The organism is Bacillus sp. CFBP9009, assembly GCF_036541465.1.
Lineage (GTDB): Bacteria > Bacillota > Bacilli > Bacillales > DSM-1321 > Peribacillus.
On the sequence record NZ_JAZHFU010000002.1, the window covers coordinates 115,344 to 854,922 of the forward strand.

Sequence of the window (739,579 nt, forward strand, 5' to 3'; positions counted from 1 at the left end):
GTTGTTGCTGATACAATGAAACAAGCAAAAATTGCAGCTGACAATATTCAAGTTATCTATGAACCTTTAGCCGTTGTCAATTCACCAACGGAAGCCTTTAATCCCAATTCCCCTCTCTACTCCACCCAGATATAGATACCTATAAAAATTTCCCAAGCCAGGCACAAATATAGCAAATCGAACCAAAATCAGAAAAGGTGACAGAAAAACAGGTTGGCAAGAGAGCGAAATCATTATTGAGGAAAAGTTTTCTTTTTCCCCCTCCGACCATGCAGCCATGGAAACAAGATGTTCTTTAGCGGAAATTCACTCAGATGATAAGATCATTATCACTTCTTCTTCTCAAGCTCCCTTCATGATCACACGTTTGATAAGTGATTACTTTGATGTTGAAATTGGAAACGTCATAGTAAATACTCCACTTGTTGGAGGGGCATTCGGTGGTAAAGCCTCGGTCCAACTTGAACTATTAGCTTATAAAGGTTTTAATCATTTCAGAGGTGAGGCCTTTTTGTAGCTTTACCTTTTTTTGTTGTGCTGTTTGATGTTATATAGGGTAGAGATGGAAGCGAATAAATTTCGGACAAAGAATTGAAGGAGTCCATATCCACATCTTTGATAAATCCATGATAAATCCATTTTTGAATAAACTTTGGATAAAAATCTAAAAACACAAGCATTAAATAGCAAACTAACATAGAAATGAGAGAGGGAATTTGATAGTAATTCCATTTAAACTCTCTATATAGTTATTTTATCCATAGTCTATTCTAAAGAAATCCCCATTCTAGCCAGGAACTATGACCTGGCTTTATGCTAATAAGGTTTCAAAATACTTTATTCAGGAGGTAGATAAAAGTGGAAAAGAAAAAAATGATAATAAATGGAAAGATGGTATCTTATATAGAGAAAGGCAATGTTAATGATCCCCCAGTTCTTTTATTGCACGGGGTACCTGAGTCCAGCCTTTTGTGGAAGGAAATGATTCCATGCATTGTGTCTTGTGGATTTAGAACCATCGCACCGGATCTCCCTGGATTCGGCCAAAGTGAACAGTTTGATGAATCCTCAACATGGGAAAGATATGAACAGTTTGTATCAGATTTTACAAGAGAACTAAAACTAGATAAATTCCACCTTATTGTACATGACTGGGGCGGACTTATTGGACTGAAATGGGCATGTGATCATCCAGAGAGAATACTAAGTCTCTTTGTTTCAAATACAACCATATCAGTAGATTATAAGTGGCACTCACTTGCTCAGATTTGGAGAACACCAAATGCCGGAGAGAAAATAATGAAGCGCATGTCAGATGATCCCCAAGCTCAAACTGAATTGATGAAAACGATTCCGAACATAGTTGAAGAAATTCTGGAAGACTTCTTTCGTGTCTTTAGAACTCCCGAATCTTGTAAAGTCATCTTAGATCTATACCGATCAGGAAATATAAAAAAGGTAAAATCGTACAATCAAAAACTAAATCAGATCAAAATACCTGTCACAATAATTTGGGGAGAGATGGATCCTTATATACCTTTTAAATTTGCCTACAAGCTCCAGAAAGAAGGTTTCCCGCATGCACAGGTTCACATTATTAAAAATGCCGGGCATTTTATCCAAATCGAAGTGCCTGATAAAGTGAATTCTTATATCCAACAGCATTTTAAAAACGTGTAAACCTTTTATAAGATATATAGAAGGGGAGAAGCGGATTAAACATCAGCATTCCCCTTTTCGAACATAATGTTAACAATACTTTATTGATAATCTTATTGTATTATTAAAAAGAGTACCTATAAAATAGAGAAATAGAAAGCCCTAAAGCAGTGAGTCTTTGGACTAAATGCTGCAAGTAGTTGAGTATGACCAATGCTAATATGTTGAGAGATTATAATATAAAAAGGCTTTGTTCATTATCAGGAGCTGATTTGCAGCTCTTTTTCTTTTGCAACTATGGGGTAAGAATAGTTGCAAAAGAAAAAATTATTATACATAAATAATATAATTTGAGGAGAGTAAAGATGAAGACTGATAATTTCGATTATATTGAACTTTGGAGGAAATCCATGGTAGATCATTATGGTAAAATGCCGAATCGACTAAAAGATGATGCAGCAGAAGAAGCTTTTTGGTCATCCATGGTTGAAAGAAAAAAACAACATAAAGCGGACCCTTATGCAAAACATGTGTACCAAGAGTTACTGCCATTATTAAATCGCGAAGACCATGTATTGGAAATCGGTCCTGGCTGGGGCAATTACACCTTTGATATTGCAAAAGAGGTCAGGAAGCTAACTTGTATTGATAGTTCTAAAAGCATTATCAGTTTTTTGGCATCTCAGGCGAACGAAAAAGATATCAAGAACATAGATTTGATTCATGATAAGTGGGAAAGTGAGACGAAAAGGGATAAATATGATGTAGTTTTTGGTTTTAATTGTTATTACCGTATGACAGAAATCGGTCAAACCTTCTTAAAAATGAATGAGTCTGCAGCCCGGTTAGTGATAGTAGGTATGACAACCGGACCAGAAAAACCTCATTATATGGAATTGAAGCAACGAGGATACACGATCAATTTAAGAAAGCGGGATTACATACACATTTTGAATGTTTTGTATCAACTTGGAATACTGGCGGATTGTAAGATCGTTAAATTGAAAAGTAAAAAAATCTATTCCACCTATGAAGAAATGATTCGCGATAATACAACAAAAATTCTCGATGAACATTTTTCCTATGATGAAGTAAAAACGATTCTAAATAAATATGTGGTGGAAAAAGAAGGAGTTTTCGAATACGAATATCCATTTCATGCAGCTTTGATGTATTGGAATCCGAGGTAAAATTAACTATTCCAGTACCATTTTCTCTTAATTCATTATCTTATTTTTAATGTCCTTTAGGAAAAAGGTATTTTTTCTGAAGGATATTCGCAAAATAATACTAACAAGGCTACAAAACAATGATGGGAAAACGGAGTGTGAATGATACATGAAAGAAATATCCGAAAAGAGATTTTGTGAAACTTGTAAAAAAGAGACAGTACATACAGTAACTGAAGATGCATTAGAAATAGAATATTCCTGTAATGAGTGCGGTCAGCACCAAGACATTTTCAAGACATTTTTTTAGAAAACATTCGAAACAATTCAAATGGAATTCGCAATCGAAATTTTGCTGCAAGGGAAGAAGTTTGACTAAAGTCGTCTTTCTTTGGTATGTCTTTCTTTGGTATTTTGACATGACCAACCCTAATGGAATGACTCCCCGAATAAAGGAATACCAGTAGGAGTTCTTTCAACGCCGCTCAGATATTCCCACTCCCCAGTTGAATTAGTCAATCTCAATGATGCCGTAGGGGTCTTGAAGATTGCAAAAGGAATCGAATTGGACAATGCAGGGAAAGATTTAAGTTTCCTATACTGTTCATACTTTAGAAGTTTTCCGCTTTACAAGGCAAAAGAATAGATCATGACCGCCAATTACTTTCTCAATGATGGGCTAATCCAAATAAAAAGACAGCACTCTGGTTGTGAGTGTTGTCTTTTTGGTTTGAAAAGAAAGTGTTTGAATTCTTTTATTCTTGGCTTTTACTTTCTCCGTTGACGAGACCATCAAGACTGAGTCTTACGCCATGTGGTGGAGCAATTATGAAATCAATTAAAAAATACAGCGGTAAAACTTTCTTATTTCTATTTCAACGGCATTTAATGTGTGATATATTGCATATTATATATTGGTATTTCAAGGAGGTAAAGCCGTTGGTGCATTCAAATTCATTACAAAAAATTAAACGTACTTCTGTACGTGAAGAAGCATACATGATATTGCGGGATTGGATTGTACAGGGAATCCTAACACCAGGCCAACAATTACGTGACAAAGAATTAGCCGAACAATTGGGAGTAAGCAGAACCCCTATTAGAGAAGCACTTTTAAGGCTTGAGGATGAGGGATTTGTAGAGACCAAGCCGAGCCGTTCAACTATTGTTTCCCCCATTCAATTGGAAGGGGTATTAAACATATATTCCATTGTATGGACTCTGGAAAAGTTAGCTATGGAACAGGCTTTTGATTTCATTGAAGAAAAACACTTAATTGAGATGGAAGCCAACAATCATGAAGTGAAAAAAGCAATCGACGAGGGAAATCAAATAGTGGCCGTTCAGAAAGATGATGACTTTCACTCCATTTACATCAATCTTTCTACAAATGAAGAATTGAAGCGGATTCTATCAGGACTCAAACAAAAACTTATACGAATTGAACTGTTTTATTTTAATCAGGTAAGTGATGTTGATCTTTCCGTTGATGAGCATGATCAGATCATACAGGCTTTAAGGAATGGAAATCTAAATATGGTGCTTAAGGTGATAGAAAAGAATTGGAAAGAAAGTTACTATAGAATTCAAGCCCATACGGAACGTGTAAAAAGTGGGGAAGAAAAAAATGAGTAATGATACTTTAGTTGCCATATCACCTTCAAGAAATAAAGGGATTGCACTAGTACTGACTGGCGCTGCATTATGGGGAGTATCAGGAACGGCAGCTCAATATCTATTTCAGCAGCAAGGTTTCAGTCCTGAGTGGCTAACTGTTGTACGCTTGTTGCTTTCTGGAATCATCTTATTGGGGGTCGCATATAAGAACGAAAGAATGAAAGTTTTTGAGATTTGGAAAACTAAAAAAGATGCGCTTCAAATTATCCTTTTTGCAATTTTGGGAATGCTCGCTGTTCAATACACATATTTTGCAGCAATTGAACATGGCAACGCAGCCACTGCTACAGTGCTTCAATACCTGGCACCTGCCCTGATCACTTGTTATTTAGCCATTCATTCCAGACGTTTTCCAAGCATTACTGTGAGTGTAGCTGTGATCATAGCGATTTTAGGCACTTTTTTGCTTGTGACAGGAGGAAGCATACATACACTTTCCATTTCCGGGTGGGCAGTATTTTGGGGAATAACATCAGCCTTTGCATTGGCATTCTATACATTGCAGCCGTATAAACTCCTTTCAAGATGGGGTTCAATGATTGTTGTGGGATGGGGCATGTTAATTGGGGGCATATGCTTTAGCATGATTCATCCTCCATGGGCATTCGAAGGCAATTGGACGTTACCTTCATTTTCAGCGGTTTTATTCATCATCATTTTCGGTACGATCATTGCTTTTTATTTTTATTTGGAAAGTACAAAATTCATCTCTGCTTCAGAGGTAAGTTTATTAGCTTCTGTTGAGCCATTATCCGCAACCTTAATATCCGTTTTCTGGCTGAATGTAACATTCGGTTTTGCCGAGTGGCTCGGCACGCTCTGCATTATAAAAACCATTACGATTTTATCAATCGTAAAAAACAAGTAATGTCAGTTGTAAACCGGCAAAATAATGGTATCTCTCCTGTAGATTATAAACTGCCATGAAGCTCGAACATACATTAAAAAAAGCAATTACACTATATGTGAATTGCTTTTTTTGTATTTTACGAGTATTACACATGCATTTAATCATTCAAAAAGACATTGATTTTTAGAAATGCTTTTCTACCCTAATCAACTTTTACATATTACGGCTGTTTTCGATATGGTCTTACATGAACTCATTAACGGTAACATCTTCAGGTATTTAAAGCAAAAAGAATCGTTTCCGTAATACGGTCTCAAAAGCATCGTATAATTCTTCTATGAAATGTAATTGAGAAGAGTTTACCTTATGTCTATATAATGTTGCAGAACCTTTGACGGGAAGAATTTGAGGGGCAATGGTCGTAAGGATACAATAATGGCAGGGGGCATAGTTAAATTCTGTTGTGCTTGCTTTAAACAGTTGTACATCGCTTTACCGCCAACTGAATTGGCAGAGTGAATAGTAATGCGATTGGCAAATAGTTTTTCTTTGACCATCTTTTGAACAAGCATAAAACCATTCCTGGTTTTATTTAATAAATCATGGTCCAAAGAGAGATGTTCAATATCAAAGTTTTGCAATAGCTCTATACATTCGTCTATAGTCTCGACTAACACATAGCCATCGGGTGCTTTCCGATAGTCATCCAGAAAAACGCTGATTTTCTCCATTTCTTACACTCCTTTCCTTATGACTAAGAAAAGTAAATTAAACCCAAGAAAATATGGTTTTATATATTAAGTCTAACACAACAAAGTAAGAAGGGTGCATATTCGACGTTAAAGACTAATATACGACAGCCTTTTTTAATAAATATTCTATATACTTATCGTTGTGCTACTTCAACTAACGGATCTTTACTAAAAGGAGGAACTGTTACTTAGCAACCCCCTTATAAAACTAAGTTGCATGGTTTGTAATAAAAAACTTATTGTCCAACTCCCTCTAAATATCCCTTGTTAAATATGGTACAAAACATCCACTTATAAGTTAATGATTGTAATAATTTGGGTAAAAGGTAATATCTTGACTTAAAGGAGAAGTGATATGTTACATCCAGACGAGATTTACCTTGTACTTAGGGACAAAACGCTGCTGTTGGAGTTAAAGGAACAAATTAATGACTATCATCTTTCCTACTTATCAATGATTAATGATCAGCTTTCATTGATTGATAATGCTCTAAAAGAAGAATGTAACGTTGATTCCTTCACTATGTCAAAAGGATAAAACGAACATTTACTTATATAGGGGATCAATTTTTTAACTATAATAAACCAGCTTAGCGCCCTCTGGGAAAGGCGCTTTTTTAATGTCAAATTTAATTGGTCACCTAAAAAGATCAGGTATACCTCCATGTTCTGGTTAGTTATATTGCGAGCGGACGCTTATTTATCACCTTCATCATTACGATGATGGTCTTTTTCATTTTGATAAACAGCAATTTTGGTGTCATCTCCAATGCTTTCAAGTGTAGCCATGGCCATCTGTTCTCTAATGCGAATGATATGGGCATCCATTAATTGCTTGGCTTTGTCCGCTTCTTTTAGTGCGATAGAATGGTAGATTTCTTTATGTTCTTGAAGCGTTTCATGAAAATGACCTGGTTTTGCGAAACGGTGTCGCCTGGTGGCACGGATAGTATCTTTCATTTGATCACTAAGGGTATGGACCAATCCAGCAAATATTGAATTGTTTGTGGCTTGTGCGATACTATAGTGGAAATGTAAATCTGCTCGCAAACCTAATTCTTCATCATGTTCCGACCGTGCCATTTCTTCAAGAGCTTTAAGGATTTTTTGTAAATCAAGAGAGTTTGCTCTCTGTGCAGCAAGAAAAGCACATTCGGTTTCAATTACTCGACGGACTTCAAGCATTTCATAGACCATGTTGTCTTCAGCTTTGATGATTGAGGTGGATAGCTGTTCGATCAGTGACTGAACATCAGATTTTCTGATAAATGTCCCATCACCTGGTCTTACTTCAATGACTCCGTTAATTTCCAATACTCGAAGGGCCTCTCTGATTGATGTTCGACTCACTTTAAAACGATTGGACAACTCCCGTTCAGGGGGTAATTTATCTCCTGGTTTCAATTCACCACTAATAAAAGATTCCTTAATTTGATTGAAGATGATTTCGTACACTTTTGGAGATTTAACTGGTATAGAATCCATTACTTCCTTCACATCCTTCAACAACAACCCTAAAATCATGTTGGTACGACTATTAGTCGAATAATTTTAACAAGCATTGATTTATGAATCAAGGGGAAGCGCAATATTATAATCAAAATAAGTAATTATTAAAAAAAATCAAACATTAAAATTGGTTAGACCAATATTAGATATAGTTTCAGTCAATCCCGTTCATTTGGCAATTCCAGGTGCTTTCATTTTTGGTAATACGGGTGGGGAACCAGCTATAATCACTGACATTATAAGCATTTATGCATGCAGAATCCAAATAAAAGGATAATTGTTGAAAAAGTCAAAAAATTTAGTATAATGAAAATTGGTTAGACCAATTATGAAATGATTAAAGAATGGTCCAGGACGAAACATTCATAAATGGAAGCGATATCATTTTAATCTATTAAGGAGGGGGGAACCATTTATTAATACAATACTAATTCTTGGTATGGTGCGACCAAAACTTTTGATAGGACAAAAATAGAGGTTATAGCAGAAAGAAGGAGAATTGAATGGAAGCGGCTAGTGTAAATTTGATCAACGCTTTAAAGGAAGTACTTTCGGAAAATCAAGTAACAGAAAACCAGACTGTGAGAGAATTACACGGAAGAGATGAGTCATATCATGCTGTAAGTCTTCCTGATATTGTTGTATTTCCAGAAACAACACAGCAAGTTAGTGAAATTGTGAAATTAGCAAATATGTTCAAAATTCCGATGGTTCCTTTTGGTTTGGGATCAAGCCTCGAGGGGCATGTCATACCTTACCATCATGGCATAACCATTGATTTTTCACTAATGAATAAAATCCTTGAAGTGCGTGAAAACGATTTTCTCGTAAAGGTTCAGCCTGGCGTAACGCGATCGCAACTGAACAAAGAACTGAAAAAATACGGTTTGTTTTTTTCAGTGGATCCGGGTGCTGATGCAACTCTTGGCGGAATGGCTGCAACAAATGCCAGTGGAACGACATCAGTTAAATATGGTGTGATGCGTGACCAAGTCCGCGATCTTGAAGTGGTTCTTGCAGATGGTTCCATTATTCATACTGGCAATTTGGCCGCTAAATCGTCATCGGGTTACCATCTAAACGGTCTTTTTGTTGGGTCTGAGGGAACGCTAGGCTGCTTTACGGAATTGACGTTGAGAGTTTACGGTATTCCTGAGCACGTTATGGCGGCAAGAGCATCATTTCCGGAATTGAGCAATGCGGTAGAAGCTGTTGTTTCCATTTTGCAGTCAGGTGTTCCAATCGCAAGGGTGGAGCTTGTCGATGAACCATCAATGAAGCAGGTTAACCTCTATAGTGAAACAAGCTATAACGAAGCGCCTACACTATTTTTGGAGTTTCATGGTAATGACGCAGGGTTGAAGCAAGATGTAGAGTTCACTAAAGAAATAGTAGCAGAACATAATTGTCTCGATATTGAATTTGAGACAGATAATGCTGCCAGGAACCGCCTATGGGAAGCTCGCCATAATCTTGCATATGCTTATATTCAAGGCAATCCTGGAAAAAAACTGATGGTGACTGATGTCTGCCTTCCGATTTCAGAGCTATCTGGTGCAATTCACCATGCAAGGGAAGCTGTTGATTTACTGGGCCTTACCGGTGGGATCGTCGGCCATGTAGGCGATGGGAACTATCACGTGCTCTTAATGATCGATAATAAAAATCAAGAAGAAATTAAAAGAGCTGAACAGCTAAATGAACAAATTGTCCTATATGCCCTTCAGCGTAAGGGAACATGCACTGGTGAACATGGAGTTGGGGTCGGTAAACAAAAATATCAGAAAAAAGAACATGGGAACTCTCTGTTTGTGATGGAAAAAATTAAAGAAGCCCTTGATCCAGATAATTTATTAAATCCTAGTAAAATATTTATGCAAGAAAGAGTGTGATGAAATGAAAGTATTAGAAGCATTCAGTGCATTAGCCGGCAAATATTTTGCTGTCTGGGTTATCTTAATATCCGTCATTGCCTTTATTTTTCCAGAGCCATTTTTGGGATTGGGGGGATATATTACAATATTGCTTGGCGTTGTAATGTTTGGTATGGGGCTTACTTTGAAGGCCGTTGATTTTAAAATCATCATTACTAAACCACTGCCCGTGATAATTGGAGTTTGCGCCCAGTTTATCATCATGCCATCTGTGGCATTCCTTATTGCGAAACTCATGAATTTGCCAGCAGAATTAGCTGCAGGACTGGTTTTGCTCGGCTGTGTACCAGGCGGAACAGCCTCTAACGTTATGGTTTATCTGGCAAAAGGGAATGTACCTTTGTCGATAGCTATGACTTCGGTATCAACTTTACTGGCTCCAATCATGACGCCGCTGCTTCTGCTTTTACTGGCAGGACAATGGATGCCGGTTGACTTTTTTGATATGTTTAAGTCCATTATCCAAGTCATCCTTCTTCCGATTGTTTTAGGTTTGGCCATTAAGCGGTTTTTCCCTGTAATAGTTGAAAAAGGCTTAACCGTTTTACCGCTTATTTCGGTAGCAGCTATCATTACGATTGTAAGCGCAGTAGTCTCAGGTAATGCAGCTAGTATTGCTGCATCCGGGTTCCTTATTTTCACTGCCGTAATGCTTCACAACGGATTTGGGCTGCTGTTCGGTTACTTAGCAGCAAAAGTGCTTGGACTTGATGAAGTGAATAGAAGAGCAATTTCGATTGAGGTAGGCATGCAGAACTCAGGGTTGGGCGTTGCGCTTGCTACTGCGCATTTCGGCCCTCTGGCAGCACTTCCAAGCGTACTGGCTGCTGCATGGCACAACATATCCGGACCAATTCTCGCGACTTACTGGTCTAAAAAGTCTGCTGACGACAGTATAGAGGAAGCGCCAGTTCATCCGGTGGAGAACAAACTTTAATTATATTTAAGTTAAAAGAGATCCTATGCTTCCAGCTGGGATTTTTTTGCTGCTGCAATATTAACTAGGGAGGGAAGTGGAAGGGCAAATAACCATGCTGATTGAATTCTAGAATTCATCTATGAAAAAGAGAGCCATTCTGTTAATGCTCTCCTATATCAAGCATGTAGTAGCAATAGCTTTAACAGGCAGAATATAAATATCAATAAAGAAAAAATTAAGGAAGTACTAGAACCAAATTATGAATTAATTGTTATAATTAGTGATCTTTTTATAGGAGGTTCCAAGTGACAGAATCTTTCAAAAAGTCATTAAGATATTGAGAAGAAGGGGGGAGGGAGTCTAATTTCCCTTTTACTCTAACTAAAAATCGTTTGATTTTCTATGTTAACTTGCTCCCATATTAAATCCACTATTTCTTGGCGTCTCATTCTTGAAGTTTCAAGTAATTTAAACATTAATTCATCATATTTTAAGTGCAAATTGTGACGTTGTAGTGTCCGTGTATTAATACTTTGATAGATGACCTAATCTTATACAAAACAGCTTACATAGGACGATGTGAGTTCATCTAAGTCCAATTTAACGTTCAACAGGGTAAGTAGAACCATTATCATGAATATTAATATCCCATATATCAATAATAAAAAGGTGTTTTTAAACTTTGGAAGGAGATGGTGTTATGAAAAAATTATTGTTGATGGGATTTATTTTTTTATTTCCTCTAAACATGGTGTCTGGACCAACCAGTGCATACGCTAAACCGCAGGTACAAAGTGTTAGTCAATCTGAGGTAAAGTTCGCAAATGAATTCAGGAAACTTTGGATTGATCATGTATTGTGGACAAGTAATTACATTACAAGTGCAACAACAACTGGAGCGGAGGATCAAAAACAGGTATTGGCTAGGCTTCTGAAAAATCAGGAGGATATTGGAAATGCTATAAAGCCAGTATACGGAGAGAAAGCTGGGAATAAACTTACGGATTTGCTTAAGGAGCATATTGTTATTGCCGGAAAGATTGTAGATGCGGCTAAAAGCGGAAATGAAGTCTTGGTGAAACAGCTAAACAAAGAATGGTATAGAAATGCTGATGAGATAGCAGCTTTCCTTAGCGGTGCCAACCCCTATTTGAAAAATGAAGATCTAAAAAATTTGCTTTATATGCATTTGAAATTAGTTACAAATGATTTAACTGCAAGCTTAGCAAAAAATTGGAATGCAAGAATTGTTTCAATTGACGAAGGGGTCACACATATAATCCTAATGGCAGATTCTATCTCTGAGGGAGTTGTAAAGCAGTTTCCGGATAAGTTTAAATGATAATCTTAAGAATCCTCCAGCATTATGTTGGAGGTTTTTTCATTATGAGAGGCATTTACTTTTGTTTATATAACTGGTTCAAGCAAATATCACTAAACTTAGTTCGTTACTTATGTATGGGATAGTATCCTATGCATATCAATCTAAACAATAACTATTAGATGGATCGTATACTAGCGTTTACGATAATCTGTTTTTAGTGGAGTAGAAGGAAAACAAATAATAAAATAGGGGTTGCAAAAGATTATTTTTATTTTTTTTTGAACAAACGGCTATGTTAATTCAGTAAAATTTCTTCCAGGACTAAAACGGCAGTGTTGTTAGTATATTTCCAAAGAACAAGCGTCAAAAAGGGTGCTTTTTTTATAAGCCAACGCGGAAGTATACTCGTATTAAGAAAGCTTGGAGCTATGGTTTTTCAAGCGTAATTTTTTAAGAAGAAGCATCGGGACTTCAGGACTTATGCTCTTTTATCGTTGTAACTTTTCACTGACTGGTTGTTATCAATTTGCTTAAACGCCTTTTGAAATATTGAAGTAGGTCATAAGAAATGTACGACACAGAAATTATAAGGAGTGTCTCAAATAGTTTTAACAATAAATTGTCAGATATATGATCCATTCTTAATGCCGATATAATTAAATCAAAAATATCGATGAAGACTACATGAACAATGTATATACCTAGGGCTCTTCCTCCTACTTTAGTAATGAACAAATCCTTCCCCAATGTTTTATTATTTAATGCAAATAAAAAAAGAAATGCAGTTAAAAAGATAGTGGAAATAAAATATTCCCCATGGCTTCCTGATAATATCTTTTCTAATAAGTATCCTTCTACAACTTGGATAGTAAAGAAGATAAAAATTAATAATAAATAGGTTTTGGCTGTTATTGCTCTTGACTTTTTAAAGAATTTATCATCCGCAAAGAAGAATCCCAAATTTGTATAAAAAAGACCAATGAATAAAGCATCCCGTGTACTTAGAGGAAAATCATAGAACATCGAATACGATTGTCCGAAAAGACCTAACAAGTTGAATATTAGGCTGATGGTTAAAAGAAGCCTTGCTTTTTTTAACTTAAAAAAACCGAATAGAATGATAACGCTCCAAATTAATGCGGTTAAAAACCACAATTGGTATCCGCTAGTCCCAGTTCCGTAATATATAAGGTCAAGAAATGAAAAATGATTAATGTATTGCGCAAATTCCTTTGGTACATCGGTAGCATCTTTATAAAGAATAAGAACATCATACATCATATAAAAGAAGAGCCAGCATAAATACAGTTTCAAGATTTTTATAATATACCTTTTAAAATAATCAAAGGAATCCCTTTTATGTATCATCTTTTGACCGAACAAATAACCAGATGCAGTAAAGAAGAATGGCACCGCAAACCTTGAGAAGTTATCGAGAATAAATAGACCAATTTGGCTATCCCTAGGGAATACATGAATGACTACAACAGATAATATTGCAAAAAATTTAATAAAGTCAATCGCGTTATTTCTTTCCATTTGTTCACCCTTTTCATAACACTTTTACTTTCATTGGTTATTCCCTATATTATGTACACCAAAGAAAAATTTATTTTTCTCTTTCTGAATCCAAATACGAGATACTGTAAGACTTAATTATTGAACAGCTAATCGTTCAGGAGGGTGGACTGTCTGTAGTAGTAGCTTCACTATACGGATAGTAATCATATGAATGCCTATGTTCGTGGTAATTTGGCTCTTACAGAAGAAAACCCTGTAATCAAGCCTTTTGACTAAGGGAAATGGGGGGACTGTCTGATTGCAAATTAATTATGGCTGCTTGAAGCATTGCACAAACGCTGGACCAAACTTTTACAAAGTGTAAGTCCTCCTGATACTGAAAAGACATTTAATGTTAAGGGGTCATGCTAGACAGATTAAGGGGTATAAGCTACACATACTAGTAGCAGCAAGACTTTCATGACCTAATAATTACTGTAAAGTTCTTAAATCCATTTTATTGAAATAGCAAGGTAGCAAACTTATGCCTCAAATGATGCAGAGATGATCGTTTTTTTTATTTATAAAAGCGGGTAACTATATGTTTTTGCTGCTCTAAAAGAATTGCTTAATAGTCATAAATTAACGGTAAGAAAGAAGGGGGAGGAGGCGTTCTTTTCTCCCTAGAATTAGTGGATTTAAATTGGGAGCAAGATAATTTAGAAAATCAAACGATTTTAGTTCGAGGAAAAGAATTCACCATATGACCTTAAAGGAGATTTAAATTTATTTTAGGACATGATCCGCGTTCCCATGTAATTAGAAATGAATTAATGTTTAAACTACTCGCAACAATAGGGATGAGACGTCAGGCTTTTGGTGCTTGAATACCTGCTGTGAAGTCAGACTTCATGTAATTTTCTTTTAAACAATATTTACTAAATGATTTTAAGCCCGAAATGCAGCGTTGTAGCGTTCTTGGCTTAATACTATGATTGAAGGACCTGATCTTGAACAAAACGACGCACACTGGACGATGTGAGTTGATCTAAGTCTAATGATCGGTTGTTAGCAGTTAAAAACTCACCGTAGAGCTTAAAATCGAATGCGTAAGTAATTAAGGTGTTTATGGAGTAATTATTCTCAATTTCTAAGTACATGAGATAATCATCCGAAGCTTGAACGTTATTCCTAATTATCAGAACTCCTGGGAAATTGTTCAATCCAAGATTGTTTGAAAAACAATTTATTATGATAATTGACCGACTTATAGTATGAACTAGAAAGTTATCTGAAACAGCATTGAATATTATAGTCAACTAGTGCCAATTCAGGGGGAGAGTAAATTAGGGAAATATGAAGCTGGGAACATTTCGTATAAATTTTTATTCTAGTTTACATAATATATATTATAGGAAGTTATATTTTTAATGTTAATTTTGTCTCATATCTTAAGAATACTTAACTTAGTGAGACAAAATACGAATTTTTATATTTAATCATGGCTATTATTTATCTATAATCTTTTTATCTAATTTCAGTTACATTTATTTAGTAAAAATGTTTGATTAATTAGTTAAGGTTAAACATTGGCACAAATTCAATACTAACTTTGTGTGATTAAAAAATAATATTGGATAATACATATTAATGATTATTAATATGTATTATCCTTTAAAATCCACTTTCAACAAAAAAACCAGTCATTCCTTTATTCTCCTTCATACAACTAATATATGTTCCAGCAATCTATGATTCCGAATAATACCGGGCTCTAATCAATTTGTAACGAATTGGCAAAACTAAATGTCCCCCACTCTGTCCACCATTTTAATCGAGAGATAAACACTAACTACTCCTAATAAACATAGTACTGTATTCACAATATTAGTATTAAGATCGACATTCAGTAGAAAAGAGAAATTTTGAAATTGCATTAGAAATATTGCACAAAGAATTGTTGGTATCGTTGCTCTTTTCCAAATACCAAAGAAAAAGAGTGGTATTAAACTAATAAGCGTAACAATTAAAGAATGAACAATCATCTTACTTAAATATGTGGTAATATCTTCAGCAGTCGGTTGCCCGTTAATGATATGAAATGCCTGATCAAGTAAATAAGTTGTCATGCCAGACAACAAAAAGGATACTAACGTGCAAAGGAAAACAAAAAGTGAGATAAAAAGAGCCTTTGCCATAACCAATTTTTTTCGACTTATCGGATATCCGAATGAAAGAGATATTGTTTTATTTTTATATTCATCGATTACAACCTGATTAATAAGAGAAGCTCCAAAAAGAACAAATCCCAGCTGCATTGACATCATAAGCTGGATGATGGTTGAATAACTTTGACCGAATTCCGCACTGACCATTTTAATAAAAAACATGGGTAAAAACATCAATATGCCCCAATATATAATCAGCTCACTAAGGATCATTTTTTGCCTTAACTTTCTCCACTCCAACTCCATTAATTTAACCAACTTTTCCACCCCCATGAATTTGTTGATAAAAATAATCTTCTAAAGTACTTGTATGCTTTTGTATTTCCTCGATATCTACATCATGCATAATTAGTTTTTTGGATATTTCGCTTTGCGGCAAAGTGAGATCATATATTCGAATCCTATTGTCCTGCACAATTTTCATATTGGAAATTTGGAGTTCATACTCAAGTAAATAGATTGATTTCTCCACATCTTTTGTGACAATTTCAATATAGTCTGTTCGTTGCTTACTAATATCTGCTAAAGTCACTTCGTTCACGAGCTTTCCATCCTTAATGACACCAATTCTGTCAGCTACTTGTTCAATTTCCCCTAAGATGTGACTGGATAGAAGGAAAGTAATTCCATATTCCTTATTTAACATTCGAATTAGATCTCTTATATCTTTTATGCCAATTGGATCAAGGCCGTTTGTAGGTTCATCTAATATAATCAGTTCAGGCTTCGTAATAATTGCTCTTACAATCCCCATTCGCTGCTTCATCCCTAGCGAAAAATCGCTCACAATTTTATCTTCAATCCCAGTTAGATGAACCATCTCCAACGCTTGTGTAATTGCCTTTTTATCATAAAAGCCTAAGTATTCACAATGAAGCTGAAGATTTTCCATAGCAGTTAAATGTTCAAAAAAGATTGGGTACTCAATAATACTTCCGACCCGTTTCAAGCCAGACTTCTCGGTTTTCGTTAGCTTCTGGCCAAACAATTCAATCTCTCCTGTGGTTGGACTTATTATTCCTGTTAGCATTTTCATGATTGTCGTTTTCCCTGCACCATTTTGACCAAGAAAACCATAAATTTCACCCTTTTTTATATGAAGATTCACATTAGATACGAGCAATTTCCCTTTTACCTTTTTTGTTAAGCTATTTGTTTTAACAACATAATCCATCATCTTTGCCTCCCTTATTGCTATCTACATCTATCTTAGTCAGAGAAAGTATCTTTTTTCTTTCTCAATCCTTACATGTTCCTTAAGTTTAGAAAAATGACGTAAGAGCTCATGTCAATCCCGAAGCTAAAAAAGAGCTGTTCCGTTAGAACATCTCTTAAAGAAGTTTTAATATGTAATTTGTTTAAAAATACAAGTAAAGCTCGTTTTTTCATAAGGTTTACTGTATAAATGGATGGTACCCTTCATCTCTTCTGTTAAGCGTTTTGATATACTTAGACCCAATCCGCTCCCTTGAAATTTTGGGTTTCTGGCATCATCTAATGTATATAACCGGTCAAACACCCGATCTTGATGGATTTCTGCAATACCTTTACCTCTATCCCAAATCTCTACAGAAACTGCTCCATCACCCTCTCGAAGTGTTAATCCGAAGACCCCTCCATCACTGCCATATCGAATTGAATTTGAAATAAGGTTATTAAATATACGATTTAAGGCGTCCTCATTACCTAAGATGTAAAGATGCTGATCTGGGATATCAACTTCGACTTGAAGTCCTTTTGCGAGCAGTAAATCATAAAACTCCAATACATTTTTTCTGCAAACTTCATTGAGTGAAAGTTTACTTAAAGGAATCACATAATCATCTGATTCTATTTTTACCAGATCAAAAAACTGATTAAGTAAACCAGTTAAGTTCAATACTTTTTCATGCAGCCTTACCATTAATACCTTCTTTTCCTCTTCAGTTATCATTTCATTCAGTTTCAATTTTTCTACATAACCTAAAATAACCGTAAGTGGTGTTTTTAAATCATGAGACATATTGGATATTAATTTTCTTAAGCTATCTTTTGTTTTTACATAATCCGCACTTACCTTTTGATTGAAATCCAATAGCCTGTTTATTTGAATGAGTAATTGCTGAATGGCTTGCTGATCGGTCGGCATCAATACTTTTTCAGATGTTTCATATTTGATGATATCGCTTAATTTTCCACTTATTTCATAAAGGTTTTGCTTAAGTTTTCTTCGGGACAAATACTGGAAGACATTTATGATTACTAAAAAAATAATCATTGCACAAAGAATGATTACCATGAGCTACACACCTAATTTATAACCAATCCCCCATATCGTTCTAATATATTGTGGGTTGGATGGGTCCTTTTCAATTTTTTCACGAAGTCTCCTTATATGTACGTTAATGACATTTTCATTCCCGTAATAATCATCTTCCCAAATAAAGTGGTATATTTGTTCCTTTGTAAATACTCTGCTTTGATTGGTCATAAACAACTTTAATATGTGAAACTCCTTTGATGTCAGTTGGACAGTTCTCCCTCTAACATTTACAGTAAATGAATTTAAGTCAAGGGTGAGCTCTTCATAATGAAGAACATTTTGGGTGGAGTTGCTTTCGGATGGATGATATTGCGTTGCCCTGCGAATGGCAGCATGAACTCTAGCTGTTAATTCAATCATCGAAAATGGCTTGGAAATATAATCATCGGCGCCAAATCCAAGTCCAAGCGCTTTGTCGAGATCACTTCCTTTTGCAGAAATAATTAATATAGGAACCATGCTCGTTTCTCTTACTTTTTTCAATAAATCCATACCAGTCAATTTAGGAATCATTAAATCAAGGAGGAGTAAGTCAGGTTCTTTATCATGAAAGAGAGCAAGAGCCTCTTCCCCGTCAAATGCGGCATGTACTGTATAATTCTCCTGCAATAGGGCACTTACTATTAATTGACTAATTTCTACATCATCCTCAATTAGCAGAATACTCTTCTGCATACTTCCACATCCTTCTGAGTGTTGAATTGTAAATGTACCTTATTTCTATATACGCACTATAAATTTTAAAAAGCACACAAAATAGTTATTGGTTCGATTATTCAATTAATACACTTTAGTTCACTTATTATTTATCATACTTAGTCATTTACTCTAAGAATCTCTAATTGCTTTGTTGTAGTAAGCAAGTCTATTGTATTATTTCCCTTCGTGTAAAAAACGGAAGCTCCTTCACTTTTCCCCTTTTTCCATCCATTCGCTTTAAGGGCTAAATCATATCCATATGGTATGCCATTTTCTTCAGAAGCCCTTGACCATTCATATCTATTCCCTTGTTCATTTGTCTGAACCAATTCAGCATTTCTAGGTACAGGGAATTCGTATAAATCTTCTGTAGTTGTGTATGAAGAAGAAATGAAGTATGAAATGATTGCCCCGCCTATTATGAATAAAGCAGCTATGGTGGGTGCCCCACTAATCCTTTTCTTCATTTGCTTATCCTTTCCTAAAGAACTATTTAAAAAATCGTTATCTAATAATTCTGTAGTAATCCGAATTAATCTTTCTTAACTGACTTGATTTATCAATTTTGTTATTCTGATATATAAATTAAATGGAAAAATGAGAAAAATCACGAGTTAACACTTAAATAAAGTTATATAAATATAATTTATCTCGATGACAATTCAAAGGTTTTTATCATGAAAGTTCCGCTTTCTTCTGAGAATGATGATAGATCCTCTGTTTAACCACATCATCCCCTATAAGACATGTTCACTTAACTTATAGCATGAATAACCTTTAATAAATGTTTAAAGCTTAATATGTTCAAGCTTTGACCGCTTTCATAAGTGCAACAACATGCTGAGAATCAATAGGAAGCTGCTAAGAGTTATAAGGTAAACCTTTAAAACGAATTTGTTTAGAAACACTGTCTACCTTCAGCAATCAGTTCTTGGGTATCATGAGTGCACTTCATTTATATGTAAATCGTAAAAGTCGATTTTTACATTTTATAAAAAAGTATTTAATAAGTTTCTAAAATCATTGAGAAATGCCAGCTGTGATTAGAATGGTTTAACTAAGGTAGTCTGATAAAGCGGAATAATAATATTATGTAAACATTAATTGAGAAACTTTGATCACCTTTTTCTTTTACATGTGAAAGTTCTTAATAAGAAGTTGCTGAAAGTTGGTTTGTAAGTAATTGATATGTACCTTTTTTTCTACTGTCTTGAAATGGCTTTTCGCGTTAGAGTTGCGAATAAACCAGTCTCTCCTTCAACCTTCTGTTATAAATAAGGGTGATGCACTTTTAAAGGCACCAATGGAACCTTATATCTAATAGATAAAAAAGGAACACGAAATCGCACTTGATCTCTTGTTCCTTTTTGTAAGATAGGCTATTTAAGTTCGAATGGATTCGATACGGCTTTGGATGAATTCGAACGAGGTTTTTGCTTCTTGGACGATTTGTTTTATTAGTTCATTGACGGTCAATATTTCTTTTATCAGTCCTACGGATTGACCGCATGACCAGATGCCTCCGTCTAAATTTCCTTCAAAGTATACTTTCTTGCTTCTTTGTCCGGTAATTAGCGGAATCAATTCCTCTATAGTGGCACCTTCATTTTCAAGTTTGTCCACTTCTTTGCTGACGGCATTTAATGCTACACGCGACGGACTGCCTATATTCCGTTGGATGACAACCGTATCCGTTTCATTGGCCGATACCATCCACTGCTTCACGTTGTCATGAATCGGCGCTTCTTGCGTTGCCATAAAGCGAGTGCCCATGACGATACCTTCAGCACCGAGTGACAAGGCACTGATAAGGCCTCTGCCATCCGAAAATCCCCCGCCTGCTATTACTGGTATAGTAACAGAGTCAACCGCTCTAGGGAGCATGACAAGCGTTCCTACATCACCCATGCCTGGATGTCCGCCTGTTTCATTCCCTACAATAATAATGGCATCGACCCCTAATTTCTCTGCCGACATTGCGTTTTTGACGTTCGCTACCTTATGTATCACGGTAAAGCCGTGCTCTTTAAGTCTGGGCATTAAACTTTCTGGGCTTCGGCCACTCGTTTCAACGATTTTTACATCTTCGTCAATTAAAATATTGATGAACTCATCATTCGGGGGTTGCCGTTTGACTTGGAAACAGGTTCAGGTTGACAGCAAAGGGTTTCTTGGTCAAAGTTTTCACTTTCCGTATTTCATCACGGAGACCTTCTGGTGTCACCTGTGTTTTCGAAGTGATGATACCAAGTCCCCCCGCTTCTGAAACAGCGGCTGCGAGCGGGGCTCGGCCAACTTGAAACATCCCGCCGCAAATAATCGGATATTCAATCCCCAATAATTCAGTAATTCTCGTTTTCATTTGCCATACCCCTTTCATTTTTCAAGGATTTCTATAAGTCTGCTTTTCTTACAAAATGTACACACGCATGTCTATATGCCATACTTATTGAGCCGCTTGTAAAATGTACTTCTTGGTATATCCATCAGCTGTGCTGCAGCAGTGACATTTCCTCTGGATTTTTGTAATGCCTCTATCATTAGATCCCGTTGAATTTTTTCACGGATCGTCAGTTCATTTCCCTTGATCCCTTTTTTACCACCAGGTTCCTCCCATGCAGGGAAATCATCATGCCGTGTAACGGGCTGTGAATGCATGGAATTCAACACTTTATCATAATCCAGAGGTCCTTCTGCAAGTAAGATGGACAATCGCTGAAGGACATTCTGCAGCTCTCTAATATTGCCTGGCCAATTGTACTCCTTTAAACGATTCAATAATTCTTCTGTTAATGGAATATTCCAATTATTCTTCGAACACAAGTAGTTGACTAGATAAGGAATGTCTTCAATCCTTTCCCTTAATGAAGGTACATGAATGGGGTAAACGTTCAACCGATAGTATAAATCCTTACGAAAAGACCCTTCATTGACAAGCTCTTCAAGATTACGGTGTGTTGCAGTGATAATGCGAATATCCAATGAAATGCTTTTTGTGCCGCCGATCGGAACGATTTTTCTTTCCTGAAGAACACGCAGTAAGGCAACCTGCATCGCTGAAGGGATTTCACCGATTTCATCGAGAAAAATGGTCCCTCCATTTGCCTGCTCGAACTTCCCTTTGTGCCCTTGCCGTTTAGCCCCCGTAAAAGCGCCATCAACATACCCGAATAATTCACTTTCCATTAAATCTTTAGGTATGGCTCCACAATTTATCGTGACGAACGGTCCTTTTTTGCGCATGCCATTTTCATGAATAGCCTTGGCAATAAGCTCTTTCCCGACCCCTGTTTCACCGGATATATACACATTTGCTTCTGTCGGTGCAACAAGCTTCACTTTATGTAATGTGTTATGAAAGGACTCGCTAATCCCTCTTTCCCCTTTGAAGGCAAACCTTTCTGAGGGCATTGAAGCAGGAAAAAGCCTATTGGTTTCATGACCATTATTCTCTGATAAGAATAAACACTTACCGGAAATCCTATTATCCTCTTTGGATAGAAGCGGATTTTCCTTTACGATTCGATATCCATGATTTAACAGATCGGCCAATGCCATACCAATGGATTGAGGAATTTTTTTGCGAACCTGTTTACTGGCGGAGATTATTATTTCTTTATGATTACAGACGATAAAAGGCAGATCTGGATAGGTTTCTGCAAGTTCTATCGAGTGCTGGGTCAGTGCCAATTCCTTTTTATAGGAACGCACCCCCATTTCCTGTTCGATCGTATACGCCAGATTGGCTACCATACCCAGCATGGATGGATGGAAATATTCTACTGGACATGATATATCCAAAACTCCCAATATCTTACCGTCTTCATTTAAAATGGGCATCGCAGAGCAACTCCATTTGTGTGAGGCAATTGAATAATGCTCGGTACCTTGAATCATTACGGCTTCACCCGTTTTCAACGCTGTTCCAATTGCGTTCGTTCCGACTTCACCCTCTGTCCAGCATACACCTTCCACAAAATTTATTTTGCCTGCCTCATCGAGGATTTTCTCGTTTCCGGAAAGTGAAAGGACATATCCATCCGGATCGACCAATAAGGCCATCATTCCTGATTCTTTTATCGATTGATTCATCCTGGATAATTGGGGTGATGCCACTTCTAATAGAAAGGAGTTTTTTTCTCTTTTAATGTCCAATAATTCATTCGTCAAAATGTGTTTGCCTTTATTAAGGTATGGATTGACTTGATCTTTTTTGCAGCGATGCCAGGATTCCATTATTCGCTTGTTCAGACGATTTGAATCGAGAACACCTTCACTGACAAAGCGTTCCCATGTACGTAGATAACAACTAGTGGATAGCATATAATCCTCCTCTAATCATTTGGTTTAAACCTTCATTTGACCAGTCAATCTAGAGGAAAAATACCATGGAGTATTAATTAGGATGTTAATCGAGGTCTTTTTAATTATAGTAGATTATGTATTCGCTTACAATATATAGATTGAGTTTGCAAAAAAAGCATCATGTGATCATTCACATGATGCTTCTCCATTGAACAATATAGTTTATGAGAAAATAACTCCTCCATCAATCATGATGGATTGACCTGTCATATAATCCGAATCCGGTGAAGCAAGGTAAGAGACGAATTTCGCCACATCTTCTGGGGTTTCGGAGCGTCCTAAGGTTATGGAATCTGTAAACTTTTTAAATGTTTCCCCTTTAGCAAGATTCATATATTGACCCATTTTCTCATCGATTAAATCCCACATTTGCGTCCCGACAATTCCTGGACAGTATGCATTCACCGTAATGCCAAACTGGGCTAATTCCTGTGCTGCCGCTTGTGTAATTCCTCTTACGGCAAATTTCGTGGCCGAGTATGTACCTAGTAAGCTAAAACCTTTATAACTGGCGATGCTGGCAGCACTTATGATTTTCCCGCCCTCTTGCTTTTTCATTTGTTCAGCCGCGGCTTGCAGACAAAAGAGGACACCATTTACATTTATATTGAAAATCTGTTCAAGATCCTCTTGAGTTACTTCCAATAGAGGCTTTATTTGTGCAATTCCTGCATTTGAAACCATAACATCCAGTTGTCCAAAACGTTCCACAACTTGCATCACCATTTCGAATACTTCCGGTCTATTGCTTACATCCGCTTTAACGGCAAAGCTTTCACGTCCAAGTTCCCTAATCTCATTCACGACCGATTCAGCCTTATCCAGATTGACGTCATTAATGACCACATTCAATCCATCTTGAGCTAATCTTAATGCAATGGCACGTCCGATACCACGACCTGCACCAGTGACTACCGCCGTCCGTTGACCGCTAGCCATACAAATTCCCCCTTCAGTTTTAGCAATGCACAGCTTGACCTACAACATTTAAAAGAGCTTCATGTATGGATTCCGACAAGGTTGGATGTGCCGCTACTAAATCTTCCATCATATCTGCTGTTATTTCTGCATGCAGCATGACCGTTCCTTGACCAATCAATTCTGTTGCATGCTGACCAACAATGGAAAAACCTAGAATTTCATTATATTGTGGGTTCACTAGGACTTTGACCTTTCCTACCGGTTTATTGGAAAGGACAGCTTTCCCGTTTGCCGAAAAAGCGAATTCACCAACTTTAATCTCTCCATATTTTCTACGCGCTTCTTTTTCGGTCAAGCCTACACTGGCAATCTCCGGGGAGGTATAAATGCAGCGAGGGATTGCCCGGTAATTCACTTGTGCAAATTGACCGCAGGCATTCAGAGCCGCCACTCGCCCTTCATGAAAAGCAACATGGGCAAGTTGTATGCCCCCTATCACATCACCGCAGGCATAAATCGATGGATTGCTTGTTTGCATTCGATCATCCACCGAGATGCCAAGTCGGGAAAAATCAATATCGTTTCCCTCTAAGCCTATTCCGTTCACACTTGGTTTTCTCCCTATTGATACAAGTACGTAATCAGCAATCATTTCTTCCAATTTGCCATCGCTATTCTCTAAATATACCGTCTTACTGGTTGAATTGATGTTTTTGACAGATGTGGAGGTATGGACTGTAACGCCTTGGTTTTTCAATTCGTCATGCAGAATGCTTGTGATATCATCATCTTCCCCTAGAAGCAGCTTTTCCCCCATTTCGATAACGGTGACCTTGGTGCCCAACCTGCTATAAATACTGGCAAATTCACATCCGATGACGCCGCCTCCGACAATTAGCAGTGAATCGGGAATGGCAGGAAGTGACATGGCATGGCCACTGTGGATGATCCATTCACCATCAAACGGTGCAAAAGGTAGTGGAATCGGTTCTGACCCCGTTGAAATGATAATCTTACTTGCTTCAATTACTTCATTTTTTCCGTTCTCGATCCGCAGTCGATTGCTTGAAAGGATAGAAGCCCTTCCCTGAATGACCTTTATTTTATTCTTACTCATTAAATATCTAATTCCGTTCACTAGTTTAGATATGACATCTCTCTTTCGTTCCTGTACGGTATCCCAATCGACTTCTATCGAATTGGAGGGAAGGCGAATTCCCATTTGCCCGGCATTTTTCACCAAGTCATACGTATCGGCACTTTTCAATAATGACTTTGTTGGCATGCAGCCTTCATTTAAACAGGTGCCCCCCAATGGCCCATCGACTACCAATATGACCTCCTTATCCTGCTGGGCAGCAGTGATTGCCGCTACATACCCTGCAGGACCTCCGCCTATAATAGCTATACGATTCAAGAGTTTCACTCCTTTTCTATAAAATCACGGTGATTGGCTCTTCTAAATACCTTTTTAGTGTTTGTAAAAAGGCAGCCGCGGGTGCCCCGTCGAGTACACGGTGATCAAAAGTTAAACTGAGTGGCAAGATCGTTCTTTTCTCCAATTCTTCGCCAATAAAAAGCGGGGTATCGTAAGCAGAGCCAATTCCCAGTATCCCGGTCTCCGGTGTATTGAGAATAGGTGTAAAGTGCTCAACTCCATATGCCCCGAGGTTACTGATTGTAAAAGTGGACCCTTGCATGTCTTCAATAGGCAATTGAGAGTCACGTGCACATCGGGCCAATTCCTTCGCCTTATTCGATAACTGCCTTAAGGTATAATTTTCGGCATTTCTTATGACGGGAACAACGAGTCCATTCTCCAAGGCCACCGCTAATCCAAGATGGATATGCTCATACAAAATGATATTATCTTCAATATAAGCACTATTCATTTTAGGATGCTCTTTAAGTGAAAGTACGACAGCCTTCGCAACAAAGTCCGTTATAGTCAATTTAGTTGATTCATGTTTTTGCATTGTTTCAGCAGCCTGTTTTTGCAAAATGACTAGATCAGTGACATCCACTTTCATCGTTATAGTTAATTGGGCACTGCTTTGCAAGCTCTCCTTCATACGTTTAGCGATGATGTTCCTCATTCCGGTCACAGGAATCTGCTGCGGACTCTCTAAAGTAGGTTGGGGTGGGGGAACTATGCTTTTTTCTGTATTTACCGGCATGGAATCCCTTTTCTCAATTACTTTCTGTACATCTTCTTTTGTGATTCTTCCGCCTGGCCCGGTGCCTTGTATCTTCTCGATGTCAAGATTCGCTGCCTGTGCCATTTTTCGCGCAACCGGGGTGATCATTAATCGATCTCTCATTGGCAAAATGGGTGACTCTTTTGTTTTCGGCTTTTCTTGTACAGCGATTTTCGACTGTGTTTCTTTCGCAACAGGTTCATCGATCTTTATTTTTTCATTCGGATTTCCAATATGACAGATAACGGTTCCTGGAGGTACTCCTTGTCCTTCTTGAACAGCTATATTCAGAATCGTACCTACAGCTGGAGATTCAATTTCCATTTCTATTTTCTCTGAATTGATGCTGGCTATTGCTTCACCTTTTTCGACTGGATCCCCAACAGCCTTACTCCATAACGAAACAGTGCCTTCTTTCATTGCCATGCCCAATTTCGGCATTACCACTTCGACCGCCATACTTTTTTCTCCCTTCAGATTGGTTTGTTTGTCCATCATTGGTTTTGTTGCTCCAACTTTTGCAGTTCTATGCGAAAAAGCTGGAGCATGCATCTTGATTTATTTACACTCCTAGAATGGAAGGCTCCCCCAATAATTCTGAAACGGCTTGTATCACTTTTTCTGATGTAGGAAGGTAAATATCTTCTAGCGGTGGAGAAAAAGGGACAGGTGTATGTGGTGCCGTAATCCTCTTGATTGGCGCATCGAGCGTGTCAAATCCCTTATCCGCCACCAGTGCGGCAATATCCGTTGCGACGCTGCATCTTGGGTTCGCTTCATCGATCACGATCAAACGATTTGTTTTTGCCACAGAGGAGAGAATCGATTCTTCATCCAGTGGTGACAAGCTCCGCGGGTCGACAATTTCAACTTCAATGCCTTTAGCTGTGAGTTTTTCAGCAGCCTCCATCGCGGTGTGAACTTGTTTACCGATGGCAACGATCGTCAAATCCGAGCCTTTCCTTTTAATTTCAGCTTTGCCGATTGGGATTGTATAGTAGCCTTCCGGAACCTCCCCTACCATGTTGTATAGCGTTTTATCTTCAAAAAAGATGACAGGGTCATTATCTTCAATGGCTGAAAGTAAGAGCCCTTTTGCGTCATAGGGGGATGAGGGAACGACGACCTTCAATCCAGGGATGCTAGTGAACAAGGCATAGAGGCTTTGTGAATGCTGAGCTGCAGCCCTAAACCCTGCACCATGCATCGTACGGATCGTCACGGGAACCTGTGCTTTTCCGCCAAACATATAGCGAAACTTCGCACCTTGATTCAATACTTCATCCAAACAGCTGCCAATGAAATCGTTGAACATTAACTCGGCAATCGGTCGTAAGCCTGTCGAAGCGGCGGCCATTGCCGCTCCCATATATCCTGCTTCCGCAATGGGTGTATCAAGAATTCTATCCCGGCCAAACTCTTGAACCAATCCTTTTGTGACACCTAAAACGCCACCCCATGCTTCGTCATCCTGCAAATGATCGACCTCTGCACCGCCGGCTACATCTTCTCCCATAAGGATGACATTTTCATCTTTTCTCATTGCCATGGCCATTGCTTCATTTATTGCTTGTGACATACTGATTTTTCTACTCATCTCAATTCCTCCTTTTATAGTTTAATAGGATACATAAACATCGTTTAATAAATCGGATGCCTCTGGATACGGGCTATCTTCACTGAACTTGACTGCTTGTTTAATAGATTCCTCAACGGCATTCTCAAGAGAAATCAGTTCTTTTTCCGCCAGCAGATTCTGATTCAGCAAGTAATTCCTAAATAGGGCAATCGCATCTTTCTCTTGTTTATGCTCCTTTTTGTCTTGTTCTTTTTTATACTTCTGTGCATCTCCCTCGAAGTGGCCATAATTACGATAAGTAACGCATTCGATCAATGATGGGCCTTCTCCCCTGCGAGCCCTCTGAACGGCTTCTTCAGCAGCCTTATACACAGCCAATACATCTTTCCCATCCACCCGGACACCCGGGATATTGTAGCTTATCGCCCGATCGGCTATCGTTTTACAGCTTGAAGCATAGTTGAAAGGCGTGGCTTCCCCATACCCATTATTTTCAGCGATGAATATAACGGGCAGCTTCCAGATTGCCGCCAGATTTATCCCTTCATGGAATGTTCCATGATTGTTGGCACCATCACCAAAAAAACAAACACTAACATGATCGGTCTTTTTATATTTGGCAGTTAATGCTGCCCCGCATGCGAGCGGAAAACCACCACCGACTATCCCGTTCGCACCTAACATCCCTTTATCCAAATCGGCAATATGCATGGAACCGCCTTTCCCTTTGCAAAGCCCTGTCACTTTCCCATAGATTTCAGCCATCATCCCGTTAAGATCGCATTCTTTGGCAATACAATGGCCATGCCCCCTGTGAGTGCTTGTAATGCTGTCCTTTTCGGATAGGTGAGCACATACTCCGACAGCTACCGCTTCTTCCCCTGCATACAAATGGACAAACCCTGGTAATATCCCCTTTGCAAAAGATTCATGAACCTGGTCTTCGAATTTTCTGATTTCCAGCATTTTTTTGTACATCCAATAAGCCTTGTCCTGTGATAACTTTATTTCATTCGATTGAACCGTTTCCATTTTTCAGCCCCCAATCATTAATAATGAGTCAATTTTATATATTGCAAATGCCGTGCCAAAATGGGAGGTCGGTAAAATTAGGATTTTATCTATTTTCAGTCGAAACAAAACGAGACAAAATGAGATTATTGTCTCGTTTTGTCTCGTTTTTTTAAACTATACTATCCCAATTCATTTATCATTGAAGTGAAAAGATGGTTTGAATATGGAAGCAGCCTGCTTAACCATTTATTTAGGTTTCAGTACTTACTAACATGAATTTTGTTAAATAGTTAGAGGGGAAGGACCTAGCTAGTAAACTATCAAGCTTATCGTAATCTTTTTAAGGCACCGCTCCATGCAATCGTTTGATCTAACATTGCATTGACATTACCAAGGTGTAAATCAGCGGGTTTAAACGTCTTGAAGTTTTCAAAGTCTGTAAATAGCGATAATGTTGGATTTACCCGAACGTCCGCAACCAGTAATTCCCCTAAGATGCCACGCAAATGTTCGGCTGCACGGGCTCCGCCAGTTGAACCATAGCTCACGATGCCCGCAGCTTTGTTGTTCCATTCATCACGTGCGGAATCAAGTGCGTTTTTTAATGCCCCTGTAATACTGTGATTGTATTCTTGTACGATAAACACAAAACCATCCAAGCTAGAAAGTTTTTCTGACCAAGCTAATAATCCCCGTTCTTTACCAGTGCCTTCTCCAACAAATGGCAAGTTAAAGTCTGCGATATCGACGATTTCATAATTTGCATCTTCTCGTTTATCAGCTATTTCTTTAACCCAATTTCCTACTTGTGGACTTACGCGTCCTATACGTGTGCTTCCTAAGATAATTCCAATCTTTAATTTTTCCAATGTTTTCTCCTCCTCGTAAAAACTGACTGGCAAATTAATTGTTTAAGAATAAAAACTTCATAATTTGATGGATTTACATATTTTCAATCTCTTCCACTAACGTGTAGTACCCACCTTCTGTATCTTCAATGAGATGGTTTATTTTGTTAAGATGTTCTCTAAATTCACTTTTTTCTAACCAATTTTCATGAAAATCAATACTCTCAAAGGTCGTTACCATAATTGCCTTATTATTATCTACAGAACGATGCCAACGGCTACTGATCCAACCAGGAACAACTTGTGATCCCTTCTTAAAATTGAGTAGTTCTTCAGCTTGGATAGCAACCAATTCATCTAGTTTGCCTGGTTTAGCTGTAAATACATTAATCCATACTATTGTATTACTTGATTTCATATTCATAATCTCCTGTCATTTAACATATTTTTTTCAATTCATTAATAATCGGCATTTCCTTTTATCATCAAAGTATGTCAGTGCTGACTGTCATTATTTTAAATGAAAAACTAGGGAGTTAAAGCCCTAGTAAATGTTTGAACACTCCCCATTATAAATGCCTCCAGGGACACGGTTGGATAGTTTTCATCAACATCCAGATTGTTCATAAAGGCACCAAAATTCATCATCATGAACGACAACGCCTGAAGCTCTGGGTCTGTGTGAATAAGCTTTCCTTTCTCATACATCGTGTTAAAATAGTTTGTCAAAATTTCCAGTAACTGTCGAGGTTGCTTTTGTGTTTTTTCTCGAAACCCAGGTAAATTGCCTTCCTCCTTGATACTTATCATAATCATTTTCCGGTTACGATTCATGATTTCATGATATGTTCGACTGATCAGTTGTAAGTCTGAATGTAAATCCCACACGATTTGCTCTTCATTAAAAAGTCTTGTCATCTCTTCGGCATAATGATATCGATCAAATGCTGTTTCTAGAAGATTTAGCTTGCTTCCAAACCTACGAAACAGTGTTTTTTCACTCAAACCTGCGGCACCAGCAATTTCCTGAGTAGTAACACCATTGTACCCCTTCTCTGCGATTAGATCGATTGCCGCCAACAGCAGCTTATCATCGGTACTTAGCTTATTACTGCTGCTCATGCTCTCACTTCCTCTGAATGGACTGTCAGTACTTACTGACTATATATTTTATTCTATTCAGCTGTTTTAAAATTGTCAAGGAAATATTTCCAGCAATACATATTATTTTTAAGATGGTAGGCAATCCAAATGATAGAACCTTATTGGGGAATTAACACCAAGCCCATTCAGGAAAACTAATAATAGACGGAGCATTTTGCTCCGCCTGATTGCTAGAATATTTTTTTCTCATTCAACTCGAGAGCTAATTCTTTAAAGAACTGTAGCGATTCTGGATTTCCCATGGAGTCTGCATTCACTACTTTATCAAACTCGAAACCTAATAACACTTTACGTATCGGGACTTCCATTTTCTTTCCGTTCAACGTTTTAGGAATTTGTTCAACGACATGGATTTGGTCAGGGATAAAGCGAGGGGACACATGCCCTCTGATTTGTTCCTTGATTTTTGCCGTCACTGCTGTATCCAGGCTATTACCGGGCTTAAGGACAACGAACAGCAGCAGTGAGGAACCGCGGCCAAGCACTTCCCTATCAATGACAAGGCTTTCCATCACCTCATCGATCGCTTCGACGACCCGGTAGATATCACTAGTTCCCATCCGTACACCAGAACGGTTGATGGTCGAGTCGGAACGACCATAAATGATACAGCTGCCCTTTTCGTCAATCTTTATCCAATCACCATGTTTCCATATGCCAGGATACGTATCGAAATAACTCTCGTAGTATCTTGTCCCGTCATGATCATTCCAGAAGTATAGCGGCATGGATGGCATCGGTTTGGTAATGACCAATTCACCGACTTCATTAATCAATGTTTGACCATGCTCATCAAAGGCTTCCGCACAAACACCCAATGCCCTTCCTTGTATCTCTCCGATTCTTACGGGCAATGTTGGAACGCCACCTACAAATCCGGCACAAACATCGGTTCCTCCACTGGATGAACTGAGCCAGATATCCTTCTTGACATTCTCATACACCCATTTATAACCGTCGCCAGACAATGGAGCCCCAGTTGAAAAAAGAGCCTTCAATTTCAATAAATCATATTTTCCCATTGGCTTGTTTCCTAACTTCATGGAATTCGTAAGGAATGGTGCACTTGTTCCAAAGAAAGTCATGCCTGTATCTTCAGCCAATTCCCAAAGGGCATCCATATTCGGAAAAGAAGGACTGCCGTCATAAAGAACGATGGTCCCTTCATTAAGTAAACCGCCCATAAGGAGATTCCACATCATCCAGCCTGTGGTCGTAAACCAGAATACAGTATCCTCGGAAGTCATGCCTTGATGGATTCTTGTTGATTTTAAATGCTCCAATAATATACCGCCATGCCCTTGTACAATTGGTTTTGGCATTCCAGTTGTGCCTGATGAATAGAGAATCCAAAGCGGATGATCGAACGGAACATTTTCAAAAGATAATTCTGCCTTTTCTTTTAAAAGGTCATCCCAAGGAATCGTATCTGCCAAATTCACTTCCAAAATCTTTTTTTCTATGTAAGGAACCAGCACGGTATGCTTTACAGTGACCAATTCCTGTTTAAGCTGGGAGACGACTGATGTTATATCATATACATTTCCATTGTACTGATATCCATCAACCGTCAGTAATACAACCGGTTCAATCTGTTTGAAACGATCTATGACGCTTCTTGCCCCAAAGTCAGGTGAACAACTGGACCAGATGGCACCTATGCTTGCTGTTGCCAAGAAAGCTATGACAGCTTCAGGTATGTTTGGCATATAAGCAACAACACGGTCACCGGATTTCACACCAAGTTCCCTTAATGAATGGGCGACAGAAGCTACTTTTTCTTTCAGCTCTTTCCAGCTGACTTCCTGCTGCCTGATATGTTCGGAACGAAAAAAAATTGCCGTTTTCTCTTCTTGCTCATTCCATAATGCATTTTCAGCATAATTAAGCCTTGCCCCCTCGAACCATTTGGCACCTGGCATTGATTGCTCCGCTAGAACCCTGTCATATTTCCTGGCTGCTTTTACATCACAATAATCCCAAATTGAAGCCCAAAATTCCTCCAGTTCATCTACCGACCATTTCCATAATTCATGATAATCATGAAATGTTAAACCTTTCTTTTCTTTTAACCATTTCACATATTGAGTCAATACCGTTTGCTCGATTTGTTCCTTTGTCGGTTCCCAAATGATTTGTCCATCTGTAAGCGATTTCATACAATCATCTCCCTTAGGTATCAAATGCGTCATTGAATCATTTCATAATATTGGTAGTTTACTTAAATTGTAATCTATGAGTGTAAAACCGTCAATTTACTAAACTAAATAGGCTCGTATTTATGTATGGGCAGGTTAATAGAGAAACATGTCCCTTTCCCTTGTACACTTGACACATGTACCGTTCCTTCCATGCTTTTGATAACGCTATATGAAACCATCATGCCTAATCCCGTCCCTTTATTTTTTGTCGTGAAGTAAGGCTCACCTAAACGGTATATCTGTTCCTGTGTCATTCCAATTCCCTGATCTTGGATCTTAATTTGGATGGTGGAGGCAGCACGAATTAAATCTATGTATATTTCGCCAGCATGGTCCATCGATTCTATCCCATTCTTTAAGATATTGAACAAGCACTGCTGGAATTTTTTCCTTTCCCCCATGATATAATAAGCTCCATCTTCGAATAAAGATAATTTCAATTCTGTTCCATTATTGCTAGCCAAGGGTTTTATGCTGTTCACGACATGCTGAATTTCTTCGGATACCCTTAATCGCTCCGTGTTTTCAGGGCTTATGGCAGCAAACGTCAAATAATCATTAATGACATCCGTGGCCCGGTCCAATTCCTTCAGTGCAATATTTGCATATTTGACCTTTGTATGGGAAGACACGTCTTCGCTTATCATTTGAATATATCCCCTGGTAACTGTAAGGGGATTTCTGACTTCATGAGATATGCTTGCAGCCAGATGACTAACGATCTGCAATTTTTCCGCTTTCACTAATTTTTCGAGAACCTGAAAATTAGTGAGGATGACCTCCCATAGTAAGATTACAACAACGATTCCAATGACTTGGATCGTGAAGTATTGTTTCCATATGCTTATGCCGATAGTAAGTTCAAATACGACTGTTGAAATAAACTGCGTAAGAATATGGACAATGAATATTAATGATATACCAATAAGGATTTTTTTACTGACAGACATTTTTAGATAGTACTTAGATATAAAAAATAGGGAAATTCCCATTAGTGGAAAAGTGATGCATGATATATAAAATCCATTATCTCCCCCTGATAAATAGCGGATAACAAGAGTGATGACTATCAATATGATTCCTAACCGGTAGCCTCCATATAAACCGCCTAATAGAAAAGGGATCCATCTAAGATCCCAAACAAAATCCTCTTCTATAACAACGGGAAATAACATGCATAGAACAAGTGAAAGAATAGGGAAAATCGATAGGAAGGATCCTTTTAATGCATCTAAACGGTATACGTACTTCACTAGATAGCTCATTTGCAATAAAAAGATCGGAAAAAGGATAATTAAAAAGTTAATCAGTAAATCTTTTGTCATAAGATTCATTTTTACACCGAACTTTCGATATTTTTCGAAGATTTAGACAGGTATATCAATCATAACAAGATAGAGAATGATAAGCTAGTGAAATTAACATGAGGTATAAAAAGTTTCCTCTTCCGCCATCCAGGAAAGAATTTGAGGTAATGTTATAAAAAAAATACCCGTTCATAAAAGTGTACTTTTACGAGCGGGTATTTTCCCCCCATATTGGTAAAACTGTTGAATTTTCTAAGAGTTAGGCTAGTTGGAATTCTTGTAATTCCTAGTTTATTTAACTTTCTAATAAATATTTCTAATTCCTTCCGATCTTTGTTATCCACTTTTAAAAGATAATCATACTCACCTGTTAAACAATGAAACTCCAATACTTCTGACATACCCTTTCCAATACTTCCATTTTTTCTAAGAGAACAATTTTCAATTAGTATTAATGGGGAGAAGTAAACCCTATTGATGGAAATATGTACGGATTGGTAAAAATGATCAGTCCATTGAATATCGCAATTTTTTTCTTCCAGAAAAGCGCCATGTACAGAAACCCTTTTAGATATAGAAGTAAGATGTTACAGTTCATTCACTCTCATGGTTCTTGAATGTTTTCCCATCATGATAATAAAGTTCAGAGCCTAGATGAACATTGTCATTTTGTACCAATTGACGAATAAGTTCTTTACTTTTTGTTTTATTCATTTCTTTATACCAGGTTCCTTGTGGATATAGAACAGCGATCGGCCCATGCTTGCATTGGCCGTTGCATAATGTTTTTGTTGTGTGAATCTCCTTTTGTAGTTCTAAGTTTTTCAATTCTCCTCTAATGGTCTCTGTTACTTCTTCTGCTCCATTTTTCGTGCATGTTTTCCCGTTGCAAATTAATAGATGTTTGCTAACTCCATCTAAGTTCATATAAATTCCCCTTTTTCCTTTTTATTTGACCTCTATAACAAATGGATAGCTATTGACTTTACCATCAAATTTAAATTCTCCCCACACTTTGTAGATGCCAGGTTTATCAAATTTTGTTTCAAATAGAGTCTTTTCTTCTGATGTAGGGTGCACGAACAAATTTCTCACCCTTAACATCCAAAATAATAACATGGCCTAAAGCCCCCAGATAGGGAACTGGAGTAACCCCTTTCGTATGACTAACCGGTTATTAGGTTTTACATCAACAAACGCTTTATAAGAGTATTCAGGCAGGTTGAATTTCAGAGTATAAACGCCATTTCCTTTTTCCACAGGATATTAGGAAATAATTAACGACCAGGGTTATGATAAACCCTACCCTGGTAAAGTATATGTTATTCTAAAAGAAATCGTGCTTCAATTCGCACGTTCTTTATTAAATGTTATTGTACATGTCTGGATTAAATTCCACTTTAACGGTTCCTGAATCCAAGTTTACTTTCACAGAGTTAACTCCGGGTAATTTCTCTACACTACCTTCAATCGCTTTAATGCAATACCCGCAAGACATAAAAAAGCCAAGCGCCGATTCAGAGACTTTCTATTACTAAGAGTTATTTTAGTTGCGTGGGTTGGTGGTTATAGGACTTTCTCGATATAATAACCTATTTGTAGATTAATGAAAAAAAGCCAGTCCTTTGAAAAAGAACTGGCCTTACTGTCTTAAAAGTTAAAAGTCACCCTATCAATTATATGATTTTGCACCTAAATATCTTTCTGACCAATAGCTATTATTCATCGAAGTAATACTTACACCTTTTGAGGAGGAACTATGAATGAATTGGTTCCCTCCAATATAAATGCCCGCATGAGAGGCGCCAGGTTTATAGGTTTCAAAAAAAACAAGATCCCCAACTTTTGGAGAAGAAACCTTATTCCCCTTCTTATATATTTCCGCAACAGTTCTAGGCAAATTCACATCGGTACTTTTTTCGAAAACATATTTTAAAAATCCGCTGCAATCAAAACCTTTTGGTGTACTCCCTCCCCATACATAGGATACACCCAAATATTTTTTAGCATTTTTTACCAGATTAGTAGATGAATAACCGTTTGACTTTTGAGCAGTGTTTTTCTTAATCCCCAAAGCCTTATATGTATTTGGACCTACAATACCGTCAGCTTTCAAGCCCTTACTTTTTTGAAATTTCACTACCGAACTTTTAGTGATTGTCCCAAAATATGTAGTAGTGTTTTTACTAGTGAAGTACCCTTTATTCTTTAAAACCCCTTGTAATTGTTTTACTTCGTTATGAGTCATTCCACTTTTTAACGTACGATCTCCTAATGCAGCATTACTAACCAAAGGATTTGATAGTAACAATCCAGTCACTACAACTGAAGCTATAATTTTTTTCATTTTCTATTTTCCCCCGATAAAATCTCTTTTTTCTAATTTTATCATCCTTAAGTGACACACACATTTTCCTTAATTTACATTATCATTACAAAATTATGCAGGATTTGTGCAGAAGTGACAAAATATCTATAATACTCCAAACATCTTTCGGAAATTGATATGTCTATAGTAGATCTTAAATTAATTACAGAACTTTATTTGTGGGTATCTTATGAAAATTAATCCATAAAATAAGCAATTTGGATATCTCCAACAAATATACTGGACATTATATTTAAAATTATCCTATGGATAAAATAAAACCAATATCTGCATAATTTCGACTTTAATCCAAAAAAAATTGAAGTCGTTACTCAAAAATGGTTCTATAAGTGACAGAGAGTTGGAATATGGTTTAGGGGCACAAAAAAAGAAAAATGAAGAAAAACTCTGTAGAGACTCATCTCCACAGAGCTTAGTTCAAATCAAGTTAGCTTTCAACTGATATTTAAGAGGCAGGGACCTTCCATTTGATTAGGTGTAAATAGTATTTTTCCTGACTCTTTTTATTTTGCTTTTGTAGCCATTTAACTCATTCAGATGTTTGTTCTTAAGTTTGTGAATACCTAAGTTTTTCCAACCTTAACTTTATAAATGTTTTGTTCTAATTTTCGCCACACTCTAGAAGTCGTACATGTGTATGAAAAAAAGACAACACCTAATAGGTACTAGCCCCCTCCTAAAAACTGCACTTGAAACGAAAACACAAAATAATGTTAGAAAAAAGAATATAAAAAACACTGAAAACGACGAAGTCATTCCAGTGTCATATTCGAATACGAATTTAATAAAGAGCGGATTTTGCTAGCATCGTTATAGTCGCATCATCCATCGGAGGATTATGGAGACCTGCGCGTACATCTCTATAGTAGCGTTGCAGGGGATTGTTTCGTTGTAAACTTTTGGCTCCGACGACTCTCATCGCTTTATCGACGATGGAAATCGATTTGTTGACGACCGATAACTTAACAGCACCCAATTGCTTCGATAATTCATCATGATCTTCAGGCTGCCGCACCCATTTTTCTGCGACAGAGTAGAGGAAATGGTGTGCTTCGCCCAATTCCAGTTCCATCTCCCCAATTGTACGTTGAACATTCGGAAGGTCCCTGATTGGTCCGGGTAAGCTATTGGGAGAATAGGTTTTCGCAAATTCGACTGCGTAATTTCTGGCAGCCACTGCAATGCCCAAGTAGCAAGCCGGTATATGTAATAGCCACGCTTCAGGTTTTCTTTTTTCACCAGGATTACTTTTCATGACATAATACTTTTCAGGCAAGCTGACATCAGTTAACACCAAATCATGACTTCCTGTCCCCTGCATGGAGATCATATCCCAAGTTTCTTCTATAGTTACACCCGTTACATCACGATGAACTAAAAAAGTGCCTAAACACTCATCTTCGGGTACCCATGCCGTTACAAGAAAAATATCAAGGATGGGTGAGAGAGTAGTAAAAGTCTTTCTTCCATTCAAATTCCATTGTTTACCCTTTTTGATAGCGATCGTTTCCGGTCTGCCTCCGCGCGTCGGGCTTCCCGTTCCAGCCTCAGATGCTGCCGTATTGATTAGAGCTCCTTTCGACACTTCTTCAAACAACTCATTCATGACTTCTTTTTCCCACGGTCTCTTCTCCGTTAAGGAGAGGACGGTTCCGACATGCCAGCCTATTCCTAAGGCTGTTGGGCCGCAATATTGGGCTATTTTTTCTTGGCATAGGAGAAAATCATATAAGGAACCGCCATATCCTCCATCCTCTTTTGCTAACGTTAATTGGGGATAGCCGAATTCCTTTAACTCCTGAAAGTTTTCATAAGGAAATCCCTTTGACTCATCAAGAGCCTCAGATCGGCCGGAAAAGGACTGAATCGCTTCCTCTAATTTTTGGATATATTCTTTTTGCTTCTGTGATTGAAAAAACGACATGAAGATCACCCCTCCTGTAGTAAACAAAAAACCTGAACCATCCAGCAGCAGAAACAGAGCTGCTTACTCCACTTTATCATATCACCTTAGTGTAGTTTATGGTTCGAATCTGCCCATTAAGAATCGATGTCTTCATTTTTATATTCTTTGTTCGCGTTCTTGTAAGCTTCCTTCGCCTGATCAATATTTTTGTTTTCGAGAAAGTAAGCTATCGCTGCTTGCCCGATTCCATATGTGACTGCGCCCGCTACCGCACCCGAAACGACTAGGCCGGCTCCTGGGATGAAACGGACTGCAGCCCTGACACCTTCCCTGACAAGAAGACCGATTCCGACATTGATCCCTAATGCTGCAATGAATTCACTTGCCGTTTTTGTATTGATTTCTTTATCCGCGATAAAACCAATCACCACAATCATCAAACCTTGAATGCCGGTCAAAATGGGAAAATCAGCAAAAGGTATTGGCTCTGCACCGATTAAACCTGCGATTGCCGTAAACGTTCCCACTATCGTCCGCGCGAATTTCTTCTTTACGAATTGGCTCTGCATCGCTTTGGCTGTCTTCAGCTTCGCTTCACTGGGTAAGGCCTCAATTAAGTAATCAGAAAGTAAATCTATGTTCCAACGCATATCATATTCAATATTTCCGCTTTCATCAAAATCAATATACGAACAAGTAGGAATGATGTTCAAAAGTGGTATTTCACTCTCTTTAAATCGTTTTGACATCAAAGCGATGGCTTCATCTATATTCTGTTTTTTCTTAGGATTGGCATCAAAAGGTGCTTGTTTATAATGTGGCGGATCTAATTCATCCACTTGGGTGACCACACAGATGACGGGTACATCATAATGGTGATTTTCTTTAACGATTTTGCGCAGCTTATTCAATTCTTTTAAATCTTCTTCTATCCGTGAATCCGTTTCTTTTGCTTTAATCAAGAAAAGAAACACATCAGGCTGTTCTTCTGTTACCGCTTTTATCAATTCATCCAATGGTGTTTCTGCTTCGAACTCTTCTGTAGGAGCTTCACTCTCACCCAGCCCGCGGGAGTCCAGCAAACGAATTTTGGGCTCGGCATCACTCGGGTACCATAGCCATTTTCCCTTACCCGTCCCGGACTTAACGGAACTGACATATTGGAGCTCCTGACCAAACATCGCATTGATCAGTGATGATTTTCCGGAACCACGCCTGCCGACAAGAGCAATTCGCGGTTCCCTTGCATCAACAGTCATTGTTTTAAGCTTTAAGAGCTGGTCGAGCATTTTGTTCTTTTTCGATTGTGAAATGGGCAGCTTATCTACCTGGCCTTTAATGAAACTGAATATGCTTCCCATTTCATCGTGTTTTTCCACCATCACTCATTCCCCCTTGTTAAGAAGTGTTTTAAGTAACATTTACCCTTGAACGATTCAATTTAAGCATGTAACTTCATTCTCCTTGCAAAATTAAAGGGCTCCATTTCTTTTATTCATTTAACTCTTTTCTTTTAAGAACATAATGACACTGGCCATGTATTTTTGGATTTCCTGGACTTGATAGGCGGCAGAATCCGCAATCTGTTTGTAATGATGCTGGCCTTCGTCGGTGATTCGTAAATAGCGTTTAGTTCGTTTTTCACTTTCCCACCTGCCGACAAGAAGGCCGTTCTCTTCCATTTCATGAGATAAATCGTATAAATAACCGTTAGAAGCGATCCAACCGAACTGATTCTTAAGCAGATCGCCAATTTCCCCCATGTAAATGGGCTTCTTAGTGAAAGCGGCTTTTAAGGTTACATAACGGACAAGGTCCTTCACCGATATTATTTTCGAGAAATACGACCTGTATTCTTCAGGAAGCTCATTAACAACCGGTGGGTTTTCACCAGATCCCCTTAAATCGAACATGAAGCGGTCAATGACCTTTTTCACTTCGGAAAACCGTTCCAGGAAATTTTCTTGGTACCATATGTAAAGCTCTTTGCCTTTTTCCGTTATTTGATAATAATTTCTTCCCTTATTCGTATATAAGGATAAATGATTGGATTCGACTAGCGTATTGGATATTTTACATAAATAGTCATAGCTATGCACTTTGCCAGTGAACGTATTTTTCAGGTCCTGATGAATAGCCCTTGGATAATTAGCTTTTACCCTCAAAGAGTGAAGTAAGAAAATCGTTAAAAATTCCCGCTGGCTCAAACCAACCGTTTCAACCGTTGCAGACAGTTTCTCCCCTTTCTTCACTGTCAAAACCCCCTTTATATACTGTATATATAACACATCATTAAATTTTTCTTCCTTCCCCTTATTATCCTGTGCTGCCACATAATAGTAAAGTTTTTAATGCTTAACCGCCTAGTACTAATTTTTCGGATTCGATCTATTGTGGGACGGAATGTATTTTGAATATTCTGTCGAGGTTTATTATGAAATAGTTTAAAACCAAAAGAAGAAACGGCCCATGATAAGGCCGTTTCTTCTTTTGGTTTACTGTTCAGTTAAAATGATCGGTTCACCTTTTGTAATGACTAGGGTATGTTCATATTGCGCGGAAAGCTTCCCATCTGCCGTTCTCGCCGTCCAGCCGTCTTGGTCCATTTTCATATGCCATGTTCCTTCATTCAGCATTGGTTCGATCGTGATGACCATACCTTCTTTTAGACGGGCACCTTTACCTGGCTTACCATAATGTAGGACGGTTGGGTCCTCGTGCATGGTTTTACCGATTCCGTGACCTGTAAAATCGCGGACAACAGAAAACTTTTCACCTTCTGCATATGACTGGATTGCATGCCCGATGTCCCCTAGACGATTTCCTGCACGTGCAACTTCGATGCCCCTGTATAAAGCATTCTTGGTTACATCCATTAAACGCTGAACTTCATCGGAAACCTCACCGACCGCATATGTCCAAGCGGAATCCGCCAACCCGCCGTTAAGGTTCACCACCATATCAATCGTAACGATGTCTCCCTCTTTTAGGGCTTTTTTTTGCGGAAAGCCGTGACAAATTACATCATTCACTGACGCACACGTTGCATATTTGTAGCCGTTATAGCCCTTTTGTTCAGGTGTAGCACCATGCTCTGCCAAGTATTTATCGACAAATTCTTCGATTTCCCAAGTCGTGATGCCCGGTTTTATCATTTTTGCAATTTCTCTATGCGTCGCAGCAAGAAGTTTGCCCGCTTCATGCATCAAATTTATTTCTCGTTCACTTTTAATGGTTATCATTTAAAATCCTCTTTCGTTTTATAACTTTTCTGATTGAAACTCCTTGTTTATCATATGCCTTTTTTTATATAAAAAGCAACCAAAAACCCGGTAAAAATCACCGGGTTAATTAATTCATGTCCTTTTTTGCACCTGTAATTCCGTGAAAAATAAAAAATCGAAGCCAGCGTTTACGTTTTTTACACAACTGAATATTCCAGGTGAGAATTACCTGGAAATTTATAATCACGATTGGGCTTAATTGTCTCAAAAATTTTATATAGGCCCATGTGTATTAATCGGGTACAGATTTCCATCTAACGCAAATGAAACTCTTCCTGTTTCTTCTGATACTACCAATATCAGGGCATCACTTCGTTCAGATAAACCTAATGCAGATCGGTGGCGTGTTCCAAGTTTTTTTCCCCCTGTTGATCTGTCTGAAAGCGGAAGGACATTTGCTGCGGAAACAATCTGATTTTTATTAACCAAAACGGCACCATCATGCAGTGGATTTCCAGGGAAAAAAATTGATTCCAGTAAAGAATGGGTTAACTCCGCTCCTATGGAAATACCGGGTTGAATCAATGAATCAATTGGGTCTCCCCGTTGAATCACAATCAAGCCGCCATGTCTCAAATTCGACAAATTTTGTACGCAAGTTGATAACTCGGGATATTTGTCCGTAAACGGTGACAAATAACAGTTCAAATAAAATGTAGCTGCTTTCATATCGATGTATATAAATTTATCCTTTATTTTCTCGAAATTTCCAAGAAGACAATAATTTTCATCCCCCATTGCTTCTAAGTTATCCTGTAATGCTGATATTACTTGTCGTAAATCCTCTTTTAACATTTGTTTCATTGGTGAAAAATCACAATTGCCATTATTCACAGTCATGCACCTCCCCTTTATTATTTCACTCTCTTTTTTTCAATAAATCTTAATTGGCCTATAAAAGACCAATCTTATTTTTCCTAGCTCTATTTTATGCCTCGTTAAATTTATAATTATGAATGTACTTAAAGTTTGTCTTCACGATAATTAATTATTCACTTTACTATCAATTTCAGTAATGACTTTACATTTTTTTATGTCATATGGACAAGGTAAAAGAATAGATATGTTAATGACCTGTTGAAAGATATTCTATATAAGAGGTGGTATTAGATGCCTTATGTAACCGTATTTGACCAAGGAACTTTTGAAGTTGAAATGGGAAAAAAATTAGTTTTAGCATTGGAAGATAACGGTATAAATATTCTCCACCGATGCGGCGGGAAGGCTAAATGTACAACTTGCCGAGTTGAAATATTGGCAGGTGATTTTTTGGAGGTCACACATAAAGAAAAAAAGATCTTTGAGGAAAAAGGAATGGAAGATCATTTACGTTTATCTTGTCAAATTTACGTGAATGGAGACATAACCGTTCGGCCGATCAAGACGGTAGAAAACTCTGGAATTCCTGCTGGGCCAAGGCCTGCAGACTGAATAGTTTCATAAATATCGCAGTTTAATCAAAAAACATCAAAACAATTGTTTTGATGTTTTTTTAATCCTTAGTCAAAAGAATTACTTCTTTTCCATGACCGCAAAGTAATTATCTTCATTATCAGCAAAATTGAAGACTCTTCCAGATGGCATATTTACAAGCTCTCCCACTTTGATATTCTTCTCTGAAAAGTCTTTATATAATTCATCAAGATTATCCGAGTAAAACATTAACGAAGGTGTATTAAGATTTAATTCAGGCTGCATTTTTGCAATGAATTCCTTATTATGCAGGATGATACTCGTTTCTGCTTCCTTTGTTGGGGCTATTTCAATCCATCTTAGCCCTTGGCCATTATCTTCTTCAGAAATTACGCTAAAACCGAACTTTTCCGTCCAAAATTTCAACGACTCGTCTTGATTATTTACATATAACATAATTTGCCCGACTTTATTAATCATTTGCTTCTCTCCCTTTCTGCTGGTTCCGTTATTAATTGAATCATTATGTATAAGCATCATGTTGGTTGGAAATATATAACTGATTAAATCGTATTATAAATGCAAGATTTAATCAATATTTACCAAAATTGAATTTTCAGGGAGGTTTCTGAACCTGCACGATTGCTTAAGAAAAGCAGTTATCTCTTACGAATTTTGCTTAATTGTTTCTTCTACGTATTCCAAGAAATCTGTATATGTCGAATTCCCTTCCAGATATTGCGCTACCACAGTTAATGGAACTATAACTCTATCTCTCTTTTTAGAGTAAAGGACCGTTTCTGTTTTAATGCCCCTATGCCGCCCATCAAGTGCAGAAGAAAAATGATATACAGAATCATATTCATACCATTTAAAATCTTGATTTATATTCCTTTTTATAATTTCTCCAATATAGGCACCTATTTTTATCACAAAATTATCAAAATGATTCTTTAAAAGTTCACCACCCATTTGAGTAGTACATAATCTTTTCGTATAAGCATCTATATAGCGAATGCTTTCAATAGTGAAATCTAAATTTCTCTTTGTTAGGTTCTCTTGATCCCAAGTATCTTTTGATACATCCTATACATTAATTTCGCAATGCTTTTTAAATCATTTTTTATTAATTTTGTTCTATTTAAGGAACCGAACATATGGCACTTCCCCTTTATTGATTATCTAAGTGTTAATTATAAGTCTACACCGGCAGATAAAAAAAGCTATGCAATCTTTATATACAGTAATTTGCAGGACTTTTCGATTTTTCACAGAACTTCTATACAGAGTATTTCTCAAGGGAGAGTGAAATGGTGGTTCTATCGAAAGAGGGTTTGTTAAATATATTGGAAGGAAACAGGAGCTTGACGTTGCGGGTGGTTGAAGCTTTCCCTGAAGAGGAATTGTTTCATTATACACCGGCCAGGAAGCTTCGCCCTTTCGCAGAGATGGTTAAAGAAATCATGAACATTGAAACTGCATATATGCGTGGAATTGCACTGGGTGTTTGGGAGTTTCCAGATTCGTTTGCCGGAATTTCCACCAAAGAAGAACTTGTATCAGCATGCGAAGCAGTAAGGGATGATACAAGGAAGCTGTGGGAGGAAATGACCGAGGAAACGCTTGGAGTGGTTGAAAAGGATCCTTTTTTCGGTCCTTCACAAAGCCACTTTGATAGACTTCAATATGCCTTGGAAAATGAGATCCACCATAGGGGACAGGGTTATATCTATCTTAGAACACTCGGAATTGAACCACCGGAATTTTTCGTAAGGTAATCATGCATTATGTAATAAATTTGGAGCAAAGAATAACAAAAAAAAATTAGGAGTGAAATAAATGTCAGTTAATGCATATCTTAATTTTAATGGGAATTGTCGACAAGCTGTAGAGTTCTACGCAGAGGTTTTTGGAACGGAACAACCAAGTATCATGACCTTTGGGGAAACACCGCCTAATCCGGAATTTACTCTTCCAGAAGAAGCGAAAGATTTAGTCATGCATACAAGGCTAAATATAAATGGAAGCAATATCATGTTTTCAGATACTTTTCCTGGAATGCCTTTTGTTGAAGGAAACAATATAAGCCTGGCATATGTCAGTAATGATTTGGATGAAATTAAATCGATTTTTAACAAATTAAGTGAAGGCGGCACGGTTGGTGTAGAGCTCCAAGAAACATTCTGGAGTAAAATTTACGGTCAGTTAACCGATAAATTCGGAATCAAATGGCAATTTAACTTCGAGAACTGAGAAACAAAATTTGGATATAGGGCTTTTCACTGGTGAAAAGCTTCTATATCCTTTTGTGTTTCCATCACCGTGAGGCAAGGATATTGTAACTAGCATAGGATTAAGAGGATTAGTTAAATGACGGGTTAGAATACACAAAAATGCACACTAACCCTTACATAATTTTCTTGGGTCATGATAAATGGTATATAGTAATAGGGTACCTTCAAGGTATTTAATCTTATCGAATAAATTCACATTTCCATGATAATAGCAGCGTTTATTTTTCCTGGCTAAACATGAGAACAATAAAGGAGAAAAAATCATGAAAAATAAAATTCAAAAAATTACAACCAACTTGTGGTTTGATACACAAGCTGAAGAGGCTGCAAAGTTATACACTTCCATATTCGAAAATTCTAAGATCGGAAGAATCACTCGCTATGGTAATGCAGGAAATCAAATCCACGGGAAGCCAGAGGGATCAGTGATGACCGTGGAGTTTGAACTGGACGGACAAGCATTCGTAGCATTAAATGGCGGTCCGCAATTCAAATTCACCGAGGCAATATCATTTATCATCAATTGCGAGGATCAAGAAGATGTGGATTATTATTGGGGAAAACTCTCCGAAGGCGGAGATGAAAAGGCACAAGTGTGCGGTTGGCTAAAAGATCGATTTGGTGTGTCGTGGCAAATTGTCCCTGAAAATCTAACCGAAATGGTAAACGACTCCGCCCCTGAAAAATCGGAAAGAGTAATGAAAGCGCTGCTCCAAATGAAGAAAATTGACATTAAAACTTTAAAGCAGGCGTATATAGGATAGGTTCCTAAGAAACATCTATCTAGTAAGTTGTAATCATTCCTGAAAAGTATACGATTTTGAAGTAACTAAAGCCTAGTTTCTCGGTATTTCAGGTGTGAAATTAGGTTTTGATATTTGAATTTCCTAAAAGTTTAAATCCGCATTTTCCTGGCGATGGCCCCTATTAGAAAGGATAAACTTTCTTAAGTATAATATCATAAATGATCTAGATGGTTTTAAGGGAGAAATAGAAACAATGGAAAATATATTAATACCAGCACTAAAACAAGGCGATGAAATCATAGAAAGAAAAATCCGTTACGACTCTATAGTTGTAGAACATAACTGTTTACTGTTAAAAGCACAAAATCAACATGTCGTGCTTTTTCATGAAATCATGGATTCATTCACGATGAAAGCGGGTCCTATAAAATTAACCATTCCTGTAGGCAGTTATACGATTGCTTATTATTGGAAAGACCGTCCTTATAATTTATACATTTGGAGAGATAACGACGGAAATTATTTAGGATACTATTTTAATATTGTAAGAAATACATATATGGCGGATAAGTTGGTATCCTTTGAGGATTTGATCATTGATATCTTGGTGCTTCCGGGTGGGGCACATTTTATTTTAGACGAGGAAGAGTTACCTGTGCCATTAGAGCAATTTGAGAGTGGTTCTGTTAAACAAGCTCTAATCTCTTTACTTGATTCCATTGATATTGTTCTTTCACAAACCATTTCAGAATCCGAGAAGCTCTATAAACATAAAGACCTCCTTCCATGGCTGAACAACAAATGACATTGGCTATGATTCTTTAAACTCGAAAAAATGAACAAAAAGCCTACTTCATTCAGTAGGCTTTTTGTTCTCCCTCACTCACCATCAGCTTGAGCCGATATACTTTCGGCAAGCTCCTCAATGTTCTTAGATACCTTCGCACTGTATGAGTAGTCACCGTAGCAATATGGGTATCGAAAATTATCTTTGTCACCGCCGCAATCATAAAGCGTGGGGTTTTTTTCGACCTGAAGCATGGAAAACTTCTTTGCAAGCTCTTCATTATGCTTGCCCCCTTCATTTGCAACGAAATCAATATAACCGATTCCCATGTTATACGCTTGAAGGATCGTGGCAAAATCCACGCCCTTTTCATTGCCATATTCATTGATCCTCTTAAAATGTTTCACTCCATACTTAATGCTTTCCGTTGGATCTGTGATTGTATTTGGATCAAGGCCCGCTGACTCAGATGCCTGCATTGGGTCACCGCCCCGTCCTCGGCTTTCCTGCTGCATCAAAGCAATCAATGTCGAAGTATGCTCCTCAAGTCCGTATTTAGCCAACTCGCCTCGCAGAAGTGAACTATACTTTGTCACGTTCGCAAAAGAATCAAGCGTATTTACTGATGTTGTAACATTTTCGGAATAGGGGGTTTGCATGATCTCCTTAATGAGCAAAAATACGAAAATCAGGATGAAAATGGTAAAAACTTTCTTTGATTTCTTACGTTTCTTCTTCACATTCTCTCTCCGTTATCTCTAAGTTAATATATTTATATCTTAACAAATTGTAAGAGTAATAACTATTTAGAATACCCAATTAAATGTTCTGCAAACGAGATTACTATTAATTGTAATTAGTGTATTTTCTCCACCTCTTAACTTAGCCGCAAAAATCTTAAAAGGAACAGAGTCACACAATGCATATTTTTAGGACAATGAGACACCCTACTGGTTGGAGGTGATATGTATGGACAAGAAGAATGAAAAAGAAGAAATCCTTGATGATAAAAAGAAAAAATATAGAAACGAGTTTGGGTCAGATCCAGATGAACAAGAAATGAATGGTCTGTATGGTATGTTGGAAACTGAATATGAAGATAAGCTACACGATAAAGAAAAGTAACGATGGGTTTCTTGAATATTTGTAAATCGCCTTATATGGCGTTTTTCTATGTGTTCATATTCTAAAGGTTCGAATATAGTTTCATATGAACTGATTTTTGGATATGAAAAAAACGAAAACCGAGAAAGTCTTCGTTTTTTCCAAATTTAAATTCATTTGGTCATTAACTAAAAGGATACGATTAAAAAGGGAGTGACCTACTGTCACTCCCTTGCTCAATTAGTATTGTGAAGATTGTCCGCCATCAATCGGAATGACTACACCGTTGATGAACTCTGATTCCCCTGATAATAGGAAGGCGACTAAACGGCCGACTTCTTCAGGTTTACCGAAGCGTTTCTTAGGATTCACACTGACGAAATCCGCCATTGCTTCTTCCCAATTCTCTCCGCCTATTTGCCTGAATGATCCCTCTACCATCGCTGTTAAGATTACACCTGGTGCAATGGCATTTATGCTGATACCATATTGACCATATTCTATGGCAGCTGTTTTTGTTAAGCCTGCTACGGCATGTTTACTTGCAACGTACGCACTTTGGTTAAGCACAGCACGAATTCCGCCTACAGAAGCCACGTTCACCACTGCCCCTGATCCTTGTTCTTTCATGATTGGCAGAATATATTTCATACCATAGAATACACCATTGATATTGATGTCCGTTACTTTGTTGAAAACGTTGCTATCGTATTCAGCCATAGGGGCCTGTTTACCTTCGATACCCGCATTATTATAGAATCCATCGACTCTGCCATATTTGCTGACTGTTTGGTCTACATAATTCTTGACTGCTTCTTCATCCGATACATCTGCAGTGACCAGAAGCACTTCCGATTGAGGTGAAATTTCTAAGATTAATTTTTTTGTCAATTCCAAAGATGCATCGTTTAAATCAACTAATGAAAGTTTAGCTCCTTCTTTAGCCATTTCCAATGCGGCTGCTTGTCCTAAACCTGACCCTGCCCCAGTAATGATTACAACTTTGCCATCGAATCGTTTGCTCATATGTCAAAACTCCCTTTTTAAGTTATTTCGAAATTGTATTTGATTATATTGATTAGCCCTTAAAGCTTAAGAATCCATCATCAACAGGAATGACTTGTCCATTAATGGCATCCGCTTTTTCAGAGAACAAGAACGTTACAACTTCAGCAACTTTTTCTGGCTGAATCAATTTTTTCCTCATATGAAGTTGTGCCAAACTGTCCAGGAACTCTGGATCTTCACCAATGATCGGCGTTTCGATAAAACCTGGTGCAACACCGACAACACGAATCCCATATTGCGCAAGTTCAATTGCACCGGATTTAGTCATCGCGATGACTGCTGCTTTTGCAGCATGGTAATTAAAGCTGCCAATAGAAACCATCGTCCCATATATTGAAGCTGTATTAACGATCGTTGCGCCTGTTACACCAAGCTCCACCATCTTCCTTGCTGCATAATACATGCCATAATATACGCCGTGTTGGTCAACATCAACTACTCTGTGGTATGACTCTGGATCCATCTCCAAAAATGGTTTTACTAGTCCAATTCCAGCGTTGTTGAAAATGCCATTAATGGTGCCATGATTGGCAATTGCTGCTTCGACCATCGCTTCCACTTCTTCCGCTTTAGCTACATCCACTTTCACAAAAGATGCCTTGCCTCCCTTTTGTTGAATAGCTTCAGCCGTTTCTTTAGCGGCAACATCATTGTAGTCAGCAGCTACGACGATAGCTCCCTGGTCAGCTAATTTATATGCCGTTTCCTTCCCAATTCCGCTGCCTGCTCCTGTAATTATTATGACCTTTCCTTGTAAACTCATTTATTCGTCCCCCTATAACAAAGTTTGTTGCTTATCAGATTAAAATGGCCCCTCCGTCGATTACAAGTTCTTGACCCGTAATGTGGCTGGAAAGATCGGATACTAAGTACATCATTAGATTTGCAATTTCCTGCGGCTCAGCATACCTGCCATCCGGAGTCGTTGCTTCCAACTGTTTTCTAGCCGCTTCAGCTGCCGCGGAATCACCTTGACCAAATCCGCTTTCAATCGACCGCATCATAGCCGTGTTGACGACACCTGGGCAGACGGCATTCACCCGGACACCATGTGGAGCAACTTCGACACCAGCTGTTTTCGTCATTCCTAGAACCGCATGTTTACTAGCGCCATACGCCACCATGTTTGGCGTTGCCAGTAAACCAGCTCCAGAAGCCGTATTCACGACCGCCCCGCTTTTTTGTTCAATCATATGGGGCAATACATGTTTCATACCCAAGAAAACGCCGCGTACATTTATTGACATTAATTGATCGAAAACCTCAGCAGGATAGTCAATAAGCGGCATTATTTTGCCTTCCCACCCTGCATTATTCAAGAAAATATCGATTTTCCCATAGAAATCTATCGTTTTTTTAACATAATTTTTTATATCGTCTTCCTTTGTAACATCGGCTTTAACGAATTTCGCTTCTCCGCCTTTTTCTTTGATTTCATTTACCGTTAGCATGCCAGCCTCTTCGGAAAGGTCTACAACAACCACTTTGGCTCCATTTTCTGAAAGAGTAATAGACGCTGCCCGGCCGATACCCCCGCCGCCACCGGTAACAATTGCTACTTTTTCTGTAAAATCAAATGCTTGCATATTATTCTCCCTTTCTCCCTTTGATCTTGGTGATAATATTCTTGCTTGAATACGATTACATAATAACATCCTTTTTGTCGATTGTCGACAATTTGGTTTTAGAGTCAAAGACTCTACATCACTCCACGATTCAAGGCTTCATGAATTTCATTTTTTGCTTTAACTAAATCATCTTCTAGAATGGCCTCAATAGACATTTTTAATCTGAAATGGAAACTTTCCATCGTTTCCGTATTCCATTGGCTTTGGGCAAAAACCATGAGGATATGACTGGCTTCTTCAAAAAATCTTGATAATGCTTTGTTATTAGCGACTGAAAAAATATATCGAAATATCTGTGTTGCCCTTTTTTGATACTCGATAACATTACCTTTTTCACACTCATCAGTTGCACTTTCCAAATGCTTTCGTAATGATTGCTTATTTTCTGCGTGCCACTTCCCTTGGGAAAATTCAATGCCCATCTGGATCAGTCCGATCGTAACATCATTATATTCAATGATTTCCTTTTGTGAAAATGGCTTGACGATCGTTCCCCGCCTCGGTATTCTCTCAACAATACCGTCAACCTGCAATAGATAAAGGGCTTCGCGTACTGGTGCACGGCTAGTATTCAATTCTTTGGAAATGTCTTCTTCGACGATTTTCTCTCCAGCTTCTATTTCACCTTCAATGATTTTTTTTAAAATGTGTTTAGCGATTTGTTGTGGTAACGATTCTCCAAAATAAATGCCATCTGTCAAATTGGAAGTATTTCCAAACATCTTTCAGCACTCCTATACTTCTATAATTAATTGTGGTTGTTTTAGTATAACATAAGGATAGGAATTAACTTCCTTTAATGCTAACCAGCCAAGAAAAACCTATTTTCCTATATGGAAAAGCTCAAAAAGACTTAATGTCCAATCGCTTGGTTCGAAGAGTTATGCATACCCTACTGATTTTAGGGTTGAAAATGCAACAGATCTAGAGCCCTATAAAGGGCTCCATGTTTTTAATCAACTAGCCTCGGTTTCGCTGGATCGCAGTTTGGCTTTTCCGTGTCTGTCGATTCAGCTAGTTTCGTTAAATAATAACATTCTTCACGCCACATATGATCTGCCATTAATGGCGAAAGCGTTCCAAGAGCCTGCGCACTGAGGTTAAGCTCCTCCAATTCAAGCAGGAAGTGCTGGAAGAATTTAATTTCCAATGTGACGTCTGTATTCATTTTTTCCAATGCTGGGAATGTTGACAGATTGGTTCGTAAAAATCCAGCCATTTCAACAGCTTTTAAATAAAAATCATTAAAATGTTTTTTATATTGGTCACTTTTCTCTTTTAACCTTTTTTCAACTTCATCCATATTGGATGATATTGCACCTGCATGTCCTGCTGCATCTAACAGCCAAACTAAATGGTGATGAAGTTCATGAAAAACCGGCGGCATTTGATCTGAATTGAAGTATTTCAATAATCTTAAATATTCTTCTAATTCGTTCACCATATGATTAAGGAATGAGGGTGAAAGATGTATTTTTATTTTACCTACCAGATGTTCTTTAATTAGGCTTAACTTAAATTCTCGAAATCTTAATGTCTCTTCTTCTGCGATGGCAGTAAGTTGCGAAATCTCTTCCGAATTGGCTTGATCAAGGAGAGCATCAAAAACTTGAATGAATTCAGAGGCAATTTCAATGTTTTCCACTTCAACCGGCGCTAAAGACTCATGGATGAACCTGGCATGGTCTCCTAAGATTTGCAGCCAAAACCGATGCTCGAATCTTGCTGTTTTCTCCAAAAACTCGTTCATTTTCTCTCCCCCATAATTTAAAGTATAAGAAACTCACTTATAATTTGTATTCCTAAACCTACAAACATATTAATATAAATTATATGGGGCGTAATGAAGCCTTAACTTGATCCTATACCCGCAGATTGCTCACACACCAACAAATTAATGGGGTCTTGGAGTGCTTCAAAAACGGTCATTTTAAAACTTAAACCAACCTTATATTTATATTGATTTAATCATTCTGGAAGTGGTGAAATTTTCAAATTAAAGCCGGTAGGAGGAAGGTAGATTGTCAAAGGAAATAATGAGTTACATTGACTATTCAATGGAGAAAATTCCAGGAGGAGAAATAGAATTAAGGGACGATAGAATTAAAAGCAAATGGAAAGCTGAAATAAGACCGTTCCTTCTTGCCCGTTATCCTGTTACAACGGATTTCTACTATGCCATTACAAATAATTCACCTAATTCTTTTGATCGGGATCTGAAACCTGTTGTGAATATTTCTTGGAATGATGCAATTTCTTTTTGTAATCTACTTTCACAGAAAGCTGGACTGGGAGAGTGTTATTCTAAAAATGGGGAAAACATTGTTTGTGATTGGGAATCAAGCGGTTTTCGACTTCCTTCAGAAGCAGAGTGGCAATATGCATGTAAAGCCGGGACTGCTGGTTATAGATACGGAGAGCTGAATGAGATCGCCTGGTATAACGAAAATTCAGGTGGCATGATCCATGAAGTAGGAACAAAGGAACCGAATCCATGGGGGCTGCATGATATGTTAGGGAATGTTTGGGAATGGTGCTGGGACTTATATGATGAACAAGTGTACGGCACCTACCGTATTTTTCGAGGAGGTAGCTGGGCTGAGGATGCCAGAGGTTGTGGAGCTTCATGTCGCCGGCGCAGCCATCCGACATTTTGCATAGACGACCTAGGATTCCGTCTTGCCCGGTCTTTTTAACCTCAGCAAGCCAACTTCATTCAAGGCTTCACAGTTTTAGTAACGGATAACAGGAGGAAACCAGAGAGATCAGCTGTATGTATGCATAGTGAAACCCCAAAAAAACCCCGTCTTATATGTATCTTACATCTATTCATATTTATTACCAGTTTCTTGATAGGATTCCGATGGGAACAAAATAAAAACCTGAAAATTTTTCAGGTTTTTTATTATTTCTTCATTCGATTACCAGAGAAATGCGAGAAAAACTAAAGATGCAATTGCACCAAAGGCAAATCCATTTGCGGCACCCCAACCATATCCTGCATTAAAACCTCCATAACCAAAACCCCCAAGGTTTCCGCCACCGTCAAATGGACGAATATATACACGGTTCGGTGTAACCCGGTGTATGATTCCCCGATGTACGGTTCCTCTGCTTGTACGAATTTCAACCGGTCTTCCCACACCTTGCCTGCATTTATGATAATAATTATGATATCCCATTTTGCACTCCCCTTGTCAGTCGATTTTACATCGTATGCATTCGGGGACTAAATACCCACCAATCCTTTAAAAGTCTTTCCCATTTTCCTTATCAAAAGGTTAAAACACTCTTTGAAACCAAAGCATAAAATACATTTATACATGTACCAAAGGAGATTATGCCATGAACCACTCATACCAAGACGCACTAGCCATACTTGGAATTGAAGGGGCCCACCCTGGTGGATTTGAACTGACTAAGCAGCTCTTGAAAAATGAAAAAATCGATCATACGTCAATAATCCTTGATGCCGGATGCGGGACAGGGCAAACCTCATCTTACTTGGCAAAAACGTTTCTTTGCAAAGTATCCGCGCTTGATAATCAGGTGAAACATGCAAAAAAAAGATTCCAAAAGGCTAACTTAAGCATTGACCTATATAAGTCTTCAATAGAAGAACTGCTTTTTGACAATAATTCTTTTGATTTTATCATTGCCGAATCAACGACTGCATTCACGGATATACAAAAATCACTCCGAGAATTTTACAGGGTCCTTAAACTAGAAGGAACTTTGTTATCCATTGATATGACAGCAGAAACCAGCCTTGATCCTGCCTCAAAAAAAGAAATCATTAACTTTTATAATTTAAGAGAATTATTGACGCAATCCGAATGGTTAAAGGCCTTCCAACAAAACGGATTTACAGATTTAAAAATCTTGAGATCGAGTACCGTCTTAGAGGAATTAATGAATTCTTCAGCATCAAATAGCTCCATTCAGCCGTTGAATGGATCCTTGGAACGAGTCATGGACGCACATTACCGCCTCATTTTATCTTACGGAAACCGCCTCGGATATAGAGTATACAGAGCAAGTAAAAAATAGGGCATTCATCATGAATAACGCAGCTTAAGATGTGACTGGAATCTTGAACACAATGAAAAAAACCTAGAACAAGTTCAAGGTTTAAAGGGATGGTCTAATCTAGTCGATGATCTGTACACAATTTCGGCCATTCTTCTTTGCGGCATATAAGGCTTGGTCGGCCCGTGGCATCAATGTTTTGATGGAAATGCTTCGGTCACCAGCTTCAATTAATGCAGTAGTCACCCCAAAACTGCAGGTAACGGAAATCTTCTCTTCATTAACCACTGCAATACTTTCAGAAACCTTTTCCCTTATCATATCGGCCAACTCATATGCAATGGGTAAAGCAGTATTCGGCAAACATATGATAAATTCTTCACCGCCATAGCGCCCTAATAGATCTCCATCCCGAATGTGTTCCTTTGCAGTATTCGCTACAAGCGTTATGATCGCATCCCCTGCTTCATGCCCAAAGGTATCATTTACATTTTTGAAATGATCGATATCAAACATGATAACTGAAACATTGCCGCCTTCCATGCTTAGAGCATCAAATAACATTTCCGATTTTTTGAAGAAAAATGTTCTATTCAATATTTGGGTTAATCCGTCCAAGCTGGCAAGTTGCTTCATCTTTTCCAGCATGAGCACTCTTTCAGTTACATCGGCGAAGGTAATGATCTGTCCGATAGGCAGGTTGTTTTTGTTGAACACGGGTGAAAAACCAATATGGTAATGTACCATATCACCATTTATGCTGCAATTAAAGTCACTGTCTTGTTTAAGGTCGATTATTCCCCTTAGATGTTGATTCCCATTTAGCACACTTGTAATCGGTTTACCTATGGAATGTTCATCCAACATTGGCATGACTTTGCGCATTCCACGGTTATAGTCGACAATCACCCCCTGTTGATTTAAAACGATGACTCCCTCTTTCATACTTTCAAAGACGGTTTCCCGAGCGATTGGGGCTACATTGAACATTTGAAAAGTCAAAAGTGCCGCACCATGAAAGATAAACGTGAAACTCATGGATACAGGACCAAGATCGATACCATATGAGCTTAATCCATTTATATAATAATAATTTGCTATTATAGGAATAAGAAGACCTGCCACCATCATTGATATTTGCATCCTGAATCTGAATGAAGATTTTTTCACCTGTTTTAGCAATATTATTATACTTATCATCACACATAAAAAAAGAAACAGGGAGTGTACGTAAAACCAAGGGCCGCCCACCAGTTTAATAATTGGAAAAGGACTATCGCTTCTCAATTCCATTGATTTGTAATATAAGTGATGAAGGTCATTTGTATAATGCATGAAAATGGTGATGAACGGTATGATGAAGAGTGCATATTGCCAGACCTTCTTAATTCTCTGACCTACATATTCAATGCACATCAACAAAAGGAATACTGGGATGAATGGTAATGCCAAGTACTCGACCCTTAACCAGAATATGATTTGTTCTAACGATGTACTGGAAAGTTCGAAAGCATAGGAAAAAGTAAAGATGGAAGACAATAATGTCACGAGAATATAGGGTTTTGCTCCAGGTGCATCCTTGATCTTTAACTGTGCAAATAAACACAGAAACAAGCTTGAAGCACCTGCTATTATGACTACGAGTATGTATAACAATAACTCCCGTGGCAATGCGAATCAACTCCGTTTAACAAAAAAATAGTTTTTCCGTATATTATATAGCACTTTATGACTAGGTGACTAGAGTTTATTCAGGGAATTCTGAATTTTAACTCCCCTATTTACTTACACCTCAAGCCGCCGAACAAAATAAACATCCAGTTTTACAACATGAAAAACCCTGCTTCATCACTTTGAACGTGAGTGGCAGGGTTTCTAATTCAAATAAATGAAGTATTTAGATGCTTGATTATACCTTCTCTGTTACTGCTGTGAATCGCTTTAAGAATGAAAGTATTTTTTGGTAGACGGCAATTTCATTTTCTTTTTTGGAAAATCCATGTCCCTCATCTTCTAAAAGCATATAATCGACATCTCTTCCTTTATCCCTCAAGGCTTGAACGATTTGATCTGATTCCTCTTTGACGACACGGGGATCGTTTGCTCCTTGAATGACAAGCATTGGCTTTATCATCGATTCTAAATATGTGATAGGCGAATACTCGATTAGTTTTTCTTTATCTTTTTCCGGATTTCCTACCCACTGATCCATGATTGGCTTCCAATCTTCTGGAACGGAATTGATAAATGAGAAGAGGTTGGATGGACCGAAAATATCGACAACCGCCTTAAAATAATCTGCATGTCGTCCGTGCAGCAGAAGTGCCATATACCCTCCGAAGCTTCCGCCCATCAATAGGATATTACCTTTTTGTGCATGTCCTTGGTCTATCAGCCAATCAAGGCCGGCTACATTATCAAGTCGTGGCCCATTTCCCCAATCTCCCTCTACCATTTTCGTGAATTCCAAACCATAACCAGTAGAACCGCGGAAGTTTGGCGCAAAAATACTGTAACCGTGATTCAGGAAAAATTGAAATGAAGCTCTGAAGGACTTCCGTTCTGACGCTTGAGGTCCTCCATGAGGCCAAAAAATGACTTCACCATTGTCATTTTCCTTTTTTGCCCTAAAAAATAACGACTCGATCTCCAGGCCATCAAAGGAAGTGTATGTAATGATGTCGGGTTCAACCAATGCATCAGAATCGACGCCAGGAACAGTATATTTAGTTAATGATACCCACTCATCACCTGTATTTTTATAAATATTATGAGGCTTTGTTGCGCCCATGCCAAATAAGTAAAGCGTGCCTGATGCAGCAACCTCAAGCTTATTAATAACGCTGCACGGCACGGGGATGTTTCTCCAATTTTCATTTTCCAGATTGAATTCATATAATTGATCCTCTACACCCTTTTGACTGGTTATATATAAAAGTTGATTCTCTTTACTATAATTAATGGCAGTAAAACTCTCATTCTCCAATTCTTTAACTTTACAGAATTTGTTTGTTTCAAGGTTGTATGAAGCCAAATAGGTAAAGTCCGAATCATAATCAGTCAATAAATATATCATCGAATCCGAAACAAAAACACCATCATTCACTGTGTGCTGTTTCTCAGTGGGCGGAGTGAGCAGGATATCTTCGTTCCCTTTTTTTGCATAGAGAAGGGTATTTGTATTGGAAAAGTGTTTATAGTAAAGTAAGGTTTCTTCATCAGGGCTGAAGCCAAATAAATAGGTCGCTGCACCCTTCCCCTCCAATACCAGCTTTTCCTGTCCTGATTCTAAATCTAAACAATAGGCATTTAGAAAGGAAGCATTTCCTCTGGATGTGGTGTAATAGAGCTTTTTACTGTCATTCGATAATTTTGGCATGAAATTACGTGTATTTTCATGATGAACGATTTCCTTCATTGTCCCGCCATTCAAGGGAACCCCGTAAAACTGGGTATTTTCATTACCGTCTTGATCGAAACCAGCAATTATGAACCGGCTCTTCTTATCATATATCAGTGCTTGGCAGCTTTGATCAATGGATGTAAGCGGATAAGGAAAGGAGTTTGGCAAATCCACTCCCCATAAATTATACTTGCCGCTCAAATTGGTACTGAAAACCAGATGTTTTTCATCTGGACTTACGGCAAAATCAGCAATGGAAAAAGTTCGTAAAAATTGCTCAACATCAGGTTTTGGAAAAGTGATCATTTTGGCAGCCCCTCACATTTATAATATTAAGAAATATCTGTAAATAATTATACCATATTTTTCCTTAATGGTATAAGTAAACTGTCTATGGAAGTAGAGAATTCTAGTTTGCTATTCTAGTAAAAAAACTTATGTAACTATTTTTACTATGCCTCTAATTTGGAAAAACGATTTTTCCGATGTATGCTTAATTCTAAAGCCGTCAGGGCATCGTTTTGTCATCCGATAGGAATGATGTGAAAAGCATGTTAAAATACGAAAAAAGCTCAAGAGCATTGGGCTCTTAAGCTTTTTAAGCATCAATCGATATATCTTCTTGCTCCTGCATATTCCTCTCCGTATCCCGATGTTTTTATTTCATCTATCCTTACATGTGTTGAGCTGTTTGGCGAATGGATCATTTTGCCGTCACCAATATACATTCCGACATGATGGACCCTTCCTTTCCCTTTATCATAGGCAAAAAATAGTAAATCACCTGGTTGAAGATTTTCTTGTTCCACCTTTTTGCCATGTTGCGCCTGAACGGAAGAGTCCCTTGGTATCGTTATTCCATTAGCATGGTACATTGTATAGGTAAATCCAGAACAGTCAAATCCAAAACCGGACATTCCAGCCCATAGGTAAGGAAGCCCTAAAAATCCTTTTCCTGATTCAACGATGTCCTTTCCAGTTGGAGCAGGTATTTGATTTTCATTTTGATAGACTGACACGTCCTGCTTTTCTATCCATTTTGCTCCATTACTAGGTGTCATCACCTTCACTTTATCTTTTTTCACCTGCAATAATGGGAGGCGGGTATTGAAGCTGACCTCCATGAATTGGGACCGAAGTTTCGAATCCGAATAAAGCCAAGTCTTTGGGGCATTTACAAGGGCAAATCCTCGTTTAAATTGCTTCTCAAAAGAACTTCCGTCTTTTAATTGTGCCCTTGGCATCCAACCTGGATAACCAATATCATTACGGGGCGTCGGTTGATTGGCAACGGCTACTTTCACCCATTCACCCCGTTCTTCTAAAATCGTCACTTTTGAACCATATAACGCTTGTGTTTCCAGGTTACCTACAAGCCACAGTTTGTCTTCATATTTCATCGAGCTGATCCAAGCATTCAAATCAACGGGATTCGATGCAGAAGGTGCATCGATTTCCCTTAATAATCCCGGCTCAGTCCAAAGAGTGGCCACGCTTACATCAACATAGGCAATTCTCTGCTTCTCTCTTGAACTAGCTTCATTGGGACTGAATACTAAAATACCAATAGCAAATAAAGATAGCACAAAAACGGTTAACCTTTTCAAAATAATCACCCTTTCGAATTTGTTTTTATTGAGTAAAAGAGGATTTCCTCTTAACTCCCAGTCCAGGTTTATCGGAAATTAGAAGTTGATCTTTCATAAATTGAATGCCTTCAAATGGCTCATTCTTAATCCATAATGGGGCATCTAAATCAATCTTCGTTATATTTGGATGGGCGGTTGCCAGATGAGCCGCGGCCGCTACACTCACGGATGATTCCATCATACTCCCGATCATGCATTCCACCCCGGCTGCTTCTGCCATATCGGCAATTTGGAGTGCACGTCTAATTCCGCCTGTTTTCATTAATTTAATATTAAGGAGATCAACAGCATGTTCATTCAGGAGTTTCATGGCGTCACGAGGGGAAAACAAACTTTCATCGGCCATGATCGGCACTTGGACAGACCTCTTTATTTCTTTCAACCCTTCGATATCATGAGCTTTGACGGGCTGTTCCACTAAATCAACATTCAGCTTTCTTTCCTCGAGTTCATGAATGATGGAAATCGCTTGTTTTGTTGTCCACCCTTGATTTGCATCAATCCTGATCATAACCTGGTCGCCAACAGCAGCACGAATGCAGGCAACCCGCTCCACATCACTCTCCCAATCTTTCCCCAGTTTTATCTTCATCGTAGAAAATCCGCCATCAATGAGGGACAATGCCGCCTTTGCCATTTTTTCGGGTTCACCAACGCTAATTGTCATATCATTTTTAAGGACATTCGATTTACCGCCAAGATATTGATATAAAGGGAGCTGCCATCGTTTGCTGACTGCGTCGTACAAAGCGATTTCAACAGCAGCTTTTGCACTTGTGTTACCTACACAGGATCGTTGGATCAGCTGAGACAATGCGTTGATATTCTCGATGTTGCGGCCAATTAGATGTGGTGTGATCACTTCTTCAATGACCGTCATGATTCCTTTTGTAGAGTCACCTGTGATGGCTACCGTAGGGGCTGCGGCCCCCAAACCTTCCGTTCCATCCTCCAACTTTACGGAAACCATGATATTTTCAATTTCCATTGCTGTACGTAATGCAGTCTTGAATGGCTTGACAAGTGGCAAGGTTTCCACTGATACTTGTAATCTTTCAATCTTCATATTAACAACCCTTCCTTAAAAGCTTGAGAGTATATATGATGTAAGAATTCCAAAATAGGTGCCCAGAAGACTGCCAAGTACAGCCATCAATATCCCGACCGGTATTAGCGCCCGGTTGAAAGAACCTGCCAATATAGGGGCTGATGCCACACCCCCTATATTGGCCAATGAGGCAACTCCCATTGTAAATAGATCCAACTTAAAGATCTTGGCCAAAATGACCATGATCAATCCATGAAAGAATAGAATCATAAATCCGGATAAAATATACACAGGTGCTTGAAACAGCTGTGAAAAATCGGCATGGGAAGCAATTAAACCAATGACTATATAAAGCATGACTTTGGAAATTTCCATGGAACCGGCAATACGTCCAACCTTCGTGACAGCCAGAATTAAACCTACGGTCGAAGCGATGATGATCGTCCAGGTGGTACCATTCACTGCGGCACCCAGAACTGGTAGTCTTTCCCCAATTTTTGTTGCCCCTGCTGAAATAATTAAAGCCAGCGCCAAGAATCCGATCAACTCCACAAATCCAAATTCCGTCTTGGCGGTTTCACCCGCTTCAAGCTCGGAAGTCATTTGATCAATAAAAGATGTATCCGCTTTAGTCCAAATATTGAATTTTCCAGCAAGAGGCACCAGCCAAAACAGGAACATGACCCAAATGGAATAATTGACTGTATCCATGATCAACGCATAGCCAAAAATATTTTCCGGCACATCGAGTATGCCTTGCAAGATCACCATATTGGCAGAGCCCCCTGTCCAGCTTGCGCTTAAAGCCGAGAATGCCTTCCAAGTTCCTTCCGCATAGAAGCCATTCATTAAGACGTAAGTAAAAGTAAACCCTGCGATGATGCTGAATGAAGCTGCAAAAAAAGTTAACAGCATCTTTGGTCCAAGTCTGATTATTTTCCGCATATCGCATTGCAAAAGCATCAGCATCAACATGGCAGGCAGCAGAAGTCCTCGTATGGTGCTATACGCACTTTCGACTGACTCACTATCTGAAAAGACCCCGAATGTTTTCATTAGAGCCGCTCCAATATAAATAAGGACAATACCAGGAACATACTTGAAGAACTTTCCTCCGATTTTTTTTTCCGCTACGGCAATCACGGCAGTAAATGCCAATAAAAAACAGACAAACATCACACCATCTTGAATCATATTCCATACCTCCTTATATTTAGGGATTTAGGGGATTTCATGATAATAAAATCTATTCAAACACGCCAATGAAGTCTTTCATGGCCTTACATAAAAAAATCCAGCTGCCAAAGAGCGCGTATACACTCTTTAACAGCTGGATTTCAATTGCGACTGACAAATGAAGCAGCTATAACTTATAAAGTTGCTGATATTTAATGCTGGCATTTCTAAGAGCGACGGTCAGTGCTTTCTGGGATGAACCAAAGTACCGTTTCTCAATTTCTTTCTCCATTTCATCAGACCTAAGAATGGATTTACCAACTAACATGGAATGAATGAAACGTGATGTAATCGATATCGTGGTCGAGCATTCCGCATCCACTATTTCATGCGTATCACGATCAATGACGAACCCGATAAAAAAGCAGTTGAATTGCTGTGTAATTGGATTATTGGACGCCGCCTTCGATTCGCCGACTATATATACTGTATTCTGCTGAAACATACTTATTGTGCCTCCTGCCATTACAGACATCATAACAGGTATAAATAGGGTGACTATCTATATTATTACAATATGAAATGGTTACATATATTCTAATATATATAGCCATCATTTGACAATATATTTCGTATATTAAGTCAATTACCGATTCCTGCGCAATAGAATAGATAAGTTCTATAACTAATTCGCCCATCTAACGGGAAAAATCACGAAAGATACTAGGTATTGTTAATAAAACAGGGTTTAGTGGTCATTTTTCGACCTACCCGCACTTTATTCGGCCGTTCATGAATTAATTCGACCTTCACAATCATTATTCGGTCTATGGTTCGGGATCCAACAGATCATTTCAGCCCTTCATACGGCTTATATTTCGCATACAACTCTTGTCGGCGATTGCGATCCTTGAAAGTGGTTGCTGCACCACTTTTTCGATTCTCATAAAGCTCGTCCATATCGACTGTACCGGTTATGATCGTATGTTCATTCATTACCGCCTCGGCTACTATTCCATTTGCTGGCCAAGCGCTGTCACAGGGGCTAAGAATACTGGCACGGCCATACCCGTTCGGCAGGGGTGACCCTGGTTCACCAACAGTGGGGCAATGAACAAAATATACCTGATTCTCGATTGCACGCGCATGAGCGCAATGGCGAACTCGCCAAAAACCAGCCTCTGTAAATGTGTATGATGGGCAAAAAATGATGTCGGCCCCATTCACGGATAATATCCTTGATATTTCAGGTATCTCCGCTTCATAACATACCGCTATCCCTATCTTAACCGGTCCAATGGAGTAAACTTCCAGCTCATCACCTTCAGAAGTATGCCAATTCGCTTCAGCAGGAAAGATATGTGTTTTTTTATGCTCAACGACTGATCCGTGTTTATCAAAAATATATGCAATATTGAAGTATTCCTTTCCGCGTCGTTCCAGATGCGTACCGGCAATGATAACCTGTTTTCTTTTTCTTGAAAGTGACCTGAAAAGATCTTTGTATTGATTGGTATATTCATCAATCCTGGTGACGGACGAAACATCCTGTTTTCCAAAGGCCGCTGATAACCCGATGGTTAACAGTTCAGGAAAAATGATATAATCCGAGTCTTCGGGAACTTGGGTAATCAAGTCTTCTACTTGTTCCTGAAATTCATTGAAAGTTGACACCTTTTCTACACGAAATTGACAAGCCGTTATTTTAATTTTCACAAAAGCCCTCCCAAATCATGCTTTATCCGTTCTTCCAGTCAGTACTTCCATTAGTCTTGTTTAAAAGAAATCAGGATATCTTATCCAGATCATTCATTTCGGTCTGTTGCATAGAGATATGTTTAGTCAGTGCACTTACAATGAATGTTACTAGTATATTAATCAACAAAGCTATGACGCCTGTACTGATATCATTAATTACATGTGGGGTATCCGGCAGGAATGTAGCAACCTTCACATCTGCAATTGTCGCATATAAAACAATCAGGACGCCTGCCAATATTCCTGCCATTGCACCATACTTATTGATTATATTGGTTTTTGGCAAACTGCAAAACAAGGAAGGTGCCAGTTGTGTAATTAAACTGTATGACATGATATTCAAGATAGCCAAAGCCTCGCCGCCCGTTACCGTTACAATTAAGGCAATGATTGAGATACCAATAATAATGATCCTTGAGACAATCAATTGATGTGTTTCAGTTGCAGCAGGAACTAGAACTTTATAAAAGCTATTTGTCAGACCTACCGATGCAGCCATTAGCATGACAGAAGCCGGTACAAGGGCCGTCAATAAACCTGCAGCTCCGATAACCCCTATCACCCATGGATCGAATGTTTGAATCGCCAGCCTTAAAAGTGAGAGATCTCCATCAGCTCCTTGCAAACCCGGGATTTCCATGATGGCTGTAAACCCAATGAAAAAAACGAAAAGCAATAACAATGTGTATAACGGTAAAGCAATCGCATTTTTGCGCAGGGTCCTTTCCCCATTGGACGATAAAACGACCATAAATGTTTGTGGCAGCAAATAAAATCCTAGTGCATTCAGCAAAACGGTGGACACAAACCAGGACTGACTCAATCCCTGATCTGCCAAAACCAACATTTCCGGTTTAGCAGCCTGCACGGTCTCGAACATTGGCTGTATGCCTCCGAAATAATGAAATGGAATGTAAATCCCTAAAAAGATAACGACCACCAAAATCATGAAATCTTTCAGTATGGCTGTCCATGCTGAACCATGAATGCCTGAAATCATCACATAGGTAGTTACAACTACAGCACCGATGACACTTGCAGCAACTGGTGAAATTGCTCCGTAAGATGCTTCGGAAACAATGATACCTAATCCTTTGAGCTGTATGACTATGTACGGCACGAGGGCTAAGCTTCCCAATACTGCAACGATCATTCCCATTGTCCTGCTTTTATATTTAGCCGCAAAATACTCTGGCTGAGAGATAATGGAATGACGTTTTGAATATCTCCATATTTTTGGAACGAGCCAATATGATAGGACGTAGGCTAAGAAAATATAGGCGGGAACATAATAAGCAGCCGCACCCTTTGAGTAAGCCCACCCACTTCCGCCGAGGAATGTAAAAGTTGTATAAATTTCACCTGCAATCAACAGAAAAATGAAGAATGTACCGAAGCCCCTACCTCCTACGGCAAATTGCTCCATGTCCATATCCTTCCCTTTTCTTGCTTTTATCCCTAAATAAAGTGCTAGAACCAAGAAGATGGAAATGATGAGTAATGAGATATTCATTCAGAATCACTCCCTTTATTATCAGGATCGAACTTATAGACAATCATTAAGATAATCGATGCCATCACCATCCAAAATGCAACCCAAAATAACAAAAAAGGCATCCCCAATATGTACGGTTCTATTTTATTTGCATAGGGTAAAAAAACTAAAAACCCTATAAACGGAACAAAAAGCAATAGCTTAATAGCATCCAATTTATACCCTCCCCCATTTAGGTTTCTAACATGGATGCATCACCATCAGTCAAGCCGACTTTCAAACTGAACTGATGGTTTGATAGCATCCTTTTGTTAATGTCATTAGCTGCATTCAACCAACCATATATTCGTCTTAAGATGACTGGATGGCAAGGACCGTTTCCAGTATTACATTGACGCCTTTTTCACAATCTTCCCAACTAGTAAGTTCCTCTTCACAATGACTTTTACCGTTGATGCTTGGAACGAAAACCATGGCAGTAGGTATATAACTAGCTATGAACTGTGCATCATGTCCTGCACCGCTTACCATTCTTTTATAGGGTAGGCCTAGATAATTGGTCGATTGCTCAAGCAAATTGCAAATGGATTTGTCGAACCAAACGGTATCCCTGTCCCACAATTTTTTCGCTTGGATGTCGCAGCCGCCTTCTGAACCTGTAGTTATAAGGCCTTTAATGACTTCCTCCACCTTTTCGATGACTTTGGAATCCTTATGTCTCGCTTCTAGCGAAAAAACCACTTTATTAGGGATCACCGTATGGATATTGGGAAACACATTTACCCTTCCCATCGTAAAAACCAAATCGTCATCAAGCATGCCTAGCTTCTGACGAGCCTCCATAATCAAGCTATTCGCAGTGAAGAAAGCATCTTTTCTCATATTCATCGGAGTGGTTCCTGCATGATCGGATTCGCCTGTAACTTCTATCTCATAGCACACCATACCAAGGACACATTCAACGACACCAATCGTGAGTGATTCACGTTCAAGAATGGGCCCTTGTTCAATATGCAACTCTAGAAATGCAGTCGCTTCTTTTAAACGAGACTCTTTATCCCCTGCATATCCAATGGCATTCAAAGCACTCTTGAAAGTGGTTCCTTCACTATCCGTCTTTTGCAGCATGATGGATTTTTCGAATTTACCTGAAAGAACTCCCGACGCCATCATGGAAGGCTCGAATCTGGCTCCCTCTTCGTTCGTAAAATTGACGATCATTACCGGAATTTTAGGTTGGATATTATTTTCCACCAGAGTCCGCACGACTTCCAAGCCAGCAGCTACACCCAAGATACCATCAAACCGACCGCCCTTTTTTACGGTATCCATATGTGATCCCATTACAATAGGAGGTTTATTTTCAAGTCCCGCCAAAGTAGCGTAAATATTCCCCATATCATCAACCTTAATGGTCATACCCAATTCTTTACAACAAGCGCAAAAATAATCACGGACTAATCGATCTTCTTCGGAAAGGGATAGCCGTGTGACTCCGTTGTTTTCTGTTCGTCCAAAATCAGCAAATTTCTCTAGCGTACGACTCAGCCTCTCACCATTGATTAATAATTTTTGCTTTCTCATAGCGAATATCCCCCTTTTTTATTAACTTGCTAAATCCCACTTACGTTGATTAAGCCAAAAAAATGAAAGTGAAGGTCTTGTTTGTTTTAGAATAGTTACGCTAGATTATATTTCTACCAATGTTTCCCTATGATAAAGAATCTCCCCATTCAGAATCGTTGATTCAACTTTCAAATCCTTGATATTTTGGCAATCCACTTTCAATATACTATCATTCAATACTACTAGATCGGCCAGCTTACCTGCCTCCAGGCTGCCTTTGACATCTTCATCGAAACTCGCAAACGCGCCATTCCATGTGTATAGTTTAATGGCTTCCAAAACGCTAATAGATTGAACCGTACCTATTTTCGTACCTGACCTGCTTGTTCTATTAACAGCAACGTGTATGCCTAATAAAGGGTCGTGATCAGTAACGGGAGCATCGGAACCGCCTGCGGCCAAGATCCCATTATCAATAAAATCACGGGCGGCGTACATGTGGTTGACCCTACTGCCGTAATGTTCAATATATATATCACCGAATTCATAAGGAAATGGGGGGTTGGGGATTGGGATGATTCCAAGTTCTTTCATCCTTATTTGTAAATCTGGAGAAGATATTCCGGCATGCTCGATCCTATGTCTATGATCTTTTCTTGGCGATTCATTCAAAGCCTTTTCCACGCAATTTAAATACATCTCTATCGCTTTGTCCCCTTGGGCATGGACTGTGATCTGATAGCCTTTTTTATGTGCTTGACCTAATACTTGATAGATTTCCTCTTCTTTATAATAAAGAATTCCGGAATAACCTGGATCACTTGAATAGGGCTCACGGGTAGCAATCGTCGGACCGGTACTGCTGCCATCCGTAAACAATTTGGCTGGTCCGATTTTGAATCTTTCGTCCCCAGTTCCGGTTATGACTCCCGAATCCATCATTTTATTTACAAATTCATGAGAATTATTCAATGAACCGACCATCGCATAGATACGGACACGAATATCCTTATTTTTTATGGCCTGCTGCATTAAACGGAAACTTTCCGGACCATGAGCACCTGCTTCATGAATGCTTGTTATGCCTGCTGCGATGAAATGCTCAGATGCTATTTTCACTGCTTTCAACAGTTCACTCTCAGAATAACTTGCCCTGTCGGCCATTATCATATTTGCCGTTTCAATGAGTTTGCCTGTAATTCTTCCCTTCCTATCCTTTTCAATGATCCCTCCAGTTGGATTCTCTGATTTCTTGTCTATTTCGGCAATCTCTAACGCCCTGCTATTCACCACACTAATATGGCTGCATGTACGGGTTACGATAATGGGATGGTCCGTTGAAATAGCATCCAATTCTGCTATTGTAGGATAACGTTTTTCTTTCACAGCAGTCTCATTGAAGCCCCAGGCACGAATCCATTCACCTTTAGGGATCGTCAAAGCTTGCTTCTTCAGATCGAATAACAAATCTTCTACAGATTTGATATGTTCAGCTTTACAGCTTACTGCCAATTGATTGACACCGTACAATATAAGATGAATATGAGAATCTATAAATCCAGGCATTAATGACTTTCCCTGCAAATCAATCACATTTGTTTCATCACCGATAAATACCTTGATTTCCTGATTCGTTCCGACTGCCGAGATACGATTACCTTTAATAGCAAGGGCTTCTGCGACTTCATTTTTTTGATTTACGGTTATGATCTCGCCGTTTATGAATACTATATCTGCTTTCAAACAACACACCCCTTCCTTATTGGTCATACTCATTACCACTTCATCATCATTTACTGCCTTCCATTATCACTTATCGGAATATTCTGCTTTTAACAGATTCATTATATCCACACCAGTTAGTGAAATCATTAGACAAATAGTCAAAAATTTCATCGTTTTTTTATACCTTTTATATAATTATGTCTTATTTCCAATGGTTTGCTGGCCCAGCCCCCTTTTTATCACGCCTGAAGGATAAGGGGACTATAACCAATCAAAAAAAGGATAGATAGCTGCTGATATGCTTATCTATCCCTCCATTTTTCAATTTACAACCCATTCAATCTCCCGATAATGCCAATGGTCAAATACTGTTTGTTTGCATTAAAATCCCATGTCCAATATCGAAGGCTTAATTCGCTTTTATCCACTTTTTCAATAAACGTTTTTACCCCTATCAATGCTGCCCCATATCCCACGTTCGAGGCCAATGCAAAGATGGCATTCAGCCCTTCATTAATGGTATCCATATACTCAGGTTCGATTTTTAAGATATCAGACCATGTAATACAGAATCCATTTTGCTTGGCACATTTAGAAATAGAGTGATTCATTGTACGAACGATTTCATCCCTTAGATCTAAAATTCCATTCTTCAGCTCTTCTGCGTCTTTATTCTGATAGTGGTTTGCATGATCAGAAAGCAGTTCCTTGGCCCAATTATAAAATAGTTGGGTATAAATGGCGGAAGTTGCCACGATATCAAAATCATTATAATAATTAGCAAAAACCCTTTCAGAAAGCTGACCTAACCGATTCTCGGTATCCTTTAAATATTGAATAATTCCCTTTGCCGTTTCACCACGATTCAGCATGGAAGATAGGTGGTGATCAAAATCGACTTTATCGAGGCCTGTTACATCGATTGCAACAAGTTGAATTTTCTCCCGGGTCCGTTCAGGCAAATTCGCCGTACCCTTTTCCATACTTTCCATATCAATATCAAATAAATATATGGAGTTGCATTTAGTTGCCAGATATTCTAAATCCAAATCATCGCAATTGCCTGCACCAACGATAGCCACTTTATCAACGAACGCTTTTTTCGAAAATACGGCGTCGAATAACCCTGTAACTTGTAGACGATGCTGTTTCCACCGCAACTTTCTGTATTCATCCCGATTATGATTCATTTTTCTTTGATAGGTTTCCAAGTTGATCTCTCCCTTTAGGGTACTAAACATTTATATATTGTAACAAAGTATCCCGATATTTTGGAGGTCAGGTAATTTAGATTTCGCATAGTAAAATAAGCGGTAAAAATGTTAGAATAATATGGGAATTATTGAGAAGTAGCAGAGATAACAGAAGGGTGTTCCTTGAGCAAAACAAAAAAGATTTTATTGACTTTACTAGGTGTTTTTTTAATCATCTTGGCCGGTGTGATGATCCTTATGTTTTCATTCACACAAAGTATGAAAGCAGATCCTGATGAAGAAAAGAAAGTCCGGGATCAAGCTGAACGATATTTAGAGAGAACTTTTGATGAAGAAACCGAAATATATGATGTCTTATACGATAATATGGGAAACTGGGGCTATTTTGAATACGCAGCTAAAGTGAAACATGAAACAGGGGAAATGGAGGATACATTCCTATCTGATAAATGGCAAGATGATGCAGAAAAAGAAATCAGGCCTTATGTTGAAAAAGAACTGGGTGACGTGTTGATATCAAAGGAACTGGGAGATATTACAGAGAATGAAGATTGGGAGGAGATTCAAGAAGAAATAGGCGATTATAATCAATTACTCTTGATGTTTGATGAGGGTGTCGGGAAAGAATTGAAGATTGATCCGAATAAACCGGCCAGCTATAAAGATTACGATGTTTCCCCAACCATACGGATTACACTTTCACGTAAGAAACAGGACGCAGATGAAGACCGCTTTACCGCAGTTATCAATGCCCTAAAAAAAGATAGAGTTCTTAAACATGGAAATATGATTGTAGAATATATCAGTACCAATGGTGTGCCACTTGAAGATGAGGAATGGAGTGAAAAATTTTAACAGTAAGGTAATGAGCAGCAATCTAGCCTGCCGCTCTTTACCTTTTTTGTTTACGGAAAATACACCCTTCCATTTGACTTTTATCTCTGGCAAACTATCCAATTTTTTGGTCGGAAATATTTTTGATTCTTCTGATTGTCTTTTTTTTCATGCTATTTGCCGCTAGTACACAAACCATGCTGAAGATGAATAAACAAAGGAAGAAGATCCAGGCTGCACGATAGCTTTCTGTCAAATCATAGATTACACCCGAAACGATCACACCCAATGAGCCTGCCGCCACAAAAAAAACTTGCACTATGCCAAAGATGGAGCCGAAGTCCTTTTTTCCAAAGATATCATTTGTCATGAAGGGAGGCCCTAGAGTGGATATCACAATGCTAAAGCCAAAGGCGATGGCGAATAAGAATGCTAATGCCTGTGTCTTAGCTAACAATAGCGCTGCCATAGCAATCGTCATGCAAGCGCCTACATAAATGGCGCCGCCTGCCGTACCGTACTTATCCAAAACAGCTCCTAAAATCAATTTCCCAACCGTATTTGCCAAAGATAGTATTCCAAAAATGGTGCCAGCAAAGATGGCTGGATGCCCTATATCGATCAAGTATGCCGGGATATGCATTTGCACCCCGCCAGCGACTAATGCAAAACAAACGATTCCAAGAACGAAAATCCAAAACATTGCTGTCTTCTTTGCTTCCCCCATCGTTAAGCCATTCTGTTCAGATTCCACATTAGTTTCGGCCATTTCCATTTTGTCAGAGCCCAATGGAACAAGGCCCTTTTCTGCGGGACCTTTCTTTGCAAATAGAAGAACCAAGGGTAATGTTAAGACAATTATCAATATCCCTGCTATTACGTAGGCCGTTCTCCAACCATAATTTGAGATTAAATTTGTAATGATCGGACTGAGTACTGCTGCCCCAATTCCCGATCCCGCAAATGCCAAACCCATGGCCTTTCCTTTTTTCTCATAAAACCAATTGGTTAACATGATTGATATGGGAATATTGGAAAAGCCTGCAACACAGATGCCAATTACAAAGCCTATGATACTAAAATATACAGCTGAGTTGGCAAGCGAGTATGACATGAATCCTGCTCCGGCCATTACTACGCAAATTGACATGATCAATTTCATATTCCCTTTAGCGAGTAATTTACCCATGATCGGAGAAGCAACAGCCACTCCAAGGCCCGCAATGGAAAGTGCAATGGAAAAAGTGGTTCTGCTTATTCCTAAATCCTCTGTAACCGGGACCATGAACAAACTGTGCAGGGAATTAATTATCGAGAAACCGGCGAACATTATGAAAAAGCCACACAACACAACATACCATCCATAAAAAATGCCTTTAGAATCTTGTGCCATTTACAGAACCCCCAGTCCACTATTTACAGCGAATTCCCTGCTAATCTCATAAGAACTCATCCTATTTCCATATAAACGGTTTTTTCACGGGTATATTCAAGAATGGTATCCGTTCCAAATCCACTGCTTTTTTGGCCTCCGAATGGGAGTTCAGGTCCCACCCTGCGAAACAAGTTCACCCACACATTACCCGATTCCAGTTTGCGGACCATCCGGTGTGCCCGATCCAAATTCGAGGTCCATACTCCAGCTCCTAAACCAAAATCACTGTCATTAGCTATGGTGACGGCTTCCTCTTCCGTATCAAAGGGGATAACGGTCGCTACCGGACCGAAGATTTCTTCTTGACAGATACGGAGAGAATTACTATTAACCTTGATCAGTGTTGGCTCAACCCAATAGCCATCAGCTAATTTGGGTTCATCTGGTAATAGGCTAACACCACCATGACGGCCACCGATGATGATTTCCCCTCCTTCCTTTTGGCCTAATTCTATATATGAGAGGACTTTTTCATATTGAGCAGAGTTAGCGATCGGTCCCATTGAAGTGGCTGGATTCATTGGATCACCCATTTTAATTTGCTGTTCTATCACTTCTTTCATCCTAATGATCATTTCATCGAATATGGACCTTTGAATTAGAATCCTCGATCCGCCTACACATAGTTGGCCTGCGTTGCCGCTAAATATCCCATAGTTTGTCACCCCTTGTGCTGCTTTTTCAAGGTTTGCATCCGCAAAGACTATGTTTGGTGATTTCCCGCCAAGCTCCAAAATCATGGGCTTAGGGTTTCGTGCGGTCGATTGTGCTATCGCCCTTGCCGTTCCTCCAGAACCGGTCAGACTGATTTTGTTCACATCTGGATGGCTTACTAGAGTATCCCCCACTTCCGCTCCAGTTCCTGATACGACATTCAGTATTCCTGGCGGGAGGATTTCATTAATCAGGTCTCCATATCGTAGTGAAGCGATAGAAGCCAATTCAGATGGTTTGATAATGACAGCATTTCCTGCTGCAATAGCATAAGCCGCTTTAATGGTAAAAGTGAAAAGCGGTGAGTTCCATGGAAGGATTCCTACTACTACCCCTAAAGGTTCCCTCAATGAATAACCTACACTTGAAGGTCCCAATTGGACAGTATCTCCCTTACTTCCAATAGCTGTAGCACCTGCTGCATCATACCAAAGGCTTGCTAAGCTGGGAATGAGGCCGTGGCTCGTTTCCCTGATAACCCAACCATTGTCTCTTGATTCCAACTCAGCTAGCTCTTTACCATGCTTTACGACTAAGTCACCTATTTTCCTCAGGTAAGCTGCCCGGTCCATAGCTGGCCTCGAAGACCAATCGGCAAAAGCACTTCGGGCTGCTTCTACCGCGGCTTCGGCATCCTGGTCCATACTGCAAGGTATGGTTGCCCAAACCCTACCTGTTGACGGATCGTAGCTCTCAATCCGCTTCCCCGAAGAAGCTGGAACCAGATCGCCATTAATCATATTCTGGTACTCTTTCACTTTATATGAAATTTCCAACGTTCATCTCCACCCTTCGGATTAGTAAAACATGAGTGTAACCCTTTCTACTTTTCTACCAACCTAATGCCGCAGCGGCCTGTTTGTAATATTGTTCAGTACTTCCTAAATAATTCTCATAGAACCTTGCACGCTTAACAAAAAGGTGACAATCAATTTCTTCTGTAAACCCAATTCCACCATGAATCTGAATATTGTCTGACGAAATTCGTACGAATGCTTTCGTGGCAAATATTCGTGCGCAGGAAATGGCTTGAACACGATCTTCTGCCCCGCTTTCCAAAGCCCAGTTAGCATAATAAGCTAAAGATCTAGCTGTTTCGAGATCCATTTTCATATCGACGATTCTATGTTTAATCGCTTGGAATCTTCCTATGGGCTGACCAAACTGTTCACGAATCTTCGCATACTCTGCTGCCATTTCTACCACTTTCTCCATACACCCTACAATTACTGCGGAGAGAGCTGCATTGAAAGAGAGTAATCCTTCTTGGAGGGTATCCCATCCTTGATGCATTGATCCCAGTACCTGACCTATGGGAATTTCAACATCATTGAAAGCCAATGCTGCCAAATGCCGGGTTTCATCAATGTTTTTCTGGCTTTCAAGCGTCAAATTCGTTTCATTTCGATCGACGATAAGTAATGTAATCCCTTCATTTCGGTTACCTTTGCCTGTGCGGACTAACACTATATAATGATCAGCCAACTCAGCATCGGGAACCATTGTTTTCACTCCACTTAATATCAACTGACCGTTTAGGGATCTTGCCTCCAAGTTAATACCAGAAGGACCGTAACTTCCACCTGGTTCTAACCAAGCTAGCGAGAATGTTTTTGTACCAGCCGAAATTTCTGCTAAATACCTACCTTTTTGTTCTTCCGTACCGAATTTCTCTAATAATGGCACAGCTAGTGCATTCGTTTCTAAGTATAAACCTGGGAATAAAGAACGGCCGGTTTCTTCAAGTACAGGTATTAAATCAAGGGGACCTAAGCCCATTCCCCCGTAATCTTCCGATATATTAATGCTTGTACATCCTAATTCGGCAAGCCCCGATAATAAGGCCCTTAGAGATCCAGTTTCACCCTCTATGTATGCACGGGCCGTTTTTGTTTGCCCAGCACCATCTAAATATTTCCGGATATATCCGCGAAACATTTCTTGTTCTTGATTTAAAGAAAAATCCACCTTTATTCCCCCCGTTTCATCTTAACGTCCCATATCTTTTGGTAAACCTAGAATTCTTTCCCCAATAGTGTTCTTTTGAATTTCGCTCGTTCCACCTCCAATTGTTTGTCCAAAAGAATAAAGATAATTATCCTGCCAATATGAGTTGGAGGAGATTGCATCTTCTTTCCACAGAACGCCCTTATGTCCTTGTAATGAAATAGACTGGGACAACAGCTCCTTAGTAAGTTCACTTACCATCAATTTATCCATTGAACCTTCTGCACCAGGATGACCGTTTTTTAATGTTTTAGTTAGATTACGATAATAGTTCAAAAGTGAACCCCGGGAGCGAGTATATAAATCTACCATTGTATGACGAACAAGCGGATTGCCCAACAATGGCTTATCATCTTCTTTCATTTCTTTAGCTAATGCTATAAGTTCATTAAATTGTTGCTCTAATGTAAAAACTTGGGCTCCGATTCCCGTTCTTTCATGCATAAGCAATGCAATCGTAACTTTCCAGCCTTCATCTACCTCCCCAACTATTTCAGCATCGTATGCAATCGCATCATTCAGATAGACTTCATTAAAATCATGCTGACCATCCATTTGAATGATGGGCCTTGTTTCCACCCCCGGCTGATTCATATCCAATAGGAAAACCGTTATCCCTTTATGCTTCTTATCAAAACGATTCGTCCGAGCCAGTAAAAAGCATCGATCAGCTAAGTGGCCAAAGCTTGTCCAAACCTTCTGACCATTAATGATCCACCGATCTCCGTCCTTTACGGCACTTGTTTGAATGGCGGATAAATCAGATCCAGCATTCGGTTCGGAATATCCTTGACACCATACTTCCTCTCCTGTGAGAATTTTTTGGATATATTTTGCTTTTTGTTCGTCCGTTCCAATTTGCATTAGAGTGGGTCCCACCATATGGATGCCTACATAATTCACAAGCGCCGGAGCCTTTACTCTAACCATTTCCTGTTGATAAACTATTTCCTCCATCAACGTCGCTTCTCGTCCGCCGTATTTTTTGGGCCAGGCAATTGCTGCCCAGCCACCTTCATATAATTTCCTTTGCCAATTCCTGAGGAAAACGGCATACTCACCTTCATCTTTTGAAACTTTACTGGTTCCTTCAAGCCAACCTTCAGGTAAATTTCCTTCAAGCCACGTTCTCAATTCAAGACGGAATTCTTCTTCCTTGGTTGTAAACGAAAAATCCATAGATACTTTCCTCCTTTAATGCTTGCAAATTACACTTCTATGACTGAATCCATTGCGGCAGTGACCGTTCATCCGTAATTTCCTTCCAAACCATCTTTACTGGCATACCCATTTCAATCTCTTCTGGTGAACAATGCAAAATATTTCCGATTAACTTGACCTGGGGCAACATATCTAATTCGACTATGGCTATTACGAGCGGTAAATCATCCTGGAATCCAGGTAAAAAGGGCCGATAGGAAACGATATATGAATAGACTTTACCGTTAATATCGCAGCCTTGGCTTTCCCAGCTAAGTTCAGAACTGCCGCATTTTGCACAGCTCGGACCGGGAGGGTGGGAATATTGATGACAGCAATTACATTTTTGAAGAATCAGTTCATGACGATCTGCGCCATCCCAATATGGACTATTATCCTGTGTTTTTAGCGGAATAGGTTTTTGGTATTCCATTTTGTTCCCTCCTAATTTCTTAAAATCATGGCACCGGCCATATCAGGTCCAGCCCAGCCAGTACAGATTCCGATTTCACAATTTTCCACTTGCCGATCGGTTCCTTTGTATTCGTGGCGAACTTGACGAACGATTTCCAATACGTTATTCATCCCATGTGTATACCCTTCCGATAACATTCCTCCTGCTGTATTCGAAGGTAATTTCCCACCGATCCGCAAGTTTCCTTCGGCTACAAAGTCACCGACCTCTCCGCGCGGAGCAAATCCATAAGCCTCCAACTGTCGAAGTACAACCCAGCTATAACAGTCATATATGGATGCAACGTCAATATCTTCAGGTTTTACTCCAGCCATTTTATATAATTCAGGCGCGACATAGTCAGCAGCCACTTCAGTTAAATCATTCCAATAATGCGCATGGGACACACACTGCCTAGCAGATAAACCCATGATGTATACCGGTCTGGACTTGCATCCTTCAGCACGTTCTGCTGAAGTGACAATGATTGCATTTGCTTCATCGGATTCCAGGCAGAAATCATGTTTTTTAAATGGATAGCTTAAATAGGGTGTTTTAAGATATTCCTCCATCGTTAGTGGTTTACCATAAAAGTATGCTTTAGGATTCCTTTGAGCATGTTCGTAAAAAGCTAAACAGACATGCCCTAGATGTTCCTCTGTCAGCCCGGTTTCATGCATATGTCGCGTCGCAAAAAGTCCGAACCACTGAGCCGGACTGCCAGCGCCGTAAGGAATGATGAAGCTTCCGCCTTCTATGGCTGTTTGAAGCATATTCACATCCCATCCGCCTCCGCCCATCCTTACACCAGAGCGTCCATTCATGGAACGATAAATCAACACCGTATTCAATTGACCTGATTCGATTAATCCAACAGCGTCAGCTATCAGCATTTCGGTACTGCTTCCCCCGCCCAAAATATCCTTAACATATTTGGGACGGACCCCTAAATATGTTGCTAATTGATGAGATGTACAAGAATCGTTTTCCGAATAGCTCATGAACCCATCAATATCTTTCGCTTGAAGCCCAGCATCATTCAATGCAGCTCGAGCAGCGTCCAACGCCAAATGTAACGGGGTTGTACCGGAATTTTTAGAACGCTCACTTTCCCCTACACCGACAATGGCATAGCGATTTTTAATGCTTTCCATAATAAACCCTCCTACTATTTGATAACTTGTTACCTTTATTGAATCTGTAAAACGACTTCACCTGAACCCACAATTTGCTCTGGTTCCTTTTCAGCAATAAGGTCCAGCCTTACAAAGCGTTGACTTTTTTCTTCATATAAGCTTTTCACAAAAGCAGAGCATGTGAGTCGATCTCCTGGTACGGTTACAGCACCAAATCTCATTTTAAAGTTTGCCGGTACAGCATGATCACCAGCCAGTTTCATTACATATTCACCAAGAAACCCCATTACCAGCATTCCATGAGCAATCACACCATTCATGCCAATTTCTTGTGCAAATGCATCATCTGTATGCAATGGATTGAAATCTCCTGAAGCACCGGCATATTTAACAAGTTGAACTTTGGTTACAGGTGGCTTGATAAAAGATTCAAGTCTTTGCCCTTCATGTAAATCTTCATATTTCAACATCCCTGATTCCTCCTGTATGCAGTTTGCTAGAATTTGATATTGCTACTTTAATGCCATGAACTATGAGCATGTTTTTTCAAACAGGAGCATGATCACTCTTGATGGGCCGATAAATGATATTTGTTCGGCTTATGACCACCATTTCACCTGACTCATCTTTCATTTCTGTATCAAGTACCAAGAACTGCATCGTTCCTTTTCTTCCTTCCCGTTCGTATACATTTGCAACTTTCATCTGACAGTGCAACCTATCCCCTGGTCTAATGGGGCGGGAATAAATAAACTCCTGTTCACCATGCAGCATTCTCCTTTGTTCCAGGCCCAAGTCAAGGCTTTCGCCGCTATCCTGACCAATGGCAATCGGGAAGGTTGGCGGTGCTATAATGCCGCCATATGAAGTTTTCGAAGCAAATTCTTCATCCACATATAAGGGATTAAAATCACCAATCGCCTCAGCAAATTGACGGATATGCCTCTTTTCGACTTCAAATATAAATTCAGCTCCCGTTAAACCATTCAAATGATCGAGTTCCATTGCTCTCTACCCCCTAATAACGGTTTTATCATTCACATTATTTTTTACAACAATCATGGCATCAGCGGCTTTGATTCCGTTTTCATATACCAGCAAAGGATTAATATCCAATTCGTCGATGAAATCTTTATAATCTGTAACTAGAGCGGAAACCTTTAATAACACATCAATGATGGCTTCGATATCAACTGGTGCTTTCCCGCGTGCTCCCGTTAAAATGTCCTTCCCCTTGATTTCTTCAATCATTTCAAGTGCATCTTGTCTTGACAGCGGAGCAATTCTAAACGAAATATCTTTGTAAACCTCAACAAATATTCCCCCTAGACCAAACATGATAACCGGTCCAAATACGGGATCATCACTTGCACCAATAATGATTTCCACCCCATCAGGTAACATTTCCTGAACGGAAATGCCGTTTATTGTAGCCTCAGGTTTAAAATTTAGTGCATTGCGCTTAATATCCGTGAAAGCTTTCCTGACCTCAAGATCAGTCCTTACATTCAATCGAATCGCATCCGCTTCCGTCTTATGTGGGATATCCGGCGAATCGACCTTTAACACAACCGGATAACCGATACTGTTAGCGAATTGGACTGCATCGTTTTCATTTTCAGCTATAAAACGCTTCGTGGCAGCAATCCTGTATCGTTCCAAAACCAGACTGGCTTCTGATTCACTTAATGTAGCACCGGGCTTCAGCATGTCCTTTAAGCTTTGTTTCTCTATTTTCTTTGTACTATCAGAAACTTGAGATTCAAGATTTTTTCGATAAAATTCACTGTATTCAACTAGTTTCGCCAACCCTCTTATCGGATTAAGGTTTCCCGGAATGACAGGTATGCCATTTTTCACGAGCTCAGCGGTAGCAGGCGGGAGTGTCATGCCATCTAATGGAAAAGTTGTAATGAATACAAATTTCTCTGAGCATCTGCAAATTTCAATAAACTCTTGAAGCAAAGGGTGCTCGGCAGTCCAATTAAAAGGAAATTCCGTAAAAATGATGTTATCGACATCCGGATCTTCTACAAGTGCCCGCAATGGCGCAAGGAATAACTCAGGATTGGAAACAGAGGCGGCCGCTGTTAAATCCACAGGGTTGGAAGCGCTTGCATATGCAGGTATATTACGTTTGATTTCTGTTGTTGTCTTTAAGCTGAGTGGGTTGATGGTAAGTCCGTATGATTCACAGCGATCCGCTTCATTTATCCCCCTCCCGCCAGAACTAGTGATGATAACCGTATTGCGACCATTTGGAAGCTTCTTTGATAGGAATAGCTTTGAAAAAGATATGATATCTTCATAATCGTCGGCCCTTACGATGCCAGCTTGTTTAAAAAAGGCATCATATACTTTATCCGATCCCGCAAGTGATCCTGTATGAGAAGCAGCAGCTCTGCTTCCGGCCAAACTCCTCCCGGTTTTCATCACAATTATGGGTTTATTTCTATCCATTGCCTCTTTTGCCAGGCTTCGTAATTTATCCGGGTTTTTAGCACCTTCCAAGTAGCCGCTTATCACACTTGTTTTTGAATCATGGATCATATATTCAATTACATCGGAGAATTCAGTTTCCATTTCATTTCCTACACTCACGAAGTAATTGAAGCTCAATCCATTCTGAGCTGCTGCCATATAGGTCAAAACACCAAATGCACCGCTTTGGGAGACATATCCTACCCCTCTTTGGTCATTTAAGGGCACTGATTGAATGGCAGGAGAAAAAGTGCCAATCAAACCATTCGACAAATTCACTAATCCAACACAGTTGGGGCCCACTATCCGTATTCCATTCTTTCTTGCAATATCTGTTAGCATTTCCTGTTGCTTAATGCCTTCTTTTCCTGTTTCCGAAAAACCAGCAGCAAAAATGATGGCTGCTTTCACTTTCTTTTGAGCACATTCTTCTAAACCCTGCTGCACTTGATCCGCCCCAAGGCAAAAAATGGCTAAATCAACTTCATACGGAACATCGGACAAAGATTCATAGCACTTTATCCCTTCAATCTCTTTTGCTTTGCGATTGATCGGGTAAATCTCTCCCTTAAAATGACCCTCCAAAAGAGCTTTGACCTGTAAATTCCCGATTTTGTATTCACTCTTGGAGGCACCCAGGATTGCGATGGATCTTGGATTGAATAACGGCTCAAGAGTTTCATGGGAGTTGTTTAAATGTTGATTTTCTATCATGAATCTTCCCTCCTACATTAAAAAGATATCTTTGAACTAATCTTACATGGAGGGCGTTAATATCCTGAAAAATCATAGTTTGTTAAATTCATTTAAAACATTAGGCAGTTAATTATTTTTAAAAGACGAAAATTCTCATATGCTGCAGGGTCAAAAGAATAGAATAAAAAATATGTGTTCTGGATGACCCCGACTTCTTACATTGGTAGCCCCGACATTGGAACAAGATAAACGCCAATGCTTTTTATGTATATGGCAACACAAACAACCCTCTTCCTAATAAAGGAATAGGGTTAATTTGTTCATGATCAATTAATATGTTCCTGTTTTTCCAGCCATTTCTTCATTTTCGTTTGAATTTTAGAGGATGGAATTTTCATCCCTCTCTCAATGTTACTGACATATGGGGCTGATATCTCCAGTTCTTCTGCTAATTGATATAAGGAGAGGTTGAGTTTTTTTCTTGTGATTCTTATTTGCTCGCCAATATGATCGCTGCTCTTCAGGTTAGCCGGGTCTTGCTTTGCAAGACGATTGCCAGTGTGAGATTTTTGTTTTTTTTCTATGGAGCGATATTGCTCCTTTATGATATCAGGCGGTTCTATTAATATCATCGAATTCAGCCAAATACTGGCCCATCCTTTATAATCGGCTATGGATTCATCCCACTTTTCATAATGCCATGATGCAATTACGCCATCATCTAGTAGAACATCCAAAGCTTTCTCGAAACGTTCCCTAGTACGGGATGGAGTTCGGTCATTTAATTTTTCACCGATCGATTCCAATAGGGTACTGGTTTTATTCGGCTGTAAAAAGTCTCCTTTTCTTGCTTGGGTCCTCCAACGCCAGCTTAAATATCTTGTAAGCCGTTTTTCCCGAAGTTGCCTATATGGATTATATTGAAGTGCTTTTATTGAAAGTAAGGCAACTTGCCTTGCAGAACCATTAAGATATTTGGCGAAAACCTTATCGATCGTGAACGTTATCTTCTTCCTGCATGCTTCTTCTGATATATCATATTCCACGCCATTACGATCTTTAAAGATAAACGTCCTCCCTTGGAGCTTTGTCTGAACAGGCTTACCTTTTTCATAGATGGTAGCTTTGTTAATGTTAATCCATATGCTTTGTATATTTGTAAGCGATTTCAAAATTTGAGCACGCTGTTTGGCCTCGTAACCACCCCGACGCCCGAACCCACCAAGTTTTGGCTTTAATCCTCGAATTGAAAGGAGGTCATTTAAATAAATTTCCACTGTTTCCTCATTATGAGCAGCCTTTGACAGGAAAAGGCTGCAAAGAGCATCAAAAACATCTACATCCACATCAGATAAAGAGTGGACTCGGTTCCAAGCTTCTTTCACATTCGTCTGCCCATAGGTTATATGATCGTTTCCAAAAGGGATTATTTGTATGAAACCTTCTGTATTCCCCTTTAATATTGGTGTTGCAGGCCAAGGAATGTTTCCAATGATTTCGAAATTTTTTTTATAAATTGCATCTCTAACCGACTGATATGGAGCACTATTCATAACAAGCAAATGATCTTGGACAGTAAAGTTGAAAGCAAAATCCCTCATTGTGGATAATAATAAATCTGAAGTTTGAAAATCCCTCTTAAAACATAGCAGGTTTTCTATCTTTTCGATCGTATTGTTTTCGATATTAAATTGAATCATGATTTTATCGATCCACTCTTTAATATATTCATTAACGATATCTGTTACTCTCGATAAAAATCCAGTGTTTTCAGTAAAATGTTTTGTGAGATGATCGTAAAATAACTTATTTAATGCTTGATCATCAAGTCTTTCCATTTCATTAACGCCTATTGATAAGGCTATTTCTTCAAGGACCCATTGTTTTACTAGTAGTCTAAACCAGCTGTAAAATTCCTCCCAAACCGATCTCTCAGCCAAAAAAGTTTCATTTTTTAATTTTTTTTCCATTTGGTAAATTGAATCTTCCATTAACTGTTTATCTTTTAAAACAGCATGATTTTTTGTAGAAACCCTTTCATATTCACTTAATAGATAGAATACGACATGTTGGGCAATATGTGACAATGTTTCGTTTCTCGCCGTTAACCTCAGCTTGGCAAATAGCTCTTCATTCTCTTTATATGCTTGTTCCCAAATAACAAAACTTTTATTGTTTAATCCATCTTTAAAGGTTAGAAACCCCTTCGAATTTTTTAATTTGTGTGTTTTGAATTTATTATTGAAATCATGATATTGATTGTTTTGCTCATATATGCAAAGAACCAAAAAATTATTAATTTTGCTTGACCAGCGGTTCGATATATACTTAAGGCTCTCATTCTTTTGATTCGGTTCCATTTTTCCACTCTGTCTATCATTGCAATTCAACATGAATACCTCCTAGTAACTGCGTCTAAATACAAAGTACTCAGTGTGTTAGATGAAAAAAAATCATGATTTTTTCTAAATGCAACTAAATTTTTTTAGTTTTTTTTTAGTTTTTTATATATATTCCATATAAAAATGAAAAATCCTTCCATGCATTATAGGTGTAACTGCCCCATTTCCTGAATAAATGTATCTAGTAAAATATAATCAATATCTTCTGAATCATCCTTAGCGAAGGAAACTGGTTGGTAGCGCTATCACTTCCATTCCTGGGATAAAAATCTCAACAATTGCAGTTTTTACAAGGATTCATCCATTGCACTTAATACCCCATAGGGTAATATATTATGTTCATAAATAATCAGTAATAGGAATTTTAACCCAAGACTTTCACCCTTTTCTCAATCGTATAAATATTCAAAAAAATGTCGAGTTGAGTCATCACTCCTTTTACCCTTATACTAGGGAAGAAAAATCGAAGGAGGAATTACACATGAAGAAGGAAATTTCAATTATTGGTGTGCCAATGGATCTTGGTCAAACTAGAAGAGGAGTAGATATGGGGCCTAGTGCCATTAGATATGCAGGGTTGAGTGAAAGACTTGAAAACATTGGCTATACTGTCCGTGATGAAGGTGATATTAAAGTAGAAATACAGGAAAGAGCACAAAGTGATAGCGACACAAATTTAAAGAATCTGCAGGACGTAGCAGAAGGAAATGAAAAATTGAGTCAAAAAGTGGATGAAGTCATCCAAGCAAATCGTTTTCCTTTAGTTTTAGGAGGAGATCACAGCATTGCTATCGGGACATTAGCCGGTTTAGCGAAGCATACTGAAAACTTAGGGGTAATATGGTATGATGCACATGGAGATTTAAATACTGCCGAAACATCCCCATCAGGAAATATACATGGTATGTCCTTAGCAGTAAGTTTGGGCCTTGGCCACCCTGCACTGACTAAAATTGGCGGATATTCTCCAAAAGTCAAACCAGAGAATATTGTCATCATTGGTGCCCGTTCTTTAGACCAAGGTGAAAAAGAGTTAATCAGGGAAAAAGGAATTAAAGTCTATACTATGCATGAGATTGATAGAATGGGTATGACAAAAGTGATGGAAGAATCGATTGCCTACCTGAAAGAACGTACGGACCTTGTCCATTTATCACTTGATCTTGATGGTCTTGATCCAGATGATGCACCAGGGGTCGGAACGCCTGTAATGGGAGGTATTAGTTACCGCGAAAGCCATCTTGCCATGGAAATGCTAGCTGAAGCTAATATCATTACATCAGCAGAGTTTGTTGAGATAAACCCAATATTGGACGAGCATAATAAAACGGCTGAAGTTGCTGTCGCATTAATGGGCTCATTGCTTGGGGAAAAATTACTATATGGAGCGGAAGATCATATCACTCCTGATTTATTGGCTCATGTTAAATAATCGGACACTATGTTTTTTTGATAGAAATATAGAGAGTTCGTTAAAGTGAAGCTCCATAGGGAAAAGCCCATACTTCTTTTATGTGCTTCTTCCCATTGGCGGATGATCGACATGAATCAATTTACATCCCTAGTTTCCTGACGCTTGGCTTCTCTTTCTTTATTAAGCGGCGCTTTCGAAATTAATTCTGCATAGGTACCTATGTTCATTGATTCATGCTTCTTTAATGCAGAAGTAATCTCTTTTCGGAGGGAATTCGACATCATCTAAGAATCAGAATCAAAGCTATTAGACTTGTGAAAACACAAATTCCCTTATAACGTCCCAACATAAATGAAACCGTTTGCACCCATCAGGTAAAGGAGTTTTTCAATGAAAACAGCAGAAAATCAACCAAATGAATTAAAACGGAGCATGAAAGCAAGACATTTATTTATGATTTCAATAGGGGGATGTATTGGTACGGGCTTTTTCATCGGTTCAGGCTATACCATTCATGAAGCAGGTGCCTTCGGTGCTATCCTCTCTTACATAGTCGGCGGCTTCATCATGTATTTAACGATGCTTTGCCTAGGTGAACTATCCGTTGCCATGCCTGTTTCCGGTTCGTTTCAGACATATGCGACTAAGTTCATCGGTCCTGGAACCGGATTTGCCATCGGATGGCTATACTGGTTAGGTTGGGCCGTTACAGTTGCCTTAGAGTTTTTGGCAGCAGGACAGCTAATGCAAAGATGGTTTCCTGAATCACCCGTATGGATGTGGTGTGCAATCTTTGCTTTTCTCATCTTTTCACTAAACGCCTTATCAGCAAAGGCATTTGGCGAATCGGAGTTTGTTTTTTCTAGCATAAAAGTATTGGCCATCATTCTTTTCATCATCGTTGGCGGTGCTGCTATGTTTGGTATGATTGATATGAAAGGTGGACAAGAAGCTCCATTTTTCTCCAACTTTTTCGCTGAGGGTCTTTTCCCCAATGGGATATCGGCCCTGCTAATCACAATGATTACAGTGAACTTTTCCTTCCAGGGCACTGAATTAATCGGAATAGCCGCTGGAGAAAGTGAAAACCCGGAAAAGGTCATACCAAAATCCATCAAACAAACCGTTTGGAGAACCCTTTTCTTCTTTGTTCTTTCTGTCACTGTACTTTCGGCGATGATCCCAAGGGAAAAAGCCGGTATCTCAGAAAGTCCATTCGTTGTTGTACTTGATAGTATCGGAGTTCCGTATGCAGCTGACATCATGAACTTCATCATTCTTACAGCACTATTGTCAGTGGCGAACTCCGGTCTTTATGCTGCGACACGTATGCTCTACTCGCTTTCAAGGGAAGGTATGGCCAGTCCGAAGCTCGGTTTGGTGAATAAGAGAGGGATTCCGCTCAATGCCCTGCTCATCACCCTGGCGATTGCCGGTTTGTCTTTACTTTCAAGTGTAGTAGCTGCAGACACAATATTTGTCTTTCTTCTCTCCCTTGCAGGGTTAGGTGCACAAATTGGCTGGATTGCCATATCGGCTAGTCTTCTTGCTTTTAGAAGATCCTATACCCGCCAAGGCGGAAAGATAGAAGATCTGAAATTTAAAGTTCCGCTATACCCATTCATCCCCATACTTGCATTAATAACAAACTGCATCGTCATGATCAGTTTAGCATTTGTTCCTGAGCAGCGGATGGCCCTTTATTGCGGGGGAGCATTCTTCCTTGGATGTTATGCGGTTTATCACTTTAGAGTGAAGAAAATCAAGAAAATAGAAACTCCCAAGCAGGAAGTTGAATTAAATGCCGGTAAAAAAATGGTCATTTGATCCAGAATCCCGCGGAGTAGAGTAAGTGGTGAAAAGCGATCTTTACAATCCATTAAGATTGCTTTTCAAAGAAGAAATACCCTGGATGTTTTCACACCCAGGGTATTTCTTTTATTTAATCACCATTTCCTGCAATAGCTAGCCAATGGTAAACCGCTGTAAGAATTCTTCCTTTTCCCTTCCAGCTTTTTAGTTCCTCAAACTATACCCTGTAATATTACGCATATAATAGGAAGTTAAATTTCCAGCTCCATTCAGGCAATAAAAACAAATATCAAAACAAAAAAATCATCTTAATCGATGATTTTATATTGTGCAAATTCCTTTAATCTAGGCAGTATTGGCTCTAAAATTTCCTTGGCTATGTAATCGGTATCCAATCCAATGAAGCGTTCACTTTCCATGTCGACCGATCTCGCATTTTCCGGGTCATCACAAAAAATAAACGATATGATTCCGTTATCTTCCTTCATATCTACATATTTAAATGTAATGTCATGTTTCGTAAGACAACTTTCAAACGCAATGCACAATTCATCTATATTTGATTGACTAATAGATGTGAATTTCATATTGATCATCCCCTCTGCTAAAGGATAGCAAAATAAAGCATGAATTTCAAAGCGAAATTCATGTCCCATTCTTATATTCATGATTCATCTTATACTTTTGAAAAGGAAAATGCATAAAAACTTGCCCTTGTTTGGAATATCACCCGTATGAAGCCTTTTGAAGAAGATTGTATGTGTAAGGATTTCCCCATTAGAACTGAATGTAACCAATCGATTTCATTCAATTTCCCACCTTTACCCTGATTTAATTTTTTATCTTTCAACAGCGATTAATAAGGATTGCCCCAGGCATAACCGCATTTTGTATCGCCGGGATATACAGTTCCTCATGAATATTCCATGGCATGTCTCATATCTTTATACAAACACCTTGTTAGGAGTGGACCAACATGAAGTCTTTTTATAAAGGAACGCTCATTTTGATTGTCGCAGCGTTTTTTGGTGAATGTATCGAATTTTTAGTGAACATGCTCCTAGCCAGGGAATTACACGAAGAGGGCATGGGGCTTTATATGTCCATATTGCCAATTTTCTTTTTGATATATGTGATCGCCAGCCTTGAATTACATATTTCCATTTCAAAATTCGTTGCGGAAAATAAACAGGCAATGCATTATAATCTTATCATTCATGCACTTAAAATGGCTGCAGTCGTCGTATTGGTAATGTGTGTAGTCATGCCTTTCATACTTTCCTTCTCATCCATAATGGATAAATACCATCCCTATATTAAATGGCTGCTCATCACATTGATCCCAATAGTTGCCTTTTCGTCGATTGCAAGAGGCTATTTCATGGGTGTCCAGCAAATGGGGAAGATTGCCTTTTCCAACTTTTTAAAGGATATCATTCAATTCGGCTTGCTTTTCCTCATCTTTAACTTATTTCATTTTAACCAGGAAAAGTCATTGTTGATGGCCTTTTTTGTTTTGATTGGCAGTGAGTTCCTCGTTTTTCTATACTTGATCAACCTTTTGATTCTTCAAATGCGAATCATGAGGCGCGGTACAAACTCACGGACAACCGGTAAACATGCCCGGCAAAAGTTATTGGCGGTTTCGCTGCCCACCATGGGGTTAAGGATCTTTCATGCAATAACAAATGCGATCCAACCTTTTTTGATCCACACTGCCCTTCTCTCGGCAGGATTCGGTGCGGTAGTGGCTACAGAGCATTTTGGGATGCTCACTGGAGTAGCGATGACGATCGGCTTCTTCCCAGCCTTTATCGCACATTCCTTAATGATCATGCTCATTCCGAATGTTTCGAATGCTTACAAGAGGCAGGATAAAGAAAAATTGAGGGTTTTATTGCAAAAGTCGATGTCTTTCACCGTACTGTATGGAGTTCCGGCTGTGATCTTCATATATTTCTTTGCGGAACCTTTGACCTCCCTCTTTTTTTCTTCAACATCTGCTGCATACTATTTAAAATTATTATGTCCTTATTTCCTTTTTCATTTTTTTGTAATTCCCATGCAAGCCTATCTCATCGGCCTTGGTTTAGTGAAGGATGCTTTCATCCATACCGTATGGTCCCATATTGTTGCCTTTTTAATGATGTATATCCTAGGGTCTCAGGCTTCTCTTAATATGGGAGGAATCATTTTAGGAATGAATACAGGTGCTGTATTATTAACTTTCATGCACTACTTGACCATTTGCAAAAAAATCGGCATAAGCATCTTACTGACGAAATCAAGATCGATATCAATAAAGTGAGGCAAAAACCAAAGCAATATCTCTTGCTGTTATTGGTATATAAAGATTTAGATTAAAAAAATTGAGCCTTTCCCTGTACATATCACCTTCGTTACTGTATATTTCAACATACTTGGGTAATAATCAAGGAAAATGGTTTAAACTAACCATACAATAGTAATGGAGTGATTTCATGAGTAAAGCTAAGGCTAAAAGCGGAACGGGTAAAGGTACGGGCACAGGAACGGGCAAGAAGGGCTGGAATCGTTGGAAAACAAGTGCCAATAAGAAAAAAAGCGCCAAACCATATGTAAGTAAAGGCGTCAAACATTCCAATGACTCAAAAGCATCCGGTCATCCTGCAGGTGACAAAACAGAAAGATAATTGCTTGTCCTAAACGCTTACAAATTTAATGTTTGTTCCATATTCTCATACAGGGTGTTAAGTGATCTGTATGAGAGAAATGGGTCTTATATATATAAACCACGGGCGATATCCATATCACGCCTATTATACATATCATCAAAAAAGACACTCCAATTCCCGGTAGTGTCTTTCACTTTTTTAATATTTTCTTTTTATCTAAATTGGCTTTTGGGTTTGATAGCATTGATTTTTTTCGGGGGAAAATCTGTACGGAAGCCGTTAGTGGCTTTTTTAACAGAGTCTGTAACTGAATGTATCGCTTCACCAACATCCTGTGCAGAATCCAATAATGGTTCAACCGTTTTCATTTTAGTTTTTACATCGTCGGTGATTTCATATGCAGCTTGCAATAGTTGTTTCGATTCGCCGGATAGATCGTGGATGGCATTTCTCACTTCAGCCAAGGTTTGATTGGCTTCTCCTATCGTGACCATTCCCTTTTGAAGGGTACTGATTAAAAATACGACCAACCAAATGAAGGCTAAGGCGATCGCAGCCACACTATATTCAATAATCAAGATAAAGCTCCCCCTCTAAATTAAATGATAGAAACTATTGCTTCTAATATGTTAGTGGATCCCGGGGTGCCTGTTTTTAATGTTAATGGTACTACTTGATTTTGATTTGAACCCCCTCAGCTTCAGTTCGAGTCAAAGGAGCTGTCGGAGCGGATAATTCCTTGTGGCGGCCTTCCAAACTGGCTTCCTTCATGGAATTGGTTACATTATGAATCATTTCCCCAACATCTTGAGCGGATTCTAGCAATGGATCGACATTTTCCATCTTCCCTTTTACATCCGCTGTAATTTGATTGGCAGAGTGGATCAATTGTTTGGACTCTTGCGTCAATCCATGTACTGCATTCCTTACCTCTTCCAGTGTCTTATTTGTTTCTTCAAGCGTCCCCATTCCTTTACGCAGCGTCTGGTTGACATTATATATCAAATACACGACGGCTCCGGAGACACTGGCCACACTTAATTTAATAAACATTTTCATATATCCACTCCCTTCATTTCAATTTATGCACTGTCCCTTCCATTCATTCCCTAAAGTCCATTACTTGTCCGGTCAGTTTTAAAGAACCTTTTACCTTTGTCCTAAAAGAAGTTTAAAGGGTAGTTTAAAGGTTAATAGTAAGGGAGAGACCATATTTAGGAGGAGATTTGTTCATGACACATGAGAATTATTCATCTGTTATCCAAACTTTAAATGATTGTATGACCGCGTGTAATCATTGCTATGACGCATGTTTAAAAGAAGAACATGTAAACATGATGGTGGAATGCATTCGCTTGGATCGGGAATGTGCGGATATTTGCTCTTATTTAGAACAGGCGATAGCAAGAGGAACACCGTTTATTTCAGAGTTGGCTGAAGTGTGTGCCAAGATTTGTGAAAGCTGCGGAAACGAATGTAAAAAACACGATCATGAACATTGTCAAAAATGTGCTGAGGCATGCTTGAGATGCGCAAAAGAATGCAGAAAATTAGTCGCTGGATAAAAGGAATAGCAATAAGCTATTCCTTTTATCCTCCTCCCCCCTTACCTACCCATTATTTTGTTAAATCTATTAAAGGATGATGAGATAATAGATATATTCTAACGAGGTATATGTTGAAATTTTAAATGTCCATAAATTATTTTAAAAGATGAAATTTTTAAAATATCAAAAACATATATTGAAAACCTCCCTTTTTAGGCACACTAGTATTAAAAACAGGAGGATATTATGACACCTCGGAATGTTCCTGCTAAAGATGATTTAGAAGTGAAAGATACCCCCGCTTCACCTGATAAGGAAAGCGAAACAGCCAAACTCAATCGGTTACTAGGTGCGGTCATGCGATATTTATCAGATGATGAGCAAGAAGAAATTGATATAGAGTATCTTCTCGAAAACACCGAAGGGCTTCGGGATTGGTGGAGCGAATATAGGGAGCTTGATCGAAAACGGGTCGAAGAAGAAATAAAAAATTCCCTGACTGATCTATCCCTTGAAGAACTTGAAAACATCCGTGAACAAATCCGCACAAAGGAATAATAAAAAAAATCCCTGTATCGGGATTTAACCTGATCATGCAGGGATTTTTTCTTTCCTATTATATACAAACACATATATTTGAATTTACGTTCATGTGCGACATCAGAAATCCTTTATTCAACTTTCAATGACCTTAGTTCCAGTTGATCGATCATGTAATCCACTAATGCATGCAATGGATTTAAAACTGTCTTTCCTGTCTCAAGCTCATATCTCATAGCTGCTTCGACCATTGATAGTTGAGCCACCGACAGCGGTCTTTTTTCGTTATTAAACTGGTATAGGAAGTTCATGATTTCCTGGTTATATTTTTCTCCTAATCCCTGCATAATCAATTCAAAGGCATTGTCGATAATGATAACTTCATAATCCACAGCCCCATATTTTTCAGCATGGGCATTTAAACGTTTGACTGTTCCTTCAACAGTTGCTGGGTTCGTGAATAAAATCATTTGCGGTTGCTGCAATTGGCAAATTTGCTCAAAATATGGTTCATCGATTTTAATGATAGGCATGGGTAAGGATAGTTGTTCTTCGTTTAAAAAGGCGATGTAGTTTGTACAGGTTATCAGAATGGCATCCACTTTACATTCGGCAATCCATTCGACCTGTTCTTTTACCCTTTTTTGAGCATCCGAATTGTTAAAAGTTTCATCCGATGATACACGATGCATCAATCCCGGATCTACAAAATGAAGCCATTCAATATCGAATTTCGAGAATGCGGCTTCGATGTATTCTATATTTGTATAGTGAGCATGCAAACAGCCTATCTTTTTTTTCATAAATCTCCCGCCTTCATCAGTTAGTATTCTGATTATTCTAACACAAAAAACGGCGGTACATTGACTGCAGCCAGCAAAAACGATTATTAGCCATAGCCCGCCTGCCATTATCGTGGGCAAAAAGACAGCTTCTTTGAGCCAGAATGCTCAGTTGGTATGAATCTGGCTCTCGAGCATATATTTATCAAGGCGATAGCAAGAGTCAAACAGTGATAGTCATTAAAAATCAATATATTGGAGAGTGTTCACCATTCTTTATTTAATTGCGATTATTTTCCCTCCATTAGCCGTATTATTAGCCGGTAAACCCGTTCAGGCTATGCTTAATTTGGTCCTCACACTATTTTTTTATGTCCCTGGTTTAATTCATGCAATCTTAGTGGTGCATGATAAGAAAGCTGATAAACGAATGAAGGAGCAAGCTGCAATTATTTCTAAATCGAAACAAACGACTAAGTGATTTACACAACCACTAATAACCCGAATGAAGCACCAAGGTGCATTTTATTCGGGTTATTACTATCGAAAGAATTCGTTTAATTGAATCTGTGCGTCTTCCTAAGCCCTCTATGATAACAAGCGTCACATATTTGAAAACGCGAGTCATCCGGCAGCCTTTTTCCACAGCGCTTGCATTTTTTTTGATAATTCAACATTTCGTCTTTTAACTGATCATGAACGCCATCACTGATTTCTTCACGGATACGCTCCCAATAAACAGCTTCGGTCCGCTTACCCATCCGATATAAAAATAATAGATGAAGACCTATCGCTTTATAAGATAGCTCCAATTCCTCCAGATTCCTTGTCTTGATGACCGGTTCAGGAAGGTCACTGTTCTCGGCAATCGCTTCGACCGTTTCCAGCCACTGTCTGATAAGACTTGGTTCTTTTGCAGAAAAAGGAATATGCAGGAAACCATATAAATCCATTAAAGAAAAACGCGCTTCGATTTCAGTATCCCGTATTAGTTCGTAAAGCTCCCTTTCTTCGGATAGCGATGCCTTTTTCGTGCCTTTAGGGGGCTCAAACCTCTCCCACATTTCGAAAAATGTCCCTAGGTTCCGGTAATATTTTTGAAAACGTTCAAATACAGCAGAGGTTGGGGCGATTGTGAAGGTTTGAACTGGTTCATCTACCTGTTCCAGCAACTTATTCATGATTTTGATATCTGCTGTAAATGCTACCTTTCCAGTGTCATAAATCCCCTTTCTACCCGCTCGACCTGCGATTTGTTTGATTTCTTGAGAAGTCAACCTTCTTCTTCGTGTCCCGTCGAATTTTTCATTTTCAAGAAAGACGATACGGCGTATTGGCAAGTTCAATCCCATTCCAATTGCATCGGTGGCAACGACAACTGATGTTTCACCGCGATTGAATAGCTCTATTTGCCGTTTCCTATTTTCAGGAGGCATACTTCCGTATATCATGCTGACATTATGTCCACTCTCTTTTAGCCGGGACGCGGTTTCGAGTACCTGCCTTCTCGAAAAACAAATAAGCGCATCCCCTTTTTTCGTATACTTCAGTCCAAACTCCTTTTGTTCTACCTCAAGCGGTATTTCCCGTCTGTATTCGTGGAGTTCCAAATCAGCTTCATTCAGAAGGTTCAGAAGCATCATTTTGATATTATTGCTCCCAATTATGTGTACTTCTTTCGCATTAGCTTGCGTGATTGCCCTAAACCATGAAAAGCCTCGATCTTTATCGGCAATCATTTGGGCTTCATCTATGACGATTACTTCATGGTAGTCTTTTTCATGAAACATTTCAACGGTGCTGGAAACATGTTTAGCACCCACCACTGCCTTTTCTTCTTCACCGGTTTTTAATGAGCAAGGTACACCGTCAGCATTTAATTTATCAAACACTTCAAGGGCCAGCAGTCTAAGGGGAGCTAGATACAAACCGCTTTCCGCTTCTTTCATTTTTTCCAGGGCCTTATGCGTCTTCCCGGTATTTGTCTCTCCTATATGCAAAACATATTGAACTTTTTTCCCTAATGATGGAGTATAGGCCTTACCGATGATATCATCGATCATCCTTTGCTCTTCTGCCCGCTTCCTGGCTTGCTCTGCCAATACTTCAGCTTTTCTTCTCTCTCTGTTCTCCACGTCTTTTTCGTATATTTCTTCGTGCAATGTTTCATTAAAAGGAATTCCTTCAAGCTTCAGTAAATCAGAAAGGTATTCTTCCTGAAGTTCATCAAAACAGGACTGAGACAAATCGGCCAATTCATCGCTTAGTATACCTTGAAGGGCATCAACCGTCAGCCTTTCCCCATATGACTCAAAAAAATCATGATGCAGTGCAGCAGATAGATGGTTCAAGTATTTGTCAGGGACTAATTTCATTATGAAATCCGAAACTAATCTTTCATACCTGAAGAAGTAATTTTCATATTCATAACGGTTCCTTCCCCAACCGACTAACGAGTGAATATCTCCTGTAAGCTCTTCAAAAAAATCAGTGACCATTAGGTATTCGGCAGCTTGAAAGCCACCCTCTTCCACCAATTGTTCTTCAAGCAAGTATGGATCGATATATTGGAATTTAGGCTTATTCTTAAGATCTTTTGTCAATATACCGGCAATATAATACCTGACATGTAAATATAATAAAAGGGAGTTTTTTTCGAAAAATGTATTGGCCTCTTCTTGAAGCCTCGCGCGTATCTTCCAACGCTGCTTGGCAAGCCGCTGTTCTTCTTGTCGCCTAAAGAATTTTTCCCTTGCATTTTTATATCTCTTTTCCCACTCTTCTTGATTGTCAGCAAAGGTTTTTTTAATCCATGTTAAGCCATCAAACGGGCGATACTTCTTTAATTCGTTCCGGAACATGCTATTGATCAGCTTATGATCTGAACCTTCCGTTACAAAACCCCTTTCGCTTAAAAACGCCTTTTTTTCCTTTCTGGGCACATCATTTGACGCTTTATTTATCCAAACATTTATCCAAATTTGCTCAATAAAGGTCGTCCTGTCTGATATATATGCTGAATAAGAAGGCATTGTCTCTTGATTCTCTAAATAAAAATCCATATCCTGGATTATTTTTTCCTTTGTATTCTCAATCGCAATAGGATATATACTTTCTAATTTTCCCATAATGATCCCCTTTTGAATTATCCAATATGTACTTTATTACTTCCTTTTATCCTCCCCAAATTTTTGTTTAAAATGAGCGCGGGTACATTCGTTTTATCTATTTAAATTCAAGTGCTCTGTTATCATGAGAAGGTGAAGAAATGCCAAGATGCTTTACTCTCCAAGGTAAATATGAAAAAGCTACCAAATATGTACATCGGAGTTACTCTTACCATTTCATTTACAGTATAATTCATGAAGAATAGACTGATCATTGACTTGGACTTTTTATGGTTTATGCCCATCCCGGTAATCCAGAAATCCAGAAATGGATACATTGGTTTAGCTATTTTGTAATCAGGCAAATAAAAATTTAATGATATTAAAAAAATGCCGAAAATAAAGTAAAGGTCAATTTTTAAACTTTCTCGATAACATTATTCATCCATAAAACGAAACCATCCCCTTAATTGAGTTTAGTGGAAATTTGGACAACTGTCACGGTATTGAGATTCCGCTTTTGTGTCTTTGGCGTTCAATTTGAGAATTAACATCCGGAAATCTAAAGAGACTATAAATAAATGAGGAGCCTGAGAATGATTCAGCATGATATCAACTATTATAAAAATTTCGATTCCATCGCTAAAGAAGTATTAGCACTATTAGGTCAAACCATTGAGGTCAATACATTCTTCGTTTCTATATTGAATCCCATACATAGTTTCATGATCAAATCCTTCAATAGAAATGCAAAGTTAATTTGTGAAGGTGATATCCTTCCTTATAATATGGTTTATTGCAAATTAGTTGCTGAGAATGGCTTGGAACCACTCGTTATCCCTAATTTAGGGGAACATGAATTGACTAGTGGCCACTCCGCAACGAAGTTTATAGGAAATGGGTGTTTTATGGGAGCTCCCCTTACTATTGAGGGTGAAATCATTGGAACATTATGTGCATTCGACATTAAAACTTATGATTTTAAAGAATATGATCTGATCCTCATTAAGTCTTTGGCAGCTTTGATTAGTCATACCATCAATCTTGAAAAAGGGATTATCAGGGATCCTTTGTCAGGTCTTTATAATCGGAACTTCATTTATAATTATTTTGATTATCATAAAGATAAAACAAACGATGAAATGGCCCTTCTTTACATCGATCTTGATCATTTTAAATTTTTCAATGATTCCTATGGTCATGATACTGGTGATGACGTTATTAAAAAGACAGCCGAATGTTTTTTGCAAACCGTCCCCGAAGGCAGTCATGTGGCTCGAATTGGTGGTGATGAATTCATTGTATTATTACATCCAGCGTATTGTGAGGATTTAATGAAATGCACTCAGCAAAACGCTGAATTAATATTGAACCGTTTATCCACCATGGCCATTACCATTAAAGGAAATAATCATTTTGTATCAGCCAGCATAGGGATAAGTTTTTATCCTCATCATGGTACGGAAATGGACTTACTTTTGAAAAAAGCGGACCGTTCCATGTATATGGCTAAGAAATCCGGCCGTAAGAATATTCAATACTACCACCCGCAGTGATTTTCTTAAAAATAAAAAAACCAGTTCTCCTTAGAGACTGGCTTTCTTTTACCTTAAAAAAATCCAACGTTTAGCTTTCAGCCTTTGCAAAAGCTTGAGCAGATCAGCATTTCCCTTATGTATCCGTTTTTCGGATGGTGAAGCGGAGGGGATCGGGATGTTAACTCTCTCGGGTTTTTTGTTCATATTCTGAAAGACCCTTCCTATTCTTTGATTTTGAATAGTATATGCGGGTTTTCCATTAAATATCATAAAGGAAAGGAAAAACCCCTTCCCTCTTATAAAACATTTTTTAACCGGCTGAAGCGTGCAGCTTTTTCTTTTTGTTTCAGGATAATGCGTTCGTTCTGTTTCATCACTTTTTTAGTGTGGGGACTCAAACCTACATCGGGTATTTTTACCTGTGGTTTGATTACGGCAACTGACACATCATTGCCGGCTTTATCATAAATGCTCATTTATCCTCACCACCTGGTTTTTGTTTTATGACCATATCGAACATCATGATTAATAATGCTATTAATAAACAATCGACTTCTGAAACGAAGCTTTCCGATTTAACGTCAAGGATATAGGGTTCCATCAAAATGCTTACAGGCTGCAAAGCCATTTTTTCTTCATCATTATAATACGTATCTTCTCTTTCCAATGTAGCACGGATGGTACTGCCATTCAAGTTCGGATGCCCATTAATCACCAATTGCTTGTCTTGTTCCGTTTTGAAAGGAAGGATTTTCACGTTCATCCCTTCCTTAGCTGCATACGCTTGAAGGAGAATGCTCAAATAAGCCAAGTATTCCTTATTCGATTGATAATACTCAGGTATTCCTTCTTTCTTTAGGAGATGAAACATATTTTTGACCTTTTCCCTATTATCCGTTAAAAGTTTGTCACTTTCCGCAACCGCTTTTGTTGCATAGGACAGCTCGTTATCGCCAATCTTCGATATATACATGCTCAAGAACACAAACATATCAATAAGGATGAATACGATAGCCATAATCAAGAAATTTTTCCACTCATTAAAAATGCTCATCGGATAGAAATTCCAATAAATCAAAGCTCCCAGTATAAAAATGATATACCAGGTTTTTCGAATCGCTTCAATCCTTTTACTTACCTTGTCCTTATATTTCCAAGAAAGTATGACATAAGCTAATAAAGCAATAAATACTACCCATACAAAGACTCTGAAAAACATTAACAATCGATTTATCACCTTACCCTTCAGCTGCTACATTCCTTATCCCGCTCTCTATATTATTCATTATATATACCTCTATTCCCTGCCTAAGATGGGTGAAACTTAAACACTTGCCAGAAGTTTTCACTAGCTGAAAAACACTCCTCCCAATGTGAGTTTACAGTTAATGAATCATATGTTTCAGCATCCATTGCCCTTTTTTTCAGAAGGGTATATTTTAATCATTTTTCTTGTGGGACATCATAGTAAATAACCTTATATATTCTGTGATATGATATGTTTTAACAAAAAGGCATGATTAATATGGGAGGAAGCTATCATGATGAAAATTATTAAGATTCTCATTTCTTCTTTTGTAATATTATTACTATTCCTAAACCTATATCCTCCGCTTGGAAGACGGACAAACAAAGAAAAAGTGAGAAGTTTCACTACAAAAGAGAATTTTTTCAAGGGAAAATTCCAAAATCAGATTCCAGCCAGTCAAGCGATGAGTCTTAAGCATACTGGTTCGATTTTACGTGATTTCATAAAACCTAATCCAAAAAGGAGGCCCGACCAGCCAATCGTAATTGGAACAAAAGAACCTGGATCTATGAATTCCAATAAAATAACCTGGTTTGGTCATTCTGCATTCATGTTGGAGTTAGATGGGAAAACCATTTTAGTGGATCCCATGTTTGGCAAAGCACCAACTCCCTTTCCTTGGTTTGGGAACAAGCGCTTTAGCGGGGAGCTGCCTATTGATTTGGATATGCTGCCTCCTATCGATGCCGTCCTGCTCTCACATGATCACTACGATCATTTGGATTATTACTCAATAAAGAAAATAAAAGATAAGGTCAGTCAGTTCATTGTCCCACTAGGTGTCGGCGGACACCTTGAAAGATGGGGCGTTAAACAAGAACTGATTCAGGAACATAACTGGTGGGATGAGATTTCATTCAAGGATTTGCAATTTGTCTGTACGCCTGCAAGGCATTTTTCTGGAAGAAGTTTACGCGATGGCAATACGACACTTTGGTGTTCTTGGGTAATTAAAGGCAAACAAGAAAAGGTATTTTTCAGCGGAGATAGTGGATATGGCAGCCATTTTAAAGAAATCGGCGAAAAATTCGGGCCTTTTGATATAACTTTAATGGAATGCGGCCAATATGATGAACGCTGGTCAACCATCCATATGATTCCAGAAGAAACTGTTCAAGCACATATCGATGTACAAGGAAAACGGATGCTCCCCATTCATTGGGCTGGTTTCACATTGTCTTTTCATGACTGGACAGATCCGATAGAACGGGTAACAAAAGCAGCCAATGATCTTGGCGTCCAGGTCTGTACACCTCAAATAGGCGAACCAGTAGTGATTGGTTCAACGGATTTCCCTCAAACAAGATGGTGGAAATGAAAAAGGTCCATCCCAAATGGGATGGACCTTTTTCATTCATTCACAGTTTCCCTTCATTATATTCTAGATTCACTTTTATTGAATGCTCTTTCTTCACTCCAAAATAATTCGTGCCTATTACACCTAAAATGATTAGTATCGACCCCAATATATCGTAGATTGTAATCTTTTCATTTAGTATGAGAGCTCCTGCTGCAATCGTTACTACAGTGGAAAGATTTGCAAACACACTCATTTGGGACGCTTTGATTTTTGATAAAATCGTATTGGATAATAACGAAGTGACCAATGAAGCCAATATTCCCAAATACAAAATGGAACTGATGAATTCGATGCTCGACCATGGTGTAAAGAATTCCGGCATCGTTCCTTGTTTTAAGTGGGTGAAGAGGGCAGCCACGTTAAAAATGACAAAGCCCGTTCCCATCATGAAAAAGGTCATTTCACCTGGTGTATAGTCATTGGCAAGCGAACGGGTCATCGTTGTATAACATGCAGTTGCAATACAGGATAGCAGGATCAACACCATCCCTAGCATGTCGGAAAAATTGATTGTGCTCCCTTTCATCGCAAAAATAAATATGACCCCAACTACCGACAATACAATCGAAAGTTTTTGATATAAAGATGTTTTCTCCTTAAGGAAATATCCAGCTATCATCAATGTTAGAATCGGGGTGACCGCAGACAGAATTCCAGCATCGGTGGATTGCGAATACTTTAGTCCGAAAGTTTGAAAGGCAAAGAAAAGAGTTGGGAATAACAAAGATAACGGAACAAGATTTTTAACAGACTCCCAGGAATAATTCACCTTAATGACTTTAACGGCGACCAGGAATAAAATGATGACGAAAGAAACGGAGAACCGGAACGCCAAAGTATCCAGCGGATTCGATTCTGCAATCGCCATTTTCGTGAATAAGAAAGATAGGCCGACAATACTTGAATGAAATAGCGCTAACATGTATGCAAATGTTCGGGTTTTCATGGCTGCAACTCCTCAACTAAATTACTATATTCCTATTTAGGTATAGTACCCTTTGCATCTGTATTGCAATCCAAGTTAGAGTCAAAAAATAAATATGGCATTTTTTCAAGCTAAACTGTTCAACTATCAGCACAAACAACCTTTTAAAAATAACTTTTTAAAGATCATTTTCATGCCTTAACGGTGATGCTCCAGTTAACTTTCAATTAGTAAGAACTCTGTAAAGTATGTCATTTGCAGTTTCATATATGATAAAATTTCAACCAGGAAGAGAGGTATACATATATGTTAGTTACTACCGTAATATTCCTTATGGCTGGTCTAGCTGAAATTGGCGGCGGTTACCTTATTTGGCTTTGGTTAAGAGAAGGTAAATCCATTTATCTAGGTTTAGCCGGAGGTTTTGGGTTGGTGTTATACGGCATCATTGCAACTTTCCAAACGTTCCCTACCTTTGGACGTGTATATGCTGCATATGGCGGGGTTTTCATCGTTTTATCGGTTTTATGGGGATGGGGCATCGATAAGAAAACCCCTGATTTATATGATTGGATTGGAGCTTTAATCTGTTTAGTCGGGGTTTCAGTCATTATATGGGGCCCTAGACAGTAAAAGAATTAAAGGGCATAAGGCCCTTTAATTCTTTTACTAAGATCTCCACGTTTTGTTTTGGCCTATCTTCATTTGAACATTTTCATAAAGTGATTCAGCTGGGTGTTTATTATATCAATTTCTTTTCCTGCCTGTTTGCGGTCAGCATAATAAATCTGTAGATGAAATCGGTTAAATTTTTGTTCAGCCATCATTTCAGACACTTGGATCGTGCGCATTCCTTCCCCTCTTTCTGCTATTCCTTTTTGACGCAGTCTTAAGGATTTCCCTTTTTTTGGTTCGACAACAGATCACAGATACTAATTATATGTATATAGAACCAAGTTCACTATATAGTTACTGAATATTAAGTTGCAACACCATTAAACCTATTCATCCACTTCGTTAATTTGCTGTGAATCGAATTTATGTGTTGAATATAGTATATTCCTTCTTTATGTTTTCCTCTTTGTACACGCTTATGATCTAACGAAAATCATGGGAGAACTGAACATAACTCTTATGACTATCAGTGCTAAGGAAAGAGTTATCCTATATGGCCATCAAAGAGCTTTTCTCATTCTTGATGTGTCATTCTGCCCTTCCATAGTTTTTCCGTGATTAATTTACCTTTCCTATCCCATTCCGAACCCTTTGGGACACAAACAAAGCCCTCTTATCAAAGAGGGCTTTTTAATGAATATAAGATTAAGCGTCCAAGGCTTCTTTACGCTTTCTTTTCCTTGATTCTGTTATAAGATCATAACCGAGATATAGGATGATGGCTCCGCCTAACAATTTAACATATAACGGAATGTCCGCTACAAAGAAATAAATCATAGAGAATAATGTCCCTATAATGCTTAACCAAAAGATTACATGTTTTAAAATTTTCAAAGTAATGACTCCTCACAAAAGATGAGATTAATTTATAGTTCGCTCCGCTTCAAGGAGGAATTAATTATCCATATCATCATTCTAACATTTATTCTTTATAATAAGAGTGACTCGTATTGCGAAATTATGAACTTTTTGCAACTTTTCTCAAGGATAGGTCAAGTCCCGGAAAATCTCTACGCTATTTCTTTTCAATTTGCAATTTCTTTACTATGACACAAAAAAGGCCAATAAAACAAATACGCATGAAATGACAGCGAGGGTATCCCAGCACTGCATTTCATGCATTTAATTTTACAAGACGTTCATTTTATTGGATTCTACCGCCATTTCTTCGGTTGGTTCGGAATGATCATGTTTATAATAAGCCATTTTCACTGGAACGAATGATAAAGCAACCGCAGCAATGAGACCCGGAATGGCGAAGGCAATGAAATTCAATTGGATGGGTAGCGAGATGGATAATAAAAATCCGCCGAGTATGGGACCGAGCATACCGCCAATCCTTCCGATTCCAGATGCCACCCCTAGTGCAGTCGATCTAATATTTGGAGGATAGTACTGGGAAACATAGGCTTGTACAAGGTTTTGAGCACCAATGGTACAGGCTCCTGCAATCGCTACCAATGTGTAAATCACGAAGGAGCTTCCGCCCATTCCCAATAGCGTCAAACTGACAGCCCCAAGCGCATACATCGGCACAAGCATTTTCTTTGATCCATAACGATCACAAAGTTTAGCGATGATAAGCGTTCCTACGATAGCTCCCCCTTGAAGAACGATCAAGAAACCTAAGCTTGAATTCAGCGCATACCCTGCCTCGATCATTAGCTTTGGAAGCCATGTATTCAATCCATATACCATCAAAAGGCACATGAAAAAGGCGATCCAGAACATCAATGTGCTTAGAGCACGGGAATCCTTGAACAATCCAACAATCGGCATATTGGCTTCTGTTTTTTTCACTTCCACAAGTTCGTCCTTGATGTCGAATTTACTTTCCGGACTTACCTTGGTTAATATTCTGATAAGTTCTTCCTTTTTGTTTATTCTGATCAGATGCGTCGAAGCCTCGGGTAAACGCTTCATCATGAAGGGTAAAAATAACATTGGTATTCCTGCAAACCAGAATATTGATTCCCAACCTAGTTTCGGCATAACCAGGATACCCAGTATCGGCGCAAGCATCCCGCCGAATGAGTAACCGCATAATACGATTGAAACGACCATGCTCCTCATCGTTTTCGGTGCATAATCCGTCAATAAGGCAATGACGTTCGGCATGATGCCCCCAAGCCCTAATCCCGCTAGAAATCGGAAAGTTGAAAACATTGTAGGCGTATCAGCAAATCCACATAAAAGCGTAAATAAACTAAATAAAATGAGTGTAATCGCGATTACGTTTTTTCTGCCAATCCGATCTGCTAATGTACCAAAGAAGATCGCCCCAAACAACATTCCGAATAGACCATAGCTGCCCATAGCCCCCGCTTCCACGGAAGTAAGGTTCCATTCCTCCGTCAATAACGGGACGACCGTACCGTAAACGACAAGGTCATAGCCGTCAAAAAGGATAATGATAAAACACCATGCCAGCAATCCAAAATGAAAGCGGTTAAATTTACTGTTGCTAATTACCTCGGTCGTATTAATTTTAGCCATAAAATTTTTCTCCTCTCTAGGTGACTGCAATAACACCATCCAAATGATAGCGCTTACGTAATCCATTAAAAAAACATCTACCACTATCATTTTATACAAATAGTGAACTAAGTTATCTAATTGTTATTATAAATGCTAATTATCTGATATTTCAATAAAAACTTTCACATATTTTTTTAAATCTTAATATGTTTTCTGAAGCCATCGTTAATTACAGTTTTGAACATGAGTAAAAACAACAAAAAACCAGTCCCTTATCGGAACTGGTTTCTAATTAGTAAAGTAGGAAGCCGCCATTGCCGTATTCAAGTAAGAAAGTTTTAAACCACCACTCCTCAAAGTGGGTGTTTGCAGAAGCAATCCTGTTGTCCAAGTCAGTGACGAGGCATAACATTCCTGTTTCGATATAAAACTCCCTATTACAGCTTAAAGGTTAAAACTTAATTATCATTACGAACAACGCAGCTTGTATAGTTATAATACCGAAATATCTTCAATCTTGCAAGTTTAATCATTCCCAGACAACAAAAAAATTTCATGTTACATGTCCAAACGGCAAAACTTACGGCTGCACTCTGATTTCTGTTACCGTCCCACACTTTCATTGATATCTTATTAAGGAATAGCATACTAGGGTAAGTAATATTTTTAAATAGAATGTGCAAGATAAAATTGGACGGAATTGAAAGTGTTGTCTTGTGAAGATCATCGGGTGCCGAACTCTATAATATATCCTAAATAACATTTGCAAATACATGGAAGGAGTCTATAATATTAACTAACAGATTTGATTGGAGTGACTAGTTATGCTTTCAAACATTGGTTTTCCCGGTTTAATTTTAATCCTTCTTTTAGCTTTAATTGTTTTTGGACCGAACAAGCTACCTCAAATCGGACGGGCAGTCGGCACCTCGCTTAGGGAATTTAAGGATGCAACCAAGGGAATAACAGAAGAAATACAAGAGGAATTCAAGGAAGACGTACAAGCCGCAAGAAAAGAATCGATAAAATGAAAAAGACGCCTGCACGCAGCAGGCGTCTTTGATGCGTTTGTGGCGCAGAACCGTCAGGCCACATCCCGACGTTTAGCTAAAAGCATGTTCTTCGACTTACACAAATTAGCTCATCGCTTTATTAATATAACATTAAACTTATTTTATATCAAGTGATTTATTGAACAGCCTGTTAACGGAGTCCCGTGGAATTGACTTTAATCTTTTCAAAATATGTTCATTTTCTATAGACCGCTTGGGGTTTGTTTAGAGATATTCTATCGAGTTGTTTATTAAAATACGAATGAGCCCCATTAAGCTGTTCTTACAAAATGTTGAACTTCATTACAAGTTCATCGTCATTTGCGTCAATTGATCCGAGGAAACGGCCACTTGAGTGAATGCTTCATTAATTTCGTCGAATATATCATTCAGCTCTGTCATTTCCTTGGTGATTTTAATATTCTGCTCTTTAACAGAAAGCATGGCCTGTGCTATATCAGTAAAAAATATGCCAGTTTCTTTTCCTTGTTTCGTTCCTTTAGTAATTTCCCCGCTAACCATGGAAATTGACGTGTTCATGACATTGGTAAAATGAGCAATTCCATTAACCAGTTTCACTACTTCCGAAACTGAGTCCTTGGTATTTTCCGACAGCTTCCTTACCTCACCAGCCACAACCGCAAATCCTTTACCATTTTCACCAGCTCTTGCCGCTTCAATCGCTGCGTTCAACGCCAACAAATTCGTTTGCTCTGCAATTGAAGTGATGATCGTGACAATTCGTTCAATTTCCTTTGAAGTATTGGATAGCTGTTCCATATCTTTTGAGATGATCGTCATTTGCTCCTGCGTTTTTACCAATCTTTTCTCTAATCCCTGTAACAGTTCGACTCCCTCTTTTGATTTTCCCTCTGCATGTATCGCAATCTCTGAGCCCTTTTCAGTGAAATCATGAATTTCGACTACCTTATTTGCCATTATTTGAGTTGCTGAACTAGTCTCTTCACTGATTGCTGCCAATTCCTCTGCATTATGATTGACCTGCAGTTTAATCGTTTCTTTTTCTGCTAGGTTCTTTTGGCGAATCTTTTCATTTTCAAGTTCATATGCCTCTAAAACAATTTGCTGCTCCAGATTAAAAATTTTAGTGACAGCCAGAATATTTTCTTGATATTGCTCGATATTCTTTATATTGGAAATTATATGAATGATTAATGACTGCAATAAATCCTGAAATGCGCTCATATACCATTTTGGCTGCAATCCAATTCGCACATGTACTTGTGCGATAATATAACGTTGTTTAATATACGCATCATCAATGTTCCCGCTAAACATTTCGAACATATGACGATGCAGTGTCTTTTTCAACCTATCAACAGAACTATTGTTTGATATGATTTTCATTAATGAGGGTTCATTTTCTAGATTTTTATAGAAATTTCCTACTATTTGGGTCAAATGTATCTTCACTTCTTCCTGTAAAGAACGAATTATGCACAAATCCCCCATCGTCAAATGAATCATTTTCACTTGATTCAATACGCTCGGATATTCCCTGATATTGATACCGACATGTTCCTTATATTGCATATAGTCTATCGATTTTATCTTTTGCTTACTTCTCCATATACTTTTCATGATTGAATTGCCTCCAATTTTTTCTACCCATATATACTATTTCGACATAAAGTCTGTTAATCTTAATTCACTTTGATAAATTTTCTTCTTACACACAAGACTTATGAACTATTTATGTCCAAATAAAAAAAGACACTCCAGAGAGTGTCTTTTTCAATGTTCATTTTCCTGCTGGTTAAGATTCGAGTGCTTACGGGAATAAGTGAAGTAAATGACTACTCCGATAGCCATCCAGATCAAGAACCTTATCCATGTATGACTCCCTAGCTGAACCATCAAGAATACGCAAAAAACGATTGCCAGGCCTGGAACGAGCGGTACAGCCGGACAATAAAAAGCACGTTTCATATCAGGTCTTGTTTTCCGTAACACGATGACCGCAATGGAAATCATCGTAAACGCAGTCAATGTTCCAATGTTGACCAGCTCAGCCAATTCACCAAGCGGTATGAATGCCCCCAATAAGGCCGCTATCAAACCGAATATCCATGAAGCCGCATAAGGTGTTTTATATTTTTTATGAAGTTTTGATAAGGATTTAGGCATCAGCCCATCTCGTGACATCGCAAACATGATTCGGGTTTGTCCATACAACATAACCAAGATTACCGTTGTCATTCCGAGGAAGGCACCTAGATCGATGATACCTGCAACCCAATTTTGTCCTGCGCTTTGCAAGACCAAAGAAATCGGGTGGTCAAGAGCCTTGCTGAATTGTGCATACGGTACCACACCTGTCATGATCAAACTTACCGCCATATAAAGCACTACACAAATGACTAATGAACCGAGAATTCCCCGTGGTAAATTCCTACCTGGATTTCTTGTTTCTTCAGCCGCAGATGCAACTGCATCAAAGCCGATGAAGGCAAAGAACATTAATGCGGCAGTTGAAAATACCCCATCGATTCCAAACGGCATGAATGGCTGCCAGTTTTCCGGTTTGACATAATATATAGAAGAAACGATGAACAACAAGACTACTAACACTTTAATAACGACCATTATATTATTGATTCTAGTCGTTTGTTTCGTACCTATGGAAATCAAAAAGGTAATCGCCATGACTATCAAAAAGGCTGGTAAGTTCATATAAGTCGTGACACCTTCGACCGAACCCGGTGCTGCCGTCAATTTCTCCGGAAAGTTAATTCCGAATCCACTTAAAAATGATTGGAAATAGCCCGACCACCCCGCCGATACGGCACTGACAGCCAATAAGTATTCAAGGATTAAATCCCAGCCGATTATCCAAGCGGCGAATTCACCTAAAGTTGCATAAGCATACGTATAAGTCGAACCTGATACCGGCACGGAAGCTGCAAATTCTGCATAAGAAAGTGCAGCGAATAAACAGGCAAGACCAGCAATGATGAACGATATTGAAAGTGCAGGACCAGCATTCACTGCACCAGTGCCTGTTAGAACAAAAATGCCTGTCCCAATAATCGCTCCAATTCCTAGCATCGTTAAATCCCAAGCTCCCAGTTCCCGTTTCAATCCTTTACCGCCGGAACCTGCGTTTTTCAACAAGTCCTCAATGGACTTCTTTCTAAAAATACTCATGTTCTCTCCTCCATAATTTTATAACTATTCTGAAAACTATAGACAAATAATTTCACTTACCATTTATATCGGAGAAATTTCGACAAATTTCTGCAATTCCTGAATTATCTGACTTTCAAATTATACGTATTAACCTTTTTATCGTCAATGTTTTATTATTGTAAAATTCTGCTTTTTGAATCTTTTTCGGAACGAAAGCCTTATTATCCAACAGAATTATGCATCATTAACAATATATAATTAACAATTCATTATTTTAATATTAATAAAGCGAGCTATTGGAGTATTTACTGTATTCCATTAATTTATCTTGTAAAAGTTCTAATTTTTTTAATTCTATAAAAAAATCATTATTTATTATTCTCTAAGTATTATTATGAAATAATACACCAAAATTATTCTAAACATTCATGCGCCAATAGTTTGACGGAATCAAAGTACATCACTATACTTATTAAGTCTAAAAAAGTACTGGAATCATGCTTAATAATTGAAGAAGGTGACATTCATGGATTTTGCGATTACCTATCTGTCTTTTTATTTAATCCAAGTCGAAGGCAAAGGCGATCAGGCTGATAAACGTTTTAAACATTTCCAAACTCTTGATACTGAAGAATACGAAGAAAGTCCTCTAAAGGATTTTTTGGATGGGGAATTGATGAAGATTTCCAAACGGAAAGTCGACCGTCATCCAAAAACTGAACAAATACCGACGAAAATCGGTTCTTTTATTGTCGAAGAAGGACATGCACTTGATTCCAACCCTAATTACAATGTATTTAACCGTGTTCGATATGCAAAAACAAAACAAGAATTCCAAGAGGAAAATGAACAATTCACGCGGTCTTATATTGATACAAGTGCCGTCCGTGGCGGTGTCTTCATAATCGCTTCGGCAAAATTAACGAAATATCTTGATGAACCATTCGTTTTCTTATTAAAATGTGATTTCGAGCCGAAAGTTGCTTCCATTTCTGATGAACGGACCTTGATTAGGCACGTTGAAATGGCAATCACCACTAAAAACATGAAATCCATTCAATACCCATACATGCCCGAAGAAGGAATGGTCGAAGAAGGCGAACTGAAAATCCACCAGGCTTCACATGCCCGGTACTTCGAGGATTTCCTGAAATTCGTTGAATATGGCGAATCAATGCCGGAAATCATGAAAAACCAGGTCATCCATATGGTCCATGAACATGTATCCGCTCAATTCGAAGAAAACAGTGACGAACTGCAAAAATTCGAACAGGACCTGGAAATCTGGGAAACAAGCGATAAGCGGGAAATCCAGGAACGTCTAGAAACCCACCAGGTCGTCGAAGCCACAGCCCAGATCGTCGAACATACACCTGAAGCCGAGCTGCGAATGAAGCTTGGGAGTACATCTATCAAAGGACTGTTAGCCGATTTCGGCGACAGCATCCATTTAGGAAAGATTAATGGGAAGTATGTATTGATGATAGAATCCGATACAATAGAGTTCGATAAAGGCGTTTCGCCGATTGAATTTCACAGGCCGGATGATTTACAAGTACTAATTGATAAAATCATAAATAAAAGTTGATGATAGCCCGAGTCACAAGAAAATATGATCATTTGTGAATCGGGACCTCTCTCTAGAGTCACACTATACTTGTGTAATATCCCGAAAATGGCGGTCTTTGAGACTGCCTATTTTTTATTTTTCTTATACTAGATAAGGTTATCTTGTGTATTTTGGGCCTTCAACCGGATCAGCACTATGTTTGTAATAGACTTGATCTGCACCACTAACCGCTTGATTGTTAACACCTTCACGCTCCGGTATTCCAATATTGATTAACATTTGTGAATACCTTGAATGCAATATTGAAGATGTAAATGAAATAGATCAAACAGAGTAAAACCACCAATCTTAAATGACTGGTGGCCTTAAGCTATAATTAATTTTATTTAGATTTTAATAATGGTCTACTGGTGCTCCTAGGTTATCCAAGTCTTGTGAAATATTTAGAATGATTAAATATCTCCACTCGTTTTTAAGTTTCCCTAAGTCCACAACCTGATGAACCTCTACTTCATCATTTTCATACTCTTTACTAGTCTCGCAAATCTCATATAAACTTTCTACTACTTACAGGATAAGGGATATTGAGTACTCCTAGTTGATTTAGTTTTGTTAATTACAACCATATGGTTTTTTGTTGAAGTATCCTTATTGATTGCTAATATTAGAATCATAACTCTTAGCATAATGAACCTGAACTTGATTAGAGTCTTAGTCCTTAGTTGTCCACTTTCTATCATAGTTGGCCATCGTATCTTCTCTTAATTTTTTCGCATCAACATCTTTTCCATATTGAGTAGCCTTAGCTGATGATTTTATTTTTAGAATTATATTTGTACTTATTGTTCGCATGCTCATTAATAAAGCTCGCTTTGTTTGATTCCCCATTTAATTTATATTGTACAGCATTTTTTTGGTTTTTGGATTTTTTGGCTTCTTTTTTTTAGAATGTCCATTGTCATTAATGATGCATCTGAAACGACAGATGTTATATTTGTGCTTTTTCTATTGGTTAGCGCGATTATTCGGAATGGAAATAATATCTAAGATCATTAGGAATAAAATTACATTTTCTATTGACTAAACATTCATTCAATAATGAAATAAAACTGAAAATTCAGTGAAAAACGGAGGGGTTACATTGGATTTATATTACGAGATTACTGGCAATGGTCGTCCTGTTGTTCTTATTCATGTTGGTGGGACTGATTTGAGGCAATGGACATTTTTGGCATCTCTTTTATCTAAGGATTACAAAGTTATTGCTTTTGATGGCCGTGGTGCCGGTAAATCACCATCCCCTATAAAACATGTAAACTATGTAGACGAAGTACTGGCACTAATGAATTACCTGGAACTTCATCAAGCAACGATTATTGGCCATTCCATGGGCGGGCAGATTGCAACTGATTTCGCTCTTAATTACCCTGAAAGAGTATCGAAACTTGTCTTAATTGCTCCTTCTTTAACTGGTTTTCCCTATTCAAAGGAGTTTGAACAATATCATGAAAGAATATTGGAAAGTGCACCCAATATAGATAAGATGTTAGAGCTTGCACTTCATTCACCAACATATCAGGTGGTTATCGATAGTCCGCACAAAGATCTCATTGTTCAAATGCTCAGTCATCATTTCGGGCGCATGCTTAAGTGGCCCGCTGATTTCTGCATGAAATGGCCTCAGCCCGCAGCAATGGAACGATTAGAAGAATTGAACACCGAAACATTATTTTTTATCGGCAAAAAGGACTTGGCAGATAATTTTCGAGTTGCCGATTGTTTCCGTAAGGTTCCAAACATCGGATTCATCGAACTAGAGGATGCCGATCATATGCTGCCCCTCACCCATTCTGAAGTTTTATATCAAGAATTCACTGCTTTTATGGAGGATTGAAGTTAAAATGCCACGTACACCCGAAGAAAATGACCGTATTCGCCAAGCTTCCAAAGAAAATATTCGCGCTGCTGCCATGGAGTTATTTATAAAACAAGGATATTACGCTACTTCTATAAGCGATATAGCAAAGAAGGCGGGTATTTCTAAAGGGTTACTCTATAATTATTACAAAGGAAAAGAAGAACTGCTTTCTGAAATCGAGGCCAGAATTATGGAAGTGGTTGAAGTCATGGAAGAAGCGCTCAGCTTAAATACACCTCGTGAACAGCTTGAACATTTAGTAAATGGTGCCATTGATAATATCCACAAAAAACCGGAAGTACATCGGTTTTATCTGCACCTGCAAACTCAGCCAGAGTCTGATGAAGAGTTGATAAAATACAGTCATCGTATTATTGAAGAAAATGCTAGACAATTTGAGTTTCAATGTACAATATTTGAAAATATGGGTGAAAAGGAACCAAGGAAACGATCGTTATATTTTTCATCTGTGCTACAAGGTATTATGTTGATGATATCCACCTACCAACAAGGTTTTCCGATTGAAGAAATGAAGAACCAGATTATAAGTGAGTTTTGTAACTAGTCTACCGTTTAATAGGACATATCTTGAATAAAGATTAAATGAGGAACTTCCACAATCGGGCTATAAAATGGAGAAAAAAAGAGATCGTCATTGACGGTCTCTTTTATGAGAAAAACTATTTATTAATTTACATTCGTCTTAAACATACTATGAAAAATCCTATTCAATTAAAAGTACGATGGGCTTATTCCACTCCAACATGCATCATGCCGCCAGAACCTACCACAAAAACCCTGTTCAAATCCCCCCGCCTATTTTATATTTTTTCGGCATTCAAATACTTACTGAAATTAATATTAGAATTCATATGATTGAAATGAAAAACTCACTATATAAAAGCTTATATAGATTGATTGGTATAAACGCTTTCCTTTTGCTCGGTTGGAGAATTTTCTTCCTTCCCGAATGGATCGTACATTTTTTCCCGAATAAACAGTGCAGGAATTAATGCTGAAACCACATAGGCAATAGCTAGTGTAGCTAATCCGAATCCAATTGAATAGGATTCCGCCATGACACCGATGAGAAATGGAGCCATCGCTGATCCGACTCTTCCAACATTATATGATCCCCCTACAGCTGTACCACGAATATGTGCAGGAAAACTCTCAGCCATATAAGTGGCATTGACTGCATAAGGTATACCATAGAGAAAACCTAGTATAGTAAGTAACAGAATAATATTAGACGGTGAATTATAAAGATAAACGATTGGTAAGACAATTGCAGTAGAGAAACCACCAACTATAAACATCGTTTTTCGGCCGTATAGATCGGCCAGCCAACCTGCAATGATCTTACCTAAGATTGCTGCTGCATATGTCCCTACAATATACCCTGTCATCTTTTTAAAATCAAAACCTAAATCCGAAACAATATACGTCGGCAGCCAGGTACCAATGCCATAATAAGCAAATTGTAAGAAGGTCGCAGTAAGACCCCAAAATATAAAAATCTTTCTTGTTTTTGAATCTTTGAAAATCGCAGCCCACTCATTTTTCTTATTACCCTTTTGTTTTTGCGCTTGAGCCCTTTCTTTCCATCCCGGAGGTTCTGGAATTTTGTATCTGATATAAATTGCCAAAAGAACAGGTGCAATAGCGATAAAGTAAAGAGGCCTCCATCCGTATTCAGGCAAGATTGCACCAGCCAGTAAAGCTGCCACTAAATATCCTAATGAATAAGCTGCTTGTAGTGTTCCTAAAATCGTCGTCCTTTTTTTCGTAGGTACATATTCAGCCATAAGCATCGTAACGATAGTATATTCCGCGCCGATCCCGATAGCAGAAATGAAACGAATAACGGTAAATTGTTCATACGTTTGGGCAAATCCAAGTAAGCACGTACCAACAGAGAATAGAACCATCATCCAGGTTGCCATTCTCACCCGGCCATAGCGGTCAGATAACCAACCGCCACCGATCCCGCCGACGGCCATACCCACTAAGGACCATGTAGCAATGAGCCCTGCATCTGCTTTACCAATATTAAACTCTTCCATTAGACTAGGCATCGTGATAGATAGCATGATTAAATCCATGCCATCCACCACAAGACCTATAAAGCATGCGACGAATACCACCATCCAAGTCCGATCTGACGCACCTTTATTCATACTAACCCCCCTGATTTTTTGGATTATATACTTGTTAAAAACGGTAAACATCCATTTGATGTAAGCGCTGTTAATTTGAAGTTGAAAATCATCGGATGATAGGAACCTGATGTAGAATTATTCATCACTGCTTCGTTTTCCCAAAATAATTTTAGTCATTTAATATGGTATTAGCTTCATTAGTATTAATTAAGGGATTTCTTTAAAAGCTAACAACAGTTCTTAATCCATCTAACAATAACGGGATCTCTAAATGCCGACTAAGGAATTTATTTCAAATAACCTTATCTTCCATGAACGATTCAATTTCTTGTTTATCGTACCCTAAATCCACCAAGACTTCCTCGGTATGTTCCCCATGTAAAGGAGGATGCCTCTCGATTGTGACGGGTGTATCCGAGAGCTTTATAGGTGATCCCAAAAGTTTAACAATTCCAACTGTGGGATGTTCAACTTCCTGAATCATTTGCCTTTCAAGTACTTGTTCATCTGTAAAAACTCTATCTAAAGTATTGATGGGACCACAAGGAATATTGTTTTCTTGAAAGATTGTTAGCCATTCATCTGCTGTTTTTGTTAATATCACTTCTTGTAATATAGGAATTAATTCTTCCCTATATATGATTCTTGCATTAGCTGTCGCAAAACGTTCATCCTTGGGTAATTCATCTGCATTTATTAATGTACAAAAACGCTGGAATTGTCTGTCGTTGCCTACTGCTATGATTATCTCCTTATCTTTTGTTTTGAAGTTCTGATAGGGTACTAGGGTCGGATGCTGATTTCCATACCGCTTAGGCAGATTTCCTTTGTTTAAGAAACCTGTTCCTATATTTAGCAAAGAAGCAACCATTGAGTCCATAAGAGAGATGTCACAATGCTGACCACGACCGGTATGGTTCCTTGCCTCCAAAGCAGCTAATATGCTAATGATTGCATATAGACCTGCATATAAATCGGCCATGGCAATCCCGGCTTTTACAGGTTCACCATTGGATGTGCCATTCACACTCATAAAACCACTCATTGCCTGAGCAAGAAAGTCATATCCAGGCAATTGTTTATACGGTCCTGTATGACCAAACCCTGTAATGGAGCAGTGAATTATTTTAGGGTTTAACGCTTTCAAGTCTTCATATCCCAGTCCTAACCGCTCCATCGTTCCTGTCTTAAAATTTTCTACGATAACATCAGATTCTTGGATGAGTTTTTTTATGATTTGGATTCCTTCTTTTGTCTTTAAATTCACCGTTATGGCCCTTTTATTTCGATTAACTGCCATATAATACAAACTAATATCTTCAATGTCCGGAGGAAACCATGTTCGTGTTTCATCCAAGAAATCCGGCCCTTCCACTTTAATAATATCTGCACCCAAATCTCCTAAAATACTTGTGCAGACAGGACCAGCCACCACTCGGCTTAGATCAAGAACTTTTATCCGGCTTAATGCCCTAGTCATTGTTCTCACCTCCATCCTTTTACGTTTAGAGTTTAACTGCTTGTTGCACGTTTTCCAGCAAACCTTCTACCGCCCCTTTTGATACTTTGTTAAAGTCAACAATAGCATCAAACCATTGTAATAATGATGAATCAAAATAAGTAAGTTCATCCAAGCCACTTGAAAGCAAATAACGATGGATATACTGCAAAGTCATGTATAATTTTCGATAGTTTTCTTGGGCTGTAATTTGTACTTCTGCTTCATTTAGCAAAAGACTTGCAGTGAATATATGATACATCCGGTTCATTAATTGTTTAGCAGGCAATTCCCTTTCTGGTCCATTCAGACTCATTATCCTGTTTGATTGTGATTCGACTTTTTTGGATATTTGCAGAAGGATTTTCCCAATCTGTTTAGTTAAAGAATTCGTAATAGCATCCAACCGATTGTATAAGTCGTTAAAAAAGATTTTTCCTGCTTCGTCTTTCACTAACGCTCTTACAACGTCTAAGGCAACGATATTCGTGGTACCTTCCCAAATGGAACCCACATGAGCATCCCGTACAAGTTTTGAATCTATCCAATCCTCGATATATCCATTTCCTCCCCTGGCTTCCATTCCTTCAGAGGTAGAATTCCTTGCACGTTTACAAATGTACCCTTTTAACAATGGCGTCAAAATTCGTAATAGCCTTTCAGCTTCCACGTTCCCTTGATCGGATTTATCATAAACGGAAGCTGTGTAAAATGTGATTGACGCAGCTGCTTCGCAATCTAGTAATAGTTCAAAAAGTGTTTCTTTCATAAGGGGTTTTTCAGACAAGGAGCTGCCAAATGCGACACGTCCGCGAGCTGAAACGAGTGCTTCTAAAAAGCTTCTTCGCATCATCGCGCTGGAACGTACGGCGTTCGATAACCGTGAAGAATTTACCATCGACATCATTTGTTTAAACCCTTTAGTTATATCTCCTACGACATAAGCAACTGCTCCTTCAAATGTCACCTCACCAGAAGCCATATCGCGGGTCCCTAATTTATCTTTTAGGCGATTAACTTTGTATTTATTAAGAGTTCCATCTGGCAGTTTTCTTGGCATTAAAAACATTCCAAGACCTTTAGTACCCTCGGGGGCCCCTTCAGGTCGAGCCAAAACTAATGCTACATCTGCTGAAACGTTGGAACAAAACCATTTATCACCCCAAATCTCCCAATGATCATCCACTTTCTTTGCTGTTACCGTATTAGCACCTACGTCAGATCCGCCTTGTTTTTCGGTCATAAATTGGGCACCTGTCCAAAAAGTATTTATATCAGTACTCGTCATACGAGACAAATAGGTTTCTTTTAAACCATGATCACCAAATTTTCTTAAGACCCTTGCAGCAGAGTCAGTCATGCTCATCGGGCAAGCTAAACCAAACTCAGATTGGACGAACAAATACCAAAATCCGTACTTTAACACGTGCGGTAGTTTAGTAGGAAACCCCAGTACGGGTTTATGTGACATAGCGACCAGAGCGAACTTTCCATATCCTAATGATTCCATCTCTTTATAGGACGGATGATATTCAACTTTGTCTACTCGTTCACCTTTTGCATCGTAATTTATTAACTCGGGAGTATGCTTATCCGCCATGCGGGATAATTCATCAAGCCTTGTTCCGGCTATTTCCCCCAACTCCTTTAAATAAGGAAGGGCACGTTCATAATTTTCAGTAGAAAGATAATGTTTAAGTATAAAAGACAAGTTTTGATCCTGTTCAAAAAAGTTTAATCCTTTCGTGTCTGGCATCGCACCAGAATAGGCTTTTCTAGAATCAGCATTTATTAATTTCACGGACATATTATTCCCCCTTGTTTGATGTTTCATTTTAATAATTAATAAAGAAAAATTCTCTTATCCCCACTTTTACATTTTTATTCTTTTCTCCGAGTCAGGATCTGTACAAGTGATTCGTTTTTCAGGTTATTATTTCACTTCCTTTCAACATTGCACTAAATTATTATTCATAATAAAGGAATCTTAATTCCTATATCATGAATATAAAGTTAGTTTTCAGAAAAGTCAATTTATTAATCAGGACCTCATCTTGCAGAAAAATTGAGTTTTTCTTCACCAAATTTTATATAAATATAATTTCTAAAAAAGAAGGGAATGACCCAAAAAGTTCACTTTTCGTGAACTTTTTGAATCACCCCGTTCAAATTTTAGTAATGATAAAGAAAACTATTCTAGCTACTGATTGGCCCCTTATCTTACTATGATATAATATTTTAAATAATTAAATTAATTTGGAATTTTATTTGGAGGATATATTCATGAACACTAAGATTTCGTCTACGGTGCAGCGTGCAATCAAAATCATCAATTATTTGAATGAAACAACCGGTCCACAAGGAATTAAAAATATTAGCGAAAACCTTAATATTTCTCCCCCTATCACTCATCGTCTGCTTACTACTTTGAAAATGGACGGTTTGGTATTCCAAGATGCAGATTCTAAAAAATATTCACTTGGTACGGTGTTTATCGATTATGCAAATAAAATTATAACCGATGTACCTTTTGTCTCGATAATCGATCCACTTCTAATTAAATTAAGAGACGAAACACAGGAAACTGTAGGGTTTTATATGTTAACAAACATGATTAGGATGTGTGTAATTGAACATGAAAGCAAACAGGAAATAAGTAGAAGGGCAGGGGTTGGCAATAGGATTCCGCTACAACTTGGCTCAAGCGGACGGGTAATATTGGCATTTCTTAGCGAAGGGTTACAGGCACAAGTATTAAACCTCCTTCCAGAGGAAGAAAGAAAAATACTACAACAACAATTAGAAATTATAGTAAATACCCGTTACTCAATTAATGAGGAGGAAATCACGAAAAATGTAGCTGCATTATCAGCACCAGTATTCGGTGCTAAAGGAAAAGTCATTGGAGCTATCTCCATTTCCGGGCCTGTTTTTCGCTGGAATAAGGAATCGATGGAACAACATATCTCTTTATTGTTAAAAACTGCTGAAAGTATTTCAAAATCCTTATATTAAATTATTTCAAAATATCACAACAAAAAAATCTCTTCAGAAACCTATCTGAAGAGATTTTAAGTTTATTTGATAAATGAAGTCGTTAATCTCTGCCCATCTATTCTACTAACATTATACCGTCGGCAATCGGGCGTTCACCTGCTGCATCAGAGGGTCTTGTGACTCGGTCATCCCCAACTGTCATGGTCGTCGATCCGCCGCCGTCAAGATTGATGGCATCGATGGCGCCTAATGACTTCATGACTTTCGCACTTTCTTCAAAATTAGCCCCCACACTCCATCCGGGTGCGCGCCCATCGATGGTGACAAATAATAGATTGCCATTCTCTTTGATTCCTGCAAGCGTTCTAGGATTACGGCGCTCCCCAAAACGATAATAAAACCCAGGATCTTCTTCCCAGTGAAAGCCTTCCTCTACGGCATTGATGGAAATTTCTCCTTTTTCCATTAAACGAGGACCTCCATTAATCATGCTGGTGGTTTGGTTCAATTTTAATATCTTTCCATCCCCGATGATTTCACTCTTCACCTGAATCTTCATCCCTTGTTGGGCATGGTCACGAAGCCACTCTGCCGCCTCCCCCGTTCCCGCAAGAACAGAACCACTGCCCGGAATGACTCCTCCACGATGGTCACGAATTTCCTCCACTTCTCCGGCATGATTTACGACCACTTCCACACCGTCGCCCGATTCTGTCTTTCCTCCAAATACGGACGTATATTGGATAAGCTCACTTTCATCATTACAAGTAAAATCATGTTTCGCCCGTTCTGTTGTCGTATCTCCTCCAACACCGCCACAATTGCGGATTAATCCTGGCTTCCGATTTAATCCATCCACTTCCCTGACCGCTCCATCAGATGACGTAGCCTGAATTGACGTGGAAACAGACGCAATGTTTGCCTTCTCTTCAACAGAAGATAAAATCAGAGCTGAACGGCCGTTTATCGCCTCACTGACAAGTTGACCTTTGCTGGCGAATATACCGGCAAGATCGCCTGGTGTTCCATCCTTCTCTCCTACAACAAAGTATCCGGCATTAACTCCGGCAATGGCATTATTTCTGTCAGCGATTTGGGTCAATGTTTCTTTCCCTGTCACTGCATCATTTGCCAATTCAGGCTCCACATGCCCTTGAAATCGATCCTGATCCACTTCAAGGACGTTCACTACCCATGGTCCTGTTGTTTTCTCTCCGTCTTCACCCGTATACACAGTCCGTAGACCCGAATATCCCTTTTCCGATAACTTGTTTCTCATTTCGGCTGCATTCGCTTCCAGCTGATATTGGCCGATGCGGACAATGTATCCAAGTGGACCTTTTTCCCCATCATCCATGGGCCGATCCGCTTCTCTTATGATACGAGCATTTTTGAAACCATCTCTCTTTAAATTTCCCAACAATATCTTTGCCTGCTTCTTTGTTTTTACAAATGCCACATCCACTGTGAAATAGTCTTTAGAAGATGCTTCACCACGATGGATTTTGGTATACGTCACTCCTGGTGCTGGATTCATGGAAGTTCTTTGCTCGATCAAATTAGGTGTTCCTAACGGAAGCACATGATTCTTCACTTGTAATTGAGCATTCAATTCTGCTTGAACTGGAGTTTCTGGAATGGCATTTACAATCATCACAGATGCTAGACTAATAGTGGCGATAGGCAAAATGGGCTTTTTCCATAATTTTTTCATTTTTTCCTCCAATAAAGTTATGTCCTGCTTTAACTTTATTGGAGGAATATGATGGAAAATTAAAAAGACTATTATATTTCAGTCAATTTTAAGTGAACAAAAATGAGCATAAATACTCGATAAATATTACAATTCATATTTGTGAAAGGACAACTTTTAGGACATCTTCACTTTGATAACTTAAATAACAATGTTTCCTTTGAAGAAAAATGTAATAGATGTCCAAACTGGATTTATTTTTGGGTTTTCCATTTTGGTAGAGTTGTCTGTAGTGAGTTAAGTTTATCAATGTCCAAAAATTTTTATACAAATAATTTTCTGTAGTTTTAAAAGAAAGTCGCACTGTTTATAAAAAAAATAAGAAAGCAACTCAGAGTTTTGATTTATTTTTTGAGATAAATTCATTCATTACTTCTTGCCTCCTTTGCGAAAGATTCGATCAAGAAATGTTTTCTTTTTCTCTGGAGGCACAGGAAGAAAGAAACGATTCTTACTTGTTACATTAAGATAAGGCGTTAATATGACAGTCTTCTCCTCTACAGAAGTTGCTGTTTTTAGCTGTTCTTCAATTTTCGCAAAATGTTTCGCTGTTGAGCCTTTTGGCGTATAGACAAAACGTCCATCTGGGAAATTTTGCGATTCAACTGTTTCTTTTTCAGTATATGCATGTACAGATGGTCGTGCCCAAAAAACATTTTTCCGCACCACACGTGCAGGACTTCCTGCAGCTGCTACATTTGATGGGATAGATTTTGCCACGAGTGACTTTGCACCTAAAATTGAACCTGTACCTACTTCTACTCCTTTTAGAATCATGACGTCCTGCCCAATCCAAATGTGGTCACCTAAGTACACACTCTTTGTTGGATTTATCCGTTTTTGAGTTGTTACATCGTAGATCAAATGTGGATCTGCCAAACGAACGACTACACCACTTGAAAACATATTATCATCACCGATGAATAGATTCTTTTGCTCAGAGAGAATAAATCTCGCTAAACCATTAAATGAATAGTTGCGACCAAGGAAAAATGTATTATCATTCCAAACACTGACGCTCATCGTTGCATTGCGATTTGATTTCCCAATGATTATGAGCGAGTTGTTACCATTAAAATTTAGCGTTGCATTTTTAAATTCTGCTCCGCGTTCAATAATTAACCGATTTCCTTTACCCAAAAATTTGATTTTACTATTCACAAACGAAATCTCATCTTCGGTATTTCCTATAAAGTGTATTTCATTATTTGTTTCCGGTTTATGCAAGATGTTAGAAATGATTTCCATGCTGTCTATACCCACTTTCAAAATGTTAAAAACGCTTTCATTATACATTATTTTTAGCTCACTACAAAGACCGCATAAGAAAACCTGAGGAGATGTAAAGTTGAAGCCTTCGGATTTCCGAAAAAGGTTAAATAAATTAAAGGTTGTAAATCAATATGAACAATTGCTGGTAGATAGTCGTGAAGTTGCAGAAATGGTTGGGAAACGTCATGACTATTTAATTTGAGATATTAAAGGATTCGTAAAGGTTTTTTTAGAGGTGTCCGTCAGTAACTAACCTTTTTCGCTTCCGATAAGCTTTCACAGCTGTTTTCGTTTCCTCACCTTAATATCTATCATAAGCTTCGATTTTTAAACGATTGGGGTATTTACTTTTAATGACTGCTATTTTTCATACAAAAAAAGCCCTCATTTTAAGGGCTTTTTTGCTATGCTAATTGCATTTAAGCATTATATTCTATTACATTTCATATATTTCATCCAAATAATTTTGCGTAGGTATTTTCACCGGCGACCCCGTCTGCAGAAAATCCATTGGCCCTTTGAAATGCCTTCACCGCTATTTCCGTTCCGCTTCCAAAGATACCATCTATTCCATTTGGATTATGTCCTTCCAAATAAAGTGCAGCTTGAAGGATATAAGTGATATTCCCTTCCCCTTCCCTAACATTAGGTGAAGCCGCTTTTGTTTGGGGTCCCCATATTCCATCAACATTAATCTTTGCACCATATTGTTTATTCAATTCGGTTTGAAAACCCTTGATCAGCGCTTTTTTAGTATTGGGACCATAATGACCATCAACATCTATTTTTGCATTATACCTGCTATTTAATGTCCTTTGAATGGACTTGATAGTTTGATTGCCGCTGTCCTTTGCTGGCGTATCTTTTACTATCACTTCGGATTCGACTTGTGTAGCTGGTGGAGTTGTTCCTTTAACTTTTGATATCAGTACAGGCTTTGGCTTTGCTCCCGCTTTTAACTGAGAATAAGTCAGTCCGCCCGTCATATCCAAGTGCGGATAGTCTTTAAAGCTTGACCAATCCCCTCCCCATGCAAAGCCCAAGGATTTACCAATAGCCGCTACCCGTTTCCATTTTGCATCAACCGTCCATATTGCATTCTTTCCATCATCGCTGACTATGAAATAATCAATGGCTAGTCCATAGTTATGGTAAGATTGACCTGGCATCGCGTTGGTCAATCTCGGTTTCGATAAATCACTATAGTTTTTACCATCGTAGATATATCCTAGGAGACCTTGACCATATAGCTTTGCTTGCTCTTCCATAGACCGATAACCTGCGCTGATTTGCACGAAAATGCCTTCTTGGTATGCCCGTTTAACCATTTCCAATGCTGATTCTTTTACGACTGGGTGAATTCCGCTGCCCATATTCTTTTCTGAACGATCCAATAAAGTTTCTAATTTAACTGTCAATTTAATCACCTCCTAATATGTTATGGTGCTAATTAGGAAATGCTTGTACACCTACCTTGACGTTACAAAAAAACGCCCTTTTATGAGGACCTAGTATAGGTTCATCGTTCTTAAATAAAAAAAGCACAACCCTAATTGGGACTGTGCTTTTGATCTATTATAAAGGCATATTTTGATCTTCTTTATCTTTACCAATTACCCTTATCAACTCATCCAGCTTTTCATTTCTTTCTTGATCTAATCTTGTCTTTGCATTGATGAATTTAATTATCTTAATTATGAAATAAACACTTAATACAATAAGTCCCAAATAAAACAAAATCGGTATGATTGCAAAAAGCCCTATTAAACTGCTGGCTTGGTCCATAAATAATTCCTCCCAAATGTAAAATATAGTATTATTATACAGGAAAAACAAAGTAGGCGTCCGATATTGATTTATTATTTAAATAATTATTTTGCACAAAAGCTAGCCACATTTTAATGATCTCCAATTAGTCATCAGAAGATTTCTTAAAGATAGGGTGAATCCTTATTGAAGGATTTGAATCAGAAAAAGGGAGAAATTTAAATTACCCATTATAGAAACCCCCATCTTATCTATTCAAATATAGACATAAATTAGGGTTATATATTTTTTGTTGCGTTTCTATCATGATTATAAAATAGATAAATTGAATTAAAGAACTTCACATAATCAGTCAATACTTCTTTAAACCCCACTTATCTCTGCTCTCTACTAAATGTTTTCTAAAAAGAATTTACACTCTAGAACAGTGGAATGAATCACATCATGGCCATATATTTCGATCTAATTAAAAAATACCTAGTGGATCCCCTATACATAACCCCTTTTATAATTAGGCTTTGCAAAGGCTAATTATAAAGGAACGTTGTCGGCCTTTTCCGGGTATAAGAAGTTCGTGTATACGTAATTCTAAGAGTTTCCAAAAGTTTTGAAACTCCACGAAGTGTATCAATCTCCCCCCGATTCCAAGTCATTTTAAAGCGAGTAAATTTATCTTACTGCCTTTGTAAATCAGTAGATTGATGTTTATTCATGCTTATTAATAGATCTTATATGATGGTTTGAGGAGATAATGTGGTTCCTCATACTTACTGACCAGCAAATCTGAGAAGATCCTGGATTATATTGAAGGCTACTTTGTTCCCGATTAAGAATACAACCAATTCAGTTTTATTCAGTATATTAGGGTGACAGAATTTTAAAGGTAAATAGATGCTAAGACAATTTTCAGTTCAAGTAAATCCTGGTGAAGTCAAAGATAAGTTCCACCGATTTAGTACTAAAGTGTAATTCTTTAATTCGAATAAGGTTAGTGTTAACATATAGTAAGTATATCTTCTAATGAAGGAGCTAATTATGAATCCCAATATTTTATTGCGTAATAATGTAAAGTTTAAAGGAAGTGGTACACGACCAATGATATTTGCTCCAGGTTTTGGTTGTGATCAAAATGTCTGGCAATCAGTTGCAAAAGACTTCGAAGATGAATACCAAATAATCCTATTTGACTATGTTGGGTCAGGTAATTCAGATATACAGGCATATAACGTGGAAAGATACAGTACTCTTGAAGGGTATGCACAAGACGTACTTGATGTTTGTTCCGCATTAGACCTAAAAGATGCTATATTCGTTGGACACTCTGTTGGATGTGTGATTGGCATGCTGGCATCAATTAAACATCCTGAATATTTTTCTAAACTTGTTCTGGTTGGTCCTTCCCCTTGCTACCTGAATCTGCCTAATGATTATTACGGAGGATTCGAGAAAGAACAACTTTTAGGATTGATTGATATGATGGACAAAAATTATATTGGCTGGGCAACCGCCTTTGCTGGAACGGTAATGAATAATCCAGATCGACCAGAGCTTAAACGGGAACTAGAGAATCGTTTTTGTTCTACTGATCCTATTATTGCTCGGCAATTTGCGGAGGTTACCTTCTTTGCAGACAACCGTAAAGACTTACCAAAAGTAAAAGTACCTTCACTCATTTTGCAATGTTCAGAAGATGTTATTGCTCCGTCAGCAGTAGGTGATTATATACATAAGCATCTTCCTAATAGTTCATTGAAATTGATGAAAGCAACAGGACACTGTCCACATATCAGTCATCCTGAAGAGACGATATACCTAATTCGTCAGTATTTGGATGAATTTCCGACAAACGATTTACGGTAAGGGATGGTGTGAATTTTTGTGAATGAACAATTAAATGAGGCTCCCTGCGGATATTTGACACTATCAGAAGAAGATACTATTTTATCCGTTAACCAAACCTTACTTAAAATATTGGGGTATAATCTCGATGAATTGAAGGGACAGCATATTAATTTTATCCTTTCGGCTTCTGCTATACTCTTTCATCAGCTTTATCTGGTTCCTCTGATTAAGTTAGAAAATCACATTGAGGAAATATATATATCCTTAAAGTCTGAAGACGATGAAGAAATACCTATGTTACTAAACGCTGTTCAAAAAGAGCGTGATGGAAGAACTATTATTGAGTGTGTGGTGATTCCAATGCGAAAAAGAAACGAATTAGAAAATGAGCTTCTTATAGCCAAAAAAGAGGCAGTGACAGCTCTAAATGCTATGAATAAGGCTTATTCTGATTTAGAGAATGCTCATGAAACGATGAAAGTTCAAAAGGATAAACTTATTGAATTAAATGAAAAAAACGAAAAATACAAAGTAGATACAGAAAGAGAAATGGATCTTGCTAAAAAAATCCAAGAAACACTATTAACTGTTCCTATTATTAATGAACATCTTGAAATTCAAGCGTATTATAAAGGTTCCAATCAATTATCAGGTGATCTATATGGATTTTATCAAATTGACGCCCAACGGTATGGCCTTATCCTACTTGATGTGATGGGGCACGGGCTTTCTTCAGCTCTCATAACCATGTCACTTCATTCCATATTTCAGAGATTAATTTTAAAAGGTTCTGAAGTGAAAACTGTGATGAAGGAATTAGATGATCACCTTCATTCTTTATTCAAAAACACAAGTGAAACTTGGCATTACTGCACAGCCGTCTACCTTTTAATCGATACTGATAAGAGAGAAATTAATTATATCAATGCAGGCCATCCTTCCGTTCTTTTACAGGATATAAACGGAAAACAATATCAGTTGCGTTCTAATCGGCCTCCACTCGGGATGTTTGAAGAAATTATTTTTAAAACAAATACCCTTACATACAATAAGGACAGTAAGCTGTGCCTTTATACAGATGGAGTTGAAGAACCTCTAGGTTCAGACCGTTTATGCTCATTGTTAAAGGCCTATTCGGCTGCCCCTTTATCTACACTTAAAGAGGAAATTATACAATCGCTTAGAAATGAAGAGGACACTGACCAACGTAAAGATGACCAAAGTCTTATTTTGGTTAAACTAAAATAAGACTTTGGGGTTGCGCTATCCGTTACATAAACTAATACAGATTGCTGTTCAATTTCTTGGGAGTTCCTGTAGTAGATACTATTTTAGTTGGTTCGAAAACCGAGAGTCTTAATGGACCAGTTTAGTAATTGGAATAAAATAAAACAAATGAGGAGCTATCCATTTTGGGTAGCTTCTATTTTTTATGCAAAATAATTATTAAAGATTGCGTAATATAAATAATAAATTGACAGCGTCCGATCCAAAAATCATCCAGCTACAAGCACACTTTCAATCGATTTAACCAGCTTTTCATTCATTTTGTTCCATTTGCCTTCCAATCCTTTCCATCATAAAATGAAGCTATTAAAGAGGAAGGGGGCATGGCAAATGAACGAAGGTAGAGATCCATTCGTTTCTTCACTCGCTTCTCATTTAAACATGCGGATCACTCGTTTGGCAGAAGAAAGGGAAATCCCACTGGAAAGATTATTGGATAAGTCCGTCGAATTGTTACTTGAATATATGGAAGACAATGAATTGATCAATGACCATGTTAAATTAAACAATGTTGAAGCGATTAATAAAAATAATGAAATCATTCAGCAAAGCAGGCAGATTCTTAAGAAAGACTAGCTTAAAAACACTCAGCCATCACGGTTGAGTGTTTTTAAGCTTTTATATATCAGAGCATTGCTCACCATCAACTTCATGTCCAAATAAAAAAGGCAGCCACTAGGACTGCCCCTGTTGAACAATTGTTTTACAGTTGTTTCATTCTTTTAGTGATTAATAAAAACGATGCTTGTTTTTTTTGCATTTTTTACATTCACAACGTTTTCAAGGAAACCATACTGTACTCGGGTCATTGTTCTCAAAACATTTTTCTTCATAACAACTATTTATCTGCATACTAACACCCTCCTTACTATTGTATATGCATGGACTAATGGAAGGTGTGGACAAGTTGCTTAAAGATTAGAAGTGAATGAGAATTAATTAATTCATTTTCCATGTTGCTGGACAATTTCCAATGTATGTGGAAGCAAACTGAAATCTCCCCAAGTTTTATGACCAGGAATAACGATTTTCGCATCTTTATACACATACATTAAATTCTTCATCGTATTTGGCCAAGCTTCCATGTTAGCTTCATCAATTATCCCCGAATTCTTTTGTTCCAGTGCAAAAATCATATCACCAAATAATAAGTTATACTTTGGAAGCCATATCGTCATGTTATCAGAAGTATGGGCTTCCCCGGGGAAGTAAATTTCGATTTTCATATTCCCAACTTTTAAAGTTGATGCCATTGAATCCAGTGAAGGATCAGGCATAGGATAGTTGAACTCTCTTGCCAACCTTGCAGTTTCAGGAGTACTTTCCGTTTTTATTTTTTGATCCAATAATGCCTGTATACCTCCGATTCTATCATATTTGTGGTGAGTTATTATAGCCAGCTTGACAGGTTTTTGAATTCCTTTTTTATCATATCCAATAATTGCTTTGCCAGTATATCGTCCCAAGCTGCATCAACTAAGACGATTCCTTTTGAAGTATTAAGAACCAGACCATTCGCACCAATCTTATTACCTTGGATTTCCGTATATGTTGTATGTACCCATACATCCTTTTTTATTTGAGTTAGAACTACTGATCCATCCTCACTGGTTATTACCGTTCGTTTTGATTTAGTTTCATGAGCTGAAACCAGTGTCGAAATGTTTAGTAATAAAAAACAAAAACTTGCTAACACGATTAAAAACCCTTTTTTAACTTTTTCATATAATTCTTCCTTTCTATACTATATTTATAGAATTATAGATATTTCCAAATTTTAGTTCAAATATATATGACTTCTCAACTATTAGACCATAATATAGTTATGTAAACAAATACTAATCAAATTGAATATTATAGATTAATCAAAATTTAACGGAAGACTTCAACATCAAGTATTTAACGACGCAGGCAGAAAATGATGACTGCGAACACTGCAATTTTTTAGTACACAGAGTTTAGCCATCTGGCGAAAGTTATTGACAATGATTATCATTACCATTAATATATTGATGTAGTCATTGAAAATGAATATCATTATTAATTAGACATTTTTTTGATATGTTTTTAACCTACTCTATAATTAATAAGGAGAAATATCAGAATGAAAAAGCTATTCATCCCCTTCCTACTCTTGTTCGTACTTATTCTTAGTGCTTGCGGGAACAAAGAGACAGCGAACGAAAATAATGCATCCAAGGCTAAAAAAGAAACAGTTACATATCAATCAGAAACTGGCCCTATTGAGATTCCTAAAAACCCAAAAAGAATAATTGCTCTCTCTAATGGACCTAATGTATTGGCTTTAGAAGGTAATGTCGTTGGGATAGACCAATGGACTAATATGAATCCCCTTTTTAAAGAAAGGCTAAAGGGAGTGGAAGTCGTATCAGAAGATAACCTCGAGAAAATCATTGAACTGGAACCGGATCTAATCATAGCGGGATCCGAGATGAAAAATATTGGAAAGCTAAATGAAATTGCTCCAACTGTAGTATTCACTTGGGGAAAATTAGATTATTTATCACAGCAAATAGAAATCGGAAAACTCTTAAATAAAGAAAAGGAAGCAAAAGAATGGGTTAAAGATTTCGAAACGCGTGCAGAATCCGCTGGAAAAGCGATACGTGCAAAAATTGGTGAAGATGCAACCGTTTCTGTGATTGAAAATGATGCTAAGGAGTTTTATGTATTTGGAAATAATTATGCACGTGGAACAGAAATATTGTATCAAGCAATGGACTTGAAAATGCCTGAAAAAGTAAAAGAAAAGGCACTTAAATCCGGCATTTATGTCCTCTCATCTGAAGTGCTTCCTGAATATACTGGAGATTATATTATCTTTAGTAAAAACCCGGATGTGGTTAATTCATTTGTGGAGACCGAAACGTGGAAAAATATACCTGCAGTTAAGAACGATCGTATATTTGAAATAAATAGTAAAGCATCTACCTACAGTGATCCAATCACTTTAGAGCATCTTCTGGAATTTTTCGAAAAATCATTTCTTAACAAATAATATGCAAAGAAGGAATTCTTTAAATGAGAATTCCTTCTTTAATGTGTTTTATACTTGAATTTCTTCTCAGAATAATAAAAAGCAACTGTTGGCACTCAAGTGTTAAATCTAACTGATATTCATATCAATCATGAAAAGACCTTAACTTTTGCGTTAAGGTCATAAAAAGAACAAGCTTTTCTTGTTCTGCATTATTCTTTTTTAAGGTATTCTTCTAAAATACTCTTATCATATTCAGATTCAGGTAAAATACCCAAACGAGTATATTCCCAAATAACCCTTCTTTCGTGATCATCTGCATCCGATAGATCTTCATAATCATAGTCAACCTTAAATTTCCCTGTACTTTCTAAAGTAAAAGTTAAATTGGTCCATTGTTCTTTCTTGATTATTATTTTTAAATTCATCTGATAATTCTTTTAAAACCTTTATTAACCTCCGCCATGTATCTCTATACTCTATTCTACTAATACAATGTAACTCAGGGATATCGTGACTATATATGAGTTTATCAGTAATATTAGACTGATAGAAAAAGAACGCAGTCCCTGTCCCCTCAGTAACTTCTCCATACAAAATTACTTTACTCCATTCTTCTGGAATCATCTCATTTACAGTTTGAGCTATTTTCTGATAATATTCATTTAGTTTTGATTCATTCATTTTTTATCCCCCTGCTCTATTTTCAAATGTTCTTAGTAGTTTTTAACAACAGCCCTTACCAAAAGTTATAATCTGTATACTTAGGAATAATGAAGGTGATAACTGGTTTTACCAGTTATCACCTTCATAAACAAACGAAATTATTAATATGTTAAAAGTTCTATTGTAAATCTTGAAGTACGTAACACAGACAAATCCATAGGTTTATTGGATGTTTAAAATAATTTTATAAATTCTTCTCTATTTATTAGGATTTTATTATCTGTACACAGATAATCATGAAGAACTGATTCCATTCTCTCAATTTCATCTACTGTGAGAAAACTGGTTTCAACTGCACTATTTAAAAAGATTGTGATACTATCTGCATGAATACCTTCCAGTGATTGTGGTAAATATTTTACTTTTTCTAAATTAAAAGCTTCCCAAGATGTATAAGCAACAGCATCAACTAGTAGTGACCATAGTCTAGCAATATTCATTTCTTCTTCTTCCTCAGCAAATTCTGAGATTCCTGTATAGTCTGCATTATCAATAAGCTCATACAGTTCATCCCCAGTTACAGCATGGGATTCTACCCATAACCAACATTTATCCAATGCTTCTCTCCCTTCTGGATATCTTTCATCGTCTTTACTGATAACAGAAAATACTCTTTCAGCCACAGTTAAAACAAAGCCCACTTTTACTTCACTTTGTATATTATCAAATAATTTATTTTCCATAAGTTCCTCCTTATATTTATTCGATTTTCCCATCTTTTAAAACAAAAGAGAGCAAACCATTGGTTTTAACACTGTCATCAATCTCCGATGTTACGACTATTGTTAGGTTGGGATATTTCTTGCTAGCTTGATAAAATATACCACTTTTTTTCAATTGGATAGGGTTTCAGCAATCCTTTACTGCACTTATTACAAACACCTCTCGGATTAGATTGGTGAATTCTTAAAGTTCCTGTAATATCGCTTGGTTCGATTCCTGCTTTTTTTACGACAGAATCAAATTCATTTAAAACTCCTTCTTCAGCATGCCTTGTGAACTGTGCTAATTTAGGGTTTTTTAAATGATCATACGGGGCCCTAATATCCCTATTAGGTAAGATTTCGTCTAATGAAGGTAACCCTGCTTCTTTTCTTACTTCTGGAGATCCTCCTTTAAAAGTTAAATCTTCAAGTCCTTTGATATCTGTTCTACCCACAGCTATTGTATTAGTCTCAGGAACATTCCAATTTTTCCTTAATTCATCCAAATCAACTTTGCCAACCTCTATCTTATTTCCAGCACTACTAAGGTTCTTTGTTTCACCCGTCCCCTTAGGAACACTCTTCACTGAAGCAGCCTCTACTTTGCTATCCTTAACGGTGAATTTCTGATAAGCTTCCTTAATTGCCTGCTTTTCCATCATAACTTGGGGAAGGCTTGGTCCTCCTGCGAGGGAAACTTGTTCCACACTTATACGTTTAGGAATTTCCTTTTTACCTAGTTCTTCACCTATATTTTTTAACGTGTCTTTTCCTGATCTCGCTATGTCTGTTATTGTAGCTTGAACCTTCTGAACCTGCTTTTGCGCAAATTCCTTTACTGTAAGGGACGAACTTTGTACCACTTGCCACTTTTTTCTAAGCCACCTTGCCTTGAAGTAAATCTGTATGATTTTAAGTCCTTACGGCCTATTATCGGAGGAGCCCGATATGGCGTAAGATGATCCATTTTCATATTTCAACAATGAAAAGACAAAAGACCTTAACTTTTGCGTTAAGGTCATTCAAAAGAACAAGCTCTTCTTGTCCTCCAATATTCATTCTTAAGGTATTCTTCTAAAATATTCTTATCATATTCAGATTCATGTAAAAGACCCAAGCAAGTATATTCCCAAATAACCCTTCTTTCGTGATTATCTGAATCTGATAGATCTTCATAATTATAATCATAATCTTTTCAACTTGATTGGTTCTCCCTTATTCGATTGGTCCCATGAATTGAGTAATCAGATAAATATGTTCCATAAGTTTCACCTTTTTCAGGTTTTCCACTTTATCTGGTCCACCTAATCCAAGGAGAGGGGTATAACCAAAACATTCATCAAAATCTGGTTCTCCATATTTATCAACTGCTTCAGGATAAGGATTCCATTCTAATTCTTCAACAATAAAGCTATTATCATTTAAATCATCTAGAAAAAAGTCAAAACCAGCTGAAATAACATTTACATTGCCTTTTCTAAAATTTAGCAAATTTAAATATCTTCCTTTTTCCCAAACAATTATATCGCCCATAGATGTAGCAAATAACGGAATAGCATCTTCGCTTCTTATATATACATCTTTTAAAAGTTCTTCAAATACATCAGGGTTTACCAATTTTAAATAACCTTTTAATATACTCCCAAACCCGTATTGCCTCCATATTTCTGTTATTTGTTCTGGTATCTTCTCTTTATATTTATCGATGACTTCTTTATCAATTTTTTCTTCTAATATAAATCCTTCAAATACATTATTTGACAAATTATTCTCCCTCCAATAATTAATTCATTAATTTAACATTTAAATATGTTGATTTTCTTTCTGATTCAACCATGGTTTTTGATAGCTCTCTTATTTGTTCATCTAATACATCTATTCTGTATTTCCATTGAGAACCAATCGAAGAATTAACTTTTTTATCCCCCATTCCACCTATATTAATAGGATTTCCTCCCGCAATTTGATCCGGGTTATGGAGAGCAGCTTGAGTTTCTAACCATTCATTTGCTTTTTTGTTTGCGTCTTGTCTAGACAATCCTTGTTTACGTAATTCTAAAACTTTTTCTTTTAAAGCTTCTTTTCTAGCAAGTTTTTGAGCTGCATTCCCTTCTAAAGCTCTTCCTTCTTCTATATATCTTTCTCTATTCTTTAAATACTCTTCAATAGTTAAATCATTCAACCCTTTTTCTTGGTCTTTTAACTGTCTTGCAAATTCTTCTGCATTGTGTTTTGGATTTTGCTTGAACATAACATCTATTTCTGAGATTCTTTGGACATGGTATAACATGCCTGTACCCTTACCACCATCACTCTTCACCGCAAACTTCTGTACTATATCCTTAATAGTCGTTTTATCAAAAGTGACATGCTTGTAGTTGTTTCCATACGCCGTGGCTAACTCTTCGACCCTGATACGGAGAGGCACTTTCACTTTACCGATTTCCCTGCCGAAGGCTTGAACCTTCTGAACCTGATTTTGCGCAAATTCCTTACTGTATGGGATGAACTTTGTACCACTTGCTACTTTATCTGCGACCTTCGCCGCACCTGCCACTCCGCCGATTCCAAGTGCCATCAACAGTCCGTTCTGGCGCTGTTCCTCAATTAGCTATGTCCTTGCCTGTAACTGCTTCGCCTAGACCGTTGCGTTTAAGCCGTACAGATCGCACTTGGTCTCATGGCAGATCAATTATTGGATTAATCTTCCATTTTACTTTACCCTAAAAACATTTTTAAAGATAGTTTCTTTTTTCCTCTACTCTCGTAATACACTGTTCACAGTCATTACAGTCTATAAACACGACAATAAGAATTTAACATTTAGAGTACTTATAAAATTATAGTGCTCTATTAAATTTTTACGCTAAAAAGCACTCGTTGCCTATAGTAGACAATCAAGTGCTTTAAGTTCATACATGTTCTAAGTTTAGTAATTTCTTTGAGTTTTCATAAGTTTGTAAGTTTCATATTTTATGTTGACAGTATGACATCTTTTTTGTATCTTGACAAGTGTCACGCTTAAACCTATGAGCTTGTGCACTCTCGCTTGTTTGGTTGCCGATGACATCTATGGAGTGGTCCTATCTAGAAAAATGTCATCTCGCCCTATTCTCTTTCTTATTGCCTAAATATTAAAATAACATTGACACTTCTTGAAGGAATAACCTTCATGCGCCATTAATTCAAATTCCAGCATATCTTTAACTGTAAACAATTTAAAGATTATTATTTTTTACCTCCTCAAACCACTCATCAGCAAAATCATCTGCCGTTTTTATATCATCATTTGTATGTACTAAATCATACTTGTATTCAGCTTGAAGACTGCCACTCTTAGCATCATATATTAATTTCAACTCCGTTGGCATGTCTCTTTCGTATTCTTTGCATAATTCTTCAATTTTTTCGGCATCATCATTGATAATATTTAATACCATAAACTGTCGTTCTGTAGATACATCATATCTTTCGTCCCCATTCTCCAATGCATCGTTCACCTTATGACATTCTACATACTTATTGTTAATTAAATAAAAGAAACTGCTCGATATCATATCTTCTTCACATGAAGCATAAACATATACTTTATCGGCTCTATCTTCAACATATTCCATACAAATGGATATCATATCAGCTTGCAGTTCACTAAATCTATCTTCAAATTCTTTCATACTACATTGCACTCCTTTTATAAATTTTTAAATTTTGCACTGCCCGGCTTACCATCAATAGTGTAATTAACTATAAATTTGTCTGGGCGCATATCATTCCCAGAGTAATTTATAGCAACATCAACTGTTACTTTTTTTGGTGGTGTTTCTTTTAGAGCTGCAGCCCATTTATCTTCGACTTTCTTATATTTCTTCAAATTAACATCAGATAATTGCGATACCAAATTGTCAATTTTAGGTGATCCTCCAAACCTATCAGCTGCCAAATGTCCTGCATGGTCCTGACCTTTTACTTTACCTGGTGTATTCTTGCTGTGTGACAATCTGTCTTTTCTCTTTGTTAATTGTAAATTTTTTGTTTCAAATTTTGAAATCCTACCTAAATTATCTGTTTCATATAAGTAATCATACTCTCCAGTTTTATACCTAATATCAGGCTTCAACCTATTTTTTCTACCATTTGTAAACTGTTTTCCGTTGTCGATAAATGTTTTGACTTCACTTACTCCAGAAATACCTTTACCCGTACCCTTAGGAACACTCTCCCCTGAAGCCGCCTCTACTTTGCTATCCTTCACCGTGAATTTCTGATAGGCTTCCTTAATTGTCTGCTTTTCCATTACAACGTGGGGAAGGTTTGGTCCTCCTGCGAGGGAAACTTGTTCCACACTTATCCGTTTAGGAATTTCTTTTTTACCTAGTTCTTCACCTATATTTTTTAACGTGGTTTTTCCTGATCTTGCTATGTCTGTTATTGTAGCTTGAACCTTCTGAACCTGCTTTTGCGCAAATTCCTTGCTGTAAGGGATGAACTTTGTACCACTCGCTACTTTATCGGCGACTTTGGCCGCACCTGCCACACCGCCGATTCCGAGTGCCATCAACAGCCCATTCTGGCGCTGTTCCTCGGTTAGCTGGTTGCCGAACATGTCTTTGCCGGTGACGGCTTCGCCGAGGCCGTTGGCTGCGAGGAGTCCGTATATCCCGTATTCGGTTTTCTGGAGGAGGCTAAAGCCTTTTGTCGTTTTATAGGCATCGAGCGCGTGGTTCGCTGCGTTGAGTCCTTTGGCCGTTTTGTAGATGGCGCTGCCGCCCTTGATGGCCCGGCCGGCCCAGCCGACGACGGGGATGAATCCAGCGGCTGCCATGGCGCCTGCGGCGATTCGTTCGGCATCGGACAGCTTGCGGCCCGTTACTGGATCGACTCCGGTTGAGGCCCTGATAGAATCATAATATCCCGTGAATTCCCCTGTAAAGGTTTTTGTCGTATCCCAGGCTTTTTCGTACCATGGGCGGTTTTCGAGTTCTTCCATTTCCTGTTCGATTTTCCGGGCTTCGGCTTGCTGCTTTTTGAAGGTTTGATAGTCTTTCATCTGACCGGCGACTTCATCCTTCACTTGATAGACATCACTGCTCTTGAATGCCGATTGATTGAATGTCATCGGCGAAACGTTGCCGTCCTGTTTGGTGGCATCAAGCAAGGCACGAAAGAGGCCAACGGCCACGTTTTCCTGCCCGACGGACACATCATATTCCTCGATCAATTGCCGGTCGACATTCTCGACCTTTGTCACGGTGTCATCCAGCCTGTGCCCGGCCAGCGTGATTTTTTCATTAAAGTCCTTTTGGTCGAATATATCAAGAGGCAGGATATCGTCAATGCTGTTCAGGATCTTTTGAAGATCGTTCGCTTGTTGATCGACAAGCGACTTCGCTTGGTTGATGCCGTTCGACACTTCGCCATCTAAAAAGGGAACCTCGACAACCGTATTTCCGGAGAGGTCCGCCTCTTCAAGACTGGCTGGAATGCCTTCCAAAAAACTGATTTGGGTCGTGAATAGCTCCATCCAGGCGTCCGCCACCTCGATTTGCGCTTCATAGAAGCTTTTGATGGCGGCAGCACCGGCTCCCTGAAACTCGTTATCCAGGCCGACGATGCCCTGAAATTCCTTTTTCAGGGCTGTGACTTCCTTCTTTAGTTCTTCATATTGCTTGGCGCGCGACTTGGTTGCGGCCGTCAATGTCTCGGCTTCATATATCTTCATCGCTGATACCCATATGAAGACGTATGGGTGATGGCTTCATCCTGTTCTTTTAATAAGTCAATGTTGGCACGGGTATCTTCCACATTTTTCTGGACGATTTTGATATATTGCTCCAAGACCTTCTCCAGGTTCGTTTCGCGGTCGATCCATTTCGAAGTGAATTCCAATTTATTGCTGCCCAGCTCGCCTGCCGGCAAATTTCCAAGCGTGACTGTACCAAGTGCCGTCTTCACCTGATCGACTTGCTTTGTTACGGCAGGATGATTCAGTTTGATTGTCGTCATTAAAACAACCGCCTTTTTAAATCTGAAATTTTACTTTCCAGCTGCTCAAATGCCTCTTCGCCTTTGCTCAAAAGGGAATCGGCTTCTTGGGCTATATTCCCCGCTATGCTCAGAAGCGTATTCTCGGCATTCAGCTTTGTAATCATCGCCTCAATTTTCCATTGGTAATCGTCATAATCGTCATGAATGATACTAAACATCACATTATAGGCATCATGACGAGCTTCCTGAAATTGATCCGAGCGATTCCCTGTCCAGCTGCCACCTAGCTCAGGGTCTTTTATTTTCCTAATCTCGTTTAAGCACATGCTCTGCTCTTTTATAATATCGTTCTTCGCATTTTCTAAACGTTCAATTTTCACATGTAAATCAGCTTTTTTACTGGAGATAGCAGAGTGTATATTACTCAAAATATCTGCATAAACCATGAAACTCACCTCAGAAACAGTATAATCCTACACTAAATGTCATATTTTCCTATTTAATATTATAAGGATTATAGTCCGAGAGTTAAATAGGGAGAAATATGCTATTTTGTCAGTTGAAAGAGAAGATTGGCATAAAAAAGTTCCTACATACCATATTCTTCATACCCGCCATTTTACCAATTTTAAACAATCGAACAGAATATCATCTCATTGGATTCTCTATAAAAATTCCAACCAGTTCATTCAAACTGCCCATGACTGTATCTGTGCAACAAATCATCCCGAACAAATTCCCTGCAAGTGGAAGATAAATGTGACCGTTCGGGATGAATCAAATCACCAAAAGGCAAATCACCGACAAATTTAACTTCACCTTCAAAATCCTGTCCGGATTCAGCATCAAAACCGATTACTTTCACAAAACAAGTTTTGTGTCCGGTTTTCATAAAATCAATTACTGTTAACACATGATTATGTACATCATTCATCCTTTTTTCCTCCAACTCTAAGCATTAAGTTTTACTACTTTATAAAAAAAGAAACCGATCAAACAATCATGGCTAAGATTGCTAAAGGCATTAAAAACATTGGAAATAGTCACTCCTGCTTTCCATGAATTACTTTATTTTTCTATGTACTTTGTTCGATCTACCCTTATTTAACTGAACTTGCATGTCCTGACTTCTTCAATCACTTATGCTTTTTTAACGTTTCCCAGAATATACTTCTCTTAGCATGTTTATGATTTCACATTACTACCATCGAAGGTCAGTCTGGCAACCCCGAGGACCTCCCCTCTTCTATATAGATTTATAACCTGCTATAATCTAAGGATTGGAGGTGTGAAAAAATGAAAGAATTCATCCAGATATTAGCTGAAATCGTCAATAATCTTCACGATTTTATCCTATTCTTTGTAAGCGACACATTAAATTCAAATGCAACGGACAAAGATCTGCATTTTTGGATAATGGGAATCATCGGTATCATCATATTTTTGTTCGTGTTATTTTTATCTAATTTAATTGCCCGGATGCGTTTTGGGATAACGATACTCTCTTTCCTTTATACCTTTACTGTCATGGTTGTTTTAGTATTTGCCATTGAAATACAGCAAGCCCTTACCAGCAGGGGGAATATGGAGTTTCAAGATGCGGCGATAGGCCTTTGGGGGTACATCGTATTTTTCATGGTTTTTGCTGTACTTTCATCCATATTCCTTTTGGTGAAGAATTTTTTCAAGCAATCAAAATAAAGGTAACGATAGGTCACCTTGCTTAAAACATTCCTAATGCCTTTCAATAACTAGAAATTCGGATTTTGTATTGGCGGGAATGATAAACTCTCTGTAGCATCATCTTAAATGGGAAGGAAGGTTACAGAGAAGCAAATTTGATTCGGGGGATTACTTCGTTTCACTTTCATTGAATAAATCAATGCTGAACAGATTAAAAGAATCGTCGTCATTAATATGTTCCTGGTCATTTCCGGGTATATCAGGACTATTTTCCCTGCGACGGCGATTTACTTCCCTTAATTCCGCTTCCAGAAATTCCGCTTGTTCGTGGGAAAGCTTGATCGTGATTTCATTATTTTGATCATCTGCAGCTTTCAAGAGGACATAACTATCCGCAGCATTACGTAAAGTCACATTGCTTACTGTTAAGTTCATGTTCGCGAGTTCATATCTTGCCTTCATAAAGTAAAAAGAACCTCCATCGGAAAATACCGGTTAAAATAATGTATATTAAATATACTCTACTTCAAGATATCTAAATATACAAATTCTTTGTTTGGAAAAGCCTTGAAACCTAAAGAAATCTACCTCCTTAACGAGCTTCCCAAGACCATATATGGAAAAGTGATGAACCATATCATTAAAGCCGCGTTCTTGAATAAAGGTCCAGGTGAAGTTTCATCCCTTTTAAAATCCAGAAGTTTTGGAACAAATGGAGCAATTGAATGCGAATTCGTCCCTTTCTTAAAAAAATACTTGAATGAATTCACATTAACTATAAATAAATGGAACCCTTCATTAGTGGAAAGGTTCCATTTGTTTTTATAATTCTTTCTCAATCGCTCTAGTAATATGGTATGGACCTTTGCTTTTATTTGAAGTAATAACGGTTTTCAATCGATTTGCCGGATATACCGCAGAATTGAAACTTACACCCGGGTCATACCCCACAAGATGATATTTGAAAATCCCGTCATTTTTTTTACGGATCCATATACCATACCCATAGTATTCCCCTTCATCTTCAGTAGCAATATGGGCTTCCAATAAGAGATTGGTATATTCTTGATTCAGTAACTGATTGGAAAATAACCCATCCCAAAACCTGAACATATCTGATGCGGTAATATACGCCCCTCCATCCGCACCGCCTTTGATGGGAAGGGAATAAACGTTGGTTCTCCATGCTCCACTTTCTTTGTCTATGTACCCTAATGCAGTATTTTTAGGAAGCTGGTCCATGGAAAAATAACCTGAATTTATCATTTCACAAGGAAGAAAGATGTTCTTGTCGATATATTCAGAAAATTGGAGTCCGGTTAGTTCCTCAACAATCAGTCCTAATAAAATATAGCCTGCATTATTGTAATGAAATCTTTCCCCGGGTTCAAACATCATCACATCATCTTGAAACATTGGGAGGAAATCTTTTAATCTTTTTATATGATACATCGGATTTTTCTGCCAAAGCTCTTCAAAATCATCCATCACTTTCTCATCAAAGTAATCCGGAATGCCCGAAGTGTGTGTTAAGAGGTGATGAATGGTTACATTTTGATGGAAATCAGGAAACACGATAGGAAGACAGTCTTTAAGCTTAAAATCAAGCCTAAGTTTTCCTTTTTGTATTAACTGGCAAATGGCTATCGCGGTAAACAGTTTACAACCGGAAGCAATACCGAACCTTGTTTCGGTCGTATTCATGATTTCATCCGCTCGATTGGAATAGCCATGTGCTGAGCTATGGATCAGGTCATCTCCCGCTTTCACAGCGATAACACCCGAGAATTCAATTTCCTTGCATGTTTCTTCAATAATCCTGGATATATCCATATGTAGAGTCGACATTTCGTTTTCCCCCTTGCCGGTAAAATTTTCATAACCGATGTGTTGGCCAAGGTGCTCATTAGGTCTTGCCAAAAAGCCCGCATCTTATGTGATGCGGGATAACTTATTTCAAATTTCACTCGTTCTTTTATTTCCACCAAGTATCATAAACATTAATGGCTTCATTGCGTTTATGTTCGGTTTTAGTATACCATCCTTCGATGATTTCGGCAGCTTCCGTTCTGATTTCCTTGCCTTCAAGATAATCATCGATTTCATCGTAGCTAACGCCTAAAGCCACTTCATCAGGAAGTAACGGTTTGTCATCTTCTAAATCTGCCGTTGGTATTTTCGTATAAAGACGCTCAGGAGCACCGACGAATTTCAGGATTTCTTTTCCTTGCCTTTTATTTAAGCGATATAATGGAAGGATATCCGCTGCACCATCACCATGTTTCGTAAAGAAACCTGTGATCGCTTCAGCTGCATGGTCCGTACCAAGCACAACGCCTTTATACAGTCCGGCTAAATCATATTGTACCTTCATTCGCTCACGTGCCTTGACATTTCCCCTTAAGAAATTCGATAGCTTTTCAGAAACCGCTGCTTCCACAGCTTTTACTGAAGCATCCACCGCTTCCTTGATGTTGACAGTAACCGTTTGGCTTGGCTTGATGAATTTTAAAGCCAGCTGCCTGTCATCTTCATCAGCCTGTACTCCATATGGCAAGCTTACAGCAACAAACTTATAGTCGCTGCCATTTTTTTCTTCATTCAATTCATTGACAGCGGTTTGAGCAATATACCCCGCCAGTGTTGAATCTTGACCTCCGGATATCCCAAGTACAAAACTTTTCAGAAACGTATTTTTCTTCATATACCCTTTTAAAAGATCAACACTTTTCCTGAATTCGGCTTCAGGATCGATCGTTGGTTGGACAAGTAATTTTTTTACGATTTCTTTTTGTAATGGACGCATTGGCATAGCCCCGCTTTCTAATAAAATAGATTGGTCATTTCGTTAGCATTCTTTCTACATTGGCTTTAACTTCATCTATATTCCTCATTTTATTATCCCAACAATCCTGGCTTAGATCTACCGGGTATTCTTCAGGATTCAGTGCACGAAGGTACTCCGGCCATAATACTTGGAGATTTTTTTGCGTGAAGGCCTTGATTTCATCTATGGTCGGCAATTCATAAATCAAACTTCCATCCTTGAATATATCCACATGCAGATCAACCGCATCGAAATCCGTGACGAATTTACTTAGGAAGGTATGGACAGGATGAAACATTTTTAATTTTTCCTGTTCCTGCGGCTTCTCATATTCCATCGCCAAATAATCACCTTCAGCATGATGATTCACTTTATTGATGATTCGGTATACTCGTTTTAAGCCAGGTGTCGTAACCTTTTCAGGGTTAGAAGAAATTTTGATGGTATCTCTCATATTCCCATCTTCGCCCTCTATTGAAACCATTTTATAAACAGCACCGAGCGCTGGCTGGTCATAAGCCGTAATCAATTTGGTTCCGATGCCCCAAATGTCAATTCTTGCTCCTTGTTGTTTCAAATTGATGATCGTATATTCATCCAAGTCATTGGAAGCGACAATCTTCGCATCATGGAACCCTGCAGCATCAAGCATACGCCGTGCTTCTTTTGATAAGTAAGCTAAGTCACCGCTGTCAAGACGGACGCCAATGAAATTGATTTTATCGCCCAGTTCCTTGGCAACACGGATTGCATTCGGGATGCCAGAACGCAATGTATCATAAGTATCAACCAAGAATACACAGTCTTTATGGGAAACAGCGTATTTATGAAAAGCTGTATATTCATCTTTATAAGCTTGAATCATGGAATGTGCATGCGTCCCTGAAACCGGAATGCCGAACAGCTTTCCAGCACGTACATTACTAGTGGAATCAAAGCCAGCAATATAGGCCGCTCTCGCTCCCCAAATTGCAGCATCCATTTCTTGCGCCCGCCTTGAACCGAATTCAAGGGCAGATTCTTCACCGATTACCTGTTTGATGCGTGAAGCTTTTGTTGCCACGAGTGTGTGATAGTTCACAATGTTAAGCAAAGCAGTTTCAATGAGTTGAGCCTCACCAAGCGGTGCCTCCACCCGTAATATCGGTTCATTGCCGAAAACGAGCTCTCCCTCTTTCATACAGCGAATCGCTCCCGTGAAACGAATGTTCTTCAAATAATTCAAAAATTCTTCATCATAGTGCAGATCATTTTTTAAATAGTCGATATCACTTTCCGAGAAGGAAAAGTTTTGAAGGTAATGGACAATTTTTTCAAGTCCCGCAAAAATCGCATATCCGCTATTAAATGGAAGCTTTCTGAAAAATATCTCGAAAACTGCCTTTCGATTATGTGTTTTGTCCTGCCAATAAGTTTGGGCCATATTGATTTGGTAAAGGTCAGTGTGTAATGCGTAACTGTCGTCGTTGTACTTTTTTTCCATGGATAGTTCCTCCCAAAAGAGAAGCATTCGCTTCCCTTCTATTCTGTTGCTTGAATGGATATTATAGAATGGTTGCTCCAAGAGATCCTTTAAAATGTCCAAGCGCCCAATGGTGACCGGCATCATTGAACGAGGCCACTGCATTTTCATATACAAAGATATTATAGCCTAGATTATAAGCGTCGATTGCCGTATGCAAAATACAGATATCTGTACAAACCCCGACTAAATATACATCAGTAATGTGGCGTTCCCTTAGGCGGATATCTAGGTCCGTTCCTGCAAATGCCGAATAACGCGTTTTATCTATATAATGAACATTCTTTTGATTTTTATTTGTTTCATACTCTTCTTTTAACGCCCCATATAGGTCTCTACCCATTGTACCGCTAATATTATGCGGTGGAAACAAATTCGATTCAGGATGTAAGCGGTCTCCTTCTTCATGTAAGTCAATCGCGAAGACTGTGTATTCGCCTTGTTTGATAAATTCCTTGGTTATGCTGACAAGTGCCTTCTCGATATCCTGGCCTGGCTTCCCGCAGGTCAATGAACCTCCGTCTGCCACAAAGTCATACGTATAATCGATATTGATCAATGCCTTTTTTCCCATTGCACGATTCCCCCTCAATAGTAAATAGAGTCCATGACAACCTCTGCATTAAATCGGTAAAGCTGTGAAGGCCGATACGAATTACGTTTCGTTTTCTTCTGCATTCCCTTTTCATCCAAGACTTTCTCCAAAAACGGGAGTTTAGGGGCTTTTGCATAAAAAAGTGAGTCAGCGCTGATTTTTGCATCATCTCTGGCTGTCAGCAAAACCCGTTGCAGTTCAGAAAGTGTAAATTCATCCGGCAGGAATTTTTGGGCTATCGTCGTTTGCACCATTTCTTTTTTCATTAAATTCATCGCATCGTTTATAATTGTATAATGATCGAATGCTAGATCTAATTGTAAGGCTTCCTGAATCGTGAACAATTCAACTTCGGCTGCGTCGTCATTCGCTTTTCTTTGATGAAGAAACTCTTCCTGGACAATGGCATAAAAAGCATTGGATATGATCCATCCCCTGGGATCGCGTCCCGGCCGGTCATAAACCCCGAAATGCTTGACATGGAATCCAGTTACGCCCGTTTCTTCTTTCAATTCTCTTTTGGCAGCTTCATAAGCAGTCTCGCCAGCATTGACGAAACCTCCGGGTAAAGCCCATTTATCTCCTTCAACATTCGGGCTTCCTTCCTTATCTTTTGTGGCACGTTTGATTAATAATAGCTTCAAAAACATTTCAGGCGGGGCTTTCTCTGCCGTTTTCTTCGTAGTAATCGTAAAGATCGCAATATCTGCCGTATATCCATCTGGAGTAATATATTTCTTTTTTTCCTGCTGAGCCATGGCAACTCTCACTTTCTTTCACTAAGTATGGAATTAAGTAATTAGTAAATCATTAATTACTAATTATAGTACTCTTCCTTGTGTAATTTAGCAACTCAAAATCAGAAAAATTTTCTAATTATTTAAAAAATCATTTATTTTATTACATGAAAACAAAACCCGGTCATCATGACCGGGCTTGTTTATTGAATTCTTTAAACGGGATAGACCCCATGTTTACGATCGGTAAATGTCAATTGCTTACTGCTATACGCTTCAAAGCGGGCACTCAATTCATCACGCAGGTCATTTGGCTGGATGATGCCATCAACAATCATCTCGGATGCTAAGCGGTAAATATCGATGTCTTCATTATACTCATTGCGCTTCTGTTCGATGAATTTAGGGCGCTCTTCTGGTTCCATTGCATTGATTTTATTGGCATAGACTGCATTGACCGCAGCTTCTGCCCCCATGACCGCTATCAATGCCGTCGGTAAGGCCAGAACGCAGTCCGGCTCAAAAGCTGGACCGGCCATCGCATATAGTCCAGCACCATAAGCCTTACGGACAATGACAGAAATCTTGGGAACCGTGGCTTCACTCATGGCCGAAATCATTTTCGCACCATGGCGAATGATCCCTGCCCGTTCGACCTTCGTCCCAATCATGAATCCTGGAATATCCACCAGGAACAACAACGGTATATGGAAAGCATCACATAAATTGATGAACTTGGCTGCCTTATCAGCTGAATCATGGAACAGGACGCCGCCCTTGACACGCGGCTGATTGGCTATGATCCCTATCGTTTGTCCATTTAGCCTTGCAAGCCCAGTGATTAATTCAGGGGCAAATAGCTTCTTGATTTCACAGAACGATTGCCTGTCTATAATCCTATCGATCAGGTCATACATATTGAAGGCTGCATTCTGATTTTTAGGAATCAGTTCTTCCAACGTTTTTTCAAAATCCGCAGGCAGCTCAGGTTTTACGCTTTTAGGCCTTTCTTGATAATTTCCTGGAAAATAGCTTAAGTACCTGCGCGCAAACGCGATCGATTCTTCTTCTGACTTGACAAGCACATCTCCGCATCCTGAAACGGAACAATGCATTTTCGCCCCGCCCATTTCCTCTTCACTCACCTTTTCGCCAATGACCATTTCTGCCATTCTTGGTGAACCTAAATACATGGATGCATTGCCATCAACCATTACGACGATATCACAAAAAGCTGGGATATATGCCCCGCCGGCAGCAGACGGACCGAACAATAGACAAATTTGCGGGACTTTTCCTGATAACTTTACTTGGTTGTAAAAGATACGTCCTGCTCCGCGGCGTCCCGGAAACATTTCTACTTGATCTGTAATTCGTGCCCCGGCAGAATCGACTAAATAAAGAAGGGGCAGCTGTAACTTCTCAGCTGTTTCCTGAATGCGAATGATTTTTTCGACGGTTCTTGCTCCCCAGGAACCAGCTTTAACAGTCGAATCATTGGCCATGACACAGACCCTCTGACCATTGATTTTCCCGATGCCTGTAACCACACCATCGGCAGGCAGACCATCACTGGCACAATTAGCAAAGAAAGCGTCCTCTATTTCAACCCCTTCATCGAAAAGCAGTTCGAGCCGTTCACGTACGAAAAGCTTTCCTTTTTCAGCGTTTTTTTGATGATATTTTTCTAAACCGCCTTTTTTAATCGTCTCAACCGTTTCGGTTAGTTTATCCGTCGTTACCATCCCTGTTCCTCCTTCAATTGAAATCATTGGCCCTTAAATACCGGTTTGCGCTTTTCCTTGAATGCTGACAGACCCTCCAGTCGGTCACGGGTTTTTAAAGTTGTCTGATAGCATTCTTTTTCAATTTGCAATCCTGTTTTCAAGTCAGTCTCAGCCCCTTGATTGATCGCCGCTTTTGCAGCCCTGAGTGCCAATGGGGCATTGACCGCAATTTCCTTAGCCAATTTTTTCGCTTCCTCAAGTAAATGTTGGGGTGAATATACATGACTGATGATTTTCAAGGCATGTGCTGTTTTTGCATCCAGTCTCCTAGCCGTATAAATCAGTTCTTTCGCTGTCGGCATTCCGACTATCCGCGGCAGTCGCTGTGTACCGCCGGCGCCTGGGATGATGCCTAACGATGTTTCTGTCAGTCCCACCTTCGCCGTTTCAGATGCGATGCGTATGTCACAAGCTAGTGCCAACTCCAGCCCTCCGCCAAAAGCCGAACCGTTAATCACGGCGATGACCGGAACTGGAAGGTTTTCTACAGCCGTAATCGTATCTCCAATCAACTTGACTGTCTCCCTGACTTTATCCTCATTCATACCTGCTCGTTCCTTAAGGTCCGCACCTGCACAAAACGCCTTTTCACCTGCTCCCGTTATAATGACTGTTCGTAAATTGGAATCACTTTTCAATTCCTCCAGTCCTTCAACTAAGCAATGAAGCAATTCCGTGGATAAGGCATTAGCAGCATCCGGCCGATTCAAAGTCACTAGGGCAATTCCCTTTTCTTCATGACTGATCTCAACTAATGAAGTCATAAATTCACCTCACTTTCTCTTATTGTGCGTTATAAACAGCCATCTGATGGCTAGGCAATGGTTTTTCCAAAAAGCTCTGCATCATGGCCGCAGCCTTCATTAGTTTTTCTGGATTGATACCCGTGTGAATTCCCATTTTATGTAGCATATGAATCAGGTCATCCGTTGCCACGTTTCCGCTCGCACCTGGTGCATACGGGCATCCTCCTAAACCTCCGAGCGAAGAGTCGAAAGTGTCCACACCATAATTAAGTGATTCAAGAACATTTGCGAGTGCCATTCCCCTTGTATCATGAAAATGGAGGGCAATCCGGCTTATATCATATCTTTTTACAGCCTGTTCAAGGAACAGTGCAACCTGTCTTGGAGAAGCGACCCCAATGGTATCACCCAATGAGACTTCATTGATTCCATATTCAAAAAGTTGATCACAAACACGGAAAACCTGTTCGGTCGAAACCTCCCCTTCATAAGGACAGCCGAAAACGGTTGAAATATAGCCCCTAACCGTTTTCCCGCTGTTAGCTGCTGTCCCTATGACATCCTTCATTATTGGAAAGGTATCGGAAATCGACTTATTGATATTTTTAAGATTATGCGTTTCACTGGATGACATGAACACGGAAATTTCATCGATATTGGCTTCAAGAGCCGACTCCAGTCCCCTTTGATTGGGTACAAGGGCCGCATAAGTGATACCGGGATTTCGCTTTATTCCCTTAGCCACCAGGGCGGCATCACTCAATTGGGGAATCCACTTTGGATGGACGAAAGAAGTCACTTCTATATAAGATAATCCTGTATCAGAGAGCTGATCGATCCAATCCATTTTGCTTTTTGCAGGTATCATGACCTTTTCATTTTGCAGTCCGTCACGCGGACCCACTTCCTTAATTGTCACTTTTTCAGGCCAATTCATCTTACCCCTCCGTCCCCTTATTCAATGACGGCCAAAACGTCGCCCTCATTCACGAAATCCCCCTCATTCACTTTAAGTTCTTTAATTGTGCCAGCTTCCTCGGCTGCAATGGGGATTTCCATTTTCATTGATTCCAAGATAATGATATCCTGTCCGTCGGTTACACTTTGCCCCTCGTTCGCTACGATTTTCCAAACGCTTCCTGCCATGCTTGCCTTTAATTCTGCCATCTTACATTCCTCCTGATCATTATGTTTTAAAAGATGCGTTATACAGTCAATTTTTTTATATATTTTGCAATGAAATCCGTAGTCGTATCTCCTTGGGAAAAAGCTTCATGAGAAATGATTTCCATCAGCAAAGGAAGGTTTGTTTTAATTCCTTCAATTTTATAGCTTGCGAGCGCTTCTCTTAATCTCTCGATCGCTTTATCCCTTGAATCACCGCTCACCACCAATTTGGCGATCATCGGATCATAAAAGTGGGATACGACCGAAGTTCCATGAACAGCCAATTCATGACGGATCCCTTCCCCTTTCGGAAGTTCCATGCTTGTGATTTTCCCCGGTGCTGGATAAAAGGTTTTCGGATCTTCAGCATATATGCGCACTTCAATGGAGTGTCCATCCTGTTTAATCTCACTTTGCGTGAATTCCAATTTGTCGCCAGAGGCAACTTTAATTTGCTGTTCAACCAAATCCAGTCCCGTAATTTCTTCGGTGACAGGATGCTCTACCTGAAGGCGTGTATTCATTTCCAGGAAATAAAAGTTTTTATCTGCATCAACTAAAAATTCGAGGGTGCCCGCATTGCTATAACCGATGGATTTTACTGCTTTCACTGCAGCCATTCCCATCCTGTTTCTTGTTTCTTCGTCAAGGAAAGAAGATGGAGCCTCTTCCACGACCTTCTGGTGGCGCCTTTGAACGGAGCATTCCCTTTCCCATAAGTAAACAGCATTCCCAAAGGAATCCGCCAATACCTGAATTTCGATATGACGAGGCTTCTCAATCAATTTTTCTATGAACATATCTCCATTGCCAAAAAACAATTGGGCACGTTTTTGATTCCCCTCGAAGGCTTTGGTCAGTTCATCTTCATTAGCAACCGCCTGCATGCCGATTCCCCCGCCGCCTGCTGCTGCTTTTAACATGACTGGGTAGCCAATCTTTTCGGCAACGGCTGCAGCTTCTGCACTATCAATTAACGGACGTGAAAATCCAGGCACCAATGGAAGTCCCGCTTGCTCCATCTTTTTCCTCGCCTCGACTTTATTGCCCATCTGCTGGATGATCTCTGGTTTGGGACCAATGAATATCAAGCCGGCTTCTTCGCATGAACGTGCGAAATCTGCATTTTCACTAAGAAATCCATATCCAGGATGAATGGCCTCCACTCCGCTTTCCTTAGCTATTTCCAAAATCTTATTGACGTTTAAATAGCTTTCCTGTACTCTCGGGCCACCCAATAAATATGCCTCATCCGCCAATCCCACAAAAGGCGAATCCAAATCTGCTTCCGAATGGACAGCGACAGTAAGTATTCCCAGCTTTTTGCATGTACGAATAATGCGTGATGCTATTTCTCCCCTGTTTGCGATAAGAATTTTTCGAATCATTCGATATCCTCCTTATTTAGTGCGTTCCGTTAGTAGGTCAAGAGTTTGTTGCCGAAGCTTATACTTTTGGATTTTTCCGGATGCAGTCATTGGATAAGCATCGGTAAATTGAATGTAACGGGGAATTTTATGAAAAGATATTTTCCCTTTGCAATACTCTATCAATTCTTTCTCCGTAAGAGTTTCTCCTGCTTTCAAAATGATCCATGCCGCTACCTCTTCCCCGTACTTCTGATCCGGAACGCCGAGTACCTGGACATCGACAATTGCAGGATGTTGATAGAGGAATTCTTCAATCTCACGGGGGTAAATATTTTCCCCTCCGCGAATGATCATATCTTTCAGCCGGCCTGTAATCTTGCAATAACCCCTTTCATCCATCACCGCCAAATCTCCCGTATGAAGCCAGCCTTCCCGGTCAATCGCCTGCTCAGTGGCTTCCGGGTTATTATAATATCCCTTCATTACATGGTAACCCCTAGAACAGAGTTCACCCTGTTTGCCCCGATGGACTTCTTCCCCGGTAGCTGGATCGACAATTTTCACTTCCACTTTCGGCAAAGCCCTTCCCACTGAGGAAACACGAAGTTCGATCGGATCGTCCGTTCTTGTCATCGTAATTCCTGGAGAAGATTCCGTTTGACCATAAGTAATCGTAATTTCCGAGATGCCCATCTTATTCACCACGCTTTTCATGACTTCGATCGGACATGTGGATCCTGCCATGATACCAGTCCGTAACGAACTTAAATCATACTGGTCAAAGTCATCGAGATTAAGTTCAGCAATGAACATCGTCGGCACACCATGAAGCCCCGTACATTTTTCGGCTTCAACTGTCTGAAGGACAACGCGTGGATTAAATTCCACGATCGGCACCATTGTTGCCCCTACTGAAACAGAGGCCATCGTGCCAAGGGAACAGCCGAAACAATGAAAAAACGGAACCGGGATGCAAAGCCGGTCAGCTTCGGTAAGCTTCATGCATTCCGCGACATTCAATCCGTTATTGACCAAGTTGGAATGAGTCAGCATCACTCCTTTTGGAAATCCTGTCGTCCCTGATGTATATTGCATATTAATCACATCACCGGGAGCCAATTCCTCCATCCTCATGTCCAGCAATTCCTCCGAAACGGATTCGCTCCCGTTAATGACTTCATCCCACGAAAACGTTCCGGGATAACGCTTTTCACCTAAAACGATGATATTTTTCAATTTTGGCAGTTTCTCAGATTGTAATTTTCCTGGTTCTGCATTTTTCAATTCAGGAACGATTTCGTACAGCGTATCTATATATGAATGATCCTTATATTGTTCCATCAGGATGATCGTCGTCGAATCGGATTGCTTGAGCAGGTATTCCAGTTCACTTGTACGGTAATTAGTATTGACCGTTACCAGCACTCCGCCCATTTTCGCGGTGGAAAATTGGGATATAAGCCATTCCGGTTTATTGGACGCCCAAATGGCGATATGTTCCCCTTTTTCAATATCGAGTGACATGAATCCCCGGGCTGCCTTTCGGCAAATCTTTTCAAATTCGCGATACGAATGGCGAAGGCCAAGTTCATGGTAAACCACAGCTTCATTATCACCATATTGTTCAGCTGTCTTTTCAAGCAGTTTCCCGATAGTAACATCTAGCAAATCGGACATCATACTCCTCCTATCAAATAAAAGTAAGGATGAACGCTTTTTGCTTTATAGATAACATCTGCTTTTCACCTAAATGAACCCTAGCATCATTGTTCATTTTGCGTTCCAAAAAGATTAACAGCCTAATTGTCTGGCGATTACGATTCTTTGAATTTCGGATGTGCCTTCCCCAATTTCCAATAACTTAGCATCTCTTAAATAGCGTTCCACTTCATATTCGCGCATGTAGCCAGAACCGCCATGTATTTGAATCGCTTGATTGCTGGCACGGAACGCGGTCTCACTTGCAAAAAGCTTGGCGTATGCCGCTTCCTTTGCAAAAGGTTTTTTGTTGTCTTTTAACCATGCTGCCTTATATACCATATTCCTAGCCAATTCAATTTCCATCGCCATGTCTGCAAGCTTGAATTGAATCGCCTGGAAACTTGAAATGGATTTACCGAATTGAATGCGCTCTTTTGAAAAAGCTAAAGCTCTATCAAAGGCAGCCTGAGCGATGCCGACGGCCAAAGCTGCAATCGAAATCCTGCCGCCATCCAGCGTGAATAAAAATTGTTTGAATCCTTTGTCTGGATCTCCCAATAAATTTTCCTTTGGCACGCGGACATTATCCAGAATGATTTCACACGTATTGGAAGCGCGAACTCCCATTTTTTCATAATTGCTATTGATCGTAAGTCCTTCTGTATCCGTTGGCACGATGAATGCAGAGATGATGTTCTTGCCCCGGGAATCCTTACCCGATACAGCGGTAACGGTGATGGTTCTTGAATAGCTGGCATTGGTTATCCATGTTTTCTCGCCATTAATCACATATTCATCACCTTCTAATACAGCAGTCGTTTTCGTACCCCCAGCATCCGAACCCGCATTGGGCTCTGTTAACCCGAATGCTGCCAGAGTTTCACCTGTCGTGATTGGAACCAGATATTTTTGCTTCTGTTCTTCGGTTCCAAAATAGTAAATTGGACTTGCCCCGAGCGAAACGGCTGCTGCATAACTTAAGCCGGTTCCCCCGCACGCCTTGCCAACCTCTTCAACTGCAATGGCATACGAAATCGTATCTCCGCCCGAACCGCCATATTCTTCAGGAAACGGAATTCCAAGCAACCCGAGTTTCCCCATTTTTTTGAATACATCCTCCGCAAACATGGACTTTGCATCCAACTCTATAGCAATGGGTTTAATTTCCTTTTCGGCAAATTCCCTAACCATTTCCTTAATCATCTGCTGTTCTTTTGTAAGTGAAAAATCCATATATTCATTCCCCTTTCTATTGAGACCGACTAGTTGGTCTGTGCAAATCAAGTTTATTGTTTAATCCACAACAACTTGGTTCTTCAGTAAAAATGGCTGGGTGATTTCCGCTTCTTTTTGTTTATCTATCAATAGGGCATTCAGAATTAAATCTACGTAAATATCACCGATTTCATCAATCGTTTTTCCACCGTCCCTTTTGTACCATTTGTAGGACCAGTTCACCATGCCCAGAATTGACATTCCGGTAATTTCCACTGGCAATTCGCTGCGGAATACTCCCTTGTCAATACCTTCTTTGATAACGGAAAAAATGATTTCTTTATACATTTGACGCTTTTTTTTGATTGCTTCAACATAGGGCGGTTTTAAGTAAATGCTTTCTTGATAGAAAACTGAGATGTGTGGTTTATAGAGGTCAAAGACTTTAACAAATGATTGAATGATCTTTTGCATTTTTTCTGTTGGATGGGTACTTTCTGAGATGGCTTCCTGTGCTTTTGTTAAAACATATGAAATAAAGTAATCATGGATGACAAATAAAAGTTCATCTTTGGAAGAGAAATGGTGATAAAAACCACCCTTGCTAGTTCCGCAAGCCTTAACGATTTCGTTAACGGAGACACCATGAAAACCATGCTGATCGAAGAGCGTCAACGATGTTTCAATTATTTTTTCTTTTAACTCCGTAAGACTGCACCCCCTCTTGTATCCGCTTACATTTAACAACATAAAGAAGATGTGGTTATGTAGTTAACTGGATTTATTTAGATTTTACCAAATATTTAAAAATTGTCAATTTTTAATTATCAAGAAAAAACAGCCCTCAAAACCAAGAGCTGTCAACCTTGTTTATTTAAGAAGCAGTCGATACCATGTCATTCACTACCCTTGACCGGTTTAACTTGGGCTTTTACAAGCTGCCATCCATTGTCATACTTCCATACTGATTTGATCTTCAAAATCGGAACACGTCCATCAGAACCTTTTACGTTTTGGATTCCCATAAGTGCTTTTCCTTTTCCAAAAACGGTCTTGGGGTCCAGTGAGGAGTATGGATCAACCAAAAGCTCTGTCGGTTCATTTAGTTTTCCATTTTGATAAATGCCTAATTCATCATACGCTTGTTTTCTGGAACTGACATCTATCACCACAGGCTTTTGACCCTCGATAATGATTTCCGCTTTGTATCCGTCAAGAAATTGTGCGATTACGGGAACGGATGGAGGGACTTCCAGTTCCTTCACTTTTCCGTCCTTGAACGTATAGGCGTAACTGGATATCAACCGCTCTCTGCCTTCCATCAAAACAGTGACCAATACATCCTGGACTCCATCATTATTCAAGTCCGCCACCTTAAGATCTGGAGTATACCCAGCTTCAAGCGGAACGCTGATTGTACGGCGATTGCTTTCCACACTTAACTCAATTTTCTTCAGAAACTTGCTTCCTTCCTCAAATGGCAGTCCCTGAACCTGGATGATGTCTATTTTCTGGTCACCTGTTACATCTCTTTTTGTTGAAATATATGTGCCATCTACCTGAAAATTTTTATCATGGGCTTCAACCGCTTGATAGCTCAAAAATAGAGAGATGACTAAAACCGCATATTTTAGCAGATCTAACTTTTTCATAGTGATAACCTCGCTTTTCAAAGATGAACTAATTTGACATTTGTCGCCGTTTGAACTTTCGACGCTGATCTTTCATGAAGATGGACCAGAAATAATAGAACCCTGGCACTAATATCGCAAAGCCCACGATATATGTGGCAAACACGGCCCGGAATGAGGTGGGATCGGTAAATCCTGAAAGAATCGTGACATTTGGATATATGATATAAGGTAAATGTGCGATACCATAAACATAACTGCCGATTAAATACTGTATGATGATCGCTATTACAGCGAGGCGGGGCATCCCTTTAACCTCCTGCTTAGAAAAATAGGGTAAGTACAGTGCTATCCCGCTAATGATGAAAAAAATGAGCGAGACGAATAACAATGCAGAGTTTTTCATCATTCCTTGGTAGATCCAATTCGCTTCGTTCCTTAACGTGAGCATAACCAACAAAGCCATGACCAACATAAGCGGACCCGTTATCATCGCATCCCTGCGATATATTTTGTATGCTTTCATTTCATCGGCCTGCTTTGAGTAATCGGAGAGGAGCAAAGATGATAAAAAAAGCGTACTCATAATTCCGAACCCCACAAATGCATACTCATTTGGACTCGTGAAAAGTTTAGATAGATTCAATTCTTCATTTCCTCTCACGCCTTCGACAAATCCAAGATGGGTGATTGGCAAAACGCTGATTAATAGCCCGGGTATGATCAATCCCGTCAATCCTGAAATATACGTTAACGCTTTTTCATATTTGTCTACGCTATGCGAGAAAACCAAGAAAGCACTCCTAATACATAGCAGGACAAGTATCAGGCTCGCTGGAACGATCAAGGCTACCCCTATCGGGAAAACCGCACCTGGAAACAAACTGTAAATCGCAATGACAAGACCAACCACAAAAGTATTAGTCACTTCCCAAGTTGGTGATAAATAGCTATTTGCGATCTTGGTAGCATTCGTTTCTTCCCTTTTAATGTAAGTCATTGCCCAGAAGCCAGCGCCGAAATCCATAGAGGCCATGATGGCATAAAGAAAAATAAAGCCCCAGACAAGTGTTATTGCAAGAAGAGCATCACTCATTCGCCTTCCCCCTTTTATGAATTCGAATCGAAAAGCCTTACATCTTTCTGTTCGGCCTTATATATATCATCCATCACGGAATGACGCTTGAAATAATACAAAAGTGTAAACACGACAGAAACGCATAAAATGATATATACAATAATGAACATCGTAAACAAAAATCCAAGGTTTTCGTACGAAGTGACTGAATCCTCCGTGGTCAGCATCCGGTATATCGTCCATGGCTGTCTGCCTGTACAGGCAAAAATCCAACCGCATTCAATTGAAATCACCGAAAGCGGCCCTGACGCAACAAACAGCCAAAGAATCCATTTCGGATATGTCTCCTTTTTCAGCCATTTATTCCATACCAATGCAAACAGTGCCAACGCGATTAAGCCTGAACCAATGATGACCATGGCGTTGAATAAGATATGGACATAAAGCGGCGGCCAATACTCTTCCGGAAAATCATTCAAACCGGTAACGACCGTATCGAAGCTATTACCAGATAGAAAGCTTAATAACCATGGGAATTCAATCCCATACTTCACTTCCTGAGCTTCCCTATCGGTATAACCGAACAAGGTAAGTCCGGCATGGTCCTGTGTCTCAAACAACCCTTCTGCCGCCGCCAGTTTTTCCGGCTGTTCCCTATATAAATGCTGTGTAGTCGCATGACCGTTCAATGCCGTCAAAAACGAAAAAACCAAGCCCAAGACAATACTGAGCCTCAGTGCTTTTTGGTGAAAATTAAATTCAGCAGTACCATATTTATTTTTCAGCATCTTATAGGCTGCAACAGCCGCTACGACAAAAGCTCCTGTAGTATAAGCAGTCAGGGCCGTATGTCCTGCCGTCACCAAGAAACTTGGGTTGAAAAATGCCGCCCAAGGATCGACATCGACGATCTCCCCATTTTCAAACCGGAACCCTGCCGGTGTCCCCTCAAAAGCATGGACATTCGAAATCAATACAGCCGAAGCCAATGCTCCGAAAGCAACAAAGAATAAACTCACGATTCGGGCCCATGGCTTGATTTTTTCAGCAGCATACACGTAGATTGACATGAACAGCGCTTCAACCATGAATGCATAAATCTCGATCTGGAATGGAAGCGCCATGACACGTCCAATCACTTCCATGAACCCAGGCCATAATAGTGACAGCTGCACACCAGCAATCGTACCAGTCGGAATGCCGACCCCAAGTAAAACTCCTAATGTTTTCGTCCAGCGTTTAGCCATGACGACATACTGTAAATCCTTTGTCCTTTGATACATCAATTCCGCTGCCAACATCATCATCGGCAACCCGACGCCGATCGTTGCAAATATGATATGTACAGCCATATTCGTCCCGAACATCGCACGGGCCATTTGTATATGATCCATACTGTCTTCCTTTCTAACCTTTGTCTCTTGGTAGTATCTCCTCTGGAAAGGAAAATATTTAATAATATTCCACAAACTAATATTTCATAGGTTTTACAGAAGGTCAGCATTTTACTTAATGATGTTTTTGGTTGATTGTTTATTATATATTCTATCGAGGTTATTTTTGATATATATATTACGTGGATTTCACCAGTGCGCTAAAAGAATTTCACTAAGCATTTAGATGACAAATTATAGAAGATCCTTCATAAATGGTGACCCAATCGGAATAAGATAGCTTAAATCCCATATAGAAAGTGTAACAAGAGAGGAGAAAAACACTTTGTCCTTTTTCAAAGATCCGCTATCACCCGATCAAATGCTTGCTGTTATCAGAAATGGCCTGGGGCCTTCTCCAATCCCCAAAAAAATCATTATCCTTGGTGCCGGCATGTCTGGGTTGGTTGCAGCATCGCTTTTAAAACAAGCGGGGCACGAAGTAACGATATTGGAAGCAACCGGGAGGGTCGGAGGGCGTGTTTTGACCATAAGGGAGCCATTTTCAGAAGGTTCCTACCTTGAAGCCGGTGCCATGCGCATTCCGAATTATCATTACCTAGTTGCTGAATACATCAAGAAGTATGGTTTACGAGTCAACACTTTTGTGAATGCGACACCTAATGACCCCATTTATGCCAATGGAATCAAAACGACTGCTGCCATATATCAACGGAACCCGGATATACTGAGGTACCCTGTAGCTCCCCATGAAAGAGGTAAAACAGCTGAAGAATTGCTCAACATGGCAATTAAGCCTGTGACTGACTTCATCATTCAAAACCCACGTAGAAATTGGGAAATAGTCATTAAAGAGTTTGATAAATACTCCATGAGCTACTTTTTGCAGTACAATCCAGTCGGAATTAGTCTATCAACAGGGGCGATTGAAAGCATCAAAGTCCTAATGGGATTAGAAGGATTCCCGGAACTTTCTTTTCCTGCCATACTTCGGGAGCTTATGCCGCTCTTTAATCCAGACATAGAATTTTTTGCAATCGAAGGAGGAAACGACCGGCTTCCATATGCTTTTCTACCGGAATTGAAGGATAATCTAAACTTCAGATATGAAGTGACAAAGATCATCCAACATGATAATCAAGTCACCATCCACTCTAAACATACTCAAAGCCAAAACCCCTTAACGGTTACCGGTGACCTTGCCATCGTGACGATCCCTCTTCAATTGTTGCAATTTATAGAGATTGAACCCCGGAATTCCTTTTCCCATAATAAGTGGAAGGCAATAAGGGAACTCCATTATGCCGCGTCCACTAAAATTGGACTTCAGTTCACGCATAGGTTTTGGGAAAAGGAAGGTATCTTCGGCGGTAAATTGACGACCGATTTACCCATTAGATTTTCTTATTACCCCAGCCAAACGAGCAACCAGAGTGAATCCGGTCTCATCTTAGCAAGTTACACATGGGAAGATGATGCCACTTTATGGGATATACTTCCAGAAAGGGAGCGTATACAACACGCATTGAAAAATTTGGCAGTGATTCATGGAAAACAAGTATATGATCATTTTTTATCAGGGGCTTCATATAGCTGGACACTGAATCAGTATTCCTACGGCGCTTTCTCCATGTTTAAACCTGGTCAGGAAACGGACTTGTTTCCATACATCCCAACTCCTGAAGGAAGGGTCCACTTCGCTGGTGAGCATACCTCAACCGTACCTGCTTGGATTGAAGGAGCCATTCAATCCGGCATCAGGGTTGCACATGAAGTGACGAATCTGCCTAGAACATTCGGTGAGCCTTGAATGGACCTTTTCTTTGGCTATTAAGTAATCAATAACTTAAGAGCATTGACCAAAAAACCTTCCATTTGGAAGGTTTTCATTCTTATGACCATTCACTTTCCCACCCCTTTTGAACCAAAGTCTACGATCCTTAAGTCCAGTTCATAATTAATATCAGATTTACTGAAAATTTCGTCCCATTTCTCCCTATTTTTCTCCCAAAACTTTGGATGCTGATTTTCCACATAACGATACAATCCTGCTACCCCTGTTTTATATTCATGCTGTAATTTGTATATGATTTTCTCGACATCCTTCTTCACTTCATCCTCGGCAATACGCTCAATCTCTTTTAAATAGGCTTCTTCAAATGAATTTTCCTTACCATACCAATCTTCCGAAAGTCTTCCAGTGTAACCGACCTTAATATTGATCGTCAAATGATCCCCGTTCAGTTCCGTTGTGATTTTCCTCCTTGTCCTATTGATCACTTCAACACTTAAAGGCTCACCGTGTTGGACCGCTTCGATTATTCCGCCCTTTACCTCTCCGTTCAACCAATTTAATGCAGCTATATCTTCAACATTCATGACCCCGACCAACTTTGAATTGTTGATCACCCCTGCACCCTCCAAAATTAATTTCCCACCCCTAATATCAACGGCCTGAATGGCAAAGCTTCCATCTGATTGCAAATTTGAGGATGCTTTGCCTAGTGTTAAAGGCGGAAGTATCTTATTCGTTCTGTTCTCATTATCTTTCAATTCATAGATTACATTCGAAGGGATCTCCCCATCTTCGGATCGTCCCAAAATTTCTTTCGTCGGTCTCTTTGTTAAATAAACATGACAGCTTCTCCTTGTATTATTATCGCGTATTGACTGATTAATGATCGCTTCCATCGGGAATTTCCTTAATACTTCTTCATTAATAAGGATGATACGCTGATGATTGGTTAATACCGTATTGGTTATGAGTAAAGAATCCCTTATTGCTTCATGCAGCGTTTTGGCACTGACAGAAACATTTTTATATTTTAATTGAGCTTGATTCTCCTGAACACTATTTCCTGGAGGCACCAAAATTTGCTGAGTTAACATGATTTCGTCTTTCTTTTTGCCTTTATCGATTCCCACTCCCACCACAAGTGATAATTCTTCTATATTCACACTGTCCCAACAGCCTGTAAGCAAAGGAATAAGCAAAATCAACCATAATCTTTTCATCCGCTTCTTCTACTCCTTTTCAATTGAACGATTACGAATGTAATAATTGGTAAGCCAATCAATATAACCGGAAATAGATATCCAAGCAATCGCTCATTTTAAAGATCTCGATTGTATTTTTAGGAATTTTGGCCAGGAAAAAAACGACGGGAACCAGTACAATGAGATTAGTCGTATATGAATTGTTAAAAATTTTCGTCAGTCCTTCTGCTGCGAAGTAATAGTAAATCGCATGTGTTAAAAAAAACTGAAGAATCCAAGTTATTAAGAGAAATAGCTCCATACGCTCTAAAAATATCCCTGTTACTTCATAGGACTGAATAAAAGAAATGGTTGACCACGTAACTGCTTTGACTTCCGGGACAGTCAGTGTAGCCACTACCAATACATATGTAATCACATATAAAATCAGCGGTATGAAAAAACCGATTAAAACGCCACTTTTTATTTTGTTTTGATTTTTAACGACGCCAAACAAAAAGATGAAAAGTTCAATTCCAAAAAAAGACAAAGTTCCGGAGCCCATCCCTTTCATGACAGGGAGAAATCCTTTTCCAAGAACAGGCTGGAGGTTTTTTAACTCGACTACCCTGAGACTGAACAAATAAATGAGCAAGACGATGACTATTGTCAAAGGAAGAAAGAAGACACACGCCTTTGCTATCGCTTTAATTTTTCCTGTCAAAAGATGCACACTCGCTAAAATCATGGTAAGTATCACGATTTCAACTGGGGTTTCCTCCAACAAATAAAACCGGACCATTTCACTCATCGCAAGAACTTCAAAGCTGGCCACACCTATAAAGTACACGACCACGATCAATCCAATAAGTTTGGAAAGCCACTTTCCATAGGCCTCCTCCATGTATGTGTAATAGTTAGCGACCTTATGTTTTTTTAACAGAACAACCAATAAGCATATCAAAAGGGCAATAGCGATCCCATTAAAAATCAAGACGATCCATCCATCGGCCGAATCGATTTTTTCCGTTATGGTTCTTGGAAGGGTTAGCATTCCAACCCCTAACATGCTGCAAGAAATGATCGCGGCCAATTCGCCACTAAGAATTTTGCCGTCGGATTGGCTCAAAAGAATTCCCCCCCTTTTTCCGCTTCGGTAACCGCAGGAACGCATCCTTCCAGGTCTTTTTACCGATAAAATCCATTGGTTGAAAATAAGGTTCTTGAAAGCTGGTCAATTTCGACAAATGGCTAATAACGATGATAAAGAATAAAGTGGTTCCGTATAAACCTAAAACGGCGGCAAAAATCATCGCCCCAAACCTTAAAGCCCTGAACGCCAATCCAAAGCTATATTGTGGTACCGTAAAAGAGGTAATCGTCGTGATTGAAACGATTATGACCATCAGGGAACTTACAATATTGGCTTGAACAGCAGCTTTTCCAATAATGACTCCGCCAACCAATCCAACCGTTTGACCAATGGGCGATGGGAGCCGAATACCTGCTTCGCGAAGCAGTTCAATCGTTACTTCCATGATGATAGCTTCAACAAACGGCGGAAATGGCACATTCTCCCTTGTACCCGCGATCGTCATCGCTAATTCTGTCGGCAGCATTCCAGGGTTGAACGATACCAGGGAAATATAAATCCCTGAAAGAAATACGGTAACAAATAAAGATAAATAGCGAAGGACACGTAAAAATGATCCTGCGACCCATCTTTCTTAATAATCATCAGGAGACTGCAGCAACATCGTGATCGTCGTTGGTGCCATCAACGCAAATGGCGATCCTTCAACCATGATGATCACCCTTCCCTCCTGCAATGCAGCCAATACTTTATCTGGACGCTCCGTATTTTGGATCTGTGGGAAAGGGGTTAACGCTGTATCTTCAATTAATTCCTCAAGCATCCCCGAGTCTTGGAGATCAGTAGCTGTTACTTCATTTATTCGTTTATTCACTTCTTTTAGCAAAGAATCGCTAGCTTTTCCTTCATAATAGATTAATGCAACTTCCCGTTTTTCCATCGTCCCGAACTTCTGTTGTTTGACGATAAGACTGGGATGGTTTGAATATTGCCTTATCAAACCGATATTTTCCTGGAGACTTTCGATAAATCCAAGCTTCGGTCCACGGACAACCCTCTCTGTTGAAGGTTCACCCAGTGTACGAACTTTTTCCTTTTCCAGATTCAAGGCATAACCATTTGCTATTCCATCTATAAATAAAAGCGTTTTCCCGTCAAAAATATGCTCTATGGCTTTTTCATATGTTTCAACATCCTGTTCCCTGACTGAACAGATTTTGGAAATGACCAGCTGCTCGATTGAAACCGGATGCCTGGTTTCCACCTGGGCAGCTGATAAATCAAGGACAATCTCATTGAATGCAGGGTAATCCATCGTTCCATTGATAAATACGAATAATCCTGAAATTTCATAACCGGGAATGAATACCTGTTTAAAAACTACATCATCCTGCATATCCAATTCAGATTTCAATTTTTCCTGCTTTTGATCCAATTTAATATGCAAGGGTTTACTTTTCATGGTGGAACTCCTTTGGTTAAATGGGTTTTTACAGTTTCCTCTATTTTCAATTTTTTTATGCGAACAGGATATGGAGGCATCCTTTTAAACCAAGGATTTTTTTATGAAGTTCGTTTATGAAGCGAGCAACATTAACACCCAAAATGGTTAATTTGTAATTAAATTGCAAAAGCTAGGATAATAAGCTTTAGTGCAGAGGTGACAACATTGTTTAACCGCAGGACGTTCAAAAAAAAGCCAAATCAACCAAACGAAAAAAACGATGAATTAAATAAAGTTTCGGAAGTAAGGGACCTATTCAATACCCTATCTTCATCCAATGATTTCATAAACCATCAAGGAACTTATAATGGCATAGTCTATTGGGTCTCTTTTTATCGCTCTTTGATCGATGCACAGGTTCTTCATGAAAGTGTTCTTTCTGTCATACCTACTCTGGAAACGATAAATTTGGAGCAAATAAAAGAAAACGTTCCTATTGAAAATACACTGATCACCAATACCAAGGTTGTAATCGAAGAAAGGATCATGAGAGGCGAAATTGCACTTCGTTTAGATGGAAATCTTGATGAATGCCTATTAATCAATGTTGCGGCCCAACGTGGAAGACAAGTTGAGAAACCTGAACTTGAATTTGGAATCATAAGTGCTCAAGAAGCTTTTGTCGAGGATATTGATATCAATCTGAATCTAGTCAGAAAAAGGCTGCCTATTCCTGGGTTGCAAGTAAGTGAAATGACTGTGGGATCTTTGTCTAAAACCAAAGTGGCAGTTTTATCGATAGAAGGGATCGTTGATCAGGAAAATGTTGATAATGTTATAGAAAGGATCAATGACATAGAGTTTGATGAAATATTGGACGGTTCCTATCTCGCGCAAATGCTATATGATAATTCAAATACCTTGTTTCCCCTTTTTCTTAATACGGAAAGGCCTGATCGCATCGCAAGTGCATTGGCTGAAGGCAAGGTAGCCTTGTTAATCGATAGGTCGTCCTCTGTACTTATTACTCCAACCATTCTGTTGGAATACTTTATCACGATGGAAGATTATAATATGCCGTGGATTCCGGCATCTGCTTTCCGTTTATTAAGAATATTTGCGGTCGCTTTTTCGATATTTGCCACTCCCATTTATGTAGCTGTTCTGACCTATCATTATGAACTGATTCCTAAAGATCTTTTGGAAACGATTGTCAGTTCAAGGAACTTAATACCTTTTCAGCCTTTGATCGAAGCATTATTCCTGGAGATCTCCATTGAGTTATTACGGGAAGCGGCTGCCAGGCTGCCAACAAAGGTAGGTCAGACATTAGGTATCGTCGGCGGTATCGTTATCGGTCAAGCCGCTGTTGTAGCAGGTTTGACCAGTAATATCTTATTGATCATCGTTGCCCTCTCGGCATTGGCATCATTTGTTACTCCCATTTATAAAATGGGTAATGCCATTCGGCTGCTGCGGTTCCCTTTCTTAATCGGGGCCCAAATTTGGGGGCTGCTGGGCATTACCATAGCAGCCGTGTTTTTGATGACCCACCTTATCAAATTAACGTCAATGGGACACCCGTACCTTGAACCGATATACCCATTTCGCATGCAAGATTGGAAAGACAGCTTTGTTCGGCTTCCTTTTAATCTTTTCAAGTCACGGCCTGTAAATTTACGTCCTGATGATATATCCAGACAGCCACAGCCTAAAAAAGCAAGAATCAAAAAAAATGATTTTAATGAATGATCTAAATGAGGGTCCTATATGAACCAAGCTGGAGTTAATGAAAAGTATAAAGTATCACCGTTCTATGTACTTTTTTTAGTGCATTCCATGCAAACAGGAGTAGGCGTTTTGAGTTTTCAAAGAGTTTTAGCGAAGTCAACGGGAACGGATGGCTGGATTTCGATACTGCTAGCGGGCCTGATCGTTCATATAATGATTTGGGTCATATATAAAATCTTCAGTATCGTTCCTGGTGATATCATTTCTGCAAATAATCAAGCATTCGGAAAATGGATGGGGAATTTCTTCAGTCTATTATTCATTCTTTACTATTTCATCATAGGGATGATTATCATGATTAGCTATATAAATGTCATACATGTATGGATGTTTGAAGAGGTACCATCCTGGGCGTTTGCTTTAGTATTCCTGATCCTGATTTATTATATAAATACGGGAGGGTTCCGAACGATTACAGGTCTTGCCTTTTTGAGCGTCATTTTGACATATTGGCTTTTATTTGTCCTATTCTATGCCATGAAATACTCTGAATTCACCAATTTGCTTCCTGTTTTCCACCACACTCTATTGGATATATTGAAAGGAACCAGAAGTACTTCATTAACGTTGCTTGGTTTTGAAATGATCGTGATGTATTACCCGTTCATCAAAGATGCTAAAACTTCACAAAAATATGCTCATGGAGGGGCCTTAACTACAACCTTAATAACCGTATTCGTTTATTTGGTTTCACTTGTTTTTTATTCACAAAAACAGTTAGAACTGACTATATGGCCGACACTGTCAATGACCAGCATTGTTGAATTGCCCTTTATCCAGCGATTTGAATATATAGACGTTTCTTGGTGGGCCATCGTTATCATACCTAACATGACAATCGCCTTTTGGGCAGCGAGCAGGGGTTTCAAGCGTTTATTCAACGTTCAGCAAAAGTATCCATTATGGGGGATGTCGATTATTACCCTGCTTACCAATATATTTGTTTTTGATATCGATTCCCTATATATCTTGAATAAAATAATCGATCCATACGGCGTACTCTTTATTGCTTTATACTTGCCTCTTCTTTTGGTCATCATCTATATAAAGAAAATGAGGAAACGTATATGAGAAAATTATTTCTTGTTATCTTGGCTTTTCCCTTCCTCTGCAGCTGTGCCGAGCCAAGAGTGGTAGATGAAGTCAATATGTCCCAAGCCATTGGCTACGATATACTAAAGAATGATAATGTCGAAGGAATGTTCGTCATCCCTATCTTCCAGCAGGACAAGATGGGTAAATATCAAATTTTAAGCGGAACATCGACGACAACGAGTGATGTCCAGGCTGTCGTTTCCAAAAAAGCGGATAAGCCGGTATTGCTTGGACAGACACGTATCATTTTATTCAGCGAGAAAATGGTTCGTGAAATCGGAATGACAGAACTGACCGATTATCTCTACCGTGAACCACAACTTGGAAACAGGGTCATATTGGCCATCGTTGAAGGAAAGGTCAAGAGTGTCATAGATACGAAACCACCAAATACGAATGTGAATATTGGAATCTTTTTATCAGATTTGATCAATCAACAAATTGAAACAGGGAACGGACCGGATACAAACCTCCATCTTTTTTTAGGAAACTCTCTAGAAACTGGCGGAGACTCGTATCTTCCTTTATTTAAATTAATTAATAATGAAGTTGCGGTTTCTGGAGTTGCCCTATTTCATGAAAATAAGATGGTCACGAAAGTCCGGACGGATGATATGTTCATTTTCAAGACATTAGTTCAACATCATAGGCGGGGAATATACAAGTTCAAATTAAAAGATAAGAAAGAAAGCGATATCGTAGTGGAAAGTATCCGAAGCGGTTCAAGTTATGAGGTATCCGGCTCAGAGAGAAATCCTTCGATCACAATTAAGATCAAAATTAAAGGACAAATCAAGGAATCCATGCGCAGTGAAAACCTAACCAATAGAAAGATGATAAAGAAAATTGAAAAAGAAATGGAAGCTGATTTAACCAAGCAAGCAAACCGACTTATTAAAGATTTTCAGAAAAAATCCCTTGATCCGATTGGCCTTAAGGAAAAATATCACGCCAAAAATAAAAAACTGACCTATGAAAATTGGAAAAAGATTTATCCGAAAATGGACATTAATGTAGAAACGAAAGTTAATATCATTCAAACCGGGGTCTCAGAATGATAAATTATTAAAGGAATACTTAGATGTCGATATGCCTTTTGTCTGACTAACATACCTTTGTACATACCTTTTATAGGATGCCATTGCCTTGTTCAGTAATAAGAGACAGGAATCTTTATTCCTGTCTCTTTTCACCTTTATAAATCACTGCGTTAATATAATTTATTTATGATAGCTACTATTTCACGACTTCAGTTGAACAATCACTCCCCCCTACCGTTAATTAAATAATGGTAGGTTAATAATGTTTCCACTTGAATCACTTTGCTTCCCCCTACTGAACACAATGATCTAAATTGATAGTATCAGTCTGACCAAATTCAAACCACTTTATCAATTATTTGAAGGAGCATTCTTGTAATTAATGATAGATTTCCAGAATTGGTTACCCCTATTTTAAAAAATATGTAAGATTTCCTTACACGAATATACACTTTTCGATATTTCGAGTATAAGATATATCTACCAACACAAATTGCGTTACCTTTCCTCACATAGTTATACATCCTTTAACGTTAACTGTTGTTAGGTAAATCTATCAAAATAAAGGGGGAATAATTTATGGAAAATAACAAAGAAAAAAGCATAACAAGGAGAGATTTTCTTAACCATGCCGGTAAAGTAGGTGGAGCAGTCGTAGTTTGGAGCGCAATGGAATCTTTAGGTTTATTAGGTAACTCCATAGTAAGCGCAAAAGATTTCACTGCTCCTAAAAAAAGTGATCTAGCAATAAAAAATAAAAATGGTAAAAAAATTATCATTTTAGGAGCAGGAATTGCCGGAATGGCTGCAGCTTATGAATTAGGTAAAGCTGGGTATGATTGCAAAATATTAGAAGCGAGAAATCGTACTGGTGGTCGTAACTGGACAGTAAGAAAGGGTACTACTGAAACGGAAATTAACGGTGTAAAACAAACTGCTAATTTTGATAAAGGACAATACATGAATGCAGGACCTGCCCGTATTCCACAGAATCATGTAACACTTGATTATTGTAGAGAGCTAGGTGTTGAACTTGAAGTATTCGCTAATTCAAATGAATTCTCTTACTACTATCATGAAAATTCCGGGCCTTTGTCAAATCAAAAAATACGCAAGGGTACTGTAAAAGCTGATACACGAGGCTATGTATCAGAATTGCTTGCAAAAGTTGCAGATAAAACAGCATTAGATTCCCCTCTTTCAAAGGATGATATTGAAAGATTACGGGCTTATCTAAAAAGTGAAGGTGATTTATCTTCTGATTATTTATATAAAGGTTCAACTCGCCGAGGATATAAGGAATTACCTGGTGGAGGTCTGCAACCCGGGTCTAATGAAACACCATTTTCATTTTCGGAGCTTTTGCAATCAGGGATGATGAATAATATTAGTGGCGATTATAGTTTTACACAACAACCGATGATGTTCCAACCAGTTGGAGGGATGGATCAAATTCCAAAAGCTCTTGAAGAAAAGCTATCAGGACAAATAACATTTGGAGCAGAAGTTCAAGAGATTAGACAATCAGCCGTTGGCGTTCGGATTGTCTACAAAACAAAAGAAAATAGAAAAATAAAAGAAATATCTGGGGATTATTGTATTTGTACCATCCCACTCCCTGTACTGAAAAATATCCCAGCTGATTTTTCAGCCCCAATGAAAAATGCTATTAAGAGTATAGATTATGCAACGACTGGAAAAATTGGTTTTCAGTTTAAAAATAGATTCTGGGAGCAGGATGACCGTATTCTCGGCGGAATTACGACAACAAATATGGATATTTCGCAGATTTGGTATCCATCCAATGGCTATTTAACGCAAAAAGGTGTCTTAATTGGCTATTATAATTTCGGTCAAAATGCAATAGATTATGGGAATTTATCACATTCACAAAGACATGCTCGTGCTTTATCTCAAGGAGGAAAAATACATCCTCAGTTTGCTAAAGAAATCGAAAATTCTTTCTCTGTTGCCTGGCATAAAATTAAATATAATGAAGGCGGATGGGCAGAATATTCTTCATCTGATCGGAAAAACTACTACCCTATATTAAATGAACCACAAGGTCGAATTCATCTTGCTGGTGAACATCTCAGTTATTTAACTGGATGGATGGCAGGTGCTTTTGAATCAGCAAGAATTGTAGTTAGCCGAATTCATGAAGAAGTATTAAAAGAAGGCAAAGTCCCTTCTAAAGTAGGATAAATGAATCAGAGTTATTTACTATCGATGTTTCATAAATAAAAGGAGCTGACTTTATGAAAAAACCTATTAAATCAGTCATTGCTACTTCAGTATTAGGAATAAGTTTAATCGCAGGATTCTCTTTTGCTTCCGCAGGTAGTGAGAAAGATGAATTGAAGTCAGATAAAGTGACCTTCTTTGGGTCCCCAACTTCTGCGATTTCCAGTTCAGTTGCTGTACCTCAAAATTATAACCGGTTATCGTTTAGCGGAACAGTCCCTCCTCTTTTAAACAAGGATGGAAAAACTACTTATGAAAGATATGGCAATACAGAAACGCAGGCAATCGGAATCTTAGAGAAGTTTAAAGCAGATTTGAAAACAAAAGGACTTTCCCTATCTGATGTAACCTATTTACGTGTGTATGTCGCGCCAGATCCAAACAAAGGAGATACACCAGACTATCAAGGTTGGTTCGATGCCTATGCCATGTTCTTTAATACAAAAGAAAATCCAGTGAAAACAGCTCGTTCTACAGTAGGGGTGGAAAGTCTAGTTTCTCCGGATTATCTCATTGAGATTGAAGCAGAGGTAGCCTATAAAAATAACAAAAATAGACGATAGGAGTGAATGGTAATGTTTCAAAATATCGGTGTTCCAGGCTTAGTTATCATTCTTATCATTGCACTTGTGATTTTTGGTCCTAAAAAATTACCAGAAATCGGGCGAGCTTTTGGACGAACTTTATCTGAATTCAAAAGTGCAACCAAGGGGTTAGTTGATGAGGATAAAGAGGAAGAGAAAAAACCTGAGTTAACGACTGTTGTAAAGAATCAAGATAAATCAGCAGTCTCGTAATGCATATGTAGGCGGGGCAACTCGTCTACTTCTTTTTTTGATAACAGGGGGCGTCCACCATGAAAAATAAAGATATACATCTCATTGAGCATTTGGATGAACTACGTCAACGAATAATCAAAGTTGTGTCAGCATTCATCCTCTTTTTCGTTGGTGCTTTTATTTTTGTCCGGGATATATATGATTGGTTAATTAGAGATTTAGATGGAAAATTGGTCGTCTTAGGGCCAAGTGATATTTTATGGGTGTATATGGCGATTTCATGTGTATTTGCAATTGCGGCTACTATTCCTGTAGCTGCATATCACACATGGAAGTTTATAGCTCCTGCGCTAACCAAAGACGAGAGTAAAGTCACTTTACGGTTTATCCCAGGATTATTCATTTTGTTTATTATTGGAATCTGCTTTGGGTATTTTGTGCTGTTTCCAATAGTATTAGGGTTTTTAATGAGTATGTCCGCAGGGCAGTTTGAAACGATGTTTACGGCAGAGAAATATTTCCTTTTCATTATTAACCTAATTTTACCGTTCGGCTTTTTATTTGAAATGCCGTTGGTCGTGATGTTTTTAACGAGATTAGGGATTCTCAATCCAGTGAGGTTGGCCAGAGCGAGAAAACTCTCTTATTTTGTCCTCATTGTCGTATCAATTATGATAACTCCTCCTGATTTTATCTCGGATATCCTGGTCATTATTCCTTTACTGGTTCTTTACGAACTGAGCGTCACTATCTCCAAAGTTGTTTATAAGCAGAGGCTAGTCAACCAACTAACAGTGTAATTAATCGAATTGCTTTTAGTGAAACTAGATTTCTGACTCCAGGTTTCCTTCTATCACAAAGTGAAGCCATTGAAAAATTCAAGCCAGAAAACTTTCGAATACCAAAAGAGACAGGAAGCTATTCCTGTCTCTCGTTTGTTTTAATCAATCATGAAAATTCGTTCCATCCGTCACTTCTTTAACAATGCCTGCATTGATGACGAAGTCGCCGAAATGCTCTCCTTGCTGACGTTCTTTTGCATAACGGGAAAGAAGTACACGCAACTCTTTTAATATCTCTTCTTCACCGATGTTTTCACGGTACATTTTACTTAATCGGCTTCCGTCGAATGCAGCACCGAGATACATATTATATTTGCCAGGTGCCTTACCGATAAAACCAATTTCCCCGAGTGCATGCCGGGCACATCCATTCGGACAACCGGTCATGCGAATCGTGATTTCTTCGTTCCTCAGGCCGTTTTCATCAACGATGGTCTCGATTTTATCAAGCAGAACCGGCAAATAACGCTCTGCTTCGGCCATTGCCAACCCGCATGTTGGAAGCGCCACACATGCAATCGAGCTGCGTCGGAGCGCCGAATGATGCTCACCATCCGTCAAACCGTATGTTTCAAGCAATTCTATGATCTTTTTCTTTTTCTGACTTGACACATCTGCAATGATAAGGTTTTGATTGGCCGTCAAACGGAAATCACCCGTATGGATCTTTGCGATCTCACGCAAACCGGTCATCAGCTTGTAATCATTGATATCGGCAATTCGGCCACCCTCGACAAATAGTGTAAAATGCCATTTTCCTTGCATCCCTTTTACCCATCCATAGCGGTCACCATTATTATCAAAATGATAAGTTCTCTCTTCCTCCAGCTTCCAACCTAAACGATTTTCCAGTTCATCCTTTACCGCTTGGAGCCCAAGCCGGTCTACCGTATACTTGAACCGAGCATTTTTCCGTACAGATCGGTTCCCGTAATCTCGCTGAATCGTAATGATTTTTTCAGCCACATCCAGTATTTTGTCTGGCTGGCAAAAGCCGATTACCTTGGCTAGTTGGGGATATGTCGCCTTGTCACCGTGGGTCATTCCCATTCCACCGCCAATCGCCACATTAAAACCAACGAGTTTACCATTTTCAACAATTGCTATGAAGCCAAGATCCTGGGAGTAAACATCAATATCATTGGATGGAGGTACGGCAATGCCTATTTTAAACTTCCTTGGCAAATAAAGCTTTCCGTACATTGGTTCGACTTCCTCCACTTCAGGAGAACCAACCACTTTTTCTTCATCCAGCCAGATTTCATGGTACGCCCTTGTGCGCGGCAATAGATAATCACTCAGTTTTTTCGACCATTCATATACTTCGGAATGGATTTCGGATTGAAATGGAATCGAATTGCACATTACGTTCCGGTTTACATCTCCGCATGCAGCGATTGTATCCAGCATGGAAGCATGGATTTCCTGAATGGTTTTTTTCATATTCCATTTTAAAATACCATGCATTTGAAACGTCTGTCTTGTTGTCAATTTCAAAGTTCCGTTACCGTATTTCTGAGCGAGGTCATCCATAACAAGCCATTGAGAAGGCTGTGCTACCCCGCCGGCCATGCGGACACGCAACATAAACTGATAGGCAGGCTCCAGCTTTTGTTTTTGACGCTCATTGCGTAGATCCCGGTCATCCTGCAAATAGCTGCCGTGATGTTTCATTAATCGGTTGTCATCATCCGGAATACCGGCGCTGATCCGATCCTGCATCACTTTTCCAAGTGTACCTCGCAAATAATCGCTTTTTTCTTTAATTTGCTCAACATCACTGGGCGGGCCTTCTGGTGCTTTTAATAGTGTTTTCACCATGTTGTTATCTCCTTTTCATCCAAATTTCAGTACACATCACGTTGATAGCGTTTATTCTGTTGCATTTCTTCAAGATAAGCCTTCGCATCAGCATGGCTCATATTGCCTTCTTTTTCAATGATCTCAATAAGCGTATTATGGACATCATGTGCCATGTTTTTCTCGTCACCGCAAATGTATATAGCTGCACCTTCTTGAAGCCATTCGTATAATTCCCCGCTGTGCTCGCGCATCCGGTTTTGAACATACACTTTTTCATCAGTATCTCGTGAAAAGGCAACATCCATTTTCGTAAGTACACCTGTTTTCAACCACTTTTGCCATTCAGTCTGATAAAGGAAATCCGTCACGAAATGCTGATCGCCGTAAAAGAGCCACGTTTTTCCTTTCGCTTCAGCTTCTTCGCGATCCTGGATAAAGGATCTGAACGGAGCAATGCCCGTTCCCGGTCCAACCATGATAATTGGAGTGTCTGGGTTCTCCGGCTGCTTGAAGTTCTGGTTATTCTGAATGTAAACGGGCAGCGTATCCCCTGGCTGTAATCTGTCCGCACATAAAATGGAGCAGACACCGTTTCTTTCCCGTCCGTGACTTTCATACCGGACAGCTCCGATTGTCAAATGCACTTCATCCGGATATGCGGATAAGCTATTCGCAATCGAATATAGACGGGCTGGCATTTTCCGGAGTATTGATACGAACTCTTGCGCCGATTCACCCCATGAGCCAAAATCACGGACAAAATCAAGCAAATCACGGCCTTCACGATATTCTTTTAACCTTTCTTCATTACCAGGCTCTAAAAGCTCCTTTAAATCCTCGTTACCTGAAAGCTGTGCCGCTTGTTCAATGAGCGATTTTGTCAAAACCGTAATTTCAAAATCGGAGATGAGCGATTCCCTAAGCTGTCGAAGGTCTCCCTGCTTATTGACCTTCACGGTTTCTTCAGGGTCCCAATTGAGTTCCGTAAGAAGCATATCCACTAAATCCGAATCATTTTTCGGATAAACACCAAGGCTGTCACCAGGTTCGAATGTAAGACCTGAGCCCTCAAGAGATATCTCAAGATGATGTGTCTCTTTATTGGAGCCACGGCCGTTCAAATTTATATTTTCCAACACTTCCGCTTTAAACGGATTTGTTCTCGAATACGTTTGTTCACTGACTGAGGCTTTCACTGCGGGAACTGCAGCAATTGAACTGACTTCCCCTTCACTTAAACTAGAAAGTACTCCTTCCAGCCATTCGCTAGCAGGCTCATCATAATCAAGGTCACAGTCCATTCTCGGAAATAACCGTGTCCCGCCAAGTTCCTCCAAGCGTTTATCGAATTGTTTTCCCGTTTCACAGAAAAACTCATATGAGCTGTCCCCTAGCGCCAATACCGAAAAGCGGAGACCTTCAAGGCTTGGTGCCCTCCTGCCATGAAGGTACTCATGGAAGGACAATGTATTATCCGGCGGATCACCTTCTCCATGCGTGCTAACGGTAATCAGAAGATTTTCGATTTTTTTCAAATTGTTGACTTTAAAGTCACTCATGGATGAAATGGTAACCTGAAAGCCATTACCCTCAAGCTTACTCGCCGCATTTTCTGCCAGCCCTTGAGCATTACCCGTCTGTGAACCAAAAAGAATGGTCACCTCTTTTGAAATTGTCTTCCCGCCGCTTTGAGCTTCCAATACCGGGGCGTCAGCTGAACTCATATTCGAAACTGACAAAGATGCAGTCAGATAACCGCTCAACCAAATTTTTTGTGTTTCTGTCAAGCTTGGCAGTAGGCTGTTAAGGAGCTCTGCCTGCTCTTGATTAAAGGGACTGTTACTTACCTGAAGTTGCACGATTTCCACCTCACAAAGGGATATTAACTTATCTTAGTTGACTATTATGTATAACGAGTGGGTTTAAACATTTTTATATCCATCCATAAATCAATTAACTCGTTTACTCCTATAGACCAAGTCGGTTTTAACTGCAAAAAAAATAGTCATATAGTTCATAGCACGCAACAAATAAAAAATAAGGTTAAAGGACAATAGCCTTCCCCAGCCTATACTCTTCCTAAAATAAGTTTCTCATTAAAACTTTACTGGAAGTCACATCATTAGTAAAATATATATAATTTATTGTAACTATTAAGAATATTAATAATAAGGAGAAATTTCTATGTACTATGATGCTCTAAAAACATTCGTGACCCTTGTGGAGGTCAAAAATTTTACAAAAACAGCAGAAATGCTTCTTATGTCCCAACCAAGTGTAAGTTTACATATAAAAAAATTGGAAGAAGAGTTCCAAACGAAATTATTTCTCCGTTCTCCTAAATTCCTAAAAGTCACCTTGACGGGAGAAATTCTTTACGACCGGGCCAAGCAAATGATCACAATCTATGAACAGACCAGACAAGACATTCAGGAACACGATAGTTCCATCAAAGGCGAATTAAAGATAGGGGCAAGTTTTACAATAGGAGAGTATATCCTTCCTTCTTTACTCATCGACCTTCAAGAGGACTATCCTGAACTTGAACTTCAAGTCGTAATTGGAAACACGGAAGAAATCGTTCAAGCCGTTCGGCTATACAAAGTGGATATTGGTTTAATCGAAGGTCAAACTAATGAAAAAGAGCTTTCTGTTCACCCATTCATGCAAGATGAGCTATTCATTGTGTCTTCTAACAATCATGAACTCGCTAATAAAGACGAAGTGGAGATTACTGATTTACATGACCAAGCATGGGTAACCAGGGAAGTTGGATCTGGTACTCGTGAATACCTTAACCACGTCATACGTTCCAATGGATTGAAAATTAAATCGATACTCACGATAAGCAGTAATCAAGGAATTAAAGAAACACTTATAAAAAACGGCTTAGGGCTGGCTCTGCTTTCCCGAAGTGTAATTGAAAGGGATGTACAAAATAAAATCCTTTCTATTATTCAGGTAAAAAATGAATCCTTTAACAGGACACTTTCGTATGTCTATTCCCCAATTATGGAAGATAAAAAGAATGTCAAGACTTTTATAACTGAATTAAACAAAAAATGGCCCATGAAAGCAAAGCCGATAGGATGATCATTGCGAAGAAAGCTATTCCAAGAATGGAGTTACAGACACATGGTGTTTGAACTTATTTGTGATTTTATTTAACAATCATAAGCCTGATGACCGGGAACATCGGCTTTATTATCCCTTAATAAGAAGTCTGAGTAAATCCAAACTTGTCATTCTTATACACATTAACTTATAAACAATTGGGTATACGAATAACTAGAGGATTCTTCATGGATTGATTTTTGTTTCCTTGTATAGATAAAAATAATATCAATTTTTGTATGGGAGCGGGTTATATGAATATTGAGATTAAAGAAGCAGCGATTGAGCAACTATTAAAAGTGGATTATAAAGAGAATGAAGGTGTTCGTATCGAAGCCATTTATGTTGGAAGCTGTTCGATTTATGTGGAACACGAATTGAAAATTGATAATAAGAACGAAGATGATGAGAGATTCATAATTAATGGGGTCCCCATCTTAATATCAAGTGAGTCTAAAAAGCATCTTCCGGATAAAGTCTTTCTTAACTACAGTGATGGACTTGGATACAAATTATATTCAGACGAAGAAACATTGAGATATAATCTCCAGTTGAATAGAGTGAATTGATTTAAAATGAACATAGTAAAAGCCCTTCTGTTTCAGTTGGGCTTTTTGTGTTTATACTCAGGGAATTTATCATCGGCATTTACCTAGAGGGATCATACCATTAGGCAATTGATTTTAGAATAATTTATTTCCCTACCTAGTTATAATCAAACATTAAATTAAATTACCACCAAATGAAAATATGACCAATTTTCATTTAACCCCTTATTTAGGGTCTAATTTATTGTTTTACTATTAATGTAGATAATTTTCCAGCACATCTCAGAATATAAAACGGCTATTGTCTAAAAAAAAGGTTGCTTCAGCAAACTCCCTTATTGGAGTAAAGCGCCTTTAGCATAACCAAATTAAAAATAATTCGTCACTTGTTAATTCACCTATTATTTCCAACCCCGTTTTTTTCTTTGTAAACAAACCTATTATTAGAATTATAATTTCATTCAAACATACAGCAAATGAAAAAAAGTATTTCTCCTAATGCTTGAAATCCACCTCTACTTATTTCTCCTAAAATCGTTAAGGTTGCAAAGAAAATCAAGGGACCTAACTCTAAAAGGGTAATTCCAGCCCAAATCCTCTCTTTTCTGTCTTGTTTTCTAATTTGAAATACGAGATGTTAAGAATCAAAAATAAAAGTTTTTATATATTGCAAACTCCATTAAGTCATACCCTTAATGAATTTAATACTTTTTCAAACCCAAGGTAAAAGTAAGACTCTAGTTTCTTGTTAAACAAACCTGCCCCGTTAGTTCCATAAAAAAAAGGCTGCCGCAGCAACCCCTGTTAATGAACAAAGCACCTGTTTGTTGATTAATGCTTACTTAAAAGTTAAATGATAGAACATAAAACGCTTCTATGTTGAATTTTAAAACCACCCAACATCCTCGTATTTATATTTTGAATAAGAACTCCATGGTTGATGCCATTATTTATCCGCGGGATTTTCCACCTGAAATATTAACGGTTGTACCTGTAATATAACTAGAACGGTCTGAAGCTAGATAAGTGACCAATTCACCAATTTCATCCAATTTACCAGGTCGTCCAAGTGGTATCGTTTTGCTGTAATCTGTTCCAAGACCTTCTACTGTCACTCCACGTGTGTAAGCTAATGCTTCATTATAAGCGTCTGTTGTTAAACCTGTTTGCTCATTGATCCCTGGCGCAACACCAACTACACGGATGTTGAATTTCCCCAGTTCTTTTGCCCAAGAACGGGTAAAGCCATTGACAGCACCTTTTGTTGCCGAATAAACACTTTGTCCAGAAGATCCTTCCATACCTGCCTCGGAAGAAATATTAATGATAACGCCTTTATTATTTTTCACCATTACTCTCGCAACTGCCTGAGCACAAAGGTAAGGTCCTTTTTGATTGACGGCAACCATAAAATCAAAGTCCTTTTCACTTAACTCATACTCTGGCTTTTCGCCACGGAAATCAACAAGTAAACGTGGTAAGTTTACACCAGCATTATTAACTAAAATATCAACAGTTCCAAATAACTCGGTGGCTTTGGTGACCATATTTTCAACGCTTTCTTTATTAGTAACGTCGCATTGGATATGATAAGTTCCATCAGTTTGTTCGCCAGTATTTACATTTAGATCGGAAACAATCACCTTTGTACCGTTCTTTACTAAATGTGCTGTAATTTTCGAGCCAATTCCAGAGGCACCACCCGTAACAATTGCCACTTTATTTTCTAATTGAGGCCATGATTCATTCATTCTTTTTCCTCCTTATTATATATAGATTCGAGAATCATAGGTGAAATTTAAAAATGAGTAACAAACTCTAAATTATTTTTTCTTGTTTTGGCTGGTTGACTCTTACTAAATGCAATTTTCCGGTGAGGGAACTTCCCTCTTCTTGCATTCAATTATTCTATATAAATCTTTGATAAGCTTATTTTTTCAAGATTTGAAGAGTTGTCCCTGCTTGGGGCATTTGAATATCTCTTTCTTCAAGGTGTAAAGTGCCAGGTAATTCTGCCGTTTCAGAACCATTGAATTTTAACGTGATATGTCCAAGTGAACCTAAATTCTTTTTCACCACGTCGCCTACAGAGGTAATGGTATATTGCTGATTGCCTAAGACGAGAATGTCACCCTTTTCGATTTCTCCATTAATTACATTTACATCAATTAATAGGCAATAATCCGCTAATTCACTCGGGGCATTTGCTCCGAATAGGATGAACATTTTTTCTCCAAGAAAATCAGAGACAGATGGACCAAGTTGATTAATTTGAGTTTGATAAACTGTCTGCACAAGAAACTCCTCCAATTCTTTGCTTTACATCATTTATTCAGAATCTATTCTAGTAATTATTCATACAAACCGAAGCTTGCCAGCCAAGCAATAAAAACGGTTGGTGCTCCGGTTAAAAAACGTCCGTACAATACGGAAGGAACTCCGACTTCAATGGTTTCCACTTCTGCCTCTGCTAAACCTAGCCCAACTGGAACAAAATCAGCTCCAGCCTGTGAGTTAATCGCGAAAAGAGCTGGCAATGCAAGGTGCGGAGGGATATTTCCTTTTCCAATTTCCACTCCAATTAATGTCCCAATGACCTGTGAAATAACAGCTCCCGGTCCCAAGAATGGTGATAATAATGGGAATGAGCAAATTAAAGAGATTAAGAGCAAGCCCGGCAAAGATCCTGCAAATGGTGATAAATATTGTGCGAACACATCCCCAATTCCAGATGCTTTAATCACCCCGATTAACATGGCCACAAAAGCCATAAACGGTAAAATTGTTTTAATGACAGTATCTATCGTGTCACGGCCAGCCTGATAAAAGACATTGACAATGGAGCCCATCGCCATCCCAAGGCGTGCTATGACGCCTTTAGGCTTTCTTTGTTCACTAATTTTTTTATTTGCGCTATACTTAGGTTTAGAAATTGTTTTTTCAATTTGTCCGTTAGCATTGTTCACATTGGATGTTGGAGGTGTTGCAGCACCTTCATACAATTCAATGTTTTGAGGCTTTACTCCAGAAACGTAAATGTCCTCGGTAATGTGCATTGCTAACGGGCCACTTTGTCCAGTAGGCATGATATTGATCGTCATGATTCTTTTTTTGGGATATAAGCCACATCGGAGCGTTCCGCCACAATCAATGATGACACACGCCATTTCATCCTCAGGTACACTCGTTTTAAAACCGTCGACTAATTCACAGCCTGTTAATTCTGCAATGGTGTCCGCAATATCCGGTCTTGTTCCGCCCGTTACATATACCACTTTATTTTTTTCTTCTGTCGGTGAAATCACTAAAGGCCCGCCAAATCCACCTTGCCCTGCATTGACGATAATTGACTTATACTTCGTAACCGTTTGAGTCATCCCTTTCCCCTCCTTAGAGATCCACTGTTTCTTTCAATTTAACGCCTTGCTGTTTAGATACATAATAAGTTGTTAAATCTGTTACCCAACCTCTTAAAAAGTTTGTGAAAATCCCCACCAAGAAGTAACGAAGGGCTAGTTCTGTTGTTTCAAATCCCAGTGTTGTAATTCCTGCAGCAATTCCCAAGAATACGAACAGCTCTCCTGGATTAACGTGTGGAAAAAGTCCGTTATGCGTGTGGCAGGAATAAGAAGCAGCAGCATAATAGCTTGGTTTGTATTTTTCCGGCAAAAATTTCCCAAGTGATAATGTCATTGGATTTGCCAAAGCGAACGTTCCAATTACCGGAAGAACAAAATATCTTGTAAGTGGGTTCTTACTCGATTTCTTCGCGATCAGTTCCACTCTTTCTTCTCCAACCAACCGTATAAGGGCATTCATTGCAACTAAAAGCATGATAAGGAGTGGAACAATACCTGTTACTAAATCGACAAAAGTTTCGGCACCTGCTCTAAATAAATTCATAAAGCCATCTGCTGCATTTGTAAGCCAATCCATTCAATTCACCTCAATAATTCCTATTTTTTTGATAAGAGTAAATCAATCCAGCCTTTCTTAACCTTCAATTCACCCCCTTTAGAGATAATATGATAGCTGTTCAGTGCATCCTCAATGGCTAACCTTGTTAACTTATTTACTTTATTAAAATCCTCTTCACCGAGGTGTAAGAGATTTTTCCCTTCAAATCCTTTTAAGTTCCTTACTCTTGAAAGCACGGTTACCCCCTGCATTTTGGTGGCTTTCAAAATGTTGTTTTTTCGGTCAATTGCAAACATGACGATAGTGCCTGATTTAATAAGTCCCGTTTTTTTCCCAATAGCGACCCTTCCAAGCTTTCTCAACTCTACATACCTTTTATTGAAATGCTTGATTTGCAAAAATCCAAAAATGCTTTGAAGGAGCCAAGAAAACCCAATTAATATAATGACATACCATAGCATTTTCATTTCCTCTTTTCATATGAACTGAATCTTACATATTGTTTACGTTACGATCAGATAATTAATCCATACTTCCTAAGATAAGGATGTTCCATTTTCTTCTATGATTTCAATGATTTCATTTGCCGTTTCCTCAGTGGTGATCAGAGTGTTGATGTATCCTCCTCTTAATCCCCCAATAATGGAAGGAGCTTTTTCAACAGACTCTGCAATACCGATTGAGTATGGAATTTTTTTTAGTTTTTCCAGCTCAATGGCTATTGTTCGATCAGATAAGTCAGATTGAATCAGGTTTCCATCTATATCATAAAATCGTGAGCAGATATCACCTATGGCACCTTGTTGATTTAAATCTTCAATTTCCCGATTGCCGCAAAAGCCGGCCCAGACTAAATTAGATGATTGGTTTGGGTTCCCAATCCCTACGACTGCAATTGTTAAGTTGTCCCAAAGCTCCGTTATTTTAGTGAAGTAGTGAGATTGAACAATGTCATCCTTTGTCTCTTTTTTTTCCACTACTGCCGCTGCATCAATAAAATAAGAAGTTCCTCCAAAATCTTCTGCAATATTATAAACAATTCTATTGACGTGATGCTTCGTATCCATAGGTCCAGGACCGCCTACTAAAGGGACAAAATGAGCGTCTTTTTTTCCGGCGTTCGTAAATTCACCGATCAGACTGGCCATTGTGCTTCCCCAGGCACAACCTACGACATCGCCGTCTTTAATAATCCGTTTTAGTAATTCAGCCCCGGCCATCGCTACCACTTTCTTTTTATCCAGTTCGGCACTATCTCTTTTTTCAGGAACGATAATTACTTCTTTTAAGCCAAACAACTTTTCCAGTTGACGTTCCAATTCAAAAGCTCCATCAATATCGCTGCTGACAGTAATTTTAACTACACCATCTTCCCTTGCTTTTTTTAAAAGTCTGCTGACGGAAGTTCGGTATATACCTAATTCTTTTGAAATGGCACCTTGAGTCATATCTTCTTCATAATACATTTGCGCAATTTTAACTAAGAGTCTTTTTTCTTCTCTTTTATCCATTTAGTCCCTCACCCTTTCCAATGTGCACATTTGTGCAGACTAAATCATTTGTGCTTTGTTGAGTTTAGTATACGCTTACAAAAATAGCTACGTCAACAAAAAAATACCACTTGTGCAAATTTTAAAAACATTATGTCATTTGTGCAGGTTTGCGGGCTTATTATCCATCGAAAAAGCACAAAAAAATGAAGCACCTCCATTTAATCAGGCTGCTTCATTTCTATCAATCTGACAATATGTTGTTTCCATCTTTTTGTTATAACAAAATATTTTTCACTTTTACAAAATCATACAAATCATCGACATATTCCTTCACAGGCCTGTCGAGCAAGGTACACAACATTAACAGTGTCCTCACCTTACCTTCTTTTCCCTCGTTAAAATCTTTTATAATAGTTCTAACTTTTCCGTTTGTGAATAATTGCTTTCCATTGAAGCATTTGTATACCCCGCCTGAACCCCTAGTCCTCCATGTAATGTAATTGCTTTGCTTGTTATACTAAATCTCATTAAAAATATAAAAAAAGTGATGAAATTTATGAATCCCCTTCTTTTGAATGTGGTTTCTTTGTCGATCAACCAAGGTTTAATTTGACTTCTGTTTATTTTGCTTCTAAATTTTATATGGTTTTTGACTGGGTTTGTGCCAACGAACTAAATTTTTTCTTTTGTATGGTGTAAGTTCCCCGAAAATCAATGTTATTAAACACTTTACTTAATATACTAACGAATACATTCTATTCCTCTTTATCAGAAAATTAAGTAGCGAATCTTATTTAAAATCGGAGCCTTTTTCTTGAATAAAATTTTTTGTTGATGTATTGATAAGGATAGATTTGAAAATTTAAGTAGACTAAATTATGAAAAAAAGAACCCATTCAGAATTGAATAGATTCTTTATGTTTAATAATTATAGTGATTATGCTTCCAACCTCCTGGACTCGAGGTGCCGCTCCAACTTCCTTTTTACCCGCTGAAGTGCATTATCGATCGTCTTTTTTTGAACATTCAATTCCTTTGATATTTCAAAATAAGTTTTTCCTTCCAGGTACAAGTCAACAACACTACTTTCCAACTCACTAAGGACTTCCGTTAAAATTAGCTCAATATCGCAAATTTCTTCTGATTTTATTAAGATCGTGACTGGGTCATTTTGTCTCTGTTCAGGGATTAGATCAATTAGGTACTGCTCCGACTCCCCTTGATAGATAGGCTTATACAATGAAACATAATTATTTAAGGGAGAATGCTTTTGGCAAATAGCCGCTTTAACAGCCGTTATGATTTGTCTTGTAATGCACAGTTCCGCAAATGATCTGAAAGACGACTTTTTGCAATTCTTGTAGTCCCGAATGGCCTTATATAGTCCAATCATCCCTTCCTGAAAGACGTCTTCCTTATCTCCACCCGTTAAAAAATACTTCAAAGCATTTGATTGAACGACACATCTGTATTTTTTGATTAAAAAGTCCAGTGCATCTTCATCACCATTATGGATTTTCCCAACCAACATTACATCTTCCATATGAGCATAGTTTTCCAGTTTCTTCTCGATGATTACACTCATTTATTTTCCCCCACTCACTAAGTTGAGCCCCGACATAAAAATTGCATTATCACTTCAATGTATTAAAGTACATTCTATATAATAATATCTCAGAAATGACGATAATGATATTCGCAAATAACGACATTTTTCAACAAAATACTGATATTTATAAGTCCTGCACTATATCTATACACTTTCAGTCAGCTTTAATTGATTTGGTAAAGATCTCGTCATTATAGTCGTTTTGTTTAACTCCTTATCATTGACGGATACAGTTGTACCGGTGGTTGTGGCAATTACGGTGGGAGTTCAGCTTATGGAGGCTTAATAATAGTATAATTATAAATAATACTACTAAAGAACTATTCTGCAATAATGGTTTAACATAGCCTATTCAAAGGTAAATACTGGAATCCATTGCACCTTTTACTTATACTTCAATTGCTTTAATTGGAAAAAAGGAGAATGCCATTTAAAACATCTTCACTAATTAGCAGGTTTCATTTAAACCCTTCTTTAGCAAAAAAGCACCCTTCAAAGGATGCTTAACATATTATTTACTCAGTTATAAAATTGAGAACTGGGATTTAATTATTCGCAAATTCCCCGTTAGTTAAGGTCATTACATAAGCTTGCGTAAGTTATTAAAGTGGTGGACTCTCCACACCTAGATGAATCCAATCTTCTTTTGGCGGTCCATAAACCCCATAAGGTTTTATTCCTGCTTGACGCATCAGAACCGTAACTTGTCCGCGATGATGAACAATATGCTTGATTAGCCCCATAAGGATGGAAGCATTTGTTTCCTGTCTTCCAAACGCTTCTTGTATTTGCTCTAGGGATGCGTCTGTCCATTGTTGTTCAATAATTTTGGCTGCGTGAGAACTTACATTTTTAAAAGTGATAGCAATTTCCTGGGCTGAAGATGGGACGTTTTCCGAACTTTCTATCCGGTCTATCTTTAACCCGAAATGAGCTAAATAATCTGGAATATTCGTAGTGAAATGCCACGCAATTCTTCCTAAAGTGCGACCTTTGGGATAAACTTGTTGTTCTAATGAATCATCTGTCAAACTATCCAAAACATTCTGAGTCAGTATGACTTCTTTATTCCATTCTTTAATAAAATCCGAAATTGTACTATACATATAATACCTCCCCTATTCCGATAGATATTTACTTACTCAAAGCACATTTTAAAACATACGTTCCCTCATTACAAATTCCTTATGCAATCCAGTTCATTTGTAAATTAAACTTATAGTCTTTGAACGTCATTGACTTTATATATAAATTGGCTTTTATCATTTTTGTGCCTCCTGGAGTTTTCGGTCACAAGTTTCCAGGAAAAAATGTTGAACTGTACTTTTGCTTCCTTTAAATACGTATATTCCCATCCTTCGAGAGTTGTAATGGGTAACCCACGTCCATAAAATTTCAGACCATTATTCGACTTAAACCTGGAAGGTCAATGCTCTACAAATCATCCTACTACTAGCTATACACAACAAGAATCACTACTTTATAATAAGGGGTAATCATGTTATTAATATAGATAAATTCAGTGTTGGTTAGGAGATAAAGCCATGCAAAATAAGCTGAGTATAGGTGAAATGGCGAAGTTGCGAAGCGTAACGGTAGATACATTGCGTCATTACGATAAAATTGGATTGCTAAAGCCCTATCATATTGACCCTGAAACTGGCTATCGTTATTACTCCATTTCCCAGTATGAAGTTCTCGGAACGATAAAAGAATTAAGGGGAATCGGGTTTTCCTTAGGGGAAATCAAGCAATTTCTTACGAATCGCAATGTCAAAAAGTCGGTTCAATCACTTAAAGAATCAATGGCCAATATACAGGAAGAAATTAATAAATTGCAAGATATCCATAATATACTGATGACACGATTATACAACATTGAACATTTCACAAACAGTTACAGGAATTCGGATATCGTGATAAAACAATTTGACGAACGGGAATACATCCAGCTAGCCAGGCCGGTAAGTTGGGGGGATACAGAAAATCTGTATCTTGGATTCTTGGAGCTCGAAAACAGGATTGGTGGAATCATTCCTGCTTTGGCAAGCAATAAATTTGGAGATTTCATCAAGAAAGAGTACTTTGATAAAATTCGTCAATCATCTGACTTTAACGGTAACCTAAGTGCCTATCAATCTCAATTATTCATTCTTGTTCAGGATGGAGAGTCAGAGCAACCAACCCAAAAAATTGAAAAAGGGCTATTTTTATGTTCCTACTATGGAGGACTCACAAGGGAGAAAATGCTAACCCAGCTAAAAAAGCTACTCCATTATTGCGATACTCATGGCTATGTTATTACCGGTGATGCCTTTCGAATTATGCAGGTTGACGTTTCTCTGACTGATCAATATGATGAAGCTTATTATGAAATACAAATTCCGATTCAAGATAAAGTAAACTAGCAGTAAACAGCCTTCGAAATGAAAGTATTATCATTTCAGGGCTGTTTTTTTTGTATGGTAACTGTTTACTCTGGTGTTAGACGAGACTTTATAATGAAATTATACATACAGAATGGAGTGATGCTTTCCTAAATGAAATAGCAAGGCATGATTTAAAAATAATTTTGTTCTAAGGAGAGATGCCATTTATTAAAAAGTTTAAAATCAATAAAAGACAATGCCGTTTTGATAGTGTTCCTTTCGTTTTCCTACTCTTCATTACCAACTCCTCTATGCGGCCGATTAGAGGAAAAGCACTAAAGAGAAATTATGAAAACGCTTAAACACCATCCAGTCATGGCAGCTGTTTCGTTCACAAGTAGATACTTTTTTTCCATATATACGGAATCCTAAATTTAATATTCAGAATAATCTATCTATTAACGATGTGCGCTTTAATGAATTTTATCCACCGATCGTTAGCCAAGACATTCACAAGGAGGTTGATTTATGGAAAATACGAATTCAGCAACTCTTAAACGTACTCTTACTTTGAAGTATGTCGTCTTTTTCGGATTGGCTTTCATGGCTCCAAAAACGTTTTTCTCAACATATGGAGTTGCTGTACACAGTACCAACGGGATGATGCCAACGGCTTATGCCATTGCTTTAGTTGTCATGTTATTTACAGCTTATAGCTATGTTCAATTAGTGAAAGCGTTTCCGAACGCAGGGGCAGCATATACGTTTACGCAAAAATCAATAAGTCCGCATCTTGGGTTCATCGTTGGTTGGACAATCATCATTGATTATATATTTAGCCCGATGATCAGCGCCCTAATCGTAGGAATTTCACTGAAAGCTTATTTTCCATCCATTCCGATGTTTGTTTGGATCATTTTATTTATTGTGGTTATTACGACTGTCAACATCCTTGGCATTAAATTAGCAGCGAAACTTAATACGTATATGCTTTTCTTGCAATTTTTATTGTTTGCACTATTTTTTATTTTGTGCATTAAAGGGCTTATTGCAGGTAAAGGTGCAGGGTCATTATTTTCAACTCTTCCCTTTTATGATTCTGAAATTAGCGTACCCACTCTTCTATCTGTGGTCCCTATACTATGTTTTAGCTTTTTAGGCTTTGATGCAGTAACTACATTATCAGAAGAGACGAAGGATCCTACGAGAACGTTGCCAAAAGCGATCTATTTCATAACGATGATTGGCGGATTTTTATTTATCACAGGTTCATATTTTGCTCAACTAATTTTTCCGGAGTTTCATTCTTTCAATAACCCTGAATCCGCCTATTTAGAGATCGCGATGTATATCGGCGGAAACATTTTTGTGAGCTTCTTTGTAGCAGTAGGACTAACATCCACCACTGCCTCAGCCGTTGCATCGGGAACGAGCGCCTCTCGTATTTTGTATGCGATGGGAAGGGAAAATGTATTGCCGAAAAAAATCTTCGGCTATCTATCCCCAAAATACCGGACACCTGTGTTCAATATTTTACTCATTGGTGTGGTTGCATTAAGTGCTCTTTTCTTAAATCTAACGACAGCCGTATCGCTTATTAGTTTTGGAGCCTTATTTGCCTTTTTCTTTGTGAATCTTTCGGTCGTTTCTTACTATTTTCTTCAAAAGAAACAGAGGTCTTTTAAAGGTACGATTCAATATTTGATTATCCCGCTTACTGGTGCAGCACTAATTGGATTGTTTTCTATAAAACTAGATAAACATTCACTAATACTAGGTGGAACTTGGCTTCTTATCGGATTTATTTATCTATTAAACTTAACAAAAATGTTTAGACAACCTCCTCCTGAGCTTGCCTTTGAAGAAGCTTAATAATAAAGCTATAAAAGAAGGGAATGATTGATGATGGATCAACGACTAGCTGACATAATTATTTCAGGCAATACTGTATTTACAGGTCTTTCCGACCAACCTGAACCCGCTTCTATTGCGATTATGGACAACAAAATTGTTGCGATTGGTTCAGGGGAAGAAATTAAACACTACGCAGGTGAGCACACGAAAATCTATCAGTTTATAGACCAATTAATAATGCCGGGGTTCCATGATTTCCATCTTCATATTATGCAAGGTGCCGTTGCCCTCAATAGTGTCAATCTGTTCGCAGCCCGCTCAGAAGTTGAAGCGCTTGAGATGATTTCTGAATTCGCTGAGTCAAAACCGGAAAATCAATGGGTAATCGGATTTACATGGGATGCAGGTTATTGGGATTCACAACAATTACCGACTCGACATTCATTGGATCGTATTCTTCCTGACCGTCCAGCACTCATGTTTCACGCAGAAGGACATTATGCATGGGTGAATACGAAAGCATTGGAGATTGCAAACATTACTCGTCATACGGAAAATCCTTCTTATGGCATTATAGGAAGAGACGAAAATGGAGAACCCAATGGTATTTTATTTGAAAAAGCAATGGATGCAGTTATCCGTCATGCATTTAATTTTTCAAATACACATAAGAATGAAATCTTCTCTAATTTCTTGGCACACACAGCAAGCTTAGGGGTAACTGCTGTCAATGACTTACATGGTTTAAAAACAATAGAATCTCTAGATGTTTTCAAGGAATTTGAAGACAATGGAGAATTAACAGCACGCATTCATTTATGGCCGGCTTTAAATGGCAATCTTGAACGTGTCAAACGATTACGAGATACGTTTCAATCGGATAAACTTCGTGTATCAGGACTTAAACAATTTATCGATGGCGTCATTACCGCCCGTACCGCTTATTTACTTGAACCTTATGCTGATCAACCGAAAACATGCGGTGAATCTTCGTTCCCTCCTGAAACGATCAAAAAATGGGTCGTTGATGCAGATAAAGAAGGCTTTAGCATTCGTTTTCATGCTATTGGAGATGGAGCGATTCGTCTTGCTTTAGATGCCTATGAGGAAGCGCAAAAGGCAAATGGTAAACGAGATTCACGGCATTCCGTCGAACACATTGAAGTGATTCATCCAGATGATATCCATCGTTTTAAAGAGCTTGGCGTAACTGCTTCGATGCAGCCAGACCACTTGGCGATGTCAGAAAGAGGGGTTTACACCGAGCGAATTGGTACTGAACGTGAAAAGCATGTTTTTTCGATTAATGCATTGCAAAAAGCCGGAGCGAATTTGGCATTTGGAACGGACTTCCCAATTGATATCCTCAATCCGCTTCTACAAATCTATCGTGCAGTAACGAGAATCGATAGCAGTGGAAAAACAATATGGCATCCACATGAGCGCATCACACTTGCCGAAGCATTGAAAGCTTATACAGTCGGACCCGCTTACGCTGCATTCAGAGAGCAGGAATTAGGGACATTGGAAGTAGATAAACTTGCTGATATCATAGTATTAGAACGAAATCTCTTTGAAGTACCAGCAGAAGAAATTCCTAATACAAAGGTACAGCTAACGATCGTTGATGGAAAAGTTGTTTTTGATCATACGACGACTTTAATCGAAAAGTAATATAATCATTAAAAGAGGATTCTACAACTGTAGAATCCTCTTTTGTCCATGGACAATTGTCTATTCCGCTACCAATGCGTTAGACATATGTTTTTCGCTTAATAACCATGCCTACTTTATTGAAAAAAGTGGGATTAGGCCACCTGCATGATAAGTACTTCAATTAAATAGAGAAGTATTGGCATATAAAGATGAAGCACCACCAGAGTGAACAAATAAGATGTTATCCTCCGGCTTAAATGTGCCTTTTTGTATTAAATCAATGAGTCCCGCTGCCGCTTTACCCGTATATACTGGATCCAGCAATATCCCTTCTGTTCTTGCCATGAGCTTCACTGCTTCCACCATTTCAGGTGTAGGCAAAGCATAACCCGGCCCGACATACTCATCAAAACACGTAACAGCTTCACGAGGAATTGAATTTGGAATGCCGATATGTGTTAAAGTTTCTTTAACAAGCTGAAAAACTTTCTCTTCTTGTTCCGCTTTTCCTCTGCTTACGTTTATTCCAATTACTGATACTCCACTTTGATTTCCATGAAATCCTGCCACCAAGCCAGCATGCATTCCCCCACTGCCGCTTACACAAATAACTGCTTTCAAATCAATCCCTTGCTCAAAGGACTGTGCCAAGATCTCCTGAGCGCATGCAACATATCCGGTTGCACCAATGACATTGGATCCCCCAACCGGAATGATGTAAGGTCGGTGTCCTTTCTCTGTTACCTCTTTAGCCACTTTCTGCATTTCTTGCATTAAGTCCGCTCCATTAGGTACAACTATAATTTGGTCAGCCCCTAATAAATGATAGAGAAAATAGTTACCGTTAAAATCCGGCTCTGAATTTTTTGAAAGTCCCTCTTCCAACACAAGGATGCATTTCATTTTCTCTTTAACCGCAGCAGCCAGTGTCAAGCGACAATGATTTGACTGAATGCCTCCACATGTAATCAACGTATCCGCGCCTTTTTCCAATGCATCGGCAACAAGGAATTCCAGTTTTCTTGTTTTATTTCCCCCAGCCGTCAAACCAAGCATATCATCTCGTTTAACGTAAATGGATGGTCCCCCAAGAACATCAGAAAAATGATCTAATCTCTCAATTGGTGTAAATGTCGGTGTATATCGCTTTCTAGGAAATTGTGCTAAATTCATTTTAAAATTCCTCCTGTATCCTCTATGTATATTAAAGAAAAGAAAATATCAATCTGATGTATTCTTTTCTTTAGTATAATCTTCGATTTCAATCATAGCATCTTTATGTAAACGAGCAACATGAATCTCTATTCTTGCATGATTATCTGTAAAAAGAATCCCCATATACGTCATCATCGCGGCAAAGTTACCCATATCAACCGATGATAGTAAAACAACTGTGAGCTTCCTTTTTACTCTATGACACCCTTGTATTTCCCAAAAGTATCAGGCAGTTCCCCAGTTTCAGCATGGATGGGGACTTCCCTGATTTATCCCCTGCCAATATGGACAGATAGCCTTGTGAGCGTCTTTAGTAATAATAGTTTCATCGATCCCATTGAATTGTATAAATAATCAAAAGTATGAAGCAGTGAAATGACTTCAATCGTTTTTTAAGATAAAATAAATATACTTGTATATAATTGGATTTTAGAAAGGAACACCATGGAAACCAATCACTATCAATATATTACAGAACAAATAGAACATTATTCTTCTAAGCCCTTAAGGGAAGCTATATTTTTTGTTATAAAAAATGCGATCATTGAAGGAATATTTTTGCCCGGAGACCGTTTAACGGAAGATGATATTGCCCAGCAATTCAATTGTAGCCGTACACCGGTTCGTGAAGCTTTGAGGAAATTGGAACAGGGAAATTTGCTTCAGGTGAAACCTGGTATAGGGATGGTCATATCCAATGTGGATATTGAACTTTTACAGCAGGAATTGGAAATCAGGAAAATGCTCGAAAACTATTCGATACAAAAAGCTTGTGAAGGAATTACGGAAGAGGAATTAAAAAAACTGGAATGGGCAACGGATAAACTGCAACAGGCAATTAATAGTAATGACTGAATAGCGGCAAGCCGTGCAAACATTGAATTTCACCGCTTATTATATTCCTACTCGAGAAATACCTTTCTCCAAAAGACTACAGATTCATTATGGCTTTCTTTTCGAATTTCCTTTTTGTCCGCCCGTAATGAAGATGTTACAATGGTTGATAAATCTTGGTATGAGGAACGAAACAACGAGCACTTACAGGTAATCCATGCCATTCGTGACAAAGATGCAGAAAAAGCAATAAAGGTCAATACGATCCATATCCAAAAAAACTATGATTATTACCTAGATTACATAAAACGTGTATCACAATGAAATTTACATAAAAGGGTGCCTATTTGTGTTTTTTAAAAATGTTAATATTCTGAATTATTTGTCAATATTTTTTTCCGTTTGTTGTTAAATTTTTCACTTTTATTCCAACCGTACAAGGCCATGGTTGAAGCGCCCTTCCTGCCCATTGCCTTGTATACTTTTTACGGTTTCACTTCTAGTAAGTTAATCAGCTGATTAGGTGGAAAAATTGCTAGGTTTTGATTTAATGACCGCTGGAGTCCATTATTCCAAATTATGTAAGTTCTAAATACTCAAACAATTTCATCCGGAACACTTCTTGATGATCAGAATTGAAACCGTTTACTCATTGAAACGTTCTAGCAATTCAATAATCACTTTATAGGTCGATGTTGTATCCATATAGGCATATCGGCCTTTTCCGTTAAAAAAGTTACCTGTCTGGATGACCGGATAGCCCATTTCTTCTAACATCTTCATTTTATCCTCCATGTCTTTAACGACAAAAGAGATATGGTGAACACCCTCACCATATTTTTCAAGATGATCTTTCCACGTGCTAGGTGATTCACCCGGCTCGATCAATTCAATTTGAATTAACGGCGTATCGATGAACATATATTTTGACTTTCCTTCAGTGGGCTTCCCTTTGTAAATCACGTTTGTAATATCGGTTGAACCAGAATGGATGATGGGAGGTTTTTCAATCCCCAACAACTTACAATATGCTTCTGCAGCCGCATCGAGGTCTTTTACAACTAACGCAATCTGTTCCACTTTGTTAGTCCCTAATAGCGGCTGAACGCTAGTATCTTCTGGTCTTTCCCATGCCGTTTCTCTCGGCTCTGCACTTTCAAGCATTTCAATTAACGTTTTGTGATCATCTAGTGTATCCACATATACATATCGGCCGTCACTTGAAGTGAATTCTCCCGTTTGCAAAGCTGGGTATCCACTTTTCTCCATGATTGGCAGCCTTTTTTGGATAGAGTCTACATCAAAAGCAATATGGTGAATCCCTTCACCTACTTCATCCAGGAACTCACGCATCGTTCCTGGATTTTTATCGGGTTCTATTAGTTCAAATTGGACAGTTGGTGTATTCAGGAAAGCCAGTTTGGATTGTGATTCCGTTGGTACACCTCTAAAAGTGACTTTCGAAACAGAACTGTCACCAGTTAGAAACGGTTCTGCCTTCTTAATGCCCAGCAGTCTTGTGAAAGCTAGATTAGCAGCTTCAATATCTTTTACAACAAATGCGAGTTGATTAATATTCCTATTGCCCAATAGTGATTCAGCCATACTTATAAACCTTCTTCCCGTAGTTTATTTTGTTATGAACTCAACCCAGTCCGCGAACTGACAATCCTCCATCACTGGAGATGACTTCGCCGGTGATTGCACGTGCTGCGTCAGATGCTAACAGGACATATGCAGCTACATGATCTTCGGGTATCTGTGCAAGCTGAAGAGGGTTTCTTTTTTTAATGCTATTGGCCTTCGTTTCATTATCCACGATTTTAACGAATGGACGTAGGGGAGGAATGACCGATAATGCTGTCAGAGTGCCACCAGGCGCTACAGCATTCACCCTTATGTCAGGAGCAAGTTCAAAAGCAAGCTGGCGCATCAGCCCTATTTGGGCATGCTTGCTTGCTGTGTACCAAACCCCGCCGCCATCCGGATAGAAACTAGCACCGGATACGGTGAAAATAATATTGCCATTCGATTTTTGCAGTTCTTTAAGAGCGGCTTTAGCACCTAAGAAAGATCCTTTAACGTTAATATCGATCAGAAAATCAAATGCTTCTGAAAGTGCATCGGGCGTTACGTCGGCAAATTTTGCAAATCCATCAAAGACTCCTGCATTGGCAACGAAAACATCCAGCTTTCCAAATTGCTTGACAGTGGCCTGAACAGCCCTCTCATTGTCTTCATATTTGCTTACATCGCCTTGGTTAATGAGGATTTCTTCACCAAATTCCTCTTTCATTTTATTTAGCGTTTCTATCGAGCGGCCGATAATGCTGACTTTTGCCCCTTCTTGTATAAAACGTCTAGTGACAGCCTCTCCGATACCTGAATTGCCTCCAGTAATCAACACCACTTTATCCTTTAACGCCATTGACATTGTAAACAGCCTCCTTGTTATCTCTTTTTATTCAAATCAATATTATACGAAGATAGCAAGATTTCTGGTATTTATCGTTGATTGATCAACAATGAATATCCGTTTGGATAGTTTCCATTTACCTGCTTCGAAAATGAATTCATCATTTCGTTCCCCTGAAATCAAATCATGCTGAATATCCGTGCTGCGGCTCCGATAGATAAGCAGATAGCTCTTGACAACTGCCTTTTCACCTTCAACATATTCTTTAACGCGTACATTAGAGACAAAACGCCGTGTTCTTGATGGGGGAATTTCCGCCCAAGCATAATCCGTTTTCAAACGATCCACTCGCAGTTTCAACAGCTCAATATCATCATTAAATGTAAACATTTCCGTTGAATAATCCGGGCGTTCCACCCCTTCTTTATTAACACGTACAGGCATTTGATAACGTAAGCTCGAGTGCATTAAATCGAACCAATCATCAAATTCAATATCATCGAGTAATTGAGCTTCATCATACAGCCACTGTTCAAATTCACATTTAAGCAACATTTTCTCCACATTCATTTCCGTTCCCCCTCCCGCTTATCATTTCGTCATTAATTCCAGCCAGTACTTGTAGAAATTCCGTTGGCTCGCTTCCGTGAATTTATCATCGTAAGCAACACCCGGTCCTATAAAGTCAACTGGTTCACGATGGAGTCCCATTGTATAATTGTAGTTTAAATTCTTTAGGAAAGGCATTGGGCCTTGGGCTGTTTCAGTAATATCCGTAAACACTTCCGTATCATCCTGTTCGAAAATACCGGATGGGCTAAAGGTCAAGATAAATGAATCTCTTGATCTATCTTTCCAATCTTGGGTTGCGTTCTTTTCCACGAGCATCCAAGCGATCACTTCCATTTGATTGTGACCGATTGGCCGCCACATTCTAATAGAAGTGTTGGAGATGAACTGGTCTTTGATTTTTGTATGGGATATTAAAAATGATAAGTTGGGGAAAACGTTCCCGATCATATTCTTTAAGTTTGATAACACTTCATATTGTTCTTCAGACAAATTAGTTTTAAATTCATCTTTCAATTCTTCCGGGAAAGCGAAGTCAGGGTTAGGAGTCCCTAAGTTCAGTCCATGACCGTTATCCATATGGATTTGAAAACCACGCTTTGAATAGGTAGCATTGGGCACCATGCCCAGTTTTGCAATGGAACCGTGTGTGACCATCGTGTGATAGGAATCACCAACAAAGTTATCGGAACCAACTTTCCAGTTGGATTTAACAATGAATCTTTGCGGGACACCGATAACTTCCATTTCTGCACGTCCTACAAGGATATCCAAATACCATTTAATGTCTCCAAGAAACTCTTCAAGTGGCTCTGCATCTTCATTCCAAGTTCCAAATAAAAGACCTTTATAGGATTCAAGCTTCACTTTGTGAAGGCCCAATTCCGACCGGTCAAGGTTGCCCCCATATATGTCCTTTTGTAATGGCACCCCTACGAGCTCTCCAGTGTTTTTAAAATTAAACCCATGGTAGGGACACGTAAATAATGACTTGTTCCCTTTATCTGCCCGGCATAGTTTCATTCCGCGATGGGTGCACATATTATAAAACGCCCTGATTTCCTCTTCAGCATCACGTGTTATGATGAGCGAGTAGCCAGCTAGTTCACGAGTCATGAAGTCTCCTTTGTTGGGTACTTCAGAATCATGACCGATAAAAACCCATGTTTTCAAAAACACTTTTTCATGTTCTATATCATAAACCTTTGGGTCTCCAAGGAGGTATGCAGGTATAACGCCTTCCTCTGGTTTAACCGTTTCGTTCAAATAGTTAACAACTTGCTGTTTTGACATTTCTTCTAAGGACTTATCTGTTTTAAGCATACTTTTTCTCTCCCTTCCAAGCTTTACATCACAATTCTTTACCCGATTTGAACGCTCTTTTCCTTATTTTGCAGAGTAGCCAATACACTTAATGCCGCTAGATAACTCGTTTTCGGATTATTTGGCATCGGATCATTCTCCACTTCCAGTTTCAGTTTCCCGAACGAACCTGACGCTTCTATAAGGTGAATGTTCTTTAACACATTAGGATCGGCAATGATTTTCACTTTCGTCTTTTCAGATCCAAGACCAGCCAAAGACAGCACAATCGCAACATTAATGTTTCTCGGAAACTGTTTGATCGCTTCTGCAGCAGATCCTTCAAATAATACCGTTTCTTCTGTCACTGAAGACCCAGCAGGCAATGCGCTTGGCGGTTTTCTTGTGGTGATGCAAACAGATGCTAGGCCATTCACCGCTTTTGCCGATTTAAGTACATCGAGACCTCCAATCGCACCAGACGGAAGGAGAATATTCACGTTATTCATTTTGCAAATCTGGTTTGATTGTTCTTCAAAGGCAGAATTCGCCATCACGCCAATGCTGCTCAGCAAGAGATCCTTCCCGCTTTTAAGCACTTTCAATGCATACTCTTCAGCTGCTTCAATCGTTGCAGCCTCTATGACCATATCTACATCGGATTTAAGGAGTTCTTCGACATCACTAAATGACTGTGTCCTGAATTCTTCTGCTAGCTGTGCCGCGATTTCTTCACGGCGGGCATAAATCGAAACGATTTTCCCACCTGGAAGAAGCCCGTCGTTATTAATGGCCTGAAGCAGAAATTTCCCGATATTACCGCACCCGATTAAACCTAACTTCATGTAGTTTCATCCTTCCTCAATCAGCAAACCCGTATGAGTCCGCAAAGAATTCCAACCCGCAATGTCTTGTTTCCCGCGAAACACCACTTTCTTTTAAGCCAGGGAAATCCAGAGCCAAGTCACTGAAAACGGTATGATTATTATGGAAAACCGCACCAGCTTCAAGGCGATCTGCCATTTCGACAGCGATATCTTCATTCTCGGTCCAAACAGATGCACGCAGCGCAAACTCACTATCATTCGCTAATTTTACAGCTTCATCAATATCATTGAAAGGTAAAATTGGAATGATGGGTCCGAATTGTTCTACACGAACCAATTCGCTCTGTTGATCGACACCAGTAATAATGGAAGGAAGCATATAATAACCTTTATCCCAAGTTTCCGGATTCAGCTGAATGCCGGTGGTGATTATATTTCCTCCTGACTTAGCGGTACGTTCGATCAAGCCATTCACAAAATCATATTGTGCTTTATTATTCAATGGACCCATAGTTACATCAGGCTGAATGCCATCACCAATTACCATCCGGCTAAACTCTTTGGTCAGCTTTTCCACAACCTCATCATAACGTGATTCTTGGACATACACTCTTTTTACAGCAGAACAGACCTGACCCGCTGCTCGTAAAATCCCCATCCTCAAACGTTTGATAGCCGCTTCATCCATATTGGCATCCTCCAAGATGATTGCAGGATCATTGCCGCCAAGTTCCATATATACTTTTTGCAGATTTCCAGCTGATTTCTGCATGATATCTTTTCCGGTTTCCGTACTTCCGACAAACGCCAATGTCCGTACGCGTGAATCGGAACATAGTGTATCGCCGATTGCTTTTCCTGATCCTGAGACTATATTGATGACTCCTGGAGGAAAATGTTCGGCAACTACTTTTAAACAGGTCATAATCGTTAAAGGACAATTAGTTGCAGGTTTTACGACAACGGCATTGCCTGCCAAAACAGCAGGAATGACCCTTTTAAATGTTAATATCATCGGAGAATTCCACGGTGTGATGATGGCCGTGACACCTCTTGCCCTTCTTCGGATTTGGACTTTTTGGTTTCCTGAAAGCACTTCAGGCTTCCACCAATCAAGTAACTCTGCTGCACAGCCCTTCATGACTTCAACACAGCGCAGTAAATCCTTTTTGGCTTCAACAAGTGTTTTGCCATTTTCACGTACAAACACTGTAACATTTTCCTCGATAACTTTTGAAAGTTCTTCTGCCGCAGTGTTCATCCGGTTAGCCCGTTCCCCGATATCAGAGCGGGACCACGTTTCAAAAGCATTTTCTGCAGCTTCAATCGCGTCATTCACGATTTCTTCAGAGCATTTTGCCACCTGACCAACTACTTCGGATGTATTTGCCGGATTTACTACATCGACTTTTTCCGGTAATTCTATCCATTCTCCATTAACTAGATATTTTCCTGAAACAAATGGGTATGTCGAAATCATTCTCAATCCTCCTTATAGTTTTTTGGGCTTAAATGCTTCCGCAGCTCCTGGAGGTCCGCCAAATGGCTTGGCCATTGGCCCCACAGCCTCCATATCAACAACGATCATTGAAGGTTTACGTCTTTCCTTTGCCTTTTTCAGTTCGGATATGAATTCATCTCCAGAACCAATACGCACTGCATCAAAATGCATGGACTCAGCCAATTTCACAAAATCAGGACTCAATAAATCCACGGCTACCTGCCGACCATATGCGGCTGTTTGAATGTTGCGAAGAACCCCATAGCCTGAGTCATCGAACAATACGATGATAACTGGTAAGTTTTCTTCGGCTGCCGTGACCATTTCCCCGACATTCACCATAAACCCTCCGTCTCCAGCCATCAGAACGACAGTTTTATCTTGACACCCCATTTGGGCACCGATTGCTGTTGGAAGACCTTGACCGATTCCGCCGCCTGATGCATGAATGGATGTTCTCGGTTTATAGATTTCAAATAAACGGCTGCCCCAAACGTTTGCCTGTACGGTTACATCACGAACTAAAATGGTATCCTCTGGTAATATCTCCCTCATACCATCTACAAATTGCTCATAAGGTCCAAGCGTTTCCCTGAGTTGGGCGCGCACTTCATTTCTAAGCGAAAGAACTTCTTCTAAATAAGAAGGCTCCGCATGAACTGAATGTTCTTCGAGCTTTTGAATGGTGGCAGCTAACATATCTTTTGCATCGCCAACCAAACCTATAGTTGCTTTATAGTTCCTGTTAATGGCCTGCCAATCAGCATCGATCGCTATATGTTCTTGTGGCACAGGCACTTTCCAGTTGGATGTTTCATTCCCCCTAAACCTTACACCTACACTAATCAATAAATCTGCATTTCTTAAAAACTCTTTTGTTGTTTCATATGCCGCAAAATGTCCGATGCATTGTTCATGGTTTTCTGGAATCGAACCTTTTCCTGACTGACTGGTTATAACCGCTGCACCAAGGATTTCCGCTAATTTTTGCAGCTCTTTCGAAGCATTGGCACTGATGACTCCGCCACCGGCCCATATTACAGGACGGCGTGCCCCAACCATTTTTTGCACGGCTTGTTCAGGAATGAATGGCAATGGATTTGTTTCAGATGTTGAAGCTCGTAGCCCTTCGAGTGAAAGATCTTCTATGATCGCCGATTGATAGTCAATGGGAATTTCCAATGTAACCGGACCCGTTGGTGCAGTTAATGCTTCTTGGATCGCCTTCCTTACAACCGCGGCACATTGCTCAGGGTTTCTAAGCCTCACTGCATTTTTACATGCTCCGCTCATCATTGATAGCTGGTCTTTACACTCATGTATGTATCCTTTGCCTGTACCAAGATAAGAAGAAGCCACCTCACCGGTAAGATGAAGAAGGGGGACGCCAGCTGCCCATGCTTCCACCAGGGAACCAGCAGCATTTCCTGCCCCTGTTCCAGTACTGGTAATCACTACACCCAATTTCCCAGTGGCACGGGCATAGCCATCAGCCATGTTTACGGCACCGCTCTCACCGCGTGAACAAATGAGTTTGATACTCCCTTCTCTAAGAATTGCATCATAGATGGGCATATTGTGAATACTGACAATCCCGAAAGCAGTTTCAACTCCTGCTTGAACCAGCTCCTTTACGATGGAATCGGCGGTCGTAAACTCTATTTCTTCTTTTATTTTCATCGCGTTATCCTACCTTTTTTAGTAATATATTTAAAGTGCCTTACCGATCGCTCCTGCCGTCTCAATCGTCGAACCTGCTACATAACTTGCTTTGTCTGAAGCAAGGAAAACAATGACACTGGCCACTTCTTCCGCTTCCCCAACGCGGCCGAGAGGGATATTCCGTTTTTTCGCAAGGTCTCCGTAATATTTTTCAGGGTCCATATCAGGGGCATTTTTCAATCTTCTTCGCTCCCATTGGTCGGTCCGGATCAATCCAAGACTCACTGAGTTTACCAATATATTGTCAAAGGCCAATTCCTGGGATAAGGTTTTGCTTAAATTAAGGAGACCAGCCCTTGCTGCTGCAGTCGCTACCATATGACGTTCAGGTTCTTTAGCGAGGGTTGCATTAATATTAATAATCCTCCCTCCTCCCCTTTTCACTAAATGAGGATGCGAAGCACGAACGGCATATATGATGGCAAAGAATTTTAACTGAATCTGTTCTTCCCACTGCTCATCCGTTATGTCAAAAAAGTGACCCATCACGCTTTGACCGGCTGCATTCACCAATATATCGATTCCGCCAAACCTCTCAGCGGTACCATTAATGAAAGAATCTACATCCGATTTTGAGGTGACATCACATGTTGATGCAAAAATATCTGCCTTTTCACCAAATGAGAGCAATTGACTTTGTGCATTTTCCATACGCTCTGCACTTCTGCCGCATATAGCCACTTTCGCTCCTTCAGCTAAAAACATTTCTGCTGTTTTTAATCCCACGCCCGACGTGCCGCCCATAATGACAGCCACTTTTCCTTGCAATCCTAAATCCACTCTCTTCACTCCTTTTCAAAGCCATTTTCCTTAAACGCTGTAACTACGCGCAAGAATAATGGGAGGAAATCAAAATCCTCCTCATTTTTCCGCCAAGACAGAACCATCTATATGAGAATCAACCCAGCCTGGATCGGGATCGCCTCCCATTGCTTTGCGGGCTTCAGGTTTCGGCGGCCCTGCAATCCCCCACTGATCCATTAAATGCGGGACCCGTTTCCATACTCGTGCTCTCCACTCAGATTCATCTTCGATCGTTTCCAGATAACATGTATACTCCATAACAAAACCGCCTGGGTCTTGAAAATAACAGAAAATATTGTCTCCAGGCCCATGACGTCCAGGTCCCCAAAGTTCTGACAAGCCTGATTTTCGCACATTGCTTATTCCTCGCATCAATTCATCCACGGAATCGACTTCGTATGCGATATGATTGACTGACGCATGCTCATCTTGATTGAAGGCAATGGAGTGATGTTTCCTGTTGCATCGCAGGAAAGACATTTGGTGCTCACTCCAATCAGTAACTTTAAAACCAAGTACATCCGTATAAAACTCAACGATCATATCTAAGTTCTTCGTGTTCATTACAACATGGTTCAATTTCACTGGGTCAACATTTTTCTTGCTCCAAATAGACGTTTGTACTTCCACCCAAGCTGAAAGCTCAATCACGCGGTTTTCCGGATCAATAAATCGGAGGCCATAACCGGCACCTGCTTCATCCAAATATCCAGGTGGTTCAATAATTCGAACGCCCTTCGATTGTAATATCCCTGCTGCACGATCCACCGCATTTTTATCGACCATGCCAAAAGCTATATGATGCAAACCACGTTTTTCTCCCTTGTGAAGGCTTAAAATATGATGTTCCGGTCCAGCCCCGCGGAAATAAACCGTATTCTCCTCTTCCGGAACATCCACTCTATCCAGTCCCCAAACCTTTTCATAAAACTCTGCTTGATCGTCGAAATTCGGAGTTATCATGCTTATATGTCGTAAATGAGTAATCCCAAGCATTTTTTATACCTCCCATAATTTAATTGGACTTTAGATAAATTGCATTGGTCATATTTAACAATCTAATCGAAAAGGGCGCCTCATTAATTTTCATAATGCAGGTGCCCTTCTCAGCTAAATGATCACTCTTTAATAATGGCTTCTCTTTCTTTAGCGCGTTGTTTACGCAGTTCTTCGAGGTCACTGCCTTCAGGATAAGTCGGCAAGTTAGGTTTCACTGCCCCTAGCATCACGAGCATCCGCGCCTCCACATCACCATCATTCCTAATTCCCCGATAAACCCCTGGTGGGCTGCTGATGCAATCTCTTGCACTTAATTTAATTTCATGCACTTCACTGTAGCTATCCTCTTGAATTAATGCCGTGACTTCACCCTCAAGAATGAAAAACACTTCTTCAACATCGTCGTGAAGGTGCAAAGGACCGATACATCCCGGAGGAAGCACCATTGTACTTAAAGTGAAATGTACACCTGCTATTACATTCGTATCATTATTGGCAGTCGCACCACGTCCGATATATCTCATCTGTGCACGTCTATAAGCGGGATCGATTTCTTCTTGGAACTTCAAGACATCCCAATCAAGCGAACGGTCTTTTAATCGGGCAACATATTTTTTTTCAAAATCCTTCACTGAAAAAGCTTCTTTTGTCATTTTAAAATTCCTCCCTTATTTGTTGTTTCTAAACCGTATTATGTTTCATAAGCAAAACATTGTTTTGTCTATGAATTAAGTCTAAAATGAAAACGCTTCATTGTCAACGAATTTTTAGAATATTTAAAACTATTTTTATAATCCGTGTGTTCATCATTTTGCGATAAGCTTGTAATGATTTAATCTACTATCCGCCTTTCTTCACAAAAAAAGTGTGGATACCCTATTGGGAGATCCACACTTTCTAGAAAAGTTATTCACTTAATAATAGATTGGCACTTTTAAATTGTTCAGACATCTTCGTGTTGATACGGCTTAACCCCACTATATCCCATATAAACGGATAACTGCCGAGAAACTTCCAACAGTTTCGGCAAGGCAATTTTATCGATAAAATCCTCCTGGTAAGCAGACTCTGTTGCCACGACATTCAATGCAGCTAATACTTTCCCAGTCCTGTCAAAAATCGGAGCGGCAACAGAACGGATGCCAGGATGGAATTCCCCGCTTGTCATTGAATAGCCATTTTGCCGAATCGATTCCAGCTGTTTTTGAAATTCACCCGGCGCGGTGAGTGTTTTGTCTGTATAAGGAGTTAGATTTGAGATTTTAAACATTTGCATCAGCATTTCTTTCGGTTGATATGCCAAAAGTAATTTTCCATTGGCCAAAGCATGTGCCGGCAGTCGCAAACCTATGTTCACATTGACAGCGGATACGCCTCTGATTGGGGCACTTCCAACATAAACAACTTCCTGTCCATCCAAAATTGAAAGATGGCAGGAGGCTCCGATTTCATCACGCAAAGTCTCCATATAAGGCTGGACAATTTCCTGGAATTTCAAGCTGTTCAAATAGCTAAATCCCAATTCAAGAACCTTTGGCGTTAAACTATAACGTTTCGTATGTTCATCCTGAGACAAATAACCAATATTTTGTAATGTGAATAATAAACGATATGGTACCGTTCTGCTTACTCCCAGTTGTTTTGCAATTTCTGAAAGAGACAAACTAGGCTGTACTTCATTAAAGAGCTTAATGATTTCCAACCCTCTAACCAATGAATTAGCACTATATTTCTCTTTCTCTTTTTCTTCGCTTGCCATTCGAGTATTCCCCCCGTTGTGAATAAATCTCATTTTCTCCTGACTATAACACTTTCAGTAAAGCTTTCTTCAGACCTAGAAAGAAGAACTTGCAGTATATGTACATCTTTTTCTGTATTTGCTGAATGCTTTTGATGCATACTTAATGGTTGCAAACCTGTTGTAAGTAGCATCCGTACACCCCAAGATCCTGCTGATACTTAAATGGCCGGTCTTCCCGTACAATGGAAAAACCGGGATTAGGCATCAATTTTTAAAATATTCTTGTCTCACTATCAGGTCTGACCTGATTCAGTTCACCACCCAAGACCAATATCGGGACAGATATTGAAGATAGGATGTCCATTTGGTTTAAATTTGATAAAGAGAATTGAAATGACCGGTATCCTGACGTAAGCACTTGCGCTTCCTTAACTAGACAGAAACATTTGGCGCCAGTAGCGCACAGCCCTTTGCAAGTTCATATGATCACATTTCGATGGATTGTAATCACTTCAGAAGTTTCCGTTTACTTTCTATCATGCTAACAACAGCTGCTCCACGAGTCACATCAGATATAATCAACGCTTTCACCACTTTTGGAAAACGGCTTGTAAAAGCCGAGAGCGATAACAGAGCCGATGTCTCCTTGTTTCCCAAGCACTGCAGAATAACAAGCTCATTCCTTACAAATAATGAATCGGGCAGTTCTTCTAATTGGCAACCATTTCTACCTCGCAATCCTTAACTCTTCATGTATAAATAGAATAGTTTATATGTGTCAATTAAAGCATATTTACATATATAAAACTATTTGGAAGGCCTAGCTTAATTCACTTATCAATAGAAAAGCTTGTTGTTATATAACCAAATATAACCAATTATACAAGTAAAAACAAATAAAGAATTTTAATACATCGATATTCTCTGCCAAATCACGGCATTTTCCAATATTAAGTATTTCATATACAAAACAATATATATGAATTATAGATTTTCCTGATTTTAAATTCAATATCAACAAGTCAGAATTTTTAATAATTTGATAATAATTTGTTTTTTTGACACAAAGAATTAGATTTACATCCATTATAAGTCCTTGCTTGATTGAGATCCACTTACTCAATAGGATGAAACAGAGTTCGGTTTTTAACTGAAAGCGCTTATAAGATTGTTTATTCTAAAAATATAAAATTGTCAAAATATTAAATTGACAATCAAATTATTTTAATTTATCGTTAAGAAAGTAAAACTTTGTTTTCCTTACAAAACACTTCTGTTCCTTTTTATCTATCAAAATTATAATGAAAGGCGGGAAAAATTAAAACTAGTACCTTTCTAAAGGGATAACCGTAAAACACTTATTCTCGAATGTAAGTGTTTTAAGGAATGCTAAAAAGCGATAAGGAGATGGTATTATGTTAAATGGGCAAAAAAGATGGTTGTATATTGCCGTTCCAATTTTTTTCTTTTGGTTTTTCGGACAAATTGATAAAGTTGGCATTTCCATCATTCAAACTGATCCGGAATTCTTGCAAGCACTCGGTATGACAGGTGATGACAAAAATGCAAAGATCGGTCTTCTATCATTTGTATTCACCATTGCTTATGGAGTTTCAAATCTTTTTTGGGGCTTCATCATTGATAAATTAGGTGCACGTAAAACAGCCATCGCCGGTTTATTCGTTTGGACACTCACGATGATCATGTCAGGCCTGGCAAATTCATATGAAATGTTTTTAATAAGCAGGATCATTCTTGGTTTTGGTGAGGGGATGATGATTCCGGTTTCCGGAAAATTCATTTCTAACTGGTTTAATAAACGGGAATTGGGGAGGGCCCAGGCATCTTGGCTTACCGGAAACTATTTAGGCCCGGCAATGGGAGCCATTTTCTTGGTGCTCGTGATATCTTTACTCCACTGGCAAGCAGCTTTCTTTATGCTTGCAGCTTTCAACTTATTTATAAATATCCCTATGTTCATCTTTATGACAAGAAATACACCAGAAGAGCACCCCCGTATAAGTAAGGAGGAATTGGCCTTCATTCGCCAAACGGATGATGAAGTGACAGAAACCGCCCGCTCCGAGAACAAGAGTTTCGCTCAAGATTATCGTTTCTGGATTGTTTGGTTCGGCATGCTCGTATGCTCCTTCTTATTTTTCGGAATCAGCATTTGGCTTCCTACCTACCTCATTGAGGCAAAAGGATTCGAAAAGGAAGGAATGTCGAGCATTACTTCACTTTCCTGGCTATTCGCTTTAGGATTTGTCTTGGCATGCGGTTTTCTGGCTGACAAAACCAGACGTCCAAGTTTGATGGCCACGATTCTATTTTCATTGACGGCTGTCTTTTTGACTGTAGCTGTCTTCATCCCCAATCCTATTTTGGCAGGACTATGTATGGGACTGGCAATGGGATGTCAAGGCGGTGTGTTCCATCTAAGTAATATGCTCATGGTAAAATATTCAACACCTGAAACCGCAGGACGAGCCGCTGGTCTAATTGGATTCACGAATATCATGGGCGGCTTTTCGAGCTATATCATGGGATGGCTTCGTGACTTGTCTGGCGGGGACTTCAGTTCATCGATCGCCATGCTGATTTTTACAGCCTTCTTAGGTTTGGCAGCTTATTTATTCTCCATTAAGAGAGAATCCGCAGAACTGCGCTTATCACCTCTACCTGTACAAAAGATACAAGCATGAAGTCGTTGCAAAATCAGTTTTTTCACCTAAATCAACAAAAAAACCCTTGAATTATCAAGGGTTTTTTTGTGCCGAATTAACAGCAAGTCGGTAAAATACCGTTCTTTTTGCATTTCCCGATAAAAGTTTCCACCGCTTACTCCGAATCACTCCTTTATTTGTATAAATATGTCGATAGTTAAAATATTCAAAAAATGATATTTTTTTGAATACCCATGTTATATTGTTAATGGAAAAAAATACTTGTCAAGTAAGGTGAGTGTGTGAATATAGAAGTTTTAATTCTCCATTATATTCAGGAAAAACGTCAAAAGCCTAACCATGCCAATGAATTATTGGATTATATTCAGAATGAATATGTAAACGGGAAGCTGTCAATCTTGCAATATAGAAGTCTCTGTCAGGACTTATATCTTCGAGGAGCCAAACAAACGTCTCCTGGATGAAACTACACCCTTGTCACTAGTCATACTACTTCCAATTGTGAATAGTTTCTGTTTTTTCCGCAACGACCTATCTTTAAGAGTAAAGCCGGTCATTTTCTCCCTCCCCAGTATGTTCATAACTAAATAAAAGCCTCCGTGATCTGTCACCCCAAGACAGTTCACGGAGGTAAATGCTACTTAATCAGGCATTGCAAAAATTTTCTTTAATTAAATGAATATATCGAAAATTAAAACCAAACCGAATGCCACGAAGGAAAGTAAGGTTTCCATGACTGTCCAAGTTTTGAAAGTTTCTTTAACGGTTAATCCCATGTATTCTTTTACTAACCAGAAACCGGCGTCATTAACATGGGAGAACATAAGTGAGCCTGCTCCCGTGGCAATAACGAGCAATTCAAGATTAACACCCGTCATATTGGCAACGACCGGTGAAACGATCCCTGCTGCCGTGGTCAAAGCGACGGTTGCAGAACCTGTGGCAATCCGAATCAGTCCGGCCACAAGAAATGCAAGAACGATCGGTGATAAAGAAATTTCTTCAGACATGGAAGCGATCGCAGTCCCTACGCCACTATCAATCAAAATTTGCTTGAATCCTCCGCCAGCACCGATAATAAGAATTATGGAAGCTAATGGCAATAAGCATTCTTCCGTCAACTTTTTAATTAGTGATTTGTCCATACCCTGTCTGTAGCCCAAGAAATAGTAAGCTGCAAAACAGGAGATTAATAGGGCGATCACTGGACTTCCGATAAACAATAAGAATTTTTCAATGGCACCTGGTATCGGCAGATAAGGCGCCACTACCGTTAAAACCATCAACAATACCGGCAAAAGGATGATGAAGAACGAAACTCCAGTGCCTGGTAATCCACTTGACTTTGTTTCCACACGGATCAATTCCGGTTCTCCAATAGGAATGACCCGTTTATGAATCCATTTTGCGAATAGAGGTCCCGCAATAACAGCAGTCGGGAATGCGATGATCAATGAGTACAGAAGTACTTGTCCCATGTTAGCATTATAAATTCCAATGGCTGTCATGGCTCCAGGATGCGGAGGTACCAGCCCATGTACGATCGATAAACCAGCAAGTACTGGAATACCAATTAACAAGATGTTCACTTTGGTAGATTTCCGAATGGAAATGACCAAAGGAAGCAATATTACTAAACCAACCTCGAAAAATACCGGAATGCCGATGATGAAACCAGATAAAAGCATGGCCCATGGCAGTTTTTTCACGCCGAATTTATTAATGAAAAAGTCAGCAACCTGCATACCAGCTCCAGAGTCGGACATCATCTTTCCTAAGATGGTACCTAAGGCCAATATTCCAATAAGGTGACCTAGGACCGCTCCGACACCCGTTTCATAAGCCCCAACAATCTTGTCCATTGGCAGTCCAGAAAAAACCGCTAAAAATAAACTGGCTACAGTCAAGCTAATGAATGCATGCCATTTCCACCATGATACCCCTAAAATAACTATTACGATTGCTATCAGCGTGATTCCTAATAAATATAGATCCATATGTTCTCCCCATTCCCAAGAAATCGCTTACAATCAAACCAATACAATAAATGGGATTATTGTACCGGCTCGTTATACGTCACAATGTAGTTCTGTTTAGCCGTGTTGTAATATCCTTCACTGTATTCCATAACATTTCCGTCCCCATCACTGGAAATTCGAATCCTCTTTAGTACTGGACTATTGTTTTCGATTTTCAGTGTTTCGCAAATGTGATCCGGAGCGATAGCAACGGCAAACTCATCTCTGAATATTTCAAGTTTGACGTTTTGATCTTCCAAAAAGCGGTACAAAGAATTGATTTGGACCTCTTCTATCTCTTCTTGGTTTAAATCAAGTGAAACATAATGTGTAAAGTAAATATAAGGTTCATTGTCCAATAAATATATCCGTTCGATACTTAAGCAATGGTCACCAAATAAAGAATGCAGCTTAGAGTCTGAAGAAAGGTCAACATGACTTATGTTTAACACCTTTTTTAAAATGGAGTGCCCTTCCTCCACCAACAGCTCTGTGAAACGCTTTCCTTTGGAAAGTTTGACAATCGAACCATTAGCTATGACTCTAGTGCCTTTGCCGCTTTTCTTTTCAACATACCCCTCTTGAACGAGTTCTTTGATTGCATTACGGACAGTGACCTTACTTACGTTAAATTCTTCTTCCAAAAGAGGCTCAGAGGGAATGTTTGTGTCGATGGCATAAACCCCATGTAAAATACGATCCTTTAATATTTCTTTTATCTGTAAATACATCGGTCCATTTTTTCTGTTCACATTCATTCCTAATCTCCTGCCTTTATCTCTTAATATCTTCCATTTTACCTTCCATTGCCGAGAGTATCTCCTTTTCGGTTGCCAAAGGAGTATCTCCAACGACAGTACATGCCAGCAATCCTGATACAGCCGCAAACCGAACTGTCTTTTCAGGGGAATATCCTAGCAATTCGCCATGTAGGATTCCACTTGTGTAAGCATCGCCTGAACCTATTCTATCATATACGGAAAATGATAGGATATCGGAAAAGTAAAATGTTTCTTCCTTGTATATATACCCCCTCAACGTATGGCTATTATCACTGTTGATTGAACGATGTGTCCCTGCTATCGATTGAATATTGAATTTCTTGGCCACTTCAGGGATCAACTCAATGAGCTGCTCTTTCCTTGTGGAGCCTTCTGACTTCATTCCTAAAATATATAGGGCGTCTTTCTCATTCATCATGACGATATCAGCCAAAGAAAGCATTTCTTCATAATGAGGCTTTGCGTCAGCGTAACCTCCCTCCCATAAAGAGGGACGGTAATTGCAATCGAAACAGACTGTACCGCCTTTTTCTTTGACTTTTCCAGCCAGCGCCTTCATACTTTCCCGTACATTTTCCGCCATTGCAAGCGTGATTCCGCAAAAATGGATGATATCCGTACTTTCCGAAATCATATCCATATCATAATCGGATAAGGTGGCTGTATTAAAACTGCTTTCCAGTCGATTGGAATATGTGACACGGCTCGCCCGCTGTCCAAAACCATTTTCCAAAAAGTACATCCCCATGTATTTGCCGCCTCTAGAGATGAAGTTCCTTCCAATTCCTAAGCGCTGCAAAGCTGAAATCGCTGAATCCCCAAGGGGGTTATCCGGTAACTTGGTCACAACATACCCATCATGTCCAAGCTTTGTCATCGCAGAAGCTACATTTACTCCCGTGCCTGAAAAGGAGTATTGCAGAGTGTTAGCCTGTGATAGCAATTCATACCCTGGTACCTGCAAACGCATCATAACTTCCCCGAATGCCACAATCCTTTTAGGCATATTTTTCAACCAATTTTTTTGTTATGGCCAATAATTCCCTTACATCCTCACCATTCGTTTTACCAGTCTCTTCATCGATGATGGAAGAATATACATGGGGAATGACTTTAGGCACTTTTGCTTCTAATGCCATTTCTAAAATGGTCTCGAAATTATTCAAATCGATTCCACCTGTTGGTTCCAAAGCAAATCCCTCTTCACCACAAGCTTTTGCCACAGCACGATATTCATCTTCATGCTTCAGGCCTTTCATCGGAAAGTATTTTAATGCATTTCCTCCCATATCGCGAACAAGCGCAATGGCAGCTTTGATAGGCACAATGGCAGTTTCACTTGCACCTGCACTTACTGGACCAGTGGAGATATTCACATAACCGACTTTCCCAGTTGGAGAAACAAGTGAATTTATCCAACTATCCTTCTCACCTAAATTGGCCCTCGTAGCACCTACAGCCGGAAAAACCTGGTTAATATGACTGCCTGGATAGTATTTTGCGATTTCTGCGACAACTGCTGCCTGTCTATTATCGCCCGCGCCCAATCCTATTGAAACGGCCTCATCAATGGCTTCCCCGTATTCTTTCATTGCTGTAACACCAGCTTCCACAGTTGGATAATCCTTTGAGAGTACGCCAACCAATACATGGCCTTCCGCTGCTTCAAAGACTTCCACTGCATTTTCTACACTATTTGCAAGTACATTTAAGGCTACACGATCATTCAATAACCGTTTGTTTATGTTTGTCATCCTTATTTTCCTCCTAATATGGTTCTTAATTGTGCTTCAATGACATTTATATCATCACCTTGCAATGGACGCGGATCTATATCGAAAAACCCTTGCCGTATCCCATAATCACGTGTATAAATGGCAATATCCCCATTTCTGAGCTGCTCGTTCACTTCTTTCGCAGTTGTTTCCGTTATCAAAGGATCAATGGAAATACGGGCTCTATATATGGCACGGCCGGCTTCATCCTGCACTATCGTTACTTTTACGCCATCAATGGAGTCAAGTGATGTGAGAACTTGTAAACTAGCTTTTTCTTTTTCGCTATTATCTGTCTTGACAAAATACTCATCCAATGCCTGAAGCAGCCCAAAGGTAGTTTCCTTTCCAACCTTCATGCTCCTTCCGATACAGTGCAGTTGAACCTTTACCCATTCGATATATTTTTTTCCGCCAGCAACGATACCTGATGTGGGTCCTTCAATGGCTTTTGATCCACTATAGATCGCCAAGTCGGAGAATTGTACATATTTTTCCAAATCCTCCTCAGCTGCTGCATCGACAATCAGAGGGATACTATTCTTTTTGGCCACTTCCCATGCTTCTTCGACCGATATCATATTTTTCTGAACAGCATGATGCGATTTCACATATAAAATGGCGGCAGTATTTTCATTTATGGCATCCGCAATATGTTCTGCCTTCCCTTCATTTGCATACCCAACTTCAACTAACTTTCCGCCACCAAGGTAAATCATGGTTTCAACCGGTGCACCATACTGAACGTTATGGCCTTTCAGCATGATGATTTCATTCTTTTGAATAAGATCTTGATGAAGCCTTTCACTTTTCCTTCTGTTTCCTTCAGTCACGATCGCCGCTACGGAGAGCGCAATTCCACTTGATGCTGAGTTTACGACGACCGCTGCTTCAGAATGAAGCAAATTAGCTATATGCTGCCCTGACTTATCGACTAAATCAGAAATTTCAACATAATTTTGCCCACCTTTTTTCATCGCGTCCATCACTGTGTCAGTTGGGGCAGAAACCCCCAATATGCTCATTCTTCCGCTTGCATTGATGACTCTTTTCAAACCGTATTTAGCGTTCAATGAATTCTCCATTTATAACCACTCCTTTTACAACAACTCTTTTTTCTGCCATCCTTTTTTCACCTTCGGAATCCAATAAAAGGGTCTGTTCATTCTCGATCGAGAATAAGGTCAAGTTCGCAATATCCCCAGTTGAAATCCTGCCAAGCTCTGGTTTATGCAACCAAGCTGCTGCATTGACCGTAACGGCATCTATTACTTCTTTTAATGGATAACCGAGGTACAAAAATTTTGTAAGCACATTTGCCATATTAAAAACTGGCCCATTCTCTCTGTTTTTACGATATATATCCGTACTGATCGTATTGAAACGGATTCCCCGCTTTTTTGCCATTTCGGCAGTTTTAAAAGAAAAGCTTGCCGTTCCATGACCTACATCCAAATGAACACCACGTTCAATCGCCTTACTTAACTCAGGCAGTGGCTCTTCTCTTACGTCAAATAAATTATTCGCTTTACCATTTAAGAAATGTGTAATAATGTCCTTTTCCTCAAGTAAATCAAGGACTTCCTTAATATCAGGCGGCCCTGAACCGATATGAACCATTAATGGTAAACCAGTTTCAGCCGAGAACTTCCTAGCGATTTTTAATGGCTCGACACCATTTGGACCAACCACACTTTTACTTATTCTCGCTTTAAGTCCAACGATAAACTCCCCGTACTTGGAAATTGCCTTCCTTAATTCCCCCTCGTCCAGCCATGAAATATCCGATAACTCATCAATCCTTTTCAATCCAATCCGTGAAATATTCAGAAAGGCGAAAACATTCGTTTTGGAATTTTCACAACTGCTAACCAGATCAGATATCCTATCTGCCCCCGTGCTTCCTGCATCAATGACCGTTGTTACACCAGTTTTATATCCAATCTCATCAACCTCATCACCATAAGGATCGAATTCTGGGAAAGCATGTACATGCATATCAATCCATCCGCTCGAAACAAAAACTTTTTGATCATAATCTATTATCTTATCCCCTGTTGCAGTTCCGGGAAGTGCGGTTTCTTTAATCATCCCATTTTCCAGTATGATATCCGCTGCATTTCCCTCTAACATCTTTACATTCTTCAGAACTAACGTATCTGTCATTTCCCTCATCCTTTTCGATACTTCCTATCGATTGCAAGTACTTTGTATACGGTTACGCTGAATCGTATGAGAATACATTTCATTTCTCTTTACAAAAATAGATTATCATATTTTGTCGAACTAATCAATATAACGTTATAATGTTTGATTTAAATTTACAGAATTTTTAATAGATCATCGTTTGTTTTTCTATGTGCTTCTTAGTTTCTTCATATAATATGATCTCATTAGGTTTTTTTAAATTTTTCGTGCTATTCATAAAAAAAGGAGGGAGTAAAAACAATCTGTTTTTACTCCCTCCTTTTATTTTTTAAGAGTTGTTACAAATAACCAATGCTGTAAGTTCCTACTCTAATTATCCGGAAATGGTGCTTTCCATAATAATAAAAACCAAGAATGCTTATTTAAATGCATTCTTGGTCTTGTTATTTGCCTCACTTTATTTGATTTTAACCTTTTATGAGAACCCGTCCCTATAATGAAAGCCTTTAATTTACCTTTTTTGATCCTTTCCAATGGATTTCCCTCAAACGGTATTTTTGTAGCTTACCTGTTGCCGTTTTCGGTAAAGACTCTACGAATTCAACTTTTGTCGGTGCTTTAAAGTGGGCCATTTTTGAGCGGCAAAAGGTAATGATCTCATTTTCTGTCACTTCCGCATTGGGATGCAGCACAATGATTGCCATAGGCGTTTCTCCCCATTTATCATCTGGGATGGCAATGACCGCTGCCTCCAAAACATCTGGATGTTTATACAATATCCCTTCCACCTCTGTAGAAGAAATATTTTCCCCGCCGGAAATAATTAAATCCTTAGCCCTGTCCTGTATTTCAATATATCCATCAGGATAGGTCACCGCCAGATCCCCTGTATGAAACCAGCCATCCCGAATTGCTTCGGCCGTCTTTTCCGGATCCTTATAATATCCTTCCATTACAACATTGCCGCGAGTTATGATTTCCCCCAGTTCCTTTCCATCCCAAGCGACTGCTTTTCCATCTTGATTGACTACCATCGTTTCCCCATTGAAAACCAATTCAATACCTTGTCTTGCCTTTATTATTGCTTGTTCGTCCGCCGATTTAGCTTCAAACTCATCCTTCCACTCGTTATATAGGATGAAAGGGGAAGTTTCTGTTAATCCATAAACGTGAATCATATTCAAACCAAGGATTTCTTGTGCCTTTTGTATAAGCGCTGCTGCTGGAGGAGCACCTGCTGTTGCCATCCTTGGACGCACTTTGATATTTGTTTCTTTTGCTTTAGGATCATTCACTAGCATATTGACGACAGTAGGTGCTCCACATAATAATGTAATATTATGCCGGGCGAATAATTTGAGGATAAGAGGGGGATCAACTTTCCTTAAACATACATGGGTCCCGCCAGTAGCCGTTACCGACCATACACCCCCCCACCCATTTGCGTGAAACATTGGCAGGGTATGTAAGTATACATCGTCATGCTTCACTCCAAGGTGATAAATGAAATTAGCTGCATTCATGTAATTCCCGCGATGGGTCAACATTACCCCTTTTGGTTTTGAAGTCGTTCCACTCGTGTAATTTATAGTCAAAAGTTGATTTTCATCGATCGTAACCTCTGGCAGTCCATCATCATTTGCATGCAAAATGAAATTCTCATAGTCTATCCCAGGTAAAGTGGTTTCATGTCCTTCAACAGGCACGATAATGATTTTTTCCAATGATAGTTTAGTAATGACCTTTTCGATCGGAGCGGTGAATTCTTCATCGACTATCAACATTTTTGAATCGCTATGCTTGATGATATATTCCAAATCCTCTGCAGCAAGCCTATAATTCAAAGGAACCATTACCGCTCCCATTTGACAAATGCCATAAAAACATTCCAACATATAATGCGTATTTGGCAACATTACTGCAATATGGTCGCCTTTTTCAATTCCCGAAGAATGCAATGCTTTGGAAAGTTGATCTGTTCGCTGCCCGAATTCCTTATATGTAAACTCTTTCTCTTCATCGATGACTGCCACTTTATGAGGATAATATTTTACGGCCCTGCGCTTCCAATCCATTGGAGTTAATGAGGAAAACATTTTACCATCTCCTTCTTTTCAGATTCTTTGTATACAGCACCCTGCCTGGTTCGTCATGATGAATCCTGAGAAAAAAACTTCTTATCCTTTTGATACATATTCATTTTCCAGCCGTCATATCTTCTTTAATGGATTACTTACACCATAAAAAAATTATTGAATGACGTTTATACTTGGAATATTTTTAATTATTCTGATAATTAACCTCCTAAAAACAGTGAAATTCACTGCTTTAATAAATATTTTTTTCAAAAAAGGCAACATAAAAATTAATATAGTGCTTCTTCTTTCTATTATAATGGAAACTGTACACGTCAGGAAGACTATATTTTATTCTCTATGCATGATGACAGATGTTCGGTAAGTTTCCCAACGATTTGTTTGAGCCGTTCCGTTTCCTCTTCATTTAGGACGCTATAAAAGTCACGAAAGATTTTGGTAAAACACTTATTGATGGAATGATAGGTAGTCCTTCCACTTTCGGTGGATTGGATAAAAACTACCCGCCGATCATCCTCACTGTGTACCCTCTCAATCAACTTCTTCCGTTCAAGCCGATCAATTAGTGCAGTTCCTGCCGCAGGTTTAATCTTCAAATGATTCGAAACATCTTTAACAGCTATGGATTCATTCAAGACTATTAATTGCAATGCGCGATACTGTACAGAAGTTAAATCATATTTAACCAATAACGGTTCAACCAATTCTTGTGATAGGCTGCTTAGTTCCCTGATCTCTAGATGTAAATTATACAATTCACTTGAATTCATGTTTGACAATCCTTTCTTATTGACACTATCTATCTAAAACTATAACATAATTAACGTATCAAAAAATTAACCATGCGAATTAAATTGGTTATTGATTTTTAAAGAGAGAGAGAGAGGCTGTCCATGTCAGCAGAACAACGCAAAAAGATCATTATCCTCATGATCAATATGTTTATAGCAATAGGAAGTTTCGGTATCATCATTCCCATTTTACCAGCATACCTGGCCTCCATTAATCAAGGCGGAACCGCCGCTGGCCTAATGATCGCCATTTTCGCGGGTGCACAGCTTATCTTTTCGCCAATTGCCGGAAAATGGACTGACCAATTCGGGCGCAGAAAAATGATTATTTATGGATTGGTCGGTTTGACATTATCCATGTTTATTTTTTATGCAGTCAATTCCATTTGGTTATTATATGCTTCACGTATCATTGGCGGGATCGGAGCAGCTTTGCTTATACCCGCAATTTTTGCTTATGTAGCCGATATAACCACATTTGATCAACGCGCCAAAGGCAATAGTTTAGTATCTGCCGCCATGTCCCTGGGAATTGTAGTCGGTCCGGGAATTGGAGGTTTTTTAGCTGACTTCGGCTTGAAGTTTCCCTTTTTGATTTCTGCGCTGGTATCCCTATCAGCTGTGGTATTTTCGATTTTTGTTTTAAAAGAAAGCGAAACGGCACAGGTTGCACAATCCATGGATGCAAAAACTGAAACGATGATTCGGAAGATTGCCTTATCCGTGAAAATGCCTTATTTCATACCACTCATCATTACTCTTGTAATGAGCTTTGGCTTAATGGCATATGAATCTGTAATTGGTCTTTATCTTGATAATCAATTCAATTCAAGTCCTAAGGACATCGCCGTCATGGTTACAGCCACCGGTATCGTCAGTGTAATAGTGCAACTGTTTGTCGTCGACCGGATCGTACAGCGATTCGGGGAAGTGAATGTGCTGAATATCTTTATCAGTGTTGCAGCAATCGGTTTCCTTCTATCACTTTTTGCTACAAGTTACCTGATTTTCTTTTTGATTTCACTTATCATCTTCCTTTCCACTTCCATTTTGCGTCCAGTTCTTAACACACTGATTTCCAAGATGGCAGGGAATGAGCAGGGCTTTGCAATGGGTATGAATAATGCGTATATGAGCATCGGAAATGTGCTCGGACCTACACTTGCCGGAATGATGTATGATGTCCACATTACCTATCCGTTCATGTTGGGCCTTATCCTTTTATTCATTACTTTGATGATTACCATGGCTTGGCAAAAGCGATCTCTTCATGCAAAGGCATTATCGTAGAGCTTAGAAGGCATTTCAAGTTTCATGCCTCAAAACCCCCGAGTTGCAGCCGCCATTCGGGGGTTTTTCATTATGATTTTTATATCAATTGAAATCCTCCAAAACTGTATATTCACGAGTAAACGCCCAATCTCTTGAATATTCGCTCCAAATTCATACGAAAACAGCTCAAAATCTTGCGTAACATTCGAATTTACGAGTATTTGCTCCAATTCACGAGTAAATGGATGAATCTCACGAGTATTTGCTCCAAACTCACGAGTAAATGGATGAATCTCACGAGTAAATGGCACGAATTCACGAGTAAACGCTCAATCTCTTGAATATTCGCTCCAATTTCATGCTGAAACAGCTCAAAATCTTGCGTAACACTCGAATTCACGAGTATTGGCATAAAACTCACGAGTAAATGGGCGAATCTCACGAGTATTTGCTCTAATTCACGAGTAAATGGATGAATCTCACGAGTAAACCGCACGAATTCACGAGTAAACGCTCAATCTCTTGAATATTCGTCCCAGTTTTATATGGAAACAGCTCAAAATCTTGCGTAACACTCGAATTCACGAGTATTGGCATAAAATTCACGAGTAAATGGCACGAATTCACGAGTAAACGCCCAATCTCTTGAATATTCGCTCCAATTTCATGCCGAAACAGCTCAAAATCTTGCGTAACATTCGAATTTACAAGTATTTGCTCCAATTCACGAGTAAATGGATGAATCTCACGAGTATTTGCTCCAAACTCACGAGTAAATGGCACGAATTCACGAGTAAACGCTCAATCTCTTGGATATTCGCTCTAATTTCATGCCGAAACAGCTCAAAATCTTGCGTAACATTCAAATTCACAAGTATTTGCTCCTTAAGTTAATGATTTTATTTGACCAAAACAAAAAGCGGCCTTTTTCCTCTAAAAGAGAATAAGGCCGCTTATCATTCAGTTTTTCTCATTTTTATTGTTATAAGGGGAAAATGAATTTCATTTAATATATACGGCTTTTTTCCCTTTACTGCTTTCAAAAGCCGCATCAATGATTTTAATGACCGATAATCCCTCTTGGGCGGTTACTGGAGCTTTTTTCCCGTTCAATATACTATCGGCAATTGCTTGGTAATATGTTAAATAAGATCCATGCAGTGTTTCAATGGTTTCATGTGTCTCATTTTCACCTTCAACCGTAACCAGCTTACCATAGAATTCGGGTTCATCTGCACCCCAAGAGTCATCCATCGGTTTTTTTCCCTCACTTAGGGCTGCCTCTTGGCAGTCAAGACCGTACTTGATAAATGATCCTTTACTTCCATGCACCTGATAGCGCGGTCCATTAAACGGAACGATTGAGCCTGAATGCAAGATAACTCTCAGCTTTTCATATCCTAATATTACATGGAAATAATCATCCGTTTCTGCATTTTCTTTTTGGGAAAATACATCTGCCCAAACGAATTGCGGCAATCCAAACAAATGAAGTGCTTGATCGATGAGATGTGATCCTAAATCATAAAGCATGCCTGATCCCGGGCCTGGTTTTTCCCTCCATCTATCCCTGACCACAGGCCGGTATCGATCATAATGGACTTGGTATGTATTGATTTCCCCAAGCACTCCATCATCCATAAGTTTTTTCACGGTCAAAAAGTCATTATCCCATCTCCGGTTATGATAGACACTTAATAGCAGATTCTTTTCCTCGGCAATCTTAATGAGCTCCTCCGCCTCCCAAGCTTCCACTACCATTGGCTTTTCAAGGATGACATGCTTCCCTGCTAACAAGCTTTGCTTGGCCATTTCATAATGTAAACCACTCGGTGTCGTAATAACAGCCAAATCAATGGACGGGTCTTCAAGTATTTCCTCTAAGCTGCTTACCACTTCCACATCTTTCAAATCTTTTTGGACTTTTTCCTTATTGGAGCTGACAACTTTCGCTATTTGAAACTGCCCTAAAACACTTAGTAATGGCGCGTGAAAAGTAGCTCCTGACAATCCGTACCCAACTATGCCCACTTTAATTTTTCTCATTTTCGTTCCCACTCGCTTTCTTGTTCCTCTTAAACATACATTTTATTATATTTCATTGTCCGGGTATGTATCTCTCAAAAACTTGACAGATTGATTAATCAATTCTTTCAATACATTAATATTGATATCTGCCACTTTATTGATGTACACACACGCTTTTCCGGAAGTGTGTTTTCCAAATGCCTGTAACAATTCTTCTCTTTTTTTGTCTCCCGGAGCAAAGTATAAACTGATTTTTGCTTTTCGAGGCGAGAAGCCTACCAGGGGGGCATCGCCTTCGTGACCTGATTCATATTTATAATGATAGGTACCGAACCCAATTATGCTCGGTCCCCACATCTTTGCCTCATAACCTGTCGTTTCGGTAAAAACATCCAACAATTCGTATGCATCTTCACGTTTTTTCGGATTATCGACGTTCTCAATGAACTCAATGACACTACTGTCAGTTTCTTTGGTTTTTTGTTTATACATGACCGGAACCTCCCTTATATTAAAAGGTAGAAAAAATTCATAAGATATCGCTTGCTCAGTATCTTAGTACCATATACAAACGTGTTTTTAGGTTGATATGTATGTATACAGCCTTCATCACCGATGTATCAATGATTGGCGGACGATCTTCATTACTAGTTCTCCAAGCTTCATGGCAAATCCTTCATTCAATACCCTTATATATTATAGAACATTGATTCGTTTTATTCTATTTTAAGAGCAGAGTTTATAAAGATAAATCTTTTGTGCGTTATAAATCAGTACTTTATCATAAAAATCTCTACGATCAGAAAATATAATTCTGATCGTAGATTTTTGCATTATAAGGCAAAATGCAGTTTATCCAGACCTATTGCCGCCGGATTTTTTCAATTTCATCAGCTATGAATTGTACCTGTGTCCCTACGATGACTTGAATGCTTTGGGGACCCACGATATTGATTCCAGCAACCCCTGTTGATTTGATTTTATTCTGATCGACAGCTCCCATATTTTCCACTTCAACTCTTAAACGGGTAACGCAGTTATCTACAGATGTAACGTTTGCGTCTCCGCCTAATCCCTCATAAATAGCGGAAGCCATTCCAAAGAATTTACTCTCATTTTTCCCGCCTTGACTGCTGTCTGCTTCCGCAATCGCTCCTCCGCCATCAAGCTCATCTTCTGTATCATCTTCTCTGCCAGGAGTCATTAAATTGAACCTTGTTATCAAGAATCGGAATAAGAAATAGTAGATGACAGCAAAAGCCAGTCCTTGAAGAAGTAGCATATACGGTTCATTTGCCATTGGCAACCTTGAACTTAAAACAAAGTCAATGAATCCTGCACTAAAACCGAACCCTGCTGTCCATTGGAAAGTCGCAGCAATAGCTAATGATATTCCTGTTAATAAGGCATGCACAACGAAAAGGGCTGGTGCAACAAACATGAAAGCAAATTCCAACGGTTCAGTAACGCCTGTGAAAAATGAAGCGAAACCGGCTGCGAGCATTAATGAGGCAACTTGTTTTTTCTTCCGTGATTTTGCCGTATGGTACATGGCAAGGGCTGCTGCCGGCAAACCGAACATCATGACGGGAAAGAATCCGGCTTGATACATGCCTGTGGTTCCTTTTATTCCTGTTCCAGCCCAGAATTTACCGATATCGTTAAGTCCTATTACATCGAACCAGAATACAGAGTTTAACGCATGATGTAAACCTGTTGGTATCAAAAGCCGATTAAAGAATCCATAGAGTCCTGCTCCAGCAGCACCTAATTCACTTATTCCTTCCCCAAATATAACTAACCAGGAGTAGATGAGTGGCCATACGAAGAATAATATAAGGGAAACCAGTAACATGACAACCGCAGTAAGGATCGGGACAAGGCGTTTACCGCTAAAGAAAGCGAGTGCATCCGGCAGCTCGACCTTACTGAACCGATTATACATAGCTGCCGCTATAAGGCCCGAGAGGATTCCGACAAATGCATTTTCTATTTTCACAAATGCTGGATTTACATCTTTTGCATCAATTCCCTGCAGCATCGCTACAGAGTCCGTGGAAAGCAATGTCGTTACAACTAGATAGGCTACCAGCCCGCTTAAAGCGGCGGCTCCATCTTTTCCTTTCGACATCCCCAGCGCCACTCCAACAGCAAACAAGATAGCCATATTGTCAATGATCGAAGAACCTGCTTTTATTAAGAAAGCCGCTAACGGACTTCCCGCTCCCCATCCTGCCGGATCTATCCAATAACCGATCCCCATTAAAATGGCGGCTGCCGGCAATACGGCTACTGGCAGCATCAAGGAACGTCCAATTTTTTGAAGATATTTTTTCATCCCGCTTTCCTCCTGTCAATTACTGATTTAGGGCAAACCCCATATTCTATTAGACAACGGTTCCTTCCATTTTAGAACTTCATTTCATATATAAAGTTGGCTATATTCAGGAATAAAGTCTTAGCGATTTACTCATCCATCGAAAGTTCATAAAAAAAAAGAAAAGTCCAACCGGACTTTTCTTTTTTAACTTATTTATAGAGCAAGTAGTTTTTACGAACCTTTTTAAAAGCATCCTGCTTTACTTGATATTCTTTCATGATTTCATTTACTGATGAACCTTCTTCAATTCTTGACATTACCCAGCCATTGCCAATCAATAAATTGAAATTTTTGGCTGCAAGGAATTCGAAATCACCAGGATATAGATCCTGAATGGTCTTGATGATGTGAAGTCCAGTAGGGACAGCCTTGAATTCCTCTCTATCCGTTATATAAATTTCCACTCCGTGGCTGAGTTTACCTGCATGTTTTGAAAATGTAGGTGTAAAGGAGGCTGCCCTGAATTTTACGCCAGGTAACCTTAATTCATTTAATTTCCCAGCAAGCTCATCACTGTTTATATAAGGAGCACCAATCAACTCGAATGGTTTAGTCGTTCCTCTGCCTTCCGAGACATTCGTTCCCTCGATCAAGCCTGTAGCCGGATATACGAAAGTAGTGGAAACTGCCGGCATATTCGGTGACGGCAAGACAAAAGGGAGACCAGTATCATCATAGTCCATATCTCGCTTCCAGCCTTGCATCTTGATGACCTTTAGATCTGCACCAATTTTAAATTCCTTATTGAACAAAGTCGCGAGTTCCCCAACTGTCATCCCATGCTTTAGCGGTATTGGGTACAAACCGACAAACGATGAGAATTCAGGTTCAAGTACCGGCCCATCTACCGACTCCCCGCCCTGTGGGTTCGGCCGGTCCAGCACGATAAAGGGGATATCATTTTCTTTGGCTGCTTCCATTGCATATGCCATCGTGTAGATATAAGTGTAATAGCGTGTTCCGACATCCTGGATATCAAAAACAAGGACCTCAACATCCTTTAACATTTCAGGCGTCGGTTTTTTCGTTTTGCCATATAAGCTATAAACGGGCAACCCTGTTTTTTCATCAATATAATATTCAACGCTTGCACCAGCTTGCGCATCTCCACGCACTCCATGTTCAGGACCAAATAACGCTGTCAAATTAATGTCTGGATCATCATGAAGTAGATCGACGATGCTGGTTAATTTTGAATCGATGCCAGTTGGGTTCGTAATCAAGCCGACTTTCTTTCCGCTTAACAAGTTCTTTTCTTCTTTTAAAAGGACTTCAATACCGGGACTGACCTTTTGTTTTTTCTTCTCTTTAACAGCGGTTACACTTTTTGAGGAAACGATGCCGAAAGTCAACAGACAAATGGTAAATAGGATTATCATTCTTTTCAAAATGCTTCCCTCCCTATTTTTTAATGGGTCTTCCAGATTTAATATCTAATCCATATCCAAATTTATAAAGACTTTCAGAGGGCTTAGTTACTGATGGTATATCGACCGGCAACGTGCCTTTAGGTTTTGATTCTCCAAAAATGGTCGAGATGCCTGCCGGGATATTTGGCTGTCTATAACGCCCATTCGAATACCCTTTGAACCCGTAAACAGCAAGAACCGCTTTCGCTTCTTCAAAGTTTGCAACATCATAAGGGTTTCTTAAACTCATTAAAACAAATTCTTTATCTTTCTTATTAGCATGATTCATGACCGCTCTAGGGAAGGCTGTTGCCCACTTCGAAGAATCTTGAATGCTATCATCGATCACTCCATCATTGACAGCCGGATCGTTTTTGACAACATAGGAACCAGTTATGACAAAGTCCGATTCATCAATGAGTCTGGCCACTTGATTTGTAAATGACTTTCCTGAAAAACTCATACCCGTTATTTGGACTTTCTTTATTTTCTTTATAACAGCTAATTCGCTGATGCTCCTGGACATGGACTCAACTTGGTCATCAAAAGGAGCAAGAATTAAAACTTTATCATTTTTCTTAGGTTTGAAAGGCAATGTTTTGTCTTCATTTTTCAATAAGGTGATGGCATCTTCCGCGATTTTCCTTTCTTTTTTCAAATGATCTTCATTCCCTACCACTTGAAGCGCGGTTTCGATTTTTTTATCGATCGGAGTTTCATCAGGGTTTAATATCCCTCTTTTCACTTTCAGTTCAAGTATCCTCGTTACAGATTGATTGACTTGATTTAGAGGAATTTCCCCGCTTGCCACTGCTGCCTTCACTGCATTGAATACAGAGGTTAAATTCTTTTCCATTTGAAGCGAATTAACCTGTGCAGGCATCAATGCAATATCAACTCCAGACTTCAATGCAAGGACAACAGCTTCTTCCTGTCCGAAGTTGTCCGCGATGGCTTTCATATTCAATGCATCTGTAATCACAACACCGTCAAAACCCATTTCTTCACGTAATAGACCCGTGATGACCTTATGTGACAACGTTGCAGGAACCATAATCTCTTGACCGTCTTTTTTACTGATATACGTAGTGTCATCGAATGCAGGAAATTGAACATGTGCAGTCATCATCATATCAACTCCAGCATCGATGGCCCTTTGGAATGGCATCAACTCGATGGAACGCAAACGTTCTTTATCATGAGAAACAAGGGGGAGACCATAATGACTATCGACTGCTGTATCTCCGTGGCCGGGGAAATGCTTGGTCGTTGCTATCGTGTTCTGATTTTGCAATCCTTTTATCGTCTGAATGCCCATCTTTGCTACAAGTTCCGGATCAGAACTGAAGGAACGAACGCCAATAACGGGATTTCCAGGATTATTATTGACATCGACAGACGGCCCGAAATTGACATTTATGCCAAGTGACGACAGTTCCTTGCCAACGATTTCTCCAGATTGATAAGCATAACTCTCTTTTCTGGCTGCACCAACTGCCATATTACCAGGAAGGTTCGTTCCAGTTTGAAGGCGAGTTACGATTCCCCCTTCCTGATCAATCGTTATGAACAGCGGAAGGTCCGGGCTTGCTATCTGCAAACCATCAGTGAGCCGTAACGTTTGTTCGGTATCGACTACATTCTCAGCAAACAGAATAACACCGCCCAGATGATATTTTTTGATGATGCTTGCAACCTCTGAGTTCATTTCAATAAACCCCGTCGCCTTCGCTTCTCCCTGTTTTTGCCAATTGCGAAAATCCGGCATGAGCATTTGTCCGACTTTTTCATCGACTGTCATGTTTGCTACGATTTCCTGAATATCCGATACCGTTTTTTCAGTCTCTGATCCTTTTGCTGTCGCATTCCCTCCCAGAATGGATAAAACCAAGAATAATGCGATTCCAGCAGGGGCACATATCCTTTTTATCATTTAGGCTTCCTCCCTTGTATACTTTTTAGTTCTTTTAGCAGCAATTCCATAACACTTCCATGAAGGGGTATAAATGAATGGAAAAGAACTATATAGATCCTATAAAGAAATCAAGGCAGCATTGGGAATCCCGTCAGCCGCCTCTTTTAACAAGCCATTATGAAATATATCCATTTATTCCTGTATAATTGATTCATAGAGCCCAATTGGTCACTCAATTATAAGTTTTATCGTTTGACCAGGCTTTAGAAGGGACAGCAAGGGAATATCTTCTTCTATAATTCGCCCAATCACATTAACTCGGTGATTTGCCCCTAGGTCTCTCTTGCAAATTTGGACCTCTCCCTGATATCTTCCGTAACCATCATTGTCCATCGTTATGGATCCAAGGCTGCGTGCAACTGTGTTACTCCGCTCAACATTTGCTGTGACCCGGGTATTCTGCAGCCGGAAAACATCTTGAGAAACATCTGGCCTCAATTCGTACTGACCGCTTTGTAAGAGTCGGGATTCCGCTCTAACAGTTAGAATATTTTGATTTTTATAGGCGGTCAGATTCTCAAGCAGATTATTCTCCGTTCCTTGATCTCCAACGTAAACTCCTTCCACATGCTGAAACAGCTCGATACCGGCAGCATAAGGATTCATCAACCTGTGTTTTTCAAGCGTTGGAAGACCTTCATGAATTGGACCGCGTTTACTTCCTGCACCCGGGATGAAAGCAAAGATCGGTATGCCGTATTTCTTGAGCATTCGATTTTGTTCATGAAAGAATTCTTCCTCAAGGCCCGTTTCAGGCCTTGGATAAAAGTTGTGCCAAGCTATCAGATTTTCCGGTTCCACACCGCCTCCAAGCACGGCTAAAAGTTCATCTTCATTCAACGTACTTGCATTCAGTGAAAGTGAAAACACCTTGGATAATGATATGACCGTTTCTTTATCAAATTTATCATCAAGGCGAATACCTTTAATACCTAATGGCCATAAATCCGTAAATTTGCTAATCCCCAAATGATCAAGCGTTTTTATTGAGACATCTGCATGGATTTCCATTCCGTATGACTCTGAAAGCTTTAAAAGCCTGATCATTCTCTTCACGAGGTCGCCCTTTTCTTCAGGAATATGAAGCGAGGTAAATGCCCTCTTCACTCCCAGGTTAGCAGCATGTATGATTTGTGTTTCTGCATGCGGGTCTTGTAGATAAAAAGAGATTCCGATCACTTGAATTCAACCGCCATTTCATCTTTAAATCCAAACAGATACGTAAAAATAAATCCTGCTATATAGGAAATGAACAATCCAGCGAGGAACAGAGCGATTTGATTTGGATGAACTAAAAAGGTAAGCGGCAGTCCGGAAACACCGATGGACGACGTTGCGATTCCGAATTGAGCCTGGAATGCTCCGCCTACTCCTGCACCTAAACATGCCGTTAAGAAAGGCCGGCCCAATGGCAGGGTCACCCCAAATATAAGAGGTTCGCCGATACCAAGCATCCCGGAAGGAAGGCCTCCTCCGATTGCCCTCTTCAAACTTGCTTTCTTCGTTTTCATATAGATGGCAAATGCCGCTCCCACTTGGCCCGCGCCACCCATCGCCAAAATGGGAAGCAGTGGATCATCTCCAATCGAATTTATCAATTCTAGATGGACAGGCGTTAAACCTTGATGTAAACCAGTAATGACGAGAGGGAGGAAGGCCGCACCAAGGACGAATCCAGCTACAACACCGCCGAAATCCAATACATTCAATAACCCAGTCGTAATGGCATCAGATAAAAACCCACCTACCGGCATAAATACAATGTAAGTGACAATCCCGGTAATGAGTAAAGCGATGGTTGGCGTCAAAATGATATCCAGTGATTGAGGAATGAATTTCCTGACCTGTTTTTCCACCAAGGCTATGAAAATAGCTGCAAAGAGGACTCCTATCAATCCACCGCGGCCAGGGAGCAAATTTTCACCGAACAATGAAATGTCGCCGACGGCGGGGTTGATGACCAAAATACCTGCAAGTGCACCAAGTGCAGGTGATCCACCGTATTCTTTTGCTGCATTGGTCCCAACCAAAATCCCCAAGTAGGCAAACAGCCCCGATCCAATAACGGTTAAAATGATGGCTAATTGTGATTCTGCTGCTAGCCAGCCTGCTTGAACGATTGCTTTTGTAATACCGGTAATCAAACCTGATGCCACTAAGGCGGGAATTAATGGGATGAAAATACTTGCAATCCTGCGTAAAAAAAGTTTAAAAGGTTTTGCATTTTTCCTATCAATCTCTGATTTATTCTTCGAGGCTACTTCCTTTAAGTTCAAATTGCCTGAAGAATCTTCCAAAAGCTTTTCAAATTCTGTATGAACCTTGTTCACCACGCCTGGCCCGAGGACAATTTGTATCGTTTCCTCTTCAATGACGCCAAAAACGCCTTCAGTATTTTTTATATCTTCCATTTTTACTTTCGAACGATCGATTGGCAGTACCCTTAGTCTGGTCATACAATGTGCAGCATCGGCAACATTTGATGCCCCGCCTAATTTCCCCAATAATTCTTCGGCTAAACTGGCGTACTTATCCCCCTTACCCATTCAAAAGCCCCCTTTGTCAAATCTCGTATCAATCATTTATATCGATCTGTCATCGATTTAATGGCAGACCTAGTGTTATCAATATATTGGACAGTCTCTTCATATTGCTCTGAAGCCATCCCCAAAAACAAAATGTCAATCATATATAATTGTGCCAATCGTGAGGATGTGGCTGCACTTCGAAACGGTGCTTCATTCGAAAAGGATGTATACAGCGTGGCGTCACACAAAGAAGATACCGTTGTTTGGCCATAATGAGTCAGCCCGATCGTCTTGACCCCACGTTCTTTTGCCAGCTTCAATATATTGACAACTTCTGGTGTTTCCCCTGAGAATGAAATGGCAAAAACGATATCATTTTCATCAGCATTTGCAATCAAGGTTGCAACTAAATGCATATCTGTAAAAGCCGTTGCCCCTTTATTTATGCGAAGTAATTTTTGCTGAGCGTCAGCCGCAACTATATTCGAAGCACCGACACCGCAAAAGTGGACGGTTTTAGCATTCAGCATCAGCGTTATAGCATGTTTGAGATTAACGTGATCGATTATTTCAGATGTGTCCCGGATGGTCTGAATCGAATTACTCGTTGTTTTCTCCACAATCCGATACAGTGATTCGGAAGGCTCGATATCCCGGTAGCCCTGTTCAACGGTCTTCATCAAATCTCCAGCAATCCTTATTTTCAGATCTTGAAATCCTTTTATGCCAAGCGACTTACACAACCTAATAACAGCAGCCCCGCTTGTTTGGGCAGACGTACTTAATTCCTGTACAGTGCTGTTCACAACTTCATGAGGATTTTTGAGAATATATTCTGCTAGTTTTTGTTCAGATTGCGGCAGCTTGCTCAACATCGTCTGTATGATTGATAATCCTCCTGTAGCCATTTCTTCCCTCCTTAATCTTCATAGATGGAGATGGCTTTTCTGACATCTCCATCCGCATTTTCCAGTAACTCCATTGCTTTTTCATAATCTGTTTCCGTTTTTATCATGACAATTGCTGGCTTAACTTGATTATTTGCCTTTTCAAGCGTATTCAATGCTTGATCATAGTCAGCATTCGTTACAGTTTCTATGATGCTTATTGCACGGTCCTTCAGTTTTTGATTACTGACATTTACATCAACCATCAGATTTTCATAGACTTTTCCCAGCCGGATCATGGTTGCCGTTGAAATCATATTGAGTACCATTTTATGTGCGGTTGCCGCTTTCATTCTCGTGGATCCTGTTAACACTTCCGGTCCGACAACCACTTCAATCCCTATATCAGCTGCTTCTGTGATGCTCGCGTTTTTATTGCATGATAAAGCGACCGCTTTAGCCCCGACTTTTCTTGCATAACGTAAAGCCCCCTTCACATAAGGGGTACGGCCGCTTGCCGCAATGCCAATAACCGTATCATTAGCTGTAAGGCCTACATCAATCAGATCACATTCCCCAAACTCTTCTTTATCCTCTGCTCCTTCAACAGCCCGAACAAACGCCTTTTCCCCTCCTGCGATTATTCCCAGTACCCTATCAGGCGGTGTGCTGAAAGTCGGAGGACATTCCACCGCATCCAGCACACCGAGTCTTCCGCTCGTTCCTGCTCCGATGTATATGAGTCTCCCTCCTTTTTTTAACGATTCGCAAGCCCATTCAACCACCGTTTCAATTTCTGGCAATACCTCCTCAACCGCTGCTGCCACTTTAAAATCTTCTTTATTGATTGCAGAAATGATTTCCATCGTATTTACACTGTCGATATTCATTGTCTTTCCGTTCCGTAATTCAGTCGTTAATGAACGCAAGTGTTCTTCCATAGACAATTAAATCCTCCCATAAACAATTACTTAAATATAATTTCATTTTTTAATAGAAAATAATGAAATTATATTTCATATTATATTCAATGATAGCGTTTTCATTACTCGGATACAAGATATTTTTGGTGATTTTGCACACAAGATTTTTTTCAACAATAAAAAAACGTGTACCGCCCCCAATTTGGGAACGATACACGCACAAGTAATATAACAAAATGCCAAACTAGTATACTACGCCGGCCCCTGGATTTATCCAGTTAACGGATAGGGACTACTTTCCCGTTTTCTACTGCACCTACGACAATAGTTGATGCAAATCCTCCATTTTCATCAATCGAGGGAATATCGTATATTTTTTGATCTGGCCCTATATTTGAAAGTCCATCTTGCATATGCTTACGGATGGCCTTGGCATCATCAACGCTGCCTGCAGATTTCATCGCTTCCACAAACGCATACATGGCGATATAATTCAAGCCTACTTCTGAGCTTGGATCTTCCTTATAATTCTTTTGATATTTCTCAACGAAAGCAGGTACTGCTTCTTCATCTGAGTCCATCAGTGGCAGAACGCCAATCGAGCCTTCCAATGTTTCATATGACCCAGCAATCGGCTTCATTTGATCCAGCTTTGCTTGATCCATGATGATGAAACCACCCTTAAATCCTAGCTCCCGAGCTTGCTTCGCTACTTTTGCCGTAGGTTCCGAAGCACCACCGATAAATAGCACATCAGGATCTTTTTTCAAGGCATTGGTGACAATCGTAAAGAAATCGGTTTCTTTGGCGAAATCAATCGATGAATTATAAACGACTTTTCCGCCTTGCTTTTCCCAATGTGGGAGCACGGCTTCCGTCCAGTCTTTACCGTATTGCGAAGATGTTGGCAAAGCGGCAATCTTCTTGCCGAAATGTTCCATTGCATATGTTGTAAAAGGTTCAATATATCCCTCGTAATTAGGTGGAATTCGAACGGTTAATGAATTTCCGCTCTCGGTCACTGCCGGTTCACTTGTATATGCCCCAATGATGAATTCCTCTTGTTCATTAAAAACCTGAAGTGCCAGCACGCCTCCGCTATGAGGCGTGAAAATGATCGGCGTATCATATTCCTGAATTAACCGTTTAGCATTCGACCCTGTTTCATTGGGTAGGTATTTATCATCCAACGAAACTAAATTCAATGTGTATTTCTTACCATCAACTTCAAACCCACCAGCATCGTTAATTTCATTGACAGCCATTTCCACACCATTCAATGTCCGTTTCCCATATAACGCTGCTGCCCCGCTTAAAGGACCGCTAAAACCGATGTTAACGACATTTTCACTTTTGCCTTTACTGCCACTGCTTGACACAGGGCTATCCCCTTTATTGCACCCAGTCAACATAGTGAGCATTAGCAGGAGAAAAATAAATAATATTTTCAGTTTTTTCATAAGAATCCCCCATTCAATTTTTTCAGGCCCCAATATACGCTTTCCTTACTTCATCATTGGCTAATAACTCACTTGCTGTCCCTTGAACGACAATTTCCCCATTTTCAAAAACATATCCTTTATCTGCAATGCCGAGAGCAGCATTCGCGTTTTGTTCAGCAAGCAGGACCGTAATTCCTTCGCGGTTTATTTCTTCAATGACCCGAAACATTTGTTCGACAATAAGTGGAGCGAGTCCCACCGAAGGCTCATCAAGCATCAACAATTTCGGTTTCGACATCAAGGCTCTTCCAATTGCGAGCATTTGCTGTTGGCCGCCGCTCAGGCTTCCCGCTTCATCATGATGCTTTTCTTTTAAAATCGGGAATAAGTGATAGACGTATTCCAAGGAATTCTTGATCTCCGCTTTCTTCTTTCGATGCACATAAGCACCCATCCTCAGATTTTCCTGGACGGTCATCTGTGGAAACAGTTTACGTCCTTCGGCACACTGGACGATTCCCTCCCGAACATTCTTATCCGGGGCACGGCCCCCTATCGGCATGCCCAGAAAATGAATTTCCCCCTTGGACAGCTTACTGATTCCGCTTATGGAACGAAAAGTCGTGCTTTTTCCTGCCCCATTAGCTCCCAACAAAACAACAATCTCTCCCTTGGCAACTTCGATATTCACATGTTTTATCGCAGTGAAACTTCCATAATTTACGGTGACATCGGTTAACTTAAGCACTGGCACTCCCTCCCAAATAGGCTTTAATCACCGCTTCATTTCCGCGGATTTCCTTAGGTGTGCCCTCGGCAATTTTTTCCCCGTAATTAAGGACCATGATGTGGTCTGCCAAGTTCATGATCATATGCATTTTGTGCTCGATTAAACAAACGGTCAGTCCCGATCGATTCAATTTTTTAATCAGTTCTGTCAAGCCTTCCGTTTCATCCGGATTGATTCCTGCAGCAGGTTCATCAAGGAAGATAATCTCCGGTTCAGTCGCAAGGGCAAGGGCAATGGCTGTCCGTTTCTTTTCCTCCTGCGAGATGCTGGAGACCATTCTGTCAGCCGATTCCGTTAATCCGACAATATCAAGAACCTCCATTGCCTTATCCCTGCAAGCCGCTTCCTCCCGTTTTAAACGTTTTGTTCTTAGAATGGCATCCACCAGATTGGATTTGGTTCGCAGCCTATGACCGACAATGACATTATCCAACACGGTCGTTTGATCAAAAAGGCTTGTCGTTTGAAAGGTTCTTGAAATTCCGAGCCCCGCTATTTCATTGGCAGGAAGTTTGGTGATATCAATCCCCTTAAAAAGGACCGTCCCGGAAGTTGGTCGATGAAAGCCACTGATCAAGTTGAAAAAAGTTGATTTTCCTGCACCATTTGGTCCGATTATTGCATTGATTCTACCTTTTTCAATCGTAAAATCCACATTATTGACGGCCGCCAATCCTCCAAACCGTTTTGTCAAATTCTTCGTTTCGATTAGCAAATTCATCCCTCCTCAACTTTTATGTGCATTTCGCTTCTCACCCTGGACAATTCATTATCTTTTCGCTTTCTTTGCCAATCAAAGAAGGCCCCTGCGATTCCGCGCGGATAAAAGATAATGATCACCGTAAGCAATGGCCCGAATATCAACATTCGATATTCTTGAAGGAATTGCAGATTCTGCGAAAGGATTACTAACAATAATGTTCCTACCAACGGACCTGAAAGTGTCCCTATTCCACCAACCAATAAATACATCAATAGATCGAACATTATGGCAGTTGATCCGATATCAGGCCCAATGAAACGAATGAATGAAGCATACAAAGCACCTGCCAAACCTGCAAAGAATGTGGATAGGACAAATGCGGTTAACTTATTCTTCATTGTGGATATACCAATGGTTTGTGCAAGGTCCTCGCTGTTCCTGATGGCCATATACGTCCTGCCGGTCAACGAGCGTATAATTCGATACACGATTAAAATCACTGCAAGCAGGAAAATGAGGACTAGATAATATTGGGATGCTGCAGAATCGAATGTGATCGGCCCTATATTCCCAGGAGCAGGGATACCGATCAATCCCCTAACCCCCTCTGTAAGTCCCTCCCATTTATCGATGACCAGATATATGATGTAACCCACACATAGGGTATAAATCGCGAAAAAGTGTTCCTTTGTCCTCAGCGCGATCAAACCGATTAAAAACCCAATTGCACATGTGATTAAACATGCACATACAAGTGCCAGCCAAAAGTTCATTTCCGCTTTTACCGTCAGGAGGCCAAGTGAATATGCTCCAATCGCAAAAAATCCAGCATGTGCAAGCGAGAGATATCCAGTATATCCTGATAATAAATTGATTCCATACACAGCTATCGCCCAGATGAACGAGAGTGTCAGCATATGGAGATAATAATCGTTTTGAGCGATAAAGGGGAATGAAAAAGCAAAGATGATAAGAGCGATAATCCCATTTCTTTTCGTTAATATCTTCACGCTACCTCTCCCCCTTGGCAAAAAGACCTGTTGGTTTCACGGTTAATATTACGACTAAAAGAATGAATGCAATGATATCTTTATAATCATTTGAAATATAAGTTGCGCCCAGGCTCTCACTGAAACCTAGGATATATCCGCCTACGATCGCCCCCGGTATGCTCCCCATCCCGCCCAATATGATAATGACGAATGCTTTTAGGATGACTAAATGCCCCATGCCGGGAAAAACAAGGTTAATCGGTGATGCAAGGGATGAAGCGATGGCTGCTAATCCACCCGATATCATGAAGGTAAGCATTGCGACTTTATTAATGTTGATTCCCACTAATGAAGCACCTTCACGGCTTTGGGACATCGCTATTATCGTCGAGCCTGCATAAGTTTTCTTTAGGAAAAGGTAAAGTAAAACCATCACTGCGATAGCTGATATGATGATCAATAATCGCTGAAGTGTGAACGTCAGGCCCATGATATTGACCACTTGGCCGTATGGAGAAGTCATTGTATGGAAGTCGGCACCCCAGACAAATTGGGCAAAGGCTTCAAGAAAAAGGAGAATTCCGATTGCCGCTATCTTATCGTGCAATGGAGGTGCCTCCCTTAACAAGCGAAACACGAAACGTTCCAAAAGGACTCCCAACAAACCAACAACGATAATGGATACGAACATGGCAATCCAGTAATTGACCCCATATAAGGTCATCATTGATAACGTGATATATCCACCCAACATATATAGGGCACCGTGGGCAAAGTTCGGGATATGCAATATTCCATATACTAGCGTCAATCCCAGGGCAACAAGACTATATACGCTGCCAATCGTCAAACCATTAAAAAGCTGCTGGATCAAAATTTCCATTTACTTCCTCCTTGAAAATTATTGAATTTCACTTTGCTGTTCATTCCCTGGCCCACCATCCTGTCCATATTTTGAAAGCACACCTCTGCGATGAAAAACACATCCAATTTTTTCCTCGCAAGCTTAACCTCCCGGGGGGAACAGTAAGTATTATTTCCCTATATTCTCCACCTACAGATATAGCTTAGGTGTAGCGAAAAAAACACTCAATTGGTTGTTAGCGCTTTCATTTATAATAACCACTTATTACAGTACATGCACCTCACGTGCTAATGAATCTAGGCAGTACGATTGTGCATACAAGCATATGCTGTTTTTAGGGATAGCCAATGATTCCATCTTCTCTTTAATAACGGTTTACCCATGGTAATCGTCTGGTTCGTTCACCCCTTCCACACCTCTAAAGAACCATTACGTAGATTAATTTCCTGTATAAGATTATTTCCTGTATATAAATGCAAGTGCCGTGCCAACATTAAATCACCGACAATAAGGCTATTCACCAGTCAGTGAATTCATTAATGAATTATAAAAATCAAAAGTAACGATTCCATACGGGATGTCCGTCATTCACTATTGACTGAAAAAATCATTTCTGAATCAATAAAAAAATTAAAAATGTAGACATAACATGAAAAGGATTCAAAAAATACCTTCACAACAACAATCATTTCATGCAATAGCAGGTAATAATGCACAAAAATGCAACCTTAAAACCAATAATGAATTTATGATTTTCCCCCTTCAAGTACTTAAACCCATGAAATTTTTCGCCTATCGAAAAGTCAAAAAAAAAGCACCATCCATTGTTGGATGGTGTCCAACAATGGAGGTGCTGTTCATACTTATCTATTCTTTTCCGCTGACCTTTAATCGATATTTTTTAAGTTTCCTCACAATTGTTGCCTGACTGGAATCAAGGGCCTCTGCGATTTCATATGTAGTTTGGTAGGTTTGAGCAGCTTTCGTCAAGATTTCCTTTTCGGCTCTTTCCACCGCTTCTTTTAAAGTTAGGGTAGCATTGAGGTTCGGCTGATTCCGATTTTCCGGCTGATATTCTTCCGGAAGGTCGTTAATCGATAATATTTGATTATCCGTCAGCACGACGAGCCTTTCCACTATATTAATCAGTTCACGGACATTTCCTGGCCAATCATGTTGATAAAAATATTCCTTCAACTGCGAATCTATTTCTTTTGAGAATTTATATTGTTCGTTTGCTTTTGTTAAAAATAAGTCAGTCAATGCCAAGATATCCTCTCTTCTTTCCCGTAGAGGAGGAATCGTAATCGGAATGACATTCAGCCTATAAAAGAGGTCTTCACGAAACTCACCAGATTTGACCATTTCCGATAGATTTCGGTTCGTGGCTGCTATTATGCGAACATCGATCTTCTTTGCCTTTGTACCACCGATTCTTTGAATCTCCCTTTCCTGAAGGGCCCGAAGCAGCTTCACTTGAAGTTGCAGGGGAAGCTCACCGACTTCATCCAGGAATAAGATCCCACTCTCTGCAAGCTCAAACATCCCTGGTTTGCCTTTTTGATTGGCTCCGGTAAATGCCCCTCCTTCATATCCAAAGAGCTCGGATTCCAATAAATCAGCGGGAATTGCCCCACAATTTATTTTGATGAAATCTCCTTTTTTAGATCGGATGCTCCGATTATAAATATTGCGGGCAAGGACATCCTTTCCAACACCCGTTTCTCCCAGAATGAGTACTGTCGCATCAATATCCGATATTCTTTCAGCAATTTCATAAATCATTTTCATTTTATCACTGACAAATACGACTCCATCCTTGCTTGTTATCTTCCGCAGTTTTTCAATTTCCTGCTTATATTGATTATTCAGTTCATTAACTTTCGTCAACTCGTGCATCAGTTCATTTAAATCGGATAAATCCCTTATATTCGTAACGACTTGCTCTATTTCCCCTTCTGCATTAAAAACGGGACTTCCTGTAATCAATGTTTCCTTTCCAGCAAAATTATCCTGTACGACTGATACCGTTCGTCTCAGCTTCACTACCTTATGCGTCACCGAAGCATTCAGTATGCCGCGTTTAATCAATTGGTCCACCGATTTGCCGATATAATACTCTTTTGGTATGCCAGTGATCCGTTCAATTGCCGAATTGGTATAAAGCGTGATTCCATCTTGATCGGTGATGTATATTCCATCATAGGAATTTTCGATAATGGCATCCAGTGCGCGATTCAATTTATCCGTTTCATGCGCATCATTCAATAAATCGTCCAAAAATTCTGTTTCACTGCCTATATATAGAATATTGTCAGCATCCATTTGTTTCATTAATAAAAATAAATACCGCTTATCATGCAGCCTTGCAGCTGCAAGCCTTTTATTATCGAGAAATTGCCACTCATCGAATTGTTCGGTTAGTGTATTATTACCATCTTGACTTAACGATTGATTAAAATAGTTGCCCCATTCCCTTATCCGATTTGCAGAATCCACGACTAGTGCAGGAAAGGTCGACTCTTTAAGCAAATTAATCCGAGAATCCTGTTTCACTTGATTCATTACTATTCACCGCCGCAAAAAGAATTCTTTTTAAGTACAATTCTGGATAATTTTCGAAACTCCTTTAAAATTGTCGAATTTCGCTCCAAAAAAAGTAGTGATGAAATAATTTTCATCACTACTTTCCCTCAGTAAGTCTTAAAAATAACCTCTCCACTGATCGCTTCCTTACCTGACTGGTTAGTGGCAGCAACGTTGAAAAAATATCTATCCCCATTTTTTTCTTTTAGATCCGCTTGAAGAGTTATGACATCATTCAAGAAAACCATACCTTTGAAACGAATCTTGTATTCTTCGATAAAACCAATTTCATAAAGATTACTGAAAAGCTTTGCGAGGTTTCCCATCGTCCACATTCCATGCGCGATGATACCGGGAAGACCAGCATTTTTTGCTTCCTCATCAATCGTATGAATGGGATTGTAATCACCAGATGCACCGGCATATTTAATGAGGTCCAATCGCGTTACAGGTGCAAGCTCGATTGAATGTAACGAGTCACCAATATGAAGTTCGGTTAATGTCGTCACTTACTCATCACCATCCTTCTGATCGTTTCATTTATAATGACAAGCTGTTCAGCAGTGAAGACAATTTCCCCATTTGCATCCGTCCCATAATTTTTAAAGGCTAGAAATCCCATTTCCCCTTGTTTTCCTTTTTTCTCGTAATAGTCTTTCACTTCCGTATAACAGGTGATTTCTTCCCCTACTTTCAGCGGCCTGTTATAGCGATATATCTGCTCACCGTGAATCAACCCTTTATTTGGGAGATTTAAGCTTTCAATTATCCCAAAATCAAAGACCCTTGGGAAAGTTGGTGGAGCGATATTCGTTCCGTACCTTGATTGCCTGCCTATTTCTTCATCAATGAAAATCGAGTGGGGATCACCAATCGATAATGCGAATTTTTTAACGGCTCCCCTTTCAACTATATTTTTAACGGGGTTGGATCGTTTTCCAATACTTTCGTTGAACATAACATCCCGCCTTTTCCTTAATTTTTTGGACCGCCCGCAACATATAAAACCTGCCCGCTAATGAATGAGGATGCTTCGTCGGCAAAGAATGCAACAGCATGAGCAATATCACTTGGCAAACCGCTTCTTGCAACCGGAATACTATTTGCCCTATCCTGGATGAATTGCTCAAAACTCACTCCCACCCGCCTAGCTGTTTCTTTCGTCATTTCGGTTTCGATAAAACCAGGTGCGACCGAATTAGCCGTTATCCCATATTTGCCAAGTTCGATCGCCAGTGTTTTTGTTAACCCCTGAAGCCCGGCTTTAGCGGCTGAATAATTAGCCTGCCCGCGGTTCCCGAGGGCCGAGGTGGAAGATATATTGATGATCCTTCCGTATTTATTTGCAACCATATGCTTCTGGGCGGCACGTACTGCATTGAAAGTACCTTTTAAATGCACATCCATTACCGTCTGCCAATCTGAATCGGTCATTTTGAAAAGTAGATTATCCCGGATGACCCCGGCATTATTCACGAGAATATCAAGCGATCCGAATGTATCGGCTATTTCTTTTATGGATGCTTCCACCTCTTCGGAATTGACCACATTGGCCACTTTGGTAAAAATGGTATAACCCTTATCCCTTAATTCATTTCCTGTTGATGTCAACACCTCTTCGTTGATATCGATAATCGCCACGTTTGCACCTTCACTTGCAAATAGTTCGACGATCGCCCGTCCAATCCCCCTGCTTCCACCTGTAACTAAAGCCGTTTTCCCTGAAAATCTCCCTGTCATAATCGTTTCCTCCTAATCTATTATAAAAATTGTCCTAATTTAACATGCCCCTTAATCAAATTTCGGGAAATGATCATACGCTGTATTTCATCTGTACCATCATAAATCCTCCAAAGCCTGGCCTCGCGGTACCAACGCTCGATGGGAAGCTCCTTCGTATAGCCCATGCCTCCGTGTATCTGCAATACGCGATCAACGACCCGATTCCCCATATTGGCTCCATAAAGTTTAGCCATTGAAGCTAAATGGCGATTGTCTTCTCCATTATCAAGTGTAAAAGCCGCATTCAATACAAGCCATCTTGCAGCTTCGATCTCTACGGCCGAATCAGCTATCTGCCATTGGATGGCCTGGCGCTCCGCGATCGGTTTACCGAATGTGACTCGTTCTTTAGCGTATTCTATAGCCATTTGCAACAATCTTTCTGCAGAACCGACAGCGCGTGCGCCCACGATCCATCTTGCAAACCCAATCCATTCCAAGCCTAGTTTATAACCGCCATGAACTTCCCCTAAAATGTTTTCTTCGGGTACCCTGACATTATCAAAAACTAAACCGGCCGGTCCCCATTCTCCCATCGTATTGATATACTCTGATCTCCAGCCCATATCACGGTCAACAATGAAACAGGTTACCCCTTCCGTTCCGGTTGCTTGATGACGTTCTTTGTCAGTTACAGCAATGACCATGACGAAATCGGCATCATTTCCTCCAGTAATGAAAGTTTTTTCACCGTTAAGCACCCATTCGTTCCCTTCTTTTACTGCCGTCATTTTAATATTTCGCGTATCGGACCCAGCTCCCGGCTCCGTCATGGCAAAACAGGACTTTTTCTCACCGTTAATCGTAGGGATCAGATATTTCTGCTTCTGTTCTTCATTTGCATAATAAAGTATGTTATCAGCCGAACCTCCAAAGCTGAATGGTACAAACGTTTTTGATACTTCCATCAAGACAATTGCCATCATAAGCTGCCCTAGGTCAGCCCCGCCAAATTCCTCTGGGGTATTGATCCCCCAAAACCCAGCTTTTTTTGCTTTTTCCTGTAAATCTTTCAATGTCCCCTCTGGTAAACTAGGTTTCCCTGCCATTTCATTGCGAAGCACTTCATTTTCCAAGGGAATCAATTCATTTTCCACAAACTTGCGTATTGTTTTTTGTACCATTTTTTGTTCATCTGATAGTCGTAAATCCATTTTAACCCCTCCGCTTTCCAATTAGACTAATTTTGATACTTTCTCTTCAATTGTCCGGTAATGATATTTTTTTGGATTTCGGACGTGCCTTCATATATTCTAGTGATTCGGGCATCCCGATAGAAACGTTCAACTGGATAATCCTTCATGTATCCCATACCGCCATGAATCTGAACGGCCTTATCAGCGACACGATTATATACTTCCGAACCATACAACTTTAGCATTGCCGCTTCTTTAATGATTTTTTCTTTCTGATCGACCATCCATGCGACCCGGTATGTGAATGAGCGAAGTGCTTCTATTTCCATTGCCATCTCGGCAATCATATGGGATACTGCTTGATGATCTATGATCGGGACATTGAATTGTTCACGTTCTGTGGCATATTTAGTAGATAGATCGAGCAAGTACTGACAGGACCCTAAATTACGGGCAGCAAGGCCTGCCCGGCCATTTGCAAGGATCTTCAATGCATTTACATACCCTTGTCCAACGTCCCCCAGTAAATTTTCGGCAGGAACCTCGCAATCTTCAAAAACCAATTCGGCCGAATGTGAGCCTCGAAGCCCCATCTTCCTTTCCAGGCTACCAACTCTAAAACCCGGAAAATCCTTTTCTACTATGAATGAGGTGATTCCTTTTGCCCCTTTATCTTTGTCCGTTACGGCCATAACTGTAAAAATATCTGCTACATCAGCATTCGTTATATAATGCTTAGTCCCGTTAAGTATATATTTATCGCCATTTTTGACTGCCGTCATTTTGAGATTCGTAGCATGTGACCCCGCTGCAGGCTCAGTTAAAGCAAAAGCGCCAATTCTATTACCGCTTGCCATATCTGGTAGATACTTTTCCTTTTGCATTTCATTGCCCATTTCGACTATCCCTACCGTACCTATGCCGGTATGGGCCCCAATCAGAGTGGTATATCCATTATGTGTTTTGCCGATTTCCTCATATAAAGCGCATTTTCCCACCATACCGATTCCGAGCCCGCCATACCTTTCCGGGATACTAAGCCCGAATAGCCCGATTTCCTTCGATAAATTTATAATGGATTCCGGGATATGATCTTCATCCTCTATCTGCATGGAAAATGGATCGATTTGCTCTTCGATAAACTGGCGTATATTTTCTTTTAATAGCAGGATGTCTTCATCTAAGCGAAAGTCCATTTGCATTCCCCTTTATCTGCGAATTGGTTGTTAACGCTTTCATATATTATCCGAATAAGCAATATGTTTTTCCTGTAGTTTGCGTTTTAAGATTTTACCTACTGCCGTCTTCGGAAGTTCACTTTCAAATGTGATTGCTTTTGGGACTTTAAAGGCAGCGAGCTGCTTTCGGCAATAATCCTTCAATTCGTTTTCAGTTATTCTTTCACTTGGTTTTAGAACTACCGCTGCATGTACCGTTTCACCGCGATATTGATCGGGAACGCCAAAGACGGCAGCTTCCAGAACCTTAGGATGGCTGTATAATATATCTTCAATTTCAATTGGATATATATTGAATCCGCCTGCTATGATCATTTCTTTCTTCCGTCCCACAATGTAAAAGAAGCCATCTTCATCCATCTTGGCAATATCACCGGTATGCAGCCATCCGTTTTGAATCGTCTGCCGCGTCTCTTCAGGCATGCCCCAATAACCTTTCATTACCTGTGGACCCTTTATGACCAATTCACCTGGTGTATCAACCAAGAGGGCAGGCTCCCCTGTAATACTGTCAATTATGGCGGCATCCGTATTTTGTATCGGAATCCCGATACTTCCGGGTTTCTGCAGGCCGCTAACTGGATTCCGGTGCGTGACTGGTGACGCCTCGGATAGGCCATAGCCTTCTGCAATCTTTGTCCCGCTCAATTCATTAAACCTTGACAATACATTCAATGGCAATGGTGACGAACCCGAAACGCAAGATTTCAATGTATGCAAATCAAATGAATGGGACTGGTAATATTGTAATAAAGCAATGTACATCGTCGGTACCCCTGGAAAAATAGTCGGTTTAAGATTATTGATAATATCGACGATCTCCGTCACCTCAAACCTGGATACAAGAATTAATTCCCCGCCATTGTAAAACGTCAGGTTCATCCCTGAAGTCATGCCGTAAACATGAAATAATGGGGAAACGCCAAGTACCCTTTCCTTACCCTTTTGAGTATTGATTCTTGAAGTGGCTGCACTCTGCAGCGTATTGGCTACGATATTACGATGGGTTAGCATCGCCCCTTTAGAACGCCCTGTCGTTCCTCCTGTATATTGGAGAACGGCAACATCTCTAGCAGGATCAATCTCCACACTGAAATCCGCATCTGTTACTGATAGCAGTTTTTTTGTCATTTCACATTTGCCCTTTTCCAGCGACACGCTCAATACCTTTTCAACATCGGTGTCAGCTATAACGGCTTCAACTATTGGCAATAAATCATCTAGCACAATGATGTGCCTTGCACCTGAGTCTTTCAGGACATGTATTAATTCGTTCGCCTTATACATTGGATTGATTTGGACAACAATGGCTCCATTCAAAAGAGTTCCAAAAAAACCAATTGGATATTGCGGACAATTAGGAAGCATAAGAGCCACTCGATCTCCCTTTCCAATCCCTTCAGCAGCAAGCAAGCGGGCACATCTTTTCACTAACGTCCCCAACTCTGAATATGTATACCTCTGCTCCCTGAACGTAACCGCTGTTTTATCCGAATATTGTTCGACTGATTGATAAAATAGTTCTGTCAAAGACATGTCAGGAATATCAATCTCGCTTGGATTTCCTTGCGGGATATATTTTTTCCAAGGTCTATCCATTGGCCCTCCCCTTTCTTCATTCAACAAAATAAAGAAGTCATACTAAACAATATGCAAGGAGTGTGCCAAAAATAAATCGTTATGTTACGCTGATTCAATCAATGGTAAAATTCAAAATTGAATTATTTGCTGCGCCCTTAATAATATTAGGTTCATAATGCTAGGATTTAAAATTGACTCAATAAGTCATTTTTGAATTTAGCGATACTTTCGTAAAAGGACTCAACTTGTAGTGCGGGGCATGTGGGGATTTTTTTCTTGAAGAAGGATATTATTTGAAAATAAAACGGGATGCTGATCAAGATCAGCATCCCGTTTTAAAAATGATTCACTGCTCTATGGCGGAGTCATCTTCCAATGATATTTTCCATAATTCTTTCGCTTTTCCACTGACCGTTTCATCAAAAACAAATGATCCATTCGTATATCGATCATGATTTTTTAATGAAGCGGCATGAATCGTTTCAATGGTTCCCTTTTCAGAAAGAATGAATAGACTGTCCGTTTTGTTAATGATATCAAATCCAATGACCCTATGAGGATTAGATTTCAATTCCCTCAAGACCACGACACCGCGTTTTGCCCGGCTCGTTTTTTCAAACTCGGTTAATTTCATTTTCTTTATGGCCCCGCGCTGTGTAACGATAAAGATAGATTCTTTACTATCCTTGGCCAAAACTTTTCCGCCAATGACATAGTCATCTTCTTTCAAATTAATCCCTTTGACTCCTGCTGCCCGAACACCGACAACACTTACTTCTTCTTCATCAAACCATAAACCATAGCCGTTATGGGTGACCAGGAAAAGGTCAGCCTGTCCATCGGTATGATGGACATCGACAAGTTCATCGTCACCTTTTAAATTGACACCAACCAGCGGTTTTGAATGACGCTGGGCTTTATAGGAAGCTAATTCTGTCTTTTTCACCATACCATTTTTCGTGATGAACACTAAGAATTCCGGCACGGCAAACTCTTTGATTGGAATCGCTTTTATGATTTGTTCTTCCCTGTCGATTGGAATGATGTTCGCGATATGCTGACCGGTTTCCTTCCAGCGAATATCAGGAAGCTGATGAACTGGACAATAGAGGTAGTTCCCTTTGGATGTGAACAGCAACAAGACATCCGTTGTATTCATCTCCAGCCTCTGGAGCAGGCGATCGGAATCCTTCATGCCAAAATCAAGACCGCCTGATGCTGCATAAGATCGTAACGAAGTCCGTTTTACATAGCCTTCTTTCGTCACGGTCACCATCACGTCCTCACTCGCAATCAAGACTTCAAGATTGATTTTGATTTCTTCAATTTCTTTTTCGATTTTGGAACGCCGTCCGTCATCAAAGACCTTTTTAATGAATCGAAGTTCTTTTTTAATTACTTGAAGAAGAACTTTTTCACTGCCAAGAATCTTTGTCAATTCCTCAATTTTGTTTTTCAATTCCGCTGCCTCTGCTTCAAGTGCTGTAATATCCGTATTTGTCAGCCTGTATAGCTGCAAGGAGACAATGGCTTCAGCTTGCGCTTCTGTAAAATCGAATTTAGCAATGAGGTTATCTTTGGCATTCCGTTTGTCTTTAGATGCCCGGATAACAGCGATGACCTCATCTAATATGGACAAAGCCTTCACTAAACCATCGACGATATGTGCCCGGTCATGTGCCTTTTGCAACTCATAACGTGAACGGTTCACGATTACCTCTTTACGGTGTTCGATATATGCATCGAGCATTTTTGGCAGGCTCATCAATGTTGGCCGTTTTTTATAAATCGCGACCATATTGAAATTGTATGCAATTTGGAGATCGGAATTTTTGTATAAATAATGCAGAACTCCATTTGCATCTGCTTCTTTTTTCAGTTCGATGACAATGCGCAGTCCTGTACGGTCGGTTTCATCCCTTACTTCGGCGATACCTTCCACTTTCCGGTCTAGGCGGAACTCATCCATTTTCTTAACAAGGTTGGCTTTATTGACTTCATATGGGATTTCAGTGATGACGATTTGCTGTTTGCCGCCCCGAATCGTTTCCACTTCCGCCAACCCGCGAATGATTATTTTCCCTTTACCTGTTTCATAGGCCTTACGAATGCCTTCAATGCCTTGAATGATACCCCCAGTAGGAAAATCCGGCCCTTTAATGACCGTCATTAAGTCAGCGACAGTCGCTTCCGGCTTATCGATTCGCATAATGGCCGCATCAATGACTTCACCTAGTTGATGTGGCGGGATTTCAGTGGCATAGCCTGCTGAAATTCCTGTAGAGCCATTTACAAGCAGGTTAGGGAACATTGCAGGCAATACAATGGGCTCTTCTGAAGTATCATCAAAGTTCGGTACAAAATCGACCGTCCTTTTTTCAATATCCCGCAGCATCTCGGAGGCAATCGATGAAAGCCTTGCTTCCGTATACCGCATCGCAGCAGGCGGATCGCCATCAATACTACCGTTGTTTCCGTGCATTTGGACCATGACCTTCCGCAACTTCCAGTCTTGGCTCATCCGAACCATTGCCTCATAAACGGATGAATCTCCGTGAGGGTGATAGTTACCAATTACATTACCGACCGTTTTTGCGGATTTCCTGAATCCTTTTTCCTGGGTATTTCCTTCGACATGCATCGCATACAATATCCTGCGCTGCACCGGTTTTAAACCGTCCCTTGCATCTGGAAGTGCCCGATCTTGGATGATATATTTACTATAACGCCCGAAGCGGTCACCAATTACCTCTTCTAGCGGCAAATCTCGAAACGTTTCTTCAAATACCATCGTTAATGACCTCCTCTTCAATCGACATATTTTCATTATCTAAAATATTCGATTCCTCTTCGAGACCAAAAGCGACATTGGCTTCAATCCACTTACGACGCGGTTCAACCTTATCTCCCATCAACGTTGTCACACGTCTTTCCGCACGGGCACCATCATCGATCTTCACACGTATCAATGTCCTTGTTTCCGGGTTCATGGTGGTATCCCATAATTGATCGGCATTCATCTCACCCAGCCCTTTATAGCGCTGAATCATATAGCCTTTCCCCACCTTGTCTATCGCTCCCTGAAGTTCCTCGTCGCTCCAAGCATATTCAATGACTTCTTTCTTCCCGGTCCCTTTACTCACTTTATATAAAGGGGGCAAGGCAATGTAAACCTTTCCTGCCTCTATTAACGGCTTCATATAGCGATAAAAGAATGTCAGCAGCAGCACTTGGATATGGGCTCCATCCGTATCGGCATCAGTCATGATGATCACTTTATCATAGTTAGTGTCCGGCGTATTGAATTCCGCCCCGACACCTCCGCCGATTGCATGGATGATCGTATTTATTTCCTCGTTTTTAAAAATATCCGCAAGTTTTGCCTTTTCCGTATTGATAACTTTACCCCGTAATGGCAGCACTGCTTGGAAACGGCGATCCCGTCCTTGTTTAGCGGATCCCCCTGCAGAGTCCCCTTCTACAAGATACAGTTCATTCCGTTCGGGATTTTTCGATTGAGCTGGTGTTAATTTCCCAGAAAGGATGGCATCGGATTTTTTCCGTTTCTTCCCGCTTCTTGCGTCTTCACGAGCCTTGCGTGCCGCTTCCCTTGCTTGGAACGCTTTAATCGCTTTTTTAACCAATAGGGTACTCGTGGTCGGATCTTCTTCAAAAAAGTAGGCTAAGTGCTCTGATACGATGGAATCGACTGCAGAACGGGCTTCACTTGTTCCAAGCTTGCTCTTGGTTTGTCCTTCGAATTGAAGAAGTTCTTCAGGGATACGTACTGAAATGATTGAAGACAAGCCTTCACGTATATCGGTACCTTCGAGGTTTTTATCTTTTTCCTTCAATAGCCCCATCTTTCTGGCATAATCATTAAATGCCCGTGTCATGGCTGTTTTTGCGCCAATCTCATGGGTGCCTCCATCTTTTGTACGAACATTATTTACAAAGCTTAAAATATTCTCTGAATAGCCATCGTTGAATTGAAAGGCGAGTTCGACTTCTATACCATTTTGTTCCCCTTCTAAGCTGACTACACTATGAAGGGTCTCTTTTTCTTCATTTAAATAATCAACAAACGCTTCAATGCCATTTTCATAGTGAAAAACTTCATTATGGTCGTTACGCTCATCCGTCAATTCTATCTTCATGCCTTTTAAAAGAAAGGCTGATTCGCGAAGACGCTCACATAGGATTTCATAATTAAAAGTAGTCACCGAAAATATTTTTGGATCGGGCTTGAAGTGGATCTTGGTACCGGCTTGATTGGTTTTACCGATTTTCTCCAGTGTGGTTTCTGGCTTTCCGCCATTGAAAAACCGTTGTTCGTAAATGAACCCGTCCCTCTTGATCGTCACGACAAGCCATTCTGACAACGCGTTAACGACCGAAGCACCGACTCCATGAAGGCCTCCACTCGTTTTATATCCGCCTTGTCCAAATTTACCTCCAGCATGAAGAATCGTCAAAATGACTTCAGGCGTCGGTTTACCTAATTTATGCATACCAATAGGCATTCCGCGCCCTTTATCAGACACACTTACACTGTTATCTTTATGTATTTTCACACTAATTTGGTCTCCATATCCAGCTAAAGCCTCATCTACGGAGTTATCTACAATCTCGTACACTAAATGATGAAGTCCGCGTGCATCAGTACTGCCGATATACATACCGGGACGTTTTCTGACCGCTTCGAGTCCTTCCAGTACCTGAATTGCATCATCATTGTACTCGATTGTTTTTACTTTCTTTGCCACAGAAATTCCCCTTTCCTTACTAAAACACAATTTCCGGGCCAAATCATACTGCAATGAAATGACTCACTAGCTTAACAAATCCATTAATACGTTAATATCATATAAAAAGTATAATACTTTTACGAACAAAGAACAAGTGTTCTGTTTTTTTATCCTTTTTATTAGCGTTAGCACATTTATGTGGAACAAAACGTATCATAGCTACCTTTCTAATTGTAGCGGTAAATTTTCATTTGGCAAATATACTTTTACTATTTTTAATCAAATTAAGCTTCCATGGCTTAAATTTGCCCTGCCTTTTGGTTTTCTTTCGGTCGAAATACAGCCACACCTTAAAAAAAAGAGCGGAAGTTCCGCTCTTTTTTTTACTTAGTAAGGGCGTGTTCGACTTTTATACATCGATTCATGATGACAGTATATCCTTTTTCTTTCAAAAAATTATAGGCTTCTTCATTTTCCAACCCTTGCTGGGCCCAAAAGATATCAGCATCTATTTCTGCAAATTCCTTGGCTATATCCGGTAGGAACTCTGAACGGCGGAAAACATTGACGATATCGACGTGCCCTTCAATATCTTTCAGGGCTTTAACTGCCTTGACACCCAGCACTTCCGATACAGCAGGGTTTACCGGGATGATTTCATAACCGCTTTCCTGCATGGCCTTCGATACCATATAAGAAGTACGCTCAGGGTTATTAGATAAACCAACGACAGCGATGCGCTTCGATTTTTTCAACATCTTTCCCATTTCTTCTCTGCTTGGATTTTCTATCATACTTTTCAATCCCCTTTATAATAAAATGTAATATTTGAATAAAGAGTATTCCTTAACAAAGGCATTTTACAGAGGAAAGCTGTTTATTACCATTATTAAGAAAAACCATTATACAAGAAAGAATAAGATTCGAAAAGGCATGTCTCACTTAACTTTCTTTATGTTCATACAGACTACCACGGATTGTAACTATTTATACAAGGAGGCATCCTTCATTTTATATTTACGAAAATAAGGAAGCCTAAACCTTTTACCCTTCATGAACTTAACGTATATCAAAAGATGTAAGTTCATCAAGGAAAATTCATTTTTTTAATGGATTTTTTTTTGGACAGCCGTACCATTTTGTCACGAAAATGTTACAATAAGAGAAGCTTAACAGGTGTTTTAAGGCTGTTTTTGGCTATTTCTACACGTTTATTTTTGAAAAAGGGAACAATCGCCCCTTGAACGTGATAAAAAAAAGAAGATTTTTCTTAAAAGAAAGGGTAATAGAATGCTTACATTTATCACTATACTGGCTGCCTACCTGATCGGTTCGATTCCTTCCGGTTTAATAATCGGTAAAGCTTTCTACAAAATCGACATCCGGGAGCATGGCAGTAAGAATCTAGGCGGGACAAATACCTTCAGGACACTTGGTGTCAAGGCAGGGCTTACCGTTACTATCATGGATATACTTAAGGGTACCCTAGCAACTTTACTGCCGTATATGCTAGGCCTCGAAATGAATTTATTGCTAGCCGGAGTTTTTGCGGTCATCGGTCATATGTTTCCCATTTTCGCAAACTTTCGGGGCGGTAAAGCTGTGGCAACTTCTGCTGGTGTCATTCTTGCATACGAACCATGGTTTTTTGTTTTTGCCATTTTTATATTCTTCATATCCTTATACATATCCAAATATGTCTCGCTTTCTTCCATGATTGCTTGTCTACTTGCTCTCATCTATAGTTTAGTGTTTCATACTGATGATTTGCCGCTCATTATTGTAATCGGTATATTAACGATCTTCATTTTTTACCGGCATCGCGCAAACATCAAGCGGATTATCGATAAAACTGAACCGAAAGTAAAGTGGTTGTAAAACACACCATATCCAAGTGAAAATAGGCCCGTATGCATGGGCCTATTTTCCATTCTACAATTCATTTGCCGTGTTATTCAGGATACCGGCATGCCTCGAAACCTTTTCAGTAGCGTTTCCGATTTCCTGGATGATTGACACTAATTCCTTTATTGTCATTTCCATTTCTGCAGAATCCGCTATATTCCCTTTGATGACTCCGATTATTTCATTGAAGGAATTTTCTGTTAATTCCGATTCTTTCACGCCTGCTTGAACGACTTCCTTGACCCTTAGGACAGAATCAACAACATCCTTCATATATTCATTTGATGTTTGCACGATTGCATCTATTTCAGCTATCGACTTTTTAGTCTGTTCAGCAAGTTTCCTGACCTCATTCGAAACAACCGCAAATCCATTACCATGTTCACCTGCCCGTGCTGCCTCGATGGCTGAGTTCAATGATAGTAAATTTGTCTGGTCGGCCATTCCCTGTACAAGCTTAACAAACTCGGTAATGCTTACGAAGGATTGGTTTAATAAAACAATCTTTTCATCAGCATTTTTCATGAAGATAACAAGGTTTTTTATCTTTTTCGTTAAGATCTGCATGCGATTCTGCCCCTCTTCAGCCATTGTCTTTGAACGAAGTGATTGTTCAGCACGTGTTGCGATCTGCGTTTTGACATATTGCCCGTTTTCTATCAATTGCTTTACGGAAGCATCCGTTTCTTCACTTAAATTCAGAACTTCTTCACTAACAAACGAGATTTTCCTTCTCACTTCCTCTTTTATTTCTTTATATTGATTTTCCCTAGCTTTTAAATTTTCAACTTCATATGCCTCAAGGACTAACTGCTGTTCCAGATTGAGTATTTTTCCTATCGCTGATATTAATGCCTGCTGCTCCACTTCATTCTTGGTTTGATCAAAGACAATTCTTTGCAAGTAATTTTGAACATTTTGAAAACCGGATGAATACCACAGGGGCTGTAGTCCAATTCGATAATGAGTCTTCGCCACCTTATTCCGCAATTCAACAAACTCATCGTCAATCACACCATTGAATAAAGATAGCATATGGGTAATTAACGTTTTCCTCAATTTTCCCACCGTGCTGTGTTCAGTGATTATCCCTTTCAATTCAGGAACCTGCAGAATCGTTTGATAAAAGGCATCAACAACTCCCTCTACCTGGGGCTCGATTGCCTCTCTAAAGGCATGGATCAGCTTTAAATCGAATTCGGTTAAATCGATGATAGTCACCTGCAGTTTCACCTGTTCACTGCTTACATCCAATATGCCATCTGTTTCTTTTGCTTTTTGAAACCAGATTGCTTTTTCCGGCTTCGCTTTCATGAAGATCCCCATATCCCACTCCCCCTGATTTTGTAATTCACGATAAAGCGGATCCAAGATATTCCACCAATATTATATAGGCCTTTGTATCCAACGAAATTAAAATGAATCAGATTCATATAAAATAAATAATCCATTAGGACTAATTATATTTTTATTTTGGCCTCAATTCAAGTCTTTTGTCAAGGTAAAAGGACCTAAAATACTTTTACATTAACTTCCCATCAAATGAATAGTATGCTTTTCGTTTAATGGATAAATGGTCAAGTAAGGATTGAATAATTGAAGAACAAAGTCTACACTGGAACTAGCTATTAAATATCGATAGGAGAAAGTGCCATGAAGCCATTGCAAATATCACCGGAAACCGCATTAAAGTTATCCAAGTCACTAAACTTGCCTTTAGAGCAAATCATGCATATGCCTACACCCGTTTTGCTGAGAAAGCTTGCCGAGGCTGAAGCAAAAGAAAAAGAAAAAGGAAATACAAAATAGCTGCAGGAATCTGCAGCTATTTTTATGAATACTCATATGTGTGCGAAACGACCTTACGGATTAGAAACCGAGCAATCAATTTCGTCGAGTATTTCCTTTTCGGTCCTCTATGGAATCCTGCCAGTCTAATTAAATACTCTTGCCTTATAAATCGGGATATAACATGCCTTCTTTATAATGTAAATAAACCCCACTTAACTGATTGAGCTGGATGATCTCACACCCATAAATATCCTTTTGAGCCAATAATGAAAACAGCACCATTTCCGTACTACCTTTAAACATCTCGTTTTCCGTAAATTACAATAAATAATTTCAGTACCTTGCTTAAAAATACCAAAATTCCCAATATTCTTCTGCTACTTTGTGATATTTAGCTTAGAATCAAAAAAAGCGAAAAAACCGCCCATGTGCGGTTTTCAATTGAAAGTCAATTCTTTTGCCCAATCAGGCAAAGGCTTTTTTTTGACTGATATTAATTGTTCATTTTTATAGGTACAGACAAATTCTTGTGGTGGTTCATCCTGTAATATATCTTTTAGGTAATACTTTATGTTGGACACAACATCACTTGCCTCCATAACCCATTGATATGGCTTCCAGGCAAGTTCCCCTTCATCACAGGCAGATAGCCCGCCCCCTGCATCTTCAGCTCTGTAAACATACATTCCACCCGTTTGATTCCATGTCACGATCCCTCGAAAGGCCATCCCCCTTACTTTCAATCCAGTTTCTTCAAAAATTTCGCGTTCCATCGATTCATCGATGGTTTCACCTTGTTCTATCCTCCCGCCTATACCATTCCATTTATGCTTATTGGGATTCTTTTGGCGAAATAGCATCAACACTTCGACTTCATTGAATTTTTTTCGAGTTATGAAACAAATATTATAGATAATATCCATGGGTTATATCCTTTCTTGAACGCACATTATTCGCATCTACTTCATAATTACTTTATACTTAAATAACGAACCTCTAGGAAGGAGAATGAGTATGAAACTGACCATTTCCGATCAAGCAGCTAAGTGGTATATTGATGAGCTGGGGCTTCAAGAAGGCTCTCATTTGCGCTTTTATGTAAGATATGGCGGGCATAGTACCGTCCAAAGCGGCTTTTCATTAGGTATAATGCAGGAAGAACCTGAAACTGCAGCAGCCGCAACAACTATGAATGAGATTAATTTTTATGTAGAAGAAAAAGATTTATGGTACTTTGATGGTCACGATTTACTTATTACTTTTAATGAAAAACTGACTGAACCTGAATTTCACTATGAAAAGAATGCTTGACAATAAAGCAGCGGTGTAACCGCTGTTTTTTCTTGTTCAATCAAGCAGACGCTCTTTAATATCTTCCGCACTAAGAATTTCCGCTTGCTTTTCCCCTAAAAGATCGAAATGAGAATAGCCATCCTTCCTGTGATGAATCCACTCTTTTTTAAGCCCGTATTGCTTACCCCACTCCGATAAACGCCGTAAATCTTTGCATCCGACTTTTGTAACCGTCTTGCAACCGGGAAATCGGTCATCCAGCCAATAATGAGTTAAAAAAGCTATTTGGCCTTGATCGATTTTCTGCTTCCAGGCTACGACGTCTACACGTTTAATCCCAAAAGCCATTTTTGATCACCTCAATAATTGTAATTAAACCAATTCATCCTGCTTTTTATTTTTTTCATAGGCCTCATGCCATTCTGGATACATGCGTTTAATCGATATCGGGCGGAAGCTCTCCTTTTTAACGCAAACGTGGGAAGAATGACCTGTAGCCGCCACTTCATTTTTCCCGTTAACGATCTCATACCCATAAATGACCCGCAAGCCGTCATATTTTTCAATCCAGGTTTTAACTTTTACCTTATCACCATATCTAACGGGGGTTTTATACGAAGCCTGAATATCCATAACAGGTGAGAGGATGCCATCCGCTTCCATATCAGCATAATAAAATCCTAAATCATTTATCAATTTTGTCCTGCCTAGTTCCATCCATATAAAATAATTCGCATGGTAAACAACACCCATTTGATCTGTCTCTGCATACCGCACTTCAATTTCGTTTTCAGCTATGAACATTTTGTTTCCCCACTTTCATTTCTGTTGCAATAAACATTTTACCATAACAATTGTGCAATTTTCATTTAAGCTGTCTTAATCTGGACTGCTTCCCTTCAATGAACCTAAATAAAAGAGGAGAAAGATTTCTCGCCTCTTTCTCCCCTTTACCTAGTTGTTTACATATTATCGTTACTATAACCGCTTTCCCGTGCTTCCTGCTCATCTTGCATTTCTTCCTTCATTCCATCAATGCTCTTTCTTCTTCGTTCATTTTTAGCCTGAATTGCCTGTTTTTCCTCCCCTGAAGAGAATGATAACGTTTCATTTGCTGCGATAATGTTCTCTTCCGTATTTTCTATTGCATCTTGAATTTTTTCAACATTATCCAAACGATTATCCGGATTGTTCTTATTTGTGCCCATTAATTTCACCTCATGTTTTTTTATTTACATAATATTATTACGATTACTTTATTAAGCCTTGATTACTCGCCTTTAGTTTGAATGACCTGAGGATGTTTCCCGGATTTGTCCTGCATTTTCTTACCGTTATTCCCACCTGCTGCTATTGGTTGTGTCCCTAGATGGCTCGGTCTAAAGTGTTTGGAATCTTTTTTTGGATTACCCATTTTATCGCCTCCTTCTCTTATCCTTCTCTTATCATGGATAAAAAAGAGGAAATTCATGAATGCCAGTTTTTGAAAAAGCCATGAAAAAAGAGCCAGCACCTTGAAGGGACCTTCATGGCACTGGCTCTTTTTAAGCAAAACCTATTCAGCCTTTTGCATATGTTTTTTTTCAAGACGTTCCTCAAGTCTTTCCATTTGCTTAACGTCCATCAATAATTCCCTTTTGTTTTCTTTAATTAATTCTTCAAATGTCCTTTTTCTTTTTTTCATGCTTTTCACCTACTTATTTTTAATATAATTTTCAGTATTGCCAAATTAACGTAAAATTATGACTATATGGTTTACATTCCTTTAATTGTCATAATTATCAGATTTTTAACCTGATTAAAATTCCATTTATCCGCTCTCTATACTTTAACCCTTTTTCCGTGAACATCAACCATAATTTTTTAAATTTTTTGATTTTTCCATTAAAGTTTGACAACTTTGTTAACATACAATAAAACGGAACCTCATAAAGGTTCCGTCACAACTGTAGACTAACCTCGATGAAAATCGAGGTTGTCTACAGTTTTTTTGGTTTGTACAATGGACATTGATTTCCTCTCCAGGCACTCGCTTTCCGCGGGCGGTCCGGGAGCCTCCTCGGCGCCTTTGCGCCTGCGGGGTCTCCCCTGGACACGCTTTTCCCGCAGGAGTCTCGTACCTTCCGTTCCAATCAACTTTGTTTTAACTTTTAGATAGAACCCTTTTGCCTAAAGTCTTCACTGCCTTAAAATAGAATTAATAAAACTTGAGGTGATGAGGATACTTTCTAAACATGATTCTATTCAGCGAGATCAAACTGGAAATGATTACTTTATATCAACTGGTGCCAGCGAACCAAATGATTCGTAAAATGGAGGCTGCCATTGACAAAAGGGTTCGGAATTTTTTAATTCCGAACCCCTCTTGTCTACAAACTGAAACGGAACCTTTATAGATTCCGTTTCAGTTTGTAATTTTTCAAAAATCGCCTTCCGACTGCCGCCAAGTCTCCTAGCCCCAAGCATCTAGCCCGGTTGGCAGGAGTTTCGCTAACTACATAAAGTTCCCCTACTGCATACTATTTATATTTCGTTCCATATCTTTTAATTGCATGGCTGAAATTACCTTATTCCTGATGATGCCTTCTTTGTCGATGAAGTAAGTTGTCGGTATGCTAAGAATCTTGTAGCGCTCATTCACTGGATTTTTGGCACTTTGACTGTCCAGCGGTATGGTAAAAGTAATTCCATTATCCTCTACAAATGCTTGTACATCATTTTCAGGGTCAATATTGACGGCAAGTACTACGACATCATCACCCGCTTGCTGTGTATATTTCTCCATATCCGGCATTTCCTTCTTGCAAGGCGGACACCATGTTGCCCAAAAATTCAGCATTACCTTTTTGCCCTTGTAATCCGATAATTCAACTTGTTTCCCATCCAAAGTTTTCAGGGAGAAATTCGGTGCTTTAGCTCCTATTTTCAATCCGCCTAAAGCATCTTTTTCGTCATTTTCCTTTGAGTCATTATCCATCGCCTGCACGATCGCTACAGTAATAAGTGATAGTAAGGCCACTGAAGCAATAATTTTTTTAAGCATACTCGTCCCCCTAGTCCCATTACAATAAAAATATTAGTCCATTTCCAGAAATAGAACAACTTCCCTATTCCATCTTAACAATAAAAGGATATTCGGAAAAGTGCAATTCCTTTAAATAATATCATATATCACATTGTTTCATAAACTTGACACAAAAAAAAGCGGTAAACCTGATAGTAGGTTTACCGCTTCCTAAAAGCTGAAATTAGCCTTTTAATTTATTACGTAATACCATTTGAAGGATACCACCGTGACGGTAGTAGTCGATTTCGATTTCGGAATCGAAACGAACAAGTACATCAAATTCTTTTACGTTTCCAGCTTCATCAGTAGCTGTAACTGTTACGATATCACGCGGTTTAACTGTTTCGTCGATTTTAACTGCGATCGCTTCTTTACCAGTCAATCCAAGCGTTTCAGCGTTTTCGCCTTCTTTGAATTGAAGTGGAAGAACACCCATTAATGCAAGGTTTGAACGGTGAATACGTTCAAAGCTTTCAGCGATGACTGTTTTGATGCCAAGAAGGTTAGTACCTTTCGCAGCCCAGTCACGAGAGCTTCCCATACCATAGTCTTTACCAGCGATGACTGCAAGACCTGTTCCATCAGCTTTGTATTTCATACAAGCATCATAGATAGCCATTACATCGCCTGTTGGCCAGTAAGTTGTGTATCCACCTTCTGTTCCTGGAGCAACTTGGTTACGGATACGGATGTTCGCGAACGTTCCGCGCATCATCGCTTCATGGTTACCACGACGAGAACCGTAAGAGTTAAAGTCACGCGGTTTCACACCGTTTTCACGAAGATAGATACCAGCTGGTGTATCTTTTCCGATTGCACCTGCAGGAGAAATGTGGTCAGTTGTAACTGAGTCACCGAATTTACCAACTACACGCAAGCCGGAAAGTGGGTTAACTGAACCCGGTTCTGGTGATAATCCTTCAAAGAATGGAGGATTTTGAATGTATGTTGATTTAGAATCGAAAGCATAAATCGCTTCGTTGCTTGTTTGGATTTCATTCCAACGTTTGTTATCGTTGAATACTGTTTCGTATTCTTTACGGAATAATTCCGGTGTAACTGTTGCTTTAACAGCAGCGTTAACTTCTTCTTGTGATGGCCAGATATCAGCAAGATATACATCGTTACCATCTTTGTCTTTACCAAGTGAATCATTGTTAAGATCGAAGTCCACAGTACCAGCAAGTGCATATGCAACAACCAAAGTTGGAGAAGCAAGATAGTTTGCTTTCACTAGTGGATGAATACGACCTTCAAAGTTACGGTTACCAGAAAGTACTGAAGTTACTAGAAGGTCTGCTTCAGCAACAGCTGCTTCGATTTCGTCAGCCAATGGACCTGAGTTACCGATACATGTTGTACAGCCGTAACCAACTACGTTGAATCCTAATTGATCAAGGTATGGTTGAAGACCTGCATCACGAAGGTAACCAGTAACAACTTTAGAACCTGGTGCCAATGATGTTTTTACATAATCCGGAACAGTCAAGCCTTTTTCAACTGCTTTTTTAGCAATAAGACCTGCTCCAAGCATTACGTACGGGTTAGAAGTGTTCGTACAGCTTGTGATTGCAGCAATTGCAATCGCACCTGTTTTCATTACCGTTTCTTTACCATCGGCAAATTTAACAGTTACTTCTTTATCCAATTCAGAATTGTCCATGCCAAAACCTTGGTTGCCCATAGGTGCGTTGATGGCGTCATGGAAAGATTTTTTCATTTGAGAAAGTGGAATCAAATCTTGCGGGCGTTTAGGGCCTGAAAGGTTTGGTTCAATTGCTGAAAGGTCGATTTCCACAACATCATTGTATGCTGGATCTTCGTTTTCAGGAGAGTAGAACAAACCATTTTCTTTGCAGTATGATTCAACCACTTTAATTTGTTTTTCATCACGGCCTGTTAAGCGCATGTAATCGATCGCTTCTGCATCAACAGGGAAGAAACCAACTGTAGCACCGTATTCAGGAGCCATGTTAGCGATTGTTGCACGGTCAGCAAGTGGAAGGTATCCTACTCCTGGGCCGTAGAACTCAACGAATTTACCAACTACGCCGTGTGCACGAAGAACTTGTGTTACTTTCAATGCAAGGTCAGTAGCTGTTGTACCTTTAGGAAGTTGACCAGTCAGTTTAACACCAACCACTTTTGGAACTGGGAAGTAAGATGGCTGTCCAAGCATTCCTGCTTCTGCTTCGATACCGCCGACACCCCAACCAAGAACACCAATACCGTTGATCATTGTAGTATGTGAATCTGTACCGAAAACAGAATCAGGGAATACTTCGAAGTCGCCGTTTGGAGTTTCAACAGCATGAACAACGTTCGCAAGGTACTCTAAGTTAACTTGGTGAACGATACCAGTTGCCGGTGGAACTGCACGATAGTTGTTGAATGATTTTTGAGCCCAGCTTAGGAACTGGTAACGCTCTGCATTACGTTCGAATTCAAGATCCATATTGGCATCAAGGGAATCCATCGTACCTGCTTTATCAACTTGTACAGAGTGGTCAATTACAAGGTCAACCGGGATTTCCGGGTTGATTTTGTCAGGATCTCCACCAAGAGCTGCGAAAGCATTACGTAAAGAAGCTAAATCAACAACAACTGGAACACCAGTGAAATCTTGTAGGATTACACGTGATGGCTTGAACGGAACATCTATATCTTGTTGCTCGCTTGTTCCCCATTTAGCAAGGTTCGCAACGTGTTCTTTAGTGATTACTCTTCCGTCTACTTGGCGAAGTACCGCTTCAAGTAATACTTTAATGGAATATGGAAGGCGTGATACTTTTCCATCCCCTGCTTTTTCAATAGCGTCTAGGCTGTAGTAGTTGTAGCGTTCCCCTTCAATTTCAAAGGACTTACGCGCTTGGTATACGTCATTTTTCGTCATGAATATTACCCCCTATTAAACTGTCAGAACGTATTCTGCACATAAAAGTAAAACCTGGTTCACTGAAACCATGTTTACTATAAATATAAGTAAAAAAGTTAGTTTGTCGAATTTTCTCTCTCTTCTCCCACCCTAACTCTTCCTTCAACTTAATACTAATATAGAAATGAGTATAAGTAAATAACAAGAAAGTTATTGTTTTTGATAAGTTTCTCTTATAGAAAAAAATCCCCCACATATTAAAGTGCATTTAGGAAGCCTTGCTGATATGAGTTTTATTGAAAATACCCTTATTTATGGCCTGATAAATTATTCCAGCAAAACATATTAGTACTTCATACATAATCATTCGACATTATCGCATTCTATGGGTGGAGGTGTCGAAATGACAAAACAAAAGGCAAATCATGTTATACCGGGTATGAATGCTGCAAAAGCGCAAGGTAATGGAACTGGATACAATGATGAATTGGGAAATGAACCGCCATTATCGGAAATGCAAAGGCAAAACAATAAAAAAAGAAAGAAAAACCAATAATTTCCCTCATTTCTAGGCTTTAAACAGGATAGGCTTTTTGAAATGGCAGTTGTACTGCATTTTTCAAAAAGCCTATTCCATTCTAAATTCAAGAAACGCAAAAGTAAAACGCGCAAAACTCATGACGATAGAACCTGTCACTCAATAGTCCTCAGAATTCACCTCATTGACGATTGCCTGAATATCCTGTTCGAATTTTTTCAATTGTTCTTTCTGATGTTCGGAAGCGGTGACTAAAGCAGATTGTATTTGCTGATAGGCCTCGTTCACTTCCTGCTTCACATGTTTCAATTCCGTTCCGTAATTCGGTGCGTTCTTCTCAATGGATGAGTATACATCAAATACTTGCTGATAACTTTGCTGGGCTTCCTGGAAAGTCCTTCGCTTATCTTGTTTATCCTGCATTTGGGTTCAGCTCCTTAAATATAGTGTCCATCAATAGCATGTACGAGGTTTGCAAATATATGTATGTGAATAAAATTTCACGAACTGATTATCTTAAGAGATAGGAGGGATAGCACATGAACAAAAACGATGGTAAAGATATTCGAAAAAATGCTCCTAAAGGAAATAACCCAGGTCAACCTGCACCGTTAAGCGGTTCTCATAAGGTGAAAAACAGACAGCACACCCGTCAGAAGCATAATAGCAGTCATGATATGTAAGCTGCTTAAATAATCGTTCCATAACAAAGCGGTGCCGCCCCAAAAAGGCAGACACCGCTTTCGTTTTATATTTGTGCAGCAAATAAGTCACATGGAAAATGTTCGATACCTTCCTATTATAAGGGCATCTTTTTTTGGCACCCTTTTACACGGTTTAAACGTGAATTCCAAGGTCCGTGTCAGTCCATTTCAGCCAAAATAACGATGATATAATGTTTTTGCCTCTGCAATATCTTTTGTTCCATGAATCAACGCCCGCCCGTCTTTAAAAACGACTAACCGATGGGTTCCGATAGTAAATGAAAGTAAATAAGGATTCCTGACGATCTTACCACCTTGTGCGAGAAGATATTCTTCGAGTTCCGCTAAGTCTCGTTCAAGCTTCATTGCCGGCCGAATCTGGACAGAATCCCTTCCGCATAAAACGGCTGTCTTTGTTCGATTTGAATAAGAGAGGTGGGGATACGTTCGATTTGATCCACATGACAAACAAGTATCTTTTTTTAATTGCGCTACATTTATGGATGAATGTTCATTTTTCCAAAGATCAAATGATACGATTTTGTTTCTTAGCGATGCATGATCTTCGACAAGGATTTTTAAAGCTTCCGCCATTTGGTGAGCAACGACCGTTTGAACAGCAGGGCTGATGATTCCCGCCGTATCACATGTCAGTCCTCCCATTGGAACTGTTTCCAGCAAACAATTCAAACATGGGGTCGCCTCTGGAATCACCGTGTAACTTATCCCATAACTTCCTACACAGGCCCCGTAAATCCAGGGTATTTTATATTTTTGCGCAGTATCGTTAATAAGCATCCTGGTGTCGAAATTATCAGTGGCATCCAATATTAAATCCACGCCTTCAACCAGCTTCGCCAATTCATCAACCGAAACATCCGCCACATATGAATTTACGATAACGTCCGAATTTAGCGCATTCAAACGATTCTTCGCTGCCACTGCTTTCGGTATTCTTTTTTGTGCATCATCTTCACAATAAAGCTGTTGTCTTTGAAGGTTGCTCCACTCTACATAATCTCTGTCCACAATGGTGAGTTTCCCAATTCCGGCTCGTACAAGACCTTCCGCAGTTCCCGTTCCGAGAGCACCCGCTCCAATCACCAAAACGTGTTTTTTGCGAATTTTCAATTGCCCTTCTGCTCCAATAGGGCCAAAAAGTTCCTGACGTGAATAACGTTCATTCATCCAATGCTCAATCCTTCAACTGGGCTGCTTGCTATCGCATAATCATTTTTTTCGATTCTTCCTGCTTCATACCCTAATCGGCCTGCCTCAATGGCAAGTTTCATTGCTTTCGCCATTTTGACTGGATCTTTTGCTCCCGAAACAGCAGTGTTAAGCAATACGCCATCCGCCCCTAATTCCATGGCGATTGCCGCATCAGAGGGCGTTCCAATCCCTGCATCAACAATTACTGGAACCTCTGATTGTTCCATGATGAATCGTAAGTTCAGTGGGTTTATAATGCCCTGACCAGAGCCAATTGGTGAAGCTCCAGGCATGATTGCATGGCATCCCACTTCTTCCAGGCGTTTAGCGAGCAACACATCATCCGAAGTATAGGGTAATACGGTGAATCCGAGTTTCACTAATTCTTCAGCAGCTTTCAATGTTTCAATCGGATCAGGCAGCAGTGTTTTTTGGCAGCCAATGACTTCTACCTTAATCATGTCACATAAGCCAGATGCCTTTGCGAGATGGGCTATGCGCACTGCTTCCTTGGCTGTTTTAGCTCCTGCTGTATTGGGAAGGAGTGTGTATTTTTTCAAATCAAGCTTTTCTAAAAAATTTGGCTGACTGGCTTCAAAAATGTTCATTCTCCGGACCGCAAATGTTAATATTTCCGTCTCCGAAACCTCCACTGATTGCTTTTGAACATCGAAGTTTGGATATTTTCCAGTACCTAATAACAATCTTGAAGAAAATTCATAAGAACCAATCTTTAACATATCATCCGCCTCCTACAAAATGTACAATCTCTACCTTGTCTCCATTTGACAAAAGTGTTTCACTTAAACTTTCTTTTGCTAATATTTCATCATTCAATTCAACAATCACTACTTTTTGATGTAAATTAAAGTGTTGCAAAAGCCCTGTAACTGTTGATTCATCGGCAGGAATCCGTATTTTTTCGCCGTTAATGATCAATTCCAATTCATCCACCTCCATTAAGAAAAAAGGGTCTGTATCGAACGATCCAATCGAAAAGCAGACCATTCGGGATTTGTCTTCCTTTCTAAAATATCAGCTATAAGTACACCTGTAATTGGAGAAAGCAGGATGCCATTCCTGTAGTGCCCCGTTGCAATGAAAAGTCCTTTGCATGCCGGATGTTCACCAAAGTACGGCAAGCCGTCCCCGGTTTGGGGGCGTATACCTGCCCATGTCTTTTCCAATTCGGTTCCTTTAATCGCCGGAAGCAATTGCATTGCTCTTTCTATTAACGTAGAAATCCCGTCAAGACTTACCTTTTGATCGAAAGTGTTCGCTTTAACCGTTGCCCCGACAATGATTCTTCCGCCAACTTTGGGCACAAGATAGCAGCCATGTGAGAAGATCGTTTTTTCAAGCAATGGACGATCGGTCAGGACGGAAAGGCACTCTCCCTTTACAGGATAACTGTCGAGTTTCATCCCTGATTTTTCAAGGAGGAAAGCACTCCAAGCCCCACCTGCCACGATGACATTTTCACTTGAAAATGCACCTATGTTCGTCACCACTCCCGTTACACATCCGTTTTCAGTAACTAAGTCGGAGACATGAACAAATTCCTTTATATCTACACCAAGGGCAGCGGCAGATTCAGTAAAAGCGAGCGACAGCCTAGTGGCTGAAACTTGTCCATCCTTCGGAATGAACATGGCTCCCTTAATCTCATCCGATAGAAGCGGTTCCGTTTTCCTTATTTCGGCAGTCGAAAGCCACTCAGCCTCAAGTCCCGCATTTTGCTGGGCTCTGATCATGTTCTTCAACTCGGCTACCTGATCATTCGTTAGCGCCACCTTAAACATGCCCTTGTTCACTAATTCGATGTCTATTCCACTTATGTCTTTTAATTCTTCCGACAGTGCAGGAAACATCCCCCTGCTTCGGCTTGCCAATGTAAAAAGCGGGTTATCAGCATCTAACTCGGCTTGTGCCCCTAACATCCCGGCTGCAGCACTGGATGCTTTACTGGCAAGTCTATCTTTTTCCAATAAAAGGACCTTTTTACCTCGTTTGGCTAATTGAAAAGCAATGGATCCACCTATTACTCCTCCCCCAACAATGATTGCATCATATATGGAATTCATCTTATGTCTCCTTTCCCAAAGACTTCGAATATTCTTTAACGGCTTCAATCGGATTTTCAGCTTCAAGGACACCTGACATGACCGCAATTCCACGTGCCCCCGCATCCAGCACGACTTGGCAATTGAAAGGTGTTATTCCGCCTATCGCAATTATCGGAAGATTGACATTTCTTGAGATTGCATGAAGCTCCTCAACTCCCCTAGGAGGAAGGCCGATTTTTGAATCCGTTTCAAAAACATGTCCATAAATCGCGTAATCGGCCCCTTTGCTGAATGCAGCATTCGCTTCATCCATTGAATGGATCGAACAGCCAACATTCATCCCTGGAAAAGCTCCTTTTACAACTCCCGCATCTAAACTATGAAAAGCCAATTGCACACCAAATACTTTGTGTACCCAAGCTACATCCACCCGGTCATTAATGATGATCTTAGAAAGCGGAATCTTATTATCATGTAGTAGGGTCACTGCTCGATAAAGTTCCGATGCACTCAAATGCTTTTCCCTTAGATAAAAGAAATCAACATGTTCCTGAATGTTTGAAGCGATTTCCACAAACTTTTCAATTGGCTGTTTCCCAGTAGAAATAATATGCAATTCATGTGCATTCATACTAAGGACTCCTAACAAGTAAAGTTACAATCTCATAAAATCAAATAGAAACTAACGGGAATTGAATCGACAGATAAAAGCCGGCCAACAACAGGATGATAAAATACAGAATGAAACCATGGTCCTTTTTTGAAAACCCAAATTCATAATAGAAAGTTCGATCCCGTGTGTCTGTAAATCGCTTTGCCTCCATCGCAACCGCGATTCGGTGAGCACGTCTGATGCTTCCGGATAACAACGGGATGGAATAGGCTTTCATTTTAAAATATAATGCTTTTATCCCTTTTCCCCTTTCGAAGCCGCGTACCTTCATCGCGTTTCGTATCGTTTGGAACTCCTCCATCATGATGGGAATCAGCCTTAATGCCGCCATGAAACTATAGGCATATTTCGGTTTAAGCTTAACTTGCTGCATTAACGAATAAAACAAGTTCACTGGTCTCGTCGTTAAGGAAAAAGTTAAACCAAGGATCGCAAAGAACAAAGCTCGAAAGCCTACCAGTAATCCCCTCATGAAACTTTCTTCCGTAATCGAAATAAGGCCCCACTCAAACCAAAGCGTCTCACCTTGCCCGAATAGTATCATTGCAGAAGAGGTGGATATAAAAATGAAACAAAAGGGAATCGACAAAAGTAAGATGCGTTTTATCGAATGCCCGGTAAAAAACAAAAATAAAAGTAATACGCCAATGGTGATATTCATCATATAATTCAGGTCATGAATGAATAACGCCACGATGCATAACACAATCAGTACACCAAGTTTAAGGCTTGGATTAATTCTATGGAGCCATGTTTCTGCATTTGAAACATTCATCTACATGACACTCCTTTTAACTTTGGTATCCACAAATCCTGATTGCGCAATGTTTTTATCACTAATTACGTTTCCGTCCTTAACCGTCCAGATCCTGGTTGCAAAGTTTTTTGAAATATGATCGTCATGAGTTACCATGATCACTGTTATTCCGCGTCTTCGATATTCCTCAAACCATTCCAGTAATGCAAAGGTATTTTTCGAATCTTGGCCAAAGGTTGGCTCATCCAGGAGAATGATTTTTTTGTCTATTACGATTGAGGCGGCTACGCTTAAGCGACGCTTTTGACCCATTGATAATTGAAACGGATGTTTATCCCGATGTGCCTCCAGGCGGAACACTTTAAGCAATGAGCGGACTCTCTCATCTATTTCTTGTTGCGGCCTTTTATCAATTCTCAATGAATAAGCAATCTCTTCATATACAGTATTTGCAACAAACTGAAACTCAGGATTTTGAAAGACAAACGTCATATGATCCGTTGGATTTTTCACCTTTTTAATGGGTGTTCCCAATAATTCATACTTACCATTCGTTTTTATGAACTGCATCAGTGCATGCAAAAGTGTACTCTTCCCCGCGCCATTTTCACCCCTGATTACAATCCATTCACCTGAATGTACCTTCAGCTCTTCAACCTTGATTTTTTCCTCTTTATTCCGAAAACCGCTAAAGCCTTGCACATCCATAAGTGGTGAATCATCTGTAAATGGGTGTTCCCGAATCGGTGCATACTTCTGTATATATTCATCCCAAACACCTGGGAACCAAATTCCATGTTCTTTCATTTCATTTTTATACAGTGAAAGAATGGTGTCTCTTGGACCATCAGCTATGATTTGACCATCATCGTTAAAAAGCACGATTCGTTCGATGAATTCTAAAACATGGTCAATTTTATGCTCGACGATAATAACCGTTTTGTCTCGTCCGACTTCCTTCAACAATTCCCAGATTTCTATCGTTCCTTCCGGATCAAGCATGGCGGTTGGTTCATCTAAAAATATCACTTCTGGTTCAAGGGCCAATACTGAAGCGATTGCCAGACGCTGTTTCATCCCGCCTGATAATGTTTCAATACTTGTATGGCCTAGGTTCAATCCTACTTTACGGAAATGATTTTGAATCTTCTCTTTCATTTCTTCTTTAGGGACGGAAAGATTCTCAAGGACGAAGGCAATTTCCTCATCGGCAAATGGCATGCAAAACTGACTATCAGGATCTTGAAAAACATACCCCCATGAAGAAGGGCATTTCAATTTCTCCGTTTTCATCGGTACTTCGATGGAATTCGGAATCAATCCGCTTAACACTTGTAAAAGAGTCGACTTACCACATCCTGACGGTCCTAACAATAGCACTTTTTCTCCTTGATCAAACGATAGTGATAGGTCCTTGAATATCAAAGATTCATCACCGGGAAATTTCATTCTTAACTTTTCAACAGAAACGATTGGTTCCATGGCCCTCAACCTCTACTTTTGATCCAGTTCTGCATAATCTTTATTTGAAACCGGACGCACAAGATTAGTTACTCCTGTTGCTTCCAGGACTTTAACTAGATAATAAGCGGTCACACCTGCAAAGAATATGGAACCCACAAACCTCGCTATCATGAATAACGATAGATTCCAAGTTGAAAGCGCACCTATTTCCCCGTATGCAAAATCCATAATAACTGATGCCAGGCAGGAAGCTATCGCAGCTAAAACGGCCACCGGCAAATTGAATTTTTTATATTTGAACGCCATGAACACCAGTTCCGCGAACAAACCTTGTACCACCCCATATAACAGTACGGTCAGCCCCCATGGTGAACCAAGAAAGAACTCCCCGGAAGCTGCAGCTATCTCCGCCAAAAGTGCCACACCCGGTTTCCGTAAAATTAAAAAGGCGACGGGGCCAGCTATAAACCACATTCCATAAATAAGTTGATCCAGATGTAATCCTAACGGTTTAACGGAATAATAAATCGAACCCCAAAGGATATAAACGATTCCAAATGCTACCGCAATCACGATCGTGACCAATATGTCCGTTAATTTCAATCCTTTTTTCATTGTTTCATTCCCCTTTATACTTCTAGTGTTTCCTTATGCACAGGCCATGTCTCTAAACGATAAGCCATTTCCCAAAATGAGTATTCATATTGGCTGCTGAGGATAAAATGCTCTTTCATTCTTTCCTTATCTTCGTCTGTCACTTTTTCAGCAATCTCATCAAGCCTCGCAATTTGTTCTTCCACCAAAGTGCGGAACCACTCCCCTCCGTAAGCCGCTATCCATTCTTGATAAATCGGCTCTTCCGGCATGCATCCTTGCAGTCTTTCACCTATTTCATAATACAGCCAGTAACACGGCAAGATAGCTGCAATAACATCCCCTAAATGTCCCGAATATGCCGCACGATACATATGGGAAGTATAAGCATAAGCAGTCGGGGCAGGTTTGAAATTATCCCGTTCTTCTTTTGTGATGCCTAATCTCTCAGAAAAATTCTCATGAAGCTTCAACTCCGCTTCATATGTTCCTTGTGCATGGCCGGCAAGCCTGCTTGTTGTATGTAAATCTGTAGCTTTGACTGCCCCTAAAGCTTGAACTCTAGCAAAATGAGATAAATAATAGGCATCTTGCATGACATAAAAACGAAAACTCTCCAATGGCAATGTGCCATCTCCTATTCCTGCAACAAACGGGTGATTAAAACTAGCTTCCCAAATATGATCAGCTTCCTGACGAATTTCCTCTGAAAACTTCATGTCCATTACCTCCAATTTATATTTTTCAAGAAATGTTACGGAAAAAAACCTTTTATCACCCCTTTTTTTGCAAACAAAAAACCACTTTCTTAAACGTAAAGAAAGTGGTTGTACTTGAAATAATACAGAAACGTATTGTTCCAGACCCCACTTCCCTACGCTGGTATAAACCAGATCAGGTTCTAAGGGTCTTAAAGTCATACTTTAATCTCAGCTTCTGCGGTAAAAATCAACTTTCACCTATAAAGCACCCCTAGTGGTACAAATTGTATATTAAATTTCATTTGCCTTTATATTAACACGATAAATCCAATTGTCAAACGTATTAGAAAAAGTTTTCAACTTAATGATTTAGGGTTACTAACCTTTCAATCTTGCATAACCCCCATTTACCCGGCGTTTAACGGCACTTTAATCAATGGGTTTCATTACGTAATTTACTCGTGAATTCTACTTGTTTACTCGTGAATTTAACTGTTTTACTCGTGAGTTTGGCCGGTTTACTCGTGAATTTAGCCATTTTACTCGTGAATTCTTTTATTCTTTAAAAAATGGCCTATATGTCAGGGAACAGTTGCATGACATATAGGCCATCTACTAAAAAACAATATTATACATTCGACGTTGCTTTTAGTTTTATATTTCCCTCAACCTGTAGTTTATCATAGCTGCCATACCTCTCTTTCACAACGAGTAACGCCAAGGCAGCCATTATGCTCGGAACCGTGAAGGCCATGAATGCATTTTGTGGTGAATAGTTTGCAGCCAGCAATAATCCTATTAATGTTGGGGCAACAATCGCTCCAATTCTACCAAAAGCCAAGGCCCAACCTATCCCGGTGGACCTTATCTCCCGCGGATAATACTCGGATATATACGTATTGGCCAAATTCATCGTGCCGACTGTACAGGCACCTCCAAAAGCGATCAGAATATATAATGCTGCTGCATTTGAGGTCAAACCTAATATGACAAAACAAACAGTACCCATGGCACAGAGGGATAAAAGTACTCTTCTATGGCCTATTTTCCCAACTAAGTACCCTCCAATTATCGATCCGCCAATTTGTCCTATTCCCGATATAAGATTGAAAGATAAACTGGATGAAAGGCCGTATCCGGACTGCTGCATGATTTTGGGTAACCATGTATTGAGTCCGTATACCATAAGTAAACAATTAAAGGCAGCTACCCAAAACGCAAATGTGCTAAGAGTGCGCTTATTTTCAAAGAGTTTCTTGACTGGAAAGCCCTTTGCCCTTTCTTGGACTTTGGCAAACTCATAATCGTCCGACTCTTTATAGTCGCCGTCTGGATCAATGCGATTCAGGATTCCAGCAAGCTTATCTCCTTGTTTTTGAATAACATAATAGGAAAGCGATTCAGGAAATTGCTTCATGAAGAATGGCAGTGCCAGCAAGGGAAGCGCCCCTATCCAATACAAAACCCTCCAACTCATTTGTTCCATCACATACATTCCAATTAAAGAAGCGAGTATGCTTCCGATAGAATAACCGCAGTACATAGCGGTTACAATGAGCACCTTATTCTTTTTGGGTGAGTATTCCGCCATTAAGGAGATGACGTTTGGCATTAATCCTCCCATTCCCAAGGCTGCTATAAATCGCATAACCGAGAAAAAGGCAGGATTCGGGGCAAAACTTGAAAGTAATGTAAAAACACTGAATAGACATATACAAATGGCAAGCACTTTTTTTCTCCCTATTTTATCCGCCAGGGGTGCAAAAATGAGTGCCCCCACCATCATTCCGAACAATGAGTAACTTGCTATTCCGCCAGCTTCGACTGGCGTCAAGTTCCATTCCTCCATCATCAAAGGCAAACCTACTCCGTACATGGCTATATCAAATCCATCGAAGGTAATTGCGAACAAACACCACATGAAGACCATTATATGAAAACGGCCAAATCTACTATTACCTACCACTTCCGAAGCATTGACTTCACGCAATTAATTCCCTCCTCTTTGCCATATTTCACGCTATAACATGTAATGTCAGTTTCCCTAGTTCACCGTAATCTGCTATTATTTCATCACTTGCCTGTATGGATACGGCATCTGTAATTCCGCCTACTAAAACAATCATTCCAGCCTGAATGGAAAGTCCTTCCCGGCTAATCATTTTTACAAGTTCCACAATTGAATGAATCGGGTGATCGAGCACAGCTTCACCGCGACCCCTCTTTTGCATTTCACCATTTTGATAAAGCGTAACTTCTGCTTGAGACCAGTCCGTGTGATACGGTGAATAAGCTTGATTGCTAAGCAGGATTTTTGCTGAGGATGCGTTATCCGCTACTACATCGGTAAGTGTAAAAGAAAAGTTTTTATAACGGCTATCAATAACTTCAAGAGCAAGAAATACACATTCTACAGCCGGCCAGACATCTTTAGCTGTTATATTTGCACCTTTCAGTTCGTCCTTGAACAAAAAAGCAAATTCAGGTTCCACTCTCGGATGTATGAGTTCCCCAACTTTTAATACTGGTTTAGTTAGCTCCATGGCAGATGTCAACCTGCCATAGATTGCTTCCTCTACCCCTACTTGCTGTTGTTTGGCTTTGCTCGTCAAGCCCATCTTCCATCCGATGAATCTGTTATCACCAGTAAGTAACTCATTTATGCTCAACTTCTGAATTTCATACGCTTGATTTACTGTTAGTTCAGGATTGGATAATGTAAGCTTATCCATTTCACGACCGTTTTTTTGCGATTCGGCAACCCGTTTTGCCAGTTGATCTAGTTTCATCATAAAGTCCCTTCTTTCTGAAATGCCATTTGCTCAGCTACTTCAATTATGGTATCTTCCTGACCACCAACCACTTTTTGTCGACCAAGCTCCACCAAAATATCCCGGGCGTCAACTCCATACTTTTTCGCCGCTTTATTTGCATGCAATAAAAAGCTGGAGTACACGCCACTATAACCCATGATTAAACTAGAGTCTGTTATTTCCTGGGGCTTAGGCATGATTGTATTTCCAACTTCCTCCGAAAGATCAAGCATTTTATATAAGTCAATTTCGGTACGGATTCCCATCCTATCCAGAACGGCAACAAGCACTTCCGTCTGGGTATTGCCAGCACCTGCACCGAGACAGCGGATGCTGCCATCGATTCTATTCGCCCCTTCTTCAATTGCCATAAGTGAATTTGCCACAGCGAGCGATAAGTTATTGTGAGCATGAAAACCAATATCGATTTTAAGCTTTGATCGTAATAAACTGATCCGCGCCTTCACATCTTGGGGCAAAAAAGATCCGGCGGAATCAACAACATACACAGCATCAGCTCCATAGGATTCCATTAAAGTGGCTTGCTCAAGTAGTTTTTCCGGAGATGCCATGTGAGACATCATTAAAAACCCGATTGCTTCCATACCGAGATGTTTCGCTGCTTCCAGATGTTGCTTTGAGACGTCCGCCTCCGTTACATGGGTTGCAATCCGCGCCATTTTCGCCCCAACGTGAGCGGCTTCTCTTAATTGGTCGATTGTCCCTATACCAGGGATTAAAAGTACTGAAATAACCGATTGGCCAGCAGCTTCAACAGCGGCTTCCACCAATTCAATATCATTCACTTTTGAAAAACCATATTGTAAGGATGATCCGCCCAGTCCATCTCCATGCGACACTTCAATATAAGGGACACCCGCAGCACTAAGTTTCCCAGTCATGTTCTTTACTTGATCGATGGTGAATTGATGTGCAACTACATGGCTCCCATCCCGCAATGCAACTTCAGTCACCAATACATCTTTACGCAAATGAACCCCACCTTTACAGTTCCGATTATCTTTTTCAAACATAGTGTTCGAATTGGCATTTAGCGATCTCTTCCCCTACTTTTACAGCTGAAGCCGTCATTATATCCAAATTACCTGCATATATGGGGAGAAAATCTCCTAACCCTTTCACTTCCAGAAGGACTGTTATTTGTTTCCCATCAAATATCGGCTCTGTCTTCAGGCGGTATCCTGGAACATATTCAGAAACTTTTTCCGCCATCTTATTTATGGACGCTGTTATTGCTTTCATATCAAAGGAATCCGATTGAAGCAGACAATGAATCGTATCCCTCATGATGAGTGGCGGTTCTGCCGGATTCAGCAGAATAATAGCCTTCCCCTTTTTCGCTCCACCCACCTGTTCCAGGGCCCTTGCCGTCGTTTGTGTGAACTCATCAATATTTGCACGGGTTCCGGGACCGGCACTCTTGCTGGAAATTGTCGCTATTATTTCGGCATATTCGACCTGGGCCACTTGACTGATCGCATGAACGATGGGGATTGTCGCCTGACCGCCGCATGTGATCATGTTAACAACCGCCTCATTCAAATTTTCTTTTAAATTCACGGAAGGAACAATGAACGGTCCGATTGCGGCAGGAGTCAAGTCTATCAGCTTCTTGTTCATCCTTTTCAAGGCTTCGCAGTGAAAAACATGCGCCTTCGCAGATGTGGCATCGAATAAAATATCTGCAAGCTCCGGCCTTTCCAAAAATCCATCCATGCCATTTGCAATGACATGATGTCCATGCATCCTAGCTTTCTTCAAACCCTCCGATTCCGGGTCGATACCAATCATCACCGACATTTCCAGAGCATCCGACCGATGAATTTTCATCATTAAGTCCGTGCCGATATTCCCTGAACCTATAATGCCTACTTTTAGTTTTTTCAAGGCCGCTGGGCTCCTTTCACTCAAAATTAACCGATACATTTCCAAGTTTTTCTCCAAAGTCAGCAGAAAAATGGTCACCCGGTTTCGCTTCGATTGCTGCGGATAATGCACCGGATAAAATGACTTCGCCCGCTTTCAAGGAACCTTTAAAACGATGCAGTTCATTTGCTAGCCAGGCTACGCACGTTGCTGGATTTCCAAGTACTGCTTCACCTGTTCCTTGGTTAATGAGTTCGCCATTTTTATATAGTCTCATTCGAATGGAAGGGAGGTCGATTTCACTCAAATGAATTTTGCGATTCCCCAGAATATATAAGCCCGATGATGCATTATCCGCCACAGTGTCTGCAAGTTTGATCTCCCAATCCTTCACCCGGCTATCAACCACTTCGATCGAAGCAACCACATAATCAGTTGCTTCGATTACATCATCAACCTTAATATTGGGGCCATGTAAATCTTTCTTTAATATAAAAGCTACTTCTGCCTCCACTTTTGGTTGGATTAACGGCAAACTCGAAATACAGCCGTTATTTTCTATTTCCATCGCATCAAGCAAATGTCCGTAATCTGGTTCATTCACTCCCAGAACCTCCTGCATAGCCTTGGAAGTCAAGCCTATTTTCTTACCTGATACTTCCAGACCGGACTGGGTTTTCATTCGAATCGTTTCAAGCTGAATTTGATAGGCATCCTCCACATCCAAATCCGGAATTTCACTGGTGGGGGCCGATATTCCTATGCCTGTTTTTTCCGCTTTCAAAAACCTGACAGACCATTCTGTTAAACTGACGATCATGAATGCCTCCCTCCTTCTTTATAATTTAATCGTGACGTTAGACAATTCACTGTAAAATTCGAAACTATGCGATCCGCCTTCGCGGCCGATGCCGCTATGTTTCATGCCCCCAAAAGGTGTACGCAAATCACGTAAATACCAGGTATTCACCCAGATAATGCCCGCTTCTATTTTAGAAGCGACACGATGCGCCCTCCTTAAATCATTGGTCCAGATCGTTGCCCCCAGTCCGTAATGTGTGTCATTAGCATGCTCCAGTGCCTCTTCTTCCGTTTCGAAAGGCATGACAGTTACCACAGGACCAAAAATTTCTTCCCGTACACAACGGGATTCACGCGTAACTCCGGCAATGATTGTCGGTTCAATGAAAAACCCTTTTTCAAACTGTCCTGCTCTTCTTCCTCCAGTTAATATTCTCGCTCCTTCTTCTTTCGCCAAATCAATGTAACTCATCACTTTGTCATAATGTTCTTTTCCTATTACAGCTCCTACTTCCGTATCGGAATCAAACGGATCACCGACTTTTAATTTTTTTGTTCGCGCGACCATCTTTTCAAGGAATTCGTCATACAAACCTTGCTGAACATAGATTCGTGATCCGCACAAACAAACTTCACCTTGATTCATGAAGCTTGATTTCAATGTCGTTTCGATTACTTCATCAAGATTCGAGTCAGCAAACACAATATTCGGATTTTTCCCGCCCAGTTCAAAAGAGATTTTTTTCAATGTGGGCGCGGCAGCTTTCATGATCGCTGTTCCCGTTTTTGTTTCCCCTGTGAATGTAATCGCATCGACGTCCGGATGTTCACTTAGAGCGGCTCCTGCTGAATTTACACCATATCCATGCACAAGGTTGACAACTCCATCGGGAACCCCCGCTTCCTTGCATATTTCCATTAACTTTGTCGCTGTCATCGGTGTCAGTTCAGCTGGTTTCATAACCGCTGTATTGCCAGCTGCCAGGCACGGTGCCAATTTCCACGTCAACAATAGCAAAGGTAAATTCCACGGATTAATCATTCCTACCACCCCTACGGGCCGCCTAATAGAATAATGAAGTGCAATGTTGTTCTGATTGTAGGATTCATTACCAAGTGCAGTGATATAGTCCGCAAAAAAGTGAAAATTGTGAGCTGAACGCTTGATGTCCATTTCAAGTGCAAGGCTATATGGTTTCCCTGTATCAAGGGTTTCCAACATTGTCAGTTCTTCTTTCTTTTCCAAAATGAGATCGCCGATACGCCTTAGAAGCGCAGAGCGTTCATTATCGGTAAAAGATTTCCAAGGACCTTTAAGCGCACGTCTTGCTGCAGAAACACCCTGATTCACCTCCTCTTTACCTCCTTCCGCAACCCATCCAAGTTTTTCTTCCGTTGCGGGATTGATATTGTCAAAAGTCTTGGATTGATTTGGATTCAGGAATTCCCCATTAATAAAGTGCCGGCAATCTATTGATTTAGCTGTATTTATACTAGCTTTTGCTGCTTGCATGAAACATCCCTCTCCTTTTATTGAGACGCTGGTTTAGTAATCAAGTGCCTCAATCTTGTATTTCCACAATCATTTCAATTTCAATTGCAGTGTTATTTGGAAGCTGGGCCATCCCCACCGCTGACCGGGCATGTCTGCCCCTCTCTCCAAAAACGGCAACAAGCAGATCTGATGCACCATTCAATACTTTAGGCTGTCCTGTGAAATTTTGTGTTGAATTTACCATTCCGAGAATTTTGATTACCTTCTTGACTCTGGATAGATCTCCAAGCTCATCTTTAAGCACTCTCAGAAGATTAATCATGGACTGCCTCGCTGCCTGATATCCTTCTTCTTCCGTCAGCTCTTTGCCAAGCTTGCCGTGGAAATCATCAACACCTTGTCCGGATGTGAAAATCAAATTTCCCACCCGGACGTGGCTGACATAGTTGCCGACCGCTTCCCTTGGCGGCTCTAGCATGATCCCAAGTTCCTCAAGGACTTGTTCTGGCGCTTTAATCTGTTTTTCCATGCTTCTCCCCTCGCGATTCCAAATTTAAAAACCTCAATGCATTTCGACCAAGAAGATTCGCTTTCACTTCATCTGAAAGATTTAGAGTGTCATCAATCACTTGACCTGGAGGCTTTTCTCTCAATAAAAATGGATAGTCGGAACCCATCAGCACTTTCTTATATCCAAAACGGTCAATCAGATACTGAATATTCCGGGTATCATAGTTCAGGGAATCGAAATAAAACTTTTGTGCATAATGGCTTGGTGGCATTGATGTTTTTCTTAATTCAGGCCATACTTCCCACCCCTGATCGATCCGCGGTAAAATATATGGAAATGAGCCCCCGCCATGTGCAAAACAGATTTTCAGATCCGGGAACTTTTCCATGACGCCGCTCCATGCAATGCTTGCTGCCGCCAATGCCGTTTCACTCGGCATCGCCACTGTATACATGAGGTTATGCCGTTCCGTTCGGTCTTTTGCCATTGTCTCCCATGGATGTATAAACAGCGGGACATTCCATTTTTCAGCCATTTGGAAGAATTCCAATAAAACAGGTGAATCCAGATTCTCTCCGTTTACGTTAGTACCGATTTCGATTCCCGCCAGTCCAAGCTCAAATTTACAGCGTTCCATTTCACCAATTGCCACTTTCAAATCCTGAAGCGGTACAGTACCGAGACCGATGAACCTGTCAGGATGCCTGTTCACAGTCTCAGCAATGAAATCATTCTGGAACTGGGACATATATAGCGCCTGGTCAATTGGCGCCCAGTATGAAAATGTCACTGGCACCGGTGAGAGCACCTGCATATCGACTCCTTCGGAATCCATATCCTGAATGCGTTTTTCCGGATCCCATACCTGGTCAGTCACTTTCCTGAACAGCTTTCCGCTTACCATGATATCCGCCCCGCAAGAACATTTCGGCTCTAGCACCGGCCAGCGTCCCTGACCAAATTTACCGGTTAAGTCCGGCAGGTCCAACGGAAGAATATGTGTATGAAAATCTATTCGCATTTCCAAGCCTCAACGTTTTCTGACATGACATGACCGCATTCACTACAGGTGCGAAGTTCTTTACTACCGTTGAAAGCCTCGATGGCTTCTTTCACCTGGATCTCTATATTCGTCAATTGGATCGTAACTTTGTGCATCTCATGGTTACAATTCCCGCAGAACCAAACAAAATCTTCAAGCTCATCTTTAGCACGCTTGCGTTCTATGACAATGCCGTAAGTATCAGATACACGATGAGGAGAATGAGGTACATAAGCCGGCAGCATGAACATTTCCCCTTCTTTCACCTCCACTACTTCGCGTTCGCCGTTTTGATTGATGCATTCTACATAGCAGGAGCCTTTTATCTGATAAAATAGCTCGTCAGAAGGATCTACATGAAAATCACGCCGATAATTCGGACCACCCAGTAGCATGACAATGAATTCGGAATCTTCCCAAAGCACTTTGTTATTAACCGGCGGTTTCAATAAATTTTTATTGTCTTCAATAACTTTTAATAGATTTAATGATTTAGCCTGTAATTTTGAAGATTGAGCATATCCTTTCATAAATAAACTACCTCCCGTTTTCATAATAGTCAAAAAATTCATACTAGCGACATATAACCAACTTGTTTTGAAATCATTTGTGCCGAACGAATTACCGACTGAATAATTCTCGTTTTTTCTTTCCCAATCATATAATTTCGGTCCCCGACGAGGTTAAGTGCCGCAATGACTTGGCCATTATAGGATTTAATGGGTGCTGCTACACCATATAACCCATAATCATTTTCATCATCACTAATCGCAAATCCTTGTTTACGGATGTCCTTTAACTCTTCATTCAATTGATTAATGCAAGTGATCGTGTTAGTTGAGTGCTTCAATAGCCCTTTTGCAAGCGTAGGCTGAATGAAGGATGGGTTAAAGGCAAGTAATACTTTCCCGGTGCTCGTACAATAAGCTGGTTTTCTTGCTCCTATATATGTGGTCATATGCTCGGCATGAGGGGACGACATTTTCATCACAAACCTGACTTCGCCTTCGTGAAACATACCGATGTGAGAATTACCTCTAAATTGCAGGACAAGATTACTGATAATTGGACCTGCCTCATAATGAATATCCTGCTGATACATGACTTTACTGCTCCACTCAAGTAACTTCCAACCAAGCCGGTACTTTCGATCTTTGCCTTGGATCAGCATCCCATCCTTGCACATCGTTTTCACTAGATGATGGGATGAGCTCGGACTCATATTCAATTTTTCAGCTATTTCCTTATTTCCAAGCGCGGGTTCTTCATTAGTGAATAAATCAAGTATCTTTATAAGCTTCTCAACGGACGAAATCATGACGGCCCCCCTCCCTATTCAACTATTAAAATTACTGGTTAACCGCATCGATGGCTACTTGCATCGGTTTGTTAAGCACCTCATCCACCATGGTAAAGTTCTTGTTTTTCTTATATTTATTATAAAAAATCGCTCTTTTCCTAACTGGATCACCCGTGTAATAGCGTTCGTATTGAAGGAGGCGCTGCCCAAATGCTTCCCCGCATAAATCCCAAGCCAGTTTAAACACCCGAATGCGCTCTTCCGCTGAAACCCCGCTTCGTCCTCCATAATATTTATCGATATCACTGCGCAATTCGGGATTATCAAAGTCGGCCCCTGTCGGAGACATCAAAAGCCCTCCAGCTCCTATGGTCTGTATCACCTCTATGGCACGGGGATACATCTCCGGAAGGAAGCCGCGAATCGTTTCCAATGCATCCGGATTTGGCCGGGCCTCACCGTAGTCATTGATCGTGTACTCATATTCCGCTACCCGAAGCAGTGAACGGATGACTTCGACGGATTGAACAAGTTCACCCAAATCACGCTGTACATGCAGGAATCCATCAACCCCGATAGAGTCTGCCACTTTACAAGCAACCTCAACGGCAAATGCCAGTTTAATATATCCACGTACGCCCGATTGGTGAGCAGGCTGTTCAGCGATCCCCGTCATTGGATACAAGCGGTTTGCCGCCTCCACATTGTTGTATAAGAAGACGCGGTTCCAAGGAACCAGGACATCATTAAATACAAGCAGGGCGTCCATTTCCTCATAGCGGGAGGCAAGTGGATGGTCAAACATCGAGCGTGTTCCGTCCTGCATTGGTTCCCGGCAGATTATACGCAGTCCAGGCGTATCGATCGGCAATGCAAATGCTACCGCATGACGTTCATCCCCTGGTGTGAATCCTGGGAAAGAATAGATAATCACCTCATCGGTGATCGGTGCCAGGGTTGCTAACATTTTTGCACCGCGTACAAGTATTCCTTCTTCTTTTTCCTCAACGGTCCCTAAGTGGGTATATGTTTCTTTTTGCTCATGAGATTGCTTGCTTCGATCATTTTGAGGATTAATGATCGCATGCGTTAAGAATAAATCATTGTCACGAATATAGGTATAATAATCCTTGATGTTCTTTGACCAGTCTTTGTTGTATTTATCAAGAAACCAGGAGTTATGTGCCATGGAAGTGACCACGACATTTAAAAAGTCCGGCGTTCTCCCCATAAGTCCATATGTCATCCTTGCATACACTTCAAATAATTTACTTCTTTTTTGCAAATCCTCCGATGTCTTCGGGAATAAGAAAGCATTGTTAACACGTTCTCCGGTTTCTTTGCAAATGTGGGTGATTTCATCTTGATATTCGGGGTCATGTTGAATGTCATACAACTTCGCAATTTCTTGTATCGGCTGTTTAAAAATTGGCTCATTATAAATATCCTCAACCACTCTTCCGCCAAGCCAGACTTCTGGCTTCCTTGATTTAATTCTATTAATATATTCTTCGCCGGTTTTAATCCCCATAAGAATCCCCCTTATTTTACAAGTTGTTTAGCAGACCCCATTTTCCCTTGATAAAAAGTAAGCGCTTCCAAATCTTCGAAGTGTAACTCCTGGATCTCACCTATGAACAATACATGATCACCAGCATCATACTCTCTCCATGGTTTGCAATCCATCCAGGCAACACTTCCATTTATTTTTGGTGAAATCCCCCTGTTATCCCAGTCAATTTCAACTGTTTCCTGTTTACTGCCTGCAAATTGCCATGCTATGGATTCCTGTTCATCCGACAAAATATTAATGGTAAAAGATTTATCTTTCATGCTAGTGCAGGCTTTTGCTTCTTTATTTGATACTAAAGCAAGCGGGGGATTCAAGGAAACCGAGGTAAATGAATTCACAGTAATGCCCTTTTGAACTTTCCCATCAAACCAGCTCACTATCGTGACTCCGGTTGGAAATTTACCAAAGCAATTTCTCAACTCGCGTCCATCCATCTTATCACCTCCTACTCTTTTATTATGGATTCATTATAGTAAACTTAATATTTTTAAAAACCATATAATTTCATAATGTGAAATTATAGGAAAAATTTATTTTTAATTGTGAACTATCAAAAGAACTCCCCGAAGAAAAGACTTTCATTACCGCAATATCAAAAATCAGTGTTAAACTATCCATGTTCATTCATATTTCCAGCTTAATTAATAATGGACTTTTTTGGTCTTGACTTGAATAGATGAAAGTGGTGAGGAAAGTTTCAATTTTGCGTACATTTAGAAAGTTCTACCAATTTTTCGTGGATATACCTTTAAAAAAAGGAGTGGTTCTGAATTACCGTTACGAGGTAAAAGCTGTAATCGGAACAGGAAGCTACGGTATTATTTATCTTTGCAATGATTTGAAAATGAATGAAAATATAGTGATCAAGCAGCTCCGGAAAAGTAAACGCCGCAGCAAAAAAGAGCTGAGGCAGTTTGAAAATGAAATTTCCATATTACGAATGTTAAACCACAAAAACATCCCCAAATTTCACGAGAAATTTTCACATGAGGGAAATGTTTATTTTGTGATGGATTTCATAGAAGGAGATAATTTGGAAGACCATATTTTCTTGAATCATCTAACATTCAATGAGAAAGAGTCTCTATTTTTTCTGGATGAGCTGGTCGGTTTAGTATCTTATCTACATGACCATGACATTTTCCATCAAGATTTACGTATACCAAATATTTTACTAAAGAACAATCAGCCCATTTTGATAGACTTTGGTTTGTCTAAAATGATCAATTCGGCCGATTTTACTAAAGAATCCATTTTGCAGCTCAAAAGGCAGGATTTTTACGACTTGGGGGAAATACTTCTTTATGTACTTTATACGACGTACGCCTCCAAAAGTAAAAAGACTCTTCCTTGGACAGAAGAGCTTTCGTTAGAAAAAGAAACCGTGCATTTACTGAAAAGGTTATTAAGCATCCAAGAACCTTATTCAGATATTAAAGAAATCTCAATGGACCTGCAGGCTGCAATGAAGGCAAAGAAATTGAATTAGCTGCTACTGCCGCGCCCTTTTCTCTTGTAGCGGTCACTTCCACTCATGGGATACCTTTTGTAACCTCGGCTGCTGCTGCTGCTGCCTCGGCGATAATGACCATGTCTTCGCTCACTGCTGCCTTGGGAAAGCTGTTTGATTTTTTTCATTATTTTCTTCAGCATATCTTTCACCTCTTTTATTTTGGTTTTAAAACTTGTTATTACTTAGCCTAACATAGTCACAGTATAAACCTTACTAATAAGTACTATAATTTTTTTTCATTTGTGTTACATTCCATTACCGCTTAATGGAGTGGGCTTCTTCCATTGTTGGTCATGAGAACGCCCTATATGCCTCCGTTTGAAAATGGCACCGAATATATAAAAATGACTGTCATTTACTGCTTTTCGAAGCGCATGACAGTAAACAAAAAAACCTGGCGAATATCGCATCGCCAGGTTTTTTTCGTTACTCATTTATTTTACAGCTTCTTTTAATTCCTTACCTGCTTTAAAAGCAGGTACTTTACTAGCTGCAATTTGTATTTCTTCGCCAGTTTGCGGGTTTCTTCCTGTACGGGCAGCGCGGTCACGCACTTCAAATGTACCAAAACCAACTAATTGGATTTTTTCTTCTTTAGCAAGTGTAGCCGTGATTGTTTCAAACAATGCGTCCACTACTTTTTTTGCGTCGTCTTTTGTCAGTTTAGCTTGTGCTGCAACACTGCTCACTAATTCTGTTTTATTCATATGAACACCTCATCCTTTTATTTTGTATAAAGTATGTAGAGTAGACAACATAACATATCTTGTATGTCTCTGTCACTTAAAATGGCTAAATAAAAGGAATTATCGCTCTAAATTGATCTTTTTTAAAGGTAAAAGGGCTTTGATCAACATTAACCTAATGACCTTTTCAACTTTCTGCAGTTTCCAGCTGCAGCCATTGATAGATCGTATCCATATCTATGTTCTCCTCCAAATGGGAAGCCAAGAGATTGTAAGCTTCCTCCCTACGCTCCGAGTCGCTTTGAACGTTTTCCTTCACTTCTTCCAACCCCTTGTCCCGTCGAATTTGGTTAACTAGTAATCTAGTGAACAAGCGATTATGGAATATCCCATGAAGATATGTTCCCATTACCTTGTTGTCATTGGAAATGGCTCCATCCTCTCTTCCATCCTTCAATAAAAGAAAGGGCCTTACTTGTGACTTCAATGTCGTTCTGCCTAAATGTATTTCGAAACCGTTAAGATTCATTTGACCTTCCATTATCCCGGCAGAAAGGACACCTTCCATTTGTACCGTTTTCTTTTCTGCTTGAAAAATGGTTTCCACCGGAAGAAGCGAAAGCCCTTCCGCGTTCTCACCGTCACCCTCGACCGCGTCGGGATCAAAAAGTTTTGTCCCTAGCATTTGAAAACCGCCACATATGCCGAATATCATCGTTCCTTGTTTCCGCAGTTCATTGATGGCCTGATCCAATCCCATACGTTTCAACCACTCTAAATCTTCCATCGTGTTTTTTGTACCCGGCAAAATTAGCAGATCGGGATCACCTAACTCATGGACACTGCTTACCAGGCGGACACCTACTCCGGGTTCATCAAAAAAAGGATCCACATCTGTAAAATTGGAGATCCGCGGAAATCTCAAGACGGCAACATCGATCGGAAACTCAGCCTTTTTAGGTTTTTTAAAACGTAAGGAAGAGAGGGCAAGTGAATCTTCCGCTTCAATATTCACGTCTAGATAGGGCAGCACCCCGAGAACCGGAATCCCGGTTTCCTTTTCCAACCATTCAATGCCATCGTCCAATAATTCACGCATGCCACGAAATTTATTGATGATGATGCCCTTTACACTATCTCGTTCATCTTGATCCAATAAGGCAAGTGTCCCGATAATGGACGCAAATACTCCACCACGATCAATATCGGCCACTAAAATGACAGCCGCATCCGTTAGTTTAGCCATTCGCATATTCGCTATATCCCGGTCCTTAAGGTTAATTTCAGCCGGACTTCCTGCCCCTTCGAGTACAATGATGTCATATTCATCTTGAAGTTTTTCCACCGATTTACGGATGATGGGCATGGCTTCCTGGACAAATTGGGACCGATAGCTTTTTGCATTCATATCAAGGAAATGCTTTCCGTGCACGATGACTTCCGAAACCATATCCTGTTTCGGTTTCAGTAATATCGGATTCATATCGGTCGTTGCCGTGATCCGTGCTGCTTCCGCCTGTACTCCCTGTGCCCGTCCGATTTCACCGCCATCCAAGGTTACATAAGAATTCAAAGCCATGTTTTGTGATTTGAATGGGACAACACGTAATCCTTTATTGGAAAATACCCGGCAAAATGCCGTACAAATCAAACTTTTCCCTACATCAGATGACGTCCCTTGTATCATGATGGATCGTGCCTTCATTACGTTCACCCCCTAAAACTCTAATCCTTTGACAGCGCCGATACCCTCGTCATAATAATGCTTGGTCGCCTCGATCGATGAAACCAAATCCGCCATTTCCATAAGCTCCGGCCTGGCATCCCTGCCGGTAATGACTATATGCATATGAGCAGGACGATTTCGAATTGCATCGATGACTTCAGCCAATGGCAAGACATCTTCAATCGGGAATTTGGAGATCGCTAACGCATTGTTCAACTCATCCAAAACAAGTAAATCAATATCCGGATCAGTAAGTGCCAGTTTCGCCTTTCCCCAAGCTAGCGATAAGGCATTGCGATGTTCTTCTGGTGTTTTGGTCCATGTAAAACCAATACCTAACTGTTCCATTTTAACTCCTAATTTTCTCAAAGCCAATGCTTCCCCATAAGTACGCTCTGGTGATTTAATGAACTGAAGGTATTTAACAGTCATTCCTCTGCCGATTGCCCTTAATGTCACCCCTAATGAGGCAGTCGTCTTGCCCTTCCCGTTTCCCGTATAAATAAGCATTAATCCTCTGCGTGCCACTCACTCACCTACCTTCATAGCCAAACTGTTTTTTCTATGTATGAGGTCCTTTTAGTAGCAGGAACCGGCTGATTGCCTTTAGGGTATCCGACAAAAATGGTGCCGATCACTTTTTTGTTTTCCGGTGAACCGATAAATTCGTGCAGGCGTTCATCCCTGACAAGGCCCACTCCTCTAGTGCGCCAAACGAATCCAAGACCAAGTTCTTTTGCGGCAAGCCACATCGAATGGACGGCACAACAAGAAGCGAATACATTGTCTTCGGATGAATCTGGATCGTCAGGTAAAATATCAGAAGTCACGACTATGATAAGCGGTGTCGTCTTTACAACTTCCAGTGAACTGTCAATCAATTTTGGTTTGGTCGGAAAGCGTTCATGTAAATACCTTTCTGCCAATCTTTCATAACGGTGCTTCGCTTCCCCCTTGATAACATAAAAACTCCAAGGTTCACGCAATCGGTCGTTAGGGGCATAGGTAGCCGCTTCCAATAACTGCCTGATTTTTTCGTCTTCCACTTCTTTTTCTTCGTAATTCCTTATTGCCCGGCGTTCCTTCAATTCTTGAATGATGGACATTCCAACTCATTCCCTTCCTAAATGGACTCTGATTCAATCACTCTTTCAAACCATTGGATTTTTTCTCTTAATTGGACGACATCCCCTACTAGAAAGATTGACGGATTTTGAATTTCTTCTGTTATAGCCTTCAAGGAAATCGAATTTAAAGTACCGGTAATCGTCCTTTGTTTATCTGTCGTGCCCCATTCAATGACGGCCACTGGCGTTTTACCGTCCCTGCCATGCTCTATCAATTTTTCACAGATGAACGGCATATTACCTATTCCCATATAAAAGGCAATGGTATCGATCCCTTGAGCCAATGCCTGCCAATTCAGGTTATCCTGCCCCTTGTAATCACGGCCATGGCCTGTCACAATGGCATAACTTGAGGCATGTTCACGGTGGGTTACCGGGATGCCCGCATAAGCCGGTGCTGCGATTCCCGCTGTGATTCCTGGGACGATATCATATTCAATCCCGTTAGCAGCCAGTATTTCCGCTTCCTCACCGCCCCGCCCAAAGACAAATGGATCTCCACCCTTCAGACGGGTGACGTTTTTCCCCTGTAAAGCTTTTTCCACTAAAAGTTCATGTATTTCATTTTGAATGAGATGATGTTTCCCTGGTGATTTCCCGCAATAAACCAGTTCTGCACCTTCTTTTGCATAGTTTAATAGTTCTGGATTGACAAGCCTGTCATATGCAATGACATCCGCCTTTTGGATACATTCCAGTCCATATACCGTAATCAATTTCGGATCTCCGGGACCCGCACCGACCAGATGAACTTTTCCCGGTTTCATGCTCGCGCCTCCTCTTAAGCTTCAAAAAATACATTTTACTAGTTGATAGTTTCATGGGCAGATCTGTTTTTTTGTTTTAAGCAAGCATCTATCCAGTTCTTTGCAAGTGTTGGATTGGAAGCAAAATGAAAGTGGGTATACCCAGCAACAAGGTTGCCCAATACACACCCCTCTTGTTTCGAACCGAATCTGCCTTTGGCTTCATAAGCATGTGTAAGATCAGCATCCGCTTCAAATGTCGAGTAGTGGAATTCATGACCTTTTGCATGCTCCAGTTCATTGATCAAAAAATTGCCTGGAGTTCCTGTAATTTCACGATACCCAAGTGCTGCAAGCTTTTTCTGCATTTTAATCCTGCCCGGGATCATTCCTGCCATCTGATGCGTTTCTCCGGAAGTTGTTTCAATCGATTTGCTTAAAAACATGAAACCGCCACATTCCGCAAGAGTCGGCATCCCCTTTTCAATGGAGCTTCTGATGGATAAGATAGCATCCACGTTACCGGAAAGTTCAGCTGCAAATTCCTCAGGAAAACCGCCTCCAAGATATAAACCATCAGCATCCAATGGTACTTCATCCCCTTTTAATGGAGAAAAATACTTGATGTTCGCCCCATATGCTTCAAGCAGCTCAAGGTTTTCCTGATAATAAAAATTGAAGGCTGCATCTTTTGCGACGGCAATGCACACGTCCTTTTCATTTTTGGGTTGAAAAATATTTGAGTCTCCACTGGTAACGGAGCTTGTCTTGGATAAACGGTACAACTGCTCGATATCGATCGTTTCCATGACTAATTGTGCAAGCTTATCGAAAAACGGATTTAGTTCCCCGCGTTCAATAGCTGGAATTAAACCTAAATGACGGCTTGGAATATCAATATCCAATTCCCGCTTCATATAACCGAGCACCGGTACATCGCATTCTTGCTCAATGGCTGATTTGACAATTTTGTAATGACCTGCACTTCCCACTTGATTGGCAATGACCCCAATGATGTTCGGGCCGGTCGAAAAGTCCTGAAATCCTTTTACAATTGCAGCTGCACTCCGTGCCATGCTGGCACAGTTGACTACCAACAGGACAGGGCTTTGCGTGATGATGCTGATTTCAGCCGTCGATCCTGTATTGGCTAATGGACTTTTGCCATCGAAGAAGCCCATGACTCCTTCGATGATCGATATATCAGCTCCGGCACCTGCTTTGTTAAGAATTTCTCGAACTGTGTCATGTTCAAACATCCAACTGTCAAGATTGCGTGAAACCCGTCCTGTAACTGCAGTATGATAAGTAGGATCAATATAGTCAGGACCACATTTGAACCCTTGAACGGTATAGCCTTTCTTCTGGAGGGCTGCCATGATTCCGATGGTCAATGTCGTTTTACCGACACCGCTTCCGGTACCTGCAATTACCAATCTTCTATCGTTCATATTTTTTCTTCCCTCCTTAAAAAGGAATGATCCCAACTGATATGGTTACGTTCCCCGATTTTTTCTTAACCAGCTCCAATTGTTCAGCTTTAGTATAAATCCTCACAGCCGGTTCACTCACACCATATGCACCCGTGTATTTAAATACTGTATCCGATGGCGCTTCGATTTTGGCTTGATTAAGCTCTTCCGGTTCATAATGCACGAATTCCCAGCCATATTTTTCAACTACTTCAATCAAACCGAGTTCGTCTTTCTTCAAGGAAATTGTACAGATCGCCTTAACGCTTTTTAATGAAAACGATAATTCGGCTAGTGTTTCTGCAATCACCTGCTCAATTTCAGCAGCCGCCGTTCCCCTATTGCACCCAATACCAAGAGCAATGACCTTTGGACGATATACGATTCCATTTTCCAGGATCCTCTTTTCCGACTGCTTAAGCATGCGGTGAGTCACGACCAGAGCTGCTTGCGGCTTTGCTTGAAGCGCTTCTTCAATGGATGGGTATACGATAATTCGTTCAGGTAATGCCGTTTCATAAGACCACCAGTTCCGTTCACCTGATTCCTGTACAACGGCAACATGCTCTTCATTTACAACGGACGCACTTACTGGCGTCAATTTTTCTGCGGAATCCCAAATCCAGCCGAAGCGCTGGCCGAATAAGTCGACAGGAATCGTTTTTTGTACATCCGAAGCCGTGGTGATTATAGCTCTTGCATCAAGGGCTGCAGCAACTTCCTTAGTCAGTTCATTTGCCCCTCCCAGATGCCCTGAAAGTACACTGATAACATTTTCCCCTTTATCATCAATGACTACGACACCTGGATCCGTTTTCTTATCCTTCAAAATTGGTGCAATCATCCTCACGACTGCCCCGAGTGAAATAATTAAAATGATTCCCTTATATTCCTTGAATAAAGCTGGCAATAGCATACGGACACTGCCCGAAAAAAGCTGGATCTGTTTATGCTCTTCGTCCCCTTTTTCAAACTTGCTCATGTAATATAGATCGGAATTCGAAAAAACCGTATGTAATTTTCGTGCCAGCTCGACACCATGCTTTGTAATCGCCACGATCGCATAAGTGTGCGACCGTTTAATGGGAGCAAGTTCCGCTTCTTTCAATTCAATGATCATGGTTTAACACCTTTTCTGAAACCGTGGGTAAAACTCGCATCATATAGTTTGGAACGGTATTCATCTTTATCATGGATGTCAGGGTCCAAAGCCCATCCAGCCAAAATCATCGCATGCTTGCGGATGCCATTTTGACGCATATCATCATCTAAGTTCACTAACGTGGTGCGGACGATTTTTTGGTCCGGCCATGTTGCCCGTTGAATGACTGCAACCGGTGTATCATCCTTCCAACCGGCTTCCTGGAGTTCTTTAACGATTTTTTTGGTCAAGGTCGCACTCAAGAAAAGGGCAATCGTACAGTGATGACTTGCCAAATCACGTAACTTCTCAAATTCCGGAACAGGCGTACGTCCTTCAGCCCTCGTTAATATGAGTGTCTGGGTTAAATCAGGGATGGTCAGCTCTGCTCCTATTGCCGCTGCTGAGGCGAACACCGAACTAACGCCAGGAATCACCTCATAACCGATACCCTCTTTCTTCAATAGGACAATTTGTTCCATGATTGCACCGTACATGGCAGGATCCCCTGTATGGATTCTGGCAACCATCTTTCCTTCCTTAACACGATCAACCATGATGCCAACAATTTCTTCCAAATGCATTCCAGCCGTTTTGAGCACCTCGGCATCTGGTTTTGCCTTAGCAATCAATTCTTCATTCACTAATGAATCCGTATATAAAATCACATCAGCCGTTTGGAGAATGTTCAATCCTTTTACAGTAATCAAATCCGGGTCACCCGGGCCGGCACCTACTATATATATCTTCATTTTCTCACCACCATCAATGTTAAGTATTCCAGTTCAAGTCCTTCCAATTCACTCACTTTCCAAATCACTTCCTCATCGGAAGTGACTTTGGTTACGACCGAGGCCTTTTCAAGCAAGTCCAAATCTTTTAAAACGGTAATCATTAAATCGATTACCTTTGCCACTTTGATGAACACCACGGCATCATGATCTTCGATGGCCTTCTTCATCGCTTCATAATCATCCCTTGCAGGAACTATCGCAACATGATCATCACCATCAGCCAAAGCGATGCCCAGCCTTGACGCTGATCCATTAAAGGAAGAAATGCCCGGGACTGTCTTGATTTCGACTTCGGGATGCAACTCCTGCATCAATTTCATCATATGGATGAACGTACTATATAAAAGCGGATCGCCTTCCGTAACGAAAGCCACATCTTTTCCTTCATTTAATTTTTGCCAAACCTTTTCAACCGTTCCGTTCCATTCCCGATCCAAAATGGCTTGATCTTTCGTCATCGGAAAAACAAGGCCCAGCATATCCTTCTCTTCAGGACGAATGTAAACTTCAACAATGCGATGGGCGTAGCTTTTACTCCCTTTTCTTTTTTTGGGATACGCTATGACCGGAGATTCCTGAATCACGCGAAATGCCTTTACTGTAATTAGCTCTGGATCGCCCGGGCCTACGCCAAGGCCATATAATGTACCAAGATTACTCATTCATGTCTTCCTTTCGTTGTGCAGTAATGATATAAACCGGATTAAGCGGTACAAATCTGTTCATTCCCAATATTGGCTTACTTCTGGAGATTTGCGCATGCATGATGGAAGTGTGAAAACCAGCTTCCGCAAATGCTTCATTAGCCCGGTAAAGATTCTCAATCGTCGCAGCATTCAGAACGATCCTGCCGCCTTCTTTTAGCCGATTGCAGCAAGTATTGATCAGCTCTCCCATTTCGCCGCCAGTCCCGCCAATGAAGATTGCATCAGGGTCAGGAAAATTTTCCAACCCTTGAGGGGCTTTACCATGAATCGCCGTTATATCTGTACGGAATTTACGTTGGTTTTGATAACAGTTTTCTAAATCAGGCTCATTTTTTTCAATCGCGTAAATTTGACCTTCGGAAGCAAGCTTGGCCGCTTCAATTGCCATTGAGCCCGTACACGTCCCAACATCCCAAACTATGCTGTTTTTCCTGAGCTTCAACGCATGCAGGCTTAGTACCCGAATTTCCTTTTTGGTTATGAGTCCTTTGTCAGGCTTACGCTGCGAAAATTCTTCATCTTCTATCCCCAAGGACCAGCTTGGACCTTCTGATTTCCTTTTCAGAATGACGACATTCAACGGGGAGAATTCCCGCTCCATCATTTCATCAAGTTCATACCAGCCAGATTCTTCGGTTTCCCCTTGAAGATTTTCAGCCACAAATGCCCGGTATTCCGTCATTCCGAATGAAAGGAGATATTTAGCCAGTTGATTGGGGCTATTTTCGCTGTCAGTAAGCAAGGCAACTTTCGCTTTCCCATCGATCCTTTGTGCCAGCCCTTTCATGCTGCGTCCATGAATGCTAACGAGGAAGGCATCTTGCCAGCTTTCCCCCATTTTTGCAAAGGCAAGCTGAATTGAACTGAAATATGGGTAAACCTCCATGTTGATTTTGCTGGAAAGATAGCCTCCCATTCCATAAAACATTGGGTCACCGGAAGCTAAAACCACTGTTGGACGAGTTTCATCCTGCAGTTGCTCCACCACCTTTTTCAAACCGCCCTTTATGACAATCTTTTTGCCAGAATAGTTCGGAAAGAAGGATAAGACCCGTTCACCTCCGACCAGCACTTCACTTTCTTCTATCCATTGGGAATATTGAGGCAGTAAGCTTTCCTGACCGTTATCCCCTATCCCGATTAATTTAATCGATTGACTCAATTCCAACAGCCCTTCCCAATAATTGTCCTTTCAACGAATAAATCGCCGTTTCCATTTCAATGCCGCCCTTCACTTGGTTAATGGCAGAGTGACAGCAGGATTCACATAGTTTATTAAAAAAGTCAAAATTATTAATGCCTGACATCATATCCCCGACTTGTGACGCTGTGTTTGCATTCTTGATTTCAAGAACAAGATCATCATCAGCTCCGACGCTTTGGGCAATTTCCGATAGAAAACCGAAGTCGACCGGGGCACTTTTTGAATGCACCATCATCACACCTTGGGCCACTTTGGAGAATTTACCCATCATGCCGACCAGTGAGACCTTTTTAATTCCCTGCCTCTTACATTGCTTAAGTGAGAAGCCCACAAAGTCACCCATTTCAATAAAGGCTTCCTCAGGTAAATGCTGGAGGAGGCTCATGGCATACTTTTCGCTGCGCCCGCCAGTCGTTAAGACAAGATGCTCACACCCGCTAGCTTTGGCGACACTGATAGCCTGGACGATACTTGCCATATAGGCGGAACTGGAAAAAGGGACGACAGTGCCCCTTGTTCCCAAAATGGAAATTCCTCCGACAATCCCCAAGCGGCCATTTAATGTTTTTTTCGCTATTTCTTCACCTGCTGGTACGGAGATGACGACTTTCACACCTCTATTGATCTTAAATTCTTCCAGTGTTTGTTGCACAGTGGTTAAAATCATCTTGCGCGGTACAGGATTAATCGCCGCCTCTCCAACTGGAACGGGAAGTCCGGGTTTGGTCACACGACCAACTCCGGTCCCTCCATCCAATATAATCCCAGGTGCATCCGACCAGCTGACAGTAGAGATAATATGGGCCAAATGTGTGGCATCGGGATCATCTCCGGCATCTTTAATCGTTTCTGCACTAACCGCATTTTCCGATATTTCATATTTCTCAATAGTGAAAGTGGCATCTCGGCCGATTGGTAAGGAAATGGTTGCCTCCTCTAGTGCATCCCCCGTGATCAAAGCGGTCAATGCCGCTTTGGTCACTGCTGTCGAACATGCTCCCGTCGTATATCCATGACGCATTTGTGAGGGGTCTTTTTTCACTTTCTTTTCCATGTTTTTTAACTATCAGCTAAAAGGGAAATCGCGTTCAATGCTGCAACAGTGACAGTACTTCCACCTTTTCGGCCAATATTCGTAATGAATGGCACTTCTTTGATCTTAGCCAGTTCCTCTTTCGATTCTGCTGCAGAAACAAATCCAACAGGCATTCCAATGATTAAATCCGGTTTTGCAATCCCTTCTTTAATAAGACGAATGAGCTCTAGTAAAGCGGTAGGTGCATTGCCAATCGCATAAATGCCCCCTTCATTTTCCTTTACCGCTTTTTGCATCGAAATGATCGCCCTTGTCGTATTCAAACGTTTTGCCTCGACCATCACATCCGGATCCGAAATATAGCAATGGACGTCCCCGCCATGTTTTTGAAATCGTTTTTTGCCTGTACCGCTCTCGATCATTTGAACATCCGCAATGACATGTCTGCCTTTGCGAATGGCTTCCACACCAGCTTGAATGGCATTTGGATGGATGATGACACTTCTTCCCAATTCAAAATCCGCTGAAGCATGAATGACCCGGCGGACGATCTTCCATTCATCTTCAGAAAAATCATGATTGCCCATTTCTTCAGCAATGATTGAAAAGCTATAATCATATATTTTGTCAGGGTCTACCGTTAGTGGTTTAAAATCCGTTTTAAAATCCATCTTGCATTCCTCCTATTTTTCATTTAACTGATTATTCAACTCGGCAATAACATGTTCAAAACTGGAATGAACATTCTGATAGTCAACATCCGGTCGAGATATCATGATCGTCTCAATTCCACATTCCAACGCGGCTTCCAATTTCTCATCAACCGCACCGACCTTGCCGCTTTCTTTCGTTATCATCAATGTGACCCCATATTGTTCATATAGAGCTTTATTTAATTCTTTGGAAAACGGCCCTTGAATCGCAACGATATTTTTTTGTTCGATGCCCAGCTGTGCACATTTTTCCATATTGTCCATGCGTGGCAGCATTCTCGCTATGACTCTGGTATTCTCGAGCCCTACCAATTCTTTTGCGAACACGGCTAGGGTTTTACTTCCGGTCGTGAGCATGATGACTCCCCGTTTTGCAGCGGCAAGCTTGGCAGCTTCCTCATAATCACGGACAACTATCAATTTATCATTCTTAAACCGTTGACTTTCACGCTCATAACGAATATAAGGAACATTTGCTGCCTTTGCTCCGTTAAGGGCGTTTTTGGATGCTTCTTCGGCAAATGGGTGACTTGCATCGACTACAGCGTGAAAACCTTTTGCAGAGATTAAAGATGTCATATCTTCTGCAGTTAATCGGCCAATCCGGGTGGATATCCCAGCATCTTGCAAACTCTTAGCCGCCGATTCGGTTACAACAGTTGCCAACACCTTGAATCCCACCTGCTGCATCTCAATCGCTAATTCCCTTGCATCACTTGTACCCGCCAAGAACAAAATCATTTTGATGTCCCCACCACTTGTCCATCATGATCGTGGTGATGATCATGGTCGTGATCGTGGTGATGATCATGGTCGTGATCATGGTCGTGATCATGGTCGTGATCGTGGTCGTGATCGTGGTCGTGATGATGGTGAGCATGTCCATGTTCCTCGACATGTTTACGATAGTTTTCCAGATCACGCGCCCCGCTTGACCTGCCTTCACTGGCTTCAATTACTCGTTCTTGCAGAATGTTCTGTAAGGTTGGATGATATCCAAAATACTTTGCCAAAATGAATTCTCGATCATGATATTGCTCTTGATAGCCTTTCAGCATATCCTCCATTCTTTCCATCAACACCCCAGTGAAGAGGAAATATGGCAGCATCACTATTTTTTTTGCCCCTAATCGGATGCATCGTTCAATACCTTCATCAACGTGCGGGTCCGTTACACCCATGAAGGCTGTTTCGACCCATTTAACGTTTAATTTTTCCCATAATAATCGTGAAATTTTATATATATCACTATTTGCATCAGCATCACTGCCACCTCGGCCAATTAGCAATATCGCTGTCTCAGAATGTTCAGAGGTCGTATCGAATCCCGCTTCCTCAAGACGGTCTGTCAGGATCGTCAATACATCATGGTGGACCCCGATCGTTTGGCCATATGTGAATTTCACTTCTGGATACTTGGTTTTCCCATCCTCTATTTCAGCTGGGATATGTAATTTCGAATGTCCTGCATGCAACAAAATGATCGGTATGACGATAACTTCAGTAGCCCCTCGTTTTACACAATTATCAATGCCTTTGGATATATTCGGTGCCGCAAATTCCAAGAAGCACGTTTCAACTAGGAAACGCTCGTCCATTGCCGGAATCATATTTTCAATAAAATGACGGACTTCTTCATTTCCCGAAGCCAACCGGCTTCCGTGTCCTACGAACAAAACTGCTTTCATTTACTTTCCCCCTCTTGATTAGTCTTCACAAGGCGCAGGCTCTATGTTTATTTTGGGAGCGATGTCCTGATAAGAAAAATTCTGTATCTTTTTCGAACGTTTGAAGTATTTAAAAAGCCTCTCATTGGGATGGGCATTTTGCTTATACTCCCCGACAATGTCCGTGATCAGTTCAACAAGCTGTTCCGGTTCAATGCCTTCCGCAACCGGCTGACCTGGATGGGCTGTTCTTCCAACCGGTTTAGCTCCAAGAAATAAGTCGAACTTCCCTTTTCGGAAGACAATCCCGATATCATCCATCACAGCACTATAACAAGCCATCCCACACCCATTAAAACCGATGTTCAGTTCCTTGGGCATTTTCATTCCGCCAAGCACCCGGTGTATTTCATCCGCATAAGGAATGGATTCCGCTTTTTCACCATCACAGAAATCACAGGCTTTTAATGTCAGTACATCTCCAATCGGCGACAAAAGAAAGTTTGCTGATTGCAATTTCCCCGTAATGACTTCCGGATCCGTTGTCGGAATCTTTAAGACGATTTTATGATTTGGCGTGTATTCCATCGTTCCCTTTTCCCCGACAACTTCCGCAAGTGTCATCATTTGTTTGGGAGTGAATTGTTTATTCGCCACACCTGGACTAACGGCAAGTTCGAATACCGACTCCATTTTTTGCTTAACTATCGGCTGAATGGATTGCTTAACGGTTTGACCCTTGACTCTTGACAGGGCCTCCATTGCCATTTCAAAGGAAGCTGGCTTCTTTTCTGGTGCTTTTGTAAGTAATCCAACTCCTCCAGCGGACTCGGTTAAGGCTTCTTGATCTAATGCCCACGGTTCCGCTTCTTTTTGCAGTCGCTGATGCGGCTTCAATGTTTGCTTTTCCGAATTCAAAGTATATTTTCTCTGATAGCCTCTTGGTGTGATGATTTTGTCATCATATAAAAAGGTGGATGAATTACCGATAATGACGGTGGTCAACATTCCAATATCGTGATTCAACATATCCTGCAAATTGGTTATGACAATATCCTGCCTATCGCGATAAGCACTTTTCACCAACCCGACAGGTGTATCCGGCGAGCGGTAGCGAAGGAGAATTTTCTGTGTTTCAACAATTTGCCGGGTCCGCCTGCCGCTGCGCGGATTATAAAGTGCAATGACAAAGTCTGCCATTGCAGCTGCTTCAACCCTTTTAGCGATCAATTCCCAAGGAGTTAAATGATCACTGAGGCTGATCGTACACGAATCGTGCATGACTGGTGCCCCAAGTAAAGACGCACATGAGTTGATTGCAGAAATGCCAGGAATGACTTCAATGCCCACTCCAGTTTCTTCTTTCCAGCCTTTCTCAATCAATACTTCATAAACCAACCCTGCCATCCCGTAAACTCCGGCATCCCCACTGGAAATCACCGCCACTTTCTTTCCCAGCTCCGCTTGTTTCACTGCTTCCTGTGCACGTGATACCTCTTCAGTCATCCCCGTACTAATGATCGTTTGATCTGTAAGCAGTCCCTGAATGAGTTCAACATAAGTTTTATAACCAATGATGTAGTCACTTTCTTGAAGGGCTTCGACGGCACGTTTGGTAATGTGTTCAAAATTCCCGGGCCCAAAGCCCACGACGAATAATTTACCGTTTGTACTCATTAAGACATCTCCTTTTACGCTTTGTTCTTTGAAATACCCGTATGAGCAGGAAAATCTGGATTAGGGGTCATTTCCCCACCATTGAATTGATAGATCATCTGTGGAACAAACTCACCATCATCGATATTACTGACGATCTGCCGACCGAAATCAGGCGTTTCCACTCGATACCAGTTTCCTTGGGGATAGGCAATCACAACGCAGGCATCCTTACATCTTCCGTTACAGCGTGTCCTGGTTGTATGGATTTTCAGATCCAGTCCTTTTGAAGTAATTTCATCGCGAATCGCTTGGGTTACTTCTTCCCCGCCCTTTTTCATGCAGCTGCTCCCATTACAAATCAACAGATGCGTTTTTGTACCCGTCAAGTTCCAAGTAGTCATCTTCTTCCTCCTGAGTTCAGGGAAAAGGCAAAATAAAAAACCTTAACATTAGAGTCAAGGTTTTAAAAAAACTATATGAATGAGGAGCCAAAGGCAAGCATGCCAAATCCTCCCAAAATCGTCATAGTCCTTCTACCTTTCCCTCCGAAAAGTATCACGCAATTTTAAAAGCAGGTTTCCTGGCTTACGCTTCATTTTACTTTGTCCCTTCCCGGCATCATGCCAGTGGCTATCGACAATTTCATCAGCGTTTACAGTAGCGGGGGCTGCATCGGATTTTCACCGATTTCCCTATTATCCCTTGCTTATTAACACAAGGGCACTTTTAAAATGAAATATTTGGTTTTATTATACATTTCTAACTAACTTAATCTATCATATAACAACTTTATCAAAATTCAATAGTTTATTCCGACTGTTTAGAAAAGTTTAATAGTGTAAAACCGGTTAAAATCCTTTCCTTGCAACAAACTTCGTCCCGAAAAAAAAAGATAGTGTAGCTGGAATTATTTCTTTATGGTACACTATACGAGAATTTTCAAAATAATTACATAAGTTTTATGGTGTTGAATTTCTCGGAATTCAGCTTAAAAGGGAAGCCGGTGAAAATCCGGAGCGGTCCCGCCACTGTAAAGGGAAGTCCTATTACTTTAACTTTAATCCACTGTCAAATGAGATGGGAAGGATGTAATGGGATGATGAACCAAAGCCAGGAGACCTGCCATGAAGCGTGAAACTGTTTCAGCCTACGAGGATGGGCGTGCGGATCAGGCAGAATGGCCCATGGTTGGTTCATGCTGCAAAATTCCTGTTCATTACGCACTTCTTTCCTTTGAGAGAAGTGCTTTTTATGTTGGGCGCCGCTTTCTTCTCAAGATTGATCAGAAAAATTTAAAAGTGTTGAAAGGAGAAAGAATGAAAAGAACCAATTGGAAAATTATTTATTTTGTCATCTTACTGCTTTTTGTCCCGAACCGGGCAATGGCCATGCATATCATGGAGGGCTTTTTACCCATTGAATGGGCTATATTCTGGTGGGCCGTGACGTTTCCATTTTTAATCTTGGGTTACCGGTCCATTAGGTCCAAAGTAAGGGAAAACCCAGAAACAAAAATGATACTTGGCCTATCGGGCGCATTTGTATTTATTTTATCGGCCCTAAAGATTCCTTCCGTTACGGGAAGTTCTTCACACCCTACCGGAGTTGGTTTGGGTTCCATATTATTCGGACCATTGGCCATGAGTGTCGTTGGCTCCATCGTTCTGTTATTTCAAGCAGTATTACTGGCTCACGGAGGATTGACGACATTAGGGGCCAATGCATTTTCCATGGCCGTTTGCGGACCGTTCATTGCTTACTTTGTCTTCAAGGGCGCAACTAAATTGGGGTGGTCTTTTTCACTTGCCGTTTTCTTGGCAGCTGCTTTTGGAGATTTAGGAACCTATGTGGTCACTTCCGTTCAACTTGCTCTTGCTTTTCCATCCGAGGTAGGAGGATTCATGGCCTCATTCAGTAAATTTGCAGGGATTTTTGCCCTCACCCAAATTCCCTTGGCAATCAGTGAGGGGTTATTGACAGTCGTCGTGATGAATTTCTTGAAAAAATACAATCTTGGCGAATTGAAATTGCTGCGAGTTTTATCTAAGGAGGCCCGTTAATATGAAAAAAAGTCTACTGCTGCTTTTCCTGGTTGTCATTCTTGCAACCATACCGTTAATCACCCAACAAGGAACGGAATTTGGCGGTGCCGATGGCGAAGCTGAGGAAGCCATCACTAAGATCCATCCGGAATACAAGCCATGGTTCAACAGTATTTGGGAGCCGCCAGGTGCAGAAACCGAAAGCTTATTATTTGCGCTTCAAGCTGCAATCGGAGCCGGTTTCATTGGATACTTCATTGGCGTGATGAGACAAAGGAATAAGCAAACCAAACAAGAATTGGCAGAAAAATCGAAGCATGTTACTCATTGATAAATATGCCTATTTTAATGGGCTAAAGGATGTACATCCGTTGGAAAAGATGGTTTTTGCACTTTCCCTTTTGCTGTTTTCATTAACGGTAAGGGATATGGCCGTTTCGCTCATCACTTTTACGGTGATGAGCGCTTTAATCATTTTTGCGGCAAAAATCCCGCTTTCCTATTATCTGAAATTACTTCTATTGCCAGGATTTTTTATACTATCTGGAACAATTACCATCCTTTTTTCTTTCACAAGTAAATTTACATCGATATCGAATATATGGTGGTCCTGGAAGGTCGGGAACTGGCAAATATTCATCAGCGATGACAGCGTCGGTACAGTGGCCAATTTGATCACTGTCGTATTAGGCAGCATCAGCTGTTTATATTTCCTTACCTTAACTACACCCATTACCGTCATCCTATCTGTGCTGCGAAAATTTAAAGTGCCTTCCTTATTGATCGATTTAATAGAATTGACCTATCGCTTTATCTTTATTTTTTTAGATACAGCTTTGGCCATTCACCAAGCACAAGCTTCACGGCTGGGGTATGTTTCATTAAGGAAAGGCATACGATCTCTCGGATTACTAATCTCGTCTTTATTTTTAGGAGTATTGCAGCGCTCTGGACAATTGACGATGGCCATGAACGCAAGAGGCTATCAGGAGAATCTTTCCTATATCGAGGATACTTACACCTATTCCTCACGCAATTGGCTGATCGCGATTGTAATATTAGGAAGCTTAATCTTTATTAATGGATATTTGTAAATTGGAGGCAACCCAACAATGGACGAGCATATTTTTCATATAGAAGGCCTCACCCATCAATTCGCAGATGGAACGTTCGCTTTAAACGATCTGTCGCTAACGATTAAACATGGTAAAAAGATTGCATTATTAGGCAATAATGGTGCCGGCAAATCGACTTTATTCCTCCATTTAAATGGTCTTTTACAACCTACAGCAGGAACAATCAGATTTAAGGGCAAGAAAATGAAATATGACCGTAAATCATTATTATCATTACGAAAGCAAGTCGGGATCGTTTTTCAAGATCCCGACTCGCAGCTCTTTTCCGCTAATGTACAACAGGATATATCGTTTGGACCGATGAATTTAGGATGGGATAGAATTAAGGTCCAGGAGAAAGTAAATTGGGCAATGGCCCAAACGGAAGTAACGGAACTGAAAGACAGACCTACACATTTTTTGAGCCTTGGGCAAAAAAAACGTGTCGCCATTGCGGGGATACTCGCCATGGAACCCGATGTCTGGCTCTTGGACGAGCCTACCGCTGGATTGGATCCTTATTTCTCAAGACAGATCATGGCTCTGCTGGACAGTATCCACGCCCCTGAGAAAACGATTATCCTATCAACTCATGATGTTAATTTAGCTTATCAATGGGCTGATGAAGTCGTTGTCATGAACGATGGTAAGGTCATATACCAAGGGGACCCTATTTCCGTTTTCCATGATGAAGACGTTTTGCTGCAGGCACATCTGGAGAAACCGTGGGTTTTTGAAATGTTTCAAGCCCTTCTTCAATCAAGGAACCCTGCAGAAAGGGACTTTTTCCCAAGAACGAAGGAAGAATTGCTTCAAAAGTTGGAGACAGAAAGAATTTATTAATTATGTTTCCCCTAGCTCTTGTTTCATCAGAAGCTAGGGGATCAAACCGATATAAAAACAAATTTTATTACCTTTCTTCTTTAGATCTTTCTTTTGCAATTTCAATATCTCTTCCGTTTACATCATCAATGACTGCCTTTATTTCGCCTTCCGCATAAGTATCGGAGACTTGTTCGTGAGTTCTGGCCAGTCCAGAGGATAATGGATCTTCCCGTTTATAATCGCTGACATCATATATTCTTCCGGCAACTTCTGAAGATTCATTTTTTGATTGCTTGCTATCCATTTTTTTCACTCCTAATTTTTAAATTATCCAAACATTTTGACAACATCATCAAAGACAAAGCTATTTTGTGTAAAAAACGAAGCAATATTCAATAATGTTAAAAAAGGAGGAAAAAGGCAAAAAAAGCTTACAAGTAAAATCCCCTTTCAAGGACTTAACATGTAAGCTTAATGAGAGCTTAGCCCTCCTTCTTCACATCCATATTATCGGATGGGTCACCCCAACATTCCACATTCTTCAAACCTTTAATATTGTTCACATGGAAGACAGGATTTTTCCCACTTTTCTTTTGCCTTTGATAATCCGCCAGTGCAGCAAAAGCGATCTTTCCCAGTAAAGCTATGGCGATCAGGTTGATAATGGCCATAAGGGCCATCAGCAAGTCAGCCAGTCCCCAAACAAAATCCAGTGAGGCAAGCGAACCGAATATCACCATCCCTACGACTGCGACCCGATAGATGTTTAACCAGACCTTATTTTCATTAATGAAGCCAATGTTCGACTCTCCATAATAATAGTTGCCCACAATGGAACTAAAGGCGAATAACAGTACGATAATGGCAAGGAAAATACCCGCCCAAGATCCCAATGCCGTTCCGAGGGCATTTTGAGTAAGGACGATACCATCCGTTTCCTTCGATGTATAAAGACCTGAAAACAAAATGATGAAGGCTGTCGAGCTGCAAATGATGAGCGTATCGACAAAAACACCTAGAGACTGAATGAGACCTTGCTTGACGGGATGACTGACATCAGCCGTCGCACCAGCATTTGGAGCACTACCCATCCCGGCTTCATTTGAAAATAGGCCGCGCTTGATTCCCTGCATCATGGCAGCTCCCAGCACTCCGCCAGCCACTTCTTTTATTCCATCAAATGCACTTTCAAAGATCAAAGCAAAAACACCAGGTAACTCGGTAATGTTCATGATGATGATTATCAACGCCACTATCACATAGGCTCCTGCCATGATCGGAACGATGACTTCAGAGACCTTTGCAACCATTTTGATCCCGCCAAAAATGATGACAGCCGTGACCATAGCCAAGATGATTGCCGTAACCCACTTTTCAATCCCAAACGATTCGTTGAATGCACTTGTAATCGTATTGGCTTGTACCGAGTTGAATGCTAGTCCAAATGTAAGCGAAATCAACACAGCGAAAGTGATGCCCATCCAGCGGGCATTCAATGCTTTTTCCATATAATACGCAGGACCGCCGCGGAATGCATCCCCATCCTTGACCTTATAGATTTGTGCAAGTGTGCTTTCAATGAATGCGGAAGCAGATCCGATCAGTGCTATTAACCACATCCAGAAAACGGCTCCAGGTCCGCCCGTCGTGATCGCGATGGCAACACCTGCAAGGTTACCCGTTCCTACCCGCGATGCCGTGCTTATGCAAAATGCCTGAAAGGATGTTACACCTTTTTTTTCCGCAGTGGCTCCTTCTCCCAAAAGCCGGAACATTTCCCCTACCATTCTGAATTGGACAAACTTCGTGCGGATGGTAAAATAAAGACCCAATCCAACCAACATGATGATCAATATGGAAGACCATAACACATCATTAGTTTCACTAATAAATTTTTCTAAGATTCCCATTAATACAAACCCCTCTACTTAACTCTAATTATTATTATAAAAACATATACAACTATAATTTATTTCCCCATGCATTGAGGAGATAAACAAGTGAAGCCAATAAAAAAAGGAAATTCCGTAATGAATCTCCAATACAATAATATATTATATCCTAACACTCTATTTTTTTCATTCATGAATTGATATTTCAGTATTATTTCCTTTCGATAATAATCTTTATCCTCTATTCATTTAACATTCACTGCAACGTTAAGTACATTCATATTCCAAACACACCTTGGATATAGCTCAAAAAAGCCTCACACTTCCTGATCCCAGGTTAACGTGCGAGGCTTTTTTGCATTTCTCTGCTCTATCTTATATTCTGGTTATCTGTAGGCCTCAATGTTGCTAGATGGTTAGAATACCTTGTGCAAACATCTTTCTTAATTCTTTCTTATCTATTTTTCCAATCGGCGTTAATGGGAACTTATCAAGAAAATAGGCTACTTTAGGAACCATATACTTAGAGGTTCTTTGTTTGCAGAAATCAATTAATTCCTCACTAGTACAGTTCGATCCTTCTCGCAGTGATACCACGACACACACTACTTCTCCCCAATCTGGATGAGGAGCGCCTATGCAAGCGCTTAATGCAACAGAAGGGTGCTGGTTCACCACTCGCTCCACTTCTGAAGAATACACGTTCATCCCGCCCGTAATGATCATATCTTTCTTCCTATCCACAATATAAAGGTAACCGCTTTCATCCCATTTACCAATATCCCCCGTGTAGAACCAGCCATCACGGATGTATTCTTGGGTAAGATCCGGTCTTTGATAATAGCCTACCATCATGGCTGGTGATTTTACGATAATTTCTCCAAGCTCGGTTGGTTTTACATCATTTCCATCTTCATCAATCAGTCGAACTTCGGTAAGAATGCACGGTTTCCCACAGCTTTTCAACATTTCCGAATTGTTATGATAAGCCCATACATGAGCGCTCTTCGATAGTCTGGTAATGACAATATTGCATTCTGTCATGCCGTATTGCTGGCGCATGATAGGCCCGAATACTTCAAAAGCTTCTTTAAGGCGCTTTTGAGAAATTGGTGACGCGCCGTAGAAGATATTGCGCATGGAGCTCATATCATAGTCCATCTTCTTTGTCTGATCAAGGAGCCTGTATAACATGGTCGGTACCATGAATGTCGTCGTGATTTTATGTTCCTTTATCGCCTGTATGAATGCTGCAGCGTCGAATGAGCCCATCACATAGACATGGACGCCCGAAACAAGGGATCTCCAAAGTAATGAACCGGCAGAATGCACAATGGGCGTACTTAGCAATACCCGGTCACGGTCATCCAGCGGGTCTTCGATAGCTGCAGAAAGTATGGCTGCGCCGAGTCCTTTCTGGGAATGCATGACGCCTTTGGGTGTACCCGTTGTCCCGCCTGTATATGACAGAAGGGCAATGTCTTCCTCTTCAGCTAATGGCAAGTCTAGATTATTTATTTCGCCGGGCCATTGAAACAGTTCAAACTCCTCCGGATAATTAATATGAAAGCCTGGGAGCCCAATGACATGGACATCTTCCTTCTTCATTTCTTCCAAATACTTAAAGAAGGTGTCAAAGTGTGTCTGTGTAGCTATTATGACCACTTCTGGTTTTGCTTCCTTTAAAATGAATTGTATTTCTCGTTTCCCCAGTTTTTCACTTAATGGCACTAAGGTGGCTCCACATTGCTGGATGGCCAAACCAAACATCACACTTTCCAAACTGTTTGGAATGATGGTCGCTATGCGGACACCCCTTCCTGCACCTAAACGAAGTAGATAAGAAGTGATAAGTTCTGTTTTCTTCCATAACTCGTCGTAGGTTATCGTTTCACCGTTTGGCAACAAGGTAATAGCCGGCAGTTCGCCGAATCGTTTCATTCCTTTATTCAACAGTGACTGAAATGTCATCTTATGCAGCATGTATATTTCCTCCCTCGAAAAAGGTTTTACCCTTTTAATAATGCTTTGGCAATTGTATTTTTTTGAATTTCTGAGGTTCCGCTCAGAATACGATACATCCGAGCACTCCTGTACATTTTTTCTACTGGATGCCCTTTTACCAAGCCTTTGGAGCCAAAGATTTGGACAGCCTTGTCAGCCACACGGCAATTTACTTCTGAAGCAAACAGCTTAGCCATGGACGTGCCGGCTCGATCCTCTTTTCCTTGATCAATTTTTTCAACCACATCATAGACCATGCACTTTGCTGCATAGATTTCAGTCGCCATATCTGCGAGCATATGCTGAATTGCCTGGAAGTCACCGATGGGCCGGCCATGTTGGACTCGCGTTTTGGCATGTTCAATAGATAAATCGAGAAGGTGTTGAGCCATTCCGATAAAGCCGGCTGCATGGGAAGCGCGATTTGTGTTTATTCTTTTCAATCCGAGCAGCAACCCTTTTCCTGGTTCTCCGATTATATTGGCGGCAGGCACTCGACATTGATTGAAATTCAATTCAGCATGTATGCGTTCTCCTGATAGCGGAACTTGAATGGCTCCTAGTTCAAACCCCGGATGTTGGGGTGTTTTTTTATCAACTAGGAAAGCAGTGATTCTTTCTTTTTCTCCATTCTGAGATTCTTTCGCTATGACAATGGCGAAATCAGCATAGGGGGCAGCACTGATAAAATGTTTTTTTCCGTTTAATATATAATCATTTCCGTCTTTCACGGCTGTTGTTTCGATAGCAAAGGCATCCGATCCAGCATTGGGTTCTGTAAGGGCAAAGCAGCAGCTCGCTTCTCCCGTCACAATGGGCATCACATATTTTTCTATTTGCTCCGGTGTAAAACTTTCCAACATCTGACCAATTCTTAGCGGTCCGCCAATCTCGCCAATAACCTGTCCCCATAAAACCGCTCCGGAACGGGCCAATTCTTCCTTGAACATGCATAAGCCTTTTAAGCTAACATTTTGTCCGCCATAAGTTTCAGGGAGGTTAATTCCGTAAAATCCCAATTCCCTGGATCGTTTCCTTGCCCATTGAATAGCTTCCATCGGGATATCCTCTTCAGCGTTCAATCCATGCTCCTGTTCATATGGAAGCAATTCATTTTGGATGAAATCCTGCAACTTTGTTTGAAGTACCTCTAATTTCTCTTCTTGGGTCGTTACCATAAGTGTCCCCTTTCGGTTTTTATTTTCGTTGAACTTTTTAAATATTTAAAATGTTATAATATTAATTTTAAATGTAAATATTATTTAAGTAAAATAAGGATATATGATATAAATATAAAAAATATTGATGTAAATAAAAAAATATTAGTTCCCTATCATCATAGGAAACTAATATTTAAGAGTAGTATAGAAATCGAGACATTTAATAAACTCCCTGGCAGCTTTTGAAAAATACTGCTTCTTAGAGCGAACGTAACCGAATTCCATTGTACTATTTTCCAGCTCCACCAAAGGAATGGCCACAAGTTCCCCGCTCAGGAAATAGGGGTCGCTGTTAACTCCAATATCATAAGAAAAGGCAATCGCTAATCCCTCAGCGACGGTTTTTTTGATGATCTCTGTATTATTTGTGAAAAACAAAATGTTCATCTCACCGTAATGATCAAAAAAACCTTTAATGAACGACTTCATTCTTGGTCCATTGTAAATGACCAAATTTTGGTCCATTAGCTCTTTTGGGGTTATGCTTTTACGGTTCACTAAAGGGGAGTTCTTACTGACCATCACAATCACTTTAGCTTCCATCAAGGGTTGGAATTCCAACTCAATTTCTTTTGGTTTAACCTTTGGGATATTCAATAGCCCGATGTCTATCTTACCATTCAGTACTTCTTCGGTTATCTCTTGTCCCCCTTTTTCTTCAATGACAATTTTCACCTCTGGATACTTCTTCTTAAATAAGGCCAAGGATTTAGGCAAAACCGTTAGAAATAAACCTTGTGTTGATGATAGGCGTAACTCTTTTTCCATTGTATCTGAATGTATTTGGGCACTGTCTCTTATTTCTTCCAATTTGCTTAATACTTCAAGAGCTTTCTGGATGATTTCCTTTCCGTCTTCTGTAGGTATGGTTCCTAACCTTGACCGCTTGAAGATTTTTATACCTAATTCCTTCTCCAAACTCGTAATGGCCATACTGATTCCAGATTGGGAGATATGGAGGCTTTCTGAAGCCGTGGAAATCGAGTTAACCTCGGCTACCTTGATGATATATTCCAATTGTTCAATATTCATGATTCATTCTCCTTCTAGCCTATTACTAATATCATACCTCGAACAGAAAGCCCTTTCAATTTTAGAGAAGTGGATTCAGGACACTTCAAACCGTCTCCTCAAAAGCAGAATGCCAGTTTTATATAATTGTAGTTGTTTTTTCGTATCCTTTAGCGGGTTGTGCCTGATTATTTTTAATAGATACGGCAACAATCGTTCCCAATAACGCTATTATCACCAAAAACAGGAAAGCTGCATTATAGGAGTCATTAAACAAACTGATAATCAAACCGAGGGCTAAAGGAGAAACCGCACCTGCAATTTGACCGGCAAAAGTTACGAGTCCGGAGGCAGAGCCCGTTAGTTCCTTTGGTGAGTATTTTATGATGATCGTATAAAGAACCGTTCCAAAGAAAGACAGTGCTACGGAGTTGAGAGTGAGATAAGTGATGATAAGTGCTATAGACGTGGCGTTAGACATTAAAAAGAGAAAAATTGCTGATAATAAAGCGCCTGCAGCGGCAAGATACTTCTCTCGGTTAGCCATATGCTTATCCAGAAGCCACCCGCTTACATTAAACATCAAGAAACCAAAAATATAAGGGATTGCCAATAAACCTCCGGCGGCTATTAAATCCACCCCTTTTTCTTTAACCAAATATATAGGCATCCAAGTGATCAGACCATAGTTGATAATATTTGATATAAACTTGAATGTTATGAGTTTCCAAATATTTTCGATTTTAAATAACAGTTTCAGAGCAACCTTTTTTTGTTTCGGTTTGTCCTTTTTAAACTCTTGATTTCCTTGAGGCTTTAGAATGAACCAAATTCCGAAAGAAGCTAATATCCCTAGAATTCCGGCAATGGTAAACATGCCCCGCCAACCGAATGCCACCACCATGGAAGCGGCAAGTGCGGTACCTAATATCCCGCCAATATTTTGGGCAGACAGGAAAAACGAATTTGCCCGGCCCCGTTCTTCTTCAGGGAAGTTATCTCTTATAGTGGACATACTGGCAGGATAGAAAGGCCCTTCACCTAACCCGAACAGAAAACGGATGAATAATAATGACATAAATGACCAGGCAAACCCAGTCATTACAGTGAACAAGGACCAACTAAATAAAGAAACAGTAACCATGACTCTGGCGCCATACTTATCGGTCATCCATCCACCAAGCGGTTGCATGAGTGAGTAGCTAACAAAAAATATACTAATTAAAATACCTGTCTGGGACGTATTGAGATGAAACTCATCTGCAATAGGAATAATCCCGACATTTATGGCAACGCGATCAAAAAAACTTAAAATCATTCCAACAAATAAAAGGCCGCTAATCATTATTTTTCGTTTCTTACTTGCATATAACTGCATTCCCCATCACTCCATTTTTTTATATTTTCACAAAACCTCAGCCACATAGGAAGCGCTTACAATTCCTTTCGAATTACAAAACTCGAAATTTTCTTTTTACGGTTATTGACTTTTGTTCTGTAACTATTAGGAGCGTTTTATAAAAAATTAAAAACGAAACAGGATGCCTACAGGATTAATTAATACATTCAAACCCACGAGACTACAAAGTAGACTCGTGGGTAACCGACCCATCCTGGTTTCAGAATATGAAGTGGTTGATTATCACGGAGTTACGATATTAACCTTTGGTTGGAATTGATCCAGCAAAGTCAGGAAATCTTCAAACTGTTTTTTATCACCGGAAATGGCAACTTTACCGGCTGCTTCCATTTTGGATAAATCTTCACGTCCCAGAGCAATCTGATAGAAGGTTATTCTATCTAATGTTAATGCTGCATCAGGGTTGGACGCCGTTTTCCCTTTTTTGAAGTTCAATACAGAATTATTCAAATCGATCGTGTAATTGGTTTTCGAATCTGTAAATGTCAAATTGAATGTCATATTTTTATTTTCCGCTTTCATTCCATTTAATTTAATGGACAAGAATTTCAGGAAATCTTCCATTGGCATATTGAGCAGCGTATCGAGATTCATCATTCCTCCACTTCCCTTCGAGTCTGCCACACCATTCCTTAACTCGTCTGCGCCGGTAAGATAGAAATTACGCCACACAGAAGATTCAGCTGTGTATCCTAATTGCTCATAAGCTTTAGCCAATAAATTTTTTGCTTCTGTATTTTTCGGGTTGGCCATGACGACATGCTTTAAGACTTGAGCCACCCAGCGATATTCCCCTCTTTTATAATCAAGTTTTGCCTGTTTAATGACCTTCTTTTCCCCACCCATATATTGTACATATTTAACGCCCGATTCCTCTTGTGGTAATGGATCCAAGTCGGATGGATTACCGTTGAAATATCCTAAATAAAAGTTGTACACCGCTTTTACGTTGTGTTTCAATGTTCCGTAATACCCCCGATTGGCCCAGACTTTATCCAACTTTTCAGGAAGCTTTAACTCTTCCGCGATTTCATCAGGTGTAAGACCTAAATTAGCTAATCGTATGGTTTGGTCATGAATATATTTGTACAAATCACGCTGACTTTCCAACTGCTCCAGAACATCGTCCCTTCCCCATATGGGCCATGTATGGGCCGTAACCATAGCATCTATATCTTCGTTTCCAAACAGATCAACTGTTTCATCAAGTGCTTTCACCCATTTTAGGGTATCTCTGGTTTTAGCTCCCCTTAATGTATAAATATTATGTAACGTGTGTCCGGTGTTTTCCGCTACCACTAAAGTTTTGTAATCATTGATATAATAATGCATTTCAGATGGAGCTTCCGAATCCGGCGTCAATAAAAATTTAAATGTAATTCCGTCTATTTCCACCGTTTGAATATCATCCTTCACTTCCATTGTTGGAGGTAAATAGCTAAAAGTTCCGTTACTTAATCCTGGGCCAATACCAGAAGTAACAAATCCCCTTTCATTTGCGGTTAAGAGATTTCCAAACATATAACCTGCACGGCGAGACATTATATTGCCTAAAAGAATGTTTTCACTTAGCGCTTCATCGTTAAAACCTGCTGGGACAATAATCGGCACCTTAGCTGGATTGTCAGCGTATTGAGCAATGCCTTTCATACCACCAAAGTGATCCGCATGACTGTGACTAATAACAATTGCACTTACTGGATTTTTGGGCCGATGTTCAAAATAAAGCTCCATGGCTGCTTTTGCCGTTTCAATTGTAGAAAGTGTATCCAAAACTATTAATCCTGTTTTTCCTTCCACAATGGTAAGCACTGATAAATCCTGGCCCCGAACTTGATAAACGCCATCTACCACTTTAAATAAGCCTGTTATATTTTGTAATTGAGCCTGCCGCCACAAACTTGGATTTACAGTAAAACTTGCCGGCTGATCTTCTTTTATGAATGAATATCGATTACTATCCCAAACTACGTCACCTTTTGAATTTTTAATTGGATTCATATTCAAAGGCGCAATGAATCCTTTATGTGCATTCTTGAAATCTTCCTTATCTTTAAAATTCAACTGTTCATAAAAAGCCTTATTTGCTGAAATTGTTGCATCTGTCGCCGGCATCGGCTCATCTGACGCAGCCTTTGTAACAGAAGACCCTGCCAGTAAAACAAATACAATGGGAACGGATACAATTCCTTTAATAAAAGATACTTTGGACATTTCATACCCCTTTCTACATAGATATCATGTTATCTATTCCGAATGTTGCAGCAGTAAACTTTCTCTTTTTTTAGAAATTTTTAGAATAATATGAATTTATTTTATAATTAATTTGACTTTAAGTATATTTCCTATTTCTAATGGTAACTTCAATTTTATTTATATAAAGGCTATGTTAAATTCTAATGTTGATATTTGACCATAAGAAAACCGCCTTGGTGAAAAGGCGGTTCATTGAGCTATCGTCCCCGTAGTTAAATAAATTAGTTGTGTCTGTTTTTATTGAGTGTCTTCGTCGCTTTTGTACAACAAAAATCACCTGGCTGACAATCAAAAGTCTTACATATCCGTTAATCATTCATTTTTTGACTTCATATCTGGGGCATTTTTTAATGGATTTTGAAGGGCGTCCACAATGGCTGCGATGATACTTGTTGCTAAAATACCCATTAGACATAATGATGTAGGACCCGCTGCATCATCACTACCTGTAACTTTAGCAAGCACCCTTAAGCTTACTATTCCTAACAAAATGAGGAAAATGACTGTAAAAGCACATTTCTTTATAATCTTCAAAGATTTAAGGGATAATTCAGAGAAAGCATTGTTCTTTTCGATGTAGGTTAATAGTTTATATGCTTGATACAACGCAACAGAAAACGCAATACAGAATCCGTATGCACATACTAAAAAGGGGATTAGGAAGTAAGCCGTATCTGGATGTACCCTTGCATCCCTAACGGCTATCTCAGGCAACCAGATACACAAAGCAAGCACTGCAATTCCAGCCAGAAAAATAATTACCTTTAAGAAAGTGGTTGAACCTCGTTTAACATTCATTTAAAACACCTCACTTATTTAATGACAACATGATTTTAGCATATTATTTATCGTATTACAGTAAATTTATATTGTTTTCATTTATATTATTATTGTTATTGAAATATCCTTTTAATTTTGACAAAAATAAAAAGCACTTCTCATTACAAAGAAATGCTCTTACTTTAAAATGTTAAATTTACAACTTGTTCAACAAAACTGCCCGTTAGCTTAACAAGAATAAGCAGAGAGCCGAAGTTTGGTATTCGTGTCGGTCACAGTAAATAGGCACGATTTGACCAACATATTTTTCTTATTCGATGACGAAAGAATTTTATGCCGCCAGTAAAACAAGGTTACATGCGTCACCGCATTACCTAATTGCTCGGTACATTTTCTCAACGACTAGCCCTCAATCATGCATTCGATGAACCGAACCCAAAGATGTGGTCTTCTGGTGCGTTGAAGATCGCGTGTTTGTGAGGTCGTGAAGGTTTTATGGCAGGCTTTACAGCGGTAACGCTGCTGTTTCACCTCTCCAGCACGTGTTTTGATAACGAATTTACCAAATCGCACAACAAAATGGCTGTCGAAATGTGGGCAGACAAGACCAGCTTTATGCTTTTGTTCCTGATTTCATCAATTGCACGAATAGGAGCCGACATCGGTTTCGTTCGAGACTGCAAGAAATATACAAGTTCCTGTTTACCGCTTTCATTTAATGCTTCGGCGAGCTTCTTTATTTATTTAACATAGCCTATATAAAAAATAACAATCCCTTTGTTTGTCTAACCGAAGGCTGAAGAACCAAATACAAAATGCCCCTCCCGATAGGGAAGAGCTTTAATGAATACGCAATGCTGTATATTCAATTTGCTATGACTTTTGCAAGGCAAGGTGTCCGGGGCCACACCGTTTCCCCAAAACTGAAAACGCTGCCAAAATGTAATGGTAAACGAAGGTAGCTTTCATTCCTTATTGAAGAAAATCAACAAATTTAGACACCCCTATTTTATTGAATCGCTTGTTTTTCCTGACTAGCCATAAATTTCTTGTTATTTCTATTCTGGAAATACCCACTTTCCGCAAAAAGCCTTGCTCCAATTCCCTGGCCACTGTCAACCTTGGTAAAATGCTGATTCCAAGTCCAGCTTCAACCGCACTTTTTATCGCTTGTGTACTGCCAATCTCCATGTAGCTTTCTATTTTTTCTAAAACCCCATGCTCCCTTAACATGTTTTCTACGATAAGCCGAGTTCCGGAAATGGATTCACGCCAAATCATCCTTTCATTTCCCAATTCCTCTAGCTGAATTTCTTTTCTGTCTTTCCATGGGTGGTCGGATGGACATACCAATATCAATTCGTCTTCGGCGAACTTGTCTACAATAAAATCGGTGTTTTCCACAAGTCCTTCCACCAAGGCCAAATCAATGACATCGTTTGAAAGATCCTCCAGAACCCGGGGGGTATTTTTTATCGTTAAGGTAACTTTTATTTCAGGCTGTTGTTTTTTAAATCTCCCCAGCAAGCTCGGCAACAAATACTCACCGATAGTCAAGGATGCCCCTACTATAAGGTTTGCATTGTACTCTCCCGTTGATTGCTGAATCACTTCTTTTGAATGGTTGAAGTCATTTACAATAGCTTTTGCAAAAGGGTATAACAGCTTTCCTGCTTCTGTAACTCTCAGCCTTCCTTCCTCACGGTCAAATAACAAAGTGTTATAATAATTTTCCAGTTGATGGATTTGACGTGTTACAGCGGGTTGAGATAGGAAACTTAACCTAGCTGCCTGGCTTATACTTCCTTCATCCACCACTAAACAAAACATTTTCAGATTTTCCAATTTCAAGAAAACGACCTCCATGTTTTTTGATAGTTTATTAAAATGATAGCATCATTAGGTAAATGGTGAAATGAAAATAGTGTGATACATACTGAGGCTAGGCGGCATTCTTTATAAAACGGATAAATCTTCTGGGTATAACGTTTTGTTATACCCGATGATTTTGTTGCAATTTACCCATCCCTTTTTCTTTGATATGTTAATAATAAGATTTAAACAAAGCATGCAAAGGAAGTGACTGATGTCAATGAAAGGGCAATGGAAAATTCTATTCCAATTATTTTGGACCTTTTTTAAAATAGCACCTGTCACATTCGGAGGCGGGTTTGCGATGATCCCTTTAATCGAAAAAGAAGTGGTCGAAAAGAGAAAATGGATGAAAAGCGAAGAAGTTACGGATGTTTTTGCGTTATCTCAGTCCGTACCGGGAGCTGTCGCCATTAACTCCGCCACCTTTATCGGCCATCGGATTGCCGGAATGAAGGGGGCATTGGCAGCCATGATCGGTGTTTCATTACCTACCTTTTTAATTGTTCTGCTCCTCGGCATTTTGTATTTTTTCATTCATGATAACCCGAAGATAGAATCCGCATTCGTATCGATCAGAGCTTCCATAGTAGCCATCATCGCCTATGCGGCTATCAAGATTGGAAAAACGGCTATTGTAGACAAAACAACTTTCTGTATTTTAATAGTAGGAATTCCAGTCCTTTTCTTTCTGCACCCTGTGATGGTTATATTAGCAGGAGCTTTTGCTGGTATTGTGACCATCACCATTAAGAGAAAATTAGGTTACGATGTCAAGTTGGACAGAAAAGATATAGGAAATGAAGAAAATGATTTCGAACCTTTCATGGGTGCTGGCATATAGGTATATCAAAAAAGGGTCTAACTAATTTTCAAGAAAGTGTGTGATGGAATGATGGAATTGTGGGAGTTGTTTAGCACCTTCTTTATTATCGGCTTTGTATCGTTTGGAGGCGGATACGCCATGATTCCCGTAATAGAATCGGAAGTCTCACAGCATGGATGGATGACGACGCAGCAATTTACTGATATCATCGCGATTTCCGGTATGTCCCCAGGACCTGTCACTGCCAATAGTGCCATTCTTGTTGGCTATTCTACTGCTGGATTTGCAGGGGCCATTTCATCTGCTCTCGGAATCTTGCTTCCTGCTATTATATTCGTAACCGTTATAGCCACCTTCTTCAGCAAATTGAATCATTACCCAGTTATTCAATCCATGTTCTACGGACTAAGACCCATTGTCACTAGTTTAATCCTCTTTGCAGCAATCAGCTTTGCACTTTCCAATAATATGATAGCGCTGAACTTTTCTTGGCATACGATAAGCTTATTACTCGTTTTTGGATTATCGTTATTTGCCCTATTGAAATTACGCTGGCACCCAGCCTATATAATTATTCTTTCCGGTTTAGTTGGTGTTGTCCTCTATTCATGACAGGTGTCGCACACACAACCATCATTAATTTGGACCGGAATTAAGCAGTTATTTTGTTATGAAAAAAATTGTTTACCAAAAGCTTAGTTCAGATGAATACGGCCTTGATTAGTTCCTGAACACCGAGAAACAATTATACTAACATAAGAGCGATGATGACTTCTGAAAATTTATGTTTTAGTATTTCACCCATACAGAAAACACCCTGTATCCAATGATTCAGGGTGTTTTCTTATTATTCTCTTTTAAGAAGTACGTTTCTTCGTTTCATCATTTCCCGGCTGAAACCGTGGAAAACCAATCAGGATGGCAATGACGCCACAAAGTCCAATTAGTATTGGGTAATATGAATACTGCAAGATGCTTATCGGAGAAATCTTTGCTACCCCTGCTGCAACAAGCAGTTGTGCTCCATACGGTATCAACCCTTGGATACAACATGCAAATATGTCAAGCAAGCTCGCTGATTTACGCGGATCAATCCCATACTTTTCAGCGATATTTTTGGCAAGTGGCCCGGCAATGATAATCGAAATCGTGTTATTTGCCGTTGAAAGGTTTGTCAAACCAACAAGCCCGGCAATGCTGAATTCCGCCCCTTTTTTTGATTTGCTATTTCGGGTCACTAGGTGGAGTAGATAATCGATGCCACCATTATGTTTGATTACAGCTACCATACCTGCAATTAAAATGGCAAGGAAGGAGATTTCATACATTCCCGCCATTCCTTCTCCAACTTTTTGGATGACACCCAACGGTTGATAACTTCCATCAACCAAGCCGATAATTCCGGCAAATACGATTCCGATGGAAAGGACCAAGAACACATTGACTCCTGCCAATGCAGTGATCAATACGCAAAGATATGGAAGAATCTTCACCCAATTATAAGACTGTTGGGAGATGTCGGCTTGTTCACCCATCGTTAAAATTCCTAGGATGGCACATGTGATGATGGCCGCAGGTAAAACGATGAAAAAATTTACTTTAAACTTATCCTTCATTTTCGTTCCCTGAGTTCGAACTGCAGCGATTGTCGTATCTGAAATGAAGGAAAGGTTATCCCCAAACATCGCACCACCAATAACGGCCGCCATTGAAAGGGCAAGCGAAATATCTGTTTGCTCACTAATCCCGACCCCTATAGGTGCCAGTGCAACAATCGTTCCCATGCTTGTCCCCATGGATAAAGAAATAAAACAAGCAATAATGAAAATCCCTACCATTAATAGATTTTGCGGAAAAACAGCTAAGGCAAGATTCACTGTTGATTCAACTGCCCCCATGCCATTGGCAACTTCGGCAAAAGCGCCAGCTAAAAGGAAAATGATAACCATTAACATAATATTGGCGTCCCCGGCACCTTTACAGAAAATATCAACCTTTTGATTGAATGTCTCTTTCCGATTCATTGCCAATGCAGCTGCCGAAGCAATTGAAATCGCTACAATCACCGGAAATGAATAAAAATCTTTAGTGATGATTCCGGACCCTATAAATAAAATTAAAAATACGACAAATGGGATCAATGCCCATGGATTCCCTTTATTGTTTGCACTCATGATGTACACCTCTTTTTATTTTTCCCGCGACATGTGTCACAGCTCTTATTCTATTAACAGTTTTCGCAAATAACACCAGTTTGAACTTGATTATCAAGTCATGGAGCTATAGCAAAAAAACTGTCAGCATAAAAAAGACCCCTTCTATTTAACAACAAGAAGAGGTCTTTTAATTTATAAAAAACACCCTTCTTATCTTTCAGGCGAAAATCAGCCTGCTGGATTTGGCACAGCACTCCTATTAAGTCCGCTGCCGAGACATCTTCGGGCCAGTCCCTCCGTCTCTCTTGATAAGAAGATCTAAATTATATAATTTATCAAAAATTACGATGTCTACCAGAAAAGTACCAGGCTGGAAACCTGCCGAAACCAATCTAGTTTCTGAAAGTGACATCGAAAGTCGTTTTGAAAAGCAAATATAAGAGTACAGCATTTTGTCAATTTTCGCAAGGTTTAATTTTAAATTTTTTCACATGCACTCCTTACTGATTATAAAGAGTCTTGACATGTGCAGTTAATCAGTTATTTTCAATACGAAGCTCTTGTGATATTTAGATAAAACCCCGCATATAGCCATTTATCGGGACGGAATTCATATAAAAAAGAGGTCTAATGACCTCTCAGCAAATTTGTTGTATTAGGTTAGATGAATTATTTTTGGTCGAGTTCACATCAGTCGATACCTCAAAGGCTTCCATCTGTTCCGAATCGAATGACTTTAAATACTGCTGCAGATATGCAGGATCATTATTGGTTGGATTCAACCAATCTTTTTCATCTTCTGGTTTAAGGATGACAGGCATACGATCATGAATGCTGGTCATTAGCTCATTAGGAACGGTTGTTATAACGGAGCACGAATAGACGCTGATGCCTTCAGGAGATTTCCAGGATTCCCAGATACCCGCCATTCCAAATGGAGCATGATTCTTCAGTTTTATTCGCATCGGTATTTTTCTTTCCGGTGTCTTCTTCCATTCATAAAAAGAGTCAGCGATTATCAAGCATCTCTTCTTTTTATACGCATTCCTGAAGCTTGCTTTCTCAGCAATGGTTTCCGCTCTGGCATTGATCATTTTGTAGCCCACTTTTTCGTCTTTAGCCCAGAAAGGAATGAGTCCCCACCGAAGATATCCAAGTCGATTCCTTGCCCCGTCATTAATGACGGAGAGCACGGATTGGGAGGGAGCAATATTGTAGCTGAATTGGTATTCCTCATCAAACGATCCTTGAATATCAAACCGATCTTTTATTTCTTCAATGTCAGTGAAAAGGGTAAAACGTCCACACATACTATCGCCTACCGTATTAGAATTTATTACAGTGTAACAAATCGAACGGACAGGCACAAATCAGCGTTCTAAAATCCTGATGTCGGTAAATGGTTGATTAAATAATTCGCTGGAAATCAAAAGAGTTCCAAGGACTTCTCTTTCATCTTCAGCTTTAATGATTTCCGACAAGATCAAGGTACTGCCATTCCTGACCGTCACTTTATATTCATTCATAAAAAATCCCCCCTAGATGGTTGTTATTATAAACCAAAAACCCACAAGTATCAGTAGTGAACTTTGGCAGAGTCATGGTTAATCCTATAACGGGGAGTGAAGCAATGGCCGGGACCATTAACCCGTGTAAAGGAGGCGTAAAAAAGACTGTCCATGAATGATTCACGGACAGTCTGGGTGCTGTCAAAGGTTTTAGCTTCAATACTGATAATTGATCATGGAGATAACATTGAGGAATGCTGGAAGGACCAAATTGGAATTGCCCCTCTTCCATGTCCATTCATTATTTAAAATGCAGCAAAACTTCATTTATTAAATGTGCTGCCAATGTTACGGTTTTATTATTTTCGTCCAACGAAGGATTCACTTCCGAAATGTCAAAGGAGAGGATCTTTTCATTCGATACGATATGCCTAATAATCGCACGGACCAATTTCGGATTCATTCCAAACGGCGATGGTGCACTTACCCCAGGTGCGTAGGCTGAATCAATAACGTCCGTACATAATGTAAGCATAATGTAGTCATTTTTATTAACGAATTCATTTATCCGCCTCTTTGTTTCATCCATTTCGTTCAATGACAAATCTTCTTCCAATATGTAGTCGACCTTACTTCTCTCAGCGGTTTCAAACAGTGCCTTCGTATTCCCCTGCTTCTGAATTCCGACACATAAATATCCACAACTTTGATCTTCGTCCAAAATCTGCTTAAACATTGTTCCTGATGAACTTTCTTTTTCATAAGGCCTCATATCAAAGTGCGCGTCAATATTAATGATCCCCAATCTAGCTTTTGGTCCAATGGATTTCCTTATCCCAAGATAATGGCCATACAGGGTTTCGTGCCCTCCCCCAAGTATGATAGGAATCGCTTTAGTCTCCAATATCCGGTCAACAGCCGATCCCAGTTCGAATTGGGCGGCCTCCATTTCCGTACTTTCACATATTACATCGCCAGCATCCACCAGCTCGGTTTGGGACGGTAAATGACAGGGTAATTTCGCCAAGTACTGCCTAATATGATCAGGACCCTCTGCAGCACCAATCCTGCCTTTATTCCTTTTGACGCCTTCATCACATTTGAAGCCAATCAACCCAAAGGTCTTTGATGCATTGGAAGAGATGGCTAATTCCGATATCGAAGCCAAGCGTACTCTTTGGTGGTATCTGAAGCTATCCATGTCAGATTGGGAATCAATTCTTCCATTCCAATATTTTGAAGTCGGATTAGTATACATAATTTCTCCTTTATTTAAAAAATTCCGAAATATCTTTTTTTAAAATTATAAATGAGATAATATATAATTACCAATACAAAAATTCAATATATATATAGTTTAAAGCTATAGAAAGGAGAATAAATGGATCTTCGTCAACTTCGGTATTTCACTACCACCGTCCAGGAAAAGAATTTCTCAAAAGCGGCAAAAATGCTGCATATATCACAACCTTCCCTAAGTAATGCCATAATGAAATTAGAAAATGAAGTTAGTTTACAGCTTTTGGAACGTAATACAAGGGGTCTTGAGCTTACGGAAGCAGGGGGTCTTTTTTATACGAGATCTGTTGATCTGTTAAGAAGATTCGATAATATGCAAGTTGAGCTTAAGGAAATGAAAGATGTTGGAAGCGGAACAGTATCTATAGGTTCCATAGAATCATTCAAATTTTGGTTCCCGAAGATAATCAGGAATTTTAAAACCAATTATCCTAATATTCATATAAAAGTAAGGGAAATATTAGGGGAAGAGAAAGTTTTCGATTCGTTGACTCGGTATAATGTTCATTTCACCATCACGAACCAGCCCATCAACAACGATGAAATTCTGTCCACTCCCCTTTATAATGAAAAATTCATGCTTTTGATCCATAAAGATGACGAGTTAAATGAAAAAGAGTCCATCACTTTCCAAGACATTGCAAAAAAAGAATTGATCATCAGTACAACTGGATTTCAAACAAGAGATGATATCTTAAGAGCATTTAAGGATGAAAATGCAATTCCAAATATACTATACGAAATAGAAAGGCTTGAAACGGCTTGCAGTTTGGTGGAAGAAGGGCTTGGGGTTACAATTTTACCGGAAAGCTATATAAAATCCGCTGCAACCCCCAATACTGCCATTCGTCCGATTGATTCAAATTTTTTGGAAAGGACTGTTTATCTGGCTTTTTTGAAAGATCGATATCTATCTCCTGCTGTATGTAGGTTAGTCGAGGACATACATAGCTTTTTTAAGTGGGATGTTAGGAACGATGCCTAAATGCTGATTCTCTAATTTAATGGAAAAGACACCATGGTTCATTGTGATTCACTTTATATAAAGAAAACACTTTAGACTTCCTGCCAATGAGCTAGGTTTCCCACTCATATTTGCAGGAGGTTCATGTGTTTTCACTATCCATCCATATTGTTTTTCCTCACTAATTAATAACGTCCTAACGCTCACACTTCCACGCCAAGTAAAATACTTGTTCAATAATTATTCATTATAGCGCTTTTTAGGAAGTTCTTATTCCCTTTGCTTCACATCGCAAGTTATAAAAATACTGGATAATTTCCTTTTCATTTAGGATAGATTTTTTAAGTCCCTGTAACGTACGCATCCCAACTCTTCTATCTATCAGAGAAAGAATCTTTATAATCATATCATCTGATTTTAAGGAAATTTCTATTGGTAAATTAAAATATTCTTCAACCGCATTTAAAAAGTCATACTGTGCAAAAATCCCCTCTGCTTTAATCATTTCATGTGCTTGTATCCCTATCTCATAGTTCTGATTTCCATTATAGACATTGTATTCAATACTTTTGGCATTTCTTATTTCATTTTCTTTTCTGAACATTACTCTATCAGATGTTATCGTACACATATTTAGGATTTCCTTTTTATCAACAGTAATAAAAGCTCGTCCTAATCGGTCGTGAGCCTTTCGATAATTCGTAACAGTAAACTGAACTCTATTTTTTAGAGAGTCACAGATAAAACTCTCTAACTTTTTCTTTACTTTACTCCATTGTTGATTACGCAAGTTTTTATTCTCCTTTACAGTTTTCAATTTCCACAAAAGTATATTTCTTTCATTATTCTATTCTGCTTGTTAATGAACTGTAGAGGTATATGTTTAAAGAGTCAAAATCTACACAAGTTTAGCCATCTTTATTTTTGCGTTCGGTCACTTCTTGAAATGCTTGTTCACTTGCAGAAAATGATGATGCAAGTAAATGGATAAAGAATTCTTTCAACCGATGTATTTTTGCTTAATTCAATTTTTAAATTTTTACTATCAATTCACTTAACGTCATTCTGAATCCCTCTAACAAACGTTATTTTCATTCGTTTGTTTCAATCACATATCAAAAGAGAAAGTGAACATAACCTAAATATAAAAAATATAATCCTCCGGCAAGACTCTTTTTAAGAACCTCTTCGTTCTTTCTTCTTTTGGATTCACAAAAATTTCTTTAGGCGACCCCTCTTCCACTATGACACCTGCATCCATAAAAATCACTCTGTTTGCAACATCCTTTGCAAAAGACATTTCATGCGTGACAACTAACATCGTAGTTCCTTCTTTGGCGATTTGCTTCATCACCGTCAGTACTTCACCGACCAATTCCGGGTCCAATGCCGAAGTTGGTTCGTCAAATAAAATTATGTCAGGGTTTAAAGCAACCGCTCTCGCAATGCCCACCCTTTGCTGCTGCCCGCCTGAGAGTTCACTAGGGTAAGCACCATATTTTTCTGACAAGCCTACTTTATCCAATGCTTTTTTACCAATCTCATATGCTTCTGCTTTCGCAATCTTCCTTCCAATAACCAGTCCTTCCGTCACATTTTCCAATGCCGTTTTATTAGTGAAAAGATTATAATTTTGAAAAACAAAGGCTATCTTCTGCCTTATTCCATGAATCACTTTTTTAGATGCCGTTTTAAGACTTACATCAATATCACCAAAAACGGCATGTCCTTGATCTGCTTTTTCAAGAAAGTTAATGCATCGAAGTAAAGTTGTCTTACCTGAACCACTTGGACCCAGAATTACCACCACATCCCCCTTGTCTATATTTAAATCCACACCTTTTAAAATCTCATTCTCACCGAATGATTTATGAATATTTTTAATCTCTAGCATTTCGGCCACACCTCCTCATTTCAGATACTCACGGCTTTAAACCTGCTTACTCGTTTTTCATACCTTTTAAACAAGTATTCCACCAAACTACATAAAATTAGGTAAACAAGAAAGATATCAATATATGCTTCAACATAATTGTAGCCAACATTGGCAGCTACCTTGGCTTTTAAAGTGATTTCCTGCAATGACAAAGCATAACCTAATGATGTCGCTTTAATCAGATTGACTGTTGCTGTACATATATTCGGTAATGCCACTACCAATGTCTGTGGAATGATAATTCTTCTAAATGCTTGCACAGTTGTTAATCCGACAGCATAAGAAGCTTCAAGTTGCCCCTTGCTCACTGTGCTAATTGCCGAACGAAACACCTCTGTGAGAATAGCTGTCGTATTCAACGAGAAAACAATGAATGCGTACCATATCGGATTTACATCGTATACATTCATTTCGACAGCATACTTTTCAAATATAGAAGTCAGCATTAATGGCACACTGCTATATATAATGAAAATTTGGATAATGACGGGCGTTCCTCTGACAAATGAAACGTATATCTGTGCTAAGCGATTCAATACCGGGATTTGATTTATTCTTGATAAAGCAAGTAAAAACCCTAATGGCAAGGCAATAATCAAAGCAACAATTGTAATGAATAATGCGGTCGGCACCCCCGATAACGCTACAAAAAAGGTTTCCACTAAAAACCTATAATCCAGACCTTCTGACATTCTGTCACCCCTCTATGCAGTTGTTATCACTTGTTTTCCTTTACTGAATGCCTTTTCCAATTTTAAGAACAGTTGTTCAATGGCAATCGACAATGTCCAGTAAATAACCGCCAATGCAAGATAAATTTCTAATGCATGTGTGTTATAGTTCCCGGCGATTATAAGCTCTGCCTTCCCCATGATATCTATCAAGCCGATTGTATATGCTAAAGACCCTTCTTTCATTAATTCAAGTAAGCTGTTACCGAAGTTTGGTAATGCGACTACGAAAGCCTGGGGTAAAATAATTCTCCGGTAAGCTTGCGTATTGCTTAATCCAACGCTTACTGCCGCTTCAAATTGCCCTCTATCAATAGATTCAAGCGATGTTCTGATCACTTCTGACATTGCTGCCGCAAATTGAAGCGAAAAGGTTATGACTACAAATACTGCTTTATCAATATCATTAAGATTTATGCCAAATTTCCCTGCAATTGCAGGTATACCATAATAAGTCAAAAAAAGCAGAACTATAGAGGGCGTACATCTCAATACCGTTGTATATCCATAGGCAATTTTCCTGGCGATTTTACTATTTCCAAGTTTCATGACTGCTAAGATGAAACCTATGATTGTCCCGAACAAGACCGATAGACCCGTAACGATTAATGTTACTTTTAGAAAGGGAACTAACATTGGTACCGACTCTACTATGTAAGCTAAATCAAAGTATTTTTCCATGTTTCACCTCCATCTGCTTTCATTGAAGATTCGAATTTTCAAATCCAATCATTCTATTGAAGGCCAGTACCTAGAAACTTGCCATCTCTTAAAATACCAGAGTTATCCAAGAAAACCCATATTAAGAAAATGACAAGTCATAACCTATTGATTGACATTTTAATGCTTGTTTTGCTAAGGGCTTCGTTATCTCTCTACAGTTCCCAAAACTTCGAATAAATCCCGGCCATAAAACTTTTTGCTTAACTCATTCGTCTTCTTTTCGTCTTTAATTTTTTTAATCGCTTCATCATAAGCATCTGCGAATTTTTGTTCTTTTTTGTTGAATAATGGCCAGGTTTTAATGACTGCAAATTCATTGTAAACTAGATCATCCACTAAATTATGATAGGGGCCATCGTCGGCCACTTGCTTCTTAAAAGCTCCCTCGATCGCTATTCCACCGTCGACACGGCCTTCATTTACCCATTGAATTACATCTACAGTGAAGGCATCTCCGGCTTTCAATTTCACCTTATTGTCCGGATTGGCCTGATTATACTCATCAACGATCGTGTATTGAGCGTTATTTGCTGCGATTGGTGCTAAGGAGAAGCCCTTTGAAGCAAAGTCCTTGAGATTTTTGATCTTTGAATTTTCTTTCTTTAAAACAAGGCCCGCACTGCTTAATCCAAGGAATTCTTTAGGAAAGATGAACTTCTCAGTCCTTTCCTCTGTCCAGAAAGCATTTTTAACCCCCACTTGATATTTACCTTGTTCAATGCCTACTAACAGGTCATCGCTTGATGTGCCAATATATTCGAATTCGTATGCCGGTAGTAATTCATCAACCAATTTCATAACTTCCACATCATATCCAGTTGGATTTCCCTTCTCATCCAGCCAAGACATAGGTTTTGACGCTTGGTCATATGCTACTTTTACCTTTCGGACACCTGAAGTGCTACCTGAATTTGCATCGGCTTCATTACTTGTTGATGTACCTGATCCGCACCCCGCTAATATGGTTACAAACGCTAAACCGATAGTTAAAACATGGCGAAATTTTTTATTTTTCATAGTGAATCCCCTTTCGTTTTACGATGTTTTTTTTACTTGCATTTGTATTTCCTGAAATTCAAAGGAAATACATACATCACCTTCACCACTAAATACCAACTATTTAGGTAGGTTAAGTAAGTTATTTGGTTATAATCATAATAGATGGATACTTTTGTAAAGTCAATGTGTAGATTTAAAATTTTCAAGCAACTGCACACACCTGTTTTATTAAAAGAGTTGTAGTTATATGAAAATACAAGAGTCTTTCCGGAGGCATCGTTTATCTGCAAACCCTTAATTTCCTTGACAACTAAACACACCTTAATTATTATTTAAACCAATAAGATTAATAGGAATTGAAACAAAAACAGAAGGTAATAGAAGGAGGGAACCGTGTGATTAACCTATTCATTAAGACGGAGAGTCAAAAAGCGTGGCTGAAAAAATTATATGAAGTAGAATCAAAATTCAAAAATAATTCTGCTCAAATTGATGAATTGGCCTTTTTTCCGAAAGAACATATTCAAGATTTAATTCGTATGGGATATACAAGTTCAACTCTTCCCAAATCCTATGGTGGCGGAGGGTTAAAAGTTTATGACATGATTCTCCTTCAAGAAACATTGGCTAGTTTTGATTCAGCGACTGCGTTATCCATTGGTTGGAACCTTGGAGTGATAGGAGACCTTTTTGAACAGGAAAGTTGGACAAAACCGAACTTAGATTTTATTGCTGGGGAAGTTCTAAATGGCGCTTTAGTGAACCGTTCCGTTAGTGAAGCGCAAACTGGCAGTCCGACTCGCGGGGGACGCCCCGGAACGAAGGCAGTCAAAAAGGGAGATTATTGGGTTATTTCCGGACGTAAAACCTATACAACCATGTCCCCTGTTTTAACTTATTTCCTAGTTTCAGCATGGATCGAGGAAAGGCAAAAGGTTGGATTTTTTCTCCTGCATAAAGATTTGGATGGGCTCTACATAGATGAAACATGGGACGTAATTTCAATGAGGGGGACAGGAAGTCATGATTTGGTCCTTAAAGATGTTGAAGTGGATGATTCAAAACTTGTTGAGTTACCTGAAATGCCAAGTGGAAACAGATTCAATGCATGGATCCTTCATATTCCAGCCTGTTACCTTGGCATTGCGCAAGCTGCAAGGGATTACGCCATACACTTTGCCAATAACTATACTCCAAACAGTATAAATGCACCTATCAGCCAGCTGGCTAATGTCCAACAACTGTTAGGAGAAATTGATTTGGAATTAATGAAAGCCAGGCATTTCTTATATAGCGTTGCCGAGGCTTATGATGATGAATCACGAAGAATTCATTTCACAAATGAGCTGGGGGCTGCAAAACATATTGTTACAAACGCAGCCATTACAATTGTCGATAAAGCCATGCGAATAGTCGGTGCAAAAAGTCTTCAACGCAATAATCCACTACAAAGGCACTATAGGGATGTAAGAGCTGGTTTACACAATCCTCCGATGGACGATGTAACGATAAAGAATTTAGCAAAATTGGCAATTGAACAGACAAAATCCAATTTAAGCGGCCATCCACTTTTGAAATGATCAAATTTTATAAAAGAAACGCTATGAACTATAAATAACCCCTGAATTCTCTTTTCATAGAGAATCCAGGGGTTTTCCATTTTTTGAGTCATACAGAATTCGATTTTATTCTTGGAGCAGGCTGGGCTCCCTCAAGAAAAGAAATTAATTCGTGACACTGCCATCATCGTCTGGATCTTCAATATCAGCAGGATCTTTTTCCAAAAGTGCAACTTTGTCTTTTTCGTTCCATTTTGCTTTATATCCTAATGATTTTGCGACTTTTAGCACCGGTAAGTAGGATTTTTTATCTGGATTAAATATTTTTAAATCCACTGTTTCAATTGCATCCAAACCTAGAAGCAATTTGTCTGATTGGATATAGGGTTTTCCATCAATCAGTTTCATTTGTTTTGCTGTGTAAGGATAAACGGCTCCATTCACTTTTAAGGTAAACGGCCCCTTTTTTTCTTCTTTCATTTCTCTTGGCTGTTTCGATTTATAGGAAACCCCATCCACGCCGAGAACTGTTCCTTCTCTTGTATTGTCGGCACCCCCATACATTCTTCCCCTTTCATAATCATAAATAACAGCTTGCACATTTCCGATATGCTGCGGTTTTTCTTCATAAACATGCCCTTTTGCCATTAACTCTAACCTTGTATTTTGATCGATTCCCGGTTCCCATCTAACTGTCGGATAACCAGCAGAGTAAACACGCGGCGTAAGTATCGCATCTTGAATTGTCATTTGATGATCGATCACATTCATAATCGTTTCAGATACCGATGCTATAATCGTGGCTCCACCTGGTGACCCAATGGCCATGAAAGGGTTGCCATCTTTTAATAAGAAGGTCGGCGACATACTGCTTCTTGGTCTTTTTCCTGGTTCCACCTGGTTAACGCCACCCGGTGTGGCATCAAAATCCGTCATTTCATTATTAAGCATGAATCCATAATCAGGTACCATGATACCTGAACCGAATACTTGCTCGATCGTAGTCGTATAAGAAACCATATTTCCCCACTTATCCATTACAGAAAAGTGAGTCGTTTGTCCGATCGGTGTTTTCTCTTCTTTTACCTTCTCCATTGAAACCGGTTCTTGGTCTTCGTACTTCCATGGATCGCCTTCTTTGACATCGGCTGTTGATTTATTTGGATTGATGAGTTTTCTTCTTTCTTTTATATATTCTTCATCTAATAGTCCTTTAGTGGGTACATCATAAAAATCTTCATCTGCCATATAGGCAGCTCGATCGGCAAAAGCCAGATGCATGGCTTCGGTTAGATGATGAAGATACTCAGGAGAGTTCGCCCCCATCTTTTGCACATCGTATCCTTCCATAAGCTCAAGAATCTGTTGCACAGTCAAGCTGCCTGAACTTGGTGAAGCCGCCCCGACCACTTCAAATCCCCTATATTCCGATTTAATTGGCTCCCTCTCTTTCACCACATAGTTTTCCAAATCTTCAGTTGTCATCGTCCCATCACGTTTTTGAACTTCTTTGGTGAGGGCTTCCCCGATTTCACCTTTATAAAAAACATTTGAACCTTGTTTTTTTATTAACTTAAGAGTCTTTGCTAGATTAGGCTGAACGAGGGTGTCTCCCTCTTCCAATGGTTTTCCGTTAGGCACAAATACTTTTGCAGCTTCTTCGTTATTTTCTAATTTTTTTACATTTTCATCGATATATTGCGCTGTTATCCAATTGACCTTAACTCCTTTTTCAGCTTGTTTTATGGCCGGGTCCATAACTTGTGATAATTTCAATGTTCCATATTTCTCTAGGGCAGCTTCCATCCCCTTAAGGGTTCCAGGAACACCAACAGCTTTACCGGTTGTGTGCCGTTTACTAAAAGGTACGGGCTTTCCCTTTTCATCTAAAAATAGTTCAGGCGTAACATTTTGCGGTGCCATTTCGCGGCTATCGATCATCGTTATTTTATTTTCTTTCTTATTATAAATCATGATAAAACCACCGCCGCCGATTCCAGACATCATCGGTTCAACTACATTTAACGATAATTGAATGGCTGCTGCTGCATCGACTGCGTTTCCACCTTGTTTTAATATCTTTATGCCCGCTTCAGCCGCTAAAGGGTGGGAAACTGATACGATTCCTTTTGTTGCTCCTTTTTTCATTGAAGTATCCACTCCAGGGACACTTGCAAAAGCTGGTGTGATCATGCAAAAGAAACTGAAAGTAACTAAAATAAAACTTTTTAAAAATTTCATGAATTAGTCTCCTTTCAAATTAAAACCAATTAGGGTTCTACCATAATGCAACTGAAAATACGAGCAGATGACCCTAGTAGGAATATGCTGGTTGTTCTCGATAGAAAAGCAATCTGCACATTCCGATTGGGCGTTGTGTTCTCAATGATGTTTCACTTCAAAAAATCACCCCCCCCCCCCCGAATGGTTCAGCTCTATCATTTACTTTTAGGATCGATATTCTTAGACTCAATTTTTCTCTATGCTTTGGTTATTTTCCAAGATTTTGGAGCTGTCGTGATTGTCACTCTTCCAAAGATATTGTAAAGCCAGTAATACGATAAAAGCGGATACCCCAATGATGTCCGATATCGTTTCAGGATAGATTAATAGTAAACCAACGATTATCGCGAGGATTCTTTCTAACCAGTGCATCCCCCTCATCCAGTAACCTATAACACCCGCACCAATTGCAATCATGCCTGACATTGCTGTAAGCACGACCCAGGCAACCTCCATCCAAGTTGTATCGATCATCAGCATTTGTGGGGAAAGAACAAAAATATATGGAATGATAAATGCAGCGATAGCAAGTTTTGATGACTCAATTCCCGTTTTTATCGGTTCACCGCCTGCCACCCCTGCTGCTGCAAATGCCGCTAAAGCAACTGGAGGAGTAATATCTGCTATAATGCCAAAATAGAAAACGAATAAATGTGCAGATAAATCAGGAACACCAAGCAAAATGATCGCAGGTGCTGCAATCGTCGATGTGATGACATAATTGGCGGTCGTAGGTGAACCCATTCCTAATATAAGTGCCGCTACCATAGTTAGCATCAGTGTTGGAATCAAATATCCACCAGACAAATCTATCAAACCATTAGCCAGCTTCAGCCCTAATCCGGTTTTCGTAACGATTCCTACAATAATGCCTGCTGCTGCGGTTGCAGCTGCAACCGCAAGTGCCGTTCGGGCTCCATCCACCAATGCATAAATGATATCGATGAATTTCATACGGACATCCTTGTTTATGAAACCTACAAGAACCGAGATAGCAATGGAATACAGTGCTGCATGTGTAACCGTGATATTCAGCATGAGCAATAAAATAATGGCAAGGATCGGTATTAGTAAATAAAATTTGCCGAACACTTCCTTTTTACTTGGCATCTCTTCTTTTGTTAACCCACGCAGCCCAAGTCGTTTCGCTTCAAAATGGGTCATGATCCAAATTCCTGAAAAGTAAAGGATAGCTGGAATCGCAGCCGCCTTTGCTATATCCCAATACGTTATCCCATTCCCAATGAACTCAACCATTAAGAATGCCGCTGCCCCCATTACCGGAGGCATCAATTGACCGCCTGTCGAAGCGGCTGCCTCCACTGCCCCAGCGAATTCCTTCTTATATCCAAGATTTTTCATCATCGGTATAGTGAAGGCTCCCGAAGTGACAACATTAGCTACAGAACTTCCGCTAATCGTTCCTTGAAGAGCACTGGAAAAAATCGCAACCTTTGCAGGTCCCCCTATCCTTCTGCCGGCAATGGCGGTTGAAAGATCATTGAAGTATTGACCGACACCTGTTCGGACTAGAAAGGATCCAAACAGTAAAAATAGGAAGATGAATGTCGATGACACCGCTAACGGAGTGCCTAAAATGCCCTCTGTCGAGAAGAACATCGTTTGCACCATCCGTTCTAGAGTCAAACCGCGATGAGCGAGGAATCCTGGCATATACTGTCCAAAAATTCCATAGAAAATGAATATCAAAGCAATGACCATAATGGGAAGCCCCACTGCACGCCTGGTTGCCTCCAAAACCAGGAGAATGGCCATTAAACCAACGGCAAAATCCAATGCGCCCAAACGTCCTACATTCATGACGATATCTTCGAAAAATAAGGGCCAATATGCACCTACCCCGATACTAAGGATCGCTAATATGATATCGTACCAGGCAATTTGAAACTTTCCTTTTTCACGCTTCTTCCGGTTTGCGGGAAATAGTAAAAACACTAAGGAGAGTGCAAACCCTAAATGTATCGTCCGTTGGATTTGTGCTGTAAAAACACCAAAAATGGCAGTATATAATTGGAATAGCGAAAAAGCCAGGAGTCCAAAAAACGCAATGTGGCCCAAGACACCAGTTAATTTCCTAGTCCCGGCTTCTGGATCATATTTTTCCAATAACTCCTGCTGTTCCGCTTCGGTTAAATATTTGATTTTTTCATTATCAGCCACTAATCTTCACTCCCTTCAACTGTTCCCACAATGAAATTCTTTCCGATGAAATCCTGACCCATGTCCCTGGTTTAATGAAGTCTGCCAATGTGTATGGTTTTTCATCATAAATTAAACGATGGTTAGCTTTAACTTGTCCTACCCGTAAATCGATATGGGTGAAATTGCGTTTCATATTTTTTATGAAATAGGTACCGTCTTTTTCTTCAAATACTTCCTCCCCCTCCGCATTAGAAGGCATACCAACTGCAAAATCATGATAAGAAAGTTCAGTTTGTTCGATTTGCTTATCCGATAAACGATATGATTCCAAAACATCCGTGAGGTGGATGGAGTGTGTATACTCAATCTTGAATTCTTTTTCTTTTTTCAAAGGAAAGTATGCGATTAATTCCCCTTGGTCCTCAAAGGAAAAGGCAATTACATGCTTGTAAGGAAAAAAGAATAAAAAAGCGATGAGCAGAGGTATACCAAATGCCATGAATCTCTTGAATTTCATAGGTACCCCTTTCAAAACCAGATATCCCATTTAGAAAAAAACGAAGCCGATAGGCCACATAAAGCGAGCTACCGACCCAATTGCATTACTTGGAAACACCTTTTTCTTTAAAGTATTTTGCTGCTCCAGGATGCACTTCCATTTCCCCTAATCCTTCTAGGGCAGTTTCTGCTGTAAGGAACTTGCCTTTTGCATGTGTGATTTGATCTGTGTTGTCATATACAGCTTTAGTCATTTCATAAACTAAATCTTCATCAAGATCCTTTGTAACCACTAACATCGCTTTAACTGCAACTGTTTTTACCTCGGATTTGATTTTGTACGTACCACTTGGAATTGTATCTTCAGCATAGTATGGATATTTTTTAACCAACGCTTGAATTTTGTCCTCTGCAATAGGCAGGATCATGATATCATTTTGTACGGACAGCGCCTCAACTGCACCTGTTGGTGTTCCGGCAGTAATGAAAGCTGCGTCAATATTTCCTGCTTGAATTCCTTCGGCCGACTCATCGAAGGACAGATTTTGTCCTTTAATATCTTTCTCAGACAAACCATGAATCTCCAGGATTTGCATGGCATTGATATATGCACCGGAACCCGGAGCACCTACTGATACCTTTTTACCCTTTAAATCCTCAATTGATTTAATCCCGCTTTTTGCAGTCGTTACAATTTGAACAGTTTCAGGATATAGAGAGCTGATCGCCATTATATTGTCAATGGGTTTCCCGTCGAACATTTCTGTTCCTTCAAGTGCATATGCGGCGATATCCGTTTGCGAAAAAGCAATTTCAGCCTCTCCAGCCCTTAACGTTTCCATGTTTTCGGCGGAGGCGCCAGATGTCTGAGGTGTTATGTTCGCTTTTGTTTTATCGGAAATGATTTTTCCAATTTGTCCTCCGAGCGGATAGTATGTACCTCCCGTACCACCAGTCAACAAACTCAAATTTTGGTTTCCGCTGCCCGAGACACCTGTTTTGCTGTCTCCGCAGGCAGTGATAATACCGGATACCGTCAAAATCATGACCAATAAAAAGCACTTATGAAATTTTTTCATAAAACTCCCCCTCATGTGTTTTCATCATCTGCAAAAGATGATAATGTTATTATTCTACCGACCACCTTACTTTCCCTTTTTTTACAAAATTAGACACATCATCCATAAGCACTAGTATTACATTAAATAGTTTTATAGAAATCCAATCACCAAGCTTAAATGTGTAAAAACACCTATTAAAAACAAGGAAAATCCGCTACCCAATAGTAATATATTACCTTTTATTACCTATTCTTCCTTTCTTTAAGGATAATATTGACTCTTCCATTTTAGAAATATATTATTGTTATAAACTTATAAGTAGATGTTATAAAAGGATCTTCCTAACCTTTAATCGTTATATCCAGCTTTGTTTGAGAGGGAATCAACTGTCCAACCCTTTCTTTTACCAGCCATTTTAGCTCTGTATTTTCAAATCCAACTGAAGTGGGTGATTGTTTGAATTTCCTATCCCTCCGCTATTTCATAGAGGTTTCTAACCATCTTAGTTTCAGTGAGGCTTCCAAAACCCTGCATATATCCCAGCCCGGACTTAGCCAACAGATTTTATCCCTCGAAAAACAATTAGGCTTTAAACTATTGAATCGAACCACAAGAAAAATTACATTGACGGAAGAAGGAGAGTACATCTATAAAAAACTTGCTCCTTCCTTTGAAGATATTGAGAAAACAGTAAATTACATAGTTGAAAATAAAGCTATCCCCAAGCCTAAATTGAAGATTGCTACCGTACCCTCTGCAGCTAGTATATATATCCCGAAGTTATTGAAAAAGATCGTGGGGGAATACCCGGAAACAGAGTTTTACGTGCATGAAACAACATCTTCAAGAGCAGTAAAACTCGTAAACCAACAAAATTATCACATCGGTTTCATCCGAACGCCCATTCACAGTAACATCATCGCCAATGAAGGATTAAGCATGATTGAATTCATGAGGTTCCCTTTACAATTAGTCGTCTCCATGGATCATCCACTAGCCCAAAAAGAGGCTATACATTTATACGAAGCAAAAGACGAACCTTTTATCCATTATGATGCCGTTCAAGCACACTCCCTTCAATTCCTTTTGGAAAAGGCTTGCCTGACGGCTGGATTTTCACCTAAAGAATTATGTAAAGGCTCTGAATTACTGACGATTGCCAATCTAATATCCAATAACTTAGGCGTAGCCCTCATGCCGGAAGATATGGTGAGTTTGTTGGGAAAAAGCCAAGTAAAAGCCTTGAACATCGATAACTCGGAATTAACCAGTTCGATATCGGCAGTTTGGAAAAACACGGATGCCTCAATTCTGACTAAGCATATTTTGAAAACATTAGAGAATGATGATGATTTTAACAATATATAAGATTCTTAGTTGGGAAATTGCTGCGAAACGAGGCAATTATAGTAAAATGATTGATACTTATCGGTGTTAAAAAGCCCCATTCCTCTTTTATGACACTGAGAAACGGGGCTATTAATATTTTATAATTTCCTTTTAAATTTCTTATTGGCGATATAACTAAATTAGCAAACTCCCCTTATTGGTAGTGACTAATTATATCAATGCATAGCATGCTTTGACTTAAGAAAATATAAATACTCTATTCCTTCAGCGGTAATCTTAGTGCCGGCCCTTCCTCTGCCTTTGACGACAAATCCTTCGATTTCTAAAATATCCAAACGGCGACGAATCTGCTGAGGGGACAAGACAAAGTCCGATACTTTACTTTGATTAGAAATCAGTTCTCTGCTTGCCGCTTTTCCTTTATCGTTGTATTGCTTAATTATTTCCAAGATGAAAGCGCGCTCCTGATTTTCCAACACACTTTCACAGACGGGATAATCTGCCGTCACACTGTCTTCCTTATTCCCATGCATGAACGGAAGGTCACTTTTCGTCACGACATTCCCCTCACAAACCGTCAACATGTAATCGATTGTACTTTTAAGTTCCCGTATGTTGCCGGGCCATTCATATTGCATAAAATATTCCAGTACGTCTTCCTCTACTTTTACCCACTTCCCACTTTTTGTGATGAGGTGCTTTATCAAAAGTGGAATATCCGCTCTTCTCTCTTTGAGTGACGGTATGTAAAGATTGAGCACATTCAGACGGTAAAACAAGTCTGTTCTGAATGAACCGTCCCGCATCTTATCATGAAGATTTTTATTCGTCGCGGTAATCACCCTGACATTAACGGGAATGATGCTCTTGCCGCCAATTCTGCGGATTTCCCCCTCCTGAAGACTCGAAGCAGATGGGATTGAACTGTGAGACTTATGTCACCAATTTCATCCAAAAAGATAGTCCCTTTATCCGCCATTTCAAACAGTCCTTTCTTTCCTCCTCTTTGCGCTCCTGTAAATGCCCCTTCTTCGTAGCCGAACAATTCACTTTCAAGTAAAGTTTCTGTTAAAGCGCTACAGTTAACCGCTAGAAATGGCCCGTTCTTTCGCACTGAATGCTCATGAATCGCATGAGCAAACAGCTCTTTTCCTGTACCTGTCTCTCCCTGAATCAAAATTGGATGCTCCGACAAGGCAAGCTTCTTGGCAATCTGCTTACGCTCTTTCATTACTTCATTCTCGCCGATAATATCGTCAAAGCAGTATTTTGAATAAAATCCTTGATTGCGCATTTCTCTTTGTGCAGTCTTTTCTATTTCAAAGGCTTGATGTACGCTTTTGAAGGTTACGACGATTGTATTTTCTTTCATCATTTGCAACCGAAAAATTACGACATCCACTCCGTCTATGTTGAAGAACTTGCTTTCGTCATTACTTCCCATGATGAAATCGATAATATCCCGGCGATTCATTACATGCTCTAGATACTGATTAACCACATCTTTTGCATCAACATGGAATAATGCCGCAAGCTGGTTATTGAATACCGTTATCAGCCCTTCCTCGTTAACGACCAATATGCCGTCATCGACAGTCCCCAACACATTTTGGATATGATCGCTCATTTGCTTGGCATCCCACTCCGCATGTAACAGCTTACGTTGTAATTCAATGATATTACTAATATACCTTTCAGAAATCTTTGAGGATATATCCTTGTGTAAACCACAGCATTCCACAACTTCCAGAATTGTTGTTATATCAAAAAGACGCACGCCTATATCGATTACTTCTTTTATGTAAGAGGGGCACAGATGAGTTTCTCCTGGTGATACGGCTATTTGGACATTCTCATAAAATAAAATCCCCTTCCTGAAAGGGATAAATTGAACATGATCTACACCAAGCTGATATAAGGATTCAATAAGGTTTATAGTTGCATCGTCATCATCATTCACCAAAAGCACTGCCGAACCCTCTGGTATTCTTAATAGCTTGTCAAATGTATTCATGATTAACAGTTCTCTTTCCCACGATTATTTTCTGGGCATTTACGCCATTCATTCCCATTTTCTTATCATAAGCTGCATCTGATGAATACAAGATAATACCATCTCCCAGAGAACGAGGTATTCCCTCATCGGTAGCAAGCTGCTGACATGAACGTAGTCTCCAAGCAGTTGTTCCAGTTGCTCCTGCAAGGCTTCCTTTGTTTTTGAGCTTCCCGCTATAAGTGTAAGTGAGGATTTTGACATAAAAACACCTACCTGTCTTTAATTGGTACTATTATATCACCAAAAAGAACCAATAATGACCTTTAACTTCAATCCAACCAATAAGTTCTCATAAAAATCAATTACCCCATATTGGCACAGAATTTGCTTATATATTGAGTTGACGTGATTGAGTTGACGTGCCTATGGATTTGAAAAGGAGGGAAACAGCAGAATACTAGAAAAACAGATGATAGTCGATAGGCTGGCAATATTTTGTTAGCGTATTAGTTCCATGTACTTATTTTATATACAAAGGAGAGACACTTATGAGCCAAGTAGAAGAGAAGGCTGTTTCGCTTGAAACAGCGGGAGAAAAAGAGAGAAAAATCAATGTTTTTGTATTGCTGCTCTGCATTCTCGCAATTGCAACTCTATTTACTTACATTTTGCCTGCCGGGGAATATACACGGATTGAAGCAGATGGACGGACAACTGTTGACGCCAATTCTTTCAAATGGATAGAATCTGCACCGGTGGAATTGTTCGATATGATAAAAGCTATTCACACAGGAATGGTTGAAGCCGGCAATATTATCTTTTTCTTATTGATTATTGGAGGGTTTTTCGGTGTTTTAAGAGCTACAGGGACGGTTGATGTGCTCATCGCCACAATGGCTCGGAAGTTGGCGACACGTGAAAAGCTATTAATTCCTGTCGTGATGCTGTTTTTTGCTGTAGGCGGCTCCTTAATGGGAATGGCAGAAGAAACACTAGCTTACCTTCCTCTTATCATTCCGCTGGCGTTGGCCCTGGGATTCGATACAATTACAGGTACTGCCATCGTCATTGTAGGGGCATTGTCAGGGTTCACGACTGCTATCATGAATCCCTTCACTGTAGGACTTGCACAAGGAATTGCTGAATTGCCGATGTTCTCAGGAATAGGGTTGCGCCTTATTTTATTTATTATCGTCTACCTTGTTTCCGTTCTTTATATCTATCGTTACGCTATGAAGGTCAAGAAAAATCCTTCTATAGGAATCTACGGAAAATATAAAAAAGAAGAAGCAAAAAAACTGCTCCAATCAAGTTCGAAATTAACTGCAAGACATAAATTCATCTTAATCTCTTTTTTAATTAACTATATCGTCTTGGCATTTGGTGTCATCAAGTTCCAATGGTACATCACAGAAATTACAGCCTTATTCATTGTTTTGACAATCGTGATTGGAATATTCGGTAAATTATCTGCAGATCAAATTGTCAACTCCTTTACCAATGGTTCTGCAGCCTTGCTAGGCGGTGCTTTGATTATTGGCGTATCACGCGCCATTCTTGTTGTATTGAATGATGGGCATATCGTCGACCCTATGCTGCATCAAGTATCTGAAGCTATCCAGCATATTCCGGCCTATTTAAGTGTTGCCGGCATGTACAGCTTCCAAACTCTTATTCATTTTATTCTAGCATCCGGCACCGGTCATGCAATGTTGACCATGCCAATTATGATTCCGCTCGCAGACTTATTGGATATTACACGCCAAACTGCAGTGTTGACTTTCTCTTTTGCGGACGGAATCGGAAATATGATTTTCCCAACCGCTACCACCTTGATGGCGGGCTTGGCAATCGCAGGCATACCTTGGACAAAATGGGCGAAGTGGATTCTGCCGCTGGTACTTATTCAATATCTCATTGGATTAATAGCTGTCATAACGGCTCACTTCATTGGATATGGTCCATTTTGATAAAAATCACGAATTCATTACAGGAGGAGAAACGCATTGCTTACTTTAATCAAAAATGGCGAGATATACTCACCCAATTACTTAGGACGGAAAGACGTTTTGATTACAGATGAAAAAATTGCATTCATAGATGACAGAATCGAGATTCCTGACAACTTTGCTCCTATTCATATCATTGATGCGACCAATCTTTTAGTTGTTCCAGGTTTCATAGATTCACATGTTCATATTATTGGCGGAGGCGGTGAGGGCGGATTCAAAACCCGCACCCCTGAGCTGATGCTTACGGATATTACGACTTCAGGTATTACAACGCTTGTCGGATTGCTTGGTACGGACGGAACTACGCGTAGAATGGAAAGCCTGCTTGCAAAGGCCCGGGCACTTGAAGAAGAGGGTATTTCCTGTTTCATTCATACAGGCTCCTACCAAGTGCCAGTAAAAACATTGACAGGAAAAATTGAAGATGACCTTATTTTTATTGACAAAATCATCGGTGTCGGGGAAATTGCCATCTCCGACCATAGATCATCAGAACCCACTTTTGAGGAATTGACCAAAATCGTCGCAGCCGCACGTAACGGGGGTATTCTGTCAGGAAAAGCAGGTATATTAGAAGTTCATGTAGGAGACGGAGATGGCGAGCTCTCGTTGTTACATGCAATCGCTGATAAAACCAATATTCCGATTCGGCAGCTCCATCCGACACATATCAACCGAAATGAAGAATTATTCAAGGCGGGAATCGATTACGCAAAACGGGGCGGGTACGTAGACTTTACAACAAGCACAATTCCTCAGTTTCTGGATGATGGCGAAGTAAAGTGCAGCATTGCCTTGCGCATAATGCTTGAAGAAGGGATTCCAGTAGAACAAATCACCTTCTCTTCAGACGGTCAGGCAAGTCTTCCGTTTTTCAACAACCATGGGGAGTATGCAGGCCTTCAAGTAGGAAAAGTATCTTCGCTATATCACGAAGTGCGTGATTCTGTTTTAGAAGAAGGAATCCCACTTGAAACGGCACTGAAGGTCATCACCACGAATCCCGCACAAGTGCTGAAACTATCAACCAAGGGCAGGATCCAAACAGGCAATGATGCAGATATTGTGCTATTGCAAAAGGAAACTTTGGCAATTGTCACTGTAATGGCAAAAGGACAAGTTATGGTAGATAAGGGTATTCCGTTGATAAAAGGGACATTTGAATGAGTTTAGACAGGATACCAGTTATCGAAAAATTTTCACGTCTCGCATTAATATTGTGAAGAATCGCTAAAGGGGAGTTACTTAAAAAAAGTCGAATTCCTAATTTTGAAGGAATTCGACTTTTATTTTTCACAGTCATCATAGCCTGTCTCTTTTGTTGAACTATCAACCTGTTAGTTCATTAGGCAACAAAACCTGGAAATCCTCGATATATATCTACTTTAAGTATCATCTCCATTAATCAAGACAATCGAGAACCCTATCAATCACTTTTTATTTTTGAGCCTCGCCTATGTACATACTAATTCATTTCTTCAGAAGATAGCTAGATAGAGGTCAGCCAAATAAGGAAGTACTATGCATCGGCTGAACTTTCGCCATCGGATCAATATAGGCTTTGGCATTATTGACTGCCGTAGGACCTTCACCAAATCCGGATGCTATTAACTTAACCTTTCCATCATACGTACAAATATCCCCGGCTGCATAAATGCCTGGAATATTCGTTTCTTGTTTGGAATTAACGACAATTGCATTTTTGTTGATGTTTAGTCCCCATTCTTTAATCGCACCAAGAGAAGAGACAAAGCCGTAATTAATAATTAAATCATCTATATCAATCACTTCTTTTTGTTGCGTCTTAGTGTGTTCTAGAACAATTTGCGTAATTCTTTCTGCTCCTACCAATTCGGAGGGAATATAAGGTGTTTTGACCTCAACAGAGGAATTCACTAATTTTTCCACACTATGTTCATGGGCACGGAATTTATCTCTTCTGTGTATCAATGTTACCTTTTCAGCAATCTGCTCTAACATAAGGGCCCAATCAACAGCAGAATCTCCACCGCCAAGAATCGCCACTTTTCTTCCTTTAAAGCGGTTCATATCATTCACGAAATAATGCAAATTCTTATTTTCGAACTGTGTTGAATCTTCCAATTCCAGTTTACGGGGCTGAAAAGCTCCATTTCCAGCAGTAATGATCACTGATTTGGAGAAATGAGTATCGAGGTTTGTAGTGATTTTAAATGTTCCGTCTGCTTGCTTTTCCATCTGTTCAACTGCTTCTTCAAGACAAATTGTTGGTTCAAATACTTTCATTTGTTCTTTTAAATTATCTATCAATTCCTGGGCCCTTACTTTTGGAAATCCAGCTATATCATAAATGAATTTTTCGGGATAAAGAGCTGATAGCTGTCCTCCCAATTGAGGCAGACTTTCAAGGATTTTCACCTTTGCTTGCCTCATTCCTCCATAAAACGCCGTAAACAAACCAACTGGGCCGCCGCCAATAATTGTTATGTCATAGACCGTTTTTTCTTCTGTCAATGTAATCACTCCTTTTCTTCCAGGATGGTTGCTCATACTGAATATAATTTATTGGTTGTAAGGGATGTACTAGCCTACAAGTAATTCTTCCTTTTTCCAATTCCAGAAATGATGGATAAGAGCAATTGAATATCCACCCTTTCAAAGACAATCTGGATATGTCACCAGTTTAAAAATCTATAAAGCTATTATTTGTCACAAACGCACCTAGAATTATTATTCAAATTTATTAGGGTTACCATCAAAGGATAATTGAGCCACTTTTATAGAATCGGTTGGACATCCTTCTGAAGCATCTATCATATCGTCCTCAAGTTCATCAGGTATAATCGCTGCCCCAACATTATTATCCAATATAACGAACGCAATACCTTCTTCATCGTAATCATAAATATCCGGAGCTGAAGCACCACAAGCTCCGCAAGCAATACAAGTTTCTTTATCCACGATTGTATAATTAGCCATTTTTTCTATCCATTCCTCTCTCTGTCTAGGCCCTGGTTTTTTACTAAGGTATTTGTAGAAGCCTTTTTCTACTCAATATCGTTCAAAAATTCCAAAATGCTCGAATTAAACTTTTCAGGATTTTCCTGATAACACAAATGCCCGCCTTTTGGAATTATCACGAGCCGGGAATTCATTAACTCTTCATGAATTGCTTCCGACTCCTTTATAGGAGTTACAGTATCCAACTCACCACAAATTACAAGAACAGGGACATCTATATGAGATAACAAACTCATTTGATTTAGATGATAAAGTGAATTTGCTACCGAACGATATCCTGCCGGTCTTATCTGTGTCATAATCTCTTTTACTCGCTTATAGACTTTTTCTGAAGCATGGGGAGATAGCAATGCTTGTATCCTCTTTTCCGCGATCTCCTCAGTAGAAAGGTTATCAATTGAAAATAATCGATTTTTCAATTTCGTCTCATTCTCCTCTGGCGTTAGAGCAGCAGCCCCTCTTGTCGAATCGGCCAATATAAGTTTATTAATCTTATCAGGGTACAGGCTACAGAACTCTATCGCGATTGCCGCTCCCATTGAATGGCCAAGCAGATGGATTTTTTCCAACTTTAGCTGATCTAGCATGCCGTTCAGAATACGTGCAAACTCTTTAAAATACTTAAATTCTTCTGCTGGATCTGAACTTTTCCCATAACCCGGTGCATCCCATGCAATTACTGTATAATGCTCCTTTAATTCCTGAATTTGCTCCTTCCATGACTGTGAATTATTACTCATGCCGTGTAATAATACTAAAGGTTCTCCATGACCTTCTATTTCATAATGAATGCTTATATCTTCTACTTTTACGTATGGCATAATATCAATCCCCTTTTAAGGTGAATCTCTGACTCTTAAAACACCTGTACTTGAAATATCTTTCTAAAAAAAGCGAATGATTTACTTTTTTTATATTTCGCTTGGAAACAGTTTTAGTTCCTATTAAGAAAGTGCTTCCTATCCTGAAGTTAAGCAGGAAATTCCACTTCCGTTCCCTTCTAATTTAGCTAAAAAAGTATTAATAAACTGTGCCAGCTTAGCCAAGTCCTCGCACTGACAATCCACCATCGCTGGAAATGACCTCACCGGTGATTGCGCGTGATTCGTCGGAAGCTAACAGTACATACGCCGCAACGTGATCTTCCGGCATCTGGGCAAGTTGAAGGATATTCCGTTTTTTAATGCTGCTTGCTTTCGTATCATTATCGACGATTTTCACAAATGGACGCAGTGGCGGGATCACAGTAAGTGCTGTCAATGTCCCCCCTGGGGCTACCGCATTTACCCGGATGGAAGGAGATAGTTCGAACGCAAGCTGGCGCATCAATCCAATTTGGGCGTGTTTGCTCGCTGTATACCAAACACCGCCGCCATCTGGATAAAAACTTGCACCGGAGACGGTAAAAATAATATTGCCATTTGTTTTTTTCAGTTCTTCAAGAGCAGCTTTCGCCCCGAAAAAAGAGCCTTTTACGTTAATATTGAGAAGGAAATCATACGCTTCGGAAAGCGCCTCAGGAGTCACATCGGCAAATTTGGCAAATCCATCGAACACGCCGGCATTCGCCACGAAAACATCCAACTTTCCGAATTGCTCAACAGTAGCTTGGACCGCTTGCTCATTGTCTTCGTATTTGCTTACATCTCCCTGATAGGTAAGGATATTTTCACCAAATTCTTCCTTCATTTTCGCTAACGTGTCTTTAGAGCGGCCGATAATGCTCACTTTTGCTCCTTCTTGTATAAAACGGCGAGTGACAGCCTCTCCAATTCCAGAAGCTCCCCCTGTAATCCATACTACTTTATCTTTTAAGGCCATGCCCATTGTCTCCACCCCTTCTATTATCTTTCAAACGTGATGAACGGTTATACAAAGATCGGTTCCTTCAAGTTTACGGTCTTGCATGCGAGCACATATTTTTTCATAACGACCACATTGTGTTTTATACACAAAACAATGTTTTTTATATAAATAATTCTAAAATGTAATCGCTTTATTGTCAATGTAAAAAAAAACTGTAACAATCGTTCGGGTATACACTATCTATATCAATCTGCGGTTATCCTTACTACTGCGGCACTCGTCAATAAGTATGATTTTTTTGTGGTTTCTCAGTAAGATTCTAGCGCCCATCTTACCGAGAAACCCTTTTAAAAAACATATTAACTTTTTAGCGCTTATAGTGTTACTTTGTTTCCTGTCGCATTACTTAGGTGATATTCGGCAACTTCTTGTTTAATCATAAATAAGTACGCCACAAACCCAAGAATGGCTGCTACAATCAGCATGGCAATGGAAGGACCAAAATCACCGCCAGACAAATCGCGGCTCCACCCCATAATGTAGCTTGAAAATCCACCCATAATATTAGTGAATCCCATTAAACCGGCTGCGCGGCCAGCTGTTTCAGGTGTTGAAAATTTGATGATGAAGAAATTGGTCAGGTGAAACATTCCTCCTTGAGTTCCCATGGCGAGCCCCATGGAAACGCCAGCGAAAATAGGATTTGGTGCAATGACAGCGATCGTCAAAAATACAGCTGTTAGTATGAAAAGAATCGTCGCAAGTAAACTCGGACGCTTCGTTTTGTCCGCCAGAAATCCGCCAGCCAGGACAAATCCAAGCGCGAATAGCCACGATAATGAAGTAATACCAGTCATTGCTTCCCTTTCAAACCCTTTGGCCTCAACGAGATATGTAGGCAGCCAAATACTGATTCCAAAGAAAAGAAAGGACGACATTAAATTGCCAAACCAGACAATCCAATAACGATAATCCTTTGCAAAGAATTGCTTCGACTTCACATCATCCGCTTCGTCTTTTTGGCGAATATAGGAGACTTCTTCTTTACTCATGCGTGGATGCTCTTCTGGCGTATTACGAGCCAAAAACAGGAACATTGGAATATTTATAAACAAGTTAAAAGCGGCGAGAGCAAAGAACGCGGCCTGCCAATGAAACGTTGAAATAATTAGTATGAGCATAACGGTACCCACTGCCGGGCCAAGGTAGTTTCCAGTGATCCAGAATGACTGTGCCCTGCCCAGCTCTCGTTTATTAAACCAATTCGAAATGAATTTTCCCGATATCGGGATCATCATACCCTCCCCAATTCCGAGGATTACCCTACTGATTAAAAACATTTCGTATGAAGTGGACAGCCCGCCCATTACCATTGTCGCTGTCCATACCAGTAAACCTAAAACTGCTGTTTTCCGTGCCCCTAACTTGTCGATGATAACTCCCCAAAAAATGTTGGAACAGGAGTATGAAATCATGAATATAAAGGAGATCAAGCCAATTTTCGCATTTTTATCCGGGCCAGTTAAACCAAGATCACTTAAAAATCCCGGATCGGTTTGGATAACAGAGATACCCACTTTATCAATCTGACCGAAAAACCAGAAGAAAAAAATAGGAATCGCAATGTACAACCATCTTTTTTGACCTTGTAACATGTTATTTCCCCCTTATAGCAGCTCTTTTGAATGCGCTTTCATGATTTCGATAAAGAAAATGCCTGTCAAACTATCAACTTCACCAATTCCCCCTTTCAAAAGATAGCAACAACTCTTGTTTTATATAAAAAACAACGTTACCGATATTTAATGTTATATTGAATTTTCACAATAGTCAATAATATTCAGGTTAAAATTTTTCCAGCAGAAAAGATAGTTTTATATACAAAACTATTAAAGGTATTGCTTCGATTAAAACAACCGGAAACAATACCTTAACCCTTTATCACATAAAACCGGATAACGTTTCTGCTAATTCTCGTGTCCGATCAAGTAAAATGTTTTAACCGGGAACAGTATGGCGGTTTCTACTTACCTGTCCAACATCCCAATTTATGCTGATGCTTGAGCCGCCATTTCACAATTCCCGCGATATGTAACCCCAAATTGAAGTATGATTCTCCACTAATTCACCTCATTCATTGCCGTCTTTCCTTTTATAACGATTCATTATAAATATATAAAAATTAACTATTTTTATTATTTATCAGCCAATGTTAGCATTTTGTTATAAGTTATTTGAAAGGATGAGTGATGAATGTCTATGCACTATTCTGAATTCGCAGTATTCGGGCTGGGCCCCATCGGAATTGAAATTCTACGCAGTGCTTATCAAACGAATCCGCAATCGATTATCGGTGTTGTCGATATTGATCCCGATAAGGTAGGAAAGGATATTGGGTTACTAATCCATGAAAAGGAAACCAACAAGTGTGTAGTCTCTCATATACGGGATGTAAATACTGAAGCTGACCACCCTATCGCCCTACATGCAACCGGTTCCGACGCACAACAAGTATGGCCTCAAATCAAAGAACTGCTAGATCACGGCTTTTCAGTGGTTTCCACCTGTGAACAACTTTCCTTCCCTTGGCATCGCTACCCCCTACTTGCAAAGGAAGTAGATGATTATGCTAAAGCTAAAGGGCTTAGTGTCATTGGGACCGGAATCAATCCAGGCTACATCATGGATACTATGGCCATTTCATTTACAACAGTATTGACCACGGTTAACCAAATTAAGGTCAATCGTAAAGTAGATGTTTCGAAAAGGCGCCTCCCCTTACAAAAAAAGGTCGGAATCGGGATGACCAGAGAAGAGTTTGAATTTTTAGCTGAACGGAATAAAATTGGGCATGTAGGTCTTGAGGAGTCTGTCAGGTTAATCGCTTATGGGCTGAATTGGAAACTATCAAGTGTAACCAATACCATAGAACCAACGATTGCAAGCGAAGATATGACCGTTCCGCTATCTGCCTTAAAACCAGGGGATGTTAATGGGCTTCATCAAATTTCCACTGGCAAGACGGTGGACCGAAAGGAAATTTCCTTGGATTTAACGATGTCTGCAGGTATTAAACAGGAAGATGAAATCGTTATTGAGGGGAACGAAACACAAAGGTTGATTGTTCCAAACGGCATTTTTGGAGATACCGCAACCGCAGCAATGATTATTAATACCGCTAAGCAAATTGATGCCCTCCGTAAACCAGGTTTACTTACAATGGCTGACATCGGGGTGCCGAGGAATATAGATCAATCAGACTTTGTGCATATTTAATGGCTAACCAACAATCTTGCGATATAGTTTTACGATATTGGAAAAGGTGAACCCCGAATGGTTCACCTTTTCGTCCTGGCTCAATTTTCCCCGAGATCAAGAATGATTCCGTTTAACGAAATGATTGCAGATAAGCAATTCCAAATAAAGCTGCAAACCTTGCCAACATGACAAAAAACCACCATAATCGGTGGCTTTACTTCCTATATGTAGTATGTAGGAATCGACTATCTTATATAAGTTATCTTATTTCAGAAAAATATATTCCGAAAATGACATGATTTTTCTATTTTCATTAATGTGTTTGAGAACCAAGTTTCATGGAAATTGCTTTGGCAGCTTTCGTTACTTTTTCAATCAATTCAGGCAAGCGATCTTCCTGAAATCTTGCTTCAATCCCAGCCACACTAATACCAGCTACTATTTCACCTTTACCATTGAGTATCGGTGCACTCACCGCTTTTGTATAATCCTCAAGTTCTGATGAAGTTATCGTGTAACCATTCATTCTCGCTTCATCCAAAGCGTGACGGAGTTCAGTTTTATCCGTTATCGTTCCAATGGCGATTGGTTTTAATTGAATGCTTCCCAAATAATTTTCACGCTCTTCTTCCGGCAAATACGCTAGGATGATTCGAGAATCACCAGCATACAATGGCGAACGCCTTCCAATGGATGTATAAAGTCGAACAGGGTGCAGGGTGTCCACCTTTTCAATATACATCGCTTCATCCTTATCCCTCACAATTAAATTCACTGCTTCTTCAACATCATCCCGCAGGTCTTTCATGATGGGATAGGCGATTGACCTGATATCCAAACGCTCCCCAACCAGTTGACCAAACTGCAGGAATATAAGTCCAAGTGAATAGTGGCCATCTTCGTCCTTTGTTAAAAACCCCATTTCTTCCAATGATCCCACCATACGGTGTAACGACGTTTTCGGCAAATTGGAAAGTTCCATCATTTCATTAAAGGTCAGTTTTGGATGATTTATGAAAAGGGTTAGGATTTGCATGGATTTCACGACCGTTTTGTTATGTGCCTGCATACAATGTCTCCTTTCATGATACATGTTTTCCTTAACTATCATTCTATTATAAAACATGGAAGAAAGGATGTAATGAAAATAACCGTATTCATTGTTATTTCGTGAATGCTCTGACTGTATTCTCATTTGATTTTCCGGCATTATTTTCAATTTGATCGTATCATTTTAACATCCCGCAAGCCCATAGAACGAGTATTGATGGGAAATGCTGAAGCGTTTAGCGGATTAAGTTACTTGATCATTACGAAAATCCATCCACTACAAAGGCATTTTCAATATTACTTTTGTCCCTTTCCCTTCACGAGAATGAAGGATAAGGTTTCCGCCGCAAACTCTGGCTCTTTCCTCCATACTGAATAAGCCTACTCCACGGGTAACTTTTTCTATATCAAAGCCCTTTCCTTTATCTTCTATTTCTACACGAACTTCTTCCTCTATTTCCTGGATCGTCACTGTAGCTTCTTCGGTTTGAGCATATTTCCTAATATTTGTTAATGCCTCTTGAATAATACGGTAAATGGTAATTTCTTTGTTTGTATTCAGACGGCAATTCAAATAGCATTCAAAATGGACCTTGATATGATGATGCTCTGAAAATTGCCCCAATAAAGAGCGAATGGCAGGGAACAGTCCAAGATCATCAAGTACAGATGGCCTTAATTCCCAGGATAGATGCCGGAGTGCTTCGATAATTTCGGTCGCTTCATCTTGCATCTGATCTAACAGGGGATGATCCATTTCTGTCTGCAGTCTGTTAATCGTTATGAGGTGGCTGTATAAGTTTTGTCCGATATCATCATGAAGCTCTCGGGAAATGCGTTTTCTTTCTTCTTCCTGCACATCAATGATTTTCCCGGTCATTTTCTGAATCTCTTCTTCCGCAAGCTTACGCTGGGTTACTTCATATCGAATCGCTAAATATTGGTAAGGTTTCTGGAACTCATCAAGAAATGGAACGATTGTCGTATCCACCCAATAATAAGTATTATCCTTGGTCTTATTTTTAATCTCGCCTTTCCATACTTCCCCTGATGATATTGTTTTCCAAAGATTGTCGAAAAACTCTTTCGAATGAAATCCCGAGTTAATAATTCGATGATCCTGTCCGATCAGCTCTTCTTTTGAAAACTTTGAAATCCGGCAAAATTGATCATTGACATATTTGATCGTCCCTCGTTGATCGGTTATTGCTACAATTGAGGAAGCATCCAAAGCAAATTGGAAATCGGCCATTTTATTTACAAATTTCCCTAATTCCTCTAAAACTCGTTTATATTCGGTAATTTCCTTCCGAATTGCCAGGTATTTATAAGGGTTCCCTTTTTCATTTAAGAAAGGGACAATTGTGGTATCCACCCAATAATAAGTTCCATCCTTCGCTTTGTTCTTGATTTCACCCCGCCAAACACTTCCTGATGAAATTGTTCGCCAAAGCTCTTGCATAAATTCCTTTGAATGATAACCTGAATTGATAATTCGGTGATCCTTCCCGATAAGCTCTGTTGCTGAATATTTGGATACCTCACAAAATTTCTTATTAAAGTTTATTATCTTGCCCTTTTCATCCGTAAATGCAACAATCGTTGATTCATCAAGTGCGTAAATTAAATCAACCAGTTCATTTATCGGATAGGATTGCTGCTGGTTAATCCGTGATTGGTCTTTCACTTTATGGACTACAATTAAGTAATAAAGCTCTTTCGCAAGCTGAAAGGAGTTCACCCTGAAAAAAAGCGAAAAAGCATGACCATCCCGGTGGATCCCCAACTGGTGGATAATCTCCCCTTCCCCGCTGTGCTGCAGGTTTGCCCCTGGTATAAGATTCAGAAGCTTTTCCCCGTTCAATTCATGATGATCATAACCAAAGTTTTCATATACCTGTTGATTCGCAAAAGAGATGACTCCAGATTCATTGACAAGGATTGTCGCATCGCTAGATCCAGGCGTAACCCCTTTTTCCATTTCCAAATGTTTATTCAAGTCCATACATAATCCTCCTTGTTGCCATGTTAAATTGAGCTGTTCAATTCCTTTTCCAGTTTTTTCGCTGCATCAAGGATCTTATGCTGGTCGCTTTCAGAAATAGGCTGAGCTGTTCGTTTACCTACTAATAATACCCCCTTGGGAACACCTTTAAATTGAATCGGAACTGCGAAGGCGCAACTGAGATTTTCCGCAAGCATAATGGGATAATCTAAAGCTTTGCCGTGGATATTATTGGGGAAACCCTCAATTTTCATCGGCGTCCCCGTTGATATGACCCTACCTGCTATTCCTTTTCCATATCTAACAGTTATCCTTTTGTACTTATCATTTCTGTTTCCGGCGGCATAATGCCAGCTTATGTCAGGACCATTTCTGTTTTGTAAGGCAAGGCCTACAAAATCACCATTCATTTCTTCTAATACATGTTCACACGCTTTTTTAAATGGTTGATCCTCTTTCGATTTACTGTCCCCGTTAAATTCCATACCCTAATAACCCCTTTTTTAAAGCGAATGCAACAAGTTCATGCCTTGTTTTCATCTTGAGCTTTTCCATTAGGTTTCCTTTATGGCTTTCAACCGTTTTCACGCTTATGACAAGCTGTCCGGCAATTTCTTTATTGGAAAACCCTTTCGCAATCAACGTAAGTACCTCTTTTTCACGGTCAGACAACAGATTGATAGAATCAGCGGTTCCCTGCTTCACACTGCCTAAATATTCTTCCATTACCCTTTTTGTAGCAGATGGATGAAGGTAAGCATTTCCGTTCGATAATGATCGGATGGCTACCAATAATTCTTCATGGGGTGCACTTTTTAAAATACATCCTGAAGCCCCGGCTTGAATAGTTCTGAACAAATATTCATCATCATCATGCATAGTAAGTATTAATATGGCTACCTCAGGCATTAGTTTTTTTAGTTCGGAAGTAGCCGATAAGCCATCTTTCCCATGAGGCATGCTTAAATCCATGACTACCACATTAGGCTGAAGCTCTAGTGCTCGTTCTATTCCTTCGTTCCCTTCTGAAGCTTCCCCTATGACTTCCATATCAGCATGATTATTTAATAGCATCTTTAAGCCCATTCTTACAACGGCGTGATCATCGCAAAGCAAAATTTTTATCAAAGCTGCTCCCCCTTAGCTTTGTTTGTATATGTATTGTTATAAATGAATATGAAACAACAACGGGGATTGCTCAATTAGCAAACCCCTTGTTTAGTCCATTTTAATATAATGGAAGTGAAATCTCTATAGAAGTACCGTCATCTATTTTTGAAAATATGGTACAATTCCCGCCAATCAAATGCATTCTTTCACACATGGCAGCAAGCCCGCTCAACTTATTCATGGCGGCTTCAACCTCAAACCCTTTCCCTGAATCTTTTATCATAATTAATAACAAGCTTTTTTCCCATTTGAATATTATACTTGCTTTTGTTGTATCAGCATACCTTGCTATATTCACCAATGCTTCTTGGCAGACCCTGAAAAGTGTAATCCTATCTCTATCAGAGATTTGCGATTCAATTCCCAGATTCTCCATCTCAACCTCAATTCCATAGGTTGAAGTGTATATTTTTATGTAGCTTTTTATAGCTGAAATAAGCCCAAAAGTCGTAAGGGTAGGAGGATGCAATTCTACAGCCAAAAGCCTGATTTCTTGTATTGCCTTCTCCAATAGCTGTTTCATATCACCCGCATAGATTTTCATGGCAGGCTGTTCGATTGCCGTTTCAATGAGCTGCATTCCGGAAAAGAGACTGGAAAGGGACTGCCCCACACCTTCATGAAGCTCCATGGCAATTCTTTTAATCTCTTCTTCATGTGTTTGTATGATATAAGAACTGATGTTGTTTTTAAGTGGCTGAGTATTCATTCCCACCCTCCTTCTTCAATAGTCGCTGATTATTGGCCATTCAAAATGCGACATGCTCTCCCGATTACACTTTCGGCAGAGTGGTGAGAACACTGACGTATACCTTCTTTCCCACCAGAGACCTAGCATTAGAACTTCTTGTTCTTGAAAACTACAATTCAGCCTTCAAATCCAATAATTTCATACGCGCAGTTCATTTTATGCTTTCTTCACTTTATGACTTGAAATGTCACTAAACATTCCGGCATATTGAACAACATCCCCAGCATCATTTTTTATTGCACTAATTGTCAGCCATTGTAGATATTGCTGTCCATCCTTTCGGCTATTCAAGATTTCACCTTGCCAGAAACCATTTTTTTCAATAGATTTCCACATATCCTCATAAAAAGTTTGAGGCTGTTTACCTGACTTAAGTATACTAGGATTCTTTCCAATTACTTCATTTTCCTGATAGCCAGTAATCCTTGTAAACGAAGGGTTTACTGAAATGATTTTACCACTGGTATCGGTGATCAAAATGCCTTCTATTGTATTGTCAATCACTTCTTTGGCAAGGCCCATTTTACCTTGGAAATACATCCAGACTACTAAAATCAAACTTGCAAGGGCAACTTCTGACAATGCCATGAACCCGATTGCATAATGGCCTGTGATATTGAATAACAAGGATAGAATTAACGGCGGGAAAAATCCTCCCAAACCTCCCATTGCGGACACAATTCCATTCACAATACCGGCCTGCTTTTGGAAATACATCGGCACCAGTTTAAAAATAACACCATTTCCTATTCCAGCACAGAGAGCAATACTTAAACAGCCAAATGTGTACCAGCCAATTGATGGAGCAAAGGATAGGATCATTGCTGAAATCGTATAAATTCCAAAAACAAACATGAGCAGAATAAGAGAATGGAAGCGGTCGGCAAGCCACCCGCCAATAGGTCTCATAAGAGTAGCAAGAACAATAAAGCCTGCTGTCCTTACACCTGCATCAACTTTATCTAATCCAAAGTTCGCTACAAGAAAGTTTGGCAGATAAATAGTAAATGCAACAAAAGAACCGAATGTTATAAAGTAAAATAAGCTTAGCAGCCATAGTTTTTCATTTTTGTAGACACCCTTAATTTGTTCTAAAAGCGGTGTCTTTACTCTCAGTTCCTTTTTATCCCCTAATAGGAAGTTACCTGCGATAAATACTGCCAAAATCACAAGATAAAGCTGTACGGTTGTTGACCAGCCAAACTTCGTAGCTACAACAGGTGCTGCAAATGCTGATATAGCCGTTCCGAGGTTTCCTGCACCGTAAATTCCGTTTATAAAGCCATGGCGTTCCTTAGGATAGTACTTCGGTAAAGAGGTTACTCCAACAGAGAATACGGCTCCCCCAATACCAAGAAATAGCCCTCCAATCAACAAATCAGCAAGAGAATCCGCAATACTGATATAATAAACAGGGAATAACAGCGATATAAAGCTAATCAGGAAAATTTTCCTGGCCCCGAACTGATTGGCGTAAAAGCCAAGGGGAATGCGAAGAATAGATCCTAAAATAACTGGAACAGCTGTTACCAGTGCAAGCTGACCATCCGGTATTGCGATATCTTCTTTAATAAAAGGCAGCAGGGACGAAATTAATACCCACACCATAAATCCTACAACGAGGTTTAAGGTTTGTAATGGAAGCTGAATTTTTCTAAACATCCTGACCACTCTCTCTTCTAATTACATATTGTAATCTCGCATTTTCGTCAAAAGCTGACCACTCATTTTCATTTTTAGTCACATTGGATATCAACGGGACAGCGAAAAAATTAATGTCGTCAAAGTAAATACGCAGATGTGTTATATCAGGACAAAGCTTCACCTTAACAATCGTTTTAGAAACGAAAGGAGCTTTACCCTGGCCATCATCATCTAAGATGGCTACACTTGCTTTTTCCGATATTAATGGTTGTATATCTTCTATTTTAATGTGTTCCACAGGTATTGCATCCTCTCTTTGCCGTGTAAACATTCATTTGAAAACCCTGCAAATATTCCCAGAATGTATCTTCTGCATGATTCTCGATAAATTCAATTGTTTCCACTACAGACTCCCAATTGCTCATTCCCTTTACTTCGGCAACTACAATATCGGCCCCATCTATTGACTTTTCATCTAAATACCAGTTAAGACGGACATCTTTAAAAAGGTCTGAAAGGAGCTTATCGATTTCAGCAGCAAAATTTCCAGATGCTTCTTTTACAAAACAAAAATCAAAGTATGTTTCACTGTTCATTTGATTCACGCCTTTTCGTTTTTCGTTTTTTTATAAGTAAATAACGCTAAGGGAAACACCACTATGTTTAATCCCCCAAATATTAAAACATTTACATAATTTTCATAATAATATTGATGAACCATAAATTGGGTAAATACAATATTCATCATAAAGAAGGCACAAAGCAACGCGACACCAATAAACTTAAGCCTCATAACGCTTCACCCTTACTGCGTATACCCCGCCATTTTCAACTTTCACCTGAATCTCAGGCAGCGGCCTTCTTGGCGGACCGGCAGTTGGAGCACCTGTTTCAACATCAAATTTTCCATGATGACAAGGACAAACCATCTCTCCTTCTTCCTTCACCCAGAAAACCGGGCAACGAAGATGTGTGCATGCATTTTGGTAAGCTACGTATTTCGTTTCAGACAATCTGATCAAAATAGCATCATCATGATCACCTGGAAATTTAAACTCTACTGCGTCACCAATTGCAATTTTGCTTACATCTGTGATTTTTTTGTGGGGATACTCCTTTTCCCCAAGACCCATCAATTCTTTAGCCGCTACCGCTCCCCAAGGAAGGGAGGAAATTGCGAATACACCAGCAGCTCCCACTAATGTTTTCATGAACCCACGTCTGTCGAGCTTTCTTTCATTATTCCGTTCAATATTATGGGTGTAATTATCTTCATTAAAGGGAATTTTATTATTTTTATCTGACGGCATCTTAATCCCTCCTAAAATAGCTTCGTTATCCCCTGTAAAATACCAGGCAAATTTACTTTAACGTTCGTTTCACCTTCAAGATACGGCATGCTAGTCACCCATTTTCCATTATCTAGATTAAATTGTTTTTTTCTATTTCCAATTTCCTCATCGGTGAGCCACTGAAGTGTATTGGATGGACAAACACTTGCACACATTGGCGGGATACCGTTTTTTGTCCGGTCGATACATAAATCGCATTTGTACATTAAGTTTTGTTCAGTGTCAAATTTTGGTATACCATATGGACAAGCAATCGTACAGTTTTGGCAGCCAATACATTTTTCAACGAGAGCTGATAAGACGGCCCCTGTCTCATGTATTTGGATTGCCTGGGCTGGACAGCTTCTTGCACAGGCCGGATTCACACAATGAAGGCACATTAGAGGCATGGTTTGCCGATTAACCATAGGGTTTACATCGTAAACATAGTTTCTGTTCCGTTCTTCATGCCCTCCGCATTGTGTACATGCTGCAAGGCATGAACGGCATCCTATACAGTTTTCAAGTTCTAAGTACAGCCTCTTTTTCATTTATTGCACCTTCTTTATTTCAACTTTTTCCAATTGAGCAGCACATGCCTTATATTCCGGCATACGGGAGATCGGATCAAGTGCTGCAATGGTTAATAGATTGATAGATTGCTCGTGACCAAAGTGGTACGGAACAAATACAGTATCTTTACGAATTGCTTCTGTAATTTTCACTTTATAGATTGCCTCGCCTCTTCGGGTATGTAGGCGGACTCTTTCTTCATGTTCCATATTGTATTTTTTTGCTGTTTCCGGATGTACTTCGACGTATGGCTCCGGACACATATCACGCAAGAACTGGATTCTTCTCGTCTGGTTTCCAGATAAGTAGTGGTAAACGACACGCCCGGTTGTTAAACGAAGTGGATATTTTTCATCTGGCTCCTCAGCAGGGGGGCGGTAAGGAAGCGCACAAATTTTCGCTTTGCCGTCTGCGTGATAGAATTTCTTATCCAGGAACATATGCGGCGTTCCCATATCATTTTCATCCTTACAAGGCCAAAATACTCCGTCCTGTTTATCGATTTTATCCCATGTAGCACCATAATAATCGGCATATCCCCCTTTACTAGCCAGTCTGAATTCATCAGCTATATCTTTTGCTGTTTTCAAATGGGAAAAGTATTTTCCTTTTCCAAGACGTTCTGCAAGTTCTACTTGTATTTGCCAATCGGGCTTAGATTCACCGATTGGTTCTTGTGCCTTATTTATCTTAATAATTCTTCCTTCAAGGTTTGTAACTGTTCCTTCATCTTCTGACCACGTTACTGATGGCAGGATCACATCCGCAAACTCTGCTGATTCAGAAAGATAGAAGTCCGAACACAACATAAAATCAAGATTTTTCATCGCACTTCTGACGAAATTTAGATTCGGCGCAGATACTGCAGGATTAGAACATAGCAGATACAATCCGCGGATCGTTTTTTGTTCCATCAGTTCAAACATTTCATAAGCAGAAACACCCGGCTGAGGCATTTCTTCCGGAGTAATTTTCCATACTTTACAAACTTCTTCAACATGTTTAGGATTTGTAATTTTACGGTATCCTGGCAATAAATCCGCTTTCTGGCCATGTTCCCGTCCACCCTGTCCGTTGCCTTGACCAGTGAATGTTGCTACACCAGACTTCGGACGGCCAATCTTACCTGTTACAAGCGCCATGTTTGTATATCCAGATACATTGTCAACACCCTTATGCTGCTGTTCAATTCCACGGGCAAACATGACAACTGCATTCGGTGCTTTTCCATAAATCTCTGCTGCGCGAATAATTTTTTCAGGTGCCACACCTGTAAGCTCACTCGTATATTCCAGTGTGAATTTTTGTACAAGCTCTTTTGTTTCTTCAAATCCGTTTGTATGATTATTAATAAACTCTTCGTCAGCATAACCATTTTGGATTAATAAATTTAATATTCCATTAGCAAGGGCAAGATCCGTTCCCGGTTTCAGGTCAAGGTGCACATCTGCTCTTCTCGCAATAGGTGTTTCCCGGGGATCCACCACGATAATGTAACCTCCTCTTTCTTGAACGTTCCAGACTCGGAACATAGAAGTTGGATGACATTCTGCTGTGTTGCTTCCTGCAATAAATAAGCAATCTGTTTCATGAATATCTGTCCAGGGTAATGTTGAACCTCTATCTACGCCGAATGAACGAAGGAATCCTCCGGCCGCACTTGACATACAAAATCGGCCATTATAGTCAATGTAGCGTGTTCCAAGAGCCACACGTGCAAATTTTCCTGTTAAATAGCATTTTTCATTTGTCATTGATACGCCGCTGAAAACGGATAATGTATCTTTTCCATATTTATTTTGAAGCTCACTGAACTTTTTCACGATTAAATCATACGCTTCATTCCAGCTTGCTTCACGGAAGCCTTCCTTGGTTCCTTTTAATGATGCATCATCACGAATAAGCGGTTTTAAAATACGATCGTCATGATTTGTCTGCTGGTAAGCTGTAACCCCTTTTGGACACATTTTTCCAACCGTTACAGGCCAGTCATAACGTGGTTCAACCCCAATGATTTTATTTGTCGCTACATTTACCCTTAAATTCATTCCGCACTGCATTCCACAATATGCACAATGCGTTTTGACCAATGATTCATTCGGGTGTATCACATTCTCTACTTCTTTATAAAACTTATCCCTTTGCATTCTGGTTTGCCTCCTTAACTTTTACCTCATGGATAGGGAAACCGGAAAATTGAGCAATCCGGTATTTTCTACGGCAAGGTAGGCACATTTCAGCGAGATGGTGGCCTTCCTTCGTTTGAAATTCGATATTGTTCACGCCGAGAACCTCTACGACATCTTTTGATTGTTCTGTTGAAACAAACTCATCACCACATACTTTGCATCCTTTCATGGATTGTTCCGCATAATGCTCTCTATAGTTTCTTGCTAAAACACTCATTGGGCGAAAAGGTATGTGCGCAAGTTTTCCGAACGGAAGATAAATCAATGTAATAATGACTGACCATTGGTGAATCAAGGACATAGCTGGCTGTCCTGCACCGTGTATAAAGATGTTCATAAACGTTAGTGCCAATCCTGTAATGCTGACTAATAACAACATAAATAATGGAAGGAAGTCATAGATGAATTTTTGTTCTGCTCTTGCCTGCATATTTTTCAAGCGGCGGTATAGAGCCATGCATACTCCGGAAATGACCATCACTGCTGTAATGTTCAGTGCGTTATATGATAAGTTCGCAATAAGCCCATCAGCTGGTACTGTCATTACCTGGATCCCCATTGCGATGATGTTGTAGTAACCGTTGTCGTCCATTGTGAAGTACATCCATCCAAATACTAGAGGAAAAGTCACGAAGCAGGAAAGAATGCAGCCCCAGCCCATTAGAACGTGCTGAGTCCATCGGTAAATTCCCCTATTCCAGATGAAATTGTATGTTGCTAAATGGTCAACTGATGTTTTGGGCGTTGATTTTCTAAATAGAAGTTTGATGCCCTTTTTTATAAAAATCTTTGTTGGCGGCCTTTCTCCCCATGCGATAAATCTGTAAAAGAACCCCCCAATAAAAATAATCGTCCCCACCATATAGCCATAAAGGTTTAAATCTACGTGTGTAAACATTCTCGTACCAATAAACGATAAGAATACAAGTCCGCAAACTGCTAGAAACATAGACTTAGCAAAATGTGATGCAAAAGCATTATCAATCGATTTTCCTGTTTTTTGATTTGCTGCGACTTTTGCCTGCATTACTATTCCTCCTCATTACAAACAATTACCATACCCTTATTGTAAGAGCTGCCCCGATTTTTCCATATCGGGGGAATTCCCTATCCTAAGGGGAAAATTCCCCTATCTTTTAAAATAAAAAAAACAGTTCTGATGTGCTGAACTGCCTGTACTATATTTCAATGTTCAAGTTTTCTCTTTTCCAGTTTTTATATTTTATTTTGCAATGTAGGAAATGCTGATAGTAGTTTTTCTAGATGTTAGTATGATTAAGGGATGTTTGTTGTTTTTGCAGTCTTTGCATATGATAAAATCGATTACCGAAAACAAATGTTTTTTAATGAAAATAAGTATATAGAGGTGAAATTATTGAGACATAATCTCATAAAAAAGATATTAGTATTCAAGATTTTTATTGACTGAAAGAAGAACTGCACATACATAGTAAAATGGGATAGAGAATTCTGATAGATCGAAACATTTAATCAGATAGGAGCGATAAAAATCCACATAGAAATTCAACGGTTAATACTAAGCTTAAACGCAAGATAAAGTATTTCTTGATACAGTCATTAAAGAAAATACTTGTTGGAGTCACATCAGCCATCAAGTATTAAGGTAAAATAAGCAACAATTTATTTGAAAAACTGCCTTGAGAAAATAAATAGAGGCTCCATCTTTCACTTATTATTTATGAACAAAAAAAGAAAGTACCCTTTTAATAAGAGTACTCTCTTCCTTTTGTTACTTCTTGATGAAGTAACTATATTACATGCTGTTTTTTAGAGCTAATGAAATCGAAACCTTTAAATCTTTTAATTGTTGTTCTTTTTGAAGGAAATGCTGCTCGGCTTCTTTTAAGGTTACTCGTGAAAATTGAATAGCTTCCCCTGGTTTGACCTGAGCAATTAATGGTAAATCTGCAGTAATCACTTGAGCTATCTTAGGATACCCTCCCGTTGTTTGGCTATCCGCAAGAAGAATGATAGGGTTTCCATCAGGAGGAACTTGAACAGACCCGTTAGTTACTGCTTCAGACAATAGCTCCCTTTTATCCTGTAACTCTAACAAAGGACCTGATATTCTATAGCCCATACGATCAGATTGGTTTGAAACTTTAAACAAATTCTCTGCAAAACTAACTTTACTAGAGTCCGTAAAATAATCGTACTGGCTTCCATCTATGAAACGAATAACTGGCATGCGACTTGGCATAAACTCCTTTTCATTGACAAACCACTTTGGAGCGATAAACGCTTCTTTAAACTCCCGGTTATCTAGAATCGTAGAAGTTTCATTAAAATCCACAACATCATCTACTTTTAATGCTCTTCCCTTATAGCCCCCAATTTCCCCTCTTAGATATGTACTTTTACTATTCATAACTGTAGAAATAGCGTATCCTCCCGCTACAGACAAATAAGTCCTACAACCTGATTTACATCCCGCGAATCGAAGAATAGAGCCTTTTTTTACATAAACAGGCTTCCACATTGGAACAGCTTGACTGTCAATAGTAGGTGATAAATTTCCACCTGTTATCGCGATCAAGCAATTTTTTTCTATTTTAAGAGTCGGACCCATTAACGTAATTTCCATGGCCGCTTCACCTTCTTTATTGCCAACTAACATATTGGCAATTCTTAGGGAATATGCATCCATTGCGCCGCTTACAATCACTCCATGTTGCTGAAACCCTTTTCTTCCAAGATCCTGAATACTAGTTAATAATCCCGGTTTGATTACACGCAGGCTCACTGTAACCCCTCCTTAAGAATAATTTCATTATACTCTTGATTAGAAATTGGATGGAATTTCACAATGTCTCCTGCTTGTAATAGGCTTGGAGGATTTACATCTGGTAAGAATAGTTTGGTTGGCGTTTGTCCAATTAATTGCCACCCTCCAGGCGTAGATATTGGATATACACCCGTTTGCATACCTGCAATTCCAACTGCTCCTGTTGGTATGGTCATTCTAGGAGAAGATCGTCTAGGTGTTGCAATTTTTTCTGATAGTCCACCGAGAAACGGAAAACCTGGAGCAAATCCAATCATATAGGCTAAGTACTCACCATTTGAATGAATATGGATGACTTCATCAGTAGTTAAATTATTATAACGAGCTACATATTCCAAATCCGGGCCATATTCCCCCCCATAACATACAGGAATAGAAACAGTTCGATGTGTTAGCTTTTTATCTTCTTTTAACCACTGTAGTTTCCTTTCCATGATAGAACGAACCACTTCATATGGAGAAATAAATTCATCATTATTGCTTTGTTTTTGTTTCTTATAGATAACTAGAGGATCATAAAAAACTGTCAAATTTGTAAAAGCCGGCACACATTCTATAAATCCAACAAAAGGTTCATCTTCAAGCAAATCCATAAACATTTTAATTTTTTTGTGAATGTCGTATTTAATTTCATTCCCAAATGTAATCACGATTGCGGAATCGCCTAAGGGAGACAGTATGCATGTAGTTTTATTCAAAAGCTTTTCCGGCATAGAACTCAACTCTTTCTGTTAGTAATATTATAAAACGCCTAATTTATCATCACGAATGTCCGTTATAAACATATGTCCTGGTGCATGCGTAATCATAATCGCCGGTTTTGTTTCCATTGCGATAGATTGAGGCGTTACTCCACAAGCCCAGAAGACCGGCACTTCTCCTTCACGAATCGTTACTGCATCACCAAAATCAGGTTGCTGTATGTTAGAAACACCAATCGCCTCCGGATCTCCAATATGGATTGGACCACCATGAACAGCAGGAAAACGCGATGTAACTTGAGCCGCTCGCACCACATCTTTCTGAGGAATCGGACGCATGCTCGCTACCATTTTCCCGTGAAATATCCCTGCTTCAACACATGAAATATTCGTTTTATACATCGGTACATTACAGTTCTCTTCAATATGACGAATGGAAATATCGTTGTTTAAAAGGGCATGTTCAAATGTAAAGCTGCAACCGATTAAAAACCCAACCATATCATCTTCCCAATAATCTGAAATATCCGTTACTTCTTCTATTAATTCACCATATTTATATATCCGGTATTTTGGAATATCTGTACGTATATCACCAGACTGTGCAGCAAATTTAGGAATAGGAGAACCAATTTCTGTTACGTCTAGAAGTGGACAAGACTTTGGATTACGCTGACAAAACAATAAAAAATCAAAAGCATGCTCTTTTTTTAAGATGGCCAAGTTTGCTTGTGCATATCCGTTTGCCATTCCAGCAGTTGGCTTAATCAATTCATTGTTGCGGATCATTGCGCGCAATTCAGCCGGGGTAGCTTGAGAAAGATCGATCATTAATATTCATCTCCTATTAAGAACTGGGAGTCAGTGACAAACTAGCACGCCACTTCCACCCCGTTTTATTGATGTATCATTAAAAAAGAGCGGGCAGTTGTTTCATTAATGTATATACGCCCATTAACGCCATGATGATTACCACAAATACACCGGAAATCGTCAACCATAAAGGATGTTTATAATCACCCACAATATTCTTCTTATATGCCGCAATTAAAAGTGTACCAAGTGCAATTGGTAAAATCAGACCATTAATTGCCCCTACTACAAGTAGTACTTTAACCGGTTGACCAATTAATAGAAAGCAAATGGTCGATACGACTATAAAGCCAATGATAATCCAGTTAGCCTTTTTATTTATTTTTTCGCTGAATGTTCTGATAAACGAAACAGAAGTATATGCAGCACCAACTACTGATGTGATTGCTGCAGCCCACATAACAATACCAAACATTTTATAGCCTACATTTCCAGCAGCAAGTTGAAAAACGGATGCCGCAGGGTTTTCTGAATCAATTTGCAAGCCTTTAGATACAACACCTAGAACTGCTAAAAATAATGCAACTCGCATAACTGTGGTTATTAAAATACCCATTACTGAACTCTTTGTTACTTGTGGCAGTGCTCCGACACCTTTCACTCCTGCATCCAATAGACGATGACCGCCAGCAAATGTAATATAGCCACCCACAGATCCCCCAACTAATGTAACGATTGCGATAATATCAATCTTATCAGGTGCAAATGTCTTCACTACTGCTTCTCCAACTGGAGGAGAAGTTGTCCATGCAACATATATCATCAAACAGATCATAAAAAAGCCTGCAATTTGTGTAAAGCGGTCCATCGCTTTTCCTGCTTCTTTTACTACAAATATTAATACTGCAATAACTGCACTAATTGCTGCTCCAGTTGTTGGGGAAATTCCAATCATCGCATTTAGACCAAGTCCAGCTCCTGCGATGTTCCCTATATTAAATGCTAGCCCCCCCATAACTATGAGTGCCGCTAGAACATAACCTAGTCCTGGAAGAACCATGTTTGCAATCTCTTGTCCTCGTTTTTCAGATACAGCAATAATGCGCCATACATTTGTTTGTGCAAAAATATCAAGAATAACTGAAATAAGGATAACAAACCCAAAACTTGCTGCAAGACTTTGGGTATAAACAGTTGTCTGCATTAAAAAACCTGGTCCTATGGCTGATGTTGCCATAAGAAATGCTGCACCTAGCAATAAGGTCCTGTTAGTTTTTGGCTTAGAATGATTTTTTTTCGGGTCAGTTGAATTCTTGATTTGCTCCAATGGAATCTGCCTCCTAGATGTTTGTGATTTTATTTAGAAATAGACTTAACTGTAATTTCAGATATTTCTAAGGATTTTTTTACATGACGAGCAAAGGTTAAAGCATGTGCTCCGTCCCCATGAATACAAATTGTATCTGCCTTTAAAGCCACATCAGTTCCTTGCTGTGACAAAACCTTTCCTTCTTTAACCATTCGAATTACTTGTACAACAGCATCATCATCATTTTCTATCATTGCATGCGCTTTCATACGTGAAGTCAATGAACCATCTTGTTGATATGTCCGATCTGCAAACACTTCACTAGCCGTTTGTAATCCAATGGTCTGTCCAGCACGTATTAATTCACTGCCCGACAAGCCAAATAAAATGAGCTCAGGATTAATTTTGTATACAGCTTCAGCTATGGCAAGAGACAACTCTTTATTCTTTGCCGCCATATTGTACAAAGCACCATGTGGTTTAACATGTTGCATATTCCCGCCTTCAGATTGCAAAAAGCCATTTAATGCACCAATTTGATAGACAACAATATCATAAGCTTCCTGTGGTGAAATATTCATATTGCGTCTGCCAAAACCTATTAAATCCTGGAAACCTGGGTGGGCTCCGATTTTTACTTCTTTCTCTAAAGCAAGCTGAACCGTTTTTCTCATAACGGTCGGATCGCCAGCATGAAATCCACAAGCAACATTGACAGATGTTACATAATCCAAAATCTCTGCATCATTTCCAATTCGATATGTGCCAAAGCTCTCTCCTAAATCACAATTCAAATCAACTGTATTCATTGTACATTCCTCCTATTTACAGAAATTTCGAACAATAAAACCTATAAATATGTAGATAAAAAAATAAGTATTTCACTTTCATTAAATTTCATGAAATCCCGAAATTCGGAATTAGTGTTTCATATTTCGGAATATTCTTATTCTAGCATGTTTTTTTTATTTCGACAATATAATTGTTAGCTAACCTAACATATGTTTTTGTATTTTTTCATTTATCTTGAATATCATTGATGTTTTCTTCTACTATTATCTTTGATTAAATAGAAGATTATGTACATAGATGTAATATCAATAAACCGGCAAAAACATATACTAAACCTTTTTTTGCTGATAAAAAAAGTCGTTGATTCCTATGATAAGGAATCAACGACTTTGATTTTCATTCTATATGCAGGTTCAAGTTAAACTTGTGATTTTGTATTTTCATCTCGATGGCGAAATATTTTTTTCAAGTCTTTAATTAAATCGATTAATAGAAAACAATGAAATATCTTCCTTGCTCGTACCGGAGATAATCAAGTCACTCAAAATTTCCCCCATTACACTGCTGAATTTAAAACCATGTCCAGAGAAACCTGCTGCTATGGCAATGTGTGGATAATAAGGATGTTTATCCACTATAAAATGCTCATCAGGGGTCATGGTGTAGATGCAAGTTTTCCCATATTTCAATTTTTGATCAGCAGGCATATATTTCCGCAAAAACTTCACCAAATCTCCCTCATCTTCATCCAATTCACCAAAACCTTCAATACAGCCATCAGGATTTATACGGGTTCCCCCATCATGTCTCCCTACTTTCATTCCAGAACCATTTATACTAGGAAAGCCATAGTATGTACCAACTGAAGTATCAAAAGAAAAAGCCGGAAAATCATTATGATTATATAATCTTTCATTTGCATGAAACCAGGCAAATGTTTTTCTGATGGGTTCCAGCGGCAGATTTAAATCTAACATCGCCAATATTTTCGGGGCCCACGCCCCAACTGCAACCACTAAAGATTCTGAGTGGAATGTCTGTTCATCCGTTTTAATCGTGACCCCATTGCCATGAACAACTATCTTCTTCACTTCACTGTTTACCCTGATGTCGGCACCATGAGATTTCGCAAGTTGTTGATACGCTCTTAAGCACTCTTCACTTTTCAATACGCCCGAAGTCGATTCATAGCATCCAATGTAGTCTTCCGGCAGTTTTATTCCAGGCCATCTATCATGAATTTCATGTGAATCCAAGATTTTCATAGGTAACCCATATTCGTTTGAACCCGCTATCACTTGCTTAATGAAAGTGGAATTTTCGCTACCAGCATTCAGGACCCCCGTTGGAAGAAATAATTGTTTCCCCGAATTTCTTTCCAACTCACCCCATAGCTCTTGGGATTTAAGTGCCAAAGAAATATACTCCCTGCCTTCACCATAAGCATGTCTAATAATTCTTGTTTCCCCGTGATGGCTGCCCTTATTATGAGGAGGAGCAAAGGAATCCAATAATAATACTTTTTGTCCATTTTTTGATAGATAATAACCTGAAGACATTCCCATAGATCCAGCTCCAATTACAATTACATCATAGTGCATCTTACATCCCTCCTCCTTTAAATATGATCCTTCATTTTAAAAAAAGGAAGCCATTTTACCTTATTAAATAAAGTAAAACAGCTTCCACATGGTTTTAGAACTCTATTTCCCCAATCGCCGTTTCAACGAATTTCACTATTTCCCCTTCATGAATTTGCCTATATACCGCTTCAATGTCAGGATGGAAAAAGCGGTCTTCTTCAACCATCGGGACTTCGCTCCGAACTAAATGATATACCCCCTCCGTAACCGGTGACGGTTTCAAGGGCAGATGAAAATCCATTGCTTGGGTTGCCGTCATCAGTTCAATGGCTAAAATATATTCAAGTTTCTTCGAAATCCGATAGGCTTTCTTCGCAGCGAAATAGGCAAAACTTATCACGTCTTCTTGATTTGCGCAGGTAGGGATATTATCTATAGTGGCTGGATGCGAGAGCACCCTGATTTCATTCAATAGCCCGGCAGCTGTATATTGCGGAATCATGTAGCCACTATTTAAACCTGGATTAACCACTAAGAAATTAGGTAATTCACTAAGGTGGTGGTTTACAAGCCGATCTATTCTGCGTTCTGTTATTTTTGCTAAGTTTGCTAACGCGATGGAAATCGCATCCGCATAAATCCCAACAAATGAACCATCAAAATTTCCCGCCATCATGGCAATTCCATCTTCCTCTTCCGGAAAAATCAGAGGATTGTCACTTACAGAGTTCATTTCATTCTCGATCGAAACAGCAGCGTCCTTCAATACTCTTTTTATGGCTCCATGGACTTGTGGAATGCATCGTAAGCTAAGTGCATCTTGTAATCTATGTTCCTTGTAAGTTTCAATGATTTGGCTGCCTTCAAGAATCCTTGTAACATTTCTGGCTGTCTTAGCCTGTTCCTCATGTTTTTTCAATGCGTGGGGACGGGGATCAAATGCTTTTATTGTACCTTTTAGCACTTCTAAAGACATAGCTCCCGTAATGTCGGCGGTTTTCGCGGCTTGCATGCTATTGTATAAGGCCAGGACAGCCATCGCAGTAACGGAAGTAGTCCCGCTTGTAAGTGCCAATCCTTCTTTAGCACCCAACGTAACAGGTGCTAATCCAGCTTTCTCTAAAGCTTCCCTGCCAGGTATGAGCTCATCTTTATACCATGCCTTCCCCTCACCAATCACCACTAAGGCCATGTGAGCTTCAGGAGAAAGATACCCCACTGACCCATCACCTGGAACATAGGGAAGTATATCGTGATTTAACAGTGAAGCAATAAGCTTTAAAACTTGTAAACGGACCCCTGAATACCCTTGGCCTAAGTTCACGAGGATCATCAATTGAATGGCTCTTACGACTTCTTTTTCAAGAGTTTCCCCTACTGAAACAGCATGTGAACGAACAATATTCCGTTGAAGGGTTTCGGCGTCCTGTGGAGAAATCACCTCCGTCATATTACTGCCAAAACCTGTCGTTACACCGTAAATCAATCTATTATCATCTAAAAACTTGTCTATTAAGCTTCGTGATTTATCCACCCTTTCACAAAATGCCTCAGTGAAAGTAACTTTTGCACCATATCTTGCAACCGCAATTACCTCTTCTATTGAGATTGCACCATCACCTAGTACAACCTCTTTAATATCCTTCGGTTGTAAACAATCGGTAGTTGTCATCCTTATACATCTCCTCTCATATGACTGATCAAGAAGGAGAAAAAAGTTTTGGTCCTTCTCATTTATTTGCCGGAAGTTAATCTTATGTTATTTTTTCATTTTCTGTATAGGGAATAGCTGTTCCCTTCGGAGAATTCTCCGCTTCTAGCAAAGGGTCACTTGCTTCATGTAATGAAAGATTCTTCGTTTCTGGCGCCCAGGCGATCGATACGATCAAGCCGACCAGCAGAATGGCTGCCATTCCTGCCATTGAGGCACTTAATCCGAATGAACTTAAAGAAACAGGCAGCAGAAATGTTCCAATTGCAGAACCAATCCGACTAATAGCCGTAACCATACCTATTCCAGAGCCACGGATCTCAGTTGGAAAAAGCTCTGCTGGGTATACTAATGTAAGGTTCGATGCTGCTGACATGAAAAAAGTAAAGATCAAGAAGACTAACAACATTAAGAATTGAGAACCATTGTGTAAGAAGCTGAGTGAGAACAATGAAACAGTAAGGATCGTGAAAGCCCCGATGGTAAATCCTCTACGAGAAAATTTTGCAAGCAGCCAAAGACCAATAATTGCCCCAACAAGCAAGAATAGATTTAACATTGTATCGGCAAAAAAGTTCTGTTCAAAACCCATTGTACTAAGTATGGAAGGCAGGAAAGTGTAAATTGCAAAGTACGGAATAACAAGAGTTAATTTGAATATTCCACCAAAAGCCAAACGCTTACGAAGCCTTTTACTGAAAAGCCCACGAAATCCCAGAGTCTTTTGATTTTCTGTGCCAGTCGTCGTTTCTCCCATTTCAACGTTCGATCCAAGGTGTTTTTTTACAATCTGGCGAGCTTCTTCGACACGCCCCATGCTGACAAGCCACCTTGGTGATTCAGGCGTTCCTATTCTTAAGATTAAAACCAAAATAGCCGGAATGGCAGCGCTGACAAGCATCCAACGCCATGAGTCTGAACCAACCTGTCCCAAGTAATGACCAACAAAGTTTGATGCAACATATCCAAGCGTCCATACTACGTTTATAGACGCGAGGAGCGAGGAGCGATACTTTTTTGGTGAAAACTCGGCAAGCAAAGTCGTACCGACAGCGTAATCTCCTCCAAGTCCAAATCCAATCAGCAACCGTAAAATAAAAAGCTCTTCTGGGCTGCTAACAAAAAATTGTAAAATAGTAGCTACCGTGATAAGTAAAAAGTTTACGAGAAAGATTTTCTGTCTGCCTACACGGTCAGAAAGTCTTCCAAGTATTAAAGATCCCGCAAACAGACCGATTAAAGCAGAGCTGCCGATCAGCCCTGTCCACATTGAATTCATATTCATTTGAGGCCCGAATACTGTCAGGGCCATCGCAATGATCCCTAAAGAATAGCCATCACAAAAGCTGGAACCGAATGTAAGTCCTGCAATTCGAAAATGAAACCTATTAAATGGGGCATCGTCAATAGTGAATTTTTGTTCGTTCAAAGAATCCCCTCCGTTTTTTGATTTATCAGATTTATGTATCGAAAAAACTATTACTGCAATAATCCAGCAGTGACCCTGAAATTAAATGAACAGATTTCAGTTCACACTAAATAATGATATTTTACTGACCTTACGAAAAGGAATGTACACCTGCATGCATGTTAAAACTTAATTTACAGCTAGCTTTTCATTTTATGATTAAGCTTAATACTAAAAAGAAAATCCAGCAATGAATTATGAAATAATAATCTTTTTATAATTTATTTCATATTTTTCTACCTTTTTTGTCTTTTAAGCTATGAATATATAGTTTCTCCGCTTAATTTTAAGATTCAACTAACCGTAAATTTATTGAAATAAATGACTTCAGTAAGGATTTTACACCCTTCTATTACCTCGAATTTTTCCCTAGCTTCCTTTTCTGTGGTAAACTCAAACATTTTTATGCCATTTTTCGAATGGATAGTGATTATCCACATAAAATTCCCTCCACATGGAAGATTCATTTCCACGAATTCCTTAAAACACTTTCATTTAATTTCACTGTAAAGTGGTAAAGTATTTAACGCTGAAAATGGGTAGGATGATAAATCATCATCCTACTATTCAGTACCATTACATTTGTTGAATACTTCTAAAAGCCCATTCCATCCCCTGAATTTTTCAGCGGATGGAATGGGAAGACATTGATTGAGAATAGTGATTTTTAAAGGCCCGTCAGGCTTTTGGAATCAGTCTTCACTTTATCATTCACAACTTGAACACCGTTTTTCCATACAGCCTTAACGTGGTTAACCCCAAATAAATATTGCAATTCCTGATAGTTTTCAACATTCCATAAAACGACATCCGCTTGTTTACCTACTTCAAGCGAACCTATCTTTTCTTGTCTGTTGATTGCACAAGCAGCATTGTATGTTGCGGCCGTAAGCGCTTCAGCTGGGGTCAGCCGCATCGAGATGCATGCCAGGTTCATGACAAGTGGCATGGAAGTCGTCGGCGAGGATCCGGGATTGCAATCGGTCGAAATGGCAACAGCTACACCTTCATCAACCATTCGGCGTCCTGGGGCCGCATCTTCTCTTAAATACAAAGCTGTGGCTGGAAGCAAGCAGGCAATGGTTCCTGACTTAGCCATGGCCTGAATTCCCTCTTCGGAAGCCTTTAATAAATGCTCAGCTGATATAGCCCCTATTTTGGCAGCTAGTTCCGCTCCCCCGTATGGCTCAATTTCATCAGCATGAATTTTAGGGATCAAGCCGTACTTTTTCCCCGCCTTTAAAATTCTCTCTGATTGTTCGGGGGTAAAAACCCCTTTTTCACAAAAGACATCATTGAATTCGGCAAGCTTTTCTTCAGAGACGATTGGAAGCATATCATTAATCAGATGATCGACAAATTCATCCTCACGGCCTTTATAATCCTTTGGAACCGCATGGGCTCCCATAAAAGTAGGAACTAGATCAATCGGATGCTCTTCCTGTAACTTCTTCATCACCCGCAACTGCTTTAATTCGGTTTCCAAATTCATTCCATAACCGCTTTTACCTTCTACTGTAGTCACTCCATGAGCAAGAAACGAATCAAGGCGGCGTATGGTTTGTTCCATCAATTCTTCTTCACTTGCTTCCCTTGTCATGCGGGTGGTTGCATGAATGCCCCCACCTCCGTTCATGATGTCCATATATGTTGCACCTTCTAGACGCATTTCGAATTCACGCTCACGACTTCCGCCATATACAACATGCGTATGGGGATCAACAAGCCCTGGTGTCACCAAATGGCCAGTAGCATCGAAAACTTCAGCTTCATGCATTCTATCAGCATAGAGTTTTTCCAATTCCTTGGTTGTACCGACAGCTTGAATCAACCCAGATTCGATCCATATACTTCCATCCTCTATCAACCCAAGCTCCGACATTCCCTCTTTGGAACGAGGCCCTTTCCTATCAGAGGTAAGGGTAGCAAGTTGAGTGGCATGTTTTATCCAAATTGGTTTTGTCATTGTTTATCAATTCCTTTATCAAGCATCGGGATATTAATTCCTCTTTCACGAGCTGTTTCCTCTGCCAGTTCATACCCTGCATCAACATGACGCACTACACCCATCCCAGGGTCCGTTGTCAGCACTCGCTCAATCCTTGCTCCTGCTTCTTTTGTGCCGTCTGCCACAATTACAACGCCTGCATGCATGGAGTAACCCATTCCTACGCCGCCGCCATGATGTACGGAAACCCAGGTTGCACCGCCCACTGCATTCACCATTGCATTTAAGATCGGCCAGTCAGCCACTACATCCGAACCATCCTTCATGGCTTCCGTTTCACGATTCGGCGAAGCGACAGAACCTGAATCCAAATGGTCACGCCCAATCACTATCGGTGCCTTTAATTCACCACTTGCAACCATATCATTGAGGATTTTACCAAAACGGGCGCGCTCCCCATAACCAAGCCAGCATATGCGGGAAGGCAGACCTTGGAACTGGATTTTTTCTTGAGCCATTCTAATCCAGTTACATAAATGTTCATTATCAGCGAATTCGCGTAAAATCGCTTGGTCTGTTTTATAAATGTCTTCTGGATCACCAGATAAAGCCACCCAGCGGAATGGACCTTTACCTTCACAAAATTGTGGACGGATATATGCTGGAACGAAGCCAGGGAAGTCAAAAGCATTCTCTACGCCTTCATCTTTCGCAACTTGACGGATATTGTTGCCATAATCAAACGTCACGGCTCCTTTTTCCATCATTTCAAGCATCGCTCTTACATGTTTGGCCATTGAAGCTTTAGAGAGTTTAATATACTCTTCTGGATTTGCATTCCGTAGTTCTGCAGCCTCCACCATTGACATACCTGAAGGTGTATATCCATTTAGCGGATCATGGGCGGAAGTTTGATCCGTCAAGACATCCGGAATGAAGTTCCTGGCGATCATTTCTGGAAGAAGATCGGAAGCATTCCCAATCAAACCAATCGATAATGCTTTTCCTGCAAGTTTTGCTTCTTTGGCTAAACGAATGGCCTCATCCAAAGAATCCGTTTTCACATCGGTATAACGAGTCTCAATCCTCCTGTCAATTCTTGTCTCATCTACATCGATCCCGATACAGACACCACCGTTCATCGTAACTGCCAGTGGCTGTGCCCCTCCCATTCCGCCTAAACCTGCCGTTAGAGTAATGGTGCCTTTTAACGAGTTATTGAAATGTTGTTTTGCAAGCTCGGCAAAGGTCTCGTATGTACCCTGTACGATTCCTTGAGAACCAATATATATCCAGCTGCCAGCTGTCATCTGCCCATACATCATCAATCCCTTTTTATCAAGTTCATGGAATGTTTCCCAGTTCGCGTATGCAGGGACGATATTTGAATTGGCAAGCAGGACACGTGGTGCATCTGTATGCGTTTTAAAAATGGCCACCGGTTTCCCTGATTGGACCAATAAAGTTTCATCTTCTTCAAGCTCTTTTAGTGATTTAACGATTGCATCAAAGCATTCCCAGTTACGAGCTGCTTTCCCAATGCCTCCGTATACAACCAAATCTTCTGGACGTTCAGCGACTTCAGGATCCAAATTATTCATTAACATTCTAAGCACTGCTTCTTGTTGCCATCCTTTTGTATGCAATTCTGTTCCTGTATAACGGATAACCTTGTTTGTAATCGTGTTCATTTTTCATTTCCCCCTTGTTTTTGTTATATTTTCATTCTATAAGAAAAATTCAGAATAATTAGTTATAATTTAATGATAATTTTATAATTCATTTCAATCTTTTGTAGTTAACTTTATTTTTTTATGAATAATTTCATGAATTACATTGTTATGAAATAAATAAAAAAGGACGATTCATTTATTGAATCGTCCTTTTTTATAATCCAGACCGATATGCTGATGGTGTACAAGCTTCAAGCAATTTGAATTTGGCATTGAAATAAGTTTGATGTGAATAGCCGGCTAATTGTGAGATTTCCTCCAATGATAAATCCGTTTCCTTTAATAAACGTTTAGCTTCCCTAATTCTAACTTGATGCAGCGTATTTCGAAAAGACTCGCCGGATTCAGCCGCAAAACGACGGCTGAGTGTGCTTTTATTGATACGCAGAGTATCTGCACAACTCGCTAGATTCCATTGGGCGTCCCAATAGTTGGACTCGATCAGCTCTCTTGCTTTTTCGCTAAGTGTGCGTGCCCCTTCCTGTAATTGTCCATGATCCTGCAGAAGCATATGGGTGGTGAACGCATGCAGCTCTTTTACTATTTGATGAATGACAGGTTTATGTACAATTTGCTGAAATACATCATAGTATATTGCTTCTAAAGAGGCAGTTTGCAAGTTGTATGATTTCATATGCCTACGAATCTGCGCAAGTACGCTTGTAAGGCGGATACGAACGATTTCCGGGTCGGGGTATGGTCGTTCAAAGGTAAGAAATTCACGTTCAATCCAGTTCCTGATGGCTTTTGCATCCCGCCTTTCGAGCATTTCTATCCAAAGTCTTTGTTCAAGAGGAGTGAGGAATGGATCCATCTCTTGTGGCGAAGTCTGTTGACTTTCGGCTAAAATGATATCATATCCATCGAAAAAGATTTGTCTCGTAAATTCACGTGTTTGCTGATACATCCTTTTTAAAGACTCATCTGAAGTTGCCGCTTTTATTATGATGGCAAGGGGCTCATCCATTCTTTCTTTCCAGTGAGCAAGGAACGCTTGGTACTCTTCCTTATATACCTCCATTTCCTTTGTTTCCTGAACACATAAAATAAAATCCGATAAAGCGAAGATTTGATTCTTCCCAGTAAAAGAATATCGTTGCAGTTCATCATAAACTAAAGGAAGGGTCTTGTTATCAGGTGTCAAAAAAGCGACCATGGTTATTCGACTTTCATGCCTCCGGTCCGTCAAGAAGAAATCAGGATACCCAATATCCAGAGCATTCTCATCATCCATGGTGTTTGTCGAAAGAAGACCTGGACCATTTCTCAATTGAAAACGCAATTGTTGGATATGTTTTACCAAATCCGCGGAAGAAAAAGGACGGAATAAAACATCTTCAGCACGAAAACGTAAGGCTCGGTACGCCGTTTGAAAGATTCGCTCAGATGAAATGCCTAACCATCGAATTCCCCTCCGCTTTAACGAAACACCCATCGCCTCACTTTCATCCGTCCAAATATCCATATCCAAAATAACGAATTCCGGTTGCTGATTGCGTATGCCCTTTTCAAATTCTTCAATCGTTTTCCATAAGATCAGTCTAACTCCCGTTAGGTGAGACTCCACTATCCAACGAATTCCTTGAGCCTCAATCTCATCTTTTGCCACCAAATGAATTTCCACATCATCACCTCATTTCTGCTGTTATTCCTGTAATGAATAAAAATGAAGTCAGCACTTGAAAAGAAAAGGAATGCCTGGTCTTTTCGAAAGCACTTGTATCTCATCTCCATTCTAATCCCGCCGAAAACTACAAACAAGTCTTATTGAGCAGAACCTGCGATTTAGATTAAATTTTGACATGCTCAACTGGAATTTTCATCTCATATATTTTTACTTCCTATATGAAAATATAAAAAGAAACATCATGGAAACCTTGTGATTTCCAATGATGTTTCTTTTAGTCACTTTTGATCTTCAATAAATTTAGAACCGTTATAATTGATTAATATTGACTTCAACTTCTTTTGCGATGTTTTCATCTGAAGCACTTGTTAATTTTAATGATAATAGGGTGATGACTCCTAATACAAGTAATCCAGATAAAATAAACATCCCTTGAGTAAATGCAACAGTTCCGAGAATCAACGGTCCTACAAAACCGCCTAAAGCCGCAAATGAATTGACTATGGCGATTCCAACTGGTGCAGTGGACTCAGTGAAGAAAAATGTCATATAGGCAAAGAAACATCCACTGAATCCGTATAACCCGAAAGATGTAATCGTTAACATAAGCACCATCATAAAAACACTATCTGAAAAGCCGCACCCGATAAATCCGACAACTGCTATCATGAGGCAAACGAGCAAGTGTGATTTATGTTCATTGGTCCGATCTGAATTCCAGCCTACAAACATAACGGCAGGTATACCGACTAACGATGGAATCATCGCTAACCAGCCTATTTCTAAATTGGTTGTTGCATTTTCCGATAAAGATTTTATGATAGTTGGCATCCAGAATGACAATCCATAAATAGATGTGTACCCTGCGAAATAAAAAAGGGCCAACTTCCAAATTTTCGAATCTTTCAGCATATCAAGCTTAGTGACTTTATTTATTTTCGAGCTTACTTTCCTTTCCGTACTCAATTCCCCTTCTAACCAATCACTTTCTTCCTTAGATAACCATTTAGCGTTCGTTGGTCTATTAGTTAAATAGAAAACAACAACAACACCAATAATAATTGCCGGAATGCCTTCAAGGATGAACATCCATCTCCACCCTGCCATACCCAACCAGGAAATATTGTCAAGAATCCATGTCGACACAGGCGCACCAATCAATCCGCCAATCGGTAGGGCTAAAAGCAGGACCGCTGTTGCCCTTCCTCTTTCGCGGGCCCTGAACCAATAAGTTAAATACAAAATTATACCAGGGAAAAAACCAGCTTCGGCGACACCTAATAAAAAACGGAGAATATATAAATGCATCGTTGTTTGCGCAAAACCTGTTAATATTACCACGAGCCCCCACGAAATCATTATACGGGCAATCCATATCCGAGCTCCCACTTTATGCATGATCATGTTGCTAGGAACTTCAAAGAAGAAATAACCTATAAAAAAAATGCCGGAAAGCAATCCAAAAACTTCAGCGGATAAGGCTAATTCTGCATTCATTTGTAAAGCAGCATAGCCTAAATTGACCCTGTCCAAGTAAGCAATGATATAAAGAAGCAAGATAAATGGAAGAATGCGCTTCATCGTTTTACTGATTGTTCTTTTCTCTATCTCACCACTGGAATGATTCATGATAATTTCCTCCCTTTTCTTGCTACTATTTCCCAAAAAATAATCCGTTTAACGCACATCACTTTTCCTGCTTCCCGATACTATGGTTCATTCCTAGGTCTTTAAGTTTATCCTGATACCTCCTCCTAATTTAAACTAAACTAACCTCCCCCATACTTGATCTCAAAACTTTGTAAACGCTTTCTAAAAATGCGAAATGCGATTAAGAAAGCGTTGTGATTATTGATGATTTACGTTAGATTAAATAGACCACCAATCATTTAACTAGACTGTAGTCTGATATTAAACTATATAGGAATATTCTGTCAATTATTATTTGGAGGTTTTTTATGATTGAGCCTAGAAAGAAACAGCTTAGGGGAGAAAAGACTCGTGAAAAAATATTAAAAATATCTTTAAAGCTATTTAGCGAAAAAGGTTATGATAAAGTCACCGTTGACGAAATCGTGAAAAAAAGCGGCACATCAAAAGGGTCATTTTACCAACACTTTTCAGCGAAATCGGATATTTTTTTAGTGAGATTCATAGAAGTCGATGATTACTATCGTGAAGTCTTCCGTTCGTTCCCAGTCGATATGGACGCTACCGAGAAATTATTTATTTTCATACGCAAATTGATGCGTTTTCTGGAAGAAGAAATGGGCAAAGATTTAATGAAAGTGATTTACAGTTCCGCTCTAGATTCGAAAGAACATACTTACTTTTTAAATTCAAATCGCTCACTCTTCCTAATTATTCGTTCATTAATTGAAGAGGCGAAAGAACAAAACGACATTGGCACTGACCAATCAGTTAACGAAATTTCACAACTTATCACCCAAAGCCTAATGGGAATCATCTATCATTGGGGATTAAACAACTCTGAACAAAGCTTGGAATCACTATCCATACCGCTAACCAAAACAATCATTAACGGGCTGAAAACTAAGAACTAATACTTAAATCAAAAGATTCATTTCAAAAAATCTGACATTAATTCAATATTAACCCCAATCTCACTGAATGGTCAGGGTAACTCCATTAATCTATAAAGTTCATACTTTTTCATTATTTTCAATTGAGTGTCAGACATATTAAACGAGGAGTCGAAAGCCAGATATCATGAAACGATTTTTATTTATCATCCTATATGCACTATTATTTGGATTATCGCTGCAGGCTTTTAATTTCAAGCTTGACCACCCTATTGCCAAAGATATCAGCCGGCTGATGCCGGTTAAAATGAAAACGATTAAGGCGGAAGATAGTGAAGAAGAAATCAAAAAGGTCGTTTTGGATGCCGAAAAAAACGATGATCCCATTTCCATTGCCGGAATGCAGCATAGCCAAGGAGGGCAGACATTATATCCAAATGGGATCCTGCTCGATATGAAGCACTATGATAAAATACTTGATTTGGATGTAAAAGAAAAACGCATCACGGTCCAAAGCGGAGCAACCTGGGCTGCTCTCCAGGAATATATCAACCCATATGGACTTGCACTGAAGGTCAGTCAATCTCAAAACATTTTTACCATCGGCGGTTCTTTGAGCGTTAATGTCCATGGCCGCGATATCCGTAATCATGCCTTGATAGAAACCGTGGATTCTTTTAGATTGCTTAACGCAAAAGGAAAAATCCTAACAGTGAGCCGCGAAGAAAATTCGGAGCTCTTCCATTCGGTTATTGGCGGGTATGGTTTGTTTGGCGTAATACTCGATGTAACACTCCACCTTACCGATGACAAACTTTATAACATTAAAACTAAATCACTCCATTATGATGAATATACGTCGTACTTTAAAAGAGAAGTTCTCCAAAACGATGATGTTAAAATGCATCTTGCAAGAATATCGGTTGCTCCTGGCTCCTATTTGGATGAAATGTATGTAACGGATTATTATACGGCAAATGACCAAACACAGCTATCTGACTATAATACTCTCAAACGGGAAACGATCATTGCCGTGCCTAAATTCTTTCTTGGCCTATCACGTTTTAATGACTGGGGTAAAAAAAGGTTTTGGGAAACTCAAAAAACTTACACGGCCAATATTGATGGCAACTTGGTTTCGAGGAATAATGTGATGCGGTCAGACTCAGCCTTTATGGATTACAGCAACCCTACCAAAACTGAAGTGCTGCAAGAATACTTCGTTCCGATTGATCAATTTGCTGATTATATCGATGATTTAAGAAATACCTTATCTGATGAGAAAGATTTTAATTTATTAAATATTACAATTCGTTATGTGGAACATAATGATGAATCACTCATGTCCTATGCCAAGGATGATATGTTCGCTCTTGTAATGCTCATTAATCAAGGGACAGATAACGAAAGTAAGAAAAATACGGGAAGGGTCATCCGTAATATGATTGATGTGACGCTTGACCATAACGGCAGCTACTATTTGCCCTATTATGGGTATCCAACCAAGACCCAATTATCTGAAGCGTATCCGCATACTGAGGAATTCTTTCGATTAAAGAAGAAGTATGATCCTGATAATCGCTTCATGAATCTTTTCTATGAGGAGTATCATCCATGAATTATAAACGGTTTGTTTTTTACCAAGGCACTGTTGGAATGGCTGCCAGCATGATTTTCCCTTTTTATATTTTGCTAATCAAAAATGTAGGTACAAGTTATTCACAATTCGGGTGGGCATATGGAATATTCTCACTAACTGCAGCAGTTAGTTATCCTTTAATCGGAAAATTCACTGACAAAGCCGGTGACAAAGCATTTCTCCTTATCTATTCATGGGGGATGGCACTAATCCTTCTTGCCTTTCCTCTCGCATATGAAATTTGGCATGTCTATCTCCTGCAAATCATTATGGGAGTACTTGGGGCAGTGCAAAAAAACACTGAAAAAACCGTACTTGCGAGATATGTTACGAAGAAAACAGCGGGTGAGGAAATTGGAAACTACCATGTTTGGACATCCATCGGTGCTGCAGCTGCGGTGATTGCAACCGGATATTTAGTCGACTTTTTAACGATCGGCAGCATCTTTTACATTGCCTCCTTAATGTTTGCCTGGAGTGGATTTATTATAATGAAGATTGAGAAAAATACTTCACTATCTAATGCAGAAAAAATAAAAATATAAGCATTTATTACTGGTTAGCGCCAATAAATCAGTTACCCCTTTTAGTAGAAGAAGCATCTGCATTAACCTCAGCAGATGCTTCTTCTACTATATAAATCATTTGCGGATCAAAAAACAAAAAATGATCTTACAAAGATATATTAAACCTGCTCCCCTTTTCTCAATTTGGTTTCGTTAAATATACGAGTTCTAAACTTACTGCCTTTATTAGTACAATTAAAGATAACGGACCAGAGTACATATAATAAAATACTACTTTCTTATCAACTTGATTATTATTTTTCTGTCTAAAAAAACTAATGACATCATAACTATTCCCATTCCAATCAACTGATGAATAGACAACGCTTCATGTAAAAAGAAAAAGCCTATAATCATTCCGATGACAGGCACTATATAATTACTATATGAAGTAAATAATGCGCCTTCTTGCCGAATCAGCCTATTAAATAATGCATAAACAACACCAGCATGGAAAATGCCTAAAATCGCTAAGTAGATAGATTGAGATCGTGCTAAATCCAATTTGAAAGATTGCTCAAACAAAAGGGACATGGGTATGAGCAATGCACTGGCAATCAGTAATACATTTCTCATATGAATAACGGAAGATCCCTCGTTTAATTTCTCCATGAAAATCAATGATAATCCAAAACTCATAGCAGCCAATATCAATAGGAAGTTCCCCTGAATACTGTTAGAAAGGTCTTGGATTCCTTGTGTTGGCCAGGAAAGGAAGACAATACCTGCAAATCCGAATAGGATACTTGTAATCTCCGGCCTTGTGCTTTTTCTTTTGAAAAATGCTAGTAAAAAGAGGATGGTAAAGACGGGAACCATTCCAATCAGCACCGCTGCGATACTGCTAGGCACCGATTTCTGGCCTTGTGCAATAAACACGAATGGCAGTACAACCTCGAAAACCGCAATGATTATATACCATTTATAATAACTCCTGGGTACTCTTCGCTCTTCTTTTGATAAAAAAAAACCAAAGAAGAGTAAACAGATACCACCGATACATGCTTTGATGGCTGACAAAGTAATAACCCCAACATTATCTATAACTAATGCAATAAAGAAAAATTGAGATCCCCATATACCACTAATCAAGAGTAACAACACATATTTATTCATTCACTTTACCTCCCTTTTCAGCAATGGATCGGCAAAAGTCTTACTATTATTCTTTGATTGAATTCCACCAAAATAATTCGTGCCGATTACCCCAGCAAGAATAATCATTGCACCTATTACATGATAATAATGAATCGATTCATGTAAGAAAATCACCCCTGCTATTATCGTAATCAATGTCGCTAAATTACTAAAAACGCTCATTTTAGATGCTGGTAATATAGATAATGAATAGTTTGATAAAAAAGCAGTAAGCAGTGACGATAATACCCCAAGATATACGATTGAAATGAGGAATGCGCTACTTGTGAAGGGTAATAAAAAGCTACTAATAGATTGGTTAATTATATGGTTGATGACGGCCAAACTATTAAAAGTCACAAAACCAAAGAACGTCATCACATAAGTTAACGTAAATAGTGAATATTGCTTTGTTACCTTCCTCGCTACCACATTATAGAAAGCGGCAGCAATCGAGGATAATAAGATCAGGATCGTTCCTTTCAAACTGTGAGCCGCAAGTTGCAAGTCATTCATGACAAAGATAAAGATAACCCCCATCACAGATAAATAAAGAAAAAATTTCTGACCTCTACCAGCGTATTCTTTCAAAAATAATGAAGCTGATAATAACGTAAAAATTGGTATGGTCGCTTGGATAATACCCGCTTCTGAAGATGAGGTATACACGAGACCAAACACTTGAAATATAAAGAAAAAAATTGGATAAAGGAACACCAATGGAAGAATTTTCAAAGTATCCTTTACACTTATTTTCACTGATGTCCTCCTATATAGCTTAAAAATTATGGCGGTCAAAAAAGCCATCGTAAATCGATGTGCCAATGTATCTAGCGGACTCGCTTCCATTAATGATATTTTTGTAAAAATAAATGAAAATCCAATAATAAAGGCATATAATATCGCCGCAATATAGGCTTTTTTATGTTCTGGCATATTGAGTAAATCCTCCTTTTCAACACCCGGCCGGTTGTTAGTATCGTATTAAAAGTTCCACTACGATACAATACAAATAAGAAGCATCTGTAACGGTACAGTTTTTAGGAGGTATTCATGTTAAAATACGTAGCTTTATGTAATGAATTTGAATCTCTCATCCAGAATGGACGGCTCAAAGCGGGCTTTAAGCTCCCATCGATTCGTCAATTAAGCGAACAACATCAATGTAGTAAAAGTACAGTTTTGAAAGCTCTGCAAGAATTGGAAAAGAAGCATTTAATCTACGCTGTTCCTAAAAGTGGATATTATGTCGTTCAAAAAGAATTTGATGGTAAACGTGAACCAACAGCGGAAATCGACTTTGTTACTTCCGCTCCCGATTGGCATCAATTTCCGTATCATGACTTTCAACATTGCATCAACAAAGCCATCGATACCTATCAGCAAGAATTGTTTATCTATGGCACTCCTAAAGGACTACCCTCTTTAATTAAAGTGATACAAAAACAATTAGAGCAGTATCAGGTTTTCGCAAAAGAAGAACAGATTTTCATTACTTCTGGGGTGCAGCAAGCACTTTCCTTATTAACGCTCATCCCCTTTCCAAATGAACGTACTCATATACTTGTTGAGCAGCCTAGTTATCATCTATTTGTGGAGCAATTGAAAGCGTATAAGATTCCCGTGCTAGGAATCCAACGAACAGCAGAAGGTATTGATTTAGGGGAATTAGAACGGATTTTTAGCAGTCAGGAAATTAAATTCTTTTATACGATGCCTCGTTTTCATAATCCGTTAGGGACTTCTTACTCTAAAAAGGACAGAGAAGAGATACTAAAACTTGCTGTAAAGTATGGTGTCTATATTGTAGAAGATGATTATTTAGCAGATTTCGAGGAGAATATGAAGGTAGACCCCATTTTTTCCGGGGATACTCATCAAATGGTCATTTATTTAAAAAGCTTCTCTAAAATAATGTTTCCAGGACTACGCATAGGTGTTGCCGTATTGCCTAAACGATTAGCGGTCAGCTTCCAACTATATAAAAGAACAGCTGATATTGATAGTTCCATGATTTCACAAGCAGCCTTGGAAATCTATATAAAAAGCGGTATGTTTGAACGCCATAGAAACAAGGTACGGCTCTCCTATTTAGGGCGTGCAAACTTGCTATATGATGCTCTAGAAAAGCACTCTACTTCAGGCTTTAATCGCCCAGCATCCATATGTATGAACGCTCATATCGTACTGCCTCATCGTTTAAATAGTACTCACCTCATCAATAACTTACAGAATCAACAAGTACTGGTAGAGACGATGGGTCAAAATTATTTAGATGGCTTTCACCAGGAAAAAATATTAAAATTAAATGTGTCCAATACAAATATACAAAAACTTGACCAAGGAATAGCTCTAATTTTTAAAGAATTGAATAACAAGCAGAACTATTACTTATAAAGCTTTTACATAAGGTATAGTCACTTTCCACACAAGGCAATAAACAAAAAATAGTGAAAATATTTTATCTTATTGTAATACTGAAAAAATATGGGCAAATGAGTACAAATAAAAAAAGAGCCAATTAGAGTTGGCTCTCAACAAAGTTGCTCTTATCAGTCCTCTTTATTTATAAAATTTTATACGATCCTCAAGTGGTTTGAATTCTTTATCACCCGGTTGAGCTGTTGGATTTCCAAATGGCATTTGCGCAATCAATTTCCAATTGCTTGGAACATCCCATTCTTTTTTCACTTCATCATCAATTAGAGGATTATAATGCTGTAAAGTTGCTCCCAAACCTTCTGCTTCAAGTGCAGTCCAAACAACTAATTGATGCATGCCTGATGTTTGTTGTGACCAGATAGGGAAATTATCGGCGTAAGTTGCAAATTGTTCTTGAAGTGATTTCACAACAGATTCATCTTCAAAGAATAATATTGACCCATATCCCGCTTTGAAGGAATCCATTTTTTGTTGAGTGCCAGAGAAATCTCCCTCACCAACCGCTTTCCTTAAAGCCTGCGTCGTAATATCCCATAATTTATCATGTGCCGATCCTGTTAAAACAAGAAGGCGGGAAGATTGGGAATTAAAAGCCGATGGCGTGTGTTTTACCGCAAATTCAACTATTTCTTTAATTTTCTCATCCGATACTCCGACCTCTTTATTGATTCCATAATATGAACGTCTCTCTTTAATGGCCGTGTAAAAATCTTTTGTCATGAGTCATTCCTCCAGAGCATTTTTTTCTATTTCAAATGATTATTCCATTTTTTATTATCTACCTGTTTTAGTATGGGCATAAACCAATATATCATTCGCTAAAGATTGTCAATTATTCTTTAATGAATTCTTTGGTGCTTCTTACTGTATCAATGGGACGGACCAACTTTTCGATTTGCTCCCTTTTTGGTTCTAAGAACGGTGGTAAAGATAACTTTTCCCCAAGCGTTTCATACGGCTCATCCCCCATAAATCCAGGACCATCCGTGGCAAACTCGAATAAAATTTGCGGCGCCACTCGTACGTAAAGCGACTCAAAAAAGTGACGATCAACATAACCGGACGTATGAAATTGGAAGCTTTCCATTCGTTGGATCCATTCTTCAAGAACGGAACGGTCTTCAACACGGAATGCAGTATGGTGTACAGTTCCAAAACCCTGCCGTGCCTGAGGGAGGATCGAATTATGCTCGACGATCACTTGAGCACCATTCCCCCCTTCTCCTACTTCAAATAGGTGAAATGATCCTTCCTTGTCTATTTCTTTGAATAATAGTACTTTTTCCATCATTTCTTTAAAGTAATCGAAGTTGGCGATCCGAATGAAAATTGGTCCTAATCCTGTAATAGCGTATTCCAGAGGAATCGGCCCTTTTTGCCAAGGGATTCCAGCTGCAACCCCTTCATTAGTTTCATCTGAAATCAATTGATATTGCTGATCATCAAAATCAACAAAAGAAATGATCTTTTTGCCAAACTGTTCTTGGATACCTGCATTCTTTACCTCTAAACGGTCAAAGCGTTTAACCCAATACTCCAATGCCGCATCAGTCGGTACACGGAAGGATGTTTTGGAAATCTCATTAGTCCCATGCTCTCCTTTAGGAATACCAGGAAAATCGAAGAATGTCATGTCAGTACCCGCACCGCCAACATCGTCGGCAAAGAACAGGTGATAAGTTTGGATATCATCTTGGTTGACTGTTTTCTTGACTAAACGCATGCCTAATATATTTGTGAAAAATTCATAATTCTTTTCTGCACTACTTGTTATGGCCGTTACGTGGTGTATACCTTTTAATCCATTCATAAATTGTTCCTCCCATTAAAACGATTCAATTTTTGGATGTTCAACTTTTCCATTAATCCCCTATATTTTCCCTTCAATAAGAGTGGCTATTCATTAAAAGGGTTTGATAAGGTTTTACATATTCCTTATTATCTTGAATTAATATATCTTTACTTAAAGATAATTTATCACGAATGCCATTCACTGTCAATAACATTGTCTCAAATTAATATATCTCAACTTCAAAACAAATTCAGATAAAAAAACACCACTGACAATTTCCGTGTATATGGGTTAATGTCTATAGCTATAACTAGCGGCAAAGACAGTCAATCACTTCTTTGGCAAAAATGAATCAGAATTAAGTAAAACTATTAATGTGTTTCAATACGAAAGCCCCCAGGATAAATCTTTACGTGAGGGCTATTTCGTTTTGGTTACTTATTTTACGTGATGCAATTCCGCTTGTTTTCCGGATGAAGAGTTTGTGCCATCATTTTCTTTTGACTTCTTAGAAGAAAGATAAACTCCTGCGAAAATGATCAGCTGGCCAATAATTACATTAGGATTAATCGCTTCTCCAAGCAGGACATAACCCCAAACCATAGCGGTTGCAGGAATAAGGTATGTAACAGATGCGGCAAACTCAGGGCTGCCATTTTTATTTATGTAGAAATAGATCAGCTGGCCGACCCCAGAGCCAAAGCACCCAAGACCGGCTATGGCTAAAATCGTCAGCGGTTCCATCAGCATCACTGGCTTAATCGGCTCTGTTATTAGCATCCCGATCAAACCGATAACGGCACCCGTGAGCAGCGTAAACGTCGTAATGACCAATATGCTGGTATTGGAAAGAAATCTTTTCGTAAAATGACCGGCAAAACCATAACAGATGGACGCTAGCAGCATTGTCCCAATCCCGATGAATTCCTTTCCGAAAAGCTGACCGATTTGAAAATCCATCAATACTAGAATGCCGAAGAAACCAATTAAAATGCCCATCCATTGTCGGGCGGTTAGAACGTATGAAAAAATGATAAATCCGATGATCCCCGTCCAGATCGGAGTGGTTGCATTTAGAATCGATGCCGTGCTGCTATTAATCTCTGTTTCACTTAAAGGTATTAATCCCCATGCTAATCCGCAATTGAAGATTCCGACAACGACCAGTGCTTTCCACGGCAATTTCCAGTTGATTTCCCTGCGCTTCCACCATAAAATGGGAAGCAGAACAACAGCACCCGCCAAGCAGCGGAGAAATACAATCCCCCAAATGCCCGCAGGCGGTAGCAGCCACTTCATAAAAACAAACGATAAACCCCATATCAAACTAAGGCCGATTAAAGCCCCGTATAATCGAAGCATGATGTTCCCCCTTCCTACTTTCAATTTTCACCAATCACTGTTCTTCATTTATTGCTAATAGATTGAATTTTTGCGTGACTATCGACAATTACAATTCCGTAATATGTACTTTCAAACACCATATCTAATAGTTTATTATTGGCTAATTGTCCATTATTCATCATTAGTTCTCCTTTACCTAGAGTGCTTTACCATATAATACCACGCAATTTGTTCAACATATATTTACAAGTGAAAATTCCCCAAAAATCACTGAATTTTATATGCCCTCTCTAGCGTAATCCAACGGATTATTTTTCACTATAGATGATTTATTTAGCGCAAAAAAAAAGCCTGGCAACCTTTTTTATAGTTGCTAGACTTACGTTCATTTTTAAGATCACTCCCAATATAAACAACAATTTAAACCGATGCGCAAGGTTCGTTCCTCCATGCCGATCATTTAATAGGCAGCTAGGTCACGCAGTGCCTTTTCCACTTTTTCTGGATTCACCATGAATGATTTCTCCAATGATGGTGAATATGGCATTGCTGGAACATCCGGACCCGCGAGTCTCATGATTGGGGCATCGAGATCGAAGAGGCAGTTTTCTGCAATGATCGCCGATACTTCACTAATGATGCTCCCTTCCTTATTATCTTCAGTAATCAATAGGACTTTTCCTGTTTTAGATGCAGCTTCCATAATGGCTTCTTGATCTAATGGATAAACGGTTCGTAAATCAAGTATATGAACAGATATGCCATCACTGGCCAGCTTTTCAGCTGCCTGAAGCGCAAAATGAACACAAAGTCCGTAAGTAATCACTGTAACATCCTCGCCTTCACGTTTTACATCCGCTTTACCAATGGGTAAAACATAATCATCATTCGGTACTTCTTCTTTAATTAGGCGATAGGCTCGCTTATGTTCAAAGAAGAGGACCGGGTCATCATCACGAATGGCTGCTTTCAATAACCCTTTAACATCATAGGGTGTAGAGGGCATGACAATTTTAAGTCCTGGTTGATTGGCAAAAATGGCTTCAACGGATTGTGAATGGTATAACGCCCCATGTACGCCCCCACCGTAAGGAGCTCTGATGACGATAGGGCAATGCCAGTCATTATTGGAGCGATAACGGATTTTTGCAGCTTCTGAAATGATTTGGTTGATTGCAGGCATGATAAAATCAGCGAACTGCATTTCCGCAATCGGCCTCATTCCATACATGGCCGCGCCGATGCCAACTCCTGCGATTGCGGATTCAGCAAGCGGTGTATCAATGACACGCTGTTCACCGAATTGTTCGTATAACCCTGAAGTCGCTTTAAAAACGCCGCCTTTTATCCCTACGTCCTCGCCTAATACAAATACACGGGAATCACGTTCCATTTCTTCCCGCATCGCCATTATCACCGCATCTATATAAGATATCACTGCCATTTTCTTTCCTCCTTACATTTCTGCGTAAACGTATTTTGAGAGCGTGTCTTCATTTGCAAATGGAGCATTTTCCGCATAATCCGTCGCTTCGTTCACTACTTTCATTATTTCCTCATTCATTTGTTTCTCCATGAGATCATCCATTATTCCTGTTGCTTTTAAATAGGCACCAAAAGTAATGATCGAATCTCCTTTTTTTGCCTCCGATACTTCATCAGGCGACCTATATTGACTATCATCATCGTCGCTTGAGTGTGGTGTAAGCCTGTAAGAAACCGTTTCGATTAAGCTTGGGCCTTCACCGCGCCTTCCTCTCTCAGCCGCTTCTTTCACCACCCGGTATACTTCGATCGGATCATTTCCATCAACCGTCACCCCTGGCATGCCGTAACCAATGGCCCTGTCGGACACTTTTCCGCAAGCCAATTGCTTTTCAATCGGGACGGAAATGGCATACTGATTATTCTCGCACATCAAGATAACCGGAAGTTTATGTACACCTGCAAAATTCGCTCCTTCATGGAAATCACCTTGGTTTGATGAACCCTCTCCGAATGTAACGAATGAAACAATATCTTTTCCTTCCATTTTCGCAGCGAGTGCAATCCCCACTGCATGCGGCACTTGAGTGGTAACTGGCGAAGATCCCGTCACGATGCGATTCTTTTTTTGCCCAAAATGCCCAGGCATTTGACGCCCGCCTGAATTTGGATCTTCTGCTTTGGCAAAACTGGATAACATTAAATCCCTGGCGGTCATCCCAAACGCGAGCACCACTCCGAGATCCCGATAATAAGGAAGTACATAATCCTTTTCACGATTCAATGCAAATGCAGCCCCCACTTGAGCTGCTTCTTGCCCTTGACAAGAAACGACAAATGGAATTTTTCCAGATCTGTTCAACAGCCACATCCGTTCATCAATTCGTCTTGCCAACAACATAACTCTATACATCTCAAGCACCTGCTCATCACTCAGACCTGCCTGTAGATGACGACTTTTATCCATATCTCATCATCCCTCCCAATACCTAATTAAAACATTTCCCTGTTTTAATGGGGCCCTGTATCACAAATTACCAATCTTTCTAATTAGCTGTTTGCTTGTCTCGCAAACTTAAATCCTGTTATGTATCTACGGAAGAAAAATTCTTATATGTATACATGCCCATTCCATTTAACACCCGTACATTCTCATTTGCGTTATCATCTAGTATTATTACCTGGTACTAACTCAATATTATCCTAACACTTTTTATCTCACATTTTCAAGTTAATTTCACTTTGTATGGGTTGTTTTCACGCGAAAGCCTTACCTGACTTGAAAACTCATTTCCATACATGCACCAAAGACTAAACACTGGGGTATTGAAGTTATTTTTTTGTTGACTAAGCGGATATATAGCTGTAAATTAAAATGATTCATAAAATTAAATGTTCGTAATGGAACAGTTCAAAAAAGAAAGAATGGTGAAGTTGAGTGGAGAATGAAAAACAATTAATGCGTTCCGTACAACTATTGCGTTCATTTTGGAACGTGCAGAAAAATATAATGCGGTTCGTTCAAAAGACTGCCGCAGAAAATGGATTAACAGTTCCTCAATATTCCATTTTGATGACCATTACCCTTTACAAAGAGACCACTCAAAAAAATGTCGGGGAGAAAACATTTCTTCCAAAAAGCACCTTGAGCCAAGCCGTCGATGGTCTCGTTCGCGCAGGTATGCTCCATCGTGAGCATGTGGAGGGCAATCGGCGTGAGATTCAGTTGTCAATCACAGATAAAGGGAAAGATTTATTAAAAACGATTCATTTTCACGAAGGAAGCATTCACCAAGTCTTTCAAACTGCCATTGAAATGCTTTCTGAAGAACAGTTTGAAGAATTGCTAGAAACACATCTTCAAATTACAAACTTTTTAGAAGCACAATCAACCGAACCGGGAGAGTGTACAAAATGATAAAAATACTGAAAAATTTATCCGTTTATAAGTGGATTATTTCAGCAGTTATCGGCCTGGTTTTTATTCAGTCCATGTCCGACCTCTTTCTGCCTACACTAATGGCCGATATTATTGACAAAGGCGTCGTTCGAGGAGACACTCCTTACATTTGGAAAATCGGTGGTTTGATGCTGTTGGTTTCCGCACTTGGCGCTTGTGCATCCATAATCGCAAGCTACTATTCGTCCAAAGCGGCAATGGGGATGGGACGCGATCTCCGCCTGAGAGTCTTTAATCATGTTGAAAAATTTTCGTTACAAGAATTTGATGAAGTCGGTACGGCATCATTGATTACAAGGACGACCAATGATATAACACAAGTCCAGCAAGTGGTTATCATGATGCTTCGTATGGTTATCAGTGCACCCATCATGTTAATCGGCGGAGTGATCATGGCTGTATCCATGGATGCAAAATTATCCCTTGTCATTGTTGTCACAATGCCTTTATTGATTGGGTCGATCTTGCTTATTCTATATAAAGGTGTCCCTCTCTTTCAAACTGTGCAAAAACGATTAGACCGGTTGAACCTAGTATTACGAGAAAATTTAACTGGTATTCGCGTCATTCGTGCCTTCAATCGTGAAACACAAGAGAAAGAACGTCTTAAGAAAGCGAATAAAGAATTGACGGATGTGTCAATCAGAGTCAATAAAATCATGGCCTTCATGATGCCTGTAATGATGCTTGTCATGAACTTGACGGTTGTTGGTATCATTTGGTTTGGTGGAGTTCGTATTGATAATGGCGGTATGCAGATCGGGGACTTAATGGCATTTATCCAATATGTTATGCAAATTATGTTCGCTCTCGTTATGGCATCCATGATGTTCGTTATGGTTCCACGAGCAGCCGTGTCGGCAACAAGGATAAACGAAATCCTTGACATGAAACCTTCATACATGGATAAGGGGACAGAAAAGGCAGATCGTGAACACGGTACACTTGAATTTGAACATGTGACGTTCAGTTACCCAGGAGCAGAAGAACATGCATTATCGGATATTAGTTTTTCTGCAGGTCCAGGTGAAATCACCGCAATAATTGGTGGAACAGGTTCAGGGAAAACGACGCTCGTCAATTTGATCCCTCGCTTCTATGATATTTCAAGTGGAACGATTCGCCTCAATGGTGTTGATATTCGTAATTCATCACAAGATGAAGTTCGTTCAAAAATTGGCTTTGTACCTCAAAAGGCCTTCCTCTTTACAGGTACTATCGCTGAAAACATTCGCTTTGGAAAACAAACAGCCACACAAGATGAAGTCGAACATGCGGCTCGCATCGCGCAAGCGGAAGATTTTATCAGCAACATGAAAGACGGCTATGAGGCAGAAATCGATCAAGGCGGTTCAAACCTATCGGGAGGGCAAAAACAACGGCTTTCGATTGCACGGGCACTCATTCGGAAACCCGATATTTATATATTCGACGATAGTTTTTCTGCACTTGACTTCAAGACGGATGCCAAGCTTCGCGCAGCCCTGAAAGATGAAACGAAAAATTCGACGGTACTACTCGTTGCACAACGTGTCAGTACGGTCGTGGACGCTGACCGAATCATTGTGTTAGACGAAGGCAAAATTGTAGGTATGGGAACACACCAAGAGTTGCTTAGTACAAACGACATTTACCGTGAAATCGCCTTATCACAGCTCACAGAGGAGGAAATTGCATGAGTAATCAAAAAAAACCTCAAGGCGGCGGTCAGGTTGGGCATGGTCCTGGTGGCGGTAACATGATGATGATGGGTCAAAAAGCAAAAGATTTTAAAGGAACACTAAAACGTCTCTTGACCTATTTAAAACCTCGGCGCAACAAATTGATTGCCGTGTTCTTCGCTGCAATCATGAGTACGATTTTTATGATTGTTGGACCAAAGATCATGGGAAATGCAATTACAGAATTATTCGAAGGAGCTTACGGAAAACTCCAGGGAATACCAGGAGCAGCTATTAACTTTGATAAAATTGGCCAGATCCTTCTACTCCTTGCCGGACTTTATGCTTTAAGCAGCCTTTTCAACTATGTACAACAATACATTATGTCAAGTGTTGCTCAAGACACGGTATATGATCTTCGACAAGATGTGAACGACAAGCTCGAGAAACTTCCACTCAAATATTTTGAAGGACGTCCAAACGGAGAAACACTTAGCCGAATGACAAATGATATTGATACAATCGGGAGCACCCTTCAGCAAAGCTTAACGCAGTTCATCACATCAATCGTAACGATTTTGGGGATTATCATCATGATGCTTTCGATAAGCCCGTTATTGACATTAATTTCGATAGTCAGCTTACCTTTGTCAATATTTGCAATCCGGCCTATTTTAAAAAGATCCCAAAAATACTTTGCCGATCAACAGCGTAAACTTGGACAATTAAACGGGCACATTGAAGAGATGTATACCGGCCATCAGGTCGTTAAAGCATTCGGACATGAAAAAAAGGCGAGTGCCCATTTTACTGCGGTTAATGAAGAATTGTATAAAGCGGGAAGCAAAGCCCAGTTTATATCGGGTATCATCATGCCCATAATGTTCTTTATCGGAAATTTGAGCTATGTCCTCATCAGCGTTGTCGGCGGAATATTAGTAACGCAACGTTCGATTTCAATTGGTGACATTCAAGCATTCATCACATATTCAAAGCAGTTCACCCAGCCAATCACACAAACGGCTAACATCGCCAACATTATTCAGTCGACGGTTGCAGCAGCTGAGCGTGTTTTTGAACTGCTAGATGAAGAAGAGGAAATGAAAGAACAAACAACAGCTAATATTAAAAGGGCAAATGGTGCTGTCTCTTTCGAACATGTGGACTTTGGATATGGGGAAGAAATGTTAATTGAAGATATGAACATCGATGTCTTGCCTGGACAGACGGTCGCAATTGTTGGACCGACTGGTGCTGGAAAAACAACTATGATAAATCTCTTGATGAGATTTTATGAACTCAATGGCGGAAAGATTAATATTGATGGTCTTGATACACGGAATATGTCACGAAATGATCTTCGAAAGAATTTTGGTATGGTACTTCAAGATACCTGGCTCTTTAATGGTACGATTAAAGAAAATATCGCTTATGGCAAAAATGGAGCAACTGATGAAGAAATTTTTGCAGCTGCTCGAACTGCACATGCCGACCATTTCATTCGGACACTGCCAGATGGTTATGAGACAATCTTAAACGAAGAAGCTTCGAACATCTCACAAGGCCAAAAGCAGCTTTTGACAATCGCCCGAGCTGTTCTAGCAGATCCACCAATCATGATATTGGATGAAGCGACGTCTAGTGTGGACACTCGGACAGAAGTCTTTATCCAAAAGGCCATGAACCGACTGATGGAAGGACGAACTAGCTTTGTCATTGCCCATCGTCTCTCAACAATTAAGGATGCAGATTTGATTCTTGTTATGGATCAAGGAAAAGTGATAGAGAAGGGAACGCATTCAGACCTTTTAAGGGAGAATGGTTTCTATGCAGAGCTATACAATAGTCAGTTCACTGAAAATGTAGCTGGATAATAAGAAAGAGGCTCAATTTCCAATCGGAATCGAGCCTCTTTTTAAAAATTTATTTCCACAACCTGTATAAGCACTTTAACTAATGCTTCAGTCATCCATGAAGCGGATAACTTATAAACAGGATCAATACCCCCTTTTATTACCTTTTTTCACAAATTCCCAATCTACCTCTATATTTTTCCTGACCCTTTGAAGAAGATGGAACATCGTTTCCGTTTCTTCCAAAGAAAATCCCGATAATGCAACCTTGTCGGTGTACTCTCCTTCTTTTTTCAAAAAGGGATAGACCTTTTCACCTTTATCGGTCGCATATAACTTTTTAATTTTTTTGTTTTCCTCATCATTTTTCTTTTCAATAAAACCTTGAATTTCAAGTTTTTTAATGGCCCGAGCTGCTGTCGTCCGGTCAACCTTTATCATTTCTGCTAATTTTTCCTGAATGATTCCTGGATTTTCACATATTCGAACAAGATACAAATACTGCCCTTTTGTAAGGTCAAATTCTTTAAATTCAATATTACTTATAGAGTCCAATGCCCTTGCTATCATTCCAATTTCACGGAGTATTTCCTTCATTCAAAAAGCCCCTGACTTTTTGTTGTATTTACAACAAAAATAATTTCGTATATACTATAAAAAAGTTATACATATATTATGACTTGTCTTACTGAATAAATCTAGGAAAGGGATGAAGAACATTGGATTCAAAGAGAATAACTACAGAAAATGATTTAAATGTAGCCTTTCAAATCAGAAAAGAAGTATTTGTCGAGGAACAAGGTTTCCCTTTAGAAAGTGAATTTGATGATTACGATACACTTGATGCTTTATCTGAACACATATTAGTCTATTATAATGAAAAACCAGTCGGAACTGGTAGGTTAAGAGTTGTTGATGGTTTAGGAAAATTGGAGAGAATTTGCATCTTAGAGCCTTACCGTAAATTTGGTCTTGGAAAAATAATAATTAAAACGTTGGAAGAAATCGCAAAGAAAAAGGAAATATCCCAGGTTAAATTACATGGGCAAACACAGGCAGAGGGTTTTTATAAAAAACTCGGCTATCATACTTCATCCGATGTCTTTATGGAAGATGGCGGTCCACATCTTTTAATGATAAAAAGAATTAATAAATGAAAAGTGTGCTAAATGTGAGTAAAACAAACATTAACCTTATTTGATGGGGATCATACTATTTACCCTTGGCTGTTCTTTAACCATAAAATATACTTACGTTGAACTATCTGTAAATATAAAAAAAGACTATTTTTAGTCTTCTCAAACTGTAGACCAACTCGATGAAAATCAAGTTTGTCTAGTTTTATGAGTTTTTTTAAAACCTCGAACGTTGATTGGAACGTAGGGCACTCGCTTTCCGAGGCGGTCTGGGAACCTCCTCGGCGCCTTTGCGCCTGCTGGGTCTCCCCTTTGACGCGCTTTTCCCGCAGGAGTCTCGCACTATCTTTGTCATTTTTCTTACCTCTTTCTTTATTACACCGTCTGTTTAGGATGCCCTTCTGCAAATAGATATCAAGATAAAAACCTTTCTTAAAAGAATGGTTTTTAATTTAAATATTAAATCGCTTTGCACGCAACGATTTCATTAGCTTTTCATAAGTCTTAGAATAAAAGGCAGCGTTAAGAATTGGCATGAACAAAAGACAAAGCCATTTATAACACGAAAGTTATATATGGCTCTGTCTTTTTATTACATAACGGGCGCTTTTTCATGAACAAGCGGGTGAAGGGCCTGCGTTTCATCAATGTAAACAAAAGCATCATATCTATCTGACATTACAGAAGGTACATAGTTTCCGTATTGTTCATATTCCGGTCGGTATACAACCCCGATAGCCCGATGTCCAATTCTATCTTGGAATAGCTGACGATTTTCATCGGTGAAAATGAGCAACTTATCATACGCGCCTGAAAGGTGCATAGCCTCCTCCCAACTTCCATTCATAGCCGGGGGTACTGTTTTTATTTCAAAATCCTTGCCCCATTCATCTGCTGCAATAACAGTTCCCCTATAGGTTCCGAAACCTGTGATAAATACATCTTCAGTTGGGTTTTGTTCACGAATGACCTGGCCGACGTTAATCATTCCGGAATCTCTCATATCTGTAGCGCTGGCATCGCCAACATGGGTATTATGTTCCCATACAATCGCCTTGCCTTCAGAACCGTAAAAATCCATAATTTCATTAAGTGCATCCACCATATGCATATCTCGAATATTCCATGATTTATCATCATGAACCACCATCGTCCTGTAATAATTTTCTGCATTATACGCTACCAATGCATTCACTTGAAGGTTCAAATTCAATTCTTCATGATGAGGGTATTTTTCTTTTTTTCGTTGAATAGTCGTCAGTAATTTGGAAACCTCCTCTATACAGTCTTCTGAAAAAATGCCTGCAGAAACTGCGTACTCCTCATTATTCCGATTGAATGGCTCAAAACATGTGAACGCCTGTCTGGCAGCCTCGAGGTCAGGCGAATCAATTTGTTTTAAGTAATGGATGACTTCATCCATGGATTCCCAAAGACTATAGATATCTATCCCATAAAATCCAACTTTCGTTTGATTTTGTCCAGACTCATTGTATTCTTTCATCCATTCAATCAGGTCGATCATTTCCTCGTTTGCCCACATCCAGGTCGGCCAGCGGTCAAAACTTTTAAGCACATCCCTTGCCGATTTAGTCACTAGGTCATAGCCTTTAACATACCTATTGATTGCCTGGCATGCGGGCCAATCGCCTTCAACGGCTACAAAGGTGAACCCTTTTTCTTGAATCAGTTTTTTTGTAATTTCAACTCGGGCCGTATAAAATTCGGATGTTCCATGTGATGCCTCACCCAGCAAAACAAATTTGGAATTATTGACTTGTTGAACTAGCTTATCCCAATCTGCTTCACTTGTAAGCATGACTGATTGTTCGATTATTGACTGAACTAGATTATGATGCACTGTTTTTCCTCCTTGTTCTCTTACGAACATTATCGTTTGTACTCAGCATTGTAAGAATTTGAACCTGCGTGTACGGACAGTAAAGTATCAGCGTATCCCACTAGACGATTTATAAGTTCATCACAAATAGAGTAAACCAGTTGAAAGTTTTCCACCTCAAATAAAACAGGGTCATCCAGAATGACCGTCGTGTTAATGAACATATCTTTGTTTCCATATAGATTGTAGTGAACTATAGCCTTTCCAGCAGCTCCTTCAGTAACTGGATCATTAAAGCCGGGAATGAAAACAAACCATTCTTCAGCAGTAGCAGACCTGAAGTTTTTTGTGAAAGACATTCGCTCGGTTACCGTCATGATCTTTTTTAACTCTTCCGGATTCATATCCTTGATCTTGTTCATTCCATTGCCACCTTAACACCTGTTAATAATCTTCCGTTATATATTTTCCTTAAGTGACCCATCCTATAAATATTATTATAAAATGGTGACCTTCTCTGAAAAAAAGCAAGCCAGAACCCCTAGTTCGGAAATTAAGCTTGCACTGAACACGGACCCAGACAACAGTGTCATTATGTTGCATTTAGCAGGTTGTTATTAAATGCCGATAATCATGGAACTGCTGCATATAAAAATTATTATTGGGGTATCAAAAGAGGGAAGATAAAATCCTGGATTGGGTTGGACTGGTCTGGAGCGGAGTGGAGGAGTTGCTCATGGAAAAGATGAATCGGGGAATTTTAACGGCGCTGTCGGCAATTGGCATTGCGCAAGGGCTGAAAATTTTAACGCATTATAAACTGACGGGAAAGTGGGAATTGAAGCAGGCTTTCACAACAGGTGGCATGCCTAGTTCGCACTCTGCTGGTGTGGCCGCACTGGCATCCTATGTGGCAGCGAATAAAGGCTGGATGCATACGGAAACAGCGCTTGCGACAGTGTTTGGCGTGATTGTGATGTATGATGCTCAGGGGATTCGGCGCCATACAGGCGAAATTGCTAAGCTTGTGAATGATCTTGAAGATAATATGGCGAAATTTTCGGGAGAGTTTCCGAGCTTTGAATTTGTTGAGCGTGAGAAGGAACTGAATGAACTGCTCGGACATCAGCCTGTGGAAGTGGGAGCAGGTGCGTTGCTTGGAGTGGTACTTGGGCTTATCTCGGCTAAAATGGAGGATGACAAGCCCTCCAAAACCAAAAGGCTGAAAACGTTGGGCAAGCATAGATATTCTAGATCTTGAAATAACGTAATTAGATCATAACAATATATTATATTAAAACGTGCCTATGTTATAAACATAGACAAACTCTCCATTAAAAGTCATATCATTGTATATACTGGTAGGATTTAAAATGACCTAGGCCTCTCAACTCTCTTAGAAAGGCATAGGTCATTTTATGTGCAAAATCAATTCTTCCGGGACATTTTCATTGCGAATGAGTACATATCAGATCGGAATAATCCTTTGTAATACTCTACTAAATTACCATCAGAATCAAAAATCATTCGTTCTGTAATCAACAAGCACATCGTTTCGGCTATACCTAAATGTTCTGCATCTTCTTTTGTTGGAAAGCCGCAGGTTATGATTTGTTCCGCTTCACAAAAGTCAATGTTTAGATCACCTTCGAGTGCATCATACAATACAGTTGTACTTAAATCGAATTTCGTCAATTTTTTTCCTAGATCCAAAGAATAATAATGCAATTCAATGGCTATGGGGACATCCCCCTGTAACCGCAGCCTTTTAATATGGTAAGATTCATCTTCGAACCCATTTGCATCAGCAATATTTTCAGGTGTCATTACTCGGCCATGATCTAGTAATTTAATTCCCATGCTTTTAGTGGTTTCAGTGAAACTTATCATCTTTAGCCATTCTTGTACAGGTTTAAGGGAAACGAACGTTCCCTTTCCATGCCTCTTTTCCAATATTCCCTCACGAACCAGGATGGATACGGCTTCCCGTACAGTACTCCTGCTGACAGAATACATATCCATGAGTTCCCTTTCACTAGGGATTTTGTCTTTATAATAACCTTCCAAAATCTGATTTTCCAATATGGTTTTCAATTGAGCATGTAAAGGGATTGGATTTTTAAAGTCTAACTCCATAAAATTTCCTCCAAACAGAAAAAGACATCGTAATGTTCGTATCAGTTCTTATATTGTAAACCAAATAGTTATAATATTCAAACATGTCAACACTTAATTTTTTCCTTAAATTAGGATTTTATCAAATTTCCACTCCTACATTTCCAAAAACGTTTTCTTAGAATGAATAAAAAAAACCTGAATAGATTAATATATTCAGGGCTTATCCATATGCATTATTCATCACATTTTCAGGCTTATCTAACTGGGACAACTATGGAAAGCTTATATATTAAACGATAAAGTACGAGATGATGGAAAGCAGCAAAGAGGTAATGGTCATGGCTAAAAGAGGACGCATGGCTTTTGTCCGCAGTGCCTGCAGGCTTACATTCAGTCCAAGACCGATCATGGCCATTGTCAATATAAATGTAGTCGTTTTCGAAATGCCATCCATTACAAGAGGAGACACCGTAATATAAGTTCCAAACACATAACTTCCTATTAGACTCATGATTATAAAACCAACGAGGAACCATGGAAAATCAATTTTGGCATCATGGCCCATTTTCCCGGATGTGCGTTTTTTCATCCAATACATAAAAATGAAACATAATGGGATAAGTAAAAAGACACGACCCAATTTTGCGAGTAGTGCAATCGCTAGCGCATCTTCACCAGCCGGTGCTCCTGCCAATGCAACATGTGCGATTTCATGAAGGCTGATCCCAGACCAGATTCCATAATCCAAAGCAGACAGCGGAAGGATCGGACGTAAAAGTGTATATATAATCGAGAAAAGTGTTCCCATTAAAGCGATTATCCCAACGCCTATGGCTGTATCCTCTTCCTTCGCTTTCACGATTGGAGATATGGCCGCGATGGCTGCCGCTCCGCATATCCCGGTTCCTACAGCAAGAAGAAGGGAAATGGAAGCATCTGCCTTAAACCACTTAGCAATCAGGACCATCACGACTATGGCAAATGTTACTGTCCCTATGTCACGTACCAACAATGGCAGTCCTTGATTGAAAATCACATCGATATTTAATTTCAACCCGTATAAAATAATGGCAAAACGCAAAAGTTTTTTTGCGGAAAATTCAATTCCCGTCCGGAACTTTTCTGGATATCCCGCAATTTGACGATAAATCACGGCAATGATGATCGAGCATGCAAGAGGGCCGATTCGATTGAATCCTGAAATCTTGGACAGCCCCAAGCCTAAGAGGGCAATAAAAAAGGTGAAAGCGATACCGCTTAGCCACAAAAGCACCTTATTCTGAAGCGGTTTTTGCTGCACCTGAGGTGTTTCTTCCAGTGGCTCATATTTTTCTAATTCCATACATTCCTTCCCCCTTTCCAGATAAACTAAAGCCCAAATTACGTATCATCCCATCCTTTCAATCGTTTGAAAAAAATCGGTTTCTTCTATATTAGTAGGTGAATTCCCTTTGATAAAATACTCGGATTCCTTTAAAAAAGGCAAGCTAGGATTTTGATTCCCCCACAATTCAGGAACTGCTAGTGTCTGGGAACGATGGGACCTTAAGGCTCGGATCTTTTTCTGTAACGTCCCTGTTATATCCACTTCTGTGATACTGCTCAGCCCGTTTTCCTTAAACCATTCATCATAAAAAGCATGCCAAAGGACAAAGTACAGACTATGAACCTTAAAAGCTGGAAATACTGGATCTGGATAAAAATCGGGGTCACCGGATTTTAGAAAAGCAAATTCGGCAGCACGGCCAATCGCACAATGGTCTGGATGCCCCCCATATTTCTCATGGAATGTTACTAGTGCCTCCGGCTGAACTTCACGAATCACCTTTACGATTCTCTCAGCCAATAAATCGAAGCTCTCAAATTCTATCGTTTTATCCCTTACGTTTAAAAATCGCAGGTCGCTGATCCCCAATTCTTCACAAGCGTTTTTTAACTCCTTTACCCTTAGTCCAGGCAATGCCTCCCTTGTTGTAAGAATGGGATTTCCCATGCGCCTGCCCATTTCGCCTTTTGTCGCGCATAGTAAGGTTATATGAACACCTTGCTCAGACATTTTAGCAATGGTTCCGCCACACAGGAATGACTCATCATCGGGATGTGCCAGAACCACCAATAATCTTTGTTGTGATTGCATATTTCCTCCTACTCCGGATTCTTCAGTTTTCCCACACTGTTAGTCCCAATATGAAAAAATGGACATGGATGTCAAAGCGGCTAGACATATCATGCCCATCTTCATTTTTCGTCTATAAATATAGCACCCTAAAGCTATTCATCGTTTTGGTTAGCATAATTCATATAAAACGGATTTAACGGTTTCTATAACAAAGCGTAAATCTTCAACTGTCGAAGATAAAGGCGGCGCAATGATCAGTACATTACCATATCCAGGAACTGTATCACCATTACGGCCGATGATAAGACCCTTTTCCTTGCAAGCCCCGATTATTTTACCCATGAACTCATCGGAAACTGGTGTTTTTTCCTTTTTATCTTCCACTAATTCAATGCCGTATAAAAACCCTACTCCCCGAACTTCCCCTACTTTATCAAGGGCTGTCAATTCAAATAGCTCACTTAATGTCGATTCACTAAGTTCTGATACTCGCTGAACGATTTTTTCATTTTCCAAGATTTCAATGTTCTTTAGGGCAACTGCGCAAGATGCAGGGTGGCCTCCATATGTTGACACATGCCTGAAATGATTTAAATTTCCGTTCTCTTTGAATTTCTCATAAATCCTCGAATTCACTGCCGTTGCTCCAAGTGGAAGATAACCGCTGGTCAAACCCTTTGCCATTGTTACAATATCCGGTTGAACTCCATCGGAGTGCATGAACCCAAACATTTTTCCGGTTCTTCCAAAACCTGAAACCACTTCATCCACAATTAAAAGAACATCATGCTTCTTACAGATTTCCGAAACCCTCGTTAAGTATTCTTTCGAAGGAATAAGGACCCCGCCACCAGAGATGAATGGTTCAAGGATGACACCCGCTACCGTTTCAGCTCCTTCAAAATTAATGACCTGATCGATATATTCAGCTGCAAGCAAATCGGAGTTTTCAACGTTTTCCCCAAACGGGCTTCGATAACTGTACGGCGGTGGCACATGCAGGAAACCGGGAACCGCCGGATCATATTTCACTCTCCGGTTTGCCTGGGCGGTCGCGCTTAGCGCGCCAAAAGTATTGCCATGATAAGCTCTGTACCTAGAGATGAATTTGTATTTACCCTGATTGCCATTTTGGGAATGGTATTGCCTGGCTATTTTAAAAGCTGTCTCATTCGCCTCAGAGCCGCTGTTCGTAAAAAACGTTGTATAGGAGCCCTTTAAATGCTCACTTATTTTTGCAGATAATTCGATTGCCGGCTTATGGCTTAACGTTAAAGGGAAGTAAGATAAGTTAACCATTTGTTCATAGGCTGCCTGGGCAATCTCTTTTCTTCCGTGACCCAGGTTCAAGCACCATAAACCGGAAACCCCATCTAAATATTTATCCCCTTTAGCATCTGTGAACCATGAGCCGGATCCTTCTGTAGCCATCATGGGAGCATCCTTTTCATTATAGCGATGCATCGCATGCCATAAATGGTCTTTATCCATTTGAACAAGGTCTTTCGTTTCAGTTTCCATCTTCACTTTTGAAACCCCCTTATTATTCATCGAATGCAATTAAGTTAAGTTCCCATGCTGTTTACAGACCTTTATAGAGCGAATGGGTGATGGTGCAATGACCCTAAATTCAAGTCATCGCACCTGTCATATCACTCTATTTTCAAACCATTATTTATCCCAGTTTTTATGATCTAAATGAGAATATTTTTCTAATAATCTAGTAGGCATTTTTAATGCATCTTTTCTAAATGGCGGAGCCAATTGTGTTCCATCGACTTGTATATCAATGACAGTCGGTTTATTTGATTTTATTGCTTCTTCAATGACAGCCCCTAACTCGTCAGCTTTTTCGACTCTAATACCAACAGCACCCATTGATCGGGCAACTTCTGCGAAATCAGGATTTTGGATATCCGCCCCTACAAAACGGTTATTATAAAAATCGACCTGATTCTTTTTCTCTGCACACCATGCATTATTATTGAAGACACATGCTATGACCGGTATATTTTCTTCAACGGCCGTACTCACTTCATGTAAGCTCATGCCCCACGCGCCATCTCCAACAATGGCTAAAACAGGCGTATTCGGCTCAGCTAACTTGGCACCGAGTGCGGATGGGTAAGCAAATCCCGTGTTCCCGAATGTAAGCGCAGCGATATGCCTGCGGCTCTGGTTGAACTTCAAGTAAGCGTTTGCAGTTGACGATACATTACCGATATCTGTAGTAACTATGGCATTTTCAGGCAACACTTTAGTCAATTCCAAAAGTGCCCGACGCGGATTGATTGGCGTTCCATCGATCATCGCAAGTCTCACCAATTCTTCTTCCCATTTTTGTTTTTCATTCGTTACTTCGACCATCCGCTTTTTTTCTTGTTTCAGGTTAGGTTTACTAGCCTTCAACCGTTTCAAGATTTCATGGCTAGCTTCACGGGCATCTCCGATGATCCCAACTTCCACAGGGTGCGTCCTCGCTATTTGCCTCGGGTTAATATCTATTTGGATGATTTGCGCATCTTTAGGGAAATAATCAATGTCATAGCATGGTAGCGTTCCAAATACCGATAATCTAGTACCGACCGCCAATATGACGTCCGCTTTCTTAAGTGTATTCATGGCAGCCTTTGAACCCATGTAACCGATTGGGCCGACTGATAATGGATGATCAGCAGGAAAGGCATCATTATGCATATAGGAGACAGCTACCGGAGCTGTTAAATATTCTGCAATATTCTTAATTTCCTCAATGCCATCCGAATCAACCGTTCCCCTACCGGAAATGATGACAGGATACTCAGCTTCAGCTAAAATTTCAGCTGCTCTATCCAATGATGCAGAAGATCCGCAGCCCCTTTCATCTACGCGATATTGATGTGGTTGAAGTATTTGATCTTCCACTTCACCATAAAAGTAATCACGGGGGATATCGAATAAAACCGGTCCCCTCTCAGCATAGGCAATCCGAAATGCTGTCCTGAGGCAATCAGCGACCCGGCCAGGGTGTGTCACTCTAACCGTTTCTTTCGTGATGGCCTTGAAGATGGAAACCTGATCACATTCTTGAAAACCATCCCATCCAACTGTTGGTGTCCCAGCTGAAGGTGATATGACCACCATAGGAGTATGAGCTTGATTGGCCGCTGCAACAGAGGTGACCATATTCGTCATTCCCGGTCCGTTTTGCCCGATGACAACTCCTGCAACCCCGGAGACACGACAATAGGCATCTTCCATATGTGCTGCACTTTGTTCATGGCGGACACCAATGAAACGAATGCCTGCAGTTGGCAATAAATCAAGCATATCCATGAAAGCAGATCCCAGGATTCCCGAGATATGTTTAACTCCCTCGGCCACTAATGTCTCAACGATGGCTTCACTTGGTGTCATTTTAACTTTCGTTCCTCTTAACATTTTTGTTTCGACCATAGCACATTCTCCTTAATTATATTTATTTCTGATAATGACGTTGCGACGTCCGTACCAGTTATAAGATGTATAATACTACCATTGGGTGAAACAGTCAATGAATAAATTGAATATTTAGAATTTATTTAAAATCATTAACTATCAAAACTCTTGAATTACATCAATCAATCTATTTTTAACCAATAAATATATCCTTTTTTTCTGTCAATCTATAGTTGATTCTATCGATGATCTCCAATAAATCACCTATTTCATCAATTACGAAATCGGCACCTGCATTCAAAAAACGGTTTTCTGCATTTTTCATCCTTTTTTGCAGATCATAAGGGTCCATTTCATTGATTTCTGCTTCTGAAAGTCCGATTTCACTGCCGCCTTTCAATACGCCAACAGTCCACATTCCCGCAGAAATGCCTTCTTTGATATCACTTATCGTATCACCCACTTTAACGATTTTGCTGAGTGGATACACTTGGAGATTCATCGCCGTCTTAAAGCACATCCAAGGGGCAGGCCTTCCTGTCGGCACTTCGGTAGACGCAACGATGGAATCTGGTTGATAGCCCCATTTTTCCGCCTCTTCTTTAACAACATCAATCATTTCACGAGTATACCCTGTTGTCGAACCGATTTTTATTCCTTGCTGCCTTAATCGGCTGACTAATTCAATTACGCCTGGTATTGGCTTGGCGTTCTCCTTGAGAACCTTAAAAAGCAAAGCCTCAAAGTCCATATATAATGATTTTAGATCTCTTTCGTCCGGTTCTTTCCCGAATTTAGCACTCCATAAATTGGAGATTCGTTTCATTTTCAAGAGTTCCATTATATGATCTATTTTCAATAAACCCATAGGTTCCCTTGCTTCCCTAATGGTAATATCTATCCCCCTTATCCTGAATATCTCGACAAATGCTTGGACCGGCGCAAAACAACCATAATCCACCGTCGTTCCTGCCCAATCGAATATAACTGCCTGAACCTCTTTGCATTCTTTTGCATTTTCCAATCTATGCTCCCCTCCTTATCCTTACCTCCTCAAAAATCACCAAACATGCTAAACACGGGTATAGAGAGAATTCAGTTAACTTCTTCCAAAAATAACTGTAGATCTTTTTTAGTAGCTTCAGAGAGTCGTTTAATCTTTTCAAGGTCCTTATCCGGATTCCCTGACTCCCCAATTAATGGGTAAAGGTTTTTCTCAATCCGTTCATACCAATTTGGGTATTCATCTTCCACTTGCTTTTCTATCGAATCCCAGGTAGAACTGATCTCTTTTCCCAATTCTTGAATTTTCTCTGAATCCGCCTCCATACTTATTTCTGAATCCAATCCTTTTATGGATCGAATCACATCGCCGACACCTTTTTTAATAACCTGGGTTTCACCCGTATTTGAATCCGGATTTTCATTCATGACTGGACTATTTTCTTGTTGAGCCTCGTCCGGTTCAGCTGAATTGTTGCAGCCTGACAGCAATATGGCTCCAAGGACAGCCCCATAAGTTATTACACGGAAACCATTCAACATAATCCCTCCTTCATGATTTAAAAGACAGAGGGCACCAAGCACTTCATGGCACAACTCTCCTTTTTCTATGGGAAACATATTCTAGGTGATTAGTGATGAAGAATTCTGTCGGAGGAGTTCCTTAGAAGCAAAAGAAGAATTGCCTTAAAATGGTATAGAGCCAAAGCTTATAACTTCTCAGAATTAGGGGAACCAGAAACAATATTTAATTCATTCTCCATATACTTCGCTTTTTTTCTTCGAATGAAAAAGAATGAACAGATAACGATCAAGCTAAATAGCATGGTAAAGATAAACTGTGGACGCTGCGAATCGATAAAGGCCATTAATATTAACACAGAAATCATGGAAATTATGGTTGCATAAGTCAAATACGGGAATAACCACATCTTGATCTTGAAAATTCCGGGATTCTCTTTCTCCATTCTCTTCCTTAATCGGAGGTGGGAAACCGCAATGGCCAGATAAACAAGAATTCCGACTCCACCTGAGGAATTCACTAAAAAGAAAAAGATTTTATCAGGTGAAACATAACTGAAAATGGTGCTGATAAAGGCAAATAAAGTAGAGCCGACTACAGCAAATATAGGGACGCCGTTCTTGCTCACTATTGAAAATACCTTTGGAGCGTCGCCCTTTTGTGCAAGTGAAAATAACATGCGTGAACTCGTATATAATCCTGAATTCAAACAGGATAGCAATGCGATGAGAATCACGATATTCATGATCAGGGCAGCAGAAGGGATTCCCAGCAATTCAAGGACGGCAACAAATGGACTTTTCAGCAAAGAAGCCGAATTCCAGGGTAATAGCGTCACTAGTATCGCGATGGACCCAATATAGAAAATCAGGATTCGCCAAACGACACTATTCAATGCACTTCTAACTGATTTTACCGGATCACTGGTCTCACCCGCGGCAATCGCTGGAATCTCCACTCCAACAAATGCATGAAAAACAATGGCGACGCCAACAAGCACAGAACTTAGCCCGTTCGGAATAAAACCGCCAAAATTCAAAAGATTCGAAGCGCCAGGTGGTTTTATCGTTGGGATAAACCCTAATATCACTGCCACACCCAGGAACAAAAATAGTATGATACTGATTATTTTAATGATTGAAAACCAGTATTCGAACTCACCAAACGATTTAACGGAAAAAATATTCGTCATTTTCAATAGGATGATCAATGATAGACTTATGACCCAGACGGGGACGGAAGGAAGCCAGCTGTGTATGATTGCTGCTCCAGCTGTTGCTTCCAAAGCAATTACGATAACCCAAAAGAACCAATATAACCAACCTGTTGTAAAACCGGCCCATTCACCTATCCCCTCTCTTGCATAAACGGCAAAAGATCCAGTATTGGGATTAACTGTGGCCATTTCCCCAAGCATCCTCATGACTAAAACAACGATCAAGCCCGCCAAAACATATGATAATATCGCCCCGGGGCCCGTTTGACCAATTATGATACCGCTTCCTACGAATAAACCAGCGCCTATGACACCACTCAAAGATATCATCGTTAAATGTCTTTGTTTCAAACCTGGTTTCAGTTCTTCCTGTTGATGTTTCATACCCTCCACCAACTTTCAATATTTTGGGGAATCAACTAACATAATCGCTACTTGAATGTAAAAACAAGGCTTTTCAGCTGCCTGTCCTTTACACTTTCACAAAGATAGTGGGAACTTGGAAACATGGCATTTTAAAAACAACACAGGAGATGACTATGAAATTAAGATTCTATATCACTATTCCTCCTTCCTTAGTGCTATTTTGAAATTCAAAGCGGATATAACATCACTACGTCATGATGTTAGTACCACTTTCTATGTGTATAATACACTCTGATTTTTTTAAAGTCAATTTAAAAATCAGAATATTTAGATAACAAAATGAAAATTTTTAAATACAACAAAAGTTCTCCAGTTAGTCGGCAATTTTTTCATTTTACTTCTTTAATTGGTGGTTTCATCCAACACACTTTCCACTGCTGACTTTACGGCCTTCTGCTTTCTATCCAGCATTTTCTTTAGAAGATATGAAAAAAACAATGTAAACGCTATTCCCTTAACAATCGAAGTAAATCCGTAAACAAGAAGGCCCAATATGAGTACGATAAGATTAATAATCCTGATTGTCGCTGCAATATCAATTTTTTCATTTTTATGATGCAAAATTAAGGCAATCACGTCAAAGCCAACAGTGGAAGCATTTGCTGTTATACATAAATAATATCCTATCGCTATCAAAATCGACGAAACGATAATCACTAAAACGATATTTACATCAATATCAATGTTCAATGAATAAAAAAAATTAAAAAAAACCATATAGCTAAGGGAACTTACGATCGACTTAAAAAAGTACTCTTTCCCTAGAAAAACTAAACAAATGATTAACAGTAATCCTGTAACGAAATTGGCTAGCATGGCAATGTTATAACCCGATAATGCATTCAATAATAATGCCGAGCTAGTTACCCCGCCATTGATAATTTCATTGGGAACGATTAAATAAGCATAGGCAAAGGTCATGGAAATGTTTCCTGCAATAATTTTCATCAAATCCTTCATAAACTTCTCACCAGCCCTATTGATTTTTTGATAATGCTTTCCCCCCCTAAATATATATTTATACTTGAACCATATGATACACATTCACCTCTTACACCAATTTATTCGACCCTTTTCCCTTTCGATATTTTTGAATGATTTTACGAAGGATGCATATTTTTGTTCAAGTGATTAGAATAATTCGCTAACCAGAATCCTCTCTCCTTCTAATAAATAAAATAAAACATCCCCCAAAAAAGTTGAAGATTTTCTTGTTTATCACAAAATCATTTAGACATTGCAGAGTTTCTGTACAAATTTATCTGAACGAATGAACAAAATTTCCATAGGGTAGTACATCGAGAAGGCATCTTAATGCTCGCTTCAATGGAAATAGTTCGAAGATGACACCCCAAAAAACCTGACAAAATAGATAAGAAAAGCATTAATGTAAGAAGGCAAATGCAAAAGAAAATTCCCCGATTTTTTCCATCAAATAATATTCCGCAATAAAAAAGTTGAGGGATATGCCCTCAACTTTTAGTAACTATTTCCTAAGAAATGTTTCATTCAATAGGTTGTTATCATTATCATGTTACAGATAATGCTGACTCATCTTTCATAAGCCTTTTTCGATAAACCATATTGGACAGCTGTACACTCACTTCATAAAGCACAAGCAAAGGGACGATAACCAAAATGTCCGAAATTATATCTGGAGGCGTAATCAGGATCGAGATTATGACCAGGACGAAATAAGAAATCTTACGAGACTTTTTCAACACTGCTGGATTGATGATGCCTAATCTGGTCAGGAACATGACCACAAGCGGCATCTCGAATAAAATCCCGAAAGGTAAGATCAAATTAATCATAAACCGAAAATATTTTTCCGCAGTGAACATCATCTCGAACTGCCCGGCTGATAGGGAAGTGAGGAAACCCAGCACTATTGGAAACAACACAAAATATCCAAATGAGATACCTGTGATGAATAAAATGAACAGCCCAGGTATGAAACGAAATGTAACTCTTCTCTCTTCCGGTTTCAAAGCTGGAGCCACAAAGCGCCATAACTGATAGGCTGCCAGCGGAATCGTTGCAGCTATTGCGCAAACCCCAGCGATTATCATATATACCCACAGGATCTCACTCGGACCCAGCACGGCGAGCTTTCCTTCCAAATCCTTAATAAGCAATTCATAAATATCCTGTACGAATATGAAACTCACTATAAAAAAAGCTACAAAACCTATCAGTGTTTTAATGATTCTGCTTCGGAGTTCCTCCATATGCTCAATAACGTGTAAATCCTTACTCTCCACTTTCACTCCTCCTTTTTAGACATTTTCTTGCACTATTGCAAATGGCACTTCCCCTCGAACTCTTTTCATGAAAAGAAGCAGGCGAGTCTTTCCGCCCGCTATATCTCATTTACTTCATCCCTCTTTTTTAACAGCTCTTAACGCAGCTTTATTCTCGTTTTCATCCTCTTTTTCTGTATCATTCACCAATCCTTTGGTTGCACTTTTGAATTCGGACAATGTCCGGCCAAATGCACGGCCTATTTCCGGCAGTTTGGACGGTCCAAAAATAATCAGTGCAATCACGAGTACGATCACCAAACCGGGTATTCCTATATTTGAAAGCATTCTTATTCACTCCTCTGATCTTCTCATTTTTCTTCGCTATATCCTTGTCAAGCATCATAATGGTTCCCTATCAATTAGTCACTTTCCCCTGACTTTTCATTCTTTGTTTTTCATGTGCGCGATTATGCGCACGTGTCCGATCTTCCTCGACTTCGTTCGTTTTTTGTACACCTTCCATAACCGCTGCTGATGCAACCTTTCGCAGCCCTGATTGATCCTTATCAAAAACAAAGGATGCTCTTGTCGATATATCCGCACCTGGTTCTGTCACGAATGGGACTACACGATAGTCAGCCTTCCATTGTTCTGGTGTTACTTTGCATCGGACATATCCCCGGTAATCATTAAAGAACTTTATATGTGGATTCTGACTTAGTATTTTATCCGTATCCGCACGCTTATCCGCTCCATTTCCACCAGATGTGATGGATGTGCCGACAAACTCCACACCGAAAATCTTTGAATTTGGATCATCGAAATCCGCCTTTAAATTGGCTGCCCAGCTTGCATGTACATCCCCGGTCAACACGACTAGATTTTCCAGGTTGTTACTTTTGATTACATCAATTAAACGATCGCGTGCAGCCGGGTAACCATCCCAGGAATCCATGCTGAATTTGGGAGCGGTTGGTGTTCCATAATTCCGTTGTGCAAAGAAAATTTGCTGAGGCAGAACGTTCCACTTCGTTTTTGATTTTGATAGATTGTCAGTTAGCCACTGTTCTTGCTCTGGACCTAACAATGTCCGTTTCGGATCAAGTGACTCAGGCGTTTGCGGTGAACTTCCATCACCGTTTGCCTGATCATCCCTGTATTGACGTGAATCCAATACAAAGAAAGAGGCCAGGTCGCCATATGTGAAATTTCGGTATAACCGCATATCCGCTCCCTTAGGCAAAGATGATTTACGAAGGGGCATATGCTCATAATAAGCCTGATAGGCGGCGGCCCTTCTCTTGATGAATGCTTCTACCGATTGTCCTTTTTCCGGGATGACATTTGCATAATTGTTTTCAACTTCATGATCATCCCAAGTCACGACCCATGGAAAAGCTGCGTGTGCCGCCTTTAAATGGGTATCAGAGCGGTATTGTGCGTATCTATTTCGATAATCCTCAAGCGTGATGATCTCCGGACCACTATGTACACGGACATTACCTGAAGAAGAAACATATTCATTTGGTCCATATTCATATATATAATCACCAAGGTGGAAGACAATATCCAGATCTTCTTTTGCCAAATGTTTATAGGCCGTATAATAACCATGCTCAAATTGCTGGCATGAAACAAACGCGAATGACAAGCTCGAAACACTTGAACCTACTGGCGGAAGAGTTTTCGTTTTCCCAGTCTGACTTACTTCCCCTCCGCTTTTAAAACGGTAAAAATAGACCTTATCAGGTTTTAACCCGCTTACTTCCACATGAACAGAGTGGCCTAGTTCCGGCCTGGCTATTTCCTTGCCTTGCTGGACAATCTTTCGGAAATTCTCATCCTTTGCCACTTCCCATTTAACGGAAATGGCTTCTTTTGGCATTCCTCCGCCATTCAACGGGTCAGGTGCCAACCTTGTCCATAAAACTACACTGTCCGAGAGCGGATCACCTGAAGCTACACCGAGAGTAAATGGATAATCACTGAATTTCGGGGCAGCATTCACTTCAATCCCGCCCATTGATTGGGCAAGGGCAAGACCTAATGAAAGTCCGGCAAGCTTACTTGCTCCCTGGATAAAGTTTCGGCGGTCCATATTCTTACCTAATTCGCTCCAATTCTTAATTAAATCATCCATTGCTCTTTCATTATTCATTGATCTTTCCCTCCTATTATTTGAATCTGGTTCAAGTATAGAAGGCCATTTTTAAAGGTGTATGAAGATGTGTAAATCAATAAATTTCCAATTAGGAATTTTCAGGCAGGACTTATGGTACCCATTGAACGCAAAAAGAGTTTTGATTCCACTTATACATTTACATAGCCCTACAAACTTTTACATATAACGACAGTCTTTCAGCCTAGTTCTCTTAATGAATCATTTATTTAATCGTTACAAATAACTTCCATGGGCTATTTTTACAATAAAAAATTTTTAATAATCTTATATAAATGGTACATTCTCCGGGAACTCAAATTCCCAACTTGTTCGAATGCTTGAATAATATTTTATAAGTAAATACTCACTTTTTGTTTAAAAACATCCTAATTTATGTAATAATAGTTTCACAACAAAAAATGAAAGTACTTGAGGGATTCTGGATTGGAGAGTATGGAAGCATTATATGAAAAAATTGAGATATTGAGGAAAGAACTAATAACCACTGGATTGATATATGGATTTACTGCCCCAAAAACATTACATAAAAGCCAGGAACTAGATAAACTGTTGAATTTACTCGGGGCTCAAAAAGAACCGAATGGTTTAGAATATGTTTAAAAACAGGAATGAAGCGTGACTTGGACTTTCTAACTTCATTCAATCATGATAGCTGCAAGAAATTTCTCGGAATTTTTTTATTACCCACTCTGTAGTTCATGCAGCACATTTCCTTTTTAAATCACCTCGTATTCTATTCTTGGACTCTTGGACTATTCTTTTATAATTGTAAACATAATCACTCCTCCTTTTTGAAATGGTTTATCGAACATAATACTTCCTAGTCAAGTCTTCTACGTCTTATTTTGTTGGTTGGAATTGTGCCGTAGAACAAATTGTTTAGAGTCATTTTGAACACATACTTTCTCCCCATTAAAAAGGCATCCAAATTGAATGGATGCCTTTTTTATTGAATTTTTCTTTTATGTCCTGCATTTAATAAAAACTATCTATCTCATCTAAATTTATGAATGGTGTGAGTTTTAAATATCAACGATTCTTTTAATTTGTCATGGCCAACCTAATATTTCCGCTATTTTAATAATTTTTACTATTTTTGTGACTGAAGTCCTATCAATTCAGGGACAACATTGCTTACCTCCCTTTCGGTAACCGCTGCAACGAGGTTCTTCGCCGCAAGCATGGCCATATCAAATCGTGTTTGATGAGTAGCCGAACCTATATGCGGCAGGGTAACCACGTTCGGCATGGCTAAAAGCGGATTGTCAGGCGATACGGGTTCCTTTTCAAATACATCCAAACCGGCTGCAAGGATTTCCTTATTTCGCAGTGCTTCAATGAGGGCCTTTTCGTCCACCGTCTGACCGCGGGATGTATTGATAAAGATCGCAGATTTTTTCATCAGCGCGAATTGCTCCCGTCCCATTAGATGCCTCGTCTCCGGAGTATAAGGGACCATTAAAAGGACGAAATCGGATTCCCGTAAAAGGTGCTCTAAAGAGGAGTAGGTTGTATTGAGCGTTTCCTCCACTTCGGATTTTCTTCGCCGATTATGATACAAAACTTCCATGTTAAAACCGAATTTGCCTCGTCTTGCAATTGATTCACCAATTCTCCCCATACCGATGATGCCCAATGTTTTCCCATGAACATCAACGCCAAAGAGGGGTTCATCGCCTTTATTTCCCCACTTGCCATCCTTTACAAGCTTGTCCAGTTCCGGAATACGGCGGGCTGCTGAGAGCATTAAGGCTAAAGCTAAATCAGCCACGGTTTCATCGAGAACATCAGGGGTATTTGTACCGATTATGCTCCTCTTTTTCATTGCCTCTATATCAAAGTTGTTGTAGCCTACCGAGATATTGCTGATAGCCTTTAGACATGGTGCATGGTCCAGAAATTCATCATCTATTTTTTCTCCTGTGATGAGCAGTCCCTCCACATCGGAAATTTCCTTTAACAGCTGGCTTCTGGTGATTGGTTCAGGGCCGTTCCATTTTTCATACTGACAATACTTCGAAATAAATGCCTCTACCTCGGCCGGTACTGATCTTGCTATGTACACTTTTGGCATCAATTTATCTCCTCCTCGGTTACCCTATTCTTGAATAGGATGTTTTACAATAAACCAATAACAGATTGCGGCGCATCCGGCGATTAAACCACCAGATATAAAGGCAAGAGAGTAAGAACCAGTTGCATCCACTATCATGCCTGCCACAACAGGGGAAAAGGCTCCACCAAAATAACCGCCAAAATTCTGAATTGCACCTACGGAAGCAACCATGGAAGGAGGAGCAATGTCACCGGCAAGTGCCCACGCGCTGCCTGTAATGGCAGAAATAAAACAAAGTGCAAGAGTCAGTAATGTTAAGGTAATTGCGAGCCCTTTGGCAAGTGGTACTGCACATACAACAATAGCGGCCGAGATGGCACATATACTAATTAAGGCACGCTTTGCTTTAATAGGTGTAGTAATTCCCTTGTCAACCCATTTTTTAGTAAGATATCCTCCGAAAATATTGCCAAAGATTCCGCCAAGCCAAGGAATACCAGCATATATACCCATTTCTTTAAGTGAAACATGATGGACATCAAACAAATAAAGGGGAAGGAAGACAAGGAAAATGTTCCAGATCCAAATGGTACAGAAGAAGCCCAGAATCATCCCCCACACGCTTCGATATTTAAATAACGAACCCCATTTTATTTTTGATGATTGAATGCCTTGCTCCACTCCACCACCTTCCGACTTAATGTAATCAAATTCCTCCTTGGAAAGTTTTTGGCTTTTTTCAGGATTTTTATAAAAAATAACAAAACCGATCGCGAAGATGATGCCGATCATACCCGTTATATAAAACAGCGCTCTCCATCCAAAAGTCACCATGATGAAAACGAGTATTGGCGGTGCAATGGCTGGTCCCCATTTGGACGAAGAATCCCAAATTCCAGTTGCCAAGCCTCGTTCCTTTTTAGGAAACCAATACGAAGTGATCTTAGCCATCGTCGGAAAACACGGTGCTTCTCCCACTCCAAGTAAAATCCGTGCAGCAATAAATGAACTCATTTTATGAACGGCTCCGGTTAAAATGGTCGCACCACTCCACCAAATAAGCGCAATTGTATACACCTTTTTGGTCCCGAACCGATCAATCAGCCAGCCGGAAGGAAGCTGCATTAATGCATAACTCCAAGAAAAAAAGGTTCCCAATAACCCGATTTCGGTCACGCTTAGTCCGAGATCCTTCATCATTTCGGGAGCTGCAATGGAGAGGTTGGCCCGATCTAGATAGTTGATTATACCCCCAATCAATAACCAGATGACGACGGTCCAGCGAAATTTCCGGCCAATATTTAATGGCTTTTCTTGCTTTGTTTCCATTCTTGCTTCCATACCTTATCCCCCCTTGTTATATAAAACGCCATAATTGGCAGCGCTTCCAAAATAAGAAAAAGACAGAGTTACGCTTGGAGAATATGTATATACAAGGAGGCTATTGTTTTATAATATAAAACTCGGTTTTTGTTTTGTGGCAAAAAAATAAAAAGAAAATTCCATTTATTCTGTAAAGTATCGTATTATGAGGATGTGGGATTGTCAATCTTTATTCTTATTTTCGGGATTATATTCCTAGGAAACGTTTTATGCCAAGTGGGGAAAATTGATAGACCGCTTTTTTTGAGAGTAAAATCATAACAACCTTTAGCGCACGATCCATTTCCATCTCTCCGGAAAGGCTTAGAGACGTTTTTTATTATTTTCCTATAAGGTAAGCAAGCGCTCCTGATACATACGGGACGTCCATAGACGTACCTGATAAAGCAGTATGTAGTTTACCAGATAAGTGGGACATTAATTGTTCGCTTAGCGTTGCTGAATTCACTTTTCTATTGGTATTAAATCTTAATGGAAGCTGGGATGGTTAATGGAGTTTCCACTACTTACTGATAAGCACCCGAAATACTGTTTTCATTTGTTTTGGAGATCCCATCCCTTCGCACATTTACTACAACTATATTTTTTCTCAGTATTTTTTAAAGAGGAATGAAAGGCTGGCTCATCATCCGTTCCTCACAGTGACATTAGGTTCCTCCTATCTCTTCTCCTTTTAGGATCTTTTGAATTTCATAATTTATTGCGGAAACGATTTATTCGATTGATCCATCTCCTGAATCTGGTAAGGGAATTCATTTATGGTATATATTTATTCCAACGTTGTTTTCTTTTTTTAATCTTTTATTTCCGTTTATCCATTTAAAAAATTCTAAAATAATATCTCTTGTTAATTTTTTATGATTTCGCATTTCCATTTATTGCTTTTAAGCTCAAGACAACTATGCCTCATATTAAACTATTGATCGTTAGCTCAATAAGAAAAAGAGCCGTTGTAACAGCTCCTTGTCCCACTCTTTCACCCTTTTGAAACGATAGGGTAATGTTTCTCCTACTTATTTTTTACTCTTTGCATCCGTTTGTGCTTATATTGTTCAAAATCCCACTCAGACAAAAATTCTTTTGCAGAAGTATAGCCTGATTTATAGAGAAAGTCGATTTCATCCTCATTCAGTTCAAAGTCCGTTGCGTTGATGCCGCCAGTAGGAATTTGAATCGTGCGTTCAATCGTTTCTTCGTTCATATGTCGTAAATCATGGGCTTGAAGCATCGTTTTAAATATATTTTTGAAAAGGTGGATTGGCGTTGGTATAACAGGATCTATATTAACTTCATCTTTCACAAAATGGAATCCGAATGTTGGAAAGCGAGGGTTTTCTGTATCGAAAATCCATATTGGGAAGTTACTAAGCAAACCACCATCTAAAATGTAGGATTTTTTCCGGTCTTTTGATTTCCAAATAACCGGACGGAAGAAAAATGGTAGAGAGGCACTCATCATTACGGCAGTTGAAACTTTTAAATCAGCAGGAGACATCCCATAGCGTTCCAAATCATCTGGCAAAATAAGCATCTGACCATTCGAAACATCAGACGCAATTATCTTCAACTTTCCATCTGGAAGATCCGCGAATGTCCTAATCCCTTTTTCTGAAAGAAGAGAATCCACCCACGTTTCCAAATAGTCGTTTTTGAAAATCCCAAGATGAACCAGAAGTTCCAAAAAGAAGCCCAAAATGGGAATTCGGTTCAGAATTGTCCTGCCTCGCATCTTTGAGTAGTTGATTTCACTATACCGTTCTCTAATTTCATTGCTTTTATAGCCACTAGCCAAAAGAGCTGCGATTACTGCTCCTGCTGATGTCCCAGCAAGCCTTTCCCATTCTACTTTTTCCTCTTCCATTGCTTGAATCGCTCCAATAAAAGCAATTCCCCTGACCCCCCCACCTTCAAAAACGGCATCTGCTTTCATTTTTTTTCCACCTCTCGATAAGAGTTATTATAATTATTAACAATAATTTCAAATAAAGCGAATTTTCACACTTTTAAAATCCAAAAAGAAGCCCCGTCAGTTGAAGAATAAAACCGCTTGACATCGATGGTTGGAATTAAAGACGGTTCTATCTTTCTAATAAATTAATTCGCTAACAGTATCTAGATTCTCATGGTTGTGTTTTTCAATCTCTAACACAACTTCTGTAATATCATGTTCTTTGACCTTGCCAGCTTTTCAGGTTGTTCGCATGATTAACCGCACTTCTAGTCTCTGTTTATGCTCTTCAACCCCGATCAATTTGTTGCATATCTATCCATTTTTACTTTTTTATTTTTTACAACTTTTATTATTACATGTCTTTGGACTCTCTACTTGAGAAACCCTTAATCATTTACACAGGCTCTACTGTAATATTATTAAAAGGTGGTAGACTCCCTTAACGCAACTTTGTTTGATGGTAATAAAACGTAAAAACAAAAGTAGGATAGCATCTATTATCATGGTATGTATAAAACGAAGTTTTGCATGGACAAATTATCAGATTAGGAATCAGCTTTTGATAAAGGTATTCTTTAATTTATGTCGAAAACGATATGTAACAACTGAAGGAGTGAAAAAATGGAAAGTATCCGTGCCAAGAAAATGTATGATTACCACGTTTGGGCTAATCAGCAAGTGTTCCAAAACTTAAAACAATTACCGGCAGGAGTCTATGGCGACACGATAAAAAGTGTCTTTTCATCCATCAAGGAAGTCCTTGTTCACCTTTACGCAACAGATATTACCTGGTTGGAGATAATGAAAGGAAGCACAATTCAAGATACTTTTAAGAAGGTTGAACAGCGGCGAAAAGAAGTGGACGGAGTCTCAATAAATGAACTTGAATCCTGCTATGATGAACTTGCAAAGGATTATGACAATTTTCTTACTTCACAGCCTGATCTCGAACGGACGATTGTAACTGAACATCCCAAAATGGGGGTTTGTGAGTTTGTACTTGCTGACCTCGTCCATCATGTAGTGAATCATGGGACCTATCATCGCGGTAATGTGTCAGCGATGCTCCATCAACAAGGCGAGCGTGGCGCACCTACAGATTATGTATTTTACTGTTTAAAATAAACTCGGCATGGCAAGCTCGACGGAACATGATCTCTGTAAACATACTAAAGCACCGCTCATTCCAGATGAAAGCCGATGATCCTCTTGCCAAGGAGTCATCGGCTTTTATTATATGAAAATCCAAACGTTCGTGATATGGTTATAATCAGTCAGTAGCAAAGCTTTCATTATATGTTACATGATTTTTAGAGCTTTACCCGTTGAAGGCGAAGTGCATTCAATACGACTGATACAGAACTGAAGGCCATTGCAGCACCCGCTAACCACGGTGCAAGCAGTCCGATTGCCGCAATTGGTATTCCTATTACATTATAGGCAAAAGCCCAGAATAGGTTTTGTTTGATATTTCTCATCGTTTTCCTGCTCATGAGGATTGCATCTGCAATACTATTCAAATCACCCCGGATCAAAGTGATATCGGCAGCTTCCATGGCTACGTCCGTCCCGGTTCCTATAGCCATTCCTATATCGGCTAGTGCCAGTGCGGGAGCATCATTTATCCCATCTCCGACCATTGCCACTCTTTTTCCGGCGGCCTGCAGTTTTTTCACTTCTTCCGCTTTTCCTTCAGGAAGGACTTCTGCAATCACATGGTCTATGGCGACTTGTTTGCCGATGGCAGTTGCTGTTCTTTGATTATCCCCGGTTATCATGATGACCTGGATATCCATTGCTTTTAACCTTTTAATCGCCGTATGCGAGGTATCTTTTATCGTATCCGCAACGGCAATGAGTCCTGCATATTCCCCTTCAATGCTAGCGAGCATTGCGGTCTTCCCTTGCTCTTCAAGTTCTTCCATCGCTGTTAGCGCCTTAGTAATATCGACGTTATTTTGCTTCAACAATTTACGCGTTCCGACTAATAACACTTTTTGATCCACTACAGCTCTTACCCCATAACCAGGAATCGCTTCAAATTCCTCAACCATAGCAAGTGATATCTGTCTTGCTTGAATCCCTTGAACGATTGATTGCGCAAGAGGGTGTTCAGATTGTTTTTCAGCTGCACCGATTAGAGATAAAAACCGTTCTTCCTCCATACCGTTTTCAATGAGGACATCGGTCAACACTGGGGTACCATTCGTTACTGTTCCCGTTTTATCCAAAATGACCGTATCTATATGGTGAGTGGTTTCCAAGTGTTCCCCGCCTTTAAATAAAATCCCGAATTCGGCAGCCCGACCTGATCCTGCCATGATCGATGTAGGAGTGGCTAGACCTAAAGCACATGGACAGGCTATGACTAGCACTGCAATCATCGCTTCAAAAGCCGGGGTGAATTCTCCAGGGTTAACCCATATCATCCAAACCAGAAAAGTTAAAAGGGCGATCCCTACAACAATTGGAACGAAGACACCGGAAATTTGGTCAGCAAGACGTTGAATCGGAGCTTTGGAACCTTGAGCATCTTCAACCACTTTGATGATTTGGGAAAGAGCTGTATCCCTTCCAATCTTTGTCGCTTTCATTTTCAGAAACCCATTCTTATTCAATGTTGAACCGATTACAGTATCCCCGTTTGTTTTATCCACCGGAATGCTCTCACCCGTTAACATGGATTCATCGACTGCAGAGTTCCCTTCGACTACTTCCCCATCGACAGGTATCTTTTCACCCGGCTTCACCAAAATCGTATCTCCTACGATGACATCTTCAAGTGGTATTTCCCGTTCTTCCCCATTCCTTAAAACCAATGCCGTTTTGGCCTGAAGCCCCATCAATTTTTTGATGGCCTCTGAAGAACGTCCTTTTGCTTTTGCTTCAAACAGCTTTCCTAAAAGTATGAGGGTGATAAGAATCGAACTAGTTTCGAAATAAAGCTGTGCTGTATTGTGATGGGATCCCATCGAAATAATCGCCTGATAAACACTGTAAAAATAGGCAGCGGATGTTCCCATTGCGACCAATACATCCATATTGGCACTTTTATTTTTCAATGCTTTATAAGCCCCAACATAAAACTGCCTTCCAATCAGAAATTGCACGGGGGTCGCGAATGCCATTTGCACCCAAGGATTCATTAGTAAATCAGGCATATAGATAAACGAAGTAAAACTAAAATGGCTTACCATCGCCCATAACAATGGAAACGATAATACGACCGAAATGATGAAATTATTCTTTTGTTTTTGAATTTCTTTTTGACGGAAATCCACGGAATCCATATTATCTTCCTTGATGACCGCCCCATACCCCAGCTTCTTCACCCGTTGAATGATGTCAGCTGGTGAGGCTTCGGATGGATCATATTCGACGGTTGCATTTTCGAGCGCAAAATTCACAGTGGCCACGCTTACTCCATCCAACTTATTTAACCCTTTTTCAATTCGGTTAGCACAAGCCGCACAGGTCATGCCAGTAATCGTAAATTCCCTTTTCTCTTTTACTACATCATAACCAAGATCTTGAATTTTCTTTTCAAAGTCCTTGTTGCTTAATTTTTCCGAATCATATTTAATGACCGATTTCTCAAGAGCCAAATTAACGGTGGCTTCCTCAACGCCTTCCATTTTGTTTAACCCTTTTTCAATTCGGTTAGCACAGGCAGCGCAAGTCATTCCCGTAATCTGCATACTTGTTTCTTTTATTTGGCCGCTCACATCATCCCCGCCTTCCTATACCACTATGGGGTATATTTTTTTGTAAAAAAGAAGTGCTTAACAGCACTCTCATAACTTACTCGACATCATAGCCTTGATCATCGATTGTTTCTTTTATTTTCTCAAGTGATACTTTTTCCTTATCAAACGCTACATCCACTTTTCCTGCATCCAAATGCACTTTTACACTTTCAACACCTTCAAGTTTCCCTACATTCCCTTCAACTGCATTCACACAATGACCACAAGACATTCCACTTACATTCAATGTTACATTTTCCATTTCAACCACTACTCCTTTATTTTTTCATTAATTTTTGTATCGTTACAAGCACTTCATCTATAACCTCTGTATCCCCTTCATTCAGGCGTTCAACCACACAATTCCTTAGATGCCCTTCCAGTAAGATCTTGGCCACACTATTCATCGCGCTTTGTGTAGCTGCTATTTGGGTGATCACATCATCACAGTAGGTATCTTTTTCAATAAGACCCTTTATACCGCGAATTTGACCTTCAATTCGATTTAACCGGGTCGTTAAATTCTTTTTTACTGCTTCTGAGTGATGACTCTTTCGGCCGTGGGAAGAGGTCGTACAGCATTCTTCTTCATTCATCGTTTCTTGCCCATTCATCATTTCATCCATTAACCATCCCTCCTCGAAAATTAATATACCATACCCTCCTATCCTATGCAAAGAGAAAAGCTATTGTGTCAATATTTCTTTATTCTTTGCTTTTTAAGTATATCTATTCCTTAGTCTGTTTAACAAGACTACACACAAAATACCCCATGCGAAGCTAAACAAAAAAGGATGAACTACATGAGTCTACTAAGGATGCAAATAAAAACACTCATCTCCGGAGAAATGAGTGTTTTTGGATCTTAATACCCTACGCTAGCATAATCCCGATAAAGTTTAACGGATTTCAATTTTTTAGTTGGTTTTCTGTTTTAAAATTGCATAGTTAACACACCGAAATTAATAGATATGTTTGTTTTCAAATAAAGGATGTTCTTACTCCACACCTTTTAGTTGAATACACAAAAAAGTAATAGATTTTTTATTGGTTATCAAACAAATAATCCAACAATCATAGCACTTAACAAGGAGACAGCCATGCCGCTAAGCAACAGCTTCCAAACATTCCTTCCGATAATGTGCGATTTTTCATCATCGAAGATAGAATTGAACGTACCATAAATCAAATCATGCCAACTGTACTGAAATTGGCAAATGAGGTGAGATACGTAACTGTCACTGCGTTCCTTTATTCGATTCCAGAGTGCCAGAGAAATATAGAAAGTTATAAGTAGGAGGCTACTGCAGAGTTCAAACTTTGAAGAAGCTTTTTAGGTTTAATAATATTTCAGCTTGTTAGACCTAGAGTTTTATTTTCATAGTAGTTTAATAAGCAATAAATTTTTTCCAAAAAAACCTTAGTTAACTCCCAGAGGGTTTGTATCACTTTGTATCCGAGTTCCTAACACAATATGCAATGAAATTAGGATCATATACTTTTCTGTTCTCTATCTTAAGGCTACCTAAACTCCCTTAAAACTTTTTTTATATTTTCTAATTTCTGGTGATTTAGTTTCAGCATTCCATGCCCTTCTTGAGTCTTTGGTTTGCCCAGCGAAACTGTATTATTTAAGAGTTCATTAAATTCTTCTAACTCTGTTAATTTACGGCCAAGTATTGTTTCAAATTTATTTATCAAAAGCGCAACAGCCCCTGACACATGTGGGGCAGCCATGGATGTACCTGATAAGACGGCAAATTGGTTACCAGGAAAGGTTGATATCACTTTCTCCCCAGGGGCTACTAAATCCACTTCACCATTAGAATTACTAAATCTGGAAATGCGTTCACGCTGGTTAACTGAGCCTACTGCCACAACTTCCGGATATGCAGCTGGATAACTGTACTCGTTTGTTTCGGCCTTACCATCGCCTTCATTTCCCGCGGCACACACGACCATTATATTAGATTGAACGGCGTTTATAATCGACGAATGTAAGGCCGGATCATCATCCGGTCCCCCTAATGACATCGAGATAACCCGTACTTTTTCGTCATTAGGACCTGTCCAATTGACAGCGTAATTAATAGCTGACGTAATGTTTTCTGTTGTTCCTTCTCCTGATCCATTTAAAACCTTAAGTACCAGCAACTTCGCTTTAGGAGCTGCACCTACAACTCCAAAACCATTTTCTGCTGCTGCAATGGTTCCGCAAACATGAGTCCCGTGTCCGTTATTATCGGCAAATTTGACAGGATCACCATAATAATCGTCCGTGAAATTATATCCACCAATAATTTGACCAATTAAATCAGGGTGATCTGACTGGCATCCTGTATCGATTACGGCTACTACTATGTTCTCACCCTTAAACCCTTCTCTCCAAATAGAGCGTGCACGAATCATTCTAATACCTCGTGGAACTTCCAAGGTATTTTCTGTTATTCCTTCTACTTGGAAGGGTACTAATTGAACATTTGGCAATTCCATCCTCTCCCTTCATATTAACCCTAAGACGGGCAGAAACACCTCCTTTTGTAATAACAATTGAGGGGAATCCACACTTAAAACCCGTTTAGGAACGCTGAATCCAATAACATTGATTACAGCCTTTCTTTATCCTATGAATGGAGACAAGCTTTTGCTATAAACCTTAGTCTAATTTGAAATTTTAGTTTACTAAAACAAAATACATTTAACAGATTTAGAAAATACATAATTTTTATAATCACTATAAGCATAATTCATGTCAAATCCACGAATGACATCATAAGTTCCTTTTCCCATAACAACAGTGTCAATTATTCCCAGGAGTGAATTGTAGCCAGAATCTCCTTTTACTTCTGTTGATTCTAACCACTCCGATGTACCATCATCATTTGCAATATAACCATCAATTGAAGTACCAATGTATAGAATAATGTTACGCTGTTTTTTCATCAACCAACTGATCCTATATTCTTACTCATAGAACCCCCCCCCCGTCAATTCTCATTACACCGATTGAAACATAAAAAACCCCGGATAAGGGACACTTTTTTATGTGTGACCGTTATCGGGGGTATAGTTCAAAGAGCTTTGTCTTTTTTTATATTTTTTTTAATTTATAAAATAGAGCTATTGCAATAATTGGTTCTTTAGATATTTTTCTATTAACTCAATAAATAAGTTCATAGATTTGGTATGCAATTCCACAGATTCTGTTATAACTGAAAAATTTCTTTTTATCGGTGTCCCTTTTACATTTAATACTTGAATGGTACCAAGCATTCTTTCTTTTTTCACAGTAAGTTCAGATAAGTAACTAATGCCAAGCCCGGCTTCAACTGCTTCTTTTATAAGTTGTGTGCTGCCGAACTCCATTAACTTGGAAGGACGTATTTGTAAAGATTGAAATAATGTTTCTGTTGCCTCTCTTGTACCAGAACCTTCTTCACGGACAATCCAATTCTCTTGTTCTATCTGTCTCCGTGTAACTTCCTTATTGAAATAAATTGGATATTTACCTCCTGCCACGATATACATTTGGTCGGTGGAAACGGATTTTATATATATATTTCGAAGAGAAATTTCCCCCTCTACAATTCCTACATCAATCTCATGACTTGTGATTGCTTTGGCAATATCCCTTGTGTTGCCAATCTGTACCGAAGGAAAGATATTAGGAAATAGGTTTTTCATTCTCGCAAGTATATGTGGTAATACATACTCTCCAAAGGTATAGCTGGCACCAATTTTTAATGGTCCTGTTGGCTCGTTATTTAATTCATTCACTAACATTGACATTCGTTTATATAAACCTGTTATTTCTTTAGCATGTAAATAGACTATTTCTCCTGCTTTAGTTAGCTGGACAGATTTGTTTGTTCGCAGAAGTAATTTTGCACCTACATGTTTTTCCAATTGCTGAATTTGCTGGCTGACTGCAGGCTGAGTCATATGAAGCTCTTCCGCTGCTCTGGAAAAGTTTCTTTTATCAGCTACAGATATAAATACAGATAATTGTTGATCCATATGTTCCCCTTCTCACTATCGTATTTACTTATTATAACTATAATAATCATTTATTTTCCTTATTGTAAAACATTAGTTACGATAAATTATAAATAATCCAAATAAGGGGTTGAAAAACATTGGAACAAAAAGCGTTAATAACTCCCAGTCCAAAGCAAAAAAAAGCGACAAAAAAGCTAAATGTTTCTTTGATTTCTGGAATTGGTTTTACATTGATCATAGCCGTGTTAGGTTTTATTTTGGCAGCGTTGCCAGGTCTAAATCATATTGGACCTCTTGCGTGTGCCATTTTACTAGCTGTGGTTTATAGACAGGTTTTTGGATATCCAAAAAAATTACGTACTGGTATTCAATTTTCATCAAAAAAACTATTGAGATTTGCCATCATACTTTATGGATTAAAGCTAAACATGATTGTGATATTCCAACAGGGTTTCCCTCTATTGCTAAGAGGGACAATAACGATCATTTTTTCAATTGTTGTTCTGATGATCATTGCAAAATGGCTGAAGGCAGATTTTAATCTTTCTTTATTATTAAGTGTCGGCACAGGCATTTGTGGTGCGGCTGCCATCGCGGCCGTATCGCCAATTATTAAAGCAAAAGATGAAGATACGGCTATGGGAGTAGGAATCATCGCATTAGTCGGTACAGTGTTTTCAATATTCTATACGTTAATATATCCTTCTTTATCAATTGGTCCTATGAACTACGGAAATTGGGTTGGAATCAGCCTGCACGAGATAGGCCATGTTGCATTAGCTGCTGCCCCGGCAGGACAGGATGCTCTTGCTCACGCATTACTTGCCAAACTTACACGAGTATTCCTATTAATTCCGGTTTGCTTTATCCTCATGCTTTGGATGAAAAAGAAAGGAAAAATAGAAGGGGAGGCAAGATTCGAGTTTCCATGGTTTTTAATTGGCTTTATCGTTATGAGTTTCGTGGGAAGCTATATCATTGGTAATAAGGTATTGGTATCACAAAAAGTGATGTCTTATATTTCAGACTTCACATCATTTATGTTAACAATGTCAATGACTGGATTAGGATTAAATATTTGCTTGAAAGAATTACGTACAAAAGCGATACGTCCACTTATTGCCATTATTATTACATCAGTTCTTTTATCATCGTTATCGTATATTAGTCTTTAACAAAGAATAAAAGTGTGAATTTTTACACACTGCAATACATATATGTCCGTCAGAACATGTTCAAACCGAATATTTTTTTCTTTATTTAACTCATTATAGATGCATGGATCATAGCAAAATCATAATTTTCCTTGTTATAAATTTCGAATAATATCTGAAGGTTTTTGCCCAACTAACTCAAATTCAAATGTTATTTCACTATTTTTCGAATTAAACTTTACCATGATTTCTTGAAGTATACCTTCGATAGTGGGAGTAACTCCTAGTTTTGAACGGATTACCGCACGATTGCTTACAAAGTCTTAACAGGTCATTTCAATGCATTCCAGTCGTCATATTTTTAAGCATAAAATTAAAATATTTAGGTATTAATAATTACGTTAATCTGATAAAAAAGGAGATGATTATGAGTATGATTGATAACCCATTGAATAAAGATAATGACGAAACCTCTGTAGAGTCAGTTGAAGGTGAAGCTGCTATCAACTCTCCTAATGGGCAATCCGAAGCCCCTCCATTAAATCAGTCAAAAAATCCTGAATTCGATCTTTTCGGCACAGGATTAAATGGGTATCTGTTTTAATTCAAAAAAAAATCACTAAATCAAAACCCATTATTAGTAAGACAAGTTTTATCAACTTACTATAGATGACATATCTAAGTATATAGATATAAGTAAGGCTACTCAGGACGAGTCGTTATCTTATGTCGAACTCTTCCAAAAAAATCAATTATATGATCTTAAAGAAGCTTATCCATACTTGTTTGACAAAAGACCTATAAAAACTCACAATCTTGCTGGCATACATTTTTTATTATTGTTAACCTCTGTGCAGTTCAATTAAAAGTAACAAATGCGGAATCAAACTAATAGTCTAAATCATCAACTTTGATTATTAAAGCTTAAAGGACCATCTGAGATGGTCCTTTAAGCTTGTATGCCTACCATTGCAATTATATTGTTAGAAACATTGAATCTCAATATCCTTTCATCTATGAGTTATGAGGCTGCTCCAAATAATTTATGTCTGAATTGTAGCTGTAAACTATCCATAACCATCACCTCGTTTTATTTTATTCACATGTTCATAGAGCCTCAATGATTACTGAGATTCCTTGTCCTCCTCCAATACAGAGGGAGGCTAGTCCAAACTTCTTTCCTCGATTCCTTAACTCTTGGGCCAATGAATATATAATTCTAGCTCCACTGGCCCCAACTGGATGACCTAATGCGATTGCTCCACCATTGACGTTTACTTTTTCCCGTTTCAATCCAAGCTCTCTCTCTACTGCAAGATACTGGGCAGAGAATGCTTCATTGATTTCGAACAAATCGATATCTTCAATATTGAGTCCTACTTTCCGTAAAGCTAATTGACTAGCAGGAACTGGTCCAATGCCCATAATATTTGGGTCTACCCCCGCAATCCCCCAGGATATGATTCTTGCCAGTGGTTTCACATTGTGATTGTTTTGTAGGAAGGATTCACTTCCAAGTATTAAGGCAGCTGCCCCATCATTAATACCACTGGCATTACCTGCCGTTACGGTCCCATCCTTTTTAAAGGCTGGTTTCAGTTTCGCTAATGCTTCAATTGAAGCATTATGGCGAATATGTTCATCTTCTAAAATGGTTATTTCCTTTCCTTTTTTGGTGAATATCGTGACAGGGGAAATCTCTTGTTGAAATCGCCCCGTCAGTTGGGCCTTTGCTGATTTTTGGTGTGATTGGACAGCCAAACTATCTTGATCGTCTCGGGTTAGTTCATATTTTTCAGCAAGAGTTTCCGCTGTTACTCCCATCCCACACCCTATATATTCATCGCTCAAAGTCGCCCAAAGCATGTCGTCCATTTGTGGAGCCTGTAAACCCGTACCAAAGCGGACATCTCGTAATACGTGAGGAGATTGGCTCATATTTTCCGTGCCCAGGGCTAAGGCAACATCAGCATCCTTTAAAATAATCGACTGAGCTGCCGATACGACTGCTTGCAATCCAGAACCGCATAAACGATTGAGAGTTAAAGCGGGGCTCTCGATTGGAACCCCAGCTTTCAAAGCAATATGCCTGGATAGGTAGGAAGCATTTTTCGAAGTATGTATCACATTCCCTGCAAAAACATGCTCAACCTCATCAACTGAAATATTACTTTTTTCAATGGCACCTTTACTTGCGATAACTCCAAGATCGATGGCAGAAACATCCTTTAATACCCCTCCAAAACTCCCGAATGGCGTCCTGGCTCCACCTAAAATATAAACATGACTCATAATTCATTCTCCTTTATTGAAGGTTGTTTGACTCGATTTTTCCATTTTTATTTTACCTTCTGATTTTATACCGTTATTGGGACATGATATTAATCAACGGTATATTTTATATTTTAAATGTTCCGTTAATTAACTTTAAACGTCAAAATAAATGTTGCAGGAGTACAATTGATTGCGTACCCATTCCTTCTTTTTCCTATCCATTTTCATCATAAATATTGAATAATTGTTGGACTGCGAGTGTGGGAGAAGTATGGCCGTTAAAAAGCAATCCTTCCATTTTAGTCATGTTTTTTTTCATCGATGGATTACCATAAAATCTCGCCTTTAATTGGTCCTCTATCATAGAATGAACCCAGTCAATCATTTGTTCTTTTCTTCTTTTTCCAAAGAATCCATTCCTACTGGTAACTTGTTTATATTTCTGAATGACCTTCCAAATGTGAGATACGCCTTCCCCTGTTAAGGCAGACACAGTAAATGCTTTGGTTTCCCAACCCTTGGTAATTGGCTGTAAGAAATGAAGGAGGCGATTGTATTCCACCTTTGCATTCATGGCAGCTTTTTTGTTTTCGCCATCCGCTTTATTAATGAAAATAGCATCAGCTAATTCCATCACCCCTTTTTTCATTCCTTGTAGCTCATCCCCTGCACCAGTCAGCATAATAACTAGGAAAAAATCCACCATGGACCGGACGGTTATTTCACTTTGGCCGACTCCGACGGTTTCGACGATTATTACGTCATACCCTGCTGCCTCACAAATAAGAAGGGTTTCACGGCTTTTTCTAGTGACCCCTCCTAACGTCCCACTTGACGGTGATGGTCGAACATATGCATGTGGGTGGCGAGAAAGATGTTCCATTCGTGTTTTGTCACCTAGAATACTTCCTCTAGATACACTGCTAGTTGGGTCAATGGCTAATACCGCTACACGGTGATTTTGCTCACAGAGCATCATACCAAAGGATTCAACTAACGTGCTCTTACCAGCCCCAGGAACGCCTGTAAAGCCGATTCGAATTGATTTTCCTGTATATGGCATCAGTTCTTTCAGTACTTTTTGTGCCATTTCCATGTGTTTGGGTAAATTGCTTTCAATTAAGGTGATCGCTTGAGCAATAATTGCACGATTTCCATTCATCACACCCTGCACATAATAATCAACCGTAAGGTGTCTTCGTCTTTGCGATAAGAGTTGCTTGGATTGAATGCTTTCTTTTTCTGTCATTTAAGTGACCAATCCGAGACGACGATTTAATTCTTCAATAACCTGTTGTGCGGCAATCGGGATAACCGTTCCTGGTCCAAATATTGCAGCTGCTCCTTTTTCTATTAAGTAACTGTAATCTTGAGCAGGAATAACACCGCCAATCACGACGGCAATATCTTCACGGCCTAAACGTTTCAGCTCTTCCACGATTTGGGGAAGTAATGTTTTATGACCAGCAGCAAGAGAGCTCATCCCTAGAACATGTACATCATTTTCCACGGCCTGTAAGGCTGCTTCCTTTGGGGTTTGGAATAAGGGACCAATATCAACATCAAAACCAAGGTCTGCAAATGCAGTCGAAATCACTTTAGCTCCACGGTCATGTCCGTCCTGTCCCATCTTGGCAATCATAATTCGAGGGCGCCGGCCTTCGTTCTCTTCAAATTGATCGGACATTTCACGGACAATTTTCACTTGTTCCTCTTCCCCAAACTCTGCACTGTACACTCCGCTAATCGAACGAATAACTGCTGAATGTCTCCCTACTACTTGTTCGTATGCATTCGAAATTTCTCCTAGGCTCGCTCTAGCGCGAGCTGCATCTACCGCTAGTTCTAAGAGGTTTCCTTCTCCAGTTTCAGCCGCTTTTGTAAACGCTTGAAGTGCTGCTTCTACCTTTGCTTTATCTCTTTCTGCCCGGAGCTGCTCTAAGCGGCGAACTTGCGCTTCACGGACAGCTGTATTATCAATATCTAAAATCTCAAGAGGGTCCTCTTTTTCTAAACGGTATTTATTCACTCCAATGATCGATTCTTTACCAGAATCAATATGCGCTTGTCTTCTAGCAGCCGCTTCTTCGATTCTCATCTTTGGCAGGCCTGTTTCAATGGCTTTTGCCATTCCGCCAAGCGCTTCGATTTCTTCAATATGTTCCCAGGCTTTTTCAAGTAAGTCAGCTGTAAGTGACTCCACGTAATAGGAGCCGCCCCATGGGTCCAATACGTTAGTTATCCCCGTTTCATCCTGAAGGTATAGTTGGGTATTTCGAGCTATTCGGGCAGAAAAATCGGTCGGTAAGGCAATCGCCTCATCCAGTGCGTTCGTATGTAGTGATTGTGTATGACCAAGAGCTGCAGCCATCGCTTCAATACATGTACGTGAAACATTATTGAATGGGTCTTGCTCTGTTAAGCTCCATCCAGATGTTTGCGAATGGGTTCGAAGTGCTAACGACTTCTCATTTTTCGGGTAAAACCTTTTCATTAGCTTCGCCCAAATTAAACGAGCTGCGCGCATTTTAGCCACTTCCATATAGTAATTCATTCCGATTGCCCAGAAGAAGGAAAGACGTGGAGCAAATCGATCAATATCAATCCCTGCTTTTAAACCCGTTTTGACATACTCTAATCCATCTGCAAGGGTATAGCCCAACTCTATATCGGCCGTAGCCCCCGCTTCTTGCATATGATAACCGGAGATGCTAATTGAATTAAATTTCGGCATATGCTTGGATGTGTATTCAAAGATATCTGCTATAATTTTCATTGACGGTTCTGGAGGATAAATGTACGTATTACGAACCATATATTCTTTTAATATATCATTTTGTATTGTTCCAGAAAGCTTCTCTTGGGGAACTCCTTGTTCTTCAGCTGCCACGATGTAAAAAGCCATGATTGGCAGGACAGCTCCGTTCATCGTCATTGAAACAGACATTTGGTCTAATGGGATTCCATCAAACAAAATCTTCATGTCTAGTATGGAATCAACGGCAACGCCGGCTTTTCCCACATCGCCAACGACTCTAGGATGATCCGAATCATACCCACGATGTGTAGCTAAATCAAACGCAATCGAAAGCCCTTTTTGTCCTGCAGCTAAGTTTCTGCGGTAAAACGCATTACTTTCTTCCGCCGTAGAAAAGCCAGCATATTGACGAACCGTCCAAGGTTGTGATTTATACATAGCTAGGTAGGGACCTCGAAAGAATGGTGCGATCCCCGCCACATAATCCAAATGATTCATTCCTATTGTGTCCATATTTGTGTAAAGAGGCTTTACATCAATTTTTTCATAAGTCGGAAAAGCTAAATTATCAAAATGCATTCCAGAAAGTTCCTCGGCATGTTTACTCCACTCGCTAAATTCTCCTTCTATTTCATCTGTATATGCTACTTGGGTAAAATCTGGTTTTGTCATGGAACAGGCACTCCTTTCTCCTGTAGAAGTTGACTTAATATGTCATAGCAATTGGAGCCAACATGAACAAATTCAGTTATTCCAGCCTCTTTAAATCTGACTTCATCTACTTCGCTAGGCTTTCCTGCTAATAATACGGTTATTTGTGCATCCGTTTTTTTAATAGACATTGCAAGTGGAATGGCAGCTTGTTGATAGTCTTCATCTTTTCCACAAATGATGACATAATCTGCCATGGACGCAACGATTGCCTCGGCTGCCTCATTTATAGAACCAAATCCATTGTTTTGAATAACTTCGAAACCCCCTACTTCAAAAAATCCTGTAGCAAAATCTGCTCGCACTTTATGATCTGAAATAGGTCCTAAGTTTGCTAGAAATACAATTGGTCGATTTCCAGTTTTCTCTGCCATTTCATCAATGGATTGACGAAGTTCTTCAAACTGAAGTGCACCTCTGGTTGGCTTGATTGCTTTAACACAAACCGCAGCTTCTGACTTCCTACCTGTTGCTTTGGCTATTTCACCTAATGATGCACCTTGTTTTGCTGCTTGGATCGCGGTCTCTGTTTTATTTGAGCATACGGCTAAACTTCCTACCGCTATATGTGCTCGGCCTACTACTTGATTAATATGATCATTAATTTGGAGCGTTTCATTTAACGCTATCCAATCTACCTCTTTTTCTGCCAAATTCACATACATATTGGTACCAACGAATATATCTTTTCGGTGAGCGATGTTCCTCACTCGCTTTGAAGCTGTTTGTTGAACCACATTTTGTGGGAATTCTTTTATTAATGACTGGAAAATCCCACCTTTTCGCTCTGTTTCCTGGAAAAGTCCCCATGCCTTTTTGGCAACCTCATTTGTCAGTACTTCAACGTACCAAGAGCCACCGGCTGGATCGATTGTCCTCGCAATATGAGCTTCTTCTTTTAAAATAATGGAGGCATTCCGTGCAATTCGTCGTGAAAAAGCGGTGGACTTTTGAATCGCTTCATCAAAGCAACTAACATGAATACTGTCAGCTCCACCGACTGCTGCAGAAAATGCTTCTGTTGTAGCACGCAGCATATTCACATAGGGATCAAAAACAGTTTTTGTCCATGCAGATGTTCTTGCATGCATCGTCATCTTCTGGGCTTCTTCATTCCCACCAAACGTTTCTACAATTCTGGCCCAAAGAGTTCTTGCGGCCCGAAGTTTGGCAATTTCCATAAAATAACCGGAACCGATTGAGAACGAAAAACGGATACTGCTGGCGGCTTTATTTATATCAATTCCTTGGGAAGTTAGTGCTTGTAAATATTCGACACCTGTTGATAATGAAAAAGCTAATTCTTCAACCGCACTGCTTCCACCGTCATGATAGACATTTCCATGGATTAGAACTGTTTGTAAATGGGGGGTATTCTCATTTGCCCATTTTGTTATGTCGGCCATCAATGTATAACAATCTTCCAACTCGTAAGCCAATGTTCCCTTTGCTACCAGTTCCGCGACTGGATCCATTCCTATACACCCATGTAATTCCTCCACTTGTCGTCCTGACTGTTCTAGATGAGCGATAATCAAAGCAAGGATTGGCAATGAATTGGCCCCAGCACCTACGTGAATAGGAACATTTCCAAAGTCAATGTCTTTTAGTGCATCGGCTATATCGGTTACCCCTGAAATCGATAGTCCTGCTTTCCCTACTTCTGAACTAGCTTCACTCGCATTTATCCCACGTTTCGTTGGTGTATCAAGGACTATATTTAATGAGGTTTGCCCCTTGCTAAGGTCATGCCGTGCTACTTTATTAAAAGAAGTGGGTATTCCAACATTGATTTCCTGATTGATTTCCCATCCATTTATAAGCGTTTTAGTGCCGCGAGTAAAAGGAGCCATACCTGGCAAAGACTGCAGAAAAGGAAGATTGGCGGCATCTTCCTTTCGATACATCGGCTGAAGTAAAATTCCTTCATATGTTTCTGTAATGAGTCTTTTTTCAAAAGAAGCCCCTTTTAAAGATTTTTCTGTTAGGTCACGCCACTGTTCATAACTTGGGATCTCAAATTCTGAAAATTCGCCCACTATTTTTTTATCCATTTTAAGTTGCGGTAAGCATCAATCACCATGCTATCGCTCTCTCCCTTCTATACCATTTTACGGTAGGCGTTTTTTCATTTGTCGTCTTTACACGTTTTTCTTCTATTAATATAGGTAGTTCATAACCTATTAAAGAAAAGGTTTATAAAGGGATATTTCCATGCCTTTTCTTAGGTGATGCTTTCTTCTTGTTTTTTAGCATTTCCAATGCACTAGCGATACTTTTTCTCGTATCCCTCGGGTCAATTACATCATCAACAATCCCATTAGCTGATGCGACGTAAGGATTGGCAAACCGTTCGCGATATTCATTGATTTTTTCTTGCCTAAAGGCCTCCGGATCTGTACTGTCACTAATCTCTTTTGCAAAAATGATATTGGCCGCTCCAGCTGGTCCCATAACCGCAATTTCTGCATTAGGCCAAGCAAATACTAAGTCTGCCCCGATTGCTTTACTGTTTAAGGCAACGTAAGCCCCACCATATGCTTTTCGAAGGATCACTGTAATTTTGGGAACCAAAGCTTCCGAATAGGCATATAAGATTTTCGCTCCATGCCGGATAATCCCGCCATGCTCTTGTTGAATTCCTGGGATAAACCCACTCACGTCTTCAAATGTAATTAACGGAATCTTAAAGCAATCACAGAATCGGATAAAGCGAGCACATTTGTCAGATGAATCAATATCAAGGCCACCAGCCATCATCTTCGGATTATTGGCGATAATACCGACTGTATCTCCGTTTATACGGCCAAAGCCAACGACAATGTTTTTAGCGAATTTCGGCTGAACTTCCATGAAATTTTGATCATCGACAATTAAATGAATCACCTTACGCACGTCATAAACCTTCGTTCCATCAATCGGGACAACATCAAGAAGTTCATCGATTCTTTCATCTAAAGGAATTTTATTTACTGGCTCTTTGTAAGGTGGCTTTTCTTCATAGTTTGATGGCAAGTAGCCAATTAATCTCCTGACTTGGTTTAATACATCTTCTTCTGTTGGTCCAGTAAAATGGGCATTTCCACTTATTGTGGAATGAACGGACGCGCCACCTAGATCCTCACTATTAATTTTTGCTCCCGTTACCGACTCAATTACCTTTGGACCTGTAATAAACATTTGACTTGTTTTTTCTACCATGAAAACGAAATCTGTAATCGCAGGAGAATAAACAGCCCCCCCGGCACAGGGTCCCATAATCACGGATATTTGTGGAATTACGCCTGAATAAATGGAGTTTCGATAGAAAATGTGTCCATATCCGTCTAGTGATAAAACACCTTCTTGAATCCGTGCTCCACCTGAGTCATTTAACCCGACTATAGGTGCTCCATTTTCTGCTGCTAAATCCATGATTTTGGTAATCTTCGTCGCATGCATTTCGCCAAGGGCTCCGCCGAAAACAGTAAAATCTTGAGCAAAAAGGAAAATGAGGCATCCACCAACCTTACCGTATCCTGTAACAACCCCTTCTCCAGGAGCCTCACTTGATCCATATTCAAGGCCGCGATTTTCTATGAATGGGTTTATTTCAACGAATGTTCCTTCATCCACTAATATTTCGATACGCTCTCTAGCAGTAAGCTTCCCGCGTTCATGCTGAGCATCAATCCGTGTATAACCGCCCCCCAGCTTCACTTTTTCCCGTCGTTCTTCCATGATCTCGATTTTATCGAACATATCCATGCTGTGAGTCCTCTCCTATCAGTGTTTATATTTTATTGCTTATGCTGTTTTTACGAGGAACAAGGGCTGACCATATTCAACAACCTGACCACTTTCCACAAAGATTTCAACAATTTCACCACTAACTTCCGCTTCCAGCTCATTCATAAGCTTCATGGCTTCCACAATACATAGCACTGTGTCTTCCTTTATTTGATCTCCCACTCTTACATAGACATCAGAATCAGGTGATGGAGCCGCATAAAATGTTCCCACCATTGGGGAAGTAATTTTATGAACCGATGTGTCCTCAGTAGTTGTCGATGGTGTTTGTATTCCTTCCTGCTTTTGAATGGGGGCGGCTTCCACTTTCACAGGTGCGACAGGAATAGTCGCTGGGACTTGTGTTTCTTCGATAAGTGCTACTTGTCCGACATTCATTTGTTTACTAATCGATATTTGCTGATTATTTTCACCTTTAATCGTTAATTCTCCAATTGAAGAACGGTCCACTGCCCGAATTAATTCTTTAATGTCATTCATTTTAAACATAATAAAAACTCCTTCTATAATTTATTTTCTGTTATTTTTTCTTTCTCATTTCAGATTTCTCAGTCCCGATTATCCGGTCATTCTCATCAACAATTCCCAAAAATTGTTTTTCCACCATTACCTCTTCTCTTTACAAAATAATCTAGACTGAATACTTTAAATAACCACTAGTTACTTAGTGGAAACCGTTAAATCATTCATCTCTAAAAATTTCGTATTAAAATTACCAGCTTTAAAATCCGGATGTTCTAATAAGCGAAGGTGGAAAGCGATTGTTGTATCAATTCCTTCAATGACGAACTCGCTTAAGGCTCGCTTCATCCTTGCAATTGCTTCTTCCCGATTCTTTCCATGTACGATTAATTTGGCAATCATCGAATCATAAAATGGTGAGATCGTATATTCTGGATAAACAGCGCTATCGACTCGGATTCCAAATCCACCTGGAGGTAGGTATAATCGAATTTTCCCAGGGGATGGCATAAAGTTTTTATCAGGATTTTCTGCATTAATCCGGCATTCGATGGCCCAACCATTGATATGAATATCTTCTTGTTTGACAGATAGCCTATGACCTGAGGCAACTAGTAATTGTTCTTTAATTAAGTCTACTCCTGTTATAAGTTCTGTAACTGGGTGTTCAACTTGAATACGGGTATTCATTTCCATAAAGTAAAAGTTTTTATGTTTATCTAGTAAAAATTCAATCGTCCCTGCACCTGAATATTGTACGGCCTTCGCGGCTTTTAATGCCGCCTCTCCCATTTTCGTTCTTAGTTCTTCATCAAGTGCAGGGGATGGGGCTTCTTCAATTAGCTTTTGATGGCGTCTCTGGATTGAGCAATCACGTTCACCTAAGTGCACGACATTGCCAAAGGAATCACCCATAATTTGGATTTCAATGTGTCGAGGCTCTTCAATGTACTTTTCTAAATAAACACCTGCATTACCAAAAGCAGTAGCTGCTTCTTGCTGCGCCATTGAAATTGCTTTTTTTAACTCTTCCTCGCATTCAGCGACCCGCATCCCTTTTCCACCACCACCAGCAGTGGCTTTAACAATAACGGGATACCCGATACTTCTTGCTATAAACTCAGCTTCCTCAATATCTTCAATAATCCCATCCGTACCTGGAACAATTGGTACGCCAGCGGCTTCCATCGTTTCTCTCGCTACCGCTTTCGCCCCCATCTTACTGATTGCCTCAGGTGAAGGTCCAATAAAAATGATATCGTTTTCAATACATATATTAGCAAACTCCGCACTTTCTGCTAAAAATCCATAGCCAGGATGGATAGCATCTGCATGTGATACTTGAGCAACCATTAACAAATTTGTCATATTCAAGTAGCTCTTAGATGATAGGTGTGGTCCAATGCAATAGGCTTCATCTGCTAGACGTACATGCAGAGCTTCACGATCTGCTTCAGAATATACAGCGACCGATGATATCCCCATTTCCTTACACGCCCTAATGACACGGACAGCAATTTCTCCTCGATTAGCAATAAGAACCTTTTTAAACATATCCAGTTTCCTTTCCAAAAGTTTTGTCTATCAATTACTCCATTGATAGCAGATTTTTTATTGAGAAGAGATGCACTTATTAATCAGGAGTAATACATGTTCTATTCCAGATCTGTTTAAGAGTTTACTAGTACTTTTTTAATTTCTTTCGTTAGAAACGGGATCACCTCAAACATCCCCCAATGCCGTAGTCCGCTATTTGAAAGATACGGGCTTCGGGATCTTTGTTAATCGCAGCGACAACTTTAGAGTTAGACTTCCCGGCTAAATGCTGAGTGGCACCTGCACATCCGCCAATTCCTGAAGCGGTTGTGTTCCATCAATTCGGGACGGCAACGAGCTATAAGATTGGATTTACAAATCGCTTCATGGCAAAACCGCTTCAAAAATTCCAGAGACTTTTATGTCACCTTCACTGTTTTATACCTGTACTTCACCCACAACTACGTTATCAGCCTTTTTTCTCTACCACTTTGCCAACAAACCTCCATTTTCTCTTGAAAGCCATAACTGCCATGGTAATCAATGATTTGCAAGAAAGTGAGCGGAACAGGAATACCATCATAACCGGCATCCTTAGCTGACTCCAAGCTGTAGAAAAATGGGTTATCATCCCCTATTGCAATCATCAATTCTTTTATTTTTCCTTTTCCCACTGTCACGCTGTAAGGCTCTAACTCGCGCACAAGTAAATCTTTCACGTTTGCAAGCCCATTCGCCGGTTTTTAATTGATTACCATTCCTGTTTTCGTTAATTTTGAGTTTTTTCTATGCTTTAAGCAGATTTCCGGCAATAACAAGACGCTGAATCTCTTGCGTCCCTTCATAGATTTGGGTGATTTTAGCATCTCTCATATATCGTTCTACCGGGTATTCCCTTGTGTATCCATATCCGCCGAATACTTGAACAGCCTCCACCGCTACTTCCATGGCGGTGTCTCCAGCAAATAGTTTGGACATGGCAGACTGAAGTCCGTAAGGAATTCCTTGATCCTCACGCCATGCTGCCTGATACGTCAATAAACGGGCGGCTTCGATTTTTGTGGCCATATCGGCTAATTTGAATTGAATAGCTTGAAGTGAGCTAATCGGTTTTCCAAATTGGACGCGATCCTTTGCAAATGCGACAGCATTATCAAATGCTCCTTGAGCGATTCCAACAGCTTGGGAAGCGATTCCGTTCCGACCGCCGTCGAGAGTCATCATGGCAATCTGGAACCCTTCACCCACTTGGCCCAAAAGATTATCCTTTGGAACGCGGCAGTCCTCAAAAATGACCTCTGTCGTGGCGGAAGAGCGAATGCCTAGCTTTTTTTCCTTCTTTCCTACCGAGAAACCTTGGAAGCCCTTTTCCACAATAAACGCAGAAATGCCTTTATGCTTTAGTGCCGAGTTGGTCTGTGCGAAAACGATATAAGTGTCGGCATTGCCTCCGTTGGTGATAAAAATCTTCGATCCGTTCAAGACCCATTCATCTCCGTCTAGAACGGCTGTTGTTCTCATTCCACTGGCATCTGATCCGGATCCAGATTCCGTCAAGCAATACGCACCCATGTTCTTTCCTTCCGCCATTGCCCGCAAATATTTTTGCTTTTGATGTTCCGTTCCAAACTTGTAAACTGGCCATCCGGCTAACGATGTATGTGCGGAAAGTACAGTCCCAATTGAAGCGTCCACTCGAGACAATTCCTCCACCGTGATCACATAACTCAAGTAATCGGCACCTGCACCTCCATACTCTTCTGGCCAAGGAATGCCGCATAAACCAAGTTCCGCCATCTTGTGCCAAATCTTGATATCAAAGTATTCCTCTTCATCACGTTGAGCAGCAGTAGGTTCACATTCGTATAGAGCAAACTCTCGCACCATTTTTTGCATCATCTGATGTTCCTTAGATAATAAAAAATTCATTATTAGTCCCCTTTTTTGATTTTATAATTCCAATCATGATTTCTTCTGAAAAACTATGTAAGCTATTTGCCATCGTAAATCTATAAAGATACTATTTTTAAAAGCTCCAAACCTTGTCAAGTATAGGACTTTAATGCTCTTTACACTTTTTGTTCGATAAGCTTACGGGAATAGATGGTTACCCATTTCCTTGGCAGCAATCCCACAGATTTAGCCATGAGTTTATTTTTAAAGCCTGGAATGATCACAGTTTTATTCTTCATTAACCCTTCATATCCGCACTTGGCAACAACTTGAGGTTCTATTAAGTTCTTAATGAAAATTTTTGTTCTTGTTGAAGCCAACCCTTGCGTAAGCGGCGTTTTGGTAGAAGGGGGACATAATACAGAAGCTTGAACTCCGGTTCCTTTAAGTTCTTCCGCAATTGCTTCCGTAAAGAATAAGACGTAAGATTTGCTGGCCCCATACATCGACATCCGTGGGGTTGGCTGAAAGGCTGCTGTTGAAGCCACGTTTAAAATTTTACCTTGCTTTCGTTTCACCATGTCATCCGCAATAAGTCTAGTCAAATACGTGAGCGAGATCATGTTGAGCTGCAGGTATTCCATTTCTTTTTGAATATCCAATTCCGTCATCAACCCTAATCCGCCAGCTCCAGCATTATTAATCAAAATATCAATGTCGATTCCTTCGCTTTTCAAGTATCGATGCAAGCCCTCTACCGTTGTATAACTGCTCAAATCGCCGGCAAAAGTATTCACTTGCACGCCATATTCCTTTTTTAAACTCTCGGCTTGTTGTTCCAACAACACCGAATCTCTGGCAACTAATACCAAGTTATAACAATGCTCTGCAAAAACTTTTGTGAATTCATATCCAATCCCTTTTGTAGCACCAGTAATCAAAACCGTCTCTGCTGTCATTTATCATTATTCCTCCTAACGTTATTATCTATTAAATAAGAATATTAAAAATTTTTAAAATATTTATTATATTAATGATTATACTTATAAGTTTTAATTAAATAAAATTAAAAATATTAATGTATAAATTATTATCACTAATATTTAAAGAAAAAGCCCAGAAAAAGAGAAGCCTCTTCGTCATTTGGACGCAGGGCTTCTCCTTTTTTTATAAATCTAACTATCAAAATTTAGTCACATCAATAGGTTCAATTCCTTCAGCCGCGCAATGTTCATAGTATCTTTTCAGGAATGTTTCCCAATTGTCTCTGGCAACAATTTCTCCTTCTTCACCCAAATAGTCTAATGTTCCTTCTACAATATTGAAGGTGATAACATCTTCATCCCCTACAGCTATCGGCGTATGTTTGGAGCCTGCAGGCTCATAAACCATGTCACCAGGTTTGGAGATCCAAGGCTCCTCGAGATATCTCCAAGTCCCTTGGACGGTATACACAATGACTGTTCCAGGATGGAAATGGGCCGGAAGCTGCATTTTCGCAGGAACACATAATAACGTAACCGTCTGTCCTGTCACAGGGTTGGCTTTTAGCAATTTAAATTTCGCATCTCCAAAATATGGAACCCAAGGCAATTCATCTACACTAACATTACCTGCATGAAATACTTCTACTTCTTTTACATCTTTTAAATTACTCACTTAAAATCCCCTCTTCCAATAAATATTTATTAAATTCGCTTATTGTTTTCGCTTTCATCAACAAGCAAATTAAATAGTCAAAATTTATTAAATTCAGTATATTCGTAATTATCAATTAAGTAAAATCGATATTTTTTAATTGCAATTAAGTATGGTTAATTTACGCAACCACGTTATTTAGATGAAATTTACTTAGCCCCAAGTCCCCCATCAAGAGTCAAAATATGTCCAGTACAATAATCAGATGCCGCTGAAGCAAAGTAAAGGAGTGCACCTACCAAATCATTGTCACTGCCTAATCTTCTAACTGGAACTTGTGAGGCAATGAAAGGGCCTGCTTTGTGTACAAGTGTTCCCGGTATTTCTGGGTTATTCATTCCTGTAGTGAAAACTCCTGGAGCAATTGAATTTACATACACTCCATGTCGGCCCCACTTAACTGCTAGATCCTTCGTTAAAGTCATGACTGCACCCTTACTGGTTGTATATCCGACAGAATCTACAGCTTCCGGGTCAACACCTTTAAAGCCGATACTAGAAGAAATATTAATGATTTTACCGTATTCATTATTTATCATATGTTTTCCAACTGCCTGACACATCAAGAATGTTCCTGTCACATTTGTATCCAGCATAGCTTGCCATTGTTCTAAAGGCATATCCGTAGCAGGAGACTCAAAAACTGTTCCGCTGCTGTTGACTAAAATTTCGATTTTCCCAAAATGAGAAACCGCTTTCTCAACACATTGAACGACAGATTCCCGATCTGTGACATCCAATGATAGAACAAGTGCCTGTCTTCCTAACGCCTCGATTTCTTTTACAACTGCTTCGCAAACCTCTGAACGCCGTGAACATACAACAACGTTTGCTCCGGCCTCTGCCAACGCCAGTGCCATTACACGCCCTAACCCGCTTCCGCCTCCGGTAACGATTGCTGTCTTACCATTTAAATCAAACAATTGGTTCAATGACATTCTATTTCTCCTCCTGTTATTTAGAATATTCAAAGAATTTTAAATGTTATTGATATTGATTATACTAATAAATTATAATTAAATAAAATTAAAGATTTTAATGTGGTAAGTAAGTATTACTAATATTAAAAAGGAGAACAGTCATGAATATTGAACAATTACTATATATCGTAGAAGTCGCAAAATACAGTTCTCTGTCTATCGCAGCACAGAATCTACATGTGACTCAATCCAACATCAGCCAGTCCATAACCAACTTGGAAAAGGAGTTGGGGATTAAAGTTCTTAAGCGGTCACGGGGACACGGCGCTGTCCCAACCGATGAAGGAAGAATCATTCTGAAACTCGCCTATGAAGTACAAAAAAAACTTGAGGAAATAAAAGAGACTGCTAACTTATTGAATTCCACGGAAGTGGGGGAACTAAAAATATCGTCATTACCCGGATTGATGACGTTCCTGGTAAAAGCGATAGCATCGTTTAGACATGATTATCCGCACGTAAATTTGGAGGTTGCCGATAAAAGTGGATCTGCCGTAATTGAAGATGTTCGACAGCACAAGACTGACATTGGACTGATTACGTATTCAAGTGATTTGAGCATAAACATGGAAGGAATAGCTTTTGAAGCATTAATCGAAGGGAAGCAGAAAGTATATGTTTCTAAGCATTCTCCTTTAGCCATACTTGGTACTATAACTCCGCATGATATACTTGATCAAACTCTCGTGACATATAAGGGTGAATTTATGCAGTATTTTGTACAAGAATTCTTTCATAAATATAAGCCCTTGAAAATCTTATTTACTTCAAATAATATGGATGGAGTTCTCCAAGCCGTCAATGAAAATTTGGCAATTACATTTGCTCCTGATTTCGTAATGAAAAACTATCCCCTTATCATTAATGGCGATATCGTTCCAATTGATTTGGTGTATCATCCGACTGTAAATATTTCTTTAGGATTAGTTCGATCAGAGAATAAACATTTGTCCACTTTTGCCAACAAATATACTCATTATTTAAAATCAGAAATTATTAAGAATTAAAAAAGAAAAAAAGAGAAGGCTCTTCGTCTCAAAGTGGGCGAAAAGCTTCTCTTTTTAAAAATCTATCTCTACCCTAACAGGAATTAGCAGTGTTATCTCTTTACCTTGTACTAGAAGCCTTTTGGCGATCCCCTTTACCACATGTCTTCCATCACTTCATCAAGTGAAACACCTTCTTGAGTTTCAGCAAGAAACATTCCCTCAGGAGTAAAATCAACAAGCTCTACTTCCAATTCTCCACTTAAAAATTGCTTTTCAAAGATCTTGTTCTCACCTACTATTTTCTTAATCTTTTTTATTGGTAAGCAGTAACCCCATTCCCAATCATCCACCCCACAATTGTTACTGCCCGCCTTTCTAACTCTTCCAGTTTTTTAGAAACTCATTTTCTGCTTCAAGGAATTTGATTCTCGCTTCGGCATTCTTAAGTTGACCCACTACAAACTGCGGCTTGGAAGAAGGGCGTCTTATACTTCCTTTTCCACTGTGTTCCTTAAGAAAAGCCTTCCTCACCAAAACCTTTCAAAGGTATCATACCAGCGATGTAGACAACGCTTAGGTTGTTCCTTACCAATTATTTCGAAATTAAATCCATGTTCCAAGAAAATTTGAGAAGGGGATTTCCCCTTATTATATTCCTTAACAGCTTTTGTTTTAAATTCAATATTTTAGGAGATAGGCCGCTCTGAAGCACTTATGATAGTAGGATTCTTTTTAAGTTCTTTAATCTGAAATTCAGAGTATATATATTCTTTCTCATGGAAACCCTCCTTCCATACTCTTTAAACCTATTGAACAAAGAAAACCCGGATAAGGGACACTTTTTTATGTGTGTCCGTTATCCGGGGTACAGTTCAAATCATGTTACGAAACTAACTAAATTGCTTAATCCTCTACTTCAATATGATCATCAGCGTAAGTCTCGGTTATCTTATCCTGACAACTCCAGCACTTGCTGCGATTTCGCTCCATAATAGCTAATTCTTCACGACACAATACACAACAGTCCATCTCAGAAACGGCCTTTTCATTTTTACACATAGTTTATTTCCCTCCTTGATTCACCTATTAATGATTTTTATACAATAACTTGTTCCTTAGGTTTTATCTGATTTTGGTTCACAGGACGGACAATGGTCCAAAACAATAATCCGATTACGAACATAACCAAAGAAGTTACTTGGAAGCCATAACCATATCCAATTGCCTCTGTTCCTGCATACTGGATAAAATACCCGAATATGAGTGGAGCAATAATGCTTGTTGAACTTGATAGAGCCACATAGGTCCCTTGAGCCTTTCCAATGTTTTTGGGAGAAAATAATTCCATTAATATGGCGGGGGCGAGTGAAAGAATAACAATCGCAAAACCCGGAGCAAGGATGAAGAATAGAATGGAAATAGAACTAGAATTAAAGGCATTTGCAAGAAATAAACAAATAGCGGATAGCACCATCGTAATCCCTGCAACATTTATTCGTGCTTTACGAATATCTCCTGTTTTGCGATAAAGCCGATCCGATAACAAGGCAAATACAATTTGGCAAAGGGCAGCAAAAAGAAAAGGTAAAGACACTGCAAGTTTTAACATTTTTCCATCAAAACGTTTAATTTCGGTAAAATATGCAGGAAACCATACCGCTTGAACGGACAATAACCAATAGGCACAGCCTGCACACAAAACGATAAAAATAAAATTTTTAGATAATAGATACGGAAGAAACTGACGCCAAGAAACATTAGAAGAAATTATTGAGTGCTTATCTTCTTGATCAAAAGTATACGAACCGATTTCTTTTGGGCTTTCTTTTCCAAGAATCAACCATAAAACTAGCACCATTAGTCCAACAATTCCCATTGCTATAAAAGCAGATCTCCATCCATATCCATTGATCAAGGAGATTAATAATGGCGAAGCAATAGCGGGCCCGATTGTTGCTCCAAAGAGAACAGCACCAAAGCCTATACCATGTCTATGTTTAGGGAACCATTTTCCTATTATTGAAGTTGATATAGCAACTGCAGGACCTTCTCCTGCTCCCAAGACCATTCTTGTCAAAACTAGCAGAGACAGACTGGAAACAAAAGGAGTGGTAAATTGAACAATCAACCAGACAAACGAGATCCAAGTAAACATTTTTTTCGTATTTCTTGAATCGGCCATTCCCCCTAGAATGAAAGATGAAAAGGTAAAGAACCAAAAAAACGAACTCCCGACAATTCCCCATTGTGAAGGACTTAAATGTAACTCTTTCATTAGAGGAACAGAAACCAAACCAATGATAATCTTATCAACCTGGTTGATCATACCTGAAGCTACAAGAATTAATAATATGATCCAAGAATATTTAGGTGTTTTCAAATTAATAATCTCCCCTTCTATCCCGTTAACATGAATCAATTGGTGTTTTAAAAGTTCAAGGTAAATCTTCCGTGTCTAACCGTCTAAACTCTTTATATTTATTAATTCCATTACCTTATTTTATCTGCAATACCTCCAACTGTTTTTTCACGTACCGGAATACCGCCGCGACCCGCTTTACCTGTTTTCTCATCAATGAACATCGCGAAGTCTGGCGCAATTTCTCGCCCATTTGGCATCGTGAGCCATAATCTTAATAAATGACGTTTGCGTTCAGGTTCTTCATAGTCTTCGTATACAGTACGTGAATGAAGAACAGAATAATTATTAACAAATTGCATATCACCCGGTTCCATCATCATATCAATATGCATGTTTTCATCATATAAGAGGGAATCTATTAAGTCATATGCTTCAGTTTCAACTTTTGACAAATATCTCCCTGTTTTCGCTTGTGCCGATTCGACATACCCGCGGTTATATCTGCAGCTTAATTTACCTTCGTAATAACTAAAGACTGGTGATGAATAAACAGGAGATTCACCTGGTGTTTCCTCACCACGACGATCCAAAAAATATGGAAGATAGAGAATTCCAAGATACTCTGGGTACCTATCCAGAATTTCATTGTAAACAGCGATGGAACTTACGATACTACTGTAACCTCCAGCTTTAGCTTTTCGAAGGCTTAATAATCCGACTACGTCAGATCCATCTGGGTGAAAGGGAAGATGAGCATTCGTTTGGTAACCACGTACATTTGAATCATTAATGTCGAGACCTTGGTCAACAACATGCCCTAATAGATCACCTTTTGCATTTTGCGTTACCGGGATGCCCAGGTGGACTCCGAGACCCCAGTATATGATGCTTGCTTCTTCATCTGTATACTTTTCAATTGGTAAGCCACGAATTAATAGAAAACCTCTCCCATTTTCCAGCTCGTTTATAAAATAAGCTATTTCGTCAGAAAGATCCGGAATTGGAAAGTCCTCCTTGTTAAAATCAGGTGCCTTTAACCCTTTTTGTTTTACATAAAATAAAGCGCTTTCAAGATTTCCAATCGTTTTCTCTGACAAATAATAAATCCATGAATCATCTTTTGCTAAATCAATACCTTTCCAAGCTACTGGTCCTTGAATTTTTTCCTTTAAAATAGACGGCACCGAGAACCCTCCTTCGTTTTCTATGGCAATTAATTTTAACTATAGTACTTAATGAAAAAGTTTGGGCTGTTTTCCTACTTTATAAGCGACTGCCACTATCTTTCACACCCTTATACAAACAATTATTGTTTAATTAATGATGTTCCTTGTTCCCCCCTTCATTTCCATGGAAGCGCTTTAAATAACTTCTGACTGTTATAAATGTTATTCCGTTAATTATATTCATAATTTTCAGTTAAATAAAATTAAAATTTTTAATCTGCAAATTACCTTTACTAATAAATGGAAAATTTAACACCCTTGTACATGGCAATCTTATGACACATCTCATTACATTAATAAAACTTAAGTGCAATTTAAAATTTTTAATTTTATATAATTATCATTTATAGGTAGAATCAAAGATAGAAATGATTAAATATTCTCATAAATAACTTTCAAGCAGAGTCTAATACAAGTTAATTCGACACAGGAGGTTGAACTATGGACTTAAAATTATCTGGAAAAAAAGCACTTATCGTTGGAGGAAGCAGGGGGATTGGCAAAGCTATTGCCCGTCAGTTGGCTTTGGAAGGTGTAGATTGTACGATTTGTTCAAGAAACGAATCTTCACTAAAGAATGCAGCAGACGAATTGGCCAAAGAAACCAACAGAAGTATTTATCCAATCGTGGCAGATACTAATGATCCTGACTCTATCCTGAATTTAGTTGAAAAATCAGCAGCAGAAATGGGAAGCATTGATATTTTAATCAACAGTGGAGCCCGTGTTGGAGGCCATGAACCAGAGGAATTTAACAGCATTAAAGATGAACTTATCCTGAAAGATTTTGAAGAAAAATATTTGGGCTATTTTCGTTGTATCCGGGCTGTTGCCCCTTATATGATCCAAAATAATTGGGGACGTATTATCAATATAAGTGGTCTGGCAGCTAGAATTGGCGGCAATTATTTTAGTTCCGGACCTCGTAATGCATCTGTTGTCCATATGACAAAATCCGCATCATTAGAATTAGGAAAGCACGAAATTACTGTCAATGCTGTTTATCCAGGGATTGTCGATACTGAAACGTTTAGAGGCCGTGTCACTAATGAGGAAGCTATACGCCAGGCAGCATCAATGAATGCCCTCGGCCGCATGATTACACCAGAGGAAATTGCTTATGTCGTTACCTTCCTAGCTTCACCTTTGGCGGCATCGATAACTGGCGATGTCATTTCGGTAACCGGTGGAATTGGAAATACCGTTTATTACTAAATGCCTAGGGTTACTATTGTTACTGTTTCGTTTGTAAAATTAAATAGGTTATTTTAAAAAGCGAGCCTCACTAAATTCTGAGGCTCGCTTCATTTAAAACATTTTCTTTCAATCTATCCCAATTGTATATTTTAAGGAACTCAAGAACTTCTCGATCCTAGAAACAGTCAATTCTATGTTCTTTGAGAAAATATCCATTTGTACAAAAAATCCGTGGACCATCCCGGGTTCACATTCATATTCAACTTGAACACCAAAATCTTTCAGACGTTCAGCATAGGCCATTCCTTCATCCCGAAGCACATCATTTTCCGCTGTAATAACAATTGCTGGCGGGAGACCACTTAAATCTTGAGCTACCAAGGGGGAAGCATACTCATTACATCTGTCCTCAATATTCCTTAAATAATGATCACGGAACCAAATCAACTGTTCGCGATCAAGACCAAATCCTTTTGCAAAGGTTCGATGGGATTCCGTATTGAACTCAAGATTTGTCGCAGGATAGATTAAGACCTGTGCAGTGATGTTTGGACCTTTTTTGTTTCTAGCCATCATCGTAATTACAGTCGCTAGATTTCCACCTACGCTATCCCCTCCAACTACCAATCGAGAAACTTCTCCGTTAAATGAAGGCCCATTTTCAAAAACCCATTGCAATGCGGAATAGGCGTCTTCTACTGGAGTCGGAAACTTATACTCTGGAGAAAGACGATAGTTTACGGATACAACGATACTTTCCGTTCGATTCGCTATCATTCGGCAGCTAGCATCCGATGATTCAATGTCTCCTAGAACCCATCCTCCACCATGGTAGTAAATAAATAGAGGGAAAGGACCTTGCCCTTCCGGTATATATACCCTGCATTTGATTGTTTCATCCTGGCTTACCGGAATCATGAATTCCTCAACTTTTGAAATCGGTTCCAGTTTTACGGCGGAACACGGTGCTTTAGAAAGCATCTCTCTTACTGACTTATGATCCATCGTATTAATAGATGGCAGCTGATTAAATGCTTGTAAATATTTTTCTGCTTGCGGATCTAAATTTGTCAAAAAACATCATCCTCACTTCAGTTTTTTTAAAAATTAACCAGTTATAGAAACATAAAATGGTGATTTTATTCATTATTTTCGTTGAATAAAATCACCATACAAGAAATATTGGTGATTATTATTACCACCGGTTTTTATCTAATTACAGGTGCTCCTCCTATATAAAACTCGAAACCTGGAGCAATTTTTCGGCCATTTGGCATCATGAGCCACAATCTTAATAAATGACGTTTGCGGTCATCTTCTTCATAGTCTACAAATAGTGTACGTGAATGAAAAACGGTATAATTATTAACGAATTGCATATCACCCGGTTCCATCATCATATCAATATGAAAGTTTTTATCAGCAGTAAGGTAATCTATAAAATTAAATGCTTCGATTTCCTCTTTCGACAAAGAGATACCTGTTTTCGTTTGTGCTGATTCGACATATTGACGCATATATCTGCAGCTTAATTTACCATCGTAATAGCTAAAGACCGGTGATGGAACTACTGGAGATTGACCTGGTGCTTCTTCCCCACGAAGATCATGGGCGAAAGGACGATAGAGAATTTCAAGGTACTCTGGGTGTTTATCCAGCACTTCATTATAGATAGACATCGCACTAGCGATACTGCTCAAACCGCCAGATTTCGCTTTACGAAGACATAGTAATCCGACAACATCAGCGAGATCTGTGTGATAGTCAAGACGTACATTCGTTTGGTAACCTCTAACTGTTGTATTATCATTAAAGTCTTTACCCATGTTTTTGATATGCCCTAAGAGGTCACCCTTTTTTCCTTGAATGATCGGTAGGCCCAAGTGTAGTCCAAGACCCCAGTAAATGATACTAGCTTCATCGTCGGTATATTGATCCATTGGTAATCCACGAATCAATAGAAATCCTCTCCCATTCTCCAGCTCGTCAACAAAATAAACAATTTCATCAGTGAGATCAGGAATAGGGAAATCCTCCTTGTTAAAATTGGGAGCCTTTAACCCTTTTTGTTGAACGTGTAATACAGCCTTTTCTAGAGCTGAAAGGGTTTTCTCTGACAAATAATAAATCCATGAATCATCTTTTGCCAGTTCGATACCTTTCCACGCTGAACGCCCTTGAATTTTTTCCTTTAAAATAACTGACATACATATTCCTCCTTTATATTTGTTATACCGCTGAAATAGACCGAATATTTTGAATTCAATATTTATGGTACACTTATTTATTATTCATTAAATGAAATTATCATTTGTAACTTATAATTAAGTTAGATCAATATAATCTTACTAAGAATCTTTCAATCTACATTTATATCTCTTTAATACCCACTTGCTCATCTTTTTCAATTATTGTGTGGCTTTCCTTTGCGGGACGTACACCGATCCAAAACAATAATCCGATAATGAGCATCCCTAAAGAAGAGGCTTGAAATGCGTATCCGTATCCGATAGCTTCAGTCGCTGCATTTTGAATAAGATAGCCAAATACGAGTGGAGCAATAATACTTGTAGTACTCGCAAGTGCAATGAACGTCCCTTGTGCCTTTCCAATATTCTGGGGAGAAAAAAACTCCATCAATATTGCGGGTGCGAGTGAAAGAATGACATACGCAAAACCCGGAGCAAGGGTGAAGAACAATATGGACATCGCCGTGGAATTCGCGGCATTTGCTAGGTATAAGCATAAAGCGGATAACATCATCGTTATACCGGCAAGATTTATTCGTGCTTTACGAATATCTCCGGTTTTACGATAGAGCCGATCTGATAGAATGGCAAATCCTAATTGGAAAAAGGCTGCAAAAAGAAAAGGTAAAGACACGGCTAATTTTAATGTTTGACCATTAAAATGTTGAATTTTGGTGAAATAGGCCGGAAGCCATACCGCTTGTACGGACAATAACCAATAGGCACACCCCCCGCACAGAACCATCAGAATAAAATTTTTAGATATCAGATGCGGAAGAAACTGACTCCAAGAAACTTTAGAGAGGCTGGATGATTGCTGCTCCTTATGCTGTATCGACGGACAGCCGATTTCTTGAGGACTTTCTTTACCGAAAATCATCCATAAAACCAGCACAATCAGTCCCAGAATACCCATCGCTATAAATGCAGATCTCCATCCATAATGATCAATCAAGGAGATTAATAATGGTGAAGCGATCGCAGATCCTCCGGTCGTTCCTAATAGAACCGCACCAAAGCCGATGCCGTGCCTATGTTTCGGGAACCATTTTCCCATGATTGCCGTGGATAGAGCGGGGGCAGGACCTTCACCAGCTCCCAAAATCATTCTGGTTAACAAAAGCATAGACAAACTGCTAACGAAAGGGGTAACAAATTGAACTATCAACCAAATCAAGGACATCCAAGTTAACATTTTTTTCGTGTTTTTTGAATCTGCCATGCCGCCAAGAATAATAGATGAGAAGGTAAAGAACCAAAAGAAAGAACTTCCTACGGCTCCCCATTGCGTTGGACTTAAATGTAACTCTTTCATTAAAGGAACTGAAACCAAGCCAATAATTATTTTATCCACTTGGTTGATCATCCCGCTAAGTACAAGAAATAATAAGATAATCCAAGAATATTTTGGAGTGCTTGTCATGTAAATCCCCCACGTTTTACTATATAAGGAACACCTTTTTCTGAGTTCTTAAAAGGTGTTCCCACTCGTTCTTACTAAACGTTTTATAAAAATCACTTCAGGGTTTCTACTATACCGCCAGATGTTGTTTTACGTTGCGGTACGCCGCCGCGACCTGGTTTACCCGTATTCTCATCAATAAACATTGCGAATTCAGGGGAAATTTCCCGACCATTTGGCATTGTGAGCCACAATCTTAAAAGATGACGTTTGCGTTCCGGCTCCTCATAGTCTTCGTATTGAGTACGTGAGTGCAGAATCGTATAATTATTGACGAACTGCATATCACCCGGCTCCAACATCATGTTATAATGCAAATTCTCATCATGAAGGAGGGAATCCAGTAAGTCTAAGGCCTCAATTTCCACTTTCGACAATTGGATGCCAGTTTTTGCTTGTGCTGATTCGATAAATAAACGGACATATCTACAGCTCAGTTTACCATCATAATAATTAAAGATTGATGATTTAAATACTGGAGGTTCTCCCGGAGCTTCCTCTCCACGGCGATCAAAGAAAAATGGACGACAGAGAACTCCTAGATATTCCGGGTTCTTCTCTAAAATTTCATTGTAAACAGTCATCGAACTTATGATACTGCTGTGCCCTCCAGATCTCCCTTTTCGCAGGCTTAATAATCCAACAACATCAGATCCATCAGCATGAAATGGAAGATGCAGTTTCGTTTGGTAACCACGTACATTAGAATTTTCTAAGCTAAAACCTTGATCTTTGACGTGCCCTAAGAGGTCACCATTTGCGTTTTGCGATACCGGAATGCCCATGTGAAGTCCGAGACCCCAGTAAATGATGCTTACGTCTTCATCTGTATACCTTTCAATAGGTAATCCACGAATTAATAGGAACCCTCTCCCATTCTCCAGCTCTTCAACAAAGTAAACGATTTCTTCATATAATTCAGGAATCGGAAAATCCTCTTTGCTAAAATCAGGTGCTTTTAAACCCTTTTGTTTAACATGGACTAAAGCGTTCTCAAGAGAGGCAATCGTTTTTTCAGACAAATAATAAACCCATGAATCATCTTTAGCCAGATCAGTGCCTTTCCACGCTACTTGCCCTTTTACTTTTTCCTTTAAAATGGTTGACATAATTAATCCCCCTTTAATAAGTTGGTTCTTTTCTTACTTCACTTCAGTCAATTCTCTTAACTCTCTGCGCAAAATCTTCCCTGTTGAATTCTTAGGCAGTTCTTTAAAAAATTCTACTCGTTTAGGAAGTTTGTACTTCACCAGCCTATCCTGACAGAATTGAATAATGTCATTCATGGTGATATGCTCATCATTAACTACGACAAAAGCTTTAACACTTTCACCGTATTCCTCATCTGGAACTCCGATTACGGCAGCCTCTACTACAGCAGGATGTTGATACAAGACTTCCTCCACTTCACGAGGATATACATTGTAGCCTCCAACAATAATAATGTCTTTCTTGCGGTCAACAATGTAGATGTATCCTTCTTCATCCATTGTTGCGAGATCACCAGTGTAAAACCACCCGTCATTAAAAGCAGCTGAAGTAGTTTCCGGCATCCCCAAATATCCCTTCATTACATTTGGCCCTTGAACAACTAATTCTCCGACTTCTCCTCTCGGCAATTCTTTTCCGAACTCACCTACAACTTTGCTTTGGACAGCTGGAATATTCAAGCCGATAGAACCTGGCTTGCGAGTTCCTTTTAATGGATTAATAGCGACGAGAGGAGCAGTTTCCGAAAGCCCATATCCTTCCAAGATAGAAACATTAAACTTGTTTTCAAATTTATGCAGCAGCTCTGCCGAAATCGAGGCACCTCCAGAGATACACATGCGAATAGATTGGCAATCCTCCGCAACCGCTTCAGGCAATTGATAGATAAAACTGTACATCGTAGGTACTCCAGCAAACACGGTTGCCTTTTTTTCTCGAATGATGCTGACCACGTCATGAGGGCTGAATTTAGGCTGGATAAGGACTGTTGCCCCACAAGCAATTGGCGCATTCAGACAAACTGTCATACAGAATACATGGAACATTGGCAGAACAGCTACTACACGATCTTTATCACCGAATTCTAATAATTTTGAAATGGAGTCCGCATTTGAAACCAAGTTCCGATGCGTTAACATTGCACCCTTTGGTTTCCCGGTTGTTCCTGATGTGTATAGAATGACTGCAAGATCTTCATCATCAATGTAAGGGCTTCCATAAGCATTAATGCTTGTGCTTGTTTCCATGAGATGCTCCCATGTCGATTCCTGATCCTCGGCTTCGGTATAAACGACAAGCTTCAGATTTTCCAATTGCTTTTTTACTTCAGATAACTTCGGTTCTACAGATACATGAGTAATGACCGCTTTGGCTTGACAATTGTCTAATAAGTAGTTGATTTCCCCTTGGGTATAAAAAGGATTGATCGGAACAACAAATGCACCAAGCCGTAAAATACCGTAGTACGCAATGAGAAATTCAGGGCTATTTCCTAAAATAAGAGCCACTCCATCTCCCTTCCTGATTCCTTGTACATACAGACCAGCAGCCAGTTGATCCACCTTCTGATTTAGTTCTTGATAAGTAACACTTTTATCTCCATAGATATAAGCGATACTTTCTGGGAAATTACTTGCGCTTCTTTTTAGATTTTCGTTTAAGTTATAACTCATTAAATGAATTCCACCCCTTTTCTCACATAGAAGGCTTTGATTTGCCAACTATTTTGAATATTTAAACTATTATTACATTTTAAGTATACTCATAAATTATAATTAAATAAAATTAAATATTTTAATTTATATATAAGTATTAATAATATTAAAAAGGAACTTCAGGATAACAGATGGGCTACTTCGATGATCTCTCCATCTACTTCTAAATAAAAAGACACTGCCCCAGTAAAGTGAACTTTGCCCCTTTTTCGGACAGTATAATAAGGCGCCTATGCGGCTAATAGGTGGTCCCGGTATTGTACCGGGGCCATTTTCTTTAGTCCCCATCGATAACGAGACTCATTTCTCATAACACCTATTGAAACAAAAAAAAAACCGGATAAGGGACTTTTTTATGTGTGTCCGTTATTCGGGGTATAGGTCATGTATCCTCAGTCTTTTAATTTTCATTTAATTAAGATTCCTAAATGTGATTATCACAGTTCTTTTGAAATATTATTATTCCTTTTCTTTTTCACTAAAAGAATGATGGCAACGATAAAAGCAACGGCGCTATATAACCAGGTATACATAAAGGCAAGGCCTAATCCGATATTTGCATCCATATAATCGTTTTTCACATGATCTATGGCTAAATATAGAAGCGGTGCAGCTCCAATGATGAACAGGATGACCCAGAGAACATTTCTTTTCGGATTCTTGGTTGATAAAATAATAATGATGAAGGATAGCAAGAGAAACGCTTCTGAAGCTATCGTCAACGTTACCAGATTGCTCATAATAATTCACTCCTAATCGTGGTTGCATAAATGGAATATATTTATGTTCCCTTATATCTATGCTACTTTTCGTTCCTATATTATTATCTTAAAAAAACCTGAATACCTCCAACGGGAATGAAGGATCCAGGTTTCATGTTAATTTTTCTTGGATAATTGCAAGGCATTCTTGATGCTTTTCAGTGATTTTGAGCTTCCATACATCAAGACACCACCCCGATAGATTTTTGCTCCGATTATTCCAAGTAAAACAATCGTTAAGATCAAGACTGCAATACTGATGGCGATTTCCCAGAATGGAACTTCAAGCATCCCTACACGCAAGAACATGATCATAGGCGTGAAAAATGGAATGAATGATGTGATCGTAATATAACTGGCTGACGGATTCCCCAGTCCAAACATCGCAATCATGAAGGCGATGACAACCAACATGGTCATCGGTGAAATCATTTGCTGGACATCTTCAATTTTGCTGACAACGGACCCCAGACATGCCGCAAGAGTTGCGTACAGAAAATACCCAAGCAAAGCGAAGATGATTGCATAAATGATCGTTGAGATATCGGTACTGCCGAAACCGAAAAATGAAAAGAATCCTTCGTCCATACCCGTCAAGTTTTGTTTAATCGAGAAATAGCCCACCCCAAAAAATAAAATCATTTGAGTAAGACTAAGTAAAGCAACACCCATTATTTTGGCAAACATCTGTGTGACTGGCGGGACACTTGAAATCAGGATTTCCATGACTCGTGATGTTTTCTCAGTAGCTACTTCCATTGCAATCATCGTTGCATACATCAACACACCGAAGTAAATCACGAATAGGAGAACATACACGAGACCTCGTGCTTGATTGAGATCCTCTTCCGTCTTTGCATTTTTCTGAAGCGCAATCGTATCAAATGCTGGCGGCGTATTCAATTGAGCGATTTGCTGCTCTGTCAAATTCAATTCCTTCGCGGTTATTTGACCCTTCAATTGGGTTAGCGCTAAAAGCAAATCATTACTTACCGCAGAATCTGAAATTTGATTCGCTTTATACGTTCCCTTGAAGCCGAGAGTTTCATCCTTTTCGATTAACAAATACCCAACGATTTCTTCCGCGCTGACCATTTCCTCCGCTTCCTTTTCATCCTGGGCGGATATTATCGATAGGTCATCGTTCACACCTGCTACCGCTTTTTTATAAGGATCAAATAAGCTGCCTTCAGTCTGATCGATAACGGCAACCTTTTCCTGTTCATCACTGTCGAATTTATCAATAAGATTCGAAAGATTAGAAAGAACGAGAATCAGTGCCATCATAATGATTGTAGAAATGATAAAGGATTTCGTCTTTAATTTTGATAGATATGTATGGGAAAGGACAATCCAAAATTTATTCATAGACGGCACCTACTTTTTCAATGAAAATATCCGTCAGCGATGGTTCTTCCAATTCGAATTTCCGGACGAAACCTCTTGGAACAAGATCACGTAGCATGTTCTCAGCCACATCTTCACCAGTTACTTGAAGAATTTTCCCTTCCATCGTGTTCTTGACTTTTGTTACACCTGAATAATTATCCAAGAAAGATAGATCAAAATCTGCTTTAATTGAGACATTCTTTTTACCAAAAGAACGCTTGATTTCTTTTAATTTTCCAGCCACAACAGGGGAACCTTTATGCATGATGCAAAGATGCTCGCACATCTCCTCGACATGCTCCATGCGATGGCTCGAGAAAACGATCGTCGTGCCGCTGTCCTTTAAGTCAATGACAGCTTTCTTCAGGATTTCCACATTCACTGGATCCAGTCCGCTGAAGGGTTCGTCAAGGATAAGTAATTCAGGTTTATGAATCATCGAGGCGATCAGCTGGATTTTTTGCTGATTTCCCTTTGAAAGCTCTTCAACTCGCTTATCGATATACTCGGGTACCATAAAGCGGTCCAGCCAATACTCCAATTCTTTCAAAGCATCCCGTTTATTCATCCCTCTTAATCTAGCCAAATACACAATTTGATCGCGTACCTTCAGTTTTGGATATAGTCCGCGTTCCTCAGGAAGATAGCCAATCATTGAACTGGTCGTATAATCGATTTTCTTACCATCCCAGACAACTTCCCCTTCAGTGGGGTCTAGCAGGCCGAGTATCATCCGAAACGTAGTCGTTTTCCCTGCTCCGTTCCCGCCTAAAAAACCGAACATTTCCTTCTCGGGAATAGTTAAATCAAGCTGGTTTACAGCTGTGAATTCCCCGAATTTTTTCGTAACTTCTTTGATTTGTAAAGCCAATGCACAACCTCCTAAAATATGATTCTTACTATATGTTAACGGAAATGTTTTCCAATTTCAACTATCACCAAGTACCGAATAACTCCTTTTCACCTTCGATTATATGCATGTTCCAGAAAAAAATTTCACTATCTAGCCCCTTGAATAAAACAATGGGTACAAACTGCAGTTCTGCGTCATTGAGGTTGTTGTATGAGTTTTTGTCCAAGTTTTACAGTATATGGATAGGGTTTTTCACACTAAAAAAAGGGATTTTTGCTCTTGTCTTTCGCTGTTGTTAAATTTAGGAAACTTTTCTTCTATTTATAAAAAGATTCACAAAAGAGTGGATTGGGTACAATTATGAAATGAACTAGTAAACGTTATCGTAGTATTAGAAGTTTCGGGAGGAAGTTTATATGATTAATGAAAAAGTGGCTTTGATATTAGAAGATAAAATTAACGTTATTAAAAGTGATGAAACATCCATTTATTTAGTCGGCCCAATCAAATTACCCGTTAACTTAGAGGGCGAAACAATTATATTCCAGTGGTATTGCTGGTTACGATGTGAGAATATGGCGGGGCATTTTTGTGGTGACGGTACTTATAATATAGAAAAGATCATTGAAACTTTAGCCTCTTCCAACTTAGCGGAAATGCAGCAATCAAGTGTGTTACTGTATGGAGATTTTCAAAGCTCCTCCGATGCCCTTATCCGGATGCATAGTATTTGTCATACTGGTGATATATTTGGCAGCAAACGCTGTGATTGTGGCTTTCAATTAAAGCAGGCTATGAAAATGATTGCGACTCATGGATCTGGTGCTTTATTTTATTTAGCGAATCACGAAGGAAGAGGCATCGGATTATTTAGTAAAGCCATGGCTTATGTTCTGCAAGAAAAAGGCTTGGATACGGTGGAAGCGAATTTGGAGCTTGGATTTGTAGATGATGCACGTAACTATGATGACGCCATTCGAGTGTTAAAAAACCTGCGCTCTAATCCAGTGACTCTTATCACCAACAATCCGAGAAAATTAGAAGCCCTTCAAAACTCAGGTGCAAATGTAGCAGGCAGAGTTCCGTTGTGGGGAGATATTTCCGAGTTTAATGAAAAATATTTAGAAACTAAAGTGGTACGTTCCGGTCATTTAAAAGATATTAAAAATGAATGAATGATTTGTTTCATATGAAATTGGTTATACCCCTGAATAGGTTTATACGAATCCGAATTGTTGGAATAACCAGGGGAACCACAAGGATTGTTGAATGTATTATCCTGTAAATATCCTTTAAAAAATCATTTGTCATGGAAATCAAATGTGTAAAGATTATTTGATAAAAAGTAAGAAAAGATTTTCGATTCGACCAAACTAGTTGTTGAAGAAGAAATTTATTCCATAAAGACATATCCAATACAGAGTTCCTCACAATGTCATTCAATTCAATCGCAGATTTTTGGATGAATTAAAAAAAGAGGGAATATCCCCCCTCTTTCTATATCATATTATATGTTGTTATATACCCTATGTCCAAATAGCTACAAGTTTGATGACCTTACCTTCCTTATTTGCTTATGCTGCTCAGGAATGGGAATCATCCCTATAACAATTGTGGTGGTCCTGCCAAATCGCAGTGATTCCTTGTCATTATTTCTTTATTAAAAATTGAAGAGGAGCTTGAGTTAAATTAATAAAGAAATCCTTAATATTTTTCCTAACTCTTCTCTGTTAATCTTGGACTTTTCCATTAATGACAACACGCTTCCCATTTGTAGGTTGCTTTATCATCCTTCCATCCTTGATGTATACAGTGTAAGTATTATTGACTTTAGCATCTATTCTTGCTAGGTCTCCCATTCCTGCTATGATATTTTTGACAGCTTCCCTCTTCAGATTATTCATAACTTGCTTTTTCCATTGTTCCCGTTTGTTTTTTTGTTTATTTTCATCAACCATCAGGATCCCATCCTTCTTGTTTGATTTATGCCTTCTCCGATATTAGTGTATTATTTTTTTATCATCTTGTTACACATATGCTTTTCCTTATTGTGTTCTTTTTTTAGGCTTTGTTAAACTCTAATGTTGATCTTAAACAAAAAAAGAGACCCCTTATTAGGTCTCCATTAGTGCATCTTAATGAACTAACGCACCTGTTGCAATAGACATAATCTTATATCAGCTCTCCTGATTAAATTTTTTCAACTTAACCTTTTAAGACTTTGAATGCTTCTCGAACTTTTCGAGCAAATTCCAGTGGTGGTTCGATTGATTCAAAATGCATATACATGGCTCTAGGATTTTCAAACAACCAGTGATTATGAACTGCTGTTACAATAAGATCCCTCTCTCTTAATTCTGTTAACAATGGATTTACCTCGGCTTGAAGTAGTACAGTTTCACCTAAATTTAGTGCATTTCCTTTACTATCTAAATTCTCAAAGGTGAAAAATTGAGGGTTTACTAAGGAGTTCTCCTTCCAAGTATTTTAAATGGAATGTCTCTAAATCTTTGAACTAGACATACTCCATTCATAAAACTTGCATCACCATCAAGAATCCTTGCAAATTCACTACATAAATCCCTTTTCGAGTCCCTACCCATAATATTTCACTCCCTATAATAAAACCATTTCTTTTTTAGTAACATGGTTTTATTGTATGCGGGTGAATTATTTAAGATTGGGCAAAATCAAACCCCATAAATTTTGTTTATCGCGACCTTTGAATTCAATATTAATGAAGCTACCTGCCCTGATAGTTCAACAAGAAAATCAACAACATTCTTTAACAGAGCCTTTTTTTATAACATAAAATGGCTCACCCTAGTGATAACAAGAAAAGAACAAACATAAAAACAGGATGCAACGGAACGTTGCACCCTGCCTGAAAAAGGGGTTTGCTTCATTTCGAATCAGCATAAATTCTCTGCGATAAACACCTCATCTACTTTAGAGTAAATACTGGTATCTGACTAGAGTTTACCATCCAAAGCAACCATCCCCTATATCTTAAAAGTATTATCTACTTTCAAAGCATAAATGACAATTATTGAATGAGTTTTCCGCTTTTACGTGCAAGAAAACCATCTCCTTGCTCGAATCGATTTTTTAATGAAGCTACCTGTAGTTAAGTTAAACGTCTTTAACTAACACCTCATTTACTATATGATGTGAATCATACGTAATCAGTAGCCCCTTCTTCTTTATTTATAATGACCATCAGCGGTTAAAAAATAACTGGTTGTTTATGGATATCGAGAATTGTTTAAAATCAACTTATAGCTATATAATGAAACTTGGTAATGAACTCATTAGTACCCTATCAAACGATTTTCAGCAAATAAAAAAGGCTGCACTTTCTACACAAATCGAAAAGGAATAAATTATTTTTTACCGCTTTTATTTAGGAACTTATATAGATGAATAAAAGCCTATTGATTCTTTAGTTAAAGAATATTTTTATTGGTTCCATTATTTTCGGAATGGGATGGGATGGAGCTTCTTTATTATTGTCTTTTTTATCAGTTACTGAAGGTTATTTTCATGGTAATTTAAGTGAAATTCTTCGCAATCTCAATGGCATAACAAATGCTTTCTTCCCTATCGATCCTTTTTAGCACATTAATTAGTGGAATTAAGCTAAACTAAACAGATAAACTCTACACTAAGCTCAACTCTCGTCAGTGGAAATGGCGGGAAATGAGCAAAAATAAAAAGGCAACCAGTCAGTTAGTTTTCACCGACTTTCTGGACAGCCCCTTGCAGTCTTTACTTTATCATTAATATAGAAAGGACAAAGCGAATAACCTCGCTTTGTCCTTACCTCATAGCATTATGAAGACTTGATTATTGCGCTTTCAAATCTGCACGATAATCGTCTATAATCGCTTGTATCTCCGGATCTGCCGGAACATTTGTGACGTCGTAGAGGAATCCATTGGATTCGACCAAAGTCATTTTGGCGTCAACGACTTCAAAAGTCAAATTCAGGCGGCCCAAATAATGTTCTTGTTCTCCGCCAGCTTGAGTAATTGGCACCATCACCTCTCCGTTGAATTCGTATTCGGGAGTTTCGATGACCTTGTGTGTATCTGCCCCGATTACCGCTGAAACTCCGGGAACCTGAGCCAGCTTATGGTCTTCAGGATTTCCGGCATGCGAAAGGACAATGTTAACGTCTGACTTTTCACTCACTTCAGGAAGCAACGTATTCAACGCTTGAACCGGTTCGATGAAATCGAGGTCTGCAACATCATCCCAACCGCGAATTTCCGGCTTCATCGATGTAAGGCCGATCATGCCGACTTTAACGCCATTGAAAGCAAAACTCTTCCAAGGTTTTACATTCTGAATGTACTTTCCTGTTTCCCTGTCAATTACATTACCAGTAAGGATGGGGAAATTCACGTTGCGGTGGTAATCCTTTAACTGTTCATAACGGCTGTCCGGTGTGCCCTCCCCGACAGGGTAAACGCGGAAGTCGTTGTTTCCTAGAGCCATCGCATCATAGTCCAAAGCTTTCAAAAGGGACGTCTCCAACTCTCCTTGACCCGCCTGAAACTCGCCGCGCAGGAAGACATCCCCGCCATCGACGAGAAGCACATTCTCCTCTTCATTGCGCACATTTTCAATGATGGTGGCATACTTCGCAATAGAATTGTGATGAAGGGTTCCATCATCCAGCGTGACGATGTCATCCAGATGACCATGAAAGTCATTCGTCTGGAGAATGGTGAGTTTAAACTTCTCTCCCTCCTTGAGCTTTTCCTCCGCATCTGCCGTAACGGGCTTTGCGACAAAAGCGACAGCCATCGCCAGCGAAAAGCAGCCCGTCAAAAATATCTTTCCCATTTTTTTCATACTATTTCCTCCAAGCAAATTACTCTATTAAATTGTAAAACAAGTTATTTAGTTTCCAGTCTTTTCGGATTTCTCAAGACCTACTAGTTTATTTTTCTCTTCAGAGTTAGTTTTTTCTTCTTTTTCATTGCTGATCAAGTCATTTGTTGCTTTCTTAAATTCTTTTAAAGTGTTTCCAAAAGCACTTCCAATTTCCGGTAATTTTGAAGGACCAAAAATGATTAACGCAATGACTAGAATGAGAATTAGGCCAGGGATGCCGATACTAGATAACAAACGCCTCACCTCCTATACCATGATGGTTTGATAGTACTCAAAAAATGCGTTCATTACTTATTAAATTGGCATACCATGACGCTCTAAAGCTGCTGCTTCTAATATAGACATGCCTTGTTCTTCTGCGAATGCAGTAAGTTTATCCGAAACAACAGGAGCAAGACTTGCTGGCGGTAGAGCCTGGTTCATAGCTCGTCTACGGGTAGAATTTCTGCGTGCAAATGGTCCCCAAATCGCGAAGGTGATACCTGGTGTTTGCATATTTACAAAGAAAGTATTTCCATCTGGAGAAAATGTAGGGCCAGCAAATTCAGAACCGTTCATCATATTTTCAGCGAAAGTATAAATATTTCCTTCAGGAGTTAATCCGACAATACGATCATTACCGCCACCATCTTCGGCGATCCAAAGATCTCCCCAAGGAGTGATTGTAATGTTATCCGGTGCTTCTAAATCATTTTTATCAGTAGACTCATAGAATAGTTCTAAGGTGTTTGTCGCTGGCGTGTAGCGATAAACACGGCCAAGGCGTGCTGAACCTGCACTTGTATCATCAAACCATAAAGTACCTTCAGAAAAATAAGCCCCTTCTAAGCGGCTAAACTGAATACAGCCTTTATCCTTAGCATCTTGCTGTGCGATTTCAGGATTTAATTTTTTCCAAACAATCCCGAATTTTTGTCTAGTACTAAATTGACTTGCAGCTGCAGCCGGCAATTCATCAATCGCTGCCGCTTCAAGGATACCGCCCTTTTGCAGAGAACCTAGCTTTTGACTTCGGTCATGTGGTGTAAAACGGTACAAGAAGCTTGGACTTGCGTCTTCGGTTAAATACCAAATTCCTGTTGAAGGGTCAACATGCCCAGCTTCATGGGAGAAATAACCCATATCACGGATCGGTGTTCTTGACATTTCGTTTTCAGGATCAAGCGGATTTACTTCAAATACAAAGCCATGTCCCATATCACGAGTTTCTTCCATTGTTAACCAAGTGCCCCAAGTCGTAGCTCCACCCGCACAGTTACGGATTGTACCTGAACTTGATACATACTGATCAATGACCTTGTTATTTTGTCCAACGATTAATGTGGTTGTGCCGCCGGCAGCACCAGCACTCCAAGGTTTTTTTCCGTTTACAGGGTAATCCGAATTTGTCCCATTTTCATGGTTTCTTACAAGAATGGTTGTACCCTTCTCTCCTTTATAGGCAGCCATTCCATCGTGGGCAGAAGGGACAAGGTCACCATTAGGCATGATATCACCAGTTCGTGAAAGCATTTTGTAATGAAATCCCCTTGGCAGATCAAGAACTCCATTTGGATCTTTTACTAATGGGCCATAGCCGCCAAATCCACTTGTTGGATTGCTGGATTCCGCTGCAAATCCTTTTGTAGCTCCCGCAAGAGAAAATACCCCAGTTGAACCAAGTGTTAATGCTAAAGTACTCATTCCGCCAACTTTTAAGAAATTACGTCTGTTTAAACCGCTATTGCCAGATTTCATCAACATTACCTCCAAAAAATCTTTTTGAGGGATGCTATATTCCTTATAGCAAACTCTACCCTTTAAATTAACAGACCATTTTAAATACTCTGTTAAATCCATGTTATTTTATTCCTTCACATGAAAGATAAACCAAAAGTCACGGTTTATACGAAAACAAAGGAGGTTATAACGGCATTTATAACATGTAAAGGGCGGAAATTGATGGTATTAGTCAAAAATGGAGAAAAAACTAAGGATTTTGTCATAAAAAGACCGATGCAGAATATTAAAGCTTATTAATCGTTTGTAAATATAAGTGATACACTATGACAAACTAGTTAACCCGATTAATTCTACCCAAATCTATTAAAATTTTTGAAGAGGTATCGAGTAAAAACATGCTATATCATTGATCTGGAAATATTCTAGTTGTAACCCCACTCCCACATACTCCCCAAATAAATTAAAGGGCATGTTTTGGATTACTGCCATTTTTTAGAGTGTTAAATGCTAATAATTTAAAAATCTCCATCAGTCACAAGCATATGCTCATATTTACATGCATGATATCTTTTTAATTCGTATAATAGAATGAAGGGAAATCAAAATGAGTCTAATTTACAAAAAGAGGGAGCAGATTTGTTCTGTGGAACCAAAAGGCGAAGAAATAAACAGTTTAGCATTAAAAGTCAAAGAGATTATTCAATCTTCAGGATGTCAAAACGAAGATGTAATCTTTCTGTGTATTGGTTCAGACCGATCAGTCGGGGATTCATTGGGCCCTTTAGTCGGGACCATGCTTAAAGAGCATACGGTGCCTTATCGTGTTTATGGTACCTTGGAAAACCCCGTTCATGCATTTAATTTAAAAGAGACATTGAAAGAAATTAAAAAACAATTCAAAAAGCCTCTTATTTTTAGTGTGGATGCATGTTTAGGGGATCAAAACCAGGTCGGTTATGTTTTTTTGAAGGATGGACCTCTTGTCCCAGGGAAAGCTTTAAAAAAAGTATTACCTGAAGTGGGAGACTATCATATTATAGGAATGGTAAATTATATAGATCCGCTGCCAACGATGCAATTTTTAAATGATACTCGTCTATACACGGTTATGAACCTGGCGAATAAAATCGTAAAAATCATTACTTCTGGAATTAAATAAAAGAATGGGCTGTGCCAAAACCACTAATAATAATTGGGTTTTGGCACAGCCCTACTTTGTTTAAATTCGAAGATTTTATTAGATAACATTATTCTTAAATAATAGCCCCTGTCAAGATAGCAGCAATAATAAGGACTAATGAACAAATTAGAGCCCATTTAAATGCATACCGCTGTAGTTCCCCGATATCTGTCTTTACCATCCCTACCAGTAAAAGAGTCGAGGCCACGAGTGGACTTAAGAAATGTACAGGCTGCCCCAGTACGGAAGCTCTGGCAATCTCTAAAGGACTCACCCCATAAGCTTCTCCTGCTTCGGCAAGAATTGGCAAAACACCAAAGTAGTAAGCATCATTTGATAAAACGAACGTAAATGGCATACTTGTGAACGCAACGACCATCGGTAAAAAAGAGCCTAAAGAATCCGGAATGATTGCCACTAATGAATTAGCAATGGCGTCTACCATTTTCGTTCCGGAAAAGATCCCTGTGAAAATACCAGCCGCAAATACTAATGTGACAACGGTTATAGCGTTTCCTGCATGTGACCCGATTCGCTCTTTTTGCTGTTCTAAATTAGGGTAATTAATGATCGAAGCAAGAACAAACCCGATTAGAAACAACACCGGTACCGGTACTAAGCCCATTACAAGAACGACCATGACTGTGAGCGTCAACAAAAGATTGACCCATATTAATTTAGGGCGCTTTAAATCGTCTTGTATGGCGGAAGCTACCGCTGCTTCAGCAAGAGCCCCTTTCATTTCAGGTGCAGCTTTGATATAAACAACGCCAAGCCTTTTGCGCTCTTTTTTACCAAGTACATAAGCGGTAAAAAGAATAGCTGCTATTCCTGAGAATAGTGTTGGGATAATCGGGACAAAGAATTCATTTGCATCCAAACCTAAAGATGCTATTGCTCTAGTTGCAGGTCCTCCCCAAGGAGTCATACCACTCATAATACTGACTGCCAGCATAGAAATAGTGGCAAGAATAAGTGGATTCATACCAAGTCGTAAGTAAAGAGGCAGCATAGCGGAAATCGTAATCATATGAGTCGTGGTACCATCACCATCTAAGGCAACTGTCATTGCGATTACTGCTGTTCCTATCGCTATTTTAACCGGATCCCCTTTTACGATTTTCAACATAGTTTTAATAAGTGGATCAAATAATCCAGCGTCAATCAGAACTCCGAAAAACAAAATAGCGAACAATAGCAAAGCGGCTGAAGGTGCGACAACCTTTATTCCATCGAGCATCATATCTCCGAGCTCTGGACCAAATCCGCCAATTAATGCAAAGATAATTGGTATGACTACAAGAGAATTAACAGGTGATAACCGTTTAGACATGATTAAATAAGTAAAGACAACGACCATTGAAATTCCAAGTAAAGTTAGAATATTAATCCCTCCTATTAAAGAAACCGCTTACAAATTGGATAAAAAGTTTGAATAATTAAAAAATATTACACATTATTTTCTGATTCCCTGTTGCTTTATTTTCTATTTTTAGAATAGTTCATATCATTAAATAAGTGAAATACATATTTTTTGTACTTTTCCGAAAAAAAAACTTATAATCCATTTTATATTAAATTAAGAAATCCAAAAAGCACAATGAAATTGTCAATAATTTCATTGTGCTTTTTCGTTAAAGATTGGAATTTTTATTCAAAAAATCAATAAAGTTTTTCACAGTAGAGAGTTTTAATGAATCCTGGTTATACATTAACCATGTATTTCTTAACACCGGCTTCCCATTTTTGTAGGATAACCCGTATGTATGCAAATTATCTGAAGGCTGCAGGCATATTTCCGGCAGAATAGAAACACCAAGATCATTTTTGACCATCTCTTTGCACGTCTCCTGCCGATCTGTTTCCATAGTTACAAATGGTGGCTCTGGGAATCTATCATGCCACCAGCCATTTATTAAGTTTTTTAAAGAACTGTCGGTCTTATAATTTATGAATGGAAGTTCTGGCAAATTATCCAAGTCTACCTCTTTCTTAGAAATTAAACAAAGTCTTTCTTTATGCAGTAAAGATTTGATTCCATACCATTCATAATTTCCACGCAGAATGCCTAATTGAACACTAGAGGAATCCAGAAGATGCATGATTTCAGTACTCCAGCCTGTATTCACATTAAATTGTACATGAGGATATTGTGTTGAAAACTTTTTCAATATTTCTGGTAGTTTATATTGGGCAAAGTTGCTGGAAACGCCAAGCCTTAACGTTCCTCTTACCTCATTTTTCATATTCAGCATATAATCTTTCGTTTTTTGCAACTTTTTCACCATTTCTTCCGCATAGCCCGCTAAATGTATCCCTTCTGAAGTGAACTCAATTCCTCCTTTTATTTTGAAAAATAAGTTCGTGCTAAATTCTTTTTCTAAATTTTTAAGCCGGTACGTTAACGCCGGCTGCGATATATATAAACGCTCTGCGGCACGGCTAATGTTTTTTTCTTCATATAGTACCCTTATCGCAATCCAATCTTTTTCGTCCACTTAACCATCTCCCACTTTTTAGATTATAAGTTTTTTTATCATTTTTATTAAAAAAATATGTATTTTACTTATAAATAAACTTATCATACTATATTTTCAAAGGAACCGGTAGTGCTTTAAATATTGATTGAGAAAAGGTGGTTATACAATGAAAGTGCCAGTAGTTGTAATGCGCGGCGGGACAAGTAAAGGTGTGTTCCTTAACTTTGAACATATGCCTTCGAATCCCTCACACTGGGAAGGTTTCTTACTTGACGTGATGGGCAGTCCTGATCGGAGACAGATTGATGGTCTTGGAGGAGCGAATTCATTGACAAGTAAAGCAGCGATTATTAAAAAATCAGATTCACCAGAATTCGATGTGGAATATACATTTGCTCAGATTAGCATCGATAATCAAATGGTTGATTTTAAAGGAAATTGTGGGAATATTTCATCTGCTGTAGGACCTTACGCAATTGAGCAAGGATTAGTCCCTGCAATAGAACCTGTTACAACGGTGAAAATTTTTAACGTGAATACACAAAAATTGATTATTGCAGAAGTAGAGGTTGAAAATGGACAAGTGAAATCAGAAGGATGCTGCTCAATTCCTGGGGTGCCTGGTAAAGGATCACCTATCTATCTTTCTTTTACTCGTGCAGAAGGAGCAGTTACAGGAAAACTTTTCCCTACAGGAAATCCGATTGACATGATTAAAACCAAGGATCGACTAATTCAAGTTTCAATTATTGATGTTGCCAATCCACTCGTTTTTGTAAAGGCACAGGATATTGGTCTAAGCGGGAGCGAGTTGCCTACTGATTATTCACAGGAAAAATTAAATGAACTGGAAGAAATTCGGTCAATTGCAGCTGAAATGTGTAAATTTTCCGATAAGAAATCAGCTACTGTCAAATCTCCTGCTGTACCTAAAATGACCCTAATTGCTCCTCCTATGGATTACGTCGATTTAAACGGATCGGAAAGAAAAGCGTCAGAGATGGATTTGATGATCCGAATGATGTCGATGCAAAAGCCCCATCAAGCGCTTGCTATTACAGGAGCCATCTGTGCAACAGCAGGTGCTTACTTACAGGAAACGGTTTTATCTGAGATGGTGAACATTAAGCACGAAATTTTTCGATTAGCCCACCCGGCCGGGATAATGGAAACAAAGGTTGATTTCTTGGCAGGACACATACGCGCTATTAAAGTGGTACGCACAGCAAGAATCATTTTGGAGGGATACGTGTACACGAAAAAAAATTATGAGCTTTCCTATCAATTAGCTTAATTTGAATTCATTTCAGCACAAAAAATTATTTATTAATTGGAGGATTCAAATGTGGGTCATCACAGTCTTTTTAAAAGAAAATATTAAAATATTTGAATTTGACACAGAAAAAGAAGCGAAAGAAATATTCAAAAATATTAAAGGCAATAAAATTCTTTCTGAAATTGTTTACTTCAATGATCCTTGCTTTGTATAAGTGAGTATTCAATAGAGCCCAGACTTTAATGTATTTAACCTAAACAATGCCTTCAATTCAATAATAATCTAGGAATGAGAATAGGAAAGATTTCCTAGGAAAGCTAAAACTCTTATACAAATTAGTGTATAGATACTTAATCCAGATTTTCATAGTAACTAGAGTAAATATACAAAGAAAGCTAATTGCTATCTATCATCCTTATTTAGGGGAAAATATCAATAAACCAATCTCCTACCCTTTTTCACATCTTTAACTTAGGATAAACAGCAATATAAATAAAATCATACAAAGTATTGATAACTGGTAACTCTTCATAGGTCAGACTTTATGCACGATAATGCCAATCTCCATCCATTCTAGCTGGTGCAAACTCATAAGCTAGTAATGAAGAATCCTATTGTCTGGCCATCAGGACGCTTAAAGCTATACAATCACTCCATCAGAAAAAACTGCAATAGATAAACTGTTACTAAGTTTGACCTTTTATATACCAAAATGATATGAATTTTAGTCAAAGCATAAAGACTTTTTATTTTAAAATACCAAACAGCCAAGGACTTTTTTTAAGCCTTGGCTATTTTTCATTCTTCTACTTCACGTATCTCTATTATTTTTGGACACATTCTTATCTAATAAACCATTCAAGGAAAAGACTCAGTGATTATTGATCGTTTCAACCTTTTCTTGAGTATAGCGTGCTGCGGATGAACCAGCTAATTTTCCAAAGACTGCTCCAGACATTAACCCCGATCCACCAGGATAGTTTTCATAAAAAATCCCACCAATCATTTCACCAGCCGCAAAGAGACCTTTTATCGGTTGTTCTTCTTTGTCTAATACATGACCCGTTGCATCTACATGCAAACCACCGAACGAGAAGGTGATTCCGCACGTTACAGGGAAAGCATAGAATGGACCTTGCTCAATTCGAAGTGCCCAATTGGATTTAGGAGGGGTCAGTCCTTTCGTTCCTTTGCCATCTTTCTCTGCGGGTCTATACTCGCCATCTTGTACGGCACTGTTATACTCTTCGATCGTTTTAAGAAATTGTGTTTGATTGACCGGCAGTAAACTAGCCAACTCTCCAAGCGTATCTGCTTTATAAATAGTCGCTTCTTCAAGGGCATATTCTTTACGCAGCATCGGGCGTACCTGTGCATCATAAATTTGATATGCCACATGTCCAGGCTGTTTTAATACCTCACGGCCGTATTTGGCATAGGTGTAATTTCGCAAATCTGCTCCTTCATCAACAAATCGTTTCCCTTCATTATTAAGCATGACGCTGTACGGATAAGAATGCTTTTTAAAAATATCTCCCGGCTTCGTGAAATCCCCTACTTTTGGCGCATTATAATCTGTCCCAATCGAATGACATCCAGACCACTGCCCAAATTTTTGAGCCCCGACTGCCAAAGCCATGGAAATGCCGTCTCCTGTGTTGAACTCGGTTCCACGAACAATAGCTGCTTCCCATTCTTCACCAATATTTTCACTTCTCATTTTCTTATTGGCTTCAAAGCCGCCACAAGCCAAAATCACACCGGATGTCTGAACAGTTACCATTGTATGATCCTTCTCAACAACAACACCGGTTATTGTGTTATGCTCTGATACAAGCGCCACAGCACGTGAATCGTACCAAACGTCGATGCCAATTTCTTCTGTCCGCGCAAAGAGCTGTCTCATTAAGCCAACGCCTTTATCCTCCGTTTTGATAGGCAGTCCTCCCCAGAAATTGCGCTTGCCAGCTTGTACGAAAGATTGATTTTCATAATTCAATTCAAATTTTATTCCCTGATCACGCATCCACGCAATTGTTTCATACGATCTAGAAACCAGCTGTTTTGCTAACTCAGGATTACTTTGTCCACCTGTTACTCGCATTAGATCATTGTAATAATCGGATTCCATGTATTCAGGCATTACAATTAACTCGGATTCTTCATCTGTTAATTCAGGTATTATATTTCTGATTGCGTCTAAATTATTGTATGCAACACGAATGGCTCCATCCGTGAAGAAAGAGTTCCCTCCACGCTTTTCCACTGGTCCCCGTTCTAATACAAGAACTCTAGCACCTCCCTCTTTTGCTGAGATTGCGGCACATAAAGCTGCGTTTCCTGCCCCTACTACAACTACATCATAATTTTGTGTATTTGACATTTTTACCCCTCCTGTTAAGTAGTGATAACTCTTCATGTAAATAATAAGTGAAAATAATGAATAAAAATAATATTGTTTTTTTATTCATTGCCATAGAAAAATTTTATGAAAGAATGCTCGAAACGCAAAACTATAGTGAGTCTATTGATTTACATAAAAAGATAGATTTCTTTTTTCATTAGTTGTATTATACTTTTAGAAATCAAATAAATTATCATTTTTTATAATTACCCATAAATATTTTTTATGGTTAAAGGAGAAAAATTTTATGGATGAAAAAGACTGGCTTATATTAATTACTCTTTACGAAGAAAGAAATATAACTAAGGCAGCACAACGACTATTTATTTCTCAGCCAGCTTTATCCTATCGTATAAAACAGCTGGAAAAAGAGTTCAAAACAAATTTAATCTCTAGAGGCAAAAGAGGTGTCGAGTTTACAGTTGAAGGGGAATACCTCGTTCAATATTCGAAAAATATGCGTAAGCAATTAGGAGCTGCAAAAGAACACATTTCAAATTTGGATAAAAAAGTAAAAGGAACTTTGCGATTGGGTGTATCTGGCTTGTTTGCCCGATATAAACTGCCAGTATTATTAAAAGAATTTCTAACCCTGTATCCAGAGGTTGAAATCAGTTTGAAAACTGGATGGAGTTCTCAAATTCATCAAATGCTTCAAAAAGAAGAAGCACACCTCGGGATAGTTAGAGGTCCTTACAAATGGCAGGAAAATAAAGTGTTATTTCAAGAAGAAAAGATTTGTATTGCCTCCAGTAAAAAAATTGAATTAAAAGAACTTCCTTTTCTTCCTAGAGTTAATTATCAGACAGACCAATCGTTAAGAAATACAATTGAAAACTGGTGGCAGGAAACATTTGCGTTACCACCTAAGATTTCAATGGAGGTAGATCGGATTGAAACATGTAAGGAACTGGTTCTTAATGGTTTAGGATATGCCATTTTACCAGAAATCTGTATTAAAAATGATGAACCACTGTATACTTTCCCCATTGTATTAAGCGATAATAGCTATTTACTTAGAGAAACTTGGGTTTTTTATCGGGATGTGACTATGGATTTGGCACAAGTAAAAGCATTTATTGATTTTCTTAATGATTCTAAACAATGAAACAAGAAGAAACGAAGTAAAACTAATACAAAGGAAGAGAATTAATATGAAAAAGTGGGATTTAAATAATGCAAGCAAGACAATCCAATTTTCGGCTGCACTTCTAACTGCTTTTATTGGAGGCGGCCTTTTCTCTCTTATCAGGTTTCCAATCCCCTGGCTTCTTGGTCCAATGGCAGCCCTATTAATTGCATCACGTTTCAAAAACGTTAAATTAATTTGGCCCGTTTCGATGAGAAATACTGGATTAATTATTGTAGGTTATTCAATAGGCATCTCCTTTACCAAGAGCTCACTGTCTGATATGATTAGTCACCTTCCCTCAATGTTGATCCTTACAATCTTAATTGTCCTTGTGTGTGCATGTTCTGCTTTTGTTATGTCAAAATATTCCGGCATTGACTTTCCTACCTCTTTAACGAGTAGTATTCCTGGAGGTTTGTCACAAATCGTTGTGTTTGCAGAAGAAATGAAAGGTATTGATATTACTACAGTAACCTTTTTCCATGTTACAAGAGTGATAATGGTTGTTTTCTTAGTTCCCCTTTTAATTATCAGTCCCATTTTTGCAGCGAAAAGTACCAATGATTCCTCTAAAATAATGGATAACGTTATTCCAGAGTGGAGTGATTTATTTCCTCTTATCTTTCTGTTCGCCCTTATTTGTTTTCTCGCAGCAAGAATAGGTAAAATATTTAAATTACCAGCTCCTTACTTTTTAGGACCAGTAATCGTTGCTGCTGCAATAGGTCTTTTAGGTTTGCAGGGACCACCACTTCCTCCTTCACTTCTTGATATATCTCAATTTATGGTTGGCGGTTATATCGGTTTACTATTAAAACCAGAACAACTTAACAACAAAAGAAAAACCTTATTATTGGCTTTGATGAACGGACTAATTTTGATCTGCGCAACAATGTTTTTTAGTTTTCTACTGACCCAGTATTATGATTTATCGACTATTACGGGTTTTTTAAGTTTAGCCCCTGGTGGAATGGATCAAATGGGAATCATTGCACAAGAAGTAAATGCTGATGTATCTACTGTTACCAGCTATCAACTATTTCGGATGGCTTTTATTTATGCCGCAGTGCCTCCATTACTAAAATTGGTATTAAAATTAAGTTTAAGAAAAAATGACAAGAACAGTAATGTAAAACTAAATGTTAAATAAAAAAGGAGGAAGCTTTGCTCAAGGACACTGAATAAGTCTGATTTATAAAGAAAAGAAGGTATCATCCACAATATTTAGATGATGACCTTCTTTTTAAATACTAAAAATAGTATTAAACTTTAAAAAAATTTCGTTATTGAATCACTTATCCTATGGCTTTATTTGGTCTCCTCCCCATTCTTTTTTAAAGAATAAATTATTTTGATACCAATACAAAAAAAATATGTATTTAACTTATTGTTCTCTCTGTATTACCTTTAATAAAGAAAAGCGCATAAGCATAGTGTAAAACTTATTAATCTACCAGTTAATTTTTCTGAAGAGTCACAAAATTATTTCTTAGTCATCCAGAGATCATTTGAAAGCGCATTCAAAATATAGGGGGGATTTAATAATGTTTCTAACAATTTTAGGCATCTCCATGGTTACCGTTTTTACCTATTTAATTATGTCCAAACGTTTATCACCCATTGTTGCTTTAACTTTAGTTCCGATCGTTTTTGCAGTAGTTGGTGGTTTTGGAAGTAAAATTGGCACTATGATGATGGAAGGCATTAAGCTAGTCGCTCCTTCTGCAGCTCTATTATTATTCGCCATATTGTTTTTTGGTATTATGATAGACACGGGCTTATTTGACCCACTTATCAAAAAGTTATTAGAAGTTGTCAAGGGAGATCCTGTCAAAATTTCGATAGGTACCACAATTCTTGCATTACTTGTGGCCCTTGATGGAGACGGTACAACAACGTATATCATTACTGTTTCAGCTATGTATCCACTTTATAAACGAATCGGTATGAATCCATTGGTTTTAGCCACAGTAGCCATGCTAGCTTTAAGTGTCATGAGTGGTATGACCCCCTGGGGTGGACCTGCTACCCGAGCAATAGCAGTATTGGGACTTGATGCATCCGAATTTTTTGTTCCACTTATTCCTACCATGATCGGTGGTGCTATTTGGGTTATTTTCGTCGCATTTATTTTAGGGAAAAAAGAACGTAAACGACTGGGTGTAATACAAATAGAAGAGTTAAAAAATGAAATAGCTGCTACTGTAGAAAATGAAGCCACGGATGCATTTCCTTATATTGACATTAAACGCCCTCGTTTTTTGTGGGTTAACTTATTAATTGTGGTAGGCATTATGGTCATTCTTATTATGGGATTGGTACCTTCCCCTATTTTATTTTTGGTCGGTTTCGCTATTGCTTTAATGATTAACTACCCTAATCTGGAAATGCAAAAAAGACGTATCTTAGCACATTCTGGAAACGCTTTAATTGTTGTTCTATTAGTTTTTGCGGCAGGAGTATTTGCAGGAATCTTTTCCGGTACAAAAATGGTTGATGCTATTGCTAATGGACTGGTTGCGATAATACCTGCTTCGTTAGGACAGTTTTTTCCTGTCATTGTTGGCATTACAAGTATACCATTCACTTTCGTTTTATCGAATGATGCCTATTATTTTGGAGTTCTCCCTATTCTTGCAGAAGCAGCTTCAGCCTATGGTATTAGTCCTTTAGAAATTGCTCGCGCTTCTATATTGGGACAACCCGCTCATTTAATGAGTCCACTTGTTGCATCAACCATTCTATTAGTTGGTATGGTTGATAAAGACCTTGGAGAATATCAGAAATTTGCATACAAATGGGCCATCTTGACATCGTTAATCTTAACAGTATTAGCTATAATTAGTGGCGCTATTTCTTTTTTGTAAATTATAAAAGTCCTTGTTTACTTGTTTGCTAGTAAATATCCGAAGGATCCTTTCCAAAAACAACTACTATGGATAGATATTCTCACTTAATTCCCTCACTACAATCGGAAGCAGCGGAATCATTAAATTATTGTGGGGTAAATAGACAGCAGATTGCTGTCTATTTTTATTGATTCGGGCTTCAAGTGAGAGAGGTTACATGTGGCTTCAATAATTTCCCTTACAAGCCCCTACTTAATAGGGCTTTTTCATGAGTACAGGTCAGGTATTTTCGGGAAACAGCATTAAAATATCCTACATCAATAATTGATGCTTTTTCTCCTTTATCCGGGCATTGAATATGCTTAAGCTGAAGTGATTCATTGATTATTACCAAGTCTATTGCACCCAATTCTTTTTTGCACCAAGAACATTTTACAGGTAGTAAGTTTTCTTTTTCCATTAAAGAAGCCCCCTTTTTGATAAATAGGTATTCTCTATGTCTAGTTGCTAATCCTACCTGTTCACATAACTGTCAAAAATCCCTTTTTTCATTACATAGTCAGATGGTGTCTACATCGCTTGTTCAGCTAACCTGCCCCGTTAATGCCTCCTTAAGAAAAAGGTTGCCGCAGCAACCTCATTATTGAAGCAATGCACCCGTTAGTTCTATAAGCAAAAAAGGCCACTAAATGGCAGCCCCCGGATCTCAACTATAAAATAAAGAAAACTACTTGAGAACAATTCAAAATGCGGTAAATTTCGTACCAGTAAATTACCACCTTAAAAATGAGTATTGAAGGCAATTACTTTCTAAATGAATTTTGTAATGACGATAAATAGGTGATGGGAATAGAATTATAAATAGAAAAATAGAACAAGAACTATAATCCAAAAACTCCAAACTTCAAATACTCCAGCGGTTTCCCACATAACAGTTAAAGGGTTATTTAAAGTAAGGAGAGTTAATATAAATGCTCCTAGAATAATTACTATTTTTTTAGACATAATAAATCGTCCTTTTCTGTAATTTATAACGATCACTAGAATGAAACAAAACCTCAGTGAAAAACACTAATGTTTTCAATACGTTATTTGTTTCTTGTTCGGTAATGCCGCTATAGAGCAAGGTGACCGAAGGGTGAGAAGGATACAGGATCCGTTGCAACATTTAAAATTATACCATAAAAATCCAAATCGTTATGAAACTAACCTGCCCCTTTAGTTGCATTAGAAAAAGGAGCTGTTGATTAGCTCCTGGGAATGAATTAATCTTTTACTAAATGGGGTAACGTCAGGAAAATGCGGATTTACCATGTTAACCAGCAACCGATCTTCAGCCAACGCACCCGTTAGGAAGAACAACAACTATAAATACCTCGCTTGAAGAAAGATTCTAGGGATCAAAAAAACCAGCTAAAGAGAGTGTAAATTCCGATTAATGTAAAGAAAATGATTAATATTAATATCGTGATACACCCAATAGTAAATAACTTATCCTCCAATGTCTCATCAGGTTCTTCCGTCAATTTTTCTTTAACTTTATTTTGTATAGTAGAAATTGCTTGATCTTGCAGTCTTTTTATAATTTCACTATCTCCTTTAAATTTTAGAACTCTTGCTATTCTAATAGGATCGTTACCCATAGAATTTTCGAACTGAATACACGCATCTACCATTTCAGGTGTCTTATTCTTTTCTAGATACCAATATCGACCGGCCATCGAGGGATATTTTAATCCAAAATAAATGTCCCCCAACTTTCTGCGAAGTTCTAACTCATTAGGATAGGTTGAAATTAACCCGTGTAGTCTATCCCTTGCTTTCCCTAAATCATTTTTTTCAATGTCCTCTTCTATCTTCTTAATCGTTTTAACAGGTACCTTTTCTATACAAACACCTCATTATCTTTTTCTTTATAGTCTTTATTTTTATTTCTAGATAGTTCAAAATAGTTCCTTCTTCAACTAACCTGCCCCGATAGTTGCATAAAGAAAAAGCTGCCTTAAAGACAGCTCCGATCTTAAGCTACGCCCCCGTTAGCTTAATAAGAAAAAAACACCTTAGTTGGCATTTTTCAGTACAGTAAATTTGCTGGTTTATGAACTTTCAATGGAGATTTTCTTCATTAATCGTTTTAATTTATCTTCTGTAGCTGTTCCCTCTACTGGTGTATAGATACTGCACCTTAAGTCCATGTCCCCCTGGACTTGGAGAGAAGTTAAATTAAACAGCATCTTTCCGGCTTTAGCATGTCTAAATTCAATCATCATTTCTGGAGCTTTACTTACTTGACTTTCTTGCCATAAAGATTGAAATTCTGGGTGGGAATTACTCATTTCTTTAATAAATAGGTTATACCATTCATCACCTAAGTAGTGACCATAATAGGCACCAAAAATGGCAAGAAACCCCTTAACAAAATGCTCCCAATTCACAGCTAATGCTTTTAATTCTTTTCTTGTAAATACTAGATGGATCAAATTTCGTTGGTCATCTGGGAGTTGTTCAAAATCTAAAAATACATGAGCAGCAGCATTGTTCCAGCCTACAATATGACAATGCCGATCTGTAATGATAGTAGGGCAATACGTTAACTCAGCTAAAATTCTTTCCAAAGAAGGACTAAGTTTTGGCTGATCCTTCTTTCGATGAATAATGGATGAATTCACTTCTAAAGCTAAATCATATAGATACTCTCGTTCATCATTATTTAATTGTAGAGCAGTAGATATGCAATCCAATACGCTTGTAGAGACCTTTATATCCCGACCTTGCTCTAGCCACGTATACCAAGTAGTACTAACTCCCGCCAAATGTGCAACTTCTTCTCTTCGTAAGCCAGGTGTTCTTCTCCGTGTACCAGCAGGTATACCTATAGATTCAGGCTTTATTTGGGATCGCTTCGTTTTCAAAAATGAAGACAAAGCTTCAAGTCTGGTTTTATCATTCATTTCTAAAACCTCCATCATAACAATTTAACCTAGTAGTTATTATACCAGGATAAACACTCACTTGTAATAGGATAATCTCGAAGTATAATACAACTATACTATTCATTTGGAGTGATAAAAAATGGAAAGAGTCGTTATTACCGGAATGGGAGTAGTCTCTCCTATTGGAAACAACGTAGAAAAATTTTGGAGAAATCTGACTGAAGGGAAATCGGGCATTTCCTCTATTGATACATTTGACGTAAGTAATCATAAAGCAAAAATTGCAGGAATCATTCGTGATTTTAATGCAGATGATACTTTAGGAAAAAATGAAGCACGACGTCTAGATCGCTTTTCTCAATTTGCTTTGGCTGCTGCTGAACAAGCCTGGACTGATTCTAATTTAGATATTGATGATATCAATCTAGAAAGACTTGGAGTATATGTTGGTTCGGGGATAGGAGGAATTGAAACATTGATTGATAATGTGGATACTCTTCGAGAGAAAGGTCCAAGACGAGTTAGTCCAACCCTGGTACCAGCCATGATTTCAAATGCTGCCGCAGCCCAAATTAGTATCAAGTGGAACGCAATGGGACCTACTATGTCACCTGTTTCTGCTTGTGCGATCGGAAATACAGCTATTGGTGAAGCATTCAGACTTATTCGCTTTGGAGAAGCAGATGCCGTTTTTGCAGGAGGAGCAGAGGCAGCTATAACAGATTTATCTTTAGCTAGTTTTGGTAATGCTACAGCATTATCAACGAGAAACGATAATCCAACTAAAGCTAGCCGTCCTTTTGATGTAAATCGAGATGGATTTGTCATGTCAGAAGGAGCAGGAATTTTAATCTTGGAATCTTTGTCTCACGCTTTACGTAGAGATGCAAAAATTTATGCAGAAGTCATTGGGTATGGTGCGAGTTCTGATGCCTATCATATGGTAGCTACACACCCAAAAGGTAAAGGAGCCTATCTTGCAATGAAAATGGCTTTGAAAAATGCAAAAATTTCTCCTGTAGAGATTGATGTTATTAGCGCTCATGCAACAAGTACAGAAGTGGGAGATCGATCTGAGACACTGGCCATTAAAAAACTATTTGAATCAAAAGCTTATCAAATCCCAATAACAGCTAATAAATCTATGCTTGGTCACATGTTAGGAGCAGCTGGAGGCGTGGAAGCAATTGCTTTGGCAAAAAGTTTAAAGGAAGGAATTATTCCTCCAACCATCAACTTAGAAAAGCCTGATTCATTATGTGATTTAGATTATGTACCAGGTGTTGCTCGTAAAATGGAAATAAGTACTGGTCTATCCAATTCATTTGGTTTTGGAGGTCATAATGCAGCTATCGTTTTAAAAAAATACGAGTGAATTAAATTTCGCTCGTATTTTTTTAATTAAAATTAAAGATTCTCAAGAGAACCTTTAGAGCTGTTTCTTTTTTTTAATACAAAGGGGAGTCGTGGTTATAATCATTGCTTCGATTAATGAGTTCACCTTTTATGTAAGTAAGAGTAGGTGAATTCCTAACTTATTCGTTACTTCTTCACTTGGAAATTCATCACCAAATAATCTGAAGTACACCCTAACTTGAGTTTTCTTCATTTGAAATATTGCCTCCATTAGTTCTCATTTATATAGAATGTATTATATACATCTTGTTGAACTAACCTGCCCCGTTGTGCCATAAGAAAAGCTGTCTTAAAGACAGCTCCGATCTTCAGCTAACGCACCCGTTAGTTCAACAAGAAACTTAAAACGCTGGTGGAGTCACTGAAAATAGAATTGAGGCATTTTTATCGAAATTATTTTCCCATTTATGCTTCATATAAGCTGGAATTTTGACACTATCACCAGATTCTAATATATATTCTTCATCATTTAAAAATACTTTAATTTTCCCCTCTAATACAAAAGCGACTTCTTCCCCTTTATGTTCCAAAAGCTTTTCAGATGAGGATGTATTGGGAGGAACATTCATAATTGCAGTTGCCAGTGTTCCTGTAAAATCAGGTGACAATAACTCATACGAAAGGTTTTCAACAACCATTTTTTTACGATCATTTGATCTAACAATTAAATCTTCGGTATTAGATTCTTCTAGTAAAAAACTAAAGGTGGGAACATCTAAGGCTTTAGCTAAAACCTTTAGAGTCTGAATTGAGGGATTAGCCAACCCCCGTTCAATCTGACTTAACATTGAAGGTGTTATTTCGGCTATTCTCGCTAATTCTCTACTGCTCCACCCTTTGGCTTTTCTGTATTTCTCTACTTTTTTACCAATATCTATATTTTCCATTACTATACTCCTTATAAATAAAATTAAAAATAATTTAATTTTATTAAATTATAATTAACTTACAATCGAACATCTGTTAAACTATACTTAATAAATGTTAAATTTTATTGTACCAGATGGCATTTTACAAGTCAGTAAGGGAGTGGGGAAAATGAATGAATTTTTTACGTTTCTAGTCCTTTCGTTATTTGTTGTGATGAGCCCAGGTATCGACACAGCACTTATTACGAAAAGGACCATTACAGACGGAAGAAAAGATGGTTATAAAATGGCTCTAGGTATTACAACTGGATCTTTAGTCCATACATTCGCTGCTGCTTTTGGACTTTCAGCTATTTTGATGCAGTCAACTGTTGCTTTTGAAATCGTTAAATATGTTGGTGCGATTTACTTGATATACCTTGGATTGTCTTCATTCATCTCTAGGAAAAAGAAGAAATCTACAAGTGCTGAAAAACAAAATAATTTCGAAATGAAAAAGTCAGCTTTTAAACAAGGTCTATTCTCGAATGTACTCAATCCAAAGGTTGCAATGTTCTTCTTAACATTTTTACCTCAATTTGTTAAAACAGGAGAAAACGCAACCCAACAACTAATAATAATGGGTGTTATTTACACACTACTGTCTATTTCTTGGTTTTTTATTTATGTCTTTTTCATTAACTATTTACGTGAATGGCTAATGTCTCCAAAAGTACAAAGGATAATGGATAAAGCAACGGGACTTGTCTTAATTGGATTTGGATTAAAGTTAGCCTTAGCTAAACAACAATAAGATAAAAAAAACATTGGGATTAGCCCTCATGTTTTTTTTGCCTTCTTGAAGTAACCTGCCCCGATAGTTGCATAAAGATAAAGCTGCCTTAAAGACAGCTCCGTTCCTAAGCTAACGCACCCTAAGTTTAAGTACAATATTTCACAAACTTAAACTAATTTCTTCTTTTATTGATAAAAGAAGCTGCCGATTAGCAGCTAAACTCGATGCAACTCCCCTCCCCTATTGAAGTAAGACACCGAAGAAAAACGAAAAAATTTCTAATAAAAAAAACCATTAATAAGTTACTAAACAAGAATTATTTTTTAAATAAATAATACGTATTTTCCTTAAACTTGCGCATATTAAAAACAATAACATTGAAAGCGAGATGGATACGTATTGTCTAAACAAGGAATGCAAAACAAGGATCAAACGAGAAAGCAAATCGAGAATCAGGATAATAAAAATGATGTTGAACTAGGTAATGAATTTCAAATTGGAAACACAAGTTCACAGAGCCCAAAAAAAAGTGGACGTCAAGTAAACAAAAAATAACCTCGATTTATAATGAATTACAAATAACCTATTTTTACTTATTTGTCTCATACCTATCACTGGTTGGTTCACTACTGCATATAACAAAGTAATATCTATGGGCTACCTTCGGGTAGCTCTCTTTTTATTTGTCTTAATCAACTAACGCACCCGTTAGTTGAAGAAGAAAAATTCATTTTTCAAATCTAACTAACGTTTTTTCGGGAATTTTAATCTCATCAATATCAAAGTTATTGATTCGGAGGGTCATCTCACTATCTCGCTTTTCAGCTTCTTCTCCTACCCAACAACTATAAAGTTCGAAAAAATCACCTTTCTCAAGGTAACTGTCCATAATTTCACATAATTCTATTAGCTTCTTTGTCGATTCGGCACACGTTTTTGGGTTCATATATTCTGAAATATCAATTCCCCAATGACTTGATACCTCATAAACGTAAGTAGTAGTAAACTGATATTTCTTTACATTTAGCAAGTCAAACTCACCTTAAACAACTGCCAATATATGAAGCCAAACTCATTTCCACTCACTCCTTGTTATTCCTTCTTGAACTAACGCACCTGTAAATTTAAGTACAATCCTTCACAATCTTTTTTTGAGAAATCGGAAAAAGTCGCCACTACAACTTAAAGATAGCTCTTATAGAAGAGAAGAAAAACATAAATAATCTTATAATCTTTTTTCATATTTAAATAACTGGAGTTTTTCAGTAACTTGTACTTCACCTATTTTTATATAACCTAGCTTTTCATAAAAATGGTGATTTCTTTTGTTTAAATAAGGAGTATATAAGCTCCAATCTCTTATCAACGGAAATTCGGACTCCATTAACTTGATTATCTTACTTCCAAGTCCTTTATTTTGAAATTCATTTCTTAAGAATAATTTACTTAATCTTAATCGGTTTTCATCCAAAGGGCGAATATCTATTGCTCCAATAATAGCATTGTCCGACAATATAGTGTAATGAAAAAATCGCTCAATGTTTTCGATTAATTTTGCTTCCGTTTCATTTACAGGGGTTGAATCGTGGTCTTCATATAAGGCATAATCTTCTGCAAAAACTTCTTTTTGTATAGCTAATAAATCTTCGACTTCATTCAATTTGGTCTTTTTAATACTGACTTCCACCAATATGCACATCCCTATTGATAAATGATTTAATATTCCAAATAATAACATATTTCAAAAGGGATAAATACAAAAACCATTCTTTTCATTAGAATGTTTTTCAGTTTTTTAATATATTCTTATTCAACTAACCTGTCCCGATAGTTCCATAAGAAAAAGAGCTGCCAAAGCAACTCTCTTATTGAAGTAAAGCACCTGTTAATTGAAGAAAGGCCAACAGTATTATCAAAAACTTAAACACCAAATATCACTGTTCCTAAGATCATATATACAAAAGGAAATATTAATAAAACCGAATTTACAATGATAGCACTAAGCGTCCAAATCTATGCGGATAACATTGACGGTTTCTGTTAATACCATCATATATAGCAAGAAATTGTTCTCGATTAAATTGCTTCAAGTTTGGTTGGATAAAAACATCGTAATTATGGTCTGCTGTATCGAAATTACTGCTATGAACAAATTGTTGGATGAGCAGGTCATAATACTTATCTACGCAATCGTTCTCTGTAGCTCACTTCAACAATAATTCTCTTTCCTCTTTATCTAGTATATGTTGTTAATAAAACCTTTCTTCAGAAGTATGTTCAGTCCAGTGTATTTCTTTATTCAAGTAATCGATATGCTATTCCTTGAAATTGAGCACGAACTTTGAACTTCATTTTCTATTTGTTTATTTATCAAGCTTTCTAAGACAACTCCTCTTTCTCTGGGTCTTGTCTTATTGGATATCAGTTTAATTTCTCACTCAAAAGTCAGCTCCAGAGAGATTCTCCAAGGAGGCTTCTTTTTCTTGTTTTAGTTTAAAGTCGGGTCTCCATTTTCTTAGAGTACATTAATTTATTTGCATTTTATCTAATTCACGAACTTTATCATATGACTCCAATAGTTGTTCAGGTATTAATGTTCTCCCATAATCCCAAGCATTAGTTTCTATTTCAAATTTTAGCTTTTCTTTTTCTTCTTCGTGACCATACATTAAAATCCTTAAATCATGTTTGTTCTTCTTAAAATCTAAATAATAACCAATCATACGATAAAGAATAATTTTAACAAAGTCTTCCTCTGTCTCTTTAATTCTAATTTTCCCTTTATACCCGTTAACTTGAAGGTAATTGAATTTTATAGTATTGGTCGATACGTTATAACTCATAGGTGCACTTAGATTATTGTCAAATTCATAAATAATATCCAAATTGTGCTCATTTAATGTGTTTTTAATTATCTTTTCGATATCGCTAATATAAAGCATTTAACTATCACTTCCCTTTTAAAGTCTTACTTCATTATAGTAGTTTTATCAATATAATAAACTGTTGAGAAATTAAAATCACACAGTTAAAAATAAAGGAAATATTTACTATATAATACTGAAGTGGAGGGTAAGTCCTACGAGAAGTGTGATTAATCCCCTAATAGACCCCCTAAAAGGAAAGGAATTTGCTATTAATTACTCTTCCATACTTTCCTCCTTTTTCTATCATTGGTTGTAATTCTTCTTGATATTGTTCTACAATCATTTCAAGTGAAGGCATTGTATTATACTTTTCAAGCCAAGAAACGTAATGAAGTGCTACATTATGCGCAATATCAAAGTAGGGTACAGGTTCGTTGTTACCACTCTCTCTGTGAGCTGAAAATTTATTTCTGAAGTCTTTCATCGTTTGCCAATATTTTGCATAGTCTTCATGCTCATGTTCAGAGCTTCCAAGAAGTATTCCCGTGGATGGTATTTCTTAGTAAAGGTAATCCAACACATTATAGTAAAGTGGATTTTACCGAAGAATATGATTATGTACCTTTTAAAGAAAAGCCAAAAAGACGGTCTTATTTTTAACCTCCATCGTTAGCAGATAAGCAAAAGGCTTTTCTCAAAGTTCCTTGAAATATTAATTATTACAAATAATTGACCTGTAGTACGTTTAAATCCTTCTCTATCCGCCACCATTACGCCAACAATTAAGTAAATAATACATAATGAACTATATATTTAAAAACAAAAAAAGGCCCAAATCCTTGTTATATCAAGGATTTAAGCCTTTGTTAGTTGATGACCTGTGAGGGATTCGAACCCACGACCCCTTCCCTGTCAAGTTCAAGCCAGATCATACCTTAAGACATGATCCCTGCCCAAGTTTTCACAGCCGTTGCTAAAATCAATAAAGCCAGTATGACTTGCAGCACTTTTACATTCATTTTTTTACCGGCCATCGCCCCAAGCGGAGATGCTATTAAACTAGCAACTACCATGATCAATGCCGGATAGATGTCAACTTGTCCCGTTGAGATTTTTCCTACTGTTGCACCAATGGATGAAATCAATGTGATAGCTAATGAAGACGCAATCGTTATCCTGGTTGGTATTCTTAAAACGATAAGCATGATCGGAACTAATAGAAAGCCCCCTCCGGCACCGACTATCCCGGCACCTAAACCTACGATTAAGGCAAGGATGGCCGCAAGCCATTTGTTGAATGTAACTTGATTCAAAGGAATGTCATCTATCCCTTTCTTCGGAATGAACATCATGACAGCAGCTATCAACGCCAAAATGCCATAGACGATATTCACTCCGTTTTCCGACATCGATTGTGATCCAAAACTTCCAACCACGCTTCCGATTAACACACTGATCCCCATATAGAGAATAAGCGTTTTATTTAAATGCCCGCTCTTACGATAGCTCCATATACCTCCGATGGAAGCGAATAAGACTTGTACAGCACTTATACCTGTCACATCATGGGCACTAAATGCCGCTAAACCGAAGATTGGGGGAATAAACAGCAGCATTGGATAATTTATTATCGAACCGCCGATGCCGAGCATTCCTGAAACGTATGAACCTATAAAACCAATCAAAAAGATGGTAATGATAAAGGTGATATCCATTGTAAGTGCCTCCCTTAAAAGAAGGGAACCCTAATGGTTCCCTTCTCTTTATCAGCCTTTTCTAATCCAAAATTTCAGTATATCATTTTCTTCTGCCGTTTCCACCAGTTCATGGCCACCGGATTTTGACCAAGCGGCTAAGTCGGCTTTAGCTCCTTTATCGGTTACATGTATTTCCAGCACTTGCCCGGTTTGCAAATCATTCATCGCTTTTCTCGTTTTAACGATCGGCATTGGACAAGCTAGTCCCTTAGCATCTAACACTTTATCTGAATGCATATTTCATTCCTCCTATTTTCTTGGCTTCTTTTTTTATCGGTATTAACGAACCGCACAGCGATTTGGCCCGATTTCCATTTCGCGCTGTTTTTCATCATCAGGCTCGATTTTCCCCATATTAGTTTGGCGAATTTCTTGATAAGCGTTTGGCTGAGGCGGTAAATTAACTGTTACCAGCTCTCTGAATTCCGTTTCATCTGCAATGTTCAATCCGTGATTTTCAGCAAACAGCGCACTCAACTTTTTAGCGACACTTCCATCTTCATTCAATTCATCAATGATCATGAAATGTGATGGCAATACGATTAACTCGTCTGATAATTCTCTATAACGTGTATTCAGTGTTTCTCTCAAGTCGCCTACCCAATCCTCAGCCAGCCCTGCTAGGTCCGGTCTGCCAATCGAATCAATGAATAGTATATCCCCGCTTAGCAAGTATTTTTGATCGACCACAAATGAAGTCGAACCAATAGTATGGCCCGGGGAATATAATGCTTGGATATCAATCGCAGTATGACCAATCGTTATCACTTTCCCGCTTTCTAATGGCTGATATTCAAAAGTTACTTCAGCCGCATCTTTTGGCGGCAGCCAGTAAGTAGCATTTGTTACTTCTGCTATACGTCTTCCACCTGAAATATGATCGGCATGTAAGTGCGTATCCAGAACATGTGTAACTTTCACCCCGATATCATCGGCGAAATCAAGGTAGGTATCAATCATTCTAGTAGAATCAATAACGGCTGCTTCACCATTGGAAACGACCATGTAAGATAAACAGCCTTTACCAAGTCGAACAAATTGGTAAATTTTGCCCCCATTGGTCAATTCACCGATTTTCACTGGTTCCAAATGTTCACTCCATGCTTTCATGCCACCCTTTAAATAAGAAACATCCAATCCAGCTTCAGATAGCATTTCAGCTACCATAACGGAAGAGCCTTCCTTTGCACATACTACCAGGATTTCTTTATTTGCCGGGATTTGATCGAGTATTTCTTCCACGCCATCCAGTAGATCAAAGTAAGGGATATTAAGGAATTCAAAATTCTTCCCTTCAATTTTCCAATCATTGTAGTCACTTTCATTTCGAACATCCAAAATAAATAAGTCGGTTTTATTGATTACTTTCTTTGAAACCTCAGCGGCTGTCATTTGCTTAAACGCCATATTGTATACCCCCTATAGTATTAATGATTTCAAAAATTTTTCGTTCATTAAAAGGTTAATGTAACATCAGCATTCTTAGCGAACTCCAAAAATGTGACCGCTCCACCTACTTCGATACCGTCAACGAAAGCTTCTTTTTCCATGCCCAAAACGTCCATGGTCATTTGACACCCAATAAACTTGACGTCCATTTCCTGTGCCATGGTAACTAATTCTGGAATGGAAGGAACATTTGCCTTTTTAAAGCCTTCGGCAAAGTGCTCTTTACCTTCAGGGAGTGGAAGCTGTCCATTCGCTTCTTTATGAATTAAGTTCAAGCCTTCGAAAGTAAAGAAAATGGCCACTTCTTGATCTGTTGCTGCTGCTGCCGTTGCGATGTTAAACACTTTATATGCATCAAATAAACCACCATTACTTGCGATTATAGCTACTTTATTCGTCATGATATATTCCTCCATTTTAAAGTCACTTTTCTTCATTCACGGGATTTTTGTGAAGGACCGTTCCATTGGCTCATGCCGGGTACAACATTGAATACCTGTTCAAATCCGGCCGCCGTCAGTTTTTGTGCAGCAAGATCACTTCGACTGCCTGTACGGCAAACCACAAAAATCTGTGACTCTTTATCAAGTTCACCCATATTTTGTTCCAATTCACCCATTGGAAGGGATCTAGCTGCTGGAATATGATTAAAAGCATACTCTGCCGATTCTCGTACATCCAGGATGATCATATTTTTGTTTTCTTGCATTAGTTGAAGAAGTTCTTCATTTGAAATGATTTTTCCATGCTTCTTCACTGCTGTTTCTTCTCCGATTGCTTTCCGAAGATAATGTTTTAGTGTTGTTCCTTCTTCAACCGTACCCAAGTATTGGTGACCTGAACTTTCCGCCCAGGCTTTCATGTCGGCGGTTGACCCTTTATCAGTTGCTTGAACTTCGAGTACTTCCCCCGCTTCCAGGCCATTCATGGCTTTTTTCGATTTTACGATTGGCATTGGACAGGCTAAACCTTTAGCATCCAAAACGGAATTTGTTTTAATCATTTTATTTCCTCCTTGTATCTTTTATAGGGATGGGGGTATAATCGGATATAAAATTATTCTGTGGGACCTTCCCATTCATTCATACCACCCATCATGTTCAACACCTTATATCCATGATCCTCAAGTAATTGTGCCGCCCTTGAACTTCTGCCCCCTGAACGGCAGACGATGATATATTCTTTTGATTTATCCAGATCCTGCATTCTAAATTCCACCAGACCCAGCGGGATATTCAAAGCATTTGGTATTTTCCCTGCCTTTACTTCATCCACCTCCCGCACATCAATAATATGGACTGGCGAGTTTCCCTTCAATAATGTGTTCACTTCATTCGGTAAAATTTCTTTCATTTTTTTAAGATCCTCCTTTTATTCGCGCCAAGAACTCATGCCGCCTTTTACGTTGGTGACTTCATTAAACCCGAGTTTCTTCAATGCTTTACTCGCATTACTGCTCCTCATCCCGCTTTGGCAGATTACAACCACTTCTTTATCTTTTGAAAGTTCAAGTGCCCTTTTGCCAAGTTCGTTTAGAGGTATATTTTTAAAGTCCTTAATGTGATTGCCCCTATATTCATTAGGAGTACGGACATCAATGAATTGCTTATTTCCTTTATTATTCAACACAGCTTTTAACTCAAGCGCATTTATATTTTTTATCCCCTTTGCCGGGACAAAGCGCTGATATAAAAACCAAACGATGAAACCTAATATGATGAGATTAAATATAGTTCCCATTTGAAACCCCCATTTATATAAATAAGTTTACATTTCCATCCTCTGCTTCAGCTAAATAAGCTGCAACACCTGCATACTCAATTCCATCCAATAATTCCTCTTGCTGTAAACCCAATAAATCCATTGTCATCGTACAGGCTATAAGTTTGATTTCCTGTTCTTGGGCCAACTCAATTAAATTTGGGAGTGACATGGCGTTATGCTTTTTCATCACATGTTTAATCATTTTAGGCCCCATCCCAGCAAAGTTCATGTTTGATAGACCCATTTTATCAGAACCACGCGGCATCATTTTTGCAAACATTTTTTCAAGAAATCCTTTTTTTAATGAAATCGGCTCATCCTTCCTTAAAGCATTCAATCCCCAGAATGTATGGAAGATAGTCACTTCGTGATCGTAAGCCGCCGCCCCATTTGCTATGATATAAGCAGCCATTGCCTTATCATAATCACCACTAAATAAAATGATCGTCGTTCTTTTCTTTTCAGTCATTTATGTTTTCCCCCTGATTGATATTTAAACATTATACCCATAGGGGTATATATTATTTTAAAAAATATATTTCGTCAACCCACTTCACTAAAAAATTAAATGGAATAGGGTTTTCTTTATTTAATTGGTCCATGATTGATTGAAGTCAAACCTTCATTAACTTCGAATATTTTTCCATTAACCTTCTCTATACCAAACCCTTTTAACCGAGCTGTGTGCATAGTCAAGTACTTACTTGCGGATTCCTTCGTTTCAAACAGATAAATGCCACCTGCTTCCTTTGCCTCACTGTCTTCGGTCCAAATCTTCCAGATCAAGCCTTCTTCATCATTAATGCCTCTTGCTAAATCAGTAAATTCTTTTACCATTTCGTGACCAAATGGCCCCTCCATTTTAAAATCCACTTGTAAAATATAAGACATGAAAAACACTCCTTTTTCTACAGGAAAGGATCTAATTCTTTTACCTGCTTTTAATTAGTAAATTAACCGCTTCCTTGACTAAATGATCAGTGTCTTCTCCTTTCTCGACGTTTTCCCGAACGCATTTCTCAAGATTGTCACTTACGATAACACCCATGGTCCTATCGATGGCATTACGTGCAGCTGACAACTGAGTGACGACTTCCCTGCAATCTTTTCCCTGCTCCATCATTCCAAGAACACCCTTGATTTGTCCTTCAATCCGCTTCAAGCGATGAATGCTGCTTTTATCATACTCCATACTCCGCCTCCCATCTATTTACAACAATCGCTAATCTCCTTTTCCGTTAAGAAGTGCAGCCCAAGTTCACTTCCCGTTTATTAGAAGCAATGACATGAATGTTTTCAAGTCAGATATCTTCATTAAAATGTTTCAATAGGCATAATCAACCTTATCGTGCTTATGATTATAAGCCCATAGCCAAATAAATCGTATTTTACTCGTGAGTTTGCACATTTTACTCGTGAATTTTGCATTTTATTCTTGAATTTGAGTGCCTTTCTCATGAATTTGGGCATTTTACTCGTGAGTTTGGGCATTTTACTCGTGAGTTTGCACGTTTTACTCGTGAGTTTAGGCACTTTATTCTTGAATTTGAGTGCTTTTCTCATGAATTTGGGCGTTTTACTCGTAAGTTTAGGCACTTTACTCGTGAGTTTGCACGTTTTACTCGTGAATTTGGGCACTTTACTCGTGAGTTTGAACACTTTACTCGTGAGTTTGGGCATTTTACTCGTGAGTTTGGGCATTTTACTCGTGAATTTGTGTTTTCTTAACTTTTGAGTTCATATTATACCTATAGGGGTATATTGTCAAGTCGTTTAATCTTCACTGTTAAAAATAAAAAGCCACCATATACGGCAGCTTTCACTTATTACTTCAATTCTTCAATTATTTCAGCACCATAAGAGTTGTCGATTATACAGCGCCATGTACCGGTGGAATCCTTTTTAAATACATATGTCGCGGTTCTTTCCATAGAGAATTCTTGCGTTTGATATTTACTTTGTTGAACAAAATCAACTTCTTTAGCTAATTGGAAGATAGAGAGAAATAGGCGTGAAGTTCTTGAAAATAAAGATTCATTTCGTGAAAACAGAAAAACTCATAAAAAACGCCATCCTTTCTGTATATTTCTACAAAAAGAATAGTGTTTTTTTAATATTAATTTTTTGCTAAGATTTAATTAAAAGAACCTGAAACAATTTTCCCTTTGTGCATAACCGCAAGGCGCCTTGCACGTCTTGCGACTGCCTCCGCTGAACAACTAGCTTCCACAAAAACAGCATCCGCTTTATCACCTATAGTCGGCCAAAGTCGCTCCCCGTCTGAATTAAGAGGTGTTTTCCCGCCAGTAATAAAACCTAGGGCTCGTCCTAAAGACCACTCATCAATCCAAGCGAAACGTTCAGCCATCAAACTAGCTTTGTAAAGAACGTCACCTGTGCCGAATGGGTCCCAATGATCTGTTATGCTGTCATTTACAAGCGAGACATTTATACCCTTTTCATGAAGCAACGGGATTGGAATTGTGGGAATATCGATAGGTACAGTAGAAGCAATTGAAATACCCGCTTGAGCTAAAGTTTCCGCCGCATCGGCAGCCACTTCAACTGGAACACCCCCGAGTCCAAACGCGTGTCCAATTTTAACTCTTCCCTGCCACCCTGCTTCTTCTGTAAGTTTAGCCAATCGCTTCATCGTATAAATTCCCAGGTGACCAGGTTCATGTAAATGCAAATCTATATCTGCATCCGCTTCAACTGCAAGCTCAATGAGTGCATGTAATGAAGCTTCAATATTTTCATCTACTATGGCCGGATCCAATCCCCCTGCAGCAGTAGCTCCCATTCTTAACGCCTCCCTTACAAGTGGAACGGAATTACTTCGCAAGAGTCCGTGCTGAGGAAAGGCAACTAACTCGTATGAAAGCTGTCCATCGTATGATTTTAAGGCCTGTAAAACTGCTTCCATGTTTTTCAACCCAATTATAGGGTCAACATTACACTGAGCCCGTATGTGGGTTACTCCATTCTGTAAAAGCAGCTCCAAAATCTTCTTCGCCCTTTCTTCCGCTACAGGAAGAAGAGACGGGAGCATGTCTTCTTCTTCTTTCATTCGGCCAAATACATCTACAAATGGGGTACATGCTTTCCATTTACCTCCATAGTATGTTTTGTCCAGGTGAATATGCATATCCTGAAAACCAGGAAGCATAAGCAGTCCGCCCGTATCCTGAACTGGCAATTCAACGGGTAAATCCTCATGAGCTGGGATTATTTTAGTGAATTTTCCTTCTTCAACTAGGATATGACAGTTTTCTGTAATTGTTTTTGTAACCATTCCATCCTTACGATCGAAACCGCTTTCAAGCAATACATTTGCTAACCAATATGATTGTGTCATTAAAGCATCATCCTTTCATTTCATTCATATTTAATTCCGGTGGGAGTTTTTTAAAGAAATTTGTATTTAGTCCTAGGTAAATAACTCCAACTGTCAACCAAATCAAACCTGCAGTCTTTGCATACATATCCAATTTGTATAAAAAGAATAGCGTGATTAATGCTCCAATAGAAGGGAATAACAAATATCGTACAATATTTATGCCTTTACGTTTTTTCTGCTTAATAAAATAATAGAATATAACAGATATATTTACGAAGGTACAGCCAAACAGTGCACCGAAGTTTACTAATGAAATGACTGTTTTTACATCTAGAAACAAAGCAGTTAAACTAAGAGACCCGATAAATAAAATACTATTTGTTGGAGTAGCTTTTTTAGGGTGAATGTAGCCAAAAAACTTTGGTATAATTCTGTCGCCCCCCATTTTGCACAGCATACGGGAACAAGAGGTTTGTGCAGCTAAAGGACCCGCTATGGCTCCAATCAAGGTGAAAAAAGGATAGATAACAGCGAGTATACCTAATCCAATCTTTTTAAATAACTCAAGTGCTCCCGTATTTACATCTGTGAATTCACTCCAGCCTGCAGGCCAGGCTAATAGCATTAAGTAAGATACGGTTGTAAATAAAAGACCCGCACCCGCACAAATTATTAATACCGCTCTTGGAACATTAACTCTCGGATTAATAGCTTCTTCCGCTACCATTGTTACAGCATCAAATCCAAAATATGATAGTACCAGTATAGATGCACCAGTAAAAATGACTCCCCATCCTACTTCTGGTTTAGCAAACTCACTAGAGTTTATAAATACATCCCACGAGAAAAAGGATCCCATTCCTCCTCCTTCGGCAATAAATTCAATTAAAAAAATCGCTACAATTGCTATAATGGAGAGCTGAACCAAAACAATTATATTGTTTACTTTGGCAGTAACGTTAATGCCAACATAGCTAATCGTTGTCACAAGGACAGTTAATCCGAGGATCCATATCCAATTAGGTATTTCAGGGAAAATCGCATTCATATAGTTAGCAGCAATAACGTAAGACAGCATAGGTACAAGAAGATAATCCATCATAACAGTCCAGCCTGTTAAAAAACCTATATATGGATTAATTGCCTGCTGGGCATACGTGTATGCAGAACCTGAAACCGGGAAAGCAGCAACCATGCTGCCATAACTAAAGGCTGTAAACAGTATAGCTAATGCTGTTAACGCGTGAGTTAGAGAAAACATTCCGTGAGTTATATTAGATACAATTCCATACATATCAAAAATTGTCGTAGGTATTAAATAAGCAAGACCGTAAAATACAAGGGAAGGGAGGGTTAGTACTCTCTTAAAATTCGGCTCTTCTTGAATTAATCCTGAAGTAACAGTGGTTTTAGCTCTCAATATATTTCCCCCTATTATTTATTGGTATCAGGTATATGGGTTTTGGACGCTCTTATACTCCTCTACCATTTTGATATAATGGCTTTTCACATCTTCAATATGTTCTTTCATTAATTTTGAACTTCTATCTGAATCTCCTTTTTTTACCGCCTTCAAGATCTGTTGATGGTAATAGAGTGCATTTTTTGTATCATCATAAGTTGCCATTTCAATCCTTACTTTTTTGAAAAATTCTGAAATATTATTGTACATATCAATAATCACATGGTTGTTTGTCGATCGTGCAAGCGTCCTATGAAATACAAGATCGGGAACGATAATAGAAGATTCCATTTTAATACAAACTTCTAAGTCGACAAGCGATTGTTCAAGAATATTAATTTCATTCGGTTTTATCCTTTTTGCAGCCAAATAAGCGATTTCAGCTTCAATCACTTTGCGAAGTTCTAATAAGTCTAGAGAATTATCGATATTGACAGATATTTCAAACGTGCTTGAAAATGCCTTATCATTGAGATGTAACCTTTTCTTTACATACACCCCCTTTCCTATTTTTTTTTCAATAATTTCTTTTTCAGAAAGTGATTGCAATGCCTCTCTTACAGAAGATCTGCTTACTTCTAATAGTTTTGCCAATTCTCTTTCAGACGGAAGCAGGTCACCACTCGTAAGATTATTCTTAAGAATAAAATCACATAAAAATTTTTGAACAGTTTCACTTACAATTGCCATCTTTAAGTTCAACTCCATAGCTTTAGATATCAGACCGGTCAGACCAGTTTATACAAAAAATAACCTCGTTATTTGGAAATATACATTTCCCTCGTCCTCCTTCTAATTTGTTTGAATTTTCTATCTATTAAATATGCAAATCCTATTCCAAATTAACAAAATACTGTTAAAACGGCTAAATATTAGTAAAATCAGCAATATCAGCATGCGTATTAGAATAAAAAATTCAATATTGCATAATTTATAGTTGTTTTTTAAAAATTTCGAGATGCAAAAAAACCTAAATTCTAATAATAATTTTGGATATTAGCAGGTTGTACAGAGATTCCTCTTGTACTTAAATCGTCCCAAGATATTTGTATCATTGATCCAACAGAAATTTTAGCCCCTCGCCGATATCCCGATCAAATCTTTTAATATAAATGGAGGTTTTTGTTCTTGGGCCAATGATTACATCATCATGGTCATCCAATATATAAGCAGACGATTCCTCATCCTCCCATTCTTCCTTTCCCTGCTTAAGAAGCGATCTCTCAATAAGATATATCTTTTGGTCATCACCTTCGTTTCTTTATCAAATTTTTTCTTCTCGACTAATATGGGGACTAGCATTCCGAATAATAAGGACTTCTTCATTAAATCACGTTTTGAGCCAAACCCAATTACATCTTGCATATACTTTGCGCTTTCAACAATATGTTCGAAGTCATCCCTTGAAAATGCTTCCCTTCAGTTTCCTCGTTAAATAAATATTGCCGAAATCCGGGCCGGATTTATAGTGCATCAGTAAAAAATGAGATAATAATTTAAACGACTTGCGATATCCATTTTACCCCTCCTAGTTATGACTATTGAGGTTAATTTACATGACCCTGAATTTCTTTATAATACGCATGCACATAATTTCTAGTGGGCAAAGCCAACATATAGGGAAAGAAATTGAAATTGTCGAGGTGGGAATAATTTGAAGGCATCTGATTTGTTTGTAAGATGTTTAGAGAATGAAGGGGTTCAGTATATTTTTGGGATACCTGGTGAGGAAAATACGGATCTTATTGATTCTCTAATAGACTCTGATATTGAATTTATCTTGGTTCATCATGAACAAGCTGCAGCTTTTATGGCAGACATCTATGGTCGGCTAACTGGAAAGCCTGGCGTCTGCTTGGGCACATTGGGACCGGGTGCAACTAATTTATTGACAGGAATAGGAAATGCTTATCTGGATTATTCCCCTGTTGTCGCGATTACAGGTCAGGCGGGCCTTGATCGCATTCATAAGGAGTCGCATCAATATGTGGACATTATTGGCGTTTTTGAGGAAGTAACGAAATGGAATCAACAAATTAAGGTACCAAATACTATTCCGGAAATTATCCGTAAAGCATTTAAGACAGCTGTCATTGAAAAGCCGGGAGCCGTACATATCGAGCTCCCTGAAGATGTGGCGATGATGGATACAGAAGGTGAACCACTAAGGGTTACACCAATGCCAAGATCTCGCCCTGCCGAGGAAGAAATCAAAAAAGCCGTAGAATTAATCAATCGCGCTAAAAAGCCGATTATTCTAGCTGGTAATGGCGTAGTTCGCGATGGAGCTGCTGAGTCCTTACGGAAATTTGCAGAAGAGAAGCAAATTCCCGTTGTGAATTCGTTCATGGCCAAAGGAGTTTTACCTTCTGACCATCCATTGACCCTTTTTACAGTAGGAATGCAAGCAAGGGATTATGTTCTATGCGGGTTTGATTTGGCTGATCTCATTATCACCGTCGGCTATGATTTCGTCGAGTACTTGCCAAAATATTGGAACGATGAGGCGAGAAATCCGATTATTCATATTGATGCCAGAGCAGCTGAGATAGATGCTTATTACCCGGTTCAAGCCGAATTGGTCGGTAACGTCACAGAGGCGCTAGAAGCCTTGACTACTAGTGTAGCAAAAAAAGAACTTTGGCCAGAAGTTAAAAGGTTAAGGTCTCAGATTGTTGAAAAGCTTCATTCTTCGGATGAAGTATCAGGAAGCCCTATCATCCCTCAGCGAATTATTGCTGATATAAAAAAGGCGGAAAAAGGGAATGCCATTGTCATTTCGGATGTGGGCGCCCATAAATTATGGATTGCCAGGATGTATCAGCCGGAAAAGCCTAATCACACTATCATTTCTAATGGCTTTGCATCAATGGGTATTGCGGTTCCCGGTGCCATTGCGGCCAAATTGGCAAAACCTGATAAACCTGTCATTGCGGTTACAGGGGATGGTGGATTTCTGATGAATGGGGTTGAATTGGCAACTGCCAAACGTCTGGGTCTTGCCTTCGTTATTGTCATTTTCCATGATTCAAAATTTGGCCTTATCGAGTGGAAGCAATTGAATAAATTTGATCGTACGAATGCGATTGAATTTACAGACCCAGACTTTTTAGGATTCGCAAAAAGTTTTGGGGTTAAAGGAGTGAAAGTAACCCACTCCGATGAATTGCTTCATGCATTAGAAGAAGCGATTTCGAGTCAGGAAATTGTCTTGATTGATGTGGATGTCGATTATTCGGAAAATGTAAAGCTATCGAAAACACTAGGTGATTATATTTGTAAATTATAAAGAGCATGTATTATTGGAGGAATGTCAAATGAAGAAAAAGTGGCAATTGTGGATCGGTGGCAAATGGCGAGAGGCTAAATCGTATGAGCCTTTATTTAATCCCCATTCAAATGAAGAAATTGCACAAATTGGACAGGCTGAACCAGCGGATGCCATTGAAGCGATTGTTGAGGCAAATGCCGCTTTTCAGAAATACCGATCCTACCCGGCTCATGCACGAGCAGAAATTTTATTTAAAGCTGCAGCAATCATGGAAGAACGCAGTGAAGAACTTGCGAAAATCATTTCTCTAGAGGCGGCGAAAACGATTCGAAATGCTCGTGAAGAAATGAATCGTACGGTTCAGACCTATCGTTTTGCAGCAGAAGCGTCCAAGAACAATTATGGAGAGCAAATCCCAATGGATGCGGCAGTTGGCGGGGTAAACCGTTTTGGCTTCACGGTTCGCACCCCAATTGGCGTCGTTACTGCGATTACCCCATTTAACTTTCCCTTTAATCTGGTCGCACATAAAGTTGGTCCAGCTATTGCGGCTGGAAACTCGATTGTGTTAAAACCTGCCGAACAAACCCCGTTGAGTTCACTGGTTCTTGCCGATATTTTTAAAGAAGCAGGGTTGCCAGATGGAGTATTGAACATCATACCGGGAAAAGGGGATGTTTTGAGTGAAGCATTGACCACCCATCCACATGTAAAAAAAGTGACTTTCACAGGCAGTGTAGAGGTCGGACACCTTATCCAGCAGCAGGCAGGCTTCCGTAAGCTTACCCTTGAACTCGGATCCAATTCGCCGTTCATCATTGATGAAGGAGTCGACATCGATAAAATCATCCAAAGAAGTGTGATGGGTTCATTTACGAATAATGGGCAGGTGTGTATATCGATTCAACGAATTTATGTCCACAAATCACTATACCAACAATTTTTAGATCGATTCGTAAGTACAACAAAACAGCTTGTCATCGGTTCCCCACTGGAGGAAAATACAAATATTACAGCGGTTATTTCAAAAAAATCATTGGAACGGTTACAAAGTTGGATTGACGAGGCAGTACAGGAAGGAGCAAAAATTGAGTGCGGCGGTACAGTGGAAGGCAATGTACTATTGCCTACCGTCTTAACCAATGTAAATCGTGACTCAAAGGTATTTCGTTTCGAAGTATTTGGTCCAATTGTCTGCATTTTCCCATTCGATACGCTGGATGATGCCATCAATGATGCAAATGATTCGCGCTACGGATTGAACTCAGGAGTGATGACTCCGAGTATAGAACGAGCTTTTTATGCGGCGGAACGCTTGGAAACAGGTGGAGTCGTAATCAATGATATCCCAACTTACCGGATTGATAATATGCCTTATGGTGGCTGGAAGGACAGCGGAGTTGGCCGAGAAGGCGTCAAATATGCGATGCATGAAATGATGGAGCAGAAGTTTATCAGCTTTAAAATAAGCGACAATTGAGGAATATTAACGCGTAGTAAATGAGACGGCGATATCTTAAAGATTTCGTCTTCTTGTTTTGTCGTAAATTAATGTTTTTATTGTAGTCTTTGTTCTTATTATTAATGGGCACAATCATTTCATCATCACTTCTATACATAGACGATTTTTTAATAACTAAAAACTGTATTTTTGTTTTCTCTTTCAAAATGACTCTTAGTTACATACGGTTGTATTTTAGTTGAAAAATATAAAAGCCACCATATACGGCAGCTTTCACTTATTACTTCAATTCTTCAATTATTTCAGCACCATAAGAGTTGTCGATTATGCAGCGCCATGTACCGGTGGAATCCTTTTTAAATACATATGTCGCGGTTCTTTCCATAGAGAATTCGGAATCTTCCTTTTGATTGGCACTTAGCTGGGCTTTTGCCACAACCAATGCCGTATCACCCGTTTCGATTATTGCCATCTTATCTTGATTGACGATTAAACTATGGTTAAAGTATTCAGCGATAGCTATGAATGCCCGACGAATTTCCGCTTTCCCTTTTGCAAATGTTCCAGGTTTGACAACTAAAGTTGCATCCTCTGAATAGAACTCCATTAACTGATCGAAATCCTCATTATTTATTGCCCTGTCCGCATTTTTTATGATTTGTTCCAGCTCATGATTCTGCATATTCACCATCCTATTCAACTTCTCTTAATTGGACCGCTCTTATACTAATTGATGTTCGACTGTCATGTTTGGATATCCTGCTCAAGAAGCATTTTAAATAAAAGTTGAATTCCCACCATATATTTTCAGCTAAAATACGTAAAGAAATCAATATGTCAGTTGCTGTTTCCATTGTTCTAATGAGGCAAGCAAGTTAGGCATTCCTTCCTGACCGAAATATTCCAGAGAAACAAAGCCTGTATAATTCCGCTTTCTCAATTCTTCGAGTAAGCGAATATTGTCAACATCCCCACTAAAAATGGGTGCTGGTTTGTTTTTATATCGCTCTTTATGATTGTAGTGATAATTTTTTAAATGTACATGGCTGACATGGGGGAAGATGGATTCCAATACCTCCTTCGGATTCAATTGATCAACGTATAAGTTAGCACCATCGAAAATCAGTTTTATCCGTGGATGGTCAATATCTTCTAAAAGTTTTTGAATGGCTTCGAGGTTATCAGCAAAAGAGTCATAGTGAATTTCTATTGCTACATCCACTCCATAGAGATCGGCCATTTGCCCTAATTTATTTAATTCGGTAGCCGTTTCCGACCATTGCTCTGGTGAGGCATTCCTTGATGCTATATGTCCTGCGAAAGTCCGTATTAATGGGCAGTTTAATTGATGAGCCATATCTAACAATTTTCTTGCTTGATTGATTTCATTTTGATGTTCTTTTTGGTTCCAGAGTTTTGAAAAAGTCGTATATCCACTAATGGATGGTATTTGTAAATCATTGTTTTCTAGTAATTTGGCTAACTTGTCCAGTGGTCCATGCTTCTCCTGAAATCGTTCTATATGTTTATTCCATAATTCAAGTCCTTTAACATCCGCTTGCAACGGAAGCAACCAATTTATTATTTCCTCTATGTCCCATTCTTTAAATCCTGTAGTGCATAAACTCAGTTTCAATGTAATTCCGCCTTTCTCCTTTTATTTTTTCATTGTGATTTCTATACGCTGTACTTTTCCGAGAAGGAAGATATAAGCAAAAGCGCCAATTAGGGCCACTACGGATATAAAGGTTAACGCTGCTGCATAAGAATGTGTCGCACTAATGATTAAACCGACGATTAACGGAGATAATGCCCCGCCAATGTTTGCTACAAAATATAGTGAGGAACCCGTTAGGCCTACCATTCCTTTCGGGGCAATATCAGCTAAAAGGGCTCCGGTAACTGTTGATGCCATCCCCTGTCCAAAGAATGCTATCGCCATAAAGGTGATGACTATGTTTGGTGAATCCGTATAATTCCCCCCGAGAATCAAACAAGACAGTAACAATCCGACAATGATGGGAAGTTTACGTGCCAATCCTGTTGATACCCCGCGTGTCAGCATCCAATCTGAACATCGGCCGCCAATGAGGGTTCCTAATATGGCTACGATGTAAGGAATACTCGCATAAATTCCAGTTTTCAACATCGTCATTCCCTTTTCATCAATCAAATAGGATGGAAACCAAGTCATAAAGAAAAACAAAGTAGTTTGAATGGAAAATTGCCCGATGAACATTCCCCAAATTTGACGGTGTTTAAGCAGTTGGCCTATTCGGTTCCAGGAGAAAGGATGCTTCTCTTCAGTTCCGATCATTCCTCCGCCTTCTTTGATATAGTTTAGCTCTTCCTGAGAAATCCGCATATGTTCCCGGGGGTTCCGATAGAATCCATACCAAACAAATCCAATAAGAATCCCTATAATTCCGGCGATATAAAAAAGGTAATTCCATCCAAAGGTTATGATGATCCAAGTAAAAACTGGAGTCAGGAAGGCTAACCCAATATATTGGGTACCCGTATAAATCCCTACAGCAGTAGCACGTTCTTTTTTAGGAAACCACTCGGATACACACCAGGCATTAGTAGGTATGGAGGGAGATTCAAAGGCACCCAGTCCTATGCGATATGTAATAAGTGACGATATATTTTTCGCGGTTCCTACCATGAATGTAAATACAGACCATAAAATGAGGGAAACCGTGTATACTTTTCTAGGACCGAATCTATCAAGAAAGTATCCGCTGAATAGCATGGAGAAGGTATAGCTCCAGCCAAATACGGAAAATATGATTCCCATCATAGCCGGATCAATATGTAAATCGGCTTGAATATTCGGAGCCGCAAGCGAAATGATGGCACGGTCGATGTAATTAATACACGTGACTAAAGCAATTAGAAATAAGATGAACCATCGAACAGTTTTCTGTTTTCCTTTTTTTGATCTGTCAGTTACCGGTTCCGATGCGCGATCTTCTATTATTGCCTTTAATTCTGAGCTCAATATTTTTCCCCCTTAACCTAATGCCCAATATTAGTACATCGTTCTACTAAATTTTATTGAAAATTTTAAAAATGCCACTATATTTCCTTCCTTTACTTACAACCTGAGTTTAATATTTTCAAAAGCAGTCCCTAGAAACATTGAATTGCAGATCCCCTTGTTGCAAAGTTAAACAACCAAGGGGATCGTATTCCGAATTGTGAATCATTTCTTTAAATAGTTACAGTCTTCTCTGATTCTACCTCTTCATTGTCCTCCTTGACTACCCTGTCAAAAGATCCATGTTTTTCTTGGACCAGAATATAACCGACCGCTGCGATGATACTTGGCAGGGCAAATGTAGCAAAAGCCACCTTCGGATCCATGCCTGTTGACAGAAGAAAGGCAATTAAAGTAGGAGCGAGAATTGAGCCAATCCTGCCGATAGCTTGCGAATAGCCCATACCCGTCGTACGGATTTCACGGGGGTAATATTCTGTGATATACGGATTGGCTAAGTTCATGGCACCTACAGTACAGGCACCCCCCATAAAAATCAGTAAATATACTCCGATGGTATTAGTCGTAGCGCTCAATGCGACAAAGGTAACGGCCCCTAATAAGAATAGTGTAACAAGAATTTTACGATGGCCCATTTTTCCAGCATAATAACCGCCTACTAAGGAACCTCCAATTTGACCAAGGCATAAAACCAGGTTAAATGAAAGGCTTGAGGTGATACTGAATCCGGAATCCTGCATCATTTTTGGGAGCCATGTATTTAATCCGTAAGCCATCATCAATGTACAGAACACAGCCACCCATATGGAAACCGTACTGAATGCCCGTTTGTTCGTGAATAGTTTTTTTACTGGAGATCCTTTTCCCCTCTGTTCAGCTTCACTAAGCCTGAAATCGTCTGTTTCTTTAAAATCCCCTTCTGGTTTGACTTTATTGAGGATTTCAACAACCTTACCAATTTCCTTCTTTGCTAAATAGTAGGAAAGGGATTCAGGAAACTGCTTCATGAATATTGGAAGTGTAAGTAATGGCAAAATTCCAATAAAGTATAATACACGCCAATCCGTATAAGGAATGATATACATTCCCACTAATGATGCCATGATTCCACCGATTGAATAGCCACAATACATCGCAGCTACAATGATGGCCCGATTTTGTTTTGGGGAATATTCAGTCATTAGCGATATTACATTCGGCATCAATGCTCCCATGCCAATTGCCGCAATGAAACGCATGACGGTGAACCATGTGAGGTTGGGTGCAATCCCTGCCCCCAAGGTAAATACGCTGAACAAAATCATACAAATGACGAGAACATTCTTCCGGCCATATTTATCTGCAATCGGTGCTAAAATCAGGGCGCCAATCATCATGCCGAATAAGGAATAACTGCCCACTGCCCCTGCCTGAATGGAAGTTAAATCCCACTCTTCCATCATCCAAGGCAAACCCACACCATACATCGCTATTTCATACCCGTCGAAAGCGATGGCATAAAAACACCAAAGAAAAACAAGTAAATGAAAGCGGTTAAATTTACTGACAGCAATGATATCCGAAGCAACTACACTACGCATTTTCCGCCTCCCACCATTTTTAAAAATATCCTTCGAATGTATTTTCCGAGTTCCTATTTTGGAACTCGGAAAATACTCGGAAAAATCAGATAATCTTTATTGGAATTGCCCATTAACAAAGCATCTTTAGTATTCTTATTACCTAAGGGAACAAAATCCTTCTTAGAAAATCTTCACATGTATACTCTTATCGATGATTAGTTTTTCACGACAGCCTTATTGAAAACAGGTTTATCTTGTAATCTAAGTTCAAAATCTAAATGAGCCGTATAATAATCATTTTTCAATCCTTTTTCTGCACCGGAATGTTTTTCTAACTTTGTAATTAAGCTTCCGCGAACACCTTGTGCAACATCATTTTCTAAATATTCATCGCCTTCAAAATATATTTGTGTTACTAATCTATCGCCATTTTCCGGTTGGAATAAGAGATGCAAATGTGCTGGACGAAATGAATGATGATCAATCCACTTTAAGAATTGACCAGAAGGTCCATCTGTTGGAATTGAATAATTACCCGGTACAACTGTTTTTATTTCAAAATTACCATTCGCATCCGTATAAAAAGCACCACGTAAATTATCATCTGGTATACCTTCAGCGAAGTATGAGTATTCACCGTTTGTATCAGCCTGCCACATATCTATTTTGGTATTTGACAACGGATTTCCATTAACATCTTTAACAGATCCTGAAAAGTAAAGGACGTCACCTGGTTCATTTTCACGTTGTGGCAACACTCCGGGATTTTGAACGACTGGCGTATTTTCTATGTAATAAGGTCCTAGAATAGTAGGTTCCGTTCCTTTTACACTTTTATACATTTCCTGAAGTGCATGAGTTTCAAAGAAAACATCCATAAATAACGGAATTTCCCCTGCCCTGCCTAATTGATCCATCCAATCAACAAGAGCTTGATAGTCATTGTGATCAATTTCGTATTCACTAACTAATTCCTTGAATTTAACTACCAATCCATTATAAACGTCGATTACTTTTTGATTCTTCATAATACTTCCTCCAATTTTTTAAAGTTTTTATATTTGTTGATTTTCAATGATGGTACTGATTCCTAATCCACCTGCTATACATAATGTGATTAGCCCATATCTTTTTCCGGTTCTTTCTAACTCATGTATCAATTTGGTTGCTAAAATTGCTCCAGTGGCACCAATAGGATGTCCCATGGCAATGGCACCGCCATTAGGATTCACCTTATTCATATCAAGCTTCAATTCTTTGATTACTGCCAAAGCTTGTGCAGAAAAGGCTTCGTTCAGTTCAATTAAATCAATATCATTCAGTTTCAACCCTGACATTTGAAGCGCTTTCAAGGTGGAGTTGACAGGCCCAAGCCCCATGAAATTTGGTGATACGCCTGCTGCCGCTTGAGCGATCATTCTTGCTTTCGGCTTTTTACCACGCCTTTTTGCTGCTTCTTCCGACATTAGTATCAGAGCGGATGCACCATCATTTCTTCCACTACTATTTCCAGCGGTTACTGTTCCATTTTTCTTGAAAACCGGTTTTAAACTAGCCAACTTTTCCAGACTGGTTTCTCTTGGGTGCTCATCCATATTAAATTCTATTAACCCTTTTTTCGTTTTAATTTGATAGGGAACGATCTCTTTCGAAAATAATTCAGTAGAAATTGCCCGTTTTGCATTTTCTTGGCTCCTTAAAGCAAATTCATCTTGTTCAGTCCTTGAAATGGAATATTTTTCAGCCAGATTTTCTGCTGTCATTCCCATCGTTAAGATCCCGTAATCTTCAACGGGCTGTGAACCTGGCTGGCTTTCCGTATTCGGGTCCAATAACTGTCCATTGCCTGATTTCAATCCAAAACGGATATTTCTCATATAGTATGGGGCCGTGCTCATTGATTCCGCTCCGCCTGCAATGATTACATCTCCAAGTCCGCATTGAATTTGTTGACTGGCAGAATTGATTGCCTGGATGCCGGATCCGCATTGTCTGTGTACGGTATAACCTGGTACTTCCACAGGAAATCCTGCCCGAAGCGATGCAACTCTTGCTAAATTTGACGCGTCTGAACTTTGTTTGGCTTGCCCCATAATCACTTCATCAATACTCTCTTTTGGAATATCCGCTCTCTTGATAACTTCATCAAGGACAGCAGCTGCCAGGAAATCGGCAGGAACATTTTCCAATGCTCCTCCTAATTTCCCTATAGCGGTGCGAACCGAGTCTATAATAACTACATTGCTCAATTTTCTACCTCCTGCTATTTTTATTTCTTTCTTCTAAACTATCCTTATATCTTTGGTGAGCTATTTTCAGGGCAACAATCACAGACTGCTGCGATGGAGCTAAAAAGTCCGTTTTAATATTCTCAATTAAAGAATCAATATCTTTACTAAAATCAAAACCAACTATCATTCGCTTGAAAAAATCCTGGGCCAAAGTTGTTAAAAACGTAAATTCTGCATTAATGATGATGTGACTTTCCTTGTGAATTTCCAGTACCATCCCAGCGTATTTATAATTTTCATACATGCTCGTATTTTGCGGCGCCTTCGCATAGGCGGTGATTAATAATGTTGGCTGTCCCATATAAAACTACATCCTCTCAAGATTACTTGCATAAACTAGTGGGTTTTCCATAATCCCCTTTCCAGTTTATATTAATTAAAGACCTCTTGAAAAATGTTTTACTTTTTCCATATCTATCTCCATGCCAAATCCTGGACCATCCGGGATGATTATTTCATAATTCTCATATTTTATTTCGTTTAGCGTAATATTTTCTTTGAAAAGTAACGGACCAAATAATTCAGTACCGAATTCAAATTTGGGAATGGTTGAATAAAGTTGTGCACAAATGGCCGTACCTAATGATGATTCAATCATCGTTCCCCCATACAAACCAAAACCTACACCTTCAGCAATCGCAGCCACTTTTTTCGTTTGGGTCATCCCGCCATGTTTACATATTTTCAAGGCGAAGGAATTACCTGCTCTATGTTTAGCTATTTGGAATGAATCTTGTAAAGAATTCAATGACTCATCGGCCATGATCGGGACCTTAAAACGATCGGTCAATCTTGACATCCCTTCATTATCCCAAGCTGGCAGCGGCTGTTCGACCATGGAAACCCCGCCTTCCTGTAAAGCTTCAATGCAATACGTAGCCGTTGTTTCATCCCATGCTTGATTAACATCAACCGTAATGCGTGCTCGATCCCCCACGGCTTCAATAATTTTCAATACATGCTCCACATTCTTATATGGATTCCCTTTGCCAATTTTCAATTTAAAGATATTATGACGTTTTTGATGTAAGGATTCTTTCGCTTCTTCGATATCTTTATTCGTATCCCCACTTGCCAATGTCCATGCTACCGGCAATGATTTATGAATTTGTCCTCCGAATAATTCATAAGCAGGGATGTTTCTCCTTCTGGCTACTAAATCCACCATGGCTGATTCAACGACAGCCTTCGCAAAATTATTTCCTCTAACATTGAGTGAAACTTCATGCATGATTTTGTCATAATGGACGGGGTTTTTACCAATGATAAGCGGGGCGATATATGTATCAATATTCACCTTGATCGCCTCAGGCGTCCCCTCACCATACGAAGCCCCGCCTATTGTCGCCACCTCTGCCCAACCTTCCGCCCCCTCTTCATCCATGACACGGGCAAGAATGATCGTTTGTTCTACGATCGTATGCATGGCAAGCTGGTGAGGACGAATTGTGGGTAAATCAATAATGTATACATCTACTGAACGTATTTTCATTTAATCCACCTTTTTAACATTTAATAGATAAAATCCGCTTCTGTTTTTGCTCTTACTTCTTCGATCGTTACACCGGGCATCAATTCAATCAATTTCAACTGTTTGTCAATAACTTCAAAGACAGCCAACTCGGTGATGATCATGTCAACGCTTCTAGTGGAAGTAATCGGGTAGGTGCATTTCTTTAAAACTTTACTTTTACCTTCCTTACTTGTATGTGTCATGGTCACGATCACTTTTTTGGCGCCAACCAACAGGTCCATCGCTCCTCCAACACCCATGATATTCTTGCCTGGTACCGCCCAATTTGCAATTTCACCGGTTTGACCTACCTGCAAAACACCTAAGATGGCAACATCAATGTGTCCTCCACGGATCATTGCAAACGATTCTGCACTATTAAAGAATGATGCACCAATCGATTCCCCTACCGGTAACTTGCCTGCATTAACTAAATTGGGATCGATTTCATCTTCATCAACTTCTGCAACCCCTAATAATCCATTTTCCGTATGAAAAAAAACATTTTCATCATCAATGTATTTTGCAACCAAGGTCGGAATCCCGATTCCAAGGTTCACTATACAAGGGCCCGTCAATTCTTTTGCCGCGCGTCTTGCTATCATATTTTGCATTAATTCTTTGTCACTCATAAACTTTGACACCTTCCTTCGTCAGGATTTTCTTTGCCTTAATAATTCCATCGACGAATAGATGCGGTGTTACAATCTCCTCTGGCGGGAGTTCTCCAGGTTCAACTATCTCATCCACTTCCGCAATTACGACATCTGCAGCTGTTGCCATTCCCGGATTAAAGTTTCGAGCCGTTTTATAATAAACAAGATTACCAAGTGTATCTGCCTTCCATGCCCTGATCAAAGCTACATTTGCTCTTATGGCAGGTTCAAAAATATATGTAGCCCCATTTATTTCCCTTTCTTCTTTTCCTTTAGCTAAATCGGTCCCTACACCCGTTTTCGTATAGTAACCGCCTATGCCAGCACCGCCAGCACGAATGGATTCCGCTAATGTCCCCTGTGGTAATAGTTCTAATTCAATTTCCCCACGTTGGTAAAACTCCCCAATTTCACGATTGCTTGTAAAATAAGAACCAATCGCCTTTTTTATTTTCTTCTGGCTTAGGAGAACTCCCAGCCCTTTTCCTTTCTCGCCTAAATTGTTACTGATTACCGTCAAGCCTGCTACATCCTTTTTGGCCAAACCATCTATTAATGTAAGAGGGGCACCGATCAAGCCAAATCCACCTACCATTAATGTATGACCGTTCTTCACACAAGATAAAGCTGCTTCTATATCTTGATGTACTTTCGTCATGTTTTCCCCACCAATCTCACGTTACTTATTTTCAATCAATGAATCACTTGCCTCAAACCAAGCAGGTATTCCAGCAGTCAATAAGCAAATCAGACCCACTTCAGCTAATTGTTCTTCCGAGGCCCCATTTAACCTTGCCGCCTCCATCCATTCCCCAACCTGTTCCCCTTTTAATTCTGTAATGAATATTCCTGTCATCAGAAGATGTTTTAGCCTTTTTGAAACCACTGAATCACTTAATATATAATCTTTGAGGGAGTTTTGGTCTTCCGATTTAACCAGTTTCAAAACATTCGAGACGAATCCCGTCTCCTCATCCCCTAATAGTTCAATCATATAAAGCAGGATTTCTTCTGCTGTTCCTTGATGGCCACTTATTTCGGGATATCGAATGCCTTTAAGTGTAAGAGCATACTCCAAAGACTTCATTCCTGTTTTTAATGCTTCTGTTCCGTTATATAAGTATGAAACTATTAGATATTCCACCAGTTCCGGTAATGTTGCCCCGCCATCGATTGCCCCTTTTGTATGGTAAACCATACTTCGTTCATACAACCTCGCAGCATTCATGCCTACCAGTAAAATATCTTTTTCCTTCTTCGTCAAGGCTCCCTCTTGCATGATGTTACTGCGTAAGTTGGTATAGTGATCAAGTGCATTGGGGCTATAATCGTGCATTTTTTTCACCCAGCCTGGTACCGCATCATAAACTTCTTTGAAATACAATAATCCCTCGCTCATTCGTCTGCACCTCTTTAAATTAATTGTGAATCAAGTATCGATAGTGCCCTTATAGGTGAGGCTGTTGCATTTTTTAGTTTTAAAGGGATCCCGAAAAAAAGAAAGCGAGAATGCTTAGGTAGTTTTTCAAGATTCACTAGATTTTCAACGATATATATATCATGGTTCAGTAATTTTTGATGAATTCCGCTTTCTGAATCCTGGTTCAAATCGGCATTGGGCAAATCCAACCCGACAATATGTATTTGCTTTTCAATAAACCATTGGGCCACACTATCATCTAAGGCCTGCGCTTCAAAAAAGCCTTCTTCCCCCCATGATTTCCCCCATGTCCTGATGAGGACGATATCGTTTTTTTCTACATACACCCCCTGCCTGCGTTCCGCCTCTTCAAGTAAAGCTTTCGTAACAGGTTCATGTGTCGCTTTTAACATGCTTACATCCAGTATGAGAGCATCCCCAAACATATTCTTCAGATTGATGTTTTCAACTGACTCCCCGTTTTCAAAGTAATGTGAAGGCACATCGACATGTGTCCCACTATGGTCAGAAAAAGAAATCAACTTGGAACGGTATCCTTTAGGAAGTGAATCAGATTTCCCCTTTTGTTCAAGAGGTTCATCTTTAATGTCTATTGCAGGTAAATCATTATTTGTAACTAGACCATCGTAAAGTTCCAATGTTAAATCAATGATTTTCAACCATAAAACCCCCAAATTCATTAAGCGTTTACATTATCACGACAAAAATGGCTACCCTAAACATTACTATCAATAATTGACAGCAGGTGTTTAAGGTAGCCAGTTGTTCACTAGTTGTTATTAAAAAAGGTTATTTTTTAATAGCTAATGAATAGGCAATAATTAAGTTTATTATATATTCTTAATATTACACTATTTTCTGTTAATTTCAATATCTTTTTTAAAAATAACTGCAAAAAATCAAATTCGTTTTAAAAAAGATTTTATTCCTTCGTTAATCTCCACTCTATTTTCAAACACCATTGTATAGTGATTACATGTAGAAACGATCGTTTCGATATCAGGGGTATATTTCTTCGTATCAGCATAGGCTTCTTCATAAAATAATGGAGGAAATTCCCCTATTTTCCCACTGGCATACACCAATAAGGTTTTACAGGAAATTTGTCTACAAACTTCTTTAGGGACAAAAGAATAAAAACTATCAAAATCCCTAAGAATGCTATCTTCTGATGATTTATTCTCCCAGTGACCATCCACTTCATGAACCTCATACTCCGCCACACTTTGCAGGTGATCCGTCCATTTGATACCCAAACGGCTATAGATTTCCTTAATTTCTGCAATATAACTTTCCTGAGATTCATATTCTTTACTTAATCGGCCTAGTGATGGTTGTACGATGTCCCTTTGTTGTTGAGAGGAAATGGCCGCACCATCCAATAATATCAGTGCCTTTACCGAAGTTAATTTGCTGGCAACAATGCTTGAGATGAATGCTCCCATTGAATACCCGATCAAAATCGGATTTTTAATCTTTAACTCTTGAATTAACTCAATTACATCTTCTGCATGTTTAAAAAGAGAAGTCTGCACATCTGCCCTCGAACTATTTCCCCTCCCTCTTAAGTCAATCGAGATGACTCTGTACTCGCCTTTTAACATTTCTGCATAATAATGCATTTGCTTATGATTACCCGTTAAACCATGTATGGCGATGATTGGCCCTTTCTCTCCAGGATAATCTGCAATTTGAATTCTTTGGTTCCCCAATTCCTTTACATACATTTCCATAGTGACACTCCTCCATTTCCATGATTATTAACATAAACCAACCAGCATATTTAATAAAAAAAGCTATCTTAACTTCACCATCAAGGTAACTTGATCGAGAAATTAAGATAGCCAGTCAGTTCATTAATTTTCATTAAAAAAGGGCTTTTTTTAATGGTTAATGAATAGGCAAGTTATAAATACATGTAATGATTCCATTTTACATGAAGTTCGGATTTTTACAATTATTATTTGATAATTTCGATTTCTCAGTAACTTAAAGTCGGTACCTGGGAATTTTATTGAAGGAGATCCCCTATGGTCTCACTCCAACGTTCAACAACTGCTTTAGGGTTTTTCAAGTCGATTTTAATTCCAGAGCGTATTTCAGCATACTTAGCCATATCCTCCCGTGCCTCTACTATTTGGGCGTGGAATCTTACTCTTTTATATTGGACATATGGCAGCTCTTTTAATCTCTCTAATGAAAGGCGAATATATTGTGCTTTACCTTTCCAAAACAAAACCAGTGTAGCTTTATGGGTACGAATGACATTGGCTGTAGTCGAAGTATCCGGCCATAGGCCAATCCTTAATTCGGTCCTGCTTACCGCTACGATCTCACCTACGCTAATCATTGCAGTATGCGGCCATCCTTCTTCACTTATCGTTAACAGCATCATGGCTTCATGCTGCTTGTCGACAAGTTCTTTACCATTTAACAAGTCGAATATCTCTTCTGGCATTTCCATCCCATTCATTTTTTCACCTTTTTCTTTAATTCCCTAGTAATCTGTTATATTTTGGTGCGATATTTCATTCCGTCCCACCGTTTCGCACCGAGAGTATCGATTTCAAATTGATCTAACGCACGATAAGCCAGATGATCAATGATATCGTTAACATTCTCAGGATGATTATAAAAGGCTGGCATCGGAGGGAATATAATGGTCCCCATTTTGGAAAGCGCCGTCATATTCTCCAAATGAATCGTATTCAGAGGGGTTTCTCTAGTCATTAGTAATAATTTTTTTCTTTCTTTCAACATGACGTCAGCAGATCGCGTTAATAAATTATCCGCTAGCCCCATGCGAATGGAAGCTAGTGTTTTCATACTGCAAGGTGCTACGATCATGCCATCAACCCGGTACGATCCACTTGAAATTCTTGCTGCTTGATCTTTGTAAGAATAGGAATGATCAGCTAATCCCTCCACTTCTTTAACAGAATATGATGTTTCATGTTGAATGGTGGCATGTGCCCACGGGGACATGATTAAATGGGTCTCCACTTCACTGCTTTTAAGCATCTGAAGAATCCTAATTCCGAAAATGGCTCCAGTCGCTCCTGTTATTCCAACAATGATTTTCATTAATTCCCCTCCTTACATTAGTCATCGAATCGAAACTTTATGGAAACTTATGCATTGGAAAATCCAGGAACGAATCGACTTGGATCAACCTCTTTAAATTCGGACCTTTTAAATTCATCTTTTAAATGAAATGGTACTGTGCAGTCAAAAATGGTTTTACAGGAAATCCCCTTTTCCTGAATGGTAGGGCTGTATGCGGGATCTTGTGTAGGATCTAAGGGATGACAGCGCACTCCTGGAATGAAAACCGTATCAACATCACCTTGGTAACGAGTATTTAACGCCCATAAAACATCATTGCTATCGAAGGGATCCACATCTTCATCCACGATGAATACATGCTTAAGTTCAGAAAAGGCAGAGAACGCCAATAGTGCAGCTTGTCTTTGGCGCCCTTCATCACTTGGCTGACTTTTCTTGAATTGAAGAACAGCCATGTATTTACCTCCTCCTGAAGTATGGGCATAAACATTCAATAATTTGCCTGGCATGGACTTTTCCACCATTTGCAGAATGCTTGCTTCAGTTGGAATGCCAGCCATATTCACATGCTCCTCACTTGGACCAATAACTGTTTGCATGATTGGATTGACTCGGTGAGTTACGGCTTTCACTTTGATTAGAGGCAGATCCGCAACAGCTGAACCTGTATAACCAGGAAATTCCGGCATTGCCTTTCCAGTATTGGTGTTTTGATCTTCCCGAACACGCACTCCGGGGACCAATTCCCCTTCTATTACATATTCAGCATTCGCGATAGCTTTTTCATCAATGGTCAAGCATTGGACCAATTCTACCGCTTCTTTCCTGATCGCCCCTGCTACACTCAGCTCATTAAAGCCAAGGGGAGTCGTAGGTGCTTCAAAACAAGCAGCGACTTCAATAGCAGGGTCAACACCGATACTAATGGAAATTGGTAACGGTTTTCCTGCTTTTTCAGCCTTTTCACGAAAAACTTCTAAATGGCGGCCAGGAACAAAATACATGGACATCTCATCTTTACTTTGTAAACATAATCGGTGTATCGTTATATCAGATTCACCGGTTTCTGAATCGGAAGCATAGCACATTCCTATGGTGATATACGGGCCTGCATCTTCCTCTGTATTCGTAGGCGCAGGTATTAATTTTCTGATATCGAAATCGGGATCTTCTGCATAGTGAACCACTTCTTGAGCTTTCGCTTTATCATTCGAAATGGTGATTGGATCAATTGGATTTTTTACAGCTTCATTTAAAAGGAACCCGAGCCGATCCGGTTTTGTATCCAGCATGTGGCCGACTCTTTCCCGGCTCGCTAAAAGTCCGATCACCACGCTTGAATCTTCATGTCCCAAAACATGATTAAAAACCATGGCAGGTCCGATTTTTGTTGGACGCATCACTGTCCCGCCAGCACCGACATGACGATACACCCCAGATAATTCAGCATGAGGATCGACTGGTTCATCCGTTTCAATCAATTGTCCTGGAATCGACTTCAGTAGTTCCAGCGCAGAACGTAAATCTGTCACTTTATTCATTTTTTCAGACATAATAAATCCCCCTATCACTTTGTGATCAGTATCCTATGTATAGTCAATCAAATAACCTATATGTTATCGGTTACAAATGATATTCTAAAGTGTATTTCTACTATACAGTCAATGGATATTTGAAAATTCAAGTAATTTTCTCTACAGGGATTTGCAGCTGACAAAAATCAACACTACTATCATTCTCGTAAAAGGTCGTATCCAATAAGCAAGCGTCCACAACGTCCCCAATAATTCTATAGTGATTTTCACTGATCCATTGAACCAATTCATTTAAAAACTCAATGTTATATGGCATTCCATATTTATATACACATGCATATTGCCCAGCAGGCAACGTCATCATGTTATCCATATCAGTATCTATAAAAGGTAATGCAGTATATATTCCCGCACCCTCGAAAACATCATCCATTCCAAGTTTATCCTTTAAAATAACCGTGCCAAATCCCTCAGACGGAAGCATTTCATGTTTACTTAATACATTCCAAGCTTTCATCAGCGTTAAATGTAATTCTTCACGGCACAAATCATTTTCAAATGGTATAAATAAGACATGCCTTTCAGGAAATTCTTCTATAATAGGTTTATCCAATTCACTTTTAATATTTTTGGCTTCTGAATATTTCATTAATCTCTGTTGAATAAATGTACGGGTATTCATCAAGGCATTTATTTCTTTTTCTATGAATTCTTGATGAAATTCCAAAAGTGATATGGCAGTGGTTAAATTCCGATTTCCAATATGCTCCTTAATATCATTCAGTTTGATGCCAATCGACTTCAAAAAGCAAATTTCCCTTAGAAATGGAATCTGAACTGCACTATAGTACCGATAACCATGTTCATCTATATGTACCGGTTTAAATAGATCGATTTTATCGTAATAAATGAGTGTTTGCCTTGAGATACTGTGAATGGAAGCCATTTCACTGATTGATAAGTAATTGTCCATATGCGCTACTCCTCTGCAAATACTTTTTGTGAATTTCCTTCTAAGTCTTATATCATATATTAATTTTTTAATTTCCCTCCTTCCATTCGGCAGCTACAACCGCTTGGAGAGGGTCAGTATTCTAAAGAAAACTTCAATTCCCTCTAACTTTACCATTTTTCTATTTAAAATGAATGGATATTAAAGATCCTGCCTATCGAAAAAATGGATCATATCAACATCTTCATTTAGTTGAATAACAGGAAGTAATATAGATGATTGACGACTCTACTTTAATATTCTAGAATTATTAGATATTATTTTGGAGGTTTTTGTTTGCTAAACTTATGTTCATTACTGGGTGAGTAAACTTTCTTAATGATTTATACATTTAGAAAGTACCATTTGTAGAATATATAAAAAAGAGTATTTTTATAAAGAATAGGAGACTATAAATGGATATCTTAATTAGACAAGAACTCACTGAAGATTACACTATGACAGAAAAAGTTGTAGAAAGAGCTTTTAAAAATGAAGAATATAGCGATAAAAAAGAACATTTCCTTGTCAATCGTCTTAGAAGTTCAGATGCTTTTATTCCAGAACTTTCTCTAGTTGCAATAAACCAAGATAATGACATTATAGGTCATATCTTATTGACGAAAATACAAGTAGTAGACGATGAAAATACTGCTGATTCTCTAGCACTTGCTCCAGTTTCTGTTGCTCCAGAGTATCAAAATAAAGGTGTTGGAAGTAAATTAATTCGTGCAGCACTAAAAAAAGCAAAAGAAATTGGATATGACTCAATAATTTTATTAGGTCACAAAGATTATTATCCGAAATTTGGCTTTAAACCAGCTAACTTGTGGAATATTAAAGCTCCATTTGATGTACCAGATGACACGTTTATGGCTTTAGAATTAACTGAAGGCTCTCTTCAAAATAAACAAGGCACTGTTCATTATCCAAAAGCATTTTTTGAATAAATACTAGGTAATATTGATTTTTTACAAAGAGATTGTTATATGGCAATCTCTTTTTTTATTGAGTAAACAAGCTCCATTTGCCCTTTTAGTAAAATTTAACCCTTTACGCCCGAAGGCCGCCAATTGGCGGCCTTCGGGCATTCAAACACCTTTTATTAATTTCCGTATTCCCTCTTTTATCCAGTCCATTATTCGTTCAAATATGCCCATGCATATTGAGCATAAAGTTCTGCACCGGTAGCAAGCGCATCCTCGTCGATGTTGAATTTCCCGTGATGATGCGCCCATTCCGTATCCTTTTCAGGGTTTCCTGATCCAACTAAAGCGAAGCTTCCGGGTACTTCATCTAAATAGAAGCTAAAGTCTTCTCCCCCCATTGTTGGCTTTTCATTATATATTGCGTCATCGCCAAACGCTTGTGAGGCCACCTTTTGCACTAATTTGGCACTGTATTCATCATTAATGACAGCTTGCGTTCCACGGTAGTACTCAACCTGTGCGGTCGCACCGTAAATATTAGCAACATTTTCAGCATAAACCTGGAGCTGTTCTTCAATATGGTCACGTGTTTTAGGATCAAAACAACGGACAGTCCCTTCAATGACGGCATTTTCTGCAATGACATTAAATCGTGTGCCAACGACCATTTTTCCAACTGTCAAAACAGCGGGATTTTGGGGGTCGACCGTTCTTGATACGACAGACTGTACATTCATGACGAATGAAGAGGCGACAATAGTTGCATCGATACAGTCCTGTGGCATTGCACCATGTCCCCCTCTTCCTTTAAACGTTACTGTAAAGATGTCTGCTGAAGCGAATGAAGGTCCTTCAGTGCAAGCGACTTTGTTTGTTGGCATTTGCGACCAAATATGTATGCCAAAAACATTATCAACCCCTTCAACGGCCCCTTGTTTAACCATTTCCTTTGCACCTGTTGCTACTTCTTCAGCTGGTTGAAATATTAATCGCACATTCCCAGGTAATTCTTCTTTTATTTCGTTTAGTGCCTTCGCCGCAATTAATAGCATTGATGTGTGTGCATCATGACCACATGCATGCATTTTTCCTTCTTCTTTTGAAGCATACGGCAAGTCTTTATTTAATTCTTCTACAGAAAGGGCGTCCATATCTGCTCTTAATGCTACCGTCTTTCCTGCCTTACCGCCTTTAATTTCTGCAATAACACCTGTTGGTTCTGCTTTTCGATAAGTAATCCCTAATTTTTCAAGGTAGTCACAAACAAAGGCAGTTGTATTTTCTTCTTCCCATGATAACTCAGGTTCGCTATGAAGTTTTCTACGTATTTCTGTTAATTCATCACTATAATTTTGAATCGCTTCTTTTATCGTTTGATTAATCATTCTTATTCTACCTCCGTTAAACATTTAGCCACTTCGTAAAATATTTGCACTCCATTTGCCAAATGACGTGCATCAGACCATTCCTCTGGACAATGACTTAGTCCTGCTTTATTTGGAACAAAAAGCATGCCAACATCAGTCACATCGGAAAAAACCATCGCATCATGACCAGCTCCACTATTAATGGAACAGTATGGAATTTTCAAATCAGAACTTTTATCTTTTAATAAAGCCTTAATCTCATTACTCAATACCTTTGGGGGCATATATAACAGCTGTTCCGCCGCTGTATGGACCCCCTGTTCCTGATAGGATTCGATTAATTCTTTCATCCTCCTGATGACATTGTTAATATGTTCTTCCTTGCTTGATCGAATATCTACCGAAAATACCACTTTATTCGGTATGACGTTTGCTCCATTTGGTAAAACATGCAGTCGTCCTGTCGTGATAACCGTTCCTTCTCCTTCCTCAATTGCAAAGCTCGGTAATTGAGAAATAATTTGGGCGGCAGCAACCAATGCGTCCGTACGGCGATCCATTGGGGTTGTGCCTGCATGTCCTGCCTTTCCTTCAATGGTTACTTCAAATTGAGTTAAACCAACAATAGCTTCTACAACACCAATGGGGATATTCTTCTCTTCAAGGATTGGTCCTTGTTCTATATGCAATTCGAGAAATGCTTTAATGCTATTGGAATTTCTTCTTTTCGGAAGAGAGAAATCCAGTCCAATTTTTGACATCGCTTCAATTGTTGTGATACCATCTTTATCCCTTGAATTTTTAAAACTTTCCTCACTAAGCGTTCCAACTATTCCTCTCGACCCCATTAGCCCTCCGCCAAAACGAGCTCCCTCTTCTTCAATCAGGGCAACGATTTCCAATGGATATTTAGGTGTTAATTGATTTTCTGCAAATAGGGCAGCCACTTCAAGTGCAACAATTACACCGGCTGGTCCGTCATACGCACCGCCATTTGGTACGGAATCAAAATGTGAACCTACCAGAACGCTTGTGCATCTTTTAAAGTACCCTCAAGCTTTCCAAAAACATTTCCAAATCCATCTTCCTGTACTGTCAGACCGTATTCTATCATTTTATTTTTTATATAATTGCGTGTAAGCAAGTCTTCCTTGCTATACGTAAGCCTGGTAGTCCCTTCTCCGGGTGTTGATGTAAATTCTCTCAAATCATTTATTTGCTTTTCTATACGTTCGCTAAGTCTCACTCAGAATCCCTCCTATTTTACAAGAATTGTACGAATATTCCTGCCAAAATAACCGACACGATTGTTACCGATATAAATCCGCCAACAAGCATCGGCGGCAGCATATGGCTTAGCAATGCTTCTTTTTCATTTTCATCTTTTGTTAATGAATTGACGACTTCATTGGTGATAATGTAATCAGCTGGAAATCCGTATAATGCTGTTAAAGATACAGCAAAGGCCATTTCTTTGCTGACTTTTAACAATTTCCCTGCAATGAATGAGAATATATACATACCAATCACAGCTAAGATAATGCAAACAACAAGTGGGTAAAGAATCTCCATCATCATACTTGGTGTTGCATTTTTTAATCCATCAAAGACGAAAAGCATAAGGGCCATGATCGCAAATCCAAATCCATTTGCTTTTTGCAGTGTCTGTCTTTCCAAGAAACCTATACTTTTTCCGACAACCCCGAATAGTAAGCAAAGAACAAATGCATTTATTGATATAATCGGCTCTAATCCAGTCGAAACAAGGTAAGCGAGAAAAGCAACAACTGCAAGTCTGAAAAATTTAAAATATTCCGTATTATATTTTTCAGGCAGTTTTTTAAACAGCTTAAGTTCCGTCATACCTTCTGCCTCTGCAGTATCACTCTTTTTTACCGTTAATTGCCCATTGCGGTATTGCCCCAAAAGTTTCTTTCCTTCTTTCTTCAAGACAATTGAAGTTAAAGGATATCCAGCGAAGCCTTGCATTACATAAATAACAATGGCAAAAACGGACAAACTCGTAAGTCCTGCGTCTGCCGCTCCTTCTGACATGATTATAGAAGATACCATACCGCCCACTAAAGGTGGAATCGCTACAAGGACAGTTTGCAGATCAAATATAAATATGCCAATTCCGAATAATAGTGCAACAATGCCAAGAATACCAGTTAAGGAGATTACAATCGTTTTCCATTGATTCACCAATTCCCTTATTGAAAGCAATGTCCCCATATTCGTGATCAATAGGTACATCATCATGGTTGCCACTACCGGTGGAACACCTGCTATTGAAACGATGTCTTGCGGGAAGAATGTCCAATAACCGCATAGAAATAGGATCGCGGAAATGAAAACGGAAGGTACCCAGGCTTTTGTTCGAACCGCCACTATGTCCCCTACAAATAAAATCAGAATAACAATAACCAAAGCCAACATCTGTGACATATGAGTTCCCTCACCTTCCAATTTAATAGTTTGAATATTATTATAAAATAATAACACTGAATCATCTGAATTTAAAGATAATTTCATATTTTCAGGTAATTATGCACAGATATCAGGAAATGTAAGTGCTTTAATTTCAATTTCCACACCAAATATTCTCAAATAACTAAGTGGTTGGGTATATCAAAATAATTTTTCTTTGGATACTTCTTTATCTCGTTAGTGACTAAAACATCTAACACATACTAATCTAGACCTTTTATTTCAAAAAGAAAAAGCCGTCTAAGGACAGCTCTGAATAATTAGTAATTAATATCCTGTTTACTTTTTACTGTAAATAATCTTTAATGTTTGCAGGTCTTCCTACAAAAGTTATTTGGATATGCGTACCAGAAGTCCTCTATCAATAAAAAATACTTGCCTTAATAATTGTTGCGGTTGAGTCGTCATCGTGATTAGATAACTTTATATTTAAATTGTTGCAGAATTGATCTATGTTTAAGATTACTAAGTCACCTTGCTCTAAAACAATAGTCTCTTTTTCATCGATATTCATTCTACTTTTTCCTTTGAAACAATAATAGGCGTCGGACCTTTTCGTAAAATCCCCATTATCCAACACTTCAGAATGGATTCCATCATTCAGATGAATCGTACTAATGTCACCTTCGCATCCTTCTGCTAACATCAAATTAAAGTCAGTGACCCTCCCAATACTTTGGGTTGTCCAGCCTCCATCAAACCGATCCTGTTCAAATGGCTTTAAATGCACACGGTGCTTTCCCTTATGTTGCAGCGACATTTCACCATCAAGGATCATGATGATTCTCTGAATGCCTGGAAGGTGAGTAAATAAGGATTCATCCACCTCGACATCTGCTGTGCTAATCCGCCATTTGAAATCACGCTTCGCGTAATCTCCATCTTCAGGATAAATGGTTAGTTGAGTTGTTTTACCACCTGACCAAGTACTAGTTATTTGTTCACTTTTTGTTATTATTTTTAGTGAATATGACAACTTTTTTCTCCTTTCATTACTTCAGTATTTCAGTTCGAATCAATTTCGAGAGCTAAATGGTTGTATTGCCAATAGGGTGGATACGATGAACCGAGAGCATAACTGAGCCTAAGTCTACTAGACTCTGATCATCGTAACATAAATTCATCCTTACTTAATCGGGCTGTGAAACGATTCGATACAATCATGGTGGCTCATACCTACTTGAAATAGATGGGGTTCTGTTGCATTAAGAATCAGACAAAAAAACCATTGTAAATTACCTACTGGGCAATTTTCGGATTAAAAAATCAATACCGAATGTTCTTGGTTTAACAGCCAAAACATTCGGTATTAACACTATATTCTAATATATATTTTGACCATTTCAGGCTTTGTACCAAAACCACTTTTTAAATCCCTTAATAACTCCAAAAACAAAGCTATTAACATAATTAAGAACAAATTATCATTTAAATAGATTAATACTTATAATGATAATTGGCATGGCAAAAACATCAATAAGAAATGCACCCACTATCGGAACGATTAAATAAGCTTTACTTGAAGGGCCATATTTCGCAGTAATTGTTGACATATTTGCCATAGCATTTGGTGTAGCCCCGATACCATGTCCGATGAACCCTCCAACCATAACTGCCGCATCGTAGTTTTTGCCAAGAAAGCGAAACATGATGAATATACTTAAAAGTATAATGAAGATTACCTGTATCACCACAATTAAAATAATTGGTAAAGCAAGGTCAGCAACTTCCCAAAGTTTTATACTCATTAATGCCATTGATAGGAAAATGCCTAAAGTAATATCTCCAATAAAATTTATACTAGGCATTTCGATAATTTTCCCATTTATTTTATCTAAAATATTCCGAACAATTACAGCCACTATCATTGCTCCAACATAATTCGGTAAAACATAACCTGTCTTCGCCGAAAATAACTCTCCTAGATATGAACCTAAAGCCATACAAAATGTCAGGATTAATACTTGCTTCATAAATGAAGCTACATTTAATTCTATTTTGTCTTCCATTTCTTTCTTTTCTTGAATTTCAATATCTTTTTTACTTGGTGTTAATTTGTGTTTATTAATTAGATACTTTACAGTTGGACCTCCGACTAATCCACCAAATACTAATCCTAAAGTAGCCGCTGCTATTCCAATTGCTTGGGCAGATTCAATTCCTAGCGATTCAATGGTACCGCCAAAGGCTGTAGCTGCACCAATACCACCTTCCATGGAAATTGCTCCTGCCATCATGCCTATTAATGGATCAATCCCAAAAACGGGTGCTAAAGATATGCCTATTAAATTTTGAGCAAATGCCAGAAACCCACATAACAACCAATATATTAATAATAATTTACCGCCGACTTTTACTAATTGAAAACTGGCACCCAACCCAACGGTCGTAAAAAATGTTAGCATAAATAACCCCTGGAGCGTCGTATCTAATGAAATGGTTACGTTTAGAAAGGTTTTAAGACTTGTAGCGACTATCGCAAAAAGCAATCCCCCAACAACAGGTGCAGGGATACAAAAGTGTTTAAATAGTTTGACATTCTTAACGATAATCCCGCCTATTGCTAAAAGCAGTATCGCTAAAAAAATAGTGATCGTTTGATTAATCTCGATGCTCATATTGTCTATCTCCTCTCCACACACAGGAATACTTCATTTATTAGGTTTGCAGCTAGTTTTACAGTGCGATTATCATTATCCAATGATGGATTTACTTCACATATATCAAATGAAATAGTTTTCGTATGGGAAGTAATTTTACGAATTAATTGCCTAACCATTTTTCCAGAAAGACCAAATGGGGAAGGTGCACTGACACCTGGTGCTTCGGAAGCGTTAATTACATCCATACAAAGTGTTAATATAATAAAATCATGTTGATTCATAAAATCCAGAATTTTACTTTCATTTTCTTCAGAAATCCCATCTACTAATTCTTCTTCCAATATCCAAGAACACCCCAGTGAAATTGCAGTGTTAAATAATTTTTTTGTATTCCCATAACGTTGAATTCCAATAGGCAAATAACTAGTTTGATGATCATTATCTAATATTTGTTTAAACATCGTTCCTGAAGAAGTTATTTCTTCATAAGAGCGTAAGTCAAAATGAGCATCAATGTTAAGGATGCCTATTCTAGCATTGGGACCAACATGCGACCTAATTCCAAGATAATGACCATAAAAGGTTTCATGTCCGCCCCCCAATATAACAGGAAACATATTTTTAGTTAATATTTTCTCTACGTGACTTCCTAATTCAGCTTGTGCTGCTTCTAACTGTTGATCCTCACAAATGACATTCCCGAAATCAACTAGACTATCTCCTGATTGGCCGTGCCAAGATAAAGAAGATAAGGATTTACGTATTTCATTGGGAGCTTCTTTGCTTCCAAGTCTTCCTTTATTCCTGCGTACGCCTTCCTCACAAGAGAACCCTATTATTCCACATGTATGATTTATTGATGTTATTTGATTATCTTTAACTATTTGATGAATTCTAAATTCATCCTTATCTGTTTGACTATCTGTTCTGCCTTTCCATAAATCCATATTTGCTAACGCATACATTTATTTTTCCTCCCCATAAATATAAATACTTCATACTTGCAATAGCCAAGCCATTCCGGGTTGTACAATATGAAAAGATCTGGTGCAATGGCCTGTTCTTTTTGTTTTCGTTAAACTTGGATAGGCTTGACTTATACTACCTGATGCATTTTGAACATCCTGCTTCCGCTGCAATGTAGACCATTATGGTGTATGTCTATATTCCCTCCATTCTGCTTAATGGTTTACTAAATTTTAATTAAGCAAGTTTCATGCCAGGTCCATCACCATAAAAACAGTGGAAAAATGATATATATTCAAAATAAAAAGTAGGCGGAAATTGCCGCTCGGCAATTTCCGCCTACTTTTCTTCACGATATTTCTTCAACTTGTCCCGCAATGTCCTCTCCCCGATGCCAATTGTTTGGGCTGTCCTCCTTTGATGACCGTTAAAAGCGGCAAGGTTATGAAGAATCACTCTTTTTTCTATTTCTTCAAGAGGTTCGCCTACATAGACAGGGATTAAGGTGTTGCCGAAAAATGCGCGCGAGCTTTTTTGGATATCGGAAGGTAAATCGGCTTTCTGTATATAAGACTCATTCGTAAGCGCAATCGCTCTTTCAATTACATTCTGCAGTTCACGAATATTTCCTGGGAAGTCATATTGCTGTAAAAGCTGCAGCGCTTCATGGGAAATTCCTTCTACAGGTTTTCCCATTCGATCACCGATTTTTGCAATGAAAAATTCCAACAGCAAAGGAATGTCCTCTTTTCGTTCACGTAAAGCCGGAAGGTGAATCGGAATCACATTTAATCTGTAATATAAATCTTCACGAAATCGATTTTCTTTTACTACTTTAACCAAGTCTCTGTTTGTCGCAGCAATGATCCGGACATCGATGCTGACTTCTTCTATCCCGCCAACGGGCATTACCTTTCTCTCTTGTAGAACGCGCAAAATTTTCCCCTGCAGCGCCAAATCCATCTCACCGATTTCGTCAAGAAAGATTGTTCCTCCTTCCGCCAACACAAAAAGTCCATATTTCCGCTGTGTCGCCCCTGTAAATGCGCCCTTTTCGTATCCAAATAATTCTGATTCCAACAGGTGAGTCGGAATGGCGGCACAATTAATAGCCTGAAACTTTTTGTTTCTGCGCTTGCTTTGATTATGGATCGTTCTAGCGACGACTTCTTTACCTGTTCCACTCTCCCCTTCTATGAGAATGTTGGAATAGATATCCTTCACTTTTTCGATTAGGGAGAATATTTTGCGCATTGCCAAACTTTCACCGATAAGGCCGTTCACACCTGCCACCTTATCCAATTCTTCACTCAGCCATTTCACTTTGGACTGAAGGGTGTATACTTCTTCTGCTTTTTGCATCAGCACTTCCAATTCATCAATATGAAGCGGCTTTGTCGCATATGAAAACGCACCCTTACGCATTGCTTCTACGGAAGATGGAATGGTACCATAGGCCGTCATCATAATGACAACCGTCGAGGGGGAGAGGCGTTTGATTTCTTCTAACACTTCCATCCCATTGTATCCCCCAATTTTCAAATCCAGCAAAACGATGGCGATTTCTGCTCTTTCGAAAAGAGGGAGTGCTTCACGTGGATCTGTAAACGAATAAACGTGATACTGGTCTTCCAATGCAAACGTAAGTGATTGACAAATGGTTGGCTCATCATCAATAATCATGATATTGTGCATCGTCTTCACCCTTTCTGTTTTCATGCTGTAAACAAATGGTCAATACTGTTCCCTTTCCTACTTCACTTCTTGTCTCGATAATGCCATCGTTTTCTTTGACAAGCTGATACGTAATAGAAAGCCCTAGCCCGACCCCGTTTGGTTTCCTGGTGTAAAACGGTTCAAAGATCTTATCAATGTCTTCTTCCGAAATGCCGATTCCTTCATCCTCGATTTCAACGACAGTGAACATATCCCGATAATATGCCCGAAAAATAAGGGTTTCCCCTATATCGGACGCCTGAATGGCATTGAGAATGACGTTCACCAGTACTTGTTTGATCTGCTGTGTATCCGCAGTTGCCTGAATGTCTCCAGCGAACTCACGAACAATGCTCAGGTTTTTTTCTTTGATTTTCGGCTTAAGCAATAGCTCAATCCCTTCCATGGCCTCATTCAGCGAAAATGTGACAGGCTCTGATTTTTTAGGGCGTGCATAATCGAGCAAATCGTTTATCAATGCATTAAGTCGGGTAATTTCACTAGTAACCTGTTCGGAAAAGAACGTACGGAAATCTGCGCTTGCAAATTTTTTCGGCAGCAACTGCGTATAGGTAAGAATGGATGTTAACGGATTTCTTATTTCATGAGCGATACCCGCCACTAGTTGACCCAATGAACGCAATCGGTCATCCTGAGCAACTTTTCTCTTCAGTTGTTTTTGTTCCGTAATATCGAAAAAATTCAACACCGCACCTACACTTTCTCCCCCAATAGTCTGAATTGGATACACGCTGTAAGTTATATGCCTTTTTTTGCTCGCATACTGAGACCACACCGTTTCCTTTTGCAAGAAAACTCTCTTTTTCTCTAACGCTGCCTTAATCTCCTTTTCCGGGATGAAACTGGCAGTGGGAAGATCCTGAAAACGTTTTCTAACAACATTACCGTCCACCCCCAAATATTCCATGGCCCTAACATTAATCATCGATACAAGACCTTGCTGATTGAGTGTAATAAGCGAACTATAGGCGCTGTTTAATACTTGCTGCTGAAAGTTGATGTTTTCCTCAAGAAGCAGCATCTTCTCTTCCAAGTCTTTATTCACGTGCTCAATTTGCTCGGTTCGCTTAGCCACTTCTCGTTTAAGGCTGAGATTCCACCATAAGATGAGAGAAATCACAATGAAGGTAAGAATAAGACCAATTTCCAAATACAACAGCGTTTTGCGTAGCCGTTGAGTATTTGGCAGGATATATTCCCCGAACCACTTTTTCTCTATCTTTTCATACGTTCCATCCTTCTTGATTTGAGAAATTGCCTGATTGAATAGTGTCAGCAACTCTTTGTTTTTCGGCATCACTGCTACAGCATAATTTGTGGTGTCAAGTGGCTCACCGACAATCTTAATGAGTGATTGCTGCTCATTTTTCTGTAGAAAATATTGACCCGTAATCCGATTTCCAATAAAAGCATCCACTTTTCCGTCGATCAGCGACTGAACGGCTTCTTGTTGATTATTAGTTTCCACCAATTGCAAACGATCGACTTTACTTAATAGACCGCTTGCAACATCTCCTTTTTGTACGGCTACTTTCCGGCCTTTAAGATCTTCGATTTTTCGGATATACATATTATCTTTCAACACAAAAATCCCCTGTGAACTTGTGAAATACGGAGCTGAAAAATCATAAATCTCTTCACGTTCCTGATTGAACTTCATACCTTGAATCGCATCCACTCTTCCCGATCGCATAGCTTGTACTGCCTCGTTCCACGGCATAGGATAGTATTCGAACCTAATGCCAGTCTCGATAGAAATGGCGTTCATTATATCCACGTTAAAACCGGTATAAACACCCGAATCACTCAAGTATTCGAAAGGTGGAAAGTTATTATCCCCTGCAACTCGTATTACTTTTTGAGCTTCCGAATGCACTCCTATAGGAAAGAAACAGCCAAAAAAGAAAAGGAAGACGGTTATAATGGCACAGGTAATATGTAAACTTCGCATCGCCTCACCCCTTTTTTCCATCCATACAGTTTTGTATCATAAATGTGTATATATACAATGTACAAAGACTCTATTATGATAACTTTTTAAAGGATATAAGAAAAGCTAATCTGCATTTCATAACACCATACATGGCAGAAAGTTGAATTACAATATATTTTAAATGGCAAATGAATTGCAGATAAAAAAGGCATGCTCCCTTTATCGGGAATCATGCCTATATGTAAGGAAAATAGATGTTGCAGGAAGTAACTACCCTAGCCGTTTCTATCAACATTCTAACTTAAATGATAGGTTTGACTGTGTATAGTATACTTATTGATTTTTTCCATGCTTGGTTCAAAGCCAATACCGGGCAATTCTGGAACATTGATTATTCCGTTTTCCACTGTAACTTCAGGGTCAGTAATATCTTCTGCCCAATAGAGGGAGGAAGCTGCGGTATCGCCAGGAAGAGTGAAGTTTGGCAGTGAAGTGATTGCAATATTATGTGCTCTTCCAATGCCTGATTCCAGCATACCCCCACACCATAGCGGAATTTCATGTTCAAGACATAAATCATGGATTTTCCTGGATTCAGTTAAACCTCCGACACGGCCAATCTTGATATTAATAATTTTACAGCTGCCTAATTTAATAGCTTTCCTTGCATCCTCTAATGAGTGAATGCTTTCATCCAGGCAAATAGGTGTTTTTAACCTTGACTGTAGATCTGCATGGTCAATTATATCATTATAGGCAAGCGGCTGTTCAATCATCATTAAATTAAAATCATCCAAGGCGGATAACCGGTCTATATCTTGTAAGGTATACGCTGAATTTGCATCTGCCATGAGCGGGATTTCAGGATATACTTTTCGGACCTTGTCTATTAATTCAACATCCCAGCCCGGTTTGATTTTTAGTTTAAAGCGTTTATAGCCTTCACCGAGTCGAGCTTCAATTATATCTAGGGTCGAATCAATCGAATCCTTTATTCCGATGCTTACCCCCACTTCAATTTTCTTTTTTGTTCCACCTAACACATTTGAAAGAGAAACACCCTGTTTTTTAGCATACAGATCCCAAACAGCACCCTCTAAAGCGGCTTTTGCCATGTAATTGCCGCGAATATGGGTGAAATATTTTTCGGAAATTTCATCAGGATGCTTGATTTCATTTTTAAGGATAATTGGAATTAGATAATCTTCGAGTATATGCCAGTTTGTTTTTAAGGTCTCTTCATTATACAGAGGGTCGAGCATCGCAACCGATTCAGCCCAACCGGAAAAGCCATCATCGCTTTTTGCTTCCACAAGGATAAAATCCCGATTGTATTCCGTCGCAAAGCTAGTTGTAAAGGGGTGAAGCAAGTCAAGCTTCAGATGCCTTAAAATAACTTGTTTAATTTTCACGAGTAGATTCTCCTTTTGGGGATAAAACTATTTACCCCAGTCTTTTTCAATAGCTGACAGCAGCTTATTGTTAATTCATATTTAAATATAAACCTGCTTATTTCCTTGATAGCACATAAAACTGAACAGGAATTTCCGTCATGGAATTCTTCATAAAATCTGTTACCTGCCATCCTTGCTGAAATAAATTGCTAAAAATGTCCCTCGTTTTCATCCGCCATTCATTGGACGCTTGAATATTTGTGACTCTTATTGTTCGGAAGTCCTTTGGAATGGCCACAAAAGCTGTATCACATTCTTGTTCAGGCAGCGGAAGAGTGAAAGAAGGAACAGGCACACCCTCTTCAATGGCATCCCATTGGATAAGCGAGTTTTCTATCACAAAGTCCAACGGTATTCCCTGTCCTTTAGAATCCGTTTTCTCCTTTTTACCAATATGCCATTCGACAAGAAAGCGATCAGAAGGAATGCCACTGTTTAAAAGATCTTCCATTTCACCATAGCAGTTTGGTATATATGTGGAACATACCCCGCCAAGCTTGGCTATATTTAAGTACCCATTAACACTTTCTAATGGATCGTATGTCCAGGTAATAAGTGAATATCCGAGCTTTATCGCCTCCTCACGTTGTGCTGACTTTAACTTTTCCCCTATACCTTTGTTGCGAAATTGCTCATCAATTCCTAGAATATGTGAGCAAAGATAGGCTGATTGCCCATTGAATCCCGGAAAGCTGTATTGAAATCCAATCAGCTTCTCCTCGCAATAAGCTCCTATAACCAAACCGCCGTTTTTCACAGCAGTTATGGTTTGGTGTGAAGGGATTGAGTCGGTTTCTCCCCAAATGGCGGATTCTAGCTTTCTTACTTCCTCTAGCTCTTCAATTCGATGAAGAGAACGAATTGCAATTTCATGTGTATTCGTCATGGTTAACCTCCTATGAAAAGCACAAGCGCCTTGATCGACCCAACATAAGATGGACAAGTTAGTTCCACAGCTGACGGATTATCGTGCAAGGCGCTGGAGCTATCATTTAAATACTTTATGTTTACGAAATACTCTCTTATTTTTCAACAAAAGAAATTATTCCACTTTACTGAAATCAGCCTCTTGCAATGGAGTCATTTTTGTTTTCTTTACAATTTTATAACCTAGAAAAGCCAGGAAAAATAATGGGAGCCCGATATAAGAAATTAAAATTCCATACCAGTCAATCTCAGGACCGAAAAATGCAGAGTAATTTTGTCCCAGGATAGCCGTAAAACATAAAAATGTCGCTAATATTGGACCGAATGGATACCATTTTGATACATATGGCAAATCTTTCAAATCTCTTCCTTGTGCAATATATGCCTTCCGGAATCGATAATGTGTAATCGAAATTCCTAACCAGGATAAAAAGCCGGATAATCCTGCAGCATTCAATAACCAAGTATAAATCGTGCCTTCACCGAAAAAAGAGGTCAGGAAAGCTGCCATCCCAACGATGGTAGAAAAGTACACAGCGTTCACTGGAATGCCGCCTGAATTCACTTTTTTTAGAAACGAAGGGGCTTTGCCTTCTTTCGCCAGCACCCAAAGCACGCGAGAAGCTCCGTACATGGCCGAATTGCCCGCAGAAAGTACGGAAGTAAGAATGACCACATTCATAACGGAGGCAGCGATGGCAAGCCCAGCGTTTTGAAAAACTAGCGTAAAGGGACTTACCGCAATATCTTCAATATCCGAGCTTAACAAACGCGGATCATTATAGCTTATTAAAAATCCAATCACGATTATTGCCAATACATAAAACAGGAGCAGTCTCCAGAAGATTTGCTTAATGGCCTTTGGTATATTTTTTCTTGGGTTTTCACTCTCGCCGGCCGCAATTCCTACTAACTCGGTGCCTTGAAAGGCAAACCCGACCACCATAAAGACACTTATAATGGATAAAAAGCCTCCCTTAAACGGTGCCTCCCCTTTGGTGATATTTTCAAAACCTACGGCATCCCCTCCCATGATTCCTACAATCATTAATAACCCTACTGCTATAAAGATGATAATCGTCAAAACCTTTATAATGGCAAACCAGAATTCTGATTCTCCATATCCTTTTACCGATAAAATATTCAGGCCAAATATGAGTGCAAGAAATAATGCGCTCCAAATGATGCCCGGAACAGAAGGAAGCCAATATTTCATAATAAGGGAGGAAGCTGCTAATTCCAACGCGACTACGATTGCATTGTTATACCAATAGTTCCAACCGATCGCAAATCCTAAAGCCGGATCGACAAACCTTGATGTATAGGTACTAAAAGAGCCTGTGATAGGAATAAGGGCAGCCATTTCGGCTAAGCTTGTCATCAGGAAGTAAACCATGATTCCGGCAATTATATAGGCAGCTACAGCTCCTCCAGGACCCGCAGTATGAATAATGGAACCGCTTGCTAAAAATAGCCCTGTTCCAATGGTTCCGCCGATTGCGATCATGGAAAGATGCCTTGGTTTGAGTTTTCGCTCCAGTTGTTTTTCTTCAGCAGCTGTTTGGTCCCCGGTTTGTGATGTTTGTGCGGTATTTTCCATAAAACACCCCTTCATTAATTTTTTAAGTGAAAAATTTTATTCTCCTGCCGTCATCATTACTGTGTTAATTAAAATCTTCGTTCCATAAATAAGTGCTTTTAAATTAAACATCATATCCGGATGGTGCAGACCAGGCGTTAGATCGCAGCCTAACCCTATCATGGTTGCTGTTAATTCAGGATTTTTGGCTGTATAAAAATGAAAATCCTCGCCTCCTTGAGAAACGCAGACCGGAACGACATTTTCCGCCCCAAGGATATCTCCTATTGCGGCCTCAGCCAGCTTGATCGCTTTTTCATGCAAGGTCGCAGCGGGGACAAATTCTTCCGCAGACCAGGAGATGGATGATTCAGTTTGTTCCATTGTCTGGTCAATAGCATCCTTCGTTAAGCGATTCAGTTCATTCATTACATCATTTGACTGCGCTCTGGCATCAATAGCAAAGACAGCTGTTTCCGGGATGACGTTTGATGCTTTGTTGTTTGTTTCAAATTGAGTCATTTTGATGGAATAAGGAGTTTCGGTTTCCAGATTAATCTGCTGTAATTTTTGGACAAGCAAAGCTGCTGCCTCGATTACATTTATTCCATCTTGCGGACGGGATGCATGGGCCTGAATGCCTTTGATTGTTCCCCTTATTGTTTCGGCTGAGCCATGGACAATGACGGGGGAAGCCTTCATATAAGGAACTTCCGTACTGGGTCTTACATGTATCCCGAATAAATATGTAACATTCTCCAACGCGCCATCATTGATCATTTGAAGAGCGCCTTCCCCTTTTTCTTCCGCAGGCTGAAATATGAATCGGAGAGTGTGTTTAGGCCGGATTCCGCTGGAGGCAATGGCCAATGCTGTATATAAAACCATTGTGCTATGTGCGTCGTGTCCACATGAGTGATTTGCCTTTACAACTCCATCTACTTCCTGAACAAGCGCATCCATATCAGCCCTTAATGCCACAACCTTTTTTGAGATGCCTGGAATCTCGGCAATGATTCCATAATGACTATGAAATGTTTTTACGGTTATTCCCGCTTCCCTAAGACCATTTAATATATAGCTAGACGTTCTTTCCTCCTGCCAGCTTGGCTCAGCCAAGGAATGCAGGTCATGATAGGACTTTATCAATAATTCTTGATGCTGATCAATATATTGAATCGGGTTCATAATGATGCACCTCCCCCTTTACATGAATTTAAACTCATTCATTAAACACTTCATAACTTGAATATAGCCTTTCTAATTTTTGCTGATGGGTATATATCCGTTTTGCGTCTTTTTGATGTATGCCTGCAATAACCAAGTCCAATAAGCTAATGACGGAAGCGATTGAATTCGTTCCGGTTTCTGCGTTTTCTTCAGTTGTCAGTGCAATATCAGAGATGCGGCCAACAGGTGACAGGAGGCGGTCTGTAACTGAAATTAAACAAACTCCTTGTTCTTTTGCACACTCCGCAACTTTTAATGTTTCATTCGCATATCTTGGAAGGGAAAATACAACTATCACAGACTTGTTAGTGAGATTACAAAACTTTTCATAGAAGTCACCTGTTGGTGAACATAAACTTACATTTTCCCTTAATGAACTTAGCGTATAAGAGAACCAATAGGCGGCGGCATGGGAAATTCGATGCCCTGCAATTAATATTTGGTCAGCCTGTATCAGGGCATCGACCGCTTTCCATATATCCTGAACGTTCGTATGATCTAATAGATGCCTTAAAATATGAACCTCGTTTTCTATCACTTTGGTAAATGGATCTTGCTTGTCATCAATGCTAAGAATGGAATCACTATTGGATATATCCGTTTGATTTTGGTGCAGCAGCTGTTTTTGAATTCTGTCCTGCATTTTACTAAACCCTTCAAATCCTAATGAATAGGAAAACCGAATGACCGTCGTTTCACTAACCTCCGCTTCCCGCCCAATTTGAAAAGCCGTTTTAAAGGCAGCTTGATCCAAATTTTCAATCAGGTAAGCGGCAACCTTTTTTTGACCTGTCGATAGATGGTCAAATCTTTCTTTCACTAATAATTTAAATGGAAGATTTTCCACAATATCACTCCTTTCTGATGAATTAAATACTTCTTTTTAATAAAATGATGAAGGTAATACTTCTTTGTTTTATACACTATCACAATTTAATTAGAAAAAGAAGAAGATTTTTTGATTTTTTTGATAATTAATAATTTCAAATTTCAAGCACCAATTTGCCATCAGATAGTAAGCAAAAAAATGACTATTAAGAAAGTAGACTGTAGACAAATTCGAATAAAAGACCGTTTTGCCTGCAGTTTTTTATTTCGAAAAAATTCCAGTTGTTTTCAGAATTCCGCTCCCTTTCCGCCGACTTATCTGTCGAGCCTCCTCGACGCAAGCGCCTGCGGGGTCTTGGCTAGCCAGTTATCGGCAGGGGTGTCGCAAATTTCTTCAATCCAATAAGGATTACAGAAAAAACCATTAGGATAACCTGTTCTTAAACTTGGTTCGGAATGAGTAAAGACTGCAGTTTTTTATTTAAAAACGGTCCCGTTGATTTCAAATATCCAATGAGGGTTTCATCCATTTAAAAAAGTAAAAAAACATGAACGATAACCAAGTTTTCTTTTAAAATCATGGATCGGGGGTAAGACTGTTCCGAAACCACCTTTTTAGACAAAAGGGTTTCTATCTGAATTTTTTATACAAAGTTGATTGGAACGGAAGGTGCGAGACTCCTGCGGGAAAAGCGTGTCTAGGGGAGACCCCGCAGGCAGAAGCCGAGGAGGCTCCCGGGACCGCCCGCGGAAAGCGAGTACCTGGAGTGGAAATCAAGTCCACCACCAAATAACATTTCATGGTTCGGTGTCTGACCATTCCGAGCCCCTTTTGTCAACAAACTTGAAGGTGTTCCTCCAAAATTCGTAACAACTGCGATAACAGAGAAAACCTTTTATTCATTTTAGAAATTCATATAACATTAAATCTTTCATAAGTGATTTCAATCTTTAATTACTTTATTTGTAAAGTTAACAACTTCATTGACACTTAACATCAGGATATATGTTAGAATATTCTGTAGTTTCAACTTATTCAAGGGGGGCAATTTAATGGGGGAATCATTTAAAGGAAACGAACTTTTACAAGTTTTAACAGAGGGGAAACAGCCTCCGAATTGTGACTTAACGTTACAGATTGAAGCAAATTATGCCGAGGATGGAATTGCAAAGGGACTATGGAAAGTAGATGAAAAATTTATAAACGGAAATGGTGTAGCAATGGGTGGTTTTGTCACTTCTGCAGCAGATATTATAATGGCTTATGCGATATCATCTAAATTAAGTATCGGACAATCATTCGCATCCATTGATTTACATACTACCTTTCATCGACCAGTAAGATTAGGGGACGTACAGGTTGAAGCAAAAGTGGACCGAATCGGAAAAAAAACAGCTTATGTACTCGCAGATTTATTTCAAAATGATAAAAAAGTGGCAAGCGTTGTGTCATCAATTATGGTCCTTTAAACCGGATAAAAAAGCATGTTGCACAAATAAGCCCTTCGTAACATGCTTCTTTCATTTAGATAATTCGATTAAATCTCTTTACCGGTTGCAATTAGATCAACTGTATTTCTTGTAATTAGACAACTCTAAAGAACGGCTCACAAGATTCAGCACTTCGTCTAATCACTTCATTGTGATCTCCATTATATATTTTCTTGAAGATATCCCCATCATTAAACAAACCACCGCAGCACAGGGCTTTTGAGATCTATGGTGAATAGACCGTAATCAGTGACAACCATTTCATCATTCTCGTTATATCCGACATTATCTAAACGCAAATCTATTGGAATAATACCGTACCTTAGGAAATTTAATTCCAACTTGATCAGTTTCGTATATTCCTTGATTGCAAACGGAACTTTCGTGTCCACCTTCTTCATGATAATCCAGCCCGTCCCATACTCCTTAACCGGACATAAATACTTTTTGACTTTCTCATTACAGTTATTATATATATAGGCTTCATTTGCATTGCTGATTAATCCTACTTCTGAAAATGCAATTTTTAATATATAGCCATTATTTAAATCATAGACGACTCGGTTAAATCCATGCCCAATGATTTTATACTTGAACTTTAGCGTTTTTCTGGCAGTAGATATTTTTTGTCCAGCGGTTTTATAAAATTGGAATTTCCCCATTTGAGATATCCAGGATTCAATGGCTTGTATCTCTTGCCGGGACAGCATTACACTTTTATTCGGCTGATGTATCCTTTCCTTACCATTGTTAATTGGCCACATTCCCTAAGCGTCTCCTTTTTTTTAATTTTTTACTAGAGAGATTGGGTTCCAGGGATGAAAAAACAATAGAAGAATAAAAGCATGTTCTCATTTTTTCAAGATTTCCCCTTTGTTATATGATATTACTTTTTTATAAAACGGCTTGTACTGTAGCTGAGAAATCATTATTTGGACAGGGAACTTCGAATTATTTGGAGGAACATGGAATTTGTTCTAGTAATCAAAAGGATCAATCTACAGGTACTCTTCTTTCTTTCATTTGCAAAAAAAATAGTATATTATACTGTGACATCAACGGTTTAAGACAAGGAGTGATGAAGTATCCGTAAAAGATGGATCATTTCAACAATTGTTGGGTTATTGCTTATTTGTTTAAGTGTAATTGCCTTCAATTATTTCGAACGCGATAAAACTGAAAAAGGGAAAAATGCGGAAGCCAAGGAATCCAAAATTCCTGAGGTGGAGGAATATGGCGGGATCCATCTTAAAAAAGTCGGCGATAAGGTTCGCCAAAAAAATTGGGGAACATTCACATTACTAGAAACGAAGTCTATTAGTGAGTCATTTGAATTGGCACCCATGGCCATCACAGTCAAGGATATCCGCAGGATTCAATTATCATCACTCACAGATGAAGCAAAGGAGGAGCTCAAGTCCTATACGGGATTGAGTTTTGAAGAGGCCTATTCGGTATATTATAAAGAGAATTTATCCATGGAGGATATCGATCAACAGGCGGCGTTGTCTAAAACGGATATCGATGAAGAGGTTTCTTATCTAGAGATAACTTATTCTGTTGAAAATAGAGATTCGAAGGAACTTCAGTTCTTCAGCATGGAAAATGTTACTTTCAATGATGATCTTACATATGATGTGCCTTCTAAAAATTTCATCCATTCCGGGGATACTTTTATAGGGACCAAAAAAGTAAGTCGATCAGATTACCAACCAGGAGAATTGAGAAAAGGCACAATTGGTTTATTGATTGATCCAGAGGCAAAATTAGATCGGCTCGATTCCTTTTCATTCACTACCGATGATATAGCGGATGGTGAGTCTCATGAATTACTGGTGGATGGGACTTCATTTGAAATTCCCCTAAAAGGAAAGTAGTTTTATAGTCTATAAACCCTAAATAAGGGGAACCTCGAAAAAAGGTTTCACTTATTTAAGGTTTCATCTGAGCCCCCTTACGATAACTGATATGCTTATCTTTCTCCGGCAATAGGACTCTGCGTTGCTTCCTCCATTAATATTCTGCGCAATATTTTCCCGACAGCTGATTTTGGCAGTTGCTCCCTGAACTCAAAACTTCGCGGCACTTTATATCTGGCCAATCGTTGCATGCAAAACTCCCTGATTTCCTGCTCCGAGACTGACTTTCCTTTCTTTAAGACTATAACCGCTTTTATCGTTTCCCCACGGTATGAATCCGGTACTCCATACACACAAGTCTCTTTTACGGCTGGATGCTGATAAATAATATCCTCGACTTCAATTGGATAAACATTATAACCGCTTGCAATGATCATATCTTTCTTCCTGCCTACGATATAAAAATATCCGTCTTCATCCATCGTCGCGATATCCCCAGTGTAAAGCCATCCATCTCGCAAAGCTGTTGCCGTTTCCTCTGGATTTTTCCAATACCCCCTCATTACTTGCGGACCTTTAATGATCAGTTCGCCTGTTTCTCCTGCTGGCAATTCATCAACACCTGATTTCAGATCGACGATTTTAGCATCGGTATTGGGATACGGAATTCCGATACTTCCTTGTTTTTTCTGTCCTATGACTGGATTGCGGTGGGTAGTGGGAGATGTTTCTGACATTCCAAAACCTTCCAATATTGTAACCCGGAATTTTTTTTCGAACTGATGAATGATTTCTATCGGGAGCGGCGCAGAGCCACAGCTGCAGTACTTAAAGCAGCTTAAATCGTCAGCCGTTATATCCGGGTGATTCAGTAAAGCAATATACATGGTCGGGACACCAGGAAAAATGGTTGGCCTATGTGTTCGAATCAAATCCACTACCTTATCTATTTCAAATTTCTCTAATGTGATATAAGTTGATCCGGCATATATGGCACTATTCAATCGTCCATTACCAAACACATGGAATAATGGGGTCAAGCCAAGCATCCGTTCGCCAGGCCTTTGGAGATGAAGCGCATTCGCCGTGAAGGCAAAGTCTTGGAATACATTCGAGATCAAATTAAAATGCGTAAGCATGACCCCTTTTGATTTCCCTGTAGTCCCTCCTGTATATTGAAGAACAGCCACAGCCTCCTTGGGGTCGATAGCCAGGGCGGGAAGTTCCTTATCTTTCCTTGATAAATCCGTTCCTTCTATTATTTCCTCGGCAGATATGAACGTTAATCTATCAGAAAAACTTGTTAGCACTAATTTTCCCCTCTGTTCCTTACGCCCAATGAACCAATGGGCTTCTGAATCCCGTAATATATAACCCAATTCACTAGACCGATACAGTGGGTTCACTTGAACGACCATACCTCCCAAACGATGAATGGCATAATAGGCAATGATATATTCTAGACAATTTGGAAGCATGATTGCTATGCGATCGTCTTTTTGAAATCCTCGTTTGTCTAAATTCACAGCAAAACGATCTGAGGCATCCTTTAATTCCATATATGTCATTTCCCGATCCCCATCTATTACGGCTTTGCAGGTTGGGTAAAGTTGGGCTGAACGTTCAAGGAGTCCATATAATGACAATGTTGGAATATCAATTTCAGCAGGAGTTTCTTTTGGATAAAATCCATGCCAAGCTCTAGTCAATTTTTTCACACCTCATTCTTTTCTAGTAAAATGGAGCATAGTCACTTGTCAGCCGACTTGATATCCTTGCCTCATTTATCACGAATGATTTTAAAAATTCCTGTGCCCTTTGCAATGATGTTGCCTTCAGTATCTTTTATTTCTCCTTCAGTAAAGGCAATTTTGTATCCTTTTTGAAGGACTTTTGCTTCCGCGAATAGTTCCCCGCTTGATATGCTGGCTAAATAATGTACAGTTAAGCTTGTCGTCACAACTTTAGATTTGGTAACGGAACGAGTCACCATTCCTAGAATGGTATCCAGCATGGTAGCATGAATGCCCCCGTGCAGTGATCCATTAACATTAAGTAAATGTTCTTCAATGTTTAGCTTTATTGTTACATTCCCTTCTTTAAACCGAATGATTTCAAACCCTATATGTGAAAAGAATGCACTACTTTCGAATTGATTCCGAATATCCTCCACTTCAACTGGCAATCTTTCTCCCCCTCACTTATGCGCGATTCAACTTATATACGGAAAGGAGCAGAAAAGTATAGGGTTTCCACTCCTTTATCGTTGGCCTAAATCGTTTCAATCATGATAGCCATTCCCTGTCCGCCGCCAACACAAAGTGTAGCAACTCCATATCTTTCTTTCCTGCGAATCAGTTCATGTATTAGCGTTGTCACAATCCGGGCGCCCGTCGATCCGACTGGGTGCCCAAGTGCAATGGCGCCTCCGTTTACATTCACCTTGTTTTCATCTAGTGATAAATCCCTGATTACTGCCAATGCTTGTGAAGCGAACGCTTCATTTAATTCGAAAAGCCCAATTTCTTCAACTTTTTTCCCGGTGCGCTCCATAAGTTTTCCAACGGCTGGTACTGGACCAATTCCCATCAATTCAGGAGAAACTCCGACAGTCGCCCAATCGACGATCTTTGCGATTGGCTGTACTTGCAACCGTTCCGCTTCACTGGCCTTCATTAATATCAATGCAGCCGCCCCGTCATTTCGGCCACAAGCATTCCCTGCAGTGACGGTTCCGTTTTCCCTGAATGCCGGTTTTAAGCTTGCAAGCTTTTCCATTGTGGTATCGGGGCGTGGATATTCATCCGTTTCAATGGTAACCGTACTCTTCCTGTCAGAGACCTGGACAGGAACGATCTCATCCTTGAACTTTCCTTCTTTTAACGCTTGCGCCGCTCTTCGTTGACTTTCCACTGAAAAGGCATCTTGTTCTTCCCTGGAAATGTTGTATCGCTGTGAGACATTTTCAGCGGTAATTCCCATCCCTAAACTTTTTCCATAAATTTCTTGAGGCTGCTGTCCAGCTTCAGTATTAGAATCCACTAGCCTTGTCCGGTCTCCCCCAAAACGGGCACTTCTTAAATAAAGCGGTGCGCGGCTCATGCTTTCCGTACCGCCGGCAACGACTATATTTGCTTGACCTGAGCTTATTTGCTGTGCTGCTGAGGTGATGGCCTGCATTCCGGATGCACATAAGCGGTTTACCGTAAAAGCCGGTGCCGAATCGGGAATCCCTGAGCGCAGAGCTGCCACTCTCGCTACATTCGAGGATTCGGTCGTTTGCCTAACCTCCCCGAAAATGACTTCATCCACTTGTTCTGCTGCAATATTCGCCCGCTTGATCGCTTCTTTGATGGCAATACTTGCCAAATGACCGGAACTGATCTCTTTAAATGCTCCACCGTACCTTCCAATTGGTGTTCGAACAGCACTAACGATTACGATATCTTCTCCCATTTCGTTTCTCCCCCTTGAAATTCCAGATTCATAGGCAAAAGACTACCTGCCCGAATCAATCAGTAAGAAATTAACACTCTTCCAAGACATTCCTTGCTATGATTAAACGTTGGATTTCATTCGTTCCTTCATAGATCTTCGTTATGCGGGCATCCCGATAAAAACGTTCAACTGGATATTCAGCCATATATCCTATTCCGCCATGAATTTGAACCGCTTTATCCGCGACCCGATTAAAAACGTCTGAAGCGAACAGCTTTGCCATTGATGCTTCCTTGATCACTTTTTTTCCTTCATCTATCTTTTGTGCCGCCATCATCGTCAATGCCCTTGCGGCTTCCGTTTCGGTTGCCATATCAGCAAGCATCCATTGAATCGCTTGGTTGTCCGCAATTGGTTTGCCGAATTGAATGCGCTCTTTTGCATACTTAGCTGATAATTCAATCAATTTACCGCTTGATCCCACTGATCTTGCAGCCAAACCTACACGCCCTTCACCTAAAATTTTCAGGGCAGAGATATATCCCATTCCGACTTCGCCGATAACATTTTCTTCAGGTATGATACAATCCTCGAAAATGACCTGTGAGGTATATGATCCCCTTAACCCCATTTTTTTGTCCTTTTTGCCGACAATTAAACCGGGAAAATCTCTTTCTACTAAAAAAGCTGTAATCCCTCCCTTTGCCCCTTTATCTTTATCCGTTAAAGCGAATACGGTATAAACATCAGCTATCGGCCCATTCGTGATGAAATGTTTCGTCCCATTCATCACCCAGTAATCACCCTTCTTTTCTGCACTTGTTGCCAAATTGGTTGCATCCGATCCCGCTCCTGGTTCAGATAAAGCAAAGGCGCCAATTTTCGTGCCTGCTGCCATTTCAGGCAAATATTTATTTTTCAAATGTTCGGATGCAAGCTTAACAAGACCTGTACTGCCAATCCCGGTGTGGGCGCTTATTAATGAAACAAATCCATTATGGGTCCTTCCTAACTGCTCTAATACGGTAGCCTTTCCAACAGCATTCAAGCCAATTCCACCGTATTGTTCGGGAATGCTTATCCCGAATAAGCCAAGATCTTTTGCTTTTTCCACCAAATGCTCCGGGATGGCATCTTCTTCTTCAATTTGTATGGCGTAAGGCTCGACTTCCCTTTCAACAAAATTACGGATCATTTCCTTCATTTGCTGCATTTCCTTGGTTAAAGTGATTGTCATCAGTTTATTCCTCCTTAGGTCTGTTCATGTATAGCAGCCATTGTACAAGTTTTCTTAATAGGGCATATAGAGCTGAATGCTGTGTCATCTAACCATTTAACGGAATTCAATGTATTCTGCTAAACACACTTACAAATTCAAGCTTCACGTTCAATTATCGTAGCAATTCCCTGTCCGCCTCCAATGCAAGCCGTAATAAGAGCAAACCTTCCGGCAGAACGCTTCAATTCATAAACCGCTTTCGTAATGAGGATGGCACCCGTCGCACCTAGTGGGTGTCCATGTGCAATGGCTCCCCCGTTCACATTCCCTCTGGCGGGATTCATATCAAGCTCCCGATTGCAAGCAATGACTTGAGCGGCGAATGCTTCATTAATTTCAATGATGTCCATTTCATTTAAGGAAAGCCCTGATTTCTCCATTACCTTTCTTATAGCGGGAACAGGTCCTATTCCCATATAATTTGGATCTACCCCTGCAACGGCCTGTGCCCTGATCAATGCTAAAGGCTTAATCCCCAATTCCACCGCTTTTTCCCTCGACATGATGACCAATGCTGATGCGGCATCATTCAATCCCGAACTATTGCCTGCAGTCACGGACCCGCCTTCTAAAAACGCAGGTGATAATTTGGCTAGCCCTTCTTTCGTTATTTGCGGTCGTGGATGTTCATCCAATTTAAATTCGATATCGTCACCTTTTCTGACGGGAATGTAAATAGGCGCAATTTGCTCATTAAAACGGCCCTCTTCCACGGCTCTGGCCATATTTTTTTGGCTTTGTAGAGCGAATTCATCTTGTTCTTCCCTGCTGACCTCATATTTTTCCGCTAAGTTTTCAGCCGTGATTCCCATCGGGGGATCGCCGATCTCTTTCGGGGACAACCGTGACTTTCTGAACTGTGGTGGCTTTGCACTGTATGCTTTTTCCGGACGATCCATCAAGTATGGCGCCCTGCTCATGCTCTCGACCCCACCGGCGATATAGACATCGCCTTCGCCAGCCCGGATCGCTTGTGCAGCCAAATTGACAGCATTTATTCCCGAGCCGCATTGACGGTCGACAGTCAGTCCTGGAAGATGAATTGAGAGGCCAGTTTCCAGTGCAGTTAACCTGGCAATGTTTCCACCCCCGCTTAACACATTCCCCATGATTACATCATCTATCATTCGAGGTTCGACATTCGCTCGTTTCAAGGCTTCTTTCATCACTTCTGCTCCAAATACATGGGCAGGAACCGATGCAAGTGCACCTCCCTGCTTTCCAATTGCTGTTCGAACTGCAGAAACTATGACGGCTTCTCTATTCATTTTCCATCCGCTCCTTTTCCTTTTATTCACACCATTATTTGAAGGCATTCCTTCTCTTCACTAGTTTCATTGAATGTAAGCAGGGCAGGTTCGACCCTGCTTATGAGGACTTAAGGTCAAAATTATCAGAACTTTTATTTTTAAGTTTCCCGGCCGGTTTAACGAATATGGCAAACAGGATGCCAAAAGCCAGGACAAGGATGGCCATGAACAATATCGATAGATTATAACCCAATAGTTGATTTCCTCCAGCTAGACTTATGATATAGCCAGTTAATAGAGGTGCAACAATTCCCGCTAGATTTCCTGATGATGTTAAGATGCTTGTCATCAATCCCCCCCGCTCCTGCATTTCATTGATCATGATCGTTGGTCCGATCGGTAAAATGGCATATGTAAGGCCCTTTGCTAAACACATGGCGACTATCACCCAGATTGGATTTTGAAATACCATGATTGAGGAAAAGAACAATGCACCAAGAATCATGGCGCCCGCGACGACGAATACCCTTGATGATCGCCAATTCTGATTCTTCTTGAATAAATGATCGGACGCCATCGAAACACCCATATAAATACATACGGAAACGATTCCGATTATCGCAACGCTTGTTCCCATTTGACCTGGAGTCATTTTTACGGCTTCCACTAAATAAATCGGGAGCCAAACTGAAAACCAAACAACTAAAATATATGTTGAAAAATAAGCTAGTGTAGTAAACAAAGCAGTAGGTGAGGCCAGTAGCAGCAAAAAGTCTTTCACTTTTATTTTTTCAAGTTTTTGTTTCTTTTTCTTTTGTACGTTTTCATATACTTCAACTGGATTTTCCTTTGTTAAAAATTGAAAGAGGAAGAACCAAACAAGGCTTGCTGCACCAAGTGCGGCAAAGGCAACCTTCCAGCCGAATATCGTAATTAAGTAAACGAGGATCGGTGCCACGATCATCGCACCAACGGTCCCTCCGCCAACCACCACCGAATTGGCAAAGCCTTTCAGTTTCGGCGGAAACCACTTATCGGCATGACTGTAAGCAATCGGGCTATAAGGCCCTTCGAATGCACCCAGCAAAATCCTGTATAGAATTAATAATGGAAGAGCGGTGATGGCTAAGACCCCAAATTGCAAAACGGTCCATGTCAGCATGATGAATCCCAGTACCTTTTTAGCCCCCAGCCGATCGGCCCATGCTGCCCCAAAAATCCCTGTTACTGGGTAGAGCCAATAATAACTGCTTCCAACAAGACCCCACTCCGCATAGGTAAGATCGAATTCCTTCATGATGGGAACAGCTGCGAGACCTACAATCGATTTATCTGCAAAATTGATGACGGCTCCAAAGAATAATAGAATGAGAACAACCCAACGCATATGAATCCCTCCTCTTCATTATTTTTGTTCACAATCTGGCATGCCTTCCAACGTAAGCTTCAACTTATATGTTGGAACCACATTCCCCCTCTTTCAATCCTTTTCTAATTCCTCTTTAACTAACAATCTTTTTAATAGTTTACCCACTGTATTTCGCGGAAGTTCTTTTCTCAATTCAAATACTTTTGGTACCTTATAAGGCGTCAATTGGGAATAACAATATCCTTCTATTTCTTCAAGATCCACGGAAGCGCTTTCTTTAGGTACGATGAATGCTTTCACTATTTCGCCTTTTTCTTTATGGGGGATGCCCACAACAGCTGCCTCTTTAATTGCTGGATGTTCATACAGAACCCCTTCTACCTCCTGCGGGTAAATATTGAATCCGCCGACGATGATCATTTCTTTTTTCCTGCCGACGATATAGAAATAACCTTCGTCATCCATCACAGCAAGATCGCCAGTATATAGCCAGTCATTCTGTAAGGCCTTTTTGGTTTCAGCTTCGTTATTCCAATAACCCTTCATGATTTGCGGGCCTTTTATGAGCAACTCCCCGACGCATGTGTTAGGCACTTCATTATTTTCATCGTCAATGATCATACAGTCCGTACCTGGAAAAGGGATGCCAATGCTTCCTATTTTCCTTTTTCCGAAAGGCGGATTACGATGAGTGGAGGGTGAGGCCTCCGACAAACCGAAACCCTCTCCTATTTTGGCACCGGTCAGCTCCTCAAATCGCTTAATTACTTCAACCGGCAGGGGCGCCGATCCACAAGAACAACTTTTTAAACAATTCAGTCCATAGTTTTCAATTCCAGGATGATTGACGAATGCATTATACATTTTTGGAACTCCTGGGAAGAATGTCGGACGATGCTTTTTTATTTTTGCAAGTACATCTTCAAGTTCGAATTTAGGAAATAAGAGGATGGCAGCTCCAATATAGATACCTAGATTCATTGCACTTGTCATGGCATAAACATGGTAAAGGGGCGTAGCTGCCAAAACGATTTCTTCGCCAGGTTTCAAGGAATCCCCATACATTTCAAAGCTCTGCACGACATTGGAGGTTAAATTATAGTGAGTGAGCATGACACCCTTCATCTTCCCAGTGGTGCCGCCAGTATATTGGATGACTGCAGTATCTTCATGCGGGCTTATCATTTCGGGCTTCTTAATGGCGTCACCGGTCTTAATCATCGTTTGAAGGGAATAAGAGCTGTTTTGATCTTTTTCCGTATCAATGCAAACATCAAATTCAAATATCGTTTTCGTTTCTTCGATTGTAACTGCGGCCGTATGGTCAAATACAATATTCTTTGTATTTGAGTCTATTAAAATTTGTAATAGTTCCCGCGGTTTATACATGGGATTAATTTGTACAACCAACAGACCTAGTGCCTGGGCAGCGTAATAACTGATAATGAAATAAGGATGGTTGGCCATCATCAGACCAATCCGTTCACCTTTAACAAAGCCCATTTCTCTCCATTTACCAGCAAGTTTGTCAACCTGCAATTTTAAATTCTCATAATCCATTAACTGGTCTTCATAAATGATGGCTGTATGGTGTGGAAACTTACTTGCTGTTATTTCAAGCAGTGAATAGACGGATATTTCCGGTAGCTTCATAGATTTCATTCCTTCAACATACCACTGCTCCCATGGTTTATTTATCGTTTTTCGCACCATTATCCCTCCACACATAAACGAATTTCATATCGCACATGTTTGTTTTATACTTATATGATTATGCAACTTGCATGCCAAGTCCTACTTTTGTGTAAAATCGCTTAGTATCAAAAACATTCAATTCATTAATGAATTTTATTAGCATATAATGCCTTTCTGTAGAGGATTCATCGAAATGCCAATAATTCATTTTTGAATTTCAAACAAACTCTGATTGGTTTTCTAACAATTGTGAAAAGTAGGTTTTTTCATAATTATAGATTATACCTACTCACAAATCCTGATTTTGATTTTATCATGCTGTATTATAAAATTTGACAAGCCCATCCAGCTAAGGATGGGCAAGTGTAATATTTATTTAAACTTTGCTTACGAGTGTATTAAATAAAGAGCTCAATCTCCATTCCAAGACTTTTTAGCGTAGGCGCATTCGTAGACTGATTTTTCCAGCGCTGAATCCAAGAATCAACCAAGCCACATAACTGGTTCAATCGATCGGACCATCCTGTAAAGCTCTAGATATCTCGTTCTTTCACTTTTTAGTATCTCTCTTAGTATATGTTTGATGAACAGTTCATAAAAACTATGTGTCGAATAAGAAAAGAGGCTGCCGCAGCAACCCCGTTGTTTAAAATCGGCTCAATTCCTCTGGATATAGAGTGTTTTTTTTGTAAATAATAAGATAATCATCACTTATGACCTTTACCAAGATTATCTGTTTTTCAATTTTACCAATTGAGAGAGTGATTGTTTTTCTGTTATGATTTACTTGTAAAGTCATAATATAACCTTGGTAATCATAACCTACTCAACAGTTTTTGGTTATGTGTTACATAAAATTTGAAATTTGTCGGGATGAGTGATAATGAAATGAATAATCAAAAAACACCTCAAACACCTGATTCTAATGTTAAAAGACTAGATCAGTCTGACCTTTCTCTAGCTGTTCGTTCATTTTTATCTAATTTAGATGTAAATGGAGAGTCACGATTGCCACAACGTGCTTATCTAGCTGTTCGACATGCGATTCGCCACCTTCAATTGCCCCCTGGACAGACTGTGCTAGAGAGGGAAATGGCAGAAATCCTGGGCATGAGCAGGACCCCTGTACGTGAATCACTTGTCCGTTTGGAAACGGAAGGCTGGGTACGGCTCATACCGCGTCGTGGTTTTATTGTTGCACCACTTGTAGCAGATGATCTTCAACAGATTTATGAAGTGGTGGAAGCGCTCGATGGTGTTGCAGGCAGACTCGCTACAGGTCGTGCTACTCACCAAGAGTTAAACCAACTTGAGCATCTGATTGAAGAACAAGAAAAGGCACTAGAACTAAACGATCTGCTTGCATGGACAGAACTTGATGATCAATTTCATAATTATATTGTTGATTTAGCTCAAAACCCACGCCTCAGAGGGATTGTTGACAGTCAGTCTGACCAACTCTATCGCGCACGCTTATACACAATTGGGCTTCGACCAAAGCCAACACGATCAGTGACTGAACATAAGGCGATTTTAGCAGTCATGCGAGCAGGCGAGCCTGAAGCTGTACGAACTATGTTGCAGTCTCATCGCTATAGAGCGCGCAACGAAATTCTAGATGCTCTTCAATCTATGCCTCCATTACCCGAAGAAACGGGAAATAACGAGACTTTTCCATGATATAAGAATCTATCATTATTAATAAAGAAAGGCTGTAGAGATTTCACAGAAATCAACTACAGCCTTTTTTGACAGTCGTACTTAATATTGATAAATCAGTTTTGATATTATGTTTATTATCATAAACTAACCCATTATGGAAATTCCGTAATATACTTTTCCGTTATGTTGCTGATAGCGAACTATCGTTTGTGTTTTTTGTAATACCTGTACGAGCACACCAACTCCATAACTTACTTGATGAATCTTACTTGTTTACTGATTAACTCATATTGTTCTTCCTTCTTTTTATTGAACTCCACCTTATTTTCTTCAAAGATGTTATTTCCTTCTGTATCAATGGAAACGATAAGAGGACCGAACTCATTCACTTCACATACCCAAAGAGATTCTGGCATTCCAAGGTCTTTCCAGTGTACTTCTCTGATCTGTTCAACCTTTGTTGCCGCATAAACAGCATTTCCGGCTGGATAGACGAGATGCAGTGCTTTATGATTCTTGCATCCTTCTTCAGTGTTCTTCCCCATTCCACCTTTTCCAACAATAAGTTTAACACCTGTTTCTTCGATAAATTCCTTTTCGAATTTTTCCATTCTCATACTCGTTGTTGGACCAATAGAAACAATTTCGTACTGTTCCTTTCCAAGGTCTCTAACAATGGGACCTGCATGAAATATGGCTTTGCCCTTAAGATCTACAGGTAAAGGGATTTTCTCTTCTATAAGTCTCCTGTGGGCAACATCTCTGCAAGTAACCAGTGTACCTGATAGGTAGATAATGTCACCAATTCTTATATCCTTAAGATCCTCATCTTTTATAGGTGTGGTTAATACTTTTTTACTCATAGTGTTACCCCCTCGTGAGTACTAATTTCATAGTTCAAATTACTGTCAAAGGTGATCTTTCCTCTTCTATGGGACCAGCACCCTGTATTAACTGCAACTCCAATAGTAGAAGGATGTCTTGCCGTATTCACAACATTTACACCCATGACAGATTTAGATCCCTTAAGTCCCTGAGGTCCAAGGCCAATAGCGTTAATTCCATCTTCAAGAAGCTTTTCCATCTTAGCAGCATTTTCATTTTCATTATGACTTCCAACAGGTCTCATAAGAGCCTTTTTAGAGTTCATAGCTGCTGTTTCTACAGAAGTACCGACGCCTACACCAACAAGAAGTGGAGGACAGGCATTAATTCCATAACTAGTCATCCGATCGAGTACAAACTTTACCACACCTTCATAGCCTTCACCCGGCATTAGAACCGTCGCCACGCCAGGAAGGGTACAACCTCCTCCTGCCATATAAGTATAGATTTCCACTTTATCACTGTCTTCTGCAATTTCCCAGAAGATGCTTGGTGAACCGTCACCGATGTTCTTTCCTGTATTGTACTCATCAAATGTTTCTACAGAATTGTGTCGCAATGGAGTTTCTTGAGTTGACTTATACACACTATCCCTCAGAATACTATCTAACTGTCCAATCAGGGGGAAGTTCTGTCCGCACTTAACAAAAAACTGGAGAACACCTGTATCCTGACATGAAGGTCTCTTTAACTCATAAGCCAGCTTTTGATTATCAAACATGGTTTTGTAAATAATTTTTGCAAGCTTATTATCTTCCTCTTCACTTAGTTCTTTCAGTTTATTTTCCACATCATCAGGAAGTTTGTAGCTGACAAGGGAGACAAACCTTGCCATCAAATCAGTCATCTTTTCTTTTTGCTGTAACTTTTCCATAATAACACTCATAATAACTCTCCTTTTTTTATCTTTAATATTTTGTGTAGAAAGCGAAGAAAATTGGTAACTGACTTTAAAGTTCTAATGAAAGAATTTTCTGACATCAACACTCCGGCTCCAGCTATATCGATTGCTAAGCTAACGCGAGTGAACTCACAAATAATAGGATCGTGTTAAGGCTTTTCTAAACCCTTTAGCATCCACCATATGCCCATTTTCGATATACCCACAACCTTAAAGGGAGAAATCGCTTTCAAAAGAAAATTTCACACCTGATGCTTGAGCTAAATGAGTCAGTACATGAACCATATTGTTTATCTCCTTTCAAATTTCTTCATCAGGGATAGATGCAAAACAGTTTTTTCCTTCATTGCTAGCTCTCCTACCACTATTCACACCTCTTGCATGTGAATCAGGGTAATGTAAATATCTTATGAGCTAATTATTAAATAACGTATACATTAAAGTCAATGGTTTTATTTCATATTATTAAAATTAATTTCTGAATAAAAACGAAACTTCTCCTCTACATAATGTATCTTTCTATATTTTCTATAAATTGTACATTAAAAAGGTTGAATATTCTAAAAATTAAGTTGACATTAACGTATACATTAACATACAATCGGATTTAGAAATACAAGGAATGATATTATTGGATGCGCTTTCAAATAAAATTTCCATTTGTAATCATTCTTAAGCTGGAGAACTTAGATTTTAGAAAAAAAGTCCTGTCACTCAAAAATTAAAGAAATGGAGGTGTACGTAAAAAAAAAGAGAACGTTTAGTAACATTGCCCTACCAATGTATTCTCCTACTTCACACGATTTGTTTTTTCGTATTATCATAAGGGATGAACATTTTTGTATACGCTTCCATTGCTAACAAGTTAGTTTCATCAAGTAAATGAAAAAGAACCTAGAACCTCATTAAAAGTTTGCCCTTCTGGCTTAATAGCGTAGTAATATACTTAACTATTTAAAATTACAAATAACTTAAGTTCATACTTTATACGGGAGCTGGTTTGTATGTTAACATTCCTAGCATTATTAATGATCATTGTATTCATTGTACTTCTCTCAAAAAATAAATTATCTGTTTTCGGGGCATTAACAATTATTCCATTTGTTTTTGGAGCAATTGCAACCTTTGTAACGGGCGCTTCCTTTTTGGATCTCTTTGAATGGATTAAAGAAGGTATTTTATTTAGTGTAGATGAAGAAACAGGAAAGGTTTCTACTGGGGTAATTTCACCTGCTATTGTTATCTTATTTGCGGTGTTGTATTTTGGTTTAATGCTTAATGTCGGTTTGTTTGACCCTTTATGTGAATTCTTTATAAAAAAAGCAAAAGGGGACCCATTGAAAGTTACAATGGCAACCGTTTTAACTGCGACAGTAGTCACTATGAATGGTGATACTACTACAACTATTATCATTTGTGTTGCTGCTTTCCTTCAACTTTATAAACAAATGAATATTAAGCTAATTTATTTAGCAGTAATTATTGTTACCCCTATTGGAATTTTTAATCAGTTACCATGGGGAGGCCCAACAATTGCTGCAAGCACAGCAATGGGTGTAAGTATTAGCGAATTGTTTAAAGATTTATTGCCAGGAATGCTAGTTGCTGAAGTATTTACAATTTTTATGGCTTATTTTATCGGAATAAAAGAAAGAAAACGCTTAAACTTTGATCCTAAAACTGCTAAAGATATTTCCCCAGAGCAATTGGAAAGTATGTTAAACGCTATTCGTCTAAAAGATCCTGAATTAAAGAGACCTAAACTATATGCTTTTAATTTGATTTTAACGCTTGCTATTTTAGTTATGCTTGTGATGGATGTTGCACATGGCGGTGTTTTATTTGGTATAGGTGCAGCAATTGCCCTTACGGTAAACTATAAGTCTACAAGTCTTATTAATAAACGAATTGATGACTTAGCAGCAGATGCTTTAGCACCAGCTTTGGCAACTTTGGCTGCCGGGGTTTTCTCTGGCGTTTTAACAGGTAGCGGGATGTCAACTGCTTTAGCAACATCTATTACAGCTATGATCCCAGAATCATTAGGCTCAAATATGGCACCAATCTACGCATTAATTGCAGCACCTGCAATTACATTTTTACCGCAAGATGCTTTCTACTTTGGGATTGCCGGCGTTATGTCAGATGTTATGGGCCAATATGGAATTTCTGCTAGCGAAGCAGCTGTAGCTTCCATGGTGGGACAAGCATTCCGCCTAATTTCACCAGTTATTCCAGCTCTATATATGTTAGTTGATTCTACGGAGACAAACTTTATAGACTTTCAAATAAAGTATGTAATTTATGCATGGCCCATTATACTTATATACCTAGTTGTTTATACATTAACCGGGGCATTGCCGATATAGAAAAAAGTCCTTATAAGAGCTTGATTGAAACAAGTATCTTCCATTTCATAGCAACACAAATAGAAGAGTTGACCAATTGTTTTTGGATCCTCCTCTTCTCGAGCACCATCGCAAACATGATATAACGTGTGAAAACAACCGCGGTATGAGCTACTAATACATCATATACTGCGTGATTGGAATTACTTTTAGGTGCATCTATCAAAGTCTTGTGCTGCTACTGAATTTAAGGCGTGTTTATTGAAAAGAGAAAAAAAGGATTACACAAATTAGTCAAGACCAATTTGTGTAATCCTTTTTTATCCAAGCAAAATATCTCTAAAAGTTACGACGCGGAATCAAAGAATTCCTTATCGGAATTCACTAGATTACTATTTACAGGAAGGATCTCGTTTTCTTGATTTTTTTGCCATTATCATTACCTCCTAACTATATATCTAGTGAATCCATAATAAACTAAGTTTCAACTTGATAAATTCCAAAAGTGATCAGTGGGATTTCAGAAATGATACGGTTCTGCTGAATTTATAACAAAGTTTGCTTAAGAGGAAACAGATCGAAGGTATTTTCAGAGTTGCAATTATTTTTGGTGAATTATTTAATAAATACATTTAATATGACATTTGTAATTGTATTAACTTTAATGGCAGTAAGGTGCGAGCATGATCGATCAACTTGATTGTTTATAAAAAATGACCAACTCATTTAGAATTGGTCATCACTTTTTTATTGAACATTGGTTGCTTTTTCATTTTTTCAACCAAGTTTTCGGAAAACTTTTTTATCATCATCCATTTTCACTTTTTCAATCACCATTCTTCATGCACCAACATATAATACCTCAAAGGAAAACCGGGGGTATCAACATGCAAGACAATCAACATGGATCGCAAATGAATGAGGTTGAAAAGTTTGATGAATGGGTAAAAAGTTTTTTTCTGGATCCGGAAACTTGTGCGTTGGATCATCAACTTTTTTCAATTGATATATACGAAAGTGACGATGAGTATATGGTGGAAGCGGTTTTGGAAGATCATGATGTGAAAGATATTAAAGTTTGCCTAAGTGATAATGAGCTATCGATCATCGTTGACGATACTGATAAGCTTCTTGAAAAAAAAGAAGATAAACTACCCACACAGAGAAAAATTCCTTTCCCCTTTTCGATTTGCTCACGCAGAATTACCGCTGAATTCTCGAATCCGATTTTGGTGATTCGCATCCATAAGTTTTCCCCCGGAAAAACAGCAGAAGATATTAACATTGAGTAGTCCGTTCATTAAAAATAAAAAGAATGGCCTGGGGAACCTCCCCTTAGCCATTCTTTTTTCTTGATTATCCAGCAAAATAAAAGGACGTCCGACTTCCTTTTTGTGTCGAAATGACTTGAAGCTGGGCATCGATTCTTTCTTTCAATTCCGGGACATGGGATATAATCCCGACCAATCTCCCGGTGCTTTGTATATCCATTAATGCTTCAATTGCATGATCAAGAGATTCAGGGTCGAGCGTACCGAAACCTTCATCGATGAACATCGTTTCAAGTGAAATTCCGCCAGCATTCTGCTGGACAACATCCGCAAGACCCAAGGCAAGTGCAAGGGAAGCCTTAAAGCTCTCCCCTCCCGAAAGGGTTTTGACATGCCTCTCTTGTCCTGTATATTGATCATACACAGATAACTCCAGACCGCTCTGGATATTCCTGCGTGTAGGATCAAGCTTTCGCAATAACTGATATCTTCCGCTTGTCATTTTCAGCAGCCTTGAATTGGCTTCTTTTAGGATATCATCTAAAAAGGCTGCCAGTACATAACGTTCAAAAGTTATTTTGAAGGAGTTTTGACCTTTGGAAATCTCAGACAGATGACCGACGATACTGTACCTTTCATCCAAACTTTTCTGATCTTCCCTGATTTGCGCCAATTTCCTTTCGATTTCTTCGTTAGTCCGTTTTTCAGCCTGCAACTCATTCTGATTTAGGCGTAAAGACTCCAATTCTCCATCTATGAAATCGAAAGTCTTTTTCAATCCTTCAAGATCCGGTTTGGTCACATCTTTTAATTTCATTTCCAAATCATGAAACAGACTTAAAACACTTTGCCAATTTTGATTATACTGTTGAACTTGGTCTTCCAAATTCCCAAGAGCAGCTTCCGATTTTTTTGCTGCCGTATATTCTTTATAATTGGAAAAGCCCTGATTGGTCATTTCCGTAATTAACTTTTCCCGCTCCTCTTTCAATTCTGTCTTGAAAGCCTCTATATTTCCACTTAATGATTCTGTTTTTGCAATGATGGCCGATTCTCTTTCCTTCACCAGTTGAAGGTTTTTTTGTGCATCTTCCAAGGCTGATTGTAAGCGTTTCTGTGTTTTTACAGCCATTTGGTAAGCAGCATTATATTCTTCCTCTGTCCGTATTCCGTCTGGCAGGGAATCGGTTAATCCTGTTAGTTTTGTAGAGTTTTCAATATACCTGGTTTTCCCTTCGTCCTCTTTTCTTTCTAAAGAGATCAGATTCTCCTTTAGCTGGTTTGCCTTGTCTTTTAAATCCAGCAACCTTTTTTCCAGATCATTGAATACAGACTTTTTCCGCATCAATTCTTTAAGATGCTCTTGCAGCACTTTTCCTTTTTGTACAAACTGTGTCAAATGCTCTTCAATATCCTCAAACCTAAACTCCGGCATGTCATTTTGTAAGTCACTAAGCTTTTCTTGTGAAGACTCTGCCAGTGCATCATATTTGGATTTCGCTTGATAATATTCACTTTCCGCTTGGCTTTTTTGTTGTTCCGCAGATTTCAGTTTGTTTTCTTGCTCTTTCAGTTCCAAATCTGTCGGCATATGCTCATGCATTTGCGCAGGTTTTGGATGACTTTGCGAACCGCAAACAGGACAATTTTCTCCAGAGTGCAGCATAGAGGCAAGCATACCCGCTTGGCCTGATCGCCAGTTTCGATTCAGGGTTTCCAGTTTTTTCTTCTCCTGAGTTTGTATTCTTTGTAACTCATGGAACCGATTATTCTTTTCATCCAGAACCCGTTTCGTATTAGTGATTTCATTAAGAACTTCTTGAAGCTTTTTAATTTTCGATAACGATGAATTATTTCTTTCTGCTTCAATTTCCTGATCACGATAAAGGGCAGCAGCTTTTTCCGCTTCTGTTTTTTCTTGAGCGACTTTCTCTGCTTCCGCTTCAATCGACAGATGTTCCGAAACAGTTTTTTCACGAAGTCGTTTACTGGTTTGCCACTCTTTTTCGTCTAAAGTAACCTGTGCTTTCAAGCTTGCAAAAGTCATGACAGCCTCTTTTACCTGCTCAAGCTGATGAACAGTTCGGACTGCCTGCTCTCTTTCATTTTCCTTCAACATTTCCTTATCATAGGAATCCTGCTTCTCAATGCGCTCAGCTAGTAACTTCTCGGACTGCTCACTTAACTTTTGAAGTTCGGCATTAGCATCTTGTACTTGTTTGCCGATACGCAAATAGTATTGTTCCTGCTTTTCAAGCGATGCCGCTTTGTGTGCCATTTTTATTTGTACTTTCACTAGTTCCATTTCTGGCAGCTTTGCTTCAAGAGCCTCCTTTTCTTTTCGCAGTGTTTCTTTTTCCGAAAATCGATTTAATAAATCGACAGCTTTTGAAAGTTCTTGATTTACTTGATCACGAGCTTTTTGCTTTTCCTGTATTTGTTTATTTATATACTCATTTTTTTCTGTTGCTTGCAAAATGACTTCCTGTAACAAGGGCAAGACCTGCTGTTCATTAGGCTCTTCCCCTTGTAATTGCGCCTGCAATTCTTCATGATTGCCAGGCTGGATGCCTTTCATTAATTCGATTCTCCGCTGAGCACTTTTTTCACTTTGCTTTCTTAGGATGGAAGCCTCTTCTTTTAATTTTTCTTCAATTCGTTTATAAAGTTCAGTATGAAATAATTTCTGAAGAATCTGTTCCTTATCCTTGCTGTCGGAAGTTAACAGTTTTCGGAATTCATTCTGAGGAATCATCAGGATTTGCCGGAATTGATTCGCATCAAGTCCAATGAGTACTTTTATTTTTTCTTCAACTTCTCGTACATTTGCACCCAGCAATTTTTTCCCTTCGGCCAATATCTCATATAATTCAGCCTTTGCTCCAACCGTTGTTGTTCCTTCACCTGCTTTTTTCTTGCGTTCCTGCTGCGGCGACCGGGTCACCAAATACGTTTTTCCACGCAGGGTAAATTGTAATGAGACTTCCGTCAACATATCATCTTCGGCAAACTGACTTCGCAAATCTTGCCCGCTACGATCTTCACCGCTGGCTTTACCATATATCGCAAAACTAATCCCATCAAATATCGTTGTTTTCCCTGCGCCTGTCTTTCCAGAAATGACAAACATGGTCCGTTCTCCAAGGGAATTAAAATCAATGGTTTCCCTTCCTGCATATGGTCCGAATGCCTGCATCGTTAAAATATCCGGTCTCATTTCAAAGCCTCCTCTTTCTTAACAGCTTCAATTACCGAAACCATCAAATCCTGCTTTTTGGAATCAAAGGCCCGATCTGTCATTTCTTGATAAAACGTCTCGAACAGGTCCAATTCCGATTTCCTTTCATCTTTTACTGAAGAGAAGGAATTTTTTCTCCTAAGGTCGGTCAAATCCCATTTACGTTCTAGATGTAGTACGTTCGGATAAATCTGGCGCAAACGATTAATGGGATCGATGAGTGCCCCCTCATCATTTAGTGTTATTTTTAAATAGTCATCCCTTTTTTGCGATTGATAAAAAGCGGGATCAAGCAACTCTTCCATCGATCCGGATATTTCCCTCATATCGAACTTGGGTGCCAAAGAACGATAGCGAATATCAAAGCTTCCATCTTCTTGCATATCGACGATGGAAAGCGACTTATTCTGCTTGGCCTCGGAAAAAGAATATTTTAATAGTGATCCAGAGTAAAACACCTTAGGATGACGTATCGCGTCTGGACTATGTAAATGCCCAAGTGCCGTATAATCGAACGCATCGAATAAGTCGGATGAAACACAGCCAGAACCACCTACCGACAAGATCCTTTCCGAATCGCTCGTTTTTCCGCCTAATACAAAAGCATGTCCTACGAAGACATTCGGCTCATCCTTATTGAAATTCTCAGCAATCGTTCCGGTTATCCGCTTCATCGCTTCTTGATGGGAATGGATACTATCATCTTCAAAAAGATGGCGAACCGTCCCGGGTTCTGCATATGGAACACAATAAAAGTTCACGCCCTTGATGCGAACCGGCTCACATGTTTTTGTCAATTTCCCATGAATATATAACTGACTATGACGATACCATGATGAACCGAATGCTAGTCTTTCCGCAGAATCATGGTTTCCCGATATCGCAACGATCGGTGTATTCATTTTCACATTAATCGTATAAAGGATTTCATCAAGAAGCTCCACCGCTTCTGTCGGCGGAACGGAACGATCATATAGATCACCGGCAATCACAACCGCATCCGGTTTTTCCTCTTCGACAATTTCTATGAATTGCAAGAGCGCATGCCTTTGGTCATCTGTCATATGTACCCCGTGAACGATTTTCCCTAAATGCCAATCAGCCGTATGGATAAATTTCATAGCCTTTCACTCCGTCCTAATTTTTACTACTTACTATTATTATATCAAAAATTTTATGAATATCATGGTTTGGGTACAGACGTTCTAATTTTTACCACACCGCACCATACTTTTGAATTATTCAGAATAAAAAAAGCAAACTCCAAAAGAGTCTGCCTTTTTCATCATTAGCTGAATAAGTGTTCATATGGACCCATATTCACCTTTCTTTCAGCTAATTTTTTTTGTAAAAATTTATGGTCACGTTTTGGTGTGGCAATGATATAGCCGCGTATCACTAAATCTTCCGTAATATCGCCCGCTTTTTCCTTTAACGCCAACTCTCCGATTTTCCCAGCGATTTTATGACGTGCAACATCACGAAAAAGTTCTGGCACAGGGCTCACTAAATCTTCTAGTAATTCCTTTTGCTGCTTTGACCATAAGTGCTTTGTTTGCTCCAAATAGTATTCTTCCCAATCCATATCAGATTTCCCATCTTCTTTGGGAAATCTTTTCAGGAACTTTCGAAACATGAAAAAGCCACCTATGCTCATCAATATTATTAAAAGGGCTACCCAAAATAGAATAAACCATAAAAACCATCCGCTAAGCAAAGTACCACCTCATATGTATAGAATGATCGTCACTATTATTATAGACAGTAACCCATATCTTTACAAGACTGGCAATGCAATCATTATTGACCGTTCACTTCCAGCAAGACAAGCGAAAAATCCCCCACAGCATTTTCTTCATATAGATTCGTGACCGAAGTTGCATAGTTAAAGATCTCTGCTCTAAACTCCTCGTTTGACTGTGGTATCTTTATATCAAATACCATTTGATAAAGCAGTGTTGTAATATCATGATATTCATTATGTGTAACCTTGAAATTAAAACTGATTTTCCTGATTTCCTTACCTTCAGAATCCTTTACATTTTCAGCATGAAAATCAGTAACATGAATTGGAACATCGTTTAAAATGACCTCGTCTACCATTATCAACATCTCCTTAAAAAAGTGGTTAAAGCCATGTTATCACTAGGAGCTTCCAGCGCCAATCATTCAACCTTGTAAAATAGAAAAACGTGCACAGGAAACCCGAGCACGTTTTCTTCCAATCAATTTACTTTCCCTTTTTAACGATTATTCGCCATTTAGCGTCATCGATTTGCTCAAACTCCGTGATTTCATGACCTTCGGTAGCAGCCCAACGGGGAATGCTCTCAGTTGCTTGTGTGCAATCGAAATTAATGATCAATTCCTCTCCTTTTGCCATGTCCACTATCGCTTCTTTTGCTTCCACTAAAGGGAATGGACATACCATCCCAGTCGTTTCCAATACCTTTGCCATTTATATTCCACTCCTTGATCAAAAATTTTCGGCTCGTATCTTAAGCCGCTTTGGATGCAGCCGCTGTCTGCTTTTGCTTACGGATAATCGTGAAATAAGTTGCTACCCATGTACCCAGCAGGAAAAAGACAATCGCGATCCAACCTTGCCAAGCAAATAGCGCCGAGTTCACCAGACCATTTCCGATTGTGCATCCTCCGGCAACACTTGCGCCGAATCCCATGGTTACACCGCCAATTGCATTGTTACGTAACGTTTTCATATCAGGCAAACGCCAACGGAATTCCCCGCTACCTTTGGCAGCAATGAAAGCACCGAGGAAAATGCCCAATACTAAAAACGTACCCCAATCGATTAACGCACCATCTCCGGTAATAAGGAAAGTTAAAATGTTCGCGGAAGGCGCTGTAATTCCCAGTCCGAACATTCGCCCTGTCATTGCACTTAGCGGCCATGCCATGATTGCAATAAGGCCCACCAATAACGCTGTAACAAAAGGATGCCAACGTTTCTCGAATAAGATGTGGGCCAATCCCGTCTTTTTCGGCTTCATTTTAAAGATTGGCAGTTTCGGCTTTCTCAATTCACGAATCACCAATATGCCAACCAAGAGTGTCACAATAATCACAAGCACCCAAGGCGAAACATTTAACGTTTCATGAATATACGTATCATTTGTACGATAAGATAACAGATTATCTCCAGCCACTTTCCATATACCATATTTCGTCATTGCTGCCCCTAGCATATATCCAAAAAGGGCAACCCAACTTCCGATCATGCCCTCTCCGGCACGATACCATGTTCCAGTGGCGCAACCTCCTGCCAGAACCATACCAATACCAAAAATAAAGCCACCCACGATTGTTCCCAACCATGGAAAACCATCATTTCCAAACTGAATGACCCCTGTAACATTCAATGCATAAACACCAATACTTTGTATCGCTATAACAACAAATGTAGCCAAAAACATCCGTCCATCTTTAGCTAAAATCAAATCACGATATGCACCAACAACACAGAAACGGCCTCTTTGAAGCACAAATCCCAGCAGTAAACCACAAATAATCCCGAACACAATCATTTGTAACATGTACCGTTTCCTCCTTAAGTAAAATAATAATAATACTAATATAATATAATCCGGATGAAATTACTAGGTTTTTGGATTAATTTTTTTACTCATGAAAAGTTCCCAGGCAAATGAAAAACCCGAGTCATTATGAATATCGACTCAGGTTTTTTAGATTATCACACCATACTGCTTCCGCCGAAACTGGCTGCTTTAACTTTTTTATATTGGTAAAGCATGGCAATTCTCCACGGAACGATCATCGCGAAAGCAAGTAAGAAAAACATTCCGCTCAATACACCGATTTCAATCGTGCTTCCAAGCATCAGTTTTGCCACCAGTCGAATCACCATGAGACCAATCAATATGAATATGAACGCTTTAGAGCGCAGAATATAAATTTTTTCATCTCTTACTTCAAATTTAGATGTTTTAATCAATAAGATGGAAAATAACATCCCTGCAACAATAGCCTCCAGCAATTCGTATCGAGTCACACGGAACATTGGGAAAATAAACATCAAAGCACCCGTACTCATAAACAGCGGCGGTAAGATGATTTTCTTTTCATTCACTGGTTTTTTAGTTTCCTTCATCCGTAATATGAAAACACCTATAGCCATCACAATCGCTATACCTGTTGATATATATATCATCTCTTAACCATCCCTTTAAACTAAAAATAGGTAAGTACCATTAAAAATTATATATGACTTCAATTTATAAACAAAGTATATATTACCTATTTGAGATAAACAAGGAGGTGTTATTAAATAAGCCCCTTTTGATGCTTCCAATGCCCCGCCCTCGTCAAAAGGCTTGAAGATAAAATCTTGTGCCCGGCTTCTATAGCCTTCGACAACCATATTTTTGCTGACCCATTGCAGAACACATTACAGCCTGAAATTCCTTCTTAATTTCTTAGTCAGGATTTAATTTTGATATACCGACAACTTAGTGACTGACCTTAGACCCAAAATCAACGAAATTGACACCATCAGATCTAATAGGAGGCAATCAACTAGAATATTGAAAAAATAACTTATTATGGACTAAAAACCCGTGAAGCCACCGAATAGTCTAGACAGGACTGCAATTATTTTGGTCATCCAATCAAAAAACAAAATCACACCCATTACAATCATTAAATATCCGCCAATCTTCATGATGTATTGGCTGTACTTTTTGATCCATTTCAATTTTCCGACAAAGAAGGATAATATGAAAAACGGTATGGCAAATCCTAAAATATAGGCAGTCATATAGCTCATGGCAGCACTAGGATTAGTTGCACCCAGTGAAATGACAGCACCTAACAACGGACCTGCACAAGGGGTCCATCCAGCGGCAAAGGCAAGTCCGATAAGAATGGAACCTATATATCCGCTAGGTCGGTTCTTGAATTCAAAGCGGCTGTCTTTCATCAAAGATCTCGGCTGAAAGATTCCTACAATGAATAAACCAAAAATGATAATCAGGATGGCGCCAATCTGACGAATTAATTCTTTATAATCCGAGAAGAAAGAACCTAGGTATGATGTGCTAAAACCTATTGCAATAAAAACCAGAGAAAACCCAAGAAGGAAGAATAAGGTATGCAGCATGCTTCTTCTTTGGAGCATGGCGTTCTCGGATTTGATTTCACCAACACTCATACCAGTGATATAAGATAAAAAGGCCGGGTATAGCGGTAAGCAGCATGGCGAAATAAAACTCAGGAATCCCGCCCCAAAAGCTAAAAACATATTAATATCATTCAAATAAGCTCACTCCTATGTATGTCAACCTATAAACATTGTAACAAATAAGATAAAAAAATACATTTATGGAACTGTGAATATTTCATGACAGCCAATTGCTATAAACGGAATGGGGCCACGGTTTAAATTTCAATAAGATGACTTATTTGAATTCATTAGTCCAAGCCGATATAATTGTTATATTCATACAGATTTTACAGCGAACACATAAATTAATGGTACCATGAAAAAATGTTGGGGCCAGAAAGGAAATATAATGGCTAAAAAGAATGAATTTCTCGAACAGATTGAATTAAAGAGAAATGAACTTATCAAGATTGTCGCTAAAGATGGTTTGAACTCACATGTTGCCGTTGAATACAGCCAGCAACTTGATCAATTATTAAATAAATATAATGAACTTTTTTATAAAACCGGTACAAATTTTTAACCCAGTACCTCTCCCATTGATAACCACATATGTTATTATATGATTTATTTTGCTGTCAATCTCCCCTTTTTTCATTTTTTCTCAATTTGAATACATAGGCATATCCTTTACTATATTAAAAACAGGCAAGCGCTATGAGCGCTGCCTGTTTTCCTGTTTTTTTATTTAAAATAATGCATAGAAATCATGTAGCAATATCAACATCGGATGTCGGTTCATAGTTTGTCACAACAAGAACAATAGGAGATCCAGCTAAGATGGAAGAACCGTCCGGAACAGTGATCACAAGACTTCCTACCCTAGTGGCACCTGGTGTGTAGGTTGTTAAATCCTCCATTTGCAGCACCCCATTAATAAACACCTCATATGAATTGTTTTCAGTACTTAATACAGGCAGTACAGTCGCAGGGTCTCCAGTATCAGAGAAAAAACTTGCTGGATCAATCGAAAGCGTGGTTGGGCCAGTGGATGCAGCAGTCACCTCATAAAATAATCGGGTAACCAGTGGATTCACATTGATCACCGAGGTAGCCGCTATCGCTAATTTCATTATTTTTAACGGCAAAATATTCACCTCTCTTCTCCCCGTGCTATGACTTTGCAAAAGGAATTGTATATACAATTTTCAAAAATGGTCCTCACGATAATCTGTACTTTATATAAAATGTATAAGGAGATAAGAAAAGGGGAGAGTTTTAGAAATGCACAGTAAATATTTCCGTTTTATTAAAGAAGATACAGCAATCCCGAGACCTTTGTTGTTTTTCCCTAAGTGCTCTCCCAACGAAGTTCGCACGAGGATCCCAAAAAGAATCATTTCTTATGAATTTTACGCTATTGCAAATGGCTGCCAACGGATTTATGAAGAAAAAGACGGAATAACTGACTTAGAAAATCAGATAATACTGGATCCATCAAAGGTATCCTATATGAATTTATTCATAAATGGCGTATTGCAGCCCCACGATAATTACACCGTTGAAAAAGGAAAACTTAAATTGAATACGATTGATATCCCAATAAAAGGGACACCAATCATATTGTAAATGTTCATTATTTAAATGAGCGGCCTGTTCCTAAACGATTCCTTAATTCCAGGTCGGCTCCTTCAATAAAATTGAAATTGAATTTCATATACTGATCATGAGTAAAAATTGAATAATTTACGAGTAATTGCGCGGAATTCACGAGTAAAAGTGTAAAACTCACGAGTAAATCAGCAAATTTCACGAGTAAAAGTGTGAAATTTACGAGTAAGAGTGTGAAACTCACGAGTAAACGCGTAAAACGCATGAGTAAAGTAGAATTTACGAGTAAACGCGCCAAACTCACGAGTAATTGCGCCAAACTCACGAGTAAATCAGCAAATTTCACGAGTAAAAGTGTGAAACTCACGAGTAAGATAGTTATAGCAGGAGGGCATCCGTTTGTAAAATTCATGCTGAAGCTAACCTACAGTACGATAAAGGAATGTGTTACGGTTCTGATTTATTGTTTTGCTCCAGGCTAAGTTAACCTGTTTTCTAAACCCTCCCTATTGAAATAAACCTTAAGAGATAAAATTATGTTTGACAAATCACTAAAATAATATTATCTTTAATTAAAGATAAATTAATTCGAGATAACATCCTTTTTTTAATCACAAGTCTCGAATTGAAGATATCTAAATTCAAAATAAATTCCAGGAGGAATCATAAATGATTGGTATAGGTTTATTAGTTATACGTGTAGTAATCGGTTTATCGTTTGTTGGTCATGGGGCTCAAAAATTATTTGGTTGGTTTGGCGGTCATGGCTTGAAAGGTACAGGAGGCTGGTTTGATTCGATTGGCATGAAGCCAGGAGTTACCATGGCCCTATTTGCTGGTCTATCAGAGCTTATTGGCGGAGCTTTATTTGCTTTAGGTCTCTTTACACCCTTTGCAGGTATATTAATTGCACTTACTATGCTCGTTGCAATCGTTAAAGTCCATGGACCAAATGGCTACTGGGCAACTCAAAACGGTTATGAATATAATCTTGCCATCCTTGCAGTGGCGATTGGCATAGCGTTAACGGGAGCTGGCCCATACTCACTTGATTCATTTCTATTTTAAGGAAATCGCTTGGGTTTGCTAAATCTCTACATTACGGATAACACGGAGTTGGTTTAATCCACTCCGTGTTTTTTTTGCTCAGAAATTTTTATATTGGTTATCAAAGCTTAAAACTCGAGTAATGGATACTTCGATTATAGTGTTGAGGAAATAGGAACATAGGTTGTCCCATATTTAAATAAGATGGTTTCAATATTGAAATGCAAACTACCTGTGAAATCACTGCTGTACAGTAATTTTCACAAATGAGTTGGAATAATGCCATTAAATTATAGAGTACCATCGAATCCTATTCTTTATGTTCCTCCAAAGGTAAATTTTGGATTTAAAGCAATAGTTCCTAATTTGAAATATCATGTCTAAAAACTAAGACTCATAATCAGGAAAAGTAGAGTACAGTAATAATGAGAATGATCATAACCTCATGTTTTTTTATCTCCGGTGTGTCCTCAATGAATCAAAAGAAACGCTATTTTTATAGAACTAAGTTATATATATTCCCTCAGAGACAGTTAAAGTGCTCCTATCCCATCCTGAAGATAATAGAAATCAATGGTAATTTAATTCGTTCCTATGGCTTTCAGTATACAAACAATAGATATTTAGACTCTAGTACCCCGATTGATGACATAATCATTTAGTCTCTCATAAACATTACTTCGATTTATATTTTTAACACTTGAAAATAGGAAAATCCAGTAATAAAAAGAAAAAGGGGGCAAAATAAATGAGGTTTTTATCTTTTGTGACAGTATTTTTATTTTCTTTTAGTCTTGCTGCAACAGGATTTGCCGAGAAAAATGGTACAAACGTTAGCGAAGAAAGACTGACACCAGAAGAGTTGGATTATCTTGTAAATGAAGTCGGCAATACTCAAGAAGAATCCGAGGATTTACCTGTTGAAGTTTCAAGACGATTAATTGAAGAGGAGGCTAAAGTTATAGATTCTGGATCGGAATTTATGGTTATATATGATTCAGAAGTTACTAAACCAGGGCAAATCAGCACTTTTGCATCAATTGCTGCAACAACTTTAAAAATGGGGGGAACTGTATATAAAGTAAAAAGTGATCGTTCAAAAGAAGATAAATTTTATATATACGGTAACTTTCAATGGCTAAAAACACCTTCATATACGTTAGTTGATAAAATGACGATTGGTTTCCCTTCAAGTTCAGGACTGTACCTGCCAACTAGTGGAGGGAAAGTAAAACAACACCAGCACAGATATTCTCAAGATCAACAAGGAAATGGACGTTGGATTGATTATGCAATCAAGTATTCTCCAAGTAATTGGGAACCAAGTGCTGGTGTGGCTGGTTCATATGATATAAGGGCTTCTACTAGTAAAACCAAGCATAAAGGGTATATTGGACAATATGTATATGTTCCCACATACAAAAATGGTAAAATAAACATTAAAATAACATATGGTCATAAGAGAATTTCTGGTACACCTTCTGTGTCAGTTTATCCGGCCGGTTTATCTATTACACCAAATATTACTACAGATACAAGGTCATATGCATTGACGCTGTCTTATTGATCTGTTGTTAAAATGGGGGGACCATGAGGCAAATCATTATTAATTTCATTTTCATTCTAATAATATCAGTGATCTTATTTTTTATCTTTAGCTATAATGCATCTTTAGATAGTGATTATATGTTGTCTCTTTTACTTATCATTTCTCTGCAAATATCTTTGATATTAGCTATTCTGTTAAAAAGAAGGTAACACCAGAAGAGCAACCATTAATTAATGGTTGCTCTTCTGGTGTTACCTAACGTCCTTCCTAACCTTTTTCACGCGTTCCGTAAAGAAAGCCCCTTTCCTAACCAAAATTTCCGAATGTATCTGCCGTCGAGACTTAATTGCTAGTCAATGAAAATCCTTAATCTTTCCCCTGTTTTATTTTCCGAAACAGCTTAGAAATAGAATGCTCAGTTATTCATTCTTAAGGATTCAATTTGAAAACCACTTATTAGATTCTCACTCATATAAATGTCCCTTCCATAAACATTAAAAACCCCGGATAAGGAACACTTTTATCCTTATCCGGGGTTATTTGAAAACCAGAATGCATTTTTTACTTTATTCTACCCCTGGGAACCATCCTGGAGAGTGGATGATCGCTTGCCATAATGGATCTGGAATATCAAGTTGCAGCTGATTATCTTTGTTTATTTTTGTAACGATTTCTGCTTCCCTGCCTTGTTCCACTTTTTGTACCCATTCAGGATCGATTATGATTTCACGGCCTAATGCGATTAACGGAATCCCGGATTGCAGTGCTTTGATCGCATCATCCGCTGTATAGATGGAACCAACTCCAATGACGGGAACTTGATCTTCGATACGTTCTTTAATAATTTCTATCCGAGGTCGTTCAACGTCGGCTCCCCGTCTTGCTTTCGACCAGAAATCCATTAATGAAACATGAAGATAATCCAAATCCTTCATTACAAGTCCATCAATTAATGCTAGTGTATCATCCATGGTGATTCCTGGTGTTTCCGGCTCCTCCGGTGAAAAACGATATCCTACGATGAAGGGATCCTTGGCATGTTCAGCAACAGCCTTTTTCACTTCATCCACAACCGCTAATGGAAAAGTCAGGCGCTTTTCTAGGGAACCGCCCCACTTGTCTTCACGACGGTTTGAATGAGGCGAAAAGAATTGCTGAAGCAAGTAACCATTAGCACCGTGAATTTCTACACCGTCAAATCCTGCTTCAATCGCACGTCGGGTGGTTTCACCAAAGTCGAGAATGATCGATTCTATTTCCTTTTCAGAAAGTGGACGCGGAACTGCTTTCCCTTCGCCTTCCGACGGGATATTGCTTGCGCTGACAACATCGCCATTTACTAATTCCGGTGGAACCTCTCGGCCGCCATGAAAAATCTGGAGAATTGCCTTTGCCTCTTTCGCTTTAATCGCTGATGCCAAACGACTTAGACTAGGTATCAATTCATCCTGATCTCCGCCAAATTCCCCATGAAAACCTTTTCCATTAGCCGTCACGTAAGTACATGCCGTTATAACCATGCCGACACCGCTTGACCGGCGTTCATAATAATTAACTTCTGCATCGGTAACAGTACCGTCAGAATTAGAAGAGAAATTTGTCATAGGCGCCATCACCAATCGATTTTTCAATTCTATTCCCTTTCCTAATTTGAACGATTCAAATAATGGTGTATATTTAGAATTCATTTAGTAATCCTCCATTTTGTAACCCAAAGGTTTGTATAATAAATCAAATCAGCAAACTAATTTAAATATCATGCATACTTTGCGATTAATGCCGAAATGGCTTCTTTTGGCTGGAAGCCAATAGCTTGATCTACCTTTTCTCCATCTTTGAATAGAATAAGTGCTGGTATTCCCATCACTCCATATTCGCTTGTCGTATTTGAATTTTCATCCACATTAAGTTTTACGATCTTAACCTGATCACCCATTTCCTCATCGATTTCATTAAGAACTGGGGCAATCATTTTGCACGGACCGCACCACGGTGCCCAAAAATCAACCAATACTAAACCTTCCTTGATTTCACTAGCAAAATTATCATCTGTAACATGTTCTATTGTCATGATCATTTCCTCCTTGTATTATCCGAAATATTTATGGTCTTTACTCACCATCTATTTAAAATCAAGTTTTGCGATTCTATTTCCCGGGATAAAAACCTCTGATTTCCTGGCATTCATTTTCGGATGGATTTTGATGGATTCCAATTTACCGGATAACTCCATAAACCATGTTTCATCTTTAGAAAGTAAAGCCAAATCAATTAAAGCCAAAAGATGAGTTTCGTTACTGATTTCTAGATCCGGCAGTTTTTCAGTCCATTTACTTGGAATCCAAATCGATTTCCCAACCGCTTTTTCATTGTCACTTTCCACCACATTCACTTTAACAATTTCACGATTATCGCTCACGTTTTCAACGAAACCATGGATAAGTTCTCCATCTCTTGATTTTCCCTGTACCCAATCCCCATTTTTGAACAGATTGTTTTCAACCATTTCTTTAACACCCCTTTTATGTTCATTTAATATTAAAACTATAGTTATTAACTGTATTAATAAAATATACATTTTGTGCAAAGAAAAAACTAAATCAATATCACGGACATTGTTTAATTTTTTCCAAAAAAGTGCTGAGAGTTATATCTTCCAAATATTTTTCAAAATACAATTCTGCTTCATCGAATATTTGATCCATGACTACCTGGGTATTGGAGGATATGACACATTTTTTCTCCGGATCACCTGTACACCATTTCGGTTTCAAGGTTCCATGTGAGACCGTTATATAAATATCTGCCAAACTTACCTCTTCAGGATTACAGTCTAGAATATAGCCTCCGCCCACACCTTCTTTCGTTTTTACAAATCCCTTTTTTCTTAAGCAGCTCATCATTTTCCGAATCCTTGCCGAGTTTGTACAAACGTTTTCTGCGATAGACTCACTGCTTGCCATATGATCTGGTAGATAAGCTAAATAGACCAAACTATGCACAGCTATTGTAAAATCACTATTCACTTTTGGCATCCTCCTTAAGGAGATTACTGTAATTTTAATATATACAGTTGATAAAGTCAACTCAAAAAACTCAACAGAGTCCTCAACTTTGTTGATTACATTATGATTGCAATGAAATTCCCCCCTATACACAAGGGATTGAGGGAATTTCATTCATCTAATTTTGTAAACCGATAATAATCTAATATCTGAAGGAAAACTTGATCCTGGCGATGTCGTAACCCACGTACTACCATTGGATCAAGCTAAACATGGTTACCAAGTATTCGATAAAAGGACAGACGGATGCATTAAAGTGGTGTTAAAACCGTAAGTATTATATAGAAAATTGAATGGCCAGGCACTCAAATTCAGAAACCATACATGAAATATAGTAAGTTTCTGAATTTGATGAATCCTGTGTCTTGAAAGTCTCATGAACTAGATTTCCTCTATATGAAACCTTTTATGCTCCATGATTGCCCTCTTGCTTATCCTCTAACAACACAAAAAACCCCTCTCTCTGATTTAGTTCCCACCAGAGAAAGAAGTTTCGGATTAGTAACGAAAGATAAAGCAAAAATAAGGAAAATTTATGATGAAAGATTCACTCTTCACGGTAGTTATGATTTGCTTATCTTATAATTGCTAACTTATTTTGTTTGTTGTTTATTCATGGCGCTCATCATTTGATTAATTTTCTTTTGGGATGGTTTCATACCCATTTGCATCATCATCATTTTCAGCATCTGTTCGTTAATTGGCGGATTTTTCTTTAAGTAATCCATCATGTATTTACGAGCGATGAAAAATCCCAGCACTACTCCAGCAATCAATGCCAGTACGCCAACTAGAATGTAAACCCACATACTATTTCCTCCTTCGTGTTGTCTAACATCAGTGTACTAGACCAAAGGTTATTATACAATACCCGCTACTGAAAAGTCCCCCATTTAGACAAATTTTCTTTCTTTTATCGGTTTTAACCAACCGTATTTTTCATGTTCAAAATCAATGGCCAGAAAACTCGCTTCATATTTTCGAATACTTTCAAAGAAAGCAGTCTCCGCTTCATAGTCTCCTTCAGCTTTTAGAGTAATGGAATCATGCTGAATGATTAAAACGGCTTTACTTGATCCGTTTGTTTTTTCTAAATAGTATTTTCCATTTTGAGTCCAATAATTCATCTTTTTTTGCAAACGTTGTTCAATAGCTAACTGCAACTGGATAATCGGGACTGTTTTGGTGACATATTCGATTTGTTTTTGCAAAATACTCTTCAGTCTGCCCTTTGCTTGAATATACTCCAAAAACAAATTGAAAAATAGCTTTTCTCTTCCATAATAATGATGGGCAAATTCATCTTCGATTAAATAAATTTGATAGGTTCTCATCAGCCAATGCCTCCTAGCTTTCCTATTTTGGTCACGAAAACAACTAACCACCAGGACCCTCTCCACTATTTTCCACTATTGATAACTTTCCCCTTTAACTGACACATTTAAACGAAATTTATTTATTCTCATTATATATTGACAAACTAAAAAGATATGTTGTTTGCTGGAGAAATTTTCTTCTTTTTTTGTCGAATGGAAGATTTCCCTTTAGAATAGGAGCACGCAATATAAATCAGGATTGTTTTTGATAAAAAAACTGACACCAAACTAGTTGGTGTCAGTTTTCCATTACTATTAGTTAAGCATTTCCTTAACACGAGCAACTACATTTTCTACAGTGAAACCGAATTCCTCCATGATCTTACCGCCTGGTGCAGAAGCTCCAAAATGATTGATGGCCAATATTTCACCCTCATCACCTGCATAACGATCCCAACCAAACGGTGAAGCCACTTCGATAGCTAGACGTTTTTTCACTGCCGGATTGATTACGCTTTGTTTATATTCTTTAGATTGAGTTTCAAATCGATCCCATGATGGCATGCTGATAACAGAAACATCAATTCCTTCGTTCGCTAAAGCTTTCTGTGCTTCCACAGCCAAGTTCACTTCGGATCCAGTAGCAAGAAGTAATGCATCGGCTACTTCTTTCTTAGAAGCAGAGATGATGTAAGCACCTTTTGAAACACCTTCATACGCAGTTTCGGAAGTGTCTTTAATTGTTGGCAATCCTTGACGAGTCAGTACAAGGGCAGTTGGTTTATTTGTAGACTCCATAGCCACTTTCCAGGCTGCTGCCGTTTCATTGCCATCAGCTGGACGGATTACCCCTAGGTTAGGCATTGCACGCAATGATGCCAATTGTTCGATTGGCTCATGAGTCGGTCCGTCTTCCCCTACAGCAATGCTGTCATGAGTGAATACATAGTTTACAGGCAGTCCCATTAGTGCTGCCATTCTTATGGCAGGACGTAGATAATCAGAGAATACGAAGAATGTTCCTCCGTATACTTTTAATCCACCATGAAGTGCCATTCCATTTAAAGCCGCACCCATAGCGAATTCACGTACACCGAACCATATGTTACGGCCGCTGTAATTACCAGGTAATAGATCAGTCTCACCTTTGATGGCAGTATTATTAGATCCGGCTAAATCCGCAGAACCCCCAATGAAGCTAGGGACCCGTTTGGCAATCGCATTTAGCACTTCCCCACTTGAAGCACGGGATGCTAATGTTTTACCTTCTTCATAGACCGGAATTTCCTGATCCCAATCAGCAGGCAGTTCACCTTTGATGGCCAGCTCCAATTGCTGTGCTAACTCAGGATGTGCTTCTTTGTAATTTTTGAACAATTCATTCCAAGCTTCTTCTTTTCGAGCGCCTGCATCAACAACAGCTTCATTGAAGTGTGAATACACTTCTTCCGGAACATGGAAGTCCTCTTCGAATGTCCATTTATATGCTTCTTTTGTCAATTTAAGCTCATCTGCACCAAGCGGAGCGCCGTGAACAGCGGATTTACCTGAACGGTTTGGTGAACCGTAACCAATAACCGTTTTCACTTCGATTAATGTTGGGCGTGCATCGTCGGTTTTCGCTTCTTCAATCGCTTTAGCAATTTCCTGAAGATCATTTCCATCCTCAACGCGGATATATTGCCATCCATAAGATTTGAACCGGTCTGCTACGCTTTCACTAAATGATTGACTTAAGTCGCCGTCAAGGGAAATATCATTAGAATCATATAAAACAACAAGTCTTCCGAGTTGTAGATGTCCAGCTAATGAAGCGGCTTCTGCAGAAACACCTTCCATTAAATCTCCATCTCCACAAATGCTATATGTATAATGATCGACCACATTATAAGAATCGCGGTTATAGCTTTCTGCCAAGTGACGTTCAGCCATTGCCATTCCGACTGCCATTGCGATACCTTGTCCAAGCGGCCCGGTAGTTGCATCTACACCAGCCGTATGTCCGAATTCAGGATGTCCTGGAGTTTTACTGCCCCATTGACGGAAGCTTTTCAAATCATCGATAGATAAGCCATAGCCCGATAGATGAAGAAGGCTGTATAACAGCATAGAACCATGTCCAGCTGAAAGAACAAAGCGATCTCTATTAAACCAATCTGGATTTTTTGGGTTATGGTTCATATATTCGGTCCATAGTTTATACGCCATCGGCGCTGCACCCATTGGCATACCTGGATGGCCGGAATTAGCCTTTTCAATTGCATCAATTGATAATGTACGAATCGTATTGATAGAAAGTGCATCTAATTTATCTAACATATTGTAAAAACATCCCTTCCTGTAATGTACCTCTTTATATTATAGTGACAAGCATAATATCACAACTAAAATCACTATTTACTGCCTCAACATTAAAATTTTCTAGAAATAAGAGAAGCCCCTATTTAGATTAAACTAAATAGGAGAATACATACATGCATGCACTCCCTTTTTACTCCTAAATGCTAATAGGATCCTCGTTCCATGAGAGGAATTCAAGCATTAATGTAAGTTTCTTTTTTCTTTTATATTTTTTATCTTTTGAGGAGTGACGTCATTACCTTCTGGATCAACGACTTTCACATGCTCCAACGTATCGGTCATGGACTTTCTGAATGTTTCCAAATACTCACTTCTCAATTGGGTTTGCTCTTTCGCCTCAACTTCAGTCAAACCTTCAGTCTTTGCCTTTTTAGAAAGTTCATTAATACGGGCTATTTTTTCTTTTGATAACATAATTTCGCTCCTTCATAATCTCCGGATATTGTCATGGTATTAAAAAAAAGGCGAAATTACAAGTTCTAAGATTGACTTTCCTTTTTATTCAGTTGATGTTCGAGAAAACGCCTATTCACAGTAGCCTTGGAAACATTGTATCCAAAGCCCCTTAAAGTGGCTGCGATTTCTGCAAATGTCAATCCATTGGCCCGAAGTTTAATAATTTCTTCAATAGGAATTTCCATACGGTCCCTTCCAGTGGAATTCCTTTGATTCTGAAGGTTTTTTTGAGGACGGTACCCTTTTTCAACGGCTCTTATCATCCCGCGCTTTATTTTAAGATTATGTAGTTTCCTTTGGTATTCTTCTACAATACCGACTATCTGGATGACCATGGCATCCGAATCCGATAACTCAAGCTCCCCGTCATGTGAGAGCGTATAAATTTTCACATCTTCTTTAAGGATGACATGGAAAAGGGCTATTTTGGCATTCCCTCTTCCCAGCCTTGTTTCATCCTGAATTAATAGTATTTCAGCTTCTTTAGTTTTAAATAGTTCGAGCATTTCAAAAATGCCATCCCGATTCAACTCATAACCACTTGCCTGTTCTTTTATTATGGAAATGACTTCAACATCCATCTTTTCTGCCAATTTGACTAACTCATCTTCCTGCCTTGCCAATGATGTTTCCTGTGACTCTTTTTCTGTGCTGACCCTACAATAGATTACCGCCTTCATAATACCCTACCTTCACTACTTACTGCTCACTGGCCAAATTCTGGACAAGTTCTTCCCCTTTAACCGGTATGACGATGACTTGACCAGGTTTAATTGTATCCGCCCTGACTCCATTATTCTCTTCTATCCAACCAATGAATTCTTTTTTTGTCAAATTTGCTTCTTCATATTCTTCGGCGATTCCCCATAGGGTATCACCTTCACTTACTTCTATAGAAAGGAAATCCTTTTTTGGATCATTGTTCAATGTACAAGAGAATAAAATTGAAAAGATGAATACTGATCCCGCTAATAGAATCGTATAAATATAATTTTTGTATAAATTTTTCATAAAAATCCCTCCAAAGCGAATGTTCGTTCGTATGTTATGGTCAAATTATAATACGAACGTTTGTTTCAGTCAACAACAAAATTCGAACTTATGTTTGTATAGAGTTGGGGGCCATGCTATAATGTAGCAAAGAACATTGGGGAAGAGGTGCACAAATGACTAAACTATCAAAACGGCAGCAAGATATTCTTGATTTCATTAAAGAAGAGGTCCGCCAAAAAGGGTATCCACCATCCGTACGGGAGATTGGCGAAGCAGTGGGACTTGCTTCAAGTTCAACAGTACACGGACATTTATCACGCCTGGAAAGCAAAGGCCTGATTAGACGTGACCCAACAAAGCCAAGGGCCATTGAAATAATGAATTTGGAGGAAGCGAACAATATTCCCAAAGTCAATGTCGTGAACGTGCCGTTACTTGGAAAAGTAACAGCGGGAATGCCGATAACGGCCATTGAGAACATAGAAGAATACTTTCCGCTTCCCGAAAGCATGGTTCCACACGATGACCATGTATTCATGCTGGAAATCATGGGTGAAAGTATGATCGAAGCAGGAATTCATGATGGGGATTATGTCATCGTGAAACAACAAAGCAATGCCAATAATGGAGATATCGTCGTGGCAATGACGGAAGATGATGAAGCCACTGTAAAACGATTCTTTAAGGAACCGGATTACATAAGGCTTCAGCCTGAGAACTCAAATATGGAACCAATTATTTTACGAGATGTTTCGATACTTGGAAAAGTAATAGGCTTATATAGACAAATACACTAAAAGCGCTAACCGCGCTTTTTTTGTTTGTTTAATTTATGTCCCGAATTCTCTCAATATGCATATGGAAGAGTAGATATTGATATATTTTTTAATAGAATCAAGTTTTCATGGGAATTTAAACATCCTTTATAACGGATGGAAGTTATACTATCGCCTAATATGTACATTGGTAACAATCTGATTACATAAAAAAGAGAGCTTTAACTACCGCTCCCAGTTAAAATCACTTCACTCTTAATCTTTGGTTCACTTTAATGAGGTTAAGATCGACCAAGCCATTCCACTGTTGAATCTGCACTTGTGTAGAACCGTATGCTTTTGCAAGCGCAGAGACAGTATCCCCTTTTTGGACAATATGATAAACTTCTTCAATGCTTGCATCATATTTTGTTAAATCGCTTGTTTCGATAAGGTTCACCAGTTTTTCAATATATTTGGGATCCGAGGCGTACCCCGCATCGAATATTGCTTTGAGTGCTTTTCTGTAATCTTTTTCTCCAATGACAGCTGTATAAAGACTTCTATTCCATGAAGTCCCCTTTACATATAAATTGGCAAGATCTCGAAGGCTTTCTTCCCAAGATGGGTATTTTCTGAATTTGTTCCATACTTGAACGGGCACACCATTGACATATTCCATTGTCTGAATAATGACAGACTCACCCTTGAAGTCACCTTTTGTACCGAATATATTTTTTCCTTTGCTTGCTAATAAACTTGTCCCATATCCACTCTCCAAACAAGCTTGTGCAATGACGACAGAAGGTAATATTTTAAACTCCTGTTGAATTTTCTGGGCATAGGGAGCAATTTCCTTAATAAATGTTTCCTTGCTCATTAGAACCTCCCACTAATAGGCATTACTTTATTTTTCACTGTTTATCTTCATTCTTATCGTATTCTCATCTATGAAAAAGGTTACAGCTTGTCCTGCACAAAAGGTTCCGATGTCTGGCTAATTTTTTTTATTATAGATTACTTACGTCGAGTAGTTCGCTCCGCGTTTTATTAATCCATTTCCCCACCAACCAGGAAAAGCTGTCAATCCATATAATTAAATGGATTGACGGCTTTTTAAATTGAACACTGTAAATCTTCAAAACTTGTCTATAACTTTTATTAATTCATTTTAAATTTGTAATCATTGTATAAAACCTTGATGAAAAACAAAAATTAATTTTGAAAACTTCAATTTAAGGTGGTGAAATCATGGACTACCCAACCATCCATACAAACTTTTGGGATGCAGTGATAGCCATTCCTACCATCATGATTCTTACTCAACTTATTAAGGTCATGTTTCATATTCATCCAAAATTCATCCCTGCCATCGCTTTTAAGTCTTGGCTTGTTCATTTCCATTTTCATCAGTCATCGTCATCACTTGGTTTCAGGAATTTTCATGGGCTGGTTTTATGGCTATGCAAGCATAGGCAATTATGCTGCACTCAAAACTGGTATTTTGTCTTATAGAGAATCCTATAAAGACGGGTTAAACCTATACAGGTTGTCTCTCGCTGCAATTCAGCAATCTTTTTATTAAACACTAACACTGATGTTAACATCCCATTACACACATCCAAAAAATCCCTTCTCAATTAAGAGAAGGGATCAATTTGTCGGGAAAAGTAAGTTATCCTTTATGTTTTTTACACTCCTGACTAGCCGAGCAGGCTTGCCAGACAGTCGGCGGAAAGGAAGCGGATTTTCTGCAATTGACTGGATCTTTTTTAAAAGAATAGACTGTAGGCAAACTTAGAATTTGTCTACAGTCTGATACCCTCTCAAAGAAGAGAAGGCATTTCACTATTTCTCAATATAGACCGAACGAATCAGCGTCCGGGTTCTTTCAGTACCATACACATTTTTTTCCTTGACATCTATTGTTACATTATAAACACCTGACTTAGGTACTTCTGGAAGGGTGCCAGTAAAATTTTCGGTATCCATTGCCTTAATTGAGCTTTTTTCACTAATTTCATTACCGGTTTCATCTATTAGATGAACCGAAAATGTTGTGCTGATTGGCCTTTTTTTATCTTTCATTGGGTTCTTTATTAAAAATTTTGCATCTTTTTGCTTAACTTTACCTGCCATACTTAATGTAATGGGATTCTTTTCGTTAAATTGTGCTGTGAACAGGTAGGCGTCTTTTGGCGATTTAGTCTTCATTCGCACTTTCCAATCACCAATTTCAAGGTTGTTTCTATTGAATGATTGGATGGTTACACCATTAAAAAAGGAAGTTTCATTTTTGGCTGAATGAACCTTTAAGGAAGGTGAATATTTTTTATTGGATGGAGAAATTAACTCAACCTCGACATCATTTGAGGCTGTATATATGTTTATATTGCCTGGGGCTGCTTCATTTACATGGAAGCTTTGTTCGATCCAGACATTTTGTTTCAGGGCATCACCCAGAACGGTTTGAGCGAGTGCGGTGGTAATGACATCATCTTCAACCCGTTCTTTATAATTGACATTATATTCAGGGATCCCCGCGGTGGAAGTGCTTCTTAAATATGGTTCAATTCTTGAAAATACAGCTGAGCCGACTCGTATATTGTCGTGATCAAAGTTGGGATCTGAAAATAAATGTGTTGCATAGGGTATTTTTGTACTCCATACATTCACTAGACCATCATTTTCCCCATATGAAGATAAATATTGTCCACCCATTGATAAGGCTGATAGAACCGGGCCTCTGTTCATGCCTGCCACAGTGAAATACATGTTTTTACGAGAATTAACATGGTTATCCGTGACAGAACGAAATTCCGCCATTTTACCAACTTGTAAAGAATAAGTTCCATCATCTTTTTGACCTAATAGGGAACCAAGCCAGCCCGCATACCAGCTATAAGCCAAATCAGCTAGGTGAGAACCATGATGAGGGGAAGCTAAAGTGATCACCCTTCCAACATATTGGTGTGCTCCATAGTGCACTAGAGCCGCTTGGGTATCTGGGCCCCCTTTGCTGTGAGCTATAATATTTACTTTTTCGCCCCCGAAATGTTTACTGATTTCTGCAAGCATTTGAGCTAAAAGCCTTCCATTAGCATATTGGCTCACTGATCCATTTCCAGCTGAATCATGAAGCTGAACAAAAACAGTTTGGTAGCCTGCTTCATACGCTTTGGTATACATATCATTGACACCATGATAATCCGTTTCACCGTACCAGCTGGTTGAACTGCCGTTTTTCCCTTGAACAAACACGATCGGTGGTTTCTTCGTATCAAGATTGGGAGGAATACTTCCAAGAAACCAATCCCCTGGACTGAAAGTTTCGGAAGGAGGCTTTAATTTTCCTGCTGAGGAAATGTCTGGCTTAGCCATAATTAATATGGTTAGAATGAGGACAAGAAAAACGACATAATTGATTACATTCCTTTTCAATTGTTATCTCCTCCAATATCATGTGGAATTTTTTCGAACTCATCCTATTATCAACGCCTCCTTCCAGGCCTTTCATAGCCTTCATAGTATATATTTGTACTTTTGCATACCATTACCTGCTATCTTCATAAAGATGGGAGAAAAAAACTAGAAGAATTCATAAAAAATGGAGATATAGTATGATGGTTTGCCTTCGATTCGTTTATGTATACAGTCATTTTCCATTTATGAAATTATCCTTATAGAGGAAATCCATATATCGAATGCTGTATGTTCACGAAGAAAAAGAGAATAAGCCCTTCTCCTGCAAAGGATATAGGGCTTGACTTTTTTATGATCATCCAAATATTATTCTTCGAATTTGCCACTGTCCAATTGCTCCTATTCATGGTGTTTTGAAGTCCATCCTATACATTAAGTAAATTGTTGAAAAAAATTCTTTCACAGCAATTGGCTGTCATTCATAGGGATCTCAGTATCAATCGTCTATTTGGATCTTTAACTCCTTAAAGCCCTTCCCTCAACCCCACATACGAGTATTTCACAATGAGAATTGGATAAATAATATCAGAGCTATGCTCTTTCTTCCGATTGTATAATTTGTTTATCTGATTTTCCTTTCCCCTTTTTTTCACCCCTCTTTCGATCATTACTTAAATCTTGCCCCAGGAATGGTTACTTTGTTGAAGAAATGTTGATAGTCTTGATCCTTTAACTACATTTGAAGTGTAGGTGAGGATCAAAAAAAATGATATCGTCGATCGAGAACCCTACACATTCAGCAAACAAATAAGCCTTATCGATTCGCAAAGGAATCTTATATTGCTCATAGTCAATGTAAGTCCTCTTGGCCATCTTCAGCACTTTAGCCATTTCTTCTTGTGTTAAACCTTTATACTTCCTCGCTTGTTTAAGTGTGAACTTAACGTTTGTCATATCTTGTCACCACCTATCTAAAAAAATAATATCACACTTGAAGTATAGTTACCAACAATTTTTCGCAAAATTCACGCACTTTAAGTTTACTCACTTTCACTCATGGTGTATATTCAAGTAAGAGGTGAAGAAATATGCACATTGGTGAACGGATTAAAATGTTAAGAAAAGAAAGAAAAATGACACAAGAAGATTTGGCAAATATATTAAAGGTGGCGCCAACGGCAGTATCAGCATGGGAATCCGGACGGAATAAACCTTTAATGGATAAATTGAGCATGATGTCCGCATGCTTTGAAATACCGCTATCCCACCTCATTGAAGGAGCACCTATCGTTAGAAATGCTCCTGGAATGGAATTTCTAAATGAAAAGAATGTAAGATTAATTGGAGTCTATGGCAATATTCCTGCTGGAGAGCCTAATTTTACCAGTGAATATATAGAAGCCTATATGCCGACATTAAATTCGATGCTAAAAACGAATAAAGAATATTTTTTCCTTAGAGTGAATGGCAATAGCATGAACAAAGAATTCAGTGACGGATCATTGATTCTCGTTGAAAAAACAACCTACGTTGATAAAGGAAAAATTGGAGTGGTCTTGGTAAATGGTCACGATGCTACGGTCAAAAAAGTGAATATCGCTGAAGAAAACATCACACTCACTCCCTGCAGCACGGATCCTTTTTATGAAGAAAAAACCTATAACATCAAAAATGATAGAGTCCGAATTTTAGGAAAAGTGGTTCAAGCCATTAAAATATACGATTAATATCCACTTAGAGTTTCTTTACGGAATATTACTTTAGTTCTCTTTGTTGACTGATACATATTAGGTACAAGCCATCATGGTTTGTGCTTTTTAGTATTGTTCTTTAAATATGTCTTTGCAAAAGATAAATATAAATTTGTGTCAGCCTATAAACAAAGGCATATTCGTTTTCCCCAGATTACTTATTTCATTGAGTGAATGTTTTTGGAACTATAAGCTTCCTAGGACTCTTATTTCAGTAAATTTCCCTTTCATGCAGAATGAATATAATTGTCTGTATTAGGCAAACAAATTATCATATTTTTATAATTCGGTTCACAACCTCATATAAGAATCTTATAATGGGATGATAAGCATTTGCCTCTGTAGCTCTAGAAGGGAAAAGCGCCGGAAAACATTTGTAGCCACCGGGTCGCAAGGTAAGGGTTTCAGAAGCACCGAAAAGCAAATACGCTGAGGCAGGTGGAATTCTTGCCGGTGAAAATTCGTAGGGAAGCGTGTTCTCCCCTAGCCTATGCTTACGAAAGGAGTGCGGGTTCGAATCCCGTCAGAGGCTTGTTTCCCGGAAAATGCGAGTATATATCAAATTCCACTTTTGCCTTCTGTGCAAATTTATTTATTTTTCCCTTTCACTTCCTCCGCTATTATCCAAGTTCTCATATAGGACATTAAAATGTACACGATTATTTTATTACATGCATATTCCTGAATGAGGAAAAGCCCCTCTCTTTTTGAGAAGGGCTGAGTTTGTAGACAAAAGAGGTTCTATCTAAAAGTTAAAACAAAGTTGATTGGAGCGGGTGTGCGAGACTCCTGCGGGAAAAGCGTGTCCGGGGGGGACCGCCCGCGGAAAGCGAGTGCCTGTAGTGGAAATCAACGTTCAAATTGTACAAACCCTAAAAAACTGTAGACAAACTCTTTTTGAGAAGGGCTTTCTGTGTGGTGTGCTTCTGGAAGTTAAAAATAATTTAACCAAGCAACAATTAATTATTCATTTAACCCGCAATTTCTGGTTTACTGTAATGGTGTACTGACTGTCAAGATCGTTCCAATCTTTAATTTGCTGAACCGTACTGCCATAAGCAATGCTTAAGGAGTATACGGTGTCACTACTAACGACTGTGTGGTATACAGCTGTATTTTTCCTTTTAAGATTGAAGCATTTAACTAAACCGTTTACATGTCCGCGAGCCAGTGATTCGATAAAGGATGTCGTTTTCAATTTGGCTGCGTCATTGACATTATCAATAAATCCATTTTCAGTCAGGAGTGCAGGCATGTCCGTTTCACGGAGCACATGTAAATCTCCTGTTTTTTGTCCTCTGTCTTGGATGTTGATAAGCTTCATGACCTCTGAATGAATATGATCTTGATACGTTTTCGTAATCTGATTAGTAGACGTATAAACGTAATCCTCATACCCAGTGCCGCCTCCGGCATTAATGTGGATGGAGAGATAAAAGTCGGCTCCCCACGCGTTCGCTGCATTCGTCCTATCGTTTAAAGAGGGGTAAGTATCTTGGTGCCTGCTCATTTTTACAGAAACGTTATTATATTCTATTAATAAGATGTCTTTGATTCGAGTTGCAATGGATAAAGTTAAATCCTTTTCTCTCAATCCATTCTCCACCGAGCCTGGATCCGTTCCGCCGTGGCCGGGATCAATAAATACTTTTACCATTTCTATCACCTCTATTAATCTTATGTTACGTATCAATAAATGCTTGTACACATAACTATCTGATTAAAGAAATTTCAAAAGAATTCATCTTCTCGGCTACAGGTCCAAAAAAAAATACACCCTAAAGGTGTTATGGCATTATATGATGACATTCGCCAAACGTACGGGAAATTTCTCCAAAAGCCTTCTTCCATTTTTATACTTTTCTATCAGGAATTATTGGGCATCTGTAAATAAAGTGATAGAAGGAGACAGAGAGATTAAAAAAGTCAACATTAACAAAAATACTCTAACAAAATGCTTGAATTTATTTAGTTATGGTTTGTTTTATTTAATTGTTCTGCACAATCTTTGATTGAGTCAATCACTATAGTTGGTTCTGATAATTGCGGAAAATGCCCACTTTTTTTTGCGACAATGTGTTTGCTGTTTCTTGACAATGAAAGCAATTCCAATTGATTCTCAAGTCGTTTTTTTCGAATTTCCTCTGGCATCATTCGATTTTCTTGTCCACCAGTAATGACAAATACAGGTATTTCGGGAAATGTATCAGTTTGCTGGATTTGATCAACAGTTTTTTTACAAAATTAACTTCATTGAATTGTTTATGCGAGGATAAGGAATCAAACACCTTGAACATCTTATTAATTGTTTTTATGGCCTTGCCTTGATATTCATTAAGGCTTATATCTTTCGTTGTACTGGATTCTAAAAAAACTATTCCCCCCACTTCATTTGGATAAAGTCGGGCATATAAATTAGCATATAGGCCGCCTAGCGAATGTCCGATCAATAAGTATGGAGGTTCAAACCCCACGATTGTTAATGCCTCACGTAAAGTGTTAACAATACTTTTCCCGTCTTGGCTTTCCTTCGGTTTATCGCTGCCAGCAACACCAAAGCGATTATAGGAAAATACAGATGCTGTTTCCGAAATTGCCGGTAGTATTTTCATCCAACCTTCTATCGGTCCAGAACCACCGTTAATCAAAACTATATTTGGTTTGCCTTTTCCACTAATATTATATTGTAACGTCCCTTTTGGTGTTTCCACTTTATATTTTTCTATTTTCAATGTCAGCGCATCTCACTTTGTTTAGATTACTCTACGTGTGTAACAAGCTATTGGTTTCATTTATTGAAGTTCTAACATAATGCTTTAATTTTCACGAAAGTTATCTGGAAACTTATCCTATAGCTTAAATTTTAAAAGGAGAGTTGTATGATGAATGAATATGGTAAGTTTGAACAATTGGTTCAAAAGTTTGATCAAGGTAGCAAGCTAATTCGCGCATGGGAATTGAAAGGCGGAATTTCTGCAGAGGTTACAGGCCTTGAAATATTACATCCTTCAGGGCGGATCATGAAAATGATCGTTCGTCAGCATGGTGATCCTGACCTAAAACGGAATCCAAATGTTGCAGCAGATGAACACAAGCTCTTAGGGATATTGAAAGCTGCAGGTTTGCCTGTACCGATGCCATATTACATCGAGCAATCGTGCGAGATTTTTTCCAAGCCATGCATACTTATCGAGTTTATTGAGGGAAAGTCAGAATTCACACCCTCAAATCTCAATGATCATATCTTACAATCGGCAATCAATCTAGCAAAAATCCATCGTGTTGATTATGCAAATCTATCTTTATCATTCCTGCCTAAATTAGAAAATACATATATTGAAATGTTAAATAATAACGATAGGGTAATCCTGGACGAAACATTAAATCTGAGCTTGATTAGAGATTTATTAAAATATTTCACGCCTTTACCATCCATGAATAAGGAAGTGATCCTTCATGGTGATTATTGGCCAGGAAATCTATTATGGAAAGAGGATAAACTAGTTTCCATAATTGATTGGGAAGATTCAGGCTTAGGAGACCCATTGGCTGACCTTGCCAATAGTCAACTTGAAATCTTTTATCATTTTGGAATGCAAGCAATGAATGACTTCACCAATCAATATAAAACCCTGATGCCTGAGGTGAATTTTACAAACTTACCCGACTGGCAATTATTTGCCGCATTACGGTTATCTACATTTCCTGAATGGGGCTTGGAAAAGAGCAAAGAAAATAACTGGCGAAAAAGACACAAGTCATTTGTTCGTCAAGCGATTAACCGAATTCGTTTAAATTAATGCTTAATCAATTTTATAAAAATGAGTGAAAGATCTTATGCCCAGGATATTTTTGATAAAGGCATTTATACTAGTCCCTTTATCATTTATTTTCATAAACTAATAATGACTTTCAAAAAAAATCCAGGAGGTGTTTAAATGTATAATAAACCCTGGGGGCTTCCGAAAGGCGGTCAATATCCACGACAATATTGCCCACCTCACAGAATGCCTACTCAGTATAATCCACCACAAATCTCCCCAGAAAAGCAATATGTTAAAACCAATGTCATCAACACGGTGATTCCGGTTTTTCACCCGACACATACAACTACCGTGAATAAACACTTCAACACATATATACCGCATACCCGAAGTATCGTGAAAGAGTGTTATTCCCAAAGCTTTATTTGTGGAGTTCCTCAACCCCCTAGTTATTCAAGGAGAATGTTAAGATATTAATTTAAAAAACCCCAATTCGGGGTTTTTATTAATTCCTTCCTCCATCCTTTGAATAATGAGTGTCAAAGGATTTACAACTGTCTAAATGCAAACTCCCTATATTTTTTAAAGTGTTGTTTTTGATAAAACTCTTTTGCAGCTTTGTTTTCAAACCAATAATCCAGTTCAATTAAATCTATATCATTCTTTTTGGCAATTTCATAGACCTCATTCATTAGTATTTTACCGTAACCTTTTTTGGTTTGATTTTCAACGACACTAAGCTGATGCACATATACTGATTTATACGCATTTTTAAAAGCACTTTCTGGATAGTTTTTAATTTCAATCCATACGTAACCGATCGGTTCTTCATGTTCTTTTAAAACGAGAAAAACAAAACTGTTATTTTCAACCAAACTTTTGAAAGATTCTTTCATTGCACTATAATTATATTCCTTAAAATACTTAGGATATAGTTTTGCATGCAGATTGTGAACATTTCTATTTAATTTTGCAATTACTTCATAATCCCTGGTTTGACTAACATACATAATTATCCCCCTGTCTAAATCCTGTGAATTTCCAAATACCAGTAATGTCCACATTCAAAGTACAATTATTTATATAGGCCAGTCAATAGCCGTAAAGAAGAATCCCATTCCTAAAGAGGCAGGCAAAGTTCTTTTTTCATTCTGGGTAAAAAAAAGACGCGAATTTCCTTAACATACTGGAAGGTGATGATCATGACTTACCCTCTTTTTATTGTGACTGGTATTAGTGGCTCAGGTAAATCAGCAACTTCACTGGAATTGCAGAAAATCATGGTGGATTTCAATGTATTTGATATGGATCTTATCGTTAACAATGACGACTATCAAACAGCATGTGATAATTGGTTGAAAGTTGCCTATTATAGTGCTTATTCCGGACGTAATTCCGTATTATTCGGCAATGTACCCGATCCATATAATGTTGAAATTTGCGACCATTTCCCTTTATTTAATCCAGTTTATTACCTACATCTTTATTGTAACGGTGAAGCTCGTTCACAACGATTATCGGCTCGTGGCAAATGGACGGCTGACAGCATTAATTATATGAATGAACTATCTGAGAAGTTAGTTCAAGAAGCCAAAACATCAGTTCCACCAATACCTACTTTAGACACTTCTACCACTTCGCCGCCCCAAGTCGCCAAGTTAATTAAACAATGGATAATGGAGAAGCTTGCCTAAATAAAGGAACATTATTTTTATAAATGCAGATATGGAGCTTTCTGATGAAATACGTACGTTTATTCCGAAATCCACTCTTGTCTGCTGCTGGCTTTCTTAGCCAAATAAACGTTCCGGTATAACCAAAGCCTTTTTGTTTAGCTTTTGATTTAAGGGTCGTAGTTGAAGAAGTAGTAAAAAGGGATCTTCATATAGAAAATCCCTTTTTACACCCCGATAACATCTGTTCAAATTAACTAGCTTTGTATAGAGTATGCACTAAATTGGGATACCTAAATTGTTGGGAACGTGATCTATTCTCCGCAGAGTGGGAATCCTAATCCTATTAAAGCTGTTGCTAATAGAGATGAAATACGGATTCTAAGTGTAGCTACATCATCAATTTCAGTGACTAAAAAGAATTGACTATTAACTTCTAAAATACAAGGTGATTTCATTCATTCTTCCCCCTTTCTATCAAAAGATAAAATAGTATGAAAAATATATTAAAGTGTAATAGTTTAATAGTTTGATTTTCAGAGGAAAGAATATTTGATTACTATTTTAATTGCCCTAGGGGATTTCTTTTGTAGGTTAGAAGAGCCCTTATTTCATTCGGGGACACTCTATTGGCGGTCAAGGTATCCTTCTTGTAGCGTTCCTTACTGGTCATAGGAAAATAAATCCTACTGAAAAACGAATTGTGGGTATTTAGCTATTGTTGGATCACATTTTTATAATATATTCTATCGAGGTATGTTTTGAAATAAATAATGTATATACAGAGGTTTTTTCGATAGCGCTCAAGCAGCTATATTGCCGAATAACTATTTATTTATTTCATATTGAATCCCGAGGAAAATAATCCTGAATTGGTTCGCCTATCCTTCACTGTTAAGGATACAGGAATCGGTATCCCCACTGACAAAATCGACAGGTTGTTTCATTCTTTCAATCATCCGAAAGGACTTTCCATTTGCAAACGATTGACGGAATTGATGGGTCCAGTCAAAAAGGTTCTACCTTTGCCTTCGAAATTGATTTGCCGGCTTTAAAACAAGAATGAAAACCGTTATTTCAATCTATATAAATACAATGGGCCCAGACTTTTCTGGGCCTCTTTTTTATGGTGAATGCATTTGGCATTACCCCACTATCCATAACACCCATCCTTGTTTTTTTATTAATCAGCTGTTGCCGTTCACCCTGTTATTCGTTTTTTTTATAGCCTTTGTTCTTTAATATCTTCTCACTGGTGATATAAAGATGACGATAGGAGGAATTATCGCTTGGCTCGATTAAGACAGGTCTCATTGGACCGCCAAAACTTAGCTTTACCTCTTTTTCCTTTATCGCTTTTAAGGCATCCAATAAAAAACTTCCATCCAGTGATATACTTAACCCCGCATCACCTCTGATTGCCTTGATGCTTTGCGTTTCTTCAATTTTCCCTAATTCCGTTGAGTTAGAAGATATCCTTAGCTTACTATTGTCCAGAATTTCTAAATGTACATTGTTATTTTTCCATTCACTTGCAAAAAGACAGGCCCTATCAATACCCCTTAACAGTGTTTTCGTATCCAAGGTGATGATCGTTTTCAAATCTTTTGGCAGCAATCCTGATACATTCGGATAATTACCTTCAATCAGCCTAGAAAAAAGTGAGAAATTATTTGATTTAAAGACGATATAGCTTTTTGTGATGAAAATATGTATGATACCCGCTTCATCATTAATTAACTTGGTTAATTCATTAAGGCTTTTACTTGGGACGATGAAAGACCCATTCACCTTCGATTCCAACGGAAGTTCTCTTAACGCTAAACGATGGGAATTTGTTGCAACACAAGAAAGGCTGTTTTCTTTGATTGACAAATTGACTCCTGTCAGGGAAGGTCTTGCCTCGCTTTTAGAAACGGCAAACGCAGTCTGTTTTATGATTTCCAATAGTTCAGCACTTGGGATATTAAAATAACAAGCTCCATCTATTTGTGGAAGATTTGGGTATTCCCCGGAATGTAATCCCATTACATTCATTACTATTTCATTTGATTTAATAGTAACTGATTGATCTTCATTCAGCTTAACATGGATGACATCAGATAATTTTTTAACGATTTCACTTAAATATTTTGCCGATAAAACAACCGTGCCCCTTTCATGAACCTCCAATTCCTTTACACCATCAATCGTTAAAGGAATGGTTTTTTCAATGACAATATCGGAATTACTACCAAGAAGGGTTAAGCAATCGTCATTAGCCACTATCTTTATTCCTGATAAAATGGGTATAGGTGTTTATATGGAAACGGCATGGCTGACATCTGAAATCGCCTTATTGAAGCATTCTTTGTTTATTATAAATTCCATGAAATAAGTTCACCCCAATATAATCGTTAAAGGAATAATTCGACAAAATCCCTAAAAATCCCTGTTCACCCTTCTTATATGTTGCTATCAGGTTCGAAGAAGTGGCTTATTGTATCACTTTCAGCCTAATATTGAGCGTGAACTGCAGTGACAGAAAATATGAAACTGACTATAGGTGGTATTAGTTTAATATGAGTCCTTTAGATGATAAGATTCTTGGGGGAAGTGATTGAATATAGATTAATATTTAGGAGGAGTTCATCTTGAATCCTTATGCATTTTTGGCAATAGCCATCCTAAGTGAAGTGTTTGGCAGTTCGATGTTAAAAGTATCAAACGGGTTTAAAAGGTTATTCCCTTCCATTGGTGTGGTAATTGGAATGGGTTTGGCTTTTTATTGCCTATCGTTATCATTAATAACCATACCGCTTGGAACGGCTTATGCCATTTGGTCGGGAATAGGCACTGCTTTAACTGCTTTAGTGGGAGTTATCGTTTATAAAGAAAGCTTTAACGTTAAAAAATTTTTAGGTTTAGTCCTGATCATTGGAGGAGTGGTTGTTTTGAAACTCTCTAGTGGAGGCACTTCTTAACAATTTAGTAATCGGAGGTAATAATATGAAAGGATACATAGCCTTAGGAATATCAATCATAAGCGAAGTATTTGGTACGACCATGCTTAAGCTGTCTGAAGGCTTCACACATTTATACGCTTCATTTGGAGTTATAATTGGGTTTGGCATTGCATTTTATAGCTTATCTTTATGTCTTAAAACAATTCCGTTAAGCTTAGCATATGCCATTTGGTCAGGAATAGGCACAGCTTTAACGGCATTGATCGGCGTACTATTATGGAATGAGCCATTTAGTATCACTACATTAGGCGGCTTAGTATTAATCATTGGCGGAGTGATTTTACTTAATGCTTCCCATACCACTAAACAAGCGGAAGGAGAGTCAAACTAAGTTTGACTCTCCTCCTCTCCCAGCTCGTTCAAAAATAAAAATGTCTTCAAAGCCCGCCACGGCGGCGTTCTCATTTTGAATGGGACTGAACTTTCAAGAGTCAGTCCTTCATTTCATTTCTTCCTTATCTCACCAAGTCCTTCGTGCAAAGTCAGTGAACTTGAATTTATCGGGTCTATGCCTGGATTCGCTATATTGAAACAAGCTTCCATCGATTAAATGGACCGTACTTTTCACAACTGCCACCATATCGAAGTCTTCAATGTCCAATAATTGTTTATCTTCCTCACTGCATGGCTCCACGGTAATTTCCTTGTTGGAAAAACCAATCTGGAGCCCGAGTTCCTTTTCGATATATCCATAAATAGAATCCTCACAAATTTCCTTGGTCAGGTTAGTAACGAACTCGCTTTTGAAATAGTCTTTGTCCAGTATGATTTTCTTCCCATTGATTTGGCGTACACGGAACACCTTCCACATTTTACCATCATCAGTTAAGTCTAGAAGCTTGGCCATGTTAGAGTCGGGGGTCTCAAGCTCCAACTTGTGGATGATCGTTTTGGAATGCAAATTCAACTTTTCCACCATTTCTTTATAGGAAATCAACCCTGCTACAGGAAAATTAAATTTGCTGAAATCCAAGACAAAGGAACCCTTGCCTTTGATTTTATGGATATATCCATTTTGTTCAAGCAACTGTAAGGATTTTCTCACAGTATCCCTGGATATATCATACTCTTCCATGAAGCTGCTTTCGGAAGGAAGCTTTGAATTTGTCGGAAAGGTTCCTTCTTCAATTTTTGAAACGATATCACCATATAGCGATAGATATTTGCTGTTCATTTCATCACCACAATATATTTTTCTTAGTCTGCTACTCGTCCTTTTTCAACAAATAGACAACCGATTCATAGGGACGAAGGATAAAATCACCTGCAAGTTCTTTCGAATCGATATAGTTTGAGAGAAGGAGCTCTGAGTTGTATCCGGATAGGTCTATATCCTTTGGAATCTCGAAGGACGCTTCTTTTGCATAAAAGTTATTGATGACCAAAAGTTTCTCGACTTCATAACTGCGTACATAGGCGAACATTTGGTCATGGTCGCCAAGAATTTCCTGATAGTCCCCATATGCAATGATATCATGTTTCTTGCGTAAGAATATAAGTTTTTGGTAATGATGAAAAATGGAATCCTGATCCTTCAGTGCGTGTTCAGCATTGATGATTTTGGCATTATCAGGCACTGCAATCCATGGAGTCCCTTTTGTAAAGCCTGCATGTTCCGCATTTTCCCACTGCATGGGAGTTCTCGAGTTATCACGGGATTTAGCTTGAAGGATTTCGATTATTTCCTTTTCATCCTTGCCTGCCTCTTTTAAAATATTGTAATAATTAATCGATTCCACGTCCCGATATTGTTCAATTTCATTGAATATCGGGTTGGTCATACCTATTTCCTCCCCTTGATAAATATAAGGGGTTCCCCTAAGCATATGAATGGCTGTTGCCAGCATCTTGGCCGATTCCTTGTGATATTCTTGATCATTCCCAAACCTGGATACGATCCTCGGCTGGTCATGGTTGCACCAGAACAGGGCATTCCATCCATTTCCTTCTTGCATCCCATATTGCCAGCTGCTTAGAATCTCCTTTAACTGCCTGAAGTCAAAATCTGCAAGTGACCACTTTTCCCCATCCTTATAATCCACCTTTAGATGATGGAAACTGAATACCATGGACAGCTCCTTTTCAACTGGAGATGAATATTTGATGCAATGGTCAATGGTCGTCGATGACATTTCCCCTACCGTCATCACCTCTTCATCCTTCCCGAAAGTTTCTTCATTCATCTCTTTTAGGAATTGATGAATCTTGGGACCGTCTGTATAAAAGCATCGTCCATCTCCATCTTTGTCATTTTCATAGATGTCAGGTTTCGAAATAAGATTGATGACATCCAAACGGAATCCTTTGACACCTTTATCCAGCCAGAAGTTTACTACATTGAAGATTTCCTGCCTCACTCTGGGATTTTCCCAATTAAGGTCAGCTTGTGTCCGATCGAACAAATGGAGGTAGTATTCATCATGTTCCGCTACATATTCCCATGCAGGGCCTCCGAATTTCGAAATCCAATTCGTAGGGGGCTCTCCATTTTTCGATTTCTTGAAAATATAATAGTCCTTATATTCTTGCTCTCCATCCAATGCTCTTTGGAACCATTCATGCTCTGTTGATGTATGGTTGAATACCATATCCAGCATGATTTGGATATCCCGCGAATTAGCCTCCTTCACCAATCTTTCGAAATCATCCATCGTCCCAAAAACAGGATCAATGGATGTATAATCCGCTACATCATATCCATTATCATTTTGAGGTGAACGATAAAAAGGGGTCAGCCAAATATAATCCACTCCCAGTATACTCAAATAATCAAGTTTTTCTATCACACCATTTATGTCCCCGATGCCGTCACCGTTCGAGTCCTTAAATGACTTCGGATAAATTTGATAGATCGTACTATTTTTAAAATCCTTCATTGTAATTCCTCCCCTGCTATCCCTGATGTATCTTTTGCCAGTATGGTAAAAAAAGAGGGAGAATGCTCTCCCTCCGCGTTATTAAGCATTTAATTTCGTTGTTTTCGTTCTTGTTTTCAAGTTCATATTAGGACGCTTGGAGAATGCTATAGTCAAAATGAATGGCACAACGAATGCAACCAGCATCGCGAGTGCAAACATTCCCATATGCTGCGGCTGGATGGATAGGATACCTGGAATCCCTCCAACACCGATGGAATTTGCCATTACGCCAGATCCGACTGAAACGATGCCTGCGAAAAGTGAACCGATCATACCCGCTAAGAACGGAAAGCCGTATTTCAGGTTAATTCCGAACATGGCTGGCTCGGTTACACCGAGATAACATGAAATCGTGGCGGGTATGGAAACCTGTCTTTCCTCCTGGTCTTTTCTGTTGATGTAAATCATTGCTAGCACTGCCGTACCTTGTGCAATATTGGATAATGCGATCATTGGCCATAGGTTCGTACCGCCAAGTTCACTCATAAGCTGAAGATCGATTGCGTTGGTCATATGATGCAGGCCTGTGATGACAAGCGGTGCATAGGCAAAGCCGAAAACGGCAGCAAATAGCCAGCCAACTGATGAAGTCAATCCGGAATATACAACCGTAGAAATGACAGAACCGATTTTCCAGCCTATAGGCCCCAAAATGGTATGGGCAATGATTACAGTTGGAAGTAAAGCGAAAAATGGAACGACGATCATGGAAATGGAATTGTGCACTTTATCTCTTAAGAACCGTTCTAAATACGCCAAGACGAACCCTGCAAGTATCGCTGGGATGACTTGTGCCTGGTAGCCGATCATATCGACTTGGGCAAAACCGAAATCCCAAAAAGGTATGTCACTTGCCTTTGTGTTTGCCACTGCATATGCATTAAGAAGCTGTGGGGAAACCAGGGTCAAACCAAGGACGATGCCGAGAATTTGAGTCGTGCCCATTTTCTTCGAGATCGACCATGTAATCCCAACAGGAAGAAAATGAAAAATAGCTTCACCTATCAGCCAAAGGAAGGCGTGTACCCCTGCCCAAAATTGTGAAATATCCACAAGGGTCTTTGTGCTGTCATCGAACATTTTTATATCCCCAATGATATTGCGGAAACCAAGTATGAGTCCGCCAACGACTATGGCAGGAATTAGCGGGGTGAAAATATCCGCAAGATGTGCAATCATACGCTGCAGCCAGCTCATATTCTGTTTTGCTGCATTTTTCACATCTTCTTTTGACGCTTCCTGAAGTCCAGCTATGGAAACGAATTCATTATAAAACGATGATACTTCGTTCCCGATTATGACCTGGAACTGGCCAGCTTGTGTAAATGTTCCTTTCACAAGCTTAATCGATTCGATATTCGTTACATCCGCCTTGGCGGGATCTTTCAACGCAAAACGCATTCTTGTCGCACAATGCGTAACCGTCGCAATATTTTCTTTCCCTCCGACATGTTGGAGCAAATCCGTTGCTGGTTCTGTGTATTTACCCATTTCACTACTTCCTTTCCCTAGAAAGCAAAATATAGTTGTTTTTATAACCTGTACGTATAGGTTCTGTATACGCTTTCATATTATCCTGTACGTACAGGTCTTGTCAATAACTTTTTTCCTCACTTTAAAAGGATTGATTATCATGTACTTTCAATTACAATTCTGTTATTGCTAATAAGGATGTCTGATAACATCCATATTAACCCGTAGTTTCTCAAGAAAGACGAGTAGCAATCGGAACCTTCAATCTTCTTGGATTTCAATCTTCTTGGATTTGATTGCTTTTTAATGTGATTAAGCATGAAAAGTAATTTTGCAATGATTCACTATCATGAAATAATTAAAAACGAGGAACTCTCAGCTCCTCGTTTGTCAGCTATAAGTGCTGGTAATCCTGTAATTAATCAAGATCTCCCAAACTTTTTTAAAAATCCATTATCTTTCAGCGTTTAATTTCACTTGCGTTTCTGCAACTTCCACACCATTTACAAGAAGTGATATTCGATGGATCCCCATATAATGTCGACGTGTCGTCAGGTCTTTCCAATTGTGAATCCTCACTCTTTCAACTCCTTCATCATCTGAGAAATCCCTATCTGCCAAAAGGAAAATTTTACGGGAAGTTTTCTGATTTGCTTTCACAAAATCGATGGCATACTCGATGCGAAGTTTCACAGTGTTCTTTTCTTGAACTTGAAAACCGAAATGAAGTTCACTCGTTTCCCCAATAAAAATCGAGTCTGGTTCATTTCTAATAAATGCGTTTGTAATGATATTCGGATTATTCAATATATCCGTGTATCCAAATAAAGAAAGGACTTCTGGATCTGCTTGACGAACTAAGGTCCTGCATCCCCGTCGAATAATCCAAATCGTGTTGGGTACTCCGCTTTCATACCAGCGCTTGGCTGTTTCTATTACGGTTTTCGGATGATCTTTGGCAATATCATTCAAGTTATTGGCCACACTTTTGCGAACATATAGGGACGGATCGTTTTTCAGGTTCTCAAGTAATTCCAAGACGGGTGCCGGATCGGATTTGAACATCGGTAAAGATTGGCCCCAAGGTAACCTGGGCCTGCATCCCTCACTAGCCAGCCTGCGGACATGCTCATTATCATGATTGGTCCATTCCTTCATCTTATCGATCATTAAAATGGGATCAAGCAAGATAAAAGCACGAATTGCAAACTCGGAGGATGACCTTGCTGTAAAACGCTCCAACGCATCTAGCGATAACGGCCAATCTTTCTTATTCAATCCATGTACCTCTACAAAATCCGGGAAAAATAAATATCTAAAACCCTCACAATCCTTATCAAGCCGATACAAAATATCCAAAGCCTCTTGATAATCACTTGGAAGATGCTTTCCAAGAGTAATGGAAATGTGCCTTATTCGTTCTTTTAACTTCCTCTCGTCCCAATGCTCATCAATTACTTCCCCTATAAACGATTCAGTAGAGAAGGACGGATTAACACCCTTTACTTTTTCACCGAATTCACGAATGAACGTTTCATTATATAAATCCTTTAAAGGCTCAGCCATTTTATTCACTTCTTTTCTTCAGGTTAAATTTGCTTTTGGATACTTGCACTACCTATCAGCTATCATTTCAAACTATGTGATGCACGATACAATCATTAAAAAAGGACAGCTTACTTTACAGAACAAGTCTGTCCAAAATCAAGTGAAGTTCATTCATCACTATTTGGAATGGCTGCATAATAGCTGATTCTATAGGAATCTATATATTCTTTCCAATGGATGTAATCTTTGCACCAGAACCCGTTTCCCATAAGTCCATCTTATATCCCCATACAAAATCCCTCCAGGAGTTTTCCTTTGTGTATAGTATGATAGTAGTAGCATATAAAGTAAAATATTCCTACCATATTAATGAATTAATTAAAACGACAAAAAGCCCACTCTGAAGAGCAAGGGCCTGCTTCTAGCTTTTATCAAAGAAAAAGGGTCAGTCCCACTGAGTTAATACTTTAACACAGTGGGACTGACCTAATTGTCTATTAGACATTTTGATTTTAGCTTTATCTGACCTTTCTACTTATCTATTTAATAGTTTCACTTTTACAGGCTTTTTTTCCTTGCTTAATTTGATGATTTGACCGATAATACTGATGGCAATTTCTTCTGATGTTTCCGAGTCAATTTCCAATCCGATTGGAGAATGGACCTGCTCCAACTGTTCTTGCGTGACCCCTTCACTTTTTAACTTTTCAAATATGCTTATGACCTTGCGTTTACTGGCTACCATCCCAACATATGCAATCGGAAATTGCAGTGCCGTTTTTAATACAATATCATCACAATCTTTTGTAACAATTACCACATATGATTTTGCATTTAGGTTGGCTGCGAGCAAAGCCTTTCCAATATCCTCGTTCACAAAAAGGTTTGTCGCATTCGGAAAGCGTTCCTTTGTACAATAACCAACGCGATCATCGACAATGCAATAAGGATATTCGAGGAAATCAGCGAGCTTTGCCAACGCATGGCCTAAATGACCGGCCCCAGCCAGAATGAGTTCAGGCCTGCTTGTATAGACTTCAATAAAGACCCGTAACGTGCCGCCACAATTCATCTGAATTCCGTCTTTTGCATGTTTATTCAATTTATATTCAACGATTTTCGATTGGCCATTTTGGATCGCCTTTACACTATCTTCGATCACATAGTGTTCAGCCAAGCCCCCTCCGACAGTCCCTTCAATGGTACCATCCCGGTAGACAATCATTTTTCCAACATGCCTGGGAGTCGAGCCCTTTGATTCAATAATCATGGCTAAAGCAAAGGTTTCGTTTTGACGTGTCAGCATGGCCACTTTTTCCATCAGCTGCATGAAAAGCTCCCCCCTATCTTTAAACATTAATTCGGTTGATATTGCTTCATGCTAAGAAAATAACGTAAAAGATGTAACGCAACGGTTTTTCTGTAAGCCGCAGTGGAGCGTTGATCTTCGATTGGTCTAATGATCTTATCGAAGGCTGCCACAATTTCAGCGATGTCTGCATCGGCTAATGGTATCGTTTTTCCAACCAGCTTCTTCTCAATATCAATGGAACGAACCATCGTAGGTCCGACCGCCCCGAAGGCAAATCGAATGTCATCGATTTGATCTTTGCTTATCCGGACGAAACCCGCAAACGATACTTTGGCAATGGCATCTGCGTTGCGGTTGCCGACTTTCTCGAAAACGACATGTGAATCTCCTAATACGAACGGCAGAATAATCTCCGTTACTATTTCATTGTGAAAGCGTTGAACCTGTCGTGGACCTTGAATGAAATCGCTAATCGCAACCATGCGATCACCATTTACGGAGCGCAACAGAAGCTTTGCATTATATACATATAATAAAGGAAGCATGTCACCGGCTGGAGAGGCGTTGCAAATATTACCGCCTAATGTTCCCCGGTTTCTAATTGCCGGGGCAGCAATTGTTTTAATTGCATTCTTTAAAGCAAAAGGAATCAACGGATTTTCAAGTAATTCACTATAGGTACAGCAGGCCCCGATGTGGAGATCCTTGTGATGTTGATACACCTGCTTTAATTCGGAAAGATGATTAATAAAAACAATCGGTTTAGGGATTTTTGGAGGTACTCCCCTTCTACTTTTGTGAAGAACCATAACATCGGTGCCCCCGGCTATGATTGCACAATCTTCTCTATTCAATTGGCTCAAAGTTTCGTCTAAACGCTCGAAGCGATACGCTGTTATTTTCTCTATCATAAGCCATCACCTTTTTTAGCTGCTAGGTTAATCGCCTCAACAATCATATTGTAGCCCGTACATCGGCACAGATTTCCGGAGATGCCCTCACGAATTTCAGCCTCTGAAGGATGAGGATTTTCAGATAACAAAGCTGCACTTGCCATAATCATTCCCGGTATGCAATAGCCGCATTGCACTCCCCCGGCTATGGAATAGCTTTCATCTAAAATTTTAAATTGTTCCGTTTCAATGATGCCTTCGATCGTTTGAATATCAGCACCAGCAATCGAGCCAATTGGAATAAGGCAGCTGTTTTGCAGGAGGTTATTCACAAAAACACTGCAGGCTCCGCACTCCCCTTCACCACAGCCTTCCTTTGTTCCGATTAACTCAAACTCATCTCTTAATAAATCTAGTAATCTTGCTGTAGCAGGGGCGTCAGTTTCTACCGTTCTTCCATTTAGTGTGAATTTAATCAACCCTCTTCACCTTCTTTCATCCAAAGACTTTCAATAATGACTTCCGGTGTAATCGGAATTTGCTGAAAAGAAGTGTGCAGGGCATCCTCAATCGCAGCTTGGACTGCTGGAGCACCTCCGATTAAAGTCAATTCACCTGCACCCTTCGCCCCGTATGGACCATCAGCATAGGGGTTATCAAAGACCTTGCTTTCAATTGAAACAATATCCAATGAAGTCGGCGGTCCATAATCCGATATGCTTTTTTGTTGGATTCTACCTTGTTTTGACGTCATCTTTTCTAGATAACCGTATGCTAGCCCTTGAGCCAAACCACCGTCAATTTGGCCTTTCATAATCCGTTCATCGATGACCTTCCCAACTTCATAATTGCCGTATACTTTTTCTAACTTTAAATTACCTGTTAACGTATCAACTTCTACTTCAACGATATTAACGCCCCATGAATAAGCCGGGTAGGCATCTCCAGTGAAGGTTTTCTCGTCCCAAGGAATCATTTCACGGTGAACATAGTGCTCAACCACTTCCTGTTCCACCCCTGTTTCCCACTGATTCTTAAGTTTTTTTGCGGCCCGCTCAAGCAATTTTCCGACAATCATCGTCGTCCTGGAAGCTACGGTCGGACCCGAGTCGGGAACCTCTTTTGTGTCGGGATAAGGGTACAAAATATCTTCGAACGGGAGGTTAAGTTCTTTGGCAACAATTTTACACAACGTCGTCAAAATACCTTGTCCCATATCAGAGTTTGAGATTTTTAGTGATACCTGGTCGTCCTTTGATTTAACCAGTTTCACCTTTGCTTTAATATGATCTCTTTCGCCACTGCCAGTAAATCCACAGCCGTGGAGGAACAGCGAAGTTCCTATGCCTTTTTTATAGCGCTGATTTTGTTGATTTAAGCGCTGAAAGTCTTCTTTTTTCTTGTTGTATTCTGACACGTTGAGTACGTCCTCAATCATATCTTCCACTAATATCGGGTCGCGGAATTTACCTTTGGTGATGGTGGGGTCTCCTTGTTTGACGAGGTATTTTCGTTTATATTCAAGCGGGTCGATTTTTGCCAGTTTACTAAGATGTCCAATATGACTTTCGATTCCGGCAAAGCTTTGAGGAGCACCAAAGCCTCTGAAGGCGCCGTTCGGAACGGTATTGGTTTTTAAGACATAGCCTTTTGCATGAAAATACGGAATTTTATAAACACCGGCACTGTTTAATAATGCGCGCTGCAGTACGACAGAGCTCAATCCAACATTTGCCCCTCCATCGAGATAGATGTCAACACACATGCTCAAAATATTTCCTTCCTTATCAAGGGCCGTCCGATATTTGAGTTTGGCCGGATGCCTTTTCGTCGTTACCAGCATATCCTCAGAACGGTCGAACACGAGCATTACCGATTTTTTTACTGCTCTTGCGGCAACGGCTACGTGACAAGCCATCATAGAAGGATAATCTTCTTTGCCGCCAAAACCTCCGCCGGTAGGACTTTGAACAACCCTGACTTCATCGTCGCCACAGGCTAATGCGCTTAGCAATGCATTTTTTATATAATAAAGACATTGCATCGATCCCTGGACGACAATTTCATCATCCTTATAAACGGCGAGCATTCCTTGCGGCTCAAGATAGACATGCTCCTGATAACCCGTATCATATTCTTCTTCGATGATTTGATGGGCTCCCTGCTCGATAGCTGAAATGTTTTCTAAGCTTTCCCCAAATTCATAGCTTGCCAAAACTAAGGATACTGATTTTTGCTTGATCGCTTCGTCCAATGTATAGATAGCCTGATGTTCTTCAAATTCAACCTTCACTTCATTTAACAAACTGTACAGGATATCCAGGTCTTTGCCCGTGAGCATGAGAATTGGCTCACCAATATAATTGACCCACTCATTGGCAAAAATGGGCTGATCTTCTTTGATAATTTTGACATAATTCGGTCCGGGGATATGCTCTGCTCCTACAGCTTCATACCCTTCCGGAAGGTTAGGTAATTGAATGGATATTATTTTTCCATAAGCAATTGGCGATCGATACAAAACACCATTAACCATATTTTCCACTTTTACGTCACTAATATAGGGCAACTGGCCCGATACTTTACCTTTATGATCCTTTTTGGGCACTGAGGTGCTTATGTCTTTGAGATTCATTGCAACAACACCCTTCGACTCATTTTTTTAATCGGACATATTCTGAATAGAAACCTCTTCCTATGATTTTATCAATGAGAATGATCTTTTATGATTCATTTCTATTCAAGATTTTCGTAGTTTTTATTTTTATTTTTACTTCGAGAAATTTAAAGCATTATCATAATCAATGGCTTTTTGGTAATCCTCCGGTGTATCAACATCCATTAATACTCCCGCATCATCTACATTCATGTATTGCTTTTCGTAACCGCCCAGGACCACACGCAAATTACTTTCTGGATTGGTTTCGAGAATTTTCTGTTTCACTTCGCTTGATAATTTAATGGGATGGCCGCCTTTATAGTCAAAGCTGGGAATAACCACGTTTCCTTTGTGTTTTGCTAGTAGCTGAACAGTCTCTTTTTTTACAAGCGGACAATCGCCGGGTGTTATAAAGAAGGTTGGGGCATTTACTTCGTTGCAGCCCTTTTGAATGGAATGAAACATTCCCTGGTTAAAGTTTTCATTATAAACAAACTTGATCTGAAATGAATAGGCATTTTCACTGATGATTTTGGCAATTTCCACTTGGATGATTTCCGCTTGAAACCCAGCTACGACGATTACCCTGCTGCATAATCCTTCAAATTTAGAGATCGTTTGCTCCAACACGCTCATTTGCCCGATCGGCAAAGTCATTTTAAATGCATTCGCTCTGCTGGAATATCCAGCAGCTAGGACGATTGCTTCCATATTCGTCACCTTCTACCTATCATTTTTCTTAAATCTCACAATACAATCATAAAGCGGAGGAAGGATTTGCTGTATGGACTATTAAGAGAACATTGATTGTTTATGTTTTGAATTTTAATTAAAGAATCTGGATAGTGTTTTTTCTTTATATGCGTAAAAACCTCATTATATTACTTATTAACCAACTTGATACTATTTTTAAATTATCAAAAGATATAAAGAGACAATACATAGTCCTTATTTTAAGAGAATGAGTGTCAAGTATTGACCAAGGTTTAATCGAAGAAGCTAAAATTATTGAATTATCAAATAACGGTGTTTTTTTTAGAATATAAAGAAGCCTTTGCTCTAATGAGCAAAGACTTCAGTTTGTAGACAAACTAATGGGGACCTCTTTACGGAGGTCCCCATTAATGAAGCAAGGTTTCTTGTTCAAAGGTACAATTCATTACGGAATATCATGTCCCATCGAGCTTGTTAATATGTTAAACCATTGCTCTTTTTCCATGCTTAGGTTTAGTGAATCAATGGCGCTGTCCAATCGTTCTTTCTTACCTGATCCAACGATCGGAATGATTTTTGCGGGATGTCTCAACAGCCATGCATACATCACTTCATCTATTCCATTGGCCCCGATTTCTTCTTTTACGATTTCTAACGTTTTTCTTAAGCGGACAGCCTTTTCATTCGATTCCTCAAAAATGCTTCCTCCTGCAAGCGGTGACCATGCCATCGGCGCCACGCCCATTTCCTGACATGAGTTCATGGTTCCGTCTTCGAAGTTTTCAAGATTATATGCAGAAAGCTCCAGTTGATTCGTCACAAGCGGATATTCTAGATAAGATTGAAGCATATCCCATTGCGGTTTTTTGAAGTTCGATACTCCAAAGTTACGGACCTTTCCTGATTCTTTTAATTGATTAAACGCCTCAGCCGTTTCCGCAGGGTCCATCAGGGGATCCGGACGATGAATAAGTAACAGATCAATATAATCCGTTTTTAGATTCATAAGAGATTGATCAACAGACTTTATGATATGGGCTTTACTAGTGTCATAATGGTGACTTTTATGGGAAGGACGGTTTTCTGATTGAAGAACTATGCCACATTTCGTAACAATCTCCATTTTATCGCGTAAAGATGGCTTTAATGAAAGTGCGTTCCCAAAAATCTCCTCACACGTATAACTGCCATATATATCGGCGTGATCATATGTAGTTACGCCCCGATCCATTCCGTGTTCAATAAGAGATAGGATTTCCTTGGTAGAAAATCTCCAATCTGCCAATCTCCACATACCGTGTACAATGCGTGAAAGACTAAGCTCATCAGTTAGATTGACTCTTTGCATGTTTTTCTCCCCTTTGATCTTGCTAATTAATTGTTTGTTTTTCTATCTTGATTATCCTTCGTTAATTTGTGTCAGTATCATTTGCTGCTGCCATGATCCTTAGTATAATTTAAAATTTCGGAGAATCCTAATCTTGAGTGACCCTTATCTGCCATATTTATTAAACTTAGGTTCGTGAAGAAATATATCGCCGCCTTCTCGTGCAAGTTCACACGTTAGGTCCATAAGAAAAAGGCTGCCGCAGCAACCTCTTAAACCCTCTATCAGCATGAATCACTTCATTAGTTCTTTTGTGTTTTCTCGTGTAATTCCACGATTTCTATTGCTAAATCTTTTGTTGTCATGGAAGTCATCAAGTGATCTTGAGCATGGATCATTAGCATTGGAATATCGAATTTCTCACCATTCACTTCTTGTTGAATCAATGCGGTTTGGATTTTATGTGCCGCAACAAACTCTTGTTCCGCTTCCTTTAATTTATCCTGGGCATCGCTTGATTTACCTTGTTTTTGCAAGGCGATGGCTTCCATTGCACAACTGCGGGCATTCCCGCTATGGAGAATTAATTGAAATGATAATTCAGAGAGATCCTCTTTCGTTTTCGTCATATTAACACCCCTTTTGATAGTATGTTATTTTGATATTAATTGGAGAGCCGTACGCAATACTTCCTTACCATTACATGATCCATAATTTATTGGATTTATATGTTTTTCTTTCTTTTAAAGCCTTCAATCTTTCTTCTAGCATTTTCTGCATTTCAGTTATTCAATTTAATCTTTAAAGAATTAAAATTTTTCTCTTTTCCTATTTAAAGATAACTGCCATCATTAAAAAATTTCACCTAATTTTTGAAACATATTTATTAAAACAGTAAATATTTATGACAATCTGTAGCTCTAGACTGGTCGAGTCTAGAGCTCATTTTTTTCTTTTCCTAGTATCAAATTCATATATTTTCTTTACACTTTTCATTAAAAATAGAATGATATAGTGTAGTTGAATATTTACATAATGAAATTAATGGTTTCTTCCAACGCATAATCTGCATCCGGAGATTTCCCCATCTCGTAAACGATTTCCCCGTCAATCATCGTCATTTCAACCCGTAATTGATCAATACTGTCGATTGTTACATTCAATATTCGGTCGTTCAACACAACCAAATCGGCTAATTTCCCTACCTCGATGCTTCCTTTTCGGTCTTCCTCGAAGCTTGCATAGGCTCCATTCCAGGTGTACAGCCTAATCGCTTCCATGACGGAGATTTTCTGCTCTTCCCCAATGACCTCGCCGGAGGGCGTCAGTCGGTTGACCGCCCCATGAATGCCGATAAGCGGATTGCAGTTCGAGACGGGGGTATCCGAGGCCCCTGCTACAACAATACCAGCTTTCAAACAGGCTCTAATTGGGTAAAAATAGTCGCTGCGAGCGCCGAAGTGCTTAATGTATATATCTCCGAATTCAGCGAAAAAGTTCGGGTTAGGAACGGTCACTATGCCCAATTTAGCCATTCGCTCGATGAGATCGGGCATCGCCAAACCGGCATGCTCGATTCGATGTCTGTGATTGTGTCGCGGATATTGTCTAAGCGCTTCTTCGAACGTATTCAACAACATCTCAATCGCCCGATCGCCCTGGGCGTGAGCCGTAATTTGATAACCATCGCGATGGGCTGCGATGAGCGCGTCGTTCATATTCTCTTGCGTGTAGTACAGAATGCCGCTGTCTTCCGGATTCGTCTCATATGGCTGACGTGTCGCAAGCGTCGGCGCGGTGCTGGCTCCGTCTATAAAGATTTTCGCCGGACCGATGCGAAATCGATCGTCGCCGAACCCAGTGGACAGGCACGTCTCTCTCATTCGAATAAAGTTAGGCTCGTGAACGACCATTGCATACACCCGAACCTTTAAGCGGCCGGAACAAACCGCTTGCTGCAGGATGCGAAGATTGACCGGCTCGTACCCACCCGCATCATGAATTGTCGTAATGCCGAACGATACGAAATCGCGCGAAGCAATTTCCGCCGCTCTGGCCAAGACCTCTTCCGTCGGATTCATGACACGTTTTACCGGATCCATGGCTGCTTCCACTAGTAGCCCGTTAAATCTACCGGACTCGTCTCGACCGAACACTCCACCTTCCGGATCGACCGATTGGTCGTTTACACCTGCCAATTCCAACACTTTACTGTTCGCAATCATGATGTGGCCGCATTGTCGCACAATTAGAATCGGGTGTTCCGTCGACACCCCATCCAGCTGATGGCGGGTCAGGTACCGGCCTTCCAACATAAACATCTCGTTGTAGCCTACTGCTACGATCCACCCTCCTTCAGGGCTGGATTCCGCCTTCCGCTTCAATTCACCGATAATATCTGCATTGGATTGAATCGATGCGTCTTTGCAATTAATCGCTAGCCTTGTAAGTCCATAACCGAGCAGATGCAAATGTGAATCTATAAATCCTGGCAGTAGAGTCCTACCTTGCAAATCCATCACTTTGGTGCTCTCTCCAATCCAACGTTTGATTTCTTTGTTCGTTCCGACGGCTTCTATTCGGTTACGTTTAACGGCAACTGCTTCTGCGATCCGATTGCCCGAATCGACGGTAATGACTTGTCCGTTTAAAAATACAACATCAGCAAACATACGATCACCTCTTATTTTTCTGTAAACAAGATCTAATGACTATGCTTTGTGGGGTTCTAGTTTTTCAGCCAATTCAGCCTACAAAACATAATTTATTTCTACTAAGCTTCTACTTGATTGATAGAATCGGCATCAATAATACTGTTTGAGAGATAATTAAAAACCAATACAATAAACATCTTTCCGATGTACATCATTGACTTTTCATCTACATCAAATTTCGGATGATGATGCGGGTATATCGCATTCATCGCCGGATTCGCACCTCCCACATAGAAAAACGTTCCAGGCACCTTCTGCAGATAAAAGGAGAAATCCTCCATTCCCGTTAACGTAAACGGCTGGATTTGTATTACTTTTTCCTCTCCTAGAAGATTTTTTGCTAACTTGTCGGCTTTTATTGTTTCCTCCGGATGATTCCACAAAGCGGGATATCCTCTCTCGTACTTAAATTTCACAGTGGCTCCTGCCCCTTCGCAGGTGGATGTTGCGATTTGCCCAATGGCTTCTTCTATCAAAACCTGCACGCTTTCCTCGAAGGTTCGTACCGTTCCGGTAATTTTGGCTGTGTCGGGAATGACATTAAAAGCCTGTCCGCTTTGAAAAGAACCAATCGAGACAACAGCTGTTTTAGATGGATCAACGCGGCGGCTGACGATTTGCTGCAAATTGAGCACCATTTGACTGCCCACCATAATTGGATCTACCGTCAAATGAGGAGTCGCTCCATGCCCACCTTTCCCATAAACCTCAATTTCAAAGATATCTCCGGCCGCCATTATATATCCCTCTCCAACAGCAACCATACCAAGCGGAAGAATGTAAGATACATGGGCTCCATAAATGACATCGACTCCATCCAGACAGCCCTCTTCAATCATGGACTTTGCCCCTCCTGGGATTACCTCTTCCGCAAACTGATGGATAAAGACAACATTACCTTCGAGCTCATCCTTCACTTCGTTTAATACTTTAGCTACTCCAATCAAAGCTGCTGTATGAATATCATGGCCGCAGGCATGCATCACCCCAGGTATACGGGACTTGTACTCCACGTCTTTCTCGTCTGATATCGGCAATGCATCGAAATCCGCGCGCAGCGCTACTGTCTTGCCCGGTTTCCCTCCTCTCAAGAGTCCAACTACTCCTCTTCCGCCAACTTCTGTTCTTACTTCCAATCCCAGGTTAGTTAATAAATCAGCGATCTTTTTTGGGGTATTGATCTCCTGGAAGGATAATTCAGGATACATATGAAGATCTCTGCGAAATTTAACCAACTCCGGATATACCTCTTGAAGTCTACTAAATAAGTTTTTTAGCATCATTACCACCCCGATATTTGTTCTAGCATTAATCCACCAGATTGCTTATATACATGATCAACATTTCCGTTCCACCTTACTAAATTTGTTTTCCCATTAGCCAAACACCACTATTTGGCTTTAGCATTCGACTGTATTTGATCGGCCACGTCCCCGTGAGAAACATGATTGCTGTTTCGAAAGGTTAGTCCGAACAGCGCGGAAGACAAACCAGCCGCAATTAAGAACCAGAAAGCGCCGTCATAAGAACCTTTTAATGCTGAGATGAGTACTCCCATCATGATCGGTGCAATGAATCCACCAATCATCGATCCCAGATTCATAATTCCAATCGCGGAACCAATCACACTCTTGTCAAACAATTTGTGAGGAAGTGCGTATACTGCACTAAACACAAAACCATAAAAGATTGATGACAGTGTTAAATAGGTAAAGACCATTCCAACATTAGGTGCGAAGAGTGCTAAAAATAAAAATACTGTGTAAAAAAGTCCATTCATTACAAAGTACATTTTCTCCCTACCGGAAAATCTGACCAGCAACCAACCACCCGCTGCCGTTCCCAGAGTTGCGGCCGTAGTCGGAAGGAGTCCCAACAACCCTGCGGAAACCAAATCTAAATGACGTACTGTTACCATATACATGGGCAACCATGAAGAAGTGCCCCACGAAGCAATGCTGATTGAAAACCACGTTAGGACCAATGCCCACGTCTGACGAGTTTTCAATAAAGAGAGCATGGAATCCTTGTTTACTGGTTGTTGTTCTTTTGCTTCTTCCAATTGAATCGGACTCCGAATGTATTTCCAAAGCAGTACTCCAATAATCACACCTGCTGCTCCAAGAGCAAAGAACACGTTTCTCCAGCCCAACCAAATCAGGAGCGTTGGCACAAGAACACCCGTAATTAGACCGCCAAACGAATTCGATGACATTAAGATAGACTGTGCTTTACCTCGTTCTTTCTTAGGGAAATACTCAGCGATGGCTTTTGCACAGGCAGCAGGATATCCCCCCTCCATAATTCCGAACAAAAATCGAATCGCGATCAAAGCGGTAAACGACCAAGTAAAACCAGTGATAACTGTAAAGAACGACCAGAGAAAAATAGAAAAAAGAATCACCCTTCTGTAACCCAAACGATCTGTCAGCCAGCCGGCCGGAACTTGCATGATTGCGTAAGCCAAGAAGAAGACGCTGATTACTGTTCCCGTGGCAGTCGGACTAAGATGGAATTCTTGACCAATCGGCACCACAGCAAGATTCATAACTAACCTATCCATATAAGAAACCATATAACCCACAAATAGGAGAGACAAGATGAACTTCCTGTTGTACCCCTGAACACCCATACGTTTCACAAATCATACCTCCCCTAAAGATAATCAGCAAAAAAATCATTACGACTACGCACCAAGTTTCTGTAAAAATGCAACTTCCTCTGCCGACAATTCTTCAATTTAGTCCATTAAAAATTCACTAACTCAAATGCATTATTTTTTGTTTTCTGATGGATCTCATTTCCTCCTTTACACCAAATTATTTATGCAAGTTTTATGCCAAGAAAAAGATCACTTTACAATGAAAAAATAACGCAAATAGGTGTAATTGTGTGAAATTTCTAAATATTATAGTTATAATTATTATGAATCGATTCAAATGAATCGAAATTGAATCAACGCTACTCACAATAATGATGAACTTTGAATTATTTTCGATTCAAAATAAACGGTCGATCCATCCGTCATTAAAGGAAAGGCAAGTGATGAATCAGAATATGTTAACCATCGAACCGGAATATTTATTCAAAATCATGAACTACATGAATAAACCTATTTATATAACCGATAAGAACGGAATGACTCTTTTTGTTAGCGACATGAGCTGTAAGTTGTTTGGGAAAAAGAGAGATGAGCTAATCGGAAAAAACGTCTCTCAATTGGAAAAAGAGGGGATCTTCAATCAGTCTGTTACGAAAATAGTGTTAGATAAGAAACAAAACGTCAGCATTATCCAACAAGTTGGAGAAGGAAAAGGAGTGGCTACAGGCCATCTTATATTGGACGAACATGATAAACCAAAATATGCAGTCGCATTGGGTTATGATATTCCGGATTTCGTCGGTTACAGTTCTCAAATTAAAATTGAAGAATTGGATTCTGCTTTTCAGTTTTATTTACACGAATTACAAAAACTCAAAGCGAAACTTGTAAGGACCAAAGAAGTCCCTTTTTTTATCGGACAAAGCCGGGTCTATGATATGCTCAAGGAAACAATTGAAAAAGTTGCCTGTGTGGAAACGACCGTTCTTATTACAGGGGAAACAGGTGTTGGAAAAACGCTTATAGCGGAACGTATTCATCATCTGAGTGACCGAAAAGATCGTCCGTTTATCCATATTAATTGCGCAGCGATTCCGGAATTGCTCCTGGAATCCGAACTGTTCGGCTATCAAAAAGGGGCGTTCACCGGAGCAAATGCAAACGGCAAAACCGGACTTGTCAAACTTGCGGAGAAAGGCACCCTTTTCTTAGACGAGATTGGCGAACTTTCACATTCTTTACAACCCAAACTCCTTCAATTGCTGCAAAATAAAACGTACATGCCGATTGGAGCTTCCCAAACGGTAAAAGCCGATGTGCGTATCATTGTAGCTACCAACTGTAATTTGGAGGATATGGTCAAAGAAGGGAAATTCCGGGCTGATTTATATTATCGCCTCAATATTTTACCGATCCGCATACCCTCGCTTCGTGAGCGGAAGGAAGACATCTTTTGTCTCCTTCAGTATAATTTGGAGAAGTTTAATTACTTGCATAACCATAAACGAGTGCTTTCTACAAAAGTGGTCGAAGTGCTTCAAAACTATCATTGGCCTGGAAATGTACGGGAATTGGAAAATATAATTGAGCAGCTTGTCATTATGGCAAAAGAGGATGAAGTTGCAATTCAGGATTTGCCAAAACGCTTGATCGATTCAGTCTCCGAAGAGGTTTCTATCTCTTTAAATGCAGGAAATTCTTTACATGAAGTTTTGGAATGCGTCGAAAAAAGAATGATCACACAAGCATTCCATCATCATAAAACAACCCGCGATGCGGCAAAAGCACTGGGCGTTACTCAGTCATTATTTATGCGCAGGTTGGCGAAATATGCGATTACAAAAGAAGAAAAATAAGCTGGAACCGTAGATGCCGCCGTAACTGATAAAAATGTTAGGAAACCTTGACAGTGTGAGGGACCAACCAAAAGTCATGCTTTTTTGCAAAAAAAAAAGCACTTAACCCCTAGGTAAAGTGCTTTTTTCAATTTTTTACCTCATTCGCTTTCTGCATTCTCCTTATTCTGGAGATGACGCTGCCAAACAGGCTTTCATTATTCTTTAATATCCCACTGCGGATTCCAAACGACTTCCCAAAGGTGTCCATCAGGGTCTTGAAAGTGTGCAGAGTATCCTCCCCAGAAAGTGTCATGTGCCGGATCGGTTATGATCGCTCCAGCTTTTTTTGCTTTTTCCAACACAATATTCACTTCCTCTTTACTGCCTACATTGTGACCAAGGGTAAATTCAGTAGGGGTTGCCGGAGACAAAGGAACCTTGGCCTCATGAGCTATATCCCTTCGATTCCATATGGCAAGCTTTAGGCCTTCTTGCAAGTCGAAAAAGGCAACGGCTCCATGCTCAAATTCTTTGCCAACTATTCCTTCTGTTTGAAATCCCAAGCCATCCCGATAGAATTCCAGCGATTTTTCCAAATCATCCACACCTAATGTAATGACAGTAATACGCGGTTTCATGATTGTCCCCCTTCTTACTTACTTTCTCCTTCTAAATTTCATATATTTTATCTAATTGAATCCCAATCAAGATGAGTCTTTCCTTCATGCAGTTGGTTAATTTTAACATCCCCCATCTTTTTTTTCATTAATTTCACTAATCCATTTTATTGGTATTTAAAGTGTAATATATCTCTCTACTTTAACCGCTCTTTATCAATCAAAAAGCCCCTCTCGATTGAGAAGGGCCTTTTATGGGTTGCACTTAATCTTCAAGTTCCTTTTTCTTGTTCAAGAGTTGAAGATATTCCCTATCCAATTCCTCCTTTTCCTCTTCCTTCACAACACTGGACAGTTTCCCAAGTGTCTCAATGATTTGCACTTCAATCATAAGAAGTTCAGCCTGTTTATCTTGATGACCATCTTTAAGCGTAGCCGATTTAGTTGATTTCTGATTGATGGCACATACTCTCGAAGGTTCATCTTCAAATGAAAGTGAATGTGTTGCAAGCGATTGGATCAATGAACGATCATGAGTCACAAAAACGATGGTTCCTGGATATGCTTTTAACACTTCGGTTAAAGCCTCTTTAGTATGAATATCCAGGTAATTTGTAGGTTCATCCAAAACCAGTACATTATAATTTCCCAAAAAAACTTTAGCTAGGGAAGCCCTGACTCTTTCCCCACCGCTTAATAGTGATACTTGTTTGTGAACGTCATTTCCTTTAAAAGCTAATCGTGATAATAGCGTACGAATAAAAGCCTGATTGTAGGGACTGTCCTCCAATATATTTTCAAGAACCGTTTTACTTTCATTCAAATTTTCTTGTTGTTGTGCAAAAAATCCAATCTTTGCCGGCTTCGCGACATATAAATCTTGGTGCCGTTCTACTATCTTTTTCAGTAATGTCGATTTTCCTGATCCATTTTGACCATTGATGGCGAGTCTGTAAGCTAGTTGGACATCTCCAAAAATATGTTGCTTCAGCATCCTTGATCCAACTTTCAGGGAACAGCCATTAAATCGAATGACCCTTTTGCTATGCAAAGATGGAAATTCTGAAATATCAAAAATGATAGGAGGATCTTCCCTCGGTTTTTCTTTTTTTGCTAATTTTTCGATCCGAGTTTCGATCGCTTCGGCAGAACGGTTCAATTTCGCCTTCTGTTTCCCCGCGCTGCGTTTATGCAGCCTTGCTTCTGAATTACCCATTCGTTTAGGGGCTTTCCTAATTGAATCAGATTTGGCTTGGAGGTTTTGTGCAGCCTGTTTCAACCGGTTCTTTTCGCGGGTATACTCTTCATATTGCTTATTTTCCTTTTCTGTTTTTGCTTGCTTTTGTTTGTTATATGCTTCGTAATTCCCTTCATATACCGTTACCTTGCCTTGCTCAACTTCCCATATTGTTGTACACAGATGATTCAAGAATGCTTTATCATGTGAAGTAAGCAAAATAGCGCCATTAAAAGATTTTAAATCCTTTTCCAATTGTTCAATTCCGGACATATCCAAATGACTGGTAGGTTCATCCGCAATCAATACATCTGCATTGGAAGACAGAGCTGCGGCGATTTTTCTTCGAGTACGTTCGCCGCCGCTTATGTTTTCTTGCTCCTCATTGGGCAATTTCCATATGCTCGTTAATATACCGCTTATTTCTTGTTCAGTTTCTTCAATCTGCGGGATATAGCTGACTGTTCCATAGCTCTCTATATAACCGGAATCGGGTGCCCTCACGCCCGCTAGTATAGAAAGCAGGGTCGTTTTACCTTCTCCATTCCTGCCAACCAAACCAACACGGTCATGACTGTAAAGATGAAGTGTATCTACAGAAAGAACTTCACGGCTCCCGTAGCTTTTCTTTAAATCATTCGCTTTTAAAAATAACATAAAAAAATCCCCCTCCATTTTTCTAGAGAGAGATCGCCTGCTACTAAATTAATATACATAAACCAAATATACCTCATCTGATTTGATAACAGAAAAAGTAGTTGTATATGAATTAGTACCTATAAACGAACAGACGTATCCCATCTCTAAACATAATCATTAAAAATCTCACATGGGTATCTAAAAAGATTCTTGTTCAAATGAAAAAGTGAATTCACTTAACTTACCGATAAATACGGTAAGCAAACAAAGTGACGCGTATTTTCATTGAATATATCTAACCGATAACACCCATTGAAATTGATTTAGATTTACTGTTTATTTGATAAGATTACTGCTTCATTGTATAAGGTACCTATTCCTTCCAATGTAATGAATTAATGATTGCATATTATTCATATGTTTGTAAAGCAGATTTATACCCTTTTTTCTTAATTCATAAAAAGAGAAAATTAATTGGGCTCTACATGGACATGAACATCATACACTCCATGATCTGTCATCATCACTTTTTCTACATGTGTCGCTATATCATGTGCTTCTTTAATATCCAAGGTAGAATTGACAAGGATTACAACATCAATCACTTCATTGTTCCCGTAATTTCTCCCTTTGATTTCTTTTATCCCCTTGACTCCATCGACATTTGTAATTACATCCTTATATAGATGAATTTTATTTTCATCAAATCCGTCAGAAAGTTCATGCGAGGCTTGAATGAATATATCCCAGGCTGTTTTGCATATTAATAATCCAACAATGATTGCAGTAAGGGGATCCAGCCAAGGCATGTTTAATTGGGAGCCGAAAATCCCTATAGCTGTTCCGATACTTACCCAAGCATCGGAAATATTATCTTTCGAAGCTGCCATAACGGCTTTACTGTTAATTTTCATAGCAAGCTTTTTATTATATCGGTATACAAAATACATGGCTATTGCTGATAAAACACCCACATACCCGGCAATAATGTCAGGTGATTCCTTTCCACCTTTAAGCATGGAAGCAACTGCATCTATCAATACTTGTACACCAACAGCAAACATGATAAATGAAGCTACCATCGATGCAATCGTTTCACTTTTCCAATGACCATAACCATGATCTTTATCGGGGGGTCTTTGAGCTAGCCTTAAACCGATCAGTACGGCAATGGACGCGATAATATCAGTCGTGTTATTCAAACCATCCGCTTTCAAGGCCGCTGAGTCGCTTATGTATCCGATAGCCAGCTTCATGATCGATAGACAAATATAAGCAATTATACTGATGATTGCTCCTCGTTCGCCTAATTTGAGGTCATTATATTTTTGTTCTTCCATTCAACTTCCCCCCACAATTAAGTACCTGAATATCATATCAACTTAAAAATGGGTGGGTCTATAGCAACCTTTTTGTATCGCTTTATATAAGTAAGTGATATATAACTATGTTGCATAAGGCAAACTATCTGAAAAGAATGATATTCATGAGTCCCTGACAAAATCCACGGATGTCATCCCCGCAAAATAACTTAATTCAAATGAGATTCATTTTGTATTTTCGAAAGTAAAACAAAATAAAGTTCCGCTTTCATTTGATTGCAAATTATATTTTATATGAAGTGTCTTAGCTATATCCTCGATTATTTTTAAGCCAAGCCCCTTACTACTATCGATATCAAAACCAACCCCATTATCCTTGATACTGACCTCGTTATTTTCAATGGTTATCACAAGTTTATCAGCCCTCGAGTGATTCAACACATTTTGGAAAACGTTATCGAATAACCTTTGGAGCCACAAGTCATTACTTATCCATTCCAACTCTTCATTTAAAGGCCGATATACTAGTTCAATACCATGCATGTTATACAAATAGGCCCATTTTTTAACCATCATTTCTATTAAATCGTGCATATCCACTTCGTCATTTAATATATAGGAATTATCGAGCGTATCTGTGGATTGAATATTATATTCATTTGTTAATTCGGCAATATAATTTATTTGTTGATATAGTGATTGTAATAATGGAGCTTGATCCGTATATTGACCTTCTAAATAGAATAATTGTAATCTTACTGCTGTTAAAGGTGTATTGATGTCATGCCTTAATTTATTTAAGAGTTCCTTTTTCATTTCCTCTTGTTGCTTTAGTTCCAATTCCCGATAGGTCGTTCTTTCAATTAGTAAGTTTACCGATTTAGTTAATTTCCCGATTTCATCATTGCTATTTACCTCTAATTTATTCGGAATCTCCTCATCACTGGCTAAATTCCTGATGGTTTCATTCAATATATTTATTTTATTTAATAGCGAGTTAATAGATTTGGAAAATAAGAAGGCTAACAATAATAGTGATAAAATAAATACTCCCAGCATTGTAGGATATGCAAAAGATTCATGAAAAGGAATGTCACTATTATTGGATTTAAAGGCCATATCATAAACTAGTGACATAAGGATACTGATGAACAGCAATATAAATGGCACGCTAATAACGGCAATAAATAACAATAGCTGGTATTTTTTCTTTAACTTCATTTCTTTATATAGGTATTCAATCTATACCCTTCTCCATATATATTTTGGATGATCTCTGCGGTGTTATCATTGATTTTTGTTCTGACTTTTTTTATATGTACATTAATGATATTTTGATTCCTATCTTCGAGCTGCCATAAATATTCAAAGAAATGTTCCTTCGTTAAAATCTGATTCCTATTTTCATATAAATAGAAAAATATTTTACGCTCTATCGCAGTAAAAACCACTTCATTATGCAAGTCATTATTGAATACCTTTTTGTGTTCGGCATCAATATATAAATGTTTAATTTGTGTGAAAGTACCATATTGATTTTCCAGCAATTTCTGCATTCTTAGTAATAGCTCCCTGGGATCAAAAGGCTTAGTCATATAATCCTCACCAATTGTCAAACCTTGAAGTTTGCTATCCATATCATTTCGGGCGGATAGAAAAATAACTGGAATATTTAATCCTAGACTTTTTACTTTCTTGGTAATTTGATAGCCATCATCTCCTGGCAGCATAACATCCATAATGATAAGATCCATCTCATGGATTATATCTATAATTCCTTTTCCTTCTTTCATCCAACATACATTATACTCTTCGCGCTGCAAAATCTTTTTCAATAAATCACCAATCATCAAATCATCTTCAACAATTAAAATATTATATCTTTTCATCACAGGGCCTTTCTATATTCATTTGATAAATTCCATTGCAAGATCATATATTTCATCTGGCGCGTATAAATAAATGCTGTGCGTCTCTTTCAGTTTTATTACATCCGCTTTTAATAGTTTCTCTGCAAACTCCTCATAATCTTCATTTTTTTGTTTTGTATATTTTGAATTTTTATTTTCATCGGCAATCGCATCTAAAAATAAAATGGGTGTTTCTTTTGGAATCGGCAAGTTAACAGATTTTTTACCATTATTGTAACTCTGTAAAAGCTCTTGCTCCATATCATCATTAAAAAACTGTTTATATGATAGTGCTTTATACATTTCTTTTTCATGGTCAGTCAAGAATGATTGCCGAATCACTTCGGGATTATAAACAGCAGAAGGGACAAGACGGTGCAAACCCATTTTCGTTAAAATATTCACTCCTCTTACTGTCAATGAATCAACCATGCCCATTTTATGAGTTACATATTGGTGCGGTAAACCAATATCCAAAGCAATAATTCCCTTTACTTCACTTGGGTATTTTTGTGCCCAGTAAATAGCTTCAATACCTGATACTGAGTGTGGTACCAAAATATAAGGAGGTTTATTTCCACTTTCCATTAACGATTTCCTGCTTTGTTCCAAAATTACATCAATATCCCTATCATCATGAAAAACATCACTGTATCCATATCCAGCTCTTTCAATGACCGCAATCTTATTTTCTTTTGCAAACTTACTATATAATCCCTTCAATTCATAAATAGGAGCAGCAATCCCGGAACCGGACATAAAAACGTATGTATCCTCCCCGCTTCCTTCCGTATATACATTAATTTCTTTGTTATTAAAATCAACGGATGTTCCTACACTAATTATTGATGCTTCCTTGCCCTTTTGATAATTATGGTAAATAAAAACAGCTGATACTACAAATAAGATAATAGCAATGAAGGTGAAAAATATATTCTTTGATACTTTCAACATTTTTCTCATATAGAAAACTCCTTTCAAGTTATACTGAAAGGATATATGTTAAAAATAAATTTCTAATTAATTTTCATTGTATATTTTCAATAAAGAAAAATTCACCTTTTAATGTCCATTGATTTGCATTAAAAAAGCTGCGCCAGCGCAGCCCTAAGTATAAATAATATTATATGTCGGTTTAATCACACCGTTTGGATATTGTTTCATTTCAACTAAATCTAATTTTAGACTTGGCTTAACGCTGCCGAAAAGAGGAATGCCTTCACCGATTATGACTGGATTCACTTTCAGCACCAATTGATCAATGAGTTTATGTTTTAATAACGATCCAGCCAGTTCTCCGCCCCCGCAAAGCCATAGCTTTCCGTCACCTTGCTGTTTGAGGTTTTCAATAAACGCAACGGCGTTTCCTTCGATAAGCTCTACCTCCTCATTCGATTCAAACTGAAGGGAGCTCGAGAATATATAATGTTTCAAACCCTTATATCCCGGTTCACCCGGTTTAGCTCCGAATTGAAATCCAAATTCATATGTTTTACTTCCCATCAACACCGCTTCATATTGCTGGATATCGGATAAAAAGTCCGGGACATGATCTCCTTCAAATAAGAAAAAAGAATGATTGATATCCCCTTCCAACATTGCTTGGTCGGCAATGAAATTATCAAGTGAAACGGCTACATGATATACCAATTCTGCCACTTAGCATCCCTCCAAAAGTGATTATAGAATATTGCGTTTTTTCGGTAAAAATGCATCTCTTTCTATAATGTTTGCTAACGAATCCACCGCACTCAAAACCATCTCCTTGTTTTGTAAAAGCGTCAAAGTAATATATATTCGTGAATCAGAATAAAATCCCTTCCGTAGAATTCCGAGTCAGTGATATATACTGCTTCTTACCTCCTTGTTTTCTTTGCTGAGTACCTCTTTACCGGGAATCTATCCTCATTCTCGCCTGTGTGGTATTATTTTGAATATTAAGTTAAAAGGAGGCATCATTTCATGCTTTTTGCAAATACTCCCGAACCGCCCTATTACGCTTGTATTTTCACTTCGCAAAGAAGCGATAAGGACGCCGCAAGCTATAATTCAACCGCTGAATTCATGGATGAACTTGCCGCTCAACAAGACGGCTATTTAGGAGTCGAAAGCGTAAGAGATCAAAACGGGTTAGGAATTACCGTATCCTATTGGAAGTCCTTGGATGCCATTAGGCTTTGGAAGGAAAATGTTGCTCACAAAAAGGCACAAGAAAAAGGTATGAAAGATTGGTACTCGTCATACACTACCCGAATTTGTAAGGTTGAAAGAGATTATACAAGCAAATAATGACTTCAGTTAAAAAATCGTTCTAACCGCAAGCGTCTTTGGTATCTGCCAGTTACTCTCTGGGAGTATAGTAAATTTCTTCAATCTGTTTCATAAAACAGTAAAAACCCATAATGGAAACTAGTCTTAAACACGGTTTGGGATGAACATCCTAAAGTGTAAAAAAAATCCAGTTTATTGGAATGGAAGGTACGAGACTCCTGCGGAAAAAGCGAGTCCAAGGGAGACCCCACAGGCGCAAAGAGCGCCGAGGAGGCTCCCGGACCGCCCGCGGAAAGCGAGTGCCTGGAATGGAAATCAACGTTCAAATTTACAAACCCTAAAAAAGTAAAAGCGGTTTTTTTATGGGTGAAAATTCATAAATTTTAGTTCTAGCTTTCCAGTGAGTTTGTCTTCAGCCTGAGATCGCTAAAATCCCCTTTAAAAAAGTGGTAATTATTCCCTCCGTAAAATCATGAAAGGGTTTTGGGATGAATGCATTCCGAAACCCACTTTATCGACAAAATGTGACCCCTCGTACTTAGCGGTCTTCACAATGAATAATGCCGTTAAGATCTTCTTTTATGAGTGAGTACATATATAAATCATCGAATTTGCCACAGGTATATTCATAATGCCTTAGCAATCCTTCTCTTCTAAACCCTTGCTTTTCCACTAGCTTTTGGGATGGGAGATTATCCGGTTCAATCAAGGCTTCAATCCTTTCAAGGTGAAAGTGACGATAACCATACATAACGACGGCTTCCAACGCTTCACTCGCAATGCCTTTTCCCCATTGATCTTTAGTTAATTCATATCCAATTTCAGCTCGATGATGTTTGGAGACCATATTCAGAAAACCACAACTTCCTATAACCTTACCGGAATTCTTTAATGTAATTCCCCATCTGATTCCCGAACCTTCTTCGAATATAGATTCGTACCACTTAATTTCATCCCATACGTCATTTACGGTTTGGCATGGATCTAACCCCATTGGCTTCACTACATCCGTATCAGATAGATATTTGAACATATCATTCGCGTCTTCTATTGTTACTTCCCTTAAAATCAATCGTTTTGTTTCAATAAGCGGAAATACCTTCTCCATCCAATTTCCCTCCTCTAAATCCCCTTTTCCATATTTAACTATTTTAATCATTACCTAATTAAAGCAGATAATCAACGCATTATTGCTTAAAAATTAATGTTAATAACTAAAAAGGCGTCCCTACTTTCGTAGAAACGCCTTTTTCCCATTTATTTAATTCCTTCATTAAAAGAATTTTTTGTTTCCTTTACTGCTGAAATGATTAAAAACATGGGCCTTCGATTTTCATCTTACATTTCAGGAACACTTTTTAACATTTCATCAGAAGGCATCGGTTCCTTTACTGCTTTAATGCTGAAACCAGCACAAATCAAGTCATTCATATATGTTGAAATCGTGCGATGATACTTTACTACGTTTTCGGTTAAGAAGGTTGTTTCTCTCACACCTTCGGATTGATAGTTGTCAACTGGCCAATGCAGATGATTTCCGTGATCATCTACATACCAAGCTTGTTCGTTGCGAGATGTAAAGATTGGATGTTCAACCGAGAAAACAAAAGTTTTGTTAAGTCAAAAAGTGATAATTTTTTCTTATTATTACAAAACAACTTAAGCACTAATAGTGTTTAAAATTCAATATGAGGCAAAAAAAAAACAGCCATTAATATTGTTGTCTTTTATTTTGACAACAATAAATAGGCAGCCCTGTTTTGTTGTCCATCATTGTCCATATAGGACCCTTCCCACCCTTTGTACATAGTCTGAAAGGGTAAACAAAAAAGGAGGATTTCTTGAATGTATAATTATAATTACGCTTATTACCCTAATAATGTGCATTATTATATAGATGGAGAACGAATACCTGGCCCGGGCGGCGGTCAATGGGACGGACACGGCGGTGGTCATGGCGGCGGTCATGGCGGTGGTCATGGCGGTGGTCATGGCGGTGGTCATGGCGGTGGTCATGGCGGTGGTCATGGCGGTGGTCAATGGGACGGTGGTCAATGGGACGGTCACGGTGGTGGTCATGGCGGCGGTCATTGGGACGGACACGGTGGTGGTGGTCATTGGGACGGACACGGTGGTGGTCATGGCGGCGGTCATTGGGAACACGGACAATGGATTCCACGCTGTAGGAGAGTATGGGTTCCCGGATTTGGTTGGACTTGGATTTGTAGATGGTGAAAAAAAGACAGCTTATGGCTGTCTCTTTTTTTGCTTTTTCTTCGTTTTGTCCATTAACTCCAATTAACAGTATGCTTGTTTTCCTACTCCCCATCTGATGTTCAAATTCCTTCAAACTACATCTCTTCATATTGATTTCTATCGATTGTAAACCTTGATTTAACAAGTTAAACAAACCATTAGGACTTATTCCCTAATGGATTTTGTAGAAATAAGACTTTTTTACTCATCCTTAATAAGTTATCGAGAAGATAAGCAAACTATACCATATTGCAGCTGAACGGAATCTACCTTGGCTTAGTAAGCTACAAATTAATCCAGGTAGTAAAAAGGATAAATGTATATCGCTTAATCAAAATGTAATGGGGTGATGTTTATGAGAATGAAAAAAGCTTTAATAGGTCTCTCACTCTTATGTATGATTGTTCCTGGTATTGCCAAATCGGCTGATTCCGTTGCTGAAAATAATCGAAGCAATATCGTGGCAAATTGGAAATTCACAAAACAACATGTTAAAAGCGGTTCAATCGATAAAGGTAATTTAATTATAGAAGATACAAGCAAACATGGAAATGATTTAGAGTTAGTGACGATAGGGGATCCTGCCTCGCCTGAATTAAAAAATACGATTCAATGGTCCGAAGAAGATTATCATGATCAAGAAAAAGTGGATAGCTTGGAATTCGCTAATTATGAAAACGCCCCTTCAGGAAGATATTTTAAAACCAAAAAGGGTTCCCCTATCAATTCGGAGAAATTCGATAAGGGGTTTACCATTGAAGCGGTGTTCAAGTTACCAAGCGATTCCAAGAATGTCATGGGGCTTTTTTCTAGACAAGGACAGGCAGCAGATCTTAATAAAATGGAAGGCGAGAAGAAAATCCTTTCTGCTTTAACTGTATCCAGTGATCAAAAAATCCACTGGACAAGCCATCCATCTAATTTAAATTATAATGTAAGCAATTGGTCTCGATCATTAAATGCTGATGAATGGTACCATTTGGCGGTTGTTAATGATGGTGACACGACTACTCTGACTTTGAATGGCGTCAGTGATTACGGAAAATCGGAAAAAGTAATCGGTATTGCAGCAGTTAAAGGGAAAGGCTGGAACATCGGAGCATCTGAGTGGGGAAATAAGTTTAGTGCACTATTCAAAGGGAATATCCAGCAAATACGAATTGCCAATAAGGCTTTAACTGAAAAAGAATGGCTTGTACAGGATGCCCGTGACGATGAACCATTCGAAGGATCAAACAAAGCTTTACCCTTTCTAACGAATAAAAAGAATTATAATTTTCTATTTGTCCCGGATACCCAGAAATATTCAAGCCAAAATCCAGAGATTTTCAATAGCCAAATGAACTGGATTTCCAATAACACCAAGAAGAACAATATCATCATGAATACATTTGTTGGGGACATTGTCGATAGTGATTCAGAAAAACAATGGCAGAATTCCCTCGGAGCCATTTCCCATTTGGATAAAAAGGAAATTCCATATATGATGGCGGCTGGGAATCATGACTATGCGGACGGAGATCCTTTCTTAACGCATTATGGGCCGCAGCGTTTTTTGAATAAAAAATACTATAAGGGGTCGTCTCACTCTGGGTATAGTTCATATGCAATCGCTAAGGCAGGAAGTTATGAATATCTAATCTTGATAGTGGATATGAAAAATTTGCATAAGGATCTGGAATGGTCAAAAAAAGTTCTAGACCAGCATAAAGATAAACCGACAATCCTCGTCTCGCATGATATTATATTCCCGAAGATTAAGGATGATAAAACCATTGCCGTCGAATCGTCTAATGGCCGGCTGATTTGGAATGAACTCGTAAAGTACCATAATCAAGTATTCATGACGGTTAATGGACATTATTATGGGATAGCACATCGGGTAAAACAAAACTCAGCAGGAAATGATGTCATTCAAATGCTGGTCAATTACCAAACGAATTATCGAGGGGGTAATGGCTGGCTAAGACTTGTAGAATTTGATGAAAAGAAAAATGTATTATTATTCCGGACCTATTCGCCATTTGTCGATGAAATGTCCAAAAAAGAAAAATCCTATATCGATTATAAATTTTTAACAGGTGAAAATAATTCATTTAAATTAGATTGGGACTTTAAAAAAAGATTTAATTTCAGAGAGGCGGAAAAATCCAATTCCCCAGGTGTATCTGATTGACCTCATCAACCTGGGTGAATTCCTTTTTTGGGTGCCTTCCCTTTGTGTTTAGTCATACATCCTCCATAATGAATCAAGAATGCTGCGATTTATACTAGTCTGTTTAAGCATCTTTCATGCTGCTTTTTTCATCACTGATTTATACTTTCCTAACCCATTAACGACAAGAACCCCTAATATAGCAATTGCGCCGCCAATGACTGAAAGGGTACTGGGCACCTCCTGCAGCCAAACCCAAGCGACGAAAATGGCAATAACAGGTTCAATGTACAACAAACTAGATACGGAACTGGCTTTTCCTAACGATAGTGCGATTGCCCAAGTTACATAACCGATGGCCGCAGGGAAAACACCAACAAAAATCGCTGATAAATGACCTTCCAATGTAGCTTGTTGAATTTCTTGAAATAACCCAGGAAAAAATATAAAAAAGGGTATTGTTCCGATCCATGTGAAATAAGCTGTCAATTCAATCGGATTATAGCGGCTAAACAGCGGCTTTTGGAAAACAAAAAACACCGCAGAAGCAATAGCAGACATCAGCACTAAAAATGCACCTTCAGAAATATTCAGTGAAGGGCCTGCAGTACCTAATGTTATTAAGGTGATTCCTGTGAATCCTATTCCTAAACCAATCCATCCGAATAGGCCGAGGCGTTCTTTTAAAACGAACGCAGCAATGATCGCGATGAATACAGGTGCTGAACCAATCAGCATTCCAGCCGTTCCCGCCGAAACTGTTTGTTCCCCGAATGTCACCCCGATATGGTAAATACTAATACCAATAAATGCAAGGATCGATATCCTCAACAAATCCTCTTTTTTCGGGAGTCGAAATTTCACCCCGGGCCAAAGAGCATAAAGGACAAAAACTCCTGAAGCTATAAGATAACGAACAAGTACCAAATGGCCAGCTGAATATCCGCCATGTAAGCTTGCACGAATAGCAGCGAATGTAGATCCCCAAATAATAACTGTAATAGATGCCAATAAAAATGCCTTTGTGTTCAAAACCTATTCCTCCCAACCATTCCCTATAAACTGAAGGTATCATGGATACGGGAGAACTTCAATATAATTCCTATCTTGCTGTGAAGTGGTATAGTCAGATAAAGTTTGGCAAGGAAATCTTCATACAAAGTTGAATCAGGTTTGAAAATCATGTTTCCCTTTTCAAATATTTTTGTCGTCAAGAATCCTAGTAATTAACTTAAAGACGATAACTCAGAATTATATTAACTTATCTTGTTTTCTTTATCTAAATTGAAAGTACTATTTACTTCTACCCTCTCCTATTTTGAGATAGATAGCTTAAGTCCCTTTTTAAAATCAAACATTTCGGGCTAGCTAAAATTAAAAGAAATATGGAATTAATAGTTTTTACGAGTTTATTATAAAATCAAATTATTATCAGGCATAATTTAAAAATTAAACTGCTTCTTCCGCTTCATCAAAATTTATTTCAGGCGGTTGCTTTTTAAAAAAGTTTGTTAAGAACAGCAAATAAACAAAACCGATAGTTGCCCAGAGGCTGCCCAGTAGTAAAGCGTTCTTATCCAAGTTCAAAAACAACCAAATATCAAGGGAAGCTCCGATGCCAGGTAAGAGAAAATAAAGTAAAAAATGTTTCCCTCTGCGTTTTTTTCCTTTTACATAATAATGGGCAATGACTGAAATATTCACAAATATAAAAGTAGCAAAAGCTCCAAAGTTAATAAAAGAAGTTGAGGTCGTTATATCAAAGGTCAAGGCTAATAAAGCTATACAGCCAATGAAAAATAAATTAAACACTGGTGTACGGAATTCTGGATGAATATATCCGAAAAGCTTTTTTGGAAGAACAGAATCTCTTCCCATTGCGAGCATAAGACGAGCCGCACTTGTTTGAGCTGTTAAACCGGAAGCAAATTGTGCAATGATTAATCCTGCGAGGAAAAGGGCACTAAAAAAATTCCCACCAATTAGTTTGGCAATCTCAAAAGCTGCGGAATCAATATTTTGAAATTCTGTATAGTGGGGAAAAACAAGGTAAAGAAAGTAAGAGGAGAAGATGAAAATCCCTCCACCGATAAACGTAATGAGCAAAATTGCTTTTGGAATTGTTTTTTTCGGATTAATCGTTTCTTCGGAAAGAGTGGAAACTGCATCAAACCCTAAAAATGAGTAGCAGGCAACAGAAGCTCCTGCAAATAATAGGGAGAAAGATGTTTCACCGCTCATAAATGGCTCCATAGAAAACAGGGTTCCTACTCCAGTGCCTTGGATAATATTCAAGAAACACAAAACCAGAAATAGGACAAGAACAAGTAATTGAAAAACCATCATTAAAAGGTTTACATTCTTCATCACTTTTGTTCCGATTAAATTTATTGTTGTGGTGAGAACTATAAAGGCAACGATCCATACCCAAGATGGAACAGATGGAAAAACGGCGTTCAAGTAAACGCTTCCTATTAGCCAGATTACCATTGGCAAAAATAAATAATCCAATAAAACGGACCAGCCTATAAGAAAGCCGAGTTGCGGGCTAATTGATTTCCTTGTATACGTATAGGCTGATCCTGAAACTGGATAGGCTTTCACCATTTCACCATAGCTGTAAGCAGTGAAGAGCATGGCAGTTAAAGCAATGATATATGCAACAGGTACAAGGCCTTTTGTTAGCTCAGCCATCACTCCGTATGTCCCAAAGACAACCATCGGTGTCATGTAAGCAAGACCAAATAATATAACATGCGACAATGTTAATGTTCGTTTAAATGAAACACGATTCTTTTCCATTTGAAATCCTCCTTTTCGTTTAAATAGCCTTGTTCTTTTTGATGAGACCGTTATTAAGATCGGGCGGACGTTTGATGTAAATCAGTCAATTTTGAGTAGATTTGTTTGTTTACATTGCCAATATAATTTAACCGGGGGTCTTTTTTGGGTTTTAAGTCAATGGCCGCGGAAATGATACCTTCGTTACCCTTCGCATCAGCCATCACTCGGCCTGTATGGTCAACAATCATGCTGCTACCGAAAAACTCTAACTCTTCTTCTCTACCAAGTCTGTTACAAATTGCAATAGGTATTTCATTTTCAATTGCCCGGCTTTTTAAGAAAATGGATTGTGCTTCTTCATATGGTTTCATATTGGCTGTTGTAATAAAGAGAATTTCAGCTCCGCTTGTTCGTAAAATTCTTGCCACTTCCGGAAATTCAAGGTCATAACAGATCATCATCCCTACTTTTCCAAACTTGGTAGAAAAAACGGGGTATTCCGTTCCTCTTGAAAAATAGTCCGTTTCCGTATGGAATAAATGTGTTTTTCTATACTTTCCGAGAATGACTCCATATTCATCAATATAGAGAACTGATATAAAGTAAAACTCATTTTCTCTTTCAGGAAAGGAAAGAACTAGTGCGAGCGACAACTCTTTGCAAATTGCCCGTAATGTTTGAATGTTTGGACCGTTCTCCTCTTCCGCAAATTTGTTAACATCCTCTTTTAACAGATAACCTGTCATAGCCAACTCCGGAAACACAATCACATCGGCCCCTGCCGTTTTGGCTTCCTTCATATAGGCTGCTATCTTTTGTACATTCGCTTGTTTATCTTTTAGTTTTGGTTTGAACTGTGCTAATGAAATTTTCATTTGAATCACCCTTTCTACTTTATTAATTGCAATTATTGTGCCAATTATTGCAATATTGATTTATTAAACAAAGAATGCTTTAATAATAGAAAAATGATGAATTTTTTCATTAAAATAGATAAATCTTTATCATTTCGATGAATTTAATCATCAAAGATGAATCTTCGCATCATTGAAAGGAGTGAGCAAATTTTGGATCATAAGAATAGTTTTAGCTGTTTACTAAATGATCAGGGGATGATTATCAAGATGTTTGGGGATTTGAGTAAAGTGCTGGATGAAAGCAGCCATCTGCTTGCAGAAGGAATTAACTTTACCCATGTGAAATGGCGAGACCTTTTTATTGGAGGATGTGACCTGAAGCAAGACGTTCAGCTTCTTCAAACTCTTCAAGGGACAAGTGTGATCGTTCATTCCCTATCACTTCATGATCCTTTGAAGAACAACAAGTTGGTTACCTTTATTAATTTATCGAGCGTTAATTTGTTGGTCTCCCAGCGAAAACAACCCTTTTCCGAGTTGATTATTAATTCCCCGTCCATGCAAAAAATTATCAATATCATTGAAAAGGTATCTGATGTGAATTCTACTGTCTTGCTGCTGGGAGAATCAGGAGTTGGCAAAAGTGCGATCGCCAAACTGATTCACCAAAAGAGCACAAGGAATAAAGGTCCTTTCATTTCCATCAATTGCAGTACACTGCCTGAAAATTTGGTGGAGTCTGAGCTGTTTGGATACGAAGCCGGCTCTTTTACAGGCGGAAAAAATAAAGGGAAAACAGGTTTGTTTCAAGCAGCTGAAAAGGGGACCATTTTTCTTGATGAAATAGCAGAATTACCGCTGAATGTTCAGTCTAAATTGCTTGATGTTATTCAGGAAAGTCGGATTCGGAAAGTGGGAGGGACGACGTTCCAGATGATTGATGTCCGTCTCATCGCAGCAACAAATAAAGACCTTTCCTCTTTAGTTCAAAAGCGACAGTTTCGAGAAGATTTATTTTATCGATTAAACGTAATTCCATTAACTATTCCGCCTTTGAGAGAGAGGAAAGAGAGCATCCCGGAACTCGCTCAAAATTTCTTGCAAAATTTCAATCGGAAATATAACCGAAACTACATATTGGATAAGCAATTGTTGGAAGGGTTAATGGATGCTGATTGGCCAGGAAATGTCAGGGAGCTGGAGAATACAATAGAAAGACTTGTGGTTACCAATTTTTCAGTCTTAGATACACCATCACATGATGAGAGTAAGGAAAGGAACCTGCCTGCTTTCACCTACAATCCTGATCGCTATCGGAACGCCGCTACCTTTACTTCTTTAAAAGAAGCAAAAGAAGCGCTCGAAAAGGATCTGATTTTACAAACTTACCAGGTCTTTCAAAACACATATAAAACAGCTCAATACTTACATGTTGATCAATCAACGATTTCAAAAAAGCTAAAAAAATATAATAGTGAAAATTGATCTACTATAGGAGGAAAGTAAATGGCCAGGACACTGCGTATAGCACTTGCCCAATTAAAGTGTGAACTGTTGAATAAAGGATACAACTTGAAAAGATCTATAGAAATGATAAAAGAAGCAAAACAAAAACAAGCAGATTATGTGCTCTTTCCGGAATTGTTTTTAACAGGCTATATTATGAATGAACAAATCAAAGATTTAGGCGAAACTGTCGAAGGAGAAAGCGTACAAGCAATTTGTGCCTGTGCGAAAGAGTATCAGATAGGCGTCATCTTTGGATTTCCAGAAAAACAAGATGATTGTTTATATAACTCGGCTGTTTTCATTAATAAAAACGGAGAGATAGTCGATGTGTACAGAAAAACGCATCTTTATCATGAAGAACAAAAGCACTTTTCATCAGGAGACCGCTGTGTGGTGATTGAGGCTCCGGAAGGCAAGTTCGGTTTATTAATCACATATGATCTCGAGTTTCCTGAAATGGCGCGCTTGCTGGCACTGCAAGGAGCAGAGATCATCTTTATTTTGTCTGCCAATATGGTTCCCTACCAAATATATCAAAATGCTTTTGTTCATTCTAGGGCTATTGAAAACCATCTATTTACTGCAGTGACAAATAAAGTCGGATTGCATATTGATAACATCTTTTTTGGGGAAAGCCAGGTTGTCGCGCCGGATGGGAAAACAATATACAAGGCAGATAACAATGAAATACTGCCTGTCGTTGAAATCGATTTGGAAGAGACCGAACGGTCGAAAGGAGTTTTGAATTATTTGTCCAACAGAAGGCCGGAGTTTTATCGCGGTCATGGTTTATAAGCCAAAGACACTTTGGGTCACATGTTATAAAAGGGCTTTATTGATTTACTAAAAGCCCGTATTCTCCTCCATCAATTCAACTTGCTTCATTACCGTCTCCACAGCTATCATATGCAGACTGGTATAAAACCATATTTCCTCATAAATCTTAAGATTTTAACTAGAATTTAGTGAGGCTGATGCTGTAGTATGTTGCAGTCAATGCTCATATAATCTAGCATTATGGTGTTAATGGTTACTTTTTTGTTAACCTGATTGTTAATAAAAAGTAACTGGACGCTCTTATTTTGTTATGAAACGATGTTTTCTCCTAATAATTGTTCTCAAAAGATGTTACCTCTTGAATAAATCACTATTCCAACCTAGGGATGAATTTAAAAATGGTGTTGCTGGTACTGTCCCTAAGTGTGAGCCATTGTCTGCGGAACGCTCTACTTTGAACTACTTCCAGTTTATAGGAAGAAATTTATATGCTATCGACACAGCCTTACTGAGAAACTTTAGTACTCCGTTAAGGGAACAACAACTGATGGCATGCATGCAGACAATAAGGGGAAAGTATTTTTTATACTATGCTTGAAGGTAAAGGAATAGGAATATACATAGAAGAAAATGTTAGATTTCCGACAGTTCATATCGGATGAATTTATGCTGAGGGTATATGGCGTGGCATTTGATCAAAGAGATTCCATCATTTTTAACAGTAACAGGCTGCATCAAATGTTTACACATAATCAAGACCATACAATTTGATTATTTGGAAAGCAATTGCCGGAGAAGATGTTAAATCCTATCTTTAATCTAGGTAATGAAATTTATAAGCACTAAGTAGATAAAATTTAATATATAATTCGATTTTATGACGTTAAAAATACAGAAACTAAAACGGAAATCACAAAATGATTCCATTTTCGTTTTAAATGTTTTAGGGCACATTGATGAATTCTTTTATTATATTGAAATATATATTTCAATACTGCAATTTGCTACTTTTCATATATCTCTAGAGGCAAATCATCCGGATCACAAAAAAAAGTAAACCTTTTTCCTGTTAACTCATCAACACGGATAGGTTCGACTGGAATGTTTTCATTTTCTAAATCTTCAATCGCTTGATTAATATCTTCCACTTCAAAAGCAAGGTGTCTAAGCCCTCTAGCTTCAGGATAACTAGGACGATGGGGGCTATCAGGAAATGAGAATAATTCCAGCTGATATTCCCCTCCGACGATAAGATCCAATTTATACGATTTCCTTTCTGACCGATATGTTTCCTTCTCGATATCACACCCTAAAATATTTACATAGAAGTTCTTTGACTTTTCATAATCGGAACAAATTATTGCTACATGATGTATTTTATTTACCTTCATTTGCTTCCTCCCTAAAAGATGTTGTTAGTTTTAAGATCTAATTTTACCTAAGTTATACAATAATAAAAACTTAGATTTCAATCCTTCGTTCTGACTCCACTGCACGATACTGGTACATAGTTGTATGTAATGATATTTTTAAGGTTACCTACTAACAAATCTGAATGTTTCTCAAGGTTAGCTTTAATAGAATCAATATAATTATCGACTGCTAACATATTTTATGGTCTCCTTTTTTAATGCCTTATTCAAACAAATGCACCTGCTATTATGAAGTCACTAAGCTAAATTTTGCTTACGGAATCCATATCTATATAAACCTAGAAAGAAAGGATACATTATGATAAGTGTGAAAGCTGTAACGAAAATCATTCCTCCTACTCCAAGTTCTGGATCATTAAGCACATCCAACATTGTGTATGCAAGCACTTCAATTACAGTAATTATAAATATGAATTTCCAGAATGACTTTGATAACAATTGTTTGTTATATACATAACCAAAAAATCCAATTGTGGAAATAATACTGATTACAGTATCCGTAGTTTCTATCACCGGACCATGAACCGCTTCTACAAACATTGAAGCTATCGAAATAGCTATAATTAGCCAAAAGTAAATTTTCCAGAGCATTTTTTACACTTCCCTACTCATTAAAATGACACTCTCAATTTTTCCATTTCTAGTATATCAAACCAACCTAGTAAAATGGGCTTATTTTTAAAATACTCTTTTTCAAGCGCATCCAATACAGTATACGCTCATTACTCCCAAAATACCTAGAATTAATTGGATGTTTATATTTGCAAAAAAAGCCCTCACAATGAGGACCTCGAAAAAACCTACTCTTATGAAAATCTCCCGAAAATTGTTTCATCGAGCAGATCTTGTTGGACGAGCTTTATAAACTTATTTCGCTGTTCTTCAATCACCACGAGCAATTCTTCCCCCGTCTTATATTATTGTGGCCTTCACTCATTTTGTATAGAACTAAAGTACCGTTAGTCAAAGGTTTTCTGAAAGGTTTTAACTAACTATTTCAATATCACTCTGATTAGAGGTATCCATTTATGCGTAAAAATTGAATTTTACGCATAAATTAAAGTTAAAAAAGGAGTAAAACAATGGCCAATACCAGACAACATCAAGTCCATAAGCAGAAATTGGAACAACTGGTTAAGTCCATGCCTTTCTATATCGTTGAATATGTTGACAATAAATTGGATATTCGATCTCCTTCCACCCTATTGAATTACGTTCTTGATTATAAATTATTTTTGGAGTGGCTGATTGCCGAAGGCATTGCTGAGCAGGAGCATATTACTCCTGCAAAATATGTTCAAGCTGAAAATGCTTGCACTGAGAAATGAATTGCACACCGGCTGCAAAAAGAGCATTGCGCTGCTCCTCTGCTTCATTAATAGCGAAAGGTAGGAGCTCATAATCCCTAGTTGACCGTATCTTCTGTATCACTTCTTCGGATTCAAATATTTAATTCTTCTCTCCGAATTCTTTTCCTGCTGATTTTTTATCCTTTATTTTAAAAGAAATGAGGAAGCTAATTAACGAAAGTACAGCGATGACAATAAATGAGATTTGCGCGCCATACATATCAGGATGTACTATCTCGGGACGCTGCTGAGCATTTTCGGTAGCTGATGTCATCACAGTAACAAGTATTGCTGTACCTACAGATGCGGCAATCATTTTCATCGTATTATCCATTGCTGCACCATGGGCAATTAACCGTTTAGGCAGCTGGTTTAAGGCGGCCGTTGAAACAGGCATCATAACCATGGCTAATCCGAACATCCGTATACTGTACATTACCATTATAAATGTAAAACTTGTCGAAGGACCAACATCTATAAAAGTAAAGGAGGAAGCGGTTATGAGGAGTAATCCGCCAATAACCAGCCACCTGGCCCCAATCCGGTCAAAAATTCGTCCAATGAACGGGGACATTATTCCGGTAATAAGTGCTCCAGGGAGTATCGCTAATCCAGCTTCAAACGCAGTAAATCCTCGCATGTTTTGCATAAATAGCGGGATGAGCGTTTCGGCACCTATCAGACCCATAAAGGTAATGGCTCCAATAATGATAGCAATCGGGAATAATGAATACGTGAACACACGGAACTCCAGCATTGGATGCTTCAATCGCAATTGCCTTTTGATGAACCAAACAAGTGAAATTGTCCCAATGCCTAGGGATATGATGGTACTCTCGTCTGTCCAGCCATAATTACCAGCAGCTGTAAATCCATACAATAATCCACCGAATCCCACGGAAGATAAGACAATCGAAAGCACATCCACTTTTGGCCGTGTAACTTCTGTTACATTTTTTAAAGCGAAGAACGCAACTATGATATCAATAATAGCAATTGGTAGAATGATAAAGAATAACACCCTCCATGAGTAGGTTTCCGTAACCCAGCCCGACAAAGCGGGCCCAATAGCCGGCGCGAAGGAAATGACCAGTCCGACCAGTCCCATAGCTGCACCCCGTTTATGAACAGGGAAAATCATTAGGAAGACTGTTTGCATTAACGGGAGCATAATTCCGGCTCCGCTCGACTGAATCATCCGCCCTAGCAGCAGCATTCCAAAATTTGTAGCTAGCCCCGCTACCAATGTACCAATAGCAAAAATCCCCATCGCGGAAAGGAAAAGCTGTCTGGTGGTAAAGCGCTCCAGTAAAAACGCGCTAACAGGGATCATGATCCCATTAACCAGCATAAAAACTGTTGTTAGCCACTGTGCACTATTTGCCGTAACATTCATCTCCTCCATTACAGGAGGAATGGCGGTAATCATTAATGTTTGATTCAAGATCGCAATGAATGTACCCGCAAGCAAAAGAGCAACAATTGTTGTCTGTTTACGATTTGTTGAACTCAATTATGGTCCCCCTTTACGATTTGGAAAAAAACATACTTTTGTAGATTACACGAATTTACATCAGATTTCCAGTAATTTGCTGTTAAAAATAAAAGCAATAATTTAGGCATTAAATACTTACTTACCCTACAAATAAATAGAAGAAAATCGTCATATTCAGAGTGGTTTTACTGAATTTTGTACTCTATTGAACGGCGCTCTCTTTTTTGAATAATTACTAAAACAAGAATTATAATAAACTCATTTACATTCACTAGTATTGGTTTGAACTGTGTGGTTTATAATTATTCCATATTCAGAAGATAATTAGGTCTTTACCACGGGTAGGTTTTATAAATATAAAGATGGAGATACGTAGCAAAATCATGCTGGGCTTTTGAATATAATAAGTGATAATCCTAGTAATCGCGGTTATTTTAACTCTACTATTTCATTCTTTAAAAAGTTCAAATCTTTTTCCCTCCTGCAAATAAAAAGCACCCAATTTAATGGATGCTTAGATTTCCTTTCTTTCGTAATCTAATTTCAAATTTATCACTGAAAAATTCATTTGCATTAAAAATAGTACTAATGTCTGAAATATCACCTATGTTCACAATTAAGGCTTCATCAACTTCTTGTTCTGTGAGAACTATGCGATATTCATATTGATTTTCAAAGTATTTATCTTTCCAAAAATAAATATCAGTCCCTTGATTTTTATAAGAGCTCATCCTAGCTGAGGAATTGATGTTATAATCATCATATTTTACCAAGCCCCCTCTGTAAGCATAACCTTTTTCATTGAGTGTTCTAGTAATTCTGTCAATAAATTGCGATGGGGTAACAAAAATTAAGCTATCTCCGAACTCCCTGATCATTTTATCGATTTGTTCATTAGGTAAATCAAATTTGGTATAGTAATACTTTTCATCCTCCTTAACCACTTTCAACATATCGCCAACAATTGCAAACATACAATATAATGGCCTTTTTTCATTTATATTTTTTCTGAAATTCATTTTTTTAGTTCGTCCCGACATTATTAATTCATTGGTATCTTGAGTAAAGAAATTCATTGTTAATTCCGTAAAAACATGTGCTGCTTCAAATTTGTCTCCTACACCTTTTTCTCCTGAAGCACTTTCTATATCAATATACTTTTTGAAATTATTCATATATAAATCTCCAGACAAAAAACTTTCCACAAAAGGTGTGAACTTTATAAATCCAAAAACTTGACCTTTAAATCCAACGTCTGATATTTTCATACTCTTCATTCCCTCCTATTTGACTACTAAATTCGACAAAAGGGACTATTCACCGGTATTTATTCCAAGACTATTAAGGAACATTTACTGTTAGTGAACATGTAAGAATGTATGCCTAGTTTACAAAGAATATACTTCATTAATAAACGCTTATCCAAAGGATAGACAGTCTTTCTTCTTTACAGTCTTCTTTTTAACCTCTCCTGATTTCATAATCTCTCCTCAATAAAAAAAGCACGCAATTTAACGGATGCCCCCAATTTATCTCGTTCATTTTATCAATAAAACCCTTTAGAAACGACTCAAAATGTAATGTTCTTGATACCTGGTTCTTTTACCCTTTCCCATTTCATTATTATTTCTAGTTGGGCTAAAAACACTTCTCCTGCTTCAAAATTTAAAAAAGTTATGTTAAAAAACGTTCACTAAAAGCATAGACCATTAATTTCTTTCGAGTGAGGATTCACTAGCATCTAAATAATTTATAGAGAATTTTTTGATTTTGGGCAGTTTTCACCGGTTGGTGAAGTTGTCCTTTTTTCATATGCATTGCTTTAATGCCACTTAATTAGTATACTTTCCCTGGCTGTTAATGCCGCCTCTGAAGTAGAATCTTCCTTTTACATCTATAAAAAACCTTCGAATATAGATCGCCAAATACCTTCCAGTATTCAGGAAACAATTGAACCTTTATAATTACTCGTTCAAGCTTTTTTGTTGAAGTGAAATTCAAACGGGAGTGCCAGCGGATTAAGATTTCACGGAAAGGCCAAATCTTTTAATCTATGATTTCACCCTGCACTGCGATTTGGACTATTTTATCGGCCGTCATCTTTCTGCTAAGGGTCCAATATCCTTTTTCAAATATAAAAGCAGGAATCGTGAATATACAGAATATCACCAGGGCAGCGGTACTGTATAATAGTAGTATAAGTTTACATATTTTTAATGCGTTCAGCTTATTCAAACTATAACTCAACTAAAATATCGGTTAGAAAGGTTGGTAATTATTGTGAGTATAAATCCAAATATGGTGGAGATAGCCTCCCTCCTTGGGGAAACGTCACGTGCAACAATACTTGCAAGTTTACTGGATGGGCGTTTTCATACTGCAGGTGAATTAGCATTGATGGCTGTAATAACACCTCAGACCGCCAGCTTTCACCTTTCTAAATTAGTGGAAGGTAACCTTGTTAAAGTTGAGAAACACGGACGACATCGTTACTATCAGCTAGCAAATGGAGATATTGCGCACATTTTAGAATCGTTTCTTGCCATTTCCCCACCTCCGCAAGTTCGGTCTTTAAAACAATCAAGCCAAGTTAAAATGCTTCAGGAAGCCAGAACTTGCTATGATCATTTGGCAGGAAAACTAGGAGTCCAATTAACTGAATCGATGTTGAAAGCCGGATATTTGAAAAAAGTAGAGAGAGAGTTTACAGTTACACCCAAAGGAGATCATTTTTTTTCTGAATTCGGCATCGATTTACTTGATTTAAGAAGAAAACGCCGTTCATTTTCCCACTCATGTTTAGACTGGAGTGAACGTCACCATCATCTTGGCGGAGCTTTAGGAAATGGGCTTCTTACACATTTTTTTGATTTAGGCTGGATAGTCCGTGTTCCATCTATTCGCGCAGTAAAAGTCACACCTAAAGGGAAAGAAGGATTTAAAGAAGTTTTTTGTATAGAGGTATAATTTAATAATCCCTCATGGTGAAAAAGAAAGAGGCTCTTTTCTTTTTCATTATGAGGGATTTTCTGTCTTTAGCAGCTTAGAACAATCAATACGATTACTATAAAGCACTTTTAACGAATTTATTTTCCTTTTGGAAATTGCTATTTACAAGATAGATGCCAATGATAATAAACAGTCCGCCAATTAGGAGTGAAGTGTATATCGGTTCACCTAATAGTGCCCACCCTGATAAAACACCGAAGAAAGGTGCCAAAAATAAAAAGGCACTTGTTTTTCCTGGATCACTCTTTTGTAAAAGGTAATACCAAACAGCAAATTGAACGATCGATGACATGATACTTAACCATAATAAAATGAACAACGAATTGCCATTCATTATGAAAAATGGTTTTTCAAGAATAAAGCTGCCTAGTAAAAGCAGTAAACCGCCAAAAAGCATCTGATAGGCAGATAATACCCATGTATCGGAAATCGCCCCCCATTTTTTCGCCAATAAAGTGGAAATGGCCCAGAAAACAGAAGAAAGAATACCGAAAAGAATACCGACCTTAAATTCAAGTTGCGCTCCCATCGTTATAATTACTCCAACTAATCCTAATAAAACACCAATCCATTGATATAGTTTATAGCGTGTTTGTGAAAAGATAGTACCGAATACAACAACAAGTAACGGGTTCGTGAATGTAAGAATTGAGGATTCACTTGCTGTAATAGTGCGTAAACTCAGGAAAATGCACCCCATTACTCCGGCTGTTTGAAAAGTGCCGATAATAAGGATTTTTATCCAATCCCCTTTAGAGTTTGGATGCGGTCTTTTAAAAAAGATTACGATCATCGCCATTATGAGCCCGGCAAGTGTGAAGCGTAATGCTGCTAATAATAATGGGGATGAATAAGGTAGACCAATTTTAACTACTGCAAAAGAAGAACCCATCAAAAATGTCGTTAAAAGTATCAACAGTGTAAATTTGTAAACATTCATTTTTTTATCTCCTGACATATTTAAATGACCGATCTACAGATATTATAGCTGTTGATTATTTCAGCTCTAATCGAAATATGGAATACAAGTGGAGATAAATTTAATAATATCGACATATTAAAGGGAATCTTCATGTTTAATTCGCATAAGTAACCTCTTTAAATCATCATATTCATCTATACAAATCAAATTTCAAAAAAGAGTTTACCTCAATTCTTGAAGTTTTACCTCTTCTATCAAACTTCATGCCTTAAAGCTCTCTCATCAACAACCTATCTAGGCTTGTAATTCCTACTTTTCATATATTTCTAGAGGCAAATCATCCGGATCACAAAAAAAAGTAAACCTTTTTCCTGTTAACTCATCAACACGGATAGATTCGACTGGAATGTTTTCATTTTCTAAATCTTCAATCGCTTGATTAATGTCTTCTACTTCAAAAGCAAGATGTCTAAGCCCTCTAGCTTCTGGATAACTAGGACGATGGGGGCTATCAGGAAATGAGAACAATTCCAGCTGATATTCCCCTCCACAATTAGATCCAATTTATACGATTTCCTTTCTGACCGATATGTTTCCTTCTCGATATCACACCCTAAAATATTTACATAGAAGTTCTTTGACTTTTCATAATCAGAACAAATTTTTGCTACATGATGTATTTTTTTTACCTTTATTTGCGTCCTCCCTAAGAACATTGATTGTTTTTATAAACTAATTTTACCAAAGTTATACATTAATAAAAACTTAGATTTCAGTGCTTCCTTCGGACTCCAGTGCACGATACTGGTACATCCATTGCCCTTTCACCGGATATAGGTCTTACACTCCACCAAATAGATTAATTTCAGCACATTAGAAAAATTGTATATTTTAATCATGGAAAATACCCAGGCCATACTGTTTTTTAATAATATTATTGATAATATCGTATAAAAAAATAAAAAGCCCTGTTAACTGAATTCAGTAACATCAGGCTTTTCAAGATAGTAGCTGGCAGACTTATTTCACTCTCTATATACCATTTCGAACAAACTTTTATAAATTCTAACGCCCACTTTTGCCTTCATTTATATAATCTATTTTACAGCAGGAATTGTTTGTGGATTTTCTGATTTGAAATTTTCCTTAACCGCTTTCAAGGTCATAAAAGCGATAAAACAAACGACTCCGAATGAAACCAATAACCAAACAGCTCCATTAAACGATCCATCGAAAGCGTCTATGACAAAACCAATCGTTAAAGGAGCGATGAAGCCAGCCACTTGCATCCCTAAATTGACCACTCCCACTGCAGAACCTCCGATTGCTTCCGGTAAATACTTCAGCGGCAGACTAAAAATGATAGTGGATAAGGCTGCGGAAAATATAGGTATAATGGATTGATAGATGATAACTCCCGTTACCGTTTCTGCATGAAACATGAGATACACGAATAATGCTAGACCTAATCCACTAAAGCCCCCTATCCATTTTTCCCGACCAACTTTCACTTTATCCAATACATAACCGGCGATAATATAGAAAGCCACCGACGCTATTGCAGGGATCATCTGTAAAAGACCCATGGAAATTAAATTCAGTCCACGTTCCTGCACCAAGTAAGTCGGCATCCATGACATCACTCCCCAGCTGATGAAACCATATGCAAACGAGGCAGCCATCAAACTAAGGACCAAGGGGGTTTTAAACAGCTTAATAAAAGAACCTTTGACAGGAACTTCCGTTAAGGAATCTACTTCTCGCGGGCCCTGACTCCCTACTCTTGGTTTTAAAAAGAACAAATATAGCAACCCAATCGTAAACCCGAAAATCCCAATAATGCCAAACATCATCCTCCATCCGATACTAACAAGCAGAGTGGCTGCGAGAATGGGTGAAATGACACCTGCAACAGTGAGTGCGGAAAGAAACAAAGACATTGCCCGGGATCGCTTTTCTTCCGCAATGGACACTGCTATCATTTTGGCCCCAGCAGGAAAGAAACTTCCTTCCCCCAATCCGAACATAAAACGAATGACCAGCAACGAAACAAAAGACCAGGCCAATCCTGTCAGACTGGTAAAAATGGTAAAACTAAAGACAGAGACAATCAGAACGATTCTAGCGCCGAAACGATCGGCCATCCAGCCGCCTGGGATCTGCATTATCGCATATCCTAAAAAGAAGACGCTTAATATCAGACCTGTGGAGGATGCGCTCAATTGGAGGTCATCGGATATATGGACAATCCCATAATTAATGACAAAGCGATCCAGTGCCGAGAACAAATTACCTGCAAAAAGTAATAACAAAATCATTTTTGGATTTTGACCGAATGCTAATTTGTTCACTAGCATAGCCCCCTAGTTTAGCTTTAATTTTCATCACAACTTTAAGAAAACAGGATCATGGGTCGAGGATGCGGGTTCAAAGATTATCGGTGCCTTTATGTCAAACATATAGGATTTTCTATTATTATTAGACGCAGTAAATTTCCGGTAAGAAACTAAGTAGTCATTACCTTTTCTTGTCCATATACTGGGTTTCCATCTATGAAGGTGGCCAGAATTGCTATGTCCTTAATTTCTTCTGGATGAACAGCTGTAGGGTCAGTCTCGAGAATGGTAAAGTCTGCTTGTTTTCCAATTTCTATGCTGCCTGATCGTGACTCATCAAAATTTAGTTTTGCGCCAAAAATAGTCATCGACTTTAAAGCAGTTTCTACATCAATGCGCTGTTCTGGGCCTAAAACATGACCTTCTCTCGTTATTCTATTAACTGCAGCCCATACGGAAAATAGGGGTGAGATTGGGGTAATTGGACAATCGGAATGCAGGGTGAACAATAAATTGTGTGCAACAGCTTCAGCTAACGGACTTATTCGCCTTCCACGCTCCGGACCCAGGAAAATTTGTTTATGCCTGTCTCCCCAATAATATACATGATTGATGAAGAAGGATCCGGCTACATCAAGTTCTCTCATCTTCATGATGTCCTCGGCGGTTGCGGTTTGGACATGTTCGATTCTATGGCGATGCTCTGTACGAGGGCTATTGGATAAAGCATATTCATATGCCGCTAATATCGAGCCGATCGCACGATCCCCGTTTCCATGCGTTGTGATCCTAAATCCTCGTCTGTGCAGGTCTAAGACTTCTTCATTAAATGCTTCCTGCTGATGAATGAGATCTCCGTATACATCTTGATTTTGATGATATGGAAGACGTAAAGCTCCTGTTAATCCTTGGATGGAGCCGTCCTGAAACATTTTTGCGCTATCTAATTTAACCCGTCCCCTAGACCTTTCCCTGAGTTCCAGGTCCAGTTGAGCTGGAGAATAACCCCCGAATGGCTCTCCTTCACGAAGCTGCTGATGCATGATCATTAGTCTCGTTCGCATCGGATTAATTTTTTGTTCAGCCGCTTTAAGATGAACCTCTAAATCTTCCAAATTATTAAATCCGACAGCAGCATCTGTATTCGTGGTAATTCCTTGAGCTACATAATCTTTTGAAGCCTTTCCTAACATATCAACCTGTTGCCCTATTGTCATTTGTGGTATGTGATTATTTATTGGTGCCATTGCCGCTGGTTCATAGATTACCCCATTAAGTCTTCCGTTCTCATCCCGTCCATAATGTCCGCCCTGGGGATCAGAAACATCATCAGTTAAACCTGCGAATTGCAAAGCAAGCGAATTTACTGCGGATAGGTGCCCTGAAGTGTGTGTGATGACTACAGGGTTATTTGGCGAAACCTTATCTAAATCACTCCGTGTAACATGGCGCTTTTCATACAAAAGCGTATCATCATAGCCATATCCCCTTACCCATTCGCCATCGGGAGTTTCTTTTGCTTTTGCACCAATTACTTCTAAAATATCTTTTATGGATTGATTGGGCGGTGTACCGCAGTTCACCTGTCCCATCGTTAATCCATACATTAAAATATGGTTATGAGTATCGATAAAGCCTGGAATTAGGGTGGATCCCTTTAAATCTACAACATCAGTACTTGCTGTAATCTCCACTGCACTTTTAGGTGGCTCACACTCATCCCAAATCCCGACAATTTTCCCATCTGCTACAGCAATTGACCTAGCCCGACGATTCCTGTTATCTAGAGTCAGCACATTTGCATTTTTAAATAAAAGATCGATTTTTATCATAAAATAAAGTCCCTCCCTTTTTTTGGTTTTAAATCCACTTCATTTCGTCATAGTACTAACTTGGCAAACTGACAGATGGAAATACTGAATAGATAGGGCAAATATTTACAAGTCACTCAGGAGTAGAATGACACATCCTTTCTTTAATGAAACAATAGATTTACCCCATTTTACTAGTGGTGTTAACATCACGTCGTCCGAACCAGTATAAAAGGCATAGTTACATTAAAACATTTAAATTTATAATTTTCAATATTTTCTAAAAATAACAATAAATATAGGATGCTTTATTCGGCTATAAATGCTATTTAACCTAAAAAAAACTGGAATCCAGTCGTTTAAGGTTTCACATATTTGATAGGACTTCATCTCATAATATTCAACTAATAAAATAGGCAGCATAATTCCTATATTTATCCTAATACGACCTTACCCCTCTTTTCACACAGATATATGTCCCTAAAAAGAGAGGATTTTTGAATGTTACATAACTATTCCTATTATGTGCCATATTATTTTGATTCTGAGCTTATTTGAAAAAGGAACTCTCTTTCAATTGTTGGACAATGTTCTTTTTCATCTTAAACATGATGATTCCCGATATCATGATCCCGATTCCGATCAATTTATTTAGGGTTAACGGGGCTTTTTCAAATCCGAACCACCCTAAGGTGTCAATCAGAACTGCTATCGTCAGTTGCGCGACAAGTACGATTGATATGGCATAGGCCGGTCCTAGGAGCCGGATTGCCTTTATGATGCAGTAGACGAGCACAACTCCCAAGACACCGCTCAATAGAAACAGCTTGTTTATGTGCCCAATCGCTAACAGGTTCGTATCATCCATGATAATGAAAATGGATAGTGATGAGATAAAACCAAGCCCGAGAACAATCGTGGTTGTCGCCCAAGCTCCTACCTTTTCACTAACTCTAGTGTTAAGGACCGTTTGCAGACTGATGAAGACACCAGCTACCACGGCAAACATAATTCCTTGCATTAAATACAGCCTCCTGACTTATTCATATATATTGCCCTCCGCCCTATCCCGCAGCCGCGATAAATCTTTAATATAAAGAATTCCTTTTTTTCTTTGAATGATACCTTCTCCACAGAGTTTATGGATGACTCGATTTAAGTGCCGATAACTTGTTCCTATGAGGTCTGCTATTTCGGTCAGATTCGAAGTGTTCATTTCTTTGTGAAACATGGAGCCGCTCCCTTCTGATGAAAGAGATAACAGATAGCTTGCAAGACGTACCTCGACAGGGTAGAGCCTGTTCAAACTTGCGGCATGGGATTCTGTGTAAAATTTTTGTGTAACAATCTCCAATAAAAAATGCAAAAACTCATATCGGTTCGTTTCCATCGTTCGTAAATCATCAAAATGAATACCGATTACATAACCTTCACTGACCGCCTCGACTGTATTCAGTACTTCCATCCCTTTTATATATTCCACATCTCCAATAAGAGCCAATGGAGTTTTAAACCGAACAATTAACGATTTTCCTTCGGGTGAAGTTGTAAAAATCTTCACCTTTCCCTTTACAAGAAAATACATATAATGAATATCCTCACCCTTTGAACATAAAATTTCTCCATTATGGAATTGATAGAGAGATATTTTCTCCTTCAATTCTTCGGAAAAAATCATATTCAGCTCATATTGTTCGAGATATTTATTAAGACCTGAACTATTTTTTAATTTTTTCAATGTTTTATCACCTTTTTACAGTTTAAATATGACTACACCCATTAACATCATAGCCATTCCAATAACTTGTTGAATCGACACCTTCATCTTGATCATTCCGAATAGACCCCTTGTATCTATAATGAAAGCACATATAAGCTGTGCAATTAAAATGGTTGCTATTGCGAAAGACACGCCTATTAGATTGATCGCAGTCATTTCTCCTAACACAATCACGACGCCGAGCATTCCTCCAAGCAAGTATAAAATGGGAACCTCCTGAAACCCCTCCGCTCTTCCATCACGGACGAATAAATAAATTATGATGGAAAAAATAAATCCGACGAGATGGACAATCGCGGTAGTGTGCCACTCACTTAACTCCTCACTCATTCTTGAATTAAACACTCCTTGCAACGAAATAAACACTCCTGCAATTATGGAAGATATGATACCTTTCACCCTGACTCCTCCTCTATAAGATTCTTCTATAATTAAAATACGGAAGTGGAGTCCAGAGAAAGGACATATGTCCCATTATCATTTTTAATTTTACGAAAAATTGATTTTCAACTTAAAATTCACGAAATAAAACTGCTTGTATCGTTTGAAATTTCATTAGTGTTCCCGGGAATTTTTCGTTATATGTAAAAAAAGAGCCCTCCAGTATGATTTGGGTGTACGAACACCACTCATCTTACAGAAGAAGCTCTATTAATTGGCACCTCAAACCTAATTTGACTGATTGAGAGACCGAGCGAATAATCCTTAAAATTTATACTGCGGTATATCCGCCGTCGACAATAAGACTTGTGCCAGTAACAAATGATGCATCGTCACTTGCAAGGAAGAGAACGGCTTTCGCCACTTCTTCCGCTCTGCCTAAACGGCCGATTGGATGTAAATCGATCAAACCTTGTCTTATTTCACCTTGTGCTTCGGCAATAAGTGGTGTATCAATATATCCAGGGCAAACTGCATTGACCCGAATGCCCTCTTTCGCATAAGTCGAACCTAACGTTTGTGTTAACAGTTTGACCCCGCCTTTTGCAGCAGAATAGGCTGTTACCCCCGTTTCCCTGCATGGCTATTGATGGAGCCTGTATTGACAATGGCGCCGCCAGTAGCTTGTTTTTGCATTTGCTCTATCGCATATTTATCGGATAGGAAGACACCGGATAAATTAATATCAATTGTTTTTTGCCATTGCTCATAGCTTAACTCATGAATGTTTCCGTCTCTTGCAATTCCTGCGTTTGCGAACATGATATCCAGTTTTCCATATTTGTTAACCGTCTCTTCGATCATATTCTTTACGTCATTTTCATTCGTCACGTCAGTTTTAACAAAAAGAGTATCATACCCTTTTCCATTTAACTCTTCTGACACAGCCTGTCCATGATCAGCAAAATCGGCAATGACCACCTTTGCTCCTTCTTCTGCAAATAATTGAGCCGTGCTTGCTCCAATCCCGCTTGCTCCCCCTGTTACGATTGCCACTTTATTTTCTAATCTCATATTTAAACACTCCTTAGTCTTTAGTTTCTAATATCCGCTAGAAAGGTAGGGTTTTTAGCGAGCAGTCGCTCCGCCGTCTATCACAAATTCAGTACCCGTCGTATAGGAAGATTCGTCCGAGGCAATGAAAAGCACTGTATTCGCCACATTGTTGACGCTGCCCAGATATCCAAACGGGAATTCTTTACCCAATTCATCTTTTGTACTGCCCGTTTGTTCAGATGCATAGTCCGCCATCCCGGTATCGATATATCCTGGATGGATCGAGTTTACACGGCCCCCTTTTGAAGCATACTCGATGGCAGCATCTTTAGTCATTGTCCGGACCGCTCCCTTGCTTGCACCGTATAAAACATAACCAGGGGCGCCAATCAAGCCTGCAATGGAAGAAGCGTTTATGACTGAACCTTTATTTTGTTTCGCCATCAGGGGAGGAATTCGATTATTCAAAAGATGAACTGACTTTACTTGAACAGGTCGGAAAACTGTTAGGCTTATATTTATCAAGAAAGGATGATGAGGTATCTATTTATACCGATCTACAATTGACGGAACGGGAATCCGTGATTTTAAATTTGCTGGCGGAGGGGTATAACAATAAAAAGATGGCCGAATTATTGCAATTAAGCTAGCATACTATAAGGGATTATGTAAGCAGTTTTATGATAAAGTTTAAAGCCAAGAACCGTACACAAGTCGTAGTCTATGGATTTCGCTTAGGTCTATTAAAGTAAAATAGAGTTTCCTTTAATCGTTATGTAAGTCAAAATAATACCTTACATAGTTAGTTATTGAATATATCATTTACATTAGCTGCCATATCATAATCATTGGAAACGGCTTTGAAGAAAGATTCTGTAATGGCAGCCTGCAATCCACTTCTGAAGGATCAATTCATGTACTCATATTTATAATCGCCTGTATTTTTAATAGCAACTTCCACCTGAATATTACGTATGGATTCTTCATTAAGGCTAAAATCCTCTTTAGAAACTTCTTTCCATTTTTTTATATCCTTTCTGTAGATAACTCCTTCTAAATTATAAATGTCTATATTTTTTTCAAAAGCATATTTGTAGGTATCCCTAATTTCTTTCTCTAATGCCCTCTGGATTTTTTCTTTAAGGTGGGTTAAGGAAATGTTTTCTTCCATATCCGTTACGGCACCTTCTACTTTAATTAAAATATCGAATTCGACTTTATTATTTACATAGATTGGCTTTATATTGAATTTTGGCCTGATTAGAGATAATTGAACATAGTCGTTTTTGTTGATTTTTATTCCAATTGGGGATCTTACCGTTGATTTTGTTAACCATCTCATCCCCCCAAGATGTTTATTTGCTATCTCCCCCTTTAGCTGATTATTTTTAATAAAATAGGACCCTGATAGTTTTACGGTGTTCTGTGATTTTTCTTTTGCTTTCCACACCTCAGTTTTTAACGAAATCTTCGGTAGTTTTATTGTCATTCCTGTTTCATAATTTTGTGTATAAAATCTTTGGATCCGGATGGGTTCGACAAAGGATCTTAATTTATAAATATCATTCGGATTGAAAATGCTTGTTTGCACTGAAGAGCCGAATAAACTATTGACAAAGAGGATCTTTTCTAGGGAATCATCGGTTCCATATAACCAAGTTGTTTCCCTAATTTGCTGAAATCTTAAAATGGGATCGTTTACGTTGTCCAATCCATGTTTTAGTAAGCTTTCAGAGAAAATGATCAATTTAACATGAGCCCAATAAATATACTGGTTTGACCTTTTATAAATGTCATTCATGGCCTCGTTCATCGTTTTCCCTCGCCCTTTGGCGACCCAAACAGGTGTTGGTTTTGGTTCCAAGCCTTCTTGTTTAGCCACACCTGCAAAAGACGTCACCTGCACATAAATGACATACTGCCCATTTTGATAATCTATTCCCATTGCACTTATATATTGAATATCTTGAATATCCTTAGCATCCCAGCAGCCACTTAAAAGAGCAAGGCTCATTACAAATAGTATAAATCTAAGGATCATTTTCATTAGCGATTTCCTTTTGTTTTGTCCTTAGTTTTCAGCATTTCGGCTCGTTTCTTTCTAAAGAGATATGGCTTCACAAAGACACCGCCCCCTAGAAGATCTTTAAAGGATATTGGTGATATAGGCGCTAAGTAGGGTAAACCATAAATCTGCAGCCTTGATAAATAAAGGACAATAGAGAAAACACCGAGAAAGAATCCGAATAAACCTAAAACAGAAGAGAGAAATAATACAAAAAACCTGGCTATGCTTACAATTCCACCTAAAGATTGATTAATTAATGTATAGGTGGCTACCGCAGTAGTACCTGCCACAACCAGCATCGTCGGGGATGTAATCCCGCCTCTAATTGCCGCATCCCCTATAATTAATCCACCCACAACAGCCAGTGATTGACCGATTGCTTTTGGGAGTGTGATCCCTGCCTCTCGAAACAACTCAAATAAACCCAAAATCAAGAAAGCCTCTTGTTGAGGTGATATAGGCAACCCAAACCTAGATACGGTTATCGTCGCCAAAAATGAGAAGGGAAGCTGGTCTAATTGAAATGATATTAGTGCTATATAAAAGCCTGGCAGAAATATTGATACAACTAGTCCGATAATGCGAAAGAAATATTCGAAATTTGAATAGTAAGATGGAGTATGACGATCTTCCGCGGCTTTTAACAATAATGTAATATTACCTGGTCCAATTAAGGCAGTTGGTGACCCATCCACTAAAATGGCAAAGCGCCCATTATTTATACTGGCCACAGTATAATCTGGCCTTCCTGTGTAATCAAAAAACGGGATTAGGTTGAATTTCCTGCCTGATAAAAATTCTTCAAGTTCAGTAGTTCCCAACAAGACATCAGTGTTTATTGAAGTGATTTTCCTCTTTACTTTTTCAATGGTTTCTGGATTTACAACATCCTTCACATATAATAAATTGATTTTTGTCTTGCTTCTTTTCCCAATGGTAAATGCTTGATTTTCGAGTGATGCCGTTTTATATCTTTTTCTGATCAACCCTAAATTAACAGAGATATCTTCAATAAATCCATCACGTGGACCTCGGATGGAAATTTCACTACTTGTTTCTTCGGGACTCCGATTTGGGATGCTTGGTAGGGAAAACATAAATAATAATTCCAATTCTTCAAATAGCATCAGGACCATCCCGGAAAATACGTTTTCCTCCACATCTTCTTTTATAGTGGAGGAAGGGAAAACCCTACTGATTTTAAATTCGTCTTGAGGATCCTCTATACCCTCTTCTTCCTTCAGTTTAGAATTTATGAATACATTACCTTCAAGCCGTGCTACTGATTCCCACAATTTTTTGACATCGACCAACACCTCTGAATAAATCAAAGTACAAATAAGGGGCGGATCTGTTTTCCCTTCAGAAGTAATGGTATGCTTTTTGAATTTTACATCCGAGCTCATTCCGAATAATTCATTGAAATACTCCGTTTTTAGTTGGATCTCCGAAGAACTCCCCTTATTTGCCTTGTTCAATAGAGGCTCCATTCTTTTTCACCCTTTCTTTCAAAAAAATGACTATGTTAATGAAAAAGGTTATAACCAAAATGCTAATCACACTCAATTTAAAATAATATCGTTCCGTAAAATCCCTGTATGCTGGAATGTCGATTGGTATACAAAGCGCAATGATTAAGGAGACTGATATAGCAAGCAATACAATATTTTTTATTTTTTTTGATTTAATTTGAAACAGTTCCCCCATTAGGAATATCGATAACGATACACGGATAAATGCACCTGAAAGCCATTGGTATATTGATAAAAAATCCAGGCGGTTCATATACTTACCCATGGTTAATAACCGCCATTGAGCGTATGCAGGATTGCTTATTTTTGCAGCCTGTACCGGACCAAACTCTGTAATGGAGCCTATTATGGGTCCCATACTGATAAACAAAAGAAATAAACCTAAAAAAAGTAAACTCCTGAACTTTATTTCTGTCTTTACAAACTGTTGAATCAAAACGAGAAGAAATATCTCTGTAAAACCTCCACCTAGTATTACGATACCGTCCCAAACAGGTGTAATCCCATTTTCAAAAATAGGGAAAAGCAAGGAGTAATCCTTATACTGTATATTTGCGGTCATTATCATAAATCCAAGTACCACAACAAGGGGTAAAACCAATCCCCCGGCAATGGCTATTGTTTTGATTCCAGCCTCCGCAGCAATAAAACATAGGATAATGAAAGGTATAAATAATATATATTCTGGCGTTTGAATCATATAAGTACTGTTTACCCAGGAAAATGTGCTATATAAAGTGACAAACAAGTTTAATAAAATATTTAAGAAAAGAAGGAGTTTTATGGACCAGGCGGCGAGCGGGTGACTGTGAGTATGAAGCCAACCAATGATATGCTGTTGCTTTGTTTTATTTATTATCCAATAAACCATGGGAAGCCATAATAGAAAAAGCATCCCGGTGACTAAAGTACTTATCCATGAATCTCTTCCGGATGCACCAAGCAGTGAAGGCAAAACGATAACATGGTTCATCAACCCAATAGATAGAATCAGTACCATTGTTGCTTGAAAAGTAGATATACTTTTTATCATGTGACACATCCCCTCTCTTTTAATATGAGAAGCCATTTTTGTTTTTATTCATACGGTGCATCATTTCTTTAATGGACAGATAGGTAATTGAACGTCCCCTCCCGTCAATAAGTTCCGCTGAATCAAATGCCATTTATCTTCGGCTTTGCGATGAGTAATTTTAGAAGCATTTTTTGTTTACAAATCCGAAAAGTTTTGTACGGTCTCATCGAACGCCCAACAGGCACCAGCTGTTTTTTAGCTGGTGCCTGTTGGCGTTTATCCCTTATACTGTATCCTCCGAGTATGAATGATACTTTAAGATTGTAGGTTCTTCATTGATAGTTTTTTCTATACTGCTGCTTTCTGCTTTATCCTCTTTAATCCATTTAATGAGAGATATCGATGCCACCGCCATAATTAAGATGAGTGGAACGGAGGTAATGACTACTACTGATTGAAGAACATGCAGTCCTCCACCAAACATCATGGAAAACGCTACAAGTTCTATGACCAAAGCCCAAAATATTTTGTGTCATCCAGCTGGCTCTTGATCTAATGACAACTTTTTTGATGCTGCGCTTGCTAATGTGAATGACGAAGAGTCTAGTGTAGCTGAAAGAAAAAATAAGGGTGATAATGATTATGGCAAACAAGGCAATACTGCCGCCGGGAAGGCCCTGGTAAATGGCAGCAATGGCAAAAAAGCACCTCCAATTGTTAGAATGATGTCTAACAATTGAAGGTGCAGTTCAAATTTGAAGTCGGTCTCAAATTCTTATTTAGCAAACATAACATTAACAAAAAATAACCCTAAGGAGCTCATTTGTTAAAATAAGGGAATTAAATGAACTATTTCAACTCTTTTTGATTCTGATAACATTAGTCATTTTGCTTATCGTTTTTCACTGTTTTTCCAGATAAAAACCATCCGCATATTGCAATAAGAAGCATGACTGACCAAAAGATTATATTCCAAATCGGTCCTTCAACAAAATCGTGAGAAATAATGTGCACGGCTGGATGTGCAAGGGTATGCATTAATAACTTAACCCCTACCCAACCAACGATCAACATGGCTGCCGTTTCGAGGCTAGGCCGCTCCGTCAGTATCTTCACGAAGTATCCTGCAGCAAACCGGATGACGATTAAACCTGCAATTGCTCCTAACAAAATAACGATGAATTTAGCCCCATCCATACCTCCTATATCACCCATTGGTGTATCTGGCAAGGCAATGACAAGAGCGACTGCAGCTAAAATGGAATCAATAGCAAAAGCAATATCAGCTAATGCAATTTGCGCAACGGTCATACGGTAGCTTTTCCCTTTTTTTTCTTTGTCACCGTGGTCCCTTTTTAGTAAATGCTTTAATGAGATGAAAATCAAATATGCAGCCCCAATTGCTTGAACTTGCCAAACGTGGAAAAGGTACGAAATGATGAAGATTGCACCAATTCTAAATATAAAAGCCAAAAGCAACCCAATATTAATCGCTTTTTTTTGTTGTTCTTTTGGTAAATGCTTTGACATGATGGCTAAAACCAATGCATTATCTGCAGATAATAAACCTTCTAAAAAAATTAGAATAATTAACACCCAGCCATATTCCAATAATAACGATAGTTCCATGATATCCCCCTAAAAGCATGTATAAGAATGCGTATATGACTTCAAACCATACAACACTTTCTCCTCCAATATTGTCCCATTGTATCCACTTCCTTATTCAACCCTACCGTCCCATTAGGTCCATTTGAACGAAGCAACTCCCCTATTGATAGAAAAGCATCCATTAGCTCTATAATGTATTCTTTTTTACTTAGCCTTAGTTCACATTGGGATTTATATCCTCACACTTCGGCAATCACCAACTCAATACCTATTCTGCCATTAAATGATATTTCTGTAAAATGCCCCTTGTGATATCCCTTGCTTCAGCCGATGTGCCGGAGATATTCGTTACAAAAACATAGTCACTTCCCTTTGTTGCAATAAAACCAACATACCAGCCAATGTTTGTCCCTTGCCCTGTTTTTCCGTAAAGTGTATAGCTGTCCCCTTCAGTCTGGATCATCATCCTTTTAACGGTTTTCATGACATCCTTATCAAAAGGAAGATTCTCTCCATATAAATTTGCCATAAAATCCACTTGTTCAATAGGAGAAATTTTGAGTGAGCTGCTTAGCCAAAACTGATCTATCCCTCCACTAATATCTTGGTTGCCATAAGAAATCTTATGAATCCATTCCTCCATTCGACTCTCTCCAATGTCACGGGCCATTGCTTGATAATACCAAACAACGGAGTTCCTTAAACCAGACCCAAGCGTATGATCCTTGTTCCATATCTCAATTTCCCTTTTCACGCCATCCCAATATTTAATGTCATATTCATCCTCGACGGCACCGACCTGCAATCCGATAAGTGCATTAGGCACCTTAAAAGTTGATTGCGGCGCAAATCTTTGTTCGGCCCGTTCATTATTATAGATAAAAGTCTTACCTTTTTTCACTTCACGTAATATAAAAGTACCTTCACGTTCAGCAAAAAATTCATCGACGTCGAGCTTCTTAATATTGAGTTTATCTTTGGCGGCATTGGCTCCACTTGGCTGCTGCATGCATGTAAATAGAACGGAGGCGCCAATAAGTATTAAAAAGGCTGCCAGAAGCCTGCGTTTTTTCAAATTCATCACCTCAAAAATTCATTTACAATCCTATCCATTCTATCAGATAAACTCAATATTTTTAAGATTAAGAATTCTCACTTTTACCTTATAAGCTTAATTAAAAAATAGGCACGGCGGATAACATGGAAGGGTAAACATCATTGCGCCTTAAATGATTTAGTCCCAATATTAAAAAAATGAATAAAATCAATGCTTTTCCCAAATAATAGGTAGACTAATTAAGGGAGGGATTTATATGGATGCTAAGCGTATAAAACAGATTCTTTCTTCTTCATCTGACATTGAGGTGAGATATAATGGCACTTCAGTATGGATTGATAATTTAAATGAAGATGGAAGAACGGCTACAGTACATCTAAGAGGCCCATTAGAGGAAAGATCAGACGTAGCAATTGACGAACTTAAAGAAATCTAAGGAATACCTATTAAAAACTGAGCTCCTCTCGTAATGAGAAGAGCCTTTACTTATTTCAACCTTAATTTTTGACCGATATAAATTTTGTCGGGGTCTTTAATTCCGTTAAGACTAACAAGAGATTTTACCGTTGTTTTATGTTTTTTTGCAATGAAGCTAAGTGTGTCGCCTTTTGTTACAGTATAAGTTGTGGTTGTTTCAGTTTTCAATGCACGGGAGTTGTGCGTCCTAAAAGTATTTATTGTATTTGTAAAATCCCTGTAGGCTATATTCAAATCCACCTTTGTGCTGATCCCACTTACCTTACCTGAATCAGAATGCTGCCAAATATCTGTGCTACGTCCCAACTTGCTGTTGTATCTGGCAATCCACAAAGCGTATTTCGTCAACCTTGATTCATCTAAAGTATTTTCGAGAAAGTATTTACCAGTATATAGCATAGACGTGTATCCAGCTTCTTCAATAGCCTCCAAAAAAACTATTGCTGCATCGGTCAGCGTTTTTTTCTTTGCCTTTTTTTTATTTTCTTCAAGATCAAGAACAACAGGATAATTTAAAGCAAAAGAGCTGATAGAATCTAAAAAATAAGCAGCCTCAGCCTTTGCTTCTGCAACAGTTGCAAACTTTGCATAGTGATAGGCCCCGACTTTCAATCCCGCTGCAAATGCTTTTGGTGCATTTTCTTTGAAATAGGATAGCTTTGAATAACTCGTTCCCTCTGTTGCTTTAATGAACACGAACTTCACGCCTGCCCTTGCAACTTCCTCCCAATTAATAGCGCCTTGCCAATGTGAAACATCGATTCCCTTTATATATTCCATATTAATTTAATGACCTCCTCGAGGAAACAATCCTATGGTGGTAAATATTTATGAGTTTTATAGGAAATATTCAGTCCTATTACCCACCTTATAATAAAATAATTGATTGAGTTAAAACAATTATAAATCTTTATAGAAAGTAAAAGTATTATGCTGCTTCCTTTTGTTTTCAAAGATTATTTTATGTTATACTGATTTTATTAATATCAGAAGGGATGATGGGTGGCCTATGATTAACTAATCTTATTTTCAAAATTTGAAATCACATATTTCAAATCATACGAAATAGGATTAGTCTGCCCATTTTCTATATATTGTAGAGCTATTATGAAAATAGCTCTTATTTGATAATGCACAGGTACGGCTAATCCTTCCATATGAACTGGGAGGATTTTTTTATCCTCCCTTTAAGGAGAGGGATAATTATATGAAAGAACTATTAAAATTAACCAATATCAGCTTTGAAGTATTGGACCATAACATTTTTGAAAATGTTAATGCTAGTGTTCAACAAGGGGAGATCATCGGTATCATTGGCAAAAATGGTGCCGGTAAATCTACGTTGCTGCAATTAATTAACAATGATTTAGAGCCTGCACATGGACGAATCCAATGGCTGCAGCAAGACTTGAAAGTTTTTATGGTTGAACAAGAAGTCGATTCGCATTCTTCAGAAGATAAGACGCCTACCGAAGTTAAATTACTAGATAAAATGCATGTACCAAGCCATGACTTCCTACAATTAAGCGGAGGTGAAAAACTCAAAGCCCGGCTAGCAAAAGGACTTTCTAAAGGTGCAGACTTTTTACTATTAGATGAACCGACGAACCATCTTGATGAGGCCAGTTTAGGATTTCTCAATGAACAAATTAAAAATTATAGAGGTACCATTATATTTGTTTCGCACGATCGTTATTTTTTGGATGCTGTTGCAACGAAAATTTGGTCGATTGAAGATAAAAAGCTAATTGAGCACAGAGGGAATTATTCTAGTTATATGGAGGTTCGCAAACAGAAAAGACTTACACAACAACGTGAATATGAAAAACAGCAAAAAATGGTTGAACGGATCGAGGGACAAATGAATGAAATCACTTCTTGGTCAAAAAAAGCCCATTCACAATCGACGAAAAAGGAAGGAGTTAAGGAATACTATCGCGTGAAAGCGAAGCGAATGGATGCACAGGTAAAATCTAAACAAAAGCGTCTTGAAAAAGAGCTTGAAAAAGCAAAAGCTGAACCTGTTGAATCAGAATATACTGTACGCTTTTCAATTAAAACAAAAAACAAGACGGGAAAACGTTTTTTGGAAGTTAAGAATTTAACTAAGACTTTTAGCGGGCGAACACTGTTTAAAAACGTCAATTTCACGATTCAGCATGGTGAGAAGATTTCCATTATAGGTCCCAACGGCAGCGGAAAGACGACATTATTAAAAATAATTCTTGGACATGAAACTTTTGCAGGCGATGTATGGATTTCACCATCTGCAAAAATAGGCTATTTGACGCAAGAAGTGTTTGATTTACCACTTGAACTAACACCCGCCCAGCTTTTTCATAAAGATACATTCGAGTCGAGAGGGAATGTTCAAACTTTAATGAAGCATTTAGGCTTCACGGCGTCTCATTGGACAGAACCCATTAAGAATATGAGTATGGGTGAACGGGTGAAGTGTAAGTTAATGGAGTATATATTAGAAGAAAAAGATGTGCTTATTTTGGATGAGCCGACAAATCATCTGGACTTAGCTTCACGGGAACAACTTGAAGAAACCTTAGCACAGTATACTGGTACACTAATCGTCGTTTCGCATGATCGATATTTTCTCGAAAAAACGACTAGCAGCAAACTTGTCATTTCGAATAATCGCATACAAAAGCAATTGTATGAACCATCATCCTCAAAAAGAGATGATTTGGAAGAACTGCGATTAACACTTGAAACAGAAAGACAGGAAGTTTTGGGAAAGCTTAGCTTTATGACGCCAAACGATAAAGCGTACACAGAACTCGATAAGAAGTTTACTGAGCTTACGAAAAAAATAAACGAACTTGGTGACAAATGACTATCAACTGTAACTTAATGTGCTGGATGATAACCCTTAGAATGAATTAATTCTAAGGGTTTTTTTTTAGATATTACCCTGGAGTCCTGCCGAAGTATTATAGAATATCTAAGAAAGTACAGTCTCCGATCGTTCAGGAATTTTTTACACACCTTGGCCATCAAGAACCAATTGGTTTGAGGTGCTAAAAGGATATTAGTAAATGATTTGATTTACAAATTGAGCAGAATACTAATGCCCCCTTGTTAATAAGATTGAATGATGGTTATGTTTTAAGAGGGGGGCTTAGTTATGAGTGAGAACACACAGGAAAATATGAGGAAAAACTCTGGAATGTTTGTTGAACGCTCTTTAGATGAGATTCGTTTTTGGTCAAGAATAATGAAGGAACACTCGTTATTTCTAAGACTAGGTTTTAGATGTGAAGATACACAGCTAATTGAGGAAGCTAATCAGTTTTATCTTTTATTTGAACGGATAGAACAGCAATCCCATTCATTTACAAATCAAGCTGATCCAGAACAGATCAGGAGATTTAACGCGGAGGTGCACCAAGCTGCTACAGGCATATTTTTATTTAAAAGGAAGGTATTAGGATTAATACTCACCTGTAAATTGCCTGGTGCAAACAACTTCCCACTTTTAGTCGACCATACAAGCAGAGAAGCCAATTATTTTAGAAAACGATTAAAAGAATTAAATGAGGGTAAATTGAAACCACTTGCAGATGCCATCATCAAAGAAAATGTTTTCTTTTTAAGAATAATGGCGGATCATGCAAAATTCATTGGACATCTCCTTGATCCATCGGAAAGAAAGCTGGTGGATATGGCGCGAAACTTTAGTAATGATTTCGATCAATTAGTCTTTCAAGCCGTAGACTTAGAGTCCATGAAACCGCAATCTCAAACGGCCCCTCTTCTGGTTCAATTTCTAGATCAGAACCGTGTTTCCGTCGTATCACTTCGAGACTTTAAGAAAACCGCCAGAGATTTAATCGAAGAATGCAAAATCAAGAGCATCATTCATCCACTATTGGCTGATCACGTTTTCCGTGAGGCCGAACGTTTCCTTGAAATTATCGATATGTTTGAATCCCATCTTACAGGTTAAAAAATACAATTAATTGAGTATGAAGGATATAGAAAATTGCAATTATCGGATAAAGAAATTCTAACCTAAAATAGGCCCCTCTCGATTTAGAGAAGGGCTTTTATATGTAAAAAGTTAAGACAGGGAGTTCACCAATGTTTTAAGTTTCTCTTTATCAGAAACAGAAATCCATGGTAAATCCTGATTATCATCATTAATACCAGGTTGGATAACGCGGCTATTTAAAAGGTCTCGAATACAATCATTTATTAACTGGATATCCTGGTCTGATATTTTCCGGTTATATATTACAGGAGCGGCTCCTGTTTGTTTGGTTATCCCCCCTATAAAGCCTCGTTGTTTTAATGAACTTCTGATCACTTCTTTGATAGCCTCTAGACTTGTCAATGGAAATACATCAAGGTGCTTAACAATCATTCTAAAAATGTCCTCTTTAGATAAGTCGTGTTCTTTATGTTGTCGCAATTATTCCACCCCCATTCGTCAAAACATTCTTCAAACGAAACGAAAAATCCTCCTTTTTCCTTAAAAAGGACGATCCACACTTCCCTTTTGAGTACTGCACTGACCCTTTAATGTTCTTTGCAAATTAACATTCATATTTTTGGTAAATATTTGTATTATAATAAAATAAATATTTAATGTTACGTTATGATAATGATTATTTAACGAAGGGAAAGTTGCTTATCTTTAAGATCATTCTGTTCATTCATATTTTCGCTGGATCAATATGTCTTATTAGTGGAATAGGTGCTATGTCTTCAAAGAAAAAAAGTGGTAAGCATACAATTTGCGGTGAAATTTATCACAGTGCATATGTTGTAGTCTTTGTCACATCCCTGACAATGGCAATATTGAATTGGGAAAGCAGCGCATATTTATTTTTCATTGGAATATTTTCATATTCTTTCGCATTTATAGGCTATGTAGCTGGTAAGAAGAAATGGAAAAATTGGATTGTATCTCATATTAGCGGGATGCTTGGTTCCTATATCGCTATTTGTACTGCAATTCTTGTAGTAAATGTATCGAAAATAACTATCTTGAATGAATGGCACCCATTAATTTTTTGGTTTCTTCCAAGCATTATAGGTTCCCCGCTGATATTTTTGGTTGGACAGAAATATAAAAAGTTCAAATCCATCTAAATGCAGTCCAAATACCTCCTATTAACAAAAACCATTTAACAAATCCCAAAGACAAAAAAAGCCCTCTCAATTATGAGAAGGGCTTTTAACAATGGAGGAGTACCACTTAGGGGGTAGTACAATAATATAATTATCGCCAAAAAAATACATTTATATTCACCCCCTTCCTCAAGTTGATGAGAACGGCTTTACCTGCCTTCTAGACATTGAAAATTGACGCCTTAGTCGTCCCCGCTCTGCCTTCAATTACTTTTTTGCTTTGTTCTATGACAATTCATAAATTCTTCTACAATAAGACCTGCTATTTTTGAATGGAAAATAGCGTTCTATCTCCTTTGATCGGAGTGCCGTCATTGCATTATATTAACGGATCAAATGATTAAACGGATGGATTGTCCTATCTTTGAAATTATCGATGCCTTTTACTCTATTCAATTTTCACCATGTTTCTGATATGCTTTTATCAATTGAAAAAAGAAAGGTGTAGTTACGATGATAAAGGAATTCAGGGAGTTTATTACCAAAGGAAACGTTCTCGATCTTGCAATAGCTGTAGTAATGGGTGCTGCTTTTGGGAAGATCGTTTCATCACTAGTCAATAATATTATCACACCGCTAATAGGAATTTTATTAGGAGGGGTCAATTTTTCTTCGTTATCTATCACAGTTGGAAACGCAGTTGTTAAATACGGTGAATTTGTCCAAGCTGTGATTGATTTCTTGATCATTTCATTTGCGATTTTCATGTTTATGAAGGTAGCAAATTCTCTTATTAGAAAAAAACAAGCGACCGAGGAAGAGGTATTGGAAGCGGTACCGGCATCCGAGCAATATTTAAAGGAAATCCGTGATCTTTTACAAAAAAATTCACGGCAGGATGAAACATCATAAGTATTTACTGAATCAGTCAAAAATCACTTGAGAATAAGATAAAGCCCCTCTCTTAATTGAGAGGGGCTGGTTAATGTCATAATGAACTGCGTATCCGTTACTTTAACAAGACATGCGACACTTATTAAAGAACCGTGTGTCGGAATTCGTAAAGCAAAGTGACAGTAATGTTGGCAATCAAAAGAGGCTCTTTATCAACACAATAGCAAGTATCTGCTGGAACTGCTGCAGTAATTTTAAACATCTTTATATGAACAAATTTATACAACAATCAGCTATTTCGAAAAACTAACATTGGATTATTGGATAATCTTCACTCTGTAAATGATCAAGAGTAAAGCAATGAAGTTTACTCCTGAACCCTGCTTTCTACATATTATTTATCGGCAATATTTATCGCGTAAGGCCAGGGTATACTTAACCGATTGTACTGCACCTTTTTCTTGATCTTCAATCATTTGTTCTAAAAGTTCTTTTGGAGGATAATAGTAATCCAATGGTTTAATGACACTTAAATCATAAGGAGGTTGTTCAACTTTGAATGCTCCTTCCCCAACCGCAAAGACTCCGCCTGCACCAAGCTCTCTCTTAAAATTGATGGAATATGGAAAACACATTTCAACGTTGATTCTAGTTAGGGTAGATTTCTCAACCAGTATTTTAAAACATTCTTCTGTATCAATATTACCTGTGCCTACTGGTACACCACATACCCTATAATCCTCGCCATCATGAATGATAATATGATCTTTAAAATGGGTTGTGAATGCATATGGTGCTAATTTTCTTACAGCTTCAACCGGATCTTCCCATGCCATCATTCCGTTGCCCACATCACAATGAGCCCTAACCCAAGGGCTGTTGACTTCATTAATAATTTGAATAACCTCATCTGTTAACTCTTCCTCATGATTTTCCACAGCTAGTTTTATCCTGTATTTCTCTAATAATGGTACAATTTGTTTGATATCTCCTGGTGCTTTTTTCAATCTTTCCGGATCATACTCTCCTAAGCATGTATACGTGCGAATCACATCCGCTCCGATTCTATGTGCTGCCTCAATGACCTCTTTTAGATGTTCCGGATCGCTTCCATTTGTGTCTATTTCAGCGAAAAATCCATACTTTTGAATTTCTTTTCTTACTCTCTCTAAATATTCCGGTTCAAATGATTCTAAAGTGCCCCATCCTGGCAACCCTGGCCATGGAACAATATTGATCATGACTCCGTCTAATCCCAATTCAGCTGTTTTTCTGATAAAACCGAAAATATCCATTCGACCTGTAATAAATTGCAAGTGATAGCTTTCTGTTTCTAATCCAATTTTCATTTTTTCCCCACCTTTAATTAAGTATTAAGTTTTTTTTGTAAATTTTGTTGGTTTCTTTTTTCTTGTTTACGATTTTAACTAAGCTGCTTATAATAAAACCTTTGACTGCGAACGCAATCATTTTCAAAAAGACAAGTCTTTTGCCTTCTATTCCTGGTGATCGATCTAACATGCTTCCATATAGAATAAATGCAAACATAGAAGGGGCATATCCAACTAAGCAGGCTATAGAAACTGCTGCACCACTTATTTCTACCGGTCCGCTTAACATACCATTTTGGTTATTTTGAATAGTTATACTAATCAATTTAAGTGAATATGGAAGAATAAAATTTGTTACCAATGAAGCCTAAATATAATGACTCCCGCAACATATGGAAGTCATCTATTAGCTTCTTAAATTAAAGGTCTTTTTTGATTAATGTCCAGAAGTCATTTTGATACCTATAGCCCCTGTAATGATACACATTATGAATAGGTTTAATCTTAAACTTCTGGGTTCATTAAAAAAGATCATTCCTGCTAAAACACTTCCAACTGAGCCGATACTGGTCCATATTGCATAAGCAGTTCCCACTGGAAGAGAAGTTAATGACAAGGATAGAAAATAAAAGCTTAAACTCCCCAAAAAAAGACACGCTACAGAGGGGAGCAATTTTTTGAACCCGTCTGCACGTTTCAGGCTTATAACACTACCAATCTCGGCAAATCCGGCAATAATAAGAAAAAACCAAGCCATTGAATCATCCCCTAACCTTGTATATCAGTTCATTTCCTTTAATGTTTAGGTTTTGCTGGATTGACTTTTATTCCAATTATGCCCAATATCATTAAAGCCATAAAAAATACTTTCAGTGGATTAATGGTCTCACCCAAAAAAAGCATCCCAGTTACTACAGTTCCCACTGTTCCCAATCCAGTGAAAATGGCGTAACCAGTTCCTAAGGGTATTGAATGTAAAGCTTTTGAAAGTAAAAAGAAACTAAAGATAATAATAACAACCGTTACTGTACTAGGTATAATTTTGGTGAATCCGTGTGAATATTTAAGACCAATCACCCAGACAATTTCCAAAAGTCCTGCCATTATGATATATATCCATGCCATTTTATCGCTCTCCCCTTTGGCATTGACACTTATTTTTGAACCACGAAGTTCTCCATATATCGATAAATCGCATAAGCTACCCCATTTTCATCATTTTTAAGGGTTGTCGTTGTACAAGCATTTTTTATGACATCTTTTGCATTTCCCATCGCTACGCTGTATCCAACTTTCTGAAACATGGATAAATCATTGTTGCTGTCCCCAATTGCCATAGCCTTATCTAATGAACCATTCATCAAGAAAGCCAATTTTTCAAGGGCCATTCCTTTTGAAGCTCTTTTACTAGTAATTTCAATGTTGTGATCAGCAGATGAAACAACCATCAACTCATCAAACTTTTTGAATTGGTTCCATGCTTCCTCTAATTTCTTTTTATCAAAAGAACATGCTAGTATGTTATAGAATTCTTCCTCCTGTTTTAAGATATCATGATAGTTTTCAACTAAAACATATCCAAACTGGTCAAATTGCCTTTCCGCTACTTCAACTAATTCTTTCATATCTGTATTCAAATCTGCGCTTTTCAAACTTTTAATCTCATTATGAAAATGTTCTCTTCCCTTATTAAGAGTATAGATGGCTTTATCAGTAAACACTTCGTAATAATAATTCCGTTCATCTAACCATTGGAGAATAGATTCGACACGATCTTTAGTTATCGTAATAGAAGAAATGCACTTTCCGCTTTTTGAATGAATGGTTGCGCCATTTGTCCCGATTACAAATGGGGAAATCCCGGCTTTTTCACAAATTGTTTGAACGTCAAAATAAGCCCGTCCTGTTGAAATAACTACTTCAAAGCCTCTATCTTGGGCATATTGAATAGCCTTTATATTTTCTTCACTAATTTCATTCTGGTCGTTTAATAATGTTCCGTCTAAATCTATCGCAATGAAACTCATGCTATATAGCTCCTTTTCTCATTCAATCTATTAAATTCTCTTTCTAGCTTTTTTACCTGCTATCAATAAATATCTAATCAAAAAAGAGAGTACTCCCTCTCCCATCTCGATATGTCCTTTTATGGGCTATGCTTGAATCCAATTGACTTCCTCTAATTTTGAATGATTTCTCCATTCCTCTGGAAATGGTTGCTCGCAGACAATCACATCGACTTTTTCTAGAGGACAAACTTTACAAAATGTGTCGACACCAATTTTAGAGTAATCCGTTAGCAATATAACTTGCTTTGATACCTCGACCATCTTGCGTGAAACTAATGTTTCACGTAAATGATAATTACTAACCCCACTTTGAATGGAAACACCACCAGCTGAAATGAACGCTTTATCAATATTAAATTGATTTAACATTTGTTCAGTGAGACCGCCGCATATAGATTGATGCTTTGGATCAATTTGTCCTCCTAGTAATAGAATTTGTCCTGTAAACTTATTTTGATTGAGCAATTCGGTTAACACAGACGACACAGGAAGAGAATTGGTTAAAATCGTAATGTCTTTTTTATTTTCAATACACTGGGCAAATTCAAGCATGGTTGTCCCTACATCAATGGCAATCACATCTCCGTTAGAAATGAGTTCTATTGCTTTTTTCCCAACCTTGATTTTCGCTTCTTGATTCACCGTTGTACGCTGTGTAAATGGAGGCTCCTCAAATTCAAAGACTGTTTTAATCGCTCCACCGTAAACCCTCTTTAAAAGCCCTTTTTCCTCTAATATCATCAAATCGCGTCGAATCGTTTCCTCTGAAACATTAAATTGATCAACTAATTCTATAACTTTTACTTTTCCCATTTTGTTAAGTTCTTTTAAAATTTCATTCTTTCTTTCTTCGGGCAAAACAGACATATTTCTCCACCTCGATCATTAATAATTTATAAAATAATGCATTCTTTCTTAGGTACAAGAATTTGAACGCGTGCTCCTTGCTCAAACATTTCCCCACGGTGGTGAAGATAGTCTACATGAAAAGCGGACTCCTCTGTTTCTACTTCATATCTTAAAACATTCCCTGTCATAGTAATATCTTTAATAAACCCTTTAATTCCCCAGCTTTCTTGTAAATCCAAGCTATCCTCAACAACAGAAACTAATTGTAAAACTTCAGGACGAATGGCGACTTCATTCCCTATTAATTCTGTGCTGCGAACAAGTTTATGGAAAACTTCCATATTACAGACATTATAATTTCCGATAAATTTTGCAACAAATGTATTGACTGGAGAAGTATAAATTTCTGATGGAGAACCGGATTGTACAACTTTTCCTTTATTCATGACAAAAATTCGATCAGACATCGTCATTGCTTCTTCCTGATCATGAGTAACAAAAATAGTTGTAATATCTAATTCTTTCTGTATTCTCTTTAATTCTTTTTGCAAACTTTTTCTAATTTTAGCATCCAATGCGCTTAACGGCTCATCCAAAAGCAGTACTTTCGGCTCCATGACAAGCGCTCGGGCAAGAGCAACCCTCTGCTGTTGTCCGCCAGATAACTGATGAGGATAAGACTCTTCTTTTCCTATTAAATCAACCATATCAATCATCTTTTTCACTCTTGATTTAATATTCTTTACCTTCTTCATTTTAAGGCCGTACGCGATATTGTCAAAAACGGTCATATTCGGGAAAAGCGCATAAGACTGAAACACCATACCGACTTCACGCTGACGCGGTGATAAATTAGTAATATCTTTTCCATCAATTAAGATTCTTCCTACATCAACACCTTCAAGCCCCGCAATGGAACGTAATAATGTACTTTTTCCGCATCCGCTTTGCCCAAGAAGTGTAGCAAATTCTCCTTTTTTTAATGTTAAAGAAATGTCATTTAAAACGACTTGATTTTCATACCCCTTAGTCACTTGATCGATGGTTACATAGCTCATTATTTTTCACCTTCTAAAGCAGTATTTTTATTACAGTTATGTTTTTTTAAAAATGAAAGAATTCGCTTCTTATTTGACCCGACAGGATTTTTTTCGTTTTTAAACGTAAGTTTTAATACAGTCCCCGTTAAAAGTAAAATCATTGAATAATAAGTAATAACAATTGCACTTGTTAAGTGACCACTGCTGTTTAGTTTGTCGGCAAGATAAATTTGAAGGGTTTCAAATCGGCCCCCGACAAGCAAATTGGCAAAAGCAAACTCACTAAATAAAAGAGCGACTGATAATAAGGTAGACACTAAAATACCAGATATAATATTTGGAAACACCACTGTGCGAAATGCCTGGAATTTTGTAGCACCGAGTAATTCAGCTGCATCAACAAGCTGCACAGCATTAAGCGTACGAAGACTGTTACGAATACCTTGATACATAAATGGCAGAATCGTTATGAAATAAGCACCTATTAAAATCCAGGGTGTTCCGGCAATTTGAATCGGTCCATCTGAATATACCTTGATTAATCCAACAGCTCCAACAATGGGAGGAATTCCATAAGGAAGCATAGCTGCTGCTTGAAGCAATCCTTCCCATTTACTGAAATATACCGTGATGATAAAGATAGTCGGAAGCATAATAACAACACTAAGACCTACAGACATGACAATTAAAAACAGCGTTCGTCGAAAAGCATCAAAAAACCGTTCATCTTGAAATAATTCAATATACCATTTCATTGTATAACTCTCAGGTAAAATGGTATGATCCCATTTACCGGCAATCGAGAATAAAAATGTTCCTACAAGCGGAATTAATAAATATATAACTAGTAACCCAACAATCACTTTATGAAAAGTCAATGAAGATTTCATCGTAAATCCCTCCTAATGCGGCGCATCATTCGTTCATTGAACCACATCGCCCCTATCATTGTCGCTGCTAGAAGAACTCCCAACGCACTACCTAGCTGTGGCTTTAATGCAACGTCACTAGCAACTAGTGAGGCAATTTGCAATGACAATAAGTTATAGTTGCTGCCTACTAATGCATAGGCTGTAGCGTAAGCTCCCATCGAATTAGCAAACAAAATACTGAATGTACCTACAATACTAGGTAAAAGAACTGGAATCCCAATGTGAAGCCAAAATGATAATGTTGATCCTCCTAATAGTGAAGAGGCTTCTTTCCATTGTTTCTTAATTCCTTGATAAGACGGGTAGATGAGCATAATAGCAAGCGGAATTTGAAAATATATATAAACAAGAATGAGGCCTGTCCATGAATATAAATTAAAATCCGCAAACACATCCCCACCAATCTTAGAAAAAAGCAACGTAAACAACCCATTGTTTCCAAGTAAAATAATAAATGAAAATGAAAGGGGAATCCCCTCAAAGTTCGACGCCATATTGGTAATCATCAGTAAGCGATTTTTTATTTTTTGTGAGAACTTTGTAAACGAATAGGCTACAATGACTGCTACAATCACTGAAATTACAGCAGAAATTAAAGAAATGACAAGGCTATTTTGAATGGCTTGTAAGTAAAATTCACTTTTAAATATGGTGATATATTGATTAATCGTAACTTGAATTCCATCGTCTGCATAAAAACTATTTTTAATCATTGCCACTAATGGGCCTATTTCAAATCCAATCACAAACAAAATAAATGGCAGTAAAAGAGCTAATAAGTAAATTTTTTGTTTTTTTATTTTTCGCAAGACTTCTCGCTCCTCTATGTTCTCTAACAATTTGGGAATTGGTTTAACAGTACGTTCGTTAAACCAATTCCAGTCAACCTTCATTCTTCATTTTAATGTTGAATAGTGTGTCTTTTTTAAAGGGTAACTTTTCCTTTCAGACCTGGAAATTGATATGAAATCATTTTATCGGACGGCTCAATATTTAAAAGTTCACAAACGAGCGGTGCAAAAGCTAATTGCGGAACCACTTCACTGTAAACGCCAGGCTCAACTTTTGGACTAATGATAAATAGCGGTACATCACGCTCACCATCAGTTATGCCGCCATGGTTGCCATATTCACTCATGCCATGATCCGATGTAATTAATATGTGGTAACCTTCTTTGATCCAAATTGGCAAAAGTTGTGCCAACAAGCTTCCCATTTTTAGGATTTGCTCACGATATTCTTTTGATTCCGAGCCAAAAATTTCTCCTTTTACATCTACACCGAGCGGATGAATATATAAAAAGTGTGGGTCATACTTTCTACGCAAAGCTTCTGCATCCATTAACACATGACTGTCTGGATAGTCATCGTCCCAATAAAATTTTCCGTATTGAATAGGATTGGATGTATCTTCTTGCTCACGATCTTCAATAAAATGGAATGGCGCGCGATTATAAAGTTCGCTTACCCAGTAATAAGATACCGTTCCGTTTCTTAAGCCATTTTCTTTCGTAAGATGAAAGAGACTTTTCTCTGTAGATATGCGAACGGCCTGATTGGACGTAATTCCGTTCACTGATGCCGGTGTACCCGTTAGTAACACTTCATATAATGGACGGGAAAGACTTGGGAGTTCCGACTTTACTTTGTAAAGTGCTGCCTGATTTGTTTCAACTAGATGTTGAATAAATCCAAGTGTCTCACATGCTTTATCATATCTCATACCATCAACAACAATTGCTATTACTTTATTTGACATGGACTAACACTTCTTCTTGCCAAAGCTGCGGTAAATTTTTAGACGTTTCTTCCCAAGCTTTGTAATCTTCAATCGGTTTTGCATTTTTGTACTGTTCTTCCGGAACCATTTTTTCAGCTACTTCTTTCGGAAGTTCTACATCGCGAATTGGACGGGCAAATCCTTTAGCTAAGTTAATTTGTCCTTCATCGCTTAAGATATATTCTCTAGTTGCCATCGCCGCATGTGGATGCTTTGCAAATTTGTTAATAATGGTTGCGTAGCCGCTTACGACTGAACCTTCACTTGGAATGGTGACGTCAAATTGATCGCGGTTAATTTGGTCAGCGTAACCTAGAGCATTGAAATCCCAAACAAGGGCAACTTCCACTTCCCCTTTTTCGATGTTAGCCGGCTTGGCATCAGTTAAGCTAAGGCGGCCTTGCTTGGCAAGCTTAGCAAAAAAGTCAATTCCTGGTTGGAGATTTGTTTCATCACCGCCGTTAGCGATAGCGGCAGCAAGAACGGCCATTTGGTTCTGTGTACCACGCTGAACATCTCCAACTGTTACTTTATAATCTCCTTTTAATATGTCATCCCATGATTTTGGCGGGTTATCTACTAATTCTTTATTAGTAAAGAATGCAATCGTTCCTTGGTAGCCAACAACCCAATCTCCATTGTCATCTTTTGCCCAGTCAGGTACCTCGTCCCAATAGGAAGTTTTATATGGCATCGTTAATTCTTTTTGTTCCGCGATTGGCCCAAAGGAAATCCCTACATCGCCGATATCAGCTGTTGCACTCTCTCCTTCAGATTCCATTTTGGCAATCTCTTCGGCACTGGATAAATCTGTATCATTGTGTTCCAATGTATATTTTTTCATAACTTCATTCCAAGTTTCTCCCCAGTTAGCCCATGAATCAGGCATACCGACACTATTAATAGTCCCCTCTTCTTTTGCCTTTGTTTCAATTTCTTTCAAGGTTAACGAACTTGGATCCTTAACCACTGGAGCAGCCTCCTCATTAGTAGCTCCACAAGCAGCTAATCCCAGTACACTCACTCCTAACATCACAGCTTGAATAGACTTGTAACATTTCTTCTTGAATGTGCGATTCATAAAAAGTGCCTCCATTTAGTGTGGAATCTTTAATGTTTATTACTGTTTATTACGGTTTAATCATAATCAAAAAACATTAATTCCACATAAACCAAATGTTAAGATTTTGTAAATCAACTCTTATTTCTCCAACTCATCAGCTTTTATCTTCATAAGTATTAACAACAACCCGCAAACAGGAACAAGTAAAAGTAAGTCTATAAAAGAGAATGTGAAAATTTTTTATTCAAACATATCACCCTTTTGAACCTCTTTTTAGCTCTTCTTTAACAAAGCTCCCGGTTAGCTAATTAACTTTTCATGCAAAAAAAAACTCTCTTGATACAAGAGAGTTTTACATTGATCTTATTAAACAGATAGAATTATCAATGTGGCTATAAATAATAATTGTTCTGGGCGGAGTTTTATGTCTCATCCATTCCCCATTTATAGCGCACACTGCTAAACTAACAATTACAATAAAAAAGTCGTTACTTTTCAAAGCCATTTCAAGACCAAGAACTATAACAGCCACACCAATAGCAACCATCACCGTTTGTTACATATGATCTGGAATTCTTCTGAACAAAAGTCCAATTAGTTTTGCGAGCACTATACCTATTGCATTAGCTAAACTGCCGAGTAACACCAAAATATTTACACCTTTTCATTCTTGAAACAAACAATCTATAACCTTCTTAAAAGGAATTTAACATACAATTAATTCATCCCCATCTCCCAATGAAACGGAAGCATTTTTTACCTTTTTCTGTAAAAATTACAGCGGAGAAGAAATAAATATAGGGTCATATTTAATTAACTTTAGCTCAATAATTCGTCAATTCCACTACCATTAGCGCTTTGCTTTTCCACTTATCTAACTAAAGAGAAGCTTCCTTTGCACAATAAATAGCTACTTTCCCCCCTGATTCGACTACACCATTTCATTCATTTCAGACTGGGCTAAATCACCAGCTGCTTTTACACGAATACGGGTTGCATTCCCAGGCATATAAGCTAAAGGTACATCTTCTATGTCAACAATAACAAGCGTTTGTGGATCGGCTCCTGCACTGATCGCTTCTGACATCGCTATTTCCTTTGCCTGTCCCAACGCTGTTTCCCTTCCTATTTCAGCTAGTGCATATACTTTTTCAATCTGCCCGCTAACCTGGGAAATGGCCGACCCAATGGCATTTGCTACACCTGAATGTAATGGGCGTATGACTTCAGATGCACCTTTTAATTCCTCAGGTAAAAGGATGCTTCCACCTCCAACGAGAATGACAGGCACTGGTGCAGCACTTGTTTTCATCTTAGCAATAGCTTCTTCGACCAGATTGACCATATTTAAATAGACCGATCAAATCCCCTAAAGGATGCCATTACATTGTTTCATAGTTTTTTATTTCAAATTCATTTACAGGCCGATTAATCGACTTACTCAATTTTTTAATAAGCTCTTGGTAATCCTTAGTATCATTTGGATCTATACCTTCTCTGACGTTTAGTATCTCGTATCGGTCATACTGTTCTGGAATAAGTTTTCCTTCTGCATGGATATAAAGCCTATATTTGATCCTTAGATTCATATTACCATCTCCTTTACTATCAGTTCGATATAAGGAGCTATTTTCCTGCAAGAAAAAATGCCATTAAGTGGTGCTCCACTAACAATTCATTTTTTATACCCAGAATGTTAAGCAGTTTGTATTATCTCAAAACCTCTTTTTTTAAATATGGTACTTTCGCGATGAGCAGACATACCGATAGAATCATTAGAAGGAATTGTTATATATATAAGAGAACTACATATTTATAACTATACTTTTTTAAAAACACCTGAATTTTTTTGTTCTTCCTGCATACATTGTTCAATACGAAAAACTAGTATACATGGAGGTTTTTTAAGTGAATCATCCCAATCCAGTATTAGAAATGTATAACTATCACGCGTGGGCAAATGGAGTCATCATCGATCGGCTAAATGAACTTCCACAGCACATTTACCATAAGGAAATTCAGACTGGTTTTTCGTCGGTATCCAAAGTGTTGTCTCATATTTATCTCACAGATTATGCGTGGTTTGACATTATCTCAGGTAAAAGTATGAATGAAGCAATGGCATCTGCTAATCAATTAAGAGAAGGGGTGGAAAAGAAAAGTATTGGGGAAATGAAAAAAATATTTTTAGACCTATCCGAAAGAAACAAAGAACTTCTGAGTACAGAGGATATGGAAAAGGTAATTGTCGTGGATAACCCATATGCAGGGTTGCTTGAAACTTCCATTTCCGAATCGGTATTACACGTTGTCACTCACGGATCATATCACCGTGGCAATATAGCAACCATGCTGCGGCAAATGGGGCACACTTCCGTTATGCAAGATTTTGGCCTTTACCTTTATTCAAAATAGAACACCAAACTATACCCGATTCCTGATTAAGGAGATTAATAGATGGATGAACTAGTTGGCCCTTGCGTTCGCTGTACACGTGATGTATATTGTACGGCTGGTTTTCTGAACGGCATTCTGTTAGATAACAAGAAAATCTTATGTTTTAATTGTAAGGATATTTTATATGCGATGACCGAAGAAGAAAGATTGGAGGAGGAAAATCAAAACTAGATATTTAAATAGGTCATGCCAAATTATTGGCATGACCTATTTTGCCCGATGAACAGTCAGATTGACCTTGTTGGTTTCACACATGAACGTTGAGAGATGCACAGGTTGATCGTTTGCATCGAAAGCAATCTTCACTATTCTAAATAAATTTGCGCCAATATCACATTCTAAAAATTTAGCATAGTTTTTTGTAGCACCAATCACGTCGATAATTTTATCGTTACTGACTATTTCTGTATGGTAATCTTCCAAAAGGATTTTATAAGTCGATTCATCCCTTGCAATCTTCTTTTCTAAATCCGGAAAACGACTTAACGAATAATGAGCGGTATCGTAGAAAAGCGGACGATCATTTACATACATGAGTCGCTCAAGTTCAAGAACGGGGCTACCTTCTTCAATGAGGAGATGACCTGCAACATCTTTTGGTGCGGGTATGATCTCACTTCTTAAAATCCGGGAATTAGGTATCATCCCAAGCTGATGACTAAACTCCGAGAATCCACTTATGGATAACAACTCATTATGAAACTTATTAGATGCAACAAAGGTACCCCTGCGCGGAATACGTGTCAGTGTTCCTTCCTTCACCAATTCCTCTATTGCTTTTCGTATGGTAATGCGGCTAACGTTATAAGTTTCACAAAGCTCTGCTTCGGTTGGGATCTGTTCATCTGGTTTGTATTTACCGTTCTGAATATCATTCTTCAACATTTGCCTTATTTGCATATATAGTGGCTGGGGGGTTGAAGGATTTAAATTCATATTAGATTCATCCTTATCCGTCAAAATTTATTATTTACTACCTATTATACATTATTTCCAGTCCCAGTCACCACGCACCGAAATAGCTAATTGTTTTCGCAGCAGACTCAGTGCCCAATTCTAAACAATTGCCGATGGATTGGCCTTTCAATATTCCATAAATAAAACCGGAAATGAAGGAATCCCCCGCCCCCATCGTATCGACCACATTCGCTTCAACGACACCGCATTGATAATATTGAATGCCATCATAGGCAAGTGAACCATTTTCACCTAAAGTGGCGACCGCAATTTTAGATCCTTGACTTTTTACATCCTTTAAAAATTTGCGGATAAAAGCATCATCCTTCGTATAAGAGAAAAAAGGATAATCAACAAACTGAGGTAAAGTCTTCACCAGATCATGATCTAGCTGATCTGAGAAATCAAAAGACGTGAGCATTCCTTTTTCTTTAAAAAAGGAATAGTACTTATCCGCATGTCCCCAAATCCCTGAATGTATAAGCTGATATGTTTGAATGTAATGGAGTTCTTCCGTCGTTAAACTGAAATGTTCCATGACACCTTCGTCGTATTCTCCAAACCTGCGGTCATTTCCTACCATTTCAACAAAAGTAACAGCTGTTTTTCCTTCTTTCCGCGAAAGATGAGAAATATCAACACCTTTTTCCTGAATCGCTTTAACCATTTTTTCACTGTTTTGATCGGATCCCACCCAGCCAATATAAGCAGATTCAGCACCTAACCCTCTTAAATAGACAGCCACATTTAAAGGATTACCGCCAGGATAGACCTCCCCGCTCTTTTGATAGACATCCATACAGTTATCTCCGACTGTAACCGTTCTCATCATTTTCCCCCGCTTTCTTTAAACTTAAGAGCACTACTATGTAGTGCTCCATTTTGACGTCAAAGGAATCCTTCATGTTTTTTTACTTGATTATAAGAACGAAACCCTCTCTAGATTGAAGAAATTTGCGACACTCCTGCCGAATAACTGGCTAGCCGAGACCACACTGGCGCTTGCTTTGATGAGGCTTGGCAGACAGTCGGTGGAAAGGGAGTGTATTTCTTTATAATCTGAAATTTTTTTGAGGGTTTGTAAATTTGAACGTTGATTTCCACTCCAGGGACTCGCTTTCCGTGGGCGGTCCGGGAGCCTCCTCGGCGCTCTTTGCGCCTGTGGGGTCTCCCTTGGACACGTATTTCCCGCAGGAGTCTCGCACCTTCCGTTCCAATCAACTGGAATGTTTTTTTGATCTGTTGGAACTTTTTTTAAGAAAAAAACAGATATTTCTCTAATTTGTCTACAGTAGGAGCACTACTAAGTAGTGCTCCACATATCTTAATATTCCATTTGGCGATAGTATCTTCTAAGTGTTAATGGATGATTTCTTTCACGCTCAAGGTAAACGCTGATTCGACTTAATACTGACCAGTTAATACTAACAGAAAAGTGCTTTCTGAATTCTTCGCTGATACCTTCCATTTCAAAGATTTTGGTATCAATAACCGTTAAATTTTTCGAGATATTTTCTACAAATCTCTCTACACGGTCCATCAGCGGTCTAGTTTCATCTTCTCCTTTTAGTAAAATAACACTTGTATCTTCTACAACAAGTTCAAGCGTGCCATGGAAAAACTCTGCAGCGTGGATGGATTTCGCCTGGATCCATTGCATTTCCTCTAAAATGCACATGGCATATGAATAAGTGTTTCCCCATAGGTTACCAGAACCGACCATCATGTGGTAATCCGTGTCTTTATGTGCAATGGCAAATTCCTCTGCTTTTTTGTCAAAAGATTTAATGGCATCTAGAATTGCACGCGGAAGTAGAGAAACCTCCTTCGTGAATTGTTCATATTGCGGGAATTCATTGTTGTTATGCATGAAACGGAAGACGACCATGTACAAAAGCATAAAGAAAGTATCAAAAGAGTGCGTTTCAGAACCTGTCGTTATACAGTAATCCGCAATTTGTGTTAACGGAGTATTTGGCTCTGCAACTAAAGCGATTGTAGTGGCGCCTTTTTCTTTACAATACTCAGCCGCCGCAACAGTTTCTTGAGTAGTCCCGGATACAGATGTAAAAATACAGACTGAATCTTTGCTGAAATGCTTATGATTCATCACCATGAACTCAGCAGCAATTTCTGCATGGACATCGATGGTAGAATTTGATTTTAAAATGTATTCATAAGGATACATCATGGCTATGGTGCCACCAGCGCCGATCAGAAAAATATTGCTGTAGCCCCTTTTTGTGATTCCATCTACGATTTCTTCAATCTGGCCTCTAAAAGCAAGGCCCTCTTTTTCTACAAGATTTAGAAATAACTCTTCATCAAACTTTAGCATCAACAGCTTCCTCCCTTATCCCCGTTCATTTGTTATGTCTTGTATTATATCTAAACATAATAATTTATACAATTGTTTTATTTTAAATTTTAGTGCGTTTGTCAAAAGAAGGCCCAACTTCCCTTAACATTCTGCTAAGCCACGATATCGCAGTCGTTATTTTTCTTGGATCCATATTTCCTTTCCCAATAATAGTAAACCGGCAGACCTGTTGCGATGACGATCAATGCTGCAATCACTCCTTGAATAGGCGCCCAAGTAAAAGTTCCCCAAGCCAGCCATGATGCTCCAAGAATAGCTAAAACCGTCGTTAATCTCCACATTGGCATACGATAGATTGGGTTATAATCATCCCTTTTACGACATTTATAAACAGCGGCAAAGTCCATAATGTTAATAACCAATTGAATCAGTGTGAAATAGCCAAGTAACACCGTTAAATTACTGAAGCACACAAGAATACATGCATACGTAACCTGAACGATGATGGAGAAGCTTGGAGTTTCATATTTAGGATGGACCTTCGCAAAGCGTTGAAAGAATAGTCCATCCTTTGCCATTGCATACTCAAGGCGGGGCTGAAACATTATGCAAGAGCTCAACGAACCCAAGATAACAATAATCGCCGTAATGGCCACAAATGATGATGCAATATCCGATAATCCCGGAATATATTTTACAGCTTCGGAAACAGCCGCATTGGAGTTGATTAATTCTTCAAATGGCATCAAGCCGATGACACAAATGGCTAGCAGCGTATATAAAGCCAACACGATGAATACCGAACTAATAAGAGCTCGGGGAAGTATTTTCCCTGGATTTTTGAACTCCCCAGCCATGAAACAAATCGCAGCCATCCCCGTATATGCCCATGTGGTTGCAGATACACCGCCTATTAAACTTGACTTTTGGGCATCAGGTCCTGGAGTATAAGCAAAGTTTTCAGGGTTCATATACATTATTCCCAGCACAATGACGATCAGGAAAGGAATGATCTTGATAGCCGTGATAATAACTTGGAAAAGACCTCCTTCTTTCACACTTCGATAATGAATCGATGTGATGAGCAGGATGATCGCAATACCCAATAATTTCCCGGCAAACCCTGAGAAAAATGGAAAAAAGGTTGCTAAATAAGAAACAATCGCTAAAGCCATAATCGATATGGATGGGGGATCCAACGCCCAGAAAGTGGCCCATCCATATAAAAATGCCAAAGGCCTCCACCCAGCTTTATTTAAATAAACGTAACCGCTTCCATTTTGGGGGTATGCTGTCGATAACTCGGCCAGCACCATTACTTGCGGTATGGCAATCACCCCGCCTATTATCCAGGCTAGAATAGAAATGGAAGGAGTACCCGCAGCCCTTGCAACATCACCAGATGAGACAAAAATACCCGATCCTATAGTAGTTCCAACAGCAATAGCTAGAGCAGACCAAAAACCCAGTTTTCGTGTAAGTGTGCCATTACTCATAAAGAGTTCCTCCAAATTAGATGATTAAATTCCCAATTCCCTTACTTTTTCAATAGATTTCATGATTGCATCACTTGGATTTTGATAATAATTTGATCCCATAATCTCTAGAGTACAACTTCCTTTGTAACGATGGCTTTTAAGGCTCGCTAAATATTCTCTCCAATTTAAAACACCATCATCTAGTGCCAAATGCGTATCTGATTGACCATCTCCATCCATTAGGTGAAAATGGCTTAATTCGGGAAGAAAGGAAAAGTACTCATCAGGTGTTTCACCTGCCAGTTGCATGGAAACTGTATCTATCATTCCTTTTAGCGAAGGAGATTGGATTTCCTCTAACATTTTCTTTAGCCCCTTAGAGTCAATTACCAGATTGGATTCATATTTTGTCAATGGCTGTAAAGCAAGAATCAAACCTTCCTTCTCAGCTACTTTGGTTAATTGAAAGATTGAGTCACTTGCATACTTCCATGATTCCTCTTGTGAAACAGAAAAGTCCCCTATTCCAGAAGTGATAAGCATCATGTTTGTGTCTAACTCCAGCGCGGCGTAAAGATTTTCCATAAAATATTCAATGCTTTTTTTTCGCCAATGAGCATCCGAGGATGCAATGTTATAAGGATAAATACATTGTTCTGGAGTATAGCAGATGATTTTCATATTTCTAGATTTAATTTCCCTTCTCAAACTCCTTATATTTCCTAGCATGTTGCGATAAACATACAAATGCGGCTCCCCACCCCATAATTCAATGCTTTTAATCTCAAGGTTGTCCATGCAATCCAAAAAATAATGAAAAGGGAAATGCCTAAAAGTGATATTCATCCCTGCAATATTCAATTCTTTCACCCCCTTAAAACGACTTTTTATTTGTTATGTTTTGTATTATAATTAACCAATACATTGATTGCAATAATTATTTCGAATATTTAAAAAATATTAATTCGCAAAATACGGAAAAGTCGTGATTTTATTGTTCATCACACCTTTTTATCAATTAACTATTTTTTAGTGACTACGAATGATAGAATGTTAAAGTATTTAAACCTAGTGCAAAAATTTCTCTGGTACATTGTAAGTATTATATTGGTGATTATTGTTTGAAATATGATATACCTGTAGAATGGATGTTAACCTGGGGGATTTCCAAGAGAATGTATCCTGAATTATTGTCAAGTGAGTGGTTAATAAAGAATAAACACCTCAAAAAAGCCGTAAATTGAGATGAATCTCCTTAAATGGTGTATTTTATTGGAAAATATAGGTTAGTTTACACTAATACTTCGTGAGACGAATTAGTTTCTATAACTTGAAAAAATCGCAGGCAGTAGAATTTGTACTGCCCTAGCGGAAAGGACGTGCCATAATAATGAATCACGACAAAACAGCCATCACTAAAATTCGTACAGGCCCCATGTTTGCGGTGATGCTGGCTGGTGCTCTAGTCGCTTTCTTAAATCAGACTTTAATCAATATCGCATTGCCTCAATTAATGACTCATTTTGACATATCAGCTGCAACAGCTAATTGGCTTACTACAATCTTCTTATTGGTCAATGGGATTGTCATCCCGATTACCGCTTTCTTAATGGAACGATTCAATACAAGACAATTATATCTTGCTTCGATGGGACTCTTTGCATTAGGAACTTTTTTATGTGGAATTGCCCCCAGCTTCTCCGTCTTATTGATCGGACGTGTGGTTCAAGCTGCAGGTGCGGGGATTTTGTTCCCGTTGATTACAAATGTAATTTTCACTTTATTTCCGCCTAACAGACGAGGTTTCGCAATGGGCATATTTGGTATCGCGATGAATTTTGCCCCAGCTGTAGGACCGACATTATCAGGATGGATTATCCAAAACTATTCATGGCGAGTTCTGTTTTTTATCATTTTCCCATTCGCCCTGCTTGACTTCATCTTTGCCATTTTCATCATTAAAAAAGTAGGGAAAACCAGCCGGCCTAAACTCGATAAACTGGGTGTAATTCTATCCACTATCGGATTCGGCGGAGTTCTATATGGATTTGCTACAGGCGGTACCAAGGGCTGGGGCAGTCCCGAAGTACTGACGATGTTCCTTGTTGGAGGAATCAGTTTAGCTTTATTTGTCTGGAGGCAATTCACTGTATCTCATCCTATTTTGGAATTTAGAATTTTTCGGTATCGGATGTTCACTTTAACGACAATCATCAACATCATCGCAACTATGGGTATGTTCTCCGGAATGATCATCATGCCAATCTATATGCAGAATATCCGTGGATTTACTCCGATGGAATCCGGTCTCATGCTATTGCCTGGCGGGATTTTAATGGGGATCATGTCTCCTATCACCGGAAAGCTGTTTGATCGATTTGGTGCAAGATGGCTTGCGGTGAGCGGACTTGCCATCACTATCATTACAACCTATCTTTTAGCGCGGCTTGAAACAGATACGTCCTATTCTTATGTGGTATGGGTATATACGATTAGAATGTTTGGAATGTCGATACTGATGATGCCTATCTTCACAGCTGGATTAAATGAATTGGCACTTAGCCTAAATAAATATGGAACAGCAATGGTCAATACATTGAGAATGGTAGCAGGCGCAGTTGGCATGGCGTTCTTTGTGTCCATCATGACAAACCAGGGAACGAAACATGTACAGGAAATCTTATCTCAAAGGAATATATCACCAGATAATACATCACAAATGGCGATGGCCATTAAACAAGGCAGCGTAATGGGAGTGGATGATGCATTCATGATCGCAACAGGTTTGACCATAGTTGCATTCATACTGGCCTTCTATATACGGCAAACATCACCGCAAGAAGATACCATTACAAATCGCCTATCAAAAAAAAGCAGCTTGAATAATCAAGGCTAAATTCAACCTATTTTCCAAGGTAAAAAAATTCTTATATTATTAAACTGACTTGCCCCATGAAGACATATAAATGCCAAAAAAAGAGACACTTTTTATGAGTGTCTCTTTTTTTGCCCAAATTACTTCCTGGCCCCAGGTATTTTGATCCTGCCGCTCTCATACGGCTAAATTTCAGAACATCATTTAAAGAAAGCCAACAATTCACAAATTGCACTGGTACTTTCAATATGCTGAGTATATATTTACATTCCTCTCATATATTTTAAGATAATGATTTGGACAAGGGGAATGTATTAATGAAAAAGTTAGTTACCCTGCTTTTTTCAAGTTTTTGCATTGGAATTGGTATTAACATGTTTATCGTTCCCATTCATCTAATAAATGGCGGGATATTTGGAATAAGTTTGTTAATCAAATATGTTTGGGGAATCCAGGTTGGGCATACCATGATCATGATCAATATTCCCATATACCTTCTATCTCTTCTATACGATAAGTCTTATTTCTTTAATGCCATCCTTGGGTTAGCTTTTACATCAACCATTATTGATTGGCTAACACCACTAAACGGTTTGGTTCATCTACCGATCATAACAAGTGCCATTATCGGCGGAATGACGATTGGGATTGGTGTCGGTTGTATGCTGAGACAACATATTAGCCCCGGTGGAGTGGATTTACTAGCACTATTAATCTCTAAAGCTACAGCAACTAATCCTGGAATTATTATTTTTATCATTGATTCTCTCATAGTAATTGCCGGAATTATTATATTGAAAGACTTAAAGTTAATGTATTCCCTCATCACGATTTCCTGTGTCGGGTTATGCGTCATTTTAATCAATTCTTTTAAATCAATAAACTTTTTTACAAGATAAAGCTGTAAAAGGGTCAAATACAGTGTTCGCAATGTTCACTATACATATCGACCAACACTTCAGGGATAAAAGCAGCAAAGCTATTCTTGGAATATTCTTGAAATTTTATCAAAAAGGCAGTGGTTAAAGTAGCCACTGCCTTTTACATTAAAGAAAACTCCAAATTACCTTCAAGCAGTGGACTTTTAGACTAGAACAATTGGACAATTCATGATTTTGTGATCAACCCTCTCTTAAGGATGTAAAAGATCAAACGGAGGAAATCCTCACTTGATTTAAGAAATTTGCGACACTCCTGCCGAAAAACTGGTTAGCCGAGTTCCCGAAGACACTTGCTTTGATGCGGCTTGGCAGACAGTCGCACGTTTACTCGAGATTTCGTGCTGCACTCGTGATTTCGCGCCGTTTACTGTATATTTTGCTGTTTTACTTGTGATTTCGCGCCGTTTACTCGTGAGTTTTGCTGTTTTACTCGTGAGTTTTGGCTATTTACTCGTGAATTTTGCTGTTTTACTCGTGATTTCGTGCTGTACTCGTGATTTCGCGCCGTTTACTCGTGAATTTTACTGTTTTACTCGTGAGTTTGCGCCGTTTACTCGTGAGTTTTGGCTATTTACTCGTGAATTCAGCATATTTACTCGTGATTTCATGCTGCACTCGTGATATTACTGTTGAAGTTCAATATTTTTAGAATGCATTAAAAAAAGGAAAGTGGAATATGATTAGAATGTCAATCTAAGGGAGGGAATGAGAATAAATGAAAAAAATAAAAATTATATATTGGATTTTTACAGGGCTTTTAGTGGCACTAATGGTTTTGGGTTCTATTCCGGATATAATGTCTGTTCCCAATGCAGTCGCTTTATTTAATCATTTAGGTTATCCTACCTACCTCCTACCCTTTATTGGAATTGCCAAATTATTAGGTGTCGTGGCTATACTTATTCCAGGCTTTCCGAGAATCAAGGAATGGGCTTATGCCGGTTTTGTATTTGATTTGACTGGTGCTATGTATTCAAGCATATCAGTGGGCGACCCTGCCAGTGAATGGCTGCTTTTCATTATCGGATATATATTGATAGCCGGCTCTTATATTTATCATCATAAAATAGTTAAAATCCGCTACATCGAGCACATCGAGCAATAAGGATAGCTTAACAATATAAATAAATTAGCAATGAAAAAACACCGATGATGAACTGCACCCCAATTGTTAGACACTTCCAACAATTGGAGGTGCAGTTTCTTTATGGCCAAATTTACAGCTACAAGCCGTACAGAGATATCTTGAAGGTACAGAGGGCAGAAAAGCATAGCTAAATCTATTGGTTAAAAAGAGGAAGGAGTGATATATGCTTTCATCTTCGTTTACCTTTCTAAATAGAAATTAAAAGAGTCCCAATAGGGTTTCCTTATTGGGACTCTTTTAATTGAGCATTAGATGATTAACTTACTGTTTTTGAAGACAAATAAGCGACAAGTATATAGCGTTCAGGTGCTGACCCGATATAATCAAAGGGGTAACAGGTACTGACGGTTAGCGTTGCCCGTGGCTTTGGTACGATTACGGTTCGATCATCCTCATCCACAATTCGAACTTTGTTGACTTTGTATGTGAACTCTCCTGCCGATGTTCTTACTATCAACAAATCTCCTTCGCCAACTTGCCCGAGTTTACGGAATACCGTATCTCTATGACCGGAAAGAACGGAATTGTCATTTTCACCAGGTAGCACACTTCCTGCAAAGTGACCAACGCCTTTTTCCAATTCATCCTCGTTTGTGCCATGGAAAATAGGGAGTTTTGTTTTTAGTTTGGGTATATACAGTTCCCCGATTTCTTCACCCGTTTCAGGGCGGACAGGATATAGATCTTTCTTTGTTGTTTTATTACTTGCTGGTTTATCACTTGGTGTTTTCTGTACTGTTTCATTTACTTGGCTACTTGGAGCATGAGTCTTGTAAAGAAAGTAGCCTTTTGCAAACTTATACAGATTGGATGTGGAAAACCAAATCCCAAATAAAATGATGGCAATTGTACAAGAAAGCAGCAGCAACCGCTTTTTCTTTAATTGTTTCATATTAAGCTTTCCTAATTTTTCGATACATCAAGCTTCCGAACAAGACAAGAAATAGTCCTAAAAGGGCGCTAGGCAAATAATCGGAAGCGGTATTTGGCAGTTTAGCTCCTTTTACGGTTTGATGTTCTGAATTTGTATGAGTACTGATCTTTTGTTTTACTGGTTTAGCAACTGGTGCCTTTTCATTGGTTTTTTGCACCTCTTTTGCAGATTCCTTTATTTGCCAGCCTGCATTAGTAAGAGTGTCAGAATCGACCATTTCACCTGTTATTAAAAGATCAGCCAAGAACTTCCCGTCAGTATTATATATCGCTATTTTCAGGTTAGCACCCTTCAATTCTTCCAATTTCATTAAATCCATAAGGGATACAGGTGATTCCGAGCCACTTTTCACAAGGGAATAGGATACATTAAGCTTAAAGATGGAAAGGAATTCTTCATAAATTGATGCCATTTCAGCTATCTGTTCAGCTGTAAGCTCGGTTGCTACATCAAATTCCTCGAAAGCCATCATGCGGTTGCCCAATTCTTCTAGTTGCTTGACTGTTTCCGGATTGGAAAGATGCTCTTCCAAAGACATTAAGTGGTCTTCAAGCCGCTGTAGTTCCTCTTCCGTTAAACCGAGTTCTTCCTCGAAAATGGGAAGCAGATCATCGGCAACCTCACCATCCATCCCGCCACCAGTAAGGTTCCAAACAGTTTCTTCAAGATTATCTATGTATATATAATCGTTAATATCTTCACCATTTTCTTCCAACATTTGAAGCAAGGCTTGTTTATCCAATTCATAATTCTCATTAAAATAATCTAAGTTGCTTAGATCTGCCTTTATGACGTCACCCAAGAATTCGCTAAGTTCTTCGACAGATTCAAATTCTTCCAGGCTGAAATCATAAAGTTCCAATGACGCTTCGATATCTTCTTTTGTTACTTCGAGGCCTCTTTCCTTGCTAACCTTGGCTAAATAATTTACTAATTCTTTGTCAAAGTTTGGATCGCGTTCAAAATCGCCCTCTTCTGTATAGAAATAAACAGCTTCATCGAGGTCCCAGATAAAGATATAATCGTCTAGCTCTTCGCCATTTTCGTGTAATAGATTAATTAGGCTCTCATTAGTTAGACTATAATCTTCATAAATGGCATCTAAATTACTTAAATCTGCCTTAATGACTTCGCCCAAGGCTTCTTTTAAATCACCAATAGATTCAAAGTTTTTAATACTTTCATCGTAAAAAGAAAGAGATGTTTCAATATCATCCTTCGTCACTTCAAAACCCCTGACAAGGCTTACCTCTTTTAAATACTTTGTAAGTTCTTGCTCAAAATTTTTGCTTGGTGCTGCCGATGCTAATTGCGGATATAAGCTAATTAACAACGTAAATGAAACTAAAATCGCCCACAGTTTTTTCATACTTTTCTCCTATTCATAACATTTCATATGTTTCTAGAAAATTATAAGGTAATAACAATAATTTAACAATGAAGTTATTTTTTCCAATAAGGAAAAATTGCTATTTTACTTACTTTGCAAACAAGCATTTGCAGCATTTATTTCTTATAAAGACGTATTTCTTCCTATTAATATAACGATTACAACAACCCCTCCCCTTGTGTCTTCAGATAAAAGAATTATTAATATTGTATTCCTACTAAATTTAACTTAAGCGAAAAATTAACAACAAATTGACCGCCGGGCTAACCATCTATTCAACCATCAATTTTGCCATATCAAGTAAAGTAATCAGTCTAAAAGTACCGGAATTCACATCCTATAACTATGCGTTTAGACATAGCGAAAAAAGACATAATCCATCTTCATGCTCCCTCTTCTACAACAAGATGCAACTCCCCATTTCCTGTAAGTGTATCCTTCTAACTTATAAAAGTTATCTTCGATTACACTTTTTCAAACAAAAAAAGAGACTGTAAATGACAATCTCAAGTGATGTATGTTTAAAAGAAAATGAAAAGCTATTTATTGACGCGTTTCTTCTATATATAAAAGATGAACCTAGACCCAAAAAGTCAAACCCAACTGCAGTTACTCTTACAATTTTTTAGTAGTATCCATGCGATCTAACGACATCTGATACCCACCATTACTCCCATAATTCAATAGTTTATTAACTCTTGAAATAGTAGCTGAAGCGGCACCAGTTTCTGCCTCGATTCCTTCATATGTAAAGCCATCCCGAAGCATTCTGGCAACTTCTAGTCTTTGGGTAAAAGCTTTTATTTCATTCATTGTGCACAAATCATCAAAAAAAGCCATACACTCTTCTTGTGTCCGTAAAGAAAGGATAGCCTTAAATAATTGTTGTATGTTTTTTTCAGACAATTTACTTTTGTACATAACTGACCTCCAATAAAGTTTTCAAAATAATATTTATCTTCACATTGAGGATGCGCTCCTATTGCCTCCCCATTCTAAATCGGGAACCAATTTCAACTGACTGACACTTTAATCACACTTGGAAGCAGGTATGAAATGCAATATATACCTTGCAACTCCCATTCAAAAGGCCTTACATAAAAATGCAGAAAGGTTTTTTTGCTTTTTACTCCAAATCTTTCTACCGTTTTATTAATAATTTAGCAGACTCGTCCAATCTTGCGGACAGCCTGCCTTCTCACTTTTAACGTACAAGTGCATTCTAATTATTTGAATGCTTTCTCTATTACGCTTATGTTCTCTTTCTTATATAGAGCGCCATTTTTGATATACTGTGATGCTCCCTCTTTTGCCTGCTCTATGTTTTCTGGTGTAAGTTTTCTGATGACCTTAGCGGGAACTCCGGCTACTAAAACACCCGGTTCAATTATCTTTCCTTCTGGAACTAGAGCCCCCGCAGCGATTAGAGAGCCTTCTCCGATTACTGCTCCATTTAAAATTGTTGCGCCCATACCAATTAACGCGCCATCTTCTACAGTACAGCCATGTAGAACCACGTTATGCCCGACAGTAACATTTTCACCGACTTTAATTGGAAAACCTGGATCCACGTGAACTATTGCACCGTCTTGAATATTTGATCCTTTTCCTATCGTTATTTTCTCATTATCCCCTCTTAAAACGGCATTGAACCAAACGGACGTATCTTCCTTAAGTTCTATGTTTCCAATCAACTGTGCTCCTGGGGCTATATATGAGCTTGAATGTACATTGGGGAAGTGTCCTTTAAATTTATGAATCATTCTTTATTCCTCCTTTTAAAATATGTTCATTATTCCATAATAAAACCAAAGGAACCTCTATTCGGAGCCTTTCTTAAACACTATTAATATAGTATAAGAATCTTAAATCTGGCCCCTGCATACAACTGCCACGGTTCCATCCTTTATATGTCTCCACATATGCAGCTACCTTTGGATTGTCCTCCTTCTCTCCAATGATTTTGTTTAGAATTCATTTTTTAGAAAGAGATTGTCCCTGAAATCACTCCTACGATGATATAAATAAGCAAAATCCCTAAAGACCATTTTGCTGCATATTTATGAAGATCACCTAGGCTGATACCCGTTATGTGAATCAATAAATAAACAGATGCTACGAGTGGACCCATAATACCAAAAGGAGTGCCGTATAATGCAGCTGTTCCAATTGATAAAGTATCAATGCCGTAAGTAGAAGCAGTTTCAGCCAGGACTGGCAGAATCCCAAAGTAGAATCCATCAGGACCAATTAAAAAGATGGCAGGTGCACTAACAACCGCAGTTATTAAAGCCAGATATGGACCAAGGTCTGTAGGGATAATTGAAACAATCGATTGTGCCATAGATTCAGAAATTGGAGTACCTTTGAAAATTCCTGAGAAAATCCCAGCAGCAAAAACCATGGCAACCACTGCTATTGCATTAGGTGCATGAGCGGCGACCCGATCTCGTTGATCATTTAAGACTGGATAATTAATGAGTAGTCCTAGTGCGGTACCAATGATAAAGAGTACGGCAGCAGGTAACCATTCTAGTACAATGGCAACCATGATAACTATTGATACAAGGAAATTGATCCAAATTAGTTTAGGACGCTTAATGTTTGTGTTTTTTGGTGAGATATTTTCTATTGTAGCGCTTTCGATTGCAGCATCTATTATTCTAGCTTCAGGGATAGAAAAAGATTCTGTATTTTCCTTTTTGTATCTAGCTCGTTCTTTCATACCGATAAAATAAGCAACGGCAATAACATACAGCAAACATACAAGCATTCCAGGCAACATTTGAAGATATAATTCCGTTGGATTAAGATTTAACACACTCGCTACGCGGCCAGCAGGTCCCCCCCACGGAACCAGTGTTGTGATACCAATTTGCATGATTGTAATGGAGGCCAATATGATAGGACTGATCCCCATTTTTTTATATAGAGGAAGAAAAGCTGTTACAACAATCATCATCGTCGTGGATCCATCACCATCAAATCCAATAATTCCCGCTAACACAGCAGTTCCTACAATAATCTTTAGTGGATCTCCGTTAGCTAACTTTATAATCTTTGAGGTTAATGGATCGAATAACCCTGTATCTACCATGACACCAAAATACAAAATGGCAAATAACAAAAGAATAGCGGTAGGCGCTACATTTTGAATACCTTCCATTATCAACGTCCCTAATTCTGGTCCAAATCCTCCGATTAAACCAAAAATGATAGGTACAATTGTTAGGCCAATAAACGGAGATATACGTTTTGACATAATCAAAAATAAGAAGGTACAAATCATAGCAAATCCTAAAATAGATAACATAAACTTAGTTCCTCCCCAAGGTTCGTTATTGGTACCGCTTTCAAATATGCCTGGAAATTTACTGTAACCATATCTTTTTTTCTCAGGTCAGAAAAGAAGCATTATAACCCCCTTTTATCTTAAAGATTTTCATTCCCTGTTTACCTGTGTAAGCCAACAGACAGGCATGATATGTTTTAAGGTTTGGCAAGCAAGGATAAAGTAAACTATTTTTGCTGATTCAATTTTTTTCCCCCAAGGACTTCTTTGTTATGTTGTCCTAGTTCAGGACCAATCCACTCAATGCTGCCCGGAGTTTCAGATAGTTTTGGTACAATTCCTGGAACTAGTACCTGCTCCCCACCCGGCAAAGTGACCGTCTGAAGCATATCACGTGCTTGATAATGTTCATCCCTTACAATATCTTCAATATTATAAATAGGCCCTACCGGCACACCAGCCTCATCTAATATTTTTTGGACTTCTTTTTGTGAGTGTTTCCTAGTCCACTCTTCAATGACTTGATCTAGATATTCTGCATTTTCAGCTCTGCCATTATTGGTTAAATAAGTCGGATTTTCCGCAAATTCTGGCCGTCCTATCGCATGCGCAAATCTTTTGAAAATACTATCGCTATTTGCCGCAATGACGATATATTTACCATCTGCACATATATAGGTATTTGAAGGAGCAATTCCTTCCAAGGTAGCACCTGTTCTTTCTTTTATTATTCCTTTTAAATCGTATTCTGGCAGCACGCCTTCTAGCAAAGAAAATACCGCTTCAGTTAGAGCGACATCCACATATTGTCCTCTTTTTAATGGATCGTTATCTCTCGCTCTTAATGCCATTAACGTACCATTCACAGCATATAAACCTGCTATAGAATCACCAACTGCTAAACCAACTCGAACTGGGGGACGATCAGGAAATCCTGTCAGGTACCGTAGGCCACCCATTGATTCCGCAACGCTGCCAAATCCTACTTTGTTTCGGTAAGGGCCTGTTTGGCCATAACCAGAAATCCTTGTCATAATGATACTTGGATTAATTTTCTTAATATCTTCATAGCCAATTCCCCATTTTTCCAACGTTCCTGGACGGAAATTTTCAATAATTACATCCGCATCTTTTGCTAACTCCCGAACCATCTCCTGCCCCTCTTCTTCACGAAGGTTAAGAGTTATAGATTTTTTATTTCTTGCATGCACGTACCACCACAGGGAAGTTCCGTTATGCATCACTCTCCAATTTCGTAAAGAATCCCCTTTATTAGGATCCTCAACCTTGATCACTTCAGCACCAAATTCACCAAAAATCTTCCCGGCAAACGGAGCTGCTACAAAGTTACCTAATTCTAAAACTTTAATACCCTCTAAAGGTTTTCTCATTGTATTCCCGCCCTTCAATTATTAACATATCCTACCTGGTTCCTAACTTTCATTTTTAATTTTCTGAATATTCTAATAACGTATACAATTAACTGTGTGGTTTTTCCTAATTTTGAATTAACTTTATACTGTTTTCGTTAATTCTTTACTGTTTCCTAATAGTTGGGGAAATTCGGTATCTAATGTCGTTAAATGTTCCAAATCCAAACCTGTTTTGATATTCTGTTTTTCTAAAAATTCTACTACACGACTTGCCTGAATATTCCCAGGAGACCCAGGAGCATATGGACATCCTCCTAGTCCAGCTTGGGCTACATCAACTAAATGAACACCAGCCTGTATCCCAGCCATAACATTTGCCAAACCGTATCCATACGTATCATGCAGATGAAGCCCAATAGGAATATCCGGAAACTTCTCTACCAAACGGCTACAGTATTCATATACCTGTCTCGGCGTTGCTTTGCCGATTGTATCACCCAGGCCTAATTCGCAAACCCCATTATTAACGAGGTACTCTGCAATCCTTTCCACCTCTGAGTATGGTACGATCCCGGCAAACGGACAAACAAATGCCGTTGAAATTGCACCAATTGTTTTTCTACCCTCCTTAGTCGTTTCTTCAATTAAATCTTTAATTTCAATTAAAGATTCATTAGAACTCTTATTTAAATTTGCCTGGTTATGCTGGGTGCTCGCAGAGAGGAAAAAAAGCGCATTGTGAATCTTTGAATTTAGGAACCTGTCTAATCCTCGTTTATTTGGGACCAAGGCTTCATATTCTACTCCACGAGCCATTGGCAGATTTTGTCCTAATTCATCCGCATCTTTCATAGCAGGAACCCACTTTGGATGAACAAAGGACGTGACTTCCAAGCGGTCAAATCCTGCTTCAATTAAATTTTTAATTTTATTTATCTTTTGATCGGTTTCTACAAATACAGGTTCATTTTGCAGGCCATCTCTCAATGTAACATCACGAATTTTAAGTTTTTCTGGAAAAATCATTTTTTTCACTCTCCTTTTATTAATATTCGTCATCCTTAACACCTGAGTACATGGAAACATAAAATTGATAATCACGTTGAATATGTGCCTTCATTAACTCCTCAGCAGCTTTCCCATCCTCATTTTTAATAGCATTCCATATCGCTTTATGTTCATCGGCACCTGCTTCTATTCTCTTCGGGATATTCAATACGGCATTTCGATAAAAAGAAATTAATGCATTTAACTGATTCATCATTTTCATCAAATAAGGATTACCACTAGCCTCCACAATCAGGTAGTGAAATTGGCTGCTTAGGATCTTTAATTTTCCAAGCTCTTTCTTATCAACCATGAGGTTCATTTTATCAACTAAATCTGACAATTGTTTACGCTGTTTTTCATTCATACGTGAAGCTGCATAAAACGCAGCTGTAGGTTCAAGGCTTAGCCGGCATTCGTAAAGATATTTAAAATCTGAAAAGGTTGCGCGGTACACTCTTACTCCGCCTCTTGGACTGACGGAAACTAAACCTTCACTGTTTAACCTGCGGATTGCTTCTCGGATTGGACTTCTGCTGACACCTGTCTCCTGAGAAACTTTTCCTTCCACAATTCGTTGGCCAGGAGGTATGTTGCCGCTTACAATTTGTTCATGTAAATATTCATATACTTGATTTTGTAGAGTTTGCGACTGTACTGTTTTTAACTTCAATTTTATCACACCCATAGTCATAATTTTCAGATAATGTATACAAAAAAATATTTGTTTACATTATCATAAATCAAATGGATGTTTTTGACTATAGTGTGATATTTTTTTCTGCAGCTTCATAACAAAAGACTCGATTTTTTTAGGTTGCACCTACCCTTCACTGTGAAAATAGTGTAATTAGAACAATTCCCTCGCTAATTTCACAATTTTTCTAAATGTTATTATAACTTTCCCCCTACTGCAAGCTTATACATTAAAGCATATATTCTGTAAAACGGCTAGCTTTCACCGCGTTAAAGTTAAATAGCTTCTTTAATCTAAAAATAAATGAATCTGCTGTCAGCATTATCACCTTTGTTTTAACAATCGAGATTCATTTGTACAATCTTAATCATTCCATCCTCATCAATGTCTATCTCAAATAAGCCATTTTTGGTTAAGAATATAGAATACGCAGTCTTACTAACCTTTTCATTGTTTATCTGTCGGATGGCAGAAGAAAATTTAATGATAAAATATTTTAGATCTGTTCTGGTGGCATCCACTTCATTTATTAAATAATTCCGGAGATACATCATTTCTGTATTCGGAAATGTTTTATAAAAAAAATCGAGAGGATTGCTTTTTTGAAAAGCATCATCTGATGAGAAGTAAGTGACACGAGGTATACCATCAGCTGTAAACCCTGCCAATAAATAAACAGTTGCATAATCCTGTTCAGGATATAATTTTTGGAACGCCTCCAATGAATTTCTAAATAATTTTTGAGATTGTGCCTCGATTTCTTCAATTGAATTTGTTCCAAGAGAAAACATTTTTAGTTCTTCCATGCACGTATCGATGATATTTTTAACACCCGCAAAGGCAAAAATTACATTTTGATTTAATGCTATTACTTTTTTTTCATCATCACTAAAGGTTTCGGTTCCTCTATAGGTTATTCTTTTATCAGCCATAATAAAAACACCATTTTCAAACTTTTTACCAATTAATGCAGTCATAATGAATTCCCTTCAGAATAAAAATAAGGCCCTACTATCATGCATTTTGGAGTAGGGCTTATTTTTATTTTATCATATATAGATTCCTTCTGAAGGCCTCAAGTTTCCGGACAGTAACAACTCTAAATATATAATTCTCGATCAAAACATCTATCAATTATTATTTTCTTTCTGTTTTACACGATTTCCCCTAGTTTAATGTTAGCCACATATTGATCGATTTTTTTATAAAGTTCATCCGGATCGTCTGCGACAATATTTTCACCATTTATAAGTGCGAATGGCTCCATCAAACATTGGCCGCAATATAACAAGCACCTTTCCTCAATAACCTCCAAATCGGTGCGCTCAATTAATTTTCCCTTCATAGTTTCCAACTCGTCTTCGAAATTACATGGACAGAACTTTACGTTAATTTTCATGGTTAACTCCCCTCCCCTTCGGTTTTTGTTGCCAACATTTTAATTGGATTAACCAAAAGTTTGCAAGAGTACACTCAAACGCATATTCGCTTTAACGGTTTAAAAGACTTATGCCATAAATACTAAACGCGTTAAAACACATATTTGCGCGATGAATTTTTATAGATTAAGATGTGAAACATTACAGAATCTAATTTTGAAAATTCTGTTTCTTAAAGTTAAAAATGATAAGGGAGAGGTTAAAATGGCCGAAAAAATGGTAGCATCACCTAAAACTAAAAAAGAAGAATTGTTCCCGGTAAAGAGTGTTCATTACGTAGAAATCTATACAGGAAACGCAAAGCAGGCTGCTTATTACTATGCGAAATCTTTCGGTTTCAAACTTGTAGCATATAAAGGATTAGAAACAGGTTCCCGTGACCGTGTATCTTACGTAATGGAACAGGGCGCTATCCGATTGATTTTAACAGGTACCCTATCAGACAATACAGACGTTGCCGAGTTTATAAAACTTCATGGCGAGGGTGTAAAAGATATCGCCCTCCTCGTAAAGGATCTAGATAAAACATATGCGGGTGCGATTGAACGAGGTGGCATCGCTCTTCGGGAACCATGGGTGGAAGAAGATGAAAACGGCAAGGTGAAAAAAGCGATATTAGGTACATATGGGGATACAATTCATACGCTTGTGGAATCAGTCGATTATAAAGGCGTATTTATGCCAGGGTTTGAAGCTCGCGAGAACACCCTTGGATCTCAACCAACCGGATTAATTGGTGTTGACCACCTTGTTGGTAATGTGGAAGTTATGGAAGAATGGACAAACTATTATGAAAAGGCATTCGGTTTTACTGTTCTGAAGCATTTTGATGATGAAGACATTTCGACCGAGTACTCTGCCCTAATGTCAAAAGTTATGATGAATGGAACAGGACGCATTAAGTTCCCAATTAATGAGCCTGCGGAAGGAAAGCGAAAGTCTCAAATTCAAGAATACCTAGATTACTATAATGGACCGGGCGTTCAGCATCTTGCCCTTTTGACAAACGATATCATCGGCACGGTGGCTGCACTCAAAGAAAATGGTGTGGAATTTTTAAACACCCCTGAGACTTATTATAAAGAACTTGCCAATCGTGTAGGAGATATTGATGAAGATGTGAAACGACTTCAAGAACTTAATATTCTGGTCGATCGTGATGATGAAGGATACTTGCTTCAAATCTTTACTAAACCACTTGTTGATCGTCCAACACTGTTTATTGAAATCATACAGCGTAAAGGTGCACTTGGATTCGGCGACGGAAACTTTAAAGCATTGTTTGAATCGATTGAACGCGAGCAAGAACTTCGCGGAAATATTTGATCGGGAACGGTCATACCGTTGTCTCTCGCGGTATGGCCTCCTTTTATAGGAGGTGTTGAGGTTGTTGTTAACAAAAGTAAATGTAAAGTGGAGAGAAGAAGCGGTCAGTCATTTTATGACAGAACTCATTGATTATGCAGGTCTATTTCCACCGGCTGCACTTCCTCTTCCAGAAGCTATTTCAAATTTTCATGCATACATCCATGATTCGGACAGCTGGATGCTTGGCCCGTTTGTTATTCCTGCTTCACGATTGAGTGAACTTAAATCATTTAAAGCTCTATTTAATGACAAATATCCACTTCGGTTATCTGTTATTTTAACGAAATTCGAAGAAATCGAAACCGAAATGGAAGCTATTCGTCTTTTTTTAGAAACATATAAAACAGCTGGATCCATAGAAGCAATCGAATTTCCGCTTCCAATACAGGTTAATTCTTCATTCTTAGAGAATCTTGAAAAACAAACTGGGAGTTATCCCATTTATTGCGAAATGACAGGGATGAATGATCAACTTCTAAACACATTGGATACTATCAATTCGATTAACCAAAAATCCCTAAAACGTATAGGTATCAAAATGCGCATGGGTGGAATCACGGCTAATTTGTTTCCTACTGTCAATCAAGCAGCATTTGTTATTCACGAATGCCAGAAACGAGAACTGCCACTTAAATTCACAGCTGGTCTGCACCATCCGATACGCCAGTACCGAACAGAAGTAAAAACACATATGCATGGTTTTGTTAACGTATTTACCGCTTCTATTATGGCATATAGCCGTTCGGTTAATACAGCAACCATTCAAGCCATTTTACTTGATAAAGACCCAACAAATTTTTCATTTACAACAGACTCGCTTTCCTGGCGCGATTTGACGGTCAGTTCGGCCGAGATCATCAAAGCACGCAGTTTCTTTGCAGCTTCCTATGGAAGCTGCAGCTTTAACGAGCCTCGGGAGGAACTAGGAGAGCTTACTATTTTTCATGGGGAGGCAGTAAGATGAAACATTCCTTTATTGAGACAACACCAGAATCACATTTTCCAATTCAAAACTTGCCATACGGCATTTTCAAAAAAAAAGGGCAAAGCCCCCGTGCCGGTACAGCCATCGGTGATTATGTTCTTGATTTATCTGTAATCGATGAAGTTGGATTGCTAAGTGGGACAGGTGCAGAAGGAAAAAATATCTTTTCCTCTTCCTCGCTTAATCAATTTATGTCACTTGGCCGTCCGGTTTGGACTGCTGTACGTACCAAACTTCAATATCTTTTGGATTCGAAAACGTCTGATTTACGAGATAATGAAGAGCTTCGTCTGAAAGCGTTTCACCCATTGGCAGATGTAGAGATGCTTCTGCCAGCAGACATTGGAGACTATACAGATTTCTATGCCTCCAGAGAGCACGCAACCAATGTGGGGACAATTTTTAGAGGGAAAGATAATGCCCTCATGTCAAACTGGACACACTTGCCGATTGGATATCATGGACGGGCAAGTTCGATCGTTCCAAGTGGTACCCAGGTGCGGCGTCCTTCGGGACAGCGCAAACCGAAGGATGCAGATTATCCAGTATTTGGTCCTTCTATACAGCTTGATTTCGAACTTGAGATGGGCTGGTTTATTGGACCTAGCAATCCTCTTGGAGAACCAATTCCAGTTATTCAGGCTGAAGATCATGTTTTCGGGCTCGTTCTAGTAAATGACTGGAGTGCACGTGATATACAAGCATGGGAGTACCAGCCTCTTGGCCCATTTCTTTCTAAAAACTTTGCTACATCCATTTCGCCTTGGGTTGTGCCGCTAGAAGCACTGGAACCTTTTCGTACTGCTGGACCCCAACAGGATCCAGAACCATTTACCTACTTGCAGCAAACAAAAGATGGGGCATTTAATATTAACCTTGAAGTTCATTTGACACCAGAAAATACAGAACAAGCAACCAGAATTACGAATACCAACTTTAGCTATATGTATTGGTCAATCGCTCAGCAAGTGGCTCACCACACCATTACAGGCTGTAATATGCGTCCTGGTGACATGCATGGATCTGGAACTATCAGCGGTCCAAGCCGTGAAGAACGAGGCAGCCTCCTTGAACTTTCATGGCGCGGCACAGAACCGCTTAAACTTAAAGGCGGGGGCGAACGAAGCTGGATTGAGGATGGGGACAAGTTGACTATCAGTGGCTGGTGTCAAGGAGATGGGTATCGAATTGGATTTGGTGAAGTAAGCGGTCAAGTTTTGCCAGCCCTTTCGGAGGCAAAGATTTTAGGTACCCAAAAAGTGAAGATGTAGCAACTAATATACTAAATGTAAAAGACAGTTACATGGAAGGAGTTTTGGCAATGACACATTATGTTAAAATGGGTCGCATTCCTCATAAACGTCATACTCAGTTTCGTCAGGAGGACGGAAGCCTATATTATGAACAATTGATGGGTACGAAAGGTTTCTCTAGTATTCAGTCACTCATTTATCATATCAATCAGCCAACACAAGTAAAAAAAGCACAAAAAATTCGCGATGTCCGTTATGAATATGAAGAAAAAGATGCATTAAAACATCGTCATTTCCGGACATGGAATACGGAAGTTGGCGGCGATTTTCTTGAATCTCGCAAAATTTTCATGGCAAACGATGATGTAGCACTTGGCGTTGCACGCCCTAACCAGCAAATGAATTACTTTTATCGAAACGGTGAAGGTGATGAAATGTTGTTTGTCCATGAAGGAAAAGGCAAGATCGAAAGTATTTTCGGTGAACTAAGCTTTGGGCCAGGTGACTACCTAATCATTCCGATTGGCACAACGTATCGCGTCGTCTTGGAAACAGAAGAAGCTCGCTTTTTCATCCTTGAATCTAATTCATCGATCGTACCGCCAAAGCGCTATCGCAATGAGTTTGGCCAACTTCTTGAGCACTCACCTTATTGCGAACGTGATTTCCGGACACCAGAAAAATTGGAGCCTAAAGATGAAAAAGGAGAATATGAAATCAGAGTGCGGGCACAAGGCATGATCACATCCTATACGTATGATTTTCATCCGCTTGATGCGGTTGGATGGGATGGTTATCTCTTCCCTTATGCGTTCAGCATTCATGATTTTGAACCAATAACCGGACGTGTTCATCAGCCACCGCCAGTACATCAGACGTTTGAAGCACATAATTATGTTCTATGTTCATTTGTACCACGTATGTATGACTATCATCCGGAAGCCATCCCTGCTCCATATGTCCACAGCAATGTGGAAAGTGATGAAGTCCTATATTATGTGGATGGTGACTTTATGAGCCGCCGCGGCATAGAAACAGGATCGATTACCCTTCATCCAAGCGGTTTACCACATGGACCACATCCTGGCAAAATTGAAGCGAGTATCGGTAAAAAAGAAACGCGTGAATTGGCAGTCATGGTCGATACATTCCGTCCGCTGTATATCGTAAAAGAAGCACACGCTATAGAAGATGATGCATATATGAGCAGCTGGCTGCCAAAATAATAGCTGAGGTTTCTTTAACATTTTTCTACCTTTGATAACAAACCATGAACGATTTACTCCCCCTAGGCAGATCAGTTCATCACAATATCAATCATGAAATAAAGCCGGAGCAAGAATCCTAGCTCCGGCGCTTTTGTTGTCATAATAGTTCTTCAGCAAGTCTGCGACTTTTTCCTCTAGTTCTTTATTTTCTAAAAAACCGAAGACTGATATAGATTCCAAAGCATTAAGCCAATCTGTAAACTGCTTTTCTTTTATATCTTTGTTCTTTTCAATAGCGATATTCGGCTTGATACGAGATTTCACCATTTACTATTTTCACTCCAAATTCACCCAAACACTCTTCACCTCGGTATAACTTTCCAAAGCATAGGCACTTAAATCCCTACCAAAACCAGACTGTTTATATCCTCCAAAAGGAGAAGCTGGGTCTATTACATCATAGCAATTAATCCATATATTTCCTGATTTTAATTGATTAGCAACTTTATGTGCCATTTTCACGTTCTCTGTCCAGATACCTGCACCTAAACCGTATGGAGAGTTATTCGCACGTTCAATTACTTCATCCACAGTATTGTAAGGCATGACAACGACGACTGGTCCGAAGATTTCCTCTTTTGCAATCGTCATATTCTCTTCTACATCAATAAAAATAGTCGGCTCGACAAAGAAACCTTTATCCGATTTTCTCCCGCCTGTCACTGCCTTTGCTCCTTCTTCTTTACCAATGTTAATAAATTCAAAGACGCGGTCTTGTTGTTTCTTAGAAACAAGTGGCCCCATCGTTGTATCTGTATCCAATCCATTTCCAAGCTTAACGTTTTCAGCTAGGGAAACCATACCGGAAACGACTTCATCAAATTGATCCTTATGAACGTATACTCTCGATCCAGCACTGCAAACTTCCCCTTGATTGAACATAATGCCGTTGAACACGCCGGGAATCGCTTTTGAAAGGTCCGCATCCGGGAGTAAGATATTAGGCGACTTTCCTCCAAGCTCCAGCGTCAACCGTTTCATTGAATCTGCAGCGTGTTTCATTATTTGCTTCCCGATAGGCGTCGAGCCTGTAAACGAAACTTTATTTACATCTGGGTGATTCACTATTGCATGACCGGCTTTCGCACCGAATCCAGGAACAATGTTAACAACACCTGCAGGAAAACCTGCCTTTTCAACAAGTTCAGCAAAATAAAGAGCCGATAACGGAGTCTGTTCAGCGGGCTTCAAAACAACCGTACAACCTGCAGCTAAGGCCGGGGCCACTTTCCAAGAAACCATATTAATAGGGTAGTTCCATGGGATAATTTGTCCGACAACTCCGACTGGTTCGTGACGAGTATAGTTTAAGAATGGACCGGAAACAGGAATTGTTTGCCCCATATTCTTTGTCGCCCAACCAGCAAAATACTGGAACGTTTCAATCGTACCTGGTACATCGACGGTCCGTGTTTCATTTATTGGCTTTCCATTGTCCAAAGTATCTAACTGTGCCAGCTCTTCTTGATGTTTTTCAATAAGGTCAGCTAATTTTAAGATGAGCTTTGTTCTTTCAGCGGCACCCATTTTTGACCATGGTCCTTCATCAAATGCTTTCCTTGCTGCCTTAACTGCCAAATCTATATCTTTTTCTTCCGCTTCATAGACTGTTGCCAATATTTCTTCAGTAACTGGATTAATTGTTTCAAATGTTTTTGAAGAACACGATTCCACAAATTTTCCATCGATGTACAACTTTTTCGTATCTTTTAAAAACTCACTCACCTTATTGCTTATTTCAAGTGTTTGGTTCGCCATTCTTGGTTCCTCCAGTCTAAAAATAAACATGCCAGAGACCGAGCCGCTAAGCCTTCAAGCTCTCTAGCATGTTGTATGAATGATTTATTTAATAGTTTTATTAAATCCAGTTACTGCTGTATCGATGATATTGATCATTTCCGAAATTTCTTGTTTATTTATGATAAGCGGCGGAGCAATGGCAACAATATCCTTGCCCTTTTCAAAGTCTGCAGCTCTTAAAATCAATTTGCGTTTGAAGCACTGATCAACGACAAACGAAGCTGGTTTGACTGATTCTGCAAATGGTGCATCTAAATCACGGTCCTGCTGAAGCTCAAATCCGGCAAGCAAGCCGACCGCCCTTGATTTCGTGAAATACCGGTGTTTATCCGTTAAGTAGTCAAACCCTTTCTTCAGCTCCTTCTCCATGTTGTTAACGTTATCAAGAATGTTGTCGCGCTCAAGAATTTCAATCGTTTTCAATCCAACGGCACAAGCTGTTGGATGTCCGCTATAAGTAAAGCCATGACCTAATATTTGATCATATTGAACGATAGTATCTCTGATTTCTTTATTAACCAACACGCCGCCAAGCTGTGCATAACCGCTCGTAATCCCTTTTGCTACACTCATGATATCAGGTACAACGTCCCAGTTATCGACACCGAACATTTTACCGGTACGGCCAAATCCACAAATGACTTCATCAGAAATCATCAGGATATCATTTTCTTCACATAGGGCTTTAACTGCTTTTAAATAACCATCAGGTGAAACGTGAACACCTCCTGCACCTTGAATTGGTTCAAGGATAAGGGCAGCGATGGTTTCCGCTCCTTCTTTTTCAATGACATCACGAATGCATCCTTCATAATTCGGATCATTTTTATCGCCAAGCTCACAATTAGTCAAATGTGATTTTGCCATCACCATATCGGCATCCCTTGAACCTGCAAAACTATGGAAAGCATCTATGCCAGTCGCTGTTCCAGCAGAAACCGTTGCACCATGGTAGCTACGGCTTATCGATAAGATTTTTTTCTTAGTTGGACGACCTTTTAAATTCCAATAAAAACGTGCTAGTTTAAAAGCTGTATCGTTTGATTCCGACCCACCGGATGTGAAAAATATGGCACTTAAATCTCCAGGTGCAATGGAAACTACTTTTTCCGCCAGGCGAACAGCTTTTTCATTGGAGTAGCCATAGAATGAAGAACTGTAAGCAAGAGTGGCCATCTGGTCATATGAAGCCTGCGCAAGTTCCTTGTTTCCATGCCCTAAATTTACATTCCAAAGCATGGAAGCGCCATCAATATATGTATCACCTTTAATGTCCGTTACCCGGATCCCATTCCCTTCGTGAAAAATTATTTTCGGGCCATTTTCAATAAACAATTTAGGTACAGTCGTTGGATGAAGATAATGCTTTTTGTCTGATTCAATTAACTTTTCGATTTTCGACTCGGTTTTAGAAACAACCATGTTCCATACCTCCCAATGTAATAACTATTTAAATTCAAACACTTTCAACTATTAACCTAGTAAAGTTTATATTGAGAATAATTAAGGAATTATTCCTTAAATAAAAATATATAGTATAATTAGATTATTGTCAATAATCTGAATAATCAATCTAGTGGTTATTTTATGTTTTTATTCCATTGGAAAAGAAGATTCGAGATCTTGACCTTTTTTGTCACTCCTTTTTCCAGCTAGTTCTTCAACTTCTAAACGGTTAATTTTTATATTTAAATATCCATAAGCGATAGCGACAAAAGTACTGATATAGCAAAAGAATGCATACGGAGCATATTCAACCGGAGAAACACCCAGAACGGAAAACATAAAAATACCACAAGTGGTCCATGGGATAAGACTTGCTGTCACTGTCCCGCAATCTTCCAATGTACGTCCAAGCAATTTCGGATGAAGCCCCCGTTTTTTATATTCATTCAAATACATGCGTCCAGGGATAATAACGGACATGAATTGGTCACACCCAACGACGTTTGAAGCGATACACGTACCAGCAGTCGCTGTGATCAAGCTGCCTGTCCGTTTTACTTTCCTAAGCAGCGACCCAAGAAGAGTTTCCAATATTTTCGCCTTTTCGAGAATAGCGCCAAATGATAAAGCAATAAGGATTAAAGATACCGTATACATCATATCTTGAATTCCACCTTGGTTTAACAATTCATCCGTAACTTTGTAACCGGTTTCGGCAGAATAACCATTATTCATGATGTTAATCATATTACCTAACGAAGTTTTTTGGACAACTAGGGAACAAGCCCCACCAATAAGGACCCCGACTGTCAACCCAGGAATTGCCGGTATCTTCAAAATGAAAATTAACGCAATAAAAAGTAACGGAATTAATAAAAACGGTGAGATAACAAATTGATCTGAAAGAATTCCTTGAATCTTTTCAGCCTGTGATAAATCTGCACCTTCTCCACGGAATTCGAACCCGAGTAACGTATACAACATTAGCGAAATAATGAGTGTGGGGACAGTAGTGTTCATTAGGTTCCTAATGTGTTCAAAAAGGTCGACACCCACAACCGCCGAGGTGAAATTCGTCACATCCGATAAAGGACTCATCTTATCACCAAAATAAACACCTGAGACGACTGCACCAGCAACCATCGGTAATGGAACACCCAAGCCCTGCCCAATCCCCATTAACGCTACTCCAATCGTACCGGCAGCGAACCAGGCATTTCCAGCAATGCTGACTAGAACTGAAATGATGCAGGCTGTAACAAGAAAATACGTTGGGGATACGACGCCTAATCCATAATAAACCATCGAGGGCACAATTCCAGATGCCATCCACGCTCCAATGAACGCCCCGATTATCACCAGAATCAATAAGGCTTTGATTGATACACTAATTGTTTTTACTAAGTGTTCTTCAATTGAATTCCAATTATGACCTAGTTTCAAAGCGACGATTACAGCAACGACCGTACTTATTAAAAGGGGTACATGTGGATCAGCACCATAAACACCAATTCCGATTGCCAGGGCACACGCCATAAACACGATTGGTATTAAAGCAAGCCATATAGAAGGGGTTTTTACCACATTCACATTGTTTTCCTGTTTCACTCATTTCACTCCCCGTTTACTTTTTAACTCCAAGTTTCGATTACTATCTAAGAATTTTCTTAAAAGTTGATAGCGCTTACAATCTTAAACGGTTAAAATGAGCGTTTGTCAGTTAAAAATGCCATTAATCAATCCCCCTGACTTTTTTAAAATTTAGCTTCATTTAATTAAAAAGCTACCATAATAGAATTTAACTCTAATTATTCTCTAAAGCCATACATTTTTATCCGATTATGAAATCTCCAGATTGTTTTTGCAATTCGATGAATTAAGAAGATGAACCTACAAGTATATTCATTTCAAAAGCTACCTTACTATTATCCTGATGCCACTATCTATTTATTTATAGTTTCAGCTGAGAGTTAACAATTGCTCGGTAATAAATCTTGGATGTCAATCCAGATTTACTCTAAATCTAACAGTACTGCACCAGCAATACCCGGTTCGGTCATTTCGTAAGGGTTTAAAATCAAATCTAGTTCTTCTTCTGTTAGGACATCATATTGCAGGCATAATTCACGAACGGATTTTCCATTTTCGATTGCTTCTTTTGCGATGCGTGCGGCAACCTCATATCCGATATGAGGATTAACTGCGGTAATAATGCCTACGCTTTTTTCTACATATCCTTTTAGGCGATCTTCATTTGCCTCGATACCTGAAAGACAATATCCGGTAAATACACGGAACCCATTATTCATTAAACTGATTGATTGAAGTAAATTAAAAACAAGCACAGGCTCCATTACATTTAATTCAAATTGGCCAGCTTCTGAAGCAAGACAAATGGTATGGTCATTTCCAATGACCTGGAAGGCTATTTGATTGATGAGTTCTGGCATGACTGGATTCACCTTACCCGGCATAATGGATGAACCTGGCTGACGGGTTGGAAGTGAAATCTCAGAAAAGCCTGCACGTGGCCCAGATGCCATCAAACGTAAGTCATTCGCAATTTTTGACATGTTGATCATACATACTTTCAATGCAGCGGATACTTCTGTATAAGCATCTGTATTCTGAGTAGCGTCTACAAGATGCTCTGCATGGACTAATGGAAACCCGCTAATTTCCGTCAGGTACTTTACCACATACTCAATATAAAGCGAATCTGCATTTAAGCCCGTCCCCACTGCCGTTGCTCCTATATTCACTTCATATAAATGAAGACGTGATTTCTTTATACGGTAAATATCCCGCTCCAGTACCCGGCTATAGGCCTCAAACTCTTGCCCAAGGCGAATCGGAACGGCATCTTGAAGGTGTGTACGTCCCATTTTAATGACATGATCAAACTGTTGCGCCTTTTTCTTGAATTCCAGATACATGTACTGCAATGTTTCTAGTAACTTTTCTAATAGACTAAGCGTTGCAATATGAATCGCTGTTGGAAATACATCATTAGTTGATTGCGACATATTCACATGGCTATTGGGACTTAAATGGCTGTAGGATCCCTTTTCATGACCGAGTAATTCAAGTGCACGGTTGGTGATCACTTCATTTACATTCATATTCATGGATGTCCCTGCTCCCCCTTGAATGGGGTCAACGATAAACTGGTCGTTCCATTTACCTTCCATTATTTCATCTGTTACCTGAACGATCACTTTACCAAGACCATCGAATAATCGCTTAGTCTTCATATTGGACATAGCTGCCGCTTTCTTTACCATGGCAAACGCTTTTATTAATTCCTCATGAATGCGATAGCCAGAAATAGGGAAGTTCTGAATTGCACGTATTGTTTGAATCCCGTAATACGCCTGCATCGGCACCTCTCTTTCACCTAGAAAGTCTTTTTCAATACGCCCATTATCCTTAAGCATGCTGATTCCACCTTGTCTCTTATTAAATAATAGAGGTCATAACTCTATCATTTTCCGTAAAGGAACGGAGCAATATTTCTTTTAGGGGCCACAATAGCAAGGAGCTTATTTGCTTAAAAATGCAAAGGTCCCTCATAAAAATAGTCGGTGCCATCATGTAAAGCTGCTTTACTATATGAAAACTTGAACTAATAAACGGTGGATTTCTACGTCAATTCCCGATCAATGTTCATAATTCCCTGCAGAATTAAGTTTCCGGCTTTTTCAATATCCTTAGGCAGACTGTATTCTTCAGGACAATGACTTTTCCCATCAATGCTTTTCACGAAGACCATAGCTGATTTTGTAATCATTGCCATATGAGCGGCATCATGTATTGCCATACTGGGGAACGTCATAAAAGGCTCTTCCATCTCCTTAGCTGTGCTTTGTAATATTTGAACAATATCCTCATCTAAAACAACTGGTTTTTGATCAAGAAAAATCTGTTGCTGAACGTCCACCTTTCTTTTTCTCACTATTTCTTCCCAAGCACTCTGTATAACGTTAACCTTATGTTGAATCTTCTCTTCTGTTTCTCCTCTGACTTCATAGATAAAATCAATTTGTCCTGGAATAATATTTGCCGCATTCGGAAAGACAGTCAATTTGCCGACCGTTCCAACTACACTGCTGCCACTTCCTTGGCAATGACGTTCCACTTCAAGAATCATTTCAGCTACAGCAGTCAATGCATCCTTTCTATGTTCCATCAATGTCGTACCCGAGTGATTGGACTGCCCGATAACCCTTACTTTACTTCGATAAGTTCCGACAACTCTGTTGATGAAAGCCATAGCTATATTTTCACTTTCCAATCGCTGTCCCTGCTCAATGTGCAGTTCAATAAAAGCCTTTTTGTTCTTTCCCATTTCCGTCATCATCGGGAATTTATCAAGGCCTCCCCCGGCTTTAATGAGTTCATCACTAAGACGGGCACCTGTTGAATCAAAGACATCTTGCAGCATTTCGATTTTTAATTTGCCGACGAAAGAACGGCTTCCAAACGTCGATAAGTTAAAATCATTCGATTCTTCAGCCGTAAATGAAACGATTTCCAAGTCATGGTCAAGAATCACGTTATTTTCAATTAGTGTTTTTATAATTTCTTTCGCCATAAGTACACCTAACGGGCCATCATATTTGCCTCCATTCGGAACTGAATCAAGGTGAGAACCAATAACGATACTGCCTTGTTTGTTTCCATTCCCCTTGTGCCTTCCCCAAATATTAGCGGCCCCGTCAATAGTGACCTTTAAATCCATATTCTCTAATTCCTTAATAAACCGTGCTCGCACTTCATGATCAGCTTGTGAAAAACTGGGTCTTGTCACTCCTCCTTGATCATCTTTTCCGTATTCAGCATACTCCTTGATGTCCGACAGTAATCGGTTAATATTGATTTTCATAGCTGCTCACTCCCTCACTTTCTCCTAGCAACTTCTTTATTCGTCACCTTTTACCCCATAGGAAGGTGCGAGTTCCGGCTCAATTGCCCTGGATTTATAATTTTCTGCTTGCGGACTATAAATCTCCCATAGTTTTTTCAAATCATTTAGTGGATCATCGCTATAATCAACACGCAGATCTACATAAGCGAACGGCGTATCCGGATGATAGACCAAAAGTGCAATCGAATGTTCTTGATCAAGCTCCCCTCCCATGTTAAAACCGAGTTCAAGAGCTGAAATTAACCGCTCGGGTAAAGAGAGTTCCTTCTGTTTAAGAAAATGTTGGCCCATCGCTTTTGGGATTTCTGGATTGCTTAATAGGTTACCGATGCTGGCAACATCAGTGGCATAATAGTCCCCGTATACTCCAAGCGCTTTTTCACCTGTAAACACGCCTGATCCCCCGTTAGCATCGACAACAGCCAGCTGTCTAAAATCAGGGAAGTCCGAGGCAGCCACCATTGTCCGAATCGATGCCTCGGCACCGTAACCTGTTTCCAAAGCTGAAAGTCCTATGTCTGCTAGTCTAGGATCTGTGACATTTTGTGTCAGGATGACACCTATATTCGATTTGACCCAGGGACATCTTGCGCCAACAGCGGGGCTGCTGGAAGTGACAATAGCTCCTAGGGCTCCTGTTGAAGAGCAGCGTCCTGCCACAGAAAACGTACTTGTTATGTTCATTTTTATTCCTCCCTTGAAAATAAGGAGCAACCAACATGATTTTTCCAATCGTTGCTGCTCCATACATTTAAATGATATTTATTGAATCCCTTTATTCCTTACCGCTAATTATTGCTTCGACGTCTATTTCCACGAGCATTTCAGGAAGTGCCAGCCCATTGACGACAAGTCCTGTACTAACTGGGTATACGCCTTTAAAATGCTTAGCAATAACAGCGTAGGCTTCTTTTCGAAAAGAACGATCAGTGACATAAGTTGTGAGTTTGCAAACGTCTTCCATTTTCCCCCCTGCTTCTTCAAGCAACTGCTTGATGCAGCGACAAGCATTCTCTGTCTGTTCAGTCACATCATTCTCTCCGTGAAAATTACCTTCCAGATCAAATGCAGTTTGCCCTCTCATAAAAATACGGTTTCCCGCACGAACGACCATAGAAAATTCATTTGCCACGTGATGAGATTTCTCCCCCATATCAGCTGGATAAAATTTATTCGTTTCAAATTTACGATATCTTTTAATTTCCATTTTCGAATTCTCCCTTGCTTCTTATTATTAATGAATTTCCAAACTATTTTTTCTGGCATTTTGGTTCTCACACATTGAAATCAAAGTAAAACAATCGACCCCTAGCAGCTTTTTTGCCTGAGGATAGTTTCCTTGTTGCAAAAGCTTGCGAATGCGTGAAGAAGAGATCATTTCACCTCGTTCACATGTCAGGGGCTGTAACACTTCCACTCTAAAATAGCGGCGTAATACTTCGATGGTGCCCTTTCTATTTTTTCCGAATAGGAAGTTAGGGCCTTCCCAGATTTCAATGGGACTTATCTCTTTTAATTCTTTAATGAATACCGAAACTTCCTTTTGAGTAAACGCTTCATCAAATGGACCGACTATAACATGGTCAACTCCTAGCATTTCGAGGCGATGGAGCTTCTCTTCCACTGTCATTAACAGTTGGCAGCCTTTAAAAAAGACTTTTGGAGGAGGATCAAAAGTATATACAACAAAAGGAACTCCAAGCTTCATGGCCCGTTCTTTTGCCTTTAATAGCAATGCTTGATGCCCCATGTGGATGCCGTCAAGTGCACCAATCGACAGAACCGATGCAGAAAGCTGTAAGGTTCCTTGTGTATGTATTTCCAATGAAATCTTCCCCTTTCTATATATAAGATTACTGATTAGTAACAGTAATAGCTGAGTTTAAATCTGCTGCTTTACGAACCATTTCGCGCTGTGCTTTCATATCAAAGCTATTGAAAACTGACATCTGTTGAGCAAATGGAGGACTTTGAGCAAACAATTCAAAGGTAGTTCTATGCCCTGCATAAGAAGAATTCAATAGGTCTCTCGCAAAGTATAGTAATTTCCCTCGTTCTTTTGCGCTCCACTCCCCAACGGAATAGTACTTATCAACATATTCTTGAATCGCTGGATCTGCAAACGTTTCGGAATCTGGTGTAACGGCAAGTTGCCCTCCTACGAGTTCCCTCGTTAAATGTGCCATCGCCGGGAAATTGGATAGTGCAAATACACGGCCAGTGTAAAGAAGAGATTGATTTGGCATCATTAAACCGCCGGGGCTGACTTCCGCATTTGCAACAGCAGCTGTTAAATGAGCATTAATTCCTTCCCGGTAATTAATAAGCTGAGATATTTTTTCCCTTACTGCCTGCAGCTTTGTCAGACCTGTTTGTTCAACGTTCAATAAAGCCGTTCCTAGCAAATAATCTGCTCTGCGCAATACTCTAAGGACGTAGTTAAAGGCAGAATACCGATGCAAAGTGGAACGAATGTACGCAGCAGAGGCTAATGAACGATGGAACAAGACGTTTTCCCATGGAATAAGGACGTTATCGAATATTAGCAATGTATCAATTTCTTCAAATTTTGTGGAGATTGGATAATCTGTATCATTTTTCCCTGTACCGAGGGACGTACGGCAAATGTGCTTTAATCCAGGAGCTCCCATATCAGCGATGAACCCACAAGCAAATGGGGCCATCGTTTCTTCTCCGGCTTCCCAGTTCAAGATGGTCGGTTTAACAAACGCCTGGTGAGCATAGGCGGCAGCCGTTTCAAACTTCGCACCCTTTACGACAATTCCTTTATCGTTTTCTTCAACAACATGAAGCAGGGTTCCGCCATCTTTTCCGCTAAAAAGTTTGCTCCGGTCCCCTTTTGGATCCGTATTAGCGGAAACGTGGAACAAGTCTTCCCTTGCCACGCGATCGATATGATTGGCAATATTTTTCGCGTAAGTAGGGTTAATTTCATTTAATTTATCCTGCGCGTCATATAAGGACCACATTTCACCAATCGTTTCATCACCAACACGGTATACAACTCCGCCAAGATCATCAAGCACAGTTTCCACGTGATTGCGGATTCCTGTCAAATCTTCTTTAGTCTTTGGCGCTTTATACGCTCGTGAAACGACTTCGCCATCTTCCAATCGAGTTGTTAACTTATCCTTATTTTCAGGGTCAAAGGCCATGTCATACATTCTTGCTTTCACATCAACTATCGGTTTAAACGATGGGTGTTCAGCTACATTTGTGACCCTTTCCCCATCGATGAATACTTCCCTGCCGTCATTCAAAGATTCACGATATTGCTTACCAGTCATTAAAGCCATAAAATTTCCTCCTTTTAGATGATTTGTTGATTAATTATCATAATGACTTAGACACACAGCTAGTTTTAACTTCAGTTTTAAGCTTTCTTGAACGAACCAAATTCTCCTTTGAAATACACGAGTGGATCCCCTAAGAGTGCATCGGCTTTTTGAACCTCCGCCAGAAAGACGGAATGAGTACCTCCCGTTACTTCTTCGACCACCCTGCATTCAATCTGGGCAAGCGTGTTGTTTAAAACAGGGTTACCCAGTTCGCCATAGGACATTTCCACACCTTTGAACTTCTCAGTGTTTGACCTGGCAAACTGCATCGCAAGCGCGCCCTGGTTTTCAGCAAGAATGTTTACAGTAAATGAACCTGCTTTCGAAATTGCATGACATGTTCCTGTATTTTTATTGGCACATACAAGTAGCATTGGAGGTTCAAGAGACACGGAACTAACTGCGCTGGCAGTAATCCCATAATCTATTTCACTTTCCCTTACGGTAATTATCGATACTCCACTGGTGAAATGACTGATTACATTTCTAAATGATTCAGGACTCACTAATTGTAACGATTGATTATCATCAGAAGAGATATTACTCATATAAAATGCATCCCCCTTTTTTATATTTAAGGAATTATTCTCAATGTGTTCCTTAAATAAATCATAAAAAAAAACCAGCGGATTGTCAACTGAATTTTCTAACAATTCTTATAGTTTTATTTTTCTTGATCATCCATTAATTAAAGGTAAGGATACTGCTTGCTGCAATAGAGCAACTTATTCAACATATATACTAATGTTTACTATAATTGTTATAATCGATTAAAGAAGATCCAAAAGAAACTGTAAGCATAAAAAAGCAGGAATTATTCGATTAATTAAGTTATTGCCTGAAATAATACATAACGTTTTTGGAAAATTTGCAAGTTATTCTATTAGGTGGTGTTTCAACTATGAAAATAAAAGCCGGGATTGTTGGTCCAAGTGACTATGTACAGATTATATGCGATATTGCAAATGAATACTCAGACAGACTGTACCCGATTCCATTTGGATATCAAAATGCCGAAGAGGCGACAAATATCGTGAAACAAAATCAACAGTTGGTCGACCTTTGGATTTTTGCAGGTCCAGCTCTCTATCCTTTTGTTGAAAAAAGCGGTTCCAAACAACCATTTTTTTATCTTAACTTAGATGGGGCAAGCTTAACAAAAACTTTAGTGGAAGTGTTTTATAAAGATTCTAAAAGCCTCAATCGGATGAGTATTGATTTGCTTAAAGAACGTGATGTATATGAGACTTATCATGATCTCGGCATTTCATATGAAGATATTCATGTACATGAATATCTTCAAGATACTTCTCTCCAGGATCTTCTTAAATTTCATCAAAAACTATTTAAAGAGGGAAAAGTTGATATTTGCATTACCTGTCTATACTTTGTATACGAACAATTGAAGTTACAAGGGATTCCTGTGTATCGAGTTACCCCTACACGCAGCAACATACGTGAAACGCTAAAAACAGCGATCCAAAAATGGGAAACCCTTCATTTTAAACAATCACAAATTGCTGCTATTTTTATCAAAGTGGAAAACATGGATACAAACATGAATCACCACACCATATCCTACGATTTACATCGCTTGAACTTAAAAGTACAAGATGCTGTATTAAACTTTTCCGAATCTATTTTCGGCACTTTTGTACCTCTTGGCGTTGGAACATTTGTAGTTTTCTCCACGAGAGGTTCCATCAAAGAAACCGGGCAACAAATTGGAGATCTTTTGGAAAAATTAGCTCTAATTTCAGAATTACCATCGAACGTTGGAATCGGCTATGGAGAAACTGCATTGGCTGCAGAGGAAAATGCACGACTTGCTTTGAATCATGCACAAAATTACGATTCTTTTTGTGCATTCCTTGTTGATGATAGAGGGATTATTGAAGGTCCTCTTAAAGAACAAGAAAGCATTTCTTTTGGCTATCGAACGGAGAATAAGGAAATCAGTGAAAAACTTAAACAGTGTGGCGTCACGATTACAACACTTAACAAGATTTTGTCTGTACAAAAAAGAACGGGGAACCACTCTATAACAGCATCAATTCTTGCAGAATGGTTAAAAATGACACCCCGGAACGCACGGCGAATACTTAATGGTTTAGTCGAGCAAGAGATTGCCGAAATAATTGGTGAAGAAGCACCGACAGCTAAAGGAAGACCTAGAAAGATATATCGAGTTAATGGTGAATTGGAGACTAAAACGGAATAGACCGATTAAAAACCCAGGCACTCAATTTCCATCTCACCTTTTAAATTAGATTAGGAGCAGAATACTCCTTTTTTTATTCAAATGGTAATCGAAGTTTTATGTGTTGTATGTTTACAGCTTTTTTTAAGAAATCTTGGGGATAAACCCAAACATTAACAAAACACCATTTAAGGCGTTTCAGACTGTAGACAAACTCGATGAAAATCGAGTTTGTCTACAGTTTTTTATCGGTTTGAACAATTTGAACGTAGCCCCTCCAAGCGTCAGATGGTGTCCTTCACTTCTATGTAATTTCTTTTGGAAGTAAATCCCTTCAGCAACATCTATGGTGCCCTACTGGGTTTGGTATGTAAAAACAACTTAGTTGCAACACTTAATCTAAATTCGATTATCTTTTTAAGTTGATTTTATTATCCATTGTTAATTGGAATTGCATTACTGTCCTTTGTTTAGGATATTTAAAATAAAGTCATGTTCGCAACATTTGTCCAAAACAAGAAAAAGAGCAATGTTGTTTCTTTACAGACTCATAGATAATCGCTAGACCTATTGGCAGTTTTCTTATTAACTCGTATGCTTACTACCATAATAGACTAACTGTTTTCCTTCCTGTTCTTCCATTTTGAATCCACGCCAACCTTTTGCGATAATTCCTTGCTGTGATGCTATCTCGTTCATCTCAATGATCTGGATTTCCTGCCAAGGAGATGCATCCACTACAGCCAATTCCTTGACAAATATATAACGCAATTGCCCACCATATTTCTCCTTTAATGCTACAATTTCCATTCCCTGGGCAAATTTATCTTTTAAGCTTGGGATGTTAAAAGGCGCAACTGTACAGCATACATATCGATAAGGCGACTCCTGCTTGTTCAACTCCTTCATGATCAACATTGCAAGTGTCTGTTGCAGTTTGTTTCCCCTGTATGCAGGCAGTACGTTTGAAATTTCCTGATAAATAACTTCCGACAGCTCGTTTTCCATCAATCCGAAATCTCTCCCTAGATGTTCCCCATCAATAGGAGGAGCCAGCAACGCCCGGAATGCAATGAGTTCCTCAGAAACGAATGCTCCAATCATGATCCCATTTCCTTCTAGAATATATTGAAACTCTTCCTTAGTAAGCGGTTGAAGCACACCTTTATCCGTCAAATGGTGAACGACCTGTTCTTGAACTTGCAAAATACCGGTTAAATCCTCCAACACTAATTTTCTGACCTCATAGCGTTTATACTTATTATCCTTTTTGATGGTACCCTCATAAATCAATTCCAAAGTTACTCCCCCTATTATTGGATGACATCATGAAAAACTGTTAAATCAACTAGCGTTTCTTCATTTATCGCTACACCTAAACCTGGTTTTTCGGTCAATCTGATATATGGTACATCATAAGAAAGATCCCCTACATCCCTAGAGAATTTCAATGGACCAGTGAGTTCTACGCTTGTGATCACTTTTTTGGAAAATGCGACATGGAAGCCTGCTGCAGAACCAATAGATGATTCTACCATTGAACCAATCTGACATTCTAACCCAGCAAGCTCTGCTTGGTGGGCTAGCTTTATTGCCGGATATATACCACCGCATTTCATCAGTTTAATATTCACTTTATCGGCTGCTCGTTTCTGGATAATTTCACGCATTTCCCGTGTGCCCTTTAATCCCTCATCAATCATCAGCGGAATCGTAGACTTTGATTTTATTTCAACCATCCCATCGATGTCATCAGCAGCTACCGGTTGTTCAAGCCAATCAAGCTGGCAATCACGCAATTGATCAATCGCCACAAGAGTTACCGCACTATTCCGCCATCCTTGATTAACATCTGCACGTATAGCGATTTTATCACCTACAATGGAGCGGACAGCTTGAATGCGTGCCACATCCTCACTGACATTGGTGCCAACCTTCATTTTAAATGACCGATAGCCCTGCTCTACCATAGCTGCCGCTTCTTCCGCCATTTTTTCAGGAGGAGCTATACTTAAGACATGGGTAATGGGGAACTCATCATGATAACGTCCCCCGATTAACTGGTAGACAGGCTGCCCCAGTTTCTTACCCATGATATCAAAGCAAGCAATGTCAATGGCCGCCTTAGCTGTAGGGGCACCATAAATCGCTTTGTCCATCAAGTCATGAAGACTTTCGATATCAAATGGATTCCTGCCCAACAGTATGGGTCCCAACGTATTTTTCAACACCTGGTAGGTCCCTTCCAAGGTTTCACCTGTCACATGCTCGTCTGCCACACCTTCCCCGTACCCCACAAACCCATCATCCGTCTCCATTTTGACAAGGATCGATGGCATAAATTCGTAGGTATGGTAACTGACCACAAATGGCTCTTTAAGAGGCAGATGGATTGCATAAAGGTGGATCGCTGTAATTTTCATTTCCAAAACTCCCTTTCGATTCACAAGATTGTACGAGTTTGATATAGTTGTCGTTAATAAACCGTTATTTAGAATACATTAGCTCTTTCACTTGGAGGTTAACAATGAATACAAGAATTGCTGTCATTGGTTCCACTGAATTTATCGAAAGAATTGAATCCATCACATCCGAGATTGCCGATATTGATTTCGACGCCTATGTATATCAGAAACCTACAGAGGCAGGTATGCTTGTAAAGACACTCAAGCCGTGTGATGCTGTGTTGTTCTCAGGGGCGTTGCCGTACTACTTTTCAAAAAAATATCATGAGCACCTTCCGATTCCTTCTTTTTATTTAGCACAAGATGAAATGTCGGTCGCTTCTTCCTTACTATCCGTGCTTTATCAAAAAAAAATGTCTCCTCATCGAATTTCCATCGATGTTAGCAACGCCTCGATCGTAACGAACGTATTAACTGACCTTGAAATCGAGATGGAGCCAAGCTATATCATTGATTACCAGGAGATGCTTGATGACTCATTTGATATTTCAATGATCACTTCTTATCATCATAAACTTTGGAAGGATGGTTTCATTGATCTTGCACTAACAAGCATACATTCTGTATTTGATCAACTGCAGCTTATTGGGGTACCTGCCATGCGCATGGTTGATCCCCGAAGCTCCATCTTTAAAGCGCTGCATGATATTAAAGCCTATACCGAACTAATTAAAAGCAGATCTTCACAGATTGCCGTTTGCTATGTCATATCTGAAGATGCGAACGCTCATGAACTGATAGATGGTTTGGCACATGAAATACAAGCCTCCGTCCAGCTGCTGGAAGACTGCCATTTCATCCTGTATAGCACTCGTGGTGATATCGAATCGTTGATAAAGAAAAACGGCATGAATCATATTTTTGCCAAATTCAAGAAGAAGAGTAAGATTGGTTTCGGATATGGTTCAACCATTTTGGATGCAGATCGCCATGCAAAGATTGCCCTCGGTTTTGCTGAAAAACATGGTGAGTACAAATGCGGATACATTCTCACGGAAGACAAGGATTTGCTTGGACCGTTTCCACAGCACACCAAACAGCAACGCTTGAAAAACGATCATCCCGAACTTCTTCAGGTTGCCAAACAGACAAAATTGAGCCCTGCAAACATATCTAAAATCATCCAGTTCAGTCATTCCCGCCAATCCGTCCAATTCACAGCTGCAGAACTAGAGGATTATTTACAGGTGACCCGTCGTACCACAGAAAGAATTATAAAAAAGCTATCCGATCATGGTCATGTTACCATCGTCGGCGAAGAAATGACCTATTCGAAGGGACGCCCTAGAGCTGTTTATCAACTTAATTTGCCAGTATACTAGATTTAAAGTAAAGAAAGGTTCTCTCAAATGGAACCTTTCTTCGCTAGAGTTCTCTTGCTTTATTGCAGGTCATATTTAAAATTTGGCAAGTATTTCAAATAGGTAAGGTTGCTTCCTCTTCTTTCTTGATATTCTGAATTTCGGCTTCTGTCAATTTCGTAATGGTAAAGCCAGTCATCGCGTAAATAATAGAAATAACCGGGATGATAAAATTCAGAATTGCATATGGTGCATAATCGAATGCATGCACTCCAAGTGTTGCCAGAATGAATACTCCGCAAGTATTCCAAGGAACAAATACTGAAGTCAGTGTTCCGCCATCCTCAAGCGCACGGGATAGATTTTTCGAGTGAAGTCCTTTATCACGATAAGCTTTTACATACATACGTGAAGGAATAACGATGGAAATATATTGTTCTGAGCATGTTACATTCGTCGCAAAGCATGATAAAACAGTTGACGCAACGACGCTTCTTGATGTTTTTGCAAATTTTAATATTTGCTTTACAATCGCTTGAAGCATGCCTGTGTTTTCAAGGATTCCACCAAATGTCATCGCAACAATCGTCATGGACACGGTGTACATCATTGAATCCAACCCGCCGCCGTTAAACAGCTTGTCGACCATTTTATCGCCCGTATCAATCACGAAGCCGCTTTGCAACGCTGCTATTGCATCAGCCATGCTGCCACCTTGAATGAATATTTGTGATAAAAAGCCGAGCAACACCCCTATAATCAACGCTGGAATGGCTGGAACCTTTTTAGCAACAAGGATAATGACGATTAACGGAATGATCAATAAGAATGGAGAAATGAAAAAGCTATCCTGCAAAATACGCATCGTTTGTTCAATATTCTCAGCGTTCATATCTCCTTTACCAAAATCCTTCCCAAGAATGGCGTATACGACCAAGGCAATGATAAATCCTGGAATTGTCGTGTAAAGCATATGGCGAATATGCACGAATAAATCTGTTCCTGTCAGTCCGGATGCAAGGTTGGTCGTGTCTGAAAGCGGTGACATTTTGTCACCAAAATATGAGCCTGAAATAATAGCCCCCGCAATCATTGGCGCTGGTATTCCCATACTAAGACCAATCCCCATCCCAGCAACACCGATTGTCCCCATCGTTGACCAAGAACTGCCGATTGCCAATGATACCACTGCACAAATAACGGAGATGCTAACAAGAAAAAATGAAGGAGTGAGGATTTTAAGACCATAATATATCATGGTGGCAACAATTCCTCCGCCCATCCAAGCCCCGATTGTCATCCCTACCAGAATAATGATGACGACTGCTGGCAGAGCGAGACGTATTCCCTTGTACATGGACTCTTCAATTTCATTCCACTTATATCCAGAATACCAAGCAACAATAGCAGCAGCTGATGTTCCGACAATAAGCGGAATATGCGGACCCTGTTCCAGCCAAACCACCGTAATTGCCATCATTACAATCATGACGACGAGCGGTATTATTGCAACTCCGAATGACATTTCTTTTTTCATAAAGCATCCCCTTTGTTATTAATTTTCATGAATCTATTATTTTGATGACTATTTAAAAACAAAAATATATGTCGTTAAATAGTCGTTAATAGAATTATCATAATATTTCTACGAATAACCGTCAATTAATATTTTGAAAGTTAACTCTCCTTAACAAACCATTGGAAATCCCTTACAGTCACTAAAAAAAACTACAGTAACAACTGTAGTTCATCAATGAATTAATTCATTTCCATTTATTTTTCATCTTCTGACCTTCCTCAAAAGACAAAGATTTTTTATCTATCATTTTCAATGAATTACTCTTTAAATCCAATTCATAAGTATTTAATACCCAAGGTAAATCTTCCAGATTGTAATAACCCATTGTTTCTAACCTATTTTTCTCATTGAACCTTGGTGGTAAAGTATAGAACAAAGCACTCTTTACTGATACTATTTTTTCATTATCAACATATTACAGATAGCCTGCCTTTGTGTTACAGTCTAATTGATTTGAAACCACCACGATATCAGGATAAGATTTAGATATTATCGGAAACACGGTTCTTTGGGTTTGGTTATAAGGATAATCCTTTAATATGATGGATGTCGTTTTTATTTCTTTTTCACCTTGTTTTCGAATTAGAAAACTATAATTACCTATAAATACTTCGTCGCCTGTGCTGCAAAGGTAATAGTCTGTTTTAGTTTCTTTAGGAGCAAAAAAATAAACATTATAACCAATCCCTTTAGTATCTTTAACTTTTAACAAAACTCTGCTTTTTTCAGAAATATTAATTTCTGTTGCATAAGAGTAAGTTTGAAGGTGTAAATAAGTAAAAAGAAATACTGCTATAAAAAATATTCTTGTTAACCTCATCGGGGTCACTCCTATTAAAATTTTCTATGCATTTTAGTCCCAAAGTAATTTCACATTTAAAATCCATTACTTTACTATTTGGAGACAAGAGAATTCTATACTGCTTTTAGCCTCAGTCCGTTGCACTACTACACTTCTTGAACCTACCCTGCCGTTAGTCAGGAATAATCTCCAAATGGAACCACACCTCTCAACTAACCAGCTAAATAGGCTGACAATTCTCTTATTCAGTACTTAATTGGCCATGGCAAATAACCCTCCAAAACTCTTTTGGAAGGGTGTTTCTCTGTAACACAAAACCGCTATTTGGCCAAATCCATGAACGATTTTTCTCATTTTCTTAACACTATATGAGGAGTTTCTTGTTACGGAAGCGAGCGACTCTTTTTCATACGTTACTGGTAATTTTCAACGATTAACTAAATTGATTTAACCAATTTCAAAGATAATCACGGCTGATTTTTTTCCAATAATCGATTGGATCACTTATATTCTTCTTCAATAATTTATTCTCCCGTTTCTTTCCCTAAAAATTAATTAATAGTCATTCTACCTTAACTTTAATTTGATCAATGGCATTATACCCATAACCTTTTTTATTCCAAAAAGGAAAATTCGGTTGAATTTGACCAAATGAATCTGTTGCTCTGGATTTAATCGTATACTCACCTTTTTCAAGTATAGTCCATTCAAATGACCAACTAACCCATCCATAATCAATATTCTGACGAGGTAATATATCGGCGTTTCTCCATGTATAGCCACCATCAAGACTAATTTCCATCTTTGTAATTACTCCTTTTCCTGTCCATGCAATTCCTTTTATTAAATGATTACCAGTATTTATAATTTCCATATCCAGCGGTTTTTGGATAGTCGAATTAATATTTATTGTAGTAACTGGAAATGCACCTTTATCATTGTCTTGATTTGGATAATACACATAATCAATTGTTTGAAACGGCCCATTGAATGTAGAATCAATAACACTTATCTGCTTTATCCACTTAACTGATGCCATTGCATACCACTGCGGAACTATTAACCTCAGTGGATAACCATGTTTAAAAGGAATTGGCTGGTTATTATATTCATATGCAATAATGGTATCTGGATGCAGTGCTTTCTCGATAGGCAAACTCCTGGTATAGGTATAAATCTCATCTAGATCTTTCCTATTTCCATAATCATAACCCTCCACGACAACTTCTTTTGCCCCTTCCCCTATTCCAGATAATTCAAGTAATCTCCGTAATGGTACACCTTTCCACCTACCTTGGCTAATAGCTCCCTTTCCCCATTGTTCTCCAAATATTTTAGGTTCGAAGAGATTACGCTTGTCACCCGAGCATTCAAGGACAACTTCCACTGTTTTTGATGGGTATTGAAGAATGTCTTGCATGGACAGTAGTAAAGGAGCGGATACTAACCCATTTATAGGGAGCCAATAGTTTGAATAGGAAAGAGTCGGATAAGAAAAGTGGTTCCTTCTATAAAATAATTGATTTTCCATGCTATCATTATTGATGAAATGAATCGGTGTCTCCTGATTTTCCGGCTGCAAACTACGTGTCAATAAATAGGGTTTCACTTTATGTGGATTTGTCATAATTCCCCCCTAATTAAAATGAATCATTATAGATGTATACGTTCGGTACAGCCTAATTAGGTTATTGAATTTTAACTTCAAATACAGGCGAGCTTTATGCCGGCTAAAAATAGCCGCTTCTCGAGAAAGTTATTGTAACTATATTTTTTATTTGAAATAATTAAAATTGGACTAACTGGCTATTCGGGACAGAACAACAGTGATGAGAGGCTGCCTATCATATTTTAAGAAGGAGTGTTTCTAATGGATAGTACTATACAAACTTCTTTTGAAAATTTACTTTCTCAAGATAAGGACTTACAATACGAAGCCTACAATCATATCCTTGCTTCTACCAAAGAAGAGGTGGACTGGGCTTATGATGTATGGGACCAATTGAAGGAGGATTTGACTCATTCTGATAACCACCGAAGATCAAGGGCGGCACAATTTCTTAGCAGTTTGGCGAAAAGTGATCCTGAGAAAAGAATGCTAAAGGATTTCCCATTGGTTTGGGAAGTGACAAAAGATAAAAAATTCGTCACCGCAAGACATAGCCTACAATCTATATGGAAAATAGGTCTAGCTGGCACTGAGCAAAAAGAAATGGTAATAAGAAGTCTTGTTGATCGGTATTTAAATTGCGTTCATGAAAAAAACTACACGTTAATTCGTTTTGATATTATTCAAGGACTTAGGAACTTGTTTAATGAAATAAAAGATGAAGAAATAAAGCAAATCGCACTGAATTTAGTTGAAAAAGAAGAGGATGCAAAATATCAAAAGAAGTATGCAACTGTATGGAAAAATACGTAGAGAACGCCAACGTTGTGTCATTATAAAAGGAGAATACATATCAGACTTTTATAATATGTATTCTCTTCTTGTTAACAAAGCTCCATTCCGTGGAATGCATAATCCTTTAGGATATTAATCCAATTGCATTTTTTAGAACTTTCGGAGCCTTTTTAATTCCTTCCGTTCCTACAAAACTGCTTGCACTCGCTATTAATATGCTTGAAGAAATGAATTTGACTACATAAAAAATTCCAGATCCAATAATTAGATCTAGGATTAAAAACCTTTTAATTGTTGAGCCTTTTATTATATAAAAAACGATTTGGTTGTTTTTCTTCCTAATCAGCATTGTCACACCCTTATCTTTTTATAAAGGGTATGACAAAGAGGGGTTGTCATATTCTTCGTTATCATGTCTTTCCTATTTAATAAAACTGCTTTCCGTCAACTGGAACTGAATGAGTTTCAAGAGGTAACCCTCTTCTTCTAAAACATATAGAATAACTTAAATTTTTCCGAAATTATGTTTTTAGCTGAATGCGTATGAGGAACTTTCCTACCCTTGTATGATACCCTCAATTCACATTATTTCCCAAAGTAAAGAGCACCCAATGAATGGATGCTCCAAGGAAATGGGGTCTAACCCTTGATGGTGTTAGCAATTGTTTCTTGTTTTTACTGCAATCAAAACATCATTTTTTATCCTCTTTTTTCTTGCTGCCATTTTTATCTTCTTTTTTCTTGCTGCTTTTTTTTATCTTTACTCTTACAACATTTATTATCCTCTTTATTACTGCATTTCTCTAGTTTAAAACTATATTCCAATTTAAAACTGCATTTTTCTTCTTTAGACTTATTGTCTTTCTTACTATTATTTTTATCTTTATTACTATAATATTTATCTTTCTTACTATTATTTTTTTCCTCTTTTTCTTTTCCCATGTGATTCACCTCCATATCATGCTGTGCTTCATATTATGTTAATATTAAATTTCGCTTGTGCTTGTCCCCATAATAATTAAATTACACATTTTAAAGAACCCAGACAATGAGTGCCTTTCGATGATTTATAAAAACATCCAAAAGGTTTTAGGCACACACTTATTAAATGCATATTTCTAATAACATAAAAAACCGCCCATGGATAGACGGTTACGTTATATTCTAGGAATGATGTTATATTACTATTGTAAAAAGATTACTTTATTTATGCCAACCGCCATTCATCTCCCCCCTTTCAGTTGGGGTCTACGCTTGAAGAGGAGTGGAAAAGTTTTAGCCCTTTTTTCGCTTAATGATTTCACTGTTTTTACGCAACAGCTTATGGACCATGCTTTTAACTATCATTGGTTCTATTTATATTGTCATTTTTGCCCTTATCATTCGAGGAAACTAATATTATCGATGTCAGTATTACTGCTATAGCCGAAATTTTCATGAACATTATGCTTATCCATTATTTTATAAAGTCATATTTTTAAAAAGCACACTTTAGGTGCATCCAGACTGAAGATATAGAGAGAACCTGTTTATTTTCAATTTTTTCTTTTAATAAATTTCAGTTGATTTCAGAAATCAGCGCCCTTTCTGCCGACTGTCTGCCAATCGTCTGTGGGGTCTCGGCTAGCCAGTTGTTCGGCAGGAGTGTCGCAAATTTCTTCAATCTAGTGAGGGTTTCACTCGTTTAATCTAATATAAGAACATGAACGATAATCAATTTTTCTTTTAAAATCCTAGTTCGGGGTGGGAGGATTCCGAACCTCCTTTTGTCGTCAACCTGAAAGCACCCTTTAGGTGTTTTTTTAATTTTTCCACATCCCCCTAACAGCTCCATTCACACCATTATAGGTATCACGCATCATCCCTATCAATTATCAGAAATGAAAAAATTTTGCCTATTAACAGCTTCTTAGTACTAATCTCTTTTTCTCCTAATAAACTTTATAAACTAACTATTTAGGAGGGGTGCAATGTTTAATCAAAAACTGGATAGTAATAGTCCACTTATATGTAAAATTAATGACATCACTTACCAAAAATACAAACTATATAAGAAGTCTTATGAGCGGGAAGTATTCGTCATAAAAGATTACGGTGAAAACCGCGGTGTTACCAATAAAAGTATTTCGTTATTCGAAGCAGTTAAAGATCATTTTGATCGTTTTAAAATTGCAAAAATTGTTAAAGTAATTAATAAAGATAATAATTTGCTTGATAGCGATCTCATCCTTATAGACAAAAAAGGAAATGAGCTACACCTATCAGGTTGTAGTTGCGGGTATGCTGGCACAGGTTCGCATGGAACTGTTGAAATTTTGAATAAGGCTGGATTCGAGATAGATAGAAGGTTTGTATTTTGTTCAAAAGGATTCACTCTTTTTCATCCAATTGAAGAAAAAGAACTTTATGGCGAACGTTTATAAATTATCTACACTCACTACCTCAACTCATGCAGTTTTGCAGACGGAAGCCGGTAAAGAGGACACGGTAGTATGCTAATTACAAGAAAAAAGTGAAATGGTTATTCAAATACAGAGATTATGCAAGATAGAATATGGAAATCTATGAAATGGGTCAGCCAGTTGGCTCCCTTTCATTAAATAATAAATAAAAAAAGCCTTGGTAACTGAGAAATCAGTAATACCAAGGCTTTAAAGCTATTAATACATTGACATTAATTGAAAATCGGGATATATCTCCGAAAAACAACAATATATCGACGAAAATCAGGATATATCTCCGAAAACAGCAATATATCAACGAAAATCAGGATATATCTCCGAAAACAGCAATATATCGACGAAAATCAGGATATATCTCCGAAAACAGCAATATATCGACGAAAGACGAAAATCGAGGTATATCTGTATTTGGATAATTTTTTTCCACAAGAAAAGTCCATGCGACCAGGATTTGCCGCACGGACTGGTTTGTATAATTGCTCACTACTCCGAGAAAGTTTCCGCATGAAGTCTCCTTAAGGATTCCCCATGGTTCCAAACAGCTATGAACTAATTTCACTGCGAGACCCTATTACTTACAAAACCTGTTATTCCTCAAGCATGCCCTTTACTCGCTTTACTTTGTCTTCCATCTTGCGTTCTTTATCACGACGGTCATCGATTCGGATATTCGTACAGACTCTAGCAAGACCTTTTTCAAAAGGTACTTCGTGCATCGCTTGGATCACTTCAAACAATTTAGGCAGGTCGCCTTCAATGATTGTATTCATGGGTGTCAGTTGAAAACGGATTTCTCCCTTATCTTCATATTGCTTTAATACTCTTTGAATATCTGCCACATAGCTGCTAACACTTGGAGTTTGTGTACCGACAGGAATAACTGTTACATCAACAATTGCCATTTTTATTCACCAATCCTTTTTATGTATTAATCAAGAAGCTTACTTACATCCATCCTATATAGACGGATGTTTTTTACTATTATAACTCAAACTTCGCACCTGGGAAATTTGATATAGCTTTGGAGCGTGGAATTCGAAAATCAAAGCACTTCTACTGGCAAGAAAATCACTGTAGAATCGGGCAAATAAAAAAGGAATCATTGATTTTTAACACTTGTCCTGCTGACTAGGTCATTAGCTGCTTTTTTATACATCCCTTATATGCGTACGAGTAGAACTAGATGCATTCCAGTTATAGTCGTATTGTTATTATTATAATCCAGCAAACAAATCCACCTCTATTAAAATAGAGGTGGATTTGTTTTAGATCGATTAATTATGCCTGATCTTTTCATTTAAATAATCCTTATAGACTAAAACAGCAACAACAATAAAACTTAGACTAACAAACCTGAAGATCATCTCTAAACTGATCCATTCAGCTAAAATACCTAATACAAATGCGCTAACTCCAACACCAACGTCAAAACTGGAAAAAAAGGTTGCGTTGGCTGCTCCTCTTTTTTCTTCACTTACCTTTTGAACAGTCCATGTTTGTAAACATGGCATTACAGTTCCATAACCTGCCCCAAATAAAATCGCCGCAATGATAAGTTGAGAATCATTTGTCGTATATGACAGGATAACAAGTGAAAAAAATCCTAGCACAGCTGACATAATGATAATAGACCAAGGTCCTTTTTTGTCATACCATTTTCCGGTAAACGGACGTAGTAAAGTCGAGACAGTTGCATTGATAAGGAAGAATAGAAAAATATGATCCACTTCCCTTTGTTTTCCAAAAAGAACCAAAAATGTAATGACAGCCCCAAAACCAAGTGTTGTAATAACTGTAAGTAATGCTGGAAACCATACGTCTTTTTCAAAAATCATATCCAAAAAGCGCAATGGCTTCTTCTCACGCTTTACAATAGTAGGTGAATATACAAATTGAAGCGCAATTACTGCCAACAAGCTCAGTATTACTGATGACCATATCAAAATATCGAAGGAAAAAGAGTCATAGATAAGGATACCTATACTCGGTGCAACGATAGCCCCTACTGTTGTGGATATAGAAAAATACCCTATTCCTTCTCCTAAGCGTGTCTTAGGAATCAAATCCACTACTATTGTACTATTAGCTGTGGTTGATACCCCCCACGCTGCACCATGGAAAAGTCGTAACAATAGAAGAAGCCATATAATATTTAGAAACGGATATAGTATCGTAATATCATTAAAGCTGCACTTGCACAAATGGCTAGACTTTTCCTCTGGTTATCAATTAAATAGTAAGCTACAAAAGGCCTGATTAAAACAGCACCTATCGTAAATAATGATGTTACTAGACCAACCTGAATGGAAGATGCATTCATGCTTAACAAATAGGCAGGCAAAATAGGAAGCAACATTTCAAACCCAATAAAAACTAAAAAGTTGCTTATAAATAAAAAAAGAAATGATTTATTAAAGATTCTTTGATTTTTCATATAATTATTCCTCGCTTCTAAATTATTTTCTAAGTTAGAAGCGTTTGGAACACCGAAACGTTTTTCAATTGTCTAAGGTTTTTAGTCAATTGACTCACCCTCTCTAAACCCTTTAAAAAATTTATCAAACAATCTTATCAGAACCTCCTCTTATAAACAAGCTTTTAAGTAAGGGACAAGTTAAAATCATTTAAGGAAATATACATTATTCTAAATAACTATTGTGGTTATATTTCATTGAAATAGGTTGTGATGGGAAAAACCCGACACTTTCTAAATGAGTAAAAAGTTATTTGGAGTAATATGGTTTTTTCTTCTGTCAATTAAAGCAATACAGTGAGCCAATCGTTCTACCCCTAGTTTAATTTGACTCTCGTTCACTTGAGAGATGCATAATCGAACGAGATTTTCCTTTTTATATTCTGCTAAAAACATTCTGGAGGCATCATCAACATATATATGCTGCTCGTTTAGCATATGAACCACCTGTTTTGCTTTCACATTCTCGGGCAAACTGATGGAAAGATAGAATCCGGAATTCGGTTTAGAAAAAGATGTATTAGCCGGCAGCAATAATTCACATGCTTCTTGAAGGATTTGCATTTTAGTACGGTATAACTCTTTTACTTTTTTGAGATGACTATTAAACATACCGCTTTTTAAATAGATTTCTAGCGCACCTTGTGAAAGTGCTGAACTATTAAAATCAGAACTGAATTTATATCGCAAAAAATTGTTAATCATTAATCCAGGAAGAACGACAGTACCAATCCTTAATCCTGGGAGAAAGATTTTCGAAAGGCTTTTAATATAGATCACTCTCCCAGAAGGATCAAAAGAAAATAAAGGATCTGATTTTGGATTTGGATCAAGGTCTCCTAAAATATCATCCTCCACTATATATACATCGTATTTTTCAGCTAACTCAACGATTTTTTTCTTTTCGCTATTCGTGTAATTATGTCCAAGTGGATTGTGAAACCTCGGGATAATATAGAAAAATTTTATATCATTATTTCGAAAAATGTATTCCAGTCGATCCAGATCAATCCCTTCCATTGATAATTCAATACCAAAAGTAGTAGCTTGATGCAGATTGATTGACTCAATGACTCCGAAATAAGTAGGCTGTTCAATTAGAATATTGTTTTTTCCATTTGGAAATGGCATAGAAACTAATAAATTAAGGGCTTGCTGCGAGCCAGAAACAACCACTAATCTCTCCGGTTGAGTGAACACCTGCAAATTTTGCAAATATTTCACCAACTGTACCCGCAGTGAGTAAATCCCTTGTTGATCAGAGTATGTAAAAAGCTCTTCTTTATAATGGTCGATTGCTTGATTCATGCAATGTTGAAATTCCACATAAGGCATAACATTTTTATCTGGACCTGCAGACAAAAAATCAATCACCTCAGTTTCTACTGCCTCTTTTTGATATTCATTCACAACATAGTAGCCGCTCTTAGGAACAGAATAAATTAAATGCTCTTTTTCAAGTTCTACATATGCTTTAATGACCGTATTTTTGCTACATGAAAAATACTCGGATAACTGACGAACCGAAGGAAGCTTACTGCCTGCAATTAGCGAACCATCTTCAAGTCGAAGCTTAATGTCTTCCATTATCTTTATATATTTTGAGTTCAATATATTAGTCCCCCTTCATCTGTACCAGGACAGATAGGTAAAAAAATGGTTTATTTTCATTGAATGTACTCATAGTATGTTAATTATATCAAAACTGTTTTTAAGATAAGTGAAAAATGGTACAGATTTGGTACAAAGTATTAAGATTGGGGTTGGAAAAGATGCAGGGAGAAACAAGAGAAAAATTCGGATTATTTTTGGGATTAGTGGGGGTCATTTGTTTTAGCTTAACGCTCCCTTCTACAAGTAATGCAGTAGAATATTTTGGGACTACGATCGTTGGTTTAGGAAGAACGGTTGTTGCCGCTATTTTAGTAGCCGTGGTATTAATTATTCGAAAAGAAAAGCTACCTTCTCTTCGCCAATTCAAACGTCTACTTATAGTTGCTTTTGGTGCAGTTTTAGGATTTCCTCTCCTCACTTCTTGGGCAATGGAATCCTTGCCTGTTTCTCATGGTGCGGTGGAATTAGCTCTGTTACCGTTAGCAACAGCCGGATTTGCTATATTTAGGGCAGGTGAAATCCCATCTCTCAAATTCTGGATTTCAAGTATAATCAGCTCTTTAGCGGTAATTATGTATGCACTTCATCTTGGATTCGGCCAATTGCAATTTGCTGATTTAGCTTTACTGACAGCAGTGATCATACTTGGACTTAGTTACGCAGAAGGAGGGGAATTAGCGAAAGAAATAGGCAGCTGGCAAGTGATTGCTTGGGCAATTATGATCGGTGCTCCATTTTTCGTTATTCCGGTTGGGCTAAACCTCACAACTGAAATGCTTCATGCCCCTTTACAAGCTTGGATCAGTTTCATTTATCTCTCAGTGGTTAGTCAATTTCTAGCATATGTTGCTTGGTATAGCGGAATGGCTATGGGCGGGATAGCAAGAGTTAGTCAGATTCAATACTTACAACCATTTTTAATGATTCTTTTTGCAACAGTATTTCTAGATGAATCCATCACAATTTTCACTCTTGTAATAGCAGTGATTGTTGTCTTTTCTGTTATATTAGGCAAAAATGCTCCTGTATCAAAAAACGGAGCTGTTTCAGGAAAAACCTAACTGCATATTCAATTGAGATTTCTGTATAATTAAATGAAAAATGTATATTCCTGCACAATTTTAAAGACCCAACACTTGCCTTCGACATTATGAAGGAACATAGTATGGCGACCCTTTTTTCTTAATCATAATGGAATGCCTTACGCGACTCATTTACCGTTAATATTGAACATGGACTTTTGAAGCGAAAGGAAAGTTAAGTCAAAATCATCCATCGCAAAGACAAAATTTAATTGTTTAGCAACTGGAAAAAATCCCAAATACCAAAGAGCAACAGATTTCATTATTAATCAAATCAAAAAACAAAGTGAATGCTACTGCACGAACGGGAGTGTTGATCAAATAAGGATTAACACTCTTTTCCTTCTCATTGAGTGGTGCGTAGAAATACTATATTTTTTAAGAATCTTCTGACTCATTAACATTTCCGATTTATTGTAAGCGCAGTGATATTTCCATCTCTTTATTTGTAAATCATGCCTTTTTCTATAACATCATCATGCCATCTTTAATCAAACCATATGGCGCTACAATAAACATTTTCCTGGTTTTATCTTATATTATTTCAGAGAGTTCTCATTTATGTAGAATTGCTACTTCAACAAACCTTCCCCGATCGTGTCATAAAGAAAGGCTGCCTTAAGCCAGCTCTGATATTAAGCTATTCCCCGTTTCCAATTGGGTCACCCCGGATGTGGTGTCCCATTAGTACAATTTATTTCTTATTGCAACTAAAATCAATATGCGTGATCTATTGAAAAATATTGTTATCCGGATTTCACATTTTAATGTTGGTCATAGGCAAATCCGCAGGAACAGCGATTTTTCCCGAATAACAAATGATAAGATGCGGGGAATTCCTGATTGACTCTTTGAACCTCATGTACAAATTCCTTACTATCCTTTGGTACTGGCGAAAGTGCATCCGCTTTTTCTTGTGAATCAATATTAGCTCCAGGTGGTACAAACCTATCAGGTGGTATTCGAACGCCATTTGTTACTACTGCATTATAAGAAATAAATGCACCGCTACCTACAATTGCGGTATAAACAATGGAATTAAAGCCAACAAATACTTTGTCTGCAATATAACAAGGACCATGGACAAGGGCACCATGAGCAATGGTCACTTCATTTCCAATGAATATTGAATACCCTTTTATTCCAACTAGGATTCTATTATTTAATAAGCCATGTAATATTACACCGTCCTGTATATTTGAATTGGAACCTATATAAAAAGGAGTTCCTTCATCTGCACGTATACTTACATTAGGAGCTACATAGACATTGTCACTAATGGTAACATCACCTATGACACTGGAAAACTGACTTATAAATGCAGTTTTATCAATTTTAGGAAAGATTTGAACAGGATTAAATGAAGTAATGGGGTTTGGACTTATGAATGGTTCAAAACAGTGAGAATGGTTATTAGAAGAGGTGTTTGATCCTTGTTTTTCTTCCAAGTTATTACCTCCTTCTCAATTTATTGGCTTATGATTATTTTATGCAATAAGATTGGGTGAGGAATGGGCTACCATAAAACAGTAATTATATCCGGTACCTATCCATTTCAATGGAGCAGATTAGAGTATTTATGAAGATTTTCAGAAGCTGCGGCAGAAGAAAATTGGAACTATTTATTTAATACAATAATCGATCCTAGTTTAATAAAAGGCGAAGCCCCTAACTCTCAGCTATTAATACATTGACATATATAGTTCGGGTTTCCGTTCTATTTTATAGTCTCTTTTATTGCATCCTAAAGAAATAACGGAACTGTTACTTTAATTACACGCCTTAACAATCCTTGCAATATTAAATAATAATGAATGAAAGGAGTTAAAAGATTCAGACTGTAGACAACCTCAATGAAAGAACATTGATTTCCTCTACAGGTACTCGCTTTTCCCGCAGTAATTCACACACACCAGTTCCAATCAACTTTTTTAATTTTTGATAGAACCCATTTGTCTAGAAACTGAAGAGACTATCCTATTCTATTGGCTTAACCTTATATCTCAAAACAGTTTTTAATTTTGCAGGTTCGACTTTTCTAAAATCTGAAAGATATATTTCTCTGTGTTGTAATGAAGTTCTTTCTAGATTATTATTTTTTATGAATTCATTCATTAATTTAAAACTTTGAGGTTCATCATCATATGGACCTACATGAAGCATTTGGACAGATAATCCATCATGAACTGTACCGAACTTTACATCATTTAGGAATGGATGTGGTTTCTTTTTTCCTACATGTTCAAATGCTCTCTCCACTACTTCTTTTGTTATAAAATCTGGTTGTCTAATCATGATCGTATATAATAATTCATCTTTATTTAAAGTATCTTTTTTTCTTCCCTCTTCTGTTAAACCCCATATTCCTTCCAATGGATATACGGTATATTCAAAATATCCATCTGGAGTGTATCCTTGCTTCGGCATCATTCTGATCGCATAAGCCAATGAATAAAGAACACCTATCTTTTCAGCGAATTCGTGCTCATTTGGATTTCCTTTTCCCTTTATCGAAAAGAATTTCTGTTCTGGAATTGTTACAAGTTCAGATTTTTGTTTTGGGATATATAAATTCTTCTCTTGTTTTCTCCATTCGTATTTCATTAGTTTTTGTTCCCGCTCTCTATAACTTTTCATTATGTTTGATTACTACTTCAACGTCCTTTTTATTAAACCTTCATCAGGACAATTCCATCAAGCCCTTATTGTTTCACTAAATCAAATTAAGCTGGGCTATTCCCGCACATCCATCGAGTATCTTTTGTGTTACCTTTTGACCAATATGATAGATTACGTCAAATACACAATATTGTATAGTATGTTCTGAATTCTTAGATTGAGCTCTTTCCATTTTACTTCAAAATCATGCTTACCTTGTAGATTTGTCACGATTATTTCCCCGCCAAGAAAGGGTGGTACATATTTGTATCACCCTTTCTACTACTCGTTCCACAATCGTGCCCTTTAATTTTATTGAACAAGAAAAGCTTTACTCTCATATACCAATTACTTCCATTTCGTCAAAGTTACTGCTGCATTATCTGAATAAGGTTGCCGCATGTATCGTCGAAGACAGCTATTGTGACTTCGCCCATTTTTGTCGGCTCCATAGTAAACTTCACGCCGTTTTCCAATAATCGTTCGTACTCTTTACGAATATCTGCAACGCCAAACATTGTTGCTGGGATGCCTTCGGAAAATATCTTCCTTTGATACTCCTTTGCGGCAGGATGCTCATTCGGTTCGAGTAAAAGCTCGGTACCGTCATGATCATCGGGAGAAACAAGCGTAATCCACCTGAATTTCCCCATGGGAACGTCATGCTTTTTTTCAAATCCCAGCTTTTCTGAATAAAATTCCAGTGCCTTGTCTTGGTCTTGAACGAATATACTGGTAACAATGATTTTCATAATGTTTTGCCTCCTTGGATATTTGCGACGTATGGTGATCTGCTAACAATCTGGCTGCAAGCAATACAACCCACATTCGTCAGAAGTCCTGTTCCGAAAAGATTACTCTATCCATCCTTTCAACAAGTTTTTAAGTGGTTCGTTGTTGAACATAAGTACACGATATTTTCCCTTTCGTTTAGATTTTACGAGCCCTGCATCTTCCAATGCAGAAAGATGTTTAGCTATCGCCTGTCTCGAAATGGAAAGATCGTGCTTCATAATGAGACGTACCGTAAGTTCATACAACGTCAACTCGTTGCGTTCGGATAGTTCGTCTAATATTAGTCGACGAGTCGAATCGCCTAGTGCTTTGAATATAGCGTCTTTGTCCCAATTCATATATTGATTATAAGCAACTCTACGGTTGCTTGTCAATCATAAGCAACTGTATGGTTGCTTGTCAATCATAAGCAACTGTATGGTTGCATGACAAAGGGACCGTATCATGCAATCTCAACAAGGTAATGTCAAATAATAGAAGTTTGAACCATTATAGAAATTTAAACTGTTTTTCAACAAAAAAGTAACACACTAGTTAAAATTATAAGCACCTTGTATGTTTTTTTAGTACGTTTCTTATTCAACTCCAGTTAGATTAATCCATACAACTTAGGATATCCATCTCATATGAAGTGTTACTCCATTGTAGTGTTTTTAAATCAATTACAATCATTTAACATAGAAAAAAATCCCTGATTAAAAAAGCAGGGATTTTTGGCATTTTAATGGACTTAGAGAACATAAAAATGATTATTCGATAAGAATTTCAATATAACATCCTTTATCCTGTAAGGTATTCAACAATTACAATATTTCGATATACCCTTCTGTCCCATGCACACGAATTCGTTGCCCGTCTTTTATCAGTTCGGTCGCATGTTCCACCCCAACAACTGCTGGCAAGCCATATTCACGTGCGATAACTGCTCCATGGGTCATCAGTCCACCAACTTCGGTGACTAAGCCTTTTATGGATACAAACAATGGTGTCCAGCTAGGGTCAGTAAAGGAAGTGACTAATATATCTCCATCTTCTAGATTAGCTTCTTCCATGTTTAAGATGACACGTGCTCTTCCCTCAATAACACCGGAAGAAACAGGCAGACCTACAATCGCTTCGGCTGGGAGATTTTCTCGTTTGTACTCACCTACAATGATTTCACCATCAGACGTGATAACACGCGGTGGAGTTAGTTTTTCATATAATTTGTACTCGTCTTTTCGTTTGCTGATGATTTGGTAATCCAGTTTGTTGGTGCGTACTACTTCGCCAAGTTCTTCAAAAGTGAGATAGTATATATCTTCTTTTTCATGAATGACGCCTATTTGTACGAGTTGATCGGCTTCTTTCAGTAAAGCCTGCTTATAAACGAAATAGCGACTAACCATGCCGTATTTTGGATATTCACGATAACCGATGAAATTCCGTATCAGGTCAATCATTCGTTTTGTTTCTTTGGCTTTTTGATCACCATCCGGTAATTGCTTCAATCGATCTAATAACTCTTGTTCTTTTTTCAAAGCTTCCTGTCGCCCTTGCTCAAATTTCCGCTTGCTAGCGTTAGGCTCAAAGTTTTTGATGTTACCCAGAATCAACGGGACAAGAGTAATTGGTTTTTCACTCCAACGAGTTCTAGTAATATCGATTTCTCCGGCACATCGCATGCCGTATTTGCCGAGATAATCATAGATAGCTTCTTGCGTTTTTTGTCCACCTTCGAACTTAACCAGTTCATCCAAAAATTTATCATCTTTTACATGTTGTAAATAATCAATGACTTCCGGATAAGGACGAATCACATCTGCGACATCCAATAGCGCCAGACCCATTTCCGAAGTAATATTGTTTGGTACAGATTGAGAAAGCGTATCTGCTGCGTTTTTTTCACCTAACCACTCATTCATACTTTCATTGATCCATGATGAAGCATCCATAGCAGCCATAAACACAGCTGAACTTTGAGGGTCAAATAAAATCTTCTTTAATATCTGGATATCTTCCAGAATAAAATCAAATAAATCCGACCCTAAATTCGTTTGGATGTTTTGTTTTAACTCTTCTATCGATGTTTGACTGTTCTTAATCAAATCAGAAACGATTGTCGGGTCGTTTTCGATTTGTGCCCTAGAATCCGTAGACGACACACTTTTATTGCTTTTACCGGAACTCTGTTCTTGCTTATCATTTGGTAAAGATTTTATGAAATCTCCTCGCTCTATTATGGTAATGAGTGCGTCTTTCATGAGCGGATCATGTTGTCCCATGGCATCTAATAACATTTTTCTGCTGTCAGGTGAAGCCAGCATATGTGTGACATCAACAAACAGCCTTCCGCCAGCTTTACGCATGGGTGCAGGAGTCGTTAAGAGGAAAAAAGACAATCCCAATGGTTTCATGGGGTCGGTCATCATTTGTTGATGACCGACAGATACATAGACGTGATTTTCTTGATCATTCGCTTCAGGGATCGGGTATAAAGTAGTGATTGGACGACTCTGGACGATATAAAATGTATCATCAACCAAACACCATTCGATATCCTGTGGGCTACCAAAATAAGCTTCGATCTGTCTTCCGATGCGTGCCAGTTGTAAAATCTGTTGATCAGTAAGTGTTTGTGTCTTTTGCTGATCCGGATCGATTTGTTGTTTCACTGTTCCGCCTTCTTTTCGTCCATAGATAGCCAATTTCTTCGTTGCTATCATCTTATCGACGATTTCCTCTTCCTGTACTTTATAACAATCGGCAGAAACCAAGCCAGAAACCAGTGCTTCTCCAAGTCCAAAACTGGCATCGATTGATAGCAGCTTTCGGTTAGAAGTAATCGGATCAGCTGTAAATAAAATCCCTGAAGCCTGTGGGAAAACCATCCTTTGAACGATAACGGATAAATAAACTTGACTGTGGTCAAATCCATTTTGCATACGGTAGATTACCGCGCGATCCGTAAATAGGGAAGCCCAACATTTCCTGATATGCTGCAAGATTGCTTCTTTGCCGATGATATTTAAATAAGTGTCATGTTGACCAGCAAAAGAGGCATGTGGTAAATCTTCCGCAGTCGCACTAGAACGGACTGCATATGCATGTTCATCACCAAACCGGGAGAGAAAGTGAGTAACTGCTTTCACAACATCGGAAGGAATTTCTACATCCATAATGATTTGTCGAATCTTCCTGCTGATTTCACCAATTTGTTCACGATCTTCTACTTTTAGAATTGTCAGTCGGTCCAACAAAGCTTGGTACGTTTCGTTTTGTTCGATGGCTTTTTGATATCCCACTGTTGTAACACAAAATCCTTCTGGTGCTTGTATTCCTTCAATTTTTGATAATTCCCCTAAATTTAATCCTTTTCCTCCAACGAGCAATAGCTGTGTTTTTTCCATTTCCTGAAAACCGAGAACCAATGAACCCATTCTATATCCCTCCCACAAATCCCAATAAAGGTCTATTGTATTTTAGCAGTAGCAATTAAGAATAAATAGTCTATATTTACCATTTTTTATATGCTATAATTAAATTAGGAAGAGTAAGATTTCAATTATCATACAGTAACCAAATGCCCCGGTTATCCCCTTGAAGCAGTTCATATACCTCGAATGAATTAGAGTTCCATAAAAAATACCAGAATCAAAATAAATTTGCCCTGGCAGAACTGTAACATCATGATTTAATTTAGTGCTTTAAAAGAAATGACGGTAATTCCATACCATAATCATCATTATTTAATGTCTATTCTCGGATACTAAAACGCTTCGTTATTCCGCAAACTCCAATGCCATGCACATGCAATTCTTTTTATGTTTAGGAACCGATTTTTCCCTCTCTGTAGCTGACCTCTGCTAATTTTATATTTTCCCTCACATTCTTCATACCCGCTTTTTATACGCCCTTATTGCAAAGGTATAAGCCACTATCAGAATCCCAAAGCGCCACCCAAGAGCAATCCATATATCATTCCCCACTTGCTGACTTGACAACAACGCACGAATGGATCCCACTATCGGGGTTACCGGTTGATTTTCGGCAAAGGCACGAACTGCCGACGGCATCGACTCGGTTGGTACAAACGCTGAGCAGATAAACGGCAGGAAGACTAACGGATGGAAAAGACGCTTGCACTGTCCACTGATTTTCGGACAGTCCGGCAATCGCCGCAAGAGGGCGAGCGTAAACAACGCGAGAATACCGACTACGGCGAGCGCACCCCCGCCGATGATCGAAAGCCCATAATGAAAAGCAACGAGAATGATTACGACAACGGAAAAGGCGTTGGATACCAGCGAGGTCAGCACATGCCCCCACAGCACGGTGGAACGCGAAATCGGCATGGAGTGAAACCTCCCAAATATGCCCCTTTGAGTATCTAAAAATAGGCGATAAGCCGTATAAGAAATACCACTCGCAATCGGCAGGATAAAAAAGCACCCAAATTAATGGATGCCCTCTGCTTTTATTCACTACTCTTGACGTCTTTTATTAAATCATCTCTAAATGACTTTGCATCTCTTTCAAACACTTTTTCAAAACTTTTTTCATACTCTTCGTAGGTTATCTGACCTTTTTCAATCAGTAATTCTACTATAGCTTTAACCCTCACTCTATTCGACACTAATTCGTTCGTCATATTGGACAATAAAATACCGATTTTCTCATAATCATCATTCATTTTTTGTCATCCCCTTCGTTTAACCATTACGACAAAAATGAGACGTTTTCCTGCTAATAATAAGCACCTAAATGTATAAGTGCTCTATTTTAATTAAATTCATAGCGATTATCATATGTTCTTTCTAATTTGCTCAAAACGCAGTATTCCTTTTTTAATGTTTGCAACTGATTCTCCAACTCTGAATTTATGCCGTTTCGCATTTTCTCTATAATTTCTTTTTGGGCTTTTTTATTATCAAACATCTTTTTTAGCACTTTCGCATGTTCATCAAATATATCCACCTATTCTCCCCCTTAGTTTTCATACTATTTATATTCAACTAAAAGGCAAGGATTCCCAATTGTTTATTCACTCTAAACTAGGCACATGCCAAAGCCTTTTCTCTGATACTAAAACGCGCCGTATTCCGGAAATTCAATACATTGTTTACGTCATACCTACGCTGTCTTACTACTTGAATCTGGAGCCACAATGAAGTATATTCAGGAACGTTTAGGTTATGGAAGCACTCAAATTACAGCTGATGCATATGCTCATATCTCTAAAAAAATCGAGAAAGATACCATGGGTAATTTTGAGGATTATACTAAAGACATTTAACTCCAAGCGGGTTATTTCCATTAGCCAGACACTTACTCAAGTACTTCAACATCACCTACGGCATCAAAACCAACACAAACTAGCCTTAAATGATTTATATCACCATGATCTAAACCTAGTTCTTTGCAGGGATGATGGCAGCTTCATGCCAAAGTCTACCTTATTTAACGCATTCAGCCGCATTTTAAAAAGGGCTGAGTTGCCTTCCCTTCCCATCCATTCCCTCCGTCATACACATGCAGTGCTCCAGCTAGAAGCTGGAGCAGATATGAAATATGTTCAGAAAAGATTAGGTCATGGCAGCGTTGCTATAACTTCTGATGTATACGCACATATAAGCAAAAAACTCGAAAAGAAAAACATAGACAAGTTTGAGGAATACACCAAGGGAATAATCGATTAAATTTTTTTGCTGAATTTGGTGGGCAAATGGTGGGCAAATATCTATTTCATTTATTCAACTTAGATTTGCCCACCAAACAAAAAACCCCTGACACCAGAGGTGCCAAGGGTTTGAGATATTAATACATTGACATATATTGTTCGCGTTCCCATGGGTGAACTTGTGTACGGAACATATCCCACTCGATTTCTTTTGCTTCGACGAAGTGTTCAAGTAAGTGTTCACCTAATGCTTCTTTGATGACTTCATCAGATTTTAATGTTTCCAATGCAGCATATAAAGTAGCTGGTAGATCAACGATACCTACTTCTTCACGTTCTTCTTTATTCATAACATAGATGTTGCGGTCAACTGGAGCCGGTGGAGTCAAGTCGTTCTTGATACCGTCAAGACCAGCTTTTAGTAGAACTGCAAGTGCCAAATATGGGTTCGCTGCTGGATCGACACTACGTACCTCAACGCGAGTACTTACTCCGCGTGATGCTGGGATACGGATTAATGGGCTACGGTTTTTAGCGGACCATGCAACATAACAAGGAGCTTCGTAACCAGGAACTAGACGTTTGTATGAGTTAACAGTTGGGTTTGTTACCGCAGTGAAGCTTGGAGCATGCTTAATGATACCTGCGATAAATTGCTCAGCTGTTTTGCTTAATTCCAATTTACCTTCTTTATCATAAAATGCGTTTTCGTTGCCTTTGAATAAAGAAACGTTACAGTGCATACCAGATCCGTTAACACCGAACAATGGTTTTGGCATGAATGTCGCGTGTAAACCATGTTTGCGGGCAATCGTCTTAACAACCAATTTAAATGTTTGGATGTTATCACAAGCTGAGATTGCATCTGCATATTTAAAGTCAATTTCATGTTGTCCTGGAGCTACTTCATGGTGGGATGCTTCGATTTCAAATCCCATTTCTTCAAGCTCAAGAACGATATCACGACGGCAGTTTTCTCCTAGGTCAGTAGGTGCAAGGTCAAAGTATCCGCCTTTATCGTTCAATTCTAGCGTCGGCTCGCCTGCTGCATCCAGTTTGAATAGGAAGAATTCAGGTTCAGGTCCAAGATTGAAATCTGTGAAGCCCATTTCTCTTGCTTCTGCAAGAACACGTTTTAGGTTAGCACGTGGATCTCCATCAAAAGGTGTTCCATCCGTATTGTAAATATCACAGATCAAACGTGCCACTTTACCTTTTTCGGAAGTCCAAGGGAAGATAACCCATGTGTTTAAATCAGGATATAGGTACATATCAGACTCTTCGATACGAACGAAGCCTTCAATGGAAGATCCGTCAAACATCATTTTATTATCAAGTGCTTTTTCTAATTGACTGACTGGGATTTCAACGTTTTTAATTGTCCCTAAAATGTCAGTAAACTGTAAACGAATGTACTTAACATTTTCTTCTTTCGCTAAACGAGTGATGTCTTCACGTGTGAACTTTGCCAATTTCTATTCCCCCTAATAATTCATAAATCATATTTTTTATTGGAAAAAACGGGACATATCCCCTTGTCTAAGAGATGTTCGATGCTTGCTTCCTTGTAAAAGCTCGGAACGCAGAAGCTTGCGAAGCTCCTCGTCACTAAGGTCATGCCTTATTTTTTCCGCTTGTTCTAATTCTTGAGTTTTAGGTAAATTCTGTTCCTTTACAGTGAAAATCTTTTTAATGCCGGCCAGATTGACTCCTTGTTCGATTAAATCTTTAATCTCAAGCAGTCGATCGATATCGTTTAATGAAAAAACCCGCCGATTTCCATCTGTTCTCATAGGAGTAATAAGTTGATGCTCTTCGTAATACCGAATTTGGCGTGCAGACAACTCAGTTAACTGCATGACGATTCCGATGGAAAAAAGAGGCATCGAACGCCGAATGTTGTTGCCGCTCATTCTTAGCATCCTCCTTTTGTTTATCTTAAAGTAATCTTATATCATGTTATTAAACTTGTCAATATGATGTTACATTTTATGACGTGTTTTTTTCAGAAAAATTAAATGATTTGTTACTACACAAATATTATGACTATTGTTTTTACTGGAATCCAATTGTATCTGGATTCCCATTACATACTAATTTAATTTCAATTACAATTGTATCAGCTTTTTGTCCATTAGCGCATTCACAGCAGTCAATACAGCTATTTTAACATGGGCGTATGTCAATCCGCCTTGAACGTAGGCAACATATGGAGCCCTTGTCGGACCATCTGCCGTCAGTTCAATACTGGCCCCCTGTATAAAGGTGCCCGCAGCCATGATTACATCGTCCTCATATCCCGGCATATAGGCAGGATATGGTGTCACATGTGAATTGATTGGTGATGCATATTGAATGGCCTGACAGAAGGCAACCATCTTATCACGGTCATCAAATTGGACGGATTGAATCAAGTCAGTTCGCTTCGCATCCCATTTTGGAGATGTATTCATACCGAGCTTTTCTAAAAAGGCAGCTGTGAACATGGCTCCTTTAACAGCTTGGCCCACGACATGCGGTGCAAGGAAAAATCCTTGGTACATTTCCTGCAGACTATAAAGCGAAGCACCTGCTTCAGCCCCTATTCCTGGTGATGTTAACCGATAAGAGCAAGCTTCAACCAGGTCCTTTTTACCAACAATGTATCCACCGGTTTTCACTATCCCGCCGCCAGGATTTTTAATGAGTGAACCAGCCATTAAATCGGCTCCGACATGACATGGTTCTTGTGTCTCAACAAACTCTCCATAACAATTGTCCACGAACACGACGATTTCCGGGTTAATGCCTTTGACAAAGGCAATCATTTCCCTTATTTCATCGATCGTAAAGGAAGGACGGGTGGCGTACCCTTTTGACCGTTGTATACCGATCATCTTCGTATTTGATTGAATGGCTTGTTTGACGGCTTCGAAATCAACGGTTCCAGTTTCCGCTAACGGAACGGCTTTATAGCTGATCTGAAAATCACGTAAAGATCCGATACCCGTTCCCCGGATACCGACGATTTCTTCCAAAGTATCATACGGCTTTCCAGTTATGTATAACAATTCATCCCCTGGGCGCAATATGCCGAAAAGAGCGGTGGAGATGGCGTGTGTGCCTGATATAATTTGGGGGCGCACCAATCCAGCTTCCGCTCCAAAAACATCTGCGTATATCAATTCCAGCGTATCGCGGCCCATATCATCGTATCCATACCCTGTAGTCGGGATGAAATGGGAATCACTCACTTTATGTGCTTGATAACTTTGTAATACACGAAATTGATTTTCTTCGATTCGTTCGTCCACTTGCTTATGTAATGGAGAAATCATTGCTTCCACTTCCTGTGCAATGTTTTTCAACACTTCTCCATTTGTTAACTGCTGATACATCAAAATTCCCCTTTATAATGAATATTTCTCCAGCTGCCCGGTTATTGGATGATCAGCTAGACAAAAACCTTTGCATTCATATCTTTCCGATTCTTCATTAAAGGAGAGAGTGCGCAATACGGTTTCATTTTTCAGCTGTGATAATAGTTTACCCTCACTCGATGGCAGGAAAACATGATACGGGACCATTTCTTCAATCACGTACTTTTCAATTTCTTCCATGATTTCATTCAGATCCGATTGTTCATAGGCACTGATCATTAATGAAGCACGACTGGCTGACCTGACAAAATCAGCGTGAACCTTATCTTTCTTATTATACAACGTTAGCTGTGGAATGGAAGGGACATCTAAGTCATTTAGCAAATCCTGCACCGTTTTCTGATGATTAAAGTAATCGGTACTTGACGAATCCACCACATGGAGCAATAGATCCGCTTCTTTCACTTCTTCCAGGGTCGAGCGAAATGCGGCAATTAAAGATGTCGGCAAATCTTGAATGAAGCCAACCGTATCCGTCAGCAGCACGGTAAATCCGCTAGGAAGAATCGCCTTTCGTGTCATGGGATCAAGTGTAGCGAATAACTGGTTCTCTTCGTAAGAATCCGCCTCCGTCAAACGGTTGAACAGTGTTGATTTACCTGCATTCGTGTATCCCACAAGGGCTATTTGAAAGGTCTTATTACGTTTCCTTCTGTCACGATAACGTTCACGATGCTTCACTATGCCACTTAATTGTTGCTTGATTTCATCTATTTTCCCACGAATGTGGCGGCGGTCGCTTTCCAGCTTCGTCTCACCTGGTCCTCTGGTGCCGATTCCGCCGCCCAGCCTGGACATTGCCGTCCCCTGTCCGACCAAACGCGGCAATAAATATTGGAGCTGAGCAAGTTCGACCTGCAGCTTTCCTTCCCTGGATCGCGCCCGCTGAGCGAATATATCCAATATTAGCTGTGTCCGGTCAATGATCCTTGCCTCCAATTGCTTCGAAAGGTTCCGAATCTGGCTCGGGGAAAGTTCATCATTAAAGATAAATAGATCCGGCTCAAGCTCCTCTTCCAGATTCCGAAGTTCCTCCACTTTTCCTTTTCCTATATATGTAGCTGGATCGACGCTTTCCCTTTTCTGGGTGATGGTCATTAAAACCTCACCATTCGCCGTCTTGGCCAATGAAGCCAGTTCATCAAGTGAATATTCAAAACGTTCATTAGTCTCAGTTGTTTGACACCCAATCAAAACGGCCGTTTCCTTTATTGCTTCTTCCAAACCACATGCACCACCTTCGGGGATTTCAGTTAATCATAACAAAAAAATTAAATATATAAAAATTTCCTGAAAACGTAGCTTTTAACCGTTTTAAAAATTCCGATAACATGCTAAAATCAAATTTGGCTTTACCATCAAAATCAAAAAGACATAGAGGGACATTCATATGACATGGGAAGTATTAAGCTTCATAGGTACGATTGCATTCGCTATTAGCGGGACCATCATCGCCATGGAAGAAGAGTATGATATTTTAGGAGTTTATATTTTAGGCATAATTACCGCCTTTGGCGGAGGGGCAATCCGCAATCTGCTGATCGGTGTCCCCGTTTCAGCGTTATGGGATCAAAGTTTCTATTTTGTCATCGCTTTAGTATCCATCACCATCGTTTTTGTTTTTCCTACAAACCTTTCAAAGCACTGGGATAGATGGGGAAACTTGAGTGATGCCATTGGCCTTTCAGCCTTTGCCATCCAAGGGGCGATGTATGCCGTGGAACTTAATCATCCAATAAGCGCCATCATTGTATCAGCTGCATTAACCGGATGCGGCGGCGGGATACTCCGTGACGTACTGGCCGGAAGAAAGCCATTGGTCTTCAGAAAAGAAATCTACGTAGTATGGGCCATCATTGCTGGCTTGGCCTTAGGCAGTGGTGTATTATCCCAGTCATGGCAGCTTTATTCGCTCTTTGCCGTCATCACGATATTGCGAGTCCTTTCCTACACCAACAATTGGCATCTTCCTAATAAAAAATGGGTGCCTAAAACATAAATTTGAAAAGCCCGCCATCTTGGTGGGCTTTTCCATGTCATTCTTTTTCATCATCCTCGAAAACCAAATCTTGGCTGGTAAGCGTCAGTAAATCGGATTTTTCAAATGAATCCTCCAATAAAAGCCGCATTGCCTGGGCCCTAATTGACTTTTCAAGTACATTGCGGATATAACGTCCGTTAGAAAATGAAATAGGTCCCCGAAATGAACGCAATATGATTAAATGTTCTTTTAATTTTCTTTCGGCATCCCGATTCATTTGATATTCCTTTTCCTGCAACATCCGATCGGCTATTTCCATTAACTGGTCAATTGTATAATCCGGAAAATCAATAACAAGCGGGAATCTGGAATGAAGTCCGGGATTAAGGCTAAGGAAATAATCCATTTCCCTCGAATATCCAGCAAGGATCAAAATGAATTCGTGCTGCCGATCCTCCATATGCTTGACAAGGGTATCTATGGCTTCTTTGCCAAAATCCTTTTCCCCGCCTCTTCCTAAGGAATAGGCTTCATCAATAAATAAGATTCCGCCAATGGCCTTTTTAATTAAATCCCTTGTTTTTTGGGCAGTATGACCAATGTATTCCCCGACCAAATCTGCCCTCTCCGCTTCAATTAAATGGCCTTTCGATAGTACATTCATTTTTTGAAACAACTTACCGATTAAACGTGCAACCGTTGTTTTCCCCGTTCCGGGATTTCCTTTAAACATCATATGCAGTGCTTGCCTGCCAGTCTTCAGCCCTTTTGCCTCACGTTGTTTATTGATGTAAATCCAGGCATATATCTCTTTTATCATCTTTTTCATTTCTTCCATTCCGACCAGCGATTTCAGTTCATCTTCAATCTCTTTCAATGCAACATGCTGGTGGGGGATTTCCTGCACCAAAATTTCTTTTATCGGCAGTTCCTTTTGTAGCGCTTTTCTGTTTTCCGCATTAAACACAATATTGATTTGCCCGTTATTTTTCATACGGATCGGTTGTTCCAATGCATTCACCTCTCCATCTTGGACCCTTACTCTAATTCAACAAATTTTCATTGATTAATGATGGTCATAACTAACCCATCGGAAAATTTGATTAATTAAGCCGTATTCCCTTCCTGAAAAGCGACTTATTCTGACAGAATTCTTCCCTCGGAGGATGTGTTACGACAATCTCCATTCCCATTCACCAATTTATATGGGGGAATGTCATTTCCTGCGGTTTCCCGGAAAATAATCCGTCCCTAGATATATATTCAAAACAGGTACGTAAAATTATCGATTCTTTGAAAAAGACAGAGAAGTGCATGCAAAAAAAACAGGTCGCTATAAGCTAAACCTGTTTTTTACATTCATATATATGATTATTCCTTCACTTCGTAATCAATCTGAACATTACGTTGTGGAGCAAATGTAGAAATTGCATGTTTATAGACTAATTGCTGTTTGCCCTCCGATTCAAATAAAACGGTAAAATTATCGAACCCTTTCACTTGTCCTCTAATCTGGAACCCGTTTAATAAAAATACCGTCACATACGTACCATCTTTCCGTAATTGGTTAAGAAACTGATCTTGAATATTTACTGATTGTTTCATGAACTAGTCCTCCTCTTTTCTCTCTAAATTTATGTATTCGCCTTCACTGAAAAGCTTTCCTGCTATAAATCCAGATATTTCATGTATTTTTTTTGGAAAACCCTTGAGATCGGTCATATCAAACCAATTTACATCCATTTTATTCCGAAACCAGGTCAATTGCCTTTTTGCATAACGACGGGAGTTTTGCTTTAATGTCTCAACCGCTTCATCCAATGAAGCCATTCCATCAAAATAATCATAGATTTCTTTATAGCCTATAGCCTGGATCGATTGGCAATCCCTCAAACCTTTTTCATGAAATGACTCCACCTCTTGAATCAACCCTTCTTCTACCATGACATCAACTCGTTGATCGATGCGTTGATATAACTTTTCACGTTCCATTGTCAATCCAATGATGCACGTATCATATTTCAATTCTGTAGGCTGTTCATTCAGCTGTTCACTCATCGTTTTACCGGTACAATGAAAAATCTCAAGTGCTCTGATCACCCTTCTTACATTATTAGGATGAATCCGATTCGCGCTTTCCGGGTCAACGTTGCGTAATTGTTCAAAAACGGGATCAATTCCTAACTCCCTTACCTGTTTTTCGAGTCCCTCCCTATAAACAGGGTCGGATGGCGCCTCCGAAAATTGATAATCATAAATGACCGATTGTATGTATAATCCTGTTCCACCGACGATAATAGGAAGTTTACCTCTGCTTTGGATATCCTCGATACAAGCATTAGCTCGCTCCTGGAACTCTGCCGCACTAAATGGTTCATCCGGGTCTTTAATATCAAGTAAATAATGAGGAATTCCTTCTGTTTCTTCCCTCTTGATTTTTGCAGTCCCAATATCCATCCCTTTATAAACCTGCATGGAGTCTCCGCTAATAATTTCACCATTAAATAACTTTGCCATCTCAATGCTCATCTTTGTCTTCCCAACAGCAGTCGGTCCAATGATCACGAGAAGTTTTCCTTTTTGTTGTTTCACAATCTCACTGCCTTAAATGATTTTTTCCCTATCTTATCATAATCTCGATGAAAGCAGCTAAACATCTACCCATTATGCCCGTTTCAGGTACTTTTATTCAACTTTTCATCTTTATACCTCTTAGATTGTTAGAGTGTAAAATACCGAAAATGCATTTGAAGCTCACAGCTCCATTTGCGGCACTGGAGAAAAATGAATCTCCTTCTCCTGATAGCAGGTGATTCTAATCCCGATAATAGAATCATAAAAAAAGGCATGATTCCTTCTGTATTTGAGAAATCATGCCTTTTTATCAATTTTTAATTTAGCCCATTTTTTCATTTACGGGTATGATCATCGTAACGGCCGTTTCTTTTTCCGAGGATTGTACATGAATCTCTCCATCATATCTGTTCACTAAGTCTTTAACGATGAACAATCCTTGTCCGCGAACTTTGCCCTTTTGTGCCTTTTTGGTTGAAAATCCGCTGGCGAATATATTCTCCATATCTAATTCCGAAATCATTGGTCCGGTGTTCGTTACCATAAACATATACTTTTCATCATCAGCTTTGCATGCAATATTCATTCGGCGTTCTTGCTCTGGCAATTCAATTGTTGCCTCAATAGCATTGTCGATAACATTTGATAATAATTTTATCAAATCGGTTGTTTTGACCCGATTGAAGGATTCGGGTGAAACATCGATTTCAATATCGATGTTATAATTCTGGGCCGAGAGCCTTTTCGTCTCTAACAGGACAGATAAGCCCAGATGAATCACATCCAATTTCATCGATTCAATCGAATGCACTTCTTTTGAAAGACCTGTTAAGTATTCGAGTGCTTTTGCGTTCTCCTCTAATTTAAGCAGACCAAGTATCACCTGAATATGATTGGAAAAATCATGCCTTAATGAGCGGACTGAAGCAATGAGCGATTGAAATTCCGATTGATACGTATCTTCCGTATCCCCCACTTCACGTGTCAGTTCCTTTTGATACCATTTTTGAATGATAAAAAAGGTAACCAGCAGCATGATAACAAATCCACCATTATAAACAAGAATGGCAATGCTGCTTTTCAATACCTTGCCGTTAATGGCATTAATATCTTCTGCGCTCACATCAATGCCCAAAAAACCAATAATGTCGCCATCTTGATTTTTCATTGGCACTCCCACAGTTAAATACTCACCATATTCCGGATCTTCTAGAATCCCGGTAATGAAGCTTTTGCCTTCATACCCCTGTTTGACCTGCTCCGGCGGAACAGTACATGCACCACCGATAGGAAAATCCCCTTTATGATCTTTAGAAAACCCAGTAATCATGCACTTTGATACTCTCGGATTATCAATCAAAATGGTATAAACATATAATGCTCCTATTTTTTCACGGGCATCCTCTAAGTAAGCTTTTATATCCTTATAATCCCGGCTCTTTACTTGGTTATTAAGAAAACGCTGATAGGCCTCTATATCCATCGAGTCGGCAATAGATCTAGCAGCTACCAAGTTTTGATTAGCAACGGATTTTTGCACAGAATTTTTAATGCTTAAATATGTTGAAAACATATTTAGAAGAATGAAAACAATCAATAAAAGAATGGTCAAATAAAGAAATGCCCTTAACTTTTTATTTTTCATAGGATTAAACTTACCTCATCTCTAGCAGCTAAAAGTTAACGAACCTATTCTGAGTTTACTATATAAAGTGACAAAGAAATAGAGAAAAATCTAATATTCTCTATAATTACAGGCATATAATACTATAATTAATCAAGAAATTAACAGTTCACCCACTATTTTTTAATCATCTAACTGTTTATATTATAATCTACACCACTTTAACTATTAATCATTTCTAATAAATCATTTTATTTCCATAAATAATTATATCAATATAATTCCGTATGTGAAAATGGAAAAAATAAATGATGTGGAGTTCGATATTTTCGCTTCAAATAAATAATTTTACCCTTTATATGAAAATATTACAAGAATCTAGAGGTTTCATCTGTAAAATCACACCATATTTCATATTTTTTATATTAAGTTGTGCGAAATAGTGGACCACCCCCCTTTCAATAGTACATATCTACTAATTTTTCATTAAGATCTCCTGAATAAAAAATGGAATCAGAGCCTGTTCCCCTGATTCCATTTACATATGATAGCTTTTATTTAATCGAATTAATGACTGCCCGCTCATACATCTTTTTAGTTACTTGATAATAGAGCAGTTGAAAAAGAAAATACGTTGTAATGCCCATGGCCGAATAGACAAACAAATTGGATCCCAATAAATTGCTTAATGCCACGTAGGCGACTATGGCATGTAGCATTCCTATCAGAAAAGGAGCGAAAAAGAGAATCCGTATTTCCGAACTTAAAATTTGCTGTATTTCTTTTTTTGTCAGGCCCAATCGATGAAGGGCGTGAATTTGGATTTTTTTATCTTCTAAATTCGTAAAAACTCGCAGATACATCATGCTTCCTTGGACGATAAAGAATAATAAACTGACAAACAAGCCGATAAAAAGTATCAAAATGCTTCCCTGTTTCATTTCTTGATAAATCGGAGCTCTTGTTTGTAATTGATTTTGGTCAGGATTATTAGACATTTTTTCGATCTTAGCAGATGTTTCCATTGATTCTTCCCAATCTTTAACTTCATACCCTCGTACTCTTACCTTCTCTTTTAAAGGTACATCAGTAGTGATTTCTTGATACAGCTGATCATCGACCACCATCAGGGTCGTTGCTGATTTTATGGGAGCGACTATCGATTGATTGCGCTGACCAATCATTGTTACCTGTATGGTTTGTTTACCATATTGAAGCTCCTTTTGTTCACCCTTTTGGACGAATTGATAGTCGAGTCCTCCATAAGGAAAAATGTATAACGCTTCTTTTCCAGATAGCTTTGCTGGATCAATTTTTCGCAATGCAGCCGCATTGTTATACTCACTTTCCGAGATTAATAATGACCAATTTTCATTGGATTCTCCTGTTCTCATATGGGGTAACATATGGGAAATGGGCACACCTGTCATATTAACTTCGTATAGGATCTTGAATCCATCTTCCTTTAATGTTTTCTCTACTGCGGATGGTTCAATAACGGAATAAATGGAAGCGTCATTTTCAACCCAGCCAATTGATTGCGGAATGTTATCGATCCCTTGCTTTTTTAAATCTGCACTGAACATGAAAAGTGTTCCTGCAGCTGTCAAAATCACGGCTGTAATGATCGAGGTCAAAAAGAATAATCTGGAATAGTCCTTTATATTAAATATCAGGTTTGTTTGCGTAATTAAATTCGTTCCGCCATATAAGCTTTTCTTCTTCCGATAAAGCCTGCTGCATAGAGCGACAATGCTTTGACTGAATAAAAAATAGGTGCCGATCAGTACGAAGAATAAAATGGGCATTACTCGAATATAAGAATTGTTCAACGACATCGTGCCTGCCAAGTAATAAGAAATGCTTAAGCAAACGGCTGATATTGCAATTAACCACTTTGAAACGAGGGGCGCCTTTTTTGGTTTTTGTTTATCTTTTAATAAATCGACTACCTCCGCATTTCCAATGTGGATTAATGAAAGGAGCGATAATAGCTGAAATAACAAGATGAAACTGAGAATCGTATAAACAAAGGCCTCAGGGACAAAGACAAACGATATTGGTTGCTCTACAGCCAATAACCAAGAAACTGCCATTAAAAATAACTTTGAGAACAAAAACCCCAAACCTACTCCTATCAGGATAGATATGAGGGAAACCATCGTTTGCTCCAGGTAAATCAGTTTTCTTAATTGGGATTTGGACATTCCAAGCAGTGTCAGAAGCCCAAACTCTTTTTTTCGCGGCTGTATAAATGCGGCATTCGAATAAGCGATAAAGAAAACTGAAAATATGATGATCACTATTTCAGATGCAATGAGTCCCCTACTAATTAACTTTCCTCCAGGGATATTCGCATGGACCACATCTGGATGAAAGATAAATGATGCGTAAATAAAAAAGATTGAGACCGAAAGGACAATACTGAAAAAATAAGCTAGATAACGTTGTGCATTTCCTTGGATATTTCTCTTAGCGAGAAGTCGGATGTTCATGATAAACTCCTCCCAAAACGCTTAACGTATCTAAAATCCTTTGATGGAAGCTCTGTCTTTCCCCTCCGCTGTGAACCTCCGAAAAGAACTTGCCATCCTTTATGAATAGAACCCGGTCACAGAAGCTGGCGGCAGTCGGGTCATGAGTAACCATGAGGATGGTTGCCCCCTTTTTCTCCTGAAGAGTCGTGAGGGTATCCATTACCTGCTTGGCAGATTTGGAATCCAAATTACCAGTAGGTTCATCCGCTAAAATAATGGAAGGCTCATGAATCATCGCTCTTGCACAAGCCGTTCGTTGCTGCTGACCTCCGGAAATTTCAAAAGTCCGTTTTTCTAAAATCCCTTCTATCCCAAGAAGGTTCGCCAGCTGATTTACCCTATTTTCCATTTCCTGCAGTTTATAATGATCTAACGCTAAAGGAAGGAGGATATTTTCACGAACGGTAAGTGTATCAAGAAGGTTGAAGTCCTGAAAAACAAAGCCAATTTCCCTCCTGCGAAATAATGCAAGGTCCTGATTGTTTAATTCATTAGGATTTTGATCATTTAGAATGACTTTACCTGTTGTGGGCTTATCAATCGTGGCCATTAAGTTAAGCAGAGTGGTTTTCCCGCTGCCTGATGGACCCATCACGCCGACAAATTCCCCTTTCTGTACATTCATGGTGAAATTATGTAAAGCTTTATGAAATAAATTCCCCTGCTTTTGAAAATAAGTTTTGGATAATTGTTCCGCTTTTAAAATTGACATCCGAAAATACCTCCCTTTTCTTACCGTAAGTATAATGAATAAAGAGGGAGGCTCCCATCGAAGTTTATTACATATTCGTTTAACACCCTTACAATTCTGTCACCTTTCATGTAAGGTATTTGTCTTAAAGAAAAATTCCACTGTAGTCCCTTCGGATACAGTCGATTGAACCGTAACGCCATGCCCAAGTCTGTTAACGATTTCCTTCACTAGATATAGTCCCATTCCGGTTGACTCTTGTTGGACTCGCCCGTTCTCTCCAGTAAAAAATGGATCAAACACTCTCTTTACATCATGCGGGACAATTCCAATTCCCTGATCTGTTATCCTGAGGAAAATCTCCGACTCTTTTTCAACAATGTTGAACGTTATGCTGTCATGCTTTTCCTGCCTTGAATACTTCAGTGCATTAAAGACCACCTGACTAATGGCGAAGTGGAGCCACTTACGATCCGAATGCACATATACATTCTCAAGCTCCGTTTCAAGCCTGGGATAAATGAACCGTTTGATGAACTGTTTCTTTTCCTCGTTAATCACTTGCTTGACTAGATTAATTAAGTCAATCCGCTCCGATTTTACATCCTCCGAAAAACGCTGCAGCCTTGCTCCATGCAATATAATTTCCAGCCCTCTGCGAAATCGATCATTTTCTTCTTCTATCTCTTTTAGATAATCCTTCATCTGCTCATCCGAAAATGTCCTGTTGCCTTCTTGAACCAGTAAGGAAATGACTGAAACAGGAGTCTTCATTTGATGAACCCATTGATGAATCAACAGTTCATATTGCTCCTTCTGTTTGATTTGTTCTTGTAATTGTCCAATTGTTACCTGGTTCATTTGTTGAAAAAGATCCATCCACAACTTTTGTTCATTTGACAGGGGGTCCCTAAAGGCTTCGACATATTCAAATGATAAGCTCGGTTCTTGCTTCATCCTTGCTAATTGATTAAGAAAACGGTAATGCCTTATATAATCGCCCGCTAAAAATAAAAGCATCATAAACAACGCCAGAATAATTAAATAGATGATATTTGAAACCGATAAGTGATTCCCCGCTTCCAGAACGGCTAGTGCATAAGCAATAATAAGCAGGCTTACCAATAAAACGGTATAAAATATAAAATAAAGACGGTCTTTCATAAAGGATTTTAGCTTCACTTTTCTTCACCTTGCACTACCTTTAGTCGATATCCTTTTCCCCTGCTGGTTGTTATGGCATGCTTGACGCCGATATCCTCAAGTTTTTTCCGAACCCTTGTAACATTGACGGTCAATGTATTGTCATCAACAAATGAATCATCATTCCATAATGCTTCAAGCAAATCTTCACGCGAGACAATGGTGTCATACTGTCGTAGTAAACAACTCAATAATTTCAACTCATTTTGGGTTAACGTTACCTGATTGTCTTGGTATTCGATCATCGCTTTTTCCGTATAAAGCGTTAATCCATCCATTTCCTTTATTTGTTGGTGGAATGAGGATATTTCCGCATATTCACCGTAAACCCTACGTAGGACACTCTTTATTTTCGCCAGTACGACTTCCAAATGAAACGGTTTCGTTAAATAATCATCTCCCCCATATTCAATGGCCATGACTTGGTTCATTTCATCTGTCCTAGCTGAGATGAATATGATGGGAACCTTTGAAACCGTCCTTATTTGCCGGCACCAATGGAAACCATCATAATAGGGCAGATTAATATCCAATAAAACCAAATCTGGCTTTATCTCTTGGAACTCCGCAAAGACTTGGTCCAGTTGCTTCACTTCAAAAACCTCATACCCATACCTTTTTAAGTAATTGACCAAGATTCCAGCTATTTTGGAATCGTCTTCAACCAATAATATTTTATACATCTTTTTCTCCTCATTAACATGACAATAAAAAACTTTGAATGGTATGAGCCAATCAAGGGGATTGCAATAAAATTAGATTTCCTCCGGGATTTTCAATCCTTCAATGAAGGATTGAAAACTCGATGCAACTTTATAAATATTTTCATCCTGGCTTGATGGATCTGAATACCAACCCTGATCCCAGAAGTAAACTCCCTTTTCCTCTTCGTTATTTATCAGTAAGATTTTACCTGCACATGTAGCATTACCTATTATAATGCAATTCTTATGTAATTCATCTCTGTTTTCTTCATGCCATTTCTGTAAATCCAGTTCTTTATCTTGAAGTTCTAATCCATAAAGTACATTTAAGCAAACGAGTGTGTCTAATCCATCTACATAAAACTTACAGTTTTGGACCGCTGTTGTTCCGCCATTATGCTTAAGGAGAAATTGTTGATAATCTGCAGGGATTTCAAAACCTACAAATTCCTGAAAATTATTCACGGATTCTTGTGTCGCTTTGCCATGTCCAGTAATATTAACCATTGTATCGACTCCATTCATTTAATTTATAATCTTATTCTATAAGGCTAGTTACTTGCTAATTGCTGCTAATAAATGGCCAGGCCCTACACTCCATTAATGGAGATCCTTTAAAAATAAAATATTCAATATTTCTAAGAAAATAATACTTTTTTTAAATATATTAACATAATTTTACTTTCCTTTTCAGTATTTTCTGATATTTTTTTGACAATTTCGTTGCTTTTCATTAAAAGGAGTTTTTGTCGAAAAATCGATAAATCGAATAATTCGTAGATAAATCAGGAGTTTTCGATGATATATCTCCATTTGCGAAGATATATTCCCGATTTCGCAGATAAAAATATTATTCTATAAAAAAGGCGCCCACTTCCTCTTCAAGGTTGGGCGCCTTTTACAACTCAGATAATTTTATAGTCATCATAAGTAATTAATAACCTGCTCATAGAAACAGTCTCAGCACGTAGCTTATTCTTATCACGACAATAAGCAATGATGGAACTATTGGGAATTTTAGCTGTACAATTCCATTTACTATATTTTTCATTGTACCTAGAGGATATTTCGATATTCTCACCACGGATCTTTAACATCCTGCGTTCTACCAAAGGCATCATCTCCAATTCAGATAATATTATTTACCCTAAATCAGATAAAATATTCTTGGGTCTCATTCAAGCATGGCATATTCAAAGATTATGGACATTATAGTGTTCTATATTATAGGAAATGAGAAAAAAGGTATTATCATCAGAATAATCTTAATATTTTCTCGGAATATTAAGATAAATCTCCAAACCCACCTAATAACTCTTATTTATAACTATAAAAATTATATTCGTATCACAAAAGAAATATTTGAAATTAAGAGATTAGAGTCGTATGATTAGTAGTATCGGCGGAAAACACATAAATCAAAATAAATAAGTTTAAAGGGGAATTAGATATGGTAGATGTAGTCACAAAACCTGAACATGAAACACTTAGTATTTCTGCAAACCAAGAACAATTGGATATCCTAGATCAGCTTTTAAAGCCTGAGGTTCAGGAATCATTGAACACTTTAGTTGAGCAGTTACCAAAACTGACTGAGTTAGTGAATATTTTAACAAAGTCTTATGATTTCGCTCAATCGGTTACGACTGATGATGTTTTGAAAAATGATACGGTCAGCGCCATTTCGGAGATCGCGACACCTGTAGTCCATTCAGTGAAAGGGCTTGCGGCTAATGCCATCGAAGCTAAGGATCGTGCTGAAGAGAATACTGATGTGATCGGTCTTTTTGGTCTGTTAAAAATGATGAAAGACCCGCAAGCACAAAAGCTTTTCCGTTTCGCCCAAGCTTTTCTTGAAGTCTCTTCAGAACGTAAAAACCAAAAATAATTTGATAAACTTTCAATCAGTAAGAACGGGGGATTAACTATGTCAAAACAAATCGTCATCTTAGGTGCAGGTTACGCTGGATTGCTATCTGCCTTATCCGTACGTGAATATTACAAAAGAGATGAAGTGCAGGTTACAGTGGTGAA

General features: G+C 39.0%; 690 protein-coding genes, 1 other RNA gene, 27 pseudogenes and 4 riboswitches (1 of these 722 running past the window's edge). Of the genes and pseudogenes, 159 read left to right on the forward strand and 559 right to left on the reverse strand.

Annotated features, from left to right (window positions below; all coding sequences use genetic code 11):
- The 6 genes from V3595_RS05680 to V3595_RS05705 all read left to right on the forward strand — a co-directional run.
- Positions 1–135 carry the 3' portion of a nucleotidyltransferase family protein gene (locus tag V3595_RS05680; RefSeq protein WP_485905885.1) on the forward strand. Its footprint begins 771 nt before the window's first position, so 135 of the gene's 906 nt are visible here — the last part of the coding sequence; the start codon falls outside the window, past its left edge; the stop codon is at positions 133–135.
- A 52-nt stretch (positions 136–187) separates the two neighbouring features.
- Positions 188–517: a molybdopterin cofactor-binding domain-containing protein gene (locus tag V3595_RS05685; protein ID WP_485906755.1), complete on the forward strand. Its 330-nt coding sequence runs from the start codon at positions 188–190 to the stop codon at positions 515–517.
- Between the two features lie 341 nt (positions 518–858).
- A complete protein-coding gene (locus V3595_RS05690) occupies positions 859–1,680 on the forward strand; it encodes an alpha/beta fold hydrolase (protein WP_485905886.1) in 822 nt (273 codons plus the stop codon).
- 344 nt (positions 1,681–2,024) lie between these two features.
- Entirely contained in the window at positions 2,025–2,849 is an 825-nt protein-coding gene (locus tag V3595_RS05695) for a class I SAM-dependent methyltransferase (RefSeq protein ID WP_485905887.1), read from the forward strand.
- 921 nt (positions 2,850–3,770) lie between these two features.
- Complete coding sequence (locus tag V3595_RS05700; protein ID WP_485906757.1) at positions 3,771–4,463, forward strand: GntR family transcriptional regulator; 693 nt, start codon at positions 3,771–3,773, stop codon at positions 4,461–4,463.
- Entirely contained in the window at positions 4,456–5,373 is a 918-nt protein-coding gene (locus tag V3595_RS05705; RefSeq protein WP_485905888.1) for a DMT family transporter, read from the forward strand. Before V3595_RS05700 ends, V3595_RS05705 begins: the two co-directional genes overlap by 8 nt.
- Positions 5,374–5,714: 341 nt before the next feature.
- Here V3595_RS05705 and V3595_RS05710 read toward each other — a convergent pair whose 3' ends face one another.
- Positions 5,715–6,086 (reverse strand): cyclic-phosphate processing receiver domain-containing protein, encoded by a 372-nt coding sequence (locus V3595_RS05710; protein ID WP_096339513.1) that lies wholly within the window; start codon positions 6,084–6,086, stop codon positions 5,715–5,717.
- A 376-nt stretch (positions 6,087–6,462) separates the two neighbouring features.
- On the opposite strand from V3595_RS05710, the gene V3595_RS05715 reads away from it, so the two are divergent.
- On the forward strand, positions 6,463–6,645 hold the full coding sequence (locus tag V3595_RS05715) for a hypothetical protein (protein ID WP_485905889.1): 183 nt from the start codon (positions 6,463–6,465) through the stop codon (positions 6,643–6,645).
- A gap of 158 nt (positions 6,646–6,803) precedes the next feature.
- Here the strand turns inward: V3595_RS05715 and V3595_RS05720 are convergent, their stop codons facing one another.
- Positions 6,804–7,592, reverse strand: coding sequence for a FadR/GntR family transcriptional regulator (locus V3595_RS05720; protein WP_485905890.1), 789 nt, complete (start codon positions 7,590–7,592; stop codon positions 6,804–6,806).
- Between the two features lie 527 nt (positions 7,593–8,119).
- On the opposite strand from V3595_RS05720, the gene V3595_RS05725 reads away from it, so the two are divergent.
- From V3595_RS05725 to V3595_RS05735, 3 genes are all read left to right on the forward strand, one after another.
- Positions 8,120–9,508: an FAD-binding oxidoreductase gene (locus V3595_RS05725; RefSeq protein WP_485905891.1), complete on the forward strand. Its 1,389-nt coding sequence runs from the start codon at positions 8,120–8,122 to the stop codon at positions 9,506–9,508.
- Between the two features lie 4 nt (positions 9,509–9,512).
- Positions 9,513–10,487 (forward strand): bile acid:sodium symporter family protein, encoded by a 975-nt coding sequence (locus V3595_RS05730; RefSeq protein WP_485905892.1) that lies wholly within the window; start codon positions 9,513–9,515, stop codon positions 10,485–10,487.
- 682 nt (positions 10,488–11,169) lie between these two features.
- A complete protein-coding gene (locus V3595_RS05735) occupies positions 11,170–11,811 on the forward strand; it encodes a glycosyltransferase (protein WP_485905893.1) in 642 nt (213 codons plus the stop codon).
- A 486-nt stretch (positions 11,812–12,297) separates the two neighbouring features.
- Here the strand turns inward: V3595_RS05735 and V3595_RS05740 are convergent, their stop codons facing one another.
- The 29 genes and pseudogenes from V3595_RS05740 to cdaS form a co-directional block, all read right to left on the reverse strand.
- Positions 12,298–13,332, reverse strand: a complete 1,035-nt coding sequence (locus tag V3595_RS05740; RefSeq protein ID WP_485905894.1) for an acyltransferase — start codon at positions 13,330–13,332, stop codon at positions 12,298–12,300.
- A gap of 950 nt (positions 13,333–14,282) precedes the next feature.
- Positions 14,283–14,453 carry a site-specific integrase gene (locus tag V3595_RS05745; RefSeq protein WP_485905895.1) on the reverse strand — a complete coding sequence of 57 codons (171 nt, stop codon included), beginning with the start codon at positions 14,451–14,453 and terminating at the stop codon, positions 14,283–14,285.
- Between the two features lie 642 nt (positions 14,454–15,095).
- The gene (locus tag V3595_RS05750) at positions 15,096–15,779 is read right to left on the reverse strand and encodes an ABC transporter permease (RefSeq protein WP_485905896.1); all 684 of its coding nucleotides are present in this window, start codon (positions 15,777–15,779) and stop codon (positions 15,096–15,098) included.
- Positions 15,772–16,695, reverse strand: coding sequence for an ABC transporter ATP-binding protein (locus tag V3595_RS05755; RefSeq protein WP_485905897.1), 924 nt, complete (start codon positions 16,693–16,695; stop codon positions 15,772–15,774). Before V3595_RS05755 ends, V3595_RS05750 begins: the two co-directional genes overlap by 8 nt.
- 168 nt (positions 16,696–16,863) lie before the next feature.
- The gene (locus V3595_RS05760; protein WP_485905898.1) at positions 16,864–17,799 is read right to left on the reverse strand and encodes a sensor histidine kinase; all 936 of its coding nucleotides are present in this window, start codon (positions 17,797–17,799) and stop codon (positions 16,864–16,866) included.
- A 3-nt stretch (positions 17,800–17,802) separates the two neighbouring features.
- Complete coding sequence (locus tag V3595_RS05765) at positions 17,803–18,498, reverse strand: response regulator transcription factor (RefSeq protein WP_485905899.1); 696 nt, start codon at positions 18,496–18,498, stop codon at positions 17,803–17,805.
- Between the two features lie 140 nt (positions 18,499–18,638).
- The gene (locus V3595_RS05770) at positions 18,639–18,989 is read right to left on the reverse strand and encodes a hypothetical protein (protein WP_485905900.1); all 351 of its coding nucleotides are present in this window, start codon (positions 18,987–18,989) and stop codon (positions 18,639–18,641) included.
- A 916-nt stretch (positions 18,990–19,905) separates the two neighbouring features.
- Positions 19,906–20,628, reverse strand: a complete 723-nt coding sequence (locus tag V3595_RS05775) for an NAD(P)H-dependent flavin oxidoreductase (protein WP_485906758.1) — start codon at positions 20,626–20,628, stop codon at positions 19,906–19,908.
- 7 nt (positions 20,629–20,635) lie between these two features.
- On the reverse strand, positions 20,636–20,884 hold the full coding sequence (locus V3595_RS05780) for an NAD(P)H-dependent flavin oxidoreductase (RefSeq protein ID WP_485905901.1): 249 nt from the start codon (positions 20,882–20,884) through the stop codon (positions 20,636–20,638).
- 71 nt (positions 20,885–20,955) lie between these two features.
- Complete coding sequence (locus tag V3595_RS05785) at positions 20,956–22,845, reverse strand: sigma-54-dependent Fis family transcriptional regulator (protein WP_249593553.1); 1,890 nt, start codon at positions 22,843–22,845, stop codon at positions 20,956–20,958.
- A 204-nt stretch (positions 22,846–23,049) separates the two neighbouring features.
- Entirely contained in the window at positions 23,050–23,826 is a 777-nt protein-coding gene (locus V3595_RS05790) for an acetoin reductase (protein ID WP_249593554.1), read from the reverse strand.
- 19 nt (positions 23,827–23,845) lie between these two features.
- Complete coding sequence (lpdA, locus tag V3595_RS05795) at positions 23,846–25,225, reverse strand: dihydrolipoyl dehydrogenase (protein WP_485905902.1); 1,380 nt, start codon at positions 25,223–25,225, stop codon at positions 23,846–23,848.
- A 16-nt stretch (positions 25,226–25,241) separates the two neighbouring features.
- Positions 25,242–26,465 (reverse strand): dihydrolipoamide acetyltransferase family protein, encoded by a 1,224-nt coding sequence (locus V3595_RS05800; protein WP_485906759.1) that lies wholly within the window; start codon positions 26,463–26,465, stop codon positions 25,242–25,244.
- A 103-nt stretch (positions 26,466–26,568) separates the two neighbouring features.
- Entirely contained in the window at positions 26,569–27,603 is a 1,035-nt protein-coding gene (locus tag V3595_RS05805) for an alpha-ketoacid dehydrogenase subunit beta (protein ID WP_485905903.1), read from the reverse strand.
- 21 nt (positions 27,604–27,624) lie between these two features.
- Positions 27,625–28,617, reverse strand: coding sequence for a thiamine pyrophosphate-dependent dehydrogenase E1 component subunit alpha (locus V3595_RS05810; RefSeq protein WP_241591712.1), 993 nt, complete (start codon positions 28,615–28,617; stop codon positions 27,625–27,627).
- A gap of 308 nt (positions 28,618–28,925) precedes the next feature.
- The gene (locus tag V3595_RS05815; RefSeq protein WP_485905904.1) at positions 28,926–29,468 is read right to left on the reverse strand and encodes an NADPH-dependent FMN reductase; all 543 of its coding nucleotides are present in this window, start codon (positions 29,466–29,468) and stop codon (positions 28,926–28,928) included.
- Positions 29,469–29,541: 73 nt separating this feature from the next.
- Positions 29,542–29,865: a putative quinol monooxygenase gene (locus V3595_RS05820; protein ID WP_402902157.1), complete on the reverse strand. Its 324-nt coding sequence runs from the start codon at positions 29,863–29,865 to the stop codon at positions 29,542–29,544.
- 110 nt (positions 29,866–29,975) lie between these two features.
- Positions 29,976–30,569 carry a TetR/AcrR family transcriptional regulator gene (locus V3595_RS05825; RefSeq protein WP_485905905.1) on the reverse strand — a complete coding sequence of 198 codons (594 nt, stop codon included), beginning with the start codon at positions 30,567–30,569 and terminating at the stop codon, positions 29,976–29,978.
- Between the two features lie 212 nt (positions 30,570–30,781).
- The gene (locus V3595_RS05830) at positions 30,782–32,803 is read right to left on the reverse strand and encodes an acetoacetate--CoA ligase (protein ID WP_485905906.1); all 2,022 of its coding nucleotides are present in this window, start codon (positions 32,801–32,803) and stop codon (positions 30,782–30,784) included.
- A gap of 71 nt (positions 32,804–32,874) precedes the next feature.
- Complete coding sequence (locus V3595_RS05835; RefSeq protein WP_485905907.1) at positions 32,875–34,137, reverse strand: ATP-binding protein; 1,263 nt, start codon at positions 34,135–34,137, stop codon at positions 32,875–32,877.
- A 152-nt stretch (positions 34,138–34,289) separates the two neighbouring features.
- Positions 34,290–34,526, reverse strand: a pseudogene (locus V3595_RS05840) (Lrp/AsnC ligand binding domain-containing protein); the annotation flags it as partial.
- Positions 34,527–34,713: 187 nt separating this feature from the next.
- Positions 34,714–35,046, reverse strand: a complete 333-nt coding sequence (locus V3595_RS05845; RefSeq protein ID WP_485905908.1) for a (2Fe-2S) ferredoxin domain-containing protein — start codon at positions 35,044–35,046, stop codon at positions 34,714–34,716.
- A gap of 436 nt (positions 35,047–35,482) precedes the next feature.
- Positions 35,483–35,617, reverse strand: coding sequence for a heavy-metal-associated domain-containing protein (locus V3595_RS05850; RefSeq protein WP_485905909.1), 135 nt, complete (start codon positions 35,615–35,617; stop codon positions 35,483–35,485).
- A 174-nt stretch (positions 35,618–35,791) separates the two neighbouring features.
- On the reverse strand, positions 35,792–36,466 hold the full coding sequence (locus V3595_RS05855; protein ID WP_485905910.1) for a C40 family peptidase: 675 nt from the start codon (positions 36,464–36,466) through the stop codon (positions 35,792–35,794).
- A gap of 823 nt (positions 36,467–37,289) precedes the next feature.
- Positions 37,290–38,432, reverse strand: a complete 1,143-nt coding sequence (locus V3595_RS05860) for an acyl-CoA dehydrogenase family protein (protein WP_485905911.1) — start codon at positions 38,430–38,432, stop codon at positions 37,290–37,292.
- A gap of 116 nt (positions 38,433–38,548) precedes the next feature.
- Positions 38,549–39,796 (reverse strand): GTPase family protein, encoded by a 1,248-nt coding sequence (locus V3595_RS05865; RefSeq protein WP_485905912.1) that lies wholly within the window; start codon positions 39,794–39,796, stop codon positions 38,549–38,551.
- Between the two features lie 117 nt (positions 39,797–39,913).
- Positions 39,914–40,666, reverse strand: a complete 753-nt coding sequence (locus V3595_RS05870; protein ID WP_137016782.1) for a PadR family transcriptional regulator — start codon at positions 40,664–40,666, stop codon at positions 39,914–39,916.
- Between the two features lie 243 nt (positions 40,667–40,909).
- Positions 40,910–41,656 carry a type I methionyl aminopeptidase gene (gene map, locus V3595_RS05875; RefSeq protein ID WP_485905913.1) on the reverse strand — a complete coding sequence of 249 codons (747 nt, stop codon included), beginning with the start codon at positions 41,654–41,656 and terminating at the stop codon, positions 40,910–40,912.
- Between the two features lie 255 nt (positions 41,657–41,911).
- On the reverse strand, positions 41,912–42,532 hold the full coding sequence (cdaS, locus tag V3595_RS05880; RefSeq protein ID WP_170973965.1) for a sporulation-specific diadenylate cyclase CdaS: 621 nt from the start codon (positions 42,530–42,532) through the stop codon (positions 41,912–41,914).
- A 276-nt stretch (positions 42,533–42,808) separates the two neighbouring features.
- Here cdaS and V3595_RS05885 point away from each other — a divergent pair, with 276 nt between their 5' ends.
- Positions 42,809–43,129 (forward strand): 2Fe-2S iron-sulfur cluster-binding protein, encoded by a 321-nt coding sequence (locus V3595_RS05885; protein ID WP_101222115.1) that lies wholly within the window; start codon positions 42,809–42,811, stop codon positions 43,127–43,129.
- Between the two features lie 81 nt (positions 43,130–43,210).
- On the opposite strand, the gene V3595_RS05890 is transcribed toward V3595_RS05885, so the two are convergent.
- Together V3595_RS05890 and V3595_RS05895 are read right to left on the reverse strand one after the other, a co-directional pair.
- Positions 43,211–43,591 (reverse strand): VOC family protein, encoded by a 381-nt coding sequence (locus V3595_RS05890; RefSeq protein ID WP_309518964.1) that lies wholly within the window; start codon positions 43,589–43,591, stop codon positions 43,211–43,213.
- A 186-nt stretch (positions 43,592–43,777) separates the two neighbouring features.
- Positions 43,778–44,083: a hypothetical protein gene (locus tag V3595_RS05895; RefSeq protein ID WP_485905914.1), complete on the reverse strand. Its 306-nt coding sequence runs from the start codon at positions 44,081–44,083 to the stop codon at positions 43,778–43,780.
- A 338-nt stretch (positions 44,084–44,421) separates the two neighbouring features.
- Between V3595_RS05895 and V3595_RS05900 the strand changes: the two genes are divergently transcribed.
- The 4 genes from V3595_RS05900 to V3595_RS05915 all read left to right on the forward strand — a co-directional run bounded on the left by V3595_RS05900 (position 44,422) and on the right by V3595_RS05915 (position 46,956).
- On the forward strand, positions 44,422–44,889 hold the full coding sequence (locus V3595_RS05900) for a DinB family protein (protein WP_137023554.1): 468 nt from the start codon (positions 44,422–44,424) through the stop codon (positions 44,887–44,889).
- A 61-nt stretch (positions 44,890–44,950) separates the two neighbouring features.
- On the forward strand, positions 44,951–45,364 hold the full coding sequence (locus tag V3595_RS05905; protein ID WP_485905915.1) for a VOC family protein: 414 nt from the start codon (positions 44,951–44,953) through the stop codon (positions 45,362–45,364).
- A gap of 304 nt (positions 45,365–45,668) precedes the next feature.
- Positions 45,669–46,169, forward strand: coding sequence for a VOC family protein (locus tag V3595_RS05910; protein ID WP_485905916.1), 501 nt, complete (start codon positions 45,669–45,671; stop codon positions 46,167–46,169).
- A gap of 235 nt (positions 46,170–46,404) precedes the next feature.
- Positions 46,405–46,956 carry a DUF402 domain-containing protein gene (locus tag V3595_RS05915; RefSeq protein WP_485905917.1) on the forward strand — a complete coding sequence of 184 codons (552 nt, stop codon included), beginning with the start codon at positions 46,405–46,407 and terminating at the stop codon, positions 46,954–46,956.
- 74 nt (positions 46,957–47,030) lie between these two features.
- On the opposite strand, the gene V3595_RS05920 is transcribed toward V3595_RS05915, so the two are convergent.
- Positions 47,031–47,678: a lysozyme family protein gene (locus tag V3595_RS05920; protein ID WP_485905918.1), complete on the reverse strand. Its 648-nt coding sequence runs from the start codon at positions 47,676–47,678 to the stop codon at positions 47,031–47,033.
- A 229-nt stretch (positions 47,679–47,907) separates the two neighbouring features.
- Between V3595_RS05920 and V3595_RS05925 the strand changes: the two genes are divergently transcribed.
- Positions 47,908–48,063, forward strand: a complete 156-nt coding sequence (locus V3595_RS05925; protein WP_485905919.1) for a DUF4021 domain-containing protein — start codon at positions 47,908–47,910, stop codon at positions 48,061–48,063.
- A 219-nt stretch (positions 48,064–48,282) separates the two neighbouring features.
- Here the strand turns inward: V3595_RS05925 and V3595_RS05930 are convergent, their stop codons facing one another.
- From V3595_RS05930 to V3595_RS05950, 5 genes are all read right to left on the reverse strand, one after another.
- Positions 48,283–49,068 carry a glucose 1-dehydrogenase gene (locus tag V3595_RS05930; protein ID WP_485905921.1) on the reverse strand — a complete coding sequence of 262 codons (786 nt, stop codon included), beginning with the start codon at positions 49,066–49,068 and terminating at the stop codon, positions 48,283–48,285.
- A gap of 52 nt (positions 49,069–49,120) precedes the next feature.
- Complete coding sequence (locus tag V3595_RS05935; protein ID WP_485905922.1) at positions 49,121–49,873, reverse strand: SDR family NAD(P)-dependent oxidoreductase; 753 nt, start codon at positions 49,871–49,873, stop codon at positions 49,121–49,123.
- A gap of 34 nt (positions 49,874–49,907) precedes the next feature.
- Positions 49,908–50,696: an SDR family NAD(P)-dependent oxidoreductase gene (locus V3595_RS05940; RefSeq protein WP_485905924.1), complete on the reverse strand. Its 789-nt coding sequence runs from the start codon at positions 50,694–50,696 to the stop codon at positions 49,908–49,910.
- Between the two features lie 113 nt (positions 50,697–50,809).
- On the reverse strand, positions 50,810–51,460 hold the full coding sequence (locus V3595_RS05945; protein WP_137016769.1) for a GntR family transcriptional regulator: 651 nt from the start codon (positions 51,458–51,460) through the stop codon (positions 50,810–50,812).
- 230 nt (positions 51,461–51,690) lie between these two features.
- Positions 51,691–52,488: a DUF2935 domain-containing protein gene (locus tag V3595_RS05950; RefSeq protein WP_485905927.1), complete on the reverse strand. Its 798-nt coding sequence runs from the start codon at positions 52,486–52,488 to the stop codon at positions 51,691–51,693.
- A 286-nt stretch (positions 52,489–52,774) separates the two neighbouring features.
- Here V3595_RS05950 and V3595_RS05955 point away from each other — a divergent pair, with 286 nt between their 5' ends.
- On the forward strand, positions 52,775–53,434 hold the full coding sequence (locus V3595_RS05955; protein ID WP_485906761.1) for a formylglycine-generating enzyme family protein: 660 nt from the start codon (positions 52,775–52,777) through the stop codon (positions 53,432–53,434).
- A 225-nt stretch (positions 53,435–53,659) separates the two neighbouring features.
- Here V3595_RS05955 and V3595_RS05960 read toward each other — a convergent pair whose 3' ends face one another.
- The gene (locus V3595_RS05960) at positions 53,660–53,920 is read right to left on the reverse strand and encodes a hypothetical protein (protein ID WP_137023549.1); all 261 of its coding nucleotides are present in this window, start codon (positions 53,918–53,920) and stop codon (positions 53,660–53,662) included.
- 163 nt (positions 53,921–54,083) lie between these two features.
- Between V3595_RS05960 and V3595_RS05965 the strand changes: the two genes are divergently transcribed.
- The gene (locus V3595_RS05965) at positions 54,084–54,788 is read left to right on the forward strand and encodes a class I SAM-dependent methyltransferase (RefSeq protein WP_485905929.1); all 705 of its coding nucleotides are present in this window, start codon (positions 54,084–54,086) and stop codon (positions 54,786–54,788) included.
- A gap of 99 nt (positions 54,789–54,887) precedes the next feature.
- On the opposite strand, the gene V3595_RS05970 is transcribed toward V3595_RS05965, so the two are convergent.
- From V3595_RS05970 to V3595_RS06025, 12 genes are all read right to left on the reverse strand, one after another.
- Positions 54,888–56,438: a histidine kinase N-terminal 7TM domain-containing diguanylate cyclase gene (locus V3595_RS05970; RefSeq protein WP_485905930.1), complete on the reverse strand. Its 1,551-nt coding sequence runs from the start codon at positions 56,436–56,438 to the stop codon at positions 54,888–54,890.
- A gap of 238 nt (positions 56,439–56,676) precedes the next feature.
- A complete protein-coding gene (locus V3595_RS05975) occupies positions 56,677–58,476 on the reverse strand; it encodes a S9 family peptidase (protein WP_485905931.1) in 1,800 nt (599 codons plus the stop codon).
- 299 nt (positions 58,477–58,775) lie between these two features.
- Complete coding sequence (locus tag V3595_RS05980; RefSeq protein ID WP_485905932.1) at positions 58,776–59,777, reverse strand: C40 family peptidase; 1,002 nt, start codon at positions 59,775–59,777, stop codon at positions 58,776–58,778.
- 25 nt (positions 59,778–59,802) lie between these two features.
- Positions 59,803–60,885, reverse strand: coding sequence for a dipeptide epimerase (locus V3595_RS05985; protein ID WP_485905933.1), 1,083 nt, complete (start codon positions 60,883–60,885; stop codon positions 59,803–59,805).
- A gap of 15 nt (positions 60,886–60,900) precedes the next feature.
- Positions 60,901–62,061, reverse strand: a complete 1,161-nt coding sequence (locus V3595_RS05990; protein ID WP_485905934.1) for a DUF819 family protein — start codon at positions 62,059–62,061, stop codon at positions 60,901–60,903.
- Between the two features lie 169 nt (positions 62,062–62,230).
- The gene (locus V3595_RS05995) at positions 62,231–62,548 is read right to left on the reverse strand and encodes a DUF3870 domain-containing protein (RefSeq protein ID WP_485905936.1); all 318 of its coding nucleotides are present in this window, start codon (positions 62,546–62,548) and stop codon (positions 62,231–62,233) included.
- Between the two features lie 344 nt (positions 62,549–62,892).
- Positions 62,893–63,759 carry a nitrilase-related carbon-nitrogen hydrolase gene (locus V3595_RS06000; protein WP_485905937.1) on the reverse strand — a complete coding sequence of 289 codons (867 nt, stop codon included), beginning with the start codon at positions 63,757–63,759 and terminating at the stop codon, positions 62,893–62,895.
- A 70-nt stretch (positions 63,760–63,829) separates the two neighbouring features.
- A complete protein-coding gene (locus tag V3595_RS06005; protein ID WP_485905939.1) occupies positions 63,830–65,314 on the reverse strand; it encodes a sodium:solute symporter family protein in 1,485 nt (494 codons plus the stop codon).
- Positions 65,311–65,511 carry a DUF3311 domain-containing protein gene (locus V3595_RS06010; RefSeq protein WP_137016757.1) on the reverse strand — a complete coding sequence of 67 codons (201 nt, stop codon included), beginning with the start codon at positions 65,509–65,511 and terminating at the stop codon, positions 65,311–65,313. Before V3595_RS06010 ends, V3595_RS06005 begins: the two co-directional genes overlap by 4 nt.
- 136 nt (positions 65,512–65,647) lie before the next feature.
- Positions 65,648–66,880: an allantoate amidohydrolase gene (locus tag V3595_RS06015; protein WP_485905941.1), complete on the reverse strand. Its 1,233-nt coding sequence runs from the start codon at positions 66,878–66,880 to the stop codon at positions 65,648–65,650.
- A 105-nt stretch (positions 66,881–66,985) separates the two neighbouring features.
- Positions 66,986–68,605, reverse strand: a complete 1,620-nt coding sequence (locus V3595_RS06020) for an amidohydrolase (RefSeq protein WP_485905943.1) — start codon at positions 68,603–68,605, stop codon at positions 66,986–66,988.
- A gap of 308 nt (positions 68,606–68,913) precedes the next feature.
- Positions 68,914–69,777, reverse strand: coding sequence for a hypothetical protein (locus V3595_RS06025; protein ID WP_485905945.1), 864 nt, complete (start codon positions 69,775–69,777; stop codon positions 68,914–68,916).
- A gap of 186 nt (positions 69,778–69,963) precedes the next feature.
- Between V3595_RS06025 and V3595_RS06030 the strand changes: the two genes are divergently transcribed.
- On the forward strand, positions 69,964–70,656 hold the full coding sequence (locus V3595_RS06030; RefSeq protein WP_485905947.1) for a hypothetical protein: 693 nt from the start codon (positions 69,964–69,966) through the stop codon (positions 70,654–70,656).
- Between the two features lie 94 nt (positions 70,657–70,750).
- On the opposite strand, the gene V3595_RS06035 is transcribed toward V3595_RS06030, so the two are convergent.
- The 10 genes from V3595_RS06035 to V3595_RS06080 form a co-directional block, all read right to left on the reverse strand.
- Positions 70,751–72,028, reverse strand: a complete 1,278-nt coding sequence (locus V3595_RS06035; protein ID WP_485905949.1) for an MFS transporter — start codon at positions 72,026–72,028, stop codon at positions 70,751–70,753.
- Positions 72,029–72,084: 56 nt separating this feature from the next.
- Positions 72,085–73,560, reverse strand: coding sequence for an aldehyde dehydrogenase family protein (locus tag V3595_RS06040; RefSeq protein ID WP_485905951.1), 1,476 nt, complete (start codon positions 73,558–73,560; stop codon positions 72,085–72,087).
- Between the two features lie 55 nt (positions 73,561–73,615).
- Positions 73,616–74,752: an acyl-CoA dehydrogenase family protein gene (locus tag V3595_RS06045; RefSeq protein ID WP_485905953.1), complete on the reverse strand. Its 1,137-nt coding sequence runs from the start codon at positions 74,750–74,752 to the stop codon at positions 73,616–73,618.
- Positions 74,753–74,773: 21 nt separating this feature from the next.
- Entirely contained in the window at positions 74,774–75,970 is a 1,197-nt protein-coding gene (locus tag V3595_RS06050) for an acyl-CoA dehydrogenase family protein (protein WP_485905954.1), read from the reverse strand.
- Between the two features lie 37 nt (positions 75,971–76,007).
- The gene (locus V3595_RS06055) at positions 76,008–76,424 is read right to left on the reverse strand and encodes a Zn-ribbon domain-containing OB-fold protein (protein WP_485905956.1); all 417 of its coding nucleotides are present in this window, start codon (positions 76,422–76,424) and stop codon (positions 76,008–76,010) included.
- 11 nt (positions 76,425–76,435) lie between these two features.
- Positions 76,436–77,599 carry a thiolase C-terminal domain-containing protein gene (locus V3595_RS06060; protein WP_485905957.1) on the reverse strand — a complete coding sequence of 388 codons (1,164 nt, stop codon included), beginning with the start codon at positions 77,597–77,599 and terminating at the stop codon, positions 76,436–76,438.
- A 35-nt stretch (positions 77,600–77,634) separates the two neighbouring features.
- Positions 77,635–78,051: a MaoC/PaaZ C-terminal domain-containing protein gene (locus V3595_RS06065; protein WP_485905959.1), complete on the reverse strand. Its 417-nt coding sequence runs from the start codon at positions 78,049–78,051 to the stop codon at positions 77,635–77,637.
- 76 nt (positions 78,052–78,127) lie between these two features.
- The gene (locus tag V3595_RS06070) at positions 78,128–78,586 is read right to left on the reverse strand and encodes a MaoC family dehydratase N-terminal domain-containing protein (RefSeq protein ID WP_485905961.1); all 459 of its coding nucleotides are present in this window, start codon (positions 78,584–78,586) and stop codon (positions 78,128–78,130) included.
- A 6-nt stretch (positions 78,587–78,592) separates the two neighbouring features.
- Complete coding sequence (locus V3595_RS06075) at positions 78,593–80,776, reverse strand: acetate--CoA ligase family protein (RefSeq protein WP_485905963.1); 2,184 nt, start codon at positions 80,774–80,776, stop codon at positions 78,593–78,595.
- A gap of 308 nt (positions 80,777–81,084) precedes the next feature.
- On the reverse strand, positions 81,085–83,148 hold the full coding sequence (locus V3595_RS06080; RefSeq protein ID WP_485905964.1) for a helix-turn-helix domain-containing protein: 2,064 nt from the start codon (positions 83,146–83,148) through the stop codon (positions 81,085–81,087).
- 493 nt (positions 83,149–83,641) lie between these two features.
- Between V3595_RS06080 and rocF the strand changes: the two genes are divergently transcribed.
- Positions 83,642–84,592 (forward strand): arginase, encoded by a 951-nt coding sequence (gene rocF / locus V3595_RS06085; RefSeq protein ID WP_137016739.1) that lies wholly within the window; start codon positions 83,642–83,644, stop codon positions 84,590–84,592.
- A gap of 372 nt (positions 84,593–84,964) precedes the next feature.
- Entirely contained in the window at positions 84,965–86,401 is a 1,437-nt protein-coding gene (locus V3595_RS06090; RefSeq protein WP_350302624.1) for an amino acid permease, read from the forward strand.
- Positions 86,402–86,694: 293 nt separating this feature from the next.
- On the opposite strand, the gene V3595_RS06095 is transcribed toward V3595_RS06090, so the two are convergent.
- A complete protein-coding gene (locus tag V3595_RS06095; protein ID WP_402902360.1) occupies positions 86,695–86,973 on the reverse strand; it encodes a hypothetical protein in 279 nt (92 codons plus the stop codon).
- A 389-nt stretch (positions 86,974–87,362) separates the two neighbouring features.
- Here V3595_RS06095 and V3595_RS06100 point away from each other — a divergent pair, with 389 nt between their 5' ends.
- Together V3595_RS06100 and V3595_RS06105 are read left to right on the forward strand one after the other, a co-directional pair.
- Positions 87,363–88,694, forward strand: coding sequence for an oligosaccharide flippase family protein (locus V3595_RS06100; protein ID WP_053534965.1), 1,332 nt, complete (start codon positions 87,363–87,365; stop codon positions 88,692–88,694).
- A gap of 172 nt (positions 88,695–88,866) precedes the next feature.
- Positions 88,867–89,058 carry a DUF3934 family protein gene (locus tag V3595_RS06105; protein WP_485905967.1) on the forward strand — a complete coding sequence of 64 codons (192 nt, stop codon included), beginning with the start codon at positions 88,867–88,869 and terminating at the stop codon, positions 89,056–89,058.
- 194 nt (positions 89,059–89,252) lie between these two features.
- Here V3595_RS06105 and V3595_RS06110 read toward each other — a convergent pair whose 3' ends face one another.
- Entirely contained in the window at positions 89,253–89,618 is a 366-nt protein-coding gene (locus V3595_RS06110; RefSeq protein WP_485905969.1) for a DUF948 domain-containing protein, read from the reverse strand.
- Positions 89,619–89,709: 91 nt separating this feature from the next.
- Positions 89,710–90,099 carry a DUF948 domain-containing protein gene (locus V3595_RS06115; RefSeq protein WP_101222076.1) on the reverse strand — a complete coding sequence of 130 codons (390 nt, stop codon included), beginning with the start codon at positions 90,097–90,099 and terminating at the stop codon, positions 89,710–89,712.
- Positions 90,100–90,272: 173 nt separating this feature from the next.
- On the opposite strand from V3595_RS06115, the gene V3595_RS06120 reads away from it, so the two are divergent.
- Positions 90,273–90,605 (forward strand): four-helix bundle copper-binding protein, encoded by a 333-nt coding sequence (locus V3595_RS06120; protein ID WP_485905971.1) that lies wholly within the window; start codon positions 90,273–90,275, stop codon positions 90,603–90,605.
- Between the two features lie 228 nt (positions 90,606–90,833).
- Positions 90,834–91,145, forward strand: coding sequence for a hypothetical protein (locus V3595_RS06125; RefSeq protein WP_137023222.1), 312 nt, complete (start codon positions 90,834–90,836; stop codon positions 91,143–91,145).
- Between the two features lie 113 nt (positions 91,146–91,258).
- Here the strand turns inward: V3595_RS06125 and V3595_RS06130 are convergent, their stop codons facing one another.
- A complete protein-coding gene (locus V3595_RS06130) occupies positions 91,259–91,930 on the reverse strand; it encodes a hypothetical protein (RefSeq protein WP_485905973.1) in 672 nt (223 codons plus the stop codon).
- 250 nt (positions 91,931–92,180) lie between these two features.
- On the opposite strand from V3595_RS06130, the gene V3595_RS06135 reads away from it, so the two are divergent.
- Entirely contained in the window at positions 92,181–92,390 is a 210-nt protein-coding gene (locus tag V3595_RS06135; RefSeq protein WP_485906763.1) for a YqaE/Pmp3 family membrane protein, read from the forward strand.
- Between the two features lie 76 nt (positions 92,391–92,466).
- On the opposite strand, the gene V3595_RS06140 is transcribed toward V3595_RS06135, so the two are convergent.
- Complete coding sequence (locus tag V3595_RS06140) at positions 92,467–95,037, reverse strand: DEAD/DEAH box helicase (protein WP_485905974.1); 2,571 nt, start codon at positions 95,035–95,037, stop codon at positions 92,467–92,469.
- A gap of 575 nt (positions 95,038–95,612) precedes the next feature.
- Here V3595_RS06140 and V3595_RS06145 point away from each other — a divergent pair.
- Positions 95,613–96,572 (forward strand): sensor domain-containing diguanylate cyclase, encoded by a 960-nt coding sequence (locus V3595_RS06145; protein ID WP_485905976.1) that lies wholly within the window; start codon positions 95,613–95,615, stop codon positions 96,570–96,572.
- Between the two features lie 278 nt (positions 96,573–96,850).
- On the opposite strand, the gene V3595_RS06150 is transcribed toward V3595_RS06145, so the two are convergent.
- Positions 96,851–97,030: a hypothetical protein gene (locus tag V3595_RS06150; RefSeq protein ID WP_076369116.1), complete on the reverse strand. Its 180-nt coding sequence runs from the start codon at positions 97,028–97,030 to the stop codon at positions 96,851–96,853.
- Positions 97,027–97,791, reverse strand: coding sequence for a type II toxin-antitoxin system SpoIISA family toxin (locus tag V3595_RS06155; RefSeq protein ID WP_485905977.1), 765 nt, complete (start codon positions 97,789–97,791; stop codon positions 97,027–97,029). Before V3595_RS06155 ends, V3595_RS06150 begins: the two co-directional genes overlap by 4 nt.
- Positions 97,792–98,095: 304 nt before the next feature.
- Between V3595_RS06155 and V3595_RS06160 the strand changes: the two genes are divergently transcribed.
- Positions 98,096–99,181, forward strand: a complete 1,086-nt coding sequence (locus tag V3595_RS06160; RefSeq protein WP_485905979.1) for an MBL fold metallo-hydrolase — start codon at positions 98,096–98,098, stop codon at positions 99,179–99,181.
- Between the two features lie 40 nt (positions 99,182–99,221).
- On the opposite strand, the gene V3595_RS06165 is transcribed toward V3595_RS06160, so the two are convergent.
- Complete coding sequence (locus tag V3595_RS06165; protein WP_485905981.1) at positions 99,222–100,169, reverse strand: DMT family transporter; 948 nt, start codon at positions 100,167–100,169, stop codon at positions 99,222–99,224.
- A gap of 285 nt (positions 100,170–100,454) precedes the next feature.
- Here V3595_RS06165 and V3595_RS06170 point away from each other — a divergent pair, with 285 nt between their 5' ends.
- Positions 100,455–100,781 carry a YnfA family protein gene (locus V3595_RS06170; RefSeq protein ID WP_101222067.1) on the forward strand — a complete coding sequence of 109 codons (327 nt, stop codon included), beginning with the start codon at positions 100,455–100,457 and terminating at the stop codon, positions 100,779–100,781.
- Positions 100,782–100,849: 68 nt separating this feature from the next.
- Here V3595_RS06170 and V3595_RS06175 read toward each other — a convergent pair whose 3' ends face one another.
- The 5 genes and pseudogenes from V3595_RS06175 to ssrS all read right to left on the reverse strand — a co-directional run bounded on the left by V3595_RS06175 (position 100,850) and on the right by ssrS (position 103,790).
- The gene (locus V3595_RS06175) at positions 100,850–100,999 is read right to left on the reverse strand and encodes a hypothetical protein (protein WP_170971488.1); all 150 of its coding nucleotides are present in this window, start codon (positions 100,997–100,999) and stop codon (positions 100,850–100,852) included.
- Between the two features lie 131 nt (positions 101,000–101,130).
- Positions 101,131–101,400: pseudogene (locus tag V3595_RS06180) on the reverse strand (IS1595 family transposase); the annotation flags it as partial.
- A gap of 68 nt (positions 101,401–101,468) precedes the next feature.
- Positions 101,469–101,657, reverse strand: coding sequence for a hypothetical protein (locus V3595_RS06185; protein ID WP_063233876.1), 189 nt, complete (start codon positions 101,655–101,657; stop codon positions 101,469–101,471).
- 294 nt (positions 101,658–101,951) lie between these two features.
- Positions 101,952–103,319 (reverse strand): MFS transporter, encoded by a 1,368-nt coding sequence (locus V3595_RS06190; protein ID WP_485905983.1) that lies wholly within the window; start codon positions 103,317–103,319, stop codon positions 101,952–101,954.
- Positions 103,320–103,602: 283 nt separating this feature from the next.
- Positions 103,603–103,790, reverse strand: a non-coding RNA gene (gene ssrS, locus V3595_RS06195) — 6S RNA.
- Between the two features lie 335 nt (positions 103,791–104,125).
- Here ssrS and tatA (V3595_RS06200) point away from each other — a divergent pair.
- Positions 104,126–104,332: a twin-arginine translocase TatA/TatE family subunit gene (tatA, locus tag V3595_RS06200; protein ID WP_137016713.1), complete on the forward strand. Its 207-nt coding sequence runs from the start codon at positions 104,126–104,128 to the stop codon at positions 104,330–104,332.
- 324 nt (positions 104,333–104,656) lie between these two features.
- On the opposite strand, the pseudogene V3595_RS06205 reads toward tatA (V3595_RS06200), so the two are convergent.
- The 3 genes and pseudogenes from V3595_RS06205 to bcaP form a co-directional block, all read right to left on the reverse strand.
- Positions 104,657–105,127, reverse strand: a pseudogene (locus V3595_RS06205) (methyl-accepting chemotaxis protein); the annotation flags it as partial.
- Positions 105,128–105,415: 288 nt separating this feature from the next.
- Positions 105,416–105,955: pseudogene (locus tag V3595_RS06210) on the reverse strand (protoglobin domain-containing protein); the annotation flags it as partial.
- Positions 105,956–106,108: 153 nt separating this feature from the next.
- Positions 106,109–107,521: a branched-chain amino acid transporter BcaP gene (bcaP, locus tag V3595_RS06215; protein ID WP_485905986.1), complete on the reverse strand. Its 1,413-nt coding sequence runs from the start codon at positions 107,519–107,521 to the stop codon at positions 106,109–106,111.
- A gap of 508 nt (positions 107,522–108,029) precedes the next feature.
- Here bcaP and V3595_RS06220 point away from each other — a divergent pair.
- The gene (locus tag V3595_RS06220) at positions 108,030–109,091 is read left to right on the forward strand and encodes a DUF3900 domain-containing protein (RefSeq protein ID WP_485905988.1); all 1,062 of its coding nucleotides are present in this window, start codon (positions 108,030–108,032) and stop codon (positions 109,089–109,091) included.
- A gap of 693 nt (positions 109,092–109,784) precedes the next feature.
- Here V3595_RS06220 and V3595_RS06225 read toward each other — a convergent pair.
- Complete coding sequence (locus V3595_RS06225; protein WP_485905990.1) at positions 109,785–109,961, reverse strand: hypothetical protein; 177 nt, start codon at positions 109,959–109,961, stop codon at positions 109,785–109,787.
- A 253-nt stretch (positions 109,962–110,214) separates the two neighbouring features.
- Between V3595_RS06225 and V3595_RS06230 the strand changes: the two genes are divergently transcribed.
- Positions 110,215–110,967 (forward strand): alpha/beta fold hydrolase, encoded by a 753-nt coding sequence (locus V3595_RS06230; RefSeq protein WP_485905992.1) that lies wholly within the window; start codon positions 110,215–110,217, stop codon positions 110,965–110,967.
- 7 nt (positions 110,968–110,974) lie between these two features.
- Positions 110,975–111,556 (forward strand): TetR/AcrR family transcriptional regulator, encoded by a 582-nt coding sequence (locus tag V3595_RS06235; protein ID WP_485905994.1) that lies wholly within the window; start codon positions 110,975–110,977, stop codon positions 111,554–111,556.
- Between the two features lie 340 nt (positions 111,557–111,896).
- Here V3595_RS06235 and V3595_RS06240 read toward each other — a convergent pair whose 3' ends face one another.
- The 3 genes from V3595_RS06240 to V3595_RS06250 all read right to left on the reverse strand — a co-directional run bounded on the left by V3595_RS06240 (position 111,897) and on the right by V3595_RS06250 (position 116,458).
- On the reverse strand, positions 111,897–113,171 hold the full coding sequence (locus tag V3595_RS06240) for an MFS transporter (RefSeq protein ID WP_485905996.1): 1,275 nt from the start codon (positions 113,169–113,171) through the stop codon (positions 111,897–111,899).
- 274 nt (positions 113,172–113,445) lie between these two features.
- Complete coding sequence (locus V3595_RS06245) at positions 113,446–114,633, reverse strand: CaiB/BaiF CoA transferase family protein (protein WP_485905998.1); 1,188 nt, start codon at positions 114,631–114,633, stop codon at positions 113,446–113,448.
- Between the two features lie 25 nt (positions 114,634–114,658).
- Positions 114,659–116,458 (reverse strand): acyl-CoA dehydrogenase family protein, encoded by a 1,800-nt coding sequence (locus tag V3595_RS06250; protein ID WP_485906000.1) that lies wholly within the window; start codon positions 116,456–116,458, stop codon positions 114,659–114,661.
- Between the two features lie 476 nt (positions 116,459–116,934).
- Here V3595_RS06250 and V3595_RS06255 point away from each other — a divergent pair, with 476 nt between their 5' ends.
- Positions 116,935–117,666 carry an IclR family transcriptional regulator gene (locus tag V3595_RS06255; RefSeq protein WP_485906001.1) on the forward strand — a complete coding sequence of 244 codons (732 nt, stop codon included), beginning with the start codon at positions 116,935–116,937 and terminating at the stop codon, positions 117,664–117,666.
- Positions 117,667–117,763: 97 nt separating this feature from the next.
- Here V3595_RS06255 and V3595_RS06260 read toward each other — a convergent pair whose 3' ends face one another.
- Positions 117,764–119,362 carry a phosphodiester glycosidase family protein gene (locus tag V3595_RS06260; RefSeq protein ID WP_485906003.1) on the reverse strand — a complete coding sequence of 533 codons (1,599 nt, stop codon included), beginning with the start codon at positions 119,360–119,362 and terminating at the stop codon, positions 117,764–117,766.
- Positions 119,363–119,770: 408 nt separating this feature from the next.
- Positions 119,771–120,649: an acyltransferase gene (locus tag V3595_RS06265; RefSeq protein WP_485906005.1), complete on the reverse strand. Its 879-nt coding sequence runs from the start codon at positions 120,647–120,649 to the stop codon at positions 119,771–119,773.
- A gap of 100 nt (positions 120,650–120,749) precedes the next feature.
- On the opposite strand from V3595_RS06265, the pseudogene V3595_RS06270 reads away from it, so the two are divergent.
- Positions 120,750–120,872 (forward strand): annotated as a pseudogene (locus V3595_RS06270) (hypothetical protein); the annotation flags it as partial.
- Positions 120,873–121,125: 253 nt separating this feature from the next.
- On the opposite strand, the gene V3595_RS06275 reads toward V3595_RS06270, so the two are convergent.
- On the reverse strand, positions 121,126–122,091 hold the full coding sequence (locus tag V3595_RS06275) for a peptidoglycan-binding protein (RefSeq protein ID WP_485906007.1): 966 nt from the start codon (positions 122,089–122,091) through the stop codon (positions 121,126–121,128).
- Between the two features lie 157 nt (positions 122,092–122,248).
- On the reverse strand, positions 122,249–122,458 hold the full coding sequence (locus V3595_RS06280) for a hypothetical protein (RefSeq protein ID WP_101221994.1): 210 nt from the start codon (positions 122,456–122,458) through the stop codon (positions 122,249–122,251).
- Positions 122,459–123,475: 1,017 nt separating this feature from the next.
- On the opposite strand from V3595_RS06280, the gene V3595_RS06285 reads away from it, so the two are divergent.
- From V3595_RS06285 to V3595_RS06295, 3 genes are all read left to right on the forward strand, one after another.
- Positions 123,476–124,300, forward strand: coding sequence for an alpha/beta fold hydrolase (locus tag V3595_RS06285; RefSeq protein WP_485906009.1), 825 nt, complete (start codon positions 123,476–123,478; stop codon positions 124,298–124,300).
- Between the two features lie 18 nt (positions 124,301–124,318).
- Positions 124,319–125,530, forward strand: a complete 1,212-nt coding sequence (locus V3595_RS06290) for a SpoIIE family protein phosphatase (protein WP_485906011.1) — start codon at positions 124,319–124,321, stop codon at positions 125,528–125,530.
- A gap of 369 nt (positions 125,531–125,899) precedes the next feature.
- Positions 125,900–126,145, forward strand: a complete 246-nt coding sequence (locus V3595_RS06295; RefSeq protein ID WP_485906013.1) for a hypothetical protein — start codon at positions 125,900–125,902, stop codon at positions 126,143–126,145.
- A 368-nt stretch (positions 126,146–126,513) separates the two neighbouring features.
- On the opposite strand, the gene V3595_RS06300 is transcribed toward V3595_RS06295, so the two are convergent.
- From V3595_RS06300 to V3595_RS06310, 3 genes are all read right to left on the reverse strand, one after another.
- Entirely contained in the window at positions 126,514–127,035 is a 522-nt protein-coding gene (locus V3595_RS06300) for an MBL fold metallo-hydrolase (RefSeq protein WP_485906014.1), read from the reverse strand.
- Complete coding sequence (locus tag V3595_RS06305; protein WP_485906016.1) at positions 126,960–127,265, reverse strand: MBL fold metallo-hydrolase; 306 nt, start codon at positions 127,263–127,265, stop codon at positions 126,960–126,962. Before V3595_RS06305 ends, V3595_RS06300 begins: the two co-directional genes overlap by 76 nt.
- 371 nt (positions 127,266–127,636) lie before the next feature.
- The gene (locus V3595_RS06310; RefSeq protein WP_402902453.1) at positions 127,637–127,738 is read right to left on the reverse strand and encodes a hypothetical protein; all 102 of its coding nucleotides are present in this window, start codon (positions 127,736–127,738) and stop codon (positions 127,637–127,639) included.
- On the opposite strand from V3595_RS06310, the gene V3595_RS06315 reads away from it, so the two are divergent.
- Positions 127,704–128,588, forward strand: a complete 885-nt coding sequence (locus V3595_RS06315) for an iron-hydroxamate ABC transporter substrate-binding protein (RefSeq protein ID WP_485906018.1) — start codon at positions 127,704–127,706, stop codon at positions 128,586–128,588. The two genes, V3595_RS06310 and V3595_RS06315, sit on opposite strands and share 35 nt — an antisense overlap.
- A 191-nt stretch (positions 128,589–128,779) precedes the next feature.
- Here V3595_RS06315 and V3595_RS06320 read toward each other — a convergent pair whose 3' ends face one another.
- The 12 genes and pseudogenes from V3595_RS06320 to V3595_RS06375 form a co-directional block, all read right to left on the reverse strand.
- A complete protein-coding gene (locus tag V3595_RS06320; protein ID WP_485906020.1) occupies positions 128,780–128,995 on the reverse strand; it encodes an immunity protein YezG family protein in 216 nt (71 codons plus the stop codon).
- Positions 128,919–129,251, reverse strand: a complete 333-nt coding sequence (locus tag V3595_RS06325; RefSeq protein ID WP_485906021.1) for an immunity protein YezG family protein — start codon at positions 129,249–129,251, stop codon at positions 128,919–128,921. The genes V3595_RS06320 and V3595_RS06325 overlap by 77 nt, the downstream gene beginning before the upstream one ends.
- Positions 129,252–129,466: 215 nt before the next feature.
- Entirely contained in the window at positions 129,467–129,976 is a 510-nt protein-coding gene (locus V3595_RS06330; protein ID WP_063235989.1) for an Imm6 family immunity protein, read from the reverse strand.
- Positions 129,977–130,098: 122 nt separating this feature from the next.
- Positions 130,099–130,860: a hypothetical protein gene (locus V3595_RS06335; protein WP_485906023.1), complete on the reverse strand. Its 762-nt coding sequence runs from the start codon at positions 130,858–130,860 to the stop codon at positions 130,099–130,101.
- Positions 130,861–131,015: 155 nt separating this feature from the next.
- A pseudogene (locus V3595_RS06340) lies at positions 131,016–131,171 on the reverse strand (hypothetical protein); the annotation flags it as partial.
- 41 nt (positions 131,172–131,212) lie between these two features.
- Positions 131,213–131,761 carry a T6SS immunity protein Tdi1 domain-containing protein gene (locus tag V3595_RS06345; protein ID WP_377451216.1) on the reverse strand — a complete coding sequence of 183 codons (549 nt, stop codon included), beginning with the start codon at positions 131,759–131,761 and terminating at the stop codon, positions 131,213–131,215.
- Between the two features lie 19 nt (positions 131,762–131,780).
- On the reverse strand, positions 131,781–132,575 hold the full coding sequence (locus tag V3595_RS06350; RefSeq protein ID WP_485906026.1) for a polymorphic toxin type 15 domain-containing protein: 795 nt from the start codon (positions 132,573–132,575) through the stop codon (positions 131,781–131,783).
- A 640-nt stretch (positions 132,576–133,215) separates the two neighbouring features.
- Complete coding sequence (locus tag V3595_RS06355) at positions 133,216–133,671, reverse strand: DUF600 domain-containing protein (RefSeq protein ID WP_485906028.1); 456 nt, start codon at positions 133,669–133,671, stop codon at positions 133,216–133,218.
- A 17-nt stretch (positions 133,672–133,688) separates the two neighbouring features.
- Complete coding sequence (locus V3595_RS06360) at positions 133,689–135,716, reverse strand: T7SS effector LXG polymorphic toxin (protein WP_485906030.1); 2,028 nt, start codon at positions 135,714–135,716, stop codon at positions 133,689–133,691.
- Entirely contained in the window at positions 135,713–136,000 is a 288-nt protein-coding gene (locus tag V3595_RS06365) for a YwqI/YxiC family protein (RefSeq protein ID WP_485906031.1), read from the reverse strand. Before V3595_RS06365 ends, V3595_RS06360 begins: the two co-directional genes overlap by 4 nt.
- Positions 136,000–136,428: a YwqH-like family protein gene (locus tag V3595_RS06370; RefSeq protein WP_283902511.1), complete on the reverse strand. Its 429-nt coding sequence runs from the start codon at positions 136,426–136,428 to the stop codon at positions 136,000–136,002. Before V3595_RS06370 ends, V3595_RS06365 begins: the two co-directional genes overlap by 1 nt.
- 239 nt (positions 136,429–136,667) lie before the next feature.
- Positions 136,668–136,916, reverse strand: a complete 249-nt coding sequence (locus V3595_RS06375; RefSeq protein ID WP_485906033.1) for a hypothetical protein — start codon at positions 136,914–136,916, stop codon at positions 136,668–136,670.
- A gap of 362 nt (positions 136,917–137,278) precedes the next feature.
- Here V3595_RS06375 and V3595_RS06380 point away from each other — a divergent pair, with 362 nt between their 5' ends.
- Complete coding sequence (locus V3595_RS06380; protein ID WP_485906034.1) at positions 137,279–137,683, forward strand: hypothetical protein; 405 nt, start codon at positions 137,279–137,281, stop codon at positions 137,681–137,683.
- A 150-nt stretch (positions 137,684–137,833) separates the two neighbouring features.
- Here the strand turns inward: V3595_RS06380 and V3595_RS06385 are convergent, their stop codons facing one another.
- The 17 genes from V3595_RS06385 to V3595_RS06465 form a co-directional block, all read right to left on the reverse strand.
- Positions 137,834–138,127 carry a hypothetical protein gene (locus V3595_RS06385; protein ID WP_485906036.1) on the reverse strand — a complete coding sequence of 98 codons (294 nt, stop codon included), beginning with the start codon at positions 138,125–138,127 and terminating at the stop codon, positions 137,834–137,836.
- Between the two features lie 360 nt (positions 138,128–138,487).
- The gene (locus V3595_RS06390; protein WP_485906038.1) at positions 138,488–139,513 is read right to left on the reverse strand and encodes a serine hydrolase domain-containing protein; all 1,026 of its coding nucleotides are present in this window, start codon (positions 139,511–139,513) and stop codon (positions 138,488–138,490) included.
- 127 nt (positions 139,514–139,640) lie between these two features.
- Positions 139,641–140,471 carry an ammonia-dependent NAD(+) synthetase gene (nadE, locus tag V3595_RS06395; RefSeq protein WP_485906040.1) on the reverse strand — a complete coding sequence of 277 codons (831 nt, stop codon included), beginning with the start codon at positions 140,469–140,471 and terminating at the stop codon, positions 139,641–139,643.
- A gap of 34 nt (positions 140,472–140,505) precedes the next feature.
- Positions 140,506–141,975: a nicotinate phosphoribosyltransferase gene (locus V3595_RS06400; RefSeq protein ID WP_101221977.1), complete on the reverse strand. Its 1,470-nt coding sequence runs from the start codon at positions 141,973–141,975 to the stop codon at positions 140,506–140,508.
- Between the two features lie 61 nt (positions 141,976–142,036).
- Positions 142,037–142,588, reverse strand: a complete 552-nt coding sequence (locus V3595_RS06405; protein WP_485906042.1) for a cysteine hydrolase family protein — start codon at positions 142,586–142,588, stop codon at positions 142,037–142,039.
- Between the two features lie 14 nt (positions 142,589–142,602).
- Complete coding sequence (locus V3595_RS06410; protein WP_485906044.1) at positions 142,603–143,367, reverse strand: NUDIX domain-containing protein; 765 nt, start codon at positions 143,365–143,367, stop codon at positions 142,603–142,605.
- Between the two features lie 194 nt (positions 143,368–143,561).
- Positions 143,562–145,091: an acyl-CoA carboxylase subunit beta gene (locus V3595_RS06415; RefSeq protein ID WP_350302525.1), complete on the reverse strand. Its 1,530-nt coding sequence runs from the start codon at positions 145,089–145,091 to the stop codon at positions 143,562–143,564.
- Between the two features lie 23 nt (positions 145,092–145,114).
- Complete coding sequence (locus V3595_RS06420; RefSeq protein WP_485906046.1) at positions 145,115–145,897, reverse strand: enoyl-CoA hydratase; 783 nt, start codon at positions 145,895–145,897, stop codon at positions 145,115–145,117.
- Positions 145,898–145,916: 19 nt separating this feature from the next.
- A complete protein-coding gene (locus V3595_RS06425; protein WP_485906048.1) occupies positions 145,917–146,816 on the reverse strand; it encodes a hydroxymethylglutaryl-CoA lyase in 900 nt (299 codons plus the stop codon).
- A 17-nt stretch (positions 146,817–146,833) separates the two neighbouring features.
- The gene (locus V3595_RS06430; protein ID WP_034312225.1) at positions 146,834–147,046 is read right to left on the reverse strand and encodes an acetyl-CoA carboxylase biotin carboxyl carrier protein subunit; all 213 of its coding nucleotides are present in this window, start codon (positions 147,044–147,046) and stop codon (positions 146,834–146,836) included.
- Between the two features lie 38 nt (positions 147,047–147,084).
- Positions 147,085–148,434: an acetyl-CoA carboxylase biotin carboxylase subunit gene (locus tag V3595_RS06435; RefSeq protein ID WP_485906050.1), complete on the reverse strand. Its 1,350-nt coding sequence runs from the start codon at positions 148,432–148,434 to the stop codon at positions 147,085–147,087.
- Between the two features lie 12 nt (positions 148,435–148,446).
- A complete protein-coding gene (locus V3595_RS06440; protein ID WP_485906765.1) occupies positions 148,447–150,084 on the reverse strand; it encodes an AMP-binding protein in 1,638 nt (545 codons plus the stop codon).
- Positions 150,085–150,207: 123 nt separating this feature from the next.
- Positions 150,208–151,350: an acyl-CoA dehydrogenase gene (locus V3595_RS06445; protein WP_485906052.1), complete on the reverse strand. Its 1,143-nt coding sequence runs from the start codon at positions 151,348–151,350 to the stop codon at positions 150,208–150,210.
- Positions 151,351–151,410: 60 nt separating this feature from the next.
- Entirely contained in the window at positions 151,411–152,082 is a 672-nt protein-coding gene (locus tag V3595_RS06450; protein ID WP_485906054.1) for a TetR/AcrR family transcriptional regulator, read from the reverse strand.
- Positions 152,083–152,228: 146 nt separating this feature from the next.
- Positions 152,229–152,984, reverse strand: a complete 756-nt coding sequence (locus V3595_RS06455) for a hypothetical protein (RefSeq protein ID WP_485906055.1) — start codon at positions 152,982–152,984, stop codon at positions 152,229–152,231.
- Between the two features lie 28 nt (positions 152,985–153,012).
- Positions 153,013–154,059, reverse strand: coding sequence for a cytochrome d ubiquinol oxidase subunit II (locus V3595_RS06460; RefSeq protein WP_137019769.1), 1,047 nt, complete (start codon positions 154,057–154,059; stop codon positions 153,013–153,015).
- Between the two features lie 14 nt (positions 154,060–154,073).
- Positions 154,074–155,435, reverse strand: coding sequence for a cytochrome ubiquinol oxidase subunit I (locus V3595_RS06465; protein ID WP_137023134.1), 1,362 nt, complete (start codon positions 155,433–155,435; stop codon positions 154,074–154,076).
- A gap of 361 nt (positions 155,436–155,796) precedes the next feature.
- Here V3595_RS06465 and V3595_RS06470 point away from each other — a divergent pair, with 361 nt between their 5' ends.
- Positions 155,797–157,245 (forward strand): flavin monoamine oxidase family protein, encoded by a 1,449-nt coding sequence (locus tag V3595_RS06470; RefSeq protein WP_485906767.1) that lies wholly within the window; start codon positions 155,797–155,799, stop codon positions 157,243–157,245.
- Between the two features lie 92 nt (positions 157,246–157,337).
- On the opposite strand, the gene V3595_RS06475 is transcribed toward V3595_RS06470, so the two are convergent.
- The 3 genes and pseudogenes from V3595_RS06475 to V3595_RS06485 form a co-directional block, all read right to left on the reverse strand.
- A complete protein-coding gene (locus tag V3595_RS06475) occupies positions 157,338–158,450 on the reverse strand; it encodes a Ger(x)C family spore germination protein (RefSeq protein ID WP_485906057.1) in 1,113 nt (370 codons plus the stop codon).
- Between the two features lie 58 nt (positions 158,451–158,508).
- Positions 158,509–159,540, reverse strand: a complete 1,032-nt coding sequence (locus V3595_RS06480; protein ID WP_485906059.1) for a GerAB/ArcD/ProY family transporter — start codon at positions 159,538–159,540, stop codon at positions 158,509–158,511.
- Positions 159,512–160,966 (reverse strand): annotated as a pseudogene (locus tag V3595_RS06485) (spore germination protein). The gene V3595_RS06480 and the pseudogene V3595_RS06485 overlap by 29 nt, the downstream one beginning before the upstream one ends.
- A gap of 198 nt (positions 160,967–161,164) precedes the next feature.
- Here V3595_RS06485 and V3595_RS06490 point away from each other — a divergent pair.
- From V3595_RS06490 to tatC (V3595_RS06520), 7 genes are all read left to right on the forward strand, one after another.
- The gene (locus V3595_RS06490; protein ID WP_485906061.1) at positions 161,165–162,700 is read left to right on the forward strand and encodes a spore germination protein; all 1,536 of its coding nucleotides are present in this window, start codon (positions 161,165–161,167) and stop codon (positions 162,698–162,700) included.
- Positions 162,701–162,718: 18 nt separating this feature from the next.
- Entirely contained in the window at positions 162,719–163,810 is a 1,092-nt protein-coding gene (locus V3595_RS06495; protein ID WP_485906062.1) for a GerAB/ArcD/ProY family transporter, read from the forward strand.
- Positions 163,807–164,892 carry a Ger(x)C family spore germination protein gene (locus V3595_RS06500; protein ID WP_485906063.1) on the forward strand — a complete coding sequence of 362 codons (1,086 nt, stop codon included), beginning with the start codon at positions 163,807–163,809 and terminating at the stop codon, positions 164,890–164,892. The genes V3595_RS06495 and V3595_RS06500 overlap by 4 nt, the downstream gene beginning before the upstream one ends.
- Before the next feature lie 561 nt (positions 164,893–165,453).
- Entirely contained in the window at positions 165,454–167,079 is a 1,626-nt protein-coding gene (locus V3595_RS06505) for an FAD-dependent oxidoreductase (RefSeq protein WP_485906064.1), read from the forward strand.
- A gap of 53 nt (positions 167,080–167,132) precedes the next feature.
- On the forward strand, positions 167,133–167,681 hold the full coding sequence (locus tag V3595_RS06510; protein WP_485906065.1) for a RidA family protein: 549 nt from the start codon (positions 167,133–167,135) through the stop codon (positions 167,679–167,681).
- A gap of 12 nt (positions 167,682–167,693) precedes the next feature.
- A complete protein-coding gene (locus V3595_RS06515) occupies positions 167,694–167,915 on the forward strand; it encodes a twin-arginine translocase TatA/TatE family subunit (RefSeq protein ID WP_485906067.1) in 222 nt (73 codons plus the stop codon).
- A gap of 59 nt (positions 167,916–167,974) precedes the next feature.
- Positions 167,975–168,697, forward strand: coding sequence for a twin-arginine translocase subunit TatC (gene tatC / locus V3595_RS06520; RefSeq protein WP_485906069.1), 723 nt, complete (start codon positions 167,975–167,977; stop codon positions 168,695–168,697).
- A 144-nt stretch (positions 168,698–168,841) separates the two neighbouring features.
- Here tatC (V3595_RS06520) and cysI read toward each other — a convergent pair whose 3' ends face one another.
- On the reverse strand, positions 168,842–170,560 hold the full coding sequence (gene cysI, locus V3595_RS06525) for an assimilatory sulfite reductase (NADPH) hemoprotein subunit (RefSeq protein ID WP_485906071.1): 1,719 nt from the start codon (positions 170,558–170,560) through the stop codon (positions 168,842–168,844).
- Positions 170,561–170,586: 26 nt separating this feature from the next.
- Entirely contained in the window at positions 170,587–172,401 is a 1,815-nt protein-coding gene (locus V3595_RS06530; RefSeq protein WP_485906073.1) for an assimilatory sulfite reductase (NADPH) flavoprotein subunit, read from the reverse strand.
- Positions 172,402–172,726: 325 nt separating this feature from the next.
- On the opposite strand from V3595_RS06530, the gene V3595_RS06535 reads away from it, so the two are divergent.
- Positions 172,727–173,635: a LysR family transcriptional regulator gene (locus V3595_RS06535; RefSeq protein ID WP_402902562.1), complete on the forward strand. Its 909-nt coding sequence runs from the start codon at positions 172,727–172,729 to the stop codon at positions 173,633–173,635.
- A 275-nt stretch (positions 173,636–173,910) separates the two neighbouring features.
- Positions 173,911–174,225, forward strand: a complete 315-nt coding sequence (locus V3595_RS06540) for an iron-sulfur cluster biosynthesis family protein (protein WP_402902565.1) — start codon at positions 173,911–173,913, stop codon at positions 174,223–174,225.
- Positions 174,226–175,154: 929 nt separating this feature from the next.
- On the opposite strand, the gene V3595_RS06545 is transcribed toward V3595_RS06540, so the two are convergent.
- From V3595_RS06545 to V3595_RS06580, 8 genes are all read right to left on the reverse strand, one after another.
- The gene (locus V3595_RS06545) at positions 175,155–175,955 is read right to left on the reverse strand and encodes an SDR family oxidoreductase (RefSeq protein ID WP_485906076.1); all 801 of its coding nucleotides are present in this window, start codon (positions 175,953–175,955) and stop codon (positions 175,155–175,157) included.
- Positions 175,956–176,133: 178 nt separating this feature from the next.
- Entirely contained in the window at positions 176,134–176,499 is a 366-nt protein-coding gene (locus V3595_RS06550) for a PTS glucitol/sorbitol transporter subunit IIA (RefSeq protein ID WP_485906078.1), read from the reverse strand.
- Between the two features lie 56 nt (positions 176,500–176,555).
- Positions 176,556–177,581: a PTS glucitol/sorbitol transporter subunit IIB gene (gene srlE / locus V3595_RS06555; RefSeq protein WP_485906080.1), complete on the reverse strand. Its 1,026-nt coding sequence runs from the start codon at positions 177,579–177,581 to the stop codon at positions 176,556–176,558.
- Between the two features lie 13 nt (positions 177,582–177,594).
- Positions 177,595–178,140 (reverse strand): PTS glucitol/sorbitol transporter subunit IIC, encoded by a 546-nt coding sequence (gene srlA / locus V3595_RS06560; RefSeq protein ID WP_214787058.1) that lies wholly within the window; start codon positions 178,138–178,140, stop codon positions 177,595–177,597.
- Positions 178,141–178,160: 20 nt separating this feature from the next.
- Complete coding sequence (locus tag V3595_RS06565) at positions 178,161–178,583, reverse strand: transcriptional regulator GutM (RefSeq protein ID WP_485906082.1); 423 nt, start codon at positions 178,581–178,583, stop codon at positions 178,161–178,163.
- A gap of 75 nt (positions 178,584–178,658) precedes the next feature.
- Positions 178,659–179,633: a sugar-binding transcriptional regulator gene (locus V3595_RS06570; RefSeq protein ID WP_485906084.1), complete on the reverse strand. Its 975-nt coding sequence runs from the start codon at positions 179,631–179,633 to the stop codon at positions 178,659–178,661.
- A 919-nt stretch (positions 179,634–180,552) separates the two neighbouring features.
- Positions 180,553–181,200: an RNA polymerase sporulation sigma factor SigH gene (gene sigH / locus V3595_RS06575; RefSeq protein ID WP_485906085.1), complete on the reverse strand. Its 648-nt coding sequence runs from the start codon at positions 181,198–181,200 to the stop codon at positions 180,553–180,555.
- Between the two features lie 626 nt (positions 181,201–181,826).
- On the reverse strand, positions 181,827–182,330 hold the full coding sequence (locus V3595_RS06580; protein ID WP_485906087.1) for a DinB family protein: 504 nt from the start codon (positions 182,328–182,330) through the stop codon (positions 181,827–181,829).
- A 438-nt stretch (positions 182,331–182,768) separates the two neighbouring features.
- Here V3595_RS06580 and V3595_RS06585 point away from each other — a divergent pair, with 438 nt between their 5' ends.
- The 3 genes from V3595_RS06585 (at position 182,769) to V3595_RS06595 (ending at position 187,121) form a co-directional block, all read left to right on the forward strand.
- Positions 182,769–183,632: a MerR family transcriptional regulator gene (locus tag V3595_RS06585; RefSeq protein ID WP_485906088.1), complete on the forward strand. Its 864-nt coding sequence runs from the start codon at positions 182,769–182,771 to the stop codon at positions 183,630–183,632.
- A gap of 489 nt (positions 183,633–184,121) precedes the next feature.
- On the forward strand, positions 184,122–185,465 hold the full coding sequence (locus V3595_RS06590; RefSeq protein WP_485906090.1) for an APC family permease: 1,344 nt from the start codon (positions 184,122–184,124) through the stop codon (positions 185,463–185,465).
- Positions 185,466–185,498: 33 nt separating this feature from the next.
- Complete coding sequence (locus V3595_RS06595) at positions 185,499–187,121, forward strand: amidohydrolase (RefSeq protein WP_485906769.1); 1,623 nt, start codon at positions 185,499–185,501, stop codon at positions 187,119–187,121.
- Positions 187,122–187,280: 159 nt separating this feature from the next.
- On the opposite strand, the gene cuyA is transcribed toward V3595_RS06595, so the two are convergent.
- A complete protein-coding gene (gene cuyA, locus V3595_RS06600) occupies positions 187,281–188,276 on the reverse strand; it encodes a D-cysteate sulfo-lyase (protein WP_485906092.1) in 996 nt (331 codons plus the stop codon).
- Between the two features lie 48 nt (positions 188,277–188,324).
- A complete protein-coding gene (locus V3595_RS06605) occupies positions 188,325–188,471 on the reverse strand; it encodes a hypothetical protein (protein ID WP_485906094.1) in 147 nt (48 codons plus the stop codon).
- A 291-nt stretch (positions 188,472–188,762) separates the two neighbouring features.
- Here V3595_RS06605 and V3595_RS06610 point away from each other — a divergent pair, with 291 nt between their 5' ends.
- Positions 188,763–189,173, forward strand: coding sequence for a GntR family transcriptional regulator (locus V3595_RS06610; protein WP_485906095.1), 411 nt, complete (start codon positions 188,763–188,765; stop codon positions 189,171–189,173).
- The gene (locus V3595_RS06615) at positions 189,174–189,476 is read left to right on the forward strand and encodes an FCD domain-containing protein (RefSeq protein WP_485906771.1); all 303 of its coding nucleotides are present in this window, start codon (positions 189,174–189,176) and stop codon (positions 189,474–189,476) included.
- A 321-nt stretch (positions 189,477–189,797) separates the two neighbouring features.
- Here V3595_RS06615 and V3595_RS06620 read toward each other — a convergent pair whose 3' ends face one another.
- The 12 genes from V3595_RS06620 to V3595_RS06675 all read right to left on the reverse strand — a co-directional run bounded on the left by V3595_RS06620 (position 189,798) and on the right by V3595_RS06675 (position 201,772).
- On the reverse strand, positions 189,798–190,757 hold the full coding sequence (locus V3595_RS06620; RefSeq protein WP_485906096.1) for a VOC family protein: 960 nt from the start codon (positions 190,755–190,757) through the stop codon (positions 189,798–189,800).
- 40 nt (positions 190,758–190,797) lie between these two features.
- Positions 190,798–191,586: an SDR family NAD(P)-dependent oxidoreductase gene (locus tag V3595_RS06625; RefSeq protein WP_485906098.1), complete on the reverse strand. Its 789-nt coding sequence runs from the start codon at positions 191,584–191,586 to the stop codon at positions 190,798–190,800.
- Positions 191,587–191,628: 42 nt separating this feature from the next.
- Positions 191,629–192,138, reverse strand: a complete 510-nt coding sequence (locus V3595_RS06630; protein ID WP_485906100.1) for an aromatic-ring-hydroxylating dioxygenase subunit beta — start codon at positions 192,136–192,138, stop codon at positions 191,629–191,631.
- Positions 192,139–192,159: 21 nt separating this feature from the next.
- The gene (locus tag V3595_RS06635) at positions 192,160–193,461 is read right to left on the reverse strand and encodes an aromatic ring-hydroxylating oxygenase subunit alpha (RefSeq protein ID WP_485906101.1); all 1,302 of its coding nucleotides are present in this window, start codon (positions 193,459–193,461) and stop codon (positions 192,160–192,162) included.
- 38 nt (positions 193,462–193,499) lie between these two features.
- Positions 193,500–194,285 carry an aspartate dehydrogenase gene (nadX, locus tag V3595_RS06640; RefSeq protein WP_485906103.1) on the reverse strand — a complete coding sequence of 262 codons (786 nt, stop codon included), beginning with the start codon at positions 194,283–194,285 and terminating at the stop codon, positions 193,500–193,502.
- Between the two features lie 16 nt (positions 194,286–194,301).
- The gene (locus tag V3595_RS06645; protein WP_485906105.1) at positions 194,302–195,747 is read right to left on the reverse strand and encodes an aldehyde dehydrogenase family protein; all 1,446 of its coding nucleotides are present in this window, start codon (positions 195,745–195,747) and stop codon (positions 194,302–194,304) included.
- A gap of 12 nt (positions 195,748–195,759) precedes the next feature.
- Positions 195,760–197,448: a thiamine pyrophosphate-binding protein gene (locus tag V3595_RS06650; RefSeq protein WP_485906107.1), complete on the reverse strand. Its 1,689-nt coding sequence runs from the start codon at positions 197,446–197,448 to the stop codon at positions 195,760–195,762.
- 30 nt (positions 197,449–197,478) lie between these two features.
- Positions 197,479–198,270 carry an SDR family oxidoreductase gene (locus V3595_RS06655; RefSeq protein ID WP_485906109.1) on the reverse strand — a complete coding sequence of 264 codons (792 nt, stop codon included), beginning with the start codon at positions 198,268–198,270 and terminating at the stop codon, positions 197,479–197,481.
- 81 nt (positions 198,271–198,351) lie between these two features.
- Positions 198,352–199,290, reverse strand: coding sequence for a VOC family protein (locus V3595_RS06660; RefSeq protein ID WP_485906111.1), 939 nt, complete (start codon positions 199,288–199,290; stop codon positions 198,352–198,354).
- Between the two features lie 122 nt (positions 199,291–199,412).
- The gene (locus V3595_RS06665; RefSeq protein ID WP_402841450.1) at positions 199,413–199,946 is read right to left on the reverse strand and encodes a cupin domain-containing protein; all 534 of its coding nucleotides are present in this window, start codon (positions 199,944–199,946) and stop codon (positions 199,413–199,415) included.
- Positions 199,947–200,236: 290 nt separating this feature from the next.
- Positions 200,237–201,052, reverse strand: coding sequence for an IclR family transcriptional regulator (locus V3595_RS06670; RefSeq protein WP_137020733.1), 816 nt, complete (start codon positions 201,050–201,052; stop codon positions 200,237–200,239).
- 489 nt (positions 201,053–201,541) lie between these two features.
- Positions 201,542–201,772, reverse strand: coding sequence for a hypothetical protein (locus tag V3595_RS06675; RefSeq protein WP_485906114.1), 231 nt, complete (start codon positions 201,770–201,772; stop codon positions 201,542–201,544).
- Positions 201,773–202,449: 677 nt separating this feature from the next.
- On the opposite strand from V3595_RS06675, the gene V3595_RS06680 reads away from it, so the two are divergent.
- Together V3595_RS06680 and yppF are read left to right on the forward strand one after the other, a co-directional pair.
- Positions 202,450–203,739 carry an MFS transporter gene (locus tag V3595_RS06680; RefSeq protein WP_485906116.1) on the forward strand — a complete coding sequence of 430 codons (1,290 nt, stop codon included), beginning with the start codon at positions 202,450–202,452 and terminating at the stop codon, positions 203,737–203,739.
- A gap of 263 nt (positions 203,740–204,002) precedes the next feature.
- Positions 204,003–204,185 carry a YppF family protein gene (yppF, locus tag V3595_RS06685; protein ID WP_214746539.1) on the forward strand — a complete coding sequence of 61 codons (183 nt, stop codon included), beginning with the start codon at positions 204,003–204,005 and terminating at the stop codon, positions 204,183–204,185.
- Positions 204,186–204,392: 207 nt separating this feature from the next.
- On the opposite strand, the gene V3595_RS06690 is transcribed toward yppF, so the two are convergent.
- From V3595_RS06690 to V3595_RS06725, 8 genes are all read right to left on the reverse strand, one after another.
- Positions 204,393–205,718: a GntT/GntP/DsdX family permease gene (locus V3595_RS06690; RefSeq protein WP_485906117.1), complete on the reverse strand. Its 1,326-nt coding sequence runs from the start codon at positions 205,716–205,718 to the stop codon at positions 204,393–204,395.
- 56 nt (positions 205,719–205,774) lie between these two features.
- On the reverse strand, positions 205,775–206,497 hold the full coding sequence (locus tag V3595_RS06695) for a GntR family transcriptional regulator (RefSeq protein WP_101221927.1): 723 nt from the start codon (positions 206,495–206,497) through the stop codon (positions 205,775–205,777).
- Between the two features lie 16 nt (positions 206,498–206,513).
- Entirely contained in the window at positions 206,514–207,527 is a 1,014-nt protein-coding gene (locus V3595_RS06700; RefSeq protein ID WP_485906119.1) for a sugar kinase, read from the reverse strand.
- Entirely contained in the window at positions 207,520–208,275 is a 756-nt protein-coding gene (gene dagF, locus V3595_RS06705; protein ID WP_485906121.1) for a 2-dehydro-3-deoxy-phosphogluconate aldolase, read from the reverse strand. Before dagF ends, V3595_RS06700 begins: the two co-directional genes overlap by 8 nt.
- A 2-nt stretch (positions 208,276–208,277) precedes the next feature.
- Positions 208,278–209,381, reverse strand: coding sequence for a DgaE family pyridoxal phosphate-dependent ammonia lyase (locus V3595_RS06710; RefSeq protein ID WP_485906123.1), 1,104 nt, complete (start codon positions 209,379–209,381; stop codon positions 208,278–208,280).
- Positions 209,359–210,462, reverse strand: a complete 1,104-nt coding sequence (locus V3595_RS06715) for an amidohydrolase/deacetylase family metallohydrolase (RefSeq protein WP_485906125.1) — start codon at positions 210,460–210,462, stop codon at positions 209,359–209,361. Before V3595_RS06715 ends, V3595_RS06710 begins: the two co-directional genes overlap by 23 nt.
- A gap of 488 nt (positions 210,463–210,950) precedes the next feature.
- On the reverse strand, positions 210,951–212,540 hold the full coding sequence (locus V3595_RS06720) for a long-chain-fatty-acid--CoA ligase (protein WP_485906127.1): 1,590 nt from the start codon (positions 212,538–212,540) through the stop codon (positions 210,951–210,953).
- Between the two features lie 323 nt (positions 212,541–212,863).
- Positions 212,864–213,310 (reverse strand): MarR family winged helix-turn-helix transcriptional regulator, encoded by a 447-nt coding sequence (locus V3595_RS06725; RefSeq protein ID WP_485906129.1) that lies wholly within the window; start codon positions 213,308–213,310, stop codon positions 212,864–212,866.
- Positions 213,311–213,433: 123 nt separating this feature from the next.
- Between V3595_RS06725 and V3595_RS06730 the strand changes: the two genes are divergently transcribed.
- Positions 213,434–214,621 carry an MFS transporter gene (locus V3595_RS06730; protein WP_137018505.1) on the forward strand — a complete coding sequence of 396 codons (1,188 nt, stop codon included), beginning with the start codon at positions 213,434–213,436 and terminating at the stop codon, positions 214,619–214,621.
- 193 nt (positions 214,622–214,814) lie between these two features.
- Here V3595_RS06730 and V3595_RS06735 read toward each other — a convergent pair whose 3' ends face one another.
- The 26 genes from V3595_RS06735 to V3595_RS06860 all read right to left on the reverse strand — a co-directional run bounded on the left by V3595_RS06735 (position 214,815) and on the right by V3595_RS06860 (position 245,390).
- Positions 214,815–215,099: a hypothetical protein gene (locus V3595_RS06735; protein ID WP_485906131.1), complete on the reverse strand. Its 285-nt coding sequence runs from the start codon at positions 215,097–215,099 to the stop codon at positions 214,815–214,817.
- Positions 215,057–215,386, reverse strand: coding sequence for a hypothetical protein (locus V3595_RS06740; RefSeq protein ID WP_485906133.1), 330 nt, complete (start codon positions 215,384–215,386; stop codon positions 215,057–215,059). The genes V3595_RS06735 and V3595_RS06740 overlap by 43 nt, the downstream gene beginning before the upstream one ends.
- 219 nt (positions 215,387–215,605) lie before the next feature.
- The gene (locus V3595_RS06745) at positions 215,606–216,649 is read right to left on the reverse strand and encodes an oxidoreductase (protein WP_485906134.1); all 1,044 of its coding nucleotides are present in this window, start codon (positions 216,647–216,649) and stop codon (positions 215,606–215,608) included.
- A gap of 45 nt (positions 216,650–216,694) precedes the next feature.
- Positions 216,695–217,123: a DUF1801 domain-containing protein gene (locus tag V3595_RS06750; RefSeq protein ID WP_485906136.1), complete on the reverse strand. Its 429-nt coding sequence runs from the start codon at positions 217,121–217,123 to the stop codon at positions 216,695–216,697.
- A gap of 370 nt (positions 217,124–217,493) precedes the next feature.
- Positions 217,494–218,969 carry an N-acetylglucosamine-specific PTS transporter subunit IIBC gene (nagE, locus tag V3595_RS06755; RefSeq protein ID WP_485906137.1) on the reverse strand — a complete coding sequence of 492 codons (1,476 nt, stop codon included), beginning with the start codon at positions 218,967–218,969 and terminating at the stop codon, positions 217,494–217,496.
- A 191-nt stretch (positions 218,970–219,160) separates the two neighbouring features.
- Complete coding sequence (locus V3595_RS06760; RefSeq protein ID WP_485906138.1) at positions 219,161–220,399, reverse strand: exo-beta-N-acetylmuramidase NamZ family protein; 1,239 nt, start codon at positions 220,397–220,399, stop codon at positions 219,161–219,163.
- 13 nt (positions 220,400–220,412) lie between these two features.
- Entirely contained in the window at positions 220,413–222,353 is a 1,941-nt protein-coding gene (locus tag V3595_RS06765) for a glycoside hydrolase family 3 protein (RefSeq protein ID WP_485906140.1), read from the reverse strand.
- A gap of 210 nt (positions 222,354–222,563) precedes the next feature.
- The gene (locus tag V3595_RS06770; RefSeq protein ID WP_485906141.1) at positions 222,564–223,574 is read right to left on the reverse strand and encodes a MupG family TIM beta-alpha barrel fold protein; all 1,011 of its coding nucleotides are present in this window, start codon (positions 223,572–223,574) and stop codon (positions 222,564–222,566) included.
- The gene (locus tag V3595_RS06775) at positions 223,571–224,941 is read right to left on the reverse strand and encodes a PTS transporter subunit EIIC (protein WP_485906143.1); all 1,371 of its coding nucleotides are present in this window, start codon (positions 224,939–224,941) and stop codon (positions 223,571–223,573) included. The genes V3595_RS06770 and V3595_RS06775 overlap by 4 nt, the downstream gene beginning before the upstream one ends.
- Positions 224,942–224,973: 32 nt before the next feature.
- Positions 224,974–225,831, reverse strand: a complete 858-nt coding sequence (locus tag V3595_RS06780; protein WP_485906145.1) for a MurR/RpiR family transcriptional regulator — start codon at positions 225,829–225,831, stop codon at positions 224,974–224,976.
- A gap of 11 nt (positions 225,832–225,842) precedes the next feature.
- Complete coding sequence (murQ, locus tag V3595_RS06785; protein WP_485906772.1) at positions 225,843–226,751, reverse strand: N-acetylmuramic acid 6-phosphate etherase; 909 nt, start codon at positions 226,749–226,751, stop codon at positions 225,843–225,845.
- Between the two features lie 260 nt (positions 226,752–227,011).
- On the reverse strand, positions 227,012–228,193 hold the full coding sequence (locus V3595_RS06790; protein ID WP_485906147.1) for an ABC transporter substrate-binding protein: 1,182 nt from the start codon (positions 228,191–228,193) through the stop codon (positions 227,012–227,014).
- 22 nt (positions 228,194–228,215) lie between these two features.
- Positions 228,216–228,923: an ABC transporter ATP-binding protein gene (locus tag V3595_RS06795; RefSeq protein ID WP_485906149.1), complete on the reverse strand. Its 708-nt coding sequence runs from the start codon at positions 228,921–228,923 to the stop codon at positions 228,216–228,218.
- Positions 228,916–229,686: an ABC transporter ATP-binding protein gene (locus V3595_RS06800; protein WP_425589421.1), complete on the reverse strand. Its 771-nt coding sequence runs from the start codon at positions 229,684–229,686 to the stop codon at positions 228,916–228,918. Before V3595_RS06800 ends, V3595_RS06795 begins: the two co-directional genes overlap by 8 nt.
- On the reverse strand, positions 229,683–230,678 hold the full coding sequence (locus tag V3595_RS06805) for a branched-chain amino acid ABC transporter permease (RefSeq protein ID WP_402902681.1): 996 nt from the start codon (positions 230,676–230,678) through the stop codon (positions 229,683–229,685). The genes V3595_RS06800 and V3595_RS06805 overlap by 4 nt, the downstream gene beginning before the upstream one ends.
- 1 nt (position 230,679) lies before the next feature.
- Positions 230,680–231,543, reverse strand: a complete 864-nt coding sequence (locus tag V3595_RS06810; protein WP_230176387.1) for a branched-chain amino acid ABC transporter permease — start codon at positions 231,541–231,543, stop codon at positions 230,680–230,682.
- An 849-nt stretch (positions 231,544–232,392) separates the two neighbouring features.
- Positions 232,393–234,090 carry a sigma-54 interaction domain-containing protein gene (locus V3595_RS06815; RefSeq protein ID WP_485906152.1) on the reverse strand — a complete coding sequence of 566 codons (1,698 nt, stop codon included), beginning with the start codon at positions 234,088–234,090 and terminating at the stop codon, positions 232,393–232,395.
- 128 nt (positions 234,091–234,218) lie between these two features.
- Positions 234,219–234,620 (reverse strand): MaoC/PaaZ C-terminal domain-containing protein, encoded by a 402-nt coding sequence (locus V3595_RS06820; protein WP_402902692.1) that lies wholly within the window; start codon positions 234,618–234,620, stop codon positions 234,219–234,221.
- The gene (locus V3595_RS06825) at positions 234,617–235,069 is read right to left on the reverse strand and encodes a MaoC family dehydratase N-terminal domain-containing protein (RefSeq protein ID WP_485906153.1); all 453 of its coding nucleotides are present in this window, start codon (positions 235,067–235,069) and stop codon (positions 234,617–234,619) included. The genes V3595_RS06820 and V3595_RS06825 overlap by 4 nt, the downstream gene beginning before the upstream one ends.
- A gap of 17 nt (positions 235,070–235,086) precedes the next feature.
- Complete coding sequence (locus V3595_RS06830; protein ID WP_063233562.1) at positions 235,087–235,851, reverse strand: SDR family oxidoreductase; 765 nt, start codon at positions 235,849–235,851, stop codon at positions 235,087–235,089.
- Positions 235,852–235,871: 20 nt separating this feature from the next.
- A complete protein-coding gene (locus V3595_RS06835) occupies positions 235,872–237,047 on the reverse strand; it encodes an acyl-CoA dehydrogenase family protein (RefSeq protein WP_053534833.1) in 1,176 nt (391 codons plus the stop codon).
- Between the two features lie 26 nt (positions 237,048–237,073).
- Positions 237,074–238,225 carry an acyl-CoA dehydrogenase family protein gene (locus tag V3595_RS06840; RefSeq protein ID WP_485906154.1) on the reverse strand — a complete coding sequence of 384 codons (1,152 nt, stop codon included), beginning with the start codon at positions 238,223–238,225 and terminating at the stop codon, positions 237,074–237,076.
- Positions 238,226–238,264: 39 nt separating this feature from the next.
- Positions 238,265–239,866: a long-chain-fatty-acid--CoA ligase gene (locus tag V3595_RS06845; protein WP_485906155.1), complete on the reverse strand. Its 1,602-nt coding sequence runs from the start codon at positions 239,864–239,866 to the stop codon at positions 238,265–238,267.
- 328 nt (positions 239,867–240,194) lie between these two features.
- Positions 240,195–242,639: a DNA topoisomerase IV subunit A gene (gene parC, locus V3595_RS06850; protein ID WP_485906156.1), complete on the reverse strand. Its 2,445-nt coding sequence runs from the start codon at positions 242,637–242,639 to the stop codon at positions 240,195–240,197.
- Positions 242,629–244,593: a DNA topoisomerase IV subunit B gene (gene parE / locus V3595_RS06855; RefSeq protein ID WP_485906774.1), complete on the reverse strand. Its 1,965-nt coding sequence runs from the start codon at positions 244,591–244,593 to the stop codon at positions 242,629–242,631. The genes parC and parE overlap by 11 nt, the downstream gene beginning before the upstream one ends.
- Before the next feature lie 386 nt (positions 244,594–244,979).
- Positions 244,980–245,390, reverse strand: a complete 411-nt coding sequence (locus tag V3595_RS06860) for a CoA-binding protein (protein WP_485906157.1) — start codon at positions 245,388–245,390, stop codon at positions 244,980–244,982.
- A 496-nt stretch (positions 245,391–245,886) separates the two neighbouring features.
- On the opposite strand from V3595_RS06860, the gene plsY reads away from it, so the two are divergent.
- On the forward strand, positions 245,887–246,474 hold the full coding sequence (plsY, locus tag V3595_RS06865; protein ID WP_402902710.1) for a glycerol-3-phosphate 1-O-acyltransferase PlsY: 588 nt from the start codon (positions 245,887–245,889) through the stop codon (positions 246,472–246,474).
- A gap of 54 nt (positions 246,475–246,528) precedes the next feature.
- Here plsY and V3595_RS06870 read toward each other — a convergent pair whose 3' ends face one another.
- Both V3595_RS06870 and V3595_RS06875 read right to left on the reverse strand, forming a co-directional pair.
- Positions 246,529–247,092 carry a methyl-accepting chemotaxis protein gene (locus V3595_RS06870; RefSeq protein ID WP_485906776.1) on the reverse strand — a complete coding sequence of 188 codons (564 nt, stop codon included), beginning with the start codon at positions 247,090–247,092 and terminating at the stop codon, positions 246,529–246,531.
- A gap of 201 nt (positions 247,093–247,293) precedes the next feature.
- Positions 247,294–247,827 (reverse strand): annotated as a pseudogene (locus V3595_RS06875) (protoglobin domain-containing protein); the annotation flags it as partial.
- Between the two features lie 327 nt (positions 247,828–248,154).
- Here V3595_RS06875 and V3595_RS06880 point away from each other — a divergent pair.
- Positions 248,155–248,310, forward strand: a complete 156-nt coding sequence (locus V3595_RS06880) for a YycC family protein (RefSeq protein WP_350302462.1) — start codon at positions 248,155–248,157, stop codon at positions 248,308–248,310.
- 419 nt (positions 248,311–248,729) lie between these two features.
- Here V3595_RS06880 and V3595_RS06885 read toward each other — a convergent pair whose 3' ends face one another.
- Positions 248,730–249,215 carry an NUDIX hydrolase gene (locus tag V3595_RS06885; RefSeq protein ID WP_485906158.1) on the reverse strand — a complete coding sequence of 162 codons (486 nt, stop codon included), beginning with the start codon at positions 249,213–249,215 and terminating at the stop codon, positions 248,730–248,732.
- Between the two features lie 91 nt (positions 249,216–249,306).
- Here V3595_RS06885 and V3595_RS06890 point away from each other — a divergent pair, with 91 nt between their 5' ends.
- Positions 249,307–249,603 (forward strand): HesB/YadR/YfhF family protein, encoded by a 297-nt coding sequence (locus V3595_RS06890; RefSeq protein ID WP_137018484.1) that lies wholly within the window; start codon positions 249,307–249,309, stop codon positions 249,601–249,603.
- Between the two features lie 36 nt (positions 249,604–249,639).
- Here the strand turns inward: V3595_RS06890 and V3595_RS06895 are convergent, their stop codons facing one another.
- The 7 genes from V3595_RS06895 to acnA all read right to left on the reverse strand — a co-directional run bounded on the left by V3595_RS06895 (position 249,640) and on the right by acnA (position 255,545).
- The gene (locus V3595_RS06895) at positions 249,640–249,933 is read right to left on the reverse strand and encodes a hypothetical protein (RefSeq protein WP_137018483.1); all 294 of its coding nucleotides are present in this window, start codon (positions 249,931–249,933) and stop codon (positions 249,640–249,642) included.
- Between the two features lie 24 nt (positions 249,934–249,957).
- Positions 249,958–250,389, reverse strand: coding sequence for an acyl-CoA thioesterase (locus V3595_RS06900; RefSeq protein ID WP_137018482.1), 432 nt, complete (start codon positions 250,387–250,389; stop codon positions 249,958–249,960).
- A gap of 158 nt (positions 250,390–250,547) precedes the next feature.
- Complete coding sequence (tlp, locus tag V3595_RS06905) at positions 250,548–250,793, reverse strand: small acid-soluble spore protein Tlp (RefSeq protein WP_063593348.1); 246 nt, start codon at positions 250,791–250,793, stop codon at positions 250,548–250,550.
- A 62-nt stretch (positions 250,794–250,855) separates the two neighbouring features.
- Positions 250,856–250,999: an acid-soluble spore protein N gene (locus tag V3595_RS06910; RefSeq protein WP_057275900.1), complete on the reverse strand. Its 144-nt coding sequence runs from the start codon at positions 250,997–250,999 to the stop codon at positions 250,856–250,858.
- Between the two features lie 141 nt (positions 251,000–251,140).
- Positions 251,141–251,269: an FbpB family small basic protein gene (locus V3595_RS06915; protein ID WP_072272906.1), complete on the reverse strand. Its 129-nt coding sequence runs from the start codon at positions 251,267–251,269 to the stop codon at positions 251,141–251,143.
- Positions 251,270–252,094: 825 nt separating this feature from the next.
- A complete protein-coding gene (locus V3595_RS06920) occupies positions 252,095–252,628 on the reverse strand; it encodes a TlpA disulfide reductase family protein (RefSeq protein ID WP_350302459.1) in 534 nt (177 codons plus the stop codon).
- Between the two features lie 205 nt (positions 252,629–252,833).
- A complete protein-coding gene (acnA, locus tag V3595_RS06925; RefSeq protein WP_207438189.1) occupies positions 252,834–255,545 on the reverse strand; it encodes an aconitate hydratase AcnA in 2,712 nt (903 codons plus the stop codon).
- A gap of 385 nt (positions 255,546–255,930) precedes the next feature.
- Between acnA and sspO the strand changes: the two genes are divergently transcribed.
- A complete protein-coding gene (gene sspO / locus V3595_RS06930) occupies positions 255,931–256,083 on the forward strand; it encodes a small acid-soluble spore protein O (RefSeq protein WP_289316630.1) in 153 nt (50 codons plus the stop codon).
- A 141-nt stretch (positions 256,084–256,224) separates the two neighbouring features.
- Here the strand turns inward: sspO and V3595_RS06935 are convergent, their stop codons facing one another.
- Positions 256,225–256,488, reverse strand: a complete 264-nt coding sequence (locus V3595_RS06935) for a hypothetical protein (protein ID WP_063593346.1) — start codon at positions 256,486–256,488, stop codon at positions 256,225–256,227.
- 116 nt (positions 256,489–256,604) lie between these two features.
- Here V3595_RS06935 and V3595_RS06940 point away from each other — a divergent pair, with 116 nt between their 5' ends.
- Positions 256,605–256,748, forward strand: coding sequence for a small acid-soluble spore protein P (locus V3595_RS06940; protein ID WP_063233544.1), 144 nt, complete (start codon positions 256,605–256,607; stop codon positions 256,746–256,748).
- A 189-nt stretch (positions 256,749–256,937) separates the two neighbouring features.
- Here V3595_RS06940 and V3595_RS06945 read toward each other — a convergent pair whose 3' ends face one another.
- The 21 genes from V3595_RS06945 to V3595_RS07045 form a co-directional block, all read right to left on the reverse strand.
- Entirely contained in the window at positions 256,938–257,957 is a 1,020-nt protein-coding gene (locus tag V3595_RS06945) for a thiazole biosynthesis adenylyltransferase ThiF (protein WP_402902735.1), read from the reverse strand.
- Positions 257,954–258,721 carry a thiazole synthase gene (locus tag V3595_RS06950; RefSeq protein ID WP_063233542.1) on the reverse strand — a complete coding sequence of 256 codons (768 nt, stop codon included), beginning with the start codon at positions 258,719–258,721 and terminating at the stop codon, positions 257,954–257,956. The genes V3595_RS06945 and V3595_RS06950 overlap by 4 nt, the downstream gene beginning before the upstream one ends.
- A gap of 1 nt (position 258,722) precedes the next feature.
- The gene (thiS, locus tag V3595_RS06955; RefSeq protein ID WP_063233541.1) at positions 258,723–258,926 is read right to left on the reverse strand and encodes a sulfur carrier protein ThiS; all 204 of its coding nucleotides are present in this window, start codon (positions 258,924–258,926) and stop codon (positions 258,723–258,725) included.
- 14 nt (positions 258,927–258,940) lie between these two features.
- The gene (thiO, locus tag V3595_RS06960; protein WP_485906159.1) at positions 258,941–260,065 is read right to left on the reverse strand and encodes a glycine oxidase ThiO; all 1,125 of its coding nucleotides are present in this window, start codon (positions 260,063–260,065) and stop codon (positions 258,941–258,943) included.
- A gap of 1 nt (position 260,066) precedes the next feature.
- Positions 260,067–260,678: a thiazole tautomerase TenI gene (gene tenI / locus V3595_RS06965; protein ID WP_485906160.1), complete on the reverse strand. Its 612-nt coding sequence runs from the start codon at positions 260,676–260,678 to the stop codon at positions 260,067–260,069.
- Positions 260,679–260,718: 40 nt separating this feature from the next.
- Positions 260,719–261,495: an energy-coupling factor transporter transmembrane component T family protein gene (locus V3595_RS06970; protein ID WP_350302441.1), complete on the reverse strand. Its 777-nt coding sequence runs from the start codon at positions 261,493–261,495 to the stop codon at positions 260,719–260,721.
- The gene (locus V3595_RS06975) at positions 261,496–262,959 is read right to left on the reverse strand and encodes an ABC transporter ATP-binding protein (protein ID WP_485906161.1); all 1,464 of its coding nucleotides are present in this window, start codon (positions 262,957–262,959) and stop codon (positions 261,496–261,498) included.
- Between the two features lie 12 nt (positions 262,960–262,971).
- Positions 262,972–263,556 (reverse strand): ECF transporter S component, encoded by a 585-nt coding sequence (locus tag V3595_RS06980; protein ID WP_402902753.1) that lies wholly within the window; start codon positions 263,554–263,556, stop codon positions 262,972–262,974.
- Between the two features lie 14 nt (positions 263,557–263,570).
- Positions 263,571–264,254, reverse strand: a complete 684-nt coding sequence (gene tenA / locus V3595_RS06985) for a thiaminase II (protein ID WP_241588766.1) — start codon at positions 264,252–264,254, stop codon at positions 263,571–263,573.
- A gap of 135 nt (positions 264,255–264,389) precedes the next feature.
- Positions 264,390–264,519, reverse strand: a riboswitch (TPP riboswitch).
- A gap of 345 nt (positions 264,520–264,864) precedes the next feature.
- The gene (locus V3595_RS06990; protein ID WP_485906162.1) at positions 264,865–266,226 is read right to left on the reverse strand and encodes an MFS transporter; all 1,362 of its coding nucleotides are present in this window, start codon (positions 266,224–266,226) and stop codon (positions 264,865–264,867) included.
- Between the two features lie 25 nt (positions 266,227–266,251).
- Positions 266,252–267,025 (reverse strand): 2-keto-4-pentenoate hydratase, encoded by a 774-nt coding sequence (locus V3595_RS06995; RefSeq protein ID WP_485906163.1) that lies wholly within the window; start codon positions 267,023–267,025, stop codon positions 266,252–266,254.
- Positions 267,025–268,041, reverse strand: coding sequence for a 4-hydroxy-2-oxovalerate aldolase (gene dmpG / locus V3595_RS07000; RefSeq protein WP_485906164.1), 1,017 nt, complete (start codon positions 268,039–268,041; stop codon positions 267,025–267,027). Before dmpG ends, V3595_RS06995 begins: the two co-directional genes overlap by 1 nt.
- Before the next feature lie 34 nt (positions 268,042–268,075).
- The gene (locus V3595_RS07005) at positions 268,076–268,957 is read right to left on the reverse strand and encodes an acetaldehyde dehydrogenase (acetylating) (RefSeq protein ID WP_485906166.1); all 882 of its coding nucleotides are present in this window, start codon (positions 268,955–268,957) and stop codon (positions 268,076–268,078) included.
- Between the two features lie 16 nt (positions 268,958–268,973).
- Positions 268,974–269,756 carry a 2-keto-4-pentenoate hydratase gene (locus V3595_RS07010; RefSeq protein ID WP_485906168.1) on the reverse strand — a complete coding sequence of 261 codons (783 nt, stop codon included), beginning with the start codon at positions 269,754–269,756 and terminating at the stop codon, positions 268,974–268,976.
- Between the two features lie 18 nt (positions 269,757–269,774).
- Positions 269,775–271,250 carry an aldehyde dehydrogenase gene (locus V3595_RS07015; protein ID WP_485906169.1) on the reverse strand — a complete coding sequence of 492 codons (1,476 nt, stop codon included), beginning with the start codon at positions 271,248–271,250 and terminating at the stop codon, positions 269,775–269,777.
- Positions 271,251–271,299: 49 nt separating this feature from the next.
- Positions 271,300–271,761: a RidA family protein gene (locus V3595_RS07020; protein WP_485906170.1), complete on the reverse strand. Its 462-nt coding sequence runs from the start codon at positions 271,759–271,761 to the stop codon at positions 271,300–271,302.
- A complete protein-coding gene (locus tag V3595_RS07025; RefSeq protein WP_485906171.1) occupies positions 271,745–272,770 on the reverse strand; it encodes an amidohydrolase family protein in 1,026 nt (341 codons plus the stop codon). The genes V3595_RS07020 and V3595_RS07025 overlap by 17 nt, the downstream gene beginning before the upstream one ends.
- The gene (locus V3595_RS07030) at positions 272,755–273,315 is read right to left on the reverse strand and encodes a 3-hydroxyanthranilate 3,4-dioxygenase (RefSeq protein ID WP_485906173.1); all 561 of its coding nucleotides are present in this window, start codon (positions 273,313–273,315) and stop codon (positions 272,755–272,757) included. The genes V3595_RS07025 and V3595_RS07030 overlap by 16 nt, the downstream gene beginning before the upstream one ends.
- 38 nt (positions 273,316–273,353) lie before the next feature.
- Entirely contained in the window at positions 273,354–274,103 is a 750-nt protein-coding gene (locus V3595_RS07035; RefSeq protein ID WP_485906174.1) for an IclR family transcriptional regulator, read from the reverse strand.
- A 31-nt stretch (positions 274,104–274,134) separates the two neighbouring features.
- Positions 274,135–275,616, reverse strand: coding sequence for a 4-hydroxyphenylacetate 3-hydroxylase family protein (locus tag V3595_RS07040; RefSeq protein WP_485906176.1), 1,482 nt, complete (start codon positions 275,614–275,616; stop codon positions 274,135–274,137).
- Between the two features lie 11 nt (positions 275,617–275,627).
- Positions 275,628–276,092, reverse strand: a complete 465-nt coding sequence (locus tag V3595_RS07045; RefSeq protein WP_485906178.1) for a flavin reductase family protein — start codon at positions 276,090–276,092, stop codon at positions 275,628–275,630.
- A gap of 269 nt (positions 276,093–276,361) precedes the next feature.
- Between V3595_RS07045 and V3595_RS07050 the strand changes: the two genes are divergently transcribed.
- Entirely contained in the window at positions 276,362–277,147 is a 786-nt protein-coding gene (locus V3595_RS07050; RefSeq protein WP_485906180.1) for a protein kinase domain-containing protein, read from the forward strand.
- A gap of 269 nt (positions 277,148–277,416) precedes the next feature.
- Here the strand turns inward: V3595_RS07050 and V3595_RS07055 are convergent, their stop codons facing one another.
- The 17 genes from V3595_RS07055 to V3595_RS07135 form a co-directional block, all read right to left on the reverse strand.
- Positions 277,417–277,605 (reverse strand): hypothetical protein, encoded by a 189-nt coding sequence (locus V3595_RS07055; RefSeq protein ID WP_485906182.1) that lies wholly within the window; start codon positions 277,603–277,605, stop codon positions 277,417–277,419.
- Positions 277,606–277,878 carry an HU family DNA-binding protein gene (locus V3595_RS07060; protein ID WP_485906184.1) on the reverse strand — a complete coding sequence of 91 codons (273 nt, stop codon included), beginning with the start codon at positions 277,876–277,878 and terminating at the stop codon, positions 277,606–277,608.
- A gap of 166 nt (positions 277,879–278,044) precedes the next feature.
- Complete coding sequence (locus V3595_RS07065) at positions 278,045–279,562, reverse strand: cobyric acid synthase (protein ID WP_485906185.1); 1,518 nt, start codon at positions 279,560–279,562, stop codon at positions 278,045–278,047.
- Positions 279,563–279,574: 12 nt separating this feature from the next.
- Entirely contained in the window at positions 279,575–280,111 is a 537-nt protein-coding gene (locus V3595_RS07070) for a cob(I)yrinic acid a,c-diamide adenosyltransferase (RefSeq protein ID WP_485906186.1), read from the reverse strand.
- 14 nt (positions 280,112–280,125) lie between these two features.
- Positions 280,126–280,689 (reverse strand): nitroreductase family protein, encoded by a 564-nt coding sequence (locus V3595_RS07075; RefSeq protein WP_485906188.1) that lies wholly within the window; start codon positions 280,687–280,689, stop codon positions 280,126–280,128.
- Between the two features lie 17 nt (positions 280,690–280,706).
- Complete coding sequence (gene cobA / locus V3595_RS07080) at positions 280,707–281,477, reverse strand: uroporphyrinogen-III C-methyltransferase (RefSeq protein WP_485906190.1); 771 nt, start codon at positions 281,475–281,477, stop codon at positions 280,707–280,709.
- A 38-nt stretch (positions 281,478–281,515) separates the two neighbouring features.
- A complete protein-coding gene (locus V3595_RS07085; RefSeq protein WP_485906192.1) occupies positions 281,516–282,907 on the reverse strand; it encodes a cobyrinic acid a,c-diamide synthase CobB in 1,392 nt (463 codons plus the stop codon).
- 16 nt (positions 282,908–282,923) lie between these two features.
- Positions 282,924–284,048: a cobalt-precorrin 5A hydrolase gene (locus tag V3595_RS07090; RefSeq protein ID WP_402902806.1), complete on the reverse strand. Its 1,125-nt coding sequence runs from the start codon at positions 284,046–284,048 to the stop codon at positions 282,924–282,926.
- A complete protein-coding gene (gene cobM, locus V3595_RS07095; protein WP_318291661.1) occupies positions 284,045–284,821 on the reverse strand; it encodes a precorrin-4 C(11)-methyltransferase in 777 nt (258 codons plus the stop codon). The genes V3595_RS07090 and cobM overlap by 4 nt, the downstream gene beginning before the upstream one ends.
- Positions 284,818–285,525 (reverse strand): precorrin-2 C(20)-methyltransferase, encoded by a 708-nt coding sequence (gene cobI, locus V3595_RS07100; protein ID WP_098371853.1) that lies wholly within the window; start codon positions 285,523–285,525, stop codon positions 284,818–284,820. The genes cobM and cobI overlap by 4 nt, the downstream gene beginning before the upstream one ends.
- Positions 285,518–286,732, reverse strand: a complete 1,215-nt coding sequence (cbiE, locus tag V3595_RS07105; protein WP_485906193.1) for a precorrin-6y C5,15-methyltransferase (decarboxylating) subunit CbiE — start codon at positions 286,730–286,732, stop codon at positions 285,518–285,520. The genes cobI and cbiE overlap by 8 nt, the downstream gene beginning before the upstream one ends.
- Positions 286,716–287,828 (reverse strand): cobalt-precorrin-5B (C(1))-methyltransferase, encoded by a 1,113-nt coding sequence (locus V3595_RS07110; RefSeq protein WP_485906194.1) that lies wholly within the window; start codon positions 287,826–287,828, stop codon positions 286,716–286,718. Before V3595_RS07110 ends, cbiE begins: the two co-directional genes overlap by 17 nt.
- Positions 287,829–287,833: 5 nt before the next feature.
- Complete coding sequence (locus V3595_RS07115; RefSeq protein WP_485906195.1) at positions 287,834–288,481, reverse strand: precorrin-8X methylmutase; 648 nt, start codon at positions 288,479–288,481, stop codon at positions 287,834–287,836.
- 12 nt (positions 288,482–288,493) lie between these two features.
- Positions 288,494–289,264, reverse strand: coding sequence for a precorrin-6A reductase (gene cobK / locus V3595_RS07120; protein WP_485906197.1), 771 nt, complete (start codon positions 289,262–289,264; stop codon positions 288,494–288,496).
- Positions 289,261–290,211 carry a sirohydrochlorin chelatase gene (locus V3595_RS07125; RefSeq protein ID WP_485906199.1) on the reverse strand — a complete coding sequence of 317 codons (951 nt, stop codon included), beginning with the start codon at positions 290,209–290,211 and terminating at the stop codon, positions 289,261–289,263. Before V3595_RS07125 ends, cobK begins: the two co-directional genes overlap by 4 nt.
- A gap of 18 nt (positions 290,212–290,229) precedes the next feature.
- A complete protein-coding gene (cobJ, locus tag V3595_RS07130) occupies positions 290,230–291,867 on the reverse strand; it encodes a precorrin-3B C(17)-methyltransferase (RefSeq protein WP_485906201.1) in 1,638 nt (545 codons plus the stop codon).
- 14 nt (positions 291,868–291,881) lie between these two features.
- Positions 291,882–292,250, reverse strand: a complete 369-nt coding sequence (locus V3595_RS07135) for a (2Fe-2S) ferredoxin domain-containing protein (protein WP_485906203.1) — start codon at positions 292,248–292,250, stop codon at positions 291,882–291,884.
- 152 nt (positions 292,251–292,402) lie between these two features.
- Positions 292,403–292,592: riboswitch (cobalamin riboswitch) on the reverse strand.
- A gap of 202 nt (positions 292,593–292,794) precedes the next feature.
- Positions 292,795–292,990, forward strand: a riboswitch (cobalamin riboswitch).
- A gap of 175 nt (positions 292,991–293,165) precedes the next feature.
- Here V3595_RS07135 and V3595_RS07140 point away from each other — a divergent pair.
- From V3595_RS07140 to V3595_RS07155, 4 genes are read left to right on the forward strand one after another with little or no spacing between them, the layout of a single operon-like run.
- Positions 293,166–293,909: an energy-coupling factor ABC transporter permease gene (locus V3595_RS07140; RefSeq protein ID WP_137023626.1), complete on the forward strand. Its 744-nt coding sequence runs from the start codon at positions 293,166–293,168 to the stop codon at positions 293,907–293,909.
- A 1-nt stretch (position 293,910) separates the two neighbouring features.
- Positions 293,911–294,222, forward strand: a complete 312-nt coding sequence (locus V3595_RS07145; protein WP_137018444.1) for an energy-coupling factor ABC transporter substrate-binding protein — start codon at positions 293,911–293,913, stop codon at positions 294,220–294,222.
- Complete coding sequence (gene cbiQ, locus V3595_RS07150; RefSeq protein ID WP_485906205.1) at positions 294,209–294,985, forward strand: cobalt ECF transporter T component CbiQ; 777 nt, start codon at positions 294,209–294,211, stop codon at positions 294,983–294,985. The genes V3595_RS07145 and cbiQ overlap by 14 nt, the downstream gene beginning before the upstream one ends.
- A gap of 18 nt (positions 294,986–295,003) precedes the next feature.
- Positions 295,004–295,849, forward strand: coding sequence for an energy-coupling factor ABC transporter ATP-binding protein (locus V3595_RS07155; RefSeq protein WP_485906206.1), 846 nt, complete (start codon positions 295,004–295,006; stop codon positions 295,847–295,849).
- 67 nt (positions 295,850–295,916) lie between these two features.
- On the opposite strand, the gene V3595_RS07160 is transcribed toward V3595_RS07155, so the two are convergent.
- The 10 genes and pseudogenes from V3595_RS07160 to V3595_RS07205 all read right to left on the reverse strand — a co-directional run bounded on the left by V3595_RS07160 (position 295,917) and on the right by V3595_RS07205 (position 308,265).
- A complete protein-coding gene (locus V3595_RS07160; protein ID WP_137018441.1) occupies positions 295,917–296,135 on the reverse strand; it encodes a YozQ family protein in 219 nt (72 codons plus the stop codon).
- A gap of 178 nt (positions 296,136–296,313) precedes the next feature.
- Positions 296,314–297,741: an alanine/glycine:cation symporter family protein gene (locus tag V3595_RS07165; RefSeq protein WP_485906208.1), complete on the reverse strand. Its 1,428-nt coding sequence runs from the start codon at positions 297,739–297,741 to the stop codon at positions 296,314–296,316.
- A 390-nt stretch (positions 297,742–298,131) separates the two neighbouring features.
- Positions 298,132–299,706, reverse strand: a complete 1,575-nt coding sequence (locus tag V3595_RS07170) for a class I adenylate-forming enzyme family protein (RefSeq protein WP_485906210.1) — start codon at positions 299,704–299,706, stop codon at positions 298,132–298,134.
- A 26-nt stretch (positions 299,707–299,732) separates the two neighbouring features.
- Positions 299,733–300,905, reverse strand: a complete 1,173-nt coding sequence (locus V3595_RS07175; protein ID WP_485906212.1) for an acyl-CoA dehydrogenase family protein — start codon at positions 300,903–300,905, stop codon at positions 299,733–299,735.
- A 168-nt stretch (positions 300,906–301,073) separates the two neighbouring features.
- Positions 301,074–301,979 (reverse strand): LysR family transcriptional regulator, encoded by a 906-nt coding sequence (locus V3595_RS07180; protein WP_305160737.1) that lies wholly within the window; start codon positions 301,977–301,979, stop codon positions 301,074–301,076.
- 118 nt (positions 301,980–302,097) lie between these two features.
- Positions 302,098–303,336 carry an MFS transporter gene (locus V3595_RS07185; RefSeq protein WP_485906215.1) on the reverse strand — a complete coding sequence of 413 codons (1,239 nt, stop codon included), beginning with the start codon at positions 303,334–303,336 and terminating at the stop codon, positions 302,098–302,100.
- Positions 303,337–303,600: 264 nt separating this feature from the next.
- Positions 303,601–305,592, reverse strand: coding sequence for an alkyl/aryl-sulfatase (locus tag V3595_RS07190; protein ID WP_485906217.1), 1,992 nt, complete (start codon positions 305,590–305,592; stop codon positions 303,601–303,603).
- Between the two features lie 354 nt (positions 305,593–305,946).
- On the reverse strand, positions 305,947–306,432 hold the full coding sequence (locus V3595_RS07195; RefSeq protein ID WP_485906219.1) for a DUF2975 domain-containing protein: 486 nt from the start codon (positions 306,430–306,432) through the stop codon (positions 305,947–305,949).
- 300 nt (positions 306,433–306,732) lie between these two features.
- Positions 306,733–307,154, reverse strand: a pseudogene (locus V3595_RS07200) (transposase); the annotation flags it as partial.
- Positions 307,155–307,386: 232 nt separating this feature from the next.
- Positions 307,387–308,265, reverse strand: coding sequence for a LysR family transcriptional regulator (locus V3595_RS07205; RefSeq protein ID WP_485906221.1), 879 nt, complete (start codon positions 308,263–308,265; stop codon positions 307,387–307,389).
- A gap of 235 nt (positions 308,266–308,500) precedes the next feature.
- Here V3595_RS07205 and V3595_RS07210 point away from each other — a divergent pair, with 235 nt between their 5' ends.
- Both V3595_RS07210 and V3595_RS07215 read left to right on the forward strand, forming a co-directional pair.
- Positions 308,501–309,130: a chromate transporter gene (locus V3595_RS07210; protein ID WP_485906223.1), complete on the forward strand. Its 630-nt coding sequence runs from the start codon at positions 308,501–308,503 to the stop codon at positions 309,128–309,130.
- Positions 309,131–309,178: 48 nt separating this feature from the next.
- On the forward strand, positions 309,179–309,724 hold the full coding sequence (locus tag V3595_RS07215; RefSeq protein ID WP_485906225.1) for a chromate transporter: 546 nt from the start codon (positions 309,179–309,181) through the stop codon (positions 309,722–309,724).
- A 245-nt stretch (positions 309,725–309,969) separates the two neighbouring features.
- Here the strand turns inward: V3595_RS07215 and V3595_RS07220 are convergent, their stop codons facing one another.
- The 4 genes from V3595_RS07220 to hutG (V3595_RS07235) form a co-directional block, all read right to left on the reverse strand.
- On the reverse strand, positions 309,970–311,286 hold the full coding sequence (locus tag V3595_RS07220) for a Na+/H+ antiporter NhaC family protein (RefSeq protein WP_485906227.1): 1,317 nt from the start codon (positions 311,284–311,286) through the stop codon (positions 309,970–309,972).
- Positions 311,287–311,475: 189 nt separating this feature from the next.
- Positions 311,476–311,583, reverse strand: a riboswitch (SAM riboswitch).
- 323 nt (positions 311,584–311,906) lie between these two features.
- Positions 311,907–312,578 carry an SOS response-associated peptidase gene (locus V3595_RS07225; RefSeq protein WP_485906229.1) on the reverse strand — a complete coding sequence of 224 codons (672 nt, stop codon included), beginning with the start codon at positions 312,576–312,578 and terminating at the stop codon, positions 311,907–311,909.
- Between the two features lie 60 nt (positions 312,579–312,638).
- Positions 312,639–312,794 carry a hypothetical protein gene (locus V3595_RS07230; protein WP_153246094.1) on the reverse strand — a complete coding sequence of 52 codons (156 nt, stop codon included), beginning with the start codon at positions 312,792–312,794 and terminating at the stop codon, positions 312,639–312,641.
- A 283-nt stretch (positions 312,795–313,077) separates the two neighbouring features.
- On the reverse strand, positions 313,078–314,034 hold the full coding sequence (gene hutG, locus V3595_RS07235) for a formimidoylglutamase (RefSeq protein WP_485906231.1): 957 nt from the start codon (positions 314,032–314,034) through the stop codon (positions 313,078–313,080).
- A gap of 123 nt (positions 314,035–314,157) precedes the next feature.
- On the opposite strand from hutG (V3595_RS07235), the gene V3595_RS07240 reads away from it, so the two are divergent.
- The gene (locus tag V3595_RS07240) at positions 314,158–315,060 is read left to right on the forward strand and encodes a LysR family transcriptional regulator (RefSeq protein ID WP_485906233.1); all 903 of its coding nucleotides are present in this window, start codon (positions 314,158–314,160) and stop codon (positions 315,058–315,060) included.
- Positions 315,061–315,298: 238 nt separating this feature from the next.
- Here V3595_RS07240 and V3595_RS07245 read toward each other — a convergent pair whose 3' ends face one another.
- The 5 genes from V3595_RS07245 to V3595_RS07265 all read right to left on the reverse strand — a co-directional run bounded on the left by V3595_RS07245 (position 315,299) and on the right by V3595_RS07265 (position 319,446).
- Positions 315,299–315,829, reverse strand: coding sequence for an SF0329 family protein (locus V3595_RS07245; protein ID WP_485906234.1), 531 nt, complete (start codon positions 315,827–315,829; stop codon positions 315,299–315,301).
- A 348-nt stretch (positions 315,830–316,177) separates the two neighbouring features.
- Entirely contained in the window at positions 316,178–316,933 is a 756-nt protein-coding gene (locus V3595_RS07250) for an amino acid ABC transporter ATP-binding protein (protein ID WP_101221855.1), read from the reverse strand.
- Between the two features lie 20 nt (positions 316,934–316,953).
- Complete coding sequence (locus V3595_RS07255; protein WP_241588817.1) at positions 316,954–317,667, reverse strand: amino acid ABC transporter permease; 714 nt, start codon at positions 317,665–317,667, stop codon at positions 316,954–316,956.
- Between the two features lie 12 nt (positions 317,668–317,679).
- Positions 317,680–318,387 (reverse strand): amino acid ABC transporter permease, encoded by a 708-nt coding sequence (locus V3595_RS07260; protein ID WP_137018429.1) that lies wholly within the window; start codon positions 318,385–318,387, stop codon positions 317,680–317,682.
- Between the two features lie 186 nt (positions 318,388–318,573).
- A complete protein-coding gene (locus tag V3595_RS07265) occupies positions 318,574–319,446 on the reverse strand; it encodes a transporter substrate-binding domain-containing protein (protein WP_485906236.1) in 873 nt (290 codons plus the stop codon).
- A gap of 377 nt (positions 319,447–319,823) precedes the next feature.
- Here V3595_RS07265 and V3595_RS07270 point away from each other — a divergent pair, with 377 nt between their 5' ends.
- Positions 319,824–321,008 carry an acyl-CoA dehydrogenase family protein gene (locus tag V3595_RS07270; RefSeq protein ID WP_485906238.1) on the forward strand — a complete coding sequence of 395 codons (1,185 nt, stop codon included), beginning with the start codon at positions 319,824–319,826 and terminating at the stop codon, positions 321,006–321,008.
- Positions 321,009–321,152: 144 nt separating this feature from the next.
- Here V3595_RS07270 and ggt read toward each other — a convergent pair whose 3' ends face one another.
- The 4 genes from ggt to V3595_RS07290 all read right to left on the reverse strand — a co-directional run bounded on the left by ggt (position 321,153) and on the right by V3595_RS07290 (position 327,010).
- Positions 321,153–323,228, reverse strand: coding sequence for a gamma-glutamyltransferase (gene ggt, locus V3595_RS07275; protein ID WP_485906240.1), 2,076 nt, complete (start codon positions 323,226–323,228; stop codon positions 321,153–321,155).
- 228 nt (positions 323,229–323,456) lie between these two features.
- Positions 323,457–325,451, reverse strand: coding sequence for a TRAP transporter permease (locus V3595_RS07280; protein ID WP_137018425.1), 1,995 nt, complete (start codon positions 325,449–325,451; stop codon positions 323,457–323,459).
- A complete protein-coding gene (locus V3595_RS07285; protein ID WP_402902890.1) occupies positions 325,444–325,950 on the reverse strand; it encodes a DUF1850 domain-containing protein in 507 nt (168 codons plus the stop codon). Before V3595_RS07285 ends, V3595_RS07280 begins: the two co-directional genes overlap by 8 nt.
- A gap of 85 nt (positions 325,951–326,035) precedes the next feature.
- Complete coding sequence (locus V3595_RS07290) at positions 326,036–327,010, reverse strand: TAXI family TRAP transporter solute-binding subunit (RefSeq protein WP_137018423.1); 975 nt, start codon at positions 327,008–327,010, stop codon at positions 326,036–326,038.
- Between the two features lie 438 nt (positions 327,011–327,448).
- Here V3595_RS07290 and V3595_RS07295 point away from each other — a divergent pair, with 438 nt between their 5' ends.
- On the forward strand, positions 327,449–328,360 hold the full coding sequence (locus tag V3595_RS07295; protein WP_485906243.1) for a LysR family transcriptional regulator: 912 nt from the start codon (positions 327,449–327,451) through the stop codon (positions 328,358–328,360).
- Between the two features lie 197 nt (positions 328,361–328,557).
- Here V3595_RS07295 and V3595_RS07300 read toward each other — a convergent pair whose 3' ends face one another.
- The 3 genes and pseudogenes from V3595_RS07300 to V3595_RS07310 all read right to left on the reverse strand — a co-directional run bounded on the left by V3595_RS07300 (position 328,558) and on the right by V3595_RS07310 (position 330,599).
- On the reverse strand, positions 328,558–329,148 hold the full coding sequence (locus tag V3595_RS07300; RefSeq protein ID WP_485906778.1) for an AAA-type ATPase lid domain-containing protein: 591 nt from the start codon (positions 329,146–329,148) through the stop codon (positions 328,558–328,560).
- Between the two features lie 3 nt (positions 329,149–329,151).
- Positions 329,152–330,356: pseudogene (locus tag V3595_RS07305) on the reverse strand (sigma 54-interacting transcriptional regulator); the annotation flags it as partial.
- Between the two features lie 48 nt (positions 330,357–330,404).
- Positions 330,405–330,599 carry a hypothetical protein gene (locus V3595_RS07310; protein ID WP_485906245.1) on the reverse strand — a complete coding sequence of 65 codons (195 nt, stop codon included), beginning with the start codon at positions 330,597–330,599 and terminating at the stop codon, positions 330,405–330,407.
- A 287-nt stretch (positions 330,600–330,886) separates the two neighbouring features.
- On the opposite strand from V3595_RS07310, the gene V3595_RS07315 reads away from it, so the two are divergent.
- Positions 330,887–332,308: a YfcC family protein gene (locus tag V3595_RS07315; RefSeq protein WP_485906247.1), complete on the forward strand. Its 1,422-nt coding sequence runs from the start codon at positions 330,887–330,889 to the stop codon at positions 332,306–332,308.
- Positions 332,309–332,344: 36 nt separating this feature from the next.
- Positions 332,345–333,517 (forward strand): beta-aspartyl-peptidase, encoded by a 1,173-nt coding sequence (gene iadA / locus V3595_RS07320; protein ID WP_485906249.1) that lies wholly within the window; start codon positions 332,345–332,347, stop codon positions 333,515–333,517.
- 333 nt (positions 333,518–333,850) lie between these two features.
- Here the strand turns inward: iadA and V3595_RS07325 are convergent, their stop codons facing one another.
- The 5 genes from V3595_RS07325 to V3595_RS07345 form a co-directional block, all read right to left on the reverse strand.
- The gene (locus V3595_RS07325; protein WP_485906251.1) at positions 333,851–334,843 is read right to left on the reverse strand and encodes an NAD(P)/FAD-dependent oxidoreductase; all 993 of its coding nucleotides are present in this window, start codon (positions 334,841–334,843) and stop codon (positions 333,851–333,853) included.
- 216 nt (positions 334,844–335,059) lie between these two features.
- Positions 335,060–335,308 carry a ferredoxin gene (locus V3595_RS07330; RefSeq protein ID WP_350302385.1) on the reverse strand — a complete coding sequence of 83 codons (249 nt, stop codon included), beginning with the start codon at positions 335,306–335,308 and terminating at the stop codon, positions 335,060–335,062.
- Between the two features lie 68 nt (positions 335,309–335,376).
- Entirely contained in the window at positions 335,377–336,171 is a 795-nt protein-coding gene (locus tag V3595_RS07335; protein WP_485906252.1) for an alpha/beta fold hydrolase, read from the reverse strand.
- Positions 336,172–336,388: 217 nt separating this feature from the next.
- Complete coding sequence (locus V3595_RS07340) at positions 336,389–337,177, reverse strand: SDR family NAD(P)-dependent oxidoreductase (protein ID WP_241588830.1); 789 nt, start codon at positions 337,175–337,177, stop codon at positions 336,389–336,391.
- Between the two features lie 353 nt (positions 337,178–337,530).
- Entirely contained in the window at positions 337,531–338,811 is a 1,281-nt protein-coding gene (locus V3595_RS07345; RefSeq protein WP_485906253.1) for an MFS transporter, read from the reverse strand.
- A gap of 598 nt (positions 338,812–339,409) precedes the next feature.
- Here V3595_RS07345 and V3595_RS07350 point away from each other — a divergent pair.
- A complete protein-coding gene (locus V3595_RS07350) occupies positions 339,410–340,432 on the forward strand; it encodes an NAD(P)H-dependent amine dehydrogenase family protein (protein WP_485906255.1) in 1,023 nt (340 codons plus the stop codon).
- A gap of 295 nt (positions 340,433–340,727) precedes the next feature.
- Here V3595_RS07350 and V3595_RS07355 read toward each other — a convergent pair whose 3' ends face one another.
- From V3595_RS07355 to V3595_RS07475, 25 genes are all read right to left on the reverse strand, one after another.
- The gene (locus V3595_RS07355; protein ID WP_485906257.1) at positions 340,728–341,483 is read right to left on the reverse strand and encodes an IclR family transcriptional regulator; all 756 of its coding nucleotides are present in this window, start codon (positions 341,481–341,483) and stop codon (positions 340,728–340,730) included.
- Between the two features lie 258 nt (positions 341,484–341,741).
- Positions 341,742–343,469, reverse strand: a complete 1,728-nt coding sequence (locus tag V3595_RS07360; protein ID WP_485906258.1) for a sensor histidine kinase — start codon at positions 343,467–343,469, stop codon at positions 341,742–341,744.
- Between the two features lie 23 nt (positions 343,470–343,492).
- Entirely contained in the window at positions 343,493–343,954 is a 462-nt protein-coding gene (locus V3595_RS07365) for a GAF domain-containing protein (protein ID WP_485906260.1), read from the reverse strand.
- Positions 343,944–344,597 carry a response regulator transcription factor gene (locus V3595_RS07370; RefSeq protein WP_101221836.1) on the reverse strand — a complete coding sequence of 218 codons (654 nt, stop codon included), beginning with the start codon at positions 344,595–344,597 and terminating at the stop codon, positions 343,944–343,946. Before V3595_RS07370 ends, V3595_RS07365 begins: the two co-directional genes overlap by 11 nt.
- Before the next feature lie 100 nt (positions 344,598–344,697).
- The gene (locus V3595_RS07375) at positions 344,698–345,348 is read right to left on the reverse strand and encodes a sensor histidine kinase (RefSeq protein ID WP_260357460.1); all 651 of its coding nucleotides are present in this window, start codon (positions 345,346–345,348) and stop codon (positions 344,698–344,700) included.
- A 198-nt stretch (positions 345,349–345,546) separates the two neighbouring features.
- A complete protein-coding gene (locus V3595_RS07380) occupies positions 345,547–347,052 on the reverse strand; it encodes a nitrate/nitrite transporter (protein WP_485906263.1) in 1,506 nt (501 codons plus the stop codon).
- The gene (locus tag V3595_RS07385; RefSeq protein ID WP_101221833.1) at positions 347,045–347,332 is read right to left on the reverse strand and encodes a hypothetical protein; all 288 of its coding nucleotides are present in this window, start codon (positions 347,330–347,332) and stop codon (positions 347,045–347,047) included. Before V3595_RS07385 ends, V3595_RS07380 begins: the two co-directional genes overlap by 8 nt.
- Positions 347,319–347,630, reverse strand: coding sequence for a hypothetical protein (locus V3595_RS07390; protein ID WP_063233471.1), 312 nt, complete (start codon positions 347,628–347,630; stop codon positions 347,319–347,321). Before V3595_RS07390 ends, V3595_RS07385 begins: the two co-directional genes overlap by 14 nt.
- 186 nt (positions 347,631–347,816) lie before the next feature.
- A complete protein-coding gene (locus tag V3595_RS07395; RefSeq protein ID WP_485906265.1) occupies positions 347,817–348,344 on the reverse strand; it encodes a Rieske (2Fe-2S) protein in 528 nt (175 codons plus the stop codon).
- 11 nt (positions 348,345–348,355) lie between these two features.
- Entirely contained in the window at positions 348,356–348,916 is a 561-nt protein-coding gene (locus V3595_RS07400) for a 4Fe-4S dicluster domain-containing protein (protein WP_485906267.1), read from the reverse strand.
- The gene (locus V3595_RS07405) at positions 348,917–351,085 is read right to left on the reverse strand and encodes a molybdopterin oxidoreductase family protein (protein ID WP_485906269.1); all 2,169 of its coding nucleotides are present in this window, start codon (positions 351,083–351,085) and stop codon (positions 348,917–348,919) included.
- Positions 351,072–352,154, reverse strand: coding sequence for a hypothetical protein (locus tag V3595_RS07410; RefSeq protein WP_485906271.1), 1,083 nt, complete (start codon positions 352,152–352,154; stop codon positions 351,072–351,074). The genes V3595_RS07405 and V3595_RS07410 overlap by 14 nt, the downstream gene beginning before the upstream one ends.
- A gap of 747 nt (positions 352,155–352,901) precedes the next feature.
- Positions 352,902–353,891: a 5-oxoprolinase subunit C family protein gene (locus tag V3595_RS07415; protein ID WP_485906273.1), complete on the reverse strand. Its 990-nt coding sequence runs from the start codon at positions 353,889–353,891 to the stop codon at positions 352,902–352,904.
- The gene (pxpB, locus tag V3595_RS07420) at positions 353,888–354,646 is read right to left on the reverse strand and encodes a 5-oxoprolinase subunit PxpB (protein WP_063233465.1); all 759 of its coding nucleotides are present in this window, start codon (positions 354,644–354,646) and stop codon (positions 353,888–353,890) included. The genes V3595_RS07415 and pxpB overlap by 4 nt, the downstream gene beginning before the upstream one ends.
- Positions 354,647–354,673: 27 nt before the next feature.
- Positions 354,674–355,465 carry a putative hydro-lyase gene (locus V3595_RS07425; RefSeq protein ID WP_137018401.1) on the reverse strand — a complete coding sequence of 264 codons (792 nt, stop codon included), beginning with the start codon at positions 355,463–355,465 and terminating at the stop codon, positions 354,674–354,676.
- Between the two features lie 79 nt (positions 355,466–355,544).
- Positions 355,545–356,684 (reverse strand): NRAMP family divalent metal transporter, encoded by a 1,140-nt coding sequence (locus tag V3595_RS07430; protein ID WP_094246674.1) that lies wholly within the window; start codon positions 356,682–356,684, stop codon positions 355,545–355,547.
- A 119-nt stretch (positions 356,685–356,803) separates the two neighbouring features.
- Positions 356,804–357,565, reverse strand: a complete 762-nt coding sequence (gene pxpA / locus V3595_RS07435; protein WP_485906275.1) for a 5-oxoprolinase subunit PxpA — start codon at positions 357,563–357,565, stop codon at positions 356,804–356,806.
- A gap of 456 nt (positions 357,566–358,021) precedes the next feature.
- Positions 358,022–359,149: an N-methyl-L-tryptophan oxidase gene (solA, locus tag V3595_RS07440; RefSeq protein ID WP_485906276.1), complete on the reverse strand. Its 1,128-nt coding sequence runs from the start codon at positions 359,147–359,149 to the stop codon at positions 358,022–358,024.
- A gap of 94 nt (positions 359,150–359,243) precedes the next feature.
- The gene (hutH, locus tag V3595_RS07445) at positions 359,244–360,803 is read right to left on the reverse strand and encodes a histidine ammonia-lyase (protein ID WP_485906277.1); all 1,560 of its coding nucleotides are present in this window, start codon (positions 360,801–360,803) and stop codon (positions 359,244–359,246) included.
- An 82-nt stretch (positions 360,804–360,885) separates the two neighbouring features.
- Positions 360,886–362,271, reverse strand: a complete 1,386-nt coding sequence (locus V3595_RS07450) for an MFS transporter (RefSeq protein WP_485906278.1) — start codon at positions 362,269–362,271, stop codon at positions 360,886–360,888.
- 332 nt (positions 362,272–362,603) lie between these two features.
- On the reverse strand, positions 362,604–362,750 hold the full coding sequence (locus V3595_RS07455) for a hypothetical protein (protein WP_485906280.1): 147 nt from the start codon (positions 362,748–362,750) through the stop codon (positions 362,604–362,606).
- A gap of 227 nt (positions 362,751–362,977) precedes the next feature.
- Positions 362,978–364,276 carry an imidazolonepropionase gene (gene hutI / locus V3595_RS07460; protein WP_485906282.1) on the reverse strand — a complete coding sequence of 433 codons (1,299 nt, stop codon included), beginning with the start codon at positions 364,274–364,276 and terminating at the stop codon, positions 362,978–362,980.
- Positions 364,273–365,949, reverse strand: coding sequence for a urocanate hydratase (gene hutU, locus V3595_RS07465; RefSeq protein WP_137018396.1), 1,677 nt, complete (start codon positions 365,947–365,949; stop codon positions 364,273–364,275). The genes hutI and hutU overlap by 4 nt, the downstream gene beginning before the upstream one ends.
- A gap of 196 nt (positions 365,950–366,145) precedes the next feature.
- A complete protein-coding gene (locus V3595_RS07470; RefSeq protein ID WP_485906284.1) occupies positions 366,146–367,615 on the reverse strand; it encodes a helix-turn-helix transcriptional regulator in 1,470 nt (489 codons plus the stop codon).
- 312 nt (positions 367,616–367,927) lie between these two features.
- Complete coding sequence (locus V3595_RS07475; RefSeq protein ID WP_485906286.1) at positions 367,928–369,247, reverse strand: MFS transporter; 1,320 nt, start codon at positions 369,245–369,247, stop codon at positions 367,928–367,930.
- A 329-nt stretch (positions 369,248–369,576) separates the two neighbouring features.
- Here V3595_RS07475 and V3595_RS07480 point away from each other — a divergent pair, with 329 nt between their 5' ends.
- The 3 genes from V3595_RS07480 to V3595_RS07490 all read left to right on the forward strand — a co-directional run bounded on the left by V3595_RS07480 (position 369,577) and on the right by V3595_RS07490 (position 372,345).
- On the forward strand, positions 369,577–370,182 hold the full coding sequence (locus V3595_RS07480; RefSeq protein ID WP_137024496.1) for a TetR/AcrR family transcriptional regulator: 606 nt from the start codon (positions 369,577–369,579) through the stop codon (positions 370,180–370,182).
- Between the two features lie 166 nt (positions 370,183–370,348).
- On the forward strand, positions 370,349–371,779 hold the full coding sequence (locus V3595_RS07485) for an FAD-binding protein (RefSeq protein WP_485906289.1): 1,431 nt from the start codon (positions 370,349–370,351) through the stop codon (positions 371,777–371,779).
- Positions 371,776–372,345 carry an MFS transporter gene (locus tag V3595_RS07490; protein WP_485906291.1) on the forward strand — a complete coding sequence of 190 codons (570 nt, stop codon included), beginning with the start codon at positions 371,776–371,778 and terminating at the stop codon, positions 372,343–372,345. The genes V3595_RS07485 and V3595_RS07490 overlap by 4 nt, the downstream gene beginning before the upstream one ends.
- A gap of 252 nt (positions 372,346–372,597) precedes the next feature.
- On the opposite strand, the gene V3595_RS07495 is transcribed toward V3595_RS07490, so the two are convergent.
- A complete protein-coding gene (locus V3595_RS07495) occupies positions 372,598–373,482 on the reverse strand; it encodes a DMT family transporter (RefSeq protein WP_485906292.1) in 885 nt (294 codons plus the stop codon).
- Positions 373,483–374,439, reverse strand: coding sequence for a DMT family transporter (locus tag V3595_RS07500; protein ID WP_485906293.1), 957 nt, complete (start codon positions 374,437–374,439; stop codon positions 373,483–373,485). It lies immediately after the preceding gene.
- A 117-nt stretch (positions 374,440–374,556) separates the two neighbouring features.
- Between V3595_RS07500 and V3595_RS07505 the strand changes: the two genes are divergently transcribed.
- A complete protein-coding gene (locus V3595_RS07505) occupies positions 374,557–375,900 on the forward strand; it encodes an aminotransferase-like domain-containing protein (RefSeq protein WP_485906294.1) in 1,344 nt (447 codons plus the stop codon).
- Between the two features lie 165 nt (positions 375,901–376,065).
- Here the strand turns inward: V3595_RS07505 and V3595_RS07510 are convergent, their stop codons facing one another.
- From V3595_RS07510 to V3595_RS07530, 5 genes are all read right to left on the reverse strand, one after another.
- Positions 376,066–376,665, reverse strand: a complete 600-nt coding sequence (locus tag V3595_RS07510; RefSeq protein ID WP_137018387.1) for a nitroreductase family protein — start codon at positions 376,663–376,665, stop codon at positions 376,066–376,068.
- A gap of 112 nt (positions 376,666–376,777) precedes the next feature.
- On the reverse strand, positions 376,778–377,755 hold the full coding sequence (locus V3595_RS07515; protein WP_137018386.1) for a ring-cleaving dioxygenase: 978 nt from the start codon (positions 377,753–377,755) through the stop codon (positions 376,778–376,780).
- A 420-nt stretch (positions 377,756–378,175) separates the two neighbouring features.
- The gene (locus V3595_RS07520; protein WP_485906295.1) at positions 378,176–379,099 is read right to left on the reverse strand and encodes a DMT family transporter; all 924 of its coding nucleotides are present in this window, start codon (positions 379,097–379,099) and stop codon (positions 378,176–378,178) included.
- A 442-nt stretch (positions 379,100–379,541) separates the two neighbouring features.
- Positions 379,542–380,525: an alpha-ketoacid dehydrogenase subunit beta gene (locus V3595_RS07525; protein WP_485906296.1), complete on the reverse strand. Its 984-nt coding sequence runs from the start codon at positions 380,523–380,525 to the stop codon at positions 379,542–379,544.
- A gap of 12 nt (positions 380,526–380,537) precedes the next feature.
- A complete protein-coding gene (locus V3595_RS07530) occupies positions 380,538–381,533 on the reverse strand; it encodes a thiamine pyrophosphate-dependent dehydrogenase E1 component subunit alpha (protein WP_485906297.1) in 996 nt (331 codons plus the stop codon).
- Between the two features lie 471 nt (positions 381,534–382,004).
- Here V3595_RS07530 and V3595_RS07535 point away from each other — a divergent pair, with 471 nt between their 5' ends.
- From V3595_RS07535 to V3595_RS07545, 3 genes are read left to right on the forward strand one after another with little or no spacing between them, the layout of a single operon-like run.
- A complete protein-coding gene (locus V3595_RS07535) occupies positions 382,005–382,484 on the forward strand; it encodes a MarR family winged helix-turn-helix transcriptional regulator (RefSeq protein ID WP_137018377.1) in 480 nt (159 codons plus the stop codon).
- Positions 382,481–384,205, forward strand: coding sequence for an ABC transporter ATP-binding protein (locus V3595_RS07540; RefSeq protein WP_137018376.1), 1,725 nt, complete (start codon positions 382,481–382,483; stop codon positions 384,203–384,205). Before V3595_RS07535 ends, V3595_RS07540 begins: the two co-directional genes overlap by 4 nt.
- Entirely contained in the window at positions 384,202–386,061 is a 1,860-nt protein-coding gene (locus V3595_RS07545) for an ABC transporter ATP-binding protein (RefSeq protein WP_485906298.1), read from the forward strand. Before V3595_RS07540 ends, V3595_RS07545 begins: the two co-directional genes overlap by 4 nt.
- A gap of 123 nt (positions 386,062–386,184) precedes the next feature.
- On the opposite strand, the gene V3595_RS07550 is transcribed toward V3595_RS07545, so the two are convergent.
- Positions 386,185–386,637: a MarR family winged helix-turn-helix transcriptional regulator gene (locus V3595_RS07550; protein WP_063233436.1), complete on the reverse strand. Its 453-nt coding sequence runs from the start codon at positions 386,635–386,637 to the stop codon at positions 386,185–386,187.
- 122 nt (positions 386,638–386,759) lie between these two features.
- Here V3595_RS07550 and V3595_RS07555 point away from each other — a divergent pair, with 122 nt between their 5' ends.
- Entirely contained in the window at positions 386,760–387,197 is a 438-nt protein-coding gene (locus V3595_RS07555; RefSeq protein WP_485906299.1) for a GNAT family N-acetyltransferase, read from the forward strand.
- A gap of 571 nt (positions 387,198–387,768) precedes the next feature.
- Here V3595_RS07555 and V3595_RS07560 read toward each other — a convergent pair.
- Positions 387,769–389,037 (reverse strand): erythromycin esterase family protein, encoded by a 1,269-nt coding sequence (locus V3595_RS07560; protein ID WP_485906300.1) that lies wholly within the window; start codon positions 389,035–389,037, stop codon positions 387,769–387,771.
- A gap of 29 nt (positions 389,038–389,066) precedes the next feature.
- Positions 389,067–389,438, reverse strand: coding sequence for a hypothetical protein (locus tag V3595_RS07565; protein ID WP_485906301.1), 372 nt, complete (start codon positions 389,436–389,438; stop codon positions 389,067–389,069).
- 314 nt (positions 389,439–389,752) lie between these two features.
- Here V3595_RS07565 and V3595_RS07570 point away from each other — a divergent pair, with 314 nt between their 5' ends.
- Positions 389,753–390,277, forward strand: a complete 525-nt coding sequence (locus tag V3595_RS07570; protein WP_485906302.1) for a divergent PAP2 family protein — start codon at positions 389,753–389,755, stop codon at positions 390,275–390,277.
- Between the two features lie 167 nt (positions 390,278–390,444).
- Here V3595_RS07570 and V3595_RS07575 read toward each other — a convergent pair whose 3' ends face one another.
- From V3595_RS07575 to V3595_RS07630, 12 genes are all read right to left on the reverse strand, one after another.
- Positions 390,445–391,152 carry a GntR family transcriptional regulator gene (locus tag V3595_RS07575; protein WP_101221797.1) on the reverse strand — a complete coding sequence of 236 codons (708 nt, stop codon included), beginning with the start codon at positions 391,150–391,152 and terminating at the stop codon, positions 390,445–390,447.
- A 271-nt stretch (positions 391,153–391,423) separates the two neighbouring features.
- Positions 391,424–392,476 (reverse strand): YeiH family protein, encoded by a 1,053-nt coding sequence (locus V3595_RS07580; RefSeq protein ID WP_402903045.1) that lies wholly within the window; start codon positions 392,474–392,476, stop codon positions 391,424–391,426.
- A gap of 45 nt (positions 392,477–392,521) precedes the next feature.
- Positions 392,522–393,271: a PIG-L family deacetylase gene (locus tag V3595_RS07585; RefSeq protein WP_485906303.1), complete on the reverse strand. Its 750-nt coding sequence runs from the start codon at positions 393,269–393,271 to the stop codon at positions 392,522–392,524.
- Between the two features lie 150 nt (positions 393,272–393,421).
- Positions 393,422–394,774 (reverse strand): aminotransferase, encoded by a 1,353-nt coding sequence (locus tag V3595_RS07590; RefSeq protein WP_485906780.1) that lies wholly within the window; start codon positions 394,772–394,774, stop codon positions 393,422–393,424.
- 150 nt (positions 394,775–394,924) lie between these two features.
- The gene (gene xsc / locus V3595_RS07595; protein ID WP_101221794.1) at positions 394,925–396,688 is read right to left on the reverse strand and encodes a sulfoacetaldehyde acetyltransferase; all 1,764 of its coding nucleotides are present in this window, start codon (positions 396,686–396,688) and stop codon (positions 394,925–394,927) included.
- A 175-nt stretch (positions 396,689–396,863) separates the two neighbouring features.
- Positions 396,864–397,694: a phosphonoacetaldehyde hydrolase gene (gene phnX, locus V3595_RS07600; protein ID WP_485906304.1), complete on the reverse strand. Its 831-nt coding sequence runs from the start codon at positions 397,692–397,694 to the stop codon at positions 396,864–396,866.
- A gap of 71 nt (positions 397,695–397,765) precedes the next feature.
- Positions 397,766–398,212 carry a hypothetical protein gene (locus V3595_RS07605; RefSeq protein ID WP_485906305.1) on the reverse strand — a complete coding sequence of 149 codons (447 nt, stop codon included), beginning with the start codon at positions 398,210–398,212 and terminating at the stop codon, positions 397,766–397,768.
- A 170-nt stretch (positions 398,213–398,382) separates the two neighbouring features.
- Positions 398,383–399,795 (reverse strand): amino acid permease, encoded by a 1,413-nt coding sequence (locus V3595_RS07610; protein WP_485906306.1) that lies wholly within the window; start codon positions 399,793–399,795, stop codon positions 398,383–398,385.
- Positions 399,796–400,179: 384 nt separating this feature from the next.
- Positions 400,180–400,797: a YitT family protein gene (locus V3595_RS07615; RefSeq protein WP_485906308.1), complete on the reverse strand. Its 618-nt coding sequence runs from the start codon at positions 400,795–400,797 to the stop codon at positions 400,180–400,182.
- Between the two features lie 569 nt (positions 400,798–401,366).
- Positions 401,367–402,068, reverse strand: coding sequence for a twin-arginine translocase subunit TatC (tatC, locus tag V3595_RS07620; RefSeq protein ID WP_485906782.1), 702 nt, complete (start codon positions 402,066–402,068; stop codon positions 401,367–401,369).
- Between the two features lie 147 nt (positions 402,069–402,215).
- A complete protein-coding gene (locus V3595_RS07625; protein WP_096338675.1) occupies positions 402,216–402,428 on the reverse strand; it encodes a twin-arginine translocase TatA/TatE family subunit in 213 nt (70 codons plus the stop codon).
- A gap of 70 nt (positions 402,429–402,498) precedes the next feature.
- On the reverse strand, positions 402,499–404,241 hold the full coding sequence (locus V3595_RS07630; RefSeq protein ID WP_485906310.1) for an alkaline phosphatase D family protein: 1,743 nt from the start codon (positions 404,239–404,241) through the stop codon (positions 402,499–402,501).
- A gap of 456 nt (positions 404,242–404,697) precedes the next feature.
- Here V3595_RS07630 and V3595_RS07635 point away from each other — a divergent pair, with 456 nt between their 5' ends.
- Positions 404,698–404,865 (forward strand): aspartyl-phosphate phosphatase Spo0E family protein, encoded by a 168-nt coding sequence (locus V3595_RS07635; RefSeq protein ID WP_137017916.1) that lies wholly within the window; start codon positions 404,698–404,700, stop codon positions 404,863–404,865.
- A 490-nt stretch (positions 404,866–405,355) separates the two neighbouring features.
- On the opposite strand, the gene V3595_RS07640 is transcribed toward V3595_RS07635, so the two are convergent.
- From V3595_RS07640 to V3595_RS07650, 3 genes are all read right to left on the reverse strand, one after another.
- Positions 405,356–406,342 (reverse strand): 2-hydroxyacid dehydrogenase, encoded by a 987-nt coding sequence (locus tag V3595_RS07640; protein ID WP_485906312.1) that lies wholly within the window; start codon positions 406,340–406,342, stop codon positions 405,356–405,358.
- Positions 406,343–406,363: 21 nt separating this feature from the next.
- Positions 406,364–407,662, reverse strand: coding sequence for an MFS transporter (locus V3595_RS07645; protein ID WP_485906314.1), 1,299 nt, complete (start codon positions 407,660–407,662; stop codon positions 406,364–406,366).
- 1,051 nt (positions 407,663–408,713) lie between these two features.
- Positions 408,714–409,634: a patatin-like phospholipase family protein gene (locus V3595_RS07650; RefSeq protein ID WP_485906316.1), complete on the reverse strand. Its 921-nt coding sequence runs from the start codon at positions 409,632–409,634 to the stop codon at positions 408,714–408,716.
- 642 nt (positions 409,635–410,276) lie between these two features.
- On the opposite strand from V3595_RS07650, the gene V3595_RS07655 reads away from it, so the two are divergent.
- A complete protein-coding gene (locus V3595_RS07655) occupies positions 410,277–410,780 on the forward strand; it encodes a DinB family protein (RefSeq protein ID WP_485906318.1) in 504 nt (167 codons plus the stop codon).
- A 185-nt stretch (positions 410,781–410,965) separates the two neighbouring features.
- On the opposite strand, the gene V3595_RS07660 is transcribed toward V3595_RS07655, so the two are convergent.
- From V3595_RS07660 to V3595_RS07690, 7 genes and pseudogenes are all read right to left on the reverse strand, one after another.
- The gene (locus tag V3595_RS07660) at positions 410,966–413,353 is read right to left on the reverse strand and encodes a heavy metal translocating P-type ATPase (protein ID WP_485906784.1); all 2,388 of its coding nucleotides are present in this window, start codon (positions 413,351–413,353) and stop codon (positions 410,966–410,968) included.
- Positions 413,354–413,456: 103 nt separating this feature from the next.
- Complete coding sequence (gene copZ, locus V3595_RS07665) at positions 413,457–413,663, reverse strand: copper chaperone CopZ (RefSeq protein WP_485906319.1); 207 nt, start codon at positions 413,661–413,663, stop codon at positions 413,457–413,459.
- 16 nt (positions 413,664–413,679) lie between these two features.
- Positions 413,680–414,018 (reverse strand): metal-sensitive transcriptional regulator, encoded by a 339-nt coding sequence (locus V3595_RS07670; RefSeq protein WP_101222228.1) that lies wholly within the window; start codon positions 414,016–414,018, stop codon positions 413,680–413,682.
- A 437-nt stretch (positions 414,019–414,455) separates the two neighbouring features.
- A pseudogene (locus tag V3595_RS07675) lies at positions 414,456–414,646 on the reverse strand (nucleoside transporter C-terminal domain-containing protein); the annotation flags it as partial.
- Positions 414,647–414,922: 276 nt separating this feature from the next.
- Positions 414,923–415,894 (reverse strand): S8 family peptidase, encoded by a 972-nt coding sequence (locus tag V3595_RS07680; RefSeq protein WP_485906321.1) that lies wholly within the window; start codon positions 415,892–415,894, stop codon positions 414,923–414,925.
- 189 nt (positions 415,895–416,083) lie between these two features.
- Positions 416,084–416,347: a dihydrofolate reductase family protein gene (locus V3595_RS07685; RefSeq protein ID WP_485906322.1), complete on the reverse strand. Its 264-nt coding sequence runs from the start codon at positions 416,345–416,347 to the stop codon at positions 416,084–416,086.
- Between the two features lie 174 nt (positions 416,348–416,521).
- On the reverse strand, positions 416,522–417,418 hold the full coding sequence (locus tag V3595_RS07690) for a LysR family transcriptional regulator (RefSeq protein ID WP_137017922.1): 897 nt from the start codon (positions 417,416–417,418) through the stop codon (positions 416,522–416,524).
- Between the two features lie 137 nt (positions 417,419–417,555).
- Between V3595_RS07690 and V3595_RS07695 the strand changes: the two genes are divergently transcribed.
- Together V3595_RS07695 and V3595_RS07700 are read left to right on the forward strand one after the other, a co-directional pair.
- A complete protein-coding gene (locus V3595_RS07695) occupies positions 417,556–418,575 on the forward strand; it encodes a YeiH family protein (protein ID WP_485906786.1) in 1,020 nt (339 codons plus the stop codon).
- 406 nt (positions 418,576–418,981) lie between these two features.
- Positions 418,982–419,158 carry a hypothetical protein gene (locus V3595_RS07700; protein ID WP_485906324.1) on the forward strand — a complete coding sequence of 59 codons (177 nt, stop codon included), beginning with the start codon at positions 418,982–418,984 and terminating at the stop codon, positions 419,156–419,158.
- 503 nt (positions 419,159–419,661) lie between these two features.
- Here V3595_RS07700 and V3595_RS07705 read toward each other — a convergent pair.
- The 13 genes and pseudogenes from V3595_RS07705 to V3595_RS07765 form a co-directional block, all read right to left on the reverse strand.
- Positions 419,662–420,846 (reverse strand): acetyl-CoA C-acetyltransferase, encoded by a 1,185-nt coding sequence (locus V3595_RS07705; protein WP_137017923.1) that lies wholly within the window; start codon positions 420,844–420,846, stop codon positions 419,662–419,664.
- 196 nt (positions 420,847–421,042) lie between these two features.
- Positions 421,043–422,077, reverse strand: coding sequence for a methylmalonyl Co-A mutase-associated GTPase MeaB (gene meaB / locus V3595_RS07710; RefSeq protein WP_485906326.1), 1,035 nt, complete (start codon positions 422,075–422,077; stop codon positions 421,043–421,045).
- The gene (gene scpA / locus V3595_RS07715) at positions 422,078–424,258 is read right to left on the reverse strand and encodes a methylmalonyl-CoA mutase (RefSeq protein WP_485906328.1); all 2,181 of its coding nucleotides are present in this window, start codon (positions 424,256–424,258) and stop codon (positions 422,078–422,080) included.
- Positions 424,255–426,351 carry a methylmalonyl-CoA mutase family protein gene (locus tag V3595_RS07720; RefSeq protein WP_485906330.1) on the reverse strand — a complete coding sequence of 699 codons (2,097 nt, stop codon included), beginning with the start codon at positions 426,349–426,351 and terminating at the stop codon, positions 424,255–424,257. The genes scpA and V3595_RS07720 overlap by 4 nt, the downstream gene beginning before the upstream one ends.
- A gap of 142 nt (positions 426,352–426,493) precedes the next feature.
- Positions 426,494–428,044 carry an acyl-CoA carboxylase subunit beta gene (locus tag V3595_RS07725; RefSeq protein WP_485906332.1) on the reverse strand — a complete coding sequence of 517 codons (1,551 nt, stop codon included), beginning with the start codon at positions 428,042–428,044 and terminating at the stop codon, positions 426,494–426,496.
- A gap of 39 nt (positions 428,045–428,083) precedes the next feature.
- The gene (gene accB / locus V3595_RS07730) at positions 428,084–428,575 is read right to left on the reverse strand and encodes an acetyl-CoA carboxylase biotin carboxyl carrier protein (RefSeq protein WP_485906334.1); all 492 of its coding nucleotides are present in this window, start codon (positions 428,573–428,575) and stop codon (positions 428,084–428,086) included.
- 171 nt (positions 428,576–428,746) lie between these two features.
- Positions 428,747–430,102 carry an acetyl-CoA carboxylase biotin carboxylase subunit gene (accC, locus tag V3595_RS07735; RefSeq protein WP_485906335.1) on the reverse strand — a complete coding sequence of 452 codons (1,356 nt, stop codon included), beginning with the start codon at positions 430,100–430,102 and terminating at the stop codon, positions 428,747–428,749.
- 116 nt (positions 430,103–430,218) lie between these two features.
- Positions 430,219–430,394 (reverse strand): annotated as a pseudogene (locus tag V3595_RS07740) (electron transfer flavoprotein subunit alpha/FixB family protein); the annotation flags it as partial.
- Between the two features lie 151 nt (positions 430,395–430,545).
- Positions 430,546–430,803 carry an FAS1-like dehydratase domain-containing protein gene (locus tag V3595_RS07745; RefSeq protein ID WP_485906337.1) on the reverse strand — a complete coding sequence of 86 codons (258 nt, stop codon included), beginning with the start codon at positions 430,801–430,803 and terminating at the stop codon, positions 430,546–430,548.
- 67 nt (positions 430,804–430,870) lie between these two features.
- Entirely contained in the window at positions 430,871–432,013 is a 1,143-nt protein-coding gene (locus V3595_RS07750) for an acyl-CoA dehydrogenase (protein WP_485906338.1), read from the reverse strand.
- Between the two features lie 140 nt (positions 432,014–432,153).
- Positions 432,154–432,936: an SDR family NAD(P)-dependent oxidoreductase gene (locus tag V3595_RS07755; protein WP_485906340.1), complete on the reverse strand. Its 783-nt coding sequence runs from the start codon at positions 432,934–432,936 to the stop codon at positions 432,154–432,156.
- A 223-nt stretch (positions 432,937–433,159) separates the two neighbouring features.
- Positions 433,160–433,636 (reverse strand): 2,4'-dihydroxyacetophenone dioxygenase family protein, encoded by a 477-nt coding sequence (locus V3595_RS07760; RefSeq protein ID WP_485906342.1) that lies wholly within the window; start codon positions 433,634–433,636, stop codon positions 433,160–433,162.
- Between the two features lie 188 nt (positions 433,637–433,824).
- Positions 433,825–434,613, reverse strand: coding sequence for an SDR family NAD(P)-dependent oxidoreductase (locus tag V3595_RS07765; protein WP_485906343.1), 789 nt, complete (start codon positions 434,611–434,613; stop codon positions 433,825–433,827).
- A 143-nt stretch (positions 434,614–434,756) separates the two neighbouring features.
- Here V3595_RS07765 and V3595_RS07770 point away from each other — a divergent pair, with 143 nt between their 5' ends.
- On the forward strand, positions 434,757–435,662 hold the full coding sequence (locus V3595_RS07770) for a LysR family transcriptional regulator (protein ID WP_485906345.1): 906 nt from the start codon (positions 434,757–434,759) through the stop codon (positions 435,660–435,662).
- A 170-nt stretch (positions 435,663–435,832) separates the two neighbouring features.
- On the opposite strand, the pseudogene V3595_RS07775 reads toward V3595_RS07770, so the two are convergent.
- The 4 genes and pseudogenes from V3595_RS07775 to V3595_RS07790 all read right to left on the reverse strand — a co-directional run.
- A pseudogene (locus V3595_RS07775) lies at positions 435,833–436,009 on the reverse strand (succinyl-CoA--3-ketoacid-CoA transferase); the annotation flags it as partial.
- A 538-nt stretch (positions 436,010–436,547) separates the two neighbouring features.
- Positions 436,548–436,703 carry a hypothetical protein gene (locus V3595_RS07780; RefSeq protein ID WP_158226103.1) on the reverse strand — a complete coding sequence of 52 codons (156 nt, stop codon included), beginning with the start codon at positions 436,701–436,703 and terminating at the stop codon, positions 436,548–436,550.
- 37 nt (positions 436,704–436,740) lie between these two features.
- The gene (locus tag V3595_RS07785; RefSeq protein WP_485906346.1) at positions 436,741–438,024 is read right to left on the reverse strand and encodes an MFS transporter; all 1,284 of its coding nucleotides are present in this window, start codon (positions 438,022–438,024) and stop codon (positions 436,741–436,743) included.
- A 110-nt stretch (positions 438,025–438,134) separates the two neighbouring features.
- Entirely contained in the window at positions 438,135–439,190 is a 1,056-nt protein-coding gene (locus V3595_RS07790; RefSeq protein ID WP_485906348.1) for a TauD/TfdA family dioxygenase, read from the reverse strand.
- Between the two features lie 483 nt (positions 439,191–439,673).
- On the opposite strand from V3595_RS07790, the gene V3595_RS07795 reads away from it, so the two are divergent.
- Positions 439,674–440,447, forward strand: a complete 774-nt coding sequence (locus tag V3595_RS07795) for an SDR family NAD(P)-dependent oxidoreductase (protein WP_485906350.1) — start codon at positions 439,674–439,676, stop codon at positions 440,445–440,447.
- A gap of 108 nt (positions 440,448–440,555) precedes the next feature.
- Here the strand turns inward: V3595_RS07795 and V3595_RS07800 are convergent, their stop codons facing one another.
- The 8 genes from V3595_RS07800 to V3595_RS07835 all read right to left on the reverse strand — a co-directional run bounded on the left by V3595_RS07800 (position 440,556) and on the right by V3595_RS07835 (position 449,866).
- Entirely contained in the window at positions 440,556–441,503 is a 948-nt protein-coding gene (locus tag V3595_RS07800) for an alpha/beta hydrolase (RefSeq protein WP_485906352.1), read from the reverse strand.
- 134 nt (positions 441,504–441,637) lie between these two features.
- Entirely contained in the window at positions 441,638–442,636 is a 999-nt protein-coding gene (locus V3595_RS07805; protein WP_485906354.1) for a TauD/TfdA family dioxygenase, read from the reverse strand.
- 163 nt (positions 442,637–442,799) lie between these two features.
- Complete coding sequence (locus V3595_RS07810) at positions 442,800–444,101, reverse strand: MFS transporter (RefSeq protein ID WP_485906356.1); 1,302 nt, start codon at positions 444,099–444,101, stop codon at positions 442,800–442,802.
- Positions 444,102–444,193: 92 nt separating this feature from the next.
- Entirely contained in the window at positions 444,194–445,249 is a 1,056-nt protein-coding gene (locus V3595_RS07815) for a TauD/TfdA family dioxygenase (protein WP_485906357.1), read from the reverse strand.
- Positions 445,250–445,282: 33 nt separating this feature from the next.
- The gene (locus V3595_RS07820) at positions 445,283–446,803 is read right to left on the reverse strand and encodes a long-chain-fatty-acid--CoA ligase (RefSeq protein WP_485906359.1); all 1,521 of its coding nucleotides are present in this window, start codon (positions 446,801–446,803) and stop codon (positions 445,283–445,285) included.
- A 479-nt stretch (positions 446,804–447,282) separates the two neighbouring features.
- Entirely contained in the window at positions 447,283–447,585 is a 303-nt protein-coding gene (locus V3595_RS07825) for a hypothetical protein (RefSeq protein ID WP_485906361.1), read from the reverse strand.
- A 138-nt stretch (positions 447,586–447,723) separates the two neighbouring features.
- Complete coding sequence (locus tag V3595_RS07830; protein ID WP_485906363.1) at positions 447,724–448,974, reverse strand: ABC transporter permease; 1,251 nt, start codon at positions 448,972–448,974, stop codon at positions 447,724–447,726.
- Positions 448,967–449,866 (reverse strand): ABC transporter ATP-binding protein, encoded by a 900-nt coding sequence (locus tag V3595_RS07835; RefSeq protein WP_230176469.1) that lies wholly within the window; start codon positions 449,864–449,866, stop codon positions 448,967–448,969. The genes V3595_RS07830 and V3595_RS07835 overlap by 8 nt, the downstream gene beginning before the upstream one ends.
- Before the next feature lie 398 nt (positions 449,867–450,264).
- Here V3595_RS07835 and V3595_RS07840 point away from each other — a divergent pair, with 398 nt between their 5' ends.
- A complete protein-coding gene (locus V3595_RS07840; RefSeq protein ID WP_485906365.1) occupies positions 450,265–451,023 on the forward strand; it encodes a GTP cyclohydrolase II in 759 nt (252 codons plus the stop codon).
- Between the two features lie 555 nt (positions 451,024–451,578).
- Here V3595_RS07840 and V3595_RS07845 read toward each other — a convergent pair.
- The 5 genes and pseudogenes from V3595_RS07845 to V3595_RS07865 form a co-directional block, all read right to left on the reverse strand.
- Complete coding sequence (locus V3595_RS07845; protein WP_485906367.1) at positions 451,579–451,806, reverse strand: hypothetical protein; 228 nt, start codon at positions 451,804–451,806, stop codon at positions 451,579–451,581.
- A gap of 247 nt (positions 451,807–452,053) precedes the next feature.
- Positions 452,054–452,451: pseudogene (locus V3595_RS07850) on the reverse strand (DUF1259 domain-containing protein).
- A gap of 1,243 nt (positions 452,452–453,694) precedes the next feature.
- A complete protein-coding gene (locus V3595_RS07855) occupies positions 453,695–454,708 on the reverse strand; it encodes a bifunctional metallophosphatase/5'-nucleotidase (protein ID WP_485906369.1) in 1,014 nt (337 codons plus the stop codon).
- A 48-nt stretch (positions 454,709–454,756) separates the two neighbouring features.
- A complete protein-coding gene (tatA, locus tag V3595_RS07860; protein ID WP_485906371.1) occupies positions 454,757–454,984 on the reverse strand; it encodes a twin-arginine translocase TatA/TatE family subunit in 228 nt (75 codons plus the stop codon).
- A 60-nt stretch (positions 454,985–455,044) separates the two neighbouring features.
- Entirely contained in the window at positions 455,045–456,487 is a 1,443-nt protein-coding gene (locus V3595_RS07865; protein WP_485906373.1) for an alkaline phosphatase PhoX, read from the reverse strand.
- Positions 456,488–457,076: 589 nt separating this feature from the next.
- Here V3595_RS07865 and yyaC point away from each other — a divergent pair.
- A complete protein-coding gene (gene yyaC, locus V3595_RS07870) occupies positions 457,077–457,631 on the forward strand; it encodes a spore protease YyaC (RefSeq protein WP_485906375.1) in 555 nt (184 codons plus the stop codon).
- A gap of 94 nt (positions 457,632–457,725) precedes the next feature.
- Here yyaC and V3595_RS07875 read toward each other — a convergent pair whose 3' ends face one another.
- Positions 457,726–459,036 (reverse strand): CitMHS family transporter, encoded by a 1,311-nt coding sequence (locus V3595_RS07875; protein WP_485906788.1) that lies wholly within the window; start codon positions 459,034–459,036, stop codon positions 457,726–457,728.
- Between the two features lie 250 nt (positions 459,037–459,286).
- Positions 459,287–460,150 (reverse strand): LysR family transcriptional regulator, encoded by an 864-nt coding sequence (locus V3595_RS07880; protein ID WP_034313052.1) that lies wholly within the window; start codon positions 460,148–460,150, stop codon positions 459,287–459,289.
- Positions 460,151–460,298: 148 nt separating this feature from the next.
- On the opposite strand from V3595_RS07880, the gene V3595_RS07885 reads away from it, so the two are divergent.
- Both V3595_RS07885 and V3595_RS07890 read left to right on the forward strand, forming a co-directional pair.
- Entirely contained in the window at positions 460,299–461,426 is a 1,128-nt protein-coding gene (locus V3595_RS07885) for a PrpF domain-containing protein (RefSeq protein WP_485906377.1), read from the forward strand.
- 49 nt (positions 461,427–461,475) lie between these two features.
- Entirely contained in the window at positions 461,476–461,622 is a 147-nt protein-coding gene (locus V3595_RS07890) for a hypothetical protein (protein WP_485906379.1), read from the forward strand.
- Positions 461,623–462,279: 657 nt separating this feature from the next.
- Here the strand turns inward: V3595_RS07890 and tcuA are convergent.
- Positions 462,280–463,791: an FAD-dependent tricarballylate dehydrogenase TcuA gene (gene tcuA, locus V3595_RS07895; protein WP_485906381.1), complete on the reverse strand. Its 1,512-nt coding sequence runs from the start codon at positions 463,789–463,791 to the stop codon at positions 462,280–462,282.
- 268 nt (positions 463,792–464,059) lie between these two features.
- Between tcuA and V3595_RS07900 the strand changes: the two genes are divergently transcribed.
- From V3595_RS07900 to V3595_RS07910, 3 genes are all read left to right on the forward strand, one after another.
- Positions 464,060–464,920: a LysR family transcriptional regulator gene (locus tag V3595_RS07900; protein ID WP_318566009.1), complete on the forward strand. Its 861-nt coding sequence runs from the start codon at positions 464,060–464,062 to the stop codon at positions 464,918–464,920.
- 46 nt (positions 464,921–464,966) lie between these two features.
- The gene (locus tag V3595_RS07905) at positions 464,967–466,094 is read left to right on the forward strand and encodes an AbrB family transcriptional regulator (protein WP_485906383.1); all 1,128 of its coding nucleotides are present in this window, start codon (positions 464,967–464,969) and stop codon (positions 466,092–466,094) included.
- Between the two features lie 394 nt (positions 466,095–466,488).
- Positions 466,489–467,811: a CitMHS family transporter gene (locus V3595_RS07910; RefSeq protein WP_485906385.1), complete on the forward strand. Its 1,323-nt coding sequence runs from the start codon at positions 466,489–466,491 to the stop codon at positions 467,809–467,811.
- 220 nt (positions 467,812–468,031) lie between these two features.
- Here the strand turns inward: V3595_RS07910 and V3595_RS07915 are convergent, their stop codons facing one another.
- The 4 genes from V3595_RS07915 to V3595_RS07930 form a co-directional block, all read right to left on the reverse strand.
- Positions 468,032–468,253 (reverse strand): hypothetical protein, encoded by a 222-nt coding sequence (locus tag V3595_RS07915; protein ID WP_485906387.1) that lies wholly within the window; start codon positions 468,251–468,253, stop codon positions 468,032–468,034.
- Between the two features lie 395 nt (positions 468,254–468,648).
- Positions 468,649–468,798 carry a hypothetical protein gene (locus tag V3595_RS07920; protein WP_485906389.1) on the reverse strand — a complete coding sequence of 50 codons (150 nt, stop codon included), beginning with the start codon at positions 468,796–468,798 and terminating at the stop codon, positions 468,649–468,651.
- A gap of 395 nt (positions 468,799–469,193) precedes the next feature.
- Entirely contained in the window at positions 469,194–469,682 is a 489-nt protein-coding gene (locus V3595_RS07925) for a DUF6584 family protein (RefSeq protein WP_485906790.1), read from the reverse strand.
- A 207-nt stretch (positions 469,683–469,889) separates the two neighbouring features.
- Complete coding sequence (locus V3595_RS07930) at positions 469,890–470,744, reverse strand: helix-turn-helix transcriptional regulator (protein ID WP_485906391.1); 855 nt, start codon at positions 470,742–470,744, stop codon at positions 469,890–469,892.
- Between the two features lie 121 nt (positions 470,745–470,865).
- Here V3595_RS07930 and fabF point away from each other — a divergent pair, with 121 nt between their 5' ends.
- The gene (gene fabF / locus V3595_RS07935) at positions 470,866–472,101 is read left to right on the forward strand and encodes a beta-ketoacyl-ACP synthase II (RefSeq protein ID WP_485906393.1); all 1,236 of its coding nucleotides are present in this window, start codon (positions 470,866–470,868) and stop codon (positions 472,099–472,101) included.
- A gap of 382 nt (positions 472,102–472,483) precedes the next feature.
- Here the strand turns inward: fabF and V3595_RS07940 are convergent, their stop codons facing one another.
- On the reverse strand, positions 472,484–473,029 hold the full coding sequence (locus V3595_RS07940; RefSeq protein WP_485906395.1) for a cupin domain-containing protein: 546 nt from the start codon (positions 473,027–473,029) through the stop codon (positions 472,484–472,486).
- Between the two features lie 151 nt (positions 473,030–473,180).
- Here V3595_RS07940 and V3595_RS07945 point away from each other — a divergent pair, with 151 nt between their 5' ends.
- Both V3595_RS07945 and V3595_RS07950 read left to right on the forward strand, forming a co-directional pair.
- Complete coding sequence (locus tag V3595_RS07945) at positions 473,181–473,804, forward strand: LysE family translocator (RefSeq protein ID WP_485906396.1); 624 nt, start codon at positions 473,181–473,183, stop codon at positions 473,802–473,804.
- A gap of 381 nt (positions 473,805–474,185) precedes the next feature.
- Positions 474,186–474,341, forward strand: coding sequence for a hypothetical protein (locus tag V3595_RS07950; protein ID WP_485906398.1), 156 nt, complete (start codon positions 474,186–474,188; stop codon positions 474,339–474,341).
- Positions 474,342–474,513: 172 nt separating this feature from the next.
- Here V3595_RS07950 and V3595_RS07955 read toward each other — a convergent pair whose 3' ends face one another.
- The 14 genes from V3595_RS07955 to V3595_RS08020 form a co-directional block, all read right to left on the reverse strand.
- Positions 474,514–474,816, reverse strand: coding sequence for a hypothetical protein (locus tag V3595_RS07955; RefSeq protein WP_485906400.1), 303 nt, complete (start codon positions 474,814–474,816; stop codon positions 474,514–474,516).
- 195 nt (positions 474,817–475,011) lie between these two features.
- The gene (locus V3595_RS07960) at positions 475,012–475,446 is read right to left on the reverse strand and encodes a GNAT family N-acetyltransferase (RefSeq protein ID WP_485906401.1); all 435 of its coding nucleotides are present in this window, start codon (positions 475,444–475,446) and stop codon (positions 475,012–475,014) included.
- Between the two features lie 865 nt (positions 475,447–476,311).
- Positions 476,312–476,728, reverse strand: a complete 417-nt coding sequence (locus tag V3595_RS07965) for a hypothetical protein (protein WP_485906403.1) — start codon at positions 476,726–476,728, stop codon at positions 476,312–476,314.
- Positions 476,729–476,900: 172 nt separating this feature from the next.
- On the reverse strand, positions 476,901–477,137 hold the full coding sequence (locus V3595_RS07970) for a hypothetical protein (protein WP_485906404.1): 237 nt from the start codon (positions 477,135–477,137) through the stop codon (positions 476,901–476,903).
- Positions 477,138–477,588: 451 nt separating this feature from the next.
- Entirely contained in the window at positions 477,589–478,368 is a 780-nt protein-coding gene (locus V3595_RS07975; protein WP_485906405.1) for a sulfite exporter TauE/SafE family protein, read from the reverse strand.
- 51 nt (positions 478,369–478,419) lie between these two features.
- A complete protein-coding gene (locus V3595_RS07980; protein WP_485906407.1) occupies positions 478,420–478,647 on the reverse strand; it encodes a sulfurtransferase TusA family protein in 228 nt (75 codons plus the stop codon).
- 42 nt (positions 478,648–478,689) lie between these two features.
- On the reverse strand, positions 478,690–479,817 hold the full coding sequence (locus V3595_RS07985; RefSeq protein ID WP_485906409.1) for an MBL fold metallo-hydrolase: 1,128 nt from the start codon (positions 479,815–479,817) through the stop codon (positions 478,690–478,692).
- A gap of 47 nt (positions 479,818–479,864) precedes the next feature.
- Positions 479,865–480,260: a DsrE/DsrF/DrsH-like family protein gene (locus tag V3595_RS07990; RefSeq protein WP_485906411.1), complete on the reverse strand. Its 396-nt coding sequence runs from the start codon at positions 480,258–480,260 to the stop codon at positions 479,865–479,867.
- A gap of 32 nt (positions 480,261–480,292) precedes the next feature.
- The gene (locus V3595_RS07995) at positions 480,293–480,862 is read right to left on the reverse strand and encodes a sulfurtransferase TusA family protein (protein ID WP_485906412.1); all 570 of its coding nucleotides are present in this window, start codon (positions 480,860–480,862) and stop codon (positions 480,293–480,295) included.
- 53 nt (positions 480,863–480,915) lie between these two features.
- Positions 480,916–481,212: a rhodanese-like domain-containing protein gene (locus V3595_RS08000; RefSeq protein ID WP_485906414.1), complete on the reverse strand. Its 297-nt coding sequence runs from the start codon at positions 481,210–481,212 to the stop codon at positions 480,916–480,918.
- 18 nt (positions 481,213–481,230) lie between these two features.
- Complete coding sequence (locus tag V3595_RS08005; RefSeq protein WP_485906415.1) at positions 481,231–481,599, reverse strand: rhodanese-like domain-containing protein; 369 nt, start codon at positions 481,597–481,599, stop codon at positions 481,231–481,233.
- Positions 481,600–481,612: 13 nt separating this feature from the next.
- Complete coding sequence (locus tag V3595_RS08010; RefSeq protein ID WP_336866487.1) at positions 481,613–482,092, reverse strand: DsrE/DsrF/DrsH-like family protein; 480 nt, start codon at positions 482,090–482,092, stop codon at positions 481,613–481,615.
- 116 nt (positions 482,093–482,208) lie between these two features.
- Positions 482,209–482,514 carry a monooxygenase gene (locus tag V3595_RS08015; protein WP_485906417.1) on the reverse strand — a complete coding sequence of 102 codons (306 nt, stop codon included), beginning with the start codon at positions 482,512–482,514 and terminating at the stop codon, positions 482,209–482,211.
- Positions 482,515–482,554: 40 nt separating this feature from the next.
- Entirely contained in the window at positions 482,555–482,815 is a 261-nt protein-coding gene (locus tag V3595_RS08020; protein WP_485906419.1) for a metal-sensitive transcriptional regulator, read from the reverse strand.
- 264 nt (positions 482,816–483,079) lie between these two features.
- Between V3595_RS08020 and V3595_RS08025 the strand changes: the two genes are divergently transcribed.
- On the forward strand, positions 483,080–483,358 hold the full coding sequence (locus tag V3595_RS08025; RefSeq protein ID WP_485906421.1) for a hypothetical protein: 279 nt from the start codon (positions 483,080–483,082) through the stop codon (positions 483,356–483,358).
- Positions 483,359–483,757: 399 nt separating this feature from the next.
- Here the strand turns inward: V3595_RS08025 and V3595_RS08030 are convergent, their stop codons facing one another.
- The 4 genes from V3595_RS08030 to V3595_RS08045 form a co-directional block, all read right to left on the reverse strand.
- Positions 483,758–484,981, reverse strand: a complete 1,224-nt coding sequence (locus V3595_RS08030) for an amidohydrolase (protein WP_485906422.1) — start codon at positions 484,979–484,981, stop codon at positions 483,758–483,760.
- A gap of 7 nt (positions 484,982–484,988) precedes the next feature.
- On the reverse strand, positions 484,989–486,383 hold the full coding sequence (locus V3595_RS08035; RefSeq protein WP_485906424.1) for an APC family permease: 1,395 nt from the start codon (positions 486,381–486,383) through the stop codon (positions 484,989–484,991).
- Positions 486,384–486,410: 27 nt separating this feature from the next.
- Positions 486,411–487,115 carry a FadR/GntR family transcriptional regulator gene (locus V3595_RS08040; protein ID WP_485906426.1) on the reverse strand — a complete coding sequence of 235 codons (705 nt, stop codon included), beginning with the start codon at positions 487,113–487,115 and terminating at the stop codon, positions 486,411–486,413.
- Positions 487,116–487,565: 450 nt separating this feature from the next.
- Entirely contained in the window at positions 487,566–487,790 is a 225-nt protein-coding gene (locus V3595_RS08045) for a hypothetical protein (RefSeq protein WP_485906427.1), read from the reverse strand.
- A gap of 289 nt (positions 487,791–488,079) precedes the next feature.
- On the opposite strand from V3595_RS08045, the gene V3595_RS08050 reads away from it, so the two are divergent.
- Complete coding sequence (locus tag V3595_RS08050; protein ID WP_485906428.1) at positions 488,080–489,714, forward strand: acetolactate synthase large subunit; 1,635 nt, start codon at positions 488,080–488,082, stop codon at positions 489,712–489,714.
- 28 nt (positions 489,715–489,742) lie between these two features.
- Positions 489,743–491,176, forward strand: a complete 1,434-nt coding sequence (locus tag V3595_RS08055; protein ID WP_485906430.1) for an aldehyde dehydrogenase family protein — start codon at positions 489,743–489,745, stop codon at positions 491,174–491,176.
- 262 nt (positions 491,177–491,438) lie between these two features.
- On the opposite strand, the gene V3595_RS08060 is transcribed toward V3595_RS08055, so the two are convergent.
- The 17 genes from V3595_RS08060 to V3595_RS08140 form a co-directional block, all read right to left on the reverse strand.
- Positions 491,439–491,840, reverse strand: coding sequence for a YybH family protein (locus tag V3595_RS08060; protein ID WP_485906432.1), 402 nt, complete (start codon positions 491,838–491,840; stop codon positions 491,439–491,441).
- A 147-nt stretch (positions 491,841–491,987) separates the two neighbouring features.
- Entirely contained in the window at positions 491,988–492,794 is an 807-nt protein-coding gene (locus V3595_RS08065) for a sugar phosphate isomerase/epimerase family protein (protein ID WP_157830963.1), read from the reverse strand.
- A gap of 21 nt (positions 492,795–492,815) precedes the next feature.
- The gene (locus V3595_RS08070; protein ID WP_485906434.1) at positions 492,816–494,162 is read right to left on the reverse strand and encodes an MFS transporter; all 1,347 of its coding nucleotides are present in this window, start codon (positions 494,160–494,162) and stop codon (positions 492,816–492,818) included.
- Positions 494,163–494,374: 212 nt separating this feature from the next.
- Positions 494,375–495,742 (reverse strand): MFS transporter, encoded by a 1,368-nt coding sequence (locus V3595_RS08075; protein WP_485906436.1) that lies wholly within the window; start codon positions 495,740–495,742, stop codon positions 494,375–494,377.
- Between the two features lie 197 nt (positions 495,743–495,939).
- A complete protein-coding gene (locus V3595_RS08080) occupies positions 495,940–496,752 on the reverse strand; it encodes a dioxygenase family protein (RefSeq protein WP_260357309.1) in 813 nt (270 codons plus the stop codon).
- Positions 496,753–496,779: 27 nt separating this feature from the next.
- The gene (locus V3595_RS08085; RefSeq protein ID WP_485906438.1) at positions 496,780–497,973 is read right to left on the reverse strand and encodes a thiolase family protein; all 1,194 of its coding nucleotides are present in this window, start codon (positions 497,971–497,973) and stop codon (positions 496,780–496,782) included.
- A gap of 4 nt (positions 497,974–497,977) precedes the next feature.
- Complete coding sequence (locus tag V3595_RS08090) at positions 497,978–498,316, reverse strand: DUF3870 domain-containing protein (RefSeq protein WP_048687694.1); 339 nt, start codon at positions 498,314–498,316, stop codon at positions 497,978–497,980.
- A gap of 75 nt (positions 498,317–498,391) precedes the next feature.
- Positions 498,392–499,507, reverse strand: a complete 1,116-nt coding sequence (locus V3595_RS08095) for a muconate cycloisomerase family protein (protein WP_485906440.1) — start codon at positions 499,505–499,507, stop codon at positions 498,392–498,394.
- A gap of 20 nt (positions 499,508–499,527) precedes the next feature.
- Positions 499,528–500,160 carry a 3-oxoacid CoA-transferase subunit B gene (locus V3595_RS08100; protein ID WP_485906442.1) on the reverse strand — a complete coding sequence of 211 codons (633 nt, stop codon included), beginning with the start codon at positions 500,158–500,160 and terminating at the stop codon, positions 499,528–499,530.
- Positions 500,153–500,842 carry a CoA transferase subunit A gene (locus V3595_RS08105; protein ID WP_101221735.1) on the reverse strand — a complete coding sequence of 230 codons (690 nt, stop codon included), beginning with the start codon at positions 500,840–500,842 and terminating at the stop codon, positions 500,153–500,155. Before V3595_RS08105 ends, V3595_RS08100 begins: the two co-directional genes overlap by 8 nt.
- Before the next feature lie 21 nt (positions 500,843–500,863).
- A complete protein-coding gene (locus V3595_RS08110) occupies positions 500,864–501,583 on the reverse strand; it encodes a carboxymuconolactone decarboxylase family protein (RefSeq protein WP_485906444.1) in 720 nt (239 codons plus the stop codon).
- Positions 501,584–501,597: 14 nt separating this feature from the next.
- A complete protein-coding gene (locus tag V3595_RS08115; RefSeq protein ID WP_485906446.1) occupies positions 501,598–502,284 on the reverse strand; it encodes a cyclase family protein in 687 nt (228 codons plus the stop codon).
- Positions 502,285–502,524: 240 nt separating this feature from the next.
- On the reverse strand, positions 502,525–503,358 hold the full coding sequence (locus V3595_RS08120; protein ID WP_485906447.1) for an alpha/beta fold hydrolase: 834 nt from the start codon (positions 503,356–503,358) through the stop codon (positions 502,525–502,527).
- Positions 503,359–503,636: 278 nt separating this feature from the next.
- Positions 503,637–504,098 (reverse strand): pyridoxamine 5'-phosphate oxidase family protein, encoded by a 462-nt coding sequence (locus V3595_RS08125; RefSeq protein ID WP_485906449.1) that lies wholly within the window; start codon positions 504,096–504,098, stop codon positions 503,637–503,639.
- A 35-nt stretch (positions 504,099–504,133) separates the two neighbouring features.
- Positions 504,134–504,709, reverse strand: coding sequence for a non-oxidative hydroxyarylic acid decarboxylases subunit B (locus tag V3595_RS08130; RefSeq protein WP_101221732.1), 576 nt, complete (start codon positions 504,707–504,709; stop codon positions 504,134–504,136).
- Between the two features lie 47 nt (positions 504,710–504,756).
- A complete protein-coding gene (locus V3595_RS08135) occupies positions 504,757–506,244 on the reverse strand; it encodes a UbiD family decarboxylase domain-containing protein (protein WP_485906451.1) in 1,488 nt (495 codons plus the stop codon).
- A 127-nt stretch (positions 506,245–506,371) separates the two neighbouring features.
- Complete coding sequence (locus V3595_RS08140; RefSeq protein WP_485906453.1) at positions 506,372–507,199, reverse strand: MerR family transcriptional regulator; 828 nt, start codon at positions 507,197–507,199, stop codon at positions 506,372–506,374.
- 434 nt (positions 507,200–507,633) lie between these two features.
- Here V3595_RS08140 and V3595_RS08145 point away from each other — a divergent pair, with 434 nt between their 5' ends.
- On the forward strand, positions 507,634–508,167 hold the full coding sequence (locus V3595_RS08145; RefSeq protein WP_485906455.1) for a GNAT family N-acetyltransferase: 534 nt from the start codon (positions 507,634–507,636) through the stop codon (positions 508,165–508,167).
- Between the two features lie 188 nt (positions 508,168–508,355).
- Here V3595_RS08145 and V3595_RS08150 read toward each other — a convergent pair whose 3' ends face one another.
- From V3595_RS08150 to V3595_RS08210, 13 genes and pseudogenes are all read right to left on the reverse strand, one after another.
- On the reverse strand, positions 508,356–509,531 hold the full coding sequence (locus V3595_RS08150; RefSeq protein WP_485906457.1) for a M20 family metallopeptidase: 1,176 nt from the start codon (positions 509,529–509,531) through the stop codon (positions 508,356–508,358).
- A gap of 2 nt (positions 509,532–509,533) precedes the next feature.
- Positions 509,534–510,759, reverse strand: a pseudogene (locus V3595_RS08155) (allantoate amidohydrolase).
- 17 nt (positions 510,760–510,776) lie between these two features.
- On the reverse strand, positions 510,777–511,961 hold the full coding sequence (locus V3595_RS08160; RefSeq protein ID WP_485906458.1) for a hypothetical protein: 1,185 nt from the start codon (positions 511,959–511,961) through the stop codon (positions 510,777–510,779).
- A 403-nt stretch (positions 511,962–512,364) separates the two neighbouring features.
- Positions 512,365–512,979, reverse strand: a complete 615-nt coding sequence (locus V3595_RS08165; protein WP_485906460.1) for a HutD/Ves family protein — start codon at positions 512,977–512,979, stop codon at positions 512,365–512,367.
- Positions 512,980–513,427: 448 nt separating this feature from the next.
- Entirely contained in the window at positions 513,428–514,621 is a 1,194-nt protein-coding gene (gene gltS, locus V3595_RS08170; protein ID WP_485906461.1) for a sodium/glutamate symporter, read from the reverse strand.
- Positions 514,622–514,626: 5 nt separating this feature from the next.
- Entirely contained in the window at positions 514,627–515,571 is a 945-nt protein-coding gene (gene hutG, locus V3595_RS08175; RefSeq protein WP_485906463.1) for a formimidoylglutamase, read from the reverse strand.
- A gap of 340 nt (positions 515,572–515,911) precedes the next feature.
- The gene (locus V3595_RS08180) at positions 515,912–517,291 is read right to left on the reverse strand and encodes a sigma-54-dependent transcriptional regulator (RefSeq protein ID WP_485906465.1); all 1,380 of its coding nucleotides are present in this window, start codon (positions 517,289–517,291) and stop codon (positions 515,912–515,914) included.
- Positions 517,245–519,260, reverse strand: a complete 2,016-nt coding sequence (locus V3595_RS08185) for a transporter substrate-binding domain-containing protein (protein ID WP_485906467.1) — start codon at positions 519,258–519,260, stop codon at positions 517,245–517,247. Before V3595_RS08185 ends, V3595_RS08180 begins: the two co-directional genes overlap by 47 nt.
- 278 nt (positions 519,261–519,538) lie before the next feature.
- Entirely contained in the window at positions 519,539–520,654 is a 1,116-nt protein-coding gene (gene menC / locus V3595_RS08190) for an o-succinylbenzoate synthase (protein ID WP_485906469.1), read from the reverse strand.
- 97 nt (positions 520,655–520,751) lie between these two features.
- The gene (locus tag V3595_RS08195) at positions 520,752–521,582 is read right to left on the reverse strand and encodes a GNAT family N-acetyltransferase (RefSeq protein ID WP_485906471.1); all 831 of its coding nucleotides are present in this window, start codon (positions 521,580–521,582) and stop codon (positions 520,752–520,754) included.
- Positions 521,583–521,738: 156 nt separating this feature from the next.
- Positions 521,739–523,223 (reverse strand): amino acid permease, encoded by a 1,485-nt coding sequence (locus V3595_RS08200; protein WP_485906473.1) that lies wholly within the window; start codon positions 523,221–523,223, stop codon positions 521,739–521,741.
- Positions 523,224–523,259: 36 nt separating this feature from the next.
- On the reverse strand, positions 523,260–524,390 hold the full coding sequence (locus V3595_RS08205; protein WP_485906475.1) for an amidohydrolase: 1,131 nt from the start codon (positions 524,388–524,390) through the stop codon (positions 523,260–523,262).
- A gap of 34 nt (positions 524,391–524,424) precedes the next feature.
- Complete coding sequence (locus V3595_RS08210; RefSeq protein WP_485906476.1) at positions 524,425–525,279, reverse strand: MurR/RpiR family transcriptional regulator; 855 nt, start codon at positions 525,277–525,279, stop codon at positions 524,425–524,427.
- Between the two features lie 1,034 nt (positions 525,280–526,313).
- On the opposite strand from V3595_RS08210, the gene V3595_RS08215 reads away from it, so the two are divergent.
- On the forward strand, positions 526,314–526,730 hold the full coding sequence (locus tag V3595_RS08215; RefSeq protein WP_485906478.1) for a PaaI family thioesterase: 417 nt from the start codon (positions 526,314–526,316) through the stop codon (positions 526,728–526,730).
- Between the two features lie 212 nt (positions 526,731–526,942).
- Here V3595_RS08215 and V3595_RS08220 read toward each other — a convergent pair whose 3' ends face one another.
- Complete coding sequence (locus V3595_RS08220; RefSeq protein WP_485906479.1) at positions 526,943–527,515, reverse strand: hypothetical protein; 573 nt, start codon at positions 527,513–527,515, stop codon at positions 526,943–526,945.
- 360 nt (positions 527,516–527,875) lie between these two features.
- Between V3595_RS08220 and V3595_RS08225 the strand changes: the two genes are divergently transcribed.
- Positions 527,876–528,628, forward strand: a complete 753-nt coding sequence (locus tag V3595_RS08225; protein WP_485906481.1) for a hypothetical protein — start codon at positions 527,876–527,878, stop codon at positions 528,626–528,628.
- A 95-nt stretch (positions 528,629–528,723) separates the two neighbouring features.
- Here V3595_RS08225 and V3595_RS08230 read toward each other — a convergent pair whose 3' ends face one another.
- The 7 genes from V3595_RS08230 to V3595_RS08260 form a co-directional block, all read right to left on the reverse strand.
- Positions 528,724–530,328 carry a long-chain-fatty-acid--CoA ligase gene (locus tag V3595_RS08230; protein ID WP_485906483.1) on the reverse strand — a complete coding sequence of 535 codons (1,605 nt, stop codon included), beginning with the start codon at positions 530,326–530,328 and terminating at the stop codon, positions 528,724–528,726.
- Between the two features lie 62 nt (positions 530,329–530,390).
- Positions 530,391–530,795, reverse strand: a complete 405-nt coding sequence (locus tag V3595_RS08235; RefSeq protein WP_485906485.1) for a PaaI family thioesterase — start codon at positions 530,793–530,795, stop codon at positions 530,391–530,393.
- An 86-nt stretch (positions 530,796–530,881) separates the two neighbouring features.
- Positions 530,882–532,066 carry a thiolase family protein gene (locus tag V3595_RS08240; protein ID WP_485906487.1) on the reverse strand — a complete coding sequence of 395 codons (1,185 nt, stop codon included), beginning with the start codon at positions 532,064–532,066 and terminating at the stop codon, positions 530,882–530,884.
- 70 nt (positions 532,067–532,136) lie between these two features.
- Positions 532,137–533,285, reverse strand: coding sequence for an acyl-CoA dehydrogenase family protein (locus V3595_RS08245; RefSeq protein ID WP_485906489.1), 1,149 nt, complete (start codon positions 533,283–533,285; stop codon positions 532,137–532,139).
- Between the two features lie 137 nt (positions 533,286–533,422).
- Entirely contained in the window at positions 533,423–534,595 is a 1,173-nt protein-coding gene (locus tag V3595_RS08250; RefSeq protein WP_485906491.1) for a thiolase family protein, read from the reverse strand.
- Positions 534,596–534,695: 100 nt separating this feature from the next.
- Positions 534,696–535,964: an MFS transporter gene (locus tag V3595_RS08255; RefSeq protein ID WP_485906493.1), complete on the reverse strand. Its 1,269-nt coding sequence runs from the start codon at positions 535,962–535,964 to the stop codon at positions 534,696–534,698.
- A gap of 93 nt (positions 535,965–536,057) precedes the next feature.
- Entirely contained in the window at positions 536,058–537,656 is a 1,599-nt protein-coding gene (locus tag V3595_RS08260) for a long-chain-fatty-acid--CoA ligase (protein WP_485906495.1), read from the reverse strand.
- 858 nt (positions 537,657–538,514) lie between these two features.
- Here V3595_RS08260 and V3595_RS08265 point away from each other — a divergent pair.
- Positions 538,515–539,321 (forward strand): GntR family transcriptional regulator, encoded by an 807-nt coding sequence (locus V3595_RS08265; RefSeq protein ID WP_485906497.1) that lies wholly within the window; start codon positions 538,515–538,517, stop codon positions 539,319–539,321.
- A gap of 233 nt (positions 539,322–539,554) precedes the next feature.
- Here V3595_RS08265 and ttdB read toward each other — a convergent pair whose 3' ends face one another.
- Positions 539,555–540,166 (reverse strand): L(+)-tartrate dehydratase subunit beta, encoded by a 612-nt coding sequence (ttdB, locus tag V3595_RS08270; protein ID WP_101221665.1) that lies wholly within the window; start codon positions 540,164–540,166, stop codon positions 539,555–539,557.
- Positions 540,163–541,074: a L(+)-tartrate dehydratase subunit alpha gene (ttdA, locus tag V3595_RS08275; protein WP_485906498.1), complete on the reverse strand. Its 912-nt coding sequence runs from the start codon at positions 541,072–541,074 to the stop codon at positions 540,163–540,165. The genes ttdB and ttdA overlap by 4 nt, the downstream gene beginning before the upstream one ends.
- A gap of 1,019 nt (positions 541,075–542,093) precedes the next feature.
- Between ttdA and V3595_RS08280 the strand changes: the two genes are divergently transcribed.
- Together V3595_RS08280 and V3595_RS08285 are read left to right on the forward strand one after the other, a co-directional pair.
- On the forward strand, positions 542,094–543,458 hold the full coding sequence (locus V3595_RS08280; RefSeq protein ID WP_485906500.1) for a citrate:proton symporter: 1,365 nt from the start codon (positions 542,094–542,096) through the stop codon (positions 543,456–543,458).
- Between the two features lie 866 nt (positions 543,459–544,324).
- Entirely contained in the window at positions 544,325–544,729 is a 405-nt protein-coding gene (locus V3595_RS08285; protein WP_485906502.1) for an Hsp20/alpha crystallin family protein, read from the forward strand.
- A gap of 64 nt (positions 544,730–544,793) precedes the next feature.
- On the opposite strand, the gene V3595_RS08290 is transcribed toward V3595_RS08285, so the two are convergent.
- The 8 genes from V3595_RS08290 to V3595_RS08325 form a co-directional block, all read right to left on the reverse strand.
- The gene (locus V3595_RS08290) at positions 544,794–547,925 is read right to left on the reverse strand and encodes an SbcC/MukB-like Walker B domain-containing protein (RefSeq protein WP_485906504.1); all 3,132 of its coding nucleotides are present in this window, start codon (positions 547,923–547,925) and stop codon (positions 544,794–544,796) included.
- Complete coding sequence (locus tag V3595_RS08295; protein WP_485906506.1) at positions 547,922–549,067, reverse strand: exonuclease SbcCD subunit D; 1,146 nt, start codon at positions 549,065–549,067, stop codon at positions 547,922–547,924. The genes V3595_RS08290 and V3595_RS08295 overlap by 4 nt, the downstream gene beginning before the upstream one ends.
- Before the next feature lie 167 nt (positions 549,068–549,234).
- Positions 549,235–549,663, reverse strand: a complete 429-nt coding sequence (locus V3595_RS08300; RefSeq protein ID WP_137018029.1) for a DUF2621 domain-containing protein — start codon at positions 549,661–549,663, stop codon at positions 549,235–549,237.
- An 83-nt stretch (positions 549,664–549,746) separates the two neighbouring features.
- Positions 549,747–550,049, reverse strand: a complete 303-nt coding sequence (locus tag V3595_RS08305; protein ID WP_485906508.1) for a DUF3219 family protein — start codon at positions 550,047–550,049, stop codon at positions 549,747–549,749.
- Positions 550,050–550,176: 127 nt separating this feature from the next.
- The gene (locus V3595_RS08310) at positions 550,177–550,404 is read right to left on the reverse strand and encodes a sulfurtransferase TusA family protein (protein WP_048685981.1); all 228 of its coding nucleotides are present in this window, start codon (positions 550,402–550,404) and stop codon (positions 550,177–550,179) included.
- A gap of 40 nt (positions 550,405–550,444) precedes the next feature.
- On the reverse strand, positions 550,445–551,500 hold the full coding sequence (locus V3595_RS08315) for a YeeE/YedE thiosulfate transporter family protein (protein ID WP_485906510.1): 1,056 nt from the start codon (positions 551,498–551,500) through the stop codon (positions 550,445–550,447).
- 158 nt (positions 551,501–551,658) lie between these two features.
- On the reverse strand, positions 551,659–552,135 hold the full coding sequence (locus V3595_RS08320; RefSeq protein ID WP_137018031.1) for a CcdC family protein: 477 nt from the start codon (positions 552,133–552,135) through the stop codon (positions 551,659–551,661).
- Positions 552,136–552,531: 396 nt separating this feature from the next.
- Positions 552,532–553,239: a cytochrome c biogenesis protein CcdA gene (locus tag V3595_RS08325; protein WP_485891539.1), complete on the reverse strand. Its 708-nt coding sequence runs from the start codon at positions 553,237–553,239 to the stop codon at positions 552,532–552,534.
- A 256-nt stretch (positions 553,240–553,495) separates the two neighbouring features.
- On the opposite strand from V3595_RS08325, the gene V3595_RS08330 reads away from it, so the two are divergent.
- Complete coding sequence (locus tag V3595_RS08330; protein WP_084737866.1) at positions 553,496–553,669, forward strand: aspartyl-phosphate phosphatase Spo0E family protein; 174 nt, start codon at positions 553,496–553,498, stop codon at positions 553,667–553,669.
- 184 nt (positions 553,670–553,853) lie between these two features.
- Here V3595_RS08330 and V3595_RS08335 read toward each other — a convergent pair whose 3' ends face one another.
- Positions 553,854–554,219, reverse strand: a complete 366-nt coding sequence (locus tag V3595_RS08335; protein ID WP_485906511.1) for a DUF4183 domain-containing protein — start codon at positions 554,217–554,219, stop codon at positions 553,854–553,856.
- A 151-nt stretch (positions 554,220–554,370) separates the two neighbouring features.
- On the opposite strand from V3595_RS08335, the gene V3595_RS08340 reads away from it, so the two are divergent.
- Entirely contained in the window at positions 554,371–554,715 is a 345-nt protein-coding gene (locus V3595_RS08340; RefSeq protein ID WP_485906513.1) for a DUF4183 domain-containing protein, read from the forward strand.
- Positions 554,716–554,722: 7 nt separating this feature from the next.
- Here the strand turns inward: V3595_RS08340 and V3595_RS08345 are convergent, their stop codons facing one another.
- A complete protein-coding gene (locus V3595_RS08345; RefSeq protein WP_485906515.1) occupies positions 554,723–555,109 on the reverse strand; it encodes a hypothetical protein in 387 nt (128 codons plus the stop codon).
- A 257-nt stretch (positions 555,110–555,366) separates the two neighbouring features.
- Between V3595_RS08345 and V3595_RS08350 the strand changes: the two genes are divergently transcribed.
- Positions 555,367–555,765, forward strand: a complete 399-nt coding sequence (locus V3595_RS08350; RefSeq protein ID WP_137020082.1) for a DoxX family protein — start codon at positions 555,367–555,369, stop codon at positions 555,763–555,765.
- A 727-nt stretch (positions 555,766–556,492) separates the two neighbouring features.
- Positions 556,493–557,311 carry a hypothetical protein gene (locus V3595_RS08355; protein WP_485906517.1) on the forward strand — a complete coding sequence of 273 codons (819 nt, stop codon included), beginning with the start codon at positions 556,493–556,495 and terminating at the stop codon, positions 557,309–557,311.
- A 548-nt stretch (positions 557,312–557,859) separates the two neighbouring features.
- On the opposite strand, the gene V3595_RS08360 is transcribed toward V3595_RS08355, so the two are convergent.
- From V3595_RS08360 to V3595_RS08375, 4 genes are all read right to left on the reverse strand, one after another.
- Positions 557,860–558,981 (reverse strand): NADH-dependent flavin oxidoreductase, encoded by a 1,122-nt coding sequence (locus V3595_RS08360; protein WP_485906519.1) that lies wholly within the window; start codon positions 558,979–558,981, stop codon positions 557,860–557,862.
- A 68-nt stretch (positions 558,982–559,049) separates the two neighbouring features.
- A complete protein-coding gene (trxA, locus tag V3595_RS08365; RefSeq protein ID WP_101221652.1) occupies positions 559,050–559,364 on the reverse strand; it encodes a thioredoxin in 315 nt (104 codons plus the stop codon).
- A 51-nt stretch (positions 559,365–559,415) separates the two neighbouring features.
- Positions 559,416–559,799: an IDEAL domain-containing protein gene (locus tag V3595_RS08370; RefSeq protein ID WP_485906520.1), complete on the reverse strand. Its 384-nt coding sequence runs from the start codon at positions 559,797–559,799 to the stop codon at positions 559,416–559,418.
- A gap of 100 nt (positions 559,800–559,899) precedes the next feature.
- Positions 559,900–560,319, reverse strand: coding sequence for an RrF2 family transcriptional regulator (locus V3595_RS08375; RefSeq protein WP_101221650.1), 420 nt, complete (start codon positions 560,317–560,319; stop codon positions 559,900–559,902).
- 178 nt (positions 560,320–560,497) lie between these two features.
- Here V3595_RS08375 and V3595_RS08380 point away from each other — a divergent pair.
- A pseudogene (locus V3595_RS08380) lies at positions 560,498–560,632 on the forward strand (glutathione-dependent formaldehyde dehydrogenase); the annotation flags it as partial.
- A 319-nt stretch (positions 560,633–560,951) separates the two neighbouring features.
- On the opposite strand, the gene V3595_RS08385 reads toward V3595_RS08380, so the two are convergent.
- The 6 genes from V3595_RS08385 to yneA all read right to left on the reverse strand — a co-directional run bounded on the left by V3595_RS08385 (position 560,952) and on the right by yneA (position 565,502).
- Positions 560,952–561,167, reverse strand: a complete 216-nt coding sequence (locus V3595_RS08385; protein ID WP_034312934.1) for a YneF family protein — start codon at positions 561,165–561,167, stop codon at positions 560,952–560,954.
- Between the two features lie 84 nt (positions 561,168–561,251).
- Positions 561,252–561,692, reverse strand: a complete 441-nt coding sequence (gene sirA / locus V3595_RS08390) for a sporulation inhibitor of replication protein SirA (RefSeq protein WP_402903384.1) — start codon at positions 561,690–561,692, stop codon at positions 561,252–561,254.
- Positions 561,693–561,989: 297 nt separating this feature from the next.
- Positions 561,990–563,993 carry a transketolase gene (tkt, locus tag V3595_RS08395; protein ID WP_485906522.1) on the reverse strand — a complete coding sequence of 668 codons (2,004 nt, stop codon included), beginning with the start codon at positions 563,991–563,993 and terminating at the stop codon, positions 561,990–561,992.
- Between the two features lie 222 nt (positions 563,994–564,215).
- Positions 564,216–564,449 carry a DUF896 domain-containing protein gene (locus V3595_RS08400; protein ID WP_402903390.1) on the reverse strand — a complete coding sequence of 78 codons (234 nt, stop codon included), beginning with the start codon at positions 564,447–564,449 and terminating at the stop codon, positions 564,216–564,218.
- 65 nt (positions 564,450–564,514) lie between these two features.
- Entirely contained in the window at positions 564,515–565,171 is a 657-nt protein-coding gene (locus tag V3595_RS08405) for a YneB family resolvase-like protein (protein ID WP_485906524.1), read from the reverse strand.
- Between the two features lie 19 nt (positions 565,172–565,190).
- On the reverse strand, positions 565,191–565,502 hold the full coding sequence (yneA, locus tag V3595_RS08410; RefSeq protein ID WP_485906526.1) for a cell division suppressor protein YneA: 312 nt from the start codon (positions 565,500–565,502) through the stop codon (positions 565,191–565,193).
- 155 nt (positions 565,503–565,657) lie between these two features.
- On the opposite strand from yneA, the gene lexA reads away from it, so the two are divergent.
- Complete coding sequence (gene lexA / locus V3595_RS08415; RefSeq protein ID WP_101221643.1) at positions 565,658–566,281, forward strand: transcriptional repressor LexA; 624 nt, start codon at positions 565,658–565,660, stop codon at positions 566,279–566,281.
- 223 nt (positions 566,282–566,504) lie between these two features.
- Here the strand turns inward: lexA and V3595_RS08420 are convergent, their stop codons facing one another.
- Complete coding sequence (locus V3595_RS08420; RefSeq protein WP_241594279.1) at positions 566,505–567,119, reverse strand: glucosaminidase domain-containing protein; 615 nt, start codon at positions 567,117–567,119, stop codon at positions 566,505–566,507.
- Between the two features lie 371 nt (positions 567,120–567,490).
- On the opposite strand from V3595_RS08420, the pseudogene V3595_RS08425 reads away from it, so the two are divergent.
- A pseudogene (locus V3595_RS08425) lies at positions 567,491–567,824 on the forward strand (hypothetical protein).
- A gap of 263 nt (positions 567,825–568,087) precedes the next feature.
- Here V3595_RS08425 and V3595_RS08430 read toward each other — a convergent pair.
- The gene (locus tag V3595_RS08430; RefSeq protein ID WP_485906792.1) at positions 568,088–569,620 is read right to left on the reverse strand and encodes an esterase/lipase family protein; all 1,533 of its coding nucleotides are present in this window, start codon (positions 569,618–569,620) and stop codon (positions 568,088–568,090) included.
- Positions 569,621–570,391: 771 nt separating this feature from the next.
- Positions 570,392–570,616: a helix-turn-helix transcriptional regulator gene (locus tag V3595_RS08435; protein ID WP_101221641.1), complete on the reverse strand. Its 225-nt coding sequence runs from the start codon at positions 570,614–570,616 to the stop codon at positions 570,392–570,394.
- Between the two features lie 134 nt (positions 570,617–570,750).
- Between V3595_RS08435 and V3595_RS08440 the strand changes: the two genes are divergently transcribed.
- Entirely contained in the window at positions 570,751–571,389 is a 639-nt protein-coding gene (locus V3595_RS08440; protein WP_485906528.1) for a LexA family protein, read from the forward strand.
- A gap of 991 nt (positions 571,390–572,380) precedes the next feature.
- Here the strand turns inward: V3595_RS08440 and V3595_RS08445 are convergent.
- The 3 genes from V3595_RS08445 to V3595_RS08455 all read right to left on the reverse strand — a co-directional run bounded on the left by V3595_RS08445 (position 572,381) and on the right by V3595_RS08455 (position 574,145).
- Positions 572,381–573,070, reverse strand: a complete 690-nt coding sequence (locus tag V3595_RS08445) for an N-acetylmuramoyl-L-alanine amidase family protein (protein ID WP_485906530.1) — start codon at positions 573,068–573,070, stop codon at positions 572,381–572,383.
- A gap of 311 nt (positions 573,071–573,381) precedes the next feature.
- A complete protein-coding gene (locus V3595_RS08450; RefSeq protein ID WP_485906532.1) occupies positions 573,382–573,564 on the reverse strand; it encodes a hypothetical protein in 183 nt (60 codons plus the stop codon).
- The gene (locus V3595_RS08455) at positions 573,564–574,145 is read right to left on the reverse strand and encodes an alpha/beta fold hydrolase (RefSeq protein WP_485906534.1); all 582 of its coding nucleotides are present in this window, start codon (positions 574,143–574,145) and stop codon (positions 573,564–573,566) included. The genes V3595_RS08450 and V3595_RS08455 overlap by 1 nt, the downstream gene beginning before the upstream one ends.
- Before the next feature lie 150 nt (positions 574,146–574,295).
- Here V3595_RS08455 and V3595_RS08460 point away from each other — a divergent pair, with 150 nt between their 5' ends.
- Both V3595_RS08460 and V3595_RS08465 read left to right on the forward strand, forming a co-directional pair.
- On the forward strand, positions 574,296–575,213 hold the full coding sequence (locus tag V3595_RS08460; RefSeq protein ID WP_485906536.1) for an aminoglycoside phosphotransferase family protein: 918 nt from the start codon (positions 574,296–574,298) through the stop codon (positions 575,211–575,213).
- 207 nt (positions 575,214–575,420) lie between these two features.
- Positions 575,421–575,654 (forward strand): CotD family spore coat protein, encoded by a 234-nt coding sequence (locus tag V3595_RS08465; protein WP_485906794.1) that lies wholly within the window; start codon positions 575,421–575,423, stop codon positions 575,652–575,654.
- A gap of 71 nt (positions 575,655–575,725) precedes the next feature.
- Here the strand turns inward: V3595_RS08465 and V3595_RS08470 are convergent, their stop codons facing one another.
- A complete protein-coding gene (locus V3595_RS08470) occupies positions 575,726–576,187 on the reverse strand; it encodes a GNAT family N-acetyltransferase (protein ID WP_485906538.1) in 462 nt (153 codons plus the stop codon).
- 186 nt (positions 576,188–576,373) lie between these two features.
- On the opposite strand from V3595_RS08470, the gene V3595_RS08475 reads away from it, so the two are divergent.
- Entirely contained in the window at positions 576,374–576,871 is a 498-nt protein-coding gene (locus V3595_RS08475; RefSeq protein ID WP_485906539.1) for a DEAD/DEAH box helicase family protein, read from the forward strand.
- A gap of 293 nt (positions 576,872–577,164) precedes the next feature.
- Here the strand turns inward: V3595_RS08475 and V3595_RS08480 are convergent, their stop codons facing one another.
- Positions 577,165–577,308: a DUF3956 family protein gene (locus V3595_RS08480; RefSeq protein ID WP_485906540.1), complete on the reverse strand. Its 144-nt coding sequence runs from the start codon at positions 577,306–577,308 to the stop codon at positions 577,165–577,167.
- Between the two features lie 387 nt (positions 577,309–577,695).
- On the opposite strand from V3595_RS08480, the gene V3595_RS08485 reads away from it, so the two are divergent.
- Positions 577,696–577,905 carry an ATP-binding protein gene (locus tag V3595_RS08485; RefSeq protein WP_485906542.1) on the forward strand — a complete coding sequence of 70 codons (210 nt, stop codon included), beginning with the start codon at positions 577,696–577,698 and terminating at the stop codon, positions 577,903–577,905.
- Between the two features lie 154 nt (positions 577,906–578,059).
- Here V3595_RS08485 and dnaN read toward each other — a convergent pair whose 3' ends face one another.
- Positions 578,060–579,115: a DNA polymerase III subunit beta gene (dnaN, locus tag V3595_RS08490; protein ID WP_485906544.1), complete on the reverse strand. Its 1,056-nt coding sequence runs from the start codon at positions 579,113–579,115 to the stop codon at positions 578,060–578,062.
- 368 nt (positions 579,116–579,483) lie between these two features.
- On the opposite strand from dnaN, the gene V3595_RS08495 reads away from it, so the two are divergent.
- Entirely contained in the window at positions 579,484–579,813 is a 330-nt protein-coding gene (locus V3595_RS08495; RefSeq protein WP_101221634.1) for a DMT family transporter, read from the forward strand.
- 25 nt (positions 579,814–579,838) lie between these two features.
- On the forward strand, positions 579,839–580,186 hold the full coding sequence (locus V3595_RS08500; RefSeq protein WP_485906546.1) for a DMT family transporter: 348 nt from the start codon (positions 579,839–579,841) through the stop codon (positions 580,184–580,186).
- 129 nt (positions 580,187–580,315) lie between these two features.
- Here V3595_RS08500 and treR read toward each other — a convergent pair whose 3' ends face one another.
- From treR to V3595_RS08520, 4 genes are all read right to left on the reverse strand, one after another.
- Positions 580,316–581,029 (reverse strand): trehalose operon repressor, encoded by a 714-nt coding sequence (treR, locus tag V3595_RS08505; RefSeq protein ID WP_485906547.1) that lies wholly within the window; start codon positions 581,027–581,029, stop codon positions 580,316–580,318.
- Between the two features lie 31 nt (positions 581,030–581,060).
- Positions 581,061–582,731 carry an alpha,alpha-phosphotrehalase gene (gene treC / locus V3595_RS08510; RefSeq protein ID WP_485906548.1) on the reverse strand — a complete coding sequence of 557 codons (1,671 nt, stop codon included), beginning with the start codon at positions 582,729–582,731 and terminating at the stop codon, positions 581,061–581,063.
- An 81-nt stretch (positions 582,732–582,812) separates the two neighbouring features.
- A complete protein-coding gene (gene treP / locus V3595_RS08515; RefSeq protein ID WP_101221630.1) occupies positions 582,813–584,264 on the reverse strand; it encodes a PTS system trehalose-specific EIIBC component in 1,452 nt (483 codons plus the stop codon).
- Between the two features lie 435 nt (positions 584,265–584,699).
- Entirely contained in the window at positions 584,700–585,812 is a 1,113-nt protein-coding gene (locus V3595_RS08520) for a DNA alkylation repair protein (protein WP_485906550.1), read from the reverse strand.
- Between the two features lie 91 nt (positions 585,813–585,903).
- Here V3595_RS08520 and V3595_RS08525 point away from each other — a divergent pair.
- Positions 585,904–585,992: pseudogene (locus V3595_RS08525) on the forward strand (IS6 family transposase); the annotation flags it as partial.
- A 337-nt stretch (positions 585,993–586,329) separates the two neighbouring features.
- On the opposite strand, the gene V3595_RS08530 reads toward V3595_RS08525, so the two are convergent.
- The 10 genes from V3595_RS08530 to V3595_RS08575 form a co-directional block, all read right to left on the reverse strand.
- The gene (locus tag V3595_RS08530) at positions 586,330–587,124 is read right to left on the reverse strand and encodes an XdhC family protein (RefSeq protein ID WP_485906552.1); all 795 of its coding nucleotides are present in this window, start codon (positions 587,122–587,124) and stop codon (positions 586,330–586,332) included.
- A gap of 26 nt (positions 587,125–587,150) precedes the next feature.
- Positions 587,151–588,017, reverse strand: a complete 867-nt coding sequence (locus tag V3595_RS08535) for an FAD binding domain-containing protein (protein ID WP_485906554.1) — start codon at positions 588,015–588,017, stop codon at positions 587,151–587,153.
- Positions 588,014–588,478, reverse strand: coding sequence for a (2Fe-2S)-binding protein (locus V3595_RS08540; protein ID WP_034312987.1), 465 nt, complete (start codon positions 588,476–588,478; stop codon positions 588,014–588,016). Before V3595_RS08540 ends, V3595_RS08535 begins: the two co-directional genes overlap by 4 nt.
- Positions 588,475–590,634: a xanthine dehydrogenase family protein molybdopterin-binding subunit gene (locus tag V3595_RS08545; RefSeq protein ID WP_485906556.1), complete on the reverse strand. Its 2,160-nt coding sequence runs from the start codon at positions 590,632–590,634 to the stop codon at positions 588,475–588,477. Before V3595_RS08545 ends, V3595_RS08540 begins: the two co-directional genes overlap by 4 nt.
- Before the next feature lie 135 nt (positions 590,635–590,769).
- The gene (locus V3595_RS08550; protein WP_485906558.1) at positions 590,770–591,369 is read right to left on the reverse strand and encodes a nucleotidyltransferase family protein; all 600 of its coding nucleotides are present in this window, start codon (positions 591,367–591,369) and stop codon (positions 590,770–590,772) included.
- 448 nt (positions 591,370–591,817) lie between these two features.
- A complete protein-coding gene (locus V3595_RS08555) occupies positions 591,818–592,720 on the reverse strand; it encodes an aldo/keto reductase (protein WP_485906560.1) in 903 nt (300 codons plus the stop codon).
- Positions 592,721–593,001: 281 nt separating this feature from the next.
- Positions 593,002–593,328 (reverse strand): PTS sugar transporter subunit IIA, encoded by a 327-nt coding sequence (locus V3595_RS08560; RefSeq protein WP_485906562.1) that lies wholly within the window; start codon positions 593,326–593,328, stop codon positions 593,002–593,004.
- Between the two features lie 399 nt (positions 593,329–593,727).
- Complete coding sequence (locus V3595_RS08565) at positions 593,728–595,371, reverse strand: amidohydrolase (protein WP_485906564.1); 1,644 nt, start codon at positions 595,369–595,371, stop codon at positions 593,728–593,730.
- A 101-nt stretch (positions 595,372–595,472) separates the two neighbouring features.
- Positions 595,473–596,693 carry a M20 metallopeptidase family protein gene (locus tag V3595_RS08570; RefSeq protein ID WP_485906566.1) on the reverse strand — a complete coding sequence of 407 codons (1,221 nt, stop codon included), beginning with the start codon at positions 596,691–596,693 and terminating at the stop codon, positions 595,473–595,475.
- Positions 596,694–596,803: 110 nt separating this feature from the next.
- Positions 596,804–598,045 (reverse strand): MFS transporter, encoded by a 1,242-nt coding sequence (locus V3595_RS08575; protein ID WP_485906796.1) that lies wholly within the window; start codon positions 598,043–598,045, stop codon positions 596,804–596,806.
- A gap of 344 nt (positions 598,046–598,389) precedes the next feature.
- Here V3595_RS08575 and V3595_RS08580 point away from each other — a divergent pair, with 344 nt between their 5' ends.
- Entirely contained in the window at positions 598,390–599,871 is a 1,482-nt protein-coding gene (locus tag V3595_RS08580) for a sigma-54 interaction domain-containing protein (protein ID WP_485906567.1), read from the forward strand.
- A gap of 197 nt (positions 599,872–600,068) precedes the next feature.
- Here the strand turns inward: V3595_RS08580 and V3595_RS08585 are convergent, their stop codons facing one another.
- The 7 genes from V3595_RS08585 to V3595_RS08615 form a co-directional block, all read right to left on the reverse strand.
- The gene (locus V3595_RS08585) at positions 600,069–600,491 is read right to left on the reverse strand and encodes a VOC family protein (RefSeq protein WP_485906568.1); all 423 of its coding nucleotides are present in this window, start codon (positions 600,489–600,491) and stop codon (positions 600,069–600,071) included.
- A gap of 244 nt (positions 600,492–600,735) precedes the next feature.
- On the reverse strand, positions 600,736–602,364 hold the full coding sequence (abc-f, locus tag V3595_RS08590; RefSeq protein WP_485906570.1) for a ribosomal protection-like ABC-F family protein: 1,629 nt from the start codon (positions 602,362–602,364) through the stop codon (positions 600,736–600,738).
- Positions 602,365–602,816: 452 nt separating this feature from the next.
- Positions 602,817–603,686 (reverse strand): cation diffusion facilitator family transporter, encoded by an 870-nt coding sequence (locus V3595_RS08595; protein ID WP_434169244.1) that lies wholly within the window; start codon positions 603,684–603,686, stop codon positions 602,817–602,819.
- Between the two features lie 207 nt (positions 603,687–603,893).
- Positions 603,894–604,889: a sensor histidine kinase gene (locus V3595_RS08600; RefSeq protein WP_485906572.1), complete on the reverse strand. Its 996-nt coding sequence runs from the start codon at positions 604,887–604,889 to the stop codon at positions 603,894–603,896.
- Positions 604,886–605,557 (reverse strand): response regulator transcription factor, encoded by a 672-nt coding sequence (locus V3595_RS08605; protein ID WP_485906573.1) that lies wholly within the window; start codon positions 605,555–605,557, stop codon positions 604,886–604,888. The genes V3595_RS08600 and V3595_RS08605 overlap by 4 nt, the downstream gene beginning before the upstream one ends.
- 18 nt (positions 605,558–605,575) lie before the next feature.
- A complete protein-coding gene (locus tag V3595_RS08610; protein ID WP_485906575.1) occupies positions 605,576–606,541 on the reverse strand; it encodes an alpha/beta fold hydrolase in 966 nt (321 codons plus the stop codon).
- 144 nt (positions 606,542–606,685) lie between these two features.
- Positions 606,686–607,237: a dihydrofolate reductase family protein gene (locus V3595_RS08615; protein ID WP_476108169.1), complete on the reverse strand. Its 552-nt coding sequence runs from the start codon at positions 607,235–607,237 to the stop codon at positions 606,686–606,688.
- Between the two features lie 303 nt (positions 607,238–607,540).
- On the opposite strand from V3595_RS08615, the gene V3595_RS08620 reads away from it, so the two are divergent.
- Positions 607,541–607,867, forward strand: a complete 327-nt coding sequence (locus V3595_RS08620) for an antibiotic biosynthesis monooxygenase family protein (RefSeq protein WP_485906576.1) — start codon at positions 607,541–607,543, stop codon at positions 607,865–607,867.
- Between the two features lie 520 nt (positions 607,868–608,387).
- Here the strand turns inward: V3595_RS08620 and V3595_RS08625 are convergent.
- Positions 608,388–608,957 carry a GNAT family N-acetyltransferase gene (locus V3595_RS08625; protein ID WP_485906578.1) on the reverse strand — a complete coding sequence of 190 codons (570 nt, stop codon included), beginning with the start codon at positions 608,955–608,957 and terminating at the stop codon, positions 608,388–608,390.
- 230 nt (positions 608,958–609,187) lie between these two features.
- Positions 609,188–609,460, reverse strand: a pseudogene (locus V3595_RS08630) (class I SAM-dependent methyltransferase); the annotation flags it as partial.
- A 286-nt stretch (positions 609,461–609,746) separates the two neighbouring features.
- Here V3595_RS08630 and V3595_RS08635 point away from each other — a divergent pair.
- Both V3595_RS08635 and V3595_RS08640 read left to right on the forward strand, forming a co-directional pair.
- Positions 609,747–610,151 (forward strand): hypothetical protein, encoded by a 405-nt coding sequence (locus tag V3595_RS08635; RefSeq protein WP_485906580.1) that lies wholly within the window; start codon positions 609,747–609,749, stop codon positions 610,149–610,151.
- Between the two features lie 309 nt (positions 610,152–610,460).
- Positions 610,461–612,281, forward strand: a complete 1,821-nt coding sequence (locus V3595_RS08640; RefSeq protein WP_485906581.1) for a laminin G domain-containing metallophosphoesterase family protein — start codon at positions 610,461–610,463, stop codon at positions 612,279–612,281.
- A gap of 114 nt (positions 612,282–612,395) precedes the next feature.
- On the opposite strand, the gene V3595_RS08645 is transcribed toward V3595_RS08640, so the two are convergent.
- The 3 genes from V3595_RS08645 to V3595_RS08655 all read right to left on the reverse strand — a co-directional run bounded on the left by V3595_RS08645 (position 612,396) and on the right by V3595_RS08655 (position 615,919).
- Positions 612,396–613,292, reverse strand: coding sequence for a DMT family transporter (locus tag V3595_RS08645; RefSeq protein ID WP_485906583.1), 897 nt, complete (start codon positions 613,290–613,292; stop codon positions 612,396–612,398).
- A 417-nt stretch (positions 613,293–613,709) separates the two neighbouring features.
- Positions 613,710–615,062, reverse strand: a complete 1,353-nt coding sequence (locus V3595_RS08650; RefSeq protein ID WP_485906585.1) for an APC family permease — start codon at positions 615,060–615,062, stop codon at positions 613,710–613,712.
- 53 nt (positions 615,063–615,115) lie between these two features.
- Positions 615,116–615,919: a carbon-nitrogen hydrolase family protein gene (locus V3595_RS08655; protein ID WP_485906586.1), complete on the reverse strand. Its 804-nt coding sequence runs from the start codon at positions 615,917–615,919 to the stop codon at positions 615,116–615,118.
- 192 nt (positions 615,920–616,111) lie between these two features.
- Here V3595_RS08655 and V3595_RS08660 point away from each other — a divergent pair, with 192 nt between their 5' ends.
- Both V3595_RS08660 and V3595_RS08665 read left to right on the forward strand, forming a co-directional pair.
- Positions 616,112–617,386, forward strand: coding sequence for a sigma-54 interaction domain-containing protein (locus V3595_RS08660; protein ID WP_485906588.1), 1,275 nt, complete (start codon positions 616,112–616,114; stop codon positions 617,384–617,386).
- A 21-nt stretch (positions 617,387–617,407) separates the two neighbouring features.
- Positions 617,408–618,205: a carbon-nitrogen hydrolase family protein gene (locus V3595_RS08665; RefSeq protein WP_485906590.1), complete on the forward strand. Its 798-nt coding sequence runs from the start codon at positions 617,408–617,410 to the stop codon at positions 618,203–618,205.
- Between the two features lie 986 nt (positions 618,206–619,191).
- Here V3595_RS08665 and gloA2 (V3595_RS08670) read toward each other — a convergent pair.
- Together gloA2 (V3595_RS08670) and V3595_RS08675 are read right to left on the reverse strand one after the other, a co-directional pair.
- Positions 619,192–619,578 (reverse strand): SMU1112c/YaeR family gloxylase I-like metalloprotein, encoded by a 387-nt coding sequence (gene gloA2, locus V3595_RS08670; protein ID WP_485906592.1) that lies wholly within the window; start codon positions 619,576–619,578, stop codon positions 619,192–619,194.
- Positions 619,579–619,857: 279 nt separating this feature from the next.
- The gene (locus V3595_RS08675; RefSeq protein ID WP_202317168.1) at positions 619,858–620,211 is read right to left on the reverse strand and encodes a hypothetical protein; all 354 of its coding nucleotides are present in this window, start codon (positions 620,209–620,211) and stop codon (positions 619,858–619,860) included.
- A gap of 491 nt (positions 620,212–620,702) precedes the next feature.
- Between V3595_RS08675 and V3595_RS08680 the strand changes: the two genes are divergently transcribed.
- Positions 620,703–620,948 (forward strand): hypothetical protein, encoded by a 246-nt coding sequence (locus V3595_RS08680; RefSeq protein ID WP_485906594.1) that lies wholly within the window; start codon positions 620,703–620,705, stop codon positions 620,946–620,948.
- A gap of 121 nt (positions 620,949–621,069) precedes the next feature.
- Here the strand turns inward: V3595_RS08680 and V3595_RS08685 are convergent, their stop codons facing one another.
- From V3595_RS08685 to V3595_RS08695, 3 genes and pseudogenes are all read right to left on the reverse strand, one after another.
- Positions 621,070–622,482, reverse strand: coding sequence for a DHA2 family efflux MFS transporter permease subunit (locus tag V3595_RS08685; RefSeq protein ID WP_485906595.1), 1,413 nt, complete (start codon positions 622,480–622,482; stop codon positions 621,070–621,072).
- A gap of 485 nt (positions 622,483–622,967) precedes the next feature.
- On the reverse strand, positions 622,968–623,732 hold the full coding sequence (locus tag V3595_RS08690) for a hypothetical protein (protein WP_485906597.1): 765 nt from the start codon (positions 623,730–623,732) through the stop codon (positions 622,968–622,970).
- 466 nt (positions 623,733–624,198) lie between these two features.
- A pseudogene (locus V3595_RS08695) lies at positions 624,199–624,300 on the reverse strand (IS6 family transposase); the annotation flags it as partial.
- 444 nt (positions 624,301–624,744) lie between these two features.
- Here V3595_RS08695 and V3595_RS08700 point away from each other — a divergent pair.
- On the forward strand, positions 624,745–625,431 hold the full coding sequence (locus V3595_RS08700; protein WP_485906598.1) for an ArsR/SmtB family transcription factor: 687 nt from the start codon (positions 624,745–624,747) through the stop codon (positions 625,429–625,431).
- 97 nt (positions 625,432–625,528) lie between these two features.
- On the opposite strand, the gene V3595_RS08705 is transcribed toward V3595_RS08700, so the two are convergent.
- The 9 genes and pseudogenes from V3595_RS08705 to V3595_RS08745 all read right to left on the reverse strand — a co-directional run.
- Entirely contained in the window at positions 625,529–626,413 is an 885-nt protein-coding gene (locus tag V3595_RS08705) for a DMT family transporter (protein ID WP_485906600.1), read from the reverse strand.
- A 291-nt stretch (positions 626,414–626,704) separates the two neighbouring features.
- Positions 626,705–627,111 (reverse strand): annotated as a pseudogene (gloA2, locus tag V3595_RS08710) (SMU1112c/YaeR family gloxylase I-like metalloprotein).
- Between the two features lie 381 nt (positions 627,112–627,492).
- A complete protein-coding gene (locus tag V3595_RS08715) occupies positions 627,493–628,746 on the reverse strand; it encodes an MFS transporter (RefSeq protein ID WP_485906601.1) in 1,254 nt (417 codons plus the stop codon).
- 155 nt (positions 628,747–628,901) lie between these two features.
- The gene (locus tag V3595_RS08720) at positions 628,902–630,563 is read right to left on the reverse strand and encodes an amidohydrolase (RefSeq protein WP_485906602.1); all 1,662 of its coding nucleotides are present in this window, start codon (positions 630,561–630,563) and stop codon (positions 628,902–628,904) included.
- Between the two features lie 529 nt (positions 630,564–631,092).
- On the reverse strand, positions 631,093–631,563 hold the full coding sequence (locus tag V3595_RS08725; protein WP_485906604.1) for a DMT family transporter: 471 nt from the start codon (positions 631,561–631,563) through the stop codon (positions 631,093–631,095).
- A gap of 18 nt (positions 631,564–631,581) precedes the next feature.
- Complete coding sequence (locus tag V3595_RS08730) at positions 631,582–632,280, reverse strand: Crp/Fnr family transcriptional regulator (protein WP_485906605.1); 699 nt, start codon at positions 632,278–632,280, stop codon at positions 631,582–631,584.
- A 15-nt stretch (positions 632,281–632,295) separates the two neighbouring features.
- Positions 632,296–632,721 carry a DMT family transporter gene (locus V3595_RS08735; RefSeq protein ID WP_485906607.1) on the reverse strand — a complete coding sequence of 142 codons (426 nt, stop codon included), beginning with the start codon at positions 632,719–632,721 and terminating at the stop codon, positions 632,296–632,298.
- Between the two features lie 313 nt (positions 632,722–633,034).
- Positions 633,035–633,777 (reverse strand): annotated as a pseudogene (locus tag V3595_RS08740) (SDR family NAD(P)-dependent oxidoreductase).
- 54 nt (positions 633,778–633,831) lie between these two features.
- Positions 633,832–634,215: pseudogene (locus tag V3595_RS08745) on the reverse strand (SDR family NAD(P)-dependent oxidoreductase); the annotation flags it as partial.
- A 107-nt stretch (positions 634,216–634,322) separates the two neighbouring features.
- Between V3595_RS08745 and V3595_RS08750 the strand changes: the two are divergent.
- Positions 634,323–634,409: a LuxR C-terminal-related transcriptional regulator gene (locus V3595_RS08750; protein WP_485906798.1), complete on the forward strand. Its 87-nt coding sequence runs from the start codon at positions 634,323–634,325 to the stop codon at positions 634,407–634,409.
- 257 nt (positions 634,410–634,666) lie between these two features.
- On the opposite strand, the gene V3595_RS08755 is transcribed toward V3595_RS08750, so the two are convergent.
- The 6 genes from V3595_RS08755 to blaOXA form a co-directional block, all read right to left on the reverse strand.
- Positions 634,667–635,806, reverse strand: coding sequence for a Ger(x)C family spore germination protein (locus V3595_RS08755; protein WP_485906609.1), 1,140 nt, complete (start codon positions 635,804–635,806; stop codon positions 634,667–634,669).
- On the reverse strand, positions 635,806–637,317 hold the full coding sequence (locus V3595_RS08760) for a spore germination protein (RefSeq protein ID WP_485906611.1): 1,512 nt from the start codon (positions 637,315–637,317) through the stop codon (positions 635,806–635,808). Before V3595_RS08760 ends, V3595_RS08755 begins: the two co-directional genes overlap by 1 nt.
- A complete protein-coding gene (locus V3595_RS08765) occupies positions 637,289–638,392 on the reverse strand; it encodes an endospore germination permease (protein ID WP_485906613.1) in 1,104 nt (367 codons plus the stop codon). Before V3595_RS08765 ends, V3595_RS08760 begins: the two co-directional genes overlap by 29 nt.
- Before the next feature lie 265 nt (positions 638,393–638,657).
- Positions 638,658–638,900 carry a BCCT family transporter gene (locus tag V3595_RS08770; protein WP_485906799.1) on the reverse strand — a complete coding sequence of 81 codons (243 nt, stop codon included), beginning with the start codon at positions 638,898–638,900 and terminating at the stop codon, positions 638,658–638,660.
- Between the two features lie 353 nt (positions 638,901–639,253).
- The gene (locus V3595_RS08775) at positions 639,254–640,003 is read right to left on the reverse strand and encodes a TerC family protein (RefSeq protein WP_485906615.1); all 750 of its coding nucleotides are present in this window, start codon (positions 640,001–640,003) and stop codon (positions 639,254–639,256) included.
- A gap of 250 nt (positions 640,004–640,253) precedes the next feature.
- Positions 640,254–641,066 (reverse strand): class D beta-lactamase, encoded by an 813-nt coding sequence (blaOXA, locus tag V3595_RS08780; protein WP_485906616.1) that lies wholly within the window; start codon positions 641,064–641,066, stop codon positions 640,254–640,256.
- A gap of 232 nt (positions 641,067–641,298) precedes the next feature.
- On the opposite strand from blaOXA, the gene V3595_RS08785 reads away from it, so the two are divergent.
- Positions 641,299–641,478 (forward strand): H-type small acid-soluble spore protein, encoded by a 180-nt coding sequence (locus tag V3595_RS08785; protein ID WP_048679567.1) that lies wholly within the window; start codon positions 641,299–641,301, stop codon positions 641,476–641,478.
- Between the two features lie 50 nt (positions 641,479–641,528).
- On the opposite strand, the gene V3595_RS08790 is transcribed toward V3595_RS08785, so the two are convergent.
- Positions 641,529–642,299, reverse strand: coding sequence for a GH25 family lysozyme (locus V3595_RS08790; RefSeq protein ID WP_485906617.1), 771 nt, complete (start codon positions 642,297–642,299; stop codon positions 641,529–641,531).
- Positions 642,300–642,726: 427 nt separating this feature from the next.
- Between V3595_RS08790 and abc-f (V3595_RS08795) the strand changes: the two genes are divergently transcribed.
- Together abc-f (V3595_RS08795) and V3595_RS08800 are read left to right on the forward strand one after the other, a co-directional pair.
- A complete protein-coding gene (gene abc-f, locus V3595_RS08795; RefSeq protein WP_485906618.1) occupies positions 642,727–644,367 on the forward strand; it encodes a ribosomal protection-like ABC-F family protein in 1,641 nt (546 codons plus the stop codon).
- A 291-nt stretch (positions 644,368–644,658) separates the two neighbouring features.
- Positions 644,659–645,480 carry a DUF2935 domain-containing protein gene (locus tag V3595_RS08800; protein ID WP_485906619.1) on the forward strand — a complete coding sequence of 274 codons (822 nt, stop codon included), beginning with the start codon at positions 644,659–644,661 and terminating at the stop codon, positions 645,478–645,480.
- A 114-nt stretch (positions 645,481–645,594) separates the two neighbouring features.
- Here V3595_RS08800 and V3595_RS08805 read toward each other — a convergent pair whose 3' ends face one another.
- Positions 645,595–645,945 (reverse strand): hypothetical protein, encoded by a 351-nt coding sequence (locus V3595_RS08805; RefSeq protein ID WP_485906621.1) that lies wholly within the window; start codon positions 645,943–645,945, stop codon positions 645,595–645,597.
- A 176-nt stretch (positions 645,946–646,121) separates the two neighbouring features.
- On the opposite strand from V3595_RS08805, the gene V3595_RS08810 reads away from it, so the two are divergent.
- Together V3595_RS08810 and mscL are read left to right on the forward strand one after the other, a co-directional pair.
- A complete protein-coding gene (locus V3595_RS08810; RefSeq protein WP_485906623.1) occupies positions 646,122–646,628 on the forward strand; it encodes a DUF2306 domain-containing protein in 507 nt (168 codons plus the stop codon).
- 492 nt (positions 646,629–647,120) lie between these two features.
- On the forward strand, positions 647,121–647,519 hold the full coding sequence (gene mscL, locus V3595_RS08815) for a large conductance mechanosensitive channel protein MscL (protein ID WP_485906624.1): 399 nt from the start codon (positions 647,121–647,123) through the stop codon (positions 647,517–647,519).
- Positions 647,520–647,899: 380 nt separating this feature from the next.
- On the opposite strand, the gene V3595_RS08820 is transcribed toward mscL, so the two are convergent.
- From V3595_RS08820 to V3595_RS08885, 14 genes and pseudogenes are all read right to left on the reverse strand, one after another.
- Positions 647,900–648,850: a sugar phosphate isomerase/epimerase family protein gene (locus tag V3595_RS08820; protein WP_485906626.1), complete on the reverse strand. Its 951-nt coding sequence runs from the start codon at positions 648,848–648,850 to the stop codon at positions 647,900–647,902.
- 13 nt (positions 648,851–648,863) lie between these two features.
- Positions 648,864–649,157 carry a hypothetical protein gene (locus tag V3595_RS08825; protein WP_485906627.1) on the reverse strand — a complete coding sequence of 98 codons (294 nt, stop codon included), beginning with the start codon at positions 649,155–649,157 and terminating at the stop codon, positions 648,864–648,866.
- 111 nt (positions 649,158–649,268) lie between these two features.
- Entirely contained in the window at positions 649,269–649,589 is a 321-nt protein-coding gene (locus V3595_RS08830; RefSeq protein ID WP_485906629.1) for a DMT family transporter, read from the reverse strand.
- Positions 649,590–649,627: 38 nt separating this feature from the next.
- Positions 649,628–649,957 (reverse strand): DMT family transporter, encoded by a 330-nt coding sequence (locus V3595_RS08835; protein WP_485906631.1) that lies wholly within the window; start codon positions 649,955–649,957, stop codon positions 649,628–649,630.
- 29 nt (positions 649,958–649,986) lie between these two features.
- The gene (locus tag V3595_RS08840; protein WP_485906633.1) at positions 649,987–650,859 is read right to left on the reverse strand and encodes a Cof-type HAD-IIB family hydrolase; all 873 of its coding nucleotides are present in this window, start codon (positions 650,857–650,859) and stop codon (positions 649,987–649,989) included.
- A 126-nt stretch (positions 650,860–650,985) separates the two neighbouring features.
- Entirely contained in the window at positions 650,986–651,768 is a 783-nt protein-coding gene (locus V3595_RS08845) for a DeoR/GlpR family DNA-binding transcription regulator (RefSeq protein WP_485906635.1), read from the reverse strand.
- A gap of 26 nt (positions 651,769–651,794) precedes the next feature.
- The gene (locus V3595_RS08850) at positions 651,795–652,808 is read right to left on the reverse strand and encodes an ABC transporter ATP-binding protein (protein ID WP_137020441.1); all 1,014 of its coding nucleotides are present in this window, start codon (positions 652,806–652,808) and stop codon (positions 651,795–651,797) included.
- A complete protein-coding gene (locus tag V3595_RS08855; protein WP_063234553.1) occupies positions 652,808–653,680 on the reverse strand; it encodes an ABC transporter permease in 873 nt (290 codons plus the stop codon). The genes V3595_RS08850 and V3595_RS08855 overlap by 1 nt, the downstream gene beginning before the upstream one ends.
- The gene (locus V3595_RS08860) at positions 653,677–654,531 is read right to left on the reverse strand and encodes an ABC transporter permease (RefSeq protein WP_137020439.1); all 855 of its coding nucleotides are present in this window, start codon (positions 654,529–654,531) and stop codon (positions 653,677–653,679) included. The genes V3595_RS08855 and V3595_RS08860 overlap by 4 nt, the downstream gene beginning before the upstream one ends.
- Before the next feature lie 116 nt (positions 654,532–654,647).
- Positions 654,648–655,481, reverse strand: coding sequence for an alkaline phosphatase family protein (locus V3595_RS08865; RefSeq protein ID WP_485906638.1), 834 nt, complete (start codon positions 655,479–655,481; stop codon positions 654,648–654,650).
- Positions 655,471–656,583: an ABC transporter substrate-binding protein gene (locus V3595_RS08870; protein WP_485906640.1), complete on the reverse strand. Its 1,113-nt coding sequence runs from the start codon at positions 656,581–656,583 to the stop codon at positions 655,471–655,473. The genes V3595_RS08865 and V3595_RS08870 overlap by 11 nt, the downstream gene beginning before the upstream one ends.
- 334 nt (positions 656,584–656,917) lie before the next feature.
- Positions 656,918–657,112: a DUF554 family protein gene (locus V3595_RS08875; RefSeq protein WP_485906642.1), complete on the reverse strand. Its 195-nt coding sequence runs from the start codon at positions 657,110–657,112 to the stop codon at positions 656,918–656,920.
- A gap of 384 nt (positions 657,113–657,496) precedes the next feature.
- A pseudogene (locus V3595_RS08880) lies at positions 657,497–657,922 on the reverse strand (hydantoinase/oxoprolinase family protein); the annotation flags it as partial.
- Between the two features lie 25 nt (positions 657,923–657,947).
- On the reverse strand, positions 657,948–658,154 hold the full coding sequence (locus V3595_RS08885; RefSeq protein ID WP_485906644.1) for a hypothetical protein: 207 nt from the start codon (positions 658,152–658,154) through the stop codon (positions 657,948–657,950).
- 346 nt (positions 658,155–658,500) lie between these two features.
- Between V3595_RS08885 and V3595_RS08890 the strand changes: the two genes are divergently transcribed.
- Positions 658,501–658,980, forward strand: a complete 480-nt coding sequence (locus V3595_RS08890) for a DinB family protein (protein ID WP_485906801.1) — start codon at positions 658,501–658,503, stop codon at positions 658,978–658,980.
- A gap of 42 nt (positions 658,981–659,022) precedes the next feature.
- Entirely contained in the window at positions 659,023–659,193 is a 171-nt protein-coding gene (locus V3595_RS08895) for a hypothetical protein (RefSeq protein WP_485906646.1), read from the forward strand.
- 36 nt (positions 659,194–659,229) lie between these two features.
- Here V3595_RS08895 and V3595_RS08900 read toward each other — a convergent pair whose 3' ends face one another.
- Together V3595_RS08900 and frlD are read right to left on the reverse strand one after the other, a co-directional pair.
- On the reverse strand, positions 659,230–659,958 hold the full coding sequence (locus V3595_RS08900) for a GntR family transcriptional regulator (protein WP_485906647.1): 729 nt from the start codon (positions 659,956–659,958) through the stop codon (positions 659,230–659,232).
- Positions 659,959–660,025: 67 nt separating this feature from the next.
- Positions 660,026–660,808, reverse strand: a complete 783-nt coding sequence (frlD, locus tag V3595_RS08905) for a fructoselysine 6-kinase (protein WP_485906649.1) — start codon at positions 660,806–660,808, stop codon at positions 660,026–660,028.
- A gap of 43 nt (positions 660,809–660,851) precedes the next feature.
- Between frlD and V3595_RS08910 the strand changes: the two genes are divergently transcribed.
- Positions 660,852–661,037 (forward strand): hypothetical protein, encoded by a 186-nt coding sequence (locus tag V3595_RS08910; protein WP_485906651.1) that lies wholly within the window; start codon positions 660,852–660,854, stop codon positions 661,035–661,037.
- 266 nt (positions 661,038–661,303) lie between these two features.
- Here the strand turns inward: V3595_RS08910 and V3595_RS08915 are convergent, their stop codons facing one another.
- The 3 genes from V3595_RS08915 to V3595_RS08925 form a co-directional block, all read right to left on the reverse strand.
- Positions 661,304–662,317: an SIS domain-containing protein gene (locus V3595_RS08915; protein WP_485906653.1), complete on the reverse strand. Its 1,014-nt coding sequence runs from the start codon at positions 662,315–662,317 to the stop codon at positions 661,304–661,306.
- A 134-nt stretch (positions 662,318–662,451) separates the two neighbouring features.
- Positions 662,452–663,795, reverse strand: a complete 1,344-nt coding sequence (locus V3595_RS08920) for an amino acid permease (protein ID WP_485906655.1) — start codon at positions 663,793–663,795, stop codon at positions 662,452–662,454.
- A 24-nt stretch (positions 663,796–663,819) separates the two neighbouring features.
- Positions 663,820–664,638: a TIM barrel protein gene (locus tag V3595_RS08925; RefSeq protein ID WP_485906656.1), complete on the reverse strand. Its 819-nt coding sequence runs from the start codon at positions 664,636–664,638 to the stop codon at positions 663,820–663,822.
- Positions 664,639–665,167: 529 nt separating this feature from the next.
- Between V3595_RS08925 and V3595_RS08930 the strand changes: the two genes are divergently transcribed.
- The 4 genes from V3595_RS08930 to V3595_RS08945 all read left to right on the forward strand — a co-directional run bounded on the left by V3595_RS08930 (position 665,168) and on the right by V3595_RS08945 (position 668,698).
- Positions 665,168–666,673 (forward strand): DHA2 family efflux MFS transporter permease subunit, encoded by a 1,506-nt coding sequence (locus tag V3595_RS08930; protein ID WP_485906658.1) that lies wholly within the window; start codon positions 665,168–665,170, stop codon positions 666,671–666,673.
- A 296-nt stretch (positions 666,674–666,969) separates the two neighbouring features.
- Positions 666,970–667,551, forward strand: coding sequence for a YitT family protein (locus tag V3595_RS08935; protein ID WP_485906660.1), 582 nt, complete (start codon positions 666,970–666,972; stop codon positions 667,549–667,551).
- Between the two features lie 432 nt (positions 667,552–667,983).
- Positions 667,984–668,214: a hypothetical protein gene (locus V3595_RS08940; protein ID WP_485906662.1), complete on the forward strand. Its 231-nt coding sequence runs from the start codon at positions 667,984–667,986 to the stop codon at positions 668,212–668,214.
- A gap of 94 nt (positions 668,215–668,308) precedes the next feature.
- A complete protein-coding gene (locus V3595_RS08945) occupies positions 668,309–668,698 on the forward strand; it encodes a DoxX family protein (protein ID WP_485906663.1) in 390 nt (129 codons plus the stop codon).
- A gap of 298 nt (positions 668,699–668,996) precedes the next feature.
- Here the strand turns inward: V3595_RS08945 and V3595_RS08950 are convergent, their stop codons facing one another.
- The 10 genes from V3595_RS08950 to V3595_RS08995 all read right to left on the reverse strand — a co-directional run bounded on the left by V3595_RS08950 (position 668,997) and on the right by V3595_RS08995 (position 678,872).
- Entirely contained in the window at positions 668,997–669,632 is a 636-nt protein-coding gene (locus tag V3595_RS08950; RefSeq protein ID WP_485906665.1) for a class D sortase, read from the reverse strand.
- A 1-nt stretch (position 669,633) separates the two neighbouring features.
- Positions 669,634–671,043 (reverse strand): processed acidic surface protein, encoded by a 1,410-nt coding sequence (locus V3595_RS08955; RefSeq protein ID WP_485906667.1) that lies wholly within the window; start codon positions 671,041–671,043, stop codon positions 669,634–669,636.
- Between the two features lie 636 nt (positions 671,044–671,679).
- A complete protein-coding gene (locus V3595_RS08960; RefSeq protein ID WP_485906669.1) occupies positions 671,680–671,985 on the reverse strand; it encodes a YerC/YecD family TrpR-related protein in 306 nt (101 codons plus the stop codon).
- Positions 671,986–672,290: 305 nt separating this feature from the next.
- A complete protein-coding gene (locus V3595_RS08965) occupies positions 672,291–672,827 on the reverse strand; it encodes a gamma carbonic anhydrase family protein (protein ID WP_101221520.1) in 537 nt (178 codons plus the stop codon).
- A 218-nt stretch (positions 672,828–673,045) separates the two neighbouring features.
- Positions 673,046–674,377, reverse strand: a complete 1,332-nt coding sequence (locus tag V3595_RS08970) for a CitMHS family transporter (RefSeq protein WP_485906671.1) — start codon at positions 674,375–674,377, stop codon at positions 673,046–673,048.
- A gap of 206 nt (positions 674,378–674,583) precedes the next feature.
- Positions 674,584–675,747, reverse strand: coding sequence for a CaiB/BaiF CoA transferase family protein (locus V3595_RS08975; RefSeq protein WP_485906672.1), 1,164 nt, complete (start codon positions 675,745–675,747; stop codon positions 674,584–674,586).
- A gap of 123 nt (positions 675,748–675,870) precedes the next feature.
- Positions 675,871–676,755 carry a hydroxymethylglutaryl-CoA lyase gene (locus V3595_RS08980; protein WP_485906674.1) on the reverse strand — a complete coding sequence of 295 codons (885 nt, stop codon included), beginning with the start codon at positions 676,753–676,755 and terminating at the stop codon, positions 675,871–675,873.
- Between the two features lie 19 nt (positions 676,756–676,774).
- A complete protein-coding gene (locus tag V3595_RS08985) occupies positions 676,775–677,449 on the reverse strand; it encodes a GntR family transcriptional regulator (RefSeq protein WP_485906676.1) in 675 nt (224 codons plus the stop codon).
- 359 nt (positions 677,450–677,808) lie between these two features.
- The gene (locus V3595_RS08990) at positions 677,809–678,450 is read right to left on the reverse strand and encodes a hypothetical protein (protein WP_485906678.1); all 642 of its coding nucleotides are present in this window, start codon (positions 678,448–678,450) and stop codon (positions 677,809–677,811) included.
- Between the two features lie 176 nt (positions 678,451–678,626).
- Positions 678,627–678,872 (reverse strand): DUF1450 domain-containing protein, encoded by a 246-nt coding sequence (locus tag V3595_RS08995; protein WP_157830942.1) that lies wholly within the window; start codon positions 678,870–678,872, stop codon positions 678,627–678,629.
- Positions 678,873–679,116: 244 nt separating this feature from the next.
- Here V3595_RS08995 and hppD point away from each other — a divergent pair, with 244 nt between their 5' ends.
- The 4 genes from hppD (at position 679,117) to V3595_RS09015 (ending at position 683,744) form a co-directional block, all read left to right on the forward strand.
- On the forward strand, positions 679,117–680,238 hold the full coding sequence (gene hppD, locus V3595_RS09000) for a 4-hydroxyphenylpyruvate dioxygenase (RefSeq protein WP_485906680.1): 1,122 nt from the start codon (positions 679,117–679,119) through the stop codon (positions 680,236–680,238).
- 61 nt (positions 680,239–680,299) lie between these two features.
- Positions 680,300–681,244 (forward strand): hypothetical protein, encoded by a 945-nt coding sequence (locus V3595_RS09005; RefSeq protein WP_485906682.1) that lies wholly within the window; start codon positions 680,300–680,302, stop codon positions 681,242–681,244.
- Entirely contained in the window at positions 681,241–682,536 is a 1,296-nt protein-coding gene (fahA, locus tag V3595_RS09010; RefSeq protein WP_485906684.1) for a fumarylacetoacetase, read from the forward strand. The genes V3595_RS09005 and fahA overlap by 4 nt, the downstream gene beginning before the upstream one ends.
- Before the next feature lie 50 nt (positions 682,537–682,586).
- The gene (locus V3595_RS09015) at positions 682,587–683,744 is read left to right on the forward strand and encodes a homogentisate 1,2-dioxygenase (protein ID WP_485906686.1); all 1,158 of its coding nucleotides are present in this window, start codon (positions 682,587–682,589) and stop codon (positions 683,742–683,744) included.
- A gap of 87 nt (positions 683,745–683,831) precedes the next feature.
- Here the strand turns inward: V3595_RS09015 and V3595_RS09020 are convergent, their stop codons facing one another.
- The 11 genes from V3595_RS09020 to V3595_RS09070 form a co-directional block, all read right to left on the reverse strand.
- Positions 683,832–684,053, reverse strand: a complete 222-nt coding sequence (locus V3595_RS09020; protein WP_485906687.1) for a hypothetical protein — start codon at positions 684,051–684,053, stop codon at positions 683,832–683,834.
- A 9-nt stretch (positions 684,054–684,062) separates the two neighbouring features.
- Complete coding sequence (locus V3595_RS09025) at positions 684,063–685,544, reverse strand: aldehyde dehydrogenase family protein (protein ID WP_485906688.1); 1,482 nt, start codon at positions 685,542–685,544, stop codon at positions 684,063–684,065.
- Positions 685,545–685,628: 84 nt separating this feature from the next.
- Complete coding sequence (locus V3595_RS09030; RefSeq protein WP_485906689.1) at positions 685,629–687,008, reverse strand: aminotransferase family protein; 1,380 nt, start codon at positions 687,006–687,008, stop codon at positions 685,629–685,631.
- A 171-nt stretch (positions 687,009–687,179) separates the two neighbouring features.
- Complete coding sequence (nhaC, locus tag V3595_RS09035; protein WP_485906690.1) at positions 687,180–688,640, reverse strand: Na+/H+ antiporter NhaC; 1,461 nt, start codon at positions 688,638–688,640, stop codon at positions 687,180–687,182.
- Between the two features lie 404 nt (positions 688,641–689,044).
- Positions 689,045–690,469, reverse strand: coding sequence for an aspartate ammonia-lyase (gene aspA, locus V3595_RS09040; protein WP_485906691.1), 1,425 nt, complete (start codon positions 690,467–690,469; stop codon positions 689,045–689,047).
- Between the two features lie 206 nt (positions 690,470–690,675).
- Positions 690,676–691,917, reverse strand: a complete 1,242-nt coding sequence (locus V3595_RS09045; protein WP_485906693.1) for a M20 family metallo-hydrolase — start codon at positions 691,915–691,917, stop codon at positions 690,676–690,678.
- A 36-nt stretch (positions 691,918–691,953) separates the two neighbouring features.
- A complete protein-coding gene (locus V3595_RS09050) occupies positions 691,954–692,643 on the reverse strand; it encodes a DUF1028 domain-containing protein (RefSeq protein WP_485906695.1) in 690 nt (229 codons plus the stop codon).
- 91 nt (positions 692,644–692,734) lie between these two features.
- Positions 692,735–693,166, reverse strand: coding sequence for a RidA family protein (locus V3595_RS09055; protein WP_230178290.1), 432 nt, complete (start codon positions 693,164–693,166; stop codon positions 692,735–692,737).
- Between the two features lie 27 nt (positions 693,167–693,193).
- A complete protein-coding gene (locus V3595_RS09060; protein WP_485906696.1) occupies positions 693,194–693,784 on the reverse strand; it encodes an FAD synthetase in 591 nt (196 codons plus the stop codon).
- A gap of 28 nt (positions 693,785–693,812) precedes the next feature.
- Positions 693,813–695,276: a 4-hydroxyphenylacetate 3-hydroxylase family protein gene (locus V3595_RS09065; RefSeq protein WP_485906698.1), complete on the reverse strand. Its 1,464-nt coding sequence runs from the start codon at positions 695,274–695,276 to the stop codon at positions 693,813–693,815.
- A 77-nt stretch (positions 695,277–695,353) separates the two neighbouring features.
- Positions 695,354–695,866 (reverse strand): flavin reductase family protein, encoded by a 513-nt coding sequence (locus V3595_RS09070; RefSeq protein WP_485906700.1) that lies wholly within the window; start codon positions 695,864–695,866, stop codon positions 695,354–695,356.
- A gap of 311 nt (positions 695,867–696,177) precedes the next feature.
- Between V3595_RS09070 and V3595_RS09075 the strand changes: the two genes are divergently transcribed.
- Positions 696,178–697,539 carry a helix-turn-helix domain-containing protein gene (locus V3595_RS09075; RefSeq protein ID WP_485906702.1) on the forward strand — a complete coding sequence of 454 codons (1,362 nt, stop codon included), beginning with the start codon at positions 696,178–696,180 and terminating at the stop codon, positions 697,537–697,539.
- A gap of 564 nt (positions 697,540–698,103) precedes the next feature.
- On the opposite strand, the gene V3595_RS09080 is transcribed toward V3595_RS09075, so the two are convergent.
- Both V3595_RS09080 and V3595_RS09085 read right to left on the reverse strand, forming a co-directional pair.
- Positions 698,104–698,817: a GNAT family N-acetyltransferase gene (locus tag V3595_RS09080; protein ID WP_485906703.1), complete on the reverse strand. Its 714-nt coding sequence runs from the start codon at positions 698,815–698,817 to the stop codon at positions 698,104–698,106.
- A 14-nt stretch (positions 698,818–698,831) separates the two neighbouring features.
- On the reverse strand, positions 698,832–699,941 hold the full coding sequence (locus V3595_RS09085) for a mandelate racemase/muconate lactonizing enzyme family protein (RefSeq protein ID WP_485906704.1): 1,110 nt from the start codon (positions 699,939–699,941) through the stop codon (positions 698,832–698,834).
- A gap of 104 nt (positions 699,942–700,045) precedes the next feature.
- On the opposite strand from V3595_RS09085, the gene V3595_RS09090 reads away from it, so the two are divergent.
- Positions 700,046–701,305, forward strand: coding sequence for a transcriptional regulator (locus tag V3595_RS09090; RefSeq protein WP_485906706.1), 1,260 nt, complete (start codon positions 700,046–700,048; stop codon positions 701,303–701,305).
- 94 nt (positions 701,306–701,399) lie between these two features.
- Here V3595_RS09090 and nhaC (V3595_RS09095) read toward each other — a convergent pair whose 3' ends face one another.
- From nhaC (V3595_RS09095) to V3595_RS09105, 3 genes are all read right to left on the reverse strand, one after another.
- Positions 701,400–702,821 carry a Na+/H+ antiporter NhaC gene (gene nhaC, locus V3595_RS09095; protein ID WP_485906707.1) on the reverse strand — a complete coding sequence of 474 codons (1,422 nt, stop codon included), beginning with the start codon at positions 702,819–702,821 and terminating at the stop codon, positions 701,400–701,402.
- 457 nt (positions 702,822–703,278) lie between these two features.
- On the reverse strand, positions 703,279–703,683 hold the full coding sequence (locus tag V3595_RS09100) for a hypothetical protein (protein WP_485906709.1): 405 nt from the start codon (positions 703,681–703,683) through the stop codon (positions 703,279–703,281).
- A gap of 544 nt (positions 703,684–704,227) precedes the next feature.
- Positions 704,228–705,292 (reverse strand): sulfite oxidase, encoded by a 1,065-nt coding sequence (locus V3595_RS09105; protein ID WP_485906711.1) that lies wholly within the window; start codon positions 705,290–705,292, stop codon positions 704,228–704,230.
- 243 nt (positions 705,293–705,535) lie between these two features.
- On the opposite strand from V3595_RS09105, the gene V3595_RS09110 reads away from it, so the two are divergent.
- Positions 705,536–706,087, forward strand: a complete 552-nt coding sequence (locus V3595_RS09110; protein ID WP_485906712.1) for a hypothetical protein — start codon at positions 705,536–705,538, stop codon at positions 706,085–706,087.
- A gap of 708 nt (positions 706,088–706,795) precedes the next feature.
- Here V3595_RS09110 and V3595_RS09115 read toward each other — a convergent pair.
- On the reverse strand, positions 706,796–707,011 hold the full coding sequence (locus V3595_RS09115) for a hypothetical protein (RefSeq protein ID WP_485906713.1): 216 nt from the start codon (positions 707,009–707,011) through the stop codon (positions 706,796–706,798).
- Positions 707,012–708,039: 1,028 nt separating this feature from the next.
- Between V3595_RS09115 and V3595_RS09120 the strand changes: the two genes are divergently transcribed.
- On the forward strand, positions 708,040–708,492 hold the full coding sequence (locus V3595_RS09120; protein ID WP_485906715.1) for a hypothetical protein: 453 nt from the start codon (positions 708,040–708,042) through the stop codon (positions 708,490–708,492).
- A 626-nt stretch (positions 708,493–709,118) separates the two neighbouring features.
- On the opposite strand, the gene V3595_RS09125 is transcribed toward V3595_RS09120, so the two are convergent.
- The 3 genes and pseudogenes from V3595_RS09125 to V3595_RS09135 form a co-directional block, all read right to left on the reverse strand.
- A complete protein-coding gene (locus tag V3595_RS09125) occupies positions 709,119–709,433 on the reverse strand; it encodes an MTH1187 family thiamine-binding protein (protein ID WP_485906716.1) in 315 nt (104 codons plus the stop codon).
- A gap of 372 nt (positions 709,434–709,805) precedes the next feature.
- Positions 709,806–710,965 (reverse strand): annotated as a pseudogene (locus V3595_RS09130) (MFS transporter).
- 273 nt (positions 710,966–711,238) lie between these two features.
- The gene (locus V3595_RS09135; RefSeq protein WP_485906718.1) at positions 711,239–712,615 is read right to left on the reverse strand and encodes an aminotransferase-like domain-containing protein; all 1,377 of its coding nucleotides are present in this window, start codon (positions 712,613–712,615) and stop codon (positions 711,239–711,241) included.
- A 161-nt stretch (positions 712,616–712,776) separates the two neighbouring features.
- Here V3595_RS09135 and V3595_RS09140 point away from each other — a divergent pair, with 161 nt between their 5' ends.
- Entirely contained in the window at positions 712,777–713,679 is a 903-nt protein-coding gene (locus tag V3595_RS09140; protein WP_485906803.1) for a DMT family transporter, read from the forward strand.
- Between the two features lie 785 nt (positions 713,680–714,464).
- Here V3595_RS09140 and V3595_RS09145 read toward each other — a convergent pair.
- The 8 genes and pseudogenes from V3595_RS09145 to V3595_RS09180 all read right to left on the reverse strand — a co-directional run bounded on the left by V3595_RS09145 (position 714,465) and on the right by V3595_RS09180 (position 722,109).
- Entirely contained in the window at positions 714,465–715,148 is a 684-nt protein-coding gene (locus V3595_RS09145) for an LbetaH domain-containing protein (protein ID WP_485906720.1), read from the reverse strand.
- Positions 715,149–715,677: 529 nt separating this feature from the next.
- Complete coding sequence (locus V3595_RS09150) at positions 715,678–716,337, reverse strand: GyrI-like domain-containing protein (protein WP_485906722.1); 660 nt, start codon at positions 716,335–716,337, stop codon at positions 715,678–715,680.
- Between the two features lie 389 nt (positions 716,338–716,726).
- Positions 716,727–717,110, reverse strand: coding sequence for a VOC family protein (locus V3595_RS09155; protein ID WP_485906724.1), 384 nt, complete (start codon positions 717,108–717,110; stop codon positions 716,727–716,729).
- Between the two features lie 102 nt (positions 717,111–717,212).
- Positions 717,213–717,491: an ArsR/SmtB family transcription factor gene (locus V3595_RS09160; RefSeq protein WP_101221498.1), complete on the reverse strand. Its 279-nt coding sequence runs from the start codon at positions 717,489–717,491 to the stop codon at positions 717,213–717,215.
- Between the two features lie 465 nt (positions 717,492–717,956).
- Positions 717,957–720,572, reverse strand: coding sequence for a phosphoenolpyruvate synthase (gene ppsA, locus V3595_RS09165; protein WP_485906725.1), 2,616 nt, complete (start codon positions 720,570–720,572; stop codon positions 717,957–717,959).
- A 453-nt stretch (positions 720,573–721,025) separates the two neighbouring features.
- A pseudogene (locus V3595_RS09170) lies at positions 721,026–721,574 on the reverse strand (ABC transporter permease); the annotation flags it as partial.
- Between the two features lie 35 nt (positions 721,575–721,609).
- Complete coding sequence (locus V3595_RS09175; RefSeq protein ID WP_137019808.1) at positions 721,610–721,825, reverse strand: hypothetical protein; 216 nt, start codon at positions 721,823–721,825, stop codon at positions 721,610–721,612.
- An 89-nt stretch (positions 721,826–721,914) separates the two neighbouring features.
- A complete protein-coding gene (locus V3595_RS09180; RefSeq protein WP_137019807.1) occupies positions 721,915–722,109 on the reverse strand; it encodes a hypothetical protein in 195 nt (64 codons plus the stop codon).
- Between the two features lie 190 nt (positions 722,110–722,299).
- On the opposite strand from V3595_RS09180, the gene V3595_RS09185 reads away from it, so the two are divergent.
- On the forward strand, positions 722,300–722,428 hold the full coding sequence (locus tag V3595_RS09185; RefSeq protein WP_241663259.1) for a hypothetical protein: 129 nt from the start codon (positions 722,300–722,302) through the stop codon (positions 722,426–722,428).
- A pseudogene (locus tag V3595_RS09190) lies at positions 722,418–722,831 on the forward strand (tyrosine-type recombinase/integrase); the annotation flags it as partial. The gene V3595_RS09185 and the pseudogene V3595_RS09190, both read left to right, overlap by 11 nt.
- A 118-nt stretch (positions 722,832–722,949) precedes the next feature.
- Here V3595_RS09190 and glnA read toward each other — a convergent pair.
- The 4 genes from glnA to hflX form a co-directional block, all read right to left on the reverse strand.
- Entirely contained in the window at positions 722,950–724,284 is a 1,335-nt protein-coding gene (glnA, locus tag V3595_RS09195) for a type I glutamate--ammonia ligase (protein WP_034313424.1), read from the reverse strand.
- A gap of 36 nt (positions 724,285–724,320) precedes the next feature.
- Positions 724,321–724,725: a MerR family transcriptional regulator gene (locus V3595_RS09200; protein WP_101226049.1), complete on the reverse strand. Its 405-nt coding sequence runs from the start codon at positions 724,723–724,725 to the stop codon at positions 724,321–724,323.
- Between the two features lie 195 nt (positions 724,726–724,920).
- Positions 724,921–726,189 (reverse strand): methionine gamma-lyase family protein, encoded by a 1,269-nt coding sequence (locus tag V3595_RS09205; RefSeq protein WP_485906728.1) that lies wholly within the window; start codon positions 726,187–726,189, stop codon positions 724,921–724,923.
- 12 nt (positions 726,190–726,201) lie between these two features.
- A complete protein-coding gene (hflX, locus tag V3595_RS09210) occupies positions 726,202–727,455 on the reverse strand; it encodes a GTPase HflX (RefSeq protein ID WP_485906730.1) in 1,254 nt (417 codons plus the stop codon).
- Between the two features lie 166 nt (positions 727,456–727,621).
- Between hflX and V3595_RS09215 the strand changes: the two genes are divergently transcribed.
- The gene (locus tag V3595_RS09215) at positions 727,622–728,230 is read left to right on the forward strand and encodes a trimeric intracellular cation channel family protein (RefSeq protein ID WP_214791702.1); all 609 of its coding nucleotides are present in this window, start codon (positions 727,622–727,624) and stop codon (positions 728,228–728,230) included.
- A gap of 37 nt (positions 728,231–728,267) precedes the next feature.
- Here the strand turns inward: V3595_RS09215 and spoVK are convergent, their stop codons facing one another.
- From spoVK to V3595_RS09260, 9 genes are all read right to left on the reverse strand, one after another.
- Positions 728,268–729,224, reverse strand: a complete 957-nt coding sequence (gene spoVK, locus V3595_RS09220; protein WP_485906732.1) for a stage V sporulation protein K — start codon at positions 729,222–729,224, stop codon at positions 728,268–728,270.
- 359 nt (positions 729,225–729,583) lie between these two features.
- Positions 729,584–729,817, reverse strand: a complete 234-nt coding sequence (gene hfq, locus V3595_RS09225) for an RNA chaperone Hfq (RefSeq protein WP_034313436.1) — start codon at positions 729,815–729,817, stop codon at positions 729,584–729,586.
- A gap of 3 nt (positions 729,818–729,820) precedes the next feature.
- Positions 729,821–730,741 (reverse strand): tRNA (adenosine(37)-N6)-dimethylallyltransferase MiaA, encoded by a 921-nt coding sequence (gene miaA / locus V3595_RS09230; RefSeq protein ID WP_485906805.1) that lies wholly within the window; start codon positions 730,739–730,741, stop codon positions 729,821–729,823.
- 367 nt (positions 730,742–731,108) lie between these two features.
- Complete coding sequence (locus V3595_RS09235; RefSeq protein ID WP_485906734.1) at positions 731,109–732,431, reverse strand: sensor histidine kinase; 1,323 nt, start codon at positions 732,429–732,431, stop codon at positions 731,109–731,111.
- Positions 732,432–732,964: 533 nt separating this feature from the next.
- Positions 732,965–734,905: an FtsX-like permease family protein gene (locus V3595_RS09240; RefSeq protein WP_485906736.1), complete on the reverse strand. Its 1,941-nt coding sequence runs from the start codon at positions 734,903–734,905 to the stop codon at positions 732,965–732,967.
- The gene (locus tag V3595_RS09245) at positions 734,883–735,659 is read right to left on the reverse strand and encodes an ABC transporter ATP-binding protein (protein WP_284471228.1); all 777 of its coding nucleotides are present in this window, start codon (positions 735,657–735,659) and stop codon (positions 734,883–734,885) included. Before V3595_RS09245 ends, V3595_RS09240 begins: the two co-directional genes overlap by 23 nt.
- Before the next feature lie 99 nt (positions 735,660–735,758).
- Positions 735,759–736,802, reverse strand: coding sequence for a sensor histidine kinase (locus V3595_RS09250; RefSeq protein WP_485906738.1), 1,044 nt, complete (start codon positions 736,800–736,802; stop codon positions 735,759–735,761).
- Between the two features lie 14 nt (positions 736,803–736,816).
- Positions 736,817–737,524: a response regulator transcription factor gene (locus tag V3595_RS09255; protein WP_485906740.1), complete on the reverse strand. Its 708-nt coding sequence runs from the start codon at positions 737,522–737,524 to the stop codon at positions 736,817–736,819.
- 72 nt (positions 737,525–737,596) lie between these two features.
- On the reverse strand, positions 737,597–738,052 hold the full coding sequence (locus V3595_RS09260) for an SMI1/KNR4 family protein (protein WP_485906741.1): 456 nt from the start codon (positions 738,050–738,052) through the stop codon (positions 737,597–737,599).
- Positions 738,053–738,995: 943 nt separating this feature from the next.
- Between V3595_RS09260 and V3595_RS09265 the strand changes: the two genes are divergently transcribed.
- Positions 738,996–739,433: a helical membrane plugin domain-containing protein gene (locus V3595_RS09265; RefSeq protein WP_485906743.1), complete on the forward strand. Its 438-nt coding sequence runs from the start codon at positions 738,996–738,998 to the stop codon at positions 739,431–739,433.
- Positions 739,434–739,579: the final 146 nt, after the last annotated feature.

What these genes read in the sequence shown, in the direction of transcription:
- V3595_RS05695 (WP_485905887.1), top strand. Translation starts at nt 2,025, where the DNA reads ATGAAGACTGATAATTTCGATTATATTGAACTTTGGAGGAAATCCATG.
- V3595_RS05705 (WP_485905888.1), top strand. Translation starts at nt 4,456, where the DNA reads ATGAGTAATGATACTTTAGTTGCCATATCACCTTCAAGAAATAAAGGG.
- V3595_RS05710 (WP_096339513.1), bottom strand. Translation starts at nt 6,086, where the DNA reads ATGGAGAAAATCAGCGTTTTTCTGGATGACTATCGGAAAGCACCCGAT.
- V3595_RS05715 (WP_485905889.1), top strand. Translation starts at nt 6,463, where the DNA reads ATGTTACATCCAGACGAGATTTACCTTGTACTTAGGGACAAAACGCTG.
- V3595_RS05720 (WP_485905890.1), bottom strand. Translation starts at nt 7,592, where the DNA reads ATGGATTCTATACCAGTTAAATCTCCAAAAGTGTACGAAATCATCTTC.
- V3595_RS05725 (WP_485905891.1), top strand. Translation starts at nt 8,120, where the DNA reads ATGGAAGCGGCTAGTGTAAATTTGATCAACGCTTTAAAGGAAGTACTT.
- V3595_RS05730 (WP_485905892.1), top strand. Translation starts at nt 9,513, where the DNA reads ATGAAAGTATTAGAAGCATTCAGTGCATTAGCCGGCAAATATTTTGCT.
- V3595_RS05735 (WP_485905893.1), top strand. Translation starts at nt 11,170, where the DNA reads ATGAAAAAATTATTGTTGATGGGATTTATTTTTTTATTTCCTCTAAAC.
- V3595_RS05740 (WP_485905894.1), bottom strand. Translation starts at nt 13,332, where the DNA reads ATGGAAAGAAATAACGCGATTGACTTTATTAAATTTTTTGCAATATTA.
- V3595_RS05745 (WP_485905895.1), bottom strand. Translation starts at nt 14,453, where the DNA reads ATGTACTTAGAAATTGAGAATAATTACTCCATAAACACCTTAATTACT.
- V3595_RS05755 (WP_485905897.1), bottom strand. Translation starts at nt 16,695, where the DNA reads ATGGATTATGTTGTTAAAACAAATAGCTTAACAAAAAAGGTAAAAGGG.
- V3595_RS05760 (WP_485905898.1), bottom strand. Translation starts at nt 17,799, where the DNA reads ATGGTAATCATTCTTTGTGCAATGATTATTTTTTTAGTAATCATAAAT.
- V3595_RS05765 (WP_485905899.1), bottom strand. Translation starts at nt 18,498, where the DNA reads ATGCAGAAGAGTATTCTGCTAATTGAGGATGATGTAGAAATTAGTCAA.
- V3595_RS05770 (WP_485905900.1), bottom strand. Translation starts at nt 18,989, where the DNA reads ATGAAGAAAAGGATTAGTGGGGCACCCACCATAGCTGCTTTATTCATA.
- V3595_RS05780 (WP_485905901.1), bottom strand. Translation starts at nt 20,884, where the DNA reads ATGAAAACGAGAATTACTGAATTATTGGGGATTGAATATCCGATTATT.
- V3595_RS05785 (WP_249593553.1), bottom strand. Translation starts at nt 22,845, where the DNA reads ATGCTATCCACTAGTTGTTATCTACGTACATGGGAACGCTTTGTCAGT.
- V3595_RS05790 (WP_249593554.1), bottom strand. Translation starts at nt 23,826, where the DNA reads ATGGCTAGCGGTCAACGGACGGCGGTAGTCACTGGTGCAGGTCGTGGT.
- V3595_RS05800 (WP_485906759.1), bottom strand. Translation starts at nt 26,465, where the DNA reads ATGGCGGTCGAAGTGGTAATGCCGAAATTGGGCATGGCAATGAAAGAA.
- V3595_RS05805 (WP_485905903.1), bottom strand. Translation starts at nt 27,603, where the DNA reads ATGAGTAGAAAAATCAGTATGTCACAAGCAATAAATGAAGCAATGGCC.
- V3595_RS05810 (WP_241591712.1), bottom strand. Translation starts at nt 28,617, where the DNA reads ATGGAAACGGTTCAATCGAATGAAATAAAGTTATCACAGGACAAGGCT.
- V3595_RS05820 (WP_402902157.1), bottom strand. Translation starts at nt 29,865, where the DNA reads ATGAAATCAAGTAATACAATAGTATGGATTAATGTATTTACAGCTAAA.
- V3595_RS05825 (WP_485905905.1), bottom strand. Translation starts at nt 30,569, where the DNA reads ATGAGCAGCAGTAATAAGCTAAGTACCGATGATAAGCTGCTGTTGGCG.
- V3595_RS05830 (WP_485905906.1), bottom strand. Translation starts at nt 32,803, where the DNA reads ATGACGCATTTGATACCTAAGGGAGATGATTGTATGAAATCGCTTACA.
- V3595_RS05835 (WP_485905907.1), bottom strand. Translation starts at nt 34,137, where the DNA reads ATGACAAAAGATTTACTGATTAACTTTTTAATTATCCTTTTTCCGATC.
- V3595_RS05845 (WP_485905908.1), bottom strand. Translation starts at nt 35,046, where the DNA reads ATGAACTTAGATGGAGTTAGCAAACATCTATTAATTTGCAACGGGAAA.
- V3595_RS05850 (WP_485905909.1), bottom strand. Translation starts at nt 35,617, where the DNA reads ATGTCTTGCGGGTATTGCATTAAAGCGATTGAAGGTAGTGTAGAGAAA.
- V3595_RS05855 (WP_485905910.1), bottom strand. Translation starts at nt 36,466, where the DNA reads ATGAAAAAAATTATAGCTTCAGTTGTAGTGACTGGATTGTTACTATCA.
- V3595_RS05860 (WP_485905911.1), bottom strand. Translation starts at nt 38,432, where the DNA reads ATGTCGTTTTTTCAATCACAGAAGCAAAAAGAATATATCCAAAAATTA.
- V3595_RS05865 (WP_485905912.1), bottom strand. Translation starts at nt 39,796, where the DNA reads ATGGTGGAAAAACACGATGAAATGGGAAGCATATTCAGTTTCATTAAA.
- map (WP_485905913.1), bottom strand. Translation starts at nt 41,656, where the DNA reads ATGATAACCATTAAAAGTGAACGAGAAATAAATTTGATGCATGAAGCG.
- V3595_RS05885 (WP_101222115.1), top strand. Translation starts at nt 42,809, where the DNA reads ATGCCTTATGTAACCGTATTTGACCAAGGAACTTTTGAAGTTGAAATG.
- V3595_RS05890 (WP_309518964.1), bottom strand. Translation starts at nt 43,591, where the DNA reads ATGATTAATAAAGTCGGGCAAATTATGTTATATGTAAATAATCAAGAC.
- V3595_RS05895 (WP_485905914.1), bottom strand. Translation starts at nt 44,083, where the DNA reads ATGGGTGGTGAACTTTTAAAGAATCATTTTGATAATTTTGTGATAAAA.
- V3595_RS05900 (WP_137023554.1), top strand. Translation starts at nt 44,422, where the DNA reads ATGGTGGTTCTATCGAAAGAGGGTTTGTTAAATATATTGGAAGGAAAC.
- V3595_RS05905 (WP_485905915.1), top strand. Translation starts at nt 44,951, where the DNA reads ATGTCAGTTAATGCATATCTTAATTTTAATGGGAATTGTCGACAAGCT.
- V3595_RS05910 (WP_485905916.1), top strand. Translation starts at nt 45,669, where the DNA reads ATGAAAAATAAAATTCAAAAAATTACAACCAACTTGTGGTTTGATACA.
- V3595_RS05915 (WP_485905917.1), top strand. Translation starts at nt 46,405, where the DNA reads ATGGAAAATATATTAATACCAGCACTAAAACAAGGCGATGAAATCATA.
- V3595_RS05925 (WP_485905919.1), top strand. Translation starts at nt 47,908, where the DNA reads ATGGACAAGAAGAATGAAAAAGAAGAAATCCTTGATGATAAAAAGAAA.
- V3595_RS05930 (WP_485905921.1), bottom strand. Translation starts at nt 49,068, where the DNA reads ATGAGCAAACGATTCGATGGCAAAGTTGTAATCATTACTGGGGCAGGG.
- V3595_RS05935 (WP_485905922.1), bottom strand. Translation starts at nt 49,873, where the DNA reads ATGAGTTTACAAGGAAAGGTCATAATAATTACAGGAGCAGGCAGCGGA.
- V3595_RS05940 (WP_485905924.1), bottom strand. Translation starts at nt 50,696, where the DNA reads ATGCAAGCATTTGATTTTACAGAAAAAGTAGCAATTGTTACCGGTGGC.
- V3595_RS05945 (WP_137016769.1), bottom strand. Translation starts at nt 51,460, where the DNA reads ATGTTTGGAAATACTTCCAATTTGACAGATGGCATTTATTTTGGAGAA.
- V3595_RS05950 (WP_485905927.1), bottom strand. Translation starts at nt 52,488, where the DNA reads ATGAACGAGTTTTTGGAGAAAACAGCAAGATTCGAGCATCGGTTTTGG.
- V3595_RS05955 (WP_485906761.1), top strand. Translation starts at nt 52,775, where the DNA reads ATGAGTTACATTGACTATTCAATGGAGAAAATTCCAGGAGGAGAAATA.
- V3595_RS05960 (WP_137023549.1), bottom strand. Translation starts at nt 53,920, where the DNA reads ATGGGATATCATAATTATTATCATAAATGCAGGCAAGGTGTGGGAAGA.
- V3595_RS05965 (WP_485905929.1), top strand. Translation starts at nt 54,084, where the DNA reads ATGAACCACTCATACCAAGACGCACTAGCCATACTTGGAATTGAAGGG.
- V3595_RS05975 (WP_485905931.1), bottom strand. Translation starts at nt 58,476, where the DNA reads ATGATCACTTTTCCAAAACCTGATGTTGAGCAATTTTTACGAACTTTT.
- V3595_RS05985 (WP_485905933.1), bottom strand. Translation starts at nt 60,885, where the DNA reads ATGAAGATTGAAAGATTACAAGTATCAGTGGAAACCTTGCCACTTGTC.
- V3595_RS05990 (WP_485905934.1), bottom strand. Translation starts at nt 62,061, where the DNA reads ATGATTCAAGATGGTGTGATGTTTGTCTGTTTTTTATTGGCATTTACT.
- V3595_RS05995 (WP_485905936.1), bottom strand. Translation starts at nt 62,548, where the DNA reads ATGTTTCAGCAGAATACAGTATATATAGTCGGCGAATCGAAGGCGGCG.
- V3595_RS06005 (WP_485905939.1), bottom strand. Translation starts at nt 65,314, where the DNA reads ATGAATATCTCATTACTCATCATTTCCATCTTCTTGGTTCTAGCACTT.
- V3595_RS06015 (WP_485905941.1), bottom strand. Translation starts at nt 66,880, where the DNA reads ATGAGAAAGCAAAAATTATTAATCAATGGTGAGAGGCTGAGTCGTACG.
- V3595_RS06025 (WP_485905945.1), bottom strand. Translation starts at nt 69,777, where the DNA reads ATGAATCATAATCGGGATGAATACAGAAAGTTGCGGTGGAAACAGCAT.
- V3595_RS06035 (WP_485905949.1), bottom strand. Translation starts at nt 72,028, where the DNA reads ATGGCACAAGATTCTAAAGGCATTTTTTATGGATGGTATGTTGTGTTG.
- V3595_RS06050 (WP_485905954.1), bottom strand. Translation starts at nt 75,970, where the DNA reads ATGGATTTTTCGTTTACAACCAAGGAAGAAGAATTCCGTCTTGAATTG.
- V3595_RS06055 (WP_485905956.1), bottom strand. Translation starts at nt 76,424, where the DNA reads ATGGAATACCAAAAACCTATTCCGCTAAAAACACAGGATAATAGTCCA.
- V3595_RS06060 (WP_485905957.1), bottom strand. Translation starts at nt 77,599, where the DNA reads ATGGAAAGCATTAAAAATCGCTATGCCATTGTCGGTGTAGGGGAAAGT.
- V3595_RS06065 (WP_485905959.1), bottom strand. Translation starts at nt 78,051, where the DNA reads ATGTTGAAATATGAAGATTTACATGAAGGGCAAAGACTTGAATCTTTT.
- V3595_RS06070 (WP_485905961.1), bottom strand. Translation starts at nt 78,586, where the DNA reads ATGGAACTCGATCATTTGAATGGTTTAACGGGAGCTGAATTTATATTT.
- V3595_RS06075 (WP_485905963.1), bottom strand. Translation starts at nt 80,776, where the DNA reads ATGATAGAAAATCAACATTTAAACAACTCCCATGAAACTCTTGAGCCG.
- rocF (WP_137016739.1), top strand. Translation starts at nt 83,642, where the DNA reads ATGAAGAAGGAAATTTCAATTATTGGTGTGCCAATGGATCTTGGTCAA.
- V3595_RS06090 (WP_350302624.1), top strand. Translation starts at nt 84,965, where the DNA reads ATGAAAACAGCAGAAAATCAACCAAATGAATTAAAACGGAGCATGAAA.
- V3595_RS06095 (WP_402902360.1), bottom strand. Translation starts at nt 86,973, where the DNA reads ATGAAATTCACATCTATTAGTCAATCAAATATAGATGAATTGTGCATT.
- V3595_RS06100 (WP_053534965.1), top strand. Translation starts at nt 87,363, where the DNA reads ATGAAGTCTTTTTATAAAGGAACGCTCATTTTGATTGTCGCAGCGTTT.
- V3595_RS06105 (WP_485905967.1), top strand. Translation starts at nt 88,867, where the DNA reads ATGAGTAAAGCTAAGGCTAAAAGCGGAACGGGTAAAGGTACGGGCACA.
- V3595_RS06115 (WP_101222076.1), bottom strand. Translation starts at nt 90,099, where the DNA reads ATGAAAATGTTTATTAAATTAAGTGTGGCCAGTGTCTCCGGAGCCGTC.
- V3595_RS06120 (WP_485905971.1), top strand. Translation starts at nt 90,273, where the DNA reads ATGACACATGAGAATTATTCATCTGTTATCCAAACTTTAAATGATTGT.
- V3595_RS06125 (WP_137023222.1), top strand. Translation starts at nt 90,834, where the DNA reads ATGACACCTCGGAATGTTCCTGCTAAAGATGATTTAGAAGTGAAAGAT.
- V3595_RS06130 (WP_485905973.1), bottom strand. Translation starts at nt 91,930, where the DNA reads ATGAAAAAAAAGATAGGCTGTTTGCATGCTCACTATACAAATATAGAA.
- V3595_RS06140 (WP_485905974.1), bottom strand. Translation starts at nt 95,037, where the DNA reads ATGGGAAAATTAGAAAGTATATATCCTATTGCGATTGAGAATACAAAG.
- V3595_RS06145 (WP_485905976.1), top strand. Translation starts at nt 95,613, where the DNA reads ATGATTCAGCATGATATCAACTATTATAAAAATTTCGATTCCATCGCT.
- V3595_RS06150 (WP_076369116.1), bottom strand. Translation starts at nt 97,030, where the DNA reads ATGAGCATTTATGATAAAGCCGGCAATGATGTGTCAGTTGCCGTAATC.
- V3595_RS06160 (WP_485905979.1), top strand. Translation starts at nt 98,096, where the DNA reads ATGATGAAAATTATTAAGATTCTCATTTCTTCTTTTGTAATATTATTA.
- V3595_RS06165 (WP_485905981.1), bottom strand. Translation starts at nt 100,169, where the DNA reads ATGAAAACCCGAACATTTGCATACATGTTAGCGCTATTTCATTCAAGT.
- V3595_RS06170 (WP_101222067.1), top strand. Translation starts at nt 100,455, where the DNA reads ATGTTAGTTACTACCGTAATATTCCTTATGGCTGGTCTAGCTGAAATT.
- V3595_RS06175 (WP_170971488.1), bottom strand. Translation starts at nt 100,999, where the DNA reads ATGCGCACGATCCAAGTGTCTGAAATGATGGCTGAACAAAAATTTAAC.
- V3595_RS06190 (WP_485905983.1), bottom strand. Translation starts at nt 103,319, where the DNA reads ATGGCTAAAATTAATACGACCGAGGTAATTAGCAACAGTAAATTTAAC.
- tatA (WP_137016713.1), top strand. Translation starts at nt 104,126, where the DNA reads ATGCTTTCAAACATTGGTTTTCCCGGTTTAATTTTAATCCTTCTTTTA.
- bcaP (WP_485905986.1), bottom strand. Translation starts at nt 107,521, where the DNA reads ATGAGTATTTTTAGAAAGAAGTCCATTGAGGACTTGTTGAAAAACGCA.
- V3595_RS06220 (WP_485905988.1), top strand. Translation starts at nt 108,030, where the DNA reads ATGGATTTTGCGATTACCTATCTGTCTTTTTATTTAATCCAAGTCGAA.
- V3595_RS06225 (WP_485905990.1), bottom strand. Translation starts at nt 109,961, where the DNA reads ATGGGGAATCAAACAAAGCGAGCTTTATTAATGAGCATGCGAACAATA.
- V3595_RS06235 (WP_485905994.1), top strand. Translation starts at nt 110,975, where the DNA reads ATGCCACGTACACCCGAAGAAAATGACCGTATTCGCCAAGCTTCCAAA.
- V3595_RS06240 (WP_485905996.1), bottom strand. Translation starts at nt 113,171, where the DNA reads ATGAATAAAGGTGCGTCAGATCGGACTTGGATGGTGGTATTCGTCGCA.
- V3595_RS06245 (WP_485905998.1), bottom strand. Translation starts at nt 114,633, where the DNA reads ATGACTAGGGCATTAAGCCGGATAAAAGTTCTTGATCTAAGCCGAGTG.
- V3595_RS06250 (WP_485906000.1), bottom strand. Translation starts at nt 116,458, where the DNA reads ATGTCCGTGAAATTAATAAATGCTGATTCTAGAAAAGCCTATTCTGGT.
- V3595_RS06255 (WP_485906001.1), top strand. Translation starts at nt 116,935, where the DNA reads ATGAACACTAAGATTTCGTCTACGGTGCAGCGTGCAATCAAAATCATC.
- V3595_RS06260 (WP_485906003.1), bottom strand. Translation starts at nt 119,362, where the DNA reads ATGAAAAAATTATGGAAAAAGCCCATTTTGCCTATCGCCACTATTAGT.
- V3595_RS06265 (WP_485906005.1), bottom strand. Translation starts at nt 120,649, where the DNA reads ATGGAAATCATTTCTAACATCTTGCATAAACCGGAAACAAATAATGAA.
- V3595_RS06280 (WP_101221994.1), bottom strand. Translation starts at nt 122,458, where the DNA reads ATGGACCAAGCCAGCAGTTTAATAGGGCTTTTTGCAATCATACCGATT.
- V3595_RS06285 (WP_485906009.1), top strand. Translation starts at nt 123,476, where the DNA reads ATGAATCCCAATATTTTATTGCGTAATAATGTAAAGTTTAAAGGAAGT.
- V3595_RS06295 (WP_485906013.1), top strand. Translation starts at nt 125,900, where the DNA reads ATGAACGAAGGTAGAGATCCATTCGTTTCTTCACTCGCTTCTCATTTA.
- V3595_RS06320 (WP_485906020.1), bottom strand. Translation starts at nt 128,995, where the DNA reads ATGAATTTAAAAATAATAATCAAGAAAGAACAATGGACCAATTTAACT.
- V3595_RS06325 (WP_485906021.1), bottom strand. Translation starts at nt 129,251, where the DNA reads ATGAATGAATCAAAACTAAATGAATATTATCAGAAAATAGCTCAAACT.
- V3595_RS06330 (WP_063235989.1), bottom strand. Translation starts at nt 129,976, where the DNA reads ATGGAAAATAAATTATTTGATAATATACAAAGTGAAGTAAAAGTGGGC.
- V3595_RS06350 (WP_485906026.1), bottom strand. Translation starts at nt 132,575, where the DNA reads ATGGCACTTGGAATCGGCGGAGTGGCAGGTGCGGCGAAGGTCGCAGAT.
- V3595_RS06355 (WP_485906028.1), bottom strand. Translation starts at nt 133,671, where the DNA reads ATGAAAGAATTTGAAGATAGATTTAGTGAACTGCAAGCTGATATGATA.
- V3595_RS06360 (WP_485906030.1), bottom strand. Translation starts at nt 135,716, where the DNA reads ATGAAGATATATGAAGCCGAGACATTGACGGCCGCAACCAAGTCGCGC.
- V3595_RS06365 (WP_485906031.1), bottom strand. Translation starts at nt 136,000, where the DNA reads ATGACGACAATCAAACTGAATCATCCTGCCGTAACAAAGCAAGTCGAT.
- V3595_RS06370 (WP_283902511.1), bottom strand. Translation starts at nt 136,428, where the DNA reads ATGGTTTATGCAGATATTTTGAGTAATATACACTCTGCTATCTCCAGT.
- V3595_RS06375 (WP_485906033.1), bottom strand. Translation starts at nt 136,916, where the DNA reads ATGAATGATGTACATAATCATGTGTTAACAGTAATTGATTTTATGAAA.
- V3595_RS06380 (WP_485906034.1), top strand. Translation starts at nt 137,279, where the DNA reads ATGAAAGAATTCATCCAGATATTAGCTGAAATCGTCAATAATCTTCAC.
- V3595_RS06385 (WP_485906036.1), bottom strand. Translation starts at nt 138,127, where the DNA reads ATGAAGGCAAGATATGAACTCGCGAACATGAACTTAACAGTAAGCAAT.
- V3595_RS06390 (WP_485906038.1), bottom strand. Translation starts at nt 139,513, where the DNA reads ATGTCGACTCTACATATGGATATATCCAGGATTATTGAAGAAACATGC.
- nadE (WP_485906040.1), bottom strand. Translation starts at nt 140,471, where the DNA reads ATGCGTCCATTACAAAAAGAAATCGTAAAAAAATTACTTGTCCAACCA.
- V3595_RS06400 (WP_101221977.1), bottom strand. Translation starts at nt 141,975, where the DNA reads ATGGAAAAAAAGTACAACGACGACAGTTACGCATTACACACTGACCTT.
- V3595_RS06405 (WP_485906042.1), bottom strand. Translation starts at nt 142,588, where the DNA reads ATGGGAAAAAAGGCATTGATCAATATCGATTATACGTATGACTTTGTG.
- V3595_RS06410 (WP_485906044.1), bottom strand. Translation starts at nt 143,367, where the DNA reads ATGGCTCAGCAGGAAAAAAAGAAATATATTACTCCAGATGGATATACG.
- V3595_RS06415 (WP_350302525.1), bottom strand. Translation starts at nt 145,091, where the DNA reads ATGGTAACGACGGATAAACTAACCGAAACGGTTGAGACGATTAAAAAA.
- V3595_RS06420 (WP_485906046.1), bottom strand. Translation starts at nt 145,897, where the DNA reads ATGACTTCATTAGTTGAGATCAGTCATGAAGAAAAGGGAATTGCCCTA.
- V3595_RS06425 (WP_485906048.1), bottom strand. Translation starts at nt 146,816, where the DNA reads ATGAATTGGCCTGAAAAAGTGACAATTAAGGAAGTGGGTCCGCGTGAC.
- V3595_RS06430 (WP_034312225.1), bottom strand. Translation starts at nt 147,046, where the DNA reads ATGGCAGAATTAAAGGCAAGCATGGCAGGAAGCGTTTGGAAAATCGTA.
- V3595_RS06435 (WP_485906050.1), bottom strand. Translation starts at nt 148,434, where the DNA reads ATGATTCGAAAAATTCTTATCGCAAACAGGGGAGAAATAGCATCACGC.
- V3595_RS06445 (WP_485906052.1), bottom strand. Translation starts at nt 151,350, where the DNA reads ATGGATTTTTCACTTACAAAAGAACAGCAGATGATTAAGGAAATGGTT.
- V3595_RS06450 (WP_485906054.1), bottom strand. Translation starts at nt 152,082, where the DNA reads ATGTTGTTAAATGTAAGCGGATACAAGAGGGGGTGCAGTCTTACGGAG.
- V3595_RS06455 (WP_485906055.1), bottom strand. Translation starts at nt 152,984, where the DNA reads ATGAAAAAGTTAGATCTGCTAAAATATGCGGTTTTAGTCATCTCTCTA.
- V3595_RS06460 (WP_137019769.1), bottom strand. Translation starts at nt 154,059, where the DNA reads ATGAGTGATGCTCTTCTTGCAATAACACTTGTCTGGGGCTTTATTTTT.
- V3595_RS06465 (WP_137023134.1), bottom strand. Translation starts at nt 155,435, where the DNA reads ATGGATCATATACAAATGGCCCGTGCGATGTTCGGGACGAATATGGCT.
- V3595_RS06470 (WP_485906767.1), top strand. Translation starts at nt 155,797, where the DNA reads ATGCTTGCTGTTATCAGAAATGGCCTGGGGCCTTCTCCAATCCCCAAA.
- V3595_RS06475 (WP_485906057.1), bottom strand. Translation starts at nt 158,450, where the DNA reads ATGAAAAGATTATGGTTGATTTTGCTTATTCCTTTGCTTACAGGCTGT.
- V3595_RS06495 (WP_485906062.1), top strand. Translation starts at nt 162,719, where the DNA reads ATGAACCAAGCTGGAGTTAATGAAAAGTATAAAGTATCACCGTTCTAT.
- V3595_RS06500 (WP_485906063.1), top strand. Translation starts at nt 163,807, where the DNA reads ATGAGAAAATTATTTCTTGTTATCTTGGCTTTTCCCTTCCTCTGCAGC.
- V3595_RS06505 (WP_485906064.1), top strand. Translation starts at nt 165,454, where the DNA reads ATGGAAAATAACAAAGAAAAAAGCATAACAAGGAGAGATTTTCTTAAC.
- V3595_RS06510 (WP_485906065.1), top strand. Translation starts at nt 167,133, where the DNA reads ATGAAAAAACCTATTAAATCAGTCATTGCTACTTCAGTATTAGGAATA.
- V3595_RS06515 (WP_485906067.1), top strand. Translation starts at nt 167,694, where the DNA reads ATGTTTCAAAATATCGGTGTTCCAGGCTTAGTTATCATTCTTATCATT.
- tatC (WP_485906069.1), top strand. Translation starts at nt 167,975, where the DNA reads ATGAAAAATAAAGATATACATCTCATTGAGCATTTGGATGAACTACGT.
- cysI (WP_485906071.1), bottom strand. Translation starts at nt 170,560, where the DNA reads ATGGTGAAAACACTATTAAAAGCACCAGAAGGCCCGCCCAGTGATGTT.
- V3595_RS06535 (WP_402902562.1), top strand. Translation starts at nt 172,727, where the DNA reads ATGTACTATGATGCTCTAAAAACATTCGTGACCCTTGTGGAGGTCAAA.
- V3595_RS06540 (WP_402902565.1), top strand. Translation starts at nt 173,911, where the DNA reads ATGAATATTGAGATTAAAGAAGCAGCGATTGAGCAACTATTAAAAGTG.
- V3595_RS06545 (WP_485906076.1), bottom strand. Translation starts at nt 175,955, where the DNA reads ATGAATGAATCATGGCCTCAATTAGAAAATAAAGTGGCAATTGTTACG.
- srlE (WP_485906080.1), bottom strand. Translation starts at nt 177,581, where the DNA reads ATGACTCAAACGGTTACGAAGTATAAGTCAATTATCGTCAATGCAGGG.
- srlA (WP_214787058.1), bottom strand. Translation starts at nt 178,140, where the DNA reads ATGGATTGGCTTACAAATGCAGCAGATGGCTTTATGAATTTATTTAGA.
- V3595_RS06565 (WP_485906082.1), bottom strand. Translation starts at nt 178,583, where the DNA reads ATGCTATGGTATGTCATTATATTAATTGGGTTTTCTTGGCTCCTTCAA.
- V3595_RS06570 (WP_485906084.1), bottom strand. Translation starts at nt 179,633, where the DNA reads ATGGATAAAAGAGAAGAAAAAAGACTCTTAGTTAAAATTGCGCAAATG.
- sigH (WP_485906085.1), bottom strand. Translation starts at nt 181,200, where the DNA reads ATGAGTGTAATCATCGAGAAGAAACTGGAAAACTATGCTCATATGGAA.
- V3595_RS06580 (WP_485906087.1), bottom strand. Translation starts at nt 182,330, where the DNA reads ATGTATAGTACAATTTCGGATTTTATTAAAGAATGGAATAAAGAAGTC.
- V3595_RS06585 (WP_485906088.1), top strand. Translation starts at nt 182,769, where the DNA reads ATGCAAAATAAGCTGAGTATAGGTGAAATGGCGAAGTTGCGAAGCGTA.
- V3595_RS06590 (WP_485906090.1), top strand. Translation starts at nt 184,122, where the DNA reads ATGGAAAATACGAATTCAGCAACTCTTAAACGTACTCTTACTTTGAAG.
- V3595_RS06595 (WP_485906769.1), top strand. Translation starts at nt 185,499, where the DNA reads ATGGATCAACGACTAGCTGACATAATTATTTCAGGCAATACTGTATTT.
- cuyA (WP_485906092.1), bottom strand. Translation starts at nt 188,276, where the DNA reads ATGAATTTAGCACAATTTCCTAGAAAGCGATATACACCGACATTTACA.
- V3595_RS06605 (WP_485906094.1), bottom strand. Translation starts at nt 188,471, where the DNA reads ATGGGTAACTTTGCCGCGATGATGACGTATATGGGGATTCTTTTTACA.
- V3595_RS06610 (WP_485906095.1), top strand. Translation starts at nt 188,763, where the DNA reads ATGGAAACCAATCACTATCAATATATTACAGAACAAATAGAACATTAT.
- V3595_RS06620 (WP_485906096.1), bottom strand. Translation starts at nt 190,757, where the DNA reads ATGGCTGAATCACTATTGGGCAATAGGAATATTAATCAACTCGCATTT.
- V3595_RS06625 (WP_485906098.1), bottom strand. Translation starts at nt 191,586, where the DNA reads ATGTCAATGGCGTTAAAGGATAAAGTGGTGTTGATTACTGGAGGCAAT.
- V3595_RS06630 (WP_485906100.1), bottom strand. Translation starts at nt 192,138, where the DNA reads ATGAATGTGGAGAAAATGTTGCTTAAATGTGAATTTGAACAGTGGCTG.
- V3595_RS06635 (WP_485906101.1), bottom strand. Translation starts at nt 193,461, where the DNA reads ATGCTTAAAACAGATAAGTCCTTAGAAGAAATGTCAAAACAGCAAGTT.
- nadX (WP_485906103.1), bottom strand. Translation starts at nt 194,285, where the DNA reads ATGAAGTTAGGTTTAATCGGGTGCGGTAATATCGGGAAATTTCTGCTT.
- V3595_RS06645 (WP_485906105.1), bottom strand. Translation starts at nt 195,747, where the DNA reads ATGATTTCGACATACCCATTTGTTTCAGGAAAATATCTAGTTAATGGA.
- V3595_RS06650 (WP_485906107.1), bottom strand. Translation starts at nt 197,448, where the DNA reads ATGAAAATAAAAGAAGAAATAGAGTTTACGACCGCCGATTCCATCGTA.
- V3595_RS06660 (WP_485906111.1), bottom strand. Translation starts at nt 199,290, where the DNA reads ATGCTTGGGATTACTCATTTACGACATATAAGCATGATAACTCCGAAT.
- V3595_RS06665 (WP_402841450.1), bottom strand. Translation starts at nt 199,946, where the DNA reads ATGACAAAAGAAGCTTTTTCAGTGAAGGATTTTGAAAAAAAATATGTT.
- V3595_RS06670 (WP_137020733.1), bottom strand. Translation starts at nt 201,052, where the DNA reads ATGGCAAGCGAAGAAAAAGAGAAAGAGAAATATAGTGCTAATTCATTG.
- V3595_RS06680 (WP_485906116.1), top strand. Translation starts at nt 202,450, where the DNA reads ATGTTAAATGGGCAAAAAAGATGGTTGTATATTGCCGTTCCAATTTTT.
- V3595_RS06690 (WP_485906117.1), bottom strand. Translation starts at nt 205,718, where the DNA reads ATGGATCTATATTTATTAGGAATCACGCTGATAGCAATCGTAATAGTT.
- V3595_RS06695 (WP_101221927.1), bottom strand. Translation starts at nt 206,497, where the DNA reads ATGAATGTGAACAGAAAAAATGGACCGATGTATTTACAGATAAAAGAA.
- V3595_RS06700 (WP_485906119.1), bottom strand. Translation starts at nt 207,527, where the DNA reads ATGCCTAAAAGGATTGTGGCATTCGGGGAAGTTATGATGCGTTTGCAG.
- dagF (WP_485906121.1), bottom strand. Translation starts at nt 208,275, where the DNA reads ATGACAAACATAAACAAACGGTTATTGAATGATCGTGTAGCCTTAAAT.
- V3595_RS06710 (WP_485906123.1), bottom strand. Translation starts at nt 209,381, where the DNA reads ATGGAGAATTCATTGAACGCTAAATACGGTTTGAAAAGAGTCATCAAT.
- V3595_RS06715 (WP_485906125.1), bottom strand. Translation starts at nt 210,462, where the DNA reads ATGACAGATACGTTAGTTCTGAAGAATGTAAAGATGTTAGAGGGAAAT.
- V3595_RS06720 (WP_485906127.1), bottom strand. Translation starts at nt 212,540, where the DNA reads ATGTTTTCCTCATTAACTCCAATGGATTGGAAGCGCAGGGCCGTAAAA.
- V3595_RS06725 (WP_485906129.1), bottom strand. Translation starts at nt 213,310, where the DNA reads ATGAATTCAAGTGAATTGTATAATTTACATCTAGAGATCAGGGAACTA.
- V3595_RS06730 (WP_137018505.1), top strand. Translation starts at nt 213,434, where the DNA reads ATGTCAGCAGAACAACGCAAAAAGATCATTATCCTCATGATCAATATG.
- V3595_RS06745 (WP_485906134.1), bottom strand. Translation starts at nt 216,649, where the DNA reads ATGAGAAAAATTAAAGTGGGCATAGTTGGGTACGGATTGTCAGGAGCT.
- V3595_RS06750 (WP_485906136.1), bottom strand. Translation starts at nt 217,123, where the DNA reads ATGTATAAACAAAAAACCAAAGAAACTGACAGTAGTGTCATTGAGTTC.
- nagE (WP_485906137.1), bottom strand. Translation starts at nt 218,969, where the DNA reads ATGAAAAAATATCTTCAAAAAATTGGACGTTCCTTGATGCTGCCAGTA.
- V3595_RS06765 (WP_485906140.1), bottom strand. Translation starts at nt 222,353, where the DNA reads ATGATAAAAAGGATATGTGCCCCTGCTGGAATCGCATTATTCTTGGTT.
- V3595_RS06775 (WP_485906143.1), bottom strand. Translation starts at nt 224,941, where the DNA reads ATGGGTAAGGGGGATAAGTACGCCAGTTTAGCCGAAGAATTATTGGGG.
- V3595_RS06780 (WP_485906145.1), bottom strand. Translation starts at nt 225,831, where the DNA reads ATGGCTACAGGAGGATTATCAATCATACAGACGATGTTGAGCAAGCTG.
- murQ (WP_485906772.1), bottom strand. Translation starts at nt 226,751, where the DNA reads ATGGAAGAACACTTGCGTTCATTAACGACTGAATTACGGAACGGAAAG.
- V3595_RS06790 (WP_485906147.1), bottom strand. Translation starts at nt 228,193, where the DNA reads ATGAAAAAACTGAAAATATTATTTATTTTTCTCCTGCTAATGCTCACT.
- V3595_RS06800 (WP_425589421.1), bottom strand. Translation starts at nt 229,686, where the DNA reads ATGAATTTGCTAATCGAAACGAAGAATTTGACAAAACGGTTTGGAGGA.
- V3595_RS06810 (WP_230176387.1), bottom strand. Translation starts at nt 231,543, where the DNA reads ATGGAAATTTTGATCCAGCAGCTTTTTAATGGTTTGACGATTGGCAGC.
- V3595_RS06815 (WP_485906152.1), bottom strand. Translation starts at nt 234,090, where the DNA reads ATGAATCAAGTGAAACAGGATTCTCGGATTAATTTGCTTAAAGAGTCG.
- V3595_RS06825 (WP_485906153.1), bottom strand. Translation starts at nt 235,069, where the DNA reads ATGTTCAACGAAAGTATTGGAAAACGATCCAACCCCGTTAAAAATATA.
- V3595_RS06830 (WP_063233562.1), bottom strand. Translation starts at nt 235,851, where the DNA reads ATGACAGGGAGATTTTCAGGGAAAACGGCTTTAGTTACAGGTGGAAGC.
- V3595_RS06835 (WP_053534833.1), bottom strand. Translation starts at nt 237,047, where the DNA reads ATGGATTTACGACTATCAGATGAACAAAAAATGGTACAAAAAACAATA.
- V3595_RS06840 (WP_485906154.1), bottom strand. Translation starts at nt 238,225, where the DNA reads ATGGACTTTCGCTTAGATGAAGACATCCTGCTATTAAAAGAAAATATA.
- V3595_RS06845 (WP_485906155.1), bottom strand. Translation starts at nt 239,866, where the DNA reads ATGGATAGACCTTGGAAAAAATATATCCCGCAAGGAAATCCAAGCGAG.
- parC (WP_485906156.1), bottom strand. Translation starts at nt 242,639, where the DNA reads ATGGTATTTGAAGAAACGTTTCGAGATTTGCCGCTAGAAGAGGTAATT.
- V3595_RS06860 (WP_485906157.1), bottom strand. Translation starts at nt 245,390, where the DNA reads ATGATAGAAAATCCAAGCAGAGAAGAAATGGGAAAGATGTTGAAAAAA.
- plsY (WP_402902710.1), top strand. Translation starts at nt 245,887, where the DNA reads ATGCTTACATTTATCACTATACTGGCTGCCTACCTGATCGGTTCGATT.
- V3595_RS06870 (WP_485906776.1), bottom strand. Translation starts at nt 247,092, where the DNA reads ATGGCTGAAGAGGGGCAGAATCGCATGCAGATCTTAACGAAAAAGATA.
- V3595_RS06880 (WP_350302462.1), top strand. Translation starts at nt 248,155, where the DNA reads ATGAAGCCATTGCAAATATCACCGGAAACCGCATTAAAGTTATCCAAG.
- V3595_RS06885 (WP_485906158.1), bottom strand. Translation starts at nt 249,215, where the DNA reads ATGGATATTATCTATAATATTTGTTTCATAACTCGAAAAAAATTCAAT.
- V3595_RS06890 (WP_137018484.1), top strand. Translation starts at nt 249,307, where the DNA reads ATGAAACTGACCATTTCCGATCAAGCAGCTAAGTGGTATATTGATGAG.
- V3595_RS06895 (WP_137018483.1), bottom strand. Translation starts at nt 249,933, where the DNA reads ATGGCTTTTGGGATTAAACGTGTAGACGTCGTAGCCTGGAAGCAGAAA.
- V3595_RS06900 (WP_137018482.1), bottom strand. Translation starts at nt 250,389, where the DNA reads ATGTTCATAGCTGAAAACGAAATTGAAGTGCGGTATGCAGAGACAGAT.
- tlp (WP_063593348.1), bottom strand. Translation starts at nt 250,793, where the DNA reads ATGGGCACAAATAAGAACAATCCGGATAATCGTTTGGATAATGTTGAA.
- V3595_RS06910 (WP_057275900.1), bottom strand. Translation starts at nt 250,999, where the DNA reads ATGGGTAATCCAAAAAAAGATTCCAAACACTTTAGACCGAGCCATCTA.
- V3595_RS06915 (WP_072272906.1), bottom strand. Translation starts at nt 251,269, where the DNA reads ATGAAAAAAAGAAAAAGGACATTTGAAGAATTAATTAAAGAAAACAAA.
- V3595_RS06920 (WP_350302459.1), bottom strand. Translation starts at nt 252,628, where the DNA reads ATGCTTAAAAAAATTATTGCTTCAGTGGCCTTACTATCACTTATTACT.
- acnA (WP_207438189.1), bottom strand. Translation starts at nt 255,545, where the DNA reads ATGACGAAAAATGACGTATACCAAGCGCGTAAGTCCTTTGAAATTGAA.
- sspO (WP_289316630.1), top strand. Translation starts at nt 255,931, where the DNA reads ATGACAAAACAAAAGGCAAATCATGTTATACCGGGTATGAATGCTGCA.
- V3595_RS06935 (WP_063593346.1), bottom strand. Translation starts at nt 256,488, where the DNA reads ATGCAGGATAAACAAGATAAGCGAAGGACTTTCCAGGAAGCCCAGCAA.
- V3595_RS06940 (WP_063233544.1), top strand. Translation starts at nt 256,605, where the DNA reads ATGAACAAAAACGATGGTAAAGATATTCGAAAAAATGCTCCTAAAGGA.
- V3595_RS06945 (WP_402902735.1), bottom strand. Translation starts at nt 257,957, where the DNA reads ATGAATGAACGTTATTCACGTCAGGAACTTTTTGGCCCTATTGGAGCA.
- V3595_RS06950 (WP_063233542.1), bottom strand. Translation starts at nt 258,721, where the DNA reads ATGTTAAAGATTGGTTCTTATGAATTTTCTTCAAGATTGTTATTAGGT.
- thiO (WP_485906159.1), bottom strand. Translation starts at nt 260,065, where the DNA reads ATGAATTCCATATATGATGCAATCATTGTTGGGGGAGGAGTAATAGGT.
- tenI (WP_485906160.1), bottom strand. Translation starts at nt 260,678, where the DNA reads ATGAATGCACATGAATTGCATATTATTTCTACTGGGAAACAGCCAATT.
- V3595_RS06970 (WP_350302441.1), bottom strand. Translation starts at nt 261,495, where the DNA reads ATGAATGTTTCAAATGCAGAAACATGGCTCCATAGAATTAATCCAAGC.
- V3595_RS06975 (WP_485906161.1), bottom strand. Translation starts at nt 262,959, where the DNA reads ATGGAACCAATCGTTTCTGTTGAAAAGTTAAGAATGAAATTTCCCGGT.
- V3595_RS06980 (WP_402902753.1), bottom strand. Translation starts at nt 263,556, where the DNA reads ATGAAAAAAGGATTGAAATTAACGGACATATTGGTCACGATCGTGATT.
- tenA (WP_241588766.1), bottom strand. Translation starts at nt 264,254, where the DNA reads ATGAAGTTTTCAGAGGAAATTCGTCAGGAAGCTGATCATATTTGGGAA.
- V3595_RS06995 (WP_485906163.1), bottom strand. Translation starts at nt 267,025, where the DNA reads ATGAAACTAGATCAACTGGCAAAACGGGTTGCCGAATCGCAAAAAAAC.
- V3595_RS07010 (WP_485906168.1), bottom strand. Translation starts at nt 269,756, where the DNA reads ATGATCGTCAGTTTAACAGAATGGTCTGTCAGGTTTTTGAAAGCGGAA.
- V3595_RS07015 (WP_485906169.1), bottom strand. Translation starts at nt 271,250, where the DNA reads ATGCAAGCAGCAAAAGCTAGTATAAATACAGCTAAATCAATAGATTGC.
- V3595_RS07020 (WP_485906170.1), bottom strand. Translation starts at nt 271,761, where the DNA reads ATGGAAAAACAGATTAAAGCGCCAGAACAAGTCCTTGAGGAACTTGGG.
- V3595_RS07030 (WP_485906173.1), bottom strand. Translation starts at nt 273,315, where the DNA reads ATGAAAGGATATGCTCAATCTTCAAAATTACAGGCTAAATCATTAAAT.
- V3595_RS07035 (WP_485906174.1), bottom strand. Translation starts at nt 274,103, where the DNA reads ATGATTTCGTCCGTTGAGAAGCTTATAAAGATACTTGATTTATTCACT.
- V3595_RS07040 (WP_485906176.1), bottom strand. Translation starts at nt 275,616, where the DNA reads ATGGGGATTAAAACCGGCGAAGAATATATTAATAGAATTAAATCAAGG.
- V3595_RS07045 (WP_485906178.1), bottom strand. Translation starts at nt 276,092, where the DNA reads ATGGATGGACGCGAGTTGAGAAATTGCTTTGGTAAATTTCCAACCGGA.
- V3595_RS07055 (WP_485906182.1), bottom strand. Translation starts at nt 277,605, where the DNA reads ATGAGTAACGAAAAAAACCTGGCGATGCGATATTCGCCAGGTTTTTTT.
- V3595_RS07060 (WP_485906184.1), bottom strand. Translation starts at nt 277,878, where the DNA reads ATGAATAAAACAGAATTAGTGAGCAGTGTTGCAGCACAAGCTAAACTG.
- V3595_RS07065 (WP_485906185.1), bottom strand. Translation starts at nt 279,562, where the DNA reads ATGAAGGCACGATCCATCATGATACAAGGGACGTCATCTGATGTAGGG.
- V3595_RS07075 (WP_485906188.1), bottom strand. Translation starts at nt 280,689, where the DNA reads ATGTCCATCATTCAAGAATTGAAGGAACGCCGGGCAATAAGGAATTAC.
- cobA (WP_485906190.1), bottom strand. Translation starts at nt 281,477, where the DNA reads ATGAAACCGGGAAAAGTTCATCTGGTCGGTGCGGGTCCCGGAGATCCG.
- V3595_RS07085 (WP_485906192.1), bottom strand. Translation starts at nt 282,907, where the DNA reads ATGAACGATAGAAGATTGGTAATTGCAGGTACCGGAAGCGGTGTCGGT.
- V3595_RS07090 (WP_402902806.1), bottom strand. Translation starts at nt 284,048, where the DNA reads ATGATCATTGAATTGAAAGAAGCGGAACTTGCTCCCATTAAACGGTCG.
- cobM (WP_318291661.1), bottom strand. Translation starts at nt 284,821, where the DNA reads ATGAAGATATATATAGTAGGTGCCGGCCCGGGTGACCCGGATTTGATT.
- cobI (WP_098371853.1), bottom strand. Translation starts at nt 285,525, where the DNA reads ATGAGTAATCTTGGTACATTATATGGCCTTGGCGTAGGCCCGGGCGAT.
- V3595_RS07110 (WP_485906194.1), bottom strand. Translation starts at nt 287,828, where the DNA reads ATGGAAAAGAAAGTGAAAAAAGACCCCTCACAAATGCGTCATGGATAT.
- V3595_RS07115 (WP_485906195.1), bottom strand. Translation starts at nt 288,481, where the DNA reads ATGGATTTTAAAACGGATTTTAAACCACTAACGGTAGACCCTGACAAA.
- cobK (WP_485906197.1), bottom strand. Translation starts at nt 289,264, where the DNA reads ATGATTTTGTTCTTGGCGGGTACAAGTGATGCAAGGGAATTAGCGATT.
- V3595_RS07125 (WP_485906199.1), bottom strand. Translation starts at nt 290,211, where the DNA reads ATGAAAGCAGTTTTGTTCGTAGGACACGGAAGCCGGTTGGCTTCGGGA.
- cobJ (WP_485906201.1), bottom strand. Translation starts at nt 291,867, where the DNA reads ATGAGTACAAACGGTAAATTATTCGTCGTGGGCTTTGGGCCCGGGAAT.
- V3595_RS07135 (WP_485906203.1), bottom strand. Translation starts at nt 292,250, where the DNA reads ATGACTACTTGGAACTTGACGGGTACAAAAACGCATCTGTTGATTTGT.
- V3595_RS07140 (WP_137023626.1), top strand. Translation starts at nt 293,166, where the DNA reads ATGAAAAGAACCAATTGGAAAATTATTTATTTTGTCATCTTACTGCTT.
- V3595_RS07145 (WP_137018444.1), top strand. Translation starts at nt 293,911, where the DNA reads ATGAAAAAAAGTCTACTGCTGCTTTTCCTGGTTGTCATTCTTGCAACC.
- cbiQ (WP_485906205.1), top strand. Translation starts at nt 294,209, where the DNA reads ATGTTACTCATTGATAAATATGCCTATTTTAATGGGCTAAAGGATGTA.
- V3595_RS07155 (WP_485906206.1), top strand. Translation starts at nt 295,004, where the DNA reads ATGGACGAGCATATTTTTCATATAGAAGGCCTCACCCATCAATTCGCA.
- V3595_RS07160 (WP_137018441.1), bottom strand. Translation starts at nt 296,135, where the DNA reads ATGGATAGCAAGCAATCAAAAAATGAATCTTCAGAAGTTGCCGGAAGA.
- V3595_RS07165 (WP_485906208.1), bottom strand. Translation starts at nt 297,741, where the DNA reads ATGGGAATCTTAGAAAAATTTATTAGTGAAACTAATGATGTGTTATGG.
- V3595_RS07170 (WP_485906210.1), bottom strand. Translation starts at nt 299,706, where the DNA reads ATGCTGCATAAGATGACATTTCAGTCACTGTTGAATAAAGGAATGAAA.
- V3595_RS07175 (WP_485906212.1), bottom strand. Translation starts at nt 300,905, where the DNA reads ATGGTAACGACCCAAGAAGAGAAATTAGAGGTACTTCAAACAAAGTTG.
- V3595_RS07180 (WP_305160737.1), bottom strand. Translation starts at nt 301,979, where the DNA reads ATGAATATTGAACAATTGGAATATATCATCAAGGTAGCCGAGGTTAAC.
- V3595_RS07185 (WP_485906215.1), bottom strand. Translation starts at nt 303,336, where the DNA reads ATGCAGTTATATGCAAGTAAGAAACGAAAAATAATGATTAGCGGCCTT.
- V3595_RS07190 (WP_485906217.1), bottom strand. Translation starts at nt 305,592, where the DNA reads ATGTCCAAAGTATCTTTTATTAAAGGAATTGTATCCGTTCCCATTGTA.
- V3595_RS07195 (WP_485906219.1), bottom strand. Translation starts at nt 306,432, where the DNA reads ATGAATGTTAAACGAGGTTCAACCACTTTCTTAAAGGTAATTATTTTT.
- V3595_RS07210 (WP_485906223.1), top strand. Translation starts at nt 308,501, where the DNA reads ATGTCAATGAAAGGGCAATGGAAAATTCTATTCCAATTATTTTGGACC.
- V3595_RS07215 (WP_485906225.1), top strand. Translation starts at nt 309,179, where the DNA reads ATGATGGAATTGTGGGAGTTGTTTAGCACCTTCTTTATTATCGGCTTT.
- V3595_RS07220 (WP_485906227.1), bottom strand. Translation starts at nt 311,286, where the DNA reads ATGAGTGCAAACAATAAAGGGAATCCATGGGCATTGATCCCATTTGTC.
- V3595_RS07225 (WP_485906229.1), bottom strand. Translation starts at nt 312,578, where the DNA reads ATGTGTGGACGTTTTACCCTTTTCACTGACATTGAAGAAATAAAAGAT.
- V3595_RS07230 (WP_153246094.1), bottom strand. Translation starts at nt 312,794, where the DNA reads ATGAATGAATATAAAGTGACGGTCAGGAATGGCAGTACCTTGATCTTG.
- hutG (WP_485906231.1), bottom strand. Translation starts at nt 314,034, where the DNA reads ATGTATACTAATCCGACTTCAAAATATTGGAATGGAAGAATTGATTCC.
- V3595_RS07240 (WP_485906233.1), top strand. Translation starts at nt 314,158, where the DNA reads ATGGATCTTCGTCAACTTCGGTATTTCACTACCACCGTCCAGGAAAAG.
- V3595_RS07250 (WP_101221855.1), bottom strand. Translation starts at nt 316,933, where the DNA reads ATGCTAGAGATTAAAAATATTCATAAATCATTCGGTGAGAATGAGATT.
- V3595_RS07255 (WP_241588817.1), bottom strand. Translation starts at nt 317,667, where the DNA reads ATGTCAGAAGGTCTGGATTATAGGTTTTTAGTGGAAACCTTTTTTGTA.
- V3595_RS07260 (WP_137018429.1), bottom strand. Translation starts at nt 318,387, where the DNA reads ATGGAAAAATACTTTGATTTAGCTTACATAGTAGAGTCGGTACCAATG.
- V3595_RS07265 (WP_485906236.1), bottom strand. Translation starts at nt 319,446, where the DNA reads ATGAAAAATAAAAAATTTCGCCATGTTTTAACTATCGGTTTAGCGTTT.
- ggt (WP_485906240.1), bottom strand. Translation starts at nt 323,228, where the DNA reads ATGAAATTTTTAAAAAGTTTTATTTTAGTTACTTTCAGTTTCTTTTGC.
- V3595_RS07285 (WP_402902890.1), bottom strand. Translation starts at nt 325,950, where the DNA reads ATGAAATTCAAGAGATTCATGGCATTTGGTATACCTCTGCTCATCGCT.
- V3595_RS07290 (WP_137018423.1), bottom strand. Translation starts at nt 327,010, where the DNA reads ATGAAAAAATTTCATAAGTGCTTTTTATTGGTCATGATTTTGACGGTA.
- V3595_RS07300 (WP_485906778.1), bottom strand. Translation starts at nt 329,148, where the DNA reads ATGCGGGACGGTTCATTCAGAACAGACTTGTTTTACCGTCTGAATGTG.
- V3595_RS07310 (WP_485906245.1), bottom strand. Translation starts at nt 330,599, where the DNA reads ATGTCAAAATCCTCACTTACACTTATAGCGGGAAGCTCAAAAACAAAG.
- V3595_RS07315 (WP_485906247.1), top strand. Translation starts at nt 330,887, where the DNA reads ATGAGCCAAGTAGAAGAGAAGGCTGTTTCGCTTGAAACAGCGGGAGAA.
- V3595_RS07330 (WP_350302385.1), bottom strand. Translation starts at nt 335,308, where the DNA reads ATGGCTAATTATACAATCGTGGATAAAGAAACTTGTATTGCTTGCGGA.
- V3595_RS07335 (WP_485906252.1), bottom strand. Translation starts at nt 336,171, where the DNA reads ATGCCATACGTAAAAGTAGAAGATATAAGCATTCATTATGAAATAGAA.
- V3595_RS07340 (WP_241588830.1), bottom strand. Translation starts at nt 337,177, where the DNA reads ATGGGCATGGCCTTAAAAGATAAAGTAGTATGGATTACAGGGGGAGCT.
- V3595_RS07345 (WP_485906253.1), bottom strand. Translation starts at nt 338,811, where the DNA reads ATGTTACAAGGTCAAAAAAGATGGTTGTACATTGCGATTCCTATTTTT.
- V3595_RS07350 (WP_485906255.1), top strand. Translation starts at nt 339,410, where the DNA reads ATGTCTATGCACTATTCTGAATTCGCAGTATTCGGGCTGGGCCCCATC.
- V3595_RS07355 (WP_485906257.1), bottom strand. Translation starts at nt 341,483, where the DNA reads ATGCAGGCACATAACAAAACGGTCGTGAAATCCATGCAAATCCTAACC.
- V3595_RS07360 (WP_485906258.1), bottom strand. Translation starts at nt 343,469, where the DNA reads ATGGACTTGAATAAACATTTGGAAATGGAAAAAGGGGTTACGCCTGGA.
- V3595_RS07365 (WP_485906260.1), bottom strand. Translation starts at nt 343,954, where the DNA reads ATGGAATTTAACGGGGACAGTAAATCGAAAGAGGATCAACCATTTAAA.
- V3595_RS07375 (WP_260357460.1), bottom strand. Translation starts at nt 345,348, where the DNA reads ATGAATACTCAGCCACTTAAAAACAACATCAGTTCTTATATCATACAA.
- V3595_RS07380 (WP_485906263.1), bottom strand. Translation starts at nt 347,052, where the DNA reads ATGTTTAGAAAAATTCAGCTTCCATTACAAACCTTAAACCTCGTTGTA.
- V3595_RS07390 (WP_063233471.1), bottom strand. Translation starts at nt 347,630, where the DNA reads ATGAACAGTGAAACATACTTTGATTTTTGTTTTGTAAAAGAAGCATCT.
- V3595_RS07395 (WP_485906265.1), bottom strand. Translation starts at nt 348,344, where the DNA reads ATGCCGTCAGATAAAAATAATAAAATTCCCTTTAATGAAGATAATTAC.
- V3595_RS07400 (WP_485906267.1), bottom strand. Translation starts at nt 348,916, where the DNA reads ATGAAAAAGAGGCTGTACTTAGAACTTGAAAACTGTATAGGATGCCGT.
- V3595_RS07405 (WP_485906269.1), bottom strand. Translation starts at nt 351,085, where the DNA reads ATGCAAAGGGATAAGTTTTATAAAGAAGTAGAGAATGTGATACACCCG.
- V3595_RS07410 (WP_485906271.1), bottom strand. Translation starts at nt 352,154, where the DNA reads ATGCAGGCAAAAGTCGCAGCAAATCAAAAAACAGGAAAATCGATTGAT.
- pxpB (WP_063233465.1), bottom strand. Translation starts at nt 354,646, where the DNA reads ATGCCGGAAAAGCTTTTGAATAAAACTACATGCATACTGTCTCCCTTA.
- V3595_RS07425 (WP_137018401.1), bottom strand. Translation starts at nt 355,465, where the DNA reads ATGATCGATCTTTCTCAAGCTACCCCGGCTGAATTGCGCGCAATGATC.
- V3595_RS07430 (WP_094246674.1), bottom strand. Translation starts at nt 356,684, where the DNA reads ATGGCAACATCAGCCATAGGACCAGGTTTTTTAATGCAGACAACTGTT.
- pxpA (WP_485906275.1), bottom strand. Translation starts at nt 357,565, where the DNA reads ATGAATACAGTTGATTTGAATTGTGATTTAGGAGAGAGCTTTGGCACA.
- solA (WP_485906276.1), bottom strand. Translation starts at nt 359,149, where the DNA reads ATGCACTATGATGTAATTGTAATTGGAGCTGGATCTATGGGAATGTCT.
- hutH (WP_485906277.1), bottom strand. Translation starts at nt 360,803, where the DNA reads ATGACAACTACCGATTGTTTACAACCGAAGGATATTAAAGAGGTTGTA.
- V3595_RS07455 (WP_485906280.1), bottom strand. Translation starts at nt 362,750, where the DNA reads ATGTGGATAATCACTATCCATTCGAAAAATGGCATAAAAATGTTTGAG.
- hutI (WP_485906282.1), bottom strand. Translation starts at nt 364,276, where the DNA reads ATGACAAAACCAATTTGGATAAAACATGCCACTCAACTTGCTACCCTT.
- hutU (WP_137018396.1), bottom strand. Translation starts at nt 365,949, where the DNA reads ATGAACACGATTACAAACAAGGTTATCCGTTATACAGGAACAGAATTG.
- V3595_RS07475 (WP_485906286.1), bottom strand. Translation starts at nt 369,247, where the DNA reads ATGAATCATTCCAGTGGTGAGATAGAGAAAAGAACAATCAGTAAAACG.
- V3595_RS07480 (WP_137024496.1), top strand. Translation starts at nt 369,577, where the DNA reads ATGATTGAGCCTAGAAAGAAACAGCTTAGGGGAGAAAAGACTCGTGAA.
- V3595_RS07485 (WP_485906289.1), top strand. Translation starts at nt 370,349, where the DNA reads ATGAAACGATTTTTATTTATCATCCTATATGCACTATTATTTGGATTA.
- V3595_RS07490 (WP_485906291.1), top strand. Translation starts at nt 371,776, where the DNA reads ATGAATTATAAACGGTTTGTTTTTTACCAAGGCACTGTTGGAATGGCT.
- V3595_RS07495 (WP_485906292.1), bottom strand. Translation starts at nt 373,482, where the DNA reads ATGAATAAATATGTGTTGTTACTCTTGATTAGTGGTATATGGGGATCT.
- V3595_RS07500 (WP_485906293.1), bottom strand. Translation starts at nt 374,439, where the DNA reads ATGCCAGAACATAAAAAAGCCTATATTGCGGCGATATTATATGCCTTT.
- V3595_RS07505 (WP_485906294.1), top strand. Translation starts at nt 374,557, where the DNA reads ATGTTAAAATACGTAGCTTTATGTAATGAATTTGAATCTCTCATCCAG.
- V3595_RS07510 (WP_137018387.1), bottom strand. Translation starts at nt 376,665, where the DNA reads ATGACAAAAGATTTTTACACGGCCATTAAAGAGAGACGTTCATATTAT.
- V3595_RS07515 (WP_137018386.1), bottom strand. Translation starts at nt 377,755, where the DNA reads ATGAATGGATTAAAAGGTATACACCACGTAACGGCCATAACAAGTAGT.
- V3595_RS07520 (WP_485906295.1), bottom strand. Translation starts at nt 379,099, where the DNA reads ATGCTTCGATTATACGGGGCTTTAATCGGCCTTAGTTTGATATGGGGT.
- V3595_RS07525 (WP_485906296.1), bottom strand. Translation starts at nt 380,525, where the DNA reads ATGGCAGTGATATCTTATATAGATGCGGTGATAATGGCGATGCGGGAA.
- V3595_RS07530 (WP_485906297.1), bottom strand. Translation starts at nt 381,533, where the DNA reads ATGGATAAAAGTCGTCATCTACAGGCAGGTCTGAGTGATGAGCAGGTG.
- V3595_RS07540 (WP_137018376.1), top strand. Translation starts at nt 382,481, where the DNA reads ATGATAAAAATACTGAAAAATTTATCCGTTTATAAGTGGATTATTTCA.
- V3595_RS07545 (WP_485906298.1), top strand. Translation starts at nt 384,202, where the DNA reads ATGAGTAATCAAAAAAAACCTCAAGGCGGCGGTCAGGTTGGGCATGGT.
- V3595_RS07550 (WP_063233436.1), bottom strand. Translation starts at nt 386,637, where the DNA reads ATGAAGGAAATACTCCGTGAAATTGGAATGATAGCAAGGGCATTGGAC.
- V3595_RS07565 (WP_485906301.1), bottom strand. Translation starts at nt 389,438, where the DNA reads ATGAACAAGATCAAGGATATGAATCCGGAAGAGTTAAAAAAGATCATG.
- V3595_RS07570 (WP_485906302.1), top strand. Translation starts at nt 389,753, where the DNA reads ATGGAAAAGATGAATCGGGGAATTTTAACGGCGCTGTCGGCAATTGGC.
- V3595_RS07575 (WP_101221797.1), bottom strand. Translation starts at nt 391,152, where the DNA reads ATGGAGTTAGACTTTAAAAATCCAATCCCTTTACATGCTCAATTGAAA.
- V3595_RS07580 (WP_402903045.1), bottom strand. Translation starts at nt 392,476, where the DNA reads ATGGAATTAGAAAAATATGAGCCACTGGAAGAAACACCTCAGGTGCAG.
- V3595_RS07585 (WP_485906303.1), bottom strand. Translation starts at nt 393,271, where the DNA reads ATGCAATCACAACAAAGATTATTGGTGGTTCTGGCACATCCCGATGAT.
- V3595_RS07590 (WP_485906780.1), bottom strand. Translation starts at nt 394,774, where the DNA reads ATGGAAACTGAAACGAAAGACCTTGTTCAAATGGATAAAGACCATTTA.
- xsc (WP_101221794.1), bottom strand. Translation starts at nt 396,688, where the DNA reads ATGGTCGAAACAAAAATGTTAAGAGGAACGAAAGTTAAAATGACACCA.
- V3595_RS07610 (WP_485906306.1), bottom strand. Translation starts at nt 399,795, where the DNA reads ATGAAACATCAACAGGAAGAACTGAAACCAGGTTTGAAACAAAGACAT.
- V3595_RS07615 (WP_485906308.1), bottom strand. Translation starts at nt 400,797, where the DNA reads ATGAAGGATTTGATGAAAATTATTGCAGGAAACATTTCCATGACCTTT.
- tatC (WP_485906782.1), bottom strand. Translation starts at nt 402,068, where the DNA reads ATGGAGGAACTCCGAAGCAGAATCATTAAAACACTGATAGGTTTTGTA.
- V3595_RS07625 (WP_096338675.1), bottom strand. Translation starts at nt 402,428, where the DNA reads ATGCTTTCAAATATAGGAATACCCGGTTTGGTGATCGTACTCGTGATT.
- V3595_RS07630 (WP_485906310.1), bottom strand. Translation starts at nt 404,241, where the DNA reads ATGAATAATGAAAGAGCAATGGATGATTTAATTAAGAATTGGAGCGAA.
- V3595_RS07635 (WP_137017916.1), top strand. Translation starts at nt 404,698, where the DNA reads ATGGAAGCATTATATGAAAAAATTGAGATATTGAGGAAAGAACTAATA.
- V3595_RS07645 (WP_485906314.1), bottom strand. Translation starts at nt 407,662, where the DNA reads ATGGAAGCAAGAATGGAAACAAAGCAAGAAAAGCCATTAAATATTGGC.
- V3595_RS07650 (WP_485906316.1), bottom strand. Translation starts at nt 409,634, where the DNA reads ATGAAAGCAGATGCCGTTTTTGAAGGTGGGGGGGTCAGGGGAATTGCT.
- V3595_RS07655 (WP_485906318.1), top strand. Translation starts at nt 410,277, where the DNA reads ATGGAAAGTATCCGTGCCAAGAAAATGTATGATTACCACGTTTGGGCT.
- V3595_RS07660 (WP_485906784.1), bottom strand. Translation starts at nt 413,353, where the DNA reads ATGCAGATTACGGGAATGACTTGCGCTGCCTGTGCTAACCGAATTGAA.
- copZ (WP_485906319.1), bottom strand. Translation starts at nt 413,663, where the DNA reads ATGGAAAATGTAACATTGAATGTAAGTGGAATGTCTTGTGGTCATTGT.
- V3595_RS07670 (WP_101222228.1), bottom strand. Translation starts at nt 414,018, where the DNA reads ATGATGAATGGGCAAGAAACGATGAATGAAGAAGAATGCTGTACGACC.
- V3595_RS07680 (WP_485906321.1), bottom strand. Translation starts at nt 415,894, where the DNA reads ATGGAATTGCCAAATGTTCAATTAGTACCCTTCCAAGTAGAAGGAATA.
- V3595_RS07690 (WP_137017922.1), bottom strand. Translation starts at nt 417,418, where the DNA reads ATGGATCAACAATTATCTGTATTTATATCTGTAGCTGATAAAAGAAAC.
- V3595_RS07700 (WP_485906324.1), top strand. Translation starts at nt 418,982, where the DNA reads ATGAGTATGATTGATAACCCATTGAATAAAGATAATGACGAAACCTCT.
- V3595_RS07705 (WP_137017923.1), bottom strand. Translation starts at nt 420,846, where the DNA reads ATGAGTCATGTTTATATTTTAGGTGGAGCCAGGACGCCATTCGGGAGT.
- meaB (WP_485906326.1), bottom strand. Translation starts at nt 422,077, where the DNA reads ATGACAGAAAAAGAAAGCATTCAATCCAAGCAACTCTTATCGCAAAGA.
- scpA (WP_485906328.1), bottom strand. Translation starts at nt 424,258, where the DNA reads ATGACAAAACCAGATTTTACCCAAGTAGCATATACAGATGAAATAGAA.
- V3595_RS07720 (WP_485906330.1), bottom strand. Translation starts at nt 426,351, where the DNA reads ATGGATAAAAAAATAGTGGGCGAATTTTCAGAATTTGAGATCCCAAGT.
- V3595_RS07725 (WP_485906332.1), bottom strand. Translation starts at nt 428,044, where the DNA reads ATGGATATGTTCGATAAAATCGAGATCATGGAAGAACGACGGGAAAAA.
- accB (WP_485906334.1), bottom strand. Translation starts at nt 428,575, where the DNA reads ATGTTTAAAATGAATGACATTAAAGAATTAATTCGGGCAGTGGACCGT.
- accC (WP_485906335.1), bottom strand. Translation starts at nt 430,102, where the DNA reads ATGTTTAAAAAGGTTCTTATTGCTAATCGAGGAGAAATTGCTGTCCGT.
- V3595_RS07750 (WP_485906338.1), bottom strand. Translation starts at nt 432,013, where the DNA reads ATGAATTTTTTATTATCTAAGGAACATCAGATGATGCAAAAAATGGTG.
- V3595_RS07755 (WP_485906340.1), bottom strand. Translation starts at nt 432,936, where the DNA reads ATGACAGCAGAGACGGTTTTGATTACTGGTGCTACAAAAGGGATTGGA.
- V3595_RS07765 (WP_485906343.1), bottom strand. Translation starts at nt 434,613, where the DNA reads ATGTCATTGAACCAATTGTTTGATTTAAATGGTAAGACAGCAATCGTT.
- V3595_RS07770 (WP_485906345.1), top strand. Translation starts at nt 434,757, where the DNA reads ATGAATATTGAACAATTACTATATATCGTAGAAGTCGCAAAATACAGT.
- V3595_RS07780 (WP_158226103.1), bottom strand. Translation starts at nt 436,703, where the DNA reads ATGTGTAAAAATGAAAAGGCCGTTTCTGAGATGGACTGTTGTGTATTG.
- V3595_RS07795 (WP_485906350.1), top strand. Translation starts at nt 439,674, where the DNA reads ATGGACTTAAAATTATCTGGAAAAAAAGCACTTATCGTTGGAGGAAGC.
- V3595_RS07805 (WP_485906354.1), bottom strand. Translation starts at nt 442,636, where the DNA reads ATGTCAGTTATTTTAAAGGAAAAAATTCAAGGGCGTTCAGCGTGGAAA.
- V3595_RS07810 (WP_485906356.1), bottom strand. Translation starts at nt 444,101, where the DNA reads ATGACAAGCACTCCAAAATATTCTTGGATTATCTTATTATTTCTTGTA.
- V3595_RS07815 (WP_485906357.1), bottom strand. Translation starts at nt 445,249, where the DNA reads ATGTCAACCATTTTAAAGGAAAAAGTAAAAGGGCAAGTAGCGTGGAAA.
- V3595_RS07820 (WP_485906359.1), bottom strand. Translation starts at nt 446,803, where the DNA reads ATGAGTTATAACTTAAACGAAAATCTAAAAAGAAGCGCAAGTAATTTC.
- V3595_RS07825 (WP_485906361.1), bottom strand. Translation starts at nt 447,585, where the DNA reads ATGAGCAATCTGGTAACGTTGACGATAGCTTCAGAAGCGTTTCTCTTG.
- V3595_RS07830 (WP_485906363.1), bottom strand. Translation starts at nt 448,974, where the DNA reads ATGAATAAATTTTGGATTGTCCTTTCCCATACATATCTATCAAAATTA.
- V3595_RS07840 (WP_485906365.1), top strand. Translation starts at nt 450,265, where the DNA reads ATGATTAATGAAAAAGTGGCTTTGATATTAGAAGATAAAATTAACGTT.
- V3595_RS07845 (WP_485906367.1), bottom strand. Translation starts at nt 451,806, where the DNA reads ATGGTTGATGAAAATAAACAAAAAAACAAACGGGAACAATGGAAAAAG.
- V3595_RS07855 (WP_485906369.1), bottom strand. Translation starts at nt 454,708, where the DNA reads ATGAAAAAAATGGGAAAGATATTTTTGACGGGCTGCTTTTCGCTGGCG.
- V3595_RS07865 (WP_485906373.1), bottom strand. Translation starts at nt 456,487, where the DNA reads ATGAAATCTGGCAATAGCGGTTTAAACAGACGTAATTTCTTAAAAGTT.
- yyaC (WP_485906375.1), top strand. Translation starts at nt 457,077, where the DNA reads ATGAGTCTAATTTACAAAAAGAGGGAGCAGATTTGTTCTGTGGAACCA.
- V3595_RS07885 (WP_485906377.1), top strand. Translation starts at nt 460,299, where the DNA reads ATGAAAGTGCCAGTAGTTGTAATGCGCGGCGGGACAAGTAAAGGTGTG.
- V3595_RS07890 (WP_485906379.1), top strand. Translation starts at nt 461,476, where the DNA reads ATGTGGGTCATCACAGTCTTTTTAAAAGAAAATATTAAAATATTTGAA.
- tcuA (WP_485906381.1), bottom strand. Translation starts at nt 463,791, where the DNA reads ATGTCAAATACACAAAATTATGATGTAGTTGTAGTAGGGGCAGGAAAC.
- V3595_RS07900 (WP_318566009.1), top strand. Translation starts at nt 464,060, where the DNA reads ATGGATGAAAAAGACTGGCTTATATTAATTACTCTTTACGAAGAAAGA.
- V3595_RS07905 (WP_485906383.1), top strand. Translation starts at nt 464,967, where the DNA reads ATGAAAAAGTGGGATTTAAATAATGCAAGCAAGACAATCCAATTTTCG.
- V3595_RS07910 (WP_485906385.1), top strand. Translation starts at nt 466,489, where the DNA reads ATGTTTCTAACAATTTTAGGCATCTCCATGGTTACCGTTTTTACCTAT.
- V3595_RS07915 (WP_485906387.1), bottom strand. Translation starts at nt 468,253, where the DNA reads ATGGAAAAAGAAAACTTACTACCTGTAAAATGTTCTTGGTGCAAAAAA.
- V3595_RS07920 (WP_485906389.1), bottom strand. Translation starts at nt 468,798, where the DNA reads ATGTCTAAAAAAATAGTAATTATTCTAGGAGCATTTATATTAACTCTC.
- V3595_RS07930 (WP_485906391.1), bottom strand. Translation starts at nt 470,744, where the DNA reads ATGAATGATAAAACCAGACTTGAAGCTTTGTCTTCATTTTTGAAAACG.
- fabF (WP_485906393.1), top strand. Translation starts at nt 470,866, where the DNA reads ATGGAAAGAGTCGTTATTACCGGAATGGGAGTAGTCTCTCCTATTGGA.
- V3595_RS07940 (WP_485906395.1), bottom strand. Translation starts at nt 473,029, where the DNA reads ATGGAAAATATAGATATTGGTAAAAAAGTAGAGAAATACAGAAAAGCC.
- V3595_RS07945 (WP_485906396.1), top strand. Translation starts at nt 473,181, where the DNA reads ATGAATGAATTTTTTACGTTTCTAGTCCTTTCGTTATTTGTTGTGATG.
- V3595_RS07965 (WP_485906403.1), bottom strand. Translation starts at nt 476,728, where the DNA reads ATGCTTTATATTAGCGATATCGAAAAGATAATTAAAAACACATTAAAT.
- V3595_RS07970 (WP_485906404.1), bottom strand. Translation starts at nt 477,137, where the DNA reads ATGAAAGACTTCAGAAATAAATTTTCAGCTCACAGAGAGAGTGGTAAC.
- V3595_RS07975 (WP_485906405.1), bottom strand. Translation starts at nt 478,368, where the DNA reads ATGGATATCACCTTTATCATTACCATCTTTTTGATTGGTTTTATAGGT.
- V3595_RS07980 (WP_485906407.1), bottom strand. Translation starts at nt 478,647, where the DNA reads ATGCATTCAGATAAAGTGTTAGATGCTAAGGGACTAGCTTGTCCAATG.
- V3595_RS07985 (WP_485906409.1), bottom strand. Translation starts at nt 479,817, where the DNA reads ATGGCGTTTAAGCAAATGACAGCCGCTGAGGTTTCAAAGAAAGTAATC.
- V3595_RS07990 (WP_485906411.1), bottom strand. Translation starts at nt 480,260, where the DNA reads ATGACGAATAAAGTAGCTATAATCGCAAGTAATGGTGGTTTATTTGAT.
- V3595_RS07995 (WP_485906412.1), bottom strand. Translation starts at nt 480,862, where the DNA reads ATGATTAAAACAAATTCCGTTTTGGATGCTAAAGGTTTAGCCTGTCCA.
- V3595_RS08000 (WP_485906414.1), bottom strand. Translation starts at nt 481,212, where the DNA reads ATGAAAGAAATTTTACCGAATGAAGTGAACACATTATTGAAGGGAAAC.
- V3595_RS08005 (WP_485906415.1), bottom strand. Translation starts at nt 481,599, where the DNA reads ATGGGAACTATATTTAATCTCATCATATTAGGTTTCATCGTTTGGTTT.
- V3595_RS08010 (WP_336866487.1), bottom strand. Translation starts at nt 482,092, where the DNA reads ATGACTGAAAAGAAAAGAACGACGATCATTTTATTTAGTGGTGATTAT.
- V3595_RS08015 (WP_485906417.1), bottom strand. Translation starts at nt 482,514, where the DNA reads ATGTCTTATATTTTACAAGTGGATTTTAAAATGGAGGGGCCATTTGGT.
- V3595_RS08020 (WP_485906419.1), bottom strand. Translation starts at nt 482,815, where the DNA reads ATGGAGTATGATAAAAGCAGCATTCATCGCTTGAAGCGGATTGAAGGA.
- V3595_RS08025 (WP_485906421.1), top strand. Translation starts at nt 483,080, where the DNA reads ATGAATTTGGGCATTTTACTCGTGAGTTTGGGCATTTTACTCGTGAGT.
- V3595_RS08030 (WP_485906422.1), bottom strand. Translation starts at nt 484,981, where the DNA reads ATGACACAATCATATTGGTTAGCAAATGTATTGCTTGAAAGCGGTTTC.
- V3595_RS08040 (WP_485906426.1), bottom strand. Translation starts at nt 487,115, where the DNA reads ATGGCAATTGTAAGTGAAACTGTTCAAAAATTTTTATGTGATTTTATT.
- V3595_RS08045 (WP_485906427.1), bottom strand. Translation starts at nt 487,790, where the DNA reads ATGCAAGATGTAATTGGGTTTGGCTCAAAACGTGATTTAATGAAGAAG.
- V3595_RS08055 (WP_485906430.1), top strand. Translation starts at nt 489,743, where the DNA reads ATGAAGAAAAAGTGGCAATTGTGGATCGGTGGCAAATGGCGAGAGGCT.
- V3595_RS08060 (WP_485906432.1), bottom strand. Translation starts at nt 491,840, where the DNA reads ATGCAGAATCATGAGCTGGAACAAATCATAAAAAATGCGGACAGGGCA.
- V3595_RS08075 (WP_485906436.1), bottom strand. Translation starts at nt 495,742, where the DNA reads ATGCGTAGTGTAGTTGCTTCGGATATCATTGCTGTCAGTAAATTTAAC.
- V3595_RS08080 (WP_260357309.1), bottom strand. Translation starts at nt 496,752, where the DNA reads ATGAAGAATCAAAAAGTAATCGACGTTTATAATGGATTGGTAGTTAAA.
- V3595_RS08090 (WP_048687694.1), bottom strand. Translation starts at nt 498,316, where the DNA reads ATGGGACAGCCAACATTATTAATCACCGCCTATGCGAAGGCGCCGCAA.
- V3595_RS08095 (WP_485906440.1), bottom strand. Translation starts at nt 499,507, where the DNA reads ATGAAAATACGTTCAGTAGATGTATACATTATTGATTTACCCACAATT.
- V3595_RS08100 (WP_485906442.1), bottom strand. Translation starts at nt 500,160, where the DNA reads ATGAGTGACAAAGAATTAATGCAAAATATGATAGCAAGACGCGCGGCA.
- V3595_RS08105 (WP_101221735.1), bottom strand. Translation starts at nt 500,842, where the DNA reads ATGACGAAAGTACATCAAGATATAGAAGCAGCTTTATCTTGTGTGAAG.
- V3595_RS08110 (WP_485906444.1), bottom strand. Translation starts at nt 501,583, where the DNA reads ATGAGCGAGGGATTATTGTATTTCAAAGAAGTTTATGATGCGGTACCA.
- V3595_RS08120 (WP_485906447.1), bottom strand. Translation starts at nt 503,358, where the DNA reads ATGGAAATGTATGTAAAGGAATTGGGGAACCAAAGAATTCAAATTGCA.
- V3595_RS08125 (WP_485906449.1), bottom strand. Translation starts at nt 504,098, where the DNA reads ATGAATGGGATGGAAATGCCAGAAGAGATATTCGACTTGTTAAATGGT.
- V3595_RS08130 (WP_101221732.1), bottom strand. Translation starts at nt 504,709, where the DNA reads ATGAAAATCATTGTTGGAATAACAGGAGCGACTGGAGCCATTTTCGGA.
- V3595_RS08135 (WP_485906451.1), bottom strand. Translation starts at nt 506,244, where the DNA reads ATGTCTGAAAAAATGAATAAAGTGACAGATTTACGTTCTGCGCTGGAA.
- V3595_RS08140 (WP_485906453.1), bottom strand. Translation starts at nt 507,199, where the DNA reads ATGGACAATTACTTATCAATCAGTGAAATGGCTTCCATTCACAGTATC.
- V3595_RS08145 (WP_485906455.1), top strand. Translation starts at nt 507,634, where the DNA reads ATGGATATCTTAATTAGACAAGAACTCACTGAAGATTACACTATGACA.
- V3595_RS08150 (WP_485906457.1), bottom strand. Translation starts at nt 509,531, where the DNA reads ATGATTAATCAAACGATAAAAGAAGCGATTCAAAATTATAGTGATGAA.
- V3595_RS08160 (WP_485906458.1), bottom strand. Translation starts at nt 511,961, where the DNA reads ATGTCACAGATGTTGGCTTTGGTTATTGTTATTCTGATTTTATTTGTA.
- gltS (WP_485906461.1), bottom strand. Translation starts at nt 514,621, where the DNA reads ATGAGCATCGAGATTAATCAAACGATCACTATTTTTTTAGCGATACTG.
- hutG (WP_485906463.1), bottom strand. Translation starts at nt 515,571, where the DNA reads ATGTATGCGTTAGCAAATATGGATTTATGGAAAGGCAGAACAGATAGT.
- V3595_RS08180 (WP_485906465.1), bottom strand. Translation starts at nt 517,291, where the DNA reads ATGAAAACAGAAAGGGTGAAGACGATGCACAATATCATGATTATTGAT.
- V3595_RS08185 (WP_485906467.1), bottom strand. Translation starts at nt 519,260, where the DNA reads ATGCGAAGTTTACATATTACCTGTGCCATTATAACCGTCTTCCTTTTC.
- V3595_RS08195 (WP_485906471.1), bottom strand. Translation starts at nt 521,582, where the DNA reads ATGACGAATACACATGAAATTGCAATTCGTTCTCTTCATCGAATTGAA.
- V3595_RS08200 (WP_485906473.1), bottom strand. Translation starts at nt 523,223, where the DNA reads ATGGAAAATACCGCACAAACATCACAAACCGGGGACCAAACAGCTGCT.
- V3595_RS08205 (WP_485906475.1), bottom strand. Translation starts at nt 524,390, where the DNA reads ATGAACCCGATTCAATATATTGATCAGCATCAAGAATTATTGATAAAG.
- V3595_RS08215 (WP_485906478.1), top strand. Translation starts at nt 526,314, where the DNA reads ATGGGGGAATCATTTAAAGGAAACGAACTTTTACAAGTTTTAACAGAG.
- V3595_RS08220 (WP_485906479.1), bottom strand. Translation starts at nt 527,515, where the DNA reads ATGTGGCCAATTAACAATGGTAAGGAAAGGATACATCAGCCGAATAAA.
- V3595_RS08240 (WP_485906487.1), bottom strand. Translation starts at nt 532,066, where the DNA reads ATGGGAGAAGATATCGTAATCGTTAGTGCTGTTCGAACACCAATTGGA.
- V3595_RS08245 (WP_485906489.1), bottom strand. Translation starts at nt 533,285, where the DNA reads ATGACAATCACTTTAACCAAGGAAATGCAGCAAATGAAGGAAATGATC.
- V3595_RS08250 (WP_485906491.1), bottom strand. Translation starts at nt 534,595, where the DNA reads ATGAATAGAGAAGCCGTCATAGTTTCTGCAGTTCGAACAGCAATTGGA.
- V3595_RS08255 (WP_485906493.1), bottom strand. Translation starts at nt 535,964, where the DNA reads ATGCGTTGGGTTGTTCTCATTCTATTATTCTTTGGAGCCGTCATCAAT.
- V3595_RS08265 (WP_485906497.1), top strand. Translation starts at nt 538,515, where the DNA reads ATGAGTGATAATGAAATGAATAATCAAAAAACACCTCAAACACCTGAT.
- ttdB (WP_101221665.1), bottom strand. Translation starts at nt 540,166, where the DNA reads ATGAGTAAAAAAGTATTAACCACACCTATAAAAGATGAGGATCTTAAG.
- ttdA (WP_485906498.1), bottom strand. Translation starts at nt 541,074, where the DNA reads ATGAGTGTTATTATGGAAAAGTTACAGCAAAAAGAAAAGATGACTGAT.
- V3595_RS08280 (WP_485906500.1), top strand. Translation starts at nt 542,094, where the DNA reads ATGTTAACATTCCTAGCATTATTAATGATCATTGTATTCATTGTACTT.
- V3595_RS08285 (WP_485906502.1), top strand. Translation starts at nt 544,325, where the DNA reads ATGCAAGACAATCAACATGGATCGCAAATGAATGAGGTTGAAAAGTTT.
- V3595_RS08290 (WP_485906504.1), bottom strand. Translation starts at nt 547,925, where the DNA reads ATGAGACCGGATATTTTAACGATGCAGGCATTCGGACCATATGCAGGA.
- V3595_RS08295 (WP_485906506.1), bottom strand. Translation starts at nt 549,067, where the DNA reads ATGAAATTTATCCATACGGCTGATTGGCATTTAGGGAAAATCGTTCAC.
- V3595_RS08305 (WP_485906508.1), bottom strand. Translation starts at nt 550,049, where the DNA reads ATGGTAGACGAGGTCATTTTAAACGATGTTCCAATTCATGTTACTGAT.
- V3595_RS08310 (WP_048685981.1), bottom strand. Translation starts at nt 550,404, where the DNA reads ATGGCAAAGGTATTGGAAACGACTGGGATGGTATGTCCATTCCCTTTA.
- V3595_RS08315 (WP_485906510.1), bottom strand. Translation starts at nt 551,500, where the DNA reads ATGTTACAAATGATTGTGTTCGGGATTATTTGTGGTTTACTGCTGGGA.
- V3595_RS08320 (WP_137018031.1), bottom strand. Translation starts at nt 552,135, where the DNA reads ATGATATATATATCAACAGGTATAGCGATTGTGATGGCTATAGGTGTT.
- V3595_RS08330 (WP_084737866.1), top strand. Translation starts at nt 553,496, where the DNA reads ATGGCTAAAAAGAATGAATTTCTCGAACAGATTGAATTAAAGAGAAAT.
- V3595_RS08335 (WP_485906511.1), bottom strand. Translation starts at nt 554,219, where the DNA reads ATGAAATTAGCGATAGCGGCTACCTCGGTGATCAATGTGAATCCACTG.
- V3595_RS08340 (WP_485906513.1), top strand. Translation starts at nt 554,371, where the DNA reads ATGCACAGTAAATATTTCCGTTTTATTAAAGAAGATACAGCAATCCCG.
- V3595_RS08345 (WP_485906515.1), bottom strand. Translation starts at nt 555,109, where the DNA reads ATGAATTTTACAAACGGATGCCCTCCTGCTATAACTATCTTACTCGTG.
- V3595_RS08350 (WP_137020082.1), top strand. Translation starts at nt 555,367, where the DNA reads ATGATTGGTATAGGTTTATTAGTTATACGTGTAGTAATCGGTTTATCG.
- V3595_RS08355 (WP_485906517.1), top strand. Translation starts at nt 556,493, where the DNA reads ATGAGGTTTTTATCTTTTGTGACAGTATTTTTATTTTCTTTTAGTCTT.
- V3595_RS08360 (WP_485906519.1), bottom strand. Translation starts at nt 558,981, where the DNA reads ATGAATTCTAAATATACACCATTATTTGAATCGTTCAAATTAGGAAAG.
- trxA (WP_101221652.1), bottom strand. Translation starts at nt 559,364, where the DNA reads ATGACAATAGAACATGTTACAGATGATAATTTTGCTAGTGAAATCAAG.
- V3595_RS08370 (WP_485906520.1), bottom strand. Translation starts at nt 559,799, where the DNA reads ATGGTTGAAAACAATCTGTTCAAAAATGGGGATTGGGTACAGGGAAAA.
- V3595_RS08385 (WP_034312934.1), bottom strand. Translation starts at nt 561,167, where the DNA reads ATGTGGGTTTACATTCTAGTTGGCGTACTGGCATTGATTGCTGGAGTA.
- sirA (WP_402903384.1), bottom strand. Translation starts at nt 561,692, where the DNA reads ATGAGAACCTATCAAATTTATTTAATCGAAGATGAATTTGCCCATCAT.
- tkt (WP_485906522.1), bottom strand. Translation starts at nt 563,993, where the DNA reads ATGTTAGATAAATTAGATGCACTTTCTATCAATACGATTCGTACATTA.
- V3595_RS08400 (WP_402903390.1), bottom strand. Translation starts at nt 564,449, where the DNA reads ATGTTATCAAAAGAAAAAATAGCCCGTATTAATGAACTTTCTAAAAAG.
- V3595_RS08405 (WP_485906524.1), bottom strand. Translation starts at nt 565,171, where the DNA reads ATGAAGGCGGTAATCTATTGTAGGGTCAGCACAGAAAAAGAGTCACAG.
- yneA (WP_485906526.1), bottom strand. Translation starts at nt 565,502, where the DNA reads ATGAAAAATTTATACAAAAATTATATTTATACGATTCTATTAGCGGGA.
- lexA (WP_101221643.1), top strand. Translation starts at nt 565,658, where the DNA reads ATGACTAAACTATCAAAACGGCAGCAAGATATTCTTGATTTCATTAAA.
- V3595_RS08420 (WP_241594279.1), bottom strand. Translation starts at nt 567,119, where the DNA reads ATGAGCAAGGAAACATTTATTAAGGAAATTGCTCCCTATGCCCAGAAA.
- V3595_RS08430 (WP_485906792.1), bottom strand. Translation starts at nt 569,620, where the DNA reads ATGGCTAAGCCAGACATTTCCTCAGCAGGAAAATTAAAGCCTCCTTCC.
- V3595_RS08435 (WP_101221641.1), bottom strand. Translation starts at nt 570,616, where the DNA reads ATGACAAACGTTAAGTTCACACTTAAACAAGCGAGGAAGTATAAAGGT.
- V3595_RS08440 (WP_485906528.1), top strand. Translation starts at nt 570,751, where the DNA reads ATGCACATTGGTGAACGGATTAAAATGTTAAGAAAAGAAAGAAAAATG.
- V3595_RS08445 (WP_485906530.1), bottom strand. Translation starts at nt 573,070, where the DNA reads ATGGTAAAAGTATTTATTGATCCCGGCCACGGCGGAACGGATCCAGGC.
- V3595_RS08450 (WP_485906532.1), bottom strand. Translation starts at nt 573,564, where the DNA reads ATGCCAGAGGAAATTCGAAAAAAACGACTTGAGAATCAATTGGAATTG.
- V3595_RS08460 (WP_485906536.1), top strand. Translation starts at nt 574,296, where the DNA reads ATGAATGAATATGGTAAGTTTGAACAATTGGTTCAAAAGTTTGATCAA.
- V3595_RS08465 (WP_485906794.1), top strand. Translation starts at nt 575,421, where the DNA reads ATGCCTACTCAGTATAATCCACCACAAATCTCCCCAGAAAAGCAATAT.
- V3595_RS08470 (WP_485906538.1), bottom strand. Translation starts at nt 576,187, where the DNA reads ATGTATGTTAGTCAAACCAGGGATTATGAAGTAATTGCAAAATTAAAT.
- V3595_RS08475 (WP_485906539.1), top strand. Translation starts at nt 576,374, where the DNA reads ATGATCATGACTTACCCTCTTTTTATTGTGACTGGTATTAGTGGCTCA.
- V3595_RS08480 (WP_485906540.1), bottom strand. Translation starts at nt 577,308, where the DNA reads ATGAAATCACCTTGTATTTTAGAAGTTAATAGTCAATTCTTTTTAGTC.
- V3595_RS08500 (WP_485906546.1), top strand. Translation starts at nt 579,839, where the DNA reads ATGAAAGGATACATAGCCTTAGGAATATCAATCATAAGCGAAGTATTT.
- treR (WP_485906547.1), bottom strand. Translation starts at nt 581,029, where the DNA reads ATGAACAGCAAATATCTATCGCTATATGGTGATATCGTTTCAAAAATT.
- treC (WP_485906548.1), bottom strand. Translation starts at nt 582,731, where the DNA reads ATGAAGGATTTTAAAAATAGTACGATCTATCAAATTTATCCGAAGTCA.
- treP (WP_101221630.1), bottom strand. Translation starts at nt 584,264, where the DNA reads ATGGGTAAATACACAGAACCAGCAACGGATTTGCTCCAACATGTCGGA.
- V3595_RS08520 (WP_485906550.1), bottom strand. Translation starts at nt 585,812, where the DNA reads ATGGCTGAGCCTTTAAAGGATTTATATAATGAAACGTTCATTCGTGAA.
- V3595_RS08530 (WP_485906552.1), bottom strand. Translation starts at nt 587,124, where the DNA reads ATGCAGCTGATGGAAAAAGTGGCCATGCTGACACGTCAAAACGAAACC.
- V3595_RS08535 (WP_485906554.1), bottom strand. Translation starts at nt 588,017, where the DNA reads ATGATAGAGAAAATAACAGCGTATCGCTTCGAGCGTTTAGACGAAACT.
- V3595_RS08545 (WP_485906556.1), bottom strand. Translation starts at nt 590,634, where the DNA reads ATGAATCTCAAAGACATAAGCACCTCAGTGCCCAAAAAGGATCATAAA.
- V3595_RS08550 (WP_485906558.1), bottom strand. Translation starts at nt 591,369, where the DNA reads ATGGAAGCAATCGTCCTAGCTGCTGGATATTCCAGCAGAGCGAATGCA.
- V3595_RS08555 (WP_485906560.1), bottom strand. Translation starts at nt 592,720, where the DNA reads ATGCAAAGAGTCAATCTAACTGATGAGCTTAGTCTTTCACGCATTGTA.
- V3595_RS08560 (WP_485906562.1), bottom strand. Translation starts at nt 593,328, where the DNA reads ATGACGAAAACGAAAGAGGATCTCTCTGAATTATCATTTCAATTAATT.
- V3595_RS08565 (WP_485906564.1), bottom strand. Translation starts at nt 595,371, where the DNA reads ATGTTTGCTGATGTTGTATTTTTAAACGGACAAGTCATTACCGTCGAT.
- V3595_RS08570 (WP_485906566.1), bottom strand. Translation starts at nt 596,693, where the DNA reads ATGCTAAAAAACTTATTTAGTAGACTTCAAGAGGTATATCCGGAGTTG.
- V3595_RS08575 (WP_485906796.1), bottom strand. Translation starts at nt 598,045, where the DNA reads ATGGGTGTTCAGGGGTACAACAGGAAGTTCATCTTGTCTCTCCTATTT.
- V3595_RS08580 (WP_485906567.1), top strand. Translation starts at nt 598,390, where the DNA reads ATGAACTTTGAATTATTTTCGATTCAAAATAAACGGTCGATCCATCCG.
- V3595_RS08585 (WP_485906568.1), bottom strand. Translation starts at nt 600,491, where the DNA reads ATGAAACCGCGTATTACTGTCATTACATTAGGTGTGGATGATTTGGAA.
- abc-f (WP_485906570.1), bottom strand. Translation starts at nt 602,364, where the DNA reads ATGTTATTTTTAAAAGCGAATGATTTAAAGAAAAGCTACGGGAGCCGT.
- V3595_RS08595 (WP_434169244.1), bottom strand. Translation starts at nt 603,686, where the DNA reads ATGGAAGAACAAAAATATAATGACCTCAAATTAGGCGAACGAGGAGCA.
- V3595_RS08600 (WP_485906572.1), bottom strand. Translation starts at nt 604,889, where the DNA reads ATGAAGTTAAAGAAAAAATACCAGCTATTGTTATTTATTGCCGTTATT.
- V3595_RS08605 (WP_485906573.1), bottom strand. Translation starts at nt 605,557, where the DNA reads ATGAAAAGATATAATATTTTAATTGTTGAAGATGATTTGATGATTGGT.
- V3595_RS08610 (WP_485906575.1), bottom strand. Translation starts at nt 606,541, where the DNA reads ATGAGAAAAATGTTGAAAGTATCAAAGAATATATTTTTCACCTTCATT.
- V3595_RS08620 (WP_485906576.1), top strand. Translation starts at nt 607,541, where the DNA reads ATGCTTTTTGCAAATACTCCCGAACCGCCCTATTACGCTTGTATTTTC.
- V3595_RS08625 (WP_485906578.1), bottom strand. Translation starts at nt 608,957, where the DNA reads ATGGAGAAGGTATTTCCGCTTATTGAAACAAAACGATTGATTTTAAGG.
- V3595_RS08635 (WP_485906580.1), top strand. Translation starts at nt 609,747, where the DNA reads ATGGAGAACGAATACCTGGCCCGGGCGGCGGTCAATGGGACGGACACG.
- V3595_RS08640 (WP_485906581.1), top strand. Translation starts at nt 610,461, where the DNA reads ATGAGAATGAAAAAAGCTTTAATAGGTCTCTCACTCTTATGTATGATT.
- V3595_RS08650 (WP_485906585.1), bottom strand. Translation starts at nt 615,062, where the DNA reads ATGGAAAAGAATCGTGTTTCATTTAAACGAACATTAACATTGTCGCAT.
- V3595_RS08655 (WP_485906586.1), bottom strand. Translation starts at nt 615,919, where the DNA reads ATGAAAATTTCATTAGCACAGTTCAAACCAAAACTAAAAGATAAACAA.
- V3595_RS08665 (WP_485906590.1), top strand. Translation starts at nt 617,408, where the DNA reads ATGGCCAGGACACTGCGTATAGCACTTGCCCAATTAAAGTGTGAACTG.
- gloA2 (WP_485906592.1), bottom strand. Translation starts at nt 619,578, where the DNA reads ATGAAGGTAAATAAAATACATCATGTAGCAATAATTTGTTCCGATTAT.
- V3595_RS08675 (WP_202317168.1), bottom strand. Translation starts at nt 620,211, where the DNA reads ATGCTCTGGAAAATTTACTTTTGGCTAATTATAGCTATTTCGATAGCT.
- V3595_RS08680 (WP_485906594.1), top strand. Translation starts at nt 620,703, where the DNA reads ATGGCCAATACCAGACAACATCAAGTCCATAAGCAGAAATTGGAACAA.
- V3595_RS08690 (WP_485906597.1), bottom strand. Translation starts at nt 623,732, where the DNA reads ATGAAAATATCAGACGTTGGATTTAAAGGTCAAGTTTTTGGATTTATA.
- V3595_RS08705 (WP_485906600.1), bottom strand. Translation starts at nt 626,413, where the DNA reads ATGAATGTTTACAAATTTACACTGTTGATACTTTTAACGACATTTTTG.
- V3595_RS08720 (WP_485906602.1), bottom strand. Translation starts at nt 630,563, where the DNA reads ATGATAAAAATCGATCTTTTATTTAAAAATGCAAATGTGCTGACTCTA.
- V3595_RS08725 (WP_485906604.1), bottom strand. Translation starts at nt 631,563, where the DNA reads ATGCAAGGAATTATGTTTGCCGTGGTAGCTGGTGTCTTCATCAGTCTG.
- V3595_RS08755 (WP_485906609.1), bottom strand. Translation starts at nt 635,806, where the DNA reads ATGAAAATGATCCTTAGATTTATACTATTTGTAATGAGCCTTGCTCTT.
- V3595_RS08760 (WP_485906611.1), bottom strand. Translation starts at nt 637,317, where the DNA reads ATGGAGCCTCTATTGAACAAGGCAAATAAGGGGAGTTCTTCGGAGATC.
- V3595_RS08765 (WP_485906613.1), bottom strand. Translation starts at nt 638,392, where the DNA reads ATGATAAAAAGTATATCTACTTTTCAAGCAACAATGGTACTGATTCTA.
- V3595_RS08775 (WP_485906615.1), bottom strand. Translation starts at nt 640,003, where the DNA reads ATGGAACTATCGTTATTATTGGAATATGGCTGGGTGTTAATTATTCTA.
- blaOXA (WP_485906616.1), bottom strand. Translation starts at nt 641,066, where the DNA reads ATGAATTTGAAAAAACGCAGGCTTCTGGCAGCCTTTTTAATACTTATT.
- V3595_RS08785 (WP_048679567.1), top strand. Translation starts at nt 641,299, where the DNA reads ATGGATGCTAAGCGTATAAAACAGATTCTTTCTTCTTCATCTGACATT.
- V3595_RS08790 (WP_485906617.1), bottom strand. Translation starts at nt 642,299, where the DNA reads ATGGAATATATAAAGGGAATCGATGTTTCACATTGGCAAGGCGCTATT.
- abc-f (WP_485906618.1), top strand. Translation starts at nt 642,727, where the DNA reads ATGAAAGAACTATTAAAATTAACCAATATCAGCTTTGAAGTATTGGAC.
- V3595_RS08800 (WP_485906619.1), top strand. Translation starts at nt 644,659, where the DNA reads ATGAGTGAGAACACACAGGAAAATATGAGGAAAAACTCTGGAATGTTT.
- V3595_RS08810 (WP_485906623.1), top strand. Translation starts at nt 646,122, where the DNA reads ATGTTACGTTATGATAATGATTATTTAACGAAGGGAAAGTTGCTTATC.
- mscL (WP_485906624.1), top strand. Translation starts at nt 647,121, where the DNA reads ATGATAAAGGAATTCAGGGAGTTTATTACCAAAGGAAACGTTCTCGAT.
- V3595_RS08820 (WP_485906626.1), bottom strand. Translation starts at nt 648,850, where the DNA reads ATGAAAATTGGATTAGAAACAGAAAGCTATCACTTGCAATTTATTACA.
- V3595_RS08830 (WP_485906629.1), bottom strand. Translation starts at nt 649,589, where the DNA reads ATGGCTTGGTTTTTTCTTATTATTGCCGGATTTGCCGAGATTGGTAGT.
- V3595_RS08835 (WP_485906631.1), bottom strand. Translation starts at nt 649,957, where the DNA reads ATGGCATGGATATATATCATAATGGCAGGACTTTTGGAAATTGTCTGG.
- V3595_RS08840 (WP_485906633.1), bottom strand. Translation starts at nt 650,859, where the DNA reads ATGAGTTTCATTGCGATAGATTTAGACGGAACATTATTAAACGACCAG.
- V3595_RS08845 (WP_485906635.1), bottom strand. Translation starts at nt 651,768, where the DNA reads ATGTCTGTTTTGCCCGAAGAAAGAAAGAATGAAATTTTAAAAGAACTT.
- V3595_RS08850 (WP_137020441.1), bottom strand. Translation starts at nt 652,808, where the DNA reads ATGAGCTATGTAACCATCGATCAAGTGACTAAGGGGTATGAAAATCAA.
- V3595_RS08855 (WP_063234553.1), bottom strand. Translation starts at nt 653,680, where the DNA reads ATGAAATCTTCATTGACTTTTCATAAAGTGATTGTTGGGTTACTAGTT.
- V3595_RS08865 (WP_485906638.1), bottom strand. Translation starts at nt 655,481, where the DNA reads ATGTCAAATAAAGTAATAGCAATTGTTGTTGATGGTATGAGATATGAT.
- V3595_RS08870 (WP_485906640.1), bottom strand. Translation starts at nt 656,583, where the DNA reads ATGAATCGCACATTCAAGAAGAAATGTTACAAGTCTATTCAAGCTGTG.
- V3595_RS08875 (WP_485906642.1), bottom strand. Translation starts at nt 657,112, where the DNA reads ATGGTTGCTATTGGTGTGGCTGTTATAGTTCTTGGTCTTGAAATGGCT.
- V3595_RS08885 (WP_485906644.1), bottom strand. Translation starts at nt 658,154, where the DNA reads ATGAATCTAAGGATCAAATATAGGCTTTATATCCATGCAGAAGGAAAA.
- V3595_RS08890 (WP_485906801.1), top strand. Translation starts at nt 658,501, where the DNA reads ATGTATAACTATCACGCGTGGGCAAATGGAGTCATCATCGATCGGCTA.
- V3595_RS08895 (WP_485906646.1), top strand. Translation starts at nt 659,023, where the DNA reads ATGGATGAACTAGTTGGCCCTTGCGTTCGCTGTACACGTGATGTATAT.
- V3595_RS08900 (WP_485906647.1), bottom strand. Translation starts at nt 659,958, where the DNA reads ATGAATTTAAATCCTTCAACCCCCCAGCCACTATATATGCAAATAAGG.
- frlD (WP_485906649.1), bottom strand. Translation starts at nt 660,808, where the DNA reads ATGAGAACGGTTACAGTCGGAGATAACTGTATGGATGTCTATCAAAAG.
- V3595_RS08915 (WP_485906653.1), bottom strand. Translation starts at nt 662,317, where the DNA reads ATGCTAAAGTTTGATGAAGAGTTATTTCTAAATCTTGTAGAAAAAGAG.
- V3595_RS08920 (WP_485906655.1), bottom strand. Translation starts at nt 663,795, where the DNA reads ATGAGTAATGGCACACTTACACGAAAACTGGGTTTTTGGTCTGCTCTA.
- V3595_RS08930 (WP_485906658.1), top strand. Translation starts at nt 665,168, where the DNA reads ATGAATCACGACAAAACAGCCATCACTAAAATTCGTACAGGCCCCATG.
- V3595_RS08935 (WP_485906660.1), top strand. Translation starts at nt 666,970, where the DNA reads ATGAAAAAGTTAGTTACCCTGCTTTTTTCAAGTTTTTGCATTGGAATT.
- V3595_RS08945 (WP_485906663.1), top strand. Translation starts at nt 668,309, where the DNA reads ATGAAAAAAATAAAAATTATATATTGGATTTTTACAGGGCTTTTAGTG.
- V3595_RS08950 (WP_485906665.1), bottom strand. Translation starts at nt 669,632, where the DNA reads ATGAAACAATTAAAGAAAAAGCGGTTGCTGCTGCTTTCTTGTACAATT.
- V3595_RS08955 (WP_485906667.1), bottom strand. Translation starts at nt 671,043, where the DNA reads ATGAAAAAACTGTGGGCGATTTTAGTTTCATTTACGTTGTTAATTAGC.
- V3595_RS08960 (WP_485906669.1), bottom strand. Translation starts at nt 671,985, where the DNA reads ATGTACAAAAGTAAATTGTCTGAAAAAAACATACAACAATTATTTAAG.
- V3595_RS08965 (WP_101221520.1), bottom strand. Translation starts at nt 672,827, where the DNA reads ATGATTCATAAATTTAAAGGACACTTCCCCAATGTACATTCAAGCTCA.
- V3595_RS08970 (WP_485906671.1), bottom strand. Translation starts at nt 674,377, where the DNA reads ATGTTATCTATTTTAGGATTTGCTATGATTTGTACCTTCTTATTTTTG.
- V3595_RS08975 (WP_485906672.1), bottom strand. Translation starts at nt 675,747, where the DNA reads ATGAGAAAACCTTTAGAGGGTATTAAAGTTTTAGAATTAGGTAACTTT.
- V3595_RS08980 (WP_485906674.1), bottom strand. Translation starts at nt 676,755, where the DNA reads ATGATTTTTCCAGAAAAACTTAAAATTCGTGATGTTACATTGAGAGAT.
- V3595_RS08990 (WP_485906678.1), bottom strand. Translation starts at nt 678,450, where the DNA reads ATGACTGCATTAATTGGTAAAAAGTTTGAAAATGGTGTTTTTATTATG.
- V3595_RS08995 (WP_157830942.1), bottom strand. Translation starts at nt 678,872, where the DNA reads ATGAAAATTAACGTAAAGTTCTGTCCATGTAATTTCGAAGACGAGTTG.
- hppD (WP_485906680.1), top strand. Translation starts at nt 679,117, where the DNA reads ATGGCCGAAAAAATGGTAGCATCACCTAAAACTAAAAAAGAAGAATTG.
- fahA (WP_485906684.1), top strand. Translation starts at nt 681,241, where the DNA reads ATGAAACATTCCTTTATTGAGACAACACCAGAATCACATTTTCCAATT.
- V3595_RS09015 (WP_485906686.1), top strand. Translation starts at nt 682,587, where the DNA reads ATGACACATTATGTTAAAATGGGTCGCATTCCTCATAAACGTCATACT.
- V3595_RS09020 (WP_485906687.1), bottom strand. Translation starts at nt 684,053, where the DNA reads ATGGTGAAATCTCGTATCAAGCCGAATATCGCTATTGAAAAGAACAAA.
- V3595_RS09025 (WP_485906688.1), bottom strand. Translation starts at nt 685,544, where the DNA reads ATGGCGAACCAAACACTTGAAATAAGCAATAAGGTGAGTGAGTTTTTA.
- V3595_RS09030 (WP_485906689.1), bottom strand. Translation starts at nt 687,008, where the DNA reads ATGGTTGTTTCTAAAACCGAGTCGAAAATCGAAAAGTTAATTGAATCA.
- aspA (WP_485906691.1), bottom strand. Translation starts at nt 690,469, where the DNA reads ATGCTTAAGGATAATGGGCGTATTGAAAAAGACTTTCTAGGTGAAAGA.
- V3595_RS09045 (WP_485906693.1), bottom strand. Translation starts at nt 691,917, where the DNA reads ATGAAAATCAATATTAACCGATTACTGTCGGACATCAAGGAGTATGCT.
- V3595_RS09050 (WP_485906695.1), bottom strand. Translation starts at nt 692,643, where the DNA reads ATGAACATAACAAGTACGTTTTCTGTGGCAGGACGCTGCTCTTCAACA.
- V3595_RS09055 (WP_230178290.1), bottom strand. Translation starts at nt 693,166, where the DNA reads ATGGAAATTAAAAGATATCGTAAATTTGAAACGAATAAATTTTATCCA.
- V3595_RS09065 (WP_485906698.1), bottom strand. Translation starts at nt 695,276, where the DNA reads ATGGCTTTAATGACTGGTAAGCAATATCGTGAATCTTTGAATGACGGC.
- V3595_RS09070 (WP_485906700.1), bottom strand. Translation starts at nt 695,866, where the DNA reads ATGAGTAATATCTCTTCTGATGATAATCAATCGTTACAATTAGTGAGT.
- V3595_RS09085 (WP_485906704.1), bottom strand. Translation starts at nt 699,941, where the DNA reads ATGAAAATTACAGCGATCCACCTTTATGCAATCCATCTGCCTCTTAAA.
- V3595_RS09090 (WP_485906706.1), top strand. Translation starts at nt 700,046, where the DNA reads ATGAATACAAGAATTGCTGTCATTGGTTCCACTGAATTTATCGAAAGA.
- nhaC (WP_485906707.1), bottom strand. Translation starts at nt 702,821, where the DNA reads ATGAAAAAAGAAATGTCATTCGGAGTTGCAATAATACCGCTCGTCGTC.
- V3595_RS09100 (WP_485906709.1), bottom strand. Translation starts at nt 703,683, where the DNA reads ATGAGGTTAACAAGAATATTTTTTATAGCAGTATTTCTTTTTACTTAT.
- V3595_RS09105 (WP_485906711.1), bottom strand. Translation starts at nt 705,292, where the DNA reads ATGACAAATCCACATAAAGTGAAACCCTATTTATTGACACGTAGTTTG.
- V3595_RS09110 (WP_485906712.1), top strand. Translation starts at nt 705,536, where the DNA reads ATGGATAGTACTATACAAACTTCTTTTGAAAATTTACTTTCTCAAGAT.
- V3595_RS09115 (WP_485906713.1), bottom strand. Translation starts at nt 707,011, where the DNA reads ATGGGAAAAGAAAAAGAGGAAAAAAATAATAGTAAGAAAGATAAATAT.
- V3595_RS09120 (WP_485906715.1), top strand. Translation starts at nt 708,040, where the DNA reads ATGTTTAATCAAAAACTGGATAGTAATAGTCCACTTATATGTAAAATT.
- V3595_RS09125 (WP_485906716.1), bottom strand. Translation starts at nt 709,433, where the DNA reads ATGGCAATTGTTGATGTAACAGTTATTCCTGTCGGTACACAAACTCCA.
- V3595_RS09140 (WP_485906803.1), top strand. Translation starts at nt 712,777, where the DNA reads ATGCAGGGAGAAACAAGAGAAAAATTCGGATTATTTTTGGGATTAGTG.
- V3595_RS09150 (WP_485906722.1), bottom strand. Translation starts at nt 716,337, where the DNA reads ATGAAAAGTTATAGAGAGCGGGAACAAAAACTAATGAAATACGAATGG.
- V3595_RS09155 (WP_485906724.1), bottom strand. Translation starts at nt 717,110, where the DNA reads ATGAAAATCATTGTTACCAGTATATTCGTTCAAGACCAAGACAAGGCA.
- V3595_RS09160 (WP_101221498.1), bottom strand. Translation starts at nt 717,491, where the DNA reads ATGAATTGGGACAAAGACGCTATATTCAAAGCACTAGGCGATTCGACT.
- ppsA (WP_485906725.1), bottom strand. Translation starts at nt 720,572, where the DNA reads ATGGGTTCATTGGTTCTCGGTTTTCAGGAAATGGAAAAAACACAGCTA.
- V3595_RS09175 (WP_137019808.1), bottom strand. Translation starts at nt 721,825, where the DNA reads ATGAATGATGATTATGAGAAAATCGGTATTTTATTGTCCAATATGACG.
- V3595_RS09185 (WP_241663259.1), top strand. Translation starts at nt 722,300, where the DNA reads ATGAAGTATATTCAGGAACGTTTAGGTTATGGAAGCACTCAAATTACA.
- V3595_RS09200 (WP_101226049.1), bottom strand. Translation starts at nt 724,725, where the DNA reads ATGAGCGGCAACAACATTCGGCGTTCGATGCCTCTTTTTTCCATCGGA.
- V3595_RS09205 (WP_485906728.1), bottom strand. Translation starts at nt 726,189, where the DNA reads ATGTATCAGCAGTTAACAAATGGAGAAGTGTTGAAAAACATTGCACAG.
- V3595_RS09215 (WP_214791702.1), top strand. Translation starts at nt 727,622, where the DNA reads ATGACATGGGAAGTATTAAGCTTCATAGGTACGATTGCATTCGCTATT.
- hfq (WP_034313436.1), bottom strand. Translation starts at nt 729,817, where the DNA reads ATGAAACAATCAGTAAATATTCAAGATCAGTTTCTTAACCAATTACGG.
- miaA (WP_485906805.1), bottom strand. Translation starts at nt 730,741, where the DNA reads ATGAGCATTGAGATGGCAAAGTTATTTAATGGTGAAATTATTAGCGGA.
- V3595_RS09235 (WP_485906734.1), bottom strand. Translation starts at nt 732,431, where the DNA reads ATGAAAAATAAAAAGTTAAGGGCATTTCTTTATTTGACCATTCTTTTA.
- V3595_RS09240 (WP_485906736.1), bottom strand. Translation starts at nt 734,905, where the DNA reads ATGAACATCCGACTTCTCGCTAAGAGAAATATCCAAGGAAATGCACAA.
- V3595_RS09245 (WP_284471228.1), bottom strand. Translation starts at nt 735,659, where the DNA reads ATGTCAATTTTAAAAGCGGAACAATTATCCAAAACTTATTTTCAAAAG.
- V3595_RS09250 (WP_485906738.1), bottom strand. Translation starts at nt 736,802, where the DNA reads ATGAAAGACCGTCTTTATTTTATATTTTATACCGTTTTATTGGTAAGC.
- V3595_RS09255 (WP_485906740.1), bottom strand. Translation starts at nt 737,524, where the DNA reads ATGTATAAAATATTATTGGTTGAAGACGATTCCAAAATAGCTGGAATC.
- V3595_RS09260 (WP_485906741.1), bottom strand. Translation starts at nt 738,052, where the DNA reads ATGGTTAATATTACTGGACATGGCAAAGCGACACAAGAATCCGTGAAT.
- V3595_RS09265 (WP_485906743.1), top strand. Translation starts at nt 738,996, where the DNA reads ATGGTAGATGTAGTCACAAAACCTGAACATGAAACACTTAGTATTTCT.